795 protein-coding genes, 10 tRNA genes, 1 other RNA gene, 7 pseudogenes and 3 riboswitches (2 of these 816 only partly in view) are annotated in these 903,793 nt (G+C 68.6%); of the genes and pseudogenes, 424 read left to right on the top strand and 389 right to left on the bottom strand.

The window, feature by feature from the left end; translation table 11 throughout:
* Positions 1 to 740, top strand: the 3' portion of a protein-coding gene (locus RAH40_RS08110; RefSeq protein ID WP_306601588.1) for a replication-associated recombination protein A. 673 nt of this gene lie to the left of the window's left edge; only the last 740 of its 1,413 coding nucleotides appear in the window; the start codon falls outside the window, past its left edge; it ends in the stop codon at positions 738 to 740.
* Between the two features lie 112 nt (positions 741 to 852).
* On the opposite strand, the gene RAH40_RS08105 is transcribed toward RAH40_RS08110, so the two are convergent.
* Complete coding sequence (locus tag RAH40_RS08105; RefSeq protein WP_306601587.1) at positions 853 to 990, bottom strand: hypothetical protein; 138 nt, start codon at positions 988 to 990, stop codon at positions 853 to 855.
* A 259-nt stretch (positions 991 to 1,249) separates the two neighbouring features.
* Here RAH40_RS08105 and RAH40_RS08100 point away from each other — a divergent pair, with 259 nt between their 5' ends.
* The gene (locus RAH40_RS08100; RefSeq protein WP_306601586.1) at positions 1,250 to 7,384 is read left to right on the top strand and encodes a putative Ig domain-containing protein; all 6,135 of its coding nucleotides are present in this window, start codon (positions 1,250 to 1,252) and stop codon (positions 7,382 to 7,384) included.
* Between the two features lie 3 nt (positions 7,385 to 7,387).
* Here RAH40_RS08100 and RAH40_RS08095 read toward each other — a convergent pair whose 3' ends face one another.
* Positions 7,388 to 8,086 carry a pirin family protein gene (locus RAH40_RS08095; RefSeq protein WP_306601585.1) on the bottom strand — a complete coding sequence of 233 codons (699 nt, stop codon included), beginning with the start codon at positions 8,084 to 8,086 and terminating at the stop codon, positions 7,388 to 7,390.
* A 120-nt stretch (positions 8,087 to 8,206) separates the two neighbouring features.
* On the opposite strand from RAH40_RS08095, the gene RAH40_RS08090 reads away from it, so the two are divergent.
* From RAH40_RS08090 to RAH40_RS08075, 4 genes are read left to right on the top strand one after another with little or no spacing between them, the layout of a single operon-like run.
* Positions 8,207 to 8,635 (top strand): universal stress protein, encoded by a 429-nt coding sequence (locus tag RAH40_RS08090; RefSeq protein ID WP_306601584.1) that lies wholly within the window; start codon positions 8,207 to 8,209, stop codon positions 8,633 to 8,635.
* On the top strand, positions 8,635 to 9,294 hold the full coding sequence (locus RAH40_RS08085) for an SDR family NAD(P)-dependent oxidoreductase (protein WP_306601583.1): 660 nt from the start codon (positions 8,635 to 8,637) through the stop codon (positions 9,292 to 9,294). Before RAH40_RS08090 ends, RAH40_RS08085 begins: the two co-directional genes overlap by 1 nt.
* Positions 9,295 to 9,326: 32 nt before the next feature.
* Positions 9,327 to 10,727, top strand: a complete 1,401-nt coding sequence (locus RAH40_RS08080; RefSeq protein WP_306601582.1) for a heparan-alpha-glucosaminide N-acetyltransferase domain-containing protein — start codon at positions 9,327 to 9,329, stop codon at positions 10,725 to 10,727.
* Entirely contained in the window at positions 10,720 to 11,976 is a 1,257-nt protein-coding gene (locus RAH40_RS08075; RefSeq protein ID WP_306601581.1) for a hemolysin family protein, read from the top strand. The genes RAH40_RS08080 and RAH40_RS08075 overlap by 8 nt, the downstream gene beginning before the upstream one ends.
* Here RAH40_RS08075 and RAH40_RS08070 read toward each other — a convergent pair.
* Positions 11,964 to 12,326, bottom strand: coding sequence for a response regulator (locus RAH40_RS08070; protein ID WP_306601580.1), 363 nt, complete (start codon positions 12,324 to 12,326; stop codon positions 11,964 to 11,966). The genes RAH40_RS08075 and RAH40_RS08070 overlap by 13 nt on opposite strands.
* A 79-nt stretch (positions 12,327 to 12,405) precedes the next feature.
* Between RAH40_RS08070 and RAH40_RS08065 the strand changes: the two genes are divergently transcribed.
* From RAH40_RS08065 to serC, 6 genes are all read left to right on the top strand, one after another.
* Positions 12,406 to 13,674 (top strand): hypothetical protein, encoded by a 1,269-nt coding sequence (locus tag RAH40_RS08065; RefSeq protein ID WP_306601579.1) that lies wholly within the window; start codon positions 12,406 to 12,408, stop codon positions 13,672 to 13,674.
* 11 nt (positions 13,675 to 13,685) lie between these two features.
* Positions 13,686 to 14,429: a response regulator gene (locus RAH40_RS08060; protein ID WP_306601578.1), complete on the top strand. Its 744-nt coding sequence runs from the start codon at positions 13,686 to 13,688 to the stop codon at positions 14,427 to 14,429.
* Positions 14,430 to 14,431: 2 nt separating this feature from the next.
* Positions 14,432 to 15,070, top strand: coding sequence for a histidine phosphatase family protein (locus RAH40_RS08055; RefSeq protein WP_306601577.1), 639 nt, complete (start codon positions 14,432 to 14,434; stop codon positions 15,068 to 15,070).
* Positions 15,071 to 15,188: 118 nt separating this feature from the next.
* A complete protein-coding gene (locus tag RAH40_RS08050) occupies positions 15,189 to 16,427 on the top strand; it encodes a DUF1015 domain-containing protein (RefSeq protein ID WP_306601576.1) in 1,239 nt (412 codons plus the stop codon).
* A 64-nt stretch (positions 16,428 to 16,491) separates the two neighbouring features.
* On the top strand, positions 16,492 to 17,364 hold the full coding sequence (locus tag RAH40_RS08045; RefSeq protein ID WP_306601575.1) for a D-isomer specific 2-hydroxyacid dehydrogenase family protein: 873 nt from the start codon (positions 16,492 to 16,494) through the stop codon (positions 17,362 to 17,364).
* Between the two features lie 9 nt (positions 17,365 to 17,373).
* Positions 17,374 to 18,477 carry a 3-phosphoserine/phosphohydroxythreonine transaminase gene (serC, locus tag RAH40_RS08040; RefSeq protein WP_306601574.1) on the top strand — a complete coding sequence of 368 codons (1,104 nt, stop codon included), beginning with the start codon at positions 17,374 to 17,376 and terminating at the stop codon, positions 18,475 to 18,477.
* A 325-nt stretch (positions 18,478 to 18,802) separates the two neighbouring features.
* Here serC and RAH40_RS08035 read toward each other — a convergent pair whose 3' ends face one another.
* Positions 18,803 to 19,231: a hypothetical protein gene (locus RAH40_RS08035; protein ID WP_306601573.1), complete on the bottom strand. Its 429-nt coding sequence runs from the start codon at positions 19,229 to 19,231 to the stop codon at positions 18,803 to 18,805.
* A 228-nt stretch (positions 19,232 to 19,459) separates the two neighbouring features.
* On the opposite strand from RAH40_RS08035, the gene RAH40_RS08030 reads away from it, so the two are divergent.
* Positions 19,460 to 20,491 (top strand): tetratricopeptide repeat protein, encoded by a 1,032-nt coding sequence (locus RAH40_RS08030; protein ID WP_306601571.1) that lies wholly within the window; start codon positions 19,460 to 19,462, stop codon positions 20,489 to 20,491.
* 30 nt (positions 20,492 to 20,521) lie between these two features.
* On the opposite strand, the gene RAH40_RS08025 is transcribed toward RAH40_RS08030, so the two are convergent.
* Positions 20,522 to 21,775 carry an HD-GYP domain-containing protein gene (locus RAH40_RS08025; RefSeq protein ID WP_306601570.1) on the bottom strand — a complete coding sequence of 418 codons (1,254 nt, stop codon included), beginning with the start codon at positions 21,773 to 21,775 and terminating at the stop codon, positions 20,522 to 20,524.
* A gap of 258 nt (positions 21,776 to 22,033) precedes the next feature.
* Here RAH40_RS08025 and RAH40_RS08020 point away from each other — a divergent pair, with 258 nt between their 5' ends.
* On the top strand, positions 22,034 to 22,309 hold the full coding sequence (locus RAH40_RS08020; protein WP_306601569.1) for a helix-hairpin-helix domain-containing protein: 276 nt from the start codon (positions 22,034 to 22,036) through the stop codon (positions 22,307 to 22,309).
* Positions 22,306 to 22,806 (top strand): prepilin-type N-terminal cleavage/methylation domain-containing protein, encoded by a 501-nt coding sequence (locus tag RAH40_RS08015; RefSeq protein WP_306601568.1) that lies wholly within the window; start codon positions 22,306 to 22,308, stop codon positions 22,804 to 22,806. The genes RAH40_RS08020 and RAH40_RS08015 overlap by 4 nt, the downstream gene beginning before the upstream one ends.
* 111 nt (positions 22,807 to 22,917) lie before the next feature.
* Here RAH40_RS08015 and RAH40_RS08010 read toward each other — a convergent pair whose 3' ends face one another.
* The 3 genes from RAH40_RS08010 to secD are packed head-to-tail and all read right to left on the bottom strand — an operon-like array spanning position 22,918 to position 28,073.
* Entirely contained in the window at positions 22,918 to 23,493 is a 576-nt protein-coding gene (locus tag RAH40_RS08010) for a hypothetical protein (RefSeq protein ID WP_306601567.1), read from the bottom strand.
* Positions 23,490 to 25,250: a cation:proton antiporter gene (locus RAH40_RS08005; RefSeq protein ID WP_306601565.1), complete on the bottom strand. Its 1,761-nt coding sequence runs from the start codon at positions 25,248 to 25,250 to the stop codon at positions 23,490 to 23,492. Before RAH40_RS08005 ends, RAH40_RS08010 begins: the two co-directional genes overlap by 4 nt.
* 60 nt (positions 25,251 to 25,310) lie before the next feature.
* Positions 25,311 to 28,073 (bottom strand): protein translocase subunit SecD, encoded by a 2,763-nt coding sequence (secD, locus tag RAH40_RS08000; RefSeq protein WP_306602291.1) that lies wholly within the window; start codon positions 28,071 to 28,073, stop codon positions 25,311 to 25,313.
* A gap of 709 nt (positions 28,074 to 28,782) precedes the next feature.
* Here secD and RAH40_RS07995 point away from each other — a divergent pair.
* Positions 28,783 to 29,457 (top strand): RadC family protein, encoded by a 675-nt coding sequence (locus RAH40_RS07995; RefSeq protein ID WP_306601564.1) that lies wholly within the window; start codon positions 28,783 to 28,785, stop codon positions 29,455 to 29,457.
* A gap of 18 nt (positions 29,458 to 29,475) precedes the next feature.
* On the opposite strand, the gene gndA is transcribed toward RAH40_RS07995, so the two are convergent.
* The 4 genes from gndA to RAH40_RS07975 are packed head-to-tail and all read right to left on the bottom strand — an operon-like array spanning position 29,476 to position 34,773.
* The gene (gene gndA / locus RAH40_RS07990) at positions 29,476 to 30,864 is read right to left on the bottom strand and encodes an NADP-dependent phosphogluconate dehydrogenase (RefSeq protein ID WP_306601563.1); all 1,389 of its coding nucleotides are present in this window, start codon (positions 30,862 to 30,864) and stop codon (positions 29,476 to 29,478) included.
* Complete coding sequence (locus RAH40_RS07985; protein WP_306601562.1) at positions 30,857 to 31,513, bottom strand: 6-phosphogluconolactonase; 657 nt, start codon at positions 31,511 to 31,513, stop codon at positions 30,857 to 30,859. The genes gndA and RAH40_RS07985 overlap by 8 nt, the downstream gene beginning before the upstream one ends.
* Positions 31,506 to 32,945 carry a glucose-6-phosphate dehydrogenase gene (gene zwf / locus RAH40_RS07980; RefSeq protein ID WP_306601561.1) on the bottom strand — a complete coding sequence of 480 codons (1,440 nt, stop codon included), beginning with the start codon at positions 32,943 to 32,945 and terminating at the stop codon, positions 31,506 to 31,508. Before zwf ends, RAH40_RS07985 begins: the two co-directional genes overlap by 8 nt.
* Before the next feature lie 10 nt (positions 32,946 to 32,955).
* Positions 32,956 to 34,773, bottom strand: a complete 1,818-nt coding sequence (locus RAH40_RS07975) for an ABC transporter ATP-binding protein (RefSeq protein ID WP_306601560.1) — start codon at positions 34,771 to 34,773, stop codon at positions 32,956 to 32,958.
* A gap of 108 nt (positions 34,774 to 34,881) precedes the next feature.
* On the opposite strand from RAH40_RS07975, the gene RAH40_RS07970 reads away from it, so the two are divergent.
* Positions 34,882 to 35,409: an adenine phosphoribosyltransferase gene (locus RAH40_RS07970; RefSeq protein WP_306601559.1), complete on the top strand. Its 528-nt coding sequence runs from the start codon at positions 34,882 to 34,884 to the stop codon at positions 35,407 to 35,409.
* Between the two features lie 20 nt (positions 35,410 to 35,429).
* On the opposite strand, the gene RAH40_RS07965 is transcribed toward RAH40_RS07970, so the two are convergent.
* On the bottom strand, positions 35,430 to 36,602 hold the full coding sequence (locus RAH40_RS07965; protein WP_306601558.1) for an ISL3 family transposase: 1,173 nt from the start codon (positions 36,600 to 36,602) through the stop codon (positions 35,430 to 35,432).
* A 1,075-nt stretch (positions 36,603 to 37,677) separates the two neighbouring features.
* Here RAH40_RS07965 and ltrA (RAH40_RS07960) point away from each other — a divergent pair.
* Positions 37,678 to 38,997, top strand: a complete 1,320-nt coding sequence (gene ltrA, locus RAH40_RS07960; protein WP_306597942.1) for a group II intron reverse transcriptase/maturase — start codon at positions 37,678 to 37,680, stop codon at positions 38,995 to 38,997.
* Positions 38,998 to 39,093: 96 nt separating this feature from the next.
* Here the strand turns inward: ltrA (RAH40_RS07960) and RAH40_RS07955 are convergent, their stop codons facing one another.
* Positions 39,094 to 41,628 (bottom strand): RNA helicase, encoded by a 2,535-nt coding sequence (locus RAH40_RS07955; RefSeq protein WP_306601557.1) that lies wholly within the window; start codon positions 41,626 to 41,628, stop codon positions 39,094 to 39,096.
* A 155-nt stretch (positions 41,629 to 41,783) separates the two neighbouring features.
* Positions 41,784 to 41,889, top strand: a riboswitch (SAM riboswitch).
* A gap of 77 nt (positions 41,890 to 41,966) precedes the next feature.
* Between RAH40_RS07955 and RAH40_RS07950 the strand changes: the two genes are divergently transcribed.
* The 6 genes from RAH40_RS07950 to RAH40_RS07925 all read left to right on the top strand — a co-directional run bounded on the left by RAH40_RS07950 (position 41,967) and on the right by RAH40_RS07925 (position 48,841).
* Complete coding sequence (locus tag RAH40_RS07950; protein WP_306601556.1) at positions 41,967 to 43,232, top strand: PLP-dependent aspartate aminotransferase family protein; 1,266 nt, start codon at positions 41,967 to 41,969, stop codon at positions 43,230 to 43,232.
* A 204-nt stretch (positions 43,233 to 43,436) separates the two neighbouring features.
* Complete coding sequence (locus tag RAH40_RS07945) at positions 43,437 to 44,594, top strand: efflux RND transporter periplasmic adaptor subunit (protein WP_306601555.1); 1,158 nt, start codon at positions 43,437 to 43,439, stop codon at positions 44,592 to 44,594.
* Between the two features lies 1 nt (position 44,595).
* A complete protein-coding gene (locus RAH40_RS07940; protein WP_306601554.1) occupies positions 44,596 to 45,810 on the top strand; it encodes an FtsX-like permease family protein in 1,215 nt (404 codons plus the stop codon).
* Entirely contained in the window at positions 45,803 to 46,483 is a 681-nt protein-coding gene (locus RAH40_RS07935) for an ABC transporter ATP-binding protein (RefSeq protein WP_306601553.1), read from the top strand. Before RAH40_RS07940 ends, RAH40_RS07935 begins: the two co-directional genes overlap by 8 nt.
* Positions 46,484 to 46,517: 34 nt before the next feature.
* The gene (locus RAH40_RS07930; protein WP_306601552.1) at positions 46,518 to 46,943 is read left to right on the top strand and encodes a PilZ domain-containing protein; all 426 of its coding nucleotides are present in this window, start codon (positions 46,518 to 46,520) and stop codon (positions 46,941 to 46,943) included.
* 11 nt (positions 46,944 to 46,954) lie between these two features.
* Positions 46,955 to 48,841, top strand: a complete 1,887-nt coding sequence (locus RAH40_RS07925) for a hypothetical protein (protein WP_306601551.1) — start codon at positions 46,955 to 46,957, stop codon at positions 48,839 to 48,841.
* On the opposite strand, the gene RAH40_RS07920 is transcribed toward RAH40_RS07925, so the two are convergent.
* On the bottom strand, positions 48,807 to 50,306 hold the full coding sequence (locus RAH40_RS07920) for a sigma 54-interacting transcriptional regulator (protein ID WP_306601550.1): 1,500 nt from the start codon (positions 50,304 to 50,306) through the stop codon (positions 48,807 to 48,809). The two genes, RAH40_RS07925 and RAH40_RS07920, sit on opposite strands and share 35 nt — an antisense overlap.
* A 659-nt stretch (positions 50,307 to 50,965) precedes the next feature.
* Between RAH40_RS07920 and RAH40_RS07915 the strand changes: the two genes are divergently transcribed.
* Both RAH40_RS07915 and RAH40_RS07910 read left to right on the top strand, forming a co-directional pair.
* Positions 50,966 to 52,924, top strand: a complete 1,959-nt coding sequence (locus RAH40_RS07915) for a hypothetical protein (RefSeq protein ID WP_306601549.1) — start codon at positions 50,966 to 50,968, stop codon at positions 52,922 to 52,924.
* On the top strand, positions 52,921 to 54,885 hold the full coding sequence (locus RAH40_RS07910; protein ID WP_306601548.1) for a hypothetical protein: 1,965 nt from the start codon (positions 52,921 to 52,923) through the stop codon (positions 54,883 to 54,885). The genes RAH40_RS07915 and RAH40_RS07910 overlap by 4 nt, the downstream gene beginning before the upstream one ends.
* Positions 54,886 to 54,894: 9 nt before the next feature.
* Here the strand turns inward: RAH40_RS07910 and RAH40_RS07905 are convergent.
* From RAH40_RS07905 to RAH40_RS07895, 3 genes are all read right to left on the bottom strand, one after another.
* A tRNA-Ser gene (locus RAH40_RS07905) sits at positions 54,895 to 54,985 on the bottom strand.
* Between the two features lie 51 nt (positions 54,986 to 55,036).
* Positions 55,037 to 56,812, bottom strand: coding sequence for a long-chain fatty acid--CoA ligase (locus RAH40_RS07900; RefSeq protein ID WP_306601547.1), 1,776 nt, complete (start codon positions 56,810 to 56,812; stop codon positions 55,037 to 55,039).
* Positions 56,813 to 56,971: 159 nt separating this feature from the next.
* Positions 56,972 to 58,576 carry a M4 family metallopeptidase gene (locus RAH40_RS07895; protein WP_306601546.1) on the bottom strand — a complete coding sequence of 535 codons (1,605 nt, stop codon included), beginning with the start codon at positions 58,574 to 58,576 and terminating at the stop codon, positions 56,972 to 56,974.
* A gap of 310 nt (positions 58,577 to 58,886) precedes the next feature.
* Between RAH40_RS07895 and RAH40_RS07890 the strand changes: the two genes are divergently transcribed.
* Positions 58,887 to 58,979: transfer RNA gene (locus tag RAH40_RS07890), tRNA-Ser, on the top strand.
* Between the two features lie 143 nt (positions 58,980 to 59,122).
* Here RAH40_RS07890 and RAH40_RS07885 read toward each other — a convergent pair.
* The gene (locus tag RAH40_RS07885) at positions 59,123 to 59,347 is read right to left on the bottom strand and encodes a hypothetical protein (protein ID WP_306601545.1); all 225 of its coding nucleotides are present in this window, start codon (positions 59,345 to 59,347) and stop codon (positions 59,123 to 59,125) included.
* A gap of 132 nt (positions 59,348 to 59,479) precedes the next feature.
* On the bottom strand, positions 59,480 to 62,650 hold the full coding sequence (locus RAH40_RS07880) for a lantibiotic dehydratase (RefSeq protein ID WP_306601544.1): 3,171 nt from the start codon (positions 62,648 to 62,650) through the stop codon (positions 59,480 to 59,482).
* 453 nt (positions 62,651 to 63,103) lie between these two features.
* Here RAH40_RS07880 and RAH40_RS07875 point away from each other — a divergent pair, with 453 nt between their 5' ends.
* The 3 genes from RAH40_RS07875 to RAH40_RS07865 all read left to right on the top strand — a co-directional run bounded on the left by RAH40_RS07875 (position 63,104) and on the right by RAH40_RS07865 (position 66,476).
* A complete protein-coding gene (locus tag RAH40_RS07875) occupies positions 63,104 to 64,108 on the top strand; it encodes a sensor histidine kinase (RefSeq protein ID WP_306601543.1) in 1,005 nt (334 codons plus the stop codon).
* Positions 64,109 to 64,120: 12 nt separating this feature from the next.
* Positions 64,121 to 64,861 (top strand): LytTR family DNA-binding domain-containing protein, encoded by a 741-nt coding sequence (locus RAH40_RS07870; protein ID WP_306601542.1) that lies wholly within the window; start codon positions 64,121 to 64,123, stop codon positions 64,859 to 64,861.
* A gap of 82 nt (positions 64,862 to 64,943) precedes the next feature.
* Complete coding sequence (locus tag RAH40_RS07865; protein WP_306601541.1) at positions 64,944 to 66,476, top strand: methyl-accepting chemotaxis protein; 1,533 nt, start codon at positions 64,944 to 64,946, stop codon at positions 66,474 to 66,476.
* On the opposite strand, the gene RAH40_RS07860 is transcribed toward RAH40_RS07865, so the two are convergent.
* Positions 66,471 to 67,595 (bottom strand): molybdopterin molybdotransferase MoeA, encoded by a 1,125-nt coding sequence (locus RAH40_RS07860; RefSeq protein ID WP_306601540.1) that lies wholly within the window; start codon positions 67,593 to 67,595, stop codon positions 66,471 to 66,473. The two genes, RAH40_RS07865 and RAH40_RS07860, sit on opposite strands and share 6 nt — an antisense overlap.
* Before the next feature lie 37 nt (positions 67,596 to 67,632).
* On the opposite strand from RAH40_RS07860, the gene RAH40_RS07855 reads away from it, so the two are divergent.
* From RAH40_RS07855 to RAH40_RS07835, 5 genes are all read left to right on the top strand, one after another.
* The gene (locus tag RAH40_RS07855) at positions 67,633 to 69,834 is read left to right on the top strand and encodes a bifunctional (p)ppGpp synthetase/guanosine-3',5'-bis(diphosphate) 3'-pyrophosphohydrolase (RefSeq protein WP_306601539.1); all 2,202 of its coding nucleotides are present in this window, start codon (positions 67,633 to 67,635) and stop codon (positions 69,832 to 69,834) included.
* Positions 69,818 to 70,441, top strand: coding sequence for a CoA pyrophosphatase (locus RAH40_RS07850; protein ID WP_306601538.1), 624 nt, complete (start codon positions 69,818 to 69,820; stop codon positions 70,439 to 70,441). Before RAH40_RS07855 ends, RAH40_RS07850 begins: the two co-directional genes overlap by 17 nt.
* A gap of 69 nt (positions 70,442 to 70,510) precedes the next feature.
* Complete coding sequence (locus RAH40_RS07845; protein ID WP_306601537.1) at positions 70,511 to 70,711, top strand: hypothetical protein; 201 nt, start codon at positions 70,511 to 70,513, stop codon at positions 70,709 to 70,711.
* A 3-nt stretch (positions 70,712 to 70,714) separates the two neighbouring features.
* Entirely contained in the window at positions 70,715 to 71,620 is a 906-nt protein-coding gene (locus RAH40_RS07840) for a YihY/virulence factor BrkB family protein (RefSeq protein WP_306601536.1), read from the top strand.
* Positions 71,621 to 71,904: 284 nt separating this feature from the next.
* Positions 71,905 to 72,783 carry an aldo/keto reductase family oxidoreductase gene (locus RAH40_RS07835; protein ID WP_306601535.1) on the top strand — a complete coding sequence of 293 codons (879 nt, stop codon included), beginning with the start codon at positions 71,905 to 71,907 and terminating at the stop codon, positions 72,781 to 72,783.
* A gap of 12 nt (positions 72,784 to 72,795) precedes the next feature.
* Here the strand turns inward: RAH40_RS07835 and RAH40_RS07830 are convergent, their stop codons facing one another.
* From RAH40_RS07830 to RAH40_RS07810, 5 genes are all read right to left on the bottom strand, one after another.
* Positions 72,796 to 73,968: a hypothetical protein gene (locus tag RAH40_RS07830; RefSeq protein WP_306601534.1), complete on the bottom strand. Its 1,173-nt coding sequence runs from the start codon at positions 73,966 to 73,968 to the stop codon at positions 72,796 to 72,798.
* Positions 73,965 to 74,720 carry a bifunctional hydroxymethylpyrimidine kinase/phosphomethylpyrimidine kinase gene (locus tag RAH40_RS07825; protein ID WP_306601533.1) on the bottom strand — a complete coding sequence of 252 codons (756 nt, stop codon included), beginning with the start codon at positions 74,718 to 74,720 and terminating at the stop codon, positions 73,965 to 73,967. The genes RAH40_RS07830 and RAH40_RS07825 overlap by 4 nt, the downstream gene beginning before the upstream one ends.
* Positions 74,721 to 74,784: 64 nt before the next feature.
* Positions 74,785 to 75,090, bottom strand: coding sequence for a FliM/FliN family flagellar motor switch protein (locus tag RAH40_RS07820; RefSeq protein WP_306601532.1), 306 nt, complete (start codon positions 75,088 to 75,090; stop codon positions 74,785 to 74,787).
* 77 nt (positions 75,091 to 75,167) lie between these two features.
* Positions 75,168 to 75,779 carry a flagellar basal body-associated FliL family protein gene (locus tag RAH40_RS07815; RefSeq protein ID WP_306601531.1) on the bottom strand — a complete coding sequence of 204 codons (612 nt, stop codon included), beginning with the start codon at positions 75,777 to 75,779 and terminating at the stop codon, positions 75,168 to 75,170.
* Positions 75,780 to 76,073: 294 nt separating this feature from the next.
* On the bottom strand, positions 76,074 to 76,370 hold the full coding sequence (locus tag RAH40_RS07810) for an HU family DNA-binding protein (RefSeq protein WP_243333269.1): 297 nt from the start codon (positions 76,368 to 76,370) through the stop codon (positions 76,074 to 76,076).
* A 372-nt stretch (positions 76,371 to 76,742) separates the two neighbouring features.
* On the opposite strand from RAH40_RS07810, the gene RAH40_RS07805 reads away from it, so the two are divergent.
* Together RAH40_RS07805 and nadE are read left to right on the top strand one after the other, a co-directional pair.
* Entirely contained in the window at positions 76,743 to 77,543 is an 801-nt protein-coding gene (locus RAH40_RS07805) for a tRNA pseudouridine(38-40) synthase TruA (RefSeq protein WP_306601530.1), read from the top strand.
* 18 nt (positions 77,544 to 77,561) lie between these two features.
* Positions 77,562 to 79,274, top strand: a complete 1,713-nt coding sequence (nadE, locus tag RAH40_RS07800) for an NAD(+) synthase (RefSeq protein WP_306601529.1) — start codon at positions 77,562 to 77,564, stop codon at positions 79,272 to 79,274.
* Between the two features lie 185 nt (positions 79,275 to 79,459).
* Here the strand turns inward: nadE and RAH40_RS07795 are convergent, their stop codons facing one another.
* Together RAH40_RS07795 and pgi are read right to left on the bottom strand one after the other, a co-directional pair.
* Positions 79,460 to 79,903 carry a CBS domain-containing protein gene (locus RAH40_RS07795; protein ID WP_306601528.1) on the bottom strand — a complete coding sequence of 148 codons (444 nt, stop codon included), beginning with the start codon at positions 79,901 to 79,903 and terminating at the stop codon, positions 79,460 to 79,462.
* A 98-nt stretch (positions 79,904 to 80,001) separates the two neighbouring features.
* The gene (pgi, locus tag RAH40_RS07790) at positions 80,002 to 81,627 is read right to left on the bottom strand and encodes a glucose-6-phosphate isomerase (protein ID WP_306601527.1); all 1,626 of its coding nucleotides are present in this window, start codon (positions 81,625 to 81,627) and stop codon (positions 80,002 to 80,004) included.
* A gap of 75 nt (positions 81,628 to 81,702) precedes the next feature.
* Between pgi and RAH40_RS07785 the strand changes: the two genes are divergently transcribed.
* The 6 genes from RAH40_RS07785 (at position 81,703) to RAH40_RS07760 (ending at position 89,008) form a co-directional block, all read left to right on the top strand.
* Positions 81,703 to 82,377 carry a DUF2461 domain-containing protein gene (locus RAH40_RS07785; RefSeq protein WP_306601526.1) on the top strand — a complete coding sequence of 225 codons (675 nt, stop codon included), beginning with the start codon at positions 81,703 to 81,705 and terminating at the stop codon, positions 82,375 to 82,377.
* Between the two features lie 95 nt (positions 82,378 to 82,472).
* The gene (locus tag RAH40_RS07780) at positions 82,473 to 84,827 is read left to right on the top strand and encodes an ATP-binding protein (protein ID WP_306601525.1); all 2,355 of its coding nucleotides are present in this window, start codon (positions 82,473 to 82,475) and stop codon (positions 84,825 to 84,827) included.
* Positions 84,828 to 85,001: 174 nt separating this feature from the next.
* The gene (locus tag RAH40_RS07775; protein WP_306601524.1) at positions 85,002 to 86,207 is read left to right on the top strand and encodes a vanadium-dependent haloperoxidase; all 1,206 of its coding nucleotides are present in this window, start codon (positions 85,002 to 85,004) and stop codon (positions 86,205 to 86,207) included.
* A gap of 172 nt (positions 86,208 to 86,379) precedes the next feature.
* The gene (locus RAH40_RS07770; RefSeq protein ID WP_306601523.1) at positions 86,380 to 87,183 is read left to right on the top strand and encodes an ABC transporter permease; all 804 of its coding nucleotides are present in this window, start codon (positions 86,380 to 86,382) and stop codon (positions 87,181 to 87,183) included.
* The gene (locus RAH40_RS07765) at positions 87,180 to 87,923 is read left to right on the top strand and encodes an ABC transporter ATP-binding protein (protein ID WP_306601522.1); all 744 of its coding nucleotides are present in this window, start codon (positions 87,180 to 87,182) and stop codon (positions 87,921 to 87,923) included. Before RAH40_RS07770 ends, RAH40_RS07765 begins: the two co-directional genes overlap by 4 nt.
* Positions 87,924 to 87,943: 20 nt before the next feature.
* On the top strand, positions 87,944 to 89,008 hold the full coding sequence (locus tag RAH40_RS07760; protein ID WP_306601521.1) for an MlaD family protein: 1,065 nt from the start codon (positions 87,944 to 87,946) through the stop codon (positions 89,006 to 89,008).
* A 129-nt stretch (positions 89,009 to 89,137) separates the two neighbouring features.
* Here the strand turns inward: RAH40_RS07760 and RAH40_RS07755 are convergent, their stop codons facing one another.
* The 3 genes from RAH40_RS07755 to RAH40_RS07745 all read right to left on the bottom strand — a co-directional run bounded on the left by RAH40_RS07755 (position 89,138) and on the right by RAH40_RS07745 (position 90,875).
* Positions 89,138 to 89,479, bottom strand: a complete 342-nt coding sequence (locus RAH40_RS07755) for a hypothetical protein (protein WP_306601520.1) — start codon at positions 89,477 to 89,479, stop codon at positions 89,138 to 89,140.
* Positions 89,476 to 89,958: a hypothetical protein gene (locus tag RAH40_RS07750; RefSeq protein ID WP_306601519.1), complete on the bottom strand. Its 483-nt coding sequence runs from the start codon at positions 89,956 to 89,958 to the stop codon at positions 89,476 to 89,478. The genes RAH40_RS07755 and RAH40_RS07750 overlap by 4 nt, the downstream gene beginning before the upstream one ends.
* 182 nt (positions 89,959 to 90,140) lie before the next feature.
* Complete coding sequence (locus tag RAH40_RS07745; protein WP_306601517.1) at positions 90,141 to 90,875, bottom strand: hemolysin III family protein; 735 nt, start codon at positions 90,873 to 90,875, stop codon at positions 90,141 to 90,143.
* A 56-nt stretch (positions 90,876 to 90,931) separates the two neighbouring features.
* On the opposite strand from RAH40_RS07745, the gene RAH40_RS07740 reads away from it, so the two are divergent.
* Positions 90,932 to 92,761, top strand: coding sequence for a U32 family peptidase (locus RAH40_RS07740; protein WP_306601516.1), 1,830 nt, complete (start codon positions 90,932 to 90,934; stop codon positions 92,759 to 92,761).
* On the top strand, positions 92,758 to 93,993 hold the full coding sequence (locus RAH40_RS07735) for an NAD(P)/FAD-dependent oxidoreductase (protein ID WP_306601515.1): 1,236 nt from the start codon (positions 92,758 to 92,760) through the stop codon (positions 93,991 to 93,993). The genes RAH40_RS07740 and RAH40_RS07735 overlap by 4 nt, the downstream gene beginning before the upstream one ends.
* Here the strand turns inward: RAH40_RS07735 and RAH40_RS07730 are convergent, their stop codons facing one another.
* From RAH40_RS07730 to RAH40_RS07720, 3 genes are all read right to left on the bottom strand, one after another.
* Positions 93,994 to 94,476, bottom strand: coding sequence for an SgcJ/EcaC family oxidoreductase (locus RAH40_RS07730; protein WP_306601514.1), 483 nt, complete (start codon positions 94,474 to 94,476; stop codon positions 93,994 to 93,996).
* Between the two features lie 117 nt (positions 94,477 to 94,593).
* The gene (locus RAH40_RS07725; RefSeq protein WP_306601513.1) at positions 94,594 to 95,019 is read right to left on the bottom strand and encodes a hypothetical protein; all 426 of its coding nucleotides are present in this window, start codon (positions 95,017 to 95,019) and stop codon (positions 94,594 to 94,596) included.
* A 133-nt stretch (positions 95,020 to 95,152) separates the two neighbouring features.
* Positions 95,153 to 97,942 carry a binary toxin-like calcium binding domain-containing protein gene (locus tag RAH40_RS07720; protein ID WP_306601512.1) on the bottom strand — a complete coding sequence of 930 codons (2,790 nt, stop codon included), beginning with the start codon at positions 97,940 to 97,942 and terminating at the stop codon, positions 95,153 to 95,155.
* A 109-nt stretch (positions 97,943 to 98,051) separates the two neighbouring features.
* Here RAH40_RS07720 and RAH40_RS07715 point away from each other — a divergent pair, with 109 nt between their 5' ends.
* The 3 genes from RAH40_RS07715 (at position 98,052) to RAH40_RS07705 (ending at position 101,868) form a co-directional block, all read left to right on the top strand.
* Positions 98,052 to 98,711: a response regulator transcription factor gene (locus RAH40_RS07715; protein WP_306601511.1), complete on the top strand. Its 660-nt coding sequence runs from the start codon at positions 98,052 to 98,054 to the stop codon at positions 98,709 to 98,711.
* A 3-nt stretch (positions 98,712 to 98,714) separates the two neighbouring features.
* The gene (locus tag RAH40_RS07710) at positions 98,715 to 100,802 is read left to right on the top strand and encodes an ATP-binding protein (RefSeq protein WP_306601510.1); all 2,088 of its coding nucleotides are present in this window, start codon (positions 98,715 to 98,717) and stop codon (positions 100,800 to 100,802) included.
* Positions 100,803 to 100,920: 118 nt separating this feature from the next.
* Positions 100,921 to 101,868: an SRPBCC family protein gene (locus RAH40_RS07705; RefSeq protein WP_306601509.1), complete on the top strand. Its 948-nt coding sequence runs from the start codon at positions 100,921 to 100,923 to the stop codon at positions 101,866 to 101,868.
* A 46-nt stretch (positions 101,869 to 101,914) separates the two neighbouring features.
* Here the strand turns inward: RAH40_RS07705 and RAH40_RS07700 are convergent, their stop codons facing one another.
* Positions 101,915 to 102,652, bottom strand: coding sequence for a BON domain-containing protein (locus RAH40_RS07700; RefSeq protein WP_306601508.1), 738 nt, complete (start codon positions 102,650 to 102,652; stop codon positions 101,915 to 101,917).
* A 177-nt stretch (positions 102,653 to 102,829) separates the two neighbouring features.
* Between RAH40_RS07700 and RAH40_RS07695 the strand changes: the two genes are divergently transcribed.
* The 4 genes from RAH40_RS07695 to RAH40_RS07680 all read left to right on the top strand — a co-directional run bounded on the left by RAH40_RS07695 (position 102,830) and on the right by RAH40_RS07680 (position 104,723).
* Positions 102,830 to 103,159: a hypothetical protein gene (locus tag RAH40_RS07695; RefSeq protein ID WP_306601507.1), complete on the top strand. Its 330-nt coding sequence runs from the start codon at positions 102,830 to 102,832 to the stop codon at positions 103,157 to 103,159.
* Between the two features lie 12 nt (positions 103,160 to 103,171).
* Positions 103,172 to 103,684: a hypothetical protein gene (locus tag RAH40_RS07690; protein ID WP_306601506.1), complete on the top strand. Its 513-nt coding sequence runs from the start codon at positions 103,172 to 103,174 to the stop codon at positions 103,682 to 103,684.
* Positions 103,685 to 103,694: 10 nt separating this feature from the next.
* Positions 103,695 to 104,393, top strand: coding sequence for a carboxypeptidase-like regulatory domain-containing protein (locus RAH40_RS07685; RefSeq protein ID WP_306601505.1), 699 nt, complete (start codon positions 103,695 to 103,697; stop codon positions 104,391 to 104,393).
* A 123-nt stretch (positions 104,394 to 104,516) separates the two neighbouring features.
* Positions 104,517 to 104,723, top strand: a complete 207-nt coding sequence (locus tag RAH40_RS07680) for a DUF2795 domain-containing protein (RefSeq protein ID WP_306601504.1) — start codon at positions 104,517 to 104,519, stop codon at positions 104,721 to 104,723.
* Between the two features lie 100 nt (positions 104,724 to 104,823).
* Here RAH40_RS07680 and RAH40_RS07675 read toward each other — a convergent pair whose 3' ends face one another.
* Complete coding sequence (locus RAH40_RS07675; RefSeq protein WP_306601503.1) at positions 104,824 to 108,369, bottom strand: kelch repeat-containing protein; 3,546 nt, start codon at positions 108,367 to 108,369, stop codon at positions 104,824 to 104,826.
* 322 nt (positions 108,370 to 108,691) lie between these two features.
* Positions 108,692 to 108,777 (bottom strand) — tRNA-Leu (locus RAH40_RS07670).
* A 120-nt stretch (positions 108,778 to 108,897) separates the two neighbouring features.
* On the opposite strand from RAH40_RS07670, the gene RAH40_RS07665 reads away from it, so the two are divergent.
* The 3 genes from RAH40_RS07665 to RAH40_RS07655 all read left to right on the top strand — a co-directional run bounded on the left by RAH40_RS07665 (position 108,898) and on the right by RAH40_RS07655 (position 114,150).
* Positions 108,898 to 111,381 carry a bifunctional YncE family protein/alkaline phosphatase family protein gene (locus tag RAH40_RS07665; RefSeq protein WP_306601502.1) on the top strand — a complete coding sequence of 828 codons (2,484 nt, stop codon included), beginning with the start codon at positions 108,898 to 108,900 and terminating at the stop codon, positions 111,379 to 111,381.
* Positions 111,382 to 111,655: 274 nt separating this feature from the next.
* A complete protein-coding gene (locus RAH40_RS07660; RefSeq protein WP_306601501.1) occupies positions 111,656 to 112,876 on the top strand; it encodes an efflux RND transporter periplasmic adaptor subunit in 1,221 nt (406 codons plus the stop codon).
* On the top strand, positions 112,873 to 114,150 hold the full coding sequence (locus RAH40_RS07655) for an ABC transporter permease (protein WP_306601500.1): 1,278 nt from the start codon (positions 112,873 to 112,875) through the stop codon (positions 114,148 to 114,150). Before RAH40_RS07660 ends, RAH40_RS07655 begins: the two co-directional genes overlap by 4 nt.
* Positions 114,151 to 114,152: 2 nt before the next feature.
* Here RAH40_RS07655 and RAH40_RS07650 read toward each other — a convergent pair whose 3' ends face one another.
* The 5 genes from RAH40_RS07650 to RAH40_RS07630 form a co-directional block, all read right to left on the bottom strand.
* On the bottom strand, positions 114,153 to 115,220 hold the full coding sequence (locus RAH40_RS07650; protein WP_306601499.1) for a TonB family protein: 1,068 nt from the start codon (positions 115,218 to 115,220) through the stop codon (positions 114,153 to 114,155).
* Between the two features lie 47 nt (positions 115,221 to 115,267).
* Entirely contained in the window at positions 115,268 to 115,762 is a 495-nt protein-coding gene (gene ruvC, locus RAH40_RS07645) for a crossover junction endodeoxyribonuclease RuvC (RefSeq protein WP_306601498.1), read from the bottom strand.
* 3 nt (positions 115,763 to 115,765) lie between these two features.
* On the bottom strand, positions 115,766 to 118,069 hold the full coding sequence (locus RAH40_RS07640) for a ribonuclease R family protein (RefSeq protein ID WP_306601497.1): 2,304 nt from the start codon (positions 118,067 to 118,069) through the stop codon (positions 115,766 to 115,768).
* Between the two features lie 67 nt (positions 118,070 to 118,136).
* The gene (locus RAH40_RS07635; protein ID WP_306601496.1) at positions 118,137 to 119,036 is read right to left on the bottom strand and encodes a hypothetical protein; all 900 of its coding nucleotides are present in this window, start codon (positions 119,034 to 119,036) and stop codon (positions 118,137 to 118,139) included.
* A gap of 71 nt (positions 119,037 to 119,107) precedes the next feature.
* The gene (locus tag RAH40_RS07630; protein ID WP_306601495.1) at positions 119,108 to 120,022 is read right to left on the bottom strand and encodes a sensor domain-containing protein; all 915 of its coding nucleotides are present in this window, start codon (positions 120,020 to 120,022) and stop codon (positions 119,108 to 119,110) included.
* A gap of 127 nt (positions 120,023 to 120,149) precedes the next feature.
* Here RAH40_RS07630 and RAH40_RS07625 point away from each other — a divergent pair, with 127 nt between their 5' ends.
* Positions 120,150 to 121,163, top strand: a complete 1,014-nt coding sequence (locus RAH40_RS07625; RefSeq protein ID WP_306601494.1) for a glycosyltransferase family 9 protein — start codon at positions 120,150 to 120,152, stop codon at positions 121,161 to 121,163.
* A gap of 33 nt (positions 121,164 to 121,196) precedes the next feature.
* On the opposite strand, the gene cysS is transcribed toward RAH40_RS07625, so the two are convergent.
* Genes cysS through RAH40_RS07610 form a run of 3 tightly spaced genes read right to left on the bottom strand, consistent with a single transcriptional unit; the run spans position 121,197 to position 123,402 of the window.
* Positions 121,197 to 122,648 carry a cysteine--tRNA ligase gene (cysS, locus tag RAH40_RS07620; protein WP_306601493.1) on the bottom strand — a complete coding sequence of 484 codons (1,452 nt, stop codon included), beginning with the start codon at positions 122,646 to 122,648 and terminating at the stop codon, positions 121,197 to 121,199.
* 9 nt (positions 122,649 to 122,657) lie between these two features.
* Positions 122,658 to 123,059 carry a thioesterase family protein gene (locus RAH40_RS07615; RefSeq protein WP_306601492.1) on the bottom strand — a complete coding sequence of 134 codons (402 nt, stop codon included), beginning with the start codon at positions 123,057 to 123,059 and terminating at the stop codon, positions 122,658 to 122,660.
* A 4-nt stretch (positions 123,060 to 123,063) separates the two neighbouring features.
* Positions 123,064 to 123,402 (bottom strand): hypothetical protein, encoded by a 339-nt coding sequence (locus RAH40_RS07610; protein ID WP_306601491.1) that lies wholly within the window; start codon positions 123,400 to 123,402, stop codon positions 123,064 to 123,066.
* A gap of 116 nt (positions 123,403 to 123,518) precedes the next feature.
* On the opposite strand from RAH40_RS07610, the gene RAH40_RS07605 reads away from it, so the two are divergent.
* From RAH40_RS07605 to RAH40_RS07595, 3 genes are all read left to right on the top strand, one after another.
* Positions 123,519 to 123,932, top strand: a complete 414-nt coding sequence (locus RAH40_RS07605; protein ID WP_306601490.1) for a thioredoxin family protein — start codon at positions 123,519 to 123,521, stop codon at positions 123,930 to 123,932.
* 84 nt (positions 123,933 to 124,016) lie between these two features.
* Complete coding sequence (locus RAH40_RS07600; RefSeq protein WP_306601489.1) at positions 124,017 to 124,775, top strand: hypothetical protein; 759 nt, start codon at positions 124,017 to 124,019, stop codon at positions 124,773 to 124,775.
* A gap of 16 nt (positions 124,776 to 124,791) precedes the next feature.
* Positions 124,792 to 125,565 carry a hypothetical protein gene (locus RAH40_RS07595; RefSeq protein WP_306601488.1) on the top strand — a complete coding sequence of 258 codons (774 nt, stop codon included), beginning with the start codon at positions 124,792 to 124,794 and terminating at the stop codon, positions 125,563 to 125,565.
* Between the two features lie 77 nt (positions 125,566 to 125,642).
* Here the strand turns inward: RAH40_RS07595 and RAH40_RS07590 are convergent, their stop codons facing one another.
* From RAH40_RS07590 to RAH40_RS07565, 6 genes are all read right to left on the bottom strand, one after another.
* Positions 125,643 to 126,239, bottom strand: coding sequence for an outer membrane beta-barrel protein (locus RAH40_RS07590; RefSeq protein WP_306601487.1), 597 nt, complete (start codon positions 126,237 to 126,239; stop codon positions 125,643 to 125,645).
* Between the two features lie 422 nt (positions 126,240 to 126,661).
* Positions 126,662 to 128,158 (bottom strand): hypothetical protein, encoded by a 1,497-nt coding sequence (locus RAH40_RS07585; protein ID WP_306601486.1) that lies wholly within the window; start codon positions 128,156 to 128,158, stop codon positions 126,662 to 126,664.
* A complete protein-coding gene (locus RAH40_RS07580) occupies positions 128,155 to 129,117 on the bottom strand; it encodes a VWA domain-containing protein (protein ID WP_306601485.1) in 963 nt (320 codons plus the stop codon). The genes RAH40_RS07585 and RAH40_RS07580 overlap by 4 nt, the downstream gene beginning before the upstream one ends.
* Positions 129,114 to 129,821 carry a hypothetical protein gene (locus tag RAH40_RS07575; protein ID WP_306601484.1) on the bottom strand — a complete coding sequence of 236 codons (708 nt, stop codon included), beginning with the start codon at positions 129,819 to 129,821 and terminating at the stop codon, positions 129,114 to 129,116. Before RAH40_RS07575 ends, RAH40_RS07580 begins: the two co-directional genes overlap by 4 nt.
* Positions 129,821 to 130,591, bottom strand: coding sequence for a DUF58 domain-containing protein (locus tag RAH40_RS07570; protein WP_306601483.1), 771 nt, complete (start codon positions 130,589 to 130,591; stop codon positions 129,821 to 129,823). The genes RAH40_RS07575 and RAH40_RS07570 overlap by 1 nt, the downstream gene beginning before the upstream one ends.
* A gap of 26 nt (positions 130,592 to 130,617) precedes the next feature.
* Positions 130,618 to 131,445, bottom strand: coding sequence for a MipA/OmpV family protein (locus tag RAH40_RS07565; protein ID WP_306601482.1), 828 nt, complete (start codon positions 131,443 to 131,445; stop codon positions 130,618 to 130,620).
* A 282-nt stretch (positions 131,446 to 131,727) separates the two neighbouring features.
* On the opposite strand from RAH40_RS07565, the gene RAH40_RS07560 reads away from it, so the two are divergent.
* Together RAH40_RS07560 and RAH40_RS07555 are read left to right on the top strand one after the other, a co-directional pair.
* The gene (locus tag RAH40_RS07560) at positions 131,728 to 131,997 is read left to right on the top strand and encodes an AbrB/MazE/SpoVT family DNA-binding domain-containing protein (RefSeq protein ID WP_306601481.1); all 270 of its coding nucleotides are present in this window, start codon (positions 131,728 to 131,730) and stop codon (positions 131,995 to 131,997) included.
* 2 nt (positions 131,998 to 131,999) lie between these two features.
* Positions 132,000 to 132,383, top strand: coding sequence for a PIN domain-containing protein (locus tag RAH40_RS07555; protein ID WP_306601480.1), 384 nt, complete (start codon positions 132,000 to 132,002; stop codon positions 132,381 to 132,383).
* A gap of 78 nt (positions 132,384 to 132,461) precedes the next feature.
* Here RAH40_RS07555 and nuoE read toward each other — a convergent pair whose 3' ends face one another.
* From nuoE to rpsU, 8 genes are all read right to left on the bottom strand, one after another.
* Entirely contained in the window at positions 132,462 to 133,007 is a 546-nt protein-coding gene (nuoE, locus tag RAH40_RS07550) for an NADH-quinone oxidoreductase subunit NuoE (protein ID WP_306601479.1), read from the bottom strand.
* Positions 133,004 to 134,770 (bottom strand): NADH-dependent [FeFe] hydrogenase, group A6, encoded by a 1,767-nt coding sequence (locus tag RAH40_RS07545; RefSeq protein WP_306601478.1) that lies wholly within the window; start codon positions 134,768 to 134,770, stop codon positions 133,004 to 133,006. The genes nuoE and RAH40_RS07545 overlap by 4 nt, the downstream gene beginning before the upstream one ends.
* A 30-nt stretch (positions 134,771 to 134,800) precedes the next feature.
* Positions 134,801 to 136,993, bottom strand: a complete 2,193-nt coding sequence (locus RAH40_RS07540; protein ID WP_306601477.1) for an NADH-ubiquinone oxidoreductase-F iron-sulfur binding region domain-containing protein — start codon at positions 136,991 to 136,993, stop codon at positions 134,801 to 134,803.
* A 285-nt stretch (positions 136,994 to 137,278) separates the two neighbouring features.
* On the bottom strand, positions 137,279 to 138,709 hold the full coding sequence (locus RAH40_RS07535; RefSeq protein ID WP_306601476.1) for a DUF4139 domain-containing protein: 1,431 nt from the start codon (positions 138,707 to 138,709) through the stop codon (positions 137,279 to 137,281).
* A gap of 69 nt (positions 138,710 to 138,778) precedes the next feature.
* Positions 138,779 to 139,288, bottom strand: a complete 510-nt coding sequence (locus RAH40_RS07530; RefSeq protein WP_306601475.1) for a chemotaxis protein CheW — start codon at positions 139,286 to 139,288, stop codon at positions 138,779 to 138,781.
* A 15-nt stretch (positions 139,289 to 139,303) separates the two neighbouring features.
* Positions 139,304 to 140,917, bottom strand: a complete 1,614-nt coding sequence (locus tag RAH40_RS07525; RefSeq protein ID WP_306601474.1) for a methyl-accepting chemotaxis protein — start codon at positions 140,915 to 140,917, stop codon at positions 139,304 to 139,306.
* Between the two features lie 658 nt (positions 140,918 to 141,575).
* The gene (locus RAH40_RS07520; protein WP_306601473.1) at positions 141,576 to 144,008 is read right to left on the bottom strand and encodes a Smr/MutS family protein; all 2,433 of its coding nucleotides are present in this window, start codon (positions 144,006 to 144,008) and stop codon (positions 141,576 to 141,578) included.
* A 59-nt stretch (positions 144,009 to 144,067) separates the two neighbouring features.
* On the bottom strand, positions 144,068 to 144,274 hold the full coding sequence (gene rpsU / locus RAH40_RS07515) for a 30S ribosomal protein S21 (RefSeq protein WP_243335345.1): 207 nt from the start codon (positions 144,272 to 144,274) through the stop codon (positions 144,068 to 144,070).
* 169 nt (positions 144,275 to 144,443) lie between these two features.
* Here rpsU and RAH40_RS07510 point away from each other — a divergent pair, with 169 nt between their 5' ends.
* From RAH40_RS07510 to RAH40_RS07495, 4 genes are all read left to right on the top strand, one after another.
* Positions 144,444 to 146,237: a protein kinase gene (locus RAH40_RS07510; RefSeq protein WP_306601472.1), complete on the top strand. Its 1,794-nt coding sequence runs from the start codon at positions 144,444 to 144,446 to the stop codon at positions 146,235 to 146,237.
* A gap of 87 nt (positions 146,238 to 146,324) precedes the next feature.
* A complete protein-coding gene (locus tag RAH40_RS07505; protein ID WP_306601471.1) occupies positions 146,325 to 146,621 on the top strand; it encodes a hypothetical protein in 297 nt (98 codons plus the stop codon).
* Between the two features lie 74 nt (positions 146,622 to 146,695).
* Positions 146,696 to 147,949 carry an MFS transporter gene (locus RAH40_RS07500; protein WP_306601470.1) on the top strand — a complete coding sequence of 418 codons (1,254 nt, stop codon included), beginning with the start codon at positions 146,696 to 146,698 and terminating at the stop codon, positions 147,947 to 147,949.
* Complete coding sequence (locus tag RAH40_RS07495; RefSeq protein ID WP_306601469.1) at positions 147,940 to 150,558, top strand: AMP-binding protein; 2,619 nt, start codon at positions 147,940 to 147,942, stop codon at positions 150,556 to 150,558. The genes RAH40_RS07500 and RAH40_RS07495 overlap by 10 nt, the downstream gene beginning before the upstream one ends.
* Here the strand turns inward: RAH40_RS07495 and RAH40_RS07490 are convergent.
* Positions 150,542 to 151,069, bottom strand: coding sequence for a vancomycin high temperature exclusion protein (locus tag RAH40_RS07490; protein ID WP_306601468.1), 528 nt, complete (start codon positions 151,067 to 151,069; stop codon positions 150,542 to 150,544). The genes RAH40_RS07495 and RAH40_RS07490 overlap by 17 nt on opposite strands.
* A 237-nt stretch (positions 151,070 to 151,306) precedes the next feature.
* Between RAH40_RS07490 and RAH40_RS07485 the strand changes: the two genes are divergently transcribed.
* The 7 genes from RAH40_RS07485 to RAH40_RS07455 all read left to right on the top strand — a co-directional run bounded on the left by RAH40_RS07485 (position 151,307) and on the right by RAH40_RS07455 (position 165,811).
* Positions 151,307 to 154,501: a hypothetical protein gene (locus RAH40_RS07485; protein ID WP_306601467.1), complete on the top strand. Its 3,195-nt coding sequence runs from the start codon at positions 151,307 to 151,309 to the stop codon at positions 154,499 to 154,501.
* 9 nt (positions 154,502 to 154,510) lie between these two features.
* On the top strand, positions 154,511 to 155,881 hold the full coding sequence (gene dnaB / locus RAH40_RS07480; RefSeq protein ID WP_306601466.1) for a replicative DNA helicase: 1,371 nt from the start codon (positions 154,511 to 154,513) through the stop codon (positions 155,879 to 155,881).
* Complete coding sequence (gene recG / locus RAH40_RS07475; protein WP_306601465.1) at positions 155,881 to 157,971, top strand: ATP-dependent DNA helicase RecG; 2,091 nt, start codon at positions 155,881 to 155,883, stop codon at positions 157,969 to 157,971. The genes dnaB and recG overlap by 1 nt, the downstream gene beginning before the upstream one ends.
* Positions 157,968 to 158,414, top strand: a complete 447-nt coding sequence (locus RAH40_RS07470) for an NUDIX hydrolase (protein WP_306601464.1) — start codon at positions 157,968 to 157,970, stop codon at positions 158,412 to 158,414. Before recG ends, RAH40_RS07470 begins: the two co-directional genes overlap by 4 nt.
* A 272-nt stretch (positions 158,415 to 158,686) precedes the next feature.
* Positions 158,687 to 162,478 (top strand): CheR family methyltransferase, encoded by a 3,792-nt coding sequence (locus RAH40_RS07465; RefSeq protein WP_306601463.1) that lies wholly within the window; start codon positions 158,687 to 158,689, stop codon positions 162,476 to 162,478.
* 1,147 nt (positions 162,479 to 163,625) lie between these two features.
* A complete protein-coding gene (locus RAH40_RS07460; protein WP_306601462.1) occupies positions 163,626 to 165,272 on the top strand; it encodes a hypothetical protein in 1,647 nt (548 codons plus the stop codon).
* Between the two features lie 14 nt (positions 165,273 to 165,286).
* On the top strand, positions 165,287 to 165,811 hold the full coding sequence (locus RAH40_RS07455) for a hypothetical protein (RefSeq protein ID WP_306601461.1): 525 nt from the start codon (positions 165,287 to 165,289) through the stop codon (positions 165,809 to 165,811).
* A gap of 9 nt (positions 165,812 to 165,820) precedes the next feature.
* Here RAH40_RS07455 and coaD read toward each other — a convergent pair whose 3' ends face one another.
* Positions 165,821 to 166,306: a pantetheine-phosphate adenylyltransferase gene (gene coaD / locus RAH40_RS07450; RefSeq protein ID WP_306601460.1), complete on the bottom strand. Its 486-nt coding sequence runs from the start codon at positions 166,304 to 166,306 to the stop codon at positions 165,821 to 165,823.
* A 44-nt stretch (positions 166,307 to 166,350) separates the two neighbouring features.
* Between coaD and RAH40_RS07445 the strand changes: the two genes are divergently transcribed.
* Genes RAH40_RS07445 through RAH40_RS07420 form a run of 6 tightly spaced genes read left to right on the top strand, consistent with a single transcriptional unit; the run spans position 166,351 to position 172,936 of the window.
* The gene (locus RAH40_RS07445) at positions 166,351 to 167,445 is read left to right on the top strand and encodes a D-alanine--D-alanine ligase family protein (RefSeq protein WP_306601459.1); all 1,095 of its coding nucleotides are present in this window, start codon (positions 166,351 to 166,353) and stop codon (positions 167,443 to 167,445) included.
* 43 nt (positions 167,446 to 167,488) lie between these two features.
* On the top strand, positions 167,489 to 167,806 hold the full coding sequence (locus RAH40_RS07440) for a flagellar basal body protein (RefSeq protein ID WP_306601458.1): 318 nt from the start codon (positions 167,489 to 167,491) through the stop codon (positions 167,804 to 167,806).
* 39 nt (positions 167,807 to 167,845) lie between these two features.
* A complete protein-coding gene (locus tag RAH40_RS07435; protein ID WP_306602290.1) occupies positions 167,846 to 169,054 on the top strand; it encodes an MFS transporter in 1,209 nt (402 codons plus the stop codon).
* A 33-nt stretch (positions 169,055 to 169,087) separates the two neighbouring features.
* Positions 169,088 to 170,566 (top strand): polyphosphate:AMP phosphotransferase, encoded by a 1,479-nt coding sequence (pap, locus tag RAH40_RS07430; protein ID WP_306601457.1) that lies wholly within the window; start codon positions 169,088 to 169,090, stop codon positions 170,564 to 170,566.
* Positions 170,563 to 171,705, top strand: coding sequence for an ATP-binding protein (locus RAH40_RS07425; protein WP_306601456.1), 1,143 nt, complete (start codon positions 170,563 to 170,565; stop codon positions 171,703 to 171,705). The genes pap and RAH40_RS07425 overlap by 4 nt, the downstream gene beginning before the upstream one ends.
* A 19-nt stretch (positions 171,706 to 171,724) precedes the next feature.
* Positions 171,725 to 172,936, top strand: coding sequence for a hypothetical protein (locus RAH40_RS07420; RefSeq protein ID WP_306601455.1), 1,212 nt, complete (start codon positions 171,725 to 171,727; stop codon positions 172,934 to 172,936).
* Positions 172,937 to 173,194: 258 nt separating this feature from the next.
* On the opposite strand, the gene RAH40_RS07415 is transcribed toward RAH40_RS07420, so the two are convergent.
* The 5 genes from RAH40_RS07415 to RAH40_RS07395 form a co-directional block, all read right to left on the bottom strand.
* On the bottom strand, positions 173,195 to 174,301 hold the full coding sequence (locus RAH40_RS07415; RefSeq protein ID WP_373432559.1) for an IS110 family transposase: 1,107 nt from the start codon (positions 174,299 to 174,301) through the stop codon (positions 173,195 to 173,197).
* 380 nt (positions 174,302 to 174,681) lie between these two features.
* Positions 174,682 to 175,278: a recombination mediator RecR gene (gene recR, locus RAH40_RS07410; RefSeq protein ID WP_306601454.1), complete on the bottom strand. Its 597-nt coding sequence runs from the start codon at positions 175,276 to 175,278 to the stop codon at positions 174,682 to 174,684.
* Positions 175,278 to 175,580, bottom strand: coding sequence for a YbaB/EbfC family nucleoid-associated protein (locus RAH40_RS07405; protein WP_306601453.1), 303 nt, complete (start codon positions 175,578 to 175,580; stop codon positions 175,278 to 175,280). Before RAH40_RS07405 ends, recR begins: the two co-directional genes overlap by 1 nt.
* A 9-nt stretch (positions 175,581 to 175,589) precedes the next feature.
* Complete coding sequence (locus RAH40_RS07400; RefSeq protein ID WP_306601452.1) at positions 175,590 to 176,138, bottom strand: DUF2062 domain-containing protein; 549 nt, start codon at positions 176,136 to 176,138, stop codon at positions 175,590 to 175,592.
* Entirely contained in the window at positions 176,135 to 177,052 is a 918-nt protein-coding gene (locus RAH40_RS07395) for a thiamine-monophosphate kinase (RefSeq protein WP_306601451.1), read from the bottom strand. The genes RAH40_RS07400 and RAH40_RS07395 overlap by 4 nt, the downstream gene beginning before the upstream one ends.
* A gap of 151 nt (positions 177,053 to 177,203) precedes the next feature.
* Between RAH40_RS07395 and RAH40_RS07390 the strand changes: the two genes are divergently transcribed.
* Positions 177,204 to 177,458 (top strand): ferredoxin, encoded by a 255-nt coding sequence (locus RAH40_RS07390; RefSeq protein ID WP_306601450.1) that lies wholly within the window; start codon positions 177,204 to 177,206, stop codon positions 177,456 to 177,458.
* A gap of 62 nt (positions 177,459 to 177,520) precedes the next feature.
* Here RAH40_RS07390 and RAH40_RS07385 read toward each other — a convergent pair whose 3' ends face one another.
* Complete coding sequence (locus RAH40_RS07385; protein WP_306601449.1) at positions 177,521 to 177,985, bottom strand: chemotaxis protein CheX; 465 nt, start codon at positions 177,983 to 177,985, stop codon at positions 177,521 to 177,523.
* Positions 177,986 to 178,120: 135 nt separating this feature from the next.
* Between RAH40_RS07385 and RAH40_RS07380 the strand changes: the two genes are divergently transcribed.
* From RAH40_RS07380 to RAH40_RS07315, 14 genes are all read left to right on the top strand, one after another.
* Positions 178,121 to 178,570 (top strand): GatB/YqeY domain-containing protein, encoded by a 450-nt coding sequence (locus RAH40_RS07380; RefSeq protein WP_306601448.1) that lies wholly within the window; start codon positions 178,121 to 178,123, stop codon positions 178,568 to 178,570.
* A gap of 31 nt (positions 178,571 to 178,601) precedes the next feature.
* Positions 178,602 to 180,428 carry a proline--tRNA ligase gene (locus tag RAH40_RS07375; RefSeq protein ID WP_306601447.1) on the top strand — a complete coding sequence of 609 codons (1,827 nt, stop codon included), beginning with the start codon at positions 178,602 to 178,604 and terminating at the stop codon, positions 180,426 to 180,428.
* A 2-nt stretch (positions 180,429 to 180,430) separates the two neighbouring features.
* Positions 180,431 to 180,904, top strand: coding sequence for a hypothetical protein (locus tag RAH40_RS07370; RefSeq protein ID WP_306601446.1), 474 nt, complete (start codon positions 180,431 to 180,433; stop codon positions 180,902 to 180,904).
* Between the two features lie 101 nt (positions 180,905 to 181,005).
* Positions 181,006 to 181,563 (top strand): HAD family hydrolase, encoded by a 558-nt coding sequence (locus RAH40_RS07365; RefSeq protein ID WP_306601445.1) that lies wholly within the window; start codon positions 181,006 to 181,008, stop codon positions 181,561 to 181,563.
* A complete protein-coding gene (locus tag RAH40_RS07360; RefSeq protein ID WP_306601444.1) occupies positions 181,563 to 182,723 on the top strand; it encodes an MFS transporter in 1,161 nt (386 codons plus the stop codon). Before RAH40_RS07365 ends, RAH40_RS07360 begins: the two co-directional genes overlap by 1 nt.
* Positions 182,724 to 182,767: 44 nt before the next feature.
* A complete protein-coding gene (gene sfsA / locus RAH40_RS07355) occupies positions 182,768 to 183,505 on the top strand; it encodes a DNA/RNA nuclease SfsA (RefSeq protein WP_306601443.1) in 738 nt (245 codons plus the stop codon).
* A 67-nt stretch (positions 183,506 to 183,572) separates the two neighbouring features.
* A complete protein-coding gene (gene gcvT / locus RAH40_RS07350; RefSeq protein WP_306601442.1) occupies positions 183,573 to 184,676 on the top strand; it encodes a glycine cleavage system aminomethyltransferase GcvT in 1,104 nt (367 codons plus the stop codon).
* A gap of 60 nt (positions 184,677 to 184,736) precedes the next feature.
* Positions 184,737 to 185,123, top strand: coding sequence for a glycine cleavage system protein GcvH (gcvH, locus tag RAH40_RS07345; protein WP_306601441.1), 387 nt, complete (start codon positions 184,737 to 184,739; stop codon positions 185,121 to 185,123).
* The gene (locus tag RAH40_RS07340; RefSeq protein WP_306601440.1) at positions 185,124 to 186,848 is read left to right on the top strand and encodes a lytic transglycosylase domain-containing protein; all 1,725 of its coding nucleotides are present in this window, start codon (positions 185,124 to 185,126) and stop codon (positions 186,846 to 186,848) included.
* A gap of 50 nt (positions 186,849 to 186,898) precedes the next feature.
* Positions 186,899 to 186,974, top strand: a tRNA-Ala gene (locus tag RAH40_RS07335).
* A gap of 47 nt (positions 186,975 to 187,021) precedes the next feature.
* Positions 187,022 to 188,983 (top strand): ribosomal protection-like ABC-F family protein, encoded by a 1,962-nt coding sequence (gene abc-f, locus RAH40_RS07330; RefSeq protein ID WP_306601439.1) that lies wholly within the window; start codon positions 187,022 to 187,024, stop codon positions 188,981 to 188,983.
* Between the two features lie 38 nt (positions 188,984 to 189,021).
* Positions 189,022 to 189,621, top strand: a complete 600-nt coding sequence (locus RAH40_RS07325) for a thymidine kinase (RefSeq protein WP_306601438.1) — start codon at positions 189,022 to 189,024, stop codon at positions 189,619 to 189,621.
* A 50-nt stretch (positions 189,622 to 189,671) separates the two neighbouring features.
* Positions 189,672 to 190,472: a type III pantothenate kinase gene (locus RAH40_RS07320; RefSeq protein ID WP_306601437.1), complete on the top strand. Its 801-nt coding sequence runs from the start codon at positions 189,672 to 189,674 to the stop codon at positions 190,470 to 190,472.
* Positions 190,457 to 191,131: a biotin--[acetyl-CoA-carboxylase] ligase gene (locus tag RAH40_RS07315; RefSeq protein ID WP_306601436.1), complete on the top strand. Its 675-nt coding sequence runs from the start codon at positions 190,457 to 190,459 to the stop codon at positions 191,129 to 191,131. Before RAH40_RS07320 ends, RAH40_RS07315 begins: the two co-directional genes overlap by 16 nt.
* A gap of 325 nt (positions 191,132 to 191,456) precedes the next feature.
* Here the strand turns inward: RAH40_RS07315 and RAH40_RS07310 are convergent, their stop codons facing one another.
* The 10 genes from RAH40_RS07310 to RAH40_RS07265 all read right to left on the bottom strand — a co-directional run bounded on the left by RAH40_RS07310 (position 191,457) and on the right by RAH40_RS07265 (position 200,571).
* Positions 191,457 to 191,855 (bottom strand): DoxX family membrane protein, encoded by a 399-nt coding sequence (locus RAH40_RS07310; RefSeq protein ID WP_306601435.1) that lies wholly within the window; start codon positions 191,853 to 191,855, stop codon positions 191,457 to 191,459.
* A 26-nt stretch (positions 191,856 to 191,881) separates the two neighbouring features.
* The gene (locus tag RAH40_RS07305; protein ID WP_306601434.1) at positions 191,882 to 192,646 is read right to left on the bottom strand and encodes a LytTR family DNA-binding domain-containing protein; all 765 of its coding nucleotides are present in this window, start codon (positions 192,644 to 192,646) and stop codon (positions 191,882 to 191,884) included.
* Positions 192,643 to 193,701 carry a sensor histidine kinase gene (locus RAH40_RS07300; RefSeq protein ID WP_306601433.1) on the bottom strand — a complete coding sequence of 353 codons (1,059 nt, stop codon included), beginning with the start codon at positions 193,699 to 193,701 and terminating at the stop codon, positions 192,643 to 192,645. Before RAH40_RS07300 ends, RAH40_RS07305 begins: the two co-directional genes overlap by 4 nt.
* Before the next feature lies 1 nt (position 193,702).
* A complete protein-coding gene (locus tag RAH40_RS07295) occupies positions 193,703 to 194,425 on the bottom strand; it encodes a LiaI-LiaF-like domain-containing protein (RefSeq protein WP_306601432.1) in 723 nt (240 codons plus the stop codon).
* A 29-nt stretch (positions 194,426 to 194,454) separates the two neighbouring features.
* Positions 194,455 to 194,580 carry a hypothetical protein gene (locus tag RAH40_RS07290; RefSeq protein WP_306601431.1) on the bottom strand — a complete coding sequence of 42 codons (126 nt, stop codon included), beginning with the start codon at positions 194,578 to 194,580 and terminating at the stop codon, positions 194,455 to 194,457.
* A 361-nt stretch (positions 194,581 to 194,941) separates the two neighbouring features.
* Positions 194,942 to 195,556, bottom strand: coding sequence for a YigZ family protein (locus tag RAH40_RS07285; protein ID WP_306601430.1), 615 nt, complete (start codon positions 195,554 to 195,556; stop codon positions 194,942 to 194,944).
* A gap of 48 nt (positions 195,557 to 195,604) precedes the next feature.
* Positions 195,605 to 197,050, bottom strand: a complete 1,446-nt coding sequence (locus RAH40_RS07280; RefSeq protein ID WP_306601429.1) for a NapC/NirT family cytochrome c — start codon at positions 197,048 to 197,050, stop codon at positions 195,605 to 195,607.
* 57 nt (positions 197,051 to 197,107) lie between these two features.
* Positions 197,108 to 197,764, bottom strand: a complete 657-nt coding sequence (locus tag RAH40_RS07275) for a hypothetical protein (RefSeq protein ID WP_306601428.1) — start codon at positions 197,762 to 197,764, stop codon at positions 197,108 to 197,110.
* A gap of 13 nt (positions 197,765 to 197,777) precedes the next feature.
* On the bottom strand, positions 197,778 to 198,467 hold the full coding sequence (gene aat, locus RAH40_RS07270) for a leucyl/phenylalanyl-tRNA--protein transferase (protein ID WP_306601427.1): 690 nt from the start codon (positions 198,465 to 198,467) through the stop codon (positions 197,778 to 197,780).
* A gap of 13 nt (positions 198,468 to 198,480) precedes the next feature.
* Positions 198,481 to 200,571, bottom strand: coding sequence for a SpoIID/LytB domain-containing protein (locus RAH40_RS07265; protein WP_306601425.1), 2,091 nt, complete (start codon positions 200,569 to 200,571; stop codon positions 198,481 to 198,483).
* A gap of 226 nt (positions 200,572 to 200,797) precedes the next feature.
* Between RAH40_RS07265 and RAH40_RS07260 the strand changes: the two genes are divergently transcribed.
* A complete protein-coding gene (locus RAH40_RS07260; RefSeq protein WP_306601424.1) occupies positions 200,798 to 201,040 on the top strand; it encodes a hypothetical protein in 243 nt (80 codons plus the stop codon).
* 268 nt (positions 201,041 to 201,308) lie between these two features.
* On the opposite strand, the gene RAH40_RS07255 is transcribed toward RAH40_RS07260, so the two are convergent.
* On the bottom strand, positions 201,309 to 202,919 hold the full coding sequence (locus tag RAH40_RS07255) for an aldehyde dehydrogenase family protein (protein ID WP_306601423.1): 1,611 nt from the start codon (positions 202,917 to 202,919) through the stop codon (positions 201,309 to 201,311).
* Positions 202,920 to 203,050: 131 nt separating this feature from the next.
* Between RAH40_RS07255 and RAH40_RS07250 the strand changes: the two genes are divergently transcribed.
* The 4 genes from RAH40_RS07250 to RAH40_RS07235 are packed head-to-tail and all read left to right on the top strand — an operon-like array spanning position 203,051 to position 207,192.
* Positions 203,051 to 204,289, top strand: a complete 1,239-nt coding sequence (locus RAH40_RS07250; protein ID WP_306601422.1) for an FAD-binding oxidoreductase — start codon at positions 203,051 to 203,053, stop codon at positions 204,287 to 204,289.
* A 27-nt stretch (positions 204,290 to 204,316) separates the two neighbouring features.
* Complete coding sequence (locus RAH40_RS07245; protein ID WP_306601421.1) at positions 204,317 to 205,078, top strand: site-2 protease family protein; 762 nt, start codon at positions 204,317 to 204,319, stop codon at positions 205,076 to 205,078.
* Positions 205,079 to 205,096: 18 nt separating this feature from the next.
* Positions 205,097 to 206,212 (top strand): tryptophan--tRNA ligase, encoded by a 1,116-nt coding sequence (gene trpS, locus RAH40_RS07240; RefSeq protein WP_306601420.1) that lies wholly within the window; start codon positions 205,097 to 205,099, stop codon positions 206,210 to 206,212.
* A gap of 59 nt (positions 206,213 to 206,271) precedes the next feature.
* Positions 206,272 to 207,192, top strand: a complete 921-nt coding sequence (locus RAH40_RS07235) for a DUF1186 domain-containing protein (protein WP_306601419.1) — start codon at positions 206,272 to 206,274, stop codon at positions 207,190 to 207,192.
* Here RAH40_RS07235 and RAH40_RS07230 read toward each other — a convergent pair.
* The gene (locus RAH40_RS07230) at positions 207,189 to 207,914 is read right to left on the bottom strand and encodes a metallophosphoesterase (RefSeq protein WP_306601418.1); all 726 of its coding nucleotides are present in this window, start codon (positions 207,912 to 207,914) and stop codon (positions 207,189 to 207,191) included. The genes RAH40_RS07235 and RAH40_RS07230 overlap by 4 nt on opposite strands.
* A gap of 130 nt (positions 207,915 to 208,044) precedes the next feature.
* Here RAH40_RS07230 and RAH40_RS07225 point away from each other — a divergent pair.
* A tRNA-Lys gene (locus tag RAH40_RS07225) sits at positions 208,045 to 208,121 on the top strand.
* A 37-nt stretch (positions 208,122 to 208,158) separates the two neighbouring features.
* Here RAH40_RS07225 and RAH40_RS07220 read toward each other — a convergent pair.
* On the bottom strand, positions 208,159 to 209,049 hold the full coding sequence (locus RAH40_RS07220; RefSeq protein ID WP_306601417.1) for a hypothetical protein: 891 nt from the start codon (positions 209,047 to 209,049) through the stop codon (positions 208,159 to 208,161).
* Between the two features lie 351 nt (positions 209,050 to 209,400).
* Entirely contained in the window at positions 209,401 to 212,904 is a 3,504-nt protein-coding gene (locus tag RAH40_RS07215) for a hybrid sensor histidine kinase/response regulator (RefSeq protein WP_306602289.1), read from the bottom strand.
* 311 nt (positions 212,905 to 213,215) lie between these two features.
* Between RAH40_RS07215 and RAH40_RS07210 the strand changes: the two genes are divergently transcribed.
* The 10 genes from RAH40_RS07210 to RAH40_RS07165 all read left to right on the top strand — a co-directional run bounded on the left by RAH40_RS07210 (position 213,216) and on the right by RAH40_RS07165 (position 227,807).
* Positions 213,216 to 213,989, top strand: a complete 774-nt coding sequence (locus RAH40_RS07210) for a hypothetical protein (RefSeq protein WP_306601416.1) — start codon at positions 213,216 to 213,218, stop codon at positions 213,987 to 213,989.
* A 36-nt stretch (positions 213,990 to 214,025) separates the two neighbouring features.
* Positions 214,026 to 215,771 carry a CHASE2 domain-containing protein gene (locus RAH40_RS07205; RefSeq protein ID WP_306602288.1) on the top strand — a complete coding sequence of 582 codons (1,746 nt, stop codon included), beginning with the start codon at positions 214,026 to 214,028 and terminating at the stop codon, positions 215,769 to 215,771.
* Entirely contained in the window at positions 215,768 to 217,141 is a 1,374-nt protein-coding gene (locus RAH40_RS07200; RefSeq protein WP_306601415.1) for a sigma-54 dependent transcriptional regulator, read from the top strand. The genes RAH40_RS07205 and RAH40_RS07200 overlap by 4 nt, the downstream gene beginning before the upstream one ends.
* Positions 217,138 to 217,836 (top strand): hypothetical protein, encoded by a 699-nt coding sequence (locus RAH40_RS07195; protein ID WP_306601414.1) that lies wholly within the window; start codon positions 217,138 to 217,140, stop codon positions 217,834 to 217,836. The genes RAH40_RS07200 and RAH40_RS07195 overlap by 4 nt, the downstream gene beginning before the upstream one ends.
* A gap of 277 nt (positions 217,837 to 218,113) precedes the next feature.
* Positions 218,114 to 218,809 carry a Tfp pilus assembly protein FimT/FimU gene (locus RAH40_RS07190; protein ID WP_306601413.1) on the top strand — a complete coding sequence of 232 codons (696 nt, stop codon included), beginning with the start codon at positions 218,114 to 218,116 and terminating at the stop codon, positions 218,807 to 218,809.
* The gene (locus RAH40_RS07185; protein ID WP_306601412.1) at positions 218,791 to 219,333 is read left to right on the top strand and encodes a prepilin-type N-terminal cleavage/methylation domain-containing protein; all 543 of its coding nucleotides are present in this window, start codon (positions 218,791 to 218,793) and stop codon (positions 219,331 to 219,333) included. Before RAH40_RS07190 ends, RAH40_RS07185 begins: the two co-directional genes overlap by 19 nt.
* Entirely contained in the window at positions 219,320 to 220,498 is a 1,179-nt protein-coding gene (locus tag RAH40_RS07180) for a PilW family protein (protein ID WP_306601411.1), read from the top strand. The genes RAH40_RS07185 and RAH40_RS07180 overlap by 14 nt, the downstream gene beginning before the upstream one ends.
* 13 nt (positions 220,499 to 220,511) lie before the next feature.
* Positions 220,512 to 221,096 carry a pilus assembly PilX N-terminal domain-containing protein gene (locus tag RAH40_RS07175; RefSeq protein WP_306601410.1) on the top strand — a complete coding sequence of 195 codons (585 nt, stop codon included), beginning with the start codon at positions 220,512 to 220,514 and terminating at the stop codon, positions 221,094 to 221,096.
* A gap of 18 nt (positions 221,097 to 221,114) precedes the next feature.
* Positions 221,115 to 225,605, top strand: a complete 4,491-nt coding sequence (locus RAH40_RS07170; protein WP_306601409.1) for a hypothetical protein — start codon at positions 221,115 to 221,117, stop codon at positions 225,603 to 225,605.
* A gap of 129 nt (positions 225,606 to 225,734) precedes the next feature.
* A complete protein-coding gene (locus tag RAH40_RS07165) occupies positions 225,735 to 227,807 on the top strand; it encodes a M13 family metallopeptidase (RefSeq protein ID WP_306601408.1) in 2,073 nt (690 codons plus the stop codon).
* Here RAH40_RS07165 and RAH40_RS07160 read toward each other — a convergent pair whose 3' ends face one another.
* The gene (locus RAH40_RS07160; protein ID WP_306601407.1) at positions 227,808 to 229,181 is read right to left on the bottom strand and encodes a kelch repeat-containing protein; all 1,374 of its coding nucleotides are present in this window, start codon (positions 229,179 to 229,181) and stop codon (positions 227,808 to 227,810) included. It abuts the gene before it with no gap.
* A 271-nt stretch (positions 229,182 to 229,452) separates the two neighbouring features.
* Here RAH40_RS07160 and RAH40_RS07155 point away from each other — a divergent pair, with 271 nt between their 5' ends.
* Both RAH40_RS07155 and RAH40_RS07150 read left to right on the top strand, forming a co-directional pair.
* Complete coding sequence (locus tag RAH40_RS07155) at positions 229,453 to 230,190, top strand: energy transducer TonB (protein ID WP_306601406.1); 738 nt, start codon at positions 229,453 to 229,455, stop codon at positions 230,188 to 230,190.
* Positions 230,191 to 230,331: 141 nt separating this feature from the next.
* Positions 230,332 to 230,694 carry a TonB-dependent receptor plug domain-containing protein gene (locus RAH40_RS07150; protein ID WP_306601405.1) on the top strand — a complete coding sequence of 121 codons (363 nt, stop codon included), beginning with the start codon at positions 230,332 to 230,334 and terminating at the stop codon, positions 230,692 to 230,694.
* Here the strand turns inward: RAH40_RS07150 and RAH40_RS07145 are convergent, their stop codons facing one another.
* Together RAH40_RS07145 and RAH40_RS07140 are read right to left on the bottom strand one after the other, a co-directional pair.
* Entirely contained in the window at positions 230,695 to 232,773 is a 2,079-nt protein-coding gene (locus RAH40_RS07145) for an adenylate/guanylate cyclase domain-containing protein (protein WP_306601404.1), read from the bottom strand.
* Positions 232,774 to 232,780: 7 nt separating this feature from the next.
* On the bottom strand, positions 232,781 to 233,245 hold the full coding sequence (locus tag RAH40_RS07140) for a hypothetical protein (RefSeq protein WP_306601403.1): 465 nt from the start codon (positions 233,243 to 233,245) through the stop codon (positions 232,781 to 232,783).
* 81 nt (positions 233,246 to 233,326) lie between these two features.
* On the opposite strand from RAH40_RS07140, the gene RAH40_RS07135 reads away from it, so the two are divergent.
* The 3 genes from RAH40_RS07135 to RAH40_RS07125 are packed head-to-tail and all read left to right on the top strand — an operon-like array spanning position 233,327 to position 234,791.
* On the top strand, positions 233,327 to 233,863 hold the full coding sequence (locus RAH40_RS07135; RefSeq protein ID WP_306601402.1) for a DinB family protein: 537 nt from the start codon (positions 233,327 to 233,329) through the stop codon (positions 233,861 to 233,863).
* Positions 233,864 to 233,888: 25 nt separating this feature from the next.
* Positions 233,889 to 234,116 carry a hypothetical protein gene (locus tag RAH40_RS07130; protein WP_306601401.1) on the top strand — a complete coding sequence of 76 codons (228 nt, stop codon included), beginning with the start codon at positions 233,889 to 233,891 and terminating at the stop codon, positions 234,114 to 234,116.
* Between the two features lie 21 nt (positions 234,117 to 234,137).
* Positions 234,138 to 234,791: a dihydrofolate reductase family protein gene (locus tag RAH40_RS07125; RefSeq protein WP_306601400.1), complete on the top strand. Its 654-nt coding sequence runs from the start codon at positions 234,138 to 234,140 to the stop codon at positions 234,789 to 234,791.
* Positions 234,792 to 235,090: 299 nt separating this feature from the next.
* Here RAH40_RS07125 and RAH40_RS07120 read toward each other — a convergent pair whose 3' ends face one another.
* Positions 235,091 to 235,564, bottom strand: a complete 474-nt coding sequence (locus tag RAH40_RS07120) for a YbaK/EbsC family protein (RefSeq protein ID WP_306601399.1) — start codon at positions 235,562 to 235,564, stop codon at positions 235,091 to 235,093.
* A gap of 54 nt (positions 235,565 to 235,618) precedes the next feature.
* Here RAH40_RS07120 and RAH40_RS07115 point away from each other — a divergent pair, with 54 nt between their 5' ends.
* Both RAH40_RS07115 and RAH40_RS07110 read left to right on the top strand, forming a co-directional pair.
* Complete coding sequence (locus tag RAH40_RS07115; protein ID WP_306601398.1) at positions 235,619 to 236,167, top strand: N-acetyltransferase; 549 nt, start codon at positions 235,619 to 235,621, stop codon at positions 236,165 to 236,167.
* 89 nt (positions 236,168 to 236,256) lie between these two features.
* Positions 236,257 to 237,561, top strand: a complete 1,305-nt coding sequence (locus RAH40_RS07110) for a TrpB-like pyridoxal phosphate-dependent enzyme (protein ID WP_306601397.1) — start codon at positions 236,257 to 236,259, stop codon at positions 237,559 to 237,561.
* A 19-nt stretch (positions 237,562 to 237,580) separates the two neighbouring features.
* Here RAH40_RS07110 and RAH40_RS07105 read toward each other — a convergent pair whose 3' ends face one another.
* Positions 237,581 to 238,183 (bottom strand): DUF4337 domain-containing protein, encoded by a 603-nt coding sequence (locus RAH40_RS07105; protein WP_306601396.1) that lies wholly within the window; start codon positions 238,181 to 238,183, stop codon positions 237,581 to 237,583.
* An 83-nt stretch (positions 238,184 to 238,266) separates the two neighbouring features.
* Between RAH40_RS07105 and RAH40_RS07100 the strand changes: the two genes are divergently transcribed.
* Entirely contained in the window at positions 238,267 to 239,802 is a 1,536-nt protein-coding gene (locus tag RAH40_RS07100; RefSeq protein ID WP_306601395.1) for a DUF4384 domain-containing protein, read from the top strand.
* Here the strand turns inward: RAH40_RS07100 and RAH40_RS07095 are convergent.
* A complete protein-coding gene (locus RAH40_RS07095; protein ID WP_306601394.1) occupies positions 239,774 to 240,187 on the bottom strand; it encodes a bacteriohemerythrin in 414 nt (137 codons plus the stop codon). The two genes, RAH40_RS07100 and RAH40_RS07095, sit on opposite strands and share 29 nt — an antisense overlap.
* Positions 240,188 to 240,331: 144 nt before the next feature.
* Between RAH40_RS07095 and RAH40_RS07090 the strand changes: the two genes are divergently transcribed.
* Complete coding sequence (locus RAH40_RS07090; protein WP_306601393.1) at positions 240,332 to 240,967, top strand: YceH family protein; 636 nt, start codon at positions 240,332 to 240,334, stop codon at positions 240,965 to 240,967.
* A gap of 389 nt (positions 240,968 to 241,356) precedes the next feature.
* On the opposite strand, the gene RAH40_RS07085 is transcribed toward RAH40_RS07090, so the two are convergent.
* Entirely contained in the window at positions 241,357 to 241,998 is a 642-nt protein-coding gene (locus RAH40_RS07085; RefSeq protein ID WP_306601392.1) for a DUF5808 domain-containing protein, read from the bottom strand.
* 114 nt (positions 241,999 to 242,112) lie between these two features.
* Here RAH40_RS07085 and RAH40_RS07080 point away from each other — a divergent pair, with 114 nt between their 5' ends.
* Complete coding sequence (locus RAH40_RS07080) at positions 242,113 to 242,583, top strand: OsmC family protein (protein ID WP_306601391.1); 471 nt, start codon at positions 242,113 to 242,115, stop codon at positions 242,581 to 242,583.
* Here RAH40_RS07080 and RAH40_RS07075 read toward each other — a convergent pair.
* The gene (locus RAH40_RS07075) at positions 242,570 to 243,073 is read right to left on the bottom strand and encodes a hypothetical protein (protein ID WP_306601390.1); all 504 of its coding nucleotides are present in this window, start codon (positions 243,071 to 243,073) and stop codon (positions 242,570 to 242,572) included. The genes RAH40_RS07080 and RAH40_RS07075 overlap by 14 nt on opposite strands.
* A gap of 94 nt (positions 243,074 to 243,167) precedes the next feature.
* Between RAH40_RS07075 and RAH40_RS07070 the strand changes: the two genes are divergently transcribed.
* From RAH40_RS07070 to aqpZ, 9 genes are all read left to right on the top strand, one after another.
* Positions 243,168 to 244,127, top strand: coding sequence for an aldo/keto reductase (locus tag RAH40_RS07070; RefSeq protein ID WP_306601389.1), 960 nt, complete (start codon positions 243,168 to 243,170; stop codon positions 244,125 to 244,127).
* A gap of 30 nt (positions 244,128 to 244,157) precedes the next feature.
* Positions 244,158 to 245,075, top strand: coding sequence for a class I fructose-bisphosphate aldolase (locus tag RAH40_RS07065; RefSeq protein WP_306601388.1), 918 nt, complete (start codon positions 244,158 to 244,160; stop codon positions 245,073 to 245,075).
* A 241-nt stretch (positions 245,076 to 245,316) separates the two neighbouring features.
* Positions 245,317 to 246,597, top strand: coding sequence for a hydroxylamine reductase (hcp, locus tag RAH40_RS07060; RefSeq protein ID WP_306601387.1), 1,281 nt, complete (start codon positions 245,317 to 245,319; stop codon positions 246,595 to 246,597).
* Entirely contained in the window at positions 246,569 to 247,123 is a 555-nt protein-coding gene (nrfH, locus tag RAH40_RS07055; protein ID WP_373432549.1) for a cytochrome c nitrite reductase small subunit, read from the top strand. Before hcp ends, nrfH begins: the two co-directional genes overlap by 29 nt.
* Before the next feature lie 45 nt (positions 247,124 to 247,168).
* A complete protein-coding gene (locus RAH40_RS07050; protein ID WP_306601385.1) occupies positions 247,169 to 248,662 on the top strand; it encodes an ammonia-forming cytochrome c nitrite reductase subunit c552 in 1,494 nt (497 codons plus the stop codon).
* Between the two features lie 16 nt (positions 248,663 to 248,678).
* On the top strand, positions 248,679 to 251,006 hold the full coding sequence (locus tag RAH40_RS07045) for a molybdopterin-dependent oxidoreductase (RefSeq protein ID WP_306601384.1): 2,328 nt from the start codon (positions 248,679 to 248,681) through the stop codon (positions 251,004 to 251,006).
* Complete coding sequence (locus tag RAH40_RS07040) at positions 251,003 to 251,437, top strand: hypothetical protein (protein ID WP_306601383.1); 435 nt, start codon at positions 251,003 to 251,005, stop codon at positions 251,435 to 251,437. Before RAH40_RS07045 ends, RAH40_RS07040 begins: the two co-directional genes overlap by 4 nt.
* A 47-nt stretch (positions 251,438 to 251,484) precedes the next feature.
* Positions 251,485 to 251,928 (top strand): Rrf2 family transcriptional regulator, encoded by a 444-nt coding sequence (locus tag RAH40_RS07035; protein ID WP_306601382.1) that lies wholly within the window; start codon positions 251,485 to 251,487, stop codon positions 251,926 to 251,928.
* Positions 251,929 to 252,024: 96 nt separating this feature from the next.
* Complete coding sequence (aqpZ, locus tag RAH40_RS07030) at positions 252,025 to 252,720, top strand: aquaporin Z (protein WP_306601381.1); 696 nt, start codon at positions 252,025 to 252,027, stop codon at positions 252,718 to 252,720.
* A gap of 193 nt (positions 252,721 to 252,913) precedes the next feature.
* Here the strand turns inward: aqpZ and fbaA are convergent, their stop codons facing one another.
* Positions 252,914 to 253,939 (bottom strand): class II fructose-bisphosphate aldolase, encoded by a 1,026-nt coding sequence (fbaA, locus tag RAH40_RS07025; RefSeq protein ID WP_306601380.1) that lies wholly within the window; start codon positions 253,937 to 253,939, stop codon positions 252,914 to 252,916.
* A 103-nt stretch (positions 253,940 to 254,042) separates the two neighbouring features.
* Between fbaA and RAH40_RS07020 the strand changes: the two genes are divergently transcribed.
* Complete coding sequence (locus tag RAH40_RS07020) at positions 254,043 to 255,272, top strand: MFS transporter (protein ID WP_306601379.1); 1,230 nt, start codon at positions 254,043 to 254,045, stop codon at positions 255,270 to 255,272.
* A 6-nt stretch (positions 255,273 to 255,278) separates the two neighbouring features.
* On the opposite strand, the gene RAH40_RS07015 is transcribed toward RAH40_RS07020, so the two are convergent.
* The 4 genes from RAH40_RS07015 to RAH40_RS07000 all read right to left on the bottom strand — a co-directional run bounded on the left by RAH40_RS07015 (position 255,279) and on the right by RAH40_RS07000 (position 258,011).
* Positions 255,279 to 256,007, bottom strand: coding sequence for an SDR family NAD(P)-dependent oxidoreductase (locus RAH40_RS07015; protein ID WP_306601378.1), 729 nt, complete (start codon positions 256,005 to 256,007; stop codon positions 255,279 to 255,281).
* Positions 256,004 to 256,621 carry a DUF502 domain-containing protein gene (locus RAH40_RS07010; RefSeq protein WP_306601377.1) on the bottom strand — a complete coding sequence of 206 codons (618 nt, stop codon included), beginning with the start codon at positions 256,619 to 256,621 and terminating at the stop codon, positions 256,004 to 256,006. The genes RAH40_RS07015 and RAH40_RS07010 overlap by 4 nt, the downstream gene beginning before the upstream one ends.
* A 7-nt stretch (positions 256,622 to 256,628) precedes the next feature.
* Positions 256,629 to 257,285 carry a CDP-diacylglycerol--glycerol-3-phosphate 3-phosphatidyltransferase gene (gene pgsA, locus RAH40_RS07005; RefSeq protein WP_306601376.1) on the bottom strand — a complete coding sequence of 219 codons (657 nt, stop codon included), beginning with the start codon at positions 257,283 to 257,285 and terminating at the stop codon, positions 256,629 to 256,631.
* Between the two features lie 120 nt (positions 257,286 to 257,405).
* Positions 257,406 to 258,011 (bottom strand): hypothetical protein, encoded by a 606-nt coding sequence (locus RAH40_RS07000; RefSeq protein WP_306601375.1) that lies wholly within the window; start codon positions 258,009 to 258,011, stop codon positions 257,406 to 257,408.
* 18 nt (positions 258,012 to 258,029) lie between these two features.
* Here RAH40_RS07000 and RAH40_RS06995 point away from each other — a divergent pair, with 18 nt between their 5' ends.
* A complete protein-coding gene (locus tag RAH40_RS06995) occupies positions 258,030 to 258,959 on the top strand; it encodes an epoxyqueuosine reductase (RefSeq protein ID WP_306601374.1) in 930 nt (309 codons plus the stop codon).
* 76 nt (positions 258,960 to 259,035) lie between these two features.
* A complete protein-coding gene (gene speA, locus RAH40_RS06990; protein ID WP_306601373.1) occupies positions 259,036 to 260,934 on the top strand; it encodes a biosynthetic arginine decarboxylase in 1,899 nt (632 codons plus the stop codon).
* Between the two features lie 35 nt (positions 260,935 to 260,969).
* On the opposite strand, the gene RAH40_RS06985 is transcribed toward speA, so the two are convergent.
* From RAH40_RS06985 to RAH40_RS06975, 3 genes are read right to left on the bottom strand one after another with little or no spacing between them, the layout of a single operon-like run.
* Positions 260,970 to 262,025, bottom strand: coding sequence for an HDOD domain-containing protein (locus RAH40_RS06985; RefSeq protein ID WP_306601372.1), 1,056 nt, complete (start codon positions 262,023 to 262,025; stop codon positions 260,970 to 260,972).
* A gap of 31 nt (positions 262,026 to 262,056) precedes the next feature.
* Entirely contained in the window at positions 262,057 to 262,482 is a 426-nt protein-coding gene (gene arfB, locus RAH40_RS06980) for an alternative ribosome rescue aminoacyl-tRNA hydrolase ArfB (protein WP_306601371.1), read from the bottom strand.
* An 11-nt stretch (positions 262,483 to 262,493) separates the two neighbouring features.
* Positions 262,494 to 262,802 carry an STAS domain-containing protein gene (locus tag RAH40_RS06975; protein ID WP_306601370.1) on the bottom strand — a complete coding sequence of 103 codons (309 nt, stop codon included), beginning with the start codon at positions 262,800 to 262,802 and terminating at the stop codon, positions 262,494 to 262,496.
* 90 nt (positions 262,803 to 262,892) lie between these two features.
* Between RAH40_RS06975 and RAH40_RS06970 the strand changes: the two genes are divergently transcribed.
* A complete protein-coding gene (locus tag RAH40_RS06970) occupies positions 262,893 to 263,216 on the top strand; it encodes a hypothetical protein (protein ID WP_306601369.1) in 324 nt (107 codons plus the stop codon).
* A 42-nt stretch (positions 263,217 to 263,258) separates the two neighbouring features.
* Here RAH40_RS06970 and RAH40_RS06965 read toward each other — a convergent pair whose 3' ends face one another.
* Positions 263,259 to 263,660, bottom strand: a complete 402-nt coding sequence (locus RAH40_RS06965) for a hypothetical protein (protein WP_306601368.1) — start codon at positions 263,658 to 263,660, stop codon at positions 263,259 to 263,261.
* A gap of 204 nt (positions 263,661 to 263,864) precedes the next feature.
* On the opposite strand from RAH40_RS06965, the gene RAH40_RS06960 reads away from it, so the two are divergent.
* From RAH40_RS06960 to RAH40_RS06950, 3 genes are read left to right on the top strand one after another with little or no spacing between them, the layout of a single operon-like run.
* Complete coding sequence (locus RAH40_RS06960) at positions 263,865 to 264,443, top strand: phosphoribosylglycinamide formyltransferase (RefSeq protein ID WP_306601367.1); 579 nt, start codon at positions 263,865 to 263,867, stop codon at positions 264,441 to 264,443.
* A 34-nt stretch (positions 264,444 to 264,477) separates the two neighbouring features.
* A complete protein-coding gene (locus RAH40_RS06955; protein WP_306601366.1) occupies positions 264,478 to 265,443 on the top strand; it encodes a Gfo/Idh/MocA family protein in 966 nt (321 codons plus the stop codon).
* Positions 265,443 to 266,381 carry a serine hydrolase domain-containing protein gene (locus RAH40_RS06950; RefSeq protein WP_306601365.1) on the top strand — a complete coding sequence of 313 codons (939 nt, stop codon included), beginning with the start codon at positions 265,443 to 265,445 and terminating at the stop codon, positions 266,379 to 266,381. Before RAH40_RS06955 ends, RAH40_RS06950 begins: the two co-directional genes overlap by 1 nt.
* On the opposite strand, the gene RAH40_RS06945 is transcribed toward RAH40_RS06950, so the two are convergent.
* The 3 genes from RAH40_RS06945 to RAH40_RS06935 form a co-directional block, all read right to left on the bottom strand.
* The gene (locus RAH40_RS06945) at positions 266,378 to 267,964 is read right to left on the bottom strand and encodes a capsule assembly Wzi family protein (protein ID WP_306601364.1); all 1,587 of its coding nucleotides are present in this window, start codon (positions 267,962 to 267,964) and stop codon (positions 266,378 to 266,380) included. The two genes, RAH40_RS06950 and RAH40_RS06945, sit on opposite strands and share 4 nt — an antisense overlap.
* A gap of 69 nt (positions 267,965 to 268,033) precedes the next feature.
* Complete coding sequence (locus tag RAH40_RS06940) at positions 268,034 to 269,170, bottom strand: glycosyltransferase family 9 protein (protein ID WP_306601363.1); 1,137 nt, start codon at positions 269,168 to 269,170, stop codon at positions 268,034 to 268,036.
* Entirely contained in the window at positions 269,167 to 270,549 is a 1,383-nt protein-coding gene (locus RAH40_RS06935; protein WP_306601362.1) for an IgA Peptidase M64, read from the bottom strand. Before RAH40_RS06935 ends, RAH40_RS06940 begins: the two co-directional genes overlap by 4 nt.
* 75 nt (positions 270,550 to 270,624) lie before the next feature.
* On the opposite strand from RAH40_RS06935, the gene RAH40_RS06930 reads away from it, so the two are divergent.
* Both RAH40_RS06930 and RAH40_RS06925 read left to right on the top strand, forming a co-directional pair.
* Positions 270,625 to 270,921, top strand: a complete 297-nt coding sequence (locus RAH40_RS06930; protein ID WP_306601361.1) for a YhbY family RNA-binding protein — start codon at positions 270,625 to 270,627, stop codon at positions 270,919 to 270,921.
* A 12-nt stretch (positions 270,922 to 270,933) separates the two neighbouring features.
* Positions 270,934 to 273,036, top strand: coding sequence for a GAF domain-containing protein (locus tag RAH40_RS06925; RefSeq protein WP_306601360.1), 2,103 nt, complete (start codon positions 270,934 to 270,936; stop codon positions 273,034 to 273,036).
* On the opposite strand, the gene RAH40_RS06920 is transcribed toward RAH40_RS06925, so the two are convergent.
* From RAH40_RS06920 to RAH40_RS06885, 8 genes are all read right to left on the bottom strand, one after another.
* Entirely contained in the window at positions 273,033 to 273,587 is a 555-nt protein-coding gene (locus RAH40_RS06920) for a 5-formyltetrahydrofolate cyclo-ligase (protein ID WP_306601359.1), read from the bottom strand. The genes RAH40_RS06925 and RAH40_RS06920 overlap by 4 nt on opposite strands.
* A complete protein-coding gene (gene mqnE / locus RAH40_RS06915; protein ID WP_306601358.1) occupies positions 273,580 to 274,698 on the bottom strand; it encodes an aminofutalosine synthase MqnE in 1,119 nt (372 codons plus the stop codon). Before mqnE ends, RAH40_RS06920 begins: the two co-directional genes overlap by 8 nt.
* A gap of 504 nt (positions 274,699 to 275,202) precedes the next feature.
* Positions 275,203 to 276,330, bottom strand: a complete 1,128-nt coding sequence (locus RAH40_RS06910; protein ID WP_306601357.1) for an ABC transporter permease — start codon at positions 276,328 to 276,330, stop codon at positions 275,203 to 275,205.
* Between the two features lie 3 nt (positions 276,331 to 276,333).
* A complete protein-coding gene (locus RAH40_RS06905) occupies positions 276,334 to 277,272 on the bottom strand; it encodes an ABC transporter ATP-binding protein (protein WP_306601356.1) in 939 nt (312 codons plus the stop codon).
* The gene (locus RAH40_RS06900; RefSeq protein WP_306601355.1) at positions 277,265 to 278,161 is read right to left on the bottom strand and encodes an ABC transporter ATP-binding protein; all 897 of its coding nucleotides are present in this window, start codon (positions 278,159 to 278,161) and stop codon (positions 277,265 to 277,267) included. Before RAH40_RS06900 ends, RAH40_RS06905 begins: the two co-directional genes overlap by 8 nt.
* Positions 278,162 to 278,163: 2 nt before the next feature.
* The gene (locus RAH40_RS06895; RefSeq protein WP_306601354.1) at positions 278,164 to 279,117 is read right to left on the bottom strand and encodes an HlyD family secretion protein; all 954 of its coding nucleotides are present in this window, start codon (positions 279,115 to 279,117) and stop codon (positions 278,164 to 278,166) included.
* Positions 279,114 to 279,782, bottom strand: a complete 669-nt coding sequence (locus RAH40_RS06890) for a TetR/AcrR family transcriptional regulator (RefSeq protein ID WP_306601353.1) — start codon at positions 279,780 to 279,782, stop codon at positions 279,114 to 279,116. The genes RAH40_RS06895 and RAH40_RS06890 overlap by 4 nt, the downstream gene beginning before the upstream one ends.
* A 142-nt stretch (positions 279,783 to 279,924) precedes the next feature.
* A complete protein-coding gene (locus RAH40_RS06885; protein WP_306601352.1) occupies positions 279,925 to 280,212 on the bottom strand; it encodes a DNA-directed RNA polymerase subunit omega in 288 nt (95 codons plus the stop codon).
* 78 nt (positions 280,213 to 280,290) lie between these two features.
* Between RAH40_RS06885 and coaBC the strand changes: the two genes are divergently transcribed.
* On the top strand, positions 280,291 to 281,487 hold the full coding sequence (gene coaBC, locus RAH40_RS06880) for a bifunctional phosphopantothenoylcysteine decarboxylase/phosphopantothenate--cysteine ligase CoaBC (protein WP_306601351.1): 1,197 nt from the start codon (positions 280,291 to 280,293) through the stop codon (positions 281,485 to 281,487).
* Between the two features lie 3 nt (positions 281,488 to 281,490).
* Here the strand turns inward: coaBC and RAH40_RS06875 are convergent, their stop codons facing one another.
* On the bottom strand, positions 281,491 to 281,880 hold the full coding sequence (locus RAH40_RS06875; RefSeq protein WP_306601349.1) for a hypothetical protein: 390 nt from the start codon (positions 281,878 to 281,880) through the stop codon (positions 281,491 to 281,493).
* 117 nt (positions 281,881 to 281,997) lie between these two features.
* On the opposite strand from RAH40_RS06875, the gene RAH40_RS06870 reads away from it, so the two are divergent.
* Genes RAH40_RS06870 through RAH40_RS06860 form a run of 3 tightly spaced genes read left to right on the top strand, consistent with a single transcriptional unit; the run spans position 281,998 to position 286,187 of the window.
* Entirely contained in the window at positions 281,998 to 283,497 is a 1,500-nt protein-coding gene (locus RAH40_RS06870; protein ID WP_306601348.1) for an acetyl/propionyl/methylcrotonyl-CoA carboxylase subunit alpha, read from the top strand.
* Positions 283,498 to 283,507: 10 nt separating this feature from the next.
* Positions 283,508 to 284,065, top strand: coding sequence for a biotin/lipoyl-containing protein (locus RAH40_RS06865; RefSeq protein WP_306601347.1), 558 nt, complete (start codon positions 283,508 to 283,510; stop codon positions 284,063 to 284,065).
* 55 nt (positions 284,066 to 284,120) lie between these two features.
* Entirely contained in the window at positions 284,121 to 286,187 is a 2,067-nt protein-coding gene (locus RAH40_RS06860; protein WP_306601346.1) for an ATP-binding protein, read from the top strand.
* Here the strand turns inward: RAH40_RS06860 and RAH40_RS06855 are convergent.
* Positions 286,177 to 287,316: a hypothetical protein gene (locus RAH40_RS06855; RefSeq protein ID WP_306601345.1), complete on the bottom strand. Its 1,140-nt coding sequence runs from the start codon at positions 287,314 to 287,316 to the stop codon at positions 286,177 to 286,179. The two genes, RAH40_RS06860 and RAH40_RS06855, sit on opposite strands and share 11 nt — an antisense overlap.
* 337 nt (positions 287,317 to 287,653) lie before the next feature.
* On the opposite strand from RAH40_RS06855, the gene RAH40_RS06850 reads away from it, so the two are divergent.
* Entirely contained in the window at positions 287,654 to 289,510 is a 1,857-nt protein-coding gene (locus tag RAH40_RS06850; protein WP_306601344.1) for a PAS domain-containing sensor histidine kinase, read from the top strand.
* Here RAH40_RS06850 and RAH40_RS06845 read toward each other — a convergent pair.
* Positions 289,507 to 289,971 carry an aminoacyl-tRNA deacylase gene (locus RAH40_RS06845; protein ID WP_306601342.1) on the bottom strand — a complete coding sequence of 155 codons (465 nt, stop codon included), beginning with the start codon at positions 289,969 to 289,971 and terminating at the stop codon, positions 289,507 to 289,509. The genes RAH40_RS06850 and RAH40_RS06845 overlap by 4 nt on opposite strands.
* Positions 289,972 to 290,048: 77 nt before the next feature.
* Complete coding sequence (locus RAH40_RS06840; protein ID WP_306601341.1) at positions 290,049 to 291,215, bottom strand: ATP-binding protein; 1,167 nt, start codon at positions 291,213 to 291,215, stop codon at positions 290,049 to 290,051.
* Positions 291,216 to 291,584: 369 nt separating this feature from the next.
* On the opposite strand from RAH40_RS06840, the gene RAH40_RS06835 reads away from it, so the two are divergent.
* On the top strand, positions 291,585 to 291,725 hold the full coding sequence (locus RAH40_RS06835; protein WP_306601340.1) for a hypothetical protein: 141 nt from the start codon (positions 291,585 to 291,587) through the stop codon (positions 291,723 to 291,725).
* A gap of 125 nt (positions 291,726 to 291,850) precedes the next feature.
* Complete coding sequence (locus RAH40_RS06830; protein ID WP_306601339.1) at positions 291,851 to 292,582, top strand: hypothetical protein; 732 nt, start codon at positions 291,851 to 291,853, stop codon at positions 292,580 to 292,582.
* Positions 292,583 to 292,968: 386 nt separating this feature from the next.
* Here the strand turns inward: RAH40_RS06830 and RAH40_RS06825 are convergent, their stop codons facing one another.
* The 3 genes from RAH40_RS06825 to RAH40_RS06815 all read right to left on the bottom strand — a co-directional run bounded on the left by RAH40_RS06825 (position 292,969) and on the right by RAH40_RS06815 (position 296,879).
* Positions 292,969 to 294,879, bottom strand: a complete 1,911-nt coding sequence (locus tag RAH40_RS06825) for a DUF4139 domain-containing protein (protein WP_306601338.1) — start codon at positions 294,877 to 294,879, stop codon at positions 292,969 to 292,971.
* Positions 294,879 to 296,450 (bottom strand): DUF4139 domain-containing protein, encoded by a 1,572-nt coding sequence (locus tag RAH40_RS06820; RefSeq protein ID WP_306601337.1) that lies wholly within the window; start codon positions 296,448 to 296,450, stop codon positions 294,879 to 294,881. The genes RAH40_RS06825 and RAH40_RS06820 overlap by 1 nt, the downstream gene beginning before the upstream one ends.
* Positions 296,451 to 296,804: 354 nt before the next feature.
* Positions 296,805 to 296,879: transfer RNA gene (locus RAH40_RS06815), tRNA-Gly, on the bottom strand.
* A 92-nt stretch (positions 296,880 to 296,971) separates the two neighbouring features.
* Here RAH40_RS06815 and RAH40_RS06810 point away from each other — a divergent pair.
* Complete coding sequence (locus RAH40_RS06810; RefSeq protein WP_306601336.1) at positions 296,972 to 297,700, top strand: SHOCT domain-containing protein; 729 nt, start codon at positions 296,972 to 296,974, stop codon at positions 297,698 to 297,700.
* Here the strand turns inward: RAH40_RS06810 and lpxK are convergent.
* A complete protein-coding gene (lpxK, locus tag RAH40_RS06805; protein WP_306601335.1) occupies positions 297,648 to 298,709 on the bottom strand; it encodes a tetraacyldisaccharide 4'-kinase in 1,062 nt (353 codons plus the stop codon). The genes RAH40_RS06810 and lpxK overlap by 53 nt on opposite strands.
* Before the next feature lie 90 nt (positions 298,710 to 298,799).
* Here lpxK and RAH40_RS06800 point away from each other — a divergent pair, with 90 nt between their 5' ends.
* From RAH40_RS06800 to RAH40_RS06790, 3 genes are all read left to right on the top strand, one after another.
* Positions 298,800 to 299,525 carry a cyclic nucleotide-binding domain-containing protein gene (locus RAH40_RS06800; RefSeq protein WP_306601334.1) on the top strand — a complete coding sequence of 242 codons (726 nt, stop codon included), beginning with the start codon at positions 298,800 to 298,802 and terminating at the stop codon, positions 299,523 to 299,525.
* The gene (locus RAH40_RS06795) at positions 299,522 to 299,743 is read left to right on the top strand and encodes a hypothetical protein (protein ID WP_306601333.1); all 222 of its coding nucleotides are present in this window, start codon (positions 299,522 to 299,524) and stop codon (positions 299,741 to 299,743) included. The genes RAH40_RS06800 and RAH40_RS06795 overlap by 4 nt, the downstream gene beginning before the upstream one ends.
* 80 nt (positions 299,744 to 299,823) lie before the next feature.
* On the top strand, positions 299,824 to 301,716 hold the full coding sequence (locus RAH40_RS06790; protein WP_306601332.1) for a pentapeptide repeat-containing protein: 1,893 nt from the start codon (positions 299,824 to 299,826) through the stop codon (positions 301,714 to 301,716).
* On the opposite strand, the gene RAH40_RS06785 is transcribed toward RAH40_RS06790, so the two are convergent.
* Entirely contained in the window at positions 301,717 to 302,679 is a 963-nt protein-coding gene (locus tag RAH40_RS06785; protein WP_306601331.1) for an electron transfer flavoprotein subunit alpha/FixB family protein, read from the bottom strand.
* 21 nt (positions 302,680 to 302,700) lie between these two features.
* Positions 302,701 to 303,450 (bottom strand): electron transfer flavoprotein subunit beta/FixA family protein, encoded by a 750-nt coding sequence (locus RAH40_RS06780; RefSeq protein ID WP_306601330.1) that lies wholly within the window; start codon positions 303,448 to 303,450, stop codon positions 302,701 to 302,703.
* An 89-nt stretch (positions 303,451 to 303,539) separates the two neighbouring features.
* On the opposite strand from RAH40_RS06780, the gene RAH40_RS06775 reads away from it, so the two are divergent.
* From RAH40_RS06775 to RAH40_RS06760, 4 genes are read left to right on the top strand one after another with little or no spacing between them, the layout of a single operon-like run.
* The gene (locus RAH40_RS06775) at positions 303,540 to 304,628 is read left to right on the top strand and encodes a glycosyltransferase (RefSeq protein ID WP_306602287.1); all 1,089 of its coding nucleotides are present in this window, start codon (positions 303,540 to 303,542) and stop codon (positions 304,626 to 304,628) included.
* A gap of 3 nt (positions 304,629 to 304,631) precedes the next feature.
* The gene (locus RAH40_RS06770; RefSeq protein ID WP_306601329.1) at positions 304,632 to 305,930 is read left to right on the top strand and encodes a S41 family peptidase; all 1,299 of its coding nucleotides are present in this window, start codon (positions 304,632 to 304,634) and stop codon (positions 305,928 to 305,930) included.
* Positions 305,931 to 305,934: 4 nt separating this feature from the next.
* Complete coding sequence (locus RAH40_RS06765; RefSeq protein ID WP_306601328.1) at positions 305,935 to 306,846, top strand: divergent polysaccharide deacetylase family protein; 912 nt, start codon at positions 305,935 to 305,937, stop codon at positions 306,844 to 306,846.
* Positions 306,847 to 306,906: 60 nt separating this feature from the next.
* Positions 306,907 to 307,353: a hypothetical protein gene (locus RAH40_RS06760; protein ID WP_306601327.1), complete on the top strand. Its 447-nt coding sequence runs from the start codon at positions 306,907 to 306,909 to the stop codon at positions 307,351 to 307,353.
* Between the two features lie 9 nt (positions 307,354 to 307,362).
* Here RAH40_RS06760 and glpX read toward each other — a convergent pair whose 3' ends face one another.
* Both glpX and cutA read right to left on the bottom strand, forming a co-directional pair.
* On the bottom strand, positions 307,363 to 308,331 hold the full coding sequence (glpX, locus tag RAH40_RS06755) for a class II fructose-bisphosphatase (protein ID WP_306601326.1): 969 nt from the start codon (positions 308,329 to 308,331) through the stop codon (positions 307,363 to 307,365).
* A gap of 24 nt (positions 308,332 to 308,355) precedes the next feature.
* A complete protein-coding gene (cutA, locus tag RAH40_RS06750) occupies positions 308,356 to 308,682 on the bottom strand; it encodes a divalent-cation tolerance protein CutA (protein ID WP_306602286.1) in 327 nt (108 codons plus the stop codon).
* A gap of 272 nt (positions 308,683 to 308,954) precedes the next feature.
* Between cutA and RAH40_RS06745 the strand changes: the two genes are divergently transcribed.
* From RAH40_RS06745 to RAH40_RS06735, 3 genes are all read left to right on the top strand, one after another.
* Positions 308,955 to 310,202 (top strand): VCBS repeat-containing protein, encoded by a 1,248-nt coding sequence (locus tag RAH40_RS06745; protein ID WP_306601325.1) that lies wholly within the window; start codon positions 308,955 to 308,957, stop codon positions 310,200 to 310,202.
* Positions 310,203 to 310,272: 70 nt separating this feature from the next.
* Complete coding sequence (locus RAH40_RS06740; protein WP_306601324.1) at positions 310,273 to 311,412, top strand: Ldh family oxidoreductase; 1,140 nt, start codon at positions 310,273 to 310,275, stop codon at positions 311,410 to 311,412.
* 25 nt (positions 311,413 to 311,437) lie between these two features.
* Positions 311,438 to 311,959 carry a GNAT family N-acetyltransferase gene (locus tag RAH40_RS06735; RefSeq protein ID WP_306601323.1) on the top strand — a complete coding sequence of 174 codons (522 nt, stop codon included), beginning with the start codon at positions 311,438 to 311,440 and terminating at the stop codon, positions 311,957 to 311,959.
* On the opposite strand, the gene RAH40_RS06730 is transcribed toward RAH40_RS06735, so the two are convergent.
* Complete coding sequence (locus tag RAH40_RS06730; RefSeq protein ID WP_306601322.1) at positions 311,949 to 312,458, bottom strand: hypothetical protein; 510 nt, start codon at positions 312,456 to 312,458, stop codon at positions 311,949 to 311,951. The genes RAH40_RS06735 and RAH40_RS06730 overlap by 11 nt on opposite strands.
* 261 nt (positions 312,459 to 312,719) lie before the next feature.
* Positions 312,720 to 316,118: an adenosylcobalamin-dependent ribonucleoside-diphosphate reductase gene (locus tag RAH40_RS06725; protein WP_306601321.1), complete on the bottom strand. Its 3,399-nt coding sequence runs from the start codon at positions 316,116 to 316,118 to the stop codon at positions 312,720 to 312,722.
* 266 nt (positions 316,119 to 316,384) lie between these two features.
* Between RAH40_RS06725 and ffs the strand changes: the two genes are divergently transcribed.
* The 9 genes and pseudogenes from ffs (at position 316,385) to RAH40_RS06680 (ending at position 325,487) form a co-directional block, all read left to right on the top strand.
* Positions 316,385 to 316,480, top strand: an RNA gene (ffs, locus tag RAH40_RS06720) — signal recognition particle sRNA small type.
* 126 nt (positions 316,481 to 316,606) lie between these two features.
* Positions 316,607 to 317,794, top strand: a complete 1,188-nt coding sequence (locus tag RAH40_RS06715; RefSeq protein WP_306601320.1) for a branched-chain amino acid ABC transporter substrate-binding protein — start codon at positions 316,607 to 316,609, stop codon at positions 317,792 to 317,794.
* Between the two features lie 171 nt (positions 317,795 to 317,965).
* The gene (locus RAH40_RS06710) at positions 317,966 to 318,955 is read left to right on the top strand and encodes a branched-chain amino acid ABC transporter permease (protein ID WP_373432570.1); all 990 of its coding nucleotides are present in this window, start codon (positions 317,966 to 317,968) and stop codon (positions 318,953 to 318,955) included.
* Positions 318,956 to 318,964: 9 nt separating this feature from the next.
* Positions 318,965 to 320,101: pseudogene (locus RAH40_RS23045) on the top strand (branched-chain amino acid ABC transporter permease); the annotation flags it as partial.
* A 46-nt stretch (positions 320,102 to 320,147) separates the two neighbouring features.
* Positions 320,148 to 321,674, top strand: a complete 1,527-nt coding sequence (locus tag RAH40_RS06700) for an amino acid permease (protein ID WP_306601317.1) — start codon at positions 320,148 to 320,150, stop codon at positions 321,672 to 321,674.
* Between the two features lie 243 nt (positions 321,675 to 321,917).
* Positions 321,918 to 323,447, top strand: coding sequence for an amino acid permease (locus RAH40_RS06695; protein ID WP_306601316.1), 1,530 nt, complete (start codon positions 321,918 to 321,920; stop codon positions 323,445 to 323,447).
* On the top strand, positions 323,431 to 324,114 hold the full coding sequence (locus RAH40_RS06690; RefSeq protein WP_306601315.1) for a ComF family protein: 684 nt from the start codon (positions 323,431 to 323,433) through the stop codon (positions 324,112 to 324,114). The genes RAH40_RS06695 and RAH40_RS06690 overlap by 17 nt, the downstream gene beginning before the upstream one ends.
* Before the next feature lie 68 nt (positions 324,115 to 324,182).
* Positions 324,183 to 325,175, top strand: coding sequence for a deoxyhypusine synthase family protein (locus tag RAH40_RS06685; RefSeq protein WP_306601314.1), 993 nt, complete (start codon positions 324,183 to 324,185; stop codon positions 325,173 to 325,175).
* A 120-nt stretch (positions 325,176 to 325,295) separates the two neighbouring features.
* The gene (locus RAH40_RS06680) at positions 325,296 to 325,487 is read left to right on the top strand and encodes a hypothetical protein (protein WP_306601313.1); all 192 of its coding nucleotides are present in this window, start codon (positions 325,296 to 325,298) and stop codon (positions 325,485 to 325,487) included.
* Between the two features lie 66 nt (positions 325,488 to 325,553).
* Here the strand turns inward: RAH40_RS06680 and RAH40_RS06675 are convergent, their stop codons facing one another.
* Positions 325,554 to 326,840 carry a dihydrolipoamide acetyltransferase family protein gene (locus RAH40_RS06675; RefSeq protein ID WP_306601312.1) on the bottom strand — a complete coding sequence of 429 codons (1,287 nt, stop codon included), beginning with the start codon at positions 326,838 to 326,840 and terminating at the stop codon, positions 325,554 to 325,556.
* Between the two features lie 10 nt (positions 326,841 to 326,850).
* The gene (gene gatA / locus RAH40_RS06670; RefSeq protein WP_306601311.1) at positions 326,851 to 328,305 is read right to left on the bottom strand and encodes an Asp-tRNA(Asn)/Glu-tRNA(Gln) amidotransferase subunit GatA; all 1,455 of its coding nucleotides are present in this window, start codon (positions 328,303 to 328,305) and stop codon (positions 326,851 to 326,853) included.
* A 227-nt stretch (positions 328,306 to 328,532) separates the two neighbouring features.
* Here gatA and RAH40_RS06665 point away from each other — a divergent pair, with 227 nt between their 5' ends.
* From RAH40_RS06665 to pilQ, 7 genes are all read left to right on the top strand, one after another.
* The gene (locus tag RAH40_RS06665; protein ID WP_306601310.1) at positions 328,533 to 329,282 is read left to right on the top strand and encodes a J domain-containing protein; all 750 of its coding nucleotides are present in this window, start codon (positions 328,533 to 328,535) and stop codon (positions 329,280 to 329,282) included.
* A gap of 2 nt (positions 329,283 to 329,284) precedes the next feature.
* Entirely contained in the window at positions 329,285 to 330,055 is a 771-nt protein-coding gene (locus tag RAH40_RS06660; protein WP_306601309.1) for a Stp1/IreP family PP2C-type Ser/Thr phosphatase, read from the top strand.
* Positions 330,056 to 330,128: 73 nt separating this feature from the next.
* Complete coding sequence (gene pilM / locus RAH40_RS06655) at positions 330,129 to 331,211, top strand: type IV pilus assembly protein PilM (RefSeq protein WP_306601308.1); 1,083 nt, start codon at positions 330,129 to 330,131, stop codon at positions 331,209 to 331,211.
* Entirely contained in the window at positions 331,208 to 331,798 is a 591-nt protein-coding gene (locus RAH40_RS06650) for a PilN domain-containing protein (RefSeq protein ID WP_306601307.1), read from the top strand. Before pilM ends, RAH40_RS06650 begins: the two co-directional genes overlap by 4 nt.
* A gap of 7 nt (positions 331,799 to 331,805) precedes the next feature.
* Positions 331,806 to 332,417 (top strand): type 4a pilus biogenesis protein PilO, encoded by a 612-nt coding sequence (locus RAH40_RS06645; RefSeq protein ID WP_306601306.1) that lies wholly within the window; start codon positions 331,806 to 331,808, stop codon positions 332,415 to 332,417.
* A 4-nt stretch (positions 332,418 to 332,421) separates the two neighbouring features.
* A complete protein-coding gene (locus RAH40_RS06640; protein WP_306601305.1) occupies positions 332,422 to 332,904 on the top strand; it encodes a hypothetical protein in 483 nt (160 codons plus the stop codon).
* Between the two features lie 128 nt (positions 332,905 to 333,032).
* Complete coding sequence (gene pilQ, locus RAH40_RS06635) at positions 333,033 to 335,057, top strand: type IV pilus secretin PilQ (protein WP_306601304.1); 2,025 nt, start codon at positions 333,033 to 333,035, stop codon at positions 335,055 to 335,057.
* Positions 335,058 to 335,119: 62 nt separating this feature from the next.
* Here the strand turns inward: pilQ and RAH40_RS06630 are convergent, their stop codons facing one another.
* Both RAH40_RS06630 and RAH40_RS06625 read right to left on the bottom strand, forming a co-directional pair.
* Positions 335,120 to 335,332 carry a hypothetical protein gene (locus RAH40_RS06630; RefSeq protein WP_306601303.1) on the bottom strand — a complete coding sequence of 71 codons (213 nt, stop codon included), beginning with the start codon at positions 335,330 to 335,332 and terminating at the stop codon, positions 335,120 to 335,122.
* Between the two features lie 40 nt (positions 335,333 to 335,372).
* A complete protein-coding gene (locus tag RAH40_RS06625; RefSeq protein WP_306601302.1) occupies positions 335,373 to 335,567 on the bottom strand; it encodes a hypothetical protein in 195 nt (64 codons plus the stop codon).
* Between the two features lie 141 nt (positions 335,568 to 335,708).
* On the opposite strand from RAH40_RS06625, the gene RAH40_RS06620 reads away from it, so the two are divergent.
* Genes RAH40_RS06620 through RAH40_RS06600 form a run of 5 tightly spaced genes read left to right on the top strand, consistent with a single transcriptional unit; the run spans position 335,709 to position 339,666 of the window.
* The gene (locus RAH40_RS06620; protein WP_306601301.1) at positions 335,709 to 336,656 is read left to right on the top strand and encodes a PP2C family serine/threonine-protein phosphatase; all 948 of its coding nucleotides are present in this window, start codon (positions 335,709 to 335,711) and stop codon (positions 336,654 to 336,656) included.
* Entirely contained in the window at positions 336,653 to 337,264 is a 612-nt protein-coding gene (rdgC, locus tag RAH40_RS06615) for a recombination-associated protein RdgC (protein ID WP_306601300.1), read from the top strand. Before RAH40_RS06620 ends, rdgC begins: the two co-directional genes overlap by 4 nt.
* Positions 337,261 to 337,803, top strand: a complete 543-nt coding sequence (locus tag RAH40_RS06610; protein ID WP_306601299.1) for a hypothetical protein — start codon at positions 337,261 to 337,263, stop codon at positions 337,801 to 337,803. The genes rdgC and RAH40_RS06610 overlap by 4 nt, the downstream gene beginning before the upstream one ends.
* Positions 337,791 to 339,449: an N-acetylmuramoyl-L-alanine amidase gene (locus tag RAH40_RS06605; protein WP_306601298.1), complete on the top strand. Its 1,659-nt coding sequence runs from the start codon at positions 337,791 to 337,793 to the stop codon at positions 339,447 to 339,449. The genes RAH40_RS06610 and RAH40_RS06605 overlap by 13 nt, the downstream gene beginning before the upstream one ends.
* Position 339,450: 1 nt before the next feature.
* Positions 339,451 to 339,666: a hypothetical protein gene (locus RAH40_RS06600; RefSeq protein WP_306601297.1), complete on the top strand. Its 216-nt coding sequence runs from the start codon at positions 339,451 to 339,453 to the stop codon at positions 339,664 to 339,666.
* Positions 339,667 to 339,678: 12 nt separating this feature from the next.
* On the opposite strand, the gene RAH40_RS06595 is transcribed toward RAH40_RS06600, so the two are convergent.
* From RAH40_RS06595 to RAH40_RS06560, 8 genes are all read right to left on the bottom strand, one after another.
* Positions 339,679 to 341,439 carry a tetratricopeptide repeat protein gene (locus RAH40_RS06595; protein ID WP_306601296.1) on the bottom strand — a complete coding sequence of 587 codons (1,761 nt, stop codon included), beginning with the start codon at positions 341,437 to 341,439 and terminating at the stop codon, positions 339,679 to 339,681.
* Positions 341,436 to 342,068 carry a response regulator gene (locus tag RAH40_RS06590; RefSeq protein WP_306601295.1) on the bottom strand — a complete coding sequence of 211 codons (633 nt, stop codon included), beginning with the start codon at positions 342,066 to 342,068 and terminating at the stop codon, positions 341,436 to 341,438. The genes RAH40_RS06595 and RAH40_RS06590 overlap by 4 nt, the downstream gene beginning before the upstream one ends.
* A gap of 83 nt (positions 342,069 to 342,151) precedes the next feature.
* Complete coding sequence (gene flhB, locus RAH40_RS06585) at positions 342,152 to 343,207, bottom strand: flagellar biosynthesis protein FlhB (protein WP_306601294.1); 1,056 nt, start codon at positions 343,205 to 343,207, stop codon at positions 342,152 to 342,154.
* Entirely contained in the window at positions 343,200 to 343,991 is a 792-nt protein-coding gene (locus RAH40_RS06580; RefSeq protein ID WP_306601293.1) for a flagellar biosynthetic protein FliR, read from the bottom strand. The genes flhB and RAH40_RS06580 overlap by 8 nt, the downstream gene beginning before the upstream one ends.
* Complete coding sequence (gene fliQ, locus RAH40_RS06575) at positions 343,991 to 344,269, bottom strand: flagellar biosynthesis protein FliQ (protein ID WP_306601292.1); 279 nt, start codon at positions 344,267 to 344,269, stop codon at positions 343,991 to 343,993. Before fliQ ends, RAH40_RS06580 begins: the two co-directional genes overlap by 1 nt.
* Before the next feature lie 13 nt (positions 344,270 to 344,282).
* Positions 344,283 to 345,035, bottom strand: coding sequence for a flagellar type III secretion system pore protein FliP (gene fliP / locus RAH40_RS06570; RefSeq protein WP_306601291.1), 753 nt, complete (start codon positions 345,033 to 345,035; stop codon positions 344,283 to 344,285).
* Positions 345,032 to 345,547 (bottom strand): flagellar biosynthetic protein FliO, encoded by a 516-nt coding sequence (locus RAH40_RS06565; protein WP_306601290.1) that lies wholly within the window; start codon positions 345,545 to 345,547, stop codon positions 345,032 to 345,034. Before RAH40_RS06565 ends, fliP begins: the two co-directional genes overlap by 4 nt.
* A gap of 97 nt (positions 345,548 to 345,644) precedes the next feature.
* A complete protein-coding gene (locus RAH40_RS06560; RefSeq protein ID WP_306601289.1) occupies positions 345,645 to 346,493 on the bottom strand; it encodes a hypothetical protein in 849 nt (282 codons plus the stop codon).
* Between the two features lie 83 nt (positions 346,494 to 346,576).
* On the opposite strand from RAH40_RS06560, the gene RAH40_RS06555 reads away from it, so the two are divergent.
* The 3 genes from RAH40_RS06555 (at position 346,577) to RAH40_RS06545 (ending at position 348,123) form a co-directional block, all read left to right on the top strand.
* Positions 346,577 to 347,113, top strand: a complete 537-nt coding sequence (locus RAH40_RS06555) for a nucleotidyltransferase family protein (RefSeq protein WP_306601288.1) — start codon at positions 346,577 to 346,579, stop codon at positions 347,111 to 347,113.
* Between the two features lie 75 nt (positions 347,114 to 347,188).
* Positions 347,189 to 347,377 carry a hypothetical protein gene (locus tag RAH40_RS06550; RefSeq protein WP_306601287.1) on the top strand — a complete coding sequence of 63 codons (189 nt, stop codon included), beginning with the start codon at positions 347,189 to 347,191 and terminating at the stop codon, positions 347,375 to 347,377.
* Between the two features lie 17 nt (positions 347,378 to 347,394).
* Positions 347,395 to 348,123 (top strand): NAD(P)H-dependent oxidoreductase, encoded by a 729-nt coding sequence (locus RAH40_RS06545; protein WP_306601286.1) that lies wholly within the window; start codon positions 347,395 to 347,397, stop codon positions 348,121 to 348,123.
* Here RAH40_RS06545 and RAH40_RS06540 read toward each other — a convergent pair.
* From RAH40_RS06540 to purE, 5 genes are all read right to left on the bottom strand, one after another.
* On the bottom strand, positions 348,107 to 348,466 hold the full coding sequence (locus RAH40_RS06540; protein WP_306601285.1) for a nuclear transport factor 2 family protein: 360 nt from the start codon (positions 348,464 to 348,466) through the stop codon (positions 348,107 to 348,109). The genes RAH40_RS06545 and RAH40_RS06540 overlap by 17 nt on opposite strands.
* A gap of 19 nt (positions 348,467 to 348,485) precedes the next feature.
* Complete coding sequence (locus tag RAH40_RS06535) at positions 348,486 to 349,334, bottom strand: CPBP family intramembrane glutamic endopeptidase (protein ID WP_306601284.1); 849 nt, start codon at positions 349,332 to 349,334, stop codon at positions 348,486 to 348,488.
* Between the two features lie 72 nt (positions 349,335 to 349,406).
* A complete protein-coding gene (locus tag RAH40_RS06530; protein ID WP_306601283.1) occupies positions 349,407 to 350,918 on the bottom strand; it encodes a TolC family protein in 1,512 nt (503 codons plus the stop codon).
* 184 nt (positions 350,919 to 351,102) lie between these two features.
* The gene (gene lipB, locus RAH40_RS06525) at positions 351,103 to 352,239 is read right to left on the bottom strand and encodes a lipoyl(octanoyl) transferase LipB (RefSeq protein WP_306601282.1); all 1,137 of its coding nucleotides are present in this window, start codon (positions 352,237 to 352,239) and stop codon (positions 351,103 to 351,105) included.
* Between the two features lie 15 nt (positions 352,240 to 352,254).
* The gene (gene purE / locus RAH40_RS06520) at positions 352,255 to 352,752 is read right to left on the bottom strand and encodes a 5-(carboxyamino)imidazole ribonucleotide mutase (protein ID WP_306601281.1); all 498 of its coding nucleotides are present in this window, start codon (positions 352,750 to 352,752) and stop codon (positions 352,255 to 352,257) included.
* 48 nt (positions 352,753 to 352,800) lie between these two features.
* On the opposite strand from purE, the gene RAH40_RS06515 reads away from it, so the two are divergent.
* Both RAH40_RS06515 and RAH40_RS06510 read left to right on the top strand, forming a co-directional pair.
* On the top strand, positions 352,801 to 354,090 hold the full coding sequence (locus tag RAH40_RS06515) for a response regulator (protein ID WP_306601280.1): 1,290 nt from the start codon (positions 352,801 to 352,803) through the stop codon (positions 354,088 to 354,090).
* Positions 354,087 to 355,310: an aminoacetone oxidase family FAD-binding enzyme gene (locus RAH40_RS06510; RefSeq protein WP_306601279.1), complete on the top strand. Its 1,224-nt coding sequence runs from the start codon at positions 354,087 to 354,089 to the stop codon at positions 355,308 to 355,310. Before RAH40_RS06515 ends, RAH40_RS06510 begins: the two co-directional genes overlap by 4 nt.
* A 188-nt stretch (positions 355,311 to 355,498) precedes the next feature.
* Here RAH40_RS06510 and bla read toward each other — a convergent pair whose 3' ends face one another.
* The 10 genes from bla to bshC all read right to left on the bottom strand — a co-directional run bounded on the left by bla (position 355,499) and on the right by bshC (position 366,568).
* Positions 355,499 to 356,335: a class A beta-lactamase gene (gene bla, locus RAH40_RS06505; protein WP_306601278.1), complete on the bottom strand. Its 837-nt coding sequence runs from the start codon at positions 356,333 to 356,335 to the stop codon at positions 355,499 to 355,501.
* Positions 356,335 to 357,303: a methyl-accepting chemotaxis protein gene (locus RAH40_RS06500; RefSeq protein WP_306601277.1), complete on the bottom strand. Its 969-nt coding sequence runs from the start codon at positions 357,301 to 357,303 to the stop codon at positions 356,335 to 356,337. The genes bla and RAH40_RS06500 overlap by 1 nt, the downstream gene beginning before the upstream one ends.
* Before the next feature lie 25 nt (positions 357,304 to 357,328).
* Complete coding sequence (locus RAH40_RS06495; protein WP_306601276.1) at positions 357,329 to 358,144, bottom strand: DUF4388 domain-containing protein; 816 nt, start codon at positions 358,142 to 358,144, stop codon at positions 357,329 to 357,331.
* A gap of 40 nt (positions 358,145 to 358,184) precedes the next feature.
* On the bottom strand, positions 358,185 to 358,913 hold the full coding sequence (locus RAH40_RS06490; protein WP_306601275.1) for a pyridoxine 5'-phosphate synthase: 729 nt from the start codon (positions 358,911 to 358,913) through the stop codon (positions 358,185 to 358,187).
* A gap of 55 nt (positions 358,914 to 358,968) precedes the next feature.
* The gene (gene glmM / locus RAH40_RS06485) at positions 358,969 to 360,282 is read right to left on the bottom strand and encodes a hypothetical protein (RefSeq protein WP_306601274.1); all 1,314 of its coding nucleotides are present in this window, start codon (positions 360,280 to 360,282) and stop codon (positions 358,969 to 358,971) included.
* Between the two features lie 36 nt (positions 360,283 to 360,318).
* The gene (gene folP, locus RAH40_RS06480) at positions 360,319 to 361,665 is read right to left on the bottom strand and encodes a dihydropteroate synthase (protein WP_306601273.1); all 1,347 of its coding nucleotides are present in this window, start codon (positions 361,663 to 361,665) and stop codon (positions 360,319 to 360,321) included.
* The gene (gene ftsH / locus RAH40_RS06475; RefSeq protein ID WP_373432548.1) at positions 361,662 to 363,590 is read right to left on the bottom strand and encodes an ATP-dependent zinc metalloprotease FtsH; all 1,929 of its coding nucleotides are present in this window, start codon (positions 363,588 to 363,590) and stop codon (positions 361,662 to 361,664) included. Before ftsH ends, folP begins: the two co-directional genes overlap by 4 nt.
* A 97-nt stretch (positions 363,591 to 363,687) precedes the next feature.
* Positions 363,688 to 364,683 (bottom strand): tRNA lysidine(34) synthetase TilS, encoded by a 996-nt coding sequence (gene tilS / locus RAH40_RS06470; RefSeq protein ID WP_306601272.1) that lies wholly within the window; start codon positions 364,681 to 364,683, stop codon positions 363,688 to 363,690.
* Complete coding sequence (gene bshB1 / locus RAH40_RS06465) at positions 364,680 to 365,387, bottom strand: bacillithiol biosynthesis deacetylase BshB1 (protein WP_306601271.1); 708 nt, start codon at positions 365,385 to 365,387, stop codon at positions 364,680 to 364,682. Before bshB1 ends, tilS begins: the two co-directional genes overlap by 4 nt.
* Positions 365,384 to 366,568 (bottom strand): bacillithiol biosynthesis BshC, encoded by a 1,185-nt coding sequence (gene bshC / locus RAH40_RS06460; RefSeq protein WP_306601270.1) that lies wholly within the window; start codon positions 366,566 to 366,568, stop codon positions 365,384 to 365,386. The genes bshB1 and bshC overlap by 4 nt, the downstream gene beginning before the upstream one ends.
* A 26-nt stretch (positions 366,569 to 366,594) precedes the next feature.
* Here bshC and RAH40_RS06455 point away from each other — a divergent pair, with 26 nt between their 5' ends.
* Positions 366,595 to 367,056, top strand: a complete 462-nt coding sequence (locus tag RAH40_RS06455) for a hypothetical protein (RefSeq protein WP_306601269.1) — start codon at positions 366,595 to 366,597, stop codon at positions 367,054 to 367,056.
* Here RAH40_RS06455 and RAH40_RS06450 read toward each other — a convergent pair.
* The 3 genes from RAH40_RS06450 to RAH40_RS06440 form a co-directional block, all read right to left on the bottom strand.
* On the bottom strand, positions 367,025 to 368,014 hold the full coding sequence (locus RAH40_RS06450; protein WP_306601268.1) for a hypothetical protein: 990 nt from the start codon (positions 368,012 to 368,014) through the stop codon (positions 367,025 to 367,027). The genes RAH40_RS06455 and RAH40_RS06450 overlap by 32 nt on opposite strands.
* An 11-nt stretch (positions 368,015 to 368,025) precedes the next feature.
* On the bottom strand, positions 368,026 to 368,349 hold the full coding sequence (locus RAH40_RS06445; RefSeq protein WP_306601267.1) for a PadR family transcriptional regulator: 324 nt from the start codon (positions 368,347 to 368,349) through the stop codon (positions 368,026 to 368,028).
* A gap of 78 nt (positions 368,350 to 368,427) precedes the next feature.
* Positions 368,428 to 369,702 carry an amidohydrolase gene (locus RAH40_RS06440; protein WP_306601266.1) on the bottom strand — a complete coding sequence of 425 codons (1,275 nt, stop codon included), beginning with the start codon at positions 369,700 to 369,702 and terminating at the stop codon, positions 368,428 to 368,430.
* A 267-nt stretch (positions 369,703 to 369,969) separates the two neighbouring features.
* Here RAH40_RS06440 and RAH40_RS06435 point away from each other — a divergent pair, with 267 nt between their 5' ends.
* Positions 369,970 to 370,200, top strand: coding sequence for a hypothetical protein (locus RAH40_RS06435; RefSeq protein ID WP_306601265.1), 231 nt, complete (start codon positions 369,970 to 369,972; stop codon positions 370,198 to 370,200).
* 71 nt (positions 370,201 to 370,271) lie between these two features.
* The gene (locus RAH40_RS06430) at positions 370,272 to 371,753 is read left to right on the top strand and encodes a serine hydrolase (RefSeq protein ID WP_306601264.1); all 1,482 of its coding nucleotides are present in this window, start codon (positions 370,272 to 370,274) and stop codon (positions 371,751 to 371,753) included.
* Here the strand turns inward: RAH40_RS06430 and RAH40_RS06425 are convergent.
* The 4 genes from RAH40_RS06425 to RAH40_RS06410 form a co-directional block, all read right to left on the bottom strand.
* Positions 371,750 to 372,745: a type I glyceraldehyde-3-phosphate dehydrogenase gene (locus RAH40_RS06425; RefSeq protein ID WP_306601263.1), complete on the bottom strand. Its 996-nt coding sequence runs from the start codon at positions 372,743 to 372,745 to the stop codon at positions 371,750 to 371,752. The genes RAH40_RS06430 and RAH40_RS06425 overlap by 4 nt on opposite strands.
* Complete coding sequence (locus RAH40_RS06420) at positions 372,742 to 373,716, bottom strand: type I glyceraldehyde-3-phosphate dehydrogenase (protein WP_306601262.1); 975 nt, start codon at positions 373,714 to 373,716, stop codon at positions 372,742 to 372,744. The genes RAH40_RS06425 and RAH40_RS06420 overlap by 4 nt, the downstream gene beginning before the upstream one ends.
* Positions 373,717 to 373,784: 68 nt before the next feature.
* Positions 373,785 to 374,783, bottom strand: a complete 999-nt coding sequence (gene gap, locus RAH40_RS06415) for a type I glyceraldehyde-3-phosphate dehydrogenase (protein WP_306601261.1) — start codon at positions 374,781 to 374,783, stop codon at positions 373,785 to 373,787.
* Positions 374,784 to 374,843: 60 nt separating this feature from the next.
* On the bottom strand, positions 374,844 to 375,068 hold the full coding sequence (locus RAH40_RS06410) for a helix-turn-helix domain-containing protein (RefSeq protein ID WP_306601260.1): 225 nt from the start codon (positions 375,066 to 375,068) through the stop codon (positions 374,844 to 374,846).
* Between the two features lie 132 nt (positions 375,069 to 375,200).
* Between RAH40_RS06410 and pyk the strand changes: the two genes are divergently transcribed.
* The gene (gene pyk / locus RAH40_RS06405; RefSeq protein ID WP_306601259.1) at positions 375,201 to 376,631 is read left to right on the top strand and encodes a pyruvate kinase; all 1,431 of its coding nucleotides are present in this window, start codon (positions 375,201 to 375,203) and stop codon (positions 376,629 to 376,631) included.
* Positions 376,628 to 376,789, top strand: a complete 162-nt coding sequence (locus RAH40_RS06400; protein ID WP_306601258.1) for a hypothetical protein — start codon at positions 376,628 to 376,630, stop codon at positions 376,787 to 376,789. The genes pyk and RAH40_RS06400 overlap by 4 nt, the downstream gene beginning before the upstream one ends.
* Here RAH40_RS06400 and RAH40_RS06395 read toward each other — a convergent pair whose 3' ends face one another.
* Both RAH40_RS06395 and RAH40_RS06390 read right to left on the bottom strand, forming a co-directional pair.
* Positions 376,790 to 378,523 (bottom strand): transglutaminase-like domain-containing protein, encoded by a 1,734-nt coding sequence (locus RAH40_RS06395; protein ID WP_306601257.1) that lies wholly within the window; start codon positions 378,521 to 378,523, stop codon positions 376,790 to 376,792.
* A gap of 24 nt (positions 378,524 to 378,547) precedes the next feature.
* Positions 378,548 to 379,003 carry a Spy/CpxP family protein refolding chaperone gene (locus RAH40_RS06390; RefSeq protein ID WP_306601256.1) on the bottom strand — a complete coding sequence of 152 codons (456 nt, stop codon included), beginning with the start codon at positions 379,001 to 379,003 and terminating at the stop codon, positions 378,548 to 378,550.
* Positions 379,004 to 379,073: 70 nt separating this feature from the next.
* On the opposite strand from RAH40_RS06390, the gene recO reads away from it, so the two are divergent.
* The 6 genes from recO to RAH40_RS06360 all read left to right on the top strand — a co-directional run bounded on the left by recO (position 379,074) and on the right by RAH40_RS06360 (position 385,740).
* Positions 379,074 to 379,817 (top strand): DNA repair protein RecO, encoded by a 744-nt coding sequence (gene recO, locus RAH40_RS06385; protein ID WP_306601255.1) that lies wholly within the window; start codon positions 379,074 to 379,076, stop codon positions 379,815 to 379,817.
* A 200-nt stretch (positions 379,818 to 380,017) separates the two neighbouring features.
* Complete coding sequence (locus RAH40_RS06380) at positions 380,018 to 381,565, top strand: methyl-accepting chemotaxis protein (RefSeq protein ID WP_306601254.1); 1,548 nt, start codon at positions 380,018 to 380,020, stop codon at positions 381,563 to 381,565.
* A 38-nt stretch (positions 381,566 to 381,603) separates the two neighbouring features.
* On the top strand, positions 381,604 to 382,065 hold the full coding sequence (locus tag RAH40_RS06375) for a cache domain-containing protein (RefSeq protein ID WP_306601253.1): 462 nt from the start codon (positions 381,604 to 381,606) through the stop codon (positions 382,063 to 382,065).
* Between the two features lie 220 nt (positions 382,066 to 382,285).
* Entirely contained in the window at positions 382,286 to 383,044 is a 759-nt protein-coding gene (locus RAH40_RS06370; protein ID WP_306601252.1) for an energy transducer TonB, read from the top strand.
* 27 nt (positions 383,045 to 383,071) lie between these two features.
* A complete protein-coding gene (locus RAH40_RS06365) occupies positions 383,072 to 384,703 on the top strand; it encodes an ABC-F family ATP-binding cassette domain-containing protein (RefSeq protein WP_306601251.1) in 1,632 nt (543 codons plus the stop codon).
* Positions 384,703 to 385,740: an alpha/beta fold hydrolase gene (locus tag RAH40_RS06360; protein ID WP_306601250.1), complete on the top strand. Its 1,038-nt coding sequence runs from the start codon at positions 384,703 to 384,705 to the stop codon at positions 385,738 to 385,740. The genes RAH40_RS06365 and RAH40_RS06360 overlap by 1 nt, the downstream gene beginning before the upstream one ends.
* Positions 385,741 to 385,764: 24 nt before the next feature.
* Here the strand turns inward: RAH40_RS06360 and RAH40_RS06355 are convergent, their stop codons facing one another.
* Both RAH40_RS06355 and RAH40_RS06350 read right to left on the bottom strand, forming a co-directional pair.
* Positions 385,765 to 386,937 carry an ISL3 family transposase gene (locus RAH40_RS06355; RefSeq protein ID WP_306601249.1) on the bottom strand — a complete coding sequence of 391 codons (1,173 nt, stop codon included), beginning with the start codon at positions 386,935 to 386,937 and terminating at the stop codon, positions 385,765 to 385,767.
* A 399-nt stretch (positions 386,938 to 387,336) separates the two neighbouring features.
* Positions 387,337 to 389,076: a peptidylprolyl isomerase gene (locus RAH40_RS06350; RefSeq protein ID WP_306601248.1), complete on the bottom strand. Its 1,740-nt coding sequence runs from the start codon at positions 389,074 to 389,076 to the stop codon at positions 387,337 to 387,339.
* A gap of 56 nt (positions 389,077 to 389,132) precedes the next feature.
* Between RAH40_RS06350 and RAH40_RS06345 the strand changes: the two genes are divergently transcribed.
* The 3 genes from RAH40_RS06345 to glgA are packed head-to-tail and all read left to right on the top strand — an operon-like array spanning position 389,133 to position 392,903.
* Complete coding sequence (locus tag RAH40_RS06345) at positions 389,133 to 390,137, top strand: glycosyltransferase family 9 protein (protein ID WP_306601247.1); 1,005 nt, start codon at positions 389,133 to 389,135, stop codon at positions 390,135 to 390,137.
* A 55-nt stretch (positions 390,138 to 390,192) separates the two neighbouring features.
* On the top strand, positions 390,193 to 391,458 hold the full coding sequence (gene glgC, locus RAH40_RS06340) for a glucose-1-phosphate adenylyltransferase (protein ID WP_306601246.1): 1,266 nt from the start codon (positions 390,193 to 390,195) through the stop codon (positions 391,456 to 391,458).
* Positions 391,455 to 392,903 carry a glycogen synthase GlgA gene (glgA, locus tag RAH40_RS06335; protein WP_306601245.1) on the top strand — a complete coding sequence of 483 codons (1,449 nt, stop codon included), beginning with the start codon at positions 391,455 to 391,457 and terminating at the stop codon, positions 392,901 to 392,903. Before glgC ends, glgA begins: the two co-directional genes overlap by 4 nt.
* 73 nt (positions 392,904 to 392,976) lie before the next feature.
* Here the strand turns inward: glgA and RAH40_RS23040 are convergent, their stop codons facing one another.
* The 7 genes from RAH40_RS23040 to RAH40_RS06305 form a co-directional block, all read right to left on the bottom strand.
* Complete coding sequence (locus RAH40_RS23040; protein ID WP_373432547.1) at positions 392,977 to 393,144, bottom strand: HigA family addiction module antitoxin; 168 nt, start codon at positions 393,142 to 393,144, stop codon at positions 392,977 to 392,979.
* A gap of 258 nt (positions 393,145 to 393,402) precedes the next feature.
* Positions 393,403 to 394,275, bottom strand: coding sequence for a phosphodiester glycosidase family protein (locus RAH40_RS06330; protein WP_306601244.1), 873 nt, complete (start codon positions 394,273 to 394,275; stop codon positions 393,403 to 393,405).
* A gap of 14 nt (positions 394,276 to 394,289) precedes the next feature.
* Positions 394,290 to 394,964, bottom strand: a complete 675-nt coding sequence (locus tag RAH40_RS06325; protein WP_306601243.1) for an outer membrane beta-barrel protein — start codon at positions 394,962 to 394,964, stop codon at positions 394,290 to 394,292.
* Positions 394,965 to 395,083: 119 nt separating this feature from the next.
* Positions 395,084 to 397,207 (bottom strand): alpha-glucan family phosphorylase, encoded by a 2,124-nt coding sequence (glgP, locus tag RAH40_RS06320; protein ID WP_306601242.1) that lies wholly within the window; start codon positions 397,205 to 397,207, stop codon positions 395,084 to 395,086.
* Between the two features lie 45 nt (positions 397,208 to 397,252).
* Positions 397,253 to 399,439, bottom strand: coding sequence for a 1,4-alpha-glucan branching protein GlgB (glgB, locus tag RAH40_RS06315; protein WP_306601241.1), 2,187 nt, complete (start codon positions 399,437 to 399,439; stop codon positions 397,253 to 397,255).
* Positions 399,432 to 403,676 (bottom strand): amylo-alpha-1,6-glucosidase, encoded by a 4,245-nt coding sequence (locus RAH40_RS06310; protein ID WP_306601240.1) that lies wholly within the window; start codon positions 403,674 to 403,676, stop codon positions 399,432 to 399,434. Before RAH40_RS06310 ends, glgB begins: the two co-directional genes overlap by 8 nt.
* 19 nt (positions 403,677 to 403,695) lie before the next feature.
* Positions 403,696 to 405,030, bottom strand: a complete 1,335-nt coding sequence (locus tag RAH40_RS06305; RefSeq protein ID WP_306601239.1) for a cell wall metabolism sensor histidine kinase WalK — start codon at positions 405,028 to 405,030, stop codon at positions 403,696 to 403,698.
* A 132-nt stretch (positions 405,031 to 405,162) separates the two neighbouring features.
* Here RAH40_RS06305 and RAH40_RS06300 point away from each other — a divergent pair, with 132 nt between their 5' ends.
* Both RAH40_RS06300 and RAH40_RS06295 read left to right on the top strand, forming a co-directional pair.
* Positions 405,163 to 405,960, top strand: coding sequence for a hypothetical protein (locus RAH40_RS06300; protein WP_306601238.1), 798 nt, complete (start codon positions 405,163 to 405,165; stop codon positions 405,958 to 405,960).
* An 8-nt stretch (positions 405,961 to 405,968) separates the two neighbouring features.
* Positions 405,969 to 407,882, top strand: a complete 1,914-nt coding sequence (locus tag RAH40_RS06295; protein ID WP_306601237.1) for a prolipoprotein diacylglyceryl transferase family protein — start codon at positions 405,969 to 405,971, stop codon at positions 407,880 to 407,882.
* Between the two features lie 6 nt (positions 407,883 to 407,888).
* On the opposite strand, the gene RAH40_RS06290 is transcribed toward RAH40_RS06295, so the two are convergent.
* Together RAH40_RS06290 and RAH40_RS06285 are read right to left on the bottom strand one after the other, a co-directional pair.
* Positions 407,889 to 409,280 carry a flavocytochrome c gene (locus RAH40_RS06290; RefSeq protein ID WP_306601236.1) on the bottom strand — a complete coding sequence of 464 codons (1,392 nt, stop codon included), beginning with the start codon at positions 409,278 to 409,280 and terminating at the stop codon, positions 407,889 to 407,891.
* Between the two features lie 35 nt (positions 409,281 to 409,315).
* Positions 409,316 to 410,530: a PAS domain S-box protein gene (locus tag RAH40_RS06285; RefSeq protein WP_306601235.1), complete on the bottom strand. Its 1,215-nt coding sequence runs from the start codon at positions 410,528 to 410,530 to the stop codon at positions 409,316 to 409,318.
* A 358-nt stretch (positions 410,531 to 410,888) separates the two neighbouring features.
* On the opposite strand from RAH40_RS06285, the gene RAH40_RS06280 reads away from it, so the two are divergent.
* From RAH40_RS06280 to RAH40_RS06235, 10 genes are all read left to right on the top strand, one after another.
* Positions 410,889 to 412,475: a flavocytochrome c gene (locus tag RAH40_RS06280; protein WP_306601234.1), complete on the top strand. Its 1,587-nt coding sequence runs from the start codon at positions 410,889 to 410,891 to the stop codon at positions 412,473 to 412,475.
* Between the two features lie 62 nt (positions 412,476 to 412,537).
* A complete protein-coding gene (locus RAH40_RS06275) occupies positions 412,538 to 413,227 on the top strand; it encodes a cytochrome c3 family protein (RefSeq protein WP_306601233.1) in 690 nt (229 codons plus the stop codon).
* 34 nt (positions 413,228 to 413,261) lie between these two features.
* The gene (locus RAH40_RS06270; protein ID WP_306601232.1) at positions 413,262 to 413,420 is read left to right on the top strand and encodes a twin-arginine translocase TatA/TatE family subunit; all 159 of its coding nucleotides are present in this window, start codon (positions 413,262 to 413,264) and stop codon (positions 413,418 to 413,420) included.
* Positions 413,421 to 413,729: 309 nt separating this feature from the next.
* Positions 413,730 to 414,881 (top strand): DUF4382 domain-containing protein, encoded by a 1,152-nt coding sequence (locus tag RAH40_RS06265; protein WP_306601231.1) that lies wholly within the window; start codon positions 413,730 to 413,732, stop codon positions 414,879 to 414,881.
* A 93-nt stretch (positions 414,882 to 414,974) separates the two neighbouring features.
* Positions 414,975 to 415,358, top strand: coding sequence for a helix-turn-helix transcriptional regulator (locus tag RAH40_RS06260; RefSeq protein ID WP_306601230.1), 384 nt, complete (start codon positions 414,975 to 414,977; stop codon positions 415,356 to 415,358).
* Positions 415,351 to 416,415: a permease gene (locus RAH40_RS06255; RefSeq protein ID WP_306601229.1), complete on the top strand. Its 1,065-nt coding sequence runs from the start codon at positions 415,351 to 415,353 to the stop codon at positions 416,413 to 416,415. Before RAH40_RS06260 ends, RAH40_RS06255 begins: the two co-directional genes overlap by 8 nt.
* Positions 416,416 to 416,425: 10 nt before the next feature.
* Positions 416,426 to 416,659 (top strand): thioredoxin family protein, encoded by a 234-nt coding sequence (locus tag RAH40_RS06250; RefSeq protein ID WP_306601228.1) that lies wholly within the window; start codon positions 416,426 to 416,428, stop codon positions 416,657 to 416,659.
* Between the two features lie 32 nt (positions 416,660 to 416,691).
* Complete coding sequence (locus RAH40_RS06245; RefSeq protein WP_306601227.1) at positions 416,692 to 417,072, top strand: thioredoxin family protein; 381 nt, start codon at positions 416,692 to 416,694, stop codon at positions 417,070 to 417,072.
* Positions 417,069 to 417,779, top strand: coding sequence for a cytochrome c biogenesis CcdA family protein (locus tag RAH40_RS06240; protein ID WP_306601226.1), 711 nt, complete (start codon positions 417,069 to 417,071; stop codon positions 417,777 to 417,779). Before RAH40_RS06245 ends, RAH40_RS06240 begins: the two co-directional genes overlap by 4 nt.
* Entirely contained in the window at positions 417,779 to 417,925 is a 147-nt protein-coding gene (locus tag RAH40_RS06235) for a hypothetical protein (protein WP_306601225.1), read from the top strand. The genes RAH40_RS06240 and RAH40_RS06235 overlap by 1 nt, the downstream gene beginning before the upstream one ends.
* Here the strand turns inward: RAH40_RS06235 and RAH40_RS06230 are convergent.
* The 3 genes from RAH40_RS06230 to modA are packed head-to-tail and all read right to left on the bottom strand — an operon-like array spanning position 417,915 to position 420,497.
* Positions 417,915 to 419,027: an ABC transporter ATP-binding protein gene (locus RAH40_RS06230; protein ID WP_306601224.1), complete on the bottom strand. Its 1,113-nt coding sequence runs from the start codon at positions 419,025 to 419,027 to the stop codon at positions 417,915 to 417,917. The genes RAH40_RS06235 and RAH40_RS06230 overlap by 11 nt on opposite strands.
* On the bottom strand, positions 419,020 to 419,685 hold the full coding sequence (gene modB / locus RAH40_RS06225) for a molybdate ABC transporter permease subunit (RefSeq protein WP_306601223.1): 666 nt from the start codon (positions 419,683 to 419,685) through the stop codon (positions 419,020 to 419,022). Before modB ends, RAH40_RS06230 begins: the two co-directional genes overlap by 8 nt.
* A gap of 2 nt (positions 419,686 to 419,687) precedes the next feature.
* Complete coding sequence (gene modA / locus RAH40_RS06220; RefSeq protein WP_306601222.1) at positions 419,688 to 420,497, bottom strand: molybdate ABC transporter substrate-binding protein; 810 nt, start codon at positions 420,495 to 420,497, stop codon at positions 419,688 to 419,690.
* Positions 420,498 to 420,549: 52 nt separating this feature from the next.
* On the opposite strand from modA, the gene RAH40_RS06215 reads away from it, so the two are divergent.
* Together RAH40_RS06215 and RAH40_RS06210 are read left to right on the top strand one after the other, a co-directional pair.
* Positions 420,550 to 420,969, top strand: a complete 420-nt coding sequence (locus tag RAH40_RS06215; RefSeq protein ID WP_306601220.1) for a rhodanese-like domain-containing protein — start codon at positions 420,550 to 420,552, stop codon at positions 420,967 to 420,969.
* Between the two features lie 435 nt (positions 420,970 to 421,404).
* A complete protein-coding gene (locus RAH40_RS06210; protein WP_306601219.1) occupies positions 421,405 to 423,057 on the top strand; it encodes an ATP-binding protein in 1,653 nt (550 codons plus the stop codon).
* A gap of 764 nt (positions 423,058 to 423,821) precedes the next feature.
* Here RAH40_RS06210 and RAH40_RS06205 read toward each other — a convergent pair.
* Positions 423,822 to 424,208 (bottom strand): helix-turn-helix transcriptional regulator, encoded by a 387-nt coding sequence (locus tag RAH40_RS06205; protein WP_306601218.1) that lies wholly within the window; start codon positions 424,206 to 424,208, stop codon positions 423,822 to 423,824.
* 89 nt (positions 424,209 to 424,297) lie between these two features.
* Here RAH40_RS06205 and RAH40_RS06200 point away from each other — a divergent pair, with 89 nt between their 5' ends.
* From RAH40_RS06200 to RAH40_RS06140, 13 genes are all read left to right on the top strand, one after another.
* Positions 424,298 to 425,599 carry a hypothetical protein gene (locus RAH40_RS06200; RefSeq protein ID WP_306601217.1) on the top strand — a complete coding sequence of 434 codons (1,302 nt, stop codon included), beginning with the start codon at positions 424,298 to 424,300 and terminating at the stop codon, positions 425,597 to 425,599.
* On the top strand, positions 425,574 to 426,569 hold the full coding sequence (gshAB, locus tag RAH40_RS06195; RefSeq protein WP_306601216.1) for a bifunctional glutamate--cysteine ligase GshA/glutathione synthetase GshB: 996 nt from the start codon (positions 425,574 to 425,576) through the stop codon (positions 426,567 to 426,569). Before RAH40_RS06200 ends, gshAB begins: the two co-directional genes overlap by 26 nt.
* Positions 426,570 to 426,571: 2 nt before the next feature.
* Positions 426,572 to 427,486: an ABC transporter ATP-binding protein gene (locus RAH40_RS06190; RefSeq protein ID WP_306601215.1), complete on the top strand. Its 915-nt coding sequence runs from the start codon at positions 426,572 to 426,574 to the stop codon at positions 427,484 to 427,486.
* A complete protein-coding gene (locus tag RAH40_RS06185) occupies positions 427,479 to 428,243 on the top strand; it encodes an ABC transporter permease (RefSeq protein ID WP_306601214.1) in 765 nt (254 codons plus the stop codon). The genes RAH40_RS06190 and RAH40_RS06185 overlap by 8 nt, the downstream gene beginning before the upstream one ends.
* Positions 428,244 to 428,253: 10 nt before the next feature.
* Positions 428,254 to 428,829 (top strand): serine O-acetyltransferase EpsC, encoded by a 576-nt coding sequence (gene epsC / locus RAH40_RS06180; RefSeq protein ID WP_306601213.1) that lies wholly within the window; start codon positions 428,254 to 428,256, stop codon positions 428,827 to 428,829.
* A 753-nt stretch (positions 428,830 to 429,582) separates the two neighbouring features.
* Positions 429,583 to 430,047 (top strand): division/cell wall cluster transcriptional repressor MraZ, encoded by a 465-nt coding sequence (locus RAH40_RS06175; RefSeq protein ID WP_306601212.1) that lies wholly within the window; start codon positions 429,583 to 429,585, stop codon positions 430,045 to 430,047.
* A gap of 2 nt (positions 430,048 to 430,049) precedes the next feature.
* Positions 430,050 to 431,033: a 16S rRNA (cytosine(1402)-N(4))-methyltransferase RsmH gene (gene rsmH / locus RAH40_RS06170; RefSeq protein WP_306601211.1), complete on the top strand. Its 984-nt coding sequence runs from the start codon at positions 430,050 to 430,052 to the stop codon at positions 431,031 to 431,033.
* The gene (locus RAH40_RS06165; protein WP_306601210.1) at positions 431,030 to 431,407 is read left to right on the top strand and encodes a hypothetical protein; all 378 of its coding nucleotides are present in this window, start codon (positions 431,030 to 431,032) and stop codon (positions 431,405 to 431,407) included. The genes rsmH and RAH40_RS06165 overlap by 4 nt, the downstream gene beginning before the upstream one ends.
* 43 nt (positions 431,408 to 431,450) lie before the next feature.
* On the top strand, positions 431,451 to 433,598 hold the full coding sequence (locus tag RAH40_RS06160) for a penicillin-binding transpeptidase domain-containing protein (RefSeq protein ID WP_306601209.1): 2,148 nt from the start codon (positions 431,451 to 431,453) through the stop codon (positions 433,596 to 433,598).
* Entirely contained in the window at positions 433,595 to 435,073 is a 1,479-nt protein-coding gene (locus RAH40_RS06155; protein WP_306601208.1) for a UDP-N-acetylmuramoyl-L-alanyl-D-glutamate--2,6-diaminopimelate ligase, read from the top strand. Before RAH40_RS06160 ends, RAH40_RS06155 begins: the two co-directional genes overlap by 4 nt.
* Complete coding sequence (murF, locus tag RAH40_RS06150; protein WP_306601207.1) at positions 435,070 to 436,437, top strand: UDP-N-acetylmuramoyl-tripeptide--D-alanyl-D-alanine ligase; 1,368 nt, start codon at positions 435,070 to 435,072, stop codon at positions 436,435 to 436,437. The genes RAH40_RS06155 and murF overlap by 4 nt, the downstream gene beginning before the upstream one ends.
* Positions 436,434 to 437,522, top strand: coding sequence for a phospho-N-acetylmuramoyl-pentapeptide-transferase (gene mraY, locus RAH40_RS06145; RefSeq protein WP_306601206.1), 1,089 nt, complete (start codon positions 436,434 to 436,436; stop codon positions 437,520 to 437,522). Before murF ends, mraY begins: the two co-directional genes overlap by 4 nt.
* 207 nt (positions 437,523 to 437,729) lie before the next feature.
* Positions 437,730 to 438,293, top strand: a complete 564-nt coding sequence (locus RAH40_RS06140; protein ID WP_306601205.1) for a hypothetical protein — start codon at positions 437,730 to 437,732, stop codon at positions 438,291 to 438,293.
* Positions 438,294 to 438,486: 193 nt separating this feature from the next.
* On the opposite strand, the gene RAH40_RS06135 is transcribed toward RAH40_RS06140, so the two are convergent.
* The gene (locus tag RAH40_RS06135) at positions 438,487 to 439,218 is read right to left on the bottom strand and encodes an EAL domain-containing protein (RefSeq protein WP_306601204.1); all 732 of its coding nucleotides are present in this window, start codon (positions 439,216 to 439,218) and stop codon (positions 438,487 to 438,489) included.
* Positions 439,219 to 439,290: 72 nt separating this feature from the next.
* On the opposite strand from RAH40_RS06135, the gene murD reads away from it, so the two are divergent.
* From murD to RAH40_RS06120, 3 genes are all read left to right on the top strand, one after another.
* On the top strand, positions 439,291 to 440,643 hold the full coding sequence (gene murD / locus RAH40_RS06130) for a UDP-N-acetylmuramoyl-L-alanine--D-glutamate ligase (RefSeq protein WP_306601203.1): 1,353 nt from the start codon (positions 439,291 to 439,293) through the stop codon (positions 440,641 to 440,643).
* A 1-nt stretch (position 440,644) separates the two neighbouring features.
* Positions 440,645 to 442,513, top strand: a complete 1,869-nt coding sequence (locus tag RAH40_RS06125; RefSeq protein WP_306601202.1) for a L,D-transpeptidase family protein — start codon at positions 440,645 to 440,647, stop codon at positions 442,511 to 442,513.
* A 64-nt stretch (positions 442,514 to 442,577) separates the two neighbouring features.
* Positions 442,578 to 443,879, top strand: a complete 1,302-nt coding sequence (locus RAH40_RS06120; protein ID WP_306598195.1) for an IS701 family transposase — start codon at positions 442,578 to 442,580, stop codon at positions 443,877 to 443,879.
* Positions 443,880 to 444,002: 123 nt separating this feature from the next.
* Here RAH40_RS06120 and RAH40_RS06115 read toward each other — a convergent pair whose 3' ends face one another.
* From RAH40_RS06115 to kdsB, 3 genes are all read right to left on the bottom strand, one after another.
* Complete coding sequence (locus RAH40_RS06115; protein WP_306601201.1) at positions 444,003 to 446,621, bottom strand: PAS domain-containing sensor histidine kinase; 2,619 nt, start codon at positions 446,619 to 446,621, stop codon at positions 444,003 to 444,005.
* Positions 446,622 to 446,987: 366 nt separating this feature from the next.
* Positions 446,988 to 447,863: a DMT family transporter gene (locus tag RAH40_RS06110; RefSeq protein WP_306601200.1), complete on the bottom strand. Its 876-nt coding sequence runs from the start codon at positions 447,861 to 447,863 to the stop codon at positions 446,988 to 446,990.
* Positions 447,860 to 448,639: a 3-deoxy-manno-octulosonate cytidylyltransferase gene (gene kdsB, locus RAH40_RS06105; RefSeq protein WP_306601199.1), complete on the bottom strand. Its 780-nt coding sequence runs from the start codon at positions 448,637 to 448,639 to the stop codon at positions 447,860 to 447,862. Before kdsB ends, RAH40_RS06110 begins: the two co-directional genes overlap by 4 nt.
* Positions 448,640 to 448,798: 159 nt before the next feature.
* Here kdsB and RAH40_RS06100 point away from each other — a divergent pair, with 159 nt between their 5' ends.
* Genes RAH40_RS06100 through RAH40_RS06085 form a run of 4 tightly spaced genes read left to right on the top strand, consistent with a single transcriptional unit; the run spans position 448,799 to position 453,823 of the window.
* Positions 448,799 to 449,800 (top strand): beta-ketoacyl-ACP synthase III, encoded by a 1,002-nt coding sequence (locus RAH40_RS06100; protein WP_306601198.1) that lies wholly within the window; start codon positions 448,799 to 448,801, stop codon positions 449,798 to 449,800.
* Positions 449,797 to 450,327, top strand: a complete 531-nt coding sequence (locus RAH40_RS06095) for an RsmD family RNA methyltransferase (RefSeq protein ID WP_306601197.1) — start codon at positions 449,797 to 449,799, stop codon at positions 450,325 to 450,327. Before RAH40_RS06100 ends, RAH40_RS06095 begins: the two co-directional genes overlap by 4 nt.
* 20 nt (positions 450,328 to 450,347) lie before the next feature.
* Positions 450,348 to 452,018, top strand: coding sequence for an ATP-binding protein (locus RAH40_RS06090; RefSeq protein WP_306601196.1), 1,671 nt, complete (start codon positions 450,348 to 450,350; stop codon positions 452,016 to 452,018).
* Entirely contained in the window at positions 452,015 to 453,823 is a 1,809-nt protein-coding gene (locus RAH40_RS06085; RefSeq protein WP_306601195.1) for a hybrid sensor histidine kinase/response regulator, read from the top strand. The genes RAH40_RS06090 and RAH40_RS06085 overlap by 4 nt, the downstream gene beginning before the upstream one ends.
* 49 nt (positions 453,824 to 453,872) lie before the next feature.
* On the opposite strand, the gene RAH40_RS06080 is transcribed toward RAH40_RS06085, so the two are convergent.
* The gene (locus tag RAH40_RS06080; RefSeq protein WP_306601194.1) at positions 453,873 to 454,892 is read right to left on the bottom strand and encodes a carboxypeptidase-like regulatory domain-containing protein; all 1,020 of its coding nucleotides are present in this window, start codon (positions 454,890 to 454,892) and stop codon (positions 453,873 to 453,875) included.
* A gap of 185 nt (positions 454,893 to 455,077) precedes the next feature.
* Here RAH40_RS06080 and RAH40_RS06075 point away from each other — a divergent pair, with 185 nt between their 5' ends.
* The 3 genes from RAH40_RS06075 (at position 455,078) to RAH40_RS06065 (ending at position 458,554) form a co-directional block, all read left to right on the top strand.
* Positions 455,078 to 456,922, top strand: a complete 1,845-nt coding sequence (locus tag RAH40_RS06075; protein WP_306601193.1) for a tetratricopeptide repeat protein — start codon at positions 455,078 to 455,080, stop codon at positions 456,920 to 456,922.
* A 4-nt stretch (positions 456,923 to 456,926) separates the two neighbouring features.
* Complete coding sequence (locus RAH40_RS06070) at positions 456,927 to 458,087, top strand: DUF4388 domain-containing protein (RefSeq protein WP_306601192.1); 1,161 nt, start codon at positions 456,927 to 456,929, stop codon at positions 458,085 to 458,087.
* Positions 458,088 to 458,164: 77 nt separating this feature from the next.
* Positions 458,165 to 458,554, top strand: coding sequence for a hypothetical protein (locus RAH40_RS06065; RefSeq protein WP_306601191.1), 390 nt, complete (start codon positions 458,165 to 458,167; stop codon positions 458,552 to 458,554).
* A 223-nt stretch (positions 458,555 to 458,777) separates the two neighbouring features.
* Here the strand turns inward: RAH40_RS06065 and tatC are convergent, their stop codons facing one another.
* The 3 genes from tatC to RAH40_RS06050 all read right to left on the bottom strand — a co-directional run bounded on the left by tatC (position 458,778) and on the right by RAH40_RS06050 (position 461,270).
* The gene (tatC, locus tag RAH40_RS06060; protein ID WP_306601190.1) at positions 458,778 to 459,605 is read right to left on the bottom strand and encodes a twin-arginine translocase subunit TatC; all 828 of its coding nucleotides are present in this window, start codon (positions 459,603 to 459,605) and stop codon (positions 458,778 to 458,780) included.
* A 24-nt stretch (positions 459,606 to 459,629) separates the two neighbouring features.
* A complete protein-coding gene (tatA, locus tag RAH40_RS06055) occupies positions 459,630 to 459,818 on the bottom strand; it encodes a twin-arginine translocase TatA/TatE family subunit (RefSeq protein ID WP_306601189.1) in 189 nt (62 codons plus the stop codon).
* Positions 459,819 to 459,914: 96 nt separating this feature from the next.
* Positions 459,915 to 461,270 (bottom strand): UDP-glucose/GDP-mannose dehydrogenase family protein, encoded by a 1,356-nt coding sequence (locus tag RAH40_RS06050; RefSeq protein ID WP_306601188.1) that lies wholly within the window; start codon positions 461,268 to 461,270, stop codon positions 459,915 to 459,917.
* 109 nt (positions 461,271 to 461,379) lie between these two features.
* Between RAH40_RS06050 and RAH40_RS06045 the strand changes: the two genes are divergently transcribed.
* The 9 genes from RAH40_RS06045 to RAH40_RS06005 all read left to right on the top strand — a co-directional run bounded on the left by RAH40_RS06045 (position 461,380) and on the right by RAH40_RS06005 (position 477,308).
* Positions 461,380 to 462,081 carry a MotA/TolQ/ExbB proton channel family protein gene (locus RAH40_RS06045; protein WP_306601187.1) on the top strand — a complete coding sequence of 234 codons (702 nt, stop codon included), beginning with the start codon at positions 461,380 to 461,382 and terminating at the stop codon, positions 462,079 to 462,081.
* On the top strand, positions 462,081 to 462,857 hold the full coding sequence (locus RAH40_RS06040; RefSeq protein WP_306601186.1) for a DUF309 domain-containing protein: 777 nt from the start codon (positions 462,081 to 462,083) through the stop codon (positions 462,855 to 462,857). Before RAH40_RS06045 ends, RAH40_RS06040 begins: the two co-directional genes overlap by 1 nt.
* On the top strand, positions 462,854 to 464,422 hold the full coding sequence (nadB, locus tag RAH40_RS06035) for an L-aspartate oxidase (RefSeq protein WP_306601185.1): 1,569 nt from the start codon (positions 462,854 to 462,856) through the stop codon (positions 464,420 to 464,422). Before RAH40_RS06040 ends, nadB begins: the two co-directional genes overlap by 4 nt.
* Positions 464,423 to 464,497: 75 nt before the next feature.
* The gene (ileS, locus tag RAH40_RS06030) at positions 464,498 to 467,284 is read left to right on the top strand and encodes an isoleucine--tRNA ligase (RefSeq protein WP_306601184.1); all 2,787 of its coding nucleotides are present in this window, start codon (positions 464,498 to 464,500) and stop codon (positions 467,282 to 467,284) included.
* Complete coding sequence (lspA, locus tag RAH40_RS06025) at positions 467,281 to 467,781, top strand: signal peptidase II (RefSeq protein ID WP_306601183.1); 501 nt, start codon at positions 467,281 to 467,283, stop codon at positions 467,779 to 467,781. Before ileS ends, lspA begins: the two co-directional genes overlap by 4 nt.
* Before the next feature lie 740 nt (positions 467,782 to 468,521).
* Complete coding sequence (ltrA, locus tag RAH40_RS06020; RefSeq protein WP_306597942.1) at positions 468,522 to 469,841, top strand: group II intron reverse transcriptase/maturase; 1,320 nt, start codon at positions 468,522 to 468,524, stop codon at positions 469,839 to 469,841.
* Between the two features lie 160 nt (positions 469,842 to 470,001).
* A complete protein-coding gene (locus RAH40_RS06015) occupies positions 470,002 to 472,080 on the top strand; it encodes a S46 family peptidase (RefSeq protein ID WP_306601182.1) in 2,079 nt (692 codons plus the stop codon).
* 70 nt (positions 472,081 to 472,150) lie between these two features.
* Complete coding sequence (locus tag RAH40_RS06010) at positions 472,151 to 474,895, top strand: pitrilysin family protein (RefSeq protein WP_306601181.1); 2,745 nt, start codon at positions 472,151 to 472,153, stop codon at positions 474,893 to 474,895.
* Between the two features lie 10 nt (positions 474,896 to 474,905).
* Positions 474,906 to 477,308: a prolyl oligopeptidase family serine peptidase gene (locus RAH40_RS06005; RefSeq protein WP_306601180.1), complete on the top strand. Its 2,403-nt coding sequence runs from the start codon at positions 474,906 to 474,908 to the stop codon at positions 477,306 to 477,308.
* A 1-nt stretch (position 477,309) separates the two neighbouring features.
* Here RAH40_RS06005 and RAH40_RS06000 read toward each other — a convergent pair whose 3' ends face one another.
* The 5 genes from RAH40_RS06000 to aroF form a co-directional block, all read right to left on the bottom strand.
* Positions 477,310 to 477,804 carry a DUF1003 domain-containing protein gene (locus RAH40_RS06000; RefSeq protein ID WP_306601179.1) on the bottom strand — a complete coding sequence of 165 codons (495 nt, stop codon included), beginning with the start codon at positions 477,802 to 477,804 and terminating at the stop codon, positions 477,310 to 477,312.
* An 86-nt stretch (positions 477,805 to 477,890) separates the two neighbouring features.
* A complete protein-coding gene (locus RAH40_RS05995; RefSeq protein WP_306601178.1) occupies positions 477,891 to 478,388 on the bottom strand; it encodes a hypothetical protein in 498 nt (165 codons plus the stop codon).
* 343 nt (positions 478,389 to 478,731) lie between these two features.
* Complete coding sequence (locus RAH40_RS05990; protein WP_306601177.1) at positions 478,732 to 479,250, bottom strand: hypothetical protein; 519 nt, start codon at positions 479,248 to 479,250, stop codon at positions 478,732 to 478,734.
* 406 nt (positions 479,251 to 479,656) lie between these two features.
* Positions 479,657 to 480,613 carry a hypothetical protein gene (locus RAH40_RS05985; RefSeq protein WP_306601176.1) on the bottom strand — a complete coding sequence of 319 codons (957 nt, stop codon included), beginning with the start codon at positions 480,611 to 480,613 and terminating at the stop codon, positions 479,657 to 479,659.
* 79 nt (positions 480,614 to 480,692) lie between these two features.
* Positions 480,693 to 481,727, bottom strand: coding sequence for a 3-deoxy-7-phosphoheptulonate synthase (gene aroF, locus RAH40_RS05980; protein WP_306601175.1), 1,035 nt, complete (start codon positions 481,725 to 481,727; stop codon positions 480,693 to 480,695).
* A gap of 91 nt (positions 481,728 to 481,818) precedes the next feature.
* Here aroF and RAH40_RS05975 point away from each other — a divergent pair, with 91 nt between their 5' ends.
* Positions 481,819 to 482,538 (top strand): zf-TFIIB domain-containing protein, encoded by a 720-nt coding sequence (locus RAH40_RS05975; protein ID WP_306601174.1) that lies wholly within the window; start codon positions 481,819 to 481,821, stop codon positions 482,536 to 482,538.
* Here the strand turns inward: RAH40_RS05975 and tpiA are convergent.
* From tpiA to RAH40_RS05960, 3 genes are read right to left on the bottom strand one after another with little or no spacing between them, the layout of a single operon-like run.
* Positions 482,533 to 483,270: a triose-phosphate isomerase gene (gene tpiA / locus RAH40_RS05970; protein WP_306601173.1), complete on the bottom strand. Its 738-nt coding sequence runs from the start codon at positions 483,268 to 483,270 to the stop codon at positions 482,533 to 482,535. The genes RAH40_RS05975 and tpiA overlap by 6 nt on opposite strands.
* Before the next feature lie 13 nt (positions 483,271 to 483,283).
* Positions 483,284 to 484,477 carry a phosphoglycerate kinase gene (gene pgk / locus RAH40_RS05965; RefSeq protein WP_306601172.1) on the bottom strand — a complete coding sequence of 398 codons (1,194 nt, stop codon included), beginning with the start codon at positions 484,475 to 484,477 and terminating at the stop codon, positions 483,284 to 483,286.
* Between the two features lie 21 nt (positions 484,478 to 484,498).
* A complete protein-coding gene (locus RAH40_RS05960) occupies positions 484,499 to 485,242 on the bottom strand; it encodes a class I SAM-dependent methyltransferase (RefSeq protein ID WP_306601171.1) in 744 nt (247 codons plus the stop codon).
* Positions 485,243 to 485,307: 65 nt separating this feature from the next.
* On the opposite strand from RAH40_RS05960, the gene rbfA reads away from it, so the two are divergent.
* Both rbfA and truB read left to right on the top strand, forming a co-directional pair.
* Positions 485,308 to 485,712, top strand: a complete 405-nt coding sequence (rbfA, locus tag RAH40_RS05955; protein ID WP_306601170.1) for a 30S ribosome-binding factor RbfA — start codon at positions 485,308 to 485,310, stop codon at positions 485,710 to 485,712.
* Complete coding sequence (truB, locus tag RAH40_RS05950) at positions 485,709 to 486,596, top strand: tRNA pseudouridine(55) synthase TruB (RefSeq protein ID WP_306601169.1); 888 nt, start codon at positions 485,709 to 485,711, stop codon at positions 486,594 to 486,596. Before rbfA ends, truB begins: the two co-directional genes overlap by 4 nt.
* Before the next feature lie 528 nt (positions 486,597 to 487,124).
* Here truB and RAH40_RS05945 read toward each other — a convergent pair.
* Complete coding sequence (locus tag RAH40_RS05945) at positions 487,125 to 488,231, bottom strand: IS110 family transposase (protein ID WP_373432569.1); 1,107 nt, start codon at positions 488,229 to 488,231, stop codon at positions 487,125 to 487,127.
* A gap of 380 nt (positions 488,232 to 488,611) precedes the next feature.
* Complete coding sequence (locus RAH40_RS05940; protein ID WP_306601167.1) at positions 488,612 to 489,493, bottom strand: NAD(+)/NADH kinase; 882 nt, start codon at positions 489,491 to 489,493, stop codon at positions 488,612 to 488,614.
* Positions 489,494 to 489,602: 109 nt separating this feature from the next.
* Here RAH40_RS05940 and RAH40_RS05935 point away from each other — a divergent pair, with 109 nt between their 5' ends.
* The 5 genes from RAH40_RS05935 to RAH40_RS05915 all read left to right on the top strand — a co-directional run bounded on the left by RAH40_RS05935 (position 489,603) and on the right by RAH40_RS05915 (position 496,042).
* Positions 489,603 to 491,945 (top strand): penicillin-binding protein 1A, encoded by a 2,343-nt coding sequence (locus RAH40_RS05935; protein WP_306601166.1) that lies wholly within the window; start codon positions 489,603 to 489,605, stop codon positions 491,943 to 491,945.
* Positions 491,946 to 492,002: 57 nt separating this feature from the next.
* Entirely contained in the window at positions 492,003 to 493,208 is a 1,206-nt protein-coding gene (locus RAH40_RS05930; protein WP_306601165.1) for a Fic family protein, read from the top strand.
* Positions 493,209 to 493,305: 97 nt separating this feature from the next.
* Positions 493,306 to 493,692, top strand: a complete 387-nt coding sequence (locus RAH40_RS05925) for a BlaI/MecI/CopY family transcriptional regulator (protein ID WP_306601164.1) — start codon at positions 493,306 to 493,308, stop codon at positions 493,690 to 493,692.
* On the top strand, positions 493,689 to 494,939 hold the full coding sequence (locus RAH40_RS05920) for a M56 family metallopeptidase (protein ID WP_306601163.1): 1,251 nt from the start codon (positions 493,689 to 493,691) through the stop codon (positions 494,937 to 494,939). Before RAH40_RS05925 ends, RAH40_RS05920 begins: the two co-directional genes overlap by 4 nt.
* Positions 494,940 to 494,944: 5 nt before the next feature.
* Positions 494,945 to 496,042 (top strand): hypothetical protein, encoded by a 1,098-nt coding sequence (locus tag RAH40_RS05915; protein WP_306601162.1) that lies wholly within the window; start codon positions 494,945 to 494,947, stop codon positions 496,040 to 496,042.
* Here the strand turns inward: RAH40_RS05915 and RAH40_RS05910 are convergent.
* Together RAH40_RS05910 and RAH40_RS05905 are read right to left on the bottom strand one after the other, a co-directional pair.
* Positions 495,957 to 496,595: an HAD family phosphatase gene (locus RAH40_RS05910; RefSeq protein WP_306601161.1), complete on the bottom strand. Its 639-nt coding sequence runs from the start codon at positions 496,593 to 496,595 to the stop codon at positions 495,957 to 495,959. The two genes, RAH40_RS05915 and RAH40_RS05910, sit on opposite strands and share 86 nt — an antisense overlap.
* 25 nt (positions 496,596 to 496,620) lie before the next feature.
* Complete coding sequence (locus RAH40_RS05905) at positions 496,621 to 498,084, bottom strand: DEAD/DEAH box helicase (RefSeq protein WP_306601160.1); 1,464 nt, start codon at positions 498,082 to 498,084, stop codon at positions 496,621 to 496,623.
* A gap of 137 nt (positions 498,085 to 498,221) precedes the next feature.
* On the opposite strand from RAH40_RS05905, the gene RAH40_RS05900 reads away from it, so the two are divergent.
* The 4 genes from RAH40_RS05900 to RAH40_RS05885 all read left to right on the top strand — a co-directional run bounded on the left by RAH40_RS05900 (position 498,222) and on the right by RAH40_RS05885 (position 501,466).
* Positions 498,222 to 498,707 (top strand): histidine phosphatase family protein, encoded by a 486-nt coding sequence (locus RAH40_RS05900; protein ID WP_306601159.1) that lies wholly within the window; start codon positions 498,222 to 498,224, stop codon positions 498,705 to 498,707.
* Entirely contained in the window at positions 498,704 to 499,519 is an 816-nt protein-coding gene (locus tag RAH40_RS05895; protein ID WP_306601158.1) for an alpha/beta fold hydrolase, read from the top strand. Before RAH40_RS05900 ends, RAH40_RS05895 begins: the two co-directional genes overlap by 4 nt.
* A gap of 127 nt (positions 499,520 to 499,646) precedes the next feature.
* On the top strand, positions 499,647 to 500,918 hold the full coding sequence (gene rho, locus RAH40_RS05890) for a transcription termination factor Rho (protein ID WP_306602284.1): 1,272 nt from the start codon (positions 499,647 to 499,649) through the stop codon (positions 500,916 to 500,918).
* An 83-nt stretch (positions 500,919 to 501,001) separates the two neighbouring features.
* Positions 501,002 to 501,466, top strand: a complete 465-nt coding sequence (locus RAH40_RS05885; protein WP_306601157.1) for a methylglyoxal synthase — start codon at positions 501,002 to 501,004, stop codon at positions 501,464 to 501,466.
* A gap of 15 nt (positions 501,467 to 501,481) precedes the next feature.
* Here the strand turns inward: RAH40_RS05885 and RAH40_RS05880 are convergent, their stop codons facing one another.
* From RAH40_RS05880 to RAH40_RS05800, 17 genes are all read right to left on the bottom strand, one after another.
* A complete protein-coding gene (locus RAH40_RS05880; RefSeq protein WP_306601156.1) occupies positions 501,482 to 503,041 on the bottom strand; it encodes a M28 family peptidase in 1,560 nt (519 codons plus the stop codon).
* 2 nt (positions 503,042 to 503,043) lie between these two features.
* A complete protein-coding gene (locus RAH40_RS05875) occupies positions 503,044 to 503,646 on the bottom strand; it encodes an L-threonylcarbamoyladenylate synthase (protein WP_306601155.1) in 603 nt (200 codons plus the stop codon).
* Positions 503,643 to 504,320, bottom strand: coding sequence for an NUDIX hydrolase (locus tag RAH40_RS05870; RefSeq protein ID WP_306601154.1), 678 nt, complete (start codon positions 504,318 to 504,320; stop codon positions 503,643 to 503,645). Before RAH40_RS05870 ends, RAH40_RS05875 begins: the two co-directional genes overlap by 4 nt.
* Positions 504,321 to 504,389: 69 nt before the next feature.
* Positions 504,390 to 504,659: a 30S ribosomal protein S15 gene (gene rpsO / locus RAH40_RS05865; RefSeq protein ID WP_306601153.1), complete on the bottom strand. Its 270-nt coding sequence runs from the start codon at positions 504,657 to 504,659 to the stop codon at positions 504,390 to 504,392.
* Positions 504,660 to 504,753: 94 nt separating this feature from the next.
* Positions 504,754 to 504,840: transfer RNA gene (locus RAH40_RS05860), tRNA-Leu, on the bottom strand.
* A gap of 85 nt (positions 504,841 to 504,925) precedes the next feature.
* Positions 504,926 to 505,384 (bottom strand): type II secretion system protein, encoded by a 459-nt coding sequence (locus tag RAH40_RS05855; protein ID WP_306601152.1) that lies wholly within the window; start codon positions 505,382 to 505,384, stop codon positions 504,926 to 504,928.
* Entirely contained in the window at positions 505,381 to 507,720 is a 2,340-nt protein-coding gene (locus RAH40_RS05850) for a secretin N-terminal domain-containing protein (RefSeq protein WP_306601151.1), read from the bottom strand. The genes RAH40_RS05855 and RAH40_RS05850 overlap by 4 nt, the downstream gene beginning before the upstream one ends.
* A 19-nt stretch (positions 507,721 to 507,739) precedes the next feature.
* Positions 507,740 to 508,405 (bottom strand): hypothetical protein, encoded by a 666-nt coding sequence (locus RAH40_RS05845; RefSeq protein WP_306601150.1) that lies wholly within the window; start codon positions 508,403 to 508,405, stop codon positions 507,740 to 507,742.
* The gene (locus RAH40_RS05840) at positions 508,402 to 508,986 is read right to left on the bottom strand and encodes a hypothetical protein (protein ID WP_306601149.1); all 585 of its coding nucleotides are present in this window, start codon (positions 508,984 to 508,986) and stop codon (positions 508,402 to 508,404) included. The genes RAH40_RS05845 and RAH40_RS05840 overlap by 4 nt, the downstream gene beginning before the upstream one ends.
* Positions 508,983 to 509,813, bottom strand: coding sequence for a PilN domain-containing protein (locus RAH40_RS05835; protein WP_306601148.1), 831 nt, complete (start codon positions 509,811 to 509,813; stop codon positions 508,983 to 508,985). The genes RAH40_RS05840 and RAH40_RS05835 overlap by 4 nt, the downstream gene beginning before the upstream one ends.
* Entirely contained in the window at positions 509,813 to 510,544 is a 732-nt protein-coding gene (locus RAH40_RS05830; protein ID WP_306601147.1) for a hypothetical protein, read from the bottom strand. The genes RAH40_RS05835 and RAH40_RS05830 overlap by 1 nt, the downstream gene beginning before the upstream one ends.
* 150 nt (positions 510,545 to 510,694) lie before the next feature.
* Positions 510,695 to 511,147: a type II secretion system protein gene (locus RAH40_RS05825; RefSeq protein WP_306601146.1), complete on the bottom strand. Its 453-nt coding sequence runs from the start codon at positions 511,145 to 511,147 to the stop codon at positions 510,695 to 510,697.
* Positions 511,144 to 512,982: a secretin N-terminal domain-containing protein gene (locus tag RAH40_RS05820; RefSeq protein ID WP_306601145.1), complete on the bottom strand. Its 1,839-nt coding sequence runs from the start codon at positions 512,980 to 512,982 to the stop codon at positions 511,144 to 511,146. Before RAH40_RS05820 ends, RAH40_RS05825 begins: the two co-directional genes overlap by 4 nt.
* 18 nt (positions 512,983 to 513,000) lie before the next feature.
* Complete coding sequence (locus tag RAH40_RS05815; protein ID WP_306601144.1) at positions 513,001 to 513,642, bottom strand: hypothetical protein; 642 nt, start codon at positions 513,640 to 513,642, stop codon at positions 513,001 to 513,003.
* The gene (locus RAH40_RS05810; RefSeq protein WP_306601143.1) at positions 513,639 to 514,214 is read right to left on the bottom strand and encodes a hypothetical protein; all 576 of its coding nucleotides are present in this window, start codon (positions 514,212 to 514,214) and stop codon (positions 513,639 to 513,641) included. The genes RAH40_RS05815 and RAH40_RS05810 overlap by 4 nt, the downstream gene beginning before the upstream one ends.
* Positions 514,215 to 514,216: 2 nt before the next feature.
* The gene (locus RAH40_RS05805) at positions 514,217 to 514,813 is read right to left on the bottom strand and encodes a PilN domain-containing protein (RefSeq protein WP_306601142.1); all 597 of its coding nucleotides are present in this window, start codon (positions 514,811 to 514,813) and stop codon (positions 514,217 to 514,219) included.
* Entirely contained in the window at positions 514,813 to 515,508 is a 696-nt protein-coding gene (locus tag RAH40_RS05800) for a hypothetical protein (protein ID WP_306601141.1), read from the bottom strand. The genes RAH40_RS05805 and RAH40_RS05800 overlap by 1 nt, the downstream gene beginning before the upstream one ends.
* A 183-nt stretch (positions 515,509 to 515,691) precedes the next feature.
* On the opposite strand from RAH40_RS05800, the gene smc reads away from it, so the two are divergent.
* From smc to ltrA (RAH40_RS05780), 4 genes are all read left to right on the top strand, one after another.
* Complete coding sequence (gene smc, locus RAH40_RS05795) at positions 515,692 to 519,198, top strand: chromosome segregation protein SMC (protein ID WP_306601140.1); 3,507 nt, start codon at positions 515,692 to 515,694, stop codon at positions 519,196 to 519,198.
* Between the two features lie 413 nt (positions 519,199 to 519,611).
* Complete coding sequence (gene radA, locus RAH40_RS05790) at positions 519,612 to 520,988, top strand: DNA repair protein RadA (RefSeq protein WP_306601139.1); 1,377 nt, start codon at positions 519,612 to 519,614, stop codon at positions 520,986 to 520,988.
* 93 nt (positions 520,989 to 521,081) lie between these two features.
* Entirely contained in the window at positions 521,082 to 521,957 is an 876-nt protein-coding gene (locus tag RAH40_RS05785) for a YicC family protein (RefSeq protein WP_306601138.1), read from the top strand.
* A 706-nt stretch (positions 521,958 to 522,663) separates the two neighbouring features.
* Positions 522,664 to 523,983 carry a group II intron reverse transcriptase/maturase gene (ltrA, locus tag RAH40_RS05780; protein WP_306597942.1) on the top strand — a complete coding sequence of 440 codons (1,320 nt, stop codon included), beginning with the start codon at positions 522,664 to 522,666 and terminating at the stop codon, positions 523,981 to 523,983.
* Between the two features lie 116 nt (positions 523,984 to 524,099).
* Here ltrA (RAH40_RS05780) and RAH40_RS05775 read toward each other — a convergent pair whose 3' ends face one another.
* Genes RAH40_RS05775 through plsY form a run of 5 tightly spaced genes read right to left on the bottom strand, consistent with a single transcriptional unit; the run spans position 524,100 to position 529,689 of the window.
* Complete coding sequence (locus tag RAH40_RS05775; protein ID WP_306601137.1) at positions 524,100 to 525,257, bottom strand: HD domain-containing phosphohydrolase; 1,158 nt, start codon at positions 525,255 to 525,257, stop codon at positions 524,100 to 524,102.
* A gap of 14 nt (positions 525,258 to 525,271) precedes the next feature.
* On the bottom strand, positions 525,272 to 526,444 hold the full coding sequence (locus tag RAH40_RS05770) for a response regulator (protein ID WP_306601136.1): 1,173 nt from the start codon (positions 526,442 to 526,444) through the stop codon (positions 525,272 to 525,274).
* Positions 526,444 to 528,012 carry a hybrid sensor histidine kinase/response regulator gene (locus RAH40_RS05765; protein ID WP_306601135.1) on the bottom strand — a complete coding sequence of 523 codons (1,569 nt, stop codon included), beginning with the start codon at positions 528,010 to 528,012 and terminating at the stop codon, positions 526,444 to 526,446. The genes RAH40_RS05770 and RAH40_RS05765 overlap by 1 nt, the downstream gene beginning before the upstream one ends.
* Positions 528,013 to 528,044: 32 nt before the next feature.
* Positions 528,045 to 529,052 carry an NAD(P)H-dependent glycerol-3-phosphate dehydrogenase gene (locus RAH40_RS05760; protein WP_306601134.1) on the bottom strand — a complete coding sequence of 336 codons (1,008 nt, stop codon included), beginning with the start codon at positions 529,050 to 529,052 and terminating at the stop codon, positions 528,045 to 528,047.
* Positions 529,045 to 529,689, bottom strand: coding sequence for a glycerol-3-phosphate 1-O-acyltransferase PlsY (gene plsY, locus RAH40_RS05755; protein WP_306601133.1), 645 nt, complete (start codon positions 529,687 to 529,689; stop codon positions 529,045 to 529,047). The genes RAH40_RS05760 and plsY overlap by 8 nt, the downstream gene beginning before the upstream one ends.
* Before the next feature lie 67 nt (positions 529,690 to 529,756).
* On the opposite strand from plsY, the gene RAH40_RS05750 reads away from it, so the two are divergent.
* A complete protein-coding gene (locus RAH40_RS05750; protein WP_306601132.1) occupies positions 529,757 to 531,223 on the top strand; it encodes a hypothetical protein in 1,467 nt (488 codons plus the stop codon).
* 1 nt (position 531,224) lies between these two features.
* Here RAH40_RS05750 and RAH40_RS05745 read toward each other — a convergent pair whose 3' ends face one another.
* The 3 genes from RAH40_RS05745 to RAH40_RS05735 form a co-directional block, all read right to left on the bottom strand.
* Complete coding sequence (locus RAH40_RS05745; protein WP_306601131.1) at positions 531,225 to 533,780, bottom strand: CHASE domain-containing protein; 2,556 nt, start codon at positions 533,778 to 533,780, stop codon at positions 531,225 to 531,227.
* A 37-nt stretch (positions 533,781 to 533,817) separates the two neighbouring features.
* Positions 533,818 to 535,062: a CinA family nicotinamide mononucleotide deamidase-related protein gene (locus RAH40_RS05740; RefSeq protein ID WP_306601130.1), complete on the bottom strand. Its 1,245-nt coding sequence runs from the start codon at positions 535,060 to 535,062 to the stop codon at positions 533,818 to 533,820.
* Positions 535,063 to 535,127: 65 nt separating this feature from the next.
* Entirely contained in the window at positions 535,128 to 537,206 is a 2,079-nt protein-coding gene (locus RAH40_RS05735; RefSeq protein WP_306601129.1) for an elongation factor G, read from the bottom strand.
* A gap of 194 nt (positions 537,207 to 537,400) precedes the next feature.
* Between RAH40_RS05735 and RAH40_RS05730 the strand changes: the two genes are divergently transcribed.
* A complete protein-coding gene (locus tag RAH40_RS05730; RefSeq protein ID WP_306601128.1) occupies positions 537,401 to 540,142 on the top strand; it encodes a M66 family metalloprotease in 2,742 nt (913 codons plus the stop codon).
* A 7-nt stretch (positions 540,143 to 540,149) separates the two neighbouring features.
* On the opposite strand, the gene RAH40_RS05725 is transcribed toward RAH40_RS05730, so the two are convergent.
* From RAH40_RS05725 to RAH40_RS05695, 7 genes are read right to left on the bottom strand one after another with little or no spacing between them, the layout of a single operon-like run.
* Positions 540,150 to 540,836 carry an HAD family hydrolase gene (locus RAH40_RS05725; RefSeq protein ID WP_306601127.1) on the bottom strand — a complete coding sequence of 229 codons (687 nt, stop codon included), beginning with the start codon at positions 540,834 to 540,836 and terminating at the stop codon, positions 540,150 to 540,152.
* A 48-nt stretch (positions 540,837 to 540,884) separates the two neighbouring features.
* A complete protein-coding gene (locus RAH40_RS05720; protein WP_306601126.1) occupies positions 540,885 to 541,400 on the bottom strand; it encodes an inorganic diphosphatase in 516 nt (171 codons plus the stop codon).
* A gap of 30 nt (positions 541,401 to 541,430) precedes the next feature.
* Positions 541,431 to 542,498, bottom strand: coding sequence for a PAS domain-containing sensor histidine kinase (locus RAH40_RS05715; RefSeq protein WP_306601125.1), 1,068 nt, complete (start codon positions 542,496 to 542,498; stop codon positions 541,431 to 541,433).
* Positions 542,495 to 545,092, bottom strand: coding sequence for a HEAT repeat domain-containing protein (locus RAH40_RS05710; protein WP_306601124.1), 2,598 nt, complete (start codon positions 545,090 to 545,092; stop codon positions 542,495 to 542,497). The genes RAH40_RS05715 and RAH40_RS05710 overlap by 4 nt, the downstream gene beginning before the upstream one ends.
* Positions 545,089 to 545,748, bottom strand: coding sequence for an HD domain-containing protein (locus RAH40_RS05705; RefSeq protein ID WP_306601123.1), 660 nt, complete (start codon positions 545,746 to 545,748; stop codon positions 545,089 to 545,091). Before RAH40_RS05705 ends, RAH40_RS05710 begins: the two co-directional genes overlap by 4 nt.
* A 5-nt stretch (positions 545,749 to 545,753) precedes the next feature.
* Positions 545,754 to 547,238: a histidine ammonia-lyase gene (hutH, locus tag RAH40_RS05700; RefSeq protein ID WP_306601122.1), complete on the bottom strand. Its 1,485-nt coding sequence runs from the start codon at positions 547,236 to 547,238 to the stop codon at positions 545,754 to 545,756.
* Between the two features lie 19 nt (positions 547,239 to 547,257).
* Positions 547,258 to 548,538: an MFS transporter gene (locus tag RAH40_RS05695; protein WP_306601121.1), complete on the bottom strand. Its 1,281-nt coding sequence runs from the start codon at positions 548,536 to 548,538 to the stop codon at positions 547,258 to 547,260.
* A 152-nt stretch (positions 548,539 to 548,690) separates the two neighbouring features.
* Here RAH40_RS05695 and RAH40_RS05690 point away from each other — a divergent pair, with 152 nt between their 5' ends.
* A complete protein-coding gene (locus RAH40_RS05690; RefSeq protein ID WP_306601120.1) occupies positions 548,691 to 549,113 on the top strand; it encodes a hypothetical protein in 423 nt (140 codons plus the stop codon).
* An 11-nt stretch (positions 549,114 to 549,124) separates the two neighbouring features.
* On the opposite strand, the gene RAH40_RS05685 is transcribed toward RAH40_RS05690, so the two are convergent.
* The gene (locus RAH40_RS05685; protein WP_306601119.1) at positions 549,125 to 550,285 is read right to left on the bottom strand and encodes a pyridoxal phosphate-dependent aminotransferase; all 1,161 of its coding nucleotides are present in this window, start codon (positions 550,283 to 550,285) and stop codon (positions 549,125 to 549,127) included.
* Between the two features lie 24 nt (positions 550,286 to 550,309).
* Between RAH40_RS05685 and elbB the strand changes: the two genes are divergently transcribed.
* Entirely contained in the window at positions 550,310 to 550,990 is a 681-nt protein-coding gene (gene elbB / locus RAH40_RS05680; RefSeq protein WP_306601118.1) for an isoprenoid biosynthesis glyoxalase ElbB, read from the top strand.
* Between the two features lie 138 nt (positions 550,991 to 551,128).
* Here the strand turns inward: elbB and RAH40_RS05675 are convergent, their stop codons facing one another.
* Complete coding sequence (locus RAH40_RS05675; RefSeq protein WP_306601117.1) at positions 551,129 to 551,827, bottom strand: hypothetical protein; 699 nt, start codon at positions 551,825 to 551,827, stop codon at positions 551,129 to 551,131.
* Positions 551,828 to 551,872: 45 nt separating this feature from the next.
* Between RAH40_RS05675 and RAH40_RS05670 the strand changes: the two genes are divergently transcribed.
* The 7 genes from RAH40_RS05670 to RAH40_RS05640 all read left to right on the top strand — a co-directional run bounded on the left by RAH40_RS05670 (position 551,873) and on the right by RAH40_RS05640 (position 558,380).
* The gene (locus RAH40_RS05670; protein ID WP_306601116.1) at positions 551,873 to 552,508 is read left to right on the top strand and encodes a DUF2520 domain-containing protein; all 636 of its coding nucleotides are present in this window, start codon (positions 551,873 to 551,875) and stop codon (positions 552,506 to 552,508) included.
* An 11-nt stretch (positions 552,509 to 552,519) separates the two neighbouring features.
* The gene (locus RAH40_RS05665; protein WP_306601115.1) at positions 552,520 to 554,316 is read left to right on the top strand and encodes a M61 family metallopeptidase; all 1,797 of its coding nucleotides are present in this window, start codon (positions 552,520 to 552,522) and stop codon (positions 554,314 to 554,316) included.
* A complete protein-coding gene (locus RAH40_RS05660) occupies positions 554,313 to 555,116 on the top strand; it encodes a ribonuclease HII (RefSeq protein WP_306601114.1) in 804 nt (267 codons plus the stop codon). The genes RAH40_RS05665 and RAH40_RS05660 overlap by 4 nt, the downstream gene beginning before the upstream one ends.
* A complete protein-coding gene (locus tag RAH40_RS05655; RefSeq protein ID WP_306601113.1) occupies positions 555,113 to 555,505 on the top strand; it encodes an NUDIX domain-containing protein in 393 nt (130 codons plus the stop codon). The genes RAH40_RS05660 and RAH40_RS05655 overlap by 4 nt, the downstream gene beginning before the upstream one ends.
* Positions 555,506 to 555,605: 100 nt before the next feature.
* Entirely contained in the window at positions 555,606 to 556,916 is a 1,311-nt protein-coding gene (locus RAH40_RS05650) for a hypothetical protein (protein ID WP_306601112.1), read from the top strand.
* 65 nt (positions 556,917 to 556,981) lie between these two features.
* Positions 556,982 to 557,575, top strand: a complete 594-nt coding sequence (locus RAH40_RS05645; protein ID WP_306601110.1) for an OmpA family protein — start codon at positions 556,982 to 556,984, stop codon at positions 557,573 to 557,575.
* A gap of 73 nt (positions 557,576 to 557,648) precedes the next feature.
* Positions 557,649 to 558,380, top strand: coding sequence for a tol-pal system YbgF family protein (locus RAH40_RS05640; RefSeq protein ID WP_306601109.1), 732 nt, complete (start codon positions 557,649 to 557,651; stop codon positions 558,378 to 558,380).
* Here the strand turns inward: RAH40_RS05640 and RAH40_RS05635 are convergent, their stop codons facing one another.
* Positions 558,381 to 560,954 carry a cation-translocating P-type ATPase gene (locus RAH40_RS05635; protein ID WP_306601108.1) on the bottom strand — a complete coding sequence of 858 codons (2,574 nt, stop codon included), beginning with the start codon at positions 560,952 to 560,954 and terminating at the stop codon, positions 558,381 to 558,383.
* A gap of 150 nt (positions 560,955 to 561,104) precedes the next feature.
* Here RAH40_RS05635 and RAH40_RS05630 point away from each other — a divergent pair, with 150 nt between their 5' ends.
* Positions 561,105 to 561,692, top strand: coding sequence for a TetR/AcrR family transcriptional regulator (locus tag RAH40_RS05630; protein ID WP_306601107.1), 588 nt, complete (start codon positions 561,105 to 561,107; stop codon positions 561,690 to 561,692).
* On the opposite strand, the gene RAH40_RS05625 is transcribed toward RAH40_RS05630, so the two are convergent.
* Together RAH40_RS05625 and RAH40_RS05620 are read right to left on the bottom strand one after the other, a co-directional pair.
* Positions 561,673 to 562,368 (bottom strand): response regulator transcription factor, encoded by a 696-nt coding sequence (locus RAH40_RS05625; RefSeq protein WP_306601106.1) that lies wholly within the window; start codon positions 562,366 to 562,368, stop codon positions 561,673 to 561,675. The two genes, RAH40_RS05630 and RAH40_RS05625, sit on opposite strands and share 20 nt — an antisense overlap.
* 25 nt (positions 562,369 to 562,393) lie before the next feature.
* Positions 562,394 to 563,968: a HAMP domain-containing sensor histidine kinase gene (locus tag RAH40_RS05620; protein WP_306601105.1), complete on the bottom strand. Its 1,575-nt coding sequence runs from the start codon at positions 563,966 to 563,968 to the stop codon at positions 562,394 to 562,396.
* A gap of 185 nt (positions 563,969 to 564,153) precedes the next feature.
* On the opposite strand from RAH40_RS05620, the gene RAH40_RS05615 reads away from it, so the two are divergent.
* Positions 564,154 to 565,830: an aspartate:alanine exchanger family transporter gene (locus tag RAH40_RS05615; RefSeq protein ID WP_306601104.1), complete on the top strand. Its 1,677-nt coding sequence runs from the start codon at positions 564,154 to 564,156 to the stop codon at positions 565,828 to 565,830.
* Between the two features lie 21 nt (positions 565,831 to 565,851).
* Here RAH40_RS05615 and RAH40_RS05610 read toward each other — a convergent pair whose 3' ends face one another.
* Positions 565,852 to 566,619 (bottom strand): ISL3 family transposase, encoded by a 768-nt coding sequence (locus RAH40_RS05610; protein WP_306602283.1) that lies wholly within the window; start codon positions 566,617 to 566,619, stop codon positions 565,852 to 565,854.
* 98 nt (positions 566,620 to 566,717) lie between these two features.
* Between RAH40_RS05610 and RAH40_RS05605 the strand changes: the two genes are divergently transcribed.
* From RAH40_RS05605 to RAH40_RS05600, 3 genes and pseudogenes are all read left to right on the top strand, one after another.
* Positions 566,718 to 567,560 (top strand): tyrosine-type recombinase/integrase, encoded by an 843-nt coding sequence (locus RAH40_RS05605; protein ID WP_306601103.1) that lies wholly within the window; start codon positions 566,718 to 566,720, stop codon positions 567,558 to 567,560.
* 3 nt (positions 567,561 to 567,563) lie between these two features.
* Positions 567,564 to 568,133 (top strand): annotated as a pseudogene (locus RAH40_RS23035) (transposase zinc-binding domain-containing protein); the annotation flags it as partial.
* Positions 568,134 to 568,179: 46 nt separating this feature from the next.
* Complete coding sequence (locus RAH40_RS05600; protein WP_306601102.1) at positions 568,180 to 568,686, top strand: transposase; 507 nt, start codon at positions 568,180 to 568,182, stop codon at positions 568,684 to 568,686.
* A 296-nt stretch (positions 568,687 to 568,982) separates the two neighbouring features.
* Here the strand turns inward: RAH40_RS05600 and RAH40_RS05595 are convergent, their stop codons facing one another.
* From RAH40_RS05595 to ruvA, 7 genes are all read right to left on the bottom strand, one after another.
* Positions 568,983 to 569,441 (bottom strand): helix-turn-helix domain-containing protein, encoded by a 459-nt coding sequence (locus RAH40_RS05595; protein ID WP_306601101.1) that lies wholly within the window; start codon positions 569,439 to 569,441, stop codon positions 568,983 to 568,985.
* Positions 569,442 to 569,872: 431 nt separating this feature from the next.
* Positions 569,873 to 570,970 (bottom strand): A/G-specific adenine glycosylase, encoded by a 1,098-nt coding sequence (locus tag RAH40_RS05590; protein WP_306601100.1) that lies wholly within the window; start codon positions 570,968 to 570,970, stop codon positions 569,873 to 569,875.
* A gap of 46 nt (positions 570,971 to 571,016) precedes the next feature.
* A tRNA-Leu gene (locus RAH40_RS05585) sits at positions 571,017 to 571,102 on the bottom strand.
* Positions 571,103 to 571,143: 41 nt separating this feature from the next.
* Positions 571,144 to 571,482, bottom strand: a complete 339-nt coding sequence (secG, locus tag RAH40_RS05580; RefSeq protein WP_306601099.1) for a preprotein translocase subunit SecG — start codon at positions 571,480 to 571,482, stop codon at positions 571,144 to 571,146.
* Between the two features lie 24 nt (positions 571,483 to 571,506).
* Positions 571,507 to 573,039 carry a tetratricopeptide repeat protein gene (locus tag RAH40_RS05575; protein WP_306601098.1) on the bottom strand — a complete coding sequence of 511 codons (1,533 nt, stop codon included), beginning with the start codon at positions 573,037 to 573,039 and terminating at the stop codon, positions 571,507 to 571,509.
* A gap of 18 nt (positions 573,040 to 573,057) precedes the next feature.
* Positions 573,058 to 573,996, bottom strand: a complete 939-nt coding sequence (locus RAH40_RS05570) for an NAD(P)-dependent oxidoreductase (protein WP_306601097.1) — start codon at positions 573,994 to 573,996, stop codon at positions 573,058 to 573,060.
* The gene (gene ruvA, locus RAH40_RS05565) at positions 573,993 to 574,583 is read right to left on the bottom strand and encodes a Holliday junction branch migration protein RuvA (protein ID WP_306601096.1); all 591 of its coding nucleotides are present in this window, start codon (positions 574,581 to 574,583) and stop codon (positions 573,993 to 573,995) included. The genes RAH40_RS05570 and ruvA overlap by 4 nt, the downstream gene beginning before the upstream one ends.
* A 48-nt stretch (positions 574,584 to 574,631) precedes the next feature.
* Here ruvA and purD point away from each other — a divergent pair, with 48 nt between their 5' ends.
* The 5 genes from purD (at position 574,632) to RAH40_RS05540 (ending at position 578,780) form a co-directional block, all read left to right on the top strand.
* On the top strand, positions 574,632 to 575,942 hold the full coding sequence (gene purD, locus RAH40_RS05560; protein ID WP_306601094.1) for a phosphoribosylamine--glycine ligase: 1,311 nt from the start codon (positions 574,632 to 574,634) through the stop codon (positions 575,940 to 575,942).
* Positions 575,943 to 575,951: 9 nt separating this feature from the next.
* Positions 575,952 to 576,446 carry an SRPBCC domain-containing protein gene (locus RAH40_RS05555; protein WP_306601093.1) on the top strand — a complete coding sequence of 165 codons (495 nt, stop codon included), beginning with the start codon at positions 575,952 to 575,954 and terminating at the stop codon, positions 576,444 to 576,446.
* 11 nt (positions 576,447 to 576,457) lie between these two features.
* On the top strand, positions 576,458 to 577,417 hold the full coding sequence (locus RAH40_RS05550; protein WP_306601092.1) for an isoaspartyl peptidase/L-asparaginase family protein: 960 nt from the start codon (positions 576,458 to 576,460) through the stop codon (positions 577,415 to 577,417).
* A 77-nt stretch (positions 577,418 to 577,494) separates the two neighbouring features.
* Positions 577,495 to 578,082 carry a GNAT family N-acetyltransferase gene (locus RAH40_RS05545; protein ID WP_306601091.1) on the top strand — a complete coding sequence of 196 codons (588 nt, stop codon included), beginning with the start codon at positions 577,495 to 577,497 and terminating at the stop codon, positions 578,080 to 578,082.
* A gap of 26 nt (positions 578,083 to 578,108) precedes the next feature.
* Entirely contained in the window at positions 578,109 to 578,780 is a 672-nt protein-coding gene (locus tag RAH40_RS05540; RefSeq protein WP_306601090.1) for a DJ-1/PfpI family protein, read from the top strand.
* Here RAH40_RS05540 and RAH40_RS05535 read toward each other — a convergent pair.
* Positions 578,777 to 580,120, bottom strand: coding sequence for an alpha/beta fold hydrolase (locus RAH40_RS05535; RefSeq protein WP_306601088.1), 1,344 nt, complete (start codon positions 580,118 to 580,120; stop codon positions 578,777 to 578,779). The two genes, RAH40_RS05540 and RAH40_RS05535, sit on opposite strands and share 4 nt — an antisense overlap.
* Before the next feature lie 239 nt (positions 580,121 to 580,359).
* On the opposite strand from RAH40_RS05535, the gene RAH40_RS05530 reads away from it, so the two are divergent.
* Positions 580,360 to 581,322 carry a LuxR C-terminal-related transcriptional regulator gene (locus RAH40_RS05530; RefSeq protein ID WP_306601087.1) on the top strand — a complete coding sequence of 321 codons (963 nt, stop codon included), beginning with the start codon at positions 580,360 to 580,362 and terminating at the stop codon, positions 581,320 to 581,322.
* On the opposite strand, the gene RAH40_RS05525 is transcribed toward RAH40_RS05530, so the two are convergent.
* The 8 genes from RAH40_RS05525 to dnaG form a co-directional block, all read right to left on the bottom strand.
* Positions 581,306 to 582,709 (bottom strand): efflux transporter outer membrane subunit, encoded by a 1,404-nt coding sequence (locus tag RAH40_RS05525; protein ID WP_306601086.1) that lies wholly within the window; start codon positions 582,707 to 582,709, stop codon positions 581,306 to 581,308. The genes RAH40_RS05530 and RAH40_RS05525 overlap by 17 nt on opposite strands.
* Entirely contained in the window at positions 582,706 to 585,858 is a 3,153-nt protein-coding gene (locus RAH40_RS05520; protein ID WP_306601085.1) for an efflux RND transporter permease subunit, read from the bottom strand. The genes RAH40_RS05525 and RAH40_RS05520 overlap by 4 nt, the downstream gene beginning before the upstream one ends.
* Before the next feature lie 3 nt (positions 585,859 to 585,861).
* Positions 585,862 to 586,941, bottom strand: a complete 1,080-nt coding sequence (locus tag RAH40_RS05515) for an efflux RND transporter periplasmic adaptor subunit (RefSeq protein ID WP_306601084.1) — start codon at positions 586,939 to 586,941, stop codon at positions 585,862 to 585,864.
* An 87-nt stretch (positions 586,942 to 587,028) separates the two neighbouring features.
* Entirely contained in the window at positions 587,029 to 587,256 is a 228-nt protein-coding gene (locus tag RAH40_RS05510; RefSeq protein ID WP_306601083.1) for a MoaD/ThiS family protein, read from the bottom strand.
* On the bottom strand, positions 587,253 to 591,329 hold the full coding sequence (locus RAH40_RS05505; RefSeq protein ID WP_306601082.1) for a translocation/assembly module TamB domain-containing protein: 4,077 nt from the start codon (positions 591,327 to 591,329) through the stop codon (positions 587,253 to 587,255). The genes RAH40_RS05510 and RAH40_RS05505 overlap by 4 nt, the downstream gene beginning before the upstream one ends.
* Complete coding sequence (locus RAH40_RS05500) at positions 591,326 to 592,279, bottom strand: serine/threonine-protein kinase (RefSeq protein ID WP_306602282.1); 954 nt, start codon at positions 592,277 to 592,279, stop codon at positions 591,326 to 591,328. Before RAH40_RS05500 ends, RAH40_RS05505 begins: the two co-directional genes overlap by 4 nt.
* A gap of 383 nt (positions 592,280 to 592,662) precedes the next feature.
* Positions 592,663 to 594,375, bottom strand: coding sequence for an RNA polymerase sigma factor RpoD (rpoD, locus tag RAH40_RS05495; protein ID WP_306601081.1), 1,713 nt, complete (start codon positions 594,373 to 594,375; stop codon positions 592,663 to 592,665).
* 184 nt (positions 594,376 to 594,559) lie between these two features.
* Entirely contained in the window at positions 594,560 to 596,284 is a 1,725-nt protein-coding gene (gene dnaG, locus RAH40_RS05490; protein ID WP_306601080.1) for a DNA primase, read from the bottom strand.
* Between the two features lie 197 nt (positions 596,285 to 596,481).
* Here dnaG and RAH40_RS05485 point away from each other — a divergent pair, with 197 nt between their 5' ends.
* The gene (locus tag RAH40_RS05485; RefSeq protein ID WP_306601079.1) at positions 596,482 to 597,951 is read left to right on the top strand and encodes a leucyl aminopeptidase; all 1,470 of its coding nucleotides are present in this window, start codon (positions 596,482 to 596,484) and stop codon (positions 597,949 to 597,951) included.
* 147 nt (positions 597,952 to 598,098) lie between these two features.
* Positions 598,099 to 598,395 carry an HU family DNA-binding protein gene (locus RAH40_RS05480; protein ID WP_306601078.1) on the top strand — a complete coding sequence of 99 codons (297 nt, stop codon included), beginning with the start codon at positions 598,099 to 598,101 and terminating at the stop codon, positions 598,393 to 598,395.
* Here the strand turns inward: RAH40_RS05480 and RAH40_RS05475 are convergent.
* Positions 598,382 to 599,350, bottom strand: coding sequence for an alpha/beta hydrolase (locus RAH40_RS05475; RefSeq protein WP_306601077.1), 969 nt, complete (start codon positions 599,348 to 599,350; stop codon positions 598,382 to 598,384). The two genes, RAH40_RS05480 and RAH40_RS05475, sit on opposite strands and share 14 nt — an antisense overlap.
* Positions 599,350 to 599,742 carry a hypothetical protein gene (locus RAH40_RS05470; protein ID WP_306601076.1) on the bottom strand — a complete coding sequence of 131 codons (393 nt, stop codon included), beginning with the start codon at positions 599,740 to 599,742 and terminating at the stop codon, positions 599,350 to 599,352. Before RAH40_RS05470 ends, RAH40_RS05475 begins: the two co-directional genes overlap by 1 nt.
* Positions 599,743 to 599,862: 120 nt before the next feature.
* Here RAH40_RS05470 and RAH40_RS05465 point away from each other — a divergent pair, with 120 nt between their 5' ends.
* From RAH40_RS05465 to RAH40_RS05450, 4 genes are read left to right on the top strand one after another with little or no spacing between them, the layout of a single operon-like run.
* A complete protein-coding gene (locus RAH40_RS05465) occupies positions 599,863 to 600,330 on the top strand; it encodes a peptidylprolyl isomerase (protein WP_306601075.1) in 468 nt (155 codons plus the stop codon).
* Positions 600,331 to 600,335: 5 nt separating this feature from the next.
* Positions 600,336 to 602,309 (top strand): methionine--tRNA ligase, encoded by a 1,974-nt coding sequence (gene metG, locus RAH40_RS05460; protein ID WP_306601074.1) that lies wholly within the window; start codon positions 600,336 to 600,338, stop codon positions 602,307 to 602,309.
* 2 nt (positions 602,310 to 602,311) lie between these two features.
* Positions 602,312 to 602,644, top strand: a complete 333-nt coding sequence (locus tag RAH40_RS05455; protein WP_306601073.1) for a hypothetical protein — start codon at positions 602,312 to 602,314, stop codon at positions 602,642 to 602,644.
* The gene (locus RAH40_RS05450; RefSeq protein ID WP_306601072.1) at positions 602,641 to 603,417 is read left to right on the top strand and encodes an exodeoxyribonuclease III; all 777 of its coding nucleotides are present in this window, start codon (positions 602,641 to 602,643) and stop codon (positions 603,415 to 603,417) included. Before RAH40_RS05455 ends, RAH40_RS05450 begins: the two co-directional genes overlap by 4 nt.
* Here the strand turns inward: RAH40_RS05450 and RAH40_RS05445 are convergent.
* Both RAH40_RS05445 and RAH40_RS05440 read right to left on the bottom strand, forming a co-directional pair.
* Positions 603,414 to 605,564, bottom strand: a complete 2,151-nt coding sequence (locus RAH40_RS05445; protein WP_306601071.1) for an ATP-binding protein — start codon at positions 605,562 to 605,564, stop codon at positions 603,414 to 603,416. The two genes, RAH40_RS05450 and RAH40_RS05445, sit on opposite strands and share 4 nt — an antisense overlap.
* Positions 605,565 to 605,740: 176 nt before the next feature.
* A complete protein-coding gene (locus RAH40_RS05440; protein WP_306601070.1) occupies positions 605,741 to 606,235 on the bottom strand; it encodes a hypothetical protein in 495 nt (164 codons plus the stop codon).
* Between the two features lie 15 nt (positions 606,236 to 606,250).
* On the opposite strand from RAH40_RS05440, the gene RAH40_RS05435 reads away from it, so the two are divergent.
* From RAH40_RS05435 to RAH40_RS05425, 3 genes are all read left to right on the top strand, one after another.
* Complete coding sequence (locus RAH40_RS05435; protein ID WP_306601069.1) at positions 606,251 to 606,430, top strand: hypothetical protein; 180 nt, start codon at positions 606,251 to 606,253, stop codon at positions 606,428 to 606,430.
* 622 nt (positions 606,431 to 607,052) lie between these two features.
* On the top strand, positions 607,053 to 607,811 hold the full coding sequence (locus tag RAH40_RS05430; protein WP_306601068.1) for a hypothetical protein: 759 nt from the start codon (positions 607,053 to 607,055) through the stop codon (positions 607,809 to 607,811).
* Positions 607,812 to 608,062: 251 nt separating this feature from the next.
* A complete protein-coding gene (locus RAH40_RS05425) occupies positions 608,063 to 608,470 on the top strand; it encodes a hypothetical protein (RefSeq protein ID WP_306601067.1) in 408 nt (135 codons plus the stop codon).
* A gap of 538 nt (positions 608,471 to 609,008) precedes the next feature.
* Here the strand turns inward: RAH40_RS05425 and RAH40_RS05420 are convergent.
* Positions 609,009 to 610,163 (bottom strand): epoxide hydrolase family protein, encoded by a 1,155-nt coding sequence (locus tag RAH40_RS05420; RefSeq protein WP_306601066.1) that lies wholly within the window; start codon positions 610,161 to 610,163, stop codon positions 609,009 to 609,011.
* Between the two features lie 543 nt (positions 610,164 to 610,706).
* Between RAH40_RS05420 and RAH40_RS05415 the strand changes: the two genes are divergently transcribed.
* The 3 genes from RAH40_RS05415 (at position 610,707) to RAH40_RS05405 (ending at position 615,142) form a co-directional block, all read left to right on the top strand.
* Positions 610,707 to 611,915 carry a secretin N-terminal domain-containing protein gene (locus RAH40_RS05415; protein ID WP_306601065.1) on the top strand — a complete coding sequence of 403 codons (1,209 nt, stop codon included), beginning with the start codon at positions 610,707 to 610,709 and terminating at the stop codon, positions 611,913 to 611,915.
* Between the two features lie 12 nt (positions 611,916 to 611,927).
* The gene (locus RAH40_RS05410) at positions 611,928 to 612,965 is read left to right on the top strand and encodes a hypothetical protein (RefSeq protein ID WP_306601064.1); all 1,038 of its coding nucleotides are present in this window, start codon (positions 611,928 to 611,930) and stop codon (positions 612,963 to 612,965) included.
* A gap of 368 nt (positions 612,966 to 613,333) precedes the next feature.
* Positions 613,334 to 615,142 (top strand): nitrogen regulation protein NR(II), encoded by a 1,809-nt coding sequence (locus RAH40_RS05405; protein ID WP_306601063.1) that lies wholly within the window; start codon positions 613,334 to 613,336, stop codon positions 615,140 to 615,142.
* 18 nt (positions 615,143 to 615,160) lie between these two features.
* Here the strand turns inward: RAH40_RS05405 and RAH40_RS05400 are convergent, their stop codons facing one another.
* Together RAH40_RS05400 and RAH40_RS23030 are read right to left on the bottom strand one after the other, a co-directional pair.
* A complete protein-coding gene (locus RAH40_RS05400; RefSeq protein WP_306601062.1) occupies positions 615,161 to 616,849 on the bottom strand; it encodes a methyl-accepting chemotaxis protein in 1,689 nt (562 codons plus the stop codon).
* A 57-nt stretch (positions 616,850 to 616,906) separates the two neighbouring features.
* Positions 616,907 to 617,185 carry a helix-turn-helix transcriptional regulator gene (locus RAH40_RS23030; RefSeq protein WP_373432568.1) on the bottom strand — a complete coding sequence of 93 codons (279 nt, stop codon included), beginning with the start codon at positions 617,183 to 617,185 and terminating at the stop codon, positions 616,907 to 616,909.
* Positions 617,186 to 617,322: 137 nt separating this feature from the next.
* On the opposite strand from RAH40_RS23030, the gene RAH40_RS05395 reads away from it, so the two are divergent.
* A complete protein-coding gene (locus tag RAH40_RS05395) occupies positions 617,323 to 617,694 on the top strand; it encodes a DUF1330 domain-containing protein (RefSeq protein ID WP_306601061.1) in 372 nt (123 codons plus the stop codon).
* Positions 617,695 to 617,901: 207 nt separating this feature from the next.
* On the opposite strand, the gene RAH40_RS05390 is transcribed toward RAH40_RS05395, so the two are convergent.
* Complete coding sequence (locus RAH40_RS05390; protein WP_306601060.1) at positions 617,902 to 618,258, bottom strand: helix-turn-helix domain-containing protein; 357 nt, start codon at positions 618,256 to 618,258, stop codon at positions 617,902 to 617,904.
* Positions 618,259 to 618,382: 124 nt separating this feature from the next.
* On the opposite strand from RAH40_RS05390, the gene RAH40_RS05385 reads away from it, so the two are divergent.
* From RAH40_RS05385 to RAH40_RS05370, 4 genes are all read left to right on the top strand, one after another.
* Positions 618,383 to 618,709, top strand: a complete 327-nt coding sequence (locus tag RAH40_RS05385; RefSeq protein ID WP_306601059.1) for a nuclear transport factor 2 family protein — start codon at positions 618,383 to 618,385, stop codon at positions 618,707 to 618,709.
* Positions 618,706 to 619,488 (top strand): SDR family oxidoreductase, encoded by a 783-nt coding sequence (locus tag RAH40_RS05380; protein WP_306601058.1) that lies wholly within the window; start codon positions 618,706 to 618,708, stop codon positions 619,486 to 619,488. The genes RAH40_RS05385 and RAH40_RS05380 overlap by 4 nt, the downstream gene beginning before the upstream one ends.
* 413 nt (positions 619,489 to 619,901) lie before the next feature.
* Complete coding sequence (locus tag RAH40_RS05375) at positions 619,902 to 621,410, top strand: caspase family protein (RefSeq protein ID WP_306601057.1); 1,509 nt, start codon at positions 619,902 to 619,904, stop codon at positions 621,408 to 621,410.
* 121 nt (positions 621,411 to 621,531) lie between these two features.
* Positions 621,532 to 621,921 (top strand): nuclear transport factor 2 family protein, encoded by a 390-nt coding sequence (locus RAH40_RS05370; protein WP_306601056.1) that lies wholly within the window; start codon positions 621,532 to 621,534, stop codon positions 621,919 to 621,921.
* Between the two features lie 93 nt (positions 621,922 to 622,014).
* Here the strand turns inward: RAH40_RS05370 and RAH40_RS05365 are convergent, their stop codons facing one another.
* A complete protein-coding gene (locus RAH40_RS05365; RefSeq protein WP_306601055.1) occupies positions 622,015 to 622,875 on the bottom strand; it encodes a hypothetical protein in 861 nt (286 codons plus the stop codon).
* A gap of 510 nt (positions 622,876 to 623,385) precedes the next feature.
* Between RAH40_RS05365 and RAH40_RS05360 the strand changes: the two genes are divergently transcribed.
* Positions 623,386 to 623,817: a hypothetical protein gene (locus RAH40_RS05360; protein WP_306601054.1), complete on the top strand. Its 432-nt coding sequence runs from the start codon at positions 623,386 to 623,388 to the stop codon at positions 623,815 to 623,817.
* 200 nt (positions 623,818 to 624,017) lie between these two features.
* Here RAH40_RS05360 and RAH40_RS05355 read toward each other — a convergent pair whose 3' ends face one another.
* Positions 624,018 to 624,299, bottom strand: coding sequence for a hypothetical protein (locus RAH40_RS05355; RefSeq protein WP_306601053.1), 282 nt, complete (start codon positions 624,297 to 624,299; stop codon positions 624,018 to 624,020).
* A gap of 108 nt (positions 624,300 to 624,407) precedes the next feature.
* On the opposite strand from RAH40_RS05355, the gene RAH40_RS05350 reads away from it, so the two are divergent.
* Both RAH40_RS05350 and RAH40_RS05345 read left to right on the top strand, forming a co-directional pair.
* Complete coding sequence (locus tag RAH40_RS05350; RefSeq protein WP_306601052.1) at positions 624,408 to 626,234, top strand: aspartyl protease family protein; 1,827 nt, start codon at positions 624,408 to 624,410, stop codon at positions 626,232 to 626,234.
* A 68-nt stretch (positions 626,235 to 626,302) separates the two neighbouring features.
* Entirely contained in the window at positions 626,303 to 628,453 is a 2,151-nt protein-coding gene (locus RAH40_RS05345) for a PocR ligand-binding domain-containing protein (RefSeq protein WP_306601051.1), read from the top strand.
* Positions 628,454 to 628,731: 278 nt separating this feature from the next.
* On the opposite strand, the gene RAH40_RS05340 is transcribed toward RAH40_RS05345, so the two are convergent.
* A complete protein-coding gene (locus RAH40_RS05340; protein WP_306601050.1) occupies positions 628,732 to 631,773 on the bottom strand; it encodes a caspase family protein in 3,042 nt (1,013 codons plus the stop codon).
* Positions 631,774 to 632,617: 844 nt separating this feature from the next.
* Between RAH40_RS05340 and RAH40_RS05335 the strand changes: the two genes are divergently transcribed.
* The 3 genes from RAH40_RS05335 to RAH40_RS05325 all read left to right on the top strand — a co-directional run bounded on the left by RAH40_RS05335 (position 632,618) and on the right by RAH40_RS05325 (position 634,126).
* A complete protein-coding gene (locus RAH40_RS05335; RefSeq protein WP_306601049.1) occupies positions 632,618 to 633,055 on the top strand; it encodes a helix-turn-helix transcriptional regulator in 438 nt (145 codons plus the stop codon).
* A 341-nt stretch (positions 633,056 to 633,396) separates the two neighbouring features.
* Positions 633,397 to 633,816 carry a hypothetical protein gene (locus tag RAH40_RS05330; RefSeq protein ID WP_306601048.1) on the top strand — a complete coding sequence of 140 codons (420 nt, stop codon included), beginning with the start codon at positions 633,397 to 633,399 and terminating at the stop codon, positions 633,814 to 633,816.
* Complete coding sequence (locus RAH40_RS05325; RefSeq protein WP_306601047.1) at positions 633,809 to 634,126, top strand: transcriptional regulator; 318 nt, start codon at positions 633,809 to 633,811, stop codon at positions 634,124 to 634,126. Before RAH40_RS05330 ends, RAH40_RS05325 begins: the two co-directional genes overlap by 8 nt.
* 34 nt (positions 634,127 to 634,160) lie before the next feature.
* On the opposite strand, the gene RAH40_RS05320 is transcribed toward RAH40_RS05325, so the two are convergent.
* Positions 634,161 to 634,877, bottom strand: a complete 717-nt coding sequence (locus RAH40_RS05320) for a cytochrome b/b6 domain-containing protein (RefSeq protein WP_306601046.1) — start codon at positions 634,875 to 634,877, stop codon at positions 634,161 to 634,163.
* Between the two features lie 158 nt (positions 634,878 to 635,035).
* Here RAH40_RS05320 and RAH40_RS05315 point away from each other — a divergent pair, with 158 nt between their 5' ends.
* The 7 genes from RAH40_RS05315 (at position 635,036) to ribB (ending at position 642,649) form a co-directional block, all read left to right on the top strand.
* Positions 635,036 to 635,596, top strand: a complete 561-nt coding sequence (locus RAH40_RS05315; protein ID WP_306601045.1) for a hypothetical protein — start codon at positions 635,036 to 635,038, stop codon at positions 635,594 to 635,596.
* Positions 635,597 to 635,769: 173 nt separating this feature from the next.
* Positions 635,770 to 637,506 (top strand): sigma-54-dependent Fis family transcriptional regulator, encoded by a 1,737-nt coding sequence (locus RAH40_RS05310; RefSeq protein WP_306601044.1) that lies wholly within the window; start codon positions 635,770 to 635,772, stop codon positions 637,504 to 637,506.
* A 315-nt stretch (positions 637,507 to 637,821) separates the two neighbouring features.
* Positions 637,822 to 638,922, top strand: coding sequence for a sigma-54-dependent Fis family transcriptional regulator (locus tag RAH40_RS05305; RefSeq protein ID WP_306601043.1), 1,101 nt, complete (start codon positions 637,822 to 637,824; stop codon positions 638,920 to 638,922).
* 116 nt (positions 638,923 to 639,038) lie between these two features.
* On the top strand, positions 639,039 to 639,380 hold the full coding sequence (locus tag RAH40_RS05300; RefSeq protein WP_306601042.1) for a hypothetical protein: 342 nt from the start codon (positions 639,039 to 639,041) through the stop codon (positions 639,378 to 639,380).
* Positions 639,381 to 639,424: 44 nt separating this feature from the next.
* Entirely contained in the window at positions 639,425 to 640,822 is a 1,398-nt protein-coding gene (locus RAH40_RS05295) for a M1 family aminopeptidase (RefSeq protein WP_306601041.1), read from the top strand.
* Between the two features lie 231 nt (positions 640,823 to 641,053).
* Positions 641,054 to 641,785, top strand: a complete 732-nt coding sequence (locus RAH40_RS05290; protein ID WP_306601040.1) for a cyclopropane-fatty-acyl-phospholipid synthase family protein — start codon at positions 641,054 to 641,056, stop codon at positions 641,783 to 641,785.
* A gap of 86 nt (positions 641,786 to 641,871) precedes the next feature.
* Positions 641,872 to 642,022: riboswitch (FMN riboswitch) on the top strand.
* A gap of 3 nt (positions 642,023 to 642,025) precedes the next feature.
* The gene (gene ribB, locus RAH40_RS05285) at positions 642,026 to 642,649 is read left to right on the top strand and encodes a 3,4-dihydroxy-2-butanone-4-phosphate synthase (RefSeq protein ID WP_306601039.1); all 624 of its coding nucleotides are present in this window, start codon (positions 642,026 to 642,028) and stop codon (positions 642,647 to 642,649) included.
* Positions 642,650 to 642,651: 2 nt separating this feature from the next.
* On the opposite strand, the gene RAH40_RS05280 is transcribed toward ribB, so the two are convergent.
* The 3 genes from RAH40_RS05280 to RAH40_RS05270 form a co-directional block, all read right to left on the bottom strand.
* Complete coding sequence (locus RAH40_RS05280) at positions 642,652 to 643,416, bottom strand: hypothetical protein (RefSeq protein WP_306601038.1); 765 nt, start codon at positions 643,414 to 643,416, stop codon at positions 642,652 to 642,654.
* Positions 643,417 to 643,419: 3 nt separating this feature from the next.
* Positions 643,420 to 644,994: a methyl-accepting chemotaxis protein gene (locus tag RAH40_RS05275; RefSeq protein ID WP_306601037.1), complete on the bottom strand. Its 1,575-nt coding sequence runs from the start codon at positions 644,992 to 644,994 to the stop codon at positions 643,420 to 643,422.
* Positions 644,995 to 645,069: 75 nt separating this feature from the next.
* Complete coding sequence (locus tag RAH40_RS05270) at positions 645,070 to 645,282, bottom strand: hypothetical protein (RefSeq protein ID WP_306601036.1); 213 nt, start codon at positions 645,280 to 645,282, stop codon at positions 645,070 to 645,072.
* 518 nt (positions 645,283 to 645,800) lie between these two features.
* On the opposite strand from RAH40_RS05270, the gene RAH40_RS05265 reads away from it, so the two are divergent.
* Both RAH40_RS05265 and RAH40_RS05260 read left to right on the top strand, forming a co-directional pair.
* The gene (locus tag RAH40_RS05265) at positions 645,801 to 646,460 is read left to right on the top strand and encodes a hypothetical protein (RefSeq protein ID WP_306601035.1); all 660 of its coding nucleotides are present in this window, start codon (positions 645,801 to 645,803) and stop codon (positions 646,458 to 646,460) included.
* 4 nt (positions 646,461 to 646,464) lie between these two features.
* On the top strand, positions 646,465 to 649,245 hold the full coding sequence (locus RAH40_RS05260; RefSeq protein ID WP_306601034.1) for a two-component regulator propeller domain-containing protein: 2,781 nt from the start codon (positions 646,465 to 646,467) through the stop codon (positions 649,243 to 649,245).
* A gap of 40 nt (positions 649,246 to 649,285) precedes the next feature.
* Here RAH40_RS05260 and RAH40_RS23025 read toward each other — a convergent pair.
* The 3 genes and pseudogenes from RAH40_RS23025 to RAH40_RS05250 form a co-directional block, all read right to left on the bottom strand.
* Positions 649,286 to 649,489, bottom strand: a pseudogene (locus tag RAH40_RS23025) (sensor histidine kinase); the annotation flags it as partial.
* Positions 649,490 to 649,515: 26 nt separating this feature from the next.
* Positions 649,516 to 650,868 (bottom strand): PAS domain S-box protein, encoded by a 1,353-nt coding sequence (locus RAH40_RS05255; protein ID WP_306601033.1) that lies wholly within the window; start codon positions 650,866 to 650,868, stop codon positions 649,516 to 649,518.
* 166 nt (positions 650,869 to 651,034) lie between these two features.
* Positions 651,035 to 652,957, bottom strand: coding sequence for a sensor histidine kinase (locus RAH40_RS05250; RefSeq protein ID WP_306601032.1), 1,923 nt, complete (start codon positions 652,955 to 652,957; stop codon positions 651,035 to 651,037).
* Positions 652,958 to 653,138: 181 nt separating this feature from the next.
* Here RAH40_RS05250 and RAH40_RS05245 point away from each other — a divergent pair, with 181 nt between their 5' ends.
* Positions 653,139 to 653,414, top strand: coding sequence for a hypothetical protein (locus tag RAH40_RS05245; protein ID WP_306601031.1), 276 nt, complete (start codon positions 653,139 to 653,141; stop codon positions 653,412 to 653,414).
* On the opposite strand, the gene RAH40_RS05240 is transcribed toward RAH40_RS05245, so the two are convergent.
* From RAH40_RS05240 to RAH40_RS05230, 3 genes are all read right to left on the bottom strand, one after another.
* The gene (locus RAH40_RS05240; RefSeq protein WP_306601030.1) at positions 653,407 to 656,568 is read right to left on the bottom strand and encodes a serine/threonine-protein kinase; all 3,162 of its coding nucleotides are present in this window, start codon (positions 656,566 to 656,568) and stop codon (positions 653,407 to 653,409) included. The two genes, RAH40_RS05245 and RAH40_RS05240, sit on opposite strands and share 8 nt — an antisense overlap.
* Before the next feature lie 53 nt (positions 656,569 to 656,621).
* Positions 656,622 to 658,502 carry a sensor histidine kinase gene (locus RAH40_RS05235; RefSeq protein ID WP_306601029.1) on the bottom strand — a complete coding sequence of 627 codons (1,881 nt, stop codon included), beginning with the start codon at positions 658,500 to 658,502 and terminating at the stop codon, positions 656,622 to 656,624.
* Between the two features lie 230 nt (positions 658,503 to 658,732).
* Positions 658,733 to 659,074, bottom strand: a complete 342-nt coding sequence (locus RAH40_RS05230; RefSeq protein ID WP_306601028.1) for a hypothetical protein — start codon at positions 659,072 to 659,074, stop codon at positions 658,733 to 658,735.
* A 218-nt stretch (positions 659,075 to 659,292) separates the two neighbouring features.
* Here RAH40_RS05230 and RAH40_RS05225 point away from each other — a divergent pair, with 218 nt between their 5' ends.
* The 6 genes from RAH40_RS05225 to RAH40_RS05200 all read left to right on the top strand — a co-directional run bounded on the left by RAH40_RS05225 (position 659,293) and on the right by RAH40_RS05200 (position 663,988).
* Positions 659,293 to 659,934 (top strand): hypothetical protein, encoded by a 642-nt coding sequence (locus RAH40_RS05225; RefSeq protein ID WP_306601027.1) that lies wholly within the window; start codon positions 659,293 to 659,295, stop codon positions 659,932 to 659,934.
* A gap of 26 nt (positions 659,935 to 659,960) precedes the next feature.
* On the top strand, positions 659,961 to 660,467 hold the full coding sequence (locus RAH40_RS05220; protein WP_306601026.1) for a hypothetical protein: 507 nt from the start codon (positions 659,961 to 659,963) through the stop codon (positions 660,465 to 660,467).
* An 18-nt stretch (positions 660,468 to 660,485) separates the two neighbouring features.
* Entirely contained in the window at positions 660,486 to 661,478 is a 993-nt protein-coding gene (locus RAH40_RS05215; RefSeq protein ID WP_306601025.1) for a sensor histidine kinase, read from the top strand.
* Positions 661,469 to 662,224 (top strand): LytTR family DNA-binding domain-containing protein, encoded by a 756-nt coding sequence (locus tag RAH40_RS05210; RefSeq protein WP_306601024.1) that lies wholly within the window; start codon positions 661,469 to 661,471, stop codon positions 662,222 to 662,224. The genes RAH40_RS05215 and RAH40_RS05210 overlap by 10 nt, the downstream gene beginning before the upstream one ends.
* Before the next feature lie 114 nt (positions 662,225 to 662,338).
* Positions 662,339 to 662,512, top strand: coding sequence for a hypothetical protein (locus RAH40_RS05205; protein WP_306601023.1), 174 nt, complete (start codon positions 662,339 to 662,341; stop codon positions 662,510 to 662,512).
* A 93-nt stretch (positions 662,513 to 662,605) separates the two neighbouring features.
* Positions 662,606 to 663,988, top strand: coding sequence for a lipopolysaccharide biosynthesis protein (locus RAH40_RS05200; RefSeq protein ID WP_306601022.1), 1,383 nt, complete (start codon positions 662,606 to 662,608; stop codon positions 663,986 to 663,988).
* Here RAH40_RS05200 and RAH40_RS05195 read toward each other — a convergent pair.
* Positions 663,974 to 666,178 (bottom strand): rhamnan synthesis F family protein, encoded by a 2,205-nt coding sequence (locus tag RAH40_RS05195; protein WP_306601021.1) that lies wholly within the window; start codon positions 666,176 to 666,178, stop codon positions 663,974 to 663,976. The two genes, RAH40_RS05200 and RAH40_RS05195, sit on opposite strands and share 15 nt — an antisense overlap.
* Positions 666,175 to 666,909 carry a 2OG-Fe(II) oxygenase gene (locus tag RAH40_RS05190; protein WP_306601020.1) on the bottom strand — a complete coding sequence of 245 codons (735 nt, stop codon included), beginning with the start codon at positions 666,907 to 666,909 and terminating at the stop codon, positions 666,175 to 666,177. The genes RAH40_RS05195 and RAH40_RS05190 overlap by 4 nt, the downstream gene beginning before the upstream one ends.
* Before the next feature lie 190 nt (positions 666,910 to 667,099).
* Here RAH40_RS05190 and RAH40_RS05185 point away from each other — a divergent pair, with 190 nt between their 5' ends.
* A complete protein-coding gene (locus tag RAH40_RS05185; protein WP_306601019.1) occupies positions 667,100 to 667,933 on the top strand; it encodes an alpha/beta fold hydrolase in 834 nt (277 codons plus the stop codon).
* Here RAH40_RS05185 and RAH40_RS05180 read toward each other — a convergent pair.
* The 4 genes from RAH40_RS05180 to RAH40_RS05165 all read right to left on the bottom strand — a co-directional run bounded on the left by RAH40_RS05180 (position 667,903) and on the right by RAH40_RS05165 (position 670,845).
* Positions 667,903 to 668,592, bottom strand: a complete 690-nt coding sequence (locus tag RAH40_RS05180) for a hypothetical protein (RefSeq protein WP_306601018.1) — start codon at positions 668,590 to 668,592, stop codon at positions 667,903 to 667,905. The two genes, RAH40_RS05185 and RAH40_RS05180, sit on opposite strands and share 31 nt — an antisense overlap.
* 53 nt (positions 668,593 to 668,645) lie before the next feature.
* The gene (locus RAH40_RS05175; protein ID WP_306601017.1) at positions 668,646 to 669,107 is read right to left on the bottom strand and encodes a VOC family protein; all 462 of its coding nucleotides are present in this window, start codon (positions 669,105 to 669,107) and stop codon (positions 668,646 to 668,648) included.
* A gap of 149 nt (positions 669,108 to 669,256) precedes the next feature.
* Complete coding sequence (locus tag RAH40_RS05170; RefSeq protein WP_306601016.1) at positions 669,257 to 669,970, bottom strand: class I SAM-dependent methyltransferase; 714 nt, start codon at positions 669,968 to 669,970, stop codon at positions 669,257 to 669,259.
* Between the two features lie 2 nt (positions 669,971 to 669,972).
* Complete coding sequence (locus RAH40_RS05165; protein ID WP_306601015.1) at positions 669,973 to 670,845, bottom strand: lipopolysaccharide assembly protein LapB; 873 nt, start codon at positions 670,843 to 670,845, stop codon at positions 669,973 to 669,975.
* Positions 670,846 to 671,085: 240 nt separating this feature from the next.
* Here RAH40_RS05165 and RAH40_RS05160 point away from each other — a divergent pair, with 240 nt between their 5' ends.
* A complete protein-coding gene (locus tag RAH40_RS05160; RefSeq protein ID WP_306601014.1) occupies positions 671,086 to 671,856 on the top strand; it encodes a hypothetical protein in 771 nt (256 codons plus the stop codon).
* A gap of 125 nt (positions 671,857 to 671,981) precedes the next feature.
* Positions 671,982 to 672,635, top strand: a complete 654-nt coding sequence (locus tag RAH40_RS05155) for a YkgJ family cysteine cluster protein (protein ID WP_306601013.1) — start codon at positions 671,982 to 671,984, stop codon at positions 672,633 to 672,635.
* 48 nt (positions 672,636 to 672,683) lie between these two features.
* Here the strand turns inward: RAH40_RS05155 and RAH40_RS05150 are convergent, their stop codons facing one another.
* The gene (locus RAH40_RS05150) at positions 672,684 to 674,576 is read right to left on the bottom strand and encodes a hypothetical protein (protein ID WP_306601012.1); all 1,893 of its coding nucleotides are present in this window, start codon (positions 674,574 to 674,576) and stop codon (positions 672,684 to 672,686) included.
* Between the two features lie 151 nt (positions 674,577 to 674,727).
* Between RAH40_RS05150 and RAH40_RS05145 the strand changes: the two genes are divergently transcribed.
* Both RAH40_RS05145 and RAH40_RS05140 read left to right on the top strand, forming a co-directional pair.
* The gene (locus tag RAH40_RS05145) at positions 674,728 to 675,657 is read left to right on the top strand and encodes an ion channel (protein WP_306601011.1); all 930 of its coding nucleotides are present in this window, start codon (positions 674,728 to 674,730) and stop codon (positions 675,655 to 675,657) included.
* 149 nt (positions 675,658 to 675,806) lie between these two features.
* Positions 675,807 to 676,010, top strand: a complete 204-nt coding sequence (locus RAH40_RS05140; protein ID WP_306601010.1) for a hypothetical protein — start codon at positions 675,807 to 675,809, stop codon at positions 676,008 to 676,010.
* On the opposite strand, the gene RAH40_RS05135 is transcribed toward RAH40_RS05140, so the two are convergent.
* On the bottom strand, positions 676,003 to 676,428 hold the full coding sequence (locus tag RAH40_RS05135) for a hypothetical protein (protein ID WP_306601009.1): 426 nt from the start codon (positions 676,426 to 676,428) through the stop codon (positions 676,003 to 676,005). The genes RAH40_RS05140 and RAH40_RS05135 overlap by 8 nt on opposite strands.
* Positions 676,429 to 676,480: 52 nt before the next feature.
* Positions 676,481 to 677,779: an EAL domain-containing protein gene (locus RAH40_RS05130; RefSeq protein ID WP_306601008.1), complete on the bottom strand. Its 1,299-nt coding sequence runs from the start codon at positions 677,777 to 677,779 to the stop codon at positions 676,481 to 676,483.
* Between the two features lie 223 nt (positions 677,780 to 678,002).
* Between RAH40_RS05130 and RAH40_RS05125 the strand changes: the two genes are divergently transcribed.
* The 6 genes and pseudogenes from RAH40_RS05125 to RAH40_RS05105 all read left to right on the top strand — a co-directional run bounded on the left by RAH40_RS05125 (position 678,003) and on the right by RAH40_RS05105 (position 682,593).
* Positions 678,003 to 678,191 carry a hypothetical protein gene (locus RAH40_RS05125; protein ID WP_306601007.1) on the top strand — a complete coding sequence of 63 codons (189 nt, stop codon included), beginning with the start codon at positions 678,003 to 678,005 and terminating at the stop codon, positions 678,189 to 678,191.
* Positions 678,192 to 678,241: 50 nt separating this feature from the next.
* On the top strand, positions 678,242 to 678,847 hold the full coding sequence (locus RAH40_RS05120; RefSeq protein ID WP_306601006.1) for a carbonic anhydrase: 606 nt from the start codon (positions 678,242 to 678,244) through the stop codon (positions 678,845 to 678,847).
* A gap of 70 nt (positions 678,848 to 678,917) precedes the next feature.
* Positions 678,918 to 680,732 carry a diguanylate cyclase gene (locus RAH40_RS05115; protein WP_306601005.1) on the top strand — a complete coding sequence of 605 codons (1,815 nt, stop codon included), beginning with the start codon at positions 678,918 to 678,920 and terminating at the stop codon, positions 680,730 to 680,732.
* Between the two features lie 30 nt (positions 680,733 to 680,762).
* On the top strand, positions 680,763 to 681,899 hold the full coding sequence (locus RAH40_RS05110; RefSeq protein ID WP_306601004.1) for an alkaline phosphatase family protein: 1,137 nt from the start codon (positions 680,763 to 680,765) through the stop codon (positions 681,897 to 681,899).
* A gap of 152 nt (positions 681,900 to 682,051) precedes the next feature.
* Positions 682,052 to 682,231: pseudogene (locus RAH40_RS23020) on the top strand (IS630 family transposase); the annotation flags it as partial.
* Positions 682,228 to 682,593 carry a GxxExxY protein gene (locus RAH40_RS05105; protein ID WP_306601003.1) on the top strand — a complete coding sequence of 122 codons (366 nt, stop codon included), beginning with the start codon at positions 682,228 to 682,230 and terminating at the stop codon, positions 682,591 to 682,593. The pseudogene RAH40_RS23020 and the gene RAH40_RS05105, both read left to right, overlap by 4 nt.
* A 58-nt stretch (positions 682,594 to 682,651) precedes the next feature.
* Here RAH40_RS05105 and RAH40_RS05100 read toward each other — a convergent pair whose 3' ends face one another.
* The gene (locus tag RAH40_RS05100; RefSeq protein ID WP_306601002.1) at positions 682,652 to 683,149 is read right to left on the bottom strand and encodes a hypothetical protein; all 498 of its coding nucleotides are present in this window, start codon (positions 683,147 to 683,149) and stop codon (positions 682,652 to 682,654) included.
* Positions 683,150 to 683,426: 277 nt separating this feature from the next.
* Here RAH40_RS05100 and RAH40_RS05095 point away from each other — a divergent pair, with 277 nt between their 5' ends.
* Positions 683,427 to 685,985 carry a PAS domain-containing hybrid sensor histidine kinase/response regulator gene (locus RAH40_RS05095; protein WP_306601001.1) on the top strand — a complete coding sequence of 853 codons (2,559 nt, stop codon included), beginning with the start codon at positions 683,427 to 683,429 and terminating at the stop codon, positions 685,983 to 685,985.
* A gap of 12 nt (positions 685,986 to 685,997) precedes the next feature.
* Positions 685,998 to 686,597: an FMN-binding negative transcriptional regulator gene (locus tag RAH40_RS05090; RefSeq protein WP_306601000.1), complete on the top strand. Its 600-nt coding sequence runs from the start codon at positions 685,998 to 686,000 to the stop codon at positions 686,595 to 686,597.
* 208 nt (positions 686,598 to 686,805) lie between these two features.
* On the opposite strand, the gene RAH40_RS05085 is transcribed toward RAH40_RS05090, so the two are convergent.
* Positions 686,806 to 687,912, bottom strand: a complete 1,107-nt coding sequence (locus RAH40_RS05085) for a M20/M25/M40 family metallo-hydrolase (RefSeq protein WP_306600999.1) — start codon at positions 687,910 to 687,912, stop codon at positions 686,806 to 686,808.
* Positions 687,913 to 688,025: 113 nt separating this feature from the next.
* On the opposite strand from RAH40_RS05085, the gene RAH40_RS05080 reads away from it, so the two are divergent.
* The 3 genes from RAH40_RS05080 (at position 688,026) to RAH40_RS05070 (ending at position 690,537) form a co-directional block, all read left to right on the top strand.
* Positions 688,026 to 688,739 carry a carbonic anhydrase gene (locus RAH40_RS05080; RefSeq protein WP_306600998.1) on the top strand — a complete coding sequence of 238 codons (714 nt, stop codon included), beginning with the start codon at positions 688,026 to 688,028 and terminating at the stop codon, positions 688,737 to 688,739.
* A 123-nt stretch (positions 688,740 to 688,862) separates the two neighbouring features.
* Entirely contained in the window at positions 688,863 to 689,897 is a 1,035-nt protein-coding gene (locus tag RAH40_RS05075) for an IS630 family transposase (protein ID WP_306602281.1), read from the top strand.
* A gap of 220 nt (positions 689,898 to 690,117) precedes the next feature.
* Positions 690,118 to 690,537 carry a GxxExxY protein gene (locus RAH40_RS05070; RefSeq protein ID WP_306600997.1) on the top strand — a complete coding sequence of 140 codons (420 nt, stop codon included), beginning with the start codon at positions 690,118 to 690,120 and terminating at the stop codon, positions 690,535 to 690,537.
* Positions 690,538 to 690,671: 134 nt separating this feature from the next.
* Here the strand turns inward: RAH40_RS05070 and RAH40_RS05065 are convergent, their stop codons facing one another.
* Both RAH40_RS05065 and RAH40_RS05060 read right to left on the bottom strand, forming a co-directional pair.
* Positions 690,672 to 690,977 (bottom strand): hypothetical protein, encoded by a 306-nt coding sequence (locus RAH40_RS05065; protein WP_306600996.1) that lies wholly within the window; start codon positions 690,975 to 690,977, stop codon positions 690,672 to 690,674.
* A complete protein-coding gene (locus RAH40_RS05060) occupies positions 690,974 to 691,555 on the bottom strand; it encodes a DNA-3-methyladenine glycosylase I (RefSeq protein ID WP_306600995.1) in 582 nt (193 codons plus the stop codon). Before RAH40_RS05060 ends, RAH40_RS05065 begins: the two co-directional genes overlap by 4 nt.
* Before the next feature lie 129 nt (positions 691,556 to 691,684).
* Between RAH40_RS05060 and RAH40_RS05055 the strand changes: the two genes are divergently transcribed.
* Entirely contained in the window at positions 691,685 to 692,188 is a 504-nt protein-coding gene (locus tag RAH40_RS05055; RefSeq protein ID WP_306600994.1) for an outer membrane beta-barrel protein, read from the top strand.
* Here RAH40_RS05055 and RAH40_RS05050 read toward each other — a convergent pair.
* The 6 genes from RAH40_RS05050 to RAH40_RS05025 all read right to left on the bottom strand — a co-directional run bounded on the left by RAH40_RS05050 (position 692,185) and on the right by RAH40_RS05025 (position 699,670).
* Entirely contained in the window at positions 692,185 to 693,324 is a 1,140-nt protein-coding gene (locus RAH40_RS05050; RefSeq protein ID WP_306600992.1) for a glycoside hydrolase family 64 protein, read from the bottom strand. The two genes, RAH40_RS05055 and RAH40_RS05050, sit on opposite strands and share 4 nt — an antisense overlap.
* 91 nt (positions 693,325 to 693,415) lie before the next feature.
* Positions 693,416 to 695,242, bottom strand: a complete 1,827-nt coding sequence (locus RAH40_RS05045; RefSeq protein WP_306600991.1) for a mechanosensitive ion channel domain-containing protein — start codon at positions 695,240 to 695,242, stop codon at positions 693,416 to 693,418.
* Between the two features lie 54 nt (positions 695,243 to 695,296).
* The gene (locus tag RAH40_RS05040) at positions 695,297 to 695,932 is read right to left on the bottom strand and encodes an HAD family hydrolase (RefSeq protein ID WP_306600990.1); all 636 of its coding nucleotides are present in this window, start codon (positions 695,930 to 695,932) and stop codon (positions 695,297 to 695,299) included.
* An 8-nt stretch (positions 695,933 to 695,940) separates the two neighbouring features.
* Positions 695,941 to 697,764 (bottom strand): TRAP transporter large permease subunit, encoded by a 1,824-nt coding sequence (locus tag RAH40_RS05035; protein ID WP_306600988.1) that lies wholly within the window; start codon positions 697,762 to 697,764, stop codon positions 695,941 to 695,943.
* Complete coding sequence (gene dctP / locus RAH40_RS05030; protein ID WP_306600987.1) at positions 697,761 to 698,753, bottom strand: TRAP transporter substrate-binding protein DctP; 993 nt, start codon at positions 698,751 to 698,753, stop codon at positions 697,761 to 697,763. The genes RAH40_RS05035 and dctP overlap by 4 nt, the downstream gene beginning before the upstream one ends.
* Positions 698,750 to 699,670, bottom strand: coding sequence for a TRAP transporter TatT component family protein (locus tag RAH40_RS05025; protein WP_306600986.1), 921 nt, complete (start codon positions 699,668 to 699,670; stop codon positions 698,750 to 698,752). Before RAH40_RS05025 ends, dctP begins: the two co-directional genes overlap by 4 nt.
* 155 nt (positions 699,671 to 699,825) lie before the next feature.
* Here RAH40_RS05025 and RAH40_RS05020 point away from each other — a divergent pair, with 155 nt between their 5' ends.
* The 3 genes from RAH40_RS05020 to RAH40_RS05010 are packed head-to-tail and all read left to right on the top strand — an operon-like array spanning position 699,826 to position 702,925.
* Complete coding sequence (locus RAH40_RS05020) at positions 699,826 to 700,224, top strand: GntR family transcriptional regulator (RefSeq protein WP_306600985.1); 399 nt, start codon at positions 699,826 to 699,828, stop codon at positions 700,222 to 700,224.
* A gap of 29 nt (positions 700,225 to 700,253) precedes the next feature.
* On the top strand, positions 700,254 to 701,096 hold the full coding sequence (locus tag RAH40_RS05015; protein WP_306600984.1) for an ABC transporter ATP-binding protein: 843 nt from the start codon (positions 700,254 to 700,256) through the stop codon (positions 701,094 to 701,096).
* On the top strand, positions 701,093 to 702,925 hold the full coding sequence (locus tag RAH40_RS05010; protein WP_306600983.1) for a hypothetical protein: 1,833 nt from the start codon (positions 701,093 to 701,095) through the stop codon (positions 702,923 to 702,925). The genes RAH40_RS05015 and RAH40_RS05010 overlap by 4 nt, the downstream gene beginning before the upstream one ends.
* On the opposite strand, the gene RAH40_RS05005 is transcribed toward RAH40_RS05010, so the two are convergent.
* Entirely contained in the window at positions 702,922 to 703,647 is a 726-nt protein-coding gene (locus RAH40_RS05005) for an OB-fold nucleic acid binding domain-containing protein (protein WP_306600982.1), read from the bottom strand. The genes RAH40_RS05010 and RAH40_RS05005 overlap by 4 nt on opposite strands.
* Before the next feature lie 131 nt (positions 703,648 to 703,778).
* Here RAH40_RS05005 and RAH40_RS05000 point away from each other — a divergent pair, with 131 nt between their 5' ends.
* Complete coding sequence (locus RAH40_RS05000; protein WP_306600981.1) at positions 703,779 to 704,129, top strand: response regulator; 351 nt, start codon at positions 703,779 to 703,781, stop codon at positions 704,127 to 704,129.
* Position 704,130: 1 nt separating this feature from the next.
* Here RAH40_RS05000 and RAH40_RS04995 read toward each other — a convergent pair whose 3' ends face one another.
* Positions 704,131 to 704,907, bottom strand: a complete 777-nt coding sequence (locus tag RAH40_RS04995; protein ID WP_306600980.1) for a GNAT family N-acetyltransferase — start codon at positions 704,905 to 704,907, stop codon at positions 704,131 to 704,133.
* Between the two features lie 144 nt (positions 704,908 to 705,051).
* Between RAH40_RS04995 and RAH40_RS04990 the strand changes: the two genes are divergently transcribed.
* Positions 705,052 to 705,453 carry a hypothetical protein gene (locus tag RAH40_RS04990; RefSeq protein ID WP_306600979.1) on the top strand — a complete coding sequence of 134 codons (402 nt, stop codon included), beginning with the start codon at positions 705,052 to 705,054 and terminating at the stop codon, positions 705,451 to 705,453.
* Here RAH40_RS04990 and RAH40_RS04985 read toward each other — a convergent pair whose 3' ends face one another.
* Both RAH40_RS04985 and RAH40_RS04980 read right to left on the bottom strand, forming a co-directional pair.
* Positions 705,454 to 706,581, bottom strand: coding sequence for a glycosyltransferase family 2 protein (locus tag RAH40_RS04985; RefSeq protein WP_306600978.1), 1,128 nt, complete (start codon positions 706,579 to 706,581; stop codon positions 705,454 to 705,456).
* 52 nt (positions 706,582 to 706,633) lie between these two features.
* A complete protein-coding gene (locus tag RAH40_RS04980; RefSeq protein ID WP_306600977.1) occupies positions 706,634 to 706,975 on the bottom strand; it encodes a hypothetical protein in 342 nt (113 codons plus the stop codon).
* Positions 706,976 to 707,096: 121 nt separating this feature from the next.
* Here RAH40_RS04980 and RAH40_RS04975 point away from each other — a divergent pair, with 121 nt between their 5' ends.
* The 5 genes from RAH40_RS04975 (at position 707,097) to RAH40_RS04955 (ending at position 711,349) form a co-directional block, all read left to right on the top strand.
* Positions 707,097 to 707,498 (top strand): thiol-disulfide oxidoreductase DCC family protein, encoded by a 402-nt coding sequence (locus RAH40_RS04975; protein ID WP_306600976.1) that lies wholly within the window; start codon positions 707,097 to 707,099, stop codon positions 707,496 to 707,498.
* A gap of 51 nt (positions 707,499 to 707,549) precedes the next feature.
* Positions 707,550 to 708,251, top strand: coding sequence for a hypothetical protein (locus RAH40_RS04970; RefSeq protein ID WP_306600975.1), 702 nt, complete (start codon positions 707,550 to 707,552; stop codon positions 708,249 to 708,251).
* Positions 708,252 to 708,353: 102 nt separating this feature from the next.
* Positions 708,354 to 709,322, top strand: coding sequence for an SRPBCC family protein (locus tag RAH40_RS04965; protein WP_306600974.1), 969 nt, complete (start codon positions 708,354 to 708,356; stop codon positions 709,320 to 709,322).
* Between the two features lie 346 nt (positions 709,323 to 709,668).
* Positions 709,669 to 710,709 carry an IS630 family transposase gene (locus RAH40_RS04960; protein WP_306597910.1) on the top strand — a complete coding sequence of 347 codons (1,041 nt, stop codon included), beginning with the start codon at positions 709,669 to 709,671 and terminating at the stop codon, positions 710,707 to 710,709.
* A gap of 220 nt (positions 710,710 to 710,929) precedes the next feature.
* Positions 710,930 to 711,349: a GxxExxY protein gene (locus tag RAH40_RS04955; RefSeq protein ID WP_306600973.1), complete on the top strand. Its 420-nt coding sequence runs from the start codon at positions 710,930 to 710,932 to the stop codon at positions 711,347 to 711,349.
* Between the two features lie 401 nt (positions 711,350 to 711,750).
* Here the strand turns inward: RAH40_RS04955 and RAH40_RS04950 are convergent.
* The 4 genes and pseudogenes from RAH40_RS04950 to RAH40_RS04935 all read right to left on the bottom strand — a co-directional run.
* A pseudogene (locus RAH40_RS04950) lies at positions 711,751 to 712,830 on the bottom strand (IS110 family transposase); the annotation flags it as partial.
* A gap of 341 nt (positions 712,831 to 713,171) precedes the next feature.
* Positions 713,172 to 713,477, bottom strand: a complete 306-nt coding sequence (locus RAH40_RS04945; RefSeq protein ID WP_306600972.1) for a carboxymuconolactone decarboxylase family protein — start codon at positions 713,475 to 713,477, stop codon at positions 713,172 to 713,174.
* A 37-nt stretch (positions 713,478 to 713,514) separates the two neighbouring features.
* Complete coding sequence (locus tag RAH40_RS04940) at positions 713,515 to 714,552, bottom strand: YafY family protein (protein ID WP_306600971.1); 1,038 nt, start codon at positions 714,550 to 714,552, stop codon at positions 713,515 to 713,517.
* Positions 714,553 to 714,618: 66 nt separating this feature from the next.
* The gene (locus RAH40_RS04935) at positions 714,619 to 716,202 is read right to left on the bottom strand and encodes a PAS domain-containing methyl-accepting chemotaxis protein (RefSeq protein ID WP_306600970.1); all 1,584 of its coding nucleotides are present in this window, start codon (positions 716,200 to 716,202) and stop codon (positions 714,619 to 714,621) included.
* A 177-nt stretch (positions 716,203 to 716,379) separates the two neighbouring features.
* Here RAH40_RS04935 and tnpA point away from each other — a divergent pair.
* The 3 genes and pseudogenes from tnpA to RAH40_RS04920 all read left to right on the top strand — a co-directional run bounded on the left by tnpA (position 716,380) and on the right by RAH40_RS04920 (position 719,118).
* Positions 716,380 to 716,811: pseudogene (gene tnpA, locus RAH40_RS04930) on the top strand (IS200/IS605 family transposase).
* Positions 716,812 to 717,086: 275 nt separating this feature from the next.
* Positions 717,087 to 718,394 (top strand): dicarboxylate/amino acid:cation symporter, encoded by a 1,308-nt coding sequence (locus RAH40_RS04925; protein ID WP_306600969.1) that lies wholly within the window; start codon positions 717,087 to 717,089, stop codon positions 718,392 to 718,394.
* A 109-nt stretch (positions 718,395 to 718,503) separates the two neighbouring features.
* Complete coding sequence (locus RAH40_RS04920; protein WP_306600968.1) at positions 718,504 to 719,118, top strand: PAS domain-containing protein; 615 nt, start codon at positions 718,504 to 718,506, stop codon at positions 719,116 to 719,118.
* Here RAH40_RS04920 and RAH40_RS04915 read toward each other — a convergent pair.
* The 4 genes from RAH40_RS04915 to RAH40_RS04900 all read right to left on the bottom strand — a co-directional run bounded on the left by RAH40_RS04915 (position 719,104) and on the right by RAH40_RS04900 (position 723,127).
* Entirely contained in the window at positions 719,104 to 719,853 is a 750-nt protein-coding gene (locus tag RAH40_RS04915; protein WP_306600967.1) for a phosphatase PAP2 family protein, read from the bottom strand. The two genes, RAH40_RS04920 and RAH40_RS04915, sit on opposite strands and share 15 nt — an antisense overlap.
* Positions 719,854 to 719,877: 24 nt before the next feature.
* Entirely contained in the window at positions 719,878 to 720,771 is an 894-nt protein-coding gene (locus tag RAH40_RS04910; protein ID WP_306600966.1) for a hypothetical protein, read from the bottom strand.
* A 59-nt stretch (positions 720,772 to 720,830) separates the two neighbouring features.
* Positions 720,831 to 722,492 carry an AMP-binding protein gene (locus RAH40_RS04905; RefSeq protein ID WP_373432567.1) on the bottom strand — a complete coding sequence of 554 codons (1,662 nt, stop codon included), beginning with the start codon at positions 722,490 to 722,492 and terminating at the stop codon, positions 720,831 to 720,833.
* Between the two features lie 80 nt (positions 722,493 to 722,572).
* Complete coding sequence (locus RAH40_RS04900) at positions 722,573 to 723,127, bottom strand: XRE family transcriptional regulator (RefSeq protein ID WP_306600964.1); 555 nt, start codon at positions 723,125 to 723,127, stop codon at positions 722,573 to 722,575.
* A 192-nt stretch (positions 723,128 to 723,319) separates the two neighbouring features.
* On the opposite strand from RAH40_RS04900, the gene RAH40_RS04895 reads away from it, so the two are divergent.
* From RAH40_RS04895 to RAH40_RS04830, 14 genes are all read left to right on the top strand, one after another.
* Positions 723,320 to 723,868, top strand: coding sequence for a hypothetical protein (locus RAH40_RS04895; RefSeq protein ID WP_306600963.1), 549 nt, complete (start codon positions 723,320 to 723,322; stop codon positions 723,866 to 723,868).
* 10 nt (positions 723,869 to 723,878) lie between these two features.
* Entirely contained in the window at positions 723,879 to 724,418 is a 540-nt protein-coding gene (locus RAH40_RS04890) for a hypothetical protein (RefSeq protein ID WP_306600962.1), read from the top strand.
* Between the two features lie 43 nt (positions 724,419 to 724,461).
* On the top strand, positions 724,462 to 726,810 hold the full coding sequence (locus tag RAH40_RS04885; protein WP_306600961.1) for a collagen-like protein: 2,349 nt from the start codon (positions 724,462 to 724,464) through the stop codon (positions 726,808 to 726,810).
* A gap of 223 nt (positions 726,811 to 727,033) precedes the next feature.
* Positions 727,034 to 727,864, top strand: a complete 831-nt coding sequence (locus RAH40_RS04880; RefSeq protein WP_306600960.1) for a serine hydrolase — start codon at positions 727,034 to 727,036, stop codon at positions 727,862 to 727,864.
* 103 nt (positions 727,865 to 727,967) lie between these two features.
* Complete coding sequence (rpiB, locus tag RAH40_RS04875; protein WP_306600959.1) at positions 727,968 to 728,468, top strand: ribose 5-phosphate isomerase B; 501 nt, start codon at positions 727,968 to 727,970, stop codon at positions 728,466 to 728,468.
* Positions 728,469 to 728,595: 127 nt separating this feature from the next.
* Positions 728,596 to 729,243, top strand: a complete 648-nt coding sequence (gene deoC / locus RAH40_RS04870) for a deoxyribose-phosphate aldolase (RefSeq protein WP_373432566.1) — start codon at positions 728,596 to 728,598, stop codon at positions 729,241 to 729,243.
* A gap of 1 nt (position 729,244) precedes the next feature.
* A complete protein-coding gene (locus tag RAH40_RS04865; RefSeq protein WP_306600957.1) occupies positions 729,245 to 729,886 on the top strand; it encodes a BMC domain-containing protein in 642 nt (213 codons plus the stop codon).
* A gap of 30 nt (positions 729,887 to 729,916) precedes the next feature.
* The gene (eutM, locus tag RAH40_RS04860) at positions 729,917 to 730,207 is read left to right on the top strand and encodes an ethanolamine utilization microcompartment protein EutM (protein ID WP_306600956.1); all 291 of its coding nucleotides are present in this window, start codon (positions 729,917 to 729,919) and stop codon (positions 730,205 to 730,207) included.
* 18 nt (positions 730,208 to 730,225) lie between these two features.
* Complete coding sequence (locus tag RAH40_RS04855; RefSeq protein ID WP_306600954.1) at positions 730,226 to 730,516, top strand: EutN/CcmL family microcompartment protein; 291 nt, start codon at positions 730,226 to 730,228, stop codon at positions 730,514 to 730,516.
* Positions 730,517 to 730,533: 17 nt separating this feature from the next.
* Positions 730,534 to 731,919, top strand: coding sequence for an aldehyde dehydrogenase family protein (locus tag RAH40_RS04850; protein ID WP_306600953.1), 1,386 nt, complete (start codon positions 730,534 to 730,536; stop codon positions 731,917 to 731,919).
* A 19-nt stretch (positions 731,920 to 731,938) separates the two neighbouring features.
* The gene (locus RAH40_RS04845; protein ID WP_306600952.1) at positions 731,939 to 732,535 is read left to right on the top strand and encodes a BMC domain-containing protein; all 597 of its coding nucleotides are present in this window, start codon (positions 731,939 to 731,941) and stop codon (positions 732,533 to 732,535) included.
* Positions 732,526 to 732,786, top strand: a complete 261-nt coding sequence (locus RAH40_RS04840; RefSeq protein WP_306600951.1) for a EutN/CcmL family microcompartment protein — start codon at positions 732,526 to 732,528, stop codon at positions 732,784 to 732,786. The genes RAH40_RS04845 and RAH40_RS04840 overlap by 10 nt, the downstream gene beginning before the upstream one ends.
* Positions 732,787 to 732,796: 10 nt before the next feature.
* Positions 732,797 to 733,066, top strand: coding sequence for a EutN/CcmL family microcompartment protein (locus tag RAH40_RS04835; RefSeq protein WP_306600950.1), 270 nt, complete (start codon positions 732,797 to 732,799; stop codon positions 733,064 to 733,066).
* 81 nt (positions 733,067 to 733,147) lie between these two features.
* Entirely contained in the window at positions 733,148 to 733,765 is a 618-nt protein-coding gene (locus RAH40_RS04830) for a tyrosine-protein phosphatase (protein WP_306600949.1), read from the top strand.
* On the opposite strand, the gene dmeF is transcribed toward RAH40_RS04830, so the two are convergent.
* Together dmeF and RAH40_RS04820 are read right to left on the bottom strand one after the other, a co-directional pair.
* Positions 733,746 to 734,657 carry a CDF family Co(II)/Ni(II) efflux transporter DmeF gene (dmeF, locus tag RAH40_RS04825; RefSeq protein ID WP_306600948.1) on the bottom strand — a complete coding sequence of 304 codons (912 nt, stop codon included), beginning with the start codon at positions 734,655 to 734,657 and terminating at the stop codon, positions 733,746 to 733,748. The two genes, RAH40_RS04830 and dmeF, sit on opposite strands and share 20 nt — an antisense overlap.
* Positions 734,658 to 734,660: 3 nt before the next feature.
* Positions 734,661 to 735,155: a ferritin gene (locus tag RAH40_RS04820; protein ID WP_306600947.1), complete on the bottom strand. Its 495-nt coding sequence runs from the start codon at positions 735,153 to 735,155 to the stop codon at positions 734,661 to 734,663.
* A 217-nt stretch (positions 735,156 to 735,372) separates the two neighbouring features.
* Here RAH40_RS04820 and RAH40_RS04815 point away from each other — a divergent pair, with 217 nt between their 5' ends.
* From RAH40_RS04815 to RAH40_RS04805, 3 genes are all read left to right on the top strand, one after another.
* Complete coding sequence (locus tag RAH40_RS04815) at positions 735,373 to 735,816, top strand: hypothetical protein (RefSeq protein WP_306600946.1); 444 nt, start codon at positions 735,373 to 735,375, stop codon at positions 735,814 to 735,816.
* Between the two features lie 86 nt (positions 735,817 to 735,902).
* Positions 735,903 to 736,124: a VF530 family protein gene (locus tag RAH40_RS04810; RefSeq protein ID WP_306600945.1), complete on the top strand. Its 222-nt coding sequence runs from the start codon at positions 735,903 to 735,905 to the stop codon at positions 736,122 to 736,124.
* Positions 736,125 to 736,141: 17 nt separating this feature from the next.
* A complete protein-coding gene (locus tag RAH40_RS04805) occupies positions 736,142 to 736,456 on the top strand; it encodes a DUF134 domain-containing protein (RefSeq protein ID WP_306600944.1) in 315 nt (104 codons plus the stop codon).
* A 266-nt stretch (positions 736,457 to 736,722) separates the two neighbouring features.
* Here RAH40_RS04805 and thiE read toward each other — a convergent pair whose 3' ends face one another.
* The 5 genes from thiE to RAH40_RS04780 form a co-directional block, all read right to left on the bottom strand.
* Entirely contained in the window at positions 736,723 to 737,334 is a 612-nt protein-coding gene (gene thiE / locus RAH40_RS04800; protein ID WP_306600943.1) for a thiamine phosphate synthase, read from the bottom strand.
* Complete coding sequence (gene thiM / locus RAH40_RS04795; RefSeq protein ID WP_306600942.1) at positions 737,331 to 738,137, bottom strand: hydroxyethylthiazole kinase; 807 nt, start codon at positions 738,135 to 738,137, stop codon at positions 737,331 to 737,333. Before thiM ends, thiE begins: the two co-directional genes overlap by 4 nt.
* Before the next feature lie 14 nt (positions 738,138 to 738,151).
* Positions 738,152 to 739,123 (bottom strand): thiopeptide-type bacteriocin biosynthesis protein, encoded by a 972-nt coding sequence (locus tag RAH40_RS04790; RefSeq protein WP_306600941.1) that lies wholly within the window; start codon positions 739,121 to 739,123, stop codon positions 738,152 to 738,154.
* Positions 739,124 to 739,283: 160 nt separating this feature from the next.
* A complete protein-coding gene (locus tag RAH40_RS04785; protein ID WP_306600940.1) occupies positions 739,284 to 739,880 on the bottom strand; it encodes a class I SAM-dependent methyltransferase in 597 nt (198 codons plus the stop codon).
* A 22-nt stretch (positions 739,881 to 739,902) separates the two neighbouring features.
* Positions 739,903 to 740,373, bottom strand: coding sequence for a PaaI family thioesterase (locus tag RAH40_RS04780; RefSeq protein ID WP_306600939.1), 471 nt, complete (start codon positions 740,371 to 740,373; stop codon positions 739,903 to 739,905).
* Positions 740,374 to 740,779: 406 nt separating this feature from the next.
* Between RAH40_RS04780 and RAH40_RS04775 the strand changes: the two are divergent.
* Positions 740,780 to 741,882: pseudogene (locus RAH40_RS04775) on the top strand (IS110 family transposase).
* 606 nt (positions 741,883 to 742,488) lie between these two features.
* Here RAH40_RS04775 and RAH40_RS04770 read toward each other — a convergent pair.
* Positions 742,489 to 742,863: a NifB/NifX family molybdenum-iron cluster-binding protein gene (locus tag RAH40_RS04770; protein ID WP_306600938.1), complete on the bottom strand. Its 375-nt coding sequence runs from the start codon at positions 742,861 to 742,863 to the stop codon at positions 742,489 to 742,491.
* Between the two features lie 165 nt (positions 742,864 to 743,028).
* Here RAH40_RS04770 and RAH40_RS04765 point away from each other — a divergent pair, with 165 nt between their 5' ends.
* The 3 genes from RAH40_RS04765 (at position 743,029) to RAH40_RS04755 (ending at position 749,079) form a co-directional block, all read left to right on the top strand.
* Positions 743,029 to 744,519: a glutamine synthetase family protein gene (locus tag RAH40_RS04765; protein ID WP_306600937.1), complete on the top strand. Its 1,491-nt coding sequence runs from the start codon at positions 743,029 to 743,031 to the stop codon at positions 744,517 to 744,519.
* 66 nt (positions 744,520 to 744,585) lie between these two features.
* Positions 744,586 to 745,635: a TlpA disulfide reductase family protein gene (locus RAH40_RS04760; RefSeq protein ID WP_306600936.1), complete on the top strand. Its 1,050-nt coding sequence runs from the start codon at positions 744,586 to 744,588 to the stop codon at positions 745,633 to 745,635.
* Positions 745,636 to 746,028: 393 nt separating this feature from the next.
* Entirely contained in the window at positions 746,029 to 749,079 is a 3,051-nt protein-coding gene (locus RAH40_RS04755) for a TonB-dependent receptor (RefSeq protein WP_306600935.1), read from the top strand.
* 34 nt (positions 749,080 to 749,113) lie between these two features.
* Here RAH40_RS04755 and RAH40_RS04750 read toward each other — a convergent pair whose 3' ends face one another.
* The 3 genes from RAH40_RS04750 to RAH40_RS04740 form a co-directional block, all read right to left on the bottom strand.
* Positions 749,114 to 750,181: a hypothetical protein gene (locus RAH40_RS04750; protein WP_306600934.1), complete on the bottom strand. Its 1,068-nt coding sequence runs from the start codon at positions 750,179 to 750,181 to the stop codon at positions 749,114 to 749,116.
* 13 nt (positions 750,182 to 750,194) lie between these two features.
* A complete protein-coding gene (locus tag RAH40_RS04745; RefSeq protein WP_306600933.1) occupies positions 750,195 to 752,186 on the bottom strand; it encodes a TonB-dependent siderophore receptor in 1,992 nt (663 codons plus the stop codon).
* A 402-nt stretch (positions 752,187 to 752,588) separates the two neighbouring features.
* On the bottom strand, positions 752,589 to 752,840 hold the full coding sequence (locus RAH40_RS04740; RefSeq protein ID WP_306600932.1) for a hypothetical protein: 252 nt from the start codon (positions 752,838 to 752,840) through the stop codon (positions 752,589 to 752,591).
* Between RAH40_RS04740 and RAH40_RS04735 the strand changes: the two genes are divergently transcribed.
* On the top strand, positions 752,827 to 753,687 hold the full coding sequence (locus RAH40_RS04735; RefSeq protein WP_306600931.1) for a DUF3034 family protein: 861 nt from the start codon (positions 752,827 to 752,829) through the stop codon (positions 753,685 to 753,687). The two genes, RAH40_RS04740 and RAH40_RS04735, sit on opposite strands and share 14 nt — an antisense overlap.
* Positions 753,688 to 753,689: 2 nt before the next feature.
* On the opposite strand, the gene RAH40_RS04730 is transcribed toward RAH40_RS04735, so the two are convergent.
* Positions 753,690 to 755,558 (bottom strand): sigma-54-dependent Fis family transcriptional regulator, encoded by a 1,869-nt coding sequence (locus RAH40_RS04730; protein ID WP_306600930.1) that lies wholly within the window; start codon positions 755,556 to 755,558, stop codon positions 753,690 to 753,692.
* A gap of 432 nt (positions 755,559 to 755,990) precedes the next feature.
* Here RAH40_RS04730 and RAH40_RS04725 point away from each other — a divergent pair, with 432 nt between their 5' ends.
* The 12 genes from RAH40_RS04725 to RAH40_RS04670 are packed head-to-tail and all read left to right on the top strand — an operon-like array spanning position 755,991 to position 766,388.
* Positions 755,991 to 756,467, top strand: coding sequence for a 4Fe-4S dicluster domain-containing protein (locus RAH40_RS04725; protein WP_306600929.1), 477 nt, complete (start codon positions 755,991 to 755,993; stop codon positions 756,465 to 756,467).
* 2 nt (positions 756,468 to 756,469) lie between these two features.
* Positions 756,470 to 758,275, top strand: a complete 1,806-nt coding sequence (locus RAH40_RS04720; RefSeq protein WP_306600928.1) for an aldehyde ferredoxin oxidoreductase family protein — start codon at positions 756,470 to 756,472, stop codon at positions 758,273 to 758,275.
* Positions 758,275 to 758,547, top strand: coding sequence for a MoaD/ThiS family protein (locus RAH40_RS04715; protein ID WP_306600927.1), 273 nt, complete (start codon positions 758,275 to 758,277; stop codon positions 758,545 to 758,547). Before RAH40_RS04720 ends, RAH40_RS04715 begins: the two co-directional genes overlap by 1 nt.
* Positions 758,548 to 758,572: 25 nt before the next feature.
* Entirely contained in the window at positions 758,573 to 761,503 is a 2,931-nt protein-coding gene (locus RAH40_RS04710) for a proton-conducting transporter membrane subunit (RefSeq protein WP_306600926.1), read from the top strand.
* On the top strand, positions 761,491 to 761,949 hold the full coding sequence (locus RAH40_RS04705) for an NADH-quinone oxidoreductase subunit B family protein (protein ID WP_306600925.1): 459 nt from the start codon (positions 761,491 to 761,493) through the stop codon (positions 761,947 to 761,949). Before RAH40_RS04710 ends, RAH40_RS04705 begins: the two co-directional genes overlap by 13 nt.
* Entirely contained in the window at positions 761,946 to 762,833 is an 888-nt protein-coding gene (locus RAH40_RS04700) for a respiratory chain complex I subunit 1 family protein (protein ID WP_306600924.1), read from the top strand. Before RAH40_RS04705 ends, RAH40_RS04700 begins: the two co-directional genes overlap by 4 nt.
* The gene (locus RAH40_RS04695; protein WP_306600923.1) at positions 762,833 to 763,345 is read left to right on the top strand and encodes a 4Fe-4S dicluster domain-containing protein; all 513 of its coding nucleotides are present in this window, start codon (positions 762,833 to 762,835) and stop codon (positions 763,343 to 763,345) included. The genes RAH40_RS04700 and RAH40_RS04695 overlap by 1 nt, the downstream gene beginning before the upstream one ends.
* The gene (locus RAH40_RS04690; protein WP_306600922.1) at positions 763,342 to 763,740 is read left to right on the top strand and encodes an NADH-quinone oxidoreductase subunit C; all 399 of its coding nucleotides are present in this window, start codon (positions 763,342 to 763,344) and stop codon (positions 763,738 to 763,740) included. Before RAH40_RS04695 ends, RAH40_RS04690 begins: the two co-directional genes overlap by 4 nt.
* Positions 763,737 to 764,813, top strand: a complete 1,077-nt coding sequence (locus RAH40_RS04685; RefSeq protein ID WP_306600921.1) for a nickel-dependent hydrogenase large subunit — start codon at positions 763,737 to 763,739, stop codon at positions 764,811 to 764,813. The genes RAH40_RS04690 and RAH40_RS04685 overlap by 4 nt, the downstream gene beginning before the upstream one ends.
* A 1-nt stretch (position 764,814) precedes the next feature.
* Positions 764,815 to 765,156 (top strand): hydrogenase maturation nickel metallochaperone HypA, encoded by a 342-nt coding sequence (gene hypA, locus RAH40_RS04680; protein WP_306600920.1) that lies wholly within the window; start codon positions 764,815 to 764,817, stop codon positions 765,154 to 765,156.
* A 21-nt stretch (positions 765,157 to 765,177) separates the two neighbouring features.
* On the top strand, positions 765,178 to 765,396 hold the full coding sequence (locus RAH40_RS04675; RefSeq protein ID WP_306600919.1) for a hypothetical protein: 219 nt from the start codon (positions 765,178 to 765,180) through the stop codon (positions 765,394 to 765,396).
* Positions 765,397 to 765,404: 8 nt separating this feature from the next.
* The gene (locus RAH40_RS04670) at positions 765,405 to 766,388 is read left to right on the top strand and encodes a hypothetical protein (RefSeq protein WP_306600918.1); all 984 of its coding nucleotides are present in this window, start codon (positions 765,405 to 765,407) and stop codon (positions 766,386 to 766,388) included.
* Positions 766,389 to 766,769: 381 nt separating this feature from the next.
* Here the strand turns inward: RAH40_RS04670 and RAH40_RS04665 are convergent, their stop codons facing one another.
* The 3 genes from RAH40_RS04665 to RAH40_RS04655 all read right to left on the bottom strand — a co-directional run bounded on the left by RAH40_RS04665 (position 766,770) and on the right by RAH40_RS04655 (position 769,050).
* Complete coding sequence (locus RAH40_RS04665) at positions 766,770 to 767,189, bottom strand: GxxExxY protein (protein ID WP_306598196.1); 420 nt, start codon at positions 767,187 to 767,189, stop codon at positions 766,770 to 766,772.
* A 220-nt stretch (positions 767,190 to 767,409) separates the two neighbouring features.
* Positions 767,410 to 768,450: an IS630 family transposase gene (locus RAH40_RS04660; RefSeq protein WP_306600917.1), complete on the bottom strand. Its 1,041-nt coding sequence runs from the start codon at positions 768,448 to 768,450 to the stop codon at positions 767,410 to 767,412.
* 123 nt (positions 768,451 to 768,573) lie between these two features.
* Positions 768,574 to 769,050, bottom strand: coding sequence for a hypothetical protein (locus RAH40_RS04655; RefSeq protein ID WP_306600916.1), 477 nt, complete (start codon positions 769,048 to 769,050; stop codon positions 768,574 to 768,576).
* A gap of 375 nt (positions 769,051 to 769,425) precedes the next feature.
* On the opposite strand from RAH40_RS04655, the gene RAH40_RS04650 reads away from it, so the two are divergent.
* The gene (locus tag RAH40_RS04650) at positions 769,426 to 771,576 is read left to right on the top strand and encodes an immunoglobulin domain-containing protein (protein WP_306600915.1); all 2,151 of its coding nucleotides are present in this window, start codon (positions 769,426 to 769,428) and stop codon (positions 771,574 to 771,576) included.
* 46 nt (positions 771,577 to 771,622) lie between these two features.
* Here RAH40_RS04650 and pepT read toward each other — a convergent pair whose 3' ends face one another.
* Positions 771,623 to 772,906, bottom strand: a complete 1,284-nt coding sequence (gene pepT, locus RAH40_RS04645; RefSeq protein ID WP_306600914.1) for a peptidase T — start codon at positions 772,904 to 772,906, stop codon at positions 771,623 to 771,625.
* 200 nt (positions 772,907 to 773,106) lie between these two features.
* On the opposite strand from pepT, the gene RAH40_RS04640 reads away from it, so the two are divergent.
* Complete coding sequence (locus RAH40_RS04640) at positions 773,107 to 774,423, top strand: M48 family metallopeptidase (RefSeq protein ID WP_306600913.1); 1,317 nt, start codon at positions 773,107 to 773,109, stop codon at positions 774,421 to 774,423.
* A 7-nt stretch (positions 774,424 to 774,430) separates the two neighbouring features.
* Here the strand turns inward: RAH40_RS04640 and RAH40_RS04635 are convergent, their stop codons facing one another.
* The 7 genes from RAH40_RS04635 to RAH40_RS04605 form a co-directional block, all read right to left on the bottom strand.
* The gene (locus RAH40_RS04635; RefSeq protein WP_306600912.1) at positions 774,431 to 775,603 is read right to left on the bottom strand and encodes an MFS transporter; all 1,173 of its coding nucleotides are present in this window, start codon (positions 775,601 to 775,603) and stop codon (positions 774,431 to 774,433) included.
* Positions 775,604 to 775,647: 44 nt separating this feature from the next.
* Positions 775,648 to 776,043: a DUF1801 domain-containing protein gene (locus RAH40_RS04630; RefSeq protein ID WP_306600911.1), complete on the bottom strand. Its 396-nt coding sequence runs from the start codon at positions 776,041 to 776,043 to the stop codon at positions 775,648 to 775,650.
* Between the two features lie 26 nt (positions 776,044 to 776,069).
* Entirely contained in the window at positions 776,070 to 776,507 is a 438-nt protein-coding gene (locus RAH40_RS04625; RefSeq protein ID WP_306600910.1) for an SRPBCC family protein, read from the bottom strand.
* Positions 776,508 to 777,022: 515 nt separating this feature from the next.
* On the bottom strand, positions 777,023 to 777,490 hold the full coding sequence (locus tag RAH40_RS04620) for a CoA-binding protein (RefSeq protein ID WP_306600909.1): 468 nt from the start codon (positions 777,488 to 777,490) through the stop codon (positions 777,023 to 777,025).
* A 40-nt stretch (positions 777,491 to 777,530) separates the two neighbouring features.
* Positions 777,531 to 779,255 carry a sensor histidine kinase gene (locus RAH40_RS04615; RefSeq protein WP_306600908.1) on the bottom strand — a complete coding sequence of 575 codons (1,725 nt, stop codon included), beginning with the start codon at positions 779,253 to 779,255 and terminating at the stop codon, positions 777,531 to 777,533.
* 100 nt (positions 779,256 to 779,355) lie between these two features.
* Positions 779,356 to 781,401, bottom strand: a complete 2,046-nt coding sequence (locus RAH40_RS04610) for a diguanylate cyclase domain-containing protein (RefSeq protein WP_306600907.1) — start codon at positions 781,399 to 781,401, stop codon at positions 779,356 to 779,358.
* A 99-nt stretch (positions 781,402 to 781,500) separates the two neighbouring features.
* Positions 781,501 to 782,721, bottom strand: a complete 1,221-nt coding sequence (locus RAH40_RS04605; protein WP_306600906.1) for a chloride channel protein — start codon at positions 782,719 to 782,721, stop codon at positions 781,501 to 781,503.
* A 16-nt stretch (positions 782,722 to 782,737) separates the two neighbouring features.
* Positions 782,738 to 782,801, bottom strand: a riboswitch (Fluoride riboswitch).
* A gap of 101 nt (positions 782,802 to 782,902) precedes the next feature.
* Here RAH40_RS04605 and RAH40_RS04600 point away from each other — a divergent pair.
* Genes RAH40_RS04600 through RAH40_RS04590 form a run of 3 tightly spaced genes read left to right on the top strand, consistent with a single transcriptional unit; the run spans position 782,903 to position 785,012 of the window.
* On the top strand, positions 782,903 to 783,640 hold the full coding sequence (locus tag RAH40_RS04600; RefSeq protein ID WP_306600905.1) for a hypothetical protein: 738 nt from the start codon (positions 782,903 to 782,905) through the stop codon (positions 783,638 to 783,640).
* A complete protein-coding gene (gene chrA / locus RAH40_RS04595; RefSeq protein ID WP_306600904.1) occupies positions 783,637 to 784,734 on the top strand; it encodes a chromate efflux transporter in 1,098 nt (365 codons plus the stop codon). The genes RAH40_RS04600 and chrA overlap by 4 nt, the downstream gene beginning before the upstream one ends.
* 53 nt (positions 784,735 to 784,787) lie before the next feature.
* Entirely contained in the window at positions 784,788 to 785,012 is a 225-nt protein-coding gene (locus RAH40_RS04590; protein WP_306600903.1) for a hypothetical protein, read from the top strand.
* Here RAH40_RS04590 and RAH40_RS04585 read toward each other — a convergent pair.
* A complete protein-coding gene (locus RAH40_RS04585; protein WP_306600902.1) occupies positions 785,009 to 785,779 on the bottom strand; it encodes a sensor histidine kinase in 771 nt (256 codons plus the stop codon). The two genes, RAH40_RS04590 and RAH40_RS04585, sit on opposite strands and share 4 nt — an antisense overlap.
* Positions 785,780 to 786,398: 619 nt before the next feature.
* Between RAH40_RS04585 and RAH40_RS04580 the strand changes: the two genes are divergently transcribed.
* On the top strand, positions 786,399 to 790,268 hold the full coding sequence (locus RAH40_RS04580; protein WP_306600901.1) for a PAS domain S-box protein: 3,870 nt from the start codon (positions 786,399 to 786,401) through the stop codon (positions 790,266 to 790,268).
* 8 nt (positions 790,269 to 790,276) lie between these two features.
* On the opposite strand, the gene RAH40_RS04575 is transcribed toward RAH40_RS04580, so the two are convergent.
* The 10 genes from RAH40_RS04575 to RAH40_RS04530 form a co-directional block, all read right to left on the bottom strand.
* Positions 790,277 to 791,179 (bottom strand): DUF2231 domain-containing protein, encoded by a 903-nt coding sequence (locus RAH40_RS04575; RefSeq protein ID WP_306600900.1) that lies wholly within the window; start codon positions 791,177 to 791,179, stop codon positions 790,277 to 790,279.
* A 3-nt stretch (positions 791,180 to 791,182) separates the two neighbouring features.
* Positions 791,183 to 791,965 carry a DUF5777 family beta-barrel protein gene (locus RAH40_RS04570; RefSeq protein ID WP_306600899.1) on the bottom strand — a complete coding sequence of 261 codons (783 nt, stop codon included), beginning with the start codon at positions 791,963 to 791,965 and terminating at the stop codon, positions 791,183 to 791,185.
* An 8-nt stretch (positions 791,966 to 791,973) separates the two neighbouring features.
* On the bottom strand, positions 791,974 to 792,327 hold the full coding sequence (locus RAH40_RS04565; RefSeq protein WP_306600898.1) for a cytochrome c: 354 nt from the start codon (positions 792,325 to 792,327) through the stop codon (positions 791,974 to 791,976).
* A gap of 20 nt (positions 792,328 to 792,347) precedes the next feature.
* Positions 792,348 to 796,310: a hypothetical protein gene (locus RAH40_RS04560; RefSeq protein ID WP_306600897.1), complete on the bottom strand. Its 3,963-nt coding sequence runs from the start codon at positions 796,308 to 796,310 to the stop codon at positions 792,348 to 792,350.
* A gap of 138 nt (positions 796,311 to 796,448) precedes the next feature.
* Positions 796,449 to 797,138, bottom strand: a complete 690-nt coding sequence (locus RAH40_RS04555; protein ID WP_306600896.1) for an ABC transporter ATP-binding protein — start codon at positions 797,136 to 797,138, stop codon at positions 796,449 to 796,451.
* On the bottom strand, positions 797,135 to 798,319 hold the full coding sequence (locus RAH40_RS04550) for an ABC transporter permease (RefSeq protein ID WP_306600895.1): 1,185 nt from the start codon (positions 798,317 to 798,319) through the stop codon (positions 797,135 to 797,137). The genes RAH40_RS04555 and RAH40_RS04550 overlap by 4 nt, the downstream gene beginning before the upstream one ends.
* Positions 798,316 to 798,930, bottom strand: a complete 615-nt coding sequence (locus RAH40_RS04545) for a hypothetical protein (RefSeq protein ID WP_306600894.1) — start codon at positions 798,928 to 798,930, stop codon at positions 798,316 to 798,318. Before RAH40_RS04545 ends, RAH40_RS04550 begins: the two co-directional genes overlap by 4 nt.
* A gap of 10 nt (positions 798,931 to 798,940) precedes the next feature.
* Positions 798,941 to 799,342, bottom strand: a complete 402-nt coding sequence (locus RAH40_RS04540; protein ID WP_306600893.1) for a FixH family protein — start codon at positions 799,340 to 799,342, stop codon at positions 798,941 to 798,943.
* Between the two features lie 21 nt (positions 799,343 to 799,363).
* Positions 799,364 to 800,980, bottom strand: a complete 1,617-nt coding sequence (locus tag RAH40_RS04535; protein ID WP_306600892.1) for an ABC transporter substrate-binding protein — start codon at positions 800,978 to 800,980, stop codon at positions 799,364 to 799,366.
* A 104-nt stretch (positions 800,981 to 801,084) separates the two neighbouring features.
* Positions 801,085 to 801,792, bottom strand: a complete 708-nt coding sequence (locus tag RAH40_RS04530) for a response regulator transcription factor (protein WP_306600891.1) — start codon at positions 801,790 to 801,792, stop codon at positions 801,085 to 801,087.
* 331 nt (positions 801,793 to 802,123) lie between these two features.
* Here RAH40_RS04530 and RAH40_RS04525 point away from each other — a divergent pair, with 331 nt between their 5' ends.
* The 4 genes from RAH40_RS04525 to RAH40_RS04510 all read left to right on the top strand — a co-directional run bounded on the left by RAH40_RS04525 (position 802,124) and on the right by RAH40_RS04510 (position 810,236).
* Positions 802,124 to 805,639 (top strand): multicopper oxidase domain-containing protein, encoded by a 3,516-nt coding sequence (locus tag RAH40_RS04525; RefSeq protein ID WP_306600890.1) that lies wholly within the window; start codon positions 802,124 to 802,126, stop codon positions 805,637 to 805,639.
* Positions 805,640 to 805,718: 79 nt separating this feature from the next.
* Positions 805,719 to 806,402 (top strand): FKBP-type peptidyl-prolyl cis-trans isomerase, encoded by a 684-nt coding sequence (locus RAH40_RS04520; protein ID WP_306600889.1) that lies wholly within the window; start codon positions 805,719 to 805,721, stop codon positions 806,400 to 806,402.
* 109 nt (positions 806,403 to 806,511) lie between these two features.
* Positions 806,512 to 809,412, top strand: a complete 2,901-nt coding sequence (locus RAH40_RS04515; protein ID WP_306600888.1) for a PocR ligand-binding domain-containing protein — start codon at positions 806,512 to 806,514, stop codon at positions 809,410 to 809,412.
* Positions 809,413 to 809,573: 161 nt separating this feature from the next.
* Positions 809,574 to 810,236 carry a response regulator transcription factor gene (locus RAH40_RS04510; RefSeq protein WP_306600887.1) on the top strand — a complete coding sequence of 221 codons (663 nt, stop codon included), beginning with the start codon at positions 809,574 to 809,576 and terminating at the stop codon, positions 810,234 to 810,236.
* On the opposite strand, the gene RAH40_RS04505 is transcribed toward RAH40_RS04510, so the two are convergent.
* The 12 genes from RAH40_RS04505 to RAH40_RS04450 all read right to left on the bottom strand — a co-directional run bounded on the left by RAH40_RS04505 (position 810,233) and on the right by RAH40_RS04450 (position 826,080).
* Positions 810,233 to 812,035: an ATP-binding protein gene (locus tag RAH40_RS04505; protein WP_306600886.1), complete on the bottom strand. Its 1,803-nt coding sequence runs from the start codon at positions 812,033 to 812,035 to the stop codon at positions 810,233 to 810,235. The genes RAH40_RS04510 and RAH40_RS04505 overlap by 4 nt on opposite strands.
* Positions 812,032 to 814,317, bottom strand: coding sequence for a serine/threonine-protein kinase (locus RAH40_RS04500; RefSeq protein ID WP_306600885.1), 2,286 nt, complete (start codon positions 814,315 to 814,317; stop codon positions 812,032 to 812,034). The genes RAH40_RS04505 and RAH40_RS04500 overlap by 4 nt, the downstream gene beginning before the upstream one ends.
* 344 nt (positions 814,318 to 814,661) lie before the next feature.
* Positions 814,662 to 815,552: a UbiA family prenyltransferase gene (locus tag RAH40_RS04495; RefSeq protein WP_306600884.1), complete on the bottom strand. Its 891-nt coding sequence runs from the start codon at positions 815,550 to 815,552 to the stop codon at positions 814,662 to 814,664.
* The gene (locus RAH40_RS04490; RefSeq protein WP_306600883.1) at positions 815,552 to 816,328 is read right to left on the bottom strand and encodes a DUF116 domain-containing protein; all 777 of its coding nucleotides are present in this window, start codon (positions 816,326 to 816,328) and stop codon (positions 815,552 to 815,554) included. The genes RAH40_RS04495 and RAH40_RS04490 overlap by 1 nt, the downstream gene beginning before the upstream one ends.
* A 7-nt stretch (positions 816,329 to 816,335) precedes the next feature.
* A complete protein-coding gene (locus tag RAH40_RS04485; RefSeq protein ID WP_306600882.1) occupies positions 816,336 to 817,808 on the bottom strand; it encodes an MlaD family protein in 1,473 nt (490 codons plus the stop codon).
* Positions 817,805 to 818,602, bottom strand: a complete 798-nt coding sequence (locus RAH40_RS04480; protein WP_306600881.1) for an ABC transporter ATP-binding protein — start codon at positions 818,600 to 818,602, stop codon at positions 817,805 to 817,807. Before RAH40_RS04480 ends, RAH40_RS04485 begins: the two co-directional genes overlap by 4 nt.
* Positions 818,603 to 818,609: 7 nt before the next feature.
* Positions 818,610 to 819,386, bottom strand: a complete 777-nt coding sequence (locus RAH40_RS04475) for an ABC transporter permease (protein WP_306600880.1) — start codon at positions 819,384 to 819,386, stop codon at positions 818,610 to 818,612.
* Between the two features lie 61 nt (positions 819,387 to 819,447).
* The gene (gene glmU / locus RAH40_RS04470) at positions 819,448 to 820,848 is read right to left on the bottom strand and encodes a bifunctional UDP-N-acetylglucosamine diphosphorylase/glucosamine-1-phosphate N-acetyltransferase GlmU (RefSeq protein ID WP_306600879.1); all 1,401 of its coding nucleotides are present in this window, start codon (positions 820,846 to 820,848) and stop codon (positions 819,448 to 819,450) included.
* A gap of 9 nt (positions 820,849 to 820,857) precedes the next feature.
* Positions 820,858 to 822,690 carry a PAS domain-containing protein gene (locus RAH40_RS04465; RefSeq protein WP_306600878.1) on the bottom strand — a complete coding sequence of 611 codons (1,833 nt, stop codon included), beginning with the start codon at positions 822,688 to 822,690 and terminating at the stop codon, positions 820,858 to 820,860.
* A complete protein-coding gene (locus tag RAH40_RS04460) occupies positions 822,687 to 823,775 on the bottom strand; it encodes a PdxA family protein (RefSeq protein WP_306600877.1) in 1,089 nt (362 codons plus the stop codon). Before RAH40_RS04460 ends, RAH40_RS04465 begins: the two co-directional genes overlap by 4 nt.
* A 2-nt stretch (positions 823,776 to 823,777) precedes the next feature.
* The gene (locus RAH40_RS04455) at positions 823,778 to 824,263 is read right to left on the bottom strand and encodes an LSm family protein (RefSeq protein ID WP_306600876.1); all 486 of its coding nucleotides are present in this window, start codon (positions 824,261 to 824,263) and stop codon (positions 823,778 to 823,780) included.
* 146 nt (positions 824,264 to 824,409) lie between these two features.
* Positions 824,410 to 826,080 carry a nitrogen regulation protein NR(II) gene (locus RAH40_RS04450; protein WP_306600875.1) on the bottom strand — a complete coding sequence of 557 codons (1,671 nt, stop codon included), beginning with the start codon at positions 826,078 to 826,080 and terminating at the stop codon, positions 824,410 to 824,412.
* A 77-nt stretch (positions 826,081 to 826,157) separates the two neighbouring features.
* Here RAH40_RS04450 and RAH40_RS04445 point away from each other — a divergent pair, with 77 nt between their 5' ends.
* Both RAH40_RS04445 and RAH40_RS04440 read left to right on the top strand, forming a co-directional pair.
* A complete protein-coding gene (locus RAH40_RS04445) occupies positions 826,158 to 826,598 on the top strand; it encodes a Fur family transcriptional regulator (RefSeq protein ID WP_306600874.1) in 441 nt (146 codons plus the stop codon).
* 36 nt (positions 826,599 to 826,634) lie between these two features.
* Positions 826,635 to 826,709 (top strand) — tRNA-Gly (locus RAH40_RS04440).
* 105 nt (positions 826,710 to 826,814) lie between these two features.
* On the opposite strand, the gene RAH40_RS04435 is transcribed toward RAH40_RS04440, so the two are convergent.
* Positions 826,815 to 826,961: a hypothetical protein gene (locus tag RAH40_RS04435; protein ID WP_306600873.1), complete on the bottom strand. Its 147-nt coding sequence runs from the start codon at positions 826,959 to 826,961 to the stop codon at positions 826,815 to 826,817.
* Positions 826,962 to 827,484: 523 nt separating this feature from the next.
* Complete coding sequence (locus tag RAH40_RS04430) at positions 827,485 to 827,733, bottom strand: hypothetical protein (RefSeq protein ID WP_306600872.1); 249 nt, start codon at positions 827,731 to 827,733, stop codon at positions 827,485 to 827,487.
* Positions 827,734 to 827,922: 189 nt separating this feature from the next.
* On the opposite strand from RAH40_RS04430, the gene RAH40_RS04425 reads away from it, so the two are divergent.
* Both RAH40_RS04425 and RAH40_RS04420 read left to right on the top strand, forming a co-directional pair.
* A complete protein-coding gene (locus tag RAH40_RS04425; RefSeq protein ID WP_306600871.1) occupies positions 827,923 to 829,947 on the top strand; it encodes a PocR ligand-binding domain-containing protein in 2,025 nt (674 codons plus the stop codon).
* A gap of 52 nt (positions 829,948 to 829,999) precedes the next feature.
* Positions 830,000 to 830,074, top strand: a tRNA-Cys gene (locus RAH40_RS04420).
* Between the two features lie 248 nt (positions 830,075 to 830,322).
* On the opposite strand, the gene RAH40_RS04415 is transcribed toward RAH40_RS04420, so the two are convergent.
* Positions 830,323 to 831,513, bottom strand: coding sequence for a site-specific integrase (locus tag RAH40_RS04415; protein WP_306600870.1), 1,191 nt, complete (start codon positions 831,511 to 831,513; stop codon positions 830,323 to 830,325).
* 219 nt (positions 831,514 to 831,732) lie between these two features.
* Between RAH40_RS04415 and RAH40_RS04410 the strand changes: the two genes are divergently transcribed.
* Both RAH40_RS04410 and RAH40_RS04405 read left to right on the top strand, forming a co-directional pair.
* A complete protein-coding gene (locus RAH40_RS04410) occupies positions 831,733 to 832,446 on the top strand; it encodes a hypothetical protein (protein ID WP_306600869.1) in 714 nt (237 codons plus the stop codon).
* A gap of 105 nt (positions 832,447 to 832,551) precedes the next feature.
* Positions 832,552 to 833,199 carry a hypothetical protein gene (locus RAH40_RS04405; RefSeq protein ID WP_306600868.1) on the top strand — a complete coding sequence of 216 codons (648 nt, stop codon included), beginning with the start codon at positions 832,552 to 832,554 and terminating at the stop codon, positions 833,197 to 833,199.
* A gap of 30 nt (positions 833,200 to 833,229) precedes the next feature.
* Here RAH40_RS04405 and RAH40_RS04400 read toward each other — a convergent pair whose 3' ends face one another.
* Positions 833,230 to 833,832, bottom strand: a complete 603-nt coding sequence (locus tag RAH40_RS04400) for a hypothetical protein (protein ID WP_306600867.1) — start codon at positions 833,830 to 833,832, stop codon at positions 833,230 to 833,232.
* Positions 833,833 to 833,955: 123 nt separating this feature from the next.
* Here RAH40_RS04400 and RAH40_RS04395 point away from each other — a divergent pair, with 123 nt between their 5' ends.
* The 4 genes from RAH40_RS04395 to RAH40_RS04380 all read left to right on the top strand — a co-directional run bounded on the left by RAH40_RS04395 (position 833,956) and on the right by RAH40_RS04380 (position 836,769).
* Entirely contained in the window at positions 833,956 to 834,465 is a 510-nt protein-coding gene (locus RAH40_RS04395) for a hypothetical protein (protein ID WP_306600865.1), read from the top strand.
* Between the two features lie 25 nt (positions 834,466 to 834,490).
* A complete protein-coding gene (locus RAH40_RS04390; RefSeq protein WP_306600864.1) occupies positions 834,491 to 835,111 on the top strand; it encodes a hypothetical protein in 621 nt (206 codons plus the stop codon).
* Between the two features lie 141 nt (positions 835,112 to 835,252).
* Complete coding sequence (locus RAH40_RS04385; protein ID WP_306600863.1) at positions 835,253 to 835,846, top strand: hypothetical protein; 594 nt, start codon at positions 835,253 to 835,255, stop codon at positions 835,844 to 835,846.
* 20 nt (positions 835,847 to 835,866) lie between these two features.
* A complete protein-coding gene (locus RAH40_RS04380; protein WP_306600862.1) occupies positions 835,867 to 836,769 on the top strand; it encodes a hypothetical protein in 903 nt (300 codons plus the stop codon).
* On the opposite strand, the gene RAH40_RS04375 is transcribed toward RAH40_RS04380, so the two are convergent.
* Positions 836,770 to 837,303, bottom strand: coding sequence for an HNH endonuclease (locus RAH40_RS04375; RefSeq protein ID WP_306600861.1), 534 nt, complete (start codon positions 837,301 to 837,303; stop codon positions 836,770 to 836,772).
* Positions 837,304 to 837,668: 365 nt separating this feature from the next.
* Between RAH40_RS04375 and RAH40_RS04370 the strand changes: the two genes are divergently transcribed.
* On the top strand, positions 837,669 to 838,424 hold the full coding sequence (locus RAH40_RS04370) for a hypothetical protein (protein ID WP_306600860.1): 756 nt from the start codon (positions 837,669 to 837,671) through the stop codon (positions 838,422 to 838,424).
* Positions 838,425 to 839,151: 727 nt separating this feature from the next.
* On the opposite strand, the gene RAH40_RS04365 is transcribed toward RAH40_RS04370, so the two are convergent.
* From RAH40_RS04365 to RAH40_RS04355, 3 genes are read right to left on the bottom strand one after another with little or no spacing between them, the layout of a single operon-like run.
* On the bottom strand, positions 839,152 to 839,982 hold the full coding sequence (locus tag RAH40_RS04365; RefSeq protein WP_306600859.1) for a hypothetical protein: 831 nt from the start codon (positions 839,980 to 839,982) through the stop codon (positions 839,152 to 839,154).
* 32 nt (positions 839,983 to 840,014) lie between these two features.
* Positions 840,015 to 840,932 carry a hypothetical protein gene (locus RAH40_RS04360; RefSeq protein ID WP_306600858.1) on the bottom strand — a complete coding sequence of 306 codons (918 nt, stop codon included), beginning with the start codon at positions 840,930 to 840,932 and terminating at the stop codon, positions 840,015 to 840,017.
* Between the two features lie 15 nt (positions 840,933 to 840,947).
* Positions 840,948 to 841,844: a hypothetical protein gene (locus tag RAH40_RS04355; protein WP_306600857.1), complete on the bottom strand. Its 897-nt coding sequence runs from the start codon at positions 841,842 to 841,844 to the stop codon at positions 840,948 to 840,950.
* On the opposite strand from RAH40_RS04355, the gene RAH40_RS04350 reads away from it, so the two are divergent.
* The 6 genes from RAH40_RS04350 to RAH40_RS04325 all read left to right on the top strand — a co-directional run bounded on the left by RAH40_RS04350 (position 841,817) and on the right by RAH40_RS04325 (position 845,721).
* Positions 841,817 to 842,383 carry a hypothetical protein gene (locus tag RAH40_RS04350; RefSeq protein ID WP_306600856.1) on the top strand — a complete coding sequence of 189 codons (567 nt, stop codon included), beginning with the start codon at positions 841,817 to 841,819 and terminating at the stop codon, positions 842,381 to 842,383. The genes RAH40_RS04355 and RAH40_RS04350 overlap by 28 nt on opposite strands.
* Positions 842,384 to 842,492: 109 nt before the next feature.
* Positions 842,493 to 843,119: a hypothetical protein gene (locus tag RAH40_RS04345; protein ID WP_306600855.1), complete on the top strand. Its 627-nt coding sequence runs from the start codon at positions 842,493 to 842,495 to the stop codon at positions 843,117 to 843,119.
* Between the two features lie 7 nt (positions 843,120 to 843,126).
* Positions 843,127 to 843,792 (top strand): hypothetical protein, encoded by a 666-nt coding sequence (locus RAH40_RS04340; protein ID WP_306600854.1) that lies wholly within the window; start codon positions 843,127 to 843,129, stop codon positions 843,790 to 843,792.
* Between the two features lie 221 nt (positions 843,793 to 844,013).
* Positions 844,014 to 844,556 carry an AlpA family transcriptional regulator gene (locus RAH40_RS04335; RefSeq protein ID WP_306600853.1) on the top strand — a complete coding sequence of 181 codons (543 nt, stop codon included), beginning with the start codon at positions 844,014 to 844,016 and terminating at the stop codon, positions 844,554 to 844,556.
* Positions 844,557 to 845,219, top strand: coding sequence for a phage terminase large subunit family protein (locus RAH40_RS04330; RefSeq protein WP_306600852.1), 663 nt, complete (start codon positions 844,557 to 844,559; stop codon positions 845,217 to 845,219).
* Position 845,220: 1 nt separating this feature from the next.
* On the top strand, positions 845,221 to 845,721 hold the full coding sequence (locus RAH40_RS04325) for a D-Ala-D-Ala carboxypeptidase family metallohydrolase (RefSeq protein WP_306600851.1): 501 nt from the start codon (positions 845,221 to 845,223) through the stop codon (positions 845,719 to 845,721).
* Positions 845,722 to 845,793: 72 nt separating this feature from the next.
* On the opposite strand, the gene RAH40_RS04320 is transcribed toward RAH40_RS04325, so the two are convergent.
* Genes RAH40_RS04320 through RAH40_RS04310 form a run of 3 tightly spaced genes read right to left on the bottom strand, consistent with a single transcriptional unit; the run spans position 845,794 to position 846,682 of the window.
* A complete protein-coding gene (locus RAH40_RS04320; RefSeq protein WP_306600850.1) occupies positions 845,794 to 846,060 on the bottom strand; it encodes a hypothetical protein in 267 nt (88 codons plus the stop codon).
* Positions 846,061 to 846,062: 2 nt separating this feature from the next.
* Entirely contained in the window at positions 846,063 to 846,500 is a 438-nt protein-coding gene (locus RAH40_RS04315; RefSeq protein WP_306600849.1) for a hypothetical protein, read from the bottom strand.
* 2 nt (positions 846,501 to 846,502) lie between these two features.
* The gene (locus RAH40_RS04310; RefSeq protein ID WP_306600848.1) at positions 846,503 to 846,682 is read right to left on the bottom strand and encodes a hypothetical protein; all 180 of its coding nucleotides are present in this window, start codon (positions 846,680 to 846,682) and stop codon (positions 846,503 to 846,505) included.
* Between the two features lie 1,075 nt (positions 846,683 to 847,757).
* Between RAH40_RS04310 and RAH40_RS04305 the strand changes: the two genes are divergently transcribed.
* Together RAH40_RS04305 and RAH40_RS04300 are read left to right on the top strand one after the other, a co-directional pair.
* Entirely contained in the window at positions 847,758 to 848,189 is a 432-nt protein-coding gene (locus tag RAH40_RS04305) for a DUF1801 domain-containing protein (protein ID WP_306600847.1), read from the top strand.
* Positions 848,190 to 848,365: 176 nt separating this feature from the next.
* Positions 848,366 to 850,849, top strand: coding sequence for a CHASE domain-containing protein (locus RAH40_RS04300; protein ID WP_306600846.1), 2,484 nt, complete (start codon positions 848,366 to 848,368; stop codon positions 850,847 to 850,849).
* A gap of 46 nt (positions 850,850 to 850,895) precedes the next feature.
* Here RAH40_RS04300 and RAH40_RS04295 read toward each other — a convergent pair whose 3' ends face one another.
* From RAH40_RS04295 to RAH40_RS04270, 6 genes are all read right to left on the bottom strand, one after another.
* Entirely contained in the window at positions 850,896 to 851,906 is a 1,011-nt protein-coding gene (locus RAH40_RS04295) for a S9 family peptidase (protein WP_306600845.1), read from the bottom strand.
* A gap of 33 nt (positions 851,907 to 851,939) precedes the next feature.
* The gene (locus RAH40_RS04290; protein WP_306600844.1) at positions 851,940 to 852,803 is read right to left on the bottom strand and encodes an efflux RND transporter periplasmic adaptor subunit; all 864 of its coding nucleotides are present in this window, start codon (positions 852,801 to 852,803) and stop codon (positions 851,940 to 851,942) included.
* A 14-nt stretch (positions 852,804 to 852,817) separates the two neighbouring features.
* Positions 852,818 to 853,480 (bottom strand): ABC transporter ATP-binding protein, encoded by a 663-nt coding sequence (locus RAH40_RS04285; RefSeq protein WP_306600843.1) that lies wholly within the window; start codon positions 853,478 to 853,480, stop codon positions 852,818 to 852,820.
* A 3-nt stretch (positions 853,481 to 853,483) separates the two neighbouring features.
* Entirely contained in the window at positions 853,484 to 854,611 is a 1,128-nt protein-coding gene (locus RAH40_RS04280) for an ABC transporter permease (protein WP_306600842.1), read from the bottom strand.
* 83 nt (positions 854,612 to 854,694) lie between these two features.
* Positions 854,695 to 855,315, bottom strand: coding sequence for a TetR/AcrR family transcriptional regulator (locus RAH40_RS04275; RefSeq protein WP_306600841.1), 621 nt, complete (start codon positions 855,313 to 855,315; stop codon positions 854,695 to 854,697).
* Positions 855,316 to 855,404: 89 nt separating this feature from the next.
* Entirely contained in the window at positions 855,405 to 856,121 is a 717-nt protein-coding gene (locus tag RAH40_RS04270) for a DUF6515 family protein (RefSeq protein WP_306600840.1), read from the bottom strand.
* Between the two features lie 153 nt (positions 856,122 to 856,274).
* On the opposite strand from RAH40_RS04270, the gene dinB reads away from it, so the two are divergent.
* The 4 genes from dinB (at position 856,275) to RAH40_RS04250 (ending at position 860,961) form a co-directional block, all read left to right on the top strand.
* Positions 856,275 to 857,408, top strand: a complete 1,134-nt coding sequence (gene dinB / locus RAH40_RS04265) for a DNA polymerase IV (protein ID WP_306600839.1) — start codon at positions 856,275 to 856,277, stop codon at positions 857,406 to 857,408.
* A gap of 72 nt (positions 857,409 to 857,480) precedes the next feature.
* A complete protein-coding gene (ric, locus tag RAH40_RS04260) occupies positions 857,481 to 858,203 on the top strand; it encodes an iron-sulfur cluster repair di-iron protein (protein WP_306600838.1) in 723 nt (240 codons plus the stop codon).
* A gap of 32 nt (positions 858,204 to 858,235) precedes the next feature.
* A complete protein-coding gene (locus RAH40_RS04255) occupies positions 858,236 to 860,494 on the top strand; it encodes an exo-beta-N-acetylmuramidase NamZ domain-containing protein (RefSeq protein ID WP_306600837.1) in 2,259 nt (752 codons plus the stop codon).
* Positions 860,494 to 860,961: an N-acetyltransferase gene (locus tag RAH40_RS04250; RefSeq protein WP_306600836.1), complete on the top strand. Its 468-nt coding sequence runs from the start codon at positions 860,494 to 860,496 to the stop codon at positions 860,959 to 860,961. The genes RAH40_RS04255 and RAH40_RS04250 overlap by 1 nt, the downstream gene beginning before the upstream one ends.
* On the opposite strand, the gene RAH40_RS04245 is transcribed toward RAH40_RS04250, so the two are convergent.
* The 3 genes from RAH40_RS04245 to RAH40_RS04235 are packed head-to-tail and all read right to left on the bottom strand — an operon-like array spanning position 860,890 to position 864,458.
* Positions 860,890 to 861,678 carry an N-acetylmuramoyl-L-alanine amidase gene (locus tag RAH40_RS04245; RefSeq protein ID WP_306600835.1) on the bottom strand — a complete coding sequence of 263 codons (789 nt, stop codon included), beginning with the start codon at positions 861,676 to 861,678 and terminating at the stop codon, positions 860,890 to 860,892. The genes RAH40_RS04250 and RAH40_RS04245 overlap by 72 nt on opposite strands.
* Positions 861,675 to 863,024 (bottom strand): diaminopimelate decarboxylase, encoded by a 1,350-nt coding sequence (lysA, locus tag RAH40_RS04240; protein ID WP_306602280.1) that lies wholly within the window; start codon positions 863,022 to 863,024, stop codon positions 861,675 to 861,677. The genes RAH40_RS04245 and lysA overlap by 4 nt, the downstream gene beginning before the upstream one ends.
* A 21-nt stretch (positions 863,025 to 863,045) precedes the next feature.
* Positions 863,046 to 864,458, bottom strand: coding sequence for a M15 family metallopeptidase (locus RAH40_RS04235; protein WP_306600834.1), 1,413 nt, complete (start codon positions 864,456 to 864,458; stop codon positions 863,046 to 863,048).
* A gap of 35 nt (positions 864,459 to 864,493) precedes the next feature.
* Between RAH40_RS04235 and RAH40_RS04230 the strand changes: the two genes are divergently transcribed.
* Genes RAH40_RS04230 through RAH40_RS04215 form a run of 4 tightly spaced genes read left to right on the top strand, consistent with a single transcriptional unit; the run spans position 864,494 to position 868,551 of the window.
* Positions 864,494 to 865,402: a serine hydrolase gene (locus tag RAH40_RS04230; RefSeq protein ID WP_306600833.1), complete on the top strand. Its 909-nt coding sequence runs from the start codon at positions 864,494 to 864,496 to the stop codon at positions 865,400 to 865,402.
* Positions 865,403 to 865,457: 55 nt separating this feature from the next.
* Complete coding sequence (locus tag RAH40_RS04225) at positions 865,458 to 866,330, top strand: C40 family peptidase (protein WP_306600832.1); 873 nt, start codon at positions 865,458 to 865,460, stop codon at positions 866,328 to 866,330.
* Positions 866,327 to 867,457, top strand: coding sequence for a dipeptide epimerase (locus RAH40_RS04220; protein ID WP_306600831.1), 1,131 nt, complete (start codon positions 866,327 to 866,329; stop codon positions 867,455 to 867,457). Before RAH40_RS04225 ends, RAH40_RS04220 begins: the two co-directional genes overlap by 4 nt.
* Positions 867,454 to 868,551, top strand: coding sequence for a gamma-glutamyl-gamma-aminobutyrate hydrolase family protein (locus RAH40_RS04215; protein WP_306600830.1), 1,098 nt, complete (start codon positions 867,454 to 867,456; stop codon positions 868,549 to 868,551). The genes RAH40_RS04220 and RAH40_RS04215 overlap by 4 nt, the downstream gene beginning before the upstream one ends.
* Here RAH40_RS04215 and RAH40_RS04210 read toward each other — a convergent pair.
* Genes RAH40_RS04210 through murQ form a run of 6 tightly spaced genes read right to left on the bottom strand, consistent with a single transcriptional unit; the run spans position 868,538 to position 874,950 of the window.
* Positions 868,538 to 869,311: an N-acetylmuramoyl-L-alanine amidase gene (locus RAH40_RS04210; RefSeq protein ID WP_306600829.1), complete on the bottom strand. Its 774-nt coding sequence runs from the start codon at positions 869,309 to 869,311 to the stop codon at positions 868,538 to 868,540. The two genes, RAH40_RS04215 and RAH40_RS04210, sit on opposite strands and share 14 nt — an antisense overlap.
* Positions 869,308 to 870,252 (bottom strand): N-acetylglucosamine kinase, encoded by a 945-nt coding sequence (locus RAH40_RS04205; protein ID WP_306600828.1) that lies wholly within the window; start codon positions 870,250 to 870,252, stop codon positions 869,308 to 869,310. The genes RAH40_RS04210 and RAH40_RS04205 overlap by 4 nt, the downstream gene beginning before the upstream one ends.
* Positions 870,239 to 871,702: a glycoside hydrolase family 10 protein gene (locus tag RAH40_RS04200; protein WP_306600827.1), complete on the bottom strand. Its 1,464-nt coding sequence runs from the start codon at positions 871,700 to 871,702 to the stop codon at positions 870,239 to 870,241. The genes RAH40_RS04205 and RAH40_RS04200 overlap by 14 nt, the downstream gene beginning before the upstream one ends.
* The gene (locus RAH40_RS04195; protein WP_306600826.1) at positions 871,684 to 872,799 is read right to left on the bottom strand and encodes an acyltransferase family protein; all 1,116 of its coding nucleotides are present in this window, start codon (positions 872,797 to 872,799) and stop codon (positions 871,684 to 871,686) included. Before RAH40_RS04195 ends, RAH40_RS04200 begins: the two co-directional genes overlap by 19 nt.
* Positions 872,796 to 874,061 (bottom strand): hypothetical protein, encoded by a 1,266-nt coding sequence (locus tag RAH40_RS04190; protein ID WP_306600825.1) that lies wholly within the window; start codon positions 874,059 to 874,061, stop codon positions 872,796 to 872,798. Before RAH40_RS04190 ends, RAH40_RS04195 begins: the two co-directional genes overlap by 4 nt.
* A 1-nt stretch (position 874,062) precedes the next feature.
* The gene (gene murQ / locus RAH40_RS04185) at positions 874,063 to 874,950 is read right to left on the bottom strand and encodes an N-acetylmuramic acid 6-phosphate etherase (protein ID WP_306600824.1); all 888 of its coding nucleotides are present in this window, start codon (positions 874,948 to 874,950) and stop codon (positions 874,063 to 874,065) included.
* Positions 874,951 to 875,036: 86 nt separating this feature from the next.
* Between murQ and RAH40_RS04180 the strand changes: the two genes are divergently transcribed.
* Together RAH40_RS04180 and RAH40_RS04175 are read left to right on the top strand one after the other, a co-directional pair.
* Positions 875,037 to 876,050 carry a glycoside hydrolase family 3 N-terminal domain-containing protein gene (locus tag RAH40_RS04180; RefSeq protein WP_306600823.1) on the top strand — a complete coding sequence of 338 codons (1,014 nt, stop codon included), beginning with the start codon at positions 875,037 to 875,039 and terminating at the stop codon, positions 876,048 to 876,050.
* Positions 876,051 to 876,065: 15 nt separating this feature from the next.
* On the top strand, positions 876,066 to 877,565 hold the full coding sequence (locus RAH40_RS04175; RefSeq protein ID WP_306600822.1) for a sodium:solute symporter: 1,500 nt from the start codon (positions 876,066 to 876,068) through the stop codon (positions 877,563 to 877,565).
* Positions 877,566 to 877,578: 13 nt separating this feature from the next.
* Here the strand turns inward: RAH40_RS04175 and RAH40_RS04170 are convergent, their stop codons facing one another.
* The 12 genes from RAH40_RS04170 to RAH40_RS04115 form a co-directional block, all read right to left on the bottom strand.
* Positions 877,579 to 877,731 carry a hypothetical protein gene (locus tag RAH40_RS04170; protein WP_306600821.1) on the bottom strand — a complete coding sequence of 51 codons (153 nt, stop codon included), beginning with the start codon at positions 877,729 to 877,731 and terminating at the stop codon, positions 877,579 to 877,581.
* Between the two features lie 604 nt (positions 877,732 to 878,335).
* A complete protein-coding gene (locus tag RAH40_RS04165; protein ID WP_306600820.1) occupies positions 878,336 to 878,653 on the bottom strand; it encodes a GxxExxY protein in 318 nt (105 codons plus the stop codon).
* A gap of 601 nt (positions 878,654 to 879,254) precedes the next feature.
* Entirely contained in the window at positions 879,255 to 882,182 is a 2,928-nt protein-coding gene (locus RAH40_RS04160; RefSeq protein WP_306600819.1) for a TonB-dependent receptor, read from the bottom strand.
* A 254-nt stretch (positions 882,183 to 882,436) separates the two neighbouring features.
* Positions 882,437 to 883,837, bottom strand: a complete 1,401-nt coding sequence (locus RAH40_RS04155; RefSeq protein ID WP_306600818.1) for a M14 family zinc carboxypeptidase — start codon at positions 883,835 to 883,837, stop codon at positions 882,437 to 882,439.
* Positions 883,837 to 884,883, bottom strand: coding sequence for an LD-carboxypeptidase (locus RAH40_RS04150; protein WP_306600817.1), 1,047 nt, complete (start codon positions 884,881 to 884,883; stop codon positions 883,837 to 883,839). Before RAH40_RS04150 ends, RAH40_RS04155 begins: the two co-directional genes overlap by 1 nt.
* A gap of 175 nt (positions 884,884 to 885,058) precedes the next feature.
* The gene (locus RAH40_RS04145) at positions 885,059 to 887,290 is read right to left on the bottom strand and encodes an NADP-dependent isocitrate dehydrogenase (RefSeq protein ID WP_306600816.1); all 2,232 of its coding nucleotides are present in this window, start codon (positions 887,288 to 887,290) and stop codon (positions 885,059 to 885,061) included.
* Positions 887,291 to 887,376: 86 nt separating this feature from the next.
* Positions 887,377 to 888,651: a chloride channel protein gene (locus RAH40_RS04140; protein ID WP_306600815.1), complete on the bottom strand. Its 1,275-nt coding sequence runs from the start codon at positions 888,649 to 888,651 to the stop codon at positions 887,377 to 887,379.
* 20 nt (positions 888,652 to 888,671) lie between these two features.
* Complete coding sequence (locus tag RAH40_RS04135; RefSeq protein ID WP_306600814.1) at positions 888,672 to 889,229, bottom strand: hypothetical protein; 558 nt, start codon at positions 889,227 to 889,229, stop codon at positions 888,672 to 888,674.
* A gap of 77 nt (positions 889,230 to 889,306) precedes the next feature.
* Positions 889,307 to 891,616 carry a hypothetical protein gene (locus RAH40_RS04130; RefSeq protein WP_306600813.1) on the bottom strand — a complete coding sequence of 770 codons (2,310 nt, stop codon included), beginning with the start codon at positions 891,614 to 891,616 and terminating at the stop codon, positions 889,307 to 889,309.
* 3 nt (positions 891,617 to 891,619) lie between these two features.
* On the bottom strand, positions 891,620 to 891,955 hold the full coding sequence (locus RAH40_RS04125) for an STAS domain-containing protein (RefSeq protein WP_306600812.1): 336 nt from the start codon (positions 891,953 to 891,955) through the stop codon (positions 891,620 to 891,622).
* A 78-nt stretch (positions 891,956 to 892,033) separates the two neighbouring features.
* Positions 892,034 to 893,032, bottom strand: coding sequence for a tRNA-dihydrouridine synthase family protein (locus tag RAH40_RS04120; protein WP_306600811.1), 999 nt, complete (start codon positions 893,030 to 893,032; stop codon positions 892,034 to 892,036).
* Between the two features lie 2 nt (positions 893,033 to 893,034).
* Positions 893,035 to 894,456, bottom strand: coding sequence for an MFS transporter (locus RAH40_RS04115; protein WP_306600810.1), 1,422 nt, complete (start codon positions 894,454 to 894,456; stop codon positions 893,035 to 893,037).
* Between the two features lie 186 nt (positions 894,457 to 894,642).
* Here RAH40_RS04115 and RAH40_RS04110 point away from each other — a divergent pair, with 186 nt between their 5' ends.
* Genes RAH40_RS04110 through RAH40_RS04100 form a run of 3 tightly spaced genes read left to right on the top strand, consistent with a single transcriptional unit; the run spans position 894,643 to position 898,021 of the window.
* A complete protein-coding gene (locus RAH40_RS04110; protein ID WP_306600809.1) occupies positions 894,643 to 895,473 on the top strand; it encodes an SAM-dependent methyltransferase in 831 nt (276 codons plus the stop codon).
* Between the two features lie 47 nt (positions 895,474 to 895,520).
* Positions 895,521 to 896,387: a tetratricopeptide repeat protein gene (locus RAH40_RS04105; protein WP_306600808.1), complete on the top strand. Its 867-nt coding sequence runs from the start codon at positions 895,521 to 895,523 to the stop codon at positions 896,385 to 896,387.
* Positions 896,384 to 898,021 (top strand): hypothetical protein, encoded by a 1,638-nt coding sequence (locus RAH40_RS04100; protein ID WP_306600807.1) that lies wholly within the window; start codon positions 896,384 to 896,386, stop codon positions 898,019 to 898,021. The genes RAH40_RS04105 and RAH40_RS04100 overlap by 4 nt, the downstream gene beginning before the upstream one ends.
* Before the next feature lie 101 nt (positions 898,022 to 898,122).
* On the opposite strand, the gene RAH40_RS04095 is transcribed toward RAH40_RS04100, so the two are convergent.
* The 5 genes in view from RAH40_RS04095 to RAH40_RS04075 are tightly spaced (at most 51 nt apart) and all read right to left on the bottom strand, a layout consistent with a single transcriptional unit that may run on beyond the window.
* Positions 898,123 to 899,166, bottom strand: coding sequence for an ABC transporter ATP-binding protein (locus RAH40_RS04095; protein ID WP_306600806.1), 1,044 nt, complete (start codon positions 899,164 to 899,166; stop codon positions 898,123 to 898,125).
* Entirely contained in the window at positions 899,167 to 900,852 is a 1,686-nt protein-coding gene (locus tag RAH40_RS04090) for an iron ABC transporter permease (RefSeq protein WP_306600805.1), read from the bottom strand.
* A 1-nt stretch (position 900,853) separates the two neighbouring features.
* Positions 900,854 to 901,855 (bottom strand): ABC transporter ATP-binding protein, encoded by a 1,002-nt coding sequence (locus tag RAH40_RS04085; protein WP_306600804.1) that lies wholly within the window; start codon positions 901,853 to 901,855, stop codon positions 900,854 to 900,856.
* Position 901,856: 1 nt separating this feature from the next.
* Positions 901,857 to 902,843, bottom strand: coding sequence for an ABC transporter substrate-binding protein (locus RAH40_RS04080; protein ID WP_306600803.1), 987 nt, complete (start codon positions 902,841 to 902,843; stop codon positions 901,857 to 901,859).
* 51 nt (positions 902,844 to 902,894) lie between these two features.
* Positions 902,895 to 903,793: the 3' end of an APC family permease gene (locus RAH40_RS04075; protein WP_306600802.1), read on the bottom strand. It continues 1,045 nt past the right edge of the window; only the last 899 of its 1,944 coding nucleotides appear in the window; its start codon lies beyond the right edge, outside the window; the stop codon is at positions 902,895 to 902,897.

Below are 903,793 nucleotides of genomic sequence, written 5' to 3'. Positions count from 1 at the left end.
TCATGTATGACCGCGCCGACGGCCACTACGACCTGGCCAGCGCCTTCCAGAAGAGCCTGCGGGGCTCCGACCCCGACGCCGCGCTCTACTACCTCTCGCGCATGATCCGCGGGGGGGAGGACCCCCGCTTCATCTGCCGGCGCCTCCTGGTGTGCGCGGCCGAGGACGTGGGCAACGCCGACCCCATGGCCTTCGTCATCGCCGAGGCCGCGAGCCGCGCCGCCGAGCAGATCGGCTGGCCCGAGGCCCGCATCCCCGTGGCCCAGGCCGTCCTCTACGTGGCCAACGCCCCCAAGAGCAACGCCACCGTCCTGGCCATCGACGCCGCCATGGCCGCCCCCGACCTGCCGGTCCCCGACGCCATCGGCGACGCCCACACCGCCACCAGCCGCTCCGCCGGCAAGGGAGAGGGCTACTTCTACTCCCACGCCGACTACGACCGCCCCCAGGCCTTCCTGCCCGCGGCCCTGCGCGGCACGCCCTTCTACCAGCCCAACCGCCCCCAGGAGCGCAACTGGCGGGACCGGACCGAGCCGGACGCCGGCGCCCTGGGCGAGCTCTGGACCGCCTGGCTCGAGAACCGCCCCGAGGGGGGCGAGGTGCCCCTGGACGCCTGGGCGACGGAGCTGCGCTGCAGCCGGGAGGCCCTGGCGCGGGCCCTGGGGAGGCTCGGCGCCGGGAGCTGGAAGCTGGAACGGGTGCTCCGGGTGCGGCCGGAAGGGGCGGAACCCGGGACCTGAGCCCGCCTCCGCCACGGGCCCCGGAGGCCGCGGCAGGATGGATCATCCCATCAAGCTCCGCCGGGCCGGATCCCTTCCCGCGCTCCAGGTCCCGCGCCGGCAAGGTTCCAGGTCAGGGGGCGAGGTCCTGGAGGTAGGAACAGCCTTCGCCGTAGGCTCTCGGACAGAACAGGTTCCGGTCGCAGGCATTGCAGACGCTGGCGATGTATTCCTGCCGGGGGGTGAGGGGCGTGGAGGGGCTTTCGGTCATGGTCTCTTCTTCGGGCGGGGTCGATTGGGATTCTCAAGGGAATGCTCGATTTCACCATGAACCCGGGGCCTGGCGCACCTTATCTCCCTATGCTTGAAGGAATTGCCTGGAGTTCCGTTGAGGAGTGGAGGCGCGGTTGGGAAAAGGTGCGCCCATCCCTCCGCTCCGGTCCGGGCGGGAACAAGGGCGTTCCCGGCGGCACGTATGAAGGACCTATCTGCGATGATTAATTCATCGATTTGATTCCTTCAGGATCCCCATGCTCCCGTTCGCCCTCGTTCGTCCCTCCACCTTCAGGTTCCTGCCGATCGCCCTCGGGCTCGCCCTGGCCCCCGCCTGCAGCCAGGACGGCGGGTACCGGCATGCCGCGAAGCAGGTCAGCATCACGGTCGAACCGCGCACGGCGGAAATGACCGCCGGGACGGAGCTGGCCCTGGGGTTCACCGTGCGGGGGACCACCGACCGCCACGTCCGGTGGAGGGTCATGGAACCCGGGGGCGGGGAGGTCTCCCCCGGGGGCGTGTACAAGGCGCCCCTCCAGGAAGGGTTGTTCCATGTCATGGTCCAGTCCCAGGTGGCCCCCGAAGCCATGGACGTGGCCGAGGCCAGGGTGCACCCCCTGCCGGTGGCCCGGAGCCTGAAGGCGGACCCGGCCCGCATCCGGGCAGGGGCCTCCGTCGTCCTCACCCCCGAATTCACCGGGGGGACCGGACGGATCCTGCCGGGGTCCGTGGCGGTGACCAGCGGTTCCCCCGTCACCGTCACACCCGGGGCGGACACCACCTACACCCTGGTGGTGACGAACGCCCTGGGCGCCACCGCCAGCGCGAAGACCACGGTGGAGGTGGTCCCGGCCACCCACACCCTGCCTGACATAAGCGCACCCGCGGTGGCCCGGGTGGGCAACCTCCACGTGGCCTGGTTCAACCGGGCCAACACCGACGTGGAATGGAGCTCCGGGGAGGTGGAGTTCCTGGGCGCCCGGACCCGGCCCACCGCCCACGTGGTGCTCTTCCGGGCGAAACCCGGGGTCTCCACCTACCGGCTGGAGGTGAAGGCCCGCGGCGTCGCCGGGGAGGCCGCCGCCGAGGCGCGTGTGTTCACCTTCCAGGGGAAGGTCGTGCGGGGCAGCGGCCTGGAGCCGGTCCTCCAGGCCGACCAGGCCTTCCTGACCCGGGGGAAGGCCTGCAAGGTGCGGGTCAACCCCGCGCGCCCGGGGGCGACGTACCGCTGGACGGTGAAGAACGGCACCCTTTCCGGGAGCGGCCCGGAGGTGACGGTCACCGCGGGCGACGCGAACCATCTGCTGGTCACCTGCGAGGACGGTTTGATGAGCACCACCGCCGGCCTGATGATCCTGGATCCTCCCGACCCCCCGCAGCTGAAGGCCGGGGAGACCACCGTGGCCGGCGCCCCCCAGGGCGCCTTCGTCCTCGAGCCGCAGGCCGGGGTGACCTACGACTGGGAGATGGACCCGGCCCAGGGCTCCTTCGCCCAGGACCGGGCCACGGCCGCGGGCCCCCTGGTCACCTTCACCGTGCGCAGGCCCGGCCCCTTCACGCTGCGGTGCCGCGCCGCGAACCTTGCCGGGGACGTGTCCGCGCCCACCGCCCTGACCCTGACCGCCGTTCCCTATTCCCTCGAGCCGCCCAGGCTGGCGGTCCCCGCCCGGGTGCGGGCGGGAGCGGGACCCCACGCCGCCGAGGTGGTGGACCCCGTCCCCGGCCAGACCTACGCCTGGACCGCCCTGGGCGCCGCCCTGGCCTCGGCGGACGGGCCGCAGGTGGCGTTCACGCCCCAGGCCGACCACGTCCTCCTCGCCTGCACCGCCCGGAACCCCGTCACCGGGGCCACCAGCACGGCGGCGGAAACCTGTGCCGTCGTGGCCGCCCCCTCCGTTCCCACCATCCTGGCCCCGGCGACCGTGGCGCCCTCGACCGCGCAGGTGGCGGGACTGCTGCACGGCGGCCGCCCGGGGGAGACCTACGCCTGGACCCTGGCGCCGCAGGGAACCCTCTCCGGAGGCGCCGGGGCCGCCGTGGCCTTCATCTCCGGACCTGCGCCGGGCGCTTTCGTGCTGACCTGCGTGGCCACCAACCTCCTTGGCGACCACGCGTCCGCCACCTTCACCGGAAACGTCGCCGTTCCGCCGGACCCGGATCCGGTTCCGTCCGGAGGCGGGGCTCCCCCGCCGGCCGGCGGCACGCCCGCGCCGGGGCCCGGGAGCACGCCGGCCGCCGGCGGCGGAACGGCGGTGCCTGCCCTGCGCATCGCCTACGCCTCCGGGACGTTGAAGCGAGGCGTTCCGGTCGCCGCCATCGGCCCCATCGTGACCCACGCGGTCCTGCCCCTCGCGCGGTTCGAACTCCGTGGCGCCCTGCCCAGCGGACTCGCCTGGGACTCCGCCACCGGCGTGATCTCGGGGACGCCCGACCGGGTGGAGATCGCCTCCATCTCCGTCGAGGTCGTCGACGGGGGCGGCAACAAGGCGGAGACCGACCCCGTGAGCCTGGTCGTTTCCGACAGTTCCGCGCTCGGCCTGTCCTATCCGGGCACGGGGGTGATCGTCTGCCGCACCCGGGAGCGGCTCACCGAACAGGTCCCCTCCGTCGCCAACGCGGCCCCTCTGTTCGGCCTGGTCTTCACCCGGACCGGCGACCTGCCCCCCGGACTCCACTTCGACACGACCACCGGCGGCATCAGCGGCGTGCCCCGGGTCCCGGGCACCTACCCCTTCCGGATCACCGCGCGCAACTGGGACCGCACCGGCACGGCGGACCTGGTCTATCAGGTGGACCCGGGCCCCGCGATGACCCTTCGCTACGACGACTTCCACTTCGACGACAACCTGCCCATCGGCCGGGACCCGGCCATCGCCAACGACGATCCCGAGGCCGTCTCCCACCGGTACGTCCTGCTGACCCCCTTCACCCCGGGGATGGGCCCGGATCCCGCCACCGGCAGGATCCCCGGACTCCCGCCGGGACTGGACCTGGATCCCGGCACCGGCAGGATCTCGGGGGTCGCCACCCATCCGGGCAGCTACGCCTTCAGCGTCTCCGTGACCGCCATCCTTTCCGACGGCACATCCAACGATTCGGCGCTTTCCCCTTCCACGGCCTACACCGTGGTGCCCTTCGTGCCCCTGGGAGGCCTGACCCTGGCCGCCTCGGTGAACCCCCTGGCCCATGACCAGGACTCCACGCACCTCTCCTGGACGTTCGCGGGCCTGCCCTCGGGCCTGTCGCTCAGGCGCAACCTCCTGGCCAGGCTCGCCGGGGGCGCCCGCGCCTCCTCCCCGGACCTGGATCCCGAGGTGCCCCTCGCGCCGGGCGCCAGCGGGGCGGACGTGACCGTCACCCGCCGGCAGGCCTACACCCTCACCGCGCAGGACCGGCCGGGGTCCCCGGACCAGGTGGCGACGATATCCCTGGCCAGGCGGTCCCTGGAGGTGGTGGCGGGGGACCCCGGGAAGGCCCATCCCGCCCCGGAATACGGGGATTCCCGGACGGGCGGCGCCCCCAGGGAAGGGCGGTGGCGCAACGTGAAGGGCCTGGCCGCCCATGGGGGGGACGTGATCATCTCCGAAGGCCCGGACGCCACCCTGCGCCGCATCGCCGCCGTGGGCGGCGTGGTGGAGCGCCTCGCCGGATCGTACCGGCTGCCGGACCACGGGGCCAGCCCCGACCGCTTCGCCAATCCCGGCCCCATGGCTGTGGCGAATGGGGTGCTGCTCATCTGCGACAACGGCACCCACACCATCAAGGCCATGCCTCCGGACGGGAGCGCCGCGCCCGTCACCCTCGCGGGCACCCCGGGCCCCGCCGCTCCGGCACCCGCCCCCCAGCTCCCCCCGACCGCGCTCCATCCGGGGCTCCCGGCCGAACCCGTCACGACCTTCGGAGGCGCCCGCTTCGGCACGCTCACGGGCATCGCGGAGGCCGGCGGCTTCGCCTTCGTGGCCGACCTGGAGCACGGCGTCCGGGTCCTGGACTTCGTCCACGGGCAGACCCGGCTCCTGGCCCCGGAGAGCGCCCCGTACACCCACCCGCTCTACGGGTCCGTGCTCACGCCCAGGCTGAGGCGCCCGGTCGCGATCGCGGCTGCGCGGCTTCTGCTCCCGCCGCCCATCGGCGCCCACCGCTGGTTCGTCTTCGTCGCCACGGAGAAGGGGCCCCAGTGGGACCTCACGGCCGCGGGGGATTCCAGGGACCAGAACGGGGTGATCCAGGTGCTCGCCTCGGACCGGGACGACCCCGTCAACGCTTTGTGGACGCTGAAGCCCTTCGCCGGCCGGATCAAGTCCGGCTACGAGGACGGCCCCGGCTCCAGCCTCGAGTCCGGAGCCAGGTTCCGGAACCCCGCCGGCCTCCTGGTGGCCAACGGCGAGCTCCTCGTCGCCGACCGCGACAACCACTGCCTGCGCACCGTCGCCATCGTCCCCGACGGGGCCGGGAGCGTCGCCGCCGGCCAGGTCGGGACCGTGGCCGGCGCCCTCGCCAGGGGGCGCGTCAACGCGGGCTTCCAGGATGACCCGGAACCCCTGAAGGCGCGGTTCAACCGGCCCTCGCAGCTCGCAGCGGGCGCCGCCCCGGGAACCTTCTGGGTGGCGGACCAGGACGAGCACATGATCCGCCGGGTCCACCTGGGCCTTCCCGGCGGCGTCACCTCCCTGGGCGCGCCCTGGACCCCGACGCCGGAAAAGCCCTGGGCCGACCACCTCAAGGGGCACGAGGCCCGGTTCCTGGGTCCCAGGGGCATCGCGGTGGAACAGTCCACCGGCGACGCCTACGTGGTGGACGCCGGGAACAACTGCATCCGCCGGGTGGCCCTCCGCGGGCTGGGGTCCGTCCCGTCCGGGGCGGTGGGCACCTTCGCCGGCAGCCCCAAGGTGAAGGAAGCCCAGCTGGGACCGGAACCCCTCGCCGGCGCCCGGTTCAAGAACCCCACCGAAATCGCGATGGACGGTTCGGCCCGGATGTTCGTCCTGGAGGATGGCGGCTCCCGCATCAAGATGATCGACAACGGCCGCGTCCTGAACGTCCTGGACCCCGTCCGCGGGGGCGCGGGGGTCCACATCGCCGCCCGGGGCAGGGGCCCCCTGGCGCGCACGAACCCCCTGGATCCTCCGGACGCGCAGGCCATGGTGGCGTTCTGCAGCAGCCCCGCGGCGCCGGCCCCGACCCCCAGGCCGGGTGCCGCGCCGGCGCCCCTGGCCGAAGGGGCCTACGCGGCCTACCTGGCGGCCAACCCCGGCGGCGGCCCCTGGCGGGTCACCCTGTGCAGGATCACCGGCACCGGACCCGCCCCGGCCTTCGCCATGGAGACGGTGGCCGACGGCCTGCCCCACGGGCCCCAGTCCCTGGCCATCGGCCGGGACAACCGGGTCCACGTCGTCCTGCCCGACCGCGACCAGGACCTCTGCATGATCCACACCTACCGGGAAGGTGCGCCCGGGGGCCCCGCCTGGATTCCGGACGGTCCGCCCTTCGCCTTCGGGCCCGGGGTGGCCGCGAACGTCCCCGGCCTGGCCGGACGGACCGCGGGCGGGTTCCCCGAGATCGAGGCCGCAGCCGTCGATTCCAGGGGGAATCTCTTCCTGGCCGACGCCGCCAACGGGGCCGTCTGGGTCCTGAGGGAGGGCACCCGGACCTTCGAGTGCGCCGCCGGCCTTCCCGGCGTCAACCACCTCACCGGGGCGGAGCCGGGCCAGGCCCTCGCCTCGCCCCTCCTGGCCCCGCGGGGCCTGGCCGTGACCCCCGAGGACGACCTGGCCCTTTCCTGCGGGGACGCCATCGTCCAGGTCACGGCGCCGCTGCTCCCCTACCGGGAGGCGCTCCCGAACCCCGCGTGGACGACCCAGGCCGCCCACAACCCCAGGGCCGGGGGCGGCGCCGGCGCCTCCAGGGGCCCTTCCGGGACCGGATCGATCTCCCAGGCGGAAGCCATCGCCAACACCCACTTCACCAAGGGCCTGGCCCTGGTCGCGTCCCATCCGGCCGGCGCCCTCGAAAGGCTCGAGAAGTACCTGGGCATGGCGGAGAAGCACCCCGAGTGGAAGCACTTCGCAGACGCGATCAAGGCGGCCCTGCCCCTCTGGGCCGGCCTCGGCGACCAGGCGCAGACGGCGGGCAACGCGGACCTGGCCCTGGAGCACTACCGGAAGTACGTCAAGTTTGGCAACGTGAGCAGGATCCCGGTCGATGGGCCGGTCATGGGCCGGATCCGGCCGCTGGCGGCCGACGGCCTGGTGCGCAGAGGCGATCTGGCGCGGTTGGCCGGCGACGTGCCCACGGCCCGGGAGTGCTACGAGGACTTCCTCCGGATTCCGGGCATGGCTTCCGATCCCCGCAGGGTCACCGTGAAATCCAACCTCGACGCGCTTCCCAAGTAGGCTTCAAGCCAGGTCGAACACCAGCACCTCGGCCCGCTCCTTCCCCGTGAGGCGCAGGCCGGGTGCCTCGGTGACCCCGGCCCCGTCCCCGGCGGCCATGGCCACGCCGTCCAGGTCGAGGCTTCCGCCCGCCACCTGCACCCAGGCGGCCCTGCCGGGCCGCAGGGCGAGTTCCAGGCTCGCGCCCGGCTCCAGCACGGCCGTCCACAGGTCGACATCCTGGTTCCAGTGCAGGGACCCCTCCCGGCCGCCCCGGCTCGCCAGGAGCGCGAAGCGGTTGAGCCGCGTCTCCGCGGGGAAGGCCTTCTCCTCGTAGCCGGGGGCCAGGCCGGCCCTTTCCGGCAGCACCCAGATCTGGAGGAAGTGCACCGGCTCGGTGTCCGACCCGTTGAATTCGCTGTGGCGGATGCCTCGGCCGGCGGTCATGCGCTGGGCGGTGCCGGGCGGCAGCGCGTGGCGTCCGCCGGTGCTGTCCTCGTGGGCCAGGGAGCCCGAGAGCACCCAAGTGAGGATCTCCATGTCCCGGTGCCCGTGGGCGCCGAAGCCCTGGCCGGGCTCCACCCGGTCCTCGTTCAGGACCCGCAGGGCCCGGAACTGCTCGTGGGCGGGGTCCTGGTAGTTGCCGAAGGAGAAGCTGTGGTGCGTGTCGAGCCAGCCGAAATTGAAATGTCCGCGTTCGTTCGCGGGTCTCAGGATGATCATGGGACCACCTCCGGGAACTAGTATACATGTTTAAACATCTAATTCAAGGGCCGGCCCCCGACTTCCCTGGCCCGGGCTTGACAGCGGGACTATGTTGGAGGTGTTCCCAGGAGATGCCCCATGATCAATCGGGTGATCGTCGGAGTGGATTTCTCGGATGCCTCCCGGGCCGCCCTGGGCAAGGCCTCCGCGTGGGCCCGGACCTTCGGGGCGCCCCTGGTGGCGGTGCACGTGCTGCAACCGCCCGCGCCCATGCTGCCCGAGGCCCAGATCGCCCTGCCGGACCCGGCCTGGCTGCAGTCCATGGAGGCCCATGCCAAGGACCACCTCGGGCAGTGGGTGGCCGATCTCCCGGGCACGGCCCTGGAGGTGAAGTGGGGCAGCCCCGCCGAGGAGCTGGTGGCCCTGGCCGACGCGGACTCGCTGCTGGTGGTGGCCCAGGTGGGGCATTCGGGCATCGAGCGGCTCCTGTTCGGTTCGACCGCGGCGAGGGTCGTCAAGCACGCGCCCTGCGACGTGCTGGTGGTGAGGCAGGGGAAGGTGCGCTGATGCGGGCCCTGGTCACGGGGGCCAACCGCGGCATCGGCCTCGCCACGGCCCGGGGCCTGGCGGCCCTCGGCCTGGAGGTCGTGCTGGGCTGCCGGGACGCGGCCGAGGGCGAGGCCGCCGCCGCAGGAATCCCCGGCTCCACCTTCCTGCCCCTGGACCTGGCCGACGGGGCCTCGGTGGCCTGGGCCCTGGCGGCCCTGGGTCCGGTGGACGTGCTGGTGAACAACGCCGGCGTGTGCCCGGAGGGTACGGCGCTGCAGGTGGCGCCGGAGGTGGTGCGGCAGGCCTTCGAGGTGCACGTCTTCGGGCCGCTGGCGCTCATCCGGGGGCTGCTGCCGGGGATGGTGGCCCGGGGCTACGGGCGCATCGTGAACCTGAGCTCGGGCTGGGGTTCGTTCGGAGAGGGCCTGACGGGCCCCTTCGCCTACGCCGTCTCCAAGGCCGCGCTGGACGCCCTCACCTTCTCGATCAGCCATGACCTCACCGGCGACGTGAAGATCAACGCCTGCTGCCCGGGCTGGGTGGCCACGCGCATGGGCGGCCCCGGTGCGACGCTCACGCCGGAGAAGGGGGCCGGCACGCCGATCTGGCTCGCCACCCTGCCTCCCGACGGCCCGAACGGGGGCTTTTTCAGGAACCGCAAGCCCATCCCCTGGTAGCACCGGGGGGCCAAGTAAGGCACCCTTTAGGCATGTCCCTACAGGCCCTCTCCGATCCGACCCCATCCAGGCGCTGCGACTGGCTCGACCTCATCCGGGGGTGGGCCGTGATCGTCATGATCGAGGTCCACTGCGTGAACGTCTGGCTCCACAAGGGGCTGATCCCCGACGGCCTCAACTACCTCAACGGGCTGGTGGCGCCCAGCTTCATCCTGGCCGCGGGCTACAGCCTGGCCCTGTCCACCTTCCGTCCCGACGGGACGATCCGGCCCTTCGGTCCCACCGCCAGGCGCCTGGGCTTCATCCTGCTGTGCGCCTACCTCCTCCACGCCCCCGGCCTGACCCTGGCGGAGTGGACGGTCCTGGCCACGCCGCAGAAATACCGTGAGCTCTTCAAGATCGACGTGCTGCAATGCATCGTGTACTCCCTCCTGATCCTCCAGGGGCTGGCGCGGCTCATCCGCAGGCCCATGGTCTACGCGGGGGTGGCCCTGGCGCTGGCGCTGGGGGTCACGCTGGCCTCGCCCCACCTCTGGCGCGTCGGGGTGGCCGACGGGCTCTGGATGCCCATCCGGGGGTTCGTCAACGGCAACACGGACCGGGGGGTCACGGCGCTGTTCCCGCTGTTCCCGTGGTTCGCCTTCGCGGCCTTCGGGTCGGTGCTGGGGGCGCTGTACCGGCACTTCCGGGTGCTGCCCGTGGAAGGCCGGGCGCGCTGGACCGAGGGGCGCTGGCTGACGGTGCTGGCGGCGGCGGGCGTGGTCCTCCTGGCCTGGGGCACCTGGCAGGCGAAGACCTGGCTGTGGAACGGGCCCTGGTCCGACTGGGAGATCGGGCGGCTCCACAACACGACCCTGCCCAGCGTCGCCCAGCGCATGGGGGTGATCTGCCTGGCGGGGGGCTTCCTGGGGTGGTTCGAGGCCGTGCGGGGCCGGTGGCCCGGCGCCAACGTGGTCATGGCGGCCTCCCGCGAGTCCCTGCTGCTCTATCTGCTACATCTGAACATCATCTTTGGGCTCCTTCTGGCCGATCCCATCCGCCTGCGCACGGGATGGGGCTGGTACCAGCTGGGCTGGACCGGGACCCTCGCCCTGACGGCCGCCATCATCGGCCTGAACCTGGCGGCGGGCGTGGCCTGGCAGAACGTGCGCAAGGACCCCGCGCGCACCTGGCGGCTCCAGCGGGCGGGCCTCGTGGCCCTGGGCATCTGGTTCGTGGCGGGGGGCTGGATCTCCTACCACCACTTCCGCCGGAGCCCCGAGCTGGCCACGGAGCCCTACGCCTTCCTCAACGCCGCGCGGGCGCGCAAGGGCCTGCCCCCCACGCCCGACGGGCTCAGCCGCGACCCCATGGAGGCCATCCGCGAGAAGGCCCGGCTCCGCGGGAAGCTCACGCCGGAGGAGAAACGCCTGCTAGAATTGCGTCGTGACTGAACCCCCGAGTATCGCCCCAGGCCCCTGGCTCGTCGCCTTCATCGCCCTCGTTCTCCTGTACCGGGCCGTCATGGCCGGGCTCCTGGAGGCCTTCCACGCGCTGCCTTCCATCCAGCGCCGCCGCATGCTGGAGGGCGAGACCCTCCGCAACCGGCTCCTGGCGCGGCTCCTGGTGGACCCCCACGTGCTGGGCCTGGGCATCTCCCTGCTCAACCAGGCCCTCCTGGTGGTCCTCCTGAGCCTGATCTGGCCCCTGCGCCAGCTGCTGCCGGGGGGGGCCTACACGCTGGCCGCGCTGATCCTCGTCTACCTCTGGGCCATGGACCTGGCGCTGCCCACCCTGGTGGTGGCCAGCGACCCCGGGATCTGGATGGAGCGGCTCTTCCCCTGGTACGCCCCCGCCCACCGGATCCTGGCGCCCCTGGTGGCGCCCCTGGCCCGGGTGGTGCAGCGCCAGCGCGCCGACCACGACCGCTCCCGCATCGACGAGGACGAGGACGTGCCCGAGGAGGCCGTCAACGCCCTGCTGGAGGAGGGCGAGGCCGAGGGCATCCTGGAGGAGGAGGACCGGGAGCTCATCCGCAACGTGGTGGAATTCCGCGACACCGTGGTGCGCGAGGTGATGACGCCCCGCACCCTCATCCAGGGCATCCCGCTCACGGCCACCTTCAAGGAGGCCTGGGCGGCCTTCCGCGGCAGCCGCCACTCCCGCATGCCGCTCTACGACGGCACCATCGACACCATCGTGGGCGTGCTGATCCTCAAGGACCTCATGCAGGTGGGCCGGGACACCACGGTGGACCTGCCGGGCCTGGCCAAGCCCCCCTGCTTCGTCCCCGAGAGCAAGAACATCCTGCAGCTCCTGCGGGAGATGCAGCGCAACCGCCAGCAGCTGGCGGTGGTGGTGGACGAGTTCGGGAGCGTCTCGGGCATCGTGAGCCTGGAGGACCTCCTGGAGGAGGTCTTCGGGGAGATCCACGACGAGCACGAGTTCCAGGCCGAGATCGTCGAGGTGGCCCCGGGCGAGTTCCTGGTGTCGGGCCAGGTGCACGTGGACGACCTGGAGGAGCGCACCGGGCTCGTCTACGAGCGGGACGGCTTCGACACCCTGGGCGGCCTCATCATGGCGCGCCTGGGCCGCATCCCCGTGTCCCAGGAGGTCGTCGAGGTGGAGGGCGCCCGGCTCACGGTGCAGAAGATGGAGGGCCGCAGGATCCTCCAGGTGCTGGTGCAGCGTCAGGACAGGTAGGCCTGGATCTTCCCCAGCAGGCGCGTGAACTCCACGGGCTTGCTCTCGAAATCGGTGCAGCCCGCGGCCATGGCCTTTTCCCGGTCGCTGGTCATGGCGTGGGCGGTGAGGGCGATGATGGGAATGTCCCGCGTGGCTTCGAAGGTGCGCAGGAGCCGCGTGGCCTCGTAGCCGTCCAGCCTGGGCAGGCTGATGTCCATGAGGACCAGGTCGGGCTGGGCGGCCCGGGTCACGGCCACGGCCTCCTCGCCGTCCTCGGCGAAGATGATCTCGTAGCCCCGGCGCGCCAGGAGCCGGGAAAGGGAGTCCCGGTTCATCTCGTTGTCTTCCACGAGCAGGATCTTCGGCATGGGGCGGCCTCAGGCGATGGCCCAGTTTAACCGGGAAATTCTCCCGTCCGCGACTTAAGCTGAATGGGTTGGAGTTTGCATGTTCAAGAAGATCCTGGCCGCCCTGGCCCTCGCCGCGATCCCGGCGACCGTCGCCGTCATCCGGTACAAGTCCGCCCACCGCCTGGTGCCCCAGCCCCGGGGCATGGTGCTGGGGATGTACGCGGGCCTGCCCGACTACGACTACCGGGAGGAGCTGGAGCGCATCGCGGGCACCGGCGCCACCTGCGTGAGCCTCCAGGCCATCTACCGCATGGAGACCGGGACCTCCGACGAGATCGTGCGCCACCCCACCAGCAGCCCCACGGAGCGCGCGCTCCGCCGCACCTTCCGCCAGGCCCGGGACCTGCAGCTGCGGGTGATGTTCTTCCCCACCATCAACCTGCGGGACGAGGCGGAGAACGCCAAGTGGTGGCGGGGCAACATCCGCCCCGCCCACTGGGACCGGTGGTGGGCGGACTACACCGCCTTCAACGTGCACCTGGCCGCGCTGGCCCAGGAGGAGGGCGTGGAGTGGTACAGCGTGGGCACCGAGATGGCCAGCACCCACCCCTTCCCGGACCGCTGGCGGGCCCTCGTCGCCGAGGTGCGCAAGGTCTACAAGGGCAAGATCACCTACAGCGTCAATTTCGACAGCCACGACAGCTTCACCTTCGGGGACTGCCTGGACGTCATCGGGATGAACACCTACGACCCCATCGACAAGTTCGAGGAGTACCCCAGGCCCGAGGCCATCCGGGACGCCTGGTGGTGGATCGTGAACAAGGCCCGCACCCTCCACGCGCGGTTCGGGAAGCCCGTGATGGTCACCGAGGTGGGCTACCCCAGCGTCGCCCACGCCCACGTGGGGCCCTGGGACTTCCGCACCGACAAGCCCCGGGACCTGGAGCTCCAGGACCTGCTGGTGGGCGGGGCCCTGAAGGTGCTGCGCAACTGGAGCGACGGGGAGGCGGTCTTCTACTACCTCTACGGCGAGAACATCAACGTCAAGCCCGTGGGCGGCCCCGAGGACCGGACCTACGCCGTCTGGGGCAAGCCCGTGGAGAAGACCCTGAGGGACTACTTCGCCCTGCCCATCTTCGAGGGCCACATCCCCCCCAAGCCCGGCGACCGCCACGACGCCATGGTCCAGACCCTGGTGAGCGACCTGCGCAAGGAGCGGGACTACGAGGACGGGGCCGTGCCGGCCTGGGCCGAGGCCTGGATGGCCTCCCACCCCGCCGACGCCGCCGAGGCCCGGGCCGTCATCGCCGGCGAGCCCCGTCCCAAACATAAAATCCCCAAGGGCCGGGAGACCGAAACCCACTAAACTGGCAACCGATGATCTCCCCGCCCAGCCCATCCCGCCCCGCCAAGACCGCCCTTCTGGTGGAGGACGAGCAGTCCACCCTCCGGTTCTACCTGGCCGGGCTCAAGGGCCTGCAGGAGTTCACCCTCCTCTCGGCCACCAACGGCCGGGAGGCCCTGGAACTGCTCCAGGAGAAGGCCGTGGACGTGGTGGTCACCGACCTCAACATGCCCGTGCTGGACGGCTACGGCCTCATCGCCGTGCTGGCCCAGCGGTACCCGAGCCTGCCCATCATCGTCATCACCTCCGTGGCCGACCCCTCCCTGCAGAACCAGGCCCTGGACCTGGGGGCCCTGCAGGTCATCCCCAAGCCCCCCAAGCTCTCCGTGCTCATGGAGGCCATCCGCACCGCGGCGAGCCTCACCGCCCCCGGCCTGGTGCGGGGCGTGGGCATCGGCAGCCTCCTGCAGCTCATGAACTGGGAGCGCCGCACCGCCACCTTCACCGTGCGCGGCCCCGACGCCACGGGCTACCTCTACGTGCGGGAGGGCGAGCTGATCCACGCCGCCCTGGGCAAGGACGAGGGCCTGGTGGCCGCGTACCAGCTCCTGAGCTGGGAGGGCGCCCAGGTGGAGTTCGTCTACACCTGCCGGGTGGAGCAGACCATCGACCTGCCCCTGACGGAGGTGCTCATCAACCTGGCCCTCTTCCGGGACATGAAGACCAAGAAGGAACTGCCCCGCAACCCGTTCTACGACGACTCCTGGAACGCCTGACCATGCGCATCATCCTCGCCCGCCATGGCGAAACCCAGTGGAACGTCGAGGGCCGCCACCAGGGCCAGACCTTCGACATCCCCCTGTCCGAGCGGGGAAGGGAGCAGGCCCTGGCCCTGGGCCGGCGCCTGGGGGGCCTGGACATCGCCCGCGCCGTGGCCTCGCCCCTGCTGCGGGCGCGGCAGACGGCGGAGCTGGCCCTGGGCGACCGTCCGCTGACCCTGGACGCCCGTCTGGTCGAATTGTCCCACGGGGCGTGGGAGGGCCGCCTGACCTCCGAGATCCAGGAGGCCCACCCCGACCTGCGCCGGGCCTGGCGGGAGACCCCCCACCTGGTGAGTCCTCCCGGCGGGGAGGGCTTCCGGGACGTGGAGGCCCGGGCCTGGCCCGCCCTGTGCGAGGCCTGCCGGGGCCTGGGTCCGGAGGAGCTGGCGGTGCTGGTCACCCACGACGGCGTGAACCGCGCGCTGCTGGCCCGCATCCTGGGACTGGATCTCAGCCGGGTCTGGTCCTTCCGCCAGGCGCCGACCTGTCTTAACCTGCTTGAAGGAAACGATGTGGATCATCTCCAGGTGGTGCGGCTCAACGACGCGGCCCACCTCCATGACCTGTTCGGCGAAGTGGTCCACCGGAAGCTCTAGGACGGATAGCAAAAAATTTTCACTCACCAGGAAATTTCTTTCTTATCCCCCTCTCTTTTGCCAAAATACCTCATCATCTTTTTAAGCCCTAGATAACCCATCAACCAGGAAGGATCGTATGTCCCAGCTGAAGCCCTTCAAGGCCTACCGTCCCAAGCCCGAACTCGCCGGCCAGGTGGCCGCCGTTCCGTACGACGTCGTGAACACCGACGAGGCGCGGGCCCTGGCCGCCGGCAATCCCCACTCCTTCCTCCACGTGGGGCGCCCGGAGATCGACCTCCCCGCGTCCACCGACATCCACGCCGATGAGGTGTACGCGCAGGGCGTCAAGGCCCTCAAGCACCTCATCAGCGAGGGCGTGCTCCTGCACGAGGACCGGCCCTGCCTGTACGTCTACCAGCAGCGCATGGGCGACCACGTCCAGGCCGGGCTCGTGGGCCTGTGCTCGGTGAAGGAGTACGAGGACGGCCAGATCAAGCGCCACGAGTACACCCGCAAGGACAAGGAGGACGACCGCACCCGCCACGTCACCGAGCAGGAGGCCAACTCCGAGCCCGTGTTCCTGGCCTACCGCGCCGTGCCCTACATCGACTCCCTCGTCGACAAGATCCGCGCCACCGCGCCCCTCTACGACATCACGACCCCCGACGGCATCGGGCACACGGTGTGGCTCATCGACCACGAGACCCACATCTACACCCTCAACCACCTCTTCGACGCCATCCCCGCCCTCTACATCGCCGACGGCCACCACCGCACCGCCGCCGCCATCCGCTACGGCCAGGCCCGCCGCGCCGCCGCCCAGGACCCCTCCGGCGACGAGAACTTCGAGAGCTTCATGGCCGTCGTCTTCCCCCACGACCAGCTCAAGATCATGGACTACAACCGCGTGGTCAAGGACCTCAACGGCCTGACCCCCGAGGCCTTCCTGGCCAAGGTCGGCGAGAAGTTCGCCGTGGCGCCCGCGGCGGACCGCAGCCCCAAGGCCCCCACCTCCTTCGGGATGTACCTGGGCGGGAAGTGGTATTCCCTGACCGCCAGGCCCGGCTCCTTCCCCGCGGACGATCCCGTCCGGAGCCTGGACGTGAGCATCCTGCAGGAGAACCTCCTGGCCCCCGTGCTGGGCATCCAGGATCCCCGCACCGACACGCGCATCGACTTCGTCGGCGGCATCCGCGGCATGGACGAGCTCGAGCGCCGCGTGGCCAACGGCTACGCCGTGGCCTTCTCCATGTTCCCCACGTCCCTGGAGCAGCTGATGGACGTGGCCGACGCCGGCCAGATCATGCCGCCCAAGTCCACCTGGTTCGAGCCCAAGCTTCGGTCCGGGCTGCTGGTGCGCCTCTACGAAGACTAGCGAAATGACGGGGGCCGCCACGGGCGGCCCCCTTTTTATGCCCATTCCCCCATGGAGGTACAGCATGAAGATCCTCATCGCGGACGCGTTCGACGCGACGCTGCCCAAGCGCCTTGAAGCCCTCGGCGAAGTTTCCAGCGACATGGCGGACCTGGGCGGCGCCCATGTCCTCCTCATCCGTTCCAAGACCACCGTCAACCCCGAGCTCATCGGGAAGGCCCCCAACCTCAAGCTCGTCATCCGGGGCGGCGTGGGCCTGGACAACGTGGACAAGGAGGCCTGCAAGGCCAAGGGAATCAAGGTCATGAACACCGCGGCCGCCTCCAGCGTGTCCGTGGCGGAAATGGCCATGGCCTTCATGGTCGCCATCCCGGCCCGCCTCATCGAGGCCCACATGGCCATGAAGGAAGGCAAGTTCCCCAAGAACGAACTGAAGCGCACCGAACTCTTCAAGAAGACCCTGGGCCTCATCGGCGCCGGCGCCATCGCCACCGAAGTCGCCAAGCGCGCGGCGGGCTTCGGCATGAAGGTCATCGCCTACGATCCCTTCCTCTCCACCCACGCCTTCGCCGAGCTGAAGACCCTGGACGAGGTGCTCGCCCAGTCCGACTTCCTCAGCTTCCACACGCCGCTCACCGACCAGACCCGGGGCATGTTCAACGCCGAGACCATCGCCAAGATGAAGGACGGCGTGATCATCATCAACACCGGCCGGGGCAAGGTCGTGGTGGAGAAGGACCTGGCCGCGGCCCTCGAGTCCGGCAAGGTGCGCGCCTACGGCACCGACGTGTGGCCCAGCGATCCCCCGCCCGCGGACTGCCCCCTGCTCACGGCCAAGAACGTGTTCATGGCCCCGCACATCGGCGGCAGCAGCAAGGAGAACCTCGGCCGCATCGGGGACATCGTCGTCGAGACCCTTTCCACGTTCAAGATCTAGGAGATTCCCATGACCAACCGCACCATCAACTTCTACGCCGGTCCCGCCGGCCTGCCCCTGCCCGCCCTGGAAAGGGCCAAGGAGGAGCTCCTGGACTTCGCCGGCACCGGCATGTCCGTCATGGAGGTCAGCCACCGCTCCAAGGAGTACGACGCCGTCCACGAGGAGGCCCTGGCGCTGACCCGCGAGCTCATGGGCATCCCCGCCAACTACAAGGTCATCCTGCTCCAGGGCGGCGCCCACCTCTCCTTCGGCATGATCCCCCTCAACTACCTGCGCGGGAACCACAAGGCCGACTACATCAACACCGGCAACTGGGCCGAGAAGGCCTACAAGGAGGCCAAGCTCGTCGGCGGCGAAGAGCGCGTGCGCCTCGCCGGCTCCACCAAGGCCGAGAACTACGCCCGCCTCCCGAAGAAGTCCGAGCTCACCATCCACCCCGACTCCCTCTTCGTGCACTTCACTTCGAACAACACCGTCGAAGGCACCCAGTGGCAGGAATTCCCCGAGACCGGCGGGATCCCCTACGTCTGCGACATGTCCTCCGACATCATGTGGCGCCCGTTCGACGTGTCGAAGTTCGGCATGATCTACGCCGGCGCGCAGAAGAACCTCGGACCCTCCGGCGTCACCCTCCACATCGTCTCCGACGAGTTCCTGGCCAAGGCCGAGGCCCAGGACCTGCCCAGCTACCTGCGCTACAAGCTCCACGCCGAGAAGAACAGCCTCTACAACACCCCGCCCACCTTCGGCATCTACATCCTGCGCAACGTGCTGGCCTACAACAAGTCCATCGGCGGCCTCAAGGCCATCGAGGCCAACAACCGCAAGAAGGGCGAGCTCCTCTACGGCTGCATCGACAGGCACGCCGGCTTCTTCAAGCCCTTCGTGACCGAGAAGGCCGACCGGTCCCTGATGAACGTCGACTTCTTCCTCCCCACCGAGGAGCTCACCGACGCCTTCGTCAAGGAAGCCAAGAAGAACAACATGGTCGGCCTCAAGGGCTACCGCGACGTGGGCGGCATCCGCGCCTCCACCTACAACGCCGTGACCGTCGAGAACGTCCAGACCCTCGTCCAGTTCATGGACGAGTTCGTCAAGAAGAACGGCTGATCGGGCTTCACCTGAAAGAAGGACGCCCCCGCGGGGGCGTCCTTCTTTTTCGGTTCTTCACGGAATTGATTGAAGGCTCCGACCCGCACGCGCTTTGGCCTGCCCTTGAGAAGGGCCCTGGGAAGGGTGGTCGTAGACCATCCTGATCCCATCACTAAGTTTATTCCTCGGCGATCCTCGGCCTTCCTCGGCTCCCTCGGCGATAGGCCCTTCGATGGAGTTCGCCGGATTCATCGGATAGCAAGTCGGCAGCAGTGGACTTCAGGCCCCTTGGAGTTGTCGAGAAACCCGGATGGAAGGAGGCCGCTGCTGCCTATCTTTGCGGTCAGAGCCGGGGCTGGCCGATGACGAGGTTGTCGCCGGCGGAGAGGATGATCTTGGCGCCGGCGGGCAGGGCGACCTTCATGGCTTCCCCTGTCCTTCCGGCGGTGGCCTTCACTTCGATCTGCTTGTAGCCTTCATCCCTGATACGGAAGGCTTGCTTGAGTTTCCCATCGGCGGCGCGGCCGACAAAGATGTTGGCGACCTTCTGGGGCGGCAGCGCCATCTCGTCCCAGGCCTTCAACTCGGTCGACTTTCCGTCGATGAACACGGTGATCTTCCCCGTGCTGCCGTCGTTGTCATTGAGCAGGAGGTAGTACTTGGCCGTGGAGTGGTTGGTCACCCGGATCAGGTCCTCGGCCGCGGGTAGGGTCCCGGTCACGGCGAAGGCGGCGCCCAGGAGGAGCAGGTGGAGGGGGCGAAGGGATGGCATGGGGGTCTCCGTGAAGGACGTTGATGAGGCCCGGAGGTGGAAACGTCGGGCGATGAGATGTGAATGAATAGATAATGTTTTTCTGTCAGCCCGCAAGATCCCGGCATCTAAGACGATAAATTATTTAAATGGGGTCCGAGCCCTTACCCCGTCCGCAACCCGCAGGCCAGGTTCACGGGTTCCATGGCTTATCATCGAGGGGAACCCTCCTCGGACCCTGGACGCGGCATGCATCACGAGAACCCCAACCCCCTGGGACGCTGGCTCATCGGCCTCGCGATGGCGGCCGTGTGCGTCCCGGCGCTGCTGGCCCTGGCGGGGCGCGGGCCCGGGCCCCAGGCGGTCCTCGTCCTGCTGGGCCTCGCCCTGGCGTCGGCCGGGGCGGGGGCGGTCCTCTGGAACCGCCCCGGCGCGGCGGAGGAGGACCCCGCGAACCGGCTGGAGCTCGCCATCCGGCGGGTGCTGGCGAGGTTCCGCGGATCCCGGGACGAGGTGTGGTACCGCTGGGGTCTCGCGGCCTCCCACCGCGGAACCGCGGTGGCCTTCCTGGAAGAGGCGGCCCGCCTGGGCCACCCGGAGGCGCATTTCGAGCTGGGTCTCTTCTACGAGGAGGGCGGCATGGGCCAGGCCGGGCGGGAGGTGGCGGCGAGGCACTACCGTTCCGCGGCGGAGGCGGGGCACGCGGAGGCCTCCTTCCGCCTGGCCGAACTGTTGCGCTGGGGCATCGGCCCGTCCCGCGACCCCGGGGCCGCGCAGCGGTGGTACCTCCGCAGCGCCAACGACGGGTTCCGGCCCGCCATGGACTGGCTCTCCCGGGCCTACGAATTCGGCGAGGACCTGCCGGAGGATCTGGAAATGGCTGTGTACTGGACCATGAAGGCCCGCGCCGCCGAGCCCGTCGGGCTGCGGATCAGCCACTTCGCGAGGACCCGCCGGTTCGGTCCCCGCGCCAGCGGGGAGATCACCCGGGGATGGGACGCCACCATCGAGGCCATCGCCACCGCCGATCCGGACCGGGGCCAGGCCTGCTTCAGGATGGGCATGAGCTTTCTCGGCGGCACCGGCGGCAAGCCGCGGGACCCGGAGGCCGCGAAGAGGTGGCTCCAGAGGGCCGCGGAGGCCGGCCACGTGGAGGCCATGGCCGAGCTGGGCGAGCTGCTGGCTCCCTCCGGGGACGCCAGGGCCTGGTTCCAGCGGGCCGGCGCGGCGGGGCACCAGGGAGCCCAGATCCGCCTCGGGCAACTCGAGGTGCCGGACTAGTCTCAACCTTTGGGCCTAATCCTCGAACCGTTAGACCTTGGGGATGTCCAGGTAATCGTAGGGGTTGACCTTCCAGTCCTCCGGATCCTCGTTGCCGACGATGGCGTCCATGCCGTTCTCCGGCGCGGCCATGTCCAGATCGAAGGGGTCGATCTTGGAGCGCTTCACGCAGTCGTACATCACCCGGAGCTTCGGGCTGAGCAGGCCCTCCGTGCTCTGTTCCAGGACCACCGCCAGGCGCTGGCTCTCCAGCTGCACCAGGGAGCCCACGGGGTAGATGCCGAGTGCGTGGATGAAGTGCTGGACCAGCTCCTCGTCCATGTGCGGCTCCGTGGTGGCGCCGGGGTCGCTCCACTCGTAGATCTTCTTGAGGGCCAGGGGAGGTTCCATGCCCTTGTGGTAGACCCGGTTGGAGGTGATGGCGTCGTACACGTCCACGATGGCGGCCATGCGCCCGAGGAGCGAGATGTCGAGGCCCTTCTTGCGCAGGGGGTAGCCTGTGCCGCAGAACTTCTCGTGGTGCTCGCCGGCGATCTGGAACACCGTCTCGGAGATGCCCGGGGTCTTGTGCAGCACCTCCAGGCCCAGGTTCACATGGTTCTTCATGATGGTGAACTCGGCGTCGGTGAGCTTGCCGGGCTTGTTCAGGATGTGGTCGGGGACCCGCATCTTGCCGATGTCGTGGAGCATTCCGCCCACGCCGGCCTCGTGGATGATCTCCGGCGGCAGTTCCATGGCCCGGCAGAAGGAGATGAGCAGGGTGGCCACGCTCACCGAGTGCTGGAACGTGTAGGTGTCGCCCTCGCGGATGCGGCAGAGGCTCACCAGCGTGCCGGGATTGCGCAGGATGGAATCGGTGATCTGGTTGATCACCGGCTCCACCCGCTCCACCTGGATGCGCTTGCCCATGCGCACGTCCTCCAGGATGGAGTGGATGACCTTGTTGGCCTCCTTGGTGATCTGCTTGGCGAAGACCAGCTCCTCCTGGTGGGTGGTCCTGACCTCGGCGCCCGGGGCGGTGGCCACGGGGGAGTGGAGGATCTTCTCCTCGATGATCTGCTCCACCGCTTCCTGGCTGGGCGCCTCCACATCCTCCAGGACGTCGATGCCCTTCTGGGTGTCGATGTAGACCTCGGTGATGCCGCTCTTGGCGATCTTCTCCAGATCGGCCTCCTTGCGGAGCATGAAGCTGTTCCTCAGGAAGGAGTGCTCCATCCAGCCGCAGTTGAGGTCGTGGATGAACATTCCCAGTCTGAGGTCCTGCTTCTTCACCTTCTTGATCATCGGTCCGCCTGGAATGGCTTGTGCAAACTAGAGGCTATCGGCGTGCCCAAAGAGTGTCATGTGAAAGTTGCGATGTCATTGTCCAAAGACAATGCCTTATCTCAAAAGGGCAGGGCACCTGTAGGAGGGACTGCGGGGATCCCCTGTCATCGGGTGATGACAACCTGGACGGGGGCGAAGCAGGAAGGCCCGCCGGCCCTTCGGATACGGTCCGGCACGCCGATTGAAACACCCACGGCACGTCCTCAAGGAGCGCCCATGAAAGCCGTCCTCCTCTCCTGCCTCCTCTCCCTTCTGCCGCTCTTCGGCGGCAAGCCCAAGGCGCCCCCGGAACCCGTCGACCTGAACTCCGCCACGGCCACCGAGCTCATGCAGCTCCCCCGGGTGGGGGCCCGGACCGCGGCCCGGATCCTGGACTACCGGAAGACCCACGGCCCCTTCCAGAAGCCCGAGGAGATCATGAACATCAAGGGCATCGGCGAGAAGGCCTTCCTCCGCCTCCGGCCCCACATCCGCACGGCGGACGTGCCGTGAGGGAGCGGGGCCACACCCTCCTGGAGGCCCTGCTTGTCCTAGGCCTCCTGTCGATCCTGGCGGCCGGGGGAAGCCTCGCGCTGGACCACCGGGGGCCGTCCCTGGCCCTTCTGGCGGCGGAGCTGCGGGGCGCGCTGGACCAGGCCTTCCTCCTGGCCCGGGCCCGCGGAAGCGACGTGCGGCTGGCCCTGGGGGGCCCGGGCGGCGACGTGGCGCCGGTGCTCCTGCCCCACGGCGTGAGGTGGGGCCTTCCCCGCACCGGCGTGCCGTTCCCTCCGGGCATGGACCCGCCCCGCAAGGCCCACCTCACCGGCGCCGCGCATCCGTTCGTCACCATCACCCCGCAGGGCACCGCCACCGCCGGAGCCTGGTTCCTCACGGACGGCCGGGACGCCCTGTGCATGCGGCTCTCCGGCCGGGGCGACGTGCACCTGCAGCGCTGGCGACGGGACCTGCGGACCTGGAGCGGGGCGTTCCCCTCACCGGGTGCCCCGTGAGGTTCGCCCCGAGGACCCCAAGGGGTGTGGGAAACCCAAAACGGGCGGGAACCTGCAGGGCACCGCCCCCGGACGGAGCCTCTGACGCGGGTGGCGCCTGCCGACGGCGGATCAGGGCCTGACCGATTCGGCGGCCGCCTGGAAGCCCTGGAGGAGTTCCGTCCGGATGGCAGCATGGAAGCGCTGCCTGGCGAGGGGACCCGCTTCCTCCCCGAGGTCCGCCACGAACAGGTCGGCGCAGGTACGGGCCACGGCCTGGAAGGCCCGGGCCAGGAGATCCTCGGCCATGGCGTCCGGAAAGGCGGTGCGGACCCCAAGCACGGAAGCCTTGAAGGCAGTTTCCATGGCCCGCCAAGGGCGAAGGACCGGGCGGGGCCCAGGGCCCGGCACCAGGGCCCTGAAGGCGCAAAGCCCCGCCTGGGCTTGAATCAGCTGGCTCCATGCCCCGGCTTCCGCTTCCACCACCGTCAGACCCTCCGTGGAAAAGGGCGCCGGGTGCGGCGTCAATCCGAGATGCCCGGCCAGGCTCCCCGCCGCGTCCAGAGCCTGCAGGGCGGCCGCGCGCTGGCGAGGGTCTTCAAGGCGGACGTAGAGTTCGCCCAGGAAGGCGCTCGCCGCCGCTCCCTCTGAAAGCCAGGGAAGCACCTGCCCGCGGAGGTGTCCCCTCGCCTCGGCCCCGGCCGTCATGAGACCTCCGGGGGGACCGGAGGGGGTTCATCCCGCGGGAGCTCCCTGCGCTCCAGGAGCCGGCCCGTGCGGCGGAAGAAGACCCCCGCGAGCAGGATCAGCCCCATCGGCACTGCGGTAAGCACCAGGGCGACCGGCAGGAAGGGCTGGAGGACGGCAAGGAGGGGCAGCCCCACCAGGCAGCCGATGGCAAGTTCAAGGATGAACCGGATCGCGTCGCCAACACCCTTCCCGCTTGGTCTCCCGGTCCGCTCCAGGCCCTCGGCCAGGGCCCTGGCCAGCGTGCGGGTCTGCTGGACCATCCCCGCCAGGAGGGCTGCCCCGATCCCGGCCGCCCCGGCCCAGGCCAGGGCCTTGGCGAAGCCACCGCCGGCCCCGGAGGTGGACAGTGCCGGGCTGCGCCCCAGGAAGGTCCCCAGGACCACCAGCGCCGCCGTCAGGAGGGCGAACAGGAGGAGGAGCCCAAAGGGCCGCCGGAGGCGGCTTCCGGCGGATCGGCTGAAGGGCGCTTCCCGCAGATGGCCCATGGCGGTCCGGTGATGTAGGAGGAAATGCCTCAAGTGGCTGGGCAGGGCCCGCTCGATGCGGTCGGCCAGGGTCTCCGAATGTCCGATCAGCAGGGGGGTGGTGAGCGTCGTCCAGGCGCAGGTGGCCACCAGGACCGGGAACAGGGCCGGTCCAACGACCCCCAGGCTCTGGCCCAGGGCGGCGATGATGAAGCTGAATTCGCCGATCTGCGCGAGGCTGGCGCCGGTGCGCAGGGAGGTCCGCAGGCTGTTCCCGCCCAGCAGGGCCCCGGCCGACGCCGAAGCGAACTTGCCCACGAGGACCAGGAGGCCGAACAGGACCAGAGCCTTCCAATTGGGCATCAACTGGCCGGGATCGAGCGACATGCCGATGGACACGAAGAACACGGCCACGAACAGGTCCCGCAGGGGCGCCAGCAGGGCCTCGACCTTGTGCGACAGCCCGGATTCCGCCACCACCATTCCGCCCAGGAAGGCCCCCAGCGCAACGGAGTAGCCGGCCTTGGCGGCCAGGAGCGAAAAGCTGAAGCACAGGCCGGCCACGGCGATGAGAAGGGTTTCATCATGGCCCAGCGCGGCCACCCGGCGCACCCATCGTGGAAGCAGCCAGAGGCCAAGAGCCAGGACGACCGCAAGGAAGGCCGCCAGCCTCGCCGCGGTCAGCCCCAGGGCGGCGACGTTGAACCCCGCCCCCGAAGCCACCGCGCCCAGGAGGGCCAGAAGCAGGATGGCAAGCAGGTCCTCCACGATCAGCGCAGAAATCACCAGCTCGGACAACGGCCCCTTGATCCCCAGTTCCTCGAAGGCCCGGGCGATGATCATGGTGGAGCTGATGGCCAGGGCGGCTCCCGCGAACAGGCTCTCCACGGCGCTGAAGCCCACCATCCGGCCCGCAAGGTAGCCCATCCAGATCATGAAACCCGCCTGGGTGACGGCCACCAGGGCCGCGGCGGGTCCGGCCCGGGCCACCTTGGCCAGGCTGAACTCGAGCCCGAGGGTGAACATCAGGAGAATGACCCCAAGCTCGGACAGGGTGTGCACGTTGCCCGGGTCGGCCACCATGGGGATGGGGACATGGGGCCCGATGATGAGTCCGGCGATCAGGTAGCCGAGGACCGTTGGCAGCCGGAAGGTGCGGCAGGCGATGGTGGTCAGCGCCGACACGCCGAGGACCTTGGCAAGGTCGGCCAGGATGGCGGGTGAACTGGTCGGGGCGAGGGCGATGAGCACGGGATCCTCCGGAGGGAAGTTCCGGGCGGCGCCGGGCGAAGGCCGGCGCCGCCCGGCGGTTCAGGACGCCGCGAGCCTGTCCTGGCTCGGGACGAAGCGCTGCCACCAGGCCACCACGGGACTGGCGATGTAGATGGAACTGTAGGTTCCTGTCAGCACCCCCACGACCAGCGGGAAGGCCAGGTCGCGCAGGGCCGGACCGCCCCAGAGCCAGAGGCAGACGCTGACGAACAGGACCGAAAGGGAGGTCAGCACGGTCCGGCTCAGGGTCTGGTTGATGGAATCGTTGATGATCCGGGTGAACGGCGCGTGCCGGTATTCGGGCTTGTGGGTGTTCTCCCGGATCCGGTCGAACACGACGATCGTGTCGGCCATGGAATAGCCCATCAGGGTCAGGAAGCTGGCCACCACCGGGACATTGAACTCGTACCCCAGCACCGCGAACAGGGCCAGCGCCATGAGCATGTCGTGCACCAGCGCGATGATGCCGCCCACCGCGAAGGCCGTGGTGAAGCGGAACACCACGTACAGCAGGATTGCGGCCATGGCCCAGGCCACGGCAGCCAGGGTCTTGCGGGTCCACTCGCCGGAGATGGAGGCGGAAAAACTCTCGTCCTTGAGGATCCCGATCTTCCCGGGCCGGTATTCCCGTTCGACCAGGTCCCTGACGGCCGAGGGGAGCTCCGCCGGAAGCTCCGCGAAGCCGCGGTACAGCCCCGCCGGCAGCTTTTCCCGCCGGCCCGTGACCTGCCCCGCGAAACCCTCGTAGGCGGTCCTGACGGCCTGTTCGTCCCCCTTCAGGCCCAGGGGATTGGCGACGGCAAGACGGTCGGCGAGGGCATTGGAACCCTCCAGGTTCAGGGCCGGGAGCGCCGCCTCGTCCCCGTCCATGGCCTTCAGGACGGCCTTGACCCGGTCGGACTGATGGGCGGCGTCACCCTGCTTCTGGGGCTTCACTTTGATCGAAAACTCCCGGATGCCCGGTTCGCCGTGCTCATAGGCGACCACCGTGGCCCCCGGGAACCCCCCCTTTTCCAGGGCCGTGCGCACGTCCTCGGCCTCCACGGGGGCCAGGAACCGCACGGTCATTTCCGTACCCCCCACGAACTGCATGCCCAGCTGGATATGCTCATTGCCCGCCGTGCGCCAGGGCTTCACCACCAGGGTGCAGGCGAGGATGATGCCCCAGGACAGGGCCAAGGCCACCTTCCTGTATTTCATGAAGTCGATGGCGACGCCCTTGAACAGGTCATGCACGCCGATGCTGAGGGTGGCTGCCCTGGGGTTCCTCTCCAGCAGCCAGTCGTAGATGAAGCGGCTGATGTAGATGCTGGTGAACAGGGAGGCCGCCACGCCTACGGTCAGGGAGACCGCGAAGCCCTTCACCGGCCCCGTCCCGAAGATGAACAGCAGCAGCGCCGCGAACAGCTGGGTCACGTGGCTGTCCACGATGGTCCAGAACACCCGGTCGAAGCCGGCGCGGATGGCCTCCGGCACGGCCCTGCCCAGGGCCATCTCCTCCTTGATGCGCTCGAAGATCAGGATGTTGGCGTCCACCGCCATGCCCACCGTCAACGCGAAACCCGCGATCCCGGGCAGGGTCAGGGTGGCCCTGAAGCTGCCCAGCAGCCCGAGCATGACGATGACGTTCACCGCCAGGGCGATCACGGCGTTCACGCCCGACCAGCGGTACCAGAAGACCATGAAGGCCACGATCACGCCGAATCCCAGGGCCGACGACCCCAGGCCCAGCCGGATGGAGTCCTTGCCAAGGCTCGGGCCCACGACCCGCTCCTCGAGGATCTTCATGCTGGCGCGCAGGGCCCCGGACCGCAGCTTCAGGGCCAGGTCCTCCGCCTCCTCCGCCGAGAACTGGCCGGAGATCCGCACCGAGCCGCCCAGGATCTTCTCCCGTGCCGACAGTACGCTGACGACCTTGCGATCCAGGACAAAGGCGAACAGCCTGCCTTCCTCCGCCGCCAGGCCCGTGACGCGGGCATTGGCCTCCGCCCCGGCCTGGTTGAGGCTGAACTGCACTTCATGGAGGCCCATCTCGCTGGTGGCCTGGCGGGCGTCCGTTATGGCCGCCCCGTCGAACTGGGTCCGCTGTTCCAGCAGGATCCACCTTCGGACGGCCCCGGGGCCGGGATCCCTGGCGCTCTGGGAACCCTTCGCGGGACGTTCCGGCTCCGGCTCAGGACACAGGTCCAGGCCGGGGGGCAGTTCGCCGCCGAAGTGGGCCAAGGCTTCCTCCTTCGTGGGGAAGTACGGGCGGTCCGCCTTGGCCAGCATCCGCAACTCCAGGCGGCCCGGGGTGGACAGGAGCCGCTTGATGCGGTCCCGGTCCCCCTCCTCGACCCCGGGAAGCTCCACGATGATCCGGTTGCCTTCGGCCCCGCCCCGGGTGATCTCGGGTTCCACCACGCCGAACTGGTTCACCCGGGTCTCGATGATCTGCAGGGCCCGGTCGTTGGCGGCCTTCTTGAGGGCGCGCTGATGGTCGGGCTTCTGGACCAGGACGATATGCCCAGCCTTGTCCTGGGAGGCATAGCCTGGGGCCTTGGCCAGGACCCGGGAGGCCGCCGGCTGGGAGACGCCCCGGACGTGAAGGGCGCCTTCCTCCAGGGACACGACCGCACCGGGGTGTCCCTTCTCGACGAACTGGTCCTGCAGGAGGGCGCGCGTCTCCTCGAGGTCCATGGCCAGGGCCTCCTGCCCCTGGACTTCGAGCTCATAGTGGACACCTCCCTTCAAGTCCAGACCAAGCCGGACCTTGGAAAAGGGAATGAAAAAATATGCACAGACCAGACAGATGCCAAGCACCCCGGCCGCGCGCAAAAGCGAGCGTCTTCTCACGGCAAACTCCGCCAAATGGGGATGGAACAGGCGCCGGGCTCCGCCCGGCGCATGGAGCTTCAGGCGTTCGCCATTCCGCTCGGCGGACCGTTTTGGCCGCCCTGTTCAGGCTCGAGTCCCTGGTGGACCGTCCATTGGGGACGAGGCTGGTCCATGGGGCCCGGATCCCCGCTGGAGCACGGTTCAATCGGGAAGATCGAGGGCAGGAACGCCGAGCCCTGCCGCCCCTTCGGAGGAGCGCCGTCCCCGTCCGTGGCCCGCTTCTTCTGCAGGGCGAGGTTGCTTCGGCCGGACGAGGCTCCGAAGGGGGCCTTGGCCGAGGCTCGCTCGCCGGGGGGTTCCACCAGGATCGAATGCGGATGGGATGCCCAGCCGTGGATGGCGGTTGGGGCGCCGGAGGGCCAGCTTCCGGCCGTCGGTGTTGAACCGACGCCGAGCATGCTGGCAACCAAGGCCAGCAGCAGCCACAAACTGCCCCAGTGCGCCATCACCCTTCGGATACCCCCTTTTGCATTCTAGCGGGCGGATGGGTGGAACCCAAATCAGGCATCCCTTCGGCCGGCCCCGTCGGCCACGCCGCCATCGGTTGGGGCCCCCGATGCCGGCATCTAACGGGAATGCCCCGGTGGCCAAGGGGTCTTCCCGTGGCCGGGCACGATGCAGCGTGGTGGTTTTCATGAAATTACATGACCTTTCGCAGGACCAGCGGCCCCGCGAACGGCTTTTCGCCGGGTTTGGCGAGCATTTGAGTGATGCCGAGGTGCTGGCCCTGATCTGGGGATCCGGCCTGAAGGGCCGGAGCGCCGTTGAACTGGGCCAGGCCATGCTCACCACGTGCGGGGGGCTGCACGGCTTCCTCGGTCTCGGGCTTGCGGATTGGGACCGGTTCCCCGGGATCGGGCCCGCCAGGGCCGGTCAGTTATGGGCAAGCCTGGAGCTGGCGCGGCGGGCCCGCCGGAGGCAGGACCCGCCTCGCCTCAATTCGCCCAGGGCAGCGGGGGATTATCTGCTGCCGCGCAGCCAGGGCTGGACGGAGGAACGGTTCGGCCTGCTGGCTCTCAACGGCAGGGGCGCGCTGATCGCGGACCGGATCCTCAGCCACGGCCTGAGCAATGCCACCCTGATTTCCCCGCGCGAGTTCTACCGGGAAGCCCTTCGCTTCGGAGCCGTGTCCGCCATCGGGTACCACAACCACCCGAGCAACGACGTGAACCCGAGCAGCGAGGACCGGATGCTCACCCGCCGCCTGCGGGAAGCCGGCAGAACGCTGGGCGTCCCCCTTTCCGACCATCTGATCCTGGGGATCGACACCTTCTTCAGCTTCCGGACGGCGGAAGGGTGGGGCGCCTAGCCCGGGCGGGATTCCCCGTCACGTCCACTGCGTGTGCACGGCCACCCCCGGCCGGTCGAAGCGCTCGTAGGTGTGCGCCCCGAAGAAGTCCCTCTGCGCCTGGATCATCGACGCGGTGCCGCGCCCCTCCCGCAGGGTGTCGAACCAGGCCAGGGAGGCCGACAGGCCCGGAATGGGCAGGCCCGCGAGCACCCCCGCCGACACCACCCGGCGCCACGCGGGTTCCCGCCGGCGCAGCTCCCCGGCGAAGAAGGGGGCGAAGGCCAGCAGGTCCGGGACGGGGGGCTTCAGGAACGCCTCGCGCACGTCCTCCAGGAACCGGGCGCGGATGATGCAGCCGGCGGTCCAGATGCGGGCCATTTCGGAAAGCTCGGTGCCGTAGCCGCGGCTCGCGCTGGCGGCGCGCAGGAGGTCGAAGCCCTGGGCGTAGCTGGCGATCTTGGAGGCGTAGAGGGCGTCCCGCAGGTCGTCCAGGGAGATCCCGGGCAGGGCTGCGGCCTCGGCGGGGAAGAGGCCGGCCGCGGCCAGGCGGCGCGGGCGGGCGGAGCTGAGGCTCCGGGCCTCCACGGCGGCGGCGATGGTGGGGATGGGGACGCCCGCTTCGGCGGCGGCCAGCACCGTCCAGGCGCCGGTGCCCTTCTGGCCGGCCTGGTCGAGGATGGCGTCCACCAGGAAGCCGGAGCTCTGGGGGTCGGGGGTGCGCAGGATGCGGGCGGTGATCTCCACCAGGTAGCTGTCCAGCTCCCCGCGGTTCCAGTCCTCGAAGACCTGCGCGGCGCCGGGCGCGGTCAGGCCCAGGCCCCGGCGCAGGAGGAAGGCGGTCTCGGCGATGAGCTGCATGTCGCCGTACTCGATGCCGTTGTGGACCATCTTGACGAAGTGGCCCGCGGAGCCCGCGCCGCAGTACGCCACGCAGGGGCCGGAGGCGGAGCGGGCGGCCATGGCCTCCAGGTAGGGGCGAAGGGTCTCGAAGGCCGCATGGTCCCCGCCGGGCATGATGGCCGGGCCCTTCAGGGCGCCCTCCTCGCCGCCGGAGACGCCCATGCCCATGAAGGACCAGGCCCGTTCCGCTCCGATGCGCCGGTCGGTGTCGGTGAAGTGGCTGTTGCCGGCGTCCGCAAGCACGTCGCCGGCCTCCAGCAGGGGGTCCAGCTGGGCGATGACGGCGTCCACGGCGGGGCCGGCGTTCACCATGAGGAGGATCCTCCTGGGGCGCTCCAGGGAGGCCACGAAGGCCTCCGGCGTCTCCGCCACCGCGATGCCGGCCTCGGGGTGGTCCGCGGCCAGCTTCCGGCCCGCTTCGGGGTTGCGGTCGTAGCCGGCCACCGCGTAGCCGCGGCCGGCGAGGTTCCGGGCGAGGTTGGCGCCCATGACGCCCAGTCCGATGACGCCGATTTCGCTATTCATGGGTAACTCCTTGCAGATCGGTGACCACCGTCAGGCCCCGGAAGCCGCTGGCGGGCAGGGCGGGGTCCCCCTGGAGCAGCCTGCGCAGGGCCGGCGCCTTGGCGGCGCCCGACGCCATCAGGATGGCGACGGGGACGGCGGCCAGCAGGTCCCGGCCCAGGGTCATGCGGCCGGGGGGCGGCTTGGGGCTCGCGTCCACGGCGTGGACCCGGTCCGGGGGCCAGGGGCGGCCGGGAAAGAGGGACGCCGAATGGCCGTCCTCCCCCAGGCCCAGGAGCAGCACGTCCAGGCCCCCCCCGAAGTCCGCGTCCAGGGCCGCCTCCACCCGGCGGCAGGCCCCGGGCGCGGTCTCCCCGTCCAGGAACAGGGGCAGTTCCGCGGCCGGCGGATCGGCGGGGTCCAGGAAGCCCAGCCGGTAGGCCTCGCCCCGGTTGGAGTCCGGGTCGGAAAAGGGCACCCGCCGCTCGTCCACCCAGGTCAGGCGCACCTGGCGCCACCGGGGCCCCAGGGCCGCGCGGGCCAGCCCCAGCACCGCCGCGGCGCTGCCGCCCGAGACCCCCAGGCGCGGCCGGGGCAGGGCCTCCAGGGCCTCGCGCAGGAGGGCGGCGGCCTCCGGCAGGGGCGTTCCGGTGCGGACCACGTCAACCATGGGACCAGCCCCCTTCGCAGCCGTGGAAGAGCCGGTCCGCCTCGGCCGGCCCCCAGGTGCCCGCGGGATACTCCAGCAACGGCTGGGCCCGGATGGTGTCCACGGCGCTCCAGGCGGCCTCCACCTCGTCGTTGCGCAGGAAGAGGGAGGGATCGCCGTTGATGGCGTCCAGGAGCAGGCGCTCGTAGGCCGGGGCGGTCTGCCCCCCGAACCGGTCGTGGTAATCGAAGGCCAGTTCCGCCGGCGTCATGACCATGCCGGGGCCGGGCACCTTCACGCCGAAGCCCAGGGCCATGGCCTCCCGGGGCTGCACGCTGAGCGTGAGGTGGTTGGGACGCAGCTGGCAGGCCATGCCCTCCACCGCGGGGGCCCCGGCGAAGGCGTCGAAGAGCTGGATGGGGGGCACCCTGAACTGCACCTTCACCTCAGTGAAGCGCTTGGGCATGCGCTTGCCGTGGCGCAGGAGGAACGGCACGCCTCCCCAGCGCCAGTTCGCCACTTCCGCGCGCAGGGCCACGAAGGTCTCGGCCTGCGAATCCGGCCCGACCCCCTCCTCCTGGAGGTAGCCCGGGACGGGGCGGCCGTCCGACTCGCCCGCGGTGTAGCGCGCCCTCACGGCTGGGTCGCCGTCGGGGAAGCGCAGGGCCTTGAGGGCGGCCACCTTCTGGTCCCGCAGGGTCTCGGGGTCCAGGGACGAGGGGGGCTCCATGGCGATCAGGGCGAGGATCTGGAGCATGTGGTTCTGCACCATGTCGCGCAGGGCGCCCACCGAGTCGTAGTAGCCGGCCCGGCCCTTCTCCACCCCCAGCTCCTCGGCCACCGTGATCTGCACCAGCTCGATGTGGCGGCGGTTCCACAGGGGCTCGAAGATCGCGTTGTTGAAGCGGAAGGCGAAGAGGTTCTGGACGGTTTCCTTGCCCAGGTAATGATCGATCCGGTAGATCTGCCCCTCCCGGGCCACCCGGTGGAGGGTCCCGTTCAGGGCCCGGGCCGAGGCGAGGTCGTGGCCGAAGGGCTTCTCGACGATCACCCGCCGCCAGGGATCGCCCTCGAGGAGGCCGGTCCGGCCCAGGTTCTCCAGCACCGGCACGAAGAGGTCCGGCTTCAGGGAGAGGTAGAAGATCCGGCCCGCCGGGGCGCCCCCGGCGAGTTCGGCCAGGCGCCTTTCGAGGGGCTGGAGGTCGGCCTCCGCGTCCCCCTGCACGTAGTGGACCCTTTCCGCGAAGGCGTCGAGGGCCGTCTGCTCACCGGGCGCGAGCCGCTCCCGGAGGGTGGCCCGGAACTCGCCGTCGGTGTAGGGCCTGCGGGCCGTGCCCACAAGCTGCAGGTTCGCGGCGCCCTTGGCCGCCAGGGCCAGGAGCGCCGGCACCAGTTTCCGCACCGCCAGGTCTCCGCTGGCCCCGAAGATGACGATCTGGACGAGCTGCTTCATGGCTTCGCTCCTAGGCCGGCACGGTGCCCTGCACCGTGAAGTCCTCACCCGGGTTGATGAACTTGTCCAGCTCGCTGCTCTGCTGGCGGTCGTGGAGCTGGCGGTAGCGCCCGCCCAGGGCCAGGAGCTCGTCGTGGCGGCCGCGCTCCACGATCTCGCCCCCCTCCACCACGAGGATCTGGTCGGCGGTCTCGATGGTGCTCAGGCGGTGGGCGATGACGAAGGTGGTGCGGCCCGTGCGCAGCCGGCGCAGGCCGTCGCGGATCATGGCCTCGCTCTCGCTGTCCAGGCTCGAGGTGGCCTCGTCCAGGATGAGGATCCGCGGGTCGGCCAGGATGGCCCGGGCGATGGCGACCCGCTGGCGCTGGCCGCCGGAGAGCTTGACGCCGCGCTCGCCGACGATGGTGTCGTAGCCTGCCTCGAAGCGCTCCACAAACTCGTCCACGTGGGCGATGGCGCCCACCGCCTCGATCTCCGCGCGCGATGCCCCCGGCTTGGCGAAGCCGATGTTGTCGGCCACGGTGCCGTCGAAGAGGAAGTTGTCCTGCATCACGACGCCCAGCTTCGAGCGGTAGTCCCGCAGGCGCACCGACATGACGTCCCGGCCGTCCACCAGGACCCGGCCCCGCTGGGGGTGGTTGAAGGCCATGAGGAGCCCGATGATGGTGCTCTTGCCCGAGCCGCTGGAACCCACCAGGGCCACGGTGGAGCCCGCGGGCACCTGGAAGGAGATGCCGCGCAGCACGGGGGTGTCCTTCTCGTACTCGAACCAGACGTCGTCCAGCTCCACCCGGCCCTCCATGGCGGGCAGGGGCGCCCGGGCCAGGTCCTCCTGGTCCTCGGTGGGCATGTCGAGGGTCTCCCGGATGCGGTCCAGGCCCGCGAAGGCCTCGCTCACCTGGGTGCCGATGTTGGCGATCTGCACGACGGGCGCGGCCAGCAGCCCCACGAAGAAGGTGTACATGATCAGGTCGCCCAGGGTCATGCGCCCCGCGAAGATCGCGTTGCCGCCCACCACCATGATGAGCACGCCCACCACCCCGATGATGGCCGTGGAGAAGGCCGAGATCGCGCTCATGCCGGTGATGGTGCCCGCCACGTTCCGGAAGAGCTTCTCGGCGCCCTCCGCGAAGATCCGCGACTCCCGGTCCTCGGCCACGTAGATCTTGAGGATCCGCACGCCGCCCACGGACTCGCCCAGCCGCCCCGTGATGTCGGCGGTGAGCTCGCTGCGCTTGCGGAATAGCGGCCTGAGGTGGTTGAAGGCCAGGGCCATGGCGCCCCCGAAGACCGCCAGGAACACCAGGGTGGCCAGGGTGAGCTTCCAGTTCAGCCAGAACAGGACCCCCAGGGCCAGCACGGCCGTGAGCAGGCCCCCCGCCAGCTGGATGAGGCCCGTGCCCACCAGGTTGCGGATGCCCTCGGCGTCGTTCATGACCCGGGCGATGACGATGCCGCTCTTGGTGGTGTCGAAGTAGCGGATGGGAAGGCGCAGGATGTGGTCCTGAACCCGCTGGCGCATGTCCATGATGGCGCGCTGGGCGGCCACGGACACCACCTGGGAGTTGGCGTAGCCCGCCACCGCCTGCACCAGGGTGGCCGCGCCCGCCGCCAGGGCCAGGGGCAGGAGGAGGTGGCTGTTGTGCTTGCCGATCACTTCGTCGATCAGGTACTTGGTGCTCGCCGGAAGGACCAGGCCCGCGAGCCGGCTGACGACCATCAGGGCCAGGCCGATGGCCAGGGACTTCCGGTGGTGGTAGAGCAGCTCCCGCGCTTCCCTCCAGGCCCTGCGGGTGTTGATCTTGGTGGGGGTCTTCGGGTTCGCCATTCGGTTCTTTCAAGGAAGGTCACATTCCATGTAACCACGAACCAGAAGAGGGGGGAGGCGGAAGGAATTATGGATACCATGGTCGTTTCGCCTTCCCCGGGATCCCCCATGACCCTCAAGTCCCTCATCCGCACCATTCCCGACTACCCCAAGCCGGGGATCCAGTTCCGGGACGTCACGACCCTGATGAAGAACCCCGAGGGGTTCGGCCGCGCCATCGACCTCCTTGCGGAGCGGTACCGGGAGCAGGCCGTCCACCTCGTGGCGGGCATCGAGTCCCGGGGCTTCATCGTCGGCGCCGCCCTGGCCCACCACCTGGGCGCGGGCTTCGTGCCCATCCGCAAGAAGGGCAAGCTCCCCGGGCCCGTGATCCACGAGGACTACGCCCTGGAATACGGCACCGACCGCATCGAGATCCACGAGGACGCCATCGTCCCCGGGGAGCGGGTCCTGCTGGTGGACGACCTCATCGCCACGGGCGGCACCGCCGAGGCCGCCCTGAAGCTGATCGAAAGGCTGGGCGGGGTCGTCGTGGAGACCGCGTTCCTGGTGGATCTGCCCGACCTCGGAGGCCGCCGGCGCCTGGAGGCCATGGGCCACAAGGTCTTCACGCTTACGGAGTTCGAAGGGGACTGAAACAGGGATTTTTGGGTTCTTCACGGATTTCCGGGGAAGGCCGCACGGATCTTGAGGAAGAAGTAGGCCTCATCCCGGTACCCATAGGCGATCCGCTTCAGGACCTTGATCTTGTTGTTGATCTCCTCCAGGATGCTGGTGTTCAGGTGCCACCGGCAGTGCGAGAGGATGTCCTCGATCCGCTTGGCCAGGTTTTTCGCAAAACGTACCAAAGGCGGCAGGCCGCTTGAGGTGGCCATGGCCAGCCAGTTCTCCCAGGCCTTCCGGGCCCAGCCCTCTCGCTTAAAGCCCCACAGGGCCTTAAGGGCGTCCTTCATGACGTAGGCCGTCATGAGGGCTTGGTTCGCCTCCAGGAGCGCGTTGAGCCTGGTCTTGCTCTCCCGGTTGGGCAGGTTCTCCCAGTTGCCCAGCAGGAGCCACTTGGCCCCCTTGATGAGTTCCCGGGCGGCCTTGTCGTCCCGGCACCGATTGGCCTCGTTGACCCGGATTCGGTCGAGCACCTGCTTTCCGAAATTGGCCAGGACATGGAACTGGTCCAGGACGATCTCGGCATTGGGGCAGTGTTGGCGGACTTCCGCTTCGAAAGTGGGGGACATGTCCATGGCCACCGCCGCGATCTTGCGGCACCGCCGCTTGCCGAGCCATTCGAAGAAGGGCCTGATATCCGCCTTGCCCCGGCCTTTGCCCACCCAAAGCACTTGGCGGGTTTCGGTATCGGCGAACACCGTGGCGTAGCTCTGCCCCTTATGGAGGGCGAACTCGTCCATCATGAGCAGCCGGACCTTGCCTGGTCTGGCTGGCTCCAGCGTGCGCTCCAGATAGGCCTTGTCGATGTCCTTCACTGTGCCCCAGTGGAGGCCATAATGCTCGGCAGCCCGCTTGATGGGCATGACCTTGCACATGCGGGCCACACTCTCGGCCATGCGGTTGGTGACCCGTGCATAGGGTTCCAGCCAGTCCAGGGCCTCCAGCTTGGGTCCGCAGGCAGGGCAGGCCACCCGGGCACGCCAGACCACCAACACGGTATCCGCGTCGAACACGGGCAGGTCCCGGATCTCTCGCTGGGACCAGTCGTGCACCGCTGAAACCTTGCGCTGGCAGCCGCTGCAGGTCCGAGGGTGGACACCGAAGCCGAGCAACTCGATCCAGACCTGGGCGCGGGTACCCTTCTCCCCCGGTTCGAACCTTTCCACGGTTCCGACGCGATGCCCTTTCCATCCGCCCAAACGGGCAATAAGCTCCTTGGTAGGCAGCAGCGGCCTCCTCTCATCCTGGTTTCTCGACAACTCCAAGATGCCTGAAGTCCACTGCTGCCGACCTGTTACCCGATGAATCCGGCAATCTCGATCGAAGGGCCTATCGCCGAGGCGCCGAGGAGCCGAGGATCGCCGAGGAATAAAAAGAAGATCTTTTCTCGGCGAACCTCGGCCCCTCGGCGCCTCGGCGATAAGCTTTTCGTTTCAACTTACCTGGATGACGGGCTCAGAACGGCCCCTATCGACCGGACCCGGCCTCCTCGTCAGCACCAAGCTAAAGTGAGTGTGGGTCGGCGCCACCCCTCAAATCCGTGAAGAACCGATTTTTTCCTTCATCGCTTTTCCATCCCCGTCCCTCCCCGTTCATTCCCGGCGAATTAAACGCTTAAATTGCCGGGGATGGACGGGGAGTGCGCCAGGCCAAGCCTGGGCGAGGAGGATGGATGACCTAAGACAGACTGAAACCTCGCAATGGAGCCCAGCGGGGAGGCAGCAAGCCCCGCCCGGCAAAGCTGGCCAGCAGCCGGAACCGAGTCTTGCGTGGGGAAGGGCGACCGACCTCGTGAAGCGTAGACAGGGAGTGCATGGGCCGTGTGATGGAGCCCCGAAAGCATCCAACCGTGGGAGTCGACGCCGTTCTCCGATCGGAAGACAGCACCCGAAGGTCGCAAGGGCCTGACCGTAGGGTCCCACCGGGGTCATAGAGCAGGGCACGTGCACAGGGGTTCCCCAGGAACCTGGGAGATCCAGCCATCTCCGCCAACAACCCAGTGGTGAGGGAAGCCACGTAAAACGAACCCAGGCTCGCCGGGGGGTGCCGCCCCCGGCGGGAGCGAACAGCCGGCACAGGGCGGTACCGCAAACTGAAGGAAACGAAGGAGCGCGGGAGGGGTGGCCGGAAGTCGGAGCAGCTCATAGTAGCGATGATCGCGGGGAACCGGGCCGCCGGGACCCGCTGGAGCCAAGGAGCTGCCGGATCACGGAACCGTTGAAGGGAAAGATAATGGGTGCAATGACATCCAACAGCGTCTCCACGAAACAACAACGGATCGCAGAACTGGCCAGGATCCACCCGGAGGTGGCTTTCACCTCCTTGGCCTACCACATGGACCTGGACTGGATGAAGGAAGCCTTCGGGCGCACCCGCAAGGATGGGGCGACCGGGGTGGACGGCGTGACGGGCAAGGAATACGGGGAAAACCTGGAGTCCAACCTCCAGAGCCTCCTGAACCGGGCTAAGAACGGCGACACCTACAAGGCCCCTCCAGTCCGGAGAACCTACATCCCGAAAGGGGATGGCAGCCAACGCCCCCTGGGCATTCCCGCCTTCGAAGACAAGGTCCTGCAAAGGGCCGTGGTGATGGTGATGGAACCGCTCTATGAGCAGGACTTCCTGGACTGCTCCTACGGGTTCAGGCCCGGGCGCTCCGCGCACATGGCGCTGGAGGCGATTTGGCAGGGGTTGATGGACATGGGGGGAGGCTGGGTGCTTGACGTGGATATCCGTAAGTATTTCGATACTTTGGACCACGGGAAGCTGCGGGAAATCCTTGACCTGCGGATGAAGGACGGCGTTCTGAGGCGCCTGATCGGCAAATGGCTCAACGCGGGCGTGCTGGAGAAAGGATGCATCACGCACCCGGAAACCGGCTCGCCCCAGGGCGGGGTGGTCAGTCCGATGCTCGCCAACATCTACCTCCACGAGGTGCTGGACGTGTGGTTTGAAAGGGAGGTCAAGCCCCGACTCCGGGGTCGGGCCTTCCTGGTGCGCTACGCGGACGACTTCGTGATGGGCTTTGCCCAGGAGGAGGATGCCAAGCGGGTTATGGAAGTCCTGCCCAAGCGGTTCGAGCGGTATGGCCTGACGATCCACCCGGATAAGACCCGGCTGGTGGAGTTCTGGAAGCCGAGGGAGCCCAGGGACCCCAATGGGGGACCAGGCCACTTCGACTTCCTGGGATTCACCCACTACTGGGCCACGGCCAAGAACGGCCGGTGGGTGGTGAAGCGGAAGACCGCGAAGAGCCGGATGAGTCGGGCGCTCACGAAGATCGGGGAGTGGATGGCCAAACACCGCCACCTCCCGGTGCGCGAGCAATGGCGGACGATCAACCAGAAACTGGTCGGTCACTTCAGGTATTACGGGATCACGGGGAACTCCAGGGCCCTGGCGCACTTCCGCTATGAAGTTGGGCGAAGGTGGCGTGGATGGCTCAACCGGAGGTCCCAGCGGGCCCGCATGACCTGGGATCGCATGAACAAGCTTCTGGCTCGGTTCCCACTGGCCCCAGCCATCAGTTACGCATCGAAACTACGTCCTCAGCGACCGTGACGAGGAGCCGGATGCGGTAGTCCCGCACGTCCGGATCTGAGGGGGGCCGGGGGCGCAAGCTCCCCGGCCTACCCGACTGAAAAGCGATAAAAGAAACTATCTGTAGCTCCCTAGCCGCGCCAGGTTCATCACCGGCGCCCCGGCCTTGCGGGAGGCGTCCAGGTCCACCTGGAACTCGGCGACCCAGTCGTTGTCCCCGGCCTCGTCCACCAGCATCTGCTGGACCCGCCAGTCGGGGAGGACGTAGGTGTGGCGCAGGTTGCGGCCCTCGGAATCCAGGCGGGGGCCCTTGTGGTCCATGCGGTACGCTTCCGCCAGGGCCTTGAGGCGGTCGGGGGTCCACGCCTGGCCTTCGGCGTCGGCGGGCTCGCCGTACTCGGCCAGCAGGTTTGCCGCCTCCTCCCAGTCGCCCACCACCAGGCTCCTCATCCACGTGAAGATCCGGTTGCGCACGGCGGCGGTGAAGGCCTTGCGGTCCCTCGTGACGTCCAGGTCGGCCTCCTCGGCGCCGGGGGGGCGCAGCTCCGCGGCTTCCCCGGGGCGGTAGCTCCCGTCGCGCATCTTCTCCCACTCGTCCAGGAGGCTGGAGTCCACCTGGCGGAGCATGGCGCCCAGGTAGAGCTCCATCTCCCTCACTTCCTCGCTCTTGGCGGAATCGGGCACGGTCTGGGCCAGCACCTTGAACACGCTGTTCAGGTGGCGCAGGAGGAGGCCTTCCGAGCGCTGGATGTCGTACTCGCGCACGTAGTCGGAGAAGGAGCGGTAGTCCTCGAACATCTCCCGGGCGATGGACTTGGGGCGGATGTTCTCCTCGCCCACCCATGGGTGCTTGACGGCGAAGGCGTTGAAGGTGCCGTAGATGAAATCGCGCTGGGGCTTGGGGTACTCGAGCTTCTCCAGCTCGGCCATGCGCTCCTCGTACTCGATGCCGGCCATCTTCATCTCGGCCACGCGCCGGCCCTTGAGGCGGTCCAGCTGCTTGCGCAGGATGACCTCGGGGTTCTCCAGGATGGACTCCACCAGGGTGATGAGGTCCAGGGCGTACTCGGGGCTGTCCGGATCCAGGAGCGGGATCGTGTCGAGCAGGTAGAGGCTGAGGGTCTGGTTCATGGAGAAGTCGTCCTGCAGGTCCACGTTCACCCGCAGGTTGTGGCCCTCGCCCGTGAACTCCACGATCTTCCGGTCCAGCAGGGCGCGGAACAGCTGCCAGCCGCGCCTGAAATGGGCCGCCTTCGCGCGCTCGTTGTCGTGGCAGCCTCGGATGAGCCCGCGCATGGCGCCGCAGCCGTCCCCGCGGCGGCTCAGGACGTTGAGCAGCATGCCGTGGGTCACCTGGAACCGCGACACCAGGCGCTCCGGCTGGGCCGCCACGAGCCTCTCGAAGGTCTGCTTGTCCCAGTTCGTGAAGTTCCGCTCCGGTGGCAGGCGCCTGGTGTACTTCCGGCCGCCGGCGGCGGCCTTGGCGGCCAGCTTCATGTTCTCGATCCAGTGCTCGGGGGCCTGGGCCACCACCCAGCCCACGTCGTCGAAGCCCTTGCGCCCCGCCCGGCCCGAGATCTGGTGGAAGTCCCGCGCGCTCAGGATGCCCGTCTTCTGCCCGTCGTACTTGCACAGCTTGGTGAAGAGCACCGTGCGGATCGGCACGTTGATGCCGACCCCCAGGGTGTCCGTGCCGCAGATGACCTTCAGGAGGCCCTTCTGGGCCAGCTGCTCCACCAGGATGCGGTACTTGGGCAGGAGCCCCGCATGGTGCAGCCCGATGCCGTGGCGCAGCCAACGCTTGAGGTCCGGGCCGTAGGGGCTGTTGAACTTGAAGCCCTCCATCTCCTTCTGGATGGCGGCCTTCTCCTCCTTCGTGCAGAGGTTGATGCTGGTGAAGTCCTGGGCGCTGGTGGCCGCCTCCAGCTGGGTGAAGTGCACCAGGTAGATGGGCGCCTTGCCCTCCTCCACCAGGCGCTCCAGGGTGAGCGAGAGCGGGGATTCGGCGTAGGTGAAGCCCAGGGGCACCGGGCGGTCCGTGGATTTCACCGAGACCGTGGGGGTTCCCGTGAGCCGGGTCAGCTCCTCCTCGAAGAAGGCCGTGTCGCCCAGGGTGGCGGACATGAGCAGGAACCGGCACTGGGGCAGCGTGAGCAGCGGCACCTGCCACGCCACGCCCCGCTCCCGGTCGGCGTAGTAGTGGAACTCGTCCATGATCACGTCCCGCACGTCGGCGTCCGCGCCCTCGCGCAGGGCGATGTTGGCCAGGATCTCGGCGGTGCAGCAGAGGATCGGCGCGTCCCGGTTCACCGAGGCGTCGCCCGTGCTGAGCCCCACGTTCCCGGGCCCGAAGTCCCGGCACAGGGCCAGCCACTTCTCGTTGACCAGGGCCTTGATGGGGCAGGTGTAGATGGAGCGCCGCCCCTGGGCCAGGGCCTTGAAGTGCAGCGCCGCCGCCACCAGGGACTTGCCCGACCCCGTGGGCGTGTTGAGGATGACGTTCTTCCCCTCGAACAGTTCGAGGATGGCGGCCTCCTGGGCGGGGTAGAGGGTGAGGCGCCGGCCTTCCACGTACTCCAGGAACCGGCCGAGCAGTTCGTCGCTGCCGGCGCCGGCTGCCTGGGGGAGGAGGTCGTAGAGGGTCGTGTGCATGGGGATTCCGGGTGGGGGCGGTGGAGGGGGCCTTGTCCACCCTAGCCCATTTCCGGCTGGGCGGGTTCCGGTTCCGATCGGTTTTTTTTCGCCTTTGCGCGGAACCCGGCCCTGCGGCACTCTTGTTCTTTGCGGATCCTTGCCAGTTCCATAGCGCGATATCCAGAAAGGTGGAGGGACGGGCCCTGTGAAACCTTGGCAACCTGCTTCCGGGCAAGGTGCCAATTCCTGCCTGCGGCGCAAGCCGGGGGAAGATGGCGAGCTGCAGCGAGCTGACGAATCAGGGATTCCCCACGATCGGGCCGGAACGGCGGCGATCCTCCCACCCGGAGGACCCCATGAGCGACAACCACCTCGACAGCAACGTGCCCGGCAACCCGGCCTACCATTTCACGGTCGTGCCCCCGGGCACGGAGCCCGTGGCGGGCTGGGCCCGGAGGGCGGACCTCCTGGCCGGGGCCGGACCCGGCACCCAGTGCATCCACGCCGGCTCCCAGCCGGACCCCGCCTACGGGGCCGTGACGCCTCCCCTCTACCTCACCAGCACCTTCGCCTTCTCGGACATCGGCAGCAACGGCGGCTTCGACTACACCCGCAGCGGCAACCCCACCCGGGAGCGCCTGGAGACGGCCATCGCCACCCTGGAGGGGGGCTCGGGAGCCACCTGCACCAGCTCGGGCATGAGCGCGGTCCTCGTGGCCCTGAACCTCCTGGAGCACGGCAGCCACGTGCTCTGCACCGTGGACTGCTACGGCGGCACCTTCCGCACCCTGGAGCACGCCCGCAAGGTCTACGGCCTGGAGGTCACCTACCTGGACCTGGCCGACGCCGCGGCGGTGCGGGCGGCGCTGCGCCCCAACACCCGGATGATCTGGGTCGAGACCCCCTCCAACCCCCTCCTGCGCCTCTCGGACCTGGGCGCCCTGGCCGGAATCGCCGCGGGTGCGGGCGCGCTGCTGGTGGTGGACAACACCTTCCTCTCCCCCGTCCTCCAGCGGCCCTTCGACTTCGGGGCGGACCTGGTGGTGCACAGCACCACCAAGTACCTCAACGGCCACAGCGACGTGGTGGGCGGCGCCGTGGTGGCGGGCCCCGGCCGCGAGGCCCTGGCCCAGCGCATCGCCGCCATGAACAACCTCCTGGGCACCAGCCAGAGCCCCCACGACTGCTACCTGGTGCTGCGCGGCCTCAAGACCCTCCGGGTGCGCATGCTGGCCCACGAGGCGGGGGCCCTGGCCGTGGCCCAGGCGCTGGCCGCCCACCCCGCCGTGGCCTCCGTGAACTACCCCGGCCTGCCCACCCACCCCCAGCACGCCCTGGCCCGGGCCCAGCAGAAGGGCTTCGGCGCCATGCTCAGCTTCGAGCTGAAGGACGCCACCCCGGCCGCGGTGAACCGGGTCCTCCTGGCCCTGCACTGGTTCACCCTGGCCGAGAGCCTGGGCGGCGTGGAGAGCCTCGTGGCCCACCCCGCCAGCATGACCCACGCGTCCATGACCCCGGAGGCCCGCAGGAACGCCGGCATCGGCGACGGCCTCATCCGCCTCTCGGTGGGCATCGAGGATCCCGGGGACCTGGTGGAGGATCTCCGGCAGGCGCTTGGATAGACAAAGATAATTATAATAACTTTTAACCTCTTCTTCCGGTGGCAGGGCGCCTGCGCCGGGGAGGGGTGGCTAAAGTATTAAATAAATATTTTTTGGTGTGGCCAGAGTTGATTCAACATCCGTTGGATTGCGTTCCAAACGCTGGGGAATGTGTTGATTTAATGAACTCGCCATGGAAGGATCCTTCTACCCGAGGAGTGCCGGATGTCCAGGTCCACCGTTCTACGAGGAGCGGCCCTTTGCGGCCTTGCGCTGGTGCTGGCCGCCTTCCTGCCGCGCCTCCTCCTGGGACCGGCCCTCGAGGCGGTGCGGGTGGCGCGCCGCGACCTCGTGCGGACGCTGGTGCTCAACGGCCGGGTCCTGGCGCCCCGGCGCGTCTCCCTGGGGGCGCTGCAGGCCAGCGTCGTCTCCCGCAGGCTGGTGGAGGAGGGGGACCGGGTGGAGGCGGGGCAGGTGCTGGCGGAACTGGAGGACTCGGAGCAGCGGGCGGCGCTGGCCCAGGCCCAGGCGAGGCTGGACCAGCTCAAGGAGAGCGCGGCGCCCTCGGCCCGGGCGGCCCTGGACCAGGCCGACAGCGCCCTGGTGCAGGCGCGCCTGGCCTGGGAGCGGGGCCAGCGTCTGGCCCGGGACGGCATCCTCAGCGCCAGCCAGACCGATGAGCTCCGCAAGGCGTTCGAGACGGCCCTGGCGGGCCGGGAGGGGGCCCTGGCCCAGGCCCGCAGCGCCCAGGGCGGTGCCGACCTGCGCGCCGCGGTGGCCGCGGTGGACCTGGCCGGCGCCAAGCTGAGGCAGATGCGGGTCGCCGCCCCGGCCCGGGGCGTGGTGCTCACCCGCGCCGTGGAGGCGGGGGACCTGGTGCAGCCCGGCAAGGTGCTCTACACCCTGAGCCTCGACGAACCGCTCCAGCTCCTGGTGCAGCCCGACGAGAAGCACCTGGGCGCGCTCGCCCTGGGGCAGCAGGCCACGGCCAGCACCGACGCGCGGCCCCTGGAACGGTTCGGCGGGGAGGTCGCCTACATCGCCCCCGCCGTGGACGCCCAGCGCGGCACGGTCGATCTCAAGCTGAAGGTCCCCGCCCCGCCGGCCTTCCTCCGGCCGGACATGACCGTGTCCGTGGAGATCCGCCTGGGGCACCGCTCGGGAGCGGTGGTGCTGCCCCTGGCAGCGGTGCGCGACCTGCAGGTCGCGCCCTACGTTCTGGTGCGCCGCGGGGGGCGGGCCGAGAAGGTCCCGGTGGGGGTCGGCATGCGGGGGGAGACGGACGTGGAGATCCTGCAGGGGCTGAAGGAGGGGGAGGACGTCTTCCTCTCGCCCGCGGCCCGGCCCGGGGGGCGGTACCGCGCGGCCCTGCAGGCCCGCTGAGATGCCCTTCACCTGGACCGTCGCCGTGCGCTTCCTGCGGGAGGGGCGCGCCCAGACCCTGCTCATCCTCGCGGGGCTGGCCACGGGCGTGGGGGTCATCGTCTTCCTGTCGGCGCTGATCACGGGGCTGCAAGAGAGCCTCGTGGACCGGACCCTGGGCACCCAGGCCCACATCGTCCTGCGCCAGCCCGACGACGTGGCCCGGCCCCAGCTGGACCGCGGGGCCGGCCTGGTGCTGGACCGGATCCAGCGCCCGGAGCAGCGCCTGCGCTCCATCCTGGCCTGGCCCCAGAGCCTGGCCCTCCTGCGGGCCACGCCCGGGGTCACCGCGGCCTCGCCCACGGTCGCCGGGGCCGCCTTCGCCCTCAAGGGCGCCGCGAACCGCAGCGTGGCCCTGCGGGGCGTCGACCCGTCCTACCGGGCCATCCTCGACCTGGCGCCCCGCATCACCGAGGGCGCGTTCGACGTGGCCGGGACCAACGCGGTGGTGGGCACGGAGCTGGCCCACGAGCTGGGCCTGACCACCGGAGACAAGGTGCGCCTCCAGACCCCCGCGGGCCAGAACGAGGTGTTCACGGTGACGGGCATCTTCGACGTGGGCAACAAGGACCTGAACCTGAGGTGGGTCTTCCTGAGCCTGCGCAACGCGCAGACCCTCCTGGACCTGGCCGGCGGGGTGAGCACCCTGGAGGTGAAGGTGGACCGCCTCTTCGAGGCCGAGGCCATGGCCCAGCGGCTCGCGGCCCGCACGGGGCTCCAGGCCGACAGCTGGATGAAGCTCAACGCCCAGCTCCTGGTGGGGCTGCGCAGCCAGAACAGCAGCTCCTACATGATCCAGGTCTTCATCATCATCGCCGTGGTGCTCGGCATCGCCTCGGTGCTGGTGGTCTCCGTGGTCCAGAAGTCCCGGGAGATCGGCATTCTCAGGGCCTTCGGCACGTCCAGGGAGCAGGTCATGCGCATCTTCCTCCTGCAGGGCGGGCTGCTGGGCGGGGTGGGGGCGGTGCTGGGCATGGCGCTGGGCATCGTGCTGGGGCTCTTCTTCCAGACCCTCGCCACCAATCCCGACGGGAGCCCCACCTTCCCCGTGAACCTCACGCCGTGGCTGTTCCTGCGCACCGGGCTCATCGCCCTGGGCACGGGGCTCCTGGGGGCCTGGCTCCCGGCGCGGCGCGCTGCGCGCCTTGACCCCGCCGTGGCCATCCGCCATGACTAGCGTCATGCGCCTGCGGGGCGTCCGGAAATCCTACGGCGAAGCGGTCGTCACCGAGGTCCTGCACGGCATCGACCTGGCGCTGGAGCCCGGCGAGTTCACGGCGCTGGTGGGACCCTCGGGCAGCGGCAAGAGCACCCTGCTGAACCTCCTGGGACTCCTGGACCGGCCCACCTCCGGCTCCATCGAGGTGCTGGGGCGGGATGCCGGCGGCCTGGACGACGCGGCCCTGACCCGGCTCAGGGGCCGCTCCCTGGGGTTCGTCTTCCAGTTCCACCACCTCCTGCCGGCCTTCACGGCGCGGGAGAACATCCTCCTGCCCCTCCACGCGCAGCACGGCAGGGTGGATGCGGCCATGGAGGCCCGGGCCGGCGCGCTCCTGGAGCGCATGGGGATCGCGGACAAGGCCGGCCAGCTCACGTCGAGGCTCTCCGGCGGCCAGCAGCAGCGCGTGGCCATCGCCAGGGCCCTCATGCACGCGCCGAGCCTGGTGCTTGCCGACGAGCCCACCGGGAACCTCGACACCCGCGCCGGGGAGGAGGTCTTCGCCCTGATGCGGGAGCTGAACCGGGAGCAGGGCACCGCCTTCCTGATGGTGACCCACGACCCCGCCCTGGCGGACCGGTGTGACCGGATCATCGAACTGGTGGACGGCAGCATCACCCGGGAGCGATGAGCCGTAAATTCAATTATATGAGCCATATGTATATGTGCTCCATCGCGCCCCTGGCGCCAGGAAACTGATACCCTTTCACCTTCGGGGGCGGGGCTTGGGAGGCGACGGGCAGGAGCGGAGGCGATTCACGCGCATGAGCACGTCCGGGGGCCCCTACCAGGTGGTCTTCCACCTGCACGACCGCATGGTGGCCGGCGCGCGGCTCGCCAACATCAGCGCCGGCGGCTGCGGCCTGGAGATCCAGATGGTGGATGCCTGGGACCTGGACACGGGCTCCGTGCTGGAAAACCTCTGCATCCTCCACCCGGACCTTCCCTGCGTGCCCCTGCAGGGCACGGTGGTGCGCCTCCTGGGAAAGGTGCCCGGCAAGACCAGCGGCTACCTCCTGGCGGGGGTCGAGTTCACCATGATCACCCCCTTCGTCCAGGCCCTCATCGACGGCCACGTGGAACCTAATTAGGAAAGGAAGGCATGGCCTCGAAGGCACTGGATCACTTCAGAGCGGTTCTCGATCACCTGGACGGGGAGGACCGGCGGGATCAGCTGGAGTTCTTCAGCTGCGTGCTCGCGGCGGGGCCCGAGGTGGTGCTGGAGCTGGACGGGCGCCTGCCCGGGTCCCGGGCGCCCAGGGCCCTGCGGCAGCTGGCCATGGAGGCAGCCTTCTACTTCCCCTGGCCGGACTGGCTGGAGATCCTCGCCCGCATCCTGCGCTATGAATCGGAACTGGCGATCTTCGAAACCGGCGCCCGGGCCCTGGGCCGCATCGGCACGCCCGGCGCCCTGGACGTCCTGAGGGAGCTCAACACCATGCGCCAGGGGGCGGATTTCAAGGAGATCCTGGCGGACGTGCTGACCCAGACGGATCCCCAGGAAGCCTTCGACCATTATCTGGGCCGGCTCCTGGAGGGGTCGGCCAATCCAGGCGCCGCCAACGAGGCCGCCCAGCGGCTGGCGGCGCTGGTGGCCGGCCCCAACCTCGAGGCCCTGCGCATGGTGGCCCAGCACCCGGATCTCCTGGTGTTCCGCCATGGCCTCCTCCTGCTGGCCATGATTCCCACCGCCGAGGCCGCGGAGGTCCTCGCCGACATCTTCGAGGACAGCCACCACGAGGTCCTGTCGGACCGGTTGCTCAAGGAGCGGGTGGCCCAGTTCCGGTCCCTGCAGGCGCCGGACGCCCGGGAGGCGGCCCTGGAGGCCCTCCGGGCCATGGAGGCCGGGGAGGCCCTGGACGCCCCGCCCCTGATCAAGGGCTTTCTCAAGGACATCCTCGCCGCCACGGAGGAAGGCGGCAAGCCGGGCGCCCTCGCGACGGTCTTCACCCAGGCGATGGAGGCCATGCACCAGCGGGCCCGCCGCCTGAGCTTCGCCGTGGATTGCTCGGCCGAGGGCCTGGCGTCGTACGTGAAGAAGGAACTCCTCGACGCGGACCGGATCCTGGACCTCCTGGTGATGGGCTACCAGGAACAGACGGGCAGGGAGGGGCTCGCCCGGGCCCTGGCCAAGCTCGTGCCCGCGGACGCGGGGAAGGTCCATCAGCTCATCCTGGGCGGCCCCGACGGCGCCCAGCGTGCCGCCGCCGTGGAAGTGCTGGGCGGCCGGGAGGAGGCCGCCCTCCTGCCGGTGCTGCTGCAGGCCTGCCGGGACCCGCTCACGGACATCGCGGACCGGGCCCTGTTCCACCTGGGGCGCCTGCCGGGGGCCCTCGAGCTGGCCCGTACCCTCCTGCACAGCCCCACGCCCCAGGACCTGTCCCTGGGCCTCCGGCTGACGGCCCAACGGAGGTTCCCCGAGCTGGTTCCGGACCTCCTGGAGCTGGTGCGGACCAGCACCCGGGAGGAGACCACCCTGCAGGTCATCGAGACCCTGGGCGCCGTGGGGGGAGGCCAGGTCGCCGCCCAGCTCCTGGAGATGCTCCATTCGGGCCAGAGCCTCCGGATCCAGACCATCGTGGGCGAGGCCCTGATGGGCATGCGGGACCCCGAGGTGGCCCTGGCCCTCTGTGCCAAGGCCGACGCCATCAAGCTGCCGTTCCTGCACTGCATCGCCGTGGAGGCCCTGGGCGCGGCCCACGGCGCATCCGGGCCCGCGATGCCGGCGCAGAACGGCGCGATGCTCCTGCACCAGGTGCGCCGTTCCTGGATGGACCGCAACCCCTGGGCCCTCCGGCTGCGGGTGGTGAACGCCCTGGTGGAGGTCCGGATGGCGCATCCGGAGACCTGGTCGGCCCTGGCGGACCTCATCCGGGATACCCTCGCGGAGAAGCGTCCACCCGGGGCCTGGAGCCCCGATGCCCTGCACGCGGTGCAGGGGGCGGCCAAGGAGTTCATGCGGAGGGCCTCCGGGCGGGAGGAGGGCTGAACCTGGGCCTTACCTTGCCGTACGACCGCAGCTTGCGGTACAGGGTGGCGGAGCCGATGCCCAGCTGCAGGGCGGTGAGCCCCTGGTTGCCCCCGTTGGCCTCCAGGACCGCAAGGATGTAGTCGCGCTCGATGTCGGCCAGGGGCCTGGCGGGGCTGGCCACGAGGGGCGCCGCCACGGGCGGCCGAAGGTCCCCGGGCAGGGCGTCCAGCACGGTGCGGTCCGCCAGGGCCGCGGCGCGTTCCATGGTGTTCTCCAGTTCCCTCACGTTGCCGGGCCAGGGGTAGCGCAGGAGCTGCTCCTCCAGGGCGGGGGCCAGGGTCATCGCCGGAATGCGCAGGCGGGCCGAGGCTTCGGCCAGGAGCTGCCGGGCCAGGGGCAGGATGTCCTCCCGGCGCTCCCGCAGGGGCGGAACGTGCAGCTCCACCACGTTCAGGCGGTAGAAGAGGTCCTTGCGGAAGCGCCCCAGCCGGATGTCGGCGGCCAGGTCGGAATTGGTGGCAGCGATGACCCGCACGTCGATGGGGCGGGAGCGGTTCTCCCCCACCCTCCGCACCTCCCGTTCCTGGAGCACGCGCAGGAGCTTGACCTGCATGGCCGGCGAGATCTCGCCCACCTCGTCCAGGAGGATCGTGCCCCCGCCGGCGGACTCGAAGAGCCCGGCCCGGTCCGACACCGCGCCGGTGTAGGCGCCGCGGGCGTGGCCGAACAGCTCGCTCTCCAGGAGGGTCTCGGTGATGGCCCCGCAGTTCACGGGGATGAAGGGCCCCGCCGCGCGCCGGGAGGCACGGTGCACCAGGCGCGCGATGAGCTCCTTGCCGGTGCCGCTCTCGCCCGTGATGAGCACCGTCGATTCCACCGTGGCGATCCGCTGGGCCAGGTCCAGAAGCCGGCGCATGGGGGCGCTCTGGGCGACCATGGCCTCCGGCCCGGACGGGGCCTGGGGCTCCGGCCCCCAGTCCTCCCGGGAGCGCCCCTGGAACCGGCACCGGGGGGCGCCCTGGGCCGCGCACCGCTCCTCGCGCACCTCCACCTCCCGTCCCAGGCGCCGGCTCAGGTAGCCGCTGGCCACCCCGCAGATCACCCAGCACGCCGGAATCCGGCTCGGCCCCAGGTGGGCCAGGTGCTGCTCGGCCTCGAAGGAATCCAGCTCCAGGAACCGCGCCCCCGCCTGGGTGCCCTGGAGGAAGGCCGGAACCCCGGGTTCCATGCGGAACAGCCCCAGCAGGCCCGGCGTGAAGGGGTCTTCCACCGGCCCGGACCCCAGGCGCCACCCCTGGGCGTATCCCACGCGCGTGAGCAGGGCCCGGGCCTCCTCCAGCCCCGTCTGCTCCACCAGTTCCTTCCTCAGCACCCCCAGCGTGCTGGCATCCAGGACGACCGCAGGTCTGCCCGCCAAGCGAACCAGACCCACCTCGGTGTCCACTTCCAACTGGTCATTAATATCAAGATGTTCCAAGCTCATCTGACCTCCTTCCCTCCCAAGGCCATTTCCTGCCTTGGGGGGTGGAAAATAAATAAATAAAATAAGTAATTAAAATGTGTTGAGATGTTGATCAGGTCGATATGAATCGCCGGATTCCCATCATAGGTGAATGAAAGGGACAAAGCAAATTCGTTTGGCAGGAAAAGAACAATGCTTGTAAAAAAATTGCATTCAAGCCGCGCGTGGCTGGGGTCAGCCCAGGACCATAAATGGGCGGTCGAGCATTAGCTCGGTTTTTCCTGCTCCTGGTTCCAGGGTCCTAGAATCTTATAAAATAGGATCATGATTTCGATCTATCCTCTCCCGTGGTCATGCAGTTAAATGAACGAGTACTGCATCGTGCAAATACCTTGGAATAAGATCCAGGACCGGATGTGCTTTCTTCTGCCGTGCCCAGCGCCCCACCGTTTCACCTTTTCAAGGGAATCCCGCAAGCTGGTCCGCTGCCCATTCGAACGGATGCTTCAAAAGACCGGATAAGACGCCGGGGCGCTGGGGTTTTGAAGAGGCGCTGAAAACCGGCACCCCCTCACCCTTTTTCCGATTCGGGCAGGGGGATGCGATTGCAGACTCCTTTTTTCCCCTGTTCTGGCCGAATTGTGGCTGTATTATTCATCAAACAACCATGGATGAATGATATGTCAATTTCCGCACCGATGGCCGTATGCCTTTGCGTCTCCTTGCATGCGGGAAGCTGGGCGCCGATCCCCCAGAACGTCTGGGACATGAAGGAGGATCCGGCCCAAGGAGTCAAGGGCGCCGTGGTGCTGGAGCGGCGCATGACGTTCACCGGCATGGCGGTCCAGCATCGGGTGAGGGTGCGGGTGCTCTCGGAAGCGGGGCGCGCTGCCGTCGCCTACCTGGGCCTCACGCCGGAATCCTGCGAACTGGAAGGACGCACCGTGCAGCGGGACGGTTCGGTGGTTCTGTACGACAAGGTAGGTGATTTCACAGGCAAGACCCTCAGTGAGGGGGGCGACGCGTACGTGCAGAAGGGACTGGTTCCGCCCGGGGTCACCCCGGATTGCGTGGTCGAAGTGCGCTGGGCGGAACTCGTCGGAGGGGGCGTGGGGCGCCAGCTGCCGACGAGCCTTGGCTATTCGGCGGAATGGAGGCTGGGCGGCCGGTACAAGGTCCTCGAGGACGTGGTGGAATTCGGCAGCGGCTACAAATGGAGCGCCACGGTGCTGCCGGGCCGGGGTGGTCCACAGCCTGAAGTCCGGAACTCGGGCCGGACCCGCACCTTCGTTTTCCGCGACCTGCCCGCCCGGGAGGAGGTGCCCTTCTCCCTGGCCCCCCTTGCCGATCGGCCGGTCGTGATGGCCTGGTACCAGCCGGAGCTGCTGGTGGGGCAGGCCCACGGCAACCTCGAGAACTACTGGCAGATGGCCGCCCGTAACTACTGGGAACAGCACTTCAAGGGCTGGATCAAGACCGGGAGGGCCTTCCGGGCCCTGGCCGAGGAATTGACCGCCGGCCTTCCCGCGGACCCGGCCGAAGCCGCCTCCCTCCTTCTGCGGCGCCTGGACCGGCGGATCCGCAATGTCAGCTTCCCGACCCTTGCCGAGAAATCCAGCCTGGACGTCGTGGCCATACAGGCCGACGACTACGATGCCCGGCACGACCTGGAGCAGATCGTCCGGCGCGGCGCCGCCACGGCCGAAGAAATGGGCTTCCTCTTCATCACCCTGCTGGAAAAGGCGGGCATCCACCCCCGGCTGGCGCTGGTGCAGGACAGGACCCGCAGCCTGCTCCGGCTGGCGGTGCCCAACGTCTTCCAGATGGACGACGTGCTGGTGGGGGTTCCGATGGCCGGGCGCGGCATCCTGTGGCTGGATCCCGGGCTGCGCTTCGCCGCGCCCGGACTGGTCCATCCCGATTACCAGGGCTGGGACGCCCTGCTGCTCGATACAGCCCGATGGCAGCCCGAAAAGGGCATGGTGCCCATCCAGCCGGCTGCCGTCAACGTCTCCAGGTACGCCTTCACCCATGCCTTCCCCGAGGATGCGTGGACGTTCCAGGTGAAGGCGGACTTCACCGGGTATCCGGAATACCGGCAGCGGCGGCGGTTCATGTCCCGGTCGCCGGAGGAACAGGCCAGGACCCTGAAGGAGGCCCTGGAGAAGATCCTCCCGGAGGCCACTGTGACCGCGGCCGTCCAGCACGCCTCCGACCCCGACGCCAATGTCACCTGGAGCGCGGAAGGCGCGCTGGACCGCCCAGGTCCGGGCAGTTTCCACTTCAACCCGTTCCCGGGCATGCCCAGCCCCCTGGCCCAGCCGGCATCCTGGCCGGAGCGGCGCACCGAGCCGGTCGTCCTTGAACACCTCGGGATCCAGGTGGCGACCAGCGAATTCGACCTGCCCGCCGGGTATCGCCTGGCCGCTTCCGAGCCGTTCGTGCAGGAAAACAGCTTCGGCAAGGTCGGGTTCTGGGTTTCATCGGCCCCCCAGGGAGAAGGGACGCGGGTCAAGGCGGTATTCAAGGTGGAAGTCCTGCGCCCTTCGGCCCCGCCGGAGGCCTACCGGGAATTCAGGACCTTCATGGACTGGATCGACCAGGCCTGCCGGCGCCGGATCCTGCTGGAGCGGCCATGAGGCCCTGGCTGCTCCTGGGCTGCCTCCTCTTCCTGCCCCTTTCAGGGCAGGATCTTTCGGGGCTGCCGGAATGGGCCCGGGGCCCGGCTGCCGCCGCCCAGGCCGAGGTCCCGCCTGCCGGGGCCGGCGCCTGGGTGCTGTTGAAACGGTATGAGGTCGCCTACGCCGGCGAAGGTGAAATGCGGATCCGCAGCCTTCGCCTGGTGCGGATCCTGGGTGAACGGGGCCTGCCCGAAGGCACGTTCTCCCTGCAAAGCCTGGGCGGCAAGGCGCAGGAGGTGCGCCACCTCCGGGGCTGGAACCTCCGCCCGGACGGCGAAATGGTCCGCCTGTCCCGGGATGGCATCGCCGTGCAGGACAGCGATCCCGGTGATGGATTCAGCAGCGATCACGTCACCGTCGCCGAGATCGCGCGGGTGGCCCCGGGCAGCCTGGTGGCCTTCGAATCGGAAGAAGTGGCCCGGATGCCCATGGGCCCGTGCATGGGTTTCTACCTTCCGGAAGCGGAACCGGTGCGGCGCTTCGAGGTGGCCGTCGCCCGCCGCGGCGGCTTTTTCTCGGACCTCCGGGAGGTGGAGGTGCGTCTGCGGACGCGGCATTGGCAGGGCTGGGGCCTGGCCCAGGAAGCCCTTCCGGACGGTGGGGTGGCGGCCAGCGGCATCTCTGCCTTCCCAAGGGATGAGAGGGTCGCGCCCTACCGGAACAATGTCTGGCCTTCGGTGGAATTGACCTTCCTGGACGCCAACTTCGCCGGGGCCCCCTCCTGCCGGACCTGGGACACCTTGGCGAGCTGGATCCATGCCCGCTACCTGCCGGCCATCACTCCGTCCGGGAGGCTGCCCCTGAAGGGGCTGCCGCCCGGCGACGCCCTGGCCGCGGCCTACCGCTGGATGGCGAAGGAACTGGTGTACAAGGTGGTCTATCTGGCCCCGGAGCGGGGCTGGTTGCCGGAGCCGGGCCCAGAGGTGGTTCGCAAGCGGTATGGGGACTGCAAGGACCATGCGGCCTGCTTCCTGGGGGAGGCCGCCGGGCTCGGGTTCGAGCCCTTCCCTGTGCTGTGCCGCATAGGCCAGGGGGAGATCGAGGCCGGCCAGGAGCCCTTTCCCTACGTCTTCAACCATGCGATCGCGGCGCTGCGCCTGAAGACCTCCCTGGGCCTGGCCGCCGAGGTGACCACCGAGGCTGGTCGCTTCCTGCTGGTGGACGCCACCGACCGCACCTGCCCGTTCGGACTGCTCCCCGCGGATCACCGGGGCCGCCGGCTGCTCATCTGCACGCCCCAGGGAGCCGTATGGGTCACGGTCCCCGCCAGCGCCACGGTCCCGGAGCGGCTTGAGGTGGAACTCACGGGAACCGTCTCCGAGGGCGGGGCGGTGCGGGCGAAGGTGCGCCTCCGGGAGACCGGCAATGCCACAGGCCTGCGGGCCCACCGGCTGATGGCGGGCCTAGGGGCCCTGGAGCCGCTGCTGCTCTCCCAGGGCTTCCACCTGCCTCCCGCGGGGCGCCTGAGCGAACTGGCCTCCAGCGACCCGCTGGACCTGGACCACCCCTTCGAGGTGACCTTCGTCCTCGACCATCCCAACGGCGCCACCCCGCGGGGATCCAGCCTGGTCCTGGTGGGCTGGGGCCTGCCGCCGGCGCCGGGGATCATCCAGAAGCCGGGGATCCCGCGCCGGTTGCCGGTGGCCGTGCGCGAGGCCATGGTCCGGAGCCTGCGGGCCACCTGGACCTTCCCCCATCCCGTCCGCCCTGCGCTGCCGGAGCGGCGCTCCGATTCGCCGTTCCGCACCGTAGCCTGGCGGGTCCTGGCCGAGGACCGCAGCGTCCGGGTGGAACTTGACGACGAACAGAAGGAGGCGCGCTTCGACGGGGATGCCCGGGCCGGGGCCGTCGCGGCCTGGAAGAAGGACCGGTCCCTGTTCCAGGCCCTGGCGGATCAGGGCCTGACCTTCATCCGGTGACGGCGGGAATGGCGGAAGGCGAGGGATTCGAACCCCCGGTGGGCTCATCACCCACGCTCGTTTTCAAGACGAGAGCCATAAACCACTCGGCCAGCCTTCCATCCCAGAATCATGCCACGGCTCACCCGGGGCGTCCATTTGGGGCTCGGGCCTACGCGTTGGCCCGGTAGAGCCCCTCGATCACGTCCTTGAACGCCTCGTTCACCACCCGCCGCTTGAGCTTGAGCGACGGGGTCAGAAGGCCGCTTTCGGGGGTCAGCTCCTTCTCCAGGAGGGCGATCTTGCGCACGCGCTCGTAGGCGGGGAGCTGGGAGTTGGTGTGGTTCACGCGGGTCATGATCTTGGCGTAGACCTTGGGGTTGGCCAGCATCTCCGCGTCGTCCTTGAAGGGCAGCTGCTTGCGCTGGCACCAGTCCCTCAGGGCGGGGAAGTGGGGGACGATGAGGGCGGCCAGGTGGTTGCGGTGGTCGCCCACGACCACGGCCTGCTCGATGTAGGGATCGTCCCTCAGGGCGTTCTCGATGGGCTGGGGGGCCACGTTCTTGCCGCCGTTGGTGACGATGATCTCCTTCTTGCGGTCGGTGATCTTCACGCGGCCCTGGGGGTCGATCTCGCCCACGTCGCCCGTGCAGAAGTAGCCTTCCGCGTCGAAGACCTCCCGGGTGGCCGCCTCGTCCTTCCAGTAGCCCTGCATGACGTTGGGGCCCTGGCAGAGGATCTCGCCGTCGGGGGCGAGCTTTAGGAAGGGCCGTCCATTCCAGGACTTGAGGATGGGGTGGCCCACGTAGCCGGGCCGCACCCGGCCGATCTTGTTGAGGGTGAGGATGGGGCTGGTCTCCGTCAGGCCGTAGCCCTCGTAGATGGGCACGCCCATGGCCCAGAAGAATTCCATGATCGTGGGGTTGATGCCGGCGCCGCCGGTGACGCAGAAGCGAAGGCGCCCGCCGGTCTTGGCCCGGACCTTGGACAAAAGGATGCGGTCGGCGAGCCTCCAGGCCAGGTTGGTGAGGCCTCCGGGCTGCTTGTCGAAGTAGAGGTAGCGCACCACCCGGTGGCAGGTGGAGCGGGCCCAGCTGAACACCATGCGCTGGGCGAGGCCGCCCGAGGTCAGGGCGTCCCGCACCTTGGCGTAGATCTTCTCGAAGATCCGGGGCACGGCCATGAGGACGGCGGGCTGGACCTCCAGGAGGTTCTGGGGCAGGGAGATGAGGCTCTCGGCATAGTAGATGCCGATGCCCAGATGGAACATGGTGTAGTGGCCCGCGGTGCGCTCGAAGATGTGGGACAGGGGGAGCACGGACAGGCACCGGTCCCCGCGCTCGGGGCGCAGGGCCACGATGGCCACCTCCACCACGGCCTCGATGTTCGAGGCCAGGTTGCCCTGGGTCAGCATCGCCCCCTTGGGGTCGCCGGTGGTGCCGGAGGTGTAGATGAGGGTGAGGAGATCGCCGGGAACCCGCTGGGCGGCCCAGGCCCGCACTTCGGGACGGCGCGCGTCGAGGGCCTCGCCCTCGGCCATGAGGGTGTCCCAGGGCAGGCAGTTCATGCCATGCGGCTCGGGCGGGACGCCGTCCAGGACCACCACGGTCTCCAGTTCGGGAAGCCTGTCCGCGGAGGCCTTGATCTTGTTGAACTGCGCGCCGTTGGACGTGAGGATCCAGCGGGAGCCGCTGTGCTGGAGAATGTAGGACGTCTGTTCCGCGGTGAGGGTGTGGTAGATGGGCACGCTCACCAGCCCCAGCAGCGAGCATGCGAAGTCCATGATGGCCCAGGCTGGGCGGTTGTCGCAGAGGATGCCGACCCGGTCCCCCTTGCGGAGACCCCGAGCCTCCATCGCCAGGCAGAGACGCTCGACTTTCGCCTGCAGTTCCTTGTGGGAGATGGGCTTGTAGGCTCCATCGACCTTGGAGGCCAGGGCATCGGGCAAGTCAAACTTCAGACTTTCATAAAACAGCTCTGCAATGGTCTGAACCAAAGGCGGGACTCCAGGGAAATGGCAATGCGCATGTTAGCAGATGCATTTCCGGGTTGCACTGAAGCGCCCCAAAGGCCCTGACACCCTTCCTAGCGTGGTGAAAAAACGGAGTCACCGGGGCCATGCGGGGCCGAGGCTGATGCCGTGGAAGGCGTCCCACACGGCCTTCTCCTCGGGTCCGCCCGCGCCGTACAGATCCCTGGCGGACGTGATGCAGGCCTCCCTGGCCTCCTTGTAGCCGCTGGTGGAGGTGAGGTAGTGGACCATGGCCCGGTTCCAGATCCGCCCCGCGCGGTCGTTGCCGAGGCCTTCCATCCCCTTGGGAAGGGCGCAGGTGTAGAAGTCGGATTTCGGGTTGGAACTGGCCCCCTGGCTCAGGAAGAAGAAGCACCGGTTCATCGGGCCCGAACTCTCGTGCACGTCCATGAACTGGAGCTCCGGTGACCAGGCGTCGGGGCTGGCGCCGTCCTTGCTGGGTTTGTACATGAAGCGCAGCGGCTGGGGATGGCTGGACCGGACCACCGACTCCCCGATGGTCCAGTTCCCGCCCCAGTTCCCGATGAGGTCGCCCGAGCCCCCGCGGGCGTAGAACTCGATGAGGGCCGCGTTGATGTCCGAGTTGGCTTCGTTGAGGCCGCCGCTCTCGCCGAAGTACTCGAGGTGCGCGGTGCTGGAGCAGAAGCCGTGGCTGAGCTCGTGCGCGACCACGTCCAGGGAGGCCAGGTTCTTGAAATAGCGGCCGTCGCCCAGGGTCACGCACATGCAGGTGTCGCCCCAGAACGCGTTGTCGTAGTCGCTGTCGTAGTGCACCCGCATGGTCACGGCCGTGCCCTTGTCGTCGAGGCCCTTGCGGCCCAGGATCCTGGCGAAGTAGTCCCAGGTGACCTGCAGGCCGTAGGCGGCGTCCACCGCCGTGGTCTCCCCGCTGGCGCCCGCCGTGGCGCCCCCCTCGTAGTTCCGGCCGTCCCCCCAGGTGTTGGTGGTGCTCGTGAAGATCGTCCCGTCGTCGTCCCCGGTCCTGTGGTCGAGGTTGATCGTCGTGTTCCCCGTCCTGCCCCGGGTCCAGTCCCGCAGTTCGAAGCCGCCGCCCTTGGCCCGCACCGTGGTGTTGAGGGCCACGGTGCCGTTGTACTGGGAGATCCCGGTGCCGGTCGCGGCCCTGCCGGTGTGCAGGGAGGACCACCGCTTGAGGATGCCCGAGGTGCGGGCGTCCACCAGGAAATCCACGTGGGCCGTCTCCCTCGCCCCGTTCTCCACTTCCAGGTGGACGCGGTAGGCCAGGACATCCCCGGCGGCGAGCCTCGCCACCACCAGCTCGGTGGTGGGCGGGACCCGGCAGCGCCCCCTGGGGGCAAGCGCCGCCATGGCCACGGCCAGGGCCTCCGCCGGGGGCACGCCCGGGTTGGTGTCCAGGTCCAGGTCCTTCACGAAGGCGTCCGTGACCGACCGGGTCCGGGGGCCCGAGAGATGGAGGATGCCCTCGCCGCCGAAGACCTTGACGCCTTTGTAGTACTGGAGGATGCGGGCGTCGCGCCCCTGGGTGAGGGGGTCCGGCACGATGCTGCGGACCCGCACCGCGTCCTCCCGGCCCAGGCCCAGGCCGGGCTTGAGCTCCTGGATCAGCAGCTGCTCCGGGGAGCCGATGAAGGACGCCTCCTGGGCCGGAAGGGTGGAGCAGAGGGCGAGGGCGGCAAGGGTGAGGGGCGGTCGGGGCATGGATCCTCCAGGGCCCGGCGTGGGCCTGATGCGGGTTCCCGTGGATACGGACCCCGGACGGCCGGAGTAGGCTACGGGTTCGTTCCCGCCGGGGTGTGATTGAACGGAACGATAGTCTTCCGGTCTTGCATGTCAATAGAAGTCACGGTATTAGCTGGAAAAAAAATACTTATTCAAATTTAATGTCGAAATAGTATTAATTCCAGCGATGTTTCATTGCCTGCAACCCGGCCGTGGGCGGTGGCTTCGCGGCGACCCCGGATGGTACCTTGCCCGGGGCGTCCCCAACGGTTACGATGGAAAGCCACCTGGAGAGATGCCGGAGTGGCCGATCGGGCTCGCCTGCTAAGCGAGTGTATTGGGTAAACCAGTACCGGGGGTTCGAATCCCCCTCTCTCCGCCAGATAGACTGCTAAGCCCCTGCAAAATCAGGGGCTTAGCTTTTTCTGGCCGTGGGAGGCCGTGCGTCCGGAGGAGGGGCCAGCGGTGCATCCCCCCGGCCCCATCCGGCGTGCGTCCACCCCTGGCGGGGGTTCCGGGGGCTTCCTACCACTTCCTTTCGTACCCGATGCCGACGAAAAGGTCGATGAAGGTGCCCAGGCCCCTGCCCGCCGAAGCCAGGACCTGCATCTGCTGGATGTTGAAGGCTCCCGCGCTGGCGTTGGTGTAGAGGCGGACCCGGCCGTCCTTGAACTTGACGGTGAGCTGCCCTTCGCCAAGCTCGTAGGCCTGAATGGCGGATTCTCCGGAACCGTCCGCGTACGGTGTCATCTTTCCTCCCGATGGGTCCCCTTATGCGAGGTGACTCGATCCTGCCCTTCCTGGGGCCGAAACCTCGCGGATTCCCCCGAACCGTCCATTTCCGGGGCCGAACGGGGGGTGGGCGCGGGCTTCGAGGCCGGGTCAGTCCGGGTCCGGGGATCCAGGAAGCCGGAGGGCGGCGCCCAGGCCTTTCCTTTCCCCGCGGTGCCGTTCTTTCGCCTGGGCGGAATCGTACAACCGGGCGAGGAATTCCATGAGCACCCATTCCTGCGCACGCTGGTGGCTTCGGAGAAGGCGATTGAGGTGCATGTGGGAGAGGCTCGAAGCCAGGTCCTGGATCGTCCCCTGCAGCTGGCCCCGGGCCCCGGCCTCCCTCAGGGCCAGGAGCGCGGGGCTCACGGGATCCGCGGCGGGGCCTTCCGGCGCGGGGACCCGCGTCTCCAGGGCCTCCCTGAACCTTCGGAAGGTCTTCCCCGTCCCGGCCGCTCCCGGGTCGCCGAATTCCTTCCGGAAGGCGATTCGTGAATTCACGGCCAGGGCCTTCCTGGCCTGGAGGTCCAGCCCGAGGCCGGTCCAGATCCGGTCGACCTCGGCCAGCCCCCTCTGCCACCGCGTCGCGTGGTCATCCCCCGCAAGGATGGAATCCAGTACCGCCTGGCTGTCCTCATGGAACCAGGCCTCCGCCAGGCGAAGGCCTTCGGGTCCTCCGTAGCGGGCCTGTTCCGGCTCGTAGGTGTCGACCTGGACCTTCCAGAGCAGCCCCTGGCCCCGGAGCCGCTCGAGGTGCTCCGAAAGGCGCGGCAGCCATACGCCGAGCAGCAGGCCCGGAGCCCCATGGAACCGCAACCTGAGGTGATCGCCCGGGTCCCCGTATCGCAGGAAGAACCACTGGTCCCACCACCCCTCCTCCTTCGCCGCGCGAAACGCCGGGGCGAGCTCGGCCAGGATCCGGTCGGCCGCGGCATGCCCGCAGTAGACCTTCAGGAAGAGCCATTCGGACCCCGGCAGGAAGGAGCGGACCTGGGGCGCCTCGAGCGACTGCAGGAGGCGGGCGGGGCTGGGCGGCGGCGGCGGCTCGGATTCGAACGGGACCACCAGCTCGTGGGCGAAGGTTCCCTCGGGGGCCGACGCCAGGCCCTGACCGAAGGGGGGAAAGCACTCCGTGAGGGTGAAGGCCTCCCGCCCCGCCACAAGGTGGCAGAGCGTCTCCACCCAGAGCTCCTGATCGAGGTCGAAGGGGAGGGCGTTGTCCGCGTCGGCGAGCACCACGTGCCGGGGAAGGCCGCGCTGCCTGCGCAGGCGCCCGAAGGCTTCGCAGGCGCTCCGGGAGGCTCCGGCCAAAGCGGCCCGCAGTTCAGGGCCCGACAGCCGCCACCGCGCCTTGCTCAGCACGTGGCGCCCGCAGGTCACCCTGGGCAGGAACGGCAGGTCCGCCAGGGTGCCCCATGACCACCCTCCCGGCGGACATTCCTGGTCCTGGAGGTGCGCCAGGAACCGGTAGGCGGGGGGGCCGAGCCTGAAATTGTGGGCGGTGGAGAGGCGGGGAATCACTTCCTTGCCCAGTCTCGCCGACGCCAGCACCGCGCGGTCGGAAACGACCCGCACCCGCAGGTCCGAAAGCAGGATGGCATGGGACCAGGGGACGCCTGGGGTCGCGAGGACCGGAATCTCGAACGGCCTCAACCGGGGGCGGACCAGGACATTGCCCAGGCGGCCGCCGGGGTTGTGGACCACTTCGGCGAAGACCGCGTCCGGCCTGAGCGCCTCCTCCCGGCGAAGGTCCTCCACCAGCGCGGCCTCGAGTCCGGGTTCGCCGGGGGCGAAACGCCCCAGCAACCGCGCCGAGCTGGGCCCCGAATAGCCTTCCATGAAGAACTGGAAATCCCCCCCGTCCAGCGCGTCCATGGAGGAGGCGGCCAGGACGGCCATGGCGGCGAAGGAGGCCGGCAGGGCCGGAAGGTCCCCCGGCGCCAAGGCGTCCAGGTCCTCCGGGCCCAGGTCCAGGACCCGGGCCCCGTCCAGCCGCTGCAGCCGGCCCGCGAGGAACCGGTCCCTTTCGGGATAGGGGGGAGGCGACGGGCCCTCCCCGGTGGGGATCCCGAGCCCCTCGAGCAGGGGGGAGGCCACCGGGACCTCCCCGTCGAAGCCGATGCCCGACTCCTCGTCCAGGACCTCCAGGAGTGGAACCCACCGATCCCCATAGCGCTCCCGGAAGGCGCTCCGGAACCGCGCCATGGGGCCTCCGGTCCTTGCGGGCGTCACCCGGCGGAGGGTTTCGATGCCCGCCTCCAGCGCGGCGCGGACCGCCCCCGAGAGCATGAGGCCCGGCGCGGGGCGGAACACGTCGACCTGCAGGGGATCCTGCAGGTCCGGCAGTCCGAGCTCCTCCAGCGGCGCCACCACCTGCCGGTACCCTTCCGGGTGGCTCCCGACGGGTGTCCGGCCCAGCTCTCCGATCCCGTTCCGGACCGCCTCCAGGGCTGCCTTCCAGGGGCCGGGCCGGGGACCCTCCCCGGACCGCTCCAACAGCCGGTCGATGGGATCGCCCTGGGTGAGGGGGGGCTGCAGATCCCCGGCCAGGACCTGGGATTCGGCCAGGAGATCCAGGTACGCCCTGGCTTCGTCTTCCCGGGTTCCCATGAAACGGGCCAGCTCCCCGGCCAGCTCCCCGAGCCGGGCGCCCGTGCCGGAACGGTCGATCACCCACCGCAGCGGGCGGGTCTGTTCGACCGCCTCGAGGTGGTAGGCGGCCCCCCTGCCGCCCTCGTGCGAGACCTTCAGATACCGGTACCAGCCCCCGAAGGGGTGCAGGGTCGTGTTGGGCCGGTAGCTTGCGGACGCGACGGCCTGCGGCATGTCCTCCAGAAGGGCCTGCAGCCGCCCCACCACCCCCCAATCCAGCCGCGCATGGCGCCTTGCCTCCTCCCATGGCCCCAGGGCCAGGGAATTGCCATCGCCCCACCCGCCGAGGGAGACGGACGCGAAAAGACCGAAGGGCGTGCATCGGGAGGCCATGCGGGCCAGGTACTTCACCAGGCCATGGTCGAGGTTCCGGGCCTCCTTGCCCCGCAGGCCGCCGTCGGCCCAGGCCTGGATCCGGGATGAAAGGTCCGGCGACGCGACCGCCAAGGCTTCCAGGACGGCGTTCTTCTCCAGGCTCGACCGCATCCTCCGGCGGAGGGCCTCACGCGCCTCCTCCCCGTCCCCGGAGGACGGGCCGTCCTGCGCCCAGGCCTGAAGCACCTCGAGGGGCAGGGCGGGGCTCCGGAGCAGGAACCGGGTTGAAGCATGGCAAAGGGCGGGTGGGCGCATGGTCGGTCTTCCCAGGATCGGAATGGGATTCCAGGTGGCCACGGCCTGGCCGTGAAGCCATGGAATTCGCGTGAACGGTGTTTTTTTTGCGCCCAACCGTTCGGCCGTGGTTTACATTCCGTTCATGGGAATTTCTATAAAGCCGGGTGGGTGGGAGGTTACACCAAGGTTGCGTCCGGTGACGCGACCTTGGAGTTCCCATGACCAGCCCATTCCCCTTTCGGAAGGAATCCCTCCAGCCCGCCAGTGCCGCAAGTGGAAGCCTGGCAGGCAAGTCCCCTTTGAAGCAGGACACCCGGGGGGGGCGCTCGGCGATTAACCATGGAGAGGCCAGCATCACCATCACCACGACCCTCACCCACACCGATTGGCTGGACTGAGCCCATCGGGCCCGCGGACCTGGTCCCCTATGGATTCGGGGCCGCGGGGGCCGGCCGGATCGCCTACTTCCCGATGTGGAAGAGCAGGGTTTCGATCCTGGCCTGCTACCTCCTGTGGGTCCTCGCCGTTCTCGTCGGACACGGCCTGAACGGAAGGCTCGGCAATCCCTGGTTGTGGGGGAACGCGGTCATCTCCCCCTTCACGCACGTCGTGACGTTCGTTTTCCTCGCTCCCCTGCCGTGGCTCCTGACGCAGCGGTTCCGGACTCCCTGGGCCTTCATCCTGGGGCTTCTGCTCTCCCTTGCCGGTTGCGAACTGGTGGCCGCGGCGCTCCCGTTCCCTGATGCCTGGATGCTTGCCAATGGCCGATTCGATTTCAATTTCCGCAAGGTCGTCCTCCTCTACACGTCCCTGGTGGGGCCGGCCCTGATGGTCGTGGGAGGTCTCATCGCCGCCCGGGCCCGTTCCGAAGAACTTCGAGAAGCCTCGATGACCGAAGCCCAGATCGCCAAGACGCGGCTCCTCCAGAGCCAGATCCATCCCCATGTGCTTTTCAACGCACTGAACGGGTTGGCGGAGCTGGTCCACAAGGACCCCGTGTCGGCGGAGCGGGCCATCCATCACCTTTCGGACCTCCTGCGGCGGATCCTGCGGGCCTCGGAACAGGCGACCTTCCCCCTTGGCGAGGAGCGCAGCCTCGTGACGGACTATCTGGCCATCGAATCCATGCGCCTGGGAAGCCGGCTCCGGGTGGCCTGGGAGTGGGACGACCGCCTGGATACCCTGGAAATCCCGCCCCTCCTTCTGCAACCGCTCGTGGAGAACGCCATCAAGCACGGGATTTCCCCGAGTCTCGAGGGCGGCGACCTGATCGTCCGGGCGCAGGGGGCGGACGGCCTGGTCACCTTCCAGATCTGGAATTCCGGTGAGCCCTTCCTCCTGAAACGGCAAAGCCAGGGCGTCGGCGTGAAGAACCTCAGGGCCCGCCTGGCGCTTGCCTACGGGGACGAGGCGCAGTTCTCGCTGGGAGCCTCCGAAGGCGGCACCCTCGCCCGGATCGAACTTAAAATCCTCTAGGGGTCTCTACCCATGCGACGTCTGAATGCCTTGGTCGTGGATGATGAACCTTTGGCCCGGGAACGAATGACGCGGCTCCTCGAGGAGGCCGGCTGCGAAGTGGTCGGCAACCTCGGGAATGGCCTGGCCCTCCTGGAGTGGCTCCAGGGGCCCGCCGAGGCTGACGTGATCTTCCTCGACATCCAGATGCCGGGACCCAATTGCATGGAGGTCCTGGCCGACGCGCGGAATCCCCCCCCGGTCGTATTCGTGACGGCCTTTTCGGAATACGCGGTCCGGGCCTTCGAACTCTCGGCGGTGGACTACCTCCTGAAGCCCGTTTTCGAGGAACGCCTGTTCAAGTGCCTCCAGCGGGTCCGGGAGCGCCTGGTCCGGCGCCTCAGCCCCTCCGAGTTGCGCAGCCTTCTCCCCACGCTCCCGCGGTTTCCGATCCTTGCGGGGGAAGGGGAGATCTTCATGGAATTGAGCCACGTGACCCATTTCGAGCTCAGCCAGGACCGGGTCTGGGCGTTCCGGGGCCTGAACAGGTACCTGACCCGCTGGACCACGCTTTCCGATGTGGAGGACGCGTTCCCCGAGGAAGGCATGCTGCGCATCCAGCGCCACATCCTCCTGCGCCCCGAAATGGTCAGGGGGTTCCGGCCCCTGGCCACGGGAAGGATCAAGGTGCTGGTCGCGCCCCGGGTGGAACTGACCGTCAGCCGGGCCATGACGCCGACGACCCGGAAACGGATCGACCCGGCCACGAAGTGACCTTCGGTCCGGGCCTTGAAAAAATTAAGGGCCGCTTGTGGATTGCCGATAATCAGCACAAATCCCTTCTCCGGAGCCTTCCATGGCCAAGCGTGGTCTGGCGTTGAAGTTCTTCCTTCCCGTCGGCGGCGCCCTGGCCCTGGTGGTGGGGGTGGTGGTGCTCTTCATCGGGTCCCTCCAGACCCGGAGGGCGGAGCAGGCCTTCCGGGAGCACCTCACCTCCCTGGCCACCACCTCCCGGTCCATGATGCATTCGGAGGCGGAGGACTACTGCCGCTCCCGGGGCATGAAGTTCCACCGGGTCATCGTGGGGGACAAGGCCGAGGCCGGGGAGGAGGGCGCCTACGAGCAGAGCGTCCTGCGGTCCTTCGGGGGCGACGCGAAGCTGGAGTCGATGGCCCGGGAGTTCACGGACGGCGAAGGCAGACCCAACCTCGTGGCCTTCGCCCCGGCCCGGATCGCCGAATCCTGCGTGACCTGCCACCAGGCCTTCGGCATCGACCGGTTCAAGGGAAGCAAGGTGGGGGACCTGGTGGCGGCCTTCGGGGTCTCCGTCTCCATGGAGCCCCTGCGCCGGGAGGTGCGCAACCTCAGGATCCTGTGCCTGGGGGCTGGGCTCCTGGTGCTCGCGGCGATCAGCGCCCTGATCACCTACTTCGTCCGGCGGGTCATCCTGGCCCCCCTGGCTGAACTGTCAGGGTCGATCCTGAGGATCGCCCAGGGGGATCTCACCGTCCGCACCGAGGTGCGCAGCGACGACGAGATCGGCCAGCTGGGGTCGGCCTTCAACGGGATGGTCCACGACCTCAACGGGGCGCTGCTCAGGGTGGAGAAGGCCTCGGAACAGGTGGCCTCGGGCAGCACCGAACTCGCGGCCAGCGCCGACGAGATGGTGCGGACGGTGGACGACGCGGCCCGGGGGGGCGAGGCCCTGCGGGAGGCCGGACAGCAGGTGATGACGGCCCTGCAGCGCCTCATGGGCAACGTCCAGGCCATGGACGAGCACACCCGGCGCACGGTGGCGGAGACCGGCGTCGCGGTGCGGGACACGGACCAGGGCGCCCTGGCCGGCCAGGGCGCGGCACAAGGGATGCAGCAGATCGAACAGGCCACCTCCCGCATCAACCAGGCCATCCGGGTCATCCAGGACATCGCCCGGCAGACCAACCTGCTTTCGCTCAACGCCGCCATCGAGGCCGCCAAGGCCGGGGCCCAGGGCAAGGGCTTCGCCGTGGTGGCCGAGGAGGTCCGCAAGCTGGCCGAACGCAGCGCCCTGGCCGCCCGGGAGATCGAGGAGATCATCGGCCAGACCCAGGACGCCGTGAAGGGCGGGGTGCAGAGCGTCGCCACCACCCTGGAGCGCCTGGACGACATCCGGAGCCGCATCTCCGAGGTGTCCGGCAGCATCCGCGGCATCGAGGGCCTCGCACGGGAACAGGGGCAGACCGGGGTGGAGGTGAAGGGCCTGATGGAGCACACCTCCACCCGCCTGGAGCAGAACGCCGCGGCCACCGCGGAGCTGTCGGCCACCGTCCACGAGATCACCCGGACCGCAGAGGAACTCTCCGGCGTTGCGGAGGAGATGAAGGACCTGGTGCAGAAGTTCAGGCTATAGGACGTCCAGGTACCGGGTCGGGCCGGCCTCCATTCCGCCCTCGGGCACCCACGCGAAGGCGTCGGCCTGGGCCAGGCGCACCAGGTCCGCGGAGCCCTTGCTTTCCAGGGGATGGAGTTCCTTCCCGTCGCGCCGGCAGGGCTGGAGCAGGGGCCGGTCCCCGGGGTTGCGCACCGCGGCGGCCAGGCGCCCCTCCTTCCACGGGTCGGGGGCGCGCCGGCCCTGGATCCCCGCCATGGCCACGGGCAGGAAGAGCAGGGCGTTCATGTAGGAGGACACCGGGTTGCCGGGGAGGCCCAGGATCACCCGCCCGTCCAGGAGGGCCGTGAGCATGGGCTTGCCGGGCTTGAGGCGGATCTTGTGGAAGAGGATGCGGGCGCCCAGGTCCTCCAGGACCCGGGGGAGGTGGTCCTTGTCCCCGGCCGACACGCCGCCGGAGGTGACCAGTATCTGCAGGGAGCCCAGGCCCCGGAGGAAGTCGCGCACGGCCTCGGGGCGGTCCGGGAGGGGGGGGAGCCGGACCACGTCGGCGCCCAGGGCGTGGGCCAGGGCCTCCAGCATGGGCCCGTTGCTGTCCCGGATCTGGTGGGGCGCGGGACGGTCGGTGAGCTCGTCGCCGGTGGGGACGATCCCCACGCGGACCCGTGCGAGGGGGGGCGCCGGCATCCCCACCTGGGCCAGGAGACCCGCCCGGCCCGCTCCCGCCGCGGCGCCGGCGGCCAGAAGCAGGTCCCCCTTCCGGGCCTGGGAGCCCCGGGGGCGCACATTGGATCCGGGCGGGGGGGGCGCCGCCGGGGTCAGGCCCTCGGGCCCCTGGACGAGGTCCTCCACGGGCACCACGGCGTCGGCCCCGGGGGGCAGGGCGGCCCCGGTCATGATGCGCACGCAGGTGCCGGGTTCCACCCGGAAGGCGGCGGGGTCGTCCCCGGCGAAGAGGGTGCCCAGGACCCGGCGGGGCGCGGCGAGGTCCCGGCTGCTGAGGGCGGCTCCGTCCATGGAGCTCAGGTCCAGGGCCGGATCGTCCCGGTCGGCGCGGATTTCCGGGGTTTCCGGGGGAGGAAAGGCGGCGGCCAGGATCCGGAGGGCATCTTCAAGGGGGAGGAGGGGGGCGGCGCACATGGTATATATCGTAGTCGAGGGGGATTGGGATAGGAGCATGACAACGACGGTCGTGAATGACGCCTCCCCTGGCGGGGGCTCGTGCCTTACTCTCGAAGGGGCCTACGACCAGGTCCGCTCCAAGTTCCTCTTCCACCACCCCGACGGCGACACCGCGCTGCTCGACCGGGCCTTCAAGGTCGGCAAGAAGATGCACGCCACCCAGAAGCGCAAGAGCGGCGAGCCCTACTTCTTCCACCCCCTGGCCGTGGCGGACTCCCTGGCGGAGTGGCGCCTGGACGCGGTGAGCGTGGCCTGCGCCATCCTCCACGACACGGTGGAGGACACCCTCATGACCATCGAGGAGGTCCGCAAGCAGTTCGGGGAGGAGGTGGCCGACATCGTCGACGGCCTCACCAAGATGAGCAAGCTCAGCTTCACGGACCGCACGCTGCTCAACGCCGAGAACGTGCGCAAGCTCCTGGTGGCCATGGGCAAGGACGTGCGCGTGCTGCTGGTCAAGCTCGCCGACCGGCTCCACAACATGCGCACCCTGGCCTCCATGCGGGAGGAGAAGCGCCGCCGAATCGCCCGGGAGACCCTGGAGCTCTACGCGCCGCTGGCCAACCGCCTGGGCATGGGCACCGTGCGCGCCGAGCTGGAGGACCTGGCATTTGCCAACCTCGAGCCCGAGCGGTTCGCGGAGATGCGCAAGGTCATCGACCAGAAGCGCAGCAAGAGCGCGCCCATGGTGGAGGAGATCAAGAAGACGCTCCAGTCCGCCCTGCGGGCGCAGGGCATCCACGCCGAGATCCTCTACCGGGAGAAGCACCTCTACGGCATCTGGAAGAAGATGGGACTCCAGGAGAAGAGCCTGGACGACATCCACGACTGGCTCGCCTACCGCATCCTCTGCCCCGACCGGGCCTCCTGCTACACGGCCATGGGCCTGGTGCACGCCCTCTACAAGCCCATCCCGGGCCGGTTCAAGGACTACATCAGCCTGCCCAAGGACAACGGCTACCAGAGCATCCACACCAGCGTGCTCATGCCCGGCGGGGACTCCTTCGAGGTGCAGTTCCGCACCCAGGACATGGACGACCACGCCGAGGCCGGCATCGCCGCCCATTGGACCTACAAGGAAGGCAAGATCGCCAACAAGCAGGAGATCAACCAGGCCTCCTTCCTGCGGCGAATGGTGGAGCTGCACCAGGAGTCCCGGGACAGCCGGGACCTGGTGGCCAACCTCAAGGGCGAGCTCAGCTTCCAGCGCATCCAGGTGTTCACGCCCAAGGGCGACCTGCGCAGCCTGCCGGAGAACTCCACCCCCATCGACTTCGCCTACTCCATCCACACCGAGGTGGGCCACCACTGCGTGGGCGCCAAGGTCAACGGGCGCATGGTGCCGCTGCGCCACCCCCTCCAGAACGGCGACCGCGTGGAGATCTTCACGAGGGCCGACCACAAGCCCAGCCGCGACTGGCTGAGCGTGGTGGTGTCGGCCGGGGCCAAGGCCAAGATCCAGACCTACATCCGCGAGGAGGAGCGGGCCCACGCGATCCTGATCGGCAAGGAGCGCCTGGACCGGGAGGCCCGCACCCTGGGCATCCGCCTGGACGCGCCCGAGTCCCACGTGGCCCTGGAGGCCCGGCTCAAGGAGCTCAAGATCCCCTCCTGGGACGCCTTCTACGCCCAGGTGGGCTTCAACCGCATCACCTGCCGCAAGCTCCTGGAGCCCCTGGTGCCCGAGGCGTCCAAGGCCGCCAAGGAGGAGAAGCCGCCCGAGGTCTTCCACGACACGGTGCTGGTGGACGACAACGTGGGGATCCTCTACTCCCTGGCGGTGTGCTGCAAGCCCATCTGGGGCGACGAGATCGTCGGCTACACCACGAGGGGCCGCGGCATCTCCATCCACCGGGCCAACTGCCCCCACCTCAGCTCGTCGGCCCCCAATCCGGAGCGCCTGGTGAGCGTGGCCTGGGGCAAGGCCTCCAAGGGGCTCTTCAACACAGAGCTGGTGGTGACCACCGAGGACCGCCCCGGCATGGTGGCCTCCATCTCCAACGCCATCCAGAAGGCCGGCCACAACATGCAGCGGTTCAGCGGGTCCAGCTCCGAGGAGGGCGGCGGGGTCTTCTACATCGCCCTGAGGGTGAAGGACCGCAACCACATCGTCGAGCTCATGGGCACGATCCGGAAGCTCAAGGGCGTCTTCACCGTCGATCGCGTCAGGGGGTCCTATTTTGGAACCATCAAATAGATGGGTCCCGCCCCCCGGGGGCGAGCCCGTGGCCTGGGCCCGGGTGGAGGAGAGCCTGCGCATCGCCCAGCGCTGGCCGAACCCCTTCAAGCTGTCCCCGAGGACGCCCGAGAACCCCCGGCGCGCCGCGGTGGCGGTGCTGCTCTGGGGGGACGCCCGGGGCGCCCGGGAGGTGGTGCTGGTGCAGCGGGGCTCCACCGCGCCCCAGCACGCCGGGGAGCTGGCCTTCCCCGGGGGCATGGCCGAGCCCGGGGACCGGGACCTCACCGCCACGGCCCGCCGCGAACTGGAGGAGGAGCTGGGGGTGAAGGACGGCCTGTGGGAGATGGGATGCTTCCCCGACGGGGTGGCCAAGGCCCACACCCGGTTCACGCCGCTCTTCCTGCGCTGGGAGGACCCGGAGCCCCGGTTCACGCTCAGCTCGGAGATCCAGGCCGTCCTGCGCCTGCCCCTGGAGCCCCTGATGAGCGCTCCTTGGGGGATGCAGCGCCTTGAGCTGAGGGGCACGGCCCTGGACATCCCCCGGCTGGAACTGCCCACGGCGCCCCTCTGGGGGGCCACCGCCTTCGTCCTCAAGGCCTGGCTGGACGTGCTGCGCAACACCTGACGGGCTGATACCCTGTTGTCCTGGCCCAGAGCCTGCGCCCTCCCACCTCCCGAACCCACAGGTCCCCCCGTGAAATTCCTCAGCAGCCACGTGATCCAGTTCCTCATCATGGGCGTCGGGGTCTCCGTGATCCTGGGCCTGCTCACGCCCACGTCCCGGCCCGAGCGCACCCGCCAGAGCATCCTGAAGTACGCCGGGGGCCTCCTGGGCATCGGCCTCATCCTCGCGTGGGTGATGTACGTCCTGCCCCAGCATCCCATCAGGTTCTAGGGCATGGAACAGTCGCTCCTGGGATTTCGCACGAGCCTGGCGAACCACGCCAGCGGCCTGTACGGCCGGGCCGCGCGGGCCTTCCCCCCCCTGGGGGAGGCGGGATCCTTCATCCGCGAAGTCCTGCGGAAGTACCACCATGACGACTGCCTCTCCTATGCGGCCAGCCTCAGCTTCTTCCTCACCATCTCGCTGATCCCGCTGACGACGCTGTTCTTCAAGCTGCTCGTGCTGATGCTGGGCAGCGGGGCCTACAGCGCCTCCCTGCAGCGGGCCATCGGGACCATGTATCCCTACCTGCCCCAGGGCTTCATCAGCGACAGCATCGCCCACAGCCGGAAGATCGGCGGCATCGGCCTGAGCTGGGTGGTGCTCCTCGTCGGCGCGCACTGGGGCGTGAACCAGCTGGACCGCTCCCTGTCCCACATCTTCGGCCTGCGCATCAAGGTGCACCGCCAGACCCGCAAGCACAACCTGCTGCGGCGCCTGGGCGTGGTGCTCATGGGCCTGGCCTTCCTGGTGATCCTCCTGACGGCGGGCTTCGAGTGGAGCCTGCGCCGCCAGGCCCCGTTCTCCCCCATCCTGATGTACACCTTCCTGCCCCCATGCCTGGGCCTCCTGCTCATCACCCTCATCCTCCAGCACATCCCCCGGCGCCACGTGAAGTTCCGCCACGCCTTCCTGGGCGCGGCGGTCACCACCCTCCTCTGGTGGGTGGCCAAGGTGGGCTTCGGCTACTACCTGATCCACACCCCCACCTGGGGCATCCTGTACGGCTCCCTGGGCAGCCTCATGGCGGCGCTGGTCTTCCTCTACTACAGCTGCGCGATCTTCATGCTGGGGGCGGAGGTGACCGCCGCGTTCTACCGGCACGAGACCGGGACGCACGACATATTCCGGGGACACTAGGCCTGTCGGCAGACCTGGAGTAATTCCAAACAAAGATAAGTGGCAACTCCCAGGAGAACCCATCCCCTTTTATCCCAAATATCTGCGTTAATCCCTGTTTCGGCAGGGCCAACGCTGGGATGGGTCGCAGCAGGTGTTATCGGACATCCTCCACCTCGAGTATCAAGCCCCCCGTTCCATCCCCAGGCATCATTCCCGGCCAGCGAATCTCGATCTTCGCTTTGCCGGCACGGCCTACCATATCGGGACACCCCAGCGGGTCACCCGAGATCGGAGACACACCCATGACCAGACGGACCCAGCTTTCCGGCACCTTCAAATTCCCCGGCACGACGATCGCGGTCCACCGCATCGGCTACGGCGCCATGCAGCTCGCCGGCCCCCACGTCTTCGGGCCGCCCCGCGACCGCCCCGAAGCCGTCGCCGTCCTGCGCGAGGCGATCGCCTCCGGCGTCGATCACATCGACACCAGCGATTTCTACGGCCCTCACATCACCAACCGGATCATCAGGGAAGCGCTTCATCCCTATCCCGAAGGCCTCACCATCGTCACCAAGGTCGGTGCCCGCCGGGGGGATGACGGCTCGTGGATTCTCGATCGTTCCCGTGAAAACCTGATCGGGAGCGTCCACGACAACCTGCGCAACCTCGGCCTCGAAACCCTCGATATCGTCAACCTGCGCATGGGCGGCATGTTCGCGCCGGAGCCCGGATCCCTTGCGGAACCTCTCAACGTGCTCATCGAACTCAAGCGGCAGGGCCTCGTTCGCCACATCGGCCTCAGCACCGTCACGCCGGACCAGTTCGTCGAGGCCCAATCCCTGACAGACGTCGTCTGCGTTCAGAACTTCTACAATCTGGCCAACCGCGGCGATGATGCGTTCATTGACCGCCTCGCCCTGCAGGGCATCGCCTATGTCCCGTACTTCCCCCTCGGCGGTTTCAGCCCGCTGCAGTCCTCCGTCCTGGATTCGGTCGCAGCCTCACTCGGCGTCACACCCATGCAGGTCGCCCAGGCGTGGCTCCTGCATCGCTCCCCCAACATCCTGCTCATCGCTGGAACCTCCAGCCGCATCCACCTGCGTGAAAACCTCGGCGTGGCCAGCCTGAAGCTCGCACCCGAGGTCATCGAGCAGCTTGATTCCGCCGGCCCCGCAAGGTGACGAAGGGAGGGACTAGAGGTCGTCGAACAGGGAAGGCTGGAGGACCTGGGTGGTGTCGGCCAGGGGCGGGTAGTCCTTGAGGGCCGCCCAGGGACGCTCCGGCGTGAACGGGCCGGGGGGCTCCACGTCGGGGGGGAACCAGCGGATGGAGGGGGGGGTCTGAAGCGCGCCCAGGAAGGCCTGGACGGCGCCCTCCAGGGGCACCGCGGGCACCCGCAGGCGCGCCTCGGGCGGCAGGAGCACTTCGGCCAGGGCGCGGGGGAAGGCGCAGCGGGACTCCAGGGAGACCGGGTCCCGCGGGTCGGCGCCCAGGCCGGGGGTGAAGGTGGGGGGCGCGGGGGGCAGGGGCAGGGCGGCGCGCCAGGGCAGGCCCTCGTTCATGGCCTGGCGGCCCAGGTCGGCGGCGGCGCGGTGGCTGGCGCTCACGCCGGCGTGGATGGGGCAGCGCAGGGTCTTCTCCAGGTGGGCGGTGAGGGCCTGCACGGCCTGGGCGGCCCGGTCCCAGTCGGCTCCCGACAGCTGCCACTCCCGGCCGCCCAGGAAGGACACGCGCCAGCCGGTGCGCCGGCGCTGGAAGGGCAGGGCCATGGGCCAGGCGCCGGCCTCCATGCGCAGGCTGATGGCCTTCTCCGAGCGCGCCTGGGCGTCCTCCAGCAACCGTGCCAGCTCCGCCGGGTCCTGGTGCTCCACGGCTCCCAGGGGCAGGATGAGCTCGCCCCAGAGCCAGCCGGGGTTGTCCGTCTCGGCGGCGCCGCCCTTGCCGGGCAGGGACCAGGCTCCGGAATCCTGCGGTACCCAGGCGATCCGGCCCTGGCGCCAGGCCAGACCCAGCTCGCCCCCGGGCATCCGGGGAGCGTGGAAGGCGATCCGGGCCGGTTCCCGGAACAGGTCGGCGAAGCCCTCGTCCTTCACGTGCAGGGTGAGGCCGGGGGTGTGGGTGAGCAGCTTCCACCAGCCCAGGCGCACCTCGGGGGCGAGCTCCCGGATCCAGTCCACGGGTCCGTCCCACAGGAGCGAGAAGCCCCGGGGCAGGCGCCCCGCCAGGTCCGTCAGCACCCCGAGGCCCTCCCAGGGCGCCGTGGCGACGGACATGGCCGCGTCCAGGGCGCGCACGCCGCCCCAGCCGGCGTAGGGGACGTCGTCGCCGGTGTGGAGCAGCCAGCCCCGTCCTTCCTGGCGCCTCACGCCCGCACCGCGGGTGCGAAGCAGGGCCGGCCCTGGCCTCCGGGGCGCGCCCCGGGCTCCCAGGCGTCCCGCAGGAAGCCGGCGGCGGCCGAGGCCGCCTCCGGGCCCTCCAGGCCCCTCAGGCGGAATCCCAGCCAGGCCGCGGCCAGGGTGCACCCGGTGCCGCGGCGGTCCCCGGGAAGCCGGGCCTTGCGGCCGAGGCTGAGGGCGCCCGATGCCGTGATCCAGAAATCCTCCACCGTGTCCCCGGCGCCGTGGCCGCCCTTGAGCCACACGGCCTCTGCGCCCATCTCCAGCAGGGGCCGGCCCAGGCTCGCAGGATCCGCGTCCCGGGGCAGGCCCGCCAGGGCCGCGGCCTCGAGAAGGTTGGGGGAGACCACCCAGGGGCCGGAGCGGAGCAGGAGCCCGGCCATGGCCCGCAGGCCGCCGGCATCGTGGAGGCCCACCCCCGAGGTGGGGGCGAGGATGGGGTCCCAGATGCGCGCCGCGGGCCCCTGGGTCTCGAGGCGGGTGGCCAGGTCCCGCAGGGTGCCCGGCTCCAGGGCGCAGAGCCCCAGCTTCACCCCCCAGGCGCCCCCCAGGTGCGGGACCAGGGCGTCGAAGACGGGCAGCGGGTTCCGGGGGGGCCGGATGGCCAGGCAGACCAGGCCGTTCTGCACCGTGTCGGCCGTGCTCACGGCCATGGGATGGACACCCAGGGCCGCCAAGGTCATGACATCCCGCAGGATCCCGGCACCCGCGGACGGATCCATGCCACCGAGGCAAAGGGCCACGGGGACGGCGGGAGAGGAGGCGTCGGTCACGTTATAGAGGATATTAGACCTTCCGGTGCGGGTCGATGATCTCCACGATCCGCAGGCCCAGCGAGTCCTCCAGCACCGTGACCTCGCCGCGCATGACGGGGCGGCCCTTGCACAGGACCTCCATGGGTTCGCCGGCGCTCTTCTTGAGCTCCACCAGGGAGCCCACGTCCAGGTCCAGGAGTTCCCGGATGGTCATGGTGGCCGTGCCCAGCTGGATCTCCAGCCGGAACCGGGTGTCGATGAACGGCATCAGCTCCCCGATCACCGTCTCGAAGGTGAGGACGCGGTCGGTGTCGAGCCTGTCGCTGCGCTTGGCCATGGGGATCCGGGAAGGGGCGCCCGTCAAGAAACGGACGCATGACTAGGTATCGGCAACCGCTGTGCCAGACTTGCCCCCTATTGCTGGAGGGCCCAGTCCACGATCAGGACGTCCTTGATGGGGGGCTTGACCTTCTTGCCGGACTTCTTGGCCTTGTCCAGCTCCTCCTTGGAGTGCTTGTTCGCGAACTTGGCGTTGAGCTTCTCCTTGATCTCCTGGCGGATGGACTCCCGGGTCTCCATGTCGGAGGCGGCTTCCACCGTCTTGCCGGAGATGGCTTCCAGGACCATGGACCGGATGATGCTGTTTTCCGGGGAGGGCTTGTCGCTGGCGGCCAGCTTGCCCAGTTCGTGGTTCCGGAAGAGGATGTGGATGTCGCACTTGAGGAAGGCGTTCTTGCGTCCCTCGAGGTTCACGATGAGGCGGTTGAGGGTCATGACCGGGGGGCCCGAGGCGCCTTCGCCCTCGCCGCCCTTGGCCGGAGCCTCCTCCTCGTCGTCCTCCTCCTCCTTGGCGGCGCCCTTGGCCTCGCCCTCCTTGGGCGCGGCCCCCTCGTGCTGGGCGGCGTCCCCGGGCAGGGCCGCGGCGACCTTCTTGGCGCTCATGCTCTTCCAGACGAAGAACCCGCCCCCGCCCAGGAGCAGGAGGACCACCAGTCCGATGCCGCCGAATATGATCATCTTCTTCATGAGTGCTCCCGATCCATGGTCCCGAACCTTTTCAAATGGACAAGCCATCTTATCGGAAGGGGGAGCCCTCGCCCTGAATCTTGGCACCGAACCAGCAATTCCAGGGGCGGAGGCCACCCCTGCCAACGGGTCCGGCATTTCCAGGACCCGATTCCCATGAAAGGACGCGGAGCGGGGCGTTTGACCCGTTCGGGGCAATGGGGACGATAGCGGTCCCATTTTGCACGCGATCCGGAATCTCGGCCAAAAAACAAGCGGCCCGGTAACCGGGCCGCTTGGGGGGATCGGTAAAGCCTACTTCTTCTTCTTGCCGCCCTTGCCGTTGACGTCGTCAGCGAGCTTCTTGCCGGGCTTGAACTTGGCGACCTTCTTGGCGGCGATCTTGATCTTCGCGCCGTCACGGGGGTTGCGGCCCGTGCGGGGTCCGCGGGTGGCGACGGAGAAGGTGCCGAAGCCAACGAGGGTGACCTTGTCGCCGGCGCGCAGGGCGGCGGAGACGCTGGCGATGATGGTATCCAGGGCGGCGGCGGCCTTGGACTTGTTGATGTCAGCCTTCTCAGCGACGGCGCTGATCAGTTCGGCCTTGTTCATGAGGAAACCTCCAAAATGGGGACTTGTATCCCCGGTGGAAAGGAAACGGCGGGGGGGGGATTTGGGAAGACCCGCCGGTGCTCAGTTCTAAAGGGAGTAATGCCCTGAAACCCTTATGGATTCTAGTCTTCAACTAAACTACCAGCAGGTTAGGCCTGCGATGTAAAGGTGTCAAGGCTTTCCGGGATTTTTTTTTTGAAGAATGGCGGCAATGGGACGTCTAGGTACCGGGCCACCCCTTCGACTGGCCCATACCAAGGGTCATAACCCAAGCAGGAATTACATATGCTGATTCCACGCGGCTCCTGGGGGGGGCGGTGCCCCGAAGACCGCCCGTATGGGGAATCCGCGCCGTGGGGATAGAATGGACCCATGGCCTACCCTTATTTCCTCCGCTGTGCCTACGTGGGCACGGGCTTTTCCGGGTTCCAGATCCAGTCGACCCTGCGCAGCGTCCAGGGGGATCTGTGGAAGGCCCTGCGCACCTTCGAGCCCGGCGCCCCCATGCCCCAGGGCACGGGGCGCACCGACGCCGGGGTCCACGCCCGGGCCCAGGGCGTGCTGGTGCAGCTCTCGAAACCCTGGGACCCCTACCGGCTCCTGGCCGCATTCAACGCCCACCTGGCCCCGGACGTGCGGATCATGGCGGTCCTCCCCGCCCCCGAAGGGTTCTTCCCCCGGGCCCACGCCGTGGCCAAGCGCTACGTGTACCGCCTGCAGGAGGGTCCCGCCGCGGACCCGTTCCTGCACCAGCGGCGCTGGCACGTGCACGGCGCCCAGCCCCTGGACCGCGGCGCCATGGCCGAGGCCTGCGCGCACCTGGAGGGGGTCCACGACTTCTCCAGCTTCAGGCACCAGGAGTGCGCCGCCCTGTCCCCCGTCAAGGAGATCTACGCCATCCGCATGGAAGGGCGGGGGCCGGCCCTGGACCTCGTCTTCGAGGGGAACCGGTTCCTCATGCACATGGTGCGCATCCTGGCGGGGACCCTCATGGAGGTGGGCAAGGGCCGCTACCGGGCGCAGGACGTGCCCGCCATGCTGGAGGCCCGGGACCGCTCCAGGGCCGGCATCACCGCCCCCCCCCACGGCCTCTACCTTGAAGAAGTCTGGTACCAGAGGAGATGGGGCATCCTCGAGCCCTCCCCCTGGCCGGAGGAGCCGCCCCGGGACTGAACGCGTTATTCTCTAGGGATGCGCATCGCCCTCCTCCAGCTCAACTCCCGCCTGGGCGACCCGGAAGCCAACGGCCGCGCCCTGGAGGACGCCTACCGGGAGGCCCTGTCCCTGGGGGCCGACCTCGTCCTCTCGGCCGAGATGGCCGTGGGCGGCTACCTGGCCGAGGACCGCCTGTGGGAGGCCGGGCTGCGCCGGGCCGTGACCCGGGAATCGGAGCGCCTGGCCGGGCTCTCCGGGGCCGTGCCCCTGGTGTTCGGCACCTGCAGCCCGTCGCCCACGGGCCGGCTCTGGAACGAGCTGTGGTGGTGCGAGGAGGGCCGGGTGCGCACCGTGGCCCGCAAGCGCATCCTGCCCGCCTACGACGTGTTCGACGAGAGCCGGTACTTCGAGGCCGACCACGGGCGCCAGGCGCTGGTGGCGTACCGGGGCGAGCAGGTGGGCCTGTCGGTCTGCGAGGACCTGTGGGCCAACGCCGAGCTCGCCCCGGGTCCCATCCGCTACGCCTTCGACCCCATCGCGGATCTGGCGGAGCAGGGGGCCACCCTCATCCTCAACGCCTCCGCCAGCCCCGGCCACCTGGGCAGCTTCCTGCCCCCGGGCCGCACCGCCCCGTGGGCCGCGCCCTCCAAGCTGGCCCTGCGCAAGAGGCTCCTCCAGGGCCACGCCTCCCGGCACGGGCTCCCCATCGCCTACGCGAGCCGCGTGGGTTCGGAGAGCTGGCTCACCTTCGACGGCGGCTCGGGGCTCGTGCTGCCCGACGGCACCTGGCAGCGGGACGAGTTCTTCAAGGAGGGGGTGGTCATGACCGACACCTCCGTGCCCGGTTCGCCCTGGCCGGCCGAACCCAGCGAGGAGGCCTGGCTGCGCCGGGCCCTGGGCACCGGCCTGCGGGAGAACATGGACAAGCAGGGCCTGGAGGCGGCCGTGGTGGGCCTGTCGGGCGGCATCGACAGCTCCGTGGTGGCCGCGATGGCCGCCGGGAGCCTGGGCCCGGAGCGGGTGCTGGGCATCGCGCTGCCCACGTCCTACACCAGCCAGGAGAGCCTCTCCCTGGCCCGGGAGCAGGCCCGGGTGCTGGGCATCCCCTTCCTGGAGCTGGATGCCGGCCTGCCCTTCACGGGGGCCGCCAAGGCCCTGGAGGCCGCCTTCCCGGACCGCCAGTTCGGCCTCACCGACGAGAACTTCCAGAGCCGCTGCCGGGGCATGCTCCTCATGGGCGCCACCTCGGAACCCGCCGTGCACCGCCTCCTGGGCACCACCCGCGTCGCCGTGCTGAACACCGGCAACAAGAGCGAGGCCGCCACCGGCTACTTCACCCTCTACGGCGACGGCATCGGCGCCTTCGGCATCCTGGGGGACTGCCTCAAGGCGCGGGTCTTCGCGCTGGCCAGGGACCTGGGCGACGCCATCCCCGCGGGCATCCTGAACCGCAGGCCCACCGCCGAGCTCAGGCCGGACCAGACCGACGAGGCCAGCCTGATGCCCTACGCCCAACTGGACGCGATCCTGGGGATCCTGCTGGAGGCGAGGCGGGAGGAGGAGCTTGTCTTCGAGGACCTGGCCTGCGTGCTGGACGGACCGGCCCTGGACCAGGCCCGGGCGGCGCTTCCCCGGGTCTTCGCCCTGCTGCGGAATTCGGAATTCAAGCGGCGCCAGCTGCCCTTCAGCCTGAAGGTGAGCCCCTGGGCCTTCGGGAGGGGACGGCGAATCCCGCTGACGGCCAAATAGCCTGGGGTGTGACGGCAATCCCAAAGCTATGGAAGGCCCCCATCGACCATGAAGCCTTCCTCCACCAGGCGCGCCAGGCAGTGGAGAATCTGTTCGCCAAAAGGAAGCACACCCGAAATCATGAGGCCATGGTCACGATCGCGTGTCCCGTCATCAGGCCCAGGCTTTGACCAGCCAGTCTTTGCCTAGGTCCGGAAATCCGTCCCGACGATGTAGTTCTCCAGCCCCTTGATGGTGATCTCCCGGTCCGCCACGACCTCGGCCACCACGTCGCGGATCGAGACCACGCCCACCACCATCTTGCCGTCCATCACCGGCACGTGGCGGATGCCCTTCTCGCTCATGAGGCCCATGACCTCGTCCACGGACGTCCGGATGCCGACGTGGTAGACGGAGGTGGTCATCACCTCCTCCACCTTCAGGTCCAGGGCGCCGGGGCCCTTGCGGGCCATGAGCTTGACCACGTCGCGCTCGGAGAAGACGCCTTCCATGCGCTCGCCGTCCATCACCAGCAGGAAGCCCACCTTCTTCTGCTCCAGGAGGCGCACGGCGTCGGCGACCTTGGCCTCGGCCGATATGAAGAAGAAGGTGTAGCCCTTCGCGTCCAGGATGCGCTTCATGTCCGTCATGCCTTGTTCTCCTCAGGATTGGCTCAAGGGTAGACCATTGCGCCGATTCGTCAACGGGCGTGCAGGTGTTTTGGGATCTGTATTTGAGGAGCCGGGCGTCAGGATTGGGCTGCGTCCCTCAGCCTGCGGATCAGCGCGTTGGTGGAGCTGTCGTGGGCCAGGAGGGGCTCCTCCCGGGCCTCCAGCTCGGGGAGGATCCTGCGGGAGAGCTCCTTGCCCAGCTCCACCCCCCACTGGTCGAAGGAGTTCAGGTCCCAGATGGCGCCCTGGGTGAAGACCACGTGCTCGTACAGCGCCACGAGGCTGCCCAGGACCGCCGGTGTGAGGCGCGGGGCCAGGAGGACGTTGGAGGGGCGGTTGCCTTCGAAGGTCCGGTGGGGCACGAGCCAGGCGGGGGTGCCTTCCCCGGCCACGGCTTCGGCGGTCTTGCCGAAGGCCAGGGCCTCGGTCTGGGCGAGGACGTTGCTGAGCAGCATCGCGTGGTGGCCGCCCAGCGGGTTGAGGGAGGTCGCGAAGGCGATGAAGTCGCAGGGAATCAGGTGGGTGCCCTGGTGGATGAGCTGGTAGAAGGAGTGCTGGCCGTTGGTGCCGGGTTCGCCCCAGTACACGGGGCTGGTGGCGTGGTCCACCTTCGCGCCGCCCAGGGTGACGGACTTGCCGTTGCTCTCCATGACCAGCTGCTGGAGGTAGGCCGGGAAGCGCCGCAGGTAGTGGTCGTAGGGGAGCACGGCGACGGTCCCGGCCCCGAAGAAGTCGGCGTACCAGACCCCCAGCAGGCCCATGATGACCGGCAGGTTCCGCTCGAAGGGGGCGGTGCGGAAGTGCTCGTCCATGGCGTGGAAGCCGTCCAGGAACTCCCGGAACCGCCCGGGGCCGATGGCGATCATGGTGGAGAGCCCGATGGCGGAGTCCATGGAGTAGCGGCCCCCGACCCAGTCCCAGAACCCGAACATGTTGGCGGTGTCGATGCCGAAGGCCGAGACCCTGGCGGCGTCCGTGGAGACGGCGACGAAGTGGCTGGCGATGGCCGCCTCGTCCTTCAGGGTCTCCAGGCACCAGGCCCGGGCGCTGGCGGCGTTGGCCATGGTCTCCTGGGTCGTGAAGGTCTTGCTGGAGATCACGAAGAGGGTGGTGCGGGGGTCCAGGTCCCTCACCGCCTCGGTGAAGTCGGTGGCGTCCACGTTGGAGACGAACCGGAACTGCAGGTCGCGCGCGGAGTATGCGCGCAGGGCCTCGTAGGCCATGGCCGGGCCCAGGTCGGAGCCGCCGATGCCGATGTTGACCACCGTGCGGATGGCCTCGCCCGTGAAGCCCTTCCGGGAGCCCGAGCGGATGCCGTCGGCGAAGGCGGCACAACGGTCCAGGACCGCGTGGACCTCCGGGACGACGTTGCGGCCGTCCACCTCGATCACGGCTCCCCTGGGGGCCCGCAGGGCCACGTGGAGGACGGCGCGGTTCTCGGTGATGTTGATGCGGTCCCCCCGGAACATGGCCGCGATGCGTTCGGCCAGCCCCCGCTCCCTGGCCAGGGCCGTGAGCAGGCCCAGGGTCGCGGCCGTGGCCCGGTTCTTGGAGTAGTCCAGGTACAGCCCCGCGGCCTCGCAGGCCATGGCCTCGCCGCGGCCCGGATCCTGGGCGAAGAGGCTGCGCAGGTGGAGGCCCCGGATCTCCTGGTGGTGACTTTGGAGCGCCTTCCAGGCTGGGGATTGGGTGAGCGGAGTCATGGGCGCCTCGAATTCTTCCTCCAGATTAGCGGAACCGCGCCCCGTCTGGGATAATGGGCGCCTGGAGGTCCAGGAATGGCGAATCCGTGGTTCACGCCGGCCTTCTTCCGGTTCCTGACGGAGCTGCGGGAGAACAACACGCGGGAATGGTTCCAGGACAACCGGTCCCGGTACGAGGAGGACGTGCGCGACCCCCTCCTCGCCTTCATCCTGGCCTTCGGCGAGCCCCTCTCGGGCGTCAGCCGCCACTTCCTCGCCGACCCCAGGCCCAGCGGCGGCTCCATGTTCCGCATCTTCCGGGACACGCGCTTCTCCCGGGACAAGTCCCCCTACAAGACCAACGTCGGCGCCCAGTTCCGCCACGGCGCCTGCTCCAGGGACGTGCACTCGCCCGGGTTCTACCTGCACCTGGAGCCCGGCGGCTGCTTCGCCAGCGCGGGCCTGTGGCGTCCCGACGCGGCGGCCCTGAAGGCCGTGCGGGACCGCATCGTCGGCCACCCCCGGGAATGGAAGGCCATCCGCGGGGCCGGCGTGGAGGTCCTGGGGGAGTCCCTGGTGCGCGTGCCCCAGGGCTTCGACGCGGCCCACCCCCTGGCGGAGGACCTGAAGCTCAAGGACTTCTACACCCACCAGCCCCTGACGCAGAAGGAGATATGCGCCGGGGACTTCCTGGAGGCCTACACGGAGATCTGCCGCCGGAACGCCCCGCTGCAGAAGTTCCTGGCCAAGGCGCTGGGGCTGCCCTGGTAGGCGGGCATGCCTACCCGTTGGCCCCGTCCTTCTGCAATAATTGAATTTTCATCTTCTGGTTGTGGTGCCTGTCCAGCGGCCCGCGGGAGGAAATCTTGGGAAGCTCCCCGACGGAGACGCGAAGGCCATTGGATCCCGGGGCCCTGGGATGGACGCCGCTTCTCGACGCGCTGCCCCAGGGGGTGATCCTGGTGGACGACGCCGGCATCTGCATCGAGGCGAACCCGGCGGCGTCGCGGATCCTGGGCGTGGACCGGCGCCTCCTGCTGTCCCGGCCCCTGCCCGGAGTCCTCGACGGGACGGGCGCCCTGGAGTGGCCGGGACCTGACGGCGCCTCCCGCTGGCTGGGGGTGTCCGCGGAATCCGGCGCCGGTTGCGGGACGCTGGTGGTCCTCCAGGACATCACGGAGGCCCGCGCGCAGAAGGCGAGCCTCGAGCGGATGACCCGGCTGTACGCCGCCCTCAGCCAGGTGAACCAGGCCATCGTGTGGTCCCCCACCCGGGAGGGCCTGCTGGCCAGGATCTGCGAAGTGATGGTGGACTTCGGGGCGTTCACCATGGCCTGGATCGGCTGGGACGACCCGCTCACCCGCGAAGTGGCGGTCGTGGCCAGCCATGGGGACACGACGGGCTACCTGGAGGGGCTGGTGGTCCGAAGCGACGACACGCCCCTTGGATACGGGGGAACGGGGACGGCGGTACGCACCGGGCGCACCTGCGTGATCAACGATTTCCTCGGCTCGGCCCTCTCGGGCCCGTGGCATGGGGCCGCCCTCCGCGCCGGTTTCAAGGCCTATGCCGCCTTCCCCATCCGCTTGGGGGGGGTGGTCCGCGGGGCCCTCACCGTCTACGCGCCCGAGCGGGACCTTTTCGGCGTCCACGAGGTGGCCCTGATGGAGGAGGCCGCGGGGGACATCTCCTTCGCCCTCGACCATCTGGCGTTGGAGGAGCGCCGCCTGGAAGCCGAGGCCTCCCTCCGGGACAGCCGCGCGCGGATGCAGCGGGCCGAGAGCGTCGCCGCCTTCGGGAACTGGGAGCTGAACCTGGCCGACGGCTTCATGCGCGCATCCAGGGGCGCCCACCTGATCTACGGCCTCGAGGGGGACGACCTGGCCCTGGCCGAGGTGCAGGCCCGGGTGCTGCCCGGGTTCCGGCCCGTGCTCGACGCCGCCCTGGGGGACCTGGTCGAGCGGGGCGTCCCCTACAACGTCGAGTTCGTCATCCAACGGGCCTGCGACGGCGAGGAGCGCGAGGTCCATTCCCTGGCCGAATACGATCCGGCCAGGCGCGTCGTCTTCGGGGTGCTCCACGACATCACCGACCGCAAGCGCGCCGAGCGGGAGAACGCCCACCTCCACGCCCAGCTCCTCCAGTCCCAGAAGATGGAGAGCCTGGGCCTCCTCGCGGGCGGCGTGGCCCACGACATGAACAACGTGCTGGGGGCGGTGCTGGGGCTGGCCTCGGCCCACCTGACCCTGGAGCCCGAGGGCAGTCCGGCCCGCAAGGCCTTCGGGACCATCCAGGAGGCCGCCACCCGCGGCGGGAACCTGGTCAAGAGCCTTCTGAACTTCGCGCGCAAGAGCCCCGCCGAACGGCGGGCCCTGGACCTGAACGCCCTCCTGCTGGAGGAGGCCCGCCTCCTGGAGCGCACCACCCTGGCCAAGGTCCGCCTGGACCTGGACCTCGCGCCGGACCTGCGCACCGTCAACGGCGACGGCGGCGCCCTGGCCCACGCCATCATGAATCTCTGCGTGAACGCGGTGGACGCCATGCCCGAGGGCGGGACCCTCGCCCTCCGGACCCGCAACGTGGGCGAGGACCTGGCGGAAGTGCAGGTGGAGGACTCGGGCTGCGGGATGGCCCCCGAGGTCCTGGCGCGGGCCCTGGATCCCTTCTTCACGACCAAGGACGTCGGCAAGGGCACGGGCCTGGGCCTGTCCATGGTCTACTCCACCGTCAGGGCCCACCACGGGAAGCTGGACATCGACAGCGCGCCCGGGCGGGGAACGCGGATCAGCCTCCTCCTGCCCGGCGTCCGCCGGGAACTCCCCGTGCAGGCCCCGCCCGCCCCGGGCCCGGAGCCGGCTGGAAGGGTCCTGGCCGCGCTGGTGGTGGATGACGACGAACTGGTCCTCACCTCCACGCGCCTGCTGCTGGAGGTGCAGGGCCACGCCGTGGCGACCGCCGCCTGCGGGGAGGACGCCCTGATCCTGCTGGAGCGGGGCCTCCAGGTCGATGTGGTGATCCTGGACATGAACATGCCCGGCCTGGGGGGGCGGGGCACCCTGCCGCGCCTCCGGGCCCTGCGCCCGGAGGTCCCCGTCCTCCTCGCCACCGGCCGAGCCGACCAGGAGGCCCTGGACGTGGCGGCGGGCCACGCCGGGGTATCCCTCCTGCCCAAACCGTTCGGCCTCGTGGATCTCCGGGAGCGGCTACGGGCGATCGGCTAGTCCCTTCTCCGCTTCGGGAAAGGGGAGGGCCGATCTCCGTACGCTCCCTTGACTGGTGCCCGAACCGGTTGCATATTGGCCGGGCCTTTTCCGTTGAGACGCCGTCTCGATTTCCTGCCCGGCAGGCCTTGGATCTGCAACCTGGCCGGGGCCGTGTTCCCATGTGGAGGAATCATGAGAACTGCCCTGCTCACCCTCCTGGTCCTCGGGTCCCCTGCCATGCGCGCGGACGAGGTGACCGAGGCCAATGCGCGGACCTGCGCCATCCTCGCGGCCCGGACGCCGCCGGGCCCCTCCCGCAGAGTGCTGGCCATCACGCAGGTCGCCGTCCATGAAGCCGTGAACGCGGCGACCGGAACCTACAAGGACACCCGGCTGCGGCTGGCGCCCTCACCGGGGGCCTCTCCGGCCGCGGCGGTGGCCGCGGCGACCCGGGGCACGCTCCTCGCGCTCGTGCCGCTCGAGAAGCCGGCCATCGAAGCCTGGTACGCGGAGGCGCTCGCCCGGGTCCCCGGGGGGACCGCCAGGACCGAAGGGATTGCCCTGGGCGAGCGGGCCGCGGCCGGCGTCCTGGCCCTGAAGGCCGACGACGGCGCGTCCGTGCCGGAGACCTACCGGCCCCGCACGGCCCCGGGCGTCTACGTGCCCACCGTGACCCCCGCGTTTTCCCAGTGGCCGGGCCGCAAGCCCTGGCACCTGGAGGCGGCCGCCCAGTTCCGGCCCGGCCCTCCCCCGGCCCTCGCCAGCGCCACCTGGGCCCGTGACCTGAACGAATCCAGGACCCTGGGCGGCAGGGCCAGCCGGGAGCGGACCCCGGAGCAGACCGCCATCGGAAAATTCTGGGAGGACAACACCCCGGGAATCTATTTCGGCGTCCTGCGCTCCGTGGCCGAGGCCCCGGGGCGGGAGCTGGCCGCCAATGCGCGGTGGTTCGCCTTCGCGGCGACCGCGCTGGACGACGCCACCATCGCCGTGTTCGACGCGAAGTACGCCTACCTCTTCTGGCGCCCCCTCACCGCCATCCGCAACGCGGACCAGGACGGGAACGAGGCGACGGAGCGGGATCCCGGCTGGGCGCCCCTCATCGATACGCCCATGCACCCGGAATACCCTTGCGCCCACTGCATCAACGCCGCAGCCTTCGCCGAGGTGCTGGAGGCGGGCCTGTCCGGGAGCGGAGTGGTGAAGCTCTCCGCCACCAGCCTCACCGCGCCCGGGGTAGTCCGCTCGTGGAGCAGCACGTCCGCGATGGTCGAAGAGGTGGCCAACGCCAGGGTCTGGTCCGGCGTCCACTTCCGGAATTCCACCCAGGTGGGGGAGGCCATGGGCCACAAGGTCGGCCGGCTGGTGGCCGCGGCCATGGTGGCTGGGGCCAGGTAGCCAGTCCAGACAGCACCTGCATGGTACCGGGCGGCGGTTCCCGGAAACGCGATCATCTTGATCGACCCGGCGCCTGCCCGGAAGGGAGCTGACAATCTAATTGCAATGATTTGTCTGGTTACCTTCTGGCATCCTACCTGCTTCCTCAGGCCATGCCCATTCCGGGGCAGGCATGCCCCGGCAGAACCCCAGGCCGGCCCCGATGGCAGCAGAACCGCAAGGCACCTCCCGGATCCTCTCCTTCCTGGAGTGGTTCGGCGACCTGGGCGCCTTCACGGGGCGGCTGGCCAGGGCGGCGTGCTCGCGGCCCTTCCACGGGCGCGAGCTGCTCGACCAGATGCACGAGGTGGGCTCCCGCTCCCTGCCCCTGGTGGTCCTGGCGAGCGTGTCCACCGGGATCGTCCTCAGCCTGCAGACCCGCGAGAGCCTCGTGCGGTTCGGGGCGAAGTCCCTCCTGCCGGTGGTCATCGCCCTGACGATCCTAAAGGAGAGCGGGCCGATCATCACGGCCCTGGTGGTGTGCGGCCGGGTGGGCGCGGGCATCGGCGCCCAGCTGGGCTCCATGAAGGTGACCGAGCAGATCGACGCCATCGAGGCTTCCGGGGTCAACGCCTTCCGGCTGCTGGTGGTGACCCGGGTGCTGGCCTGCCTCCTGATGCTCCCCCTGCTGACCGTCGTGGCGGACGCCTCCGGAATCCTGTCCGGGTGGGCGGCCAACACCCTCATCGAGCACGTCCCCCTGGGCCGCTTCCTGGCCGATGGCCTGAAGGGCATCACCTTCCGGGAACTCGTTCCCGCGACCCTTCGGACGGCGGTGTTCGGGTTCATCATTGGCCTGATCGGCTGCTTCCAGGGCTTCCGGACCTCCGGAGGCACGGAAGGCGTGGCGCGCTCGGCCACCAGCGCCGTCGTGCTTTCCACCCTGTTCGTGATCCTCGCGGACGTGGGCCTCGTGCGCCTCATCCAGATCCTATGAGCGCCCCCGTCATCCAGGTCACGGACCTCCGCACCGCCTTCGGTGACCAGAAGGTCCTGGACGGCGTGAGCCTGGCGGTCGCCCCGGGCGAGACCCTGGTCGTGCTGGGCCGGAGCGGCACCGGCAAGAGCGTCCTGCTCCGGCACCTGATCGGGCTGCGGTGGCCGGATTCCGGCACCCTCCGGGTGCTGGGCCGGGACCTCCGGGAGCTGGCCGAAGGGCCGCTGAACGCGATCCGCAGGCGGGTCGGCTTCGTCTTCCAGAACGCGGCGCTGTACGACTCCCTGACGGTGGTGGAGAACGTCGCGTTCCCGCTGAAGTACCACACCACCCTGACGCCCGCCCAGCGCCGCGAGAAGGCCATGGCGCTCCTGGCCCGGGTGGAGCTGCAGGCCGCGGCCGGCAAGCTGCCCACGGACATCTCCGGAGGCATGAAGAAGCGCGCGGGGCTGGCCCGGGCCCTGGCCCTGGACCCCGAGCTCATGCTCTACGACGAACCCACGGCGGGCCTGGACCCCATCACCTCGGGGGAGATCAGCGACCTGATCCTGGCGCTCCAGGCCGAACGCGCCATGTCCTCGGTCGTCGTCACCCACGACATGCTCAGCGCCCGGGCGATCTCGAACCGGGTCGCCCTGCTGGACCGCGGCCGGATCGTCTTCGACGGCGCTTTCGAAGGCCTGGCGGCGTGCCCGGATCCCGTGGCCGCCCACTTCCTGGAACCGAGGCAAACCCGATGAACCAAAGGGCACTGCTTGGCTTGTTCATTTCCGGTGCGCTGGCGATCCTCCTGACGGGGGTGTTCGTCATCGGAAGCAAGAACCGGATGTTCACCCGCACCTACCGCCTCCAGGCGCAGTTCCCCACGGTCTCGGGCCTCCTGGCCGGGGCCGAGGTTCGCCTGGGCGGGCTCCGCAAGGGGACCGTGGAGGAGATCCGCCTGCCGGCCGACTCCCGGTCGCAGGTGCGGGTGACCCTTTCCCTGGACGCCGCCGCCGCCCGGCTGGTGAAGACCGACTCCGTGGCCGCCATCGAGACCGAGGGCCTGCTGGGGAACAAGTTCATCGCCCTGACCTTCGGCAGCCCCGGGGCCCCCGAGGTGCGCGACGGGGCCACCCTGGCCAGCGCCCCCCTGCTCGACGTGTCCGACATCATCAGGAAGACCAACGCGATCATGGATTCCACCCAGAGCACCCTGAAGCACCTGGAGGCCTCCTCGGCCGAACTGGCGACCATGACCGCCCGCATCAACCGCGGGGAAGGGAGCGTGGGCGCGCTCCTGCACGAACGGACCCTTTACGACAGCCTGTCCGCGACCGCCTCCGAGGCCCACGAGGCCATGGTCCACGCCCGGTCCGGCGCCGCCGCGTTCGACGACGACATGAAGGCCCTCAAGGCGAACATCCTGTTCCGGGGGTATTTCAAGGACCGGGGCTACGCGGATGCCTCCGAGCTGACGAAGTGGGAGGTTTCCGCGCTGCCCGCCGGCCCCCCGGTCAGGACCTTCACCTTCACCGCCCAGGCCCTGTTCGCCCGGCCCGACGCCGCCCAGCTCAAGGGCCGCAAGGCCCTCAACGAGGTGGGCGCCTACCTGGAGAAGACCCCCTTCAGCCTCGTGGTCGTGCGGGCCTTCTCCGGCGGCAAGGGCGACAGGGACGCCAACCTGATCCTCACCCAGGGCCAGGCCATGGTCGTCCGGTCCTACCTGGCGGAACGCTTCGACCTGGATGACGCCAGGATCCGGACGAAGGCCATGGGCGAAGTGACGACAGGTGAGCCGGGGAGGGAGCGGTGGGTGGAAATACTGGTGTTCCAAGGGCCGTAGGCAGACCCAGGAAAAGGCCCCGCCAGCCCCTATCCTGCCTTTTCCCCTCAATCCGATTCATGGGATGGATGGGGATCTTCCTGCCTTGAACCGCCCCCTGCATCCTGGGTCCGGGGAGCCCAGGGTCTGCTAGAGGATCACGCACCGGTCGCAGGGCTTCCACCTGCCCGTGTCCGCGGGCGCCGCGTCGACGGCCTCGGCGGTCGTGCCGGGCGTGAACACGCCCGTGGCCGGGTCGATCCGGTCCCCCCGGGTGACGTGGCGCAGACCGTTGATGTCGCCCTGGCCCAGGATGGCGGGGTAGGTGCACGCGGCGAACGTGAAGAGCACCTCGTCGCAGAATTTCCCCCAGCCCTCGGGACCGAGGGCCGCGATCGTGGCTTCGGCCCCGTCGCCGATCCCCTTCCTCACGAAGTCCTGGAACGCCGGATCGGCCGTGCCGGAGAACATCCCGCCGCAGGGACGCATCACCTGCCCGCCGCCCTCGTAGGTGCCTTCGAAATGAAACAGGCCGAGAACATGCAATAGCTCGTGGAGAAGGACGTGCGGCAGAAGGGCGCGCCCGTGGGGGGCGTCCAGCAGGCCCCGGTCGATGGCGACGGAACCGCCGTAGGTGGCTTCGTAGATCCACCGTGCGAACCCCGGGCGTCCGGCAGGGCGTGGCCGCCCACGCCCGGTCTCAGCGTGGCGGGCTCGAAGGTGATCACCCCCGCCCGGCCCTTCAGCGGGGCGGAGGCGGCGAGGGTGGCCGGTGCGAGCACGATCCGGTCCCGGCCGATGTGCGCGTTGACCTTCGCCAGCGTCGCGGGAAGCAGCTCCCGAAGGAGGCTGACGCGGGGTTCATCCGCGGCGGATCCCGCCACGAGGAGGACGGTGAAGGGGATGGAGCCCAGGCGGTCGGCCACGAGGTTGAAGCCGTCCCGGCCCGGCACGAGGTCGGTTGGTGCCACCTTCGCCTCCTTGGTCTCCTCATCCGCGGCCCACGCCGAGGGCGCCAGCCCGAGGGAGCCCAAAAGGCCTACCGCAGCCAGGCCCCTGCCCATCCAACCCAACCCATGACCTGACAAGCGCATCCGATCCCTTTCGCCTCCCTGGACGTAAAGATACGGATAATGAACCATTAGTTCCTGGGCTAGCGGGACCGGCCGCCGGACCCTTCCGCGGCCGCAGGGTGGACGTCCGCAGGAATCCGCTCAACCTCGACCCGCTGCCCGGCGATTCCGGCCGGCATCACGTACCCGACCACCGCAATCACATGGCAGAGACTCCCGCCGAGCACGAACAGGTGCCAGACCGCATGGTGGAACCGGAGCCCCCGCCACGCGAAGAAACCCACCCCGAGCGTGTAGAAGGCCCCGCCCGCCCCGAGCCAGGCCAGGCCGCCGGCGGGCAGGCAGCGGTACAGCGGGAGCGCCGCCACGACGATCATCCAGCTCATGCCCAGGTAGACCACGGTGGACAGCACCTCGTACCGGTCCCCGAAGACCGCCTTGAAGGTCACCCCGAGGACCGCCAGACCCCAGACCACCCCGAAGAGGCTCCAGCCCCAGGCGCCCCGCAGGGCGACCAGGCAGAAGGGCGTGTAGGTCCCGGCGATCAGCACGTAGATGGCGCTGTGGTCCAGGATCTGGAACACCCGCTTGGCGCGGAGGTTCGTCAGGGCGTGATAGAGGGTCGACATGCAGTAGAGGAGCACCAGGGACGTCCCGAAGACCGCCCCGGTCACGACCCGCACGCCGCTGCCCCGCAGCGCCCCGGGCACCACCAGCAGCACGAGGGCGACCACGCTCAGGAGGGCGCCCAGGCCGTGGGTGATGCTGTTGGCGACTTCCGCCGAGGTTCCCGCGGCGTGCGCGTGCGCATCCATGGCCACTCCAGGGGACCATTGTCGCACGGGGCCGGGGTGCTGGTACCCTGGGGGGCATGAGTCTCGAACTGCTCGCCCCCGCCCGGAACGCGGACCAGGGAATCCTCGCCCTCAAATGCGGGGCGGACGCGGTGTACATGGGCGCCTCCCGGTTCGGCGCTCGCCAGGCCGCTGGCTGCGACCTGGCGGACTTCGAGCGCCTGGCCCGGGAGGCCCGCCTCTGGGGCGCCAAGGTCTACGCAACCCTCAACACGATCCTGTATGACGCGGAACTGGAGGACGCCCGGCGCCTGGCCTGGGACCTGTCCGGGGCCGGGGTCGACGCGCTGATCATCCAGGACATGGCCTACCTGGAGCTGGACCTCCCCCCGCTGCCCCTGCACGCCAGCACCCAGGCCGCCTGCGACAGCCCGGAGAAGGTGGCCTTCCTGGCCGGCCAGGGCCTCACCCGGGCCATCCTCGCCCGGGAGCTGAGCCTCGCCGAGATCCGGGCCATCCACGCGGCCTCGGACATCGAGCTGGAGGGCTTCGTGTACGGCGCCCTCTGCGTGGGGGAAAGCGGCCAGTGCTACCTGAGCGGGGCCATCTGCGACCGCAGCGGCAACCGCGGCGAGTGCGCCCAGCCCTGCCGCGCCCCCTGGAACCTGGTGGAACCCGGGGGCCGGGTGCTGATGCGGGACGCGCACCTCCTGAGCATCAAGGACCTGGACCTGTCGGACCACCTGGAGGAACTGGCGGAGGCCGGCCTCACCAGCTTCAAGATCGAAGGCCGCCTCAAGGACGCCGACTACGTGAAGAACGTGGTGAGCCACCTCCGCCGCCGGCTCGACGCCGTGCTGGACCGGCGGCCGGAGTGGGCCCGGGCCTCCCTGGGCCGCTCCACCCACGCCTTCGCCCCGGATCCCGCCAAGACCTTCCAGCGCGGCCACTCCACCTACCGCCTGCAGGGCGAACGCCAGCCCATGGGCAACCCCGGGACCGGCAAGCACCTGGGCGAATTCGTCGGCACCGTGCGCTCCATCCAGGCCGACCGCCTCGTGCTGGACCGCAAGGCCGAGCTGCACCCCGGGGACGGCCTCGCCTTCGTGGACGGAGCGGAAGCCGCCGGCACCGTGGTCAACGCCGTGGAAGGCAGCCAGGTCTTCGTGCAGGACCCCTCCCGCATACGTCCCGGCTCGAGGCTCCACCGCAACATGGACCTCCACTGGCTCAGGGCCCTGCGGGGCGCCAAGGTGGAGCGCCGGATCCCCGTGACGGCGAGCCTGGCCTTCACGGAAGGGGCCGTGACGCTGCGCCTGGAGGACGAGGCGGGTTTCGGTGCCGAGGCCCGCGCCGAGGGCGAGTTCGGCCCCGCCCGGGATCCCGGGGCCGCCGCCAGGGCCATCCGCGAGGCCCTGGAACGCATGGGGGACTCGCCCTTCGCCCTGGCCGGGCTGGAGGCCGAGACGCGCTTCGTGCCCGTGAGCCGCCTCAACGCCCTGCGCCGCGAGGCCACGGCGGCGCTGGAGGAACTGCGCCGCGCGCCCCGTCCCCGGCAGGCGCCCCGGCCCGCGTCCGCCCCGGCGCCGCTGCCCGCCACCGACCTCGACCTCACCTGGAACGTCGCCAACCGGGCCGCCCGGGCCTTCTACGAGCGCGCCGGGGGCAGGGTCCTGGAACCCGCCGCCGAGCTGCAGCCCGACCTCCGGGGCCGGGTGGTGATGACCACCCGCCACTGCCTGCGCTACGAACTGGGCTGGTGCGCCATCCATCCCAACGCCGAGCCCTGGAAGGAGATGGCCGAACCGGAAGGCCCGCTCTTCCTGGAGAACGGCCCCACCCGCCTGGAGTGCCGCTTCGACTGCGCAAGGTGCCGGATGGAACTGATCCTTCGCGACCCGGCATGAAGCGCGTCTGCGACGTGGTGGTGGTCGGGGCCGGCCCCGCGGGCCTGCTCGCCGCGGGCCGGGCCGCCATGCTGGGCGCGAAGGTGCTGCTCCTGGAGAAGATGGAGAAGCCCGCCCGCAAGCTCCGCATCACCGGCAAGGGCCGCTGCAACATCACCAACATGCGGCCCCTGGAAGAGCAGCTCCAGGAGATCCACCCCGAGCCGCGCTTCCTGCGCCAGGCTTTCGGCGCCTTCTTCAACCGCGACCTCATCGCCCTGCTGGAGGCCAACGGCGTGCCCACCAAGACCGAGCGCGGCGACCGGGTGTTTCCGGCCAGCGACCGCGCCTGGGACGTGGCCGAGGCCCTGGTGGCCTGGGCGAAGGGGCAGGGGGTGGAGATCGTCAGCCGCGCCCGGGTGGAGAGCCTGGTGATCGAGGACGGCGCCTTCTCCGGCCTGATATTCACCCACGCCGACGCCACGCACCGCGTCGAGGCGCGCTGCGGCGTCATCGCCACCGGCGGGCTCAGCTACCCCGCCACCGGCTCCACCGGCGACGGCCACCGCTTCGCCGAGGCCGCCGGCCATTCCATCGCGCCCCTGCGCCCCTCCCTGGTGGCCATCCGCACGGAGCCCGCATGCGAGGCCACGGGCCTGCGCCTGCGCAACGTCCGCCTGACCCTGTGGGTCGACGGGAAGAAGAAGGCCAGCGAGTTCGGCGAGGCCGAGTTCACGGACCGGGGCCTCGACGGCCCCATCGTCCTGAGGCTGAGCCGCCGGATCGTGGACTTCCTCGCCGCCGGGCGCAAGGTGGAGGCGGCCCTGGACCTGAAGCCCGCGCTGGACGTCCCCACCCTGGAGGCCCGGCTGGACCGGGCCTTCGCGCCGGCCGCGCCCCTCCGGGACGTGCTGCGCTCCCTGCTGCCCGCCCAGCTCGTGGAGGCGTTCGCGGCCCGCCTGGGCCCGGCGCCCCGCCGGAAGGAGCTCATCGCGCTGCTCAAGGACCTGCGCTTCCAGGTGACCGGCCACGGCCCCTGGGAGGAGGCCATCGTCACCGCAGGCGGCGTCGCCCTCAAGGGGGTGGATCCGCGCACCCTGGCCTCCCGGGTGGTGGAGAACCTCTTCTTCGCGGGCGAGGTCCTGGACCTGGACGCCAACACCGGCGGCTACAACCTCCAGATCGCCTTCTCCACCGGCTGGCTGGCGGGGGAGTCGGCGGCCAAGCGGCTTGCGCCCGCAACGCCCATCTGATCACTTCGGGGCGGGGGCGGGCGGGGTGTCCGAGTTCCAGGTGTCCCGGATGTAGGTCCACGTGCCGTTCTTCTTCCGGGACACCGACAGGAACTTCCCGGTGTCCACCACGGCGCCGTTGACCGTGACCTTGAAGGTTCCCGATTCCCAGCCCGTGCTGCCCGAGACGCCCACGTCGGTGGCGGGATCCAGGACGAGCACCACGCCCCCGGCCCTGGCGTCGGCGATGTCCTTGGTGAAGTAGGCGAGGATCCCGGCCTTGCCCTTCACCCCCTTGCCTCCGGGAGGAAGCAGCAGCGCGTCCTCGGCGTACTCGGCGGCGACCGCCTGCGCGTCCCCTCCGTTGTAGGCCTTTTCCCATCGGGCGGTCTGGGCCCTGATGGCGGCTTCATCCGATCGCGAGACGGGTGGCGCGCCGAGCGCGTAGGCGGCCGCCAGGAGGAGGCCCACCGCTGCCAAGGAAAACGCGGAGATCCGATTCATGTTCACCCCCCATCAAGGGTTGCTGGAAAGTCAGCGAATGGGGAGAATAAGACACAATCGCAAAATAATCCAGATTTTTCCAACATCCGGACGCCGGCCGGATGACCTGGCCGAATCCTACCGGAGCGTGAACGAGAGCTTGCCGTCATCCTGGAAGATGATGGCCTTGATGCCGTTGGCTGGGCTGGTCAGGCGCCACCGTTCCCAGTTCTTCCAATCGCCGGAATAGATGTTCGTGACGCGTTCCCAGAGGACCAGGGCGCCCCGCGGGTCCAGCTCCAGCCAGGTGTCCTCGCTCGCGTATTCCGGTGGAATGGGGGCCGTCCGGCCCACCCTCCAGTCCACCGCGCCCATGGGATCGCTGATCCAGGCCTTGCCGTCCCGCACCGTGAGGACCCATGGCCTGGTCGCGTTGTTGTTGTAGGAACCCTTGCCCAGGGTTCGGGACAGGGATTCGACGATCAGGGGGCGCTGCCCATGGAGGGCCCCGCCCCCGGCGAGCACCAGGGTCGACAGGAGCAGGGACTTCGCGGAAAGGGACATCGGTTCCTCGTGGTGATGGAGGGGGCCTCCTCGGCCGCGATCCGGGACTCCGTCTCCGGCGGGGCCGCCACCGAATGGGCTGGCGATAATTTAATTATTTATATCCCGCCGTCAAGGGCCCGGCTTCCCGGTCCTACGGGTCACTTGCCTTCCTGAAGATCGAGTACTTGAGCTTGACCCTGCGGCCGGTGTTGTAGGCGCCGGAGGGATCGTATTCCTCGTACTCCATCACCTTCACCTTGGCCAGGCGCTGTTCGCCGGTCTTGATGAGGTAGACGTCCCCGATGTTCGTGGAATCGACCTGGTAGCTGGCGACCGTGTTCAGGTTGGCGGCATAGAGCAGGGCCTCCTGGCTGGTGAGGCTGTCGTAGTCCACGCCGGACGGGAGCTTGCAGCTGGTCACGCCCGTGCGGGGCCGCAGCTCGGCCTTGCCCCGGTAGGCGTTGTAGACCAGCCAGAGTTCCATGGTCGTGTCCTGGCACATGGGGTAGCTGTCGCCGGACACGGAGCCTTCCTCCCAGCCCCAGCCGTAGGTGCTGCTGTCGTCCAGATCCACCGCCCAGCTGGACCAGTCGTCGGTCCAGTACCAGCCGTAGTAGGCGTAGAGGTGCACCTGGCCCACGTGGTAGGGCGAGACCTCCTGGAACCGGGCGCCTCCCAGCGTGGAGTAGAGTCCGTCGCTGGTGAAGGCCACCAGCTCCGAGGACGTGAGGAGGTTGACGGCCTGCGTGGGCAGCTGGACCCGCCAGCGGTTGGGCCGGCGGTAGGCGTCGGGCACGTGGTCCAGGGAGGCCATGGCGTAGGATCCCGAGAAGGGGTAGTAGAGCTCCACCCGCGACAGGACGGTGCGCGGATCGGGCACCACCTCGGCTTCCAGGAAGGAGGTGGAGGCGCCCTCGGCGTCGGTCACCATCTCCACGGTGGCCCACTTGATGTCGGGCGCGGTGGGCACCGGGACCACGTAGACGCCCGAGAGGGTCTGCTCGGCGACGATGCCCTTGACGTTGGTGACGCGGATCTTCTCCTTCCCGGTGAAGCGGTAGCCGTCCGGGTAGCTGGAAAGGTCGGCGAGGGGATAGTACACGTAGAAGTCGGAACCCGGGAGGTCCTGGGCCATGGTCCGGCTGGCGCCCGCGCCGTCGATGAACTCCACCTTCGCCACGCCGTTGTAGTCGCTCACCACCCCGCTCACGCTGCCCAGGGAGCTGTCGTAGAAGGCGTAGTAGATGTCGGGCAGGAGGGGGTACTGGGGATCCGGGTTCACCCGGGGCGCCCGGGCGAAGATCACCGAGTTGGGGTTGAGGCGCAGGTCGAAGATGTTGGTGCCCGCGGGCAGGGCCGCGCCCTTCACCAGGCCGTTGGCGGAATAGGTGCCCCCGTCCATGCACACGGTCCAGTTGGCCAGGTCCATCTGCTGCGAGAGTCCGGCCAGGTCGCGGTAGTTCACGCCGATGCCCTGGCTGGTGAAGCCCCCGATCGCCCACAGGAAGGCGTCGCCCAGGGTCACCCGGGGCGAGGTGGGGGAGTTCCCCGCATAGACCAGGCTGTGGGTGAAGTTCCCGTCGCCGGTGTCGAAGTAGAGGTCGGCGCACACGGCCCGGCAGCGGGCGGCATACTCGTTCCAGTCGCCCATGGACACGTAGGCGCCCGTGGCGGCGTCCTTGCGCATGACGTCGGCGCTCATCTGGGTGAGGGTGAGGGTCACGGGCGCGCCGCTTTCCAGGGCCCGCAATTCGTCGATGGTCAGGGTGATCTTGCCGCCGCTCTGGTTGGTGTCCACCACCCAGTAGACGCCGGGGGTGGAGGGATAGGTTCCGCCGGGCTCCAGGAGGTTGACCTGGGTCTCCCCGGGCTGGAAGGTGGCCACGTTGTGGCCGCCGATGCGCAGGGTCATGGTGGGCACGACGTTGCTCGCGCAGGCGGTGCCGGTGTTGTACACCTTAAGGAAGAGCTTGATGGCGGCGGCTTCCGAGGGCCGGGTGGTCCGGGCCTTGCTCCACTCCTCGGCGTTGGCCACCGAGCCGCCCTTGGAATTGGACGTGCTGGTCTCGTGGGTGTTGGAGATGCTGCCCGAATAGTTGGCGTGGAACGTGACGCTGGCCTCCCAGCCGGGGAAGGAGTACCCGGCCGTGGCCTCGTAGCCGACCTCCCAGCCGTGCTCGGTGGTGCGGGAATCCCGGGCCTCCGTCTGGCATTCCCAGGTGGTCTCCCTGGTCACGGACTTGGTCTCGGTGAAGGTGATCTCGTCCAGGGTGGTCACCCGGTAGCCGTCCATGCGCACCACGATCTCCGGAAGGGCCGGGACCATGGGCAGGTTCCCGGGGCTGCGCACGGAGACGTCCATGTTGAGGCCCGAGATCTCGGTGCTGTCGTCGAAGGGGTCCTGGTCCGTGGACCGCTGGTTGGGGTCGGTCTTGTAGTAGGGCACCGAGTGGTCCACGCCGTCCCAGAGCTTGGGCTTGCCGGTGAGGGCCTCGTACGTGTAGCCGTAGAACTCCAGGTAGTCCGGGATGCCGTCGCCGTCGCTGTCCACCAGGTCGCCGTCGTTGGCGCCGTCCCCGTCGTCGTCCTTGTCCAGGGCCGAGATGACGCCGTTCTGGTTCTTGTCCACGAGCAGGTCCGCGGCCTTCCAGGCCTTGTTCCCGAAGACCTCGACGTTGTCGGGGATTCCGTCCCCGTCGGTGTCCACCTTGGTGGGGTCGGTGTGGAGGAGGCCCGTCTCGATGTCGTCGGGGATGGTGTCCCCGTCCGTGTCCACGTGGCCCGCCTTCAGGGAGGCGAGGGTCTTCTCGTACACCTCGGCGATGGTGAGCGCCCCCGAGATGGCCACGGTCTGGGTGGAACCCGACTTGCCGCCGCTGCAGCCCAGCGCGGCCAGAAGAAGGACCAGAAGGGACAGGCTTGCGGGACCAGGGTGTCTCATGGGGACTCCGTGTCGAAACCGTCAGGCTGGAAGGGGTTTGCACCAAATCATGACGGATGCCTGTCAACAGCTTGCAAACGAGCGGATAATGGGATGCAACCGCCCAGCCATGAACAACCCGGCCCCCATCCTGCTCATCGAGGACGATCCCGCCCAGCGTCTGCTGCTGGCGGCCTACCTGCGGCAGACCGGCTTCGCCGTGGAGGAGGCCGGGACCCTCGCCCAGGGCCGCGCCCGGGCGGCCCAGGGGCACCCCTGCCTGGCCCTCCTGGACCTGAACCTGCCCGACGGCGATGGCCTGGACCTGGCGCGGGACCTGATCCGGCGAAGCATCCCCGTGCTCGTGGTGACCAGCCGGCCTTCCGATCGGCTCCGGGCCCTGGAGCTGGGCGCGGACGACTTCATGGACAAGCCCTTCGACCCCCGGGAACTGCTGGCCCGCATCCAGAACCTCCTGAGGCGCTGCGGCGGGTCCGGCGCCCTTGCCGCCGGCCGCTGCCACCTGGATATCCCGGCCCGGCGCCTGCTGGGCTGCGACGGCGCGGAGATCCCCCTCACCCGGGGCGAGTTCGAGCTGCTCGCGGCCCTGGTGGAGGCCCGGGGCCGCGTCCTGTCCCGGGTGGACCTCTCGGAGGTCATCAGCCCGGACGGGGAGACGGTGTGCAGCCGCAGCGTGGACGTGCTGGTGTCGCGCCTGCGCCGCAAGCTGGCCGGCGAGCCCGGCCTGGTGCAGACCGTGCCGGGCGTCGGCTACCGGATCCAGGGCTGACGGGTGGACACGGGACACTTCGCCCTTTCGAGGTGGCTGGCCGTCTTCACGGATCCCGCCACCGAGGCGGATTTCCGGGAGGACCAGAAGCCCCGCCTGGCCGCCCAGCTTCGCCTCCTGGCCTTCCTGCCGGGCCTCTACGTGGCCGCCCTCGTCCTGGACTACCGGACCTTCGGCGCCAGCGGCCCCTTCTGGACCCTGGCCCTCCTGCGCCTGACGGTCTGGGGCCTGGTGGGCGCGGCCGGAGGCCTGGCGGCGCGGCGCCTGGGAACGGCCCAGGCCCTCCTCTGCGCGGGGGTGTCGCTGCTTTTCGTCACCGAGGTGGTGGAGCACCACCTGCTCGTCCTGGCCCGCGGACCCGCCACGGCCCAGGAACTCCCATTCCTGGCCCTCTTCGTGCTGGGCGTGTACCTGATGCTGCCGCTGGCCCTGGGGCTGAGCCTGGGCTCGGCGCTGGGCGGATCGGCCCTCTTCCTGGGCTACCTGGCCGCCACCCGGGCACAGGAAGCCCCCGGACCTGGGCTCACCACCCTCTACCTGCTGTTCGCCAACGGGATCGGCTTCGCCTTCCGGGTGACCTGGAACCGCACCCAGCGCCGGGACTTCGCCCTGAGGACCCGCCTCGGACAGGAGGTGGCCGAGCGCAGGGCGGCCGAGGCGGAAGCCCGGCGCGCCAACGAGGCCAAGAGCCGCTTCCTGGCGGTGATGAGCCACGAGATCCGGACGCCGCTCAACGGGGTGCTGGGGGGCGTGCAGCTCCTTCAGGCGCTGCCCCTCCAGCCGGACCAGCGCCGGCCCCTGGACCTCCTGGCCCGCAACGGGGACCTTCTGGCGCGGCTCCTGGACGACCTGCTGGATCAGGCCCGCCTGGAAACCGGACACCTGCGGGTGGAGCCGTCCCCCTTCAGCCCCGCGGAGCTGCTCGCCGCCGTGAGCGCGGACATCGAGCCCCTGGCCGGCGCCAAGGGCCTGGCCTTCCGGGTGGAGCAGAGCGGCCCCCTGCCCGCCACCCTGGAGGGGGACGCCCTGCGCCTTCGCCAGGTGCTGGTCAACCTGCTGGGCAACGCGGTGAAGTTCACGGACGAAGGGGACGTGGTCCTGTCCCTGGAGACCGCTCCCGTGGATGGCCGGCGGGTGCGCTGCGCCTTCTGCGCCCGGGACACCGGGCCGGGCCTGGACGCCGAGGCCCAGGTGCGGGTCTTCGCGCCTTTCGAACAGGGGGACGGGTCCATCCAGCGCCGCCACGGCGGGGTGGGCCTCGGCCTGGCCATCAGCCGGCAGCTGGTGGCGGCCATGGGCGGGACCCTGACCCTGACGAGCGCGCCGGGCATGGGGTGCCGGTTCGCCTTCGCCCTCGTCCTGCCCGCCGCGGAGGCCGTTCCTGAGGATCCGGGCACAGGTTTCCTGACCGTCCTGGTGGTGGACGACCTGGAGGCCAACCGCATCGTGGCCGCCGGCCTCCTGGAAACCCTCGGCCACCGGGCCGTGTGCGCCGGCAGCGGGACCGAAGCGCTGGAGATCCTGGGCCGCCGGCCCGTGGATGCCGTCCTGCTGGACGTGCACATGCATGACCTGGAGGGCCGGGAGGTCCTGGAGCGCCTCCGGGCCTGGCCCGATGCCCGGGTGGCGGGCGTGCCGGTCCTCCTTTCCTCGGCGGATACCGAGGGTTCCAGCGCCCTGGCGGCGCTGGACCCGGGGGTGCGCGGGGTGCTGCCCAAGCCCATCCGCAGGGAACGCCTGGCGGCCCTGCTCTCGGGGCTTTCCGCAGGGACCCCGCCGGATAGCCGGGTGGACGGGATCCGGGTGGCCCGGATCCTCGGGGACCTGGGTCCCGATGTCTGGGCGGAGGGCCTCCGGGCCTGCCGGGCTTCGGTCCAGGCCTGCCTGGAGGAACTGGCCCACCCGGACCGCGCCCCCCAGGCCCTCCACCGCCTGGCCGGCCTGGCCTCCACCTACGGCATGGCCGGCCTGCACCGCCTGGTGCGCAGCGCCGAGGCCCAGGTGAGCGCCGGAGGCCCCTGTCCCGTGGAGCAGCTGCGGGCCTGCTGCGGGGCCTCCCTCGCCGGGCTGGCACAAGCCGGTCCGCACTGACGGAACCTTCCCGTCCCCGTTCGCATCTCCTCGCCAGGACCGCCGGAAAACGGCTCCACCAGGATGTCTGCGCTGGGGCCGGCCGGCGGCCGCAAACCCGCTTCCATGGGAGGGGAACATGGGCACACCGATCACCGCAACCCGGCTGCTCCACGAGGACCATCAACGCATCCGCGAGCTCTACCAGAAGCTCTGCCAGGAATCCCGGCCCGCCGGCCAGGAGGACCCCGCCAGGGAACTCCTTGAGGCCTTGGAGATCCATTCCTGGCTGGAGGAACGCCTGGTCTACCCGCTCCTCACGACGGCGTGCCAGGACGACAGCCTGACGCAGCGCCTGGGCGGGGCCCATGGCGACATGAAGCGGCTCATCAGCGAATTCAGGCTCAAGGGCGGTTACGGCGGTCCGGAGGGCCGGAAGGTGCTGGGCCGGCTCATGATCTTCCTCCAGGAGCATGTCCTCGAAGAGGAGGAGCAGGCGTTCCCGGTGCTGGCGGCGGGCGCCGCCCCCAACGAGGAACTCGGCGCGGACCTGGCCCGGCTCCGGGGCCGGATGGAGATGTTCCCTCCCTTCGCCCATTCCATCGACCTGGCGGTGCCCCTGCAGGTGGCCTACAACCAGTGGACCCAGTTCGAGGACTTCCCGCGCTTCCTGGCCAACGTGAAGGAGGTGCGCCAGGCCGGCCCCACCCGCGTGGAGTGGCGCGCCGAGGTGGCCGGGAAGGACCTGCGCTGGACCTCAGAGATCTACGAGCAGACCCCCGACGCCCGCATCGCCTGGCGGAGCTTGGAAGGGTCCATGAACGCGGGTTCGGTGAGCTTCCTGGCCCTGGACGAAGGCTCCTCGCGGATCCTGGTGGAGCTGAACTACGAGCCCCAGGGGCTCCTCGAAAACCTCGGGGCCATGGTGGGCGTCCTGCCTCGGTACGTGGCCTCGAACCTCCAGAACTACAAGGAGCACCTGGAGCGCACGCGCGCGGAGAGCGGAGCCTGGCGCGGCAGGGTCGCCGGGAATCCCATGGATGCCAGGAAGAGTGGCGGGGGTGAGGTGCGCCCGGGTCCCTCCTGAACGGCGCCCGCGGGCCGGCGCGCGCCGGCCCGCGGGCGGACGTCCGTCAGGGGGCGACGGTCATCCGGTTCCGGACGCGCCGGACCCCCTTGACGTCCGAGGTGAGGCGCTCGACCAGGATCTTCTCCGCGGAATTCCTGGCTTCGCCCCCGAGGGTGACGACGCCCCGGTCCGTTTTGACGTGGGTGGCGAGCATGCGCGTGCCCCGGTGGGCCAGGAGCACGGCCTTCACCTGGGCGGTGACCGAGGCGTCGTCGATCTTCTCGGCCAGGGTCTTCGCTCCGGGGGGCACGACGCGCAGGGTGTTCCTCACCTCCTTCACCCCGTCCACGTTCCCGGCGATGTCCTGGGCGAGGCCCTTCTGGGCGGCGCTGCCGATGCGGCCCGAGAGCGTCACGACGCCGTCCCGGGCCGCGACGCCCACGGTGGCCTCGTCGACGTTCCGGTGGTAGCGCAGGGCGGTCCGGACCTTCGTGGCCAGCCAGACGTCGGGGGCCGTGGCCGAGGCTTCGGCCTTGAGGACCAGGAGGTTGGTCACGGAGGTCACGCCCGGGAGGTCCTTGACGGTCTCCTCCGCGAGGGTCCGGTGGAACTCGTTGGCCACCGTCCCGCTGAGGGTGACCGCGCCCGAGCGGGAGGCGACCTCGAGGGTGTCGCCCTTGAGGTGGACGCGGAAATTGTAGGAATTCCGGGCCGCCGCGGCGATCCGGGCATCCGTGTCCGGTTGCGAGGCCGCGAGGAGCGCGGGGACGAGCATCAGGGTGGGCAAGGGGACCTTCGGCATGGCTTCTCCTGGATCCGGACGCGCCGGCACTGTCTCTGTGCCGGCGCCGCGGCATTGGTTCAGACCCGGAGTCACGGTGCGCGGCGGTCACGCGCGGCCGTCCCATCGAATTCCGCCATGAACCCTTTTACGGTTCGGAACACCGGATAGGCACTGGACGCCTCTGGAGGTGATTTGATGATTCCACGATCCTTGTTGCAACCGGGCCTGATCGGCCTGCTGCTCCGCTCCGACAACGAGGCGAAGGCAAGCGGGGAGCCCCACACCATCGGCGAAGCCTGGTTCCACGCCGCCAGGCAGAATTTCGCCCTCAACGGCAGCACCGGCCTCGATCCGGGCGTCTACGCCTGGGTCGTCACCCGGGGGACGGGGCCCACGAAGGAGACCCTCGACTACTTCGAGGAGTCCTTCCACGCCCCCCTGCCCAGTCCGGGACGCCTGGACCCCTCGTACCAACTCGCCCTGAAATGCCGCTACCTCACCTTCGGCAAACCCGTCTTCCGATAGCTGGAGTCCGCCATGCACGCTGTTCCCTGGATCGCCCCCCTCCTCTGTTCCGCGACGGTCTTCGCGACCGAAACCTGCCCGGCTCTGCCGGTCCCCGCCGCACCGGTGAAGGACCACCCGTGCGCGGCCCCCTCCCTGGATGAGCGGCTGCGGGCGGCCGCCGACGCGGCGGTCCTGGCCCTGAAGGTCCCCCCGGACCAGATGCGGTTCCAGGCCAGCTCGGACCTGATGGACCAGTTCCGGGGGGGCCCGGCCCGCCTCGTGAACCGCACCTTCCTCTACCGGAGGCTGCTGGAGGGCGTCCCGGCGTACGGCCCCGGCACGTCCCTCCGCGCGGTGGTGGGTGCCGGGGGCGAACGGCTCTCCATCGAGGCGGACTGGCCCGCGGTGCTGCCCATCGCCGTGAGCACCGGCGCTTTCGGCCATCTGGACCCGGCCGCCCTGCTGGCGCTCGCCAGGCGCGCGGACGCCCCCTCCGGCCATCCCGGGGAACCGGTCTTCCTGCCCCTAACCTCCGCTCGCTAAGGGTTCTGCCATGGCCATCCGTCCCCTCGTCCCCATCGCTCTGGCCTGCCTTCTCGGATGCTCCGACGGGGGGCATCCCCCCACCGCAGGCGGCGTGGGCATTCCCCCCACGACCCCGGGCCTGGTGGCGGGAAAGGTCACCGACGCCGAAGGCCGGCCCCTGGCCGGGATCCAGGTCGCGCTCTCCCCGGTCCACGGAAAGGAGGGCGCACTCCGGGCCGTCACGGACGCCCAGGGTGGGTTCCGCATGGAGCTGTCCGTGAGGGGCGGCTCCAGCTACCAGCTGGCGTTCCAGGGGGAAGGGGACCTGGTCCGGCATGGGGCCGAGATCACCCCGGCGCCTGGCGCTCCGGCCCACGTCCCGGCCCGTCAGGAGCTGGTGTTCGTGCTCGATCCGGCGCTCCAGGGCCGCATCAGGGCCGCGGTGGCTCCCTCCCTGCCGTCCGGCCCGGAGGAGGGCTGGGTCCTGGCGGACACCCTTGAGATCTACCAGCGCATTCCCTTCCACGGCCCGGCCGAAGCCCTGAAGGTGGCCGCGCTCGCCCCGCCGTACCAGGGGACCCTGGCCCCCGGCACCTACGACTTCCGGGTGACCCGCAGCCGGAGCCGGGGTGCCGAGACCGAAGTCGTGGGCCACGCCCGGCAGGAGGTGACCGTCGGTTTCGGGCCGGACCCCGAGGTGACCCTCCAGCTGCTGCCGCGGATCTGAGGGGGCCCCGGGGCGGATTCGCCATGGGGAACCACCCCCCCCGTTGCCGGCACGGGATGGGAACCGCAGGGCATGGCGGTCATGCCCGGCGGAGCGGACCCCCCTTTTCTCACGGAGGATGTCATGACTCGAGGCGTGGGTGGAGAATCGCCGTCCAATCTGGCGCTGCATTTGAAAGGACTGGAATTCCCGTGCAAGAGGAAGGACCTTGCGGACCACGTCCGGAAGAACAACCCGGACGAGAAGGTGGTGAACGCCCTGGAAGGGCTGCCCGACCGGCTCTACACGACCATGGCTGAGGTCATGGAGGCCTTCGGGGAGACGCACTAGGCATCCGGTATCGGCCTTTCACGATGGTTATGTGCAAGGCCGGTACCTGATGTCGAGGGCCGTTCCTGGATTCGAGCCCTTTTGGCCTCGGGAGGTAAGGTCAGGGTTTCCAGAAGAAGGGGATGTACTCCGGAAACCCGCCCACGATCAGGATCCTGCCGTCCGGCAGAGGCACCGCAAGGCCGCTCAGGTAACAGTTGGTGCCGGACGGCACCGCCTGCCAGGTCTGGCCCACGGGGTCGAAGATCTGCGCGAACAGGACCTTGTCCGGATCATTGCTGCCGCCCAGGACGAAAACCCTTCCGTCGGCCTGCAGCGCCGCCAGGGGAGCCCACCGCCGGCCCTCCACAGGGCCGGAGCGCGACCAGGACCGGGTGAGCGGGTCATAGGTTTCGGCATACCCGGGATTGTACAGGGTGAAATCGCCCCCGGCGCCCACCATGAACACCTTGCCATCCTGCAGGAGGATCGCCGTGGTCCACAGTTTCGGGTACGTCATGCTCCCGGTCGGGGACCAGGTGTTCGTGGCAGGGTCGTAGAGTTCGGCACTGTTGAACACCGGGGGGGCCCCGCCGGACCCCAGGGAGCCTTCCCCGCCGGCCACCAGGACGGTTCCATCCCGCAGCAGGGTCGCGGTGTGGTGGACGCGGGCCACCTGCAGGGTGCCGGCGCTGGTCCACCGGCCCGTGGCAGGATCGTAGATCTCGGCCGAAGCCAGGGCGAGGTTGCCGGCCAACCGGCTGGAGCCGCCGGCCACCAGCACCCTCCCATCCAGGAGCCGGGTGGCGGTGGGGTAGACCCGTCCCGTGGCCAGCGGGGCAGCCTCGGTCCAGCGGTTGGCCGCGGCCTCGTACCGTTCCACGCTGGCCAGCACGTTGCCTTCGTAGTCCGCCCCCCCGGCAACCAGGACCTCCCCTTCACCCGCCAGGGCCGCCGCGAGGCCCATGCGCCCCTTGGCCAAGGCGCCGGCGGAGCTCCAGGAACGGGTGGCGGGATCATACAGTTCCGTGGCGGGGGGACAGGAGGAGAGGGTCATCCCCCCCGCGACAAGGACCCGGCCATCCGCCAGGGCTACGGCCGTGGCCTCCCCCCGGACCCGTTCCATGCCTCCCCTGGCCGACCAGCTCCGGGTGGCTGGCGAAAAGAACTCCGCCCCCGCGAGGTAGGCGCCTGGGGCGTTGGCGCCGGACCCCATGAGGTTGCCGCCCGCCATCAGCACGGTCCCATCCTCCAGGACCGCCAGGTTCGGGTGGTCGCGGGGACTGAGGGGCAGGCCGGCGTCGGACCAGGTGTTCGAGACGGGATCGAACAGCTCGGCCGGAGCCTGGATGGGTGGGTACGTGCTGCTCGAGGTCCCACCCACCACCAGGATGCGGCCATCCTTGAGGGTCGTGGCGCCGGAGGTCGCCCGGCCGTACTGCATGCTTTGGGTCGCGGTCCAGCGATCCGTCCTGGGGTCGTACAGCTCCGCCTCCGGCCTCCGGCCCAGGTTTCCAACGGTATCGAAGCCTCCAGCCAGGAGGAGCCTGCCGGTGGGGAGGGGGATGCATTGCCGCCAGATGTGGGCACTCAGCGGGCTTGCGGCGCTGGACCAGGTATCGGTCAGAGGGTCGTACCGCTCGGCCGTGTTGTCGAAGTGGACATTGAGGCCGTTCGTGCCGCCGGTCACCAGGACCTTGCCATCCGCCAGGAGGCCCGCGACATGCTCCACCCGCTGCGCCCGGGGCGCAGCCGCCCGTGACCAGGCGCGGGTGCCCGGATCGTAAAGCTCGGCGCTCCGGTCACTCACGGAGCCACCCACGACCAGCACCTTCCCGTTCCTCAGGAGGGTGGCGGTGTAGTAGCTGCGCGCCAGGGCCATGGCGCCGGCCACCGACCAGGTATCGGTGGCCGGATCGTAGATTTCCGCCTTCACGCTGGGGACGAGCCGTTCCCCCGTGGGGTCCAGGGCCTGGCCGCCGGCCACCAGGATGGTCCCGTCCGGAAGGCGCGTCGCGGAATGATGGGCCCTGGCGGTGGGGATCGGGGCGACCTCGGCCCACGTGCTGGTGGCCGGGTCGAAGAGCTCGACAATGGCGGTCGGCCCGCTGGTCCACCACAGGGTATTGATGTATTGGAAGTTATCGTCCGGCACATAGCCGCCCACCATGAGCACCCTGCCGTCCCCGCAAACCGTCAGGCTGGCGCCGTCCCGCTGCCTTGGCGTACGGACATCCTTCAGGAATTGGCCTTTCACGACTTCCAGATCCCGGATCCTGGATGAGCGGTCGCCGGCAAGGTTCTCCACCTCCACCTGGAGGCGATAGAAGCCGGGGGACGGTCCCACCTCATAGGCCAGCACCGGTCCGTCGGCGCTCCCCGTGATCGTCCCGTCCGCGGTCCCTGGGAGCAGCGTCCACCGGTATTTCATGCCCGCCTGGGGGGGGACCGAGGCCAGGATGCCCTTCTCCCCGTAGAACACCTTTGCCTGGGCGAAGAGATGGGCGGCAGGGGGGGCCACGGCCGTGGCCGTGCCCCGTCCCCAGGCCCCATCCACCGCGACCCGGGCCTCCAGGGGCCCCGCCGTTCCGGCCTGATAGGTGATGGCCGCTGTGCCTTGGCCGCTGAGGATCGTCCCGTTCACCAGGGACCATGCATAGAGCGTCCCTCCCGGGCGCACGGATGCCCGGTACCCGCCCTTGCCGGCGGTGACGAGGGCGTCCAGGGTCACGGGGAGGCTTTCGGCCGCCTGCACCACCGTGAGGGCCAGCGCACAGGTGGAAGTGCCGCCGCTGTTCGTGGCGGACACCTGGTACACCCTGGGAGCGGTTGCCGCAACCGGAACCCCGCCGATGGCGCCCGAGGACGGATCCAGCGACAGGCCAGGCGGAAGGGGCGGGTCGACCGCATAGCCCGCAATGATCCCCTCGCAGGAGGGCAGGTCCGGCAAGGCGGTCCTGCCCGCTTCGAACACCACCGGGTTCACCGCGTAGCGCAGCGGCCCGGGGGCGCCTGCGGGCCGGACCGCGAATACCACGGTGGCGGTGGCGCTTCCGCCGGAATTCGACGCCGTGATGACGAAACCCGCCGCCGGCGCCGGATCCCGGGGGCAGCCCTCGAGCAGCCCCGTCGCAGGGTCGAGGGCCAGCCCCGGAGGCAAGGCCGGAGCCACCGAGAACCGCGTGGGCCGGCCCCCGTCATAGGAGGGCTGGATGCTCACAAGCGAGTCCCCGGCGGTAAGCACGGAGTCCGCCATGGCGTAGGCGAGATGGCCCGGAGGCGGGTCGAGCACCGTGATGGTGAGATCGCAGTGGGCCGTCCGGGCCCCAAAGGTGGCCGTGACCCGGTACAGGGCCGCGGGCGCGGCCGTGACGGGCGTCCCGGACAACCCTCCGCCCACGGGATCCAGGGCCAGACCGGCCGGAAGGCCCGGGGTCACCGCGAACTGGGAAGGGGCTCCACCCTGGACGACCGGCCTGTTGGGGAGGATCGCCGTGCCGGCTTCGTAGGTGCAGGGATTCTGGGGATAGCTGATGCCGACCGCCGGCGGATTGGGACCTGACCCGCTGCCTCCCCCCCCACAGGCCACCTGCACCCCCAGGGCGACCAGGATGAGCGCAAGCCAGGCCCGGCCAGCGGCCGTTACCCTCTTCTCGAATTCAAGCACGGGAAACCCTCGGTCTGGCCTGGAAGGCAATAGGGCGATCAGGGCAGTCGGGAGCAGAAGGGCAAGTGTGATCGAACCGTTCATGTGCTTGGTCCTTGGCCGGGGCATGCCGGAATTGGCGGCTTTAAATGCTGGGAATAGTCCAGGGTACCTCTTCGCACGGTGTTGCAGACCAGAATTCTCAGAGGCTCCCGGATGGAAGCTGGGCTGAACCACCTGACCGGGGCGATCGTGAATGCCCTCGGGTGCGCGACAGATCGCATGAAACCCGGTGGTGTCCCACAAAACCAAAGGCCCCGTCCGCTGACGGGGCCTGAAAGGTTGGTGCCGGCGGTCGGGGTCGAACCGACACTTCATTGCTGAAAACAGATTTTGAGTCTGTCGCGTCTGCCATTTCGCCACGCCGGCGGGCGTTTCAACCAGGATAGCGGGAAAGGGCGCCGCGGCCCAGGGGCGGCTGAGGTGTTGCGCGGGGAGGGGGGTTGGGGGACGCTGGAAGATATCAACGCTCCAGTTCGAGGTGTCCCCATGCCCAAGCGGCTCGCGCTTTCCCTGGCCCTTTCCCTGGCGGCGCTGTGGGCGGGGGAACCCCCCGTGGGGGCCCGAGGCGCCCGGGGGGTGCGGGTGGCCACGGGGCAGTGGGTGGAGCCGGCGGGGGACGTGCTGACGTTCCCGGGGCGGGCCATCGACATGGCGTTGTCGGAGGACGGGGCGACCCTGTTCGTGAAGACGGACCGGGGGCTCCTGGTGGTGGACACGGGGGGCTGGCGGGTGCGCCAGAGCCTGGCCTGGGGCAGGGGGGACAGCGCCTCCATGCACGGGCTGGCGGTGGACGGGGGGCGGGTGTGGGTCACGACGGGGAAGGCGGGGCTCCTGGAGGCGGCCCCGGGCGCGGCGGGGGTCTGGGCCTGGGGGCGGCGGATCGCGCTTGCCGCCAGGGACGGGAAGTCGGCGTATCCCTGCGGCGTGGCGCTGGCGGGGACGCGGGCCGTGGTGGCCCTGGGGCGGGAGAATGCGGTGGCTGTTTTGGATCTGGCCGCGGGCAGCGAACTGGCGCGGATCCCGGTGGGCGTGGCGCCCTGCGGAGTGGCCCTGTCGGCGGACGGATCCACCGCCTTCGTGGCGAACTGGGGCGGCCGCAGGCCCGCGCCGGGGCAGCGGACCATGGCCTCCGCGGGGTCCCCGGTGGCGGTGGACGAGGGGGACCGGCCCCTGGCGGGGACCGTGTCCAGGGTGGACCTGGCGCGCGGCGCGGTCACGGGCGAGGCGGAGGTGGGTCTTCATCCCTGCCAGGTGCTGCTGGAGGGCGGCACTCTTTCGGTGGCCAACGCGAATTCCGATTCCGTCACGGTCCTGGCGGCAGCGGACCTGCGCGTGATCCGCACCGTGCCCGTGACGCCGGATCCGGGACTGCCCTTCGGCAGCATCGTCAACGCCCTGGCCCTCGACCCCCGGGACGGGACGCTCTTCGCCGCCAGCGGGGGCACCAACGCGGTGGGCGTGATCCGGGGCGGGGCCTGCGCGGGGTTCGTCCCTGCGGGATGGTTCCCCTCCTGCGTGGCGGCGGGGAACGGCCGGCTCTACATCGGCAGCGCCAGGGGACTGGGCTCCCGGGAGGGCCGGCCCGGCGCCAAGGGCTGGAGCGTGCGCAGCGAGCAGGGGACGCTCCAGCGCGTCGCGATCCCCGCGGATGGGGCGCTGCGAACCCTCACGCGGCGCGCGACGGACCTGGCCCAGGTGCCCCGCTCCCTGGAGGCCATGCTGCCGGCCCGCAAGGGTTCGCGCGGGCCCGTGCCCGTGCCCCGGCGCGCCGGGGAGCCCTCGGTCTTCCGGCACGTGGTGTACGTGATCAAGGAGAACCGCACCTACGACCAGGTTTTCGGCGACCTGCCCCAGGGCGACGGGGATCCGTCGCTCTGCATCTACCCGCGGGAGGTCACGCCCAACCACCACGCCCTGGCCGAGCAGTTCGTGCTGCTGGACAACTACTATTGCAACGGCGTCGTCTCGGCCGACGGGCACCAGTGGGCCACGCAGGGGATCACCACGGCCTACACCGAGAAGACCGCGGGGGACTGGACGCGCAGCTACGACCTGGGCACGGATCCGCTGGCCTTCGCGCCCACGCCGTTCCTCTGGGACAGCGCCCTGCTGCGGGGGCGGTCCTTCCGAAATTTCGGCGAGTTCGACTTCACCACGCTGGAGCCGCCCCTGGCCACCTGGCAGGACGTGTACGCGGACCACCTCGGGGGCACGCGCAAGGTGGGCTTCCGCCCCTCGATGCCCACGGAATCCCTGCGCCGCCACACGGCCCCGGACTACCCCGGCTGGAACACGCGCATTCCCGACGTGGTGCGCGTGGAGCGCTTCCTGGCCGAATTCCGGGAATGCGAACGCAAGGGCGCCTGGCAGGACCTGGTGGTGGTGTACCTGCCCCAGGACCACACCCGCGGCCTCACGCCGGGCGCGCCCACGCCCAGGGCCCACCTGGCCGACAACGACCTGGCCCTGGGGCGGCTGGTGGAAGCCATCTCCCACAGCCGCTTCTGGAAGGACACCTGCATCTTCGTGAACGAGGACGATCCCCAGGACGGTTTCGACCACGTGGACGGGCACCGCTCCCTGTGCCTGGTGGTGAGCCCCTACACGCTGCGGGGCCGCGTGGTGAGCCGGTTCTACAACCAGGGCTCCGTGCTGCACACCATGGAGCGCATGCTGGGGCTGCCCCCCATGACGCGCCTGGACGGCGCGGCGCCGACGATGGAGGGCTGCTTCACCCGCAGGCCCGACTTCACGCCCTACACCGCGCTGCCCAGCCGGGTGCCCCTGGATGAAGTGAACCCGCGGCGGACGGGCGCGCTCCTGGATTTCTCGCGCCCCGATACCGTGCCCGACGACGAGCTGAACCGGCTCCTGTGGTTCGCCGCCCGGGGCGACGCGCCCTACCCGGCGTGGTTCGCGGGCGCCCACGGGAAGGGGCTCGCGCGGAAGGGGCTGGGCCTGGGGAAGTGAGACGGCCGCCCGTTCGTATACGAAACCTTGACGGCACCTTCAGGGGACAAGGGTTATTCTTTCGCCAGGAGCACCCGCCATGGAGATCATCGCCATCCTCAGTCTCATCGTCAGCATTATTTACACATTTTCGTACCTCTATTTCCAGTTCACGAAGCACTGACGCGCCGCGCCCCGCTTGATTTTCCGAACCGTTGCCCGGTTCAGCAGGGCCCCCTATCGTGGTAGGATCAGGCCATCCACCTGATCGCATTTTTCCACACGAAGGGAAGCCATGCCGCGCCTACGCACCTGGTTGTTCATCGGTATCGGTTCGCTGGGGGTGCTCGCCTCCATCGGATGGGTGGGTCTGCGCGGAGGTCCGGGCACGCCTGAATTCACCACGGAGCCGGTCAAGCGCCAGCCCCTGCGGGACAGCGTGGCGGCCAACGGCGAGGTGCAGGCCAAGACCCGGGTCAACGTCGGCGTGCAGGTGACCGCGGCCATCAAGGAGATCCACGTCTCCGACGGCCAGTGGGTGAAGGCCGGCGACCTGCTGGTGACGCTGGACCAGGAGCGCTACAAGCAGGCCCTGAACCAGTCGGAGATGGGCCTGCGCATGGCGCGCAAGGACCTGGAGATCGCCCAGGCCACCTTCTCCAAGCAGGACCAGACCTTCGTGCGCCAGGAGCGCCTGAACAAGGCCGGGCTGACGTCCCTGGAGGAGTTCCAGCAGGTGAAGCTGGCCCGGGACACCGCGGCCACCACGCTGGAGCGGGCCCGGGTGGCGGTGCAGCAGTCCGAGGCCCAGACCGCCATCGCCCAGGACGACCTCAGCAAGACCGTCATCCGCGCCACCATGTCCGGGCAGGTGACGGGCCTCAAGGCCGAGAAGGGCGAGACCGCCATCGCCGGCACCACCAACCTGGCCGGGGCCGTGATGATGGTCATCTCGGACCTGTCGGAGATGATGGCCGAGATCCGCGTCGGGGAACTGGACGTGGTGAAGGTCGCCGTGGGCCAGCCCGCGGAGGTCACCGTGGACGCCCTGCCCGGCAAGGTCTTCCAGGGCAAGGTGCTCACCGTGGCCAGCAGCACGGACCGGCCCGCGGGGTCGAGCACCTCCAATTCCCAGGAGGCCCAGAGCTACAAGGTTCGCATCCTCCTGGACGGTTCCGCCCAGGAGCGCGCCTCGCTGCGTCCCGGCATGAGCGCCCGGGTCGCCGTGCTCACCGCCGAGCACAAGGACGTGCTTTCGGTGTCCCTGGCGGCCATCCAGGACCGCGAGGCCAAGGCGGGGGGCCTTGGGCTTCTCACCGGCAACCGCAGCGTCGTCTTCGTCGTCAAGGACGGCAAGGCCGCCGAACGCAGCATCACCACCGGCCTCACCACCCGGCGCGCCGCCGAAGTGCTCACCGGCCTCCAGGAGGGGGACGTGGTGATCTCCGGCCCCACCAAGCAGCTCGCCACCCTCGCCGACGGCGTGGCCGTGAAGATCCGGAAGGACAAGCCGTGAACGGCTGGACCCGCTTCCAGGAGACCTTCCGCACCGCCGTCGCCAGCATCTGGGCGCACCGCATGCGCAGCATGCTCACCACCCTGGGCATCATCATCGGGGTGGGGTCCGTCATCACCGTCGTGAACCTGACCAAGGGCCTGGAAGGCCGCATCATGTCCGACGTGAAGCAGGAGGGGACCCACACCTTCTTCATCGGCTCCTGGGTGCCCTACTCCCGCTTCAAGACCGCCAAGATCCGGCGCATGCCCATGGACCACCAGACCATCCGGGAGCTGCGCGAGCTCATGCCCCAGATCCTGGTGGCCAGCCCCCAGTCCACCATCTTCAGTCCCCAGATGGTGGTCAAGGCCGGCAGCGTCACGCGGCGCGTGACCTACCTCACCGCCGTGGACGAGAACGGCCTGGACCTCTCCAACCGCGAGCTGGCCTGCGGCCGCAACTTCACCGCCACGGACCGCACGACCCGGGCCCCCCTGGCCATCCTGGGCGCCACCATCGCCGAGGACCTGGGCCTGGGCGAGCATTCCGTGGGCAAGCACTTCACCGTCGCGGGCCAGACCGTGGAGCTGGTGGGCATCCTGAAGAAGCACGGGGAGATCCCCTTCATGCCCAGCGGGGGCGAGGACGAGGATTCCGCCATGTGGGGCCCCGACGGCATGTTCTTCGTGCCCTTCGGGAGCCTGCGGGAGCTGGCCCGCCCCGGCGCCTTCGACAGCCCCTTCTGGCGCCTCCAGGTGGATGCGAAGGTTCCCGTGAAGGAGGCCGAGAACACCCTGCGCCAGGGCCTGCGCCGCATCCGCGGCCTGCGGGGGGACGACGCGGACAACTTCATGCTCGAGAGCAACGAGAAGGCCGTGGCCCAGGTGGAGAAGATCGGCAAGACCCTCATGACCGCCAGCGGCGCCATGGTGGGCATCAGCCTCCTGGTGGGCGGCATCGGCGTGATGAACATCATGCTGGTGAGCGTGACGGAGCGCACCCGGGAGATCGGCGTGCGCAAGGCCCTGGGCGCGCGCAGGCGGAACATCCTCTTCCAGTTCCTCATCGAGGCCACCCTGCTGTGCGTGGCCGGCGGCATCATCGGCACGGTGCTGGGCATGGTCTTCGGGGCGGTGCTGAGCCAGGTGCTGATGAAGCACATGGGCGGCGTGCCCGCGTGGGCCTTCCTGTCGGCGCTGCTGGTGCCGGCGGCCGTGGGCATGGGATTCGGGCTCTACCCGGCCAACAAGGCCGCGAAGCTGGATCCCATCGAGGCGCTGCGGTACGAGTGAGTCTAGAGCTTCCCCAGGCGGAACGGCAGGGTCAGCTTGAAGCGCGCCGCCTGCGGGACCCCGTCGAGCAGGGCCGGATCGAACCGCCACTGGAGGGCGTAGCGGACCGCCGTCATGATGAGTTCGGGGGGGCCGGTCAGGGCCTCCGCCCGGGTCGGCCTTCCGGCAGGATCCACCATGATGTGGACGACGACCACCCCTTCCACCCGGCGCTCCCGCGCCAGGGCGGGATAGGGCGGCGCGGGCGGCTGGTAGCGGATCTTCATCTGCTTGAATTCGACGGTCCTCGTGCTCGATTCGGGCAGGGGGGCGGGAGCCTCGGGTCCACCGAGGAGCGTGTCGAGGCTCTCCCTGAAGGCCCGGGCGATCTCGTCCTGGAAGTCCACCTTCTCCACCCTTCCGGAGACGTGGCTGTCGAACCAGATCCGCTGGGCCTCCCCGGGTGTGTTCCGCGCGAGGTCCCGGTCCGCGAGCAGGGAGCACCGGGCCTGGAGGTTGAGGAGCTGGATCGCGTCCGGAGTCCGCGCGGCCTGGAGGTTCAGCTGGAGGTGGAGGCCCTCGCCGGGATCGGCGGCGGCCGGATCCGCCACCTGCAGCCCGGCCCGGGTGAGGCGGCCGAGCACTTCCCATTCCAGGGCCGGAAGGTCCACGGGCACGTTGAGCGGCGAGGGGATCAGGCCGAGCTGGACCACGATCCGCCCGCCTCCGGTCTCCCGCGCGGGCTGCGGCGCGTCCTTCAGGGTGTAGGGCATCGCGAAGGTGGTGCGGACCCGCGCGGGCCTTCCCTCGATCTGGACAGGGGCGAAGGTCCACTGCAGGGCGTCGGCCACCGACGCGGCCCGGAGCAGCGCGGGGCCGGAGACGGGTTGAGCCGCCTCGGGAAGGCCTGTGGGGCCGATCGTCACGGAGAGCACGACCCGGCCCTGGACCTGCGCGATCCTGGCGATCGGCGGATAGGGCGGGGACGGCGGCCGGCGCAGGACCGTGAGCTTGTCGAATTCGACCAGGGGCGGGGCCTGCGCGAGGACGGGACCCGCCAGGAGAAGGGCGGACAGGAGGAACCGGAGCATGGATGGACCTCGTTCATTCGGGGATCCGTCCATGATAGCAACCCGGCCTATTTCCCCGGCACCCGCGTCGCCATGAGATGGCCGATGGCCACGGCCGCGGCGTCGGCGGCATCGGCCTGGAGGGGCTCCTTCAGGCTGAGCAGCACCATGACCATCTTGCCCACCTGGGTCTTGTCGGCCCAGCCGTAGCCGCTGACGGCCTTCTTCACCTGCATGGGGTTGTAGTCCCCCACGGGCAGGCCGTGGAGGCCGGCGGTGAGGAGGATGCCGCCGCGGATCTGGCCCAGCTTGATCGCGGTGGCGGCGTTCTTCTCCACGAAGGGGGACTCCACGGCCATGAAGTGGGGCCGGGTGCGTTCGATGACCTCGGCGAGCTTGAGGTGGATGCCCAGGATCCGCTTGTCGAAGTCGGCGCCCCGCTGGGAGCGGATGACGCCGGCCTCCACCAGCTCCAGGCGGGAACCGCACCGGCTCACCACGGCGAAGCCGCAGGCCAGGGAGCCGGGATCCACGCCGAGGCAGATGGTGGTGGGCACCGCCACGGCCTAGACCTTCTTGCGGCGGGCGGGGCCGCGCACGCTGCCCTTGGGGGCCTTGGGACGGGCCTGGGCGCCGCCGGGGCGGCCCGGGCGCACGTAGGGCTTGGCGCCCTCGGGGCGGGCCTTGCGGTCTGGTACCGCGGCCTGGCGCACCGACTTGGGCGGCCGGCCCCGGGGGGGCGCGGGCTCCCGGACGAAGTCGGCCTCACGCAGGTGGGCGGGGGCGGCGAGGCTGGGCACGAAGGTGACGGCCTTGCCCTTGCCGTCCTTGGCCTTGGCTTCAACAACCCAGGCCGATACCCGGCGCAGGTCCTCGTCCACGCCGGTGATCTCCACCTTCACGGCGTCGCCGATGGTCAGCACGACGCCCGATCCCGCGGTGGAGGCCTTGGTGCGGTTCTCGTCCACGGTGAACGCGCCGCCCAGGGCGCCCAGGGGGACGCCCACCTCCACGAAGGGGCTGTCGAGGCGCACGAAGGCGGCCTTCAGGGAGAAGCCCTGGATCCGGCCCTCGAAGCGCTGCCCGATGCGGGTGCGCATGAGCAGGCAGGTCTTCCACTTGTCGTTCTCGCGCTCGGCCTCGGTGGCGCCCTGCTCGGTGTCGCTGCACTGCTTGGCGACCACGGCCAGGATGCTGTGGAGGCCGTCGGGCAGGGGCTTCTTCTGGAGCACCTTGCGCAGCTCGCGGTGGACGGCGAGGTCGGGGTAGCGGCGGATGGGGCTGGTGAAGTGCAGGTAGTCCTGGAGGGCCAGGCCCGAGTGGCCGATGTTGTCGGCGCTGTACTCGGCCTTCTTGAGGCTGCGCACCAGGAGGGTGTTGAGCATGGCCTCCAGGGGCCCGCCGCGGATCCTGTCCAGCATCGCGTTGAGCACCTCGGGGGTGGCCGGATCGTAGGGGCGCAGCAGCCCGAAGGCCGCGGCCACTTCCTTGAAGGCCTCCAGCTTGAGGGGGTCGGGCACGTCGTGCACGCGGTAGATGGTGGCGATCTTGCGGCGGGTGAAGAACGTCGCAACGGCCTCGTTGGCCAGCAGCATGAACTCCTCGATCATGCGGTGGGCGTCGTGGTGGGCGTAGCGGCGGGCGTCCACGGGGCGGCCGTCCTCCCCGAAGACGAACTCGGTCTCGTCCGTGTCCAGGTTCAGGGCGCCGCGGCCCAGGCGCTTTGCCGTAAGGGAGCGCGACACCCGGAGGGCCTCGTCGAGCATCTCCGCCACGTCCCGGCCCATGTCACGGCGCCGGGCCTGGGCGTTGTCGATGCAGCCCTCCTTGACCTCGTCGTAGGTGAGGCGCTTGCGGGACCGGATGACGGATTCCGTCAGGCGCGTCTCCCGCACCTGGAGGTCCTCGTCCAGGGTGATCCAGGCGGTCATGGTGAGGCGGTCCACGCCTTCCCGCAGGCTGCACAGTTCGCCCGAGAGGCGCTCGGGGAGCATGGGGATGCACTGGTCGGGGAAGTAGACCGAGGTGCCCCGCAGGAGGGCCTCCTTGTCCAGGGGGCCGCCCTCGGCCACGTAGTGGCTCACGTCGGCGATGTGCACGCCCAGGAGCCAGCCCCCGTCCTCGCTGGCCGGCAGGACCTCCAGGCTGATGGCGTCGTCGAAGTCCTTGGCGGTGGGGGGATCCACCGTGACGGTGAGGAGTTCGCGCAGGTCCTCGCGGCCCTGGATCCACGCCTCGGGGATGGAGGTGGGGAAGGGGGCCAGCTCCTCCATCACCTCGTCGGGGAACTCGGTGCGCAGGTTGTAGAGGGCGGCGGTGAGCTTGTTCTCGATGCGCAGGTCGGTGGGGCGGCCCAGGCGGGCCTTCACCACGCCCTTGATCTGCTGGGCGCCGGGATCCGGATCCAGCAGCACGCTGACCAGGTCGCCGTCGCCGGCCAGGTCCGTGGGGGGGACGCTGACGATCTGGGAGAGGCGGGGCTCGAGGGGGATGGCGCGCCAGCCCCACTCCTGCTTCTGCAGGTGGGCCGGGATGGGATCGGGGTTGCGGGAGATGACGCGCACGACCTTGGCCTTGGGGCGGCCGTCGTAGGTGGTGCCGGTGATCTCGGCCTGGACCTTGTCGCCGTGGATGGCGCCGTGGCCCTCGCGCCAGTCCACGAGCAGGTCGAGGCGCTGGCCGCGGGTGGCGCCGAGGGGGCGCAGGAACCCGCTGGTGCCCTCGGGGTGGCCGAGGTAGGTGGCCTCGAAGGTCTCCGAGAGCCGGGCCGAGGACCCGGGGGCGGGCGGCGTCGGGCGGTCGGGGCGGTTGGGCCGGGGGGGGCGGGGGGAGAAGGAGCGGGGCGGGCCTTGATTTTTGCGATGTGCCATTCCCCAAGACTAACACTTGGGGCCACCCCGGCTGTCACGCCGGGGTGGCCCCAGGGGTCTGGAAGGGCTACTTCTTCTTCTTGGCGGGGGCGGGCTTGTCGGGCAGGGCCCGGCCCAGGGACACGTCGAGGGCGTTCTGGACCTTGCGGTTGTCGGGGGCCAGGACCTTCAGGCGGTGCAGGAAGGCGACCTTGTCGGCCTTCTCGGCGAAGGAGTCCAGGTAGGCCTTGCTGGAGGCCACGGCCTCGGCCCACTTCTCCTTGTCGCCGGGGTGGCCCTTGTAGGTGTCGATGTCGGCCTGCTGGTCCTTGATCTTCTTGGCCTGGAGGTCGACGAACTTCTGGAAGTCGTCCACGTTGCGGGTGGCCAGGTCGAGGTCGTACTGGAAGAACTGGCTCCACTTCTCGCCGTCGGCCTTCTCCTTGTCCCAGGACTTCACGGTGGCCATGGTGCCTTCCTCGTAGTCCTCGAGCTTGGTCTTGGCCTTGAGCAGACGGATGGCGTCCGCGTTCTTGTTCATGAGCTCCTGGTAGGCGTCGGCCTTCTTCTTCCAGTAGTCGCGCTGTTCGGTGAGGCCCTCCTTGCCGGAGGCCACGTTCTCCTTGGCCGTTTCCAGGGCCTTGTTCAGGTAGTCCAGGCCCTTCTCCCACTGGCCGTTGTTGTCGGCCGCCTGGAAGGCCAGGAAGTAGACCTGGCAGAGGTCCGCGTAGGTGCGGGTGCTCGTGTGGAGGTTGTTGACGCTGGACTTGTCGAAGGCGGGCTTGGCGGCGGGGATGAGGGCCTCGGCCCGGGCCTGGGCCTGGCCGTACTCAAAGGCGTCGTTAAGCTTCTTGATTTCAGGCCTTTCCGCTGCGAGGCGCTGGCCGAGGCTCGCCGGGGCGGCGGGCGCCTGGGCGACAAGGACGGGGGTGCTGAGCAGCGTAAGTACCAAGCCGGTGTGGATGCGCATGTGGATGGGCCCTCTCATGGTTCCTTCAATTGTCAGGCCGAGGGGGCCTTTTTGCAAAGGTGGAAAGCTATGACCAAATGCGCAACCCCTCAGCGCCGCACCAGGAGCGCGCGGGCCATGGCTCCGTGGAGCCGGCCCAGGCCCAGGGCCAGGTGCAGCGTGCCGGCCAGCCCCAGGATCCCGCCCAGGGGCAGGAGGGCGAGGGCCCACCCGGGGAGGTCGTATTCCATGGAGCCGCACACCACGATGGGCGACTGCTGGAGGAAGTGGCCCACCGGGGCCGCCACCATGGCCAGGGAGAAGGCGAGCCCCAGCAGGACGAACGTGAAGCTCAGGATGCCCAGGGGCAGGTGCAGGATGAGATAGATGAGGCACTTCCAGGTGTATGAGTCAACGAACAGGCCCTTGAGGCGTTCCCCCCAGGTCTTCCCTTCGGGAAGGAGGGGGGGCCTGCGGGGCATCCTCACGTCCAGCATGGCCTCCACCAGGCGCCCCTCGCCCAGGCCCAGGGCCCGCACCGAGCCCAGGAACAGCACCAGGAGCGGCAGGCCGATGATGAGGATGATGAACCCCAGGGAGATGGAGAGGCCCGTGACGGCCCAGACGAAGTAGAAGATGCCGGTGAACATGGCCATCAGGAGGTAGACCAGGGAGGTGTAGGCCCGGGGGTCCAGGAAGACGCCGAAAAAGGAGGGCCAGGGTCTCGGGGGGGCGGGCTCCTCCCCGGGTTCGGCGGGGGGGGCGTACGGGGCCGGCGCCAGGACCTCGGCCACCACCCGCTCCCGCTGGCGGTAGGTCTCGGCCCGCTCCTCGGGGGATCCCAGGGACGCCAGGATCCGGGCCACGGCCTCGGGCCCCGACAGCATCGGCTCGGCCCAGGCCAGGCGCTCCCGCTCCTTCCGGAACCTCGCCTCGGTCTCCGCCAGGGCGTCCTGCACCAGGGCGGGGTCGCTCCCGGCCAGCGCCAGATGGAGGGACTGGAGGTAGGCTTTGATCTCGGACACGGCGGCTCCCGGAGGGTGTGGATCCAGAGTAAGCCCGGGCTCCTCCGCCGCGTCCAGGGAATCGGCCGGCGGGGAGGTCCCGTCGGCGAGCATCCGCCTGGAGTCGGCAGGTAGTAGAATCGCCACCATGCGCATCGTATTGCTCCGCCTTTCAGCCCTGGGGGACGTGCTCAGGGTCCTGCCCGCCTGGGCGAACCTGGGGAAGGCCTTTCCCGGCGCCTGTTTCCAGGCCGTGATTGAGGACCGCCACGCCTTCCTGCTGACGCCCATGCCCTGGCTGGAGCCGGTGGTGGTGCGCCGGGGGAGGCTGGGCAGCCCCCTGACGGCCCTGGGGGAGCTCAAGCGGGTCGCCGGCGAATTGCGCGGGGCCGACGTGGCCCTGGACTTCCACGGGATCCTGAAGTCGGCCCTGCCGCCCTGGCTGGCGGAGATTCCCGAGCGCTGGGGGGACGGGCTCGCCCGGGAGGGGGCGGGGTTCCTGCAGACGCGGCCCCTGCCGTACCTGCGCCAGACCCGCTACGCCCAGGCGCTGGGCCTCGCCGGGGCCTACGGCGACAGCCGGGGCGTCCCGGGCCTCGGGACCTTCCGCCCGGCCCTGGCCGACGCCGTCCTGCCGGACCCGGGCCCGGTGTGGGCCGCCGACGGCCGGCCCCGGGCCGTGCTGGTGCCCGGAGCCTCCCGCCGCGGCGCCATCAAGCGCTGGCCCTTGCGGCACTGGATCGCCCTGGCGGATCGGCTCAAGGGCCGGTACCAGCTGCGCTGGTCGCTGGGCCCGGAGGAGGAGGATCTGCGGGCCTGGCTTCCGGCGGCCACGGGCGTGGAAGCGCTGCCATCCCTGACGCTGTGGCAGCTGGCCGCCGCTCTGCGCCAGGCGGACCGGGTCGTGGCGCCCGACACGGGGCTGCTGCACCTCGCCGTGGTGCTCGGCGTGCGGTCCGTGGGCGTCTACGGCGGATCGGACCCCGTGGTGGCGGGGCTGCCCGCAGGGGCCGGCACCGTCCTGCGCACGGGGATCGAGTGTTCGCCCTGCCGGGAGCGCCAGTGCCGGCGGCGGCAGTGCCTGGAGGACCTGGAGCCGGACCTGGTGGCGGCGGAACTGGAACGCGCCTGCCGGAATGATGGGCCCCTTCGATCCGTTTGAGTGGGGCGGGCGGCCCGTTCAAGAAGGGCGGCTTCAGGCCCGCCGCCAGCCCACCGTGCCGTCCTTGCGGTCCTCCAGGAGGATCCCCAGGGCCTTCAGCTCGTCCCGGACCCGGTCGGACTCGGCCCAGTTCTTCGCGGCCTTGGCCTCCCGGCGGCGCTCGATGAGGGCCTCCACCTCGGCGTCCAGGGACGCCTCCTCCTCGTGGGGCCAGCAGGCGAAGACGGCGTTGGTCTCGTCCAGGAAGGCCAGCACGGCGTCCCGCTCCTCCCGCGTCAGGGCGATCCGGTCGTCCTGGGCGTTGATGTCGGTGATGAGGGTGAAGAGCGCCGCCAGGGCCTCGGGGGCGTTGAGGTCGTCGGCCATGCCGGCCCAGAAGCCCTCCCGGGCGGCCTCCACGCGCGCGGCGGGGTCGATGGCCTCCTTCATGGCGCCCTGGCCGGCCAGGGTCCCGTCGCCCTCCATGCGCTTGCGGAACTGGCGGATCCGCCGCAGGGCGTTCTCGGCGCCCTTGAGCCCCTCGAAGGAGAAGTTCAGGACCTTGCGGTAGTGGTTGGACTGGATGGTGAACCGGAAGGTGGCGGGATCGTAGCCCTTGGCCACCAGGTCCCGCAGCGTGAAGAAGTTGCCCAGGCTCTTGGACATCTTCTCGTTCTCCACCAGGAGGAACTCGCCGTGCACCCAGGTGTTGACCCAGCGGTGGCCCAGGCTGCCCTCGCTCTGGGCGATCTCGTTCTCGTGGTGGGGGAACACCAGGTCCACGCCGCCCGAATGGATGTCCACCCGGGGGCCCAGGAGCTCGATGCCCATGGCCGAGCACTCGATGTGCCAGCCCGGCCTGCCGGGGCCCCAGGGGCTCGGCCACCAGGGCTCGCCTTCCTTGGCGGCCTTCCAGAGCACGAAGTCCTGCACGGAGTCCCGCTCGTACTCGTCGGCATCCACGGAGGTCCCGGCCTGCATGCCCTCCCGGTCCAGGTGGGCCAGGCACCCGTAGTGGGCCAGGCCCGCGATGCGGTAGTAGACCGAGCCGTCCCGCACGTAGGCGAGGCCGCGCTCCTCCAGGCTCCGGATCAGGCCGACCATCTGGGGGATGTAGTCGGTGGCGCGGGGCGTGTAGGTGGGCTCGATGACCCGCAGCGCCGCGAGGTCCTCCAGGAAGGCCTTCGTGTAGTGGGCGGTGAGCCGGGCCATGGCCGCGTGGCGGGCCTCGTTGTCCGCGCCGGGGGCCAGGTCCTTCTGGGAGTCGCGGATGATCTTGTCCTCGACGTCCGTGATGTTCATGCAGTGGCGCACCTGGTAGCCCGCGGCCAGGAAGGTGCGCTTCATGAGGTCCTGGAAGAGGAAGGTCCTCAGGTTGCCGATGTGGGCGAAGTTGTAGACCGTGGGGCCGCAGGTGTACAGCGTGACGACCCCCGGCTCCAGGGGCGCCACCGGTTCCACCTTCCGGGTCAGGGTGTTGTGGAGGGAGATCGGCTTGAGGCTCATGTGCCCAGTTTATAGGGCGGAAGCCACCAGGGCCAGCATCGCGTCGGGGAGGGTGCGGTTCCTGCCGTCGGGGCCCGTGACCAGGTGGGTGGTCTCGCCCTCGGCGAGGCGCACCCCGTCGCGGGTGACCTCGTAGCCGAACACCAGCTTCCTGCGCCCGGCCTCCCTGACCCGCGTGGTGACGGTGACCAGCTCGTCGTACCGGGCCGGGGCCCGGTACGTGAGGCTGATCCCGCTCACCGAGAGGAGCACGCCCTGGGCCTCCCACTGGGCGTAGCCGTCGCCCAGCTGCCGGAGCAGGTCGGAGCGGCCCAGCTCCATCCACACCGGATAGACGGCGTGGTGGACGATGCCCATGGCATCGGTTTCGGCGTAGCGGACGCGGATGAGGGTCTGGGCGGCTATGGGCATCCGGCTATTGTAGGGTGATCTTGACCAGATCGCCCTTGTCGGTGGTGAGCTCCAGGAGGATGTCGCCGGACCTGGCGTTCTCCAGGAGGGCCATCAGCTGGTCGATCTTGATGTCCTTCTTCATCTTGCCGTTGATCTTGACTTCGCTGGAATTGGCCATTTCCAGGACGCCCTTCGCCAGGGAGATGGGCATGCGGGCGTGGACCTCCTTGGGGCCGTCCTCGCGGTGGTGGTTGAGGCTGGACTTGCTGACGACGTCCACGACGATGAACTTGGGGGCCTGGGCGATGGCGGAGCCGGCCAGGAGGGTGGAGAGGGCGAGCGTTGCGAACACACTGTTCATGGGGCCTCCGGGAAGGGGACGGGTGGGTTGTGGCCGGTCGAAGGGGGTTACGGGCGGGTTCCCCTTCCGGTTAGGCGGATGTTGACGTAAGGTGGGACACACCGTAGGAGGTCGCCATGAAGCTGGTCCTGATCCCATTCCTCATCGCAGGCACGCTCATGGCCAAGGGCGTCAAGTGGGAGACCAACCTCGCCGCGGCCCAGGCCCGGGCCCGGAAGGAGCACAAGGTCATCTTCATGGACGTGTGGACGGAGTGGTGCGGCTGGTGCATCAAGCTCCAGCGCGACACCTTCCCCGCCAAGGTGGCCGAGGACGCCCTGGCCAGGGTGGTCCCCCTCAGCGTCAAGACCCAGCTCAAGGACGGCTCCCCCACCGCCGATAAGGGCATCGAGGCCACCTACAAGGTCGAGGGCTTCCCCGCCCTGTTCATCCTGGACGAGAACGGCAAGGTCCTTTCCCAGCAGCCCGGGTACCTTCCCGCCGCGCCTTTCGCGGACTGGATCAACAAGTCGGTCGACGCGAAAAAATAGCCAACGGTTGCAGGACGGCATGAATTGCATATCATTTCCGCCATTGACGGAAACGAGTGCTGTTTCCTTTTTTCTGGAGTGGCCATGAAGATTCGGTTGCTGCTGGTTCCGGTGGGGATCGCCGTCCTGCTCGGGTGCGCCACGGAATCCAGGATCGACACGAACAACACGGATACCGAGTCCATCAAGGGCTCGCCCGCGGGCGTCTCGGTCTTCGGATTCATGGATGTCATGACGACCCTCCCCGGGGTCCTGGGCGGCACCTACCCGTCCTGCGTCACGCCCACGGTGAGCGGCACCACCGCCACCCTCGCCCTGGCCGGGTGCAAGTCCGGAAGCGGGGGGACCCTCGCCGGGACCCTGACCCTGGTCGATACCCTGTCGGGCACCACCCACACCTACGTCGAGACCTTCGGCTCCCTCGTCAACACCCGCAGCCAGGCGGTGCAGTGGGTGTACACGGGCAGCCTCGGCGCGGTGGTGAACGGCGCCGCGGCCACCCTGACCTCGAACCCCGGCTTCCACATCACGGTGACGGACACCGCGGTCCCCGCCAACAGCAAGGTCTGGACGTTCACCTGCAGCCTGGCGAGCACCACGACGGCCGCCGGATTCACCCTCTCGGGCACCTTCGCCGTGGCTTCCGCGGCCGGGGACAACGTCAACATCCAGATCGACCCGGCCTCCCCGCTCACCTGGGTGAAGGGCGGCGCCTACCCGGTGACCGGCACGCTGGTCATCCAGGACAACCGGACGACCGGAGCCGCGACCCGGGAATCGGTGACGGCCACCTTCGACCACGGCACGGTGAACATCAACGGCGGCGTCATCACGCTCGGGTAGCTCCCAGGGAGGTCACATGCGGACTCTGGTCCTTACGGCAGCCATCCTGGCGTCGCTGCCCGCCTTTTCCCAGTCCCGGGGGTCCTGGTACCTGGACGTGCATCGCGTGGCCCCCACCCTGGAAGGCAGCTACACCGGCCAGCAGGACGGCAAGCCGGTCAACTTCGACATCATCAAGGACCTGGCCCTGGTCAAGGACACCACCAAGGTGGGCGTGGGCCTGGAATACCAGGGGCCCCGCTTCGGCCTCGAGCTGTCCGCGGAATCCCAGGACTACCTGGGTTCCAACCTCATCTCCCGGGACGTCACCATCTCCGGCGAGACCTGGCACGCCCAGGCCAACGTCGCCACCACGGTGAAGATGACCAACTACACGGGCAACTGGACGATCCGGTTCATGAGGACGCCCGGGTTCTGGATCGGGGTGGACCTGGGGGTGCGGGGCACCGCCCTGGATCTCACCGCCACCGGGAAGAGCTACCTCACGGGCGTCACCTCCACCGCCTCCTTCAAGTCCGGCCTCCCCATGCCGCAGCTGGGGCCTTCGCTGGGCTACTACGGCCTGGATGGCCGCCTGGTCCTGCGGGGCTACTACCACTACCTGGGCTACAAGGGCGCCACCTACCACAACGTCGGGGCGGACGTGCGGTACTTCCCCCTGAGCTGGCTGGGCGTCCGGGCCTTCACGTCGGCGGAGTCCTGGAAGGTGCCCACCGACAGCATCTCCAAGGATCTGGCCATCGCGCTGGACCGCTCCGGGAGCGGGTTCGGCCTCGTCCTGAAGTTCTAGAGGCAATCCTGTCGGTACAGCCTGGCCATTCGAGGGCCCTTCTCGCGCTTGGTTGTACGGTACCTACAGGTTTGCCCCTAGAAACGGTACTCCAGCCCGCCCTCGAAGGCCGCAAGGGTCACGCCGCTCACGCTGATGGTGGTGTACCGCAGCGCGAAGGCCAGGGCGTCCGTGAAACGGTAGCCTCCCCCCGCGGCGAAGCCCATCTTCACCGAGGTCTTCTGCTTGTCCCAGCCGATCCCGGACCCGGACGGCACCGGGCCCACCGTCCCGAACTCCACCCGGCTCAGGGTGACCCCGCCCAGCAGGAAGGGCCGCGCGAACCCGGGCACGCCATGGCGCAGCTCCACGCCCACGGAGAACTGGTTGGCGCTGACCTTGACGGCGCGGGGCGCCACCAGGTCGTTCAGGAGGCCGCGGGCCCGGGCCGCGTTCTCCTTGAAGGCTAGGACGTCCAGGCGGGTGCGCACGGTCCAGCCCTGGCCCTGGTCCGTCTCGAAGAAGAGCCCGCCGCCCGTTCCGGTCTGGCCGGTGATCGCCTTCAGATCCTGGAGGGGCCTGGCGGCCGTGACCTGCAGGCCGAAGCGCAGGGGGGAATCCAGGTCGGTGGCGCGGAGGGCGGGGGCGGCGAGCAGGGCGAAGCCCGCCAGGACAAGGGCGGAGGATCTGGACATGGGGTGCTCCAAAACTATTAATTAATAATATGCTCCTGGGTTGGCTTGGCAATGGAAAGGCGGCCAGAAGCCAGCCAAACGCTCAGGGCCTCCCGTCAGGCAATATTAAAAGCCTATGGATCATCCGGAAGGATTCACTCGGGTGGAGGCCGCCAAGGCCATCGCGGCGGCGCCATCCCGGCGGGAGCCATCGTCCCCTGGGCCTGAACGTCTTGGCGGTCGTACGCCGGCTCCGGGCGCGGAACGTCCTCAACGTCATCGCCGCGGCCCCGGCCAGCCGGCCCTTTCCCGGACGCGACGCCCTGGGGGCAGGCCTGATCGGCCCGGACCTTCGTGGACCGGTTCACGGCGCCCAGTCCGGGAACCGATCGCACCCCGGCCCGGGGCAAGGCAGGGTCCGGCCTGGGCGGGCCGACTGCCCATCAGATATCCTTCACCCCTCCAGGCGGCTTTTTCGGAAGCCGCTGCTTGAGCCCTTCCAGCTCGTCCTGTCTGGCGGCCTGGCTCGGCGGGGGCGGGGGCGGTTTCTTGGGGTTGGGCGGGGGCGGGCCGGGGTCCTTGAGGAGGGTCTGGAGGTTGTGGACGGCCTCCTCGCGACCGGGCTGTTCCGTGAGGACGCGCTCCAGGAGGGTGCGGGCGTCCTCGGGGCGGCCCAGGTCCAGGCTGGCCTTGGCCGCCAGGAGCAGGGCGGGGACGCGCCAGGGGGGCAGGGGGCGGGGGGCGCCCTGGCCGGTGAGGGGTGCCAGGGTCTCCAGGGCGTCCTTGGGGGCCTTGGACTTCAGTTCGATGCGGGCGCGCAGCAGGCGGTGGGTGGGGGCGTCGCCCCGGGGCTTCCACCGCTGGGCGGAGGCGAGGTCCTCGTGGTCCAGGGCGCTCTGGGCCATCCAGGCGCGGATGGACTGGGGCACCGGCACCTCGGCCCGGGCGGGGACCGCTTGGGCGGACCCCGCAAGGACGGCCAGGATCAGGAGGAAGGGGCGCCAGGCCCGCATGGGCTTGCCCGCGGCGGCGAGCCAGATGCAGATGCCGGCCAGGGCCAGCCAGGCCCCGGCCTCGGGGTGGGCGGGCAGGAGGGAGCGGGACATGGGCAGGGGCTCGCGGCCCTGGGCCAGGTCCTGGAACAGCCGCGCCAGGTCGTCGCCCGGGGCCAGGGCGCGGCCGCCGGCGGCCTTGGCCAGGGCGGCCATATAGTCCGGGCGGGCCTGGCTGAACAGGGCCTCGTCCTTGCCGCCGGCGTCCACCGGCTGCTTGGCGGTCTGGCCCACGCAGAGGGTGTAGAGGGGCAGCTTCGCCTTGGCCAGGAGGGCGGAACTGCGCTGCAGGGCCTCCTCCGGCGCCTCCCAGGTCTCCTCGCCGTCGCCGACCAGGAGGATCACTTCGGGGGTGCGGGGGCCGGCCTGGGCCGCCACCTGGGGCAGGCCCCTGCCGATGGAGGTGCCGGGGGAGCCCAGTTCGCCGGGCGTCACGGCGCGGGGGGCGTCCCGGAGGAGCCTGAGGTCGTCCCCGGGCGGCAGGAGCGGGATGGCGTCGCCGGTGAGGAGATCCAGGCTGAACAGGATCCCGGGGTTGGGCTGCGACCAGAGCTTGTCCAGCACGGCCAGGGCCGCCTCCCATCGCGTACGCGGGACCCCGCCCGGGCCCGGCGCGTCCCGGACGCCCATGGAGCGGCTGGCGTCCAGCACCACCCGCACCGTGAGCCGCGGGGCCTCCGGCGCCCCCCACCGGGGCTCGGCCAGGCCGATGCCCGCGCCCAGCAGGATGAAGGCGAGCCCCAGGCCCTGCGCCAGGGGCAGCTGGGCCACGACGCGGACCCCCAGCCCGGGCCGGCTCTGGGCCCAGAGGCCCAGCACCAGCGCCAGCGCGGCCAGCCCCAGGCCGGGCCAGAGGAGGGCGGGGTGGGAGAAGGTGCCGGGGATCATGGGTCCACCATCCAGGCCGGGGCGGGCCGGCCGCGCTTGCGGCCCAGGTCCAGCACCAGGGGCAGCGCCAGGATGCCCGCGGCCAGGAGGAACCAGCGCGCCAGGGGCCTGCCCTCGGTGGGCGCGTCCACGGGGAGGGCGGTCTTCTCCAGGGCGTCGATGGCGGTCATGCTCCGGGCCAGGCCCGCGGGGTCGCCGGCGCTGAAGGCCTCGCCGCCCGTGGCCTGGGCGATGCGCTTGAGGGTTTCGGGGTCCGTCTCCACCTTGAGGCTGGCGAAGCCGCCGCCCTCCAGGGGGTAGAGGGCGTCCCCGTCGCCGCCGATGGCCACGGTGTGGATGCGGATGCCGTTTCGCCGGGCCTCCTCCGCGGCCTCCAGGGGCTCGACGTGGCCCCGGTTCTGGGCCCCGTCGGTGAGGAGCAGGATGACCCGGGAGCGGGCGGGGCTGTCCGAGAGCCGGCGCACGGCGGTCATCAGGGCGCTGCCGATGGCGGTGCCATCGTCCCGGCTCTCGATCTCGAGGCGCTCCAGCATGGTCCAGAGCCGCACGTGATCGGCGGTGAGGGGCGTGAGCGTCACCGGGTGGGCGCTGAACAGGACCACCGCGAAGCGGTCGTGGTCCCGCCCGGCGATGAAGAGCTTGAGCAGCCGGCGCGCCGCGTTCCACCGGTCCTCCTTGGCGCCGCCGTCCATGGCCTTCATGGAGCTGGAACCGTCGAGGACCACGGCGAAGTCCACCACCGGGGCGCGCCCCGCCACATCGGTGCGCCTTTCGGGCACCGCGGCCGCCACCACCAGCAGCGCCACGATGAGGGCGGGGATTAGGTGCGACAGCCAGCGCGCCACGCGGCCCGAGGGCCGGGAGCTGGGGATGCCCCACCGGTAGCTGGTGCGCACCGCGATCCAGATGCCCGGCAGGAGGAGCAGCAGGAGCCACGGGTAGCGGAGGGCCAGGGTCATTTCCCCTCCAGCGCGTGCAGGAGGTCGGCCACCGGCGGGAAGGGGGGCTCGGTGCGGGCGAAGCGGGCCGCGTCCAGGCTCAGCACCCAGGTGGCCCAGGCGTCCAGGCCCCGGGCCCGCATCGCCTCGGCGCCCCAGCCCAGGGCGTCGTCGCCGAAGTGGGCCGCCAGGAGGTCCCGGCCTGTGGCGTGGGCCGCGTCCAGCCCCAGGCGTCCGGGTTCGCGGGGCGGGTAGTGGTGCGCGAAGGCCCTGCGGGCGGCGCGGCGCCGGCGCTTGGCGGAGCCCTTGAGGTGGTGGCGGCGCAGCGCCCAGACCGCCCCGGCCAGGGGGATCAGCAGGAGCGTGGCCCATTCCCAGGGAAAGGGGACGAAGGGCAGGAGGTCCTCCCTGCCCCCGCCCACGGCCACCCAGGGCGCCCCGAAGGGCACGGTGCGGGGCACGGTGATCCGCAGCTCCGCCGTCCTGCGGCCGTCGCCGAGGTCGATGGGCCGGACCACCGCGAGCCCGGGGCCCAGGGGCTGGACGGTGATGCGCCAGCCGCGGCCGTCCTTGAGGGGGTCCACGCCCCGCACCGCCAGGGGGCCCAGGCGCTCCTCCCCCGGCCGGGGCAGGGGCGGGGCCGCGGGGTCGTCGTCCCGCAGTTCCAGGGTGCCCAGCCTGCCCATGGGCAGTTCGGCGGGGGCCTTCCACACGGGCGCGCCCATCAGCCGCCTCCGCCCTTGAGCCAGATCCCCAGGCGGGTGACGGGGTCCTCCATGATGTTCCAGTCCTGGCGCTCCACGTTGGGCGGGAAGCCCGGGTCGGGCCAGTTGGGCATGTGGCGGTAGTGGGGCTGCTCGGGCCTGAACCACACCACGCGGTGCCGCGCCGCCAGGGGCTTGAGGAGCGGCGCCAGGCCCTGGAGCCCCGCCCCGTTGCTCAGGATCCACAGCCGGTGGCCGCGTCCGTGGTCGCCCCAGTGGCCCAGCGCCTCCTGCCAGTCGGCGGGGCCCGGGATGGCCGGGCCGCGTCCGGAGAGGGCCTCGAGGAGGTGCAGGCCCTGGACCCGGCCACGCCGGGGGGCGATGCGCAGGGGCGGCGTGCTGGCGTCCCCCGGAACCAGGAGGCCCAGCCGGTCCTTGCCCGCGGCCGTGGTGGCCTGGGCGGCCCCGCAGATCTCCAGGGCCCACCGGATGGGGCTCACGGGGTCGCCCAGGAACATGGAGGGCGAGGGGTCCACCACCAGCCACACGATGAGCTCGCGGCTGGCCTGGAAGATCTTGATGATGGGCTCGCCCGTGCGGGCCGTGAGGGGCCAGTTGATGGCCCGGGGATCGTCCCCGGGCACGTAGGGCCGGTTCTCCACGAAGGTCAGCCCCGCGCCCTTGATCTTGCTGAGGTGCAGCCCCTCCGTGCCCCCGCGCAGGACCTTGCGCAGCCTCAGCGGGAGCCGCCGGAGCCGGGACAGGAATCGCTTCCAGCCTTTGGGAGTCATGGCTTCATCGTAGCCGCTTCCGGGGCCTATTGCGGGCCGCCGAAGCGGTAGCTGAACCCGGCCCCTCCGTTCAGGCTGGACTCCCTGCGGACCAGGGGGCTCCGGCGGGCATCCCCGGGGAAGGTGGTCCCGAACAGGCTGAGGTGATAGGAGACCTTGCGCCCCGGATGGTAGCCCAGCGACAGGAGGCCGCCCAGGTCCCGCAGGCCCGCGCGCGGGGCGAAGGGGCCGGTGTCTCCCGCCCCCAGGCGGGTGTCCCCCGCAGCCACCAGCGCGGCCCGCCGCTGGGCCTGGCCCGCGTCGATGCCGAAATCGTAGGCCATGCCTTCGGTGTCGGCCCAGGTGGCGTGGAGCCCAGCGGTGAGGCTCCAGCGGGGCGCCAGCCGGATGGACTGGCCGAGGGAAAGGGTCGCCCGGTTGCCGGCGCCGTCGGCCAGGCCGTGGGCCACCGCGGCCATGGCGTTCCAGCCCTTGCTGCGCCAAAGAAGGCCCGTTCCGGCCCAGGCGCCCAGGTTCCGGTCGCCCATGCCCGCCAGTTCGGGAGCCCGGTTTTCCGGCCGTCTGTCGCCGACCCCCAGCCCCACCTCCCAGGTCCATTCGGGGGTGCGCCAGAGCTGCACGCCCCCGCCGAATCCGAGGGCGACCCGGGTGGAACCCAGGAAGAACCGGCCATACTGGGCGCTCATGGTCGGGAGGAGGAGGGTGCGGTTCTTCGAGGCCCCCGGCGCCGCGGGTACGGTGAGGACCATGGCTCCCACGGTGCCCGTCCAGTGATCCGGAGACGGGGTGCCACCGGCCGGTTGCTGGGCCGCGAGGGGCAGGCAGGCGATGAGTACGAGGGGGACCAGGGACATGGAGGCTCCAGGGGCTTTTCGCCGGGTATTGAAAGAATAGCCACTTGACCCTGCAAGGCGCGCACAGGTTGAGCCCTTTCCCCATGGCCCTTTAGCGGGAGGGGATGCCGGGCCATCCTGGTCCTTTTCGGAAGAACCCAGATTGGAAGGCTCATTTCAGAATCCACGTTCCCAACCCACTCCAGGAATCAGGCGGCCTCCTTCGGTCCCATGGCAATCCGTGGCGATGAAGCCCTTGCGCCAGGGAAACATTGCATTACCCTTGGTAATGCAGGAGTGTCCATGCTCATCGCCGTCTCCAAGGTCACCCGGCAAGGCCAGATCTCGGTGCCTGCCGAAGTCCGGCGGGACCTGGGCATCCGGCCCGGGACGCAGCTGATCTGGGACCGCGGGGAGAACGGCGAGTACCGGGTCCGGCCCAAGCGGGCCACCTGGACCGACCTCCACGCGCTGATCGGCCCGCTCGAGGTCCGGCTCACGGACGAGGAGCTGAAGGACGCGAGGCGGGAATTCCTGGCCTCCCGCGCGAAACGCGACGAAGGGGGGCGGTGAGGATGGCCGCCATCGACACCAACGTCCTGGTCCGCCTCGTCACGCGGGATGATCCCGGCCAGTTCGAGAAGGCCCAGGCCTTCGTCAAGCGCAACCATCCGGTCCTCGTGACGCACCTGTCCCTGCTGGAACTGGTCTGGGTGCTCATGAGCCGCTACGGCCTGACCAAGGAGAAGGTCTGCCAGGTGGCCCAGGCCCTCCTGGAGATGGCGGAACTGGAGGTGCAGGAACCGGCCCTCCTGGAGGCCGCGCTGCGGACCTGGGAGGGTTGCCGGGCCGACTTCGCGGACTGCTTCATCCTCGAGACCGTGAAAGCTTCGGGAGGGGTGCCCCTGGGGACCTTCGACGCCACCCTGTCCAGGCTGGAAGGGTGCCGGCGCCTCTGAATAAACCTGGCCGGAGATCCAGGACGGCGTTCCCACGCGCCGCCCCGGATGCTCCGGCCATTCCCGGGATCTTGCGGATCAGGCCTTCGGTGCGGCCTTGTCCTTCTTCAGGTAGCGCTCCAGGATCAGGCTCACCTCGCCGGGGGTCACCGGGCCGTGGACCTGGTCGTCGATCATCACCACGGGCGCCAGGCCGCAGGTGCCCAGGCAGCGGGTGGACTCCAGGCTGAACATGCCGTCCTTGGTGGTCTCCCCGAACTGGATGCCCAGGTTGTCCATGAGGCGCTGGCTGATCTTGTCGGCGCCCTTGACGTAGCAGGCGGTGCCCAGGCACACGTTGATCATGTGCTTGCCGCGGGGCTGGAGGCGGAAGTAGTGGTAGAAGGTGGCGACCCCGGTGACCTTGGCCAGGGGGATCTGGGCCAGCTGGGCCACGGCTCCCATCTGCTCGGTGGAGAGCCAGCCGGTCTCGGCCTGCACCAGGTGCAGGATGGCGATGAGGTGGCTCTCGGAGTGGACGGTGCCGGAGAGCGACGCGATGAACTCCACCACGTTCGCGGGGAGGGCGGCTTCGGCCGCGGCCTTGATCTCGAGCCAGTTGTCGGTGTTCGCGATGGTGCTCACTTGATCCCCCTGGGCATCCGGGCGTGGTAGTGGGTGTGGAGCAGGTGGTGGGCCTTCTCCCCGTTGGGCTCGCCTAGGTACTCGGCATAGAGGTGTTCGATGGCGGGATTCTCATGGCTGCGGCGCAGCTGCTTGTCGTTGTCGATCTTGTAGAGCGCCTTGGCGCGCAGGCGCCCCAGCTCGGGATCCAGCACGTCCATGGAGAAGGGCGGGTAGGGCTGGCCGCCGCCGGCGACGCAGCCTCCGGGGCAGGCCATGATCTCCACCAGGTGGTACTGCTTGGGGCCGTTCTTGATGGCCTCCAGGATCGTCTTGGCGTTGGTGAGGCCGTTGGAGACGGCGATGTTGATCTCCTTGCCCGCGATGGTGATGCTGGCCTCCTTCAGGCCGGTCACGCCGCGGACGTCCTCGAAGACCAGGGGGCCCAGCTCGTCGCCCGTGAGCTTCACGGCCGCGGTGCGCAGGGCCGCCTCCATCACGCCGCCCGTGGCGCCGAAGATGTCGGCGGCGCCCGAGGAGATCCCCAGGGGCCGGTCGAACTCGCCGTCGGGAAGGTTCACGAAGTCGATGCCGTAGGACTTGATCATCCAGGCCAGCTCGCGGGTGGTGAGCACGGCGTCGGTGTAGGGGGTGCCGTCCTCCATGGCGTGCTCGGGGCGGGAGGCCTCGAACTTCTTGGCCACGCAGGGCATGATGGCCACCATGTAGACCTGGTCGGCGGTGAGGCCCTTCTTGTCCGCGTAGTGGGTCTTGGAGAGCGTGCTGAGCATCGACATGGGGGACTTGCAGGTGGAGGTGTGGGGGATCATCTCCGGGTAGAACTTCTCCATGAAGCTGACCCAGCCCGGGGAGCAGGAGGTGAGCAGCGGCAGGGGGCCGTCGCCGCCCATGCGGCGGAGGAACTCGTGGGCCTCCTCGATGATGGTCAGGTCGGCGCCGAAGTTGGTGTCGAAGACCGCGTCGAAGCCCAGGCGGCGCAGGGCCGTGATGAGCTTGCCCGTCACCGGGGTGCCGATGGGCAGGCCGAAGCACTCGCCGATGGCGGCGCGGATGGAGGGGGCGGGCTGCACGACGATGTGCTTCTTGTCGCGGGGCATGGCCAGGGCCTCCCACACGCGCTCGGTGTGGTCCTTCTCCAGGAAGGCGGCGGTGGGGCAGACGTTGATGCACTGGCCGCACTGGATGCAGGCGCTCTCGTCCATGGGGCCGAGGTTGGCCGGGCCCACCACGGTCTCGAAGCCGCGGCCGTGCTGGCTGAGGTTGTGCACGCCCTGGACCTCCTCGCAGACGCGGATGCACCGGCCGCAGAGGATGCACTTCTCGGGGGTGCGCACCACGGACTCGCTGGCGTCGTCGATGGGGAAGCGCTTGCGCTTGCCCTCGAAGTGGCGCTCCCGGACGCCCAGGCGGTAGGCCTGCTTCTGGAGCTCGCACTGGCCGTCGCGGTCGCAGGTCTGGCAATCCATTGGGTGGTTGTCGAGCAGCAGCTCCACGATGTCGCGCCGGGCGAGGCGGATCTCGGGGGAGTTGGTCTGCACGTTCATCCCCTCCCACACCTCGTGGCTGCAGGCGGTGAGGAAGCTGCTGAAGCCCTCCACCTGCACCACGCAGATGCGGCAGGCGCCTTCGAGGCTCAGCTTGGGGTGGTAGCAGAGCCTGGGGATGTGGATCCCCAGCTTCTCGGCGGCCTTGAGGACGGTGGTCCCCTTGGGCACCTGGATGTGCTCGCTGTCGATGGTGAGGTTGATCATGGTCTCGGTCATCGTGGGTTCCTGTGTCAGGGGTGCGATGGATTAGACGCGTTCGACCGCGTCGAACCGGCAGACTTCGAAGCACTGCCCGCACTTCACGCAGCGTTCCTGGTCGATCAGGTGGGCGGTCTTGCGCTGGCCGGAGATGCACTCCACCGGGCAGTTCCTGGCGCAGACGGTGCAGCCGATGCACGTCTCGGGATCGATCTGGTAGCGGATGAGGGCGACGCACTTCTTCGCCTTGCACTTCTTGTCCACGATGTGCTCGCGGTACTCCTCCTTGAAGTTCTTGAGGGAGCTGAGCACGGGGTTGGGCGCGGCGCGCCCCAGGCCGCACAGGGCGGTCTGCTGGCAGAGCCTGGCGAGGCGCTCGAGCTTGTCCAGGTCGGAGAGGACGGCCCGGCCCGAGGTGATCTTCTCGAGGATCTCGAGCATGCGGGTCGTGCCTTCGCGGCACGGTGTGCACTTCCCGCAGGACTCCTCCTGGGTGAAGCTCAGGTAGAACTTGGAGAGGTCCACCATGCAGTCGTCCTCGCTGAGGACGATCATGCCGCCGGAGCCCATGATGGAGCCGGCCCGGGAGAGGGGGCCGAAATCCACCTCCATGTCGGCCTGCGAGGCGGGGATGAAGCCGCCCGCGGGACCGCCGGTCTGGATGGCCTTCAGGGCCTTGTCGTCCTTGACGCCGCCGCCGATGTTGAACACCACCTTGGACAGCGGCGTGCCCAGGGGAACTTCCACGAGGCCCGTGTGCTTGACGTTGCCGGCCAGCGCGAAGACCTTGGTGCCCCCGCTTTCCGCGGTGCCCTGGTTGGCGAACCACTCGCCGCCGTAGTTGATGATGGCGCTGACGTTGGCGAAGGTCTCGACGTTGTTGATGCAGGTGGGCTTGCCCCAGAGGCCGCGCACGGTGGGGTAGGGGGGGCGGACCTTGGGCTGGCCGCGCTCGCCTTCGATGGAGCGGATGAGGGCGGTCTCCTCGCCGCACACGAAGGCGCCGGCGCCCAGGCGCACTTCCATGTCGAAGTCCCAGCCCGAGCCCATGATGTTCTTGCCCAGGAGGCCGGCCTTGCGGCACCTGGCCAGGGCGTTCTGGATGCGCTTGATGGCCAGCGGATACTCGGCGCGGATGTAGTAGAACCCGTGGCCGGCGCCGATGGCGAAGGCCGCGATGATCATGCCCTCGACGATGTTGAAGGGGTCGGACTCCAGCATGCCGCGGTCCATGAACGCGCCCGGATCGCCCTCGTCGCCGTTGCAGATGAGGTAGCGGGTCGTCTCGGCCTGGTCATGGGCGATCTTCCACTTCTGGCCGGTGGGGAAGCCGCCGCCGCCCCGGCCCCGCAGGCGGGCCTTGAGCACCTCGTTGATCACCCAGAGGGGGTCGTTCTTGCCGAGGACCGTGGCCAGGGCCTTGAACCCGCCGAACCGGACGTACTCCTCCAGGTTCTCGGGGTCCACGATGCCGCTGTTGCGCATGGCGATGCGGTTCTGGTGGTTGAAGAAGTGGATGTCGCCGTAGAGGGAGTAGAAGTCCTGGGTGATGGGCTTCTCGGGGCAGCGCAGGTGGTCCACCGGCTCGCCGCCGATGGCGTGCTTCTCGAGGATCTCGTCCAGGTCCTTCTCGGTGGAGATGCGGTAGAGGACCTGGTCGGGGTTCACGAGGACGTGCGTGCACTTGCCCTCGGTCTCGTCGCTGCAGGCGCCGAAGCACCGCACGTGGCTGGTCTTGACCCGGCTCGCGGGAACCGCCTGCTCCTTGAGCTTGCGGTCGAAGGCGTGCTTGAGGGTCTGGCCCGTGGTGCAGCGGCGGCCTTCGCAGAAGATGAAGGAGAGCTCGGCCCGGTTGTCCAGGGAGCCGTCCAGGGCGTGCTCCACGAGGGGCTCGCCCTTCTGGATGTGGCTGGAGAAGATCTTGTGCACCAGGGCCCGGTCCACGCGCTCGTACTTGACGGGCATCTTGCCGGGAGCTGTGATGCCCACGATGGGCTCCTTGCTGCAGCGGCCCGTGCAGCCGGTCTTGTGGATGACGATGTCGTCGCGCCCGGAAGCCTGGATGTGCTTCTGGAATTCGTCGAGGGCCTCGAGGGAACCCGCCGCGTGCTCGCAGGTGGCCGAGCCGATCTGGATCTGGATCTTCGCGGAATCGCCGCTTTCAGCCAGGACCGCGTCCGCGTTCTTCCTCAACGAGTCGAAGAAGTCCGCAACCGGGTTTGCCGCGACCGGATTTGCCATGGGGAGCTCCGTGGGAACTGGGCCGGGGAACTGCGGCCAATGTTGAAAAAAGTATCGATACAAAAATATCGAATTGGGCTACACTGTTTGCCATGGTGCCTGGCGTTGCGTTGCAAAACGATGCAAGGTGGGTATCGCACAACCAGGGAGCGTCGAGGACTCGACTCTCGGATCTTGTCGTTCCTTACGGGGCCCAGGAATCCATGGAGAGGGCTCGCGGCAGGTCGACCACAGATCCAAAATAGCCGCACCCGGGGGCCGGCGCGTTGATATTTATCACATCGGTCACCAGCGCATGCGCGCGCGGTAGGTGAGGGTGGCGCTTCCCTCCGCCGGGACCGCCACCTCGAACCGGGCCAGGCCGCTGGTCTCCTTGGTGAAATCGTGGCTCTTCTGGACGATCTCCCAGTCCCCGTAGATCGGCTCCAGCACGGAGACGGTGACGGGTTCCTTCTTGGCGTTGCGCACCTCCACCTGGAAGGCGGCCTCGGTCACGTGCCGGTAGGCGCCCTGGGTGCCCAGGACCTTGAAGTCGGTCTGCTTGCGGGCGGCGGTGACGTCGAAGGCGTCGCCGAGTTTGAGTCTCACCGTCTCGTTCCGGGGAGTGTGGTCCACGGCGTCCTCGCCCACGAACTGCGGCCGGCCCTGCCCGTCGCGCTTGTAGACCCGCACCACGCCCTTGGGCATGGGCATGCCCATGCGGGATTCCTCCCGGTTCCGGAACTCGACGAAGACGCCCACCTTGGGCTTCTCGCCCAGGTCCTCGTAGCGGGCCTGGAAGTACCAGGCGTCCCCGCGCAGGAGGTACTCCTTGCGCACCGGCACGCCCTGGGCGGTGAGCAGGGCCACCTGCTTGGTCTGGTTCTCCTTGAGGGTGGTGGGCCGGTCCAGGGTGTAGAGGTGGTACTCGAAGAGGCTCTCCTCCTTCATCTCGGCCCGGGCGGAGGCCTTGGCCATGGCCATCATCGGGGCGGGGGCCGGGGCCCGGTTCACGGGGGCCCGGTGGACGTCCCCGGCCACCAGCTGGAGGGTGGCGTTGGGGTACGCGGAGCCGCTCTGGTTGGTGAGGGTGACCCAGCCGCTGAGGTCCAGGGTCTTCTCGTCCGGGGCTAGGTTGGCCACGTAGTCCGCGCGCCAGGAGAGGCCGCCGGTGAGGTAGCTGAGCTCGAGCTTCTGGGCGCGGTCCTTCGGGGAGTGGAGGCTGAGCACCAGGGTGGGGCGGGCCCTCAGGTTGGCGGGGACCCCGGGGTAGATGATCCGGCCCGGGATGGACGTCTCGATGCGGTCGGCGAACTTGAGCACGGTTCCGCCGTTGGTGGCCAGCACCTCGGCCTCCTCCCGCGCCTCCCGGGAGCCCGGGCCGTCCGGGTTGGGTTTCTGGGAGACCACGGTGACCTTCCGTCCCACGTACTTCTCCAGGAGCTTCTGGGGGGTGAGCAGGTCGAAGTCGAAGTTCTGCTCGTTGATCCAGAAATCCTTGGATTCGGTCAGGTTGCGTATCAGGGCGGTCTCGGGGCGGATCTGGGCCGAGACCTCCTGGAAGGCCAGGTCCAGGTCCCCCTTGGGCAGCCGCACCTCGCGAAGGTCCTTCACCAGGGCGAGGTTGTCGTTGTAGATGGTCACGGCCAGGCCCTGCTGGTCCTTCAGGGTCGTGGTCTGCTCCGGGCTCTGGGCGGCGAGGATGGCCGGAAGGGAGGCGAGGACGAGGATGCGCATGGGGTCTCCTGGGTGTCCCGTGGATTCGGGTCCCAGTTTAGACAGGTTCGGGAGGCGGAAGGTTCCCGGTCAGGCGGAAATCGCCGACAGTTCGTCCAGGGAGAGGACGTGGTCCACGTCCAGGAGGATGACGAACTCGCCGTCCACCTTCCCGATGCCGGCGAGGAACTCGCTGCGCAGGGCGCTGCCGAAGGCCGGCGGAGGCTCGATGTCGGATGCGCCGATGTCCAGGACCGCGCGCACCTGGTCGACGATGAAGCCCAGCACCAGGTCCTCGTCATGGTGCTCCACCTCGAGCACCACCACGCAGGTGCGCCGCGAGACCTCGCTGGGGGGCCGGCCGAACCGCACGGCCAGGTCGATCACGGGCACGACGGAGCCGCGGAGGTTGATCACGCCCCGGATGAAGTCAGGCATCATCGGGACCTGGGTGAGGGCGCCGTACTGGATCACCTCCTTGATGGAGCGGATCTCCATGGCGAAGGTCTCCCCGCCCAGGACGAAGGCCAGGAACTGGCGGGGCTTCTCCGCGGCGGCGGGAGCCGGGTTGCGGCGTTGGATGGTCATGAGTTCGGACATGGGGGCCATCTCCTTTCAGAACCGCGCGAAGCCGGGTTCGTTGAAGCGGGCCCCCGCGCGGGCCTCGCGGACGGGGCGGGCGGCGGGAGCCGGACGCCTGGGCGCGGCGGCGCCGCCCTTGAGGCTGAAGAAGGCCATGGCGGTCTGGAGCTCGAGGGCATGGCCCGTGACCTCCTCGGCCGTGCTGGCCAGCTCCTCAGAAGCCGCGGCGTTCTGGGCCACGGCCTGGCTGATCTGGGCGATGGCGCCGTTGATCTGGCCCACGCCCGAGTTCTGCTCGGCGCTGGCGGCGGCGATCTCGGTCACCAGGTCCGAGGTCTTCTGGATGGAGGGGACGATGGTGTCCAGCAGCCTGCCGGCGCGTTCGGCCAGGTCCACGCTTCCCGAGGCCAGCCGGCTGATCTCCTCCGCCGCCACCTGGCTCCGCTCGGCCAGCTTGCGCACTTCGGCGGCGACCACCGCGAAGCCCCGGCCGTGCTCCCCGGCCCGCCCCGCCTCGATGGCCGCGTTCAGGGCCAGGAGGTTGGTCTGGTAGGCGATGTCGTCGATGATCCCGATCTTCTGGGCGATCTCCTTCATGGCGCCGACGGTCTGTTTCACGGCCTCGCCGCCTTCCACCGTGTCCTTCGCGGTGCCGGTGGCCAGGTCCCCGGTCATCTTCGCATTTTCATTGTTCTGGGCGATGGAGGCGCTCATCTCCTCCATGGAGGCGCTGGTCTCCTCCACGCTTGCAGCCTGCTCGCTGGCGCCCTGGCTCAGGGACTGGGCCGTGGAGCTGAGCTGCTCTGCGGCGCCGGAAAGGGAGCCCGAGGAGTCCTGCACCTTGCCCACCACGTCCGCCAGCCGCTCGACCATGTCCTTGATGGAGGCCATCATGCTGGTGGTGTCGCCCTGGGCGGTGCGCACGTCCACCGACAGGTCGCCGGAGGCCACGCGCCGCGCCACTTCGGAGGCCTCCGCGAGCTCCCCGCCCACCTGGCTCCGGAGGATCCGGGAGACCCCGAGGCCCAGGGCGATGGCCACCGCGAAGGCCGCGGCGATGAACCCGATGGTCTGGTTCTGGAGGGAGGCGACGGCCTCGAGGCTCTTCTTCTGGGTGGTGGCCGCGTCCTGGAGGTTGACCTCCTCGATGGCCTTGAAGGTCTTGTCCAGCTCCAGGGTCTTCGGGCGCACCTCGGTGAAGAGGAACGTGCTGGCCTGGGCGTGCTTGTTGGCGTCCACCAGCCCGGTGAACTGCTTGCAGGCCTCCTCGTAGGGCCCCCACGCCTTGTCGAAGGCGGCCCAGAGGGCCACTTCCTCGGGCGCCATGCGCGTGGAGCGCTCCTTGGCGATGTGATCGAACAGGTTCGACCGGGTGGCGGCAAGCGATTGGCCCACTTCGCGCCGGTGTTCGGCGTCCGGCGCCACGAAGTAGTTGTTCGTGAGCCGGGCATACATGATCCCCGCGCTCCGGGCCTTGCCCACCAGGGCGACCGAGGTCAGGTTGTTCTCGTACAGATCGGTCATCATCCCGCTCACGGTGCGGGTGTTGGACATGCCCCGGAGTCCGACCAGGACGGCCACCAGGGCCACGAGGAAGAATGAGAGGATGAGCTGGGATGCCAGCCTGAGGTTGCGGAACCACGTCATGGGAGTCTCCTGGGCAGGGCGATGCCGGCCCTCCCGTGTGGGGGGTTCGGGAACCTGCCTCTTCCATGCAAGTGTGATTGATTCTCAGGAACAGGCCATACGGGAGATTACCTAGGCCTCTATGGCGCAGGCGACAGGAGTGAGCCAAAGCACGGTGGAGCGAAGTTGGCGCAGGAAGGGCCTCAAGCCACACCGCCCGGTTGGGTTCAAAGTGAGCCATGATCCTGTATTCGGAGAGGAGGGGGGCACGTCGTGGCAAAGGTCGCACGGGCACGAAAACCGCTGGAAGCCACCCGGATGGCCGCCGTCCTGAAGTGACACCGGAACCTGCATTTGCTTTTTCGGCGATCCTCGGCTGCCTCGGCGCCTCGGCGCCTCGGCGATATGCTCTTTCTGGAGTCTCGCGCCGCCAACCGTCAATGCGTTGAAGCAACCATGAAACTGCTTATCGCCGAGGGCGCCGAGGTGCCGAGGATCGCCGAAAAAGAAAAAATGATGGGGTTTCTCCTCGGATTGGACGCATCTCCTTTTTCACCGGAGGACGGAATGGCCCGATACTGGGGGGAGGACTGGGGCTCGTCAATACCAGAGCCTGATCTGGATTCGGCCCCAGGCCTGGGTCGAGATGTCGCTTCCACTTCTGGCGGCCTACACTCGATCACCTGAGCGTGATCACCGTGGCTCCCGCGCCACCCTGGTTCTGCGGCGCGTCCTCCACCTTCGCGATGCCGGGGTGGCCCTTGAGGGCCTCGCGGACCGCGGCCTTGAGCCGGCCGGTGCCGTGGCCGTGGACGACGCGGATGAACTTCTGGCCGGCGGCGATGGAGGTCTCCACGAAGCGGTGGATCTCGGTGTCCACGTCGTCCGAGGCGCGGCCGATGAGGTTGATCTCCGACTGGATGTCCTCGGCGTCGCCGCGGAACCGCACGGAACCCCTCCGGGGGCTCTCGGAGCCCAGGGCGCCCCGGTGGATGGGCTCGAGCTCGCCGGCCCGGGTCTCCAGGCGCCGGCCCTGGGGGGTCTCCAGCACCACCCGGTCCCCCTTGAGGCTGGCGATGCGGCCCTCCACCCCCAGGCCCCGGTGCCGGGCGAAGCCGCCCTCGCGAAGCTGCGGGAGGTCCTGGGCCCGGGGCGGGGCGGCGCCGGCGCGAAGCTCGGTGCGGGCGATCTGCTCGATGGTCTTGACCCGCTCCCGGGCGTCGGTGCCCACGCGGTCGGCGTTGAAGGGCTCGGTGGCCTTGTGCTTCTCCTTGAGCTCTCTCACGAGGCGCTTGGATTCGTGGTCGATGAAGTCGAGCACCCGCTGGACCTTCTCGGCGGATTCCCGCTGGAACTTCTCCTGGCCCAGGCGGAGGGCCTCCTCCCGGTGGGCGAGGATCTTCCGGTCCTTCTCCACGGCGGCCGCGGCCTCCTTGAGGGCCTGGGTCTCGTCGGCCAGGCGCAGGCGGTCGGCCTCCAGCTGCCGGAGGAATTCGCGCCAGTCCTGCTCGCGCCGTCCCAGCACCTTCTCGGCGTGGTCGAGGATGGACCGGGGCAGGCCCAGCTTGGCGGCGATGGTCAGTGCCCGGCTCTGGCCGGGCATGCCCACCATGAGGCGGTAGGTGGGGGCCAGCCGCTCCTCGTCGAACTGCACCGAGGCGTTCTGGAAGCGGGGGTGGCGCAGGGCCCACTGGCTGATCTCCCCCAGGTGGGTGGAGCAGAGCACCCAGCACTGGCGCCGGGAGAGGGCCTGCAGGAGGGCGATGCCCAGCGCCGCCCCCTCCTTGGGATCGGTGCCGGTGCCCAGCTCGTCCAGCAGGACCAGCCCGCCGGTGCGGGCCTGGCCCACGATGCGCTTGAGGTGGAGGATGTGGCTGGAGAACGTGGACAGGCTGCCGATGAGGGTCTGGTGGTCCCCGATGTCGGCGTGGAGGGTGGCCAGCTCCGGCACCTCGGTGCCGGGCCGGGCGGGGATGGCGCAGCCGGACCGGGCCAGGGCCGTGAGCAGGCCCACGGTCTTGAGCACCACGGTCTTGCCGCCGGTGTTGGAGCCGGAGATGATGACCCCCGGCCGCTCCCGGTCCAGCTCCAGGGTCAGGGGCACGGCGTCGTGGTCCAGGGGGTCCAGGTCCAGCGCGGCCCGCACGTTGGGCAGGAGCAGGGGGTGGCGGGCCTCCAGCAGATGGAGCCGGTCCCGGCCCAGGTCGGGCAGGGCGCCGTCGCACAGGACGCTCCAGCGCAGCAGGGCGAGGCCCTCGTCCGCGTCGGCCTGGAAGCGGTGCCACCGCTCGAAATCGAAGCGCCGGGCCCGGAGCCCCTCCAGCAGGTCCCGCAGGAAGGCCTGCACGGCCTGGAGGTACTCGCGGTCCGCCTCCACGTGGTCGTTGTTCAGGGAGACGGCCTCGAAGGGCTCCACGAAGACCGTCGCGCCGCTGCTGGAGCGGTCCAGGACGAGCCCGGGAACCATGCCCCGGCGCTCGGTTCGCACCGGCAGGCAGAACCGCCCGTTGCGCTCGACGACGTTGAACTCCTGGAAGGCGTCGGGGAAGTCCCTCAGGATCCTCTGCAGGCGGTTGCTGACGGCCTGGAAGCACCGGGACCGGACCCGGTGCAGGTCGGCCAGGCCCGGCACCCGCATGGGGTCCAGCTGCCCGTCCTCGGTGAAGCTGCGCGCGAGCTGGTCGGCCACGGGGCCGGGGTCGGGCAGGAGGTCGGCGGTGACCTGGAGCCGGTCGATGCCCAGCTCCGTGCCTTCGGGACCGGGCTGGTCAGCCGGCCATTCCAGGCCCCTGGCCGTGCGCAGCAGGGTGGCCAGGGAGCGCAGCCCTTCCCGGAGCTGGCGCCAATGCTCGGGCTGGGGCCAGCCGGCGGGGTTCAGCACCTCGTCCAGGGCCTCGTCGAAGGGCACGATGGGCAGGGCGCCCGGATCCAGGGACCAGGTGGGCCCCAGCTCCATCTGCTTCAGGCGCCGCAATCCGCAGAGGCCGTCCCAGGGATGGAGCTCCCGGAGGGCCGCCCGGCCCAGGCGCGTGCGGGCCCCCCCCGCCACCAGGGCGGCCAGGGTGGGGAACTCGACGGCTTGGAGTTCGGAGGCGAGGGGTGGTCTTGTCATCTGGGCACGAAAAAGGCCCGCCGTGGGCGGGCCTCTCTATCCTATCGGAAACGAGGGCATCAGCCCATCAGCCTCCGCTCCTGGGCGAGGCGCTTCAGCGTCTTCTTGCGTGCGGCGAGCATCTTCCGCTTGCGCTTGGCGCTGGGCTTCTCGTAGTGCTGACGCTTCTTCAGCTCGCTGAGAATTCCAGACTTCTCGCACTTCCGCTTGAAGCGGCGAAGCGCGTTCTCGAAAGTTTCATCTTCCTTGATTTTGACCAGTGGCATGTGGGGACACCTCCTTCCGCCTTGAATTCGCCCGAAAACCAGAACTCCGGTTCAAGGGCCGTCCATCAGGTTACCAGCCGTATGCAGGTATTGCCAGCATTCGTTGTTGAAGATGACCAGTTGGCCGCGCCCGCTCCTGCGGTCTATAATTGCATTTTCTCGAGAATTTATGGCCCTGGCTCACCTGCTCATCGTGGACGGCGAATCCTTCCGGACCCCCGACCTGTCGGCGGTCATGCGGAACGAAGGCTGGGACGTCGTCTGGGTGCAGGGGGCCGCCAGCGGCTTCCAGGGCGCGGCCTCCACCCCCCCGGACGTGGTCCTGTTCGATCCCCAGGCCATCGGCGGGGAGGGCCTGACCCTGCTCCGGGACCTCCAGCTCCGCAAGCCCGGCATCGCCCTCGTGGCCCTCGGGGGCACGGAGGCCGACGTGGCGTGGGCCCTGAAGGCGGGCCTGGACGTCACCGCCCTGCATCGCATGGGACGGGAGACCTCCCTCCAGGTCTGGCCCGCGACCCTGCGCTCCTGCCTCGGGGGCTTCGGCCCCGGGGCCCAGAAGTTCACCACCGAGGACCTCTTCGCCGACATCCTGACCGACCTCGACGAGGTGCCCCCGGAACAGCCCAGGGCCGTCACCCCCCCGCTGCCCAAGGATTTCACGCTCGGCGGCGTCCCGAGCATCTCCAGCTTCTTCGAGGGCTCCGAGGTCGACATCAAGGCCACCGGCCCGCTGCCCCAGGTCCCCGAGAACTGGCCGCCGCCGGCCCCGCCCGAACCGCCGGCCCCCCTGGACGAGAGCATGGAGGAGTTCGGGAACTACTACCTCCTGGAGAAGGTGGCCGTGGGCGGCATGGCCGAGCTCTTCAAGGCCCGGCAGCGCGGCGTGCACGACTTCGAGAAGATCGTGGCCATCAAGCGCATCCTCCCCCACCTCTCGGACAACGACGAGTTCGTGCGGATGTTCATCGACGAGGCCAAGCTCGCCGCCCAGCTCACGCACCCCAACATCTGCCAGATCTTCGACCTGGGCAAGGCCATGGGGTTCTACTACATCGCCATGGAGTTCGTGGACGGCCGGGACCTGCGCAGCCTGCTGCGCAAGGTGCGGGAGTACCGCCTGCCGGTGCCCGAGCCCATCGCCGCCGCCGTCACCATGAAGGTGGCCAGCGCCCTGGACTACGCGCACCGCAAGCGCGGCATCAACGACAAGGAGCTCAAGCTCGTCCACCGGGACATCAGCCCCCAGAACATCCTCATCTCCTACGAGGGCGCGGTGAAGCTGGTGGACTTCGGCATCGCCAAGGCCGCCACCAAGAGCACCCAGACCATGGCGGGAGCCCTCAAGGGCAAGCTGCTCTACATGAGCCCCGAACAGGCCCTGGGCGGGGCCCTGGACGGCCGGTCCGACATCTACTCCCTCGGCCTGGTGCTCTTCGAGCTCCTGACCGGGGAGCGCTGCTTCCAGGCCGACAGCGAGCTGGGGGTCCTCGAGAAGGTCCGCATGGGCAAGGTCCAGGAGGTGCGTTCCGTCAACCCGGCCGTGACCCCGGAGATGGCCGCCATCGTGAACAAGGCCCTGAACCGCGACGTCGACCACCGCTACGTTTCGGCCCGGTTCCTGGAACGGGACCTCAAGAACCTCCTGGTGAAGACCAGCAGCGAGCCCACGGAGCACGACGTCGCCGAGTACGTGAACATGGTCCTGAAGGGGTCCCGGTCCGAGCTGGAGGAACTCCTGCAGCACCGCTACCCGGTCCTTCAGCCGGCTTCCCCCGTGCCGCCGCCCCCGCGCCCGCCGCAGCCGCTGCCGGTCCAGCCGCAGCCCCAGCGGGTGCGCCCCCCCGAGCCCATGCCCATGCCGCCGGCTCCCATGGCCCACGCCCAGCAGCCGCTGTGGCTCATCCCCGTCCTCATCGCGGTGATCGCCGGTGTGGCCTGGGTGGCGTACCGGATATTCAACTAATTGCCCTTTCCCCCCTCCCGGCGGTTCCAGGTATCCTTGATCCATCCGAATCATTGGCGTTTCCCTTCCCTTGTGTATGGAGTATTCATGGACCTCAGCAAAGACCAGCAGCAGTTCTACGAGCAGGCCCGTGAGCGTTGCCGCCAGGACGTCGACCAGATGAACAACACCATCCGGGTGGAGTGGCAGCACCTGAACGACGAGATCAAGCGCGTGCAGGAGCTCATCCAGACCCTCGAGACGCGCAAGCAGACGGTGGGCCAGATCTACGCGTCCTCCAGCGAAATGCTGGGCATCGCCAACGATCTGGACGTGTCCCCGGCCATCAAGGACAGTTCCGAAGACACCGCCGACGAGCTGGGCGTCGGGGAGATTGATCTCTGATCCATGGCAATACGAGCGTTGCTGAGCCGGACCCTGGGGCTTCCCCGGGGTCCGCTTCGTTCCGGGGAGGGCCTTTGAGCGATGAGACCGAGCAGGTCAACCGTGCCCGGGGGAAGTTCGCAGCCATGGCCGCGGCCTTCTTCCTGGGCGTCTTCAACGACAACTACTACAAGCAGGCGGTGCTCATCCTCGCGGTGGCGGCGGGGCGGATCAGCCTGCAGGGGGTGGCCATCTTCGTGTTCACCTTCCCCTACCTGCTCTTTGCGGCCCCGGCGGGCTGGGCCTCGGATCGCTTCGCCAAGCGCACCGTCGTCATCACGGCCAAGGCCGTGGAACTGGCCGCCATGCTGGTGGGGGCCGCGGGCATCGCCACGGGCAACTGGTGGCTCATCATGGTCATGCTCGGCACCATGGGCACCCAGGCGGCGTTCATGAGCCCGGCCATCAACGGCTCCATCCCCGAGCTCTACCCCGGGGACTACGTGACCCGGGCCAACGGCCTGCTCCGCATGGTGGTCACGGTGGGGATCCTCGTGGGCATCGCGGCGGCGGGCTTCACGCTGGACGTGACCGGGGCAGGCTTCCACGGCATCGACCGCGGGCGGCTCCTGGTGGGCGCCGGCGTGATCCTGGTGGCTCTCGGCGGGCTCGCGGTCAGCTTCAAGGTCGCCTCCTATCCCGCGGCCGACCCGCGCGCCCCCTTCCCGTGGCTGGGCCCCCTGGCCACCCTGCGCGACCTCGCGGGCATCCGGAAGGACCGCCTCCTGGCGTTCACCGTGGGGGCCTCGGTGTTCATCTGGTTCTCGGGCTCCCTGCAGGTGCTCCTCATCAACCCGCTGGGCATCCAGGAACTGGGCCTCAGCAAGTCCCTGACCAGCGCCCTCATCGTCAGCCAGCTGGCCGGCATCGCCGCCGGCGGCATCCTCAGCCCCCGGTGGGCCAAGGGCGAGGACTGGCACCGGGTGCTGGCGCCCGCGGGGGCCGGGATGGGCCTTTCGATGATGGCGCTGCCCGCCCTGCGCCTGCTGCCCGCGCCCTTCGTGGTCCCTGCGGTCTTCGTGGCGGTGGCCCTGGTGGGGCTGTTCGGCGGCATCTTCCTGATCCCCGTGGAGAGCTTCATCCAGCGGCGGCCCGAAGCCTCCCGCCGGGGCGCGGTCCTGGCCTCGGCCAATTTCGCCGTGTTCGGCGGAATCATGCTGAGCGGCCCGCTTTCGAACCTCCTCAACGCCCATTGGGCCCCCACCACGGGCATGTGCGTCGTGGGGTGCCTCGCCCTGGTGCTAAGCGCGGGCATGCGGGTCCTGCTCCGGAGTGCGCAATGGGCGTGACGGCCTCCCTCTTCATCGCACTGGGCCGCGGCCTCCTCTCGCTGCGCTACCGCATCCGGGTCAAGGGGCTGGAGGAGGTGGCCTCCCGGGGCGCCGGCGGCATCCTCTTCCTGCCCAACCACCCGGCCCTCATCGATCCGGTCATCGTGGCCGGGACCCTCTACCCCCGGTTCCGCCCCGCCTCGCTGGCGGACCGGGACCGCATCGCCAGCCCCGGCATCAACTGGATCACGAAGCAGTTCGGGGCCAAGCCGCTGCCGGACCTGGCCAAGTACGGCGAGAGCTGCCGGCCCGAAGTGGAGCGGGTGATCCGGGAATGCGCGGAGGACCTGGCCCAGGGCCGGAACATCCTGCTCTACCCCGGCGGCCACCTCATGCGCAGCCGCCTGGAGGACCTGGGGGGCAACAGCGCGGTGGAGACCATCCTGGCGGCGGCGCCCGGAGCCCGGGTGGTGCTGGTGCGCACCCGAGGGCTCTGGGGCAGCCGCTTCAGCCGCGCCGCGGGGCACTCCCCCGATTTCATGCGGGTCCTGGCCCGCCAGGCCCTGGACATCCTCGCCAGCTTCGTCTTCTTCTGCCCCCGCCGGGAGGTGACGGTGGAACTGGCCGAGCCCGCCGACTTCCCGCGGTCCGAGGGCCGGGAGGCCATGAACCGGAGGATGGAGGCGTTCTTCAACGAGGACGCGCCGCCCGCCCTCCACGTGCCCGCCACGCCGTGGGAGCCCGGCGGCCGCCGCGTCCTTCCCGACCCGCCCCAGGTGCGTCTCCAGGGGGACCCGGGGGAGGTCACCCCGGCGGTGCGGGAGCAGGTGCAGGCCCGGCTGAGGGACATGTCCGGGAAGGCCGGGCTCCAGGACGCCGACCAGCTCGCCCGGGACCTGGGCATGGACAGCCTGATGCGCCTGGAGCTCCAGCTCTGGATCGAGCAGGAATTCGGCCACCACCTGGGCGACCCGGATTCCCTGGTCACCGTGGGGGACGCGCTGCTCGCGGCCTCGGGCCACGCCATCGACACGGCGGGGGCCCCCCTCAAGCCCGTGCCCTCCTCCTGGTTCCGGCCGATGGGGCTGCCCGCGCTCGTGCCCGAGGGCGCCACCATCCCCGAGGTCTTCCTGCGCCAGGCGGCGCGGGATCCCGGCAGGGCGGTCATCGCCGACCAGGCTTCGGGCGTGAGGACCTACCGGGACCTCATCACCTCCATCCTGGCGCTCAAGCCCGTCCTGGAAGCCATCGAGGGCCCGTACGTGGGCATCATGCTGCCCTCCAGCGTGGGCGCGGCGGTGCTGTACCTGGCCGTGCTCTTCGCGGGCAAGACGCCCGTCATGGTGAACTGGACCACCGGCGTGCGGAACATGACGCACGGCCTGGACCTGCTGGACGTCAGGCGCGTGCTCACCGTGGGCAGGGTGGTCGAGCGCATCCAGTCCCAGGGCATGGACCTGGAGGCCCTGCGCGACCGCCTCCTGCTCATGGAGGACGTGGGCGCCTCCCTGACCCGGGGCGCCAAGCTCAAGGCCCTCCTGGGCGCCTGGCTCTCCTGGAAGCCCCTGCGCAGGGCCCGCATCGCCGAAACCGCCGTGGTGCTCTTCACCAGCGGCAGCGAGAACCTGCCCAAGGCCGTCCCCCTGACCCACGGCAACCTGCTGGCCAACGTGCGCGACATCGCCGCCGAGTACCGGTTCCTGGACGGGGCCCGCTTCGTGGGATTCCTGCCGCCCTTCCACTCCTTCGGGCTCACGGGCACCGTCGTGCTGCCCCTGTGCTGCGGGTTCCAGGCCGTGTACTACCCGGTCCCCACCGACGGCACGGCCCTGGCCCGCCACATCGAGGCCTACCGCGTCACCGCCCTGGTGGGCACCCCCACCTTCCTCAACGGCATCGTGCGGGTGGCCCGCACCGCCCAGTTGGAGTCCTTGGGCTTCGTGATCACCGGGGCCGAGAAGTGCCCCGAGGCCCTTTTCGAGACCATCGGCCAGCGCTGGCCGGGCATGGTGATCCTGGAGGGCTACGGCATCACGGAGTGCTCCCCCGTGGTGGCGGCGAACCGCGAGGAGGGACGCAGGCACGGCACCATCGGCTGGTGCATGCCCTCCGTGGACCATGCGCTGGTCGACCCCGACACCGGGGAGCGGTCCCTTCCGGGGGCCATGGGCATGCTCCTGGTCAGGGGGCCCAGCATCTTCGGCGGGTACCTGGGGTTCGACGGACCCTCGCCCTTCGTGGACTTCGAAGGCCACGCCTGGTACCGCACCGGGGACCTGGTCCGCGAGGAGGACGGCAGGCTGGCGTTCGCCGGCCGGCTCAAGCGTTTCGTGAAGATGGGCGGCGAGATGGTCAGCCTTCCCTCCGTGGAGGAGGCCCTCCTGGCCCGCTTCTCGGGCCCCGGGGACGACGAGGCGGTCCTGGCCGTCGAGGCGAAGGAGACCGGCAACGCCGTGGAACTCACCCTCTTCACCATCCGGGGCGTCACCCGGGAGGAGGCCAACCAGGCCATCCGGGAGGCCGGTTTCAGCCCCATCCACAACATCCGCACGGTCGTGGACCTGGAGAAGATCCCGGTGCTGGGCACGGGCAAGACGGACTACAGGACGCTCAAGGCCCTGCTGTAGCGTCGTCCGGAGTGGTCTCCCGGTTCCCCAGCATCGTGTGGGGCGGAAACCACCGGTCCAGCACCGCCACGTGCCGGGCCGCGAATTCCCGGGCCAGGAACCCGGCCCTGGCCTTCAGGGGCACCCCGGAGGTGTCCGCGGCCACGCCCGTTGCGTCCAGGCCCATGCTGGAGGCCAGGTAGAGGGCCCTGGGCAGGTGGAAATCCGAAGTGACCACCACGGCGCGCTTCACCCCGAAGACCGCCTGGGCCCGCCGGAGGCTGTCATAGGTGCGCCTGCCGCCGTAGTCGCTCACCACCCGCTCGACGGGGACCCCCCGGCGGATGAGCCATTTCCGCATCGCCTGGGGCTCGTTGTAGTTTTGCGCCCGGTTGTCGCCGGAAACCAGGATCCAGCCCACCTGGCCGCCCCTGAACAGCGCCAGGGCGGCCTCGAGCCGCCCCTCGAGGATCGGGGAGGGCTCGCCGTCGGCGTACACGCCGGCCCCCAGGACCAGGGCCGGCCCCTGCACTGCCGGAAGGGCATTCCGCAGAAAAATGCGGGAAGCGAACTCCTTCGGGAACCATAGGAGAATCCAAAGCAAATCAATGGTAAAGAATACAAAAAGGGTTGCCCACAGCCACCGCCGTGAACCCGAACGGAGAGTAACCCAGGCAGATAGTCCCATCGTGAGTTAGCATAGACCCTTACCCCCATTGGGGCCCAACGCGAGTGAGAATTAATGAATCATACAAGCCCCGTGCGGCCATTGACACCTTCCCTTCCCCGCGTGGGCCTCGCCTTCGCCGTGCCGGCCCTGCTCGCGCTGGGCGGCACGGGCTGCTACCGGGCCACGGGGTTCCAGCGGACCACCGTGGTCGCGGAGGCCATTCCTGAATCGGGTGGCGACCGGGTGTCGGGCCTCAAGTCCACCGCAGGCCCCGGCGACTACTACCTGGGCAACGACTTCGTCCAGGTGGCCATCGACGGCACCCGCTGGGGGGATGCCTCCCAGGTCCCCATCGCAGGAGCCCCATCGGGCGGCAGCATCGTGGACGCCGGCTACGTCGCCCTCGACACCAGCTACCAGCGGGTCAACATGCCCGGGGATTCCCTCGAACGGCTCACGCCCGTGGTCAACCAGGATCCGGACATCCAGGTGGTCTTCGACACCTTCGAGCCCGAGACCCTCACGGAGCCGAGCACCCTCACCATGCGGGGCCGCATCCTCGACAAGGCCCACAAGCTCACGGGCGCGGACTGGGAGACCTCGGGCATCGTGCGGGGCGTCTCCGTGGTCCATGTGCTCTCCCTCGGCAAGCTCTCCCGCTACGTCCTCGCCTCGACCACCGTCGTGAACGAGAGCGGCTCCCCCGTGGGCGTGCGCAGCATCGGGGACTTCCTCCACCAGACTTCGAGCGGCTACCGCTTCTGCGTTCCCGCGGGCGTGTCCGTGTTCGGCGAACCCCTGGCCAAGCCGTGGGGCGTCCAGATCCCCGGCAGCGATTTCGGAAACCCCATCGCCACTTCCGTCCAGTCGGCCATGGTGGTGCTGATGGCCGTCGAGCCCAGCGCCGCATCCATCGATTCGCACGCGTCCATCGGCATCATGAGCCAGGATTCCCCCGCGGTCGCCGTCGCATCCGACCCCCAGGACGCCCTGGAGGCCATGCGGCCGTCGTTCCCGGAACGCCTGGTGGTGGGCTGCCTTCCCCTCCCCCCCGCGGGCCTCGCGGCGGGCGCCTCCCTCTCCTACAACCGCCGCCTCTACATCGTGGGCGGGATGAGCAGCTCCACCGCCATGCCGAACCACGGCGAGGCGCTGTTCGACGAGATGGCCCTGACGAAGTACAACGCCACCGACGGGCTCTGGCCCCTGGGCTTCGGCCAGATGAAGTTCTCCCTGACCGGGTCGGCCATGAGGCAGGGCCCGTTCCCCACCGAGGTCCGCGTCGAGCGCAACGCCGGCCAGACCGGCAAGGATATCTGGATCCCCGAGCGCGTCGTCTGGCTGGAGCCCGGCGAGAACATCACCGGGACAAGCACCTTCTCGGCCGACTCGACGTCCATGTACCTTCCCGCGGGCACCTACCGCATCGTGGTGACCAACAAGGTCGGCCAGCAGATCAAGTACGAGACGGTGAACTCCTACAACACCCTCAGGCCCCTGCTCAGCGGCCCCATCGTCATCTACCCGAGCCAGGGTTTCTACGTCGGGTCCAAGGACTACCTGTGCCCCGAAGCCGACCAGATCGTCAGCGAGACCGGCACCGCGATCCGCGGCCTCTACGCGGCCCACCTCTTCGATACGCGGGAGGCCGACGCCCCCGAAGGCAACATGCAGCCGATGCGCTTCACCTTCAAGGGCACCGGCACCACGCCCGATCCCGCCTTGCGCAGGACCCGGACCCTCTCGACCTACTACGACGCCATCTCCAAGAAGGTGGCCGTCGCCGTGGCCCCAGGCCAGGACCAGTTCCGCGCCGGCAACGAGATGTTCGGCACCGGTTTCTTCAGCAACGTGCAGACCCGCTACTTCTGGCTCGCCAACGGCATCCCCACCGGCGAGATCTCCGATGCCGGCAACCCCGTGATCAGCGGCGGCACCTTCCGCGCCTACGCGACCCGGGGACCCCTCTCGGACCTCCAGACCAAGGACATCACCGCCTACGAGGGCCAGACCAGCAACAGCCACTCCTTCATCGTCTGGCCCAGGTCCCTGCCCGCGGGCTGGACCACCTTCGACGTGCCCGGGCCCTCCCAGGCCAGCGGCGGCGGCTACCTCCCGGTCGAGAAGCTGGTCTCGGCCCTTGCCGAGGCCGTCCAGGTCGTGGCCACGACCGAGAAGGACATGGCCGCCGACGGCCACCGGCTCTACAACGACTTCCGCATGGAATTCGACGGCGTCGGCTGGAGCGCAGCGCAGCTCGCCGCCGTCAAGAGCGATCCCTTCGTGATGAACGCCCGCACCTCCGAGCTGCCCGGCTACGGCACCGCCACCGCGCTGGGCACGCCCGCCGCCACCGCCTACCGTTTCGGCGGGGCCCTGCAGCCCGACAACTGGACCCTGTCCGACTTCATCACCCAGGCCCGGGGCTCCTTCACCATCGTGCACCGGCCCCGGGGCGCCAACGGCCTCTTCACCCTGACCGGGTTCGACCGCACCGTTCCCGTGGGCACCGGCGTCAACGCCTGGTGGACCGGCAAGGGCTTCTACGCCGACGGCACCACCAACGGCGGCTTCGACGCCATCGAGCTCCTGCGCGGCGAGGGCTTCGTCAAGACCGCCCCCGATCCCTGGTTCCAGGAATTCCTCCAGGTCCGGGCCGACTGGTTCGCGCTCCTCAACCAGCAGACCCCCGCGGCCTTCACCAAGGCCCTGGGCCTGTCCTCGGCGAGGTTCAGCCTCGACACCCCCGTGGGCCTGGCCCGCACCTACCTCAAGGCCACGCCCGTCCTCGCCAACCCGCCCATCGCCGGCACCACGCCCACCTCGGACCTGGTGCAGGACCTCTCCACCGTGCTCGCCGCCCTGAAGTCCGGCGCCGCGGTGGCCTCCACCGGTCCCTTCCTGGACGTGACGGTGGGAGGCGCCGGTCCCGGCGGCCTGGTGAAGGGCCCCCTGGCCACGGCCAATGTCGTCGTGAACCTCTACAGGCAGGACTGGATGCCCCTGGACCAGGTGCGCATCGTCATGAACGGCAAGGTGGTCAGCACCATCGATCCGGCCGCCCTCACCCGGTCCGCCACGGACGACCGCCTCTTCAGCGGCACCTTCCCCGTCGCCCTGCCCACCACGGGCACCGGCGCCTGGATCGTGGTGGAAGCCGGCGTCGCCCTCGACCAGACCGGGCCCTACAAGGCGGGAACGCCCTGGTACGAGATCATGCGGGGCATCTACCCCATCGCCGTCACGAACCCCATCTTCATCGATGTGACGGGCACCGGCTACACCCACCCCTGACGTGACCCCATGAGCGAGTGGCTCCCCCAACGCCTGCCAGAGGACATCGAGGCCGAACGCGCGCTGTTGGCCACCTGCTGCGCGCCGGGGGCCGAGACGGCCGCCACCGAGGTCTCCTTCGTCCTGACGGAGGAGGACTTCGTCCACCCCGCCCACCGCGCGGTGTTCAAGGCCCTCAAGTCCCTGATCGAGGCCCAGCTGGAGGTGAACTCCCTCACCCTCAAGGACGCCCTCGACCAGGCCGGGGACCTCGCCCGGGTGGGCGGGTTCACCGGGCTGGTGGACCTCCTCAGCGCCGAGGAGGTGGGACGGCCCAAGGTGCTGGCCGACCTGCTCATCCGCAAGCGCAAGCTCAGGCAGCTCATCCGGCTGGGGGCCCAACTGGTGCGCCAGGCCGCGGAGGAGGAGGCGCCCCCCGACACCCTCGTGGAGCAGGCGGCGGTCGACCTCTTCCGCCTGGCCCAGGGCCAGGACAAGCGGGGCCTCGAGCACATCGCCGACGTGGCCAGGGACGCCATGGAGAACCTCCTGGACCGCCTGGAGGGCCGCGGCTCCACCGGCCTCAGGGTGGGCTTCTCCAGGCTGGACGCCATCACCCAGGGCTTCCAGCCCGGCAACCTCATCATCCTCGCGGCCCGCCCCGGCATCGGCAAGACGGCCCTGGCCCTCAACTGGCTGCTGCGTTCGGCCATGTACCATCAGGCCCACGCGGCCTTCTTCTCGCTGGAAATGTCCAAGGAGGAGGTCTTCAACCGCCTGCTGTCGGCCCACTGCGCGGTGAACCTCCGCAGCGTGGCCGCCGGCAACTTCGACGAGGCCATCCAGGCCCGGCTGCTGAAGAGCCGGGACGCCCTGCTGGAGCTCCCCATCTACATCAACGACCAGGCCGCCATCACCACGCGCGAGATCACGGCCATGGTGGACCGCCACCTCTCCCACGCCAACCACAAGCTGGACCTGCTCATCGTGGACTACCTGCAGCTCCTGAGCAGCCCCGACTCGTCGCGCGCCGCCAAGCAGAGCGAGGCCACCCGCATCGGCGAGATCAGCCGCGGCTTCAAGCTCCTGGCCAAGGACCACGGCATCCCCATCGTCGTCCTCTCGCAGCTGAACCGCGAAGTGGAGCACCGCCAGGGCGGGCGCCCCCAGCTCTCCGACCTGCGCGACTCCGGCGCCATCGAGCAGGACGCCGACATGGTCATGTTCATCCACCGCCGCATGCAGCCCCCCGCCGACGGCCAGGTGGAGGACGACCGCAGCGCGGAGCTGATCATCGCCAAGCACCGCAACGGCCCCGTGGGCTCCGTGGGGCTCTACTTCGAGGGCGAGTACGCCCGCTACCGCGAGATGGAGCGCGCCACCGATCCCGGGCAGGGCTGATGGCCACGGCGCTGCCGCTCTACCCCCTCTCCTCCAAGGTCACGGCCCTGCGGGGGGTGGGACCGGCCTTCGCCGAGGCCTTCGAGGCCGCCGGCATCACCACCCTCAAGGAACTCCTCTGGTCCCTGCCGTACCGCTACATCGACCGGGGCAGCCTCCAGAAGATCGGCGAGCTCGACACCCGCTGGAGCCCCGACCGGGAGCCCGTGACCGTGCTGGGCACCGTCAAGGACCTCCGGAGCACCACCACCCGCTTGCAGCGCATGGCCCTCACCGAGGTGCTCCTGCAGGACGGCACCGGCACCATCCGCCTCATCTGGTTCAACCAGGGCTACCTGGCCAAGGCCCTGCGGCCCGGCGACCGGATACTGGCCTTCGGGCCCGTGGCCATGGGCCGCGGGGGCCTGGAGATGCGGGGACCGGCCTTCGAGAACATGGGCAAGGCGGCCGACGAGGAGAACCTCTGGATCCGCCGCTTCCTCCCCCTGTACCGCAAGCTGGGCCCCATCACCGGCCGGTACCGCCAGAAGCTGGTCCAGGAGGCCCTGGCCCGCGCCGCGGACCCGGGCGAGTGGCTGCCCCCGGACCTGGCCCGCGGCTATCCCGACACCCTGGGCGCCCTCCGGCTGCTGCACCAGCCCCCCGACGACGGGGACGCCGACCTGCTGGACGCCCACGCCACCCCCGCCCACCAGCGCCTGGCCTGCGAGGAGCTCTTCGCGTTCTCCCTGGGCGTCTCCCTGCGCCGCGCGGGCCGCATGGCGCGACGCGGCCAGCTGGTGGCCACCTCCCCCGAGCTGCGCGAACGGCTGCGGAGCTTCCTCCCCTTCCGGCTCACCGGGGCCCAGCGCACGGCCTTCAAGGAGATCGTGGAGGACCTCACCTCGGGCCGGGTCATGCACCGCCTGCTCCAGGGCGACGTGGGCAGCGGCAAGACCCTGGTGGCCTTCCTGGCCATGGCCATGGTGGCCGAGACCGGGGGCCAGGCCGCGCTCCTGGTGCCCACCGAGGTCCTGGCGCGCCAGCACGCAGCCACCTTCCAGCGGATCCTGGGCGACCAGGCCGGGCGCATGGAGCTGCTCCTGGGCCCCATGAAGGCCGCCGCGAAACGCGCCGCCCTGGCCCGCATCGCCTCCGGCGAAGCCTCCTACGTGGTGGGCACCCACGCCCTCTTCCAGGAGTCCGTGGCCTTCAGCCGGCTCCAGCTGGTGGTGGTGGATGAGCAGCACCGCTTCGGCGTGCGCCAGCGCGAGGCCCTCAAGGAGAAGGGGCTGGACCCCCACTGGCTGGTCATGAGCGCCACCCCCATCCCCCGGTCCCTGGCCCTGGCCCTCTTCGGCGACCTGGAGCAGTCCGTGCTGGACGAACTGCCCCCGGGCCGCCAGCCCATCACCTCGAGGCTCCTGGAGCCCGACCACGCCGGGCGCGCCTGGGAGCTGGTGGAGCGCGAGCTCCAGGCCGGGCACCAGGCCTTCGTCATCAGCCCGGCCATCGACCCCCAGGACGAGACCAAGGTGCCCCTGCGCGACATCCAGGCCATGGAGGGCCTCCTGCACGCCCAGTTCCCGGACGTGCCCATCGCCGTCGTCCACGGCCGCCTCAAGGCCGACGAGCTGGCCCTTCGCATGGACGCCTTCGTCAAGGGCGAGGCCCGCATCCTCCTGGCCACCACCGTGGTGGAGGTGGGCGTGGACGTGCCCAACGCCACGGTCATGGTGGTGGACCACGCCGAGCGCTTCGGCCTGTCCCAGCTCCACCAGCTGCGGGGCAGGGTGGGCCGCGGCTCGGCGCGCAGCCAGTTCATCATGCTCTCGGCCAGCGAGACCGAGCGCCTCCGCGTCCTCACCGAGACCCAGGACGGCTTCCGCATCGCCCAGAAGGACCTGGAGCTGCGCGGGCCCGGCGAATTCTTCGGCACCAGGCAGGCCGGCCTCCCCAGGTTCCAGGCCGCGGACCTGGTGCGGGACCGCAGGCTCCTGCTCGCCTGCAAGGAGGCCGCGGAGAAGGCCCTGGCCAGGGGCCTCACCGGGCCGCAGAGGGACTGGCTGAAACAGGAACAGGCACGGCTCAAGCTGGCGGAGATCTCATGACAGGCTGGAGGCCCACGGTGGCCGCGATCATCGAACGCGAAGGACGCTTCCTGGTGGTGGAGGAGACCGACGGGGTCCATCCCGAGCGCGTCTTCAACCAGCCCGCGGGCCACGTGGATCCGGGCGAGACGATGCTCGAGGCCGTGGTGCGCGAGACGATGGAGGAGACGGGCCTTCCCTTCACCCCCCAGGCCTTCCTGGGGGTCTATCACCTCAAGGCGAGAAACGGCCGCGACTACCTGCGCTCCGCCTTCATCGGCACGGTGCCCGAAGGGCAGGAGCCCGCTCCCCGGGACAGCGTCATCCTGGCCTGCCACTGGCTCACGCGGGAGGAGATCGCCGCGCGGCCCCGGTCGTCGGTGGTGGTGGCGTGCATCGACGACTACCTGGCGGGGACGCGCTACCCGCTGTCGGTCGTGGAGCGGTCGTTCTCCGACAGGTGATCCCGTACGGCCCGCGCCGCCGCGCGATTCGGCGATAACAGAAAGTTTTTTACAGGAACCATTCAAGCTTCTCAGCACGCATGTATTGGTATGCGGTGCGGGTAAACCAGCCAAGCTGTCGGCATTCCGAAAAACCATTTATAAATCCCTGCCCGTTTCCTCGTAAGCACGGATTCGGCGGGACTTCCCCGGGAAAAGGGCCTGATAGGATGGCGTCAATCCCTTTCGCCCGCAGGCTCTTTCTCCCGCAATCCAACCGGAACCCCTTCCTGATGGACATGCCGCACGACAACCTCCACGAACCCGGGGACCCGTCCGAGGTCCTGCAGCGCATCTGCGAGGTCCTGGCCCGGAAGACCGACAACGACTTCAGCCGCTACAAGCCGGGGACGCTCCAGCGCAGGATCCAGAACCGCGCGCGGGCCACGGGCTCGCGATCGCTCCAGGACTACCTCGCCCACCTCCGGGACTCCCAGGAGGAGGCCGAGGCCCTGCTGGCCGACCTGCTCATCGGCGTCACCGAATTCTTCCGCGACCCCATGGCCTTCGTGAGCCTGGCCAACAACCTGATGGCGGAACTCGCGTCGGGGAAGGCCGATCCGGATCCCCTCCGCATCTGGGTCCCGGGGTGCTGCACCGGCGAGGAGGCCTACTCCATCGCCATGCTGGTCAGGGAGCAGCTGGACGCGCTGGGCGCCACCCGTCCGGTGCGGATCTTCGCCACCGACATCGACACGAGCGCACTCATGCACGCCAAGGCGGGCCGCTACGCCCCCGAAGCCCTGCGGGGCGTCTCGCCGGACCGCATGGCACGGTTCTTCGTGCCGGAGGGCGCCCTCTTCCGGGTGGTGAAGGAGCTCCGGGACATGTGCGTCTTCTCCGTGCAGAACCTGGTTCGGGACCCTCCCTTCTCCTCCCTGCACCTCATCGCGTGCCGGAACGTGTTCATCTACCTCCAGCCGGACCTTCAGCGCAGGCTGGTCCCCCTGTTCCATTTCGCCCTCAAGGCCCGGGGCCTCCTTTTCCTGGGGCCCGCGGAGGGGCTGGCCTCCAACCCGGACCTGTTCGAGGCCGTGGACAAGGTCCACCGCATCTTCCTCCGTCGCGAGGTGCGGTACCGGCTCCCGCTGGACTTCCCCCTCGGGGACCGGCGGCTCATGTACCGCGACCGGCCCAGGGCGGAACGGGCCCCCGGCGGGCCCGCCGCCACCACCGACGGGCTTTTCGAGCGGATGCTCCTGGAGGAGTACGCCCCGGCCAGCGCCATCGTGAATGAGCTCGGGGACGTCCTGTTCTGCGCCGGGCGCATCGGGCGGTTCCTCCATCCGCCCATGGGTCCGCCCACCAGCAACCTGCTCCAGAGCACCGCCGGCCCCCTCCGGAGGGAACTGCGCAGCCTCCTGGCCCAGGCGGCGGACCCTGACGGCGCGGGCCCGGCCACAGCCGTCGTCAAGGCCGATTCGGGGCAGGGCGAGGAGACCCTCCGCGTGACGGTGCGCCCCATGCCGGGCCTGGAGCGGGAATCCGGGGTGTTCGCGGTGATCCTGCAGACGCTGGAGCCGGTCGGGCTCCAGGCGCCCCCCTCCGGCGGGGACAACCCGCTCCTGGACCAGATGGAGATGGAGCTCCGGGCCACCCAGGCCGAGCTGCAGGCCACGATGGACGAGCTGGGCTCGACCAACGAGGCGTTCAGCGCGTCCAACGAGGAGCTGCAGGCCTCCAACGAGGAGCTGCAGGCCTCCCAGGAGGAGCTCCGGTCGGTGAACGAGGAGCTCACCACCCTCAACCACGAGCTCCAGCAGAAGGTCGGCGAGCTCCGCCTCGCCAACAGCGACCTCCAGAACCTCCTCGGGGCCACCGAGATCGCGACCATCTTCCTGGACGCGGACCTGCGCATCACCCGCTTCACGCCGGCCTCCGCGGACGTGTACCGGCTCATCGACGGCGACCTGGGCCGCCCCATCGGCGACATCCTGCCCCTCTTCCGGGGCGCCGACGTCCTCGAGCTGGCCCGCCACGTCCTCGCCACCCACGGGATCCGGGAGGAGCACGTCCAGGGCGCCGACGGGAAGCGTTGGTTCATCGTGCGGGCCCTGCCGTACCGCACCCTCGCCCAGGCCGTGGCGGGCGTCGTGCTGACCTTCACCGATATCACCGAGATCATGCTGGCCCAGCGCGCCCTCGCCGAGAACCAGGAACGCATCCAGGTCAGCGAGGAGCGCCTTTCCTATTCGCTGCAGCGCAGCCACACCGGCGCCTGGGAGTTCGACAACACCGACGGCTCCGCGTACCGGACCCTGGAGCAGGCGCGGATCTTCGGCTACGACTCGACCGAGGGCGAGTGGACCCGGGACCTCTTCCTGGAGCACGTGGTGCCCGAGGACCGGGCCGAAGTCCGCCGGATCATCCGGGAGGGCGCGGCCTCGGGTTCGGACTGGACGTTCCAGTGCCGCATCCGCCGCACCGACGGGGAGATCCGCTGGGTGCTGGTGGCCGGTGGCGCCAGGGGCGGGAGGGACCACAAGCCCGGGCTCATGGCGGGGATCATCCAGGACATCACCGCACGCAAGCAGGCCGAGGAGGAGGTCCGCCGCTCCGAGGAGCGCTTCGCCCTCACCTTCCACGCGAGCCCGGACGCCATCGCCATCACGCGGATCGAGGACGGCACCTACCTGCTGGTGAACGAAAGCTTCACCCGGTTCCTGGGCTTCGCCCCAGGCGAGGTGCTCGGGAAGACGTCCATCGAGCTGAAGGTCTGGGCCGATCCCCGGGACCGGGACCGGTGGACCGGGGAACTGCGCCGGGAGGGCCAGGTCACCTGCCTCGAGATGTCCTTCCGCAAGGCCGACGGCAGCATCGCCGTCGGGCAGGTGTCCTCCAGGATGATCACCCTGGCCGGCGAGGCCGTGCAGCTGTCCATCATCCGGGACATCACCCGCCAGCGCAGCGAGGAGGAGCACCGCCGTCTCCTCGAAGCCGAGGTGGAACACATGCAGCGGATGGAGAGCCTCGGACGCCTGGCGGGGGGCATCGCCCACGACATGAACAACGTCCTGGCGGCCATCTTCGCGCTCACCCAGGCCCTCCGGGTGCGCCACGCGGACGACGCGGAACTGGACGGGGCCCTGGCCACCATGGAACGGGCCGCGGGCCGCGGACGGGACCTGGTCAAGGGCCTGGTCGGGTTCTCCCGCAAGGGCCTGAGGGAACCGGCGCCCGTCGACCTCAACGGCCTCGTCCGGGAGGAAGTGGCCCTCCTCGACCGGACCCTCATGCAGAAATACAGGCTGGTGATGGACCTGGACGAGACGCTCCCCTCGATCATGGGGGAGGCCGGCATCCTGGCCAGCGCGCTCATGAACCTGTGTATGAACGCCGCCGACGCCATGGCGCCGGGGGGCACCCTCACCCTCCGCACCCGCCGCCCCGCCGAAGGGCTCGTGGAGGTCTGGGTCGAGGACACCGGGGAAGGCATGCCGCAGGAGGTCGTGAAGAAGGCCATGGAGCCGTTCTTCACGACGAAGCCTTCCGGCAAGGGCACCGGCCTCGGCCTGTCGATGGTCCTCAACGCGGCCCTGGCCCACGGCGGGACCCTCGCCCTTCAGAGCGAACCCGGAAAGGGCACCCGCGCCATCCTGCAGTTCCCGGAGGCCGCGGCCTGCCAGGGCCCCGCCGCCCCCGAGACGGCGCCGCCGGTCCCGCCCCTGGCCATCCTGATGGTCGACGACGACGAGCTCCTGCGGGCTTCGGTCCCCACCATGCTCAGGATGCTGGGCCACCACGTGGAGACGGTGGACGGCGGCGCGGCGGCCCTGGCGTGGCTCGACGCCGGCGGCAGGGCGGATCTGGTGCTCCTGGACATGAACATGCCCGGGATGGGGGGCCTGGAGGCCCTGCGGGGCATCCGCGCCCGGAACGCCGCCCTCCCCGTGCTGCTGGCCACCGGCTACCTCGACCCGGACCTGGAGGAGGGCCTGGCGGAGGATCCGCTGGTGCGCGTCCTGGGCAAGCCCTTCACCCTCGTCGGGATCCAGAGGAAGTTCCTGGAGCTGTTCGGAGGCTGACGGAACGTATCTCGCCGCGTGCCTGATGCCTTGAACGATGTCCCTGGAATTTCTTTTGGCCTCCTTTACCTGGCCAGGGCCAACAGGAGCGGGAAGCAGCTCCTCCTGCGCCCGCTTGCGGCTTTCGCGGCCTGGCATATCCATTCCGGGACGCAAAGAGCGGTCCGGTCTTCGGCCGCCCTGGATGCGTTCGTCCTGAATGGTGCCTTGACGGGCAGGAGGGGCTCCCGTGGGTGGCGGATCTTCTCGACCGTTGCGGAGAAAGAGTCTTGGTCCCTGGCTGGTTGCGCCATGGATCCTCCTTCCGGTGCTCCTTTTCATGGCGGGACCCGCACATGGGAGCGGCCTCCTGCGGGGAGCCCTGGACGTGGATCCAGGCCATGGCGCCGTGGCCCTGAGGATCGAACTGGGCCCCGGCCTGGGTTGCCCGGCATTCAGGTATGCGCCTGCCATCGTTGGACGGTTTGCGCCGGTCCTCGAGGCGAGGGGGGGCTCGGGGTTCGCGCTCTGGCCGGGCGTTCTGGAATTGGCATTGCCCGGTGGGGGGGCACCCGAAGGGGAACCGCTCGCGAGATGGACGTGTCCGGACGGTTCAGGCGGGAGCGCGATGGCTGTTCCAGCCGCGGGCGTCGCGTGCCATGACCTCTGGAGGAAGTTCGGATACGGCATCCAGGATCCGGGCCGGGTGCCTTCGCCCCTTGTGCCAGGCCTCCGAACCCCGGGTCATGGGGTCTGGGCAGGGCCAGGCGGGGACCTTCTCCTGCCCCTTCCGGAGGGAGACGGGGACGATGCGGGGCGGGGCGCGGATGGCCTTCCTTGCGCCCTGCTGGCGGTTCGGGGGGAGACCGCCTTCGAATACCGGAAGGCGCCCCGCCCGGAGGCGACCACGCCTCTGCGCTTCCGCCTCTCGGCCATCCGGTCCAGTTCCGGCGAAACGCTTTCCTTCACCTACGGCGAAAACGGGGATTTCTTTGAAGCAACCCTGGGGCCCGAGCACCTTCGAGTCGCCCTTGCAGGCCTGGCCGCAACGGCCCCGGTTCCGGCCCTGGATTCTTGGGCCCCTGAAGGGCTCCATCGGAATACGGAAGCGCGGCTGAGGGTCACTTACGAAGGCTCGTCAGGAAACCCGGAATTCTCCGTCACGGCCATGGTGGACCCGGCAGGCGCGGACGCCTGTCCCGAGCGGTTCTGGAACAACCTCCAGGTCACGCGCATCACGGATGAATCCACAGGGGAATCGGTGGCGTTCGCCTACGGAAAGCCTGCGCAACCCCTCGACCCGGGCCCTGCCTTGATCGAGGACCGGATGCCTGCCGTAGTCCGGGAGATCACCCTGCCCGGGGGGAGGACCCTCGTCCTCGAATGGGAGGGTTGCAGGAACGAGGCTCCCGGGGGAACCCGGTTCGGAGTCGCCGCTCTAAAGGAAGGCCGGATCCTCGGCCACGAATTCAAGGAAACGGCCGCCGCCTATCGCCGGATCCCAACCGGCGCGCGGGAATCCATGCCGCCGGGCCCTCCGGTCTGGGTCCATCAGGCACGTCACTTCATTCTGGGACTGGAACGGCAGGCTCCGACCCCGTGCAGGACCCATATTCGGGACCATTGGAACCTTATTAATAGCGAACCGGACATTGGTTCAATCCCGACGTTTGAAGAGGACGGGCCTTCGTCCACCCTGCGGCCCGTCGCAGGGCGGCTGACCCGGCAAGTCACCTGGACGGAGGGAACCCCTCCAGAGGACGTGCATGAATCGGGCCGGCCCGGTCTCAAGGGGGGTTCGGGGTTCGGCCCGGATGTGCGGATGGGACCCATCCGGTACGACCCCGCGAAACGGGAAGCCACGATGGAATCCATTTCCGGCCTTCCACCCCTTGGTGCGGCCGGCCGGGTCATGACGCCGGAGGAAGCGGGGAGCCAGGGGGCCACCATCCTCGCAAACGAAATCGCAAAGAACATGCAGTCCATTCGAGAAACCAGCCAAAGGGCCAGCGGCATCCAGGCGAGCCTGGCGGCCGCATTGGCCTCGACGAAGGCCCTCGAGACCCAGCAGACCGCCCAGAGGGAACGGCTGGATGAACAGATCCGAAGCCAGGGGAAGCAGCAGGCCGCCCAGTTTGAACTCTGGAAGCTACAGTCAGGCCTTCAGGCGGAAGCCGAGCGCAGGGCCCCGATTCAGCCTGCCCAGGCCCAGCCGGCCCAAGTCCAGCCGTGGTGGGCCATCATTCCAGCGTCGCTCATGAACGATGGGATTCCTCCGCTGACGGAAGAGGAGCGGGTTGGGTCCAGGCCACGGTACAACCGGTCGGGGGATCCGCTGGGGGTGGATCGGCCCCCGCTCAAACCCAGAGAGGACCAGGAGGTCGTCCTGCTCCTCAGCAGACCGGTGACGGGTGCATTGGGATTCCTTGCGAGCCACACCGCCACGATCATCCAGACGAAAGGGCTGGACCTCGTCATTCAGTCCGGGCCGGATGTCCAGGGTTCAGGGCTCAATATCGCAAGTGTCGATATCACCCCCGCTGGACAGGGTCGGGCCCGGTTCGCAAAGGAGGCTGCGGTCACCCAGGTCCAGGCCAAGTGGTTTGTCCCATCCGGCCTGCTGACCGAGAACAGGGCCAGGTCCTTGGCGGATGAGTGGAATGGACACCATGTCAAATATTTCGACCACGAAAGGCATCTTCCCGTGACCACTTGCAACACCTTTTCCAGGTGGTTCGCCAGAAGACTCAATCTGAAATTGCCAACCGACATGCCAACACCGATCCTGTACGGTTGGACCAAGGAATTCGACTAGGGGGAGGAAATGTCATGAGCGTTCGGAACCGTTTCCTTGCTGGATTGGCCCTAACCGCCTCCTTGTCCGGGCAGCAGGCCCTGGTGCTGAGCCAGGGGCAGATCGTTGCCTTCCACGGGAATTCAATCGGCATGATCACGAAGCAGCTGGCCAAGGATGAGGCCACCTTCCGTTTCAACGGGCGCGATTACCCGAATGGCGGAAAGCTTTTCGAACAAATGGTAAGGGACACTGAAAAATCCAGCGTGCTGGATTCCCTGAAGATCGTGAACGGCGACATGGCATTCGAAGGCAGGCCCATCGAGGCTGGAACCCGCATCTTCCAGGTGGACGTCGCCATCCGGTGGGGGGACCTGATCGCGTGCCTGGCCCTGGTGCCCCATAAGGCCATGAATCGGCTTGAACCCGGACGCGCAATGGCGCTCGTCATCTTCTCGCCAAGGACGGGCCAGGGAGCCTTCAGGACGCTTCACGTCGAGGGAAAGGGCTCCAGCGACCTCTGGCTGCTGGATCCGATCGAGCATGCGAAGAAACGCTAGAGGGCTGATTCATCCCGGCAGCTTGAGCCGTGCAGCGATCCTCTCCACCAGCACCTCCGGCACCAGCCCCGAGATGTCCCCGCCCATGCCCCCGACCTCCCGGACCATGCGGCTGCTCACGACGCTGTATTCCTCCTTGGGCATGAGGAAGACGGTCTCCAGGTTCGCCGAGAGCTTGCGGTTCATCAGGGCCATCTGGAACTCGTACTCGAAGTCCGAGAAGGCCCGCACCCCGCGCACGATGAACTGGGCGTCCCGCTTGCGGGCGTAGTCCACCAGCAGGCCGTGGAAGCTGGTGACCTCGACGTTGGGCATCTTCCCGATGAGCTCCTTGAGGAACTCGACCCGCTCGGCCACGGTGAAGGCGGTGTTCTTGGCCGGATTGTGGAGGACGGCGACGATGAGGTGGTCCACCAGCTTGTCGGCGCGAAGGATCAGATCCCAGTGCCCGAACGTGACGGGGTCGAAGGAACCAGGGTAGATGGCAGTGCGCAAGGGAACTCCTGCGGAAGGCGAAGGTCCTAGTTTAGACTTGTGGGATGAACAACGCGCGCCTTTCCATCGGTCTCCTTTTCGGCGGGGAAAGCCCGGAACACGAGGTGAGCATCGTGTCGGCCCGGAGCATCGCCGCCCACCTGGACCCGGACCGCTTCGAGGTGCGACCCATGGGCATCGCCCGCAACGGCGTGTGGGTGCTCAACGGGGACCCCTTCGCGAGGCTCTCGGCCGGGGAGCTGCCGGAACGCGGGCCCTATCCGTTCCTGCCCCTGGAAAGGGGCGCCGAGATGGCGGAGCTGCCCGACGTGTTCTTCAACGCCATCCACGGGGCGGGGGGGGAGGACGGGCAGATCCAGGGCTTCCTGGAGCCGCTGCACCGGCCCTACACCGGCGCCGGGCTCCTGGCCATGGCGGCGGGGCTGGACAAGTGGATCACCAAGCGCATCTGGGAATCCGGAGGGCTGCCCGTGGTGCCCTACCTGGGGCTCACGGAGGAGGAGTGGAGGCGGGGCCCCGGGGAGGTCCTGCGGTCCGTGGCGGCCCTGGGCATGCCCGTCTTCGTCAAGCCGGCCAACCTCGGGTCCAGCATCGGCATCGAGAAGATCAAGGCCGCCGCGGACCTGCCCGCGGCCCTGGACCGGGCCTTCACCTTCGACCGGCGCGTCCTGGTGGAACAGGGCCTCACGGTGCGGGAACTGGAAGTGGCGGTGCTGGGCGGCGACGACCCCGTCGTCAGCGTCGTGGGGGAGATCCTTCCGGCCGGGGAGTTCTACGATTTCAAGGACAAGTACCTGGACGGCAAGAGCACGACCCGAATACCGGCCGAGCTGCCGGAAGGCGTCGCCAACCTGGTGCACCAGTACGCCGTGGACGCCTTCCGGGCCCTGGACGCCTACGGCATGGCCCGGGTGGATTTCTTCCTGGACCGCTCTACCGGTCGCCTGTTTCTCAACGAGATCAACTTCATCCCCGGTTTCACCAGCATCTCCATGTATCCCAAGATGATGGAGGCCAGCGGGGTGCCCTACGCGGAACTCCTGTCCCGCCTGGTCGACCTGGCCATCCGGCGCTTCGAGGAGAAGGCAAAAAAGACCCGGCTGTTCCAGAGCGGCAGCACCTGGTACGAACAGCCTTGAGAAGTTGAAGGTTGGGCCTATCCTGGAACTACCGAGGGGCTTCATGGACGGCATTTCCGCAGGCATTTCCGGCATCGGCGTTTCCGCGCAGGGCGTCGCCCTGTCGGCCAACAACGTCGCCAACCTCAACACCGACGGCTACAAGGCCAAGACCCTGGGGCAGCAGGATCTCCAGCAGGGGGGCGTCAGGGCCTCCGGCATCGGCGAGAGCCAGGAGCCCACGAACCCCGGCGGATCCAACGTCGACCTGGCCACGGAGGCCGTGAACCTGGACACCCGGGGCCTCAGCTACAAGGCTGACCTCAAGTTCCTCCAGGTTCAGCAGAACCTTCTGGGCGTCGCGCTGGACATGAAGGCCTGATCCAACCATCCTCGGAGGATGAGGAAACGGTCCTTGGCGATGGTCACGGTGGCCCTGATGGGGTTCGCCTCGGGTCTGCCCCTGTATCTGACCGGCTTCACCCTCAAGGCCTGGCTGACGGAGTCGGGACTCGATCTCAGGGCCATCGGCCTGTTCGGCCTGGTGACCCAGCCCTACGCCCTCAAGTTCATGTGGGCCCCGGTCCTGGACCGCTTCCTGCCCCCCTTCCTGGGGCGGCGCCGGGGCTGGATGGTGCTCTTCCAGGGCGCCCTGGTCCTGCTCATGGTCCTCATGGCCCTGGCGGACCCCAAGGTGAGCGTCACCCGCATCGCCCTGCTGGGCTTCATGGTGGCCTTCGCGAGCGCCAGCCAGGACATCGTGGTGGACGCGTGGCGCCGGGAGGCCTTCGCCGAGCGGGATCTGGGGCTGGCCAACGCGGTGCACATCGGGGCCTACCGGGTGGCCATGCTCGCCAGCGGGGCGGGGGCCCTCATCCTGGCGCAGGCCGCGGGGTGGCGGGCCACGTACCTGGCCATGGCCGGCCTGATGGCGGTGGGCGCCCTCGGCACCTTCCTGGCCTGGTCCACGGACGGCCAGGTCCGGCCCCCGAAGACCCTCCGGGAGGCCGTGGTGGCGCCGCTGGCCCAGCTCCTGAAGCGCCCCGCCATCGTCGAGATCCTCGCCTTCTGCCTGCTGTACAAGATCGGCGACCAGCTCGCCGACGCCATGAGCGCGCCCTTCCTGCTCCGGGGCATGGGGTTCACCAAGCTCCAGATCGGCGCCACCACCAAGACCGTGGGCATGGTCTCCATCATCCTGGGGGGCCTCCTGGGCGGGCTCCTCATGAAGAAGCTCAGCCTCAGGCGGGCCCTGTTCCTCTTCGGCCTGTGCCAGGCGGCCTCCATCCTGGCCTTCTGGGCCCTGTCCCACCTGGGGCCGCGCCTGGCGGTGCTGACGTTCGCGCTGGCCCTGGAGAACCTCAGCTTCGGCATGGGGGGCACCGCCTTCGCCACCTTCATCATGCTGCTCTGCGACCGCCGCTTCACGGCCACCCAGTACGCCCTGCTGAGCAGCCTCCTGGCCATCACGCGGGGCTACCTCACGGCCCCGGCGGGGTGGTTCGCCCTGCGCTTCGGGTGGTCGGGATACTTCCTCACCTGCGCCCTGGTGGCCATTCCGGGGCTCCTGCTCCTGGCGCGGTACGACCATTGGGGAATCGTGGAGGACAATCCCGGCGCAGAGGGCTAGAATTCGGGCCGACCCTCACCTACCGGAGCCACCATGTTCGAATCCGCCGAACTGGGCCATTCCATCGAGAAAGCCGTCTACGACCAGGAGGTGCCCGCCCTGCGCGAAGCCCTCCTGGACGCGCAGTACGACCTGGCTTCCGCGAAGAGGTTCCCCGTGATCATCCTCATCGCCGGGGTGGACGGCGCCGGCAAGAGCGCCACCGTCAACACCCTGAACGAGTGGATGGACCCGCGCCACATCCTCACCCACGGCTTTTCCGAACCCTCCGACGAGGAGCTGGAGCGCCCGCACATGTGGCGTTTCTGGCGGCAGCTGCCCCCGAAGGGCAAGATGGGGATCTTCGACGGGAGCTGGTACACCTGGCCCATCCTGGAGCGGGCCTACGGCCACATCAAGGATGCTCGCCTCGCGCAGTCCCTGGACAAGATCCGCCGGTTCGAGGAGATGCTGATCAACGAGGGCGCCCTGGTCGTGAAGTTCTGGATGCACCTCTCGAAGCAGGCCCAGAAGAAGCGCCTGAAGAAGCTCGAAGGCGACGCCCTAACCCGCTGGAGGGTCACGGACCGGGACTGGAAGCACTTCGAGATGTACGACACGTTCCGCGAGGTGGCCGAGCGCACCCTGCGCAGCACCAGCACCGCCGAGGCGCCCTGGATCGTGGTGGAGGCCGCGGATTCCCGGTACCAGAAGCTGACCGTGGGGAAGATCCTCCTGGAGCGCCTCCGGGCCCGCCTGGACAGCCCCGCGCCCCCGCCCGCCATCGTCCACGCGCCCCCCGCCGCCTCCAGCATCGACGGGCTGAACATCCTCAAGACCCTGGACCTCACCCGGAAGGTGGAGAAGGCGGAGTACGAGACGGAGCTGGAGAAGTACCAGGGCCGCCTCAACCTCCTCACCCGCCACAAGGCCTTCAAGGACCACAACGTGGTGATGGTCTTCGAGGGGGCCGACGCGGCGGGGAAGGGGGGCAGCATCCGGCGCATCACCCAGGCCATCGACGCCCGCCTGTGCGAGATCACCCCCATCGCCGCCCCCACCGAGGAGGAGCGGGCCCAGCCCTACCTCTGGCGGTTCTGGCGCCGCCTGCCCCGGCAGGGGCGCTTCGCCATCTTCGACCGGAGCTGGTACGGCCGCGTCCTGGTGGAGCGGGTGGAGGGCTTCTGCACCGAGGCGGACTGGATGCGCGCCTACGGGGAGATCAACGACTTCGAGGACCAGATGGCGCGAAGCGGGACCATCGTGGCGAAATTCTGGCTCCAGATCAGCCGGGAGGAGCAGCTCAGGCGCTTCAACGAGCGCCAGGAAAGCAAGTTCAAGCGCTTCAAGATCACCGATGAGGACTGGCGGAACCGGGAGAAGTGGGACGCCTACGAGTCGGCCATCTGCGACATGCTGGACCGCACCAGCACCGAGATCGCCCCGTGGACGCTGGTGGAGAGCGAGGACAAGTACTATGGGCGCCTGAAGATCCTCCGGACGCTCTGCGCGCGCATCGAGGAGGCTCTTTGACCCGGACCCACCCCGCCGCCCTGTGGATGGTCCTGGGGCCGCCCGCGGGGCTCCTGCTCCTGGGCCTGTGCATGGCGGCCTACCGCTGGCTGAGGCTCCGGCGGCGCCCGGTGGTCGACTCCGAGGAGGTGCTGCTGGGCGCCGTGAGCCAGAGCCTCCAGGAGCGGGGCCGGCTCGCGGCGAGCCTGGGCGAGCTGCGCACGGTGCACGAGCGGCTCCTGGACGCGCTGCCCTTCGGCATCCTGTGGGTGGACCAGCGCCAGAACCTGGCGGCCATCAACGCGGCGGCCCAGGCGCTGCTGGGCGTCAAGGCCGGCGTCGTGGGGCTGGAGGCCGGCTTCGTCCTGGAGGCCTACCCCTGGCTCCTGGAGGGCCTGGCTCGGGCCCCGGGGCCTCCGTGGCGCTGCGAGGGCGGGGGGCGGCGGTGGCAGCTCCGGCGCATCGAGGCCCCCCACATCGTGGGCGCCCTCCTCCAGTTCGAGGACGTCACGGACCTGGAGGCCGAGGAGCGGCGCCTCCAGCTGCGGGACCGCTTCGCCGAGCTGGGCGAGATGACCGCCGGCGTGGCCCACCAGCTCAAGAACGGCCTGGCCGTCCTGAAGGGCCACGGCCAGCTCCTGGATCGCGCCGGGCACCGGGACGCCGCCCAGGCCGTGCTGGCCGAGACCGACGCCCTTGAGCGGCTGGTGCAGCGCTTCCTGCAGTGGGCCAAGCCCCTGGAGCCCCAGTGCGTCGACCTGCGTCTGGAGGAGGTGGCCTCCCAGGCCGCCCAGGAGGTGCACCGGCGCCCGGCCTTCTACGACCGGGTGGTGACCGTCGAGGGGGCCGGAAGGGCCCAGGCCGACCCCATGCTGCTGCACCAGGCCCTGCTGAACCTCCTGGAGAACGCCTGCCACGCCACCCCTCCGGGCCGGCGGGTTCAGGTGCTGGTGCGGGACGGCGTGGTGGACATCCTGGACGAGGGGCCCGGGCTCAGCCCCGAGACCCTTTCCCGCATGCTCCGCCCCTTCGAGAGCGGCCGCCCCGACGGCACGGGCCTGGGCCTTCCCCTGGCCCTGAAGTGGCTCAACGCCCAGGGGGCGGACCTGGCCTTCTTCCCGCGGCCCGAGGGCGGGACCCGGGTGGAGGTGAAGCTTTGAGACGATGCCGGAGTGGACGATGACGATCCTCGACCTGAGCCCGCAACCCGGTGGAGAAGGCCTGGAGCGGGCGCTCCGCGACCGCCCGACGATCCTCGCCTACCTGGAGGACCTCCAGCGGACCGGGGCGGAGGCGGGGCTGCTGCTCGAGGGCCATGCGAGCCTGCCCGCGCGCGTGGAGGAGGTCCGGGAGGATCCCCCCTGCTTCCGGGTCCGCCTGGGGCGGGCCCTGCCCGAAGGCTGGCGCGCCGGGGCCACGCTCCTCTTCACCCTGGACGGCATCCGCCTCCTCGCCCCGGTGGACCTCCTGGAGCGCGGGCCGGAGGAGGCCTGGTTCGGCCTTCCCGCCTCGGTGGGCTTCGCCGACCGGCGCACCCGCATGCGGGCCCATTTCGGACCCCGGGAAAAGGCCACGGTCACCGTCCTGGAGGGCTTCCTGGGTGCCCGGGGCGCCACCGGGCCCCTCCTGAACCTCTCGCTGGAAGGCATCCGCATGCGCGTGGAGCGGGCCATCACGGTGCACGGGAAGGCTCCGATCGCCGTGGGCGCGGCCACCTTCCCCCCGGGGGCGAGGTTTCCCATCCTGCGCATCGACCAGCTGCCCTATTCCCCGGCGCTGGTGTGCGCCGGGGTCCTGGCGCACGTCTCCCATGCCGCCGACGGCATCCAGATGGGCATCCGCTTCGAGGACCTGGGGGAGATGGAGGCCCAGACCATCCGGCAGATCCTGGGCCGGAGGCTGCCCCGGTTCGGCGCCGGGTTCCCGGTGCGCGGGCACCGGGAGCCGCCCGGGAGGGCCACGGTGGCCGTCCAGCACGGCGAGGCCGTCGCCGAGCCGCCCGGGGACCCCCGCAAGGCGGGCCGGCGCATCCTCCTGGCCCTTTCCGACGGCCTGGACCGCGCCATCCTGGCCTCCGCCCTGCGCGCCGAGGGCTACCGCAAGGTCCACGAGGCCCGGAACACGGCCGAGGCCCTGGACCACCTGAAGGTCTTCCCCATGGACCTCGTGATCCTCGGGGAAGTGGTGGGAACCCTCTCCGCGGCGGACTTCCTCGCGAGGGTCCGGCGCCAGACCGGGGACCGCACGCCGGCCCTGCTCCTCGCCGCCCAGGTGGACGTGCGCACCTTGGCCCTGGCCCGCACCGCGCAGATCGAGCACGTGCTGCCGCTGGGGCAGGACCTCGGAGACGAATTCCGGGAGGTGCTGGCGGGGCTGCTGGCCACCCTCTGATATGTATTGGCCTGTCAAGGCTGGCAGCCAACTATTTCTCTTTTCCGGCAGTGTGTAGGGAGCAGAACGGACGGCATGCCGACGGTTGATCAGTCTGATATGCGCGGGTTGGGTACCGCATGACAACGGGTTCGTCGAGGAGCTGCCTCGATCTAGTGGCGAGGGTCATTCCAGAAGCGAATGCCTCTTAGAGGGTTCGAGGATTCTCCCACCGTTGTCCGTTCTGCTGCCGACACACTGCGGCTGCACTTCAGCCAGCTAAGGCTTGGGGGTAGGCGGTGGCAGGGCCTGGCCAATGGCCCAGAGGAAGCCGGTCAGCTCGCGGGCGATGGCCGTGCAGGTCTGGACCTTCTTCTTGCCCCTGGCCTCGAACTGCCGGTAGCGTGCGCAAAGGCGCTTCTGTGCAGCCCAGGCGATGGTCTGCACTGCTTCTGGAGCACGTTCGGCCCGTCTTTGCAGGCTCGGGGTTTTCCTCGCGGGATGCCGGTAGGTCCATGCTGCCTCCACCAGGACCCTGCGCACATGGCCATTGCCGGTCTTGGTGATCCCCCCGCGGGACCGGGTCTCGCCACTGGAATGCTCGCTGGGAACCACCCCCAGATACTTCATCAACTGGGGTGCATTGGCGAATCGCCTCAAATCGCCGATCTCAGCCACGATCGTGGTCGCAGTGAGGCGGTTGATCCCGCGCAGGGCCATGTAGCCTTCGATCAGCCTGGAGAAGGCCGAACTCGATCCGGCGGTTTCGATCTGCTCGTCGAAGGCCGCAACCCGTCTGGTCATGGCCTGGACCGTATCGACATATTCCTGAAAGACGATTTGTTGGACCGGCTGGTCGAACTTCATGGTTTCCAGCCAGCGGAGATGGGCCTGGGTCCACCGGGTTTTTCCGGAATAGGTCCGCCCGTGCCGCAGCAGGAAGGCCAACAGTCGCTGCTTGGCGACGTGCTGCAAATGCTTCAGGTCCTCCCGAGCCCGGGTCAGATCCCGCAGGGCCTCCTGGGCTTCGTCGGGCACCCATATTGCCGTTAGTTCCCCGGCCCGGTGGAGCCTGGCCAAGGTCAGACTATCGCGGCGGTCGGTTTTGACCCGGTCCCCAGGTTTCCTGGGAATGAGGGACGGCGCCACAACCTGGCACTCCAGCCGTAAAGCGAGTAGTTGCCGATAAAGGATGTAACCGCAGGGGCCCGCTTCGTAGCAGAACGAAAGCGTCGCGCCATCCTTCCGGAGTTGCCTCACAAGTTTCACCACGGCCTCCGGTGTATTGGCGATCTCACCCACGTACCGAACTTCCCCTTCGTGGGCTTCAGCCACCGAGACCGCAATCGTCTCCTTGTGGACATCCAGCCCGACGTACTTGCTCACCTTGCTAGAATCGTTCACGGCCTGTCCTCCTCAATTACGGCTCTGAGCCGGTTGTGTAATGCGCACTGAGCTTAACCCGCGTCATTTAAGGACGGACAGGCCCCTTTGAGGAGCCTGGGGCCTTGCCTCGGTGGGCCTTGCGCACCACCCTTTAGACAGCCGGGCGGAGGTTAGGGCTACCGCAGGGATGAGACCCGAGCGCCGACCCGGGCCCGGAAACAGGGTGGGCCGGAGTCATCCGGCCCCGTCCTTGGCAACCGCCTTTCCAACCGGCCCAGTTTCTGGGCTTCAGGCGATAAATCCCGGGGGTCTGGGGGCAGAGCCCCCGGGGATCTCGTTCTAACGGCCCGCCTGATTCGTGTCAGGCCAATACATGATGTCTAGACCGGCCTCCGCCCCTCCAGCGCCCGGTCCAGGGTGAGGTCGTCGGCGTACTCCAGGTCGCTGCCGATGGGCAGGCCCAGGCCGATGCGGGTGGTCTTCAGGCCCAGGGGCTCAAGGATTCGGGCCAGCCACGCGGCGGTGGCCTCCCCGTCCAGGGTGGGGTTGGTGGCCAGGACGATCTCCTGGATCCGCTCGTCCTCGAGGCGGTGCAGGAGCTCGCGCACCTTGAGCTGGTCCGGGCCCACGCCCTTGAGGGGCGAGATGAGCCCGCCGAGGACGTGGTAGCGCCCGTGGAAATGTCCGCTGCGCTCGAAGGTGAGCACGTTGCTGGCCTCGGCCACAACCACCAGGGTGCGGGTGTCCCGCTGGGGATCGGCGCAGATGGAGCACACGGGGCGGTCCGTGAAGGCCCCGCAGGTGGTGCAGAAGCCCACCGACGTGGCGGCGTGGCGCAGCAGGTCGCCCAGGTGCTCCATGGCCCCGGGGCCTTCCTTGAGGAGGTGGAGCGCCATGCGCTGGGCGGACTTGGAGCCCACCCCCGGAAGCTTCTGCAGGGCCTCCACCACGGCTTCCAGGGGGGCCGGGAGCTTCATTACAGGCCGAGGCCGGGGATGTTGAGCCCGCCGGTGAGGCCGCCGGTGATCTTGCCCATGGACTCGTCCACCTTGGCGGAGGCGTCCTTGAAGGCGGCGGAGATGAGGTCCTCCAGCATGCTGGGATCCTCGGGGTCCATGGCCTCCTTGGCCACGGAGATGCCCACCAGCTCCTTGGAGCCGTTGAGGGTGACCTTGACCATCGCGCCGCCGGCGGTGCCTTCGGCCCTCAGGTTCTTCTGGGCCTCCTGGAGCTTGGTCTGCATGGCCTGGGCCTGCTTCATGAGGAAACGCATGTCCATGGTGTTCTCCTACGTTGACGGGGGTTTGGGATGATGGAGGTGGGGCATGTGGAGGTGGAGCTTCCGGAGCCGGCGGGCCAGGCGGAGCATCACGAAGTAGCCCACGGGCATGGCCAGGGCGCTCAGCACGAAGCCGCCCAGGAGGTAGGGCAGCAGGATGGGCTTGAGCATCGCGAACAGGCCGTCCAGCCCCTCCCGGGAGATGAAGCTCCGCCACGTGATCGCGTGCCAGTGGATGGCGCTGAGGTTGAGATTCATCCCGCGGCCCAGGAGGAGGTTGCCCGCGAGGGCGCTGGCGGTGGCCATGGGGACCATGGTCCAGGGGTTGTTGATGAAGCAGGCCAGGAACATGATGGGCCGGTGGAGGCGCCGCGACAGGAAGCACGCCAGGAGGACGATGGCCGTGTGCAGCCCCAGGAGCGGATTCCACGCCAGGGAGAAGCCCACGCCGAAGCTGAGGGCGATCTGCTCGGAGGTCATCTCCGGATGCAGGATGTGACTCTTGAGTGAGGCCCACAACCCTGGCCTGGGTGCGTCCTGCGAGGGCTGGTCGGTCATCGGGTCCTTGGGGCGAAGTGGTCGAAGCTGAGGTCCGGCAGGGGCCGGAGCGTATCTCCATCATAGTGGAGAAGGGGCCCTTCGCCTCCATCCAGCGCGGTGCCCACCGGAATCAGGGGGATCCCCAGGATCCGCTCCAGGGCCGCCCGGGGCAGGGAGGATGAGAAGCACCGCGCGTAGTCCTCGCCTCCGGTGACGGCGTCGGGCGACAGGGCGCGGTCCAGGACGATGGACCGGCCCGAGGCCAGGGCCAGGGTGCGGAGATCCCGGCTCAGGCCGTCGGAGATGTCCATGCAGGCATGGACCTCGGGAATCGCGGCGAGCCGGGGGCCCAGGCCGATGCGGGGCCGCGGGTCCAGGTGGGCCGAGACGTCGGGATCGGGCAGGAGCGGGTCCTGGCCGGCCTGGAGCTTGTGGAGCCCCCGGAGGCTCGCCCCCAGCTCCTGGTCCGCGAAGAGGCCGTCGCCGGCCTCGAGGGTGTCGCGGCGAAGCCAGCGCCGGGCGGAGCCGAAGGCGGTGATGCCCAGGCCCAGGCCCCGGTCCCGGCCGACGGTGTCGCCCCCCAGGACGGGGACCCCGGCATCCCGGGCGGCCCCGGCCAGGCCCTGGAGGAATTCGTCCACCCAGTCCGCCTCCAGGTCCCGGCCCAGGGCCAGGGTGAGGGTGAAGCCGGTGGGCGCGGCGCCGCTGGCGTCCAGGTCGGAGAGGTTCACCATGAGGAGCTTGCGCCCGAGGAGGCGGGGAGGGTGCCACGCGCGGCTGAAGTGCTGGCCGTCCTCCATGAGGTCGGTGGTGACCAGGAGGGTCTCGCCGGGGAGCGGCGGGGGGACCTTCCCGCAGTCGTCCGTGAGGTCTCCGCCGCCCGGAAAAAGATCCCGGATCCTGGCGAGGATGGCATTTTCCGATAGGCGCACAACCCCTCCTGGTTCCGTACGATAGCCCAGAAAACCAGCCTCGGCCACCCGTGGCATTCCGTCACAATCCGGCTTGGAGGGAAGGGTTCGAGATGATAGGTTTGAAGGAGTGCAAACAGGTGGGGCCGAAGCCCCTGATAAGGAGAAACTCATGGCCATCACCAAGGTTTGGATCGAAGAAGGTTGCATCGTGTGCAACGCCTGCGACGCGGAATGCCCCGACGTCTTCCTGGTGACCGACACCACCTGCGTCATCAAGGCCGACGTCCGCGAGGACGGCCTCGAGACCGAGAACCGCGACGAAATGTCCGCCCTGAAGGGCGAGTTCCAGGATTCCCTGGAAGCCGGCATCGAAGCCGCCGCCGCGGGCTGCCCCGTGGAAGTCATCAAGTTCGAGAAGGCCTAGGCCTTTCCCGACCCCATGAAAAAGGCGCCGCGAGGCGCCTTTTTCATGGGAGCGACAGGCTTCTAGCTCTCGCGCAGCCCGACGTTCACCTCGAAGTCGCCGAACTCCGTCGTGAACGGGATGGCGATGCAGGGCACGTCGCCGCTGCGGCTGATCTTGTGGCCCACGCCGATGACGACCGTGGGGATGGAGATGTTCAGCTGGTGGCCGTCCTGGATCAGGCTGCGGCGGGCGTCCCCCACCACGATGTTGCCGATCTCGCCGATGGCGTCCTCGACGTTCTTGTTCAGGGACTGGATGTCCTCCATGAGCATGTTGGAGGCGATCTTGCAGGCCAGGCTCTCGGGCATGCTGATGATGATGGAGCCGGAGGTCTCGCCCGTGAGGCCGATGATGGCCGACACGTCGTAGGTGGTGATGAGGTCCTCCTTCAGCTCCAGGCCCGATTTCTCGGCCTGGATGCCGGCCATCATGTCCAGGCTGCGGAGGGTCGACTCGATGAATGGGTTAATGAAGGCAACGTTCATGGGGGGGTAGCCTCTCGGATTGTTTTCATTATTTCACTGGTTACGGTCCCCTGGCGCGGATTATTTCCACAACCGATTGAAGGCGGCACGCTTCAAGGGCAGGATAAAGATGTAGGTTGACTGGAGTTTTCCCCGATGCTGGACCGATTGCAAGCCGAATTGAAGACCTCGATGATGGCCCGGGACGCCGCCCGGACCGCGGTGCTGCGCATGGCCCTGGCCGCGTACAAGAACGAGGCGGTGGCCAAGGGCCTGGGGCCCCAGGGCGTCCTGGCCGACGCGGACGGCCTCACGGTCATGAAGCGGCTGGTGAAAAGCCGGGAGGACAGCGTCGAGCAGTTCACCAAGGCCGGCTATGCCGACCGGGCGGCAACCGAGCTGGCGGAAATCCAGGTCCTCAAGGAATTCCTCCCCTCCATGCTGGGGGGAGCCCAGCTCGAAGAGGCCGTGCGCGCCGCCATCGCCCAGACCGGGGCCCAGAGCCGCAAGGACATGGGCGCCGTCATGAAGGCCCTCCAGGCCGCCCACGGGGGCGCCTACGACGGCAAGGCCGCCAGCCAGATCGTCAATTCCCTGCTCGCCTGACCCTGACACCCACCGACCTGAAAGAGAACCGATGAAGCAGACCAAGATGTTGATCCAGACCCTCCGGGAGGTTCCCCGGGACGCCGACGTCGTGAGCCAGCAGCTCATGATGCGGGCAGGCATGATCCAGAAGCTGGCCGCGGGCATCTACGACTACCTGCCCCTGGCCCTGCGGAGCATCCGCAAGTTCGAGCAGATCGTCCGCGAGGAGCTCGCCAAGGACGGCTGCCAGGAACTGCTGATGCCCACCGTGCAGCCCGCGGAGCTCTGGCAGGAATCCAAGCGCTGGTCCTTCTACGGCAAGGAACTCCTGCGCTTCAAGGACCGCAAGGACGCCGACTTCTGCCTCGGCCCCACCCACGAGGAAGTGATCACCGACATCGTCCGCAAGAACGTCCGCAGCTACAAGCAGCTGCCCATGAACCTCTTCCAGATCCAGACCAAGTTCCGGGACGAGATCCGGCCCCGGTTCGGCCTCATGCGCGGCCGGGAGTTCATCATGAAGGACGCCTACTCCTTCCACGTGGACGACGCCGACGCCGACAAGGGCTACTGGGAGATGTTCAACGCCTACAAGCGCATCTTCTCCCGCCTGGGCGTCAAGTTCCGCCCCGTGGAGGCCGACAGCGGCGCCATCGGCGGCAGCTTCACCCACGAGTTCCACGTGCTGGCGGGCTCGGGCGAGGACGGCATCCTCTCCTGCGACTCCTGCGAGTACACCTCCAACGTCGAGAAGACCGAGGCGCCCCGCGTCCCCGCGGTGGACCACGGCCCGGCCCTCCCCCTCAGCCGCTCCCACTTCCGCACCCCCGGGATCACGGCCATGGAGGAGCAGGCCCGGGCCTTCAAGGACGACGTCCACGACGGCCTGCCCCTGCACCAGACCTCCAAGGTGTACTGGCTGACCGCTGAGTTCCCCGTGGAGGGCGACACCGTCCGCCAGGTGGCCGTCGCGTGCGTCCTCCGGGGCGACCACGAGCTCAACCCCGTCAAGGTGAAGAACTTCCTGGGCGCCGTGGACCTGCAGCCCATGGCCGACGGCGAGGATTTCTGCGGCGCGGCCCCCGGCTTCCTGGGCCCCCTCCCCCAGGAGGGCACCCGCCACTGGGCCCTCCACCAGGCCCCCAAGGATGCCCTGGTGTACCTCGTGGACCGTTCCCTGGAAGGCGCCGTCAACCTCACCTGCGGAGCCAACGTCACTGAATGCCATCACTTCGGCTTTGACCCCAAGCGCGACCTGCCGGGCGCGACGTTCCTCGACCTGCGCCTGGCCCAGGAGGGCGACCTCTGCCCCCGCTGCGGCGCGGGGCACTTCCAGGCCTTCCGGGGCATCGAGGTGGGCCAGGTCTTCAAGCTGGGCACCAAGTATTCCAAGTCGATGAACTGCGTCTACGTGGACGAGCACGGCAAGGAGAACCCCATGGTCATGGGGTGCTACGGCATCGGGGTCACCCGCACCGTGGCCGCGGCCATCGAGCAGAACTACGACGCCGACGGCATCGTCTGGCCCTGGCCCATCGCCCCCTACCAGGTGCACCTCCTGGACCTGGATCCGGGCAACGACCAGGTGCGCGCCGTCGCCGACGGCCTTGAGCGCGACCTGGAGGCCGCGGGGTTCGAGGTGCTCCACGACGACCGCGAAGGCCTGAGCCCGGGCGCCAAGTTCAAGGACGCCGACCTGCTGGGCTTCCCCCTGCGCGTCATGGTGGGCTCCAAGGGCCTCAAGGACGGCGTGGTGGAACTCAAGGACCGCCGCACCAAGGAGCTGCGCAAATTCAAGCCTGAAGCCCTGGTGGCCGAAGTGACGGAAGCCAGGGACCGCATCCTGCGGGATCTGGAGATCCAGGGCGGGAGGTGAGCATGTCGGAAGGCCCGGTCTACCTGACCACCTTCATCGAAGGCGTGCTCGTGCACGGATCGGCCATGCCCTTCGTGCTCCTGGTGCCCTCCGTGCACCCCCCCCACCGGGGGCTCCTCATGCCGCCCCAGGTGCCGTGGTCCCCGGGCTACCTGCCCCCGGCCCTCCTCCAGGCCCAGATCGACGCCACCTGGAAGATCCCCTTCCGCTTCCACGACCCTTCCCGGCTGCCGGTGGTCTTCGACGAGCGCACCTCCCGGCTCCCGACCCCCTGGCTCCTGCGCCTGGAGGGCCTCGAGGGCCAGCAGCGGCTCTACCTGACCCACCTCCTGCGCACCAAGGCGCCCGAGGAGCAGGTCCCGCCGCCCCCCGAGGGCGGGCAGTGGGTGGGCGAGAAGGCCCTGGCCTCCCTGGACCTGGTGCCCGGCGTCCGGCGCCTTTGCCAGGCGGCGCTTTCGCTGGTGAAGGAACTGTAGGCGGATTCGGCGCACGTCCAGGGTGCCCGGCCCGTGGCTGCGGAGCAGCGGGACTGTGGCATCATGCCATTCGGGAGTGATGCATGGTTCAAGGGGCATTCATGACGGCGCGGCCGGCGGTCTTCATCGACAGGGACGGCACCCTCAACGTGGAGGTGGGGTACCTCCACCGCGCCGAGGACGTGGTGCTGGTGCCCGGGGCCGCCCAGGCCCTGGCCCGGCTCAACGCCCTGGGCATCCCCGTGGTGGTGGTCACCAACCAGAGCGGCATCGGCAAGGGCCGCTACGGCTGGGACGAGTTCAACGCGGTGATGGAGCGCATCGCCGAGCTCCTGGCCGAGCATGGCGCCCGCATGGACGGGATCTACGCCGCTCCGCATCACGAGCGGGGCCAGGGGGACTACGCCCATCCCGACCATCCCGACCGCAAGCCCAACCCCGGCATGCTGGTGCGGGCCGCCGAGGAGCACCGGCTGGACCTTTCCCGCAGCTGGATGATCGGCGACAAGGAACTGGATCTGGACGCCGGCCGCAACGCGGGCTGCAGGTCGGCCCTGGTGCGCACCGGCTACGGGTCCCAGGTGGACGGCGCCCGGGCCGACCTGGTCGCCGCGGACCTGGCCGAGGCCGTCGACCGCATCCTGGCCCAAGGCTTCTGATGGCGAAACTGGCCCCCAAGTACGCCGCGCTGGTGGTGGTGGGCCTGGCCTTCTTCGCCGACACGGTCGTCTACGCCATGCTGCCGCCGCTCCTGCCGGAGTACGCGCGGCTCCACGGACTGAGCCAGACCCAGCTGGGCTTCCTCTTCGGAAGCTACGCCGGGGCCCTGCTGCTGGCAGCGCTCCCCCTGGGCACCTGGGCGGACCGCCGCGGGCGCCGCGGACCCTTCCTGGGGGGCCTGGTGGGCTTCGGGGCAGCCACCATCCTCTTCGCCTTCGCGGGGAGCTTTCCCCTGCTCCTGGTGGCCCGGGTCCTCCAGGGCATCGCCGCGGCCGCCACCTGGGTGGCGGGCCTGTCCATGGTCGCGGACCACTTCCCCTCCAACCAGCGGGGCAAGGCCATGAGCACGGTCTTCGCCTGCGCCAACATCGGCCTGTTCCTGGGCCCGGCCTTCGCGGGGTGGATGACCCGCGTCTGGGACATCCGCGCCGCCTTCCTCTTCGCCGCGGGCCTGGCGGTGCTGGACGCCGTGGTGCGCCTCACCCTCCTGCCCGCGGACCCCCCGGCCCAGCCCTCGGGGACGGGCTACCTGGGCCTCCTGAAGGACGGCACGGTGCGGGTGTTCGCGGGAGCCATGGTCATGGGCTCGCTCCTGGGGGCGGTGCTGGAGGCGGTGCTGCCCCTCCACCTGTCCCTGCACCTGGGCATGGACGCCATGGCCATCGGCCTGGCCTTCACCACCACGGCCCTGGCCAGCATCGTCACCTCGCCCCTCGTGGGCCACTGGACCGACCGCCGCGGGCCCCGGGGGCCGCTGAGCCTGGGCATGGTGCTGGCCGCGGTCCTGCTGGCCACGGCGGCCGTCCTCCCTGGCCGCGCGGCCGTGTACGCCTTCATGCTGGCCATGGGGAGCACCTGCAGCCTGCTCATGTCCCCCTGCGGGCCCGCCCTGGCCGGGCACGTGGAGGGGAAGGGGAGCACCGACTTCGGGTCGGTGTTCTCCCTGCTCAACATCGCGTTCTCCCTGGGCCTGATGGTGGGCCCCATGGCGGGGTCGGCCCTGGCGGACCTGGTGGGACTCAAGGTGGCCATGGCGGTGCTGGCCGCGGCCTTCCTGGCCTACCTCCCGGTCCTGCGGACCGCCAGCCGGCATAAATAATTTAATCATGTTGCCAAGGCGGGCTCCCCGGCAGACTGGTACCTATGCTGATCCGGAAAAAGGGCCTCGTGCCCGGAGTCATCCTCAAGCGGTACAAGCGTTTCCTCGCCGACGTGGAGCTGGAGGACGGGTCCGTCGCCACGGCCCACTGCACCAACACCGGCACCATGGCCACGTCCTGGGAACCGGGCGACGCCGTGCTGCTGGAACCCAGCGCCAACCCCGCCCGCAAGCTGGCCTACACCTGGCTGGCCTGCAACCGCGGGGGGGCCTGGGTGGGGGTGGAGACCGGCATGCCCAACCGGGTGGTGGCCGAGGCCGCCCGCCAGGACCGCCTGCCGGGCCTGCCCGGACTCCATTCGGTGCTCACCGAGCAGAAGTACGGCGACGAGCGGAGCCGCATCGACGTGCTGGCCCGGGACGCCGAGGACCGCTGCGTCTACATCGAGGTCAAGAACGCCACCATGCGCGTGGGGGACCTGGCGTGCTTCCCTGACGCCGTGAGCCTGCGCGGCGCCAAGCACCTGCGCGAGCTCCGGGCCATGGTGCGCCTCGGGCACCGCGCGGCCATCGTGTTCTTCGTGCACCGGGGCGACGTGACGGGCTTCGACGCGGCGCGGGAGATCGACCCGGACTACGCCGCCGAGCTGGACCGGGCCCTGGAAGGGGGCGTGGAGATCCTGCCCCAGGCCGTGGCCCTGGAGGCCCGGCGGGAGCCCGGAGGGCTCTGGAGCCTGGCGTGGGACCTGCCGGGTGTGCTTCCCTGGCTCCGGAGGATGTGAAAACCCCGGGGTATGACCTACAATCAAAGATCCGATACGTTCAACTTGCCCAACTGATGGAGAAGCCATGTCCGAACTCTTGAAGACCCCCCTCAACGCCGTCCACCGGGCCCTCGGGGCCAAGATGGTGGACTTCGGCGGCTGGGACATGCCCGTCCAGTACCCCGCCGGCATCATCGCCGAGCACGTCGCCGTGCGCACCAAGGTCGGCCTTTTCGACGTGAGCCACATGGGCGAGATCCGCGTCAAGGGCCCCCAGGCCATGGCCTTCCTGGACTGGCTCACCCCCAACGCCGTGGTGAAGCTGGCCCACGGGCAGATCCACTACACCGCCTTCCTGTACGAGAACGGCACCTTCGTGGACGACCTGCTCCTCCACAAGATCGCCGACGACCACTTCCTGCTCGTGGTGAACGCCTCCAACGTGGACAAGGACTTCGCCTGGGTGAAGGAGCACGCCGCCAAGTGGGACGTGGAGGTCACCAACGAAAGCGACCAGACGGGCCAGGTGGCCCTCCAGGGACCCCTCTCCATCGACGTGCTCCAGCCCCTGGTGGACATCGACCTCTCCCAGATCAAGTACTACTGGTTCGCCTTCGGGAAGTTCAAGGGCATGCCCGTCATGTTCGCCCGCACCGGCTACACCGGCGAGGACGGCTTCGAGATCTACTGCCCGGCCGAGAAGACCGAGTGGGTCTGGAACGAGCTCATGCAGAGCGGCAAGCCGCTGGGCCTCGTGCCCACCGGCCTGGGCTGCCGCAACACCCTGCGCCTGGAAGCCAAGATGGCCCTCTACGGCCACGAGATCGACGACACCACCAACGCCCTGGAAGCGGACCTGGGCTGGATCATCAAGCTCAACAAGGGCGAGTTCCTGGGCCGGGAGGCCCTGGCCACCCTCAAGGAGCAGGGCTTCAGCCGCCGGCTGGTGGGCTTCCGCATGCTGGAGAAGCGCGAGATCGCCCGCGACCACATGGACGTCCTCGTGGACGGCAGGAAGGCCGGCTACGTCACCAGCGGCTCCCCCAGCACCACCTGCGGCTTCAACCTGGGCCTGGCCTACGTGCCCGTCAGCCACGCCCCCCTGGGCTCCCGCATCCACATCGACATCCGCGGCAAGGCCTGCGAAGCCGAGGTGGTTCCCACTCCCTTCTACAAGCGCGCCAAGTAGTTGCACCTGGCCACCCCTGACCGGCCCACCGCGGCTAGAATCATCCCTCTGGAGGAATCCATGTACCCCGCCGACGTGAAGTACACCAAGAACCACGAATACCTCAAGCCCCTGGGCGACGGCACCGCGCTGGTGGGGATCACCCACTACGCCCAGGAGGCCCTGGGCGACGTGGTGTTCGTGGACATGCCCGAAGTGGGCGCCCGCTTCAAGGCCGGCGACGAGTTCGGCACCGTGGAGTCCGTGAAGACCGTGTCCGAGATCTTCATCCCCTCCGCCTGCGAAGTGCTCGAGATCAACGGCGAGCTCGAGGCCCACCCCGAGTACGTCAACGAGGACGCCTACGGCAAGGGCTGGATGCTCAAGATCAAGCTGGACGGCGCCCTGAACCCCGAACTGCTGGACGCCGCGGCCTACGAGGCCCTGGTCAGCGCCGAGAGCCACTGAATGACCTGGCCGGCCCCGGATAGCCCCCGGCGATTCCGGGGCCGGCTTCTCGCCCTGCTCGTGGCCTGCGCGGGCCTGGGTGCCCTGGCCTCCGCGCCGCCCCAGCCGCCCAAGACCGCCTCCGCCAAGGCCCGGCCCGAAGTGGCCCGGCTCAGGACCCTGGTGGAGGACGGCGAGCGCAACGCCCGGGAGAAGGACTGGGACGCCGCCTCCACCCGCGCCGAGGAGGCCGAGGTGCTCGTGGCCGACTGGCCCGCGGAGGCCCTGGAGACTCCCGAGGTCAAGGCCCTCCTGGACCGGCTCCTGGAGCTGGAGCAGCACCTGCCCGACAGCGAGGGCGTGCCCGCCACCCCGGATCCCGGCCTCAAGGAGGCCACCGAGGTCGTGCCCCTTTCCGGCGAGGCCCTGAAGGCCGAACTGGAGCAGGTCAAGGGCGGCACCGAGGGCGCGCTGTACGACTTCCCCATTGACCTCAACGACAAGGTCCTGGCCTGGGTCCACGAGTTCACCACCAGCAAGCGGGGCTTCATGGAGCGCACCCTGTCGCGGGCGACCATGTGGCTGCCCATGGCCCGGCAGATTTTCGCCGAGGAGCGCATCCCCCAGGACCTGGCCTACCTGGCCGTCATCGAATCGGGCTTCATCAACAGCGCCCGGAGCTACGCCCAGGCCGTGGGCATGTGGCAGTTCATACGCTCCACCGGGCGCATCTACGGCCTCAACGGCAACGCCTGGGTCGAGGAGCGGCGGGACCCCGTCAAGGCCACGCGCGCATCGGCCCGCTACCTGCGCCGCCTGTACGAGACCTCCGGCGACTGGTACCTGGCCCTGGTGGGCTACAACGCCGGCCCCCTCACCACCGACCGCGCCGCCCAGAACCTGGGCAGCCGAAACTTCTGGGACATGGCCCGCAGCCGCTGGCTCCGGAACCAGACCAAGAACTACGTGCCCGAGCTGTGCGCGGCCATCCTCATCGGCCACGACCCCCAGCGGTACGGCTTCAAGGTGGAGCAGCTCCAGCCCTACGCCTACGAGACGGTGGAGGTGGACAGGATGACGAGCCTCGCCGTCCTGGCCCGCTACGCCGGCACCGACGTGGAGTCCCTCAAGGAGCTGAACCCCGAGCTCCTGCGTTCCAGCACGCCCCCGGGACGCTACAGCCTGCGGGTGCCGCCGGGCCTCAGCGGCGCCACGGCCCGTGCCCTGGCCAGGATCCCCGCCGGCCAGAGGCTGGACTTCCAGAGCTACAGGATCCGCAAGGGCGACACCCTGGCCAAGGTGGCCGCCAAGTTCAAGCTCAGCCCCGAGGACCTGCTGGAGGCCAACGACCTCAAGAAGGCCCAGTTCAGGGCCGGGAAGGTCATCAAGGTGCCGCCCCCGCCCCCCGCCCCCATCGACACCCGCGACCTCCTCACGCCCGTGGAGCGGAGCCAGGTCATCGAGGACCACCCCCTGGAGGCGCTGCCCGCCATCCCCTCCCCGGCCCCGGAGGCCCCTGCGCAGGCCGCGCCGGCCGCGGACCTGCCGCCGGTGCCCCAGGCCGTCAAGACGCCCGCGCCCAGGCCGGCCCTGGAGGCCCGCCCCAAGACGCACCTGGTCAAGAAGGGCGAGACGCTCTACGCCATCGCCACCCGGTACGGCGTGGATGTGGAGCATCTCCGGAAGTGGAACAAGATCAAAGGGAACCGTATCCAGAATGGGCAGAGGCTCCGCCTTGGCCCGTGAATTTCCGCTTGCGGTTTTCTCCATCCGGTGGCATGATTATTACTTCCCCCGGGGCTATAGCTCAGCTGGGAGAGCGCTTGCATGGCATGCAAGAGGTCAGCGGTTCGATCCCGCTTAGCTCCACCAAAACAGAGGCCACCAACCCGGTGGCCTCTTTTCTTAAAAAAACAGATATGCTCGCCAGCCTCAACCACGCCTTCCTCAGCTTCGGCCCCCACGAGGTGCTGAAGGACGTCACCTGGGCCATCCAGGAGGACGAGTGCTGGGGCGTCATCGGCCGCAACGGCGCCGGCAAGAGCACGGTCTTCAAGGTGCTGCTGGGCGAACTGGAGCTGGACAACGGCACCGTGGTGCGGCCCACCGCCGAGCGGGGCATCCGCGTGGGCCACTACGCGCAGGACCTGGTGCCGGCCACCGGCGGCACCATCCTCGAGGAGGCCATGGCCGCCTTCGGGGACGTGGAATCCCTGCAGCACGAGATGCGCGACCTCGAACACCGCATGGCCGAGCCGGGCGTGGACCTGGACGCCGTGATGGAGCGCTACCAGAAGGTGCAGGAGGCCTTCGAGCGCCTCGACGGGTTCACCATCCGCAGCCGGGCCGAGAGCATCCTGTTCGCGCTGGGCTTCGCGCCCGAGCTGATGGAGAAGAACGTGCTGGAGCTCAGCGGCGGGCAGAAGAGCCGGGTGATGCTCGCCAAGGCCATCCTCCAGGGCCAGGACCTCCTGCTGCTGGACGAGCCCACCAACCACCTGGACCTGCCCAGCCTGCGCTGGCTGGAGAGCTTCATCAACGGCACGAACGCCACCGTGGCCGTCATCAGCCACGACCGCTACTTCCTCGACCGCATCGCCACCAGCATCCTCGAGATCGAGCTGGGCCGCAGCCGCGCCTACGAGGGGAACTACACCGAGTTCATCGAGAAGAAGGAAGCGGAGATCGAGATCGCCGAGCGCCATTTCGAGCGCCAGCAGGAGTACATCAAGCGGCAGGAGGACTACATCCGCCGCAACATCGCCGGCCAGGACACCAAGATCGCCCGGGGCCGCCGCACGCAGCTCTCCAAGATGCAGCGCCTGGAGAAGCCCCTCAAGGACCGCCGCCGCATCAAGTTCAGCTTCCCCGAGACCCAGCGCAGCGGCGACACCGCCCTGGTGCTGGACAAGGCCTCGGTGGGCTGGGACGGGGTCCCGCTGTTCGAGCCCCTGGACCACTTCCAGGTCAAGCGCGGGCAGAAGCTCGCCATCGTCGGCCTCAACGGCACCGGGAAGTCCACGCTCCTGAAGGCCATCGCCGGGGAGATCGAGTTCATCACGGGCGGCTCGCGCCTGGGCAGCCAGGTGAAGCTGGGCTACTTCGACCAGCACCACAAGAACCTGGATCCCCGCAACACGGTCTTCCAGCAGATCCAGGCCGTGATCCCCATGGCGCCCAAGCAGGACGTGCTGGGCTTCCTGGCCAAGTTCTCCTTCCGCGGCGACGAGGTGGACAAGCCCGTCACCGTGCTCTCCGGCGGCGAGCGCGCGCGGCTCTCCGTGGCCACACTGATCCGCGAGGGCGTCAACCTCCTGCTGCTGGACGAGCCCACCAACCACATGGACATCCACTCCATGGAGGCCATGGAGGACACCATCCTCAGCTTCACGGGCGCGGTGGTGGTGGTGACCCACGACCGCTACCTCCTGGGGCGTGTGGCCGACAGCATCCTGCGCGTGCACGAGAACCGGACCGAGTTCCGCGAGGGCGGCTACGAGGACAACCAGGCCTGGGTCGACCTGGACATCGGCCAGGAGCCCGCGGAGGCCGAGGTGGAGGAGGAGAAGCCCCGGCGCAAGCCCGAGCCCCCCAAACCCCAGCCCCAGAAGTCCCAGCCCCAGAAGCCGCAGCCCATCGACCGCGAGCGCCAGAAGACCGTCAAGCGCTGGGAGCGCAAGGTGCAGGAGGCCGAGGCCGCGGTGGCGGACCTGGAAGGCCGTCTCGCCGGGCTCGCCAGGGAACTGGCCGCGGCGGACCCCGCGGACTGGGAGGTCTTCGGCGCCAGGCTGGGCGCCCAGAAGGCCCTCGAGACCGAGCTCGCCTACGCCATGAGCGCCTGGGAGGAGGCCCAGACCGCGCTGGAGGAAGCCCAGAAGTAGCCGCTATACTGGCGTATCCATTCGATGGGGGTACCAGGGTGACTGTCTTCTTCCGATACGGCGCGATGAACGCCGGCAAGAGCATCCAGGTGCTCACCGTCCGCTACAACTACCACGAGCGCCACCAGAGCGTGCACCTCTACAAGCCCAGCGTGGACACCCGCGAGGGGGCCAACCTCATCCGCGCCCGCATCGGCCTCGAGGCCCCCGTGGACGCCATGATCAAGCCCGACACCGACATCTTCGAGCTCCACGCCGCCACGGTGGCCGGGAAGGGCGCGCCCAACTGCATCCTCATCGACGAGGCCCAGTTCCTCACCCGCGAGCAGGTGGTCCAGTTCTGCGACCTCTCCGACCGCACCGGCATCCCCGTCATGGCCTTCGGCCTGCGCTCGGACTTCCGCGGGGAGCTCTTCCCGGGCTCGGCCGCGCTGCTGGCCCTGGCGGACCGCATCGAGGAGCTGAAGACCATCTGCTGGTGCGGCAAGAAGGCCACCATGAACGCCCGGATCGTGGACGGGAAGGTGGCCCTGGAGGGCCCCCAGGTGCTCATCGGCGGCAACGAGAGCTACACCGCGCTGTGCCGCAAGCACTGGAAGGAAGGCATCAGCGCGCCGCCCTCCCCATTACAGGCCTAATGGATTGATCGGCATCGCGACGTAGGCCATTCTTGGAGGTTGGAGCACCTATGAGCCTTCTGCTGGCCGTGGACGTCGGCAACACCAACATCGTCCTGGGCATCTTCGACCTCGCCGCGGGGGACGCGGGCCCCATCCTGCATTCCTGGCGCCTGGCCACGAGCCGGGAGCGCACCGTGGACGAGTACGGCCTGTCCAGCCTCGCCCTGCTCAAGCACGCTGGGATCGATCCCGCGGCGATCCGGCACGTGGTCATCTCCAGCGTCGTGCCGCCCCTGCATCCGGTCCTGGACGCCTGGCTCCGGGTCTACTTCAAGGCCGAGCCCCTCTGGATCGAGCCCGGCATCAGGACGGGCCTCAAGGTCCTGCTGGACAACCCCGCCGAACTGGGCGCGGACCGCATCGTCAACGCCGTGGCGGGCCTGGAGGCCTACGGCGCCCCGCTGATCGCCGTGGACTTCGGCACCGCCACGACCTTCGACGTGGTCAACGACAAGCGCGAGTACCTGGGCGGCATCATCTGCCCCGGCCTGAAGATCAGCGCCGAGGCCTTGTTCCAGCGCGCCTCCCGGCTGCCCCGGGTGGAGATCGCCGAGCCCGAGCGCCTCGTGGGGCGCTCCACCATCCAGGCCATGCAGTCCGGCCTCTTCTACGGCTACGTGGGCCAGGTGGACGGCATCCTGGAACGCCTGCTGGCCGAGTTCCCGGGCTCCAAGGTGGTGGCCACCGGCGGCCTGGCCAAGGTCATCGCCCCCGCCAGCCGCTTCATCCAGGAGGTGGCCCCCGACCTCACCCTGGACGGCCTGCGCATCCTCTGGCTTAAGAACCGCAAGCCATGCCCCTCCCGCTGATCCGCCTGGGGGTGGTGGATTCCACCCAGGCCTTCCTGGAGCGCCACCCGGAGCTGGGCTGCTGCGGCGTCCTCGCCGGCGAACAGCGCCTGGGCCGGGGCCAGGCCGGCAACACCTGGGTGAGCCGCCCCGGCGCCGGGCTCTGGCTATCCGCATGCCTGCCCGCGCCCCGGGTGCCCCCCGGCCTCCTCCTCCAGCGGGCCATGGCGGCCGTCGTGGAGGTCCTGGAGCCCTCCGGGGCCCCTCTGGGCCTCAAGTGGCCCAACGACCTCGTGGCGCGCAAGGAGGGCCGCCTGGTGAAGGTGGGCGGCATCATCGGCCAGGCCAAGGGGGACCGGGTCCTCCTGGGCCTGGGCATCAACCTGGAGCAGGCCCCCGACATCCCCGGCCGGAGGATCCCCCCCGCCTGCCTCCGGGACCTGGCCACCGGCCCCGTCCCGGCGGCGCCCGCCCTGGCCCGGGACATCCTGGACGCCTGGGAGGACCTGGAGATCCTCCGGGTGCCGCCCTTCCTCTGGCCTGGCGCCGGGGACGCCGTCCGATGGGAGGAGGGGCAGGGTGTCTGCGTGGGTTGGCTGGGCGACGGCCGGCTGAGAGTGGAACTCGCCGGCGGGGGTTTTGCCGATCTCACGGCAGGGGATGTGTCCGGCCTGGCCTAAGCTACATAGGCGTCACAACATGTAATGGCGATGCACCTATGCCGCCAGAAATACATGTACCTAATACCGTGTTCCAGGCACCTGCCAATGGGTGACGGAATGGCACATGCCGGGCGGGTTGATCCACAACTGGCCGCTCAAGGATGGCGGGATCAGGAGGGTGGTCAACCCCAGAGCCTGATCCCTTCGGCGATCCTCGGCTCCTCGGCGCCTCGGCGACAAGCATTTCCCCACAGCCTTCGAACGGATGGGATTCTGCAAACCCGAAGATCCTCTTGCGCCTTTCGCCGCGTTGGAACGGATTGCCACATTTATTTCTGGCGGCCTACCCGAACAGCGTCCGGAAGGCCGCGCGACGGGTCCAGGCCATGTAGAGCTCCAGGACCAACGCCACCATCCCGGGCCCGATGCCGGAGGGCAGCAGGAAGACGTGGAAGCAGATGATGTTCACGATCACCGGCGCCAGCAGCGTAAGGGCCAGGGGCACGAACCGGCCGAGGAGAAGCAGGACCCCGGCCACCACCTGGGTTCCCGCGACGAGCTGGAGCAGATAGCCGGTCTTCATCATCGCCCCCGCGAAGGCGGCGGCCCCTTCCGGCATGGGCGCCGTGGGCCTGGGGAGGAAGTCGAGGAAGCCGTTCAGGCCGGTGACCGTAAAGAGCAGGCCAAGTACCAAACGAGCTGCAATGGGTGCGGCCTGGGAGAGGAATCGAGGAAGAGTCATTTGGGCCTCCCTTCCTTGGATGCCGGTCAGACGCTTCCTTTCTCCAGCATCGTCTTCAGCCGAGCGTACCCGCTCTTGCTCACCGGCAGGCGGGTCCCGTCGTGCAGCACGGCCACCCAGCTCTCCGACGGCGTCTGCTCCAGGCGGGCCAGGCGGTCCAGCTGGATGATGAAGCTCCGGTGGATGCGCAGGAAGCGGTTGGGGTCCAGGCGGGTCTCCAGGCTGGAGATGGTCTGCTGCTTGAGGTGGCTCTTCTCGGGGGTCTTCAGGAGCACGTAGTCGTCCTGGGCCTGCACGTAGTCCAGCTTGGCCAGCGGGATGAGGGTCACCTTGGTGCCGTCCTTGACCACGAGGCGGTCCAGGGGCCAGTCGCTGCGGGCGGCGTCGGAGAGCTCCGCGGGCTGGGGTCCGGCGGGGGCGCCCTGGTCGCATCTCGCCTTGGCGCGCACCAGGGCCTCCTCGAACCGCTCGGCGTCGAAGGGCTTGAGGAGGTAGTCCACGGCGTGGACCTCGAAGGCCTTCAGGGCGTGCTGGTCGTAGGCGGTGATGAACACGACCGTGGGCTGGGGGTCCAGCAGCTCCAGGACCTCGAAGCCGTTGAGCTTGGGCATCTGGATGTCCAGGAACAGGAGGTCGGGCTTGTGCTCCGTGGCGGCCTTGACCGCCTCGAAGCCGTTGGCGCAGCTGGCGACGACCTTGATCTCGGGATGGACGCCCAGGTGCTCGGCGACGATGGCCCGGGCCAGGTCCTCGTCGTCCACGACGATGGCGGTGTAGGTTCTCTCGTTCATGGCTTGACCTCGCTTGGAAAGACCATCCGGACCCGGTGGACCCCGTCCGACGTGCCCGCCTCGAACCGCATGCGGTCCCCGAACCGCATCTGGAGCCGGCTCCGCACCTGCCTGAGCCCGAGGCCCAGGCCGGGCACGACCGGGGTGTCCGCATCCACGGGGTTCTCCACCAGGAGCTCGAGCACGTTGCCCTCCCGGCGGGAGGCCACGCGCACCACGCCGCCCTCGGTGAGGCCGGCGATGCCGTGTTTGATGGCGTTCTCCACCAGGGGCTGCAGGAGGAGGGCGGGGATCGGCTCGCCCAGGGTGGACGGGTCGATCTCCCACTGGACCTGGAGCCGGCTGCCGAACCGGATCTGCTCGATGGAGAGGTAGGCCTTGAGCAGGTCCACCTCCTCCGACAGGGAGACCAGGCGCTTCTCCCCCAGGCGCAGGCTGCCGCGCAGGAAGTCCGAGAGGAGGATGCACATGGCGCGCGCCCTGGGAGGGTCGATGGTGGTGAGGGCGCTGATGGAGTTGAGGCTGTTGAACAGGAAGTGGGGGTTGAGCTGGGCCCTGAGGGCGCGGAGCTCGGCGTCCTGGGCCAGGATGCGGAACTCCGCCTCCCGGGCCTCGGAGAGCTTGCCCAGGTCCACGGCGTCCAGGAGGTAGTGGAGGGTGAGCGTGGCCAGGTAGAGCACCACGCCGATGCCCAGCAGGGTGGGCAGGGCCGCCTGGGCCCGGTGGTAGAGCCCGGCCAGGGGCGTCAGCTTGTCCAGGCACCAGGCCAGGGCCACGCCCGCCCAGGCCCAGAGGGCGGCCATGATCACGGCCGCCAGGATCCACGCGGTCCAGTGGCTTCCCAGGCGCGTGGACCGCAGCGGCAGGGCGCGGCACAGGTACCAGGAGGACAGGAACAGGAACGCCCCCCCCGCGCACATGGGCACCCCGAGCACCAGGGCCTCCGCGAGGCGCCAGCCCTGGCTCATGGCCACGAAGGTCAGGAGCGCCACGATGGGGACCCACCCCAGGAGGTAGGTCCCCAAGCGGGCGCGGCTGCTGGTGATGGGGTTCACGTCAGTTCATTACGGTGAGGCCGCCGAACAGGACCAGGCCCGTGACGACCAGGTGGACCCGGGGGGCGTCCCCTTCGGCCGAGGGCATGTGGAGGGTCTTGTCCTCGAAGCCGCCCAGCATCGCCGTGCCCTTCATGGACACCGCCCAGTGCTGCGGGATCTTGATCTCGCCGCCGCCGAAGAGCACGAAGACGTCCACCCGCACCTGGTTGCCCTCGACGGTGGCCTGGCGCAGGTCCAGCTCGAACCCGCCGAAGATCGCCGTGAGCTCCCCGCCCTTGAAGTCCTGGTGCGTGACCCGGCGCTTGTTCCCGCCGAAGATGGCCGTGGAGGAGATGAAGCTGTCGTGCGCCGCCAGGTCGGGGGGGACGCCGCGGTTCTTGCGCAGGGCCTTGGTGACCAGGAAGACGCCCACGGCGACGATGAACAGGGGCCCCATGGCGTTGGCGAGGCTGTCGCTGCCGAAGTTGTGGATCAGGATGAAGCCGCCGGCGAGGATGAAGAGGTAGCCCGAGATCCCCTTTTCCGCGGAGCCGCGGCTCAGCTTGCCGATGCCCACGATGATCAGGATCACCGGCCAGAGGTTCAGGAAGAAGTGCTCGTGGTCGCGGACGAACGGCAGGTTGTCCAGGGCCGCGAGGATGCCGAAGACGATGATGGCGATGCCGATCCACAGGCGGGTGGAGTGGGGCTGCGGTGCGGGGGTCTCGTTCATCGTTTGCATGGATCTCTCCAGTAAAGCCTAGCAGATCGTCAGGAGCGGCCACTTTTCTGTGCGCTGTTCATGGGGATGAGGGCGACCAGGGTCGGGGTGAGCAGCGCGGAGAACCACCAGAGGGCCACGGGGCAGCAGTCGATCACGCCCTGTATGAATTCCATGGTTCCAACCTCCCTGCATCCAGGCTACGGAACGCAGGGGCCCGGGGGAGGGGCCATTCGGCGAACGCCGGAGCAGGATCGGCGAACGGCCCTTAGAGGGTGTCTGCTAAAAGGAAGGCCCCGCGATGATGGCACCGGCCATGGCAGGACAAGGACCGCGAGGAGAGCGATTCGGGTAATCGGTCGACGAGTGGAACGCTGGACTGCCGTGGCCGCTGCCATCACCCGAAGGGCGGCGCCCAGAGGCCCGCTTCTCGTGTGCAAGACCCTTGAAAGTATGACTTATACTTCCTGCGGGCCTTGCGCTCGATAATCGGGCCTCTGGACGCCGTCGCGGGGCCTTCCTTTTAGCAGACACCCTCTAATCCCAGTCCACGCGGCCGCCGCGGCTGCGTTCCAGCCAGAGCGCGGCCAGGGCCGCCTCCCGGGCCCCGTCGGCCGTCAGGGGCAGGCGGAACCGCAGGACGGCCTCCTCCCCGCGGAAGTCCTGGCCCAGGATCTCCGCCTCCGGGAAGGCCCCCAGCACGGAGAAGGGCAGGTGGGCCTGGCCGGGTCCCGCGGTGATCGAGCCCTGGCGCCAGGCCCTCACGGTCTCCAGGAGGCCCTGTTCCCGGGCCAGGGCGACGGCGCCCTGGACGCCCTCCGTGTAGGCCCTCACCAGGCCTCCCGTGCCCAGCTTCGTGCCTCCGAACCACCGGATGCACACGGCCAGGACGTCCACCAGGCCCTCGCCCTCCAGGACCCGGAGCATGGGCGGCCCGGCGGTGCCCGAGGGCTCCCCGTCGTCGTCCGAGCCCTGGGCCCCGCCCAGCTCCCGCCAGGCCGCGCAGTGGTGGTTGGCGTCGAAGTCCCGCTTGCGCAGGCGCGCCAGGATGGCCTCCCGGGCCGCGGCGTCGCCGGCGGGGTGGAGCTCGGTCAGGAAGACCGAGGCCTTCTCCCTGAACTTGTGGACGGCGGGTGCGACGGGGCGCTGCATGTCTTCCAGGATGCCAAAAAAAGCTCCCGTTTCCGGGAGCTCTTTTGCCTACTTCGTGCCGAGGTCCTGGAGGATCTTCGGGTTGGGGTCGTCCTGGGCCAGGATGGTGTGGCAGGTGTCGCAGTCGCCGGCGATGGTCCTGCCGTCCTTGCTGACGTGGCTGCCGTCGTGGCAGCGGAAGCACCCGCCGTCCTGGTGGCCGATGTGGTTGGGGTGGGTGCCCCAGGTCAGCTTCATCTCGGGCGAGACGTTGCGCAGGTAGGCGTCCTTGACGGCCACGGCCGCGGCCTCGATCAGCGCCTTCTTCTCCTTGTACACCTCGGGGTAGTTGGACTGGTAGAAGTCGACCAGGGCCTTGGGGATCCGGGCGGTGGCGTCGTTCTGGTCCCTGTACTCGACCTTGAGGACCTCCACGCCCTTCTTGTGGATGAAGGGGATGTCGCGGCTGACCAGGCCCTCCTGGATGCGGCGGTCCATGGCCCACTCGGGGCTCTCGAAGGCGTGGGTGGGCCGGTTGTGGCAGTCCACGCAGTCCATGCCCCGCTGGGGGAGCTTGGCGAGCTGCTCGGGGGTGAGCTTGGTGTCCGTGGAGACGTACTCGACCGACTGGCCCTTGTCGTCGCGGTAGATGACCCGGGGGATCACCTGGCGCCGCTCGTCGCCCGCGGAGTAGGTGATGCGCTCGGAGGTGTCGATGTGCCGCCCGTGGATGCCGGTGTTGGCCTCGCCGCTGCGGCCGCCGATCTTGAGCATGAGGACGGTGATGGCCGGCGTGTTGGCGATGTCGTCGCCGTAGTGGGTCTTCACCAGGATCTTGTTGCCGTGGAACTTCTGCGGCCAGTGGCAGGATTCGCAGGTCTCCTTGGCGGGGCGCAGGCTCTCGACGGGGCTGGGGATGGGCCGGTGGTAGTTGTTGAAGACGACCCCGAACAGCTGGCGCACGCCGGCGAGCTTGGCCCTCATGAAGGAGTCCGCGCCGGGGCCGATGTGGCACTGGGCGCAGCCCACCCGGGAGTGCGGCGAGTCCACGAAGGCCCGGTATTCCATGATCATGGGCGTGTGGCAGGTGAGGCCGCAGAACTTGCTGGAATCCATGTACTCCACGCCCCGCACCGTCGCCACGCCCAGGAGGGCGATGTTGAGGACGGTGGCCACGGCCACCACGGTCAGGACGTGGCGGATGTGCCGGGTGGTGAGGTCGACCTTGGGCATGACCTCCGGCGCCTCGCCCGCCTTGGCCATCTTCTTGTATTTGAGCCACATGCCGAAGGGGATGAGGACCAGGCCCACCAGGAACAGCAGGGGCAGCAGCACGAAGAGCAGGATGCCCACGTAGGGCAGCGCCGAGTGCGGGCTGGCCAGCTCCCGGAACCAGGACCACAGCAGCGTGAAGCCCGTGGCCGTGGTGAGGATGCCCGCGCAGATGCTCACCCAGTTGTCGCCGTAGAAGAAGGCGTGCCTGAACCACACCGTGAGCCGATCTCTCCAATCCATGGTCAAACTCCTATTCGGACAAGAATATCCGATATTGAACCTGTTGGGAACGAGGCATTAGATCACAAATTCGGGGGGAGCGCCGAGCTTGCGCAGACTTCGGGACAGGCGTTCGCGGTAGCGTCCGGCCAGGTCGGCGCCGGGCAGCCACCGGGCCTTGTCCCAGTCCAGGGCCAGGACCTGGCCGTCCGGCAGCACCTGGAAATTGGTGGCGTTGAGGTCCGGGGCATAGAGGCCCCAGGCGCACAGGGCCCCGAGGAGGGCCCGCACCTGGGGCAGGGCGGCCTCGTCCCAGGTCCGGGGCCACGGCGCGCCCCCGGCGAAGCGGGTGAGGAAGGCCCCCTCGCAGCCCCAGAGCCGGGGCCGGAAGGCCCACCCCAGCGGCTCGACGGTGGGGAAGCCGGCTTCCCACAGGGCCCGGTGGATCCGGTACTCCCGCTCGAAGCGCTCCGGCCCGGGGTAGATCGACGCGTTCATGTGGCGGACGAGGCCGCCCCGGCGGTAGGGGCGGATCACGGCGTCCCCGCACCGGTAGACGCCGCCACGCCCGAAGGACCCGCCCAGGGGCTCCGGGGCGCCTGCCAACTCCAGGCCGGGCGCCGCCGCCAGGGTCCACAGGCCCTCCCGGCCCGGCAGGGCCGCGGGCCGGGCCTCGGGGACCGGACCCGGTTCCCTGGGCGCGAAAGGCCAGGCGGATGGAAGGGGCGGATGCATGCCCCCCATTAGATCATCCTTCGGAGGTCCACGGCCCCCGCCGCGTGGGAACCCGCAGGGCCTGGGCCAGGAGCGCCAGGAAGGCGTCCCGGTCCACCACCCGCGCGCCCAGGTCCTCCAGGTTGGCGTTGGGCACCTGGCCGTCGATGAGGTGGAAGCCCCAGCCCCAGGCCAGGCGGCACAGGGCGGCGAAGGCCGCCCGGGAGGCGTAGCTCTCCAGGCTGAACATGCTCTCCCCGAAGAAGGCCGCCCCCAGGGACACGCCGTAGAGGCCGCCGCACAGCTCCCCGCCGCGCCAGGCCTCGATGCTGTGGGCGTAGCCCTCGCGGTGCAGGGCGAGGTAGCCCGCCCGGATCTCCCGGGTGATCCAGGTGCCGCCCTGGCCGGGGCGCTCCACCCGGGCGCAGTGCTCCACGACTTCCGCGAACCGGGTGTCGAAGCGCACCTCGAAGGGGTTCCGGGCCAGGGCGCGGCGGGTGCTGCGGGAGAGGTGCTCGTCGCCGGGGAGGAGGATGGCGCGCCTGGGGGGGGACCACCAGAGGATGGGGGAGCCCTCGCTGTACCAGGGGAACACGCCCAGGCGGTAGGCGCCCAGGAGCCGGGGCACCGAGAGGTCCCCGCCCACCGCCAGCAGGCCCTCGGCATCCGGGAACCGGGGGTCGGGGAAGGCCGGGGAGGGGCCGAGGCTGTAGACGGGGCTCATGGGAGGGCCGTCCTCATTCACCGATGGGCGTGATCTGGATCCCCTGGTAGTAGTGCTTCAGGATGCCGTCGAAGGTGGCCCCCTCCAGCGCCATGCCGTAGGCCCCGGTCTGGTCCATGCCGACCCCGTGGCCCCAGCCGCGGCCGTAGATCACCCAGCGGCGGGTGGGCGCTTCGCCCACGGTCGTCATGCGGAAGACGTTGTCCTTGAGGCCCAGGAGGTTCCGGATGTGCATGCCCCGGAAGCGGTGGGGGCGGTTCTGGCCGTCGCGCACGACCATGTCCGTGACCCGGCCCTGGGGGTTGTGGGTGAGCTCGAAGCCGCGAACCGCCTTGATGCCGGCGCGGGTGCGCAGCCGGTCCAGGAGGTCGGCCTCCTTGATCTCCACCTTCCAGTGGGCGGTGGGATTGTAGCGGTCCAGGGCCGTGCCGTCGGGGTCCAGGCGGCGCACCAGGAGGGGCGAACCGCCCGGGACGGGGGTCCACCGCACGCGGTCGCCCACCTGCACCGCGCTCTCGGCCACGAGGCGCAGGCTCCCGCCGGGGGCCTCCTCCGCCACCAGGATGGCGGGGGCCAGGGGCAGGGGGCCGGGGCCGCCGTTCTTCACGCGCACCTGCCCGTCGCGCAGCAGGGTGCCCTCCAGGAATTCCGCGGGCTCCAGCTCCTGCCAGAGGCGCCCCAGCACCTGGAGGGCCTGGCCCAGGGTGGGGGCGGTGCGCCAGAGCGCCGGCGGCGCGATGCCGCGGCGCGCCAGGAAGGAGGCCAGGGGCTGGTCCGCGGCGCCGGGGACCGCATCGCCCAGGAAGTAGCGGGCGTCCTCGGGGCGTTCCTGGCCGTCCACCACGTCCGCGAAGCCCAGGGATCGCGCCAGCCACAGCAGGATGTTCCGCTCCGGGGCCACGGGGGCCCGGCCCAGCCTCGACGCCAGGGCGGCCACGGTGGCCCGCAGGTCGTCCACCCGCGCGGGCTGGGTCATCCGGGCGGTGTCCAGGAAGGCCGAAGGCACCAGCCCCGCGGCGCAGAGGCGCAGCAGTTCCGTGGTGAGCCACGGCGTGTCGCCGGCCACCTCCAGGGCGCCCTTGAAGGTGATCGTCTGGGGCGCGGCCGCGTAGTTGGAGACGCCCTTGAGGTAGGGGCTGCCGTCCCCGAAGACGAAGGTGTTGTCGATGGTGGCCCCGCCCGAGTCGGCCATGAAGAGGGCCTGGATGGGCCTTCCGCCGTAGGTGGCGATGAGGCCGGCGGTCTCGGCCACGGCCCGGTCCGTGAGGGCCTGCTCGCCGTCGCGGCCCCCGTAGACCTGGTCCGCCACGGTGTCCAGGAGGTCGAAACCGTCCTTGGCGCGCTTGCCCAGGTTCACGAACGCGTAGGTGCGCGCCGCCACCGCCTGGGCCTTGAGGGCCTCCAGGGCCGGGTACTCCCAGGCCCCCATCTCCCGGGGCACCACGCCCCGCAGGTAGGTCTCCAGGTCGAGGGTGTTGACCACGGAGAGCCGCCCCTGGGCGTTGGGGAAGATCCGCATGGCGCCGCGGTAGCGGCCCTTGCCCACGATCGTGGTGAGCTCCCTGGCGGGCGCCAGCAGGACGCCCGCGTTGGGCAGGGCCAGGCGCTCGTAGCGCTCGGTGACCGCGTAGAGGGCCCGCGCCTTCCTGGGCGCGCCCTTGCGCTTCTCCGTGGACACCCACAGCTCGTCGTAGCCCTGGGCGGCCAGCTTCTCGAGGATGGGTTCGGCCTCCCTGGCGCTCTCGAAGCGGCCCGTGAGCACGCGCCAGGTGCCGCCGTCGGGCACCTCCACCCGGTCGGGACGCTCGCCCAGGGTGGCCAGCTTCTTCATGACGGCCGTGGCGTCGGCCAGGTTCATGGCGGTGCCCACCTGCACCCGGTACTCGTCGGTGGGATCGGCCTCGCCGCGGCTGTCCCACCAGATCCTCAGCTTCTCGCCCTCGGCCACCTTGAGGATGCGCCGGCCCTCCAGGCTGCGCACCTCGCCGCCGCCTTCCAGGCTGACGATCCACTCCAGGGCCTGGGTGTCCAGCCCCACGCGGATCTGGGGAGCCGCCGCAAGAACGGGCACGGCGAGACAGAGCAGGGCGGGGAGGGATCGCATGGCTCCAGCTTAACGCATGGAACATGAATGATGGGTTCATTGAATGGAGATGCGGCCTGTCCGGTTCATCGGGTGTCCTGGCGACTTCAGCTTGAAAAAATTTCAATAATGGGGAGTTGACATGAATTAGTAGTTAATTAAATTCATAACCGAGACCCGCTCCAGGACCCTTCCCCCGCCCGCACCGCCTCATCCCACCCCGCCGCTTCCTTCCAGGAGGTCCGCCATGCCCATGCCCCGCGCCCTGAAACGTCTCGAGTCCGCCCGGCTCCCGTGGTTCCAGTTCAGGGACCCTGGCCGCTGGCGCCTGGGCCGCGACCGGCACCGGCGGCGCCTCCTCTGGGCCGTGGACTTCCAGAAGGCCTGTCCGGCGCTCTGGCGCCACGGCACGGCGGCGGAGGAGGCCCGCGCCCAGGCCCGCACCGCGGCCAAGGCGGCGGCGAGAAGGCCCCGGCGCTTCCAGAACTAGGAGCCTGTCTACGTAATAGGAGGCCCCGCGATGATGGCACCGGGGCTAGCAAATCAAGGAAGGCGAGGAAAGCCTCAGCGGGACTGCGGTTGACGAGCCTGACGCAGAGTTGCTGGCCCCGCTGCCATCACCCGAAGGGCGGCGCCCGGAAGCGCGCTTATCGTGTGCAAGTCCCTTGAAGGATTGACCTAATCCTCCTGCGGGCCTTGCGCTCGATAATCACGCTTCTGGGCGCCGTCGCGGGGCCTCCTATTACGTAGACAGGCTCCTAGAGCTTCTCCCAGTGACTCGCCTCGTAGGTGTGCTTGATGGCGTAGTCGGTGTGGATCTGGGCCAGCTGCAGGTCCCCTGACGCGTCCTCGTTCACGGCGTGCCACCGGCAGTAGGCGTCCAGGGCCGAGGGGCCCGCCTCGCGGGTGCCGTTGCCGCTCCATCCCATGCCGCCGTAGGGCACGTGGACCTCGGTGCCGGTGGTGGAGTTGTTGATCGACGTCAGGCCCGCGCGGATCTCCCGCGCGAACCGCTGCGCCAGGGCGTGGTCGGCGGTGTAGATGGCGCTGCTCAGGCCGTAGGGCGTGGCGTTGGCCCACTCCAGGGCCTGGTCGAAGCTCTCCACCTGGCAGAGGTTCACGGTGGGGCCGAGGATCTCGGTCTGGAACAGCTTCATCTTCGGGGTGACGCCCTCCCACACGCAGGGCTGCATGAAGTGGCCCTTGGCGAGGGGGCCGTGCACCTTGGCCGTGCGGTTCTCCTCGGTCCACTTCGCGCCGCCGCAGAGCAGGGTCCCGCCCTCCTCGAGGCCGCCGTGCCAGTGGTCCTCGAAGGCCTTGGCGAAGCGGGCGTTGATCATGGGCCCGAAGAAGACGTCGGGGTTGCTGATGGGGTTGCCCAGCTCCAGGTCCGCCACCGCGGCCAGGAAGTCCTCCTTGAACCTGGCGTAGATGTCCTTGTGGATGATGATGTTGCCCACCGAGGTGCGGCGCTGGCCGGCGGTGCCGAAGGCGCCCCACAGGGCCCCGCGCACGGCGTTGGCCAGGTCGCAGTCGGGCATGACCACCATGGGGTTCTTGCCGCTGAGCTCCAGGCTGGGCACCGTCAGGTTGCGGCCCGCGGCCTCGGCGATGAGCCGGCCCACGGTGGTGCCGCCGGAGAAGCAGAACTTCTGGTAGAAGCCCTTGTCCAGGCCCGCCACCACGTGCTTGCCGCACCCCGTGCGCCCCTTGCCGTTCAGGATGTTCACCACCCCGGGGGGGAGGCCCGAGTCCATCATGCACCGCGCGAAGAGGTAGGCGATGGTGGGGGCGTCCTCGGAGGCCTTCCAGACGACCGTGTTCCCGCACAGGATGGCCGGGATGATCCGGGCCGCGGGGGTGGACAGGGGGAAGATCCCGCCGGCCATGACGGCCACCACGCCCAGGGGGCGCCGGTGGACGGTGATGGCGCGCTCGGGCAGCTCCGAGGGGATGACCTGGCCCAGCTGGCGCCGGCCCTCGCCCTGGAGGTAGTGACAGAGGTCGATGGTCTCCTGCACTTCGCCCCGGGCCTCGCGGATGGGCTTGCCCACCTCGCGGGTGATCACCGCGGCCAGCTTCTCCTTGTGGCGGGCCAGGGCCTCGCCGATGCGCCCGACCAGGGCGCCCCGCAGCGGCGCCGGCATGCGGCTCCAGGCCGGGAAGGCGGCGGCGGCGGCCTTGGCGGCCTTCTCCACGTCCCGTTCCCCGCACTCGGGGAAGATGCCGACCGTGTCCCGGGTGTCGATGGGGGACCTGGAGTCGAAGGAGGGCAGGTCGCCCTCCACCTCGCGGCCGCCGATCCAGTTGAACCCGATGACCGTCCTTCCATGGCTCGACACTGAGGGGGGATTGTCCTTCAGGTACATTTCGGGCTCCGGGGTACGTTGAACGTCCCAGGATAGCCGGGAGGGGGGCCCTTTCACACGGGTTACTTGTGACCTGCGACCTTGGACGAAGGGGTGCCACTCCGGCCATACTCTCCTGTCCGGAGGGTAAGTTGCGTAGATTCGATGTGGTGGTCGTGGGCGCCGGGATCGGCGGGGGCTCGTTCGTGTACAACCTCCTGAAGCAGGGCTTCACGGGGTCGATCCTGGTGGTGGACCGGGGGGATGCCGTTTCCACGGGCGCTTCCGCGTATTCGGCGGGGGGTTTCCGCAACCTGTGGACCACCCCCATCAACCAGCAGCTCTGCACCCGCAGCATCGGGATCCTCAAGTCCTTCCAGGACGAGATGGGCGTGGGCATCGGGTTCCGCCAGAGCGGCTACCTCTTCACCTACTACCAGGACGCCTGGAGCCGCATCCCGGCCGCCGCCGAAATCTGGAAGGCCAACGGCGTGGACTTCGAGCTCTTCACCCCCGCCCAGGTGGAGGCCATGATCCCCGGCCTGCGCTGCTCGGTGGACGCCGTGGACCCCGACGTGCGCGAGTACCTCGAGATGGAGCCCATCGCCGGGGCCGTGTTCGGCAGGGACTGCGGGAGCTTCGACCCCAGCCAGGCCGCGGTGGGCTACTTCGAGCGGGCCCTCAAGGACCACCCGGGCAAGGCCCAGCTGGAGCTGCGCACCGAGGTGGAGGCCCTCACCTTCGACGCCGCGGGCAGGGCCACGGGCCTGCGCATCACGGGCCCCGGGGGCCAGGAGACGCTGGAGGCGGGCCTGGTGGCCCTGTGCTCGGGTCCCTGGACCAACGGCCTCCTGAAGCGGTCCGGGTGCCCCGATGAGGATCTCATGCCCATCGTGGCCCAGAAGCGCATGATGTTCCTCACCGACTTCCCCGACCAGGACCCGCGCTGGCAGGACATCCCCCTCACCATCATCGACCAGGGGATCTACTTCAAGTACGAGAGCGGGAACCTCCTCATCGGCAAGGCCAAGGCCGACACCCCCGACAGCCTGGACACCACCTTCGAGCCCGACTACTACGTGGAGGAGATCAACCTGGTCATGCAGGAGCGCATGCCCCCCACCGCCACCTGCAAGCTCAAGAGCGGCTGGGCCAGCCTCTACGACACCACCGGCCCCGACCACAACGCCATCCTGGGCTGGCACGCCAACCACCCCGGCCTGCTCCTGCAGGTGGGCTACAGCGGCCACGGCGCCATGGAGAGCCCCGCCGTGGGCATCGGCCTGGCCGAGCTGGTCATGACCGGGGGCTACCGCAGCATCGATCTCGCGCCCCTGCGGTGGAGCCGGTTCCGGGAAGGGGATCTGGTGAAGGAGACGATCGTCATCTGACGGTATGATGGGGGTCCTGGGGGACCCTTGTTCGACAACATCCACATCGCCACGATCCTCGTCTCGTACGTGGCCATCCTGTTCGCCCTGAGCGTCCACGAGGCCGCCCACGCCGCGGCGGCCTACTACCTCGAGGACGACACGGCCGCCCGGCTGGGCCGCATGACCCTGAACCCGCTGGCCCACATCGACCCGCTGGGGACCCTCATCCTGCCGCTGCTGGGCATGATCTCGGGCATCCGGGTGCTGGGCTGGGCCAAGCCGGTGCCGGTGAACCCGGGCCGGCTCACCCGGAAGTACCCCATGCGGGTGGGGTACGCCATGGTCGCCGCCGCCGGGCCCGCCTCCAACATGGTCCAGTCCCTGGTGTTCCTGGTGATCCTGGCGGTCCTGATCCGCGTGGTGGGGCCCGAGAACCCCTCCATCCGCCTGAACTGGTTCTTCGCCTCCATGCAGATTCCCGTGGAGCGGTTCATGCAGGTGCCCGGCATGGGCACCGGCACGGCGCTGGCCATCACGCTCCTGGGGCGCCTGGTCTGGATCAACATCGGCCTGGCCATCTTCAACCTGCTGCCCTTCGGGCCCCTGGACGGCGCGGGCATCCTGCGCGGCTTCCTCCCCCACCACACGCTGCCCACCTTCGACCGCATCCAGCCCACCATCACCATCGTCCTCCTGGTGTGCTTCCTGGTGCTGCCGGTGGTGATCACGACGATCCTCAGTCCCTTCTTCTACGTCGCGGACGTCCTGTACATCACCCCCCTGGCCCGGCTCCTGCTCGGAGCCTGAGCCCCCACCGGAGCCCGAATGGAAGAGAAATTCATCACCAACGCCGAAGACGTGGAGGGCGAGTCCGCCACCTTCCTGGAGGCCTCGAGGCGCAGCCAGGCCATCTGGGAGGACCTCCCGAAGCACCCCTCCAAGTACCGGGTCCTCACCGGCGAGCGCCCCACGGGGCCGCTCCACATCGGGCACCTCTTCGGCACCCTGGCCAACCGGGTGCGCATCCAGGAGCTGGGCGCCACCACCTTCATCGTCATCGCCGACTACCAGGTGCTCACGGACCGGGACAGCGCCGAGAACGTGGGCGCCAACGTCCGCGAAGTGATCCTGGACTACCTGGCCTCGGGCCTGGACCCCGAGAACGGCCGCACCTTCTTCTTCAGCCACAGCCACATCCCCGAGCTGAACCAGCTGCTGCTGCCCTTCATGAACCTGGTCACCACCGCCGAGCTGGACCGCAACCCCACCGTCAAGGAGGAGATCAAGGCCGCGGGCCTCAAGCAGGTGAACGCCCTCATGTACACCTACCCCATCCACCAGGCCGCCGACATCCTCTTCTGCAAGGGCAACGTCGTGCCCGTGGGCCGGGACCAGCTGCCCCACCTGGAGCTCACCCGCAAGATCGCGCGGCGCTTCAACGACCGCTTCGCCGCGGACGCGCCGGTCTTCCCCATTCCCGACGCCCTCCTCTCCGACATCCCCCTGGTGCTGGGCACCGACGGCCAGAAGATGAGCAAGAGCCGCGGCAACACCATCATGCTCAAGATGACCGCGGAAGAGACCGCCAAGGTGATCAAGGGCGCCAAGACCGACGCCGACCGCAACATCGCCTACGACCCCCAGAACCGCCCGGAGGTGGCCAACCTCCTGCGCCTGATCTCCATCTGCACCGGCGAGGCCCCCGAGTCCATCGCGGCGGGCATCGGCGACGGCGGGGGCGGGAAGCTCAAGGGCGCCCTCACCGAGGCCCTCAACGCCCACCTGGCGCCCATGCGCGAGCGGCGCGCCCGCTACGCCAAGGACCCCTCCTACGTGCAGGACGTGCTGCGCCGCGGCATCGCCCGGGCCCGGGAGGAGGGCATCGCCACCCTGAAGCAGGTGCGCAAGGGCATGAACATGGACCACGGGCTGGACGGCTAGGCCGGCCAAGGGATGCGCGCCGGATTCCCGCTACCATGGCAGGGACTGGAGCGCCTGCCATGACACCGTCGGACATCCTCGCCGAGCTTGAACTCCCCTACGACGGCCTCCCCGAGGCCGCGCTCCTGGAGGCCATGGACCAGCCCGCGGCCGTCATCCCCGGCCTCCTGACGATCCTGGAGGAGGCCGCCGCCGACCCCATGGACTACATGGACGCCGCGGGTTCCAACGCCCACCTCTACGCCCTCTACCTCCTCGCCCAGTTCCGGGAGCCCCGGGCCCTGGCCCCGCTCATGGCCATGCTCCGCCTGCCTGCCGAACAGCAGGACGCCCTCCTGGGCGACCTGCTCACGGAAGGCGTGCCCTCCCTCCTCGCGTCGCTGTGCCTGGGAGCCCCCGAGGTGCTGGAGGCCGCCGCCGGCGACGTGGACCTGGACCCCTACGTGCGCGGCGCAGCCATGGACGCCCTCCTGGTGCAGTCCTTCCAGGGGCACCTGCCCGAGGAACGGCTCATGCGGAGCTTCGACGCCCTTCTCAGCGCCTTCGAGGCCCGGGGCCCCGCCGAGGATCCCACCGCCTGGGCCTTCCTCGTCATCGCCCTGGAGACCGCGGGCTTCGCCCCCTTCCTCCCGCGCCTCCAGGACGCCTGCGCCCGGGGGCGGGTGGACCGGGAACTGGTGGACGAAGGCGAGCTGGAGGAGGCGCTCACGAAGCACAACGCCCACCAGCGCCGCCGCTTCCTGCTGACCCACCACCTGGTCGAGGACGCCCTGCTCTCCCTGGAGGAACTCCACTGGCCCGGCGACGGCAACGCATTCGAGGACGAGCCCGTGGAGGACCTGCCCACCTTCGCGCCCGAGGCCCTGCAGTCGATCATCGCCCGCCAGGGCTACCCGCGCGACGCCGCGACCCCCGCGCTCAACGCCCCGTGCCCCTGCGGCAGCGGGAAGAAATACAAGCGCTGCTGCGGGAAGCCCTAATACCCCGTCAGCAGGGCCCTCTCCCAGTCCGGGCGCCCCCGGAGCGCCGCCAGCCTCGCCATGGGCGCCGCGTCGTATTCCACCTTCAGCAGCCGCGCCTCCCAGACGTCCCCGGCCGGCTCCAGCAGCGCGTACCGCGCCTCCGGGCTCCCGTTGACCACCGAGTGGCGGTAGGGTTCGTCCACGTGGAAGGCCTGCAGCCCCACGCTGCCGGGGTTCACGATGAGCTGCCCCCGCGCCGTTCGCGCCACCCGCGGCGTGTGGGAATGCCCGCAGGCGATGACCGGGGCCGCGACGGAGCCCAGCCTCCCTTCCACCTCCTCCGCCGTCGCCGGCCGGATCCCGCCGCCGTCCACGGTCTCCAGGAAGTACACCAGGTCCGACGCCGGGGTCCCGTGGCAGAGGAACACCGCCTCCCCCAGCCGCCCGGTGCCCGGCAGGCTCCGCAGCCAGGCGAACTCGGCCTCGCCCAGCCTGCCGTGGGCATAGGCGTCGGACGCGCCCATCGCCCCCCCTTCGAGCACCTGCCGCTCGTGGTTCCCCGCCAGGTGCAGCCACCCCGTCCCCATGAGGAACCGCGCCGTCTCCAGCGGCAACAGCGGCCCCGAAACGGAGTCCCCCAGGTTCACCACCCGGTCCACCCCGCGTCCTTCCAGGTCCCGGACCACCGCCTCGAGGGCCGGCAGGTTCCCATGGATGTCAGAAACCAGAGCGACGCGCATGGAAAAAGCTTAGCGGGTCCCGCCCCCGGTTGCCTCCGGATCCTCGCCCGCCCGCACTGCCAGGGCGCTTTTCCCGTTTGAATTTTCCTTGCGTTCCGCACCATGGCGGGTAAACTAGAACTTCCGAGTCGGTTCCTTAGCTCAGCTGGTTAGAGCATCTGACTCTTAATCAGAGGGTCCAGGGTTCGAGTCCCTGAGGGACCACCAGTCGGAACAGCACTTAGGCCCACCCACAAGGTGGGCCTTACTGTTGTTGCCCTGCTCCTGTCCCGATCGGGAACACCGCCGCCTTCTTCAGTTCGTCAAGGAAGCTCGCTTCCACCCAGTAGATGGCCATCCTTCCGTTCTCGCCCGGACGGCGGTCCAGGTCCTGCAGGCGCCGGAGGGTGATCTTCTCGCCCCGGGCGAACGACTCCTTCCCGCCCCGGGCCGAGGCGAAGAAGAGGTACGTGCCATCCTGGCTGAGGCTGGCGCTTTCCTCGCCGTTCCCGGGGTGATTGATCATCGGGCCCAGATTCCGGGGCAGGCTCCACTGGTCCTTGGCGTTGCGGAAGAGCACATAGTAGTCCAGACCCCCCACGGAATCCTGGAGGCCCATCGCAGCCACGATCATCAGACTCTCGTCCGGCGCGATGAAAGGATTGAAGCGGGCCTTGCCGACCTGGACACGGTCCGGCAACCTTTCTGCGGCCTCGAGGCCACCGCCCCTCCGGCGAGCCCGCCAGATGCTTCCCCTGCCGTCCGCTCCATCCCGGCAGAAGTACAAGGTGCCCTCGCGGGTGGCGGTGGGGAAGAAGCTGCCATCGGGACCGTTGATGTCGGACCCGAGGCGCCGGGGCGCTCCCCACCCTGCGGGTCCGCGCTCCATCACCCAGATCCCCATGGGGGCGGGCGCCTGGGCCTCCGGATCCTCCGGGCGGTCCGACACGAACCAGAATCGCTTGCCGTCCGGACTGATGTGCGGCTCCAGGGTCTTCCACCGTGGATCGGCTGCGAACTCAGGCACTTCGGGTGCGGTCCATCCGGAGGCCGTCCGCCGGACCTCCACGATGGCGCTGTGGACGAAACCCTCGGACGAGACCCGGAAATAGGCTTCATTTCCGTCGGGAGAGAAGGTGATGTCCCGGGTCGTCATCCCTGTGTTCACGAGGCCGGGCGCGAACAGTTTTGGCGTCCTTCCCGGAGCGGGCTGGTTCAGGTAGGGAGCATGGCCGGGCTGGCCCGCATCGGAAACGTGGGAGAACGCTAAGGCCAAGACGTTCAGAAGGACGCAAGCCCATGCCCGCAGCCCTCGATCGAAACGGAAATTGAAGGACATCATCCCTCCTGACAGGCCGTTCCCGGTTGTTCAGACCCGACTATAGCGGCTCTTCGCGCAAGCGTGCGGCTGTCCTGCCGACCTTCGTCCAGGGGGTGCCTTCTTGGACGACCCGGTTGACGGCCATTCTCCGCGACCCATCTCCCCGGGGAGGCCGGCCCGGCGCCTTCACGCCTTTCCGCACGACCCCAGGTTGTATCGCAATTCCTCTATCCCGAAAGGCTTAGCCATAAGCGTGACCTGGTCGTAGGCGGCGACGAGATCCAGCGCGTCCTGGTCGGTCCGCCCCGTGGCGAGCAGCACCGGAATCCCCGGGCAGAGGGCGCGCAGGCGGGGCAGGGTTCCGGCCCCGCCCAGGCCGGGCATGTTCATGTCGAGGATCACCACGTCGGGCCGGTAGCCCTCGCCGAGCCGGGCCAGGGCCTCCTCCCCGCAGGCGGCCGCGGTGAACGTGTGGCCCAGGTACTCCAGGACATTCTGGAGGGTGCTCATCATGAATTCGTCGTCTTCCACCAGGAGCACGTCCAGGACCGGACCGGCGGCCGCCGCGCGGGGTTCCGCCCCGTCCACCGGGGCCGAGGCCGCCGGGGCGCAGGCCGGGAAGGTCATCCTCACCCGGGTGCCCCTGCCGGGTTCGCTCTGGAGTTCCAGTTGGCCGTGGTGGGCCTTGACCGTGCTGTAGACCATGGACAGGCCCAGGCCGGTGCCCTTGCCCACGCCCTTCGTGGTGAAGAAGGGATCCAGGGCGCGGTCCAGCACCTCGCGGGTCATCCCGCTCCCGTTGTCCTCCACCACGGCCTCGATCCTCTGCTCAGGCAGGTTCCGGGTCCGAAGCACCAGGGTGCCGTTCTCCGGCATGGCGTCCATGGCGTTGATACACAGGTTCATGAACACCTGGGCGAAGGAGCCGGCGTCGCCCTTCATGGGCCGCAGCGCCGGATCCAGGTCCAGCTCGAAGCGCACCTTCACCAGGGTCGTGCGCTCCAGCAGCTTGATCTCCTCGCGCACCACGTCGTTCAGGTTCAGCAGGCGGTTCTCCACCACGCCCGCCCGGGCGAAGCTCAGCAGCCCCTTGACCACGTTGGTGCCCCGCTCCGCCGCCTTGACGATGGTCTCGAAGGCCCGGTGCGTGGCGCTGTCCGCTTCATGGACTTCCAGGTTCACCGAGGCCAGGGTCAGGATGGCGCCCAGCACGTTGTTCATGTCGTGGGCGACGCCCCCGGCCAGGAAGCCGAGACTTTCCATCTTCTGGGACTGCACAAGCTGGCTGTGGGAGGCCTGCAGTTCCGCGGTGCGCTCCTTCACCCGCTCTTCCAGGGTGGCCTTGGCTTCCGTCAGCTCCCGGGTGCGCTCCTCCACGCGCTCCTCGAGGTGGGCGTTCCGCCGGGCCAGCGCCCAGGTCCTCCACCGGGCATAGGCGATGGCGCCCGCCACCACGCCGAGGCCCGCCAGCACCCGGAACGTCCAGGACCCCCACCAGGGGGGGAGCACCCGGAAGCGGATGGGCGTTGAATACACCCACGGCCCGCCGCCGGCCTGGCTGCGGACCTGGAAGGCATAGAGGCCGGGGGCCAAACCCGTGTACCTCGCCTCCCGGCCTTTGGCCGCATGCCATTCCGGCTCCAGCCCCTCGAGCCGGGCCCCCAGATGGAGGTCGTCCTGGTGGTGGATGCTGAGGGCGGCGAAACGGGCCTCGAACGTGTTGCTCCGGAAGGGCACGTCGAGGGGCTTGTCCGGGACCTCATGGAAGGACGCCTGGCCCAGGGTGAAGGCATAGGTCCGCAGCACGGGCGGGGGCGGAAGGCCATCGTAGGCCCGCGCCACGAAACGTGCGATGCCGTCGACGGTCCCGATCCACACGTCGCCGTTGGGGTCCGGGAGGAAGGCCATGTTGTTGGTGCCGTCGCTGACGAGTCCGTCGCGGTAGGTGAACACCTCCACGCCTCCACCGGCATGCACGAGGTGCACGCCCGCGCCGGAGCCGACCCACAGGTTGCCGTGGACATCCTCACCCAGGAGGAAGATCGTCAGGGCCGGATCGATCTCCGCGTCGAAATGCTTCAGGATGCGGAACCGCCCCTTGTCGTAGCGGGCCCGCGCCACCCCGAGGTTGCTGGAGTAGGCCAGGAGCAGGTCGCCGTTGCGAAGGGACCGCGTGAAGTCCAGGGCGTCCTCGCGCAGGCCGTCCTGGCGGGTGAAGCGGCGCCATCGGCCGCCTTCGCGGAGGGCCAGGCCATGTTCGCCCGCGGCCCAGAGCCGGCCTTCGGCATCCTCGTGGAGGTCCCCGATGGATTCCCTGGGTGTGCCGCCAGGCAGCGGTTCAGGGGTGAAGCCCCACAGGCTCCCATGGCCGGTTCCCCGCAAAAGGCCGCCTGAATCCGTCGCCACCCACAGCGTGCCCGAGCGGTCGAACACCAGGCGGAAGATGCGGCCATCGGCTCGAACCCCCTGCTGCGGCCCGAATTTAACGGTCTGTCCCGTGGCCGGGTCCCACCGCCGCACCCAGGCCGAGCCCGCCAGATAGAAGGCGCCATCAGGCCCCTGGACCACGGACCGGACCTGGGTGTCCTCCGTTCCGGGGATCATCTGCCATCCGCCGGGCCCCAGCCGGGCCAGTCCCCGCTGGGTCCCCGCGAACATCGTCCCGAACCTGTCCCGGATCAGGCTCCAGACGCACGGATCCGCCAGGCCGCTCTCGGCGCCATGGCTGCGCCAGAACCGGCGGCCCTTGACCCTCCCGAGCCCCCGTCCACCCGCCCAGAGGGCGCCCCCCCGATCCATCAGGACGGCCGCTCCGAGCCCTCCGGGCCACCCCTCCTTCACGCCCATCCTCAGGACGTCCCCCTTGTCCAGCCACACAAGCTCGCTGTTGCCCGGCATCCAGAGCCGTCCCCGTCCGTCCACGTGGAGGCTCACGCCCCCATTGGTTCGTTTCACCGGGAACGGCGCGGGTTCGAACCTCCCCTGCCTGAGGCACCAGAGGGCCTCCGTCGAACGGGCCCAGAGCGTTCCCGTTCCATCCACCGCGAGCGCACGCAGGGGCCGTTTCCCGAAACCCGCGGGGCCCGCAAGCTCCTGCCAGGCCCCGCCCTCCGCCCTGAACACCCGGGCCCGGTGACCATCCCAGGAGGAGGCGACCAGCCCCCCTCCTTCGGGCAGGGATGCAAGGGCGGCAACGGCGCCCCCGGGCCAGGAGGGCATGGTTTCGAAATGATCCCCGGTGGTTTGCCGGTAGGGGCCGGTGGCGGTTCCCACATGGAGGCGCCCCCCGGGTCCGACGGCCAGGGCCGTGATGGACGGGGCCGGATCGGGCAGGCCGGCGCCCACGGCAACGAACCGGTCCCCCTCGCTGCGGGCCAGGCCCCGGAAGGTGCCGATCCAGAGCTTCCCGTCGGGATGGACCAGGACCGCCTGGACCACGCTGCTGGGCAGCCCATTCGGACGCCTAAAGCTCTGGAAGGATTTCCCGTCGAAGCGGTGCAGGCCCGTCTCGGTGCCGACCCAGACGAACCCGTCCCTGTCCTGGCTGAGTGTTGAAATGTTTAGGTCCTGAAGGCCGTCCTCGAGTCCGAATTCCAGCCACTTCAAGCGGCCGGGGGGCTCCGGCGGGCGAGCCCGCAGCGATCCCAGGCCCACCAGCAGGGCCAGGGTCAGCCGCAAGAGGTCGTTCATGGTTGCCAAGGCAGGCCCCCTAGGCTTGCTCCGGACCATGGAAGGGCGATCGTAGCAAGCTTGCTTCTGCTAATTGTTTCAGCTTTTGTAATTTAGCTGGAATGCAAATATTATACAACCAAAGTCCTGGAACCGTGAAGGATCATGGAAGCCGAGGTCCCGGGCGCCCCTCCCGCGGCCCCGTTCCGGCAGGAAGTCCCCCGGATCCATGCCTTCTGCCGACCCCATCCCTTTTTCAAGGGTTGGTGCCCACCCCGGTTCTGGTCATGATGGGAGTCTCGATTCAGATCACCCTGTTCAAGGAGCATTGCGTGGGAAACGGCGTCGGATCCCTTCCTTCCGCCGGGGCATGGGCGCGGATGGGCCTGTTGGCCTGGGTGGCGGCATTCTCGTCCGCGGGTCTCCCTGCCCAGGCGCCCTCGGGCTACCTCGAGGCCGGGATCGGGCGCCGGCAGGGGGACTACGGCCTCGCCACCACCAACCGCCTGGACCTGGCCTACGGCGCGGCAGGCCTGGCCACCTCCAGCTACGACGTGAACGTGGCGGTCCCCTACCTGCGGGTTGAAAGCCAGGAGGGGGGCAAGACCATAAGGACGACCGGGTTGGGGGACGTCCTCGTCCGGGGCCTCCGCCGCATCCTGCCCGAGACCCTCGGCGGCCAGGCCCTGGACGGGGGCCTGGCCGTGAAGCTGCCCACTGCCAAGAAAGACAAGGGACTTGGGACCGGGCTGACCGATGTGGGCGGCTTCCTGGCGGCCCACCAGCGGTTTGGCCGGATCCAGTTCTCGGCGTCCGGCGGCTGGATCCAGAGCTCCTCCAGCAAGGACGCGGCCGGGACTCCCATCCGCGCAGGCATCTACACGGCCGGCGCCGGGCTTTCCTACGAAGGCAGACGTTCCAAGGTCTCCCTCACGTGGCTGGGCCAGGGTTCCCAGTATCCGGGAATGCCCGCCCCGCGGGAGGTCGCGTTGGAGCTGTACCAGAGCCTCGGGTATCCCTTCGCCCTCGGCGCCTCCTTCGGCGCGGGGCTGAACGATGGAGCCCCCAGGACCCGCTTCGGGCTCTCCCTCTCCTACCGCCCCTGAGGATCCGATGCCCGCCCTTGGAGAGGAGGCCCTGCCCTGAAACCGCTCTGGCCCGCGCTGGTCTTTGCCGTCACCCTCGGTCTGCGCCTGGCGGGGATCGTGGATCCGGCCGAGCTGCTCCTCCGCGATGCCCTGCTGCGCCGTCTCCCCTCCAAGCCGGCCGCCAAGGTCGCGGTCGTGCTCATCGACGAGGAGGCCCTCCGCGCGGGCGGCAGCTGGCCCTGGGACCGGGCGCGGCTGGCCGCCCTGGTCCAGGGGGTGTTCGACGCGGGGGCCAAGGGCGTCGTGATCGATCTGCTGCTGCCGGAGGAGAGGGCGGGAGACGCCCTGCTGGCGCGCGCCCTGGAGCGGGGGCCGTCCCTGCTCGCCGCCGGCATGGACGATTCGGGCGAGTGGGTGCTTCCGAACCGGGCCCTGCGGGGGGCCGCGGTGGGACATGTGAGCTACGACCTGGACCGGGACGGGGTGGTGCGCCGGTTCTCCTCCACCAAGGAGCGGGGTGGACGGGTCCTCCCCGCGCTCTCTGTCGCGGCCGCGCGCCTCGGCGATCCGCGCCGGCCGGTGCCCGTGGCCGTGACCCTCCGGCCCGGCTACCGCACCTGGCCGGTCCCCGCGGTGGACGCCGCCACGGTGCTCGCGGGTCGTCCGGCGGAGGCCCTCCGGCAGCGGATCGTCTTCATCGGCATAAGCGCCGCGGGCGTCGGGGACCGGTTCGTCTCGCCCCTTTCCAGGGACGGCTCCCCGGATCCCGGGGTGCTGGTGGAGGCGGTGGCGGCCGAGGCCATCCTGTCCGGGGACCTGATGCGGGAGGCTCCGCCCCTCGTGGACGCGCTGCTGGCCTTCGGCCTCGCCCTCCTGGGGGCCTTCCTGACGGAGGCTCCGGGCCGGGTCCGCCGCGCCCTCGCCCCCGCCGTCCTTCTGGCCCCGCCCTTGTTCGCCCTGGCGGCCCAGGCCTTCCTCAAGGTCGAACTGGCTCCCCTGGCGATGCTGCTGCCCCTGGTCATCCTGGCGGGATTGGCGCGGGTGCGGCGGGCGGGGCGGGCCGAGGGCGACGCACGGTCCCGGATCGAGGAACTGGAGCGCCTCCAGGCCGCCCAGGCGGCGCTGCGGACCCAGGATGCCGAGGCCCGCCGGAGGGTGGCCCACGAGCTCAAGACCCCCCTGACATCCATGAAGGGGCTGGCCCAGCTCCTGGCCCAGTTCAACCTTTCGGTGGAGGAACGGAACCGCGTCGCCGGGATGGTGGTGTCCGAAACCTCACGGCTCGCCCGGATGGTGGATGACCTCCTTGACCTGGAACGCCTGGGCCTGCGGGATTTCCACCGGGACGCCCGGCCCCTGGACCTCTCCGCCCTGTGGGGAAAGCGGGTGGACTTCCTCCGCGCCGGCACCTCGCGGGCGATCACCGCGGACCTGGCCGCCGGCCTGGGGGTGCTGGGAGACCCGGCCCTCCTGGACCGGGTCCTGGAGAACCTCGTCGCCAACGCGGTCAAGTTCTCCCCGGAGGGGGCCCCGGTGGCCGTCGCCCTCCGGGAGGCGGAGGGCTGGGCCGTCCTGGAGGTCGCCGACCGCGGGCCCGGCATCCCCCCCGGGGAGCGGGAGCGAATCTTCGGGCGGTTCGCCCGGGGCAGCGCCCAGGGGATGGCGCAGGGCCTGGGCCTGGGTCTCGCCCTGGTGGCGGAGGTGGTCGCCTGGCACCGCGGCGAGGTCGGGGTCCTGGAGGGCCCGGGGGACGGCAGTGTGTTCCGTGTTAGACTCCCGCTGGTCCGGAGGGCGGAATGACGTGGGTTCTCGTGGTGGACGACGACCTGGCGATCCGTGAGATGGCGGCCCTCGCCCTGGAGAAGACCGGCTACCGGGTGGCCCGGGCCGAGAATCTGGCGGCGGCCCGGCGCGCCATCCGGGACCGGCGGCCGGATGCGGTGCTCGCCGACATCTACCTGCCGGACGGGAGCGGGATGGACCTGCTGAGGGAGGTCCGGGAACTGCCGGATCCCCCGCCCGTCATCATCATCACGGCCAGGGGCTCCATCGAGACCGCCGCCCAGGCCCTGAAGGAGGGGGTCGCGGACTACCTGGCCAAGCCGTTCGATCTCCAGGACATGATCGGATGCGTGCGGGCCGCGCTCCGGCAGCGGGCGCCCGAGGTTCCGGCCGTCGAAAGCGGTCCTGCGAGCGTCATCATCGGCTCGCATCCTTCCATCGTGGAGGTCTACAAGGCCGCCGGCCGGGTCGCGCCCATGCACGTCCCGGTCATGATCTTCGGGGAGACCGGCACGGGGAAGGAGCTGGTGGCCCGGGCCCTCCACAGCTTCGGCAGGCACCCCGAGGGGCCCTTCGTGCCCGTCCACTGCGGCGCCCTCCCCGACACGCTCATTGAAAGCGAGCTTTTCGGCCACCGGAGGGGGGCCTTCACGGACGCCCACCGGGACCGCCAGGGCGCCCTGGCCCTGGCGAACGGCGGGACCGTCTTCCTGGACGAGATCGGCGAGATCTCCCCCGTCTTCCAGGTCAAGCTGCTGCGGTTCCTCGAGGACGGCGTCATCCAGCCCCTCGGGGCGGAACGCCCGGAACCCGTGGAGGTGCGGGTGGTGACCGCCACCTACCGGGACCTGAAGGCCATGGTGGCCAGCGGCGCCTTCCGGGAGGACCTCTACTACCGCCTCGCGGGTTACGAGATCCGGGTCCCGCCCCTCCGGGACCGGCTTTCGGACCTGCCCGCGCTGATCGCGCACTTCCAGTCGCGGTTCCTGGGCGAGCTGGGGCTGCCGGGGATCGGGGCGCTTTCCCGGGACGTGCTGGCGCTCCTGGCGGCGCACCCCTGGCCGGGCAACGTGCGCGAACTGGGCCACGTGGTCCGCCGCGCGCTCATCGAGTGCGGCTCCCTGGACGACCCCGACACCGTGCGGCGCATCCTCGGAGGCCTGGAGGGGCAGGGGGCCGGGACGGCCCTGTCGCCCGCCGCGTTCCAGGCGCCCTTCGTGTCCCTGGAGGAGATGGAGCGGATGTACCTCCTCGCCGTGCTCGCCCATGAGCGGGGGAACAAGACCGAGGCCGCCCGGATCCTCGGCATCGAACGGAAGACCCTCGCCCGCAAGCTCAAGCCGGTCGATGCGTACGGCGTGGACCTGCCGGATGGAGATGAATCATGAATTGGCTGATGGCCCCGCTGCTGTTGAATCTTCTCCAGGCGCCCGTGCCGCAGCCGGACGTTCTCCTGTACCAGTTCGAGGAGGTCAAGCCCTCCGTCCAGCGCTGGCCCGGAGGGGACAGGACCAAGGAACGCAAGGCGGCCCAGGGAGACACCGCCCCCCCGGGGGATGCGGTGCGCACCGGCTGGTGGGGCCGCACGGTCCTGGCCGTTCCCTCCCGCGGCGCCCGGTTCGAAATCCTCGCCAGCACGCACGTCAAGCTCGCGGGGGGGGAGCCGGGGGTGCTGCTGACCCTGGATCAGGGACGCATCATGTGCTTTTTCAAGGCCCTTACCGGAGGCCCGCAGGAGCGGAAGATCGCCGTACCCGGCGCCCTGCTGGCGGTCCGGGGGACGACATACGGGGTGGAGGTGGACTGGGCGGGCCGGACCACCCTGACCGTCTTCGAGGGCGTGGTCGAGGTCCTGGCCAAGGGGCACCAGGGCATGCCGTTCCAGGTGAAGGCGGGCGAAATGTCCACGTTCAGCCCGGCTGAAACGCCGAAGGTGGAGGTCGTCCACGGCCAGGGCTACCTGCACAAGGCCTGGAGCCAGGGCGGGCGCCCGGACACCGTCCTGGCCCCCGGGGCCCGCGTGCCGGCGGTGGTGGGGCAGGGCAAGCCGCACCCGACGCCCGGCGGTCCCAAGACCAAATAAGGCGAGTCGATCGGACCCGCGGCGGGGTCGAGAACGGGTCGAAATGACGCGAAGGCGGCCGGGGAACGGCCGGGAATCCTTCCGGGAGGCCGTGGCACGCTTATTGATTGAAAAAGTGCAAACCGAAGGTCCAGGTCTTGGAATGCCAAGCCCCCCCGCCTGAAATCAGGGTCCATGGAGAACATCAAGGTGGTCTCGGGCAGGTGATCGGCATTTCATTGAGCGCCATCTGTTTCCAAGCCCCGACACCTTCCCCGAGTACGAGAGGACACCCCGAATGCGGACCCAGCCATCCAGAGAATCGGGGTTTTCCCTGACGGAACTGCTCGTGGTCCTGGCCATCGTCGCCATCCTCGCCATCGCCACGGCCTCCAGCTTCGCCCCGAGGACGCCCCGGGCGGTCCAGCATGGCCTGCAGGACGTGCGAGGCATGGTGCTCCAGGCCCGGAGCCTCGCGCTATCCACCGGGCAGACGGTGGTCATGAGGCCCGATTTCACGACGGGCACCGTCCAGTACGTCGCCATCCAGAGCCTTGACCCCGCCAGCCCCGGCTACCTCCAGCTGGAGACCACCCCTCGCCTCACCACCGCCCTGGACGCCTCCTGGCGCCGGTACGCCAAGGTGGGGCTGAGCCTCCCCCTGGCGGCGAATGAAGTGGCGCCCCCGGGCGACGTCGCGGCCATGACGACCTTCATGGGCGGCACCGCCTTCTGGAACGCCCCGCTGGGTTCCTCCTCCCGGCTGTTCGGGTTCAACGCCACCGGCAACCTCCAGTCGGTGGCCGCCTCCGGCGGATCCGCCGCCACCCTGGTGGGGGGCGGCTGGATCGGCGTGACCGGCGCCAGCGCCAACCGTCAGGGCGTGCCCTACGGCGTGGTCCTGGTGAACGAACAGGGAATGACCCTCGCCTTCTACAAGGCGGACAGCCAACTCGACACCCCCCCGGAGCTGAAATGGAAACGCCTGGACTGATGCCGCCTCCCCGCCACGAGGCCGGATTCAGCATGGTGGAGATGCTGATGGTGGCCTTCATCATGGCCATCGGCCTCCTGGGACTGCTGACCCTCCAGGGGGCCTCCCTCGCCTCGGCCACCGCGGGGCGGGAGCGCGGAACCGCCATCCTCCTGGCGCACAACTTCATGGACGCGGTCACCGCGGAGGGCATCTTGAGCTCAGGCGAGCGCATGCAGAGCCCCACGGGCGCCGTGACCACCGGGGGCTACCGCTACATCGATCCCGTCCTCTACACCGCCCACGCCTCCTCCGCGGCCGAGAACCTCTTCTTCGACATCACCGGGACGGCCGTCGCCGCCAACAGCCCGAACCGGATCTTCACCCTCTCCTGGCAGCGGGACGCGGGGGTCCTGGCCGGCCAGAAGAACGCCGTGGCCAACTTCGTCGTCAACGTCCAGTGGCAGGAACTCGTCCGTACCAGCGGGGGCGCCACGGCCAGCGCCTCCAAATACTTCTCGGTGGGGCGCAATGTCCGGATCTGATCTCCCCCTCGCCTCCAGGCGCGGCTTCTCCCTCGTCGAGATGGCCGTGGCCATGGTCTTCATGGGCATCCTCATGGCCGGCATGGTCAGACTCTTCGCCGGGTCCACCTCGGTGATGGTCAGCGGCATGGAGACCATGAACGTCCAGCGCAAGTCGCGCCAGGGCCTGGTGCAGCTCCAGGAGGAGGTCCTGGCCGCGGGGCACCTCTACTACAAGCGCGTCGTCGCCGAGATCGATCCCACCAGCGCCGCGTCCCAGCCCCCCATGCTCATGCAGTCCACGGGCTACGTGCCCCCCGGCGGAACCGCCGCCGTGGACGAGCTCCAGATCGTCCTCGATCTTCCGCTGAACGCCCGGGGCACCCTGGCCGCGGGCTGCGCCCTGGGCGACGCCTCCCTGCAGGTCAACATGTCCTACGGTGGAAACATCATCCAGGCCGGCGACATCCTGTTCGTCCAGGACTCCAACTGGGAAGTGTTCCAGGTGGGCGCCGCACCCAACCCCGGAGGCGCCGTGGGCTTCACGGTCAACATCGTGGGCGCCCAGGAGAATCTGGTCGACGCCTACGGCAATGACACCAACCCCCTGGTGCATGCCCTGGTGCAGAAGCCCCACCTGCCCGGGGCCCAGATCAGCGTCTTCCGTCCCCTCCAGGTGGTGCGCTACACCGTGGTGCCCCGGAACCTGAATCCCGCCGACCCCGCGGCCGTGGTGCCCTGCCTCGTGCGCCAGTCGCAGCCCCTCGCGGGCAACGCCGGCGCCATCTTCGCGCCGGGCACCGCCGCCGTCGTGGCGCCCGCCCAGGAGCAGATCCTCCTGGAGAACGTCGTGGGCTTCACGGTGGACTGGAGCCTGGACGCAGGCAGGACCTGGCTGCGCGCAGGCGGGGCCGGGGACGCCTGGACCTCCATCCGCACGGCCCTGAACCAGGCCCTCGCCGCCAGCGCCAGCCCCCTGACCAAGCTGGCCGCGGGCGGAACCAGCCTGGCCGATCCCTTCTGGATGAACTACGCGCCCGTGCTCATCCAGCTCAACGTCACCACCCGCTCGGAGGTCCAGCGCACCGACTACGCGCGGGCCGGGGCGGCGAGCCCCGTCGCCTACCGCACGCGGCGGGAAACCATCATGCTGTCCCCCCGGAATTTCGGGCTCGGCGCCCCTTGAGGAGATGCTGACCATGCGCTACAACCCCAGGGAAGCTGGAGGCATTTCCATCGTCGTGGCCCTGATCCTGCTGAGCGTGGTCACCGTGGCCGCCATGGGCCTGAGCCGCACGTCGCTGCGGGAGATGCTCATCGTGGGCAACGAGTCCACGGGGCGCAAGGCCTTCGAGACCGCCGACTCGGCCATGGACTGGACCCTCACCTGGGGCAGCCCCTACTCCAACACCGCAGCCGACCCCGCCGCCGCGAGCCTCCAGAGCAGCATGACCGCGCTGCTGGCCGCGATCTACTCGGACACCAACAGGAGCGCCTACACCGACGCTTCGGGCACCATGCGCACCGCTCTGACCGGATCCGTCATCGGCGGCAACATGACGCCGCCGACGTCCTCCTACCTCCAGTCCACCGCCGTCCAGCCCTCCTTCGACGCCGAGCTCCGCTACCTGGGGGCCTACCAGCTGAGCAACACGACCCAGAGCAGCCTCATCAAGAGCAGCCAGAGCCTCTGGCTGCTGCAGACCACGGGCCGGGCCAACATCGCCGGCACCAACCAGTCCTTCGTTTCGCGCCGCGAATCCGTCGTCCAGTACATCAACTAGGCTCCCGGGAGATCCGCCATGCTTGCCAGGAACCGTTTCCTCACAGCCGCCCTGACCCTGCTCTGCCTCGCCCTGCCCGCAAGCGCCCAGGTGGAGCCCCAGCTCCTCACGCGCACGGACCTGCTGGACGTGTACAAGACCGACGCGGGCCGGAGCCAGCTCATCACGATCCTGGACTTCATGACCAGCAGCCGCGCCATCTACGAGGTGGGCACGTACTCCACCTATTCCGGGCGCGACAAGTGGGTCGACGCCGTGCCGCTCTCGGGGCTCACGGTGAAGAGGACCGGGAAGGACTACGGCTTCATCTTCCTCCTGAAGACCCCCGCCGTCCCGACGGTGGGCACCCCGGTGAACGTCTACCTCTACCAGTGGGCTCAGACGCAGACCTTCTATTCGGAAGGCGGCGCCCCGGTCGCCGGCACGCCCTACAACTTCAACGGGAGCTTCACGGGCACCGTGGTCACCTGGCAGGGCACGGCCTCGGCCACCATCGCCCAGATCACCCATGTGCGCTTCGCGCTCAGGACCGGCAGCACGACCCGCTCCATCGACCTTCCCTGCCCCTCGCAGGTGTGGAACAGCCCCTACGCCGCCTCCGCGACGGTGCCCACCGCCCCCGGCAACACCCTCGTCACCAACTACCAGAAGCGCGTCGCCGGGGGCACCACCATCCAGTACGACCCCTGGTCGGAGGCCAACAACACGGCCGTGAACCCCGCCACGGGAGGGATCCTGGCGAACATCCCCGCCGGCTATGCGGGCATGGGCAACTTCTACTATCCCCTGGACTACCTGTGCTGGATCTACGGCAGCAAGCTGATCCGCGGCACCAACGGGGTGGACTGGCGCAGCGCCCCCACCAGCGGGAACTACGCCTCCCCCGGAGGCTACGCCGTCCCCGCCACCACCGAGAACACGACGGTCCCCGATTTCGCGGCCTCCACCCCCGCGGAGGGCTGGGCCAACGGCCTGCCCGTGCTCACCCGGTACCAGGCGCAGAAGATCGCCTGCATCGACGTGCTCCTTCGCAAGGACGGCAAGTTCAACTGGATCTACCGCTACGTCGACGGCCGGGTCGACAACCCGGGCAACTCGGAGGAGGGCGGCGCCCCCACCACCTCCATCACGGCCAATCCCAGCCAGAGCGCCCTCTGGGCCGACACCACCGTCGCCAACCGGCGCTTCCTGCGAAAGCTCATTTCCGGCCTGGACGGCACGGGAGGGGGGCTGACCACCAACGGGACCAGCCTGCAGCTGATGGGGCCCTCGGGCTGGGTCCAGGCCTACGCCTCCGCCCCTGCCAGCTATGACGCCATGGACGCCGTGTCGGCCACCGGCAACAGCGCCCCCATCGGGCCCATGGATCCCCGCACCCCGCAGCCCTGGGCCTACGCCCTGGCCAACACCTACTACCGCGCCAGCATCGAAGTGAACTCCACCGTGTTCGAGGCGTCCAACGCCTCCTGCCCGGGCAAGACCTACGTCGTGATCTTCCCCACCCTGGGCCTCACGGACTCCACGGACACGGGCTCGCCCACGCGCATCTCGCAGGACGCCGCCGTGGCGTACCAGAACTACACCACCAACGGCAACTCCGGCCTGAACAAGGGCGGCACGGGGGCCTACCTCAAGGCCCCGTCCATCACGGCCCTCACGCCCACCACGGACAACTTCCACCCGGGCGTCCTGTCGGACATCGCGGCCTTCGGCGACAGCTCCAACAACTCCGGCAGCTGGGGCGCGGCCTGGGAGGTCGCTCCCGGCCGGGCGCGGTCCGCCGCCAACCCGGGCATCCAGACCATGGTGGTGAGCGTGGGCCTGCCCGGCAACCTGAACTACGATTCCGCCCACAACCAGCGCTCCTACGAGGGCGAGTTCTTCAAGATCGCCCAGTGGGCCGATCCGTCCCGCACGGACCTGGGCTACGGAGGCTGGCGCCCCAGCAAGGGGAACAACCCGGATCAGTCCAAGCTGGACGGGGGCCAGGTCTTCTACTACCCCTCCGGAAGCCCTTCGGCCCTGGAGGCCAACCTCAACGACGTGGCCAACTACATGGTCTCCGGCGCGGCCGCCCTCAGCGCCCCCGCCACGCCTACCACGGGCACCAAGACCACCACCCAGGCCTACTTCGGCATCTTCAAGACCAGCCGCAAGCCCGCCTGGACCGGCAACCTCTTCTCCGTGGGCATCAAGCGCACCCTCGACACCGTCACCAACACCGAGGTCTTCTCCTTCTACGGCAACCAGGGCGAGAGCACCATCGGGTGCGTGATGATCCTGGACACCAACGGCGACCCGGTACTGGACGCCTCGGGCAAGCCCACCTACCAGTGCGGCCTGAACAACTTCGACGACCACCACCTGTGGAGCGCCTTCGACATCTTCGGCACCTACGTCGCCGCCGACCTGCCCCTGGGCGCGACCGTCCATCCCGAGAACACGCTGTCCGGGACCCCCACCCTGTGGAGCGACCGCACCATCTGGACCCTGACGCCGGGCACGACCGCCAAGGTGCGCTTCCGGTCGAGCAACAGCGCGCTGGTGAGCACCCTGGTGACCCAGTTCGCCGCCGCGGGCCTGTTCCCCTCCACCCTCTCCACCGCCGCCGCGCGGACGGCTTCCGTGCAGGCCTTCCTCGACTACTATTGCGGCAAGGCCGCCACCGACGCCACCCGGAACCGCGTGGGCATCTTCGGTGACATCATCAACTCCGCGCCCCTGGCCATCGAACTGGGCCCCGGCAACCTGCCGACGGGCCTCACCTGGCCCGGCGGGACGGATCCCCACGCCCGCCTCCTGCTGGTGGGCACCAACCAGGGCTTCCTGCACTGCTTCATCGAGGCCGCCAACAGCAACGCCGGCGTGGTGACCGCCAGGGCCGCCGAGCTCTGGGCCTTCGTGCCGCCCGACATGCTGGGCACCATGTACGACGTCTACCTCAACCAGGACGTGGAGGACACCGTGCCCCACCGGTACCTGGTGGACGGCGATCCCGCCCTGTTCTGGGAGGACAAGCCGGTTTCCGGGCAGCTCATCGGCGACAGCCGCGTCTCCCTGGGCGCCGAGAACGCCATCGTCGTCTTCGGCATGCGCAAGGGCGCCCGCAGCTACTACGCCCTGGGCCTGTCGTCCGCCACGGACGGTTCGGTGACCCCCGAGAACTTCAAGATCCAGTGGGTCGTGGATCCCCAGCTGGCCTCCTCCAGCGACGTGGTCAAGAAGATGGCCATGAGCACCTCCGTGCCGGTGTTCACCTACGTGACCACCGACGGGACCATCAGCACCCAGAAGGCCGTGGTCTTCCTCACCGGGGGCTACGCCAACGCCCAGGTGGACAGCGCCTACCGCACCAAGGGCACCATCACGAACGCCGAGGGCATGGGCCGGTCCATCCTGGCCCTGGACGTGTTCACCGGCGCCCCCCTCAGGACCTGGGACTTCTCCGCCAGCACCGCCGTGGGATCCATCCCCGCCGGCGTGACTCCCGTGAGCATCTTCAACACCTTCCCCATAATCCAGCGGGTCTACTTCACCGACATGAAGGGCAACGTGATGGCCCTGAACTCCAACCTGAAGGCCACCGAGGCCACCTTCCGGCTGGATTCCAGCAACGTCAGCACCTGGATCACCGCCCCCCGGTTCATCTACAGCAACGCCGGCATGCGGTTCACCCAGAGGCCCGACGCGTTCCGGCTGGACGGCAACTACCCCGTGGCGGTGCCCGACAGCTCCGGAAGCAGCACCGGGACCCTCAAGCCCCTGACCGTCATGGTGAGCGCCGGGTCCGGCGACAACAACAACCCCACCGACGCGCCCGAGACGTACCCCACCAACGCGTCCGTCACCCCGCCCACCCTCAACCGGATGCTGGTCCTGGCCGACCGCCAGGACAGCCAGAACCTGGGCTACGACACCACGGGCATCCCCGACACCAGCCTCCAGCCCATCACCTACGGGTCCTGGACGACCACGTACGCCGACCCCCGGGTCACCCCCGGCGACCCCAACTACCTGTTCAAGAACAAGACGGGGTACTACTTCACTCTCAAGGACGGAGCCCTGCCCTCCGCGGTGGGCGGCGTGACCCACGACAAGGTACTGGTGAGCCCGCTGACCAAGCTGGGCACGCTCTTCTTCTCGATCTTCAACATCAACGGCAATTCCGGCTTCGGCTGCTCCTCCAACGCCTTCACCCGCACCTTCCGGGAATGCGACATCATGCGGCCCCTGGCGGTGGACACCCAGGTGCAGGCCAATTCCACCGTGGGCGACATCACGACCCTCAACAAGGGCGCCGACAACTGCTCCGGCCTGGCCTTCTACTTCAATTCCCTGAGCAGCCAGCTCGCCGACGCCGGGGACCGGGTGGTGCAGGGCGGGGCCGTGAGCGCCAAGACCGGCTCCTTCACCCAGCAGGTGGGCGCCAATACCCCCGACATCAAGTCCGTGAAGGACCAGGAGAGCAGCCGCGGGTTCCGCATGCGCACCTGGCGCGTCATCCACTGAGGTCCACAAGGCGAACATAAGGGGGCTTGATCCGGAGCGCGAGGCGTCCAGGTTATTCTGGCGCGGCCCCTAAACCTCCCGCCCTCCGCCCGGGTCGATCCTGCATCCCCTCAAGTCCCTGGAGATCCCATGCAAAGAAATGGCCTCATGGCCCAGCTCGTGGCCGGTTCCCTGATCCTGGCCAGTCCCCTGGCCGCCGCCGGTCCCGGCAGCCACCCCGCCGCCGCCACGGCCAGCCGTCCCGTCTACGGCACCTTCGGCTTCGACACCGCCGGCATGGACCGCACCGTCGCCCCCGGGGACGATTTCGGCCGGTTCGCCAGCGGCACCTACATCAGGAACCTCGCCATCCCCGCCGACCGCGCCGATTCGGGCATGTTCGCCCTCCTGCGGGACCTCAGCCAGAAGCAGACCCGGGACATCGTGGAGGCCCAGGCCCGGCTGAAGGGCGCGAAGGCGGGGTCCGAGGCCCGGAAGGTGGGGGACTTCTACGCCACCTTCATGGACGAGGCGGCCATCGAGGCCAAGGGCCTCGCGCCCCTGAAGCCAACGCTGGACGCCATCCAGGCCATCGACGACCGCGCCCGGCTGGCGACCTACTTCGGCGAGGCCACGCGCCAGGGCATGCGCATGCCCCTGGGCCTGCGCATCGGCCAGGACATGAAGGACCCCGGCATCATGTCCGTGAGCGTGGGGCAGGGCGGCCTGGGCCTGCCGGACCGGGACTACTACCTGGACACGAAGAACCCCAAGTTCGAAGGGATCCGCGTCAAGTACGTGGCCCACATCGCCACGATGTTGCGCCTGGCGGGCTTCGGCGACGCCGAGGCGCGGGCCCGGGGGATCTTCGGCCTGGAGGCGAAGATCGCCGCCACCCACTGGACCCGGGTCCAGCAGCGCCAGCGGGAGAAGCTCTACAATCCCACCCCCGCGGCGGAGCTGGAGACGGCCTACCCCGGCGTGGGCTGGGCCTCCCTCCTGGCGGCCGCGGGCGTCCAGGACCAGAAGGTCATCATCGTCTCCAACCCCAGCGCCGTGGCCGGCGAAGGCCGGCTCATGGCCACGGAGCCCCTGGAGACCTGGAAGGACTACCTGGCCTTCCATGCCCTGGAGGGCGCCGCCCAGTGCCTGCCCAAGGCCTTCGTGGAGGAGGCCTTCGCCTTCCACGGCAAGGTCCTGGCGGGCCAGCCCGAGGACCAGCCCCGGTGGAAGCGCGGCGTGGACATGACCAGCCGGGTGCTCGGCGAGGCCGTGGGCAAGCTTTACGTGGCCAAGTATTTCCCCCCCGAGGCCAAGCGCCAGATGGACGTGCTGGTCAGGAACGTCATCCAGGCCATGGACCAGCGCCTGGCCGACCTCGCCTGGATGGACCCCGCGACCAAGGCCGAGGCCCGGGCCAAGCTGGCCCGCTTCACGCCCAAGATCGGCTACCCCGACACGTGGCGTGACTACTCCACGCTGGAGATCCGCCGCGGGGACGCCCTGGGCAACCTGCGCCGGGCCGCCGAGTTCCAGTACCAGCGCCAGCTGGACAAGATCGGCAAGCCCATCGACCGCTCCGAATGGAACATGACGCCCATGACGGTGAACGCCTACGCCAACCCCGCCTGGAACGAGATCGTCTTCCCCGCGGCCATCCTGCAGGCGCCCTTCTTCGACCCCAAGGCCGACCCCGCGGTGAACTACGGCGGCATCGGCGTCGTCATCGGCCACGAGATCAGCCACCACTTCGACGACCAGGGCCGCAAGTACGACAAGGACGGCAAGCTCTCCGACTGGTGGACGCCCGAGGACGTCAAGCGCTTCACCGCCCTCACGGACAAGGTGGTCCGGCAGTACGCCGCCTACGAGCCCCTGCCGGGCACCCACGTGAACGGCGAGCTGACCCTGGGCGAGAACATGGCCGATCTGGCGGGCATCAACGTGGCCTTCGACGCCTACCACGCGTCCCTGCAGGGCAAGCCCGCCAAGGTGCTCGGCGGCTTCACCGGCGACCAGCGCTTCTTCCTGGGGTTCGCCCAGGTGTGGCGGAGCAAGTACCGCGACGAGGCCCTCCTCAACCGCGTGACCACCGACCCCCACACCCCCGGCTTCCTGCGGCCCAACGTGGCGCGCAACCTGGACGCGTGGTACCAGGCCTTCGGGGTCAAGGAAGGCCAGAAGCTCTACCTGGCCCCCCCGGACCGCCTCAAGGTCTGGTAGCTAGTCGAACACCTCCACGATGCGGATCGCCCCGCCCCCCTCCGACCCCCCCAGCAGCACCACGTGGCCGGAGGCGAGGCGGGCGGCCGCATGGCGGTACCGGGTGGTGACCGCGGACATCGCCAACCGGCTCTGCCCGGTGCCGGGATCGAAGGCCTCCACCGTGGCCGTGGCCATGGAATTCTCGCCGGAGGAGGCGTAGGTCAGCCCACCCGCCAGCAGCACCTTCCCGTCCCCCAGGAGGGTGGCCGTATGGCTGGCGCGGGGGCGAAGCATCGTGCCGAGGGTCTGGAACCGGTTGGCGGCGGGGTCGTACACCTCCACGAGGGAGGAGACGTCGGTGCCCTCGAGGTCGGGGGTCGTGCCGCCCGCGATGAGGACCCGGCCGTCGGGCAGCAGGGTGGCGGTGTGGTTGAAGCGGGCCTGGGCAGGCGCGCCCGCGGGGGAGAAGGTGCCGGTGGCGGGGTCGTAGAGCTCGGCGTTGCGCCAGGTCCTCTGGCCGCAGGTGTAGGCGCAGGTGCTGTCCCGCCCTCCCACGACCAGGACCCGGCCGTCCTGGAGGGTCGTGGCCGTGTGGCCCGCGCGGGGCAGGGCCATGGCTCCCGTGGCCGCGAACCGCTTCTGGACCGGGTCGAACACCTCGGCGGCCGGGAGGGCGGAGACATCGGAGCCGGGGAGCGGCAGGCCGCCCGTGACCAGGATGCGCCCGTCGGCCAGGGGGGCCGCGCCGTGGTCAAAGCGCGGGGTCAGCATCCCGGCGTCGAGGGTGGAGAAGGCGCCGTCCTGGTAGACCATCGCTGAAGCCAGGGCCACCATCCGGCTCTGGGCGGCTTCGACCCCCAGGCCGCCCAGGAAGAGCCAGCCCCCTCCGGGCAGGGGCGAGGCCGTGTGGCTCCAGCGCTTGCCGCCCGTTTCGCCCGCGGACAGGAAGGTCTGGCTGGCCGGGATGAACCGCTCCGCCAGGCTGGACTCCACCCCGCCCACCACCAGGACGCTGCCGTCGGCCAGAAGGGAGGCCGTGTGGTTGACCCGGCTGACCAGCAGGTCCGTCCGGCGCTGCAGGTCGACCCAGAAGCCTTCCACGGTCAGGGCCGCCTGGGCGACGGACCCGCCCGCGGCCCGGGCCCGGACGTGGTAGACGCCCGGGGCGTCCGGGGCGACGTAGCGTCCGGCCGCGTCCACGGTGCCGCCCCCGGGTTCCACGACCTCGTAGACCGCCGGAATGGGGTGGCCCTGGACGTCGGTTGCGGTGACCCGGGTCTCGCCCTTGACCTTGAGGGTCGACGCGTCGATCCGCAGCTGGGCGGCCGGGGCCGGCGCCGGGCTCGATCCGGAGCCCCCCCCGCAGGCCGCGAGGGCGAGCATGGCGGCCATGGGGGCGGCCATCCTGGCCAAGGCCGGGAGGTTGGTGAAACACTTCAAATTTTCAATTTGTAACGCTTCTTTCAAAGCTGCCTCCCGGGTGTTCTGGAATCCAGCCCTGTTCTACGACCTTCCCGCGGAAGCCGTTGAGTCCCTTTTTTTGCAAAATACAGGCCTGGCCGGGAACATCCACAAGAAGTGCAATCATTTCAAGCGTAGCTCAGGATAATTCCGCCATAAAAAAGTACTATGAGACTCAATCTCATTATTATATTCTTAACCCATGGGTCGCCAATGTTCCAACTTCCTCCTGCCTCCGCCTGATCTGGGCGGCCTGCCCAAGGGGCGGCCCCTGAGTGCCCTCCTCCTGTCGCTGCCGTTCTACGCCCTGGTGGCGGGCGCCCTGGCGGTCCTCTCCGTGCGGCCGGGGGAAGCGGCCGTGAGGCCGACCATCGCCATCTCCCTGGAGGAGGCCCTGCCCATGGCCGCCCCGCCGCCACCCCCGCCCGCAGGGGGCGGCGCCCCCACGGCGGTCCGGGCCACCCCCCCTCAACCCGCCGAGGAGGAGGTGCCGGTCGTGGCGCCTACCCATCTGCCCACGGCGCCTGCCCCAGCGGTCTCTGGTCCGGTTGGTTCCGGGGGACCTTCCGGAGTGCCCGGCGGCACGCCAGCCGGCGCGCCGGCTGGCGTGCCGGGAGGACAGGTGGGCGGAACTCCGGGCGGACAGCTTGACGGCGTCCTGCCCCCGGTCTTCGATGCGGCCTACCTGCAGAACCCAGCCCCGGACTATCCGCCGCTCTCCCGCCGCCTGCGGGAGGAGGGGCGCCTGGTGCTCCGGGTCCGGGTGGGGGTGGACGGCCGGGCCGAGGACATCGAGGTCCGCACCAGCACCGGCCATCCCCGCCTTGACCAGACGGGTATCCAGACCGTCCGCCGCTGGCGCTTCGTGCCCGCACGGCGCGGCGCCGACAAGGTGCCTGCCTGGGTGCTCATTCCCATCACCTTCAACCTGGACGCCTAGGCGTCCCCAACCCCCCCTTTGCCGGGGCGCCCCGGGCGCCCCCAGGAGTCCCATGTCCGCTCGAACCTTGTCCCTCGCCCTCCTGGCGCTGCCCCTGCTGTCCCAGGCCCCCCGCAGGAGGCCTCCCTCCCCGAAGTGAAGGTGCGCGGCCGCGCCGCCAAGGAGGACCCCAAGGCCCCCGTGGCGGGGTACGTGGCCACCCGCACCGCCGCCACGAAGCTGGACCTGCCCCTGGCCGAGACGCCCCAGGCCATCACCGTCATCACGGCCGACCAGATCCGGGAGCAGGGCGCCCGCACCATGCAGGAGATCCTCCGCTACGCGCCGGGCGTGAACGCCGACGTGTACGGCCTGGACAACCGCGGCGACTGGTTCCTCCTGCGGGGAGGCAGCCAGGGCTCGACGCTGCTGGACGGGCTTCGGCGGCCCCTCAGCGGGTGGTACGGCATCGTGCGGGACGAGCCCTTCGCCTTCGAGCGGGTGCGGCTGGCGTCGCCCACCTGACTACTTCTCGTGGTGCTCGAAGACCCCGTTCCATCCGGGCCCGGGCGGATCGGAGAGGTAGTGCCGGCACCGCTCCGCCAGGAGGCGGCCGGGGCCGTCGCCTTCGTCCAGCAGGGCCAGGGCCTCCCCCCAGCGCCCGGCCTGGTAGCGGGCGAAGGCCTCCCCGAAGCGCGAGGCGGCGGCCACCTGCTCCGGGGTGGCCTCGGCCCTGAGGGCGATGAGCTCGTGGAGCCCGATGGGAACCTGCTTGCCCTTCACGGTGACCCGGTCCACGGGCCGCGTGAGGATGGCGCTTCCGGCCGCGGCCACCGTGGCCTCGCTCACAAGGATGCGGGTGCCGTAGACCTTGTTCAGGCCCTCCAGGCGGCTGGCGAGGTTCACGTTGTCGCCGATGGTGGTGTAGTTCATGCGGGCGTCGTACCCGATGTTGCCCACCACGGCCGTGCCGGTGTGGATGCCGATGCGGGTGTGGAAGGCGATGCCGGCCCAGGCCGCGTTCAGCTCCCGGATGCGGTCCTGGGCCCTCAGGGCGCTGGCGCAGGCCCGCAGGGCGTGGTCGGCCACGGGGTTGGGGGCGTTCCAGAAGCCCATGACGGAGTCCCCGATGAACTTGTCCACGGTGCCGCCGTGCTCGATGAGGATCCGGGTGACGGCCTCGAAGTAGGCGCCCAGCTTGGCCACCAGCTCCTCCGGGTCCACCTGCTCGGAGATGCTGGTGAAGTCCTTGATGTCGGAGAAGAAGAAGGTGAGCTCGCGCTTCTCGACGCCGATCACGGCCTCCCTGCCCAGGCGCATGAGGCCGAGCACCACGTCGGAGGGCACGTACTTCTTGAAGCTGCGCAGGCCGTTGCGCATGTTCCGGATGGACTGGCCGATCTGCACCACCTCGAGGATGGAGGTGGGGATCTCCGGCGCGTCCCCCAGGTCCAGGAGGCGGATGCGGTCCACTTCGCCCACGAGTTCGCCCAGGGGCCGCGCGATGGCCCGGGAGATGGCGAAGGCCAGCACGAGGCTGAGCCCGACGAAAAGCAGGGTGATCCCCGCCGTGAGGCGCAGGCTGTGCTTGATGCTGCCCAGGATCTCCTCCTCGGGCACCACCACGCCGATGGTGAAGTGGTAGACCGGCTCGGGCCGGAAGGAGGCCAGCATCCGGCGCCCGGAAGGGTCCCTGAAGGCCAGGAAGTCCCAGCCCTTCATGGCGGGCGCCGTCCGGCGGGCCAGCACCGCCTCCCGCACGGCGGGATCGGCCAGCTCGCCGATCTCCCGCAGGCCGTATTCCATCCGGCCATCCCTGGGGGTGGCCTTGATGATCAGGCCCAGGTCATGCCCGGCGCCCATGGGCATGGCCACCACGTGGTCGGCCGCGTCGATGATGAAGGCCTTGCCCGTCCGGCCCACCCGCAGGCCTTCCAGGAAGCTCGAGATGCCCGCGATGTTGAGGTCGATGGCGGTGACGCAGAGCAGGCCGCCCTTTTCGTCGTACACCGGATTGACGTTGGAGTAGTTCAGGCCCGCGCGGGTGCCGTAGACGTCCGTCCACGTGAGCTTGCCGGCCTCGAGGCCGGCCTTGTACCAGGGCCGGAGGCGGGGGTCGTACCCCGTGTCCAGGCCCGTGCGGGTGTCGGGGTAGTCCTTGGCGTAGGCCGGGTTGGCGTGGTGCCAGACGCTGACGACCTCGCGGGCGGACCGGTGCACGAGGCGGCGGGAGATGGTCCCGTCGGGCATGGTGCGGGCCTGGTACTTGTGCCCCGAGGGCAACCCCACGTCGATGACGGTGAGGGAGGGGTTCACGGCCAGGGCGTCCACGAGGAAGCCCGTGAAGGAGGCCTCCCGGGCGGGGTCCAGGTTCCCGGTGCGGATCAGGGAGGCCAGGAGGAGGTTCAGGCGCTCCGCCCCCGCCAGCCGGGACTCGAGCTTGTCGCTGACGGAACGGGAGAGGCGCCCCATGGCCTGGCGGGTGGTTAGGTAGAGCGCCTGGCGGGTGCCGAACCAGAGGGCCGTGGCCACCGAGGCCGCGGCGAGCAGGATCAGCCCGGAGACCAGGGTGGAGATCGCGACCTTGAGCGAGTAGCGCTTCATGGGACGTTCAGGCGAACGGCTTGCGGGGCGGGGCCTGGTCCGCCCCCACCCGGCCGGTGGCGATCTCGGCGGCGTAGTAGCTCTCCCCGGCAAGCGGGCACCCCGCCATGCGCCGGAGCATCGCCAGCTGGCCCACGTGGGTCAGGGCGTCCGCCAGGGGGCCGTGCACCAGGCGCTCCCAGTCGGTGACCGCCGGACCTGAGGCCAGCCGTTCGTCCAGCCTCTCCAGGGCCGCGTGGAAGCGGGCCGATTCGATGTCCCAGGCTTCCGGCACGGCCACCTGCCACCGCCTCTCGCCGATGACCATGGAGTGGGTCCAGTCCAGGAGGTCGCTGATGTGGGAGAGGATGGCCAGGGGGGTCTTGCCGCCGCCCTCGAACCCGGCGAAGGCGGGAGGGGCGCCGCGGAGGCATTTGCCACCCCGGTAGGCAAGGGTGGCGAGCAGGTGACGGAGGAATTCGCGCGGGTCCACGGGAGTCTCCATGAGGCGACAAGGTTACCACCCGGAAGCGGGGGAGCGGGATATCATGGCGGCTTCAGGGAGGAGGTACCCATGGTCGCCATTCCCAGACCCGCCCCCGGGGAGATCCCCGCCAGCTACGCCGGGTATGCCGCCCAGGTTCCCGAGGGGGACCTGGATGTCCTTCTGGAGCGCCAGGAAAGGCAGCTGGCCGAACTGCTGGCCGCGATCCCCGAAGAGCGCGGCGCCTTCCGCTATGCGCCGGGGAAGTGGAGCATCAAGGACCTGGTGGGGCACCTCGCCGACACCGAGCGGATCATGAGCTACCGCCTGCTCTGCGTCGCCCGGGAGGAGAGGACGCCCCTGCCCGGGTTCGAGGAGGACGACTACGCCCGGGCGGCGCGGGCCGACGCCCGCCCGCTGGCGGAGCTCGCCGCGGACTTCGTGGCGGTGCGCCGGGCCACCCTCACCCTGGTGCGGGGCTTGGCGCCCGAGGCCTGGACCCGCCAGGGCACCGTCAACGGCAAGACGGTCGCCGCCAGCCACCTGGGCCTCGTCATCGCCGGCCACGCCGCCCATCACCTGGAGGTGCTCCAGGAGCGCTACCTGGGAGGGGGCGGCCTCTCCTAGTGTAGATTGGACGTCAGGAGCACGCATGGCCACCCGACGCCCCCCCACCCCCGAGCCGGCGAAATCGCCCTTCGCCTACCCCTGGGTCAACCTCGGGCTCTGCGCCGTGTGCGTCTACGCCGGCATCCTCGCCGCCATGGTGTGCATGACGGCCAAGGACAAGACCGCCTACTTCTTCGCGGCGGCCTTCTCCTTCATCGGGGCCTTCCGGCTTTTCCAGAACTACCTTAAGATCCGGAAGCCCAGAGGCTAGAAGGCCCTGGCGGAGGTGTCCATGCCGAAGCTGCGGGTGCAGTGCTTCTCGATGTCCATCGACGGTTTCGGCGCCGGGCCGGACCAGAGCCTGGACCAGCCGATGGGGGTGGGCGGCATGGCCCTGCACGGGTGGTTCATGGACACCCCGACCTTCCGGCGCATGACTGGGCAGCCGGGGGGAACGCCGGGCCCGGACGAGGACTTCGCGGCCCGGGGATTCCGGGGCATCGGGGCGTGGATCCTGGGCCGGAACATGTTCGGGCCCGTGCGGGGACCCTGGCCCGACGGTTCCTGGAAGGGCTGGTGGGGGGACGAGCCGCCCTACCACACCGACGTGTTCGTCCTGACCCACCATCCCCGGGAGGCCCTGCCCATGGCCGGGGGGACGGTCTTCCACTTCGTGACCGGCGGCATCCACGAGGCGCTGGAGCGGGCCTTCGCGGCCGCCGGGGGGCAGGATGTGCGGCTGGGGGGCGGGGCCGCGACGATCCGGCAGTACCTGGCCGCGGGGCTGGTGGATGAGCTTCACCTGGCCATCTCGCCGGTGCTGCTGGGGTCCGGGGAGCCGCTGCTGGCCGGCCTGGATCTGCCGGTGCTGGGGTACCGCTGCGTCGAGCAGGTGGCCACGCCGAAGGCCATGCACGTGGTGCTCGCCCGGGATGGGGACCGGTAGGCCCTTGGCATGAATTTGAATTCGATGTGGTAACAACACCAAGGCTCGTCGCCGGAGATTGGCGGGTTTCATCACCTTCATCCCAGACATCGATGTTTGTCCCTGTTTCGCAGGGCAAGGGCTTGGATGGGTCGGCGCAGGCGGGTCATGCGCGCACCGGCCCAGACCATCGCTGGCCCTGCGTAACCGGGATGAACGCCGATATTTGGGATGAAAAGGGATGGGGCCGCAGACTCCCATTTCGTGCGCATCACCATCTCTTATTGAAATCCAAGATTTGCAGGGCCCAGGCCGCGGGATCAGAGCGGCGCGCCGGCGGCGTCCACGAAGTCCACGACGCGCCCCCCGGTGATGCGGGCCAGGGCCTCGAGGGTCGTGCGCACGGAGGTGGCGTCGGTGCCCGCGGCGGGGAAGATGGTTTCATACCGGCCCAGCTCGCGGTCCAGGAGGATCTCGACCCCCTCCAGGGCGAAAGGGCACACGCCGCCGGGACGGTAGCCGGTGACCCGCTCGGTCTCCCCGGCGTCGGCCATGGAGACCTTGGAGCCCAGGACGCGCTTGAGGGTGCCCGAGGGGATCCGCTTGTCGCCGGGGCACACCACCAGGGTGTAGGCCTCGGCCTTGTTCCGGAAGAGGAGCGACTTGGCGATGCGCGCGGGCTCGACGCCGTGGCGGGCCGCGGCCAGCTCCACGGTGTGGGTGCTGCCCGGCTCGAACTCGATGGCCTCCAGGCCGTGATCGCGGAACACCTTCTGGACCTTTTCCGGAACCATGCGGCGACCCCCCGGGGACATTGTCCCAGAACGGCCCCGCGATACCATGGGGACATGTCCGTCCTCCGCCCAGCCGAACCCCGCGACGCCGCGCCCCTGGCGGCCCTGGCCGAGCGCGCCTTCCGGGACGCCTTCGCCGCCGAGAATACGCCCGGTGACATGGATCTCCACTGCCGGGCCTCGTACGGCGAGGCGATCCAGGCCCGGGAATTCCGGGATCCGGGGCTCGCCACCCTGGTGTGGGAGCACGAGGGGGGCCTGGGCGGCTTCGTCCAGCTGCGGGGGGGACCCGCCCCGGCCTGCGTTCCCGGTTCGAGCCCCTGGGAGATCCTGCGCCTCTACGTGGACCGGGCATGGCACGGCAGGGGCGTGGCCCAGAGCCTCATGGGCACGGCCATCGCCCTGGCGGAGGCGGGCGGCGCGGACCAGGTGTGGCTGGGCGTGTGGGAGCGCAACCCTCGAGCCATCGCGTTCTACCGGAAATGGGGGTTCGAGGCGGTGGGGGAGCACGTCTTCGTCGTGGGGACGGATCCCCAGCGGGACCTCGTCATGACCCGGTCCGCGCTGCCCCCGGCGGACCGTCCCGACCCCGCGGGCCCATGACACCGTCTGGGTTGAAACATTAATTCCTGGGTTTATGATGATCCAAGTCATCAAACCCGGCCCCAGGATGTCCCGAAGGAGTGCGTGCCTTGCTGCAGACCCGTTTCGACCTCACCCAGAAGGACATCCCCGGGCAGTGGTACAACATCGCCGCGGACTTCCCCGAGCCCATGGCCCCCCCGCTCCACCCGGGGACGAGGGAACCCGTGGGGCCCGAGGCGCTCCTGGCCATCTTCCCCGAGGCCCTGGTGCACCAGGAGGCCAGCACCGAGCGCCACATCGCCATCCCCGACGAAGTGCGGGAGATCCTTGCCCTCTGGCGCCCCACGCCCCTGTTCCGGGCGGTGCGGCTGGAGAAGCTCCTGGATACGCCGGCCCACATCTACTACAAGTACGAGGGCGTGAGCCCCGCCGGCAGCCACAAGCCCAACACCGCCGTGCCCCAGGTCTGGTACAACAAGCAGGAGGGGGTCAAGCACATCGCCACCGAGACCGGGGCGGGGCAGTGGGGGTCCAGCGTGGCTTTCGCCTGCAAGCTCATGGGCCTGGACTGCAAGGTGTGGATGGTGAAGGTGAGCTACCACCAGAAGCCCTACCGGCGGATGCTCATGGAGACCTACGACGCCAAGGTCTACTCCAGCCCCAGCGACCAGACCGCCTTCGGACGCAGCATCCTGGAGAAGGACCCCCACTGCGCCGGCAGCCTGGGCATCGCCATCAGCGAGGCCATCGAGGCCACCGTCACCACCCCCGGGACCAAGTACTCCCTGGGCAGCGTGCTGAACCACGTATGCCTCCACCAGACCGTCATCGGGCAGGAGGCCATCGCCCAGATGGAACTGGCCGGGGAGTACCCCGACATCGTCATCGGCTGCGCCGGCGGCGGCAGCAACTTCGCGGGCATCGCCTTCCCCTTCCTCCAGCAGAAGATCCGGGACAAGCGCCCCACCCGCATCGTCGCCGTGGAGCCCTCGGCCTGCCCGACCCTGACCCGGGGCGAGCTGCGCTACGACTTCGGGGACATGGCGAAAATGACGCCCCTGATGATGATGTACACCCTGGGCTCGGACTTCATGCCCCCCAGCATCCACGCCGGCGGCCTCCGGTACCACGGCATGGCCCCCACCGTCAGCCACGCCCTGAAGCTGGGCCTCATCGAGGCCACCGCCGTCAAGCAGCGCGAAGTCTTCAGCGCCTCGGCCACCTTTGCCAGGACGGAAGGCCTGCTCCCCGCCCCCGAGTCCGGCCACGCCATCGCCGCCGCGATCCGGGAGGCCCTGGCCGCCAGGGAGGAAGGAAGGAAGAAGGTCATCGTGTTCAACATGTCGGGGCACGGCATGCTGGACCTGGCGGCCTACGAGGCCTACTTCGACGGGGATCTGCAGGACGTCTAGGCGCCTGTCCCGGCAACCTCTAGCCGAGCACCTTGGCCATGAAGTCCGAGTGCAGGTTCCAGTGCAGGAACCCGGCCAGCCCGAACAGGAAGCCCAGGCCCGCGAAGACCATGGCCACCCTGAAGAGCCACCGCTTCCGGGTGAGGGCCGTGACGCCCGCCAGCGCGATGCCGACGCTCAGGCACGCCTCCGCCAGGTCGAACTGGTCGTCGTGGACGTTCATGGCATCGTAGTCCCTGGCGGCCTGTTCCGCTTCGGCCCTGATCTGGGTCTTCTCCGCATCGGCCTTCTTCGCGGCGGCCTCCTGGGCGGCGATGCGGGCCTCCACGCGCGCCTTGGCCTCGGGCCGCATGGCGGGGGCGGACTCCAGGACGGCGCGGAGGAGGTCGGCGGAATTCTCGGCGATGTGCTGCTTGGTGCTCTTGCTCTGGTAGTAGGCCCACTGGTCCACGGCGCGGGCCTGGGACTGCTGCATGGCCTGGACGACGTTGCCGTCCTTGACGTTGCACAGGGCCATGAAGGTGGCCACCACGGCCACGAAGAGGGCGATGAACCCGTTGAACCGGCTGTCTCCGGCATGGTCCTGCACTTCGTTCTGGATGGGTTCGAGGGCATCGGGCATGGGGGGCTCCTGTCGCGAACAAAGTATAGTGGTAGGATCGATCCTCCGTTCCGGAATCCGCACCGTTCCTCCCGGGAGTTCCCATGCTCCGATCCGCGGCAGTCCTGTTCCTCTCCCTGGGCCTCGCGGCGGCCCCCCCTGCCTGGGTGCAGAAGGGCGGCGTCGATCCCGAGGCCTACCCCGCGGCCCGGTACCTCACCGGCTATGGCCTCTCCAGCCCGGGCGGGTCCGAGGCCCAGCAGCGCTCCCAGGCCCTGGCCATGGCGCGCGAGGCCCTGGCGGCCTCCATCCGCACCCGGGTCACCTCCGACTTCACCAGCAGGGTCACCCAGCAGGACCAGCACATGACCCGGTTCGCCCAGAACCTCGTGCGCACCCGCGCCGACGTCGAGCTGGACGGGCTGGACACCCTCCTGGCGTGGGCCGATCCCGCGTCCAGGGTCACCCACGCCCTGGCCGTGCTGGACAAGCCCCGGGCCCTCCAGCTCCTGGGGGACAAGGTGGACCGCCAGGCCCGGGAGTGCGCCGGCGCCTTCGAGCGATCCCGGGCCGGCGGCGACGTCCCGGGGCTCCTGCGGGCGCGCCAGCTGCGCGAGGGCCTGGAGGAGTCCCTGCTGGTGCGGGCCGTGCTGGGCGGGGCGGCCACGCCGGTGTCCTGCCCCCCCGGGGCGGACATCGACCGGGAGCTGCGCAAGGCGCTGGCGGCCCGCAAGGGCCTGGACGGCCTCGTGGCCACGGCCGCCCTGGACCTGGGGGGCGGGCTGCCCCGGGGGATCCGGGTGCTCATGGATCGCATCACCTACGCCGACACCCCCTTCTGCGGGAGCCTTTCGGCCTACCTGGAACAGGCGCTGGGGGCCGAACTGGTGGCCTGCGGCCAGGTGAAGATCGTGGACAAGACCGCGGCCGCCGAGGCCATCCGCCAGGGGAACCTGGGCGCCGACTACGCCGAGACACTGCGCTCCCAGGCGGTGGTGCGCGGCACCTGCTTCGACCTGGGCGAGGAGGTGAGGCTCAGCCTGCGGGTGACGGCCGCCTCCGGCGAGGAGTTGGCGGCGGCCTCCTTCGGGATCCCCGCGGCCCTCCTGGCCAAGGCCGGACTGAAGCCGGCCCCGGACAACCTCGAGGACGCCCGGAAGACCCTGGCCATCTGCGACGCCAGGGTCCAGGCCTCCAGCCTGAAGGTGAAGCTGGCCCTGGACCGGGGCGACGGCGGCATCTACCGCAAGGGGGACCGACTCCACCTGTTCCTCAAGGCGAACATGGACTGCTACGTGAAGGTGCTCTACCACCAGGTGGACGGCACCAACGTGGTGGTCTTCCCCAACGCCTACCACCCCGACGCCCGCATCCAGCGCGACCGCCTCTACCAGATCCCCCCGGACGACGACAGCTTCAACCTGGAGGTGCAGGAGCCCTTCGGCGTGGAGATGGTGAAGGTCATGGCGTCCACCGCCCCGCTGGACCCGCCCGCGGCCGCGCCCCAGGGGCTCCAGGCCGTGCGCGCGGACCTGGCCTCCATCGTCGGCCACGCCCGGGGCATCACCTTGCGCAAGGCCGAGGCCCAGTACGCCGAGGACACCGCGGTGGTCAACACCCTGCCTGGCGGGAAGCCCTGACCCAGTCCGCGAAGGCGAGGTCGTCGTTGAGAAGGTGGTCCAGGAGCCAGGGGCGCAGGATCTCCAGGAGCCTGCGCGGGGCTTCCAGGGCCGGGTCGCCGAACTGCAGCGTCAGGAGGCCCACCTCGGTCAGCAGCTGGACATGCTTTTCCTGGTGCGGCCTGAAGCCGGGGAAGGCCACGGCCAGCATCTGGATCTCCTCGGCCTTGAAGTGCGCCTCGGCGTGGGTCGTGAGTTTGAAGAGGATGGCGTAAAGCTGGGCCGGGGAGGCCCCCGAGCGGATCCCCGCGTGGAGTTCGGCGTAGATGGCGAAGAGGCCCTTGTGTTCCTGGTCGATCTGGTCGATCCCCGTGTTCAGGTCTTCCGACCAGACTAGCTCGTCCATCCCATCTCCATTGGGGCCCATCCGTTGATACTAACCCACCCGGGTCCGCGCCCGCGGGAAATGGCGGGCCGGGGGCGGGTGGAGGTATGCGACAAAGCCTGTCCATGGCCCCTCCATGAGAAGATGGCGGGAAGGAGACCGCCGATGGCCGAGCATCGCCTTACCGCAACGGAGCAGCGCGTCCTGGGCTGCCTGATGGAGAAGCACCTCTCCACGCCCGACTACTACCCCCTGACCCTCAATGCCCTGGTGAACGCCTGCAACCAGAGCACCAACCGCGATCCGGTGATGGCCCTGGACGAGGCCGCCGTCCTGGAGGCGCTCCAGGAGCTGCGGGACGGCCAGGCCGTGTGGTTCGTGGGCGCGGCCGGGAGCCGGGTGCAGAAGTACAGCCACCGCCTGGCGGAGTCCCGGGGCCTGTCCGTGCAGGAGTGCGCCATCCTCGCCGAGCTCCTGCTGCGCGGTCCCCAGACCCCCGGTGAACTGCGCAACCGCAGCACCCGGATGTATCCCTTCCCGGACCTTGCCGAGGTGGAGGCGGTGCTGGAGCTGATGCTGGAGGCGGAGGAACCGCTGGTGGCCAGACTCCCGCGGCTGCCCGGGACGAAGGAGACCCGCTACGCCCACCTCCTGGGCGACCCTCCCGAGGCCGCCGCCTCCGCGCCGGCACCCGCCGCGCCGTCCCGTTCCGCGGCCCTGGAGGCGGAGGTGGCCGCGCTGAAGGGGGAGTTGGCGCAACTTAGGGCGGAGTTCGAGGCGTTCCGGGGGCAGTTCGAATAGGGCGTGCCGGAAAACCCAAAGCTGTGAATCGCTGGGCCCCCCTCACCCAGCAGATCACCGGCTTCCGCCACCGAATTGCGAACACCCTGGGCCACGGGTTCGTCGAGAAGGGGTGCGAGGACGCTCTGGACTTCCTACCTGCCTTCTCATCAATTCCGGCAAAGGGAGGATCGAGGTTCGCAGGCTGGGAATGAAGCCTCGCGAAGGAACCGGGGCCCTGGAACTCGAGGTCAAGGACGTCCAATGACACCTGCTGCGACCCACCCCAGCGTTGGCCCTGCGGAAACAGGGACTAACGCAGATATATGGGATAAAAGGGGATAGGTCATCGTGGGAGTTGCCACTTCATCCTTGTTCGGAAGGTCCCCGGGTTTGCGGGCAGGACCTGGCTAGCGCGTCCTCGTCACGAGGATGATCACGGCCACCGGCAGCAGCAGCAGGGCCAGGACGGCCCAGGACGCCGGTTTGGCGAAGTTCAGGGTCCACCCCACGCCGATGGGCTTGGGCACCCAGATCCGGGCGTCGTCGGGGTTCACGTAGAAGAGCCCCCACCTGTAGAACGCCAGGCTCGCGTCCACCGGCCTGAGCCGGACGAAGTCCCGGGCCATGAGGGCGATCCCCGCCACCATCAGGGCCAGGAAGGCCCCGACGCCGGCCAGGATGACGCCGGGGCCGTGCGCGGGGGCCAGCAGGACGAAACCCATCACCACCGCCAGGCCCAGGCCCAGCAGGCCCCGCATGGGCGCCATGGCCATGGCCCGTGCCTTCAGCGGGTCCTTCTGCGAGAGGGCCAGCAGGATGCCCAGGGCGGTGGTGAAGGCCCAGATCAGCACGGGGATCCCGAAGACGACCCAGGGCAGGGCGGCCTTGGGGGTCCAGCCGTTGGCGACCCCGCGGGCGTCGAAGTGCATGGGCACGGGGTCCGGGAGGGACGGGAGGATCCAGGCGTAGAAGAGGGCAAGGCCCCCGAACCCGGCCACGGCCAGGAGGTCCCAGGGGGACAGGAGGGAGGGGCGCTGTGGGGGTGCCATGGTGAAAGTATGCGGTGGGAGGAAGTTTGATGTCCTTCCCTCTTCCGCGAACGCGAAATCTGTTTATATTGCCAATAACGTTCTTGTATAAAAGAATTCACGAAGGAGGATCCCATGGGCAAGCATCAGGTGCGCATCGCCTGGAACCGCGGTGAGGCGGCCTTCGTGGATTCGCGGTACAGCCGGGCCCACGAGTGGGTCTTCGACGGCGGTGCCCGGGTGCCGGCCTCCTCCTCCCCCCTCGTGGTGCCGCCGCCCATGTCGGACCCCGCCCACGTGGACCCCGAAGAGGCCCTGGTGGCGGCCGCGAGCAGCTGCCACATGCTCTGGTTCCTCTCCATCGCCGCCGGCAAGGGCTTCGTGGTGGACGCCTACGTGGACGAGGCGGTGGGGATCATGGGCCGCAACCCCCTGGGGAAGGTGGCCATGACGCGCATCGCGCTGCGTCCCGAGATCACCTTCTCGGGACAGGCGCCCACGGCCCGGCAGCTGAGGGAACTCCATGAGGCCTCCCACGAGTGCTGCATGATCGCCAATTCCCTCATCACCGAGATCGTGGTGGAGGAACCCGTCAGGCTACCTTGAACTTCCGGCCGATCCAGGTGCGGGCCAGGGGCGTCTCCAGCCTCCCGGAGCGCAGGTCGCCCAGGCTGTACAGGGAGAGGTCCAGCACGGTGGTGTCCGGGCCCAGGGTCCCGTCCTGGAGGCGGGCCTCCAGGTCCCCCTTCGGGACGGCGCGCAGGCCTCCCGCGTCCACCAGCACGGAGGCCGCGGGGTCCACCTCCGCCAATCCAAGGTCGCCCACCAGCCGGCGCACCTTGCGCAGCATGCCGTCGATGGCGCAGCCCGAGGGGGCCGAGGCCAGTTCCGGCTCGGCCACCGCCAGGATCCGGTCCTTCACCATCGCGAATGCGCCCTGGTAGGCGTGCCCCTTGTGGCGCCACTGGGCCAGGATGGCCTCCATGCCCTCCTGCAGGCGGGCCCGGGTCTCCGGGGACGGCGCCGGGTCCAGGGCCACCAGCCAGAGGCGGGCGGAATCGGGCAGGGGCTGGAAGGGTTCGGGCAGATGGGACATGATGTCGCCTCGGTCCCCATTCTACCTGAGAACGAGTCTCGTGGGCAGTTCTGGCCCCGCGGGTCATAATGGATGCGAAACCGGAGGACGGGCCATGGAAAAGCGGCGGCTGGGCAGGAGCGACCTGATGATCACCTCCCTGGGCGTGGGCGCCTGGGCCATGGGGGGCAACAACTGGGCCTTCGGCTGGGGCCCCCAGGACGACGCGGACTCCATCGCGGCCATCCACGCCGCGCTTGAGGCCGGCTGGAACTGGATCGACACGGCCCCCGTGTACGGCCTGGGGCACTCGGAGGAGGTGGTGGCCCGGGCTCTCCAGGGGCTGGCGGACCGCCCCATGGTCTTCACCAAGTGCGGCCTGGTGTGGGACGAGGACCGGAAGGTCTCGGGGCGCCTCAAGCGCGAGTCGGTGGTGCGCGAGTGCGAGGAGAGCCTCCGGCGCCTGGGGGTCGACACCCTCGACCTCTACCAGATCCACTGGCCCGACCCGTCCCCCGACATCGAGGAGGCCTGGGAGGCCATCCGGGGCCTCAAGGCCCAGGGCAAGATCCGGTGGGCCGGCGTGTGCAACTTCAACCCGCAGCAGCTGGCGCGCCTGGGCTGGCCGGAGGAGGTCGCCTCCCTGCAGCCGCCCTACTCCGTCATCTCCCCCGAGGTGGAGACGGAACTCCTGCCGCTGTGCGCCCGGGAGGGCGTGGGGGTGATCGTCTACAGCCCCATGAAGAGCGGCCTGCTCACCGGCAAGATGACCCGGGAGCGGGTGGCCGCCATGCCCGATGACGACTTCCGCAAGGGCAAGGCCCAGTTCCAGGAGCCCAGGCTCACAAGGAACCTGGCCCTTGCCGACCTGCTCGGGGCCATCGGGGCCCGCCACGGACGCTCCGCGGGGGAGGCCGCGATCGCCTGGTGCCTCCGCCGCCCCCAGGTCACCGGGGCCATCGTGGGGGTGCGCAGCGCCGCCCAGGTGGCGGGGGTGGCCGGAGCCGCAAATTTCCGCCTCTCCCAGCACGAGGAGTCGGAAATCGCCGACTTCATGGCCGCGCATCCGGCGTAGCATAGGGCATCCCACAATCCGGAGGACGAGATGACCGCTCGCGTCAAAGAAATCCTATCGTGGTACGGCTCGGACAGCCCGGGCGTGAAGGCCAACCTTGCCCGCCTCATGAACACCGGGAAGCTGGCCGGCACCGGCAAGTTCGTGATCCTGCCCGTGGACCAGGGCTTCGAGCACGGCCCCGCCCGCAGCTTCGCCCCCAACCCCGCCGGCTACGACCCGCGCTACCACGTGGAGCTGGCCATCGAGGCCGGGTGCAACGCCTACGCGGCGCCCCTGGGCTTCCTGGAGGCCGTGGCCGGCGACTACGCCGGGGACATCCCCCTGATCCTCAAGCTCAACAACAGCGACAGCCTGGCCAAGGTGGGCGAGCCCTGCTCGGCGGTGACCGGCTCGGTGGAGGACGCGCTGCGCCTGGGCTGCACCGCCATCGGCTACACCATCTACCCCGGCAGCGGGGAGCGCAACGCCCAGTACGAGGCCCTGCGCGAGCTGGTCCTGGAGGCCAAGGCCGTGGGGCTGCCCACCGTGGTGTGGGCCTATCCCCGGGGCGCGGGCGTCTCCAAGGAGGGCGAGACCGCGCTCGACGTGGTGGCCTACGCCGCGCAGATGGCGGCGCAGATGGGCGCGCACATCATCAAGGTGAAACCCCCGAAGGATTTCCTGGAACAGGCCGAGGCCAAGAAGGTCTACGAGAAGTACGCCATCCCGTCGGCGACCCTGCGGGACCGCATCCGCCACGTGGTGCAGTCCGCCTTCAACGGCCGGCGCATCGTGATCTTCTCCGGCGGCGAGGCCAAGGGCACCGAGGAGGTGCTCGCCGAGGTGCGCGAGATCGCCGCCGGCGGAGGCTTCGGGAGCATCATGGGTCGCAACGCCTTCCAGCGGCCGAAGAAGGACGCGCTTGAGCTGCTGGCCGCCGTCATGGCCATCCACGCCGGGGCCTGAAGAAAAGTTTAAAGAGTTCACATTCCGATTTTGAAGGGTCCTAGGCTGGGTCTGTCCGGGTTCCGCCGCGGGGTTGGCGGCGCCTGACGAGGAGGAACGTCTGCCCATCCGGGCGGCCGGGGAAAAGTGTTGCACCATCAATCGTGAAAAATTTCTCAATTCGCCCGGATCCTTGATTCCCGTCAAGGTGTCCGGTTCCGGCCCCTGGGACCCTGATCCCATCCAACCGTGGAGGAGCACCATGTTCTGCAACCAGTGTGAGCAGGCCGCCAAAGGCACCGGCTGCGAGGATTTCGGCATCTGCGGCAAGGACGAGGACGTCCAGTCGCTGCAGGAGACCCTCCTCTACGGCCTCAAGGGCATGGCCGCCTACGCCCACCACGCCCGGCGCCTGGGCAAGGTGGACGATTCCGTCTCGGCCTTCATGGAGGAGGCCCTCTTCGCCACCATGACCAACGTCAACTTCGACGTGCCCAGCCTCCTGGAGCTGGTGCTGGAGTGCGGCAAGCAGAACCTCCGGGTCATGCAGCTCCTCGACGAGGGCCACGTGGAGCGCTACGGACAGCCCGCCGTGGGCGCCGTGGCCACGGGCACCCGCCCGCAGCCCGGCATCCTCGTCACCGGCCACGACATGGTGGACCTGGAGAACCTCCTGGCCCAGGTGGCGGGCACGGATGTCCTGGTGTACACCCACGGCGAGATGCTGCCGGCCCACATGTATCCGGTCCTGAAGAACCACCCCAACCTGGCCGGTCATTACGGCGGGGCCTGGCAGCTGCAGAAGTCCGAGTTCGAGGCCTTCGGCGGCGCCATCCTGGCCACCACCAACTGCATCCTGGAGCCCCGCGAATCCTACCGGGACCGCGTCTTCACCACGCGCGTCACGGCCGTTCCCGGCGGCACCCGGCTGCGCGGCGACGACTTCGCCTCCGTCATCGCCCGGGCCAAGGCCCTGGGACCGCTGCCGGAGCGCACCGGGCCTTCGCTGACCGTGGGCTTCCACCAGAGCGTGATCCTGGGCGCGGCGCCCGCCATCCTCGAGGCGGTGGCCAAGGGCGAGGTGACCCGGTTCTTCGTCATCGGCGGCTGCGACGGGGCGGAACCCGGGCGCAACTACTTCAGCGACTACGCGAAGAACGCGCCGGCCACCTCGTTCATCCTGACCCTCGGCTGCGGCAAGTTCCGCATCCTGGACCACGACTACGGCACGCTCCTGGGCCTGCCCCGGCTCCTGGACATGGGGCAGTGCAACAACGCGTACGGCGCCATCCAGGTCGCCGCCGGCCTGGCCGGCGCCCTCAACTGCGGCGTCAACGACCTGCCCCTGACGATTGTCCTCTCATGGTTCGAGCAGAAGGCCGTGGCCGTGCTCCTCACCCTCCTCCACCTGGGCGTGAGGAACATCGCCGTGGGCCCGGCCGCCCCCGCCTTCCTCAGCCCGAACGTCTTCAAGGTGCTCCAGGACGCCTACGGGCTGAAGCTCACAGGAACGGATGCCCTGGCGGACCTGGCCCTGGTATGATCGCATCGCGACCCCCCCACCCGAGGATTTCCACGTGAAAGCCAAGAGCTCCGTCATCGTTCTGGGTCTGGCCATCCCGATTCTCCTCGGGGTGTTCTTCGGGTCCGGCGTCTACACCTTCGTCGCGGCCAACGGGACGTCGTACCTCTCCGACAAGCCGGCGGTGTGCACCAACTGCCACGTCATGCAGGAGAACTACGACGGGTGGCTTCACGGGTCCCACCACGCGGTGGCCACGTGCAACGACTGCCACCTGCCCCACGACAACGTCGTGCACAAGTTCTACGTGAAGGCCGCCAACGGCTGGCACCACTCCCAGGCCTTCACCGTGGGCGGCTATCCCGACCCCATCCGGATCAAGCCCGGCAACGCCGCGGTGCTGGAGGCCAACTGCGTGCGCTGCCACGCGGGCCTCACGGGCGACATCACGGCCCACGGCACCCTCGGGGTGCCCACGGACCCCGCGCGCAGGGCCGACCTTTTCGGCTGCGTCCGCTGCCATCCCGGCGTGGGCCATGGCAACTGAAACCCGAACCTCCCTTCCTTCCATCCTGATTCCGCGAGGCTGACCATGACCGAGACCAAGCCGCCCCTGTTCAACCGACCCGCCTTCAGGCTGGGCCTCATCGCCGCCGCGGCCGCGGCTGGCACGATCCTCGTGCTCCTGCTCAACGCCAACATCTCCAAGCACAAGGCAGAGGCCTCCAAGACCAGCGTGCGCGTGGTGGACATGGACGAGAAGTCCGTGGATCCCGCGATCTGGGGCAAGAACTTCCCCCGCCAGTATGACGGCTACCTGCGCACCATCGAACGCTCCGGAACCAAGTACGGCGGCGGCGGCAGCGAGACCCTGGCCATCAGCAAGCTCACCGAGGACCCGCGCCTGCCCGTCATCTTCGACGGCTACGCCTTCGCCCTGGACTACCGCCAGCGCCGGGGCCACGCCTACATGCTGGACGACCAGCGCGCCACCAAGCGCGTCACGGACCGCCCCCAGCCCGGCGCCTGCCTCCACTGCCACGCGTCGACCACCGTGCCCTACCGCGAGGCCGGCATCAAGGCCGGGGCGCCCGGCAGCCTCGACGAGGCCCTGGACAGCCCCAACGCCCAGGCCCAGCTCCAGGCCGGGTTCCAGGCCGTCGGCAAGCTCCCCTACGCCGAGGCCACCAAGCTCGTGAAGCACCCCGTGGCCTGCATCGACTGCCACGATCCCAAGACCATGGCCCTGCGCGTGACCAAGCCCGGCTTCATCAACGGCATCGACGCCCTGGCCCGGAGCGGCGAGCCGGTGCCCCACCTGCCCTCCATCGAGACCTGGCGCAAGGGCGACCGTTCCCGGAACTACGACGCCAACATGGACGCCTCCCGGCAGGAGATGCGCTCCATGGTCTGCGGCCAGTGCCACGTGGAATACTACTGCGGCCCCAAGACCACCCTCTTCTTCCCCTGGAACAAGGGCCTGAAGGTCGAGCAGATCGAGGCCACCTACTCCGACTACAAGTTCTCCGACGGGCACCGGTTCTTCGACTGGAAGCACAAGCGCACCGGCGCCGAGGTCCTCAAGGCCCAGCACCCCGAGTTCGAGATGTGGAGCCAGGGCGTCCACGCCCGGTCCGGCGTGTCCTGCGCCGACTGCCACATGCCCTACGTGCGTGAAGGCGCCCTGAAGATCAGCGACCACCAGGTGCGCAGCCCCCTGCTCAACATCTCCCGCGCCTGCCAGACCTGCCACCGCTTCCCCGAGGCCGAGCTCAAGGCCCGCGTCGAGGCCATCCAGGACAAGACCCACACCCTTATGCTCCGCGCCGAGGACGCCGTGGTGGCGCTCATCAACGACCTGGAGAAGGCCAAGAACGACGGCATCCCCGAGACCGCCCTGGGCGACATCTTCGAGCTGCAGCGCAAGGCCCAGTGGCGCACGGACTTCGTCAACGCCGAGAACTCCATGGGCTTCCACGCGCCCCAGGAAGTGGCCCGCATCCTCGGCGAGGCCATCGACTTCGCCCGCCAGGGCCAGCTCGCCCTGCGCGACCTGCGGGACAAGACCAAGACCGCCAAGAAGTAAGGCCCCGGAGGCACCCATGTCCAAGCCCCTGACCCGACGCGATTTCCTTCGCGAGGGTGGCCTCTGCGCCACCGCCGCGACCCTGGCTTCCTCTCCCCTGGCCGCCGCCGCGGTGGCCAAGGGGGCCCCCAAGGGGCCCGGCATCGCCTGGGCCAAGGCCCCCTGCCGCTTCTGCGGCGTGGGCTGCGGCGTAATGGTGGGAAGCCGGCAGGGCAGGGTGGTCGCCGTGAAGGGCGACGACCAGCACCCGGGAAGCAAGGGCCTCCTGTGCGCCAAGGGCTACAGCCTCCCGGGCATCCTCACCGGCGGCGACCGGCTCACCTCGCCCCTGATCCGGAAGAACGGAAGGCTGGTGAAGGCCACCTGGGACGAGGCCCTGGACCTGGTGGCCCGCAGATTCAAGGAGACCCTCGCCGCCAAGGGCCCCGAGGCCGTGGCCATCTACGGCAGCGGCCAGTGGATGATCACCGACGGCTACGCGGCCACCAAGTGGTTCCGGGCCGGCATGGGCAGCAACAACGTGGAGGCCAACGCCCGGCTGTGCATGGCCAGCGCCGTCACGGGGTTCATGAGCACCTTCGGCAGCGACGAGCCCATGGGCTGCTTCGAGGACCTGGCCCTGTGCGACGTGCTGATCATGTGGGGCAACAACATGGCCGAGGCCCACCCGGTGCTCTTCGGCCAGGTGCTGGAGAGCAAGGGCGCCAACCCCGCCAAGCGCATCGTGGACCTCGCCACGCGGCGCACCCCCACCTCCGACTTCGCCGACAGCCACCTGCTCATGGCCCCCCAGAGCGACCTGGCCATCGCCAACGGCATCGCGCACCTGCTCCTGAAGAAGGGCGCCGTGGACAAGGCCTTCGTGGAAAAGCACGTGGTCTTCAAGCGGGGCAAGGAACAGATCGGCTACGGCCTGGCGGACAAGTCCAGGTTCGCCGACGAGGCGAAGAAGGTCACCTTCGAGGAGTACGCGGCCTTCCTGGAGACCTACACGCCCGAGCACGTGGCCAGGCTCAGCGGCCTTTCCGTGGCCGCCCTGGAGCAGCTGGCGGGGTATTTCGCCGACCCGAAGCTCAAGGTGATGTCGGTGTGGTGCATGGGCGTGAACCAGCACAGCCGGGGCACCTGGATGAACAACCTCATCTACAACCTCCACCTCCTCACCGGCAAGATCTGCAAGCCCGGCTCCACGGCCTACTCCGTCACGGGCCAGCCCAGCGCCTGCGGAACCGTGCGGGAAGTGGGCGACCTCGCCCACCGGCTCCCGGCCGACATGGTGGTCATGAACCCCGAGCACCGGGCCATCGCGGCGAAGATCTGGAAGGTGCCGGTGGAGCGCATCAACCCCAAGCCCGGCTACCACACGGTGGAGATGTTCCGGGCCCTGGACCGGGGCGACGTCACCTGCATGTGGATCCAGGTCACCAACCCCTTCGTGAGCCTGCCCAACGTGGACCGCTTCCGCAAGGGGGCCCGCAAGGACGGGCGGTTCATCGTGGTGTCGGACGTCTATCCCACGGAGACCACCGGGTTCGCCGACGTGGTGCTCCCCAGCGCCATGTGGGTCGAGCGGGAGGGCTTCTTCGGCAACAGCGACCGGCGCACCCAGCACTGGGACCAGCTGGCCGAGCCCCCCAAGGGCTGCCTCCCCGACGACTGGCAGATCGTCGAAGTGGCCCGCCGCATGGGCATGGGCGACCTCTTCCCCAGGGACCGGGCCACCTACGTGAAGGACCTCTACGAGGAATACCGGCAGTTCACGGTGGGCACCGGCAAGGACATCGGCACCTACGAGGAGCTCAAGGCGAACCGGGGCCTGCGCTGGCCCGTGGTGAAGGGGAAGGAGACCGCCCGCCGCTACGTGGAGGGGGAGGATCCCTACGTGAAGGCCGGGGAAGGCATCTCGTTCTACAAGAACAAGGCCGACGGCGGCAGGGCCGTGGTGTGGCTGCGCCCCTGGGAAGGCCCCGCGGAGGTCCCGGACGCCGAGTACCCGCTGTGGTTCACCACCGGCCGCATGCTGGAGCACTGGCACACCGGCACCATGACCCGGCGCGTCCCCCAGCTGAACAGGGCCCAGCCCAAGGGCTTCCTGGAGATCCACCCCGAGGACGCCAAGGCCGTCGGCGTAGCCGACGGCGGCCTCGTGAAGGTCACCTCCCGACGGGGCAGCGTCACGCTGCCGTGCCGCTTCGAGGCCCGGGGCCAGGTGCCCAGGGGCACCGTCTACACGTCGTTCTTCGACGAGTCCCAGCTCATCAACGCCGTCACCCAGGACAGCATCTGCCCCATCAGCGCCGAGCCGGACTACAAGAAGTGCGCCTGCAAGGTGGAGAAGGCATGAGAACCCTGGCGCTGTCCCTGCTTCTGGCCGGGCTGGCCCCGGTCCTCCCCGCCAGGGCCCCGGAGCGCCTCCACGCCTACGCTCCGCCGGTCATCCCCCACGACCTCCACAAGGACGCATCCTGCACCGGCTGCCACGCCAGGGAGATCAGCGGCGGCGTGCCCGCCGTGCCCCACAAGGCCGGCGGCTGGTGCCAGTCCTGCCACGTGCCCTCCGGCGCCGCGGCCCCCTTCCGCGCCAACGCGTTCAAGGGCGAGCCGGCCTCCCGAGCGAGGGGCGCCAGGGCCTACCCGGGCGCCCCGCCCGCGCTGCCCCACGCCGTGGCGATGCGGGAGAACTGCCTGGCCTGCCATGGCCGGGAGGTCCATCCCGGAATGAGGCGCAATCCCCACCCGGGACGGGCCAACTGCCTGTCCTGCCACCTGGGCTAGATTTCAGGTAACCTCAGGGGATCGAGGGACAGGCGATGTTGTATTCCATGGCGACCGGCTATGCCCTGCGCGCGCTTTCCGCGCTGCCCGAGGACGGGTCCTACCTCCTGGCCAAGGAGCTCGCGGGCCGCGTGGAACTCCCCGGGCCCTACCTGGCCAAGGTCCTCCAGACCCTGGCCCACGGCGGCATCCTGGAGTCCATGCGGGGGCCCCACGGCGGCTTCCGGCTGGCCCGCCCCGCGGCCTCCATCACGGTGGGCGAGGTGGTGGCCATCCTGAACACCATGGACACCACCACCGTCTGCGTCATGGGCTTCACCGACTGCCTGAGCAAGGGGAAGCCCTGCCCGCTGCACGTCGCCTGGTGCGACGCCAAGGCCACCCTCGACCACACCATGGCCGAGGTGACCATCAGCGATCTCTACCGCCTGGACCTCTCGACCCTGAAGGTGGTGCCCCGCGTGAAGTGCATGGCGGAGGGAGCGGTCTGAAGGGCGGGGCCCCGCGAAGCCGGAAGGGGCACTTTTACCTGGAACTCAGGGGCACGGCTTGTAGAATGCAGGGGAATTTTCCATGAGGAGGTGCCCGTGCCACTGACCCATCGTTTGTCCGCGGAAGTCTTCGGAACCTTCTGGCTGGTGCTGGGCGGCTGCGGCAGCGCCGTGCTGGCCGCGGCCTTCCCCGGCGTGGGCATCGGCCTGCACGGCGTGAGCCTGGCCTTCGGGCTCACCGTCCTCACCATGGCCTACGCCGTGGGCCCCATCTCAGGCTGCCACCTGAACCCGGCCGTGACCCTGGGGCTGGCCGTGGGCGGGCGCTTCGCGTGGAAGGACGTCGCCCCCTACTGGGCCGCGCAGGTTGCGGGCGCGGTCCTCGCGGGCGGGGTGCTCTTCCTCATCGCCTCCGGCAAGCCCCTGTTCCAGGCCGGCGGGTTCGCCAGCAACGGGTACGGCCTCCACAGCCCCGGGCAGTATTCGCTGGGCTCGGCCTTCCTCACGGAGGTCGTGATGACCTTCTTCTTCCTGTTCGTGATCCTCGGCGCCACGTCCCGCAAGGCGCCCGCCGGGTTCGCCCCCATCGCCATCGGCCTGTGCCTGACCCTCATCCACCTGGTGAGCATCCCCGTGACCAACACCAGCGTGAACCCCGCCCGGAGCACCGGGGTGGCCTTCTTCGCGGACGGGGGCTGGGCCCTGGGGCAACTGTGGCTGTTCTGGGTGGCTCCGCTGGCCGGGGCCGCCCTGGCGGGCCTCGTGTTCCCCAGGCTGGACAAGGATTCATAGCCTGCAAGGATGGCTTTCTTTTATCCATTTTATTTTCCCCGTCCATCCCCGTTCATCGCCGGCAAATCATGCGAATGAATTTGCCGGCGATGAACGGGGATGAACAAGGAAAAAAAATTGAAATCCGGAATCCAAGCATTCGGCGGGCGGTGAGGATTGGAACCTGAATGCTTTGCGATTCGGGAATCAACCTCTAGATCTGGCCCAGGGTCTTCCCGGCGCTGCGCAGGTCCTCGCAGGCGCGGACGACGCGGTCGGCCATGCTCTGCTCGGCCTTCTTCATGTAGGGGCGGGGATCGTAGGCCTTCTTGTCGCCCACTTCGCCGTCGATCTTCAGGACGCCGTCGTAGTTCTTGAACATGTGGCCGGCGATGGCGCGGGTGAAGGCGTACTGGGTGTCGGTGTCCACGTTCATCTTCACCACGCCGTAGTCCAGGGTGGCGTGGATCTCGGCCAGGCTCGAGCCGGAGCCGCCGTGGAAGACGAGGCGGCTGCGCTGGCCGGGGAAGGCCTTGTCGATGGCGGCCTGGCCGTCCCGGAGGATCTCGGGGCGCAGGACGACGTTGCCGGGCTTGTAGACGCCGTGCACGTTGCCGAAGGTGGCGGCCAGAAGGTACCTGCCCAGGGGGGACAGGGCCCTGTGCACTTCCACCATGTCCTCGGGGGTGGTGTAGAGCTTGTCCTTGGGGACGCCGCTGGTGTCGTGGCCGTCCTCCTCGCCGCCCACGACGCCGGTCTCCACCTCCAGGATGATCTCGCTGGCGGCGCACCGCTTCAGGAGTTCCGCGGAGCGCCGGATGTTCTCGTCCAGGGGCAGCTCGGAGCCGTCGAACATGTGGGCGTTGAAGAGGTTGCCCTGGCCCGCGGCACGGCGGCGCTCGGTCTCGGCGATGAGGGGGAGCACGAAGGTCTCGAGGTACTTGGGGTGGCAGTGGTCCGTGTGCAGGGCCACGTTCACTTCGTAGTGCTGGGCCATGTAGTGGACGTACTGGGCCAGGGCGATGGCTCCGTAGGCCATGCTCTTGACGCCCAGGCCGCTCATGAACTCGGCGCCGCCGGTCGAGATCTGGACGATGCCGTCGGCCTTGGCGGTCTTGAGGCCGAGGAGGACCGCGTTGGCGGTCTCGGTGGAGGTGACGTTGAAGGCCGCGTAGGCGTACTTCCCTTGCTGCGCCTTGTCGAGCATCGTGAGGTATTGGGCGGGGGTGACAACCGGCATCGGATTCCTCTTTTCTGGTCAGGTCGATTCAGTTTGACACCTGCCCGGGGCCTGGGGCAATGTGAGTCCTTCGGCGCCCGGTTTCCATCGAGGAGCAAAGCCCATGTCGCACCGGAAGGGATTCCTGGCGGTCCTCAACCTCACCGTCCTGGTGGCGGCCCTGGGGTATTTCGTGGACATCTTCGACCTGCTGCTGTTCCCCATCGTCCGGCAGCAGAGCCTCCTGGCCATCGGCGTGCCGCCCTCGGGGCTGCTGGACACCGGGGCCTTCCTCCTGAACGTCCAGATGACCGGCATGCTCCTGGGGGGCATCCTCTGGGGGGTCATGGGCGACAAGAAGGGCAGGCTCTCGGTCCTGTTCGGGTCCATCGCCCTCTACTCCGCCGCCAATTTCGCCAACGCCTTCGCCGCCTCGGTGCCCCTCTACGCCGTGTGCCGCTTCGTGGCGGGCTTCGGCCTGGCCGGGGAGCTGGGGGCGGCCATCACCCTGGTGAGCGAGGTCCTCTCCAGGGAGACCCGGGCCTACGGCACCACCCTGGTGGCGGCGGTGGGGGTGTCCGGGGCCGTGGTGGCGGGGCTCGTGGGCAACTACATGACCTGGAAGGTGGCCTACCTGGTGGGCGGGAGCCTGGGCTTCGCGCTCCTGCTCCTGCGCATCGGGGTGGCCGAAAGCGGGATGTTCGCCCAGATGAAGACCGGGGGGGTGGCGAGGGGCAGCCTCTGGATGCTCGTGAACGACCGGGACCGGCTCTTCCGCTACATGGCGTGCATCGCCATCGGCATGCCCACCTGGTACGTGGTGGGCATCCTGGTGACCTTCTCCCCGGAATTCGCACGGACCCTGGGCGTCATCGGCACCGTGAAGGCCGGCACCGCCGTGGCGTTCTGCTACGCGGGGCTGGTGCTCGGGGACGTGTCCTCGGGCGTGCTGAGCCAGGTGCTCCGCAGCCGCCGGGGGGCGGTGGCCGCGTTCCTGGTGCTCGACGCCCTGGTGGTGCTGGCCTACCTCTTCGGGCTCCATGGGCGGAGCCCGGCCTTCCTGTACGGCCTCTGCGCGGCCCTGGGCTACACCATCGGCTACTGGGCGGTCTTCATGACGATCGCCGCCGAGCAGTTCGGCACGAACCTGCGGGCCACGGTCACGATCACGGTGCCCAACTTCGTGCGGGGCGGCCTGGTGCCCATGGCCCTGCTCTTCGCCGCCCTGAAGGCCCCCATGGGCCTGGTGGGCTCGGCCCTGGCCGTGGGCGCGCTGGCCATCGGGATCGCCCTGCTCACCCTCTGGGGACTGGCGGAGACCCATGGGCGGGACCTGGACTTCCTGGAGCGCTGAAGGGCTTCAGAACACGGCGGCGGCGCCGCCGTCGATGGGGATGACCGTCCCCGTCGTCCAGCGGCTCTCGTCCCCGAGGAGGTGGATGGCCAGAGCGGCCACCTCCTCCTCGCGGCCGAGGCGGCGCAGGGGATTGACCCGGGAGAGCGCGTGCAGGGCCGCGGCCGGATCCGGGGCGGCCTTGAGGCGCGCGTCCACCATGGCGGTGTGGACGGGTCCCGGGGCGACGGCGTTGCAGCGGATGGCGCGCGGGGCCCACTCCAGGGCCAGCACCTGGGCCAGCATGTGCACGCCCGCCTTGGCCACGCTGTAGGCGGCGGTGTCGGGGATGGCCCGGATGCCCACGTTCGAGCCCACCAGCACGACGCTGGCGCCGTCCTTGAGGAGGCCGCCCAGGTGATGGCAGAGGAGCCAGGGGCCCTTCAGGTTGGATGCGATCATGCATTCGAATGCGAGGGTCGATGTCCCCTCCACGCTGCCGGTGAGCAGGGAGCCCGCGGCCAGCACCATGCCGTCCAGGGGGGGGCAGTCCTTCGCGAACGCCAGCACGGCCTCGTCCCGGGTGTGGTCCAGGACGGCCCGGACGGCGTGGGGCAGGGTCTCCTTCAGGGCCTCCCCGCGGCGGCCGGCCAGGATCAGTTCCGCGCCCAGCGCGTCCAGGCGCCGGGCGCAGGCCCGGCCGATGCCCGAGCCGGCCCCCGTCACCAGGATCCGCCTGCCCAGGAAGGGCTTCACGGGAGCTTGACGCCGGAGGGCGTCACCACGCCGCCGGAGACGGCCCAGGTGAGGGCCTGCTCGGGGCTGATGGGCATGGGGGTGACCTTGGAGGCCTCCACCATGATCACGTAGCCGGAGGTTGGGTTGGGCGCCGTAGGGACGTAGACGGCCACCATCTCCTCGCCCTGCCCGAAGCCGGCCCAGGTGCAGTCCCGGTGGGCCACGAAGCCCAGGGTGTAGGCGCCGGGCCGGGGCCATTCCACCCGCACCACTTCCTTGAACGAGCCGCCCTGGCCGCTCTGGATGGCGCTCATGAGCTGCTTGGTGGCGCCGTAGATGCCCTTGACGACCGGGATGTACATCACCAGCTCGTCCAGCCACCCGAGGATCTGGCGGCCCACGAAGTTGCCCACCAGGGCCCCGGCCAGCAGCAGGAGGGAGATGGTGGCCGCCGCGGAGATGAGGGCCAGGCCCCAGGCGGGCGGCACCGGCAGGTGGAGCATGGCGGCGACCATGGAGGCCGGCCCCCGGAAGATGTCCACCAGGGAGTTGAAGATGGCACGGAGGATCCAGAACGTCACCACCGAGGGCAGCAGCGTGAAGAATCCCGCCAGCAGATATTTCCTGAACATGTTTGCCTCACACCTTCCGGTCGGGGGACTCGTGGGCCGACAGGCGCCCGTGGCCTGCGAGGAGGCTGGGGCCCAGCTTGCTCCAGAACTTCCGGAAGTAGGTCACCGCGCTCCAGATGGAAAGGATCATGGCCACCCAGAGCAGCAGCACGCCCATGCCCCAGAAGAAGCTGTAGGGCCTGGGGAAATGGATGAAGACCCGGAAGATCGGCAGGCCGGTCCAGTCCAGGAGCCAGCCGTCGAGCACCGGCCCCAGGAGCAGGCAGGAGATGGCGGCGATCTGGAAGCCCAGCTTCCATTTGCCCAGGCGCTCGGCGGCGATGGTGACGCCCTCCTCGCTCGCGATGCCCCGGAGGCCCGTGATGGCCATTTCCCGCCCCAGGATGATGAAGGTCATCCAGGCCGGGGCCATGCCCAGCTCCACCAGGCTGATGAGGGCGCCCATGATGAGGAGCTTGTCCGCCAGGGGGTCCAGGAGCTTGCCCAGGGTGGTCACCTGGCCCCATTTGCGCGCCAGGTAGCCGTCCAGGAGGTCGGTAAGGCTCGCCGCCCAGAAGACCAGGACGCCGATGATTTCATGATTGGTAACCCGCGTCAGGAGCACCACCACGAGGATGGGCACCATGAGGATCCGGGCGAGGGTCAGGTAGTTGGGTACGGTCATGGGATAAGGGGCACTTTCAGGGCTCTCGGCGATGGAGGGTCGAATCGTCTTCCAGGTTGAAGCTCCAGTCTAACGGCTCCGGAGGCTGTTCAACCCATCGAAGGAGTTGGCTTTAATCGTTTATATTATCGTCAAATCCCCTTTTCCGGCCAGCCTCTGCCACTGGGAGTCCTCGATGACCTCGAAGGCGCCCTCGGGGCCGTCGGGAAAGAGGAGGCTCTCCCGGGAGACGCGCACCCGGGTCCCGCGGGCCTGCAGGGCCGTCAGGAGCGCCAGGGCCTCCGGGTCCTCCAGGAGGCCGGTGGCCTCCAGGGCCAGGCCCACCCAGGGCACCTGGGGGTCCAGCTCGCGCAGCACGCCCAGGAGGAGGCGCCTTCCCACGCCGCCGTTGCCGGCGCCGAGCGATGCCCGGGTGAGCAGGAGGGGCCGGGGCCGGGCCTGGAGCGGGGCGGGGACGACGCGGGTCACGGGCTCGACGGCGCGAACCGGGGCGGGCGCCGGCGCGTCCGCGCCGGCCGTCTCGACGCGCCAGCCCGAGCCCTCCCGGTAGGGCGTGGCGGTGCGCCCGGAGCGCTCCAGGAACCGCTGGACGTTGTGCAGGAGCATCTCGTCGCCGCCGATGATCACGCGCAGGGGGAGGCCGGGATGGTCCTCCAGCACCCGGCTCACCTCCCGGAGGGCCTCGGAGACTGTGACATCGAAGAGTTCCAGGGTCAGGATATCCATGACTGGAGTTTAAATCTTTTGTCCACACCGAAAGCCGAAGAGTTCAAGGAATGGCTGCGGACCGCCGCGATGGAACGGGGATTCGCCCGCGTGGGCTTCGCCTCCTGCGCGCCCTTCGACCGGGAACGGCTCTCCCGGTGGTTCCAGGAGGGCCGGGGCGCGCTCCTGCCCTACCTGCGGGAGGAGGCCCTGGCCGACCCCGCCTCGGTGATGGAGGGGGCCCGCACGGCCCTGGTGGGGTTCTTCCCCTACGCCCGGCCCGCGGCCGTGCCCGGCGCCGCCGAGGGCTCCCTGAAGGTGAGCCGCTACGTCTGGGGCCCGGACTACCACCGGATCCTCAAGCCCCGGCTCAAGGCCCTCCTCGCAGAGGCCCAGGAGCTCTGGCCCGGCCTCCAGGGCCGGGTGTGCGTGGACACGGCCCCGATCCTGGAGCGCCAGCTGGCCGCCAGGGCCGGCCTGGGCTGGCAGGGCAAGCACACGCTCCTCATCGCCGGCAAGGGCGGCTCCTGGGGCTTCCTGGGGGTGGTGCTGCTGGATGCCGAGCTGCCCCCGGATCCGCCCTTTCCCGGGGAGCGGTGCGGCTCCTGCACGCGGTGCCTGGATGTCTGCCCCACCGGAGCCCTGGAGCCCTTCAGGCTGGACCCCGGCCTCTGCCTGACCACCTACACCGTGGAGACCGAGGCGCCGCCGCCGCCCGCGGTGGAGGCGGCCCTGGCCGCCACCCGGTGGGCCGCGGGCTGCGACCTCTGCCAGGAGGTCTGTCCCTGGAACCGCGCGCCGCTCTGGGGCGACGGCGGGCTGTGGGGGGGGGCAAGCCCGCTCCACACCCAGCCCGCGGAGGCGGGCCGGATGGGCGTCGGAAGGTGGCAGTCGCTGACCCGCGGGACGGCGCTGCGGAGGGTCCGGCACCGGCACTGGCTTGCCACCCTGGGCAGGATATTGGGCTAGGGCGGGTTTCCTTGTTTATTCCCAAGCCGTTTTTCTATAACGTGGCACGAGGGGAAACCCACCGGAGAAGACCTAGATGGCGATAAAGAATTTCACGGTCCAGGACGCGATGTCGATGTACGGCGTCAAGGAATGGGGCTATGGTTTCTTCGGCGTGAACAGCAAGGGGCACCTCGTCGTCCACCCCACGCGGGACGAAAACCTGTCCTGCGACGTGTTCGACATCGTCCAGCACCTGCGGAAGAAGGGTGTGGCCACGCCCCTGATCCTGCGCTTCCCCCAGATACTCGCGGCCCGGGTCACGGAGCTGAACGAGGCCTTCCACAAGGCCATGCGCGAGTACGACTACGCCGGCAGCTACCAGGGCGTATACCCCGTGAAGACCAACCAGATCAAGGAGGTCGTCGACCAGGTGGTGAAGGCGGGCTACAAGTACCGCTACGGCCTGGAGGCGGGCTCCAAGCCCGAACTGATGATCGCGCTGTCCATGAACCTCCACCCGGACGCCCTGGTCACCTGCAACGGATACAAGGACGAGACCTTCATGCGCATGGCCCTCCTGGCCCGCAAGGCCGGACGCAATGTGCTCATCACCGTCGAGAAGATGACCGAACTTCCCATGATCCTGAAGGTGGCCAAGGAGCTCAAGGTCGAGCCGCTCCTGGGGCTGCGCTTCAAGCTCAACGCCATGGGGAGCGGGAAGTGGGAGAGCTCGGCGGGCGACCACTCCAAGTTCGGGCTCAACACCCAGGAGCTGCTGGAGGCGGTGGAGACCCTGGAGAAGAAGGGCCTCCTGGACTCCGTGGTGGAGCTGCACTTCCACATCGGCAGCCAGATCACCGACATCCGCCGGGTGAAGACCGCCATGAAGGAGGCGACCCGCATGTACGCCAAGCTCTACAAGCGCGGCGTTCCCCTGAAGTACCTCAACGTGGGCGGCGGCCTGGGCGTGGACTACGACGGCAGCCGCACCACCTTCAGCTCCTCCATGAACTACACGATCGACGAGTACGCCTCCGACGTGGTCTACACCACCCAGGACGTGTGCACCCAGGAGCAGGTGCCGGTGCCCAACCTCCTGAGCGAGTCGGGCCGGGCCATCGCGGCCTTCCACGAAGTCGTCGTGGTGGACATCATCGGCCTCATCGACACCACGCACACCAAGTACCGCGTCGAGCTCACGGGCAACGAGGCCCAGGTGCTCAAGGAGCTGGCCTACACCCGGGACAACCTCTCGGTGAAGAACTTCGCGGAGATGTACCACGACGCCATCACCCAGAAGGACGAGCTCATCACGCTCTTCAACCTGGGCTACCTGTCCCTGGACGACCGCGCCAAGGGCGAGATCCTTTTCTGGGAGGTGTGCCGCAAGCTCTCGAAGATCTTCAGCTACAAGAGCCTGAAGTACATCCCCGAGGAGTTCCAGGACCTCTCCAAGAGCCTGGCCGACAAGCTCATCGCCAACTTCAGCCTCTTCCAGTCCATGCCCGACCACTGGGCCATCGACCAGCTCTTCCCCGTGATGCCCATCCACCGCCTGAAGGAGAAGCCCACCATCTCCGCCACGCTCTGCGACATCACCTGCGACAGCGACGGCAAGATGGAGAAGTTCATCGACCTCAAGGACGTGCGGGACGAGATCAGCCTCCACGAGCCCAAGGGCGGCGAGCCCTACTACCTGGCCTTCTTCCTCACCGGCGCCTACCAGGACATCCTGGGCATGCGCCACAACCTCTTCGGCGCCCCCACGGAGGCCCACGTGGTGGTCAACGAGGACGAGGACTTCAAGATCCAGCAGATCATCCCCGGAGACACCATGGACCACGTCCTGCGCAGCGTCCACTACGACCCCGACGAGCTGGTGGAGGGCCCCACCCGCCGCCGCCAGAACAAGAGCGACGCCGGCGAGGCGCTGAAGGCGCTGCTGACGCAGCAGCGCAGCCTGCCGACGTACCTGGAGATGAACGAGCACTGATTCTACTGCCGGGGCCTGGAGATGCCCCCCCGCAGCTAGGGGAACAGCACCTTCACCTTCTCCACATGCAGCTGCATCTCCCGGTGCAGCAGGCTCACGCCCCTGCGCACCAGCCGCATGGCCTGGATGCTCTGGCGCGTCTCGTCCAGGCGGCGCGGGTCGGCGGGGTCCTTCACCAGGCGGTGGACGCCCGAGGCCATGCGCAGGATGTGGATCTCCATGTCGTCCGCGCCGTCAGGGACCGCGGCGTCGTGGTGGCGGCGGCAGATGTCCTGGAGGTGGGCGGGGAGGCCCCAGATCTCGTGCACGGCGCAGCCGATGTCCACGTGGACCCGCTCCAGAATCTCGTCCACCACGGGATCCGGAAGGGGGGCCTCCACCTCCCCCGCGATGACGAGGGCCGCCAGGGAGCGCAGGGCGAGGGATTTGCCCATGTCGTGGAACATGCCCGCCAGGAAGGCGCGGTCGGCCCGGCCCACGTGCTGCTCGAATGCGAACTGGCTGGCTCCGAAAGCCACGGCCATGGTGTCCAGGAAGAGGTCCGACCACCTCTGCCCGAAGATCTCGTATTCCACGCGCAGCCCCACGTCGAACAGGCTGCGCCCCGCCACGCCGGCGGCGATCTCGCCCACGCCCCGCAGGCCGATGCGCATGACGGCCATGCGCATCTCGTTGACGTCGGTGCCCCGGTTGTACAGGGCCGAATTGGCCACGCGCAGCACGTTCATGGAGATCGCGGGATCGGGGCTGATGGCCTTGAGGAGCCTGGCCATGTCCACGTCCGGCTCGTTGAGCAGGTCGATGATCCGCACCGCCAGGGCCGGGAAGGACGTGGGGTCCGGATGGTTCCGGCCGAAGTGCTCCATGACCCTGGGGACCAGCCGCTCCACCTGCTCCAGTTCCCCGGGCGACAGGGGCCGGGGAGGGGGCTCGGCCGCGCCGGAAAGGAGGGCCCAGGGCCCGTCGAAGGGGTCCGGCGCCGTCGCCGCGGCGGGAGCCTCCGCCGGGGCGGGGGCCTCCGCCGGGGCGACGGCCCGGGCCTCGGGAAGGCGGGCCTGGCCGCGGAAAAGGTTCCTGAAGGGATTGATCACTCCCCCATGGTAATGAAGGAAGCCGATCCTGTCAGTCCCAGTCCTTGCGGGTGCGGTCCTTCTTCACGGCCCCGGCGCGCTTCTTGAGGATGAGGCGCACCGTCCTGCTGGAACGGGTGGGGCGGGTGGGCCTGCGCGGGATCGGGGCCTTGAGGGCCTCCAGCACGGCTCCGGCCACCTTGGAACGGGCGTCCTCGAGGTTCTGCAGCTGGTCCCGGGTGCGCGAGCTCGTGACGATCCAGCGCCCGTCGGCGTCCAGCTGGTTGCGGACCCTGCCCCGGAGGCGGTCCAGGGACGCGGGGTCCAGGCCCTCGATGAGGGCGAGGTCCACCCGCACCTCAACCTTGGAGGCCACCTTGTTCACGTTCTGGCCCCCGGGGCCTCCGGCCCTCACCGCCTTCACCTGGAAGGCGGCGGCGGGAATGACGACCGTGCCGGTGACTTCGAGGGCGTCCATCCGGCGCCCTCTCAGTCCGTGATCTGGAAGAGTCTCTCGAACCTCACCACTTCCAGGAGGTTCATGACCGGCGGGGAGGGGCGGTGGAGCACGACGGCCACCTGGCGGGCCTCGGCGGACTCGCGAAGGAGGAGGATCATGCCCAGGGAGCTGGCGTCGAGGTAGGTCACCTTCTCCATGTCCAGGACGATGCGCTCCAGGGGCCCGGACTCCAGGGCTTCCCGCGTGCAGGCCTTGAAGCCCGGATGGGCCTCGAATGTGAACCGGCCCTCGAGTCCGATCGTCGCCGTAAGGCCCTCAATCCGGCTCGTGAAATTCATGCGTCCCTCCCAGGCGTCCCAGCCAGAATACCCAGGGGCGGCCCGGTTTGCTATTCTGGCGGCCCGGACCCTCCGGATCGGAACCGTCCAATGCCCCTCTCCCTGCCTTTCTCAACTGGCCAGCTGGTGGTCGTGGTGCTCCGCGAGCCCCGGGAACGCATGTGGGGAAGGCTGCTGGGCCTGGAGGCCGCCGGCCTCGCCCTCCGGGGCCTGGACCTGCGGGTGTGGGAGGAGGTGCTGGCCATGGTCCGGCGCGGCGAGGAGGACCAGATCGCCCTGGGGACGCGCTTCTTCCCCATGCAGCGGGTGGAGTCGCTCTACCTGGACGAGCCCAGTTCGGGCGTGCCGAGCCTGGCGGCCGACTTCCTCCAGCGCACCGGCCGGGATCCCCAGGAGTTCCTCAAGGACTTGTGAAAAGGGCCGGGAGGCTTCCCTCCCGGCCCGTTCAACCGCTTGCTACTTGGCCTTCTCCAGCTGGTTCACGCCCTTGTTCACCTGGCGGCGGCCCACGGCCTTCTCCTTGCGGCCCTGCTTGATTTCGGCCTTGCCCTTGGCTTCGGTGCGCTCGGCCTTGGCATCCAGCTTCGCGGCGGCGTCGGTCTTCCCTTCGGCGGCGAGCTTGCCGGCCCGGGCCTCCTCGCGGCCGGCGCGGCGCTCCGCGGCCTTGCCCTTGGCCACTTCGGCCTGGCCGCGGACCTCCTTGCGGGCGCCGCGCTTGATGTTCTTCTCGCCGCGGTGCTCCAGTTGCTGGCCGGTGGGGGCGGCGGGAGCGGGGGGCGGGGCAGGGGTCTGGGCCACGAGGGCCGCGCTGATGAGGCCGGCTGCGATCAGGATGCCGAAGGTGCGGGTGTTGGCCATGGTGGTCTCCTTTGTGCGGGCTGGGCCGCTGTGGGGTTCATCCCCGCAAGGCAAGGTGCATGAAGGATGCCAAATTATAAGGGGTGACAATTCAGCATAAAGGAAAGGTTTAAGAGGGTTTCAAGGGACTTCTTTCCGGGGGGCGTTGCAGGCGGCAACATGGGGTTGCATTCCTCCCCGCCCGCACCATGAGAGGATGTGGGGATGAAACGACTGGCCCTCTTCATCTCCGGCACCGGGGGCAACGCCCTGAACCTCATGGAGGCCTGCGCGGCGGGGCGGGTCCCCGCGGTGCCCGTGCTGGGGCTCTCCTCCAGCGCCAAGGCCGCGGGCGTCGAGCGGCTCGCCGCCCGCGGCCTTCCGGTGGCGGTGGTGGCGCGGCCGGACTTCACCGACGACCGGGCCTTCTCCCAGGCCTGCCTCGCCCGCGCCGAGGAGGCCGGGGCGGACGTGATCGCACTCTGCGGCTGGCTCAAGAAGCTGGACCTGCCGGCGGCGTGGGAGGGGCGGATCCTCAACATCCACCCGGGCCTCCTGCCCGCCTTCGGCGGCCCGGGGATGTTCGGCATGCACGTCCACCGGGCCGTGCTGGAAGCCGGGGCCGCGGAATCCGGCTGCACCGTGCACCTGGTGGACAACGTTTACGACCACGGGCGCATCCTGGCCCAGGCCCGGGTGCCGGTGCTGCCCGGGGACACGCCCGAGGCCCTCCAGCAGCGGGTGTACCTGCAGGAGATGGCCCTCTACCCGGCGGCGCTCCGGGATTTCCTCGCCTCCCTCTGATAGGCTGGACCCAGCGGATTGTTGAGGAGACACCATGTCCAAATTGCGTGTGGCCGTCGTCGGAGTGGGCAGCCTGGGCCAGCACCATGCCCGGATCGCGGCGGGATCGGAGGCCACCGAGCTGGTGGCGGTCGTTGATCCGGGCGAGGCCCGCGGCCGGGAGATCGCCGAGAAGTTCGGCACGAAGTGGGTCCCCGGCATGGCCGGGATCCTGGACAAGGTGGATGCCGTCCAGATCGCCGCGCCCACGGGCTTCCACCACGCCCTGGGGCTCGAGGTGCTCAAGGCCGGCCGGCACGTGATCATGGAGAAGCCCCTGGCGGCCACCCTCGACGAGGGCAAGGCCCTGCTGGCTGCCCTGGCCGCGGCGCGCCAGGCCCGGCCCGGGCTCGTGGCCGCGGTGGGCCACCTGGAGCGCTTCAACCCCGCGGTGACCGCGCTTCGCGCCCTGGGCATCAAGCCCCACTTCGCCGAGGCCATCCGGGTCTCGCCGTTCCCCATGCGCTCCATGGAAGTGGACGTGATCATGGACGTGATGATCCACGACCTGGACCTCCTCCTGGCGCTGATCGGGCGCCCCGTCGTCTCCGTGGAGGCCGTGGGCGTGCCGGTGCTCACCAAGTACGCCGACCTGGTCAACGCGCGCCTGCGCTTCGAGGGAGGCGCCTTCGCCACCGTCACCGCCAGCCGCGTGGCCCGCAAGAAGGAGCGGGTGCTCCGCGCCTTCGGGGCCCGGGCCTACGCCAGCCTGGACTTCGCCGCGCAGAAGCTCGAGGTGCTCCGCCTGGGCATGGGCCCCGACGGTCCGACGGTGCTGCCCGACGTCATCGACATCGTGGAAGGAGAGCCCCTGAAGCTCGAGCTGGAGGCCTTCTACGCCGCGTGCCTGGGCCAGGGCGAGGACCTCTGCCCCTGGCAGGACGCCTTCGAGGCCATGAAGGTGGCCGACATGGTCCAGAAATCCGTGGCCGAGTCCCTGGCGAACCTGAAGATCGACTAGTGTTCTACGATCTGGCGTCCCTCGCCAAGCCCCTGGTGACCGCGCCCCTGGCGCACCGGCACCTGGATCTCGACGAGGACCGCCGGGCGCAGCTGGGCTTCCTGGACCGCGCGGAGCCCCTCACCGTGCGCCAGCTCCTCTCCCATTCCGCGGGCCTGCCGCCCTGGCTCCCCTTCACGGGCGAGCCCCTGGCGGCCCAGCTGGGGCGGGGTTTCCCGTCCGGGGCCCACCCCAAGCTGACCCTCGGCATCCCGGGCACCAGCCTCTATTCCGACCTGGGGTACCGCCTGCTGGCCGAGCTCCTGGAGCGGCAGACCGGAGTGCCCTTTCCGGAGCTGGGGGCCCGCTCCTCGGGCCTGGAGCCCGCGCCCTGGGCCCTGGCGCCGGTCTTCGCGCCCCAGGGGCCCGACCTGGAGATGTGGCGCCTCGCTGCGCCCGCGCTGCCCTTTCCTGCGCGGGATCCCCACCTGCCCAACGATGCCAATGCCCGGGCCGGAATGCGCGGCCACGCGGGGTTCGGTGCGGATGCCGAGGGCCTGCGAACCTGCCTGGATCGATGGGTGGCCTCCGGCGCGCCCCTGGCCATGTCCCGGGATGCGGCCCAGGGCGCCGACGGTTCGCGCTGGGGCCTGGGCCTCCAACGGGCCTTCACGGGCCAGGGACGCTTCGGCGCCCTCCTGGAGGGCGTCCGCCGGAACGGCGTCCACGTGGTGGAATGGGACCGGGACCGCCTCTCCCCGCCCGTGCCGGAAGCTCCGGCGGGGCCCCCTTCGGCCTTCTGGTACCACCTGGGCTTCACCGGGCCCGCGCTCTTCTTCCGGCCGGAGGACGGCCTCTGCGTGGCCGTGCTGGCCCACCGCGTGGGGCCCGCGGGCGAGCTGCTGGATGCCGCGCAGCTGCAGGCGAGGCGGCTCGAGGCCCTGCGGGCCTGGGTCTAGCGGGTCCAGCGGAACTCGAGTTCGGCGAAGTACCGGAACCCGTTCCGGGCCGCGCCCGGAACCCAGCCCACGGCGTCGTGCCGCTGCCAGGCGGCTCCGGCGCGCACGGTCGTCGCCTTGTCCACCTTCCAGGCGATGTCCTGCTGGATCTGCTTGAATGCGTCGGCCTCCGGGGACAGGCCGGGGTGCAGGGCGGTCCAGAGGTCCCGGTCGTCCCGGAAGGGGCGCACGCCGGCGATGAGCCAGGTGGTGGTGGAGAGCCGCGGGCCCAGGTCCAGTTCCAGCTTCGCGAAGTTCGAGTTGGCCTCGCCGCCCATGGCCTCGCCCAGGGGGTCGCCATGGGTGTAGAAGCCCGAAGGGTAGGTGCTGTTCACGAAGGAACGGTACGAGATGTCGGGGGAATTGGCGGTGTTGTGGTGCTCGATGCCCAGGCGCACGCCGGGCCACTCCAGGAGGATGCCGACGGTGTCGTTGCCCGCGATGAGGTTGGGGATGTAGTAGCTGTCCTTCTTGTCCCAGATGCGGAACCAGCGGAGGGAGGCGGCATCCTTCCGGACACCGGTGAGCTCCTTGCCGGTGTAGTAGAAGGGCCGGCGGGCCAGCACCTTCCACTGGAGCAGGACGCCCTTGCTGCCGCGGCCCACGTAGAACCAGGCCTTTTCGCTGGCGGTCACCCGCGCCAGCCAGTCGGACCGGAACCGCAGGCCCGCGTCGAAGTTCGTGGAGCTCTTGGCGCGGTTCACGGGCACGGGTTCCGGGCGGTTCGGGTCGTTGAAGTCCACGCCGCTCTCGGCCAGCACGTCCTTGGTGCCCGTGACGGCCGTGAGGTATTCGCCCAGGTTGTAGCCCTCGGTCATGGACACCCCGTTGCGGGTGCCGCCCCAGAGGACCGTCCAGTTGAGGTAGAACTCCACCTTCCCGTCCCGGGACCTGCCCTGGGTCCGCCACCCGGAGAAGAAGGGGCTCTGCGGATCCCCGTTCAGCTGCAGGTTCCGGGCGATGGACAGGGGCATCTGCGAGTTCTCGGGGATGGAGCGGCCGTTCTCGAGGCGCCCCGTGAACCCCTGGAAGCCCCATTCGCCCAGGGACCATTTCCCCAGGGACAGGTGCCAGTAGGGCGTCTCGACCCGGAGCTTGGGGACGGGGCGGGCGGCCTCGCCCAGCAGGTACCCGCCGGTGAGGCCGTAGCCCCAGACCAGGGGCTCCTGCTCGAACCCCGCGGTCCAGCCCCCATGGCGGTAGAGCGCGTGGCTGCGCATGACCGTGAAGTGGGACCTGCCCTGGGCGTCGGTGTTGGCCAGGCCCTGGATGGCGAAACTCCAGCGCCCGAGGCTGGCGCCGGCTTCGGCCGAGACGCCCGAGCCGATGTATCCGTTGCCCATGCCCAGGGAGTCGACCAGGGGGGCCGGAGCGCCGTGCCGGTCCGCGGTCCAGAGCCCCGCTCCGAACCAGGTCGCGCCGGCGGCCAGTCCGGAACCCAGCACCTCCCGGCGGTTCCAGCCTTCGGGAGCCTGGGCCGCCAGGGCCAGGCCCGGCAGGGTGATCAGGAGGCAGTGGAGGGCGCCGTTTCTGGACAGGATCATTCAATTCCCCAAGGAGTGGCCGTGGACCTTTGGCGTCAGGATGCTATTAATTAATTATTGGTTCCAGAACTACGCTTGCATCATTTTGCCCATGTTGGAGCTGGGTCCGACCTGCTCTTTTTCCGCCTCCCGGGCAAGGGCGTGCAGGATGTTGGCCGCGCGCAGCGGCGTGATGCGGTGGGCGCCGCCTCCGCGGGGGTTTCCGGGGCGCTCCCCTTCGGCCAGCCCCATGGCGGGACCCCGCACGGCCACGGAATAGGGACCCTGGGGCTGGATGAGGTGCTCCAGCGACATGTTCATGAGGGTGACCGTGGGCCGCCCCGCCCCCGCGCTGCAGTGGGACAGGCCCGTGTCGACGCCCACGCAGCCGTAGGCGTGGTACTGGACCGCGCAGGCCTCGGGGATCGTGGTGCGGCCGGTGAGGTCGATGGTCCCGGGGGCCAGGGCCGCCAGCTCCGCGGCCAGGGGCATCTCGTCGGGGCTGCCCAGGAGGACGGTGGCGAAGCCCTGGTCCATGAGGATCCGGGACAGTTCCGGCCAGTTCTCCTGCTCGGGGAACCAGCGCTTCTCCTCGCCCCGGGTGCCGAAGGCCAGCACCACGTAGGGCCTGCCGTCCCAGCCCGCGGCGCGCAGCAGGGGCAGGGCGCCCTTTCCCCCCAGGAGCCCGGGGGTGATGGGCAGCCACCGCAGGTCGGCCAGGCCCGTGAGCTTCTCGAGCAGGGGCTGGTAGCGCTGGACGATGTGGATGGGCAGGTCCCGGTACTTGAACGGGTGGGTGTAGAGCAGGCTCAGGTTGTTGTCGGCGATGCCGCCCCGGATGGGCACCCGGGCCATCCACGCGGCCAGGATGAGGCGCACGGACTGGCTGAGGTTGATGACCGCCACGGGGCGGTCCTTGCGCCAGCGCCGCAGCAGCATCCAGGGGTCGGGCTTGCCCACCCCCCCGGTCTCGATGACGCTCTCGGCGATGACGGAAGGCGCCGCCTCGCTGAACACGGCCGCGCCGATGGCGTGGCCCACCGCCACCCACTTGAGCGTGACGCCCAGTTCCGCGGCCGCGGCGTTCCATTCCCGCTGGAGGCTTCCCAGGAAGGGCAGGGCGAAGATGACGTCCCCCAGCTGCCTGGGGAAGCGGATCCACACCTCGGGCAGGGCGTCCCCGCGCCGCAGGCTCTCCTTGAGGGCTTCCGTCCCGTTCGCCCTCATTTGGCGTACAGGGCGATGACCCGCTCGATGGCGCCCGCGCAGGCCGCGCAGAACGGCACGTCGTCGCGGGTGAACATGACGCAGTCCTCCTGGGCACGGAAATACCCCGTGCCCTCGTAGTTGCAGCCCTCGAAGGCACCCACCTTCCCGGAGTGGGCGTCCGTGCCCAGGAGCCGGGTCTCGAAGGCCTTCTCCTCGGCGAAGAGGGCGTCCATCTCGGATTCGGGGCGGTTGGCCGCGCGCAGTTCCCGGCGCCGGGCCTGGGTCTCGTGGCTGGCCTTCTCGAAGGCCGCCTTCTGCCACGGCGTGGGCAGCGGCGTGCCGGCCCTGACGAGCGCCTTCCACTTGGGGGCCTTGGGGTCGGCGGTGGCGTTGAGCTCCCAGGGCTCGGGGCGATCCTTCGAGCTCTCGTAGGCGACGTCGGAGGTGTAGTACTCGTCGGCCAGGCCCGCGAAGTGGTGCCCGAACTCGTGCACGAAGACGTAGGGCGCGTAGAGGTTCCCGGCCGCCACGGTGCTGAACTGCCCGAAGATCCCGGCGCCGCCGTAGGTCTCGCCGTTGACGAGGATCTCCAGGAAGTCGTAGGGCGCGAAGGAGGCGGCGTCACGCAGGGCCCGGTTCTCGAAGGTCAGGATGTAGCGCTCGCTCCCGAAGGCGTCGTAGGCGGTGCCCAGGGGGCTGCGGCGGTGGACGCCGGTGGAGGGCCGGGACACGCCCGGGGCGTCGGCGGGGGGGCACAGGGCCCAGACGTTGAAGTCCTTCCGGTGCTCCCGGAAGGGGGACCTGGCGAAGAGGGCCTCGGTGAGCCTGCGGGCCTGCTGCTCGAACCGGGGCAGCTCCTCACGGGTGTAGCCGTCGCCCAGGATCAGGAGATCCACCTTTTCCGCCGGGGCGCCGGACCGCTGGATGGCGATGAGGGCGCCGGGGGAGGGCGGCGGGGCGGAATCGACCGACATGTCCGCGGGGTCCAGGGAGAACGACCAGATCTCGCGGAAGGCGTTCCGGGCATCCCGCTTCTTGACGTTGATCTGGACGGGGCCTCCGGGACGGGGGAAGCGCAGGGACTCGGAGAAGGTCCGCGGGGTGGAGCGGGCCTCGCCCGTGGTCTCCCACTCCCCGTAGATGGAATTGAAGCCCCGGGAGAAGAGGACCCGGTTGGTCGCGCGGTCCACCACCTCGAAGAAATACTTGCCCAGGTTGGAGGTGTCCAGGGCCTTGGCGGGGTCGCCGGGCCAGGGAAGGGGCTCCAGGACCGTGCGGTCCTGGGTGAAGGTCTCGGAGGCGGCGGTTCCGGTGTGGTAGTAGTCCACCCGAAGGGTCCGGGGGGCCTGGGCCATCAGTGCGGAAGCGAGGAACAGGGCGGAAAGGGTACGTAGCATCACAAGCCTCATGGATACTCCTATACTAGAACATTCCAGGAATCCCGCCGAACCCAGGCCCCCTTCGAGGTCCCCATGCTCACCCCCAGACAACGCCAGCACCTCAAGGCCAAGGCCCACCCCCTCAAAGCCAACGTCCACATCGGCAAGGCCGGGCTCACCGACGCCCTGGCCCAGGAACTCGACGTCATGCTCGAAAGCCTCGAACTCATGAAGCTCCGCCTCAACCAGAACACCCCCGAGGACGAGGCGAGCGCCGTGGAGGCCCTTACCGCCAAGGTTCCCGGCCTCGAAGTGGTGCGCGTCCTGGGCCACACGGTCCTGGTGTTCCGGGCGAGCCGGAACAAGCCCACCGCCTATCCCCTGCCCTGAAGGGAGTCCGGCGTGCCCTACCTGTCCTGGAGCGAGGGAGGCGTCGTGAGGCGCCACGAGGTTGCCGATCCGGTGCAGCTGGGCCGGGATCCCGTGCTGTGCCCCGTGGCCCTGCCCGGGGACGTCAGCGTCTCGCGGGCCCACGCCATGCTGGCGAAGGTGGGCGGCCGCTGGTGGATCCGGGACCTGGAGTCCCGCAACGGCACCCTGCTCAACGGGCTCTCGGTCTCCACGCCCATCGGGAGCGCCCTGGAGGACGGGGACGAGATCGGCCTGGGGGACTGGTGCCTGAAGTTCACGGAAGGGTTCCCCGGCCTGGACGGGATCAACTTCATCGAGGGCGTGGGCGACCTGTTCGCCGAGATCAAGCCCGAGCCCGGCCAGGCCATGGTGCTCCTGCGCGCCCTGGAGCTGCTGCACCGGTCCTCCGAGAGCCTGCTGCGGGAGGGCAGCTCGTACATCATGTTCCGCAGCATCCTGGCCGAGGCCCTGAAGCTCATGGGGGCGGAACGGGGCTTCGTGGTGATGGTGAACCCGGACGGGACCTGGCAGAGCCTGCACCGCGTGGGCGACGTGGAGGACCGCCAGGGCCTGTCCCATTCCGTGGTGGCCTACGTCCTCGCCCACCGCACCGGGGTGCTCAGCAACTCCCCCCTGATCGACCCCCGCTTCGGGGGCGAGAGCCTGCTCGAGCTCACCGTCGGGGCCGTCATGTGCGCCCCCATGGAGGTGGCCGGCGAGATCCAGGGCGTGCTCTACCTGGACCGCGCCCAGCAGGGCCGGCCCTTTTCCAGGTTCGATCTGGCCCTGCTGCAGGCCTTCGTGCGACAAGGCGCCGTGGCCCTGCGCCACACGGAGCTCGTGCAGAAGGCCATGCGCCAGGCCGAGATCCAGGGCGAGTATTTGCGCCTTCGGACCCTGCACGAGCGCATCGTCAAGCGCATGGGGGAGCTGCTGGGGGCCATGGGGTCGAGCCTGCGCTGGATCCAGAGCTATTCCGAGAGCGGCTACGGCGACCTGGCCGCGGTGCTTCGCCACCAGACCAGCCGCATCCAGCACCTCGTGGAATCCGGCCTCCAGGAGACCCTCCTGGAAGTGCCCCGGGAGACCCCCGTCTCCACCAGCCTCCAGGCCCTTCAGGAGGTGCTGGAGCCGGTGTGGCGGGACCTCCTCACCATCCGGAACATCCCACTGACCCTCGAGTCCGTCCCCGCCGGCACGGTGTGGGTGGCGGGGGACCTGGCCACCCAGGCCCTCATGGGTCTGGTGGAGCCCCTCCTCATGCGGGCCCCCGAAGGCGGAACCGTGCAGGGCCGCTGGCTGGATCAGACTTCGGACTGGACGCTGCGCCTGGCCTTCTCCTCCGGGATGGCCATCCCCACGCCGGACCCCTGGACCCTCCGGACCCTCCAGGAGTCGGGCATCCGCTGGCACTGGAACGACCAGGCCCTGACCCTGGAGTTCCCCAAGGACGTCAACCACACCCAGGACAGCCGGGCCCTGCCCCTCCTGGGCCTGGTCACGGAGGAGATGGAACTGGTGGGCCTCTTCGAAAGCGTGGCCCAGGCCGAGGAACTGGGCCTCCACCTCCTGGAGGCCGAGCCGCCCCGCTCTCCGGTCCACCCGTTCAAGTACCTCGTCATCGACGCCAAGGGGACCCAGGACCCCGTGGCCGTCGTGGACGCCTACCGGCGCAACGCCAGCTTCACCACGGTGCCCATCCTCGTGGTGCGGGCCCGCGACGACCAGTTCCCCCAGTTCCTGGCCGCGGGCACCACGGACTGCCTTCCCGAGGGCTTCCGGTGGGAGACCCTCCACCACCGGCTCCAGGTGCTGCGCGGCCACGACGAGCTCCAGCGCAAGGCCCGGGCCGCGGAACGACTGGACTCCCTGCGCCAGATGGCCGGAACCCTCAAGCACGAGATCAACAACCCCCTGGCCGTGATCTCCATGCAGATCGAGCTCCTGGCCCGCAAGTACCCCGACGAGCCCAAGCTCCAGAAGGTGATGGAGATGGTGGAAAGGATCCGGGTGCTGGTGCAGGTCCTGCAGCGGATGCGGGAGGCCTCGACCGAGGACTACCCGGGCGGGGAGAGCATCTTCAAGCTGGGCTAGAAGAGCCTTACCCCATCCTCATCCACCAGTCCCTTGACGGGGAAGTCCCCGGGTCCCGTGGGCAGGCTTTCGCACTTCTGGATCCCGAAGCCCGCGCCCAGGGTCAGGACCTCCGGCGCCAGGCCGGGCAGGACGGCGTCGTAGAAGCCCCGCCCGTAGCCCAGCCGGTGCCCGTCCGCGGCGAAGGCGAGGCCCGGGACCAGGACCAGTTGCACCGGTGGGGAGGCGAAGGGGGACGCCAGCGGCTCCTGGAGGCCCCAGGCGCCGGGTCCCAGCGGAGGCGGGCCCCAGGCCAGGGTTGGCGGCGCCTTTTCCACGATTCTCGGGAAGAGGAAGGTCCAGAAGGGGTGGGCGTCCAGGAGGGGGCGCAGGTCGATCTCGGACCCGAAGGGCCAGAAGGCCGCGACGGAATGGATGCCCCGGGCTTCGCAGAAGGCGGCCAGGTGCCGGCAGGCCTCCGCGGACCAGAGGGCCCGCTCCAGGGGATCGACGGCGTCCCTCAGGGCCAGGTGGTGCCGCCTCAGCGCGGCCTTGTCGCGGAGTTCAGGCATAGACTTTGTAGAGGTTGTCGCGTTCCAGGGGCTCGAAGCCGGCTTCGGTGATCAGGCGCTCCAGCTCGGCCTTGGTGAGGGCCTGGGGGGTCTTGGCGCCGGCGAGGTGGGCGATGGACTCCTCGATGATGGTGCCGTCCAGGTCGTCCGCGCCGTAGTTGAGGCCGACCTGGGCCAGGCCCTCGGTGATCATGACCCAGTAGGCCTTGATGTGCGGGACGTTGTCCAGGAGGAGGCGGGCCACGGCCACTTCCCGCAGGTCCTGGTGGCCGGTGGTCTCGTGGATCTCGTAGGTCCGGCCCAGCTCGTTGTCCTCGATCTGGTAGGCCAGGGGGATGTAGGCCAGGAACCCCCGCGTGCGGTCCTGCAGCTCGCGCAGGCGCAGGAGGTGGTCCACCCGGTGCCGGGCCTGTTCGATGTGCCCGTAGAGCATGGTGCAGTTGGTGGGCAGGCCCATGCGGTGGCTCAGCTCGGCCACGCGCAGCCAGGTGCCGGCGTCCTTCTTGCCGATGCAGATCTTCTCGCGGATCTCCTCGTCGAAGATCTCCGCGCCGCCGCCCGGGCAGCTCTCCAGCCCCGCGGCCATGCAGCGGGCGATGAACGCCTCGATGGGGATCCCGGACGCCCGGGCGTAGTAGTCCATCTCCACCATGGTGAAGACCTTCAGGTGCAGGTCCGGGAAGCGGGCCTTGAGGCGCCGGAACAGGTCCTCGAAGTACTCGATCTTGAGCTTGGGGTAGTGCCCGGCCACCATGTGCAGTTCCCGCACGCCCAGGTTCTCGGGCTTCTCCATCTCGGAGACGATGTCGTCCGCCGAAAGCACGTAGGCCCGCGGATCGCCCGGCCGGGCCTGGAACGCGCAGAACTGGCAGTGGGTGACGCAGATGTTCGTGTAGGACATGCGCCGGCTCACCACGTAGTAGGTCTTCTTCCCGTGGAGCTTCAGCCGGACGAAGTGGGCCATGGCGCCGATGCCCGTGAGATCGGGGCTCTCGTAGAGCAGGAGGCCGTCGTCGAAGGTGAGCCGGATGCCCTGTTCCACCTTCTCCGCGATGGGGATGAGGCGGGGATCGGTGAGGTAGCTTTGCAATCCGAGGCTGAGGCTGTGCATGAACGTCTCCATCCTCCAGTCTAGCGGGGCGCGGAAGGAGGAAGCCTATCCTGGAATGGTTCATGGCGGCGGGACGGCAGGCGCTTCGTTCGGAAGGCATGGGCGCCGCATGAATGATGCCGGGAAAGACCTATATTGGTGCCGGGGAAAGGGAGAAATGAAATTTGATGTTCATTGAAATGGGATGGAGGCAGGTTGATGAAATACATATTTAGCCCAGCGATCCGCTTGGCCCTCTTCGCGCTTGGGCTCCGGTCGTTCCTCCTGCTGTGGGGATAGTGCAGCATCCCCTGGGCGACTCCATGAAAAGGTCAGCCACAGCCTGGAGTCCTTTTCTCGGCGAACCTCGGCCTCCTCGGCGCCTCGGCGATGGGCTTTCGATGGGTGGGCCGGCGCGGGTGAGCCTTGCGCCGACAGCTCATGGAAAAGCCCATCGCCGAGGCGCCGAGGAGGCCGAGGTTCGCCGAGGAAAAGAAAAATGGAAACGATCGGCCCGGCCATTTTCTAGGCCGAGGCCCGCTTCATGCCCCGCAGGGCGACGGTCCACACGATCAGGCCGAACACCGTCAGCTTGATGAGCTGCGGCCAGAACGCCTCGACGCCCGCCCCGCGGAGCACGATGGCGCGCACGATTATCAGATAGTGGGTGAGCGGGATGACCTGGGCCAGACCCTGGAAGAAGAGCGGCATGCCCTCGATGGGGAAGATGTAGCCGGACAGGAACACCATGGGCAGGAAGGTGAGGATGGCCATCTGCGTCGACTGGGCCTGGGTGTCGGCGGCGGTCGACAGCTTGATGCCCACGCCCAGCATGGGGATGATGAAGAAGAGCGAGGTGACGTAGAGCAGGGGCACGGAGCCTGCGACGGGCACGCCGAAAAGCACCCGGGCCGCGCCGAAGAGCACGGTCAGCTGCAGGTAGGCGATGCCCACCACGGGGATGATCTTCCCGAGGAACAGTTCGAACGGGCGCACCGGGGTGACCATCACCTGGTCCAGGGTGCCCCGCTCCTTCTCCTTCACGATGCTGCCCGAGGCGTAGATGACGCAGGTCATGGCCAGGATCACGCCCACGAGCCCCGGGACGATGAAGTTGGGGCTGCGCAGGTTCGGGTTGTACCAGGGCCGCACGCGCAGGTCGATGGGCGGGATGGGCTGGGTGGCCTGGCCGTAGCCCATGCGCTGGAAGAGCAGGGTGGTGCTGCGCATCTGGGAGACGCCCACGGCGGTGGCGATGGCGTTGGAGGCGGTGGTGGGATTGGAGGCGTCCACCACCACCATGGCCTCGGCCGTGCCGCCCGACCTGAGCTTTCGCGCGTAGTCGGGGGGGAACCACACGCCCACCTGGGCCCGGCCCATGTCGATCTCCCGGGTGAAGGCGGCCTCGCTGTCCGCGCGGCTCTTGAGGTCGAAGTACTGGGTGGCCACCAGGCCGTCGACGAAGTCGCGGCTCTCCTGGCTGCGGGACTCGTCGTAGACCACGCAGGGGAGGTGCTTGACGTCGGTGTTCACGGCGAAGCCGAAGATCAGTATCTGGGCCAGCGGCATGATGAGGACGAACCCGATGGTCAGGCGGTCCCTGCGCAGCTGCAGGAATTCCTTCCAGACCAGGGCCTTGATGCGGTTCCACATGGTTCACCTCAAGGGGGCGCCGCGGCCCTGGTCCACCAGGTCCACGAAGAAGTCTTCAAGGGAGGGGAGCTCGGGCTCCGCGGGGGCGAAGGGCAGGCCCAGGGACGCCACGGCCTGCAGGATGGCCCCGGGGTCGCCGCCTTCGGCGTAGGTGAGGCGGACGCTGCGCCCCTGCAGGACCGCGGACAGGACGCCCGGGATGGCCCGGGCCGCCTCCTGGAGGCGGCGGTACTCGGGGGTGCGCAGCGACAGCACCCGGCGGTGCAGGCTGGTCTTGAGGTAGGAGGGACTGCCGCTGGCCACCAGCCTGCCGCCCAGGATGAAGGCGAGGCGGTCGCACTGGTCGGCCTCGCCCAGGTTGTGGGTGGTCACCAGGATGGTCATGCCGTCGGCGATGAGGTCGGCCATCGCCTCCCAGAACAGGCGGCGGCGCAGCGGGTCCACCCCCGAGGTGGGCTCGTCCAGGAAGAGCACCTCGGGCTCGTGGAGGGTCGCGGCGGCCAGGGACACCCGCTGGCGCTCGCCGGTGGAGAGGCCCGACACCAGGTGGTCCCGCAGGGCCCACACCTGCATCTCCTTGAGCCGGTGGGTGGTCTCCGCCTTCAGGCGCTCCCCCGAAAGGCCGTAGAGGCTCCCGAAGAAGGCCAGGTTCTCGCCTACGGTGAGGTCCGTGAGGAGGCTCGACTTCTGGCTCATGTAGCCCATGCGGGCGCGCACCAGCTGGCCCTCGGTGAACAGGTCCCGGCCCAGGGCCCGGGCGTGGCCGGACGTGGGCGCGAGGACGCCGCAGAGCATCCGGATGGTCGTGCTCTTCCCGGCGCCGTTGGGGCCCAGGAACCCGAAGATCTCCCCCTTGCGGATCTCGAAGGAGACCCCGTCCACCGCCGTGAAATCGCCGAAGCGCCGGGTCAGGTTCTCCACCTGCAGGACGGGCTCACTCATGGAGGGCCCCCTCCTGGGCGTTGAGGACATGGAGGAAATAGTCTTCCAGGGTGCTCTCGGATTCCCGCGCCGCGGCCACCCCGGGCAGGGCCCCCAGCTTCGCCAGGAGCGGCTCCATGGGCTGGTCCGGGAACCGGGCCCGGAGCACGTCGCCTTCGGCGAAGAGGTCCAGGGGCGACAGCAGGGCCACCTGGGCCCTGGCGAGCCTGCGGTCCGCCATGGTCAGGGCCGCCACGACCCCTCCCAGCTCCTCCCGGAACCCGTCCAGGGTGCCCTCGGCCAGGATCCGGCCGCCGTCCATGAGCAGCAGGCTCAGCGCGTACTCCGCCTCGTCCATGTAGGGCGTGGAGAAGAGGATGGCCACGCCGTCGTCGTGGATGGCGTGGAGCATGGTCCAGAACTCCCGCCGGCTCACGGGGTCCACGCCGGTGGTGGGCTCGTCCAGGAGGAGCAGGCGCGGCGCCGGCAGGAGGGCCGAGCACAGCGAGAGCTTCTGCTTCATCCCTCCGGAGAGGGCCCCGGACATGCGCTCCCGGAAGCGGGCGAGGTCCACGGACTCCAGCAGGGACGCGATGCGGGGGCCGGGGTCCCGGAGACCGTAGAGCCGGGCCTGGAGCTGGAGGTTCTCCTCCACCGTGAGGTCGGGGGCCAGGCTGAAGACCTGGGGCACGTAGCTCAGGGTGTGGCGGTCGGCATGGAGGCGGAGGTGCCCGCCGGTGGGGTTCTGGAGGCCCATGAGCATGCGGAAGGTGGTGGTCTTCCCGGCGCCGTCGGGGCCGATGAGGCCCACCAGGTCGCCTTCGTCCAGGGCCAGGTCGAGGCCCTCCACGGCGCGGGTGCCGTTGGGATACCGGCAGGCGAGGCCGGAGGTCTCCAGGAGGCGGGCCATGGTCACTTGCCCCTGGGCTTGAGCTTGACGTCCACGGCCACGCCGGGGATGAGGCCCTTGTCCCAGCCGCGGGCCAGGTGCACCTGGGCGGGGTAGACGAGGTTGATGCGCTCCTCGGCGGTCTCCACCATCTTGGGGGTGTATTCGGGCACGCTGTTCACCTCGTCCAGGGCGGCGTCGAAGGTCCGGCCGTCGAGGGTCGCCACCTGCAGCGGCATGCCCTGCGCCACCCGGGGCTGGAGGGGCTGGGGGATGTAGAGGCGCACCCAGAGCTCGTCCAGACGCGCGACGGTGAGCACGGCCTGGGAGGCCCCCACGACGCTGCCCACCTCGCGCAGGCGGTGGATCACCACGCAGTCGAAGGGCGCCCGGATCTCCAGGAAGGACGCCTGCACCCGGCTCTGGTCCAGGACCGCCCGGGCCTTGCGGGCATCGGCCTCGGCGCCGGCGCGGTCCTCGGCGCGAAAGCCCGCGCGGAGCTCATCCAGGGCCTTCTTCTGCAGGTGGAGGGCCGCCTCGGCCCGGTCCCGGTCGGCCACGGCCTTGTCCAGGTCGGCCCTGGAGGCGATCCTGTCTCCGTGGAGGCTGGCGACGCGCTTGTGCGTGTCGGTCGCGAGGGCCAGCGCGGCCTGGGCGTCCCGCACCCGGGCCTCGCCCTGGGCGATGTCCTCGGGGCGGTTGCCGGCCCGGTACATGCGGTTCCTGGCCTCGGCCGAGGCCAGGCCCGCGGCGTCCCGGTCCACCGCGGACCCCAGTTCGGCCGCGGAGAGCCGCACCAGGAGATCGCCGGCCTTCACCCGCTGGCCCTCCTTCACGTCGATGGAGAGGATGGTGCCCGGCACCCGGGGGCCCAGGTCCGAGAGGTAGGCCTCGACCCGGCCGTTCAGGGTGACGACGCCGTCGCGGTTGCACCCGAGGGTGAGCAGGGCGAGCAGGACCAGGGCGGTCTTCTTCATACGGTCTCCAGGAAGGGCAGGGGTTCCAGGGGATGGGCGGCCACGCCCCGCCAGAACACTTCGAACCAGGTGCGCTCGGCCAGGGCGATGCCCGTGGGGGCCGGGAGCCCCGCGAGGCGCTCCGCGAAGATCGGGACCAGGTCGAGGATCTCCGCCTCCATGCGGATGAGGAACAGGCCCAGCAGGAAGGGATTGAGGCCCGGCCGGAGCTCGCCCCGGCGCTGGCCCCGGCGGAGGATGCCGAGCACGGCCATCTGCGCCGGACGCAGGCGGATCGCCAGCTGCTCGGGGATGGTCTCGGCGCCCCGCACGATCTGCCCCCGCACCATCGCCCGGAACCCGGCGCTGTCGTGCACGTGGAGGTGGAAGGCCTGCATGGCCAGCCAGAGCTTTTCGGCCGTGCTCCGCGGGTCCAGGGGATTGGCCAGCCGGCGCAGGTCCTTCACCAGGGGCGTGATGCGCTCCTCCAGGAGGGCCGTGAACATGGCCTCCTTGTTCTCGAAGTGGTAGTAGATGAGCGAGGGGTCGCAGCCGGCTTCCCGGGCGATGGCCCGCAGGCTGGCCCCCTCCAGGCCCTCCCGGCCGAAGACCTTCAGGGCGGCGTCCAGGAGGGTCCTGGGGTCCATCTTCACGGATTTGGGGCCACGGGGGCGGGGAGTTGCCAAGGGGAATCCTTTTTCAACGCTTGTTGAATTATGGGTTCCCCGGAAGGAAAGGCAACCCGAATTTCATCAGGTGTTGAAATAAGTTCCCGCGGGACGCGACGAGGCCCCCTCGCGGGGGCCTCGTCACGGTCCTGGCCGGTGCCTACTCCACCGAGATGGGGATCTCCGTGGTGTAGTCCAGGGTGATCACCTCGGGCTCCTCGAAGGCGATGCGGCCTTCCTCCACTTCCTTGATGGCCACCTGGGCCCAGAAGGAGGCGAGGCGGGGAGCCTCCTGGGGCTGGCCCAGCTTGTTCATGGGGACGGTCACTTCCACCTTGGGATAGGCGCCGCGCTGAAGCTGCTCGCAACGTTTACCCGTGACCACGACGAACCGGTACTTGTTGGCGATCTCTTCCGGAATATGGACTACGGTGCGCTGTACGGTCATGGACTTCCCTCGAAGAGGCCAAGTCTATCAAGGAAACTGGGAGAAATCCAGCGTTAGTATGGTATTGGAGGCTTGAAGATGAACATCCTGCTGGGCATCACGGGGGGGATCGCGGCATACCGGGCGGCGGAACTGGCGCGCACTCTCACCAAACGCGGGCATGTGGTCAGATGCTGCCTGACGGACGCGGGGTCCCGGTTCATCACCCCCCTCACCCTGGCCTCCCTCACGGGCCAGCCCTGCTTCGGCGCCAACCCGGACTACCACGAGTGGCGGCCCAACCCGGTCATCGAGCACATCGACCTGGCCCGCTGGGCGGACGTGGCGGCCGTGGTGCCCGCCACCGCGGACATCATCGGGAAGACCGCCAACGGCCTGGCCACGGACCTGCTGTCCACCCTGCTCCTGGCCACCACCGCCAGGGTGCTCTGGGCGCCGGCCATGAACAAGGCCATGTGGGCCCACCCGGCGGTGCAGGCCAACGTGGCCACCCTCAAGGGTTTCGGCCACACCATCGTGGAGCCGGTGGAAGGCCTCCTGGCCTGCGGGGAGGAGGGCGCGGGCAAGCTCGCCGACATCCTGGACATCGCCGACGCCGTGGAGGCCCTGGCCGGGCCCTCCCACCGCAGCTTCCTGGGCAAGCGCATCCTCGTCACCGCCGGGCCCACCCGGGAGGACCTGGACCCGGTGCGCACGCTCACCAACCGCTCCTCGGGGGAGATGGGGGTGGAGCTGGCCCGGGCCTTCCGCAACCTCGGCGCCCGGGTGGACCTGGTGCTGGGCGGCGAGCTTCCCGCGCCCTGGGGCATCGAGACCCACCGGGTGCGCAGCGCCCAGCAGATGCTGGAGGCCTGTCGGAAGGTGTGGCCGGACGCGGACGGCCTCGTGGCCGCCGCCGCCGTGGCCGACCAGCGTCCCGAAGCCTGCGCCCCCGAGAAGGTGAAGAAGCAGGAGGGTCCCGAGACCCTCACCCTGGTGCGCACCCCCGACGTGCTGGCCACCCTCGCGGGGGAGAAGCGCAGCGGCCAGTGGCTCCTGGGCTTCGCCGCCGAAAGCGAGGAGCACGTCCCCAACGCCACCGTGAAGCTCAGGAAGAAGCACCTGGACGGGGTCCTGGTGAACGACATCGGCTCCGGCAGGGCCTTCGGCCACCAGGCCAACACCCTCCTGCCCGTCACCGCCGCCGGCCAGGCCGAGCCCCTCGGGCCGCTGCCCAAGGACCAGTTGGCCCGGGCCGTTGCGAACTGGTGGGGGGACTGGCTGGCGTCTCGCTGACGTTCAGATCGCCGGATCCAGCCAGGCGACCGGCTCGCTGGGAACGCCCACCACGTTGCCGACGCGCACGGCGGCGGCGACGACCCAACCGGACGGCCTGCCGATCTGGCGCATGTCCAGCTGCAGGATCCCGCCGGGGCCCGGAAGATCCGGGCGGCTCCGCTCCAGCACCACCTCGCCCCGGGCGAGGACCTCCTGGGCCGTGGGGCGGCCCGGGCCCAGGGGGAGAAGGAAGACGCGGACCTTCTCCACGCCCACCAGGCCGCCGCCCCGGGCGTCCAGGACCGGCAGGCGCACCTCCAGCACGCGGTGGGCGGTCCAGCGGATGACGCAGGGGCCGGGCGCCGCGCGGGTGCGGGGAATGGGATCCCCCTTGCGCCCACAGGCGCCCAAGGAGAGGACCAGGAGGGTACAGATTATGGACCTTAGGGTCATGTTTGGTAGTCTGGGGGTTCGCACTATTCTATGATGCCCCAGTTTCAGCCCGGGGCCATCCGTGAGGAAGAGGCCATGCCCGTCACCAGATTGCTCATCGCGAACCGAGGCGAAATCGCCTGCCGGATCATGCGCACGTGCCGGGAGATCGACATCCCCACGGTCGCCGTGTATTCGGATTCGGACCGGGGGGCCATGCACGTGCGCCTCGCCATCCTGTCCGTGCCCATCGGTCCCACGCCCGCGCGGGAAAGCTACATGCGCGCCGACAAGCTCATCGAGGCCTGCCGGAAGACGGGGGCGGATTCCATCCACCCGGGCTACGGCTTCCTGGCCGAGGACCCCGAGGCGGTGCGCCTGATCCAGGACGCCGGCATCACCTGGCTGGGCCCCAGCGCGGAGGTGCTGGAGAAGATGGACAACAAGATCACCGCCCGGGAGATCGCCCAGTCCGTGGGCTGCCCCGTGCTGCCCGGAATCCAGGAGACCATGGGCGACGAGGAGCTGCTGGACGAGGCCCGCAAGATGGGCTATCCCCTGATGGTCAAGCCCGTGCTGGGCCGGGACGGCAAGGGGATGCGCCTGGTCAAGACCGCCGGGGACCTGCGCCGGGCGCTGCCCCGGGTCAAGGGCGAGAGCATCTTCTCCTTCTGGGACGAGCGGGTCTACCTGGAGAAGGCCCTCATCCACCCCCGCCACATCGAGGTGCAGATCGCCGGCGACGCCCACGGGAACTACGTCTACCTCTGGGAGCGGGAGGGCTCGGTGCAGCGCCGCTTCCAGCAGATCTGCGAGGAGGCGCCGTCCCCGGGCGTCTCCCCCGAGCTGCGCCGGACCCTGGGCGAGCAGGCCGTGGCCATCGCCAGGGCGGTGGGCTATGTGGGCATCGGCACGGTGGAGTTCCTCCTGGACCAGGAGGGCAACCACTACTTCCTGGAGATGACCTGCCGCATCCAGGGCGGCCACGCCGTCACGGAGTGGATCACGGGCCAGGACCTGGTGAAGTGGCAGATCGACATCGCCCAGGGCAAGAAGCTCCCCCTCACCCAGGACAAGATCCCCTTCTGGGGCCACGCCATCCAGTGCCGCATCAACGCCGAGGACCCGGACCGGGACTTCGCGCCCTCCTCGGGCCGGATCCAGTACCTGCGCTCGCCCCAGGGGCACAACCTGCGCAACGACAGCGGCGTCTACTTCGGCTGGGAGATGAGTCCCTTCTACGCGCCGCTGCTGGCCAAGATCTCCACCTGGGGCCAGACGCGCCAGGAGGCCCTGCAGCGCATGCACTCGGCCCTCATGGAGATGCGCCTGGGCGGCGTGCGCAACAACGTGGCCTTCTTCAAGACGCTGCTGGAGAACAAGCAGTTCCTCAAGGGCGACCTCCACACCGGGATCCTGGCGCATCCGTGGTGGAAGCAGAAGGCCGTGGGCCCCAGCCTCAAGTTCGCCGTGGCCGCCGCGCTCTTCGACGAGCTGGAGATGGAGGAGCGCCGGGCCCAGCAGCCCACCCCCAGGAACGACTGCGTCCCCACCAGCCAGGCCTGGAAGTCCCTGAACAAGTTCAATAGGCTCTGAGGTACAGAACATGAAACGAACCCTCGTCGTCGCCGACCAGACCGTTGAACTCGAGATCTACCGCCGCCGCGGCACCACCGTCATGACCTGGGACGGGGAGGAGGTGCCCCTGGACATCGTGAAGGTGGAGCGCTCCAGCTATTCCATCATCATGGAAGGCCGCAGCGTGGGCGTGAACATCGACCGCATCCGCAATCCCGACCCGGACCTCCACGGCTTCCGGGCCGCCACGTACGACGGGGCCTACGAGTTCACGCTCCAGGACCCCCGCAAGACCCTCCTGGCCGAAGCCATGGCCCGGAGCAAGCGCAGCGAGGCCAAGACGATCATCGCCCTGATGCCGGGCAAGGTGCTCAAGCTCCTCGTGCAGCCCGGGGACGTGGTGGAGGAGGGGCAGCCCCTGCTGATCCTCGAGGCCATGAAGATGCAGAACGAGTACACGGCCCCCACCGCGAGCCGGGTGGCCGCGATCCACGTGGAGGAGGGCGTCAACCTGGAGATCCACGCGCCCATGATCTCGCTGCAGAACCTGGAGAACCTCGATACCGGGGAAGCCCCCAAGGGGTGATACGATCGAGTAGGAAATCCCCGGGCGACCGGGGATTCCAATACAAGAGGAACCCATGGGTGGCAAGGAACCATTGCTGGATCTTCTGGGCCGCGTCCTGGCCCAGTCGGGCAATGGGGGCGTCGAGGCCGTCGGCCACTGGGAGGCCAAGGGCCGGGAAGTGCTGGCCAACGAGGCCAAGTACCGCGCCCTGGTGGAGGCCTCCGCCCAGATCGTCTGGACCTGCGACGGCCGGGGCTTCGTCACCGAGGACTCCCCCTCCTGGCGGGCCTACACGGGCCAGACCTTCGACCAGTGGTGCGGCTACGGCTACGAGGCCTGCATCCATCCCGAGGACCGGCCCCGGGTGATGGAGGTCTGGTTCAAGGGGCTCGAATCGTGCGTGCGCGTGCAGCAGGAGTACCGCCTGCGCCACCACACGGGCCAGTGGCGGTGGAACCACGTGCGGGCCGTGCCGCTGATGGGCCCCGACGGGACGGTGGAGTCCTGGGTGGGCATGAACATGGATATCCACGACCGTCTCTCCGCCCAGAAGATGCAGACGGCGCTCTTCGAGATCTCGGAGGCCGCACGGAGCCTGGGGGACCTGTACGCGCGGATCCACGGGATCATCAAGGCCTTCATGCCCGCGGAGAACTTCTACGTGGCCCTCCTGGATCCCGACGGGGAGACGGTGCGCTTCCCCTACTTCGTGGACGAGAACGACCCGCCCCCTCCGCCCCTGAAGATGGCCCATGGCCTCACGGACCTGGTGCTGCGCAGCGGGAAGCCCTGGCGCCTGGATCCCCGGCGGATCGAGGAGCTGGTTCTGGAGGGCCGCATCGCCCTGCGTGGGGAGCCGCCCCTGGACTGGCTCGGCGTGCCGCTGTCCTCGGCCGGGCGCGTACTGGGGATGCTGGCGGTGCAGAGCTACAAGGGCGGCGTGCACTATTCGCAGGGGGACCTGGAGCTGCTGCAGTTCGTCTCGGGCCAGATCGCCGCGAGCCTGGAGCGCCAGACCGCGGAGGAGGAGCGCAAGCGGCTCGAGGCCGAGCTCCAGCACGCCCAGAAGCTGGAGAGCCTGGGCAGCCTCGCCGGCGGCGTGGCCCACGACATGAACAACGTGCTCGGCGCCATCCACGCCGTCACCCAGACCCTCAAGGTCGTGCACGCGGGGGAGGACCGGCTGATGGCCTCCATCACCACCATCGAGCGCGCCGCGCTGCGGGGGCGGGACCTGGTCAAGGGCCTGTCGGACTTCGCCCGCAAGGACCTGCGGGAGGCCTGCCCCGTGGACCTCAACGAGGTGGTGGGCCAGGAATGCGAGCTGCTCCGCCGCACCCTGCTGCAGCGGGTCCGCCTGGACGTGGCCCTGGAGGCGGGTCTGCCCATGGTCATGGGCGAGCCCAGCGCGCTTGGCAGCGCCTTCATGAACCTGTGCGTGAACGCCGTGGACGCCATGGCCGACGGCGGCGTCCTGGTCATCCGCACCCGGGCCCTGCCCGATGCCCAGGTGGAACTTGCGGTGGACGACACCGGCCAGGGCATGGAGCCCTGGGTGCTCCAGCGGGCCATGGAGCCCTTCTACACGACCAAGCCCTACGGGAAGGGCACGGGGCTGGGCCTCTCCATGGTCTACAGCACCGTCAAGGCCCACGGCGGTACCATCGCCATCGACAGCAGGCCCGGCGAGGGCACGCGCATCCGGCTGCGCCTTCCCGCCCTGGCCGGGGCCGCGCGGCCCGCCGCGCCCGTGCCGGTCCCCGCCGATCCCGGCAGGCCCCTGCGGATCCTTCTGGTGGACGACGACGAACTGATCCGCGACGCCGCCCCCGAACTCCTGGAGCTCCTGGGCCACCAGGTGACGACCGCTTCCGGAGGATCGGAGGGCCTGGCCCTGCTGGACCTGGACCTGGAGGTGGACGTCGTGCTCCTGGATCTCAACATGCCCGGATTGAGCGGCACGGAGACCCTGGCCCTCCTGCGCGAGCGCCGCCCCGGCCTGCCCGTCATCCTGGCCACGGGCTTCCTGGGCGACGCCGTCACGCGGCTTCTGGCCACGGACCCCCACCTGCTGGCTCTATCGAAGCCCTATACGCTGGAGGAGGCCCGGGTGAAGCTGATCGAAGCCGTCAGTCGGTGACCGCGAAGGCCACCTTCTCGTTGCGGAACCGTTCCTTGGCCAGGAGCCTGACCGTGGCCTGGGTGTGGTCCGGGTTGAACGCAAGCGTGTAGTGCTTGTCCTTCACGAGGGAGCCGGGGACCACGTTGACCTTGTTGATCTTCTCCACGCCCGCCTCGGCGGCGCTGATGGTGATGGTGTCCTGGGAACGAAGATCGGCCGCCTTCGTGAAGGCCTGGTCGTTCCAGTTGGAGCCCGCGCGGTCCTTGGCGAACACGGGCACCACGATGATGCCTTCGTCCTCGAGCGCCTTGCGCCTGCCCACCAGGTAGTGGACGGAGTTGAGGAGGGCCTGCTGGGCCTGGCTCGCGGCGGTGAGCACGGTCAGGTCCTTGGTCATCTTCTCCTTCTCCGCGCGCAGGCCCTCCACGTCGGCGGTGAGCTTCTGCTGCTGGGCGGTGAGGTCCACGATGCTCGCCTGCAGCTCCTTGCTGCGCTCCAGGGCCTGGTCCCGCTCACCCTCGATCTTGGCCTTCCTCTCGGCCTGCAGCTGCGTGGGGCTCATGTCCGCCTTGCCCTGGGCCACCCAGGAGCCGTAGACGCCGTTGCTGTAGAAGTGGTAGACGTGGAAGCCCGGCGCAAGCTGGTCCACGGTCAGCACCTTGGCCACCAGCGCCTTGGCCTTCTCCTCGGGCACGCCCCGCTTCCTCAGGTAGCGCACGGACATGTCGAAGTGGGTGTCGTCGGCCTTGGCGATCTCAGGCCGGGGCAGGACGGCCCGCAGCTGGCCGATCTTCTGGTTGAGGCCCTTGATCTCCTTGTCCTTGTCCAGCACCTCCTGGAGCAGGGCCTGGTAGGAGCTGTTCTTCTCCACCTTGATGCGGGCCTCCAGGGCGGTCTTCTGGTCCGGGGTCAGCTCCAGGGTGTCGGGGTTGGGCGCCACGTTGTTGACGCCCGCCTGGGCGAGCTTTCGCTTCTCCTCGGCGCTGGCGGCGCCCGCCTTCTGGTTGAGGGTCTCCAGTTCTGCGGCCTTCTGGGAAAGATCCTTGACCTCCTTCTCGCCTTCGGTGCGGCCGCAGGCCGGGGCGACCATCAGCGCGGCCACCGCCGCCGAGGCGAGCAGGAACTTCGATAGGGTTGTCCGTGTCATGGCGTTCTCCAGGTGCGTGGAACCGGGAAATGGCGCTCCCCCCGGCTCCGGGGTTGGATGAAGGGACCTCCGTGAATAGGTCGGCACAATGCCTACCCGCCTTGGGGTTCGCCAAGGGGGCCTGGGACGAACCTCCCCCACCATGGGGCAGGTCTACGGTTTGGCTATTGGATGACCGCGGCGTCCCCTTGTTCCAATTCCGGGGGTGGTTTTCCGGAATCCGTGCATCTAAGCGGTATTACGTATGGGCATAGATGGTTAAACGCCTATTGTTCAATCAAGGCGGCCGATGTCCGGCGCCCGCGGGGGAGGAACCATGGCGAGTGGAGGACCGGGCTTGGACAAGTCCGGCTTGGCAGGCATGCAGACCGTTCTGGACGCCATTCCGACGAACATCGCGGTGCTGGACCCTGCCGGCAGGATCCTCCTTGTGAACCGGGCCTGGAGGGCCTTCGGCCTGGCCAACGGAGGGACCGGGAGCGAGGTGGGGGCCGACTACCTGGCTTCGGTGCCGGTGGAGGCCGTGGAGCTCCGGGAGGGGCTTCTGGACGTCCTGGCCGGCGGCAGGACGCCGTTCACCTTCGACTACACCTGCGACTCCACGGACCGCCGGCGCTGGTTCAAGATGATCGCAACGCCCCTGGACAGCCAGGCCGGCTGTCTGGTCAACCACATCGAGATCACGCACACGAAGGAAGCAGAGGAGCAAGCGAAGGCCAGCGCCGGGCTGTTCCAGGAACTCTTCGACCAGACGCCCGACCCTGTGACCCTCTCGGAATTCCCCAGCGGCCGGGTCGTCCTGGCCAACCAGGCCTGGACCACCCTGACGGGGGTCCCCCGGGAGGAGGCGGTGGGACGGAACCCGGCGGAACTCGGGGTGTGGCTGGATCCCGGGGCCAGGGGGGCCCTCTTCGCGGAACTCCAGGCCACGGGCGTCTGCACCGGGAGCAGGGTCGACCTCAGGTCCCGCGCGGGAGAGGTCCGCCGGCTGCTCCTGAGCTGCACCCTGGTGAACCTGCAGGGGAGTCTGAAGGTGCTGATGACCGGCAAGGACATCACGGCCCAGCTGGCCGCGGTGGACGCGCTGCGGGAAAGCGAGGACCGCTTCCGGGTCATGGCCGAGCAGAGTCCCGTGGCGCTCTTCCTGCACAGGGAGGGGCGGTTCGTGTACCTCAATCCCGCGGCGGTCGCGCTTTTCCGCGCCGGGGGTCCTGCGGATCTCGTGGGGGAGCCCGTGCTGGACCGGGTGTGCTCCGGGGACCGGTGCGGGGCGGAGGACCGGATCCTGAAGGCTTTAGAAACGGGCGACCTGGCGCCGGCCACAGAGGAGCGGCTCACCCGGCTTGACGGCACATCCGTGGACGTGGCCATCAACGCCCGGGCCGTGGACTTCGAGGGGCTCCGGACCATGCTCGTCTTCGCCCAGGACATCACGCCGCTGCGCCGGGCCCAGGAGGCCGAGGCCCTGGCCCGGAAGGCCGACAGCCTCGTCCTGATGGCCGGCAGCATCGCCCACGACTTCAATAACCTGTTCGCGGCGCTCTCGGCGGGCCTGGACATCATCGACCTCCAGGCCTCGGACCGCCCCGAAGTCCTCCTGGCCACCGCCACCACCAGGGGGGTGCTCAAGCGCGCCATCGCCCTGTCCTGGAAGATGAACGATTTTTCCGGACGGGGCATTTCGAGGATGGTCCGCCTGGAGCTTCCGGAACTGCTCCGGCGCTGGGCCCCGGCTTCGGGCGCCCGGCACGGAGGCCGCGTGCCGCACCTGGAACTGGAAGGGGTGCCACCCATCAACGGGGATCCCGCCCGCCTGGAAGGGGCCCTGGACGCCATCGTGGCCAACGCCTGGGAGGCCATGGACGAGGCCGGCCTGGCCGGGGGCCAGGTGCGGGCGAGGCTCTTCATGGATCACCAGGAGGGCGCGCCGGGTCCCGGCGCACCGGGCGTCTGGGCCTCGGAACGTCCCAAGGGCCCCTGGACCGTGTGCCTGGAAATCGCCAATGACGGCACCTGGCCGAACCCCGAGGTCCTCAGCCGGATGTTCGACCCCTTCTTCACCACGCGCTTCGTGGGGCGGGGGCTGGGCCTGGCCTCGGTGCTGGGGGTGCTCCAGTCCCATGGCGCCGGCATCCACATCCTGCCCGGGCCGCAGGACGGCCTGGCGTTCCGGATCCACTTTCCGGTGGCCTAGGGTGCCGAGAGGGCCAGGGTCCTGGGGTGCACCAGGCGGTCGAAGTCCAGGTACCGCATCCGAACCACTTCCGTATGGGAGCCCGCGTTGAAGGCGATCTGCTCGTTGGAGGCCAGCCGCGGGTCCACGAAGACATCCATCCGGTAGAGGTTCCCGAAGGGCGGCATGGCCCCCAGCTCGCACTCGGGGAAGTCGCCCCGGAATTCCGGCTCCTTGGCCAGGTCCAGGTTCACCGCTCCGGTCCCCCGGCGCAGCAGGTCCAGGTCCACCTTGCGGGTGGCGGGCAGCACCGCCATGGCCAGATGGTCGTCCACCTTCACCACGACGGTCTTGGCCACCTCCTTGCCCTTGACGTGGGCGGACTCCGCCACGTCCATGGCGGTGTAGGCCTTGGAGTGGGTGATGGAGAGGTACTTGACCTCGTGGTCATCCAGGAAGCGCTTCAGTTTGGCGACAGGCATGGGTTCCTCCTTGGCCGTCGGCAGCTTGGAACCGAAGCATCGGGCATCGGGCGGTTTTCGCAAGGTGCAATATCCCGCTAACCCGCGGCCCGGAGCTCCTTCGCCAGTTCGAGGATCCCGATGGCTTCCGTGCGGTCGGCGAGGGGGTAGCGGTCCGGGCCAGGGTAGGCGCAGAAGCGCTTATGCGGATTCAGATCGGCACATGCGGAATGGAAGCCGCGTTCCAGTTTAGGCGCCATGCTTCGCGTGACTTCGACAGCCCAGAACGCTCCGCCGGGAAGGGTAAGCAGCAGGTCCAGTCCGGTTCCGTTGGAGGTCCGGTAGTAGTGGGCTTCGGTTCCCTCCGGGGCCGCGGTGATCAGCGTCTCGATCACAAAACTTTCCCAGGTCTGGCCCGCAACGGGGTGACCCAGCAGCGCCTCCTTGTCCCGGATTCCGAGCAGTGCGTGGGCGATTCCGCTGTCGCGCACATAGACCTTGGGCGACCTGACCAGGCGTTTCCCGGCATTGCGATTCCAGGCCGGCAGGCGTCTGACAAGCAACAGGTCTACCAACAGATCGAGGTATCTTGCGACGGTCTTCCCATCCACTCCCAGAGCGCTGGCGAGATTGGCCGCATTCAGGGCCTGGGCCTGATTGTGCGCCAGCATCGTCCAGAATCGCCGGAGGGTTTCGGCCGGGATCCGGGGGCCGAATTGCGGGATGTCGCGCTCCAGGTAGGTGCGGATGAAATTCCGCCGCCAGGTCAGGCTGACTTCGTCGGATTCGGCCAGGAAGCTTCGCGGGAACCCGCCCCTCACCCAAAGCGTCTCCAGCTGATCAGGGCCGATTTCCAGGGCGTCGAACGGGCCGAGCTCCGAATAGGAGATCCGCCCTGCGAGGCTTTCGCCGGATTGTTTGAGCAGGTCCATGGCGGCGGACCCGAGCAGGAGGAAGCGGCCATTGGCCTTGCCCTGCCTCCGCCCCCGGTCGATGATGCCGCGCAGCTGTTGAAAGAGCTCCGGCATGCGGTGAACCTCATCGAGGATGACCAGCTCGCGATCATGGCCTGCAAGATACCTGCTGGGATCTGAGAGCCTGGCACGGTCATTCTCGTCCTCAAGGTCCAGGTAGATCGAAGGGGACCGCTCGCCGATCTCCAGGGCGAGCGTCGTCTTGCCGGCCTGGCGGGGTCCCAGCAGGACGACCGCGGGAGAATGGTCCAGCAGGTCATGGATCCGGGGCGTGAGGCGGCGGGGCAACATGTATGTAATTATGGAAATAAATGCCATAATTGCAATGTAGATTTTAAGTCGTGAACAGTCACGTGCCTTGCTGGGCCAGAATGCGTCTGAACCAGGGCCAAGAGGCGGAGGCGGTGGCAACGCATAGGGTCAACCGCACCGGGCATCGGATTCACCTGGCAAGGTGCAATCCGCGGGTCTTCCGATTGTAGGAAAGATCAAGATATGACCGTTCGTCCCCCGGTTTTCGACCGTTCAGGGGAACCCGGCCAGGTATGGCCGCCCAAGGGGTAAGGTCCTCCATGGTGCCTCCCTCCCGACAAGCCCTTTCCCTGGTCGCGCCCAATGATACAGACTGCCAAACCTCGAATCCCCGTCGTCCTGAGCGAAATGGAAATCCATTGGCTCATCACGTGGCATGACCTGAACATGCGCGGACCCGCCGCGACCTCCGCCAACTGCGGCCGGGACTGGAGCGCGCTCCGGAGGGAGGAACTGCTCACGGCCTGGGACCGGACCTCCGAGCGATAAGAAACATGTCCTAGGACCTGGAATCCGGGACCGGCGCCATCCTGTATGCGCCCCTGTCGCCCTACCTGGCCGAGAACGCCCGGCGCATTTACCACGCCCACGGTTTCACCCGCGAGGGGCAGGAGGTGGACTTCCTGAGCTTCCGGGAATTCCTGGAGACCCTCCAGGTTCCCGATGGCCGGGAGGCCACCTACAAGGATTTCCGGGTCTGGTTCCGTCGACACAGCCGATCCGCGCCCGAATTCGACGTCCACCGTCTCCACGAGGACTTCAAGGGCGTGCTGACCGGCTACCCCGTGGATCGTCCCTGGCTGGACCGGGAGGCCTACCTGGGCCTGGGCGTGCGCCAATCCATCCTCCCCGAGGCCCAGCGGGCGAAAGTCTTCGACCTCTTCGAGAAATACCTGGCCTTCCAGGGGGAGGCACGCCTGTTCGAGCCCAACATCGTGGCGCACGGCCACCTTCCGGTCTGCCAGGCCCGCTGCGACCTGGCGGCCCTGTTGTTGAAGACCCTGCACAAGGCGGGGCGATTCATCCGGTGCAGGGACTCCAACCAGATCGTCCACCCGAACTTCTTCTCCTGGGCCCACATCAAGAGCTTCTTCTTCGAGCACGGGGATCTCGCCTCCAGGGACATCACCCGGATCCTGCAGGCCAAGTACCGCAACACGCCCCAGGTGACGAACCTGGCCAACCGGCTCCTTCATCGAACAGCCGGACCCGTTCCGCACGCCCTGGGAGCGGAAGATGGAAGCCGAGAAGACCAGGCGGGATGCGGAGTTGGCCGCGAGAGCTGCCGCGGAACCTGCCCCGCCCCTCTTCCCGGAAGAAGAAAGGTAGCTTCGGTGCCGCCCTAACGACCCCGCCCACCAGCGTGTTTTGGCCATCATGGCCGAACCGGAACCGGAACCGGAAGTGGACCTCCTGAAGAAGGACCCCCGCAAATGGTACCGGTGGATGGATGCCATCGCGGACCGGGTGAAGGCCGCTGGGGCCCAGGTTGAGTCCCAGGAATAAATGCTGACTGCAGCCATGCGTACACGTGGTGGCAAGTTCCTCCTCTGGCCCCAGACCGGGTTCCTTCGAGAAGATTCTAGGTGCGCGCTTTGTGAGCCTCTGTTCTCTGCGCCCCAGCGAATCCTCAGCGCCTCTGCGTTTGGTCAGTCGCTGCCACCTTCCGACATCCAGGTTCAATGCGAAGTGGTCGGCGCAAACAATCGGAAGGACGGCCAACCCCGTCCATCTAATCGCTTGTTGGGAGTCCAAGGGCGACAACTTCAGGGACAGATCCGGTGGTCGGTCCCAGAATGCGCCAAGCCTCCTCGATCCTTGCCTGGCCGTGGGATGGCACCTTGACGTGCCAAACAAGATCGCCCTCGATTTCCTGGGCTGGAGTCGCTTCAGGAAGTACCTCGACCCGCACCCGGTCTGACGCTGAGCGAATCGAGGGCTCCTGCACCTGGATGTCGACTTCATGGTCCAGGTCGTTGAACAGGATCACCTTCTCCCGGAGGGTCCATTGCCGGGACTTCCCGTTCCTGGCCAGGGCAACCGTGGCTTCCGTCCGCTGACGTTGGACCCGGATCCCGGGAACTGGGCCAAAACTGAACAAGGTCCGTTCGCCGGGCTGAAGGCGCGGCAGGGCTACCTGCCCGAGTTGCTCTCCATTGCGGAATACCGTGGTCGGGGTTCCAGGGAACCAGGGGTAGCCGGGCTGTGAGCGCAGGGGTGCGACCAGGAACACTTCCGAACTGCTCCTCGGAAGCGCCCGGAGTTGCAAATTCGCTTCCGCGATGCTCTGGGCCAAAAGAATGCGCCTGGCCTGGGAGTCGGAGGGGATATCCCGCTTGCCGGCCAAGCTCCACGCAAGACTCAACTCTCCTGATTCCTCATAATGGGCAGGCGTTTCTTCCAGCGCATAGTTGTTTGAGACTGCCGAACCTCCGAGGACAATGGCTGTATTGGTCACTGAGTGGTCCACCGCCGGTGTGCTCGCAACGACCTCGACGGTGGCCCCTCCTGCGGATGGCATAAGTTGAATGCCAATGCTCACGGGTTGCGCCGAGAGGACGCGAGCGAATGACATCGAGGAGGGGTAGCCAGCCCTTGTCGCCTGCAATCGATAGTCCCCCAGCGGCAAAAGTTGAAGCCGGAACACCCCATTCCGGTCGGTCGTTGCGGACCTTGTCCTTGGCTTGATGGCGTCGGAGCTGGCGATCACTGCAACCCCGGCCAGAGGGTGGCCGCTCCTGTCCGTGACCCTCCCCTCGATGCTGCCCATAGCGGCCACTTCTGGGGCGTTGTAGAGCAGCTTAACGGGCGGGGGCGGGATCGGGGCATGGATCGCCCTTTCCGGTTCCGCGTTCGAAATCTCCAGCCCGACGTTCTTCCAGTCCTCTCCCGTCGCCTGGCCGATGCTTGCATAGCACAGGAGTTCGAGCCCCTTCTCGCCCAGGCGGACCTCATAGGTGGGTCTCCAGCGGGCAGCTCCGGTGCGGCTCAGAACCTGGATCCGGGCCTCTCCTGCCGCCGGGGAATCCAGCTCTACCGAAATGACGCTTTTGTTTCTTTTTGCCAAACTCTCCTTCTTGAAGAGAGAGGCGGAAAGGGCGCCCAATCGGGCTTGGACAACGGCCTGTTCCTTCCTCAAGTCTTCTGCCTGCGCAAGAATTGCTTCCGAACGTGCCTGGATCGCCCGTGCAAGATCAACGGCCGCCTTGGGATCCGGAACCTGGCCTGTCGGGGTCGCGCCTGAATCGGGCTTCAGATTGGTGATGGCAGCCATGGCTTCATCCAGGGCGCCAAGCTTTTGCACCAGCTCTTCCTGGCCGCGGGTCAGCGTCTGGATCTCGGTCTGAAGGGCCTTGGTGCCAGCATCAGGTTCAGTCCGGGCTTCTTCCTGGGTGATGCCGATGTTGCCCAGGCGGAGACCGGGGATGCCTTCGGCCTGGACGCGAATATCCTCCAAGGAAAGGCCTGGGGGAAGGTCCGTGAGCCGAATCCGCTGGGATCCAGGGCTGCGAAAGTTCCAGGTTGCCTCACGGGTTATCCAGGCTTGATGAGGATGGATCCTTACGCGGCTAAGGGAAAGGTTCAGGGCGGGTTCCTGGGCGGAAAGACAGAGGGAGAGAACGGGCAGGATCAGGCGGCGCATCAGTTCCCCTCCAATGAAAGATCGCCCACGTTGACAAGGTGTCCCACCAAGGGACCCTGGATCCGGGTCTTCTGAAGGACCGTGGCCTTGCCGCCGGGAGGCAATTGGAGGATCCAGCGTCGTATTCCTGTATGGATGGTTTCCCAGCCTGGAGTCGTACCCGACACCTGGTCCACTTTCACGGAATCCGTACCTGAGGTCACTGTCCGGTCCTGGACCTCGACTTCCACAGGGGTCGAAAACGTGCTCTCCACTTCAAAGCTCTCCTTGAAGACCCACTGACGCTCCTTGGTCTTGTCCCCGATTTCCGAATGGTTGCGCTCGAGGACTTCCCTGCGTGCAGTCAACCCAGGCACCGGGCCGTAGCTCAACCGGAGTGGGTCTCCAGGCCCCGGGGCTTCCATCTGGAGGGTGCCGACCCTTTCGGTGCCTTGGAGCATATCCACAGGGCTGCCTCCAACAAGGGGAAAACCGGGAGCAGGGAGGACCATGGCCATCAAATAGACATCGCTTCCCTGGCGGGGGATCGCCAGGTAGCGGAATGAAGGAACCAGATCGAGGCTGCCGATTCGGAAGCGCTGTTCCTCTCCCGTTCGCACCTGAACCTGGCCTGGCACCTTCAAGGTAGTCAGGGCGGCGGGCGAAACTGGATTCTCAGGAACAGGAATGCCGGGTTTTCGAGCGCCGGACTCCTGGTAACTCAGCCCAGGGAGGCGAATCCCTGCCGGAAGGTCCAGGCGACCTGAAGGGGCCTGGCTCAGAAGTTCCAGGCTGATTCCGTTCCAATTCTCATTGGTCGCTTGTTTCACGGCTGCGAACAGGACCAGTTCCAGGTGACGCTTGTCTGGGCTTAAGCGCGCCTCGTAGGCTGGTGCCCAGGATGCCTCCTGGACCCGGAAGGACAATTCCAGGCCCACGGAGCAGGCCCGGGGGACCTCCAATTCCACGGAGATGACCGTGGGATTGGCCTCGCCTTCCCGTTTCAGTCCTTCCATGGCTTCATCGTTCCGGTCAGCCCTCGACTTCAAGGAGCTTCGCTCCTCGCTCAAGGCCGCATCCTGGCGCGCAAGTTCGAGGCTCCGACTCTCGACCGCGAAACTGAAATCCAGGATGGATTGGGGCTTCAGGGCGCCGGTGGTCAGGGATTGCTGAAACCCCTTGGTTTGGGCGGCTTTAAGGTCCAGGAATAGCTGCCTGGCCTTTGCCTGGTTCTTCTGGCGAAGATCGAGGAGGGCCAGCCTTCCCCGGAGGTCAGCGGCCTCCTTCTCCAGGCGTTTCCATTCCGTTCGCTCACGGTAGGTCTGGGGGGCCTCCCTGACCGTCAAGTCACCGATTCGAGTTCCAGCAGGCCCCTGGGCTCTGAGGCGCAAGTCATCAAACCGGAGCCCTGCTGGAAGCCCAGGGATGATTACGCGGCTGGACCCTCCCTCCAGCAACTGGACGGTTCCCTTGCGGGTTACCCAACCTTCGCCTGGATGAAGACGGACAGCCGCAATCGTCGTTTCCACCGGGATCGGGTCTTTGGCTCCAAGGGTGCAGGCGACAGCCAAGAGAAGCCCTAAACGGCGCATGTTGACTCCGGGGGATGCGTTGAGCCTATCGACCCGCCCGGCCTTTTACAAAGGCAACTTTGTTGGGAAAATAAGTTGATGGCCGCTGCGCCCCGCCCTGGTCCTGCGGGGGCCTATCGGCGCGCATCGGACGATTCGATCCCGATCCCCAGCTCCAAAGCAAAAGCCCCTTGCGGGGCCTTTGCTTTGGAGCGGGCGATCGGGATCCCCTCCGGGCCGCGTCCGCTGCTGCGCCCGGCCCTGATCCTCCGGACAGCCCCCCGGGCTGTCCGGAGGGGGCCTACCGGCGCGCATCGGACGATTCGATCCCGATTGCCCGCTCCAAAACAAAAGCCCCTTGCGGGGCCTTTGCTTTGGAGCGGGCGATCGGGATCGAACCGACGACGTTCAGCTTGGGAAGCTGACATTCTGCCACTGAATTACGCCCGCGCTAACGTGCACGGTCAACGTATCACGGGGAGGGGAGGGGGTCAACCTGGGTGCTATCCTGGCGGATGCAGCATCCAAGCTCTGGAGGTTCCATGAAGGTGTTTTCAGGTGTGCCGGCGGTCCTGTGCGCGTTCGCGGCCTTTGCCGCCGCTCCCCATCGCACGAACTGGGAGCTGAAGGAGTTCACCTGGGTGAAGCTGGTGCCCGCCGAGGCGGGCGCGGCGCCGGCGCAGCACCCGGCGCAGCTGGACGCGGAGGCCCTGAGGCGCAGCCTGCGGGCGATCCGCTTCGAGGAGGGGCCCCTGTTCGAGGCCAAGGAGGTGGACCAGCTGGTCAAGCCGCTGCTGGAGGCCTTCGCCGTGGCCGACCCGGGCGAGGACCTCGTGCTGCTGAGCACGGGGCGCAGGGGCGGGGGGTTCATGAACCCGTCCTTCGGCGTAACGGCGCGGCTCTTCGTGGAGGGGGGCAAGGTGCAGGTGATCGTGCGGGACGCGCGCCTGGATTTCGTGGACCGCTTCCGCGTGCGCGGCGACAAGCCCGAGTTCACCTACGGGTCCCGCGTCCAGGCCGGCAAGGTGGTGCTCAGGGGCGAGGGCCTGGCCTCCAGGCGCGGCGACTGGGTGGAGTTCCCTGCGGTGCCCTACGCGGCGCCGACGCCGGTGCTGCCGGGGTTCCAGGGCGCCCCTCCACCCGAGCCCAAGGCCGCCCCCGCCGAAGGCCCCGAGGCCCGTCTGCGGGCCCTGAAGCGGCTCCGGGACGAGAACCTCATCACCGAGGACGAGTACCAGAAGAAGCGGCAGGAGATCCTGAAGAGCCTCTGAGCCGCTCCAGGACCCAGGCCTCCAGGGGCCCGGCGCCCGTCACCCGCTGCTCGGCGACCCAGATGGGCATTCCGGCGGCGCGGGCGGGGTCCAGCTTCACGGCGTCCTTCTCCGTGCACACCAGGCCCTCGGCGCCGGTGGCCCGGGCCTCGGCCTCCAGGGCCGCCAGGCGCGGGCCCAGGGGCTGATGGTCCGGGAAGGCGTGGTTGCCGGTCCAGGGGGCGCCGGCCACCAGCAGGTCCGCGAAGAACGCCTCCGGGTGCCCCAGGGCGCAGAACGCGAAGAGCGGCCCCGGACCGCCCAGGGGCAGGGGGATGCGGGCGCCGGTGTCCAGGCGCCGCAGGGAGGTGATGGCGAAGTCCACCCAGAACACCGGGCCCCCGGAACCGAAACGGCCCCACCAGGCCAGGATGGCGTCCCGGTCGGCGCGGCCGCCGCGGGTGACCACCAGTGCCGAGGCCCGGGCCGCCGAGGCCGCGGGCTCGCGCAGGTCGCCCAGGGGCAGCATGCGCCCGTTGCCCCAGCGGCGCACCCCGTCCAGCAGGAGCAGGTCCAGGTCCCGGTGGAGGCCCCGGTGCTGGAACCCGTCGTCCATGATGAGGAGGTCCGGCCGGGGCGCCAGGGACAGGGCCCGCAGGGCCGCGTGGTGGCGGCGCCTGCCCACCACCACCCGTCCGGGACCCAGGCGCCGGGCCATCATCAGGGGCTCGTCCCCGGTCTGGGCCGGGTCGGAGGCGGGGTCCACCTCCATGGGATCCAGGTCGCGCCGCCCACCGTAGCCACGGGAGACCACCGCGGGCAGAAATCCTTCTGCTTCCAAGGCTTCGGCCAGATGGAGGGTCACGGGGGTCTTGCCGGTGCCGCCGGTGGTCAGGTTGCCGATGGACACCACGGGCACCTCCACCCGGGCGGCCCGTTCCGGGTGCCGGTCGAACGCGCGGTTCCGCAGGGCCACGACCCCCCCGTACAGGGGGGCCAGGGGCGCGAGGATCCAGCGGAGCGGTTGCATTCCACCAGCATAAAGGGAAAAATCGCCTCCCAGTGAAGTTCCCAACGGAGTCGAAGGCAGGTTATCTTTAGATCCATCCCTCGGTTACCCATGTCCGAATCGAACTTCATAGGCCAGAGCAAGCTCACCTTCAAGGAAGGGGAGATTGTGTACCGCAAGGGCGACCTGGCCCAGACGATGTACGTGATCCTTTCCGGCAAGATCCGCATGTACGTCGGCACCGAACCCCAGGGCGACTGGTCCGAGGAACTGGCCAAGGGCGACTTCTTCGGCGAGGGCAGCCTCCTGGAGCCCATCCCGCGCCACCACACGGTCGTGGCCCTGGAGGACACCGAGGTGGTGACCATCTCCCGGGGCACCTTCCTGCGCATGATCCGCCAGAACCCGGAAGTGTCCGTGAAGATGATGCAGCGCCTGGCCCAGCGCAACCGCGAACTGGCCGGCCGCACGGACGTGGACGTCTCCAAGGGCATGAAGGCCAGGGCGCAGCCCGCCGCGGTGAGCCTCGTGTCCGTCATCTCCGGGCGGAAGTTCAACATCCTCTCCCACGGCGCGCTCGTGGGCCGCTTCGACCCCAACACGGGCATCCACCCCGACATCGACCTCACCGAGGAGGACCCGCAGCTCAGCGTCTCCCGGCGCCACGCCCGGATCCTCTGCGAGCACAACCGGTACTTCCTGGTGGAGGAGCACGGCGTCGCCAACGGCACCTACATCAAGGGCGAGCGCCTCCCCCCCGGCGACGCCCGGGAGCTGAAGCCCGGGGACCGCGTGGGCTTCGGCATGGTGGTGCTGTTCTTCGAGAAGCCCTCGTGATCAGCGTCGAGGTGTGGCGCGACGAGCACGGGGTCACGTGGGAGCTCGTGCAGCTGGGCCTGGACGAGACCGGCGGCGGCTGCATCATCCGCCAGGGTTTCAGCAGCCTGGACCGGGCCGACGGCGACATGCGGGAGGGCGTGGAGATCATCGCGCGCTTCGGGGATGTGGAGGACGCGAGGTCCTTCCTGGAGGAAGAGGGCTTCGAGCGGGCCTGAGGGGGAACCGGATCCTCGGAGCGGACACTTGAAGGTCAAATGCCCCGGAACCCGGGCATTGGCTTGTTCAAGGAATCCCCATGCACGCGACCCTTCCCGTGGCCCTTGGCCTGCTCCTGGGCTCCCTCGCCCTGGGCGCCCAGGAGCGCATCTATTCGCTTCCGTCCGGCCTCCCGCCCGGCAGCGTGGGGGCCCTGGGGACGGGGATCACCACCCGCTCGAAACGGGTCAACGGACGCCTGGCAGGGCCTGGGGCCCGCCTGGAGAACGCCGATCTGAGGGGGGCCGATTTCGCCGGCCGCGACCTCACCGGGGCCCGCCTGGACGGAGCGGACTGCACGGGCGCCACCTTCCGCAATGCGACCCTGACCGGCGCCAGCCTGAAGGGAACCCGCCTGTTCCAGGCCGACATCTCCGGCGCGACCGGGCTGGACCTCGCCGGGGCCCAGCTGCATCCCTTCTTCGAACCCGCCGGCGGGCCGGAGAAGACCGGAGCCCTGCGCTTCTTCCACACCGGCGGAGAGGAGGCGCCCCGGTTTCTCGTGGCCTCGCCCTGGGGCGAGGTGTTCTGGCTGGAAGGCTCGGCCTTGCGGCACCTGTCGCCCACGGGCGTCCAGTACGGGCTCCGGATCCTGGGGGAGGACCAGGCGGTGAAAGGGCTCGCCAAGGACTCCCTGGACCGCCTCTGGGTGTTCGGGGACCGGCGGAACGCGTGGCTCCTCCTCGCCGACCTGAGTCCCGGGCCCAGGTCCGCCCGGGGCTTCTGCCACACCCTTGCCGCGGAGCCGGGGATGGAACCCGTCGCCATCACCGCCGGACCCGGCGGGGACGTGCTGGTTTCCATATCCGGCGGGGCGCTCCACTTCCACGCCTACGACGGCAAATTCAGGGTGGACTCCCTCGGAACGCTTCCCGGCATCGGCCCCGCGGCGGTGGCCACGATGAACGCCGCCGGAACCGGGGTCTTCCTCGCGGGGCCGGAGCGCACGGATATCCGGGTCGTGAAGGTGGGCGGCAGGGGCGGCATCGCCATCGACCTGCCCGCGGGCTGCCGCGCCGACCGCCTCGTGCGGGGAGCGGGAAACACGGTGTGGTTCACCCTGACGGGTTCCCAGGAGGGGATCGGCTGCTTCGACGAGGACACCCGGGCCGTGACCTTCACCAAGCTTCCCCCCGGGGGAGGCCCCCGCATGCCCTGGGACCTGGCCCTGGACGCGGAGGGGGCCGTGTGGTTCACGCAGCGGGGAAGGTCCAGCCTGGGCCGCCTCAAGCCCGGAGGCGAGCCGGTCGAATTTCCGCTTCCCGAGGGCTTCCGCGCCTCGGAACTGGTGCGGGGCCCGGGTGGCCGGATGTTCTTCACGGTGGAAGGCGAGCGCCTCATCGGGTCCGTCCTGGCGGTGCCGCCCCTCGGGGAGGAGAAGAAGGCTTCTCCAGGCGGCGGATGGGACGTCGCGGTCTACGCGCCGCCCCGGGTGGAGCGGCGCAAGCCCCTCACGGACGCCGGGCGCCGCGAGCGCCACGGCGCCCGGGTGCTGGCGGCGGAAGAGCGCTACCGGGCATGGACCGAGCCGGCCCCCGCGCCCCAGGAGGAGGTGAAGTCAGCCCCCATCCCGGCGGGGCCCCAGGACCGGCTCGCGGCCCTGGACGTGAACCTCTCCTGGGGGGCCCTGCGGAGCATCCTGGCCAAGCACGGATACGGGTCGTGCCCGGACAAGAGCCAGTTCGCGCCGGAATACGGCACGCCCGCGGCCCTGGCCGCGCTGATCGCCGAGGGCATGGAGAACGCCGGCGCCATCGGCCGGGTGCGGGTCACCGACGCGGAAGGCCACTTCCTCACGTTCTGCGAAAAAGCGGACGTGGGCACCCGCTTCGGAAGCGAGGTGCCCACGGGGCGCTTCGTGGTGAGGACGCTGCGGCACTTCAACGGGGAGCACTTCGAGCACGACGTGATCGGAGCCTACCCCACGCGGTAGCTATTTCGCCAGGGCCCTGGCGGCCTTGGTCAGTTCGGGCACCACCTCGAACAGGTCGCCCACGATGCCGTAGGTGGCCAGCTTGAAGATGGGGGCCTCGGGGTCCTTGTTGATGGCCACGATGACCTTGGAGCCCGACATGCCCGCCACGTGCTGGATGGCGCCGCTGATGCCGCAGGCGATGTAGAGGGTCGGGCTCACGACCTTGCCGGTCTGGCCGATCTGCATGCTGTGGGGCAGGCCCCAGCCCGCGTCCACCGCGGCCCGGCTCGCGCCGACCACGCCGCCCAGGGCCTCGGCCAGCTCCTCGAGGAGCTTGAAGTTGGCGCCGTCCTTCATGCCGCGGCCGCCGGCCACGATCACGTCGGCCTCCGCGATGTCCACGTGGCCCGCGCCCTTGGTGAGGATCTCCTTCACCACGGCCAGGAAGCCGCCGCCTGGGGCGGGGAGGGTCTCCACGGTGCCCGCCTTGGCGCAGGGCGCCAGGGAGAAGACGTTGGGGCGGGTGGTGGCCACCTGCACGGGGGTCTCGAAGCGGGTGGTGGCCAAGGCCTTGCCGGCGTAGACGGGGCGGGTCACCAGGAGGCGGCCCTCCTCCATGGCCAGGCCGGTGATGTCCGAGGCGTAGCCCGCCCCGAGGCGCGCGGCGGCCCGGGGGGCCACGTCGCGGCCGCAGGAGGTCGCGGCGGCCAGGAGCGCGGTGGCGCCCTTGGCCTTCACGGCGTCGGCGATGGCCTGGGCGTACCCGTCGCTGGAATAGGCGGCGAGGCTCGGGTCCTCGATCTTCACGATCACGTCCGCGCCGTACTGGGCGGCCTCCTCGGCTCCGGCGCTCGTGGCGCCCACGAACAGGGCGCCCAGGCCCTTGCCCGCGGCATCGGCCAGCTTCCGGGCCTCGCTGAGGGCCTCGAGGGAAGGCTTGCGGATCTTCCCATCCTTCGTCTCACAGAAAACTAGAATCATCTCGACCTCGGAATGGGTGGTTTACAGGACCTTGGCTTCGTCGCGCAGGAGACCCAGGAGCGCCGCGGCCTGGGCGGCGGCGTCCCCTTCCAGCTTCCGGCCTTCGGGGCGGGAGGGGGGCAGGGCGAGGGTGACGGTGGTGACCGCGGGGGCCACGGGGGCGGCGTCGACTTCCTCGATGGTCTTCTTCTTGGCGGCCATGATGCCCTTGAGGTTGGCGTAGCGGGGCTCGTTGAGGCCGCGCTGGGCGGTGACCACGGCCGGCAGGGAGCCTTCCAGCACCTCGCTGTCCGCGTCCCCTTCGCGCTCGGCCTTGAAGCGGCCCTCGGCCAGTTCCAGCTTCGTCACGACGTTGGCCTGGGCCACGCCCAGGAGCTCGGCCAGCATGGGGCCCACGGAGGCGTTGTCGCCGCCGAAGCCCTTGTTGCCCAGCAGGATCAGGTCGAAGCCCTTGCCTTCGGCGAAGGCGGCCAGGGTCCGGGCCACGGCCAGGGGGTCCCCGGTCTCGGCGGACTTGACCAGCACGGCCTGGTCGGCGCCCAGGGCCAGCGCGTTGCGCAGGATGTCCTTGGCCTTGTCCCCGCCCACGGAGACGGCGGTCACTTCGGCGGCGGCGGTTTCCTTGAGGCGCAGGGCCTCCTCCAGGGCGTACTCGTCGTAGGGGCTGGTGATCCACTTGACGTCGCCGCCGTCGAGGGATCTTCCGTCCGCAGCCACCTTGATCTTGGTCTCGGTGTCGGGCACCTGCTTCAGGGCCACAAGAATCTTCATTCGATCTCCCGAAAAAAAGGGAGCCGCCCTTTCGGTACGGCCTAGTCCTAAATACTACCAGGGAATCGCCAAATGGTATCCTCGTGCCCATGACCGGACGCATGTATGCCGACAGCCTCGTGTTCACAGGGGGCGGGACGGGGGGGCACTTCTTCCCCGCCGTGGCCCTGGCCGAGGGGGCCCGGGCCCGCTGGGACCGGCCCATCGCCTTCGTGGGGGCCACCCGGGGCATCGAGGCGCGGCTCCTGCCCCCGGGCCCCTGGCCCTTCGAGCTGCTGGACGTGGAGGGCTTCGTGGGGCGCTCGCCCCTGAGGACCCTGCGCGCGGCCTGGAAGCTCTTCCGGGCCTGGCGGATCCTGGTCAACACCTGGAAGGTGCATCGCCCCTGGGCGGTGGTGGGGACCGGCGGCTACGGGGCCGGCCCGGCCCTCCTGGCCGCGCGGAGCCTGGGCATCCCCTACTTCCTCCACGAGTCCAACGCGAGCCCCGGGCTGCTGGTGAAGACCCTGGCAAAGGGGGCCGACGGCGTCTGGTGCGGCATGGAGGAGGCCCGCGGCGGCCTCTCCGGGGCCCGGTGCGTCCTGGCTGGGACGCCGGTGCGGGAGGCCTTCCTGCGGGAGTTCCAGCCCCTGTCGGCCCAGCGTCCGCCCTACCGGCTCCTGGTGCTGGGGGGCAGCGGCGGGGCCCGGGCCCTCAACGAGGCGGTGTTCCTGGCGGCTCCCGGGCTCCTGGAGCGGTTTCCCCAGTGGGACCTCCTCCACCAGACCGGCCCGGGGCCCTTCGCGGACCTGGCCGCCCTGGACCGGCATCCCCGGCACAAGCTGGCGCCCTTCCTGGAGTTCATGGACCGCCAGCTGGAGGCCGCCAGCCTCGTGGTGACCCGGGCCGGGGCCAGCACCTGCGCCGAGCTCAAGGCCGCGGGTCGCCCGGCCGTCATCGTGCCCATGCCGGGCAGCGCCGGCGACCACCAGGTGGGCAACGCCCGGGCCATGGAGGCCGAGGGCCGCGCCCGGGTCGTGCTCCAGGGGCCCGGGATGCACCTGCACCTGGCGGAGGAGGCGGCCCGGCTCATGGGGGATCCCGCCGTGCTGGCCGGACTGTCCCGCGCCGAACCCAACCGGGCGGTGGACATCTGCCTGGATGATCTCGCGTCCAGGATGCAAAGGAGCCTACACTAGGGGATGCACCAGCGCACCTGGCTCTCCCTCCTGACTCTCCCCATGGTGGCGATGTTCACCTACCCGGTGGTCTTCCACCCGGTGCAGGAAGCGCCGCGCAAGGAGGTCAAGCCCGCCAGCACCGATCCCCTGGCCGGCCTCTCCGACATCCAGGACGTGCTGTCCCTCATCAAGGACAACTACGTCGATCCCCCGGACATGGAGAAGGTCATCACCGGCGGCATCCAGGCCGCCCTGGAACGGGCCCATCCCCTGAACTCCTACCTCACCCCCGAGGACCTGCGCCTTCCCGATCCCGGGGCCGGCTCCATCGGGATCCAGGTGCTCAAGCGCCAGATCTACGCCCAGGTCATGGGCGTGACCGCCGGCAGTCCCGCCGCCAAGGCCGGCTTCCAGCCCGGGGACGTGATCCGCAAGGTGGACGGCGATTCCATCGGTCCCATGAGCAGTTGGACCCTGGAGCGCAGGCTGCGCGGGACGCCGGGTTCCGAGGTCGCCCTCCTGCGCTATGCGGCCGCCAACGGCGAGCTGAAGAAGATCTCCGTCAAGCGCGAGCTGGTCGCCCGTCCCCCCGCATTCGTGCGCAAGGAGGCCAAGGCCACCCTCATCGGCATGGAGGACCTGACCCCCGGCCGGGCGGTCGAACTCCAGGCCCTGCTGAAGGAACTGGACCACAAGCTGCCCCTCATCCTGGACCTGCGCCGCTGCAACGGCGGCAGCCTCAACGAGGCCGCCCTGGTGGCGGGCCTCCTGGCGGGCGCCGGACCGCTGGCCACCGTGCAGGAGACGGGCAAGGCCCCCGTCGCCGTGGCCGTCATTCCCGCCGGCCTGCCGACCTTCGCCAAGGTGGCCGTGCTCCAGGGCCCCTGGACCTGCGGCGCCGCCGAGGCCCTGTCCTCGGCCCTCAAGAAGCAGTCCGTGCCCGTCTTCGGCGAGCGCACCATGGGGCTGGGCGTGGAACGCACCCGCTTCCCCCTGCGCCAGGGCGGCGCCGCGGAAGTCGTGAACAAGCGCTGGCTGGGCGCCGGCGGCGAGTTCCTGGGCGTGGGCGGCGAGAAGCCCGCCGCCATGAAGGCCCGGACCGACCCCGCGCACCCCGGGGACGCCGTCCAGGCCGGCGTCATCCCCGATCACGTCTTCAAGAACCTGAAGCCGGAGGAGGACCCCATCCCGCGGATCCTTGAGATCCTGGAGGAGAAGGCCAAGGCCGCCCAGCTGAACATCCCGCGGCAGAACCGGCGCGACCCGGTGCTGGTGTCCGGGCTGCTGCGAAGGGTCCCGGCGGACCGGGAACCGGCCTAGGCCCGTGGCGACCCGACGCGGGGGCCGAGCCTCCACGCCCCGCCTGGCCGCGTTGGCCGTGCTCATGTTCGCGCTGGGCCTGGGAATCGGCGCCCTGTTCACCTCCCAGTCCTGCTCGAAGAAGGGCCGCCTTCCCGGGGACGAGGAGAAGGCTCCGCCCAAGCCCGCCCCCAAGCCCAAGCCCCGCAAGCCCGAACCGGTCCCGCCCGCGCCAACGCCCGCTCCCGCGCCCGAGCCGAAGTCGGCCCTGCCGAAGCTGGCGGTGGTCATCGACGACCTGGGCTACGCTCCCACCGAGCTGGTCACGCGCCTGTGCGCCCAGCCCGTGCCCCTCTCCGTGGCGGTCCTGCCCTACCAGGAGCACACCCGCGCCAGCGCCGACATCGCCCACGAACGCGGCAAGGAGGTGATGCTCCACCTCCCCATGGAGCCCGTGGGCTACCCGGCCCCCGGCAAGGACCCCGGCCCCGAGGCCGTGATGTTCGACCTCAAGGAGCCCGACCTGCGGGCCCGGGTGCGCAAGGCCCTGGCCGACGTCCCCTGGCGCAAGGGCGTGAACAACCACATGGGCTCGCGCATCACCCCCGACCGCACCCGCATGCGGTGGATCCTGGAGGAGATCCGGGCGAAGAAGTGCTTCTTCGTGGACAGCCGCACCGAGAAGGAATCCGTGGCCTATGACGTGGCCCGGGAGCTGTCCGTGCCCACCGTCCAGCGCAAGGTCTTCCTGGACGACGACAAGAGCTTCGCGGAGATGAAGAAGCAGTGGGAGCGGGCCCTGGGCATCGCGGCCAAGGAGGGTCACGCCGTGATCATCGGGCACATCTACCCGGAGACGGTGGAGGCCCTAGAAAAGCTCATCCCGGCTGCGAAGGGGAGGGTGCAGTTCGTGCGGGCCGGAGATTTGGCGCGGTAGCACCCTTGACGGCGGGTGGAGTCTGTATAAATTATTTAATTAATTTATCAGGAGCCACCCATGCGGGTCAGCCCAATCCGATGCGCATTTTCAGCCCTGCTTCTCCTCGCCAGTGCGACCGCGCAGGCCGCCAACCTCGGGAATGTCCTGAAATCACCTGGAATCATGAGCAGCGGGCAGGTGATGTATTCTCGGAACAAAATATTCGAGCTCACCATCAGGCCCTTCGGTGTTCTATGCATCGAGCGCATCGTTGGAACCGAAAAGCATGTCGTGTGGGCCGCCGGCGGCGGCGGAACCTCCCTCGAGCCGGTCTACAACCTTGAAATGCAAAAGGATGGAAACCTCTGCCTGTATGAGATGAAGCCCAGCAAGAGGCTCATCTGGCAATCCGATTCCCCACGCATTATCGATAATCCATTCATGATCCTGCAGGACGATGGCAACCTTTGCGTCTACGGTTCCTGGCGTGGACGGCAGGGTACGCTCTGGTGCAGGTTCAGGTAGGGGGCACGGCTAGAACCGGACCGTGATGTCCTCGCCCTCGTTCACGTGGACCGTGTCGATGAAGCGCACCCGCCGGGGGTGGCGGTTCAGGATCAGGCTCGCGGTGCGCACGCCGTCGCCGAAGGTGTGGACGCCGTCCAGGAGGTTGCCGCGGGTGACGCCGCAGGCCGCGAAGACGATGTGCTCGCCGGGGGCCAGGTCGTCGGTGAAGTAGATGCGGTTGAAGTCGACGCCCATGGCCTCGGCCTTCTCCCTGCTGGCGGTGTTCGTGTCCACCACGAGGCGGCCCTGGATCTCGCCGCCGAGGCACTTGAGGGCAGCCGCGGAGATGACGCCCTCGGGGGCGCCGCCGATGCCCATGACGGCGTGGATGCCCGTGCCGGAGACCGCGGCGGAGATGGCGGCGGAGAGGTCGCCGTCGCCGATGAGCTGGATGCGCGCGCCGGCGGTGCGGATGGCCTCGATGAGGTCGTCGTGCCGGGGCCGGTCCAGCACCACCACGGTGAGCTCGCTCACCTTGCGGTGGAGGGCCAGGGCGATGGCCTTGAGGTTCTCGGCGGGGGTGGCGTCCAGGTGGACCTTGCCCTTGGACGCGGGGCCCACGCAGAGCTTCTGCATGTAGAGGTCGGGGGCGTGGAGCAGCCCGCCCTTCTCGGAGGCGGCCAGCACGGTGATGGCATTGGGGGCGCCGGTGGCGCAGAGGTTGGTGCCTTCCAGGGGGTCCACGGCGATGTCGACGGCGGGGTGGCCCATGCCCAGGCCGAGCTTCTCGCCCACGTAGAGCATCGGCGCTTCATCCCGTTCGCCTTCGCCGATGACGATGGTGCCGTCGATGGGCAGGTGCTCCATGCTCTTGCGCATGGACTCCACGGCCAGCCAGTCGCTGTGCTTGCGGTTGCCGTTGCCGATGCTCACGGCGCAGGCTATCGCGGCCTGTTCCACGACGCTGAGAAACTCTCCGCTGAGGGACATTTCCATGATGGGCTCCAGGTTGTGAGGTGATCAGCCTTCGCGGGAGACCGATTCCTCGATCCACTCGAGGAAACTGTCCGAGCATGCTTCGACCGGGACCATGAGGATCTCCGGAATCTCGTAGGTGTGGAGTTCGGTGATGACCTGGGCCACCGCGTCGTACCGGTCGCGGCTGGTCTTGATCATCAGCATCACCTCCTCGTCGAGGTGGGTGCCGCCCTTGTAGTAGTAATAGCTTTTTATTGAAGGAAGGATATTGACGCAGGCGGCATACCCCTGGTCCACGACCGCGGCGGCAATGGTGAGGGCTGTCTCTTCGCTGCCACAGGTGGTGAAGATCGTCACGGCATTGATCATGGCCAATCAGGACTCCGGGCCGGTTCGTGGCCTGAGAGTCGAGTTTGCCACGGCTTGGGACGCCATCCCAAGGGAAGTCTCATGGAAATGATTATTTCCTATCGGTTGGGGTTGGACCGTTCCGGCCTGGAGGGGATGAAGCATCGTGAAACGATGTAGGTCGAAAAAAAGGGCTCCACCCGCGTCAACGGTTCCAGGATGGGAATCGTCTAACCTGCATCAGCGGGAGATCATTCCGTCGTTTTCCCGACACCCGTTCCGGAGGATCCATCATGGGCAGCCATCCGATGAACCGACTCCTGTGGAGCGCGCCTCTCCTGGCGGGGCTCGCGGCCATCCAGCTCTCCTGCTCGGGGGACGACCACTACTACCGGGTGGGCACCCCGACCTATCCCGCAACCTGGGTCGCCGTGGCCGACCTGGACGGGGACGGCCGGGTGGACATCGTGGACGCCGTCCACTACGAGGGCGGGGGCGTCAACGCCTCCGGGTGGGTCTCGGCCCGCCTCCAGGACCCCGCAAGCCCCGGCACCTACAGGGATCCCGTCCAGACCTCCGCCGGCGACAACCCGGCCTTCCTCGTGGCGGCCCGGCTCTCGCCTTCGGGCAACCCCGGCGTGGTGGTGGTGAACCGCCAGCTGGCCCTGAGCACCCGCGCGGCCAACACCGTCTCGGTCCTGTTCCCGGATCCGGCGGCACCCGGCGGCTTCAAGGCCCCCGTGGCCCTGCCGGTGGGCGCGCGCAACCCGCAGGCGGCGGCCGTGGGCGACCTGGACGGGGACACCTTCCCCGACGTGGTGGTGGCCGCCGACGGCGCCAGCACCCTGCTCCTGTTCACCCAGCAGGCCCCGGGCGGGACCTTCGCCGCCCCCGTGGCCCTGGCGGTGGGCGGGGAGCCCACGGCTGCCGCCGTCGCCGACGTCAACGGCGACGGGCTCCCGGACATCGTGGCCACCACGTCCGGCAACCTCGTCTCCGTGCTCCTGCAGGACCCCGCCCACCCCGGCACCTTCCTTCCGCACGTGGACTACGGCGTGGGCACCCGACCCGTGGCGGTGGCGGTCGCCGACCTGGACGGCGACGGCCGTCCCGACCTCGTGGTGGCCAACAACGGCACCGGTCTCGCCCCCACCACCCAGGGCGTCAGCGTCCTCCTCCAGGGCGCCCAGGCGGGCACCTTCCAGGCGGCGGTGACCTACGACACCGGCGATTCGTACGCCTCCTCCGTGGCCGTGGGCGACCTGGACGGCGACGGGCGCCCCGACCTCGTGGTGGCGAACGCGGGCCTGCCCGGCTACCCCGGCAGCGTCGCCGTGCTGATCCAGGACCCCGCCGCGGGCGGCACCTTCAAGCCGGCCGTGCGCTACGGCGGCGTCCAGGGGCCCGGCTCCGTCGCCATCGCCGACATCGACGGGGACGGCCTGAAGGACCTGGTGATCGGGGACGGCGCCCTCTTCGTGCGGTTCCAGATCACCGGCCGGCCCGGGGTCTTCGGGCCTCCCGCCCAGTACCGCCAATAGATCCTTTGGGGCTTGTGCCACCGGGCCGAACCGTCCAACATGGCACCATCCCCTCTTGAAAGGATCCTCCATGAAGTGGGTCGAAGCGTATCCGAACCAGTACCAGGACTGCGTCTGGCTTGATTTCACCTACCTCGAGGGGTTCATGCGGGACGCCCTCGCCGCCGCCGGCGTCCCCGGTCCGGACGCGGCCGTCATCGCCGACGTCCTCATCGAATCCGACCGGCGCGGCATCGATTCCCACGGCATCGGGCGGCTCAAGCCCATCTACATCGACCGCATCCGGGACGGCATCCTGGACCCCGTCACGCGCGTGAAGGTGGTGCGGGACCGCAAGACCGTCACGGTCCTGGACGGGCAGAACGGCATGGGCCACGTGGTGGCCAGGCAGGCCATGGAGACCACCATCGCCAAGGCCAGGGCCCACGGCATGGGCATGACCGCCGTGCGGAACTCCACCCACTACGGCATCGCCGGCTACTACGCCTCCATGGCCGCGCAGGCGGGGATGATCGGCATCACCGGCACCAACGCCCGCCCCTCCATCGCCCCCACCTTCGGCGTGGAGAACATGCTGGGCACCAATCCGCTGACCATCGGCTTCCCCACGGACGAGGACTTCCCCTTCATCCTCGACTGCGCCACGTCCGTCACCCAGCGGGGCAAGATCGAGAGCTACGCCCGCATGGGCAAGGACCTGGTGCCCGGCTGGGTCATCGACGAGGAGGGCCGCACGCGCACCGACACGGCCCAGGTGCTGGTGGACCTGACCCTGGGCAAGGCCGCCCTGACCCCCCTGGGCGGCATCGGCGAGGAGATGGCGGGCTTCAAGGGGTACGGCTACGCCACCGTCGTGGAAGTGCTCAGCGCGGCCCTGCAGGACGGCGCCTACCTCAAGCTGCTCAACGGCCTGGACGAGAACGGGAAGAAGGTCCCCATTCCCATCGGGCACTTCTTCATGGCCGTCGACATCGAGGAGTTCATCGAGCTGGCGCGGTTCAAGGAGATCGCAGGCAACATCATGCGGGAGCTGCGGGCGAGCCGGAAGGCCCCGGGCGAGGAGCACATCTTCACCGCGGGCGAGAAGGAGCACCTCGCCTGGCAGATCCGGAAGGAGAAGGGCTGCCCGGTGGGCGCCGCCCTGAGAAAGGACATGGAGACCTTGAGGAAGTGGTATGATCTGCCCTACCATTTCCCCTGGGACGCCTGAGTCTCAAAATCGAAGGAGGGCGGCCATGACCTTCACCGTCAGGAAAGCGGAACTCCATGAAGGCCACGCCCTGGGACAGTTCGCGGAAGCCTGCTTCCGGGAGTCCTTCGGCTACCTCTTCCCCGAGGAGGCCCTGGACCTCCTGTGCTCCAAGGCCTTCACCACGCCCGTGATGGAGGGCCTCATCCGCAACGGCACCTGGATCGCGGTGGGCGAGGAGGGCTGGCGGGGCTACCTGGCCCTCTCCGCGGATCCGTGCCCCGTGGAGGGCCTGGCCAAGCCCCACCTGGAGCTTTCGAGGCTGTACGTGCCCGCCCCGTGGATGGGGCAGGGGGTCTCCGACGCCCTGATGACCGCGTTCCTGGACGACGCGAGGGCCAAGGGGACCCGGGGCGTGTGGCTGGAGGCCTTCGAGGGCAACCCCAGGGCGCTGCGGTTCTACAAGCGTTGGGGCTTCAAGGACCTGGCGGGCAGCGTGAAGATCCGGGAGGGCCTGCACCTGCCGCACCGGATCCTGGCCAGCGACCTGAGCGTGGTCATCCAGTAGGTTCCCGCCCAAGGACCCGCGCGACTCCCAACTCCACCGCATACAGAAGGCAGGCGACGCACCCCCCCGAAACGGAGGCGCCCAGGGACGGCAGGAGCCGTTGGGTCCTCACGAGGAAGAGGATGAAGAGGATGGCCATCCCTCGGGCCGTGGCCAGTTCCAGGGCCGTGAACTCCCGCCGGACCAGGTTCTTCTGGAGGAGGAGCAGCAGGAGGCCCAGGATGGCCCCGATGGCCACGTTCTCCGCCGCGTGGCGCCAGTAGAAGGAGCCCGCGGCTGCGCCCGCCAGTCCGCGCTGGATGGCAACGGGCCCCAGGAGGCCCAGAATTCCCCCGCGGATGGCCACGAGGACGGCATTCCAGGGCCAGCCGGGCTCCTCCGGAGGGTCGATGCCGGCCGCCTTCATCCGGGCGTGATCGACCCAGAGCCAGATGGCCGCCACCAGGGGCAGCCACAGGAGGACCAGGAGCAGAAGCCCGCAACCCAATGATTTTGGCATGCGCCTATTTGATCATGATGCGGGGCCGGCGGGGAGGGGCCTGCACCTGCCGCACCGGATCCTGGCCAGCGACCTGAGGGTGGTCATCCCGTATTTTTTGGGCTTTTCTCGGCGAACCTCGGCCCCTCGGCCACCTCGGCGATGCAGTCTGTTTCCTGGATCCCGCGGCGCATTTTGTCTATGCGCCGCAAGGCTTGAGAACGGAATTGCATCGCCGAGGCGGCCGAGGGGCCGAGGTTCGCCGAGGAAAGCGGAAGGGATTTAACTGCAGCCTGTTGTGGCGCCGCAGGTCTGGCACTTCAGGCAGGCGCCGTTGCGCACCAGGGTCAGGTGGCCGCACTCGGGACAGGGGTCGCCGGTGTAGCCCTTCTGCCGCGCCGACATGAAGGCGGAAGGCGTGGTGGCGGGCTTGGCGGCGCCGGGGGCCGGGTGGCCGTGGGCGGCCATGGCGGGGGCGGGCTGGGGCGCGGGGGCGGTCTCGGACTCCGGGAACAGGGGGGTCATGCCGCCGATGGCGGCCGAGGCCAGGGCCTGGCTCTCGGGCTTGTGGTTGCCGTTCCCGCCGGTCATCTGCATGAGCTGCTCGGGCTCCACCTGGGCCAGCTCGTAGCGGCCCAGGTAGCTGATGGCCAGCTCCCGGAACACGAAATCGATCAGGCTGGTGGAGAACTTCACCGTGTCGCTGCCCTGGACCATGCCGTTGGGCTCGAAGCGGGTGAAGAGGAAGGCCTCGCAGAACTCCTCCAGGGGCACGCCGTGCTGCAGGCCCATGCTCACCGCGATGGCGAAGCAGTTGAGCACGGCCCGGAACCCGGCGCCCTCGCGGTGGATGTCGAGGAAGATCTCTCCGAGGGTCCCGTCCTCGTATTCGCCGGTGCGGAGGTAGAGCTTGGTGCCGCCGATGGTGGCGGCCTGGGTGTAGCCGCCGCGCCGGTTGGGAAGCTTCTTGCGGTAGGTGCGCACCACCTGGCTGGCCAGGGCCTGGCTCAGGGCATGGACCTTCTCGGCCTTGGGGGCCTCGTCGTCCACGAGGGTGTCGATGCCCTCCAGGAGGTCGAGGTTGGTGGCGATGGCCTGGCTCATCTTGGAGCCGTCCCGGTAGAGGGCGACCGCCTTGAGCATGTACTGCCAGGAGGCCTTGTAGATCGCGCCCACCTCCTCCACCGTGGCTTCGGCGGGGAGGTTGATGGTCTTGCTGATGGCGCCGCTGAGGAAGGGCTGGGCGGCGCCCATCATGCGGATGTGGCCCATGGGGGCGATGAAGCGCTGGCCCTTGCGGCCGCAGCGGTTCGCGCAGTCGAAGATGGGCAGGTGCTCGTCCTTGAGGTGGGGGGCGCCCTCCACCGTCATGGTGCCGGCCAGGGCGTCCAGGAAGGTCTGGGCGTCCTCCTCCCCGAAGTCCTTCTTCAGGCGGTCCACGGGGATCACGTAGGCGGGGTCGAAGGCGGTGGGGAGCTTGTCCTCGATGGCCTTGAGCTCCTCGACGGTCCAGCCCTTGGCCAGCAGCCGGCTCCGGGTGATGCCCGGGGTCTCGTCGGTGATCTCCAGCCAGCCCACCACGTGCCGCTCGATGTCGCGGATCTGGGAGGGGTTGTAGCCCAGGCGCATCATGGCCTCGGGGATGGCGCGGTTCACGAGCTTGAAGTAGCCGCCGCCGGCCAGCTTCTTGAACTTGACCAGGGCGAAGTCCGGCTCGACGCCGGTGGTGTCGCAGTCCATGAGCAGGCCGATGGTCCCGGTGGGAGCCAGCACCGTCACCTGGGCGTTGCGGAAGCCGTGGGCCTCGCCCAGCGCCAGCGCGCGGTCCCAGCTGTCCCGGGAGGCGTCCAGGATGGACTTGGGCAGCAGGTTCCCCTTGAGGCCCTGGGGCGTGATGGAGAGCTGCTCGTATTCCGACGCGGGGGCGTCGTAGGCGGCCCGGCGGTGGTTGCGGATCACGCGGAGCATGGCCTCGCGGTTGAGCTGGTAGCCCGCGAAGGGCCCCAGCTGCCCGGCCATCTCGGCGCTGGCGGCATAGGCGTCGCCGGTGAGGATGGCTGTGAGCGCGGCGCACCACTGGATGCCGGCCTCGCTGTCGTAGGGGATGCCCAGGCGCATCAGCATGGCGCCCAGGTTGGCGTAGCCCAGGCCCAGGGTGCGGAAGTCATAGGAGAGCTGGGCGATGCGCTCGGAGGGGAACTGGGCCATCAGGACCGAGATCTCCAGCACGATGGTCCAGAGGCGGATGGCGTGGCGGTACCCGGCCAGGTCGAACCCGCCGTCGGGGGTGAGGAAGCTGCAGAGGTTCAGGGACGCCAGGTTGCAGGCGGTGTCGTCCAGGAACATGTATTCCGAGCAGGGGTTGCTGGCGTTGATGGGGCCGTCGGAAGGGCAGGTGTGCCAGTCGTTGATGGTGGTGTCGAACTGGATGCCGGGGTCCGCGCAGGCCCAGGCGGCGTAGTTCACCTTGGCCCAGAGGTCGCGGGCCTTGAGGGTCTTGTGGACCTTGCCGTCGGTGCGGCGCTCCAGGTACCAGTCGCCGTCCTTCTCCAGGGCGCGCATGAACTGGTCGGGGACCCGCACGGAGTTGTTGGAGTTCATGCCGCCGACCGTGGCGTAGGCCTCGCCGTCCCAGCCCGTGTCGTAGGTCTTGAGGTCCCGGGCGAAGTCGCCCTGGGCGAGGCGGCTCATGGACTGGGAGAGGAAGGCCGAGGCCACGCCCTCCCCCTTGGCCCGGGCCAGGGCCTTGCGCAGCTTCTCGTTGGTGCGGGGATCGGCGTCGCGGGTGGTGGAGCCCTCCACGGCCTCGCACAGCGCGTTCCAGGTGCGGCCCAGGACGATGCTGCCGGCGGCCATCATGGCGACCTTGCGCTCCTCGGTGACCTTCCAGTCGATGAAGGCCTCCACGTCGGGGTGGTCCAGGTCCAGGCAGACCATCTTGGCGGCGCGGCGGGTGGTGCCGCCGGACTTGATGGCGCCCGCGGCGCGGTCGCCCACCGCCAGGAAGGACATGAGGCCCGAGGAGCAGCCGCCCCCCGAGAGGTTCTCGGTGGCGCCGCGGACCTTGGAGAAGTTGGTGCCGGTGCCGCTGCCGTACTTGAAGATCCGGGCCTCGCGGGTCCACAGGTCCATGATCCCGCCGGGATTCACCAGGTCGTCCTCGACGCTCTGGATGAAGCACGCATGGGGCTGCGGGCGCTCGTAGGCGGAGGTGGACTGGCACATGGCCCCGGTGAGCGGATCCACGTAGCTGTGGCCCTGGGCGGGGCCGGCGATGCCGTAGGCGTAGTGGAGGCCCGTGTTGAACCACTGGGGGCTGTTGGGGGCGCACATCTGGTTGGCGAGCATGTAGACCAGCTCGTCATAGAACGCCTGGGCGTCCGCAGGGGTGTCGAAGTAGCCGTGTTCCTCGCCCCAGTGGCGCCAGCAGCCCGCCAGCCTGTGGAACACCTGCCGGGCGTCCTTCTCCCCGCCGTTGGCCGCGTCGATGCCCTTGCGGCGGAAATACTTCTGGGCCAGGATGTCCACCGCCACCTGGGACCAGCTCTCGGGGACCATCACGTCCTTGGCCTCGAACACGACCGTTCCGTCCAGCTTGGTGATCCGGCTGGTACGGCCTACGAAGGGGATTCCCGCGAGCGGATCCTGGCCGGATTTGGTGAAGGAGCGGGAAATTTGCATAAGATCCTCAGGGTTGGGCTCGAGCTTCGTTGAAATGGCCCATTTCACGCGGCCTATCCAGCTTGCTACCAGGTTCGACATCAAGGGGTTGTGCTGGGTAGAAAGAATCACCCCAAGATCTTGGGGCGTCAAGGGGGAGCCGCCCCCTTTTTTTCGCCTTTGGAAAAGAGCCATAAAAATCAAAGTGATTATCCAACGGGCCTCCCCGGCCCCTCCGGTCCAGCCCGGGCTATGCCCCGGGGCCGCGTCAGGCTACGATGGAATCAAGCCGGGCCCCATGCATCGGGGTGCGATGAACCGGGTCAGATCGGAAGAAGCAGCCCTAAGTCGTTCCCCCGAGTGCCGTGGCAAGCCCGGCCCTTGCATGTACTTTTGAGAAAACCCTTCCCCTGGTCGGGGAGTCCCAGTAATCCTGTAGGGAATTATCAGATCCACCCTGGCCGGCATCGGACCGGCCCCGGATGCCGGAGTTCCCTGGAGGAGGTACCATGCGCAGACCTTGGTTCCCGCTCACGCCCTTCGCCGCGCTCGGTCTGCTGCTGGCCATCGGCTGCGATAAAGAAAGCAAAACCATCAAGATCGCCACCCAGAGTCCCCTGTCGGGCGCCATTTCCGTCATCGGCAGCGACATCAAGGGCGGGGCCCAGCTGGCGGTGGAGCAGCTGAACGGCCCCCTGACGAAGCTGGGCTACAAGGTGGAGCTGGCCTCCTTCGACGACCAGGCCAATCCGGACACGGGCGTGGCCAATGCCAAGGCGATCGTCTCGGACCCGGCGGTGCTGGGAGTGGTGGGCCACTACAATTCCGGGGTCCAGCTGCCCTCCTCCGAGGAGTACCACGCCGCCGGCCTCTGCAACGTGTCGCCCGCCAACACCAACCCCAAGGTGACCGACCGCGGCTACCCCGAGATCAACCGCGTCTGCGGCCGGGACGACGTGCAGGGCGCGGTGGGCGCCCGGTTCGCCCAGGCCAAGGGCATCAAGGTCATCTACGTCCTCCATGACAAGACCGCCTACGGCCAGGGCATCGCCGAATACTTCCGGAAGGAGGCCGAGAGCCTGGGCATGAAGGTGGTCGGGTTCAACGGCACGGAGGAGAAGGCCAACTTCGACGCCATCCTCTCCCCCATCATCGCGGCCCGCCCGGAGTGCCTCTACTTCGGCGGCATGTTCGACCAGGGCGCCGTGCTCTTCAAGCAGGCCCGGCAGAAGGGCTACAAGGGCATGTGCCTTTCCGACGACGGCTTCGATTCCTCCGACGCCGCCAAGATCGCCGGCGAGGCCCTGCTCCAGGGCGCCGGGACGTATTTCTCCACCGTGTCGGGGCCGGCCGGGGCCTATCCCGGCACGGCCCGGTTCATCGCCGACTTCAAGGCCCGGTTCGGCAACCTGCCCCAGCCCAACGCCGCCCAGTCCTACGACTGCGCCGCCCTCCTCCTCAAGGGCATCGAGAACGCCGTCAACGCCAACGGCGGCAAGCTGCCCTCCCGGTCCGAAGTCTCCTCCGCCGTGCGGGCCCTGAAGGGCTTCAAGGGCATCACCGGCGACCTGACCTTCAACGGCAAGGGCGACCTGGTGGCGGGCAAGTACTTCGTCATCCAGGTCACGTCCGCCGAGCCCGCCAGGTGGCCCTCGAACCGGATCGACCAGACCCTGTCCATCGCCCCCCCCCAGTAGCGAGGGCGCATGGGCCCGACGAAGCTGCGCCAGATCCTCCTTCCGCTGGGCCAGATGGCGGTGTTCGTGGCCGGGGCGGGCGCGCTGTGCTCGGCGGTCATGGTGCTCCTGGCCCTGCTGTGCCGGGGCACCGGGGCCGATCTGGCCCTGCGGGCCACCCAGGGGGTGGGCATCCTGGGCTACACCCTGTCCAGCCTGCCCCAGGTGCTCATCGACGGGGTGACCATCGGCTTCGTGTACGCCGCCATCGCCCTGGGCTACACCATGGTCTACGGGGTGCTCCAGTTCATCAACTTCGCCCACAGCGAGATCTTCGCCATCGGCGCCTTCTGCGGGGTCGAGTCCCTCATCGCCCTGAACGGCACCGGGCTCCTGGCCCGGGCGGGGGCCCTCGGCGGGTTCCTCTACCTGGGCCTGGCCCTGCTGATCGGCATGGCGGCCTCGGGGGGCATGGCGGTGCTGGTGGAACGGGTGGCCTACCGCCCCCTGCGCCATTCCCCCACCCTGGTGGCCCTGATCTCCGCCATCGGCCTCTCCTTCGCCCTGCAGGACCTGATCCGCCTTACCGAGAGCCTCACCACGGGCCAGTTCTTCCGGGTGATGCCCACCTTCGGCGTGTTCGACGCGCGCCTGACGCTGTTCCGCCTCGGCCCGCGGGTGATCGACATCCAGGTCAAGTCGGTGGTGGTCATCGTGGCGGCCATGGTCATGCTGGTGGCCCTGAACTACCTGGTGGGCGCCACCAAGGTGGGCAAGGCGATCCGGGCCGTGGCCCAGGACAAGGACACCGCCGCGCTCATGGGCATCGATGTCAACTTGATGATTTCACTCACCTTCCTGGTTGGCGGGGCCCTGGGCGGCGCCGCGGGCGTGCTCTATGCCCTCAAGTTCACCCGCATCGACCCCTTCGTGGGCTTCATGCCGGGCATCAAGGCTTTCGCCGCGGCGGTGCTGGGGGGCATCGGCAACCTGACCGGGGCCCTCCTGGGCGGCATGTTCCTGGGCATGATCGAAAGCTTCGCCGGGGCCTACCTGGGCACCTACACGATGGGGACCTTCGGGGCGGAGTACAAGGACATGCTGGCCTTCGTCATCCTGATCCTCGTGATCGTATTCCGTCCCAACGGCCTGCTCGGCGAGCAGGTCGCCCAGAAGGCGTAGGAGGCCACCATGCACGCGCTCCTCGCGACCTTCAGGGCCTTCCTCGACCGGGGGCGGACGCCCTACGCGGCGTGCTGCGGCCTGATCGCCCTGGGGTTCGCCCTGGTGTACGGCAGCCCGCGCTCGATCCCGGGCTTCCTGGTGTTCGTCTTCGCCGGCAGCTCCATCTACTGGCTGCGCATGAACCGGGCCGTGCGGCTCGCCCTGGCGGTGCTGTTCGCGGTGGTGCTGGTGCCCATCCTGGGCGCCCGGAACGTCTTCTACCTGGAGGTGATCTTCCAGATCGCCGTGTTCTCGGCCCTGGCGCTGGGCCTGAACATCGTGGTGGGGTTTTCGGGCCTGCTCAATTTCGGCTACATGGCCTTCTACGCGGTGGGCGCCTACCTGTGGGCCTTCTTCGGCAGCCAGCAGCCCTACCTGCTCCACGCCACGGTCACCACCCAGGTGCTGGGGACGCCCTTCTTCCTGGCCCCCGACTACTTCTACCTCTTCGTCTTCCTGGGCGTGATCGTGGCCGCCATCCTGGGCCTCCTCCTGGGCCTGCCGGTGCTGCGGGTGCGGGGCGACTACCTCGCGGTGATCACCCTGGCCTTCGGGGAGATCGTGCGCCAGCTGGCCAACAACCTGGACAAGCCCTGGAACCTCACCAACGGGCCCCAGGGCATCACCCCCATCCAGAGGCCGACCCTGCCCCCGGGCCTGCTGCGGGCGCTGGACGGCGCCCTGCGCCCGGTGGTGGGCCACCACGTCACCCCCAACCAGGCCTACAACATCCTGTTCTACCTCATCGCGCTGCTGGTGGTGGTGGTGGTCATCGTGATCACGTACCGCCTGGACGACTCCAACGTGGGCCGGGCCTGGACGGCCATCCGCGAGGACGAGCTCTCCGCGGGCGCCATGGGCATCAACGTCAACCGGCTCAAGCTCGGCGCCTTCGCCGTGGGCGCGTCCTTCGCCGGGGCCATGGGGGTGCTCTTCGCCGCCAGCCGCACCTTCGTGAGCCCGGAGTCCTTCACCTTCCTGCAGTCGGTGGGGGTGCTCACGATGGTCATCCTGGGGGGCATCGGCAGCATCACCGGGGACGGCACCATCCACGCCCTGCTGGGCATTTCGCTCACCGTCGAACCCGGGGAGATCGTGGCCCTGATCGGCGCCAACGGCGCGGGCAAGACCACCACCGGAGACCAGAATCATGGCGGATCGACCCAAGTCCCAGTACTTCGCGCGCAAACCCTTGGCGCTTCTGCTGGAGGAGATGAAAGGGGAGAACCGCCTGCGGCGCGTCCTCGGGCCCGTCCAGCTCTCCGCGCTGGGGATCGGGGCGATCATCGGCGCGGGGATCTTCGTGGTCACGGGGGAGGCCGCCCACAACGTGGCCGGTCCGGCCCTGATGCTCTCCTACGTCATCGCGGGGATCACCTGCATCTTCGCGGCCCTCTGCTACGCGGAGTTCGCGGCCATGGTGCCGGTGGCAGGCTCGGCCTACACCTACGCCTACGCGACCATGGGCGAGCTGTTCGCCTGGATCATCGGCTGGGACCTCATCCTGGAGTACTGCGTGTCCTCGGCCACGGTGGCCACGGGGTGGTCGGGCTACTTCCAGGACTCCATCTCCAAGCTGGGCATCCACATCCCCCACCTGCTCACGGAGTCCCCCTGGAAGTACGACGTGACCACGGGCCTGATGGTGCGCACCGGCTCCCTCCTCAACCTCCCGGCGGTCCTCATCATCCTCGTGATCACGGCGGTGCTGGTCAAGGGGATCCAGGAGAGCGCCTCGTTCAACGCCACCATGGTGGCCATCAAGATCACCGCCGTCCTCTTCGTCATCGGCGTCGGCTCCTTCTTCGTGCTCAAGAGCAACTGGCACCCCTTCGCCCCCTTCGGGTGGACCGGCATCAGCTTTTTCGGCCACGCCGTGGCCGGGCACGCCGACCCCAGCGGCAAGCCCCTGGGCATGCTCGCCGGCGCCGCCATCATCTTCTTCGCCTACATCGGCTTCGATTCCGTATCCACCCACACCGAGGAGGCCAAGAACCCCCAGCGGGACGTGCCCATCGGCATCATGGCCTCCCTGGTGGTCTGCACCTTCCTCTACATCGGCGTGGTGGCGGTGCTCACGGGCATGGTCCGGTTCGACCAGCTCGACGTGAACGCCCCGGTTTCCATGGCCTTCAAGCAGCGGGGCCTGGGCTGGGCCGAAGGGATCATCGCCACCGCCGGCGTGGCGGGCATCACCTCCGTGCTGCTGGTGATGATGCTCAGCGGCCCGCGGGTCTTCCTGTCCATGGCCCGGGACGGCCTCCTGCCCAAGGGCGTGTTCGGGGACGTGCACCCGAAATACCGGACGCCCTGGAAGTCGACCATTCTCATCGGGGCTTTCGTGGCCATCATGGCCGGCCTGCTGCCCATCGGGGTCCTGCTCCAGCTGACCAACATCGGCACCCTGTTCGCCTTCGTGATCGTGTGCGGGGCCGTGCTGATCATGCGCAGGAAGTACCCCGAGACGGAGCGGCCCTTCCGGTGCCCCTGGGTGCCCGTGGTCCCCATCCTGGGCATCGCCTCCTGCCTCATGCTGATGTTCTCCCTGCCCGTGGCCAACTGGTGGCGGATGTTCACCTGGCTGGCCTTCGGGATGGTGATCTACTTCGCCTACGGCCGGAAGCACAGCGTCATGAAGCACTACCTGGCGGGCGACGGGGACACGACCCACGTCTGACGTCCGCCAATGAATGCGGCATGCCGCCATTGAGAATTTAAGGAAGAATTTTCACCGACGACTGGCATCAAAAACGCCAGGCGACGCTCTCCCTTCGGATTGAACCACCGCCTGGCCCTCCGAGCGTGGAGCCCCGAACGCCGCTGCTTGAATACTCCATCGCATCATGAATCTGGAGTATCCAGTCCGCAGGGCAGGGGATCGCTCTGCCTCCAGGGTGCGTTTCCCCTTTGGAGGTGGTGCATGGATCCTACTGTTCCGGCGGTTCCCCGCCGTTCCCGGCTGTTCTCCCGCAAACCCCTTGCGGCCCTCCTGGAGGAGGCCAAGGGGGAGGACCGGCTCAGGCGGGTCCTGGGCCCGGTCCACCTCACGGCCCTGGGCATCGGGGCCGTCATCGGGGCGGGCATCTTCGTGGCCACCGGGGCCGCGGCGCGCAACGTCGCGGGCCCGGCGCTGATGCTCTCCTACGCCGTGGCGGCGTTGACCTGCGTGTTCGCGGCGCTCTGCTACGCGGAATTCGCCGCGATGGTGCCGGTGGCGGGCTCGGCCTACACCTACGCCTACGCCACCCTGGGCGAGCTCTTCGCATGGATCATCGGCTGGGACCTGATCCTCGAATACGGGGTGTCCAGCGCCGCGGTGGCCACCGGCTGGTCCGCCTACGCCCAGGGTCTCCTCGCCAAGGCCGGGCTGGGCCTGCCGCCGGCCCTGGTGGAATCGCCGTGGCGCTACGACGCGGCCTCGGGGGCCCTGGTGGGCACGGGGGCCCTCCTGAACCTGCCCGCGGTCCTCGTGGTGGCCGCGGTCACCCTCATCCTGGTGAAGGGCATCCAGGAGACGTCAAGGCTGAACACCGCCATGGTGGCCGTGAAGGTGGCCGCGGTGGTCTTCGTCATCGCCGTGGGGCTCTTCTTCGTGAGCTCCGCCAACTGGCGGCCCTTCGCCCCCTACGGCTGGACGGGCCTGTGCTTTTTCGGCCACACCGTGGCCGGGCAGGTGGACCCGGGCGGCAAGCCCGTGGGGATGCTGGCCGGCGCGGCCATCATCTTCTTCGCCTACATCGGGTTCGATGCGGTGTCCACCCACACGGAGGAGGCCAGGAATCCCCGGCGGGACATCCCGGTGGGCATCGTGGCCTCGCTGGCCGTTTGCACCCTCCTGTACATCGCCCTGGTGGCGGTGCTCACCGGCATGGTGCGGTTCGACCAGCTGGACATCAGCGCGCCCGTGTCCCTGGCCTTCAAGGCGAGGGGCCTGGGCTGGGCCGAGGGGCTCATCGCCGTGGCGGGGGTGGCCGGCATCACGTCGGTGCTCCTGGTGATGATGCTCAGCGGCCCCCGGGTCTTCCTGGCCATGGCCCGGGACGGGCTCCTGCCCCGAAAGGTGTTCGGGGTCGTGCATCCGCGCTACCGCACCCCCTGGAAGTCCACCGTCCTCACCGGCGCCTGCGTGGCCACCCTGGCCGGGCTGCTGCCCATCGACGTGCTGCTCCACCTCACCAACATCGGGACGCTCCTGGCCTTCGTGATCGTCTGCGCCGCGGTCCTCATCATGCGCAGGTCCCACCCCGGGGCCGAGCGCCCCTTCCGGTGCCCGTGGGTGCCGGTGGTGCCCGTCCTGGGCATCCTCTCCTGCCTCCTCCTGATGTTCTCCCTGCCGGCGGCCAACTGGTGGCGGCTCGGGGGCTGGCTGGCCCTGGGGATCCTGGTCTATTTCCTGTACGGCCGCCACCACAGCGTGCTGGGGAGGGGATCCGATGCACGCCCTTCATGAGGTCATCCGCTGCCGGGGCTGCCTGGGGGCCATGGACGACCGCGCCCAGGCGGGCCTGTGCGGCCGGTGCTGGAGCCTGCTCACCCGCCTTCCGGAGGAACGCTGCCCCCTTTGCGCCCTGGGGCACGGCTGGGGCGAGGGCTGCCCGGATCCCGTGGCCTGGACCTGGGGGGAGGCCCTCTGGGACTATCACGGCGGGCTGGGGGCCCTCCTGGTGCCCGCCATCAAGCGGGGGGAACTGGGGTGGATGGACGCGCTTCTCGGGCGGGCGGGGCGGGTGCCCCTGCCGGGCTGGACCGCGGGGTTCAGCCTGGTGTGCAATGCGCCCACCGCCCGGTTGCGGCGCTGGTACCGGGGCTTCGACCTGGCCGAGCGCGCCGCGTGGATGTTCGCCGGACGCCTGGGCACCCCCTGCCGCCAGGTGCTCCGCAAGCCGCTCTACACCCGCGCCCAGGCCGGCCTGCCCCAGGGCCGGCGGCGGCGCATGGGTCCCCACGTGACCCTGGAGCCCGGAGCGTCGGTGGAGGGGGAGGCCGTGCTCCTGGTGGACGACGTCTGGACCACCGGAACGACCCTGCTCAGGTGCGCCCAGGCCCTGGGGGCCGCAGGGGCCCGGGACGTGGCGGTCCTGGCGCTCTTCCGGGCCGGGAAGCGGGGAGGCCGCTAGGCCGTGGTATGCTTCGCATCGGCCCCCAGGGAACCCTGGGATCTGTATGCCTTTGAATGGAGTCGACCATGCCGAGCACCGCCACGTTCACCCCCGGTCCCGTGGGTTCGTTCATCAAGCACCATTTCCGCCACTTCAACGCGGCGGCCATGGTCGACGCGGCCGAAGGGTACCGCACCCACCTCCTGGAAGGCGGAAAGATGATGGTGAGCCTGGCGGGGGCCATGAGCACGGCCGAGCTGGGTCTGAGCCTCGCCGAGATGATCCGCCAGGACAAGGTGCACCTCATCACCTGCACCGGCGCCAACCTGGAGGAGGACGTCTTCAACCTGGTGGCCCACGACTACTACGAGCGCGTGCCCCACTACCGGGACCTCACCCCCGCGGACGAGAAGGCCCTCCTGGACCGCCACATGAACCGGGTCACGGACACCTGCATCCCCGAGATGGAGGCCATGCGCCGCATCGAGAAGGCCATCCTCAAGGAGTGGACGGGGGCCGACGCGGCCGGGGAACGCCATTTCCCGCACGAGTTCCTCTACCGCCTCCTGCGCAGCGGCGCCCTCGAGGAGCACTACCAGATCGACGTGAAGAACAGCTGGATGATCGCCGCCTGCGAGAAGAACCTCCCGATCGTCGTTCCCGGCTGGGAGGACAGCACCCTGGGCAACATGTACGCCGCCGCCGTGATCCGCGGGGACGTGAAGAACGTCCACACGGTCCGCACCGGCATCGAGTACATGACCTGGCTGGCCCGCTTCTACCAGGACGTCACGAAGGACTGCACCCTGGGCATGTTCCAGATCGGCGGCGGCATCGCGGGGGACTTCCCCATCTGCGTGGTGCCCATGCTCCACCAGGACCTGGAGCTGGAGGCGCCGCTCTGGGGCTACTTCTGCCAGATCAGCGACTCCACCACCAGCTACGGCTCCTACTCGGGCGCCGTGCCCAACGAGAAGATCACCTGGGGCAAGCTGGGGGCGGACACCCCCAAGTTCATCGTGGAGAGCGACGCGACCATCGTGGCGCCCTTGATGTTCGCCTATCTGTTGGGGTGGTAGATCTTCCGGACGACCGGCACCCGGAACGTATAGGTCGTTAATATTTGCGACCTGGAGGTCTTGTTCTCTTGATCGGCCCGGGTTCCCTCGTTAAACTTGGCCTACCTTTTGGAGGTTCCAATGAAGCGTTCCATCCTCGCCATCGCCGTCGCCCTCTGCGCCGCGTCGTTCTCGTTCGCCAGCGTGACCATCCAGAAGGAAGCCAAGGCCAAGGATCCCAAGGTCACCTGCAAGACCTGCCACACCGCCATGCCCTGCACCAAGACCAACCTGACCGACGAAGGCAAGAAGTGGGTTCCCGCCAAGAAGTAGTGCGAAACCCCTGAACATCGGAAGCGCCCACCTCGCGGTGGGCGCTTTCCTTGTGGGCAGAAGCTTCTAGGCCAGGCCGAAGTCCGAGGTCTCCAGTTCCTTCTTGACCGCGGCCATGAACAGGTCGGCGGTGGAGCCGTCGATGATGCGGTGGTCGAAGCTGAGGGCGCTGAACATCACTTCGCGGATGGCCAGGACGTCCTGGCCCAGGTCGTCGGTCACGACCACGGGGCGCTTCTTCACGGCGCCCATGCCCATGATGGCCACCTGGGGCTGGTTGATCACGGGCAGGCCGAAGGTGTCGCCGAAGACGCCGGGGTTGGTGATGGTGAAGGTCCCACCGGAGATCTCGTCGGGCTTGAGCTGCTTGGAGCGGGCGCGGCCGGCCAGGTCGTTGAGGGCCAGGGCCAGGCCGCCCAGGTTCAGCTGGTCGGCGTTCTTCACAACGGGGACGATGAGGCCCCAGTCCAGGGCCACGGCGATGCCCAGGTGCACGTCCTGCTTGTAGACGATGGAATCCCCGTCGACGCTGGCGTTGACCACCGGATAGGCCCGGAGGGCCTTGGCGGCGGCCATCATGGCGAAGGGCATGTAGCTCAGCTTCGTGCCGTAGGCGGCCTCGAAGGCCTGCTTGTGCCTGGCGCGCAGTCTGGACACGTTGGACATGTCGATCTCGAACACGGTGTACACGTGGGCGCTGGTGTGCTTCGAGAGGACCATGTTGTCGCTTATGATCTTGCGCATGCGGGTCATGGGCTCGACCCGGACCCGCTCGCCGGGGGCGAAGGCGGGGACGGAGGGCGCGGCCGGGGCGGGGGCGGCCTTGGGTGCGGCGGCCACGGGGGCGGCGGGCTTGGCGGTCAGGAAGGCCTCCATGTCCTGCTTGGTGACCCGGCCCATCATGCCCGACCCCGGCACGGCGGTCAGGTCCACGCCGTGGTCCTGCGCCATGCGGCGCACCAGTGGGCTGGACCGGGTCCGCAGGCGGCCCTCGAGGGTGTCTTCGGCCGGGGCCGCGGGGGCGGCGGGGGCCGGGGCGGCTTGCGCAGCGGCGGCCTGGGGCGCCGCTGCCGGAGCGGCCTTGGGCTCGGACCCGCCGGCGGCGGGCTTCTCCCCGGCGGCCCCGATGCGCGCCACCACGGTGCCCACGGGGACGGTGACGTTCACGTCCACGAGGATCTCCAGCAGGGTGCCGGCGATGGGGGCGGGGATCTCGGCGTCCACCTTGTCCGTCGAGATCTCGTAGAGGGTCTCGTCCTTGCCGATGGCCTCACCCGGCTGCCGGTGCCACTTCAGGATCGTTGCCTCGGCGATGGATTCCCCCATCTGGGGCATGACGACGTCGAAAGCCATGTTCGTGCTCCTAGCTGTCGAGGCGGGGCGCCTCGGTGTGGTGCTTCGTGATCCGCTGGTAGGCGTGGGCCAGCTCCAGCAGGGGGACATCCGATAGGGAGGGGCCGATGAGCTGCAGTCCCACGGGCAGGCCCGAGGCGAAACCCGCGGGCATGGAAAGAGCGGGCAGGGCCGCCAGCGCGGGGGTGACGGTGAAGACGTCCGACAGGTACATCGCCAGGGGATCGCCGGTCCTTTCCCCCAGGGGGAAGGCGGTGGTCGGGCTCACGGGGGTGGCCAGGACGTCCACCTTCCCGAAGGCGGCCGCGAAGTCCCGCGTGATGAGGGTCCGGGCCTTCTGGGCCTTCAGGTAGAAGGCCTCGTAGTAGCCCTTGGACAGGCAGAACGCCCCCAGCAGGATCCGGCGCTTGGCCTCCATGCCGAAGCCCGCGTCCCGGGTGCCGGCGATCATGCCGTCCAGGGTGTCCGAAGCCGCCCTGGCGCCGTACCGCACGCCGTCGAAGCGGGAGAGGTTGCTGGAGACCTCGGAGGTGTTGATGAGGTAGTAGGTGTCGATGGCGAAGGGGGTGTGGGGCAGGGAGACCTCCACCAGCTCGGCGCCCTGGGCCTCCAGGTCGCGCAGCGCCGTCTCCAGGACGTCCCTGACGCCGGCGTCGATGCCTTCGCCGAAGTACTCGCGGGGCAGGCCCACCCGCAGGCCCTTGAGCGCGCGGGGCCGGAGGTCGCCCAGGCGCTCCCGTCCGGGCAGGTCCACGCTGGTGGCGTCCAGGGGATCGGGACCGGCCATGACGGAGAGGACCGCCGCCAGGTCCCGGGCGGAGCCGGCCACGGGTCCGACGATGTCCAGGGAGGAGGCCATGGCCGTGACGCCGTAACGGCTCAGCACGCCGTAGGTGGGCCGCAGGGCGGTCACGTTGCAGAAGCTCCCCGGCAGCCTCACGGACCCGCCCGTGTCGGTGCCCAGGGCGAAGGGGGCATAGCCCGCGGCCACGGAGACCACGGAGCCCGAGGAACTGCCCCCGGGGACCCGGGTGGTGTCCCAGGGGTTGCGGGCGGGGCCCGAGGCGCTGTGCTCGCCGCTGGAGCCCATGGCGAACTCGTCCATGTTGGCCTTGGCCACCGGCACCGCCCCGGCCTCCAGGAGCCGGCGCACGACGGTTGCGTCGTAGGGGGCCCGATAGCCGCGCTGGATGCGCGAGCCGTTGCCCACGGGGGCCCCCTTCCAGTGGAGGTTGTCCTTGAGGACCATGGGGATGCCCAGGACCGGCGTCCGCTCGCCCCGGGTCAGGCGGGCGTCGGCGGCACGGGCTGCGGCGAGGGTCAGGCCGGAATCCTGGAAGACGGTGGCGTTGAGCCGGGGCTCAAGGCCGGCCATGCGGTCCAGGCAGCCGAGGGCCAGGAAGGTGGCGGACAGGTCCCCCGCTTCCAGGCCATCCCTCAGATCTGCCAACGAACTCGGACCCATGCCCAACTCCCGCCTCGGGTTCGAGTGTGCCACCAAATGGGGTATTGAGATAGATTCTCCAATCCCGTGACCGGGGCCAAAGGTCTTTCCGTACCGGGGGATCCTTGGCGGGTCCCCCTCCGGGGACGATTGTCCCCTTTCTTTTTCCCAAGAGTCCTGGGTTAATATCACAGACACACCGGACACGCCCTACACCCCGAAATGCTCCCGTTCGCCATGGAACTGAGATGAACCCATACGAAGTGCTGGAAATTTCGCCAGGAGCCACGATCGAGGAGATCAAGGCCGCATACCACCGGATGGCCAAGCAGTGGCATCCGGACCGGTTCACGGGCGAGGCGAAAGCCGATGCGGAGCGCCGCTTCCGCATGCTGGCCGAGGCCTTCAGCATGCTCAAGGACACGCCCAGCCGGGGCTCCGCCGCCCCCGCCCCGCCGTCCGAACCGGCCAGGGCCCAGGCCCCGGCACAGGCGGCCGCGCCCTCGATCCAGCTCGACGAAGGCCCGGACCGCACGGCGATCCCCAAGACCGCCGACGAGTGGTTCAAGGATGCCCAGGGCGCCTTCGAGGGCCGCGCCTACGGGCGCTCCCTGGCGCTGATCCTCTACGCCCTGCGCCTGGACAACGAACGCCCGGAATTCCACGCCCTGCACGGCAAGGTCCTGGAGGCCACCGGCGGGGACGCGCGCGGCAAGGTGAAGGCGCTTGAAACAGCCATCAAGCTCAACCCCAAGGATGTCGATTCCATGATCCTGCTGGCCCAGACCTTCCAGGGGCTGGGAATGCAGGCCCGGGCCACCCGGCTCTGGGAGACGGTGCACAATCTGGCCCCCGATCACGCGATCTTCAGGCAGCCCGGAAAGCCAGCCAACCCGAAGGGCAAGGCCAAGGAACAGATGGCGAGCCTGGGCGACCAGTGGAACGAACTCGTTGCGGAGACGCGCATCAAGCTGGAAAAGCTATTCAAAAGGGGTTGAGCATGCGGGTGGTGGCAGCGGGACGGACGGAAGTTGGGTGCGTTCGCAAGCACAATGAAGACAACTTCCTCATGGAACCTGACCTCGGCCTGTTTGTGGTTGCCGATGGGCTCGGCGGGCATGCCGCCGGGGAGGTCGCCAGCCAGATCGTGGTGGAGAAGGTGGGGCAGTTCATCACCCATACGGTGGAGCGGGACCGGACCTGGCCGGTGGAATACGACACCGCGCTGCCCTACGACGGCAACCGGCTCAAGGCCGCCCTCCTCCTGGCCGACCAGAGCATCCTGAACGACATCCGCACCAACCCCGAACGGGAGTCCATGGGCTCCACCGTGGTGGCCTGCCTGGTCAATGCGGACACCATCACCCTTGTCCACGTGGGGGACAGCAGGGCCTACCTGTTGAACCCGGACGGGATCCAGCAAGTCACCCGGGATCATTCATGGGTGGCGGAGCAGGTCGCCAACGGGATCCTGACCCCCGACGAGGCCCGCCGCCATCCCTTCCGCAACGTCATCACCCAGGCCCTGGGCAACGGAGGGGAGCTGGACATCTCCGTAAGGGAGATCCAGGTTAAGGAATTGGACCGGATTTTGCTTTGCTCCGATGGACTGTCAGGAATGGTTCAAGATCAGGAAATCTGGGAAATAGTCCAGAATGCCCCGGACATGGAAGAGGCTGCGGGACGCTTGATCGCCAAAGCCATGGGCAATGGGGGGGAAGACAACATCACCGTCGTCATCGTCGCGTTCGATCCGGATAAAAATGTTTGATAACAACATTCGGTTGACCGGAAAGATATAAAGGTTAAACTGAACCGCCTAATCAACTAAAGCGAGGCTCCAAGTGGGTCTTTTCGGTGGCAAAAAAAACCAGCTCGTGGGCCTGGACATTGGTTCCAGTTCCGTAAAGGTCTGTGAACTGCAGGTGCTAGGCAAAGGCGGGAGCCAGCGGTACCGGCTCCAGAAACTTGGCATAGCCCCGCTCCCCTTCGACGCGATCGTCGACGGGGACATCATGGACAGCAACGCGGTGGCCGCGGCCATTCGCCAGGTGCTCACGGAGCAGAAGATCAAGGCCCGGGACGTGGCCATCTCCGTGGCGGGGCAGCAGGTGATGGTCAAAAAAGTGACCTTCCCGCTCATGAGCCCCACGGAGCTGGCAGAATCGGTGCGGTGGGAGGCCGAGAGCTTCTTCCCCGCCGGCCAGGGCCTGGACGCCTACGCCCTGGACTTCGCCGTCCTGGAGGAGCGTCCCGCGGAAGGCAACATGGACGTGGTCCTGGTGGCCTGCCGCAAGGACAAGATCGAGTCCTACATCGGCTGCGTCGCCATGGCGGGCGCCCGTTCCGTCCTGGTGGACGTGGACGTCTTCGCCATCCAGAACGCCTACGAGATCAACTCGCCCCCGGGCGGGCGCGATGAAGTGGTGGCCCTGGTCAACATCGGCGCCCAGTTCACGAACCTGACCATGCTGGTCGGCCGCAAGTCGCTTTTCTGGCGCGATATCGCCTGGGGCGGCCACCGGTTCACGGACAAGCTCATGGAGGACTGGGGCGTGAGCCGCGAGGCCGCCGAGATGCTCAAGGAAGGCCACGCCGCGGAGGGCCGGACGCCCGAAGAGGTCGAGCCCTCCCTCTCCTCCGTCTCCGACAGCTTCGCCGACGAACTCGGCCGCACCATCGATTTCTTCCGCTCCAGCTTCAAGGTGGACCGCCTGGACCGGGTCCTCCTCTGCGGCGGCAGCGCCAAGGTGGACAAGCTTCCCGAGATTCTCGGGGATCGTCTGAGGGTTTCCGTGGATCGGCTGAATCCCTTCCAGCTCCTCGAAATGGATGAGCGGAGCCTGGACCCGGCCGTGGTCAATGGAGTCGGCTGCACGGCCGCTGTTGCGGTCGGATTGGCCTTGCGCCAAGTGGGGGACCGATGATCAAGATCAACCTTCTGGGAGACACGCTCGCCCAGGTGGGTGGGAAGAAGGCCGAAAAGGCCGAGGCCGTCCCCGTCTACGCCGATTCCGCGGCTACCGGGCGTCCGAGCCTTCCCATCGCAGGGGTGCTTTTCGGCCTGGTCATCGCATCGGCGGGCGGCATCTACTACGTCATGCTGAACTCCCAGATCGAGCGCGAACAGCGCACCAAGGTCGAACTGGAAGCCAAGAAGAAGGAGCTCGAAAAATACATGGATCTTGAGCGGAAGTTCAGGTCCCAAAAGGAGATGCTCCAAAAGAAGAAGGAAGTGATGATGGGACTCAAGTCCTTCCAGCACCTTCCCGTCCACTTCCTGGAGGAACTCGCCAACGCGCTTCCCGACGACGTGTGGTTCCGCGAGATCAACCAGAAGGGGCTGACCATAAGCATCAAGGGCGAGAGCTCCAGTTTCGAGGCCGTCAACCAGTTCCGGAACCGCCTGGTGGAACAGACCAAGTGGTTCCAGAACGTCAACTACCCGGCCGCCAACAAGAACGGACGCACCGTCGAATTCACCATCTCCTGTGATTTGAAGAATTCGGCCTGAGGTAGCTATGAACTCGCAACTTCAGAAACAACTGTTGATCGGTGGCCTGGCGGGCTTGATGCTGGCCATCCTCATCGTCTTCTTCCTGGGCGGCAAGCGGGACGAGCTTGCGGGCCTCAAGCTGGTCAACCAGGGGCTCCAGGCCGACGTGGCCAAGGGCTACGCCCTCAAGGCCAACTACGAGAAGCTCAAGGCCGAGGTCGTCGAGCAGGAGAAGGTAATTGATGAGCTGATCAAGATCATGCCCACCGATGCCGACCGGGGCGAGCTCCCCTACCGTGTCAAGAAACTGGCGGACACCGCCGGCATCGAGCAGGTCTCCTTCACGCTCATGGCTCCCGTGGCCAAGGACTACTACACGGAATACCCGGTCCAGTTCACGTTCCGCGCGGGCTACCACACCCTCGGGCAGTTCTCCTCCCTGATCTCCGGCTACGAGAAGATCATCAATCTCAGCGAGATGGCCTTGAAGCGGGAGAGCAACCGCAGCCTGTATCCCGTCTCCGTCACCTGCAAGGTCAGCGCCTTCGTATACAACCCGGCCCCACCGCCTCCTCCGGCGGGCACGCCGCAGCCGAAACCGGCAGCGGCACCGGCCAAGAAAGAAACGGGAGACTGAGACCATGGCACGGATCGCATACATCCTCCCCGCCTTGGCGCTCGGCCTTCAGCTTTGCGCACAGGGAACGCCTCCCAAGGAAGGTGCCAAGGGCCGCGCGGAATCCGTCGCGACTCCGGCCCTTTCCGCCAACCAGGGGATCAATCCCGACGAGCTGATCGCCGTCCGCGCGACCCCCTACAGGCCCACCCTGCAGCGGGACCCCTTCTCCGCCCCCACCGATGCGGAGCAGACCAACAAGGGGGACATGGTGGACGATATCGGCGTCAAAGGAATGGTGGTTTCCAACGGCAAGGTCTTGGCCGTGGTCACCGATGCCCGCGGGAACGTCCGTTCCCTGCCCATCGGGTATCGGTTCCGGGACGGTGAACTGGTCGGCGTCAACGACAAGTCCGTCACGTTCCATCAGTGGGATGCCAGCAGCACTAACACCAAAATCTTCCGAACCGTCGTCAAGACGTTCAAACGCGAGGAGGGTAAACGATGAATGCTCGCCTGAGTTCCTTGCTGGTCGCAGGGGGCGTGGTACTGGCGGGGATCCAATCCGGATCTCTCAACGGAGCCCTCCCTGATGCTGGCACCAACGCCGCCATCGCAACGCTTGCCGGGGCGAGCATGCAGCCGGGTGCCATCCAGGTGCTGAAGCTCAGCATCCCCGGATTCACCGGCGTTCCGCGCCTCCAGGTGCTGCCCAACCCGTCCCGGGTCGTCGTGGACCTCCCGGGGGTCAACCGCGGGGACAAGGTCACACGGAAGGACATGCAGGGACTCGCGTGCCCCCAGATCCTCCGCTCCCGGCTGGCGCAGTTCGCCACGGCGCCGCAGCCCGTCACCCGCATCGTCCTCGAAGTGGTGCCCGGAACCCAGGCCACCGTGACCAGCGACGGCACGGGCGTGAGCATCACCCTCGATTCCGGACAGGGCGCGGTCCGCGCCCAGCTGGGAACCCAGGTGACGGTCGCCCCCGCGGCGCCCGTGCCCATGGAGACCGAGGCCGTTGCCGCCAGCCTGGCCGCCCTTCCCCAGACGCCCGCCCTGCCCGAGCGCGCGGCCCCCCAGGCCGTTGCCCAGCCCGCCGCGCTTCTGGCCGCTGCGGCTCCCGTCGAGCGCGCCGCCTACGTCGTGACGGAAGAGGCGCCCGCCCCCGTTCCGCCGCCGGCCCCGATCGTCCTCAAGGAGGAGGCCCCCAAGGTCGCCGCCAAGCCCGCTCCCCTCGTCCCCGTCCCGGTGGTCGGCGCGCCCTTCCAGGCCCTGCCGTCCCTGGCCGTGCAGTCCGTCCTGCCGACCGCCCTGGCCCAGGAGAAGGCCGCCCCGCGCCGCGAGGAATCCCGCAGCGGCCGCACCCTCGGCGATGTCTCGGGCCGCTACACCGGCGCCCGCATGACCATCGACGTGGTGGGCACCGACCTCACCAGCTTCCTGCGCATCATCGCCGACACGGCCCACCTGAACCTCATCGTGGACCAGGACGTGCAGGGCATCTACACGTTCAAGTTCACCGACACCCCCTGGGACCAGGTCCTGGACGTGATCCTCAAGCACGCCGGGCTGGGCAAGGAAGTGAGCAACGGCATCATCCGCGTGGCCAAGATCGAGAAGCTCCAGAAGGAGGAGGAGGACCGCAAGCGCCTCGACGACGCCAAGTCCCTCGCCGGCGACGTCCAGAGCATCACGCGGCCCCTGTCGTTCGCCAAGGCCTCCGAGTCCAAGACCATCCTCGACAAGATGCTCACCAAGCGCGGCGGCATCATCGTGGACGACCGCACCAACACCCTGATCATCACCGACCTGCCCAGGAACCTCCCCATCCTCGACGATCTCATCGCCCAGCTGGACGTTCAGATCCAGCAGGTGCAGATCGAGGCCCGGGTGGTGGAAGCCTCCAAGAACTGGGAGAAGGACTTCGGCGTCAAGTGGCCCACGTCCAACACCGGCAGCGCCGCCATCACCACCGGCGGGACCACCGCCGCCCCCTGGGGCAGCACCAACGGCCCCTCCTGGAACAGCATCAACAACCTGGCCACCACGGGCAATGCCGCCACCGTGGCCTTCTCGCCAGGCGCCACGAACGTCACCGACATCGCCAGCCCCGCGGGCGAGTTCTGGGTCTCCTTCCTCAGCAACCGCATGAGCGTTAACGTCATCCTCCAGGCCCTGGAAAAGCAGGGCGTGGTCAAGATCGTCTCCTCGCCCAAGGTGGTCACCCAGAACAACAAGAAGGCCAAGATCCTCTCCGGCGCGAAGATCCCCTATCCCGCCCAGCAGACCGGCGTGAGCGGCGGCGCCATCGCGGTGCAGTTCGCCGACGCCAACCTGGAACTCGAGGTCACCCCCCAGATCACCAACGACGGCACCATCCTCATGGACATCAAGGTGGAGAAGGCCGACGCGGACTTCGGGCAGCTGGTGGGCACCACGCCGACCATCACTCGCAAGGCCGTGGAGACCCAGGTGCTCGTGAAGGACGGCGGCACGGCCATCATGGGCGGCGTCTACAAGAACAACTCGACCCAGCAGTCGACCGGCGTGCCCTTCCTCAAGGACCTGCCCCTCATCGGCTTCCTGTTCCGCAACAAGATCAACAAGGACAGCAACGACGAGCTGCTGATCTTCATCACCCCCCGCATCCTCAAGAACTAGTTCCCGGGGAGGCACAAGGAAAGGGGCCCGCGAGGGCCCCTTTCCTTTGCCCCGGCGCCGGCCTACTTGCCGATGGGGAGGGTGCGCACGAGCCGCTTGCAGGTGTTGCAGAGGATCGTGTACGTGTCGGGCTGTTCGAAGTGGTATTTGAAGCCGGGCCCTTCCATGGGGGCCTGGTCGACCTTTTCCAGGCGGCCGAAGTGGTATTCGGCGATGCGAACGCTCTGGGGGACGGTGAGATCAGCGCCGCAATTGGGGCAGGAGATGGCAGCCATGCTTGCTCCTCGAGGGATGTTGAAGGGAAGGACGAAATTTCTACCTGATCAAAAGGTACCAGATGACGTAGCCCGCGAGGCCGAGAAAAAGCAGGCCCGCCACGACCCGGAGGATCACTTTCCCGATTTTATAGGCAACCCAGAGCAGCAGGAGCAGCAGAATGACCGCGATGACGGTCTGGGTCGTGGTCATGGGAGGAAGGTGCTGGGGGGCGGGCGGGGGGTGGGGAATCACGGTTCGGCTCCTTGATATCTGATTCACTCATGATGGCCGGGCAGGGGATATGATGGGGGTTCCTGGTACCATGGAATCTTCCCCGCACCGGTTCTGTGCCCCGGATGTGACCCTTTCGCCGTCTGCAGGAACATCCCCTTCATGCTCATCGATTATGCTGCCATCACCCACGTCGGCCGGGTGCGGAAAAACAACGAAGATGCCTATCTGGTGAGCGCCCTGGATGGGGATGAGCCCCTGGTGAACGGTTTGGGGCCCATGCCCAACACCTGCCACGCGGGGATTCTCGCCGCGGTGGCCGACGGCATGGGCGGCGCGGCCTCCGGCGAGATCGCCAGCCGCGAGGGGCTTGCGTCGGTGGCGGTGAACCTCTTCGGTCACTGGGGGCGGTTCCCGGCCCACCTGGCCAACGAGATGGGCCTCCTCAAGGCCCTCAAGCAGGCCGTGGAGGGCGCCTCCAGCGCCGTCCTGCGCTACGCGGACGCCGAGCGCTCCAGCCGGGGCATGGGCTCCACCCTCACCGCCGCCGTCATCTGGAAGGGCCATGCCTACGTGGCCCAGGTGGGCGACAGCCGGGCCTACGTCTACCGCAAGCCCAACCTGGTGCAGATCACCGAGGACCAGACCCTGGTGCGCGAGATGATCAGCAACGGCAGCATCACCGCCGAGGAGGCCAAGACCCACCCCCAGCGCAGCATGATCACCCAGGCCCTCGGCGCCCCCGTGCCCATCCGGGCCGTGCTGAGCCGCGTGGCGCTGCGGCGCGGGGACCGCCTCCTGCTGTGCTCGGACGGCCTCCACGGCGAGATTCCCGACGAGCACCTGGCCCTCCTGCTGTCCCGGGGCGATCCGGCGAACCTGACCCTGGAGGCCATGGCGCAGGAAGCCCTGGCCCGGGGCGGGCGGGACAACCTCACGGGCCTGCTCCTCACCCTGGACGACCCCGGCCTCGCCATGCCCAACCTCTACGAGCCCGTGCGCATCGTGGAGCCGCAGCTCTCCTCGGACCCGCTCCTGGCCAACGAGGACACCCATCCCAACCAGCCCATCATCAACCGTCTAGGCCGTTTCTTACGAGGGAACACATGAGCCTTATCCAAGGAACCCTATCCCTCAGGCGCTTCCTGGTCCTGGGGCCCGTCCCCTCCGAGCAGGAGCTCCACGAGGGCCTCAGCCAGCACTGCTTCCGGCCCTTCGAGGACGGCCTCGAGGAGGAGCGCATGGGCTGGTGCGACTGGCGCAACCTCCTCATCCTGCCCCCCGACCGGGACTGGGTGATCCAGGAGCGCTTCGCGGTCTTCGGCCTGCGCATCGACTCCCGCAAGGTGCCCGGCGCCCTCCTGAAGGCCCAGGTGGACCTGCGGCTGCAGACCCTGCAGAAGGAGAAGGACCTGGCCTTCGTGGGCCGCGAGGCCCGCACGTCCCTGGCCGAGGAGGTGAAGGTGGACCTGCTGCTCAAGGTGCTGCCCACCCCCAAGGTGGCCGAAGTGGCCTGGGACCTCAAGGGAGGCATGCTCTGGACCACCGCCTCCTCCTCCAAGACCCAGTCCGCCCTCTTCGAGCTCTTCATCAAGTCCTTCGGCCTGGAGCTGCAGCCCCTGGCGCCCCTGCTTCTCGCCGGGCGCATGCTGCCCCACATCTCGGTGGACTCCCTCATGGCCCTCGATCCCCTCGACCTCACGCTGGAGAATGCATGAAACCCATGGAACTCATTGAACAGGGCCGGTTCCTCGGCGAGGAGTTCCTGCTCTGGCTCTGGATGCGCGGCCTCAAGGAAGGCGGCGTCAGCGGGCTGGACGGGGACCAATCCGCCTGCTTCGTGGACGACGCCATGCAGCTGGTCACCGAAAGCGGCGACGTCAAGGAGCTGAGCCTGCGCAAGGGCAACCCCGCCGAGAGCCGCGAGGCCTTCGAGGCGCTGTCCCGGGGCATGCGCCCGGCCAAGGCCAAGGTGCGCCTCCTGTCCGGCGACATGGAGTGGACCTTCACCCTGGGCGCCGCGGGGCTGGAGATCAGCACCATGAAGCTCCCCCCGACCCAGGCCAAGGACCCCCAGGGCCGCATCGCGGACCGGCTCTTCCTGCTCGAGGAGGGCACGTCCCACCTGGAGCGGCGCTTCCAGGCGTTCCTGGAGGCCCGGGCGCAGGATCCCGAGGGCATGGCGGAGACCATGCGGGAGTGGATCCGCGGATCCCTGGCCGGCATCTCCGGCGAAGAAGTGCCATGGGAGGGCTGAAGGCGCTTGCCTTCGCCGCCGTCGCAGGCATCGTGGCCCAGGCGGCCCCGGCCACGGCGGAGGTGAAGGCCAGGCTCCCCAAGGGCGGCTCCGCCCGGATCCGCCTCGCCTTCCGGCAGGGGGTCCAGGTCGAGGCCACGCGCCTTCCCCGGAAGTTCCTGACGGTCCGCAGCGGCCCCTGGGCCTCCTACTTCGACCTCACGCCCGAAGGCAGGCTCTGGGCCCTCCACGCCCTGTTCCCCGAGGACCGCTGGACCACGACCGAAGTGCGCCACAAGGTGCGCTGGCCCGAGCTGGAGTCCGTGTGGCTCATGTCCGCGCTCTTCGTGGGCCACGGCCAGCACTACGACAAGCTCCAGGCCGCCAACCCGGCCCGTCCCGAGAAGCTGCGGCTGGGCGACGTGTGGGTGATCCCCCGCACCCTCCTGGCCCGGGAGCTGGGCGGCAGGGGCCAGGCCAAGGTGGACCGCAGCCAGCCCGAGGACGGCCTGGACGACGAGGCGCGGGTGGCCGCCTACCGCGCGCTGCTCACCTTCGGGGAGGACCGCCAGGGCAAGTTCGCCGCCTACCACCTGCGCAAGGGCGAGGCCCTCTACACGGCCGTGGTGATGCGCTACACGGACCAGGTGGACCCCAAGGGCGTGAACGACCTGGCGCTGGCCATCGCCAGGCGCAGCGGCATCGAGGAGGTGCGGGCCATCCAGCCCGGCCAGGTCATCAAGATCCCCCAGGAGCTCCTGGCCGACCCCTTCCAGGCCGAAGGTTCGGTGGCCCTGGCCGAGGAGCGCGAGGTGCGCGCCGAGGTGCGGCGCACCACCGTGGCGGAGGCCGGCCCCCGGCTCAAGGGCATCCGCATCGTCCTGGACGCCGGCCACGGGGGCGTGGACAAGGGCGCCGCCGCCAACGGGGCCTGGGAGTCCGATTTCGTCTACGACATCGCCATGCGCGTGCGCAGGCTCCTGGAGCAGGACACGGAGGCCGTGGTGTCCAGCACCATCCGCTACCCCAGCATCGGCTTCAAGGTGCGCGAGAGCATCACCCGCCCGACTTCCGACGCCGAGATCCTCACCACGCCGCCCTTCGCCAACGACGGAGAGAGCCCCAACGCCGTGAGCGTGCACCTGCGCTGGGTGCTGGCCAACGACCTCTTCGCGGGCTTCTGCCGCACCGGGGACGCACGGAAGACGCTCTTCATCAGCTTCCACGCCGACAGCCTCCACCCCTCGGCCCGGGGCACCATGGTCTACGTGCCCGGGGCGTCGGGCGTGCCCTCCAGCTTCGCCCTGGGCGACCGCCGCGCCGCCCGGGTGAAGGAGATGAAGGTCGGCTCCCGCGTGGCCTTCTCCGCCCGGGAGCGGCTGCAGTCCGAGGCCCGCAGCCGCCTCTTCGCCGAGGCCCTCCTGAAGGCCCTGGGCCTCGACGACCTCCCCGTCCACGGCAACCGCCCCATCCGCAACGTCATCCAGCGCTCCGGCAAGAGCTTCGTCCCCGCCGTCATCCGCTACAACGCCGCGGCCACCAAGGTGCTCGTGGAGGTGGCCAACCTCACCAACGAGGACGACGTGGAGAACCTCAAGGACCCCGCCTTCCGGGAACGCTACGCCGAGGCCGTGGTGAACGCGGTGAAGGCCTTCTACCGGAGCTGACGTGAAAGTCTTCGCGCGGATCAACACCATCGGGTGGGCGCACCTCTGGACGTCCCGGGAAGCCTACGAGGACGGCGAGGCGTCGGTGCACTTCTTCAATTCCCGGATCGATCCGCGGTGGAAGGAGCTGGCGCTCACGGAGGACCAGCGGGCCCGGCTGGAGGCGGGTGAGCTGGTGGAGATCGAGGATCCCGGGTACCTGGAGGGGGAGGGGTAGAAGGGATCTTCCTCAGAGCCCCAGGCGCTTCTCCAGCGAGGTCCGCTCGTTCTTGAACCCGGCCACCTCCCGGGCCTCCTTCAAGGTCGCCAGGGCGGTTTCCTGCTGGCCCAGCCTAGCCTGGCAGGTGGCCCGCATGAGGGCCACCCAGCCGCGGTTGGCCTCGGTGGGATTGACGGGGTACAGCGCCAGGGCGGCCCGCCACTCGCCGGCGCGGGCCTTGTGGTCCGCGGCCAGGAGGACCAGGGGCTCCCTGTCCGGGCCCTTCTCGGGGGCCCGGGCCTGCCAGGACTCGATGTCCTTGGCGCGGGCCTCCGCCTTCTCCCCCTCCTCCAGGGGGCGGCAGAGGTAGAGCATGAGGGCCTGGATGCGCTCGGGGCCGGGGCGGGCCTTGAGGAGGGCGGGGCGGGCCTCCTTCCACTGGCGCAGGGAGACGGTGGCCTGGGCGCGCAGAAGGCTTTCATGGGGGCCTTCGGCCTTGGCGGGGAGCAGCGCCAGGGTGGCCTCGGGATCCGTGCCGGCGCCCAGGCCCTCCAGGGCGGCCTTGGCCAGGGCGGGCTGCTCCTTGGCGGGGACGGCGCGGGCCATGGCGCGGGATGCCTCGGGCAGGCCCTTGCGGGCCAGGGCGCGCGAGAGTTCGACGCGCTGGGCGGGGGTGAGGGAGAGGATGCTCTCGGCGTCCAGGACGGGCAGGAGGCGCTGGGGCTCCTTCTTCTCCAGGCACTCCCGGACGAGGCCCCGCACGGCCTCGGCCCGCAGGTCGGCCACGGGCTTGGCTTCGCCCGGAAGGGGCTTGGCGGCCCGGAACTGGCCCACCGTGTCCAGGGCGGCCTGCCAGTGGCCCTCCTTGACCGCGATGCGCAGATTGATCATGAGGGCCCTGCGGGTGGCGTCCTCCTTGCCCCCGGCCTTCTTCACCCGGGCCAGGAGGGCCTGGGCGTCGGGGTAGCCCTCGGCGTCCTTGGGCGGCAGGGAGCCGTCCGACAGCAGGGTGGCGAGGGCCATGCGGGCCTCGTCGGCCTCGGGGGAGGCGGGCTTGTCCTCGATGAGCTTCTGGAAGGTCTTGGCGGCGTTGCGGGAATCGCCCGTGGTGCCCAGGAGCTTGCCCCAGGCCAGGTTCAGGCGGGTAAGGTAGGCGCCCCGGGGATAGAGCTTGCGGTAGTCGGCCAGGACGCCTTCGGCCTCGGAGCGCTTCTCCCCGGCGCACAGGGCCTCCATGATGCCCACCAGGCCCTTCTCGGTGGGCTTGGCGGTTCCCAGCGGCTTGAGGGAACGCACGGTGTCGAGGCCCTCGGCGGCCCGGCCCTGGTCGGCCAGGCACCACAGGTACATCTCCTGGCACCGGCGCAGCGTCTCGGTCGGGAGGTCGGCGCCCAGGGCCTTGTTGAGGCGGGACTCGGCCTCCTTGGGCCGGCCGTGGTCCAGGGCGGCCTGGGCCATGGCGGGCTGGGCCTCGGGCAGGAAGGAGGAGTTGGGCCAGGTGGCCTCGAGCTTGTGGAAGGAGACGGCAGCGCGGGCGGTATCGCCCAGGCGGTCCTGGAGGAAGCCCTGGGCGAAGAGGACCGTCTCCCGCTCCTTGGCGTAGGTGCTCTTGAAATGGAAGCCGTCCAGCTGGTCCAGGACCTTGCGCTGGAACTTCTCGTCGCTGGAGGCCATGGCCTGGCGCGCCAGGGTCTCGGCCTGTTCATCCGTCATGCGCCCTTTGGGCGCCTTGGGTTCCGCCGCGCCCGCGGCAAGGGCCACCACCAGGAGGGCGGCGGTGAGGCCTCTCACGGCTTCCACCCCGCCAGGAGGGCCTTGCGGGCGGCATCGAACCGCTCCTGGTCCAGGACGCCCTTGGCCCGGAGGTCCTTGAGCAGCTGGAGGCTGCCCGATTCGGGGGTGCGGGGGTCCATGCGCTGGGCCAGCATCTCCATGCGGCCCTGGATGGCTTCCAGCCGGCCGATGCGCTCCTCCAGCTCCCGCACCCGGACCTTGAGGTCGTCCCGCTCCCGGATGAGGTGGGCCCGCTCCACGATGCGCCGGAGGGTCTGCCGGAAAGCCTCGATCTGGAGGGGCTTGTTCACGAGGCCGTAGGCGCCCTTGTCCATGGCCTCCGTGGCCTCCCGCACCGTGCCGTAACCACTGAGCACCAGGACGGTGCAGCTGGGGTTCCGGGCCAGGGCGGCCCTGAGCACGTCCATGCCGGTCTTGCCGGGCATGACCAGGTCTGTAAGTACAAGATCGTAGGGCGGATGCGCCTTGCCAAGGAGGTCGTCGGCCTCTTCGCCGGAGGAGGCGGGGGTCACCAAGAAGCCTTCGGCCGTCAGGAGTTCCTGCAGGGTCTCCAGGAGGATGAGGTCGTCATCCACCAGGAGGAGGCGCTGGGGGGGGAGATGGGATGGGATGATGGGGGGTGGCACGTGGGTTCACCGAAGCTATATCTATTGTTTCGGATGGGGACGGCGCGGACCCAAGTTTTTTTTTCCTAATATTGATTAGGCCCTCATGCGGCGCCTTTGAGGCGGTACACATAGGCCAGCACCTGGGCCACGGCCTGGTAGAGTTCGCCCGGAATGGGCTTGTCCAGGTCCACGTTGTGGTAGATGGCCCGGGCCAGCGGCGGGTTCTCCACGATGGGCACCCCGGACTCCTTGGCCCGCTCCCGGATCTTGAGGGCGAGGTGGTCCACGCCCTTGGCCACGAGGATGGGGGCGGCGGTGGTGGGGTCGTAGCGCAGGGCCACGGCGAAGTGGGTGGGGTTGGTGATGACCACCGAGGCCTTGGGGACCTTGGACATGATCCGGCGCATGGCCGCGGCAAATATCAGGGACTTCTGCTTGCCCTTGATCTCCGGGTTGCCTTCGGAGTCCTTGGCCTCGTCCTTCACCTCCTGCTTGGTCATCTTCATGCCCTCCTCGTGCTGGTGGCGCTGGTACAGGAAGTCCCCCGCGGCCAGGGCGATCATCACGAGCATGATGTCGCGGTAGAGCAGGAAGATGGTCTGCCGGAAGTACTCCAGCGCCTGGGCCATGGGGTAGGTCATGGTGGCCAGGATGGCGGGGAGGCGCGGCACGACCACCAGGTAGGCCACCCAGGCCACGATGAGGAACTTCAGGATGCTCTTGAGGAGGTTGGCCACGGACTGGGGGGAGAACAGCTTCTTGAAGCCCGAGGCGGGGTTGAGCTTGTTGAATTTCGGGACCAGGAGCTTCATGTGGAAGCTGAAGCCGTGCTGCATGAACTGGTTGGCGAGGGCCAGGAGGAAATTGGCCACCAGGAAGGGGCCCAGGATCCTGCCGACCATCTGGAGCAGGCTGAGCGCCAGGGCATGGAGGTTGTTCTCCACGAGGAAGCCGGCCTGCCCGGACTTCCTGAGGATGAAGGTCATGGAGGCGGCGAGCCCGCCGACGGTGGCCGCGCCCAGGGACAGGAAGAGGAAGAAATTGGCCCAGAGCATGATCGTGGCGTCCAGGTCCGCCACGCGGAGGATCGAGCCTTCCTCCTTGGCCTTCTGCCTGCGTTTGGGTGTCGCCTTCTCGGTCCTTGAGGGATCAGCCATGGCTCACCAGCAGCCGCAGGGCCTCCCGGGGCGCGGCCTCCAGGAGGGGCCCGACCCAGGGGGAGAACTCCCGCAGGATGATGCCCAGGAGGATGAGGCCAATGGCGATCTTCAGCGGGAACGTGAGGGTGATCAGGTGGAGCTGGGGCATGAACTTGCCCGCGATGCCCGCGATGAAGTCGACGATGAAGAGCGTGAAGAGCACCGGAAAGGCCAGCTGGAAGCCCTTCACGAGGATCTGGCCCATCAGGACCACCACCAGCTGCGGATTGACGGCGAGGGTCCCGCCCATGGGGAGGATGCGGTAGCTCTCCACCAGGGCCCGGATCATCTGGTGGTGGAGGCCCGAGACGAGGATGAGGAGCATCGTGACCTGGTTGAGCAGCGATCCCGAGACGGCCACGGGGTGCGCGCTCACGGGATCCAGGAACTGCACGAAGGAGAACCCCATCTGGGTGTCCATGAGCTGGCCGGCGAAGGAGACCATGTCCACGATCCAGCTCACGGCCAGGCCCATGAGGAGCCCCGCGGCAAGCTCGGTGACCATGACCCCGGTGAGGTCCCACATGGTCTCCACCGGCGCCCGGGGGGCGCCCGCCAGGGGGGTGATGATCGCGGCGAGGAGCACCACCAGGGCCACCCGGGCCTGGAGGACCACCCGCGCCTGCCCGAAGCCCGGCATCGTGGCCAGGAGCCCGGTGAGCCGCACGATGGTGAGCATGAACACGAGGACCCTGGCCTGGGTGAAGACCCAGAGCGCGGGGTTCCCGAGGAGGGAGGGCATCAGTTGAGCGCCTTGATGACGCCGTTCCACTCCGTGAACATGCGCGTGGTGAAGTGGAGCAGGAGCCGCATCATCCAGGGGAAGCACAGCACCACGGTGGCCATGACGGCCACGACCTTGGGCACGAAGGCCACGGTCTGGTCCTGCAGGCTGGTGACCACCTGGAAGACGGAGATGGACAGGCCCACGATCATGGAGACGATGAGGGCGGGCCCGGCGACGTAGAGGGCCGTCCTCAGGGCGTCCCGGGCGATGTCGACGATGACGAGTTCGTTCATGCTCTCTTCTCCATCAGCCCGTGAACCCGCGCACCAGCGAGCCCACGATGAGGTACCACCCGTCCACCATCACGAAGAGCAGGATCTTGAACGGCAGGGAGATGACCACCGGCGGCAGCATCATCATGCCCATGCTCAGCAGGATGGAGGCCACCACCATGTCCACGATGAGGAACGGGAGGAAGATCATGAAGCCGATCTCGAAGGCCGTCTTGAGCTCCGAGATGAGGAAGGCCGGCATGAGTACCTCCATGGGGACGTCGGCCTTGGTCTGGGGCGTGGGCGCCTTGGCGATGCCCAGGAACAGGCCGATGTCCTTCTTCCGGGTGTGCCTGAGCATGAAGACCTTCAGGGGGGCGGCGGCCTTGTCCAGGGCCTGGTCCACCGTGAGTTCGTTGCGGTTCAGGGGCTGCAGGACGGTGGTGTTTATCTCGCGCCCCACGGGCGCCATGATGAAGAAGGAGAGCACCAGGGCCAGGCTGATCAGCACCTGGTTGCTGGGGGTGGAGGCCGTGCCCATGCCCTGGCGCATGAAGCCCAGCACGATGATGATGCGGATGAAGCAGGTCGTGGTCATGAGGATGGTGGGCGCCAGGGTGAGCACCGTCAGGAGCAGCACCGCCTGGAGGGTGGCGCTCAGGGCCGGTCCCTGGGGGGCCTTGCCGAAGTCGACGGTCACGCTGGGCAGGCTCGCGGGGGCCTGCTGGGCGTGGAGGGCCGCGCCGGCCAGGAGAAGGAGAAGCAGTACGGGCCAGAACCTTCTCACGGCTTCTCCCCCCGCATCATGGCTTCCACGTCCCGCACGGCCATGGGCGTGGCGATGTCGGACTCGCGGGCCAGGGCCTGGGCGAAGTCCGCGGGGCCCCCGGCCTCCACGCTGTCCAGGCGGGCCAGGAGGGTGACGCCCTGGGGGCCGAGGGCGATGAGGAACTTCTCGTCGTCGGCCCGGAGGATGGAAACGAAACGGCGGTCGCCCAGGGCCAGGGTTTCCTCGACGTTCAGGCGGGCGCCCCCGCTGCCGGGAAGCCGCTTGGCCCCCCACCTGCGGAAGGCCCACAGCCCGCCGCCGGCCAGGCCCAGCACGATGAACATGGATCCCAGTGCCCGCCAGCCTGACGGTGCGCTGGTCTGGTCCCGGCCCTGCGTCGGTTTACCGTCATCCGGCACATATTTCTCCTGCAGGGCCCGCTCGGAGGGGCCCGGCGCCGGCGCCTGGGCCAGGGCCCACGGCCCCGACACCAGGAGGATTCCAGACAGGATGAGGCCTTTGATCGACACGACGGACTCCCGACACAGCGGGAGGAGGGTGCGACGGCCGTGCCAATACGGAAAAGAGGCCGGCAAGCCGGCCTCTTTCCAACGCGTTTGGTTCAGGCTACTTGGCGGGGACTTCCACTTCCACGGCCAGTTTCCAGCCGCCGGCGGCCTTCTTCCAGATGTGGACGTAGTTGGAGGTCTGGGGGCCGGAGGGGTCCTTGCGGGTCAGGGTGCCGCGGGAGTAGCCCAGGTCGCCGCCGCCGGAGATGACGGCCTCGGTGGGCTGGAAGGTCACGGCATAGGGGTCCAGGTAGCGCTGCAGGCTGCCGGCGCCCTCGAGGGGAAAGCGGCCCTTGCGGTAGAGGCGGACGTTGGCGTCGACGCGGGCCTTGTAGGCGTTCTGGATGTTCTTGGCGGCCTCCTCCCCGAAGGCGGTGTCCAGGGCGGTGAGCTCGCTTGAAGCGGTGGGGCTGACGGAGGGAGCGGCAGGCAGGGCGGCGGTGCTGCGGGGCAGGGCGGCCGGGGCGGGCAGTTCGCTGGGATCGGGGGTGGAGACGCCGATGTCCAGGCGGACCTTCCAGGGGGAGCCGGCGTCCCGCTGCCAGATGCTCACGAACCAGCCGTAGGAGGCGTCCGGGGCGTCCTTGGAGCTCCTGAAGGTGTAGGGGCCCGTGGAATAGCCCAGGTCGCCGGCGGCGGAGGTCTCGACGCGGATGGGGAACCACAGGAGGGAGGCGCCCATCTCCAGCTGGGTGCCGTAGTAGGCCAGGCCGTTGACGGCCCGGGGGATGAAGACCAGCCCGTCCTTGTGGAAGGCGCCCATGAAGGCGGCCCGGATGCCGTCCTTGGCGGACTGGTCCGTGAAGGCGTATTCCGCCGCCACGAGGCTTTGCGCTGCGGGCGTGAGGGCCGGCCCGGTCTGGGCCACGGCTGAGGCTAGGACGAAGGTGAGGGGCAGAAGCAGCATCAAATACTCCACAAAAGTTCGGTAAGTGGATGATACCGCCAAGGCCCTATCCTGTTGGTTACAACTTTCCCCGGGGCCCGCCCATGCTACCCGCCGTCATCCTTGCCGCAGGCGCCTCCCGGAGGCTGGGCCGGCCCAAGCAGCTGGAGCGCTACCAGGGGGAGTCCCTGCTCCGCCGGGCCGTGGCCGCCGCGGGCGCCTGCGGCCCGGTGGTGGTGGTGACCGGCTGCCGCGCAGAGGAGATCGAAGGGGAGCTGCGGGGCCTTGCCGTGCGGGTGGTCCACAACCCGGGCTGGGAGGAGGGCATGGCCAGCTCCATCCGCGAGGGGGTGCGGGCCCTGGGCGAGGGGGCCGAGGGGGCCCTCTTCCTGGTGTGCGACCAGCCGGCGGTGGACGCCGTCCTGGTGGGGAGGCTCCTGGCCCGGTGGCGCGGAGCGCCCGTGGCCTGCGCCTACGGGGGCGTCCGGGGCATCCCCGCGATCCTTCCGGCCCGGGCCTTTCCCCAGCTCCTGGCCCTCGCCGGCGACACGGGCGCCCGGGGCCTGCTCCAGGGGGACGACGTGGTTGAGGTCCCTTTTCCCGAGGGGGCGTGGGACGTGGACGAACCCGGGGACCTCTGACGATGCCATGAGGCCCCTCGTTGCCGGTTGCTCGTGCGGATGGCCGGACCGATCCTGAGGGTCCGGAGGTCCCCCATGCGTCCAGCGCCCCTCGGCCTGCAGGGGGGCCTCCTGGTGCGGCTGACGCGGCGGCTGCAGTTCCGGGCCGGGGTGGAGGCCGCCTCCACGATCCTGGATTCCGCCACCACCCGGTGGCAGGCGGGAATCACCTATGCCTTCCAGGTTCCCCTGGGCCATACTTCACCCACGAACCCAATGAGGTGAAGGCCCCAGGAGGCGCGATGCACGCACTCGTCGTCCATGCCCATGAAGAGCCGCATTCCTTCAACGGGTCCATGACCCGTGTGACCCAGGACGCCCTCCAGGCGCTGGGCCACACCGTGACCGTGTCCGACCTCTACCGCATGGGGTTCAAGGCCGTGGCCGACGGCGAGGATTTCCTGGAGCGCCGGGACAAGCACTACCTCAAGCGGCAGCTCGAGGAGAAGGCGGCCCTGGAACTGGGCACCCTCGCCCCCGACATCGTCGCCGAGCAGCAGAAGCTGCTGGCCGCGGATCTGGTGATCCTCCAGTTTCCCCTGTGGTGGTTCTCCATGCCCGCCATCCTCAAGGGCTGGGTGGACCGGGTGATGGCCATGGGCTTCGCCTACGGCGGGGGCATGCGGTACGACGAGGGCGGCCTGAAGGGGCGCAGGGCGATGCTCTCCATCACCACCGGCGGCCCCGAAGGCGCCTATTCAGAGTTCGGCCTCAACGGGGCCATGGACCGGATCCTCTTCCCCATCCAGCACGGAATCCTCTACTTCTGCGGCCTGGAGGTGCTTCCGCCCTTCGTGGTGTGGGGCCCGGCCCGTCTCACCGACACCGGGCGCCTGGCCGAACTGGAGCGCTGGCGCCGGCACCTGGCGGCGCTGGACACGCTGGAGCCCATCCCGTTCCATCCCCTGGCGCACTACGACGAAGGCATGCAGCTGAAGGCGGAATACCGGCAGGTCAGCTCCGGGGAATAGGCATCCCGTGCATGCGCAGGAACGACAGCTTGTCCCAGTACCCCCGCTGGAACACGATCCTGTCCTCCACCACGCGGAAGAACCCGCACCCCCTCAGCCCGAGCGGATCGCGCCACTCCAGGATGGCCCACTCGCCGTCCTCGAAGATGTTCTCCACGATGCAGATCATCTCGGCGGCCCGGAAGCCCTCGGCGAACATCCTGCGGATGGCCTCCCGGCCCTCCACGGGGGCCTCGGCGACCTGGTGGTTCACGGCGTCCTCGGCGTAGAACGCGGCCAGGCCGTCGGGGTCGGCGCGGTTGAAGGCCTTCGCCCAGGCCATGACGAGTTCCTTGGGACGCATGGGATGTCTCCTCACGGGATTATACAGCCGGTTCCCGGCGCCAGGCCCAGAGCAGGGCGATGGCCGCGGCCAGCACCAGCACGCCGGAGACGCTGGCCTCCAGGCCGAATGCGCCGCCGGTCACCCATTCGGGGCGCGCCTGGAGCACGGGGTGGAGCCATCCCCTGGACGCGCCGGTGCCGCTGACGCTGAAGCCGAAGACGCTGCCCTGGGCCCAGTTCCAGCCCAGGTGGATCCCCACGGGCAGGGCGAGGCTGCGGGTGCGCAGGTAGGCCAGGCCCAGGAGGACGGCGGCCATGGCGATGTTGAGGGTGCCCCAGACGCGCGCGCTCCCGTGCATGCCCTGGTTGCCCCAGTGGGCCAGCGCGAAGAGGGCGGCCAGCACCAGCTGGGCGCCCCAGGGCCCCAGGCCGTCCACCATCCGCTGGAAGCAGAAGCCCCGGAAGAGGCTCTCCTCGAAAAGGGCGACCAGGAGGAAGGAATAGAAGCCGTAGCCCAGGACCCGGAAGGCGCGGTGGGGATCCAGCTCGAAGCGCACGCCGCCGGCGGCCCAGGTGAGCCCCGCGGCCGCGGCGATGAGGACCGCGCCCAGCGCGGTGCCCCAGGCCAGTTCCGCCAGCCACCGCCGGTCCAGGCGCCAGCCCAGGTCGGCCAGGCGCTCCCGGCGGCGCCGGGTGACGGCCCAGGCCGCGGCGAGGGTGATCAGGAAGGGGACGGGCTCGAACCAGGCCCGGCCGACCCCGAGGCGCTTAAGGAACCGGGCCCCGGTCCCGAGGACCACCGACGCCACGATCAGGAGTGCGAGGTAGATGAGGATCCACCATCCGTTGCGCAGGCTGCCGCGCTCGTCGAAAAAGATCCGCCTCAAGGCCGGCTCCTCTGGAAAAAGGGCGGGAGCGCGGTTCCCCGCGTTCCCGCCCCGGACCTGCGTCGTGACGGACTACTTGATGGTGAGGTTCCGGGCCTGCATGAGGTTGCCCACGGCCTGCTCCAGGGCCGTGACGACCTTGGCGTAGTTGATCTGGGCCTGCAGCTCGGCGCTCTTGGCGTTGTCGAGGTTGGTCATGACCTGCAGGACGACGAAGTTGGTGCTCATGCCGTTCTCGAACTTCTTCTGCTCGGCCTCGAGGTTCTTCTGCTGGTAGTAGCGGGTCTTTTCCGCGGCCTTCACGCCCTTCTCGGCGGCCTCGACGTTGCGCACGGCGGTGCGGACCTGGAGGGTGATGCTCAGCTCCTGGTCCCGCAGGCTCAGCTCGCTGCTGCGAAGGCTGGCGCGGGCGGCGGACAGGTTGCCCTTGGCGGCGCGGTTCTGGATGGGCATGGAGAACTGGAGGCCGACGGTGTAGCCGGGATACTTGGCGCCGGTCAGGTCCTTGTTGACGGGACTCAGCGAATCGTAGTTGTTGGAGTTGCCGGTGTAGGTGCCGAAGGCGGAGAGCGTGGGCAGGGTCTTGTTCTCGGCGACCCTGGCGTTGAGCTGGGCCACTTCCTTGCCGATGCGGGCGGCCTTCAGCTCCACGCGGCGCTCGAGGGCCATCTTCACCGCGGCGGCCTCGTCGAGCTGCGTGTGGGCGAGGGTGGGGGAATCGGTGCTGTCCAGGGAGGTGGGACGCTCGGCGTTGGGATAGAGCGAGCGGATGAGGGCGTCCTTGGCGTTGGCGAGCGAGGCCTCGGCGGCGATGATGTCCTGCTCGGCCTGGGCCACCTGGGCCTCGGCGCTGGTCACGTCGATGGGCGCCATGGTGCCCACCTGCATGCGGATCGTGTTCTCCTTGAGCTGCTTCTGGGCCAGCTCGAGGGACACCTTCTTGTTGGCCAGGTAGCGCTCGGCGTAGACGAGATCCCAGTACTGGCCCTCGGTGCTGGCGACGAGGTTGATGATGGCCAGCTGGAACGTGTAGTCCGCGGCCTGGGCGTTCTTCTGGGCCACGACCATGGGGGCGGTGGTGACTTCCCGGCCGAAGCCCGCCAGGAGGTTCTGGCTGTAGGTCGCGGAAAGGGCGCCGGTGTAGGGGTAGGAATTGCTGGAGGGGACGTCGGGCGTGCCCAGGGTCAGCCCGCGGTAGTAGCTGTAGACCGGGGCGTACTCGAACTTGACGCTGCCGCCCCACACGAAGGCCTTGCCCACGTCCACGGTCAGGCTGCGGCCGTAGGAGGTGTACTGGGAGGCCACCGCCGTGGAGGAGCCCTTGAACAGGGGCGAATTGGAGGCGGTGTCGATGCGGGAGGACTGGGCCTGTCCCGAGAGGTTCCAGTCGAAGACGCCCTGGCTGGTCAGGTAGCCGGACTGGGTCTGCTCGCGGGCCTGCCGGGCGATGTCCACCTGCAGGTTGTTCTGCAGGGAGATCTGGATGGCCTCCTGGAGGCTGAGGTGCTTCCCTTCGGGAGCCGGGGTCTGGGCCACCAGGCTGTAGCACATTGCGAAGACGGGGACCATGGAGGCACGAACCATCACCACTCCTTAGGTGTCAAATGGATGAAACTCGATCAATCGGCATACGAACAAGAATAGAGCGGGTTTAGCCGCAACCCTATCTGAGCATGAACGGCCGGGAGGCCAAGGGCAAGGGGTATTTCACCGGGTGTTGAAATAGGCCGGGTCCCCGTAGGAATGGAGGGGGCCGACGGGAAAAGGTTTAGGGAACCGGCGCCCCGAGTTGCTTGCGGAGGCGGCGGAGGGCGGCCTTGGAGCCCTCCCACATCATGAGGTCGTGGGCCTCCTGGAACCCGCACCAGCGGTATTCGCTGTGCTCGTCCAGGGCCAGCCGCACCTGCGCGCCGGGCTCCACTTCCATGTGGAAGCAGATCTCCCGGTTGAACCGGGGGGGGCCGGAGGGGAGGCCCAGGATGGAGGGGTCCATCCAGAAGCTGTGGGTGAAGGCCATGTCGGTGAGGGTGCCCGTGAGGCCCGTCTCCTCCAGCAGCTCGCGGTGGGCGGTGGCCTCGGGGGCCTCCCCCGGCTCGATCATGCCGGTGACGCTGGACCACCAGAGGCCCTGGTCGGGGTTGCGCAGCATGACCAGGATCTCCACCCCGGCGGGGCTCCGGCGCCAGGTGAGGGCGGAGACGCTGCGGCTGGGGGCCGGCGCGGGCTGCACGTCCAGGCCCAGGGTCGCGGCCATGTGGGCCTGGAGGCTGTCGGCGGCCTGGTCCCAGGTGGGGGCGGCGTCCCCCAGAAGCGAGGCCAGGGAGCACACGCCCTTGTCGGTGATGCCGCAGGGCGTGATCCAGCGGAAATGGGCCAGGTCAGGGGCGACGTTGAACGCGATGCCGTGGGTGGCGATCCAGCGGTTGAGGTGGATGCCCAGGGCCCCCAGCTTCTCCAGGCCCCTGGGGGTCTCGACCCACACGCCGGGGAAGCCCTGGAGCCGGTCGGCCTTGACGCCGAAATCGGCGGCGCAGCGGATCATGGCCTCCTCCAGGCCCCGCACGAGCCGCCCCACGTCCTCGCGGCCCCCCTTGAGGTTGCAGATGGGGTAGACCACGACCTGGCCCGGGCCGTGGTACGTCACCTGGCCGCCGCGGTCGGTCTCGAAGACCTCCACGCCGCGTTCCTCCAGGAAGGCGTCGGTCACGTGGATGTCCTGGCGGGTGGCGTTGCGGCCCAGGGTGAAGACGGGGTTGTGCTCGAGCACGAGGATCTGGTCGGGCCGGGTGCCGTCCTTGACGTACTCGGCCATGGCCTTCTGCATGCGGAGCCCCGCGGCGTAGAGCACGTGGCCCAGACGTCGGAACTGCGCGGGTCTGGATTGGGTGAAACCGATTCCTGTCATCTCTTCAGACTAACATCAGAGGGAGAGATCGTCGTCGGCCAGGGCCTTCTCGGTCTGGGCCCTCCGGTAGGCCAGGAGGCGCTCCCGGAGGCCCGGGTCCCCCAGGGCCAGGATGGCCGCCGCCAGCAGCGCGGCGTTGGTGGCCCCGGCCTTGCCGATGGCCAGCGTGCCCACCGGGATGCCCGCGGGCATCTGGACGGTCGACAGGAGGGAATCCATGCCGTCCAGGGCCCACCCCTTCATGGGGACGCCCAGCACCGGCAGGTGGGTCTTGCCAGCGCAGACGCCGGCGAGGTGGGCGGCGCCGCCGGCGGCGGCCACCAGGACCCGGATCCCCCGGCCCTCGGCGTCCAGGACGTAGTCGATGACCTTGTCGGGGGTCCGGTGGGCGGAGGCGACGTGGGCCTCGAAGGCCACGCCCAGCGCGGCCAGGGTGCGCGCGGTCTCCTTCATCGTCTCCCAGTCGGACCTGGATCCCATGAGAATGCCCACGAGGGGGTTGGCTGATTGCATTGGCGCTCCTTGACCAGGGAAAACCATTATCATGGGGGTATGGATCCAATGAACATCTCTTTGGGGGACATCCCCCTCCGCACCATCCTCATCGTGGATGATGATGCGATCGTGCGCAGGTATCTGGAAGCCCAGCTTTCGAGGCTCGGGTGCCGGCTGGCCTTCGCCGAGGATGGGGTGGAGGCCATGGTCCGCATCGAGGAGGACCGGCCCGACCTGGTGCTGCTGGACATCGTCATGCCGGGCCTGGACGGGTTCGAGGTGTGCCGCCGCATCAAGGGCAGCCTCGCCACGCAGCACATCCCCGTCATCCACTTCACCTCGCTGGGCCAGGAGGCCAAGGAGCGGAGCTTCGAAGCGGGCGCCGATGATTTCCTCAACAAGCCGCTGAACATCGTGGAGCTGCGGAGCCGGGTGCGCAGCCACCTCCTGATCCAGAGCCTCCAGGAGGAGCTCAAGGCCAACCAGGGCATGCACCGCGCCTGGCGCTGGGAGGAGCAGCCCAAGGCCCGGATCCTGGCGGTGATCGCCGACATCGACCTGCGGGAATGGGTGGTGGACAAGCTCCGCACCCAGGGCCACGACGTGCTGTGGGCCGACTCGCTCCGCGCGTGCCTGGACAGCATGGGGCAGGGGCTGCCCGATCTCATGGTCATCGACCACCAACTGCCCGACGGCGCCGCCGGCGACTTCGTGGGCCACCTGCGGAATTTCGCCAAGAGCCGCGACCTGCCGGTCCTCATGCTCTGCTCCCGCGAGGCCATGGAGCGCAAGCAGGTGGGGGGCGACGCGGGCCCCATGGACTACCTCGTCGTGCCCACCAACGGCACGGAGATGCGCGTTCGCGTGGACGTGCTGCTGCGTGAGGGCCGCCTCCTGGCGGGCCGCAGCGCCGACCGCATCGGGCTGGAGCGGGATCTGCTCGTGGACCCGCCCACCGGCGCCTATTCGGAGGCCTTCCTGGAGGCCCACCTCACCCTCGTGCAGGGCTGGCTGGCCAAGGCCCACCAGCCCCTTTCCCTGCTGGGCGCGGGCTGCTACCAGCAGGTCGCGGGGTGGCTCGAGGCCAAGGAGCACATGGTCCGAAGCGCCCGGTTCCTGAGCGCCGGCCTGAGGCAGGGCGAGGCCCTCTGCAGGGTGGCGGACCGCACCTTCGTCCTGCTCCTGCCCGGCACCGACGCCAAGGGGCTGGAGGAGCGCATCCAGGCCCTGTACAAGAGCGGCTTCACCGGGACCCTGGCCGGGCTCCCGGTGCCCCCCGGCGCCTCCGCCGGCACCGTCCTGCGCGGTCTCGCCCAGGTCCTGCAGAAGGGCCAGGGCTCCACGGCGATCCTTTGAAGGTCCTGGTGGCCGGAGGCGGGGCCGCGGGCATGATCGCGGCCTGGCGCGCCGCCGCCGTGGGCTGCGAGACCACGCTCCTGGAGGCCAACGACCGCCTGGGCATGAAGATCCGCATCAGCGGCGGCGGAAAGTGCAACATCACCCACGACGGTCCCGTGGCCGCGGTGCTGGCGGCCTTCCCCAAGGCGCAGGCCCGCTTCCTGCGCCCGGCCCTGCACGCCTTCACCAACCAGGACGTGCTGGACCTCCTGGCCCGGGAGGGCGTGCACGCCCAGGCCCGGGACAACGGCCGCGTGTTCCCCGTGGACGGCCCGGGATCGGCCGCCAAGGTCACCGCCGCGTTCGAGGCCGTGGTGCGCCGCGCCGGCGTCCAGGTGCGGCTGGGGGCCCGGGTGCGGGCCCTGGAGGGGGAGGCGCCGGCCCTGACGGCCCTGGTGATGGAGGACGGCACCTGGCTCCGGGCGGACCGCTTCATCCTCGCCACAGGCGGCGCCAGCTATCCCAGGACCGGCACCCGGGGCGAGCTCCTGGCGGCCCTGGGGGCCCTGGGCGTGCCCGTGAGCCCCTGGTTCCCCGCGCTGGCGCCCATCCCCCTGCGGACCCCGCGGCCCGAATGGGAGGGCGTCGCCCTGCGGGAAGGCGCGCTCGTGCTCAAGGCGGGGCCGGGGGGCAAGGTCCTGGACCGGTTCAGGGGCGACATCCTCTTCACCCGGACCGGCATCTCCGGCCCCGCCGCCCTGGAGCTGAGCCGCCCGGCCGAAGCCGCCCGCAGGGCCGGGGCCGCGTGGCTGGGCTACGACCTGGGCGCCGGGGACGTGGACGGGGACCTGGTGGGGCTCCAGCAGGCCAATCCTCATCTCGCCGTGCGGACCTGGCTGGGCCGCTGGCTCCCGGAGCGCGTGTGCGCGCCGGCGCTGGCGGAACGGGGCATCGGCCTGGATCAGCGGATGAAGGATCTGCCGCGGGCGGCGCGGAAGGATCTGGCGGCGCTGTTGGAGGGCTTTCCGCTGGGGGAGCCGGGGCGGGTGGACCTGGAGAAGGGCGAGGTCTCGGCGGGAGGCGTCCTGCTTTCCGCGGTGGATCCGAGGACGATGGCGGTCAAGGGGTGGGACAACCTGCGGGTCTGCGGGGAGCTGCTGGACGTGGACGGGCCGGTGGGGGGCTACAACCTCCAGGCGGCGTTCAGCACGGGCTTTCTGGCCGGGAGCCCCGGTTGAACGCAGGCCAAGGCCTGCTTTTGTTTCCTTCCTCGGCGAACCTCGGCGATGCCTTCTGTTTCAAGCCTCTTCAACGCAATAATCCATTGCGCCGGCAGGCTTGGGGAAGAAATGCAGCGCCGAGGCAGCCGAGGGGCCGAGGCTCGCCGAGAAAAAAGTTGCCGGTCATCCTTTGCGTGACGTTTTCATTACCGGGGTAATTTTGACACCAGGCGACCCACTTCGGCCAGGATGGCGTCCCGGGACTGGGCGTTCACCTTGGCGCCGGTCAGGTAGGCGGTGACGTACATCGGCCGGCCACCCTTTGGGACGACGAGCGCGATGTCGTTGGCGGTGCCTGATTTCTCGAATCCGGAACCCGTCTTGTCCGCCACGTCCCAGGCGGGCGGAAAGCCGGCGCGCAGGCGGTGGGTGCCGGTGGTGGAGGTGGCCATCCAACCCTGCAGCCGGGCCTTGGAGGCGGCCGAGAGGGTGGAACCGGCCAGCAGCTCGCGCAGGGTGCGCGCCATGGCCTCCGGGGTGGTGGTGTCGCGCGGGTCGCCCGGGGGGACGTCGTTGAGTTCGGGTTCCTTGCGGTCCAGGCGGGTCGTGGGGTCGCCCAGCTTCCGGGCGAAGAGGGTGACGGCGCCGGGACCGCCGAGGGCCTCCAGGAGCAGGTTGGCGGCGGTGTTGTCGCTGACCTGGACGCTGGCGGCGCAGAGGTCCTCCAGGGACAGGGCGCCTTCGGCGGCCCGGGCCCGGGTGACGGGGGCGTAGTCCAGGAGGTCCTTTTCGCCGTAGGGCAGCAACCGGTCCAGGGCGGCCTGGCCCGCGTCCGCCTTGGCCAGCACGGCGGCGGCCAGGAGGACCTTGAAGGTGCTGCACATGGGGAAGCGTTCCCTGGAACGGTATTCCAGGATCTTCGCGCCGCCGGCGTCGAGGACGCACACGCCGAGGCGGCCCCGGCTCCTGCGCTCCAGGGAGCGGAGCTGGGGGGACTGGGCCGCCAGGACCGTCCCCAGCAGCGCCAGGGCCCAGATGCGCACTAGCCCTTGGCCTTCTTGAACTGGGCGATGATGTCGTCCACGGATTCCTTCTTGTCGTCGGCTTCCAGGGTGGCGTCGAAGATGTGCTCCTGGGTGGCGATGACCCGGTTGTCGAAGATCGCCTCCTCCCTGGGGGCGCCGCCCACCAGGGCGCCTTCGATGTTGAAGATGGCCAGGAGGCGGTTGAGGCCGTCCTTGAACTGCTTGAGGAGCAGCACCACCTTCTCCACCTTCTGCCGCGTGATGTCCTGGAACTGGAGGGTGTTCAGGATCTCGAAGGCCTCGTCGGCGACCGTGGTGAGGGGGGCCAGGCAGGCCTCCATGTCCGCGGGCGGGGGCGGGGGATTCATCTGGTGCTCGAAGAGGAACTCCAGGATCTCCTGGGCCAGCTGCGCGGGATCGGCGCCCTGGCTGGCCTTCTCCAGGTAGGTGTCCATCTGGGCGTGGAACTTCGCCTGGGCCTCCTGGGTGGCCAGCAGGGCCTTCACGGCGGCCTTGACCGAGGACTGGGCCTGGTCGCTGGCCGCCATGAGCACGTCGAGGCGGTTCATGACGTTCTGGGTGGCCTTCTCGGTGTCGGCGGTGATGGCGTCCAGCTGGGCCGCGAGTTCGGGCACCTGGGTGCTCTGCTGCTTCACGGAGCTGTCCAGCTGCTGGAGGTTCATCAGGGTGGAGTTGATGCTGGCCACCAGGGCCCCCAGCTCGCCCTTGGCCTGGATGTCGATCTGCTGGAAGATCTTGCCGTTGGTCATGTCCTCGGCGGCGCGGGCCAGGCGCTGGAGCTCGGTCTGGCTCTCCTGGTGGATCTCGGTGCGGATGGCCTGCACCAGGTCCAGGAGGGCGTCGAGGCGGTGGTCCAGGGCCTCGCCCCGCTCGCGGAACTCCTTCAGGAGGCCTTCCGGGTGGATCTCCTCCAGGCCGTTCTGCTCGCTGGGCTCGGTGGGGGTGAGGGCTTCCTGGTTTTCCATGGGATATCCCTGTGAGAGGTCCGGGTCAAGGGGCGGGACGGACGGTTATGGACGTTCCTTCGGTTAGTCCCCACGATTGCATAAGTTCCTTCGGAATACCAACGGTGTGGTCGTCCATGGCCTTGTTGAAGCGCACGGGTTCCACGGAGACGCCGTCGGGCCAGACGAGGCGCACGCTCGTCACCTGGCCGTAGGGCCCCATGCCCTGCCAGCGGGCTTCGGCGGCCCTGGACAGCTCCACGTGCTCGGCCTTCCGGAAGAGGGTGCCCTTCAGGGCCGAGGCCTTGAGGACGGCGTCGGGCTCGAGGATCGTGAGGCGGTGGGCCTCCTTGAGCTGCGCGCAGGCCTGGAGCACGCTCACCTCGCTCAGGCCGGTGGCCGCGATGACCTCCAGGAAGGTGCGGTACCCGTCCAGGAAGGGCAGGCACCTCCGGTCCTCCTGGAAGATGCGCAGGCCCTGGGTGAGGGCCGGTTCCTGGAGGCGGGGCCAGGGCACCACCTGGAGGCTGGGGAAGATGCCGCGCAGGTGCTTGCGGGAATCCGCGGTGCGGGCGGCCTCCATGAGCAGGTCCGGCACGGAGCGCCGGATGGTGGTGGGCGCCTTGAACTTGGTGGAGACGAACTCGAATTCGCCCCGGTCCCACTCCAGGATCTCGAAGGCGCCGGATTCCCCGAGGGTGCCGCCGATCTCCGCGTGGACCACGTCGCCGTTGAGGACGTAGAGGACCCCGGAGAGCTTGGCCTGGTTGACGAGGAGCTTGCCGGTCTTGCGGTTCACGTTCAGGAGCTGGACCACGTCCATCAGGGAGATGCTCTGCAGGTTGCCGCGGAGGGTGGACATCAGTCGCCCTCCCGCCGCCTGGAGATGCCCCGGTTCCTTTTCATTGACCGCCTTCGTTGATGGTCGAGATCATCTCGCGGACCGCCTTGTCCAGGCCCACGAGGAGGGCCCGGCCGATGATGGAGTGCCCGATGTTGAGCTCCTCGAGCTCCGGGATCGCGGCCACGGGGCCGACGTTGAAGAGGCTGAGCCCGTGCCCCGCCAGGACCTTCAGGCCGAGCTTGGAGGCCAGGCGCGAGGCCTCGCGCAACCTGTTCAGCTCGGGGACCGGATCGGCGCCGGGGGTGACGTCGGCGTAGACGCCGGTGTTGAACTCCACCGCCTCGGCCTCCAGCTTGGCGGCCATCTTCACCTGCTCCTGCTGGGGGTCGATGAACAGGCTCACGCGGATCTCGGAGGCGTGCAGCTCGCGGATGATCTGGCGGAGGTGGGCGTGGAGGAAGAGCGCGTCCAGGCCGCCCTGCGTGGTGAGCTCCTCGCGGGTCTCGGGCACGAGGGTGACCCACGCGGGCTTGATGGGAACCACCGCCTCCATGGCCTCGGAGGTGGCGGCGCACTCGACGTTGAGGGGCACGGCCAGCACCTCCTTCAGGACCTTGACGTCCCGTTCCTGGATGTGCCTGCGGTCGGCGCGGAGGTGGACGGTGATGCCGTGGGCGCCTGCGCTCTGGGCCATGAGGGCCGCCGCGACGGGTTCGGGCTCGTGACCGCCCCGGGCCTGGCGGATGGTCGCCACGTGATCGATGTTGACACCAAGGCGTACGGGCAATTCGGACTCCAGGCGGAAGTTGTCAGGGCAAGGTCAGGCTTCCAGCCTAGCAGAATCAGGCCAGGGCGAGGTCCGCCCGGGCCGCGATTTCCAGGGTCCGGAGGGCCTCCTCCATCAGGGCGGAGCTCCGCGCCTCCACCATGAGGCGGAGCTTGGGCTCGGTGCCCGACCAGCGCACGACGACGCGGAGGTCCTCGCCGTGGTCCGCCTGGAGCGCGGCCATGGCCGAGGTCAGGCGCGGGCACGCCTCCACGGGCCGGCGGTCCCGGGCCAGGATGTTCACGAGGCGCAGGGGCCAGGCCTGGAAACGCCAGGACCAGCGGTCCCCTTCCGGCCGCCGGAGGAGGGCCCGCAGGGCCGCAAGCGCCGTGGCCAGGCCGTCGCCGCTGGGCCCGACGTGCTTCTGGATGACGTGGCCGGAGGCCTCGGCGGCCAGGTCCCACTGGAGCCTGCCCAGTTCCCGGAGCATGAACTTGTCGCCCACCTGGGTGCGCACGAAGGGGATGGCGAGCCCCGCGAGGGCCTCCTCCAGGCCGGCGTTGCTCATGAGGGTGCCCACGACGCCCGGGATGGTCTCGCCTCGCGCCGAAAGGTCCTGGGCCAGGAGCCAAAGGAGCTGGTCCCCGTCCACCAGTTCGCCCTGGGGATCGACCATCAGGCACCGGTCGCCGTCGCCGTCGAAGGCGATGCCGAGGGCGGCGCCGCGCTCCCGGACCTGGGCGGCGAGGCCGTCCAGGTGGGTGGAGCCCACGCCGACGTTGATGCGCGCGCCGTCGGCGGGCACGCCCATCCAGTGGACCGTCCCGCCCCGGAAGACGTGGGGGGCCCAGGGCGCGGTGGAGCCGTGGGCGCAGTCCACCACCATGGAGAATCCGCCGGGCAGGTCCAGGGGCTCCAATTGGCGGATGTACTGCAGCGGAAGGGCCGTCTCCAGCGGCAGGGCCGCGGGCCCGGCCTTCATGGGGCCGAGGGCCTCGAAGGCGGCCTCGACGGCGGCCTCGTCCTCCTCGGCGAGCTTCTCGCCCAGGCCGTCGAACCCCTTGATGCCGTTGTCCTCGGGGGGATTGTGGCTGGCCGAGATCATGAGGCCCCAGGCGCCGGGGCGGAGCAGGGCGGCGTAGGCCACCGCGGGCGTGGGCACGAGGCCCAGGACGCACAGGCGCAGGCGCCCCCCGAGGCCGGAGACGAAGGCCTCGGCCAGGGGCTCCGAGCTGAGCCGGGGGTCCCAGCCGATCACCATCTCCCCGATGCCGCGGGCCAGGGCCACCTGGGCCCATGCGGCCCCCCAGCGGGCCGTCTCGTCCAGGGTCAAGGGGGACTCGAAGGCCTTGCCGCGAACCCCGTCCGTGCCGAAATAATTCAGAGCCATGGTCGTCCTTTAGGAATTTCAAACTGTCCAGGAATTCTACAACCCGGAGCCTTCCGGTGCCAGGGCTAGCCTGTATTGCACCTGGCGGAGCGCGATTCCGTCCTGCCACTCGGTGCGCCGGGCCGGGGTGAGCTCCCAGCCGTTCCGGTCGTAGAACCTGCGTCCCCTGGCGTTGCGTTCCATGACCCAGAGCACGGCCTCCCGGAAGCCCTCCTCCCGGAGGCCCTCGAGGGCCCGGGCCATGAGCGCGGCGCCGAGGCCCTGGCTCCAGGCCTCCCGCACCAGGTAGATGGCGTGGATCTCCCCCGCCGTGTCCGATTCCCGGTCCCGGCAGGGCCCCGCCACGGCGAAGCCCGCCAGGGCGCCGCGGGTTTCCAGGGCCCACATGGCCCAGCGCGGCTTGGGGGCGGCCAGGGATTCGGCGAAGGCGGCGGCGCTGGACTCGACCGACAGGCCCGCCAGGAGGGATTCGGGCAGGATGCCGGGGTAGGTGGCCCGCCAGGCGTCCACCTGGACCCGGGCCAGGGCCGCCGCGTCCTCCGGCAGCGCCCTCCGGATCACCGGCAGGGTCACCGCGTGGGTGCGGAAGACCCGGTACCCCAGGAGCCCGGCCTCGTGGTGGGCGCGGGCGCCCAGGGCGTCCCGCTCCAGGGGCGGGAGCCCGGGGCTTCCCGAGCGCCAGGCCAGGAACCGCTTCCGGGAGATCCCGATGCAGAACCTCGCCGCGGGCCAGTCCAGGGCCGAGGGCAGGGCCGGCAGGGCCTCCCACAGGGCCCGGTCCTCCACGAAGGTGGTGCCGAAGCCGAAGCCGGGGTCCAGGAGGATGCGCCCGGGATCGATGGCGGCCTGGAGAAGGCGCTCCTTCACGGCGCCCAGCTCGAACACGGCGTCGGTGGCGGATTCGTTGCCGGGGCCGCCGTAGGGCGGCATCGCCAGCGCGCCGTCCTCGAGGCGGCTGCGCATGGCGACGAGGCCGCAGTCGCTGTTGCGGGCGACGTGCAGGAGGCCGGGGTCCTGGAAGCCCGTCACGTCGTTGATGACGGCCACGCCCAGGCGCAGGCCCCGCGCCGCGACCTCGCCGTGGCGGGTGTCGAGGCTCAGGGGCACCTCGGGCAGGGCGGAACGCAGCAGCGCGAGGACGGGCTCCAGCCTAGCCCACTCCTCGTCGGCGGAAACGGCGGCGGCGCCGGGACGGGTGCTCTCCGCGCCCAGATCCAGCGCCCGCGCGCCCTGCGCCACGAGGTTCCTGGCCTGGCCGAGGGCCTTCGCGGGATCCAGGAACCGGCCCCCGTCGCTGAAGGAATCCGGAGTGATATTGAGGATGCCCAGCCAGAGGGGCTCCTCAAGGTCCAGGGCGCCGCCGGCGGTCCGCCAGGAGGTCACGCCGGGCTGAGGGCGGGCTTGAGCCCCGGATCGGGCGGGTTGTCCATGGGCTTGCTGGAACTGGACTCGGAGGCGGACGGGGGCGGCTTGGGAGGCAGGACCTCGCCGTTCATGAGGCGGGTGACGTCGACCGCGTCCAGGGTCTCGCGCACCAGGAGGGCCTCGGCCAGGCCCACCAGGATCTCGCGCTTCTCGCGGATGATGGTCTTGGCCCGTTCGAAGTTGCGCATGACGATGGCGTGCACCTCGGAATCGATGAGGCGCGCGGTGTCCTCGGAGAAGTCCCTGCGCTGGCTGAAGTCCCGGCCCAGGAAGATCTCGTGCTCGCCCTGGCCGAAGCTCAGCGGCCCGAGCTTCTCGCTCATGCCGTAGTCGCACACCATGCGGCGGGCGATCTGGGTGGCGCGCTCGATGTCGTTGGCGGCGCCGGTGGAGAGCCGGTCGAAGAAGGCCTCCTCGGCCACGCGGCCGCCCATGAGGATGGCGATCTCGCCTTCCATGCGCTCCCGGGTTGAGGAGTAGCGGTCCCGTTCGGGCAGCTGCCAGGTGACGCCCAGGGCGCGGCCCCGGGGGATGATGGTGACCTTGTGCACGGGATCGGCGTTGGGGATGGTCGCGGCGACGACGGCGTGGCCCGCCTCATGGTAGGCGGTGTCGCGCTTGTCCTCGTCGCTCATGACCATGGACTTCCGTTCGGAGCCCATGAAGACCTTGTCCTTGGCCTGCTCGAAGTCGATCATCTCGACCCACTTCTTGCTGGTGCGGGCCGCATAGAGCGCGGCCTCGTTGCAGAGGTTGGCCAGGTCGGCGCCGGCGAAGCCGGGGGTCCCGCGGGCGATGACCTCCAGGTCCACGTCGGGGCTGAGGGGGATCTTGTCGGCGGTGTGCACCTTGAGGATCTCGAAGCGGCCCTTGAGGTCGGGGCGGTCCACCACCACGCGGCGGTCGAAGCGGCCGGGGCGGAGCAGGGCGGGGTCGAGCACGTCGGGGCGGTTGGTGGCGGCGATGAGGATGACGCCCTCGTTGCCCTCGAAGCCGTCCATCTCCACCAGGAGCTGGTTCAGGGTCTGCTCGCGCTCGTCGTGGCCGCCGCCCAGGCCCGCGCCCCGGTGGCGTCCCACGGCGTCGATCTCGTCGATGAAGATGATGCAGGGGGCGTTCTTCTTGCCCTGCTCGAAGAGGTCGCGGACGCGCGAGGCGCCCACGCCCACGAACATCTCCACGAAGTCGGAACCGGAGATGGAGAAGAACTGCACCTTGGCCTCGCCGGAGATGGCGCGGGCCAGGAGGGTCTTGCCGGTGCCCGGAGGGCCCATCAGCAGGACGCCCTTGGGGATCTTGCCGCCCAGCTTCACGAACTTGGCGGGGTCCTTCAGGAACTCGACGATCTCCTGCAGCTCCTCCTTGGCCTCGTCGCATCCGGCCACGTCGGCGAAGGTGACGCGGCGCGCCGCGGTGTTGAGCCCGCGCGCCCGGGCCTTGCCGAAGCTCAGCGCCTTGTTGCCGCCCATCTGGGCCTGGCGCATGAAGACGAACCAGAGCACCACGAAGACCAGCAGCGGACCCCAGAAAACCAGCATGTACATGAAGTTGTTCTCGCTGGGCTTGGCGGCCTTGAACTCCTCGAGCTGGCCTTCCTGCTTCCAGCCGAGGATGGCCTTGCCCAGGTCCTGCATCGGGGGAGCGATGGTCTTGAACTTGTCAATGCTCTCGCCCTTGGCGGACTTGACCGGGTTCTTGTAGGTCCCCTCGATGTCCACGCCTGTGAGCGTGACGCTGCGGTATTTGCCCTCGACCCCCTCGGTGTAGAACGTCGAGAAGGGGATCTCATTGACGCGGGTGTTGGTGGGGATCTGCTTTAACGCCAGGAGGACCAGGGCGATGATCCCGATCCACACCAGCGCGCTCTTCATCATGGAATTCAAGGTGCCTCCAGGGGGGAACTCCCCGCCGATATCCAGTCTAACCTGCATCGGCTCGACCGGTTCCTGACTTTGGATGCCTCAGGGGGCCTCCAGGTTCTCAACAATGCTCCAAAGTCCATGGAAATAAGCTTTCCTGGGCCGTATTTGCCGGGCTCGCGCCCGTTCCGGAAAGGCGCCAGCCGCCCCAGGTCTTGGCGGCGCCGGGGCGCCTGGCCAGGTGGGGCAGCATCCAGGCGGCCAGATCCCGCAGGAGGGCGGCCTCCCTCGGCCAGCCCAGCTCCAGGAAGGCCGCGTCCAGGACCCAGCGCAGTTCCGGCCCTCCCCAGGCACGGGCCAGCAGGAGCCCGCCGGGGCCCGCGTCCCAGCGCGCGCCGCGCCAGCCCGCCACCTGCGCGTCCTTGAAAGCCGCGAGCTCCTCCACCTGCAGGTGGGTCTCCCAGAGGTGCGCATCCAGGCTGGGCGCTTCCTGGCGCATGGGCCCCAGGAGCGCGCGCCAGCGGTTCCTGGGCGTGAAGGGATCGGCGTTGCTCGCGTCCTCCTTCCAGGTCACGCCCTTGGCCTTGAGGTAGGCCCGCAGGTCGGACCGGCGCGCCTGGACCAGCGGCGACCAGCGCGCGCCCTGGCGCGCCGGCAGCGGCGTGAGGCAGCCCGCGCCTCCGCCCCGGGCCAGGCGCACCAGGACCGTCTCGGTGTGGTCGTCCAGGGTGTGGCCGGTGGCCACGGCGATGGCCGAGCAGCTCGCGGCCTGGGCGCGCAGCCAGCTCCAGCGGAGCTCCCGGGCCGCGGTCTCCAAGCCCTGGCCCGAGGCCTTGGCATGGGCCCGCACGTCGAGCGAGGCCTCCACCAGGTCCAGGTCGGCGGAGCGGCATAGGCCCCGCACCAGGTCCGCCTCTTCGCGCGCCTCGGGGCGCAGCCCGTGGTCGGCGTTGGCCACCACCAGCTCCAGCCCCAGGGACTTGCGTGCGGCCCACAGGAAGGCCAGGAGGGCCAGGGAATCGCCGCCCCCGGAGCAGGCCACGAGCACCCTGCCGTCCCGTACGCCGTCGCCCCGGGCCAGCACCTCGCCGAGCCACTTTGTCTCCTGCCTGTTCACGAGAGCCTGGCGAGGAGCTGGGTGAGCTCCCGGGGCACGGGGCTGTCGGCCCACAGCGCCTCGGCCCAGGCCACCCGGATGAGGGAGCCCCAGTGCATGGCCCGCCCTTCCACGCCGCGCCGGAAGGCGGGGTCGGAGATACGCGTCGGGGGCTGGGAAGGGTCGGCCGTGAACTGGCTGCCGAAGGCGTCGAAGGCCGCCATGCGCTGCTCCCACACCGCCGACACGTCCACCACCAGGTCGGGGCGGCCCGGGTTCTCGCCGCCCACCCAGGCCAGTGCGGCCGGGCGCCAGGGCTCGCCGGGGCAGGGATAGTTGCGCAGGCCCGAGTAGTAGGCGGCCTCCTTCACCAGGCGGAAGGCGCGGCGGTGGTCGGGGTGGCGGTCGTCGGGGTCGGGCAGGATCAGCACCGTCGGGCGCAGGGAGCGGAGCATCTTCATGACCTGGATGCGGTGGGGCTCCGTCTCCTCGAACCGCGCGTCGGGGAGGTCCATGATGATGCGCCGCACGCCCAGGATGCGCGCGGCCTCCATGGCTTCCGCGTGGCGGGTGGCCGCATCGCCGCGCGTGCCCAGCTCCCCCGCGGTGAGGTCGAGGATGGCCGCCGACAGCCCCCTGCGGGCCGCAAGGGCCAGGATGCCGCCCACGTGCACTTCCCCGTCGTCGGGGTGGGCGCCCACTACGAGCAGATCGAGCGCGTTCATGGCTCCTCCAGCAGGACCACCGGGCCGGCTTCGCCGAGGGCGGCCAGCATGCGGTCCAGAAGATCATCCTGACGCAGCCACAGGAGCCCGGGAAGGACCCGCTCCTGGGGCCTGCCCAGCGGAAAGAGGCGCTGGCGCAGGCGCTCGGGATCCATGCCCAGGGCCGCGCCGGCCTGGTTGCGCCGGAGGCGCCTGTCCAGGCGCCCCAGCCGGTGGCGGGCGCGGGCCACCTCCTGGGCGAACCGGCCGGAGGTGGCCGCATCCCAGCCCGGGTCGGGGTTCGCGATGAGGGCCGCGCTGGGCGGGGCGGCCCCGTCCGCGGCGCCGGGGAAGTCCTCCCAGCGCCCCTTCCGGAGGGGCTCGAGCAGTTCCGCGTTCAGGGCGGCGCCCCGCGGCACCAGGAACACCGAGGGCCGGCTGATGATGCGGGGCTTCACGAGGCCCACCCGCTCCCAGCAGGGCTCCGTGAGGCGCCAGTAGGCCCTCTCCCCGGGGCCCAGGACCACGGCCGCCAGGCCCGGCAGGAGGAGCGATTGCATGAGGGGGCGCAGCGCCGCCCCCGGACTCAGCCACCGCCCCCGCGGGCAGGGCTCGCCGGGCTCCAGGCGCATGCGCCTGCCGGTGCGGGGATCCAGGGAGAACCAGGCCGACTGCTGGCGGGGATCCAGGCCGTAGCGCACGCCCTCGGCGTCCAGCAGCCCCGCCTGGCGCACCAGGTCCTGTTCCAGGTCCAGGCTCCGCCAGCGTTCCAGTTCCTCCTGGATGGGCTGGCGCAGGGCCGGGTCCGTGGGGGAGAAGGGCCGCAGGCCGCGCTTCCAGAGAGGCGCGCCCAGGGCCAGGGCGTGGCCCCTCAGCGTCGGCTCCCCGGGCAGGGGCACCTCGCCCCAGAGCCTTTCGGCCTCCAGCTGGTGCTCCCCCGTCCAGGGCAGCCAGCCTGCGGCGGTGTTGTCGGGCGCCGCGAACCGGAAGCGGTGGGGGAGGATGCGGTCCTCCTGGAAGCCGACCGTGGTGGCCACTTCCAGGCGGTCATGGTCCTCGTCGGCCAGCCAGTAGACGGCCTCACCGCCGAGCCTGCGGGCTTCGGCCAGCGCGGCAAGGGCCTTCACTACCGAAAGGGCGGGGGTCCAACCAGCACCGATCTGCTGGCCGGTGGCGACGCGGGGACAGGGGGACGGTTCCATGACTCAAGCCTATCTATAATAGGCCCATGGACGGAATTTTCCTTGAACCCTGGCTGCCTCCCCCCGGGCCCGACCTGGCCCGCCTGGCCATGGAGGCGGCCGACGAGGCCGGCCTCGCGCGGCTGGATTCCTGGCCGGAATTCCGCAAAGGGGGCATCGCCTTCGGGGACCTGCCCCCCTTTCTCGCCTGGCACGGCGTCCAGGGCGGGCACCACCTGATCCTGGTGCAGCCCCGGGAGGTGGGGGCCCTGGTTCCGGGCGCCCGGCCCCCGGGGCTGCCGGAAAGGTGGCTGGAGGATCTGGACCTGGAGGCCCTGGCCGGACCCCTGGCCCGGCACCCCGCCTTTGACGGCGGGGCCTCCGTCCACGTGGCGAGGGTCCTGGGCCCCGGCCGGGTGCGGGTGCGCACGCGGGGGGAGGCCCCCGGGGAGCTGGTGGCCCAGGTCCTGGAGCGGATCAGCTCCGTCCGGGGGTGGACCCTGCGGTGAGCGCCAGCCGGCCGACCCGGGTGAGGCAGGAGATCGTGGAGGCCACCGCGATGATGATCAGGATCGTGGCCACGATGCCGTCCGCGGCCCCGGCCAGGTCCCGGGTGTGCCCCAGGTCCCGCAGGGCGCCCAGGGCCCGGGCGATCTCAGGCCGGCGCTCCTGGATGGCCATCAGGCAGAGGCCCGCGGAGAAGGCGTCGGCCAGGATGCCGTAGATGAGCCGTATCTTCACCAGGTGGGGCTTGGCCAGGCACAGGGCCCCCACCGCGACGCCCGAGAGCGTGAGCGCCAGCACCGGCCAGAACAGCTGGGCGTGGAGCCCGGTCCAGAGGGGGCCGGCCGCATGCACCGCGCCCATGCGCGAGGACCAGGCGATGGGCAGGCGCCGGAAGCCCTCCACCCACCACGCCGCGAAGAGCAGCCCGAAGACGACCTCGGCGAAGGACCCGGACCTGGGGACGGGCTTCGGGCCCTGCTTGAGCAGGGGCGGGAGCTTCAGGGGGTCCCATGCCCGCGCGGAATCCTTGCCGCCCACCAGGATGAATACGAGCGTTATGCAGCCCAGGGCGAACAGGGCCGAGAACGCGAAGGAACCCAGGGCCTCCGCCATGGAAGCCAGGGGGTGGGCCGACAGGAAGGCCGAGGGCACCGCGATGACGGCGTGGAGCGGCAGGAGGATCCATACGAGGACGACCTTTACCACGAACCGGTAGAGCATGGAGAGGGCGGGGTCCAGCAGGGGCTTCTCCTGCAGGTACTGGCCGGCCACCTGGAGGGGGTTGCCCACCTTCGCCAGCAGCGCGGCCGTCTCGGCCTCGTCCAGGGGACGCCCCAGCGCCGCTTCGCGGTCCTCCTTCCGGCAGCGGAGGTCCTCGGCCAGTTCGGCGGCAATGTCCTGCTGGCTGGCCCGGGGCAGCCAGAACCGCACGGCCTGCACGTAGCGTTCGATCAAGTCCATGTCCATGCTCCTCAGAGGATCTGCTCAAGGGATAGGCCGATGCCGCGCCATTCCTCGATGAGCAGGGCCAGCGTGGCCGCGCCCTCGGGGGAGAGGCGGTAGAAGCGCTTGTTGCGTTTTTCCTCCTCCCGCCACTCGCTGAGGAGGAGACCCTGGGTCTCCAGGCGGCGCAGGAGGGGGTAGAGGGTGCTTTCGTCCAGTTCCAGGCCGTGGTCGGCCAGGGACTTGCGGAGCGTGTAGCCGTAGCGCTCCGAGCGGAGTTCCGCCAGGACCGCCAGCACGAGGCTGCCCCGGCGCAATTCGAGCCGCAGGTTTTCGAAGACGTCTGGGTTCATGGCCTCACACTGTGCGGCATATGCCGTTCGACACATAGTGTGTGTCACACAGTATGGTCTGTCAACCCCCTTGCGGCTTCAGGGTTTCCCGAGGGCCTCCAGGGCGGAGAACGTCAGCGCCAGGACGCCCGTGCGCAGGGTTCCCGGCATGGCGGGGGCGAACCCGGCCGAGTGCAGGGAAGGCAGGGGCGTGCCCGCCTCCTTCGCGGCCTTGAAGCGGGCCGGGTCCACCGCGCCGAAGCGGAGCAGGGCCGAGGGGATCCCGGCGGCCTTCCCGAATTCCCCGAAGTCCTCGGAGACCATGTCGGGCCGGCCCGGTGCGACGGCGTCCGGGCCCAGTTCCGCCGCGAGCCGGGCCGCGAGCCTGCGGGTGAAGTCGGGGTCGTTCCAGGTGGCGGGCATGGTCTCGCCCAGGTCCAGCAGGGGTTCGCGGGGGGCGCCGGCGGCCAGGGCCTCGCCCTTGGCCACCCGCGCGATGCCCGCCAGGAGCCGGGCCTGCACCTTCGGGTCGTAGCTCCGCACCGTCATGAGCAGGGTGACCTCGTCGGGGATGACGTTGGTCTTGGTGCCGCCGTTGATGGCGCCCACGGTGAGCACCGCGGGCTCCAGGGGATCCTTCTCCCGCGAGACCAGGGTCTGCAGGGCCAGGACGGTGCGGGCCGCCAGGACGACGGGGTCGACCGCGGCCTCGGGCCTGGCGCCGTGGCCGCCCCGGCCGTAGAGGGTCAGGGATCCGGAATTCACCGCGGCCATGGTGTAGCCGGCCACATAGCCCACACTGCCCGTGGGCAGGTCCGGCGAGTCGTGCAGGGCGATGGCGAAGGACGGCCTGGGGAACCGGGCCAGGAGGCCGTCCCTGAGCATCGCCTTGGCGCCCTCGCCGAGCTCCTCCGAAGGCTGGCCCACCATCAGGACCGTGCCCCGCCACTGGTCCCGGTGCCGGGCCAGGAGCGACGCCGTGCCCGCCCACACCGCCATGTGCGCGTCGTGGCCGCAGGCGTGCATGACGCCCTTGGCCTCGCTGGCGTAGGGGAGGCCCGTATTCTCCACCACCGGCAGCGCGTCCAGCTCCGTGCGCAGCAGCACCACGGGGCCCGTGCCGTTGCGCAGGACGCCCACGACCCCGCCGCCCACCGCCGCGACCTCGTAGCCCTCCTGCCGGAGGAGTTCGCCCATGCGCGCCGCGGTGCGGGTCTCGTGGCCGGACAGCTCGGGATGGCGGTGCAGATCCTGGTAGAGGGTCTCCAGCCGGGGCAGCATCCCCTCGAGGTCCGCCCGGACCGGCGGGACCGTCTGGGCGGAGGCGAGAACGGTCCAGGCGAGGGCCGGAAGAAGCCGGGGGTGGATGAGCATGGGAACTCCAGGGGGTCCGCGGTTTTTGGAAGGGCCTGGGACCAGCATACCTCCCCCCGGCCGGTCGTCGGGCGAGGGTTGACATGCGCGAACCCGAGGCCTAGATTGACTCCGCGTCGGCAAGAACCTTAGAACATTCCTAATTAGACCTTTATCCAAAAGCGATTGGCTGTCGCGTCCCATGGGGCGAATGGCGGATCTCCGTTCCTGAAAGGGCGGGTCATGCTCTTGCACTTCGAGGGCCTCGAGCCCTCAACCGGGAATTGTATGAACAGTCTCCAGCGTTCTTCCGCCCGGACGGGATTCCCGCCGGTCCTGGCGGCGAAGGTCCTCCGGATGCTGGATGACATCCGGACCCTCGAATCGGTCGAGGAAGCCGGAACGCACGCATTCCGCAAGGCTTCGCGTGAACTCCTGGGCCGATACCCCGAGGTGGTGTCGGCCCTTCACGCGCGGGGCCTGGGGGACCGTCTCCGGGCGGGGGGCGCGCCCGTCTGAAGCATCAGGTTTCAACCTTCCTGATCCGGGAGGGTCAGTAGACATTCCTTCCACCTTTGAAAGGACTGTCCATGCCGGCTCGCGGTCACCTCGGAACGAAGGCCCTCGACATTCTCCGGCGCCTCGGCATGGCGGCGATCCTTGCCGCCTCGCCCCTGGGCGCCGCCCCCCGTCAGGACGAAGCCGACCAGGTGGACCGGTACCTCGGCTCGCAGATGGAACGGCTCAGGATTCCGGGCATGGCGGTCGCCGTGGTCCGGGGAGGGCGCATCGTCCTGCTCCGGCACTATGGGAAGGCCAGCGTGGAGTTCAACGTTCCCGTCACGGATGAGACCGTCTTCTCGATCAATTCGGTGACCAAGGCCTTCACCGGCGTCGCGGCCCTTCGGCTGGTGGAACGGGGCCGCCTCGACCTCTCCGCCCCCGCCGGGCAGTACCTGTCCGGTCTGCCGGAAACGTGGCGCAAGGTCACGATCCGCCAACTCCTCAGCCATATGTCCGGCCTGCCCGACATCATGCGCGCCCCAACCGTAGAGACCGACGCACAGGCGGCTTGGGCCTGGGTCCAGACGCGCCCGGTCCTTTTCACGCCCGGCGACCGCTTCCACTATTGCCAGACCAACTACACCCTTATCCAGCGCATCCTGAACCAGCTCGAGGGGCGGGCGCCGGACGCGCCGCTGGCCGAAGAACAGTTCCGGATCGCGGGGATGGAGCATACGGCCTACGGCGATGCCTATTCCGTCATCGCGAACCGGGCGCCGACGTACCGGTGGAACCCGAACGGTCCGATGATCGCGGGCTACCGCGCCCCCTCCGCCCCGGCACCCGCCACCCTGGCCGCCACCTCCGAGCGGTTCCTTCCCTTCCGAAGGGCCTCGTCCGGCCTGAACGCCACCGCCCAGGACCTGGCGCGCTGGGTGATCGCGCTCCAGGATCACCGGTTGCTGAAGGAGGAAAGCCTGGAAACGCTCTGGACACCCGTGGCCTTCAGGGATGGGCGGCCTGGCAAGTGGGGCCTGGGCATGGAGGTGCTCGGACGCGGGACGCACCGGGCCGCGGGCATGACCGGCGGAGGCCGCGCCGCCTTCTCCATCTATCCGGAGGACGGCGTGGCCGTGGTCATCCTGACCAACCTCGCGGGCGCCTATCCCGAGGACATGGTCGACAAGGTCGCCTCCATTTTTGCGCCAGGCCTGCGGCTTTCGGGCGTGCCCGCCCTTCGGATCCTTCTGGAGGAGCAGGGTTATGACCAGATCAACGCCATCGCGGCCGGGATCGAGCGTGCGGACCCGGCCCTCGTCTGGTCCGAACCGGAATTGAACGACTGGGGCTACCGCCTCCTCAGCATGGGCCGGGCCCCCCAGGCGCTGGCGGTGTTCAAGCTGACCGCCGACCGTTTTCCGGGAAGCGCCAATGCCCACGACAGCCTGGCCCAGGCCTTCCGGGTCAACGGCGACCATGCCTCGGCGGCGATTCACTACCGCCGCGTCCTGGCGCTGGATCCGGGCAACGCCGAAGCCGTCCGCGTCCTGAAGGAAATCGCGCCCTAGAGCCGGATCACGAGCTCGCAGAGCCTCGCCGCGTAGGCCACCTCGTTGTCGTGCCAGCCGCAGACCTTCACCATGCGCCCGCCCACCACGCGGGTGAGGTCCGGGTCCATGACCACGCTCTCCTCCCGGCCGGTGAAGTCCCGGCTCACCAGGCCGCCCTCGCTCACGGCGAGGATGCCCCGGAGGCGCACGCGGGAAGCCTCGTCGAAGGCGTCGTTCAGTTCTTCGGAAGTGACGTCCCGGGACAGGATGGCGGTGAGGTCGACGAGGTTGACGTTGAGGCAGGGCACGCGCAGGGCCCAGCCGTCGAAGCCCGCCGGCAGGTGGGGCAGGGCGGCCCGCAGGGCGCCGAAGGCGCTGCTGGTGGTGGGGATGATGCTCATGAAGGCGGCCCGGGCGCGGCGCAGGTCCTTGTGGGGGAGGTCCAGGAGGCGCTGGTCGTTGGTGGCCACGTGGACCGTGCTCATGCTGGCGCTCTCCAGGCCGAAGGCCTTCTCCAGGACGTCCAGGATGGGGGCCGTGGCGTGGGCGGTGCAGCTGGCGTTGGAGATGACCCGGTGGCGCTCCGGATCCAGGAGGTGGCCGTTGAAGGGGTGGATCACGGTGAAATCGGCGTCGGGGCTCGGGGCCGAGATGACCACGTGGCGCACGGGGCCCTGCAGGTGCCGGGCGGCGCCCTCCCGCGTGGCGAAGCGGCCCGAGGCCTCCACGACCACGCGCGCGCGGTGGGCGCCGAAGGGGATCCGGGCGGGGTCGGTCTCGTGGAAGAGGGGATACTCCTTGCCCTCCATGACGAGGAAGTCCTGGTCGCCCTTGCGAAGGCCGAGCACCACGGGATGGTCGTCCCCGTGGATGGAGTCGAAGCGCAGGAGATGCACCACGGTCTCCAGGTCGGCGGGGTCGTTCAGGGCGCAGAGGCGGTGGGGGCGCTGCAGGGCCAGGCGGCGCGCGGCCAGCCTTCCGATGCGTCCGAGTCCGTTGATGGCGATCATCGGGCCAGCTCCAGGCAGAGGTCCCGCAGGCGCGCGGCGTAGGCGGTCTCGTTGTCGTACCAGGCGAAGACCTTCACGAAGCGGGGGGCGTGGACGCGGGTGAGGTACGGGTCCAGGATGCAGCTCGCCTCGCGGCCGCGCAGGTCCACGCTCACCAGGGGGGCCTCCAGGATCTCCACCAGGCCGGGGCGGGCGGCGGCGGCGCCACGGATGGCGGCGTGGACGGACTCCAGGTCCGCATCCCTGCCCAGGCGCACGCCCAGGTCGACGATGCTCACGTCCGGGGTGGGGACCCGCACGGCCAGGGCGTCGAACCGGCCCAGGGTCCACGGCAGCACCTCGCCCAGGCACCGGGCGGCCTCCGAGGGCGCGGGGATCATGCTCATGCTCGCGGCCCGCGCCATGCGCAGATCGGGGTGGGGCAGGTCCAGGATGCGCTGGTCGTTTCCGTAGCTCTCCACGGCCGTGGCAAGGCCGGCCTCCACGCCGAAGGCGCCGTCCAGGGCCCGCACCAGGTGGGCCAGGGCGTGGGTGGCGGGGCATGCCGCGCTGAGCACCGCCTCCCGGGACCTGTTCACGCCCACGACGACCGTGGCGTCGGCATCCGGGGACGGGGCGCTGATGACCACGTGGCGGACGGAGCCGCGCAGGTGCCCCGCGGCCTGCGCGCGGCGGGTGAAGCGCCCCGAGCACTCCAGCACCACCTCGGCGCCCAGGTCGCCGAAGGGGGTCAGGGAGGGGTCCACGGCCGCGGACAGGGGCACCCGCAGGCCGTCCAGGAGGAGGTGCCCGTCCCCGGCGGCGACGGGGAAGGGCGCCTTCCCGTGCACGGAGTCGTAGGTCACCAGGTGGGCCAGGGTGGCGGCGTCGGCGGGGTCGTTCACCCCCACGAGCTCAAGGCCCGGTTCCAGGTGGATCCGGCGCAGCACCTGGCGTCCGATGCGGCCCAGACCGTTGATGGCGATGCGCATTCGATTCCCCAGAATGGGGAGAGCCGGCAGGGGGTTCCCGCCGGCTCTCATCCGGTCCCGTCAGCGGCCTACTTCTTCGCGACGACCTTGGCCATCTCCAGCACCTTGCAGGAATAGCCCCACTCGTTGTCGTACCAGGCGACCACCTTCACGAAGGTGGGATCCAGCACGATGCTCGCGTCGGCGTCGAAGGTGGAGGTGCAGCTCTCGCCCCGGAAGTCCGTGGAGACGACCTTGTCGGTGGTGTAGGCCAGGACGCCCTTGAGGGGGCCGTCGGCGGCGGCCTTCATGGCCTTGCAGATGTCCTCCATGCTCGCGGGCTTTTCCAGTTCGCAGGTGAGGTCCACCACCGAGACGTCGGAGGTGGGCACGCGGAAGGCCATGCCCGTGAGCTTCTTGTTGAGGGAGGGGATGACCTTGCCCACGGCCTTGGCGGCGCCGGTGGAGCTGGGGATGATGTTCTCCAGGATGCCGCGGCCCCCGCGCCAGTCCTTCTTGGAGGGGCCGTCGACGGTCTTCTGGGTGGCGGTGGCGGCGTGCACGGTGGTCATGAGGCCGCGCTTGATGCCGAAGGAATCGTGCAGCACCTTGGCCACGGGGGCCAGGCAGTTGGTGGTGCAGCTGGCGTTGGAGATGATTGCCTGGCCGTCGTAGGAATCGTGGTTGACGCCGTAGACGAACATGGGGGTGTCGTCCTTCGAGGGGGCGCTGAGGATGACCTTGCTGGCGCCGGCCTTCAGGTGCGCGCTGGCGGTCTCCTTGTCCAGGAACAGGCCCGTGGACTCGATGACGATCTCCGCCCCCACCTCGTTCCACTTGAGGTTCGCGGGATCCTTCTCCTGGGTGAGGCGGATCTTCCTGCCGTTGACCACGAGGGTGTTCCCGTCGACCTTGATTTCGCCCTGGAAGCGGCCATGCACGGAGTCGTACTGGAGCATGTAGGCGAGGTACTCGGGCTCGAGGAGATCGTTGATCCCCACGATCTCCAGGTCCGGAAAATGTTTCACGGCCGCGCGAAACACCATCCGGCCGATTCGCCCGAACCCGTTGATCCCGATCTTAGTCATGCTGGCCTCCTGACCGCGTTTGGCCGAAGGGGACCCAGCCTGCAAGCCGTGGGATCCCGCTCAGCAGTTGACAGCAGGATACCGCAATGCGCCCAGATGTTGTTCAAGCTTCTTGGAGAGCGTGTTCCGGTGCATGCCCAGCTTGCGCGCGGCGGCGCTCTGGTTGCCGTTGTGGGCCTCCAGGACCCTCTCAAGGTAGATGCGCTCCATTTCCCGCTTCGCGATCTCGAGGGGGATGTCCATCCGAACGAGCTCGGCGATCAGTTCCTCCATCATGTGGCGCATCGGGGCGGCTCCAAGGGGTAGCCCAAAAAAATATCACCTCGGATTGCGCGTGGACAGGCGAATTTACTTCGATCATGGCGCCTGCGCTGCGGAAAAACCTGTGGAATACTTGTGGAAACACCGGAGGTCTTCGTGCGCAAAACCAAGATTGTGGTCACGATGGGACCGGCCCTGGCGGAGAGTGGACGACTGCGCGGGGCGCTCGAAGTCGCCGACGCGGTCCGTCTCAACGCGAGCCACGGCGACCTGGCGGGGCGCCTGGAGGCGCTGGCCGAAATCCGGCGGATCTCGGGCGAGATCGGGCGGCGCGTGCCGGTCCTGCTGGATCTCCAGGGGCCCAAGTGGCGCGTGGGCGCCATGGCGGCCCCCGTGGAGCTGGCGGTGGGCACCATCGGCGCCTTCCACCCCGAAGGGGAGGGGCCGGGCACCGGCCCCGGAGGCGCGGCCTGGGCGGTTCCGCTGCCCCATCCCGAGCTGTTCCTGGGCGCCAAGGCCGGCCAGCGCTGGATCCTGGACGACGGCAACCTCGAAGTGGAGGTGACCGAGGTGCGGCCCCGGCTCGTGGTGGCCCGGGTCAAGGTGGGCGGGCTTCTCAAGCCCCGGAAGGGCGTCCATCCCATCGGGCTGGACGTGGCCTTCGATCCCCTGACTCCCAAGGATCTGGTGGACATCCGCTGGGGCGTGGACAACGGCGTCGACCTGTTCGCCCAGAGCTTCGTCCGGCGCGCCGGGGACGTGCGGGCCCTGGAGGCCGTCATCAAGGGCATGGGCGGCGCCCAGCCCATCATCGCCAAGATCGAGCACCCCGCGGCCCTGGACAACCTGCACGAGATCCTCGACGTGTCCTGGGGCGTGATGGTGGCCCGGGGCGACCTGGGCGTGGAGCTGGGGGTGGAGCGCGTCCCCAACCTGCAGAAGCACATCATCGCCTCGGCGCGCCACGCCCTCAAGCCCGTGATCACCGCCACCCAGATGCTGGAGAGCATGATCGAGAATCCCCAGCCCACGAGGGCCGAGGCCTCGGACGTGGCCAACGCCATCTGGGACGGCACGGACGCCGTGATGCTGAGCGCCGAGAGCGCCGTCGGGAAGTTCCCCGTGGACGCCATCCAGTGGCTGGCGCGCATCGCCGAGGACGCCGACGCCCACTTCCGGCCCCGCCTGGGCCGGACGGAGGACGCCCTCGCGCAGCGCCTTTCCTCGCGCACCGACGTGGCCGTGGCGTTCGCCGCGTGCCGCACCGCCCAGGAGATCGCCGCCAGCTTCATCGTGGTCTTCACCGAGGGCGGCGGCAGCGCCCGCATGGTGAGCCGGCTCGCGGGGGACGTCCCCGTGGTGGGCGTCACCATGGACCTGGGCAACGCCCGGCGCATGGGCGTCATGCGCGGCGTGCAGTCCCTCCTGCTGCCCAAGGCCCAGTCCGCCGACGACGCCATGGCCACCGTGGAGAAGGAGCTGCTGAAGTCCTTCGGCGCCGCCCGCGGGGAGAAGGTGGTCTTCACGCTCGGGCTGCCCCTCTACCAGGAGGGCTCCACCAATTCGCTCAAGGTCATCGAGCTGTGAAGGGCCTCCTGGGGTTCTTCGGCATGAGCCTCGGGGGCGCCCTGGGGTGGTGGCTGGGCGGACTCCACGGCATCACCCTGGCCGTCCTGGTCAGCTCCGTGGGCAGCGGCCTGGGCCTCTACTACACGCGCAAGCTCGCCGAACGGTACCTCGAGTGATCAGCGCCGGACTTCCAGTCCGTCCAGGAGCCTGAAGGCCTCCGCCTCGGTGACCCGCTCCACCAGGAGCCATTCGCCAGCGCCGGCGTCCGCCCACAGGCTGCCGGAGCCGAACCAGCCCCGCCTGCCGCCCCTGCCCTGGAGCAGGCGCACCGGGATCGCGGGGCCCGGCCGGGGCGCCGCCGTCACCCGGTGGCGGCCGTCCAGTGCCAGGCGCCCGCCCCGCCAGGTCCAGGAGGCCCCCTCCGCCCGCAGGGCGAGGCCCTGGCCGAAGGCGGTGTCGCCCTGCACCCGCACCGCGTCCGCCCAGGGGGCCTCGGGAACCCAGGTGCCGTCCTGGAAGGTCGAGGCCGCGTTCTCCCATCCCACCGCGCCCAGGTCGGCCAGGTCGGTGGTGCCGAGCTTGAGGCGGAAGGCCGAGGCCGGGACCATGTCGAAGGTGGGGTCCACCGGGAACCACCGCGCACCGATGCGGGCCTCCACCCAGAAATGCAGCCCCATGCCGTCGCCCATGGCCACCCACCCCACCACGCCCCGGGCCGGCACGCCCAGGCGGCGCAGGAGCGCCACTTCCAGGACGCCATGCTCGGTGCAGTCGCCGCGGGGATTGCGGGCCACCTCCTGGGCGGATGCGAAGCCCACGGTGTAGTCCTTGTCCCGGATCCAGTCGTAGACGAAGGCGGTCACCCGCTTGACCAGCTCGGCGCGGGTGGCGCCGGGGGGCGGATCCAGGCGCTTCAGGAGGCCGTCGAAGACGGGATCCCCGAACTGCGCCAGCGGGGTCGCGGCGAGGAAGGGCCGGTCCTCTTCCGCAGGGGCGCCCTTCACGGGCGGTTCGGCCAGTTCCGCCCCCGTCAGGGGCGCGGCGCGGGACAGGAGGAAGCGGTTGCCCCCCTGGGGCCGCTGCTGGGCGTCCGCGGGGAGGTCCAGGGTCCCCTTGCCCTCCCAGCGCACCGCCACCTCCCGCACCCACGGGAGGAACGGGTGGGGGGGAAGCGCCTTGAGGGTGGGCTCGAAGAAGGCCTTGTCCCCCTTGGTGGCGGGCTGGGCGGGCAGATCCTCCCGCTGGGAGACCATGACGATGCCGGCGAAGGATCCCACCGACTTGAGGTCGCCCTCCTGGGGGGAGATCCACATTTCCATGTCCTGGGCCATCGGCCCCTCGGAGGCCTTGCCCCGGAACCTCACGGCCCCGGGGTACCCCGGCAGGGGATCGGGTCCCACCGGCTCCAGGTCCAGGGCGGAGGGCTGCTGGGTGGAGACGTTGAAGCTCTTCACGTGGATGGGGCGCCGGTCCGCGGCCGCGGCCTTCAGGAGGTCGTCCACGTCCCCGGGCCAGAGGACGGTGCCCGGCGGCAGGTCCACGGTGCGGGAGGGGAGGTTCCGGTAGGCCAGCTGGAGCTTCCCGGGCGCCGCGGGGGACCAGGAGGCCTGGCCCTCCAGGGGCTCCTGGGAGAGGGAGACCCGGAAGGTGAACGTGATGGAACCGTCGGGACGCTTCAGGGCGGTCTCGGAGAGGTCCTGGACGATGGGCACGCCCATGCGCTCCAGCCGCGTCCACTCCCGGGACTCGATGCGGACCCCCTCGGGGCCGCGGGTGAGCTTGCGCACCGAGCCGCCGGCCTCCTGGCCCGCGATCCACTCCCGGAACGTGTGCGTCTCGGTGGAAGGCGGGGCCGCCAGGAGGGCGGCTGCCAGGGTCAGGGCGAGGATCGGTCGGAAGGGGACGGCCATGGGGTGCTCCGTCCCCACGATAACCTACCTCGGGGCGCCGCCGGGGTGGCGCATCCGCATGCCTTCCATCCTCCCCAGGAGCCTGGCGGCCTTCTCGCGCTGCTCGGGGGTGAGGAGCGCGCGGATCTCCATGCGCTGGGCCCGGTGCTCCAGCAGCAGGTCTAGGTTGGCGTCGGCCTGGGCGCGGTGGAGGGGCCTGAGGTCCTCGGGCTTGGCCTCGGGGTTCTTCATGGCTTCGGAGAAGGCCTTGTGGGCGGTCTCGGCCTTGGCGCGCAGGGCCTCGAGGGCGGGCCGGTGCTTTGCCCTGATCTCCTTGACGGAGGCCTTCTGGGCTTCGGTGAGGCGCAGGGCGCGGTCGAAGCGCTCCTCCAGCCTGGGCAGGCGGTCCCCCATGCGGGGACGGGGGGCGGGCGCGTCCTGGGCCAGGGCCGGCGCCAGGCAGATTCCCAGGGCGAACGCAGCGGTTGCGAGTGTTCTCATGGCCTGCTCCTGATGGGTGTGGGATTTCCTTCCACAGCATATGGGACTCCCGGGGCGCCGGGAGGGTTTAATGGAGAGGATGATCCGCACCCATTCCGCCATCGTCCTGCGTCCCACCCCCTTCGAGGAGGGGGGGCTGGTGGTGTCGTTCCTCACCGAGCACGGGGAACGGCTGGTGGGCCTGGCCCGGGGGGCGAAAAAGCCCACCACCAAGTGGGTCTCGAGCTTCGAGCCCCTGGGGCTGGTGAAGGTGAGCTTCTTCGGCAAGGAACACGCCGAGCTCAAGCGGGTCACGCGGTGCGAGCTGGTGCATTCGCCCATGACCCTGGGGCATCTGGAGTCCAGCCTGGTGGTGGCCTGCCTGGCGGACGTCTTCGACCGGGTGGCCCGGGAGGGCGTGGAGGACGACCGCCTCTTCCGGCTCCTGTCGGCCTGCGCGAGGTCCCTGAAGGACGTTCCGTCCCGGTCCATGGCCGTCCTCGCCTACGCGGAGCACTGGATGCTCCACCTCATGGGCCTGCTGCCCCACCCCCGGCTCTGCGGCCGCTGCGGAAACGGGGAGGCCCCCCTGGTGCTCTTCACCCAGGACCACGGCTGGTGCTGCGCGGCCTGCACGCCCGTGGACCGGCGGGAGGCCCTGCCTCCGGGCGCCCGGGAGCACCTGAAGCTCCTGCGCACCCTGCCCGCCGCCGAGGCCCCCGACCCCGAAGGCACCGAAGCCGCCCGGGCCGTAACCTGGATCCTCCGGGACCGCCTGCGGCGGGAGCTGGGCGGCCTGAAGAGCTACGAGGTGCTGGAGAAGCTCATCGTGTAGCATTCCCTGGGTCCACAGGGAAAGGCAGTTGACATTTTCCCCTTACTGGATAAATTACCCCTGTTCGGTTTCCGTTTGCAGAAGGCGGAGAAGTCTTAACGTGCAGGTTCGGACCTGCGAGTTGAAGGCGCAGCTAGGCCACTCCAGGTAATGGTATGGCGGGCTGCGCTTTTCCCATTTCCCTTCTTTCAAGGTGCCCCATGCTCCGGTGGAATACGTTAAGCATCCGAAAGAAACTCACCATCAGCAATTTCTTCCAGACGGCGGTCGTCACGGTGGTCCTGGTGGCGGTGGCCGCCATTCTCTTGAACGACCTGGGACGGAAGGACCTGCACCTCAAGGGCGCAACCCTGGCGGCCCTCTCGGCGGAGGCCTCCAAGGCCGCTGTGCAGTTCTCCGATGTCAGCCTTCTGGAAACGCAGTTCGACCAGCTGCTGGCCTCCGACAAGGACCTGAGCCTGGCGGCGATCCTGGTGAAGGACCCTTCCACGGGGGCGATCACCGTGATGGCGCAGAAGAAGGACGCCTCCTCGGCCGATGTGGACGTCCTGGCCTTCACTCGGGAACTGGCCAGCCGTCCCCCCGAAGGGAAGGGGGAACAGCGGCTCTTCTCCGCCCTCGGACGCGAAGGGCTGGCCGTGCCGGTGGAGGACGCCAACAAGAAGGCGTTCATGGTGATCGGCCTTCACCAGGCGAGGGTTCGCGCCCAGATCTTATCGGGCATCGGCCTGATGTCCCTGGTGGCAGCTTTGATCCTGGGCCTGGGCTTCCTGGGGGCGCGGTCCGTGGCAAGCGCGCTGATCCATCCCCTGGAGGTCTTCCAGGACCGGATGAAGGACATCTCCAGCGGGGGCGGCGACCTTACCGCCCGCCTCGAGGTGACAGGGGATGACGAACTTGCCCATCTGGCCACCCACTTCAACCAGTTCGTGGGCCACATCCAGGCCCTGGTCCTGGAGGCCATGAGCGTTTCCGCCAGCATCGCCTCGGGGACCATGGAGATCGCAGCTGGAATGAGCCAGATGGCCGACGCCGCCGACGCCATCGCCCGCAGCGCCGAGGAACAGAAGGGCAGCGTCGCCCAGACCAACGGGAGCGTCAGCGCCATCAACAATTCGTTGCGCCTGAGCACCCAGCAGGTGGATGGCGCTCTGCAAGGCTTTGACAACGCCCAATCGGCCGCCGCCAAGGGGGAATCCTGCCTGGAGGCCTCCGTGCGGGGCATGCGCGCCATCAACGAGAATGCGGTACAGATCGGCAACATTCTTACGGTCATCACGGAGATTGCCAACCAGACGAACCTCCTTTCCCTGAACGCGGCCATCGAGGCCGCCAAGGCTGGCGAGCACGGCCGCGGATTCGCCGTGGTGGCCGAAGAAGTCCGGAAGCTGGCCGAACGCAGCGCCCAGGCCGCCAAGGAAATCGCCACCCTGATCACTACCAGCGAGAAGGCCATCGAGGAAGGTACCACCACGGTGAATGCGGCGAACCTGGCTCTTCGGGACATCCGGGCGGCCATTCAGGAGAGCGACGGCCACATGCGGGCCGTAGGCACGGAGAGCCGCACCCAGAGCCAGGACACCGCCCGGATTGTGGAGGCCGTTGGGGCTCTCGCCGGCATTGCCGAGGGCAACGCCGGCGCCACCGAGCAGATGGCCGCCACCATTCGTGAAACGACGAGGACAGTCAATGACCTTGCCCATCTCGCCGAAAAACTGAATACCCTCGTCTCCCGGTTCCGGGGCTGAACCGGGACGTTTCCACCCCTTTGCCAAGGAGGCAAACCATGCGCTCGTTCCTCATCCCTATCGCCCTGGTGGCCCTGTCGCTGCCGGGCTTCGCCCAGACCGCCACCCGGGAGGACGCCAAGGCCCTCGTCAAGGAGGCCGTCGCCTACCTGACCAAGAACGGGCGCGAGAAGTTCATCAACGAAGTGCAGTCGCCCAAGGGCGCCTTCCACTTCCAGGCGGGCCAGAAGAAGGACCTGTACATCTTCGTGTACGACGAGAAGGGCGTGGTGGTGGCCCACGGCGTGCGCCTGGACCTCGTGGGCAAGAACCGCTGGGATTCCAAGGATCCCGACGGCAAGCCCTGGATCCAGGACTGGACCAAGCTCGTGCAGGCCAAGGGCAGCGGCTGGATCGAGTACAAGGAGCTGAACCCCTCGGCCGGCAACAAGGTCATGCACAAGGCCTCCTTCGTCGAGCTGAAGGACAAGATGATCATCGGCTGCGGAATCTACCAGTAGGCCGCACACTTCCGTGACATCCGGCCCATCGGTGACACGATCGTGGCCGAACGAGGCCCCCGGCATCACGGTCCTGTAACATTCCCGGACGCGCCTTGACGAACGAACGGCCGTAACCGATACCTTGGCAACACGATCTTTGGATATGACGAAGCGGCGCGGAACCCCAGGGTCCGCGCCGCTTTCCCGTACCCGGAGACCCCCAGCCCAAGGAGGTACCATGTCCGCCCGCGACCGTTGCCCTCGGCCTGCCGAGATCCTGCCTCCCACCCTGCTGTTCAACGCCGTGCACCAGGCGGCGCCCCCCACGGACCGCCTGGCGAGCCTGATGCTCGCCTGCGGCGTCTACGCGGCCCTGGGCGCGGCGGTGCTGGGCGGGGCCCGGCACCTGGCCACCCGCGGCCCCATCTCCACCCTTCCGCCCGTGGTCATCTTCGACCCCGAACCCCCCACGGTCCTGCCCTCGGTCAAGGTGGACCCGCCCCCCTCCGGCGGCCCGGTGCCCGCGGGATTCAGGGCCGTCCAGCCGCCCCTGGACACCAACACCCTCCCCGACTATACGCCGGCGTCCCTCCCCACCACCAACCGGTCCGGGGAGATCGCGGGCGACCCCAACGCACCCGTGGGCCCCCGGGTCGTGGGCCTCCCCCCGGGCCCCGCCCCCACCCCCCAGGCCGCGCCCCGCGCCGCCCAGGTGGTGGAGCTGGAAACCCAGGCCATCCGGGTCCTGCACCAGGTCCCCCCCGTGTATCCGGCCCTGGCCCGCCTGGTGAGGGTGCAGGGGCCCGTGGAGCTGCGCATGACCATCGACACCTCCGGCGCCCCCACGGACATCCAGGTCATCTCCGGCCCCCACCCCCTGCTGGTGAACGAGGCGGTGCGGGTGGCCCGGCTCTGGCGCTTCCAGCCCGCCCTGCTGGACGGGACCCCCGTGGCGGCCACGTTCCGCCTGACCGTGGCATTCCGGCTGGAAAGATGAGGTAGGCTGTTCCTTTGGAGCAAGCCCTTGATCGCCCTTTCCGACGTCAGCAAGCAGTATGGCAAGCAGATCCTGTTCATCGATGCGTCCTTCCAGCTGAACCCCGGCGAGAAGGCCGGGCTGGTGGGGCCCAACGGCGCCGGCAAGTCCACCCTCTTCCGCATGATCCTGGGGGAGGAGAACCCCGACGACGGCGTGGTGAGCGTTCCCAAGAAGCTCTCCATCGGCTACTTCCGGCAGGAGGTGGACGAGATGTCCGGGCGTTCCGTCCTCGACGAGGCCATCGCCGGGAGCGGGCGCCTGGGGGATCTGCACCACGAGCTCACGGACCTGGAACACGCCATGGGCGACCCGGACCGCGCGGACGAGCTTGAGGCGATCATCGACCGCTTCGGCCACGTGCAGGAGGAATACCAGCACCTGGGCGGCTACGAGCTGGAGACCCGGGCCCGCACCACCCTGGAGGGCCTGGGCTTCGAGCCCGCGCAGATCGACGGGGACGTGGGGGCGCTGTCGGGCGGCTGGAAGATGCGCGTGTCCATGGCCAAGGTGCTCCTGGGGCGCTTCGACGTGCTCCTGCTGGACGAGCCCACCAACCACCTGGACATCGAATCCATCCTCTGGCTGGAGGGCTACCTCAAGTCGGTGTCGGCCACCCTGCTCATGACCTCCCACGACAAGGACTTCATGAACCGCATCGTCACCAAGGTCATCGAGATCGACGGCGGCGACATCGTCACCTATTCCGGGGACTACGACTTCTACGTCAAGGAGCGGGAGACCCGGGAGACCAACCAGGAGGCGGCCTACGCCCGCCAGCAGGCCAAGCTGGCCAAGGAGCAGCGCTTCATCGAGCGCTTCTCCACCCACGCCGCCAAGGCCGCCCAGGTGCAGAGCCGGGTCAAGGCCCTGGACAAGATCGAGCGCATCGAGCTGCCCAAGCGCCGCAAGGTGGTGAAGTGGGACTTCCGCCTGCCCATGCGCAGCGGCGAGGACGTGGCCATGCTCGAAGGCGTCTGCAAGGGGTACGGAGCCAAGAAGATCTACAACGACTTCGACTTCCACGTGCGCCGGGGCGAGAGGTGGTGCGTCATGGGCAAGAACGGCGCCGGCAAGTCCACCCTCCTCAAGATGGTGGCCGGCGCCCTGGAGCCGGACGCCGGTTCGGTGCGCCTGGGCGCCAGCCTGCGCCTGGGCTACTTCGCCCAGCAGTCCCTGGACCTGCTGGACCCGGAGCTGACGGTCATCGAACAGCTCATGCAGGACTTCCCCATGGAGGGCCTCGGCGTCCTGCGCAACATCCTGGGCGCCTTCCAGTTCAGCGGCGACGACGTGGACAAGCGCATCCGGAACCTGTCCGGCGGGGAGAAGTCCCGGCTGGTCATGGCCCGCATGCTCTTCAACCCGCCCAATTTCCTGGTGCTGGACGAGCCCACCAACCACCTGGACCTGGCCACCAAGGAGATGCTCATCGAGGCCCTGAAGGACTTCGAGGGCACCATGCTCTTCGTGTCCCACGACCGCACCTTCCTGCGCGGCCTGGCGAACCGGGTGCTGGAACTCGGCGGCGAGGAGCACGCGGGACCCCTGAAGTACCCCGGCACCTACCAGGAGTACGTCGCAAGCACCGGCCGCGAGGCCCCCGGCGTGCACAGCTGATGACGGCCCGCGCGCTGACCCTGCCCGCCCCCTTCGTCACGGAGGGCGGGGCGGTGCTGGCGGGAGCGGAGGTGGCCTACGAGGATTACGGCAATCCCCTGGGCCCGGTGATCCTGCTGGGCCACGGCGGCCTCTCGTCCCAGCGGGCCACGGACTGGTGGGGCGGCCTCATCGGGCCCGGGAGGCCCTTCGACACGGACCGGTACCGCATCCTCAGCCCCAACGCCCTGGGCGGCATGTACGGCAGCTGCAGTCCCCTGTCCATCGACCCCGCCACCGGCCGGAACTACGGCCCCACCTTCCCGGCCATCACCCTGGTGGACCAGGTGCGCTTCCAGGCGGCCTTCCTGGACGCCCTGGGCGTCGGCCGGCTGGCCTGCGTCGCGGGCCCGTCCATGGGTTCCCTTCACGCCCTGACCTTCGCCGCAACCTACCCCCACCGGGTGGACCGGGCCGTGGCCGTGGCCACCGCCGCCCGCATGACCGCGTCGGGCATGGCCATGCACCACTTCATGATGAACACCTTCCGCGCCGATCCCGGCTTCAAGGAGGGCTGGTATCCCCCCGGCACCCCCCTGGCCGCCGCCCGCATCATCTGGCAGGTCATGAAGCTCTACTACACCAGCGAGCAGCTGTTCCGGGAAACCTGCACCCAGCCCCACGCCCCCGGCGCCCAGTCCCGCCGCTCCGCCCGGGCCCAGGCCTTCCTCACCGCCCGCCAGGAGGCCGGCAGCGCCCCCTACGACGCCAACTGCTTCATCGCGTCCCTGAACGCGATCAACAGCTACGATCTGGGGGAGGGATTCGCGTCCCTGGAGGAGGGCGTGAGGCGCATCCAGTGCCCGGTCCTGCTGGTGAGCGTGGACACCGACAACGAATTCCCCCCGCGTGAAGCCGGGGAACTGGCCGCGATCCTGAACGCCGCGCGGCCGGGGCAGGCCACGACAGCCCTCATCACGTCCATGTGGGGCCACCTGGGCTGCGTCCAGGAACCCGAACAGCTGGGATCCATCCTGGAAGCCTGGCTGCAGGAATAGCTTTTTGACCCTTTTTTTGGTTCTTCACGGATTTCCGGGGAAGGCCGCACGGATCTTGAGGAAGAAGTAGGCCTCATCCCGGTACCCATAGGCGATCCGCTTCAGGACCTTGATCTTGTTGTTGATCCCCTCCAGGATGCTGGTGTTCAGGTGCCACCGGCAGTGCGAGAGGATGTCCTCGATCCGCTTGGCCAGGTTTTTCGCAAAACGTACCAAAGGCGGCAGGCCGCTTGAGGTGGCCATGGCCAGCCAGTTCTCCCAGGCCTTCCGGGCCCAGCCCTCTCGCTTAAAGCCCCACAGGGCCTTAAGGGCGTCCTTCATGACGTAGGCCGTCATGAGGGCTTGGTTCGCCTCCAGGAGCGCGTTGAGCCTGGTCTTGCTCTCCCGGTTGGGCAGGTTCTCCCAGTTGCCCAGCAGGAGCCACTTGGCCCCCTTGATGAGTTCCCGGGCGGCCTTGTCGTCCCGGCACCGATTGGCCTCGTTGACCCGGATTCGGTCGAGCACCTGCTTTCCGAAATTGGCCAGGACATGGAACTGGTCCAGGACGATCTCGGCATTGGGGCAGTGTTGGCGGACTTCCGCTTCGAAAGTGGGGGACATGTCCATGGCCACCGCCGCGATCTTGCGGCACCGCCGCTTGCCGAGCCATTCGAAGAAGGGCCTGATATCCGCCTTGCCCCGGCCTTTGCCCACCCAAAGCACTTGGCGGGTTTCGGTATCGGCGAACACCGTGGCGTAGCTCTGCCCCTTATGGAGGGCGAACTCGTCCATCATGAGCAGCCGGACCTTGCCTGGTCTGGCTGGCTCCAGCGTGCGCTCCAGATAGGCCTTGTCGATGTCCTTCACTGTGCCCCAGTGGAGGCCATAACGCTCGGCAGCCCGCTTGATGGGCATGACCTTGCACATGCGGGCCACACTCTCGGCCATGCGGTTGGTGACCCGTGCATAGGGTTCCAGCCAGTCCAGGGCCTCCAGCTTGGGTCCGCAGGCAGGGCAGGCCACCCGGGCACGCCAGACCACCAACACGGTATCCGCGTCGAACACGGGCAGGTCCCGGATCTCTCGCTGGGACCAGTCGTGCACCGCTGAAACCTTGCGCTGGCAGCCGCTGCAGGTCCGAGGGTGGACACCGAAGCCGAGCAACTCGATCCAGACCTGGGCGCGGGTACCCTTCTCCCCCGGTTCGAACCTTTCCACGGTTCCGACGCGATGCCCTTTCCATCCGCCCAAACGGGCAATAAGCTCCTTGGTAGGCAGCAGCGGCCTCCTCTCATCCTGGTTTCTCGACAACTCCAAGATGCCTGAAGTCCACTGCTGCCGACCTGTTACCCGATGAATCCGGCAATCTCGATCGAAGGGCCTATCGCCGAGGCGCCGAGGAGCCGAGGATCGCCGAGGAATAAAAAGAAGATCTTTTCTCGGCGAACCTCGGCCCCTCGGCGCCTCGGCGATAAGCTTTTCGTTTCAACTTACCTGGATGACGGGCTCAGAACGGCCCCTATCGACCGGACCCGGCCTCCTCGTCAGCACCAAGCTAAAGTGAGTGTGGGTCGGCGCCACCCCTCAAATCCGTGAAGAACCCTTTTTTTGCCTCTGCTAAAGGATCTCCACGGACAGGATCTTCGTTCCCAGTTCCAGGCCGTCAAGGATCGGCAGGGCGGTGGCGGGATCCTCCACCTCGCCCACCCGGGTGTACCTCCCCGTCAGGTGCGGCGCGGCGTTGGTGGTGATGAAGAACTGGCTGCCGCCGGTGTCCTTGCCGCTCAGGGCCATGCCCACGCTGCCGGGGCCGTACCAGGCCAGGCTGTCCTCGCAGCGGACGGTGTAGCCGGGGCCGCCGTCCATGGTGTCCACGGGGCTGCCCATCTGCACCACGAAGTCCGGGACGACGCGCGGGACGAGGCGGTCGTTGAAGAAGCCCCGCCGGGCCAGGAGCACGAGGTTGGCCACGTTGATGGGGGCGTTGACGGGGTCGAGGGCCAGGACGACGCGGCGGCCGCGCTCGAAGGTGATGCGCATGCGCACGGGCTTGCCGGAGCGGGCCAGGCGCAGGGCCTCGTCGCGGATGAGGTCCTCCAGGAAGGGGGTCTTCGGGGCGGCGGGCCAGGGGGTGGAGGGGTCCACCTTGGCCAGGAGGGTGTAGGCGTCGAGGCGGGCCGTCCAGCAGGGGTGTTCCAGGAACCGCGCCAGCAGGGCACGGCGCTGGGGTTCGGGCAGTTTCCAGCGTTCCAGGGCGGGCAGCAGGGCCTGGACGGCATCGTACATGGGCACGGTCCAGAGGCGCTGGACCAGGGCCTCCAGGTTGCCGGGGGCCCGGGGCAGGTCCTCCAGGGCGGCGGCCAGGGCCAACGGATCGGTGGAGCTGAGCAGGACGGAATCGTAGCGGTCCGCATCCTGGGGCGCGTGCTTGCGCAGGGCCTGCAGGTACCAGCTGGACAGGGGGCCGCCGTAGTTGCGGAATGCGTTCCGTTTCAGTTCGGTCAGGGCGTCGGGCTCGAGGGCGGGCAGCTTCCCGAAGTATTCCAGGGCGGCCATGCGCACCTGGATGCGGTCGGAGCCGAGGGCCTTCACGGCCAGGGCGCTGGCGGCGGGGTCGGGCGTGGCGGGGAGGCCCTCCAGGAGCCGCTGGGCGGGGCCGGGGCCGGACGTGGAGGCCAGGGCCCCGGTGAGGAGGTTGAGGTGCTCCTGGGCCCGTTTGTCCCAGGGCCCGCGATTCCATGCGTCCAGGTAGGCGAGGTGGAAGGGGTCGTTCATGCGCGCCTCGCCCTTCTCCTTCCCGGCGAGCACCAGGCGGAGGTGGGCCGCGCCGCCCCGGACGGGGTCGGTCTTGCCGGCCTTGAACAGCGCCTCCATGAAGGCGATCACCGGGGGATGGACCACGGCGCCGTTGAGGATCGCCGTGGCCAGGGGCCCTTCCAGGTGGAGGTGGGCGGGCCAGGTGGCGGCGTCCGCGGCCGTGAGGCTCTCCAGGGCGCTGAGGGCCTTGGGGGACTTCAGGCGGTTGAGGAAGTGCAGGGCCGTGAAGCGGTCCTGGGGCGTGACGGCCTCCAGGGCCCTGGCTTCCCAGACGGGCGCGGTGGGGTTGGCGAGCCACGGGGGCAGCAGGGCGGGGGCGCCCGGGGCGCCGATGCGCTTCAGGGTCAGCTCCAGGCGGGCGCGGTCGGCGGGGGGCAGCGCAGCCATCACCTCGGGGGCGAGCACCGGGGGCTTCCGGTCCCACTCGGCCTTCACCGCGTCCACGGGCGTGAAGGCGGCCTGGATCGCCGGGGGCGCGGCCTGGCTGGAGAGGGTGGCCACCAGGGCGAGGAAGGAGCTGCGGGCGTGCGGGAAAGGCATGAATTGATCCTTGGAGTAGGACTTATCTTACGCGAGGATGAAGGCCGGAGGCTGACTTGAACGACGTTGCGCCCATGGGGGCCCACTGGGTGCGTTTCCCGCGCTTCTTCGGGGACGCGATGATGATCCACGGCGCCATCGCCCGGCTGCGGGCGGCGGGCCTGCCGCTGGTGGCCTGGGGCCCCGGCTGGATCGTCGATCTCTTCGCCGGGAGTCCCGACTACGTCGCGGCCGTGCCGGATCCCGAGCGCAAGTACAGTCCCCTCAAGGCCGCGCAGCTCCTGCGTGCCCACCGCCCGGCTTCGCTCATCAACTTCCCCAAGAGCAGCCGCCCCGCGGTGGCGGGCCTGCTGGCCCGCGTCCCCCTGCGCCTGGGCTGCGGGGACCGGGGCGCCTCCCTCTTCTACACGCACAGCATCGCCTTCTACAAGCAGGACACGCCCTTCGTGGAACGCTACCAGGCCGTGGTGGCCCAGGCCTTCCCCCAGCTCCCCGAACCGGCGTCCTTCCTGCCCTTCCGGCCCCGGGCCGAAGCCCTGGCCGAGGCGGCCGAGCGCAAGGCGTCCCTGGGGCTGGAGGCTTACGTGGTGCTGGCCCCGGGCGCCAACTGCGCCTGCAAGCGCCTGTCGGTGGATTCCTTCGCGGCCCTGGGAACCCGGCTGGTGGCCGCGGGGATCACGCCCGTGATCCTGGGCGCGGGCCCGGTGGACCTGGCGCTGGCCGGGCAGATCGTCGAGCGGGTCCCCGGGTCCGTGGACCTCACGAACCAGGGCGGGCTCGCCCTCTCCGCCGCGTGGATCGCGGGGGCCAAGGCCCTGGTGGGCATGGACTCGGGCCTCGCCCACATCGCCGCGGGCTGCGGGACCCCGACGCTCGCCATCTTCGGACCCACGCGCCCCCGCCACTCCGCGCCCTGGGGCCCCCGGGTGCGCACCGCGCGCAAGGAGGGCCTCCCCTGCCTGGAATGCATGGGCGTCATCTGCACGGTGGAAGGGAATCCCTGCATGACGGCCCTGGCCGACGACTACCTCTGGGACGAGCTGCAGGCCGTTTTGCCTTGAATCCTCGCGGGTTTTGGAGCATCCTTCCGGGGAAAAGCATGCTCGAGGGGTGCCGATGTCGCAGCGCGAGGTGTTCCTGGCAGCCCAGCGAACCATCGCGTTGGTGCTTGCGGGAGGCCGCGGCAAGCGGCTCCTGGACCTGACCCGCAGCCTCTCCAAGCCGGCCCTGGCCTTCGGCGGGAAGTACCGCATCATCGACTTCACCATGAGCAACTGCGTGAACTCCAACATCCGCAAGATCCTGGTGGTCACCCAGTACAACTCCCACAGCCTCCTGGAGCACCTGCAGTTCGGCTGGACCTTCCTGAACGGCAAGTTCAACGAGTTCATCCACGTGCTGCCCGCGCAGCAGAGCCTGGAGAGCGACGCCTGGTACAGCGGCACCGCCGACGCGGTGCACCAGAACGTCGAGACCCTTGCCGCCCGCCGGCCCGAGAACGTCCTGGTGCTGGCGGGCGACCACATCTACAAGATGGACTACCGCCGGTTCCTGGAGGACCACCTGGAGAAGGACGCGGACCTGACCATCGCCTGCCTGGAGGTGCCGCTGGCGGACGCCCGGGAGTTCGGGGTCGCCCAGACGGACGCCACCGGCCGCATCGTGTCCTGGGTGGAGAAGCCCCTGGAGCCCACGCCCGTGCCGGGCCGGGCGGACCTCGCCTTCGCCAGCATGGGGATCTACCTGTTCAAGGCCGACTTCCTATACGAGCAACTGGCCCGGGATGCGGCAGATCCGGCCTCCTCCCACGACTTCGGCAAGGACGTCATCCCCTACCTGGTGCCCCGGGCGCGGGTGTTCGCCCACCGCTTCGAACGCAGCCACATCCGCAACATGGACAAGCCGCCCTACTGGCGGGACGTGGGCACGGTGGACGCCTACTGGGAGGCCAACATGGACCTCACCAACGTGGATCCCGAGCTGAACCTCTACGACTACGACTGGCCCATCTTCACCCACCAGGAACAGCTTCCGGCGGCCAAGTTCGTGCACAGCGGCCCCCACCGCAACGGCGTGGCCATCAGCAGCCTCGTGTCGGCGGGGTGCATCATCTCCGGAGCCACGGTGCACCGTTCCCTGCTCTCCAGCAAGGTGCGGGTCCATTCCCACGCCTACCTCCACGAGGCGGTGGTGCTCCCCGGGGCCGACATCGGCGAGCACGCCCGGCTGCACCGGGTCGTGGTGGACCGGGACTGCCGGGTTCCCGAGGGGCTGGTGGCGGGGGAGGACGCGGCGGCGGACGCTGCTCGCTTCCATCGCACGCCGGGAGGTGTAACCCTGATATCCCAGCGGATGTTGGACAACCTGCAGGACGGCCGATGAAGATTCTCCACGCAGCCACGGAACTGTTCCCCTACGTGAAGGTGGGAGGCCTCGGCGACGTCATGGCCGCCCTCCCGGGCGCCCAGCGGGCCCTGGGTGCCGACGCCCGCCTGCTGCTTCCGGGGTTCGGGGCCTTCCTGAACCAGATCCGGGACCTGGAACCCGCGGGCGGCTTCCCGGACCTCATGGGGCAGGGGGAGGCGCGCCTGCTGCGGGGCACCACCGCCGACGGCGTGCCCGTTTACCTGCTGGACCATCCGGGCCTCTACGACCGCGCGGGCGGACCCTACGCGGAGTACGGCGACAGCCACCTGCGCTTCGCCGCCTTCGCCTGGGCGGCCTCCCAGCTGGGCCGGAACGGCGACTGGGCCGGCTGGCGCCCCGACATCCTCCAGGCCCACGACTGGCAGACCGCCCTCATCCCCGCCTACTACGCCCAGGACCCGGGCCGCGTCCCCCTCACCGTCATGACCATCCACAACCTGTCCTACCAGGGGATCTATCCCGCCGCCCTCCTGCCCGAGCTGTGGCTGGGGCCCAGCATCTTCCACCCCGAAGGGGCCGAATTCTACGGCAAGCTCAACTTCCTGAAGGCGGGCCTGGCCTTCGCGGACCGCATCACCACCGTCAGCCCCACCTACGCCAAGGAGATCCAGCAGCCCGAGGCGGGCAGCGGCCTGGACGGCCTCCTCGCCAACCGCAGGCGGGACCTCGCCGGCATCCTCAACGGCGTGGACAACGCCATCTGGAACCCCGCCACCAGCCCCCACCTGGAGCACCACTTCGACGCCCGCCACCTCTCCGGCAAGAAGCTCAACAAGAACCTCCTGCAGCAGGAGACAGGCCTGGACGAGTCCCCCGGCGACCCGCTCTTCGGCGTGGTGAGCCGCCTGGCCGAGCAGAAGGGCCTGGACCTGGTGCTGGAGAACGTGGCCTACCTGCTCCAGCTCAACGCCCAGCTGGTCATCCTGGGCACCGGCGACCCCGTCCTGGAGCAGGGTTTCGCGGCCGCCGCCAAGGCCCACCCCGGCCGCGTGGCGTGCGTGCTCAGCTACGACGAGGGCATGGCCCACCGCATCCTGGCCGGAAGCGACGTGATGCTCGTGCCCAGCCGCCAGGAACCCTGCGGCCTCACCCAGCTCTACGCCTTGCGCTACGGCACGCTCCCCCTGGTGCGCCGCGCCGGGGGCCTGGCGGACACCGTGGTGGACACCAACGCCCAGTCCCTGGTGGATTCCACCGCCACGGGGTTCGTGTTCAAGGAGGCAAGCAGCTGGATCCTAGGGGAGACGATCGGCAGGGCCTGCAGGCTGTACCGGGAGGATCCCCGCACGTGGGCCAGGATCCAGAAGCACGCCATGGCGCAGAATTTCAGCTGGAAGGCGTGCGCTAAGGATTATCTGGAGCTGTATGAAGGGATGAGGCGGAAGGCGAGGGGGGAATAGGATTTCCTCATCCCGTGTGGAACCGCCTCGGGCCCCCAATGCCCTTTATTTCGGCGGTCAGCTGCTCGTCCTCCTAGCTCACTTTTCCCAGCGGGCGAACCACCCGCTGGGGGCGGGTTTGTGCCAAATCATAGGCCGCCTGAAGATTCAGCCAAAATTCAGGGGTAGTGCTCAATGCCTTGCTGAGAAGCCATGCCGTATCCGGCGTAACCCCGCGCTTTCCACGAACGAGTTCATTCACCCGCTGGGTGGGTACACCAATTGGGCTGCAAGATGAACCTGGGTAATATCCAGTCAAGCCGCATCCCTGCTTGTTCTGGTAAACGGTGAGGTTTGCCCTTTCCCCAGGACCCGGAACCGGCGGTGGTCGGAGACGCGTTGTCCTTCGTGGGCCAGGTCGCTCACCTCGAATCGTTCCGAAGCGGTGTCGTAGCTGGGCGCCACGCAGCAGAGGCGGTCGTGCCGGGACCAGCCGTGTTGTGGTAGTTCGGGGAGAACCTCAGGAAGCCGGCTGCAGCGGCCGCGCGAAGACCCCGAAGTTGTTCCCGTTGGACCGCTGCTGGGGCTCCCCGCCGGCGTTGCTGCTGGAGCCCATGGCCACGCCGCTGGGGTGGTTCACCAGCCTGGGATGGCCGTCCACGTCCCGCACCAGCGCGGTGGAGCCGCCGCCGTCCAGGTTCAGGCCGTCGGTGGCGCCGAAGCGGACCAGCCAGTCCACCACCTCCTCCATGGTGGCGCCGACGCTGTAGCCTTCCTGGCGGCCGTCGATGACCAGGAGGATCAGGTGGCGGCCGTCGCGGGTGAGGCCCACGGCGGTGCGGGGGTGGGTGGCCTTGTTGAACTTGGTTTCGGAGATCGTGCGGACGCCGTTCGCCAGCACCACCTCGGACCCCGCCACGGCGGTCCAGAGGCCGCCGGGGGTGAAGCCGGGGCCGGTCTTCAGGATGGCGGCGAAGTTGTCCCGGGTGGCCACGAGGGCGGAGGCGCCGATGCCCTTGGGCACGGCGGGGGAGACCACCTCCCCGCGGGCCATGGCCAGGCCCAGGAGGTCCTTGTCGCCGGGGGTGCAGCAGGGGTCGTAGAAGTTGGCGTTGATGGCCACCTGGAGGCGGTGGTGGGCCAGGAATTCGCTCGTGGTCTCGCTTATGGTCTCGATGGGTCCGGCGTGGGGGGTCGTGAAGAGCTCGATGCCGGGTGCCCGCAGGTCCACCCGCACGGCGAAGACCTTCTGGCGGCGGGGTTCGGGGGCGTCGCCGGTGGCGATCTCCACGCCCTGGTAGGCGGGGACCCAGGGGCCCGCCTTGAGCTGGGCCCGCAGGGGGGCGATGGCGACGAGACAGGCAACGGCCCAGAGGGCCCCGCGGATTCTCATGGGGGGTCTCCCGGTCAGAACGTGAGGCTCAATCCTACGGTCAGGGTCGAGACGGTCAGCTTGTCGAAGGCCACCTGGGCGGGGGTGGTGTAGCCCAGGGCCTTCAGGTCCAGCTTGCGGGTCTGGGCCTTCATGGTGGTCGACTGGTAGCGGGCCTCCAGGGCCACGGAACGGGTGATCTGGAAGCCGAGGCCGGCGCAGTAGTAGGGGACGAAGTTGTTGGCGTCGTAGTTGCTCTTGACCGGGCCGGCGGCGGCGCTGGTCAGGTCGAAGGTGCCGGTGCGGTTGGCCGAAACGTAGGCGACGCCCAGGCCGGCCAGCACGTAGAGCCGCGCGGGAAGGCTGCGGACGTATTCGGCCCCGTAGGTGAAGGCGTAGGTCTCGTTGGTGGTGTTGGCGGGGTAGGTGGCCTGGGCCCAGCCGGGCACCGTGAGCGTCTCGGGGGTGGTGCTGCTGCCCTTGAAGGTGAAGTACCCGAAGCGCATGCGCACCGAGTCCTGGCCGCCCAGGCTGTAGGTGTCGGTGACGTCCAGGGCGGCGCCGACGCTGGAGCCCACCCACTGCTTGGCGCCCCCGGAGGGCTGGGCCATGCCGATCTGCGCGCCCCAGGTGCCGCTTTCGGCGTGGAGGGCGCCGCAGGCCAGGAGGGCCGCGGCGGTGCTGACGATGGCGCGCAGGGAGGTGCCCATGAACGGATTCCTTTTGGCTGTATGGCGAAGGCCCATGGATGCAGTGTAAGGCATCCCGCCCCGGGAAGCCACGCCGCCGCCCGCCCCAGGGGGGGCGGGGACGGATGGTGAATTCAAGTTCAGGGGGTGGGCATCTGGCAGGAGGAGGCCACGGCGGCGGGCAGGTAGCAGTTCCGCACGTAGTCCATGACCATGCGGTCGGCGTTGAAGCGCCAGGCCAGGGTGCGCATGGAGCGCTGGATGGCGTGGATCCATTGGCGGGGCACGCCGTTGGCGTCCTGCCGGTAGTACATGGGCACCACCTTCTCCTCCAGGAGCCGGAAGAGGGCGTCGGCGTCGCGCCGGTCCTGCACCTCGGTGGACTCGTGGATCTCGCCGTTGCCGATGGCGAAGCCGTTCTCGCCGTCGTAGGCCTCGGCCCACCACCCGTCCAGCACGGAGATGTGGAGGCCGCCGTTCATGACCACCTTCATGCCGCTGGTGCCGCAGGCCTCCAGGGGCCTGCGGGGGTTGTTGAGCCAGGCGTCCACGCCCTGGTAGAGGTTGCGTCCGATGTGGATGTTGTAGTTCTCCACGAACAGGATGCGGTTGCGGAAGCGCGGGTCGGCGGTGAGCTGGCCCACCTTCTGGATCAGCGCCTTGCCGGGGCCGTCGGCGGGGTGGGCCCGGCCGGCGAAGATGAGGTTCACGGGGCGCTGGGGGTTGTTCACCAGGGCGTCGAGGCGGTCCAGGTCCGTGAAGAGCAGGTCGGGGCGCTTGTAGGGCACGAAGCGCCGCGCGAAGCCGATGGTGAGGGCGTCGGGCTCCAGCGGGGTGGGCTCGAGGGGCGGCAGGCCCTGGCGGGCGCGCATCGCGGTCTGGCGCTCGCGCACGAGCTTGAGCATGCGGCCCTTGAGGACCTTCTTGATCTCCCAAATCTCGGCGGGGTCGATGGCGGCGATCTTCGTCCACAGGTCGGGGCGCACGATGCCTTCCATCCAGTTGACGCCCAGGTGGGTGGTCATGAGGGTGTTGAGCTCGGAGGAGAGCCAGCTGGGCACGTGCACGCCGTTGGTGATGTGCCCGATGGGCACGTCGTGCTCGCTGCGGGTGGGCCAGAGGTGCTGCCACATGGAACGGGCCACCTTGCCGTGCAGGGCCGAGACGCCGTTGGCGCGCCGGCAGTGCTTCAGGGCGAGGACGGTGGGGAGGAAGGCGGACCCCAGGTCGCCGGGGTTGGTGCGGCCCAGGCCCAGCACGTCGTGCAGGGGGAGCCGGAGGCCCTCGGCCAGGGCGCGCAGGTGCTCCTCGGCGAGGTCGGCGGGGAACTTGTCGTGGCCGGCCTCGACCGGCGTGTGGGTGGTGAACACCGTGCCCGACGCCGCCTCGGCGATGGCGGCCCAGGGCTCCATGTCGTCCTGCTGGACCCGGTGGCGGGCCCATTCCAGGATGGCGAAGGCCGAGTGGCCCTCGTTGAGGTGGATGACGCTGGGGGTGATTCCGAGAGCCCGCAGGGCCCGCGACCCGCCCACGCCCAGGAGGAGCTCCTGCTGGATGCGCATGCGGTTGTCGCCGCCGTAGAGGTTGGCGGCCAGGGCCTTGTCCTCCTCGCTGTTGGCGTCGTCCCGGGTGTCGAGCAGGATGAGGCGGATGCGCCCCACGTGGCACTCCAGGACCTTGGCCCACACCAGGCGCCCGGGGAGTTCCACGCTCACGCGCGCGGGCTTGCCGTCGGCGCCGATGGCCGGGTACACGGGCAGGTCCTCGAGCTCGAAGGGTTCGCTCACGTCCTGCTGCCAGAAGGTGCCGTCCAGCATCTGGGTGGTGTAGCCGCGGTGGTACATGAGGCCCACGCCCACCAGGGGCACGCCCAGGTTGCTGGCGCCCTTGAGGTGGTCGCCGGCGAGGATGCCCAGGCCGCCCGAGTAGATGGGCAGGGACTCGTGGATGCCGAACTCGGCGCAGAAGTAGGCCACGGGGCGGGACTGGAGGCTGCCGGCGTGGATCATGCCCCAGGTGGTCAGGGGGTTCAGGTACTCGTTGAGCTGGCGAAGGGCGCGGTCCGTGCGGGTGGCGATGTCCACCTGGTCGGCGCGCTTCTCCAGCAGCTCGGGGGTGATCTCCTTGATCACCCGCACGGGGTTGCGGTGGGCCTTGTGGTAGATGTCCAGGTCCAGGTCCCGGAAGATGGCGCGCACTTCCGGGCGCCAGGTCCACCAGAGGTTGCGGGTCAGCTTCTGGAGCTTCTGTTGGAGCGTATCCATGTATTCAAGCCTTTCTGGGGGGGGCGGGTTGAGGAAATGACCATCTTAGCCGAGTCTGAGCACGACCACCCCCAGGGGGGGCAGGGTGAGCTCCACGGACTGCGGGAACCCATGCGCTGCCAGCGGTTTCGTTTCGACGGCGCCGCCGTTGCCGAAGTTCTGGCCCCCGTATAAAGAGGCATCGGAGTTGAGGACCTCCAGGTACCTGCCGGGGGCGGGGACCCCCACGCGGTAGCCGGTGTGGGGCATGGCCGTGAAGTTCAGGACGGCCACGGCGAAGGAGCCGTCGTTGGCCTTGCGGATGAGGGCGAGGGTGCTGTTCCTGCGGTCCTCGCAGTCGATCCACTGGAAGCCGTCGGGTGCGCAGTCCCGGTCGAAGAGGGCCGGCAGGCCCCGGTACAGGGTGTTGAGGTCGCGCACCAGGCGCCGGACGCCCTGGTGCTCCTGGAATTCCAGCAGGCCCCAGTCCAGCGCCTTGTTGTGGTCCCACTCGTGGTCCTGCCCGAACTCGCAGCCCATGAAGAGGAGCTTCTTTCCGGGGTGCAGGAACTGGTAGGCGAAGAGCAGGCGCAGGTTGGCGAACTGCTCCCACCGGGTGCCGGGCATGCGCCAGAGCAGGGACTTCTTGCCGTGCACCACCTCGTCGTGGGACAGCGGCAGCATGAAGTTCTCGGTGTCGTTGTAGAGCATGCTGAAGGTGATCTCGCCGTGGTGGTGCTTGCGGTGCAGCATGTTCCGGCCGAAGTAGGCCAGGGTGTCGTGCATCCAGCCCATGTTCCACTTGAACCCGAAGCCCAGGCCCCCCACGCTGGTGGGCCGCGAGACCATGGGCCAGGCGGTGGATTCCTCGGCCACGGTGCAGGTGTCGGGGAAGTGGGAGTAGACCACCTCGTTCAGCCTGCGCAGGAAGGCGACGGCCTCCAGGTTCTCCCGGCCGCCGTACCGGTTGGGCAGCCACTGGCCCTGGGCCCGGCTGTAGTCCAGGTAGAGCATGGACGCCACCGCGTCCACCCGCAGTCCGTCGATGTGGAAGCGGTCCAGCCAGAACAGCGCGTTGGCGATGAGGAAGTTCTGCACCTCGGTGCGCCCGTAGTTGTAGATGAGGGTGCCCCAGTCCATGTGCCGGCCCTTGCGGGGGTCGGCGTGCTCGTAGAGGTGGGTGCCGTCGAATTCGCCCAGCCCGTGGGCGTCCCCGGGGAAGTGCGCCGGGACCCAGTCCAGCAGCACGCCCAGGCCCTCCTGGTGGCAGCGGTCCACGAACGCCTGGAAGTCCTGGGGCGAGCCGTAGCGGCAGGTGGGGGCGAACATGCCCAGGGGCTGGTAGCCCCAGGACGCGTAGAAGGGGTGCTCGCTGACGGGGAGCATCTGGATGTGGGTGAAGCCCATCTCCTTGGCGTAGGGGATGAGGGTGTCGGCCAGCTCCCGGTAGCCCATGAAGCCGCCGTCGTCCCGGCGGCGCCAGGAGCCCAGGTGCACCTCGTAGATGCTCATGGGGGCGTCGAAGCGGTTGCGCTTCCAGCGCTCGGCCATGAACGCGCCGTCCTGCCACGTGTGGCCGCGGGGATCGTGCACCACCGAGGCGGTGCCGGGGGCGTGCTCGCACTGGAAGGCGAAGGGGTCGGCCTTGAGGGGCAGGACCTTGCCGGCCGCGCTCTTGATCTCGAACTTGTAGAGGTCGCCGGGGGCCATGCCGGGGATGAAGAGCTCCCAGACACCGGAGCTCGCGAAGGGGCGCATGATGTGCCGGCGCCCGTCCCAGTTGTTGAAGGTGCCCACCACGCTCACGCGCCGGGCGTTGGGGGCCCACACGGCGAAGTCCACGCCGGGCACGCCGTCGCGCTCCGAGGGGTGGGCGCCCAGCTTCTCGTAGAGGCGCAGGTGGGTGCCTTCGGCCATGAGGTAGACGTCCAGGTCGCCCAGGGCGGCGCTGAACCGGTAGGGGTCGTCCATCTCCAGGGGCTCCGGCCCCCAGCCGTGGACCCGGAAGTGGTAGGGGAACCACTTGCGCAGCCGCGGCAGCACGGTCTCGAAGATCCCCTCGGGGTGCGTCATGCGCAGCTCGGCCACCACCTCCCCGGCGGGTTCCTTCACCAGCTCGACCCTGGTGGCCCGGGGTGCGAAGACCCGCGCCTCCAGGCCCGAGCCGGGCAGGGGGTGGAGCCCGAAGACGTAGGCGGGGTTGGAGCAGTCCCCGTTCAGGAAGGCTTGCGGGTCAAAACCTTGATCAGCCATTCGGTTTCCTCGGGGGGTGTCCGTCCAGTGTAAGCCAAACCCGCAACGCTTCGGTGACGCTCCAGGCCTGGGCGTCGCAACCCCGCTGGGCATGGGGGGCGTCGCCGTCCAGGATCTCCGGGAGCTGGCCCAGGCAGCCCGAGGCCAGCAGCCCGTCCAGGGAGCCCAGGCAGGCCCGGGCGGCCTCCACGGCCTGGGGCTGGAAGCCGTAGGCCGCGGCCAGGGCCTCGCAGAAGGTGGGCAGGAGCCACGCCCAGGCGGTGCCGTTGTGGTAGGCGGGCTTGCGCCGCGTGTCCTCGTCCCCCTCGTAGCGGCCCCAGTAGGGGTGCATGGGGTCGTTCAGGAGGCCCGAGGGGCCCAGGATGGGCAGGGGGGAGAGCACCGGCAGGGGCGCCAGGGTGCGCATGCCGCCGGGCACGAGGAGGTGCCTCGCGCAGGCCGCCACGGCCCGCTGGGCCCTTGCGCCCTCCACGAGGCCCAGGCTCACCAGGAAGAGCTGGTTGGGCCGCAGGTGGCCGTCGCCCCGGGCGAGGGCGGCGGGAACGCCGTCCCGGGCCTCCAGGTGGTCGTGGAACCAGCCCAGCTCCTCGTCCCAGAAGAGGTCCAGCGAGGCCCGGGCCCTCGCCTCCAGCCCGGCCCAGTCGGGGCCCAGCCGGCGCAGGAGCCGGATCCACAGGGCCTGGATCTCCACCGGGTAGCCCTGGCGGGGGGTGCCGGCGGGGTAGTTGGTGTCCATCCAGGTGAAGTGGGAGGGGCTCCACACCAGGCCCGAGTCCGGGTCCACCTTGATGCCGTTGGGCGTGCCGTCGCGGTAGCCCCGGGCGATGGCCTCCAGCACGGGCAGGAGGTCCTCGGCTCCGGCCTCCTCGGCGGCCAGGGCGAACCACAGCGGCGCGTCCGAGGTGTCGCGGTCGGAGGTGGAGTCCGCCGAGAGGGCGTTGGGCAGGGTGCCCCGGTCCTCGAAGGCGGCGAAGGTGCGCAGGATCCCGCGCACCTCGTCGGCCATTCCGCCGGCGAGGAGGCCCCGGGCGGCGATGAAGGTGTCCCGGCCCCAGTCCAGGAACCAGGGATAGCCGGCGATGACGGTGAGGCCTTCGCCCCGGCGGGCCAGGAAGGCCCGGGAGGCCAGCCACAGCTGGAGGCCGAAGCTGTCCTTGGGCAGGGCGGAGCGGCCCAGGGCCTCGGCGCGCAGCTGGGTGAACCGGTGCAGCTCGGCCGGGGCCGGTTCGGTCGGGTCCGCGCAGAGGGCGAGGGTCACCGCCCCGGGGCGGTCCAGGGGCAGCTCGAACCAGCCCGGGCTCCAGGCGTCGCCCTGGGCGGTCATGCCCCGGGAGGCCTCCACGGGGTGGGGGATCCCCAGGCACCACTCGGGATCCGCGTGCCAGCGGCCGCGGTCGGCCCAGGCCGCGAGGCGCCGGTCCGGGCCGGGCTCGAAGAGGAACCCCATGCCCCCCTCCCGGTCCCTGGTGCTCGTGCGGAAGTGGTGGTCGGCGCCTTCGTTGGCGGTGGTCTCGGAGTGGAAGCCGCGGTCCTCCAGGTCCAGGCGCACGGTGAGCACCACGGAGGGGCCCTCGGGCAGGTCGGTCCCGATGGGCGGGGGCCCGTCGGGGCGGCGGAACCTCGCCACCACGGTGTTGCGGTCCGGCAGCAGGTCGATGGTCAGCTCCACCTGCACCACGCGGCCGTCGCCCGCGGGCGCCGCGAAGACCCAGCGCGCCGGGGGCCCGGCCGTGAAGTGCACCAGGTTCCCGCTGTCCAGGGGCGTCAGGAAGCCGTCGGCGTTCACCCAGGCCCGCAGGCGCTTGGCCAGGACGTGGCGGTCGCAGGGGACGGAGGGGTGGAGGTTGGCGCCCAGGAGGCAGTCGTACTTGGAGGCCACCGTGCCCAGGTCGGCCCGCAGGCGGGCCATGCCGCCCCGGCCGTTGGTGAGCAGGCAGGAGCCCTCCTTGGCGTGGCGCGGGAAGGCGGGGTCCGGGGACAGGAGCCGCACCTTGCCGGCGGGCGGGGTGCGGGCCTCCTTGAACCGCTCCAACTGGATCTCGGCCTCAAGGGGACGCGGGGCCCGGGCCAGGAGGGACGGGGGGACCGCCGCCACGTGCCCGGCGTCCGAGGGGATGCTGCGCAGGTGGATGGGTCCCAGGCCGGGGACCCGCAGCGACACGGCGAAGGGGGCGGCGTCCTCCACCAGCAGCCAGTGCTCCGGGGGCAGGGGCGTCACCCGGCCCAGATCCTGCAGGCCCCAGCGGATGACCCGCGGGTAGCCGTTCCGGGCGGCGCGGATGGCGGCGGGGAGATCGGCCCGGACCGCCGCGGGGTCGAGGTAGGACAGGGAGGCCAGGAAGGCGGCGGGGTCGGAGCCGGCCAGGGCGGCCACCTCCTGCCAGGCGGCGGGTCCCAGGGTCTCGGCGGGCAGGACCGTGGCCAGGGCCTGGTAGGCCCAGGCGGCCTGGGCGCGACGCGCCCGGTACTCGGGGCCCGCCAGGCCCCGGGGGGTGGCGGAGGCAGCCAGGCAGTGGGCGGCCCAGGGCCGCAGGACGAAGGTCACCGAGCCGCCGGGGTTCTGGCGGAGGCGGGGGAAGGCCTGGCCCAGGAGGTCCAGGGAGGGGCGCCCCAGCTCCTCCCAGGCGGGGGCGGTGAGCAGCCACTCCTGGGGCTCCATGGTGAGGTTCACGAGCACCAGGACCTGGTCGCGGCCGTCCCAGGACGCGCGGCGCAGGGCCAGCACCGGGGATTCCCCGGAGCTCAGGCGCTCCAGGCGCGCCCCGTCGAAAAAGCAGGGGTGGGAGCCCAGCAGGTGGTTGAGGGCCGCCAGCTCCTCCACGAGGTTCTCGGCCGCGCCCCAGGCCATGCCCCGGGACTGGTGCACCTCGATCTTCTCGGTGGCCAGCCACTCCACGCCGCCGGTGAAGCCGAAGGCGCCGCACAGGCTGGTGAGGGCGCACAGGCGGTTCCGGTGCAGGGACCAGTCGGCGCCGCGCTTGGCGAGGCGGTCGTTGTCGTGGGTCTCGCTGTAGTGCACCAGGGGGCCGATGCGGCCGCCCTGGTGCGCGGCGTGGTCCAGGTAGGCCGCCACGTCGCGGGGGGAGTAGTTCTGGAAGAGCTCCGAGTAGGCCCACTGCATGCCGCCCTCGGTGAGCAGGGTCTCCGTGAGCTCCCACGCGCCGCCCAGGCCCTCCAGGAGAAAGACCGCGTCGGGGAACTCCTGGCGCACCCGGGCCACGATGTACTGCCAGGCCGGGAGCGGCACCATGTACCCGGCGTCGCAGCGGAAGCCGTCCACGCCGCGCCGGCACCAGGTGAGCAGGGATTCCGCCACCACTTCCCAGAGGTGGGGCTCGCGGTTGTCCAGCTCCACCAGGTCGCCCCAGGTGGTGCCCCAGGCGCCGGGGCTGTGGAAAGTGCCGTCGGGGTTCCGGTGGAACCACTGGGGCCGGCCCTCCATGAGCCGGGAGCCCCAGCCGGTGTGGTTGACCACGATGTCCAGGAAGACCAGGCCCGAGCGCAGGTGCACCGCGTGGGCCAGCTCCTGGAACTGCTCGACGCCCGTGGTGCGCTCGTCGAACTCCACCAGGGCGGGGTCGATGGCGGTGAGGTCCTGCTGGGCGTAGGGGCTGCCGAAGCGCCCGAAGCGCGCGAAGGTCGTGGGGGTGGGGCCCAGGGGCAGCAGGTGCAGGATGCGGCAGCCCAGGGTCCCGAGAATGTGGGGCACGCAGGCGGTGAGCTCGCGCAGCTTGCCCGAGGGGGGGATCACGGTGAAGCCGCGCTGGTCCAGGCTGTTGAGCTGCTCGTCCAGCACGGGCTCCCGGGTGCTGCGGCCGGTGCGGGAAGGGCCGAACATTCGGGGGAAGGCGCAGTAGATGGTGTTGCCGGTGCGCAGGTGGTCGGGGTGGACGGAGATGCCCACGTCGGCGCCCTCGGGCCAGTGCTGGGTGCCGGCCTCGTCCAGGCGGTAGGCCTTGGCCCGGAAGTGGCCCACCTCGGTGAGCGGCAGGTCCAGCTCCCAGAGGCCGTCCCGCTGCGTCAGGGGGATGTCCCGCCAGGAGGCGCCGGCGAAGGTGCGGGTGCCGCTGGTGACGGCCCCGGATAGGGCGATGACCTCCTGCCGGGCCTGGGCGCCCCGGGTGAGGTTGGTGCGCAGGAAGGCCGGGCCCTGCCCCTCGAGCGTGAAGCGCACGCGGTCGCCCACATACCGCACGATGCGGCTGCCGGGTGCGGGGGTCATGACGGGCTGGGACAAGGGCACCTCGGGGAAGGGGCTACGGTTTCATTTCGGCCGCCGGGAGGCGGAAGGTGAATATGGCGCCCCGGCCCGGTTCGCTTTGCACGTCCACCTCGCCGCCCATGAGCACGGCCAGGTGCTTGACGATGGAGAGGCCCAGGCCGGTGCCCGGCACGCCCCGGGTGGCCGGGGCCCGGAAGAAGCGCTCGAAGATCCGGGGCAGGTCCTGCGAGCCGATGCCCGGGCCCTGGTCGGCCACGGAAAAGGCCAGGGCGTCGCCTTCCAGGCGCGCCGCGACCCGCACCTCGGATTCCGGGGGCCCGAACTTCACGGCGTTGGACACCAGGTTCTCCAGGAGCTGGCCCAGGCGCATGGGGTCGGCCCGGAAGGCGTGGCCCGTGGCGCCGGGTTCCACGTCGGACAGGATGCGCACGTTCCGGACCCGGGCCAGGGGCTGGACGCTCTCCAGGAATTCGGTCATGAAGGGCCCCACCGTCAGGGGCCTGGCATCCAGGCGCAGGGCGCCGGTCTCGATGCGGCTCAGCTCCGAGATGTCGTCCAGGAGCATGACCATGCGGTCCAGGCTGCGCAGGATGATCTTCAGGCTGGTGTCGCCCTCGGGGAGGACGAGGGCCCCGTCCTGGAGGTTCTCCACCGCCACCCGGATGCCCGTCACCGGCGTCTTCAGCTCGTGGCTGGCGTTGGAGATGAACTTCTGGCGGGTGGTCTCCAGGGCCTCGAAGTGGGTGATGTCGTCCAGGGTGACCAGCACCCAGGTCCCCTCCCCCGCGGGGGCGGGGAAGGGCACGGCCCGCAGGCGGATGGTCCTGGGGTTGCGCTTGAGGGTCCACTCCCGGAAGGCGCCCCCGTAGGCGTCCTGGAGGTTGCGCAGGCTCTCGGGCTCCCGGAAGGCCGACACCAGCGACTCGCCCTCCCCCAGGTGGCTGGAGGCGCCCAGGATGGTCCGGGCCTTGGGGTTGAAGAGCCGGATCTGGCGGTCCAGGCCCAGGAGCACGATCCCCGTGCGCAGGTTGGCGAGAATCTGGCGGCGCACCTGGTCCTCGGCCTCGACCTCGTTGGCCAGCCGGTGGTTCTCCGCCTCCAGGGCCGACCAGGCCCGGGGCAGGGCGCGGAACAGCTCCTCGCCCTTCTCCGGCAGGGGGATGGCCGCGAGGAGCCGGGCCATGGTCTCCCGGTGCCGCTTCATGGACAGGTGGAGGGAAGCCCCGCCCCCCGCCGCCGCCAGGAACCCGGCGACCCTCAGCACCGGCTCGATGTCGCTGGCCATGAGCGCGCCGCCCGCCAGGGCCAGGGCCCAGGGCAGGAGGGGCGTGGTCATCCGCTGCGACAGGTCCGGATGAGCGTTGGGCATGGTCTGGGGCTCCTTGGGTCCATTGTCCCGGCTATTCCCTGGGACTGATAGGGTTCTCCGGAAATTCCCGGCTATATGTTGAATTGATTGTTTTTTGGAACCTCCAGGACCTCCGCGCCATCCAGGAGTAGGATGGGCGAAAGCCCCCAGAGACCCATGGACGCCTTCCGCCTTCGCAAGTGGTACCTCGACTGCGTCACCCCCCACGGGGAGGTCTTCATCGGCTATTGGGCCCGGCTGAGCCTGGGGGGGCTGGACCTGAGCTACTGCAGCCGCCTGGGGGCCGAAGGGGAGGCGGCGTCCTCCTTCCGCCCTTCGGACGAGCCCAGGGTCCTGGACGGCCACCTCGGCTGGTCCTGCCGTCCCCTGGACCTGGAGGGCCGGTGGGAGGCGCGCTGCCCGCCATGCACGCTGCGGCTGCACGAGCGCCAGGGCCGGGACCTCACCTGGGCCTGCCTGCAGCCGGCCTCGGCGGTGGAGCTCGTCCTGGGCGGGCGGCGCCTCCGGGGCGACGGCTACGCCGAGCGCCTGGACCTCGGGTACGGACCCTGGCACCTCCCCTTCGAGGAGCTGCGCTGGGGGCGCTTCGCGGGCGGGGGGGCCTCCCTGGTGTGGATCGGATGGCGCGGGGCCGCGCCGCGGACCTGGACCGTCCTGGACGGCCGGGAGGTGGCCGGGGGGCGGGTGGAGGAGGACCGGGTGAGCCTTCCCGGCGCCACCTTGGAGCTCGAGGTCCCGGACCGCCTCGTCATCCGGGACGCGCCGGTCCTGCCGCCGGGCCTCCTCCGGTTCCCGGCCGTCGCCGGCCTCGTCCCGGCCTCCTTCGGCGCCCTGCGGGAGCGCAAATGGAGGAGTTCCGGCGTCCTGCACAGGGAAGGCGCTCCGGACGTCCGTGGCTGGGTCATCCATGAAACCGTCGGCACCCCATGAGGCCCCCCATGTCCCCCCGCCTCGGCAAGCTCCTCTACGCCCTCCTCTTCGTGGTCCTCCTGCCGCTCCTGCTCTGGGCCTGGGCGCGGGGCGCGGCCGGGCAGGTCCGGCTCCCGCCGCCGGGCCCCGCCTGGGCCGGCCGGATCCTGGCGGCGGCGGGGGGCCTGGCGATGCTCCTGGCCATGGCGACCCTCACGCGCCACGGGGAGGGCCTGCCCATGAACGCCTACCCGCCCCGGCGCCTCGTGGTCCGCGGCCTCTACGCCCTCACCCCGCATCCCATCTACGCGGGATTCTGCGTCCTGTGCCTGGGCGCGGCCATGGCCACGGGCTCGGGCAGCGGGTTCTGGCTGGTGGGCCCGGCGGTGGTCCTGGGCTGCGCGGCCCTCGTGCTGGGCTACGAGGGCCCGGCCCTGGACGCGCGGTTCGGCCGGGAAAGGCGCGGGCCCCTGCTGCGCCTTCCCGCGGCCCAGGACGGTCCGCCCACCCCGGCGGACCGGGCCTCCGCCTACGTCCTGGTGCTCCTGCCCTGGCTTCTGCTCTACGGGCTCGCGGCGGCCCTGGGCACGCCCCGGGACGCCCTCGACCTCGGCCTTCCCTTCGAGCGGGGCTGGCCGGTGGTGGAGGAGGCCGAGCTCCCCTACGCCAGCCTCTACCTGTGGGTCCTCGCCGTGCCCTGGCTGGCGCGGTCCGGCCGGGACCTGCGCCGGTTCTGCACCGCGGGGCTCGTGGCCACCCTTGCGGGCACCCTCTGCTTCGCGGTCCTGCCCGTGATGGCGCCCCCCCGGCCCTTCGAGGCGGCCGGGCCCCTGGGGCGCCTCCTGCAGTGGGAGCGCCTCCACGACACCCCCATGTGCGCCTTCCCGTCCTTCCACGCCGCCTGGGCGATCCTGGCGGCCGGGGCGGCCTCCCCCCGGTGGAAGCCTGCCGCCCGGCTCTGGGCGGCACTGGTGGTGTGGGCCTGCGCGGCCACGGGCATGCACACGCTGGCCGACGTGGCCGCCGGGGCCCTCCTGGGCTGGGGCGCCCTGCGCGCGGACGCCCTATGGGAGTTCCTGCGCCGCGGGGCCGAGAGGGTGGCCAATTCCTGGCGTGAGTGGCGCCTGGGGCCCCTGCGCATCATCAACCACGGGTTCTGGGCGGGCCTGGGGGTGGGCCTGGGGGTCCTCCTCATGTGCGCCTTCACGGGCGGAACCCTCACGCCGGAGATCCTGCTGGTGGTGCTCTGCGGCCTGGCCGGGGCGGGCCTGTGGGCCCAGCTCGTCGAGGGGGGCCCGGAGCTGCTCCGGCCCTACGGCTATTACGGCGGCGTGCTGGGCACCTTCGCCGGCGTCCTGGCCGGGCACCTCCTCTCTGGCCAGGGCTGGCTGCTGCTGGGCGCCGCAGCGGTGGCGGGGCCCGTGATCCAGGGCCTGGGCCGGGTGCGGTGCCTCGTCCAGGGCTGCTGCCACGGCCGGGTGGCGCCGGCGTCCGTGGGCATCCGCTACGTCCATCCCCGGTCCCGGGTGTCCCGGCTCTCCGGGCTCCGGGGCCTCCCCCTCCATCCCTCCCCCCTCTATTCGATCCTCTGGAACGGCGTGACCTGGCTGGTCCTCCTTCGCCTCTGGCGAGTGGGCGCGGGCCTCCCCTTCATCGCCGGCGTCTACCTGGTGCTCAACAGCCTGGGCCGGTTCGCGGAGGAAGGCACCCGGGGCGAGCCCCAGACCCCCGTCCTCGGGGGGCTGCGGCTCTACCAGTGGGTCGCGGTCCCCGTCGCGGCCCTGGGGGCCTTCCTCACGTGCCTGGGCGGCGCGGGTCCGGCCCCCGGGGCGCGCCTGGACGGGACGGCCTTCGCCGCGGCCCTGGGCGCGGGGCTCTGCGTGTGGCTGGCCCTGGGGGCGGACTTCCCGGAGTCGAACCGGAGGTTCTCACGGCTGGCGTGAGCGCCTTCAGGCCCGGGAGGCGTTCCTCCCCGCGATCCGGCCGAACACGATGCACTCGGGGATGGCCATGCCGCCCAGCCTGCAGGCCCCGTGCACGCCGCCGGTGACCTCGCCGGCGGCCAGGAGGCCCGGGATCGGCTGGTGGCGCCCGAGGTCCAGGACCCGGGCGTCGGCGTCGATCTGGATGCCGCCGTTGCAGTAGTGGAGCTTGGGGCGGAGCCGCACGAGGTGGTAGGGCGGTTCGACGCGGTACCGCTCCTGGGTTCCCAGGGGCCTGCCGAATTCCAGGTCGACGCCTTCGTCCAGCGACCGGTTGAAGTGCTCCAGGGTCTCCGACAGCGCGGCCGGATCGATGGCCTGGTCCTGGGCGAGCTCCTCGAGCGTCCCGTAGCGCTTCACGGCTCCGCGCTTCAGGCACTGCGCCAGGTTCGGGTACTGCCGCGCCGCCCTTCCGCCCACGATCAGCATGGGGTCCCGCCCGGCGGCGACCATTTCGCGGGCGCGGGAGAGCCGGTCCGCGAGCTCGTTCACGAAGCGCCTTCCGGTGGACGCGTCGACCATGACCCCGTGGCGCAGGCCCACCAGCACCGAGAACATGGTGCTGACCCCCCAGCCCTCCTCGTCCCGGGAGGTCCAGGGCCCCAGCTGGATCCAGGAGAGGTGGAGGGGCGTAGCGCCGATCCGGAGGGCGCTCACCAGGCCCTCGGCCGTGGCCCCGGGGTGGTTGGTGGTCTCCAGCGCGCCGTCCAGGCCGGGGTCCTGCACCCTCCGGAATTCCACGTCCTGGCACCAGCCGCCGCTGGCCAGGACGAGGCCCTGGGCGGCCCCGATCCTGCGGGGGGCGCCGCTGTCCTCCTGGGGGAAGATGTAGTCCGCGCGGACGGCGGCCCCGGTGACCCGGCCGTCCCCGTCGAGGATGAACCCCTCCAGCGCGGTCTGCAGCCGGATGGGGATCCCCAGCTCCCGGCACTTCACCAGGAGGGCCTGCAGGATCACGGAGCCGGAACAGTTGGCGGGACTGTAGGTGCGCGGAACGGAGTGGCCGCCCCCATGGTGCAGGCTGTCGGCGAAGGCCACGCCGAGGTAGTCCCGGCACCAGAGGAAGGCCTCCAGGGAACCGGCGGCCACGGTGCGCACGAGCTCGGGGTGGTTCAGCCCGTGGCCGGCCTTGAACATGTCCCCGGCCAGCAGGGCCGGCGAGTCCTCGATCCCCTCAGCGGCCTGGAGGGGGGCGTTGGCCACCGCGAACAGGCCGCCGCTGAGCGCGGAATTGCCTCCGGGCAGCTTCATCTTCTCGATGACCAGCACGGACCGGCCCGCGAGCCTGGCCTCGATCGCCGCCGAGAGCCCGGCGTAGCCGGAACCGACGACCAGGACGTCAAAGGTCTCGTCGAACATCGGAACTCCCTGGAGTCTTGCGGTGCGGGCTGCGGTCATGCGGGCACCGCCGCCTTCTTGCTGTTGAGGTACCCGTGCAGGCTGATCCCGGCGGATCCCGAAAGGCCGAGCTTTCTCCGGATGTTCTTCCGGTGGGTCTGGACGGTGTCGAAGGCCAGGTTCATCGTGGCGCAGATCTCCTTGGTGCTGAACCCCGCCAGGATGAAATTGCAGATCTTCATCTCCGTCTTGCTGAGCCGGTGGAGCGCGAAATCCATCTGCGGCCCCGTGTTCCGGGTCAGCGAGGCCAGGAGCTCGCCCAGGAAGTCGATGTAGCCGTTGCGCACCTCGTCGGAGGGCGCGGACCGGATCTTGTGCAGGATCGGCATCAGGTCGCTGGTGATCCTGCGGGAGAGCTTGGCCGAGAGCTCCTCCTGCTCGAGCTGGATGCTCTTCAGGACGCTGCGCAGGGCGATGTTGGCCTCCTCCGTGAGGACCCTGCCGGTCTTGAGCTCCTGTTCCATCGCCTTCTGCCTGGAGATGTCCTCGGTGATGATGATCCAGAGCCTGCTCCCCTCGACGGTGATCAGGCTCACGGTGAAGACGGCCGGGAAGCGGCGCTTGTCGAAGTAGAGGGCGCCCACCTCGACGCTCAGCACCTGGTTCTCGATGATGGTGTCCAGCATCCTCAGGACGGCGGCCTGCCCCGGCTCGTCGCAGAGCGAGCGGATGTGGGCGCCCTGGATGTTCTCGGGGTGGATGCCGAAGGTCTCGCAGGCCTTCTGGTTCGAACCGATGACCTCCAGGTCCTCGTCGACGAGGATGATGCCCTTGCCCACCCCCTGGAAGACGGTCTGCAGCATCTTCTGGGACCGGGCCAGGGCCTGGGCCCGTTCCTGGACCTGGCGTTCGAGCTCCGCCCGCTGGAGGAAGGGGCCGGTCATCTCGCTGAGCAGGACCAGGAAGCCCGGGGCGCTGCCGTCCCCCAGCGCGACGAGCCGGACGGCGAAGGCGGCCTGGAGGGCGGTGCTGGCGTACTTCGGCACCTGGGCGGAGCAGACCTCCAGGGCCCCCTGCAGGGTGTCGCAGGGCAGGCCCAGCCTGACCCAGAAGGGCAGCCCCAGGGTGGGCGCGTCGGCGAGGACCCGCCCGGCCTTGCGGTTGGTCCGGAGGATGACGCCCTGGGGATCGGTCACCAGGATCAGGTCCGACGTCGCCTCGAACAGCTCCTGACCTATGGAGGCGTCGAAGGACGCCCATCGCTGCTCCATGGCAACCCCCATCCGCGGCGCTTCGAATGGCTTGGCCGGAAGGGCCGGCCGTTCTCGTTTCGGGATGATCCGATCATTGTCCTGTGCCAAGGTCTTGTCAACGGCGAGTCGGGTATACCCGCTCCAGGACGGTTCCGGGGCGAAGGTAAAGCCAATGCGGATTTGGTTTTCCGTTGCCAATCGGGTAGGCGGCCCTACCCGAAATTGCCCCGCTTTCTCACCTTTGAGGGTTTCGTGCGGGGGGCCTACTGTGGAATTAATCCATAGGGTATTCATCTACCACTGAGGTTGCCGCGGGGCCTGGCCGCATGGGCCTCGCCCTGCACGGCAAACACCATAACCAGGAAAGGGGAACGACATGAAGAACCCAGACAACCTCGAGGCCAGGGGGAACCAGGACGACGGCCTGGGCGAAGCCCAGGGCTCCGATCGCAGAGGCTTCCTCAGGACTTCGCTCGCGGTGGGCCTGGCGGCCACGGCGGGGACCTTCGCGCTCAACCTCGGCGCCGCGCCCGCGCCCGACGCGCCCCCCGCCAAGAAGAAGCTGCCCACCAAGTGGGACGAGAGCTACGACGTGGTCGTCATCGGCTCCGGATTCGCGGGCCTCGCCGCCGCGGCCGAAGCCGCCGGCAAGGGCAGCACCGTCATCATCCTGGAGAAGATGCCCGTCTACGGGGGCAACTCCATCATCAACGGCGGCGAATACAACGCCTGGACCGACAAGCTGAAGATGCGGGAGAACTTCAAGCTCGGCGTCGACAGCCAGGAGATCCACAAGGCCGACACCCTCAAGGGCGGCGACTTCTTCGGCAGCCCCGAGCTGGTCGAGATCCTCGCGGCCGAGGCCCCCAAGGCCCTGGACTGGATGATCGACGAGGGCGGCCTGCAGCTCCGCCAGATCCTCAACCGCACCGGTGGCCATAGCCAGTACCGCACCCACACCTGCATCGAAGGCGTCGGCAAGGGCTTCACCGAGGCGCTGCGCAAGATCGCCGAGAAGCGCGGCGCCAAGATGCGCCTGAAGGCGAAGGTGAGCTGGCTCTGGCGCAAGGACGTCGACAGCCCCGTGCTGGGCGTCGAGCTCGAGACCGGCCGCGGCCCCGTCAACATCCGCGCGCGCAAGGCCGTGGTGCTCGCCTCGGGCGGCTTCGGCCACGACGTCCCGATGCGCACGATCTACAACCCGACCCTGACCGCAGGGTACAACTGCACCAACCACAAGGGCGCCACCGGCGAGATGATCCGCTACGCCCAGGCCGTCGGGGCCGACACCCTCCACATGGCCTTCATCCAGCTCTATCCCTTCGCCGATCCCGAAACGGGCATCCTGGACGCCCCCGCCGTGTACCCCTTCCGCGGGCCCGGCTACGGCATCGTCTACGTGAACGAGAAGGGCGTGCGCTTCGTCAACGAGCAGGAGCGCCGCGACGTGGTCGCCCGGGCGGAGATGGCCACCGGCGGCAAGAAGACCTTCTCCATCTTCAACGAGGCGATGATCCCCAAGATGGGCACGATGGAGGAGGCCAACAAGGCCGTCGCCGCGGGCCGCTTCGTCCGGGCCGCCACCATCGCCGAGCTGGCAACCAAGATCGGGCTCGACCCGGCCGTGCTCACCGAGACCATGCGCAAGCACGACTCCTACCTCAAGGACAAGAAGGACCCCGAGTTCGGCAAGAACATCACCAGCGTGATGGTCTCCCAGGAGCAGGGCCCGTACTACGCGATCGCGCAGTGGCCCGCCGTCCACCACACCATGGGCGGCCTGCGCGTCAACAAGGAGACCCAGGTGCTCGATATCTGGGGCAAGCCGATCCCGCATCTCTATGCGGCCGGCGAGATCACCGGCGGCCTGCACGGCGCCAACCGGCTGGGCGGCAATGCGACGCCCGACGCGACGGTGTTCGGACGCATCGCGGGCCTCAAGGCCGCGGCCGAGAAGATCTGACGGATACGCCACCGCCGCGGTCCCCGTTCAACCGGGGGCCGCGGCCCCGGAGGAACCACCCGATGAGACGATTTTTCGAATACGGGGTGATGGCCCTGCTCCTGGCGTTCGCCGGGGGGCTGGGCGCGGCCCCGGCGAAGGCTCCTGCGGGTTGCACCGCCTGCCACCCCGATTTCAAGAGCCTGCTGGGGGAGGCGCACCCGGCCGTCAAGGGCAAGGCGATCGCCGAGTGCCTCCCCTGTCACGGCAAGCCCGCCCCGGCCGCGGGAAAGAACGCGTTCGGCGTCAGGATCCACCGCGGACACGCGGCCCCGGAAAGCGGCGTGCCGTGTTCCGCCTGCCACGACTTCAAGCCGGGCCGGTCCTTCACCGTCAAGGGCGGCAAGCGGAACCTGGGCAAGCCGAACGCGGGCGATTTCGCACGGACCCGGGAGCTCATGCCGGTCCCGGGCGCCGCGGCGTTCCTTTCGGGCCAGCATGCCGCCAAGCTGGTCTCCTGCTCGGGGTGCCACGGTCCTGCCTTCCCCCTCAAGGGGGACGAAGTTGCGAACGACCGGTGCCTGGCCTGCCACGGCTCCTACGAGGCCCTTGCGGAGAAGACCAAGCCCAGGGAAGCCCACGGCCTGAATCCCCACAAATCCCACTACGGGGAGATCTCCTGCACCGCGTGCCATTTCGGGCACCAGAAATCGGTGGTCCTCTGCAAGGACTGCCACCCCAAGACCACCCTCGTCATCCCTTTCGACAAGTGAGTGGCACGACCATCCGAACAGACTGGAGTGAACCATGGGCAATCTCGGAATGACTGAAATCCTCCTGATCGGCGCCTGTCTGCTGATCTTCTTCGGGCCCAGCAAGCTGCCCGAACTGGGCAAGTCCCTGGGCAAGGGGATCCAGGAGTTCAAGAAGGCCAGCAAGGAACTGACGGCTGGGCTGAAGGACTGACCTTTCGAACCTACCTATTCATCGCCACGGCCACCGCAAGGTGGCCGTGGCTTTGCCCGATCGGGTCGACCTCCCGGTGTGGATGCCGGGTTCCCGGCCCCCTCCCGGCTTGTTCGGCCCTGGGCCCATTCAGGCCCGCGGCGCTCGTCCGGCCGGGTCGAAATGACGCGAATGCCTTCGTAAAGTCCCGAAGGACGCATTGGTACGGATCTTGAGGGCCGAACGGGTCCCGGAGGATCGGCTCCGGGGACCCCGTCCGCCGCCCCTGGCGTTTCCTTTCCAATCCACGCGCTTTTCAGGAGATCCACGATGCGATCCATCCATGTTCTCCCCGTCGTCCTGGGCCTCGCAGGCCTGCTCGGTTGCGGGGGGTCCGGTTCGGGCACCCCGGCCCCCCGGTCCTCCGCCATGAACGTCACCCTGGTCGACGGCCCAACAACGGCCTACACCTCCATCCTCCTCAGCATCCAGTCCGTCGAGATCAGCCGGGACGGCGGGTCCTGGATGACCCTGGGCACGGTGGGAGGCACCCCGGTCGACCTCCTCACCCTCACGGGCGGGGTGAGCCGGAGCCTGCTGAGGGGCGTGGCCCTGGACCCCGGCTCCTACGGCCAGATGCGGCTCATCCTGGGTTCCACCGGGAACTCGGTAGTGCTCAAGGACGGCACGACCCACGCCCTCACCGTCCCCTCCGGTGCCCAGACGGGCATCAAACTGATCGGGCCGTTCGTCGTCCAGGCCGGAACCACCGCCGACATCTGGATCGATTTCGACGCCGCCCACTCCGTCCAGGTCGTGGGCGCGGGGGCGTCCGGCAAGTACCTGCTGCGCCCCACCTGCTTCGCCTACGAGAAGGCCGTCACGGGTTCCATCACCGGAATCCTCACGGACCAGGCGGACGGGTCGGCCCTGGCCGGCGTGCCCGTTTTCGCCGAGGTCCTGGATGGAGCCGGGAAGCCGTCCATCGTCCGGAGCGCCACGACCGGCGCCACCGGCGCCTACACCCTCGATCTCCTGCCGGTGGGCGGCACCTACTACGTGGTCAGCCTGCCCGCCCCCGGGACGTTCTACGGGCCCAAGGCCAGCGACGGCTTCAGCCTCACCAGCGCCACGCCCACCTTCACCTTCAGCGCCGCCTTCACGGCCACGGCCGGCGTGGGCACCCTGAACGGCACCGTGACGCCCCTGGCCACCGCGAGCCAGTCGGACGGCATCGACCTGCTGGCCACCTTAGCCTCGACCCCCGGCGGCGCCACCCACACGTTCATCCTGGACCGGGACATGGCCGTCGTGGGTGCGACCGAGACTTTCACCTTCGGGTCCCTGCCGGCGGGCACCTACAGCCTGGTGGGTAACCGGACGACCACGGCCGGGGACGGTTCCACGACGGTTGCCGTCGCCGTGCCCGTCGCCGCCACCGTGACGGCAGGCGCCACGACGGCGGCCACGGTCGCCTTCTAGGCAAATATATATTTCGATAATTTCCGATGTGTGTATATTAACCCCATCCCCTTCGGACGGACGGGAGGGGCGGCATCGGAAAGGAAGCAAGGCATGGCAGAGGATCTCCGTTCGCTGGTGGACAGGCTGAAGGCCGTTTCCCACCCTTTGCGCCTGCGGGTTCTGGCCCTGGTGGGCGCGGGGGAGTTGTGCGTGTGCCAGGTGGCGGAGACGCTTTCGGTGCCCGCGTCCTCGGTTTCCGAGGCCTTGCGGGAGCTGCGCAGGGCCGGGTTCGTGACGGAGCGGAAGGAAGGGCGGTGGGTTTTCGTCTCGTGCCCGGAACCGGCCCCACCTCTTCTTGAAATCCTCCTTCGTGAAGCGTCGTCGTTGCCCGAGGCGAACCTGGACCGCGCCCGCGTCGCGGCCGTGAAGGGGATCCCGGTCCAGGACGTCTGCCGCAAGCAGCTGGCCGGGATGGACGAGGCGACCCATGTCTGAATGCTGTGGGGGCGCCAGGCCGGAACCGGCGCCGTCGTTCCTGCGCAGGGGAGGCTGGATCCTGCTGGCCCTTCCGGCCTGGATCCTGCTCTACGCGGTCATCCACCGGCTTTCGGAGGTGATCGCCTTCTCCCTGCTTGGCCTGGCGCCCAGGTCCCACCTGGGCGAGGCGGTGGCGTTCTTCTTCTACGACACGCCGAAGGTCCTGCTGCTGCTCACCCTGATCGTCTTCATCGTCACCTTCCTGCAGACGTTCATCAGCCCGGGGAGGGTGCGCGACGCGCTGTCCCGGCGGAATCCGGGCCTCGGCAACGCCATGGCCTCCCTGTTCGGCATCGTCACCCCGTTCTGCTCCTGCTCTGCGGTGCCCCTGTTCATCGGCTTCCTCAAGGCGGGCGTCCCGCTGGGCGTGACGTTCAGCTTCCTGGTGGCCGCGCCCATGGTCAACGAGGTGGCCCTGGGGATGCTCTTCGCGATGTTCGGCTGGAAGATCGCCCTGCTCTACGCCGGCACGGGGGTGGCCATCGCCTTCTTCGCGGGCCTCGTGCTGGGGCGCATGAACATGGAGCGCCACCTGGAAGGGTGGGTGCAGGAAGCCCTCAAGGCGCCGGCCCTGGCGGATGCCGGGGAGGAGCGGCCCTCCCTTGCCGCGCGCATCGGCCAGGCCGTGCAGGGCGTCAAGGACATCGTCGGCAAGGTCTGGCTGTACATCCTGGTGGGCATCCTGGTGGGGGCCTTCATCCACGGCTTCGTGCCCGAGGCCTTCATGGCGAGCCTCCTGGGGCGGAAGTCGTGGTACAGCGTGCCCCTGGCCGTGGCCATCGGGGTGCCGCTCTATTCCAACGCGGCGGGCGTGATGCCCATCGTGGAGGCCCTGCTGGGCAAGGGCGCGGCCCTGGGGTCCACCCTGGCCTTCATGATGGCCGTCATCGGCCTTTCCCTGCCCGAAACGGTCATCCTGCGCCGGGTCATGCGGCCCCGCCTCATCGGTGCGTTCGTGGGGGTGGTCGCGGCGGGCATCCTCCTGGTCGGTTATCTGTTCAACGCCATTCTCTGAAGGAGATCCCATGCTCATCGAAGTCTTCGGGCCCGGCTGCGCCAAGTGCGAGACCCTGCTCAAGAACACCAAGGCCGCCGTGGAGCGGTCCGGCGGGGACCACGCCGTGGTGAAGGTCTCCGACTACGCGGTCATGGCCGCCCGGGGCATCCTCAGCACGCCTGCCCTGGCCATCGACGGGCAGCTCAAGTTCCAGGGCAAGGTGGCCAGCTCAAATGAAATCCTTGACCTGATCAAGGTCTGACCGCCCCTGACGATCCGACAACTGGAGGTACCATGTCCCTTTCGCGCCTCGGCGCCTTCGTTTTCGCTGCCTCCGCAGCCCTTTCGGCCCAGGTTCCCGCCCTGGACCCGGCCGGCCTCACCCAGGTCCTCAAATCCGGCACCTGGACCGTCGTCGAGTTCGGCGGGCCCACCTGCATCCCCTGCAAGAAGATGCAGCCCATCCTCGCCGAGCTCCAGCAGCACTATGGAAACCGCGCCCAGATCCGGAACTTCTACGTGACCGAGCACATCAAGGAAGCCCGGGCCTTCCAGATCATGGCCATGCCCACCCAGGTCATCTTCGATGCCTCGGGCCGGGAGGTGGCCAGGCACGTCGGCTTCTGGGAGAAGGGCGAATTCCAGGCTGCGCTCGCCAAGGCCGGCCTGAAATGACCGAGTGGCTCCAGAACCTCGCCGGGATGATGGCCCAGGCCTCTGCGGCCAAGCAGCTCGGGATCGTCTTCCTCGGCGGGTTGCTCACCTCCATGAATCCCTGCGTGCTCGTGGCGGCCCCCCTCGTGGTGGGCTTCACGGGAGGAACGAAGGAGGGGCGGCACCATCCCATGATCCTCTCAGGGGCCTTCGTGCTCGGCCTGGCGGCGGCCTTCACCGCCCTGGGCCTGGTCGCGGCCCTGACCGGCTCGCTCCTGGGCGACATCGGATGGGGATGGAAAGCCTTACTCGGCCTGATCCTCCTGGTCGTGGGCCTTCACCTGCTGGGCGCCTTCAGCCTGCCCACCCCCTCCCATGGCTTCCTGGTCCGCTTCCAGGGGGCCGGGCTTGTCGGAGCCTTCATCATGGGCGCCCTGACCGGGACCCTTTCCGCCCCCTGCGCCACGCCCGCCCTCGCCGCGGTGCTCACCATCGTCGCCCTCCAGAAGAGGATCCTGTGGGGGGGCGTCCTGCTCTTCGTGTACGCGGTGGGCCACGTGCTCCTGCTCTTCCTGGCCGGGGCATCCTCCGGCTGGGCCAGCACGTATGCCGAGAGCCATTTCTCCAAGGTAATGGGGCGATGGCTCCCGAGGGTCATGGGGCTCCTGCTGGTGGGCTGCGCCGTCTGGGTCCTGGTCCTGGCCTGGCAGGCGAAGGCCGCCGGCTGATGCTGGACGGCTGGCCCGCCGCCTGCGGACGAAAGCCGTTCAAGCGGTTCGACCTTCCCTGCACGCCCCTGGAGCTGACCCGGTTCGGGGTCGAAAAGGGCAGCACCCTCATCGACGAGGCCGTTGCGGCCAAGGTCAAGGCATAGGACCGGGGTCCTCGGGAAATACCCGGATTCGCCCGGCGGGGAGCGCAATCCGGGCCTCGGCTCCGGGCGCGAGGCCGCCCCGTTCGGCCAGATGGCGGGAGGTGGAGAACTCCAGGTGGCCGGCGGCGGGGGCCTGGACCTCCAGGACGGCCCGGACCAGGTCGCCATGGCGCAGCAGCGAGGCGATGCGGCCATTGACATAGGTATGGGCGGGGCGGTCCTCCGGGTAGCCGGGACGGCGGAACACCACGTCCCCGGGGGTGATGACCCACGTGACGGGCTGCCCCACGACAAACCCGGGTCCGGCCGCGGCCATCAGGTCGAGTCCGTTCCAGTCCAGGACCAGGCTGCCCTTTTCAAGGTTGACCGCCTTCACGACCGCCGGCAGGATGTTCCGGTTGCCCAGCAGGCGGGCCACCTCCACGGAGCGGGGCGCTCCCATGATCTGCTCCGGGGCGCCTGCCTGCAGGGTCCGCCCCTTGGAAAGCACCACCATGCGGGAGGCCAGCATCGCCGCCTCATCCAGGTCGTGGGTCACCAGGACCATGGGAATGGCGAGGCCCCGCAGGAGGGTGGCCAGTTCCAGGTAGAGCTTCTCGCGGGTGACGCGGTCCACCGCCGAGAAGGGCTCATCCATGAGGAGAACTTCCGGTTGCCGGGCCAGGGCCCGGGCCATGGCGACCCGCTGCTGCTGGCCCCCGGACATGCGGCTGGGCCTGCGGGCTTCCAGCCCCTGGAGATGGACCCGGTCCAGCCAGTGCCGCGCCTGGGCCTCGCGGTCGGCCCCGCCCGTGGCCTCCAGGACGTTCTCCAGGGCCGTGAGGTGGGGAAAGAGCGCGTAGTCCTGGAACACGAACCCCACGCGCCGGCGGCGGGTGGGCACCCAGATACCTTCGGCGCTGTCGAACCAGGTCTCCGCGCCCACCGAGACGCGGCCGCGGGCCGGCCGGACCAGGCCCGCCACGGCACGCAGCAGGGTCGACTTGCCCGCCCCGGACGGCCCGACCAGGGCGAGGATCTCACCCGGGGCGCAATGGAACTCCGCCGCCAGCGGGATGGGGCCGGCCTGCTCGGCCCGGACGTGCAGCCCCGGATCAGACATGGGTGTCCCGGCCGCGGGTGGTGGCGTACGAGAGGGCGATGGCGCCCATGGAGATCAGCAGGAGCGCCAGCGCCATCGCCCCCGCGCCGGCCGGGTCGAAGGCCTGCGTACGGTCGTAGATGGCGATCGCGACGGTCCGGGTCTCCCCGGGGATGTTGCCGCCGACCATGAGCACGACCCCGAATTCGCCCAGGGTGTGGGCGAAGGTCACCACCAGGGCGCTCAGGATCCCCGGCCAGGCCAGCGGCAGTTCGATGCGCCGGAACCTGCGCCAGGGCGAGAGGCCGCAGCAGTCGGCGGCCTCCAACACCGACCTTGGAATGGCCGCGAAGGCCCGCTGCATGGGCTGGATCGCGAAAGGCAGGTTGAAGAGCACCGAAGCCAGCAGGAGGCCCTCGAAGGAGAACGCCAGGGTCCTGCCGGCCAGCGAGGCGTAGAGCGAGCCCAGGGGGCTCCTGGCGCCGAAGGACACCAGCAGGTAGTAGCCCAGCACCGTCGGTGGCAGCACCAGGGGCAGGGCCACGGCCGCCTCCACGAGGCTCCTGCCGCGGAAGCGGGCCCGGGCGAGGAACCGCCCCAGGAGCACGCCCACGGGCAGCAGGAGGGCCACGGTCCAGGCCGCCAGTCGCAGAGAGAGCCCCAGGGCGGTCCAGTCCATGGTCAACCCCGCTCGCCGGGCAGCAGGAAGCCGTAGCGCCGCAGGATGGCGCGGGCCCCCGGTTGCTGGAGGTACGCATGGAAGGCGCGCGCGGTGGCCCCCGCCCCCCGGAGGAGCACCATGCGCTGTCGCAGGGGCTGGTGGAAGGATTCAGGGATGAGGTCGAACCGGCCCTTGCCGGCGAAGGCCGGGGAGCTGGCCAGGGAGTACGCGATGATGCTGCCCTGGGCGTTGCCGGACACGGCGAACTGGGCCGCCTGGACGACATTCTCGCCCAGGACGAGCCTGGGCCGGATGGCGGTCCAGAGCCCGGCCTTCTCCAGCGCCTCCTGGGCCCGTTTCCCGTAGGGGGCGTGCTGGGGATTGGCGATGGCGAAGGATTGAACCCGGGCCCCCTCCAGCGCGGCCCGCAGGTCCTGGAGGGTCCCGTCCGCCTTGAGGGGCGAGCCCGCCGGCACGAAGATCCCGATCCGCCCGGTCGCATAGAGCGTGCCCTCGTCGAGCGTCCGGCCGGACTGGGCCAGAAGCCGGACGAAGGCCTCGTCCGCGGAGAGGAAAAGCTGGAACGGGGCTCCCTGTTCGATCTGCCGGGCGGCATTGCCTGAGCTCCCGAAGGACAAGCGGACGGTCCGCCCGGTGTCGCGCCGGAACCGGTCCGCGATCTCCTCCAGGGCGAACTGGAGGTCCGCCGCCGCGGCGATGGTGGGGGGCTCCTCGGGCCTGGAGCGGTGACACCCGGCGAACAGCAGGGTCAACAGCAGCAGGGCGCCGTTGAAAGCCCGCCGGCACGTCCAGGATGGAACTTCGCGCATGGACCCAGGATAGGGTAGGGTGGCCGGAATCGGGTAACGGTAGAATCGAGGTATGGAAACCCCGGATCCGAAGGAAGCCGCCCAGGCGGGAAGGGTCATCCAGGGCCTTCGGTTCCTGGCGCCCGGGGAAGCCCTGGAGGCACTCCGGCGGGGGGCCCTCCTGGTGGACCTGCGCATGGATGAGCTGGTGGCCATGAAGGCCTTCGACGTCCCCGAGCAGATTCACATCTGCCATTCCGACCTGGCCGGCCACCTCGCCGGGATCCCCCGGGACCGCCTGCTGATCCTGGCGGATTCCTCGGGCGTCTACACCAAGGCCGCGGCGGCCACCCTGCGGGCGGCCGGGATCGAGCGCATCGCCTGCCTCAACGGGGGCATGCTCGCCTGGGATGATGCGGGGCTGCCCCTGGCCACCGATCCCGCGGCCCTCCTCTACGGGGCCTGCCCCTGTGTCTTGAAGCCGCGGAACTAGAACGCGTTTGTCATGTTTATGCGGTCGGGGCCTTTCCAATCCGTGCCGTCAGGACAAGGCTGTTCGGTTCAATTATGGGACTGGCCGCGAGCGGCCCCGAGGCACCGGGCAAGCCCAACGTTCTGTTCCTTCCTTCCGAGGGGTCGCCCGACCCACCCTGGACAGGCCGATCAGACCTTCAACCAGACCAAGATGCAGGCCATGGCAACCTGGCCGCCAAGCTGCGTGCCGTTTTCTCAAAGCGGGTTGTAAAACCAGTTGGCTGCTTGAGGCGGTGTGAGAGCCTCGGTCGACCTATTCCGCCGCGCTCAGGCGGAAGTTATTCCGTGCGCACATTATAAACGGACAGTTTTTACCACAATTCTGAAGGGGTGAATCTCTCCGGGGGCCCAGAACCATTTGGGTGCAAATGGCTACAATGGACTGAGGCATTCCGTGACCCTGATTCCCTCCAGTGAAACCCTGACCGTCGAGTTCAAGTCCGACCGGAAGGGTTTGCCCGACCACGAGCTGGTGGAGGCCCTGGTCGGCATGGCCAATGCCGAGGGTGGCGAGGTGTTCCTGGGGGTCGAGGACGACGGGTCGCCCACCGGCCTCCACGCCAATCACCTCGGGCTTGGTGGACTTCCAGGCATGGTGGCCAGCCTGACCCGGCCGCCACTGGCGGTCCAGACCGAGCTTATCGAGCAGGGGCCGGTGAAGGTCGCCAGGATCACCGTCTCGAAGGCCATGCGCATCGTCGCCACCGCTGGCGGGCTCGTCGTTCGCCGGCAACTCCGGTCGGACGGCAAGCCAGAGAATGCGCCTATGTACCCCGGCGACTACCTCACCCGCCAGGGCGACCTGGGGATCCTGGACTTCTCCGCCCTGCCGGTGGAGACCGCCTCCGCGGACGACCTTGATCCCCTCGAACGGGTGCGCCTGCGCAACATGATCGAGCTGTTCCGGGGGGACGCAGCCTTGCTCAACCTGGACGACCAGGCCCTGGACGAGGCCTTGAACCTGACGGTGGCCCAAGGAGGAAGGCAGGTCCCTACGGTGGCCGGCCTCCTGATCCTGGGCCGGGAGAGGGCCCTCAAGGCCCACCTGTCCACCCATGAGGCGGCCTTCCAGGTCCTCGATGGAACCGACGTTCGGGTGAACGCATTCATGCGCTGGCCCCTACTTAAGACCTTCCAATACCTGGACGAACAATTCGCCCTGCGCTATGAGGAGCAGGAATTGAATTCCGGCCTGTTCCGGGTGCCCGTGCCCAACTTCGACCGGCGCGGCTTCCGGGAAGCCCTGGTGAATGCCTTGATCCATCGTGATTTCACCCGCCTCGGTACCGTCCATTTCGTCTGGGAAAACGACGGCATCACCATCAGCAACCCGGGCGGGTTTCCTGCGGGTGTGAACCCGGACAACATCCTCACCGTCCGCCCCACCCCGCGCAACCCCTGCTTAGCTGATGCCATCAAGCGGATCGGTATTGCTGAGCGGACAGGCCGGGGGGTGGACCTGATCTTCGAGGGGCTGCTCCGCTTCGGGCGGCCGGCGCCGGACTACTCAGCCACTGGGGCCACAGCCGTCGTCGTGAAACTGTTCGGCGGAAAGGCGGATCTGGCTTTCCTGGAGAACGTCTTGACGGAGGAGAAGCGCCTGGGCGCGCTCCTGCCCCTGGAGGCGCTGATCGTCCTGGCCACCCTGAAACGGGACCGGAGGCGTGGAACGGCGGATTTGGCCAGGGCCATGCAGCGGGCAGAAGCGAGCGCCAGACCGGTTTTGGAGCGCCTGGTGGAGAACGGCCTGGTCGAGGCCCATGGCACCACCCACCGGATCTACACACTGAGCTCGCGGCTCTACAGGAATTCCGGGCAGAGCGCCGCCTACGTCCGTCAGTCGGGGATCGAGCCAATCCGGCATGAGGAGATGGTACTAAAGCTGGTGGAGACCCAGGGCATCCTTCGCCGTGCCGATGTGATGGAGCTATGTGGTCTCAGCCCGAACCAAGCCCGAAAGCTTTTGGCGCGCCTGGTTGAATCGGGCCGCCTGCAGAGGGATGGGAAAACCCGGGGCGCCACTTATCAGCTTGCCGGCCCTAGGTGATGGCGTAGGTACAAGGCGGATGCTCCCCAAGGGGTTCCGATTGATCCCGATTGATCCCAATTGATCCCAATTGATCCCGATTGATCCCAATTGATCCCGATTGATCCCCGTGGGCACTTGGCCGGCTCTGTTGGAATCCCTTATGTCCGAATGCTACTGGGCTCTCTGGAGGCTTGGGTAATTGATCCCCCTCTTTGATCCCGGGGCCATCTTGGATGAGTTTGATAAGTTGTTTGAAAGGTTCCACTTGCCTGACGGTCCACCCCAAGGGAGAGGAATCCCAATACTACCAGTCGGACCCGAGCGCAAACCTTGCATTAGGTGGACTGGGTTGGCTGCCCTTCTGCTTATCTGCGCCTTGCGTTTAGTATTTTCACAAATAACGACAACAAACACCCATTGCATGGTGGGTTGTGGGCAAGGGTTCAAGCCGCCCGCCAACCTAGCCCATTTAAGTTCCCTGGAAACCGCCGCATCGAACGGTTTTGGCGCACTATCCTGGAACAACGCCTTTGGATCCTACCGTTCCCGACCATTCGTCGTGACGGAAGTATTTCAGAATATTTCGGTACGTATCCTGATGATGGGAGTTTCTCCAACATGGTGTCGGTCAGGAAACGTCTCGGTATGGTTGCTCCAGGATGCAAACTCTGGTTTTCGACCTTGCCAATATTTGTACAACCCAATTACTCATTCAGGTTAGGCCATTACTAATGCGCTCGGGGTCTTCCCGGCTTAATTGGGCAGTGTCGACAGGTTCCTGATCAGGTTTCCAGAGCCGGACGGCAACCCGCGGCCGGACATCCTTCTTCCCCGCCCGGACCGGCCTTGGCCCGGTCCGCGCCCCACCGGGTGAACAGGTTCCGGGTGAAGGCCGCGAGCGCGTCCTCGTTGATGGCGTAATAGACCCACTTGCCCTTGCGCTGCTCCCGGACAAGGCCGGCGGCCCGGAGCTGGCCGAGATGGTACGCCAGCTTGGAATGCGCCAGCCCGCCCAGTTCGGCCGCGAGGTCGCAGGCGCACACCCACACGGGGGCGTCCGGGTGCTCGGGTGAGCAGCAGGGCCTGGAGCGGCCCGCGGCCAGCAGGTCCAGGACCTTGAGCCGGAGGGGGTCCCCCAGGGCAGCCGCGATGGTGACGAGTTCGTCCATGCCTAGAATCATAGGTCGGAACGGGGTCATTTCAACTTTTCTTGACATGTCAAAAAAAGTTGACATATTTGTCCGTGGAGACCTTCGCCATGACCCGACACGAGGAAATGCCCTTCCTGGACTTCCGCTGGGGTGTGGAACGGGAGACCCACCGCATGCTTCCCGATGGCCAGCTCAGCCCGGAGCCCCACCCCGCGGCCCTCCGGCCGGGCCCGTTCACCCGGGACTTCGCCGAAACCATGCTGGAGATCGTCACGGACCCGCTCCCGTCCATCGGCCGGGTGATGGGGGAGCTGGAAGGCCTGACCCGGGAGGCCCGGGCGGCGGTCCATCCAGAGCGCCTCTGGCCCTTCAGCATGCCACCGCGGCTCCCGGAGGACGCCGGCATCCCCGTGGCCGCCCTGGGCCGGCGGGCCGTCCTGTATCGCCAAGGGCTGGCCCTGCGCCACGGCAAGGCGCGGCAGATGATCAGCGGGGTGCATCTCAACACGTCCTTCGGTCCGGCCATGGAAGGCTGGCTCGCCGGGCACACCCCGCTGGGCGCAGGCGAGGACAGCTTCCAGCTCCGGCTGGCCCGGAACCTGTACGGGGACCTGGCCTGGTTCTCCATCCTCTTCGGGGCCTCCCCGGTGACGGCCGAGGGCGGACCCCTGGCCGTCTCCCACCGCAACGGACCGCGCGGCTACGCCCGGGCCGGGTTCCTGCCGTTCCTGGACCTCACGTCCACCAAGGCCTACCTCGACGGGATCCGCCGGGGCCTGGGGACCGTCTCCCCGGAATTCACGGCCCTGGGCCTGGTGCGGGACGGGCGGGTCCTGCAGCTCAACGGCAACGTCTTCCAGACGGAGAAGGAATTCTACGCGCCCATCCGCCTGCGCCAGGCGGCCCGGGCCGGGGAGTCGGGGCTCCAGGCCCTGTCCCGCCGGGGGGCCGGCTACCTGGAGCTGCGGTTCCTGGACGTGGATCCCTTCACGCCCACGGGCGTTTCGGAGGACGGCCTCCGGCTGATGCACCTCTTCATCCTGGACGGCCTGGCGCGGCCCACGGAGCCCCGGCCCACGGCCGTGCTGGGGGAGGACCTGGACCGGGCCGCCCGGGCTGCGCGCATGGATCCCCGCGCCCTGGACCCGGCCCTCGCGGGGGGCCTGGGAACCCGCCTGGATGAACTCGAACGCTGGGCCCTGGCGCTGGACGGCCTGGAGCCCGGGGGCCGCCACCTCCGGGCCCTGGACGGCTACCGGGCCCGGGTGGCCAGGCCCTCCCTTCTGCCCTCGGCCCGGCTCGCGGCGCTGTTCGAGGCCTCGGGGATGGACTGGACGGCCTTCGGCCTGCACATCGCGAATCAATTTCCGAAAGGAGTGAGCCATGCACTGGACTACGCCGGGGTATGAGGAACTGGAACTCTCCACCCAGCTCGTGATCAGGGAGGCCCAGGCGCGGGGCCACGCGGTGGAGGTGCTGGACGCGCCGTCCAATTTCATCCGCATCCGGGGCGCGGGGCGGGTGGAGTACCTCCGCCAGGCCACCCGCACCTCGGCGGACACCTACGTGAGTCCGCTGATCATGGAGAACAAGAAGGTCACCAAGCTCCTTCTCGCCGAGGCGGGGATCCGGGTTCCGGAAGGCGGGGACTACGCCAGCCTGGAGGCCGCCGGGGCCGACTTCCCGCGGTGGCGGTCCCGGGGCACGGTGGTGAAGCCCAACACCACCAACTTCGGGATCGGCGTCTCCATGCTGCCGGCGCCCGTGTCCGAAGCCGAATACCTGAAGGCGGTGGAGACGGCCCTGGCGGCCGACGGCACGATCCTCGTGGAGGAGCTGATCCCGGGGCGGGAATTCCGCTTCCTGGTGATCGGGGACGCGGTGCGGGCCATCCTGCACCGCGTGCCGGCGCGGGTCCTGGGCGACGGCCGGCATTCCGTCGCGGAACTGATCGCGGAAAAGAACGAGGACCCCCTGCGCGGCAAGGGCTACCGGAGTCCCCTGGAGAAGCTCCGCACGGGCCCCGAGGAGGCGGCGCACCTGCGCCTCGCCGGGCTCACGTTCGCGTCCGTGCCGGAAGCGGGACGCGAAGTCGAGCTCCGGCCCAATTCCAACATCAGCACCGGCGGCGACAGCCTGGACTTCACGGACCGGATCCATCCCGGCTACTCAGAACTGGCCGTGGCCGCGGCCGCGGCCGTGGGGGCCCGCATCTGCGGGGTGGACATGCTGATCGAGGACGTGGAGCGCGAACCTTCCGCCGCCACCTACGGCGTCATCGAGCTGAACTTCAACCCGGCCCTGCACATCCACGACTTCCCGTTCGAGGGCGAGAACCGCCGCGTGGAGCGGCACGTCCTGGACCTCCTGGAGCTGTGACCATGCTGACCCTCGAAGGCCTCACCAAGACCTACCGCGGCGCCCCCAGGCCTGCCCTGGACGCCGTGGACCTGGGCGTGGAGCCCGGCGCCTTCCTGGCCCTCCTGGGGCCCAACGGCGCGGGCAAATCGACGCTCATCAACATCCTCTCCGGGCGCTGCGAGCAGGACCGCGGCACCGTCCGGGTCGCGGGCAGGCTCCTGGCCGCCTCCGACCCCGCGCTGCGCACCCTCATCGGCATCGTGCCCCAGGAGATCCGCTTCGACTACGTCTTCACGGTCGAGGAGATCCTGCGCATGGAAATGGGCTTCTACGGCCTGCGGGCCGACCCGGCCCGGCTGGATTTCCTGCTGGAGCGCCTTTCCCTGGCATCCAAACGCAAGGAAAAGGTGCGGAGCCTCTCGGGGGGCATGCAGCGGCGCCTCATGATCGCCCGGGCCCTGGTGCACCGTCCGCGCCTCCTCCTCCTGGACGAGCCCACCGCCGGGGTGGACCTGAACCTCCGGCACGACCTGTACGGCTTCCTGCGCGAACTGAACGCGGAAGGCCTGACCATCCTGCTCACCACCCACTACCTGGAGGAGGCCGAGGAGCTCTGCGGCCGGATCGTGGTGCTGGACGAGGGCCGGATCGTGGCCGACGAGGCCCGGGAGGCCTTCCTGGGCATGGCCGGTGACTTCCTCACCCTCGACATGCGCACGGAGGCGGAGTCCCAGGTCCGGAGCCTGTTCGAAGGCCGGGGCATGGCGGCCGAGGCCGGCGCCGGCCTGCGGGTGGTGTTCCCCAGGTCCGCCCGGGAGCCGGTGCTGGCGGCCCTCGCGGAGGCCTCGCCGCTGGTGGACTCCTTCCAGATCCTGCGGCCCCGGCTGGAGGACGTCTTCATGAAGCTCACCCGGAAGGAGGCCGCCCTTGTTTAGCCCCTGGATCGCGTTCCGGACCCTCTTCCTGCGGGAGGTGATGCGCTACCTGAAGCTGGCCGTGCAGACCCTTTTCGCCCCGTTCCTTTCCAACCTGCTGTTCCTCAGCATCTTCGGCGGACTCATGGCCTCGCGGAGCAGCGGCCCCGGGGGCGGGCCCTACCTCCGGTTCCTGGTGCCGGGGCTCGTGCTCATGGGGACCTTCCTGTCGGCCTTCCAGAATCCCCTGTTCTCCCTGGTGGCCATGAAGTACCAGAACACCCTCCAGGACCTGAGCCAGTACCCGCTTTCCACCGCTTCGAAGTTCGCCTCCTTCGCCCTGGCCGGAGCCCTGCGGGGCTTCCTGGTGGGCGTCATGACCTTCGCCGCGGCGGGCCTGTTCGCGGGCTACCACCTGCAGCACGCGGCCCTCTTCTGGGCCTTCCTGGCCTCCACCGCCTTCGTGGCCGCCTCCGGCGGCATCGTGGCAGGCCTTTTCCTGGATTCCTTCGAGAAGACCAACTTCCTCGTTGCCCTCGTCCTGACGCCGGCCATGTTCCTGGCGGGCGTGTTCCAGGCCGCCGGCACCTCCCCCTGGCTGGACCTTATCGCCCGGTACAACCCGCTGGCCGCCCTGGTGGGGCAGGGCAGGGGGCTCTTCCTGGGGACCGGCGGGCCGGAGCCCGTCACCTTGCTGCTGGGCGCGGCCTTCTCCACGGCGTCCGTCGCTCTGGCCATCTGGGCCGTGGGGGCCCGCAAGGGAATGAAAATCGAATAAGGAGCTTGCCATGACCCACGCCGCCGCATGCTGTGAACTCCCGTCCCGGGCCGAAGCAACGGCCCTGCGCAGGCTGCCGTACTTCTTCTCCGACGCCGCGGCCATCTGGCGCCGGGACCCCGCGCTGCGGGGCGGCGCCCTGAAGGCCCTGGAGATCGTCCTCTACGCCTCCTTCTGGGCCATGCTGCTCCACCGCGTCGCCCACCCCCTGCACCGGCTGGGACTGCCCTTCGTGCCCCGGCTCCTGAGCCAGGCGGCGCGCTTCCTGACGGGCATCGAGATCCACCCCGGCGCCGTGATCGGGCGCGGGCTGTTCATCGACCACGGCATGGGCGTCGTCATCGGCGAGACGGCCATCGTCGGAGAGGATGTCCTGCTGTACCACGGCGTGACCCTGGGAGGTGTGGATGCCAGGCCCGGCCGCCGCCATCCCCGGCTGGGGAATGGGGTCATGGTGGGGGCGGGGGCGAAGGTGCTCGGCCCCGTGACCCTCGGTGACGGGGCCCGGATCGGGGCCCAGGCCGTGGTCCTCACCTCCGTGCCCCCGGGCAGGACGGCGGTGGGGGCGCCCGCGCGCATCGTTTGAACCGGCCCCCTGCGCGGTGACCCTCCGTCCATGCGAAGGGGAGGAAGGCCAGGCCCTTGTGGAAAACCCCCGGCCTCGACCTCCCCTCCTTGTCCGTTCCCGGCGCCTCTGCGAGACCTCAGCGCCCCAGCGTTTCAGCTTTTTCAAGGGAATCCGGCAATGGGGTCCACTGCCCATCCGTCCGGAATCCTCTCGGGAATGGATCAGACGCCGGGCCGCAGGGATCCCGCAGAGGCGCTGGGTCACAGCATCCCCGCACCTCGACCCGGCAGACTCGTCGAAGGCGTCACCCCTCTCAAGGAGCGATCCAGGCGGAGGGGCCGCGCCCCGGCAACCCAATGGGTCGGGCCGTGGCAGGGTGGGCCGCGCCTGAGGGCTTCCTCCTTCAGGCGCCTCCCTCCCGGTCTGCCGGAGGACCCGGAGGTCCATGGTCGCTTGGCAGAGCGACCGTCTGTTTTTCGAGCCGCATTTCGCATTCCCGAAGGAAATTATTCAGGGCCAGGCTAGGTCTGCTCGCCGAATTTTCGCCGGGGCCTGGGGCCCTTTGCCCAAAAAGCGTAATAAACAGGGGGTTTCTTTCGGATTCCACGAGAGTCGCCCCGGTATTTTCGTTTTACTTCCGGCTTGTTCCATAACAAACCATTTCTAAACTTGGGAGTGGAATTAAACGGAACAAATTGGGTTGAAGTGGCAATTTGTGGCATTCCATCCCTCTCCCCTGCAATCTTTGAATGTTGTTGAAAGGCGACACCGGTGCTGCGACTTCGCGGAAATGCACCGGCCACCGTGGACGAAAAGGGCCGTCTCAAGCTGCCCACCACCTTCAAGGCCGACCTGGACGTCTTCGCCAAGAGCGAAGGCGAGCCCGGCCTGCGCGCGTACCTCACCTCCCTGGACGGCAAGGGGGCCCGGCTCTACCCCCTGCCCGTGTGGGAGGCCATCGAAGCCAGGCTGGCGTCGGTGCCCGGCACCAACCCCGCCAAGCGGCGGTTCCTGGAAGTGACGGCGTACTACGGCTCCGAAGTGGAGCCCGACGCCCAGGGGCGCTTCGTCATCCCGCCCACCCTCCGCGAGGCCGCGAGCCTCGTGGGCGAAGTGGCCATCCTCGGCCAGATGGACCACCTGGCCATCTGGAACAAGGAGGCCTTTGCCGGCCGGCTCGTGGCCGACCCCCTCACCACCGAGGACCTCGCGGCCCTCGCGGACCTGGGGATCTGACCATGGAACCCGTCGTCCACGTCCCCGTCCTGCTTGCCGAAGTGCTGGAGAACCTCCCGGTCCCGGCCGGCGGCCGCGTGCTCGACCTCACCCTGGGCCTGGGCGGCCACGCCGAGGCCATCCTGGCCAGGTGCGACGCCGACACCCGCTACCTGGGCGTGGACCGCGACCCCGAGGCCCGGGAGCGGGCCAGGGCCCGCCTGGGTTCCGACGCCCGGCTCACCATCCTCGCCGACACCCACGAGGACGTGTGGGACCACCCGTCCTTCCAGGCCTGGCAGCACCTCCAGGCCCCCGGCGGCCTCGACGCCGTCCTCCTGGACCTGGGCGTGTCCACCCTCCAGCTGCGGGACCCCCGGCGGGGCTTCAGCTTCATGGAGGAAGGCCCCCTGGACATGCGCATGGACCCGGAATCCGGGGAGACCGCCCTCCAGTGGCTCGCCGAGCAGACGGACGAGTCCCTGGCCGACGCGCTCTACACCTACGGCGAGGAGCGGGCCTCGCGGCCCATCGCCCGGAACATCCTCCGGGCCTTCCACGACGGCCGGCTCCACTCGACCTTCGACCTGGCCCAGGCCATCTACAAGGTCCTGCCCCGGGACGTGGCCCGCAAGAAGAAGCAGATCGACCCCGCCACCCGCACCTTCCAGGCCATCCGCATCGCCGTCAACGGCGAGCTGGGGCGCCTGGCGGCGACGCTCGAGAAGGCCGTGTCCTTCCTGAAGCCCGGGGGCCGCATCGGCGTCATCTCCTTCCACAGCCTCGAGGACCGCATCGCCAAGCAGACCCTGCGGCGCCTCGCGGGCGTCTACGACGGCCCGGGGCGCACCTCCCCCGTCGTCCTCCCCAGGCTCATCAAGCTGGTGCACGCCGGCGGCCTCAAGCCCACCGAGGCCGAATGCGCCGCCAACCCACCTTCCCGCTCCGCGCGCCTGCGGATCGGGGAACGGCTCTCCGATTCCGAATCCACGAGGAACCCGCGATGAACGGAAAACGGTTCGACCCGCGCCAGACCCTTTCCCATGCCCCCCGCCAGGTGGAGGGCGAGGGCGTGCTCCGCATGCTCCTCCTGGTGTTCGCCCTGGCCATGCCCCTGGCGTCCATGGCCTACCTCAAGATCCAGCACACCCGCATGAGCTACGAGATGAGCGAGATCCGGGAGAAGATCCACAGGGAGGAGGAGGCCCGGCGGACCCTGCTCCTGGAGCGGAGCCGCTTCCAGCGGGACGAGGAGGTCCAGGCCTTCGCCGCCAAGACCGGCCTCGTGCCCCACAAACAGAGCCACCTGATCCCCACGGTCTTCACCAAGGAGGACCAGAGGCTGGCCAAGCTGCTGCCACCGGGGCAGGTTGGACTCTAGTAAGATTGGAATTCGCCCATCCGGGGCGTGAAAGTGGTTCTCATTGGCGATCGGCGGCATCCTCAGCGGCTCTCCCTCGCCCCGGCGCCTCCTGGGGAGGCCCGAGGCCTCGGATCTCGTGGCCGCCAGGCTGCCCTGGATCCTGGGGGGGTCCCTCCTGTGGATCGTGATGATCACCCTGCGCCTCATCTGGCTGCAGGCCGTCCAGCACACCTACTACCGGCTCCGGGCCGAGCGCCAGCACACCACGGTGGTGCCCATCGCGCCCATCCGGGGCGAACTGCGGGACCGCCGGGGCGGGTCCCTGGCCATCTCCCTGAAGGTGGAGAGCCTTTTCGCCAACCCGCCATCGTTCTACCCCGACTTCCGGGCCGGGAAGGGGGACACCGAGCGGAACTGGGGGGAACCTGACCGGCAGAGCGCCCAGAAGGCCGCCGCCCAGCTGGCGCCCATCCTGGAGATGTCCCGCGCCGCCGTCCTGGAGCGGCTCCTGCGCAAGAAGCCCTTCGTGTGGATCGAGCGCCAGCTTCCCGCGGGCAAGGTCGCGGCCATCAAGGCCCTGAAGATCGACGGCGTGGATTTCCTCCCCGAGAGCAAGCGCCACTACCCCCGGGGGAGCCTGGCGTGCCAGATCGTCGGGTTCATCAACATCGACGGCGTGGGCCAGCTGGGCATCGAGCGCACCTTCGACGAGCAGCTCGCGGGCAAGCCCGGCGAGCTCATCGCGCCCAGGGACGCCAAGGGCCGGCTCCTCATCATGCAGGAGAACTACGCCAAGATCCCCGTGAACGGGTCCACCCTCCAGCTCACCATCGACTCCACCATCCAGCACATCGTGGAGGAGGCCCTGGAGGAGGGCGTCAGGCGCAGCCACCCCGCCACCGCCTACGCCGTGGTGGTGGACCCCCAGACCGGCGAGATCCTGGCCATGGCCGGCACGCCCACCTTCGATCCCAACCACATCATGCCCAAGAGGTTCCTGAACCGCTCCGAATCGGAGTGGAGCGCGGCGGAGAAGGAGGAGTACCGGCGCGAGATGGACCGCCAGAAGGCCGCGCGCAAGGTGCACCCGGTGGAGGACAGCTACGAGCCCGGCTCCACCATGAAGATCTTCACCGCGGCCATGGCCCTGGAGGAGCACAAGGTGCACCTGGGCGAGATGATCGCCTGCGAGGCGGGGAAGTGGAAGTACGCCGACAAGGTCGTCACCGACACCCACAGCCACGGCACCATCCCCTTCGAGGCGGTGCTCTGGCAGAGCTCCAACATCGGCGCGGCCAAGATCGGCCTGCGCCTGGACCCCACCGTCCACTTCCAGTACCTCCGCAAGTTCGGCTTCGGCGAGACCACCGGCCTCAACTTCCCGGGGGAGACCGCCGGGCGCCTCCAGGCCCCTGACCGCTGGAGCCGCACCACCCAGCTCACCATGAGCTACGGCTACGGCCTGTCGGCCTCGCCCCTCCAGGTGCTCATGGCGGGGTGCGTGCTGGCCAACGGCGGCAAGCTCATGCAGCCGTTCCTCATCCAGAAGATCTTCAACGACCAGGGCAACCTCCTCCAGGAGTTCAAGCCCAAGGTCAAGGAGCAGGTGCTCAGCGAGGAGACCTCGGCGATGATGCGCGAGGCCCTCAAGGGCGTCATCACCAGCGGCACCGGCAAGCTGGCCCGGCTCGACGGGAACGTCGAGGCCTTCGGCAAGACCGGCACCTCCCGCAAGCTCGTCAACGGGCAGTACGACATGCGCCGCCACTACGCGTCCTTCCTGGGGTTCTTCCCGGCCGACAAGCCCCAGTACGGCATGCTCTTCATGCTGGACGACCCCGCCGGGGACACCACCGGCGGCGACGTGGCCGCGCCGCTCTTCAAGAAGATCGGCGACGCCGTGATGCGCTACCGCCTCTCCCTGCCCGACTCGGGGCAGGAGGCCGACCTCAAGCTGGGCCTGCGGGACTGGCCCGTGAGCGAGAACGACGAGGCGGTGGTCCACGTGGAGATCGGCAAGGTGCCCGACCTCAAGGGCCTCACCCTCAAGTCCGCCATCCACCGGGTGGTCATGGCCGGGGGCGTTCCGAAACTGGAAGGCCTGGGCGACAGCGGCGGCAGGGCCTTCCGCGTGGAGGGCCAGGATCCCGCCCCGGGGACGGCCCTGGAACCCGGCGGCGCAGTGAAGATCAAGCCGAGGAGCCCATGAAGTTCAGCGATTGGATGCGGGACCAGGACGTATTCGCAAGCGGTGCGCTCGACGCCGAGGTGGCCCACGTCACCTGCGACAGCCGCGAGGCCGCCCCGGGGTGGGCCTTCGTCGCCCTGAAGGGCGGCGTGCGGGACGGCGCGGACTTCGTGCCCGCGGCCCTCGCCCAGGGCGCCTGCGCCATCCTCGCGGACCGTGACCTGGACGTTCCCGTGCCCTTCGCGCGCCTCGGGCAGGGCCGGCGCACCATGGCCCACCTGGCCCGGCGCCTCTACGGCCGGCCCGACCTGGCCCTGGCCCTCATCGGCGTCACCGGCACCAACGGCAAGACCACCACCACCACCCTCATCCGCCAGCTGCTCCTGGGCTCGGGCCTGGGCTGCGGCCTGGTGGGAACGGTGCTCAACGCCGCCGGCGCCCTGGAGGAGGAGGCCACCCGCACCACGCCCGAGAGCCCCGCCTTCTACCGGTGGCTGCGGCGCTCCGTGGAGGCCGGGGACGCCGCGTCGGCGGTGGAGGTCTCCAGCCACAGCCTCATGCTGGACCGGGTGGAGGGCGCGCGGTTCAAGGTGGGCCTGTTCACCAACCTCACCCAGGACCACCTGGACTTCCACGGGGACATGGAGACCTACTTCGAGGCCAAGGCCCGGCTCTTCGCGCAGTGCGGCGCCGGCCTGGCCAACGCCGACGACCCCTACGGAAGGCGGCTCCTGGAGCGGCCCGGGGTCCTGGGCTACGCCATCGAGGGTCCCGGCAGCTACCGCGCCGAGGACCTCGTCCTCACCCCAACGGGCACCTCGTTCCGGCTCGCCACCCCCCGGGGCGCCTTCGACGTGCGCAGCCCGCTCCTGGGGCGGTTCAACGCCTACAACCTGCTGGCGGCCCTGGCGGCGCTGGCGGAGGCGGGCTTCGCCCCCGGGGCCCTGCTGCCCGCGGTGGCCGGCCTCACCGGCGCCCCCGGGCGCCTGGACCGGGTGGACTGCGGCCAGCCCTTCGGGGTCATGGTGGACTACGCCCACACGCCCGACGCGCTGGAAAAGCTCCTCACGGAAGGCCGCCGGCTCCTGCCCGAAGGCGGCCGCCTCCACGTGCTCTTCGGCTGCGGCGGGGACCGGGACCGCACCAAGCGCCCCCTTATGGCCGCGGCCGTGGCGGGGGTCGCCGACGTCCTGTGGCACACCTCCGACAACACCCGCGGGGAGGACCCCGAGCGGATCCTGGACGACGCGGCCCTGGGCATCCCCGAGGCGCTTCGCGCCAACCCCGAACGCTACCACCGCGTGGCGGACCGGGCCCTGGCGGTCACCCAGGCCCTCGCGGCCTGCCGCCCCGGGGACCTGCTGCTCCTGGCCGGCAAGGGCCACGAGCCCTACCAGGACATCCGCGGCACCAAGCACCCCTACAGCGACCGCGGCGCCGTCGAGACCGTCCTCCGCGGCGGGACGGTGCCCCGCCCCTGGGCGGTGACGGCATGAGCGGCCTCTGGAACCTCTCCGAAGTGAGCGCCCGCGTGGGCGGCACCCTCCTGGGCGACGGGGAGGCCACGCCCGTGGCCCTCTCCATGGACACCCGCACCCTCGCGCCCGGCAGCTGCTTCGTGGCCATCCGGGGCCAGCGGGACGGCCACGATTTCGCCCAGCAGGCCGTGGAAGCGGGGGCGGGCTCGGTCATGGCCGACCACGAGCTGGCTGTCGACGTGCCCCAGCTCCTGGTAACCGACACCCTGGCCGCCCTGCAGCGGTGGGGCCAGGCGCGCCTCGAGGCCTTCCGCCCCCCGCACGTGTTCGGCATCACCGGCTCCGTGGGCAAGACCGGCACCAAGGAGCTCCTGGCCGCGGCCACCGGCGCCTGGAAGACCCCCGGCAACCGCAACAACACCCTGGGCCTGCCCGAGGCCCTGGCCACCCTGCCCGAGGACACCTCCGCCGTGGTCCTGGAGATGGGCATGAGCACGCCCGGCGAGATCCGCCGCCTCACCGAGATCGCGCCCCCCGACCTGGGGCTGGTCACCAACATCGGCCAGGTGCACATGGAGAACTTCGTGGACGGCCAGGAGGGCATCGCCCGCGCCAAGGGCGAGCTGGTGGCGGGGCTCAGGCCCGGCGGCCAGTGGGTGCACCTGGCCGGCGACAGCTGGTGCCGCTGGGTGGCCATGCAGCCCTGGGCCCGCGCCAAGGCCGTGCCCGTGGGCCGCGGCAGCGCCTTCGGGTGGCAGGACGAGGCGTCGCTGGGCCTCCAGGGGGAACGGTTCGTGCTGCGCTTCCCCGGGGGGACCGTGCCGGTGCGCCTGCGCCTGCGGGGCTCCCATCACGTGCGCAACGCAGCTCTGGCCGGGTCCCTGGCCATCCTGGCAGGGTACGCTCCCGAGGCCGTGGCCTCGGCCATGGGCGAGGTGGACGCGGGTCCCGGCCGGGGCCGGCTCCACGCCCTGAAGGGCGGCGGCTGGCTTCTCGACGAGAGCTACAACGCCATCCAGGAATCCGTCCTTGCCTGCGGCGAGGCCCTACTGACCCTGGACGGGGGGGACGCCGTCGCGGTGCTGGGCTGCATGCGCGAGCTGGGGCAGGGGGCCGCGGCCGTGCACCGGGACACCGGCGAGGGCCTGCGGGCCCTGGGCTTCAGCCGGGTGCTCGTCTACGGCGACCACGCCGCGGCCCTGGCCGCGGGCTTCGGGCCCGGCGCGCGGGCCTTCCCCGACTTCGAAACCCTGCGCGACGACGCCGGAGGCCTCGCCTCCATCCCGGCAGGCGCGCGCATCCTCGTCAAAGGCAGCCGGTTCTGGCGTTCGGAACGGGCCGTCGACTGGCTTCTCGAAACCTTCTCTCCCGGAAAACCATGATCCACTGGCTCCTCTTCCCCTTCCGCGACGCCGTCCCCGGCTTCTCCGTCTTCCGCTACATCACGTTCCGGGCCGCCATGGCCGCGGGCACGGCCATGCTCCTCTCCATCCTCGTCGGCCCCTGGGTGATCCGCACCCTGACCCGCCTGAAGATGGGCCAGCACATTCTCGAGGACAGCCCGGACACGCACCAGGCCAAGGCCGGCACGCCCACCATGGGCGGCCTGCTCATCGTGGGCGCCATCCTGGTGTCGACGCTCCTGTGGTGCGAATTGCGCAGCGGGGTCATCTGGGTGGCCCTGGTGTCCCTGGTCGGCTTCTGCGCGGTGGGCGCCATCGACGACACGAAGAAGCTCCTGCGCAAGCAGAACCTGGGCCTGCGCAGCTGGCAGAAGATGCTGCTGCTGGTGGCCATCACCCTCGTGGTGTCCTGGCTCATCCTTCACTTCAACCTCCGGGGCACCAACACCAGCCAGCTCTCCGTGCCGTTCTTCAAGAAGTTCCGGCCCGACGTGGGCATGTTCCTGGTGCCCTGGATCTGCCTGGTGGTGGTGGGCACGAGCAATGCGGTGAACCTCACGGACGGCCTGGACGGGCTGGCCATCGGCGGCACCCTCATCGTCGCCGCGACCTTCGCGATCCTCGCCTACGTGGCCGGAAACGCGAAGATGGCCCAGTACCTCATCGTCCCCTTCGTCCCCGGCGGCGGCGAGCTGGCGGTGTTCCTGGGGGCCATGAGCGGCGCCTCCCTGGGCTTCCTGTGGTTCAACGCGCACCCGGCCGAGGTCTTCATGGGCGACACCGGCTCCCTGGCCCTGGGCGGGGCGCTGGGCACCGTGGCGATCATGATCAAGCAGGAGCTGCTCCTGGTCATCGCCGGCGGCCTGTTCGTGCTGGAGGCCTTCAGCGTGATCCTCCAGGTGGGCAGCTTCAAGTTGCGCGGCGGCAAGCGCATCTTCCGCATGGCCCCCTTCCACCACCACATGGAGCTGGGCGGGCTGAAGGAGACCAAGGTGGTGATCCGGCTCTGGATCACGGCCATCGTCTGCTGCATGCTGGCGCTGAGCTCGCTGAAGCTGCGGTAGCCCGGGGAAAAGCGGCACGATAGGGGATCGTTTTCGTTTGTCAATGTTGACAATCGAAACTGAATGCGTAACTTTTCGACCGTCACCCTTCCGTCTGCCCTGCGGGGTTTTCCTCGGATGCAGGTGGGTCTCCAAGCCACCCGTCTCTTGGGTCGTCCGTTTTGGACGGCGGGGGGTTCCCGTGCCTCAGCTTCCCCGGAGAATCCCATGCACAAAGGAATCGCAACCACGATCGCGCTGCTCCTCGCCGCCGCCCTGCACGGGGAGGATTACGCCGGCCTCATGGAGGCGACGAGGTCGGCCTGGCCCGACAGGAACCACCTGGGCGTGATCTGCGACTACCGCTTCAGCGCCGGGGAGGTGGCGGTGCTGGCCGCCTCCGCGGGGGCCGACCGGACGATCACGGTGGTGGACGTCCGTAATCCGGGCGAGGCGCTGGCCACCGCGAGGAACGTGCGGGACCTGAAGGTGGACTGCCTGGTGCTGCTCCTGCACGACCCCCTGGTGCGCGACGGCGGCGTGACGGGCACGCAGGTGGTGCGCAGGGTCGCGTTCGAGGGCGTTCCCAGCCTGGGCACCACCCGCGCGGCCCTGGTGCAGGGCGCCGCCTTCGCCATGGGCGAAGGCACCGGCGGGCAGCTGCTGGTCACGGATACCCTCATCGGGACCGTGGGCGTCAGCCTGCCGAACGGAGTCGTCTGGGGGCGCAGGACCAGCGGCCTGCGGTTCCCCGGGACGGCCGAGGTGCGGGTGCTGGCGGCCAGGCGGTGATCCCGACAGGGAGAGTGGAAAGCCTCTCCTTGATCTCTTCCCGGCGAACCTCGGCCCCTCGGCGATGCCTTTCTGTTCTTGAACCTTTCGGCGCATGGATTCAACGCGCCGCAGCGTCTTGAAACAGAATGGCATCGCCGAGGCGGCCGAGGGGCCGAGGTTCGCCGAGAAAAGATTGCATTTTGATTGGAATCTAGAAGACCAGGGGTTCCGGCTCCCCGAAGATGAATCCTTGTCCCCACGGCACATCGGCATCGATGACGGCCTGGAGCTCCTCGGTGGTCTCGATGCCCTCGACGATGTAGCCCACGCGCATGCGTTCGGCGAACACGGACAGGGCGTTGAGCAGGGCGGCCTGGTAGGGGCGCCGCTGGACGCCGCGGACGAGGCTCTTGTCCACCTTGAAGAAGTCCGGGGAGAGCCGGCCCATGTGGGCCAGGGAGGCGATGCCCGAGCCCAGGTCGTCCACGGCGATGCGCACCCCCAGGGCCCGGAGCCGCTTGGAGAAGAACTCGAGCTGGTCGAGGCTGTGGCGGGAATAGCTTTCGGTGATCTCGAAGACGATGCGGTGGGGCGGGATGGAGAGGTTCCAGAGCCAGGGCTCGATCTGGTACCAGAACTCGGGGTGCTCCAGCGTCAGGGGGTCCAGGTTCACGAACAGGAGGTGCTCGGTGATGGGGTGCATCTCCAGGGTGGTGAAGATGGCCCCGAGGCAGAGGAGATCCAGGCGCACCCGGGATTCGGCGGAGAGGGACACGTCCACCAGGAGATCGCCCACCGTGCGCATCAGGCCGGGCTGGGTCTCGAAACGGGTGAGCACTTCCCGCGCCACCGTCGTCCCGTCCTTGAGGTTGACGATGGAATGCGTATAGGTGACCGCGGGGCGACGGAAATCCAGAATGCTCTCGAGTAGGGATTGGTTCATCCAGCTCCGCCTTGCCAACCTCCATTTTCACTTCTTTTGCCGCTGGTGCCAAACTGGAAGAAAGGAGCGGGCATGGGAAGGGTCGTGGTGGTGGGCGCGGGACGTTCGGGGATGGGGGCGGCTGAGCACCTGGCGAAGGCGGGCAGGGACGTCGTGGTGACCGAAGGGAGGCCCGGGCCCGACGCGGCCGCGGCCGCGAGGCTGTCGGCCCAGGGGATTCCCGCCGTCTGGGGCTCCCATCCCCTGACGCTGCTGGACGACTGCGAGGAGGTGGTGCTGAGCCCGGGGGTCAGCCCGGCCATCCCCTTCGCCGCCGAGGCCGCCCGGCGCGGGATCCCGGTCATCGGCGAGCTGGAACTGGCCCACCGGGCCCTGCGGGCCCGCGGCGACGGTTCCATGATCCTGGCCGTCACCGGCACCAACGGCAAGAGCACCACCACCGACCTCACGGCCCACCTCCTGCGGCAGGCCGGCCTCCCCTCCCGGGCCTGCGGCAACCTGGGCACGCCCCTGGTGGAGGCGCTGGAGGGCGCCGAGGAGGGCACCCGCTTCGCCCTGGAGTGCTCCAGCTACCAGCTGGAGACCGTCCGGGACTTCCACGCCGAGGCCGCCGCCGCCCTCAACCTGACCCCGGACCACCTGGCGCGCCACGGCACCATGGAGGCCTACCGCGCGGCCAAGGTGCGGATCTTCTCCCACCAGACCCCCCTGGACCTGCGCCTGACGCCCCTGGCCGACCCGGCCTTCGAGGCGCTGGCCCCGGGCCGGGGGCAGGCCGCGCGGTTCGGCTGGGAGGCCCCGGAAGGCCCCGGCGCCTGGTGCGACGAGCACGGCACCCTCTGGCTCATCGACGACCACGGCGAGCACCCCCTGGTGCACCGGACGCGCCTGCTGATCCCCGGCGACCACAACGTGGAGAACGCCCTGGCCGCGTCGGTGCTGGCGGGCCACGGCGGCGCGGACCTGGACGCCATCCGGGAGGGGCTGCGCACCTACCCCGGCCTCGCCCACCGCATCGCCCTCTGCGGGGAGCACTGCGGCATCAAGGCCTACAACGACTCCAAGGGCACCAACGTGGACGCCACCCTCATCGCCGTGCGGGCGCTGCCGGGGCCCCTCGTGCTCCTCCTGGGGGGCCAGGACAAGGGGACCAGCTACGCCCCCCTGCGCGAGGCGCTCGCGGGCAAGCTGAGCAGCCTCGTCTTCCTGGGCGAGGCCATCCCCCAGCTGGAGCGGGACCTGGGGGACCTCCCCCACATCGCCGTCCAGCCCTTCGACGACGCCGTGGCCGCGGCCCTGGGCCTGGCCCGGGAGGGCGACCAGGTGCTCCTGAGCCCCGCCTGCGCGAGCTTCGACCAGTTCCGGAACTTCGAGGAGCGGGGCGAGCACTTCGAGGCCCTCATCCGGGACTGGGCCCGGGGCTAGCATGGACCCCCTCGCCGCGATCCGGTACCTCTCCCTGGCGGGCCCCGGCCCGCACCCCGGGCGGATCCTCGTGGTCGACGCCGGCCGCCAGCGCCTCGCGCTCCTGGAGGACGGGCGGGTGCTCGCCGAGTACCCCGTCTCCACCGCCTCGGCGGGGATCGGCGGCGAGGAGGGCTCCTTCCGCACCCCTCCGGGCTGGCACCGCATCCACGCCCGCATCGGGGCGGGGGCCCCGGCGGGGACCGTCTTCAAGGGGCGCGTCCCCACGGGCGAGCTCTGGGAGGGCGAACCCCGCGAGGAGGACCTCATCCTCGGCCGCATCCTCACCCTGGACGGCCTGGAGCCGGGGGTGAACGCCGGGCCCGGCGTGGATTCCCTGGACCGGTACATCTACATCCACGGCACCAACCAGCCCGGCCTCCTGGGGACGCCGGCCTCCCACGGCTGCGTGCGCATGGCCTGCCGGGACGTCCTGGACCTCTTCGACCGGGTGCGGGAGGGGGACCGCGTGATGATCGCGCAGGGGCCCATGGGCCGGCTCCACTTCACCGGGGCCGGCGGCAGCGGCATGAGCGCCCTCGCCCAGTTCGCCGTGCGCGAAGGGGCCGTGAGCGGCAGCGACCGCGGCTTCGACCAGGGGCGCAATCCCGGAGGCCGGGCCCTGCTGGAGAAGGCCGGGGTGCGCGTGGTCCCCCAGGACGGCTCCGGGGTCCCGGGCGCCGCGGCCGTGGTCTACTCCACCGCCGTGGAGGACGACGTGCCCGACATCCGGGAGGCGCGCCGCCTGGGGATCCCCCTCCTGCACCGGTCCGAGCTGCTGGCCCACTACGTCGGGGAAGGCCGGACCCTGGCCTTCACCGGCACCAGCGGCAAGTCCACGTCCGTGGCCATGGCCTTCGAGATCCTGCGCGGGGCGGGCCGGGATCCCTCGGTCATCACCGGCGGCGACCTGCGCGCCCTGCAGGCCGAGGGCCTCTGGGGCAACGCCTGGGCCGGGGGGTCGGACCTCCTGGTGATCGAGGCCGACGAGAGTGACGGTTCCCTGGTGCGCTACAGCCCCGCCGTGGGCGTCGTGCTGAACCTCCAGAAGGACCACAAGGCCATGGAGGAGGTGGCGGAGATGTTCCGCACCTTCCGCGACCGGACCCGCGAGGCCTTCTGCGTGGGGGACGCCCCGAACCTGGCGGAGTTCGCCCCCGGGGCCCTGGTCTTCGGCGCGGGCCCCCTGGCGGAGCTGCGGTGCGAGGACGTGGAGGAGGGCCCCGACGGCTGCGCCTTCACGGTGCGGGGCCTGCGGTTCCGCCTGCCCGTGCCCGGGGTCCACAACGTCGAGAACGCCATGGCCGCCATCGCCGGGTGCCTCTCCCTGGGCGTGCCGCTGGAGGCGATGGCGGAGCCCCTGGCGGGCTTCCTGGGCGTCGCCCGGCGCTTCCAGAGCCTGGGCTCGGCCCGGGGCGTGGAGGTGGTGGACGACTTCGGGCACAACCCCGCCAAGATCGGCGCCTCCCTGCGCACCGCCCGGAACCGCGCCGGGCGGGTGCTGGCCGTGTTCCAGCCCCACGGCTTCGGCCCCCTTCGCTTCCTTCGCCGGGAGTTCGTCCAGGCCTTCGCCGCCGGCCTCCGGCCCGGAGACTGCCTCTGGATGCTGGACGTCTTCTACGCCGGCGGCACCGTGAACCGGGACATCTCCTCCGCGGAAGTGGTGGCCGAGATCAGCGCGCAGGGTGCCCGGGCCTTCCACGCGCCTTCGAGGGAGTGGCTGGTGGAGACCCTCGCCGCCACGGCCCGGCCTGGCGACCTGGTGCTCGTCATGGGCGCAAGGGACCCCTCGCTCACGGACCTGGCCAAGGCCATCCTTGCGCGGCTCTAGCACTACTGTGTCATAAGTATTGACAGCCTCCCCGCCCTGCCTATCCTATAGGCTAGGGCTACCTATGGTTGAGACTGCCGAAAGCCGTGCGCGTTTCGATGCCTACGCCGGATTACTGGCGAAGGCGGCCGGCCATGCCGATCGCCGTGAGCCAATGGCGCTCTATTGCCAGGGTTTGATCCTGCCCGGGGATCGAAAAAGCGTTGAGCCGATGGCAGCGCGGTTGGACCCGGTGCACGTCCAGGCCCGGCACCAATCCTTGCACCACCTGGTGGCTCAAGCGGGTTGGAGTGATGACGCGGTTCTCCGGGTGGCCCGGGACTATGCTCGCGAAGCCATGGAGATCCAGGGGCCGATTGAAGCCTGGATTGTCGATGACACAGGTTTCCCCAAAAAGGGGACGCACTCGGTTGGCGTGGCCCATCAGTATTGCGGGCCATTCGGAAAGACCTCCAATTGCCAATGCGCCGTGAGCTTGTCCATGGCCTCCCGCTGGAGCAGTGTGCCCGTGGCGTTCCGGTTGTATCTTCCGGAGGCCTGGGCCAAGGACATGGAACGCCGTGCCGAGGCCGGTGTTCCCGAGGCGGTTGTCTTTCAGCCCAAATGGCAAATTGCGCTCGCCCTCATTGATGGTCAGCGCACGGACAAGGAACCTGACCTGCCCGTGCTGGCTGATGCGGGCTACGGCGACATTTTCGGTTTCAGGGAAGGGTTGACGGAACGGCACCTCGTCTACGCAGTGGGGGTCAGCAAAACCACGACCGTCTGGGCGAACGGCAATGGGCCGCTGCCCCCCAGAAAACCCGGCGGAAAGGGACATCCGGCCAAGAGACTGAGGAGGGATGATGAGCATCAGCCCGAGACGGTCAAAGCCCTGGCGGAGGCCCTGCCCAAGGCCGCCTGGGCGAAGGTGCCGTGGGGAGAGGGAACCCGGGGCATCATGGAATCCCGGTTCGCGGCGCTGCGCGTTCGTCCCGCTCATCGAGACAACACTCGAGCGGAAATGCACCCGGAGGAGTGGTTGTTGATTGAGTGGCCCGAATCCGAGCAGGAGCCCACCAAGTATTGGTTTTCGACCCTGCCAGAGGCCACGCCACTCCGGCAATTGGTCCGGGTCACGAAACTGCGCTGGCGGATCGAGCGGGACTACCAGGAGATGAAAGACGAACTCGGCCTGGACCACTATGAGGGCCGTGGATGGCGGGGATTCCACCATCACTTGAGTCTATGCGCCGCCACGTATGCCTTCATTGTGGCGGAACGAAGCCGCCTTTCCCCCCCTACGATCCAATCCATCTTTGGCTTCATTCACGCACCACCCCAGCCCGCCCCCCTTCCCAGAGGACACCGCGCCCTTCCGCCCTGAGCGGCATTCGCCCTATTCCATAACGACGCTACGTCGAAGGCTGGAGCGGATTCTCGTGGGTTCTCTCGCCTACTGTCCGACATGTGGGAAAAACCAAGGCGCCAATGTTATGACACAGTAGTGCTAGTGCCCCAGCACCTCCGCCAGGAGTTTCTTCAGCTCCTTCAGCCGGTACGGCTTCTGAACGAACGCCGCGGGCTTGACCCCCTCCAGCGCCTGCCGGTCGTAGCCCGAACTCAGGATCACCGGCACCTCCGGCCTCGAGGCCTGCATCCTCGCGAAGGCGGTGGCGCCGTCCATGCGGGGCATGGTCAGGTCCATGAGCACCAGGCCGGGCTTCTCCGCTTCGAAGCGCTCCAGGGCCTCGACGCCGTCCCGGGCCTGGATCACCTCGAAGCCAAGGGTTTCCAGGGCAAGGCCGATGGAATCCAGGATGATGACCTCGTCGTCCACCAGCAGGAGCTTCCCGGAGAACTCGCCCACGTGCTCGGCGGGGGCGGCGGGCCGGGGCGCGGCTGTCCTGGGGGAGGCGGGGAAAAAGATCTGGAACAGGGACCCGGCACCCTCGCGGCTCCGGATGCGGATGCCGGCCTTGTGGCCCCTCAGGATCCCCAGCATGGCCGAGAGGCCCAGGCCCCGGCCCTTGACCTTGGTGGTGAAGAAGGGGTCGAAGATCCGCGCCAGCACGCCGGGGCTCATTCCGCAGCCGGTGTCCTCCACCTCCAGCACCACGAAGGGGCCGGGTTCCAGGGCCTGGGCGGGGAAGTCCGCGCGGATCCGCGCCTGGTCCAGGTCCTCGGACCGGGTGCCCACGCGGATGACGCCCTCCCGGTCGCCCAGGGCGTCCGAGGCGTTGGTCACCAGGTTCATGATCACCTGCTGGATCTGGGCCGCGTCCCCTTCGATGGCGGGGAGGTTCCCGGCCAGGTGGATGTTGAGGGAGGCCCTCTTGGTGACCGTCACCTTGAGGAGGTGGACCATCTCGTTCACCACGGAATCCAGGTCCTGGGGTTTGACCGAGAACCGCCCCTTGCCCGAATACGCCAGCATCTGCCGGGTCAGCTCCGAGGCCTTGAGGACGGTGTTCTCCACGGCCTCCAGGTGCCCGAGGGCGGGGGAGACCTCCGGCAGCTTGAGCTGGGCCAGGTTGAGGTTGCCCATGATGGCGGTGAGGAGGTTGTTGAAGTCGTGGGCGATGCCTCCCGCCAGGACGCCCAGGCTCTCCAGCTTCTGGGACTGCCGCAGGGCCTCCTCCATGTGGCGCTCCTGGGTGATGTCCCTGGAGCTGCCCACGATGCGGTGGATGCGGCCCGTGTCGTCCCCGATGGGCACGAGGGTCGTGGAGAGGAAGCGGGCGCCGGCGGAGCCCGGGACCTCCTCCTCGAAGGTCACCGGCCTGCGGGCGGCGATGCACTCCCGGTTGTGGGAGATGAAGAATTCCGCGATCCGGGGTGGGCAGAAGGCCTCCAGGGGCAGGCCCGCGACCTCCTGGGACTGCCGCCCCAGGAGGGCTTCCGCGGCCGGGTTCATGCCCTCCAGGAGCAGTTCGCCCGCATCGCCGGCCTTGAACCAGAAGAGCGCGTCGGGGGTGTGGCTCTGCAGGGCCTGGAAGCGATCCTCGCTTTCGCGCAGGCGCTCCTCCTGGAGCCGGCGCCCGGTCTCGTCCATGGCGATGAGGACGGCGCCGACCACCTGGCCCTTCTCGGTCATCGGCCCCATGATGCTGCGGTACCAGCGGAGCTCCTGGTTCGGCCCCCAACCCTGGCCCTCGAAGACCTCGTGCCCGGATCCTTCCAGGATGCGCGCCAGGGCCCGGGCGCCCAGGGTCTTGGCGTCCCCGGCCATGCCGTCCAGGAAATCCATGCCGATGACGTCGGCCATGCTGAAGCCGGGGGCGAGCTTGTTGAGGTACCGGATGCGCCCGTCCCGGTCCAGGAGGGTGATGAAGGCGGGAACGTTGGCGGTGATGGCCGCGATGAGGTCCGTGAGGTTGCCCAGGGCCTTCTGGGCGTCCTCCTGGAGGGTCACGTCCCGGGTGATGGTCAGGAGGCAGGGGAGGCCGTCCAGGGAGACCAGCCGGCCCGACATGAGCCCCTTGATGAAGGTTCCGTTCTTGCGGCGGAAGGTGAACAGGCTGGCGTCGAACTCGCCCTTCTCCTTGAGCAGGGCCACCATCTTCTGGCGATCGGCGGGGTCGCCCCAGATGTCGAGCTCCACCGCGGTCCGGCCCAGCACTTCGTCCCGCTTCCACCCCGTGAGGCGCTCGAAGCCCGTGCTCACTTCGATGTAGGTGCCGTCGTCGAGGCGCGTGATGTTGATCGCGTCGGGGCTGGCGTTGAAGGCCAGGGCGAAGCGGGCCTCGCTCTTGCGCAGGGCGGCCTCGGCGGCCTTGCGGGACGTGATGTCGCGGATGTAGAGGAACAGGACCTCGGCCCCCTGGTGGGAGACCCGGGCCCGCGTCATCTCCACGTGGATCCGGGCGCCGTCCCGGCCCGAAAGCACCGTTTCCACGGCCGTCGTCTTGTCGAGGTCCAGGGTCGTGTCCGCCGTCAGGGCCCGAAGGTCCAGGGCGAGGATCTCCTCCGCGCCGTACCCCAGCATCGCGCAGGCCGAGGCGTTGGCGTAGCGGATCCGGCCGTCGGGGGCCGCGACCAGCACGGCGTCCGGGGCAAGGTCGAGGCCCGCTCCGAGAAGGGAGGGGGGGAAGGGTTCCCGGGTCAGGGGAGGGTTGGGCGGAGGCATGCCGGGATTCTTTCAGCACGTGGCGCGGGGAGGGGTTGGTCGGTAGATCTTAATTGATAATTGGTGGAACCTGACACAACGAATTAACTCTATGCACCTTGATTCATTTTGCCAGTCTTGCCACATTAAATAATTTATTTATCGTTTCTGCCATGATCCTGACCCTCTGCCTCCCCGCCCTCCTTCTCCTGTCCCCCTGCCCTCCCGGTTCCCCCCGCAGCCTCGTCGATTTCCGCGTGGAACGGGCCCCCGAACCCCAGGTGGCGCCCGGCTGGACCATTCCTGATCCGCCGGATCCGCCTCTGGTGAAGGGCCGGGGCCGGGACGGCTCGGGGGACGCCTGGGACTGCGCGCCTGCCGCGGCCTTCAGCTCCTGTCCCCAAGGGAAAGCACCAGCACGGCGGCGATGACCAGCGCGCCGCCGGCGAGCTGGAGCGCCTGGAGGCGCTCGCCCAGGAGCAGCGCGCCCATCAGGGCCGTGGCCACGGGTTCGACGGTGCAGGCGATGGAGGCCTGGGTCGCGGTGATGCGCGACAGGCCCTCCATGACCAGCACCGTGGGCAGGACCGTGCCCAGGATCGCCAGGCCGGCCACGCTGGCCCAGGCGCCCGGGGGCATCCACGGATGGATCCCGCCCAGGAAGGGCGCCAGCGCCAGGAAGATCAGGGCGGCGAAGGTGCTGATCCAGAGCGTGGCCACCAGGGCGGGCACCCCCCGCTGCATGCGGGCGCCCAGGAACATGTACGCCGCGTAGCCCAGGGAGCTGGCCAGGCCCAGGACGACGCCCAGGAGATCCAGGCGCTGGGCGGGAAAGCCGATGGCCAGGGTGATCCCGGCGAGGGCGAGCGCCAGGGCCAGGAGGCCGCCCCGGCCCGGGCGCTCCCCCCGGAAGGCCCAGCTCAGGATCATCACGTGCGCCGGGTAGAGGTAGAGGAGCAGCGCGGTCAGCGCCACGGGGATCCGGCGGCTGGACACGAAGAACAGCCCCGCCTCCAGCACGAACAGGGCCCCCATGAGCGCCAGGCCCCCGAGCCGGGCCCGCGGAAGACGGACGCTGTTGCGCCTGGGCACCAGGGCCCACAGGAGCAGGGCCGCCAGGGCGAAGCGCAGCGCCAGGGCGGTGGGGACGCCGACGCCCCGGGCCGCGGCCAGGCGATTGAAGATGCCGATGGATGCGAAACTGCACCCCGCCAGGACGACCAGGAGGATGCCGCCCGTGCGTTTGCCGGCGGTGTCCGTCACCGGGATCGCATGAGCAGGAGGCCTTCCACGGCGGGGATGTCCGCGGGCACGTCCACGCCCAGGCTCAGGTGCGGCGTGCGGGCCACTCCGATGGCCATGCCTGCGGCCAGGGCCCGCAGCTGCTCGAGCATCTCGAGCTTCTCCAGGGGGTGGGGGGGCAGGGCGGTGAAGGCGCGCAGGGCCTCGGGCCGGTAGCCGTAGATGCCCAGGTGGCGAAGGTACACCTCCAGGTGCTGGGGGCTCAGCCAGGGGCGGAAGTCCGCCAGGAACAGGGTGCTGTTGCGGAGGTAGGGGATGGGGCTGCGGCTGAAGTACAGCGCGCGGCAGGAATCGTCCAGCACGACCTTGACGTTGTTGGGGTTGAAGAGCTCCTCCGCATTGGTGAAGGGGCAGGCGGCCGTGGCCATGGGCAGGCGCGGGTTGTGCTCCAGGAGGCTCACGACTCCAGCGATGGTGTCGGGATGCATTGCCGGTTCATCTCCCTGGATGTTGAGCACCACGTCGAAGGATTCCCCCAGCGCGGCATAGGCCGCGGCCACCCGGTCCGTGCCCGAGGGCAGGCCGGGGTCCGTCATGACCACCCGGCCCCCGAAGCCTTCCACGGCCGCGGCGATGCGCGCGTCGTCGGTGGCCACCACCACCTCGTCCACGCCCGGGGCGTCCCGGGCCGCCTCCCACACCCACTGGATCATGGGCCGCCCGGAAATGGGGGCCAGGGGCTTGCCGGGGAACCGGGAGGCCTGGAATCTGGACGGGAGTACGGCGAGGGTGCGCATGGGAGAGCCTTTCATTGACGGTTTGATCATAGCAAGGCCGAGGCCCCATGGGCCTCCCGGGGGCAGGGGCCGGAACCCATGAACTCCTGCGTGGAAATATGAAGGCCGATCACGCACAATCAAGGGTTTGGCTTTCAGGATTCAACACCGGAGGTTCCATTGACACGAAGGTTCGCCATCCCCGTAGGCATCACGGCGACGGGTCAGCACTACCCGGATCGCATCGTCACCAACGATGAGCTCTCCCAGATGGTCGACACCAGCAACGAGTGGATCATGTCCCGCACGGGCATCCGGCACCGCCGCTGGGTGGAGCCCGGCACCGGCTCGTCCGACCTCGGCGTGGGCGCGCTGCGCATGGCCCTGGAGCGCCGCGGCATGCGTGCCGACGAGCTGGACGCGATCATCTGCTGCACGGTGACGCCCGACATGTTCTTCCCGTGCACCGCCGCCCTAATCCAGGACAAGATCGGGGCCTCCAACTGCTTCGGGTTCGACATGAACGCGGCCTGCTCGAGCTTCCTGTTCGGCATGACCACCGGCGCCAGCCTCATCGCGGGCGGCACGGTGAAGAAGGTCGCCGTGGTGGGCTGCGACGTGATGACCTCGATCATGGACCCCACGGACCGCAACACCGCCGTGCTCTTCGGGGACGGCGCCGGGGCGGTCATCCTGGAGCAGGTCGAGGAGGGCTACGGCCTCCTGGACTACGAGCACAAGATCGCCGGCTTCGGCGCCCCCTTCCTCTGCATGAAGGCCGGCGGGTCCCTGCGCCCGGCCACCGCCGAGACCGTGGCCAACCGCGAGCACTTCATCTACCAGAACGGCAAGGAGGTCTACAAGAACGCCGTGCGCGAGATGGCCGAGGTGAGCCGCCTCATGCTGGACCGCAACCAGATCAGCCCCGCGGACCTGGCCCTGTTCGTGCCCCACCAGGCCAACCTGCGCATCATGGACGCCGCCGCCAAGCGCCTGGAGCTCCCCTACGAGCGCATGGCCAACAACATCGCCGAGTACGCCAACACGACCTCGGCCACCCTGCCCACCGCGCTGCACCAGTCCCTGGAAGCCGGAAAGGTCAAGAAGGGCGACCTGATCGTGTTCGCCGCCTTCGGCGCCGGGTTCACCTGGGGCGGTTCACTCATGCGCTGGGCCGTGTGAGGATCATCGCCGGCACCCTCAAGGGCCGCCGCCTCGCGGCCCCGGAGGGGTCCCTGGCGGTTCGTCCGACTGCCGACCGGGCCCGGGAGGCCCTCTTCTCCATCCTCCAGAAGTGGCCCGCGGGCCCCTTCCTGGACCTCTACGCCGGCACCGGCGCGGTGGGCCTGGAGGCCCTCTCCCGGGGCTACGCCCCCGTGACCCTGGTGGAGAAGGCCCCCGAGGCCCTCGCCTGCCTGCGCACCAACGCACGGGGGGCCGAGGTGCGGGTCCTGGCCCAGGATGTCAGGCGCCTGGCCCCGGACGCCTTCCGGGATCTTGCGGTGGCCTTCGCCGATCCGCCCTACGAGGCCTCCCTGGAGGCCTGGGCCGGCCTGGGACCCCGGGTGGCGGGGTGGCTGGGGCAGGGCGGCATCCTGGTCTTCGAGGCCGCCGCGGGCACGGCGCTCCCGCCGGTGGCGGGCCTGGAGGAGGTGGAGACCCGACGGTACGGGGCCGCGGAGTTCCATATCTTCCGCTCGGCAGTCTGAGGTCTGGTTAAACTTCTCGGATGCCACGGTTTTCCATCAAGACCAAGCTGAGCGCCGTCATCAGCATCCTGGTGCTGGCCTTCGGGCTGTTCAACCTGGTGTTCTTCCCCCTGACCGTAAAGCGCCAGTTCCAGGCCCAGGCGGAAGCCAGCATGCACCAGGTGGCCGAGACCGCCAGTTACGCCCTGGCGTCGGCCATGGAGGACCGGGACCGCCGGGAGGTCGCCCGGATCCTGGAGGGCGTCAAGAACATCCCCTCCTTCAGCTTCTCGGTGGTCTTCGACGAGAACGGGAAGGCGGTGGACGAGTCCCCCGCCGCTCCCGGCTGGGTGGGCGCCTATGGGCGCACCGACGGCAGGACCAGCACGTTCCTGCGCCCCTCGGACGAGATCCTGGTGGCCACGGCGCCCATCTTCTTCCGCAACGCGTCCGGGGACCACGTGGGGACCCTGGTGCTGGGCTTCACCACCGACGAGATCCGGCAGGTGGTGCGCGTGAACATCCGGCAGGCCCTCTGGGTGGGCGGCACCGCCGTGGCCGTCGCCCTGCTCCTGGGCATCTACCTGGCCAGGCTCTACATCCGGCCCCTGGTGACGCTGACCGAGGCCGTGCAGCAGGTGGCCAGCGGCAACCTCCAGGGCATGGCGGTGGGCGCGACCTCGCACGACGAGCTCGGGGTGCTTGGCCGGAGCTTCGAGGTGATGACCAACAAGCTGAGGATTTCCCGGGACGAGATCGAGCTCCAGAACAAGCTCCTGGAGTCCCGGGTCCACGAGCGCACCGGGCAGCTGCTTGAGACCATCTGGGAGCTGGAGGAGATCCGGGCCAACCTGGAAAAGCTCGTGCAGGAGCGCACCCGGGGCCTGGAGCAGTCCCGGGCCGAGCTCAAGGCCTGGGCCGGCACCCTGGAGGAGAAGGTCCAGGAGAAGACGCAGGAGCTCACGGAGGTCAACGACAGCCTGCTGATGAGCCTCCAGAGGCTGCAGGAGCTGGACCGCATCAAGAGCGAGTTCCTCGCCAACATGAGCCACGAACTGCGCACGCCGCTTAACGCCGTCATCGGATTTTCGGGCCTGCTCATGCAGGAGCGGGAGGGGCGGGTCCCCTCCGACGTGAAGATGGACCTGTCCATCATCCACCAGAACGGCCGGAACCTCCTGGGCATGATCGACTCCATCCTGGACCTCTCCAAGATCGAGGCGGGCCGGTTCGAGCTGGACCTGGTCCCCATGGACCCCGGGCCCGCCCTGGAGGAGGTGGCCGCCCTGGCCACGGGCCTCATCGCGAACCGCCCCATCCGCTTCACCGTCGAGGTCCTGGGCGGGCCGTGCCGGATCCTGGGGGACACCGTGCGCTTCAGGCAGGTGCTCACCAACCTGGTGGGCAACGCCATCAAGTTCACCGAGCAGGGCAGCGTCTCCGTGCGCATGGAGCGCGCCGGGGATCGCCTGCGCATCGCCATCAGGGACACCGGCATCGGCATGAGCGGGAACGAGATGCAGAGGCTCTTCAGGCCCTTCCAGCAGGTCGACGGCAGCATCACGCGCCGCTTCGGCGGCACCGGGCTGGGCCTGGCCCTCTCCCAGCGCCTGGTGATGGCCATGGACGGGAAGATCACCGTTGAAAGCGAGAAGGGCAGGGGGAGCACCTTCACGGTGGACCTCCCGCTCCTGCCGGAGGCCGAATCATGACTGCGCCGAAGATCCTCTGCATCGAGGACAATTTCGTGAACTGGAGGCTCGTGCAGCGCCTGCTTTCCCAGGCCGGCTACGACATGCACTGGGCCGAGGAGGGCCTCAAGGGCTACGAGATGGCCCTCCAGCTCAAGCCCGCCCTCGTGCTCCTGGACATCAACCTTCCGGGCCTGTCGGGCTTCGAGGTGGCCACCAAGTTCAAGCACGACCCCGAACTCAAGGCCACGCCCCTGGTGGCCCTGACCGCCAAGACCCAGAAGGCCGAGCGCGAGACGGCGCTGGTGGCGGGCTGCGACGGCTTCATTCCCAAGCCCCTGGACCCCTTCACCTTCGTGGACCAGGTGGGGGCCTTCCTCCTGGGCCGCCGGGAGGAGCTGGAAAAGGCCCTGGAAGCCCCGGCCCTGCGCCAGTTCAACGTCCAGATGCTCGAGCACCTGGAGATCCAGCTCAAGGAGGCGCAGGAGGCCAACCGCAAGCTCATGGAGGCCCAGGCCGCCCTGGAGCAGCGCAGCGGCAGCCTGGCGCGCCTCCTGGCCCTGAGCCGGGAGATCCTCACCGAGCACGATCCCAGGACGCTGCTCCTGCGCATCCTCTCCGAGGTGCGGGTGGAGGTGGGGGCCACGGGCCTCACCGCCTACCGCCTGCACGGCAGCGGCAGCTACTACGACGGCGTGCGCTGGAACGGGGCCACCTTCGACGGCATGCCGGTCCTGCCCCTGGGCCACAGCTTCGTGGCCCGGGCCTGGTCCATGGGTGCCTCCGGGGTCCTCCACGGCGAGGCCCTCCGGAGCAGCCGCCTCTGGGAGGAGGGGCTGGACCTGGGCCTCTGGCCGCCCATGGGCAACGTGGCCGTGGTGGTGCTCCGCACCCACCAGGAGGGTGAGGAGATCGCCGGCTTCTGGATCCTCAGCCGCCCCGCGGAGCGGCCCTTCCTGGCCCAGGAGCTGGAGATGGCCACCCTCCACGCCAGCATCGCCCTGGTCAGCCTGGAGAACGCCGAGCTCATCGAGGACCTCAACAACAGCACCCGCGCGCTTGCCTCGAGCTACGAGCGCATCGAGGGCGCCTACCAGGACCTCCAGAACGCGCGGGCCGACCTGAACCGCCGGGACCGGCAGGCCCTCCTGGGCGACCTGTTCACCAAGATCGCCCAGCGCCTGGAAGCCCCCGTGCAGAGCCTGCACCAGCAGAGCCAGGTGCTGGACCACATGCCCGCCCCGGACGGCAACGGCCTGCCCGAGGCGCACCCCCGGGCCCTGGCCGAGATCCGCGAGGCCGTCTCGAAGATCGACGGCCTCCTGAAGGCCCTGCTGCGGCGGGTGGGCCGGGAGGCTCCCAGTAAGCCGGAGTGGCTGGACCTCCACGACCTCATCCAGCAGGAACTGGAACTGCTCCAGGCCGAGGGCGTCATTCCCGCCGAGGTGGCGGTCACCCAGGAGCTGAAGGCCCGGGTGCCCCTGATCTACGGCGTCTACGGGGACTTCGCCACCACCCTGCTCAACGTGGTGCACCACGCCCTGGGCGGGCCGACGCCGTCGCCCTCGCTGGCCATCCGTTCCACCCGCACGGAGGACGCCTTCCTCCTCCAGGTCACCGACGAGGGCGGGGCCATCCCCCCCATGGAGCTGGACACGGCCTTCGAGCCCTTCTCGGGCCTGCACCAGCAGGTCGTGATGGGCGTGAGGAGCCCCGGCGAGGGCCTGGCCGTGTGCAGGCAGCTCCTGGCCGCCTACGAAGGCGAAGTGGACCTGGTCAACCTGGGCGACGGCACGTCCCTCACCCTGAAGGTCCCGCTCAGATAGGGGACGGCCCCGGCTCCCCCCGGGGGGGAGGCCGGGGCCGGCGCCGGTACTACTTGAGTTCCTTGAGGAATTCCTTGACCTCGCCGGCCTTCTTCCCGGTGGGGGCGATCTCCATGTACTTCTTGAAGGCCTCCTTGGCGCCCTTGACGTTCTCGAGGCTGAACTCGACCACGCCCAGCAGCCAGTAGCTGTCGGCGAACTTGGGGTCCAGGGAGATGGCCTTGGTGACGAAGGTCTTGGCTTCCTTGAACTTGCCGGCGTTGAAGGCGGCGACGCCGTCGTTGTAGGCCAGCTCGGGCCGGGGGCCCATGACGGCGTCGATGGCGGCCTGGTAGGTCTTGATGCCCTCGGCGTCGTTCTTGACCTTGGCGATCTCGAGGAGGGCCACGAGCACGCGCTGATCCTTGGGGTTGCGCTTGTAGGCGTTGGCGAGGTAGGGCTCGGCCTTGAGCATCTGGTCCTTCTGGGCGGGGTCGGCCTTGCCGGCCTCGTAGAGGGAGATGCCCAGCACGCGCTCGACGGTGGGGAGGTTCTTCTCGATCCCGGCTCGGGCTTCCTCGTCCTTCAGGGCCGTCATGGCCTCCTTGAAGTCGGCCAGGGCGGACGTGACCAGGGGCACGGCCTCGGCGAACTTCTGGGCGTTGTAGAGCTCGACGGCCGCGTTGAAGGAGGCGGATGCGGACATGGACTTGCCTTCGCCGGCGGGCAGGTTCGCGAGGTTGGCCTTGAGGGCCTCCTCCGAGGCCTGCTGGGGGGTGAGCAGGACGACGTTGACGGTGGTGATGTCGGCGAGCTTGACCTTGAGGGTCTGCTTCTGGGTCTGGTACCCGGGGGCGGAAACGGAGAAGGTGAAGTCCTTGGGCTCGAGGCCCACCTGCAGGTAGCTGCCCTTTTCGTCGGCCTTGAGTTCCTTGGTCCAGTTGATGTCGGAACGGCTGAGCGTGATGACGGCCCCGGCCACGGGCTTGCCTTCCTTGTTGGTGATCTTGCCGCCGATCCGACCGGTGCTTTCGGCCGCCAGCGTCAGGCAGACCGCAGGGATCATGATGGCCGTAATGAGGTTTCGCATATTGCCTCCGAATAACCCCATGGTCCCATTTATGCAAGGGTTTGAGAAGTGGCCTGGAGGTGAACTGTGATACGCTGCCTTCAACCCACGGAGTGACCATGATTGCAACGGTTACACGGTCGTCCATCCCTGAGTTGGAATCCGTGACCGCCAGATTCGTCAACGCAGTGATAAACGCTTCAAAAATGAGGTTTAGTCTGCTGCTTGGGGCGCTCCTCCTCGTGCTTGCCGGCAGTCTGGGCGCGGCTCCGCCCGATCCTTCGTCCCGCGCCCATCAGGACCTGATGCCGGCCGTGGCCATGAGCCACTGCGCCGAGCGGCTCAAGCCGGCCTTCCGCTCCGGCGATCCCGGGGCCATCCAGGCCGCGGTCCAGGATGTGGAACTGCTCCGCAGGACCTACGGCACCCTGGACGTGCTGCCCCTGGTGGAGTCCATGGCCATCTACGCCAGGGACCTGGGCGCCCAGGGCGAACCGGCCCTGGGGCTGAAGGTCATCGACACCGTGGAACGCTGGGCCCCCCGGAACCCGACGCTCATGGGCGCCCGGGTGATCCTCATGCGCCAGCAGGGCCCCCAGGGGTACCTCTGGAGCATCGGGGAGGTCCTGGAACTCACCCGCCTGCGGCTGGCCAACCCCTACCACCGGTGGCTGTGGACCGTCCAGCACATGGCGTGGCTCCGCCTCCTGGCCACGCTGCTCCTCTGGGGATTCGCGCTCACCCTCGGCATCCGCTACCGCCGCGTGTTCCGCAACATCTGGGAGGAGCCGCTGCGCCGCGGCGCCATGAATCCCCATGTGATGGCCCTCCTGGGGGCGTTCCTGATCACCCTGCCGGTGATCTTCGGCCTGGATCCCGGCATCGTGGCCATGGTCTGGCTCTGGCTCCTGGCCCCCTTCCTCCTGCCCCTGGAGATCCGGGCGACCCTCTTCATCCTCCTCCTGCAGCTGGTCCATCCGGCGCTCTCCCTCCTGGAGCCCATGGCCGCCGTGAGGCCCAGCCCCAGCATCGTGACCCTCCAGCTGCGCCCCCAGCCCCTGGCGGGGATGGAGCGTTCCCTGGCCATGCTGCCCCAGGGTGACCGCACCTTCCTGGAGGGCTGGCGGCAGCTCGAATTCCAGGAATGGTCCAAGGCCCTGGCCACCTTCGAGTCCCTGCGCAGGAACCACCCCGACCGCGCGGAGGTCCTCAACAACCTGGGCGTGGCCCGGTACCAGCTGGGCGATCTCGCCGGGGCCCAGGCCTGCTTCGACGAGGCGGCCCTCCTCGGCCCCGACCGGGGCGAGATCCTCCTCAACCAGAGCGTGGTGGCCTTCCGCCAGATGGACGGCCCCCTGGGCTTCTCCAAGCAGGAGGACGCCAGGCGGGTCGCGCCGGACACCTTCAACCGGATCCTGGCCGCCAACCAGGCCCGGAACGACCAGCGAACCTTCGCGCTCCCCCTGCCGGACAGTCCGGAACGGGTGGCGGCGCTGGCCAGGTTCCAGGAGACGCCCGCGGAGCACGGTCCCGGCCGCACCAAGAACCTGCTGCTGATTTTCAACTTCCTCCTCCCGCTCGCGGCGGCGGTGGCCTTCTACTTCCGGCTCAAGAAGAGCATCAGCGAGGCGCACCCGTCCCAGTGCACGCGCTGCGGGGATCCCTTCCACACCACCGACAGCCCGGATTCGTTCGTGTGCTCCAAGTGCCACCACCTCTTCGTGCTCAAGGACGGCCTCCACGGGGAGAGCCGGAAGAAGAAGGTGGAGGAGGTGGGGGCCTTCCAGTCCGCCCAGCGCTGGCTCCACCGCTGCCTCATCGTGCTGCTGCCGGGAGCCGACCTGGTGCTCATCGGGGAGACGCGGGAAGGTCTGCTGGAGTATTCCTTCTTCTGCTTCGCCCTGGGGATCGTGCTCGCCACGGGCCGCTCCGTGCGCTACCCCGGGGAAGTGCTTCCGGATCCGGCTTCCATCTGGATGCCCCTCGGGCTTATGCTGCTGGCGGTGCTCTTTCTTCGTTCCTGGTTGAAGCTCCTGCCGAGAAGGGGATAGGCGAATGGCTCTGGAAGGCTCCCTCCGAGATTTCGATCTCTTCTCCCTGTTCAACATGATCAAGACCCAGGGGAAGAGCGGGACCCTCGTGCTCTCCCGCGCCCAGGAGTTCGTGAAGATCTTCTTCGACCAGGGGGAGATCGTCGGCTGCGACTCCAACCAGGTGCGCATGGAGGACCGCGTCGGCGCCATGCTGGTGCGCCTGGGCAGGCTCTCGGGCGAAGAGCTCATGGGCATGATCCACCGCCAGCGCCAGACCCTCAAGCGCATGGGCACCCTGCTCCTGGAATCGGGCCGGGTCTCGCCCCAGGACCTCCAGGACGCCCTGTTCAACCAGGCCATGTCGATCATCTACCGTACCTTCCGGTGGGTGGAGGGGGACTACCGCTTCGACTCCATCCTGCCCCAGGAGCTGGACCGCGAGAACTTCCCGGCCATCCCCGTGGACACCGTCCTCATGGAGGCGGCGCGGATCATGGACGAGTGGCCCGAGGTGCAGCGGCGCCTCCCGGACAACGGCCTCCCCCTGCGCAAGACCCCCTACGGCGCGGCGCTGAACCTGGACATCGACAAGGACCTGTCGACGGTCCTGGACGGCGGCTCCATGAACGTGGAGGGCTCCGGCCTCACCCACGAGCAGGAGACGGTCCTCACCTACTTCTCCAGCTCCACCAGCATCCAGAACGTGCTCCAGATCAGCCGCTATGACGAACTGGACACCTGCAAGATCATCGCCCAGCTCCTGGAGGCCGGCGTCCTGGAGGTCTCCACCGAGGCCGAGGAGCGCAAGCCCTCCGTGTGGGTCCTCCCCCCCGCCATGATGGGCAGGGAGGCCGCCCCTCCGCAGGGCCCGTCCTGGCTCTTCTGGCCCGCCGTCGCCGTCTTCCTGGCGTTCCCGCTGGCCTTCTACGTGCCCCATTCCAGGGCCTCCGCCAACCAGGGTCTCGCGAGCCTCCAGCGCGCCGACGTGCAGGTCTCCACGGACCCCGCCACCATGGCGCGGCAGGTCTGGGCCTTCCGCATGGCCTCCCCCGCCGACGGCGGCAGGAAGCTGGCGGAATCCCTGGGCATCACCCTGGATCCCCACATGGTCGTCCCGGACTTCTCACGGCAGCCCAATCCGTTGCCCCCGACGCCGCTGGAACGCGGCCAGGAACCGCAGTAGGCAGGCACCCATAGCCTTGACAAGAAATATAAATTATACATGTTTATGTCCGGACCCCGCGCAGGGAGGAATCGGCCATGAACGTGTTGAGACCCGTGATTTGTTCTTTCATCCTGTCCATGGGCGCGGTCTCGGCGGTGGCGCTTCCGCCGGTTCACTACCTTGGCCGCATCAAATCCGTGACCGGCCTACCGAAGCTGGGAATCGAGTTCAAATTCAATGAGTGTGATTTGAGTGGCGTGGAGAATCCGCACAGGAGCCACACCGTTCAAGTCCTCGCAACCGAACTTCCCAAGTGGGAAGTCCGGGTGCGCAAGCCGGGAGGGGGATGGGGCGCCGTGGACTTTCGGGAGATTGAACATGATTTGTTGGATAGGTATATCAAGTTGACCGTCATAAAGAACCATGACTCGATGCCAACCTATATTTTCCGTTCGGACAAGAGCATGCATGAACTCAGGCGATGATGCCCAGGGATTCAGATAATGGCCTGGTGCGATCGCGAGTCTTGCCATCCGGCTCAGGCTTTGACCAGCCATTCCTTATCCTGCTTTTTCCCCAAAATCCAATTCATAAACGCAGATATATGGGATAAAAGGGGATAGGTTCACCTGGGAGTTCCCGTTTCATCCTTGTCCGGAAGGGCTCCGGGGTTGCGCCGAGTGGCTGGGAACTGCCGACGGGGAATGGCTACGACTCGGTTTCCCCGGGCTCGATGTCGATCAACCTCGGTTTCCGGGGGCGCGCGGCCCAGGCGACCAGGACGGAGATGAAGTAGAGCCCCTCCAGGACGACCCCGAAGAAGATGGTCGTGACGATGACGTCGCCGGGGGTCAGGAAGGCGCTGATGGTGAAGATGGCGACCGTGGCGTGGCGCCAGAACTTGAGCAGCCAGGTGGCGGTGACCAGGCGGAAGCGGGTCAGGAAGAAGACCAGCACGGGCAGTTCGAACATGAGGCCGGTGCCCACCACCGTGTAGATGAACAGGTCCAGGTAGTCCTCCAGGTGGAGGTTGGTGCGCAGCCCGGCCTGCATGGCCTCCTTGAAGAGGATGTCGCCCAGGAAGGCGAAGGCGTTCCAGTAGGCGAAGGCGGCGCCGCCCAGGAAGCAGCCCGTGGTCACCAGCACGAAGGGGATGGCGAAGCGCCGCTCGCGGCTGTAGAGCCCGGGCTTGATGAAGCCCCAGAGCTGGCCGAAGAGGAAGGGCGCCGCCACGAAGATGGCCGCCCAGATGGAAAGCCTCATGAGGGAGAAGAAGGGCTCGGTGAGGCTGGTGTAGGCGAAGGGGTCGAAGACCGTGGGGATCGGCTGGTGGGCGGCCTGGGCCTGGGCGATGGCGTGGCTCTTGAACGTCTCCATGAAGGGCTTCTGGGCCCAGGTCATCAGCCGGAAACGGAAGAAGTAGGTGAGGGCGAAGGCCCCCGCGACGATCAGAATGCTGCGGATGAGCCGCACCCGCAGTTCATGCAGGTGCTCCCAGAAGGACATCTGATTGGGAGGCGTGTCGGGTGTCGTCATGGAGGCGAGGTCGGGCGCCCCGCCCTATTTCTTCTCGGACGTGTTGCTGTTCACGTCGTCCTTGACCGAGTCGGTGATCTCGCGGCTGGCCTTCTTGAATTCCTGGATGCCCTTGCCCAGTGCCTTGCCGAGTTCGGGGAGCTTGGAGGGGCCGAAAAATATCAGCAGCAGGATGCCGATCAGCAGCATTTCAGTCAAACCGAGATTGCCCATGCTTCCTTCTCCTTGGTCTGGTAAGTGGCTTCGAGGCCCCACCGGGAACCTGACGCCGATGTCAGGTTGGCATGAAATGGAACCGTGGGGGTAAGTTTATACAGGGTAGACAGTTACCCGGCCGATGGAGTGGTACGTCCAGCCGGCGGCCTTCATGGCTTCCGGGCGGAAGAGGTTGCGTCCGTCGAACATCACCTTTCCCTTGAGGAGGCCCGCGACCTTCGGGAGGTCGGCCGCCGCGTACTGGGGCCACTCGGTGGCGATGAGGAGGGCGTCGGCCCCGGCGCAGGCTTCCATGAAGTCCGCGGCGTACTCCACCCGGTCCCCCAGTTTCGCCCTCACGTTGTCCATGGCCTCGAAGTCGTGCACCACGACCCGGGCGCCCAGGGCCGTGAGGCTGTCGATGAGCTCCATGGACATGGCCTCCCGGATGTCGTCGGTGTGGGCCTTGAAGGCCAGGCCCCACAGGGCGAATTTCCGGCCCGCCAGCGGCGCGGGGCTGCCCGAGGCGCACCCGAAGTGGGCGCGCACCTTCAGGGCCAGCACCTGCTTCTGGTGGCGGTTGGCTTCCACCGTGGCCTCCAGGGCACGCAGGGGGTGGGCGTTCTCCCGGCCCACCTTGAGCAGGGCCTGGAGGTCCTTGGGGAAGCAGCTGCCGCCGAAACCGGGCCCGGGATTCAGGAAGTACTTGCCGATGCGGTGGTCGCTGCCGATGCCCTGCTTGACGAAATCGACGTCGGCGCCCACCTTCTCGCACAGGCCGGCGATCTCGTTGATGAAGCTGATGCGCAGGGCGAGCATGGCGTTGGCGGCGTACTTGGTGAGCTCGGCGCTGGGCGGATCCATGCGGAGCCACTGGCCGGAGCTCGCCTCGAGGAACTTCGCGTAGAGCCCCTTCATGATCCCGGCGGCGTGGTCCGTCCTGCAGCCCACCACGACGCGGTCGGGCCGGATGAAGTCGTCGATGGCGCAGCCCTCGCGAAGGAATTCGGGGTTGGAGACCACCTCGAAGGCGCGGTCCGTGCGGGCCGCGATGGCCGCGTGGACCCGGGCGGCGGTGCCCACGGGCACGGTGCTCTTGTCCACCACGACCAGGGGCGGGGCGTCCGCGGGCCGCAGGCCCATGGCGGAGCCGATGGCGCCGGCCACGGAGAGGACGTATTGCAGGTCGGCGCTGCCGTCCTCGCTCTGGGGCGTGCCCACGCAGATGAAGGCGGCGTCGGCGGCGGCGATGCCGTCCCTGAGGTCGAGGCTGAACGACAGGGCCCCGGAGGCCTGGTGCTTCGCCAGCAGCTCGTCCAGCCCGGGCTCGTAGATGGGCGAGACGCCCTGGCGGATCTTCGCGATCTTCCCCGCGTCGGTGTCGATGCCCAGCACGCGGTGCCCGGCTTCGGCGAAGCCAGCCGCGGCCACAAGGCCCACATATCCAGTGCCGATGACCAGAACTTGCATATCCTACCTCTCGCTGATGACAGTCTTGCGCACGGGAGCGCTCCTGCAAGTGTATCCGTTGCCCTACCGGACCGCGAGCCTTGGTAGAATCACTTCCCTAGGAGGAATCATGGCTTACTTGGGCCTGATCGCGGGGCAGGGCGTCAACCTTTGGGAAGTGGTGCTCCACGCGGGCACCGTGGCCCGGGTGGTGCTGCTGATCCTGGGAGCCTTCTCCATCACCAGCTGGGTCATCATCGTGCAGAAGGCGATCCTGCTCAGCCGCAGCAAGGGCGTCACCGAGCGGTTCCGCGCCGTCTTCCGCAAGACCACCAACTGGGGCGAGCTCAAGGGCCGGGCCGCGGACTACACCATGAGCCCCCTCGTGGGCCTGTTCACCGCCGGCTTCTCCGAAGTCAACTACCAGCTCCGTCCCGCCCCGGGCCCCGCGGGGCAGAAGGCCCAGATCAAGAGCATGGAGGCCGTGGAACGCTGCCTCCAGCGCGCCTCGGTCGTGGAGATGGGGCGCATGGAGAACTACCTGGGCATCCTGGCCACCATCGCGGCCGTGAGCCCCTTCGTGGGCCTGTTCGGGACGGTGTGGGGCATCATCGACGCCTTCCACGGCATCGGCACGGCGGGCAACGCCAGCCTCGCCACGGTGGCCCCCGGCATCTCCGAGGCCCTGGTTGCCACGGCCCTGGGCCTGGTGGCCGCCATCCCCGCCCTGATGGCCTACAACTTCTTCCAGGGCCAGCTCAAGCACTGGCAGACCGAGCTGGACGACTTCTCCCTCGAGTTCATCGGCGTCTCCGAACGAAACTTCACCTGATGGCCTGCGGTCCGCGCACCCCCGTCTTCTGGCAGCGTCAGCCCGGGCTGCCGAGGCCGGTATTGGGCTTCCTGCGCTCCCGCCTGGAGGCGGCCCTGGCCGACCCCGCGGACCGGGCGCTCCTCGTGTGGCCCACCGTCCTGGGCGCCCCCCGGGTGCGGGCGGAGTTCCCCGGGGGCCTGCCCGAGGCCGAGCTGCTTGCGCGGGCCGGCGCCATGCTCCCCCAGGAGGACCCCGGGCGGGCCTGGCGGGACGCCCTGGCGAGGTTCCCCGACACCGCCGACCGGGGCCCCGGGGGATGGGTCCCCCAGCGCATCTGGGACCCGCTCTCCTCCCTGGTGAGCCTGCGCAGCGGCGTGACCCTCCTGGCCCTGCTGGGCCTGCCGGAGGGGGAGGCGTATCCCCTGGCGGCGGGCGTGTCCCTGTTCAACGCCGCGCTGTTCCACGAATGCCACGACGCCCTGGAGCCCCTCTGGCTGGAGGCCGAAGGTCCCCTCAAGGCCGGGCTCCAGGGCCTCATCCTCATGGCGGGCGGCTTCCACCACCACCAGCTCCAGAACGCGCCCGGCATGGCCGGGCTCTTCGAGGACGCCGTGGAGGCCCTGGGCGGGAGCGGCGAGCTTGCCACCCCCTGGGGGACCGTGGCCTACGGCGCCGCCCTCGACCTGGTGCGGGAACGCCTTTCGGCCCTGGAGGACGAATTCGGCCTGCGGGCCGAGGAACCCCCCTGGGAACGCCTCTGGAGCCTCGACCGGCCCGAATGGGAGCTGATGTGATCACTTGCGACGTACTCGTGCTCGGCGGCGGCATCGCGGGCTGTTCGGCGGCGCTCCGGGCCGCGGAACTGGGCGCCGACGTGGTGGTGGTGGCCAAGGACACCCTGGGGGAATCCAACACCGCGTACGCCCAGGGGGGCATCATCGGCCTGCCGCCCCCGGACGCCCACGACTCCGCCGAACTCCTGGCCTCGGACGTCGAGGCCGCCGGGGCCGGGCTCTGCAAGCCCGAGGCCGTGGCCCTCCTGGCCGAACAGGGGCCCATCCTCTGCAAGGAGTTCCTCTGGAAGCAGGTGGGGGTCGACTTCGACCACACCGGCGCCCTGGAGCCCGAGCCCACCGCCGAGGCCGCCCACAGCGCCCGCCGCATCTGGCACGTGAAGGACGCCACGGGCCGGGCCATCCAGACCGCGCTCACCGCCAAGGTGCGTTCCCACCCGCGGATCCGGATCTTCGAGAACCACTCCCTGGTGGACCTCCTCACGGTCCCCCACCACAGCCGGGACCCGAGGGCCGTCTACGATCCCATCCAGGTGTGGGGCGCCTACGGCCTGAGCCCGGACGGCGTGGTGCGCATGTGCCTGGCCAAGCGCACCATCCTGGCCACCGGCGGCCTGGGCTACCTCTACCTCCACACGAGCAACCCGGCCTCGGCCACCGGGGACGGCCTGGCCGCGGCCTACCGGGCCTCGGCCCGCATCGTGAACTGCGAGTACGTCCAGTTCCATCCCACCACCCTCTATGTCCCCGGCAGGCCGCGGACGCTGCTCACCGAGGCCCTGCGCGGCGAGGGCGCGCACCTGGTGAACGGCAGGGGGGAGCGCTTCATGCGGAGGTACGCCCCCGAAGGCCTGGAACTGGCCCCCCGGGACGTGGTGAGCCGGGCCATCTTCCAGGAGATGGCGGCCACGGGGGAGCCCTGCATGTACCTCGACCTGGAGCCCCTCAAGGCCCGGCTGGACCTGGAGGCGAGGTTCCCCACGGTCCTGGCCACGTGCCGCAAGGCCGGCCTGGAGCCCCTCTCCCAGCCCATCCCCGTCGTGCCCGCGGCCCACTACTTCTGCGGCGGCGTGGCCGTGGACCTGGACGGCAGGGCCAGCCTCCCGGGGCTCTTCGCCGTGGGCGAGGTGAGCTGCACCGGGGTCCACGGGGCCAACCGCCTGGCCTCGTCCTCCCTCCTGGAGGGCCTGGTGTGGGGCTACCGCGCCGGCGAGAGCTGCGCGGCCGAGAGCCGGACCACGGCGCTGCCGGACCCGGACTCCCTGGAACCCTGGAGGCCCGTGCCCCCCGGCCCGGAACCCGACCCGCTGCTCATCGAGCAGGACTGGACGAGCATCCGCACCACCCTGTGGAACTACGCGGGCATCGTGCGCACCCGGGACCGGCTCACGCGGGGCCGGGGCGACATGGGCTACCTCTACCACCGCATCGAGGCCTTCTACCGCGCGGCGCCCCTGTCGCGCAGCCTGCTGGAACTGCGCAACGGCATCATCTGCGCCCGGCTCATCTTCAAGGCCGCGCTGCAGAACCCGGTGTCCCGGGGCTGCCACTACCGGCTGGACTGAACCGGGATTCCTTGGTTAACTGGAGGATCAACCCCCGGGATCCTTGTGCGGATCCCCTCAGCGCACGAGGGCGCCATGGCCGACTCGACCCGGAAACGCTATACCGTTTTCCTGCCCCGCACCGATTTCCCCATGAAGGCGGACCTGCCCCAGAGGGAACCCAAGCGGCTCGAGCGATGGAAGGCCGAAGGCCTCTACGCCAGGGTCGAGGCCCGCAAGAAGGCCGACAACGCCGCGGGCCTGGGCAGCGGGCGCAGGATCCTCCATGACGGCCCCCCGTACGCCAACGGGGCCATCCACATCGGCCACGCCCTGAACAAGATCCTCAAGGACATGGTGGTCAAGTCCCTGTGGCTGGACGGGCACGAGTCCCCGTACATCCCCGGCTGGGACTGCCACGGCCTCCCCATCGAGCACGCCGTGGAGCGCGACCTGGGCCCCAAGCGCCGGGAGATGAGCCGCAGCGAGTTCCTGGCCAAGTGCCGGGTGTACGCCCAGAAGTGGATCGATTCGCAGCGCTCCGGGTTCCAGCGCCTGGGCGTGCTGGGCGCCTGGGAGGACCCCTACATCACCATGCAGCCCCGCTACGAGGCCGACGTCGTGCGGCTCCTGGCCAGGCTCTTCGAGTGCGGGGCCGTCACCCGCAAGCTCAAGGTCGTGCACTGGAGCTACGGCGCCCGCACCGCCCTGGCCGAGGCCGAGGTGGAGTACGCAGACAAGACCAGCCCCGCGATCACGGTGGCCTTCCCGGTGCCCGACGAGGAGGCCCGGCGCATGCACCTGCCCACGCCCCTCTACCTCCCCATCTGGACCACCACGCCCTGGACCCTGCCCAGCAACCTCGCCATCGCCATGCACCCCGACATGGAGTACGCCGTGGTGCAGGCCGTGGACCGCCACTACCTGGTGGCCGTGCCCCTCCAGGAGGACTTCCAGCGCCGCCTCGGCGTCCCCTTCCACGTGAAGGAGATCCGCAAGGGCAAGGCGTTCCAGAGCCTCACGGCCCGCCACGCCTGGCTGGACCGGGAGAGCCCCGTGCTGCTGGCCGACTACGTCACCGCCGACACCGGCACGGGCCTGGTCCACACGGCCCCCGACCACGGCGTGGACGACTTCAACCTCGCCCACCACCTGGGCCTCCTGCAGCTGGTGGGCCCCGACGGGCGCTTCACGGCCGACGTGAACGACCCCGAGCTGGAAGGAAAGAACATCTTCGACACCAACGTCCTGGTGGTGGAGCGCCTGCGGGCGTCCGGCGCGCTGCTCCACGACGAGATGCTGACGCACAGCTACCCGCACTGCTGGCGCACCAAGACGCCCATCTTCTTCCGGGCGACGGAGCAGTGGTTCATCACCATGGACGACGAGCTCACCGGCAAGGGCAAGACCCTGCGCGAGCTGGGCCTGGAGGGGGTCGAGAGCACCCGCTGGGTCCCGGCCCAGGGACGCAACCGCATCCATGCCATGATCGCGGGCCGCCCGGACTGGTGCATCTCCCGGCAGCGCGCCTGGGGCACGCCCCTGACCGTGCTTCGCTGCATGGAGTGCGGCGAGCCCCTGGCCACCGCCGACATCTTCGCCAAGGCCGCCGCCGCCATCGAGGAGGGCGGGGTGGAGGCCTGGGCCGAGCTCCCCCTGGAGCAGCTCAAGCCCGAAGGATCCGTGTGCGCCAAGTGCGGCGCCGACGCCTTCGCCAAGGAGACCGACATCCTGGACGTGTGGATCGACTCCGGCGTGAGCGCCGCCGTCGTGTGCGACACCCATCCGGAACTGAGCCGCGCGGACTACGGCAAGTTCATCTACCTGGAGGGCTCGGACCAGCACCGGGGGTGGTTCCACTCCTCGCTGCTCTTCAACCTCGCGGCCACGGGCGACAAGCCCTACGACACCGTCGTCACCCACGGTTTCGTGCTGGACGGCAAGGGCCAGAAGATGAGCAAGAGCCTGGGCAACGTGGTCACCCCCGAGGAGATCATGAAGACCCTGGGCGCCGACATCCTCCGCTGGTGGACGGCCTCCGTGGACTACAACGAGGACGTCCGCATCTCCAAGGAGATCCTGGAGCGCTCCGCGGACGCCTACCGGAAGATCCGCAACACCCTGCGCTTCCTCCTGGGCGCGGTGGCCGACTTCGATCCCGCTTCGGACGTGGTGCCCGAGGGCGAGTTCTCGCCCCTGGACGCCTGGGTGTGGGGCGCCTTCGGCGACATGGCCAACCAGGTCACCGCCGCCTACCGCAACTACCAGTTCATGGAAGCCGCCCAGGCCCTGCACTCCTTCTGCCAGCTGGAGCTCTCCGGCCAGTACTTCGAGATCATCAAGGACCGCCTCTACTGCGACGAACCCGCATCCGCCCGCCGCAGGAGCTGCCGCACCCTGTGCTGGAAGCTCGCCCAGGGCCTGTCGGCCCTCCTGGCGCCCATCCTCACGTTCACCGCCGACGAGGTGTGGGAGAACATCCCGGGCACCACGGACTCCATCTTCGAGCAGCGCTTCCCCGCGGGCACGCCCCACGCGGCGTCCGCCGAGTGGAACCGCTTCTGGGAGATCCGCCAGGCCGTGCAGGCCGCCATGGAGCCCCACCGGGCCGCCAAGACCATCGGCACCAGCCTGGACGCCCAGGTCACCCTGCTGGTCCCCGACGCCGACCTGGCCATGCTGGGGCGCCTGGGCGAGGATCCCCAGGACCTCCTGGTGATCAGCGGCCTGGAGCTGCAGGCCGCCCCCGACCTGGACGTGGTGGTCACGGCCCACGGAGGCGTCAAGTGCCCCCGCTGCTGGAACCACAAGGGCGGCGCGGGCCAGGGCGAGGACGCGGACCTGTGCCCCCGGTGCTGGGACGTGGTGCGGGCCCAGGCATGATCCGCCGCCTTCCCTGGCTCCTCCTCCCCGCCGCGGCCCTGGCCGCCGACTACGCCTCCAAGGCCTGGATCGTGGGCCTGCTCGCGCACCGGGGCACCCAGGTGGTCGTCCCCGGCTTCTTCAGCCTCACCCTGGGCTACAACCCCGGCGCCATCTTCGGCACCCTGGGCGGGGCCCCGGCCGGGGTGCGCAGCGCGGTCTTCCTCCTCGCCGGCATCGCCGCCGTGGCCTACTTCGGCTGGGAGTTCATGAGGGAGGCCACTCCCACGATCCAGCGCGTGGCCCTGGGCCTGATCCTGGGCGGCGCCCTGGGCAACGGCCTGGACCGCCTCCGCCACGGCGCCGTGGTGGACTTCCTGGACTTCGAGTTCTGGGGCTGGCACTACTGGACGTTCAACCTCGCCGACAGCTTCATCGTCTGCGGGGGGATCCTGCTGGGATGGACCCTGATCGTTGCCGCGCTGAAGAGCCGGGAACAGGCCAAGGGAATTAATTAAGTCTTTTTTTATCATTTTTTATCCCGGCGCATCCCCGTTCATCCCAGGCGATTTTCTCGCATGGATTGGCGGCGCATGGCTGCCCACTCCAGGCGCCCGGGCGATGTAAGCGTTGAATTAGCCGGGGATGAACGGGGAGTGCGCCAGGCCAAGCCTGGGCGAGGAGGATGGATGACCTAAGACAGACTGAAACCTCGCAATGGAGCCCAGCGGGGAGGCAGCAAGCCCCGCCCGGCAAAGCTGGCCAGCAGCCGGAACCGAGTCTTGCGTGGGGAAGGGCGACCGACCTCGTGAAGCGTAGACAGGGAGTGCATGGGCCGTGTGATGGAGCCCCGAAAGCATCCAACCGTGGGAGTCGACGCCGTTCTCCGATCGGAAGACAGCACCCGAAGGTCGCAAGGGCCTGACCGTAGGGTCCCACCGGGGTCATAGAGCAGGGCACGTGCACAGGGGTTCCCCAGGAACCTGGGAGATCCAGCCATCTCCGCCAACAACCCAGTGGTGAGGGAAGCCACGTAAAACGAACCCAGGCTCGCCGGGGGGTGCCGCCCCCGGCGGGAGCGAACAGCCGGCACAGGGCGGTACCGCAAACTGAAGGAAACGAAGGAGCGCGGGAGGGGTGGCCGGAAGTCGGAGCAGCTCATAGTAGCGATGATCGCGGGGAACCGGGCCGCCGGGACCCGCTGGAGCCAAGGAGCTGCCGGATCACGGAACCGTTGAAGGGAAAGATAATGGGTGCAATGACATCCAACAGCGTCTCCACGAAACAACAACGGATCGCAGAACTGGCCAGGATCCACCCGGAGGTGGCTTTCACCTCCTTGGCCTACCACATGGACCTGGACTGGATGAAGGAAGCCTTCGGGCGCACCCGCAAGGATGGGGCGACCGGGGTGGACGGCGTGACGGGCAAGGAATACGGGGAAAACCTGGAGTCCAACCTCCAGAGCCTCCTGAACCGGGCTAAGAACGGCGACACCTACAAGGCCCCTCCAGTCCGGAGAACCTACATCCCGAAAGGGGATGGCAGCCAACGCCCCCTGGGCATTCCCGCCTTCGAAGACAAGGTCCTGCAAAGGGCCGTGGTGATGGTGATGGAACCGCTCTATGAGCAGGACTTCCTGGACTGCTCCTACGGGTTCAGGCCCGGGCGCTCCGCGCACATGGCGCTGGAGGCGATTTGGCAGGGGTTGATGGACATGGGGGGAGGCTGGGTGCTTGACGTGGATATCCGTAAGTATTTCGATACTTTGGACCACGGGAAGCTGCGGGAAATCCTTGACCTGCGGATGAAGGACGGCGTTCTGAGGCGCCTGATCGGCAAATGGCTCAACGCGGGCGTGCTGGAGAAAGGATGCATCACGCACCCGGAAACCGGCTCGCCCCAGGGCGGGGTGGTCAGTCCGATGCTCGCCAACATCTACCTCCACGAGGTGCTGGACGTGTGGTTTGAAAGGGAGGTCAAGCCCCGACTCCGGGGTCGGGCCTTCCTGGTGCGCTACGCGGACGACTTCGTGATGGGCTTTGCCCAGGAGGAGGATGCCAAGCGGGTTATGGAAGTCCTGCCCAAGCGGTTCGAGCGGTATGGCCTGACGATCCACCCGGATAAGACCCGGCTGGTGGAGTTCTGGAAGCCGAGGGAGCCCAGGGACCCCAATGGGGGACCAGGCCACTTCGACTTCCTGGGATTCACCCACTACTGGGCCACGGCCAAGAACGGCCGGTGGGTGGTGAAGCGGAAGACCGCGAAGAGCCGGATGAGTCGGGCGCTCACGAAGATCGGGGAGTGGATGGCCAAACACCGCCACCTCCCGGTGCGCGAGCAATGGCGGACGATCAACCAGAAACTGGTCGGTCACTTCAGGTATTACGGGATCACGGGGAACTCCAGGGCCCTGGCGCACTTCCGCTATGAAGTTGGGCGAAGGTGGCGTGGATGGCTCAACCGGAGGTCCCAGCGGGCCCGCATGACCTGGGATCGCATGAACAAGCTTCTGGCTCGGTTCCCACTGGCCCCAGCCATCAGTTACGCATCGAAACTACGTCCTCAGCGACCGTGACGAGGAGCCGGATGCGGTAGTCCCGCACGTCCGGATCTGAGGGGGGCCGGGGGCGCAAGCTCCCCGGCCTACCCGACTGCACGGGGATGAAGAAGGATGAATTCCTTTCTTGATTTCGTGTAGCATATTGCGAGGTATATCCCTGTCATCTGGAGTCCCCATGCGTCTGCGATCTTCCGTCCTGACCGCGCTGGCCGTGCTGCTGGCCGCCCCGGCCCTGCGTTCCGACGAGGGGATGTGGACCTTCGACAACGTGCCCGCGGCGCGCATGAAGGCCGCCTACGGGTTCGCTCCGGACGCCGCGTGGCTCCGGCACCTCCAGCTGGCCACGGTGCGCTTTCCCGGCGGCACCGGCGCCTTCGTGAGCGCGGAGGGCCTCGTCATCACCAACCACCACGTGGGCCGCGGTTCCATCCAGCAGGTGGCCACGGCGGACAAGGACTTCATCCGGGGCGGCTTCACCGCCGCCGACCGCGCCCATGAGCTCAAGGTCCCCGGCCTGGAGCTCATGATGCTGGTCTCCACCCAGGACATCACCGCCAGGGTGCAGGAGGCCGCCAAGGGCCTGCCGGAGGCCGAGGCCCTCAAGGCCCGGCGCAACGCCATCTCCGCCCTCGTCAAGGCCGAGGAGGCGAAGACGGGCCTCACCTGGCAGGCCGTGAACCTCTACCACGGCGGCGAGCACTGGCTCTACGGCTACCGCAAGTTCACCGACGTGCGCCTGGTGGCGGCCCCCGAGCTGCAGCTGGCCTCCTTCGGCGGGGACCCGGACAACTACACCTTCCCCCGGCACAACCTGGACTTCGCCCTCTTCCGGGTGTACGAGAACGGCGCGCCCTACCGCCCCGAGGCCTTCCTGCCCTGGGCCACGTCCCCCCTGCGCAACGGCGACCTCACGCTGGTCTCCGGCCACCCGGGCACCACGTACCGGCAGGAGACCTTCGCCCAGATGAGCTATGCCCGGGACGTCTCCATCCCGGCCCGCATCGCCGCCCAGCTGCGCCGGCGCGCCGCCCTGGCGGCCTTCGCCGCCACCGGGGACGAACCCCGGCGCATCACCGCCGACGCCATCTACGGCATCGACAACGGCGTCAAGCGCATGGAGGGCATGCTCCTGGGCCTGCGCAAGCCGGGCAACCTCGAGAAGGTGGAGAAGGCCGAACTGGACCTCAAGGCCCAGGTGGAGCGGGATCCCGCCCTCAAGGCCGCCGTGGCCCCCAGCTGGGACCGCATCGCCCAGGCCGTCAAGCGCCAGAAGGAGCTCCTCGGGGAAACCTCGCTGCTGGCGGTGCGGGACGTGCTGGGTTCCGATTTCCTCCTCAAGGCCCTCACCCTCGTGCGCATGCCGGCCGAGGCCGCGCTGCCCACCGACAAGCGCCTGCCCGAGTACACCGACGGCGCCCTGAAGGCCACCCGGGACAAGCTCCTCAACCCGGCCCCCGTGCGCCTGGACCTGGAGCAGGTGCGCATCGCCGCGGGCCTGCGCGAGGCCCTCCTCCAGCTGGGCGAGGGGCATCCCTCCGTGAAGGCGCTCCTGGCCGGGCGCACCCCCGAGGCCGCGGCGCAGGCCGCGCTGGCCGGCACCGCCCTGGCGGACCCCGCCGCCCGCAAGGCCCTGCTGGAAGGCGGCGCGCCGGCCCTGGCCGCGTGCAAGGACCCCCTCATCGCCTTCGCGCGGGTCCTGGACCCCATCGTCCGCGCCGCCCAGGCGCGGCAGCAGGAGGAGGTGCAGAGCGTCCTGGACGAGCACAGCGGCCGCATCGCCCTGGCGCGCTTCAAGGTGTACGGCAAGGCCATCTACCCCGACGCCACCTTCACCCTGCGCCTCACCTACGGCCCCGTGGCCACCTATCCCGCCAACGGCACCCTCATCCAGCCCTTCACGACCTTCTACGGGCTCTTCGACCGGGCCATCGGCTGGGGCCCCGAGGCCGAGCACGGCGTGTGGTCCCTGCCCAGGCGCTGGTGGGACCTCAAGGACAGGCTGGACCTGGCGACCCCCTTCAACTTCGCCTACGCCTGCGACACCGTGGGCGGCAACTCGGGCTCCCCGGTCCTGAACGCCAAGGGCGAGCTGGTGGGCCTCAACTTCGACAGCAACATCGAGGCCCAGGCCGGCTACTACGTGTACGACGGCACCAGCAAGCGCTCCATCGCCGTGGATGCCCGGGCCATCCGGGAGGCCCTGGTGAAGATCATGGACGCCGGGTGGGTGGCCAAGGAACTGACCGGCAAGTGATTCCAGGAAGCAATCCGGAGCCAACCGGACTAGGATCGTTATTATCCCATCCAATTCTCATGGAGAAGCTATGACGTACGCCCTGCGCGCCCTAGGACGTTCCACCCTGCTGCTCGCCGCCGGCGCCCTGGTGGCGCAGGTTCCCCAGCTCCCCCGGATCCCCTTCGAGACCTTCACGCTGGCCAACGGCCTCCGGGTGGTGGTCCACGAAGACCACAAGGCCCCCATCGTCGCCGTGAACATCTGGTACCACGTGGGTTCCAAGAACGAGAAGCCCGGCAAGACCGGCTTCGCCCACCTGTTCGAGCACCTGATGTTCAACGGCAGCGAGAACCAGAACACCGACTACTTCAAGGTGCTGGAGAAGCTCGGCGCCACCGACATGAACGGCACCACCAACTCGGACCGCACCAACTACTTCCAGAACGTCCCCACCAGCGCGCTGGACACGGTGCTGTGGATGGAGTCGGACCGCATGGGCCACCTCCTGGGCGCCATCGACAAGGCCCGCCTGGACGAGCAGCGGGGCGTCGTGCAGAACGAGAAGCGGCAGGGCGAGAACCAGCCCTACGGCAAGACCTATGAGGCCCTCACCAAGGGCACCTACCCGGTGGGCCACCCCTACAGCTGGACGGTGATCGGCTCCATGGACGACCTCAATGCCGCCAGCCTGGACGACGTGAAGGCTTGGTTCCAGGCCTACTACGGCCCCAACAATGCCGTGCTGGTCCTGGCGGGGGACATCGACCTGAAGACGGCCAAGGAAAAGGCCGAGCTGTACTTCGGCTCCTTCAAGGCCAATCCGCCCATCGACCGCCCGAAGGTCTGGGTCCCCCGCATGACCGGCGAGCGGCGCCAGGTGATGCAGGACCGCGTGCCCCAGGCCATGCTGGCCATGGTCTGGAACACCCCCGAGCTGGGGAACGTGGAAGGCGAGCAGCTGAGCCTCCTCACCGGCGTGCTGGGCGGCGGGCGCACCTCCCGCCTGTACCGCCGGCTGGTGGAGAAGGAGCAGCTGGCCACCAACGTCTTCGCCTATGCCAACGCCCAGGAGATCAGCGGCCAGGTAAGCCTGCGCATCATCGCCCGGCCCGGCGCGGACCTGGGGAAGATCGAGCGCATCGCCAAGGAGGAGTTGGCGCGCCTGGTGGCCGAGGGCCCCGCCCCCGACGAGCTGGCCCGCCTGCGGGCGCGGCAGCAGTCCAGCTACATCCAGAGCCTGGAGCGCATCGGCGGGTTCGGCGGCAAGTCCGACATGCTCGCCTCCGGCCTCGCCCTGGCCGACGACCCCGAGCTGCGGTACAAGTCCGCCACCCGCATGCTGGGCTACACCGCCGCCGACATCCAGGCCGCGGGCCGGAAGTGGCTCGGCGACGGCGTCTTCATCCTGGAAGTGCACCCCTATGTGGAACCGAAGGCCGCCGCCAAGGACGCGGACCGCTCCAAGGTGCCCGCGCCCGGCGCCGTGCCGGCCCTGAAGCTCCCCGCCTTCCAGCGGGCCACCCTCTCCAACGGCCTCAAGGTCGTGCTCGCCGAGCGCCACGAGGCGCCCGTGGTGCAGCTCGAGCTGATGCTGGAAGGCGGCTCCGCCGCCGACGCCCAGCTCCCCAGCGGGCCCGGCACCGTCTCCACCACCCTGGCGATGCTGGACGAGGGCACGAAGACCCGCACCGTAAAGGAGATCCGCGAACAGTTCGAGCTCCTGGGCGCCACCTACGGCGCGGGCGCGGGCACCAACCAGGCCTTCGTCTTCCTGGGCGCCCTCAAGGCCAACCTCGACGCGTCCCTGGCGGTGTGGTCCGACGTGGTGATGAACCCCGTCTTCCCGGCCACCACGCTTGAGCGGGTCAAGAAGGAGCGCCTCGCGGCCATCGCGCAGCAGAAGAACAGCCCCGAGGGCCTTCGTTCCCGCCTCCTGGGCCCGGTGCTGTACGGCTCCAGGCACCCCTACGGGAGCCCCTCCTCGGGCACCGAGGCGCGCGTGGCGGCCCTCAAGCAGGACGACCTGAAGGCGTATCACCAGGCCTGGTTCAAGCCCGGCGGCGCCACCCTCCTGGTGGGCGGCGACATCACCATGGCCGAGCTCCTGCCGCGGCTCGAGAAGAACCTGGGCGTCTGGCCCAAGGGCGCCGCGCCCAAGGTCGTCGTGCCCCCGGCCCCCAACCCCGCGGCCACGACGCTCTACCTGGTGCACAAGCCCGGCGCCATCCAGTCCGCCATCAACCTGGTGGCCACCGCCGCGCCCCGGAGCGAGGCGGACGAGCCCGCCGTGGGCGCCATGCAGGCGGTGCTGGGCGGGATGTTCACCTCCCGCGTGAACATGAACCTGCGCGAGGACAAGCACTGGACCTACGGCGCCTTCGCCGGCGTCATGGACACCCGCACCGTGCGCACCTTCTACGCCGGCGCCTCGGTGCAGACCGACAGGACCGCCGAATCCGTGGCGGAGCTGGAGAAGGAGATGAAGGGGATCCTGGGCGCCGTCCCGGTCACCGAGGCCGAACTGGCCATGGCCAAGGACAACCTCACCCTGAGCCTCCCCGGCCAGTACGAGACCGTGCGCGCGCTGGTGGGCGGCATGCAGGAGATCGTCGCCTGGAACCTGAAGGACGACTACTTCCAGTCCTACGTGGGCCGGGTCAACCAGCTCAAGGCCGAGGACCTGATGAAGGCCGCCCGCAAGATCATCCCCGCCCAGGGCCGCACCTACATCATCGTGGGCGACCGGACCAAGGTCGAGCAGCCCCTGCGCGACCTGAAGCTCGGCGAGGTGAAGGTGCTGGACGCCGACGGCAACCCCGAAGTGGTGAAGTAGCGGAGCACCCATGCGACTGGCAGCCCTCCTCCTGGCCCTTCCGCTCCTGGCGGAGGGCTACCACGCCGCGCCCCCGGCGATCCGCAAGGTCCTCGACGCGCCCCTGCCGCCGTCGGCCCTGGTGAGTCCGGCCAGGGACAAGGTCCTCCTGGTGAACCGGGAGGCCTATCCGTCCATCGCCGTCATCTCCGAACCCTTGGTCAAGCTCGCCGGCGTGCGCGTGAACCCGCGCTCCAACGCCGAGCGCAGCTACACGTTCTACTACGTGGCCTACACCCTCAAGGACCTGGGGACCGGAACCGAAGTGAAGGTCGACCTGCCCCCCGGGGCCCGGGCCGGCATGCCCAGCTGGAATCCCTCCGGCACCCGCTTCGCGTTCACGCGGGAGACGGCCACCGCCGTGGAACTGTGGCTGGGCGAGGCCGCCACCGGCGCGGTGCGCCGCGTGGACGGGCTCCGGCTCAACCCCGCCCTGGGCGGCGCCTTCACCTGGATGCCCGGCGGGGAGGCCCTCCTGGTGAAGGCCGTGCCGGAAAACCGCGGTCCCGCGCCCGACCCCGGAGCCAAGGCCCCCGAGCCCCGCATCCAGAGCACCACGGGGCTCGTGGTGGCATCCAGCACCTACGAGACCCGCGACGTGCTGAAGACGCCCGTGGACATGGACCTCTTCGACCACTACACCACCAGCCAGCTCCAGGTGGTCCCCGCCGCGGGCGGCCCGGCCCGTCCCGTGGGGCGCCCCGGCGTCATCGAACTCGCCGGGCCTTCCCCGGACGGCGCGCGGCTCCTGGTGAGCCGCCTCCACCGGCCCTACTCCGTCATCCGCGACTGCTCCCGGTTCCCCCGGGACGTGGAGGTGTGGGACCTGCAGGGCAGGGTGCTGGAGACCGTCGCCAGCCTGCCCCTGGCCGAGCAGGTGCCCATCCACGGCGTCCCCGTGGGCCGGCGCCACTTCGCCTGGATTCCCACTGAACCCGCCACCCTGACCTGGGTGGAGGCCCTGGACGGGGGCAATCCCGCCGCCAAGGCCGAATTCCGGGACCGGGTCCTGGCGGAGGCCCCCGGCGCCGCGCCCGTGGAGCTGGCCCGCACCCGGGCCCGGTTCGCCGGCCTGGCCTGGTTGGTGGACGGGCGCCGCGCCCTCCTCTCCGACTACGACGAGGACCTCCACTGGACCCGCACCTGGATCCTGGAGCGCCGGGGCGGCACGAAGCTGCTGTGGGACCTGAGCTCCGACGAGCGCTACCGCGCCCCCGGCTCCCCCGTGTACCGGGCCCTGCCCAGCGGCCATCCCGTCATCCAGGTGGTGGACGGCGCCATCCATCTCCAGGGCGCGGGCGCCTCCCCGGACGGGGACCGGCCCTTCCTGGACCGGCTGGACCTGGCCACCCTGCGCACGGAGCGGCTCTTCCGCTGCGACCGGGTTTCCTTCGAGCGGTTCCTGACCTGGCTGGACGTCAAGGCCGGGCGGTTCCTCACCCAGCGGGAGTCCCCCACGGACTACCCCAACCTCCAGGTGCGCACCCTGGGCAGGCGCGTGAAGGCCGCCGAGGGCGAGGCGGCCTTCGCCTCCGCGAGCGCGCCCTGCACCCGCTTCGCGAACCCGGTGCCCGAGCTCGCGGCGATCCGGAAGCGTCTCGTGAAGTACAAGCGCGCCGACGGGGTCGATCTCTCCTTCACCCTCTACCTCCCGCCCGGCGCGAAGCCCGGCACCCCTCTGCCCACCATCCTCTGGGCCTACCCCCTGGACTACGCGGCCGCCGGCGCCGCCGGCCAGGTCTCGGGCAGCGACCAGCGCTTCACCTGGATCTCGGGCGCCTCCGCCGTCTTCCTGGCCCTGCAGGGCTACGCCGTCCTCATGGACGCCGCCATGCCCGTGGTGGGCGACCCGAAGACCGCCTACGACACCTTCCTGGAGCAGGACGAGGCCAGCGCCAAGGCCGCCATCGACAAGGCCGTGGAGCTGGGCTGGACGGACCGGAACCGCGTGGGCGTCGCCGGCCACAGCCACGGCGCGCTCATGACCGCCAACTTCATGGCGCACTCGGAGCTGTTCCGGGCCGGCGTGGCGCGCAGCGGCGCCTACAACCACACCATCCGCCCCTTCGGGTTCCAGAACGAGCGCCGCACCCTGTGGCAGGCCAGGGACACCTACCTGAAGATCAGCCCCCTGTGGAACGCCGACAAGGTCAAGAAGCCCCTCCTCCTCATCCACGGCGAGATGGACCAGAACCCCGGCACGGTGCCCTACCAGACCGAGCGGCTCTTCGAGGCGCTGCGGGGCCTGGGCGCCACCGCGCGGGTCGTCATGCTCCCCTTCGAGAGCCACGGCTACCAGGCCCGGGAGTCCGTGGAGCACACGCTCTGGGAGACCGTGGACTGGTTCGACCGCCACGTGAAGAACGCGAAGTAGCTCACTTCGAAAGCAGCGCCTTCTGCAGCTCCTCGATGCGGTTCGTGGCTTCGAGGATGAGGTTGTCCTGGTGCACCAGGTGCTTGAGGATCACCTCGATCTCCTCCTCCGCCTTCTTGTTGATCTCGTAGTCGTTCTGCGCCGCCAGGCGGTCCTTCTCGTTCTGGCGGTTCTGGCTCATCATCACCACCGGCCCCGTGTACGCGGCCTGGAAGCTGAGCACCAGGTTCAGGAGGATGAAGGGGTAGGGGTCCCAGGCCTTCAGGAAGCCCGGGTGGGTGCGCATCATGTACGCCAGGTAGATGTTGACCGCCATCCAGACGCAGAGCAGGAGGCTCTGCACGATGATGAACGGCCAGCTCCCCACCGCCGTCGCGACCCTGTCGGCGACCCGCTGGCCCAGGGTCATGGACTGGGCGGCCACCTCGTTGATGTTGCGCACCGGGGGGTGATCGTGGCGGTACTGGGCCGCCGGGCCCTTTTTCCTGTCATTCATGGGCAGCCTCGGGATCGTTTCCTTCCCGAGTATAGAGGCCCATGCCCTCCGCCGTCCCCCCGGGCGGCGTCAGGCATGGGGGGCGGTCAGCCCAGAACGGACATCAGGTTCGAGTCCGAGGCACTGGAAGTGCCGCCGATGTAGTCCAGGAGCGAATCCTGCCGGGCGCCCATGAGGGCGCTGATGACCGAGGAGGTGTCGGTCCCGCCCGCCTTGGCCTTGGCCAGGGCCGCCATGAGGGCCGAATCGGACGTGAGTCCGGAGGATCCGTAGGTGCTGGTGCCGCCCTGGAGGGCGCCCAGGAGGGTGGTGAGGCTGCCGGGGTTGTCCTTGAAGTAGCCCTTGAGGGTCGCCATGTCGCCGGCGACGTCCTTCTGGGTGCTGAAAAGGTCGTTCATGGCCTGGGTCACCGCCGCCGGCGCCTTGGCCAGGCTCTGGGAGGCGGAGGACAGGTTCAGCAGGTCGTAGAGGCCGCCGGAGGACGTGTTGGAGTTGTGGCTGCTGGAGCTGCCCGCCACGAGGGACTGGAGGATGATGCTGCCCAGGCTCTGGGAGTCGCTGGAACCGACGGAGGTGATGGTCATGGGAACTCCTGGGCAAACCCTGCCTTCAGGTATGCGGCAGCAAGATTCCTGCCATGCACACCCGGCTCAGCCAGGACTTGGGCGGGCACCTCCCAAGCGCCCGGATGGGATCCCGATTGGGAATGGGATGGCGGCCTGCCTGGCAGGGCTTTCCCCGGGCAGGAACGGCTTCGAGGCGATCCGAACGCGGGGGGTGGAGGACCTTGGACTGCTTCCGGCGCCTACGGTGCCGGCATCGACCTGCCCAAGGCGCAGCGGGACACCCCGGAGCCACGCCTTGGGTGCCAATGGCCAAGCCCAACGGCGCACCCGTTCATTTCAGGTTCAGGGATCGAGGTGGGGCTTAATATCTGTCTCCAATACTTGGAATACTCTGCTCGTCAAATCTCCGCCTGTCCATCCACACACGTATGCCATTACCATCTTTAATTGAGAGATTGCCATTGTCTTCCAGGACCAAACTGCAGTCTCTCCCTTGGCTGCCCGAGTTCCAGACAAACCCATTATTTTTGGCATAAATACATAAATTGCCATCAGTTTGCATTACCATAAAACATTCTTCATTCATCCTGACCCTCCTGACGCCGAATTTCCTGACATTACTATGTTCCAACCTGAAAATGACGGCTAAGGTATAAAATTTGCGGCTTCTGATATTTGCACTCCTTGCAATCAGGTCTATTCCTTCATCTACATGAACTTTTGAATTATGAAAATGAACATCATTTTTGCCGTTATGCACATCGAAACCCCATGTCTTTTGGCCAGGCCTAAGCACAACGACATCTCCACAAAATGCAACGAATGGTGCGCTCAATAACCCTATGTCCAGGAATAGGTGACTTAATGGTCTGAATTTCATGGTTCCTCCAAAACGTGATGACCCAGGGCACGGCAATAAATAATTAGTGAAAATGGCCTGCCCAGGCATTCTGTCAAGGGCTCCGGGGAACCTGGGAATCGATGGCTCGCATTCCTGCCCAAGCCCTGCCATGCCGCCCTGGTCCCCAAGGCCGAACCGGGCAGGACCATCGACTCCGCACCGGCAGATTTCACCCGCGAGGTTGCCTCATATGAAGGGCAGGTCCTGGATCGTCATCCCGCAGCCGGGACGCCGACCGCAAAAGTCCCGCCGGCCAGCCCGCGGGTGCTGGAAATCGGACGGAATGCCAGGTCGTTGGCCTTCCTCAAATCCCAGGGCCCAGTTGGCCATGACCACGTCCATCGTGCCATCGCCCACCCGGGCGGTGGGGGCCGCGCCCCTTCGTCTAGCGCCGGATCCAGGCTGGTCCCAGGTCCGCGCCCGCCCTGGCCAGCCGCCTCAGGCCGGTGCCCTCCGGGTTGACCAGGTGGATGTCGTATTCCCCGTCCACCAGCCCGCTGAAGGCGATCCATTTCCCGTCGGGCGACCAGGAAGGCGAATAGGCCCTGCCCTCGAAGTCCCAGAAGCCCGGGCTCCCGCCGCTGACCGGCACGATCCCGATGCGGGAGCGGGTGGGGTCGCTGCGCTGGAAGGCGATCAGGGTCCCGTCCGGCGACCAGGTGGGGAAGTAGTCGCTGTGGCTGGTGTCGGTGGGCGTGAGCTGCCGCGCCTGGGTGCCGTCGGCGTTCATCACCCAGAGGGCGGGGCTGCCCGCCCGGTAGGACGTGAAGGCGATGCGGGTGCCGTCCGGGGACCAGGCCGGGGTGACGTCCCCGTCCACCAGGGCGTTCCCGGGCTGATGGGGCGTGAGGTTGCGCGGGTCCTCCAGGGTCCGGCCGACGACTCGGGCGGTGAAGATGTCGCCGGCGTCGTCATCGAACCGGGAGTGGAAGGCGATGCGCGAGCCGTCCGGAGACCATACGGCCTCCCGTTCGACCACCGATCCGTTGGTCGAGAGCCGTACCGCGGGTTTGGCCAAATCCTCGACGAGCATGATCTGGGACGGCATTTCCGCGGTTCCGAAGCTGGTGTAGACCAGGCTCTTCCCGTCCGCCCGCGCATGGGGGCGGTTGCCCTCGTACCCCGCGCCGAGCACCTGCGGCGCGCCGCCGTCCAGGCCCACCCGGTAGAGCAGGCGGGAGCCGTCGGGATTCTGGCCGTCGAACAGGAGGTCGTAGACCGGCGGCCCAGGCTGGGCCTGGGCGCCGCCCGCGCCCCCTCCGCCGCACCCGGCCAGCAGGACCAGTCCCCATGCCGTCGCGAGCCTGAGGCTGAAGTATTTTCTGATATTCAGGTCATGCATTCATTGCCTCCTTCGCAGACAGGTCGCCAAGTCGCTTGTCTACGGAAGGGGGCTTTGAGTGGTTTATGCGGTTTTTTCCCTAGAAGCAGAAGGTGGCTCCGGCCGTATCCTTCACCAGCAGCTCCCGGATGGCCGTGACCTGCACGGCCATCTGCATGAAATCCAGCGGCAGCAGCGCCTGGGGGCCGTCGCTGAGGGCCTGGGAGGGCTGGCAGTGGGTCTCCACGATGATCCCGTCGGCGCCGGCGGCCACGGCGGCCCGGGCGCAGGGGATCACCAGGTCCCGGCGGCCCGTGGCGTGGCTGGGGTCGGCGATGACGGGGAGGTGGGTGAGGGCCTTGGCGGCGGGGATGACCGAGACGTCCAGGGTGTTGCGGGCGTGGGCGCTCCAGGTGCGGATGCCGCGCTCGCAGAGGATGACGTTGCGGTTGCCTTCGCTCAGGACGTACTCGGCTGCGAAGAGCCACTCCTCCAGGGTCGCGGCCGGGCCGCGCTTGAGGAGGACCGGCTTTCCGGAACGGCCGGCGCGCTTGAGGAGGGCGAAGTTCTGCATGTTTCGGGCGCCGATCTGCACCAGGTCGGCCACGCGTTCCACGGCGTCGAAGGTCTCCACTTCCGTGGCCTCGGTGACGATGCCCAGGTCGAACTCCCGCCGGGCCTCGATCAGCAGCTCCAGGCCCTCCTGGCCCAGGCCCTGGAAGGCGTAGGGGCTGGTGCGCGGCTTGTGGGCCCCGGCGCGCAGGAGCCGCGTGCCGCTCTCGGCGACGTAGCGCGCCACGGTGAACAGTTGCTCGCGGCTCTCCACGCCGCAGGGGCCGGCCATGAGGGCCAGTCCGCGGCCGCCCACCTTGACGCCCCGCACGTCCACGATGGTGCGGCCCGGGGCGGCGTCGGCCGAGGCCAGCTTGAAGGGGGAGGTGATGGGCACCACCCGGCTCACCCCCTCCAGGGGCTCGATGCGGTCGGTCTTGAGGACCCGGGAGGCGTTGGGGGCCAGGATGCTGGTGGCCGCGGGCGAGTCCTGGACGTAGGCCCGCACCCCGGCCCCTTCCAGGACGGCCATGACGATCCGCACCTGTTCCGCCGTCGCGCCCTGCTCCATGAGGATGAGCATCGTTGCCTCCAATCCCATCTTAACGGGTCGGATATAACCTGTCTTGATGCGCATGGCGGCACGGGGCATCCTGGAACCACGAGGACTGATCATGGAAGCAGCGACCCTGAACTGCCGATCCTGCGGGGCCGCCGTGGGGGAGAACGACGTCCAGTGCCCCTACTGCCGGAGCCAGCTGGCCACCGTCGCCTGCCCCCGGTGCCTGGGCATGGTCTCGGTGCACGCCGCGCACTGCTCCCGGTGCGGCGCCCAGGTCACTCGCCACGAGGCCGCCCTCACCGACCTGGCCTGCCCGGCCTGCAAGGCCAAGCTTGTCCATACTTCCGTAGGGGACGCGCACCTGGACTCCTGCAACGCCTGCGGCGGGGTCTGGGTGGCCCAGAAGGAGTTCGAGCGCATCGCCGGAGGCCGGGAGGAGCGGGGCGGCGTGCTGGGCGCCCTGCCCGGGGAGGGGCCCCGGGGGCCCATCCAGGCCGAGGAGATCCGCTACCGCCCCTGCGCCCTGTGCGGGAAGTTCATGAACCGGGTCAACTACGCCCGCAACTCCGGGGTGATCCTGGACGCGTGCAAGGACCACGGCCTCTGGTTCGACCGGGACGAGCTGCGCCGGGTGCTGGCGTTCATCGAGGCCGGCGGCCTGGACAAGAACCGGGAGCGCGAGATCCGGGACCTGGAGGAGAAGCGCCGGAACAGCGCCCCCGAGGCCCCCAGGAGCATCCTCATGGCCGACGCCGGCGAGGCCCACGGCTTCAGCAGCCCGGGGCTGGAGGCGGTCGTCCGGGGCCTGTTCGGCCTCTCCCGCTGGTTATAGGGCCGCGATCTCCAGCAGCTTGAGGAACTTGGCAGGGTCAAGGCTGGCGCCGCCCACCAGGCCGCCGGCCACGTGGGGGACCTTGAGGATCTCCGGGAAGTTGTCGGGGGTGACGCTGCCGCCGTAGAGGATGGGCACGTCCCCGCCGGCCCCGCCCATGAGGGTGACCAGCTCCTTGCGGATGAAGGCGTGCACCTCGGCGATCTGCTCCACCGTGGCCACGCGGCCGGTGCCGATGGCCCACACGGGCTCGTAGGCCACGGCGAGGGGGCCTTCGGGGGCCTGGGCCAGGATGGACAGCTGGCCGCGCAGGACGTCGAGGGTCTGGTCCGCGTCCCGCTGGGCGAGGGTCTCGCCCACGCAGAGCATGGGCAGGAGGCCCTGGGCCGCGGCGGCCTTGAGCTTGGGCAGGAGGGTGGCCTCGGTCTCGCCGTTGTACTGGCGGCGCTCGCTGTGGCCCAGGAGCACGCCGGTGCAGCCGGCGTCCATGACCATGGCCATGGAGACCTCGCCGGTGTAGGCGCCCTTGGCCTCGGCGTGGGCGTTCTGGGCGTAGACCCGCACCGCGCTCCCGGCCACGAGCCGGCTCACCACGGGGAGGAGGGGGAAGGGCGGGGCGATGGCGGCGACGACGCCGTCCACGGGCTTGTAGGAGGCCAGGAGCGCGGCGCAGAAGGCCTCGGCGTCCCTGCGCAGGTGGTTCATCTTCCAGTTTGCGACGACCATTCTCATCATGTGATCCGATCTATTGGAGGGCGACGACGCCCGGGAGTTCCATGCCGCTGAGGAATTCGAGGCTCGCGCCCCCGCCGGTGGAGACGTGGCTCAGGCGCTTCGTGACGCCGGCCTTGTTGGCCGCGGAGACGCTGTCGCCGCCGCCCACCACCACGAAGGCGCCCCGGTCGGCGGCGTCGGCCATCTCCTCGGCGATGGTCAGCGTGCCGCTGGCGAAGGCGTCGATCTCGAACACGCCCATGGGGCCGTTCCACAGGAGGGTGCGGGCCTTGCGGATCTCGCCGGCATAGGTGGCGACGGTCTCGGGGCCGATGTCCAGGCCCAGCTTCCCGTCGGGCACCGCGGCGTCCTGGGTGATGTCGCACTCGGCATCGGCGGAGATGGCGTCGGCGACCACGTGGTCGGAGGGGATCAGGAGCCGGGTGCCGGCGGCCGCGGCCTCGGCCAGGAGGGCCTTGGCCAGATCCAGCTTGTCGTCCTCGCAGAGGCTCTTCCCGATGGGGATGCCCTGGGCCTTGAGGAAGGTGAAGCTCATGGCGCCGCCGATGAGGATGGCGTCGGCCTTGCCGAAGAAGTGGCGGATGATGTCGATCTTGTCGGAGACCTTGCTGCCGCCCATGACGGCCAGCAGGGGCTTGTCCGGGTCGGTCATGACCTTGCCCAGGGCCTTGAGCTCCTTCTCCATGAGGAAGCCCGCAACGGCGCGGCCCGCGGGCATGAAGGGCACCATGCCGCTCACGGAGGCGTGGGCGCGGTGGGAGGCCCCGAAGGCGTCGTCCACGTAGGTGTCGGCCAGCCTGGCGAGAGCCTGGGCGAACTCGGGCTTGTTCTTGGTCTCGCCCTTGTCGAAGCGCAGGTTCTCCAGGAGCAGCACCTGGCCGGGCTTCAGCGCGGCGGCCTCGGCCTCCACGGCCTCCCCCGCGACGCCGCTGGCCAGGCGCACGTCCAGGCCCAGGCCCTTGAGGTGCGCGGCCACGGGCGCCATGCTGAACTCCGCCTCGAACCCGGTGCCCGCGGGGCGGCCCAGGTGGGAGCAGAGCACCACGGAGGCGCCGCCGTCCAGGAGGTGGCGGAGGGTGGCCAGGGTCTCGGTGATGCGGGTGGCGTCCTTGATCACGCCCTCCTTGATGGGGACGTTCAGGTCCGCGCGGAGGAAGACCCGGTGGCCTTTGACATCAATGTCCCTGAGGGTTCTGAACGACATGGCGGTCTCCCGGAATTGGCGTTATTGACCCCAGTCTACCCCATTCCGGCCGAGGAAGCCGATCCAGCGGGGCGACGAGGCGGCCTCGAACGCGCCGCCGTGGTAGTCCCCTGCTTCGGAAACCAGCTCCAGGCCGCATTCCCGGGCCATGGCCACCAGCTCGCCCGGATCGTAGAGGCGCACGGATTCCGTGACCCGGCGCGTGGCGCCGGTGTCGATGCGGGTGAGGTCCATGCGCTTGATGATGCGCCCGCCCTCCAGGGACCGCCGGCTCACCACCCGCAGGCCGTGGTGCATGGCCTCGTCCTCCTTCACCAGGTTGGCCCGCACCTGGAACGCGTTGAGGTAGTCCAGCAGGAGCACGCCTCCGGGGCGGAGGAGGCGGCGGAGGTCCTGGAGCAGCGCCCGGTTCTGCTCGTCGGAGAAGTAGCCGAAGGGCGTGAACCACATGCAGATCCCCGCCAGGCTTCCCCCGCGCACCGGCAGGCGCCGCATGTCGCCCCGCAGGAGCCAGGGGCGGAGCTCTGCGGGCGCCATCGCCAGGAGGTCCCTGGAGAGGTCCAGGCCGAAGGCCAGGTCATTGGTGCGGCGCAGGGCCGCCAGGTGCCGGCCCGAGCCGCAGGCCAGATCCAGGACGGGCCCGGAGGCGAGGCCTGGGGCCCGCGCCAGGGCCATGGCCACCGCCGTCTCGGCCTCCTCGGGGCCGCGCCCGGCGTAGATGGCCGCATAATCCTGGTCGAACCAGTCCTTGAACCATTCCGGCACGCGCGACCCTCCCGTGACCATCCTCTCACGGCTGCGCGGTTACACTATCCCTTCGAGGAACCGTCATGCTCCGCCCCCAACAGATCGAAGACCAACTCCAGTTCATGCTCTCCACCCTCATCCAGCGGGAACTCCGGGATCCCGACCTGGGGTTCCTGACCCTCACGGCCGTGCGCATCACCGGGGACCGCAGCATCGCCCGGGTCTACTACACCGTCCTGGGCGACGACGCCCAGCTGGACCGCTCGCGCAAGGCCCTGGGCCGCGCCGCGGGCTTCCTGCGCACCCACCTGGCCAAGCACCTCAAGATGCGCCGCGTGCCCGAGCTGCAGTTCTTCCCGGACGCCACCCTGGAGGAGGGCAACAAGATCGAGGCCATCTTCCAGAAGATCAAGGAGGAGGAGGCGGCGCGTCCTCCCGTGCCCGAGGATGAGTCCGTGCCTTCTCCCGCGGCCGGGGAAGAGGCTTGATCCCCGGCGTCCACCTCGTCCACAAGGAGGTCGGCCAGAGCAGCTTCGACGTGGTCCGGACCTTCAAGCACGAGGCCTGGGAGGCCGGGCTCAAGAAGTTCGCCCTGGGCCACGGCGGCACCCTGGACCCCTTCGCGGAGGGGCTCCTGCTGGTGCTGGCGGGCCAGGCCACGCGCCTCATGGAGCTGCTCCACCCCCTGCCCAAGACCTACCTGGCCCGGGTCGCCTGGGGCTCGGAGACCGATTCCGGCGACCACATGGGCCTGGTGACCGCCGAAGGCCCCGCGCCCTCCCTGGAGGCCCTCCAGGGCGTCCTGGCGGGCTTCCTGGGCTGGACCGACCAGATCCCCCCCGCCACCAGCGCCAAGAAGATCGACGGCGAGGCCGCCTACAAGAAGGCCCACCGCGGCGAGGTCTTCGAGATGAGGCCCTCCCGGGTCTACCTGCACGAGGCCGAGTGGATCTCCCACGACCTGCCCGGGGAGTCCCTCCTGCGCATCACCTGCAAAGGCGGCTACTACGTGCGGAGCCTGGCCCGGGACATCGGGCGCCTCCTGGGGCGCCCCGCGCACCTGAAGGGCCTCGTGCGCACCGCCATCGGCCCCTGGGAGGATCCCGGCAGCGGGAACCGGGTGGTCCTGGAGGGGCGGGACGTGCTGCCCTGGTGCTCCGTCCGGGTCCTGGACGACCTGGAGGCCGACCACCTCCTGCACGGGCGCCCGGTGCCCCTGGGCGGCCTGGAAGCGCCCGCGTGGGCGCTGCCTTCGGGCTTCCCCGATCCCGGCGCGCCGGTGGCGGGCGTGCACCAGGGGAGGACCGTGGCGCTCCTGCGGGAAAAGGAAGGCGCCTATTGGACCTGCGCGAATCTGCGGGGCGGAATCTAGAGGGTGTTTTAGAAATAGAAGGCCCCGCGACGGTGTCCAGAAGCGTGATTATCGTGCGCAATGCCCGCAGGATGGATTGGGAATCCATTCAAGGGCATTGCGCACGATAAGCGCGCTTCTGGGCACCGCCCTCCGGGTGATGGCAGCGTGCCCGCCAACTCTGCGTCAGGCTCGTCGACCGATGTCCCGCATCGGTTTTCCTCGCCTTCCTTGATTTGCCGGGCACGGTGCCATCATCGCGGGGCCTTCTATTTCTAAAACACCCTCTGATATGTATTGGCCTGTCAAGGCTGGCAGCCAACTATTTCTCTTTTCCGGCAGTGTGTAGGGAGCAGAACGGACGGCATGCCGACGGTTGATCAGTCTGATATGCGCGGGTTGGGTACCGCATGACAACGGGTTCGTCGAGGAGCTGCCTCGATCTAGTGGCGAGGGTCATTCCAGAAGCGAATGCCTCTTAGAGGGTTCGAGGATTCTCCCACCGTTGTCCGTTCTGCTGCCGACACACTGCGGCTGCACTTCAGCCAGCTAAGGCTTGGTGGTAGGCGGTGGCAGGGCCTGGCCAATGGCCCAGAGGAAGCCGGTCAGCTCGCGGGCGATGGCCGTGCAGGTCTGGACCTTCTTCTTGCCCCTGGCCTCGAACTGCCGGTAGCGTGCGCAAAGGCGCTTCTGTGCAGCCCAGGCGATGGTCTGCACTGCTTCTGGAGCACGTTCGGCCCGTCTTTGCAGGCTCGGGGTTTTCCTCGCGGGATGCCGGTAGGTCCATGCTGCCTCCACCAGGACCCTGCGCACATGGCCATTGCCGGTCTTGGTGATCCCCCCGCGGGACCGGGTCTCGCCACTGGAATGCTCGCTGGGAACCACCCCCAGATACTTCATCAACTGGGGTGCATTGGCGAATCGCCTCAAATCGCCGATCTCAGCCACGATCGTGGTCGCAGTGAGGCGGTTGATCCCGCGCAGGGCCATGTAGCCTTCGATCAGCCTGGAGAAGGCCGAACTCGATCCGGCGGTTTCGATCTGCTCGTCGAAGGCCGCAACCCGTCTGGTCATGGCCTGGACCGTATCGACATATTCCTGAAAGACGATTTGTTGGACCGGCTGGTCGAACTTCATGGTTTCCAGCCAGCGGAGATGGGCCTGGGTCCACCGGGTTTTTCCGGAATAGGTCCGCCCGTGCCGCAGCAGGAAGGCCAACAGTCGCTGCTTGGCGACGTGCTGCAAATGCTTCAGGTCCTCCCGAGCCCGGGTCAGATCCCGCAGGGCCTCCTGGGCTTCGTCGGGCACCCATATTGCCGTTAGTTCCCCGGCCCGGTGGAGCCTGGCCAAGGTCAGACTATCGCGGCGGTCGGTTTTGACCCGGTCCCCAGGTTTCCTGGGAATGAGGGACGGCGCCACAACCTGGCACTCCAGCCGTAAAGCGAGTAGTTGCCGATAAAGGATGTAACCGCAGGGGCCCGCTTCGTAGCAGAACGAAAGCGTCGCGCCATCCTTCCGGAGTTGCCTCACAAGTTTCACCACGGCCTCCGGTGTATTGGCGATCTCACCCACGTACCGAACTTCCCCTTCGTGGGCTTCAGCCACCGAGACCGCAATCGTCTCCTTGTGGACATCCAGCCCGACGTACTTGCTCACCTTGCTAGAATCGTTCACGGCCTGTCCTCCTCAATTACGGCTCTGAGCCGGTTGTGTAATGCGCACTGAGCTTAACCCGCGTCATTTAAGGACGGACAGGCCCCTTTGAGGAGCCTGGGGCCTTGCCTCGGTGGGCCTTGCGCACCACCCTTTAGACAGCCGGGCGGAGGTTAGGGCTACCGCAGGGATGAGACCCGAGCGCCGACCCGGGCCCGGAAACAGGGTGGGCCGGAGTCATCCGGCCCCGTCCTTGGCAACCGCCTTTCCAACCGGCCCAGTTTCTGGGCTTCAGGCGATAAATCCCGGGGGTCTGGGGGCAGAGCCCCCGGGGATCTCGTTCTAACGGCCCGCCTGATTCGTGTCAGGCCAATACATGATATCTAGCGGTCCGACCAGTGCAGCTTTTCCCCGAGCAGGTGGAAGAAGCTCGACTCCGGATCCTGGATCAGCGTGATCGCCCGTTCCGATTTCCTCAGTTCCAGCCGGTCCCCGGCATGGATTTCCATCTCAAGCTGCCCGTCCAGGGTCAGGTGGGCGTCCTCGGCCCGGTCCATGGTGATGGAGACGGGCAGGTGGGCCGGGACCACGATGGGACGCAAGGTAAGGGAATGCGGGCAGATGCCGGAGATGACCCAGGCGTCCAGGGCGGGATACAGGATCGGGCCGCCGGCGGAAAGGGAGTAGGCGGTGGAGCCGGTGGGGGTGGCCACGATGAGGCCGTCGGCCTTGATGCTGGCGGCGTCGTGGCCGTCCACCTGGATGCGGAATTCCATGATGCGGGCCACCACGCCCTTGTTCACCACGGCGTCGTTGAGGGCGGGGCGGCCGCCCAGGACGTCGTCGCCGCGGACCACCTGGGCGTGCAGCATGGTCCGGGTCTCCTTGCGGAAGGCCCCCAGGAAGTAGCCCTCGACCACCTCACGGGCCTCCTCGGAGGGATGGCAGGTGAGGAAGCCCAGGGAGCCCAGGTTGATGCCCAGGAGGGGGGTGCCCCTCATCCCCACGTGGCGGGCCGCGGTCAGGAGGGTGCCGTCCCCGCCCAGGGCCAGGCACAGGTCGGGCACCGGGAGGCTCTCGCCGTAGCGGGGGTCCCCGCGGAAGGCCTCCGGGGGCAGGCCCGCCGCGTTCCAGGCGCCCTGGATCTTGGGATGGGCCCAGACGTCCCAGCCCCTGGCCAGGAACGTGGGGACCACATCCGCGAGGCCCTTGGCGAGCCAGGGGGACCTGCTCTTCGCGACGATAACGAGGGTGGGTCGGACCATGACCTTAGGTTACCCTGGGAGCATGGCGACGAAAGCGGAGAACTCTCGGAAACCTCGAAAGGCGGGGCGGCGGATCCCGTGGAAATGGATCGGGTGGGTCACGGCCGCCTTGACCGGAACCGCGGCCATCGTCCTGGCCGTGGCGTGGTCCGTCATGAGCCGGGACGTGGACAGCTTCCTCACGTTCTTCGCCCTTAGGGTGCCCAAGACCATCACCAAGGTCCTGGACCGCAACGGGGACGTCATCGGCGTCTTCGCGGAGGAGAACCGGGTGGTGATCCCCTTCGGGGACATCCCCAGGGCCTTCGTGGGCGCGGTCATCGCCACCGAGGACTCCGACTTCATGAGCCACGGCGGCGTCTCGGCCCGGGGCTTCCTGCGGGCCGGCTTCAATTTCTTCACCAGCTTCGGCCGGCGAAGGGAAGGGGCCTCCACCCTCACCATGCAGCTGATCCGCACCGTCACCGCCAAGCGCCAGAAGCGCCTGGACCGCAAGCTCAAGGAGGTCATCCTCGCCCTGAAGCTGGAGAAGGCCTACACCAAGAAGCAGATCTTCGAGCAGTACGCCAACGAGGTGTACTTCGGCGGCGGGCGCTACGGCATCGAGGCCGCCTCCCAGTTCTACTTCGGCAAGAGCGCGCCGCAGCTGGGCGTGGAGGAGTGCGCCCTCCTGGCGGGCCTGGTGCAGAACCCGAACTGGTACAACCCCTACAATCCCGATCCCAAGGCCAGGGCCGCGGCCCGGGCCCGGCGCAACCACGTGCTCCGGCGCATGGCCGCCGAAGGCTACATCAAGGACGCCGACGCCCAGACGCTCTCGGAGCGCCCGGTGCGGCTGGCCCGGGAGAACGCCCGGGAGGAGCAGGTGGCTCCCTATCCCGTGGAGGAGGTGCGCCAGTACCTCTACCGGAAGTACGGCAAGGACAAGGTCCTGGAGGGCGGCCTCGAAGTCACCACCACCATCGACTCGGTCTGGCAGTCCGCGGCCAACGACGCCGTGCGCGCCGGGCTGCGGGCCGTGGACCGGCGCCGGGGCTACCGCAAGGACGGCGTGCAGTTCGTGGGCGACCCGGAGAAGGTCAACCTGCCGGGGTGGAACCGCTACTTCGAGGCGGGGGATTCGGTGCGGGGCGTGATCCTTGCCTGGAAGGCCGGGGGCGCCGAGGTGCGCATCGGCAAGCGCACCGTCGAGGTGCCCGATTCCGCCTTCGCCTGGGCGGGCTCCAAGACCATCCGGTCGATCCTCCTGCGAGGCGCGGCCCCGCTGTTCATCGTCAAGCAGGCCAACGAGGACGGCGCGCCGGTCAAGCTCGAGCTGGACCAGGAGCCCGACGTGGAAGGGGCCCTGCTGGCCGTGGACCCCGGCACCGGGGAGATCCGGGCCATGGTGGGCGGCTACGACTTCAAGCGGTCCATGTTCAACCGGTCCTGGCAGGCGGAACGCCAGGTGGGGTCCTCCATGAAGGCCTTCGTGTACGGCGCGGCGTTCGCCAAGGGCCTCAACCCCGCAACCATGGTCGAGGACGTTCCCACCCGCTTCACCTACGACGCGACGGTCTACGAGCCCAAGAACTACGAGCGGGACTACTGGGGGCCCATCCCCATCTGGGAGGCGATCCGCGACTCGCGGAACATGGCCGCCGTGCGCACCCTTGAGCTCACCGGCATCGACAGCGTCATCGCCTTCGCCCGCGCCGCGGGCATCAGCGGCCACCTGAACCCCTACCCCAGCCTCGCGCTGGGCGCCTCGGACCTCACCCTCAAGGAGATGGTGCGGGGCTACAGCACCTTCGCGCTGGGCGGGAAGCAGGCCCCGGTGCCCTTCCTCATCAAGAAGATCGTCGACCGTTCCGGGCGCGTGCTGGAGAACTACGAGCAGTCCCCCGGCGACCAGGTGGTGGACCCCATGAGCAACTTCCAGCTCATCCAGTGCCTGCAGGGCGTCGCCCAGCGCGGCACCGGCGCCAGGGCCAACGAGCTGAACTGGCCCGTGGCCGGGAAGACCGGCACCACCAACGACCACACCGACGCCTGGTTCCTGGGCTTCTCCACCCGCATCACGTGCGGCGTGTGGGTGGGCCTGGACGCCAAGAAGACCATCTTCAGGGGCGCCGACGGCGCCAAGGCGGCCCTGCCCATCTGGGTGGACTTCATGAAGGCCGCCCTGCCGTCCACCCCCAGGGAGGACTTCCCGGTGCCCGAGGGCATGGAGTGGGCCGACATCGACCGCTACACCGGCCTGACCGCCACCAGCGCCACCCAGGCCACGGACCTGGTGCGCCTGGCCTTCAAGCCCGGCACCGCCCCCAAGTCCGCCAGCACCGGCGAGGCCATCCAGAAGGTGCGCGAGGCCCGGCAGAAGGCCAACACCCAGCCCGTGGAGAACCGCGCCTGGGGCGCCAACCTCGCGGTGCCCGGCCCGCCGGTGCAGGTGCCCATCGAGCTGCCGTGAGCTTGCGCATGATGTGAATAGATCGTATATTCGCATCTCCACAGGATGCGATTAGCCGTGAGCCGCCCCAAACCAGCCCTTTCCTCCGCCAAGCCCCTCCGCCTGGCCAGGGGTCTGGTCCCTCCCGTCGACCGGATCCAGGACCGATGGATCTGGCAGCACCCGGATTGGCCCGCGTTCACCTGGAAGTGGGACCGGCTGGTGGAACCCCTGGGAAAGGCGCGCCAAGCGCTGGGCCGGCTCCAGATGGCAGGGAAGGTGCTGGCCCCGCAGTCCTCGCGTGAGGTTCTTTCGGAGATCCTGGCACTTGAAGGTGTCAGCAGCAGCGCCATCGAGGGCGAACGGATCAATCCGGCCTCCATGGCCACCTCCGTGGCCCGCCATCTGGAGTTGCCGGTGGACCCGGGCGCCCCCATCGACCGGAACGCGGAGGGCATCGCGGCCGTGCTCTGGGACGCCCTTCAGAACCATGCGGCGCCGTTGTCCCTGGAGCGCCTGTGCCGTTGGCACCGGGCCCTGTTCCCGGAAAGCAGGCCTGACATCGCCGTCGGGATCCTGCGCCCCGGACGGATCAGCGTCGAGACCCCGGTTTCCGAGGAGGAGACGATCGTCCACCTGATGGCGGTGCCCAGGGAGGTGCTGGAACCTGAACTGGAGCGTTTCCTGGACTGGTTCAACGAAGGATCGGTGAAGGCCGGATTGGACGGTCTGGTCCGGGCAGGGCTGACACATCTCTGGTTCGTGACGATCCACCCCTTCGATGACGGCAATGGACGCATAGGAAGGGCCCTGACCGATCTGGCGCTCGCCCAGGACCGCGCAGGCGTTCCCCTGGCCCGCATGTCGAACCGGATCCTCCAGGTCCGCCCGGAGTACTACGCGGCGCTGGAGCGTGCCCAGGCCTTCGGGAGCGGAATGGAGATCACGCCCTGGCTGGAGTGGTTCCTCGACCAGGTGGCCGAAGCCTGCCTTCAGTGCGAACAGATCGTGCGGCGCACGCTGGCCAAAGGGGCGTTCTGGGCAAGGCACCGGGAGGACGACATCAACGAACGGCAGCGCAAGGCTCTCAACCGCATGCTGGAAGCCGGACCCGGCGGATTCCAGGGCGGGATGACGACGCGGAAGTACGCGTCGCTCAACCGCTGCAGCCTCATAACGGCATCGAGGGACCTTTCGGATCTCGCCGCCATGGGATGCCTGGCCGCGTCGGGGGGAGGGCGGAGCACCTCCTATCAGGTCGAATGGACGGATTTCCTGGCCTGACCGGGGCATTTGTCATGGCGACGTAAAAGTACGAATGGGTTCGTTGACAAATACGAACCGGTTCGTATTCTAGGGTCATCCCCCCCCTGGAGCCCCCATGACCCGATCTCCGATCCGCCCATCCGATGGCGAGCTCGCCATCCTGCGGGTGCTCTGGGACCGCGGCTCCGCGACGGTTCGCGACGTGCACTCCGAACTTTCGAGGAGCCGGGACATGGGCTACACCACCGTGCTCAAGCTCATGCAGATCATGGTGGAAAAGGGCCTGGTGACGCGGGACGAGACGACGCGCACCCACGTGTACCAGGCCGCCCAGGGCGAGGAGCCCACCCAGGCCTGCCTCCTGGACGACCTTCTGCAGAAGGCCTTCCAGGGCAGCGCCGCCTCCCTCGTGGTGCGGGCCCTGGGCAGCCGCAGGGCCACCGACGGGGAGCTGGACGAGATCCAGGCTCTCCTGGCCCGGCTCAAGGAGGACCGGAGATGATCCCGTTCCTGACCCGCCTGGGGCTCGTGCTGTTCCACGCGCTTTGGGAGGTTTCGCTCCTGGGCCTCGCGGCCTGGGGCGGGCTCCTCCTGCTGCGCCGCAGGTCCGCCCGGACGCGGTACGGCTTCGCCTGCGCGATGCTGGGCGCCATGGTCGCGGTGCCGGCGGCCACCTTCCTCATCTCCGCTCCCGGGGAGCCTTCCCGGGCGCTGGAGGGGGCGGTGCGGGTGCTGGCGCAGGAAGGCCAGGGGGTCCCGGCGGCGACGCCGTGGCTCGCCCTGGCCTGGATCCTGGGCGCGTCGCTCATGACGCTGCGCCTGGGGGGCGGCCTGTGGTGGCTGGACCGGGCCTACGTCCGGCCCTCCGTCCCGGCCCCCGAGGCCTGGCGGGCCGCGGCCGCGAGGCTCGCTTCCCGCATGGGGGTCCGGCGTCCGCTGGACCTGCGCGTCACGGAGAAGGCGGACTCCCCCCTGGTCATCGGGTGGCGCCGCCCCGTCCTCCTCGTTCCGGCCGCGGCCTTCCTGAACCTCGACCCCGCGGCCCTGGAGGCCGTCCTGGCCCACGAGCTCGCCCACGTGGGCCGGGGGGACTACCTCGCCAACCTCCTGCAGTCCGCCGCGGAGGCGCTCCTGTTCTTCCATCCCGCCGCATGGTGGCTGTCCGGCCACGTGCGGGAGCTCCGCGAGCACTGCTGCGACGACGCCGCGGCCGCCGTCTGCGGGGATCCCTTCCTGCTGGCCCAGGGGCTTTCGGCCCTGGAGCGCCTGCGGCGGACCCTTCCCTTCGAATCCGAACCGCCGTTCGCCCTCGGCGCGGCCAAAGGAGACCTCATGCCACGCATCACCCGCCTCTTCACGCCCCGGGACGCCAGCGTCCCCTCCTTCCGCGGCCTCGCGCTCCTCCTGGGCGCCGCCGTCCTCGCGGGGGCCGCCGTCCTCGCGTGCCAGGCGCCCCGCACCCGGCCCGTGGCCGAGCTGGACTTCAGCCAGGTGAAGGTCGCGCACCAGCCCGACGCCCCCGCCTACCCGCCCCTGGCCAAGATCGCCCGCATCCAGGGCACGGTGGAGGTCCGCGTGACCGTCGACGAGCAGGGCGTCCCCGTGGCCGTGGAGGCCGTCTCCGGCCCCCAGGAGCTGCGCGCCACCGCCATCGACTACGCCGGCTCCTGGACGTTCGCCCCCGTGGTGCGGGGCGGCAAGGCCGTCAAGGCGCGCTTCACGATCACCATGCCGTTCCGGCTGCGGTAGGCCGCGTGCGCGCGATCGCGGCCTGCCTCCTCCTGCTGTGCGCCTGCGCCCGGCCCAAGGCCTGGCCCGAGCAGGTCCGCGCCGCCCTGCCTCCGGTCTCCGGAGGCCGGGACTTCGAGGCGGGCTTTCGCAACGGCGCCGACATGGTGCACGAGGCCCTGAAGTCGGGAATCCGGCCCTTCCGCCCCGTGCTGGACCGGCCCGCGCCCCCGCCGCGCCTGCTGGGGCCGGCCCCCGAGGGCCTGGAGACCCCCCGGCCCCTGGCCGACCTGGACCCGGACACGGGCCTCCTGGTGGTTTCGGTGGCCGGCGGCGGGGACTTCGCCCGCGGGCAGGTGCAGGGCTTCGACTGGGCCCTGGGCGCAGTCGGGCAGGGCCTCGTGCGCCCCATGGCGAAACCGGCTCCGCCCGCGGACTGGAGCCCCTGGGAGGAGCGGCTGACGCTCGCCTCGGGGTCCCGGTCGGTGGACCTCCGCTGGGCGCCGGGCCTGCTGGCCTGGAGCCTGGCCGAGGCTGGGTTCCCCCCGCGGCGGGGCTGGCGCCCCTGGAGCGATCCGGCCCCGCCCGCGTGGGCCGCCTTCGCCGGGGACGTGCTCTGGGCCCAGACCCGGGGCGGCCAGGCCCTGTCCATCGACCTGGCCTCCGGGGGCATCATCGAGGTGCGGCCAGGTTCCGCCCACGCGGCGCCCGGCAGCCTAGAGGCCTTCCGCGCGTCCGTGGAGCGGGAATTCCGGTCCGCGGCCTTCCAGGAGGAACTGGCCGGCCTGCGAAGCAGGGCCGCGGCCGGCGGCATCCCGGAGATCCTCGCGGTGGGCCGGCGCCTCAGCGGCATGGGCGAGGCGGCCGAAGCCGAGGCCTACGGCTGGTTCAGGAAGGCCGCGGACCTGGGCGATCCCACGGCGATGCTGAACATCGGCGTGCGCCTCCACCACGGCCTGGGCGTGGCCGCGGACCGGGCCGCCTCCGGCCTCTGGCTGGACCGGGCCGCGGCGGCGGGCCTGCCCGAGGCCGCGGCGATCAGGACCATGCTGGAACAGGCTCCATCCGCCTCGGCAGGTAGCCCCGCGCCACCAGCTCCCGCCGCAGCGCCTCCGCCCCGGTGAACCGGATGGCGTCGAAGCCCAGCGCCTTGGCGGCGTTCACGTTGGCCGTGGAGTCGTCGATGAAGACCGTGCCCGCGATGGGGATGCCGCAGCGCTCCGCGGCCACCTTGAAGATGGCGGGGTCGGGCTTGACCAGCCCCTCCCGCCCGGACACGACGATCTCCTGGAACCAGTCCAGGAACGGGTAGTGCTTCCGGGCCATGGGGAAGGTCTCCGCGGACCAGTTGGTGAGTGCGTAGAGGGGCTGGCCGAGGTCCTTCAGCTCCGTGAGGAGCTCAACGGCGCCGGGGACGGTGCCGTTGAGCATCTCCTCCCAGCGGCTCCACCACCACCCGATGGCCTCCCGGTACTCGGGCCAGGAAGCCTGCTTTTCCCGGATGGCCTCGGCGAAGGGCCTGCCCCCGTCCAGGGCGAGGTTCCACTGGGGGGTGCAGACGTTCTTGAGGAAGAACTCGGTTTCCGCGTTCCCGTAGACCTGCCGGTAGAGGTGCCTCGGATCCCAGTCGATGAGGACCCCGCCGAGGTCGAAGAGAAGGGCTGGTCGATCGGGCACGCGGTTCCTCCGTGCCTCCAGCTTACTAGTCGCGGCGCTTCTTGGGGAAGTCGCCGGGCTTGCTGGTCTTCCACGCGGGCTTCACGTAGGGCTTCTTGGCGGCGTAGGCGGGCTTCTGGCCGGGAGTCCAGCCGGGCTTCTCGCCGGGCCGGGGCTTGAAGGGGCGCTTCTCGGACGAGTAGTCCTTCTGGGGCGCGTCGGGGATGTCGAAGCCGTCGTGCTCGGGGCCTTCCACCATGGAGAGGAGCGCGGCCACCAGGGAGGCCGGGTCGCGGCCCTCGAGCATGCGCCGGGCCACGTCCAGCAGGGCGGGGGACTCCTTCTCCTTGAGCTTGTCCACGAGCCGGCGCGTGCGCAGCTCCTTGATCTCGGCCTGGGTGGGCACCCCGCGCCAGTCCAGCTTGAGGCCGCCGCGGCGGGCCCAGGCGAGCAGGATGCGGGATTCCTTGAAGCTCACCAGGGCCAGCGACGCGCCCTTGGAGCCGGCCCGGCCCGTGCGTCCCGAGCGGTGGATGTAGCTCTCCATCTGGGTGGGAATGCCCATGTGGACCACCAGGGGCATTCCTTCCACGTCGATGCCGCGGGCGGCCACGTCGGTGGCCACCAGGTAGCGCAGCTTGCCTTCCTTGAAGTTCGACATGATGCGGTTGCGGGCCTGCTGGCCCAGGTCCCCGTGGAGGCAGTCGGCGATGAGGCCGGCGTCCCGGAGGGACTGGGCCACTTCCTCGGTCTGCACCTTCATCTTGGTGAAGATCAGCGCCGCGGTGGGTTCGTCGGCCAGGAGGAAGTTCACCAGGGCCTTGGTCTGCAGGTGCTCGGCCATGATGCAGGGGGTGTGGTCGATGTCGGCGTGCTGGCTGTTGCCTTCGGCCTGGGCGTGGTTGATGCGGAAGGGATTCTTGAGGAACCGCTTGGCCAGGCTCGCGATGGGGGCGGGCAGGGTGGCCGAGAAGAGGAAGGTCTGGGGGTCCGCGGGCACGCCGGAGAGGATCTTCTCCACGTCCTCCAGGAAGCCCATGTTCAGCATCTCGTCGCACTCGTCCAGCACCACCATGGAGATGCCGGAGAGATCGAGGGTCTGGCGCGTGAGGTGGTCCTGCACGCGGCCGGGGGTGCCCACCACGACCTGGGCGCCGTACTTCAGGGCCTTGAGCTGGGGCACGTAGCTGAGGCCGCCGACCAGGAGGGCGACGTCCAGGCGCGGCATGACGCTCTGGAGCTCCTCGGCCACCTGCTGGGCCAGTTCGCGGGTGGGGCAGAGGACGATGGCCTGGGGCCTGCGCTCGTCCTTGAGGCGGTGGAGCAGGGGCAGGCCGAAGGCCAGCGTCTTGCCCGATCCCGTGCGGCTCTGCACCAGCAGGTCGCGTCCCTCGAGTCCGGGCTGGAAGGTCTCCTGCTGGACGAGGGTTGGGGTGGTGAAGCCCCTGCGGCTCAACGCCGACAGAAAAGGCTCGGAGCAGCCCAGGGCTGCGAAGGTCTCGGTGGTCAAGTTGTCTCCCGGGGCGTCGCCGGATACATCGGAGCTGAACTGCGCCTGCCGGACCTGGCCCAAACAGCTAGTCTCCCACGAAAACCCCTTGAACGCCAGGAGTATTGTCGGGAGGCGTACCATGGGATAATGCCGCCATGATCACAATCCTGCTCATTCGTCATGGGATCGCCGAAGATCCCAGACACGGCCTCAGGGACTCCGACCGGGGCCTCACGACGGAGGGCTGGGAGAAGACGCGGTCCGCCATGAAGGGCCTCGTGCGCCGCGGCTACGCGCCGGCGCGGGGCATCTCGAGCCCCTTCCGCCGCGCCGCCGAGACCATGGTCTGCCTCAAGGAGGCCACCCCCGAGGGCTTCCCCGTGGGCTGCTGGGACGGGCTGGAGCCGTCGGGTTCGGCGGGCGCCGTAAGGGAGTGGCTGGACCTGATCGTGGGCCAGGCGCGCCCCTTCGAGATCATCGCCCTGGTGAGCCACCAGCCCCTGTGCTCGGACCTGGTGCTGCACCTCACCCGCAAGAGCATCGACTTCAAGAAGGCCAGCTGCGCCGTCCTGCACTGGGACGGCGTCCGCTTCTCCCTGGCGGCGCACTTCACCCCTGCGGAACTGCGGGGAGACGCTTGAGGACGGCCGGACAGTTCGCCGCCCTCCCCGGCGGCGTGACCCTCCACTACCGCGTCCAGGGCCGGCCCGGGGCGCCCTGGATCGTGCTCGTCAACGGCCTGCTGTCGGACACCACGATGTGGGCCGGGGTGCTGCCCGGGCTCACCCCGCGGTTCCGGGTGCTCACCTTCGACTGCCGGGGGCAGGGGCGCTCGGATGCTCCCCTCGAGGGGCCCTACACCGCGGCGCAGATGGCCCAGGATGCCTGGGAGCTCCTGGAACACCTGGATATCCGGAGGCCGTGGCTGGCCGGGCTCTCCAACGGAAGTTCGGTCGCCCTGGAGCTCCTGGCCGCCCATCCGGGAGCCTTCCCCGGGGCCGTGCTCACCAGCGCCATGGCCCGCACGGACTTCACCATGCGCCTGCGGCTCGAGCACTGGCTGCACTGCCTCGACCTGGGCGGGCCCGGGCTGCAGTTCGACGCCGTGGCCCCCTACCTGTGGGGGGACCGGTTCCTGGAGGCCAGGTACCAGGTCCTGAAGGCCTACCATGAATCAAAAAAGGAAGACGGCAAACCTTTCCACGGTTCACGACACCAGATAACAGGTGCTCTCCAATGGGACATTCGGTCGCGGCTGATGGCCATCCAGGAACCGGTCCTGTGTCTGGCCGGCGCCGAGGATCTGCTAACCCCCCCCTGGAAGTGCCTGGAAGTCGCCCAGGCCCTTCCGTTCAGCCGCTTCGAACTGGTGCCAGGCATCGGGCACGCTTTCCCCGTGGAGGACCCCCATCGTTATTGTGAAAAAATGACGACCTTCATATCTTCTTATTAACAATTCCGGCAAGATTTTTTTGTCATTCTCTTCCGATGGGTTATGATTCTCAATCCCAACCTCGTTACCGTTACCCGCATCCCCAAGGGGGGAATCCATGCCCATTGAAACCCAAGCCCCGGCAGTCCTGAGTCTTCAGGATCTGAAGGAGCAGTCCATCGGCCGCCTGGCCGAGATGGGCAAAGCCTACGAGATCGAGAACCCGCTGGGCATGCGCAAGCAGGAGCTGATCTTCCGGCTCCTGGAAGCGCAGGCCCAGCGCGAGGGCCTGTTCTTCGCGGAAGGCGTCCTGGAGGTCCTCCCCGAGGGCTTCGGCTTCCTGCGCGCCCCCGAGCACAACTACCTGGCCGGCTCCGACGACATCTACGTCTCCCCCAGCCAGATCCGCAAGTTCGGCCTGCGCTCGGGCGACACCCTCTCGGGCATGATCCGGCCTCCGCGCGGCGACGAGAAGTTCTTCGCGATCATGCGCATCGACGCCATCAACTTCGATCCGCCCGGATCGGCGAAGGAGCGCGTCCATTTCGACAACCTGATCCCCCTGTACCCCACCCAGATGCTCAAGATGGAGCGGGACCCGCAGGAGCTGAGCACGCGCGTCATGGACCTCATGACGCCCCTGGGCAAGGGCCAGCGCGCCCTCATCGTCGCGCCGCCCCGCACCGGCAAGACGGTGCTCATGCAGAACATCGCCAACAGCATCACCCTGAACCACCCGGAGGTGTTCCTCATCGTGCTCCTCATCGACGAGCGCCCCGAGGAAGTGACGGACATGGAGCGCAACGTGAAGGGCGAGGTGGTCTCCAGCACCTTCGACGAGCCTGCCACGCGCCACGTCCAGGTGGCCGAGATGGTCATCGAGAAGGCCAAGCGCCTCGTGGAGCACAAGAAGGACGTGGTGATCCTGCTGGACTCCATCACGCGCCTGGCGCGTGCCTACAACACGGTGGTGCCGCTGAGCGGCAAGGTCCTCTCCGGCGGCGTGGACTCCAACGCCCTGCAGCGGCCCAAGCGCTTTTTCGGCGCGGCCCGCAACATCGAGGGGGGCGGCTCGCTCACGATCATCGCCACGGCGCTGATCGAGACCGGCTCCCGCATGGACGACGTGATCTTCGAGGAGTTCAAGGGCACCGGCAACTCCGAGATCTGCCTGGACCGCAAGCTCAGCGACAAGCGGATCTTCCCCGCCATGGACATCCAGAAGTCGGGCACCCGCAAGGAGGACCTCCTCATCGAGGCCGCCAGGCTTGCCAAGATCTGGGTGCTGCGCAAGATCCTCAGCTCCAGCGGACCCGTGGAGAGCATGGAGCTGCTGCTGGACCGGCTCGGCAAATCCAAAAACAACGACGATTTCCTGGCCAACCTGCAGGACGCGCCGGCTCCCGGGGGCCGGCGATAGGAATTCACAGGGCGTTTCCCGCGTCGGATTGGACGGATGCTCCCCACCATGGGAGTCTGGACCTGCACCTCCCGGAGGACCGCATGGCCCAGATCGAGATCCCGCTTTCCAGCCGCAAGAAGATCGCCCTGGTCGCCCACGACCACAAGAAGCCCGAGCTCCTCGAGTGGGTGCAGTTCAACAAGGCCCTGCTGCTCGAGCACGAGATCTTCGCCACGGGCACCACCGGGACGCTCCTGGAGCAGATTCTGGGCCCTGACATCACCAAGCTCTTCAGCGGCCCCCTGGGCGGCGACCTCCAGATCGGCGCCAAGATCGCCGAGGGGGAGATCGACCTGCTGATCTTCTTCTGGGATCCCCTGGAGCCCGCGCCCCACGACCCCGACGTCAAGGCCCTGCTGCGCATCGCGGCGGTGTGGAACATCCCCGTGGCCTGCAACCGGTGCTCGGCGGACTTCATCATCTCCTCGCCCCTGATGACCGAGGAATACATGCGGCTGGTGCCCGACTACCGGGCGCACCGGGACCGGCTCAAGACCGACAACTAGGAGGCTGGCGGCGCGTCACCTGTTCCTCTTCCATGCCGGCCGCGCGTCGGCGTCCGCCACCGCCCGCCCCAGCTCCAGGATGAACTGCGCCTGCTGCACCATGCCCCGCAGGTCCCAGGCGGGGTCGTACCGGTCCGAGGGGCGGTGGTAGATGCCCTGGTAGGAGGCGCCCTTGGCCCGGGAGGCCTCCGGGTTCTCCAGGTAGTCCCGCTGGCCCAGCAGGCTGAAGCCGGGGCTCAGGGCGGGGATGCCGGCCTTGGCGAAGGGGTAGTGGTCGCTGCGGAAGTAGAGGCCCTGGGTGTCGGGCTCGGGCTTGCGAAGGGTCATGCCCAGGGAGGCCGCGACGGTGCGGCCCAGGTCGAGGAGGGTGCTGCGCTCGCCGCCCAGGAACTCGATGTCGCGGCTGGGGCCCACCCAGTTGAGGCTCTCCAGGTTCAGGTCCGCCACGGTCTTCGCCAGGGGCCACAGGGGCTGGCGCACGTAGCCCTCGGCGCCCAGGAGGCCCTGCTCCTCGCCGCAGGTGAACAGGAAGAGCTGGGTGCGCCTCGCGGGGTGGCCCGCGGAAGCCTGGGCCAGGGCCAGCAGGGATGCCACGGCGGAGGCGTTGTCCACGGCGCCGTTGTAGATGCGGCCGTCCTGGATGCCCAGGTGGTCCCAGTGGGCGGAGAAGACCACGGCCTCGTCCTTGAGGTCCGTGCCGGGGAGGAGGGCGGCGACGTTGTACTGGGGGAAGGTGCGCACGGCGCTTTCCAGGCGGGCCTTGGCGGTGAGCTCCAGGGGCACGGGGCGGAAGTCGCGGGTGGCGGCGAGACGGCGCAGGGCGTCCAGGTCGCGGCCCCCGGCCTTGGCCAGGCGGCGGGCGAAGGCCTCGGTGATCCAGCCCTCCAGGGGCGCCAGGCGGGGGCCGGAGGCCACCATGAACTTCTCGCCCTGGAAGCCGGCGGTGACCACGGACCAGCCGTAGGTGGCCGAGGCGTCGGTGTGCACCAGGAGGACGCCGGCGGCGCCCTTGCGCGCGGCCTCCTCGAACTTCGTCGTCCAGCGGCCGTGGCGGCTGAGGCTTCCGCCCTCGAAGAGGCCCGGTTCGGCGGCGGTGGGCGGCGGCTCGTTCACGAGCATGAGCAGGAGCTTTCCGCGGCAGTCCGCGCCCTTGTAGTCGTCCCACCGCTCCTCGGGGGCGTCGATGCCGAAGCCCACGAAGAGCACGGGGGCCTCGAAGGCGGTCTCGGGGACGCCCTGCCCGCTGGTGGCCACCACGTCCTCGAGGAATGCCGGGGAGAGGGCGCCTCCGGGGCCGCGGAAGGTGATGGAGCTCTTCGCCAGGAGCGTGCGCGCGCCCAGCACGTCGATGCGCTGGCGGTAGCCGGCGCCGTTGGCGGGGGCCAGGCCCAGCGCGCGCACCTGCGCCTCCAGGTAGGCCACGGCCAGGTCGCCGCCGCGCTGCCCCGTGCCGCGGCCCTCCAGGAGGTCGTCGGCGAGGAAGGCCAGATGGGCGCGGATGGGGGCCTCCTGCACCTTCGGGGTGCCCCCCTGGAGCATGGCGAACGCCAGAAGGGCGGGCAGGGGGTTTCGCATGGTCACAGGGGCCAGGGGCCCGCTCCTTGGCGCAGGAGGACGGGCTCGTCCCCGGTGAGGTCGACGACCGTGGAGGCCAGGCCCGCGGGCTCCCCGCAGTCCACCACCAGGTCCAGCAGGTAGCCCAGGGCCTCCTGGATCTCCCAGGAGGTCGTCAGCGGCTCCTCGCCGGAGACGTTGCAGCTCGTCGTGATGATGGGTTCGCCCACCAGGCGCGTGATGGCGCGGCAGAAGGTGTGGTCGGGGATGCGCAGGCCCACGGTGCGCTTGCTCTGGAGGTAGCGCGGCACCTCGCGGCTGCAGGGCAGCACCGCGGTGTAGGGGCCCGGGAACATCTGCTTGAGGATGCGGAAGGTGGGCGTGTCCAGGTGGCGGGTGTACCGGCAGAGCATCTCCATGTCCGCGCAGAGGATGGACATGGGCTTCTTGGGGTCGCGGCCCTTCATGGCCTGGATGCGGTCCACGGCCTTCTTGCGCGAGACGAGGCAGCCCAGGCCGTACAGCGTGTCCGTGGGATAGGCGATCACGCCGTCGCGGGAGAGGATTTCGGCCACCTGGTCGAGGTGGCGCTGCTGGGGGTTCAGGGGGTGGAGGGAGAGGATCATGACGGTTCCAGGTTATCCCAACGGGCCCGTCCCGCGCTGGGGTGGCGATCGGGGCGCTGGAAGAAGCGCTCGGCCAGGGCCGGGTCCAGCACCCCCGCGGAGCCGGCGCGGCGGGCCTTCAGGGCGAGCAGGGCCACCACGGTGAGGCTGTCGGTGATCTCGCCGGCGAGGACGCGCTCGACGCACTGGTCGAAGGGCTCCCGGTGGCAGGTGAGCTCCTCGGTGTCCTCAGGCCCGTGCGCGCCGTCGGAAGGTGTCAGGTCCCGGGCCAGGAAGAGGAAGGTCTCCTCGTCCGTGCTGGAGTTGCTGGTGTGGAAGAAGGCCAGGGGCTCCCAGGTGGCGGCCTCCAGGCCGGCCTCCTCCGCGAACTCGCGCCGGATGGACTCGAAGGGGCTCTCGTGGGCCTCGCCGCCGCCTTCGGGGATCTCCCAGGTGTAGGCCTCCAGGGGGTAGCGCCACTGGCCCACCAGCACGACCCGGTCCTGGCCGTCCAGGGCCAGCACGCCGCAGGCGGTGCGCCGGAAGCCGCACACGGCGTAGCGGCAGCGGCCCCCGGCGCGGTGCTCGGCGTGGTCCTCCCGCAGCCGGATCCAGGGGGAGTCGTAGAGGACCTTCCGGTCCGTCACGCGGTAGGGGTTGGGATCGGCTGGGACGGGCAGGGGCGGGAGGCTCACGTGGTTCCCTGAAAAAAACAAGCGCCCGCTGCGGGAGCGGGCGCTGGTACTTCGTCGGTTGGGTCCGGACTAGCGGCGCAGGCCCAGGCGCTCGATGAGCGTGGTGTAGCGGGCCTTGTCCTTGCGGCGGAGGTAGTCCAGCAGGCGGCGGCGCTGGCCGACCATGATCATGAGGCCGCGGCGGCTGTGGTAGTCCTTTGCGTGCACCTTGAAGTGCTCGGTGAGGTCGTTGATGCGCTTGGTGAGGATCGCGACCTGGACCTCGGGCGAACCGGTGTCGGTGTCGTGCTGCTTGTAGTCCTCGATGATGATCTTCTTCTGTTCGACGTTCAGGGCCATGGTCGGCTCCTTTTGGGGTGAGTTCCCGTCACCTTTGGACCAGCCCCGAGCCGGCTCCAAGGTCAAGTCCGGAGGCTCCGGACGGTGTCAAGAATGGTGCGGATAAAGGGACTCGAACCCCCACGACCTTGCAGTCACTAGCACCTGAAGCTAGCGCGTCTACCAATTCCGCCATATCCGCATTTTTGCGCTGTCCCCCCTCGAGAGTCCATTTGTGCGCGAAACATAATCGTAGCCTGGGTCAGTGCCGGGATCAAGCGCCAATTTCACCACTGGCGGTACGGAATCCCGTTCGAGCCGGTCCCGGGGGCCAGGCTGTACACGTCGAACACGTTGCCGCCCCCCCAGCTGGAGCTGGTGGCGTCGTCGGCCATGGAGCGCATGCCCCACTCGGGCTTGTTGGTGAATGGATCCACCGGGATGCGGCGCAGGAAGCGGGTCTTGCCGATCTTGCCGGTGACGGGGACCCCTTCCACCAGGCTCTCCAGGGTCTCGGGATAGCCGTTGTTCTCGGGGGGCGGGGACTTGATCTTGTTGCCGTCGGCGGCGGCCTTGTAGGCGTCGATGGCCATGCGCATCTCGCGCAGGTCCCGGCGCAGCTCCAGCTCCCGCTGCCGGCGCACGCCGTTGCGGGCCATGGGGATCACCGCCGAGGCGAGGATCACCAGGACCGTGGCGGTCACCAGCATCTCCAGGAGCGTGAAGCCGCGCTGGCGCAGGGTCATTGGATGGTCACCAGGGAGTTCACGTAGCGCGCCGGGATGGGGTTGGCGCCCACCAGGTACTTGCCGTCCTGGATCATCACCGTGGCCTTGCCGGGTTCCACGGCCTCCAGCTCGATCACGGCGAAGGTGCCGCTGTCCGAGGCGCCCGTGGACCGGTTGAAGGTGAGCAGGACGAGGCCGTCCTTGGCCGGGGCCTGGGAGAGGGCGCCGCCCTCGGAGGTGAGGAAGTCGCCGGCGTTCACCGAGAGCACCTTGAGGCGGGGATCCACCTGCAGGGTCATGGTGCCGGAGGTGAGCCCCTGGGCCCCGCTGGCGAAGAGGTTCAGCGAGAGGCGCTGGCCCTTGGCGGCCTCGGTGGACAGGGGCGACATGAAGAACACCAGGGAGGAGGAGGCGTCGGCCATGGGGGCCGGGGCCGGGGCCGCCTCCTTGGGGGGCTCGGCGGCGGCGGGCTTGGCGGGGACGGGCGCGGGCACGGGAGCCGGAGCCGCTGCGGGGGCTTCGGGCGCCCTGGGGGCGGCCTTGGGCGGAACCGCGGACGTCTCGTCCTGCAGCCCCGAAGGCAGGGGCTTGCGCTCGGGCTTGGGCGCGAAGGGCTTGGAGGCGCCGGGGGCCTGGTCCGGGTCGAAGGGGCCGAAGTCCTCCTCCCCCAGGTCCGGCTTGCGCACGATGACGGCGCGCAGGGTGAGCAGGACGTCGGTGCGGCTCTTGTTCTTCTGGTTGCTGCCCAGGAGCTTGCCCAGGATGGGGATGTCGGTGATGCCCCAGATGCCCTGGAGGCTCTTGGTCTCGTCCTCCTTCAGGAGTCCGCCGAACACCGCGGTCTCGCCGTCCCTGAGCCGGGCCGAGGTCTCGATGATGCGCTGGCCCAGGTCGGGCCGGCCCTGGGTGGAGCCGGCCTTGAGGGTCTTGACCTCCGATTTCAGGTCGATGGTGATGTCGCCGTTGAAGTGGACCCGGGGCTTGACGGTGATCTTCACGCCCACGTCCTCGTAGCTGTACTGGGTCTGGGTGGCCAGGGTGCCGCCCAGGCTCGCCAGGGCCGAGGCCGCGGTGGTGCCGGTGGTGCCCGCGGTGGAGGTTCCGCCCAGGCTGGACTGGGTGGTGCTGATCTTCTCACCGATGTTGACCATGCCCGTCTCGCCGGAGATCACCCGCACGTTGGGGCTCGCAAGCAGCTTGCCCTCTCCGCTGCTCTTGAGGGCGTCCAGCGCCAGGGGCGCGAAGAGGAAGTTGAGGCTGGATTTCGAGATGCGGATGCCGCCGGTGTTGGAGTTGAAGCCGGAGGTGGTGTTGCTGGTGATGGCGCCGATGCGGTAGATGCCCGAGGTGGCGCTGGTGTCGGTGAGGTTGGCGGTGGGCAGCAGGCCCACCTGCTCCTTGGCGGTCTCGCTCACTTCCACCAGTTCGAGGTACACCACCACTTCGGCCTTGGCCTTGTCCAGCTGGGCGACGATGTGCTGGGCGATGGACAGGTCCGTGGCCTTGGCCTGCACGGTGATGGCGTTGAGCCGCTTGTCGATGAACACGCGCATGGTGGGCAGGATGGCGTTGAAGATCTGGCGCACCGCGTCCACCTCGGCGTTGGAGAGGTAGAAGGTCTGGATGAGCTTGTTCTCGTAGTCCGTGAGGTTCTGGGGGCTCTTCTTGAAGACCATGATGGTGTTGGGGTCGAGCACCTTGTAGAACAGGTCGCTCTGGAGCATCAGGGTGTCGAGCACGCGCTGGAAGGAGAGCCCACGCAGGTCCACGGAGACGGTCGGGTCCTGGGCGCTGGCGGAGCTGTGGAGGATGATGTTCACGCCGGAGGTCTTGCTGAGCTGCATGAAGATCTCGCGCAGGCTCGTCTTGCGGGTGAAGTTGAGGTCCATGCCCTCCAGGGAGCGGGGATTGATGGGCAGGGCGGGCCGGGCTTCGGCGCGCTGGCGGGCCTCCTCGACGCTGTTCTCCTTCTCCTCCGCGGCGCGCTGGCGGGCCGCGGCCTCCTCCAGCCGCGTCATCCAGTCCACCGCCACCTGGTTGGAGGGGTCCAGCACCACGGCCGAGGCCACCTCGCGGCGCACCTCGTCCTCCCGGCCCCGCTTCTTGGCGTCCCTGGCCTTGATCAGGTGGGCCTCGGCGGCCAGCGGCGCGGTCTTGCGGAAGCCGATCTTGGCCTGGATGTTGCCCGGATCCTTGTTCAGGATCTGGCGGTACTGCGCGAGCGCCTCCTCGTACTTGCCCTCGTCGAAGGACGCCTGGGCCTTGTGGAGGGCGCAGCCCAGGGCGAAGACCAGGGACAGCGTGACCGCGAGGGTCTTGGCCAGGTGATCGATGGTGGGTCGCAGGGTTCGCATCTTATCCTTCCGGTGGGTTTCAGAATTCATTGGCCGGTCCCGACCCGGAGTGGCCGCGGGGTTCCACGGCGTCGATCCGGAACTTGATGTCGGCGAACTTCACGTTCTGGAATTCGGCGGAGGCCTCCGTGACCTTGACGAGGCGCCACTGGGGGTTGAAGAGATCGCCCTGCTTGTAGGTGACCGGCTCGTCGCCCTTCATGAACGCGCCCAGGCGCCCGGACTTCTTCGTGCCCAGGTAGCCCAGGAAGCGGAGCCCCTGGGGCTTGCTCGCGGCCTGCTGGGCCCGGTCCGCGGCCAGGGCCTGGGCCGCGAGCTGTTCGGCGGTGGGCGGGGGCGGAGGGGGCGGCGGAGGCGGGGGCGGCGGCGGCGGGGGCGGGGGGCCTTCGAAGAGGAAGAGGTCCCGCAGCATCCGGTCCTCCGTGGGCAGTTCCCCGGCCTTGTCCAGCCTGGCCAGATCCGGCAGCTTCTGGAGCTCCCGGGCCTGGCGGTCGCCCAGGGCCACGGCGGCCGCGCGGCGGGCCTCGGCGCCCTTGGGGACGGCGGCCGGAGTGGACGAGGGCCACAGGTACCAGACCATCACCGCGAGGGCCGCCAGGGCGACCTGCACCCGGCGGTTGGACTTCAGGTCCTGGAGCATGGCCTTGGCGTCGGTGCCCTTGATGCCTTTAAGGGGTGCGCTCATGCTCCCTCCCCGGGTTCGAGGGCGGCGCCGGGGGCCTGGCGGAAGGCCCTCAGGACCACCGTCAGATGGGCCCCTTCGGGGCTCTCGTCCAGCTTGGCGCTGACCACCGCGAAGGGCAGCCTGCTGCCCTCCAGGGCGAGCATGTAGGTCTTCAGGCTCTTGAACACGCCCGTGAGGGTGAACTCCACGTCCACGGCCTCCAGGAGGCTGCCCTTGGCGCCCTCCTTGCTGGGCGCGCCGTACTTCACGGAGACGAGGCGGACCCCGTGCTTCTGCGCGAGCTCGAAGAGCTTCTGGCTGAGCTTCCAGTGCAGCTTTCCGATGCTCTCGGCGGGCATGTTGCGAAGGAGTTCGTCCAGGGCCTTGCGGTCGGTCCGGATGCGCTCGGCCTCGGCCTGGTACGCCTTGAGGTCGGCATTCTTGCGCTCCAGGTCCCGGGAGGCGTCCTGGGCGGCCTTGAGGCTGCGGCCGCGGCGCTGGGACGCGTCGGGCAGCACGAACAGGAGGATGGCGAGGCCCAGGACGGCCATGACGCCGCCGCCGACGAGCCGGAGGGTGCTGGAGCGAAGCGGCGCGATCATTCCTCACCTCCGCCGGAAGGCCGGGGCCGGGACCTCGGGGGCCTCGGGGTCCTGGCGGGGAAGGGGTTCTGCGGGACGGCCGGGTTCATGAGGGTGGGGACGTAGGGATCCCGCGCCGGGGGCTCGACGGCGGCGGGGCGCGGCGCGACGGGGCGGGGCGCGGCGGGGGCGGGCGCGGCGGGCCTTGGCGCCTCGGCCTTGGGGGCCGCCTTGGACGCCTTGGCCTGCGGGCCGTACTTGGGCAGGGGCTTGTAGGGCGGCGGGACGGAGAAGACGGCCAGGGTGTACTCGAAGTCGACCCCTCCGCCCTGGCGGTCCGATTCCCGCTCCAGGATCACCTGCTCGAAGAAGGGGTTCTTCTGGATGGACTCCACGAGGGCGGCCTCGGCCTCCCGGGTGCGGGCCTCGCCCCGGACCTTCACCTGCACCTTCTGGTCGGATCCGCGGGTGCGCTGCAGGGACTTGAGGCGCACGTCGGGCACCATGCTCCGCTCCAGTTCCGCGGTGAGGCGGGACCAGGGCAGGCTGCGCTCGGTGAAGATGCGCTCGGCCAGGCGCCACCGGGGCAGCTCCTTGGCCACATCCACGGAGCGGAGCTCGTCCATGACCTTGCGCTGGGAGTCCTCGATGAGCCGGGTGCGGGCGTTGGTGGCCACGGTTAGCTTGCCTGCCCGGGAGGCCTGCTGGTAGGCCCTCAAGGTGAAGCCCAGGGCGCCGGCCAGGACCAGGCCGCCCGCGGCCAGGGCCGCCCACCCGATGAGGGCGTGGTTGAGGCGCCAGAGGGTGCTGGGGGGGGCGAGGTCGAGCTTGAGTGCGGGAACGGCCATCAGAGGGCCTCCTGGGCCGGGATTTCGGGCTGGAGGATCCGGGTGGCGATCGAGCAGTCGGGCCACGTGGCGGCCCCCCACACCAGGACCTCCTGCGGCGAGCGGGAATCCCGCTGGAGGTAGGCGGAGGAGGGGAGCACCCGCTCCTGGATCCAGGCCTCCGCGGTGGCGGGCTCCGTCCACTGCCTCAGGAGGGCCAGGTTGCGCCCCCAGGAGGCCAGGGTGCCGGTGAAGGTGTCGGGACCGGCCGGACAAAGGGACAGCAGCATGCCGGGAACCTCACGGCTGGCGGCCAGTCGATTGTAGAGCCAGAGCCAGCGGGGGATGAGGCTGCGGATGGGCCGGCCCAGGGTGAGGGAGGCCTGCAGCCAGGCTTCCCGGGTCGTCTCGGCGATGCCGGCCAGGAGCCACGCGTTCTCTCCCAGGTCCAGGGCCTGCACGGACTGCGGGGCCTCCAGGGCCAGGCTCTGGTTGAACCGCCACTTGAAGAAGGCCTCCCGTGCCTCGGAACCCGCGGGGACCTCCACGATGTCCCGGATCAGCAGCGACGGGATCCAGGCGTCGTCCACCACCCAATGGGTGGGGCCGGGGGGAAGGCCCTCAAGCGCCATGACCAGCACATCCTGGGTGATGGGGCCCGACAGGTTCCGGGACTGGCCGCCGGCGTGGATGCGGTGGGGCTCCAGCCAGACCACGGATGCTGTTTTGGTCCCCAGGGTCATGGCGGTCATCTGCTAGGTCCCCCATGGGCAGGGTTTGCAATAGGGGGAATGGTTCCACGGTTCATCGGCAAGGGAACTCCGGCTCAGGCGAATCGACCCCCCATAGTATCGCCGGGGTTGGTGATTCCCAAGGGCGTGGACGGATTCCTGCCTTTTTTTCTACCAGTGGCGGTAGGCGATCCCGTTGGCGCCCTCCCCCGGGGCCAGGCTGTGGACGTCGAAGACGTCCCCGCCGCCCCAGGTGGCGCTGTCCGGATCGTCGGCCATGGAGCGAAGGCCCCACTCGGCCTTGCCGGTGAAGGGATCCGTGGGGATGCGGCGGAGGAGCCGGACCTTCTTCTCCTTGCCCGGCACCGTCACCCCCTCCACCAGGGCCTCCAGGGAGGCCGGGTAGCCGTCGTTGGCCGGCGGAGGGCCCTTGGCCGCGTTCTGGAGAGCGGCCGCCCTGTAGCCGTCGATGGCCGCGCGCAGCTCCAGGAGCGCCCGGCGGAGCTGCAGCTCCCGGTCCCGGCGCACCTTGTTCATGGCCAGGGGCAGGATGCCCGATGCGAACACGGCGAGCACCGTGGCCGCCAGGGCCATCTCCAGGAGGGTGAAGCCGCGGCGGGTCACGGAGCCGCCTCCGGCGCGGGGGGCTCGGGCCGTGCGGGGACGGGCTCGTCCCGCAGGCCGGACGGAAGGGGCCCGGGTTCGGGCCTTGGCGCGAAGGGCTTGATGGCGGTGGCGGTCTGGTCGGGGTCGAAGGGGGCGAAGTCCGATTCGCCCAGGTCGGGCTTGCGCACGATCACGGCGCGCAGGGTGAGGATCACGTCGGTGCGGCTCTTGTCCTTGCGGTTGTTCCCGAAGAGCCTGCCCAGGATGGGCAGGTCGGTGATGCCCCAGACGCCCTGCAGGCTCCGGGTCTCGTCCTCCTTCAGGAGTCCGCCGAAGATCGCCGTCTCGCCGTCCCGGAGCCGGGCCGAGGTCTTGATGATGCGCTGGCCCAGGTCGGGCCTGCCCTGGGCCGAACCGGCCTTGAGGGTCTTCACCGTGGACTCCAGGTCGATGGTGATGTCGCCGTTGAAATGGACGCGGGGCTTGACCTTGATCTGCACGCCCACGTCCTCGTAGCTGTACTGGGTCTGCGTGGTGAGGTTGCCCCCGAGGCTGGCCAGGGCGTTGGACGCCTGGGAACCCGCGGCGGCCGGGGCGCTGCCCAGGCCGCCCAGCTGGGACTGGGTGGTGCTCACCTTCTCCCCGATGTTCACCTCGCCGGTCTCACCCGAGACCACCCGCACGTTGGGGCTGGCCAGGAGCTTGCCCTGGCCGCTGGCCTTGAGGGCGTCCAGGGCCAGGGGCGCGAAGAGGAAGTTGAGGCTGGACTTCGTGATGCGCAGGCCGCCGGCGTTGGTGTTGAGGCCGCCGTTCATGGAGGAGGTGGTGGCGGCCAGGCGGTAGATGCCCGCGCCCGCGCCGGTATCCGCAAGGCTCAGGGTGGGCAGGAGGCCCACCTGCTCCTTGGCGGTCTCGCTCACCTCCACCAGCTCGAGATAGACGACGACCTCGGCCTTGGCCTTGTCCAGCTGGCTGACGATGCGCTGGGCGATGGGCAGGTCCGAGGCGCGGGCCTGCACGGTGAGGGCGTTGAGCCGCTTGTCCATGAACACGCGCATCTGGGGCATGATCGCGTTGAAGATCTGCCGGACGCTGTCCACCTCGGCGTTGGAGAGGAAAAAGGTCTGGATGAGCCTGTTCTCGAAATCGTTGAGGTTCTGGGGCGTCTTCCTGAACACCATGATGGTGTTGGGGTCGAGCACCTTGTAGAAGAGGTCGCTCTGGAGCATCAGGGTGTCCAGGACCTTCTGGAAGGGCATTCCCCGCAGGTCCAGGGAGACGCTCGGGTCCTGGGCGCTGGCGGAGCTGTGGAGGATGATGTTCACCCCCGAGGCCTTGCTCAGCTGCTGGAAGATCTCCTTCAGGCTGGTCTTGCGCGAGAAGTTCAGGTCCAGGCCCTCCAGGGACCGCGGATTGATGGGCAGGGCCGGCCGGGCCCCGGCGCGCTGACGGGCCTCCTCGATGCCGCCCTCCCTCTCCGCCTTCTCCCGCTTCCGCGCCTCGGCCTCCTCCAGGCGGTTCATCCAGTCCACGGCCACCGCGTTGGCGGGATCCAGCACCACGGCCGCGGCCACTTCCCGGCGCACCTCCTCCTCCCGGCCCTGCTTGCGGGCCTCCCGGGCCTTGACCAGGTGCGCCTCCGCGGCGAGGGGGGCCGTCCTGCGGAAGCCGATCCGGGCCCGGATGTTCCCGGGGTCCTTGGCGAGGATCGCCCGGAACTGCTCCAGGGCCTCCTCGTACCTGCCCTCGTCGAAGGTGGCCTGGGCCTTGTGGATGGCGCAGCCCAGGGCCAGCGTGAGCGCCAGGGCGGCCGCGAGGGCCAGGGGGAGGCGGTGGGGAGGGGTCGTCGGCATCATTTCCTTCCGGGAGGCTCAGAATTCGTTGGAGGGGACGCGGGCCGCCGGGCCCCGGGCCTCGATGGCGTCGATGCGGTGCCTGAGGTCGGCGAACCTCACGTTCTGGAATTCGGCTGTCGCGTCCGTGACCTTCACCAGGCGCCATCGGGGATCAAGGAGGCTGCCCTGGGCGAGGACCAGGGGCTCTTCGCCTTTCATGAAGGCCCCCAGGCGCCCGGATCCCGCCGTTCCCAGGTAGCCCAGGAAGCGGAGCTGGGGCTTGCCCGCGGCCTCCCGGGCCCGGTCCGCCGCGAGCTGCCGGGCCGCGAGCTCCTCCGGGGTGGGCGGAGGCGGAGGCTTTTCGGGCCTGGGCGGCGGCGGCGGAGGCGGGGGCGCCTCGAAGAGGAAGAGGTCCCGCGCCATCCGCGCGTCCGGGGGCAGCTCCCCGGCCTGGGCAAGGGCCGACAGGTCGGGCAGCTTCTGGAGCTCCCGGGCCTGGCGGTCGCCCAGGGGCGCCGCAGGGCGCCGCCCGGGACCGGCCGGCTTCGGGGCCTGGGCGGAGGGCCACAGGAGCCAGACCATGACGAACAGGGCCGCCAGGGCCGCCTGGACGCGCCGGTTGGTCTTGAGGTCCTGGAGCATGGAACCGGGGTCGGCGCCCTTGAGGTACGGTTTCATGGTTCCTCCTCCCCCGCGCCCGGGGCTCGCCGGAAGGCCCGAAGCGTCACCGTGAGGTGCGCGCCTTCCGGGGCCTCGTCCAGCTTGGCGCTCACCACCGCGAAGGGCAGCCTGCCGCCCTCCAGGTCCAGCATGAAGGCCTTGAGCTCGCTGAAGACTCCGAACACCGTGAACTCCACGTCCACCGCCTCCAGGAGGGCATCCCTGGCGCCCTCCCTGGCGGGGGCGCCGTACTTCACGAAGACGAGGTGGGCGCCGTGCCTGCCGGCCAGTTCGAAGAGGCGCCGGCTGAGCTTCCACTGGAGGTTGCCGACGGTCTCGGCGGGCATGGCGCCCAGGAGCTCGTCCATGACCTTCCGGTCGACCCTTATGCGCTCGGACTCGGCCTGGTACCCCTTGAGCTCATCCTCCTGGCGCTTCAGGGCCGCGGAGGCCTCCTTCGCGGCCTTCTCGCTGCTTTCGCGGCGCCTTGCGGCGCTGGGCAGCGCGAAGATGAAGATCCCCGCCCCCAGGAGCGCCATGGCTCCGCCGGCGACGGCCCTGAAGGTGCTCGAACGCAGCGTCGTGAGCACGGTCACCTCCGGGGCAGGGGGACGAAGGGGGGCGGCACGGAGTGGGCGGCGAGGGTGCACTCGAAGTCGACCCCGCCCCCCTGGCGCTCGCTTTCGCGTTCCAGGATCACCTGTTCGAAGAAGGCGTTTCCCCGGAGCGCCTCGACGAAGCCCACCTCGGCCTCCCGGGTCCTGGCCTCGCCCCTGACCTTCACCTGGACCTTCCGGTCCGCTCCCCGGGTGCGCTGCAGGGACCGCACCCGCACCCCCTCCACGAGGCTGCGCTCCAGCTCCGCGGTGAGCCGGGACCAGGGCAGGCTGCGCTCCAGGAGGATGCGTTCCGCCAGGCGCCACCGGGGCATCTCCCGGGCCACGTCCACGCCGCGCAGCTCGTCCAGGACCCGGCGCTTGGCCTCCTCGGATTGGCGGGTGCGGGTGCGGGTCTGCACCGCCTGCTGACCGGCCCGGGAGGCCTGCCGGTGGGCCCTCAGGGTGGCCCCGGCCGCTGCCGCCAGCACCAGGGCCCCCGCGGCCAGGAGGGCCCAGCCAATGGCGGCGTGGTTGAGCCGCCAGGGGGAACTGGGCGGGGCCAGGTCGAGCCGGAGGGCGGGGACGGCCATCAGAGGGCCTCCCGGTCCGGGAGGTCCGGGGGAAGGATGCGGCGGGGGATTCCCAAGCCGGGCCAGTCCGGGGCGCCCCACACCAGGAGCTCGTGGGGGCTCCGGGACTCCCGGTGGAGGTAGGCCGCCGAGGGCAGCACCCGCTCCTGGATCCACGCCCCGGGGGTGGCCGGGTCGGTCCACTGGCGCAGGAGGGCCAGGTGGCGGCCCCAGGCCGCGAGGGTGCCGGTGAAGGCGCCTTCCCGGGCCGGGCACAGGGACAGGAGCATCCCCGGCACCTCCCGGGATGGCGCGAGGCGGTTGTAGAGCCAGAGCCACCGGGGCAGGAGGCTCCGGATGGGCCGGCCGAGGGTCAGGGAGGCCTGGATCCAGGTTTCGCGGGTGGCCTCGGGGAGGCCCGCCAGGAGCCAGGCGTTGTCCCCCAGGGAGAGGGCCTGCACCGCCTGGGGGGCCTCCAGGGCCAGGCTCTGGCCGAAGCGCCACCGGAAGAACGCCTCCCGGGCCTCGATCCCGGCGGGGAGCTCCACGATGTCGCGCAGCAGGACCGAGGGGATCCAGGCGTCGTCCACCACCCACCGGGCCGGGCCCGGGGGGAGGTCCCCCAGGGCCATGACCAGGGTGTCCGCCGTCAAGGGACCCGAAATGGCCCGCTCCCGCCCTCCGGCGTGGACGCGATGCGGTTCCAGCCATACCATGGAAGCTTGTCCACCTCCCCGCCTCATGACACCCCTCTTTCCGAACAAATATAAGCCTTAAATAATTTGAGCCAGGGGAAACGTGAGCCGGTCAACATCGCTGGAATGGCCCTTGAAGATCGTTGGTATCGGAGAAGTGAATGGAGCGAACCGGCAGGTGGTTCCCGGGTTGAGAGGGTTCGATTGCGTTTAATTGCATTAGAAGTTAATGGATTCAAGTCCTTCGCCGACCCCCAGAAGCTCAGCTTCCCGGTGGGCATGACGGCGGTGGTGGGACCCAACGGATGTGGAAAATCCAACATCTCGGACGCCCTGGCCTGGGTCCTGGGCGAACAGCGGGCCACCCTGCTGCGCGGGGCCGAGATGGCGGACGTGATCTTCGCCGGCACCGGGCAGCGCAAGCCCATGGGCATGGCCGAGGTCAAGCTCACCCTGGAGATGCCCGACCCCGGCCACCCCGGTTCCGTGCGGGAGGTCGTCATCAGCCGCCGGCTCTACCGGGACACGGGCAGCGAATACCGCATCAACGGCCGGGAGTGCCGGCTCAAGGACGTGTCGGACCTGCTCATGGACACGGGCATGGGCACCCGGGCCTACTCCTTCATCCAGCAGGGCCAGATCGACCTCATCCTCTCCTCCAAGCCCAAGGACCGGCGTTCCCTCCTGGAGGAGGCCGCGGGCATCACCCGCTACAAGCTGCGCCGCACCGACGCCGAGCGCCGCCTGGAGGAGACCCGCGCCAACCTGCTCCGCCTGGACGACATCCTCTTCGAGCTCAACAAGCAGCAGGAGTCCCTCAAGCGCCAGGCCGCCAAGGCCCGGCGCGCCCAGGAGCTGGACGTCGCCATCAAGGCCACCCAGCGCATCCTGCTGGCCGGCAAGGCCTCGGAACTGGAGGAGGCCAAGGAGCGCATCCTGGAGAACCTGGACGCCCTGGAGCGGCGCATCGCCGCGCTGACGGCCCAGGCTTCGGAGAAGTCCTCGGAGGTGGAGGGCCTGCGCCTGGCCCTGGACGAGATGAACCACAGGCAGGACAAGCGCGCCCGGGCCGTCATGGGCCTGGACCAGCGCCTGGGCCTGCTGGACCAGGACCGCGGCTTCCAGGGGGAGCGCATCCAGGACTCGGAGCAGACCGCCGCCCTCCTCCAGGCGCGCCTGGACGAGCTCTCCGCGCGCTCGGGCGACACCGAGGCCGAGACGGCCCGGCTCCAGGAGGCCCTCAAGGCCGCCGAGACCGCGCTGGAGGCGCGGGACACGCTGGTGGCCGACGCCGAGGAGGCCGTGGCCCTGGCCGGGGGCGCCCTGCGCCACATCGAGGGCGAGCTCAAGGAGCTGCGGGCCCGGCGCGTGGAGGCCGAGCGGGAGGCCCTGGCCGCGCAGCGCCGGCGCCAGGCCGTGCACCAGGAGATCGCCCAGCGCTCGGGGCGCCTGGATTCGCTCAACCACGAGGAGGCCATCCGCGCCCCGCGCCTGGAGACCCTGGAGGCCGAGTCCCTGCGCCTGGGCCGCGAGGAGGAGGGCGCCGCCGGGCGCCTGGAGCAGATGGAGGAGGCCGTCCAGGTGCAGAGCCGCATCCGGCAGGAGACGGCCGAGGCCCACCGCGCCGCCGCCGCCGCCCTGCGCGAGGCCGAGGGCGCCCTGGAGGCCCAGGAGCTGCGCATGCGCCAGCTGGGCGACCTCCTGCGCGACGCCGCCGGCTCGGACGAGCAGCGCAAGGCGCTGGAGTGGCTGCGCGGCAGGGGGGTGCTGCCCACGGCCTTCGTGGACGCGGTCTCCGTGGACGACGAGCACCTGCCCGACCTGGAGCGCCTGCTGGGCGCCTGGATCCAGACCGTCGACCTGGGCGAGGCCCGCGGGGCCTGGGAGGCCCCGGGACAGCTCATCTTCAGCGCCGGCGGCCCCGCGGACCCCGTCCCGGCCCCGGAGGGCGCCTGGGCCCTGCGGGACGCCGTGAAGTGGCGCCCGGGCCGTCCCCGGCCCCTGGAGGGGCTCCTGAACCGCGCGTTCGCGTGCGAAGACGCCGCGCTGACGGAGCTGGCGAAGGCCCATCCGGACCTGGCCTTCGTGTCGCCCGCCCTGGTGAAACTGCCCTTCGGCCCGGTGCAGGGCGGCGTGGCCGCGCCCGCGGCCTCCCCCCTCAAGCTCCGCCACGAGTTCGAGGCCGCCAAGGCCGCCCGCGAGGAGGGGCTGGACCGGGTGGAGGCGCTGGAGTCCGCGGTGAAGACCGCCGACTACCGCATGCGGGAGGCCGCCGACCGCTTCAAGGAGATGGACGAGGACCACATGTCGGCCCGGCGCGTGCTGGAGGATCTCAAGGGCCGGCGGGCCTCGGCCTCCGCCCAGCTGCGGGAGATCAAGGAGGCCCAGGAGCGCGCCGACGCCCAGTGGGAGCAGCTGGAGGCGGAGATCGCCACCCTGCAGGCCCAGCTGCGCGACCTGGAGGCCCCGGCGGAAAACCCCGAGGAGGCCGAGCTCGTGGAGGCGGTGCACGCCGCCGAGGCCCGGCGCGCCGAGGCGCAGAAGGCCCTGGACGACCGGCGCGAGACGCTGGTGGAGGCCTCGCGCATGCGCGGATCCGCCTGGTCCGAGCGGGACGCCGTGCAGCGCCACCTGCAGCAGCTCCAGCGGGGCGTCTACGACCTGGAGGCCGAGAAGGGCCGCGTGCAGGCCGATATCGCCGCGAGCTCCGAGAAGGCGGCCCAGGCCGCCGCGCGCCTGGAGGAGCTGGAGCTGGAGACGAACCGCCTCCTGGTCGAGCGCCAGGAGCTGGTGGAGGAGCAGAACGCCGCCCTGCCCGGCATCGAGAGCGCCCAGGAGTTCGTGCGGGTGCAGGAACGCAACGCGCGCGAGCTGGGCCAGGCCCTGGAGAACGCCCGCCAGCTGCACCAGGAGTCCCTGCTGCAGGGCGCGCAGGTGCAGGGGAGCATGGAGGCCATGTCCCGGGAGATCGAGCTGGCGCTGGGCTTCACGGTGCCCGACTTCCTGGCGTCCATCTCGGACGAGGAGAAGGAGGCCTGGGCCATGGGCGAGCTGGTGCACCAGACGCGCATGCAGGAGCTGCAGAGCAAGCGCCTGGACCTGGGCGGGGTGAACCCGCTGGCCATCCAGGAGCTGCAGGAGGCCGAGGACCGCCTGGCCTTCATGAACGAGCAGCGGCGCGACGTGACGGAGGCCATCGGCAACCTGGAGGCCACCATCCGCGAGATCAACGCCACCAGCGAGGAGCGCTTCCGCGAGGCGTTCGAGTTCATCAACACCCGGTTCCACGAGGTGTTCCGCGAGGCCTTCGGCGGCGGCGCGGCCACGCTCATCCTGCAGGATCCCAAGGACCTGCTGGAGTGCGGCATCGAGATCACCGCGCAGCCCCCCGGCAAGAGCGCCAAGGCCCTCACGCTGCTCAGCGGCGGGGAGAAGGCGCTGACCGCCATCTCGCTCCTGTTCGCCATCTTCCACTACAAGCCCAGCCCCTTCTGCGTGCTGGACGAAGTGGACGCGCCGCTGGACGAGGCCAACGTGGGGCGCTTCGCGGCGATGGTGCAGCGCATGAAGGAAGGCACCCAGTTCATCGTCATCACGCACCAGAAGCCGACCATGATCGCGGCGGACACGTTGTACGGCGTGACCATGGAGGAGATGGGCGTATCGAGGCTCGTGAGCGTGCAGCTGCGGGAGGCGGCGCAGCTGGTTTGAAACGGTCATGGGAATGTCATGAACTGTTTGGAGAGGGTTCGGGTTGTCAACGCGAAAGAAACCTGAAAGTGTGGAAAACTAATTGATGTTTGATTTATTCAAACCTGCGAATCCTTAATATCTATTCGTTGATAACACTTGACATAACCATGGAACCCCCAAGGTTGGACTTACCCGGTTCCCGATGACCTGGACTGGATTCCTTGGGCTCCAGGCCGGAAATCCACAAGGTTTTCCACAAGGCGCCTGGGCACCCCCCGTGTGACCGTTTCGTAAACGCGCGGAAACACGATTGTTGCGGGGTCCATGGAGTCCTTTTTGTGCCCTTTTTTCCAGGGTGCTGCAATTCCCTGCATTTTTCGCCTTGACGGGTCCCCGGGCGCGGGAAGGGCCGCCCCGGTTACAGTCAATACATGGCCAAGGTTTCCTCCCACTACGAATGCACCGCCTGCGGCGCCCGGTTCCCCCAGCCCATGGGCAAGTGCGGGGCCTGCGGGAGTTTTGGAACCATCGAGGAGGTCCGGGGCAGCCTGAGGAAGGATCTCTCCCGGGCCCGCAGCGCCTTTTCCCAGAGCAGCTACCAGGACCCCGTGTCCCTGCTGTCCGTGGAGATCAGCGAGACCTCCCGCGCCGCCACGGGCCTTCCGGAACTGGACCGCGTGCTGGGCGGCGGCGTGGTGCCCGGGATGGTGGTGCTCCTGGGGGGCGAGCCCGGCATCGGCAAGTCCACGCTCGTCCTCCAGTGGGCCGCCACCTGCGGCGGGGACGTGCTCTACGCCAGCGGCGAGGAGAGCGAGCGCCAGATCAAGCTGCGCGCCCAGCGCCTGGGCGCCGAGAGCCCCGGCATCCACCTCTTCGCGGAGACCGACGTGCGCAGGATCCTGGAAGCCGCGGACCGCATGAAGCCCGCGCTGCTCCTGGTGGACTCCATCCAGACGCTCTTCGATCCGGAGTTCGAGTCCTCCGCGGGCTCGGTGAGCCAGGTGCGGGGCTGCGCCACGCTCCTGGCCCGCTGGGCCAAGACCACCGGCACGCCGCTCGTGCTGGTGGGCCACGTCACCAAGGACGGGACCCTCGCCGGTCCCAAGGTGCTCGAGCACCTCGTGGACACGGTGCTGGCCTTCGAGGGGGACCGCCACCACCACCACCGCCTCCTGCGCGCCCTCAAGAACCGCTTCGGCGCGGCCTTCGAGCTCGGCGTCTTCGCCATGACCGAGCGCGGCCTGGTGCCCGCCGAGGGCAACCCCTTCTGGCTCGACGCCGAGCCCAGGCCGGGCTGCGCGGCCACCGTGGTGCTCTCGGGCACGCGCCCGGTGATCGTGGAGATCCAGGCCCTGGTGGCTTCCGCGGGCCTGGGCATCCCGAGGCGCACCGCGCTGGGCATCGACGGCCAGCGCCTCTCCATGCTCTGCGCCGTGGCCGAGCGCCGCGGCGGCGTGCAGCTCCACGACCGGGACGTCTACCTGAACGTGGCCGGGGGCCTGGAAGTGGAGGACCCCGCCGCGGACCTGGCCGTCATCGCCGCGCTCACCAGCAGCGCGACGGGAAGGGTGCTCACGCCCAGGTGCCTGTTCCTGGGCGAGGTGGGGCTCACCGGCGAAGTGCGGCCGGTGTCCCAGCTGCCCCTGCGCCTGCAGGAGGGCGCCCGCCTGGGCTTCCAGAGCGCCGCGGTGCCGCGCATGGGACTGGACCTCGCCCTTTCCTCCCCCTTGGAACTCTTTCCGGAGCTGGGGATGGAGCGCCTGAAGGGCAAGGCCTGGCTGCTGGGCAGGACCGAAGGGCAGGACTAGGGTGCGCAAGATCACGTACCTCGCCTGAGGGGCCCCGCTTCCCGGGGCGGCCTCGGCCACAGCGGTTAGAATCCAGGGCAGTGAGGGATTCCCATGCGCTCAATGACCGCCTACGCCGAGACCGTCCTTCCCCTGGAACGGGGGGCGCTGCGCCTCACCGTGCGCTCGGTGAACCACAAGGCCCTGGACATCTCCCTGCGCATCCACCCCTCCTTCTTTCCCCTGGAGGCCGGCATCCGGGCCCGCGTGCGGGAGGCGGCCCTGAGGGGCAAGGTGGACCTGGCGGTGGAGGTGCAGGACGAGCCCTCCCTGGAGCCCCAGATCAACCGCTCGCTGCTGCGGTCCATGGCCAAGACCTGGCAGGAGGACGCCGAGTGGCTCAACCTGCCGCCCTTGTCCGCCGAGGCGTTCTTCCGGCTGCCGGGCGCCTGGCTGCCCCCCTCCGCCGACCTGGCGGAGCGGCTGGAGGGTTCCATCCTGGAAGCCCTGGACACGCTGCTGAAGCTCTGGAATGAAGGGCGGGAGAAGGAAGGCGAGCGCCTCCTGCCCGCCTTCCAGGACGGCGCGGCCCGCCTGGAGGCCCTCTGCGCCGCCTTGCAGGCCGAGAGCGAGGCCCAGGCCCGGGAACTGCCGGAACTCTACCGCAAGCGCCTGGAGCAAGTGCTGGAGGACGCCCGTCTGTCGGGTCAGCTACCGGCCGAGCGGATCATCGCCGAGGCGGGCGCCCTGGCGGTCCGGGAGGATGTGCGGGAGGAGCTCGTTCGCCTGGCCTCCCACCTGGAGGATTTCCGGGAGCGGCTGCGCAAGGGCAACCTGGGCGGCAAGGCCCTGGACGTTTGGAGCCAGGAGGTGCTCAGGGAACTCAACACCTGCGGCTCCAAGTGCAAGCGCCTGGCCATGACCCGGGCGGTCATGGAGGCCAAGGGCGTCCTGGATCAGATCCGGGAGCAGGGGGCGAACCTGGAGTAGGGGGCTAAAGATTTTTTTCATCCTCACCCATCCCCGTCCATCCCCGTTCATGCCCGGCTAATTAAACGCTGAATTTGCCGGCGATGAACGGGGATGGACGGGGAGTGCGCCAGGCCAAGCCTGGGCGAGGAGGATGGATGACCTAAGACAGACTGAAACCTCGCAATGGAGCCCAGCGGGGAGGCAGCAAGCCCCGCCCGGCAAAGCTGGCCAGCAGCCGGAACCGAGTCTTGCGTGGGGAAGGGCGACCGACCTCGTGAAGCGTAGACAGGGAGTGCATGGGCCGTGTGATGGAGCCCCGAAAGCATCCAACCGTGGGAGTCGACGCCGTTCTCCGATCGGAAGACAGCACCCGAAGGTCGCAAGGGCCTGACCGTAGGGTCCCACCGGGGTCATAGAGCAGGGCACGTGCACAGGGGTTCCCCAGGAACCTGGGAGATCCAGCCATCTCCGCCAACAACCCAGTGGTGAGGGAAGCCACGTAAAACGAACCCAGGCTCGCCGGGGGGTGCCGCCCCCGGCGGGAGCGAACAGCCGGCACAGGGCGGTACCGCAAACTGAAGGAAACGAAGGAGCGCGGGAGGGGTGGCCGGAAGTCGGAGCAGCTCATAGTAGCGATGATCGCGGGGAACCGGGCCGCCGGGACCCGCTGGAGCCAAGGAGCTGCCGGATCACGGAACCGTTGAAGGGAAAGATAATGGGTGCAATGACATCCAACAGCGTCTCCACGAAACAACAACGGATCGCAGAACTGGCCAGGATCCACCCGGAGGTGGCTTTCACCTCCTTGGCCTACCACATGGACCTGGACTGGATGAAGGAAGCCTTCGGGCGCACCCGCAAGGATGGGGCGACCGGGGTGGACGGCGTGACGGGCAAGGAATACGGGGAAAACCTGGAGTCCAACCTCCAGAGCCTCCTGAACCGGGCTAAGAACGGCGACACCTACAAGGCCCCTCCAGTCCGGAGAACCTACATCCCGAAAGGGGATGGCAGCCAACGCCCCCTGGGCATTCCCGCCTTCGAAGACAAGGTCCTGCAAAGGGCCGTGGTGATGGTGATGGAACCGCTCTATGAGCAGGACTTCCTGGACTGCTCCTACGGGTTCAGGCCCGGGCGCTCCGCGCACATGGCGCTGGAGGCGATTTGGCAGGGGTTGATGGACATGGGGGGAGGCTGGGTGCTTGACGTGGATATCCGTAAGTATTTCGATACTTTGGACCACGGGAAGCTGCGGGAAATCCTTGACCTGCGGATGAAGGACGGCGTTCTGAGGCGCCTGATCGGCAAATGGCTCAACGCGGGCGTGCTGGAGAAAGGATGCATCACGCACCCGGAAACCGGCTCGCCCCAGGGCGGGGTGGTCAGTCCGATGCTCGCCAACATCTACCTCCACGAGGTGCTGGACGTGTGGTTTGAAAGGGAGGTCAAGCCCCGACTCCGGGGTCGGGCCTTCCTGGTGCGCTACGCGGACGACTTCGTGATGGGCTTTGCCCAGGAGGAGGATGCCAAGCGGGTTATGGAAGTCCTGCCCAAGCGGTTCGAGCGGTATGGCCTGACGATCCACCCGGATAAGACCCGGCTGGTGGAGTTCTGGAAGCCGAGGGAGCCCAGGGACCCCAATGGGGGACCAGGCCACTTCGACTTCCTGGGATTCACCCACTACTGGGCCACGGCCAAGAACGGCCGGTGGGTGGTGAAGCGGAAGACCGCGAAGAGCCGGATGAGTCGGGCGCTCACGAAGATCGGGGAGTGGATGGCCAAACACCGCCACCTCCCGGTGCGCGAGCAATGGCGGACGATCAACCAGAAACTGGTCGGTCACTTCAGGTATTACGGGATCACGGGGAACTCCAGGGCCCTGGCGCACTTCCGCTATGAAGTTGGGCGAAGGTGGCGTGGATGGCTCAACCGGAGGTCCCAGCGGGCCCGCATGACCTGGGATCGCATGAACAAGCTTCTGGCTCGGTTCCCACTGGCCCCAGCCATCAGTTACGCATCGAAACTACGTCCTCAGCGACCGTGACGAGGAGCCGGATGCGGTAGTCCCGCACGTCCGGATCTGAGGGGGGCCGGGGGCGCAAGCTCCCCGGCCTACCCGACTATAAAGGGGATAAAGGAAAATGAGAATTTCAGCCCTGTTCACAGGTTTTCCGGAACGTCCACCAGAATGGGCTCCTCGATGCGGCCCAGGCGGCTCAAGTGGCGCAGGCGCTCCAGTTGGATCATGGAGAGGCGGGTCCCGGCGGGGATGAGGATCATGCCGTCGGGGTTGAGCACGTCGGCCATGAGGAGCATGCCGGGGGCCAGGCTCTCGATGTCCAGCAGGCGGTGGGTGGCCTCGGGCTCGGCGGCGGGGTCCGCGCCCAGCACCTGGCCCAGGGCGGCCAGCACGGCCGGGTCGTAGGCGCCCTTCCGCAGGCGCAGCTGCTCGAAGACGACGCTGCGGGAGTGCCGCTGGCGCAGGCCCTCCACGAAGTCGGTGGCCACGCGCAGGATCCGGGACTCCAGGGGGAGGGCGTCCTCCCGGGTGCCGTCCATGGGGTAGCCCTCGCCATCGAAGTCCTTGGCCGAATAGAGGATGATCCGGGAGACGGACTTGAGCCTGGGGATGTTGGCCACCATGCGCGCGCCCACCTCGGGCACGGTGCGGAAGGCCTCCTGCTCCTGGATGGTGAGGCGCTCCCCCCGCGCCACCTTGGCCTGGATGTCCACGGGGATGGCCAGCCGGCCGATGGGGGCCAGCAGGGCCGCCAGGCCCAGGTCCCAGGGGTTCCGGATGCCCATGCGGCCGGCCATCTTCATGGCGTATTCGCGCAGGAGCTGGCTGCGGCCGAAGATCTTGGCGTCGAAGACGGAGAGCAGGTCCACCAGGGTCTGGACGCTGCCCGTGAGGGTCTGTTCCAGGAGGATCCGTTCGCCCGTGACCAGGTCGTACTGGCGGATGCCGGCCTCCAGCACCTCCGCCAGGTTCTCCTCGTCGCAGGGCTTGTTCAGGAACCGGAACACATGGCCCTTGTTCACGGCCTCCATGGCGGTCTCCAGGTCGGCCTGGCCGGTGAGCATGATGCGGGAGGTGTCGGGGGAGATGCGCTTGACCTCGGCGAGGAACTCCACGCCGTCCATGCCCGGCATGCGCATGTCGGCCACCACCGCCGCGAAGGGCAGGGAGGTGCGGATGAGCTCCAGGCCCTCGTCCCCGGAGGCGGCGGCGTGGAAGTCGAACCGCTTGCGGTAGGCCCGGCCGAAGGCGGCGGTGAGGAGGGGATCGTCGTCCACGAAGAGGATTCTGGCGAGCATGGGGACTCCGGAGGTCATTCGGGGAGCGGGGTGGTCAGGAAGGTCTTCCACCGCCCGGGGCGGTGGGGGTCGCCGTAGGCCAGGATCCGTTCATCGGAGCGTCCGTCCTGGAAGAGGTCCGCCGCGCCCTCCAGGAAGCCGTCGGCGGCGTAGAGCGCCAGTCCGGAAGGGAAGCTGCCGGAGGGAAGCGAGGGGGCGTGGTGCTCCCGGATGCGCTGGCAGAACTCCTGGGGCAGGCCCCACAGGCTCAGCACCTGGGCGCCCACGTGGGGGTGGTCGGTGCCGTAAAGCTGGCGCTCGGCGGCCACCAGGCCCTGGGCGGGGGCCTCGGCGACCCGGCGGTAGTCCGCGTCCGGGTCCAGGGCCAGGATCACCCGGCCGATGTCGTGGAGGAGGCCCAGGGAATAGGCGTCCTCCATGACGGCGGGGCGCTGCCCCTCCCCGGCGGCGATGGCCCGCGCGCCATTGGCCACGCCCTGGGAGTGGCGCCACAGGGCGCTCATGTCCAGTCCGGCGGGTTCGAGCGCCTGGAGGGCCTCCATGGCGCCCCGCACCAGGACCACGGTCTTCACCGTCTCCAGGCCCAGCATGCTGATGGCCTGCCCCAGGTCCGTGACCTTGCGCTCCAGGGAGAAGTAGGCCGAGTTCACCAGCTTGAGCAGCTTGGAGGCGATCCCCAGGTCCGACTGCACCAGGGCCACCAGGGCCGGCATGGAGGGATCCTCGCCCGACAGCAGGGTGCGGATCCGGCCGTAGATGACGGGCAGGCTGGGGATGGCCTTGAGGCCCGAGACGAATTTCCGGGCCTTCTCGTCCAGGCCGCCGGTCTCGCCCAGCACCAGCTCCTCCAGGACGCCCACCAGGATCTCCGGGTCCAGGGGCTTGGCCAGGAAGCGGTGGAAGTGGCCCTCGGCGGCCTCCATGAGGTCCACCCGGGGCTGGCCGGAAAGGACGACCCGCAGGGTGGAGGGGCTGGAGCCGTGCACGTCGCGCAGGAGGGCCGCGCCGTCCATGCCGGGCATGAGGAGCTCGGTCACCACGATGTCGAAGTTTTCCCGCCCCAGGAGGGCCAGGGCCTCCTCCCCGGAGCCGGCCAGGGCCACGTGCCACGCGGGCCGCTCCATGCGCATGGAGCGCCGGAAGGCCTCCAGGAGCATGGGCTCGTCGTCCACCAGCAGGATCCGCATCAGGCCTCCCTAGGCAATTGGATGACGAAGGTGGTCCCCACGCCGGGCTCCGTCTCGAAAAAGATCTTCCCCCCGTGGAGGTTGACGATGTTCTGGTAGCAGATGGTCAGGCCCTGGCCCGTGCCCTTGCCGACCCCCTTGGTCGTGAAGAAGGGTTCGAAGACCTTGGCCTGGACCTCCGGGGGGATGCCGGTGCCCGTGTCCCGCACCCGGATCTCCACGAGGCCCTCCCGGCTCCGGGTGGAGACGGTGATGGTCCCCATCCCCCCCCGGGCGCCGATGGCGTGGGCGGCGTTCACGATGAGGTTGAGGAACACCTGGCTGAGCTCGGCGGCGTGCCCGCGCACGGCGGGAAGCCCCTCCTCCAGATCCAGGTCCAGGGTCGCCACGTACTTCCATTCGTTGGCCGCGATGGTGGCGGCACTTCCGGCCAGGCGGTTCACGTCCAGGAGGGTGGGGTCCTTGGCCCCCGGATGGGTGAATTCCTTCATGGCCCGGACGATGCGGGCCACGCGCTGAACCCCGTCCAGGGAGTCCTGGAGCACCTTGGGGAGCTCCGCGCACAGGTAGGCGAGGTCGGCGTCCTCCTCCGCCGCCTTCAGCCGCGGGCTGGGACCCAGCTCCTCCCGGTAGAGGTCCAGGAGGCCGGTGAGCTGGATGAAGGCCTTCTTCAGGAGGGTCAGGTTGAGGTTCACGAACTGGATGGGGGTGTTGATCTCGTGGGCGATGCCCGAGGCCAGCTGGCCCACGGACTCCAGCTTCTGGGCGTGCCGGAGGCTGACCTCCAGGGCGGCGCGCTCCTGTTCGGCGAGCCTGCGCTCGGTCACGTCCCGGGCCACCACCAGGCCCTGGTGGCCGTCCGCGTCCCCGAACCGCGCCGCCCGGGCCTCCAGCACCCGGTAGGAGCCGTCCCGGTGGCGCAGGCGGAACTCCAGGACCGGGAGGGTCCCCCGGGCGATCAGGTCCTTCAGGGCGCCGGCCACGCCCGGGAGGTCCTCGGGGTGGACCGCCTCCTCCAGGAAGGGGTAGCGCTCACCGGGGCCGTAGCCCAGGACCCGCGCATAGGAAGGGCTGGTGAACGTCCTTCGCCCCTGGTCGTCCACGATGGCCAGGATATCCATCATGTTCTCGGAGATCGCCTGGAAGAGCTCCTCGCTCCGGCGCAGCCGGCGCTCGGTGGCCATGCGCTCCCGGGAGTAGCGCGCCACCCGCAGGAGGGTGGGGGCGTCCCAGGCGCCCTTCACGAAGTGGTCCTGGGCCCCGTTGCGCAGGCACTCCATGGCCAGGTCCTCGTCGGTGTCGGCCGTCATCACCACCACGGAGGCCGACGGATTGGCCCGGCGCACCCGCCGGAGGGTCTCCAGGCCCCGGGAATCGGGGAGGTTCAGGTCCAGGAGCACCAGGTCCAGGCCCGGGGCGGCCAGCATCGGGAGCGCCGAGGCCAGGTCCGCGGCCGTCAGGCACTCGCTGCCGGGCTCCCGGGTGCGGAAGAGGTGGGCCACCAGGGCCAGCCATGCGCGGTCGTCCTCGATGACGAGGATCCTGGAGGCTGGGGGTTCCGGCTGCATGGAGACTCCATCGGCCGGAAAGGGCCGGGGGATTAACTTGCCTCCGGCTTCAGCGACCTTTGCATCAACCGGTTGACGGATTCCCTGGGATCGGCGCCCTCGAGCAGGCGCACCACCTCCTGGGTGATGGGCAGCTCCACGCCCAGGCTCCGGGCGAGGCCGAGGGCGGCCTCGGCGGTGAAGGCGCCCTCCACCACCTGGTTGCCCAGGGAGGCCGCCGCGGCCTCGGGGGTCATGCCCTTGCCCACCAGGGCCCCGAAGGTGCGGTTGCGGCTCTGGGGGCCGGTGGCGGTGAGCACCAGGTCGCCCAGGCCCGCCAGGCCCATGAGGGTGTCCCGGGTGCCCCCCAGGGCCTCCACCAGGCGGCTCATCTCGGCCAGGCCCCGGGTGATCAGGGCGGCGCGGGCGTTGTTGCCCAGGCCCAGGGACTCCACCAGGCCCGCGGCGATGGCCAGGACGTTCTTGAAGGCGCCGCACAGCTCCACGCCGGCCACGTCCCGGCTAAGGTAGACGCGCAGGGCCGGCGTGGCCAGGAGGGCCTGCAGCTCCGCGGCGCGGTCGTCGGGGATGGCCGCCGGCAGCGCCAGGACGATGGCGGAGGGCTGGGCCCGGCTCACCTCGTCGGCGAAGGTCGGCCCGCTGAAGACCCCCACCGGAACGCCCAGGATGCCCTCCAGGGTCTCGGAGACGCGCTTGAAGCTGCCCTGCAGGATGCCCTTGCTCACCGACACCAGGAGCTCGGGGCGGGAGGCCGTGCGGGAGGCCAGGTCCGTCCACACCTTGGGGTTCACCTGGGTGGGCAGGGCGGTCACCCAGAGTCCCGCCCGGAAGCCGTCCTCGGGGTCGAGGATGGGGCGGACGCCCTGGGGGATCTCCACGTCGGCCAGGGACGGGTGGCGCCGGGTGGTGGCGAGGGCGGTGACCAGGGAGGGGGGGTGGCCCCACAGGTCCACCCGGGCCCCCTGGCGGGCCCAGGCGATGGCCAGGGCGGTGCCCCAGGCGCCGGAACCGAAAATCGTGATATCGGGTTTCTTAGACATTCCTGCCGGCTCCCCAGAACTTCGACTCCGTGCCCTGCACAAGCCGGTTGATGTTGGCGGCGTGCTTGCGGATGACCAGGCCCACCAGGAGCGCCCAGGCCAGGATCGGCCACTGGGCCATGCCCTCCTGCACCGGGAGCCGCGCCCAGGCCCCCATGAAGCCCATGGCGGTGAGCAGGAGCACCAGGGCGGCCACGACGCTGCCCAGGCTCACGTAGCGGAAGACGAGCAGGCACAGCACGAAGGCGCCCAGGGCCGGCACGACCATGGGCGCGTGGTAGGCCAGCACGCACCCCAGGGCGGTGGCGACGCCCTTGCCGCCCTGGAACTTCAGCCAGGGCGTGAACACGTGGCCGAGCACGGCCGCAAGGGCCACGAAGGCCATGAATTCCGGGGCGAAGCCGAATTTCTTCGCGAGGAGGACCGGCAGGAACCCCTTGGCCGCGTCCAGCAGCAGGGTGGCGATGCCCAGGGCCTTGCCCCCGGCCCGCATGACGTTGGTGGCGCCGATGTTGCCCGAGCCCTGGGCGCGCACGTCGCCCTTGCCCGCGAGCTTGACCAGCAGGAGGCCGAAGGGGATGCTCCCGGCCAGGAAGGCTCCGAGGCACCAGATCAGGTAGAGTTTGATGGCAGGCATGGTCATCCCAGCAGGGTACCCGATCCGGGCCGGATTCGGGATAGCATGGCCCCGTGGGGAGGTCGCCATGCGCGCAGTCCATGCCCTGATCTGTCTTCCCGTCCTCCTTGCGCCGGGCTGCGGCGGCGGGTCCTCCCCTGCCGCTCCGGCGGCGCTCGCGGTCCAGCCGGCCGCCGTGACCGTGCTGACCGGCAGCACCGTGGCGTTCTCCGCCTCGCTGGGCGGGGTCTCCGGAGTGGCCGTCACCTGGAGCGTGGTCGAGGCCGCCTCAGGGACCATCTCCGCCGCCGGCGTCTACACGGCCCCCCTGGCGCCCGTGACCTGCCACGTGCAGGCGGCCCTCGCCTCCGACCCGTCCCGCACGGCCCGGGCGGCGGTCACCGTGGTGCCGGCGGCGCCGCCGGGAACGCCCGACCTGGGGCTTGGCGCGTCCCTCAACGGCTGGCTGCCGTTCCCCGCGGACAGCCCCTGGAACCAGGACGTCTCGGGCCTGCCCGCGGACCCGGCCTCCGCCGCCATCATCGCCTTCGTGGGCGCGGGCGCCGGACTCCACGCGGACTTCGGCTCGGGCACGTACGACGGCGCGCCCATCGGCATCCCCTACGCCGTGGTGGCCGCCACCCAGCCCCGGGTGGCCGTGGCCTACCAGGCCTACGGCGACGAGAGCGACCCCGGCCCCATGCCCATCCCCGTGCCGCCCCCCTTCGAGGGCGCCGATCCCACGGGCACCTCCGGCGACCGCCACGTCATCGTGCTGGACCGGGACAACAACTTCATCTACGAGCTCTACGGCTCCCAGCTGCAGACCGGCGGCTCCTGGAAGGCCGACAGCGGCGCCATCTGGGACGCCACCTCCAACGCCCTGCGCCCCTGGGGCTGGACCAGCGCCGACGCCGCCGGGCTCCCGCTCTTCCCGGGCCTGGCCAAGTACGGCGAGGTGGCCTCGGACAACCTCCGCCACGCGCTGCGCCTTACCGTGCCCACGACCCGCAGGGCCTTCGTGGCCCCCGCCACCCACTGGGCCTCCTCCAACACCAGCGCCAGCGCCCCGCCGATGGGCGCCCGCATCCGCCTCAAGGCCGGCAAGGACATCTCCGGCTTCCCGCCCCAGTCCCGGGTGATCCTGCAGGCCCTGAAGACCTACGGCATGATCCTGGCCGACAACGGCTCCGCGTGGTTCATCTCCGGCAGCCCCGACCCCCGCTGGGACAACGCCGACCTCCACGCCCTGGGAGGCATCACCGGCGCGGACCTGGAGGTGGTGCAGATGGACACGGTCCACACCACCGTGCCCACCGGCGCGGCCCCCGTGATCCAGGCCTTCGCCGCCTCCCCGTCGACCGTGGCGGCCGGGGCCAGCGTCACCCTGTCCTGGACCGCCACCGGCGCGACCCGGTTCTTCCTGACCCCCGAACCGGGCCCCGCGAGGGGCACCAGCGCCGTCGTGAAGCCCGCCGCCACCACGACCTACACCCTCCTGGCGGAGGGTCCCTACGGCAGCGCCACGCGGACGGCGACGGTGACCGTCAACTGATTCAGGCCCTCCGGACCTTGCGCACCGCCTCCTCCAGATCCACCGTCCGGAACGGCTTCTGCACGAACAGCGCCGGTGCCGTCCCCGGCGGGGGCGTGGCCACGTCCCTGGCCGAGAAGCCGCTGAGGAGGATCACGGGCACCTGGGGGTCCAGGGCGCGGATGGCCCGGAAGGCCTCGTTGCCGTCCATGCGGGGCATGGTGATGTCCAGGAGGACCACGTCGACGCGGCCCCGGTGCAGGGTGAACAGCTCCAGGGCCTCCTGGCCGTCGGCGGCGGCCAGGACCTCCATGCCGCGGTGCTCCAGGAAGTCCGCCACGATGCTGCGGACCATGGGCTCGTCGTCGGCCACCAGGGCGAGGCCCGTGAGGGGGGTCGCGCCCGCGGCCGCGGAGGCGCCGGAGAGGTCCCGGCCGGGGGCGGGGCCGGCGGAGGGGAACAGGATCTCGAAGCGGGAGCCCTGCCCGGGCGCGCTGGTGATGTAGATGCCGGCCTTGTGGCCCCGGAGGATCCCCAGCAGCGCCGAAAGGCCCAGGCCGCGCCCGGTGGCCTTGGTGGTGTAGAAGGGGTCGAAGATGCGCTTGCGGGTCTCCGCGTCCATGCCGCAGCCGGTGTCGGAGACCAGGAGCATGGCGTAGGTGCCGGGCTCGAGGCCCTGGCCCGGGAAGCGCGCCTCCAGGAAGGCCCGGTCGGCAACCAGCAGGCGGGTCTCGATGGCGATGGAGCCGGTGCGGTCGGCGATGGCGTCGGAGGCGTTGGTGACCAGGTTCATGACCACCTGCTGGACCTGCACCGCGTCGGCCATGATCATGGGGAGGCCGGGCTCCAGGTGGAACTCGAGGTCGGCCTTCTTGGCGATGGAGACGGAGAGGAGCTCGGTCATCTCCATCACCATGAGGTTGAGGTCCAGGAGGTCCACCTTCAGGCTGCCCCGGCCCGAATAGGCCAGCATCTGGTGGGCCAGCTCCGCGGCCCGCAGCACCGAGGCCTCGGCGCGCCTGAGCATGGGCGCGGCCACGGAGTCCGGCTCGATCAGGTCCTGCGCCATGTTCACGTGGCCCAGGATGGCCGTGAGGAAGTTGTTGAAGTCATGGGCGATGCCCCCGGCCAGGACCCCCAGGCTCTCCAGCTTCTGCTTGGTGCGAGCGATCTCCTCGGCGCGGGTGCGCTCGGTGATGTCCCGGATGGAGAGGACCACGCAGGCCTTCCCGTCCAGGGGCTGGCCCATGCGCAGGATGCGGCCCTCGAAATCGCACCGGCCCTCGGGGGTGGACAGCTCGAAGACGGCGGTCTGCAGGCGGTGCGTGTCCAGGGCCTTGCGCACGGCGCCCAGGAGGCTGTCGGCGGCGTCCCGGGGCAGGACCTGGGGGATGGTGGCGCCCAGGAGCGCCGCGGGGGCCGCGCCCAGGACCCTGGGATGCTGGCCGTAGATGCGCAGGAAGCGCCCGTCCTCGTCCAGCACGGCCATGGGGTCGGGCACGGCCAGCGCCATGGCCTCGGTGCGGGATTCCTCCTCCCGCAGCTGCCCGGTCATGTGCAGGGCCATGAGGCGGGCCCGCTGGCCGGTCTGGACCAGGGACGTCATGAGGCCCCAGAGGAGGAGGGTGATCAGGCAGCCGCAGGCGCCGATGCCCACCGGCAGGGACCACTCGGCGGTGCCGGCGAATTCGGGGCGCGCCCGGAATTCGAAGTTCCAGATGCGGCCGAAGACCTCCACGGTGCGCTCCAGCTTGCGTCCCTCCGCCAGGGGCGCGCCGTAGAGCTGCCGGGCCGGACCCGGGTCCCCCCAGGGGCCGGCGTCCGTGATCGCCACGTCCAGCTTCCGGAGGGTCTCCTTGCCCAGGGCCTCGGCGATGAGGTCCTGCACCCGGAAGGCCCCGTTGATGCAGCCCAGGAATGTGCTCCTGCGCTCCTCCAGGGTGGCCGGGGCGCCGTGGTACAGCGGCAGCCGCATGAGGAGGCCCGGATCCGGACCGTCATACTGGAGCACCTTCATGGGACCGGTGAGCACGAGGGCTCCGGTGTCCCGGGCGCGGTCGATGTCGAGGCCCTGGCCGGGGATGGTGCGGGTGTCCCGCCCGATGGAGGTCCGGTTGGACTCCCGCGGTTCCGCGAAGAGGAGCACGAAGTACCTGGGGCGCACGCCCGGCGGGTGGATGGCGAAGGCGGGGTCGCCCATCTCCCTGCGCAGGTCCCGCTCGGCACGGTCCCGGTCGGCTCCCGGGATATCCACGCCGTAGCTCACGGACAGGAGCCCCGGATGGTGGGTCCTGAGGTCGAGGGAGGCGAAGTACTGGTGGAAACGGTCCCGGTTGAGGCCCAGCGCCGCGGTGGAGTGGCCCCGGAAGCCCATGAGGATGTCGCGGTAGGCCTGGATGGTGTAGTGGAGGTTCTCCTGGGCGATGACGGCTTCCTGCTCGACGCGCGCGCGGGTCGCCTTCACCTGGAACCGCCGCGCCGCCAGGGCCCCCACCAGGGACGCGGCGAGGCCCAGGACGAGGACGAGGGTGACGATGCGGGGATTGCGCAGGATGACGCGCTGGTTGAGGGGATTCACGGGCACCCCTCCAGGGTGGAGTTGGACTACCAGGATACTAGTCCCTTTTTTCCAGGATCGTCCTGCGAAGGTAGTCCAGCGCCCAGGAGGCTCCCCGCGCCTGCATCTCCATGCGGGTCCCGAACATCGTGAAGGCCTTGTAGAAGGTCCCGTCCGGGCCCGCGGCGGCGACCAGGCAGGTGCCTACGGGCGCCGGACCGTCCTTGTCCTCGGTGGGACCCGCGTTGCCGGTGACGGCCAGGCCCCAGGTGGTCCCCAGGCGCGCGCGGATGCCCTCCGCAAGGGCCCGGGTGACGGGTTCGCTGACGGTGCCCGCGGCGCGGATGAAGGCCGGGTCCAGGCCCGCCAGGGCGGCCTTGGCGGCCACGGAATAGACCACGCCGCCGCCCTGGAACACGCGGCTGGAGCCGGGCACGGAGGTGATGCGGGCCGCCATGTTGCCGCCGGTCATGCTCTCGGCCAGCGCCAGGGTCTCGCCGCGGGCCTCCAGGAGGGCCAGCAGGGCGTCCTCGATGCCTCCCTCGGCGCCGACGAAGGCCAGGTCCAGTGGATGGTCCCGCCGGAAGTCGGCCTCCGCCGCCGCCAGGGCCGCGGGATCGCCGCCGCGGGCCAGCAGCTCCACATGGTGGAGGCCGGCGAGGATGGTCCAGTCGAGTCCGGCGTGCTTGACCCTCAGGGGCCGCACGCGCTCCTCCAGGGTGCTCTCCGGCACCGACCCGAAGACCATGCGCAGCGTGGAGGTGGAAGGGCCCCTGAAGGCCTCCAGGCCCGCCGCGACGTGGTTGTGCCACATGAGCTTCATCTCGCGGGGCACCCCGGGGAAGAGGATGATGGTCCGGCCCGGGTAGCCGGGCGGGTTCTCCCAGCGCACCCCGGGCGCCGTGCCCGCGGGGTTGTGCAGGGCCTCGGCGCCCAGGGGGATGAGGGCCTGCTTGAAGTTGGAGGCGGCGGGGGTGCGGTTGCGGCTCGCGTAGAAGTCCAGGATGGCCTGCCGGGAGGCGAGGTCCTCCACCAGGGGCGCGTCCAGCGCCTCGGCCCACACCTCCTTGGTGAAGTCGTCGAAGGTGGGTCCCAGTCCGCCGGTGCAGAGGATCAGGTCCGACCGGTCCAGGGCCTCCCGGAAGAGCTGCAGGAGGTCGTGGCGGGAATCGCCCACGGCCGTCTTGCGGTGGAAGGCCAGGCCCAGTTCCCCTAGGCGCTCGGCCAGCCAGACGGAATTGGTGTCCAGCCGGGAGGTGGTGAGGAGTTCCGAGCCGATGGCGATGCATTCGATGCGCAGCATGCCTCCAGCCTAAGCCAAAACGGGAGGGACCGCGAGGTCCCTCCCGTTCCGGAAACGCATTGAGCCTAGGCTTCGGCCAGCGCCTTCTTCCGGGCCTCGACCACCTTGTCGGCGTCGCGGCCTTCCAGCTCCTGCAGGTGGTGGAAGGCCCAGGTGAAGGAGCCCACGCCCTGGGTCTGGCTGCGCAGCTCGACGATGATGCCCTGGAGCTCGCTCTGGGGCAGGTAGCCGTCCACGATGTCCCAGCCTTCCCAGCCCGGCTTGGCGTCGAAGCCCAGGATCTGGCCGGCGCGGTGGCTGGTGATGATCTTCTGGGCCTTGGAGGTGTGCTCGGAGGGCACCGAGATGTGGATCTCCAGGATGGGCTCGAGCAGCACGGGGTTGCACTGGGGCAGGCCCTCGTTCATGGCCACGCGGGTGGCGGCCTTGAAGGCCATTTCGCTGGAGTCCACGGTGTGGAAGGACCCGAAGAAGAGCACGGCCTCCACGTCCACCATGGGGAAGCCCAGGGGGCCCTGCTTGGCGAACTCGTGGAACCCGTTCTCCACGGCGGGGATGTAGTTCTTGGGGATGACGCCGCCGACGATGGTGTCGGAGAACTTCAGGCCCTCGCCGCGCTGCCGGGGCTTGAACTCGATGTGCACGTCGCCGAAGGCGCCGTGGCCGCCGGACTGGTGCTTGTAGCGCCCGTGCTGCTTGACCGGCTTGCGGATGGTCTCGCGGTAGGGGATGGTGGGCTGGGCGAAGGTCACCTCGACGCCCCAGCGCCTGATGCGGTCCAGGGCCACCTTCAGGTGGATCTCGCCCTGGCCCCAGATCACGCGCTCCTGGGTCTCGGCGTTCTGCTCGATGGTGAAGGAGGGATCCTCGTCCACGAGCTTCTGGATGGCGGTGGAGAGCTTGACCTCGTCGCCGCTCTTGGCGCAGCGCACGGCCAGGGCGGTCATGGGCTGGATGGGGTCGGGCCAGGGCAGCTCGACCGGGGCGTTGAGGGTGAGGCAGTCGCCGGTCCTGACGGTCTCCATGCGGCCCAGGGCCACGATCTCGCCGGGTCCGACCTTGACCACCTTCTCCTGCTTGGCGCCGAAGGGCCGGGTGAGGGAACTGGGGCGGCCGGCGGCGAAGGCCATGCCTTCCGTGACCTCCCCGTGCCACACGCGGGCCAGGGACAGCTTGCCAACGTGCTGGGCGTTGAGGGTCTTCCACACCTGGACGAGGACGTCCTTGCCGGCGGGGATGCCCAGGCGCGCGGCGGTGTCGGCGGGCTCGGGGCCCTCGTGGCGCAGGAGCTTGAGAAGCCGGCGCACGCCCAGGTCCTTGTCGGCCGAACCCAGGAGCACGGGCACGATCTGGTCCCCCCGGAAGCCGCGGGTGAGGGTGGCGAACACCTCCTCGCGGGTGGGCACCTGCTCGTCCAGGAGCTTTTCCATGAGGGCGTCGTCCAGGGTGCTGATGGCTTCCAGCATCTCCTGGCGGGCCAGCATGGCCTCCTCCTTGATGGAGTCGGGGATGGGGATCTCGTCGGAGGGATGTCCGGGGTTGGCCTTGAAGGCCCGCTCCATGCTCAGTTCCTCGTACCCCGTGATGAAGCTGCCCGCGTGGATGGGATACTCGCGCAGGACGAGGGGGTGGGGGCTCATGGGCTGCAGGGCGCGCAGGGTCTCGGCGATCTTGCCCGGGTCCGTGAGGCTGTCCACCTTGTTGAGGAAGATGGTGTGGGGGATGTTGTGGTCGTCGAGCAGCTTGAGGATGGGGGCGGCCATGGGCGCGCGGGTGGGGTCGGCCTCGCACACCACCACGGCGGCGTCGGCCACCATCAGGGCGTTGATGCTCTCCTGGCTGAACTCGACCGATCCCGGGCAGTCGATGAAGGTCCAGGTCTCGCCCAGGTAGGTGGCGGTGGCGACCGAGGCCTCGACGCTCATCTGGCGCGCCTTGGCCTCGACCGATGCATCGCCGACGGTGTTGCCCTCCTTGACGGTCCCCTTTCTGGGGATGGCGTTGGCCGCGAAGAGGAGGCTTTCGAGAAGGGTGGTCTTCCCGGACATGTACGGCCCGACGATGGCCGCAACACGAGGGGCTGATTGGGGCTTTGGCACGGGTATCTCCTTGGTTTGGCTTTTGAAGGAAATGGTTGATGCCATCTTTTCGTCACGGCGGCCCAAAGGCAACCAAAAAGCTGGGGCCCGGAAAAACCGGGCGCAAGGTGGGCTTGAAATCCGGAGCGAGCGGGTCTCAACTATTGAGCCCCCGCCCATGTCCATTCGGCGGAGGGAACCGGGTTTCCCATGAATTCCCTGTATAACGATGGATTCTGAATGTTTTATTGGGGGTGCCCATGCCCTGCATGATCCGTTTCAGCTATCCCGCAACACGCTTCCGGGCCGCGGTTTCCGGCGTTATTCTGTTGGCCGTGCTCGCGTGCGGCGGCGGCGGTTCGCCCCGCGCGGCCACCGAAGCCGTGGTGCCCCTCTCAATGGCCAGTCCCTCCCTTTCCATGGAGGTCGGCCAGGACGGAACGGAGACCGTCACCCTCACCCGCGCGTCCGGTTTCACGGACGCGGTGGCGTGCTCGGTGGTGGCCAGCACGCTGCCCGCCGGCGTGAAGGCGGCCTTCGCCCCGGGCTCCACCACCGGCACGACGGCTGAACTGACGGTGCAGGCCGGCTACCCCGATCCCGCGGACGTCACCGGCAAGACCCGGGTCCTGCCCACGGCGGGCACCTACGCGATCACCCTCCAGGGCGTCAGCGGTTCCGCCACCGCCAGCGCCACCCTGCACCTCACCCTCACGAGCCCCACGAGGGCCTTCGCCTTGAGCTGGGTGGACAGCTCCGACACGCTCGACGACAGGGAGGTCATCTCGCTGGCCAGGGGCTCCAGCGTCACCCTCAACTTCGCCCCGTACAACACCAACACCCTGGTCTCCTACGCCGGAGGAACCAAGGCGGCCCTCGCCGCCACGGGGCTTCCCGCGGGCCTGGCCGTAGCCTTCGCGGACAACCCGGCGGAGCTGGACTATGTCACGACGGTCACCCTCACCGCGGCATCCACCCTGGCGGACGGGACCTACGCCTTCTACCTCACCGGCACCGTGGGCACCTCCGTGACGTACCTGCCGGTGGAGGTGTACGTATCGTCCACGACCTTCTGGATCCAGGCTCCGGCCGCGGTGAGCGTGGTGAAGGGCGGGACGCTGAAGGTGCCGGTTTCGCTGGGGCACAACGGCACCTACTTCCAGGACGCCGGCGGCGGCGATCCGGTCTACCTGGGCACCACCGCCCTTTCCGCGGGGCCCGTCGCCGGCCTGCCGGCGTCCTTCGACACGCCCTCCTCCACCGCCCTGGCCAGCGCCAACCTGACCATCGACGCCACCGCCGCCGCCCTGGGCACCTACGCGCTGCCGCTCGTGGCCACCCGCACCCAGGGCACCGCGGTCACCAGCACGGCCACCCTCCAGGTCACCGTCACCGACCCGGTGGGTCCCGCCTCCTACTGGCTCGAGGATCTGGAATGGGGCCAGACCGTGCTCAGGTCCGGCCTGCCCCTGGTTCCCGGCAAGCCGGCGCTGCTGGCGGCCCGCATCCTGGCGGACCGCGCCGGCATAGGCGCCCCCGCCTTCACCGCCACCCTGAAGAACGCGGCCGGCTCCACTCTCGACACGCTCACCCTCGCGGGTCCGGCGGCCCTCCCCACGGCCGTGGCCGAGGGCGACCTCGCCAGCGCCTACACCGCCGAGGTCCCGGCCGCGGACCTGGTGGCCGGGATGACGGTGGTGATCTCCGGCGGCGCGCTCTCCCAGACGCTCACGCCCGTGGTGGACGGCACCGGCTACCAGCTGGACCTGGTGCTGGTGCCCGTCGTCCACCAGGGCGCCGCGCCGGTGCTGCCGGCGGCCGCAGGGATCGCCTCGGCCATCAAGGCGGTGTGGCCCGTGAAGGCCGTGGCCACGTCCTTGCGCGCCGCCTACACCACCTCCACCGTCATCGCCACGCCCCCCGCCAAGGGCTCCACCGCCACCGACAACAGCTACTACGGCTGGGCCGGTATCCTGGACGAGCTCGTGGCGCTCAGGGCCGTGGACGGGAGCGCCGCCAGCTACTTCGGCTTCATCGACCTGGGGCTTCCGTCCAGCTGGACCGGGTCCAGCATCGTCGGCCTCCACCTGCAGGGCCAGGGCGTGGGGCTCGGCATCGACACGACCACCGGGGCGCGGTTCGGCGCGGGTCAGGCCGTGGCCTCCATGGTCCACGAGATCGGCCACGGCTTCAACCTCTCCCACACCCCCGGCGGCGGCGCCGGCACGCCGCAGCTGAACTACCCCTACGCCGGCGGGGGCATCGGCACCTGGGGCTACGATCCCGCCACGTCCAGGTCCTACGCGCCCGCCACGTACGCCGATCTCATGAGCTACCTCGACACGGTCTGGGTGTCGGACTGGAACTACCTGGCCGCCATGACCTTCATCGATTCCATCGGCGCCAGGGGCGGCGCCGTGGTGTCCGCCGCCGCCACCGCGGCCACCCGCACCCTGGTGTCGGGCTGGATCAGCCCCGGCGGGGAGATCCACCTGTCCCCCACGGAACTCGTCTCCGGTCCCGCCATCGTCCCCAGGGCCGGCACCCACGAACTCACGGTCACGCGCGCCTCCGGCTCCAGCACCGTCCGGTTCGGAGCAAGCCGCATCCAGGACCTCCCGGAGGGCTTCCGCCACTTCGCGTTCACGCTGGACGGCACCGACGAGATCAGGAACCTGGAACTTCGCCCCCCCTCCGGCGCCGCCCTGCGCAGGGTCCCCCGGGAAGCCGCCGCGGCGCGCCGCACGGCCCTGGCCTCCGAAGTCGCCTCCGGCGCCCTGGTGGCCGAGGAATCCGGAGGCCGCCTGAAGCTCACGTGGGACGCCGCAGCCAACCCTTATGCCACGGTGCTCCACATGGGCGGCGCGACCACCGCGTTGGCGATCAGGCTAACGGGCGGAAGCGCGTCGCTGTCCCTCACGGATGTGCCTTCGGGCGGCACCTTCCTCGTTCGATTATCGGATGGTCTGAACCCGATCGAGGTCCGGGTGGCCAGGCCGTGAAACGGCCCTATTCCGACTTCGAGAACGCGTCGTGGATCTCGGACCCCGGCAGCGAGGTCTTGAACCATTCGTCCAGCGCGGCCGGCGTGCCGAAGAGCTTGTCCGCACCCGCGTCCTGGAGCTCCGAAGCGGTGCCGAAGCCGTAGGTGACCCCCAGGGGAATGAGCCCGTTGGCCTTTCCGGAGGCCATGTCGTCTGCCCGGTCGCCGACCATGTAGCCGCCGGGCTTCACCACGCCCTGGAGCCGGAGCTGGGTCAGCACCTCGCTCTTGGATTTGTAGCGGTCCTTGGGGGCGGTGCCGAAGACCTCGTCGAAGCTCAGCAGGAGGTCGAACTCGTGGAGCACGCGGCGGGCGTAGCGGGTGGGCTTCACGGTGACCAGGTGGAGGCTGTGGCCCTGGCGGCGGAGCCGGGTGAGCATGAGGGGGATCCCCTCGTAGACCCGGTGCTTGGCGATGCCCGATTCCCCGAAGTGGAACCAGTACCGGGCGATGGCCTCGTCCAGGCGCGCCGGGTCCGCCAGGCCGGGCAGGGATGCGAAGAGCTCCCCGGGCCCGAAGCCGATGAAGCGGCGCACCAGGTCCCGGGCGGGGGCGGGGATGCCCAGTTCGCGGCAGGTGAGTTCGATGCAGTGGACCATCGCCCGGAGCGGGTCCACCAGGGTGCCGTCGAGATCGAAGCAGATCAGACCCATGCACGAACCTCCTCTTGGAAGGGGGCCGCGGGGCGCCAGCCCTTTGGCCTAATGTCGATACGCCTGGATGCATTCCTCGATGAAGGCCAGGGCCTCGGCCTTGCCGGCCCAGCCGCCGCTGATGACGTCCTTGGATTCGAGGTTCTTGTACGTGAGGAAGAAGTGCTCCACTTCCCGGAGGAGGTGGGGCGGGAGGTCGGCGAGGGTGTCCACGTGCATGTAGTTGGGGTCCGAGGCCGCCACGCTGAGGATCTTGTCGTCCTGGCCCATGTCGTCGGACATGCGGAGGATGCCGATGGGCTTGGCCTCGATGATGACGCCGGGGTAGGTGGCGCCCACGATGAGCACGAGGATGTCGCAGGGATCGCCGTCGGGGGCCAGGGTATGGGGGATGAAGCCGTACTCGGCGGGGTAGTGGATGGGGGAGTAGAGCACCCGGTCGACCTTCACGAGGCTGGTGACGTGGTCGATCTCGTACTTGATCCGCGAACCGTAGGGGATTTCGACGACCGCGTTGACGATCTCAGGCGAATTTTTCCCAGGTCCGATCATGTGAAGCGACATGTTGCCTCCGAACTCTCCATGGTGCCATAGTCAGGCCCCCGCGGGGAGCCGGAGATGGACCTTGGTTCCCTGGCCCAGGCTGCTCTCGATGTTCATCAGGCCCGAATGGGCCATCAGGATCCGGTGGCTCACCGCCAGGCCCAGGCCCGTGCCGCCCCCGAAGGTGGTGTAGAAGGGGTCGAAGATCCGCGCCAGGGCGTCGGCCGCGATGCCGCACCCGTTGTCCTCCAGGGTCAGCCGCCAGTGGGGCCTGCCCCCCACGTTCTCCCGCACCGCGGTGAGGCCGAGCCTGGGCGAGGGGCGTCCGTCCAGGGCGCGCAGGCCGTTCTGGAGGAGGTTCACCGCCACCTGGCGCAGGAGGTCGGGGTCCGCGTGCCAGGTGGCCGCCTGGGGGACCCGGTTCTCCCACTGGACGTCCTCGGGGAGGCTGGTGGACTTGCGGACGTTCTCCCAGAATTCGGCCAGGGCGAAGGGCCTGGGCTTGGGGCTGATGTCCCGGCTGAAGGTGAGGGTATTGGCCACCAGGGTGTTCAGGCGCTGCACGCTGTCCTGGATGTGGTGGGCCAGCTCGGCCTGGGCCGGCATGTGCTGGAGGTCCTCCACCAGCATCCCCGAGAAGAGCGAGAGGCTGCCCAGGGGATTCCGGATCTCGTGGGCCAGTTCCGCGGCCATGAGGCCCATGGCCTGGAGCCGCTCCTCCCGGCTGGCCTGCTCGGCCCTCAGGTGGGCCTCGGTGACGTCCCGGAGGCTGATGATCTGGCCGGTGTCGGTGGGGCGGCTCTCCTGCTCCATGAAGCGGTCCTGCCCGTCGTCGCCCTTGAACCGCCGGAGGCCCAGGGGCGCTCCGGGCTCCCAGGGGTCGGGCCCGTCCAGGAAGGAGCCGCCCAGGCCCCGGTTGCGGTTGGTGAAGCGCAGCTCGCCGCCGGGCCCCACCACCCAGATGGCGTAGGGGACCGTCTCCAGGACGGTCTGGAGCTCGTTGCCCAGCTGTCCGAGCTGGTCCTGGAGGGATTCGTAGCGCTGCTGGAGCTGTTCCGAGGCCTGCGTGAAGGCCGCGAAGGCCTCCATGAGCTGCTGGGGCTCGGGCAGGACGGTCACCGGAGGCTCTGCTCGAGGACCTGCTGGAGGAGGGGCCGGTCGGTGTTCCGGGGCTCCTTGGCCACCAGGGCGCGCAGGGAGCCCAGGGCCACCGGGGTGCCCAGGGCGGCCAGGGCCTTGCAGGCCGCGACGCGGATCCCGGTGGGCTCGGCGGTGGTGAAGATCCGGCCCCTGCGGCGCACGAGCTCCTCCAGGAAGGGCAGGGCGGAGGGGTCCCCGATGGCGCCCATCACCTCGGCGGCCCGGGTCCGCAGCTTCTCGGGCATGCGGTGGTCGGTGGCGAAGGCGCCCAGGGTGGGGATGGCCGCGGCCGACCGGATCTGGCCGAAGGCGAACATGATCTCCAGCATCGTGTCCGGGTCCGCGTGCGCGAAGGCCGCGATAAGGGCGGGCATGGCCACGGGGCCCCCCACCTTCCAGACGGTGCGCACCGCCGCGCAGCGCACCCGCACGTCCCGGTGGGCCAGGCAGGCCTCGGCGGGCTTGAGGGCCGCCAGGTCCCCCATGTCGGCCATGAGGTTGAGGGTGTTGCGCACCAGGAACCACTTGGGGGATTCCAGGGACTCCACCACCGCGGGCAGGGCCAGGTCGCCCAGGCCGCGGATGACCTCCATGAGCCGGGAGCGCCGCTTGCGGTCCTGCTCCTCGCCCAGCACCTCCACCAGGGCCTGGGCGGCGGGCATGCCCACCTTCTCCAGGTAGGGGATCAGCTCGTTGAGGAGGGTCTCGGGGTTGGAGGTGTGCACCAGCTCCATCACGCGGGCCAGGGAGGGGGGCTGGGCCAGCCTGTCCCAGAGCCAGGCCAGGGCGTCGGTGCGCCAGGGCTCCTTCGATTCCAGGAACATGACCAGGGCGTCCAGTTCCAGGAGGAGGGCATGGGCGTGGCCGGGCTCGCCGCGCTGGACCATCTCGTCCAGGGCCGTGCCCAGGGCCTCGGTGGTGACGTGGTGCACCCGGGGCATGCGCTCGGAGCCGAAGTGCCCGGTGAGGCCGCCCAGGAGGGGCAGCTCGCATTCCGGGGGGATGCCGGGCACGGACAGCCAGTGGGCCACGCCCGCCAGGGTGCGGGCCGCCATCTCCCGGCGGTGGGCGTCGTCGCTGGTGAGGCTTCTGATCACCTCGTCGAGGATGGTGCCGAAGGTGTCCAGGCGGCCTTCGTCCAGCAGCTTGCGGAGGAACCGGAGGCGCTGGTCGTGGCTGAGCTTCCAGAGGTGGTCGTGCTCGGCGACGAGCCGGAGCTGCTCGTCCACGCCCATGGTCTCCCAGTCCATGCGGGAGACCAGGTCGTGGAGGTTTTCCAGGCCGAGCCCGCGGTTGCGCAGCTCGGTCTCCAGGGCCGCCAGGAGCCCCTGGAAGGAGGGGGAACCCTGGAGGATCCCGTGGAGGTGGTCCTTCAGCCCGTCCCAGGTGTCGCCCTGGCCCGCGCCCTGGGCCAGGAGCGTGGCGGCGGCGTGGGCGAAGAGCTCCGGGGCGAGGGCCTGGAAGCCCATGCGCAGGCCCGCGGGGGAATGGGGCAGGGTGTCCAGGCCGGCCACCACGGACAGGAGGGCCCCGGGGGGCAGCTCCTTCAGGGCCGTGCGCAGGCCCTCCATCTGCTGGGCGGTGGGGAAGCCGTCCCCGAACCCCATGCTGGACAGCGAGCCCGCCAGGAACGAGAGATCCGTCGGGCCGGTCTTCTCCAGGAAGGCCAGGTCGGCGGCGACGGCGGGGGCGGGGCCCCCGGGGCCGCCGGCGGCGGGTCCCCCGGAACCCGAGCCGCCTTCGCCGCCAAGGGTGCCGAAGCCGATGCCGGGGCCGCCGTCGCCGGCGGATTCGGGGCCGTCCGTGCCGGGGCCGCCGGGGCCGATGCCGCCGGGGCCGGGGCCGCCCGAGCCGAACTCCTGGGTGCCGGGGCCCCCGAAGCCGGGGGCGCCCAGGCCGGGGCCGCCGAAGCCCGGGGCGCCGGGTCCGGCTCCGGGAGCGCCGGTGCCCTGGCCGTACATGCTGGCCATCTTCTTCTCGTGCAGCTTGCGGAACTCGTGGCGCCACTGCTCGACCATGGCCTGGAGGGCGTCCAGGGTGGGCGCGGGGGGGGCCTTGGGGGCGGGCTCGGCCTGGGGCTGGGCGCCGGCGGGGATGGTCACGGGCCGCATGGCGGGGCCGGCGTCGGACTGCGTGCCGCCCTCCCCTTCGCGCACCTCGCGGTACTGCACCTGGCCCATCTGGACGTGGGGCAGGTTCTTGTCGGCGATGATCCGGCCGGCGCCGCCCATCTCCTCGATGCGGGCGGGTTTCAGGATGAGCAGGTCCAGGAGCTCCTCCACCTCCCAGGCCTCGATTCCCCGGCTGAAGATGATTCCCGAGATCTGCCGCTCCGCGAGGAGCTTCCCGGTGCTCGTGAGGTGGACGCCCTGGCCCTCGAAGGGCTGGCCGTCCACGAACATCCGGCCTCCGGAGGTGGCGATGTGGAGGGTGGGACTGTCCTCGAGCCAGTCCTCGATCTGCATCGTCAGGGCCTCCATGGACCCCTTGGCCCGCGGATGCGCGGCGGTGTACATCAACCTCGTCTTGAGGGCCATTTGAAGAGTCTGCAGGAGTTCCGGGAAGTCGCTCATGGCGTGGCGGGCTCCATGGGATCGCTCCACTCGCGGCGGAGCTGTTCGTAGTAGGTCTCGAGGAAGGCCAGGCGGCGCAGGGCCTCGGCGCGCCCGGCCTCGGTGTTCATGCTGCCGGCGATGCCCCTGGCCAGGCCCAGCCAGTGCTGGCCCCGGGCGAGGATGCCGGAGGTCTCGACGGGGTCGAAGGCCCCGGCGATGCAGTTGTAGTGCACGAGGCTGGCGGCTCCCAGCTTGCTGAGCTTGTCGGCGTCCCAGAGGCAGGCCGTCTCGACGGGCTCGAGCCTGCGGGTCAGCTTGAGGCCGACGTGATGCTCGATGGCGTGGCGGACCGCGGGGATCTTCCCGGGCGGGAAGTCCGTGCCCCGGAGGATGTCCTCCACGGCGTCGCTGGCCTCCTGGGCATGGTGGTCCTTGGCCCGAGGGTCGTTGAGCACCTTGCGGCAGTCATGGAGCCAGGCCGCGCACTCCACCGTCTCCAGGTCGGCCCCCACCAGGGGGGCCAGCCATTTCGCGATCTTCACCGCGGCCAGGGTGTGCTCGAACCGGTAGTCGAAGATGGGCCTGGAGCCGTGCGAGGCTCCCCAGAAGCGGATGGCGTCCGCCCGGGTCTGGGCCCCCAGGGCCTCCTCGCATCGCTCTCTCCAGGGGATCATGACGGTCATTCTCCCACATGCACCCGCAAAGCGTCAGCGGCGTGTGCGATCTCCTCGTACATTGGGCGGTCGTTCCAGGGGGGGCAGGCCGCGGCGAGCCGCTCCATGAGGGGGGCGAGGCCCCTGGCGGGGGCCATGCCGAGGATCCGGACCCCTTCCAGGGCCATGCGGGCCTCCAGGGCGAGCACCTGCTCCAGGGCGTCCACGGCCCGCATGAGCTTGCGGGCGGCGATGGGGCCCATGCTCACGTGGTCCTCCTTGCCGGCGCTGGTGGGGATCGTGTCGACGCAGGCGGGGTTGGCCAGGCCCTTCATCTCCGAGACCAGGGCCGCGGAGGTGACGTGGGCCATCATGAAGCCCGATTCCAGGCCCCCCTCCCGGGTGAGGAAGGCCGGCAGGTCGGAGTAGGCCGGGTTCACGAGCCGCTCCTGGCGCCTTTCGGAGATGCTGGCCAGGTCGCAGGCGGCGATGGCCAGCAGGTCGCAGGCGAAGGCGGGGTACTGGCCGTGGAAGTTGCCGCCGCTGCGGCTCTCCTGGGTCTCCGTGAAGATCATCGGGTTGTCGGTGGCGCTGTTGAGCTCGCGCTTGAGGATGTCCCCGGCGAACTGGAGGGCGTCCCGGGTCACCCCGTGCACCTGGGGGATGCACCGCAGGGAGTAGGCGTCCTGGACCCGGGTGCAGTCCTTGTGGCTCTCGGCGATCTCGCTGGTCTCGCCCAGGATCTCCAGCATGTGGGCGGCCACCTGGATCTGGCCGGGATGGGGGCGGGCCTGGTGGATGCGGGGGTCGTAGGGGGCCCGGGTGCCCCGCAGGGCCTCCAGGCTCAGGGCGGCGATCTCGTCGGCCAGGGGCACCAGGTCCATGAGCCGGGCCACGGCCAGGTTTCCGAGGGCGGTGATGAGCTGGGTGCCGTTGATGAGGGCCAGGCCCTCCTTGGGCTCCAGGGTGATGGGCTTGAGGCCGGCCTTGGCCAGGGCCTTGCCGCCGGGGATGTGGGCCGTGCCGTCCCAGGCCAGGCCTTCGCCCACCAGGAGGAGGGCCATGTGCGCCAGGGGGGCCAGGTCGCCGGAGGCCCCGACGCTGCCCTGGCAGGGCACCACGGGCAGGACGTCGCGGTTGAGGCAGGCCGCCAGGAGGCGGATGGGCTCGGGGCGGATGCCCGAGTGCCCCTTGAGCAGGCAGTTGATCCGCGCGGCCATGAGCGCCCGGGTCTGGTCCTTGGGCAGGGGCTCGCCCACGCCCGCGGCGTGGCTGCGCACGAGGTTGAGCTGGAGCTGCGCGAGCTGGTCGGGGGGGATCACCACGGTGGCGAACTGGCCGAAGCCGGTGTTGATGCCGTAGACCGTCCTCCCCTCGTCCAGGATCCGCTGGATCACCTTCCGGTTCTCCGCCACGCGGGCCAGGGCCTTCTCGTCCAGGGTGACGGCGGCCCCCCGGGCGATGCCCCTCAGGACGCGTGCGTCAAGGTCGTTTCCGTTCAGGCTGGTCATGCATTCTCCGTTGGAAGTGTCAGATGGGGTCTTCCTCGGGCTGCGGCGCCGGCGTCCGGAGGAGCCCGATGGCCACCACGAGGCCCAGCGCCAGGCATCCCGCCGCCACCCAGTAGGGCGCGGCGAAGCCGAACTTGGCGAAGGTGTAGGTGCCCAGGAGCGGACCCACGATCCTTCCGATGGTGGACATGGATGTGATAACGCCGAATAGGCCGCCCTGCTCGTCCCGGGGGGTGATCTGGCTGGCCAGGGCCGAGGTGGCGGTCTGGTTCATGCCCGAGCCCCACACCAGGGGGACCATGACCAGGAGGAAGGGCGCCTCCCAGGGGGCGTAGGGGATCAGGGGCAGGCTGCAGGCCATCATGGCCAGGCCCGCCAGCTGCGCGACCCGCTCGGGGATGCGCTTGGCCACGACCCGCACCAGCCCGCCCTGGTAGATGACGATGAGGATGCCCACGAAGGCGAACAGGTAGCCCACGCCCCTCTGGCTGAAGTTGAACCGCCTGGCGCAGAGGAGGGCGTAGGTGCCCTCCATCATGGCGAAGCCGGTCATGGCCAGGAAGGCGATGAGGAGTATCTGGGGCATCCCGGGGCGCTTCAGGGCGTGCACGAGGGCGTGGCCCCGGCTCTGGACCTTCCTTGCGTGGAGCCTCGCCTCGGGCGTGAGGGTCTCCGGGAGCAGGACCAGGACGAGCATGGACGCGATGAAGCTCATGCCGGCGGCGACGAAGAAGGGCAGGTGCCAGCCGTGGGCCGCGAGCATCGCCTTGCCCGTGGCGGAGCCGGAGAGGATCCCGGCCAGGGCCGGGCCCAGGACGAACCCCAGGCCGAAGGCCGCCCCGATGATCCCCAGGGCCTTGGAGCGCTCCTGGGGCGAGGAGGAATCCGCCATGGCCGCCTGTGCCACGGAGATGTTGCCCCCCGTGACGCCGTCCAGGACCCGGGCCGCCAGGACCCATTCGAACCTCCCGGTCATGGCCATGAGGAGGTAGGCCGCGCAGGTGCCCATGAGGGACATCCAGAGCACGGGCCTGCGTCCCACCAGGTCCGACACCCGCCCGAGGATGGGCGCGGAGATGAACTGGGCGATGGGGTGGATCACCAGGACCACCCCGGCCCAGAACACGAAGGGGGAATCCTTGAGGTTGAGCGCGTGGTTCACCCAGTCCATCCAGGGCGAGGGGTGCAGCGCCAGGTTTTTCGCATAGAGCGGAAGGATGGGAATGACGATGCCGAAGCCGAGGAGATCCACGACGACGGTGCAGAAAATGGCCAACTGGGCCCGTTTTGATGGCTGCATGACTTCTCCAACCTTCTAACATACAGAGTCGGAGCCTCCCTTTCACCTGCGGCGATTTCCCCCTTACCCCGCGGGGCGGATTCATGGTTATCTGGAAGTGCCATGAATTGAACGGACTGTATGAGCTATTATTAGCTGGGGGAACGGCAGCGATGGTCGGTTGGCATGCGGAGCATACCCTGGACACCTCGGCGGAACCCGGGGCGGTCTGGGCCAAGCTGGAGGAGGTATCCGCCTGGCCCCAGTGGGACACGGGCATCACCTACGCCGAGCTTTCGGGCCCCTTCTCCTCGGGGACCCTGGGGCGCATGAAGCTCCGGGGCGAGGGCTCCCGCACCTTCCGCCTGGCCCGGGTGGAGGAGCAGGCCTCGTTCACGGCCCTGGTGAAGCTGCCCCTGGCCGAGATCCACCACACCCACGCGCAGGAGGCCTGCGACCTGGGCACGCGCATGACCCATTCCATCGAGATAACCGGCCTGCTTTCATGGTTCTATGCCCTCACCCGGGGCCGGACGCTGCGGGAGGGCCTGGCCCCCGGCATGCGCACCCTGGCCCGCATGGCCTCAGGTAAATAATTAAAAAATAATCATTCCGGGCGGACGCCGTCGAGAATTTCCCCCACCCTCGCGATGCCCTCTGGGAATTCCGCGGGCAGGAGGCTGCACACCAGGTGCCCGTCCCCCGGCAGGTCGAAGAAGTGCCCGGGGTGGAGGAGCACCCCCGCGTCCCGGAGGATGCGCAGGGCCAGGTCGTCTCCCGGTTCCAGGGCGGGTACGCGGAGGATGGCCGACCAACCCCCCTCCACCCGGGCCCTGCCGAGGGAGGGGCGCCGGGCGAGTTCCGCGTCCAGGGCGGCCAGGTTCGACCTCAGGCGCGCCAGGAGCCCGGCCTGGATGCCCTTCGCAAGGCCCAGGAGGGCGCCGGCGGCGGCCAGGGCCGGGGCGGACACGGACAGGTACTGGTCGGCGATGAAGGCCAGGGGCTCCAGGCAGGCCCGGGCGGGTCCGCCCCGGGCGGCGATCCAGCCCAGCTTCACCTGGGGCAGGGCCGCGATCTTGCTGAGGCCCGAAAGCACGAAGAGGGGGCAGGGCGGGTCCGCCTCCGCAAGGGCGCTGGGGAGGTGGTCCGGGGCAGGCTCCAGGGCGTAGTCCGCGAACACCTCGTCCACCAGGAGCGCGAGGCCCCGCGCGGCGCAGAAGGCCAGGAGCTCCCGCCACTCCCCCCGGGACAGGAACTGGCCCGTGGGGTTGTTGGGGTTCACCACCACCACGGCCCGGGTGCGGGGGGTCACGGCCCCGGCCAGGGCCTGGAAGTCCAGGTCCCACCGGTCCGAGCGCAGGGCCGGCACCTGCCGGGCCTCCACGCCCTCCAGGGCCGCCAGCCAGTGGAAGAGGGGGTAGCTGGGCGAGGGCACCAGGACATCGTCCCCGGGGTCGCACAGCAGCTTGAAGAGCCAGGAGTAGGCCTCGGAGGTGGAGGCCGTGAGCACCAGGTCCCCGGGGTCCAGGCCGTGCCAGGCCGCCACCGCCTCCCGGGCCCGGGCCGGACCCCGGGGGTCCGGGTCGTACGAAAGGACCGCGGGCGAGGACAGCGCCGCCAGGATCTCCGCCTCCGGGTAGGGGACCCCGCAGCGGGTGGGGTTGGAGGAGGTGAGGTCCAGGAAGGGGCGCCCCTCCCGGCGGAACGCGGCGATCTCCCGGGAAAGGGGATTGGACTCGAACGAGCCGGGGAGGCGTCTGGATATCATGGATAGAGGATACAGGAGGCGGTCATGGCCAAGGTTCCCAACGTCGCAGTGCTTCTCTCCGGATGCGGCCACGTGGACGGCGCGGAGATCCGGGAGGCGGTCTTCACCCTGCTGGCCCTGGACCAGCACGGGGCCCGGGTCACGTGCTTCGCCCCGGACGCTCCCCAGGCGGAGGTGGTGGACCACCGCACCGGAACCCGCAAGGACGCCGTGCGCAACGTCCTGGAGGAGGCCTCCCGCATCGCCCGCGTGGGCAAGTGCATGGACCTGGCCAAGGCGGACCCTGCGCAGTTCGACGCGCTTCTCCTGCCCGGGGGCGCCGGCGTCGCCAAGAACTTCTGCACCTTCGCGAGGGAGGGCGCGGCCGGAACGGTGCGCCCCGACGTCCTGAAGTTCGCCTCGGCGTTCTTCGAGGCCTGCAAGCCCGTGGGCGCCATCTGCATCGCGCCGGCCCTGGTGGCCATGGTGCTGTCGGCCCTGGGCCGCAAGGGGACGCTGACCCTGGGCTCGGGGGAGGGCGTCGCCGGCGCCGTCGGGAAGCTGGGCGTCACCCACAAGGCGGTGCCCTCCGCGCGCGAGATCGTCATCGACGAGGGCCTGAAGCTGGTGACGACCCCCGCCTACATGTACGACGACGCCCGCATCTCGGACGTCTGGACGGGGATCGAGCGGTGCTGCTCCGAGGTGCTCGCGCGGGTGCAGTAGCAATCCACGGCCCCATCCTCGTTCATCGCAATCAGTCGGGTAGGCCGGGGAGCTTGCGCCCCCGGCCTACCCGACTGGTTGGGATGAAGGAGATAAAGCCCACCAATCCCCGGCGACAAACAATGGTTTTGTTACCACTTAGTCCTGCTCCTCCAGCCGCGGCGAAGCCCAGGCGCGCACCATGCGGCGAAGGGCCGGATTGACCATGCGCGCGGCGACCAGCAGCCGCTCCTCCTCCGGCAAGGCCTTGATCCAGGGCGACGCCATGCCGAGGACCAGCCCCGAGTCCGGGTTCTCCAGCCCCCGGTCCAGGGCCACCAGCACCTGATGGGCCACCGGCACCATCTCCAGCCACCGTGAGGCCTGCAGCGCCTCGGCCTGGGGGGCGGTGAGGGGAGGCTGGATCAGGGCCTCCAGGTTCTCCGCGCCCAGCCGCGGGTGCTGCAGGAAGGCCTCCAGCACGCGGCGGTCGCGGTTACGCCAGATCTGCGGCCACAGTTGCCGGGGCGCGGCCATGGCCAGGCTGCGGCGCTCGCCCATGGTGAGGCCGGGCCACAGGGCGTTGAGGCGCTCCGTGGCATGCTGGCGGGCCTGGGGGTGGGCCGAGGCGTCCTGGGCGATGCTGGCCAGCGCCCGCCAGGGGAGGGTGGGCAGCAGGCGCGCCCGCAGGTGGGCGCCGATGCGGGGGTGCTGGGCGATCCACCGCAGCAGGAGGGGCCGCCGGCGCACCTCGTCCAGCTCCGCGGCCGCCTCGAGCCACCCGGGGGGAGGGGCGGGGTGCCGAAGGCGCCGGAGGAACTGGGGCCAGGGCATGTCGGGGGGAAGGGGCCAGGTCACCGGACCATTCTCTGCCATTGGCGGCCATTGGGATACTCTAGGGGCATGGAAGCCTGGACATCCTTCACCATCCTCGGCCGGGGGCGCGCGGGTCGGGCCCTGGCGGAGGCCTGGGGGGACCGGGTGGCGCTGCTGCCGGGCACCGCGAGGCCCGAGGGCCCGGTGCTGCTGGCGGTCCCCGACGGGGCCGTGGAAGCCCTGGCCCGGCAGTTCCCCGGCCGCTGCGTCCATCTTTCGGGGAGCCTGCACCTGGACGGCGTCCCCAGCGCGCACCCCCTCACCAGCTTCGGCGGCGCCGCCGCCGACTGGCGGGGCACCCCCCTGGCCCTCACCGGCGACGTCCCGGTAGGCCTCGTGGCGGCCTTCACGGACCTGGGCTTCTCGCCCTTCGTCCTGCCCGCGGACCTCAAGCCCCTGTACCACGCGTGCGCGGTCCTGGCCTCGGGTCACGCCGCCACCCTGTGGCTCGGCGCCCGGGAACTGCTGGCGCGCCAGGGCGTGGCGCTGCCGGGACGGGGCCTGGCCCCCCTGGCCGAGGCCACGCTGCGCAACGTGGAGGCCCACGGCGCCGCGGGCCGCACCGGCCCCTTCGTCCGGGGCGACGCCGCGACCATCGAGCGGGACGCCGCGGCCCTGCCCCAGGGCTGGAAGGATGTCTTCCTGGAACTTGGCGATCTTTGACTGGAGCGAGCATGGCCGTGAAACAGATCCTCCCGGAGCCGGTGCTGGCCACCATCCGTCCCATCAGCCTCTCCATGCACGAGATCGAAGTGGAGCTCAACTTTCCCGCGGAGGCGGTGGAGGGCGGCGCCGTCCTGGCCCTCCCGGCCTGGACGCCGGGTTCCTACCTGGTGCGCGACTACGCGCGGTTCCTGGACCGGCTCGAGGTGGTGGACGGCGCGGGCCAGCCCAGCCCCTTCCGCAAGCTGGACAAGCAGCGCTGGAGCGTGGAGGGCTCCCCGCGCGGCCTGAAGGTGACCTACCGCCTGTTCTGCAACGACCTGACCGTGCGCACCAACCACGTGGACGCGCTCCATGCCCACCTGGTGGGCGCGGCCACCTTCCTCTATCTCGAGGGGCAGCCTTCGCGGCCCTGCGAGGTGCGCTTCGAAGGCTGGCCCAAGGGATGGCGCGTGGCCACCATCCTGCCCCGGCGGGAGGGGAGCTACCTCGCCGAGGACCACGACACCCTGGTGGACTCGCCCTTCGAGCTGGGCACCTTCCGCATGCACACCTTCCGCTCCCGGGGCTGCGAGTTCCAGGTGGCCATCACCGGCCAGCACCCCGGGGACGAGGCCCGCATCGTGGAGGGCACCGAGGCCATCGTGGGCGCCGCGGCGCGCATCTTCGGGGGGTTCCCCTTCCGGCGCTACCTCTTCCTCCTCACGTTCTGCCCCAGGATCCGGGGCGGGCTGGAGCACCGGGACTGCACCTCCCTCCTGGCCGACCCCCAGCAGCTGGAGAGGGCCGACGGGTACTACGACCTCTACACCCTCATCGCCCACGAGTTCTTCCACGTATGGAACGTCAAGCGGATGCGGGACGCGGCGCTGGGCCCCTTCGACTACCTGGCGGAGAACCCCACGCGCCTCCTGTGGTTCCACGAGGGGTTCACCAGCTTCATCCAGTACGACCTGGTGCTGAAGGCTGGCGTGGCGCCCTGGTCCTGGGTCTCCCGGAAGCTCGCCGCATCCTGGACCGACAACACCACCCGGCCCGGGCGCCTGGAGCAGAGCCTCGAGGAGGCCAGCTTCGACGCCTGGATCCGCCACTACAAGCCCACGGAGTTCTCCCCCAACAGCACCGTGAGCTACTACGACATGGGCGCGATGGTCGGCTGGATGATGGACGCCGAGCTTCGCCTGGCCACCGGGGGCGCCAAGGGGCTGGACGGGCTGTTCGCGCTCCTCTGGGAGCGCCACGGCGACGGCCACGTCACCGACCCCGACGTGCGCAGGGCCTTCCAGGACCTCACGGGGAAGGATCCCCAGGCCTTCTGGAGCGCCCATATCCAGGGCCGGGCGCCGCTCGACGCGGCCGGCATCGAGAAGGCGTACGGCATCAGGCTGAACGCCCGCGCTCCCTGGGAGGCCCTGCCGGGCGCCGAGGCCGAGGATCCCGACGCCCTGCGCCGGGCCCGCGTCTGGGCCGGACTCACGTTCCAGCCCGGCGCCCCCGTCGTGCAGAACGTCGTCCCCGGCTCCCCCGCGGCCAAGGGGGGCCTGGGCTACGGCATGGAGATCCTCGCGGTGGACGGCTGGCGCACGGCTTCGGCCCAGGAGGTTCAGGGCCGCCTGGGCGACGCCGGCCCCGGCGACCAGGTGCGGATCCTGGCCGCGGAGCGCGGCCGCGTGGAGACCTACCTCCTGACCCTGGCCGAGAATCCCCAGCGCGTCGTCCACATCACGGCCGACCTGAAGGCGACCCCGGCCCAGAAGGCCGCCTTCCAGGCCTGGACCGGCCAGCCCTTCCCGGTGCGGCGCGCATGAACCCGCTGGACTGGGACCTGGGCAACCTCCCCGGGGGCATCCCCTGGGGCGGCGTGGACGAGGCCGGCCGGGGCGCCTGGGCCGGGCCCGTGGTGGCGGCCTGCGCCGTCCTGGACCGGGAGGCCGCGGCCCGCTGGGGCCACGTGCTGCGCGAAGCCAGGGACAGCAAGCTGGTCCCGCCCGAGAAGCGGGCCGCCATGGCTTCCGAGCTGAAGATGATCCTGCCCTGCTGGGCGGTGGCCGAGGTGGACAACATGGCCATCGACCGCGAGAACATCCTGGAGGCCTCCCTCCTGGCCATGCGCCAGGCGGTCTCCCAGTGCGAACTCAAGCCGCGCATCCTCCTGGTGGACGGCAACCGCGCCCCCCGCACGGGCCTGGCGGAGCGCCTCGTGGTGGACGGCGACGCCCTGAGCTGCGCCATCGCCTGCGCCTCCATCCTCGCCAAGACCCACCGGGACGCGCTCATGGCCGGAATGGACGCGTCCCTGCCGGGCTACGGATTCGGCCGGCACAAGGGCTACGGGACCCCCGTCCACCGCAAGGCCCTGGCCGAGCTGGGCCCCTCCCGCATCCACCGCATCAGCTACGCGCCGGTGGCCGCGCTGCAGCGCCCGGAGGAGGGCCTGCGCGCCCCCCTGGCCGAGGCGATGGAGGCCTGCGCATCCGTCGCCGAGCTCCAGGCCTGGGTGGAGTCCGCGCTGCGCCCGGCCTACGCGCGCCTGAAGCTGGAGTGGATCGAGGCCCTGCGTTCGCGCTACGCCGAGCGGCTGGCCTTCCTCGCGGGGCCCGGGGCGTGATCCCCGTGCGCGTGGCCGTCGGGGCGATCCGCCGCGGCGGCAGGTTCTTCCTGCAGCGAAGGGACCTGGAATCGGCGCGCTTTCCCGGGCTCTGGGAATTCCCCGGAGGCAAGGCGGAGCCTGCCGAGACCCTGGAGGCCGCGCTGCTGCGGGAACTGCGGGAGGAGCTGGAATGGACGCCGGAGCGCGCCGAACCCCTGGGGGCCGTGGAGCACGACTACGGCGGCTTCAGGGTGGAGCTCCACCTGTTCCTCTGCGAAGGCCCGATGCCCCTGGATGCGCAGTTGGCCTGGGGCTGGTTCGCCCCTGGGGAAATGGCGCGCCTGCCCATGCCCGCTGCCAATCTCCGGCTGGTGTCGCTGCTGGGTTCTGGCGCGCCACAACTATAGTTATGAGTTCAAATAGGGGAGCAATGTGCAAATTTGCGCCGTAACTCGCGGAATGTGGGGGTATAGTGGGGGCATGACCTGTTCTGGCTCGATTGGAAACGTGGTTTCGCGGGTGATTCTCGGCCTGGGGCTGGTGTTCTCCCCGGTCGCATGGGGCCAGGCCCAGCAGGGCCAGGAAGTGGTGCTGGAGGCTTCCGCCGGCTCCAAGCTCGGCATCGCCGTCCCCCGGCCCCAGGTCACCGGCCTCGCCGAAGCCAAGGCCACCGGGGACTTCCACGAGGTCCTGATCAAGGATCTGGACGAGGCGGGACCCTTCGCCGTCATCAAGGGCGCCCATCCCGCCGGAACCGACGCCTCCAGCTACAAGGGCTGGGCGGACGCGGGCACCGAGTGGCTCCTCACCACCACGCTGACGCGGGCCGCGGACGGCTCCGTGGAGGTGGTGGCCCAGGTGGTGGACGTCAAGGCCGCCCAGGACAAGAAGGCCCGCACCGCCGTCTTCAGCAAGCGGTACACGGGCAGGGAGGCCGCGCTCAGGCGCATGGCCCACAAGCTCTCCGACGACCTCATGTCCAGGCTGACGGGGCAGGCCGGGGTGGCCTCCACCTCCGTCGTCTTCGTGCGGCAGCTGAGCCCCGGCATCAAGGAGATCTACCAGATGGACCGGGATGGGGCGAACCTCATGCCCATCACCAGCTACAAGAGCCTCACCATCTCGCCCACCGTGGCCCCGGACGGCCGGGTCGCCTACGTCACCTACAAGGGCGGCGCCCCCGAGATCTGGGGCCAGAAGGTCGCGGGCGGGCCCCATGTGCGGCTCTATCCCGTGGCCGGCAAGGTCGAGGGGCACTGCTTCTGCCCCGTGTGGTCCCCGGACGGCAAGCGCCTGGCCCTGGTGCAGGGCGACCGGCGCGGCAACACGGACATCGTCGTGCTGGAAGTCGCCACCGGGAAGGTCCGGCGCGTCACGGACAGCAACTGCATCAACACGGACCCCTCCTGGAACCCCGCGGGGACCCAGATGGCCTTCACCTCGGACCGCGAGGGAGGCCCCCAGGTCTACCTGATGGAGGAGGACGGCTCCAACGTCCGCCGCCTGACCCGGGAGGGCACCTACAACGGCAGCCCCGCCTGGAGCCCCTCGGGCTCCATGGTCGCCTACGTCTCCCGTTTCGAAGGAAAATTCGATCTTTTCGTCTACAAGCTGGGAGATGGGAAGTCTTATCAAATCACCACCGGAGTGGCCAGTTCGGAATCCCCGTCCTGGTCCCCGGATGAACGGCGGATCGTGTTCACCAGCGGAAGCCGGGGGGGTATGCAGCTGTACACCACCGACCTTTCCGGCAACACGCTAAGAAAGCTCACTGCATTTGATGGTTGTCAAAGCCCTAAATGGACGCGGTCCAGATAAGGAAATATTTCGTGCCCGGATGTTCCGGGTCGCGTTAAACTTAATGCGTGTTGGAGGAACCTATCATGCGCTTCGTTCGAAACCTCATTCCTCTTTCTGTGGTCCTGACCCTGGGGATCGGCGTGGCCTGCAAGAAGCCCGCCCCTGCTCCGGTCGAGCAGCCCAAGGCCCCGGTCGCCACCGGCCCGACCCAGGAAGAGATCGACGCCCAGAAGCGCGCTGCTGAAGAAGCCGCCCGCCGCAAGGCCGAAGCGGAGGCCGAGGCCGCCCGCAAGGCCGCCGCCGCCGCCGAGGCCGAGAAGGCCGCCGCCTACCAGCGCGCCGCCGCCGCAGCCCTCAAGAACATCAACTTCGCCTTCGACAAGTCCGACATCCGCGAAGCCGACAAGGCCAAGCTGCAGGCCATCGCCGACTTCATGAAGGCCTATCCCCAGGCCAAGGTCCAGATCGCGGGCCACTGCGACGAGCGCGGCACCGTGGAGTACAACCTCGCCCTGGGCGAGCGCCGCTCCCATGCGGCCCAGGCCTACCTGGTGGGCCTCGGCGTCGCTTCCGACCGCCTCACGACCATCAGCTTCGGCAAGGAGAAGCCCCTGGTCGTCGGCAAGGACGAGGCGAGCTGGCTCGAGAATCGCCGCGACGAGTTCAAGCTCCAGTAGCGGGAAGCCGACCATGTGACATCCAAGAGCGGAGGGACACGTTCCTCCGCTCTTTGTCTTTCAGGAGGTGCCGATGACGAATCGGGCCATGCTCTCCACCCTGACGCTCACGGGCCTGCTGCTCTGCGTCGGATGTTCCTCAGAGGACCGCCTCAAGAAGGTCGAGGACCAGGTCACCGACCTCAAGGTGGAAATCTTCAAGCTGCGCAGCCAGATGGAGGACGCCAACAAGAAGGCCGCCGACGACCGCCAGGCCTCCGAGGTGTCCCGCACCCAGGACCGGCGCTTCCAGGCCGATCTCCAGGAGACCATGCGCCAGCTCCAGGACAGCACCCGGGTGCTCAACAACCGCCTGGGCGACGCCGCAGCAGCGCCCCGGCGCCCCGCAAGCCGTCCCCAGCCCGCCGACGAACCCCCCGCCGCCGCCTCGGACGACGAGAAGGCCTTCAACTCCGCCGTCCTGGACTACAACCGGGGCAACTACGCCCTGGCCGCCGACGGCCTCGCCCTCTTCATCAAGGCCCATCCCCAGAGCCCCCGCACGCCCGACGCGCTCTTCTATCTGGGCCTCTCGTCCTACAACCAGAAGGCCTACGACAAGGCCCAGCCCTCCTTCGAGCGGATCCTGAAGGAGTTCCCCAGCTCCAACCAGTTCCTTCCCGCCAAGCTCAAGCGCGCCCAGTGCCTCCTGAAGCAGGGCCTCAAGCCCGCGGCCATCAAGGCCTTCAAGGAGATCACGGACAGTTTCCGGGGCACCCCGGAGGCCAGGACCGCCAAGCAGGAACTGGACGACCTGGGGTTCTAGCTAGACAGCGGCTCTCCGGCGCACGACCTTGAGGACCTCGAACCAGAGGATGCTGGCGAAGCCGGCGGCGCATGCCATGCCCAGGTCCAGGCCGTGGATGGGCGCGAAGTGGAAGAGGCGCCGGCTCGCGGGCAGGATGAGCGCCAGGGCCAGGAAGGTGATCGTGCCGCCCAGCACCCACCAGAGGGCCTTGTTGGGGTTCCCGAGGCTGGCGAGGATGCTCTGCGTCCAGGACCTGTTGGTCAGGATGATGGCCAGGAAGGAAACCACCAGGGTGACGAAGGTCAGGGCCCGTGCTGCATCGTCTCCGTGACCGGGGCGGGCCAGGAGGTAGACGGCCACGCAGGCGCCCAGGGCGGTGGCCCCCTGCAGCAGGGCGAGTCCGACGGACTTCAGGCTGAACAGCCGTTCCTGGGGATCCCTCGGGGGGCGGGACATGATGCCGGGCTCGGCCTCTTCCGCTTCGAAGACCAGCGAGCAGGAAGGGTCGATCACCAGTTCCAGGAAGACGATGTGCACCGGCAACAGCAGGAGCGGCCATCCCGGGAAGAAGATCGGCAGGATGGAAAGGCCGGCGATGGGGATGTGCACCGCGAAGATGAAGGCCACCGCCTTGCGGATGTTGTCGAAGATCCGCCGTCCGAGCCTGACGGCGGCGACGATGGAGGTGAAATCGTCGTCCAGCAGCACCAGGGACGCCGCTTCCCGCGCGACGTCCGTTCCGCGGCCTCCCATGGCCACGCCGATGTGGGCCGCCTTGAGGGCAGGGGCATCATTGACGCCGTCCCCCGTCATGGCGACGACCTCCCGGTTGGCCTTGAGGGCGATGACGAGGCGAAGCTTCTGTTCCGGAACGACGCGGGCGAAAACGTTGACCTCCCGGATCCGCTCGGCGAGAACCTCGTCGCTCATCCGGTTCAGCTCCGGACCGGTGATGACCTTCCCGGGATCGGAAATGCCGGCCTGCCGGGCGATGCTTTCGGCGGTAGCGGGGTAGTCCCCGGTGATCATGATCACCCGGATGCCCGCCGTGCGGCACTCGGCCACCGCCACAGGGACCGTGGGCCGGACCGGATCCTCCAGTCCGAGGAGGCCCAGGAATTCCAAGGTGAGGTCGTGGTGCTCCTCCGGAAGGGCGGCCGAGCTGAAACGGCCCCGGGCCACCCCGAGGACGCGCAGACCCTTGGAGGCCAGGTCCGCCACGCGGGCCTCGATCCCGGCCTTCTGGTCCGCGGGCAGGTGACAGAGGTCCACCACGGCTTCGGGCGCGCCCTTGGTCGCCACCATGAACTGGCCCCCGCCGCAGTCCCAGGCATGGGTTACGGCCAGCAGGTCCGGGGCCAGCGGGTATTCCTTCGCCAGGGACCAGTCCGGATGAAGGTGCTCCGTTTCCATCAGCCACCTCTTCCCGGCGGCGTGGAGGGCGCGCTCCATGGGGTCGAAAGGGTCCCGCTTGCTGGCGAGGATGGCGTATTCCATCAGCTCGTGGGCCGGCTCCGGTAGAACGTCCCCGGTCAGGTCCGGGGAGCAACCCTGCACATCCAGCCGCTTGAGGGTCATCTGATTGAGGGTCAGGGTGCCCGTCTTGTCGACGCAGAGGACGGTGGCCGCTCCGAGGCTCTCGATGGCCGGCATGCGCCGGGTGAGGACCCGGCTCCGGGAGATGCGCCAGGCCCCGAGGGCCATGAAAACCGTAAGGACGACCGGGAATTCCTCGGGAAGGATGGCCATCGCCAGCGCGATGCCGGCCAGCAGGCCCTCCCTCCATGCTTGCCCTCCTCCGCCCCGGGTGAGGGCGAAGAGGACCACGACCACGACGCAGGCGCTCAGGCCGGCCAGGGCGAACGTGCGCACCAGGCGGCCTGTTTCCTTCTGAAGGAAGGTGGGTTCGACGTCCACCTGCTGCAGGGCCCTGCCCAGCTTCCCGAGTTCCGTATGGAGGCCCGTTCCCACCACTTCCGCCACGCCCTGACCCGCGGTGACCAGGGTTCCCGAAAAAAGGGAGGGCAGATCGTCCCCGCCGGGGACGTCGAGCGCCTTGCCCTCCGTCGAGGCCCTCTTGCGTACGGGAACGGATTCTCCCGTCAGCAGGGACTCGTCCACCGACAGGTTGATCCCGGCGCGAAGGAGGGCGTCCGCCGGGATCCGGTCCCCTTCGGCCACCACCAGGACATCTCCGGGAACCACTTCGCGGCCGGGGATGCGCCGCTGCGCGCCATCCCGGATGACCAGCGCCCGCGGGCTGGAGAGGTCCCGGAGGGCCTCCAGGGCGTGTTCGGTGCGCCTCTCCTGGACGATGGTGATGCCCATGACCACGAAGACGAAGCCGAGGAGCATAAGGGCATCCCCCGGCTCCCCCATCAGCAGGTACAGGGACCCTGCGGCCACAAGCATGATGAACATCGGTTCGCGGACCACCTCCCAGGCGATGGCCGGGAGCCCCCGCCTTTCCGGTGAAGGCAGCTCATTGGGCCCGTGGCGTTCCATGCGGAGCGTCGACTCCTGCTCCGAGAGGCCAGGGAAGCCGCCGAGGTCCAGGCTGGAAGGGCGGTGGGGGCGGGGAGGGGAAGTCATAGCGTCACCATTGCAGTCCTGCTTGCCATTCACCAATCCTGAGTCAACATTCAGGTTATGAATACTCGCGTTGCAGCTTCCCGAACCGCGAAGTCAAAGTCCCGCCTGGAACCAAGGAGGTCGCCCGTCCAGCGACGGTCGAAGGCCACCGTGGACGCTGTCCTGACGGCCGCTGCTCAGGTTTTCGAGGAGCGGGGCTACGCGGAGGGAACCACCAACCGCATTGCGGAGGCCGCGGGCGTCTCGATCGGGACCCTCTACCAGTACTTCCCCAGCAAGGAGGCCCTGGCCGTGGCGTTGCTGGAACGCCACATCGAGGAGACCCGGCGCCGCATGCGGGAGTGGGTGGGCCACATGCTGGCCGAGAACCATACCCTGCACGCATCGCTGGAGGACTATGTCTCCGGAATGCTGGACGTCCATGTCCGGCGCCCCCGCCTCCAGCACATCCTCCTGGAGGAGACGCCCCTTCCGGAGCATGTCCACCGGCTCCTCCTGGAATCCGAGCATCAGTATGCGCGCACGCTGGCGGGGCTGCTTCGCACCTATCCCGATGTGCGGCACCCCGCACTGGAGCATGCCGCCTATGTGGTCATCCATACGGTGGAGGCGCTGACGCATCGGTTCGCCGCCCATCCGGAGGATCCCGCGATCGACCAGAGTTCCCTGTCGGCCGAACTGGTGGCGATGCTGGAGGCCTACCTGTCGGCCCGGAGCCTCAGGCAGGCTCCTGGCTGATCCGGTCCGTCCAGCGGTAGCCCTCGCCGCCCACGGTGGCGATGTGGCGGTTCTTGTCGTCGTCGCCCAGCTTCTTGCGCAGGTTGGCCACGTGCACGTCCACCGTCCGGGGCGAAGGCCGGGCGTCGGCTTCCCACGCCAGGCGCAGCAGGTCCGAGCGGCTGTGGGTGCGGCCGGGGTAGGTCACGAGGATTTCCAGGATCCGCATCTCCCGGCTGGTGAGTTCCAGGTTCCTGCCGTCCCGGGTGGCCGTCATGGCGGTGAAATCGAAGTGGTAGGGGCCGCTGGTGAGGACCTTGGGCGGCTCGGCGGCGCGGGTCCGGCGCAGGATGGCCCGGATTCGGGCCACCAGCTCCAGGACGGAAAAGGGTTTCACCAGGTAGTCGTCCGCGCCCAGGCTGAGCCCCTTGACGCGGTCGGCCTCGGCGCCCCGCGCGGTGAGCATGAGGACGGGCACGTCGTCGTTGGCCCTGCGCAGCGCCTCGATGACCTTGAAACCGTCCAGGTGGGGCAGCATGAGGTCCAGGAGGATGAGGTCCGCGCGGCGCCTGGCATGGGCCGCCAGGGCGGGGATCCCGTCACCCGCCACCTCGACGGAAAAGCCTTCGAATTCAAGATTCGTGACGAGCAGTTGCTGAAGCTCGACTTCGTCCTCGACTACAAGGAGGTGTGCCAATTCATGACTCCGGAACTATGAAATATTAACATGCGAGCTGGATCTCCAAGGTCGCGCAAAGGCCCCGTCCCGGTTCGGACGCGAAGGTCAGCCCCCAGCCCTCCCGCTCCACGACCTTGATGAGGAGGCTGAGGCCGAGGCCCTGGCCGTCCTTCCGGAAACCCTCCTTGCCCTTCTCCCGAATGCGCATGAATGGACGGCCCAGCGTCCGCATGTCCATGGAGTCCAGGCCGGGCCCCTGATCGCAGACCTTGATCAGGAAGCGCTTGCGCACGCGCGAGGTTTCCACCGTCACCGTGCCCGCGCCATGGAACAGCGCGTTCTCCACCAGGGTGAAGAGGGCGGCCCGGAGGGAGGGCAGGGCCGCCCGGCCCGCCTGGTCCGAACAGGTCAGCACCAGGCGCCGGTTCTCCGCCTCGAACGCGGGGGCCAGGTCCTCGGCGACGCCCTGGATCCACTGGGGGCTCACCACCTGCTGCGGGCCCGACTCCGAGGGGCCCTGGATGGCCATCAGGGCATGCTCGATGATCGTGGACAGGCGGTCGGCCTCCTCGCCGATCTGGATCAACTGGGAATCCAGCTGGTCGGGGGGGAGGCGCCCCAGGCGCAGGGTGTCGCACCGGAACTTCAGGATGGCCAGCGGGGTCTTGAGGCTGTGGGTCATGGAGGCCATGCGGTCCGCGTCCAGGGTGGCCTTGCGCCGGGCCCGGGCCCGGAGGTAGAGGGCCAGCACCAGGGACAGGCCCACGATCACGGCCAGGGCCGCGGCCAGGGCGAACTGCACGCGCAGGTTGAGCTGGATGGCCCGGCCCTCGGCCCGGAAGGGGATGACGGTGAAGGTCCAGCCCGGGAATTCGTTGCTGATGAGCTGCACCGAGAAGGCGGAATGGACCCCCCAGTAGGGGTCGCCCTGCAGGTGGGGCTCCGCGCCCCAGGCCTGGGGCGACAGGTCCTTGCGGGACTCGTCGCCGTCCTTCAGCAGCACTACCCGGAAGCTCCGGGTGGGCCCGAAATGGTTGCGCAGGAACTGCTCGACTTCGGGGCTGCCTTCGCGCCAGGCCTTGGCCACGGCCCACCGGTCCCCCTGCAGGACGACCTTGGGGCCGCTGCGTTGTTCCCCTGGCAACACATCCGTGGGGAAGGAGATGAATACCTGGTCCTTCTCGGCCTTGGCGAACCAGGCGTTCAGGGTGGCCGCCTCGGCGGCCCCTTCCGCCCGCACGAGCGCGTCCCCCCTGCGGATCCATAGGCTCCGGGGGGCCGACCGGGCCCGAACGGCCAGGACCAGGGGTTCGGCGTTGAGGAACTCCTTCACCACCGGCTCGTCCCCGCGGGTGAAATCCGGCAGGCGGGGCAGGGTCATCCAGTCCGTCTCCACGCGGGAGATCTCGCTCATCCTGGGCTGGGACCACGCGTCAACCACCTTGTCGGCCTTCCACTTGCGCCAGACGAAGGGGGCGAGTACCAGCAGGATGGCCATGGACACGGCCAGAAGGTCCAGGATCCGGAGCACGCCCTTGCGCAGGAAGGTCCAGGCGTCGGAATGCCGGTTGTCCTGTTCGCGGAAAGGGCGGAAGCGGGCCACACGCCGGACCGTCATGGGAATCCTCGGGATGAACCATCAAGCATAGCTGACTGCCATCCCGCTCGTCAGGTGTGACGAACGACCAATGGAGCGGCGATAGGATGGATGGATAAGAAATTGCGGAATGGCCCACGGGTGTTCCTCCCCCAGCCAGCCGCCCTCCCTTCCACGGCGTCCACCCGGACCCCGCAGGAGTAGCCATGGCCTTCCTGACCCATCTGCTCGCCCACAACCCCCTGCTGATGCTCTTCGCGGTGGTGGCCCTGGGCTATCCCATCTCCAAGCTGCGGGTGGCCGGGGCCTCCTTCGGCATCGCCAGCATCCTCTTCGCGGGCATCGCCCTGGGCGCCGTGGTGGTCACCCCCGGCCTCGACCCCCTCGTGAAGAAGGACCTTTCCCGGGAGATGAAGCTGATCTACGAGCTGGGCCTGGCCATCTTCGTCTACGCCATGGGCCTGGCCATCGCCCACAGCTTCTGGGCTTCCTTCAGCAAGGAGGGCCTCAAGAGGAACGCCGTGGTGGCCGTGGTCATGGTCTTCAGCACCGCGGTGGTGGTGGTCCTGGCGAAGGTCCTCCGCTTCGACAGCCGCTACGCCGCGGGCCTCCTGGCGGGCTCCTTCACCAACATGCCCGCCCTCGCGGGCGTCATCGAGGCCCTCAAGCGCACCACCTCCGACGCCCTGGTCATCGCGCAGCCCACCGTGGCCAGCGCCATCGCCTACCCCATCGGCGTCCTGGTGCCCATGCTCAGCATTCCGCTGAGCAGGCGGATCTTCAAGGTGGACCTGGAGCGGGAGGCCGCGGCTCTCCACGGCTCCAGCTCCGGCTCCAGCCACCTGAAGGCCCGCACCATCGAGGTGGAGGCCCGGGCCGCCGGCCGGACCCACGTGGACCTGCGCGAGCAGGCCAACTGCAAGGTGGTGTTCAACCGCCTCAAGCGGGGCGGGGACTTCATCATGGCCCCCCTGGACGTGGCCCTGGAGGCGGGCGATCTGCTCGTCGTGGTGGGCACGCCCGAGGATGTGGAGCGGGCGCAGGCCTTCCTGGGCCGCAAGTCGGACATCGCGCTCCAGCACGACATCAGCGAGTACGACTCCACCCGCGTCTTCGTGAGCAATCACGACCTCATCGGCCGGCCCCTGAGAGACCTGCAGCTGCCCGAGAAGCACAACTGCATGGTCAGCCGCCTCCGCCGCGGCGACGTGTGGTTCGTGCCCGACGCCGACACGGTGCTGGAACTGGGCGACCGCATCCGCGTGGCCACGGCCCGGGACAACATCGCCGCCGTGGAGGAGCTCTTCGGCGACAGCTACCGCGAACTCTCCGAAGCCAGCTTCCTCACCTTCGCCATGGGCCTCGCCCTGGGCCTGGCCGTGGGCCAGATTCCCTTCCCCCTGGGCCACGGCATCATCTTCAAGCTGGGCTTCGCCGGCGGCCCCCTGGTGGTGGGCCTCGTCCTGGGCCGCTTCCACAAGCTGGGCCAGTTCGTGTGGAACATCCCCTACAGCGCCAACCACACCATCCGCCAGTTCGGCCTGGTGCTGTTCGCCGCCGGCATCGGCGTGATCTCCGGGGAGGGCTTCCGGCAGATCCTCTCCAGGAACATCAGCTGGCTGCCCATCTTCCTGCTCGCGGCCCTGGTGGTGGCCACCCTCGCCGACACCCTGGCCTACTGGCTCGGCCACAAGGTGTTCCGCATCCCCCTGAGCCTCCTCTTCGGCATCGTGGCCGGAACCCACACGCAGCCCGTGGTGCTGGGCTACGCCACCCAGCAGTCGAAGAACGACCTGCCCAACGTCGGCTTCGCGGCGGTGTACCCGCTGGCGACGATCCTGAAGATCGTGCTGGCGCAGGCGCTGCTGGCGATGACGCTCTGAAGGCAACCTTTTTTCGGTTCTTCACGGATTTCCGGGGAAGGCCGCACGGATCTTGAGGAAGAAGTAGGCCTCATCCCGGTACCCATAGGCGATCCGCTTCAGGACCTTGATCTTGTTGTTGATCCCCTCCAGGATGCTGGTGTTCAGGTGCCACCGGCAGTGCGAGAGGATGTCCTCGATCCGCTTGGCCAGGTTTTTCGCAAAACGTACCAAAGGCGGCAGGCCGCTTGAGGTGGCCATGGCCAGCCAGTTCTCCCAGGCCTTCCGGGCCCAGCCCTCTCGCTTAAAGCCCCACAGGGCCTTAAGGGCGTCCTTCATGACGTAGGCCGTCATGAGGGCTTGGTTCGCCTCCAGGAGCGCGTTGAGCCTGGTCTTGCTCTCCCGGTTGGGCAGGTTCTCCCAGTTGCCCAGCAGGAGCCACTTGGCCCCCTTGATGAGTTCCCGGGCGGCCTTGTCGTCCCGGCACCGATTGGCCTCGTTGACCCGGATTCGGTCGAGCACCTGCTTTCCGAAATTGGCCAGGACATGGAACTGGTCCAGGACGATCTCGGCATTGGGGCAGTGTTGGCGGACTTCCGCTTCGAAAGTGGGGGACATGTCCATGGCCACCGCCGCGATCTTGCGGCACCGCCGCTTGCCGAGCCATTCGAAGAAGGGCCTGATATCCGCCTTGCCCCGGCCTTTGCCCACCCAAAGCACTTGGCGGGTTTCGGTATCGGCGAACACCGTGGCGTAGCTCTGCCCCTTGAACGAAGCCGCTTCCCGGCAGGGTGAAAAACGCCCGTCCAGTCCGGTCGCTCACCGGGGGACTTGCGGAAGTATATAAAAGCAGGCTCCTTGGTTATGGCGGTGTGTCAGCACCGTCCCCATAACCAAGGAGGAACTGCATGCGTGCAGATAGTGTATCTCTGTCCAGATTTTCCGGCGATCTCCGAATGGCGGGCCGGGCGGAAAGAACCATCGAGTTGTATGTCGCTTCGGCCCGGCGTTTCGAGGAGTTCCTCGGCCAGGACCTGCCGGATGCGAGCCAGGAGGCGGTTCGGCGCTGGGTTGACCATCTCCGCGGCCAGGCGGTCGGGGCGTCCCGGCTTGGGCAGCATTACTCGGCCCTGAAATTTCTCTATTCAAGGACACTGGGCCAGCCGGAGAAGGTGGCCTGGATCACCATCCCCAAGGCCAAGGCGCACCTGCCCTCGATCCTCGGCCGGCCTGAGATCCAGCGGCTCCTGGACGGGTTCACGACCGCCAAGTACCGCATGTTCTTCACCCTGATCTATGCCACCGGCTTGCGTATCAATGAGGCCAGCCTGCTGGAAACCCGTGATATTGATGCCATGCAGAAGGTCATCCATGTCCGCCATGGCAAGGGTGGCAAGGAGCGGATGGTGCCCATGGACGGCAAGCTCTACGGGTTGCTGCGGACCTACTACAAGCACGAGCAGCCGCCGAAGCCCTGGTTGTTCGCCTCCAAGTTGGGCAACCCCATCTGCCCTGAGACGGCGCGCCGGGCCCTGTTGTGCGCGGCAGCCGCCTCCGGCATCGGCAAGATCGTGGGTCCGCACATGCTCCGCCACGCCTTCGCCACCCATCTGCTGGAGAACGGGGAGGACCTGCGCCGGATCCAGGTTGTCCTGGGCCACGGCAGCATCCGGTCCACTCAGATCTACACCCAGGTCGCACCAAGCCAGGTTGCTGCCATCCGCAGTCCGTTGGAAGACCTGCCGGATTGAGGCGTGGGGCCCCGGCCCCGGTTCGACATCGGCGAGATCGTCCGCAGGCACCGCCCCGCCCTGGAGGCCAGGCATCGCCTTGCCCCGGGACAGAAGAAGGTGCTGACCGCGATCAGTCGTTGCCGCACCGCCGCCCTCGGCGGCCACAAGCTGGTCTGCGAGCACGGCGACTATGAGCGGATCGCCTACAACTCCTGCCGGGACCGGCACTGCCCGAAGTGCCAGGCCCTGGCCCAGGAGAAGTGGATCGCCGCGCGCAGTCGACGGATCCTGGCCATTGGCCACTTCCACGTGGTGTTCACCCTGCCGGCTGAACTGCGGGCTCTGGCCCGGCTCCACCCGGCCGAGGTCTACCAAGCCATGCTGCGCGCCGTGGCCGATACGCTTCTGGAGCTGGGCAGGACCCGCAAGGGCCTGACCTTTGGCCTGACTCTGATCCTGCATACCTGGACCCGGGAACTGGCCTTCCACCCCCATGTCCACGCGCTGGTCAGCACCGGCGGCCTGAGCCTGGATGGCGGCCGTTTCATCCGGCTCAAGCACCGCTACCTGTTTCCCCTGAAGATGCTGGGCGACGTGTTCCGCGGCAAGGTCCTGGCCGCCCTGGGGGCCGCCCGGGATGGGGGCAAGTTCCCGGAACGTCGTGGCCGCCTACGCCCAGTTGATCGCACAGGTGAAAGAGAAGCGCTGGATCGCCTACGTCAAGAAGCCGTTCCGCAAGTCCGGCCACGTGCTCCATTACCTCGGGCGCTATACCCACCGGGTGGGCATCGCCAATTCCCGGTTGGTGGATGTCACGGACGACCAGGTGACCTTTCGCACCAAGCACGGCCTCACCGCGACCCTGGAGCCGCCGGAATTCCTCCACCGCCTGGTCCAGCACGTCCTCCCCCCGGGCTTCCGAAAAATCCGCCACGCCGGCCTCTACGCCGCCGCCCAGCCCGGAGGTCTGTTGGACCAGGCCCGGCAGGCCCTGGGCGAGACCAAGGTCAAGGCAACTCCATCCCCGGTGACATGGCTGGAGCAAGAGATGCGCGCCTGCCCTGTCTGCGGCGGCATGCTCCACCGGGTCCGCCTGGATCCCACCGCCCCCCGGGCACCTCCCGAAGTTGACGCCCCATGCTGACCGTCCCCACAACGACCAGGCTTTCTCGCGCCGCAACCTGCCACCACGGTGGGCTGGAGAGGGTCTGCTCATGGACAGGAGCGGAACCATCGCGGCCAGAACAGAGCGTGAAATCGAAGGTCAGGGAGACGATGGCCAAGGCGTTTCCACCATCCTCAGGCGGCCTGCCAAGCTCGATTTGCCCATAGCAGCCCAGTCGCGCCGGCCCCTGCCGCTCCGGGCTTGTTCAAGACCGTAAATCGGGTTGCGCGTCATCGCACCGACCCAGCCGAAGGCCTGGGTTCCGCGAACCCGATTTACTGACTATTATGGAGGGCGAACTCGTCCATCATGAGCAGCCGGACCTTGCCTGGTCTGGCTGGCTCCAGCGTGCGCTCCAGATAGGCCTTGTCGATGTCCTTCACTGTGCCCCAGTGGAGGCCATAATGCTCGGCAGCCCGCTTGATGGGCATGACCTTGCACATGCGGGCCACACTCTCGGCCATGCAGTTGGTGACCCGTGCATAGGGTTCCAGCCAGTCCAGGGCCTCCAGCTTGGGTCCGCAGGCAGGGCAGGCCACCCGGGCACGCCCGACCACCAACACGGTATCCGCGTCGAACACGGGCAGGTCCCGGATCTCTCGCTGGGACCAGTCGTGCACCGCTGAAACCTTGCGCTGGCAGCCGCTGCAGGTCCGAGGGTGGACACCGAAGCCGAGCAACTCGATCCAGACCTGGGCGCGGGTACCCTTCTCCCCCGGTTCGAACCTTTCCACGGTTCCGACGCGATGCCCTTTCCATCCGCCCAAACGGGCAATAAGCTCCTTGGTAGGCAGCAGCGGCCTCCTCTCATCCTGGTTTCTCGACAACTCCAAGATGCCTGAAGTCCACTGCTGCCGACCTGTTACCCGATGAATCCGGCAATCTCGATCGAAGGGCCTATCGCCGAGGCGCCGAGGAGCCGAGGATCGCCGAGGAATAAAAAGAAGATCTTTTCTCGGCGAACCTCGGCCCCTCGGCGCCTCGGCGATAAGCTTTTCGTTTCAACTTACCTGGATGACGGGCTCAGAACGGCCCCTATCGACCGGACCCGGCCTCCTCGTCAGCACCAAGCTAAAGTGAGTGTGGGTCGGCGCCACCCCTCAAATCCGTGAAGAACCCTTTTTTCGCCAAGGCAGCCGAGGAGCCGAGGCTCGCCGAGAAAGGATCAGCTTCCTGCGAGGATCTCCCGCAGGGCGTTCAGGCCGGCTGCGGTGAGGGGGGCTCCCGGCGCGTCGACGGCATCGCGCAGCCTCTGGTCACGCCGGCCCATCGGCAGATCGGACAGGCGATCCGCCCGGACCCACTCCATGCCCGGCGGCGCGGCTTCGGAGGCCACGCGCGCCACGATGGGGCGCACGGTCTCGCGCCGGTGCGAGTACACCTGGATCCACCCGGCCGGTTCCCTCCCCTCGATCCCGTAGGCTGCGGCCGGTTCCGCCGCGCCCTGGAACGCCGGGACGGCCCCGGCCGACGGCCAGCTCCAGAGCCCCGCCAGGAGCCCCTTGGCGCCCGGGGGACGAAGGAGCCAGCCCGGGCCCGACGCGATGGCGGCGAGATGGATCTCGACCTCCGTGACCTTCGTGCGGGGCTGCGCGGGGGGGATGCGGTCCTGGATGCCCAGGACGCGGGCCGCGCAGGCCCCCTGGAGGGGGCAGGACGCGCAGCGCGGGGCCGGGGTGCACACGGTCGCCCCCAGCTCCATCACGGCCTGGGTGAGCCGCGAGGGGCCGTGGGCGGCCAGGGCCGGGGCCAGCCAGTCCCGCAGGGCTCCTGCGTGGCGGCGGGGGTCGTCCTCCAGGGCCAGCACCCGCGCCGCCACCCGGAAGGCGTTGCCGTCCAGGGCGGGGGTGGGCAGCTGGAAGGCCTGGGCCGCCACGGCGGCCGCGGTGTAGGGGCCCAGGCCCGGAAGATCCAGGAGGCCTTCCAGGGTGCGGGGGAATCCGCCTTCGGCGATGGCCCGGGCCGCGCCCTGGAGGCTGCGGGCCCGGCGGTAGTACCCCAGGCCCGCCCACAGCCCGTGGATCTCGTCCTCGGTCCCCGCCGCCAGGGATGCGGCATCCGGGAACCTCCCCATCCACCGCAGGAAGTACGGGATCACCGTGGCCACCTGGGTCTGCTGCAGCATGATCTCCGAGACCAGCACGGCGTAGGGGTCGGGATGGGGTGCGTCCAGGTCCCCGGCCCGCCAGGGCATGGGCCGGCGCACCGCGTCGAACCAGGGTGCGAGGGGAGCCAGGAGCGTGGCGGCGTCGGCGAAGGGCATCCCCCAGCATAAAAAAAAAGCGCTCCGGGGGGAGCGCTTAATTTACTGGTGCCCGCGAGCGGACTCGAACCGCTACGGCTTGTGGCCACCACCCCCTCAAGATGGCGTGTCTACCAATTTCACCACGCGGGCAGAACACTAAGGATGCCACGGGTTGCGGCACCCGTCAATCCTCACTTTTTGGCGGGCGCCGCCGGAAGCGCGGGCACGGGAATCGCGGGCGCGGGCTTGACGGGCGCGGTCTTCACGGCCGCGGCGCGGTCCAGGACGGACCGGTTCGCCTTGACGATGAGGACTTCGATCACCAGGGAGGTGACCATGAAACCCGCCGCGAGGTAGTACGTGAACTTGGCAAGGAAGGGCGCCGCGCCCCGGGCTCCGAAGGCGGAATTCGCGCCGCCGCCGCCGAAGGTGGCACCCAGCCCGCCGCCCTTGGATCCGGGCTGGAGCAGGATGACTCCGATGAGCAGAAGGCTCACGATCACGTGCAAGGTCAACAGCAATCCGTTCATGGGTACTCCGAACCCCCAAGCTTATCAGGAACCGAGGGCCGGGTCACGCTCAAGCCATCGCCGGATGGTGTCTTCCGCGACCCCCAGCTTGACCAGGTGTTCCGTTGCCATCTTCAAGCTCTGGCCCTCGTCCCTGCAGATGAGGAGCCGGCGCTTCCAGGCCTCCATGGCGCGGCTGTGCAGGTCGGTCTCGCCGGCCTGCATGCGCTTCTCCAGCAGGAAGCCCAGGTTGTTGGCGGCCTTGCGGTGCATGGGGTCGAGGCCCAGGGCGTGCTCGTAGGCCTCCGTGGCGTCCTTGGCCCTGCCTGCCACTTCCAGGGCGACGCCGCGGGCGTTCCACACGTCGGGGTCCTCGGGGGCCAGTTCCATGGCCAGGCGCACCATGGAGAGCTGGTCCTCGGGGCGCTGGAGGTTCCGGTAGCATTCCGACAGGCCCAGGTAGGCGCTGTATTCGCCGGGGTCCGCCTCCAGGGCGGACAGGAAGAGCCCCTCGGCCTCCTGGGGCAGGCCCAGGTGCAGGTGCGCGTAGCCGGTCTGGACCAGCAGGTCGGCGGCGCCGGGGCGCCGGGCCAGGGCCTCCTGGTAGCAGCGCAGGGCCTCCTCCCAGTGGCATTCCGACCGGGCCATGTCGCCCAGGGCCGCCCAGGGGTCGGCGGCCTCGGGGTCCGTCTCGGTGGCCAGGGAGAAGTAGCAGGTGGCCCCCTCCGTGTCCCCCAGGTCCCGCCGGATCTCGCCCAGCATGGCGTAGGCCTCGGAGAGCACCTCGGTGGGGGCGGTCATGGACGTGAGCTGGTGCAGTTCGCCCTGGGCCAGCTCCATGTGGCCCTGCTCGGAGAAGAGCTCGGCGAGGATGAAGTAGCTGGCGGGTTCCCTGGGCTGGATGCAGCGGGCCCGGTGGATGCACCGCAGGCCCTCCTCCAGCTCGCCCCGCTTTAGGAGCAGCTCGCCCAGGCTGTGCCAGCCCCAGAAGTAGTCGGGATCGTGCTCCAGGGCGGCCATGAACTGGACCTCGGCGGACTTGGAATCCCCCAGGTCCATGCAGGTGATGCCCAGGAGGCGAAGGGAGCGGGGGTCCCGGGGCTGGAGGCTGAGGGCCTTCAGGAGCCAGGTCTTGGCCTCCTGGGGGTTCTCCCGCTGGATGCACAGCAGGCCCATGAGCTCCAGGGCCTTGGGGTCGGCGCCGTTGGCCGAGAGGGCTTGGCGCAGGAGCTTCTCGGCCTCGTCGGAGCGCTGCTGCAGGATCCGCACGAAGCCCATGTTGCGCAGCACGGCCGCGTCCTGGGGATGCTCGGCGCGGATGCTGGCCAGCTGGGAGTGGAGCTCCTCCAGGTCCTCGAGCGTGCCGTGGTCGCCCTGGGCCATGATGCGCTCGAACCACAGGTCACCGTCGCCCCGGTCCAGGGCCAGCGCCTTGTCGAGGACCGCCTGGGCCTCCTCGTGGAGGCTGCGCCCGTTGAGGGCGCGGCCATAGGTCAGGCTTCCGGCAAGGGACTTGCCGTCGGCCTGTCGCAGTTCGTGGATTTCAGGGTCCAGCAGCCGGAGCCATTGACGGGGCATAGAGAACCTCCAGCAGAATCACCCAAGCTTACCCTCCAGGGTCTCGGCGATGCCATCGCAAAGAACCCGGGACATGGCCTCCCGTGTGTCCAGGGTGGCACTTCCCAGATGTGGTAGGAGGACCGCGCGGGGAGCCTTCAGCCATGCGGGATTAATATTCGGTTCATCCTCGTACACATCCATGCCGACCCCGCCCAGGAACCCCTGGTGGAGCATCTGGATGGCGGCGTCCTCGTCCAGGATGCCGCCCCGGGCCGTGTTGATGATGAAGGCCCCCTTGGGCAGGAGCTGCAGGATGGGGCGGGTGAGCAGCCCCCGGGTGTCGGCCGTGAGGGGGCAGTGGATGCTCAGGACCGAGGCCCGGGGCAGGAGGTCCGAGAGCGGAAGGCGCCGGGCGATGCCCGCGCCGAAGTCCACAGGGGTCCCCTTGCTCTCGCGGTCCCAGAACACGGGCTTCATGCCCAGGGCGAAGACCCTGCGGGCGAAGGCCTTGCCCACGGGCCCGGTGCCCAGGATGGCGCAGACCTTCCCGGCCACCCCCGTTCCCAGGACCTGGTCCATGGCCCAGCCCTTCCAGGTGCCGGAACGGACCAGGGCCTCGCCGTCCTTGAGCCGCCGGGTCAGGGCCAGGAGCAGGGCCAGGGCCAGGTCGGCGGTGGGGTCCGCGAGGACGCCCGCGGTATTCACGATGGCGATGCCCCGGCGGGCGCAGGCCTCGACGGGCAGGTGGCTCACGCCCGCCGAGCAGGTGCCGATGACCTTCAGCTTGGGGGCGTAGTCCAGGTCGGCCTCCGACAGGGCCTCGGTGAGCAGCACCACCAGGGCCTCGGCGTTGGCCAGGCTCATCTTCCAGGCGATGGAGCGGAAGGGGGCGATGGACAGCTCCGGAAACCTCGCGCCCAGGCCCTGGAGGGACGGACCCGCCAGCGCCGAGGTGGAGAGGATCCGGACGCTCATCGCTGGAGTCCCTTGAGGGCGAGGCGCAGGGCTTCGGGCAGGGGGGGGCGGTCCGCGGCGAGGCCCTTGACGATGGGGAGGACGGCGTCCTCCCGGAACCCGAGGTTCGTGAGGGCCGAAGCCAGGTCGGCCTCCCAGGCGTCCCGGGGGGCTCCGCCCCCGGCCAGCCCGTCCAGCCCTCCCATGCCGCCCAGCTTCTCCGACAGCTCGAAGCAGAGCTTCTCGGCGGTCTTCTTGCCGACGCCCGGGATGCGGGTGAGGGCCCTGACGTCCCGGGCCCGGATGGCCTGCACCAGGTCCGCCAGGGGCAGGGCCCCCAGGGCCGCCAGGGCGAGCTTGGGGCCCACGCCGTCCACCTTGACCAGCAGGCGGTACAGCTGCTTCTCCTCCCTGGTGGCGAAGCCCAGGAGGCTCAGGTCGTTCTCCCGGAGCAGGGTCTCCACGTGGAGGATGGCCTCCTGGCCCTCCTCCGGCAGCAGGCCGAAGGTGCCCAGGGAAATGGAGCAGAGGTAGCCGACGCCCCCGCATTCCACCATGGCGGAGTTGAGGCTCTTATGGATAAGCAGGCCGCGCAGTCGTCCGATCATGCACCTAGGATAGCCCAGTCGAAGTAGGATTCTTGAAAGGGGTGAAGTATGAAGATCCTGCTCATCGGCTCCGGCGGCCGGGAACATGCCATGGCCATGAAGCTGAAGTCCGGTCCTGATCCCGTGGAGCTCTACGCCGCGCCGGGCAGCGATGCCCTGGCCGGGCTCGGCACCTGCCTCCCCTTCGCGGTGGAGGACGTCTCCGGCATCGCCGCCTGGTGCGCCCTCAACCGCCCCGGGCTGGTGGTGGTGGGACCGGAAGTCCCGCTGGTGGCGGGGCTGGCCGATGCGGTGCGCGGGGAGGGCGTGCCCGTCTTCGGCCATGACGCGGCCACCGCGCGCCTGGAGGGGAGCAAGGCCTTCGCCAAGGACTTCATGGTCCGCCACGGCATCCCCTGCGCGGCGAGCATGACGTTCACGGCCCTGGAACCCGCCGAGGCGGCCATCCGCGCGTGGAGCCTGGGCCTGCCCATCGTCCTGAAGGCCGACGGCCTCGCCGCGGGCAAGGGCGTGGTGCTGGCCGGGAGCCGCGAGGAGGCCCTGGCCACCGTGCGCGCCTTCATGGCCGGCCAGTTCGGCGAGGCCTCGCGCAAGGTCGTGCTGGAGGCGCCGCTGGTGGGCATGGAACTCTCCCTCCACGTGCTGGTGGACGTGGACGCCGATCACGCCGCCTACGCCGTCCTCCCCCCCTGCCAGGACCACAAGCGCATCTTCGACGGGGACCAGGGCCCCAACACCGGCGGCATGGGCGCCTTCGGACCCATCCCCTTCCTCTCCCCCGCCGACCTGGAGCGGCTGCGCCGGGACCTGGTGGAACCCACCGTGGCCGGCCTGCGCAAGGACGGCCTGCGGGCCCGGGGCGTGCTCTTCCTGGGCGTCATGTGGACGGCCCGGGGACCCGAGCTCCTGGAATACAACGTCCGCTTCGGCGACCCCGAGACCCAGGTGCTCATGGAACTCCTCGACGAGGACCTCGCGTCCCTCCTGCTGGAGGTGGCCGAGGGCCGCCTGCGCCGCGATTCCGTGAAGCTCCGCCCCGGCTGCGCCATCGCCGTGGTCCTGGCCGCCGGCGGCTACCCCGAGGGCGCCGAGAAGGACGTCCCCATCGCCCTGGGCGCCCCCGAGGGCGTCAAGGTGGTCCACGCCGGCACCCGGAAGACCCAGGAAGGCTGGGTGACCAGCGGCGGGCGCGTGCTGAACCTGGTGACGACCGCCGCCGACCTGGAGGCCGCACGGGCCAAGGTGGAGGGGGCCGTGGCCGACGTGCACTGGCCCGGCATGCAGAGGCGGCGCGACATCGGGCTGCGGGCGCTGAACCACGCGGCGGCGGGGCGGACGGTGGCGGATCCATTCCTGTAGACTGGCACCATGCTGCGCGCCCTCCTCCCCGCCTTCACCCTCATCCTCCACCTTGCCGCCGCCGACGTCTCCCCCCTGGTCGTCGAGGGGATCATCGAAGCACCGGTGTCCGAGGTGTGGAAGGTCTTCTCCACCCCCGAAGGCTACAAGCTCCTGGGCCCGGCCCAGTGCGACATGGACTTCCGCGTGGGCGGCCTCATCCGCTCCTGCTACAGCGCCACCGCCACCCTGGGCGACCCGTCCACGATCCAGAACCGCATCCTCTCCTTCGAGCCGGGGCGCATGGTCTCGTTCCGCATCGACCGGCCCCCGCAGGGCTTCCCGTTCCCGAACGCCTGGCAGGGGGTGTGGACCGTGGCGACCCTCACCGACCTGGGCGGGCGCACCGGGCTGCGGCTGGCCATGATGGGCTACGCCGCCGACGAGGAGTCCCAGCGCATGCGGGAGTTCTTCAAGTCCGGCAACGCCTGGACGCTCAAGAAGCTCCAGCAGCATTTCAAGTAGGCGGAGGTCCCATGGTGCGATCAACCTTCCTTTTCCTGGCCGCGGTCTGCGCGCTGGCCCAGGCCCCGTTCGGACTCGCCATCCACGGCGGCGCGGGCAACGTCACCACGGCGCGCATCGGGCCCGAGGCGGAGAAGGCGTACCGCGCCGGGCTCGAAAAGGCCCTGGCGGCGGGCTACGCCGTCCTGGACAAGGGCGGCCCGGCCCTGGACGCGGTGGAGGCCGCGGTGCGGTCCATGGAGGAGAACCCCCTCTTCAACGCCGGCGTGGGGGCCACCATCACCCGGGACGGGACCCACGAGCTGGACGCGGCGATCATGGACGGGCGGACCCTCCGGGCCGGCTCCGTGGCCGGCATCCGGCACGTGAAGAGCCCCGTGGGCCTGGCCCGCCTCGTCATGGAGAAGACCCCCCACGTGATGATGATCGGCGAAGGCGCCGAGGCCTTCGCCAGGGCCCAGGGCCTGGAGCTGGTGCCCAACGCCTATTTCCGGACCGCCCACCAGTGGGAGTCCTTCCGCAGCCTGAAGGAGCGCGAGAAGGCCAGGCCCACCACCAAGGACACCGTGGGCGCCGTGGCGCTGGACCGGCACGGCAACCTGGCCTCGGCCACCTCCACGGGAGGCATGCTGGACAAGCTCCCCGGCCGCGTGGGCGACGCCCCCCTCATCGGGGTGGGCACCTACGCCGACAACCGCACCTGCGCCGTGTCCTGCACCGGCTGGGGCGAGTTCTTCATCCGCACGGTGGTCGCCTACGACATCTCCGCGCGCATGGCCTACCAGGGCGCGCCCCTGGAGAAGGCCGCCGCCGCGGCCCTGGACGCAGCCCTCAAGCTGGGCGGCGGGGGCGGCCTCATCGCCATGGACGCGGCGGGCCGCGTCACGCAGCCCTTCAACACCCCGGGCATGTTCCGGGCCGTCAGGATGAGCGACGGCAGGACCTCGGTGGCCCTTTTCGGAAATCAATAATTGTAAAAACCAGATATTATCCACAAATAAAATCGGAATCACCCAGGTCATAATGGAGGCCTCCGCGAGGAAGTCCCATGCCCGGCCCGTCCCGTTCCCGATCCCGTCCCAGTCCCGCCAGCGCGGTCATCCGGGAGATGTCCCTGGCGGACCTCCCCGCCGTCTTCGCCCTGGGGGAGCGCCTGTTCCCCGCCGACAAGTGGCCGGCGCTCTACCGCACCTGGGACGAGTACGAGCTGGCCGTGCACTTCGCCTCCGACGGCGAGACCTGCCTGGTGGCGGAACTGGAGGGCGCCGTGGTGGGCTTCGCCCTGGGCACGGTCCTGGAGAAGCGCGGGAGCGCCTGGAGCTACGGCTACCTGCTGTGGCTGGGCGTGGACGAGGACATCGCCCGCAAGGGCATCGCGGCGCGGCTCCTCGAACGCATCACGGAAGTCTTCATCAAGCTGGGCGCCCGCATGATCATGGTGGACACCGACGCCGAGAACGAGGCCGCCCTGGGCTTCTTCCGGAAGCAGGGCTTCGGCCAGGAGACGCCCCACGTCTTCCTGTCCCGCAACCTCACCTACGACCCGGACTACATCCGCCACCGCGACGGCCCTCCCCCGAAGCGCCGCAAGCCGGCCCCGGCGAGCAGGCCGAACTACGCGCCAGGCAAAGGGTAGATACTGGATCCCGGAAGGGGTTCGCCATGGACCGCAGGCTTGTCGGCATCCTGATCTTCAACGACGTCGAGGTCCTGGACTTCTGCGGTCCCTTCGAGGTCCTGTCCGTGACGCGCCTGGACGAGGCCCGCCGGCGCGAGGAACCCTCGCCCTTCGAGGTGGTGCTGGTGGCCGGGACGCCGGAGGCCGTCACCACGTCCGGGGGCATGCGGGTGATCCCCGCGGCCACCTTCGCGGACTGCCCGCCCCTGGACATCCTTCTGGTTCCGGGCGGCATGGGGACCCGCAGGGAGATGCTGAACGAGCCGCTCCTGGCCTTCGTCCGCGCCCAGGCGGAGCGGTGCGCCCTGGTGGCCTCGGTGTGCACCGGGGCCCTGGTGCTGGGCAAGGCGGGGCTGCTGGCGGGGCTGCGGGCCACGACCCACTGGCGCTCCCTCGGGCTGATGCGGGAGCTCTTTGCGGACGTCGCGGTGGACGAGGCCTCGAATGTGGTCGACGAGGGCCGGGTGATGACCTCGGCGGGGATCGCCGCGGGCATCGACCTTGCGCTGCGCATCGTGCAGCGCTTCCACGGCGAGGCCGTGGCTCGCGCCACGGCCCGCCACATGGAATATCCGTTCCCCGACGGGAACGGGCGCCGGAACTGGACATCATGTATTGGCCCCTCATCGGATGCGGGGCCAATCCATGATGTCTAGAATCCCGTGAACGTGGCCGTCTCCCAGGTGGTCTCCGTCGTGGGATAGAGCGTGAGGGTCGCGCCGCCCAGCGCCGCGGAGGCGGTGGCCGGGGTGAGGTTGCCCTTGATGAAGGTGTCGAGGAGGCGCACCACCTCCAGGGGGTGGGCGACGGGGAACCCGTGGTCGTAGCCCTGGTTGGCGTCGATCATGACCGCGCTGCAGGTGGCGCCGGCATGCTTGAGGTCGTACTTCGTGGTCGCGGTGTAGTTGTCGTAGATCACCTGGTCGCCCCGCCAGTTCGCGAAATCCGTGACGGCCTTGACCAGCAGCGTCTTCTTCCCGGTGAGGAGGGTGCCCAGGCGCCCGTCGCCGGGGATCGTGACGGTGGTGCCGTCGGCGTTGGCCGCGGTGTTGACGACGTTCAGGGGCGAGACGTTGAACTTGTGGCTGAAGTACAGCGACTCGGGCATGTACTGGATGGTGAGGCCGTCCAGCAGGGCGTTGGTGTAGTTCAGGTCGGTGGTGAACGTGGTGTCGGTCACGGCCCCGGGCGTGAAGGCCTTGGTGATGTCGTACTTGAGGATGTCCTCGAAGACCACCAGGTTCCAGGTGGCCTGGATGTTGGCGAAGGTGCGCTGGTCGCCCTGCCAGGAGCGCTGCTGGAAGCCGGCCCCGACCATGCCGGCGGTGTCGTTGGTGACGGTGACCCAGTCGCCGGCCGCCCAGACCTTGCCGGTGGAATCCGTTCCGGCCTGGCCCGCGTTGAAGCTGACCCGCACGCCGCGCGTGCCGATGCCCGTGAGGCTGACGACGTTGGCGTAGCGGGCCGGGTTGGCGATCACCATCTCCAGGGCGACGCCGAAGCCCATGGAATAGCCCACCAGCGTCACGCCGGAGGCGGGGAAGCCCGTGAGCTGGCCCATGGCCTTCTCGAAGTCCAGGGCGAAATCCCGGAGGCCGGTGATCTTCCTGTTGTAGCTGGAGTGGCCGCTGCCGCGGTAGTCGAACGTGTACACCGTGTAGGCGTCGTTCAGGTCCATGTTCGACCTGAAGTGGTCCAGCATGCCCTCGAAGATGGCGCCCGAGGTGTTGTTGCCGGGCACCAGCACGATGGTCTGGGGGCCGTGCCCGACCTTGCGCACGTAGATGCTCTCCTGGGGATCCGCAGGCAGGACGCCGGCCACGACCACCGCGCCCTCGCCGATGGTCCCGATGTTGGTGCCGTTGGTCCCGTTGGTTCCGTTGGTGCCGTTGGTGCCGCTGGCGCCGGTCGGTCCCATGGGCCCGTCCGACCCCTTGCACCCTGGCAGGAGCAGGGCCAGGGTCAGGGCCAAACAACCGAAAAATCTTATATTCATGGTGTCCTCCTGGATGCGTGGCCGGCAGGCCCCGGGCCTGCCACGGATGGCCTGGAATGAGAGGGGATCTGGAGCCTTGGACGAAGTATGGAGCCCGGTGGAAAGCGACGTAATAATGCAAATGTACTATTTGCTGCTAATTTGGCCCCCTGCTAGATTCATTCAGGATTTCACGGGGAAATGAATGTGCGTTGCCGGCCTCGCCCCCGCGGGCCGGGCTGCTTTGTTCCGGGTAGGCCATGGATGCCTTCGTCGCCGATTTGACACGCCTGTACCGCCTGGCCTCGTCGGCGCCCGCCGACGAGTTCCCGCGGCGGGCGCTGGACCTTCTCCGCGACTGGATCGAGTTCGACGGCGCCGTGTTCGGCTTCGGCGAGCCCGCCTCGGGCGAGATCCGCATGGACGGCGTCTGCGTCTACAACCGCGACCAGGCCCTTCTCCCGAGGTACGCCGAGCTGTCCCGCTTCGATCCCGTGACGCGGCATTTCGTGAACAGGCCGGGGGTCATCCAGAACGTGGACACCCAGGACCGGTACCGGGGCAAGGAGAACCAGCCGCTGGCTGCGTATTCGAAGGCGTACGACCTCCGCCACCTCCTCCTCGTGGGCGATGACCAGCCCGACCACCGCCGGCTGCGATGGGTGGTACTCTACCGGGGCATCCGCAAGGCCTTCGACGCGTGCGAGGAGCAGCGCATGGCCGCGGCCTGGCGGCACCTCGCCTGCGCCCTGGACCTGAACCGGGCCCGGGTGCTGGATCTGCATGCGCCGCCGGATGGGCGCCGCAGCCTGGCGCTGGTCTCGCGCGGAGGCGTACTCGAGATCGCCGACCGGGCCTTCATGGGCCTGGCGCGCCGGGAATGGCGCGACCTCTCCGATACCCGCCTGCCCCCCGCGGCCCTGAAGTCCCTGCGGGAGGGCGGGCCCTACCTGGGCCGGCAGGTGGAGCTCCACTTCTCCGGCCGGGGCGAGCAGGTCGTATGCGAGGCCCGGGAGCGCGGCGCCGTGGCCAGCCTGAGCGCGCGCGAAGCCGAGGTGGCCCGGCTCTACGCCACCGGCCGGAGCTACCGGGAGATCGCGGGGCAGCTGGGCAGCTCCCCCAACACCGTGCGGGTGCAGCTCGCGCGGGTGTACCAGAAGCTCGACATCAACGACAAGGCCATGCTCGCCGCGGCCCTGGGCGGCGTCAGGGACCCGGCTTGACGGCCCCGGGATCCGCGAGGTTCCACCCGCCTCCCAGCGCCTTGTAGAGCTGCACCATCGTCAGGAGCCGCGCGAGCCGCGCCTGGGAGAGGGCGTTCTCCGCGGGGAAGAGCTGCTGCTGGGCGTCCAGGACCTCCAGGTAGTTGGAAAGGCCGGCGGTGTAGCGGAGGTTGGCCAGGGCCACGGCGGACTTCAGGGCCTCCACGGCGCCTGCCAGCTCCTTCTCGGCCTCGGCGTGCTTGGCGTAGGCCACCAGGGCCGTGGACACCTCGCCGAAGGCTCCGGCCACGGCGGCCTGCCAGCGCACCCGGGCCTGCTCCCACTGGGCCACCGCCGCGTCCTTCTGGCGCTGGAGGCGGAAACCCTGGAGGACGGGGCCGGTCAGGGACGCGCCCACCGCCCACTCCTTGCCGGGGCCGGAGAGCTGGCCCAGTTCCGGGGCCACGCCCCCCAGGAGGCCCGTGAGGCTGAAGACCGGGAACTGGCTGGCCTTGGCCACGCCCACGGCCGCGTTGGCGGCCACCAGGCGCTGTTCGGCCTCCCGGAGATCGGGGCGGCGCTCCAGGAGCGTCGAGGGCAGGCCCGCGGGGATGGCGGGGGGCAGGGGCTGCAGGGCCAGGTCCGCGCCGCGGGGGATGGGCCCCGGGTTGCGGCCCAGCAGGAGGCAGAGGAGGTTCTCCTGCGCCTGGATCTGGCGTTCCAGGCCGGGGATGGAGGCCGCGGCCGAGGCCTGGGCGGCCCGGGCCCGGGCGGTCTCCAGGGCCGACGCGGCGCCGCCCGCGAGGCGGCGGCTGAAGAGGTCGTAGGTCTCCCCGAAGGCCGCGGTGGTGGACCGGGCGATCTCCAGGCGGTGGTCCAGCTCGCGCAGCTCGAAATAGGCCGAGGCGGTCGTCGCGAGGGTGGCGAGGTACACGCCCCGGCGGGCGTCCTGGGCCCCCAGGTACCCGGCCAGGCCGGCTTCGTTCAGGCGGCGCACCCGGCCCCAGAGATCCAGCTCCCACGAGGCGCCCGCGTGCACGTCGTAGCCCTGGCCCATGTCGTGGCCGCTTACCGAGTAGGTGGACTGCCGGCCCCGGTTGAAGGAGGCCCCGGGCACGATGGCGGGGAGCCATCCGGCCCGCTCGATGCCCAGGCGCGCGCGGTACTCCTCCACGCGCCAGGTGGCGGTGCGGGCGTCGAAATTGCTTTTCAGGGCCTCGGCGACCAGATCCTTGAGGGTGGGGTCGCCGAAGACGTCCCACCAGGGCTGGTCGGCCAGGGACGCGGCCTCGGCCTGGGCCTGGCCCCGGAAGGCGGCGGGGGGCTGGGCCTCGGGGCGGCGGTAGTTGGGACCCATGGCGCAGCCGGCCAGGAACAGCGCGGCGAGGGGCAGCAGGCGGCGGCTCATGGGGCCTCCTCGTCCTCGTCATGGTTGACGCGGGGGTTGAGGCCCTTCTTGCGGGTGGCCAGGCGTTCCACCACGACGAAGAGCACCGGGATGATGAAGACCGCGATGAGGGTGGCCGCCAGCATGCCGACGATCACCACCGTCCCCAGGATGCGCCGGGACACCGCGCCCGAGCCGGAGGCGGTCCACAGCGGGACGCAGCCCAGGATGAAGGCGAACGACGTCATCAGGATGGGCCGCAGGCGGAGGCGTGCGCCCTCCAGGGCGGCGTCCACGAGGTCGCGGCCCTTCTCCAGCTCGTCCTTGGCGAACTCCACGATGAGGATGGCGTTCTTGGCGGAGAGGCCGATGAGCATCACCAGTCCGATCTGGGCGAACACGCCGAAGTCGTACTTGCGGGCCCAGAGCCCGAAGAAGGCCCCGAAGATGGCGATGGGCACCGACAGCAGCACCGAGAAGGGCAGGGACCAGCTCTCGTAGAGGGCCGCCAGGATCAGGAACACGAACACCAGGGACAGGGCGAACACCAGGCCCGTGGTGCCCTCGGCCTTCTTCTCCTGGTAGGAGAGGTCGGCCCAGTCGTAGCTCATGTCCCGGGGCAGGGTCTCCTTCGCCACCTGCTCCAGGGCCGTCATGGCCTGGCCGGAGCTGTAGCCCGGCGCCGCCGAGCCCAGCACCTGGGCGCTGCGCATGAGGTTGAAGCGGTTCGTGTACTCGGGGCCCTGGATCTTCCGGGTGGTGACCAGGGCGCTCAGGGGCACCATGGTGCCGTCCCCGGCCCGCACGTGGAAGCGCGCGATGTCCTCGACCCCCCGGCGCTCCTGGCCCTCGGCCTGGAGGTAGACCCGCCACTGGCGGCCGAAGCGGTTGAACTGGTTCACGTAGAGCCCGCCCAGGTAGGCCTGGAGGGTCTGGTACACGTCGGCCACGGCCACGCCCTGCTTGAGGGCCTTGTCCCGGTCCACCTCGGCAAATATCTGCGGAGCGGCGGTGGAATACTGGGAATTGACCCCGGTGAGCTCGGGCCGCTTGCGGGCCGCCGCCAGGAAGGTCTTGAGGTTGCGGTCCAGGTAGTCGGGGTCGCCGCCGCTGCGGTCCTGCAGCCAGAGCGAGAAGCCGTTGGAGACGCCCAGGCCCGGGATGGCCGAGGGGAGGAAGCCGAAGACGTTGGCCTCGGGCACCTCCTTGGCCAGCCTGCCGTTGAGGCGCTTGAGGATCTCCCCGGCCTCCATGTGCTGGCCCTTGCGGTCGTCCCAGGGCTGGAGGGTGACGAAGGCGAAGCCGTTGTAGGGCGCCGACACCCGGGCCAGGAGGCTGAAGCCGATGATGTTGCTGATGTAGCGCACCCCTTCGGTCTCCAGGACGATCTTCTCCACCTTGCGGCCCACGGCGTCGGTGCGCTGGAGGCTGGCGCCGGCGGGCAGCTGGTAGTTCACGAAGAAGTAGCCGCTGTCCTCGGTGGGAACGAAGCCCGACGGCAGGCCCTTGCCCAGCCCGAAGTCCATGGCCGCGAACACGGCCAGCACCACCAGGGGGATGGCCCCCTTGCGGATGAGGCGGTGGGAGAAGTTCACGTAGCCGTTGGTGGCCGAGTGGAACTGGTCGTTGAAGGCCTCGAAGAACTTCGCGAAGCGCCCCTTCATCTGCTCCCGGGGCCGAAGGATCAGGGCGCAGAGGGCCGGCGACAGGGATAGCGCGTTGAAGGCCGAGATGAGCACGGAGATGGCGATGGTCACCGCGAACTGCTTGTTGAGCCGGCCCTGGATGCCGCCCAGGAAGGCCACGGGGATGAACACGCTCGAGAGCACCAGGGCGATGCCCACCACGGGGCCCGCCACTTCCTTCATGGCCTGGACCGTGGCCTCGCGGGGCTTCATGCCCTGCTCGATATGGTGCTCCACCGCCTCCACCACCACGATGGCGTCGTCCACCACCAGGCCGATGGCCAGCACCAGGCCGAACAGCGACAGGGTGTTGATGGAAAATCCCAGCATCGGGAACACCGCGAAGGTGCCGATGAGGCTCACGGGCACGGCGATCATGGGGATGAGGGTGGCGCGCCAGTTCTGCAGGAAGAGGTAGACCACCAGCATGACCAGGATCATGGCCTCGCCCAGGGTCCAGACGATCTCCTTGATGCCCTCCTTCACCGGCAGGGTGGTGTCCACCGACGTGGTGAACTGCAGGTCCGCGGGGAAGCGGGCCTGGAGGTTGCGCATCTCCTTCTTGACGGCGTTGCCCACCTCCAGGGCGTTGGAGCCCGGGGTCTGGTAGACGGCCACGATGCAGCTGGGCTGGCCGTTGAAGCGCCCGACCTGCTTGTACGACATGGCGCCCAGTTCCACCCGGGCCACGTCGCCCACCCGCACCACCGACCCGTCGGGGTTGGCCCGCACGACGACCTGCGTGAACTCCTCGGGCGCCAGGAGGCGGCCCTGGGCGCGCACGGTGTAGGTCATCTCCTGGCCCGCGGGCATGGGCTCGCCTCCGAGCTGGCCGGAGGGGTTGACGGTGTTCTGCTGGGCCAGGGCCCGGTTGACCTCGGCGACCGTGATGCCCAGCTTGGCCATGAGGTCGGGCTTGACCCACACCCGCATGGCGTAGTCGCCCGCGCCGAAGATGTTGATCTGGCCCACGCCGGGCACCCGGTACAGGGGGTCCACCAGGTTGATGGTGGCGTAGTTGCTGAGGAAGAGCGCGCTGTAGGTGCCCTTGGGGGAGTACAGGGCCATGAGCAGCAGGGCGGTTCCCGTGGACTTGCGGATGGTCATGCCGCTCTGGTTCACCTCCGCGGGGAGGAAGGGCTGGGCCTGGGCCACGCGGTTCTGGGTGTTGACCTGGTCCTGGTTGACGTCCGTGCCCACGTCGAAGGTCACCAGCTCGCTCATGGTGCCGTCGTTCGCGTTGGTGGACTGCATGTACAGCATGTTGTCCACGCCGTTCATCTGCTGTTCCAGGGGCGCGGCCACGGCCTGCTCGATGGTGACGGCGTCGGCGCCGGTGTAGTTGGTGGACACCTGGATCTGGGGCGGGACGATCTCGGGGAACTGGGACACGGGCAGCCCGCGCATGCAGACCAGCCCCGCGATGAGGGTGATCACCGCGATGACCATGGCGACGATGGGGCGCTTGATGAAGAATTCGGGCACGGGCTACTTTCCGGGCAGGGGCGTCACCAGCTGGCCGCTCGCGACCTTCTGGGTTCCCTCCACCACCACCCGTTCACCGGGGTTGAGGCCCTTCTCGATGACGACCAGCGGGCCCGCCTTGGCCCCGGTCTGCACCACGCGGATTTCGACCTTGTTGTCCCTGCCCACCACGGCGACCTGCGACGTGCCCTGCAGGTCCCAGATGGCCCGCTGGGGCACCAGGAGCGCGTTGCGGGCCAGGCCTACCGCCGCCCGCACCTTGCCGTACTGTCCGGGCCGCAGGAGCCCGTCGGGGTTGGGGAAGGTGCCGGCCACCAGGATGGTGCCGGTGCGGGGGTCGATGCCCCGGTCGGCCAGCAGCGGGTCGCCGCGCCTGGGGTAGACGGTGCCGTCGGACAGCACCAGCTCGAGGCTGCCCTTGCCGCCGCCCCTGGCCCAGTCCCGGGCCCAGTCGCGGTAGTCCTGTTCCGTGGCGCTGAAGAACACCTTGATCGGGTTGAGGGTGGACACGGTGGTCATCACCCGCGTCCCGTTCACGAGGTCGCCCATCTGCACCTTGGCGATGCCGGCGACGCCGTCGATGGGCGAGCTCACGCGCGTCCATTCGACGTTGAGCGAAGCCTTGTCCAGGGCCGCCTGGGAGGCGTCCACCGCGGCCTGGGCCTGCCGCAGGGACGACAGCGCGTTGTCGAGCTCCTGCTGGGAGATGGCCTTCTGAGCGGCCAGGGGCGTGAAGCGGTCCACGTCAAGGCGGGCCTTGTCCCGGGCCGCCTTGTCCCGGGCCAGCGCCGCCCGCGCCTGGTCCGACGCGGCCTTGAAGGCCCTCGGGTCGATCTCGAAGAGCGTCTGGCCGCGGTGCACGGCGGCACCCTCGCGGTAGACCTGGCGCAGGACGTAGCCTTCCACCTGGGGCCGGATCTCGGCGTTCACGAAGCCGTCCAGGCTGGCGATCCATTCGCGCACCAGCGGCACGTCCTGCTGGGTCACGGTGGCCACTCCCACCTGGGCGGGGGCCGTGGGCTTGCCGGAATGCGTGCAGCCCGCGACGAGGAGGGCCAGGATCAGGGGGGGAAGCATCTTCATCGGGTATCCCGTCGTCCGCTAAGGAGTTGAACCTCCATAGTATTGCGAGGGCTCACGAATTGAAGCAAAAACAGCGGGGGGTGGCCTTCAGCCTCCGCTCACCGGCGGGAAGAGCGCCACCTCGTCGCCGTCCGCCAGGACCGCGGATCGTTCCGCGAAGGTCCGGTTCACCGCGAAGAGTCCGTCCGCGGGCAGGTCCGCCAGGGCCGGATCGGCCAGGAGGGCCTCCAGCGTGGGGGGGGAGGGCAGGGGAAAGTCCCTGGACTGGAATCCGAGGCGCTCACGGTACCGTGCGAATGCTTGTACGTGGATCATTTGGGTGTCCATGTGTAGCGGATTTCCCCCGAGGGCTGCACGCCCTGGACGGTGGTGTCCCCGGGGGTCTGGGAGGAACCGGTGATCTGGCGCGCGCCCAGGGTGAGGACCAGGTTCCCGAAGCGCCACTCCACGTTGCCGCTGACGGTGCTCTGGGTGCCTTCCTGTTTGTAGCTGTAGATCAGGGGCGTGCGGTGGCCGAAGATGTCGAAGCTCTTCTCCAGGGTCAGGCTCAGGTTGGGACCGCCCAGGAGGGAGAAGTTCACCCGGTCCAGGGTGAGGGTCTTTCGCAGGCGCTCGAGGGTGTTGGCCAGCATGAGGGAGGAGAGCAGGCCCGCGCCCTGGCTCAGGATGCCGGTGTTCATGGAGGACTGGGTGGAGGAGGCCCCCAGCGATCCCCCCACCTTGCTCACGGCGGCCGGGTCCACCAGGATGGTCAGGATCTCGTCGGGCCGCAGGGCGGGGGTGGAACTGGGGTGCACGCTGATGGCGTCCAGCGTGCCGTTGATGTCGAGGGTCACCAGGTAGGGGTCCACCTCGATGCGGCCGTGGAGGTCCACCACGGGATTGATCACCGCGGGATCGGTGAACTCCACCGAGCCCCGCTCCAGGACCAGGTCGCCGGCGGCCACGAGGTTGGTGAGGCGGCCCCCGGGCAGGAGGTCCATGCGGCCCTTGAGGCCGGGGTGGGCCAGGGTGCCCATGATCTTGAAGCTCCCCGCGGGGCGGCCCTGGAGCTTGAGGTAGTTGGTGTCGAACTCCCAGGGGCGCGCCATGAACAGGTCCAGGTCCAGGTCGATGCGGGCCAGGGGGTCGGAGGGGTCCAGGGAGGTGAGGAGGCCTGAGCCGCCCGTGGTGGTGGCCAGGAGGATGTCCGTGATGTTGAAGTCGGTCTGGTAGAGCATGTTCTTGGCGCGGATGGTGCCCTTCAGGAGGCCGCCGTCCCTGTCGTTGCCCCGGAGGGTTCCGTTGAAGCCGCCCTGGATCTCGAAGCCCTCCGGCATGTCCCGGAGCTGGAAGTTGTCCAGGGTCGCTCCGAAGTCGTAGTCGGTGAGGCCGCGGAAGCCCCAGGTGAGCCGGCCCCAGGCGGTCAGGGCGCCCTGGGCCATGATCCCCTTCAGGGGCGCGTCCTGGGGAATGGTGATGTCCCGGCCGTGGAAGAAGGCCGCGAAGTCCACGTTCTCGATGCTCTGGGGGTAGGAGCGCGCGGAGAGCCTGCCGCCGTGCAGGTCGAGGCGGCCCTCCAGGGCCGGTTCCGCGGGCTTGCCCAGCAGGTCGAGCTTGAACGTGGCGCTGCCCTCGGGCTTCAGGTCGGCCATGAGGCTGTACGGGCCGGGGTTCAGGGTGTGGTCGAGGATCGCCTTCAGGTTGGAGAGCTCCGCGGCCCCCTCCAGCCGGAGGTCCAGCTTGCCTTCGGGGCTGAAGGGAAGCCAGCCCCCGAGGCTCATGGTGGTGGTGGCCAGCTGGGGCTTGCCTTGGACGGCGGCGGTGCGGCCCTGGACCTGCAACGACATGTCCATGCCGGTGAGGTCGCCCTTGAAGGTGCCCGGGCGGCTCTGGACCAGTTCGAAGCCCTGGAAGCTGCCCAGGAAGTTCCGGAGCTCGCCCTGCCACCGGATCCCCGAGGCGGTCCAGTCGCCGCGGCCGTGGTAGTCGAGGCTGACGTCCCTGAGGAAGCCCTCCGTAAGCCGGGAAGCGACCGGGCCCGTCTCGGCGGAATCGGGCCCCAGGTGCACGCGGATGTCCCCCGACAACGTTCCCTTTCCCACCTGCTCCCCTTCGAAGGTCACCAGGGGAACGGTCCTGCCCGCCATGAGGAGATGGGCGCCCAGGTGCCCGTCCCGGAAGGCCAGCCCCGCCTGGAAGCCCTCCAGGGAACGTCCCTCCATGGACAGCCGGCCCTGGCTGAGGGTGAAGGATCCTTCGGGCGCCTGGGAGGGCCCCAGGGGCGCCGTGAGGGGGCCGGAGAGGCCGCCTTCGATCCGGCCCTGGACCAGGGGACCCTTCAGGCCCAGGACGCCGGTGTCCACGTCGCCCTTCACGTCCACGGTCCAGCGCTCCCGGTGGGCGTCCATGTCCATGGAGCCCCTCAGGTTCAGGGGGCCCGGGGCGCCTTCGAGGTGGTCGAGGCTGTCGGCGACCCGCACGTCGGTGGTGCGCAGGCGGAGGGCGTTGATGTCCATGTCGAAGGAGGCGGAGGCCGCGGGCACCTTCATCCCGTAGACCACGCCCTGTTCCGCGACGGCCTGGCCTTCCATGACGATGCGGTTCAGCGGCCCGTGAAGGCGAGCCCAGCCGCTGCCGATGCCGGTGATGGGCAGGTCGCCCTGGTCCCCTGCGCGCAGGCCCTCCTCCACCGGGAGCCGGAAGGCGCGGAAGCACATGTCGATGCCCTCGGCGTCGGGGGCGCCCTTGGCCCAGCTGATCCAGATGTCGCCGTAGCCGTGGCCCTCGCCCTTCTCCAGCTCGATGCCGGTAATGCGGATCTCGGTATCCGACAGCGTCACGTCGGCGGCGATGCGGTCGGCGTGGGCGCCGTGCCAGCGGGGGGCGTCCACCTCCACCCGGCCGTCGAGGTGGATCCCGCCGCGGGGGTCCCACTGGAAGGTGGCGCGGGCGTTGGCGGGGCCGGACATGTCGAGCTCGGTGACCTTCCAGGCGGTGAGGGCCTGGGCAACGTCGGCGGCGTCGGTGCGCACCTCGCCTTCGGCCTCGATCCGCGCCAGGCCCCGGCGGTGGAGGACGGCCGTGGCACTGCCCCGGAACCCGGCCCCGGGCAGCTGGAGGTCCAGCGAGGTGGCCCGGAACGCGCCGTGGGCGAGGGCGAGCTCCATCGTCCCCACCTGCTGGCCGTCCTTGGTGAACTGCCCGCTGCCCGTGAAGGCCAGCTTCTCCAGGTCGGGCGCCACCCAGGGCGGCGTGGCCATGGAGGCCGTGCCCCGGAAGCGCGCGGAAAGGCCTTTGAGGAGATCGGACCGGGCATAGGCGGCCGCGGGAGCCAGGGAGACGCCTTCGGCGGCCAGTTCCAGGGTGGTGCCGCCCTGGCGGGTCCAGGAGCCCTCGCCCGAGAGCTTCCCGTCGGCCGAGTCCCAGGCGATGCGCTCCACGCGGATGCGCCCCGGATTGCCGGAGGCGTTGACGTGGAGCGTGCCGGGGTGGAGGGGCGTGCTCCTGGCCTGGAGCTGGCGCCCGTCCACCGACAGGGTCCAGACGGGGGTGGTGGCCGGACCCTGGACCTTGGCCTTGAAGTCCAGGAAACCGGCGGCGTGGGCGGGTTTTCCGGGCAGGAAGCGCAGGGCCTCGCCCAGGTTGAGCCCGCCCGAGGCCTCGGCCTTCACGGCCTGGGTCTTGAACTCGTACGAGCCCAGCACCGCCAGGGAGCTGTCCCCCAGGTGCGCGCGCACGTTGACGGTGTCGATCCCCTTGTCGGTGAGCCGGAACTTGAGGGAGGCGTCGCCCAGGGCGCGGTCCGGGTCCTCCCCGAACTCGGCCCGCGGGATGCGCACGTCGAGCCACTCCTGCCGGGGCAGGCGGCCCCGCCCGTCCACCTTGAAGGTGAAGACGCCGCCGCGGATGCCCCAGGCGGGCTCGTCCACCTGGGCCAGGCCGTCCAGGATCTCCACGCGGTCGATGCGCCACGTGGGGCTTTCGGCCTTGGGGTCGGTTTCGCGCAGGCGGATGGCCGAAAGGCGCGCGGCATCCACCACGAGCCTCGGGCTCTGGAGGAGGATCCGCTTGAAGTGGTGGGTGCGCAGGAACGTGTAGAGGTCGATCTCCACCTCCAGGAGCGGGGCCTGGAACAGGTCGCCCCCGAAGGAGAAGTTGTGGAGCACGATCCGGCCCTGGAAGGGGTGGATCTCCAGCCGCTCCGCGGCGAACCCCAGCCCGGTCTCCTTGCGCAGGTAGGCGTCGGCCTTTCCCACGATCCAGGCGTCCACGTAGGCCTGCTGCACGGCCCAGCCCATGAGCCCCGCCAGGGCCGCGCCCGAGGCCAGCACGTAGGTCAGCCGGCGCACCCACCTGCGGGACCAGGTCCGTTTCAGCAGGGATGGGGGGGCTTCCTCGTTGGTCAATTCTTCTCGCCGCAGGCAGGGCAGGTCACTGCAGTCCTTGACAGGGGTTTATAGCAGAACCTGCAGAGCCGCGCATGGGTCACCACCGGGCTGCGCGGGGCATGGCCGGGCGTGTTGAGGTGCGCGGCCAGCACCGCGGTGCCCAGCGGACGGGTCTCCCGGGCCACCCCCTCGCGCAGCGGCCGGAGGGCCTCGAGGAATTTCTGGGCCGACAGGTAGCGCTCGCCCAGGTTGATGGCCAGGGCCTTCATCACGGCCTCGCTGAGGGCCTTGGGCACCGCCGGGTTGCGCAGGTGGGGCGGGACGATGGGCGTGCTCTGGAAGGCCTGCGCGATCTTCACCGGGTCCGCGTCATAGAAGGGCACCGTGCCCGTGAGCATCTCGTAGATGGTGATGCCCAGGCTCCAGAGGTCGCTCTGGAACACCGCGCGCCCCCGGAAGTGCTCCGGAGACATGTAGGGCGGCGACCCGATGCGGGTGCGGGCGAACTCCTCCTTCTGCAGCTCCAGGATCCGGCTGGTGCCGAAGTCCGTGACCTTGGCGACCCCGTCCCGGGTGATCAGGATATTGGCCGGCCGAAGGTCCCGGTGGATCACCTGGTGCGCGTGGGCAAAGCCGATGGCCGAGCAGACGTCGGTGGCGATCTCCAGGGCCCGGGAGGGCAGGATGGTTCGTTCCCGGCGGATGACCTTGTCCAGGCTTTCGCCGTCGATGTACTCCATGACCATGAAGAACAGCCCGTCCTTCTTCTCCGCCGTGATCAGGTCGACGATGTTGGGATGCTTGAGCTGCACCATGATCTGCGATTCCAGAAGCATGTTCTGGTCGTCGGTCTGATGATGGGGCACCTTCAGGGCGACCTTGCGATTCAGGAGCCTATCCTGAGCAAGGTAAACAGTTCCAAATCCGCCTGCGCCCAGGCGGTCGAGAATCTGGTATTTCCCCAGCATCTGGTCTTTGGACAGCACGTTTTTGCCTCTGGAATGAGCGTCATGTAGGTCGACCGGGAAGTCAACTGGTCACTTTGGCCGGGACCGGAGGACGGGGCCGGAGGGTCCGCCGGGCCGCTGGCCCTCCTTCACGGGAACGTCGTCCCGACGAAGGCGCCGGTTCCTCAAGCGCTTGTTTCGCCGGGGATGAAGGGGATGGACGGGAATGATTCCACCGGGGCTTGGGCGCCCTGGCGGAACCGGGTCGGAGCCCGCTCCTCCGGCGATCCCATCCCCGTCCATCCCCGGCAGCCAAGACCATTCGAGCCGCGGCGCCCCTGAAAACGGAAGCGGGGAACACATGCCTGCGCATGCATTCCCCGCGTTTATCCGAGTTCCGGCCCCTAACCCAGGAATGCCTTCAGGGTCTTGGAATACCGGGGATGCCTGATCTTTCTCAGGGCCTTGGACTCGATCTGCCGGATGCGCTCGCGGGTGACGGCGAATTCGCTGCCGACCTCCTCCAGCGTGTGCTCCGAAGCCTCGTCCCCCACCCCGAACCGCATGCGGAGAACCTTCTCCTCCCGTTCGGTGAGGGTCTGGAGCACCTGGTTGACGGTCTCCTTCAGGCGCTGGCTGACGACCTGCTCCACGGGGGAGACGACGCCCTTGTCCTCGATGAAGTCCCCGAGGTGGGAATCCTCCTCCTCGCCGATGGGGGTCTCCAGGCTGATGGGCTCCTGGGCGATCTTCATCACCTTGCGGACCTTGCCCACGGGCATGTCCATGGCGTGGGCGATCTCCTCGCTGGAGGGCTCCCGGCCCAGCTTCTGCACCAGCTCGCGCTGGGTGCGGATCAGCTTGTTGATGGTCTCGATCATGTGCACCGGGATGCGGATGGTGCGGGCCTGGTCCGCGATGGCGCGGGTGATGGCCTGCCGGATCCACCAGGTGGCGTAGGTGGAGAACTTGAAGCCGCGGCTGTACTCGAACTTGTCCACGGCCTTCATGAGGCCGATGTTCCCCTCCTGGATCAGGTCCAGGAACTGGAGCCCGCGGTTGGTGTACCGCTTGGCGATGGACACCACGAGCCGCAGGTTGGCCTCGATCAGCTCGGCCTTGGCGGCCCTGCTGATGCTCTCGGCCTGCTTGAGGGTGTTGTAGTCCGCGTGGAACTGCTCGCTGATCGTCTCGAACTTGGCGAAAAACCGCGCCATCTCCGCCTCGATGTGGGCGATGTCGTTGGTGTAGCGCTCCTTCATCTTGGCGAAGGCGGGGTTCCTGAGCCGGTCCTTCAGCTCCCGGAGCTTGCGCTCCCCGTTCATCACCTGGATGTGGTGGTGGGTGATCTTGTCGATGAGGCGGGTGACGGCCAGGCTGTTGAGGCCCAGGCGGCGGATCTGCCGGCTCACGCGGCCCCGGGCCATGAGGATCTCGCGGTCCAGGTGGCGCTTCTTGGGCAGGACCTTGCCGCTGGCCTTGAGCTCCAGGAGCTCCTGCAGGGCCTGCTCGTAGACCAGGAGCTTCTCGAACTGGTGGTGCACGTGCTGGGTGGCCGAGGTGTTCTCGGCGTCCTCGTCCTCGTCCACCTCGTCGGAGAGGCCGACCACTTCGCGGATCTTGCCGGGATTCTCCTTGAGCATCCGGCCGATGTCGATGAGGAGGCTGGAGGCCAGGCGGGACCGGGACAGGGCCCTCATGACGCTGCGCACGCCCACTTCGATGCGCTTGGCGATCTCCACCTCGTCCTCGCGCTTGAGGAGGGGGACCGTGCCCATTTCCTTGAGGTACATGCGAACCGGGTCGTTGAACTTGTCCCCGTCGGGCCCGTCGATGTCGATCTCCAGGTCCTTGTCCAGCTTGGGCGGGGCGTCCACGAAGACGTTCTCCGCCTCGGACTGCTCCCGGGCCATGAGCGCCTCGGCCTCGGTCGCGCCGACGCCGATGGCCAGCTTGGCGAACATACCCATCAGGTTTTCGAGGTCCACGGGGGAGGATGCGGAGCCCGGGAGGAACGAGTTGAGCTCGTCCACCAGGACGTATCCGCGGGTCCTACCCAGGGAGATCAGTGCTTTCGTGAGCTGGTAGTAGCTTTCACGGGCCGGGTTTGGGACCATTAATACCTCAAAGAACCACGGGATCACAGGATCCAAGGTGTCTGTCGCGTATTGATTCCTCGGGACCGAGTCGAGGGCAGAGTTAACCCATCGTGACAAGGCACCTAGAATTACTCAGTATAGGAAATCAATCCCCCCAGGCAAGGGGGAATTACAAATTAGATGCGGGAATCACCGGAAATGTTTACCTCGAGAAGGATTTCCTTCTCAGTCCGGTCAGTTCCTTGCCCAGCCTCGCCCCGCGCTGGAGCAGATCGTTCACCGTGAGGGTCAGCCGCCGGGAAAGCTCGGCGTCCACCATCACCGCGGGATCCAGGAGCTGGCGGCTCAGGGCCTGCTTCTCCCGTTCCACGAAGGCCATCTCCAGCTTCAGGAACACCTGGTCCGGCATCAGCTCGGCGTCGTCCTTCACGCTCCACCGCGCCTCGAGGTGCCTGAGCTGGGCCAGGGCCTCGGGGGGGATGTGGGACTCGTCCCCGGAGGCGTCCAGCAGGCACTGGAGGAGGGGGGCCCCGGTGAGGGACTCCCACCAGGCCGGGGGGGTCGAGGCGAGGCGGGCCAGGAACGCGGGGTCCTTGGCCAGCAGGAGCAGCGGCCTCAGCAGGTCGTCCACCTCCGCCACCGGGGGGGCGGCCACCACCTCCTCGGCATGGGGGGCCTGGGCCCGGGCCTTGATGGCCTTGTCCAGCTCCTCGAGGGGGATCTTCAGCTCGTGGGCCAGGCTGGCGAAAAGCTCCCGCTGCTCGGGGGTGTGGGGCAGGTAGGCCAGGAAGCCCGCCAGCTCCCGCAGGGCCTCCATGCGCTCCGCGGTCCGGCGCAGGTCCTTGCCCTCCAGGGCCCGGTTGATGATGAAGTTCGTCCAGTCCGGGGCCTTGCCCATGAGCTCGCGGAAGGCTTCGGCCCCCAGGGTCATGCACCAGGTGTCGGGGTCCTCCCCCTGGGGCAGGAGCAGGAGCCGCACGTCGAAGCCCATGGGCAGGGCCAGCTTGAGGCTCTTCTCCATGGCCCGCAGGCCCGCGGCGTCCCCGTCGAAGCAGAGGATGAGGCGCTTGGTGAACCGCCCCACCAGCTGCAGGTGACCCTCCGTGAGCGCGGTGCCCAGGGGGGCCACGGCCTGGTGGATGCCCTGCTGGTGGAGCTGGAGCACGTCGAAGTAGCCCTCCACCACCAGGGCGCCGTCCCGCAGCTGCCCCTTGGCCCGGTGGAACCCGTAGAGGACCGAGCCCTTCTGGAAGAGGGAGGTCTCACGGGTATTGAGATACTTGGGCTTGGAATCGCCGAAGGCCCGGCCCCCGAAGGCGATGACCTTGCCCCGGGCGTCGAAGATGGGAATCACCAGCCGGTCCCGCAGGAAGTCCAGGAAGCTGCCCCGCTCGCTGCGGGACACCAGCCCGGTCTGCTCCAGGAGCTCCAGGGAGAAGCCCTGGGCCTTCAGGTGGGTGACCAGGGCCTCCCAGGCGTCCGGGGCGTAGCCCAGGCCCGCCTCCTGCATGAAGGCGGGGGTCATGCCCCGGCCCTTGAGGTAGTCCATGGCCTTGGGGGACTCGGCCAGCTTGCGCTCGTAGAAGGCCTGGGCGGTCTCCAGGGCCAGGCGCAGGCGGGCCTCCAGATCCAGCTCGGCGGCCGGCCGCTCCCGCTGCCGGGGCAGGTCGATGCCCGCCGACCGGGCCAGCTGCTCCATGGCCTCCGGGAAGGGGAGGCCCTCCCGCTCCATTAGCCAAGTGAAGGCATCACCGTGCTTACCGCATCCGAAGCAGTGGTAGAACCCCCGGTCGGCCACCACCTGGAAGCTGGGGCTGCGCTCGCTGTGGAAGGGGCAGAGGCCCACCCAGGCGGAACCCTGGCGCCTCAATTTGACGGCCTGTCCCACCAGCGCCACCAAGTCCGTCGCGTCCTTGATGCGTTGCACAAGTTCCCTGTCCCGCATTCCCCGAGTCCCCTTCCTCCAGACTGCTTGAGAAGCCCGCCGGAGGCAAGGGCGGTGATGTCGAATTCAAAAAAGGCACGCTAGAGATTCATGGATCAAACTCCAATAAAGGGTCAAAAAAAGAAATTCCCGGGAAACGATCCGTATTACCATGGGTTCCGTAATCTTCAAGGAGCGCTATGCCTACCATCGAAATCAGTTCCCAGACCGGCAAGGACTTCTCGGGCGACGTGCTGATCGTTCCGGTGTTCTCAGGCCGCGAACGTCACAGGCTGCCTCTCGCCATCAGCAAGGTCGCAAGACAGGTCATGGACGAAAGCGATTTCAAGGCGGACTATCTTGAAGTTGTGCCGCTCCATCACCCCAATGGAGTGAAAGATTGCCGCTGGATGCTTCTCGTCGGCCTGGGCGAAGAAGAGGCCGTTACCCACAACAAAATCCGCAAGGCGGTGGGAACTGCCGCCCGCAACGCCCTCAAGAAGGGCTGGAAGCGGGTGGGCATCGTGAGCCCGTCCACCTCCTCCCTGGACCACGACGAGGTCCAGGTGGCCGTGCTGGAAGGCGCCCTCCTGGCCGACTACGACTTCGCGGCCTTCAAGGGCAAGCCCGAGCCCAAGCGGTTCGAGAGCCTGGACGTCTTCACCAACGGCGACGACACCCGCAAGGCCCGGCGCCGCCTCCCCCAGATCGAGGCCGGCGTGGGCGCCTGCCACCGCGTGCGGGACCTGGCCAACACCCCCGCCTCCGACCTGCACCCCGAGTCCTTCGCCGCCGAGGCCCAGAAGCTGGCCAAGGCCCACAAGCTGGGCATCGAGGTCCTGGGCCCCGACGAGCTGGCCAAGGGCAACTTCAACGCCGTGCTGGCGGTGGCCAAGGGCTCCGCCCGCCCCGCGCGCGTCGTCAAGCTCGAGTACAAGCCCAAGGAGAAGGCCAAGCGCCACATCATCCTGGTGGGCAAGGGCGTCACATTCGATTCCGGCGGCCTCTCCCTCAAGGACGCCGGCGGCATGGAGACCATGAAGGACGATATGACCGGCGCGGCCATCGTGCTGGCCACCCTCGTGGCCTGCGCGCAGCTGGAGGCCCCCATCCAGGTCACCGGGCTCATGGGCCTTGTGGAGAACATGCCCTCGGGCACCAGCTACAAGCCCGGCGACGTCATCCGCGCCCGCAGCGGCAAGACCATCGAGGTCCTGAACACGGACGCCGAGGGCCGCCTGGTGCTGGCCGACCTCCTGGACTGGGCGTCCGGCATGGGCGCCGACCACATCGTGGACCTGGCGACCCTCACCGGCGCCTGCGTCGTGGCCCTGGGCGACGGCGTCTCGGGGGTCATGGGCACGGACCAGAAGCTGGTGGAACGCCTCCTGGACGCGGGCTCGCGCTCGGGCGAATACCTCTGGCAGCTGCCCCTGGTGGAGGAGTACAAGGAGGCCCTGCGCAGCAAGGTCGCCGACGTGAAGAACATCACCGGCACCAAGTGGGGCGGGTCCATCACCGCCGGCCTCTTCCTCTCCGAGTTCGTCTCCGCGGGATCCTGGGCCCACGTGGACCTCTCGGGCAACTGGTCCACGTCCGAGCGCGATTTCCGTCCCCACGGCGCCACCGGGGAAGGCCCGCGCTGGCTGCTGGACTGGATCCTCGGCTAATCAGCGATTTATCACTCATATAAAAAAACCGGGAAGGCTTGGCCCTCCCGGTTTTTTTATGCCTCGGCATTTGTGCTATTGACGTATTCCGGGATCAGAGGATCTTATTGGTGACACGTACCCCCATCCGCGTGCCCGGAGACATTCATGGAAACGATGGAAACCCTCACCAAAGCGGACCTCTCCAAGCATCTCATCGAGAATCTCGAGATGGCCAAGAAGGACGCCGACCTCATGGTCAATTCCTTCCTCGACAGCATCGTGGAATCCCTCCACCGCGGCGAAGGCGTTGAACTGCGCGGCTTCGGCTCCTTCCGCCTGCGCGACCGCAAGGCGCGCCAGGGCCGGAATCCCCGCAGCGGCCAGTCCATCCACGTTCCCCCCAAGCGGGTGGTCTACTTCAAGCTCGGCAAGGAGCTGCGCAGCCGGCTCATCGACGACTAGGTATCCACGATTCGGTGGCCGCCCGCACTTCGTCCCCGTAGCGGCTGCCCAGGATCTCGGAACAGTGGAGGTGCCAGGTCGGCACCTCCACGGACCGGTTCACCTTGAAGCGCGAGGCCACCCAGCGCTGCACCGGGGGCGGGGCCAGGCGGTCCTGGGAGGCGATGAAACAGAGGCTGGGAGTCCGCAGGCGCATGTCGTCGACCTGCAGCTTCAGGTCGGTCGCGTCGCGGTCGTAGCCGCCCTTCGCCGCCGCCCAGGCGCTGCCCAGGCTCCCGATGGCCGGGGCCAGGAACGGATGCCAGAAGCGGTCCTCGGGGCCGCGCACGAGGCGTTCGGCGAAGTCCCTGCTGCTGGCGGGAGCGCCTTCCCAGATGATCCCGCCCAGGGGGCCCCGGTCCTCCTTCTCCAGCTGGGCCAGGGCCAGCAGGGCCACGCTGGCGCCCAGGCTGCGGCCCAGCAGGAGGATGTGCCGGCGGGGGTAGCCCTTCGCCTCCAGGGCGTGCACCACGCCGGCCACCTCGCGGGACTCCTTGGCGCCGAAGGTCACCGGCGGCGCGGGGCGGCCTTCGCGCATGGCGTCGTCGCGGCCCAGGTACGTGAAGATCGCCGCGTCCAGATGCGGGAACTGCCGCAGGGCGGGGCTGGTGCCCCAGCGGTCGTCGCCGAAGCCGTGGAGCATGAGCACCACGCCGGGCGCGGGTTCGGCGCGGCGCAGGAACCAGACCCTGCGGGGCCCCGCGTCGAAGGTCTCCCACGCGCCGCCCGGGTCGCCGAAGCCGCCCTTGGCCAGGTCGCGGTAGGTGGCCTCCACCCGCTCCAGGGGCTGGACATGGTAGAAGGGCGGGTCCGTGAGCTCCCGGGCCACGGACCGGGCCCTGGAGACCACGAACACGCCCAGGACCGCCAGGGCCAGGAGAGCCGGCCCCAGGACCAGCCGGTACTTCGGCGCCATCAAGGTTCGAGCCGCGCCACCACTCCGGGAATGCCTTCGGCCGTGGGGGTGGGTTCGGGCTTCCCGTAGAGGACCGCCTTGAACTGCTGGGAGTAAAGCACATGGAAGACGCCCTGGCCGGGCGTGATCTCGATGTCGAGCTGGTCGGGCCCGAAGGCGTCCAGGGCGCTGAGGAGCACCACGTGGTGCTTGCCGGCGGGAAGCCCGGTGAGGGTCAGGCGCTTGCACTTCTTGCCGGACTGCTGGACGGGGATGCGTATGCCGTCGATGGTCAGGTCCACGGGGCCGTCGACCTTCTTGGTGAACTGGAGCATGACCGTCCCCGCGGGAACGGGCTTGCTCGGCTTGATGGCCTTGGGCTTGCCGCAAGCCAGGCCGGCCGCGAGGATCATGCAGCCTGCGAAGGCGGCTCTACTCAGGGATCCCATCATGGAAACCTCCAGCCTTGAGACTACCTATTTTGAACCCTCGCCGCCACAAGCTATGCTGGTTGTTTGACCCGAGGAGCGACCATGACCCGCGTGAAACTGACAACCAGCAAGGGCGACATCAATGTGGAACTGTTTCCGAAGGAAGCGCCGGGCACCGTGGCCAACTTCGTGAAGCTCTCCAAGGACGGCTTCTACGACGGCTTGGCCTTCCACCGCGTGATCCCCTCCTTCGTCATCCAGGGGGGCTGCCCCAACACCCGTGAAGGCGCCGGCGGCGCCCCGGGCACCGGCGGCCCGGGCTGGAGGATCAAGTGCGAGACCGCCGGCAACCCCCACAAGCACGAGCTGGGCGCCCTGTCCATGGCCCACGCCGGCAAGGACACCGGCGGCAGCCAGTTCTTCATCGTCAACGGCGACGCCTCCAACGTCCGCCACCTGGACGGGGTCCACACCGTCTTCGGCAAGTGCGTGAGCGCCGAGGACATCGCGGTCGTCCAGGCCATCAGGGCCAATGACCGCATCATCAAGGCCGAAGTCACCGAGGAGTAGGAATCGTGTCGGAACGCTGCTACATCACCACCCCCATCTACTACGTGAACGACCGGCCCCACATCGGCCACACGTACACCACCGTCCTGGCGGATGTGATGGCCCGGCACCGGCGGATGATGGGGGAGGAGCTGTACTTCCTCACCGGCACCGACGAGCACGGCCAGAAGATCGAGAAGGCCGCGGCCGCCCGTGGCATCACCCCCAAGGCCCTGGCCGACGAGGTCGTGCCCAACTTCGAGAACCTGTGGACCCGCATGGGCCTCACGCACGACCACTTCGTGCGCACCACCCACGCGCAGCACAAGGCCACCGTGCAGGCCAAGTTCCAGCAGCTCCTGGCCTCGGGCGACATCTTCAAGGACACCTATGTCGGCCTCTATTCGGTCAGCGACGAGGCCTACGTCACCGAGACCCAGGCCAAGGAGCTGCAGGCCCAGGGCCTCGCCCACCAGCTGGTGGAGCTCAAGGAGGAGAGCTACTTCTTCCGCCTCTCCGCCTACGAGAACTGGCTCATCCAGCTGTACGAGAAGCACCCCGAGTTCGTGCGGCCCGAGTTCCGCCTGAACGAGGTCAAGCAGTTCGTGGCCCCGGGCGGCGCCAGGGGCCACCTGGAGGACCTGAGCATCAGCCGCACCAGCATCACCTGGGGCATCCCGGTGCCCGGGGACGAGAAGCACGTCGTCTACGTGTGGTTCGACGCGCTGCTCAACTACCTCTCCGCGTGCCGAGAGGGCTTCTGGCCCCCCACCTTCCAGCTGGTGGGCAAGGACATCCTGCGCTTCCACGCCATCTACTGGCCCGCCTTCCTCATGGCGATGTTCCGCGAGGAGGGCGACGACCTCCAGGGGGAACTGCCCGCGCGCATCCGCGAGCTGCTCCCCCGCACCATCCTGGCCCACGGGTGGTGGCTCATGGGCGAGGACAAGATGTCCAAGTCCAAGGGCAACGTCGTCCGCCCCGACGAGCTCCTCACCTTCGGCGTGGACGCGGTGCGCTTCTTCTTCATGCGCGAGATGACCGTGGGCCTCGACCGCAGCTTCTCCTTCGAGGGCTTCATGGACCGTCTCAACGCCGACCTCGCCAACGGTCTGGGCAACCTGGCCTCGCGCACCCTGAGCATGCTCCAGCGGTACCGCGCCGGCGTCGTGCCCACCCCCTCCGTGCTGGACGCCCAGGACCGGGAGGCCCTGGAAGCCGGGCGCCTGGCTGCCGCCGCCTACCTGGAGCGGGCCGAGGCCAACGACTTCCACGGCGCCCTGGAAGGCCTCTGGACCTACCTGCGCCAGCTGGACGGCTACATCGTCAAGGCCGAGCCCTGGAAGCTGGCCAAGGACGACGCCAACAAGGACAAGCTGGACACCGTGCTCTGCACGCTGTACCGGGCCCTGCGGGCCACCGCGATCCTGGTGGCCCCCGTCATGCCCGGCCTGGCCCAGACGCTCTGGGCCTGCCTGGGCCAGTCCGGCCCGGTGGCCTCCCAGCGGTTCGCGGACTTCGCGTACGACGCGCCGGCCCCCGGTCCCGTCCTCGCCCCCGAGCCTCTTTTCCAACGCATCGACAAGGAGACAGTGATGAACGAGCTCGCGGGGTCCGACCCCGCTCCCGCCGCCCCCGTGGTGGAGGCGCCCCTGGAGGTGCCCCCCCTGAAGGACGTGGTGGAGTACGACACCTTCGCCCTGACCGACCTGCGGGTGGGCCTGGTGCTCACCGCCGAGGCCGTCCCCAAGAGCAAGAAGCTCATCAAGATGACCGTCGACCTGGGCTTCGAGAAGCGCACCATCCTTGGCGGCATCGCCGCCGCCTACACCCCCGAGGAACTGGTGGGCCGCAAGGTCGTGGTGGTGGCCAACCTGGCGCCCCGGGCCCTCATGGGCATCGAGAGCCACGGCATGCTCCTGGCCGCCAGCGACAACAACTCCAAGCCCTACCTCGTCGCGCCCCCCGACGACGCCCGCCCGGGTTTCGTCGTCCGATAGCAATGAAGACACCCGTATTCCGATTCCAGGAGGAGGTCCTGACGGACGCTCCCCTCGACCTTGTGCGCGAACGGCTCCAGGCGGGTCTTCCCTGCCTGCGGGCCTGTCCCGGGCTCCACCCTCCCGAACTCGCCGGCGAAGGCGTCGTCCTCCGCTGGCAGCACCACGCCCTCGGCACCGTGGAGGAGGGAACCCTGCGCGCCGAACCCCATGAGCAGGGCGCGCATCTGAGCCTGGACGGGAGGCTCCGGGGCTGGGGAGCCTTCCTTCTCCTGGGCTGGATGCGCTGGCGCACGGACCGTCTCCTGGACCGCATCGTGAAGGAGTTGACTTGAAATTCTTCAGCTGGAACGTCAACGGCTTCCGCGCCGTGCTCAAGAGCGGCTTCATGGACTGGCTGGAGAAGGCCGATCCCGACGTGCTCTCCCTCCAGGAGATCCGCGCCGACTGGGACCAGGTGGACCTGGGCGTGCGCCGGGACCTGGAATGCGCCTTCGACGTGGCCTGGTTCCCCTCCACCAGCAAGAAGGGCTACGCCGGCACCGCCACCCTCACGAAGAAGGAACTCGGCTTCAAGCACACCCATGGCATGGGGCTCGAGCTCTTCGACCAGGAAGGCCGGATGGTCATCAGCACCCGCGGCGACCTGACCTTCATGGCGGGCTACTTTCCCAACGCCTCCGCGGGGCTGGTGCGCCTGCCCTTCAAGCGCCAGTTCGCGCGCGACCTGGCCGCCGACATCAGGGCCCGCCACGCCCGTGGCGAGAAGATCGTCCTCACCGGCGACATGAACGTCGCCCCCGAGGACATCGACCTGGCCCGCCCCAAGGACAACCGCATGAACCCCGGCTTCACGGACGAGGAGCGGGAGGACTTCCGGCTCTACCTGAAGGAGGGCATGGTGGACATCCTGCGGGAGCGCAATCCCGGCGTCCCCGGCCTCTACACCTGGTGGACCGCGAGGGGCGGCGCGAGGGAGAAGAACGTCGGGTGGCGCATCGACAACTTCCTGGTGAGCAGGGACCTCGCTCCCCGCGTGAAGGACGCCAGGATCCACCCGGACGTGATGGGATCGGACCACTGCCCGATCAGCATCGATCTGGACTAGCTGTCCAGCGCGTTGCGGACCATGCAGAGCAGCTTGGCGCGGTCGAAGGGCTTGGAGATCAGGATGCTCTCCGTCCACACCTCGTCGGGCGCGGCCAGGGCGTCGGGGTAGCCCGACATGAAGACCACCTTCGTCCCCGGACGCAGGCTCCGCACGGCGTGGGCCAGCTCCCGGCCGCCCATGCCGGGCATCACCACGTCGGTCAGGAGGAGGTGGACGGGTTCCCGGAAGGAATGGAGGACTTCCAGGGCCAGGGCGGCGTCCGGAGCCTCCAGCACCCGGTAGCCCGCGGCCCGCAGATGGTGCGCGGTGAGCTGGCGGACCCCTTCGTCGTCCTCCACCAGGAGGACCGTCTCGGTGCCCGTCCCGGGCTCCGGTTCCGGAATGATGCCGGCCTTGGCCTCCAGGTCCGTGGCGAAGGGCAGGCTGACCGTGAAGGTGGTGCCCAGGCCCGGGGTGGAGTGCACCTCCAAGGTCCCGCCGCTCTGCTCGACGATGCCCAGGGCGGTGCTGAGGCCCAGGCCCGTGCCCTTGCCGACGCCCTTGGTGGTGAAGAACGGCTCGAAGATCCGGCCCACCACCTCGGGGGGCATGCCTTCGCCGGTGTCGGTCACCGAGAACGTGGCGAAGCCGTCCTTCCGGCGGGTCTCCAGGGTCAGGGTGCCGCCCCTGGGCATGGCGTCCCGGGCGTTGACCACGAGGTTCATGATCACCTGCTCCAACTGGCCATGGTCCGCCTCCACCGGACCCAGGCCGGGCTCCAGGTCGAACGCCAGCCGGATGTCCTCCTTCACCACCCGCTGGAAGAACTTCTCCATTTCGCGGAAGAGGGCGTTGAGGTCGAGGATCTCCGGGGCGAGCACCTGCTTGCGGCTGAAGGCCAGCAACTGCCGGGTGAGGGCCGCTCCCTTCTGGCCGGCCCTCTGGATCGTCTCCAGGTGCCCCCGCAGGGGATGGTCCGCGTTCAGGCGCTCCAGGGACATTTCCGAATAACCGTTGATGACCTGGAGCAGGTTGTTGAAGTCGTGGGCGACGCCCCCGGCCAGGGTGCCGATGGCCTCCATCTTCTGGGCGTGGCGCAGCTTCTCCTCGCTCTCCCGCAGGGCCTCCAGGGCCCGGTCGCGGTCCAGGATCCGCGCCGTGAGCGCCTCGTTGGCCCGCACGAGATCCGCGGTGCGCTCCTGCACCCGCTGTTCGAGCTCATCGTTGAGGCGCTTGAGGTCCTCGGTGCTTTCCCGCAGGGCCTCCTGGGCCCTGCGCTCGGATTCCCGCAGGCGCAGGGTGAGGATTCCGTGGGCGAGGTCATCCGCCAGTTCGCCCAGGACCCGCACCTGGGCCTCGGTGAACGCCTCCGCCTCCGCGGAATAGACCGTGAGCGCGCCGAAGACCTCCTGGCCGTTCATCAGGGGCAGGCCCAGGGACGACGCATAGCCGCGTGCGCGGGCCTCCTGCCGCCAGGGCGCGAAGTTCGGATCGGTGTCCATGTTCCGGCAGAGGCTGGGCTGGCCTGAGCGGATGGCCGTCCCGGTGGGCCCCCGGCCCCTTTCCTTGTCCGCCCAGGTGAGCCCGAGGGTCGACAGGTAGCCGTCCTCGAACCCGGCCCAGGCCATGGGGCGGATGGACAGCTCCGAATCGTGGATCTTGTAGCCGATCCACGCCAGGAAGCAGCCGCAGTCCTCCACCACGATGCGGCAGACCTCGTCCAGGTAGCCCGCCTCGTCCTGGGCCCGGGCCATGGCCTGGCTGCTCCGGCTCAGGGCCTGGACCACGCGGTTCAACTGCTGGAGGCCCCGCTCCCGGATCCTGCGGTCCGAGACGTCCCGGGCCAGGTGGACCGTGCCCCGCAGCCGCCCCTGGCCATCGAAGATGGGCGACGTGCGCACCTGGTAGTCCCCGCCCAGGCCCTCCACCCGAACCTCGGCATCGTGGGCAAGGCCGTCCCTCTGGGTCTCATGGAGCGGACAGTTTTCCGGCGGTTGGCCAGCCTGGTGGAAGACCTCGTAGCAGGGCCTGCCCAGGACCTCCTTCCCGGCGGGACCCAGCCGGCTCAGGAGGGCCTTGTTCACCTGGAGGAGGTTCCGGTTCTCGTCAAGCACGGCCAGCAGGTCGGGCACCGCATCGAAGGTGCTCCGCCAGACGAAATCCATTCCCGAGAGCACATCCCCCGGCCCGGGGTCGGCCTTCGGCTCCCCCTCGAGGGGCAAACCCTTGGCTGGATGCCGATCCATGACCATGAAAATACCGTCTCAGGGCGATTGCCTTCATCAAGGCTCGATCACCGGAAAGGACGTGTCCAGCCTTTTTAATGAAAAACTTACACCCTTCAACGGAACAGATCAGTCCTGCGGATCCCCTTGGGAACCTTTTCTCCTGGCGGGCGCTTCTCCCCAGGCCGGAAGGGGATCAGGAAACTGAAACGCTTGAGTCGTGGGCTTACGATTTCCTCATCGAAGTAGACCACGAGCTGGGGGGACAGCACACAGGAAGACTGTGAGGACAGGATCATCCACGCCTCCGGGTCGGACGGATTGTCAGGATTCACGCTCATGAAGAGTGCCCTGACCCCCCGGCCGGTTCCCGAAAAATTTGTAGTATCAAATAATGCCTGTTTTTCCCTGGTCCGAGCGATGCGGGAATGGATAATTCCTTTGTCGCCCTTCCGCGCATCAGACTCCCCATGGCCGCCACCTACCGTCAGCTTGCCCGCCAGGGCCTCAACAGGGCCCTCGATGCGGCCATGGCAGGTTTCCAGACCCGGATCCAGATCCTTGCCCCGGAAACCCAGGCCCTGGCCAGGCAGTGCGCAGAAGGCATCCAAGCCTGCCTCCGCGACTTGGCCGAAACCCACGGTACCGCCCAGTCCGTCCAGGAAGCGCTGACCCGCCTGATCCACAGCCATGCGGACCCCAACCTGGTGGGCGCCCTGCGGGAATTCGCCGAGGTCCTCATCCTTCACCTGTCGGAGGCCAGGGACCGCCTTCGGCCGACGCCCATGGGACGCCGGGATTCCTAGCCAACGATGAAAGCTGGAAGCCTCAGGAAGCCTGGTCCACCTTCCACCGAACCAGGGGCCGATCGCTAAGGTCCCAGACCTGGAGTCCCCAAGGCAGCCTGCGCACGCCCAGGCGCCGCCGAATTTCCGTCCGGGCCGCATCTTCGCTTGCCGCGGCGATGGGACCGTATTCCATGAAATACCCAGGAAGCTTGTAACCGAAGGACTTGGACATTGGAAACCCCCGAAATGGTCGAGTGCTTGAACCTTCCACAGGACCAATTTCGCTTTTTGTCCGTATTGCGTCAAGGGGTAAAAGCGAAATTAACAAAAAAGTAGAACGGAATTTCGGGAGAATGTGGAGAAATGCGGGGAATGCTCGGGTTTGGCCAAGGGAGGGGGTGGCATCAAATCTGGCACGGGATCCGGCAACTGGCATCGGGGTGGGGGGCGGGGAGAGATTTGGGAGACGAAAAACGACGGTGGGGAGGAACCCTGTTGGATTGGAAGGGGTGGGCAGGGGTGGGGGAAGGGGGGATGAGGTGCTTGGAATCCCATGCCCCTTGTTATCCTCATGGTCAATCCCAGGCGTATCGTTACGAAATCATTCCCTCCTCTGTTCTGCAGGAAACGCACGGAGCCCTTGAGCAACACCTTTCGTTCCATCCTGCTGGGCACCGCTGTTTCGGTGCTTTGTGGGCAATCGGGACCAGACGGTTTTCGATCGAACCGGCTCCAACCCATTCCTGTCCTGATGCCCCCGCCGGCGAGGGAGCCTTCCGAACTGCTTGCCCACCTCCGATACATCGCCCTTCGCAAGTCCTTGGACCACATTCAGGCGGTGACGCCGGCGGAGCTCACGGGCTTCTACGGAAATGCCTGGTGGTTCCACAACCATGCAGGTCAAATCGATCTGGTGCTCACGCAGGATGAGATCAAGGCCTTCGGCGTTGAGGATGTGGAGCGTCGCGGCTATCTGGCCTCAGGTGTCAGCAAAGCGCGACTGAATGCTGCGCTGAAGGGGGATCCTCTCCTGTTTCCGGAGGAATTGAAAGGACCCGACCCTACGAAGCTGGACAACCTTCCGGGGAACAAGGATCCGGGCCAACGTGAGGACTACCTGGCTGCCTCGGGCCCTCTGCTCCGGGGCCTGTTTGATTCCGGGTTCTATCGGCTACTCAAAGGCATTCCCAGGGACCTCTGGGACGAGGTGGAGGTCATTGAAATCAGGAAGATGTCGGGAAACGACTTGGATCGGCTGGTCATCCTCGGCTTCCGCGGGAATCCTATCCTGGAAATGACGGCCCGGAGGAAGGCTGATCTTACCTATGTGCTCATCTACTTCCATTACCTGGTCTACCCAAAGCGTTTGTATTCCCTGTCCTCGACGCCAACTCCGTGACAGTAGGAGCCTGTTGATGGGGGAGGTTCACTGACGCTGGGTGGAACCTGGTTGGATTGAACGGGGTGGGGGAACAGAGGGGAAGGGGAGCCTGGATTCCGCCGAGGGAGTGAGCACTGTCCATGGTCACAATCAGAGGGTTCAGGCCTGCCTAGTAACCCCGGGGTCGAAGATGATTGGCTGGGAGTTCGTGGGGCGATAAGCTGGCGTCATCAAATCTCAACCACCCTCCGCTTCAAAGGGCTTTTGTCATGAATCTAGACAGCCTCCTGGGGCAACCCCATGCCACCTTCCATGATGCTGTTATCGAACGGATTGAGGTGGATTACCTGAGGAAGGTGGCGGTGATCCATCTCCAGATTGATGAGTGGAATCCAGATGCATCCTCATTGGAGGATCGCGAGAGGAAGATCCCGGGCACCCTGACTGTCTCGGGGCTTCTGTACTTTGTGATGGAACCGCCGGACGAGAACTATCCCTTCCAGGCCAACGATGGACTTTGGATCTCGGAAGATGAGATCACTCCCCGTACTCCGGGGGTCAGCGCCAGATTGCCCTGGAACCTGCCAGAGGAAGCCTTCGTGCATCGGCTATTCGTGAACGAATGGAACAGCTTCATTTACCTGGCGGGTACCCATGCCGAATTCGTCTGGAAGTGAACTCCGGATTGGAAGTGAGAGGATGATGAACCTGGATCCTCCCAAGCCTCCAAGCATCCTTCGGCGACTGGTAATTGGGTTTGCTTCTCTGATGATCCTGCTGGGGCTTCTATTTTGCTACGCCTACCTGCACGAGGAGACCTTCAACAAACCTGCGCCAGGGTCTGATTTTGGTCCCAAGCGATACTGAATTCCATCATGGTGAAGCATCAACGGAGGAGCAATCGCGCCTGCTCCGTCTGCTCAATTGTGATGAAATGCAGGGCTTCCTGTTCAGCAGGCCAGTCCCGGGGGCCAGGTTCGAGGAACGGTTCCTGAAACCTCCCACAATCGTAGGTGATGGAGTTCATTAGCCCAGGACCTATCCCATCGTCAGGAGATTGCTCGTGTCGATCAACGACCAGCACCCTCAAGGGAACCACATTTCCCATGGGTTCCGTGCGAGGTTCCTGCCTGGGTTTCCCCCTTCCCCTGCCGCCGGTTTCCCACATCCGCCAGGCGCGGGATTTAGGCGGGGAGGCGTGCGTTGCCGTGGCCTTCACCCGGATCCGGGAAGTGCCGAGAAGAAGGCTCCGATTTCGCGCGCCAGGCGGCCAGGATCCTCCGCCGGGCCAAAATGGCCCCCGTGGGGCATGGCGGTCCAACGGTGCACGTCATAAAGCCGCTCCGCCCATTCCCGTGGTGGGGCCCCTTCGGAAACAAAGTTGTTGTCGAAGTTGGCAAATGCCGTGGGCACCCCTATCCGGACCCCAGGCTGGATTGCCGCTCCGTTCCACCGGTTGTCGAAATAGTCGCGCATCGACGGCGTGATGGACTCCGTCGCCCAGTAGAGGGTGAGCATCGTGAGGAGGAAATCCTCGGTGAAGTGCTCCTCGAGGTCACCGCCCGAGTCGCTCCACGCCCGCCACTTTTCGAGGATCCAGGCCGCGAGTCCGGCAGGCGAATCGTTCAGAGCATAGCCCAGGGTCTGGGGCCTTGTGGACTGGATGGCGGAATAGCCCCGCTCGACTTCGTCCCATTGGCGGATCCGGTCGACATAGGCTCGTTCGGCCCCCGTCAACGGGGGAGTCCCGACACCCAGCGGCGGCCAGAGTTCCATCGTGGTCAGATGGAGGCCGATCATGGGCGCCGGATTCTCGAGCGCCATGTAGCTGACCACCCCTGCGCCGAAATCTCCGCCCCCGGCCCCATACCGCCCGTAGCCGAGTCCCTGCATGAGCTCATGCCACATCCGCGCGACGGTCAGGTAGTCGGCCTGTGCTGGCCGCTCCGAGAAGCCGTATCCCGGAAGGGACGGGATGACGAGGTCGAAGGCCGGGCCGTCGATACCGTTGGCTTCCGGGCGGGTCAGGAGGGGCACCAGCGGCAGGAATTCCAGGAACGAGCTTGGCCAGCCATGGGTCAGGACCAGGGGGATCCCTTTTCCCTCCCGCGCACGTTCGTGAACGAAGTGGATCGCGACGCCACCGATTTCAGCGCGAAAGTGCTTGAAGGTATTCAAATGACGTTCCTGGGCCCGCCAGTCGAAACGATTGGCCCAGTGGTCGAGGAGGCGCTTCAGGTAGGCCAGGTCGGTTCCCTGCGCCCAGGGGGCTCCCGGGGCCTGTCCAGGCCAGCGGGTGTTGAGGATGCGGTTCCGGAGGCCGGACAGGACCTCATCGGGAATACGGATCGTGAAGGGCGTGATCTGCATGAGGCACTCTCTATTCGCTGCCCTGAAGATCATAGGCCTGGCACCTGCCGCCTGTCGCGAAAAACGGACAGGCCCAGCCTCGAACCGCTCCCGGGGCCCCCCGCCATCAGGGGTTGGCCGGGAAGTCCGCGATCCTGGCGCGGCTCATGGCGCCGACCCCTGCACCCTGGGATGGCCCATTGGATTCTCCCCGGAATTCAAACCGGCTGGTGCAACGGGAGAAATGCGCTGACAACCAGCTGAACCCAGTCCTGGCGCCCGGCTTCGGTCATTGCGGGAAGCCGGAAGAGCGCACGCCGGCCATGGAGGCCCTGGGCCATGCCCGGGAACCGTTCGGCGGACCAGGAGGAGGGCATTTTCGTTCCGCCCTTGCCTTACGCCTGCCTATTAATCAACCAATTAACCATTCAAGCCCTGATTTCGACCGTTCGAAGGAATTCTCTATGCCGTGGCGCAAGCCGGTACAGAGTGGTAGGGTTCGTTTATCCGATCACCCGACAGCCTATGGGAGTTCCACGGATCTCCCGCATCCAAGGAGGGACCATGCAGCTGTTCGCCCGCCCATCGCTGACCCCTTTTCTGGCTCGGTTCGGCCTGGTGGCGAGCCTCGGTCTCGGGTTGCTCCAGGCACAACCCGCCGGCCAAGGGCGGGAGGGCGATGCCCCTTCTGCGCCTCCGGAGCTGAACGAACCCCGGTCCCTGGCCGGCATGAACCTGGATTTCACACGAGGGGCGAAGCTGGGCGAGGTCTTCCAGAGCCTGGGCAAGCAGTCGGGTGTCAGCATCAACCTCCACGCCTCGGTCTCGGCCCAGGATCTCTCCACCACGGCGGATCTCCGGGGCATGGGCTTCCTGCGGGCGCTGGACACCCTCATGCTCCAGAACGATCTCTTCTACAAGGTGACGGACCCCGCGTCCCTCATGGTCTTCAAGAAGACGCCCCAGAACCTTCAGGAATTCGAGACCAAGGCCCTCCGCACCTTCTACCTCGCCAACGCCGGGGTGGACACCATCCGCCAGACGCTCAATGCCCTCATGCCCCACCTGCGGGTGTTCACCGACAAGCGGCTCAACGCCGTCACCGCCCTGGGCAATGCCGGCGACCTGGCCAAGGTCCGGCAGATCGTCACCAGCCTGGACCGCCGCCAGGGCGAGGTGAGGCTTGTGATGGAGCTGGTCGAAGTCTCCCGCAAGGCTGCGGTGTCCGCCGGACTCCTGCGGACGGTGGAGACGCCCGCCAGCCCGGGCGCGAACGCCGTGCCCGCCGAACAGGCCCTTGCGCGCGTGATGCAGGACGGGCGCAGCAGGCTTCTGGCAAGCCCGGACCTGCGGGTGCTCTCCGGAGAATTCGGCGAGGTGCGGACCAGCTGGAAACCCGCCCTGAATCCGGAGGCAGGCCTGGCGAAGGCCCCCAAGGCCGCTCCCTCCGGCAAACCCGGACCCGGACCCTCCGCCCAGGCGGACATCCTGGGCGCGCGGATCAAGGTGAAACCCAGGCTGTTTCCCGATCATGAGGTCACCTTGGAGGTGGAGTGCGAAATCACGGACCCCTCCAAGGGCGGCGAACCGTCCGGACCCGGCGCCAGCACGCAGAGCCTGAAGACCTCCGTGCGCATCAAGGACGGCGAGACCGTGGTCTTCGGCGGGCTGCTGGAGGAAGAGAACCACGCCAGGCTGGCGGCGGGCGCCCGCGGCGGCAAGGACCGCCTGCTGGTCGTGAAGGCCGTGGTCGTGCGCGCCGGCGAACAATAGGCCGGGGCGCTCATGCCTTTCCCCCCGGCGGTCACGAACCTTGTGCGACCGGTCCTGATCCTTCTCCCGTTGACCGTGGGCACCGTCCCGGCGGCCGCGGACCACGTCGTGACCCTCAAGGACGGCCGAACCCTGACGGTCCGCACCCGCCTGGGGGCGCCGGTCCACTGCAACAACGAATTCATTAAAATCATCGAGATCGCACCCAGCTTCGGCCGGGCTCCGAACTGGAGGACCTTTTCGCTCTCGTGGGCCTTCGAATATGACTACACGAGCGACTTCGACGGCATCTTCTCGATTTCGATGCCGGGTACCAAGGTGTCCGTGAACTCCTTCATCACCAGGGACCGCCCCACCGTCCAGACCAACCGGAATGAGGTCTTCTTCCGAAAAGTACAGATCCTGGAGCAGAGTGAAAACCCGGACGCCTGGTCCTGGATCGACGAGCCCGGGGACAGCTGGATTCCCTTCCGGATCACCGCATCGGATGTCAGGAAGGGCAAAACGCTCACCTACGACGACTGCGCCCGGGTCACCGAAACGGCCAAGCATGCGCTTCGGCGAAACCAGGAACGCATCAGGGCCTTCGAGGCCGACTTCCAGACCCGCGAATGGGCCCTCCCGGATGGGACCCGGCTCGCCTTTCGAACCCGGGATGGATCGCCCCTGCGGCATGCCTCCCGCACGCTCCAGATCGACGGACTTGCGCCCACGGCCTCCCTGGATCCGTCCACGGGAATGCCGGGGCCGCCGTACTGGTTCATGGTCGGCCGCTACCGTGGCGGGGAGCCCATCACGCTGAGCCTCACGGCGCCCTGGATCGACCCATCGTTCAAGCACGTGGTGAAAGTCCAGGGCGAGGGTGTCTTCACGGTGCGGTTCGCCCCCCGGAGCACCCATCCCGGATTCTGGTCCTGGGTCGAATCACCGGAGGATTCCTGGCTGCCCATCAAGGTCTCCGTGAAGACGGAGAATGCAGGGGTCCTCGCGGAATTCGTGGAGGTCGCCCAATGCACTGAGGCGGTTCGCGACGCGTTCCGGAAACGCTGATTTCCGGGATCAGTGCGGCCGTTCGGATCCCCCTTCCGAACCCTCGGAGGAATGGAATCGGGGTTTCAAAACCGTAAGACCAGCCTCCACAGGCTGGGCGACAGGAAGGTCCCGACCGGGCCCATCGACGGAAAGCCCGGAGCCCTGCGGTCCAGGAGGCCTGGCATGCGGCCTCGCCGTCCCTGGCCCGCCCGGGAGGGGTGCCCATAAGGGCGGCCCAGGCAAGAGCGAGGAGGTGGGCCCTGCCGCTCCGAAGCGGTCCAAGGCGGAAGGGGGCCGTTTCGTGGGAGGATCTTTCAAGGAACTCGAGCTGGGGATCAAGGCTTGTGCGGTGACCCCCCGGCTTGGAGAGCAATCAGAGGATATTCATGAAACTGGATCTTCCAACCCTGGTACTGATTCTGAGTCTGGTCGGGATCACCCAAGTTATTGCGATTTTTATCCAATATAAAGTCAATAATACCTACCAGGGTCTCGGCTGGTGGCTCCTGGGTTCCCTGGCCATGGCGCTGGGGTTCATGACACTCTCCCTCGCGGTCGTTGACGCGGTTGCGGCCGTGTCTGTGGTGAGCATCCCTCTGCTCATCCTCGGACGCATCTGCCTGTTTGTCGGGACCAGCAGGTTTCTTGGGGAGAGGCTGCATCGGGGGCTTTTGTTTCTTGCATTTTTCGTCTTTTCGGGGGTATATTACTATTTCCTGTTCTTTAATGATAACATTTCAGTCCGTACGATCAGCGCTTCTGCCGGTATAGCCGTGTTCTCGCTTCTGAATGCCCGGATCCTGTTCCGAAGCCGCCGAAGGCGTTTTTCCGCAGCTTCCCTGTTCACTGGGACCGTCTTCTTGTTTTCTGGATTGCAGTTGGTATTTGTTATTATATTTACGATAATTTCTGGGCCGATGCAATCCTATCGCGACTATGCGCTGCCCCAGATCATGACATTCATTGTCCCTACTATCACCAGCATTTTATGGACTTTTGGCTTCATTTTGATGGTCAATCAGCGCCTGGTTTCCGACAACCAGGACGAGAAGGAGAACCTGCGGCGCATGTTCAACGCGGGCCCGGATGCGGCCTTGCTTATCCGCATGGAGGACGGGGTCCTGGTGGACGCCAATGAAGGCTATTTGCGGATGACGGGTCAAACCCGGGGCGAAATCCTCGGCAGGTCGTTCCAGGAGGTGTGCAGGTGGCTCTGCCCCTCAGAGCACCGCGCCTTCATGGTCACCATGAAAGAGCATGAAATATGCGAGAACCTGGAATTCGTATTTCAGGGCAAGGATGGCACGGAATTCATCGGGATGATTTCCGCCAGGACGCTCCTCATGCAGGGCGTCCCGCATATCATCAGCGTCACCCGCGACTTCACGGAACGCCGCAAGGTCGAGCGGGACAAGGCCGAACTGGAGGCCAAGTACCAGAAACTGCAGAAGGCGGAAAGCCTGGGGCGGATGGCCGGGGCGATCGCCCATCATTTCAACAACCAGATGCATTCGGTCATGGCCAATCTCGAGATCCTGGGTCATCCCGCCCGCGGAACGGACCCCGACCGGGTCCTGGCCAGGGCACGGCAGGCAACTGAACGCGCTTCGGAGATGAGTCGCCTGATGCTGGTCTATCTGGGGCAGACCTCGCTGGAAAAGGATCCTCTCGACCTTTCGGAACAGGGCCGGAAGGCCCTGGCTGCGTACGCGGAACAGGTTCCCGGAACCGTGGCGGTGACGGAGGCTTTCCCTTGCCCGGGCCCAAGGGTTCTGGCCAACGGCGACCAGATCAGGCAGGTTCTGTTCAACTTGATGAACAATGCGATCGAGGCTTTGGGACAGGCGCCCGGAACCGTCCAGGTCCGGATCCGGACCCTCCCGGCTCCGGAGATTCCGGTCGAGCACCGCCTCCCCATCAACTGGCAGCCCCAGGCCCAGGACTACGCGTGGCTGGAGGTGGAGGACAGCGGAAGCGGAATCCCGGAAGCGGAGCTCGAAAAGCTGTTCGATCCCTTCTACACAACCAAATTCACGGGCCGGGGCCTCGGCCTCCCGGTGGTCCTGGGCCTGGTTCAGGCCCATGGGGGGGCCGTCACTCTGACCAGCCAGGAGGGCGGGGGCAGTGTCTTCCGGGTTCACCTTCCTTTGATGTCCCCCGATCACGAGGCGGGTGCGGGTCCTGGCCCGGCCTGAAATCCCTTCGATTCCTTGCTAGACCCGGTAGTTGGCGACGGCATCACGAAGCTGCTCCGCCGCCTTGGCCAATTCATCGGCCGTGCGGGTGACCTCCTGGATGGAGGCGGACATCTGCATGGTGGCAGCGCTGTTGTGAGCCACCTGGCCGCTCACTTTCTCCAACTGCCGGGAAACCTCCTGGCTGGTGGTGGCCTGCTCGGTTATGGCGGTCTCGATCTCCTTGGTCATGCCGGCGATGACCTGGGTGGATTCCCGGATGCTGTCGAGCACCCGCACGGAGTCCTGGACCCGGTTCACCCCATCCTGCACCGCTCCGTTGGTGCGGGTGATGAGGTCGGCGATCTCGCGTGCGGCCTGGCCCGACCGTTCCGCAAGCTTCCTGACCTCCTCGGCGACGACCGAGAAGCCCTTGCCCAGGCTCCCGGCCTTGGCGGCTTCGATGGCCGCATTCAGGCTGAGCAGGTTGGTCTGGCGGGCGATGTCCTGGATCACCGTCACGGCCTGGACCATCAGCTCATTGGTTTCCCGGATGGAATTCATGGCCTGGCTGCTGGCGCTCCCGACGTTCGTTCCCTCGATCACCGCCAGTTCGGCCCGTTCCACCTGGCCCCTCGACTGGCGCACATGCTGGCTCACCTGTTCGATCGAGGCCGCGAATTGAAGCATCGCCGAGGCCACCTTCTCCAGGGCGTGCCGCTGCTCCTCGGAGGAATGGCTGATTTCGCTGCTCGCCGAAGCCATCTGCCCACTGGCGGAACTGAGTTCAGTGGAGCCGCTGGCCACCTGCAGCGCGTTGTTCCTCAACCGCGTGAAGGCCGTGCGGAGGGAGGCCATGGCCGTGTTGAGGGCCGAGCCCATCTGGCCGAACTCGTCCCGGGTCGCCACGCCGACCTTGCCCGTGAAGTCGCCTTCCCCAAGAAAGGCCACCGTCTTCTGGAATTCCTTCAAGGGCAACGCGATGCTCCTGATGCACCAGAACATGGCCATGATGCCCAGGACCAGGGCGGTGATCAGGATGGTTCCTTGGATGATCCAGGCGTTGCGAACGCTGGCTTCGGTGTCGGCCCCGGCACGGATGGCCTGTGCCTGGACATGCTCGTCAAAGGCTTTCAAGGCATCGAAGAAGGCCTTCCTCAAGGGTTTGATGGTGGCCAGAACCTGGTGTGCATCCGCCTTCCGGCCCTCCTGCACAGCCTTGATCAGGACATCGCGCATTTCTGCATAGGGGGTCCTCTTGTCGATGATCAGATTATAGAGGGCCCGGTCCTCCTCGGTCCGAAGCGATGCCTTCAATTTCTCCATGTTCTCGAGCGTGCTTTTTCGGCTCAACCCCGTCATCGCCAACTCGGCCCGGGCGGCGACGAGGTCCGTTTCGAGAAGCGCGTCATCGATGTAGACGGCGCTGGCATAGACGTTCATGGTGATTTCCTTGGAGCTCTGCAACTGGGGCAACCTCAGCAAGAGAAGGTTGTTGATGTTGGAACGGAGGGAGGAAATGGCCAGAAGTGCGGCGATGGAGACGCCGAGCGCGGAAACCAGGACGATTCCGAAGCCGACGAACAGTTTGGTGCTTATTCTCATGGCTGCTCCAATCCACAGGCAATAAATGAGCCTTAAATGTCTGTAGGCAACGACCTCAAGATCCAGTTGGGAACCGCCACACGAAGGGTCGGAAACCCTGGGCTCCCCGGTGGGGGAGGACATGGTACAGCAGATTCCTCAGGGCCTACCGAATAGACTTCAGCCACCCTTGCCGGTCCTTCAGGCTTTTAACCGCTTGGGGGAACATCCGACCATGCGAGTGAAGGCTGTACTGAAACCGCTCGAAGAGTGAAACCCCACGGACAAGGCGATCTCCCCAACGGTCTTGATTCCGTGGGAGCGTTCGTCTTTCGCCAAGGCGATTCTCCAACGAGTCAGATAGGCGATAGGAGCAACCCCCACCACCGTCTGGAACCGGGTAGCGAGGGTTGATCGAGAGACACCACAGTGTCTTGCAAGACTTGCCACCGTCCATATCCGGGCGACCTCGCGATGCATTGCGGTGAGCGATTTCGCCATGACCGGGTCGGCGAGGCCGGATGAATCCGGTCCCCCAGGGAGAACCTGCCTGGCACAGTGCAAGGCTGTGCTCGAACACCGCACTCGCTTCGAGTGCCACACCAAAGGAGAGAGACATGGTTGCCTTTTCACCTGCCGCATTCGAGACCTTCCTGGCGGGAGACGATGACTCACCCGTCGTGATGCTGAATCTTCCGCGGTTCGCGCCCGATGGCGGCCGCGAGAACCATCGGGAATACATGCGAATGGCGAAGCCGATCCTGGCTGGATTCGGCGCAGAAATCCTGTTCGGCGGCGACGGCCTGCCGGTGCTCACCACCGGGGAAACGAAGGGGTGGGATGCCGTCGTGCTCGTCCGGTATCCGCGACGGTCCACGTTCAAAGCGATGGTCGAGGATCCCGAATACCAGGCTGCTTTCAAGGTCGGGCAGGCCGCGGTTGCCGATATCGTACTGCAACCTGTGAAGCCCAGCGAGATCATGGTCTGAGCGCGGGCACGTGATGCCGGGTCGAGCGCGACAGGTCGTCACCCTCATGCGTAGCGACTCAGGGTCAGCCTGATCTGGCTTTCCCCGTTTCACAGCGTCATCGGATTTCGCCTCTATTGCTTCCTGCCTGGATCGCGCGGTTTCCCACGCATCGCACATCTGTTGCACCCTCGAGAATGCGGGGGTTCCCACATTGCGGCAGGTATCTCACGGAATGGTAGCGGGTGTCGCTCCTGTGCGATCCTCGCGCAGATCGGCCCACTTCAGCAGGGCATCAAGGGTTGGGCAGAGCGCCTGACCCCAAACGGTCAAGCCATACTCGACTTTCGGTGGCACCTGGTGATGGACGATCCGCCTGACGATTCCATCTTTTTCCATCTGACGCAGCTGCTGGATCAGCATCTTCTGGGTGATGGCCGGGATCGCCTTTTCGAGCTCGGAGAAGCGCAGGATCCTGCCGCCGAACAGATGGAACAGGATCTCCAGCTTCCATCTTCCTTCGAGAATCCGGAGGGCCTGCCCAACAGCGGCGGCTGCGGAGGTGGGTGTCCATTCTTCAGACATACTTTTTCGTAAGCCCCTTACTTTTTAGTGGGTTCTTGTTCGTTCAGGAGTCTAACCCTATCCTTCCCCCTGATCAACTCGGGTCGCACGGCGCGATCCGACGAGCCTCCAGGGAGCTGCCCCCATGTTTCTCGACCTGCCCGCATCCGTCGACGCCTATTTCGCCATGGACAAGGGCGACCTTGACGACCTTGCCCGCTGTTTCCAGGACGACGCAGTGGTGAAGGACGAAGGCCACGCCTACATCGGCCTGGCTGCCATCAAGCAGTGGAAAAAGGAATCCTCGGAGAGGTACACCTACACGAGTGAACCTTTCGCTTCTGAATTCAAGGACGGAAGAACCATCGTCGCCAGCAGGGTAACCGGCAACTTCCCCGGAAGCCCCGTGGACCTTCGATACTTCTTCAACCTCGAAAGCACCAAGATCGCATCTCTGGAAATCATCCCATGAGCTTCAGCCTTGAACTCAATGGCCGAAGAGCGCTTGTAACGGGCGGAACGAAGGGCGTGGGTGCAGCCGTCGTCGAGTCCTTGCGCAAGGAAGGCGTGATGGTCCTCGCGACAGCGCGTTCGGTTCCCCATGGGGCGCCCGAGGGCGTCATATATATCGCCGCTGATCTGGCCACGGCGAATGGGTGCCGGACGGTCACGGATGCGGTTCGGGATCGTCTCGGCGGCATCGATATCGTCATCAACGTTCTCGGCGGATCGAGCGCGCCTGCCGGCGGCTTCGCGAGCCTGAGCGATGCCGAGTGGGAGGTCGCGATCAGTCAGAATCTGATGCCTGCTGTGCGCATCGACAGGGCCTTGCTCCCCTTGATGATTGCGCAGGGATCGGGTGTCGTCATCCACGTCACGTCCATACAGCGTGAACTGCCACTGCCGGAATCGACGACCGCCTATGCCGCAGCGAAAGCCGCGCTGTCGACCTACAGCAAGAGCTTGTCGAAGGAGGTCACGCCGAAGGGCATCCGTGTGGTGCGCGTCTCTCCGGGGTGGATTGAGACCGAGGCATCCGTTCGGCTCGCCGAGCGGCTTGCGAACCAGGCTGGAACCGACTACGAGGGTGGGAAGAAGATCATCATGGATTCCCTTGGGGGCATCCCGCTCGGCCGCCCAGCTCGGCCTCACGAGGTAGCCGACCTGATCACGTTCCTGGTCTCGCCTCGCGCCGCCTCGATCACGGGCACCGAGTATGTCATCGACGGAGGGACCGTGCCGACGGTGTAATCGGGATGGAGCCGCGTTCCCTGACTGTTCGATCCGAGGTGTCGGAATAGCATGCGCAGCCATCACCCTTCTTCACTGAGGTCAGGAGGCGGCTCGTTCGTCGATCGGGCGACGGCACAGGTTTGGCTGCCTTCGGGCTGCCGGTTCCTGCCACACCAGCGGCTGCCGGGAAGGGCAGCCGAACGGAAGCGGACCGGGTGTCAGCCTTTCCGTGAGGAAACGGGTCCGTAAGCGGCTGAAGGGCGGCCCCAGGAAGGAGCTGCAGGTCCCCAGCCGGGCCGGCGAGCCGTTGGCCCAGGTGCAGCAGATCGTGAAGGCTTTGATTGTGCGCTGGGGCGAGGGTTAGGCCCACAGGTCCTTCGGGCGTTAGCTTGGTGTTATTGTGGAAGGTACACCCCCGAGTGAGGCTGCCCATGATCCGCGCGAGCCTGGCCCTCCTGCTGCTCTTCCTCTCTGCTGCGGCCCAGGAGGCGGACCGTGGTGTGCGGGTGGCCGAGGCCCAGCCTGAGCGGCGCATCGCCCTGGTGATCGGCAACGGCGCCTACGCTGCAGCGCCCCTGAAGAACCCGGTCAACGACGCCCGCGCCATGGCCGGCGCCCTGGAGCGTTGCGGGTTCACCGTGGCCGAACTGGAGAACGCGACCCGGGACCAGATGGTCAAGGCCCTTCGCCAATTCGGCAGCGACCTCCAGGGTGGCGGGGTTGGCCTGTTCTATTTTGCCGGCCACGGCATGCAGGTGAAGGGCCGCAATTACCTGATGCCCGTGGGCGGGGACTTCTCCGGCGAGGAGGAGGTGGCGTACGGGGCCCTTGACGCCGATGCCGTGCTTGCCAAGCTGGAGGCTGCCGGCAACCGGCTCAACCTCATGATTCTGGACGCCTGCCGCAACAACCCCTTCGCCACCGGCTCCCGCGGCGCGTCGGCGGGGCTGGCCCAGATGGACGCGCCTGCGGGCAGCTACATCGCCTTCGCCACGGCCCCAGGCCGCACCGCCGCCGACGGGACGGGGAGCAACGGGCTCTACACCCGGCACCTGCTGGCCAATCTGGAGGCACCGGGCTTGAAGGTGGAGGACATCTTCAAGCGGGTGCGGAACGGGGTCATGGCTGACACCCAGAACGTCCAGGTGCCGTGGGAGAGCAGCAGCCTGCGCAGCGACTTCTACTTCGTATCCGGAGCGGGCTCGCCCGCTCCGGCCATGGCGCCGCCATCCCCCCTGCCGGGGCCCTATCTTGCGGGCGCTGCGGCGGAACGAGCCCTGTCCCAAGGCGTTTTCGAGACGCCGGCAGAAGCCGCCGCCCGGTTGGCCGAACTGCCACCCCTCCGGGTGGGCACGGCCCGGCTTTACCCGGCCAGCTATGACATGGATACGAGGCGCCTGCCGGTGGACCTGAAGATCGAACCCTGGGCCGCCTCCCACGTGCGCCAGACCAAGGGAATCCTCGAACTGGATCGGGCCCGGGCCCGGGCCTTCTGCGCCGAGGGCGTGGAGTTGCCCTTGGTGGCGCGCTTCGGGGTGGTGTCCGGGAAGCTGGGCCCGACGGTGGTGTCCGTGCTGGCCGCCGCCGGCAGCGAGCCGGTCCGGGGACCGTTGAAAGGCCGGTTGTGCTTCTTCCGTCCCAAACACCTGATCATGGGCGCGGCAGCGACCTACGAGGTGGAAATCGGGGGGCGGCTGGTCGGGGTTCTCCGCCCCGGAGAATCGTTCACACTGCGTATGCCTCCGGGCCAGGTGAAGGTGCAGGCCTTCTCGGTCCAGTCCCGGTCGCGCGGGCTCCCGTACCTGCTGGACGTGGAGGTGGTGGCCGACCGGACCGTACACGTGATCGCGGATCTGGGGGAGGTTGCGATCGTGCCGCCGCCCAAGGGCGAGGCCGCGACCCAGGCCCTGAAAAACCTGGGGGAGAAAGACCTGGATTGAAGGAGCCGGTGCAGGATCCGGGCCTACCCAGGCCAAGGCCATCGAAACCGCCGGCAGGCGGCGAAGGGGATGGCGGTGGGGCGCGTGGATAGGCGATACCCTTGGCAAGGGAGCCAAGTCCATGCACGAACTCGAAGCAATCATTCACGCCGCCGATGATGCCATCAACCGGGAGGACCTGGACGCCGTGATGGCTTTCTATGCCGAGGATGCGACCCTCGTGGTCCGTCCCGGCTTGAACGCCACCGGCAAGGACCAGATCCGGAAGGCCTTCACGGCCATCGCGGAGCATTTCAACCACAGCCTGCATGTCACTCAGGACAAGCTGGTGGTCATCGAGGGCGGGGCCACGGCGCTGGTTCTAGGCAAGGCCGAGCTCCGCGCCAAGGACCCCTCGGGGGCCCAGGTCCTCATCGCACGGGAGGCCACCTACGTGTTCACGCGGGATGGGAGCGGTGCCTGGCGATGCGCGGTGGACAACTCATACGGTACCGGCCTGCTCATGGCCTGAGCGGGGAGTGGGGCGATCTTCCGTGACGCCCGGATTCCGGCCGTGATCCCGGCGTGGCGGCTTCGAACCCAAGGGCAGACACCCTCTGAGGTCCTACTTGAAGGTCACCTGTTCGGGGGAAGAGAGGGAGAACGTAACCGTCTGGTGCGCGGGAATGCGGATCACCGTCTCGGCGGTTCCGGCGGCCAGGGCGGTTCCGGCCACGGCACCCGCCGCCGCGCCGCCCAGGGCGTGGTCCCCCTGGTGGTTCTTGTCCGTAAGCAGCCCCACCAGGGCGCCCAGAGCCGCCGTGCCGCCGATGAACTTGGCGTCCCGCTTGCCTCGGCTGTCGCCCACGACCATGTAGGTGCCCGCATCCACCACGTCGTTGCCCACCGTGGTCAGCCGGATGCCCAGACCGCCGGTTCCGCTCGATAGACGGCCGGCGGGCAGGCTCTGGGCCACCACCCCGCTGACGGCCGTGCCCGAAGGCCAAACCACGGTGTTCCCAACCTGGACGGCCTCCGCCAGGGTGCCCGACCAGGGATCGCCCGGCTGGTTTCGGTCCGTGGTCAGTTCGGCGCCCACCGTGACGGTGAGGCGCGCGCCGGCCGGAACCTCGATCATGGCGTGGCGGGGGCGCTCCTGGGCCGGGATGGAGGCCGCGGTGTCCGCGTCCCTGCGGCGGTCCGCTGCGTGCCGCCGGGCCTCCGCCAGTTGACGGTCCAGGGCCCGCAGGTGCGCCGCGGAAATCTGGTTGACGGCTTCCTGGTTCCCCGTGGTGACGTTCTTGCCATCCTTCATGTCGCTGACCTGCTTCTCCAGGGCGGCGACCCGGTCCTCCGCCGCCTTGGTCTGAAGCTGCGCCGCCACCTGGGCCTGGACGGCGGCATCGCTGGCCTTGGGTTGGCAGGAGATTCCGGCCACCAGAAGCAGGGCCAAGGAGGTGGGAAGTGGAACGTGGGAAAGGGTCATGACTTCTCCTGGGGCAGGGGGTGGCTGAAGGGTCCGGGTGGCCCGGAAAGGGGGAACGACGCACCAACTGGGCCAAACTGTAACTATTTATAAAATTGGTTTTATGGTTGAACTTTCCGGTCCTGTCCGGCCTGTTGCCATCACTTTGAAGGCATTCCCCCCCGTAAAGGAGGAACGCAAGGGCCATTGCACGCGCGGTCCTTCCATAGGCATCTCCGTGGCCACGGGTTCCCTGCCGGAGAGGGTGCGCGGCGGCCTTGTCCTCCGTGATGGAGGTCCCGGAGGCGGTCCGCCGCACGCCTCCCGGGTCGTACTCTGGTCATCGCCCCGGACAGGCGATGGTGATGGAAAGTGCGCTTCCATTTTGATGAGGAAGCCGCCCGGCAGGAGAAATTGTGAATTTAAATATCTTAAATAATTGGTCTTAAGCAATGGCTCAGGAATTGCTGAACGGTGGGGTCCCCCCGCCAGACGTCCTGGAACCCAGGGGTGGCACCCCAGGAGACCCCTATGAGAATCACCCGAACGGCATTGACGACCCTTGTCCTGACCCTTTCCCCCGCTGCGGTCTTCGCTGCGACCGGACTTTTCACCCACGCCACCGCCATGAATGTTTCCCCGGACATTCCGGCGGCACAAGGCAAGGTCAAGTTCAGCAAGACGAATGATGGAAACATCGCCATCCATCTCTCGGTCAAGTACCTGGCGGATCCCCAGAAACTGAACCCGCCCGCGGCCATCTATGTGGTCTGGGTGGGCCAGGGAAAGGATGCCGTGCCGCAGAACGTCGGAGCCCTCAAGGTCGAAAAGGACCGTGAAGGCACCCTCAAGTCGGTAACCCCGCTCCACGCGTTCCAGCTGTTCGTCACGGCGGAGGCCAATGGCCAGGTCCAAGAGCCGGTCGGAACCAAGCTGCTCTGGATCGACTATAACTCCGAATAGATGGACGGTTTGTTTCCGGCAAGCATGCGTGAACGCGCCGCTCCGGGCTGCGCATGCGTCTCCGGGATGGGGCCAAGCCCAGCCTGCTGGTCGTGAACCAACGATCCAGGATGAGGGTGCCGCTTCGCGTGGCTGGAAGGATTCCCGAGGAACCGGGTCCCGCCAGGTTGGTTGCGGCGCCCTGCGATGGACGGACACGTTCAGGGAACGGGCAGAGCTCCCGATTCCAGGTGCTCCCGCCTGACCTGATCCGGCAGGCTGCAGGCGTCCTTCTTCTCCAGGAACATGGTGATGCAGTTCAGGTGTTCAGGAGTGGAAAAGGCGAACCCGTCGAGGAGGGGCCTGCGCCGCAGGCGGTAGCGGTACCATGGCGCCAGGGAGAGGAGAGACCGGAGCTTTTGGAAGTCGTAGTTTTGGGTATAGGGGAAGGAGATCCGGAGGTGGAGTTCCTTGGCCAGGGCGAAGGCCTGCTTGGCGGGCATGTAGTCGGTGCAGTGCCGGAGGAAATCGGCGTATTCCTCCGTGTAGAGTTAGGCTTGAGTCATCCGCTCCACGGCCATGATCACCCCCCCTCATGCAAGGTGTCACCCATGATCCTGCGTCCCCTCCTCCTCCTTGGATCCGCGCTTCCGGCCCTCGCAATTCCGGCCGCTCTGCCTTCGGCCCAGGAGGTGCTTGCGAAGGCCAAGGAGGCCATGGGGGGAACGGCCTGGGATCGGGTGACCCATCTGTCCTCGCGGGGCGCGCTGGTGACCGGGGGAATGAACGGCACTCTGGAAGAACTCGAATGCGTTACGGATGGCCGGAACCTCAGCCGCTACGACCTGGGGGTCCTGAAGGGCGCCAACGGCTTCGACGGCACCACGGGCTGGACGGAGGACGGCACGGGAGATGTGCGCCTGGAGCCGGTGGAACACCCCGGCGAGCAGAACTACCTGATGATGCGCGCCTTCTGGTTTCCCTCCCGATGCAAGGCCACGATCCAGCATCTGGGTCTGCGAGAGAACCGCTTCCATGTGCTTTCCATCACGCCGGAAGGGGCCAGGCATGCCTTCGAGCTCTGGGTGGACAGCCGGACCTGGCTCCTGGACCGGGTCGTGAAGACGGAGGAAGGCGAAAGCGAGACCACTTTCTTCCAGGACTACCGGGTCGTTTCAGGATTGAAGCTGCCCTTCAGGGTGTTCACCCCCAAGCCTGATGCATCCAAGAACACGCAGGTCGAGTACGCGGCCATCGCCGTGAACGGGCCGCTGACCGCGAAGGCCTTCGCCCGTCCCATGCTGGCGCTTTCCGATTTCGGCCTGGAGCGCGGGCTGGAGAGCGCGTCCGTGCCCCTGGAATTCATCGGAGACCATCTCTTTGTGATGGCCTTCATCAATGGCAAAGGTCCGTTCCGTTTCTTCCTGGATACGGGGGGCGTGAACATCCTCACTCCCACCGCGGCAAAGGCGCTGGGCTTGGCAAGCAAGGGCAGCATCGAGGGGCACGGAACCGGCGAGGCCGCCGAATCCTTCGGAATCACCCAGGTGGACCGCGTGCAGGTCGGCGAGGCCTGGATGAAGGACCAGCGGTTCCTGGTCATTCCGAGCCTTGAAGGCATCGGCAGGATGATGAACCTGGAGGTGTCCGGTGTCGTGGGCTATGAACTGCTGCGCCGGTTCATCGCCCGGGTGGAGTACGGCCCGAAGCGCCTCACCCTGTACCGGCCCGAAGGATGGCGCTATGCGGGCAAGGGCTTCAGTCTTCCCTTCACCTTCAACGGCCATCACCCCAGGGTGAAGGGTGAACTGGACGGCATCGCCGGACTCTTCGACATCGACACGGGGTCGGGGTCCACCCTGGACGTCTACGGCCCCTTCGCGGAGAAAAACCGCCTGAAGGAACTTGCGCCGAAGGCCATCACCACCGTCACCGGACATGGGGCGGGAGGGGAGGTGCGGGGCCATGTGATCCGTGCCCGTGAACTGAAGCTGGGCGGCGCCACGATGAGGGCCCCCATCGTGGCACTCTCCACCACCCGGTCCGGAGCCTTCGCGGACGATTCCGCAGCCGGCAACGTGGGGCAGGGGTTCCTGTCCCGGTTCGACCTCACCTTCGACTACCGAGGCCAGGTGATCCATCTCGAGCCGAACGCCAACCACGGGACGCCCGATCACTGGAGCATGACAGGCATGAGATGCGGCGCCGTGGACCTCGGCACGGTGGAGCAGGTCTTTCCGGACTCTCCGGCCTCCGAAGCCGGGCTCCAGGCGGGGGACAATCTGCTGGAGATCAACGGAGAAGGCATGAGCCATTGGAATGCCATCCGCCTTCGCGACCTGTTCCAGTGGTCCGAACCGGGGACCAGGGCGGACCTCCGGGTCCGGCGCGGCGAAAAAGTCTGGAACGTCACCCTGGTCCTGCGCGAGCTGCTCTAGACGGGGCGGCCCAAAGTTATAAACTTCAACAACCTGGGAACGCATGCGTCCCGGAAAGGGGCGCCGGCATGAACGTGGAGGACCTCAAGGCGTTGATCCAGGGCGGCGGGGATGGGGTGGAGGCCTGGAACAGGGAACTGGATCCCGGCGAGTGGGACCTTGAAGTCCTGCTGAACGCCCCGGTACTGCAGTCGCTGATGGAGGACTATGCCAGGATCACCTTCACGGTCACGGCGATCCTCGACTTGAAGGGGAAGGTCCTGGTGGCGGTGGGTTGGCAGGACATCTGCACCCGGTTCCACCGGGCCCACCCGGAATGCTCCAGGTTCTGTGTGGAATCCGATCTCTTCCTGGCCGGGAATGTGAAGCGGGGCGAATATGTCGCCTACAAGTGCAAAAGCGGCCTCTGGGATGTCGTGACACCCCTGTTCGTGTCCGGCACGCACATGGGAAACATATACACGGGCCAGTTCTTCTACGATGACGAGGTCATCGACCGCGCGTTCTTCGAGGATCAGGCGGAGGCCTACGGGTTCGACAAGGAGGCCTATCTCGCGGCCCTGGATCGCGTGCCCCGCTTCAGCCATGGCCAGGTCGAACGGCTGATGGATTTCCTGGTGAAATTCACGGACCTGGTATCGAGATTCACCCTCGGCAATCTCCGTGCTGCCGCATTCATCCGGGAACAGTCCCGGTCGGCCCTGGCCCTGCGCAGGTCGGAAGCCGCACTGCGCGGAAGCCAGGCCATGCTTGCCTTGATCCTGGATACGATTCCCCAGTCGGTTTTCTGGAAGGACCCGGATGGGCGGTACCTGGGGTGCAACAAGTCCTTCGCCACTTCCGCGGGCTTTTCGGACCCTGATAAGGTCATCGGCAAGACGGACTTCGATCTTCCCTGGACCCGCGAGGAGACGGAAGCCTACCGGGCGGATGACAGGGAAGTGCTGGCCAGCCGTCGCCCCAAGCTGCGGCTTTCGGAAACGCTGAGCCTGCCGGATGGTCGTCGCCTGCAGCTGGAAACCTCCAAAGTCCCGCTCCTGGACTCCGACGGGAACCCCTTTGCGGTGGTCGGGATCTTCGAAGACGTGACGGAGATGAAGAGTGCCGAGGAGCAGCGGCGCAAGCTCGAGGTCGAGCTGGATCATTTCCAGAAGCTGGAGAGCCTGGGGCGCCTGGCCGGAGGCGTCGCCCACGACATGAACAACATTCTCGCCGCGATCATGTCGGTGACCGAGATCCTGCGGGTCAGGCACGCGGATGTCGCCGGCCTCGGGGAGTCCCTGGATCTCGTGGACAAGGCCTCGGCGCGCGGACGCGATCTGGTCAAGACGCTCGTCGCATTCACCCGCAAGGAGATCTCCCAGGCCGTGGCCATCGACGTCAATGAACTGGTCCGGGTGGAGATGGGGCTCCTGGACCGGACCCTCATGAAAAAGTATCAGCTCGTCATGGAGCTTGGACCGGACCTTCCGGCCGTGAGTGGGGACCCCAGCTCCTTGGCCAGCGCCCTCATGAACCTCTGCGTGAACGCCGTGGACGCCTTGAGCGAGGGCGGCCATCTGAAGATCCTCACCCGGAGGCAGGGGGCCGCCTTCGTGGAAATGCGTGTGGAAGATACGGGGGCGGGCATGACCGCCGAGGTATTGAATCGGGCCGTCGAGCCCTTCTTCACGACCAAGCCCAAAGGGAAGGGCACGGGCCTGGGGCTTTCACAGGTCTTCAACACCGCCCGGGCGCACGGCGGTTATCTGACGATCGAGAGCGAACCGGGCAAGGGCACCCGGGCTACCCTCGGACTGCCCTGCCAACCTGGCATTTCAGCCTCCCCACCCGCTGATGGGACCCTCCGGGCGGAGGCGGCCCTGACCATTCTCCTGGTGGATGACGAGGACCTCATCCGGTCCACCATGCCGATGATGCTGGGCTTCCTGGGGCACCGCGTGACTCCGGTGGCGGGCGGGAAGGAGGCCCTGGCCTACCTGGAGAACCATGAGGTTCCCGACCTGATCATCCTGGATATGAACATGCCGGGGATGACGGGCCTCGAAACCTGGATGGAGATCCGCAGGACGTTCAGGGACATCCGCATCCTGGTCGCCACGGGCTTCCTGGAAGACCGGGTGGCCAGTGCCCTGGCCGCGGACCCGCGGGCGGGTGCGATTGCCAAGCCTTATTCACTTCATGATTTCCAGTCCGCCCTGGCGCGGTTTCGTTCCTAGATTGACTGTGGCGCCCGGAAGCCGGGTGGGCCGCGTCCCTCCATTTCGCCCCGTTCGTTTTTTGCCGGCAGAGCCGGCGAAGACGGAGTGCACGCTTCCCGGGGGCCTGGGCCAGGTTTACACGCGCGGGCTTCGTCGGAGGCATGGGATGAATTCCCTGCCAGGGCTCCCCACCTTGGCCTATGGCACGGTGGGCTCGCTTCGAGTGGGGGCGGATGAATCCCGACACCGACCGCCATCCGGGGCGCCACAGTAGAACGTGTGCCTGCCTTGGGTTCCTATTTGACGGTCCCCACCGGGAACCCGTGGCCGCTGATGGAGGCCGTGGGGAACTGGGCGCGCCTGAAGATGCGCTCGGCCAGTTCGGGCACCTCCACCTCCACGTAGGCGGCCAGCTCCATGGTCTGGACGACCCCGGTCCTGCCCTTGTCGGCCTTGCCCAGCATGCCCTGGGTGAGGACCCAGGTGAACAGTCCGTGCCCCTGATAGCCCTCCAGCGCCTCCTGCACGGAGGTGGAGGCGGAGAGGATGGTGGAGCCCACGGCCCGGGAGAGCACCTTCATGGCGGTCTCCTCGCTCATGCCGCGGGTGAGGAGCGAGGTCTGCATGGCCTGGCCCAGCTGGCCCGCGTTGCAGGTATCGACGACGATCAGCTTCTTCGTGGCTGGGATGTTGGCCACCAGCTCCCTGAGCAGGCCCTGGGGCAGGGCGTCGTCCTTCAGGCGCTGGGTGCTCAGGGCGCCCACGTTGGAAGTGATGAGGTAGTACTCCCCTTCGTCCACGGTGCCGTGGCTGGCCAGGTACAGGATGAACACGTCGTCCGGGTTGATGGCCTGGAAGGTCCTCAGGGCCTTAACGATGCCCCCGCGCGTGGTGGCCTCCCGGGTGGTGAGGGTGGTGATCCGCACCTGGCCGAACAAACCGGAGGCGCCATTGCGAAGGGTCTGGGCGAAGAGGTCGGCGTCGGCCACGGCGTACTTCAGCCTGAGCTTGGGATTGCGGAACTCCTGGATGCCGATCACCAGCGCGTGGAGGGTGCGCGGGCCCGAGGCCGTGAAGGTGGCGGCCACCTGATGGGTGGCACCGTTGCCCTGCATGGAGTTGTCGGCGTTGAAGGCCGCGGCCCGCAGGGTGTTGACGCCGGCGGCGAGCTTGACCTGGTAGGTGCGGTAGGTCACCCCGGGCTCCTCCCGGTGCGTGATCTTCACCGCACGCGCGCCGCCCTGGTTTCCGTCCCTGCCGGTGTCCAGCAGCACCGCCGAGCCGTTCAGGAACAAGCGCACGTCGCCGAGGCCGCCGCCGCGCTCCTCCAGCTTCACCGTCACCTTGAAGTCCTGGGCGGTGGCCACGGAGGGGGTCTGGACGATGCTGATCCGGGGCGCCGGCTTGACCTCGGCCAAGGTGAGGTAGCCCTCCAGGGTCCCGCCGGCCAGGACGGTCTTCACCAGGTCGGGGCGGAAGAAGGTCTCCCGGTAGTTGTCGATGCCGAATACGCCGGTTCCGCTCCGGACGTTCAGGTGCTGGTCCCCGTTGGCGGAGGCGTTGTAGTAGCCCTGGGGCGTGATGATGATCCATTCCCCGTCGCTGAATCGCATGAACCTCGCCAATTCCCTGCCCGAGGCCACGTCCCAGAGACGGGTGGTGAGATCCGACGACTCCGAGGCCAGCCGGGTGCCATCGGGGGAGAAAGTCAGGTGGGTGATGGGGCCCAGGTGCCCCCGCAGGGTGCGCAGGACGGTCCGGTCCCGGTACGAGAACAGATTGATGGTCTTGTCTTCGCTGCCGGTGGCGATGAGGCCGTGGGCGTAGGTCACCGCGAAGGTCGTGATGTTCTGGGCGTGGGCCTTGAACCTGTGCACAGTCTTCCACCGGGAGCGGTTCGCGGAATTCCTGGCCGTGAAGTCATTGGCGTCCGTGGCCTCGACCCTCTGGATGGTCACGTAGGTCGTGCCCTCGAAGGCGGAGGGCGGGTCGGCGCTCACGACGTAGAAGCAGCGGCTGGCCTCGTCGTACGGAGAATAGTAGTCGGAGGCGCTGGTGAAGCGCTGGTGCTCCCGGAACATTTCCAGGTGCCTTTTCTGAGCTTCGGGTTCGCGCGCATCGAAGAGCCCGGCCGGAGGCCTGGGGAATTCGGTGAAGTTGTAGAACTTGACCAGGGCCGCCTGGCCGAGGTCCCACCGCTGCACCCAGGTGTCGGCGCTCCCCGGCCTCCCGGCCACGAGGTCCACATGCACGTTCAGGGACAGGTGCCTCCCGTCAGGGGAGAAGGAGGAGCCGTGGGTCTGGGCGATGGGTGCTCCGAAGTCCTTGACCACCTTGCCCGTCGCGAGGTCGTAGAGGTCGAGGTGGTCGCCCAGGGCGCTCACGGCCACCTGGCTCCGCACCGGCGAGTACGCCGTCTGGACGACGTTGTCGCGCAGGACGATGGCGCTGCGTTCCTTGCCCGCCGCGTCGAAGACATGGAGGGTCTGGTCGCCCAGGGTCCTGCCCACCGACAGGTCGCCGTTGGCCGAAAGGTGCTCCATGTACATGAACAAGGGGAACTTCTGGGCGACAACCGCGAGCCGGGCGAGGTCCAGGTGGATCAGGGCGCTCGCGCCTCCGAGGGTGAGCTTGCCGTCGGGTTCGGTGCCGAGGAAGTCCTGCATGGAATAGACCCCCGTATCCGCGCCCCGGAGGGTGGCCACGATCCTTCTCTCCTGGACGCCCACCACGAAGAGCTCGCCGCTGAGGTTGGCCATCAGCACCTTGGCGCTGTCGGGAGAGCAGGCCACACTGCGCAGCGGACGCACGTGGCCGCTGGCGCCGTCGGGGTCCGCGGGTGCCGGCACCACGGCGGCAAGCCCTCCGGTTTCGAGGTTCCACAGGCGCAGGGCCTTGTTCTCGATGGAGGCCAGCAGCGCCCCGTCGGGGCTGGCGGCCAGGGCGCGCACCTCCTCCTGGTGGCCCCAGAAGGTCCGCACCAGGCGCCCGGTCTCCAGGTCCCAAAGCTTGACGGTCCTGTCTTCGCCTCCGGACACCAGCCTGCGGCTGTCCGGCAGGAAGGCCAGGCTCTTCACCGCTCCCGCATGGCCGGTCAGCGTCGCCAGTTCCCGCCCGGTCTCGGTCGCCCAGACGCGGATGTTGCTGTCGCCGGTCACCGAAGCCAGAAGGCTGCCATCGGGAGAAAAGACCAGCTTCCGGCCGCCGTTGAAATCACTGTCGGTCTTGTAGCCGAGCTGCACGAAGATTTCCGGTTCCTGGGCGCGAGCCGGGGCCCAGGCCCCGAGGAGAAGCAGGGCCGCGGTCAAGGTGCGAACAAGAGCGGAGGGAGGGACCATGGCAGGGCTCCTGGGGTGCAGGCGGCTCTATGCGGGCTGGCTGGATTGACTCCAGGATGGCACTTCCGTTCGAGGATTCAATCCCTTCCCGTGCCGGAGGGTGGCAGGCGCTTTGGTTATGGATCAATCGCAATTCGTGTCCTCCACGCCCCGGATGAATTGCTTTGGCATGCGTCTGCTCCGGGATTGAGGGGCCGGGAACCTCAGCCGTGTTCCTGATCTGTCCACAGCGAGGCACACTCCGGACAGATCGTGTGGGTGAAGGAAGTCGCTGTGCCCATGGTCAGGTGCGGCCCCAGGGCCACCCAGGTGGAATCGTCCTTCCGAAGCCGCCTGCACCAGGCGCACACCGGGATCAACCGCTCCGGAAGGTGGACGTGAAGGCAAGCCCCATGGAGCTTCCTGGCGGGTTCAATACGCGGCTGGTTGATGGCCGAAACCGTCGCTTCCAGCGTCCGCGCGCGGCGCTTCCGCATGGGTGTGCGCAGATCGAGGCAATACCGGTTCTCATGGCACACGCTGCCTCCATGGCCAGGTGAAGCCTGGCCGGGTGAACGGGGACCGCCTCGATGAACCGCCAGAAAGGCATCCCAGAAGGTCGAGGCGGCCCCGGAATTTCCATCGTCCCAGGTTCCATTGTTGCCAAGCATTGGCTGTGAGAAGCGCATGGGCGGTGAACGGTCGATCGCCGCCTCCCAACGGCCGTCTCAGGCGGCTCGATGTCGGAGAGTGGACATCCTTGGGAGGGGGTTCCCTCCCTGGAAGGTGCTTATCACGGCCGAGCGCAAAGGGCATGTATGATTAGTTCCAGATCTATTTGATTCCGACGAGGAAGGGACTCCCCATGCCAAACATTGCTTCTGCCCTGAAAGAAGAAATCGCCAGGGTCGCCAGGAAGGAAATCCGCAAGGAAACCGAGGGTCTCAAGAAGGCCTCCGCCCAGTTTCGAGCTGAAATCTCCAGCTTGAAACGAAGGATTGTTGATCTTGAGAAAGCGGCAGCTCGGCTCAGCAGGACCGCCGGCATTGAAAAAAGGACCAAGGCGGATCCGGACCAGGCGCCTCGCGTGCGGTTCAGCGCCAAGGGACTGGCCTCCCTCCGGCAGCGTTTCGGCCTTACCGCCGCCGACATGGGAGCGCTCCTGGGAGTCTCCGCGCAGACCATCTACAACTGGGAAGCGGAGAAGTCCACCCCTCGCCAAAAGCAGCTGGAAGCCTATGCCGCCGTGCGGGGCCTGGGCAAGAAGCAGGTCGCGGCCCGGCTCGCGGCCATGGCAGGGTAGGGGCCGTCTCCAACGGGCTGACCGGCCGGATTGGACGAGGTCGGCTCGAGTGGGTACCCGGCCTGGGCTCCGCCCGGGTGATGAATCAATTCGGATTTTCAGTGGTAATGCAATCAAGTTTGTAATACAAACTAGATTGTGCTGCTCGGAGAAACCCCATGGCCAAGCCCAGTCCCACCCCTTCTTCCGTGCTTCGTGCCGCCTACCGGGACGGTTCCCTGGACCTGGCTTGTGCTGCGGGCTTCGCCGCCCTGGTTGCCATGTGGCAATTTCCCTTTCCGGGGCACCTTGTACTTCTGAGACTGCCCCTCGGCCTGCTCGCAGGGGGAGCTGTGGGCAGGATGGTGTTCGCTCTCCTCAGGGCCCGGGTCTTCGAACCCAGGGCGGGCTTCGCCAGGGCCGCCCTGTGGCGGAACCGCTACCCGATGCTGGTCCTGGCCGCCCTGGTGGCGGTCTTCACCCTTGCGGGGACCCTGCGCGTTTACCGGGTACTCCTGGCAGGGGCCGACGAAGGCCAAATGGCGAAGCTGATCACCCGCATCTTCTACGTGATGTTCCTGCCCCTGCCCCTGTTCCTGACCGGCCTCTTCCTGAAACTGCGCCGGTTCTTCGGCTACGCCGCGTTCTGCCTCCTCATGATCCTGCTCCACCTTGGGGGTTTCCGGTTCGGGAGCTCCTGGTTCGTCTTCCTGCCGGTCCTGATGGTCCTCACCGGCGGCGGCCTCCTGGCCCTTTTCCTCCGGGAGACCGCCCATGCCTGAGATGCCGCCTTCCCTGGTCGGCCTGGACAAGGCCCTGCACGAGCCCGCGAGGCTTTCCATCGTGGGTTGCCTGTGGATGCTGGAGGAGGCGGACTGCACCTTTCTTGCCCAGCAGGTGGGCCTCACCGTGGGCAACCTCTCCTTCCACCTGGCCAGGCTGGAGGATGCGGGTCTCGTGCGCATCGAGAAGCGGTTCCAGGGCAAGGTCCCCCGCACGACCGCGGCCCTCACCTCCGAAGGCCGCAGCCTGTTCCGCACCTACCGCAGATCGCTGCAGGCCTTCCTCGCCGCGCTTCCGGACGAATCGTGAGCGCCTGGGATCCGGGACGATCCTCCCGGGGCCGTCAGTCGTCATCTCCCTGATGTTCCAGGCCCTGCCGGCCCTTCTCGTTCTCCCCCACCGAAATGGGCGTCGACATGCCTGGGAGGAGAAGGGTCCGTCTGCGGGTGTCCAGCCCATTCCAGATAAGGGTCCCCCCGCCGGCGAGGACAAGGAGGAAGGCGACGCCCATGAAGGGACGGGAGGAAGGGATGGCCTCGCCCTGGGGCAAACGGCGCCGGCCATGGACCATGCTCAAGGCGATGGCTTCACGATGGCGGCGGGTGTACCAGGCCAGGCCAAGGACGTGGAGGGCGACCACCGAAAGCATGGCGTAGGCCAGGACGGCATGGACCTCCTCGGCCCATTTCCCGCCGAGGCCCATGGCGATGCCGGTGGCTGCGAGGGCCAGGGGCAGCAGCAGCATGGCAAGGGCCGCATACCCGGCGGCGGGGTTGTGGCCATCCGTCGGCCGGTCCTGGCCCGCCAGGGCTTCCTTCAGATAGCGCGCGAGGCTGGAGGGCCGGAGCGGGAACGAAGCGAACCGGGACGGCCTGGAACCCACGAACCCCCACACGAGCCGCAACAGGATGGCGAGCCCGAGGAGCAGCCCCACGGCGGCGTGGACCGGGAAGACCCTGCCATGTTCCGAACTCGCCACGGCGATGGAGAATGCGCCCAGGAAAAGGCCGGCCATGGCCCAGTGGAGGACCCGGGTCGGCCAGTCCCAGAGCAGGCTCAACCCCTCCTCCTGTCCTGCCTGGGTATCCGGAAGATTGGGGTCGGGTTGGTGCGGCATTCGGGCCTCCATGAGACCCCCAGACTCGGTCACGAGGGGCCGACCCGCCATCCGACGGATGTCGCATCGTCGCCTATACTGTTGAGAATCAAAGGAAAGAAATGTCGAGTCAGACAGAAGGCCGATGGCCCCCCCGGGCCGGTTTCAGCGCCATCCTGGTGGTGATCGCCGGGTTGCTGGTGGCCGATCTGGTCACGGACCGGGCCCAGCATGCCACCGGACCGACCCACCTGCTGGTGGAAGCGATCGCCGCCCTGGCGGCCCTGGGCGCCGCCGGATGGGTGCTGCTGGCCCTGAGGACCCGGCGGGAGGAGGTCCGGCGGCTCACCGCGGACCTGGCTGCCACCCGCCGGGAGTCCCGGCATTGGCAGGAGGAGGCCGGAACCCTGGTGCGCGGGCTTTCCCTGGCCATCGACCAGCAGTTCGACCGGTGGGGGTTGAGCCCGGCGGAACGGGAGATCGCCCTGCTTCTGTTGAAGGGGCTTTCCACCCGGGAGATCGGGGAACTGAGGAACACGCGCGAGGCCACGGCGCGCCAGCAGGCCCAGGGGGTCTACCGGAAGGCGGGGCTGGTGGGGCGGGCGGAACTGGCGGCGTTCTTCCTGGAGGATCTGTTGGCGCCGAATGGGGGACTGCCCGCATCCGGACCCCGGGAAACCTGAACCCGGCCGGGTTTAATCAGACGGACCGAGAGGCAAGCGCAGCCTTGGGGGTGGTCTTTCCCCATGGGGGGTGAGATTCTGTCTGGCATTATTTCGCCCCGTGAAGTCTCGATGTCGTGATTTTTCACTGCCCCGGAATCCAGGAACCTCATCGAACGCCATGGAGGGAACCGATGAAGAAGCTCCAGGCCCTTCTGAACGACCTCCGGGAGGAACTCGAACGGGAGACGGACGATGCGTCCGAAGCCCACCTGGCTGGGGGTACCCTCATCTCCTCCCGGCGCCTGGTGGTCGCGAAGGATCGGTTGAAACCCATCGTGGACGGCCTCCTGGAGCACCAGCGCGTCCTGGAATCCGTGGAGCAGGTCCGCGCGGAGGAACTGGAGCGGACCCGGAGGATCTCCCAGTTCCAGGCCGCCGAACTCCACGCGATCATCGAGTCCCTGCCCGATGCGGTCCTGGTCGCGACGAAGGACGCCGTGGTCCTTTGCAATTCCTCGGCCCTGAGGATGCTGGGCGTCGAATCCCTGGAGGACCTCCCGGAGGAAGCCCGCCGGGGCTTCCCCTTCCCGTACCGCCGGGCCGCCACCGGGTTGCCCATCCTGCCGGAGGACGCTCCCCTCGCGCGAGCCCTGAAGGGCGAAACGGTCGCCGAGGAGCTGATCCATACCGACCCGCGGACGGGGGCGGAGCGGATCCATCGCAGCTCCGCGGCCCCGGTCGTCCTGGAGGGGGACGTCCTCGGCGCGGTCGCGGTGGACACCGACATCACGGCCATGGTGACGGCCCGGATGGACGTGGAGGCGCTGAACGCGAAGCTCGATCAGCGGGTGCGGGACCGCACCCGGGAACTGACCGTGGCCAAGGAGGCGCTGGAGCGGGCCCTGGCGGAGGTGGAAGCCCTGAAGGAGCGGCTGGAGGCTGAAAACAGCTACCTTCATTTCGAGGATGACCGGCGGTACAACTTCGGCGAAATGGTCGGCAAGAGCGGTTCGCTGAAGGAGGTCTTCCACAGCATCGACGCGGTCGCCCCCCAGGATACGACCGTGCTCCTGCTGGGTGAGACGGGGACGGGCAAGAGCACCCTCGCACGCGCCATCCACGCCCGGAGCGCGCGCAGGGACCACCCCATGGTCGTGGTGAACTGCACGTCGCTGCCGGGCTCCCTCATCGAGAGCGAGCTGTTCGGCCGCGAGAAAGGGGCCTTCACGGGGGCCCATGCCCAGCAGATCGGGCGCTTCGAATTGGCCGACAAGGGAACGATCTTCCTCGACGAGATCGGGGACCTGCCCTGGGAGCTGCAGGCCAAGCTCCTTCAGGTACTGCAGGAAAAGGAATTCTGCCGCCTTGGCAGCCCGCAGGTGATCAAGGTGGATGTCCGGATCATCGCCGCCACCAACCGCGATCTCCGGGAGGACCTGGCCAGCGGGCGCTTCCGGGAGGACCTCTACTACCGGCTGAGCACCTTCCCCGTGGTCATCCCCCCCCTGCGCCAGCGCAGGGAGGACATCCCGCTCCTGGTTGAGTCGGCCATCCGGAAGTTCAGCCGGGAAACGGGGAAGAAGATCGAGAACATCTCGGCCGCAACCATGAGCAAGCTGGTCAATCATTCCTGGCCCGGGAACATCCGGGAGCTGGAGAACGTCATCGAACGCGCGGTCATCATTTCGCAGGGCTCGACGCTGCAGGTCATGGACACGTTCGAGGCGCTGGCGCAGGAACCCGTCGCGGGCGAGATCCCTCTCAAACCTCTGGTCGAGATGGAGCGGGCCCACATCATCGCGGCCCTCCGCCAGACGCATGGAAGGATCGACGGCAAGGACGGCGCGGCGCTGATCCTGGGCCTGAATCCGAGCACGCTGCGGGGGCGGATGCGCAAGGAGGGCATCCAGCGCTTCGAATGGATGTGACAAAGGAACGGATGTCCCTCGGATTCGGTTGAATTTGGCGGAACCCGTCGAATGCGGCGAGGCCGCGGCCCCTCGTCCCGGGCCGGTTTCCGGCCGCAATCCATGCCATTCCAACGAAAAGGCCTTGTTGCGGCTGTTGGCACAGGTCTTGAACAGGAATGCCCCGCTGGCCCGGATCCAGGGGGGCACGCCGACCGGGCGATCCCATGACGACCCTCCAGCATCTTGAGGAGAATTTTCATGTTCGCTCAATATCGAAACTCCGGAACACCCTGCAGCCATGCGCCACGCCCATGCGGCTTCGCGGCCACGACCGTGCTTCGCCGGCGATCGGAGAAGGCCGGCCTGGACCTGCCGCGCCCGGATGATCTCGACCATGCCATGGCCCGCCTGGTGCCCGATCCGGTCCAGCTGGCCCTTGGTCTCTTCGCCATGAGCCCCGCGATGGCCGGCATCCTGGACGTCGCCCGGCGCGTGGCCAGAGTGGATTCCACCCTCCTGATCACGGGGGAGACCGGCTCCGGAAAGGAGCAGGTGGCACGATTCATCCACGAGAAGTCGCCGCGGGCGGCGGGACCCTTCGTGGCGTTCAATTGCGGCGCCATCAGCGAAGGCCTGTTCGAGAGCGAGCTGTTCGGCCATGCGCGGGGCGCCTTCTCCGGGGCCATCCAGGACCGGCCGGGGCTTTTCGAGGCGGCCGACCATGGAACGATCCTCCTGGACGAGATCGGCGAGATCTCCCTGGCCATGCAGGTCAAGCTCCTGCGGGCGATCCAGGAGCGGGAGATCCGCAGGATGGGCGAAACCCGGACGCGCCCCATCGACGTCAGGATCATGGCGGCCACCAACCGCAATCTGGCGGGCGAGGTCGAGAAGGGCGGCTTCCGGCAGGACCTGTTCTATCGCCTGAAGGTGGTGGAGCTGGCCGTCCCGGCCCTCCGGGAGCGCCGGGAGGACCTCCTTCCCCTGGCCCTGTTCCTCCTCGCGGGCAGGGCGCTGGCCATGGGCCGGAAGATCAAGGGGATCGAACCCCTGGCGGCCCGTGGACTCGTGCGGTACCCCTGGCCGGGCAATGTCAGGGAACTGGCCAACGCGATGGAACGCTCCATCGCCCTGGGCGTCACGGACCGGGTGGAATACGAGGATCTCCCCGAAGAGATCCGCTCGGCGGCCGATGCCGGCCGTTCCCAGGAAGGCCCGCCGCCCGAGGCCGTGAGGCCCCTTTCCGAATCCATGAAGGACTGCATCCTCGCGGCCCTGGCCTACCATGGAGGCAATCAGGTGCGCACGGCCGAACAGCTCCAGATCGGAACCGCGACCCTGTACCGGAAGCTCAAGAGCTACGGAAGCATCGTCAATGAGCGCGCGGCCAGGACGCCTCCCCTGGCCGCCTCCGACCTCCCTTCCGCCTCCTGAGGTCCGGGGGGAAGGCCGTTCCCGCCGGGTGCCGCGCCTGGGCCAGCGCGATCGCGTCCAGGGGGCTTCCGGCGCGTTGCCATGTCTTTTTCCTGCGCCGCCACGATCCTTTCGATTTGGCCACCTACACGGATCTGTGCGTTATCCGGAAAGCGGGCGGGGCCTGGACCCCCATCCAGTCGGTCGCCACCACGGGATTCACGGGCTACAGCCCGTTGAGCTACTTCGCCAAGTCCCTGAAGAGCGACCGGATCGCCGTCCGCTTCCAGAGTTCCGCCGGACAGCAGCTTCTGACCTTGGACCAGGACATCTGGTCGACCATCATCCTGGGGCCGGCCGAATCCAACCGCCCCTACCTCGGTTTCGACCGGAACGATAGGTTCTATCTCTTGCAGAGGCTCGGCTATTCCTGGAGCACGGAGCCTTCCACCTGCGGGCTGTATTCGGAAGCGCCCTAGCCCCGCCAACCGCGGGCTTTCCGCTTCAGGATCTCGAGCTCCACGTGCTTCCACGGCCGCGCAAAACGTGGGTGGCCCCGGAGGGGGTGGTCGTCTCCAGCCAGCCCCTGGGCTGGTCCTATCGCCAACCGAAAACGGAACCCGTGATCCTGACGGACGTGGGGATCGACCTTCTCACCCACGACAACGAGAACGTGGTGCTCCAGGTCCAGGAGACCTACCGGATCCAGCGCCCGGGAACCCGGATCCTGGCGCTCGATCTCCTGAGCTTCTTCCAGAAGCCGAACCTGAACGCTCCTGACCTCCGGCCCCTGAAGCTCACGTCCGTTAAGGACGATGCCGGCAAGGCCCTCCCCTTCTCCCACCTCAACCACCGGCTGCTGGTGGAGCTCCCGGCGGCCTTGCCGGCCGGTTCGATGGTGAAGCTGGCCTTCGCCATCGAGGGTGATTTCCTCATCCATCCCAGAGGCGACAATTCCTGGAAGCTGGGAACCTCCGCCTGGTTCCCCCAGTCCGGCCTGGGAGGGGACCTCTACACCGTGCGCTGCCGCATGAAAGTGAAGAAGCCCTTCCTGCCCATCGCGTCGGGCGAGAACTGCGTCCGTCGCGTCGAGGGGGACTACAACCTCCTGGAGACGTCCTTCGATCGGTCGATCTGCTTCTTCGTGGCCCTGGCGGGCAGCTATGCCCTGACGGAGGAAACCCGGGACGGCATCACGCTGCGGGTAGCCAGCTACGACACGGCGGGTTCCAGCGTCCCCCGGATCCTGGGCCTGGCCAGGACCGCCATCCAGTTCTACCAGTCCTTCCTCGGGCCCTTCCCGTTCAAGGAATACACCATCGTCCAGGTCAACTCCTACGGGTACGGGCAGGCGCCGCCCCACCTCATGTTCCTCACCAACGAGGCCTTCGACATCGAGCACAGCCTGCTCCGGGACTGGTCCTCGCAGGACCTGAACCGCCGGTTCCTCCACGAGATCGCCCACGCATACTGGGGCAACGCCGTGCATTTCCCTTCCGAGACCGAACAGTGGCTGAGCGAGGGCTTCGCGGAGATCTGCGCGGGGCTCTTCATGAATGCCTCGCGTGGGGAAGGGGCCTACGCGACCATGGTGGCCCGCTGGAAGTCGGATGGAGAGGAATCCAGCCGACTCTCGAGCATCCCGATGGCCAACCGGCTCTACGACAAGGATTTCCTGGTCTCGTGGCGGACGCGCCAGAATCTCCTCTACGACAAGAGCGCCGCACTGCTGAGCACCATCCGGGAGCAGATCGGGGACCCGCAGTTCCGGCTGTTCCTGAGGGCCTACCAGAGGAACTTCGCCTGGAAGCAAGGCAGCACCCATCATGTGGTCGGAATGCTCAGGTTCCTCACCAAGCGGGACTTCGCTCCGCTTTTTGACGCCTGTTTCTGGGGGGAGGCCCTGCCGGGCAAGAACTGAGCGACCGATCGGTCCGCGGCCCCGTCGCTTCGTCCCGGCATTTCTGTTATCGTGATCCCCGGAGATTGGATGCGTTCCCAGAACACCTTGAACCAGGAGCCGGTGCCGGCCGCTTCGTAGGCGAAGCGGATGGCAGGCGCTTACTTCACGGGGCCTTGATGGTCCCGCGTTCAAGATGCAACTTGGGAGAATCCCATGCTTCAACACCCTCCTTTTCCTTCCATGCCCTTCATGGAATCCTTCGCTCCGCTCCTGCGCCTGTTCAAAGGAATGACGCGCAAAGGACCGGGCAGCGAGGCTTCGACGCTGCGGGCCCTGGCCCTTTGTCCCCTTCCGGAAAGCCCGGTGGTCGCCGACCTGGGCTGCGGATCGGGCGCTTCCGCCCTGGTGCTCGCCCGGGTCCTCCAGGCACCCGTCCTGGCCCTGGACGCGGACGGCACCGCCCTGGACGATCTCTGGGGCCTGGCCCAGGCGAAGGGCCTGTTGCCGCTCATCCAGCCACGCACGGGGGACCTGGCGAACCCCGGAATCGCCCCGGAGAGCCTCGACCTGCTGTGGTCCGAAGGGGCCATCACCCACCTGGGCTGGGCCGTTGGCCTCCGCATCTGGCGGGAGCTGCTTCGCGCGGGCGGCGTCATGGCGATCACCGACGCGACCTGGTTCGAGGACGACCCGCCAGAGGAGGCCCGGCGCGCCTGGTCCGCGTGGTACCCCGCCATGGACACGGAGGCCGGCAGCCTCCGGACCGCCCGGGACCTGGGCCTGAAGGTGCTCGGCCACTTCCGGCTTCCCGCCCGGGACTGGTGGGCCTACTTCGACCAGGTGGAAGCCCAGTGCCGAAGGTGGGAAGGCGACGAAGGCCTCGCCGAGGTCATCGCGGCCAGGCGCAGTGAAAGGGATCTCTACCGCAGGACCGGGCACAGCTACGGCTACGTCTTCTCCGTTCTGCAAAAAAACGGATAGCGGACCCCGGTCCCGGACGCCGTGGGCATTTGCCTGCAAGGGCAGAGAGGGGTCATACTGCTGGCGTTGCAAGTTCGGCAACGTACCATTTTCTTCAGGGCGGGGTGAAAGTCCCCACCGGCGGTAGGGTCGGGTCCGAGGACCTGCCGAGCCCGCGAGCGCCCGTCAACCACGGGGTCAGCAGATCCGGTCCGAGTCCGGAGCCGACGGTCAAAGTCCGGATGAGAGAAGGAGTGACTCATGCCTTATGGCGACGTTGAAGGTGCCGTCCGTGCGTTCAGGGCGGGCAGGGGGGTCGTCCTCGTGGATGACCCCGGACGCGAGAACGAGGGGGACCTGATCATCCCCGCCGAGATGATCAGCGAACGGATCATGGCCATGATGATCCGCGAGTGCAGCGGGATCGTCTGCCTCTGCATCGAGGAGGACGTGGCGCGCAGGCTCGATCTTCCCCAGATGGTCGAGGTCAACGAAAGCAGGAACGGGACCGCCTTCACGGTCTCCATCGAGGCCAGGGAAGGCGTCACCACGGGCGTCTCGGCCCGCGACCGGGTGGCGACCATCCGCACGGCCATCAGGCCGGAAGCCGTCCCCGGGGACCTGGCAAGGCCCGGCCACGTGTTTCCCCTGCAGGGGCACCCCTCCGGCCTGAAAGGGCGGCAGGGCCACACGGAGGGCTCCATCGCACTGGCCCGCCTGGCGGGCTTCCGGCCCATGGCCGTGCTCTGCGAACTGATGAACCCGGACGGCACCATGATGCGAGGGCCGGAACTGGAACGGTTCGGGCAGGAACACGGCTTCCCCCTCCTGACGGTGGAGGCTCTGGTGGAGGCGACGGATTCCGTGCCGGTTCCGGCGGGGTGAGCTCAATCCCGCGGTCCGGCCGCCGGGAGGGCATAGGCCTGCCGGATCAGGTCGAGGCCGACGTCCAGATCGGCCTCGCCGACGTCCAGCGGGATCCCTAGGATGTCGGAGAGGCGTTCACGGTGGATCCCCAGGCGGGCCGGGCTCGGTTCCTCCGTGAAGAACCTGCCGGCTTCCGAAGGCAGGAAGGTCCGCTTGAGGGGGTTGAGGAATCCGGCCCGATCAACGTCGACGAGAATGGCCCCGGCGATGCATTCCCGGAGGTCGCCGGCGGGAATCAGCGTGAAGGGAGCCATGCGCACGCCGGGCGCCAGGGGCGCGAGGCCGTACAGGTCGGTCCAGATGCGGGCATCCGCCTTGTCGTCGATGCGGAGGAACGCATCGGTCAGGGGCAGGCGGGTTCCGTTCCTCGTGAAGGAGAACGGGGCCGAGGGCGGGATCCGGAGCGCATGGTAGCCCAGGGCCAAGCCCCCCGGCCGGAAGGTGACGGGGGCGGGGCTGCCCTCGGCGAGGTACCCGTAGATGCCCATGGCGAGCATCACCGCCCACGGAGGCGCCTGCCTGAAGGCCACGCCCCCGAAGATGATCGGCATGAACCAGGGGTTCGTCGCCCGGGTTCCAGGGTGGTCCGCGAAGTGCCGCTCCAGGGCGGACCCGCATTTCCTGCGGTCCTCAAGGGAGAAATCGAAGGTGGCGCCGCTTTCCAGGAAAAGCCGCCTGACCGTTCCCGGAAAGGGCTGTTCGATGAAAAAGGACTGCCCGGCCATTCGTCACACCTTGAAACCATGCGCCAGGTCGCGCAGCTTGCTTGAAAGCGAGGCCAGATCGTCGATGGTGCGCTTGGTCTCGCCGATGCTGGCGGCCAGCTGGGTGGCGGCCGAAGCGTTGCGTTCGGTCAGGTTGGCCGTCATGCTCACGGCCTTGTTCACGTCCTCGCTCGCCTTGGCCTGCTCCTCGATGGCCAGCGTGATGGCGACCACCCCGGAGGCCCGCTCCCTGGCATTGTCCCGGATGGCTTCCAGGCCCTGGACCACCTTCTCCACGGAAGCGGATCCTTCCCGCACCCACTGGCCGCTCTCCTCGATGAGCGTGCGGATTTCCTTGGCCGCTCCGGCGCTGCGCTCGGCCAGCTTGCGGATCTCCTCGGCCACGACGGCGAAGCCCTTCCCCTGCTGGCCGGCCTTGGCCGCCTCGATGGCCGCGTTCAGCGAAAGCAGGTTGGTCTGCCGGGCGATGTCCGCGATGACCGTGGTGATGCGGCTCACGCTCTCGGAACTCTGGCGGATCCCGTCCATGGTCTTCGTCGTATCGGCGGCGAGGACGATGGCGCCTTCGGTCACCTTCTGGGACTCGGCCGCCAGGGACGTGGCGATGGCCAGGCGGTCCGAGACCGCCCGGATGGAGGCGGTCACCTCCTCCAGGGCCGAGGCCGAGGACATCATGGCCTCACGCTGCTTGTCCGAACTCCGGCTCAGGTCCAGGGTGGTGTCGTTCAGTTCCCCCGCGGCGGCGGACAGCTCCGTGGTGCCCGAGGCGGCCTGGGCGGAGACGTCCATGATGCCCTGGATCACGGCCCGGAGATCCTTCTCCATGTGGGCCATGGCCCCCAGCAGGCTGTCCGGGTTCCCCGAGTGCCTGATGTTGATCCTGAAATCCCCGGAGGCCATCTGGCGCACGGTGTCCGTGGCGTAGGCGGGGTCGCCTCCCAGCTGCCTGAGGATGCTCCTGGAGAGCCGCGTGGCCACGAGGGTCATCCCCGCCAGGAGGATCCCCCCGATCAGCAGCTGGCGCCAGGCCTGGGACCAGAAGGCCGCCTGGATGTCGTCGGTGAAGAACCCGATGCCGATGGCCCATTTCCAGGGCTTGAACTCGATGAGCCCATTCAGCTTGGGGAACAGTTCCTGCCCGCCCGGCTTGGCGTTCCTGATTTCCATGAAGGCGATCCGCTGGTTCGCGAGCAGCTCCCGGCCCACGACCCCCGAGGGCCGGCCGTCGGGCATCTTGAATCCGGGGTCCACCTTCCCGACCCGCGCCGGATTGACGTGGACCCGCATGATGTCCTTGTCGTCCCGCACGAAGTAGTAGGTGTCCTCGTGACGCAGGGAGAGAAGGACCTCCGTGGCCCTGGCCTTGGCCTGTTCCTCCGTGAGCTCGCCCTTCTGCGCCAGCTCGTGGAAATGGGCGCAGACGTTCTCGGCGGTGTAGAGCAGGGTCGAGATCTGGGAGCGGCGCTCCTGGTTCAGGCTGGAATTGAGGGACGTCAGGCCCAGCAGGGCCAGGACCGCCAGGCTGGCCGATGCGCAACCTACGATCAGCCAAAGGCGTGCAGGGAGGGACAGGTTCATATTCGATCCTTGGATTCTGGGCGGCGGCTAGATATAGCACGCCTCATTGACAAGTAAATTCTTCTTTTGATTTTTTCAGGATTCCAGCGGCCTGGTCCTCGGCACCGCTGACCGGGACTTGTCCCAGGCGGAGAGCAGGGCGCCTCGCCGTTCCTCATTCCAAGCCTTGGCCGCTCCCTGCAGGGCGGAGGAGGCGTCGCCGATGATCCGGTCGTGTTGGGTGATGAGCCAGTGGAGCTCCATTTCGCTGAGCAGGACCGGAACATAAGGCCGGATGGTTCGTTTCATCGATTCTCCAAGCGGGGGGGGACAAGAGGTCCGCATGGCCCATGGGCGAAGGGGCCGCTGAGGGTATGAAGGAAATTCGTGAGGCCTTGAAGCAGACATCCAGATGGCCATTGCCCATCGGGGGGATGGGCATCCGCGTCGGGTCCCTCAAGCGTCCTGCTGGCCATGGCACGGGGCGGTGCACCTGGCCGGGCGGATCCCGGGGAAGCATCTGAATCCGATCTCTCCGCCACGCTTGCTCGCAGGACCAGAAGTGGAAATTATTGCCGACTTGAGCCTGGATTGCAAGCCCTGCATCGATTCTTGAGGAATTTTAAGCGTGGCCGGAATTCCTCCCGGGTATTTTCTCCCGCTGCCTGGGTTATCACCATGAGGTGCTTGGCCGGCAGGGGTGGAGGCCGGGCCGGGTACCGCCGCCCCGGCGGTATTCCTCTGCCTAATTGTTCCATTCGTCACACTTCTGCAACATGTTTCTGGGAGACTGGAAGGGTATCGAATTGAGGTTCTAAATGATGTCCATGCGTATTTTGGGATTGGCCTTCGGGGTCCTGGCCATCGGCCATTGTGCGGGCGAAGTCGTGGTGCTGTTCGGTAGTTCGGTGCTTCGGAATGGAACCCTGCAGTCGACGGCGGTGGGGAGCATCCAGCAGCGGGCCCCGCGGGAGGGCGCGCCGATGGCCGGACGGGCGATGCTGAAGGACGCCGCGGGCAAGGACTTCGAGGTGGCCTGCGAGGTGGAGATGTATGCCCTCGGCGGCGACCGGGGCGATACGGCCGCCTGGCGGGTGGAAGTGCCGGTGGGCACCACCCTCCGGAGCCTGAAGGTGGTCCGGGGAAACCAGGTCCTGGCCCGGCTGGAGACCCCCCTCGACCTCGCGCCGCCGGTCATGGAGTTCGTCGATTCGGCCAACGGGGCCGGTGCGTCCGTCGATTGGGTGCTGCTCCGTCCGGGGAAGTTCGCCGCGTCCTCCATCTGGTTCCGGTGGTCCTGGGATGAGGGCGGGTCCTGGGTGAACTCCCCCCGGATCCTCTCCGACGATTCCGGCACGGGGCAGCTGAAGCTGGAGCCGGTCGCGGGCGGCCTTCCCGGTGGCACCCTCCTGGAGTTCTGGGTCCCCCAGGGCCTCAGCCTGACCCGGATCCGTCACCGGATCGCCGGCCGTTTCCGGCCCCTGTAGTCCGATGGGGTTCCGGCCGTTCATCCGCTCCGCGGCATTCCTGCTGGTGGCTTCCCTCGGGCCCCTCCCGGCCCTGGGAGGGGCCCCGGGGGTTCCCCCGGAACAGACGCCCTTCCAGAGCTACGGGAACGGCCAGGGCCTGGAGAACCTCTCCATCTGGTGCCTGGAACAGGATTCCGACGGGTTCCTCTGGGCGGGCACCGAGGACGGCCTGTTTCGTTATGATGTCCAGAAGTTCCAGGCCTTCCGCGGCGAATCGGGCCTCCAGGACGTCTGGGTGCGGGCCCTGTGCGCCGCCGAGGGCCGCCGGCTCTGGATCGGCACGGCCCGGGGGCTGGCCCTGAGGGACCAGGGGAGGATCCAGGCCCTCGGCCCCGGGCAGGGGATCCCCCAGGCGGAGGTCTTCGCCCTGGCCCTGGATTCCCGCTCCCTTCTGTGGGTGGCGACGGAACGCGGACTGTTCCGGCAGCGCCCCGGGCGGATGACCTTCGAACCCGCGCCGGGCTGGCGGGGGGAGGAACCGGCCCGCTGCCTGGGCCGTGCGGGGAACGCCATGTACGTGGGGTCCCAGGAGCGCCTGTTGCGGTACGGCCCGGAAAGCGAGGGGCCCCCGGCGGAGGTGGCGGGACCGTGGCGCGAAAGGCTGGACGCCGTTCTCCAGGACGGCGGGGGACGGTTGTGGGTGCGTTCGCGGAGCGGGCTCTGGATGCGCCCGGGCGAGGCCGGTCCGTTCCAGGACCTGTCGCGGCGCGTGGGGCCGGCCGCCTACGACGGCTGTCTCAAACTGACCCCCGCGGGGACCCTCCTGATTCCGACCGTGGATGACCTGGTGCGCGTCCGGGACGGGCGCTGGGAGCATCTGGGCCAGGCCCGGGGCCTGCCCACGCCCTTCGTCAACCGCGCGCTGGAGGACCGGGAAGGCTGCCTCTGGATCGGCGGCCTGGGCCTCCACCGGACCCTGAGCCGGGAGGCCTGGGGGCAGTACACCTATCAGAACGGCATCGCCGGGGGCGTGGTGTGGTCCATCACCCATGACCGGCAGGGGCGGCTCTGGGCCGGAACGAGCAACGGCCTCTGCGAGACCCGGGACGGGCGATGGGCCCTGGTGCCCGGCACGGCCAACCAGGCCTTCCTCGCCCTGGCGGTGGCGCCGGACGGCGCGCTCTGGATGGGAGGCGCGCCGGCCCGGCTGCGGCGCTGGGTTCCCGGCACCTCCCGGTGGCAGGAATGGCCCCGGCCCTCGTCGACCATCATCAGCCTGGCGTTCGACGACCGGGGCGTCCTATGGGTGGCGACCCGGCGCCAGGGGCTTTTCAGGGTGGTGGAACGGGGCGCGTCCTTCGCCGTCGAGCCCGTCCCGCTCCCGGGGGCCGTGCCCGGGGAGAAGACGACGGCCCTTTCCATCGGCGCGTCGGGCCGCATCTGGCTGGCCAGTTCGAACGGGCTCCTGGTGCTGGAGGACGGCCGCTGGCGGCGCCTGGGCAAGGCGCAAGGCCTGGTGGACCCGGATGTGCGCGCGGTCTATGAGCGCTCCGGCGGGGACCTCTGGGTCAGCTACCACGATACGCAGGGGCTGAGCCAGTACCGGTACGAACCGGGCCGGCTCGTCCTGGTGAAGCATGTCGACGCGGCGGGCGGCTTCACGGCGCGGAAGGCCTACTTCATGCGCCAGGACACCCTGGGCCGGCTCTGGGTGGGGACGTCCCAGGGGGTCGTCCGGTACGACGGCGTCCGCTTCCAGGAATTCGGGACCATGGATGGCCTCCCCGGGGACGAATGCAACGGCAGCGCCTTTCTCGCCGAGCCGGGCGGGGATGCGTGGGTGGGAACCCTGGGGGGCCTTGCGAGGTTCCACCAGGACAGGTTCGCGGGTTCGGCCCCGCCGCCCGCCGCCTTCGTCCTGTCGGCGACCTACGGAAGGACGCACCTCGCCTTCCCCTTCGAGGGAATCGCGGAGGTCCCCAACCGGGACGCGACCCTCGAATTCCACGTCACGGGACTCACCTACCTCAACGAGGGCAGGGTCCTGAACCAGGTCCGCCTCGTGGGGCTGGAGGACGCCTGGAGGACCACGAAGGTCCGGGAGGTCCGGTACGCCAACCTCCCTCCCGGGGCGTACCGGTTCGAGGTGCGATCGGGCCTGGCCGAGGGATCCTGGGGCCCCGTCGCCTCGTTCACCTTCCGGGTGCTGCCGGCCTGGTACCAGGCCTGGTGGTCCCGCCTCCTGGGGGCGGCGGGCCTTCTGGTCCTGGGCTTTTTCGCGCTCCGTCTGAGGCTGAAGGCCATGCGGGAGCGGAACCGGGACCTGGAGCGGGTCGTGGAGCTGCGCACCGTCGCGCTGGCCGAGGCCAACGAAGCCCTTCAGCAGCTCACGGTAACCGACCCCCTCACCGGCCTCAAGAACCGCCGGTTCCTGGACCTGACCCTGGAGGAGGACCTGGCCCTGGTGCGCCGGGACCACCGTTCCACGCCCGACGGCGGGCGCCTGGGGGGCAACGTGGACATGGTCTTCCTGATGGTGGACATCGACCATTTCAAGGGTGTGAACGACGGCCATGGCCATGCCGCGGGCGATCACGTGCTCCGGCAGGTCCGGGACCGGCTGCAGGAGGTCGCCCGGACTTCCGATACGGTGGTCCGTTGGGGCGGCGAGGAGTTCCTGGTGGTGGCCCGGCGCCTGGACCGTTCCCTGGGCGCCACGCTGGCGGCCCGGATCCTTGAATCCATGCGTTCGGGCCGGCGGCGGGGGCAGGGTGGGGGTCCCCCGCGGGGAACCGCAGGCTGACCAGGGTCCCCGACCCCGGTTGGCTGCGGATGTCCAGTTCCCCCTGGTGGGCCTTGACGGTGCCGTAGACCATGGAGAGGCCGAGCCCGGTCCCCTTGCCCTGGGGCTTGGTGGTGTAGAAGGGCTCCAGGGCCCTGGACAGGACTTCGGGCGTCATCCCGGTGCCATTGTCCTCGATCTGGATCTCGACCCACCGGCCGTCGACGTTGCGGGTCCGGAGGGTCAGGGTGCCGGCGTCGGGCATCGCGTCCCGGGCATTGACGCAGAGGTTCAGGAACGCGTTGGCGATCGCCCCGGCGTCGCCCCGGACGGGGTGGAGGAGTTCACGTACTCGATCCTCCACGCGGCGTCCATGATCACGATGCTCAGCGGGCTCTGTTCCACCGCGGTGGAGATCCGCAGGAGGGAGGCCTCGGCCTGCTTGCGCTTGGCGTCGAGGTCCAGATGCTCGAGCGCGAAGGAGACGTCGCTGGCGGCCTCCGCCAGGAGGGCCACCTCGTTGCGGCCGAACCAGCCGCATTCGTTCGCGTAGACCATGAGGACGGCGCAGACCTCGCCGGCCTTCCGGACGGGGAACGCGGCCGCGGCCTTGAACCCGGTCCCGTCCGGGGCGAAATCGTTCTCGATCACGGGACGGCCTTCCCGGAGGGCCAGGGCCGCCGGGCCCGATTCCCCGCCCCCGGGGCCGTCGAGGCAGCCCTGCGCGTCGCCGCAGCGGCTGGCGATCCGGATCTCCCCGTTCGCGGCCCAGCCGATCCAGGCGAAGGCGAAACGGCCCTCCCTGACCAGGGCATCGCTGATCCGGTCCATCAGGGCTTCCGGGGTGCGGGCCCAGACGATGGCCTGGTTGACGTGGCTCAGGGCGGCGTAGAGCTGGGTCATGCGCTCGAGCTGGCGCGCCTGGGAACGGAGGTCCGTGATGTCCCGGGTCATCGTCAAGGCGCAGGGAACCCCCTCCACCTCGATCGTGCTGGCGGAAACCAGGCCCGTGAGCACGCCGCCGTCCTTGCGCCGGAACTGGGCCTCGAAACCCAGGACCTTCCCGTCCCGGTGCAGGAGCTCCCGGAAGCGCGCCCGGTCCCGGCTGTCCACCCAGATGCCGACCCCGCCGGGCTGGGAGGACCGGCCCAGGATTTCCTCCGTGCCATAGCCCGTGGTCTGCATGAACCCTTCGTTCACCGTCAGGTAGACCCCGTCCGAAAGCCGGGTGATGGTCACGCTGTCCGGGTTCCCGTGGAAGCTCCGGCTGAACTTCTCCTCCGAGGCCCTGAGGGTCTCGGTGGCGAGCTTGCGCCGGGTGATGTCGATGAAATTGACCAGGACCCCGCCGCCGTCGAGGGGTTCCGCCGTGACCTCCAGCCATTGCCTGCGGCCGTCCTTCCCGGCCCAGACGAGTTCCCGGCCCCGCACGGGCCGTCCCGTCCTGAGGGCGACCCGGCCGGGAGCCTCATCCAGGGCCAGGATCGCCCCGCCGTGTTCGAAGAGGCCCGTCTGGCTTCCTTCAAGGCCCTCGGCCAGGAGGGTTTCCCGGTCCAGCCCCAGGATCCGGGAAGCGGCCCGGTTGGCTTCCAGATACCGGCCCTCGGGATCCAGGAGCAGCACGCCCTGGCTCAGGGCGTCCATGAGGGGCGTCCAGCCCGCATGTGCAGAGCGGGCCTGTCCCTCCTGGGGATCAGATAAGCGTGGAGTGAGCACTTCACGTCCTCGGGAAAAGGGGTGGTGATAAGCCGCGAAGTTCCCAGGTCGATTACAAAAGGCCTGGAGGCCCCGGGCTGCTGGCACCAGGGTCTCACTTTGTGTATGGGGATGCCAGACCTTCTTCTGCTTTGGCGGCGGCCCGCGTCTCCCCGCGCTTGCGGAGGGAACAGGGGAATTCGATCCGGAACGCGGTGCCCTCGCCAGGTACGGAATCCACCCGGATGCTCCCGCCGTGGGCGGCCACGATGTTGGCGACCATGGCCAGTCCGAGCCCGGTGCCCTTCCCGCGCGCCTTGGTGGAGAAGAACGGTTCGAAGACCCGCTCCATCACCTCCCGGGTCATGCCGCAGCCGGTGTCCCGGACTTCCAGGCAGACGTTGCCCTCCGAGCGGAAGGTGCGGAACGTGAGCAGGCCGCCTTCCGGCATGGCGTCCCGGGCGTTCATTCCCAGGTTCACCAGGACCTGCTGGATCTTCTGGGGCTCGCCGAACATGACGGGCGACTCGGGGTCCAGGTCCTTCCGGACCTGGATGGACGGTCCGGCGACGGGGCCGAGCAGGGCCACCACGTGCTCCACCGAGACGTTCAGGCTCATCGGCTCGCGTTCGCCGGGGTCGGGGCGGCTGTAGTCCAGCAGCCCGCGCAGGACCTCGCTGCACTTGGCGGCGGCCTCCTCGGCCTGCCGGAGGCGGGGCTGGAGCGCGGGATGATCCTCGTACAAGGTCTGGCAGAGGGCGATCTGGCCCAGGACCACCGCCAGCTGGTTGTTCACGTCATGCATGATGCCCGGAGCCATCATCCCGACCGAATCCACCCGCTGGCTGTGCTCCACCTGGTTGAGCAGGCGGTTGCGCTCCTGGACCGCCCGGCCGGCGACGCGCAGCTGCTGCCCGACCTGTTTGATCTCCCAGACATCGGATTGATAGTCCTCGCTGGACCCGTCGTCGGTGGAGGGCGAACTGGCCTCGAGCGCCAGGTCCCGCATGGGGCGCACGAACCGGCGGTGGACGTCCAGGAGGCTCCAGGCCACGCCCAGCACGATCGCCAGGGCCAGGACGAAGACGGCGATCCGCCGCGGCCGCAGCCCGGGGAAGAGGTCCTCCTCGGGAATCGCGACATGCAGGTTCATCCGCGGCTTTCCGGGGACGGCGTACGCGCCGCCGGCCGCGATGAAGGCGCCCACCGGAGCCCGGACCGCGTTGGGGCCGGCCGGCTCCGCTTCCGGGAAGGATGGCGGCACCGGCATCAGCTGGTGGTCGACGCGCGCCCCCGGATCGAGCATTTCGGGAATCCTGGGCGGGACCAGGAGCCGTCCCCCCGCGTCCGACACGACCATGCGGGTGCCCGGGGTCGGCTGGTGGTCCCAGATGAACTGGGTCAGCTCCTCCAGGGAGACGTCCACGCCCACGACGCCTTCCAGCCGGCCGCGCGCGTCCCGGACCGGAACGACGTAGGAGAAGCCGCCGGCCCGGGTCGTGAAGAACCGGTAGGCCTCGGGCGTCCAGGCGGGTGCGCCCAGGGCCGCGCCGAACCGGTACCAGTGGCGTTCCTGGGGCCGGTAGGTCTCCCGGTCATTTCCCTGTCCGGCCACCCATTGCCCTTCCCGCAACAGCAGCCGCCTGGAAACCAGGCCCGCCCGGAAGAGGATCAGGTTCCATTCCCCATCCTTTTTCACGATGCAGGCGGAATCGCCATCCTCCCGGCCCAGGATGAGGTTGGTGACCATGCCTCCCTTCTCGAGGAAGGCGATGACGCTCTGCAGTTTCGCGGGGTCCTCCAGGCTGGCGTGTTCCTGGGCCCACCAGGCGCCCAGGGCGAGGCCGGTGGTTTCCGCACGGGACAGCTCGCGGGCGATGGTCCGTTCCATCTCGGCCAGGGAGGCCCTGGCGCGGGCCTGCACCTGGGTCCTGGGGGAATGGACGAGCCCCCACCACCAGAGTCCCCAGACGGCGGTGGAACACAAGGCGGTAAGGAGGATGGCCTTCCACAGCACCATGCTATTGGGTCGCTGCATCGATCGGTTGCTCCGTTCGGGCCGAAACCCAGGCGAAAGGGGTGGTTATTGCGAGTGAAATGGCGGCAATCTCCCCCATAATACGTGGTTGTTCCCTCCGTTTCGTTTAATTCAAACATGACGCCCGTGGTCCCACTGGCTGGGGACCCGAATTCCTCAACCCCCTTTCCATGGAGAATCCATGCCCACCCGCCCCAAGCTTCTGAAGATCACCCTCACCTACGAGCAGGAAGGCCGGCCCGTGACCGTGGAGGTGGACCCCGCCAAGGCTTCCGCCCTTTTCTGGACGGACCACACGGTCGAGAACCTGCTGGGCAGCTACTACCGCTCCGGCTTGCCCAATCCGACCGGCCAGACTCCTTCCGGCGTGCTGGAGGCCTGGAATACCGCCAAGGCGGACGGCACGCTGCCTGTCGTCATGATCAAGTACCCCGAGTGCGGAACCGGTCCTATCTGAGCCGCTCCAGGCGGGCCCGGGCGGCGGCGGCGACCAGGGGACCGAGTCCGGTGCCGCGCCGGTAGGCCTGCCGGGCGCGCTCCAGGGCCCGGGCCCGCCGGTCCTCCGCGGCCTCCGCCGCGGCCGAGAGAACCTCCAGATCGCCCAGGCGGAGATACCCTTCGCCGTAGGACGGATCGAGCTCCACGGCCTTCCGGGCCGCCCGGAGGCCGGATTCCCGTACGCCGGCCCGCGGGACGGCCGAGGCCCAGGTCGCGTACAGCTCCGCCAGGGCGGCCCAGGTCACCTTGTCGCTGGAGATCCGGAGGTACCGAAGGATGTCGGCCTCGGCCCGCTGGAACAGGGGCATCATCCGGGCCGGCGGCTGGTGCGCGAGCAGCCACCGGATTTCCACCAGGTCGCACAGGGCGCGGAAGAACCGGGGGAAGGGGGCGCGGGGGTTCCGGCGAACGGCCTCGGCGAGGTCGAGCCGCGCGGCGGCCAGTTCGTCCAGGGGGGACCGGCCCTGGGCGAGTTCCGCCTTGGCCAGGGCCAGGTGGCAGCCCGACAGGTCCACGAGGGCGGCCACGAAGTCGCCCTTCACCGCCACGGCCCGCTCGAGGGACACCCTGGCCTGGGCCAGGGCCTTCCGGGGATCCTGCCCGGCGGCCAGCTGATACTCGCCCAGGAGCTTGGCTGCAAGGCCCAGGTAGTAGTGGCCGTCCACCAGGTTGGGGTCCAGCCGGATGGCCTGTTCCAGGGCCGTGATGGCCGTCTCGGCGCTCCGGGAGGGATCCCGGCCGTGGGCCAGTTCCTGCTCGGCCCACTCCTCGTGGGCGGCCCCCAGGCCGACGTGGAAGGTCGCCAGGTCCGGGTACGCCTTGACCGCCCGTTCCATGAGGGTGCGGGCGGCCGTCCAGGACGCGGTGGCGTCCTGGCCCCGCTGGGCCCTGTAGACCATGAGCCGGAGGTGGATGCGGCTCAGGGCGGGCAGGAGCAGGGGATCGTTCGGCGCTGACGCCACCGCCTTTTCCCCCGCCTCGATGGCCTGTTCCCAGGGACCGACGGGGTCGCCCCCGGTGCGCCAGCGCACCAGGGCGGTTTCGCCGAGGGCCGCCATGCGGGTTTCCTGGGCGCCAGGGTAGGCGGGGTCCTGGCGCAGGACCTCGGCGGAGGCGGACAGGGCCCGGTCCAGCTCCTCCGTGGGGTCCTGCCCCTTGTTGTTGAGGGCGCGGGCCCGGCCGAAATGGAACCACGCCTCGAGGGCCTGGGTGCCGAGGCGGGACGGATCCAGGACCTTGGCCCGGTCCAGGGCCGCGAGCCCCCGGGCGAAGGGCACTGCGGCGTCCTCGCCGTGAAGCCAGTGCTTGTCCATGGCCAGCCGCCAGGCGCGCGCTTCGGCGAGGAACAGGTCGGGGTCGCTGGGGGCCATGGCCTGGGCGGACTGGAAGCAGGCGACCGCGGCTTCCAGGAGGCCCCGGAATGCCTCCGGGCGGGCCGTCCCGGCCTGGTCCAGGAGGATGTCCCCTTCGAGGCCCTTGGCCTCGTAGAACCAGGGGGTCTGGCTGAAGGAGGCCCGGGCCCGGGCCAGGGCCTCGTCCAGGCGGCGGCCGTAGAAGGCGAGCAGCGCCAGGGTGTAGTCGGGGGATTCCAGGGCCGCGCTCCGTCCCTGCTCCAGGTTCCTTATGGCCGCGCTCCGCAGGCCCTGGTCGGCGGCCCGGAGCCGGGCCTCGCGGACCGCGGGGTCGGCGACCTTCCGGATCTGGTCCAGCTCGGCCAGGTACTGGTAGCCCAGGATCCGCCCGTGCATGTAGAACGCCTCCGGGGACCGGAAGCCCTTGGCCAGGGCCCTGTCCATGTAGGCCGAAGCCCGGGCGAGGTCGCCCATGGCGAGGTGGCCCCGCGCCAGGGCGTAGCAGGCCGGGCCCGCCATCACGTTGGAGGGGCCGGCGACGTTGGGCTCGAGCTGCGCCATGCGCCAGCGGACCTGGGCCATCTCCTGCTGGATGTCGTGGGCCGGGAGGAGGTGGGCATAGCGCATGAGGGATTCGTAACGTTCCGCCTCCTGGCCGAAGCGCTGGGCCCACCAGGCCTGGGCGGAGGCGGTGCGCCGGGCCTGGACGTTGACGGCCACCAGGGCCAGCACCGCGGCCAGGGCGGCCGCGGTCACGGCCACGAGCGCCTTGTGCTTGCGGGCGAGCTTGCCCGCCTGATAGACGAGGGTGGGCGGATGGGCCAGGATGGGCTCGCCCTCCTTGAACCGCCGCAGGTCCTCGGCCAGGGCCAGGGCGGAGGCGTAGCGCCGCCTGGGCTCCTTCTCCATGCACTTCTCGACGATGGTCGCCAGGTCCCGGGGAAGGGACGGGACGGCTTCGCGCAGGGGAACGGGCGCCTCCTCCAGGGTGGCCTTGAGCCAGGAAAGGCCGGTTCGTCCCGCGAAGGGCGCCTGGCCGGCCAGGAGGGCGTAGAGGGTGGCGCCCATGGCGTAGATGTCGGTCGGGACGCCCACCTGGTCTTCCAGCCCCGCGGCCTGCTCGGGGGCCATGAAGCCGGCGGTGCCGATCACCAGGCCCTGCTGGGTGAGGCCCGTGCTCTCCAGGGACCGGGCCAGGCCGAAATCCAGGATGTAGGGCTTCAGGCCCCGCTCGTCCTCCTCGACCATGATGTTGGCGGGCTTGAGGTCCCGGTGCACGAGGCCCTGGCGGTGGGCGGCGTGGATGGCGGCGGCCACGGTCTCCATCACCGAGGCCAGGTCCGGCAGGCTGAGGTCCTTCCGGGCGGCGGCCAGGGTCCGGCCCTTGATCAGCTGCATGGCGATGAAGGCCTGGCCGTTCAGCTCGCCCACTTCATAGACCTTGCAGACGTTGGGATGGTCGACCTTGGCCTGGTTCTGGGCTTCCTGGATGAACCGGCGCATGCGCCGCGGGTCGTCCCGGGCGAGGAACTTCAGGGCGACCTCCCGCTTGAGGACGAGGTCGAAGGCCCGGTAGATCCGTCCCATCCCGCCCTCGCCCAGGAGCTGGAGGTCCGCGTAATGGGTCCAGGACGCGGGCTGGATGGTGGCGGCGCCCGGGTTCTCGCCGAAGAGGGTGGGCTGCGAGCCGAAGTCCGGGGCCGTTTCCGGACCCCCGACAGGCACTCCGCCTTCCCCGATGTCCCCCCCCTGTGCGTCCACGTTCCGTTCCAGTGTTGAACCCAGTCTACCCTCCGGCCGGAGCAAACATCCATTCAGACCGTTGCCGGCCGGCCCTCCCGCGAGGTCCGCTCCGCGCCCTTGCGCAGCGAGGGCGGCAGCTCGATGCGGAAGGTGGTCCCGGCGCCGGGCTCCGAATCCACCTGGATCCGCCCCCCGTGGCCGGTCACGATGTTGGCGACCATGGCCAGGCCGAGACCGGTGCCCTTCCCGGGCTCCTTGGTGGAGAAGTAGGGCTCGAAGATGCGCCGCTTCACGTCGTCGTCCATGCCGCAGCCGGTGTCCCGCACTTCCAGGCAGGCGTTCCCCTCGGAGGAGAACGTCCGGAAGCTCAGCAGGCCGCCAAGGGGCATGGCGTCCCGCGCGTTGATGCCCAGATTCACGATGATCTGCTGGATCTTGACGGGGTCCCCGAACAGCATCGGCAGCTCCGGATCCAGGTCCAGCTCCACCCGGATGCCCTTGCCCAGCACGCCCCGCAGCAGCCCGATGCCGGTCTCCAGGGACGTGTTCAGGTTCATCAGCACGCGCTGGCCCGGATCCGGGCGGCTGTAGTCCAGGAGCCCGCGCAGCACCTCGGCGCATTTGATGGTCGCTCCCTCCGCCGCCCGAAGACGGGGCTGGAGGGCGGGGTGGCCCTCGGACTGGCTCCGGCAGAGCGTGAGCTGGCCCAGCACCACGGCCAGATGGTTGTTCACGTCGTGCACGATGCCCGGCGCCATCATGCCCACCGAATCCATCCGCTGGTTGTGCTCGGCCCGGCTCAGGAGGAGCTCCTTCTCCTGGACGGCCCGGCCCGCGTCGCGCAGCTGCCGGCCCACCTGCTCGAGTTCCCAGATGTCGGAGTGGTAGTCCTTCCCCGGGGCGCTTCCGGACCCGGGCAGGCCCGCCTCGGCCGCAAGCTCGCGCATGGGGCGCACGAGGTGGCGGTGCAGGTCCAGGAGGCTCCAGGCCACCCCCAGGACCAGGGCGAGGGCCAGGAGGAAGGTGGCGATCCGCCGGCGGTGAAGGCCGGGGAAGAGGTCCTCCTCGGGAATGGCGACCTGCAGGCGCATCTGCGGCGTTCCCGCGGTGGAATACGCGCCGTCCGCCCTGACGACGGCCGCGCTGGAGCCCGGGCGGCTGTCGCCCGGGGGCGTGGAGGGCGTCAGCTGGTGCCTGAACCGGGTCCCCTGGTCGAGCATCTCCGGGGTCCTGGGCGGGACCAGGAGCCGGCCGGACAGGTCCGTCACCATCAAGCGGGCGCCGGGGGTCGGCTGGTGCTCCCAGATCAAGGCCGTCAGCTCCTCCAGGGAGACGTCCACGCCGATGACGCCCTCGAGACGGCCCTGGGAATTGCGGACCGGCACCGTGTAGGTGAACCCTCCGACCATGGAGGTGTAGTAGCGGTAGGCCTCCGGCGTCCAGGCCGGGCGGGCGTGGGCCGCCCCGAACCGGTACCAGTAGCGCTGCCGGGCATCGTAGACCTCGCGGTCATCCGCGGGACCGGGCACCCATTTCCCCGAACGCATCATGAACCGTCTGGGATGCCGGCCCGCCCGGTATAGGACCAGGTTCCATTCGCCGTCCCTCCTCACGACGCAGGCCGAATCGCCGTCCTCCCGGCTGAGGATGAGGTTGGTGATGATCGCTCCCCGTTCCAGGAAGGCGATGACGCCCTGCAGTCGCGCGGGGTCGTCCAGCCGGCCTTCCTCCCGGGACCACCAGGCGCCGAAGGCGAGGCCGGTGGTTTCGGCCCGGTTGAGCTCGCGGCCGATGGTCCGGTCCATCTGCACCAGGGATTGCCGGGCCCGGTCGCGGACCTGGGTCCTCGGAGAATGGACGAGGCCCCACCACCAGAGGCTCCAGATCCCCGCGGCGCACAGGGTCGTGAGGACGATGGCTTTCCACAGCACCATGCTATGAAGGCGGGGCATTGGCTGGCGTCTCCGTTCCGATCGAGTCTTCGGCGCGGAAGGGCCTGGATGTTCAGGAAACCGTCGGCGGAGACTTCCCCAAGGGTAGCAAGTCGGGCAAATGGAACCAGTACTTTATATGGGCCCGGACGCGGCCAGGAGACCTTCAGCTTCGGTCCGGTCCTCGCCTTCGGGGACGCCAGGTACGTGGGGCCCTCAAGGCAGGCCCCGGTCCTTCGGCCATCCAGGGCTCAGGACGGCTTGACCGGCCAGGTGAACCACGCCTCGGCGTCGGCGTCGCAGCAGCGTTCCCAGGACTTGCCTTCGGTGAAGAACTCCTCCCGGTCCCGGTCGCAGGCCTTGAACGCCACCAGGCGGTCCTGGGGCTTGGGCGGCGCGGGCATGTGCATCCAGTGGGTGGGGAAGCAGGGGACGGTGAACCCGTTCCCGTCCTGGTCCCGCAGCCACTTCCCGTCCTGGCAGCGCATGGCGACGGCGAGCATGCCGTCCTCGTCGCCCGGTCCGAAGGACCCGCGTCCGATAAGAATGCTCCCGTCCTTCGGGGCGGTTGCGATGTGCCGCCATTCACTCATGGTCACCTCAAACTACCTGTTCGTCCTATTATGGCCGGAGCTCCGGGTGCATCGGTCACAACGGCCCCATCCCCGTAGGTTTTTTGCCTCCATTCGTCGCGCGATAGGTGGGGTTGGTCCGATCGTTTCCCTCCCGGGGTCATTCTTCGTTCATGGTGATTTGGGCGGGCACCGCCCGGCCTTCCTGGTCCGAAGTCCTCTTCCCGAAAGGAGACCCCATGTTGCGCAGTCCCTTGACCCTCCTTCCCCTTCTCCTGCTGGGGCTCGGCCCCGCCCTGGGGGCCCAGCTGCCCGTCCAGTTCGGGGGGGCCGTCTCGGTGGACGCGCCCCTTTCGGACCTGAGGACGGATCTCAACGACAAAGTGGGGCTCGGCACCAGCTTCCAGGTCACCGTCAGGACCGGGGAGCGCCTGTCGGTGCGCCCCCGCCTGGACCTGGATCTCTTCCGGGTCTCCCGGTACCATCGGCCCTTTTCCAACTACGTGCAGGAGCGCACCTTCTTCTCGGCCGGGGCCGGGGCGGACCTGCTCTACGCCTTCGACGGCACGGCCGGGAATGGCCTCTATTGCCTGGCAGGGGCCGGGGTGCTTCAATGGTTCCAACATTTCACCATCACGGACCATTGGAATCACGACCCGGACGGCGACTACCGCTCGGACACCCGGAAGAACCGCGTGAGCCCCTGGGCCGCCCTGGGCCTGGGCTACCAGGTCAACCGGCACCTGGGCTTCGAAACCCGGGCCGTGCTCTCCCAGTACGATCGTCCCGCGGCCGGCGGCCTCCAGGTCCCCACCGGCGAGGTCCCGACCGAACTCCGCAAGGCCCTCAACGTCCAGTTCGCAGTGACGGGGAGATGGTAATGGTCTTTCAACCCAGGAGAGGCGACATGCTCCTTTCTCGAAGCGTCCTGTTTGCGGTCCTCCTCATGGGGATCCCCCTGCCGGCCCAGGAACCCGCCGGTGGCCGTCCGCCCGAAACGGTGTTCCTCCGGCTCAACCTGGGCGGCGGACAGGCCACCCAGGACGGGGCCCGCCACGGGAACCTGGAGCTGGGCGGCGACCTCCTGCTGTCCGCGAACGCCTCCCAGCGGTACGGGCTGAGGGTCTCCTCCCTGGATCTCGACGTCGGAGGCAGGCACGAGCGCTACCTCTGCACGGGCGTCGTGCTGGAGATGGTGGTGCACCGGTGGCTGCGCATGGAGATCGGCACGGTGGGCTTCATCGGGAGGGGGGACCGGAGCGGGACCAATCCCTTCGGCCTGGTCTCCTTCGTGGGGTACGAGAAGCGGGCCGGCGCCCTCACCTGGTCCATCGGCTACGACTCGAAGTACGTCTTCGGCCGGCCCGCGATCACCGTCAACAATCTCGGCATCGGGGTCGGTGTCCATTTCTAGGAAGACAGGATCGAACCCATGGACTGGAATCCCGACATCCGCCCCTTCCAGGGAGCCTTCCTCCGCTGGGTGCCGAGGGCCGTCCTGCTCGGGGGCATCCCCAGCGCCCTCGCCCAGGCCCTCCTTTCCGGACCGGTGCCCCATTACCTGCTTCTCAGCTTCTGCGTGGGCTCGGTGTGCACCGTGGTCCTGTGGGGGAGCTACGAGGCGCTGAGCCCCTGGATCCTCGCCCATCCACCCCGGCTCGACCCCGGCTGGGCCGCCATCCTCTCGCTGGGCAAGTGGATGCTGGTGTACCTGGTCCTCGTCGGGGTCCTGCTCTTCACGGCCGACCACGTCCTCCACCTCCAGCTTTCGGCCTTCTTCGTCGTGACGATGGGTCTCCTGCTCTCGAGCCTGGTGGTCAGCGTGCGGAGCACCTCGTCCCAGGTGGCCATGGCCCGCGCCCTGGAGCAGTCCAGCGCCCGTGCGAACCTGCTGGCGCTCAAGTCCCAGCTCAGCCCGCACACCCTGTTCAACGCCCTGAACGCGGCCGCCTCCCTGGTCTCCAAGGCGCCGAAGGATGCGGAGCGCGCCATCGAACACCTCTCCCTCCTGCTGCGGAAGATCCTGGAGGCCCTGGAGCGGGAGAACTGGACGCTCGGCGAGGAGTTCGACCTGCTCCGCCACCTGCTGGAACTGGAGAAGCTCCGGTTCGGCGCGCGGCTGAATTTCGTCCTCGACCTGCCGGAGGCCAGCCGGGGGCGGTCCATCCCGCCCCTGCTCCTGCTGCCCCTCGTGGAGAACAGCCTCAAGCACGGCTTCCGTCCGAAAGTGGGATCCTGCAGCCTCCACCTGACGGTGGAGGGACCCCTGATCCGCCTGGTGGACGACGGGGTCGGGCGCCAGGCGGGCGCGCCCGAGGGCATCGGCCTGCGCACGGTCCGCCACCGCCTGGAAGCGATGGGCGGTCGGTTACAATGGCCGGACGTGGATTCCGGTTGTGTCGTGGAGCTGAGGCTGTGTCCCTGAACTATGCCCTGATCGAAGATGAACCCCTGGCGCGCTCCCGCGTGCAGGACATGGTGGAGGAGCTCAGGCCGGGCAGCTGCTGCCTGGGCGAGGCCGAGGACGGCATTTCGGGGCTGGCGCTCCTGCGCCGGATCCAGCCGGAGGTGCTCTTCCTGGACATCGAGTTCCCGCCCGCGGGCGCCTTCGGGCTGCTGAGGGCCGCCCGGGCCGAGAACCTGAAGCTTCCGCCCATCGTCTTCGTCACGGCCTACGGCGACCACGCCATCGAGGCCTTCCGCTGGGAGGCCTGGGACTACCTCATGAAGCCGCTGGTCACGGAACGGCTGGAGGAGACCCTGAGGCGGGTGGAAGGCCGCCTCCTGGCCCAGCCCGACGTCGCGGTGCTCCTCCAGGCCATGGAGGCCGTGCGGAAGAAGGAGGCGCCCGAGCGGTTCATCGTCACCCGGAAGGGCCGCCTGCGCGTGCTCGCCTGGAGCGACGTGAGCCACCTGTCCACCGAGAACCGCCTGCTCTTCGCCCACACCGCCGAAGGCCGCTTCCCCCTCGACCGCACCCTGGACGAGCTGGAGGCCATGCTCTCCCCGGCCTTCTTCCGCTGCCACCGGGGGGCCATGGTGGCCGTGGCGGCCATCAGGGAACTGGCCGTCGAGACCGGGGGGGGCGGCGAATTGACCACGTCCGGCGGCGAGCGCATCCCGGTGAGCCGCGAACGCATGCCCGCCCTGCGCCGGTGCCTGAACGGCTGAAGGCTGGCCATCGGCACCTGGGAACCTCGGCCATCCCTCGCATTCCCTCGCCTCAACACATGGTGCTCCGGGGTTTTTCGGCCTAACTTGGGGAGTCTGGCCACAGGAGGTCCCATGTCTTCCACTACGACGCCCCTGCTGCATATTTCCTTCGACTTTGCGGAAACGCTCCTGCTCCGGCTGGATGCTGCGGCCAAGGCGACCGGCGATCCTTCCTACCTCGAGGCCGCGAAGATCCTCCAGGCCGAGATCGACGCGCAGATCCGGATCGTCCAGCCGGAGCACTGATCTCTGCGCCAGCGGAGGCGGAGGGCATCGCCAGGCCTGGTCCTGGTGCGCGCGTCCCGCTTGACATGGCCGCCTCGATGCCGACGATGAGGCATGCGCTCACCGTCCGCCCCTCCGAGCCTACCTCGCGGCGAGGGGCCTGAGGGTTGGCGGGCGGCCCTGGCCAAGGGCGCAGGCGGGTGGCTGGCCCAGGGCAGGGCAGCGTTCATGGGCCATGGGGAGCTCTTCGGGTCCGTGGCCGCGCTCTCCGGGGGCAGCATCTCCACCTCGCTTCTGGGGGCGCTGGGCGGCCTGCTGGTGGCGCGCTTCCTCGGACCCGAGGAGACCGGCCTGTTCCGGGTCTTCACCCTTCCGATCATGTATCTCACCTTCCTTCAGCTGGGCACGTTCGACGGTATCGGGCGCCAGATCCCCTTTTACGCCGGAACGGACAGGCAGGACAAGGCCGAGGCTGCGGCCTCGGTCGCCGGCGCGTGGAACGCCGGTGTTTCGGGCCTGGCTTCCTTCGTTTTCCTGGTGTTCGCCTTCATGGCCCTTTTCCGGAATGACTTCATCGCCCTGGCGGGCTGGACGTCCCAGGCCGTTCTCTGCTGGAACGTCTATTACGGGGGCTACCTTAACGCGACCTACCGTGCGACCCACCAGTTCGTGGCCATGGCTCGGATCCAGTTCCTTCAGGCGGCCATGGGGTTCGGACTGGTCTTCATCCTGCCGTTCACGGGCATCTACGGCCTCTGCATCCGGGCTGCGCTCCCCGCCATGGCCGGAATCTGGCTCTACCACCGGTTCCGCCCCCTGAAGGTGCCGCTCCGGCTCGGCCGGGCCGCCCTGGAGGAAGTGGTGGGAATGGGCCTTCCCTACAGTTTCTGGAACGCACTCTACACCACCGTCTGGATGGCGACCGAGAGCGTCCTGATCTTCTGGCTGGGCGGGGCGGGCGGGCTCGGCCTGTTCGCCGTGGCCTCGGTTCTGCGGGAAGGCATGCTCATCGTTCCCCAGGCGGTCAACCAGGCCATGACCCCCCGCGTCGTTGCGGCCTATGCGCGTGACGGCAGTGTCAGGCTCGCCTATGCCGGGTCCCTGCCGTTCGCGATCGGACTGGCGGTCGTCATGGTGCCCCTGGTCCTCCTGGGCTCGTCCCTGCTGCCCCACCTGGTGCCCCTGGCGATCCCCCGCTACGTGGACGGGATCCCGATCATGAAGGTCTGCCTCTGGTTCTCCGTGATCAAGGCCGGCTCGTTGCCCTTGAACACGCTGTTCGCCACGGGGCGGTCGTGGCCCTATGGCCGGGGCGTCCTGGCCGGGCTGGTGGTGTTCCCGGTCAGCGCCTGCCTGCTCGGGCCGTACCTGGGCGGTACCCTGGCGGTGGTCACGGGATCCCTCCTGGGGCGTCTCGCGCGGACCCTGGCGGCCTATGCGGAAATCGCCCGGATGATGCGCCAGGAGGCGCGGGATGCGGCGTCAACCGGGAAGTAGCAGGAACTGCATCTCCTCCCGCCGGGTCAACCTCACCAGCTCCCGGTTCTCCCCGCTCTGCAGCGGATGGGCGATCTTCAACCAGGAATAGCCCGAGCCTTCACAGATCCGGAAGAACAGGTGTTCGATCAGGTGGGCGAGGGTTTCACCGGTCTGGCCCAGTTCCGGTGCGAAGTCCGTCAGGGTGAGGCCCGCGTCCAGAAGCTTGCGCAGGGACAGGGACCGGCCCCAGAACATGGATCCGGCCGGAAATTCGATCCGGCGCCGGAAGTCCAGTTCCAGGCCGATCCGGCGGTGAAACTGCACCGCCAAGTCGTAATCCGAGGTCAGGGTAGGCTGGGGTCGGATCCATTTCGGGTTCTGGGGTCCGATCATCCCGACGTTCGGCAATTCATGGAATATCTCGAATACGCTGGAAACGATCCCCGCGGATCCCACGAGCGTGTCCAGGAGGTATTTCCGCCAATGCGTGTAGGGCTTGCCGTAGGGTGACCGCTTGCCGTGGATGTGAAGGAAGAATTCATAACGGTCGAAGACGTCCGCACACGTGATGAGCATCGGGGCGATATCGCGCCCGCGGTTCTCGGCGAGCCTTACCTCGACCCGGCCCTGGTTCCAGTCCAGGAAGGCCTTTTCGATACTCCGGCGCTTCACCTCGGTGTCGGTCGTGATGAACAGATCGAAGCCGAAAGGGATGTGCAGCAGGTAGGTCCGGATCTCATCGGCCAGGGTGTCGTAGTACAGGTGGCAGACCACGGCGATCGACGGAGCGGGACGGTCCGTTCCGCCCAGCCACGGCAAGGGGGTGACCAGGGCGCTTTCATGGATCACCGAGTGGTTTGCATCCCGGCGTTGCCGGTACCGGGCCAGGAGCTGGAAGGAGACGGTCCACCAGGCGAGTTTGATGGCGCGGATCACGGCGAGGTGGATCCGGGGATGCCGGATGGCCAGGGCGGGGAAGCGCAACCGGGTAATCCGCGCGTCCAGGCGCCATTGCCGCCGGGTATGGGACCGCTGATAATCCTTGTCCACCTGCCTGACGTAGGGGGCGGGAGGAGGTTTCCCGTCCCGGACCGAGGAAAGCGCTTCGAGGATGAAACCCTTAATGGCCGAATAATCATCCGAGGGGCCGGGGGCGTCCGGGACCGGGGAACCGCAGATGCGCTCGGCGATGGCGGGCAGCTGCCCCTCGAAGGCATGGAAATCCGGGAAGCAGAGGCCCGTTCCGCAACATTCATAAAAGCCCCTGATCTTGTCCAGGGATCCTCCCGCGTAGGAGAAATGCGGCACCCCGTAGGTGTGGGCCAGGATGGCCCCATGCAGGCTGGATCCGAGAAATCCCCGGGACCCGGCGATGGCCGCGACCCTCTGCAACACAGATCCGAGGCCGGTCCCCTGGCGGGCGTACCTGAAATGGAAACGCTTTTCCAATCGGGTCAGGACCATGCCCTCGCCGCCGGTCCTGCCCATCTCCATCAGCACCACCGGGAGGCCCGTCCTCTGCTCCAGCTGCAGGAGCGCCTGCCCGATCGTCCCTACATCCGCACCCGGCGCCGCGTTGGTCTGGAAGCACAGGTACCCCGACTCCGCCAGGTTCGGGGGGACAAGCGAATCCTTCCGGCCGAGAAGCTCCGTCCGGGAATGGATGTGGGCCAAGCCACGCACCAGGTCGGGAAGCACCCGGAGGTTTGCCGGAACCAGGGCGGAGAGCCGCCTGGCCGACACGCGGTCCCGCACCGCGGCAAGGCGGAGCCGGGAGAAGCTGTTGGCAAGGTAGGCCCTGAAATCGGCCTCCAGGGCGAAGGGAACGCCCGCCATCAGGAGCACGAGCCGGGGATCCGGGCGTCGTGTCGGCGACATCAAGTGCGAGAACCCCAGGTTGGAGCCGTTCGGTCCGTAGATGGCAGCCAGGGAGCTGTCGTCATCCCGCACGATGTCACCGCCCCCGATGAAGATCAGATCGAAGGGGTTTTCCGAATCCAGCCGGTCCAGGTCGCCGAGGGGCAGGGTGCCGATCTGGTCGCGGTACAGGGTACCCTCCGGGAGTCCCTGGGGACTGAAGAAGGAGCACTCGATGGGCATTCCCCATTCGCTGCCCACTTCCGCGAGGATCCGGCTGAATACCACGGGAAACAGCAGGTCGCCCAGGTTATCCACATCGAATGTGCCGACCTGGGCGATGCGGATCATGGCAAACCCTCCACGCGCCGCTTCACCGCCCGCACAAGCTCGGCCACGAAGGCCAGAGGGGCCATCTCGCCGGTGGAGCGCCGGACCTCCGGCGGCGTCCACATCGAACTGGCGGAACCCGGCGAATGGAAGATCACGTTCACGGCGCGGCGGTGGTCGCAGGACACCCGGGGCACCGAATGCCAGGATGCATCGGAACGCACCAGCACCGCGGAATTGCCCACGACCGGGACGATTTCCTGGAACACGTCGGTTTCCAGGGGCGAGCGCAGGATGCGAAGGCCTCCCCCATCCTCGGGGGTCCAGGCCCGGTTGAAGTAGAGCACATGGGTCACCAGCTTCGCGGGCAGGTCAAGGTGCGGCCCCAGCCAGGCCCCAGGCCCATAGTCCGTGATATTGGCCTCCATCACCGCGGTCCTGAGATCCAGCCCAGTCAGGTGCATCATCGCCTGGCGGTATGCGGGTGAGAGAATATCCCCGGCCAGGCCGCGCCAAGCCGGGCTCAGGCTGGCCGCATGGGAAGGACCTTCCCGGCCCATGTGAACCAGGGAGCGGGCGCGGTACCGATAGCCCTTCTCGCCGTCGTAGCCCGCGATGTCCTTGAAATGATCCGTGGGGAAGGAGGCGAGGAGCGCATCGGCATCTCCGGGTTCGAACAGCGGTCCGATCGCGGCCCACGAAAAGGGGACCTCCTCCAGGGGATGTCCAGAAATTTTCGGGATGTTCAACATGGCAAGGGTCCTGGATGGTTGGCTCGGTGGACCTGCAAGGGAACCCTTCTGGTGCAAATTTAGCTTTGCAAAGATACGTTTCTTGTTGAATTCGTCAATACAGAACAGCCTTCGGGCGCACGGGCGGTTCTCGGACGGAATGTTGCTGGCCCGTTTGCCGGATACCCTGGTGACCAAAGCGGAGTTCCCCATGCGCCTTCGGTCCCTTCTCCCCCTGGTCCTGGCAACGGGCCTTCTCGCCTCGGTGCCTTCGTTCGTGCGGGAAGGCAAGGGGCCTGGCGTCCTGCTGGTGCACGGGCTGGGCGGGAACCGGGAGGTGTGGGCCGAGGTGGCCTGGGCCCTGGCCAAGGATCACACCGTGGTGCGGGTGGACCTGCCGGGCAGCTCAGGATCCGACGGGCCGGCCGTCGTGGACGGGGCGGCGGCCTTCGAGCCGATCGCCGGGGAACTGGCCGCCCTGGTGCGCCGGGAGCAGCTGGAGCCCTGCCTCATCGTGGGCCACTCCATGGGCGGGCCCCTGTCGGCGCTGGCGGTGCTGCGGGACCCCGGGGCCTTCCGGGGCCTGGTGCTCGTGGACAGTTTCCTGGGGGTGGTGCCGGCGGGCTTTTTCGATGGGGCGGTCAAGGCCCTGGAGGCGGACCCCCGGGGCGCCCTCCAGTCGTTCTTCAAGCCCATGACGTCAGGGGAGGCCCAGGGCGCGCGGGTGCTGGCGGAGGCCCTCCTGGTGCCGGTTCCGGCGATCCAGGCCTACCTGCGGGGCATGACCGTGGATTCCCTGAAGGGACGCCAGGGGAGCCTGAAGCTGCCGGTGGCGCACTTCAAGGCCGGGACCGAGGACCCGGACCCCGCCCGGCGCAAGGCGGCGCTGGCCTTCTTCGGTTTCCAGGACCTGCCCGACTTCCGGACCGTGGCCTTCCCCAAGGCCAGGCACTGGGTCATGTGGGACGAGCCGGCGATGTTCCTGGACGCGCTGCGGGCCTTCGATGCCGGCCTTCACCTGCGCTTGCCGAAGACCTCCAGGTAGTCCCGCACCGCCTCCGGGTCCCCCTCCCGGCGGATGGGACCGAGGAAGTCCTCGTAGCTGTGCTCCGCGAATTCGCCGCCGTGGGACATGTTGGCCAGGATGTAGCCCATGAACTCCTCCTGGCGGTGCTGGATGTACTTCTTGAAGGGGCGGGTGAGGGTTCCCAGGAGGGCGCTGTCCAGGGCCGTCCAGGTCTGCAGGCGGCTCTGGAAGCCCTTGGGGCCGCGCCAGTAGGAGTAGATCACCACCATCTTCGCGCCCACGGCGAAGGGGTTGCCCATGCGCCAGCGCTCCACCCGCCCGTCGATGAGGTAGACCCGCTTGCCGGGCTCCCGGTAGGCGAGGGTCAGGGTTCCCTTGAGCCCCCGGGTGTCGTCCACGATCAGGCCGCTGGAGGGCAGGGGGAAGGCGAAGAGCCGGGGCGCGAACTGGCACTCCCGCCACATGGCCGCCGCCAGCCGCGGGTGGTCGAACAGCTTCTCCATGGTCGACACCCGCACGTCCACCGGGGGGGTGGTCGTCTGGAAGGAGAACTGGGGCTTCCGGAGGATCTCCTCGGCCAGGATCCGGTTCGGCAGCTCCATCCTGTCCAGCGGGACCTGCCCGCAGAGGGAGGCGGTGACCAGGAGCAGGGCGAGGGAGCGGCCAGCGATATCCATCCTTTTACCCTAGCCCGATGGCCGCGCCGTCGCCATGCCGCATTCCGCACCGGTCAGTGGGCGGCCATCATCCGGTGCTGGATCTCCTCCGGCGTCAGGTCCTCCTTGTGGGTGGCGATGTGCCAGACATGGCCGAAGGGGTCCGTCAGGGAGCCGGTCCGGTCGCCGTAGAACATGTCCTCCACCTTGCGGGTCTGGGTGGCCCCGGCCTTGAGGGCCGTCTTGAACACCGCATCCACGTCCTCCACGTAGACCATGAGGGTCACCGGCGTGGCGCCGATGGTCTTGGCGGATAGGGCGTTCATCGACGGGACCTCGTCGGCGAGCATGACCCGGGAATCGCCGATCTGGATCTCGGCATGGGCGATGGTGTTGCCCGGCCCGTCCATGCGGAATTTCTCCGTCGCTCCGAAGGCCTTCTTGTAGAAGGCGATGGCCTGGGATGCGTCATGCACCACCAGGTAGGGGGTCACGGTGTGGTAGCCCTTGGGGATGGGTCGAACCTGGCCTTTCATGGGTCCTCCTTGGAGTGGGGCCGGGCCCTTGCCCAGTTCCCCGTCCTTGGATGCCGGAGGGACCGCTTGCGGGTGGGGTAGGAATCGTGATTTTTCCGGTCATGGTTCACTGTCCGTCCGCACGGTATGGAGGTCACATGACTTCGGCGTCAGGCAGGCGGGGCCCCTTCCGCGGGTTTGCGCTTCCACCAGAGGCCCGTCCACTCCGGCAGCACCACCCCGTCCCGGTCCTCGAAGTCGAAGTCCTTGCGGAAGAACCCCCGGGTCAGGGTCCGGGCCTCCTCCAGGGAGCTGAAGCGGAAGTCGGTGCGTAGGACCCGGCGCTGGAACCCCATGGCCTCCCAGTGGGCGTAGAGGGCGGCCAGGCCTTCGCCGGGCGCCCCGGGGGATGGGGTGCCGGTGCCGAGGGTCTCCAGGAGGACGGCGGCGCCGCCGGGGCGCAGGACCCGGAACAGCTCGTCCACCCACTGCCCGGTGCGCTCCGGCCAGTCTGCGGGGTGCCAGGCCACGGCGTGGCCGAAGGCCCAGCCCTCCAGGGCGAGGTCGGCCCAGCCGTCCTCGACCGGGAGGCGGCCGTGCCCGGCCACGGCCAGCGCCACGGCGGGGAAGGGGGCCAGGCCCGGCCGCGCCACCTCCAGCATGGCGGGGCTGGCGTCGAAGGCGCGGAGGGCGGCGGCATGGGGGGCCAGGATGCGGGTGAGGCGGCCGGTGCCGGCGCCGCATTCCACGATGCGCGCGCCCCGGCAGGGGGCGACGGCCTCCAGGGCGGGCAGGAGCGAACCGGCCTCGTCCTCGCAGGCGACGAGGCGGTCATAGGCGGCCGCGCGCAGGGCGTAGGTCTCCTCGTAATGGTCCCGGAACATGGCTAGGAGGCTGCCGTCTGTTCGGCGACCGTTTCCGCCTGGAGGGCGAGGGTCCGGGGATCCCCGGGATGGCGCTCCAGGATCTGGCGGTAGATCTGGTGGGCGACGTCGTACTCGCCGCCCAGGCGCTGGACCTTGGCCAGGCCCATGAGGGTGGCCTTGTCGAACCCGGAGACCAGGCTACGCTCGAACATCTCCTGGGCCCGGTCCAGGAGTCCCAGGCGCAGGAAGCAGTCCCCGGCCCGGGTCAGCACCTGCTGGCTGGGGTCCCGGCGCAGGAGCTCCTCCCAGAACGGCCGGGCCTCCTCGAAGCGGCCCAGGCCGCGCAGGCTGTCGGCCAGGCCGAAGATGGCGAAGGTGTTGCCCGGATCATGGGCCAGCGCGAGGCGGTAGCAGGCGGCGGCGCGGTCGAAGGCCTGCGCCTTGCGGTGGATGTTGCCCACCAGGGTCTGGACGTTCACCTGGGCGGGATTCAGCTCCAGCAGGGGCTCCCAGCAGGCCAGCGCCTCGGCGGGCTCGTCCGCCTTGTGGTGGAGGTCCCCCAGGCCCATGAGGGCGAAGCGGTTCCGGGGTTCCAGGGCCAGGGCCCGCCGGTAGTGGGCCACGGCCAGCTCGCGGTGGCGGGACTTCTTGTGGGCGTCGGCCAGGCGGCAGTGGGCTTCCGCGTCCACGGGGCTGGTCACCAGGTAGTGCTCCAGGATCTCGATGACCTTCCCCGTCTCGCCCAGGCCGCGGTAGGCGTCCGCCAGGGAGAGATGGGCGCGCCGGTTGGCCGGGGCGAGCTCCAGCGCCCGCGCGTAGTAGGGCACGGCCGCCTGGTAATCCCGGGCTTTCCGGCGTTCGTCACCGCACTGGAGGAGGTCTTTGGGGTTCATGGGGGACCGGGGAAGGGGCGGAATGCCGCATCCATTGGGGTTGGTTATTGGATTGCCACTAGCATAGTTGATTCCGCGGGCCGGCACTTGACTTGATGCGGGGATGATCGTCTAATTCTGTCCGCTTCGTCGCACCGGTCCCGAAGGGCGCATCCATCCGCACCTTCAACCAGAAATAACATGCGGAGGCGTGCAGGCCCACCGGGGATTTCCCAACCCTTCTTTTCCAAGGAGTTCCCCATGAAATTCCGTACCTTCGCCGTGGCCGTCCTCGCGGCCGGATCCTGCTTCGCCGCCAGTCCCTTCGACGGCACCTGGGTTCTGAACCCTGCCCGCAGCGTCTTCACGGGCGACACCTTCACCTACCAGGCCACCCCGGGGGGTGGCATCCACTTCTCCAACGGCAGCACCGCCGAGTTCGACTTCACCCTGGACGGGAAGCCCTGCGCCACGCCCTGGGGCAATCAGGTGACGTGGACCCGGGCCGGGGAGAACGCCTGGAACCGGGAGTGGACCTTCGGCGGCAAGGTGATCCAGAAGGGCCTCACCTCGGTTTCCGGCGACGGCAGGCTCCTGTCCAGCTCCTACACGGAATTCCGCCCCGACGGCTCCAAGGTGGAGTCCTCCGAAGTGTACGAGCGGGTGTCGGGAGGGCCCGGCCTCCCGGGCAAGTGGAAGAACGTCAAGAGCGTGCCCAGCACCGCGACCCTCATCGTGGCGGTTCCGGCCCCGGGCAGGATCCGGTTCGAGATGCCCGAGTACCAGATGACCGAGGAGGGTCCCACGGACGGGACGGCCATCCCGGTGATGGGGCCGACCGTCGCCAAGGGCACGACGGACGCCTGGAGGGTGGTGGACGCCGGCACGTTCAGCTTCGAGTCCCGGATGGGGGGCAAGGTGATGACCCTGGGGACCCTCGGACTGGCGGCGGACGGGAAGTCGCTGACCTTCACGTTCTGGGTGCCCGGCAAGGAGGACGAGAAGGCGACGGCCGTCTACGAGCGGAAGTAGGGGTGTGACGCGCGGTACGCCCCGGATCCGGATGCGCCCGCAGCGGGGAATCCGCCGGGGATTCCGGATACCCTGGCCAGGGAGGCGCGATGGAGGACCCCCGCAGATGGGTCGAGGACCATGTCATGAGAGACGGCGACATGCTGTTCTACGGGAACCTCTACGACGAACTTGAGGAGGCCGGGGCGGACGTCTTCTGGGAGGAACTCAAGCGCGCCGCGGCGCCCTACGCCGCCGGCGGCGGGGACCGCGCCCGCGCGGCCCAGGCGCGGGTGGACGAGACCATCCGGACCCTGCTCGCGCGGGACGCGCGGTTCGGCTATCCGGCCCCGTTCTGCCACAAGGGCTGCGCCAACTGCTGCCGCCAGCTGGTGTACTGCACCGGCGAGGAGGCCCGGGAGATCGATGCCCACTGCAGGGAGCACGGCATCCCCATCGACTACGCCAGGATCGAGCGGCAGCTGCGCTACGTGGACTTCGACGCCGCCGGGGACCACACCGGCGCCACCACCTGGGACGACCAGCCCGATGCGGACCGGTCCTGCGTGTTCCTCGGCCCGGACCGGGCCTGCGCGATCTGGCCGGTGCGGCCCCTGGTGTGCCGCGCCCAGCTGGCGGAGGGCACGGACGCGCACTGCAGGCCGCACAACGGCGTCCCGGATCCGGAGGCCGCGGGGATCACCTACGTGGAGGTGAACTACCAGATCAGCGCCATCTTCACCATCCACCGGGACTCGGTGAAGAAGACCATGGGCAGGCTCCTGCTGGATCTGCGCTAGGAGGGTGGCCCGCAAGTCCGGGACACGGACGAATACCTGGCCGGGCTCCTAACGCTTCCTGTCCTCCTCCAGCAGCGCGAAGAGCTTGTCGGTCTTGGTGCGGGGCAGGCGGAGGTTCTGGATGGCGTTGGTCACGCCCACGCCCGCGCGGGAGGCGCCTTCGCGCAGCACCTGGAGGCAGTAGGCGTTCAGGAGGTCCCGGTGGCGGGCCACGGCCTCCCGCGTGAGCAGGCGCAGGGCGGGCTTCCGGCCGGGCTCCGCGGGCTCCAGGGGCACCTCGGGCAGGGCCTGGGAGAGGGCGTCGGTGATCCTGGGGAGCCAGCTCCGCAGGTCCGGCACCACGGGCCCGCCCAGGACCAGCAGGGTGTCCATCGTGTCGAAGAACCCCAGCACCTCCTGCATGGCGGTGTCCAGGAGGCCGTCGCCCTGCTTCTGGAGGATGTTCCAGGCGATGGGGACGTTGCGGAACAGGGTGTCGCCCACGTGCAGGTGGATGGACATGGCCACGTGGAGCATGTAGAGGATGCGGAAGTTCTTCACCTCCTCGATGGGGGCCTTCAGGGCCGCGGCGCCCCGCTGGGGGCTGTTGAAGAGCAGGCCGGGGTTGATGCCCAGGACGTCCAGGAAGAAGTGGCGGTTGGCCAGGAGGTGCAGCTGGGCGTCGTTGCCCGCGGTGGACGGGTGGGTGGCGGCGATGAAGGCCAGGAGGTCGTCGAAGTAGGCGTTGTCCCGGAAGGTGGCGTGGGCGATGAGAAACAGGATGTTGCGGATCTTGAGGTCCAGGTCCCCGAAGACCACGGCGCGCTTGTTCTCGGAATACTGCGCCTTCCACCCCAGGAAGATGTCGGCCTTGAGCATCTCCAGGAACCGGAGCACCTCGCGCTCCTGGAGCAGGTTCACGGCGTTGCCCACCTCGACGGCGTTGTAGGTCCTGGGCAGGACGCTGCCGGGGTCGTCCTTCTTCAGGTAGGCCAGGGCCTCGGCGTTGGAGATGCGCCGGGGGAACACGGGCTCGATCTTGCCCAGGCCGAAGGGATAGTTCTGGATGCCCTCCAGGGCATAGGCCCCGTAGATGCTGGAGCCGGCGGTGAGGTCCTGGGCGAAGACGGCCTGCAGGCGCGCGCGGGTCTCCGGGGTGTCCTGCACCCCGAAGAGGTCCAGGTAGTTCGAGGCGAAGCCCAGGCCGAAGGCGGCGGCGGCGTCCAGCAGCTCAAGCCGGGTGGCCTGGGGGATGTCGCGGAAGGGCGGGGCCAGGTCCGGGTCGCGCAGGCACTCCAGGGTGCCGTAGGGGTCGGCCTGGAGGAGGGACCGGAGCACCTGGGCGTAGGCGCCCGGGTCCTGGCGCACGGCTTCGGGGACGAGCCGCAGGTGGTGGTGCTTCACGTGGACCTGGAAGCGGGAGCGGGCCTGTTCGAAGCGCCGCTGGAGGTCCTGGGCGCCCTCGTCTCCCCCGGAATGGTAGAGGATCTCGATCTTCTTCTGCTCCTCGAAGTCCAGGGCCGGCTGGCCGGCCAGGGCCGCCAGGACGACCGCGAGGGTATCCTCCAGCGATCCGAGGGCCGCGTGGTCCAGCAACTCCAGGGTCTTGCCCGGCTCCTCCCCCGCGCAGGCCAGGGCCGCCAGGAAGCGCCGCTCCGGGGCCAGGTCGAAGTGGGGCAGGAACTCCATGACCACCTTCGCGAGGCCGTCGCCGGGGCCCAGGAGGGCCAGGAGCCACCGGCCCTCCTCGCCCGCCGAGGCGAGGGTCCGGGTCACGGCCTTGGGGTTGTGGTTGCGGCCTTGCATGCCGTTGAGGCGCAGCTTGGGGACCTGCTCGCCGAAGGCGGCGGACCGGGCGGGATCGGCCTCCAGGTCCCGGCGCGCCTGGCGGCGGACCTCCTCCAGACGTCGGAGGGCCTCATCCTGGGTCCTGGATTGATCGAGTTCTTCCGGGGTGTTCATCCAATGCGCCTTCCTGCAACGGTGACGGGAGATGCGAACACCCAGGGTAGCAGTGCGGAGGCCTCCGGTCCCTTTTCTGCGGCGCAGGGCTATGTGATCAAAACAGGACCATTTGGCCACGCAGCGGCGGGAAGTGGTAGCCTGGGGCCCCATGACCGCCCCCTCCGCTTTCGACAAGCTCCCGCCTGGCGACGACCTGGGCCTGGGCCTGCGGTCCGGCGCCCGGCGGTGGATGAACAAGGACGGCAGCATCAACGTGCGCCGGGTGGGCCTGCCCTGGTTCCGCCCCTACGAGCTGTACCATCGGCTCATCACCATGGGGGGCGCCCGGTTCCTGGCCCTGCTCTTCCTGGGCTACCTGCTCACCAACCTGGTGTTCGCCGGCGTCTACCTGGCGGTGGGCATGGAGCACTTCATACGGCCCGGGGGGAGCGGATTCGTGGACAGGCTGCTGGACGCCTTCTTCTTCAGCGCCCAGACCCTGACCACCGTGGGTTACGGGCACATCAGCCCGCAGAGCCACCTGGCCAGCGCCGTGGCGGCCCTGGAGTCCCTGCTGGGGCTCCTGAGCTTCGCCCTGGCCACCGGGCTGCTCTACGGCCGCTTCTCCCGCCCCCACGCCCAGATCCGCTTCAGCCGGCATGCCCTGGTGGCCCCCTACCGCGGCGGCAGCGGCTTCATGTTCCGGTTCGTGAACAAGCGCAGCAACCAGCTCATCGAGGTGGAGGCGACCGTGGTCCTCTCGCGGCTGGACCCGGAGACCGGCACGCGGCGCTTCCACACCCTCGCGCTCGAGCGGAGCCGCATCAACCTGTTCCCCGCCAACTGGACGGTGGTGCACCCCATCGATGACGCCAGTCCCCTCGCCGGCATGGACGATGCCGCCCTGCGAAAAATTAATGCGGAATTCATTGTCCTGGTTAAGGCCTTCGATGACACGTTCTCCCAGACCATCTACCAGCGCACGTCCTACACCGCCGAAGAGGTGCTGTGGGGGCCGCCGTTCACGCCCATGACGCGTCCCGCGGCGGATGGCGCCCTGGAGCTGGACATCGACCTGGTGGACGGGGTGGCGGGCTGATCCTGCCGGGTTGACACGGCACCTCAGGGGCCGATACTACCCGTGCTCCATCCGACGCGGGCCCCCGCCCGCTGAGTCAGCCCCCGGCCACGGGGGTTTCTGTTTTTCGGGACCGTTTGTAGGATTCCGATCCGCCAGGTGAGACTGCCATGAACGAGAAGCGAACATCCTCCGAGACCGTGCGCTGCAACTGGTGCTTCCTCATCAACCCCGGCAGCGGCTGGATCGCCGAGCGCCGGAGGAAGGCGGCCGGACGGTACGCCAACGTGATCTGCAGGAAGTGCGTGAACTTCTTCTTCGGCGGGGTGGTCCCTTCCACCGACATGCGGGGCGTCCGGATCCGGGTCAATTGAGGGATTTCCTGAAGGTGTAGGACCGGATGACCCCGTCCGGGCCCGTCCGGACGTTCAGGTAGCGCGTCCGGGACTGCGGCGCCTGCCGCAGGGCCACAGGCGCCGGCGTGCCGGGGGCGACCCGGGGTCCCTCGAACGCATGGATGAAGCCGTTGCCCGGGCCCATCTGGATGGGGGCGGGCCGGTTCTCGATGTTCTGCGGCGCGGCGGGAGCCGCGGGCGGGACGGGGGCCGAGGCCACGTCCACGATCTCGAAGACATAGGTCGCGCCATCGGCTTCCTGCCGGACCAGGCTGGGCCGGAGGGCGCTGTGCGACAGGAAGGCCTGGATCCCCTTGCCCACGTAAGGATCGATCTCGGGATGGGGACGGGCGCAGGCCAGTCCCAGCAGGGCTAGGGCAGTCAACCATCGGACCATGGGGCGCTCCATTCCCGGGCGCTCGTGCGTCCGTATCCTCAGTGTGCCACGGTCAGGCGCGGGGGACGGCGCGCCGGTCATGGCCGGGCTGGAAGGTATCCAGGTGGGGGCGCTCCTGGCGGCTCCACTCGGGCAGCTGGCCCGCCGGCATGGGCCGCGCCAGGAAGTAGCCCTGGCCGCAGTTGCAGCCCAGGCTCTTGAGGACGTTCCAGCCCTCCTGGGTCTCGATGCCCTCGGCGACGGTGTGCAGCCGCAGGTCGCGGGCCAGCCGGAGGAGGCTCTTGGCCAGGATGGCGTGCTTCTTGGACTTCCCCAGCTCCCGGGTCACGGACATGTCGATCTTGAGTTCGGTGAAGGGGATGCGCTCGAGCTGCTCATAGGTGGCGTAGCCGGTGCCGAAGTCGTCGATGCTCAGGCGGAAGCCGCGCATGCGCAGGCGGGCCAGGTTCGAGAGGGAGTGGCCCAGGTTGGCGGTGCTGGCCGATTCCGTCACCTCCAGCACCATCTTCTCCGGTTCGAGGGAGTGGGCCGAGACCGCGTCGAAGATCCGGTCCGCGAACCCCTCGGTGCTCAGGGAGGACGCCGACAGGTTCACGGAGAAGTCCGGATCGATGCCGTCCTTCTGCCATTGGGCCCGCTTGGCGGCGATGTTCTGGAGGATCTGGAGGGTCAGCTCGGACATGGCCTCCGGGGACTCTTCCAGCTGGGGAAGAAAGCGGCCGGGGCGCAGCAGGCCCAGCTCGGGATGCTGCCAGCGGATCAGCGCCTCCACGCCCTTCATCCGGTTGTCCTGCATGGACACCTGCGGCTGGAAGTAGCACTCGAATTCCTGGTTGCGCATGCCGGTCCGGATGTCCTGCAGGGGCAGGGTCTCGTGGCCGGGGGCCCGGGGGCCCGAGGCGGCCAGGCCCTCCGTGAAGTCCTGGGACGCCAGGAGGTTCACCAGGTCCTGCAGGGTGGCTGGCTTGGACAGGACCCCGACGCAGGGGAAACCGTAGCTCCGGGACATGTGGCGAACGGTCTCGATGATGCCGGTCTCAAGCCCGCTGGTGATCACGAGCTGAGGGGTCAGCCCCAGGCCGGCGATCCGCCCGATCAGGGCCACGCCGTCCATGCGGGGCATCTGCAGGTCGCAGAGGATCAGGTGGAAGTCCGGTTCCTCCGCCAGGATGCCCAGGGCCTCGATGCCGTCGGCGGCCTCGGTCACCTGGGCCGGGCCCAGCTTGCGCACCATGGCGGTGAGCTGCAGCCGCGCCATGCGGCTGTCGTCGATCACCAGCACCTTGCGGTCCTGGATGCACGGGCAGTGCAGGTCGGTGCCGTTGCCCAGGAAGTCCTCAGGTTGCGTCATGGTCGATATCCATTTGGTGAGCGAGGGCCACCGGTTCGTCATCGGACAGATCGTCGGGCCCTGCACCCAGCATAACGATTGTCTGTGCGGCTGTCAGGCTTGGAATTTCAGCAAGTGTACAACCGGAAAGGTCATGAACGCCGGCGCGCCGTGAATAATCCGTGGCCCGGCCCGGGTACCTTCCGTTAAGCTTCTTTCCATCCGTTCGCCTACTGGAGTTCCAATGAGCCGTCGCCACAGGCATACCCCCCGCATCGGCGGCAGCGCCCCCGAACGCCGCAAGACCCTGTTCGACCGCCGCCAGCGCAGCCCCATGTACCGCTTCGTTTATGGACTTACGCTGCTTCCGCTGGGGCGCCTCCTGAACGTGATCTCGGGCGGCCGGGTTCCTGTACGGGCGGGCGACAACTGAAGCTTGCCCCGGGACCTCCACCTGGCCTACCGTGAGGTCGAGGACCGTCCATGCGCTTCCTTCCAGCCCTGTTCGAGAACAACCGCAGGTGGGCCCGCGAGCAGGTGGCGCGGGACCCGGCCTTCTTCTCCCGGCTCTGCGCGCTCCACGCGCCCGAGCACCTGTGGATCGGGTGCGCGGACAGCCGGGTGCCCGCCAACGAGATCGTCGGCCTGGCGCCCGGAGAGCTGTTCGTGCACCGGAACATCGCCAACCTGGTGCTGCCGGAGGACCCCAACTGCCAGGCGGTGCTTCAGTTCGCTGTGGAGGAGCTGGGCGTCTCCCACGTCATGGTCACCGGCCACTACGGCTGCGGCGGCGTCCAGGCCGCCTTCGGCCCCCCCGCCCGGGAGCCCCTGGAAGGCTGGATCCAGCACCTGCGCCGCCTGAGGCGGGCCCACGCCTCCGACCTGGCCGCCCTGCCGGATGACGCCGCGCGCCTGCGGCGGCTCTGCGAGCTCAATGTCATCGCCCAGGTGGCCACCCTCCGCCGCCTGCCGGTCCTGCTCGGCGCCTGGGAGCGGGGCCACCAGGTGACCCTTCACGGCTGGATCTATGACCTGGGGGACGGGTTGATCCGGGATCTCCAGGTGAGTTGCGACGGGCCGGCGGCCTGAATTCTCAATATCGGGCCCGTCCGCACCGATAAATTGGCAACCGAGTACGCTTCATCACTTGGAGCCGATTTTGCTGTTTTCCCGACGGACCCGTTCCCTTCGCACCTACCTGTTCCTGGGCCTGGGTTCCCTGGGCTTGGCCTTCCTCTTGGTTTCCCTGGAGTTGCGGAACTTCGTCCACCCCCAGCTGGTGGAGGAGGTGAATGCCCAGGGGCGGTCGCTGGTGCGGTACCGGGCCCAGCAGGAGCTCCTGGTGGTGCTCCTGGAGCAGGAGGCCGATCTGCGGAGCTTCCTGGGGAGCGGCGACCAGGCCTACCTGGAGGCCTACGCCACGCGGGGACGGAATACGGAAGAGCCCCTCCGGGCCCTGCGCGGGAACCTGCCCGAGAACGCGGGCCCCGCGGACCGGGGGCAGATGGACCGCCTGGCGTTCCTCATCACCCAGTGGCAGGACAAGGCGGCCGTCCCCCTCATCCGGCAGCGCCTCCAGGGCCCCCTGAAGGACCTCCAGGGCGCCCTGACCCAGGAGAACCGCGCCTTCGGCGCCGTGAAGGCGGCCAGCGCCCAGCTCACCCGGCTCCTGGACGCCAGGGACGAGGAGCGGTTCCAGGGCATCGAGGGCACCCTGGCCTACGCCCGCTGGCTGGGCTACTCCACGGAGACCGGGCTCTTCATCACCGCGCTGCTCTTTGCCCGCTGGCTCCTGCTGCGGGTGTCGGTGCCCCTGGCCGACCTGGCCGAGCAGGCGAGAGCCGGCGACGGCTATTCGGAGCCCGGCGAAAATCAGCCGGTCAAGGAGGTAGAGATCCTGGGCAGGGCCCTCTTCGAGCTCGATGTGCGGAACCGGGAGCGGGAGAGCCTTCTGCGCCGGGAGCATGACGAGGCCCTGGCCACCCGGGCCTTCGAGGAACTCGTGCAGCGCCTGACCCGGGAGGACGACCTGCTGGCGGCCCTCGACCAGGCCCTGGCGCGCCAGGTGCAGTCCAGCGCCCAGCGCATCCTCCTGCATCCGGACGAAGGCCAGGGCCTGGTCCCGGCCCTCCCGGCCATGACCGCGGAGGAGGCGGCCCGCCACCCGGTGCTCGCCGAGGCGGACCACTGCCGCGCCTTCCGGCAGTCCACCCCCGTGAGCCTGGCGAGCGATGCCGCCACGGCCTGCGTCTGCCCCCTGGGCGTCCCCCAGGGGGGGGCCTACGCCTGCCTGCCCATGGTGGCCTCGGGGCGGATCCTGGGCCTGGTGAACCTGCAGGCGAGGAACCCGGGGCACTGGACCCCGGAGCGCCTCCGCATCGCCACGGCCCTGGTGGGGGCCGCCACGTCGGCCTTCCAGGGCATCCGTGCCCTGGATCTGGCCCGGGAGCGGGCCCTGCGGGACGGCCTCACCGGCGTGTTCAATCGCCGGTTCCTGGACGAGTTCCTGCCCAAGACCTTCGACCAGTGCCAGCGGAACGGACTGCCGTTCTCGCTGCTCATGATGGACATCGACCATTTCAAGGCCTTCAACGACGAGTTCGGCCACGAAGGCGGGGACCAGGTGCTGCGCCTGTTCGCCCAGTGCCTCCAGGCCCATGTGCGCAGCGGCGACGTGGTGGCCCGATACGGGGGCGAGGAGTTCGCCATCCTCCTCCCGCACGCCGGGGCGGCGTTCGCGCTGGCCCTGGCGGAGCGCCTGCGGATCATCGTCCAGGCGCTCGAACTGCCGGAAGGGGCCTTTCCCCCGGGGCGGCACATCACCATGAGCGTCGGCCTGGCGAGTTACCCCGAGCACACGCGCAGCCAGGAGGCGCTCATCACCCTGGCGGACCAGGCCCTCTACCAGGCCAAGGGACAGGGACGGAACCGCACGGTGAGCGCGGGCGCCCTGGGTACCGAGCTGCCTGCCTGACGGACGTGAGGACGAGGTATATTAGTAATCATGAAAATACTCATCTTCCTCCTCCTCGCGGCCTGCCTGGGCCTTTCCGCGGCCGGCCCCGTGCTGGTCATGAGCTTCGACGGGCTGGGGGCCACCCAGTTCACGGCCGAAACCATGCCCCGCTTCTGGGCGCTCAGCCAGAAAGGCCAGCGGGGTGAAGGGCGCCCGCCCTTCCCGGCCACCACCTTCAACGGCCACGCCACCCTGGCCACGGGCTGCTGGCCGGAGCACCACGGCATCGTGGCCAACGGATTCATCGATCCCGAACTGGGGCTGGTCGGCCATTCCGCCCGCGCCACGTACCTCCAGCGGGAGCCGCTGTGGGTGGCCGCCACCCGCAGCGGCGTTCGCACGGCCGTCTATGGCTGGCCCTGCGGCGACGCCCCCTGGCAGGGCGTCGCCCCCTGGCGACTCGAGGCCTACAGGGACGGCGTGCCCGACAGCGCGGCCCTGGACTTCACGGAGAAGGCGCTCCAGGACGGGGCCCTCCTGGTCATGACCTACCTGTCCGGCACCGATGCCGAGGGCCACTACAACGGGCCCGCGAGCCCGGAGGTGCGGCGCAAGCTCGGGACGATCGACGCGGAGATCGCGCCGCGGGTGGAGCGGATGCTGGCCGACCACCCGGGCCTGCGCATCCTCCTCCTGGCCGACCACGGCATGGCGGCCATGGGGCGGCGGATGGACATCCGGCCCCTGCTGGGCCAGCCCGCCACGGTGATCGCCCACGGAGGCAGCGCCTACGCCTACCTGAAGGCCCCGGTGTCGGACGAGGCGATGCGGGCCCTGGCCGCGGCAGGCCTGAAGGCCTGGCGCCGCGCGGACCTGCCGGCGGAGTTCCACCTGGCCGCCAACCCGCGCATCGGCGATCTCATCGTGGAGGGCCCGGCGGGAACCTGGATCGCGTCCGCCACGTCACCGCTGGCGGGCGAGAAGGAGAAGATCGGCCGGGTCGGCGCCCATGGGTTCGATGCCGGGACCCCGCTCATGAACACCTGGCTGGTGGCCCTGGGCACCAGCCGGACGACCGCACTGCCTGCCGTTCCCCTCTGGGACATCGCCCCGACCGTGGCCTCATGGCTGGACATCCATTGGGCAAAGCAACCGGACGGACAGGTCGTGGAAGGCCTGCGCTAGTGTAGGCCGCCAGAAATACCTGTAACGCCAATACAGCTCGTCGCATCCAAGCGGCAGGTGAGAACTTTGGCGCGAGTGGGGCGAGTTGATCTAACTGTGGAGCAATTCAGACGCCTTGAGGAAATGGCGCGGAGCCGGACCTTGCCTGCGCGCAGCGTCCTGCGGGCAGATCCGTCCCGGAACTCGAAGCAGCGATCCACACCTATATCGCGAGACACAATGCCGCTCCGAAACCATTTGTTTGGACCGCGTCCGCGAACGATATCCTCGCCAAGGTGACACGAGCACGGCAGGCCCTCGCGGCCATTCGGACGGCCTCTGCCAAGGGTTGACGGCGAACCTGCCTTTTTCTTTTCCTCGGTATCCTCGGCCTCCTCGGCGCCTCGGCGATGGCTTTCTCAAGCATCAGTCGGCGCAAAGATTACATGCGCCGAAGCACCCGTCGAAAAGCCCATCGCCGAGGCGCCGCACCTACAAGGAATTGTGCGTCGAGAATGCCTACATCATGGATATCGAGGTGGACCACAAGGTGGTCGTCGAGGCGAAGGCCATTGCGAAGTTTTCGGAGGCCGACTTCGCCCAACTGAATAGCTGCCTCCACTTTGCAAATTTCGAGGTGGGCCTGCTGATCAATTTTCATAACTGGCCCCTCAAGGACGGGGGCATCAAGCGACTCGTCAACACCAAGCCCTGAACTGGACCCGAGGCGAAGGGGGGGGACAAGGTGTTACCTGTTCTTCTGGCGGCCTACACTAAATCGTGCCGAGATACTTCCGGACGGCTTCATCCGTGCGGGTGATACGCATGCCCGCCTGCCTGCATGTCTGCAGGGCCTCGGGTGCCGTCATGCCGCGGTCCAGCACCAGCCAGGGGCAGATGGCCGCGGCGGCCCGGTTGCCGGTGGCGCAGTGGACGAGGACGCGGGAACCGGCGGGCAGTCCCTGGAGGATGGCGCGGATGGAGACGAAGTCCGGGGCCGGCGGCGCCTCGGCAAGGGCATAGCGCATGTAGACCGAGCCCAGTTCCTGGATGCGCTCGTTCTCCAGGATCCCCTCGGGGCCCAGCTCGGCGTCGTTGCGGAAGTCGATGACGTGCGTGATGTGGCGCTGCTTGACCAGCTTGTAGAGGTCGGACGTGGGGGGGCCGTTGAGGATGAAAAGGCCCGGGCGAAGCTCCACCAGGACGGTGCGGGGGGGCTCGGGAGCCGCCAGGGCCGGTTGGAGGAGGAGGGCGAGTGCGAGGGGGAGCATGTGCACCTATGGGGAGCCGAGGGGCTTCGGTTGTCCAGTCCATGCCGGTCCCGGGAGCTGACCTCGGACTGACTGCGCAGGAAAGGTCAGGCGGTTCGCCTGATCTCACCTTACTTATCGGCGATTCAAGGAGTGAGTTGACGATAATTTTCCCATGAATCCTGGAAACCGAATCGAAATTGAAGTAAATCCGCCTTGCTGCCGAATCAAAAATTGAGACAGCAGGGATTTTGGGAGACGCTCAACCATGATTGCCCGTTGGGGATCGAGGGCCTGGATGCACCGGTGGTTCGTTTGTATCCTCGTCGGGTTTGCGTGCGTCTGCTCGTTTGCTTCTCCGGCTCCGCCCCAGGATGTCCTGATCCTGTATTCCTTCAGCCAGAACCTTCCGGCCCAGGGGAAGATCAACGCGGGCATGGGGAAGGTCATCGCCTCGAGGAGGCTGGAGTACGGCACCTTCCATCCCGAGTACCTCGACATCAACCCGCCCCGGGCCCCCGGCCAGCGCGCGCACCTGCGGGACCTCCTGCTGGAGAAATACGCCGGGATGAAGTTCGGCCTCATCATCACGGTCTTCGACCCGGCCCGGGACTTCCTCGGGCGCGAGGGCCGGGACCTGTCGCCGGGGACCCCGGCGGTGACGCTCTTCGGCCAGGAGGGCGCGGGCGTGGAGGGCCGGGAGACGTTCCAGCTGCCCCTGCGCTTCGAGGTGAAGGGCACCCTGGAGCGCGCCCTGGCGCTGTTCCCGCGCACCCGCCACGTGCTCTTCGTCTCGGGGAACGCCGAGTCGAACCTGCGCGTCGAGGCGCAGGCCCGCAAGGCGTTCGCGGCGTGGGAGGGGCGGATCGACTTCGACTACACCAGCGGCCGGAGCGTGAAGGACGTCCTCGCGCAGGCCGGGCACCTGGCGCCGGACACCCTGATCCTCTTCTCGATCGTGACGTCGGACGTCACGGGGGAATTGTTCGTGCCCACGGATGTGGTGCGGGCCCTGACCAAGGGGGCCAATGCCCCGGTCTTCAGCATCCTCTCCAGCTTCCTGGGCGAAGGCGTGGTGGGCGGGGAGATGGTGGACCCGGAGACCGCCGGAGCCCTCCTGGGGCAGGCCGTGGTGGAGATCCAGCAGGGGCGGCCCCTGCCGCCCCTGTCCCCCGGCGCCTTCGTGCGGCCCATGTTCGACTGGAACCAGCTCAGGCGCTGGGGGTGCGACCTGTCGAGCCTGCCGCCGGATTCCATCCTCGTGAACCGGCCACCGACCCTGTGGGGCCTTTTCCGGCCCTACGTCATCGTCGCCGGGATCCTCTTCGCCATCCTCACGGCCCTGATCGCGGCCCTGCTCGTGGTCAACCGGAACCGGGCCCGGGCCGAACGCGCCCTCGCCGAAAGCGAGCGGCTCATGCGGGAGGCCCAGGAGGCGGCCCTGGTGGGCACCTACGACTACGACCTCGCCACCGGGGTGATCCGGGTCAGCCCCACCCTTTCGCGCATCCTGGGCCAGGATGAGGGGCAGAAGGATTTCCGCACGTGGCTGGAGCTGGTGGAGCCCAGCCACCGGAGCGCGGTGGCCGCGGGGGTCAGCCATGCCGTGGCCACCTTCGAGCCCCTGGAGATGGACTATCCCATCCGCCGGCCGGACGGCGAGGTCCGCTGGCTGCACAGCCGCGCCAGGGCGGAAAAGGGCGCGGGCGGACGCGCATCGCGCCTGCTCGGCACGCTCCTGGACATCACCGCGCACCGCCAGATGCAGGAGGAGCTGGAGCACACCCAGCGCCTGGAGAGCCTGGGGAGCCTCGCCAGCGGCATCGCCCACGACATGAACAATGTCCTGGCCTCCATCCAGGCCGTGGCCCAGACCCTCCTGTTCGTGCACCGCGAGAACGCGGACCTGGCGGGCCCCCTGGGCACCATCGACCGCGCGAGCGACCGCGGCCGGAGCCTGGTCCAGGCGCTCACGAACTTCGCCCGCAAAGGGCTCCGCGAAGCCCGGATCCTGGACCTGAACGATCTGGTGAGGGAGCAGGCCGCGATGCTCCGCCGGACGCTGTTCCAGAAGGTGCAGGTCATGGAGGACCTGGACGCCACGCTCCCGCCCGTGCGGGGGGAATCCGGCACCCTGGGCAGCGCCATCCTGAACCTCTGCGTGAACGCCGGGGACGCCATGCCCGGAGGCGGGACGCTCCTCCTGCGCACCCGCCGCGCCGCCGACGGCGGAGCCCAGCTGGAGGTGGCCGATTCCGGCGAAGGCATGCCGCCGGAGGTGCTGCGCCGGGCCATGGAGCCCTTCTTCACCACCAAGCCCTTCGGGAAGGGGACGGGGCTGGGCCTGTCCATGGTCTTCAACACCGTCAAGGCCCACGGCGGCACCGTGCAAATCCAGAGCCGCGTGGGGCAGGGGACCACCATCCTGATCCACCTCCCGGCGGCCCCGCTGGAGGCCCCCGGGGAGGCGCCCCCGTGCGGTCCCGAGGCCCCTTGCAGGCCTCTGCGGGTCCTCCTGGTGGACGACGACGCGCTGATCCGCGACTCGGTCCCCGCCATGCTCGTCCAGCTCGGGCACCATGTGGAGGTCGCCGGCGGCGGCGCCCAGGCCCTGGCGCGGCTGGCGGGGGGACTCGAGGTGGACCTCGTGCTGCTGGACCTCAACATGCCGGTGATGGGGGGCGTGGAGACGCTCGTCAACATCCGCGCGTTCCGGCCGGCGCTTCCCGCCATCCTGGCCACCGGCTATCTGGACGACGCCACCGCGGCGCTGCTGGCGGGGATGCCGGACGTGGCGGTCCTGCCCAAGCCCTACACCATGCCCCAGTTCCAGGCCAAGGCGCGGGACCTGGCCTGATACGCTGGAGCCATGTACCTGCCTCCCCACTTCGAGGAATCCCGGCCCGAGGCCCTCGAGGGCCTCATGCGCCGGCACCCGCTGGCCGCCCTCGTGACCCTGGGTCCCGAAGGCCTCACCGCCGACCACATCCCGCTGCTGACGGGTCCCGCGGGCACCCTGCGCGGCCACGTGGCACGCGCGAACCCCCTTTGGCGGGCCGCCGACGGCGCCGAGGTCCTGGCCATCTTCCAGGGGCCCGGGCACTACGTCAGTCCGGGCTGGTATCCCACCAAGCGCGAGACCGGCAAGGCCGTGCCCACCTGGAACTACCTGGTGGTCCACGCCCACGGGCGGCTCCGGGTCCACGACGATCCGGCCTGGGTCCGCGGCCTCCTGGACGACCTGACCGCGGAGCACGAGGCGGCGTTCCCCGCGCCCTGGAGGCCGGCGGACGCGCCTGCCGACTTCCTGGAAGGCCGGATCGCCGCGGTGGTGGGCATCGAGATCGAGGTGACCCGGCTGGTGGGGAAGTGGAAGCTGAGCCAGAACCAGCCGGAGCGGAACCGGGAGGGGGTGGTGGAGGGACTCCGGCAGGCCGGGGCGGAGGACCTGGCGGGCCGGATGGGCTAGGTTCGCGGCCATGGTGGCCTTGGCCTGCATTCTGACGAGGCTTCGGATCTAGCCAAACAGGCTGTCGTCCCTTTCCCCGTCCATCGAGCCACTCGCCTGGACCCACTCCGGCAGGAATCAGCCGGGGATGCACGGGGATGAGATCGGTCAGGCAGACCCCTGGGGCAACGCGGGAAGTGAAAAAAGCGGGAACCCGCCAGGGAACCTTCTAGGCGCTCAGGCGGAGGATCTCCACCATCATGGCCACGGCCCGCTCCATGTCCTCCACGAGGATGTGCTCGTCCGTGGAGTGCTCCTGGCGCGCGCCGATGCCCACCACGGCCATCTCGATGCCGTGGTTGTTGTAGATGGAGGCGTCGGTGAACCCGCACATGAGGGCGGGCTGGGCCTGGATGTCCAGCGTGGCCAGGGCGCGGGTGGCCACGTCCACGGTCCAGGACGTGGCGGGGTCGATGCGGGAGGCCCGGCAGAGGTTGTTCACGGTGATCTCCACCGTCGCGCCGAAGGCCTCCACTTCCCTGCGGATGGCGGCCACGAGCTCGTCGGCGAGGGCCTGGCCCTTGGGGTGGTCGAGGCTGCGGCATTCCGCCATGAAGGTGCAGTGGTCGGGCACGCCGTTGCGGATGAGGCCGCCCTGGATGATGCCCACGTTGGAGGTGGTCTCGGCGTCCAGGCGCCCCAGGCGCAGCGCGGCGATGGCGCGGGAGGCGGCCACGATGGCGTTGACGCCCTTTTCGGGTTCCATGCCGGCGTGGGCGGACTTGCCGGTGACCTTCACGTCGATAGCGAAGTACGAGGGGCCGCCGGTGATGATCGTGTCCAGGGTGTCGTTGTCGAGCAGGAAGCCCCTGGTGGCCGTCAGGCGGCTGTAGTCCAGGTTCTTGACGCCCAGGAGGCCCACTTCCTCCTGGCGGCTGATGGCGATCTCCAGGGGCGGGTGCACCGGCGCCACGCGCAGGGTCTCCAGCAGCTCGGCGATGCCGGCCTTGTCGTCGGCGCCCAGGATGGTGTCCCCCCCGGACCGCACCACGCCGTCGGCCAGCACGGGGCGGATGCCCTTGCCGGGCTTCACGGTGTCGCCGTGGCAGGAGAGGAGGATCGGGGCGCCGGAACTGCCCTTGCCGGGAACCTTGGCGATGAGATTCCCATAGGCGTCCAGGTCCGCGGAGGCGCCCAGGTCCCGCAGGACCGGCAGGAGCCAGGCCATGAACGCGGCCTCCTCTCCCGATTCGCTGTCGATCCGCACCATCTCCATGAACTGGGAGACCATGCGGTCGGTGTCCATCGCTGCGCCGAAGCGGGTGTTGAGGGCCATGGGCCGCCTCCAGATATCGGGGTATGGAGGTGATGGTAGCAAGGAAGCCTGCGGAAAAGGGTGCTCCCAGGGCCGCGATGGGCTAGATTGTTGAAATCCTCAAGGAGATGCCCATGATCCCCTCCCTTCTGGTCGCCGGCCTCTATTTCGCCCTGCCCGCCCAGCACGCCCCGGCGACCGAGGCCCTCTCGCCCGAGACGGCCCTGGCCGAGCTCAAGGCCGGGAACCAGCGCTTCGTGGAGGGCCGCCGCTCCCGGAGCCTGCGCAGCGCCGAGGACCCGCGGGTGCGCGAGCTCCTGGCCGGGGGCCAGCATCCCCTGGCGGTGATCGTCACCTGCAGCGACAGCCGCCTCGCGGACAACTACATCTTCGACCAGGAACTCGGCCGGCTCTTCACCATCCGCGAGGCCGGCAACAGCCCCGACACGCAGGGCCTCGCCTCCGCGGAGTACGCGGTGGAGCACCTGGGCTGTCCGGTGGTGGTGGTCATGGGCCACACCGCCTGCGGCGCCGTGGCGGCCGTGGCCGAGGCCAACGGCAAGCCGCTGCCCGGCAACCTGTGGATCTTCCAGGCCTCCATGGCCGGGCTCCTGGAGACCACCCCCAGGGGGTCGGACGACGTGAAGAGCCACCTGAAGCGCCTGTCCGCGGTGAACGCCCAGCGCCAGGCCAAGGCCATGGTGGCGCGCAGCGAGATCCTGCGGGAGAAGGTGGCCGAAGGCCACCTGAGGGTCGTGGCGGCGCTCTACGACCTGTCCTCGGGCACCGTGACCTGGCTGCCCGAAGTCCAGGAGGCGCACGCCGCCAAGGGGCGCAAGACGCACTAGTGTAGGCCGCCAGAAATACCTGTAACGCCAATACAGCTCGTCGCATCCAAGCGGCAGGTGAGAACTTTGGCGCAAGTGGGGCGAGTTGATCTAACTGTGGAGCAATTCAGACGCCTTGAGGAAATGGCGCGGAGCCGGACCTTGCCTGCGCGCAGCGTCTTGCGGGCCAAGATCGTTCTTCATCGAGCTTCTGGCGAGTCCTTTCGTGGCATCGGCCAGGCTTTGGGCTGTGATCATCGGACTGCTTGGCAATGCCTCAAGCGATGGGAGGAAGCGGGCTTCGATGGCCTCGAGAGGGAACGCCCAGGTCGAGGCCGGAAGTCTTGGGTGATTGCTTTGAAGGGGCAAGAGGTGCTCCATAAGACGACGCAGCCCGTCAATGCCACGCACTGGAGCCGGGCCTCCATGGCGCAGGCCACCGGGGTGAGCGAGAGCACGGTGGGACGCATTTGGCGTCAGAATGGCCTCAAGCCGCACCGCACCGTTGGTTTCAAGTTAAGCAACGATCCTCATTTCGAAGAGAAGTTGGTGGACATCGTGGCCCTGTATCTGGACCCTCCGGAGCATGCCATCGTGCTGAGCGTAGATGAGAAGAGCCAGATTCAGGCCCTGGACCGGACTCAGCCTGGCCTACCGATGAAGAAGGGTCGCTGCGGCACCATGACGCACGACTACAAGCGCAATGGAACGACCACCCTCTTTGCGGCCATGAACACGCTGGATGGTACGGTGATCTCGGCCACGATGCCACGTCATCGCCATGAGGAGTGGCTGAAGTTCCTCAAGCGGCTTGAGCGGGGTACGTCGAAGCGACTCGCTCTGCACATCATTTGCGACAACTACGCCACCCACAAACATCCGGCGGTCAAAAGCTGGTTGAAAGGCCATTCGAGGGTCCACGTTCACTTCACCCCCAGCAGTTCATCGTGGTTGAACATGGTGGAGCGATTTTTCCGGGACATCACGGAGAACCGCATCCGAAGGGGTATTTTCAGATCCGTCCCGGAACTCGAAGCAGCGATCCACACCTATATCGCGAGACACAATGCCGCTCCGAAACCATTTGTTTGGACCGCGTCCGCGAACGATATCCTCGCCAAGATGACACGAGCACGGCAGGCCCTCGCGGCCATTCGGACGGCCTCTGCCAAGGGTTGACGGCGAACCTGCCTTGTTCTTTTCCTCGGTATCCTCGGCCTCCTCGGCGCCTCGGCGATGGCTTTCTCAAGTATCAGTCGGAGCAAAGATTACATGCGCCGAAGCACCCGTCGAAAAGCCCATCGCCGAGGCGCCGAGGAGGCCGAGGATACCGAGGAAAGAATTCTGGCCTGAACGTCCCGGCGTGATTGAGCGCACTCCTGACCCGAAGGAGGAAGTCATGGGTCGGCATTGGGGCGAAGATTGGGGCGACAACTATCCCCATCGAGATATCACCGAAGCCATCATCCTCGCTGCCATCAGGGTGCAGATAGTTCTGGGGCCTGGACTCCTGGAAAATGCCTACAAGGCTTGCCTCGCCCATGAACTCAGGTTGGCCGGACACGAGGCCCTACGCGAGGTTCACCTCGACATCACCTACAAGGAATTGTGCGTCGCGAATGCCTACATCATGGATATCGTGGTGGACCACAAGGTGGTCGTCGAGGCGAAGGCCATTGCGAAGTTTTCGGATGCCGACTTCGCCCAACTGAATAGCTGCCTCCACTTTGCAAATTTCGAAGTGGGCCTGCTGATCAATTTTCATAACTGGCCCCTCAAGGACGGGGGCATCAAGCGACTCGTCAACACCAAGCCCTGAACTGGACCCGAGGCGAAGGGGGGGGGACAAGGTGTTACCTGTTCTTCTGGCGGCCTACACTAGCTCTTGGAACAGAATGCATCGCCGAGGTGACCGAGGTTCGCCGAGGAAGGAAAAGGGGAAAGACTACTCATTCACGGGGCGAGCTGGCGCGTCTGGGCGAGCTCGATGAGCTCCTTGATGCGCAGGGCGTCCTTCTTGCGGTGGCCCGCGCTGGTGAGGGGGTCGGTGCCTCCGGTGGACTCGATGAGGATCTCGGACCAGAACACCCCGGTGTTGATGCGCACGCTGGCCACCCGCAGCAGGTGGATGGTCATCTCGTTGCGCGTGAACCACGAGCGCTTCCACCGGGTCACCGCCGTGTCGGTGACTTCGATGCAGGTGGGGAAGAGGCGGTTCCCCCTGGTCCAGCGGCTGGCCTTGAAAGTCTCGGTTGTCATGGCGCCAGTATACGCCGCCAGCAGGTGTCGACGTGATCATCCACCATGCCCACGGCCTGCATGAACGCGTAGATGATGGTCGGCCCCACGAACTTGAACCCCCGGCGCTTCAGGTCCCGGGAGAGGGCCTCGGCCTCCGGGCTCACGGCGGGGACCTCGGCGAGGGTCCGGCGCCGCTCCACGCGGGGCCTGTCCCCGACGAAGGCCCAGAGGTAGGCGGCGAAGGAGCCGAACTCGGCCTGCACGGCCAGGAAGGCCCGGGCGTTGGCCACGGCGGCGGCCACCTTCAGCCGGTTCCGGACGATGCCGGGATCCCGCAGCTGGGCCTCCAGGCGCTCGGGGCCGTAGGCCGCCACCGCGGCGGGGTCGAAGCCGTCGTAGGCGAGCCGGTACGCCTCCCGCTTGCGCAGGATCGTGGACCAGCTCAGGCCGGCCTGGGCGCCCTCGAGGATGAGCATCTCGAAGAGATGGCGGTCGTCCCGGGACGGCACGCCCCACTCCTCGTCATGGTAGGCCACGTAGGCCGGGTCGGTGCCGCACCAGCCGCAGCGTGGGAGGGGATCGGGAGGAGGTTTCATCTTTTTTGAGATCCTCAAGGAATGACGGGGTTTGATCGCGCGTGCCGAACTTCGGCAACCGCATCGGCGCTCTTGGAATATACAATGCTTCCAGAGCCGTTCCTGTCGGCCAATTCCAGGAGACTTCCCTTGAAAACTTCCGGCTTCTTCCTTGCTACGGTCCTGATTGCGGGCTGCGGTTCCCTGGCTTCGGCGGCGGAACCCGTGTTCGGGGTGCAGGGCGCCCTGGCCTTCCCCGTGAACGACCTCACCAACGTGGCCAACCTGGGGCTCCAGGCGGGCGGTCACGGGCGGTGGGACTTCGGGGGCGGCCACGGCCTCATGGCCCGGGCCGACATCACGGTCTTCGGCTCGAAGGACGGCGCCTCCACCACCAGCTTCGGGGTGGGCGCCGACTACACCTGGCACCCGGACCGGAACCGCCGCGGCGTCTACCTCCTGGGCGGCGTTTCCCTGGTCAGCTACGGCACCTCGCTCCACGGCCATTCCGATTCGAGGAACGGCCTGGGCCTCGACCTGGGCGTGGGCTACGACCTGGACCGGCACGTGGGGATCCAGGCCCGCTACACGACGCACAACATCGACAGCGCCACCCTGGCCACCTTGAATCTGGGCGTGACTTACAGCTTCTAGTCGATCCTGAACCCGACGTCCAGCTCCTCCGGTTCAGCCACGTGGATGAGCGTGGCCTGGTCGTTCACGTCGTCGTAGGCGAAGCCGTAGGCCTTTCCCCCCAGCCCGCGCTGGTGCCAGAAGCGCGCGTAGGCGTTGGCCGGGCCCGCGGCGTAGTAGCTTGACGCGTCCCGCCATCTCGAGGGCGTCTCCAGGATGTGGCGGTTGAGCATCGCGGCGAGCTGGGCCCCCAGGACCTTCTCCAGGGCGCTGCCCTGGGCCAGGGGGCCGTCGCAGCGGAAGGCCTCGAGGGTGGTGGGCATGGCCCGGATCAGGTGCCTCTCGGGGTCCCCGGGGCGCGTGAAGACGAGGACGCCGCCGGGTTCCACACGGCCCGTGAAGGTGCCCTGGTCCGGGGTGAGGACGAGGGGTTCGCGGCGGTAGCGTTCCCACATCTCCCGGATGTAGCCGTCCAGGTGCCGGCGCAGGGGCCCCTCCGGGGCGTGGCCGGGGGCGCGGATGCGCAGGTCCTGGACGAGGCGGCGGAAGGCCGCGGGGACGGTGGCCTTGAAGTCCCGCATCAGGTCCGAGCGGCTCGCGGCGAGCCCCACGGGGCCCGCGGCGGTCCCGTCCCGGTCCCGGGCCCGCAGGGTGAGCGGCAGGCCGAACTGGTCCACGCAGGTGGTGTTGGCATGGAGCCCCGAGCGGTCCAGGGCGAACTCCGCCCAGTCGAAGAGGGTGTGGCGGTTGGGGTCCTCCCCGTTGCCCGGATCCGGCTGCACCAGGCCCCCGGTGGCGGCATCCACCCGCAGCCACAGGGGGGCGCCGATGCTCAGATAGATGCGCCCGCCGCGCAGGTTGAGGCCCGTGTCCAGGTCCACGGCCCCGGGAAGGGGGAAGGAGTAGGCGCACCAACGCCGGCCGGCCAGGGGAACCGTATTGTCGGCGGGGAGGCACGGATGGAAGGCGCCCGCGCCATCCATGCGCAGGAACCGCCCCGCATCGTCCTGGGCGGTGACGGTGACGTAGACGGGGCGCTCCGCCAGGGGGCCCCGCGTGCGGTTGGAGAAGGTCAGGCGCAGGGGCGTCTGGCCGAAGGCGGGGACCAGGAGGAGGAGCAGGGCCAGGATGGAGGCCCTGCGGGCCGCAGGGTGCATGGGGGCTCATTAAAATGGGCTGAAAAGGGGGCCACGAACAAATCCCCCGAAGGATGGGCCTGCGGCGGTCCGGAGGCAAGTCCTCTTTTTTCTATACGACCGGTGGCTGGGCCGGTTCCTCCCGCTTGCCGTGCAGCATCTCCACCACGGCCTCGTTCAGCTCCTTGCGCAGGACGTTGCGGTCCTGGGCCCGGGTGATGTAGCGGACCCGGATCTCCACGCCGCTGCCGGCGGGGACGATGCTGATGCTGGGCTCGGCCTTGAGGCCCTGGATGCGGTAGCCGCGGTCGGCCCGTTCCCATTCCTTGAAGGCCTGCGCGGCGTTCTCCCCCGTGCGCGCCTCCACCAGGGCCCGGACGCCGTCCACCATGGGGTAGGGGTCCTTGCCGGCGGGCACGTTCACGTTGAGTTCGTCCCACATCCACTGGCCCGCGGAGGAGAAGTTGAAGTAGTGCCCCTCCATGGCGAAGCTGTTCACGAAGGAGACGACCCGGCCCGTGGGGTGCCCGGCGTCGCTCCAGTTCCCCGTCTCGAGGATCAGGGTGCGCAGGAGGCCGATCTCGATGACCTCGCCGCTGACGCCCCGGATCTCCACCCAGTCGCCCACGTGGATGCCCTTGGGGCCCACCAGGATGAACCACCCGAAGAACGAGATGATGAAGTCCTTCAGGGCCACGGTGAGGCCTGCGCCGGCGAGCCCGAAGAGCGTGGTGAGCTGGCTCGGCGTGCCCAGGATGATGAGGAGGATGGCCAGGACGCCCACCACCTGGGCGGCGAACTTCACCACCTTCAGGTTGCGGCTCACGCGCTTGCGGCCGGCGGTGATCCGGCCGAAGATCGCCTCGAAGATGCGCTCGGCGAACCAGATGAGCACCAGGACCAGGACGATCCAGGCGGCGTGCTGGAGGACGGCGTGGGCCGCGGCGCGCTGGTCCAGGCGCACCAGGCTGCCCCAGTCCTGGTAGACCCGCGCCAGTTCCTTCTCGTCCTGGTAGCGCTTGCCCAGGTCCGCCAGGGTGCGCTGCGTCTCGGTGAAGTACTTGAGCGTCATGAGCGTGGCCCGGGCCGTCTCCCGGGAGGTGCCGGCGGCCCCGGCGGCGCCCCGCTCGTTGAGGGCGAAGCCCTTGGCCTGCTTGCGGGCGGATTCCCGGTCCTCCTTTTCCTGGGCGACGTCCTTTTCCAGGGCCTGCTGGCGCGCGCTGAGCTCCTCGGTCTTGGCCAGGGCGTTCCCGCGGGCCTGGGCCAGGAGTCCGGCCTTCCTGCGCAGCCGGTTCCAGGTGTCCAGGCGCTGCAGGAGGCTGCCGGGCTGGAAGCGCGCCGGGGCCCCGGCGGCCTCGTCTTCGGCGGCTTCCTCCTTGGCTGTGAACGAGGCCTTGAGGCGGCGGATCCGGGCGACGGGATCGGCGCCGAGCTTCTCGAGCATGGCCCCGGTGGCGTCCAGTTCGTCCTTGTCCAGCTCGAGCTGGGCCTTGGCCACCTCCAGCTGGTCCTCCAGGTCGTCCTTGTCCTGTTCCCGGGCCGCGGCCACGGCCTTGGTGAGCCGGGCGACGTTCCGCCCGCCCTCGTCCACGGCCCGTTCCTGCTTGTCCTTGGTCGCCTGGAGCTCGCGCACGGCGGGGGTGGGCGGAGGCGCGGCGTAGGCGGCCTGGCGCAGGGCGTCGTTGAAGGCCAGATCCACTTCATGGTCGGCCAGGCGTTCCGCGTCGCGGGCGAACTGCTTCTCCTCCGGGGAGAAGGCGAAGGCGGCCAGGCGCCGGGCGGTGAGGTTGGGCTCCTGGTCCACCTGGGCCTCGGCCCCCTTGGGCAGGGGCTTGGGGGGCGGCGCGGCGTCCGGGCCCCGGGTCTGGTAGAGTCCCGCGCCCACCGCTCCGGCCAGGATCAGGAAGACGACGACCGGGACGAGTCTGCGCAGGTTCATGGGTGGCCTTGGAGAGAGGTTCCCCTCCATCTTAGTCGCGTTCGGGCCCGCGCATCAGGACGCCAGGTGCGACGCCAGCTCCTGGAGGTTCTCCACGGCCAGGTCCCAGGCCTCGCCGCCGGGGGTGCCGAAGCCGTACCGGCACAGGCACCGCTTGACCCCTGCGCGCCTCCCGGCCTCCAGGTCGGTGTGGTGGTCCCCCGCGATCCAGGAGCCCTCCGCCCCGCTCCCGCAGCGCTCCAGGGCCAGGAGCAGGGGCCTCGGGTCGGGCTTGAGGTCCGGGCAGTCGCCCCCCGCAACCACCGTGCCGAACAGGCCGAGGACCCCCAGGCCCTCCAGGATGGGCAGCGTGAACTCCCGGGGCTTGTTGGTGACCACGGCCAGGCGGAACCCCCCGGCACGAACGGCCTCGAGGGCGGCCTGGACCCCGGGGTAGAGCCGGGTGGCGTCCAGGAGGTGCCGTCCGTAGTGGCCCCGGTTCAGCTCCAGGGCCTCCTCCAGGCGCCCGGGGCATTCGGGGAGGGACCGGGTCAGCAGCTTCCGGACCCCGTCCCCCACGAAACCGGCCACCTGGGCCGGTTCCAGGGGCGGCAGGCCCAGGTCCACGCGGGTGAGGTTGACCCCGGTGGCCAGATCGGCCCTGGAGTCCACCAGGGTCCCGTCGAGATCGAAGAGTACGGCGCGCGGCATTCCCCACTCTACCCTTTGCCGGCCCATCGCGGGAGGGTCAGGGAGAGTTCCGGCGCGTAGGTGACGAGCAGGAGGCCGATGCCGAGGATGAGGAGGAAGGGCAGGACGGTGCGGTAGAGGCGGGGCAGGGGGATCCCGAAGCGGCTGGAGGACAGGAAGAGGTTGAGGCCCACCGGGGGCAGGAGGAAGCCCACCTCGAGGTTGGCGAGGAAGAGGATGCCCAGGTGCACGGGGTGGATGCCGTACAGCGCTCCCATGGGCGCGATGATGGGGGCCAGCACGATGATGGCGGAGTAGATCTCCAGCACGCTTCCCAGCACCAGGAGAAGGACGTTCAGCGCCAGGAGGAAGACGAAGCGGGAATGCACGTGGGCGCGGGTCCAGGCCAGGAGCGCGTCCGGCACCTGGGCGTCCACCAGGTAGCTGGTGAGCCCCATGGCCACGCTCAGGAGGATCAGCACGGCGCCCATGAGGGCCGAGGCCTTGAGCAGCACCCGGGGCAGGTCCCGGGCGGGGTGGAGGTCCCTCGTGATGAAGCACTCCGCGACGATGGTGTACGCCAGGGCCCCCGCGGCGGTCTCCAGCATCGTGGCGCGGCCGCTGGCGAAGAGGCCGATGATCACCAGGGGCAGGAGCAGCTCCCACTTGGCCTTCCAGGTGGCGGCCAGGGCCTCGCTCCAGGTGAAGGCGGAGCGCGGGCCCTCGACCTTCCTCCCCACCCAGATGCCATAGCCCGCGGTGAGCGCGATGAGCAGGAGCCCGGGCACCAGCCCGGCCAGGTACAGCCGGTCCGCGGGCACCACCGTGTCCCGGCTGCTGGCGACGACGCTGTAGAGGATCACCGGGAGGCTCGGGGGCAGCAGCAGGCCGAGCGCGCCCGAGGCCGTCACGAGGCCCAGCGAGAAGCCTTCGGAGTAGCCGTCCTTCCGGAGCATCGGGTACACCAGTCCGCCGAGCGCGATGATGGTCACGCCGGAGCCGCCGGTGAAGGTGGTGAACAGGGCGCACACCATGGCCACCATCACCGCCATGCCCCCCGGCAGGAAGCCCAGCCAGGCCCGGAAGAACCGCACCAGCCGTTCCGAGGCGCCGCTCTCGGCCAGCACGTAGCCCGCCCCGGCCAGCAGCGGGATCGCCGGGAGGGTGGGGGAGGCCACGAGCCGGTAGATCTCGGCCGAGACCGCCGCCACGGGCGTGCCCTGCGCGAAGAAGAGGCAGATGGCCACGCCGCCCAGGGCCACGAAGACCGGCGTCCCCACCAGGAGCGAGGCCAGGATGGCCGCCGCCGCGATCCAGGCCTTCGAGGCCGCCTGGGGGGGCAGGAGGCCCGCGGCGAAGGCGAGGGGAACGGCCGCCAGGGCCGCGGCGCGGCCCCGCCAGGTGCCGTGGGCCCGGTAGGCGAAGGTCAGCGCCATGGCCGCAAGGGCCAGGGGCATGATGGCCTCCGGGGCCCACTCGGGGATGCCGATGGAGAGCATCCGCGGGTCGAGACGGTTGGCCAGCACCACCTGGGCCGACGCGTAGGCCAGCAGGGCGGCCACGGCCGCGGAGACGGCCCCGGCGGCCCAGTGCGCCGCCCGGCCCAGGCGGCCCTGCCCCAGCCACTGGGAGGTGGAGAGGGTGAGGTGCTCGCCCTGGCCGGTGGCGGCCAGGGCCCCCACGAAGGTGAGCCAGAGGGTCAGGACCTGCACCAGGTCCGCGGCCCCCGGCACGTGGAAGCCGCCCAGGCTCCGCCCCGCGGTGTCCACCAGGGGCAGGAGGCACAGCGCCAGGAAGCTGGCCACCAGGACGATGCCTTCGCCGGCGAGGAGCAGCTTCTTGAGGATCCTCATCGGTGGGCGCGCCGATAGGCGTCCCGGTCCTTCAGGGCCTCGTCGTAGGCCTGGGCCGGCACGAACTCGCCGCGAACCTTCCCGGCGGCGCCCGCCACCATCTTCCGCCACAGCTCCCGGCCGTGGGCGTCCACCGGAACGATCTTCACCCCTGCGCCCCGCAGGGCCTGCAGGTCCCGTTCCTCGGTGGCGCGCATGTCGGCCCTCAGGCGGTTCCCGGCGTCCTGGGCGGCCTTGAGCAGGGCGGGGCGGACGTCCGCGGGGACGCGGTCCCACGCCGCCTTCGTGACCACGGTCCCCGCCATGATGATGGCCCACTTCAGGTCGGTCATGTGGGGCGCCTGCTCGTAGTACCGTGTGACCAGGACCACCTGGGGCGAGGTCAGGAAGGCATCCAGGAGCCCGGTCTGCAGGCCCGTCGCCAGTTCCGTGGCCGGGGCGGGGATGGCGTTGAACCCGCCGGTCTTCCAGATCTCCAGGGTCTTCGTGTCGCCGGCCCACTGGAACAGCTTCTGGTGGCGCAGGTCGTCGGGCGTGGCCACGGGCTTGCGCGAGAAGATGCGGACCCAGCCGCCGTCGGCCCAGTTCAGGGGGACGAAGCCCCGGGCCGCGATGCCGGCCTCCAGGCCGGGGCGCATGGCCTCCAGGGTGGCGTACACCTCCTCGGACGTTTCGAAGGCCAGGGGGATGCTCAGGGCGAACACGGACCGGTCGATCTCCGCCAGGCCCTGGGAGGTGAGCACGGCTCCCTGGAGCGAGCCCAGGCGCATCTTGCGCACCACGTCGGGCTCGTCGCCCTGGCGGCCCCCGGGGTAGAACACGACCTTGACCCGGCCGCCCGAGACCTTGGCCCAGGTGTCGCCCATGTCCTTGACGATGCGGAACCAGGAGGAGTTCTCCGGAAGGAGGGTGGCCATCTTGAGGGTCACCTGGGCGCCCAGGGGCAGCAGGGACGCGAGCAGGAGGGACGCGATGCGGAAGGGTTTCATGGCTGCTTTTCCTCTGGATCGTTGAAGAGTTCGCCGGACCTGCCCAGCAGCCACCGGGCCCGTCGCTGGGCGACCAGGATGGCGGTTCGGCGGGCGGGATCCCGGTCGGGGTCCACGCGGAGGGCGTCGCCCAGGAGGGCGGTGAATCCGGGGCGGTCCTGGGCTTCCAGGGCGACGGCCTCCGCGAAGGTGACGTAGACCGAGGCCCGCAGGCCCCGGGAGAGGCGCACCGCCTCCTGGAAGTGGGCGCGGGCCTTGGCCGCGGAACCCCCGGCCTGGGCGTGGCCGGCCTCCCAGGCCACGAGGAATTCGTGGACGGCGCCGCCCTCCCAGGCGGGGTCCAGGGCCAGGGCGCGGCGGGCCAGCTTCTCCATGAGGGTCTGGTCCACGGAGAGGCTGGAGTCGGAGACGTCCAGGGCGAAGGCCGCGGCCCAGGCCGCCGCCGTGTAGTAGAGCAGGGGCACCTGCTTGCGGCCGGCCCGGGCCAGGGCGGCGTCCGGGGCCGTCCGCAGCTGGTCCCCGAACCCGGGCAGGGCGGCCTCCAGGCCCCGCAGGCCGTAGCCCCGGGCGCGCAGGTAGAGCTTTTTCGCCCGGGCCCGCAATTCGGCGGCCCGCTCCGGATCCTTGGCCTCGGCATAGTCCGCCTCGTCCTGGAGGAAGGCGTGGGCGTACTGGGTGAAGCCTGAGCAGGCCGAGAGCAGGAGGCCCTGGTGGGCCGGGCTCTCCTGGAGAAGTCCCTCGACGGTCTTGAGGGCGAAGGGGGTGGCGTCCCGGACCAGCTCCGGATCGTCGTCCGAGGCATAGACTCCCGAGCTCCCGGCAACGGCGTTCCCGATGCGGTCCACGGCCACGCGCCTGATGGAACACCCCATGAGGAGGGCCAGGCAGAGGGGAAAAAACGCTTCAATGAGCCTCATGGGGATCACCTGCCCGACAGCATGACTGCTCCTGGCGCCGGTGCCAAGGGCAGGTCCAGGGGGGCCTGCACCCTCCTGGAAAATAGGAGGTTGACAGCCGATGCCGGGGGATTACTGTATTACTACAGTAACACACTTGGATCGAGAGGCCGACCATGAGAGGAATCCTGCAGGTGGACCCCGCCTCGGCGGTGCCCATCTGGAAACAGATCGAGGAGGGCGTCCACAGGCTCGTGGCCGCGGGCGCGCTGGGGCCGGGGGCGCCGGTGCCGTCGGTGCGGGAACTGGCCCGGGACCTCCAGGTGAACCCCGCCACGGTGGCCAAGGCCTACCAGCGGCTGGTGGAGGCGGGCCTCCTGGCCATGCGCAGGGGCGAAGGCACCTTCGTCCAGGGCGATCCCGCCTCGATGGGGCAGGAGCGCAGGCTCCTGCTGTCCGAAGGGGCCTCGAAGTACGCCGGCCTCGCGCGGAGCCTCGGCTTCCCGCACCCGGAGGCCGCGGCCGCCCTGGACGGGGCCTGGACGGAACTGGAACGCAAGGGGGAGGTCCGATGACCGCGGTTGTGCGATGTGAAGCCTTGACCATGGCCTACGGCCGCACCGTTGCCCTGGCGGGCCTGGACCTGGCCGTGGAGCCGGGCACCGTGTATGCGCTCCTCGGCCGCAACGGCGCCGGGAAGTCCACCTTCGTGAAGGCCCTCCTGGGCCTCGACCGGCCCCGCTCCGGGCGGGCCGAGCTTTTCGGCGCCGATGCCTGGCTCGGCCGGGCCCGCGCCATGGAGCGCACCGGCGTCGTTCCCGAGACGCCCCAGGTGCCGCCGCGCATGACCGCGGCCCAGGCCTCGGCCTTCTGCGGGAGCCTCGCCCCATCCTGGGACGCTGCCGGCGTGGCGGCGAGGCTCGAGCGGTTCGGGGTGGATCCCGGCCAGCCCTTCGGGCGCCTCTCCCGGGGCCAGCAGACCCAGGTCGCCCTTGCCCTGGCTCTGGGCGGCAGGCCGGACCTGCTGGTCCTGGACGACCCGACCCTGGGCCTGGATCCCGTGGCCCGCCGGGACCTCTACCGGGAGGTCCTGGATGACCTTGGGGAGCGGGGCGCCACCGTGTTCGTCACCACCCACGACCTGGCCGGCATCGAGGGCATCGCGGACCGGGTGGGCATCCTCCACCGGGGACGCCTGCTCCTGGACGAACCCATGGAGGACCTCAAGGCCCGCCACCGCCGCATCCGGTGCGGGCCGCAGGACGCCCCGGACCTGGGGCCCCTGGTGCCGGCGGACCTCGCCCAGGGCGCCTTCGGCCTGGAGGCCACCGTCTCGCGGTTCAGCGAAGCCGCCCTGGCGGCCGCGGGCCTTCCGCCCGACGCCGCCGCGGGCGCCTCCCTCGAAGAGATCTTCCTCGCAACCGTCGCTGGAGAGGTGAACGCATGAAGGCGCTCGTCATCGCGAAAAGGGAACTGGCCGAACAGAAGCTGGTGTGGGCCGCGGCGGGCTACGTGGCCCTGGCGGGGATCGTGGTGCCCTGGCTCAAGCCCATGGGCGACATCCGGGGGATCCTGGGGGTGGGGCTCAACCTGGGGTTCGTCGCAGCCATGTCGGCGGTGCTGGGCGCCTCCATGATTCCCGGAGACCTGCAGGGCGGGAGGATGGGCTTCTACTTCGCCCGCCCCGTATCGGCCGGCACGTTGCTCCTGGGACGGTTCCTGGGCGCGTGGCTCCTGGTGGTGGGCGGCGGGCTCCTGGTGGCGCTGCCCCAGGCCGCGCTGGTCCCCCGCAACGCCGCAGGCCTGGGCGCGGTTGCGGCCTTTTCCTCCGTGGGCTCGGTCTACATCCTGCTCGCCGCCCACGTGCTGGGCACGGTGTTCAGGTCCCGGAGCGCATGGCTCCTGCTGGACGTCGCCGTGCTGGGGTCCTTCGGCGCGTCCATGACCTGGATGACCGGGCGCATCGCCGAGGGCGGCGCCTTCCGGGCGCTGCCCTGGTTCCTGGGCGCGGCCACACTGCTGGTGCTGCCGGTCCTGGCCGTGTCGGTCCACCTGCAGCTGTCCCGGGGAGGCGCCGACCTGCGCCGCGGCCACAAGGTCCTCTCGGTGTCCCTGGCCCTGGGCCTCGGGGCGATCGCTCTTGCCGGGGCGGGCTTTTGCGCCTGGGTCCGATCCGGGGGTCCCACCACCCTTTCCACGTTCTGCGTCGTGGACATCGCCCCCACCGGCGGCTGGATCACGGTCCTGGGCGAGGGCCGTTTCCACAGGCAGGCGTTCCTCCTCGACACCGCCACCGCCGCCACCGTCGGCGGGGAGCCGGGAGGCCTCTTCTCACCCGACGGCCGCCGCTACGTGGCCTGCGACCTGAGCAGGTCCCAGGTGGTGGACATCGACCTGGGCCGGACTCCACCCAGGGTCCAGCCCCCCTGGGACCTCTCCATTCCGGGGCCCCAGGGATGGAGCCATGTCCGTGCCCTTTCGTCCGAGGGGCGCCTGGCGGTGATCATCACCCCGGATTGCCTCACGGTGGCCGATGTCCAGGCCCGCAAGGTGCTCCACCAGTCCAGGGGGAAGCGCGAGTTCCTGGGATCCCGCTTCGCCTTCCTTTCCGGGACGCTGCTCAGGGAATTCGGCCGCGCCAAGGACGGCTCCGCGCCCATCCGGGAGCTGGACCTGACCACCGGCGTCTGGACGGAAACCGGCCGGATGCACGGGACCGGCCAGCCCATCCCCGACGCGACGGCCAGCCGGGTCATGGTCTCGGCCGCCGACGGCATCCTCGTCTGTGACGGCCGCACGGGAGAGGAGCTCTGGCGGATCCCGAGCGGGAAGGGCCGGCAGATCCGGCCGCGCTTTTGCGGGGACGGCTCCGTCGCCGTCCTGGAGGAAGGTCCGGATGGGCTGGCGCTGCGGGTGCTGGACGGTTCCGGCCGGGAACGCTGGAACCGGCCCCTGGACGGTTCGAAGGGGATGACCGCAGCGCTGCTGCCGGAACCCGGGACGGGCCGGGTGCTCGTGGCGCTCGCGGAACCCGGCGCCTCCCCCGGGGGCATGGCTGGCCGCAAGGGCCGCGTGGTCGCCGCCGACCTGGACAAGGGCGCCCTGGAAACGGTCTCCGGGGACGGCTCCCTGGCGCTGGGCCTGTTCACCCGGAATGCGGAAAGCCCGCTGGCCAGCCGCCTGCGCGTGGGCGCCGGCGGCGGGCTCCACCTCGCCGGGCCCGGGGGATCCTCCCGTACCTTGATCCCCGGGGCCCGGTGGGGGTGGAGCAACTAGCGGACGATCTTCGCGTCCTCGATGATCACGGGGTAGGTGTAGCCCGAGCCGAAGTCCTTGCCGATGCGCACGACGCCCTTGACGGTCACGACCTCGCCCACCCGGGACCCGTCCTGGGTGGTCACGGCGATGTCGTTGTCCTTGGCGGCGTCGGAGCCGCTGCCGTCCCGCAGGTGGAGCCAGTTGCGGCCCATGATGGCCTCGTTGTACTTCACGACCTTCCCCTTGACGGTCACGGTCTTCTCCTTGAGCCCGGCCTTCTGGGCCCACACTTCGGCGACGGTGCGGGCGTCGGCGCCGGCGGCCTTGGCCACCTTCTCGTCGGGGCCGGCGGGGGCGGCGGGGGCCTTGGGCGGCATCCCCATGCCCATGCCCACGGGGGCGGCGCTTTCGGCGCCGGCCAGGGTGCCCATGAAGACCCGCTCGAAGGTGCGGTGGAGGGAGGGGGACTCGAACTTGTCCATGGTGATGGAGATGTTCACGGTGACCGGCGCGCCCACCTTGACGTCGGCGGCGGGCACGGCGGCCCACACCTCGCCCTGGGCGGCCTTCAGGCGGAGGTAGGTGTATGGCGGGGCGGGGACGGTCTCGAGCACGGTGCCCTGGAGGACGCCCTTGGCCGCGGGAACGGAGGCGGTGGGCGCCCCGGGCTTCGATTTCGAGCAGCCGAGGCCGGCCAGCACGAGGGCGCCGGACGTGAGCAGGGTGGGAATGATTCGCATTTTCGGGACTCCTGGGGGTTTCGGCCGCTTCGCCAGGCTCCAGGATACCGCATGCCCCGCAAAGGCGGTTTCCGGGCGCCGTAACGGGGGTATCCTGGGGCTGATCCCTTTCCCGCTGCCAGAGGTGTTGCGTGAACATTCTTCTCGTGGACGACGATGACCTCATCCTTGCCTCGGTGCCCAGCCTGCTGGGGATCCTCGGCCACCACGTGGAGTCGGTGGACCGCGGCGCCAAGGCCCTGGCCCTGCTGGAAGCCTCGCCCGAACCCGATCTGGTGATCATGGACGTGACCATGCCCGACATGGGCGGAGTGGAGACGCTGAAGCGCCTGCGCGTGCTCAAGCCCAACCTCCCGGTGCTCCTGGCCACCGGCAACGTGGATGCCGCCGTGGAGGAGGCCCTGCGGGGCGACCCCCACACCCGGGTCATCCCCAAGCCGTTCACCCTCGGGCAGATCCGGACGGTCCTGGCGGAAACCTAGCCTACTCGCACGGGGACGGGCTCCGTGCCATCTCCAGCTTCGGGTAGCCCGCGCGAAAGCCGCAGGCCTCGTAGGAGCCCTGGCTCGGCGTGCCGGGAAGGGTGGACGCGCAGGCCAGGTCGCAGCCGGCCTTGCGGGCCCGGTCCAGGCGCGCGGCGATCAGCGCCTTCTGGATCCCGCGCCCCCGGAACCGCGGGAGGACGGCATCCCCGCTGAGCATGGCCACGCCCCCGGCGAGGCCGAGCATCCCGCCTCCGGCGGGCTCCCCCTCCACGAAGGCCAGGAAGCCCCAGGCGTCCTCCACGTCGAGCGTCGTCCGGAAGGGAGGCTCCAGGTCCCGCCAGTCGTCGGTGTCGGAAAATCCCGCACCGACCAGGCGGCTGTAGAGGTCCGCCTCCCCGGGCTCCGCGACCCGGATGCCCTCCGGGGAGACCGGGGCGTCCGCGAGGGACCGCACCCAGAGCTGCTGGAACTGGGCCACCCGGTAGCCCCGGGACGCCAGGAGGATCCAGAGGGCGGGGTCCGCGGCGGGACTCAGCTCGAGGACGACCGGGTGGCCGCCCTGTCCGAGGAACGCCTCCGCGGCCACCAGGTCCGCTTCCGAAACCGGATCCACCAGCCCCAGGGCCTGATTGAGGGGATGCCCCTCGCCCCGCCAGTGGGCGAAACCGCCTCCCAGGGGACGGCTGGCGCCCCCGGCGGCCCGGGTGAAGCGGTCGTTCTGCAGGGCCTGGGCGCGCTCCAGGCGGCGGGCGGGGGCAGGGGATCGGCTGTTCATGGGGTCTCCAGGCCGGGGTCTCGCGCAAGCTTACCAGGGCGCCGGGCGGCTGCCCGCGGCCATCCGGCCGGGACCGGGGCCCGTTGGGCGGAGAGGCGCAACCTCGGAGCCGCCCGGGCCATCTTCTGCCGCAGGAGGCACTCCGTGAAACAAACCCTCATCCTTCTCGCCGGCCTGCTGCTGGGCCTGGCGCTCTTCGCCCAGGAGCCCGGGGGGCCGCCCCCTTCCGGCGAAGGGCGTCCGCCCGCGATGCCGTACGATGCCGCCCGGGAAGTCACGCTCCAGGGCACCGTCACCGCGGTGCAGCTGGAGACGCGCGGACCCAGCGCGTTCGTGACCCTCACGTTCCAGTCGGGCACCACCACCTGGGAGGTCCTGGCCGGTCCCGAATGCGCGCTGAAGCGGGCTGGCCTGGTCCTGGCGCGGGGCGACGCCCTCACCCTCGTGGGCGTGGGCCAGGGCTCGCAGTTCCTGGCCCGGACCCTCGCCCGAGGCGAGGTCGCGGTGACGCTCCTGGACGCGCAGGGGCGCCCCTCCAGGCCCTGATCAAAGGCGGACCTCCCGCCCCCGCCAGTGGTTGACCCCCCTGACGCGGTCGCCCAGGGCCCACAGGATGCCGCAGGCCATGAGGAAGCCGTTCACGGGCCAGAAGGCCCAGGCCCAGTCCGGTCCGCGTCCGGTGAGGCGCCTGTGCACCACGGCCATGGCCGCGGGCACGCCCGCCCAGAGTGCGGCCCCCGCTCCGGGATGCCCGGCCAGGGCGAGGAGGACGGGCGCGAGGGAGGCGCCCAGGACCCCGGCCAGGCCCAGGGGCACCAGGGGCACCAGGACCGGGAAGGCCAGGGCGTTCTTCCGCATGGCCCGCACCAGGTCGCCCAGCCCGTGGTACATGCGCAGGTGGAGCCCCGGGCCGCCGAGGGCCACCCGGTTCGTGAAGCCCGCGAGCTTGACGCGCCTGGCCAGCATCATGTCGTCGATGGCCTCCATGGGCGCTCCCGCGTGGCCGTCCACGGCGTCGTAGGCGACCCGGCGCACCAGGGTGAACGCGCCGATCCCGCAGTGGGCCCAGGCGCCCGGCACCGGGACCCTCCGGAAGGGGATCGCCACCAGGAAGCCCAGGAAGGCCCAGGGCAGGAACACGCGCTCGGCGAAGCTCTCCGTGTCCACCGCGGGCACCAGGGCCAAGAGGTCGGCGGGGTGCTCATCCAGGAACGCGAAGGCCCGGCGCAGGAGGTCCGGGGGGGCCTGCACGTCGGCATCGGCGAACAGCAGCCACTCGGCCTCCAGGGCCTCGGGCTGCTGGGAGGCGAGGTGCAGGGCGTGGTTCTTCCCCAGCCACCCCGCGGGCAGGTGGTCGTTGCGCAGCGCCCGCAGCCGGCCCGCGTGGCGCGCGCCACGGTCCGCGAGGATCCCGGGCGTGCCGTCCGTGGAGCCGTCGTCCACCACGAGGATCCGGAGCCCCGGGAGGTCCTGGGCCAGCCAGGAATCCAGGGCCTTGCCCAGGTCCTTCCCTTCGTTCCGGGCCGGAATGCACAGGGCGACCCGCGGCGCCGCGCCGCGCGCCGGGACCCCTTCAAGAGCGGGCAGGTCCCGCATGCGCGCCAGGGCCGTCAGGAGTCCGAGGCCCCAGGGGCCTGCGAGAAGGGCGAGGAGGGGCCAGCCTGCGAAATCCATGATGGCAGTTTGTCCGCGCCGCTCGTTCCGGCGAATGGAAAAGCGGCGGAAATCAGTGCCCGCAGCCGCAGCCTTCGTCCCCGCCGCAGCAGGAGCCCGCGGCCTCCTCCTCGCCTGCGCATCCGCATTCGCCGCCGCAGCAGCCGCCTTCGGGCTCGGCGCCGCCGGTGAGGTAGCCCTCGGCCATCTCCACCAGGTTGCGGTGGGGGGCCATCTTCACCTGGAGGGCGATGTTCACGGCCTGGATGCGGTCCTCCCTGGGAATGCCCAGCTTGTGGAGGCGGAAGTTGTGGCGCTGAAACGCTTCCTCGTTGTTGGCGGCCATGGCGGCGCCCAGGGCGATGAGCTCGGCGACGGCTTCCGTGACGAGGGTGGCTTCGGTTTCGGGTCTCAAGGGGCCTCCTGGGCTGTCCGGCCGGGGGGCGGCCTCCCCTTGATCTTGAAGGAAGGAACGGCCCCTGGCTACCACCCGCGGGGAAAATGCGGAGGCGGTCACACCGGGTTACACTGCTCCCATGGCCACGCCGCGGGAAGCCCCGGACCTCCTGTTCTACGACGGCGGCTGCGGACTGTGCCACGGTCTGGTGCGCTTCCTGGCGCGGCGGAGCGGCACCTGCCGCTTCGCGCCCCTGGGGGGCGCCACCTTCCGGGAGCGCTTTCCGGAGGCGGACCCGCCCGCGAGCGTGGTGGTGGTCCATGGGGACCGGGTGCTGCTGCGGTCCGAGGCCGTGCTGCACCTGCTGCTCGGCCTGGGTGGAGGCTGGACCCTCCTGGCCCGGCTGGGCGGACGTGTGCCCAGGGGGCTTCGGGACGGGGCCTACGATGTCGTGGCCCGGGCGCGCAACAGGCTCTTCAGCCGGCCGGAATCCGCCTGTCCCCGGGTCCCTCCTTCCATCCAGGCACGATTCCTGCCTTGAACCGGCGGCCCAGCGGGTTTTCTGGCACTATGGAAGGCGATACGAGATTCCATGCTTTTCCCCATGCTCCTTGCCATGCTCCTGTCCCGGCCGCCCCAGGCGGCTGACGGCCCCACCCTGGACACGGCCGCCGTGCTCCAGCAGTTCCCCCTGAACAAGGGCGCCTCCTGGACCTACGCGGGGGAGGCCGAGTGGACGATCCCGAACACCCACAAGGTGCGCGCCGGCCGGGTGCGCAACGTGATGGAGGTGCTGCAGTTCATCCCCGGCGAAGGGGGTTTCGCCGCGGTGGTGCGGGGCTTTCCCATGGACCTGGCCTGGTACGAACCCGGGAAGGGCAATTCCATCTCCGTCATCATCTGCAGGAAGGGGCGGCTCTACCAGGAGTCCTCCCGCAGCCTGAAGGGCGCCACGGTCAAGGCCCGCCAGCTCCTGGCCGACCGCGCCTACCCGCCGCCGGGCGCGGAACCCTTCCTGGATCTGCCCCTGCGGGCCGGCAAGACCTGGGCCAAGGCCCCGGGCAGGGACGACAACATGTACGCCTGGGTGGTGGAGGGCAGCGAACCCAGGCCGTTCTCGGCTCCCGGGGTGGCCCGGGGAGTTGCCTTCCCCGCTTTCACGGCCTCCTTCAGCACGAATCCGGACCAGCGGACCCTGGAATTCGCGCCGGGAATCGGCATCACCGGCTTCGCGTACGAACACCACGGGGCGGTCGCCCGTACCCGGGTTCGCTTGGTTGCGCACAGGCCCTGAGCTCCGTTGACTTGCCCGTCCGGGTGGTCTAACCTCGGTCTGCCCCGGCCCTCGATCGAGCCTGAGTCGCAACCGCAACGTCGCGGATTGAAAGGAGCCCCCATGGCCGAACGTCCCCGTCCCCTCGTGGAAACCCTGGACCGGGAGATGGCCGTCTCCCGCCTGATCGAAGCGCCCCGGGACCTGGTGTACGCGGCCTGGACCGATCCCGCCCAGGCGGGCCTGTGGTGGGGGCCCAACGGCTTCACGACCACCATCCGCGAGATGAACGTGCGCCCGGGGGGCCTCTGGATCTTCACGATGCACGGCCCCGACGGCAGGGACTACCCCAACCGCATCTGCTACCGGGAGCTGGACCCGCCCCGGCGCATCGCCTACGACCACGGCTCCGGCGTGGCCGGCGAACCCGGCCAGTTCCAGGCCGTGGCCGCGTTCGAGGAGGTGGGCGCGGGCACGCGGGTCACCCTTCGCGCTGTGTTTCCCACCGCGGAGGAGCGGGACCTGGCGGTGCGGGAGTTCAACGCCGTCGAGGGGGGGAACCAGACCCTGGCGCGGCTGGAGGCCCACGTGGCGCTGCGCATGGAGCCCGACCCCTTCGTCATCACCCGCGTGTTCGACGCCCCCCGGGACCTGATCTTCAAGGCCTGGTCCGAGGAGGAGCGCCTCGCCCATTGGTGGGGCCCCCGGGGTTTCGCCCTGGAGGTGGCCTACCTGGACTTCCGCGACGGCGGCGGCTTCCACTACGGGATGAAGGCGCCCGAAGGCTTCAGCATGTGGGGCCGGATCCAGTACCGGGAGATCGTCCCCCCGTCCCGCATCGTCACGGTGCTTCACTTCTCCGACGAGCAGGGCGGAATCACCCGCCACCCCATGAGCGCCACCTGGCCGCTGCGGACCCTGAACGTCCTCACCCTGGCCGAGCAGGGCGGAAAGACCCTCCTCACCCTGGAATCGGTCCCCTTCCAGGCGACGGAGAAGGAGCGCGCGACCTTCCGCGAAGGCCACGCCTCCATGGTCAACGGCTACACCGGCACGTTCGACATGCTGGACCAGTACCTTTCGAGAATCTAGGAGCCTGTCTACGTAATAGGAGGCCCCGCGACGGCGCCCAGAAGCGTGATTATCGAGCGCAAGGCCCGCAGGAGGATTAGGTCAATCCTTCAAGGGACTTGCACACGATAAGCGCGCTTCTGGGCGCCGCCCTTCGGGTGATGGCAGCGGGGCCAGCAACTCTGCGTCACGCTCGTCAACCGCAGTCCCGCTGCGGCTTTCCTCGCCTTCCTTGATTTGCTAGTGTAGGCCGCCAGAAATACCTGTAACGCCAATACAGCTCGTCGCATCCAAGCGGCAGGTGAGAACTTTGGCGCAAGTGGGGCGAGTTGATCTAACTGTGGAGCAATTCAGACGCCTTGAGGAAATGGCGCGGAGCCGGACCTTGCCTGCGCGCAGCGTCCTGCGGGCCAAGATTGTTCTTCATCGAGCTTCTGGCGAGTCCTTTCGTGACATCGGCCAGGCTTTGGGCTGTGATCATCGGACTGCTTGGCAATGCCTCAAGCGATGGGAGGAAGCGGGCTTCGATGGCCTCGAGAGGGAACGCCCAGGTCGAGGCCGGAAGTCTTGGGTGATTGCTTTGAAGGGGCAAGAGGTGCTCCATAAGACGACGCAGGAACAGCCCGTCAATGCCACGCACTGGAGCCGGGCCTCCATGGCGCAGGCCACCGGGGTGAGCGAGAGCACGGTGGGACGCATTTGGCGTCAGAATGGCCTCAAGCCGCACCGCACCGTTGGTTTCAAGTTAAGCAACGATCCTCATTTCGAAGAGAAGTTGGTGGACATCGTGGCCCTGTATCTGGACCCTCCGGAGCATGCCATCGTGCTGAGCGTAGATGAGAAGAGCCAGATTCAGGCCCTGGACCGGACTCAGCCTGGCCTACCGATGAAGAAGGGTCGCTGCGGCACCATGACGCACGACTACAAGCGCAATGGAACGACCACCCTCTTTGCGGCCATGAACACGCTGGATGGTACGGTGATCTCGGCCACGATGCCACGTCATCGCCATGAGGAGTGGCTGAAGTTCCTCAAGCGGCTTGAGCGGGGTACGTCGAAGCGACTCGCTCTGCACATCATTTGCGACAACTACGCCACCCACAAACATCCGGCGGTCAAAAGCTGGTTGAAAGGGCATTCGAGGGTCCACGTTCACTTCACCCCCACCAGTTCATCGTGGTTGAACATGGTGGAGCGATTTTTCCGGGACATCACGGAGAACCGCATCCGAAGGGGTATTTTCAGATCCGTCCCGGAACTCGAAGCAGCGATCCACACCTATATCGCGAGACACAATGCCGCTCCGAAACCATTTGTTTGGACCGCGTCCGCGAACGATATCCTCGCCAAGGTGACACGAGCACGGCAGGCCCTCGCGGCCATTCGGACGGCCTCTGCCAAGGGTTGACGGCGAACCTGCCTTTTTCTTTTCCTCGGTATCCTCGGCCTCCTCGGCGCCTCGGCGATGGCTTTCTCAAGTATCAGTCGGCGCAAAGATTACATGCGCCGAAGCACCCGTCGAAAAGCCCATCGCCGAGGCGCCGAGGAGGCCGAGGATACCGAGGAAAGAATTCTGGCCTGAACGTCCCGGCGTGATTGAGCGCACTCCTGACCCGAAGGAGGAAGTCATGGGTCGGCATTGGGGCGAAGATTGGGGCGACAACTATCCCCATCGAGATATCACCGAAGCCATCATCCTCGCTGCCATCAGGGTGCAGATAGTTCTGGGGCCTGGACTCCTGGAAAATGCCTACAAGGCTTGCCTCGCCCATGAACTCAGGTTGGCCGGACACGAGGCCCTACGCGAGGTTCACCTCGACATCACCTACAAGGAATTGTGCGTCGAGAATGCCTACATCATGGATATCGTGGTGGACCACAAGGTGGTCGTCGAGGCGAAGGCCATTGCGAAGTTTTCGGATGCCGACTTCGCCCAACTGAATAGTTGCCTCCACTTTGCAAATTTCGAAGTGGGCCTGCTGATCAATTTTAATAACTGGCCCCTCAAGGACGGGGGCATCAAGCGACTCGTCAACACCAAGCCCTGAACTGGACCCGAGGCGAAGGGGGGGGACAAGGTGTTACCTGTTCTTCTGGCGGCCTACACTAGCCCCGGTGCCATCATCGCGGGGCCTCCTATTACGTAGACAGGCTCCTGATATGTATTGGCCTGTCAAGGGTGCCAGACCTCTTTAGTTTGACAGTGCATGGGGAGCAGAACGGACGGCATTCCGCCGGTTGATCAGTCTGATATTCGCGGGTTGGTTACCGGCATGACAACCGATTCGTCGGGGAGCTTCCTTGCTCTAGAGTTGAGGGTCATTCCATCGCTGGACGCCTACATAGGAGCACCGAGGGTTCTCCCACCGTTGCCCGTTCTGCTGCCGATGCACTGCGACTCTGTATTCGCCCCCGGTGACGCGGGATCGGGACCGGGGAAGGCCTGACCGATGGCCCAGATGAAGCCCGCCAGTTCCCTGGCAATGGCTGTGCAGACTTTGACCTTGAGCTTGCCCTTGCTCTCCAGGAGGCGATAGCGGCCGCAGAGCCGCACCTGGGCCTTCCAGGCGATTTCCTGGATTCTTTCCGGGGCCCGCTTCGCCTTCTGCTGGAGGTGTGCTGTCTTCCGGGCGGGATGGTGATAGGTCCAGGCCGCCTCCACCAGGACTCGGCGGACGTGCCCATTCCCGGTCTTGGTGATGCCGCCGCGGGAGTGCTTGGCTCCACTTGAGTGTTCACTTGGGACCAGGCCCAGAAACGCCATCAACTGAGGGGCGGTCCTGAACCGATGCAGGTCGCCAATCTCCGCCATGGTGGTTGTCGCCGCGATCCGGCTGATCCCGCGCAGGGCCATCAGCCCTTCGATCACCGCCGCGAATCCAGAAGCAGTGCCGGCGGCTTCAAGTTGCTCCTCTAATGCCTCCACCCTCCGGCTCAGCATCTGGAGCGTATCCAGATAGTCCTGGAACACGACCTGCTGGACCGGCTGGTCGAATTTCACGTCTTCCAGCCACCGGAAGTGCATTCGGCTCCACTTCTTCTCATGCTCGTAGATTCTGCCGTGGCGCAGGAGAAAGGCCTGCAGGCGCTGTTTGGCCTGGCGTTCCAGGTGCTTCAGGTCCTCCCGGCCTCGGGTCAGATCCCTCAGGGCCTCCTGGGTTTCATCTGGGACCCAGACCGCCGTCAGCTCGCCGGCCCTGAGCAGCCGGGCCAGGGTCTGACTATCCCGTCGATCCGTCTTGACCCGATCTCCAGGTTTTTTGGGAATCAGGGACGGCGCCACCACCTGGTTGGCTACCCCCACTCCCAGGAGTTGGCGATGAAGGACATAGCCACAGGGCCCTGCCTCGTAACAGCACAACAGCGACGCTTCTCCCTTGCGAAGCTGCCGAATCAGCTTCGTGACTGCTTCGGGGTTGTTCCGGAACTCCCCCACGTAGCGGACCTCGCCTCCAGAGGCTTCCGCCACGGAGACGGCGATCGTCTCCTTATGGACATCCATCCCGACGAATTTGCTATAGACTGCCATGGCCTGCCCTCCTCAATAACGGCTCTGAGCCGGTGGGTTGTTTGGCGCACCGAGCTTAATCCGCGTTGCTTGAGATAGGGCAGGCCCTTTTCGGGAAAACCGGAGGCCTTGCCGAAGCTCCATCCGGGTACCACCCTTGGGGCAGCCGGGCGGAGGATAAGGCTCCGCAGGGATGCGACCTGAGCGCCGTCCCGGGCCCGGAAAATGGGCGGGCCGGAGAACTTCCGGCCCTTTGCCTATTTTTTGGGCGGCATGCGAAAAATCCCGGGGGCACGGGGGCAGAGCCCCCGGATGCCTATGTCACCGAGCCCCTCATCGGATGGGAGGCCAATACATGATGTCTAGCGCGATTCCCGGAACCGCTCCATGGCCTCCATCATGCGGGGAAAGCCCGCGGTGGGGGCGATGAGGAGGATGGCGTGCTCGATCTCCTCCTCCGTGCAGCCCGCGGCCTGGGCCTTGGCCATGTGGGTGAGCTGGGCCTTGGCGAGGCCCTGGGAGGCGGAGACGGCGAGCTTGATGAGCCAGCGCGTCTTCTCGTCCAGGGGTCCCCCCCGCTCGTGCACGGCCTTGCCGTACCGCTCGTAGGCTTCGTAGATCTCCGGGTGCTTGGCGATCATGGCGTCCAGGTTCTCGCGGATCTTCATGGCGGCCTCCAGCGACAAGGTACGACCGTTCGGGTCCTCAGTCGACCCGTTCGTACGTGGCCACGGCCTTCCTGAACTGGGCGTGGATCTCCTGGCGCAGGAACTCCGGCGCCAGCACCTCCGCCGCCGCGCCGAACTGCATCAGCCAGCGGGAGGCGCCGTTGGGGTGGGTGGCCTTGAAGGTCACGCGCGCCGACGCGCCGTCCTTCGACGGAAAGGTCTGGAACTCTGGCAGGGCCGGGGGGGCCTCCTTGAAGGCCTGGATCCAGTGGGGCCCCCGGATGAGGGCCTCCACCAGGAAGGGGTCCTCGGCGCTGGTCCAGCCGCCGATCTGGTACCTGGCGACCCGGGCCATGAGCTCCTCCGGGAAGCTGCCGGTGCGGGACGTGACCTTGACGCTCACGATGCGGTTCTGGCGCAGGTGCTTGGGCAGGCTCCCGGCGGGGTCCCACACCAGGAGGAAGGTGCCGCCGGAAAAGAGGTCATGGGTCAGGGCGTAGGGCACCACGTGGTGCACGCTGGCCGCGGCGGCCCCCGCGGCCTGGTAGACCACGTCCGTCTCCTTCTGGCCCTCCAGGGCCTTGAGGATGGGCTCGAGGATGTCGGGCGACTCGATGGGGTCGTCCACGCCGCCCTGCACGCGGATGGCCTTCTTGAGGTTCTCGAAGAGCCGGCGGTCCCGGGTGGACATGCGCTCGCTGGCGAGCTCCTCCAGGGCGTCCAGCTGGTCCTGCCAGAGCAGGGTGCCGCACTGGGCCAGGGAGAGCCCCGCCACCCGCAGGGCCATGCGGGCCTCGCTGGAAACGTGCTCGTCCCAGGTGGGGCCCTTCTTCAATACGAAGTGGATCACCGCCGGGCTGCCCCGGCGCACCCGGTCGAACCGGGCCCCCTGGTCCTCCAGCACGAGGATGGCGCGATCCACGGTGCGCAGGCTGCGGCCGCCCATCTCCACCCGGAGCTTCTCCCGGCTGATGCCCTCCGCGCCAGCCTCCCGCAGGAGGGCCAGGGCCTCCCGGAGCCGGTCGGAGCCCACGAGGCCCTGGGTCTGGATCATGGAGGACTTGGGCGGGGTCATGGCGTCTCCAGGGGGATCGGCACCGAGCATTTCACACAACGGCGCCGTTTGCCAGTCCCTGTCGTTCTAGGTCTTGAACCTCGCCACCAGGTCCGCGAGCCCCTCCGCCGTGGCGGCGAGCTGGTCGGAGTTGGCGCTGGTCTGCACCACCGTGGCGCTGAGCTGGGTGCTGGCGCTGGCGTTGGAGACGGCCTTGTCCGCGGTGGCCTCCACCAGCTGGGCCACCTCGGAGCTGGCCTTGGCCTGTTCGGCGGTTGAGGTGGTTATCTGGAGGGCCATGGAGGTGACGTGGCCGATGTGCTCCCGGATCTCCCCCAGGGCGGCGACGGCGTCCTGCACCGTGGTGCGGCCCTGGACCACGGCGTGGTTGCTGGTCTCGATGAGGGCGGCGATCTCCCGGGCGGCGTGGGCGCTGCGCTCGGCGAGCTTGCGCACCTCCTCGGCCACGACGGCGAAGCCCTTGCCGAGCTGCCCGGCCTTGGCGGCCTCGATGGCGGCGTTGAGGGACAGGAGGTTGGTCTGGCGCGCGATCTCCTGGATCACCTTGACGGCGTCCACCACGCGGGTCGTGGCCTGCTCCACCTGGGCCATGGCCTGGATGGCGGCCTTGCCGGAGACGTCGCCGGCCTCGGCGGCGGTCACGGCGGCCTCCGTCTGGGTCTGGCTGGCGCGCACGTGGCCGGCCACCTCGTGGATGGAGGCGGAGAGCTCGGTCATGGCCGAGGCCATGCGCTCCACGGAGACCCGCTGGTCCTCGGCGTTCTGGGCCAGCTCCTGGCTGGTGGTGGCGATCTCGTGGGTGGCGGAGACGAAGCCCGAGGCGTTCATCTGCACCCGCAGGCCGTCGAAGCGGATGCGGTTGACCATGCCCTTGAGGTGGGACTGCATGCTGCGGAGCGTGGCCATGAGGCTGGCCTCGTCCCCGGCGTGGGTCTCGATCTCCACGCGCATGTCGCCTTCGGCCATGCGCTTGACCACCTCGATGGCCTGCTCCGGGTTGGCCCCGAGGCGGATGCGCATGCCCCGCATGGCCAGCCAGGCCATGAGCAGGCTGGCCGCGAGTCCGAACACCGTGGCCGCGGCCCGGGGCGCGACGTTCGCCGCGGAGGAGGTGGCGATGGTGGCCCCCTGGATGAGCAGGAACAGGCCCATCATGGAGAAGAAGGCCACGCGCAGCTGGGTCGTGGCCGGCATCCTCGGGAAGGGCTCCCAGCGCCGGACGACGGTGTCCTCCCACCGCTTGCCCTGGTTGAGGAGCCTGTAGACCCGCTCGGCCTCCCGGATCTGCGACCGGCTCGCCTTGCTGCGGATGGAGACGAAGCCCTTGAGGACGCCCCGCTCGAAGATGGGCGTGACGTTGGCGTCCACCCAGTAGAAGTCGCCGTTCTTGCAGCGGTTCTTCACCAGGGCGTACCAGGGCTTGCCCGACTTGGCCGTGCGCCACAGGTCCTCGAAGGCCGCCGACGGCATTTCCGGGTGGCGGACCATGTTGTGGGGCTGCCCGATGAGCTCGGCCTCGGTGAAGCCGCTGATGCGGATGAACTCGTCGTTGACGTAGGTGAGCCGCCCCTGGGGGTCCGTCATCGAGACGATGAAGGCCCCTTCCTTGAGATGGATCTCGTTGGCGGTGATGGGTAGGTTCGTTCGCATGGGTCCGATCCGAAAAACCGCGCCTGAAGGCCCCCCGCGCAGGTGGGCGGGGGATACCCTAGCAAAACCAGGAGACCCCCCGGCTCTGCCGGGGTGGCAGTAGAAGTTTGACATTTCAGGGAGTCCATCCTGGAATCTCCGATTGTGAGCCGCCAAGCACACGAAAGGAGGTCCAAGATGGACTCGTCGGAAAGTCTAAGCCACTCCCGGTGGGAGTGTAAGTACCACGTGGTGTTTATCCCAAAATGTCGAAGAAAGACGCTCTACGAGAAGTTACGACCACATCTGGGTGAGGTGTTCCGGCAACTGGCCGCGCAGAAGGAATGCCGGATCGAGGAGGGGCACCTCATGGCCGATCACGTCCATATTCTGATTTAGATTCCGCCAAAGTATGCCGTGGCGCAGGTGATCGGGTTCATCAAGGGTAAGAGCGCGATTCACCTCGCCCGCGTGTATGGGGAGAGGAAGCGCAACTTTGTAGGCCAGAACTTCTGGGCGCGCGGCTACTTCGTATCGACAGTGGGCCGAGATGAGACGGTCGTGCGCGAATACATCCGAAAACAGGAAAAGGAGGACGAGCGATTTGAGCAACTGTCCCTGTTTCGCTGACCAGGCACCTCCAAGGTGCCCATCCTATGATTCGGGGCCGCGTTAGCGACCCCGACCAGCCGCTTTGAGCGGCTCACGTTTTAAACCCCCCGGCTCTGCCGGGGGATGTCTTAGTCTCTTCGGCCGGGCCCCGCTTTGCGATGATTTTCGGCTAGGTAAATTTACGTACCTGGAACCGTCCCCTCGAAGGGAAAAATCCCCGGGAAGCGTGCCCGGCGCGGCGGCGGCCCCCATGTCATGCTTGGGCATCGTCCCATCGTTCCCCCGGAGCCCCCGTGATTCGCAAGCCCTGGTATCGCTCAAGCACCTTCTGGATTTTTTTCGGTCTGCTCATGGGCGTCGTCCTGGGCGGCTTCCTGCCCGCTGACCGTCACCCGGTCGCGTATGAATCTTTTCGGTTCCTGAGCAAGGCGTTCATCAGCCTCATCAAGAGCATCATCGTCCCCATCCTGGTGGCCACGGTCATCACCGGCATCGCCCAGACCGGGGACATCAAGGCCGTGGGGCGCATGGGCGGGAAGGCCCTGCTCTATTTCGAGGTCATCACCACCCTGGCGCTCTTCATCGGGCTGTTCGTGGCCAACTGGCTCCACCCCGGCTCGGGCCTGCCGCTGAAGGCCACCGAGCACGTGGTGCTGGCGGCCCAGAAATCCGGGTGGGAGGTGGCCCTCCACGCCTTTCCCACCAACTTCTTCAAGCACGCCGCCGAGGCCGACGTGCTTCCGGTGGTGGTGTTCTCGGCCCTCATCGGCATCGCCCTCACGCGCGTGCCCGACAAGGGGCGGCCCGTGCTGGCCTTCTTCGAAGGGCTGGCCCAGGTCATGTTCAAGTACACCGACATGATCATGACCCTCACCCCGCTGGGCGTCTTCGGCGCCATGGCCTACAACGTCAGCCACATGGCCGCGGGCCAGGCCGTCAACGGCGTGTTCGTGCAGGGCTGGGCGGCCGTGGCCCACCTGCTGGGGCAGTACGCCAAGCTGGTGGGCAGCCTGTATTTCGCCCTGATCCTCCTGGTGGTGCTGGTGTTCATCCCGGTCATGCTGATGTTCCGCATCCCGGTGGCGGGCTTTTTCCGGGCCATCAAGGACCCGGCCCTCACCGCCTACTCCACCGCCTCCAGCGAGGCCGCCCTGCCCAAGCTCCTGGAGGAGATGGTGCGCTTCGGCGTCCCGCGGCGGGTGGCCAGCTTCGTTATCCCCACGGGCTACAGCTTCAACCTGGACGGGTCGACGCTCTACCTGGTGCTGGCCAGCCTCGCCATCGCGCAGGCCGCGGGCATCCACATGACGCTGGGCCAGCAGATCTCCATGATGGTGATGTTCATGCTCACGTCCAAGGGGGTGGCCGGCGTGCCCCGGGCGACCCTGGTGATCATCGCCGCCACCTGCGCCAGCTTCGGGCTCCCCGGCGAGGCTGGCGTGGCGATGATCCTGGCGGTGGACGAGATCATGGACATGGCGCGCACCACGGTCAACGTCACCGGCAACGGCCTGGCGAGCGCGGTCATCGCCAGGTGGGAGGGCGTGTTCCGCGAGGAGGAGGCGGAGGCGGAGGGCGGGGAGCTCCAGCCCTCCACTTGAACGGATCATGACCGCTGGATCCCCGGGGAAAGGAGCGAGGCTCTTTCTTTCCCCGCGGCGCGCGGGAATCGATACCATGACTGCCACCCCACCGCCTCAGGGAGGCACCATGCCCTTCGTCGAACCCGTGCTCGAGCCGAGCGAATACGCCGTCCTCGTCGAGCAGGCCCCCATCCTCATCTGGAGGGCAGGGACCGACGGCCTCTGCAACTACTTCAACGCCCGCTGGCTGGCCTTCACCGGGCGCACCATGGCCCAGGAATCCGGCAACGGCTGGGCCGAGGGCGTGCACCCGGAGGACCTCCAGCGCTGCCTGGACATCTACCTGGACCACCTCGGCCGCCACGCCGTGTTCGAGATGGAGTACCGCCTCCGCCGCCACGACGGCGCCTGGCGCTGGATCTCGGACCGGGGCGCGCCCATGTTCGGGCCTGACGGGGCCTTCGGGGGCTTCATCGGCAGCTGCACGGACATCACCGATCGGGTGGAGGCCCAGGAGGCCCTCGCCGCGGCCCAGGCCACCCGGATCCACACCCTCCACGGCCTGCTGCCCATCTGCATGTATTGCAAAAAGATCAAGAACGACGACGGCTACTGGGAGGTGCTGGAGAAGTACGTCCGCGACAATTCCGAGGCCGACTTCTCCCACGGGCTCTGCCCCGACTGCTTCCCCACCTACGTGGCCCGGCTCCAGGAGGAGGCGGACCGGCTACTGGGGCAGTGACCTCGCGGTCCTGATCTCCTCGGCGCACGCCGCCAGGGCCTCGCGGAAGGCGGGGTTGGCCTTCATCCCCTTGACCGCGATCGCCGCCAGGTGCATCCCGCCCACGTCGTCGGAGGGGAAGTGCATGCCCGCGAACATGCGGCTCCAGGCGGCCTTGTGGGCCCATTCCTGCATGGCCTCGCGCCGGTCGGGGACCAGGTCCGACACGAGCTCCGCCAGGATGAAGATGGAGGTGGAATGGCCGCTGGGGTAGGAGTAGAAGCCTGCGGGGGGCTCGCCCACGGGGAAGGGCAGGATCTTCACGCAGGGCTTCACCCGGGCGTCGAAGTAGGGGGGGCGGAGCCTCCGGAACTTCAGCTTGGCGACCTTGTTGAGGCTTTCCCCGTCCCCCAGGGCCTCCTCCAGAAGCTGGGCGCAGCGGGGCAGGGCGGACCGGGTGAACCAGGGCCCGACGGCGGCGCCGGCGCCGAAGATGTCCAGGTGGTCCAGGGCCCGGGCCCAGGCCACCTCGGCCTCCGTGCGCCACGCCTGGAGCTGGAGGATCGTCTCCAGGTCAGCGTCGGCGGCCAGGGTTCCCGGAAGGGGCGGCGCGGGCAGGGCGGACAGGTCCAGGGCGGCGGGGTCCACGAAGTTGCGGGTTGCCTCCGGGTACCTGCCGCGGGCGGCCTGGGCGAAGGCCGGGGGCCACGCCGCGAGGAGCAGCAGGGGGAGCGCCAGGATTCCGAGTGCCTTCATGGTCCGTGTCCTTCCGTGGGGGGCTCAGCGGCCCGTTTGGATGGCGGCGGGGCCGGTCATGCCCCGGTCCACCTTCGAATAGTCCAGCTCGCTGCCCCGGGCGCTGTGGGGGATGAGGTACACCCCCAGCATCGCCGCCGAGGCCAGGGCCACCGCGACCCGCGCGGGGCCGCGGCGCGCCGCCCACAGGACGGCGCAGGCCAGGGCCCAGGCGCCCCACATGAGCACGGTCTTGTTGTCGGTGAGGTCCCCTCCGAAGGGGAATCCGGTCCAGTAGGCGCCGAAGGCGTGCTTCTGCACGAAGGGCCCCAGCACCAGCCCGCCAGCGGTGAGGCAGGCAAGCGTGGCCCAGGCCTGGGAGGCCATGTCCGAGGCCCCCGCCACCGCGGCGAGGCCGGCCCGCACCCCCACCATGACCCCGAGGAACATCATGGCCACGTGGGCGACGAGCAGGGGCGCCGGCACGTGGTCCTTGAAGCGGATCACGATGGCCCCGCCCTCCGGGGGCACCGTCACCGGGCCTCCGGGGCCCTCCAGGCGGAGGACGTATTCCAGCTTCCCGGCGGCGGGCTGGCGCGGCAGCAGTGCCGCCAGCTCCTTCCGGCCCCGGTGGTCCTCGGCGCGCAAAGGCACGGAGGTGAAGGGGTCCGCCGTGCGGAACCGCCGGTAGCGGAGGACGCCCGTGACGCCATGGCCCGGGTCCGGAAGGGCGATGCGTTCGTCCTGGCCGCTGTCCCCGCTGCGGGACACCTTGTAGGCGTGGGTGGCCCCCGCCATGGCGAAGGCGCCGCGCCGGGGGTGGGTGGGCCCGGTGAGCCGCTGGTAGACCATCGACCCCACCATCACTGCGGCCGCCGCCGCCCATAGCAGGGCCTTGACCAGCAGGCTCGTGGGGCGTCGATAGGGACGTGGGGGCATGGGGCCTCCGGAAGGCGGACCTGGGGAAAGTGATCCCCAATACTACCCGTATTTCCCGCCTAGGCCTCCGGCCACCGCCGCGCGGCCTCCTCCCGCAGCCGGTACTTCTGGATCTTCCCGCTGGCCGTCATGGGGTAGGCCTCCACGAAGGCCACGTACCGGGGGATCTTGTACCACGCGATCCTGCCCCGGCAGAAGTCCTGGACGTCGGCCTCCGACAGGTCCGCGCCGGGGCGGAGGATGATGAAGGCCGCGCACTGCTCGCCGTACTTGGCGCTGGGCACGCCCACCACCTGGACGTCGGAGACGCCCTCCAGGTGGTGGATGTACTCCTCGAGCTCCTTGGGGTAGATGTTCTCGCCGCCCCGGATGATCATGTCCTTGAGGCGGCCGGTGACGCGGTAGTAGCCCTGGGCGTCCATGGTGCCGATGTCGCCGGAGTGGAGCCAGCCGTTGGCGTCGACGCACTGGGCGGTCTCGGCCGGCATGCGGTAGTAGCCGGACATGGTGGTGTAGCCGCGGCTGCACAGCTCCCCCGGCTCGCCCACGGGAGCGAGCTCCCCGTTCTCCGTGATCACCGCCATCTCGATGCCGGGCATGGCCCGGCCCACGGTGGCGCACTTCACCTCGAGGCTGGGTTCGTCGTAGCGGGTCTGGGTCACCACGGGGCTGGATTCCGTCAGGCCGTAGCAGATGGTCAGTTCGTCCATGTGCATGCGCTCCACGCAGGCGCGCATGGTCTTCACGGGGCAGGGCGAGCCGGCCATGATGCCGGTGCGCAGGCTCGTGAAGTCGAACTTGGGGAAGAGGGGGTGCTCCAGGACGTTGATGAACATCGTGGGCACGCCGTAGAGCGCCGTGCAGGCCTCGCGCTCCACGCTCATCATCACCGTCACCGGGTCGTACTTCTCCAGGAGGACCATCGTGGAGGCGTGGCTGACGCAGGCCATGACGCCCAGCACGCACCCGAAGCAGTGGAAGAGCGGAACGGGGATGCACACCCGGTCCTGGTGGGTCAGGTGCTGGTTGAAGCCGATCCAGAAGCCGTTGTTGAGGATGTTGTGATGGGTGAGCTGCACGCCCTTGGGAAAGCCCGTGGTGCCGGACGTGTACTGCATGTTGATGACGTCGCGGCAGTCCAGCTCCGCCTGGCGGGCCTGGAAGTCCTCCTCCGTCACGGTGCAGGCCAGGGCCAGGACCTCGGGAACGGCGTACATGCCCCGGTGCTTCTGGGCCCCCAGGAAGACGACCCGCTTGAGGTGCGGGTAGCGGGGCGACCGAAGCTGGCCCCGCGGCTGGTCCTTGAGCTCGGGCACCAGCTCGAACAGGGTCGCCACGTAGTCCGTGTCGCGCACCCCCTCGATGATGAAGAGGTTCTCGGTCTCCGACTGCCGCAGGAGGTAGTCGATCTCGGTGGACTTGTAGTTGGTGTTCACGGTCAGGAGGACCGCGCCGATGCGGGCGGTGGCGAACTGCAGGGTCACCCAGTGGGGGACGTTGGTGGCCCACACCGCCACCTTCTCGCCCTTCTTCACCCCGAGGGCCATGAGGCCCTTGGCCATGAGGTCCACCTGGTCCGAGAACTGCCGCCAGGTCAGGCGGTAGTCGCGGTCGGCGTACACCACGGCGTCCTGCCCCGGATGGGCGGCCACGGCCGCGTCCAGGGCCTGGCCGATGGTCAGCTCCCGGGTGACGGGGACCCCCTCGGGGGTGGGGCCCATGGATGCGGACGCCGGGAAGGGCCCCTCCACGGGGGCGGTGCCTCGCGGGGAGGCCAGGGAGAAGCTCACGGGACCTCCGGTCAGAAGGGCTGGAAGATGACGGCGTAGATGGAGGCCGGCCGGCCCCCGCCCGCGAACACGACGTGGGGGACGATGGAGTTGTAGTACATGGTGTCCCCGGGCCGGAGGGTGTGGGTGGCGTTGCCGTAGCGGACCACCACCTCCCCGTCGGCGACGAGGAGGAACTCCTCCCCCTCGTGGCTGGAGGGGGTCCCGGGCTCCTCCGGTCCGATCTCGATGAAGAGCGGCTCCATGTGCCGGTCGGTCTTGCCGCGGCCCAGGGAGAAGTAGCGGTAGGGACCCGTGACGGCGTCCGGGACCTCTCCTTGGCGGTCCTTCGCCCGGACGATGAGGGGGTCCTCCCGGTAGTGGTCGTCCATGAACGTGCCCAGGCGCTGTCCCAGGGCCCGGGCGACCTTGAGAAGGAGACCCAGGGGCGGATAGGCGCGACCCTCTTCCACCGCCTCCACGAGCCCGGCGCTGACGCCCGCGTTGGCGGCCAGCTCCTCCCGGCTCAGGCCCAGGCGCTCCCGGAAGGTCGCGACCCGCCTTCCGAGTTCCATGGCTTCAGGCATGCTCGCCTCCCTTGGGTTGAATGTGGAGCCTTCCACGGCGGACGGCGACCGGCATGGAGGACTTGGAAATAATAAACAATAGAGATTTGGGATCAATCGATATAACTTTTATCAATTCACACCAAAGCCAGGCGAATCGGGACCGGAGGCATCATGCGGCATTCGATAGGGTTGGCCGTCCTCGGAGCACTGATGGCGGGTTCGGCCTTTCTTGGGGCGGCGGAGTCCCCCTGGATCGGCATCCAGGCCGGCGCCGCCGTGCCCGTGGAGAACAAGCTCCGCACCACCGCGGGCGCCGGTTTCCAGGGGGGCGTCCACCTCGACTGGAACCTCGACCCGACCCACGCGGTGCGCCCACGGCTGGACTTCATGGGCTTCGGCGCCCGGCACCAGGCCGTCACCACCCCCTTCATCCAGCGCATCGACACCAGGGTCCAGGCCATGAGCCTGGGCGTCGAACTGCTCTTCCGCAACGACGGCCCCCGGGGGAAATGGGCCATGGGCCCGGGCGTCTACGCCATCCGCTGGAGCGTGAAGAGCACCAACGAGCTGGAAGTCCCCGGGGCCGGCGTCGCGCGGCTCTCCGGCACCAGCCACTGGACCCGGGCCGGCCTGGGCTTCGCAGTCACCCGCCGGTTCCGCCCGGGCCTGGAGCTCGAGGCGCGCTGGATCGCCAGCCATTACGGCTACGAGGATCTCCAGGCCCGCGTGGGCACCGTCGGCATCATCTGGACCTTCTAGGGGAACGACCATGATCCTGCTTCCCGAATCCCCCGGCATTCGCCGCCGCCTGCTGGCGGGGGCCCTCGCGGCCTCCGGCATGGTGGGCTGCATCATGGGGGGCGACAAGGCCCCCGGCGACCAAGCCGGGCAGTTGAACGGCCGGTTCAACATCACCCCCCCTTCCGCCCAGGTGCTTCTGGGGCAGACCTTCCATTTCTCAGCCAGTTCACCCTGGGGCGGAGGCACCACCTGGACGGTCCTGCCCGCCACCGCCGGCACCATCGACGCCGCGGGGACCTTCACGGCCGCCGCCACCGCCGGAACCTGCCAGATCGTGGCGATGTACAACAACGACCCCCGCTACACCGCCACCGCCTCCGTCCACGTCCTGGCCGCGATCCCGGCCCACGTGAACCCCTCCCTGGTGCAGGCCTCCGGCAGGCTCCAGGTCCAGGGGACGCTGCGCAACGGCATGGTGGCGGGCGAAGCCTTCCCCGCCCGGAAGTCCGCGACGGCCGACGGGGTCCAGCAGGTGCGCCACGGCTTCGAACCCCCCACCCACAACTGAATCCGGTTCCCATCCTCCCCGGTCCCATCCTCAGGCGGCTCCCATGCGATTCCCTCTCCTCTCCTCCTCCATGGCGATGATCATCGGCCTCGGCCCGGCGGCCCTGCCCGTTCTCGCACAGCAGGCCGCGGACGCCGCGCCCCTGCCGCAGGTGGCCTACCAGGGCCGGCTCCTGGACGGCACCACGCCGGTCACCGGCACGCGCGTCTTCACCTTCTCGATCCTGGATTCCGGCGGCATCGAGCTGTGGAATTCCGGGAACCAGTCCCTGGAGGTGGAAGGGGGCCTCTACGGCATCGTGCTGGGCACCTCGGGCATGCCCGCCATCCCGCCGGCCGTGCTGAGCCGCTCCGGCCTGAAGCTCCACCTGACCATCTCGGGCGTCGCGCTCTCGCCCGACGTGGACCTCCTGCCGGCCTTCCAGGCCCGGAGCGCCTGGGACCTCGTGGGCGCCTTCAGCGGCGACCTCACCGGCACCCAGAGCCTGACGAAGGTGGGCAAGCTGCAGGGCTTCCCCATCGACCTCACCACCGCCGCGCCCACCGCCGGGCAGGCCCTGGTGTACAACGGGACCTCCTGGACCGCCTCGTCCGTGGCCGGCACCGCCGGGCCCGCGGGCCCGATCGGTCCCACGGGCGCGACCGGGCCCATGGGCCCCCAGGGCCTGCCGGGCGCCACGGGCCTGACCGGCGCAACCGGACCCGCAGGCCCCGCCGGGGCCAGCCCGATGACCCTCGCCGGCTCCAACGTGGTGTTCACCACCGGCTCCCTGGGCCTGGGGGTCAATCCCCCCAACGCCAGCGCCCTCCTGGACCTCTCCAGCACCACCAAGGGCTTCCTGATGCCCCGCCAGACCCAGGCCCAGCGCCTCGCCATCGCCACGCCCGCAGCGGGCCTGATGGTCTACCAGACCGACGGCACCTCCGGCATCTATCAGTACAATGGCGCGGCCTGGGCCCAGGTGGGCGCGGCCGGCGGCGGAGGCACCGTGACCAGCGTCGCCGCGGGCACCGGCCTCACCGGCGGCCCCATCACCGTCAGCGGCTCCCTGGCCCTGGCCAACACCGCCGTGACCCCGGGCTCCTACACCCGCGCCAACGTCACCGTCGACCAGCAGGGCCGCCTCACCGCCGCCAGCAACGGCGCCGCCGTGAACCTGGCCACCGACGTCGCCGGGACCCTCCCGGTTGCCAACGGCGGCACCGGCGCCGCCACCGCGCAGCTGGCCCTCAACGCCCTCGCCGGGTCCACCGCCTCCGGTCAGTACCTCCGGGGCAACGGCACCAACGTCACCCTGTCGGCCATCCAGGCGGCAGACGTGCCCCTCCTGAACCAGAGCACGACCGGCAACGCCGCCACCGCCACCCTCGCGACCACCGCCACCACGGCCACCAGCGTCTCGGGCACCGTGGGCATCGCCAACGGCGGCACCGGCGCCACCACCGCCGCGGCCGCCCTGGCCGCCCTGGCCGGCGGCCACACGTCCGGCCAGTTCCTTCGGGGCGACGGCACTGGTGTCGTCCTGGCGGCGATCCAGGCCGGTGACCTCCCAACCGTGATGACGGGCACGGCCGCCAACGTCACCGGCATCGTGGCCCTGGCCAACGGGGGCACCGGCGCCGCCACCCAACAGGCCGCCCTCAATGCCCTGGCCGGCGGGGCCACGGCCAGATCGTTCCTCCGCGGGGACGGCACCAATGTCACCATGGCGCCCATCCAGGTCCTGGATGTTCCCACGCTCAATCAAAGCACCACCGGTAACGCGGCCACCGCCACGACCGCCGGGAACGTCTCCGGCATCGTTGACGTGGCGCATGGCGGCACCGGACTCACCAGCCTGCCCCCGAATGCCGTCCTGGTCAGCAACGGCGCCGGAGCGATAACGACCTCGTCAGTGTCGGGGCCGGAGCAGGACGGTGACATCCTTGCGGTCGTCGGCGGCGTCTGGACGCGGGTTACCCCTATGACGCCCCTCTTCTCCAGCGTGACCGCCCTGGCGGACTACGGCTTCTTCTTCGTCTCCGGCGCGACCCCCGCCTTCAGCGTGGTGGGCACCACCCTCCGAGGCCTCTCGGTCTCGGGCGGCCAGGTGGTCCTGGGCGCCAACAAGACCTACGAGATCAGCGTCACCCTCTCGGCGTCGGGCTTTTCGCCGGCGAACGGACTCACCTACGGCCTTTTCGACATGACCACCGGTCCCACCCTGATCAGCAACCAGGTCTTTTTCGGCACCACCGCCGCCAGTCCCGTGCCGGTACCGGCCGGCACGACCCAGACGATCCTGGCCATGATCACGACCACCGTCCCCACGAACATCCTCCTTTCCATGACCCAGACCGGCGCGGACACGCCGGCGCTCACGGGAAGGATGATCGTCCGGGAAATCCAATAGACTCCGCATTCCCAGTTGTGATCATGGCCTCGGCCCTTTCGGCCGATAGGTTGGGAAATTGCCGGCCGGGTTGCCCTGACCGAATGGTATCTTAATTGCTACCAGGTAATTCCCTGTTCAAGGGTCCGACCCTTCCCTCCTGTCCCCCCCAACCGCCCCTTCGAGAGCCGATATGACCTTGTTCAGATCAGGGAACCTCGCTTGTCTGGCCGCTTTAGCCGTGGTGACCTGCACCTCCCTCGGCGCCAAGGCCGACCAGCGCCTCGCCCTCCACAGCGCCTCGGTGCTGGTGCAGGACCAGAAGACGGGGGAGCCCATCCTCCAGAAGCACTGCGACGACGTCCTGCCCGTGGCCTCCCTCACCAAGCTCATGACGGCCATGGTCATCCTGGACAGCAAGGTGGGCATGGACGAGCGCCTGACCATCCTGGAGGAGGACAAGGACATGCTCCGCCACAGCCACTCCCGGCTGCCGGTGGGCACCGTGCTCACGCGCTCCGAGGCGCTCCAGCTGGCTCTGATGGCCTCCGAGAACCGGGCCGCCCACGCCCTGGGCCGCACCTTCCCGGGCGGCGTGCAGGCCTTCGTGGCCGAGATGAACGCCAAGGCCCGGGCCATGGGCCTGGCCACCGCCCGCTTCGAGGACCCCACGGGGCTCTCCTCGGGCAACCGGGCTTCGGCCTGGGACATGGCCCGCATCGTGGACGAGGCCTACCGGCACCCCCAGGTGCGGGCCTTCTCCACCCGCACGAGCGCCACCGTGGCCTACAAGAACCGCTCCATCGAGTTCCACAACAGCAACATGCTCCTGGCGAGCTCCCGCTGGCGCATCGGGCTTTCCAAGACCGGCTTCATCGAGGAATCGGGGCAGTGCCTGGTCATGCAGGCGCAGCTTGCGCAGCGCCCCGTGCTCATCGTGCTCCTGGACGCCACGGGAAGGCACTCCCGCTTCGACGACGCCAACCGGATCCGCCAGTGGATGGAGGGACCCGAGCCCGAACGCCCGCGCCGCCACCGCCGCGCCCGTTTACGGGTTGTCTCCTCCAGGAGGTAGTGCTAGGCTTGTTTTTCCCCCGACAGGTAAAATTTTTTCCCTGCACCGGGCCTCCCGCGGACCGAAGCTGTCCGCCGCTCTGAACCTTTCCGTACGGACTTCCATGGATCCCCAGCGGGTCGAACAACTTGTCTCTGAAGTGGTGCGGGAGGTCCTCTCCCGGCGCGGAACCCAGCGGCGGGTGGCCGTGGGCTCCGACCATGGCGGCTTCGACCTGAAGAAGCGCCTTGCGGGCGTGCTGGAGGCGCGGGGCTTCGCGGTGGTGGACGTGGGCTGCCCGGACAAGACGGCCTGCGACTACCCGGACTTCGCCAAGGCGGTGGCCCAGGCGGTGCTGGGGGGCGCCTGCGAGATGGGGATCATGATCGACGGGGCGGGCATCGGCTCCTCCATGGCCTGCAACCGCTTCCCGGGGATCCGGGCCGCGCTCTGCTACGACATGAAGACCATCCTGAACTCCCGCCAGCACAACAACGCCAATGTCCTCACCCTGGGCGCGGGGGCCAACCCGCCCGAGGCGGTCGAGCAGATGGTCCTCACCTGGCTCGCGACCCCCTTCGAGGGCGGACGCCACCAGAAGCGCGTGGACAAGATCGAACGATGAACGTGGAGTCGAGATGGATGAAAAGAAGCTGGTAGACCTGATCACCAAGGAAGTCCTGAAGGCGCTGGACGGCAAGGCTCCGGAGGCGTCGAAGGCCCCGGGCGCCATCGACACGGCCCTGGCCGCGATGATCGACCACACCCTGCTCAAGCCCGAGGCCACCGCCGCGGAAGTGGAGACCCTCTGCGCCGAGGCGCGGCAGTACGGCTTCTGGTCCGTGTGCGTGAACACCTCCTGGGTGTCCCGCTGCCGGGACCTGCTCCGCGGCTCCAAGGTCAAGGTCTGCTGCGTGGTGGGCTTCCCCCTGGGCGCCATGGACAGCCGGACCAAGGCGTACGAGACCCGCGAGGCCATCGCCAACGGCGCCGACGAGATCGACATGGTCCTCAACATCGGTGCGCTCAAGTCCGGCGACCTGGCCCTGGTGGAGAAGGACGTGCGCGCCGTGGTCCAGGCCGCGCGCGGCAAGACCACCAAGGTGATCCTCGAGACCGGGCTCCTCACCGACGAGGAGAAGGTCGCGGCCTGCACCATCTGCAAGAACGCCGGCGCGACCTTCGTGAAGACCTCCACGGGCTTCGCCAAGGGCAGCGTCGCCACCGAGGCCGACATCGCGCTGATGCGCCGCACCGTCGGGCCCCGCATGGGCGTGAAGGCCTCGGGCGGCGTGCGCAGCCTGGCCGACGCGAAGAAGATGATCGCCGCGGGCGCCACGCGCATCGGGGCCAGCTCGGGCGTGGCCATCGTCACCGGCGGCGAAGGGAAGGGGTACTGACATGAGCGACGGCACCCTCACCCTCCGGGCCTACTGCTTCATCGACTCGCTCCAGCCGCAGCTGGCCGCCTTCGTGGGGCTGGGCTCCCGGGGCTTCCCTCCCCTCAAGGAGCAGGCCTCGGTCTACATCGAAGTGGCCCCCGGCATCGCCATCAACAAGATGACCGACGTGGCCCTCAAGGCCGCCAACGTTCAGCCCGCAGCGCAGGTGGTGGAACGCACCTTCGGCATGCTCGAGGTGCACGCCTACGACAAGGGCGAGGTGCGGGTGGCGGGCGAGGCCGCCATCGGGAGCTTCGGCCTGGTGGAAGCCGACCGCCTCACCCCCTACGTGGCCACCTGCGAGGTCATCCGGTCCGTGGAGCCCATGCACGCCCAGATCATCAACCGCAACCGGTACGGGCACATGATCCTGCCCGGCCAGTCCCTGTTCCTGTTCGAGTGCGACCCGGCCGCCTACGCGGTGCTGGCCGCCAACGAGGCCGAGAAGGCCGCCGACGTCTCCCTCATCGACCTCAAGCCCTACGGGGCTGTGGGGCGCCTGATGATGGCCGGAAGCGAGTCCGAGATCGACAGCGCAATGAAGGCAGCCATCGACGCCATCAATTCCATCCACGGCCGTCCGTACCGGACCAAGGCCTGATCCAACCACCCCAACTCCAGGGAGAGACCCATGAGTGAAGCGCTCGGCATGATCGAAACCAAGGGTTTCGTCGCCATGGTTGAAGCCAGCGACGCGATGCTGAAGGCGGCCCGCGTGCAGCTGGTCGGCTACGAGAAGATCGGCGGCGGCTTCGTCACCGCCATCATCCGCGGCGACGTCGCGGCGGTGAAGGCCGCCGTGGAGGCCGGATCGCTGGCCGCCCAGAAGGTCGGCGAGATCGTGTCCGTCCACGTCATCCCGCGTCCCCACGAGAACGTGGACTCCGTCCTCCCCCTGGGCCGCACCGAAGCGAACGCCTAGGTTCATCGGAGGCGGGCCATGTTGATCGCCAAAGTGGTGGGCGACGTCGTCGCCAGCCAGAAGGTCGGCGCCCTCGCCGGCCACAAGCTGCTCCTGATCCAGCCGGTGGACCCCAAGGGCGCGCCCAAGGGCAACCCCATCGTCGCCTCGGACAGCGTCGGCGCCGGCTCCGGCGAATGGGTGCTCGTGTGCCAGGGCTCCTCGGCCCGCATGACGCCCGTGAGCGAGGGCAAGCCCGTGGATGCCGTCGTCATCGGCATCGTGGACGCCATCCAGTTCGAGGGCTCCGAGGTCTACACGAAATCCTGACCCCCAGAGGCTGAGCTATGGAAATCGATCGCGCCCTGGTCTCGAGAATCGCCGAACGCGTCCTCCGCGAACTGGAGGGCGCCCCGGCGGCGGGGCCGCAGATGGGCTGCTTCCCCGACATCCCGTCGGCGATCCGCGCCGCCGAGGCCGCCTTCCAGGCGTTCCGGGCCATCGGGCTGGAGCGGCGCACGGAGATCATCCAGGAGCTGCGCGTGGGCCTCCGGCGCCATGCCCGGGAGATCTCCGAGCTCGCCGTGAGCGAGACCGGCATGGGCCGCGTCGACGACAAGGTCAAGAAGAACCTCCTCGTCATCAACAAGACCCCCGGTCCCGAAGTGCTCCGGGCCGAGGCCGTCTCGGGCCAGCACGGCCTGACCCTGGAGGAGCTGGCCCCCTGGGGCGTCATCGGCTCCATCACGCCCTCCACGAACCCCTCCGAGACCGTCATCAACAACGGCATCGGCATGCTCTCGGCCGGCAACGCGGTGGTCTTCAACGCCCACCCCGGGGCCAGGCGCACCAACGCCTTCACCATCGACCTGATCAACCGACTCCTGGTGGCCGAGGGCGCCCCGGCCAACCTCCTCACCTGCGTCACCGAGCCCACCCTGGAGACCGCCGCCGAACTCATGAAGGCTCCCGGCATCCGCCTCCTGGTGGTCACCGGCGGCCCCGCCGTGGTCAAGGCCGCCTTCGCCTCGGGCAAGAAGGTCATCGCCGGCGGCCCGGGCAACCCCCCCGTGGTGGTGGACGAGACCGCGGACCTGGAGCAGGCCGGGCGCGGCATCGTCGCCGGGGCCTCCTTCGACAACAACGTGGTGTGCATCTGCGAGAAGGAGGTCATCGCCGTCGAGGCCATCGCGGACCGCCTCAAGGCCTGCATGGTGGCCGCGGGCGCCTACGAGCTCCGCGGCGCCGAGATCGCCGCCGTCGAGCGGACCGTGGTGGACGGGCGCCACCCCCACAAGAACTTCGTGGGCAAGGACGCCACCCACATCCTGAAGGCCGCCGGCATCGCCTTCACGGGCGAGCCCAGGCTGATCTTCGCCGACGTGCCCTTCGACCATCCCTTCATCCAGGCCGAGCTCCTCATGCCCGTCATCGGTTTCACCCGGGCCAGGGACGTGCATGAAGCCATCGACATGGCCCTGAAGGCCGAGCATGGCTTCCGCCACACCGCCAGCATGTACTCCAAGAACATCGACCACCTGGACAAGATGGCCCGCGCCGTGGACTGCTCGATCTTCGTGAAGAACGGGCCGAACTACAACGGCCTGGGCTTCGAGGGGCCAGGCTCCACCTCGTTCACCATCGCCTCCCCCACCGGGGAGGGGCTCACCAACGCCGCGCACTTCGCCCGGCGCCGCCGCTGCACCCTCAAGGACCACTTCCGCATCGTCTGATTCTGCGACTGGACCCCCCATGGCCACTCCGAACCTGAACCTGGTCCCCACCCTCGGCATCCTCGAGCTCTCCAGCATCGCCAAAGGCCTGCAGGTGGCCGATCTGATGCTCAAGAAGGCGGAGGTGCGCCTGCTCAAGGCGGGCCCCGTCGGCTCCGGGAAGTTCATGATCCACCTCACGGGGGACGAGGCCGACCTCCTGGAGGCCGTGGAGGAGGGGCACCTGCACTCCGACCCCTTCCTGGTGTCCTGGACCTACATCCCCAACCTGCACCCCCAGGTGCTCGCCGCGCTCCAGAAGGAGAAGGGCACGGAACTGACCACCGACGCCGTCGGCATCGTGGAGGGCCAGGCCCTGGCCGCCCTGGTGCAGGCCGCGGACCGCGCCGTGAAGACAACCGCCGTGCGGCTCCTGGAGCTCACCTACAACCTGGACCTGGGCGGCAAGGGCTACTTCACCTTCACCGGCGACCTGTCCGAGGTGGAGGCCGCCCTGGCCTCGGCCGAGGAACTGCTCCGGGAGGAGGCGGCCTTCGTGCACAGCGAGATCCTGGCCCGCCCCCACGACATCATCCAGGGCCTGGTCCTGGAAGGGCTGGAGAGCTCATGCTTCTAGCGCGCGTTAAGGGCCTGGTGGTGGCCACCCGGAAGCTGGACTCCCTGGCGGGCTTCACCTTCCGCATGATCCAGGGCGTGGACGCCGAGGGCCGGCCCGTGGGCGAGCCCCTGGCCGCGGTGGACCTGGTGGCCTCGCGGGACGGGGACCTGGTCATGTACATCGACGCCCGGGAGGCCCCCAAGGCCCTCCCAGGCGGCTACGGGGCCATCGACGCCTGCATCGTGGGCCTCGTGGACTCGGCCACCTGAGGAGGGCGCCATGTTCATCGCCGAAGTGCTCGCGCCCGTCGTCGCCACCGAGAAGCTGGCCTTCTTCGCGGGGCGCAAGCTCCTGCTGGTCCGGGAGGTGCTGGAGGACGGCACGCCCGGGGACCGCACGATGGTCGCCCTCGACGGCGTCCAGGCCGGGCCCGGGGACCGCGTCCTGGTGGCGCGCAACGGCGGGGCCGTGGACGACGTGGTGGGGCTGAAGGACTGCCCCGCCAACGTGGTGATCATCGCGCACGTGGACCGGGTGGAGCGGCAATGACGGGGCGGGACGCGCGATTTGCGGTTCCGGCGGGCTCCGGCTTTCGGCACAATGGTTAGGTAAATCAAAGGAAGCCGGAACATGCCAATGCCTGGGTCCAGGTCTGGACCGTCCTCGCTCTTCAGGAAGCTCGCCCTGGCGGCCCTGGCCCTCGCACTGGGCCTGGGCTCCTGGTCCCTCTACTTCATCCATGTGCGCCACCGCCTGGGCACCGTGACCCTGGGACAGGTGTACCAGTCGGGAGCCATGCCCCCGGCCGAACTCCAGCGCCTGGCCAGGACCCTGGGGCTGAAGTCCGTCATCGATCTGCGAACCTTCAACCCCGGCGAGGACAGCACCAACACCACCGACCTGGCCACCATCGGCCAGGAGGCCCAGGCCCTGGCCGACGTCGGCGTGCGCCACATCCACCTGCCCACGCCCCAGGTGCCCACGGACGCCACCGTGGACCGCTTCCTCCTGGCCATCCGCGATCCCGCCAACCGCCCCGCGCTCATCCACTGCTACCACGGCATCGGCCGCACCGAGCTGTTCGTGGCGATCTACCGCATGGAATTCGAGCAGTGGTCCAACGAGCGCGCCCGGGCCGCCACGCGGCTCCTGCTCGCGGGCAGCAGCTTCTCGGATACGGCGGAGAAGGGACGGTTCCTCATCCGCTACAAGCCCCGCCTGGCCAGCCTCATCCCAGTTCCACGGTGATGTGCACGAGTTCGGCGTGGATGCCAACGGCGGCGCGCACCGCCGCCGGCGTCAGGTCCTGGGGGCCGCCCTCCAGCGCGAGGATGCAGGCGTAGCTGGCCTTCCCCACCCGCCACACGTGGAGGTCCGTGATGCGGCCCCATTCGGGGTGGGCGCCGGCCACCTCGCGGATCTCCTCCACCACCGGGTGGTCCATCTCCGCGTCCAGCAGGACCCGCGTGGTGTCGCGCAGGAGCCCCACGGCCCAGACGGCCACCAGCACCGCGCCCGCGAAGCCCATGACGGGGTCCAGCCAGGCCCAGCCCATGGCCAGGCCCCCGGCCAGGGCCAGGATGGCCAGCACCGAGGTGGCCGCGTCGGCGATGACGTGGACGTAGGCCGAGCGGAGGTTCAGGTCGTGGGCGGGGCGGCCCCCGCCATGGTCGTGGCCGTGGTCGTGGGCCCGGCCCAGGATGAGGGCGCAGACGACGTTCACCACGAGGCCCGCCCCGGCCACGGCGATGGCCTCGCGGTAGTGGATGGGGGCGGGCTCGAGCAGCCGCTGCGCGGAGCCCAGGACCATCCAGGCCGCCACGCCGAGCAGGAACAGGGCGCTGGCGAAGCCGCCCAGGATCTCGATCTTCCAGGTCCCGAAGGCGAAACGGCGGTCGCCGGCGTGGCGCCGGGCCAGGGCGTAGGCCAGGGCGCTCACCCCGATGGCCACGGCGTGGGAGCTCATGTGCCAGCCGTCGGCCAGGAGGGCCATGGAATTGAAGCGCCACCCGGCCACGATCTCCACGGCCATCATGAGGGCCGTGATGGCCATCACGAGGCGGGTTCCTCGTTCCCCAGCCTGGTTGCCCTGATCGAAGAGATGAGTGTGGAGAGCCAGGCTATCGGATTCTCCGCTCATACCCTACTTGGCCACCCGCTTGCCCATGCGGGAGTCCAGGTACCAGATGCCGCCCCCCTGGTCGCCCACGGCGCGCAGGTGGTCCACGATCTGGCCGACATTCGCTTCCTCCTCCACCTGCTCGGTGACGTACCACTGGAGGGTGATCTCGCTGGCGTAGTCCTTCTCCGACCGGGCCAGTTCGAACAGGGCATTGATCTTCCCGGTGATCCCCTTCTCGTGCTCGAGGGTCTTCTCGAAGACCTGGATCACGCCGCCGAAGTCGGTCGGGGGCGCCGCGATGGGGTGGAGCTCCAGCCTGCCGTTGCGGTCCAGCACGAACTGGATGAGCTTCATGGCGTGCGCCGTTTCCTCGCCTGCCTGAATCCGCAGCCAGTGGGCGAAGCCCTTGAAGCTGAGTGCGTCGCAGTGCGCGCTCATGGCCAGATACAGCTGGGCGGAGAACTGCTCCAGGTTGATCTGGGTGTTGAGGGCGGCCTGCATCTTCGGGCTGATCATGGCGGTTCTCCTTGGAGGTGGACTCATTGTAGCCAGAGGCGGCGGCAATGTTGCATTTCCCCGTTGGGGTCCTTGCGGAGGGGGAGTAATGCAACATCATGGAGGCGCGACCGGCATCCGCGCAGAAAAAGCCATTGAAAATAAAAGACTTTCCAAATTGGAACGAAATATGCCAAACCTATTCCAGCGGGCGACCCGCCCCCTTAGGAGAATCCCAGTGAGATCCTACGCGCTCCCCCTAACCCTCCTCCTCGGCCTCAGCCCCTTTGCCGCCCAGGCCCAGGTGCATATCGGCATCCAGATCGGCCTTCCCGTGGCGCCCCGCCTGGAGGTCATCTCCCCCGGCGTCTCGGTGGTGGCAGGTTTCCCGGAGGAAGTCTTCTTCAACGACGGGTGGTACTGGTGCCGCCGCGAGGATGGCTGGTACCGCGCCCGCAGCCCCCGGGCACGCTTCGACTGGGTCGAGGCGCGCCGCGTGCCCCGCTACATCGTGGAGGTGCCCCGGGGCCACTACCGCAACTGGCACCGCGAGGATTCCCGCGGCGTATGGATGCCCCCCGGCCAGCGCAGGAAGATGGAGCGCAGGGAGGACCGCCGCGAGGACCGTCGCGAGGAGCGCCGCGAGGAGCGCCACGACGAGCACCGGGAGCACCATCACTAGGTGACAATCCCCCCCCGGCCGTGAATGATGGAGGAGGGCCGGACGCGACCACCGCGTCCGGCCCTCTCTCGCGCCCGGAGCCGCCCATGACCCAAGCCCATCCCAAGGACCCCCTCCACGGCCTGACCCTGGAGGCGATCCTGACGGTCCTGGTGGACCGCGTGGGCTGGGAGGGCATGGGCCGGGCCGTGGAGATCCGCTGCTTCAACGTCGACCCCAGCCTCAAGTCCAGCCTCGCCTTCCTGCGCAGGACCCCCTGGGCCCGGCGCAAGGTGGAGGAGCTCTATCTGGCCCTCAAGCAGGGCTGACCCCCCGGAGGCCCCACGTGCCGCGCCGCCCCTGCTGCAAACGAGTCGAGGAACTGCCCGGAGTGCGCTACTTCAAGCCCCGGGGGGTGCCCCTCATGGACCTGGAGGAGGTGAGCCTGGCCTTCGAGGAGCTGGAGGCCCTGCGCCTGGCCCATCAGGAGGGCCTCTACCAGCAGGAGGCCGCCGAGCGCATGGGGGTCTCCAGGGCGACCTTCGGCCGCGTCCTGGACGCGGCCCACAGGAAAGTCACCCGGGCCCTGGTAGGGGGCCTCGCCCTCCGCATCGAAGGCGGCGCCTACACCTTGGATGAAGAAGTGGTACCAAAACCCTAGCGATCGGGCCTACCGGTGGGTGTGCCAAGGAGCATGGTCGGCTGGTCCGCCGTCCTTCTTCCATCCCCGGCTGAAGCTTCTTCAGGTGAGCCGGCAGATTGGGAATGGGGAGTTCCATGGCCATCCAGGGTGGTTCAGCTGCGACGGCGTGAATGTTGGCCAGTCCGAGGGGGGCTCCTGCCGGAGAAGTGGAACTGGAGGTCAAGGACGTCCCAGTAAACAGCATCCGGCACGTGGCAAGGAATGCTCGCCGAGAAAGCTATGGATCAGTTGGTGAATCTCCTGAGAAGCTCCCGGCAGGCCTGTTCCGGTTCCTCCGCCGAGCAGATTGCCGACACCACCGCCGCCCCGTGGGCGCCGGCCTTCGCCACGGCGGCGATGGTCTCCAGGTTCACGCCCCCGATGGCCACCAGGGGATGGCGGGAGAAGGCCCGGATGCGCGCCAGTCCCTCCAGGCCCCAGGCGCCGAGGGTATCGGTCTTTGTGGGCGTCGCGAAGACCGGGCTCACGCCGAGGTAGTCCACGGGTTCGTCCTGGGCGCGCTCCACGTCCTCCCAGGTCTCCACGGAGAGGCCGATGAGGGCCCCGGGCATGAGGCGGCGCACCAGGGCGCAGGGCATGTCCTGCTGGCCCACGTGGACCCCGTCGGCCCCGGCGGCCAGGGCCACGTCCACGCGGTCGTTGATGATGAGCGGAACCTTCCAGGGCGCGAGCAGGGCCTTGAGGCGGACCGCCTCCTCCACGAAGGGGCGGGTGGCCAGATCCTTCTCCCGCAGCTGGACGCTGGCGGCGCCGCCCCGCACCGCGGCCAGGACGATGGCCTCCAGGGACCGGCCGCGGCAGAGGCCGCGGTCGGTGACGAGGTGGACGCCGTTCACGCGACGTCCGAACGCAGGCGCCCCTTGAGGTCGGCCTCGGTGAGGCGGTGCAGGGCGTCCAGGAAATGCAGCTGGAGGGTGCCGGGGCCGTCGGCCTTGGCGGCGGCGATCTCCCCGCAGACGCCCATGACCGCCATGGCCTGGGCGGCGGCCAGGACCGGGTCGGGAGTCACGGCGGCGAAGGCGCCGCACAGGGCCGAAGCCGTGCAGCCCAGGCCCGTGACGCGGGTCATGAGGGGATGGCCGCTGTGGATGCGCACGGTCCGGGCCCCGACGATGAAGTCCGTGGCGCCGCTCACGCACACCGCCGAGCCGTGCGCCTCGAAGAGGGCCCGGGCCGCGGCGACCGCGTCCTGGGACGCGTCCAGGCTGTCCACGCCCTTGGTGCCCGCGCCGGCGCCGCAGATGGCCATGATCTCGGAGGCGTTGCCCCGGATGATGGCGGGCCGGAAGGCCGCCAGGAGCTCGCGGACGGTCGTGGTGCGGTACCGCGTGGCGCCTGCGCCCACGGGGTCCAGCACGATGGGGATGCCGCGCCTCGTGGCGCATTCCGCGGCCAGGAACATCGCCTTGACCCAGTCGCGGCTGAGGGTCCCGATGTTGAGCACCAGGGCGGAGGAGATGCCCACCATGTCCTCCATCTCCTCCTCGGCGTGGGCCATCACCGGCGAGGCGCCCAGCGCCAGCAGGGCGTTGGCCGTGGTGTTCATGACGACGTAGTTGGTGATGTTGTGCACGACGGGGGCCTGGGCGCGGACGGCCGTGAGGGCCTCCCAGGTCTTCAGGGCTTCGGATTCGGGCATGTGGGGTTCCTTTCCTAGCCCACCATCTTATCCCGCGAGAGGCCGACCCGGGCGAGCTGGGAACGGTAGACCCGCCCCAGGAAGTCCGACAGGACCCGTTCGTGGGCGCCGTGGGACGCGCGGATGTAGCGGTTCACCAGCAGGTGCGCCAGGCTGGAGGCCAGCTCCTCCAGGGGCTGCGAGAGCCTGCCCTCCACGGACGCCCCGGCCAGGCGGTTCAGGCAGGTGCGCTGGCGGTGGAGGCGGGGGTCCGGCAGGATGGCCGGGGAGCGCTGGCCCGGGCCCGGAATCCAGGCCTCCAGGTCCCTGCGCAGGGCCTGGTACCGCTCTCCCAGATGGAGGCGCGGCCCGCCGTCGACGTCGGGGCAGAGGCCGTCCCTCATGGCGTCCACCACCCTCAGCTTGCCCGCGAGGCTCAGGCCCAGGTGCGAAAGGAGCGTGTCGAGGCCGCGGAAGGCCTGCTGCCACCGCAGGCCCGCGCCCGCCTCCCTCCCGCACGCCCGCAGCAGGTCCAGGACCCGCTCGCTGTCCTGCTCGAACCAGGCCTCGGCGAGGAGCATGCCCTCGAGGCCGCCGAACCGCTCGATCTCCCTTTCGTACGTGTCCACCTGGAGCTTCCAGCAGGTGCCGGACCTCAGGTGGGGGGCCAGGATGCGGCGGATCAGGGGCAGCAGGTTCCCGCCCAGCTGGGAGGGCACGCCGTGGAAGCGCAGGCGGAGGTGGGGCCCGGAGTCCGTTCCCCGCACGAAGAACCACCGGTCCCAGGCCTGGACCGTGATGCCCCGGAGGGTCGCAAGCAGTTCGGAAAGGATGGAGTCCGCGTCCTCGGGGCCGACGTGGATCCTGACGTCGAGCCACTCGGAGCCCGGCGGACAGGACCTGGCCTCCTCCAGGCCCCACTGCGGGCCGGGGCGGAACGGCCCGGGAGGCGCCTGGCAGACGAGGTCCGGGTCGAAGGGGGACGTGGGGGCGGTCGGGTGGGCCATGGTAGGAAATTCCATCGGGAAATCCGCCGGCGGCGGGCAAATGATGCCCCAAGCCTAGGACTGGTCGCGTTTCCGCCCTTGGAATTTTCCCGAACGGTCGTATTCGGGGGCTGAACGGTCGCCCTTTGCCCTTCCGGAGGGGGACGCGCCCGGGGGCGCTTCAGCCCTTCGTTCCCAGGGCCAGGAAGACGGAGTAGTCCCGCCCCTCCTTGGTGGTGGTGCACGCGGTCTCCACCCGCACGTCCCGGAATCCCGCCTCGCCAAGCCAGGCCTCCACCCGTTCCCGCGCGAACCCCAGGTGGAACACCCCGCCGGCCCCGCCGTGGAAGCTCCCGTCCTCCGTGTCCAGGTCCGCCAGGGCCACGCGACCCCCTTCCCGCAGGTGCCGCGCGAACCTCCGGAAGAGCTCCGGGACGTCGGGGATGTGGTGCAGGGTCATGCTGCTGACGATGAGGCTGTAGGGCCCGCCCAGGTCGGTGTCCCCTTCGGGATCCAGCAGGATCTGGGCCACCGGGGCCTTCTCCGCCAGCGCCCCGAGCATGCCCGGGGAGGTGTCGGCCCCCGTGATCGACCCCGCCAGCGGCGCCAGCTCCAGCGTCACGAGCCCCGTGCCGCACCCGAAGTCGAGCACCGAATCCGCGGCCGAAAGGGGGACCCGCGCCCGGATCGCCGCCGCCACGGCCCGGGCCATGACCACGCGCCGGTCCTCGAGATCCCAGTCCTTGGCCGCCTGATCGAAATGTCCGGTGCCCGTCATGTCGCCTCCCATCCCATCCTGGTCAGAACTGTCCGAACCCCTCCCGCATCTGCGCCGCCACCACCTCGCCCCGCGCCGTGACCTTCCCCAGCGCCGACACCGTGGCCTCCACCACCACCTTGCGTCCCTCGATGCGCTTGACCTTCCCCCGGATCTCCAGTTCCACCCCCAGGGGCGTGGGCGCGAGGTAGTCCACGTGGAGGGAGGCGGTGACGAAGCGGTAGGCGGGCAGCGTGTCCATGGGGCGGCCCTCCTGCCGGTACATGGCGGCAGCCGCCGTGCCCGTGGCGTGGCAGTCCACGAGGGAGGCCAGGAGGCCCCCGTACACGAACCCCGGAACCGCCGTGTGCTCGGGCCTGGGCGTGAACCGGGTGACGGACTCCTCGCCCTCCCAGCGGGTGCGGATGCGCAGGCCCAGGGCGTTGAGGCTGCCGCAGCCGTAGCAGTGGGAGACGTTCTCGGGGTAGTAGTCCTGGAAGGCGGGTTCGGGCATGGAGCCTCCTGCTGCCTCCAGTCTAGACATCATGTATTGGCCTGACACGAATCAGGCGGGCCGTTAGAACGAGATCCCCGGGGGCTCTGCCCCCAGACCCCCGGGATTTATCGCCTGAAGCCCAGAAACTGGGCCGGTTGGAAAGGCGGTTGCCAAGGACGGGGCCGGATGACTCCGGCCCACCCTGTTTCCGGGCCCGGGTCGGCGCTCGGGTCGCATCCCTGCGGTAGCCCTAACCTCCGCCCGGCTGTCTAAAGGGTGGTGCGCAAGGCCCACCGAGGCAAGGCCCCAGGCTCCTCAAAGGGGCCTGTCCGTCCTTAAATGACGCGGGTTAAGCTCAGTGCGCATTACACAACCGGCTCAGAGCCGTAATTGAGGAGGACAGGCCGTGAACGATTCTAGCAAGGTGAGCAAGTACGTCGGGCTGGATGTCCACAAGGAGACGATTGCGGTCTCGGTGGCTGAAGCCCACGAAGGGGAAGTTCGGTACGTGGGTGAGATCGCCAATACACCGGAGGCCGTGGTGAAACTTGTGAGGCAACTCCGGAAGGATGGCGCGACGCTTTCGTTCTGCTACGAAGCGGGCCCCTGCGGTTACATCCTTTATCGGCAACTACTCGCTTTACGGCTGGAGTGCCAGGTTGTGGCGCCGTCCCTCATTCCCAGGAAACCTGGGGACCGGGTCAAAACCGACCGCCGCGATAGTCTGACCTTGGCCAGGCTCCACCGGGCCGGGGAACTAACGGCAATATGGGTGCCCGACGAAGCCCAGGAGGCCCTGCGGGATCTGACCCGGGCTCGGGAGGACCTGAAGCATTTGCAGCACGTCGCCAAGCAGCGACTGTTGGCCTTCCTGCTGCGGCACGGGCGGACCTATTCCGGAAAAACCCGGTGGACCCAGGCCCATCTCCGCTGGCTGGAAACCATGAAGTTCGACCAGCCGGTCCAACAAATCGTCTTTCAGGAATATGTCGATACGAGGCCATGACCAGACGGGTTGCGGCCTTCGACGAGCAGATCGAAACCGCCGGATCGAGTTCGGCCTTCTCCAGGCTGATCGAAGGCTACATGGCCCTGCGCGGGATCAACCGCCTCACTGCGACCACGATCGTGGCTGAGATCGGCGATTTGAGGCGATTCGCCAATGCACCCCAGTTGATGAAGTATCTGGGGGTGGTTCCCAGCGAGCATTCCAGTGGCGAGACCCGGTCCCGCGGGGGGATCACCAAGACCGGCAATGGCCATGTGCGCAGGGTCCTGGTGGAGGCAGCATGGACCTACCGGCATCCCGCGAGGAAAACCCCGAGCCTGCAAAGACGGGCCGAACGTGCTCCAGAAGCAGTGCAGACCATCGCCTGGGCTGCACAGAAGCGCCTTTGCGCACGCTACCGGCAGTTCGAGGCCAGGGGCAAGAAGAAGGTCCAGACCTGCACGGCCATCGCCCGCGAGCTGACCGGCTTCCTCTGGGCCATTGGCCAGGCCCTGCCACCGCCTACCACCAAGCCTTAGCTGGCTGAAGTGCAGCCGCAGTGTGTCGGCAGCAGAACGGACAACGGTGGGAGAATCCTCGAACCCTCTAAGAGGCATTCGCTTCTGGAATGACCCTCGCCACTAGATCGAGGCAGCTCCTCGACGAACCCGTTGTCATGCGGTACCCAACCCGCGCATATCAGACTGATCAACCGTCGGCATGCCGTCCGTTCTGCTCCCTACACACTGCCGGAAAAGAGAAATAGTTGGCTGCCAGCCTTGACAGGCCAATACATATCAGAGGGTGTTTTAGAAATAGAAGGCCCCGCGACGGTGTCCAGAAGCGTGATTATCGTGCGCAATGCCCGCAGGATGGATTGGGTATCCATTCAAGGGCATTGCGCACGATAAGCGCGCTTCTGGGCACCGCCCTCCGGGTGATGGCAGCGTGCCCGCCAACTCTGCGTCAGGCTCGTCGACCGATGTCCCGCATCGGTTTTCCTCGCCTTCCTTGATTTGCCGGGCACGGTGCCATCATCGCGGGGCCTTCTATTTCTAAAACACCCTCTAAGGTCTGTTTCCTTCTTTCCTCACCGAGGTGGCCGAGGGGCCGAGGTTCGCCGGGGAAAGCAAGGCGGGTGCGTTCTAGTGGTGGTGGCCGCCGCCGCAGGTGAATTCGCCGGAGAAGACCTCCAGGCCGCCCTCGAGAAGGGCCTGGACCGCCGCGCCGACCGTGGGCGCCCCGGTGCCCCGGTACACCTCGATGCCCGCCTGGTTGAAGCCCATGAGGGGCCGCTTGCCCAGGCCGCCGGCGATGAGGGAGGTCACGCCCTGCTCCGCGAGGTGGGCCACGGCCGCGAGGCAGCCGCCCTGTTCGTGGGGCACGGGGGGCACCGTGGCCACCCGGGTGACGGCGGCGCCCTCCACGTCCACCAGCGTGTAGAGGTCGCAATGCCCGAAGTGGCCGTGCACGCCGGCCTCGAGGCCGCCGGGGAAGCTGGAGGGGATGGCGATGCGCATGGTGGGGCTCCTTGGTTATTATTGTGGGCATATGCTCTAAATAGTGCAAGGCCGATCCGGCGCTGTGATGGGTGTCACAGGAACTGCCGCGCGGCCAATCGTTTACTGGCCTATCCTGGCATTTCCGGCCCGGCAATCCCGCCAACTTCCTCAAGGCTCACGGACATGAACGACCAGCTCGCCCTGAACCCCAACAAGATCGTCAAGGCGCTCCAGAAGCCCGCCGAGGATTTCACCAAGCAGGACATCGTCCGCTTCATCGAGCAGAACGACATCCGCATGCTGAACTTCCGCTACGTGGCGGGGGATGGGCGCCTGAAGAAGCTGAACTTCGTCATCAACAGCAAGGCCCACCTGGAGAAGGTGCTCTGCATGGGCGAGCGGGTGGACGGCTCCAGCCTCTTCCCCTTCGTGTCCGCGGATTCCAGCGACCTCTACGTGGTGCCCCGCTTCCGCACCGCCTACGTGAACCCCTTCACCGAAGTGCCCACCATCGACGTGCTCTGCAGCTTCTTCGACAACCACGGGGACCCCCTGGAGAGCGCCCCCGAGTACATCCTCCAGAAGGCCCAGCGCACGCTGAAGGAGCGCACCGGCCTGACCATGGAGGCGCTGGGCGAGCTGGAGTACTACCTGTTCTCCGAGATCGATTCCATCTACCCCATCGTGGAGCAGAAGGGCTACCACGAGTCGCACCCCTTCTCCAAGTGGGGCCTGGTGCGCCGGGAGGCCATGCAGGTCATCAGCGAGATGGGCGGCAACATCAAGTACGGCCACGCCGAGGTGGGCAACATCATCTCCAACGGCACCGAGATGGTGCAGCACGAGATCGAGTTCCTCCCCGTGCCCATCGAGCAGGCCGCTGACCAGATCGTCATGGCCAAGTGGGCCATCCGGGAAGTGGCCTACAAGCACAACCTGGAGGTGAGCTTCGCACCCAAGATCATCGCGGGCCAGGCCGGCAGCGGCCTGCACATCCACACCCGCTTCATGAAGGACGGCCAGAACATGATGGCCGACGACGCGGGCCTCACCGAGACCGCCCGCAAGGTCATCGCCGGCTACCTCATGAGCGCCGAGTCGCTCACCGCCTTCGGCAACACCGTGCCCACCTCCTTCCTGCGCCTGGTGCCCCACCAGGAGGCCCCCACCAGCATCTGCTGGGGCGACCGCAACCGCTCGGTGCTCGTGCGCGTGCCCCTGGGCTGGCAGGGCGTGGGCGACCGCATGCTCCTCAAGGCCAATCCCCAGGAGCCCGCCAACGGCGTGCGCGCCTTCGAGAACAACCAGACCGTCGAACTGCGCAGCCCCGACGGCAGCGCCAATGCCCACCACCTCCTGGCCGGCATGGCCGTGGCCGGCCGCTTCGGCCTGGAGCATCCCGACGCCCTGAAGGTGGCCCAGGAACTCTACGTGCGCGCCGACGCCACCAAGGTGGAGGGCCTCAAGCAGCTGCCCGCCTCCTGCTTCGAGTCCGCGGACTGCCTGGCCCGCGACCGCGCCCGCTACGAGGACGGCGGCGTCTTCCCCGCCGGCCTCATCGACTCCCAGATCCGCAACCTCAAGGCCTTCGACGACCTCAACATGAGCGAGAAGATCTTCGGGCACGCGGATTCGCTCAAGGATCTGGTCAACCTGCACCTGCACTGTGGTTAATAATTTATAGTTTAGTTTATCCATGGATAAGCTATACAATGACCCGGTGATCCCCCTGGAGCCCCCATGACCTTCTCCGCCCGCACCTTCCTCATGCTTGGCCTCTGCGTGCCGGTCCTGGCCGCGACGGCACCCGGCGAAAGCGCCGAAGCGGCCGCGGTCCTCCAGGCGGCGGCGGCCAAGGGCCAGGCCGTGGCGAAGGCCCGGGCCGCCCACATCGAGGCCGGGCGGAACTCCATCGATTTCAAGGCCGACGTGACCCGGGAACTGGCCGGAATCTCCGCCCGGCTGGCCACCGAAACCCAGGCCCCCGCGCGCCAGGCCCTCCTGGTGGCCCAGCTGTACTATCTGCGCCTGGCCCGCCAGACGCCCTCCGCCGAACAGGTCGCCTTGACCCTCAAGGAGGTTCCCCCCACCGCTCCCGCGTGGGCGCTGGACAAGGGCCTCCTGCCCGCCCTGGGGACCTGGGCCCCCAAGGCCTCCGCCGCCTACCTCGCCGAAGCCCGGGCCCACCAGCCCGACGGCCCCACCCGCCGGAGCCTCCTCTTCGAGCACTTCACCGAGATGGTGGACACGGGTACCGAGGCCGACTGGAAGCCGTCCTTCGAGGCCCTGCAGAAGGACTTCCCCGGCTCCGCCGAGGCCCTCAAGGCCCAGGACCGGCTCACCGCCGAGCTCAAGACCGCCGTGGGCGTCCAGGCTCCGGCCTTCAGCGCGACCTCCCTGGAAGGCCTGCCCATCACCCTGGACACCTTCAAGGGCAAGTTCGTGCTCATCGACTTCTGGGCCACCTGGTGCCCCGACTGCCGCGCCGGCATGCCCTTCATGATGAAGGCCTACGGCCGCTTCAAGGACAAGGGCCTGAACATCCTGAGCCTCTCCTTCGACCGGAAGGTGGAGCACATCGCCCCCTACCGGGCCAACCCCGCCACCTCCATGCCCTGGAGCCACGCCTTCCTGCCCCAGGGGTTCAAGAACCCCATCAGCGAGGCCTACGGCGTGCGCAGCATCCCCAAGCCCGTGCTCGTCGGGCCGGACGGGCGGGTCATCGCCACCGGCGGCGACCTGCACGGCGAGAAGCTGGAGCGGACCCTGGAGCGGATCCTGGGGAAGTGAACCCGATCGCCCAGGCGAGGCCGGTAGCACGATGAAGGATTCATAAGCAAGGCTCCCTAAACGCTGCCTTCAGCGGGAGCCGCATCCCGTTCTGACTTCAGACACGTCATTCCTTCGCAATGCGTTCCCGGCCCCCCAGCGTTCATGCCTTTTCCTTGGGAATCCGGCAGGATGGTCCATTGCCCATTCGCCCGGATTCTCCTGAAGGAAAGCCGGACGCCGGGGCGCAGAGCTTTCGCCGGGGCGCAGATAACCGGAATCTCCACACCCGGGGAAACCCGGCGGACCCCGAATGAGACCCTTGACGGGCGAGATGAAGTATTGTTATTGTTCAATTCTTACATTTCTTACTATTCCGCCCTTTCTTATCAACAAGCACGACAGGAGGCCCCGATGCCGCTTCCCCTCTCCTCCCGCAGCCGGGTCGCCCTGCTGATCCTCTCCGCCGGTGCCATCCTGCCGGCCGCGCTGGCTGGCGAGGGAACCCTCGCCATCCGGGTCCTGAATTCCAAGGGCGCGCCGGTGGCGGGCGCAACGGTCGTGGCCTCCAGCCCCACCCAGATCGGCGGCGCCCGCCGCCTCACGACCGACGCCCGGGGGCAGGTGCGCTTCATCCGGCTCAGCCCCGGCGGGTTCAGCGTCCAGGTGGAAGCGGCCGGGCTTCAGGCGGGCGGCCTCAAAGGCGTGCTGGTGAAAGTCGACCAGACGACCAGCGCCGATGTGGTCCTGCCCGAGACGGCGGGCGCAACGGTCGTCGTCTCGGACACCATCCACCGGCTGGACGTCACCACCGTCACCACGGGCACCCAGTTCACCCAGGCCGACCTCACCGAGCTGCCGGTGGGCCGGGATCAGCTCTCCACCATCGCCCTGGCCCCGGGCGTCCTGGGCCTGCCCACCAATTCCACCGGGAGTTCGGCCAACCCCGGCCTGATCTTCGGGCTCAACCGGACTAGCGGAGGCAGCGCCTCCGGGGGCGCCAACGGGGCCCGCAACAACACCTATCTCATCGACGGGGTGGACGTCACGAACCCCGAGACGGGCACCGGCCGGACCCAGCTGCCCCCCGAGCTGATCCAGGTGCAGGACATCAAGACGGGCGGGATCACCGCGGAGTACACCGCCCGGGCCGGCCTGTTCTCGAACGTGGTCACCCGCAGCGGCGGCAACGAATTCTCGGGCGGGCTCAGCGTGCAGTACCGCTCCCCCTCCCTGCAGAACAAGCCCGCGCCCGGGCGCTTCGACGTGAGCAAGCGGACCACCAAGGACCTGAACGCCTGGGTCCTGGGTCCCCTCGTCAAGGACCGTCTCTGGTTCGTCGTGGACGCCCAGAAGATCACCGACACGGTGGAGGTCCATCCCCCGGCCAGCAACGCCCTTTTCGCGGGCGAAAGCCGCACCGGGACCCTGGCCGACGCCTCGAAATTCTTCGCCAAGGTCACCTGGCAGATCGCCGATCATGACCAGGCCAGCGCAAGTTTCAACCGGGATCCCCTGAAGTTCGACAACCTGTCCAACCCCAACACCCGGACGAACCGGGGAGACCAGTCCCAGCAGGGCGGCACCCGCTACCTGATCACCTACTCCCACCAGTTCGAGAACGTGGTCCTGGACCTGCGGGCCTCCCGCAACAAGGAGGAGAACAGCACCGTGGCCCTGTACTCCGACCTGGGCCCCCTGAACACCCTCCTCTCCGCCACCCCCATCACGGGAACCCAGAAAAACCTGGGCAACAGCGCCTCCCAGGACATCCGGGAGGACGAGCGCACGGAATTCAGGGCCGACCTGACCTGGCTCTTCAAGGCCGCGGGCAGCCACACCTTCAAGGCGGGCTACCAGGTGGGAGAGGAATCCCTCAACCGCTCCACGGGCATCGCCCAGGGCGTTTCCTACGAAAGCTACATCAATCCCGTGACCTGGGGCGGCACCGCCGCCTACGGTGGCAACGTCAACAGCTTCAAGAGCAAGATCGTCTCCGCCATCAACGCCAACCCGGCCCTGGTGGCCTCCCTGAAGGCCGCGGGGTTCGCCCCCACCGGCGCGGGCGGCGCCTTCCTCAGCACGGACCTCAACGCCTACGTCTTCAACAGCGCCAACCCCAGCGGCGGGTACGCCAGCTACCGCAACGTCGTGGAGTCCCTGAACCCCAGCAAGCCGAAGATGGACAAGAAGGGCTTCTACATCCAGGACCAGTGGCAGATCGGCGACTTCACCTTCAGCCCCGGCGTGCGCTTCGACGACTACACCTATGTGGCCGATGACGGGACCAGGCTTTTCCACACGGGCTACAACGTGGCCCCCCGCATCGGCCTCACCTGGGACGTGCGGGGCGACGGGCGCACGAAGGCCTACGGCTATGCCGGCCGCTACGTGGACCCCATCAAGCTGGATATGGTGCGGTTCACGGGGAGCCTCACCAGTTCGGTGACCCTGGAGCAGGCCTTCATCCAGAACCAGTGGCTGACCTTCAACGCCCGGGGCGGCAAGAAGACCCTGGACGCCGTGTTTGCGGACAACTTCAAGTTGCCCAAGACCGACGAGCTGCGCGTGGGCTTCAGCCAGGAGCTGGGCGAGGCCTGGAGCGCGGACGTGGCGGCCACCTGGCGCCGGGACTACGACATCATCGAGGACTTCGACATCACGCTGTTCACGGACAAGGCGGCCCTGGAATCGGAGGCCCGGAGCGTGTTCGGCATCGGCGCCAGCCCCAGCGCCGCCCAGCAGCACGCCATCGACCTCTACCGCAACCTCGCCCTCGATCCCTCCACCTTTGCCGGGGGCGGCTACTCCGGCGCCCAGAACGTCGCCCGGGCCAAGGCCGGCGCCCTGAACTACATGCTGGCCAACCTCCCCGGCGCGGAGCGCAAGTACCGCAGCCTCGAGCTCACCCTGAACCGCAAGGCGGTGGACCACTGGTCCGGTTTCGCGACCCTCAGCTTCGTCAACGCCACGGGCAACAGCTACAGCTCGGGCGATGCCGGACGGCAGGGCGACAACGCGCAGTGGGACGAGCGCCTGCCCTACATGAACGGGCGGCTTGCCGGTTCAATCTCCTGGGCCTTCAAGGCCTACGGAGCCTACCACTGGGACAGCGGCCTGGTCGTGGGGGCGAACTTCCTCTCCTACTCGGGTTTCGCCTATGCCCGGGGCATCTCGGGCGGCGGGCTCGAGGCCGCGCCCGCCGTGGACCAGGTGGACAGCTCTCGCCAGATCCACTGGACGCCCCGGTTCTACCAGCTGGACGTGCGGGTCAGCTACAGCCGCAAGCTGTTCGGCCAGGTCAAGGGCGAGGTCTACGCGGACATCTTCAACATCCTGGACCGTCAGGGAGCCACGGGCCTTTCGGAGTCGAACAACCTCTGGAGCGCCGCGCCGGTGGCGGATTCGCCCTACCAGTACCAGGCCCCGAGGAACGTGGTGGTGGGGGCGAGGATCACGTTCTGAGGCCTTCAGGCGCAGCCGATCCAAGGCCCTGTCTTCACCGGAAGGCGGTGATGATCCGGATCTCCTTCACGATGCGCACGTCCCGGTCGATGTAGAAGTCCCCCCGGGGCACCACGTGGTAGCGCCCCGATCCGGCCCCCAGGGCCTCGCCGTTGATCCGGTCGGCCAGGAGGGCACCGCGCCCGTCGAAGACCTCGGTGCCGGAGTAGACGGAGCGGTAGCCGTCCGCGGCGGTGACCAGGACGCAGGTGGAGCGGGGATCCGTGCCGGCCGGAAGCAGCGGCTTCAGGAGGGAGCCCAGGTCGGCCCCGGTCGAGACGCGCAGGCCGTGGTAGCCCATGCCCTCCCCGAAGGCCGCGTCCCGGTACCGGGCGCTGGCGGCCGCCTGGAAGCGCTCCCGGTCCAGGCGCACCCGGGCGCCGTCCGGGCCCACCAGCTCGGGCGCGTCCACCAGCGCCTTCTTTCCGCCGGCCTTGTCGGCCACGACGGGAATGCCCACCTGGCGGATCTCCACCTCGGCCACGTCCTCCACGAACCGGCCGCCGAAGCCGTCCTGGGGGAACACCAGGCAGAGCCCCTTGGGCATGGACAGGCCCAGGAGCCTGCCCTGGCCGTGGCAGGAGGCGCAGCTTTCCAGCTTGAGGGCGTCCCGGGCCGCGGGGGGCTGGAGGGCGATGGGATCCACCGCGCTCCGGGCCAGGGGGTCGTGGTGGTGGGGCAGGATGAACCGGGCCTTCTCGGCGAGGAGGGGGCCGCCGTCGCCCGCCAGGAAGAGCTCGCTCCAGGCGAAGAGGGCCTTCCGTCCGTCCCGGCCCGTGACCACGATGAAGGTGTCCAGGGGGCGGTCGAAGCCGTCGTCGGTGCTCTTGGCGGGCTTGAAGGACGCCAGGACGTCCCGCAGGGACCAGCCGTCGATCTCCAGGGAGCAGCGGTAGGAGCCGTCCGCGTGGGCGAGCTTCACCAGGCGCCGGTACCGGGGCAGGTTCCGGGTCGCGGCGGCGCGGAGGAGGCCCTCCCTGGGCACGCAGCCCCGGACCTGGACGGGGTGGGGGGCGGCGGCGCCGAGGGCGGCGCAGAGCAGGGGGATGAGGGGCTTGAACATGGAACCTCCCGGTTCAGAAGTGGTAGCGGACATTGGCGAACCACATGCGCCCGGGCAGCGGGTAGCCGGTGGAGAGCTGGTAGTTGCGGTCGAGGACATTGGTGAAGCCCGCGTCCAGTTGCACGGCGGCCACGGGCTTCCAGCCCAGGCTCAGGTTGGCGGTGGTGAAGCCGCCCAGCCGGGCGGTCACGGACTGCTTGGCGAGGTTGGCGTAGCTGTCCCACAGGGCGTCCTGGCTCTGCACGGAGGCCAGGACGTGGAGGGACGGCAGGACCTGCGCCTTCACGAAGCCCGACAGGCGGTTCCTGGGGGTGCCCGTGAGCTTGACGGCGGGGTAGGTGACGTTCCTCCGGTCCAGGTAGGTGTACCCGAGGCCCGCCTGGAAGGCCTCCGAGGGCTTGAAGGCCGCCGAGACCTCGCCGCCCGTGTGACGCACTTCCCCGATGTTCTGCATCTGCATCATCCCTCCGGGCACCGGCATGCCCTGGATGAGATCCCGGATCGTGCTGGAGAAGAGGGCCGCCTCCAGCTGGAACCGGGTTCCCAGGGCCAGCTTGGCGCCGGTCTCCAGGTTGAGGGAGCGCTCCGGGGCCAGGCCCGGGTTGTCGATGTAGGTGCCCAGGCGCAGCGAGTAGCGGTCCTTGAGGGTGGGGAAGTGCTCCTTCTGGGCCACGGTGGCGTAGACCTGCAGGGAGGGCGCGGCCCTCCAGAACAGTCCGGCCTGGCCGTGCCAGTAGGCCCGGGGCTGCGGCCGGGTCCAGTTGCCCGAGGCCACGGGACGAAGCTGGTCCCACCCCGCGCCCAGGGACAGGTCCCAGGCCGGGGCCAGGGAGACGCTGTCCTCGAGCCCGGCGGACAGGTAGTGGTCCTCGAAGTGCGTCCACCCCGCCGTGGACGCGATGGCTCCGGTGCCGTCCCGGTGGACGTCGGTCTTCGTCTGCAGCACCGCCCGGAGGCTGTGGGAAGGGACGAGGGTGGTCTGGAATTCCGCCAGGGCGCCGTGGGTGAAGTCGCGGTAGAAGCTCCTGCCCGTGGGCTTCAGGTTGCCGGTGGTGTTGATGGTCGTGTAGGTGGCGTCGGTGTAGCCGACGATGGTGTTCTCGTAGGTGTCGTAGTAGGCCCGCAGCTTGAGGTCGCTCTGCGCGCCCAGGGCCGTGCGGGTCGACAGCGAGGCGCTCTCCTTGTTCCAGGTGGGCCACTGCCAGTAGTTCGCCGTGATCTGCGGGTTGGTGCCCACCGGATTCCCCTTGCGGCCCTGCTGATTCTGGTAGGCCACCACGTACTCGTCCGTGGCGTTGGGGGTCCAGCCCGCCTTCAGGGAGGCCTTCTTGTCGCGGGTGAAGGAATTGTCCCGCCACCCGCCGTCCTCGCGCACCGTGGGCGCGAAGCCGGAGGGAAGGCGCCAGTGGTCGCTGCTGAGGTAGGAGGCGCCGGCCTGCAGGTAGTACGACGCCTGGCGCGTGCCCGCATTGAAGGCCGCGCGCTGCCCGCCGCCCTCCGCGACCCCCGCCGCCACGTCGCCTTCGAGGGCCCGGGTGGGCCGCCGGGTCACCATGTTGATGGCGCCGCCCAGGGTGTTGGGCCCGTACAGGATCGAGCTGTAGCCCTTGGCCACCTGGATCTCGGCGAGATCGAAGGTGGTGAACCGGCCGTAGTCCATCTCGCCGTCGTAGGGCACGTACACGGGGATCCCGTCCACGAACACGGGCACCTGGCGCGAATCGTTGCCGCGCACGTAGAGCATCTGCTCGTTGCGCGAATTGACGGTGAGGTTCACCCCGGGCAGGGCCGTGAGGGCCGCGCCCACGGTGTCGAGGTTGAGCGCGCGGATCTGCTCGGCGTCCAGGCGGGTGTTGACCGTCTCCAGGGCCTCCTGCTTGTCGGTGACGACCACCGTGACCTCCCCGAGCTTGAACGCGCCGTCCTTGGGGGCAGGTTTGGGGGCCTCCTTGGCCGGGGTCTCGGCGGGCAGGATGGATCCGCCCATGCAGACCAGTGCGATCATCAGGCGTGTTGGAAGACAACGGGGCATTTTGACTCCTTAGGGCTTCGTCGAAAGGGATCGACCGGATGGATTTTGGATGGGTACGTTATATCCCCAAGGATATATCGAAGCCAAGCCTTTTTTCGTTCCGGGAATCGAAAGAGAACCAGATCCCGTGGGCCTCTGGAGCGTGTCGCACAAGTGTCGCGGCGGTGTCGCCGCAACTGTTGCCGATTGCGACGATTCGCGGGAACTGGGGCACCTCGTCCGGCCTGGCCGAAGGAAGGTGGGCCCGGAGCGGGTGCCCCGCGACCGCATTGAAGCGAATTAAGTCTATGTTTTGAAAGTTTTAGATGTGCCTGAAGCGGGGCTGTGGCCCGTCCGCGCCCCCGCAGTGGCACAGTTGCTGCAAGATTAGAGAGATCACCTGTAAATTGAGCGTTTTTGCAACACCCAACCCAAACTATTGATTTCGGCGGACAGAACTGAAATCCGGCGGGCATCGCCCTGTTCCAATGTCCGGGCCGAAGGGTCAAGTCGAAGTCTAAATCTATAAATAAAAGCATTTAAAGTCAAAATCAAGCTTCGCCACTTTTCCTGGCCAAGGCGCAGGAACCCGCTCCACTCCCCCACTATTACCCATCCTCCAAAGGAGAGCTCCATGAACTTCGCCATCCCCACCTCCCTCCCCAGGCGCCCGCGGTGGCTCGCGGCCGCGGCCTTCCTCGCGTGCGGCGCGGCCCAGGCCGGCGCGCCCCTGGTGGGCCTCGACGGGGTCGGCGGCATCGCCTTCAATCCCCTGGCCTACGTCACCGGCACTCCCGTCGCGGATTCCTTCGTGGGCAAGCCCGTCGTGGGCATGTGGTACATCAGTCTGGGAAAGGCCGCCATCGACTGGACCACCTTCGGGGTGGCCACCTCCCTGGGCAAGCGCGTGGAAGTGTCCTACGGCTTCGAGGCCGCCGCCGTGGAGAAGCTCGAGGGGATCCACAAGAACACCTTCGCCGCCAAGGTCCTCGTCCTGAACGAGAACGCCGGCGGGACCGCCTGGGTCCCCGCCGTCTCCATCGGCGCCAAGCACAAGAACACCACCTTCCATGTGAGCGGCGCCACCAAGTCCGACGGCATGGACTACTACCTGGTGGCCACCAAGCTCATCACCCAGCTGCCCAAGCCGGTGCTGGTATCGGCGGGCGTGCAGTCCACCCAGGAACAGGTGACCGGCCTCATCGGCTTCAACAAGGAACGGGCGACCATCGTCTACGGCAACGTGGATATCATCCCCGCCAGCTGGCTCTGCCTCGGCGTGGAGTACCGCACGGGCCCGGACTACGGGAAGGCCGGCGGCAACTACAAGGACGCCAGCTACTACAACCTCCACGCCGCCTACTTCGCCACCAAGCAGCTCACCTTCGCCGGCGCCTACACCAATGCCGGGAAGAACACCTGGAACGGCGGGGAGTCGGGCGACAAGCTCGGTTTCGGCGGCGGGTTCGTCGTGAGCATGCACTACACGTTCTGAGATCAGGGCCTGGGTCGTCCCAGCATCCGGTAGAGCGTGCTGCGGTGAAGGCCCAGGGCCTTCGCCGCAGCCGTCATGTTGCCCCTGTTCGCGGCGATCGCCTGCTCTACGGCCTGGCGGGTGAGCGCGTCCAGATGCAGGGGAGCCTCGGCCGGTGCGGCCGGGGCGGGGGCCTTGGGAACCGTCCGCCCGCGGCGGTACTCGGGCGGCAAGCCCTCCAGGGAGATGACCTCTCCATCGTCCGCCAGGGCGACCAGGGTCCGCAGGAGGTTCGCCAGTTCGCGCAGGTTCCCCGGCCAGGAATGCGCCTGGAGCGCCGCCCGGGCCTCGGCCGTGAGCGCGATGCCGCGCTCGCTGGCGCCGCTGCCCTGGAGCAGGGTGTCGAGCAGGGCGGGGAAGTCCGCGCGTTCCCTCAGGGGCGTCAACCGCACGCAGAAGTGATGGAGGCGGTAGAACAGGTCCGGGCGCATGCGGCCGGCGGCCACTTCCGCCTCCAGATCCCGGTGCGTGGCGCAGACGGGCACGAAATCCACCAGGGTGGACCGGCTCCCGCCCAGGGGCGCCACCTCCTTGTCCTGCAGCACCCGCAGGAGGCGCGCCTGCATGGCCAGCGGCATGTCGCCGATCTCGTCCAGGAAGAGGATGCCGCCATCGGCCTCCTTGATCTTGCCGGGGTTGCCCTTGTGCCGGGCGCCGGTGAAGGCGCCGTCCTCGTACCCGAACAGCTCGGATTCGATGAGGCCCTCGGGGATGGCGGCGCAGTTGAGCATCACCAGGTTCTTGTGGCCCCGGCGGCTGGCGGCGTGCAGGGCCCGGGTGAACATCTCCTTGCCCGTCCCCGTCTCGCCCAGGATCATGACGGGCACGCCCGAGTTCACGGCCCGCACGGCCAGGTTGAGCTGCTCGCGGCTGGAGGCGTCCCAGTAGACGCCCGCGGGGCCGCGCTGGCGCGCGGGTTCCGGGGGGGCGCTGCGCGCGGGCTTCTGGCCGAAGGTGCGGGCGAAGATCCGGCGTCCGTCGCGCATGACCAGCGGCACCGCGAGGTCGTCGGGCATCGCCCCGGAGAAGAGATGCTGGAACCGCACCTGCCGCAGGGAGGCCCAGTCCAGTCCCAGCAGGGTGATGGCGACCCGGTTGGCGGCCACCAGGACGTCCCCTTCGAAGAGGAGGATGGCTTCCTGCCAGGTGCCCAGCAGGGCGGGGTTGGAATGCAGGGTGAGCATCCGGCGCCCGCGCAGGTCCAGGGAGAACCACCGGTGCTCGATCTGGGCGACGGCCATCTGGATGAGTCCGCGCGCATACCCGGGGGCCAGGCGCGCGTCGCCGGAGATGTCCAGCACGCCGGCCATCTCGCCGGTGGGGGTCAGGACCGGCACCGCGCTGCAGGTGAGGATCTCGTTGGACTGGCAGAAATGCTGGCAGCCGCGCACCAGCACGGAGCGGTGCTCCGTGAGGGCCGTGCCGATGGCGTTGGTGCCGCGGGCCTGTTCGCTCCAGTTCACGCCGGGCTGCAGGGCCACCTGCTCAGCCTTGTGGAGGAAGTCCAGGTTGCCGCGGCGCTCCAGCACCATGCCGTCGGCATCGGTGAGAAGCACCAGGCCCGGCGTGTCCTCCATGCACTCGCCCAGGGCGTCCAGCTCCGTGGCCGCCAGCCCCAGCAGCGTCTCGCTGCGCTCCCGGGCCAGGCGCAGCTCCCGCTGCATCACGGGCTCCGAGACCTCGGGCCGCTCCAGGGGAACCCCCAGCACCGCGCAGCGTTTCCACGAGCTCACCAGGGGCCCGGGAAGCCAGGGCGGAACCTCCCCGCGCTCCAGGAAGAGGAAGCGAGCCTTGCGGATGGCGGCGCGGTCGTTGGATTCTTGGTTGAGCATGCCGTGGTTGCAGCCTTGTGGAAGTGAGGCACCCGAAGCTGATCTGAACCTGTCTGGCTGGGACAATCTTATAAGGTAAACGTGCGGGCCGTATATGCCAGTATTTTCGCGGTGTCGCAGGCGCTGTCGCGGGAAGTGTCGCCGAATGCGACAGTTGGTTCAGACGGGGATAACCCGCGTGCGACGTTATATTTGGATGGATACAGAGGATGGCCGCTAAGTGGCGGATTGAAACTGCATGTAAACACGATGGTTGGGTCGTCTATTGGCCGGGAGATCGCCCAGGGGCCCTTCCTTGGCATGGATAGTGCTTCGTCAGGGGAAACGGAATGGGCTCTCCACGGAGTTCAAGAAAAACCTAACCTGCAACGCGCCAAAGCGAACCCGGCCAGGGGCCGGGAGGGCCGGAGGCGCAGATCACGGGAGCGACTCATGACAAAACTGCTCATGATCCATCCGGACAAATGTACCGGGTGCAAGAACTGTTCTCTTGCCTGTACGTTCGGTCACGAGGGCCAGTTCCGCCCCGCCGGCACGCGGGTCCACGTGTACACCTGGGAGCGGGAAGGCTTCTCGGTGCCCATGATGTGCCAGCAGTGCGACGACGCCTCGTGCATCAAGGTCTGCCCCACCGGCGCGCTGCACCGCCCCCAGGGCGGGGACGTGGTGGTCTACGAGAAGGCCAAGTGCATCGGCTGCCGCATGTGCACCATGGCCTGCCCCTTCGGCAACGCCGTCTACGACGGCGCCACGGGCTCGATCCTGAAGTGCGACACCTGCGGCGGGAAGCCCGAGTGCGTGCGCATGTGCCCCAGCGGGGCCCTGGAGTACATCGACGACAACATCTCCACGCGATCCCGCAAGAAGTCATTCGCCGCCAAGTTCAAAGCGGCCATCCAGGAGGGTTGAACATGTACGGATGGGTCGGCAAGGTGCTTCGCGTGAACCTCACGACGGGAGCCATCAGCAAGGAAGCCACCAACCCCAAGGACGCGGCCCTCTTCCTGGGCGCGCGGGGCCTGGGCACCAAGATCCTGACCGACGAGGTGGATCCCAAGGTGGATCCCCTGTCCCCGGAGAACAAGCTCATCTTCGCGCCGGGGCCGTTCTCGGGGACCTTCGCGCCCTCGGGGGGCCGCTACAACGTCGTCACCAAGGGGCCCCTCACGGGCACCATCGCCGCCTCCAATTCCGGCGGCTCCTTCGGACCCGAGCTGAAGTACGCGGGCTACGACCTGGTGATCCTGGAAGGCCGGGCGCCCAGCCCCGTCTACCTGTGGATCAAGGACGACGTGGTCGAGCTCCGGGACGCGACCCACCTCTGGGGCAGGCAGGTGCCCGAGACCACGGAGATGCTGCGCGCCGAAACGGACGAGGAGGCCAAGGTCGCCTGCATCGGGCCCGCCGGCGAGAAGCTGGTGCTCTTCGCTTCGATCATGAACGAGATGCACCGTGCGGCAGGGAGGACCGGCGTAGGCGCGGTCATGGGCTCCAAGAACCTCAAGGCCGTGGTCGTGGTGGGCATGGGCGCCGTGAAGGTGGCCGACCCCAAGGGCTTCATGGCGGCCGTGGACAAGGCCCGGGAGGCCGTGCGCCTGCACCCCGTGGGCGGCGCGGGCCTCAAGGCCTACGGCACCGACGTGCTGGTCAACATCCTCAACGAGACCGGCGCGCTGCCCACCCGCAACTTCCGGGACGGGCACTTCCCCACCGCCAACAAGGTGGGCGGCGAGACCCTCACCGACACGCTGCTGGTGCGGGCCAAGGGCTGCTATTCCTGCGTCATCAGCTGCGGGCGCGTCACGAAGATCTCCAACCCGAAGTACCGGGGCGAAGGCGAGGGCCCCGAGTACGAGGCCGCCTGGGGCTTCGGTCCGGACTGCGGCATCGACGACCTGGAGGCCGTCACCAAGGCCAACTTCCTCTGCAACGAGTACGGCATGGACTCCATCACCGTGGGGGCCACCATCGCCTGCGCCATGGACCTCTTCAAGGAAGGCCACCTGACCCTCGAGGACACCGGCGGCATCGACCTCAGCTTCGGCAACGCCGCCACCATGGTGGAACTCACCCGCATGATGGGCGAGCGGGAAGGCTTCGGGGACAAGCTGGCCCTGGGCTCGTACCGACTCGCCGAGCTCTACGGCCACCCGGAGTTCTCCATGACGGTCAAGAAGCAGGAGATGCCCGCCTACGACCCCCGGGGCATCCAGGGCATCGGCCTGAACTACGCCACCACCAACCGGGGCGGCTGCCACGTGCGCGGCTACACCATCGCGGTGGAGGTGCTGGGCAACGGCGCCAAGCTGGATCCCCATGTGACGGACGAGAAGCCCTTCTGGGTGAAGCTCTTCCAGGACCTCACCGCGGCCGTGGATTCCTCGGGCGCGTGCCTGTTCGGAACCTTCGGCATGAGCGGGGAGGACTTCGCGTCCATGCTCTCCACCATCACGGGCGTGACGTACACCCTGGAGGACTACCTCCGGGCGGGCGAGCGGGTCTGGAACCTGGAGCGGCAGTTCAACCTCAAGGCAGGTTTCACCATGAAGGACGACAACCTGCCCGAGCGCCTGCTCAAATCCCCCATCAAGACGGGCCCCTCCAAGGGGGAGGTGAACCGCCTGGGCGAAATGCTGCCGGAGTACTACAAGCTGCGGGGCTGGGACGACCAGGGTGTGCCCACGGCCGAAAAGCTCCGGGAACTTTCCCTCGTCTGATGCACGTCAAATACTTCGCTGACGTCCGTCGCCTCTCGGGCTGTTTTGAGGAGGACTGGACCCAGCCGGCCGCCACGCTCGGCGAGCTCGTCCAAGGGCTCGCCGGGCGTCACGGTCCGGCCTTCGGGGAGCGGGTCCAGCCCTGCGGAAGCCTGAGCAGCACGATCATCGTCCTGGTCAACGGCCAGAACATCGTTCACCTGGAAGGCCTGGCCACGCGCCTGGACCCCGGGGACACCGTGGCCTTCTTCCCCATGGTCGCCGGGGGTTGACCGCACCTCGCCTGGAGAACCCGCCTTGAACGACAAGCTCCTGATCCTCCTTCCCCTGGCCGCCCTCCTGGGCGGCATGCTTCTGCAATGGCTGTTGGCCGGCCTGCTCACCCCGAGGGGGAAGGGCCGGCTGGCCTTCGCGGCCGTGCTGGCCTCCCTGGCGGGGGTCCTGGCCGCCTGGCCGCGAATCCTCGCGGGGGGGACCCTCGACGCCGCCTTCGGCCCCTGGGACGGTCCGATCCGCCTGACCTACCACGTGGACGGCCTGTCGCTCCTGTTCGCGCTCATGGGGGCGGGCATCGGCGCGGCGGTGCTCCTGTACGCCGTGTCCTACATGGAGGACGAGCGGGCCACGACGCGGTTCTACTCCCTGGTGCTGCTGTTCATCGGAGGGCTGGTGCACCTGGTGTACACGGCCGACCTGTTCCTGCTGTACCTGAGCTGGGAGGTGGTGGGCCTGTGCTCCTTCCTCCTGGTGGGCTTCTGGTACCGCAAGGAGGAGGCCGCCTACGGCGCCCGGAAGGTGCTGACCATGACCCACCTGGCGGGGTACGGCCTCCTGGGGGCCGTGATCCTGCTGTACGGCCGCACGGGGTCCACCCTCTGGACGGATCCCAAGGTCCAGGGCGCCTTCACGACGGGCCTGTTCCTCCTCGTGCTGGTGGCCTCCCTGGCCAAGTCGGTGCAGTTCCCCCTGCACACCTGGATCCCGGACGCCATGGCGGCCCCGACCCCGGTGAGCGCCCTCCTGCATGCCGCCTGCTACGTCAAGGCGGGCGTCTACCTCATCGCGCGGCTCCATTCCTTCGGCACCTGGCCCGCGGGCTGGGGAACGCTGCTGGCCTGGCTGGGCGCCACGACCATCGTCGTGGGCGCCCTCCTGGCCCTCGCCCAGAAGGACCTCAAGCGCCTCCTGGCCTATTCGACCGTGAGCCAGATCGGCTACATGATGCTGGGACTGGGCCTGGGAACGCCCCTGGCCGTGGCGGCCGGGCTCCTGCACTGCCTGAACCACGGCCTCTTCAAGGGCGGGCTCTTCCTCTGCGCGGGCGCGGTGCAGCATGCCACCGGCACCCGGGACATGGACCGCCTGGGCGGGCTGGGCCGGCAGATGCCCCGGACCATGGCCCTCTGGCTGGTGGTGGCCGGGAGCATCGCGGGGGTGCCGCTTCTCAACGGCTTCGTGAGCAAGTGGCTCCTGTACGACGCCGCCCTGGAGGCCGGGCGGCCCATGCTGGCCCTGGTCCCGTGGATCGGCAGCATCCTCACCGTGTTCATGTTCCTCAAGGCCACCACGGGGGTCTTCCTGGGCTCGGGCACCCGGGAGACCGAGCACGCGCACGAGGCCTCCGGCGGCATGCTCGCAGGCATCGGCGCCCTGGCGGCCGGCTGCGTGATCCTGGGGGTGGCTCCCCAGCTGGCCATCCGCTTCCTCATCAATCCCCTGATGCCGGCCCTGGGCTACGCGCCCCTGGCGGGCGTGGGCTGGTTCGGCCTGACGGCGGGGCAGGGGAGCTGGTACGCCTCGGCGGGCCTGGGGCTCGGCCTCGTGGCGATGGCCTTCGGACTGCTGGTGTACGGGCTGGCCCGCCCCGCCCGGGGCGTGGTGGCCGTGGGGGCCGCCGCGGTCTTCTCCGGCGGGGAGCCCCTGGGTTCCACGGGCCGCCTGGGGGCCGGAGACTTCTCCCGCATCGTCGCGGACGCCCTGGCGCCCTTCTTCCGCCTGGCGGACGTGGACCGGTACTACCTGGGCGCCTGGCACGGCCTGAACCGCCTCGGGGCACGGCTCGACGCCCTCTCCCGCCTCGCCGAGGGCAACGCGCCCGTGCTGCTGGCGGCCTTCTGCGCGGCCCTGGGGGCCTTCGCCGGGTTCCTGCCCACCGGTCCGGCCGCGGTTCCGGAACTCCCCGTCCCGGGGCTCCTGGCGGCCTCCGTGGGCCTGGCCTGGGTGGGGTTGACCGTGGCCACGGGCCTCAAGCGTTTGCCGCACTTCCTGGCCTCAGGCGCCCTGGCCCTGGCCGGCCTGCTTCTGGCCCACGGGCTTTTGCGGGGCGTCCTCCTGGAGGCGGCGGCCGTGGCGGCCCTCCTCGCCCTGACGCGCAAGGAGGGGTCCCGGGCCTACCTGGCCGCGATCGTCCTTTCCGCGCTGGGCACCCTGGGCGGCGCCCTGGCCGCCGAACACGGCCATCCCCGCCTGGCCATGGCGCTCCTCCTGCCCGGCCTGGGCATCAAGGTGGGCCTGGTGCCCCTGTCCCTCTGGCTCACCCGGGTGGCCGAGAGGGCTCCGGCGCTGGTGACGGGCCTCGTCATCGCCGTGGTGGACGTGGCGGCCCTCGCCGAGCTCCTGGCCCAGCCGGGGCTCTTCACGGGCGCGCCCTGGATCGCCTTCGGCCTCCTGTCGGCGGTGGCCGGGGCCTTCCTGGCCCTGGGCACGGACAACCTGAAGCGGTTCCTCGCCTATTCGACCATCGTGGACATGGGCCTGATCACCCTGGCCGTGGCCCTGGGCGGGCCGCTGGGCCTGCGGGGCGCGGTCCTGGGGGGGGCGGTGCACGCCCTGGCCAAGGCGCTCCTGTTCGTCGCCATCTCCGTGCCCGAGGCGGCGGGCGTCTCCCTGGAGGGGCCCCGCGGCCTGGCCGCGCGGCACCCGCTGCCCGCCGCGGGCTTCCTGGTGGGGGCGCTGGCCGTGGTGGGCGTGCCGCCGACCCTGGGCTTCGCCGCCCACTGGCGGCTCTTCAGCGCCTCGGCGGGGCATCCGGCCCTGCTGGCCTCGCTGCTGGCGGTGACCATGCTGTCCGTGGCGGTGTACGCCCGGGCCATCGCCCGGTTCTGGTGGGGCGGGGAATCCACGGAGCCCGCTCCGGGGTGCCCGGCGGCGCCCCGGTTCGTGATCATCGTGCTGGCGGGCCTCCTGCTCGTCCTCGGCTTCAGCGGGAGGATGCCATGGGCGTTCTAGAACCCCTCGTGCTCCGCCTGGTGGACCGGGCCCGGCGCAAATCGGCCTGGCTCTTCCACTTCAACGCCGGCGCCTGCAACGGCTGCGACATCGAGCTGGTGGCCTGCCTCACGCCGCGCTACGACGTGGAGCAGCTGGGCATCCGCCTGGAAGGCAGCCCCCGCCACGCCGACATCCTCTGCGTCACGGGCCCGGTCACCCGCACCACCCGGGAGGCCCTGGCCACCATCCACGCCCAGATTCCCGACCCCAAGGTGGTGGTGGCCATCGGGTCCTGTCCGGCCTCGGGCAACGTCTTCGCCGGGAGCCCCATGATCGACGGCCCCCTGGACCGCATCGTCCCCGTGGACCTCTACATTCCGGGCTGCCCGCCCCGGCCCGGCGCCGTGGTGCAGGGCATCGCGGAGGCCATCGAACTCCTGGTGGCCCGGAAGGAGGCCGTATGACGCCGACCCGTCTCCTCCTGGCCCTGCTGGTGTTCCCCGGGGTCCTGTACGCCGTCCCCATGGGCTGGCTCATGCAGGCCAGCGAGCGCAAGGTCGTGGCGCGGCTGCAGGGCCGCATCGGCCCGCCGCTCACCCAGGGCTTCTACGATTTCGTCAAGCTCCTGGCCAAGGCCCCCGTGCCCCGGGCCGAGCCCTTCCTGCTCACCCTGCTGCCCCTCCTGGCCGTGGGCGCGACCCTGGGCGCCCTGGCCCTGCTGCCGGTGTGGACGGGGGGCTTCACCGGGGACCTGATCCTCTTCGTGGGGCTGCTGGAATTGGCGCCCCTGTGCGCCGTCCTGGCGGGCTTCGCCTCCCGGTCGGTGTACGGGGAGGTGGGCGCCGTGCGCGAGGCCGTCCTGGGCATCAGCGTGAACGTGCCGTTCCTGGCCGCCCTCCTGGCCCTGGCCACCGCCTCCGGCAGCCTGCAGCTGGCCCAGGTGGCCGGCGGGGCGCCCTGGCTCGTGCGGGGCCCCGCGCTGGCGGCCCTCCTGTGCTGCCTGCCCGTGAAGCTGCGGCTGAACCCCTTCTCGGTGGCCAACGCCGAACAGGAGATCCTCGCCGGGCCCCTCACCGAGTTCGACGGTCCCCGCCTGGCCCTGTGGGAACTGGCCCACGGGCTGGAGTGGGTGGTCCTCGCCGGATTGGTAGCCTCGCTGGCCGTTCCCGGGCGGGGCGTCGCCTTCGTGCTGGTGTCCCTCGCCGTGGTCCCCCTCCTGGGAACCCTGGCGGCCGCCACCGCCCGCCTCAAGATCAACCAGGCCGCCCGGTTCCTGTGGACCTGGGCCGCCCTGGCCGCGGCCGCGTCCGTGTTCGCGGCCCTGGCCATCCGCCACGGGAGGCTCTGATGTACCACATCCTGCGCCGCATGGCCGGAAACCTCGCGAAGGGGCCCGCCTCCCTGCGCTTTCCCGCCGATGTGCCGCCCCCGCCCGGGCTGCGGGGCCGGGTGCGCATCGATTCCGGCCGCTGCCTCGCCTGCGGCATCTGCTCGTACGTGTGCGTCGGCGGGGCCATCACCGGGGCGGAACGGCAGGGCGCCTACGAATGGTCCTACGACCCCGGCCGCTGCAGCTTCTGCGGGCGCTGCGAGGACCATTGCCCGGGTTCGGCCCTCTCCATGGAGCCCGCGGCGGTTCCCTGCTACACGGCGCCCGGGGCCCTGGCGGTTTCGGCCACCGTGGCCTTCCCGGCGTGCCCGGAATGCGGGGAGCCCAACCGGCACATCACCGAGGAATGGATCGGCAAGGCCTTCCAGGCGCCCGCCGGGGAGACCCGGGAGCTCCTGGGCCTGTGCGTGCGGTGCCGCCGCAAGCGCCTCGCCCTGGCCATGAAGCAGTCCAACGGAGGCGAACGATGAAGACGCAGGGCATTCGAGAACGCTGCGGCGGGGACTGGGTCCACCGGTCCGACGGCTGGTGGCGGACCCTGACCCTGGATCAGGTGGTGGCCGCGGCCGGGGTCCTGAAGGCCGGGGGGGCCCGCTTCGCCTCCCTCCTGGTGCGCCCGGTGGATGGCGGGCTCCGCCTCTCGTGGCACTGGGACGTCCAGGGGACGCTCCTTTCCCTCCAGGCCACCGCGGCGCCGGGCGAGCCCATCCCCAGCCTGGGGGGCCTGTGGCCCTGCACGGACTGGGCCGAGCGGGAGGCACGGGACTACTACGCGGTGACCTTCTCCGGACGGGAGAGCACGCCGCCTTTGATGCTTCGCGACGGGGACGCCCCCGGCGTGCTGCTCGCCGGGAGGACCTCATGACGTACCGCATCCCCGTCGGGCCCTACCACCTGGCCCTGGAAGAGCCCTACAAGATCGAAGTGGAGTGCGAGGGCGAGAACGTCGCCGGCGCCCGGCTCACCGTGGGCTACAACTTCCGCGGCATCGAGTGGCTGGCCGAGCACAAGAACATCACCCAGAGCATCGCGCTCATGGAGCGGGTGTGCGGCATCTGCTCCAACGTGCACTCCATGACCTTCTGCCTGGCGCTGGAACGCATCGGCGGCGTGGAGGTGCCTGCCCGCGCCCAGCACATCCGGGTGGTCATGGCCGAGCTGGAGCGGATCCACTCCCACATCCTGTGGGCCGGCGTCGCCGCGGAGCTCACCGGCTTCCACACGCTATTCATGACCTGCTTCCAGCTCCGCGAGCGCGTCATGGACCTGCTGGAGCTCATCTCGGGCAACCGGGTGAACTATTCCATGAACCGCATCGGCGGGGTGAACCGCGACCTCGACTGCGAATCCGCGATCCTGGCCGGCATCCGCGAGATCCGGGCCGGCCTCCTGGAGACCCTCGTGCCCGTCTTCACCACGGACCGCACCGTGGCCGCGAGGTGCGCGGGGGTGGGCCGCCTGACCCTGGAGGATGCCCGGAATCACGGCGCCGTGGGTCCCGTGGCCCGGGCCTCCGGGGTGGACCAGGATCTGCGCCGGGACGCGCCGTACCTGGTCTACGGCCAGCTGGACTTCGAAGTGCCCGTGGGCCGGGGCGGGGACGTCCTGGACCGGGTCGTGGTGCGCGCCCGGGAGCTCCTGGCCAGCTGCTCCATCGTGGAGCAGGCCCTGGAGCGCATGCCCGCGGGCCCCATCCACCAGGGCGACCTCTACGCCGTGGCCCCCGGCGAAGCCGTCATGCGCATCGAGGCCCCCCGGGGCGAGGTGTTCTACTACGTCGCCTCGGACGGCACCGACCTTCCGGTGCGGGTGAAGGTGCGCACCCCGACCTTCCTCAACATCCCCACCGTGGTGCCCATGCTCAAGGGCGCGGCCCTGGCCGACGTCCCCCTGATCCAGGGCTCCATCGATCCCTGCTACTCCTGCACGGACCGGTAGGATGCACGAACTCGCCCTCATGGCCGGGATGCTGGAGATCATCCGCGGCGAAGCCCGCGCCCAGGGCTTCACCCGGGTCTCCAGGGTCGTGCTGGAAATCGGCCGGCTGGCCGGGGTGGAGCCGGAGGCCCTGCGCTTCGCCTTCGACGTGAGCGCCTGCGGCACCGTGGCGGAGGGGGCGGAACTGGAGATCGAGGAACCCGAGGGCAGGGCGGAATGTTCGGACTGCCTGCGCATCGTGCCGGTGGGTTCGATTCGCGGCGGGTGTCCCTCCTGCGGCGGGAATTCCCTGAAGGTCATCTCAGGCAAGGAAATGCGCGTGAAGTTCCTGGACGTCGACTAGCCCTTCTCCCAAGGAGCCCCCTTGATCCCCGCAAAATCCAGCCCCTGCTGGCGCCAACTGGTGACCGGCCAACGCCCCCTCCAGACCGAGATGCTCGGCCTCCAGATGCTGCTCAAGCGCATGCAGAGGCGAACCCTGGGCCCCCACACCGAGGCCGACGTGGCCTCCGCGGCGGAGGAGGTCCACGCCTTCTTCGTCAAGTACCAGGGCTCCCTCGCCAACGAACTCCGCTCCCTCTAGGAACCCCCATGACAAGCGCCATGTATTCCCGCACCGAAGCCGAAGCCCTGATCAAGACCGGCCGCTTCCTCGCCCTTGCCGCCGACGAGGCCGTGCTCCGGCAGCTTCCCCCCGGCAACTGGATCGGCGGAACCACTCCCTACTTCGTCGGGGAGGAAGGCGGGCTGATGTCCCGGGAACTCGTGCACGTGACCGAACTGGCCGAAGCCGGTTCCGCCGCCACCCTGGTGGAATACGACCGGGCGGGTCTTCAGCGCATCGCCGGGGAAGGTCCGGAGAACGGGTTCACCCTCGTGATCATCCCCGCCCTCAGCGACCTGCACCGGGAGTACGCCTCCGGTGCCGACGAATACCCCGGCATGTTCATGACCCCCATCGTCGGCTGGATCGCCGGCGTGCACCTGGACGACCTGGGCAAGGTCACGCCCAAGGTGGTCAACGGCCGGACGGGGAAGGTGTCCGACGCCATGGCGGTCGCCCTGCACGTGCCTTTGCCGGCGCGCCAGCTGGCCATGATCCGCATCCTCAACCTCTTCCACCCGGGCGACGGGGACGTGCTGACCTTCCCGAAGGACGGCTTCACCGCCGCGGATTGCCTGGTCAACGGTCAGCCCGCCAACTTCGCCGAGTACGTCGCCGAGCAGAAGCTCGACCTCGCCCGCCCCCTGGTGGCGGACTACAACGGCGCCCGGGTCAACACCTCCTTCCAGTCGGTGGAGCCCGGCGTGGTGCATTTCTACGCCCCGGTCTTCACCGGAGTGGACTACCGGCACGCGGCCCCCGTCGGCGACTACGTCCAGGAGCTCAACGCCCTGGTCGCGGGCCTCCAGGCCGCCCCCCGCTTCTCGTGCAACTGCATCCTCAACTACCTGTTCGGCAAGCTGGAAGGCCGCAGAACGGGCGAGCTCACGGGACCCGTCACCTTCGGGGAGATCGGATACCAGCTGCTGAATCAGACGCTGGTGTACCTGGAAGTCGTGAACAAGTGGTAGCAGGATCTGCCGCTGTGTCCGCCTCGACCCTCCCGGGGCCAGGCCGGGCGCCGCGTCGGGTCCAGGGCCTGTTTGCAGTCCAAGTCCAGAGGGAGCCACTCCAGTCGTGACGCCACCTTGCAGGGATGGCGCGCAGCTTTCTCACGGAGGAGATGTGGGAGCGCATGGTGGCCTTGGCCTGCATTCAGACGAGGCTTCGGATCCAGCCAAAGAGGCTTTCATCCCTTTCCATTCCCGTCCATGGACGGGGATAATAGGGGATGAGATCGGTCAGGCAGATCCCTGCCTTTGCTGCGAATCCTCGGCTGGAAACACACCCTAGTGTTGGCCGCCAGAAGAACAGGTAACACCTTGTCCCCCCCCCTTCGCCTCGGGTCCAGTTCAGGGCTTGGTGTTGACGAGTCGCTTGATGCCCCCGTCCTTGAGGGGCCAGTTATGAAAATTGATCAGCAGGCCCACTTCGAAATTTGCAAAGTGGAGGCAACTATTCAGTTGGGCGAAGTCGGCATCCGAAAACTTCGCAATGGCCTTCGCCTCGACGACCACCTTGTGGTCCACCACGATATCCATGATGTAGGCATTCTCGACGCACAATTCCTTGTAGGTGATGTCGAGGTGAACCTCGCGTAGGGCCTCGTGTCCGGCCAACCTGAGTTCATGGGCGAGGCAAGCCTTGTAGGCATTTTCCAGGAGTCCAGGCCCCAGAACTATCTGCACCCTGATGGCAGCGAGGATGATGGCTTCGGTGATATCTCGATGGGGATAGTTGTCGCCCCAATCTTCGCCCCAATGCCGACCCATGACTTCCTCCTTCGGGTCAGGAGTGCGCTCAATCACGCCGGGACGTTCAGGCCAGAATTCTTTCCTCGGTATCCTCGGCCTCCTCGGCGCCTCGGCGATGGGTTTTTCGACGGGTGCTTCGGCGCATGTAATCTTTGCGCCGACTGATACTTGAGAAAGCCATCGCCGAGGCGCCGAGGAGGCCGAGGATACCGAGGAAAAGAAAAAGGCAGGTTCGCCGTCAACCCTTGGCAGAGGCCGTCCGAATGGCCGCGAGGGCCTGCCGTGCTCGTGTCACCTTGGCGAGGATATCGTTCGCGGACGCGGTCCAAACAAATGGTTTCGGAGCGGCATTGTGTCTCGCGATATAGGTGTGGATCGCTGCTTCGAGTTCCGGGACGGATCTGAAAATACCCCTTCGGATGCGGTTCTCCGTGATGTCCCGGAAAAATCGCTCCACCATGTTCAACCACGATGAACTGGTGGGGGTGAAGTGAACGTGGACCCTCGAATGGCCTTTCAACCAGCTTTTGACCGCCGGATGTTTGTGGGTGGCGTAGTTGTCGCAAATGATGTGCAGAGCGAGTCGCTTCGACGTACCCCGCTCAAGCCGCTTGAGGAACTTCAGCCACTCCTCATGGCGATGACGTGGCATCGTGGCCGAGATCACCGTACCATCCAGCGTGTTCATGGCCGCAAAGAGGGTGGTCGTTCCATTGCGCTTGTAGTCGTGCGTCATGGTGCCGCAGCGACCCTTCTTCATCGGTAGGCCAGGCTGAGTCCGGTCCAGGGCCTGAATCTGGCTCTTCTCATCTACGCTCAGCACGATGGCATGCTCCGGAGGGTCCAGATACAGGGCCACGATGTCCACCAACTTCTCTTCGAAATGAGGATCGTTGCTTAACTTGAAACCAACGGTGCGGTGCGGCTTGAGGCCATTCTGACGCCAAATGCGTCCCACCGTGCTCTCGCTCACCCCGGTGGCCTGCGCCATGGAGGCCCGGCTCCAGTGCGTGGCATTGACGGGCTGTTCCTGCGTCGTCTTATGGAGCACCTCTTGCCCCTTCAAAGCAATCACCCAAGACTTCCGGCCTCGACCTGGGCGTTCCCTCTCGAGGCCATCGAAGCCCGCTTCCTCCCATCGCTTGAGGCATTGCCAAGCAGTCCGATGATCACAGCCCAAAGCCTGGCCGATGTCACGAAAGGACTCGCCAGAAGCTCGATGAAGAACAATCTTGGCCCGAAGGACGCTGCGCGCAGGCAAGGTCCGGCTCGGCGCCATTTCCTCAAGGCGTCTGAATTGCTCCACAGTTAGATCAACTCGCCCCACTTGCGCCAAAGTTCTCACCTGCCGCCTGGATGCGACGAGCTGTATTGGCGTTACAGGTATTTCTGGCGCCCTACACTAGTTCCAATGCGCCTCGGGATCCCACCTGAAGCCCACCGTCACCATCGGTATCCGGGCTGCCGGATGGATTCCATAGAAGTCCCGGATGATCGCCGTTCCCAGCTCCGCGATGCCCTGGCCGGTGATCCGGAGCTGGCGCACCTGGTTCTGCTCGCACTCTTCGACGTGATAGCCAAGTGCCGTCGCCATTTCGGCAATCCTGGACTTGTCGGACAGGTTCCTGTGGCCAACGAGAACCCAATCCAGGCCGACAACGCCGTGGTCGATGGAAAACTGGAGCTGGACTCCTTCCCCGCCGGATGGGAGCGTAAGAACGCTGGCGTTCCCCTCCCGAGCGGAAACCTGAAGCTGGGCCAGGATTTCGGGGATCTCTGACGAAGCTACGTGATGCGTCGCCGGCGAGCGGCGGCGGAGGGCACGGATCAAAAGTCCAATGGAAACAATAATAATACTAAGCAGTAGAAGGAGCTTCACGGGATTCCTTTCGCCCGGTTGATCGTCCCGGACGCCAGCAGGGGACGTGATCGTCATTTAAGTAGCTGGATAAAATTAAGGTTACCACTTCCAGCCAGGGGGGGGGTGCGCATCCTCGTCTCCCCATAGGCACGGGAAGCGGATCCCCCCCAGGAAATGACCAATCCATGGGCGACTGGGACGCTAAATCAATGGTGTATTCCTGATTGGATCTATAGACATTAAATCCAAAACTTTTTTACCTTAGTATTTTCAGAATGTTGGATCTTTTTTCTCATGTGCAACCCTTGCACTCCTTTACCTCCAACCGATATTGGGCGACTCCTGAGACCGCCCCCCGGTCCCTCGACACCTTCCCCTTCCCATGAGGTGCCTGTGCGAAGACGACTCCTACCGCTCCTCCTGGCCGCAGCCAGCATTCTCCCCGGCCAGTCCACCCAGAAGCTGCCCAATAACACCGGCTCCAGTAAATACGTTGTATTTGCCTGGAACGACCTGGGCATGCACTGCCTCAATCCCACCTACGACAAGGCGGTGATCCTGCCCCCGTACAACACGATCCAGGCCCAGGTGGTCCAGCGGGGCAATCCGCCTGTCGTGGTGACCACGGGCGTCAACCTCAGCTACAGCATCCTCGGCAACACCACCTCCGCCAACAAAGGCAACTTCGGCCAGTTCTGGACCAACGCCTTCAAGCTGTTCGGCGCCAGCCCCGCCCTGGACCATGGCCTGAACCTGGATGATCCCTCGATCTCGAACGGCCTGTCCGGCGCCATGATCGCCAAGGGCAACCGTTTCGTGGTGAACGGCATCCCCCTTACGCCCATCAATGATGCGGGGGTCTGGAACCCTTACCAGACCGGCCTCATCACCGTGAAGGATGCCAGCGGGGCCACGGTGGCCAGGACCCAGATCGTGGTTCCGACCTCCGATGAGATCAACTGCGCGAAATGCCACGGCAGTGCCGACCCTCTGGGCGACATCCTGCACAAGCACGATGCGAAGCACCTGACCAACCTGGTCAGCAGCGCCCCCGTTCTGTGCGCAAGCTGCCACGGAAGTCCGGTGCTCAACCAAACCGGCCGCGGCTCCGCCGGCACATACCTGTCCGAGGCCATCCATGGGTCCCACGCGACCCGTGGCGCCGCGTGCTACGACTGCCACCCCGGCGCCTCCACCCGGTGCAATCGCTCGCTGGCCCATACGGACGCGACCGGCGCCTGCACGAACTGCCATGGTTCCATGGCCAACGTCGCCGCGACCAGCTTGACCAAGGCCCGGACGCCCTGGGTGAATGAACCGAGCTGCAGCCAGTGCCACACCAACGTTCCCGGGGTGGACACCGCCGGCGTGCTGTTCCGCAATGCCTCCGGTCACGGCAACATGGCCTGCACCGCCTGCCACAACTCGCCCCACGCCATGCTCCCCAGCAGCCAGGCCATGGACACCTTCACCGCCGCCCAGTACCAGGGCACCGCCGCCGCCCCGAAGGCCATCGGCAGCTGCGGCGCCTGCCACGCCTCGAACCACGGCGAAGGGTTCAGTGACTGGCGCTCCGAGCACGGCAGCACCGGAACCTCCACGGAATCCGCCTGCAACGTCTGCCACACGGGCTTCCAGAACCCGGTGCAGGTGAACTTCCCCCACGGGTTCCAATGGAACGCCCGCACCGCAACCGTGGGCTCCGGCCCGGTCAAGAACGTCCCCGTGACCGAAACGCCACTGCCCGGCGCGCCGGTGATCGCCACCCAGCCCAGGAGCCTGACCGTCACCCTGGGGCAGACTGCGACCTTCAGTGTCCAGGTCTCGGGCACCACCCCCGTGACCTATCAGTGGTTCAGGAACAGCGTGGCCGTCGCGGGCGCAACCGGGGCCGCCTACACCACGCCGGCGGCCGTGGTTGCCGACAATGGGGCGGTCTTCACGGTGGTCGTGAAAGCTGCCGGGGGCAGCGTGACGAGCCAGCCCGCAACCCTCACGCTGGTCGTCGGCACGGTTAGCGCCCCAGCGATAACCGCTCAACCCGCCAATCTGACCGTGAGGGCGGGGGCCACCGCCACCTTCTCCGTGACGGCCACCGGTTCCGTGCCACTGACCTACCAATGGCGGAGGAACGGCGTCGCCATCCCCGCCGCGACCGGGTCCAGATACACCACGCCCTCCACCGTCCCGGGCGACTCCGGAACGAAGTTCACGGTGGTGGTGACCAATTCCGCCGGTTCGGCCATCAGCGACCCCGCGACCCTGACGGTGACGACCACGGGCACCGCCCCCCGGATAACCACCCAACCCACGAACCAGCAGGTGCGCGTGGGCCAAACCGCCCGGTTCACCGTGGTGGCCACGGGTTCGGCACCCTTGCGTTACCAGTGGTACAAGAACGGAACGGCTGTGGCCAACGCCACAGCGGCGACCTACTCCTTCGCGGTGGCCCCGTCCGACCGTTACGCCCGGATCCATGTGATGGTCGCCAACCCTTATGGCTCCGCCAAATCCAATACGGTTTGGGTTTCGACCGGCGATTGACTGCTTCCTCCGTGAATCGTGGGGCCGGTCCACCGGCCCCACGATCCTAGGCTTCCTTCCCCGACTTCTCCACCCACACCCCCAGCAGCTGCACGCACACCTCCACCGCCGCCGCCATCCACTCCAGGGACACCCACTCCTGCACGGAGTGGAAGCTCTGTCCGCCCGCGAAGATGTTCGGCGTGGGCAGGCCCATGTAGGACAGGCGGGCCCCGTCCGTTCCGCCGCGGATGGCCCGGCGGATGGGGGTGATGCCCTGGCGGGTCACCGCCTCCAGGGCGTAGTCCAGCACCTTGGGATCCTCGGCGATCCTGTAGATCATGTTCCGGTAGGATTCCTTGATCTCCAGCTGGATCGACACCCCGGGGAAGGAGCCTTCCGCATCGCGCTGAAGCTTCCGGAGTATCTCCTCGCGGCCTTCCAGCTCCTCCTCGGTGAAGGCCCGCACCAGGAGCTTGAGCTCGGCCCGGGTCACGTCCCCGGTGAGGGAGAAGGGGTGGAGGTAGGGCTGCCGGTCCTCGGTGGTCTCCGGCAGGCTGTCGGGAGGCAGCAGCTCCACCAGCTTCGCCGCCACCCGCACGGCGTTGACCATGACGCCCTTGGCGTAGCCAGGGTGCACGTCGTGCCCGGTGATGGTGAAGATGGCCGTGTCCGCGCAGAAGGTCTCGTCCTCCACCTCGCCCAGCACGGAGCCGTCCAGGGTGTAGGCGTACTGCGCACCGAAGGCCGCCACGTCGAAGTGCTCGGTGCCCCGGCCCACCTCCTCGTCGGGGGTGAAGCCGATGCGCAGCTCCCCGTGCAGGAAGTCCGGATTCCGCCGCAGCCAGGCCAGGAGGGTCAGGATCTCGGCGATGCCGGCCTTGTCGTCGGCGCCCAGGAGGGTCGTGCCGTCCGTGGTCACCAGGGTGTGTCCCAGGCACTGGGCCAGGGTGGGGTTGTGGTCCGCCACCAGGGTCTCGCCGGCGCCCAGCACCAGGTCGCCCCCCTCGTAGCCCCGGATGATCCGGGGCTTCACGTTGGCCCCCGGAGTGGCGTGGTAGGTGTCCAGGTGGGCCAGGAAGCCCACCACCGGCACCTTGCCGAAGGCCGGATGGCCCGCGGGCAGATTGGCGGGAACCCGGGCCGTGACGTAGCCCCACTCGTCCATGGCCGCGCCCGCGCAGCCCAGGGCCTCCAGTTCCGCCACCAGGATCCGGGCCAGGTCCTTCTGCTTTTCCGTGGAGGGGAAGCATTCGGCGTTGTCGTCGCTGCGCGTGTCCACCGCCACGTACCGGAGGAAGCGGTCCAGGAGGTCCTGCTGTTCGGAGGCGTCAAGTTTCCAGATGGTCATCGCGGGACTCCCGCGCCGGACCGGGCCGGCGGATGGCGTGCGCCCGGGGATGCCCGGGGCGAAGGTTGGGTTCACGCTAGTCTAACCCGGCAGGCGGCGGCCCGGCTTGCCCCGGCGCGCGGCCGGGTCCAGAATGGGCCATACCTCCAAATGCAAGTTCATCGATGGGCGCGCGCGACGCCGCCCTCCCGGGAGACGCCATGAAAAAGAAATCCGTCTGGGCGATCCTTGCCGCCTGCCTGGCGCTTGGCCTCGGTCTGGGCTTCACCGCCAAGGTCCGCGCGGGCGCGGCGTCCCGCGAGGCGGCCATGATCCGGCCCGTGGACGACGCCTGGCGCGCGGCGCTGCCCCGGGATCCGGAACAGGCCACGGCGGCCTACCTGGCCCGGATCTCCCCCGAGGCCCGCGGGCGTTCGGACGCCTACTTCACGGGAGGCTACTGGCTTCAACTGGGGAGCTTCCTGGTCACCCTCGGCTCCTTCGGGCTTCTGCTGGCCACCGGCGCCTCCGCGGCCATGCGGGAGTTCGCCGAGCGCGCCACCCGCCGCCGGCCCCTTCAGACCATGCTCTACGCGGTGCTGTTCATGGCCGCCACCTGGGTCATCCAGCTGCCCCTTGGCGTGGCCGGCGACTTCATCCGGGAGCACCGGTACGGCATGGCCACCCAGTCCTTTCCCCATTGGATGAAGGACCAGGTGGTGGGCCTGCTGGTCTCCACGGTCATCCTGGCCCTCGCCCTGGCCGCCCTCTATGGTGCCCTCCGGCGGTTCCCCCGCACCTGGTGGATCTGGGGCACCGGCGGGGGCGTGCTGGTCCTGGCCTTCGTGATGTTCATCGCCCCGGCCTTCATCGACCCGCTCTTCAACGCGTACAAGCCGCTTCCGGAGGGCCCCGCCCGCCAGGCCATCCTCTCTCTGGCCCGGGCCAACGGCGTGCCGGCCAAGGATGTCCTCTGGTTCGACGCCTCCCGGCAGACCAACCGGGTCAGCGCCAATGTGAGCGGCATCCTCGGCACCACCGCCGTGCGCCTCAACGACAACCTCCTCAACCGGTCCACCCTGCCCGAGATCAAGGGCGTCATGGCCCATGAGCTCGGCCACTACGTGCTCAACCACCTGTACAAGGCCCTGATGTTCTTCGCGCTGGTCCTCTTGGCCGGGTTCGCCTTCGTGGCCTGGGCCTTCGAGGCGCTGCGCAGCCGTGCCGGGTCCTGGGGCATCCGGGACATCGGCGATCCGGCGGGGCTGCCGCTCCTGGCGGGCCTGTTCACCCTCTTCATGTTCGTCCTGACGCCGGCGCTGAACACCGATACCCGCGTCCAGGAGACCGAGGCGGACCTGTTCGGGGTGAACGCGTCCCTGGAGCCCGACGGCTTCGCCGAGGCGCAGCTGAAGCTGGTGGAGTACCGGAAGGCGGATCCGGGCCCGGTGGAGGAGTTCCTCTTCTTCGACCATCCCAGCCCCCGCAAGCGCATCCTCACCGCCATGCGCTACAAGGCCGAGCATTTCCCCAGGTGAAGCCCGGTCAACCCGCCCGGTCCCCGACCAGGTGCGGCGCCAGCGCCACGGCCAGGGGCAGGGTGGCCAGGGCCGTGAGGGCGGTGGCCGCGGCGGCCCAGGTCACCCCCACCGCGTCCCCCAGCAGGCCGTAGAGGACCGGCGACAGGGCGCCGCTGCCGATGGTGCCGGTGTAGAACAGTGCGAAGGCGCGTTCCGTCCGGTCGGTGGCGGCCAGCTCCGGGACGGTGCCGTAGAGGACCGAGGAGGTGCCGTTCAGCATGATCCCCAGCAGGGGCAGCACCGCCAGCGCCGGCGTCAGGGGCAGGGCAAGAAGGAGGAGGATGGCCGCGGCCGTGCCTCCCTCCGTGAGCGCGACGGTCCACAGCACTCCGATCCTGCCTCCCAGCCAGCCGCAGCTGAACTTCCCCCCGGCGCCGCCCAGGAACACCAGGGCGAGGCCCAGGCCGACCGTGGGCAGGCCCGCGCCCTTGGCCTTGAGCAGGAACGGCAGGAACGTCAGCAGCCCCATGCGCACCGCACTGTCGATGACCCCGATGGCGAAGAGCAGCGGAAACCCGCCCCGTCCTCCGCCCCGGCGCGGGGTCTCCGGCCCCAGGGCGCTGCCGGCCTGCGGGGCGTCCGGAAGGAGCAGGCCGATGGCGAGGGCGGCGCAGAGGCCGAACGCCGCCATCAGCCCCAGCATCCCCCGCCAGGGCATCCGCATGAGCAGCAGCGCGGCCGCGGCGGGGAAGGCGGCCTTGCCCAGGTCGCCCGTGAAATTGTAGATGCCCAAGGGACCCCGCGCCTTGTCGCCGTAGGCCCGCGCCACGGCCGCCGAGCCCACGGGGTGCTGGGTGCTGGACCCCGCGCCGGCCGCGGCCAGCGCCAGGCAGAGCCCCGCCAGACTCCCCGTGAAACCCGCGAGCAGGTAGCCCAGGGCCGTGAGCGCCGTGCCCAGCGCCAACACCACCCGCCCGCCCAGGCGATCCGCAAGGAATCCGGCGGGCACCTGCAGCCCCGCCATCGCCCCCGAATAGAGGCCGCGCATCATGGCGATCATCCCGTAGCCCAGCCTGAATTCCGCCTGCCACAGCGGCAGCAGCACGAAGATCGTGTCCGTGTAGCCGTCATGCATCGCATGGGCCATGCCGGCGACGAAGAGGGTGCGCCGTCCACTGGAGCGATCCGCTGGGGTCATGGGGCCACTATATCAGGGGCCGCGGGCGTGTCAGGCGCTCCGCGCTAACCGGGGTTCTTGAGGAGGTTGAGGGCGGCCGCTTGGCGAACGAGCGCCTTGAAGGCGGACGCGTCGACCTCTTCGCCTTCGCGGATGTCGATGGCCCGGCGCGTCTTCCCCTCCAGGCTGGAGTTGAAGAGCCGTTCCGGGTCCTCCAGGGACGCGCCCCTGGCGAAGGTGAGCTTCACGACGCTCTTGTAGGATTCGCCCGTGCAGATGATGCCCGCGTGCGACCACACCGGGTTGGCCCACTTCCATTCCTCGACGACGTCCGGGTCCGCCTCCCGGATGAGGGCGCGCATCCGGCCCAGGGCCTCCCCGCGCCAGTCCCGGAGCCCGGCGATCCGGTCGGAGATGAGTTCCGATGCCGATGGATCCTGGGCGGTTTCCGCCTTCTTCATGCGCTCCTCCCTTGCCCCCGCAGGGGTCAGACGCCCACCGGCCCGCCAGCGCCGACCTCGCGCGCCAACCGGTCCAGGTTCTGTTCGTTGGCCTTCTCGAGGAACCCCCGCATGTTCTCGGCGAATTCGGCGTTTTCGAAGACGCCGGTCCAGGTAACGAGGGTCCCGGCCGCGCAGGGCTCCAGGGCGATGGAAAGCTCGAAGTGCGGCAGGTTGACGTGCCGGATCCGGACCAGGGACCCGGGGACGATCTCCAGGAACTCCGACTCGTTCGGATAGCCAGTCCCGTCCGGGCCGTGCATCGTGAACAGCCAAGGTCCGCCCGGGCGGAATTCGAAGGTGCTGAACGTGTTCGTGAACCCGTCCGGACCCCACCAGCGGGCAAGCCGCGCCGGATCCTGGATGGCGGCGAAGACGGATGCGGGGGAGGCCGGGATCTCTCGGGAATGGCGGAAGACCGACATGGGGGCTCCGGGATTTCGAATGGCCAGGATTCTAGCGCATCGGGCTGGCGGCTTCCACATTCCCTGATGCGGGCGGCTGGTTATTGGGAGCCTCGGGGCTGAAAGGGATGTAATGGTGCTTTAGAAGGTTCTTCACGGAATGGAGTGAAGGCTTCGACCCACACTCGCTTTGGCCTGCGCTTGAGAAGGGCCCTGGGACGGGTGGTCGTAGATCGTCCTGATCCCGTCATTAAGGTAGTTCGAAACGAAAAGCCTATCGCCGAGGCGCCGAGGAGCCGAGGATCGCCGGGAAATGATCTTTTTTTCCTCGGCGATTCTCGGCTCCTCGGCGCCTCGGCGATAGGCCCTTCGACGGAGTTCGCCGGATTCATGGGATAACAAGTCGGCAGCAGCGAACTTCATCCTAGTGCTGAGTAGCGGATGAGGCTGGCCGCGACTGCCATGGGGATGCCATTGGCATCGGTGATCCATGGAGGACCGTGCCGGGACGCCACCGCTTTTCCCGTCCGCCGGCCCTAGGTCGGAACCCGGTGGCTGCGTCCCAGCCACCACCGGAAGATCCGGTGCCCCAGGTCGACCGGCTGGCAGTACATGAGCGGACAACCGCCCTCGATGGGTTCCACCCCGTGATCGCGGCAGGCCTGGAGGGCTTCGACGGAGACGCTGCCATCCCCGAAGGACCGGTGGAACCAGATGTGCCGGATGCCCCTGGCCAGGGCGGCGCTGGCCACCCCGGCCGAGACCGACGGGTGCGTCGCGACGATCACGCCGTCCACCGTGCCGGGCACGGACGGGATGTCAGGGTAGCAATCCTGGCCTTCGACCTTGGACGCGTTCGGATTGACCGGAACGACCTCGTAGCCGGACCTTTTGAGCTTCCTGAAGATCGCGTTCGCCGGCGAGGAACCGGCCCGCGAAACGCCGGCGACGATGATTCGCCTGCCCGAAAGGAATGCGGCAACGGCGTCGGGAACCTGGGTCATCGGGATGCTCCTTGTCCTGGATCCGTCGTGGGGTTCCCGGTCAGGGCAGGGCCGGGAACGCCAGGCGGAAGGTGGTCCCCTTTCCGGGGAAGCTCACCACGTCCACCGTCCCGTTCTGGGCCTCCATGAGCGCCCGCACGGAGGCCAGGCCCAGGCCGGTGCCCTTGCCCTCGGGCTTGGTGGTGAAGAAGGGGTCGAAGATGGACTCCTGATCCTCCGGCCGGATGCCGTGGCCGGTGTCGCTCACCTCCAGGATGGCGGCGGAGCCGCCCTCGGCCATGGTGCCGGGGAACAGGCGAATGGCCACCGCGCCGCCCTGGGGCATGGCGTCCTTGGCGTTGCTCACCAGGTTCACGAGCACCTGCTCGAGGGTGGAGGTCTCCACCAGGGCGGCGCAGGTGGCGGGGTCGATGCCCATCGAGAGGGTGATGCTGTCGGGGAGGAGCATCCGCATGATCTCGCGGCTGGCGGCCAGGGCCTCGGCTATGTCCTGGGCGGTGTTGCCGGGGGCGGCCTCCCCGCGCCGGCCGAAGTTCATCAGGCGCTGGGTGGCCCGGCTGGCCTTTTCGGAGATGTCGATGATCCGCTTCACGTCGCGCCGGGTGGGCTCCTGGCCCTCCTCGAGATGGGCGTTCATGAGCTCGGCGGTGCCGCGCAGGGCGCCCAGGAGGTTGTTCAGGTCGTGGGTGAGGCCGGCGCCGAGGGTGGCCAGGGTGTTCATGCGCTCGGTGCGCAGGAGGGTCTCCTGGGCCTTCTCCAGGGCCTGGGTGCGCTGGACGACCCGCTGCTCCAGGTGGCTGTTGGAGGCCTGGAGGTCGCGGATGGCCTGGAGCATGCGGAGCACCAGGAATACCACCATCACCAGGAAGATGCCGAAGGTCTCCCGGGTCACGTCCTCGGGGCGCCAGGCCAGGATCCAGCTCAGCGCGGCGATGCTCGCGGCCATGGGCAGGTAGGGCAGGGACCGGAAGAACCGCCAGGGACCCTCGACCCTGGGATCCCCGCCCTCCGCGGAATGGGGCGACCATGCGGCCAGGCCCTGGCACAGGGGGATCAGGCCGGCCACCACGATCCACCCCTGGCGGTGCACCTGGGGCGGCAGTCCGGACAGCGTCCAGAAGGCCAGCGACGCCAGCCAGGCCACGGCGGACATGGCCAGCCAGCCGAAGGCCCCCCGGGCCCGGCCCAGGTGGCCGGAGGTGATGTACACGACGCCTCCGCCCAGGAGCGCGGCGTTCAGGTAGGCCAGGAAGACCCGGAACCCCATGCCCGTGCCCGCCGAGCGGAGGGAGCTCTGCACGCCCATCACCCACAGCAGGAGCAGGAGGGAGGTGGCGAAGATGAGGCTGTCCAGGAACTGGCGCTTGCCCCGGCTCCGGCGCTCCAGGGGCCTCGGGAAGCTGAGGACCCCCACCACCACCAGCACGCCGGTGGCCAGGTTCAGCAGGGAGGAGACCGCCTCGTAGGGCATCCGAACGCCCAGGGCGACCAGGGCGGTCAGGGCCAGGTTGGTGGTGTCGGTGAGGGTCGACGCGGCCAGGAAGCCCCAGGCGGTGCGCTCGGGGCCGGAGGTCTTCCAGGCGCGCAGGAGGAGGCTGACGCAGGCCAGGGCCTCCAGGAGGCCGTAGGCCGCGGGCCAGGTCCGCTCCCGCAGCTCCGGCGGCGCGGCCAGGTGCGCCAGGGCGACCACCAGCCAGAAGCCGGCCAGGGCCACCTTGGGGGCCAGGGTGCCTTCGGACCGGCTGTCGATGGGGGATTCGGGCAAGGGGAAACCTCGGACGGGCGCCGGGTGCGCCCGGGGCCAAGAAGATATGAATCATTATGGACTATTTCAACAGGCCCTGCCTGGAGGGTCCCCCGGGGGTTCACATATAGGGGAAGTACTTCCGGTCCTCCCGGAACATATGCTGGGAGACCACCTCGTCGGCCACGAACCCGAAGAGCTCGCCCACCTGCAGGGCATCCCGTTCGTAGTCCGCGACCAGGGCCCGGGCCCGTGCGAGGAGGCCGGCATGGCAGGCGGCATGGGCTTCGGCCTGGGGATAGCCCGCGGCGCGGAGGAGGCCCTCCTCGTGCCGGAAATGGCCGGCGAGGTCCCCCAGGAGCCGCTCCATCAGGGGGAGGCATACCTCCCGGGGCAGTCCCGCCACCACGGCCGAGAGCAGGCTGTTGGCGTCGTCGAACAGGGCCCGGTGCTGGGCGTCGATGGTGGCGTTCCCGCTTTCCGCCGCATCCCGCCACACCAGCCGGACCAGATCGGGGTGGCCCTCGTCCGGCCCGGAGTCGCCCAGGGCGGTTTCGATGCGGTTCCGTCCGCCCTGCTTGGCGCGGTAGAGGGCCTCGTCGGCCAGCATGAGAAGCTTGTCGGGCGAGTGGAGTGCGGAGCCCGCGCGGGTGGCGGTCCCCAGGCTGACGGTGACATGGGCGGATGCGGAATTGCCCTCGTGGGGGATGGCCAGGTCCTCCACGGCCCGGCGGATGCGCTCCGCCAGGGCCTGCGTTCCCTTCGGCCCCGTGTCGGGGAGGACCACCGCGAACTCCTCGCCGCCATACCGGGCCGGGAGGTCCGAGGGCCGCCCGACGGCGGCCTTGAGGGCCCGCGCCAGGCGCCGCAGGCACTCGTCCCCCGCCGGATGCCCGTACCGGTCGTTGTAGAGCTTGAAGTGATCCACGTCCAGGAGGATCAGGGACAGGGGCGACCCGGAGCGCTTGAGCCGCTGGAACTCGGCGTGCAGCACCTCGTCGAACTGCCCCCGGTTGGCCAGGCGGGTCAGGGCGTCGGTCCTGGCGCTGGCCTGGGCGTAGTCCCGCTCGAGGCCCAGCTGGGTGGCCAGTTCCTGGATCCGCATCGCGTCCAGCTTGCTCCCGGTGATGTCGGTGGACATCCCGCAGAGGCCGCGAACGGCCTTCCCGGCGGTCCAGAGGGGAAACTTGGTGGAGAGGAAGTAGCGCTGGCCGTTTCCCGTGGCGAGGCTCTCTTCCGCTTCCACCAGCTTGCCGCCCCGCATGACCTCCTCGTCCACGCGCCGGAACCGCTCCCCCGCGCCGCCGGGGAAGATCTCCTCGTCCGTGCGGCCCAGGGCGTCCCGGCGGGAGCGGCCCGTGACCTCCTCCCACTTGCTGTTGACCAGCTCGTAGCGGCCTTCCAGGTCCTTGACGTAGATGAGGGCGCCGTTGTTCTCGATGACCTCGGAGAGGAACCGGTTGACCTCCTGGAGGTGTTCCCCCGCCTCGCGGCTCTCGGCGTTCAGCCGCTGGTTCACCAGGATGATGAACCCGAAGCTCCAGAGGATGCTCCCCGCGATGGCCGCCAGGTAGGTCGTGATCGGCAGCAGGGTGGTCATGAACAGCCCGTTCGCGGGGAGCCCCAGGAAGGGCGTGGCGGCCCGGAAGACGAAGAAGGCGCCGTGCACCCCGAAGACCACGGAGAGGAAATCGACGGAAGGGGCGATGGACGGGGCCCGGTTCTCGCGGAGGGCGCGCAGGGTCAGCAGGGACAGGATCCCGATGCCCGCCGACAGGAGGACCCGGCGCCCGGAGGGATCGGCCCCGGTGAAGGTGAGCACCGCCGCCGTCGCCAGCGCGCCGCCCATGAAGACCCCGAGCCCGGCGCCCGGGGGCTTGCGGTCGAAGAACTTGAGGACGCCGACGTAGTTGAGCGCCGCCCCGACCATGAAGAGGACGTTGTTGGCGACGATGCCGTAGGGGCTGAGGGCGGGCACGGCCCGCAGCGCGTTGGCGACGAAGGCGAGCACCAGGGCGAGGCTCCCCAGGGCCCAGGAGCCCAGGCCGGCCCGGGAGGCGTTGGACCGGTACTGGCCATAGAGGGCCAGCACCTGCAGCACGGAGCCGAGTCCGAGCACGAAGGCCAGGGTGTGGAGGTCCAGGGGGGGCAGGGGGGGAAGGTTCAACTTGGCCTTTCCTCACACGTCTGGGGCATCGGCTGGCTCGGAGCGTTCAGGTTCGGTATCGCCGATCATATACATGCGCCACCGCGCCCACAAGGGGCCTCAGCCGTCCTTCTGCGTGTGGACCCGGGTCCCGCCGTAGATGCCCCGGTGCCCCACGAGGATGTAGGCCAGGAAGGAGGTGATCGCCAGCGGCCCCGCGAACCCGCCCCCGAACAGCTCGATCCCCATGAGGGTGGACGCGATGGGCGTGTTGCTGGCCGCGGCGAACACGGCGATGAACCCCACCGCCGCGATGAAGGGCACGGGCACCCCCAGGACCGGCGCCAGGGCCGCCCCCAGCAGCGCCCCGATGACGAACAGCGGCGTGACCTCGCCCCCCTTGAACCCGAAGCCCAGCGTCACGACCGTGAAGAGGACCTTGGCCGCGAAGGCCCACGGGGGCACCGGCCCGGCCCCCTCGAAGACCCGGGGGAGCCAGACCGTGCCCAGGTTGAGGTAGTCCGTGGTGCGGAAGGCCAGCGCCAGGGCGGCGACCGCGCAGCCCCCCAGGCCGGCCCGCAGGTAGGGGTTGGCCCGGCGGGTCCAGGCGGCCAACCGGTGGGTGAGCTCCGAGAACCCGCCGGCCACCAGGGCCACCGGCAGCGCGAAGAGCGCCAGCTTCAGCCCCAGCGCGGGCGTCAGGCCCAGGGCCGCGGGGTGGAAATGCACGTGGGGGGCCCCCAGGCCCCGGCAGATGGCGTCCCCGGCGAAGCTGGCCATGGTGCAGACGAGGAGGCCCTCATAGTGGATCTTTCCGATGGCGATGACCTCCATGCCGAACAGGGCCCCGGCCACCGGGGTCCCGAACAGCGAACCGAAGCCCGCGGACACGCCCGCCATGAGGAGGAGGCGCTGACGGCTCCGCGTGAGGCGCAGCCAGGCCCAGGGGAGCTTGCCGATGGTCCGGGCGAGGCTCGCGCCCATTTGCACGGCCGTGCCCTCCCGGCCCGCGGAGCCGCCGCCCAGGTGGGTCAGGAGGGTGCCCGCCAGCACCAGGGGGGCCATGCGGGATGGGACCCGACCCTGGAATTCCAGCACTTCGTCCAGGATGAGGGCGCTGCCCCGCTCGGATTCCCCACCCCAGCGGGTATACAGCCAAGCGCTCGCGATCCCGAAGACCGGCAGGAGCCCCACCAGCCAGAGGTGCCCCGCCCGCAGGCGCAGGGTCCCCTCCAGGAGCCACAGGAACAGGAAGCTCGCAGTCCCCGCCAGCAGGCCCACCGCCGTGCCCATCCCCAGATCCCAGGCGGTGCGCGCCGCCCTCCACCGCAGTCCGACCATGCATCCCCCGGGGCCATGCAACGTAGGCGCCATCAGCCGGAAGGGGCGGTTACAGGGTGGACACCATCACCTGAGGGGGATTTTATACCATGGAATCGGCCCGGGGGCACGCCGCCAGGGTCCGGGACCCCTGGACGCCGGCCGCGCATCCCGCCTATGATCGGACGCCAGGGAGGCGGTCATGGCGATGCGCAGGCTCCTGCTGACCGGTCTCGCCCTGGCCAGGCTTTCCGCCGGCCCGCCCTTCCGCACCGATGACCCGCAGCCCGTGGACCTGGGCCACCTGGAACTCTATGTCTTCGCCGCGGGCCAGCACGCCTCCGGCATCGGGCCCGCCCTGGAGTTCAACTACGGCATCCTGCCCGACACCCAGTTCCACCTGGTGGCGCCGTTCGCCTACGTCCGGGATCCGGGCCTGCGGACGGGGCCGGGCGATGTGGAGGTGGGCCTCAAGTGGCGGTTCCTCCACGAGACGGGCACCGTTCCCCAGATCGGTGTTTTCCCCTTGGTGGAGCTGCCCGCGGGCGATGCCGCCCGGGGGCTGGGCGCCGGCCACACCCAGGTGTACCTGCCCGTCTGGCTGCAGAAGAGCCTGGGGCCCTGGACCACCTATGGCGGCGCCGGCTGGTGGCGGAACCCCGGGGCCCGGAACTGGACCTACGCCGGCTGGCTCCTGCAGCGGGACCTGGGGGAGAGGCTGACGCTGGGGGCCGAGGCCTTCCGCACCACCGCCCAGACGGAGGATGGCCACCCAGCCGCCGGCTTCACCGCCGGCGGCCAGATCAACGTCTCGGAGCGGCACCACCTGCTGTTCAGCGCCGGTCGCACTGACGGGCAGACCTTCTTCTACGTGGGCTACCAGCTCACGGCCGGTCCCTTCGGCAACCTGGCCGACGGGTTCCGCCGGGCCCGCCCATGACGGGTCCCCTGCTTGAAGTGGCCGGCTTCTTCCTCCGCCTGGGCTTCACCGCCTTCGGAGGCCCCGCCGCCCACATCGCCCTCATGGAGCAGGAGGCCGTGGGCCGCCGGGAATGGCTGACGCGGGCGGACTTCCTGGACCTGCTGGGGGCGGCCAACCTCATCCCGGGGCCCAGTTCCACGCAGCTGGCCATGAGCCTGGGCTACCGCCGGGCGGGCTGGGCCGGGCTCGCGCTGGGCGGGGTCTGCTTCATCCTTCCGGCGTCCCTCCTGACCTTGGCGCTGGCATGGGGTTACGTGCGCTTCGGCCGCCTGCCCCAGGCGCAGGGCCTCCTCTACGGCATCAAGCCGGTTGTGCTCGCCATCGTGTTCCAGGCCCTGTGGAACCTGGGCCGGACGGCCTTCCGGACCCGCCTCCTGGCGGTGCTGGGCGGCCTGGCGCTGGCCGCCGCCTTCCTGGGGCTCCATCCGCTGGTGGTGCTCCTGGGGGCCGGACTGGCCGCCGCCGTCCGGGTGATGAAGCCGGGGACCGCCATCGCCTGGCTGCCCATGGCCGCCGGGGGCGCCCTGCCCGCCGTGGGCCTGGGGAGCCTGTTCCTCTTCTTCCTCAAGCTGGGGTCCGTGCTCTTCGGCAGCGGCTACGTCCTCCTGGCCTTCCTCAAGGCGGACCTGGTGGACCGGTACCGCTGGCTCACCCAGGCCCAGCTCCTGGACGCCGTGGCGGTGGGGCAGGTGACGCCGGGTCCGGTGTTCACCACCGCGACCTTCATCGGCTACGTCCTGCGGGGCTGGCCGGGGGCCCTTGCCGCCACGGTGGGGATCTTCCTGCCCTCGTTCTTCTTCGTGGCCGCCCTGGGGCTCCTGGTTCCCAGGCTGCGCAAGTCAGCCGGCATGGCCGCCTTCCTGGACGGCATCAATGTGGGGGCCCTGGCCCTCATGGCCTCGGTGACCTGGGCCTTGAGCCGGGCCGCCGTGGTGGATCCCTGGACCGCCGCCCTGGGGGCGGCCAGCGGCTTCCTGCTCATCCGGTTCAAAGTGAACCCCACCTGGCTGGTCCTGGGGGGCGGGGGGGTGGGCCTGCTTTTGTTGAGATAGGCTCTCAACCTTTCCTCCCGCCCGCTCCTCTCATGGACAACCGGGAGGACCCCATGCCCATGACCCGAGCCCTCACCCGCCTCGCCATGCTCCTGGGCGCCTGCATGACCGTTGCCTCGGCCCAGGCTCCCCGGTGGCCCTGCACGGACGCGCCCGGCCACATCCGGCGCTCGGCCCGGGACGAGGGGTGGACCCGGCGCCTGCGGTTCACCCAGGCCCGGCGGAACGCGCTCCGGGACGCCAGGATCCGCGCCGGCACCGCAGGCCCGGCCTGCTAGGCGGGGGGCAGGAACACCTTCATCCGCGTACCCTTCCCAGGCTCCGTCTCCACCCGGAGGCCCCCGCCGTGTTTCCTTAGGATCCCCATCACCGCCGGCAGGCCCAGTCCGCGGTCCATGAACTTGGTGGTGAAGAAGGGATCGAAGGCTCTTGCCAGGACCTCCGGCGTCATCCCGGTCCCCTCGTCGGCCACCTCCAGGAAGGCGCAGGGTCCGGGGGCCATGGGGACGATCCATTCCGCCGCTTCCCCGCCCTCCGCCAGGCCCGGCCCGGTGGACACCGTGATGCGGCCTTTCCTGCCATCGGGAAACGCCTCCTGGGCGTTCAGGAGGAGCTGGGCGATGACCTGGGCCAGCAGGGCGGAGTCGCCGATCACCCGGGGGGTATCGCGGGCCGGTTCGCAGACCAGGTCCACCTGCGGGGGAAGGGGCGGGGCCTGGCGCACGGCGTCCCGGACCAGCTGATCGAGGTCCACCTGGGTGAACCGGAACACGCCTTTGCCCGTGAAGGCCTGGAGCTGGCCGATCCGGGCTGCGGTCCTCTGGGCGGCCTGGTCGATGCCCCGGAGGTAGCCGGCCATTCGGTCATCGGGCTCGACGGCCATGCGGGCCAGGGTTGCGTTCCCGATGATGGCGGTGAGGAGGTTGTTGAGGTCGTGGACGATCCCGCTGGCGAGCGCGTTGAGGGCCTCGGCCTTCCGGGACCGGAGCGCAGCCTCGAAGGCAGGGGTTCTGCCGGGGTCGGACGAAGCCGGGTCATTCAGCACCTGCTCTCCTGTCGAAACCAAACGCCCGTCGTGATTCCGGCACCCTGTCCGGCAGGGGCGCATGGTTGCGCCCTCCCCCGGAAACCGGCTTCGTTGGATGGTCCTTTGCGGCCATTCCGTTTCCTGCCCGAAGTGCTGGCAGTGAAAGTATAAGATGGACCAATTCGAGATGTGCAAAATCAGGTCTTTGAATTTTTCTTATCGTGGCAGCGTGAATTTATAAATAATTTCACATATAAGACTCCATGGGCAATTTATCTAGCGGGTTGGAGTGGATGAGAAAATGGAACACTAGAGCGAACGCGTGAAAAACGCGATATTTATGTCGCATTATTATGATCAGTCAATTTGTTTGAGCCTGTTTGCGAGAATCGAACCTGGATTCGATTTCCAATTGAAGGAAGAAGAGTTCATATCGCCAAAGATTAATCAATTTGATAATCAAGCCTGAAATGCAGACTCAATCCTGATGCCTGGCAGTCGCCCGCTCGCCTGATTCATCCCAAACGCATCATGTGTTGCCAATCACATTGGAATTCATGTTGCATTTCTGGAAATCCGAACATTATAGATAGCCATCGATCCGCCTTGTGCACACCGGTACTTTTCAGGAGGTTTCTTGACCACGGATGCGGGTCCATTCCCAGGGCCGGCCCCACGGAAGGGCCCGGGCATTCCGGGCTCCGGTCCGGGGCGGCTCGCGACCCTGGCATGGCTGCCCATTCCCCTCATCCTCGCCGCGGAACTGGTCCTGCTGCGGGCGGAACTCCGCACGCCCTACGGTTCGGCTTTCCTCTTTCTGCATCTCAACTTCCTGTTCCTGATCCTCACGTCGGCGCTGGTGATCCATCGCCTGGGCCGCCTGTACCTGCGCTCGGGGGAACCGGGGCTTCTCCTCCTGATGGGCGGGGCCCTGATGCAAGGCGCCTGGGCGATCCTCGCGTCCCGTCCAGACTTCGGGGAAGGCCCGGGCGTGGAACGCCTCCAGGCGGTGTGCCTCTGGGCCGCCTCCCATTGCCACCTGGCGGCGGTGCTCCTCCTGGCCCGGCCCGGCGCGTCCCCGCGGTCGCCCCGGGTCTGGCTGGCGGTGGCGGGGGTGGCGACCCTGGCCCTGGGGGGGTGGCTGGGCCTCCGGGTTCCGGCCTGGGGCCCCGCCGGGCTGGGTTCCGGAATGGCCGTCTCCACCCTTGCCGCACTGCTGGCCGCTGCCGGGATCCAGGCCGTCCGGGACCGCCGGGCCCCGTCCGTCTTCGGCCGTTTCTACGCCGCGGCCCTTGCCCTGTTCGCGCTGGGCGCCTTGGGCCTGACCCTCGACCCGGTTCCCGGCGGCCTCCTGGGCTGGACCGGGCACTGGGCCCAGTTCCTGGGCGGAGCCTACCTCGTCCTGGCCGCCCTGGGCCGGGGCGGGCCCGCTCCGCAGGCCGGGCGCGCCTTCCTCCTCCTGCGCCGCATGGAACGGTTCTGGCCCCTGGTGGTGCTTCTCATCGTGGCGGCGGCCTGGGGGTTCCGGGCCCTCTTCCTGTCGGGGCTGGAGGCCAGCCACCCGTTCATCACCTTCTATCCGGCCGTCCTGCTCGCGGCCTTGGCGGGGGGCCTGCGGGGCGGCCTCCTGGCCACCCTGCTCTCCGGCTTCGTGGTGGACTGGTACCTGATCACCCCCGGCAGCCTCGTGGACAACGACCCCGCCCAGCGCGCCGAGCTCCTGGTGTTCCTGGTGGGCAGCTGCCTGATCACGTCCGTGGTGGGGTCGATGCTCAAGGCCCGGGCCCGGGCCTCCCAGGCCGAGACCCGGGCCCAGGTCGCGGCCGAACGCGCGGCCGCCGCGGAGGCGCTCCGGGACCGGGAGACCCGCTTCCGCCTCCTGGCCGAGGCCACCTCCGAGGGCATCGCCATCCTGGACGGGCGGCGGATCGTGGATGCCAACGACCGCTTCTGCAGGATGCTGGGCCGGGACAAGGAGGCGATCCTGGAAGCGGAGCTCGATGCGATCCTGCCGGGGCCGGACCGGGCCGGGGCCCTGGACGCCGTCCTGGAGGGGGATGGCCGGATGGGCGAGCTCAGTGCCCTCCGGGGGGACGGCACCGTCCTCGACCTGGAGGCGACCTCCAGGCCGTTCATGTTCGAGGGCCAGGCCCGGCGCATGGTGGCCCTGCGGGACGTCACCGCCCGCCGGAAGGCCCAGGCGGTGGCCGAGCGCTACCACCTCATCGCCAGGCACGCCCGGGATCCCCTCATCCTGGTGGATGTGGAGGGCCGGGTGGAGGAGGCCAACCAGGCCGCCGTGGATTTCTACGGCTATGCCCACGACGAGCTTGTGGCGCTCTCCATCCAGGATCTGCGGGTGGACGAACCCGGGATCGTCCGCCGGCAGATCCTCGAGGCCCGGAACCACGGCACCCTGTTCGAGACCGTCCACCGGCGCAAGGACGGCACGCAGGTCCAGGTGGAGGTGAATGCCCGGAGCATCACCCTCGAAGGCCAGGAGCGGATCCTGAGCGTCATCCGGGACATCTCCGAGCGCAAGCGCATGGAGGGGGAACTCCTCCAGACGGCGGCGAGAATGCAGGCCTTCATGGCGGCGACGACGGAATCCATATGGCTCTTCAGCCCCGAGGGGCGGGTCGTCCTGGCCAATCCCACCGCGGCCCTGAGGGTGGGGCGCTCCCAGGAGGAACTGGTGGGCAGGTTGATGGACGAGTTCGTCCCCCCGGACGTCGCCGCCGCGCGGAGGGCCGTCCTGGCGCGGGTCGTCGCCACCCGCGAGCCCATGGGATTCGAGGATGAAAGGGACGGCATCTCCTTCCATCACTCGTTCTACCCGGTGCTCGACAAGCTCGGCCAGGTGTCGGGCGTCGGCAGCTTCACCCGGGACATCACCCAGGCCAAGCGCTCGGAGGAGACCCTGCGCCGGAACCACCACCGTCTGGAGACCCTCGCCGCCGCCATGGCCGCCCTTCTCCACCAGGAGGATCCCGAAGCCCTCATGGAGTCCCTGGCCCGGCAATGCATGGTGGCGCTGGACTGCCAGGTCTTCCTGAACCTTCTCGCCGGACCGGCAGGTGACCTGCGCCTCTACTCCAGCAGCGGCCTGCGCCCGGAGGATTCGGCGAGCTTCGAGGCCGCCTGCTCCAGGGCGCCGGACTGCGCGTGCGACGCCCGGGAGGACGCGCCCGTCCCGTGCGGCCCGGGTTTCTGCCCGCCCGCCCAGCTCGCCTCCGAATACGGGATCAAGGCCTTCGCCTGCCGCTCCCTTCTGGGCAGCGACGGACGGATCTTCGGCACCCTCGCCTTCGGCGCCGAAAGGGAGGCCTTCAACGAGGGGGACCTGGCCCTCATCAACGCCCTCTCCACCCACCTGGCCATCGCACTCGAGAAGAAGAAGAACAAGGAGGTCCTCCGCCTTTCCAACGAGGACCTGGAACGCCGCGTGGCCGAACGAACGGCCGAGGTCCAGGGGCTGGTCAGCCGCCTGCGCGCGCTGGCCCTGGAGCTCACCCAGGCCGAGCAGCGCGAGCGCCAGCGCCTGGCCCTGGTCCTCCACGACCACCTCCAGCAGCTTCTGGTGGCCGCCAGGATGAAGGTGGAGCTGATCCAGCTCTCGGGAGGTGAGGACATTCCCGCCCGCTTCGGGGAGGTGGACGCCATCCTGCGGGAGGCCATCGAGGCGTCCCGCTCCCTGGCGGTGGAGCTGTGCCCGCCCATCCTCCAGCAGGGCGGCCTCCTGGCCGCGCTCACCTGGCTCGCCCAGCGCCTGGCCGCGCAGTCGGGCTTCCGGGTGGACATCCAGGCGGATCCCGGCACCGAGCCGGCGGAGGAATCCCTGAAGCTCCTCCTGTTCAATTCGGTGCGGGAACTCGTGCTGAACTCCGCGAAGCACTCCGGGGTGAAGGAGGCCAGGGTCACGCTCACCCGGGAAGGCGGCGGATGGCTGAAGCTGGTGGTGGCCGACCAGGGCCGCGGCATCGACCCGGCCCCGCTGGCCCTGGGCCGGGGGGGCTTCGGCCTGTTCAACATCCAGCAGCGGCTCGCCCACGTGGGCGGCCGCATGGAGATCGTGGGCGGCCCCGGCGAGGGCACCCGCACGACGATCTACGCCCGGAACGAGGCGAAGGTGCCGCTGGCCGAGGGCGCCGGGGGCCAGGGTGCGCGGATCGCCATCCTCCTGGTGGGGGGCCATCCCGCGCAGCGCGGGGTGCTGGAGGACCTCCTGGCTGAGGAGGACGACCTGGACGTGGTGGGGGTGGCGAAGGACGGGGAGGAGGCGCGGGACCTGGTGCGAAGGCTCAAGCCGGATGTGGTGGTGGTGGATGCCGGCGCGGCGGGGCCGGTCGGGGCGGATCTGGCGCGCACCCTCTGGCGGGAAAGCCAAGGGATCCGCATCATCGGGTTCTCGTCCCATGCGGAGGCGTCCGGGGGTGCCCTGCGGGGACCGACTTCAGACCTGTTGAGGGCCATACGGGAGACCCAGGGCTCCCCCGGCCCCGCCTGAAGGCCGGATCAGGGCCGCGCCTTCCCCGCGGCATGGCAGCCGGCGCAGGCTTCCAGGGCCGGGTGGGGGCTCCGCCAGTAGACCGAATCCTCCCCCCCGAAAGCCGCGCGCTCGCCCTCGGGCACGCGGGGCCAGTAGAGGGCGAAGGCCTGGGTGCCGTCGGCCTTGGCCTCGCGCATGTGGAGGGGACCGGGAAGGCCCAGGGTCCACGTGGTCAGGACGGCGTAGGCCCCGACGGGAAGCGGCCTTCCGGCGGCCAGCGCGTCGCTGCCCGAGGCGGTGACCCAGGAGCGGGCCTCCCGGCCCCCGTGGGCCCTGCTGCGGAAGGGCGCCGCCTGCAGCGGCTCCAGGCTGGCATAGTCCAGGGCCCGGAGGGGGAGTTCCGCCTCGGCGTCGTTCTTCTTCGCGTTGATGGCCTCCGCGGCGGCCTTGTTGGTCTCGGCGTCGCCGAAGACCATCACGCCCCCCTGCTTGCCCACGTACCCCCACGTCCCGGCCCACAGGACCGTCCCCAGGAGGCAGGCTCCGGTCCAGCGGGCATCCCCGGGCTCCCGGCAGGCCCTGCGCAGGAGCAGCACGCACAGGATGCCGAGGACGGCTCCGGCCAGGGCGTTCACCTCGTGGGACCGCAGGGTCCGCTGGAGCGCCTGGCCCTGGGAGGAGACGACCGGCAGGAGCCTTCCGGCGGGGATCAGGTTGAGCAGCCGGCCCCAGTAGAGTCCGCTGGCCATGGTCAGGAGGCCTCCGCCGAGGGCCACCAGGGCCACCCGGAGGGCCATGCGCCGCCAGGTCTGGGGGTACCGGGACCGGTAGGCGGCCGCGATCATGAAAGGCAGGCACACCACCAGGCCCAGCGGTACGTGGACGAAGGCGGGATGCTCCCTGGAGAACAGCTCGATGGGGCCCGTCATGGCTCAGAAGGTCCTTTCCACGTTGAACCCCAGGGCCCACTGGCCGGTGGAGCGCGCGCCCCCGCCGTAGTCCCCGGACAGGACCTGGTTGGCCGTGGTGCCCGAGGTGGTGGTGCCCACCAGGGTGAACCGGTGCTTGAAGGTCTTGTAGGTGAAGCCCGCGGCGTAGCCCGGCTTGAAGGCCTTGTCGATCTTCGAGGGGCGCGGGTAGTACTCGGCCACGAAGCCCAGCTTGTCGGTGAAATCGATGCGCAGTCCCGCTCCCGCCGTGAAGACGGCCTTCTTCCGGGTGGTGGTGCGGCTCAGCCAGGTGGGAACCACCGTCAGGGTCCCGAAGTCCCCGAGGAAGACTTCCGTGGGCAGCTGGCAGGCGGCGCCGGTGAGGCCCACGGTGCCGAGGGGCGTCTCGTCGCGCCTGACCACCTCGTCGAACCGCTCGGCCCGGAGGGCCATGCGCACGAAGTCGGCGTTGAGGAGCCGCTGCTGGAGGGCGAACGTGAAGGTCTTGTTGTCCGCCGTGCGGTAGAGGATCACGTTGAGGCCCTTGACGGGCTTGAATCCGAAGTCCACGCCGAAGCCCGGGTAGGCGTAGCCGTCCAGGCCGTAGGCGTCCCTGCCGTGGCCGGAGGCGGGCGTGGAGAAGCGGTGGGTGAAGGCGATCCCCAGGTCCCAGAACTGCATCATGTCGCCCGTGGGCAGGTTGACCCCCAGGGGGTACTCGGAGGACTCGCCGAAGAGGAGGCCCGAGGCCAGGCACAGGGCGGCGGTTCGCAGGCGCGGGGTCATGGGTGCTCCTAGCGCCTGGCGCCGAAGGGACGGATGATGTCGGTGATCATCTTCTGGGCCTGCTCGGGGGTCATCTTGCCCTTGAAGGCCGGCATCTTCTCCTTGCCTTCCAGGGTGATGCGGACCCAGTCGGAATCCTTCTTGCGGCCCGCCTTGCGGCTGTCGGTGAAATCGAAGCCGTTGTCGGGCAGCTGCTGGCCGGCGTTGTCGCGGCCGTTGCCGTTCACGCCGTGGCAGCGGGCGCACACGTCCAGCCAGTACTTGGGGTAGTCGCCCCCGAAGGGGGGGGCCTCCTTCTTCGGCTGGGCGGAAAGGGTCTGGAAGGTTGCGAAGGCGATGAGGGCGATGCGGGCGATGAGCATGATGCCTCCTGGAATACGGCCTACCAGCCGCGGTTGGTGTGGTTCTCGCCGTGGCAGGTGAGGGTGCAGGTCCTGCTGGTGGCGTTGTAGACGGTCCGGCTGCCGAGGTACTGGATGGTGTCGCTGGCCGGGCCCTCCATCTGAGGCGTGTCGAGCCTCGTGAAGTGGGCAAGGGCTCCGGGGGTCCCGTTGGCCATTCCATGGCAGTCGGTGCACTTGGCGCTGACCTCGGAGCCCAGGTGCGTGCCGTGGTGGCCTGAGTAGTAGCTGTTGTTCTCCGGAACGCCAAGGGACGTGCCGCGGGCGTGACAGGCGCGGCAGCCCGCGTCGCCGGTGGCCCCGGTGGAATCCAGCGTCCCGGTCTGCCAGCTGGGGGCCGCCAGGGCGCCGTGGCAGCTCACGCTGGTGCAGGTGTAGGCGGTGGGGCTGAAGGACGCGGCGCCGGCCTTGGCGTTGTAGGTCGCGGAGAAGCCGGTGGGCGCGGGCGGCACCCTGAGCGCGTCGGCGCCGGGGCGGGCGTTGGCGTGGGTGTAGTGGTTCAGGGTGCCGGCGTCGTAGTTGGTGTGGCAGGAGCCGCACTGGCCGGTGACGGAAGGCAGGGCGTTGTGCTTGGCATGCCTGCCGGGGAGATCCGGGAAGGCCGCGCCCGCCGGCGGCCGGGCGTGGCAGGAGGCGCAGTTGGCCACCGCGAGGGGCGACCCCGCCTGGTGGCACACGGTGCACAGGGGTGCGGTGGACAGGGGGGAGGCGCCCGTGACCCCGTGGCAGGAGGCGCAGCCGGAGGCGAAGGCGGCCTGGGAATTGGCGCCGGTGTGGCCCGTGCCCAGGTAGGGCACCGGGTGGGAGGGGCCGCCGTTCCAGCTCGAGGCGGCGTGCGCGTGGCCGTGGCAGGTGACGGTGCAGGTGCGGTTGGCGGCGTCGTAGGCGTTGGCGGAGCTTCCCGGCAGCAGGATGGTGTCGCCGGCGGGGCCTTCCATCTGCGGCGTGTCAAGGTGCGCGAAGTGGTTGGCGGCGCCCGCGGTGCCGCCGGTCATGCTGTGGCAGTCGGTGCACAGGGCGCCGACGACGGACGCGAGGTGGAAGCCGTGGAGACCGGACCAGGCGGCGTTGTTCTCCGGGGTGGCCTGGGCGGAGCCCACCTGGTGGCACTGGCGGCAGCCGCCGTCCGTGGTGGCAGCGATGGTGCCCGTGCCCCAGGCCGGGGTGGTCACGCCCCCGTGGCAGCTGACGTTCGAGCAGGTGAGGTTGCTCGCGTTCATGGCCGCCGCGCCCGCCTTGGCGTTGAAGGTGGCCAGCAGCCGCACCGGAGCGGGGGGCACCCGCAGGGTGTTCAGTCCGGGCCGGGCGTTGCCGCGGTCATAGTGCGCCTGGGAGCCCGCGTCGAAGGTGTCGTGGCAGGTGGAGCAGAGCCCCGTCACGCGCGCCAGGGCGTCGTGCTTGGCGTGGGACCCCGCCAGGTCCGGGAAGGCGCCGCCCGCCGGGGGCTTGCCGTGGCAGGAGGCGCAGGCGGCCAGAGCCAGGGGCGAGCCGGCCTGGTGGCAGAGGACGCAGGCGGGGGCCGAGGCCAGGGGCGGCGTTCCCGTCACGACGTGGCAGGTGCCGCAGTCGGAGGCGAAGCTGGCCGGGGTGGCGCCGGTGTGGAGCGCGCCCAGGAAGGGGACGGCGTGGTTGGGCTGGCCGGGGCCGGCGGCGTGGCAGGCCACGGCGCCTGCGGCGCTGGCGAAGCAGCTCGGGGCCGCTGGAAGGGGGGCGGTCCGGCCCTTGGCGTAGTCATGGCACACGGGGCAGGCGTTGTCCCGGTTCTGGGCGTCCCGGTGGGAGGGCACGTAGCCGGGGAAGGTCTCCACCGGCGCGGGGGCCCAGGTGGTGGAGTGGGAGGAGGCGGCGGCGTGGCAGGCCGCGCAGGACGTGGGCGCGGAGCCTCCGGCGAACCCGGGGGTTCCCGGGATGCCGTGGCAGGCCTGGCAGGCCAGGAGGTCCTTCTTGGCCGCGAGGCCGTGGAAGGCGGTGCTGGTGGCGTCCCGCCACCCGGCGCCCAGGGGGTGGGGGGCGTCCTCGGGACCGTGGCACATCGTGTTGTTGAAGCAGGTGGGCACGGTTCCCGCCGGGGCGGGCTGGGCCGGGTGGCCCGGGGGGTTGCTGGAAGAGCCCGCCAGGTGGCACTGTGCGCACACGGCGGCGTTGGAGGGATCGGTGGTGCTGTGGGTGAGCCCGGCGGCGTCGTTCCAGGGCCTGGGCGCATGGGGGGCGGGAACGCCGTGGCAACTCTGGCAGGACACGGTGGAGGCGCCGCCGGCGAAGGTCGGCCCATGGCAGGCCTGGCAGGACCGGAGCCCGCCGCCCCCCGGGCCCTGGAGGGCCTTGGCCCGCGGGCCGTGCGTGGCCGCCAGGTTGTACCCGGTGATGGTGCCATGGTGGCAGGCCGCCGTCATGCAGCTGGGGATGGCGCTGGGCGCCGCAGGCACGGTCATGGCGTGGCAGACGGTGCAGGTGGCCTGGGGGGCGAGGGCCTGGCCCGGGTGGACCGCCAGCCAGCCTGTGGCATGGTAGGTGCCCGCGGGGCTGGCCCAGGTGGACCCCGCGTGCTGGTACCCGTGGCAGGTGAGGGTGCAGGACCTGTTCGCGGCGTTGTAGACGGAGCGGTTCCCGGCGTATTGGATGGTGTCGCCGGCGGGACCCTCCATCTGCGGCGTGTCCAGGTGCGCGAAGTGGTTGAGGGCGCCGGGCGTGCCGTTGGCCATGGCATGGCAGTCGGTGCACAGGGCGCCCACCGGGGCCCCCAGGTGGAAGGCATGGAGGGGCGTCGCCGCCGCGTTGCTCTCGGCCCCGCCCGCGGCGTGGCACTGGCGGCAGCCCGCGTCCGAGGCGCTGTCGAGGGTGCCCGTGCCCCAGGCCGGGGTGATCGCGCCGCCGTGGCAGCTGACGTTGGAGCAGGTGAGGGCGGCTCGGTCGAAGGCGGCCGGGCCGGCCTTGGCGTTGAAGGCCGCCGGGACCTGCACGGCCCCGGGGGGCACCCGCAGGGAATCCAGGCCGGGCCTCGCGTTGCCGCGGTTGTAGTGGGCCAGGGAACCGGCGTCGTACGACGTGTGGCAGGGCGTGCAGGTCCCCGTCACCCCGCCCAGGGCGTCGTGCCTGGCGTGGGCCCCCTTCACATCCGGGAAGGCGCTGCCCGCGGGCGGTTTCCCATGGCACGACGCGCACCCGGTCCGGGTGAGGGGCGAGCCCGCCTGGTGGCAGGCGGAGCACTGCGGGGCGGAGGCCACGGGCGACGCGCCGTCGAGGGCGTGGCAGGTGGCACAGCCGGCGGTGAAGGCGGCCTGGGTCGCGCCGGCGTGCAGGGGCCCCAGGAAGGGCACCGGGTGGCTGGCGGTGTTGGCCCCATGGCAGAGCGTGTTGTTGTAGCAGGTGGGCACCGTGCCCGCCGGGGCGGGCTGGGCGGGGTGGCCGGCGGGGTTGGCCGGGGCCCCCGCGAAGTGGCACCGGGCGCACACCGCCGCGTTGGAGGGGTCCGTCGTGCTGTGGGTGGCCAGGCCGTTCCAGGGCCTGGGGGGATGGGGGGCGGCGACCCCATGGCAGCTCTTGCAGGAGACCGCCGAGCCGCCTCCGCCGAAGTCCGCACCGTGGCAGGCCTGGCAGGACACGAGCCCGCCGCCGGTGGCGTCCTGGGCGGCCTTGGCCCGCACGCCGTGGGCGGCCGGGAGGCCGAAACCGGGCAGGGTCCCATGGTGGCAGGCGGAGGTCATGCAGCCGGGAATGCCGCTGCCTGCCTTGAGGACGGTCGTTTCGTGGCAGGTCCTGCAGTGATCGAGGCCCGCCAGGGCCTGGGCCGGATGGGCCGTGAGCCATCCGGCGGGATGGTAGCCGCCCGCCGGGGGCTTCCCTCCGCCGCCGCAGCCCGCCAGGATGGCCAGGCACAGCAGGAGGGCCAGGGCCCGCAGGACGGGCCGGGGCCTGGATTCTCCACCTCTGGATCGGACTGGCATGGCCACGGGCCTCCGGTCGGGAAATGTGTCGACGCCCCAGTTTAAAAACCGGCAGGGGCCTGCCTATGGGGGGAATCCCCCATTCTCCCGGGGGGGGATGCTGTATTTCCCCTCCCGGAAGGAACGCCCCTCGCCGGGCTACGCGGCGTGCACCCGGCCATCCCGGATCTCCAGGCACCGGTCCGCGATCCTGGCCAGCTGGGCATCGTGGGTGACCATGATGATCGTCAGCCCCTCCACCCGGTTGAGGCACTTCAGGGTCTCCCCGATCTCCTCCATCCGCCGGGAATCGAGGCTCCCCGTGGGCTCGTCGGCCAGGAGGATCTTCGGCCGGTTCACCAGCGCCCTGGCGATGGCCACCCGCTGCATCTCCCCGCCCGAGATCTCCCTCGGGAGGTGGTTCCGCCGGCCTTCCAGCCCCAGGATCCCCAGCAGCCGGTCCACGTCTCCGGCGCCATCCGGCCGGGGGCAGAAGGCCAGGGGGACCGCCACGTTCTCCCGCACCGTCAGGGTGGGAATCAGGTGGAAGTTCTGGAAGATGTAGCCGAAGACCGCCCGCCGGACCCGCGTGAGTTCGGTTTCGGCCAGGGGCCGGCCTTCCCCGTGCATCCGCCTGCCGGCGAGCTCGAGTTCGCCGCTGGTGGGGTTGTCGAGGCAGCCGAGCAGGTTGATGAGGGTGGTCTTGCCGGACCCGGACGGGCCGGTGACGGCGACCACCTCCCCGGCCCGGATCGCCAGGGAGACGTCGTCCACGGCCCTGATGTCCTCGCTGCCCCTCCGGTACACGCGGGTCAGGCCCCTTGCCTCGAGAACGGTGGTGCTCGTCATGATTCACCTCGAATGGTGTCCAGGGGCTTGACGCGGCCGGCCTTCCAGGCCGGGTACAAACCGCTGAGCAGACCGACGGATACGATGATGGCCACCGTCAGCAGGACCTGGCGTGCGTCGATGTCCACCAGGCCGCCCCGGGGGGCATAGGGGAGCACCTGGCGCGCCAGGCCATCCGTGACGCGGGCGAGGCCCAGGGCCGCCGCGACGCCGGCCAGGGCCCCGCAGGTGCAGAGGATCAGGGTCTCCGTCCACACCAGCAGGAACACGTCCAGGGGCATGGCCCCCATGGTCTTGAGGATCCCGATCTCCTGCAGGCGCTCCAGCACGGACATGAGGATGGTGTTCACCACGCCGATCATGGCGATGAGGGTGGCGATGAGGGCGATGGACAGCACCATCACCCGCGCCGTGGCGATGAGCTTCAGGATCGTCTGCCGCACCTGGGTGAAGCTCACCACCTGCACGTCGGGGAGCCGGTAGAGCCTGGCCTCCAGGGCGGCCAGGTCCATGCCGGGGCGGGTGCGGATGCCGATGGTGGTGATGCTGGGGGTGCCGGCGATCTTCTGGAGGCGGCCCAGGGGCAGGAAGATGGTGCCGTCGTCCTGGGTGCCGGTGCGTTCCAGGATGCCCACGACCTTCAGGGGGACGTTCTTCTCGGGCACGAGGGTCAGGTCCCCGACGCTGCGCTGTTCCAGCTCCGCGGCCTCGTGGCCCATGACCACCTCCTCGGCGTCGTTGTCGCTGAACCAGGCGCCGCGCTCGAAGCGGAGGAAGGGCTTCATGGCGGGGAAGGTCGCGGGATCCACGCCGAAGTACCCGGCGATGCCGCCGTTCTCGCCCTTGTTGGGGTCGAAGTAGGCCTGCATGAGGATGGGGGTGATGCCTTCGACCTCGGGTTCCCGGCGCACGGTCTCCACCAGGGCGGGGTCCATGTAGCGCAGGCCGCCGCCGCCCTGGAGCATCAGGGTCGCGGCCTCGTACGGGCAGCCCTTGGCCATGACCATGAGCTGGTAGCCGAGGTTCCCGATGTCCCGGTTCAGGGCCTCCTCGTAGCCGTGGTTGAAGCCCAGCAGGCTCACCAGCACCCAGGAGGAGAGGGCGATGCCGCCCAGGGTGAGGAGGCTGCGGGCCTTCTTGCGGAAGAGGTTCTTGTAGGCGATCTGGAAGAGGCTGATCATGCCGGGTCCCCCGCGTGGGAATAGAAGCAGGCGTCCATGAGGACCAGGTTCTTGTAGAGGCCCCTGAGGACGCCGAAGAAGTCGGTGTCCATGCCCGGCACGGGGTTCCGGATCTTCGCCAGGCGTCCCGTGCCCTTGCCCAGGACCGGGTCGAAGGTCCTGAAATCGCGCAGGGACAGCGCCGTGAACTGCCCCGCGAAGGCCGGGTCGCGCAGCTTCGGGGCGAGGGGGCCGGTCATCTTCTGGATGTAGAAGGTGATGACCCTGCCCTGGAGGTCCAGGGCCAGGAACACCTGGATGACGCCGAACTGGCCCTTCTGGTTGATGCCGTGGATGTAGCCGGCCCGGGCGTCGCCCTTGAAGATCTCGTAGAGGGTGTAGGGGACCTCCAGGGGCTCGTAGAGGGGGCGGTTGGGCTCCCCGAGCCGGCGGAGGACCTTCTGCAGGTCCGGGCCGGTCACGGAGAAATAGGTCGTCTTGAAGCGGGTGGCCCCCGGGAACAGCCGGGGGACGTCGGTGGCGGGACTGTTCAGGTCGCAGGTGATGGCCGCGGCCGCGGGCAGGGTCAGCAGCACCGGGGCGATCGCCAGGCGGGGCCAGGTCCGGGTCATGGGCGCTCCCTCAGATGTCGAAGAGGTAGGCGCCGCGCAGGAGGGTCTTCCCGCCCCGCTCGAAGGTCAGGCGGACCTCCCAGTCCCCGGGCATCACCAGGTTCACGGGAAGCAGGTAGACGCCCTTGGAGGACACGGAGAACGCCTTGCTGCCCGTGCTGTGCGCGCCCCGCATGGAGGGCATGTCGGCGTCGCCCCGCACGGTGAAGGAGGTGTCCCTGGTGCCGTCGCGGCGGAGGATCTCCACCCGCAGGGTGGCGGTCCCCAGCTTGGGCGCCTTGGTGAAGCCGTAGACGAAGGAGGTCTCGGCGTCCAGCGGGATCCGGTCGCCGGGCCTGGCGAGGCGGACGTAGTCCGACGGGGCGGGGACTCCGGCGAGCAGAGCGACGAGGGCCGGGGCGAGGAGGTTCATGGGGGCTCCAGGGAGGGGGGGCTAGTAGAGGCCCCAGGTTTCGTTGGGATCGAATCCGCGCGCGGGACCGGGCTGGAGGCGCACGACGTGGCAGCCCTCGGACAGGTGGCGCAGGCCCGGGGAGAAGTTCAGCAGGTCGTAGTCGGTCGCGTCGGCGGCGGGGGCGGCGTCCAGGGTGTCCAGGAGGTAGTCCCGGTAGTAGTTCCGCTCCATGCGGGCCAGCGCCTCCGACAGCACCTTCATGGCGTCCTCCATGCGGGAGGCGATGCGCCGGTCATTGGCCTGGAAGGGCTTGTCCACGACGGCCCCCACCCGCGCGCCCATGCGGGGCGGCAGGGTCTTCGGGCCGGGCTGGCGGTAGGGGTACACCACCCGGGTGAAGCCCCGGGCCGCTTCCGGCAGGTCCCAGAGCCGCTCGGCCAGGAGGGTGGAGGACATGAACACCTGGGGCGGGGAGGTCCTGGCCATCGCCTCCAGGGCCCGGTACGCGTCGGGGCCGGTCCACATCAGGAGGGCGGTGTCCTTGTCGGCCTTGACCGGGCGGGAGGGGTTCCAGGGGATGGACTGCACGGGGGTCCGGCCCGCCCAGGCCTCCTCGAAGCCCTTGGCCAGGAGGGCGGCCTCGGATCCCGGCCCCAGGATCTGGACGACCCGGGCGGGGGGCGCCTGCGCCAGGAACCGGGCCGCGGACGCGCCCTCCTGGTGGTAGCCCCTGGTGTAGTAGAAGGTGTAGGAACCCTCCAGGCCGGGCTGGTCGGTGATGGGCAGGACGCAGGGCAGCCGGAGGTCCTCGCAGAACCGGTGCACCGGCTCCCAGGTCCGGGTGGAGATGCCGCCCAGGAGCGCGAACACGGGTTCCTGGGCGTAGAAGGCCTCCAGCTGGGCTTGCCAGGTGGCGGGCTCGCCCTTCAGGACCCAGGTGGCCAGCCTCCATTCCCGGAAGCCGATGCCCATGAGCTGCATGTTGAGCATCTGGCCCATCTTCTGCCGGGGGTTGGGGCGCAGGTTGCTGTGGGAGCGCAGCGATCGCTCGATGGCGCCGGTCATGGCGGCGCGGTCCGCGGCGGGCACCTCCTCGGTCACGACCGTGGCGAAGGTGACGCTTTTGTCCGTGACGCCGGGCGCGAACGCGGAGGAGAGCCGGCCGAGATACTGGACCAGGGGCGCCAGATCCGCATCGGAGGCCCGGTAGCGGGGCATGGCGGGGCCCAGCTCGCGTCCGGAGGGGTCCACGCCCTTGACGAGGGCGTCCATCAGGGAGCGTTCCGTGTAGGCGGGCCTGAGGGGCGCGGTCTTGAACCGCGCGGGGACGAGGGCCTCCCGCTCCTCCTGCGTGAGGCCGGTGAAGTGGAGGTACAGGGGCTGGAACAGGGTCCGGCCGTTGATGGCGCGCACGCGCACGCCGTCCTCCTGCATGGGCGGGATGCCGCTGCGGCCGTGGCAGCCCGCGCAGGCGAACGCCGTCCCCGGGACCCGGGTGCCGGCCTTCATCACGGCCTGGAGAGGCTGGCCCGAAGGAAGGAGGCCGTCCCGGTACATTCGCTCTCCCAGGTCCAGGGGCCGCCGGGGCTCCGCGGCGGGGACGGGCCCCGCCAGGAGCGCCGCCAGCAGGAGTCCGTTCAGGATTCGGGTGTTCACGGGGGCCTCGCTTTCCGGGGAATCGGATACCCAGCAAGGTAGGTGATCCACCCCCCGGCGCCCATGGGGGTTTTCCCCCATACTGGCCCGGGGAAAATCCGTATCTAGTCGGGCCTTCCGGACCCTTCGGCGGGGCCGGGGAGAGGACGGGCCGCGGAGACGAGCCCCTTCTCGATGGCGAAGGCCGTCAGGGCGGACACGTTGTGGATCATGAGGCGCTTCATCAGGCTGCCCCGGTGCTTCTCCACGGTCTTGGGGCTGATGCACAGGTAGGCGGCGATGTCCCGGGTGCGGTAGCCCTCGGCCACGAGCTTGAGCACCTCCCGTTCGCGCTGGGTGAGGTCCTCGTAGGGCGTGCGCCGGGGGGCGGGCTGCTGCAGGCGCAGGAAGGCGGCGACCACCGTGGTGGCGATCCCGGGGCTGAGGAAGCGCTCCCCCCGGAGGAGGCTCGCCACCGCCTCCAGGAGTTCGGCGGCGCTGCCATCCTTCAGGAGGTAGCCGTTGGCTCCGGACTTGATGGCCTCGAAGACCCAGTCCTCGCCGGTGTGGGCGGTCAGGATGAGGACGCAGGTCTGCTCCCGGATCCGCTTGATCTCACGGAGGGCTTCGAGACCGTTGGTGCGGGGCATGGACAGGTCCAGGATCACCAGGTCGGGCTCCAGCTCGGCGACCAGGCGGATCGCTTCGCGGCCGTCCCCGGCTTCCCCGACGATCTCGTAGCCGGTCCGGGATTCCAGGATCGAGCGGAGGCCGTCCCGGAGAAGGGTGTGGTCTTCGGCGAGTACCAGGCGGTGCTTCCTAGGGTTGATCAAGGGAGGGCCTCCAGGGGGGTGTCGTGCAGGCAAGGTAGTCCCGGCCCCGCGCCATTTCCATACCGGGGCACCCAATTACATGCTTTCCCGTCCCCATATGGGGGGATCCCCCCATAGTGGCCGTCCGGGGCCCGGCCTACCTTTTGGCATGCGAAAACCTGCCCATGAGAAAGGGACCACCCGGATGTCCATCGCCGATCCGAATGCGGAACGAACCTGGGAGCGCGTCCGGGCGCGCATCCGCGGACCTGGAGGCCTATGAGATAACCCCACCCCCGGCTCCCCCCCTTGATCGTGCCAAGCCCACCTGCTTCCTTCACGGAGAACTCCCATGAACAAATACCAAGCCAAGGCCAAGCCTGCCCGCCTCACGCGAACGGTCACGATCTCGGCCCTCCTCTGCCTGGGGTCCACGCCGCTGCTCTACGCGCAGTACGTCGCCCCGCCCCCGCTCGCCACCGGCGTGGACTACACCAAGCCCAACTTCGCCTACAGCCCCATCCTCAGGAAGTTCGTCGACTCGCTGCCGGGCCTCACGGCGGCCGGCGCGAACAACCTCGGCCAGTACATCCCCGTGGCCGTGGCCGACCTGACCACCTTCGCCGGCACCGCCAGCTACGAGATCGCCCTGGTGGAGTACTCCGAGCAGATGCACTCCGACCTGGGCCCCACCAGGCTGCGCGGCTACGTGCAGGTGGAGACCCCGGGCACCCTCGCCGCCATGGCCGCCATGACCCCCGCCATGGTGAGCAAGCATGTCCCGCTGCCAGGCGGCAAGTTCGGCATCGACAACCCCAGCTACCTGGGCCCCACCATCGTGGCCACCAAGGGCGTGCCCACCCGCGTCACCTTCGACAACCTGCTCCCCACCGGCGCGACCGGCAACCTCTTCATCCCCACGGACGTCACGGTCATGGGCGCCGGCATGGGTCCCGACGGCACCAACTATCCCCAAACCCGCGCCACGCTCCACCTCCACGGCGGCGACAACCCCTGGATCAGCGACGGCACGGCCCACCAGTGGATCACCCCCGCCGGGGAGGCCGGTTCCCTCCTGAAGGGCGCCAGCCAGCAGAACGTCCCCGACATGCCGGTGCCCGCCAACGGTTCCGCCACCTTCTTCTGGCCCAATGGGCAGTCCGGCCGGCTCATGTTCTACCATGACCACGCCATGGGCATCACCCGCCTGAACGTATACGGCGGCGCGGCCGCGGGCTACCTCCTGGTGGATCCCACCGAGCGGGCCCTGAACGCCTTCGCGCCCGGCGGGGAAGTGCCCCTCATCATCCAGGACAAGACCTTCGTGAGCGACGGCACGGTTCCCGCCGGCTTCACCGGCACCGCCAGCCCCGCCACCACCGTGGTCGACCCGCTCTGGGCCTCCGGTCCCTGGGGCCAGACCAAGGGCAGCCTCTGGTTCCCCCACGTCTACATGCCGAACCAGAACCCCAACGACCTCTCCGGCGCCAACCCCCTGGGCCGCTGGGACTACGGCGCATGGTTCTGGCCCGTGTTCCCGTCCATGGTGCCCCCGGCCACGTCCATCGTGCCCGAGGCCTTCATGGACACGCCGGTCATCAACGGCACCGCCTATCCCTACATGAGCGCCAAGCCCACGGCCTACCGGTTCCGCATCCTCAACGGCTGCAACGACCGGTACCTCAACCTCCAGATGTACGTGGCCGATCCCTCCGTGACGGGACCCGGCGGACTCACCGAGGTCAAGATGATCCCGGCCGTCAAGGGCACCGGGGTCGCCGCCGGCGCCCTGGATCCGGGGACGACCTGGCCCGCCACCTGGACCGCCAACGACACCGTCGGCATGACCCCCAACATCCTGGACAACCGGTTCGGCGGCGTGCCCGATCCCAGCCCCAGCCTGATGGGCCCCTCCTTCATCCACATCGGTTCCGAGGGCGGCATCGCCCCCGCGCCCGTGGTGCTCCCCAACACGCCCATCGGCTACGAGAACAACAAGCGCAGCGTCACCGTGCTGAACACCCTGGAGCACACGCTCTTCCTCGGCCCCGCCGAGCGCGCCGACGTGATCGTGGACTTCTCCCAGTACGCCGGGAAGACCATCATCCTCTACAACGACGCCCCGGCTCCCGTGCCTGCGGGCGATCCCCGGTACGACTTCTACACCGGCGGGCCCGATATGACCAGCCAGGGCGGCGCCCCGCCGACCCTGCCGGGCTACGGCCCCAACACCCGGACCATCATGCAGATCCGGGTCGACGCCAACGGCGCCGCGACGGTCCTGGATCCCGCCACCCTGGCGGCGCCCATGGCCGCGGCCTACGCCACCGAGGACGCCCCCATCGTGCCGGCCAACACCTACGCCCGCATCTCCGACACCAGCATGAACATCAACGGGGTCGTGTATCCCCTGCAGCCCAAGGCCATCCAGGAGCTCTTCGATCCCTTCGGCCGCATGAACGCCACGCTGGGCGTGGAAGTGCCCTTCACCACCGCCACCATCCAGACCACGATCCCCTTCGGGTTCGCCGATCCCGTCACGGAGGTCTTCCCCGACAACACCGTCCAGCTCTGGAAGATCACCCACAACGGCGTGGACACCCACGCGATCCACTTCCACCTCTTCAACGTCCAGGTGGTCAACCGCGTCGGCTGGGACGGCGCCATCAAGCCGCCCTATCCGGAAGAGATCGGCTGGAAGGAAACGGTCAAGATGAACCCCCTGGAGGACATCGTCGTCGCCCTCCACGCCAAGTCCCCGGCCGTCAACTTCAAGATGCCCAACAACATCCGGCCCCTGGATCCCACGATTCCCATCGGCAGCTCCACCAGCTTCCTGGGCGTGGACCCCAACAACAACCCCGTCACCATCGCCAACAAGGTGGCGAACTTCGGCGCCGAGTACACCTGGCACTGCCACCTCCTGGGCCACGAGGAGAACGACATGATGCGGCCCATGTCCGTCGCCCTGACGCCGGACGCGCCCACCGCCCTCACCGCCGCCATCACGGGCTCGGGCCGCTCCAAGTCCGTCGTCCTGAAGTGGGTCAACAGCGCCTTGAACGCCACCGGGTTCACCATCCAGAAGTCCACCGATCCCCTCTTCCTCGCGGTGGGCACCACCACCATCAGCCTGGGCAACGTGACCACCTACACCGACGTCATCGGCAACACCTCCACGGTCTACTACTACCGCGTGATGGCCAACAACCTGGTGGGCAGCGGCGTGGTGGGCTTCCCCAATGCCATGGCCAGTTCCGCCTACACGGCGGCCGTGGCTTCGAACATGCCGCTGCCTCCCGCGGCGCCCACGAACCCGGCCGCGGCCATCCAGACGGCCCGGTCCATCCGCATCACCTGGACCGACAACTCCAACAATGAAACCGGCTTCACCATCCAGCGGTCGGTCAACGGCGGCGCCTTCACCCTGCTGGTCGTCACCGCGGCCAACGCGACCGCCTTCACGGATGTCAGCGTGTCCACCGGCAACACCTACGCCTACCGGATCGCCTCCACCAACGGGGCCGGCTCCTCGGCCTTCGCGGGTCCCGTGTCCGTCCTCCTGGCTGCGCCGGCCGCGCCCACCCGCGTCGCCGCCGCCGCGGTCCGGGTCACCAACAACAGCGACCGGGTCACCCTCACGTGGGTCGACAACTCCACCAACAACACCGCCTTCAACATCCAGCGCGCGACCAACGCCACCTTCACGACGGGCCTGAACAACTACAGCGTCGCAGGCAACATCACCAGCTTCGTGCAGAACGGCCTGCCCCGCGGGGCCCGGTACTACTACCGTGTCCAGGCGGTGAACGCTGCCGGAAACTCCGCCTGGGTGAACGCCGCCCCCGCGCCGGTCGTCACCCCCTGAACCTGACGTGCAGTGACCTGCGGGGAGGGCTCCGGCCCGCCCCGCAGGCGTTCCCTACGCCCCGCCCCGAGGAGGAGAAATGTCGTCACGATGGGTTGCGCTCCTGGTCTCCGGTCTCCTGCTGTCCTCCCTGGGCGCGCAGGAGCTGGCCTCGGACAAGGAGAAGCAGAGCTACGCGGCCGGCGTGGACATGGGCAAGGCCCTCCGGCGCCAGGGCGCCGAACTGGACATCCAGGCCCTCCTCCAGGGGCTGCAGGACGCCTACGCGTCCGGCGGACTCAAACTGACGGAGAAGGAACTCCAGGCGGCCCTCAACGCCCTCCAGACCGAAATCAAGCTGCAGCGGGCCCGGCCCCTCCAGATGGTGGCCAACCGGAACCGCAGCGAAGGGGAGGCCTTCCTCGCCAGGAACCAGGGCGAACCCGGCGTCGTCGCCCTGGCCAGCGGGGTGCAGTACAAGGTCCTCGCGGAAGGGAAGGGGCCCCTGCCTTCGGAGGGGGACGTCGTGTCCTGCAACTACCGGGGCCTGCTCCTCGACGGTACGGAATTCGACAACACCCTCCGCCGGGGGGAGCCCGCCAGCCTGGGGCTCAAACAGACCGTTCCCGGTCTCCGCGAAGCCCTGCAGCGCATGCCGGTCGGCTCCAAGTGGCAGATCTGGGTTCCTTACGCTCTAGCCTACGGCGAGAAGGGCGCGCTGCCCAGGATCCAGCCCTACGCGACCCTCTGCTTTGAGCTGGAGCTGCTGGGCATCCGCAATTGATGACTTGAGCGCAGGACGGCCCGGAGCGGACGGTCCCCTCTGGACGGGGCCCTCCACTCCGGGCATCCTGTTCGTCTCTCACCCCTCACCCCGCCCCCGGAGCGCGGCCATGAACCTGTCCTCGCCATGGAAGGCCGACCCGGTGATTCCGCCGATCCAGGCCATCCTGGACGTGCCGGCCCTGCGTGCCCTGCTGGAGCGCTTCCGCGCCCTCACCGGGGCGGTGGCCGCCGTCCTCGACCTCGAGGGCCGGGTCGTGGTCGAAACCGGCGGGCAGGACGTGTGCCTCCGGTTCCACAAGGTCCACCCCGGCACGGCAGCCCTCTGCGGCGACTGCAGGCTCCGCCTGGTCCAGGGGGCCGCGCGCGGAGAGCGGGTGGCCGAAAAATGCGGCAACGGCCTCTGGGACGTGGTGACGCCCCTGTACGCCGGGGAGGTCCAGATCGGGAGCCTGTACACCGGCCAGTTCCTGTATGACGACGAGGAGGCCGGCCTCCAGGACTTCCGCGCCCGCGCCGGGACATGGGGCTTCGACGCGGAGGACTACCTGGCCGCGGCCGGGCAGGTGCCGCGGTTCAGCAGGGACGCGGTCCGGCGCCACCTGGACTTCCTCCTGGAACTCGCCGGGCTCGTCACGACCTTGAACCTGGGGCAGATGCAGTCGGAGACGCGCCACCGGGCCCTGTTCGACACGGCCCAGATGGGGATCGTCTACCAGGACACCACGGGCTTCGTCCTATCGGCCAACGAGGCGGCCCAGCGAATCCTCGGTCGCTCCCTGGAGGACATGCAGGGCACGACCGGGATCAACCCCCTGTGGCGGTTCATCCGCGAGGACTTCAGCGAATTCCCCACGGGGGAGCGCCCGTCCTTCCTGGCCCGGCGCACGGGGCGGCCCGTCAACGACGTGACCATGGGCCTGCTCGATCCCGGTTCGGGGGCCATCGTCTGGCTCAATGTCAGCTCCGTCCCCCTTTTCCGTCCCGGGGAAGCCGTCGCCTTCCAGACCTATTCCACGTTCAAGGACATCACCCGCCGGAAGGAGGCCAATGCGGAGGTGGCCCGCCTCCATGCCCTGCTCCGGGAATCCCAGGCTCTGGCCCGGGTGGGCGGCTGGGAGATCGATCTGATCGCCAACACCCTTCATTGGACCGAGGAGACCTACCGGATCCACGAAACGAGCCCCGGGGAATTCACGCCCACGGTGGAGTCCGCGCTCTCCTTCTACGCCCCGGAGTCGCTGCCCAAGGTGCGGGAGGCGGTGCGCAGGTCCATCGAACTGTTCGAGTCCTTCAGCCTGGAGCTGGAACTGATCACCGCCAAGGGGCGCAAGATCTGGGTCCACGCCACCAGCCGCCCCGTCCAGGTGAACGGCAGGACCGTGAAGGTGTTCGGAGCCTTCCAGGACATCAGCGCCCGCAAGGAAGCCGAGGCCACCCTCCAGGTCGAGCGCGATCTGCTCCAGGCGGTCATGGACGGAGCGCCGAATTCCCTGCTGGCCTATCTCGACCGCGACTTCCGGTACCTTCGGGTCAACTCCGCCTACGCCGCCCGCTGCGGCTGCCGCCCGGAGGAACTGGTCGGCCTGAACCACTTCGACCTCCACCCCGACCCGGTGAACGCCTTGGCCTTCCAGGGGGCCCTGGAGGCCGGGGAAACGCGGGAAGCCCGGGACCAGCCCATCCGGTTCCGGGAGTCCGCGGCGCCCGGAACGACCTTCTGGGACTGGACCCTCGCGCCGGTGAAGGACCCGGGTGGGCAGGTGGCCGGACTTGTGTGGTCCCTGTTCGAGACCACGTCCCGCCTTCGCGCCGAGGAGGCGCTGCGCCACCTGAACGAGGAGCTGGAGCGGAGGGTCAGCGAACGCACCGGGGAGTCGGAGCAGCTGGCCTCCGAACTGAGGGCGCTGGTGGCCGAACTGGCCGGCACCGAACAGCGCGAGCGCAAGCACCTCGCGGACATCCTCCACGATCACCTTCAGCAGTTCCTCGTAGCCGCCCGGTTGCAGCTCACCCTGGTGCCGGGGGAGAAGAAGGCCGGTCTTCCGGCGCGGGTCCAGGTGGTGGATTCGATCCTCCAGGAGGCCCTGGCCGCCTCCCGATCCCTGGCGGTGGAACTCTGCCCGCCCGTGCTCTCCCAGGCGGGGCTGGTGCCCGCGCTGGTCTGGCTGGCCCAGCGAACGGAGGAATCCAGCCTTTTCCGGGTCCACGTCCGTGCCGGCAGCCCCATCGAACCCAGGTCGGAAACGGTCCGCTTCCTGCTCTTCCAGTCGGTGCGGGAACTGCTCCTGAACGCGGTCAAGCATTCCGGCGGCAAGGAGGCCTGGCTGACCCTCGACCGCCTGGAGGGGGGCTGGATCCGGATCACCGTGGAGGACCGGGGGCGCGGCTTCCCGCCCGGCATCACGGCATCCCGGACGGATGGCTCCTTCGGGCTCTTCAACATCCGTCAGCGCCTGGGCTGCCTGGGGGGCCGGGTGGAGATCGAGAGCCATCCCGATCAAGGGGTGCGGGTCACCCTCCTGGCCCCGGAGGATGACGGGGCCGGCGAGCGCCCCGCCGCTCCCGTGCCGGCATCCCCGCCGGCAGGGGCCGTCGCGGAGCCGGCCGGGGCCCAGGGCTCCCGGATCCGGATCCTGCTGGTGGACGACCACCGGATCATGCGGGAGGGCCTGCTCAGCCTGCTCCAGATCGATCCGGACCTGGAGGTGGTCGGGGAGGCCCAGGATGGCCAGCAGGGGCTGGACCTGGCCCGCCAGCTGAAACCCGACGTGGTGGTGACCGATCTCACCATGCCCGTGATGGACGGCCTCGTCCTGACGCGGATCCTCCACCGGGAGATGCCCGCCACGAAGATCCTCGGCCTGTCCATGAGCAACGAGCCCAGCGCGGCCAGCGCCATGCGCGAAGCGGGCGCCGCCGGGTACCTCACCAAGGGCGGACCCTCCGGCCACCTGATCCGTGCGATCCGGGCCTGCAAGCTCGAGCCTGAAGGCACATGGGTCACCTGAGTTGCCGGTTGGTCGGTCGCATGCTAACCCCCTGTGTTTCCATCTCCTTCCTTGAAAGTGCTTACCGGCAGGCCTACCATGGGGAAAACAATCTCCATGAATTTCGTTGCCGGCGCCTTCCCGGGTCCAGTCCACGGTCCGGGTCCACCTCGGGGGACGTGATGAATCCAAACCAGACGTGCCGGGTGATCCTCGCCGAGGACCACAACCTCCTGCGGGAGGGGCTCCGGGAACTCCTGGTCCGCATGCCCGGGGTCGAGGTGGTCGGCGAGGCCGTGGACGGCCGGGAGGCCATGCGGCTGGCTTCCGAGTTGCTGCCCGACCTGGTGCTGCTGGACCTCTCCATGCCCCGGACCAACGGCCTGGAGGCCCTCAAGGAGATCAAGCGGGTGAACCCGAGGATCAAGGTCCTGGTGCTCACCGTCAGCAAGGCCGAGGACCAGGTCTACGCGGTCCTCCAGGCCGGCGGGGATGGCTACGTGCTGAAGGACACCAGCAGCGCGGACCTCTTCGCGGCCATCCGGAGCGTGCTCGCCGGCGAGCGGTACCTGAGCCCCGCGGTGGCCACCGTGGTGGTGGGACTGTACCTGAACTCCAAGGATGGGCAGGCGGTGCGCCCGACCTACGACGTGCTTTCCGACCGCGAACGGGAGGTGCTCAAGCTGGTGGCCGAGGGCCACCGGTCCAAGGAGATCGCGGAGTTCCTCTGCATCAGCCCCAAGACCGTGGAGAAGCACCGGGCCAACCTGATGGTGAAGCTGAACGTGCACAACATCTCGGGGTTGACCGCCTACGCGATCGAGAAGGGGCTCGTCTCGGCCTAGATCGGCAGGCTGACCTTCACCGACGTCCCCCGAAGGGGCTCCGTGTCCACCTGGATGCTCCCGCCGGCGCCCTCCACCAGGCACCGCACCACCGTCAGCCCCAGGCCCCGGGCCCCGTCGCGGGTGGTGAAGTAGGGGTCGAACATCTGGTCCTTCACCCGGGGCGGGATGCCCGGGCCGTTGTCGCGCACCTCCAGCACCAGGCGCGGGGACTCCGTCCCGGCGGGTTCGGGCGCGGCCAGGAAGGTTCGCACGCGGATCTCGCCCTGGCCGTCCAGGGCCTCCCGGGCGTTGCGCAGGAGGTTCATGAGGACCGGTTCCAGACGCCCCGGGCTGATGGGGAGGAACGGCAGGCCCGGTTCCAGGTCCCACCCCAGCGTGATGCCGGGCCCGGCGATCCCCTCGGCCCAGGGGCGGACCCGCTCCACCACGGCGTTGAGCTCCAGCAGCAGGTCCGGCGCGGGCTCGCACAGGGCGGCCCGGCCGGCCTGGTCCAGGAGGCCGGCGAGGATCCCGGCGCAGGCCTGGGCCTCCTCCAGGTGCGGCCCCCCGGCGGAGATGGCGCCCAGGTGGATGCGCAGGTTCTCCAGGGGCGTGCGCAGGGCCCGGGCGAAGTTGGAGGCCAGGGTGGTCATCCACCGGGTGCGGGACCGGGCCTCCGCCTCCAGGCGGGCCAGGCGGCCCTCCGTGATGTCCCGGAAGGCGCCTCCCCGGCGGCCCCCGGGGTCCCGGCTCAGCACCCACCCGGTGCGGATCCAGGCGCCGGCGGCGGTGCGCAGGCGCACCTCGAGCTCCGAGCCGGGACCTTCCAGCGCCGCCCGCAGTGCCGGGGCGTCCTCGGGGTGGGCCAGGGCGGCCAGGGCGTCCAGGGTCCGGGGCAGGTCCCGGTCCTCCAGGCCCAGCAGCTTCCCGGCGGCTTCCGACAGCGCCAGGACCCCGCCGGCCTCGTGCCAGAGCACCAGCCCCGCGCCCGCCGCGGCCTCCAGGAGGGGGCGCTGGGCGTTGATCACAAGTTTCAGGCGCTCGGCGCTGCGCTCGCGGTCCGTCACGTCCCGGAAGCTGAAGACCCTCCCCACGGTCTCGCCGCCCTGGCGGTAGGGCCGGCCCGCGCCTTCGATCTGGCGGTCCTCGATGGACTTCAGCAGGCCCAGGGTCTCCCGGTCGGACTGGGCGCCCAGGTGGCGCACCTCGTCCATGAACGCGCCGGGGTCCTGGAAGTGGTCCATGAGGAACTGGAGCACCTTGTCCATTTCCATGGTGGCCAGGATGTACTCCGGGATGCCGCAGAGGCTCATGAACTTGCGGTTGTAGGTGGTGATCCGGCCCGCCAGGTCCCCCACGAGGATGCCTTCGGAGGTGGCGTCGAGAATGGCCCGCAGGAGCGAACCCAGGCGCGCGTTCGCGCTCTCGGCCTCCTTGCGCATGGCGGCGTCCCGCACCTCCGCCAGGGCGCGGCGCACCATGGAGGGCAGGCGGCGCAGGTGGTCGCGGGGCACGTAGTCCGTGGCGCCTGAGCGCAGGGCCGCCAGGGCCCGCTCCTCCCCGTCGTCCCCGCACAGGAGGATCACCGGGACCCCGGGATGCAGCCGCGCGGTTTCCCGGAGGCACGCCGCGTCCTCCGGGGTGTCGAAGTCCAGGATGACCAGGTCGAAGCGGATCCCGCCCCGGAGCGCGCTAAGGAAGGCCGCGGCCCCGGCGACCCAGGTGGATTCACAGGGGATGTAGTCCCCCGCCAGGAGGGCGGCGACCGCCTTCCCGACGTCCTCCCGGGGCGTCGAATGGAGGATCCTGGCCTTCACGGGCGCCCCCTGAGCCGCGCCTCCAGGGCCCGTCCGGGGAGGGAGCCGGGGTTGAGCTGCAGGGCGGCGTTGATGAAGGTCCGGGCCTTGCGCAGGCTGGCTGCGCCGTCCTGCCCGTGGGCCGCCTCCCACTCCGCGCGCACCAGCCAGGCCTCGCAGGCGCTCTGGGAGGCCGTCCAGGAGGGGTGGTCCGTGACGGGGATCCGGGCCAGGGCCTCGCCCAGGGTGGGCCCGGGGTCCACGCCGCGGGAGGCTTCCACCCGGGCCTTGAAGATCAGGGCCTCGCGGCGCAGGTCGCGGGACAGGAAGGGGCCGGGGTCGGCGACCTTCAGGCACTCCTGCAGGGCCGGCCCGGGGTCCTCCCCGCGCTGGAAGGCGGCCCGGGCCTGCAGCAGGAGCACCGCCATGCGGCCCGTGCGCAGGGCCCGGGTGAGCGGCTCCTTCAGGCGGGTGCCCTGGAAGATCATGGCCTCGTCCAGATCCTCCCGCGCATCGCGGCCCAGGTCCCGCAGCCTCATGACCTTGAGGATGCGCAGCCCGAGCCAGTCGTCCTGGAGCCCGGGGTCCCCGGGGTCCAGCCGGAGGGCCTGGCGGCACTGGGCCTCCAATCCGGCCAGGGCCTCCAGGGTGAGCTGGCCCTGGTCCAGCTGGAGCCCGGCCAGGCTCCTGGCCGATTCCAGGGCGGCGTGGTGGGCCAGCGCGTCGCTGGGGGCCAGGGCGATGCAGCCCTGGGCGGCCTCCAGGGCCTCGCGGTACTTCGCCTGGGCTCCGGGGAGATCCCCGCCGTCCCGGGCGGCATGGCCCAGGGCGCACAGGCTGGTGGACGCCAGAGCCACCGCCTCCACCCGCCAGGGGTTCGCCTTGGCTTCGGCCAGGCCTTCCGCGGCGGCCTTGGGGTCGTCCCGGCGCAGGCGGGCCGCGAGGGCCTGCCCGAAGGCTTCCCCCTGGCCGGTGAGGCCCCGGCCCTGGAGGAGGAGGGTTTCCAGGCGGCCGATATCGGGCGGGTCGCCCAGGCCCTCTCCCAGGGTGGCCTCGCTCCCCAGGGCATGGGCCAGGACCCGGGCGTAGGCGGGGCCCCGGCCGCCGGCGTCCCAGGCCCGCTCGGCCTCGGCCCGGGCCCGGCCGTAGTCCCTCAGCAGCAGGGCGGCCCGGGCCAGGGCCAGGTGGCCGGGACCGGCTGCGTCCCCGGCCTTCATTTCCGCCTGGAGGGTCTCCATGCGGGAGCGCGCCCGGATCAGGGCGGGCCGGAGGTCATGGAGGGGCTGGGCCCGTTCCAGCTGGAGGTCCCGCTCCATCTGCCCGATCTCCACCTCGAAACGGTGGGCCAGGAGCGCCTCCCGGGCCTGGGCGTGGCCGAGGTAGAGTCCGGTGGCCGTGCCGCCGCACAGGAGCCCGCCCGCGCCCAGGGCGTAGGGCAGGACCGCGGCCACTTTGGAGCGCGACCGGCGCCAGAGGCGGCCCAGGGGACCGGGGAGGGTGGCGTTGACCTTCTCCCCGTTCACGTGGGCCCAGAGGTCCTCCGCCAGGCTGGCCGCGGTGCCGTAGCGGAGCCCGGGGTCGGGCTGGAGGCACTTGATGAGGATGTTCTTGAGGTCCCGGTGCACCTCCCGGTTCGTGGGCAGCTCGATGGTGCGCTTCCTCCCGCCGGGCCCGCCGGCCGAGGCCAAGGAGCCGGCTGGAGGACGGCCATACACCAGGTAGTGGAGGGTCCCGCCCAGGCAGAACACGTCCGTGGCCGGTCCGATCTGGGCCCGGTCGCCCCGGAACTGCTCGGGAGCCATGTAGGCCGGGGTCCCGATGATGCCGTTGCTGGCCGTGAAGGCCGGCTCGTCCAGGGCCATGGCCAGGCCGAAGTCGCAGATGTAGGGCACCCAGCGGCCGTCCTCACCCCGCTCCAGGAGGATGTTGGAGGGCTTGAGGTCCCGGTGGATGAGCTTGAGCCGGTGGGCCGCATGCACCCCCTCGGCCACCTGCGCCATGAGGGTGACGGCCTCCTCCGTCGCCAGGTCCGGGCGCGCCTGGTCCAGGTTGAGTCCCCTCACCAGTTGCATGGCGATCATGACGGTGCCGTCGGACACCTCCACGTCGTAGACCCGGCAGATGTTGGGGTGGGCCACCCGGGCGTGCACCTGGGCCTCGTGCATGAACCGGATCACCGCCGTGGGGTCCATGTTCCGCAGGATCTTGAGGGCCACCACGCGGCAGAGCACCACGTCCCAGCCCTCCAGCACCTCGCCCATGCCGCCCTTGCCCAGAAGCGGGCCCAGGACGTACCGGCCCATGCGGGGGCATTGGGCATCCAGCCACATGGGTTGTAGGTTCAGGACATCGTGGGCCATGGACAATCTGATGAGCTTGTCATTGCCCTAGTATGCTGTGACGGAGACTCAGTGCCAATAGGGTTGTGGACATAGGCATCCATGCCGAATTCAAACGCTTGAATGCATCAGGCCCTTCCGGAAAAGATTACTCGCGCCGAGGCACCCGGCTAAAAGCCTAACGCCGGCGCCGAGGGGACCGAGGATCGCCGAAGGAAAAGCCCAAAAGCCTTTTGCAGATCAGCACTTTCGGATGGATGGGGGTGGCTGGGGGGATACAAAATTTCCAACGAATGGGGAAAAGTAAGTCACCGCGGCCAGAGCAGAAGCAGAATGCTTACATCGGTAATGGCCCAGGCGGTCAGGCACCGGTACATTCCCGCTTCATGCTGTGCGTTGGTGAACGTCCGCCATTTCGCCCACCAGGGGAGGAGCACGCCCAGCCAGGCACCCAGTGAAATAAGCATCGGCAGGGGGCTCCGGCCGGACTGCAGGGCGGCCCAGGCGAACCACAGGTGCGCGGCGGCGGCCAGGCCCGCGGCGAAGCCCAGGCTGGGACCCTCGCCCAGGACGATGGCCAGGGTGCGGTCGCCCCGGGCGCGGTCCTCGGCGATCTGGTAGAGCTGGGTGGCGGGGTACAGGGCCCCGAAGAGGAACGCGAAGCCGATGACCACGCTCCGCATGCCGGGGGTGACGGGCAGGCCCGTGAGGCCCCAGCCGGCCAGGGGGGCCAGGGCGCCGAAGCCGAGGCAGTTGATCACCAGGTCCCAGCCGGCCCGGGCCTTGAGGCGCGCGGGGGGGACCGAGTAGAGGACGGACATCGCCACGCAGGCGGCGTTGCTCCAGGCGAAGACCGGCGGCAGCAGGAAGCCCAGGAGGAGCGACAGGGCCAGCATCGCGGCCGACATGTGCAGCAGGTACCGGGGCGGCTTGGGCGGGGCCTTCAGGTAGCCGATGTCCCCCTCGTCCTTGTCGAAGGCGCTGTTGATGGCCAGGGTGCCGCCGTTGAGCAGCGCCACGAAGACCACCCAGCCCAGCAGGGCGGGCTTCAGGGGGGTGCGCCAGCCCGTGGCCAGCAGCGCCCCCAGGAGGAAGTGGGCCGACATGATGGGCCACTCCATGGGGCGCAGGTGGAGGAGGTACGCGGTGGCCTCGGGCCCCGCGATCCGCTCGAAGGCGCTGCGGACGGGATAGGCCACTAGGCGATGCCCTCCCGGCGGAAGGGGACGACCCGCTCGGCCTCCCTGGGCTCCACGAGGTTCTCCATGGCGGCCAGGAGGTGGGGGACGGAGAAGGTGGTGTCCACGCACATGCGGTGGGGCAGCTGCAGGGGGATGACGTAGCAGGGCACCTCGGGGAGCTTCACCAGCCCCTTGAAGAGCCGGTCCGTGCAGCTCACGGCGACGATGAGGTCGGGACGGTACTCCCGGGCCTCGCGGTAGGCCTTGTGGCTGCGGTTGGAGATGCGGGTCTCCCAGCCCAGGTTCAGCTTCATGGGCAGGAAGTCGCCCACGGGGCACAGGCCGCACTCGTAGCAGCTCGTCAGGTCCGTGAGCACGTCGGCCTTGCAGCGGGCCATCTGGATGCAGTGGGGCAGGAGCACCAGGGCCTTCCTGGCCTTGGCGTCGCGGAAGAGGCCGCGCACCTTGTGGTTGTTCCAGGCGCAGAAGGAGAGGATCCAGGCGTCCTCCATCCCCAGGCGGCGGAAGAGGGGGCGCAGGGCCCACACCCAGCCGGCATCCCAGCGCTGGATGGCGGTGCGGGCCCGGGCGTAGGCCCGGCCGGTCTTGAAGGTGGGCCACACCTCGCCCAGGCAGCCCATGGCCCCGAGGATGAGCCAACCACGCGGCCAACCGAGGCGGGCGGGCTCGATGACCGCCAGCGCCATGAGCACCGCGGCCAGGGCCAGGGGCACGCCCCGGCGCACGGCGATGAACAGCCGGGTGCTTTCCAGGGGCAGGGGGCGCTGCGTCATCCCGCCATTATTTACCAACGCTGGCCAGCCCCACAAGCTTTTTGAGGTCCTCGTCCTTCCAGCGGATGCCGCCGCCCACGAAGAAGGTGCGCAGGTCGGAATTGGCGATGTCCTGGAGGCCGGCCATGGCGTAGAACCCCTTGTAGAACTGGTAGCTCGTGCTCAGGCGGTAGCGGGGGTTGGGCTTGTCGGCGCGCTTGGTGAAGTCGTAGGCGACGCCGCCGAAGCGGAAGCGGTCGTTGAAGGCCCGGAACTCCGCGCCCACGCCGCCCTTGCCCTCGACGAGGCCGGCGGTGAAGACGTAGTTCTCGGCCAGGCGCTTGGCGAACTGGGCCGAGACGGTGAAGGCCTGGTCGACGTTGATGGTCCGCTCGGAGACCGGCACCTGGGTGGGCAGGCCCGTCTTCGGGTCGACGATGGTGGCGGTGTGGGTGGAATCGGAGATCTTGCCGTCGGGGGTGGAGGAGAGCTCGAGCGCGTACCAGTGGTCGCGGGCGGGAACGATGTCGATGCCGATGCCCACCTTGGAGTCGCCGCGCTTGGTCCAGCGGGCCGCGTTCAGGTCCAGGTTCAGGTCCATGGACTTCCAGCCGCCCAGCATGGAGTTGACGTTGTCCACGGCGAGGTTGATCTTCTGCACGGTGGTCTCGTCGTTGAGCAGCTTGCCGATGGTGCCTTCGCCCCGGTTCATCTTTCCGGTGATCTGGTTGACGTTGTCGACGGTCACGTGGAGGTCGGCGGAGAGCTTGTGGACGTCCTTCAGGATGCCGTTGAGCTCGGGCCGGCCGTCGTTGACCATGGCGTTGAGGTTCTTTCCGAGGTCCTCGAACTGCTGGGCCAGCCTGGGCAGGCGCTCCCTCAGCTCGGAACTCATCTGCTGGACGTTGGCCATGGTGGCGTTGATGGCGCCGTGGTTCTCCTGGCTCATGGCCCGGAATTCGGCGGTGAGCACGCGGATGTTGTCCACGATCTCGTCCAGCTTCATGCGGCCCTCCTCGCCGCCGATGCTCTTGTTCAGGGCGCCCGTGATGCTCTTGACGTCCTGGCTGATGGAGCCGATGGACTCCATGATCGTGTCCATGCCCATGCCGGCCTTGCTGGGGATGGTGCCGTCGGTGGGCAGGGCCCCGGCCTCGGGGTGCCCGGGGTCCAGTTCGATGTACTTCTCGCCCAGGATGCCGATGGAGCTCAGCGATGCCGAGGCGTCCTTGTAGAGCTTGAACTCGTGGGGCAGGGAGAGGACGACCCTGGCGGTCTTGCCCTGGAGCTCGATGGTGGTCACGGCGCCCACCGGCACGCCGGCGACCCGCACCTTGCTCTGCAGGCTCAGGCCGGCCACCTGGGCGAAGGACGTGGCGATGTGGTTCTGCCCGTTGCCGGCGAAGAGCTCGAGCTTCTCCATGCGTAGTATCAGGATGCCCAGGACGCCGATGCTCGCGACGAAGAACGCTCCGACTTTCGTTTCAAGTTTCATGCTCATGGGTGGGCCTCGGACGGGGAAGGCTTCTTGGAGGGCGGCGGCGGGTCCTGGAGGAAGGGACCGTCGGCGTCGCCCCGGAGGAACTGCTGGATGACCTCGTTGGGGTTCACCTTGAAGTCGTCGGGCTTCTGGACCGCAAGGCATTGGCCCCGGAAGAGCAGGGCGATGCGGTCGGCGATGGCGAACGCGCTCTTGAGGTCGTGGGTGATGGTGATGCTGGTGACGCCCAGTTCCCGCTTGAGGTCCATGATGATCCGGCCGATCACGTCGGTCATCACCGGGTCCAGGCCCGTGGTGGGCTCGTCGAAGAGGAGGATCTTGGGCTTGAGGGCGATGGCCCGGGCGAAGCCCACGCGGCGCTTCATGCCGCCCGAGAGCTCCGAGGGGCGCAGCTTGTTGGTGCCCTTGAGGCCCACGAGATTCAGGCACTCGTCCACGCGGTCCAGCACTTCGCCCCTGGTCATCCTCGTGTGGCGCTTCAGGGCGAAGCCGACGTTCTCCTCCACCGACATGGAATCGAAGAGCGCGGCCATCTGGAAGCACATCCCGATCTCCTTGCGCGCCTCGAAGAGCTGGTCCCGGGTCATGTCCTGGATGACCTTGTCCGAGATGGCCACGTGGCCGGAGTCGGGCTTCAGGAGGCCCATGATGCAGCGCAGGAGCACGGTCTTGCCGGTGCCGGAGCCGCCCAGGATGACCAAGCTCTCGCCCTCCTCCACCGCCAGGTTGACGTCGGCGAGGACCACGAGCTTGCCGAAGGCTTTCGAAAGATGGGAGACGTCGATGACAGGCACGGTTCGCTCAGACGAGGAGGAGCTTGGTGAGGAAGAAGTCGGTGACCAGGATCCAGAGGCTGGAGGTCACCACGCTGGAGGTGGGCGCGTTGCCCACGCCCTCGGCCCCGCCCCGGGTGCGGTAGCCCCGCCAGCACCCCACCATGGAGATGATCAGGCCGAACGACAGCCCCTTGATGAGGGCGATGATGAGATCCCTGCCCTTGATGAGCTTGAAGAAGTCCTGGCTGTAGACGAAGGCGCTCTGGCCCTGCACCCACACCAGCAGGACGTAGCCGCCCAGGTAGCCCACGTAGATGGCCAGGCCCGTGAGCAGCGGGAGCATCACGAGGCTCGCAAGCACCCGCGGCACGAAGAGGTAGTGCACGGGGTCCGTCGCAAGGCATTCCAGGGCGTCGATCTGCTCGGTGACCTGCATCGTGCCCAGCTCGGCGGCCATGGCCGAGCCCACGCGTCCGGCCATCATGAGCCCGGTGATCACCGGGGCCAGCTCCCGCACCACCGCGAGGCCCTCGACCTGCCCGGCCAGGCCCTCGGCCTGGAACTGCTTGAACCCGAAGGAGAGCTGGACGGCGAACACCATGCTCACGGCCACGGAGGTGAGCACCACCACCGGCACGGAGTTCACGCCCACGGCCTGGAGCTGGTAGAGGAAATTGGGTCCGTCGAAGGGCTTGCGGAAGAACCCCGCGAAGGTCCGGAGACCCAGGGTCACGAGGTCGCCCACGTCCCCGAGGATCTCGATGATCTTCGCGCCGATCTGTTCAAGGAGCCTGCTGATCATTCGGTACCTGGGAGGGGGTGGGGGGGGTGGGAGGAGCCTTGGTCACTTGTACAACTGTAGCCTAACGCTTCATTCCTTGCTTGATCGCCTTCAGCCGGGCCCTGAGGCGGCTGGCCCCCCCCTCGCGCACGGTCAGCGGGGCCCGCGTCAGGGCGATGGCGTCCGCGGGCACGTCCTGCGTAAGCGTGGAGCCCGCCCCGATGAGGCAGCCGTCCCCGAGGGTGATGGGGGCCACCAGCTGGCAGTCCGAGCCCACGAAGACGTCCTTGCCGATGACGGTGCGGTGCTTGTTGACGCCGTCGTAGTTGCAGGTGATGAGACCGGCGCCGATGTTGGTGCGCTCGCCCACCTCGCAGTCGCCGAGGTAGCTCAGGTGGTTGGCCTTGGAGCCCTCATGCATATGGGTCTTCTTGGTCTCGACGAAGTTGCCCATGTGCACGCCCCGGTCCAGCACCGTGCCTTCCCGCAGGTGCGCGAAGGGCCCCAGCATGGCGCCCGGGCCCACCTGCGACAGGTTGATGACGCAGTAGGGGCGCACCTCGACGCCTTCGGCGAGGGTGCTGTCGGTGATGACGCAGCCCTGGCCCACCTGGGAGCCGGCGCCCACCGCGACCGCGCCTTCAAGGCGCGCGCCGGGCGCCAGGAGGACGTCCTGGCCCAGCTCCACCCGGGGACCCACCAGGGTCGCGGCGGGATCCAGGAAGGTCACGCCCGCCTCCATCCAGGCGCGGTTCACCCGCTCCTGGGCGAAGCGCTGGAGCGCGGCCTGGTCGACGCGGGAGTTCATGCCCATCATCTCGGCGGGCTCGCAGAGGTCCACGGCCACCCGCACCCTGGAGGCCACGTCCACGACGGCGTCGGTGAGGTAGTACTCGCCCTGGGCGTTGGCGTTGGTGAGCCGGCCGAGGGCCTCCCGCAGGGGCGCCCAGGGCAGCGCGTAGGCGCCGCCGTTGACCCGGCGGATGGCCCGCACGGCCTCGGAGGCGTCCTTGTGCTCGACGATGGCCCGCAGGGCGCCGTCCGCCTCCACCACGCGGCCGTAGCCCGCGGGGTCGTCCAGGTCCATGGCCAGGACGGAGGCCTCGGCGCGGGTGAGGGCCGCGACGGTCTCCCGGCGGATGAGGGGCACGTCGCCGCAGAGGATCACCACCCGCTCGGCGCCGAGGCGGTCCAGTTCGGGAATGGCCCGGGCCACGGCGTGCCCGGTGCCCAGGGGTTCGCCCTGGTCCACGGTGGTCGCGGGGCAGGGCAGGAGGCCCGCGGCGGCCCAGGAGGCCAGGGCCGCCTCCACCTGCTCCCTGCCGTGGTGGACCACCACCACGGCGTGGCGCACCTCCTCCGGAAGGGCGCGCAGCACCCAGAGCAGGGACGGGTCGCCGAGGATGGGGTGGAGCACCTTGGGCAGGGCGGACTTCATGCGCTTGCCGAGGCCGGCGGCGAGAACGAGGGCGATGGTCGGCATGGGATGCTCCTACTGCAACAGGGCCAGGATACAAGGAATGAAATCAGGCCCGGGAAACGGCTTCTCCAGGAGCGCGAGGCGCCTGGGGGCGCGCCCGCCCTGGGGCAGGGGGCGGCCGTCGTCCAGGAGGAGGGCGGGGAGGTCCCGGCCGCCCAGGCCGCACAGGCGGCTCTGCCAGCGCTCCAGGGCGCGGGTGCGCTCCAGGACCAGGACGTCGGGGGGTGCGTGGCGATGCGACGCCTCCAGGAGGGCCCGCAGGTCCCCGAAGGGCGCCGGGGCGCCGCCGGCCTCGGCCACGGCGGCGGCGAGTTCCTTGCGCACGGCGGGGTCCTGGTGGACGATCCCGATCCGCCGGCCTTCGAGGAGCCCGGGGGCCGCCTCGGCCTCCGCGGGCAGGCACGGCAGGAGCACGCGGGGCGTCAGGAAGCCGCGGTCGTCCTGGTTCACCTCCAGGATGCCGGAGCACTCCTGAACGGTCTTGTGCAGCCAGCTGAGGCCCAGGAAGTCCCCCTCCCAGTCCGCGCCCGGGCCGGCCAGCTCGAGCTCGAGGCGCGCCCAGGGGCGCCCGGCGAGGGTCATGGCCGAAAGGGACAGGGTGACCACGCCTTCGCGCAGGCCCTGGCGGCCGTGGAGGAGCATCTGGGTGGCGGCGCGGCGCAGGGGCTCCTCCTCCAGCAGGAGGGTGACCGGTTCGATGCGCAGCGCGGCGGTGATCCCCTCGGGGAGCATCAGCCGGAGGCGGGGCAGCATGGCCTCCAGGGCCGGAACGGCGGGGAGGCGGTGGGGCGCGGCGTGGCGGGGCGGGGGGGCCGGGGGGTAGAGCGGAACGACGCCGTCGCCCCGCAGGGCGAGGGTGCCCGGGCCGGTGTCGGCGATCCACACCAGGGCCATGTTCCGGTCGAAGGCCACCGCCTCCAGCCGAACGGTCTGGAAGCCCGAGTCGCGCCGCACCAGGGTGGCCACGGCCCGGCCCCGGGAGTCCTGGAGGAGCTCGGCGCGCAGGCTGTCCCACGTGGGCGCCTCCTGGCCCTGGAAGAGGTCCTGGACCAGGAATCCCTTCATCTGGTAGCGCGGCAGCCCCACCAGGCGGCTGAAGGCCGTGTTGGTCTCCAGGAGCATGCCCTTCTCGTTGACCAGGAACATGGGCTGGCGGGCCTCGATGGCATAGGCGAGGGTGGGCCCCTCGGGGGGGCGGTCCCCCTCCAGGGCCGAGAGGGCCGTGCGGAAGCCGTCGCCCCGCCCTTCCACCCAGATGCCCTGGTCCCTGAGCCAGGCCAGCTGATGGAGCGCCACGAGCCCCAGCAGGACGCCCGCGAGCAGCGACGCGGCCCAGGAGAGCGGCGGGGTCCCCAGGGTGAACACGTGGTAGATGGCCGTGGCCGTCAGGAACGCGGCGCCGCCCGCCGCGGGCATGCGGATGGCAAGCCACCGGCCCTTCGTGAGGCGGTACCCCAGGTCCGAGAGCAGCAGCCAGAGGCTCCCTTCCAGCATGGCGGTGCCCCAGAAGGCCAGCACGCTGCGCATGTCCATGCCCAGGGTCGTGCCCAGGAGCCAGGCGAAGAAGGTCGCCCCGCCCACCCCCACCGCCAGGCGCCGCACGCCGTTGCGGCCGTCGCGGTTGGCCTGCAGGAAGAAGGTGAAGCCCAGCAGGGCTCCGCCCAGGTGGGCCGAAGGCAGGCCCCGCGTGCCCAGGGCGGGCCAGGGGATGGCGAGGATGGCCAGGATTCCGCCCAGGAAGTAGCCGTAGCTGAGCCCGACGCGCCCCTTCCACCGGAAGGTGAGGAAGCCCACCCAGGGCGGGACCGCCAGCAGGAGCGCCAGGAGCAGGTCCTGGCTCCTCACGCGTCCCCCCTGGCGCGGCGCGCCAGCCTTGCCGCAAGGGAGGCTGCCTGCAGGAAGTTCGCGGGGTCCGCCTGCCAGAGGCCGGCGATGCCGAAGGCGGTGCCGTGGTCGGGTGAGGTGCGCACGTAGGGCAGGCCCAGGGTGAGGTTCACCGCCGTCTCCGGCTCCAGGACCTTGATGGGGATCAGGCCCTGGTCGTGGTAGAGCGCGACCACCAGGTCGAACTCGCCGCGCCAGGCCCGCAGGAAGACGGTGTCGGCGGGGTGGGGTCCGGAGAACGACAGGGTGTCCCCCGTCCGGGCGGGGCGGCCCGGATAGAGCTCCCAGCCCGCGGGGGCCGGGCCCGGCGGGAAGGGGGAGGGCAGGCCGGACCAGGCGCCCGCCCCGCAGGCGGCTTCCGCGCGGGCCAGGGCGCGCACGAGGAGCTCCTCCTCGTTGCCGAAGGCGCCGCCTTCGCCGGCATGGGGGTTCAGGGCGCACAGGGCGATCCGCAGGTTGGGGCGGCCCGCGAGCTGCGCGAAGCGGTCCGCGGCGAACGACAGGGTCTCGGCCACCGCGGCTTCGTCGAGCTCCTCGATCACCGAGCGCAGGCTCTGGTGCACGGTGTGGAGGACGACGCACAGGCCCGGGCTCGCGAAGGCCATGCGCGTGATGGGCGAGCCCGCGAGCGCCTGGAGGAACTCCGTGTGCCCGGGGATGGCGAAGCCCGCCGCGTGGGCGGCGGCCTTGGAGAGCGGCAGGGTCACCAGGGCGTCGCCGAGGCCGGCCTGCACCCGCAGGGCGCCGGCCCGCACCCCCTCCACCGCCGCGAGGCCCGAGGCCGCACCGCCCCGGCCCAGGGCGAGGTCGCCCGGCGTGATCTGCGGCGTGGGGTCGATCCAGGGGATGCGGCAGCCGCCGGTGACCAGGTGGTCCCCATCCCAGGCGAAGGGCACGGGGCCGCCCGCGAGCAGGTCCACGCCGGCGCGGGCGCCGGCCACCACGACGGAGGCGCCCGAGGCCAGCTCCGGGAGGGTGCGGAGCAGGAGCTCAGGGCCGATCCCACAGGGATCTCCAAGCGTGACCACGATGCGGGGCAGGGGCATGATCAGTCGTAGAGGGGCAGTTCCACATCGGGGGAGGACGCGTCGTCCTTCTTGCCCCCCCGGCTGCGGCGGATGCGGGGCTCCTCGTCCGCCTTGTAGAGGTACTTGATGTTGTGCTTGGGGACGACCACGTTGGGTTCCTTGACGCGGTTGATCTTCAGGCAGTGCTTGTCGTACCACTCGATGACGCCGCGGAGCTTCTCGTCGTCCTGGAGCACGATCACCATGGGCGTCTTGGCCTGCATCTGCTTGAGGTAGTAGAAGCTCTCGGCGTTGGTCTGCTCGGGGGGCGCGATCTTGCGACGGGGACTGCTGGTGCCCTGGGGCAGGCTGGCCGCGTCGGGGTTGGGCCCGCCGCTTCCGGCGATGACGGCCTCCGCCGGGGGCTTGACCACCGTGGGCGCATCGGCCGGGGTCGCGGCCTTGGGGGTCCGCCCGATTTTTTCCTTGATGGCGGTCAGGTTGGGGCGTATGAGCTTGCGATTCATCGTGAATCCTGAAAACACTTAAAAGGCAAGGGTTGGTTGATCCTCTTGAGGAATTCCCCTACCCCGGGACCGACGTCAAAAAGTAATGGCAATGTCCCACCTTCCAGGGGAATTGGCAAGGTTTTCCGGCCCCTTCCGACAAATCATTACTGATATTTCGCGACCGGGGAAAAGGTTCCCGGAGCCAGCGGAATTTTCAAGGTCACCGTGGTGCCCGCGCCCACCTCGCTCTCCACCTGGATGGCCCACCCCATCTGCTGGACGAACTGGAATACCAGGCTCATGCCCAGCCCCGTCCCCTCCTCGAAACCGCTTGAGAAAGGCATGAAAATCGTCCGGCGGCGCTCCTCCGGCATGCCGCAGCCGTTGTCGGTCACGGTGGCGCTCACGAAGGTTCCCTGGATGCGGAACCCCACGCGGATGGCGGGCGCCGGCTCGTCCCGCACGGCCTTGCGGGCGTTGCTCAGGAGGTTGATGAAGACCTGGTGCACCCAGGCGGGATCGCCCAGCACCATGGCGGGGGGCGGCTCCTCCACCTCCAGGGCGAGGCCCGCGGTGCGGGGGTCGGTCTCCCAGCTGGCCTTGAGCTCGTCGGCCACGCCGCCCAGGGCGATGGGCTGGATGCGCACCGGCCGGGGCCGGGTGAAGTCCAGGAAGTCCGTCACGATGGTGCTCACGCGCTCGGACTCGCGCAGGAGGATGGTGAGCACCCGCTCGGTCATGGCCCGGGGCGGCTCGCCCTGCTTGAGGAGCTGGACGCAGCCGAGGATCGAGGCCAGGGGGTTGCGCAGCTCGTGGGCCATCTCGCTGGAGAGCTCGCCCACGGTGGCCATGCGCTCGGAGATGCGCGTGCGTTCCTCCAGGGCCTTGATGTCGGTGAGGTCCTGGAAGACCAGGAGGTGCCCGGTGGGCTCGCCCTCGAAGCCCAGCAGCGGGGCCAGGTTGCCGCCCACGATGCGCCGGTCGCCGTCGGCGGCCTGGAAGCTGATCTCGAAGCGCTGCTCCTTGACCTGGTGGCCGAGGTCCTGCAGGTCCCCGAACCCGAAGGGCCCGATGGGCGATCCCGGCACGAGGCTGGAATGGAGGATCTTCTCCGCGGCCGGATTGGCCGACGTGATCCGGCCCTGCAGGTCGGCGGTGATCAGTCCCGAGAACATGGAGTCGAAGACCCTCCGGTACAGCGCGCTCAGCTCGTCCACCGCCGCCTCGCTGCGGCTCAGGTCGGTGCGCAGCCCCTCCATGTGACTGCGGATCACCACCACCACCAGGGTCGCGCCGAAGATCTGCAGGGACGCGAACCCCAGGAGGTAGGCCAGCTGGTAGGGTTCCACCCCGATGGGCCCGGAGTGGCCGAAGGGCGGCAGCGTCCCGGAGGTGAACAGCATGACGCAGGCGATGTGGGCCGCGGAGCTGAGCAGGCCCACCGCCACGATCTCGGAGATGTGCAGGTAGAAGGCCGAGGCCAGCACCGGGAAGATGTAGATGGTGGCGAGCCGCTCCTGGTCCACCCCGTGGAAGGCGATGATGAGGGTGACCAGCGCCAGGTCGAGGATCAGGTTGATGCGGATCCACGCGGGCGCCGGCGTGGCGAAGGGGGCGCCGCTGCGGGTGTGGCTGCGCGCCGCCTCCCAGACGCTTTCCAGGAACAGGGCGCCCAGCAGGGCCAGGTAGAGGCCCTCCGCCGGGGCCGGGCCCTCCCAGGGCAGGGCCAGGTGGAGCACGGCCAGGCCGAAGGAGGCCGCCAGCCTGAAGGCCAAGGGCAGGAAGGGCGGCGCGGTATCCCTTGCCGCTTTCGGGACCGTCTCCTGGGGCGTCATGGGGTAAGGATGCCTCCCCCGGCGGGTTTTTCAGAGAAAAATGTCTCAGGGAACGCCTTTTTTGGCATTCTGGGACCATGTCCCACGCCGAGCATGCCCATCCCCAGACCCCCTCCCTGAGGGCCGCAGGCATGCGCCAGACTCCGCAGCGGGAGGCCATCCTCAAGGTCCTGCAGACCTCCGACCGCCCCCTGACGGTGGAGGAGATCTGGGAGCGCCTCGAGAAGGGCCGTTCGGGCGTGCCCACCGTGTACCGGAATTTGGAGCGCTTCGTGACCGAAGGCTGGGCGGAGAGCCTCCAGGGGCAGGACCAGGTGATGCGCTTCGTCCTGTGCCGCTCCTCCTCCCACCACCACCACCTTTCCTGCGAGTCCTGCGGCCGGACGGTGGAGGTGGACGCATGCGGCATCGAATCCAGTCTCGCCGGCATGGAAAAGATGAGCGGGTACCGCATAACCCGCCACCAACTCAGCCTCTTCGGCATCTGCCCCGCCTGCAGCGGAGCAAATCAGGGTTGACGTTCCGGCCGAATGTGGTAGTCTTGAATCTCCCCCGCGGGTGTAACTCAGTGGTAGAGTGCAACCTTGCCAAGGTTGAAGTCGAGGGTTCAAATCCCTTCACCCGCTCCAAAAAACAAGGCCTCTTCGGAGGCCTTGTTTTTTGCCATGACCACGACGGATCCGGGCGCCTTCACGATGCAGGGCTTTGATCCCCTTTGGAGGCCCTGTACCGTTTCAAGGCCGGTCGTAGCTCTTCGGGGGGGGTGTGGATTCCCGGGGCACGGGCCGATGGGCGCCGCCCAGGTCGATGCACTGGGGGCAGACGCTTACGCGGTACTTGACGTGGTATTCCCTGCGCTCCCGCATCCAGAACGGGTTCACGAAGATCCTTCGACAGCCTGTGCATTGGACAGTGTGCGGCGAGGTACGCGACATGACGTCTCCTCCTACCCAACCTGCGGTGTCCCCCCAATTTAGGCGAAATGGTCAGCGGCGCGAGGCCCGGGCGGGAAAAATCCTCAGGTCGAGGAAGCTGATCCGGACGGAACCGCGCGCGCGGCCGTCGGGCCTGATCCGCTCCCCGCAGGTCACGGCCCGGCGGTTGGCGGCCACGCCGGCGAGGGACCCGTCCCCGCGCGGGAGGCGCCCCCTGGGGGCCGGCCGGAGGCCAGGGTCGCCTGGACCGCTTTGCAGGCTTCCCTAAGATCATCGGGAGGGATGAAGGCCTGGACCCGCCTGCCGATGAGGCTGGCGGGCGTCCTCCGGATTCGCAACCACGAAGGGTCCCTCCCGGTGCATGAGGAAGCCCACCGGACGCTCCTCCGCCACGGTTCGGAAGGGCTGCCCGCTTTCGGCCGGCTCCCGCTGCCGGGGGGGCACGACCACGAACCATGGGTGGTTTCCATCACCGCTCCGAGGCCCGGAACTCACGTTCGGCGCGCACCCGCAAGGTGAGGCGGACTTCAGCTCCATCCAGCCTGTGGGCGGGCCCGCACAGCCACCCGGCATGCCCGGCGGCTGTCGCCTGCCGCCAGGATTCCACCACCCCGGCGCCACGGCAGGCCGGACAGCGGCCCGAGAGGTGCCGGTCCCCCTCGGGAAACCGGAGGAACCCCATTCCTCCGCAGAGGTTGCATGCATCCAGGACGGCCACGGGACCTCCTTGGAGGCGGGGGGATGTCCCAATATACGGTCCTTCCGGCGCCCCCGCCCACCCCTGGGGACGGGATTGCGATTAGGCATAAAGGCGCAATGTTCATGAGCCCGCTGCTGGAATGAGCCTATTATTTGCCTAGGTGGTCCCCTCTTTGCCAGCCACGCCGTCTTCGTCCGGGAGGCTCCCTTGCCTGAGGCCCCACGCCTCCAGGAAATCCTCGACCTGCCCAGGCTCCAGGTCCTTCTGGACGCCCTGTTCGAGTCGGCTGGGATTCCGTCCGCCATCATCGGCCTGGAAGGCCAGGTGCTGACGGCCTCGGGCTGGCAGGAGGTCTGCGCGAAGTTCCACCGCCTTCATCCGGACGCGGCCAGGGATTGTCTCGCCAGCGACCTGGGCCTGGCCGCCGGGCTCACCTCCGCCGGGAAGGCGCAGGCCACCTGCCCGCGCGGCCTGGTCGACGCCGCTGCCCCCCTGGTGGTCGAGGGGAGGCACCTGGCCAACGTCTTCACGGGGCAGGTCCTCCTGGAGCCCCCGGACCCGGAGGCGGTGAAGGCCCAGGCGGCGGCCTTCGGGTTTGACGGGGCGGCCTACGGGGAGGCCTTCGCCCGGGTGCCGGTCCTCACCCGCGAGCTGATCGACCGGCACCTCGGCTTCATCACCCGGCTCGCCGAATCCATGGCCAGCCAGGGCATGATGCAGCGGCGCACTCAGGAGGCCCGGGCGTCGCTGGAGCTGAGCGAGGAGCGCTCCCGCGCGATCCTCCGGACCGCGATGGACGGCTTCTGGACGGCGGACCACGGCGGCCGGATCCGCTCCGTGAACGACGCGTACTGCGCCATGAGCCTGTATGCCCGCGAGGAGCTCCTGGGCCAGCCCATCGCCCTCGTGGAGGCCCAGGAGGGCCCCGGGGAGATCCTCGACCACATCAAGGCCATCCGCACCGGGGAGAACAACCGCTTCGAGACCGTGCACCGGCGCAAGGACGGCAGCCTCATGCCGGTGGAGCTCTGCGTGCAGGCGCTGCCGGACGGCGACGAGCTGTTCGCGTTCATCCGGGATATCGGCCCGCGCAGGCGCGCGGAGGCCGAGACCCTCCGGCTCCAGAACCAGCTCCTCCAGTCCCAGAAGATGGACAGCCTTGGCAGCATGGCCGGCGGCATCGCCCACGACATGAACAACGTGCTGGGCGCCATCCTGGGGCTGGCCTCGGCCAACCTGGGGGCCCAGCCCCCGGGCAGCCCGGCCCGCCTTGCCTTCGAGACCATCATCAAGGCGGCCCAGCGCGGCGGGAAGATGGTCAGGGGCCTGCTGGACTTCGCCCGGGCGCGGCCCGCGGAGGAGCGGGAGCTGGACCTGAACGAGCTGCTCCACGAGGAGGTGGCCCTCCTGGAACGCAGCACCCTGTCCCGGGTCGACCTGCGCCTGGACCTGGATCCGGCGCTCCGGGGCATCCGGGGGGACCCCGGCGCCCTGGTGCACCTGCTCATGAACCTCTGCGTGAACGCCGTGGACGCCATGGGGGACGCCGGCACGCTCACGCTCCGCACGCGCAACGCCGACAACGACTGGGTGGAGGTCGTCGTGGAGGACACGGGGTGCGGCATGAGCCCCGAGGTCCTCGCCCGGGCCACGGACCCGTTCTTCACGACGAAGGACGTGGGCAAGGGCACCGGCCTGGGGCTCGCCATGGTCTTCCGCACCGTGAAGGCCCACCGGGGCCAGCTGGACATCCAGAGCGAGCCGGGCGCCGGAACCCAGGTGCGGATCCGTCTGCCCGCCTCCGCCGCGGCCCCGGGCCGCCCGGAGCCCGCCGCCCCCCGCCCCGCCGGGGACGCCGCCCCCATGAACGTGCTGGTGGTGGACGACGACGAGCTGATCCGCTGCACCATGCAGGTGCTCCTGGAACTCCTGGGCACCTGTCCCTCCACCGCCTCCACCGGCGAGGAGGCCCTGGAGGCCCTGACCCTGGGCCCGCTGCCCGACGTGGTCATCCTGGACATGAACATGCCCGGCCTCGGGGGCTCGGGCACCCTGCCGCGCCTCCGGGAGCGCTGGCCGGTGCCGGTGCTGCTCGCCACGGGCCACGTGGACCGGGCCGTGCTGGACCTCGTGGACCGGTTCCCGGCCGTGGTTCTGCTGCCCAAGCCCTACAGCCTCGACGATGTGAAGCGGGGCCTGGAAGCCGCCAGGGCGCTGGCGCCCGGGGTGTGATCCCGACTTTGGGGGAGCCGATCCGGGCAGGCTGTGGTAGCCTATGGGCTATGGCGCCGTAGCCAAGTGGTAAGGCCGCAGACTGCAAATCTGCCATTCATCGGTTCGATTCCGATCGGCGCCTCCAAAACACCAATAGATTCAACGATTTAGGCCCTGTGTTCCACGGGGCCTTTTCATTGTTCCACGCTGTGCTACGACTTTTGCACGACCTTTCAGCTAGGCCCAATCACGCCACTACTAATTTTTGGCCGCTTCTCTCCATCACTGATCCAGGCTCTCTTGTCCCAGATCAGATAGTCTCAAAATTGGGAAGAGGCCAAGATCATAGATCCTAGCCTCTGTCAATTGGTTTCTAATAATATTTTTGAGATGTTACTTTTTGCTTGCTTCTATATCTGCTTTCTGCTTCCGGGCCTCTCTATTTTTCCGTAGGTTCTCCATCATCTTTCCCTGTGCCTCTGCTACCACCCGATTGGCTATATCCACATATGCCTGTGAAGTGGCAATGCTCTTGTGACGTAGTGCCTTTTGGATGGTGAAGGCTCCAGTCTGAAGAAAGGCCAGCATACAGCCGTGAGTCCTGCGTAGCTCGTGAGGCCCAAAATTACGACCCATCTTCTTTGAAGCTCGTCTAATCGGGTTGCTCGTGTATCCCTCGTGGTGCCTAGATCCATCCGGCTGATGCAGTAGGTAGGCTCCATTCACTTTGAGCTTGGGCAACCACTCTGCTACTTCTTCTGGAACAGCTACGGTAGGAGATTCACCGCCTTTGGTGTCTTGATTCAAGGTGTAGGTCATATTCTTTGCATTGTAATTATTCCAGGTCATATCCAGCACTTCATCTTCTCTGAATCCCATGAAGAGCATTACCCTTACAGCAAAGCTGATTTGGACATTCAATGGGACCTTGGCTCCATTGCCAGCCTTGCTGTTCTTGAAATCAATGTGATCCAAGAAAGTAAATATTTCTTCTTCATCAAGATACGTGATTGGCTTCTTCTGCGCTTTGAGCTTGGATACGGCTGGAATGTCGATCTTGTAATTTTTGTTTCCATACTTGAGAATGCCAGACACGTATCTAAGTAGCGTATTGCATCCATGCTCAGTATGTGTCTTTTGGTATTCAATCTTAATCTGTTCAACCATCTTATCTGTAAATGAATCAAGCTTGATGTCTCCAGTCTCATGGTTGAAGTGTTCTTTGATGACAGGGTAGACATGATCCTTGAAGAGTCTGGAACAATTGGCTATGTGCTTCTCTGAATGGTTGTCCGCTCTTTGGGTCTTCTCCCATTCTGTGATTAGCTCGGAAAGTAGGGGATTGAAAGGTGTTCCTTTGGTCCGATGGTGGATCTTCTGTCTCTGCCTTTCTAGCTCTTTCTTAGCCTCTTTCAAGGTCTCCTGTTTGGTGGAGCCTGTGTATTCATGGCCTTCTACCTCAAATCGATAGTGGTAGTATCGGCCTCTCTTCTTCAATCCGCCCCTGGATACCCTGTCTTTAGCTACAGCCTCTTCCTTTGTTGCAAGCTTAATAATTGGTGCCTTTAGCTTTGGTGCTGGCATCTCATCTCTCCTGTAGATGGTCTAGCATCTCGGACATTCTGTTAGGCAAGAAAGCTAGGAAATGGTAGCACTATCAGAAGAGGCCTGGAGAAGAAAATCTTTGGTTCAGGGGTGGATGAGATGGCTTCTCAAGGCTGGATCTAGCATTGAATAACAATCGTAAAATAATATCTTGCAATCTATATCATAAGCATATACTGAACATTGGAGGTAGTGCATATGTCAATCTTCAAATTTCCGAATAGTGCTAGAGCCAAGCTGGAGAAGCAGAAACAGCTTGACGCTCAAAAGACAGAGGCTCAAGCTACACAAATCATCATCTCTGCTACTCCATCTCTTCCACCTTCACCGGCACCACAACCCACAGGAGACAAGATGCCCGTAATGAAAAAGGAAAACCTCTTCAGCTACATCAAAGGCACCGGCAAGAGCGACAAGGCCGAATATCGCTTTGGCAAGATCTCCATCCCTGCCGCTGTAATCACTAGGCTTGAATCTGAAATTGCTGGCAAGCCTGAAGCACGACAGAACCACATCATCTATGCGGCTCTGGAGAAGAAGTATTCAGCCTTCCTTGATGCTGTTGAGGCGGCTGAAATGGAATACTCTGAAGCTCTCTCGGCTATGGTTGCCATCAAGCCTAAGAAGAGCGTGGGAACAGGTCAGAGGGCTACGCAGGTTGAGAAGAATGCTGAAACCTTCGCTAAGGGTATTGCCAAGAGGTTCAAGGGCACTCCTGAAGAGATGGTGATGCAATTCCAGGTGGCCGTAGCTACTGAAACCTTCAAGGCTGAAGCGATCGACATTCTTACCTCGTATCAGAAGCAATTCGGCACTGGCCCGACCGGATACATCAAAACGTCGAGCCGGAAGGGGAATCTGGCCGCCATCAAGGCTCTTGCCAAGGCTCGCGCCTCTAAGAAGCTCAAGTAGCCAGCACTAGCTACCACTCAAGATCAGAGCCTCTTGATTGAGGCTCTTTTTTTATTTGGGGTTTTGGAGTAGGGTAGGGCACAAAACCGGAGGTCGGAAGATTGGGTGTCTTTTCTCCTCGGGAAGCTAAGGATTTCACATAGGAGGTTTCCAGTGCGTAGAAAGCCGTATTATATTTTTAATAGATTGAGGAATGTTAATGAAGGCAAACAGAAAAGGGTTAGCGAGATGCTAATGCCGGTGATGTCAGTAATGGTTGGAGGTATCCTTGCGATAGCTGGAAGCTACATGTCAAACAAAAATCAATTAAAAAATGAGATTACCCTCAAAAAGGCTGATCTTGCCAAAAGTGATTATATATCAATTTATAAAAGCATTAATAAAATAATAGGCTATAGACGTGAAATTTCAAATGAATTTAATGGAAAGATTGATCCAAATTATCGTGACCCTAGATTTGATGCTTCTTATAGCACAAATCCAAGCAAGGTCAATCAATTATCACAGGAAATAGGTCATGAATTGGAATCTATTGAATTAACATTATATGATTTACATCTTTTGTCTGGAGACCAAAATGTAATCGACGGAATCGATGGAATTGTCAAAGATGTTAAGTCTGATTTTGTTTATATCACCACTGGGCCATTAGCGGCAATATATTCAATTGATATGAAGAAATACGCTGAAAATACAAGTGCAATCCATCTTAAATTCCTGGAAATGATAAAGAAAACAAAGGTCTATAATTAATAGAATTACTATATGCGTCTCAAGTCTGCCTTAAATATCCTTCTTTTTCTTTTCTTTGGCTAAATCTTCTTTTGACGTTCTATGCTTGGCGTCCGTATACCCAAAGCTGAAGGAAGATTCAGATACCTTTGATCCAACCTGTTCAGCCCTAATGAAGCTGATGCTGTTCCTCCACTCAAGCTCTTCACCGTGAAATGATGCTCCCATCGCATTATGCTTCGTTACCTTTTCAGCCTTTGATGGATAACCGTATTTTTCAATGATGGCATCTCTGATTGAGCTATAGTCATAATCTTTAATTGAAAAATGTAATCGGTCTAGGATCTTGCCGTCTCCATAATCCTCAAAAGAACAAATGGGTTCACACTTCACGCCTGCAATTGTCTCTTTTATGGTGTAGCACTTAACGCCGTCGGACATAAAAGTAAGATAGATGTTTGGCTTCGCTGCCATGAATTCCTTCAAGGTCATGCCTGCAAAAATCTTCTTAATGCCATAGGGCGTAGGTGGTGGGGCAGGGACGACAGGAGTAGGGGCCACGGCGGGAGCTATAGCCTGCGCGGGTGGTGTGGTGGCTCTCTGATCACAGGCCAGAACCAGGCATAGGAGAAGGGCAGGGTAGGTGCATCTCATGGGTTCTCCTGTCTGATGGATGCCACGAGATTAGCAGAACCAGATTTGGTCAACCAAAGATTCTTGGATTTAAGAGAGGATGGGACTACCATCTCTCCAGATTCCAACCAAGCCGGAGAGGTCATGAGACCACTTGTATTATTTCTTTCGGTTCCCTGTCTGCTTACCAATATGGCCAATGCCCAGGCACTCTGGAAAGAGGCAAGGGCAGGAATGTCTACAAAGGAGCTATTGAAAACCATTAAAGGGCTGGTTCCTAATCCAGAAGATAGCCCATTGAGTGATGGTTCAACGTCTCCGTATATTCTGAAAGATGTGATGCTCGATGGTGAATCCTTTACGGCTATGTTTTATATTAAAAATGATAAATTGAAGCAGGTTCACTTGTCTGCTCCCTCTGAAATTGGTAGAGCTTCAGCCGTAAATACGTATAGTAATTTGTTCAAAAGCTTATCGGATAAATACGGAATGCCAAAGCGAACCGATGTGGCGTCATTTACTAGAAAAGAAATGATCTGGATTTTGGGAAAAATTGATATAACGTTATTACTTATTAGTAGTGAAGACGGTAAATTGAATTTCCTGAAAATAATATACGGAACAAGATTAACCAAAGAACGTGAAAATCTGTAGTGAATAATAATGGATGGGAGAAAACATGGAAAATTACAAGGAATTTCTAGCCGTAGTGGGTGTTATTTCGGCCGCACTAATCGCGGGTGGCTTCTCCTATATTAGCATGATTATTTCAAAGGAAAATGAGATATCCAAATTTAGGCAAGCTTGGATAGATGCGATAAGAATTGATGTTTCAGATTTCTTTGGTTTGGTGAACGCATTATATAGATTTACGGACCATGGCAACCATGTTATACATACTGTGAACCATGTGGAAATAAAACCAGAAACACACATGGACGCACTATCAAAGATGAATGCCCTGGCTAATCGCATAATACTCAGGCTAAATCCGACAGAGCATTCTGGACTTGTTTCCATGATAAAGGAAATACAGGCTGATACAAACGGTAAGGCTAGATTTGCTGACTCGGTATTGAGAATAGCGCAATTTGAGTCAGTGATAGATGCATTTGCGTATATGTTAAAAAAAGAATGGAATATTGTAAGAGATGGTGAAAATGTGTTTAAGAAAAGCAAGAAAATTGCTTATCTAATTCTTGTTACTGCCTTCAGCGTTTTTAATATTACTATTATAATTTATTTCGGATCATTTGTTTTTAAGCTCGTGATCCCATTGTTAAAATCGATTTTTGCTTAGTGACAAGCTTCAAATACTATTGTCGAATCACCGTTGGGATTGATTAATTAGATGTAAAATGCTGATTTTGGAATTAGTAAGACAACCGACTCAAAAGGCAAAAACGCCAAACAACCAAAATAAAAGATTGGAGATCGAACAATGGAAAATCTATGGATATACATTGTAAAGACGTATGGCCTAGTGCTATCTATTGCTCTTGTTATTGCATACGCTGCATACAAAGGATTTGAGAAATATCTGGTTTACGCTGGAGAAGTGAAAAAGATTAAATTGGGAAATGAGCTTGAATTGGCAAAGATAGACAGGTCTGCCGAATTAAAGGCAATGGAAGAAGCAAAAATTGAAGAAAGAAGAATGCAAAAGATTCATTATGATATTTCAAGACATTACCAGGAGGTATTGGACCAAATATATAATAACGTCAAAAGCTATTGGCAGATTGAAAAATCGCAAGATGATCCCAAATACGCCATTGGTAATATTCGTCAAAGGACACAAGAATTGATTACATTTTCAAGAATGCAAATGATTCATTTGGGGCCTGAATTTGTTGACATGATGGAAAAATATCTATTGGAAGTAGAATCGATTATAAATATACCTTGGAATGATGGTTATAGGACTGGCGTTGGTCAGTATTACCGTCCATCAATTGCTTTTACAGAGAAGGACCGTCAAAGGCCATTGGATATTTTGAAAATGCTTATGGAGAAAGCAAATTACCTGGGATGAAAATGTAGATTGGAGATTTGATGTTACCTGGAGAAGTAATACGAATTGTAGTAGAACAGGTCCCGCCAAAAGCATTATGGGAAAAAATTGCTCAATTCTCTGGACTGTTCACATTATTTACTGGTTGCGGTGCTATATTCGCAATTTACAATGGGATTAGAAGTAACAGAGAGCAAAAAATAGAAAGACAAAAACGTGAAGACGCTGACAAACCCATTCTAGTATTGAAGGACAATTTGACATATCAAGATGGTCTTTTTAACAATATTGCAATACGGTTTGAGCTTGAAAACATCAGAAATAAGCCATTAAATAATATCAGATATGTTATATTTGAAATAATGAAAGATGGGAAAAGAATATCGACTGATGCGACTGATTTAGAGACGATACCCATGTATGGCAAGATAGGAAGGAATGAAGGCTCTACCGATATATTGAGTAATAAAGTCCTTGGAGGCAACAAGTCATCAATTGCTATTATTGTTCGCTCTCCACGCATAAGGTATAAAGAATCTAACGTAGAAATTGTATTGATCGTTGAAGCTGAAGGAATAGACGGTCTTATTAGTAGGGGTGTGTATTTTATACATTATGCGCCGAATAGCAAAATGCTTACAAATTACATGTATGCCAAAATAAGAACAATTAGATACTCAGGCAAATCGGAATTTACGGATATGCCATCCATGCTGTATTGCAGTAATGGCGATATTAATCCAATCGTTAATGTTGGAATTGAAAAATATTTTGAAAAACATATCAATACTGAATTATTATCAATGCTTTCATTGGTTGGACTTATTAAGGTTGTTGGTTCTGGACGGCGAATGCGCCCAGCTTCAAGTAGAAAAATGGGGAAAACATCAAAAAGGCAGGTTGCTTCTGCCAAAATCAATGTGATTAGATTGGGTGATCTTTGATTAGCTTGCTTTGTTGAGCTTGATTCCAAGGTGCCTGATTAGACTTAGCAGGTCTTCTCTCTTCCTGTAATCTTGTCTGGAACCACTCTTTCCCTTATTGCAAAAGATGCAGAGAATCTGGAGATTTTTGATTTCAAGCTCCTTCTCTGGTGCCTCATTGCGGCTGATGATGTGATCGACTGATAGAGGCCCGCCAGAGGCTCCGCAGGCCATGCAGCGGTGCCCAAAGACCTTGTAGGCCTCTGCCTTCTTCTCTGCCCATTCTGGAGAGCGGTAGAAGGCCCATCTCTCTTCTCGCTTCTTCAGGTAGGCATCAAAGGTGCCCTTGCTGTAGGCCTGGTAGAAATCCTCAAGGAACCTCTCTTCATCCTCTCGCTTGACCTTCCCTCGTGGGAGCATTGGGAATTCAGACTGGAGATGGGGAATCATGTGCCAAGCGACAGACAATACCCTTGTTTGAAGCATGTCCAGCTTCTTGAGAAGTGCGTATACATCTTCTTCTAATTGCTCTTTACGGCTTATGGTTTCGCTCATCACTACTCCAGCCCGTATAGGATTTGGAGCATGATGTCTATCTTCTGCTGTTCTACTGTCTCAATATCTGTTAGGACACTCTCTGTTGCTGCATCAAGAGCTTCTAAATCATACTTGAGCTTTTGTAATAGTATCTTGCGTGTATCATTGTCCATTGTGTGAATCTCTGATATTTAATTCATAAATACGATTCGGGTCTATTGAATCGGGATGAAATTAATTTAGAGATTCACTGTAATGGTGTTTCTTGAATTGCCGTGTGGCCTTGGTTCCATCTTGGGACTTTTGGCCGGACTTGGAGTAGGCATCTCTTGCTTGATGGTTCTGGTCGTGCTACTACAGGTTGATTCGCTTCGGAGCCGAACATGATTGGACTGATATGGGGAGAGATCGGCTTACTTGGGCTTGGAGTCTATGGCTGGTGGAGCCTGAAAACCCTGGTCAAGGCTACGGACGAAAAGATCCGAGAGGCAGTAGAGAAGAATCTAAAAGATTACCAAAGCGGTATTGATGAAAAGATGAAGAGGCTGGAATCTGATTTGGGAAAGGAAGCATTTTCTCACAAGCTTGAACAGGAGAAGAGATTTCAATTTGTTGGGGCATTTTCTATCGCTACCCACGTCTTGTCAAAATCGTATAACGGCATGAGAGGTAGTATCGCATTTGAAAGACCTGATGAATTCAAAAAAGAATTAAAGAATTACACTAAAGCATTCTCAGAATGTAATGCTATTTTCTCAAATCATAAAGCCTATCTTGATAAAGTGATTGTAGATCGCATTGAAATGCTCTTGGGGTCTATCCCTTTCATGTTGACGCCCTTGCTTGGCACCGTATCCACTTTTGATGAAGGGATTGATGATGCAAAAAGGAAAGAATTGGATAGAATACGCAAATATATTAATTTTATTATTGATTTAATTGAAAATTATACACGAATTGCGACGAAAGACTTTGATCCTGCATTAGATCAATTGATTTTTGAAGAGGTTGCCTCTGATCTTGGTCTTGATCCGGTGAAGGCTATTGAGCTATTAAAAAATATGGAACCCAAGGGTGATTATTTAGAAGAATTGAAGAAATTTGTTATGAAGCCAAAAGGTTCATATTTAGAAGATTAGAATGGAATTGTTATAGAATAGTGTTATTGATTATTATGCAATGTATGACCATTACAAATGTTAATGATAATCTCTGGTCTGCCATTTCTGTAGAGAGTGGCTTTGATCACGTTGAAAAATATATTTTCAAAATCGCTTTTACGGACGGTTCAATCGTCCGAATTATATTATAGAGGCCAAGACCTGGAAAGTAGCCGAGGAATGATAGCGGCAGATGTTTTAGGAACCGTCTCAGGAAGCTATAATCTACTTCGACTTGTTATTATAGCCACTCGTAAGAGTGAATGCCCTAATTGCTACCGGATTTGGTTGTTAGGGAATTACCGTCATGTCCAGGCTGTGAAGTCTGGAGTAAGACTAAAGTGGGGAACAGCGTGACCCTCTCCAGAAGCAATCAATTTAGACTCAGGAATCAAATTGACCTTCACCTTTAGAAATCCGGTAGGTTGAATCTATACCACTTCACCAGTAGCCATTGAATCTCTTTTAGGTCTGATAGTCAGACCATTTTTTAGAGAATGGTTGCTGGGGAAAGTCATAGGTTATCTTCATTAAAAGATTATTCTTTTAGTGTTTCTCCGAGCCGAAGGCGAGGAAGAGTAAAACCCTAACGAGCGAAGCGAGTGGGTTTTACGATACAAAGAGATTGAATTGAATAGGTCAATAGATGTTAAATCATCTTGTTTAGGCCAATATTACAGGTAGAGATATTATGTGTATGATTGGCCTAATGCATCTTGTGTATCATGCTTTTTATTGCTACACGAATATGTTTTATTATGTTAAATCTGCCAAGTATCTTGCGAAATTTGAATTTGCGTAGAGCATTAATCAAGTCCTTGTCAAACAGCATCTTATCGATTTTATCATCGTGAATATCTGTTAGGCATATTACAAGTCTATCAATAATGGCTGGATGTAGATATGGAACAAAAGCTGTTTCGCCAAGTGCCAATTGTCCAGCCGAATTTGCCTGATATAATACAGGTCTTCTTTCTTTCATGCACATTTCCATTTCATCACCAGATTGAATTGCCATTCCTTTTATTATAAAATATAATGTGAAAATGTTTTCACCAGTATTGCCAAATACATCTGTTGTCTTAAGCATCATTATTATCAATGATTTTGGTTCTGGACATGGCAATATATTGTGTTGTAGATCAATTTGATGCCCATCTGTTCCTATCATGTAGTCAAAGTGGTATCTGCTTGTATCTTTTTTTACATTACTCGGATAGGTTATAAATATTGTCTGCTCTATACTCTGGATTTTGTTTCTTTTCGTGTTGTATAGCATGAATTTCAAGTCAACCATGTTGAAATCTTTTTCGACTGATGATGAATCTTCAACATTCATATAGCCAAATTGTAAATCTGGTTTGCTCCTATCCAATTCCTCTTTTCTGGCCTTGTTCGCCCAGTAGACACTTAGCCAGCTTGCACCAGCAGCCAAGAATGAAGCAGTAGCTGCAAGGGCACTTAGCCCATTTGTAGAGAGCCAGCTTTGGTGAGGCATCGCTTGAACAGCCACATGGTAGACAGGATCAAGGAACATGGTCTATCTCCACTGATGCGTAAGAGGATACATCATACTATTTGGTCTTCTTTCAGCTTCACTCTTTTTCGGAATTTCGACCATATAGACTTCTTCTCTTCTTCAGGTTCCTTATCAACAATTTCCCAAATGTCAGGCAGAAAATCTTTGTATTGAGGTTGCTTTCTAAATTCACGGAAATCAAGGTCCTGATTTAATATTTGAGATAGACATAATTGGTCGTATGTATCCATATTCACTATTACGTGGTCCCAGATGATTTCTCTAATTGAATCAAGAATCAAATAATTTGTATCAATAGGCTTTGATATTTCTGTTTCAAGTGCGTCAAAGCTATTTCCAGGTTTAACCTGCTGACCATATATTGAGAAGGCTTCTCTATTCGATGAATCCATAACAGATAGAAAAATGAATAAAAACATATTCTCTGGATTATAATTGCTATCATTCTCTAGGTCGATGTTAAGCGTATGCCTATAACAATGACTGTATTGAAGAGGCATGTTTTCATAACCAATAGATAGCACCTTTGAATCGTCTGTAACCGCATAAACATAGTCAACGTAATTAATATTTTCACCCTTGATGTTACTGATTTTGACGGTAATAAATCTTGGATATATTTTTGAGCCTAATATCTGGCCATTCTTTGTGTCACTATGAAATATGATGCTTTCAAAATCCATTACTGGTTTCTGCTGATTTAGCTGCTGTTTGTATTCCTTCTTCATCACATCTGCTGATTCCCGGCTGGCCCTTGCTGCAATCTTTGCTTGATAGGCCGCCACACCAGCGACAATGGCACCAGCAAGAGAGGCCAGGTTGCCCCAATTCAATGAAAGAAAACCCGGTGTTGGCATGGGAGGTGCCTGGACCTGTTGGATTTGCTGAATTGCCACATGAACCAGATGGCAATTAGAACAAGCCTGTTTAATTGGCTCAAGTAACATGCTCTGGCTCCTTGGCTATAAATCTGGATTTATTTTTCTACACTGTTCAAGGCTTTTTATGAATAAAGCGTCTTGTTCTAATAGTCTAATCATTTTATCTCTTTTGTTATACCTTAGATGTGCTTTGCTCATATTTATGATTTCTGCATATATTTCACCAATAGCGGCTGTCAATTCATGCTGGATTGGTTCAAGCTTTTTGCTAATGGTAATATTAAAATTATTGCAGCATGATTTATCAAATTTTTCGCCATATATTGCAAATTTGCTCTTTCCGTTAATGTCGTGAACATTTACAAACAAAAACAAATAAACATCTTTGTTGGGGTATTTTTTTGGATTTTGAATTATCTCGTCTATAATGTAATGATCCCTGCAAGAATAGGCTATTGAGTGAAAATTGAAGCCAATATCGATAATTTCGTTGTCGCTATAAAATGCATATATATATGAAATATCTTCAAGATATTCTTGACGCTTGTTCTTGACGGGTATTGTGAATCTGTGCAATACGCACCGTGTTGGGTCATGGTATTGAGAGTAATTATCTCTATCTTTATTCGTCAATTCAATCTTTCCGAATTCGAGCAAGGGCCTCTTTTGGTCCGATTCATCTTGATACTGTTTTTGCATGATATCGGCAGATATCCGGCTGGCTTCTGCCGCATCTTTGCTTGATTGAACGGCTTCACGGCTGACGACTAAAGCATCTTCGCTTGCCTTTGCTGATTCTCGGCTGATGCTGGCTGCAAACCCGGAAATTATTGCTGCCACACAGGCTCCTATGCCTCCGGTGATTGCCCCAATTGCACCTATCCAGGCCAAGGTATTGCTTGAAGTGGAGGCCTGCTGAATCGCACCATGAACCGGATGGCAATTAGAGCATGCCTGCTGAACCGTTTGAAGAAACATGCTCTGACTCCCGGAATGGGCAGAGCATATCAGATATTTTTGAAAATAAATTTGAGAAATCGTCTCATCTCTCGGATCAAGAGACAGAATTAATCTCTAGAGACCATCAATCAATGCTTGTATTCCAGCTATCTTCTTTCCCACCATCTATTAATCAGCTTTACATGACCAGAGGGCGATATCGAGTCCTGACACCAGAAGGAAGAATCTGGAAAGCCATAGCTCAGCATGAGATTCTGAAACAGATTGAAGCTCATGGCCTCTCTGGTGATGTTCAGGCTCTCAAAGGTCAAAGCCTGTGCCTGGTTCTACGGCTCCACTGTCCTACCTGGTTCACAAAAGCCGGTGGGATCAGGATCAAGGATGCTGCCAGCTATGAGAAGGCGGCTGTTGATGCCCTATTTGAAGCCTTGAGAGAGATTGAGGCTGGCTTGGACGATTCACAGGTCTTTGGTTTGTGCCTCCAGAAGATTTGTAGTGTAGAAGAAAAGATAGAAATAGAGATCATGGATATCCAGGTCGCTATTCAGACTCCATAATGTGGTTCCTGTTATTGATGATGGGTTATACGGTATGGGCCTTTATCGTAATACTTGATATCGCGTTATTAACATTATTGATTTGTTTGTATATTGAAAGAAATAAAAGATGATGCCATACGATGAACAGATGGTCACTGAAATAGAGAAGAGGACCATCCAAGAAATATTAAAGACCAGGACCATTGACTCATGCTCTCCAGCCTTCATCAAGCGAGCCTGTGCCTACTTCCCAGAGATTCAACCGTCCACAAAGCCAAGGAAGGGCAGGCCAGCCAAGACGCCATTCATCACAGAGGTTGGTCAATACCTCTGGCTCAAATGGAATCTGAATAAGACAGATGCCAATAGAGATGATTTCATTCTCTACTTGTGTCGCCTGATCTATGGAATGATGGCGCGTATGACCAAATGGGGTGATCTATATGAAGATTGTTTTAATAATCTTGTGGTATCTGGGATCAAGAATATTGGGAAGTATGATCCAAAGCGGGTGATTGGACAGGACAAAGACGGTATAGATGTCTATGCCACTGTCTACACATACTTCTATATGCGCTTCAAATTTGATCTTCAAGGGATGAATCAGAAGCTCACTGATCATGCTGTCCATACCGGAACAATGGATGAATGGCTACTTCAAAGTGATCCAGATGATTTAATCTATGAAGAGACATATGATCCTGACGGTAGAGAAGATCCATACTCTATGCCAGACGATCATTCTGGAGAATAGCCGGTGATTGAAGATGATGATTGTTAATGTTGATATGCAAGTCCAGCCAGTAATTGAATACTTCAAAAATATCCAGAGAGAAGACCAGATTCCAGAGGCTATTAAGCGAGGTCTCAATATGTTGGCTGATAGATTCCAACAGAGAATGAGAGAGCGTATCGAATCCTCATTCAAGATCAAAGACTCACGCAAGAAATTCATATTCAATTCAATCAAGATATCTAAGGTGAATAGGGCAACAAAGACAAAGTGGAATGTCACCATCTCTGTTGAGTATGCCCAATTGGCATCCTTTGAAGAAGGGCAGGCGCACACACCGGCTAATGGTCGATCTCTCTTGGCTGCTCAAGCTGGAAAGCTCACAAACAAGATCGTAAGAGGCTCCAATGCTCTGGCTATGCGGAACCTGACCTTTGGCTCTGGCACGATCCAGCCCCACCAGACAGGCGGCAATAGAACCTTCTCACTGAAGAGCGACACAGGCTCTCTCATGATCTTCCAGAGAACAGGGAAGAGGACCATCAAGCCAATCTATCGCATGACCAGCCGCATCACTCGACCTGTGAAGCCCCACTTCATAGACACGGCAAACCAGATTGTCTCAAGCGAATACCAAGAGGTCTTCACGCAGGCTATCGAACAGGTATTCAAGAGCATGAGGCCAAAGAAGTAGCAAGGTGAGTGATCAGAGATGTTGGGCACGAAAGGTCAATCACTCATGCGCCCTCATGATTTCGATGGGTCCTTCATAAATGGCCTGCAAATCGGAGGTTCGCAACGCCCGCTTTTCCACTACTCTTACTCGATTTGAACCGATTTGATATAGATATAATAGTAGATTAAGTATATTGGACCCTAAGATAGTAGCGCAATATGGTATAGCGAGAATATATAATGGCAATAATTAAAAACCTTAACACAGATAATATGACCCTTGATAATGTTCATGATATATTAGGTTTATCACCACAACATATATCAAATTTGGTTAAAGATAAGGGTCTTCCATTTCGTATTGATCCAGAAAAGGTGGGTAGAACAAAAAATTACTATGTTCTTGAAGATGTTCTTGCTTGGTATGTTAAGTATCGATCAGGTTTGAAAGATGAAGACTTGGGACCATTAGACCAAGCTCGATTGGTGAAGCTCAAGATTGAAGCTGATAGAGAGAAGCTGAAATACGAACGAGAGAAAGAGGCTCTTCTGCCTGCTCGTGATATTGAAGATGGCTGGTCAAGAACCATTTCAGCCGCTAATACCATGCGTGAAAGCTTTGGCGATCTAGCCTCAAAGCTCATCCACGATGGACAGACAGAAGACGAGAAAGCGTCAATTCTCCAGGCGCAGATTGATGCAATTTTCGAGAAAATGAATGAGGCAACATTTATCAAAAATGTGTTTATTGAAGATGAAGATATAGAAGAAAGTAGTATTTAAGTGGATATCAGAATTAAGGACACGCTTAGGCGTGTATTGACTATTATCAAGCCAAAGCCAGATATTAACCCTGCTGATTGGGCAAATATATTCCTGTATGTTGCGGGTGGTGAGTCGAGGTTTGCTGGCAGATACAATACAACACTAATGCCATATCAGTATGAAATGTTGGCCGTAGGAAATGATAAGAGATACCAAAGAATTACATTTATGCTGGCAAGTCAGACAGGCAAATCCCAGGTAATTACTGCCTATATTCTCTACTACACACACTACAAACCTCGTCCAAATGGTATCTATTTCCCAAAAGATACCCTTATGAAGAAATTCGCAGATGACAGACTCGCTCCGTCCATCTCCAATAGCCCAGAAATCAGACCGCTCTTTAAGAAGGCTATAGAAGATAGACAATCTACTCAGGAAGATAAGCAGGCTTCAAAGTGTGCAACCCATTCAAAGACAATGGTTGAACAGGCCAATACTGATGTTGAAATTGCACTTGAGGCTATTACAGCACGATTGGACATGCTAGAAAATCATTCAGAAGGTGCCAATACAAAGATGTCAGACCATGATGTAAGAATTGCAAAGCTTGAGATTCAGATTTCAATTGAGCTACGAAATATTAATGAAAAGCTTGATAGGTTAATGTCTGGTAGATAGTATGCAATTGTCGAAACACCTTTCAAAAGAAGAATTGGAACATTCTGATATTGCTGTTAAGAATGGAATTGATAATTCGCTTCCAGATGATTTGATTCCAAGAGCCAAGATCCTTGCCGAATTTCTCTTTGAACCAATCAGAGAGGCACTGAATACGCCAATACACATCAATTCCGGCTGGAGATGTGACGAGCTTAATAGGCTGGTAGGTGGAGTGTCTACAAGCCAACACGCAAGGGCTGAAGCTCTGGATATGGTTCTTGCTGATATGCCACTACTAAAGGCCCTACGGCTCATTCTCCAGGCAGGCATAATCTTTGATCAGCTTATCTTGGAGGGCATGTCAGATCAGAATCCTCACGGAACCTGGATTCACGCCTCATATGCCACGGCAAATAGAGCAAATAATCGCAACATGATTCTGCTCTGCAATGATAAAAAGAAATATACACAAGTCACAAGAGAGCAGGCATTAAATTTCATTCAAGGTCAGGGATTTTGATATTTTGATTCAGAAAATGGGCAAAAAAAATAGGCCATCCAATGATTTCTCAAAGGATGGCCTAAGCTCTATCTACTCAGCATCAGGAATCGAAAGCACTATCTTTCCAAGAGCTTCTGATACCAATTTTACTCTGGCTTCATAGTGTTTATCTGATTCATTATCTTCTTTTGGCATGTATACATTTTTGATTAGATCGTCGTCAATGCCTTCAATATCATTTCTGGCAATGTCTAACGCCACTTCACAAGCCTCTTTCCAGGCTTCATCTACTTCTTTCTGCTCTGGAATGTTGAGCTTGTCTACTGCCTCTTGGATATTGTTAAGGTTGTTAGTCATTTCTACTTCTCCTGTCCTTTGATTACCGCAAGTCGGTTGAATAATGCTTCTTTTGCCTCATCGTTGTTTTTGACGGTTTCTAGGGTGTATTTCAATGTGAGTGTTTCACCTTCATATGTCCAGGTGTAGGCTTTTTCCAGAGTGAAGAGGTCAAAGATGCGCCTGCATTCAAGACAAAAATCAAGCGGCCTCACATGCGTATCAAGCAACAAATTGTATAATTTTAGCTTGTTTTCTTTGATGTATTCAGCCGCGAATGCATTTCTCTTATCGTCATCATCAATGTAATCAAAAAATTTGATGATGTTCAAGAGTGTGCTTTCGTCCAGGAATTCATAAGCATTGGGGAAATTCAATCTCATTTGAGGTTCCCGCCTAACGCTGAATGTGGGGAATACATTGATTCCGCAAATGAATGTTTCGCAATTGATGGATGCCATTTCTATTTCTCCTTTTCTGTTTCTTGGTTGAGGTAGACTTCTACCAATTCCTTGATAATGTTGCTAATGGTTGTGTTATGCCCTTTTGCAAGCTCCTTCAGCTTGTCATGTGTGCTTTTAGTAAGGTAGGTATTGATTTTGCTTCTTGCTCTAATCTCTGGTGCTTTGAGTGGTGCGGCCATGGCGGCTCCTGTGCGAGTGGGAGCAACAGTGCTCCAATGGATAGGGCAGGAGAGCTATAACCGTTCCCAACCGCTCGCACTTCAAAAAAGCGAAGTAGAATAACGGTAAAAATATGAAAAATAAGTGCATCATTAAATGGTTCATGTCACGGATTTGTTAACAATTTGCCTTTTAGCCAAAATCTCCGAAAAAGTGCCCTAGCAGGTAGGGCCGTAATGTTGAATCCTCCGGCAAACGATTTCTAATCTTTTGGGTTTTGCCCCATGATCTCTAATCCAAAGACCTATCATCCCTAATACTAATCTTTATGCCAAAAAACGAGACATATTCTCACCGCCTGGGCCTCTGTCGTGTCCAGGCAGGGTAGGGTTGGCAGGCAAAGCCTTAGAATGCGCAACCATTTCAACACTTAGGGCTAGGGTAGAATCGGCATGACCCTAAGTGCAGGTAGTAGGCATCTTGGGTATTCGGGATGCTGGACAGGGTAGGGCGGGGCAATTGAGAAGGCGTCGCAATGGTATTTTAGCAATCACTGATGTTTGGCACTTGCTCCAGATTACTAATCTGCTTGACAGATCAAAGGTTTAGACAAATTCATATAAATCCAGAGAACCACTGAATAGAAATTACAATGAATACTTCAATATTAACAAGCCAAATACGTAAGTATTGATTATAATAGAAATGCAAGTGCATGGAACCAGAAGGAATGTCCGGATTTTGTCCGACCTTCAAATCCTTGATATGGCTAAGTATATTTAGATTCAATGCCTAAAAATTGTTAATTAAAATAGCTAAATGTTGAAAATAAAGGTTGTTATTGCAAGAAACCAAGACTGCAAATCTGCCATTCATCGGTTCGATTCCGATCGGCGCCTCCAGTAGATGAAGAAGCCCGCGAGACCAGATCTCCGGGCTTTTTTCCCAGGTCTCCAATCCTGCCGTCCTGTTCCCGCGCCCTCGGCCGGCGGTTGCGGCGGGGTTGACCGCACTCCCGGAGAACCGATACTTTCCCTGCACGGCCCGAGGCGGGCAATTTCCCGCAGATACAGCCCCCGATCCCGGGGGCTTTTCATGTATTTTCTTCCCATGGCTGAGAACAAGACCCGACCCACCCAGGCCAGCGTGGAGGCCTACCTCGCCGGAATCGCCGATGGATCCAGGCGCGACGACTGCCGGGAGCTGGTCCGTCTGATGACCCGCGTGACCGGCTATCCGGCAGTCATGTGGGGGTCCGGCATCGTGGGCTTCGGAAGCTATCACTACAGGTACGAGAGCGGCAGGGAAGGGGACTCCTGCCAGGTGGGTTTCGCCTCCCGGAAGGGCGATATCAGCATCTACCTGATGGCCGGTTTCCCCGGGCGGGACGAACTCCTCGCGAAGCTGGGAAGGCACAAGGTGGGCAAGGCCTGTTTGTACGTTCGACAGCTCGGCGACCTGGACCTGGCGGTGCTGGAGCGGCTCGTCGCCGGGTCCCTGGCCGAGGTGCGGCGCCGGTACCCCTGACGGGACCGCCGGGGTTCCCGAACGAACCTTCCGGGATGGGGCGTACCGGGAAATGGCCAAGGTTCGCGGGGGCGATTCGGCCTATAGTTGGATGATCGCACCCATGCCCAGCTGTCTGCCAGCTGGTTTCTTCCCAAGGACGCCTGATCATGGTTCCCGACGAACCGAAGCTCGCCGTGCGCGCTTTCCGAGGCTTCTGGCCCCTGGCGGGGCTGCTCTGCGGCGTCCTGCTCACGCTGGTGGCCTGGTCCATGAGCCGGCAGGTGGAGCGGACCCGGATCCGGGACCTCCAGAGGGACCAGGCGCGGTCGCTGGCGATGCAGCTGGAATTCCGGATGAAGAGCCTGGAGGAGGTGCTGCGCGGCAGCGCCGGGTACCTCGGGCGCGGGTCCCTCCCCAGCCGCGGGGAGTTCCGGGACTACGTGGAAGGGCTGGAACTCCCCACGCTGCACCCGGGGGCCCAGGGGCTGGGGTTCGCGGAGTGGATCGCGCCCGGTGACCTGGAGGCCCACACAAGGCGCATGCGCCGGGAGGGCTTCCCGGACTACCGCGTCGAACCCGGCGGCGCCCTGGCGCCCGGGCAGGACGGATGCAGCGCCATCATCTACCTCGAGCCCATGGACGCCCGCAACCGGCGGGCCTTCGGCAAGGACATGTCGGCCGACCAGGTGCAGCGCGCTGCCATGCTCCGGGCCCGCGACCAGGGGGTACCGCTCATGTCCGGGCCGGTGACCCTCTACCAGGAGACCGCCACCGACGTGCAGGTCGGCACCCTGTTCTATGCGCCCGTGTACGACCGGCGCCTGCCCCGGGACACCGTGGCCCAGCGCAGGGTGGCCTTCCGGGGCTGGACCTACCTCCCCTTCCGCATGGGGGACCTGGTCCGCGGAACGTTGGCCCAGGAACGGGTTTCGGCCGACGTGGCCCTGGTGGACGGGCCCGCGCAGGGCGGGGGGCCCCTGCTCTTCGAATCCGTCCCTGACTTCGCCCGTGGCGGGCCCGCGCTGGAGCGCTCGTTCCCCGTGGGCGGCCGGGTGTGGACGCTGCAGGTGCGCTCCAATGCCTCCTTCTTCGCCGGGGCGGGCAGCAGGGGCCACTGGGAGATCCTGGTGGCGGGCCTGGCCCTGAGCCTGGGATTCGCCACGGTCCTGTTCCTGGGCCAGGGAGCGGCGCACCGCGCACATCGCATGGCGCTGAGCATGGCCGAGGAGCTCCGCATGACCGGGGCCCGCTTCGGGACGCTGTTCGAGAAGGCGCCCGTGGGCATGGCCATCGTGAACAGTGTCACGGGAGGCTTCGTGGCGGTGAACCCGCGTCTGGGGCAGATCCTGGGCTATACCCCGGGCGAGCTCCTGGAGCGCACCTTCCAGGACCTGACCCACTCCGACCACGTGGCGGCGGATCTGGCCTCCCTTGGGGACGTGATCTCCGGGAAGGTCGAGGAGTTCGCCAAGGAGAAGCGCTACCTCCACAGCGACGGCCACGTGGTCTGGGGGCGCCTGAGGGTGGTCCGCCTGCCCTTGGATCTGGGAGGGGTGCCCCATCACCTGGCCCTCGTGGAGGACATCACCGGCCACATGCGGGCCCTGGAGAACCTGCGGGAGAGCGAGGCCCGCTTCCGGAACCTGGTGGAGAACGCGGTGGATCCCATCTTCCTCTTCGATCCGGAGGGCCGCATCCTCCTGGCCAACCTGGAAGCCTCGAGGCTCACCGGGTATTCCCGGGAGGAACTGGCGAACCTGCGGGTGCAGGACCTTTCCCCCGACATGCCCATGGACGCGTACGCCGGCATCTGGAACGCCCTGGCCTTCGGCGAGTCGAGGCGCTTCGAGGGGCGCACGCGGCGCAAGGACGGCACCTCCTTCCCCGTGGAGGTCCGCATCGGCCTTCTGGCTCCCGGCGAGCCCCGGCAGATCCTCTCCATGGTCCGGGACCTCAGCGCCGTGGACCAGGCCGCCCAGAGCGAGCTGCGGGCCCGCAAGGCCGAGAGCCTGGTGCTCATGGCCGGAGGCATCGCCCACGACTTCAACAACGTGTTCCAGGCCATCCAGTCCAACCTCGAGATCGCCGGGTTCATGACCAAGGGGAACGTCGACCTTGCCCTGATCCTGGACCAGGCCCGGGCCGCCCTGGGCAGGGCCGTGACCCTCTCCCGCAAGATGCTGGACTTCTCGGGCCGCGGCATCGTGCGCCTGGAGCCGATGGAGCTGGAGGATCTGCTCGATCGCGTTCCCCTGAAGCCGGGCCTGATGCTCGAACGGGACTTCCATGCCGTGCCCCCCATCCTGGGGGATCCCGGCAAGCTCGAGCAGGTCGTGACGGCCATGTTGGACAACGCCCTGGAAGCCGGGGCCTCGCGGGTCCGCCTGCGGCTCCGCACCCATGCCGGCGCCGGGGCCGGCACGCACCAGGGCGTGTGGCCCCTGCCCCAGTTCCACGCCCCCGGCACCGTGTGCCTGGAGGTGCAGGACGACGGTCCCGGCGTGGCCCCGGACAAGCTGCACCTGATCTGCGACCCCTTCTACACCACCCGCGAGCCCGGCCGGGGCCTGGGGCTGGCGGCCGCCGTGGGCATCCTGAAGGCCCACCGGGCGGGGTTCCATGTGCAGAACGGGGAAGGGGAGGGACTCGTCTTGCGGATGTATTTCAGGACGGCCTAGGCAGCCAGAAGGACAGGTAACACTTTTCTGGCGGCCTACCCGGCTGCTACCTGCCCAGATGCTTTGCCAGGAACTCGTACATCGCCTTGCGGGCCTTGCGCGCGTAGGACGTGTCGATGCGGTCCCACCCGTGCCCTCCCGGCGCGTCCTGCTCGATCTTCGAATCGAAGGCCTTGCCCGCGGCCTTGAGGTGGGTGATGAGCTGCTCCACCTCCACCACGTCCACGTCCCGGTCGTTGGTGGTGCTGGTGACCATGAGGGGGAGCTTGAGCTTGTGGACGTTCCAGATGGGGCTGCGCCGGCGCAGGAGGTCCACGTCCTCCGTGGGCGGCTTGCCGAACATGCTCTTGACCGTCGCGTCGTCGCGGTATTCCTCCCCGGCGTAGGCCACGCGGGCCAGCAGGTCGCTCACGGGCACGCCGGCGTAGATGCAGGCGAACTTGTCCGGGTGGTCGAAGCCGGCCATGAGGCTGATCATGCCCCCGTGGCTCCAGCCCACCAGGGCCACGCGCCTGGGGTCCACGGGCAGCTCCTCCACGGCCCAGTCCCGGCAGGCCACCACGTCGTCGTTCTCCAGGCCCCCATAGTCGATGGCGTCGTGCAGGCCCTTGCCGTAGCCCGTGGAGCCGCGGTATTCGGGCGCCACGACGATGTAGCCCCGGGCCACCATCTCCCGCACCAGGTGCGCGTGGTAGGTGCCGAAGTCGCCGTGGACGCCCCCGTGGCTGAGGAGGATGGCCGGATGCTTCCGGGCCCGGTCCAGGTTCTTCGGGACGAAGGTGTACGCGTAGATCCGCAGGGGGTGGCGCTCGTTCCGGATGCCGTAGGTCTCCTTGCCCTTGGGGTTGGGCGGGCCCGTCAGGATGACCTTGTCCACCTCGGCCACGTCGGAAAGGCGCAGCCAGAACAGGGCGTCGTCGGCGGACTTGCGCACCTGGTCCAGCTCCCACGCCAGGCTCTCCACGTGGGCTTCGAGGCGCTTGATGCGCGCTTCCGGCGTTTCCTGGGCGGGCAGGGCGAGGGCGAGGGCCAGGGCGAGCGGGATGGAGCGGAACATGGGGCCTCCAGGCCTCGTTTTGCGAGGGACGAACTACTTTAGCCCACTCCCGGAGGCGATGGCCAGTTCCACCCGCTGGCCCAGCTTCAGGCGGGCCTCCCGGGGCAGGGCCACCTTCACGAGGGCGACCCGGATGTCCGAGGGCCGGGCGGGGTCCAGGGGCTTGAGGCGGCGCAGGGACACGGCCGCAGGCACCTCCTCCACCCGTCCCGCCAGGGTGCCGGCGGTGCCCTCCACCTCGATGGCCACCTCCCGGCCCACCGCCAGGGAGGGCAGGTCGTACTCGTCCACTTCGGCTTCCACCCGCAGGCGGTCCAGGTCGGCGATGCGCACCAGGCGCCCCCCGGGGGCCAGGAGCTCGCCGGGCTGGGCCAGGCGCTCCACGATGACGCCGGAAAAGGGCGCCACCAGGGTGAGCTTGGCCAGGGCGGCCTCCAGCTGGGCCGCGGTGGCCAGCGCCGCCTCCCGGCGGGCCCGGGAGAGCCGGAGCTGGGAGTCCGCGTCGTCGAAGGCGCGCTGGCCCACGACCCCCGCGGCCAGGAGGCGCTGCTGGCGCCGCAGCTCCAGGTCCAGGAAGCGGCCCTCGGCCTCCAGCTCCCGCACCCGGGCGCGGGCCGAGGCGAGGCTCGCCTCCTGCTCCCGGGAATCGAGGCGGGCGAGTACCTGCCCCGCCCGGACGCGGTCCAGTTCACGCACGGGGAGCGAGGCCAGGCGCCCGCCGTACTCGGCGGAGACCACCAGGTCGGCCCCGGGGTAGGCGGCCACACGGCCTTCGCAGCGCAGGGCGGAAGGCGCCGCGGGGGCGGGCTGGGGCCGGGCCTGGGCGCGGGGATAGAGCGCGAAGGCGGTGAGGGCCAGGGTGGAGAGGCCGGCGAGGACTAGGGGCAGCTTGCGCATGGGGGGCTCCTTTCTTAGGCCTGGAACCGGCCGTCCCGGATGCGCAGCACCCGGTCGGCGATGTCCTGGACCTTGGGGTCGTGGGTGACGATCAGCACGGCGCGGCCGTGGTCCGTGGCGAGGTTCCGGAAGAGCCGCAGCACCTGGCTGCCGGAGGCGGTGTCGAGGTTGGCGGTGGGTTCGTCGGCCAGCAGCGCCTGGGGCCTCCCGGCCATGGCCCGGGCGATGGCCACGCGCTGCTTCTGGCCGCCGGAGAGGTCCCGGGGCAGGTACCCGGCGCGGTCCGCCAGGCCCATGGTCTCGATCCAGGTGCGGGCCTCCTCCCGGATGCCCTCCCGGGGGAAGCCCTTCACCTGCAGGGCGTACTGGACGTTCTCCACCGCGTTGAGGGAGGGGAAGAGGTTGTACTGCTGGAACACGAAGCCGATGTGGCTCCTGCGCAGGGCCGCAAGGCGCCCGGGCCGGGCGGCCTCGCCCGCGACCCGCACCTCCCCCCCGGTCGGGCTCAGGATGCAGCCGAGGATCTGCAGCAGGGTGGTCTTGCCGGACCCCGAGGGGCCCTCCAGGGCGACGACCTCCCCGGGCTCCAGGTCCAGGGAGAGGCCGTGGAGGATGCGTACGGGCTCGCGCCCCTCCTGGTAGTCCTTGATGATGCCGGTGGCGGAGAGGACGGGCATGGTTCAGCTCCTGAAGACGAGGCCGGGGTCGATGCCGGCCACCTTGCGGAAGCTGAGGCCGGCGGAAAGCACGCACATGAGGAGGGTTCCGCCGCCCACCAGCGCCCACACCCGCATTGGCAGGATGAGCTGGAGGCCGAGGGCGGCCACCGCGGGCCTGAGGCCCAGGACCATGAGGCCGCCCAGGGTGAAGCCCAGCACCGCGGCCACCGCGGCCTGGCGGCCCAGGAGCAGGTAGATGTCGGCGTTGGAGCCGCCGATGGCCTTGACGGTGCCGAACTCCTTGAGGTGGTCCATGGTGGAGGTGTAGAGGGTCTGGGCCACCACCACCACGCCCACCAGCACCCCCAGGAACACCGCGGTGAAGGCGTTCATGCCGATGCCGGTGTTGTTGATCCAGTAGGCGTCGGAGCGGTCAGCCCAGTCCCGGGCGGTGTAGACGTCGTTGTGGGGCAGGCGCCGCCCGATCTCCGCGCGGAGCGCCTTCAGGTCCGCGCCGGGCGCGGCCTTCACGAGGATGTAGGTGGTGCTGCCCGACAGGAGGTCCGGATTGAGCTGCTGGACCAGGCGGTAGTCCATGAAGGACACCGGCGTGGTGGTGAACGACACGGCGCCGCGGGAGCGCCCCGCATAGCGCATGCGCACGCCCTGCACCTGGCGGTAGTCGCCCGCGGCGAACGCGCCGATGCGCCGCGCGGCCGAGGCGTCGGTGACGATGTAGTTGCCCCGGCGGAGGTCCTCGACGCTCCCGCTCTCCATGTCCCAGGGCAGGTTCCAGGCGCGGAAGTCCTCCAGGGCATAGGTGACCGTGCCTTCCGTGGCGCCGGTGGGGAGGGTGGCGTTCACGAAGGTGACGATGAGGTTGTCGGCCCGCGCCACCCCCGGGATGGACCGCACGCGGTTCACATAGGTCTCCGGGAAGGTCTGGGCGAAGTCCACGTTGGGGGTGTTGCGGGACGTCACCCAGATGTCGGCGGGGATGTGGCGAACGATCACCGAGGAGTTCCGGACGAGGCCCAGGAACAGCCCCACCTGCGAGAGGATGAGCTGCACGGCGAAGGCCACGCCGGCGACGGTGATGAGGAACCGCATGCGGTCGTGCAGGAGCATGCGCAGGGCGAGGTCCACCATGGGGGGACTCCTTGCGGGAAGGGTTGGATGTGCAGCTCGCGCCGCGCGGCGGGCGCCGCGGGGCAGGGGGGAGATGGAAGGTCCTACCGGCGGATGCCCCGGATCAGGACGTCGGTCATGGCCTCGATGCGCGCCTGGACGGGGGTCCAGGCCACCCACGCGTCGTCCTTGTGGGTGATGGCCAGCGACATGAGGCCATGCATGCCCGACCAGACCACCTGGGCGGCCAGGTCGGGATCGGTCCAGTCGGGGCGGAGGAGGCCGGCGGCGATGGCCTCCTCGAGGGTGGAGCGCAGCAGGGCGTAGGCGTCCACTTCCGGATTCCCCTTGCCGTCGCCGCCGTGCTCGGGCTTGGCCTGGGGCGGGTTCATGAACATCAGCCGGTAGTGGTGGGGGTACGCCAGGGCGAAGGCGGCGTAGCTGAGGCCGATGGCGCGCACCCGGTCCAGGGGGTCGGGAATGGCGATGCCCCGCGCCAGCTCCTCGCCGAAGGCCCGGAAATCCTCCTGGCACAGCTCCCGGATGAGGTCTTCCTTGTCCTTGAAGTGGAGGTAGATGGTGCGGGGGCTGTACTCGATGGCCTCGGCGATGGTGCGCATGGTGACGGCGTCGTAGCCGCGCTCGGCGAAGAGCTCCCGGGAGACGTCCAGGATCTTCCTGCGCAAAAGCTGCTTTTCTCGTTCGCGTCGATCGGTGGGACCCACGGGGCGCCTCCAGGCTACCCCACCAATTTAGGAAACACTGTTTACCAAGTCAATGGCGATTACAGAAAAAACTTCGTTTCGGTCCCGGGTCAGTCCACCGAGTAGCCGCGGTCCTCCAGGTACGACCTCAGGGCCTTCTGGTAGGCCCTGCGGGCCCGGGGCGTCCCCGGGTCGGAGGGATCGCTGAACGCCGGGTCGTAGCCGCTGACCTTGCGGGCGTGGCGCTGGGCGTCGGCGCGGTCCGCCTTCATCTTCTCGGCGCTCTGGCCTTCCCTGGGACTGACCAGGAGAGCGTCGTGCTCCGGTGCGGCCGGCGCGGCGCGGCGGGCCTCCTCCCGCTCCGGGGGATCGGCCACCACGTAGCCGCCCGAAGGAGAGTCGGTGTAATAGACGTCCTCGTAGGTGTAGTAGCGCAGGCCGCCGTAGTAGGCCGTGGCGAACCCGAAGGGCAGGACGTCCAGGTAGAGGCCGATGGGGGGGTAGCAGCCCAGGTAGGCGCCCCGCCAGGGGCGGTACCAGAGTCCGCCGTGCATGTAGTAGGGGGACCCGCCCCAGCGGTAGGTGGCGTAGCCCCGCGGCAGGATGCCCACGGAACCGTAGACGCGCAGGCCGGGGCTGCCATGGAAGCCGCCGGGGTGGACCCGGAAGCCGCCGCCGGAGTGGAAACCGCCACCGGAGTGGAAGCCGCCGCCGCGCCCGGCCGATCCGCCGCCCCGGAACCAGGGCTGGCCGGCGAAGGCGGAGCAGGCGATGAGGGAAAGGGCCGCGAAACGGAGGATGGTGGGGAACCTGCTTGAAATGGCCATGGTCCGCTCCTTTCGTGATGTTGGACCCCCGCGGTCCGGTGGGGGTTGAGTCCACCGTCAAAGATGCGGCGAAAGACGCGCGGGTTCAATCCTTGGCTCGCGGCGAGGACGCCGGTTCGCTATAATTTCGTCATCCCGCCCGGGGCGACGCCTATGCAGCCGACAGACACAGTGGATTCCGGCCCTCCCCGGCGCATCGCGCACCTGGACATGGACGCGTACTTCGCCTCGGTGGAGCTCCTCAAATTCCCGGAGCTCAAGGGCCTGCCCGTGGTCATCGGCGGCCGCCGGCGCCCCGCGGAGGAAGGGTTCCAGCGCCTGAGGGACTACCGGGGGCGGGGCGTGGTCACCACCTGCACCTACCCGGCGCGGGCCTTCGGGGTGCGCTCGGGCATGGGCCTCATGAAGGCCGCCGCCCTGGCCCCCGACGCCATCCTGCTGCCGGGGGACTACGAGACCTATTCGCGGGTGTCCCGGGCCTTCAAGGCCGCCGTGGCGGAGATCGCGCCCAGCATCGAGGACCGGGGCATCGACGAGATCTACATCGACCTCACGGAGGTGGAGGGAACTTCCGCGGAGCTGGCCCGGCGCCTGAAGGAGGCCGTGAAGGCCGCCACCGGCCTCACCTGCTCCGTGGGAATCACGCCCAACAAGCTCCTCTCCAAGATCGCCTCGGAGCTCCAGAAGCCCGACGGGGTCACGATCCTCGGCCTGGAGGACATCCCGGCCCGCATCTGGCCCCTGCCGGCCTCGGCGGTCAACGGCATCGGGCCCAAGGCCTTCGGGAAGCTGGAGGCCATGGGGATCCGCACCATCGGCGACCTGGCGGCGGCCGATCCCGCGCTGCTCCTCCAGCGGTTCGGGCAGAGCTTCGGCGCCTGGCTCTCCGAGGCCGCCCACGGCCGGGACGGACGCCCCCTCACGATCGTGCGGGAGGCCAAGTCCATGAGCCGGGAGACCACCTTCGAGCGGGACCTGCACCCCCGGGAGGACCGGGAGCGGCTCACCGCCATCCTCCTGGACCTCTGCGGGCGGCTGGCCCAGGACCTGGAGCGCAAGGGCCTCGCCGCCAAGACCGTGGGCGTCAAGCTCCGCTTCGACGACTTCTCCATCCTCTCCCGGGACGTGACCCTGGCCTGGGCCGTGGCCTCCGCCGACGGCCTGCGGGACGCCGCCCGGGACTGCCTGCGCCGGGTGACCTTCGACCGCCGCCTGCGCCTCCTGGGGGTCCGGGCCGGGTCGCTGGTGAAGCCCGGCGCCGGGGGAGCGCCCCGGCCCCTCTTTTAATTCCGCCCTCTTGACCTCCGTCAAGGTTAGTTGACCGTTCCGGTCGGATATTGGTCTACGGAGGGACCCACAATGTCCAGCACCATCACCCCGGCAACCCGCATCGGCGACATCGTCCTCGAGCACCCCGCGACCATGCGCCTCTTCGAGCGCCACAACATCGACTACTGCTGCGGCGGCCACCGCACCCTCGCCGAGGCCTGCGCCCACGCCGGGCGCCAGGTGTCCGACGTCCTGCCCGCATTGGAGGGGCTGGATGCCCCGGCCGCCGAGCCCCTGGATCCCAAGGTCCTGGCCGCGGGCAGCATGACCGCCCTCATCGCCCACATCGAGTCCACCCACCACGTCTTCACCCGGGAGGAGCTGAACCGCGTGGCCCCCCTCATGGAGAAGGTGGCCCGGGTCCACGGCGCCAACCATCCGGAGCTGGCGCGGGTGGCCAGCCTCTTCACGGCGCTCTACGACGACCTCATGCCCCACCTGCAGAAGGAGGAGCAGATCCTCTTCCCCTTCATCCGGGGCCTGGAGTCGGGCGCCCCCGCCTGCGACAGCTGCTTCGGCAGCGTGCGCGGCCCCATCAGCGTCATGCAGAGCGAGCACGAGGCCGCCGGCGACGTCCTGCGGGAGATCCGCGAGCTCACGAAGGACTACACCCTGCCGGACGACGCCTGCGGCAGCTTCCGGTCCCTGTACATGGGCCTCCGGAACCTGGAGGAGGACCTCCACCTGCACATCTACCTGGAGAGCCACATCCTCTTCCCCAGGGCAGCCGAAATGGAGACTGCGAAGGCCTGAGAAAAAAGCGGGAAGTTGGAGTAGGCTGGGTCATGCGAATCATGGTCCTCCTGCTTTCCGCATTCGTGCTGAGCGCGCAGCCGTTCAACCCGAAAGGGCTCGACGAGCTCAGGGCCGCCCTCGCCGGCGCCATCGAGCGCAAGGTCACGCCCGGGGCCGTGGTGTGGGTGGGCCACGGCTCCGGGGACGCCCACTGGGCCCAGGGGAACCGCGCGCTGGTGCCCTCGGTGGAACCCATGACGGAAGCCACGGTCTTCGACGTGGCCTCCCTCACCAAGGTCGTCGCCACGCTCCCCTCCGTCCTGCTGCTGGTGGAGCGTGGCAAGGTCGACCTGTCGGCCCCGGTCCGCGCCTACCTGCCGGAGTTCGCCAGCGGCGAGGTGACGGTGCGCCACCTGCTCACCCACACGTCCGGGCTGATCGCGGACCTGGCGCTCACCGAACCCTGGAGCGGGTACGAGGAGGGCATCCGGCGGGCCTGCGCCTGCGTGCCGGACCCGCCTCCGGGCCGGGAGTTCCGATACAGCGACGTGAACTTCATCCTCCTGGGCGAAATCGTGCGCCGGGTGTCGGGGCAGCCCCTTGACCTCTTCGCGGCCCGCGAGGTGTTCGGGCCGCTGGGCATGACCTCTTCCACCTTCCATCCGGACCCGTCGCAGGTCGCCCCCACCGAGCGGGACGAGCACGGCGTCATGCTCCGGGGCGTCGTCCACGACCCGACCGCGCGCCGCATGGGCGGCGTGGCGGGGCATGCCGGGCTCTTCTCCACCGCAACCGACCTCGCAACGTACGCGCGCTTCCTGCTGCGCGGCGGCCCCCTCCTCAAGCCCTCGACCCTGGCGCTGATGCGCAGCGTCCAGACCCCGGCCTCGGTGTACGAGCGCCGGGGCCTCGGCTGGGACCTGGACTCCGCGTTCAGCCGGCCCCGGGGCGCCCTCTTCGGGCTGGGCTCCTTCGGCCACACGGGCTGGACGGGCACGGCCCTGTGGATGGACCCGGCCTCGGAGACCTTCTACGTGCTGCTCACCACCCGCCTCCACCCCGACGGCAAGGGCGTGACGCGCGAGTTGTACTACGAGGTGGCCACGCTCGCGGCCCGCGCGTCGGGGCTCACGGAGCGCCGGGACGGGACGCTGTTCCCCCGCGCCAAGGACGAGGTGCCCACCGCGCTCAACGGCATCGACGTGCTCGAGCGCACCGGCTTCGCCGCCCTGAAGGGCCTGCGCATCGGCCTGTGCACGAACCACACGGGCATCGACAACGAGCGCCACGCCACGGCCGATGTCCTCAAGGCCGCGCCCGGCGTGCGACTGGTGCGGCTCTTCAGCCCCGAGCACGGCATCCGCGGCCAGCTGGACCAGGAGGGCATCCCGGATTCCGTGGACGCCCGCACCGGCCTGCCGGTGGTCAGCCTCTACAAGGCCGGCCAGCGCGCGCCGTCGCCCGCGGATCTGGCCGGCCTCGACGCCCTGGTCTTCGACGTCCAGGACATCGGCTGCCGCTTCTACACCTACATCGCCACCCTGAAGGGCTGCCTCGAGGCCGCCGCCGCCGCCGGCATCCCCCTGATCGTCCTGGACCGGGTCAACCCCGTGCGGGGCGACCGGGTCGAAGGGCCCGTGGTCCCGTCCGAGTTCGGGTTCACGGCCTGCCATCCCGTCGCCATCCGCCACGGCATGACCGTGGGCGAGCTCGCCGGGATGTTCAACGGCGAACTCAAGCTGGGCGCCAGGCTCCAGGTGGTCCAGGTGCAGGGCTGGCAGCGCGGGCAGTGGCTCGACGCCACGGGCCTGCCGTGGACGGACCCCTCGCCCAACATGCGCAACCTCGACGCCGCGGCGCTGTATCCCGGCACCGGCCTGCTGGAATCGGCCATCAGCGTGGGCCGGGGCACGGATACGCCCTTCCAGGTGCTGGGCGCCCCGTACGTCAACGACCGTGCCCTGGCCTTCGAGCTCAACAAGCTGGGGCTGCCCGGCGTGCGCTTCGTCGCCGTGCGGTTCCGCCCCGCGGCCAGCGTCTTCAAGGACCAGGACTGCGGCGGCGTCCGCATCCTCCTCACGGACCGGGACGCCCTGCGGCCCGTGGAACTGGGCCTGGCGGTCGCCCACACCCTGCGCCGGCTGTACGGCAAGGCCTTCGACCTGGCCAAGCTCAACCGCCTGCTGCGGGACGACGCCTCCATCGCGCTGCTGGCCGCGGACAAGCCCTTCCAGGCCGTCGTGCGGGGCTGGGAGGAGGCCCGGGACGCCTTCCTGAAGCGGCGCGCGCCCTTCCTCCTCTACCCCTGATGGACGCGCTCTCGATCCGGCCGCTCCACACCGACCTCGAGCCGGAGCTGTGCGCGGACCTCCTGGCGTCCTCGGACCCCTGGCGGACCCTGGGCATAGGCCGGCCCTCCCTCCTGGCCCAGATCCGGGACCCGAGCCGGGAGCGCTACGTGGCGCGCGCGGGCGACCGCCTCGCCGGATTCCTGATGCTCAACCTGCAGGGCGCCTTCGTGGGCTACATCCAGGCGATCTGCGTGGCGCCCGGCTTCAGGAACCTGGGCCTGGGCGCCTCGCTCATCGGCTTCGCGGAGGAGCGGATCTTCCGGGACTACCCCAATGTCTTCCTCTGCGTCTCCGCCTTCAACCACGGCGCCCGCCGCTTCTACGAACGGCTGGGCTACCGGGTGGTGGGGGAGCTACCGGATTACCTGGTTGCCGGGCAGTCCGAGATCCTGATGCGGAAGACCCGCGGTCCCAAGCTGCCTTGACTGCAGGTTGAAGAGGATCCTCCGGTCCAGGCCGTCCAGCTCCCCGGCCTCGGTGGCGCGGTAGTGGAGGTGGAAGGCGCCCAGGGTGGCGGCGGGGTTCTTCAGGGAGTAGCCCAGGATCCGCAGGGCGGCCCAGGGGTTGAAGTCCGCCGGGGGTTCCGGCAGCTCGGCGTCGGGCCACAGGCCGAAGCCCTTCTCGGCCAGGAGCTTCCAGGGGAAGGCCGCGTTGGGGTCGTGCTTGCGCACCGGGTCCACGTCGGCGTGGGCGATGATCTGGGTGCGGGGGATGTCGTAGCGGCGCACCAGGTCGTCCAGCAGCACCAGCAGCTTGTCGATCTGGGGCTGGGCGAAGGGCTCGAACCCGTTGTTGTCCAGCTCGATGCCGATGGAGAGGGAATTGATGTCCCGGGAGGCCCCCCAGGTGCCGCCCCCCCCGGCGTGCCAGGCGCGGTGGTCGTCCGAGACCAGCTGGGCCAGGCGCCCGTCCCGGCCGATGAGGTAGTGGCTGCTCACGGGCCCGCCGGAATTCGCGGTCTGGAGGACCTTCAGCGCCTCGTCGAAGGTGTTGCAGGCTGTGTGGTGGATGATGACCATCTGGGGCCGGCGGGCGTTGAAGTTGGGCGACGGGGACCACTGGGCCAGCGGATTGCGGGGCGCATGGTGGCAGCCGGCGCAGAGGAGCAGGAGCGCGCCGAGCGCGATGCCCGGGGCCCTCACTTGCCGGTGTTCCGGAAGATGTCGGCGAAGCCCGCGCGGCGGCGGATGACGCGCACCTTGGCGCCGTCGACCAGGAGCTCGGCGGGCATCGGCCGGGAGTTGTACTCGCTGGCCATGGAGAAGCCGTAGGCGCCGGCGTCCAGGATGGCCAGGAGGTCGCCCGCCGATGCCCGGGGCAGGGTGCGGGCCTCCGCGAGGATGTCGCCGGTCTCGCACACGTCGCCGGCGATGTCCACGGTGACCGGGTCCGCGGTCTTCCCCAGGACGCGCACGCGGTGGTAGGCCTGGTAGAGGATGGGGCGCATGAGGGTGTTGAAGCCCGCGTCCACGTTCACGAAGGTCTTGACCGGGGTCTGCTTGACCGTGTTGACGCGCACCAGGACGAAGCCGGCGCCGCCCACGAAGAAGCGCCCCGGCTCGAGCCACAGGGTGGGCTCGTAGCCCGCCGCGGCCACGCCTTCCTTCCAGATGGGCTCCAGGACCTTGGCCAGCTCCCCGGGGGACATGACCTCCTGGCCGTCCTTGTAGGGGATGCCCAGCCCGCCGCCCAGGTCCACGAAGGCAAGGCGCAGGCCCAGCTTGTCCTTGAGCTCCTTGACGAAGCCCAGCATCTTCCTGGCGGTGAGGGCGTAGCCCTCGGTCTCGGTGATCTGGGAGCCGATGTGGCAGTGCACGCCCTCGATGCGGATCCCGGGCATGGCCTTGGCCTTCTCGTAGGCCCGGAAGGCGATGCCGTCCTGGAGGTGCAGGCCGAACTTGGACTCGGTGATGCCGGTGTTGATCTGGTGGATGGTGTGGGGGTCCACGCCGGGGTTGACCCGGAAGCTGATGCGGGCCTGCTTCTTCTGCCGGAGGGCCTCGGCCTGCGCCTGGCCCAGCTCGTCCATGGAGTCCACGTTGAGGACGGCGCCCAGGGCGATGGCGCGCCGCAGTTCGGCGGGGCTCTTGGAGGAGGAGGTGAACATGATCTCCGGGCCCTTGTAGCCCGCCCTCAGGGCCCACTCGATCTCGCCCTGGGACACCACCTCGGCCCCGAGGCCCTCGCTTTTCAGGAGGCCGATGATCGCGGGGTTGGTGTTGGCCTTGAGGGCGTAGAGGAGGCGCAGCTTGGGGAACCTGGGGGCGAAGGCGGCCTTGAGGGCGCCCACCTGGCCGAGGATGTGGGCCTGGTCGTAGACATAGACCGGCGTGCCGTGGGCCGAGGCCAGGGCCTGGAGGGTCCTCGCCACCCCCGGGTCGCCGGCCCTGTCCGCCCTGACGGCCACGAGGGCTTCGTGGACGGTGGGGTCCGCGGCCCGCACCAGGGCCGGGGCGAGCAGGAGAAGGGCGAGGCTGAGGGGGCGCATGGACACGGGGACTCCCGGTTCTTAGGGGTTGAGGGCGGCGGGCAGGTGCCAGGCGGCGCTCGCGGCATCCAGCAGCTCCCCGGGGAGCTGCACGAGCAGGGGATTGCGCGCGGGATCCAGCCACGTCAGGACGGTGAGGAGGTCCTCCGGGGCCAGGGCGGTGCAGCCCGCGGTGCCGCCGCCGGGGGGCGGGGCCACGTGCAGGAAGATGCAGCTGCCGGCGCCCTTGACGGGGCGCTGGTCGTTGTAGTGGATCACGGCCAGCCAGCGGTAGTGGTCGGTCTCCAGGCGCATGCGCTCCGCGGAGCGCCAGGTGGGGGCCGTGTCGGCGGTGCTGACGATGCGGCCGTAGTCGGCGTGGTCGGGGTCGTCCACGCAGCGGTCGCATTCGGTCGAGGAACGGTAGGGCAGCTTGACGCCCTCGGGCGCCCGGGGCGCGTAGCCCCACATGCCGCCGAAGGTCAGCACGCCCGCGGGGGATCGGCCGTCGCCTTCGCGCTTGGCGGGGCCCGGGGCGGGGGCCGCGGGCGCGCCGTCGTCGCTGCGCCAGGCCAGGCCGGATTTCCCGAGCCACACCGGGAGCGGGGCCCCGGCCTTCACGAGGGTGCCGCCGACCCGCTCGAAGCGCTGCATGCGGCCCTGGACGGCATTCCAGCCGGAGGTGGTGACCAGGAGCACCTGGCCCGCCGCGGCGAACTCCGCCGACCGGTCGCGGATGGCTTCGAAAGGCACGTTCAGGACGCCGTAGCCGGGGCTGGAGGCATGGTCGAAATGCCACCACTCCTCCTTGAGCACCCGGAAGCCCTCCTTCTCCATGGCGGCCCTCAGCAGGTCCCGGTTCCGCCGGGCCTGGGCGTCGCCGCCCGCGTAGGCGGCGTGCGACTTCGGGGACATCTCGTCGTAGGCGCTGGGCATGGGGAGGGGGGTCCCGTCCGGCCCGAGGAGGTCCACGTCCACCGCGCACCCGCGGTTGTGGACCGAGCCCTTGGCGGGGTCGGCCACGTAGTCCCGGTCGGCCTTCGGCGTGGCCTCCCAGAAGACCCGCGTGACCCACCAGGGCCGGTAGGCGTCGTGGACCCGCAGGCGCAGGCCCGTGGCCTGGAGGGCGCGGTCCGCCCGCAGGAGGGCCTCGGCCACGGGGCGCTGGAGGAAGGCCCGGGCCTGGGCGTACACCGGGGCCTTGAGGAAGTTGTCGCGGGTGGCGTAGCGGATGTCGAGGCGGATGGAGGGATCCAGCTCCACCAGGTCCGGCGCGGCCGTGCTCCTGGGAAACGCGGGCATCGCCGCCGCCCGGGATTCGGCGATCAGCTCGTCGAGCCTGGGGGTCTGCGCGCCCAGGGACAGGGCCAGCGCGGCCAGCACCGCGAAGGGAATCCGTCCGCGCCCTCCCCGGTACGGAGCGGCATGGGTTCCACGGATGCTGGGGTTGGACATAACGTGAGCATAATGGATTTGTCCCAGGAGTGGAAATGCTCAGATCCTTCCGCGCGTGCGCCCTCTGCCTCGTGGCCGCGGCCAGCCTCCGGGCCCAGGCGGACCCCTCCTGGGCCTGGGCCCGCATGACCCGGGACGTGACCCGGATCGCCGATGCCGCGGAAGGCCGCGTGGGCGTGTTCATCCAGAGCCTGGACACGCGCGAGACCTTCTCCCTCCGGGCCGACGAGGTCTTCCCCGCGGCCAGCACCATCAAGCTGGCCCTCCTGCTGGAGCTGTACCGCCAGTGCGAGAAGCCGGGCCCCCGTCTCACCGATCCCTACGCGGTGGACCCCCGGGACCTGGCCGAGGACAGCGCCATCCTGGGCAACCTCGCCCCGGGCACCCGCCTCACCCTGCACGACCTGGCCCTGTTCACGGTGGTGGTGAGCGACAACAGCGCCACCAACATCCTCATCGACCGGGTGGGCATGGACCGCGTGAACGCGGCCCTGGACGCCCTGGGCCTGACGCGAACCCGCCTGCGCCGGAAGATGATGGACGCGAAGGCCGCCGCCGAAGGCCGGGAGAACGTCGCCACCCCCCGGGAGCTGGCCCGGCTGGTCACCGAGATCCACAGCGGCCCCACCCTCTCCCCGGCGTCCCGGGCCGGGCTCATGAAGCTGCTTTCGATTCCCAAGGACAGCTACCTCTCCCGCCTCCTCCCGGACGGCCTGGTGGTGGCCGACAAGACCGGCTCCCTCCAGGGGGTGCGCAACGACGTGGGCATCGTGTTCGTGAAGGGCCGCCCCTTCGTCGTCGCCGTGATGGCCTCCCACCTCCGGGACGACCGCGAAGGGGAGGCCGTCATCGCCCGCATCGCCCGGAAGGCCGCGGCCTGGATGGAGCTGGCCGGGGCCTCCTCCCCGGAGGGCAGGGTGTCGGGGACGCTCCAGGTCCCCTAGGTCCTTGCCTTGTGACATGATGTATCAGCCAGCTCTCTCCAGTCCGAGGTACCCCATGCGTCCTGCCTTCATCCGCGGCCTCATCGCCTCCCTCCTGATGGTCCTGCCCGGATGGGCCGGGGATCCCCAGGCCCACGTGGTGACCCGGCCCGTCGTGAACTTCTTCTCGGGCCCCCGGGAGGACGCCGACGTGGTGTCCCAGGCGCTTCTGGGCGCGCGCGTGGTGGAACTGGAGCGCAAGGACGGCTGGGTGCGCATCAAGGGGGACGACGACTACCCCGGGTGGGCCGAGGCCTCGGCCCTGCGGGCCCTGAAGGCCGGCGAGGGCTACCCCGCGGGGACGATGGTGGAAGTGGACGTCCTGGGCGCGAACGTGTACCGCGAGCCGGACGTGACCAGGCACGCGCCCCTGCTCACCGCGCCCTTCGGCGCGCGCCTGGAGCGGGTCCCCGGACCCATGGACAGCGCGCGCTGGCTCGGCGTGAGGCTCCCCGACGGGCGCGGCGCCTGGATCCAGAGCGGCGACGTGCGCACGGACTTCAGGCCCATCGGCATCGAGGCCTCCCTGGAGCTGGCCCGGCGCTTCCTGGGCGTCAACTACACCTGGGGCGGGTGCTCCTCCTTCGGGTTCGACTGCTCGGGGTTCACCCAGGCCATCATCCGGCGCCGCGGGGCCATCATGCCCAGGGACGCCAACGTGCAGGCGGAATGGAAGGGCCTGGTCCCGGTGCCGGACCGCGCCGCGCTGGAACCCGGCGATCTGCTCTTCTTCGGCAGGGACAAGGACCACATCAGCCACACCGGGATGTACCTCGGCAAGGGCGCCTTCATCCACGACACACCCAGGAACCGCCCCATGGTGCAGATCTCGGAGCTCGCAAGCCCCGAATGGTCCGCGATCCTCGTGGCGATGCGGAGGCTCAAGTGAAACGACGCGAACTCTTCCAGGCAATCGCCGCGGCCACCGCGGGCTCCGCGCTCCTCGGGAGGGACCTGCTGGAGACCCCCGCCGCAAGGCCCGCGGCCCCGAAGGCCGCCGGCTTCACGACCCGGATCCGCCGGCTTGAACTGCGGCACACCTGGACCACCACCATGTCCTCCAGCGCCTACCGGGACACGCTGCACACCCAGTTCACCCGCGACGGGATCACGGGCTACGGCGAGGGGGCCGGCATCGTGCGCTACAAGCAGGACGCCCTGGGCGGACAGCACGCCCTGGAGGCCGTGAAGGCGCTCATCACCGGCGGCGACCCCTGGAGCTTCGACAAGCTCCTGGCGGAGCTGGACCGCCGCCTCCCCGGGCAGCGCGCGGCCCTGGCCGCGGTGGACCTGGCGCTCTTCGACTGGATGGGCAAGAAGCTGGGCGTGCCCGTGTGCCGGCACTTCGGGCTGGACCCGGCGGATGCCGCGGTAACCAACATGTCCATCGGCATCGACACCCCGGAGATCACCCGCCAGAAGGTCCGCGAGGCCGAGGACTTCCCCTTCCTGAAGGTCAAGGTGGGCCTCGCCACGGACGAGGCCACCATCGAGGCGGTGCGCAGCGTCACGAAGAAGCCGCTCCGGGTGGACGCCAACGAGGGCTGGACCTCGAAGGAGGAGGCCGCCCGCAAGATCAACTGGCTCGAGTCCCAGGGCGTGCAGCTCATCGAGCAGCCCCTGCCCGCGCACATGGTCGAGGAGACCCGCTGGATCCGGAACCACGTGCACATCCCGATCTTCGCGGACGAGGCCTGCCACGATGCCGCCGACATCCCCAAGCTGCGGGACGCCTTCGACGGCATCGTCGTGAAGCTGGACAAGGCGGGAGGGCTCCTGGAGTCCTACCGCCAGCTCACCGTGGCCCGGGCCCTGGGCATGAAGACCATGATCGGGTGCATGGTCTCCAGCTCCTGTTCCATCACGGCCGCCGCCCACCTCTCCCCCCTGGCGGACTACGCGGACCTGGACGGGTTCCTCCTCATCGGCAACGACCCCTACACGGGCGTCACGGCAAGCAAGGGCAAGCTCATCCTGCCCGACGCCCCGGGCCTCGGCGTCCGGCTCGTGCGATGAGGCTCCTGGCGCTGGCCCTGGCCTTCTGCCTGGGCCTCGGCGCCCAGGAGCGCTTCCTGGACGCCCCCCGGCCCCCGCAGGACGGGCCGCGGCTCGTGGTGTTCAACCCGACGGTTTACAACCTCCGGTGCCTGGCCGCGCTGCGGGAGAAGGGCATCCTGGACGTCCCCGGACTCACGGTGGTCGGCGTCTACCACGTGCAGCAGAAGGAGGACTTCGAGGCTTCCCGGAAGTTCGCCGGGGACCACGGCTTCGCCTGGGTGAAGTTCCACGCCGTCTCCGCGGCCCTGGCCGAGGCGGACCTGTTCAGGCCCAACGCCTGCACGCCGGAGTTCGAGGCCGTCGCCGCGAAGTCCGACGGCGCCGTCTTCTTCGGCGGCCCGGACATCCCGGCGGCCATCTTCCACCAGAAGACGAACTTCCTCTCGGAGGTTGACGACCCCCACCGGAACCGGCTGGAGCTCTCCGCCATCTTCCACCTGCTGGGAGGCACCCAGGACCCGAGCGCCAAGCCGCTCCTGGCAGCGCGGCCGGCCTTCCCCGTCCTGGGCATCTGCCTGGGCTTCCAGAGCCTGAACGTGGGCACGGGCGGGAGCCTGGTCCAGGACATCTGGACCGGCATCTACGGCGCCGCGAGCTACGAGGACGCCATCGCCCTGGGGCCCGAGCAGTGGCACAACAACCCCTACAGGCGCCTGCTGCCGCAGGAGAAACTGATGTCCTACAACTTCCACACCCTCCAGCTGAGGGAGGGCCGGTTCCTGAAGGAGAGCGGCTTCGGCCCGGCGGACCATCCGCGCATCCTCAGCTCCCACCACCAGGCGGTGGTGGAAGCCGCAGGGGGCTGGTCGGTCCTGGCCACCTCCCGGGACGGCAAGCTGGTGGAGGCCATGGAGCACAAGCGGTTCCCCAACGTCCTGGGCGTGCAGTTCCACCCGGAGCACTTCCAGCTCTGGGAGACGGAAGCCCGCTTCCGGCAGCGCCCGGAGGACGTTCCCGTGAGCTACAACGCGATCCTGGCGGGGACGCCCCGGAGCCTGGAGTTCAACAAGGCCGTTTGGGCCTGGCTGGGGAAGGCGCTCAGGGCGCGGTAAGCACGTCGAGGATGGCGGCGGTCTCGGCGTCGGGCCTGCCGTCGTAGACCGCCGGGCGGTACTTCATCTGGAAGTTGCCCAGGATCCGCGTCGTGGCCGCGTCGAACTGGCCGCTGGCGGTGATCTCGAAGCCGTGCTTCGCCAGCCGCGCCTGGAACCAGGCCGCGTCGGGCAGGGCGGCCTCGAAGGCCGGCCTTCGGGCGGCCACCTTCGCGGCGTCGGGCCAGGTGATCAGGCCTTCGTCGGCCAGGCGCTTCCAGGGGAAGGTCGGGCCCGGGTCCACCTTGCGCATGGGCGCGATGTCGCTGTGGCCGAGCACCCGGTCGGGGCGGATCCCGTGGCGCGCGACGATCTGCCTGACGAGCTCGACCACGGTGTCGATCTGCTCCTTGGGGTAGGCGTGGTAGACGATCTTCCCGTCCGGCCCGGCAACGTCGCCCAGGTTCTGGATCTCGATGCCGATGGAGGCCGCGTTGAGCTGGGTCTGCCCCTTCCACGAGCTCGCCCCCGCGTGCCAGGCGCGCCGGTTCTCGTCCACGAGGCGGTAGACCTTCACCGGGCTGTCCCCCACCAGGTAGTGGGCGCTCACGTTGTCCTCGGTGAGGATCTTCATGGAGCGTTCCCAGGGCTCGCCGGTGAAGTGCAGGATGAGGAACTGGGCCCGGCTGTCCTGGCTCCTGGCCGGGTGGGAGGTGTCGATGGCGGGCCGGGCGCAGCCCGCCGCGAGGAGAAGGAGGAGGCAGGGAAGGGCGAGTCTCATGACGGGTGGTCCTCGGGGGGGACGCCGGCGGCGGCCAGGGCGAGTCGGGCCGCGGCGTGCTCGCCGCGGCTGGAACGGACGGCGAAGTCGGTGCCCGGTGGCAGCGCCTCGCGCATGGTGTCGGGGATGAGGGGATGGAGGGTGGCGGCGCGGCCGCTGAGCGCCACGGGGCGGGGCCCGTAGCGGTTCAGGAGGGACACCGCGAGACGGGCCAGCTCGGCGCCCGCGGCGCGCAGGATGTGGCGGGCCGCGGGGTCGCGGTCCGCGGCCCGGGCCACGGCCAGGGCGAGGCGGCCCACGTCGCCGCGGCTGCCGGCGTACACGGTCCTGCGGGTGTTGGCCCAGTCGGGGCCGCCCACCAGCTCGAAGAGCTCCCGTGCCAGGGGGGACGCCTTCCAGGCTCCGGGATTCTCGTCCTCGGCGCGCCACACGTGGCGCAGCCCCTCACGGGCGATCCAGAAGCCGCCGCCCCCGTCGTCGATGAGGACGCCCCGGCCGCCGGCGCGGTGCATCTCCCCGCCCTCGTCGATGAAGACGGCCACGGAACCGGTGCCGGCGTACACCACGTAGCCCTGGCCCGGCGGGAAGAGGTCCAGGTAGGTGGTCTCGATGTCGCTGCTGAGGGTGACGGCGCTTTCGGGCAGGCCCAGCGGCGCGGCCACGAGGCGCGCCAGGACCTCGCCCGCGGAGCTGAACCCCGTCAGGCCCGCGTGCACCCGGGAGGGGCTTCCCGCGGCCAGCACGTCCCGGGCCAGCTCCTCGAGGACCGCGGCCACGCGGCCCTGCCCGGGCCCGAAGAGGTCCATGGCGCTGAACCCGGGAACGGAGCCTTCGGCCACGATGTCCCCGGGAGGCGTGGCCAGGGCCCAGCGGGTGGCGGTGCCCCCGGCGTCGATGCCCAGGGCCAGGAAACGGGGCGGTTCATGATCAAGGGGTTCCATGCTGTGCCTCCGGAAGGACGGCCGCGAGCGGACTCTCGGCCCCCGTGCGCCCCACGGAGGAGGCCCAGACGGACCCCAGGGGCGAGCCTTCCCACCGGGCGGGGAGGATCCCCGCGCCCCCGGGAAGGGCGAAGAAGCGCCAGGTGGACCCGTAGCGGGCCCAGAGGGCCAGGAGCCAGGGCGGATCGTCCACCTGGACCCGCAGGCCCGCGGCGGAGCGCGTGGTTCGAACCACGGGGGCCGGCGGCGGGACGGAGCCCAGCCAGGGCGAGGCGGGAACCAGCGCGGGGCCGTCGTAGGCCAGGGCCGCGCCGGCCTCCCCCTTCAGGGCCTTGATGCTGAAGTGGGCGTGGCCGCCGCTGTGGCGGTCCCGGGCCTCCCGGATCTGCTCCAGGATCTCCTCCGGGGGCCAGGGGTCGGGACCGAGGGTGCGGCTGGTGAAGAGCCCGGGCCACACGTGGCGGCCCAGGGTGTTCCGGCCCTGCCAGTAGTCCAGGAGGGGCCCGAAGGGCTGACCCGGGGAATCCCGCTTCCAGTAGAGCTGGGGCGCGAGGTAGTCCATCCAGCCGCGGGCGAGCCAGGTCTCGACGTCGGCGTAGAGCTCCTCGTACTGGCTGAAGCCGGGCCCGGGCCGGCCGACGCCGAAGGGGCTCACGCCCACGCGCACCTCGGGCTTCACCCGGTGGACCTCCCTGTAGAGGCGCTCCACGAGGGTGTCCACGTTGCGCCGGCGCCAGTCGGGCCGGGACAGCGCGCCACCGGCGGCCTGGTAGGCCCGCCAGGAGGGGTCGTCGGGGAACTCCACCGGCCGGCCCTCGGCGTCCTTGACGGGGTAGGGGTAGAAGTAGTCGTCGATGTGCACGCCGTCCACGTCGTAGCGGCGCACCACGTCCAGGATGACGGCCAGGGCCTGTTCCACGGCCCCGGACTCCCCGGGGTCCAGCCAGAGCTGGTCGCCGTAGGACCGCACCAGCTCCGGCCGGGCCTTCCCCACGTGGGAGGGCGCCAGGGGGGACTGCGCGGAGGAGGGCCGGGCGCGGTAGGGATTGAACCAGGCGTGGAGCTCCAGGCCCGCGGCGTGGGCCTCCCGGATCCAGAAGGCCAGGGGGTCGTAGTACGGCTTCGGGGGCCGGCCCTGCTCCCCGGTGAGGTACTCGGACCAGGGTTCCAGGGTGGAGGGGTAGAGCGCGTCGGCGCCGGGGCGCACCTGGAGGATGAGGGCGTTCAGGCCCCGGGCCCGGGCCAAGGCGACGAGGTCCCGGGCCTCCTGCCGCTGGGCCTCGGCGCCCAGGCCCGGGCGGCTGGGCCAGTCGATGTTGGCCACGGAGGCCACCCAGGCGCCCCGGAACTCCCGGGGGGCGGGGGGAGGCGTGCGGCGCAGCGGCACGCAGCCCAGGAAGGCCGCGAGGGCGGCGAGGGCCGCCAGGCGCTTCAGACCTTCACGAACCACTTCTTCCTCCACATGGCCCAGGCCACGGCGAACATGGCCAGGTTGAACAGGATCGCGAAGAGCAGGGAGGCGTTCACCGGGGAGACGGGGAGGGACGCCAGGGCCCCGAAGGCCCGCTCCTTGAGGGGGACGCCCCCGGCGCGGACCAGCTGGATGGCCCGCGCGGCGATGCCCGACAGGACGAAGAGGAAGAGCGCGTTCATGCCGTAGATGGTCAGCGGCAGGCAGACCTTGCGGGCCGCCTCCCGGAAGCCCGCGGGAGCCTCGTCCAGGGCCGCGTGGCAGGCGGCGAGCCCCGCCAGGGCCCAGCCGGCGGTGAACAGCACGAAGGACGGCGTCCAGAGGCTCTTGTTGATGGGGATGGCCCGGCCCAGGAGCCAGCCCAGGGCCAGGAGGACCGCTCCGCCCAGGAGCAGCCCGCGCCACTTGGCGTGGCGACCCGCGGGGGCGGCCAGGTGCCTCCCGGCCAGGGAGCCCAGGAGCAGGGTCGCCGTGGCCGTGAGGGTGCCCACGAGCCCTTCGGGGTCCCAGGTGCGGGCGTGGGCCCACAGGTGGCCCGGAAGGACGAGGCGGTCCAGCCAGGCGCCGAAGTCCTGCCCGGGCAGGAGGCGGCCCGCGGCCGCCACGCCGTCGGTCCCGGGCACGGGCACCGCCAGTTCCAGGACGAGCCAGAGCCCGCAGAGGCCCAGGATGGCGGCCACCGCGGCCCGCTCCCGGCCCCAGAGGACCACGGGCCCGCCCAGCGCCAGGCAGAGCGCGATCCGCTGCAGGACGCCCAGCACGCGCACGGTGGAGGGCTGGAAGGCCGGGATGAGGTTGAGCCCCAGCCCGATGAGGAAGATGACCGCGGCGCGCCGCAGCAGGATCCGGTAGAGGCCTGCGGCCCCTCCGCCCCTGCCGGCCAGGGAGATCGTCATGGCCAGGCCCGCGGCGAAGAGGAAGAAGGGGAAGATCAGGTCGGTGAACGTGCAGCCGTTCCACGCCGCGTGGTCCAGGGGGCCGTAGACGTGCTTCCAGCTGCCGGGGTTGTTCACCAGCACCATGGCCGCGATGGCGAAGCCGCGGAAGGCGTCCAGGGACGCCAGGCGCCGGTTCATGCCTGCTCCCTGCGTCCGAAGGCCGCGTCGATCTTCAGGAAGGCCGTGAGGACGATGGAGGGCAGGGTGGAGAGGCACACCCAGAGGAAGAAGCGCAGGTACCCGAGGTGCTCCTGGATCCAGCCGCTGGCCATGCCCGGCAGCATCATGCCCATGGCCATGAAGCCGGTGGCGATGGCGTAGTGGGCGGTGCGGTGCTTCCCGGCCGAGATCATCACCATGAACATGATGTAGGCGGTGAACCCGAAGCCGTAGCCGAACTGCTCGATGGCGACGGCGGTGGCCACGGTGCCCAGGCCCGCGGGCCGGAGCGCGGCCAGGTACACGAAGGCCAGGTTCGGAAGGTGCACGGCCAGGGTCATGGGCCAGATCCAGCGCCGGAGGCCGAAGCGGGAGATGGCCCAACCGCCGGCGATGCCGCCTGCGGTGAGGGCGACCATGCCCACGGTGCCGTAGGCCAGCCCCACCTGGGCGGTGGTGAGGCCCAGGCCCCCCCGGGCGGCGGGATCCAGGAGGAAGGGCGTCACCATCTTGATGGCCTGGGCCTCCCCCAGGCGGAAGGTGAGCAGGAACCCCAGGACCAGGACGATGTCCCTGCGCGCGAAGAAGGACGTGAAGGTGGCGAGGGACTCCCGGAGGAGCCCGGCCGTGCCCCGGGAGGGACCGTCGGCCGGAGGCCGCGGCAGGGACCAGCGGTGCCAGGAGAAGAAGCCCAGGAAGGCCGCGCCCAGCACCATGAAGACCGCCGCCCACGCGTGGCGGGGATCCCCGGTGCGCTCGGCGAGCTTGCCGGCGGCGAGCACCAGGCCGCCCTGGGCGGTGATCATGGCGGCGCGGTAGAAGGCGCTGCGAAGGCCCACGTAGGCGGCCTGGCGCTTTTCCGTGAGGCCGAGGAGGTAGAAGCCGTCGGCGGCGATGTCGTGGGTGGCCGAGGCGAAGGCCACGATCCAGAACATGGCCAGGGTGAGCCGGAAGAAGCCCGGGGCCGGCGCCAGGAAGGCCAGCAGGGCGAAGGCCGCGGCCAGGACGCCCTGGAGCGCCACGACCCAGCCGCGCTTGGTGCCCAGGAGGTCCACCAGGGGGGACCAGAGGGGCTTGACGACCCAGGGCAGGTAGAGCCAGCTGGTGTAGAGGGCGATGTCGGTGTTGCGCACGCCGAGGTTCTTGTAGAACACCACGGACAGGAACATCACGGTGACGTAGGGGAGCCCCTGGGCGAAGTACAGCGAGGGCACCCAGGCCCAGGGCGACCTCTCCTTCACGCTAGGCCCCCAGGGCGGCGCGGACGCTGCCACGGACCGCCGCGAGGCGTTCCCGCGCCTGGTCGGGGGCGAGGCCCAGCCGGAGGGCGACGATGGCCGTCTTGACCTGGCCCCCGCAGGCCTCGAAGGCCTCCCGGGCACGCTCCTCCGGGGCCCCGGAAGCCGCCTCGATGAGGCGGATGGCCCGGCGCACCAGCTTGGCGTTGGTGGCCCTGACGTCCACCATGAGGTTCCCGTAGACCTTGTTGAGCCGCACCATCACCGCCGAGGAGAAGGTGTTGAGGGCGATCTTCTGGGCGGTTCCGGCCTTGAGCCGGGTGCTGCCGGAGATGACCTCGGGGCCGGTGTCGAGGGTGATGCCCACCTCGGCGCCCGCCGCCAGGGGCGAGTCCGGGTTGTTGGCGATGCCGATGGTGAGGGCCCCTGCGGCGCGGGCGGCCTCCAGGGCGCCCAGGGCGAAAGGCGTGGCCCCCGAGGCGGCCAGCAGGAGCACCACGTCGGAGGGGCCGGGCCGCAGCGCGGCGAGGTCCAGCGCCCCCCGCTCCCGGTCGTCCTCGGCCCCTTCCACGGCCAGGTGCACCGCCGTGGGCCCCCCCGCCAGGAGCGCCAGGGCGCGTTCCGGGGGCCAGGAGAAGGTGGGATGCAGCTCGACGCTGTCCAGGAGCCCCAGGCGCCCGGAGGTGCCCGCGCCGACGTAGATGATCCGCCCGCCCTGCTCCAGGCGCCCGGCGGCGGCCTCCACGGCCCGGGCGAGCCCGGGCGCGGCGGCGCGCACCGCCAGGGCGGCAGCCGCCTGGTCGTCGATGAAGGCCTGGACCAGTTCGAGGGTGCCGTACTCGTCGAGGCGTGCGTGGCCGGGGGAGGTCTGTTCGGTGCGGGGCAGGGCCATGTTGATGAGAACTCCCGGCTTAGTGAATGTTTATAAAAATGTTACAGTATTCACAACCCCGACGTGTCCAATTTATGGGAGATCCTTTGATCCCTTCTGCCGCCGAAACGATCTGGATGGGCGTCCACGCCCGCGATGCCGCCGATGTGCCCGGCGAGACCGTCCCGGGGGGCGTGGTGATGTTCGCCCGCAACCTCGACCCGGACCCCGTCACGGGCCCGGCCCGCTGCCATGCCCTCCTCCGGGACCTCCAGCTCCGCTGGGGGCGCGAGGTGCCGCTGGCCATGGCCATCGACCAGGAGGGGGGCCCCGTCTCGCGGCTGCTGTGCTGGGTCGGGGAGACGCCGTCGTTCCGGCGCATCTGGACCGTCTCCGGCAGGGAGGGCGCCCGGGCCTGGGGCCGCCTCTGGGGCGAGGGGCTCGCGCTCCTCGGCTTCAACATCGACTTCGCGCCGCTGGTGGACCTCCACGACGGCATTCCCGGCACGGGGCTCGGGGACCGCCGCGCCTCCGCGGATCCCGTCGAGGCCGCCCAGGCCGCAGAGGCCTTCCTGGAGGGGCTGGAATCCACGGGCGTCAAGGGCTGCCTCAAGCACTTCCCGGGCCTGGGGGGCACGAAGGTGGACAGCCACCGCGCCCTGCCCGAGCTCTCGGACCCGGAGGCCATCCTGCGGGCCCTGGAGCCCTTCCGCGCCCTGGCGCGCCCCGATCGCCTGACCATGGTGGGCCACGTGCGCACGCCCTGGAGCGGGGACCTGCCCGCGAGCCTCCACCGGGGCCACGTGGCGGGCAATCCCTGGGGCATCCCCGGGGCCTGGGTGACGGACGACATGGAGATGGGCGGCGTCGGGGGCTTCCCCTGGCCCGAGCGCATCCGCCTGGCCATCGAGGCCGGCCACCTGGCCCTGCTGGTGTGCCAGACGCCGGAGGCCCTCGAGGCCTCGGTGGCGGCCCTGCGCACGCTCCCCCCGGAGGCGGTGGAGGCCGCGGTGCAGGCCGGCCGCGCCTACCGCCGGACCCTCGCGGAGCCCGCCGGGACTCCCTTCGATCAGCGCGCCTGGGAAGCCTGGGTGGCCCGAGTGCGGCAGGCCGCTGTCTAGAGAAAGGCGCGAACAATGGGTTTCAGGCTTCTCGACTACGTCATCGTGATCGTCTACCTCCTGGGGGTGACCCTCGCGGGCATCCTGATCTCGGGCCGCCAGCGGTCCTCCCGGGACTACTTCCTGGGCGGCAAGGAGATGTCCTGGTGGTCCGTGGGCTTTTCCATCGTCGCGAGCGAGACGAGCACCCTGACCTTCATCAGCATCCCCGGCCTGGCCTTCAAGGGGAACATGCACTTCCTCCAGCTGGTGGCGGGCTACTTCATCGGCCGGCTCATCGTGAGCGCGGTCTTCATCCCGGCCTACTACCGCGGCGACCTGGAGACGGCCTACGACTTCCTGGGCAGGCGCTTCGGCCTCCCCCTGCGCAAGTTCACCTCGAGCGTGTTCATCGTGACCCGCGTGCTGGCTTCCGGGGTGCGGCTGTTCGCCACGGCCATCCCGGTGCACCTGATCACCGGGCTGGACTATCCCGCCAGCATCCTGCTCATCGGGGGCTTCACCCTCCTCTACACGTACCTGGGCGGCCTGAAGGCGGTGGTGGCCATGGACGTGGTGCAGCTCTTCATCTACCTGGGCGGGGCGGTGGCGGCCATGGTGCTCATCCTCCACCGGCTGCCCCACGGCTGGGCGGATGTGGCCGCCTTCGCCACCGCCAACGGCCAGGACAAGTTCGCCTTCATCAACACCGCCACGGGGGGATCCCTGCGGGGCTTCCTGGCCGCGCCCTACACCCTCCTGGGCGGCGTCCTGGGCGGCACCTTCCTGACCATGGCCTCCCACGGCACCGACCAGCTCCTGGTGCAGCGGCTCCTGGGCTGCCGCACCCGACGGGACTCCCAGAAGGCCCTGATGCTGGACGCGAGCTTCATCCTGCTCCAGTTCGGCTTCTTCCTGGTGCTGGGCCTGTGCCTCTACGCCTTCTACGGCGGGGTCACCTTCCAGCAGCTGGGCCTGGCCACCTCGGACGAGGTCTTCCCGAAGTTCATCGTGGAGAACCTCCCCACGGGCGTGGCGGGCCTCGTGGTGGCGGGGGTCCTGGCCTCGGCCATGGGCACCCTGTCATCGTCCATCAGCTCCCTGGCCTCGGCCACGTACCTGGACCTCTTCCAGCTCACCCCGCTGGCCCGGGGCCTGGACGCCAAGGGCGAGGTGCGATGGTCGCGGATCTTCACCCTGGTGTGGGGCGTCCTCCTCATCGGCGGCGCCATGCTCTTCACCGACACGAAGAACCCCGTGGTGGAGCTGGGCCTGAAGATCGCCTCGGTCACCTACGGCGGGCTCCTGGGGACCTTCTTCCTGGGCCTGTTCTTCCGCAGGACGAACCAGGCCGACGCCCTCACCGGGTTCGTGTGCGGGCTGCTGGCGATGGTGGGGGTGCTGGCCTTCACGCGGATCGACTTCACGTGGCACACCCTGATCGGGAGCGCCGTGACGATCCTGGTGGGGAACGGCTGCAGGGTGGCGCGGGGGTGGCTCGCGCCTGCCGTGCATGTGGAAGCCGGCCAGGGCTGATTTGTGGGGCTTCTCACCTCGATTTCCGGCAGAAGATCGAGACGGCGACGTAGCCCGTGAGGAGTCCGGGCAGAATGGATCCCATCCCGGCCCCGGTTTTCAGGCAGAGGACGAGGATGGCCATCGAACCCAGAATCAACCCAATTGCCCCGCGGGTGCGCGTCATGGGTACGGTTCTCCATGGAACTGGCCAGGACTCGGAGGTTCACATGACGTTCGGCGCCCGATGAATGGGAGAAGCCAGGGAGGAAGCGAGGTTCGAGGAATAGGTGGGGCCACCTCCGGAGGCGTGGGTCAGGCAATATCCCATCCCCCCGGCAAGAGCCCCACCGAGTGCCCCAGGTCTGGCTCCCTGGGGGCCACCCAATTGATAGCCTCGGAGGCCACCGCCGAGAGCCCCTCCGATCATCCGGTTCTCCAGATCCCTGCCAGAGAAGCTGGAGGGACGGGCGGGGCTGATCAAGGGGCGGCCGGATCCCATGGTTGCTGCAAACATCCCGCCGCGAACCTCCTGCGATTCGAGATCGGAAAGAGACCTCAACGCCTTGCCAATTCGCATGCCATCCTCCTCTCCTTGGTCAGGGAAGGTGGTGACACCTTCCTCAGATCAAAATGCGAAGGCCGGATTTGAAGTTTCCGGGACCTGAATGGACAGGGAGCCTTATTCGGCAGATTCGCATTCGCCAGCACGGTCCAAAAGAGGGACTTGTTGCGGACCGGCCCAAACCGGGCCTTCCATGTAGTTTGACTGGGTGGGCCGACCCTACGGATTAGCCTTTCGACCCACCACGCAAGGAACCGGCGCTCTGGAGTCGTGGACAAAAAGCTGAACGGTGCGCCCGGAAAGCCGGTGCGGGGAGGAAGGATGACATAGACAACCTGAAACCTCGCAATGGGACCCGGCGGGTAACCACCCCATTGTAATAGACCTCGATTCCCTGCTGCTGGACCACCTTGACCTTGGCCTTCCGCAACTCGTGGGCCAGGGCGTTCTCATACGCCTTTTCCACGAACCCATTGCCAAGTTCATTTGCAACCCTGAAGCAACTGCCGATGATCAGGCCGGTGAGCGGATCCTGGATGGCCATGCCGTGCCCCGATTTCTACGTGCCGACACACCCGTGATAGGTTCTGCCGGGGATGCACGGGGACTTTTGCAACAGATAGAGCAGTGCTCTATCTGTTGCAAAAGTGGGATGGAAAGGGATGAAAGAAGGGCAAAGGAACATCCGATCACCGCTCATGAGGCTCACCCTACGGCAGGTCAGATTGCCTCGGTTTTGTTACCACTTCAGAGCTCCTTGATAGGCAGCAGCGGCCTCCTTCCATCCTGGATTTTCGACAACTCCAAGATGCCTGAAGTCCACTGCTGCCGACTTGTTATCCGATGAATCCGGCGAACTCCGTCGAAGGGCCTTTCGCCGAAGGCGCCGAGGAAACCGAGGATCGCCGAGGAATAAGAGAAGATCTTTTCTCGGCGAACCTCGGCTCCTCGGCGCCTCGGCGATAGGCTTTTCGTTTCGAACTACCTTGGTGACGGGATCAGGACGGTCTACGACCACCCGTCCCAGGGCCCTTCTCAAGAGGAGGCCAAAGCGAGTGTGGGTCGAAGCCTTCACTCAATTCCGTGAAGAACAAAAAAAGGGAGCGGCATGGCCGCTCCCTTTCCTCCAACGGTGGCGTCGGGGATCAGAACCAGAACTTCACGCCGAACTGGGTGCGGCGGGGCAGCATGTAGGTCTGGGCATATCCGAAGGCGCCGCCGTTGGCGCTCTGGTTGTAGGAGGTGACGGTCTGCCGGTTGAAGACGTTGAACAGGTCCACGGTGGCCGAGAGGCCCATCCGCTTCTGCTGCCAGAAGGTCTGGGTGTAGCTGAGGTCCATCTGGTAGTGGGAGGGATTCACCCGTGAACCCGCGGGCTCCGCGTAGCGGGCGGTATCGCTGGTGCTGGAGGAACCGGTGGCGGTGATGAGGGCCTGGTAGACCTTGTAGTCGGTCCTCTGCCAGTGCTGCCCGGTCTGGTAGACGCCGTAGATGCCGAGCTTGCCGTTCCAGGGGAAGCTGTAGCTGCCGAAGAGCTTGACCTTGTGGCGCTGGTCGCCGGCGAGGTTGCCGTACTTGTTGTCCCAGATCTGGGTGCCCGCGCTGTCGGCGATGTTGGAGGAGCCGACGAAGACGTTGGCGTCGTTGGCGGAGCCGTTGGTGGAGTTGTCCTGGTCGAAGTTGCCGTAGTAGTGGCTCCAGGTGTAGGAGAGGCTCGCGAAGAGAGGGCCACGGGTCCACTCGGTCTCGGAGGACACTTCGTAGAACTTGGTGAAGGCGCCGTCGAGTTGGGCGATGACCGCGGAGGTGTTGCCGTTCATGGCCCCGCCGTTGGCGCCCAGGTTGCTGAGCTTCGTGGCGAGGTCGGGGATGTAGAGGGTGTGGGGGACGTCGGAGGGGGCGTTGTAGACGACCCGGGAGTTGTTGGGGGTGTCTTCCCAGAAATTGACGCTCTTGCGGTAGCGGGCGTAGAGGCGGGACGTGAGGCCGTGGCCGAAGTCCCGGGTCGTCCCGACCATGAACTCGTCAGTGTGGCGGGGCTTGAGTCCGTCCTGGTAAAGCTTGCCCTGGGACACGGCGTCCGCGCCCTGGCCGATCATGTGGCCCGTGGAATCGAAGTAGACGTTGATGGTGCCCACGAGGTTCCGGGCCCAGGATGACGCGCGGGGCAGGGAGGAGGTGGAGGGCACGTACCGCGCGTAGTTCGCGTAGATGGTGTCCTCCTTGTGGTAGTTCCAGGTCACGCCCAGGCGGGGCTGGAGCGTGTCGGCCCACTTGATCTCATGCTCGAGATATTTGGCTCCGGGGGCCAGCGAATAGCCGCCCGCCGTGGTGGAATCCGAGCGGATGCCCATGCCGTAGAGCTTGTCGTTGCTCACCAGCACACCGACGTTGAAGGTGAACTTTTCCCACCGGATCTTGTCGTTCACCTCGAAATTCTGGGATACATACTCTGAATGGATCTGCGGGGCGTGGCCGAGACCCTGCTGGTAGGGTGAAGCCACGTAGGCGTAGACCAGGCCCACGCCGCTGATCGCAGTGGTGGGGATCTTCACGTTTGTGGGGTTGGTGGCGATGGAGCCCCAGCCGTTGGAAACGCGGTAGAGATCCTCCATCTCCTTCCAGTACTGGTAGCCGACATGCAGATCGTGGGTGACGGCGGAGCCGTACGTGCCGTCCCAGGCCAGCTGGTAGTTCTTGCGGAAGAAATTGTCTGTGTTGATGGAGGCCGCGGAGCCGACACTGCCGCCGCCGACGAAGCCCGCCGCGGTGGTTGGGGTCCCGGCGGGGGCGTTGGCCCCGGGGTACCCGTAGCGGTTGATGAGGGCGATAAGGGTCGCATTGGACCCCGCTTGGGCCACGGTGGGGATGGAGAGATTGCCCTGGGTGTCCAGGTTGTTGACGTCGAGCACGGAACTGCCGTCCAGGGCCGGCTTGGCGCCGGAGAAGGTGTTCGGGTGGTCCTGGGTGTAGAGGGCGAAGTTCGTGTATTTGAAGTTCAGGAAGTTGTTGGGCGTGACGGACCAGGAGGCTTCGAGGGTGGTGATGTAGGTATTCGAATCACCCCCGTTGGCCACGGACGGCGGCGAGAAGGAGCCGATGCTGGTGTTGTGCTCGGTGTGCTCGGAACGGCGGTGGCTGACATGGAGGAGGAGGTTGCTGAGGGGAGAATAGGTGAGCTTGCCGAAATACTCCTTATGGTCGGTGCTGAATTCGGGAACCGGGCCGTACAGGTTGGAACCGTTCTTTCGGGTGTCCTTCGGCTGATAGAAGGACGCGAAGAAGAACAGGCGTTCCTTGATGATGGGCCCGCCAACGCTGGCGATGGCATAGGTCGAGTTGGTCTCGAACGCCTGGGTGCTGCCCGCGGGACGGCGGGCAACCATGCTCGACGGCACTGCGATGTAGGAGAGTTCGCCGGCGAAGGTGTTGGTGCCGGACTTGCTGATTGTGTTCATCGTGAAGCCTGCGGACCGGTTGAAATCGGTGGCCGAGGCGCCGCCCTTGGTGATGGCGACCTGGTCGATGTCGTAGGAGGCGGTTCCCGCTCCCAGGCCGATCGACCCATACATGGGAAGGTTGATGTTGACGCCGTCCATGAGGTGGACGTTGTCCTGGCCGCTGCCGCCCGCGTTGGGATCGCGAGTGCCCTGGCTGGTCAAGGCGACCCCCGGGATGAGCTTGAGGATGTCGCGGTAGCCCTGCCCCACCGGCATGGCGGAAAGCACGTCGGAGCCGATGAAGGTCTTCAATTCGGCCGAGGACGGGTCGACCTGGCTGACCTGGCCCACCACTTCCACGACCGTGGACTGCACGGCGGCCTCGTTCATCACCACGTTGATGGTGGAGGTCTGCTGGAGGGCCACGGAGACCTTGCGCTTTTCCGTGGTGCGGGTCGGGTGGGTGAAGGTGAGGTTGTACTCGCCCGGAGGCAGGAAGGGCAGCCGGTACTCGCCGAGTTCGCTGGTGACCACCCTGCGGCCCTGGGGCAGGACGTTGCCGCTGACATCCACGTGAATGCCCGCCAGGGCCTTCCCGTTCTTCGCGGTCACCTTGCCGAAGATCGAACCCACCTGCTGCGCGGAGGCGGGTAGTGCGACGATTACGAGCGCAAAAGCTCCAAGTTGCCGAAGTTTCATAGAGTTCTCCACGGCTGGGAGGGCGGATCGCCCCCGGGTGATACATGACGTTTTTTAGGTGTTCTGACCTGGAGTATACCGCTCCCGGCCCCAATGGCTACTGCAATTACACGGCTTCGTCACATTTCTGTCACGATCCCGCGACAGGTGGGGAAAGGCGTATTTTGCCAACCGGGAATGAGTGTTCGCTAGTTGACCTGGGCGGCCACGGGGCCTTCAACCCTGCCGTGGACGACCGCGCCCGCAAGGTTCAGAATTCCGCCCGTGCCGGGCCGGTAGAGGAGAATGGCGCCGCGGTAGCCGGGCCTCGCCACGGCACTGTCCCCCAGGCCGCGGACGGCGGCCGCGAGCCTGGCCTCGGTGGCTTCGGCGAGGCCGCGCGCGTGCAGGTCGGCCCGCAGCGCGGGCCAGTCGGAGGGCCCCAGGGGCCAGGGCACGGCCAGCATGCCGCTGGCGTCCAGCTCGGTGAGGCCCAGGGCGTACGACAGGTCCCCCAGGTCCTGGAGGGCGGGTTCGCGCCGCGGGGCGTCCCCCCGGAAGGGGCCCTGCACCACGAAGGAGAGGTCCGCGGTGAACGGAGCCAGCCCGCGTCCCTCGGCCAGCCTGACGTTGCGCACGACGAGGGTGGCGATGGCGTCCCGGGTGTTCAGGGGGATCTTCGGGTAGTCGGCGAGGTCCAGGGCGTCCAGGGAGCCGTCGGCGAATGCGGAAAGCGAGCCCAGGAGGGCCACGAAATTGAGTCTTACGAGGCGCTCGGCCTCGTTGGGCCCGGACCAGCCCCCGGTCTCGATGAGGAGGGTGGCGGTGCCCCAGCGGGTCATGGAGTCGCCGAAGGCGCGGGGGGTGTAGTCCATGTCGTAGCGGCCCACGCGGCCGGGGGCGAAGGGGGTGACGAGCTGCTGGACCTTCACGGCGAGGCGCCGGGTCAGGCGCGTGCCGGGCGTGTCGGTGAAGGCCTCGTCCCCGGGCACCGAGAGGAGGGAGATGGCCACCTGGCGGCCCCCGGCGCCCGCCTTGACCAGGGGGTTCTGGTTGTGGAGGTTGTAGCCGAGCATGGGCCGGGTGCGGTCCCGCACCGCCTTGAGGAGGCGTCCTTCCGGCGAGGAGAGGCGCAGGGCGTCGCGGTTGATGTCGATCTCCTGGGCGTTCCGGCGCTGGGAGCGCTCGGCGCCGTCGGGGTTCAGCATCGGGATGATCCAGAGGCTGACCCTCGAGAGGAAGTGCTGGACCTCGGGTTCGTCGCGGTTCATGCCAAGCCAGTTCATGAGGTCCAGGAGGGAGGAGGTGGCGGTGGGCTCGTCGCCGTGCATCTGCGACCAGAGGAGCACGCCCCTGGGGCCGGTGCCCGCGCGAAGCACCTGGATCCTGCGGCCCTCGGCGCTCAGGCCCTCCTCCACGACCGTGAAGAGCCCCGGATGCCGGGTCTGGAGGGCCGCCAGGGCGACCTGGAGGCCCGCGTGCCTGAGGGCCCACGGATCCGCCGGGGACACGCGCGCCTGGGGCCACTGGTCCCACAGCGCCTGCGCGGACCAGGGGGCCGCGGCCGCCAGGGAGCAGGCCAGGGTCAGGAGGGCGAGGAGGGGCCTCATCACCGGACCGCGGGTTCGAGCATCGTGATCGTCCCGCGCGCGGCGTCGATCTCCGCCTGGACGCCCACGGGCACCATGAACTTGTTCTCGATGTGCCCGATCATCGCGCCTGCCCAGGCGGGGACCTTCAGCGGACGGATGTGGTCGTTCAGCACCTCCTCCATGGACAGGGAGCCGTGCCCGTCGCCCGGGTCGCACTTGGTGCAGTTGCCGAAGACGAAGCCCGAGATGCGGTCCAGGATTCCGGCCAGCCGGAGCTGGGTCAGCATGCGGTCGATGCGGTAGATGTGCTCGTTGGTGTCCTCCAGGAAGAGGATCGCGCCGGTGAAGTCGGGCACGTAGGAGGAGCCCAGCATGGCGGCCAGGACCGTCAGGTTCCCCCCCAGGAGGCGCCCGCGGGCGGTCCCCGGGGTGATGGTGTGGATCCGGTCCCGGGTCTGCACGAGGCTGTCCCCCGTGATTTTGGGGTTCTCCATGACGACGGCCTCGGCCTTGAAGAGCACGCGGCGCAGCCAGTCCACGGAGTAGGCGTTCCACACCGAGGCCCCCACGGGGCCGTGGAAGGTCACCAGGCCGGTCTTCGCGTGCACGGCGTTGAGCAGGGCCGTGATGTCGCTGTAGCCGAGGAGGATCTTGGGGTGGAGGGCGATGGACCGGTAGTCGATGAGGGGGAGGATGCGGTTGCAGCCCCAGCCGCCGCGCACGCAGAGGATGGCGTCCACCGTGTCGTCGGCGAACATGGCGTTGACGTCGGCGGCGCGGTCCTCGTCCCTGCCGGCGAGGTAGCCGTAGCGGTCCAGGACGTGCCTGCCGACCTTGGACTTGAGGCCCAGGGCGGCGAGGGCCTCCTGGATGAAGGTGATCTCGTCGGACTGCCACGTGGCGCCGGCGGGGCTGACGAGGCCAACGGTCTGGCCCAGGGCGAGGCGCCGGGCCCTGAAGGTCCCCGGCTTGGAGGTCTGGGCCGCCAGGAGACCGGGCGCGAAGGGGACCGCCGCAGCCGCGAGAAGGGACGACTGCAGGAAGGAACGGCGATTCTGGGTCATGGCTGCCTTTCTGGTCTCCGCGAGACGCCGCGAGTCCCCAGCGCCTCCGCGTTCATTCCAATTCTTGACTTGGTGGAAATGGTAATCCAACGCCCGGGCGTCCAGGCCGTTCCAAGAGAAGAAATAAACGCGGAGATGCAGAGGACTCGAGGCGGATCGCGAGGAAAAGATTTTTTTAAGCGATGGCGTCCACGATGGCGTTGAGGGTGGGGCTGGGGCGCATGGCCCGGGAGGTCTTCTCGAAGTCCGGGTGGTAGTAGCCGCCCATGTCCACGGGGCTGCCCTGGGCCGCGATCAGTTCCCCGTTGATCTTCGCCTCGTTGGCCTGCAGCTGCGCGGCGACCTTGGCGAAGCGGGCCTGGAGGTCGGCGTCCTTCGTCTGGGCGGCGAGGGCCTCGGCCCAGTAGAGGGCCAGGTAGAAGTGGCTGCCTCGGTTGTCGATCTGGCCGACCTTGCGGGCGGGGTTGCGGTTGTTGTCGAGGAACTTGGCGTTGGCCTGGTCCAGGGTCTCGGCCAGGAGGAGCGCCTTGGCGTTCTTGAACGTCGCGCCCAGGTGCTCCAGGGAGACGCCGATGGCCAGGAACTCGCCCAGGGAGTCCCAGCGCAGGTAGCCCTCCTGCTGGAACTGCTGGACGTGCTTGGGGGCCGAGCCGCCCGCGCCCGTCTCGAAGAGGCCGCCGCCGGCCAGCAGGGGCACGATGGAGAGCATCTTCGAGCTGGTGCCCAGCTCCAGGATGGGGAACAGGTCGGTGAGGTAGTCCCGCAGGGCGTTGCCGGTGACCGAGATGGTGTCCTTGCCGGCGCGGGTGCGGGGCAGGGTGAAGCGCATGGCTTCCACGGGGCTCAGGATGTGGATCTCCAGGCCGGCGGTGTCGTGGTCCTTCAGGTAGCGGTCCACCTTGGCGATGAGCTGGGCGTCGTGGGCGCGGTTCCGGTCCAGCCAGAAGACCGCGGGGGCCCCGGTGGCCCGGGCGCGGCTCACGGCCAGGCGCACCCAGTCCCGGATGGGCAGGTCCTTGGTCTGGCACCCGCGCCAGATGTCGCCCTTCTCGACGGCGTGCTGGAGCAGCACGGCGCCGGAGGCGTCCACCAGCCGGATGACGCCGTCGGCGGGGGCCTTGAAGGTCTTGTCGTGGGAGCCGTACTCCTCGGCCTTCTGGGCCATGAGGCCGACGTTGGAGACGCTGCCCATGGTGGCCGGGTCGAACTGCCCGTTGCGGCGGCAGTCCTCGATGGCCTCCTGGTAGAAGGTGGAGTAGCAGCGGTCGGGGATGACGCACTTCACGTCCTGGAGCCTGCCGTCGGGGCCCCACATCTTGCCGGAATCCCGGATCACCACCGGCATGGAGGCGTCGATGATGACGTCGTTGCTGGCGTGCAGGTTGGTGATGCCCTTGTCGGAATCCACCATGGCCAGGGCCGGGCGGGAGGCGTAGACGGCCTTGATGTCGGCCTCCACGGCGGCGCGCTGGGCTTCGGGCAGCTTGGCGAGCTTGGCGTGAAGGTCGCCCAGGCCCAGGTCGGGGTTGATGCCCAGCTCCGCGAAGAGGGCGGCGTGCTTCTGGAAGACGTCCGCGAAGAAGACGGAGACGAAGTGCCCGAAGATCACCGGATCGGAGATCTTCATCATGGTGGCCTTGAGGTGCACGGAGAACAGGACGCCCTCCTTCCTCGCGGCCTCGATCTGCTCGGCGATGAAGGCGCGCAGGGCCTTCACGCTCAGGAACGCGCCGTCGACGACCTCGCCCTCCTGGAGGAAGAGCCTCTCCTTGAGGATCTTCACGGCGCCGTCGGCGTCCACGAACTCGATGCGCGCGTTGCCGGCCTTGGCGACGGTGACGGACTTCTCGCTGCCGTAGAAGTCGCCGGCGTCCATGTGGGCCACGTGGGCCTTCGAGTCGGGGCTCCAGGCGCCCATGCGGTGGGGGTGCTTCTGGGCGTAGCGCTTGACGGAGAGGGCCACGCGGCGGTCGGAGTTGCCTTCCCGGAGCACGGGGTTGACGGCGCTGCCGAGGACCTTGGAATAGCGGGCCTGGATGGCCTTCTCGGCCTCGCTCGCGGGGGCCTCGGGGTAGTCGGGGATGGCGAAGCCCTGGCCCTGCAGCTCCTTGATGGCGGCCTTCAGCTGGGGGATCGAGGCGCTGATGTTGGGCAGCTTGATGATGTTGGCGTGGGGCAGCTGGGTGAGCTCGCCCAGGTAGCTGAGCTCGTCGCGCACCCGCTGGCCCTCGGCCAGGTTCTCCGGGAAGGCCGCCAGGATCCGGCCCGCCACCGAGATGTCCCGGGTCTCCACGACCACTCCCGCCGCCTTGGTGAAGGCGTTGACGATGGGAAGCAGGGAGTAGGTGGCCAGGGCGGGGGCCTCGTCGATGCCCGTCCAGATGATCTTTCCAGTTTCCGCGCTCATAGTACCTCGTCTCGGGACCCAGTCGTTTGGGTGAATCCAACATGATAGAACAGATTGTCCGGGCGTTCCTTTCTGTTCCCTTCCGGTCAGCTGCCTTCGCGCACCACGACGTAGGAGACGGTGGTGGCCACCAGGGCCGGCACCACGAGGGCCGCCTGGCCCGTGGTCTCGGCCAGGAAGACCACGGGCACCAGGAGGCTCTCGTTGGTGGCGCCCGCCATGGCGGCGCCTCCCACGAGGGTCAGGTAGCCCTGGGTGCCCAGGTGGAGGAACCCGTCGAAGGCCGTGCCCAGGGCGCAGCCCATGGTCAGGGAGGGCAGCCAGAGGCCGCCGATGCCGCCCCCCGCGAAGGTGAGGGCCGTGGCGGCCAGCTTGAGGACCAGGTAGGCCGTGGCGTGGCCGGGCAGGGTCCCTCCCTGGAGCAGGGCCTTGATCAGCTCGAGGCCCCCGCCCTGGGTGACGGGCAGGTCGTGGAACAGCAGATGCCCGGGCAGCGCCAGGAGGCAGAGCCCCGTGCCCGCGGCCAGCCCGCGCCACAGCAGGGGCGACCGCCCAAGCAGGGCGTCCAGGGCCTTGCGGACCCGCAGGTAGAGGGTCGCGGCCAGGCCGCACAGGAGGCCCAGGCCCAGGGCCCAGGCCAGCTCCCGGGCCCGGAGGGGCAGCATGCCCCGGGGCAGCGGAAGGAGGGGCTCGTAGCCCATGAGACCGGAGAAGACCACGTAGCCCGACGCCGCCGACACGAGGCAGGGGATGAGGGACTCGGCGGCGAGGTGGCCGTGGTGCTCGGCGGCCATGAGGGCGCCCGAGAGCGGGGCCCGGAAGACCGCCGCCAGGGCCGAGGCCGCCCCGGCCCGGGCCATGACCAGGGGGGGGCGGGCCAGGCGCCTCACGACGCCCAGGTAGTTGGCCGAGGTCCTCAGCACCCGGTGGTACTGGAGGCCCATGGCCGCCCCGAACCACTTTCCGGGCCCCTCGATGCCGGCGCTGCCGCCGAACCCGATGGTCAGGGCGCAGCCCACCACCTTGCCCAGGGACCGCAGGAAGGGGAAGGCCTGGTAGGGGTCCGTGCGGGCCAGGTCCAGGTCCCGCGCCAGGGAGACCTCACCGAGCCGGGTGAGGCGCAGCCAGGCCGTGGTCAGGAAGAGACCCGCGGCCGGGAGGAGGAGGGTGAGCCGGGTGCGGCCCCCCAGGTGCTGGATCCACGGCTCGAAGCGCTCCAGGCAGAACAGGGCCAGGGCCACCAGGAGCCCCACCGCCGCGCCCAGGGGCAGCATCACCCCGACGATGTGGCGGGTGTGGGCCAGGAACCTCAGCCGGGTGGTGCGGGTGGGAAGCAGGATGCGTGCTTTGGAAAGAACCATGAAGACGGGTCCCGGGCCCGTCAGTCCAGGATATCAAGAGTCGAGGCGGGGGGCTGGCCCGGCACCGGCTCCTTCTCCCCGTGGGGGCCGTAGCCCGTGAGGGGCGAGCTGCCGGCTCCGTGCTGGTCCTTTTCCCGGGTGGGTTCGGGATGGGTGGAGGAGGTCACGGCCGGGACGTCCAGCCTGCGGAAGGGGAAATGGAACTCCCAGAGCGCGTCCAGCTCGGAGGCGTTGACCCCGGCGGGGGTCCTCACGAAGCCGCCGCCCAGGAGCGTGGCCGTGGCGCCGGGGGGAAGGCCGCTGAGGAGGGTGGAGACGTCCGCTCCGGAGCGCATGGCGGTGAGGACGGTCTGCTGGGCCACGGCGGCCTGCTCCACCTGGGCGGCGATGTCCTCCGCGTTCAGGTCGAGGGTGTCCGCTGACGCGGGGGTGGCGGCGGCCGTGATGGCCGTGAGGGCGACGTCGAAGGCGGGGGTCGCCGCGGGGGAGGCGGCGGCCGGGTCCGTGGCGGTCACGGCCTGGCTGACCGTCGTCTGGGTCAGGGGGAGGGTGGTGGTTGTGATGGCCGTAATGTCCATGGTGCGGCCTTCCTGCCTTCTCATCGGCAAAAACATCCCATCCGTTAGGGTGGCCGCCCGGATTCTACCAATCTCTTTCAGAAGGTGAAACCGACTTCGTCCAGCAGCACGACCCCCCGGTCGGTCCGGTCGAACACGAACCGGATCTCCCTCAGGCCCCGGGGGTTCCAGGCGGGCTCGGCCTCCCTGAAGAGGGCAAGGGGCAGCTCGAAGGTCTGGAACACGGGCTCCCAGGCCTGTTTGAAGGCCGCCTTGTCGAGGGCTGCCCACTTGGTGAACCGCACCTTCACCACCGGCTGCAGGGGCCGGACGCGGCTCAGGGGGACCCGGGCCACGGTGCCGTCCGCGGCCACCAGCTCCACGGTGAGGTCGATGGGCTTCTTCGCCCCGGATGGCGGCTGGTCGGACGGGTCCTCGTCGGTATCAGCCAGGGAGAAGACCAGGCGTGCGGAGGCCGTCAGGTTCCAGTCCAGGGGCGGCAGGGCGATGGCGTAGGAGGGGACCTTCTCCCGGGTGCGGATCCAGCCAAGGGTCACGGCCTTGTCCTGGAAGGACCACTCGCCCCGGCCCTCCACGGTGCGCTCCCGCCACCGGGCCAGGTTCGAGCCTTTCTGCACGGCCCCGGGCAGGGTGGCGCGCGTGAGGTCCAGTCCCCCGTCGAAGGTGGAAACGGCCCGGAAGGTGGCGTCCTCGAACTGGTTGAGGAGCAGGACCCGGGGCAGCCAGGGCGCCGCCGTCGCGGGGTCCCGGAACATCGGCAGGTACTCCCGGTGCCCGTGGAGCGTGGCCTCCAGGAACCCGGAAAGGAAGACCTTGGCCACCCGCCGTTGGTCCTCTCCGGCCATGAGGGCTCCGGTGCCCAGGAACCAGGACAGGGGGGGATCCGCGTCATGCCGGCCCCAGGCGGTGTTGAACTGGCCGTGGTTGGCGCGGTAGACCCAGAGGGCCGCCTTGAAGCCGGGGCCTCCCGAAGGGAACCGGGCGCGCTTGTAGGGGCGGTAGCCCGCGAACATGGACACGTCGCTGTCGTGGCTGCCCTGCAGGACGAGGTAACTGACGTCCTCCAGGGGGATGGGCTGGCCGGAGGGTTCGTACTGGCCGTCGATGGGCGCGATGGCCGCCACCGCCTTGATGGAGAATCCGAAGGCGAAGGGCAGGGCCGCGTTCTCCGGGTCGCAGGGGAGCCGGTTGAAGGCCGCGGCCAGGGCCGCCGCCTCCCCGCCCCGGGAGTGGCCGACGAGGGCGACGTTGTCCAGGTCCACCTTGCCCTGGAAGGGGTTGCCCGCCTCGGCGTTCCAGCCGCGCCACGCCTCCAGGTGCTTGAGGAGGACCCAGGCCCGGGCCGCGTTCTCCTTGTCGATGCCGCCCTCCCAGGACCCGTTCAGGAAGTTCTCGTCCACGGAGACGAAAATGAAGCCCCGGGAGGCCAGGAGGTCCCCCAGGTACTGGTAGCCGCCATCGGAGAAGTTCTGGGCGGTGTGGTTGCCGTGCACGGCCAGCACGAGGGGGAAGGGGCCCTTGCCCTCGGGGTAGGTGACGCGCCCGTTCAGGGGGAAGGCCTCCTTGCCGAAGCCCCAGTACCTTTGCCGGATCCGCGCCTTGAGGCCCTTGAGGTCCGGCAGCAGCAGGGATGCGTCCACGGGCCGCGTCCTGAGGGCGGCCGCGGGCCCGAACTCCTTCCTGTGCCTGTCGGCGCCGCTGCCGTAGAAGAGCGTGGCGGTCTTCCAGAGGCCCGGGGCGCCGGGATCCGGCGCCTGGAGGGGCTCCGCCTCCCGGACCTGGGGCGGCGGCAGGAGGTAGGGGTCGGAACCCGGCCCTGCGAGCCGGAGCGCCAGCAGCGCGCCCAGCGCCAGGGTCGCCGCCGCCAGGGCCGCGGCCGCGCCCAGGTGTCCCCAGCCGGCCTGCCTCCCGCGCACGAGGACGGAGATCCCGCCGCCCAGGGCTCCGGCGGAAAGGATGGCCGTCGCGGCCAAGGCCAGCGCGAAGGGAAGGGGCACGTCCAGGACGGCCAGGATGGCCGTCATCGCCGCCAGGGAGCCCAGGGCTCCGAAACAGAACCGCCAGGGCCACGCCGCCGCCACGGCCCGCACGAGGACCACGATCCCGCCGGCCGCCAGCAGCGCGAAGGCGGCGGCCACGAGGCCCAGGACCCCATCGGGCACCCACCCCAGGCCCGTGCGGAGGGTCGTCCCCAGGAAGGCGCAGAAGGCGAGCATGGCCGCCATGGCCCCCAGGGCGAACCCCGGCCAGGCATGCCCCGCGAAGGCGGAGGCGCCGCCCCAGGCCGCCCGGATGGGCCGTTCGCACCACCTTTCCACCAGCAGCCTGAGCCGCCCCCCGGCAACGGGAGGCGGGTCGGGCGCCGGGACCGGCGGTTCCTCGATCAAGGCCTAGAACCCGGCCAGCGCCTCGGCCTCGGTGTCTTTCACCTCGAACACGGAATGCAGGCTGGTCATCTGCATGAGGTTGAAGATCCTGGAATTGAGCCCGCAGATGCGCAGCTCGCCCTTGCGGTTCTTGATGGAGGTGTAGCAGCCCACCAGCTCGCCCAGGCCCGAGGAATCCAGCACGGACACCTTGGTGAAATCGATGAGGATCTTCCGGTGCCCCTGCTCCAGGCACTGCCGCACGGCCTCGCCCAGCTCCTGGTCGCCGTCGCCAAGGGTGACCTTGCCCTGGGGGGCGATGATGTGCACGGCGTTGACATCACGTTCCTGGATCTTCATGCTGCCTCCTCCTTGAGATGAACGTTGCCTGACCATGAGGAATCCGGAGGGATCCGTCAAGGGGTTCGATGGAAAAATTCAGGTGAAGGACAGGCCCTTGCCCGGGTTCAGCCCCGGCCCCGACTCCAGGAACCGCAGGGCCGCCTCCCTTATCTCCGCGGGGGTCGCGGCCTTCTGGAGGCTGGAGTAGAACACGTGCCCGAACATGAAGTTCTTGGCGAAATAGTAGCTGAAGTCCATGAGCCGCCCGAAGGCGCGCTCCGGGGGCATATCCTCGAGGGTATAGCGGTAGAGGCGGTCCCACACCTCGGCGTGGTCGATCTCCCCCGTCGGCAGGCCCGCGAATTCGCGGAAGATCCAGGGCTTGACCACGGCGATGCGTCCCAGCATCAGGCCCGCGAGCGGTTCGAAGAAGGCCCGGTTCCGCTCGATGTCCAGGGGGGAGCAGATGTCCCCGTTGCCGATGACGGGCAGCCTTGTGCGGGCCGCGATCCAGGGGAACTCCTCCCACCGGGGGCGGCGCTTGAGCTTCTCGCCCGAAAAGCGCACGTGCACGGTCAGGGCGTTGACGCCCACGTCCTCGAAGAGCCGCACGCGCTCCAGGAAGCCTTCGCGCCAGTTCCCGGGGTCGTCCCCCAGACGGACCTTCACGGTCAGGGTGCCGGCATAGCTGCGGCGGATGCGCTCGAGCACGTCGCGGAGCCGGGGGAAGTCGGCGCAGAGGGCCACGCCCCAGCCGCTGGCCTTGACCTTGGGGGCGGGGCAGCCCAGGTTCAGGTCGATGGCCGCCGCGCCCAGCTCCGGGAGCTTGCGGATGACGGCCTCCAGGTCCTCGCGGCCCGATGCGCCGAACTGGTAGATGACGGGGCCCTCGCAGTCCCGGCGCTTCGTGAAGGAGGACTCCCGGGTCTTCTCCTGGAGGAAGGCCCCGGCCGACAGCATCTCGGTGAAGAGGGCGCCGTAGCCGCCGAAGTCCGACAGGAGGCGGCGGAAGGCGGAGTTGGTCACGCCCTCCATGGGCGCGAGGAAGAGGGCGGGGGCGAAGGTCCGGCCGTCGATGTCGATCCGCTCGAACACAGTCAGGCCTCCCCGCCGTGGCGCGTGAGGCTCGCCCAGGCGCCCAGCAGGGCCAGGGCGGCGCCTGCGTACATGGCCGCGCTGTATCCCCAGGCGAATGCGCCCGCGGCGGGGCCCGAGGCCTTGGCCAGCAGGAGGCGCCAGCCGCCGCTGCCCAGGCGGCTTGCGGCGATGCCGCCCAGGAAGGCCACCGAGAGCGCCTGGCCCGTGACGCGCATCGTGGCCAGGAAGGCGCTGGCCACCCCCAGCTGCGTGCGCGCCACGCTGCCCATGATCGCGCTGGTGTTGGGGGCGCTGAAGGCCGCCATGCCCAGGCCCACCACCGCCAGGGAGCCCACCACCTGGGCCAGGCCCGCGCTCCGCCCCAGGGAGCCCAGGAGGGTCATGCCCGCGGCCACCAGCACCATGCCCGAGGTGGCCAGGGTGCGCGAGCCCATTCGGTCGCTGAGCCGGCCCGCGAAGGGGCTCAGGAGGGTCATCATCACGGGCTGCCCCATGAGCACCCACCCGGCGACCCGGGCCGGGTGGCCCAGGACCAGCTGAAGCTGGACCGCGGTGAGCACGCTCACGGCGTAGAGGGCCATGTAGTTGAGCAGCGCGGCGAGGTTGGCCGCTGCGAAGAGCCGGTTCCTGCGCAGCAGGTCCAGGTCGATCAGCGGAGAGGCCACGCGCTTCTCCCAGGCCAGGAATCCCCAGAGGGCCAAGGGCGCGATGGCGAGGATCCCCCAGGTCTGCCGGGACCACAGCCCCCACGCCGACGAGAAGGTGAGTGGCACGATGAGGCTCACGAGCATCACGCCCATGAGGGCCGCGCCGCCCAGGTCCATCTTCGCGCCGCGCCCGTGCTGCGTCTCGACCCCGGGCAGCAGGTTCAGGCCCCAGACCAGCGTGAAGAGCCCGATGGGCAGGTTGATGAGGAAGATCCAGGGCCAGCCGAAGTGGTCCACCAGATACCCGCCCAGGGGCGGCCCCACGCTCAGGCCCGCGTACACGGCCATGACGTTGATGCCCAGGGCCCGCCCCCGCTCCCGGGCCGGGAAGGCGCTGGTGACGATGGCCGCGGAGGTGGCGCTGAGCAGGGCTCCGCCCACGCCCTGGAGGACGCGGCTGGCCACCAGGGTGGCGCCGTCGACGGAGGAGGCCGCGGCCGCAGAGCCCAGGGTGAAGATGACCAGGCCGGCCTGGTAGAACCGCACCTTGCCCCACTGGTCCGCCAGGCGCCCCAGGGGGATGAGGGTCACCGCCATGGCCAGGAGGTATGAGGCCTGCACCCACATGGACGCGGCGAAGCTGAGGTGCAGGGCCGGCCCCATGCGGGGCAGGGCCACGGACACGATGGACCCGTCCAGCGGCGCCATGAACGCCCCCACGGAGGTGAGGGCCAGAAGTGCCCAGCGGCGGGGGTTTTCCTGCTGTGTGTCCAAACGTCCTCCAGGGCCGGCCGCAAAAGCAGGCTGTGAAGCCATTATGGCCGGGCCCTGCCTCCGGGGAAGCCGCCGGATCCCGTCCGGGAGCGATATTCGAGGCTTCTCAAGGGATTCTCCGGACTGCGCCCGGGCGCGCCGAATCCCGGCTTGATTCCCGCACGCGCTCCAACTAGGCTAGCCCCCATGCAGCCTGGAGAGCCGAGCCGAACAGCCCTGGGAGCCGCGACCCACCGGGCCGTGCATCAGGTGCTGGAGAACGGGCGCATCTTCACGGATCCCCTGGCAGGGCGGATCCTGGGGCCGGAGGCGGCCTCAGCTGTCAGGCGGGCAGCGGGCGACGTCTCCCTGCGCCAGCTCAGGCTCTTCATCGCGGTGCGCACCCGGTTCGCGGAGGACGCCCTGCGCACCGCCTTCGCCCGCGGGGCCCGGCAGCTGGTGGTGCTGGGCGCGGGGCTGGACACCTACGCCTACCGCAACCCGCTGGGCGAGGAACTGGACATCTACGAGGTGGACCACCCCGCGACCCAGGACTGGAAGCGCCGGCTTCTGGCCGAGGCGGCCATCCCGGTGCCGGACAACCTCACCTACGTGCCGGTCGACTTCGAGCGGGAGACGCTGGAGGACGGCCTCACCCTGGAGGGCTTCGACCCCGGCAAGCGCACCTTCTTCACCTGGCTGGGCGTGGTGCCCTACCTGACCGAGGAGGCGGTGTTCTCCACCCTGGCCTTCATCGGGGCCCTGCCGGGGGGCGCCCAGGTGGTCTTCGACTACGGGAACCCGCCCGGGCAGGCTCCTGGCGCGGCGATGGAGTCCCTTGAGCGGCGCGTGGCCGCCGTGGGAGAGCATCTGCGGAGCCGCTTCGAGACCGACGAGCTGCACGCCAGGATGCGGGCCCTGGGCTTCCGCTCCATCGAGGACCTCGGCCCCGCCGGGATCCGGAACCGGTTCTTCGCGGGCCGAGGCGGCGCCCCTCTGGAGCGGGGCGGGCACATCCTGCTGGCGACCACGGGCTGAGGGGCGCCGGGGAATGGTATAGTTCTGCCAATCCATAGGGACAGCCCGTGATCCTAGCACCCAGCCTCCTGCTCCTGCTCTGCCTCCAGCCAGCGCCGCAGGCGTCCGCGGACCGGGCCGCCATCGCGGCCCGCCTCCAGACCCTGCGCGCGGCCAAGGACTGGGCCGCCATGGCCGATCTCATCGAGGCTCTCCCCGCCCCGGCGCGGGCCGAACTGAGCTACGCGTGGCTGGAGGCCCTCTCCAAGGCCTCCAGGTGGGACCGGCTCCTGGCGGTCACCGAGGAGCTGGCCCGCACGGGGACGGGGCCCTCAGGCCACTTCCTGGTGCGGTTCAAGGGGGCGGCCCTGTCCCACCTGGGCAGGCACAGGGAGGCCCTGGAGTGGTACCGGGAGGCGGGGAAGGGCGGGGACGTATCGGCCTGGATGGAGGCCGCCGACGAGGCCTCCGCCATCCCCGACTGGAAGGCCCTGCTGGAATGCGCCGAGGCCCTGGTCGACCGGTACCCCACCAACGGGGCCTACCTGGGCCTTCGCGGGGAGGCCCTGGCCAAGCTGGGCCGGTTCGCCGAGGCCGAGCCCGTCCTCGACGAGGCCGTCCACCTGGCGCCCAAGCGCGCCATGAGCTGGGCGGATCTTGCCTGCTGCATGAACGAACGGGCCGCTTACCCCGAAGCCCTGGAGGCCGCGGGCAGGGCGGTGGCCCTGGATCCCCGGCTCATCGAGGGGTGGTGCAACCGCGGGCGGGCCCAGATGGGGCTCAAGCGCTACAAGGAGGGCCGGGACGACTACGCCGCGGCCCTGGCCCTGGGCGCCAGGGATCCCGCCCTCGCGCGGAACCTGAAGATGAACATCGAAATGGCCGACAAGTACCTCGCCTACCGGGCCCCGAAGCCGGTGCAGGGCCGCCGGTGAGCCTTGCCGCGGCAGGCCTCCTGGCCCTGGCGGCGGCCGCCCTGCCGCCGGTGACGCCCACCTGGCACGAAGCCCGCAGCGCCCATTTCCGCTTCTTCACCAACGGCGGGGAGAAGGACGGTGCGGAGCGGGTGCGCGCCTTCGAGGCCCTTTACGGGATCCTCCGGAACACCACCCCGGATCTCCGGGTGCGCAGGCCCCAGGCAGGCCTCCAGCTGCCCTGTTTCGTCTACCTGTTCGGGTCGGTCGAGGGTTTCCGGTCCTTCAGCCGCACCCCCGACGAGGCCGGGTTCTTCGTCCAGCACCCCGACGGCGGCTACATCGCCCTGAATTCCGATTCCAGCCAGGGCACGGAGACGGCCTATCACGAGTACCTCCACCAGTACCTGGCGTTCAACCACCCCGGTGTCCCCTTGTGGCTGAACGAAGGACTGGCCTGCTTCTTCCAGACCCTGCGCCTGGAAGGGCAGGAGGTGGTCCTGGGCACCCCGCCGGCGGGCTATCTGCCGGCCCTCGCCGCCGGAGGCTGCTTTCCCGCCGCGCGCCTCCTGGCCCTGGATCCCGCTTCGCCCGAATACGCCCGGGGTCCGGAGCGTCAGCGGGTGTACGCCACGGTCTGGCTCCTGACGTCGTACCTCGTGACGACCGGGGAGGAGCGCCGGGCCAAGCTGGGCGCCTTCCTGGACCTGATCGGCGCGGGCCGGTCCGCCCAGGAGAGCTTCGAGCGGGCCTTCCAGTGCGCCCCGCAGGCCCTGGACCGGGAACTCGCCGACTACCTCGCCCTGTTGGCGCGCACGCGGCAGATCCATACCTGGACCCTCCAGTTCCGGCACCTCCAGGTGGACGCGGCCTTCACGTGGAACGAGCTCACCCCGTCCGAAACCCTGGCCAGGCTGGGCCTCCTGAGGCTCGCCCCCGGCCACGGCAGCCTGGAATCGGCGGCGGACCTTTTCCAGGCGGCCCTGGAGGCCGACCCCCGGTGCGCCACCGCCCGGTTCGGGCTGGGGCTGCTGGCCGCGCTGGACCCCGGCAGGGGCGACGCGGCCGGCAACTTCCGCCAGGCCTCCCTGGCCGAACCGGACAACGCCGTGTACCACTATTTCGCCGGCATGGCCCTGGGTGGCGGGGACGAGGCGCGGACCCACCTCCGGCGCTCCCTCCAGCTGGGCTGCCCCTTCCCGGACACCCTCCTGGCGCTGGCGCGGCTGGTGATGGCGGGAGGGGCCCCCCAGGAAGGGGAACTGGCCCTGCTGGAGGACGCCTGCCGGGCGCGGCCGGGCCAGTACGGGATGAAGTACAGCCTAGCCACGATCTACGCCCAGGCCTCCCACCCGGAACAGGCCAGGGCCCTCCTGCGGGAGGTGGCCGCCCAGACCCTGGAACCCCATCTGGCGCGGGCCGCGCAACTGGAGCTCGAGGTCCAGGTCCGGAAGGAGGTGGAACGCCTCGCCGCCCTGGGGATGGAGGCCTTCAGGGGAAAGCGCTATGGGGAGGCGGTGGCGCGGATGGAGGAGGCCCTCCGCGCGGCGCCGCCGGCCATGGTGAAGGACCTCCAGGAGAACCTGGACCGCATGCGGATCCTCATCGACCTGCGAAGCAGGCCGCGCCCACCCGTCCCCGGCCGGAAGGGCTGAGGGCCGCCGGCTGGCCCGTCGCCAATTATTACTAAAACAATAAGAAAATTTTACAATGGGAGGATCCCACCCAAATGGGCGCCGGATCTGCATGCCACATCCTATTCGTAGGCCAGGAACGTCCTGATCCGCAACCCCACCGGCGCGCCTTCCTCGAAGCGGGCGTGGCGCGCGCCCTTCTGAACCCGCACCTCGTGGGGGCCGACCTGGATGCGGTAGTCCACCGTCTCGCCCAGGTAGACGCGCCGTGCCACGACGCCCCGCACGCCGCCTGCGGGCACCAGGTCGATGGCCGTGGGGCGGCAGGCCAGGGTCCACGCGGAAGCCGCGACCGGCGCGGTGCCCTCCACGGCCCCGGCCTCCGGCGCGCCCTGTACGAAGATCCCCCCTTCCCGCGTCTCCACGGGCAGGAAGTTCGACAGCCCGATGAAGCTGAACACGAAGCGGCTCGCGGGGCGCTCGTAGATGTCGATCGGGGCTCCCACCTGCTGCAGGACGCCGTCGCGCATGACCAGCATGCGGTCGGAGATGGCCATGGCCTCGGCCTGGTCGTGGGTGACGAACACGATGGTGAAGCCCAGCTTGCGCTGCAGGTCCTTGATCTCGAAGCGCATCTCCTCCCGGAGCCTGGGGTCGAGGTTGGACAGGGGCTCGTCCAGGAGCATCACCTGGGGGTTGACGGCGATGGCCCTGGCAAGGGCGATGCGCTGCTTCTCGCCGCCGGAGAGTTCGCCCGGGAAGGCGTGCTCGACCTTCAGGAGGCCGGTGTAGTCCAGCGCCCGCCGGGTGCGGGCCTGGATGTCGGCCCTGTTCATGCCCTTGATCTTCAGCGGGAAGGCCACGTTGTCGAAGATGTCCAGGTGGGGCCACACGGCGAATGCCTGGAAGACCATGCCGAAGTCCCTTTTCTCGGGAGGAAGGTAGTAGCGCTTCGCGCTGCTCGAGAAGATCCGGCCCCCCACGCGGATCTCGCCCTCGTCCAGGTCCTCGAACCCCGCGAGCATGCGCAGGGTGGTGGTCTTGCCGCAGCCGGAGGGGCCCAGGAGGGAGAAGCACTCCCCGTCCCGGATCTCCAGGTCCAGGCCGTCCACGGCCGTGACGGCGCCGAAGCGCTTGGTGACGTTGGAGAGGGTCACGGTGGCCATCTAGACCCCCTCGATCTTCGCGCGGGTGACGCGCTTGATGACCAGCTGCCCGATGACGATGATGACCAGGGCGATGGCGGCCAGGGCGGCGGCGTACACCGTCTCCCCGTCCTCGTTGAGCGTGTAGATGGCGACGCCGATGGTGCGGGTGTGGGGGCCGTAGAGCAGGACCGACGTGGTCAGCTCCCGCAGCGCCGGCAGGAAGATGAGGAAGAACGCGGCCACCATGCCGGGCTTGATCAGCGGGAGCACGATGTCGCGCATGGCCTCCCACTTGGAGGCGCCGCAGGCCCGCGCCGCCTCCTCCAGGCTGTCGTGCACCTGCTCCAGGGCCGCCGAGGTGGACTTCAGGGAGAAGGCCATGTACCGGGCGATGTAGGCCACGAAGATGATCCAGGCGGTGTTGTAGAGGTTGACCCCGAACCTGCCGCTCCACATGAGGATGACGCCCAGGGCGATGACGGTGCCCGGCACCGAGAAGGGCAGCACCCCCAGGAACTCCAGCAGGAACTTGCCCCGGATGCGGGTCTTCACCAGCACGTAGCTGATGAGGGTGCCGATGAGCATGGTCACCAGGGCCGCCGACAGGGACAGGTAGAAGCTGTTCCAGATGGCGTCCCGGGTGAGGTCCCAGTGGAAGAGGATGTACGTGAAGTTGGTGAAGGTCATGTTCTCGAGCCTGAAGGCCAGGCCGTAGGTCTTCAGGGTGCCCACCAGGAAGATGGTGGCGGTGGGCAGAAGCACGGTGACGGCGATGTAGGCCACGCAGAGCACCAGCAGGGGCCACCTGAGGCCGCGCAGCTTGAGGACCATGGGGCGCATGCTCTTGCCCGAGATCACCTGGAAGCGCCCGGACTTGAGGATGAAGCCCTGGAGGTACAGGATGGCCGCGGCCGAAAGCACGAGGATGCTGGAAAGCATCGTTCCCACTCGGATGGCCTCGAAATTGCCGCCGCTGGCGTAGATCTTCTCGTAGATCTTGGTGGGTATGATGAAGATGTTGCGCTCGGTGCCCAGGATGGCGGGCACCCCGAAGTGGGCCAGGGAGTAGAGCGCCACCAGCAGGGACCCGGCCAGGATGCTGGGCATCATGAGGGGCAGGGTGATGCGCCGGGTGATGGTGAAGAGCCCGGCTCCCGAGATCCGGGCCGCCTCCTCCAGGGTGGGGTCCATGCGCTCAAGTGCGCCCGATACCTGGATGAAGACGAAGGGAAAGAGATACATGGTCTCCACGGCGATGATGCCGCCCAGGCTCATGATGTTGAAGACCGGGTCCTCCAGGTGGAAGAGGTCCATCAGGATCCGGTTGATGTGGCCGCCCCGGGGGGAGAGGAGGATCTTCCATGCCAGGGCGCCGATGAAGCTCGGCAGCATGAAGGGCACCAGGAACAGCACCTTCATGGCCGCCTTGCAGGGCAGGTCCGTGCGGGACACGAGCCATGCGAAGGACACCCCGATGATGGTGCTGAAGACCGTCGTTCCGCCGGCGATCACCAGGGAGTTCCGGAGGGCCTCCAGGGTGTCGGGCTGGGCCAGCAGCGCCAGGGCGCCGGGGATGTTGGGCTTGCCGTCGACCACGAAGGCGTTCCAGAAGATGAGCAGGATGGGCACCGCCACCACCACCACGAGGATGAGGATGGAGAGCACCAGCAGGAACTCGGCCGCTCCGAAACGCCGCCTGGGCATGTCAGGCCTCCCTTTCGAAGGGCCGCAGCCGGTGGAAGCGCACGGAGCAGGGGTCGCCCTCGCGGGGGAGGCCCGCGGCCGCGATCTCGGACGTCTCCATCTGGATGCGGCACTCCCGGCCGCCGATCTCCACCCGGAAGTCCACCACCGCGCCCAGGAGGGCCACCCGGCGCACCACACCGGCCACGCCGCCCTCCTTCACGAGCTCGGCCTCCATGGGGCGGAAGCCGCCCAGGGGCGCACCCTGGGGCGCGCCCGGAACCAGGGCCATGTCCACGAAGCTGGTGACCCCCATGAACCTGAAGACCTCCAGGTCCGCGGGCTGGTCGTAGATCTCGCGGGGGGTGCCCACCTGGCGCAGCCTGCCGTCCTGGTCGAGGATTCCGATGCGGTCGGAGAGGGCCAGGGCCACCTCCTGGTCATGGGTGACGTAGAGGATGGTCGCGCCGTGGCGGCGCTGCAGGTCCTTGATCTCGAAGCGCATCTCCTCGCGGAGGTTGGCATCGAGGTTGGAGAGGGGCTCGTCCAGGAGCATGACCTCGGGGCGGGCCACCAGGGCCCGGGCCAGCGCGACGCGCTGCTGCTGGCCGCCGGAGAGCTGGGAGGGATAGCGCTCGCCCAGGGCCCCCAGGCCCACCTGGTCCAGCATGGCCTGGACCCGGGACGCGGCGTCCGCGGCCGGGCGGAACTTCAGGGGGTAGCGCGTGTTGTCCCGCACCGTGAGGTGGGGCCACACGGCGTAGTCCTGGAAGACCACGCCCAGGTTCCGGTCCTCGGGGGGCACGTTGACCCCCTGGCCCGACACCAGGCGCCCGCCGATTCGGACCGTGCCGGCGTCCAGGGTCTCGAATCCCGCCACCAGCCTCATGAGCACGGTCTTGCCGCACCCCGAGGGCCCCAGGAGCGTGAAGCACTCCCCGTCCTCGATGGCCAGGCTCAGGTCCCGCAGCACCGGCTTCGGACCGAAGGCCTTGGAGACCCCTTCGATGGCGACCCGGCCCATGTCAGCGCATGGTCTTTTCGAACTGCTTGATGAAGCCTTCCTTCAGCTTGATGGCGGCGGGGTAGTCCAGGTGGATGGCGCGCTTGATGGCCGCCTCCGGGGCCACCAGGCCCTGGGCGGGATCGATGGGCACGTCGGACCGCGCGGGCAGCGTGCCCGAGGCGGTGACGATGGCCTGGCCCTCCCTGGACAGGAGGAAGTCCACGAACTTTTTCGCAGCGGCCTTGTTGGGGCTGCTCTTGAGGATGGCGACGGGGCTGGGGATGACGAGCATCTCGGGGGGGTAGACCAGCTTGAGGTGCGCGCCCTTCTGGATCTTGTCCAGGACGATGTAGTCCACGCCGATGCATAGGGTGAAGTCGCCCGAGGCGGTGTCGTCCACCACCTGGCCGGAGCCCTGGCCGATCTTGGCGCCGTTGGCCTTGAGCTTGGCGAAGTAGTCCCAGCCGAACTTCTCCACCAGCATGGCGCAGCTCATGAAGGAGGTGCCGGAGAGGGCGGGGTTGGCCAGGGTGACCTTGCCCTTGAAGGCGGGGTCCAGCAGGTCCGCCCAGGTCCTGGGCACCTTGCCCGCCTTGGCCGCCTTGTCCGTGTTGTAGGCGATGCCCAGCGTGCCCAGGCGCGCGATGGCGAAGGTCCTGTCGGGGTCGGTGACCGTGCTGCGGATGTGGACGGCCTCCGGGGAGGCGTAGGGCTCGAACATGCCCTCGGCCTTGAGCTGGAAGAAGTCGGGCACTTCGCTGTGCCAGAGGATGTCGGCGGCCACCTTCCCGGCCTGGCGCTCCGTGGCGAGCTTGGCCATGACCTTGCCGGCCCCTGCGGAGTAATAGTCGAAGGAGATGCCGGGCTGCTTCTTCTTGAATGCGTCCCGAAGCCTGCCCATGAGGCTCTCCTTCATGGACGTGTAGAGCATGACCTTCTCCTGGGCCTGGGCGGTGCCCCCCAGGAGGGCCAGGGCCAGGAACAGAGGTGCGAAGCGGCTGCGCATGGCTTCCCCCATATGGAACGGATTTGCCCCATTATGGGCCCGTTGGGGGAACTAGAGAAGGTGCGGATCCAAATGGTAGGGAATGGAGATCACCACGATCTTCGGCCGGGTGTAGAGGTAGGCCTTGAGGCGGAGGGCGGTCTGGTTGTGGAGCAGCTGGCCCCACCAGTTGTCGGTGACGAACTCGGGGACGATCACGGTGATGGTGATCTCCGGCTCGGCCCTGGACATGCGGTCCACCTCTGCGAGGATGGGCTCCACCGTCTTCCGGAATTCGCTCATGACCACCCGCAGGGGTATGCCCTCGCAGTAGCGGTGCCAGTCGGAGTTCAGGCGCTCCCACTCGGAACTGTGGTGGCCGTGCGCGTCGGGGAAGTCGACGGTGAGGGCCTCCACCTGTCCGCGATCGGCGATGGCCTTGGCGTACCGGATGGCCTCCAGGGTGCCCCGGTGGATGCGCGAGACCAGCACCACCACGCGGTTCTTGCGGGGGTAGACCTCCTCGGTTCGGCTGGCGGCGAGCAGGGACCTGATGCGGATGTAGTGGCGGTGGATGCGGAAGAAGATGATGACCAGGGTCGGGACGAGCACCACGATGATCCAGGCTCCGTGGACGAACTTCGTGACGGCGATGTCGAGCATGACGACGCCCGCCGCGGCCGCGCCGACGCCATTCAGGAAGGCCTTGAACATCCAGGCCGGTTCCGTCCTCTTGCGGTTGACCCAGTGCATGACCATGCCCGTCTGGCTCACGGTGAAGCCGATGAACACGCCCAGGGCGTAGAGGGGCAGCAGCAGGTCGGTGTTGGCGTGGCAGACCCACACCAGCAGGCAGCTCACGAAGGTGAGGATCAGGATGCCGTTGCTGAACACGAGCCGGTCGCCCTGGCTCGTGAGCTGCTTGGGCAGGAAGCCGTCGGTGGCGTGGAGGGCCGCGAGGCGGGGGAAAT

The sequence above is a fragment of the Geothrix sp. 21YS21S-2 genome (assembly GCF_030846775.1).
GTDB lineage: Bacteria > Acidobacteriota > Holophagae > Holophagales > Holophagaceae > Mesoterricola.
The sequence above is the reverse complement of the archived record's forward strand: the minus strand, read 5'-3'. Positions and strand labels throughout refer to the sequence as shown.

Bases quoted from the DNA above. Each gene is read 5' to 3' on its own strand.
- RAH40_RS05720 (WP_306601126.1), bottom strand. From the start codon at position 541,400: ATGTCGCTTCACATGATCGGACCTGGGAAAAATTCGCCTGAGATCGTC.
- RAH40_RS07765 (WP_306601522.1), top strand. From the start codon at position 87,180: ATGAGCGCCCCCGTCATCCAGGTCACGGACCTCCGCACCGCCTTCGGT.
- RAH40_RS05925 (WP_306601164.1), top strand. From the start codon at position 493,306: ATGACCCGATCTCCGATCCGCCCATCCGATGGCGAGCTCGCCATCCTG.
- recG (WP_306601465.1), top strand. From the start codon at position 155,881: ATGGCCACGGCGCTGCCGCTCTACCCCCTCTCCTCCAAGGTCACGGCC.
- RAH40_RS05775 (WP_306601137.1), bottom strand. From the start codon at position 525,257: ATGCTCGCCAGAATCCTCTTCGTGGACGACGATCCCCTCCTCACCGCC.
- RAH40_RS05535 (WP_306601088.1), bottom strand. From the start codon at position 580,120: ATGAATATAAGATTTTTCGGTTGTTTGGCCCTGACCCTGGCCCTGCTC.
- deoC (WP_373432566.1), top strand. From the start codon at position 728,596: ATGATCGACCACACCCTGCTCAAGCCCGAGGCCACCGCCGCGGAAGTG.
- RAH40_RS06245 (WP_306601227.1), top strand. From the start codon at position 416,692: ATGTCCCTTTCGCGCCTCGGCGCCTTCGTTTTCGCTGCCTCCGCAGCC.
- RAH40_RS07640 (WP_306601497.1), bottom strand. From the start codon at position 118,069: ATGGCACATCGCAAAAATCAAGGCCCGCCCCGCTCCTTCTCCCCCCGC.
- epsC (WP_306601213.1), top strand. From the start codon at position 428,254: ATGACCCACGCCGCCGCATGCTGTGAACTCCCGTCCCGGGCCGAAGCA.
- RAH40_RS05010 (WP_306600983.1), top strand. From the start codon at position 701,093: ATGAAGGCGCTCGTCATCGCGAAAAGGGAACTGGCCGAACAGAAGCTG.
- RAH40_RS06800 (WP_306601334.1), top strand. From the start codon at position 298,800: ATGTCCGAATCGAACTTCATAGGCCAGAGCAAGCTCACCTTCAAGGAA.
- RAH40_RS05415 (WP_306601065.1), top strand. From the start codon at position 610,707: ATGCAGCTGTTCGCCCGCCCATCGCTGACCCCTTTTCTGGCTCGGTTC.
- gshAB (WP_306601216.1), top strand. From the start codon at position 425,574: ATGCACTGGACTACGCCGGGGTATGAGGAACTGGAACTCTCCACCCAG.
- RAH40_RS05040 (WP_306600990.1), bottom strand. From the start codon at position 695,932: ATGCCGCGCGCCGTACTCTTCGATCTCGACGGGACCCTGGTGGACTCC.
- RAH40_RS06965 (WP_306601368.1), bottom strand. From the start codon at position 263,660: ATGGCCAACACCCGCACCTTCGGCATCCTGATCGCAGCCGGCCTCATC.
- RAH40_RS07700 (WP_306601508.1), bottom strand. From the start codon at position 102,652: ATGCCGAAGGTCCCCTTGCCCACCCTGATGCTCGTCCCCGCGCTCCTC.
- RAH40_RS04410 (WP_306600869.1), top strand. From the start codon at position 831,733: ATGTCAATCTTCAAATTTCCGAATAGTGCTAGAGCCAAGCTGGAGAAG.
- RAH40_RS06000 (WP_306601179.1), bottom strand. From the start codon at position 477,804: ATGAATGACAGGAAAAAGGGCCCGGCGGCCCAGTACCGCCACGATCAC.
- RAH40_RS04385 (WP_306600863.1), top strand. From the start codon at position 835,253: ATGGAAAATCTATGGATATACATTGTAAAGACGTATGGCCTAGTGCTA.
- RAH40_RS07075 (WP_306601390.1), bottom strand. From the start codon at position 243,073: ATGTCCCATCTGCCCGAACCCTTCCAGCCCCTGCCCGATTCCGCCCGC.
- RAH40_RS04600 (WP_306600905.1), top strand. From the start codon at position 782,903: ATGGCGATGCGCAGGCTCCTGCTGACCGGTCTCGCCCTGGCCAGGCTT.
- RAH40_RS04670 (WP_306600918.1), top strand. From the start codon at position 765,405: ATGACAAGCGCCATGTATTCCCGCACCGAAGCCGAAGCCCTGATCAAG.
- RAH40_RS07875 (WP_306601543.1), top strand. From the start codon at position 63,104: ATGTGGAAGAGCAGGGTTTCGATCCTGGCCTGCTACCTCCTGTGGGTC.
- RAH40_RS07580 (WP_306601485.1), bottom strand. From the start codon at position 129,117: ATGACCCTGGCCCTCCGCTACCCGTGGCTCCTGCTGCTCCTCCTGCCG.
- RAH40_RS04125 (WP_306600812.1), bottom strand. From the start codon at position 891,955: ATGAAGATCCAGGAACGTGATGTCAACGCCGTGCACATCATCGCCCCC.
- RAH40_RS06275 (WP_306601233.1), top strand. From the start codon at position 412,538: ATGAGACGATTTTTCGAATACGGGGTGATGGCCCTGCTCCTGGCGTTC.
- RAH40_RS04885 (WP_306600961.1), top strand. From the start codon at position 724,462: ATGCGATTCCCTCTCCTCTCCTCCTCCATGGCGATGATCATCGGCCTC.
- RAH40_RS07680 (WP_306601504.1), top strand. From the start codon at position 104,517: ATGACTCGAGGCGTGGGTGGAGAATCGCCGTCCAATCTGGCGCTGCAT.
- RAH40_RS05545 (WP_306601091.1), top strand. From the start codon at position 577,495: ATGCCCGGCCCGTCCCGTTCCCGATCCCGTCCCAGTCCCGCCAGCGCG.
- RAH40_RS08030 (WP_306601571.1), top strand. From the start codon at position 19,460: ATGCATCACGAGAACCCCAACCCCCTGGGACGCTGGCTCATCGGCCTC.
- RAH40_RS04155 (WP_306600818.1), bottom strand. From the start codon at position 883,837: ATGAGGCCCCTCCTCGCCCTCCTGACCCTGGCCTGCTCCCTGGCGGCC.
- RAH40_RS07785 (WP_306601526.1), top strand. From the start codon at position 81,703: ATGGCGAATCCGTGGTTCACGCCGGCCTTCTTCCGGTTCCTGACGGAG.
- RAH40_RS07955 (WP_306601557.1), bottom strand. From the start codon at position 41,628: ATGCACACGACCCTCTACGACCTCCTCCCCCAGGCAGCCGGCGCCGGC.
- RAH40_RS05575 (WP_306601098.1), bottom strand. From the start codon at position 573,039: ATGCCCCGTCAATGGCTCCGGCTGCTGGACCCTGAAATCCACGAACTG.
- RAH40_RS05470 (WP_306601076.1), bottom strand. From the start codon at position 599,742: ATGATCCTCGCGGCCGGCCTGGCTTGCGGCAAGCCCAAGGCCATCAAG.
- RAH40_RS06580 (WP_306601293.1), bottom strand. From the start codon at position 343,991: ATGCCCTCCCTCCTCGGGAACCCCGCGCTCTGGGTCTTCACCCAGGCC.
- RAH40_RS07540 (WP_306601477.1), bottom strand. From the start codon at position 136,993: ATGGCAAATCCGGTCGCGGCAAACCCGGTTGCGGACTTCTTCGACTCG.
- RAH40_RS04090 (WP_306600805.1), bottom strand. From the start codon at position 900,852: ATGCCCAGGCGGCGTTTCGGAGCGGCCGAGTTCCTGCTGGTGCTCTCC.
- RAH40_RS04415 (WP_306600870.1), bottom strand. From the start codon at position 831,513: ATGCCAGCACCAAAGCTAAAGGCACCAATTATTAAGCTTGCAACAAAG.
- RAH40_RS06645 (WP_306601306.1), top strand. From the start codon at position 331,806: ATGAACTCGCAACTTCAGAAACAACTGTTGATCGGTGGCCTGGCGGGC.
- mqnE (WP_306601358.1), bottom strand. From the start codon at position 274,698: ATGCACAGCCTCAGCCTCGGATTGCAAAGCTACCTCACCGATCCCCGC.
- murF (WP_306601207.1), top strand. From the start codon at position 435,070: ATGAGCGGCCTCTGGAACCTCTCCGAAGTGAGCGCCCGCGTGGGCGGC.
- RAH40_RS07775 (WP_306601524.1), top strand. From the start codon at position 85,002: ATGAGAACTGCCCTGCTCACCCTCCTGGTCCTCGGGTCCCCTGCCATG.
- RAH40_RS07695 (WP_306601507.1), top strand. From the start codon at position 102,830: ATGATTCCACGATCCTTGTTGCAACCGGGCCTGATCGGCCTGCTGCTC.
- RAH40_RS06050 (WP_306601188.1), bottom strand. From the start codon at position 461,270: ATGCAAGTTCTGGTCATCGGCACTGGATATGTGGGCCTTGTGGCCGCG.
- RAH40_RS05880 (WP_306601156.1), bottom strand. From the start codon at position 503,041: ATGCGAAACCCCCTGCCCGCCCTTCTGGCGTTCGCCATGCTCCAGGGG.
- RAH40_RS06375 (WP_306601253.1), top strand. From the start codon at position 381,604: ATGCGCTCGTTCCTCATCCCTATCGCCCTGGTGGCCCTGTCGCTGCCG.
- RAH40_RS04305 (WP_306600847.1), top strand. From the start codon at position 847,758: ATGTATTTTCTTCCCATGGCTGAGAACAAGACCCGACCCACCCAGGCC.
- RAH40_RS06650 (WP_306601307.1), top strand. From the start codon at position 331,208: ATGATCAAGATCAACCTTCTGGGAGACACGCTCGCCCAGGTGGGTGGG.
- RAH40_RS06515 (WP_306601280.1), top strand. From the start codon at position 352,801: ATGAACATCTCTTTGGGGGACATCCCCCTCCGCACCATCCTCATCGTG.
- RAH40_RS05600 (WP_306601102.1), top strand. From the start codon at position 568,180: ATGGGGGCAAGTTCCCGGAACGTCGTGGCCGCCTACGCCCAGTTGATC.
- RAH40_RS07320 (WP_306601437.1), top strand. From the start codon at position 189,672: ATGAGCCTTCTGCTGGCCGTGGACGTCGGCAACACCAACATCGTCCTG.
- RAH40_RS04605 (WP_306600906.1), bottom strand. From the start codon at position 782,721: ATGGTCGGACTGCGGTGGAGGGCGGCGCGCACCGCCTGGGATCTGGGG.
- RAH40_RS05765 (WP_306601135.1), bottom strand. From the start codon at position 528,012: ATGCAGCCGGAACCCCCAGCCTCCAGGATCCTCGTCATCGAGGACGAC.
- bshB1 (WP_306601271.1), bottom strand. From the start codon at position 365,387: ATGAACGCGCTCGATCTGCTCGTAGTGGGCGCCCACCCCGACGACGGG.
- RAH40_RS05025 (WP_306600986.1), bottom strand. From the start codon at position 699,670: ATGAGGCTCATTGAAGCGTTTTTTCCCCTCTGCCTGGCCCTCCTCATG.
- RAH40_RS05480 (WP_306601078.1), top strand. From the start codon at position 598,099: ATGGAAACGATGGAAACCCTCACCAAAGCGGACCTCTCCAAGCATCTC.
- RAH40_RS07365 (WP_306601445.1), top strand. From the start codon at position 181,006: ATGACGGCGCGGCCGGCGGTCTTCATCGACAGGGACGGCACCCTCAAC.
- RAH40_RS06080 (WP_306601194.1), bottom strand. From the start codon at position 454,892: ATGCGAAACCTCATTACGGCCATCATGATCCCTGCGGTCTGCCTGACG.
- RAH40_RS04810 (WP_306600945.1), top strand. From the start codon at position 735,903: ATGACCCAAGCCCATCCCAAGGACCCCCTCCACGGCCTGACCCTGGAG.
- RAH40_RS05835 (WP_306601148.1), bottom strand. From the start codon at position 509,813: ATGGCCGTTCCCGCACTCAAGCTCGACCTCGCCCCCCCCAGCACCCTC.
- RAH40_RS04085 (WP_306600804.1), bottom strand. From the start codon at position 901,855: ATGGGCCGGGTCGCCATCGAAGGGGTCTCCAAGGCCTTCGGTCCGAAG.
- RAH40_RS05250 (WP_306601032.1), bottom strand. From the start codon at position 652,957: ATGCAGCGACCCAATAGCATGGTGCTGTGGAAGGCCATCCTCCTTACC.
- RAH40_RS06725 (WP_306601321.1), bottom strand. From the start codon at position 316,118: ATGCAAATTTCCCGCTCCTTCACCAAATCCGGCCAGGATCCGCTCGCG.
- RAH40_RS07100 (WP_306601395.1), top strand. From the start codon at position 238,267: ATGCTCCGATCCGCGGCAGTCCTGTTCCTCTCCCTGGGCCTCGCGGCG.
- ltrA (WP_306597942.1), top strand. From the start codon at position 37,678: ATGACATCCAACAGCGTCTCCACGAAACAACAACGGATCGCAGAACTG.
- RAH40_RS05885 (WP_306601157.1), top strand. From the start codon at position 501,002: ATGGCCCAGATCGAGATCCCGCTTTCCAGCCGCAAGAAGATCGCCCTG.
- RAH40_RS07235 (WP_306601419.1), top strand. From the start codon at position 206,272: ATGACACCGTCGGACATCCTCGCCGAGCTTGAACTCCCCTACGACGGC.
- RAH40_RS04725 (WP_306600929.1), top strand. From the start codon at position 755,991: ATGACAAAACTGCTCATGATCCATCCGGACAAATGTACCGGGTGCAAG.
- RAH40_RS04745 (WP_306600933.1), bottom strand. From the start codon at position 752,186: ATGATCGCACTGGTCTGCATGGGCGGATCCATCCTGCCCGCCGAGACC.
- RAH40_RS04235 (WP_306600834.1), bottom strand. From the start codon at position 864,458: ATGTCCAACCCCAGCATCCGTGGAACCCATGCCGCTCCGTACCGGGGA.
- RAH40_RS07315 (WP_306601436.1), top strand. From the start codon at position 190,457: ATGCCCCTCCCGCTGATCCGCCTGGGGGTGGTGGATTCCACCCAGGCC.
- RAH40_RS07745 (WP_306601517.1), bottom strand. From the start codon at position 90,875: ATGGATGCGCACGCGCACGCCGCGGGAACCTCGGCGGAAGTCGCCAAC.
- RAH40_RS07405 (WP_306601453.1), bottom strand. From the start codon at position 175,580: ATGGACATGCGTTTCCTCATGAAGCAGGCCCAGGCCATGCAGACCAAG.
- RAH40_RS06495 (WP_306601276.1), bottom strand. From the start codon at position 358,144: ATGTCCACCCTCCGCGGCAACCTGCAGAGCATCTCCCTGATGGACGTG.
- RAH40_RS05465 (WP_306601075.1), top strand. From the start codon at position 599,863: ATGACCCGCGTGAAACTGACAACCAGCAAGGGCGACATCAATGTGGAA.
- RAH40_RS07925 (WP_306601551.1), top strand. From the start codon at position 46,955: ATGGCCTCGAAGGCACTGGATCACTTCAGAGCGGTTCTCGATCACCTG.
- RAH40_RS04165 (WP_306600820.1), bottom strand. From the start codon at position 878,653: ATGGCCATCCAGGATCCGCTCACCGGCCTGATCATCGGCAGTTGCTTC.
- RAH40_RS04140 (WP_306600815.1), bottom strand. From the start codon at position 888,651: ATGGTTCTTTCCAAAGCACGCATCCTGCTTCCCACCCGCACCACCCGG.
- RAH40_RS04715 (WP_306600927.1), top strand. From the start codon at position 758,275: ATGCACGTCAAATACTTCGCTGACGTCCGTCGCCTCTCGGGCTGTTTT.
- RAH40_RS07200 (WP_306601415.1), top strand. From the start codon at position 215,768: ATGACGTGGGTTCTCGTGGTGGACGACGACCTGGCGATCCGTGAGATG.
- RAH40_RS05420 (WP_306601066.1), bottom strand. From the start codon at position 610,163: ATGCAGATCACGCCCTTCACGATCCGTATTCCCGATGAGGTCCTGTCC.
- RAH40_RS05695 (WP_306601121.1), bottom strand. From the start codon at position 548,538: ATGCAGCCATCAAAACGGGCCCAGTTGGCCATTTTCTGCACCGTCGTC.
- RAH40_RS04915 (WP_306600967.1), bottom strand. From the start codon at position 719,853: ATGAAGGCACTCGGAATCCTGGCGCTCCCCCTGCTGCTCCTCGCGGCG.
- RAH40_RS05145 (WP_306601011.1), top strand. From the start codon at position 674,728: ATGACCGCCCCCTCCGCTTTCGACAAGCTCCCGCCTGGCGACGACCTG.
- RAH40_RS07445 (WP_306601459.1), top strand. From the start codon at position 166,351: ATGAACAACGCGCGCCTTTCCATCGGTCTCCTTTTCGGCGGGGAAAGC.
- RAH40_RS08035 (WP_306601573.1), bottom strand. From the start codon at position 19,231: ATGCCATCCCTTCGCCCCCTCCACCTGCTCCTCCTGGGCGCCGCCTTC.
- RAH40_RS04080 (WP_306600803.1), bottom strand. From the start codon at position 902,843: ATGCGCAGCCGCTTCGCACCTCTGTTCCTGGCCCTGGCCCTCCTGGGG.
- RAH40_RS05725 (WP_306601127.1), bottom strand. From the start codon at position 540,836: ATGGGTCTGATCTGCTTCGATCTCGACGGCACCCTGGTGGACCCGCTC.
- RAH40_RS07040 (WP_306601383.1), top strand. From the start codon at position 251,003: ATGAGAACCCTGGCGCTGTCCCTGCTTCTGGCCGGGCTGGCCCCGGTC.
- RAH40_RS04765 (WP_306600937.1), top strand. From the start codon at position 743,029: ATGAACGACCAGCTCGCCCTGAACCCCAACAAGATCGTCAAGGCGCTC.
- RAH40_RS04360 (WP_306600858.1), bottom strand. From the start codon at position 840,932: ATGTTACTTGAGCCAATTAAACAGGCTTGTTCTAATTGCCATCTGGTT.
- RAH40_RS07360 (WP_306601444.1), top strand. From the start codon at position 181,563: ATGGCGAAACTGGCCCCCAAGTACGCCGCGCTGGTGGTGGTGGGCCTG.
- RAH40_RS04965 (WP_306600974.1), top strand. From the start codon at position 708,354: ATGGCCGAACGTCCCCGTCCCCTCGTGGAAACCCTGGACCGGGAGATG.
- RAH40_RS07660 (WP_306601501.1), top strand. From the start codon at position 111,656: ATGCCGCGCCTACGCACCTGGTTGTTCATCGGTATCGGTTCGCTGGGG.
- kdsB (WP_306601199.1), bottom strand. From the start codon at position 448,639: ATGCGCACCCTCGCCGTACTCCCGTCCAGATTCCAGGCCTCCCGGTTC.
- aroF (WP_306601175.1), bottom strand. From the start codon at position 481,727: ATGCTCATCCTCATGGAGCAGGGCGCGACGGCGGAACAGGTGCGGATC.
- RAH40_RS06265 (WP_306601231.1), top strand. From the start codon at position 413,730: ATGCGATCCATCCATGTTCTCCCCGTCGTCCTGGGCCTCGCAGGCCTG.
- RAH40_RS06910 (WP_306601357.1), bottom strand. From the start codon at position 276,330: ATGTGGAACCGCATCAAGGCCCTGGTCTGGAAGGAATTCCTGCAGCTG.
- RAH40_RS05290 (WP_306601040.1), top strand. From the start codon at position 641,054: ATGGAATCCTTCGCTCCGCTCCTGCGCCTGTTCAAAGGAATGACGCGC.
- RAH40_RS05525 (WP_306601086.1), bottom strand. From the start codon at position 582,709: ATGAGCCGCCGCCTGCTGCCCCTCGCCGCGCTGTTCCTGGCCGGCTGC.
- murQ (WP_306600824.1), bottom strand. From the start codon at position 874,950: ATGGCCCTGCCCCGCACCGAACAGACCTCCCCCGGCCACGCACGCCTC.
- RAH40_RS06290 (WP_306601236.1), bottom strand. From the start codon at position 409,280: ATGTTCGACGAGACCTTTGACGTCCTGGTCGTCGGTTCCGGCTACGCC.
- RAH40_RS04515 (WP_306600888.1), top strand. From the start codon at position 806,512: ATGAACCTGTCCTCGCCATGGAAGGCCGACCCGGTGATTCCGCCGATC.
- tpiA (WP_306601173.1), bottom strand. From the start codon at position 483,270: ATGAGAATGGTCGTCGCAAACTGGAAGATGAACCACCTGCGCAGGGAC.
- RAH40_RS06865 (WP_306601347.1), top strand. From the start codon at position 283,508: ATGAAACGAACCCTCGTCGTCGCCGACCAGACCGTTGAACTCGAGATC.
- RAH40_RS07995 (WP_306601564.1), top strand. From the start codon at position 28,783: ATGAAATTACATGACCTTTCGCAGGACCAGCGGCCCCGCGAACGGCTT.
- RAH40_RS07265 (WP_306601425.1), bottom strand. From the start codon at position 200,571: ATGCGATCCCTCCCCGCCCTGCTCTGTCTCGCCGTGCCCGTTCTTGCG.
- RAH40_RS06380 (WP_306601254.1), top strand. From the start codon at position 380,018: ATGCTCCGGTGGAATACGTTAAGCATCCGAAAGAAACTCACCATCAGC.
- RAH40_RS04620 (WP_306600909.1), bottom strand. From the start codon at position 777,490: ATGACCCAGGTTCCCGACGCCGTTGCCGCATTCCTTTCGGGCAGGCGA.
- RAH40_RS05270 (WP_306601036.1), bottom strand. From the start codon at position 645,282: ATGAAACGAACCATCCGGCCTTATGTTCCGGTCCTGCTCAGCGAAATG.
- RAH40_RS04325 (WP_306600851.1), top strand. From the start codon at position 845,221: ATGCAATTGTCGAAACACCTTTCAAAAGAAGAATTGGAACATTCTGAT.
- RAH40_RS05645 (WP_306601110.1), top strand. From the start codon at position 556,982: ATGCGCTTCGTTCGAAACCTCATTCCTCTTTCTGTGGTCCTGACCCTG.
- RAH40_RS05710 (WP_306601124.1), bottom strand. From the start codon at position 545,092: ATGAGCGACTTCCCGGAACTCCTGCAGACTCTTCAAATGGCCCTCAAG.
- RAH40_RS07155 (WP_306601406.1), top strand. From the start codon at position 229,453: ATGGGTCGCCAATGTTCCAACTTCCTCCTGCCTCCGCCTGATCTGGGC.
- RAH40_RS04335 (WP_306600853.1), top strand. From the start codon at position 844,014: ATGGCAATAATTAAAAACCTTAACACAGATAATATGACCCTTGATAAT.
- RAH40_RS04935 (WP_306600970.1), bottom strand. From the start codon at position 716,202: ATGCGAACGAACCTACCCATCACCGCCAACGAGATCCATCTCAAGGAA.
- RAH40_RS06820 (WP_306601337.1), bottom strand. From the start codon at position 296,450: ATGCGCCGTTTAGGGCTTCTCTTGGCTGTCGCCTGCACCCTTGGAGCC.
- RAH40_RS04740 (WP_306600932.1), bottom strand. From the start codon at position 752,840: ATGGCGAAGTTCATGGAGCTCTCCTTTGGAGGATGGGTAATAGTGGGG.
- RAH40_RS05900 (WP_306601159.1), top strand. From the start codon at position 498,222: ATGATCACAATCCTGCTCATTCGTCATGGGATCGCCGAAGATCCCAGA.
- arfB (WP_306601371.1), bottom strand. From the start codon at position 262,482: ATGGACGCCCTCGAAGTCACCGGCACGGTCGTCATTCCCGCCGCCGCC.
- purD (WP_306601094.1), top strand. From the start codon at position 574,632: ATGAAGATCCTGCTCATCGGCTCCGGCGGCCGGGAACATGCCATGGCC.
- RAH40_RS06450 (WP_306601268.1), bottom strand. From the start codon at position 368,014: ATGGACTTGATCGAACGCTACGTGCAGGCCGTGCGGTTCTGGCTGCCC.
- RAH40_RS05485 (WP_306601079.1), top strand. From the start codon at position 596,482: ATGCCTACCATCGAAATCAGTTCCCAGACCGGCAAGGACTTCTCGGGC.
- ltrA (WP_306597942.1), top strand. From the start codon at position 468,522: ATGACATCCAACAGCGTCTCCACGAAACAACAACGGATCGCAGAACTG.
- RAH40_RS07940 (WP_306601554.1), top strand. From the start codon at position 44,596: ATGCCCTTCACCTGGACCGTCGCCGTGCGCTTCCTGCGGGAGGGGCGC.
- RAH40_RS05265 (WP_306601035.1), top strand. From the start codon at position 645,801: ATGCGTATTTTGGGATTGGCCTTCGGGGTCCTGGCCATCGGCCATTGT.
- RAH40_RS06155 (WP_306601208.1), top strand. From the start codon at position 433,595: ATGAAGTTCAGCGATTGGATGCGGGACCAGGACGTATTCGCAAGCGGT.
- RAH40_RS04975 (WP_306600976.1), top strand. From the start codon at position 707,097: ATGGCCACGCCGCGGGAAGCCCCGGACCTCCTGTTCTACGACGGCGGC.
- RAH40_RS07605 (WP_306601490.1), top strand. From the start codon at position 123,519: ATGAAGCTGGTCCTGATCCCATTCCTCATCGCAGGCACGCTCATGGCC.
- RAH40_RS06325 (WP_306601243.1), bottom strand. From the start codon at position 394,964: ATGGGCACCTCCCTGCGCGCCATCGTCAGCACCGCCGCGGCCCTCCTG.
- pap (WP_306601457.1), top strand. From the start codon at position 169,088: ATGTTCGAATCCGCCGAACTGGGCCATTCCATCGAGAAAGCCGTCTAC.
- RAH40_RS05220 (WP_306601026.1), top strand. From the start codon at position 659,961: ATGCTCCTTTCTCGAAGCGTCCTGTTTGCGGTCCTCCTCATGGGGATC.
- speA (WP_306601373.1), top strand. From the start codon at position 259,036: ATGGCGATAAAGAATTTCACGGTCCAGGACGCGATGTCGATGTACGGC.
- RAH40_RS07230 (WP_306601418.1), bottom strand. From the start codon at position 207,914: ATGCGCGTCGCTCTGGTTTCTGACATCCATGGGAACCTGCCGGCCCTC.
- RAH40_RS05235 (WP_306601029.1), bottom strand. From the start codon at position 658,502: ATGCCCCGCCTTCATAGCATGGTGCTGTGGAAAGCCATCGTCCTCACG.
- RAH40_RS07855 (WP_306601539.1), top strand. From the start codon at position 67,633: ATGACAACGACGGTCGTGAATGACGCCTCCCCTGGCGGGGGCTCGTGC.
- RAH40_RS07280 (WP_306601429.1), bottom strand. From the start codon at position 197,050: ATGGATTGGAGAGATCGGCTCACGGTGTGGTTCAGGCACGCCTTCTTC.
- RAH40_RS07815 (WP_306601531.1), bottom strand. From the start codon at position 75,779: ATGAAGAAGATGATCATATTCGGCGGCATCGGACTGGTGGTCCTCCTG.
- RAH40_RS05205 (WP_306601023.1), top strand. From the start codon at position 662,339: ATGTCTTCCACTACGACGCCCCTGCTGCATATTTCCTTCGACTTTGCG.
- chrA (WP_306600904.1), top strand. From the start codon at position 783,637: ATGACGGGTCCCCTGCTTGAAGTGGCCGGCTTCTTCCTCCGCCTGGGC.
- RAH40_RS06300 (WP_306601238.1), top strand. From the start codon at position 405,163: ATGGGCGAAAGCCCCCAGAGACCCATGGACGCCTTCCGCCTTCGCAAG.
- RAH40_RS04700 (WP_306600924.1), top strand. From the start codon at position 761,946: ATGACGCCGACCCGTCTCCTCCTGGCCCTGCTGGTGTTCCCCGGGGTC.
- RAH40_RS06395 (WP_306601257.1), bottom strand. From the start codon at position 378,523: ATGGCCGTCCCCTTCCGACCGATCCTCGCCCTGACCCTGGCAGCCGCC.
- pepT (WP_306600914.1), bottom strand. From the start codon at position 772,906: ATGACCATCTGGAAACTTGACGCCTCCGAACAGCAGGACCTCCTGGAC.
- RAH40_RS06250 (WP_306601228.1), top strand. From the start codon at position 416,426: ATGCTCATCGAAGTCTTCGGGCCCGGCTGCGCCAAGTGCGAGACCCTG.
- RAH40_RS06845 (WP_306601342.1), bottom strand. From the start codon at position 289,971: ATGCCTGTCGCCAAACTGAAGCGCTTCCTGGATGACCACGAGGTCAAG.
- RAH40_RS08010 (WP_306601567.1), bottom strand. From the start codon at position 23,493: ATGACGGCCGGGGCCGAGGCGAGGGGACACCTCCGCGGGCAGGTGCTT.
- RAH40_RS05335 (WP_306601049.1), top strand. From the start codon at position 632,618: ATGCCAAACATTGCTTCTGCCCTGAAAGAAGAAATCGCCAGGGTCGCC.
- RAH40_RS07590 (WP_306601487.1), bottom strand. From the start codon at position 126,239: ATGTCCAGATCCTCCGCCCTTGTCCTGGCGGGCTTCGCCCTGCTCGCC.
- RAH40_RS04820 (WP_306600947.1), bottom strand. From the start codon at position 735,155: ATGATCAGCCCGAAGATGCAGGCCGCCCTCAACACCCAGATCAACCTG.
- RAH40_RS04370 (WP_306600860.1), top strand. From the start codon at position 837,669: ATGATTGGACTGATATGGGGAGAGATCGGCTTACTTGGGCTTGGAGTC.
- RAH40_RS05640 (WP_306601109.1), top strand. From the start codon at position 557,649: ATGACGAATCGGGCCATGCTCTCCACCCTGACGCTCACGGGCCTGCTG.
- RAH40_RS04890 (WP_306600962.1), top strand. From the start codon at position 723,879: ATGATCCTGCTTCCCGAATCCCCCGGCATTCGCCGCCGCCTGCTGGCG.
- RAH40_RS06775 (WP_306602287.1), top strand. From the start codon at position 303,540: ATGACCGGACGCATGTATGCCGACAGCCTCGTGTTCACAGGGGGCGGG.
- RAH40_RS06235 (WP_306601225.1), top strand. From the start codon at position 417,779: ATGCTGGACGGCTGGCCCGCCGCCTGCGGACGAAAGCCGTTCAAGCGG.
- modB (WP_306601223.1), bottom strand. From the start codon at position 419,685: ATGGACTGGACCGCCCTGGGGCTCTCTCTGCGACTGGCGGCCTGGACC.
- rsmH (WP_306601211.1), top strand. From the start codon at position 430,050: ATGGAACCCGTCGTCCACGTCCCCGTCCTGCTTGCCGAAGTGCTGGAG.
- RAH40_RS05590 (WP_306601100.1), bottom strand. From the start codon at position 570,970: ATGCCCTTCGCCGACGCCGCCACGCTCCTGGCTCCCCTCGCACCCTGG.
- RAH40_RS05785 (WP_306601138.1), top strand. From the start codon at position 521,082: ATGCGCTCAATGACCGCCTACGCCGAGACCGTCCTTCCCCTGGAACGG.
- RAH40_RS04365 (WP_306600859.1), bottom strand. From the start codon at position 839,982: ATGTTCCTTGATCCTGTCTACCATGTGGCTGTTCAAGCGATGCCTCAC.
- RAH40_RS04830 (WP_306600949.1), top strand. From the start codon at position 733,148: ATGCCAATGCCTGGGTCCAGGTCTGGACCGTCCTCGCTCTTCAGGAAG.
- RAH40_RS05215 (WP_306601025.1), top strand. From the start codon at position 660,486: ATGGACTGGAATCCCGACATCCGCCCCTTCCAGGGAGCCTTCCTCCGC.
- RAH40_RS06770 (WP_306601329.1), top strand. From the start codon at position 304,632: ATGCACCAGCGCACCTGGCTCTCCCTCCTGACTCTCCCCATGGTGGCG.
- RAH40_RS05665 (WP_306601115.1), top strand. From the start codon at position 552,520: ATGGCCGTGAAACAGATCCTCCCGGAGCCGGTGCTGGCCACCATCCGT.
- RAH40_RS04380 (WP_306600862.1), top strand. From the start codon at position 835,867: ATGTTACCTGGAGAAGTAATACGAATTGTAGTAGAACAGGTCCCGCCA.
- RAH40_RS07600 (WP_306601489.1), top strand. From the start codon at position 124,017: ATGAAGATTCGGTTGCTGCTGGTTCCGGTGGGGATCGCCGTCCTGCTC.
- fliQ (WP_306601292.1), bottom strand. From the start codon at position 344,269: ATGAACGAACTCGTCATCGTCGACATCGCCCGGGACGCCCTGAGGACG.
- RAH40_RS07095 (WP_306601394.1), bottom strand. From the start codon at position 240,187: ATGGACGAGCTAGTCTGGTCGGAAGACCTGAACACGGGGATCGACCAG.
- RAH40_RS05175 (WP_306601017.1), bottom strand. From the start codon at position 669,107: ATGAAAGGCCAGGTTCGACCCATCCCCAAGGGCTACCACACCGTGACC.
- RAH40_RS05855 (WP_306601152.1), bottom strand. From the start codon at position 505,384: ATGACCCTGCGCCAGCGCGGCTTCACGCTCCTGGAGATGCTGGTGACC.
- RAH40_RS05070 (WP_306600997.1), top strand. From the start codon at position 690,118: ATGGGTCGGCATTGGGGCGAAGATTGGGGCGACAACTATCCCCATCGA.
- RAH40_RS05275 (WP_306601037.1), bottom strand. From the start codon at position 644,994: ATGAACCTGTCCCTCCCTGCACGCCTTTGGCTGATCGTAGGTTGCGCA.
- trpS (WP_306601420.1), top strand. From the start codon at position 205,097: ATGGAAGAGAAATTCATCACCAACGCCGAAGACGTGGAGGGCGAGTCC.
- RAH40_RS07565 (WP_306601482.1), bottom strand. From the start codon at position 131,445: ATGTCCCTGGTCCCCCTCGTACTCATCGCCTGCCTGCCCCTCGCGGCC.
- RAH40_RS05005 (WP_306600982.1), bottom strand. From the start codon at position 703,647: ATGCGAATCATTCCCACCCTGCTCACGTCCGGCGCCCTCGTGCTGGCC.
- dmeF (WP_306600948.1), bottom strand. From the start codon at position 734,657: ATGAGCGGAGAATCCGATAGCCTGGCTCTCCACACTCATCTCTTCGAT.
- RAH40_RS05820 (WP_306601145.1), bottom strand. From the start codon at position 512,982: ATGCCGACGACCCCTCCCCACCGCCTCCCCCTGGCCCTCGCGGCCGCC.
- RAH40_RS06190 (WP_306601215.1), top strand. From the start codon at position 426,572: ATGCTGACCCTCGAAGGCCTCACCAAGACCTACCGCGGCGCCCCCAGG.
- nadE (WP_306601529.1), top strand. From the start codon at position 77,562: ATGCGCATCGCCCTCCTCCAGCTCAACTCCCGCCTGGGCGACCCGGAA.
- RAH40_RS04945 (WP_306600972.1), bottom strand. From the start codon at position 713,477: ATGAAGATCCGCGAGAACCTGGACGCCATGATCGCCAAGCACCCGGAG.
- RAH40_RS06605 (WP_306601298.1), top strand. From the start codon at position 337,791: ATGGGAGGGCTGAAGGCGCTTGCCTTCGCCGCCGTCGCAGGCATCGTG.
- RAH40_RS07090 (WP_306601393.1), top strand. From the start codon at position 240,332: ATGGCCGAGCATCGCCTTACCGCAACGGAGCAGCGCGTCCTGGGCTGC.
- ltrA (WP_306597942.1), top strand. From the start codon at position 522,664: ATGACATCCAACAGCGTCTCCACGAAACAACAACGGATCGCAGAACTG.
- RAH40_RS05280 (WP_306601038.1), bottom strand. From the start codon at position 643,416: ATGGCCGGGCAGTCCTTTTTCATCGAACAGCCCTTTCCGGGAACGGTC.
- RAH40_RS07860 (WP_306601540.1), bottom strand. From the start codon at position 67,595: ATGTGCGCCGCCCCCCTCCTCCCCCTTGAAGATGCCCTCCGGATCCTG.
- RAH40_RS07255 (WP_306601423.1), bottom strand. From the start codon at position 202,919: ATGTACCTGAAGGACAATCCCCCCTCAGTGTCGAGCCATGGAAGGACG.
- RAH40_RS06410 (WP_306601260.1), bottom strand. From the start codon at position 375,068: ATGCGCCACATGATGGAGGAACTGATCGCCGAGCTCGTTCGGATGGAC.
- RAH40_RS04285 (WP_306600843.1), bottom strand. From the start codon at position 853,480: ATGCCCGTCCTCTCCGCCACCGGCATCATCAAGGACTACCAGGAGGGG.
- RAH40_RS07380 (WP_306601448.1), top strand. From the start codon at position 178,121: ATGCTGGACCGATTGCAAGCCGAATTGAAGACCTCGATGATGGCCCGG.
- lpxK (WP_306601335.1), bottom strand. From the start codon at position 298,709: ATGCAACCGCTCCGCTGGATCCTCGCGCCCCTGGCCCCCCTGTACGGG.
- ileS (WP_306601184.1), top strand. From the start codon at position 464,498: ATGGCCGACTCGACCCGGAAACGCTATACCGTTTTCCTGCCCCGCACC.
- dctP (WP_306600987.1), bottom strand. From the start codon at position 698,753: ATGAAACCCTTCCGCATCGCGTCCCTCCTGCTCGCGTCCCTGCTGCCC.
- RAH40_RS06255 (WP_306601229.1), top strand. From the start codon at position 415,351: ATGTCTGAATGCTGTGGGGGCGCCAGGCCGGAACCGGCGCCGTCGTTC.
- RAH40_RS06680 (WP_306601313.1), top strand. From the start codon at position 325,296: ATGAAGCGTTCCATCCTCGCCATCGCCGTCGCCCTCTGCGCCGCGTCG.
- RAH40_RS07195 (WP_306601414.1), top strand. From the start codon at position 217,138: ATGAATTGGCTGATGGCCCCGCTGCTGTTGAATCTTCTCCAGGCGCCC.
- hcp (WP_306601387.1), top strand. From the start codon at position 245,317: ATGTTCTGCAACCAGTGTGAGCAGGCCGCCAAAGGCACCGGCTGCGAG.
- RAH40_RS04205 (WP_306600828.1), bottom strand. From the start codon at position 870,252: ATGGAACCCCTTGATCATGAACCGCCCCGTTTCCTGGCCCTGGGCATC.
- RAH40_RS07950 (WP_306601556.1), top strand. From the start codon at position 41,967: ATGAGCGACAACCACCTCGACAGCAACGTGCCCGGCAACCCGGCCTAC.
- RAH40_RS05985 (WP_306601176.1), bottom strand. From the start codon at position 480,613: ATGCATGACCTGAATATCAGAAAATACTTCAGCCTCAGGCTCGCGACG.
- gap (WP_306601261.1), bottom strand. From the start codon at position 374,783: ATGACTAAGATCGGGATCAACGGGTTCGGGCGAATCGGCCGGATGGTG.
- RAH40_RS07705 (WP_306601509.1), top strand. From the start codon at position 100,921: ATGGGCACACCGATCACCGCAACCCGGCTGCTCCACGAGGACCATCAA.
- RAH40_RS06560 (WP_306601289.1), bottom strand. From the start codon at position 346,493: ATGCTGCTTCTGCCCCTCACCTTCGTCCTAGCCTCAGCCGTGGCCCAG.
- RAH40_RS05050 (WP_306600992.1), bottom strand. From the start codon at position 693,324: ATGCACCCTGCGGCCCGCAGGGCCTCCATCCTGGCCCTGCTCCTCCTC.
- RAH40_RS04550 (WP_306600895.1), bottom strand. From the start codon at position 798,319: ATGATCAGCCTCTTCCAGATCGCCTACAAGAACCTCTTCCGCAAGAAG.
- RAH40_RS05090 (WP_306601000.1), top strand. From the start codon at position 685,998: ATGTACCTGCCTCCCCACTTCGAGGAATCCCGGCCCGAGGCCCTCGAG.
- gatA (WP_306601311.1), bottom strand. From the start codon at position 328,305: ATGGGTCCGAGTTCGTTGGCAGATCTGAGGGATGGCCTGGAAGCGGGG.
- RAH40_RS05620 (WP_306601105.1), bottom strand. From the start codon at position 563,968: ATGACGGTCCGGCGTGTGGCCCGCTTCCGCCCTTTCCGCGAACAGGAC.
- RAH40_RS08070 (WP_306601580.1), bottom strand. From the start codon at position 12,326: ATGCCGAAGATCCTGCTCGTGGAAGACAACGAGATGAACCGGGACTCC.
- rpsO (WP_306601153.1), bottom strand. From the start codon at position 504,659: ATGGCCCTGAACGTCGAACAGAAGAAGATCATCATCGAGGACTACAAG.
- RAH40_RS06630 (WP_306601303.1), bottom strand. From the start codon at position 335,332: ATGGCTGCCATCTCCTGCCCCAATTGCGGCGCTGATCTCACCGTCCCC.
- hypA (WP_306600920.1), top strand. From the start codon at position 764,815: ATGCACGAACTCGCCCTCATGGCCGGGATGCTGGAGATCATCCGCGGC.
- RAH40_RS08045 (WP_306601575.1), top strand. From the start codon at position 16,492: ATGAAGATCCTCATCGCGGACGCGTTCGACGCGACGCTGCCCAAGCGC.
- lysA (WP_306602280.1), bottom strand. From the start codon at position 863,024: ATGCGCCCCCTCAGCCTCGCCCTTCTCCTGCTCGCCCCGGCCCTGGTG.
- RAH40_RS07085 (WP_306601392.1), bottom strand. From the start codon at position 241,998: ATGGCACCCCCACAGCGCCCCTCCCTCCTGTCCCCCTGGGACCTCCTG.
- RAH40_RS05245 (WP_306601031.1), top strand. From the start codon at position 653,139: ATGCCCACCCGCCCCAAGCTTCTGAAGATCACCCTCACCTACGAGCAG.
- RAH40_RS07615 (WP_306601492.1), bottom strand. From the start codon at position 123,059: ATGCCCATAGCCGCCCAGACCCTCATCCGCGTCCGCTACGCCGAAACC.
- RAH40_RS07470 (WP_306601464.1), top strand. From the start codon at position 157,968: ATGACAGGCTGGAGGCCCACGGTGGCCGCGATCATCGAACGCGAAGGA.
- RAH40_RS07295 (WP_306601432.1), bottom strand. From the start codon at position 194,425: ATGCAAACGATGAACGAGACCCCCGCACCGCAGCCCCACTCCACCCGC.
- RAH40_RS07560 (WP_306601481.1), top strand. From the start codon at position 131,728: ATGCTCATCGCCGTCTCCAAGGTCACCCGGCAAGGCCAGATCTCGGTG.
- RAH40_RS04770 (WP_306600938.1), bottom strand. From the start codon at position 742,863: ATGCGCATCGCCATCCCCTCCAGCTTCCCCGGCGGCCTCGAGGCCGGC.
- RAH40_RS05570 (WP_306601097.1), bottom strand. From the start codon at position 573,996: ATGAGCGTCCGGATCCTCTCCACCTCGGCGCTGGCGGGTCCGTCCCTC.
- pilQ (WP_306601304.1), top strand. From the start codon at position 333,033: ATGCAGCCGGGTGCCATCCAGGTGCTGAAGCTCAGCATCCCCGGATTC.
- RAH40_RS05355 (WP_306601053.1), bottom strand. From the start codon at position 624,299: ATGCCCGCCAAGCAGGCCTTCGCCCTGGCCAAGGAACTCCACCTCCGG.
- RAH40_RS04865 (WP_306600957.1), top strand. From the start codon at position 729,245: ATGAGCGACGGCACCCTCACCCTCCGGGCCTACTGCTTCATCGACTCG.
- RAH40_RS07440 (WP_306601458.1), top strand. From the start codon at position 167,489: ATGGACGGCATTTCCGCAGGCATTTCCGGCATCGGCGTTTCCGCGCAG.
- RAH40_RS06810 (WP_306601336.1), top strand. From the start codon at position 296,972: ATGAAGGTGTTTTCAGGTGTGCCGGCGGTCCTGTGCGCGTTCGCGGCC.
- RAH40_RS04485 (WP_306600882.1), bottom strand. From the start codon at position 817,808: ATGAGCATGAAACTTGAAACGAAAGTCGGAGCGTTCTTCGTCGCGAGC.
- RAH40_RS07115 (WP_306601398.1), top strand. From the start codon at position 235,619: ATGTCCGTCCTCCGCCCAGCCGAACCCCGCGACGCCGCGCCCCTGGCG.
- RAH40_RS08020 (WP_306601569.1), top strand. From the start codon at position 22,034: ATGAAAGCCGTCCTCCTCTCCTGCCTCCTCTCCCTTCTGCCGCTCTTC.
- RAH40_RS06440 (WP_306601266.1), bottom strand. From the start codon at position 369,702: ATGCTCATCCACCCCCGGCTTCTTCCGGCCCTCGCCTGGACCGTTCTC.
- RAH40_RS06760 (WP_306601327.1), top strand. From the start codon at position 306,907: ATGCGGGTCAGCCCAATCCGATGCGCATTTTCAGCCCTGCTTCTCCTC.
- RAH40_RS07465 (WP_306601463.1), top strand. From the start codon at position 158,687: ATGGACATGCCGCACGACAACCTCCACGAACCCGGGGACCCGTCCGAG.
- RAH40_RS06430 (WP_306601264.1), top strand. From the start codon at position 370,272: ATGCCGGCTCGCGGTCACCTCGGAACGAAGGCCCTCGACATTCTCCGG.
- RAH40_RS04685 (WP_306600921.1), top strand. From the start codon at position 763,737: ATGACGTACCGCATCCCCGTCGGGCCCTACCACCTGGCCCTGGAAGAG.
- RAH40_RS07820 (WP_306601532.1), bottom strand. From the start codon at position 75,090: ATGGCCAAGCGCAGCGACAGGCTCGACACCGACCGCGTCCTCACCTTC.
- RAH40_RS04175 (WP_306600822.1), top strand. From the start codon at position 876,066: ATGGGTTTCAGGCTTCTCGACTACGTCATCGTGATCGTCTACCTCCTG.
- RAH40_RS08085 (WP_306601583.1), top strand. From the start codon at position 8,635: ATGCGGGCCCTGGTCACGGGGGCCAACCGCGGCATCGGCCTCGCCACG.
- RAH40_RS05365 (WP_306601055.1), bottom strand. From the start codon at position 622,875: ATGACCCTTTCCCACGTTCCACTTCCCACCTCCTTGGCCCTGCTTCTG.
- RAH40_RS07125 (WP_306601400.1), top strand. From the start codon at position 234,138: ATGCCGAAGCTGCGGGTGCAGTGCTTCTCGATGTCCATCGACGGTTTC.
- RAH40_RS04895 (WP_306600963.1), top strand. From the start codon at position 723,320: ATGGCGGGTTCGGCCTTTCTTGGGGCGGCGGAGTCCCCCTGGATCGGC.
- RAH40_RS07595 (WP_306601488.1), top strand. From the start codon at position 124,792: ATGCGGACTCTGGTCCTTACGGCAGCCATCCTGGCGTCGCTGCCCGCC.
- RAH40_RS04210 (WP_306600829.1), bottom strand. From the start codon at position 869,311: ATGAGACTCGCCCTTCCCTGCCTCCTCCTTCTCCTCGCGGCGGGCTGC.
- RAH40_RS05830 (WP_306601147.1), bottom strand. From the start codon at position 510,544: ATGACCGCCATGACCCTGGGGACCAAAACAGCATCCGTGGTCTGGCTG.
- RAH40_RS06835 (WP_306601340.1), top strand. From the start codon at position 291,585: ATGGAAATCCATTGGCTCATCACGTGGCATGACCTGAACATGCGCGGA.
- rpoD (WP_306601081.1), bottom strand. From the start codon at position 594,375: ATGGTCCCAAACCCGGCCCGTGAAAGCTACTACCAGCTCACGAAAGCA.
- RAH40_RS05370 (WP_306601056.1), top strand. From the start codon at position 621,532: ATGCACGAACTCGAAGCAATCATTCACGCCGCCGATGATGCCATCAAC.
- RAH40_RS04845 (WP_306600952.1), top strand. From the start codon at position 731,939: ATGGCCACTCCGAACCTGAACCTGGTCCCCACCCTCGGCATCCTCGAG.
- RAH40_RS04850 (WP_306600953.1), top strand. From the start codon at position 730,534: ATGGAAATCGATCGCGCCCTGGTCTCGAGAATCGCCGAACGCGTCCTC.
- plsY (WP_306601133.1), bottom strand. From the start codon at position 529,689: ATGCCTGCCATCAAACTCTACCTGATCTGGTGCCTCGGAGCCTTCCTG.
- RAH40_RS07165 (WP_306601408.1), top strand. From the start codon at position 225,735: ATGCAAAGAAATGGCCTCATGGCCCAGCTCGTGGCCGGTTCCCTGATC.
- RAH40_RS04750 (WP_306600934.1), bottom strand. From the start codon at position 750,181: ATGTTCAAGCCCCTCATCCCCCTGCTCTGCGCCGCCCTCGGCGCCGCC.
- RAH40_RS05850 (WP_306601151.1), bottom strand. From the start codon at position 507,720: ATGCGAACCCTGCGACCCACCATCGATCACCTGGCCAAGACCCTCGCG.
- RAH40_RS06550 (WP_306601287.1), top strand. From the start codon at position 347,189: ATGCGTCCAGCGCCCCTCGGCCTGCAGGGGGGCCTCCTGGTGCGGCTG.
- RAH40_RS06120 (WP_306598195.1), top strand. From the start codon at position 442,578: ATGGTTGAGACTGCCGAAAGCCGTGCGCGTTTCGATGCCTACGCCGGA.
- RAH40_RS08100 (WP_306601586.1), top strand. From the start codon at position 1,250: ATGCTCCCGTTCGCCCTCGTTCGTCCCTCCACCTTCAGGTTCCTGCCG.
- RAH40_RS06975 (WP_306601370.1), bottom strand. From the start codon at position 262,802: ATGAATTTCACGAGCCGGATTGAGGGCCTTACGGCGACGATCGGACTC.
- RAH40_RS04955 (WP_306600973.1), top strand. From the start codon at position 710,930: ATGGGTCGGCATTGGGGCGAAGATTGGGGCGACAACTATCCCCATCGA.
- RAH40_RS06730 (WP_306601322.1), bottom strand. From the start codon at position 312,458: ATGCCAAAATCATTGGGTTGCGGGCTTCTGCTCCTGGTCCTCCTGTGG.
- RAH40_RS07690 (WP_306601506.1), top strand. From the start codon at position 103,172: ATGCACGCTGTTCCCTGGATCGCCCCCCTCCTCTGTTCCGCGACGGTC.
- gcvH (WP_306601441.1), top strand. From the start codon at position 184,737: ATGTACCCCGCCGACGTGAAGTACACCAAGAACCACGAATACCTCAAG.
- RAH40_RS08025 (WP_306601570.1), bottom strand. From the start codon at position 21,775: ATGATCAAGAAGGTGAAGAAGCAGGACCTCAGACTGGGAATGTTCATC.
- RAH40_RS04985 (WP_306600978.1), bottom strand. From the start codon at position 706,581: ATGGATTTCGCAGGCTGGCCCCTCCTCGCCCTTCTCGCAGGCCCCTGG.
- RAH40_RS07460 (WP_306601462.1), top strand. From the start codon at position 163,626: ATGGTGGACCCGGCAGGCGCGGACGCCTGTCCCGAGCGGTTCTGGAAC.
- RAH40_RS04500 (WP_306600885.1), bottom strand. From the start codon at position 814,317: ATGGGCCGGTACGTCCTGGGCCCGCTTCTGGGCAAGGGCGGCATGGGC.
- RAH40_RS05165 (WP_306601015.1), bottom strand. From the start codon at position 670,845: ATGAACCCCAAAGACCTCCTCCAGTGCGGTGACGAACGCCGGAAAGCC.
- rpiB (WP_306600959.1), top strand. From the start codon at position 727,968: ATGGATCCCCAGCGGGTCGAACAACTTGTCTCTGAAGTGGTGCGGGAG.
- RAH40_RS07290 (WP_306601431.1), bottom strand. From the start codon at position 194,580: ATGGAATTCATACAGGGCGTGATCGACTGCTGCCCCGTGGCCCTCTGG.
- RAH40_RS05455 (WP_306601073.1), top strand. From the start codon at position 602,312: ATGAAGACACCCGTATTCCGATTCCAGGAGGAGGTCCTGACGGACGCT.
- RAH40_RS04995 (WP_306600980.1), bottom strand. From the start codon at position 704,907: ATGAACAGCCGATCCCCTGCCCCCGCCCGCCGCCTGGAGCGCGCCCAG.
- RAH40_RS07285 (WP_306601430.1), bottom strand. From the start codon at position 195,556: ATGCAGCGCCCCGTCGCACCCGCCGTCCACAAGTTCAGGGAGAAGGCC.
- RAH40_RS04835 (WP_306600950.1), top strand. From the start codon at position 732,797: ATGTTCATCGCCGAAGTGCTCGCGCCCGTCGTCGCCACCGAGAAGCTG.
- RAH40_RS07070 (WP_306601389.1), top strand. From the start codon at position 243,168: ATGGAAAAGCGGCGGCTGGGCAGGAGCGACCTGATGATCACCTCCCTG.
- RAH40_RS06780 (WP_306601330.1), bottom strand. From the start codon at position 303,450: ATGAAGATTCTTGTGGCCCTGAAGCAGGTGCCCGACACCGAGACCAAG.
- RAH40_RS04290 (WP_306600844.1), bottom strand. From the start codon at position 852,803: ATGCGCAAGCTGCCCCTAGTCCTCGCCGGCCTCTCCACCCTGGCCCTC.
- RAH40_RS04970 (WP_306600975.1), top strand. From the start codon at position 707,550: ATGCTTTTCCCCATGCTCCTTGCCATGCTCCTGTCCCGGCCGCCCCAG.
- RAH40_RS04310 (WP_306600848.1), bottom strand. From the start codon at position 846,682: ATGGCCGCACCACTCAAAGCACCAGAGATTAGAGCAAGAAGCAAAATC.
- RAH40_RS04730 (WP_306600930.1), bottom strand. From the start codon at position 755,558: ATGCTCAACCAAGAATCCAACGACCGCGCCGCCATCCGCAAGGCTCGC.
- RAH40_RS06455 (WP_306601269.1), top strand. From the start codon at position 366,595: ATGGACGGAATTTTCCTTGAACCCTGGCTGCCTCCCCCCGGGCCCGAC.
- RAH40_RS06360 (WP_306601250.1), top strand. From the start codon at position 384,703: ATGACGGCCCGCGCGCTGACCCTGCCCGCCCCCTTCGTCACGGAGGGC.
- RAH40_RS05035 (WP_306600988.1), bottom strand. From the start codon at position 697,764: ATGAGGATCCTCAAGAAGCTGCTCCTCGCCGGCGAAGGCATCGTCCTG.
- RAH40_RS04735 (WP_306600931.1), top strand. From the start codon at position 752,827: ATGAACTTCGCCATCCCCACCTCCCTCCCCAGGCGCCCGCGGTGGCTC.
- RAH40_RS04575 (WP_306600900.1), bottom strand. From the start codon at position 791,179: ATGACGGGCCCCATCGAGCTGTTCTCCAGGGAGCATCCCGCCTTCGTC.
- RAH40_RS05685 (WP_306601119.1), bottom strand. From the start codon at position 550,285: ATGATATCCAGACGCCTCCCCGGCTCGTTCGAGTCCAATCCCCTTTCC.
- RAH40_RS05360 (WP_306601054.1), top strand. From the start codon at position 623,386: ATGAGAATCACCCGAACGGCATTGACGACCCTTGTCCTGACCCTTTCC.
- RAH40_RS06665 (WP_306601310.1), top strand. From the start codon at position 328,533: ATGAACCCATACGAAGTGCTGGAAATTTCGCCAGGAGCCACGATCGAG.
- RAH40_RS06545 (WP_306601286.1), top strand. From the start codon at position 347,395: ATGCACGCACTCGTCGTCCATGCCCATGAAGAGCCGCATTCCTTCAAC.
- RAH40_RS04940 (WP_306600971.1), bottom strand. From the start codon at position 714,552: ATGACCCCGCCCAAGTCCTCCATGATCCAGACCCAGGGCCTCGTGGGC.
- RAH40_RS04400 (WP_306600867.1), bottom strand. From the start codon at position 833,832: ATGAGATGCACCTACCCTGCCCTTCTCCTATGCCTGGTTCTGGCCTGT.
- RAH40_RS06930 (WP_306601361.1), top strand. From the start codon at position 270,625: ATGCTCACCCCCAGACAACGCCAGCACCTCAAGGCCAAGGCCCACCCC.
- RAH40_RS06840 (WP_306601341.1), bottom strand. From the start codon at position 291,215: ATGTTGCCCCGCCGCCTCACGCCCCGGATCCATGACCTGCTGGACCAT.
- RAH40_RS05095 (WP_306601001.1), top strand. From the start codon at position 683,427: ATGCACCGGTGGTTCGTTTGTATCCTCGTCGGGTTTGCGTGCGTCTGC.
- RAH40_RS07795 (WP_306601528.1), bottom strand. From the start codon at position 79,903: ATGACGGACATGAAGCGCATCCTGGACGCGAAGGGCTACACCTTCTTC.
- RAH40_RS06005 (WP_306601180.1), top strand. From the start codon at position 474,906: ATGCGACTGGCAGCCCTCCTCCTGGCCCTTCCGCTCCTGGCGGAGGGC.
- RAH40_RS05225 (WP_306601027.1), top strand. From the start codon at position 659,293: ATGTTGCGCAGTCCCTTGACCCTCCTTCCCCTTCTCCTGCTGGGGCTC.
- tatC (WP_306601190.1), bottom strand. From the start codon at position 459,605: ATGACGACACCCGACACGCCTCCCAATCAGATGTCCTTCTGGGAGCAC.
- RAH40_RS07810 (WP_243333269.1), bottom strand. From the start codon at position 76,370: ATGAACAAGGCCGAACTGATCAGCGCCGTCGCTGAGAAGGCTGACATC.
- RAH40_RS04760 (WP_306600936.1), top strand. From the start codon at position 744,586: ATGACCTTCTCCGCCCGCACCTTCCTCATGCTTGGCCTCTGCGTGCCG.
- RAH40_RS08105 (WP_306601587.1), bottom strand. From the start codon at position 990: ATGACCGAAAGCCCCTCCACGCCCCTCACCCCCCGGCAGGAATACATC.
- thiM (WP_306600942.1), bottom strand. From the start codon at position 738,137: ATGCCCGAATCCGAAGCCCTGAAGACCTGGGAGGCCCTCACGGCCGTC.
- RAH40_RS04315 (WP_306600849.1), bottom strand. From the start codon at position 846,500: ATGGCATCCATCAATTGCGAAACATTCATTTGCGGAATCAATGTATTC.
- RAH40_RS06970 (WP_306601369.1), top strand. From the start codon at position 262,893: ATGCCCCTCTCCCTGCCTTTCTCAACTGGCCAGCTGGTGGTCGTGGTG.
- RAH40_RS07835 (WP_306601535.1), top strand. From the start codon at position 71,905: ATGACCAGACGGACCCAGCTTTCCGGCACCTTCAAATTCCCCGGCACG.
- RAH40_RS07910 (WP_306601548.1), top strand. From the start codon at position 52,921: ATGAGGCCCTGGCTGCTCCTGGGCTGCCTCCTCTTCCTGCCCCTTTCA.
- RAH40_RS04375 (WP_306600861.1), bottom strand. From the start codon at position 837,303: ATGAGCGAAACCATAAGCCGTAAAGAGCAATTAGAAGAAGATGTATAC.
- RAH40_RS06555 (WP_306601288.1), top strand. From the start codon at position 346,577: ATGCTACCCGCCGTCATCCTTGCCGCAGGCGCCTCCCGGAGGCTGGGC.
- RAH40_RS05500 (WP_306602282.1), bottom strand. From the start codon at position 592,279: ATGCTGGGGAAATACCAGATTCTCGACCGCCTGGGCGCAGGCGGATTT.
- RAH40_RS06660 (WP_306601309.1), top strand. From the start codon at position 329,285: ATGCGGGTGGTGGCAGCGGGACGGACGGAAGTTGGGTGCGTTCGCAAG.
- RAH40_RS06295 (WP_306601237.1), top strand. From the start codon at position 405,969: ATGTCCCCCCGCCTCGGCAAGCTCCTCTACGCCCTCCTCTTCGTGGTC.
- flhB (WP_306601294.1), bottom strand. From the start codon at position 343,207: ATGGCTGATCCCTCAAGGACCGAGAAGGCGACACCCAAACGCAGGCAG.
- RAH40_RS04445 (WP_306600874.1), top strand. From the start codon at position 826,158: ATGTCCCACGCCGAGCATGCCCATCCCCAGACCCCCTCCCTGAGGGCC.
- RAH40_RS07880 (WP_306601544.1), bottom strand. From the start codon at position 62,650: ATGCGCCCACCCGCCCTTTGCCATGCTTCAACCCGGTTCCTGCTCCGG.
- RAH40_RS06735 (WP_306601323.1), top strand. From the start codon at position 311,438: ATGACCTTCACCGTCAGGAAAGCGGAACTCCATGAAGGCCACGCCCTG.
- RAH40_RS05315 (WP_306601045.1), top strand. From the start codon at position 635,036: ATGTCGAGTCAGACAGAAGGCCGATGGCCCCCCCGGGCCGGTTTCAGC.
- RAH40_RS07495 (WP_306601469.1), top strand. From the start codon at position 147,940: ATGGGCGTGACGGCCTCCCTCTTCATCGCACTGGGCCGCGGCCTCCTC.
- RAH40_RS04540 (WP_306600893.1), bottom strand. From the start codon at position 799,342: ATGAACCTCCTCGCCCCGGCCCTCGTCGCTCTGCTCGCCGGAGTCCCC.
- glgB (WP_306601241.1), bottom strand. From the start codon at position 399,439: ATGGCTGATCAAGGTTTTGACCCGCAAGCCTTCCTGAACGGGGACTGC.
- RAH40_RS06305 (WP_306601239.1), bottom strand. From the start codon at position 405,030: ATGCCCAACGCTCATCCGGACCTGTCGCAGCGGATGACCACGCCCCTC.
- RAH40_RS05075 (WP_306602281.1), top strand. From the start codon at position 688,863: ATGGCGCGGAGCCGGACCTTGCCTGCGCGCAGCGTCTTGCGGGCCAAG.
- RAH40_RS05255 (WP_306601033.1), bottom strand. From the start codon at position 650,868: ATGGACGCCCTGAGCCAGGGCGTGCTGCTCCTGGATCCCGAGGGCCGG.
- RAH40_RS07000 (WP_306601375.1), bottom strand. From the start codon at position 258,011: ATGGATATCCTGACCCTGGAACTCTTCGATGTCACAGTCTCCGAGGCC.
- RAH40_RS04455 (WP_306600876.1), bottom strand. From the start codon at position 824,263: ATGAATCGCAAGCTCATACGCCCCAACCTGACCGCCATCAAGGAAAAA.
- RAH40_RS05635 (WP_306601108.1), bottom strand. From the start codon at position 560,954: ATGACTTCCCCTCCCCGCCCCCACCGCCCTTCCAGCCTGGACCTCGGC.
- RAH40_RS07575 (WP_306601484.1), bottom strand. From the start codon at position 129,821: ATGGGCGCGCCCGTGTGGAAGGCCCCCGCCGAACTGCCCATGGGCAGG.
- glgP (WP_306601242.1), bottom strand. From the start codon at position 397,207: ATGGATACGCTCCAACAGAAGCTCCAGAAGCTGACCCGCAACCTCTGG.
- RAH40_RS07510 (WP_306601472.1), top strand. From the start codon at position 144,444: ATGGCCCTGGCTCACCTGCTCATCGTGGACGGCGAATCCTTCCGGACC.
- RAH40_RS05345 (WP_306601051.1), top strand. From the start codon at position 626,303: ATGAACGTGGAGGACCTCAAGGCGTTGATCCAGGGCGGCGGGGATGGG.
- RAH40_RS05550 (WP_306601092.1), top strand. From the start codon at position 576,458: ATGGTGCGATCAACCTTCCTTTTCCTGGCCGCGGTCTGCGCGCTGGCC.
- RAH40_RS04110 (WP_306600809.1), top strand. From the start codon at position 894,643: ATGCAGCCTGGAGAGCCGAGCCGAACAGCCCTGGGAGCCGCGACCCAC.
- RAH40_RS06015 (WP_306601182.1), top strand. From the start codon at position 470,002: ATGCGTCTGCGATCTTCCGTCCTGACCGCGCTGGCCGTGCTGCTGGCC.
- RAH40_RS07610 (WP_306601491.1), bottom strand. From the start codon at position 123,402: ATGAACAGTGTGTTCGCAACGCTCGCCCTCTCCACCCTCCTGGCCGGC.
- RAH40_RS05615 (WP_306601104.1), top strand. From the start codon at position 564,154: ATGGCCTTCCTGACCCATCTGCTCGCCCACAACCCCCTGCTGATGCTC.
- rbfA (WP_306601170.1), top strand. From the start codon at position 485,308: ATGCTCCGCCCCCAACAGATCGAAGACCAACTCCAGTTCATGCTCTCC.
- RAH40_RS05400 (WP_306601062.1), bottom strand. From the start codon at position 616,849: ATGTCCTCCCCCACCGGGGAGCCCAGGGTTTCCGACCCTTCGTGTGGC.
- RAH40_RS07885 (WP_306601545.1), bottom strand. From the start codon at position 59,347: ATGACACCGTACGCGGACGGTTCCGGAGAATCCGCCATTCAGGCCTAC.
- radA (WP_306601139.1), top strand. From the start codon at position 519,612: ATGGCCAAGGTTTCCTCCCACTACGAATGCACCGCCTGCGGCGCCCGG.
- RAH40_RS04255 (WP_306600837.1), top strand. From the start codon at position 858,236: ATGCGAATCATGGTCCTCCTGCTTTCCGCATTCGTGCTGAGCGCGCAG.
- RAH40_RS04320 (WP_306600850.1), bottom strand. From the start codon at position 846,060: ATGACTAACAACCTTAACAATATCCAAGAGGCAGTAGACAAGCTCAAC.
- RAH40_RS06940 (WP_306601363.1), bottom strand. From the start codon at position 269,170: ATGAGGGCGAACGGGACGGAAGCCCTCAAGGAGAGCCTGCGGCGCGGG.
- RAH40_RS05100 (WP_306601002.1), bottom strand. From the start codon at position 683,149: ATGCTCCCCCTCGCACTCGCCCTCCTCCTCCAACCGGCCCTGGCGGCT.
- RAH40_RS04355 (WP_306600857.1), bottom strand. From the start codon at position 841,844: ATGTTTCTTCAAACGGTTCAGCAGGCATGCTCTAATTGCCATCCGGTT.
- RAH40_RS06215 (WP_306601220.1), top strand. From the start codon at position 420,550: ATGGAAACCCCGGATCCGAAGGAAGCCGCCCAGGCGGGAAGGGTCATC.
- RAH40_RS06135 (WP_306601204.1), bottom strand. From the start codon at position 439,218: ATGAACCAATCCCTACTCGAGAGCATTCTGGATTTCCGTCGCCCCGCG.
- RAH40_RS07535 (WP_306601476.1), bottom strand. From the start codon at position 138,709: ATGCGCATCCTCGTCCTCGCCTCCCTTCCGGCCATCCTCGCCGCCCAG.
- RAH40_RS05230 (WP_306601028.1), bottom strand. From the start codon at position 659,074: ATGAGTGAATGGCGGCACATCGCAACCGCCCCGAAGGACGGGAGCATT.
- RAH40_RS05940 (WP_306601167.1), bottom strand. From the start codon at position 489,493: ATGGTCCGACCCACCCTCGTTATCGTCGCGAAGAGCAGGTCCCCCTGG.
- RAH40_RS05555 (WP_306601093.1), top strand. From the start codon at position 575,952: ATGCTGCGCGCCCTCCTCCCCGCCTTCACCCTCATCCTCCACCTTGCC.
- RAH40_RS05760 (WP_306601134.1), bottom strand. From the start codon at position 529,052: ATGTCTAAGAAACCCGATATCACGATTTTCGGTTCCGGCGCCTGGGGC.
- RAH40_RS06885 (WP_306601352.1), bottom strand. From the start codon at position 280,212: ATGACCGTACAGCGCACCGTAGTCCATATTCCGGAAGAGATCGCCAAC.
- RAH40_RS05770 (WP_306601136.1), bottom strand. From the start codon at position 526,444: ATGCGGATCCTGCTGGTGGACGACGAGCCCATGCTCCTGGAGGCCTTC.
- RAH40_RS05670 (WP_306601116.1), top strand. From the start codon at position 551,873: ATGGAAGCCTGGACATCCTTCACCATCCTCGGCCGGGGGCGCGCGGGT.
- RAH40_RS06700 (WP_306601317.1), top strand. From the start codon at position 320,148: ATGGCGGATCGACCCAAGTCCCAGTACTTCGCGCGCAAACCCTTGGCG.
- RAH40_RS07185 (WP_306601412.1), top strand. From the start codon at position 218,791: ATGGAAACGCCTGGACTGATGCCGCCTCCCCGCCACGAGGCCGGATTC.
- RAH40_RS05380 (WP_306601058.1), top strand. From the start codon at position 618,706: ATGAGCTTCAGCCTTGAACTCAATGGCCGAAGAGCGCTTGTAACGGGC.
- RAH40_RS07045 (WP_306601384.1), top strand. From the start codon at position 248,679: ATGTCCAAGCCCCTGACCCGACGCGATTTCCTTCGCGAGGGTGGCCTC.
- RAH40_RS04780 (WP_306600939.1), bottom strand. From the start codon at position 740,373: ATGCCCGAACCCGCCTTCCAGGACTACTACCCCGAGAACGTCTCCCAC.
- RAH40_RS04460 (WP_306600877.1), bottom strand. From the start codon at position 823,775: ATGCCCCTGCCCCGCATCGTGGTCACGCTTGGAGATCCCTGTGGGATC.
- RAH40_RS05920 (WP_306601163.1), top strand. From the start codon at position 493,689: ATGATCCCGTTCCTGACCCGCCTGGGGCTCGTGCTGTTCCACGCGCTT.
- RAH40_RS05445 (WP_306601071.1), bottom strand. From the start codon at position 605,564: ATGGATTTCGTCTGGCGGAGCACCTTCGATGCGGTGCCCGACCTGCTG.
- secG (WP_306601099.1), bottom strand. From the start codon at position 571,482: ATGAACGGATTGCTGTTGACCTTGCACGTGATCGTGAGCCTTCTGCTC.
- RAH40_RS07555 (WP_306601480.1), top strand. From the start codon at position 132,000: ATGGCCGCCATCGACACCAACGTCCTGGTCCGCCTCGTCACGCGGGAT.
- RAH40_RS06435 (WP_306601265.1), top strand. From the start codon at position 369,970: ATGAACAGTCTCCAGCGTTCTTCCGCCCGGACGGGATTCCCGCCGGTC.
- RAH40_RS05705 (WP_306601123.1), bottom strand. From the start codon at position 545,748: ATGATCCCCTGGAGAGAGCGATGCGAGGAGGCCCTGGGGGCCCAGACC.
- lspA (WP_306601183.1), top strand. From the start codon at position 467,281: ATGATCCGCCGCCTTCCCTGGCTCCTCCTCCCCGCCGCGGCCCTGGCC.
- RAH40_RS06390 (WP_306601256.1), bottom strand. From the start codon at position 379,003: ATGAGAACACTCGCAACCGCTGCGTTCGCCCTGGGAATCTGCCTGGCG.
- RAH40_RS05845 (WP_306601150.1), bottom strand. From the start codon at position 508,405: ATGAGCGCACCCCTTAAAGGCATCAAGGGCACCGACGCCAAGGCCATG.
- RAH40_RS06370 (WP_306601252.1), top strand. From the start codon at position 382,286: ATGTCCGCCCGCGACCGTTGCCCTCGGCCTGCCGAGATCCTGCCTCCC.
- RAH40_RS04345 (WP_306600855.1), top strand. From the start codon at position 842,493: ATGATGCCATACGATGAACAGATGGTCACTGAAATAGAGAAGAGGACC.
- RAH40_RS06085 (WP_306601195.1), top strand. From the start codon at position 452,015: ATGACTGCGCCGAAGATCCTCTGCATCGAGGACAATTTCGTGAACTGG.
- RAH40_RS04250 (WP_306600836.1), top strand. From the start codon at position 860,494: ATGGACGCGCTCTCGATCCGGCCGCTCCACACCGACCTCGAGCCGGAG.
- RAH40_RS06070 (WP_306601192.1), top strand. From the start codon at position 456,927: ATGGCTCTGGAAGGCTCCCTCCGAGATTTCGATCTCTTCTCCCTGTTC.
- RAH40_RS07190 (WP_306601413.1), top strand. From the start codon at position 218,114: ATGCGGACCCAGCCATCCAGAGAATCGGGGTTTTCCCTGACGGAACTG.
- nrfH (WP_373432549.1), top strand. From the start codon at position 246,569: ATGCCCTGGCGGACCTGGCCCTGGTATGATCGCATCGCGACCCCCCCA.
- RAH40_RS06200 (WP_306601217.1), top strand. From the start codon at position 424,298: ATGACCCGACACGAGGAAATGCCCTTCCTGGACTTCCGCTGGGGTGTG.
- RAH40_RS04630 (WP_306600911.1), bottom strand. From the start codon at position 776,043: ATGAAGAAGGCGGAAACCGCCCAGGATCCATCGGCATCGGAACTCATC.
- RAH40_RS07260 (WP_306601424.1), top strand. From the start codon at position 200,798: ATGCCCATGCCCCGCGCCCTGAAACGTCTCGAGTCCGCCCGGCTCCCG.
- RAH40_RS04520 (WP_306600889.1), top strand. From the start codon at position 805,719: ATGTCGTCACGATGGGTTGCGCTCCTGGTCTCCGGTCTCCTGCTGTCC.
- RAH40_RS05310 (WP_306601044.1), top strand. From the start codon at position 635,770: ATGAAGAAGCTCCAGGCCCTTCTGAACGACCTCCGGGAGGAACTCGAA.
- RAH40_RS05975 (WP_306601174.1), top strand. From the start codon at position 481,819: ATGGAAGCAGCGACCCTGAACTGCCGATCCTGCGGGGCCGCCGTGGGG.
- RAH40_RS07520 (WP_306601473.1), bottom strand. From the start codon at position 144,008: ATGACAAGACCACCCCTCGCCTCCGAACTCCAAGCCGTCGAGTTCCCC.
- RAH40_RS04225 (WP_306600832.1), top strand. From the start codon at position 865,458: ATGCGTCCTGCCTTCATCCGCGGCCTCATCGCCTCCCTCCTGATGGTC.
- ribB (WP_306601039.1), top strand. From the start codon at position 642,026: ATGCCTTATGGCGACGTTGAAGGTGCCGTCCGTGCGTTCAGGGCGGGC.
- RAH40_RS06240 (WP_306601226.1), top strand. From the start codon at position 417,069: ATGACCGAGTGGCTCCAGAACCTCGCCGGGATGATGGCCCAGGCCTCT.
- RAH40_RS05410 (WP_306601064.1), top strand. From the start codon at position 611,928: ATGCCTTTCCCCCCGGCGGTCACGAACCTTGTGCGACCGGTCCTGATC.
- RAH40_RS07050 (WP_306601385.1), top strand. From the start codon at position 247,169: ATGACCGAGACCAAGCCGCCCCTGTTCAACCGACCCGCCTTCAGGCTG.
- RAH40_RS05260 (WP_306601034.1), top strand. From the start codon at position 646,465: ATGGGGTTCCGGCCGTTCATCCGCTCCGCGGCATTCCTGCTGGTGGCT.
- RAH40_RS05015 (WP_306600984.1), top strand. From the start codon at position 700,254: ATGGCCTACGGCCGCACCGTTGCCCTGGCGGGCCTGGACCTGGCCGTG.
- RAH40_RS05425 (WP_306601067.1), top strand. From the start codon at position 608,063: ATGAATCTAGACAGCCTCCTGGGGCAACCCCATGCCACCTTCCATGAT.
- RAH40_RS23030 (WP_373432568.1), bottom strand. From the start codon at position 617,185: ATGCATCGCGAGGTCGCCCGGATATGGACGGTGGCAAGTCTTGCAAGA.
- pgk (WP_306601172.1), bottom strand. From the start codon at position 484,477: ATGTCGTTCAGAACCCTCAGGGACATTGATGTCAAAGGCCACCGGGTC.
- RAH40_RS07530 (WP_306601475.1), bottom strand. From the start codon at position 139,288: ATGTCCGAACTCATGACCATCCAACGCCGCAACCCGGCTCCCGCCGCC.
- RAH40_RS07725 (WP_306601513.1), bottom strand. From the start codon at position 95,019: ATGTCCCTTTCCGCGAAGTCCCTGCTCCTGTCGACCCTGGTGCTCGCC.
- RAH40_RS04565 (WP_306600898.1), bottom strand. From the start codon at position 792,327: ATGCTCATCGCCCGCATCGCCCTCATCGCCTTCGCAACCTTCCAGACC.
- RAH40_RS07400 (WP_306601452.1), bottom strand. From the start codon at position 176,138: ATGACCGACCAGCCCTCGCAGGACGCACCCAGGCCAGGGTTGTGGGCC.
- glgC (WP_306601246.1), top strand. From the start codon at position 390,193: ATGTCGCAGCGCGAGGTGTTCCTGGCAGCCCAGCGAACCATCGCGTTG.
- RAH40_RS07105 (WP_306601396.1), bottom strand. From the start codon at position 238,183: ATGCCCGATGCCCTCGAACCCATCCAGAACGAAGTGCAGGACCATGCC.
- RAH40_RS07160 (WP_306601407.1), bottom strand. From the start codon at position 229,181: ATGGCCGCCATGCTCGCCCTCGCGGCCTGCGGGGGGGGCTCCGGATCG.
- RAH40_RS06955 (WP_306601366.1), top strand. From the start codon at position 264,478: ATGTCCAAATTGCGTGTGGCCGTCGTCGGAGTGGGCAGCCTGGGCCAG.
- RAH40_RS07870 (WP_306601542.1), top strand. From the start codon at position 64,121: ATGCGACGTCTGAATGCCTTGGTCGTGGATGATGAACCTTTGGCCCGG.
- pgsA (WP_306601376.1), bottom strand. From the start codon at position 257,285: ATGACCGTACCCAACTACCTGACCCTCGCCCGGATCCTCATGGTGCCC.
- RAH40_RS07375 (WP_306601447.1), top strand. From the start codon at position 178,602: ATGAAGCAGACCAAGATGTTGATCCAGACCCTCCGGGAGGTTCCCCGG.
- RAH40_RS05840 (WP_306601149.1), bottom strand. From the start codon at position 508,986: ATGATCGCGCCGCTTCGCTCCAGCACCCTCCGGCTCGTCGGCGGCGGC.
- RAH40_RS06420 (WP_306601262.1), bottom strand. From the start codon at position 373,716: ATGCGCATCGCCATCAACGGTCTGGGCCGCATCGGACGCCAGGTGCTG.
- RAH40_RS07170 (WP_306601409.1), top strand. From the start codon at position 221,115: ATGCTTGCCAGGAACCGTTTCCTCACAGCCGCCCTGACCCTGCTCTGC.
- RAH40_RS05135 (WP_306601009.1), bottom strand. From the start codon at position 676,428: ATGGTCCGATGGTTGACTGCCCTAGCCCTGCTGGGACTGGCCTGCGCC.
- RAH40_RS05190 (WP_306601020.1), bottom strand. From the start codon at position 666,909: ATGTTGAACATCCCGAAAATTTCTGGACATCCCCTGGAGGAGGTCCCC.
- RAH40_RS05815 (WP_306601144.1), bottom strand. From the start codon at position 513,642: ATGAAACCGTACCTCAAGGGCGCCGACCCCGGTTCCATGCTCCAGGAC.
- RAH40_RS07770 (WP_306601523.1), top strand. From the start codon at position 86,380: ATGCCCCGGCAGAACCCCAGGCCGGCCCCGATGGCAGCAGAACCGCAA.
- RAH40_RS06740 (WP_306601324.1), top strand. From the start codon at position 310,273: ATGAAGTGGGTCGAAGCGTATCCGAACCAGTACCAGGACTGCGTCTGG.
- RAH40_RS07825 (WP_306601533.1), bottom strand. From the start codon at position 74,720: ATGGATCCGTCCGCGGGTGCCGGGATCCTGCGGGATGTCATGACCTTG.
- RAH40_RS04900 (WP_306600964.1), bottom strand. From the start codon at position 723,127: ATGCCTGAAGCCATGGAACTCGGAAGGCGGGTCGCGACCTTCCGGGAG.
- RAH40_RS06685 (WP_306601314.1), top strand. From the start codon at position 324,183: ATGCCGAGCACCGCCACGTTCACCCCCGGTCCCGTGGGTTCGTTCATC.
- elbB (WP_306601118.1), top strand. From the start codon at position 550,310: ATGGCCAAGGTTCCCAACGTCGCAGTGCTTCTCTCCGGATGCGGCCAC.
- glmU (WP_306600879.1), bottom strand. From the start codon at position 820,848: ATGCCGACCATCGCCCTCGTTCTCGCCGCCGGCCTCGGCAAGCGCATG.
- RAH40_RS06620 (WP_306601301.1), top strand. From the start codon at position 335,709: ATGCTCATCGATTATGCTGCCATCACCCACGTCGGCCGGGTGCGGAAA.
- RAH40_RS07650 (WP_306601499.1), bottom strand. From the start codon at position 115,220: ATGCTCCGGTTCCTCCTGTCCGCCCTTCTCCTGGCGGGTCCCGTCCTC.
- RAH40_RS06855 (WP_306601345.1), bottom strand. From the start codon at position 287,316: ATGACACGGACAACCCTATCGAAGTTCCTGCTCGCCTCGGCGGCGGTG.
- RAH40_RS06945 (WP_306601364.1), bottom strand. From the start codon at position 267,964: ATGATCCTGTCCAGAAACGGCGCCCTCCACTGCCTCCTGATCACCCTG.
- RAH40_RS05660 (WP_306601114.1), top strand. From the start codon at position 554,313: ATGAACCCGCTGGACTGGGACCTGGGCAACCTCCCCGGGGGCATCCCC.
- RAH40_RS06745 (WP_306601325.1), top strand. From the start codon at position 308,955: ATGGGCAGCCATCCGATGAACCGACTCCTGTGGAGCGCGCCTCTCCTG.
- RAH40_RS07065 (WP_306601388.1), top strand. From the start codon at position 244,158: ATGACCGCTCGCGTCAAAGAAATCCTATCGTGGTACGGCTCGGACAGC.
- RAH40_RS06330 (WP_306601244.1), bottom strand. From the start codon at position 394,275: ATGAGAATCCGCGGGGCCCTCTGGGCCGTTGCCTGTCTCGTCGCCATC.
- RAH40_RS05735 (WP_306601129.1), bottom strand. From the start codon at position 537,206: ATGGCATCAACCATTTCCTTCAAAAGCCAAACCAAGGAGATACCCGTG.
- RAH40_RS04665 (WP_306598196.1), bottom strand. From the start codon at position 767,189: ATGGGTCGGCATTGGGGCGAAGATTGGGGCGACAACTATCCCCATCGA.
- RAH40_RS06165 (WP_306601210.1), top strand. From the start codon at position 431,030: ATGAACGGAAAACGGTTCGACCCGCGCCAGACCCTTTCCCATGCCCCC.
- RAH40_RS08055 (WP_306601577.1), top strand. From the start codon at position 14,432: ATGCGCATCATCCTCGCCCGCCATGGCGAAACCCAGTGGAACGTCGAG.
- RAH40_RS04855 (WP_306600954.1), top strand. From the start codon at position 730,226: ATGTTGATCGCCAAAGTGGTGGGCGACGTCGTCGCCAGCCAGAAGGTC.
- RAH40_RS05405 (WP_306601063.1), top strand. From the start codon at position 613,334: ATGAAACTGGATCTTCCAACCCTGGTACTGATTCTGAGTCTGGTCGGG.
- RAH40_RS06825 (WP_306601338.1), bottom strand. From the start codon at position 294,879: ATGCGCCGCCTGATCCTGCCCGTTCTCTCCCTCTGTCTTTCCGCCCAG.
- RAH40_RS07035 (WP_306601382.1), top strand. From the start codon at position 251,485: ATGGCGACCGGCTATGCCCTGCGCGCGCTTTCCGCGCTGCCCGAGGAC.
- RAH40_RS06230 (WP_306601224.1), bottom strand. From the start codon at position 419,027: ATGTCTGATCCGGGGCTGCACGTCCGGGCCGAGCAGGCCGGCCCCATC.
- RAH40_RS07215 (WP_306602289.1), bottom strand. From the start codon at position 212,904: ATGAACGACCTCTTGCGGCTGACCCTGGCCCTGCTGGTGGGCCTGGGA.
- RAH40_RS07585 (WP_306601486.1), bottom strand. From the start codon at position 128,158: ATGATCCCCGGCACCTTCTCCCACCCCGCCCTCCTCTGGCCCGGCCTG.
- RAH40_RS07370 (WP_306601446.1), top strand. From the start codon at position 180,431: ATGTCGGAAGGCCCGGTCTACCTGACCACCTTCATCGAAGGCGTGCTC.
- RAH40_RS07455 (WP_306601461.1), top strand. From the start codon at position 165,287: ATGAGCGTTCGGAACCGTTTCCTTGCTGGATTGGCCCTAACCGCCTCC.
- RAH40_RS07385 (WP_306601449.1), bottom strand. From the start codon at position 177,985: ATGAACGTTGCCTTCATTAACCCATTCATCGAGTCGACCCTCCGCAGC.
- RAH40_RS07970 (WP_306601559.1), top strand. From the start codon at position 34,882: ATGACCCTCAAGTCCCTCATCCGCACCATTCCCGACTACCCCAAGCCG.
- RAH40_RS07805 (WP_306601530.1), top strand. From the start codon at position 76,743: ATGGCCTACCCTTATTTCCTCCGCTGTGCCTACGTGGGCACGGGCTTT.
- RAH40_RS05060 (WP_306600995.1), bottom strand. From the start codon at position 691,555: ATGAAACCTCCTCCCGATCCCCTCCCACGCTGCGGCTGGTGCGGCACC.
- RAH40_RS06920 (WP_306601359.1), bottom strand. From the start codon at position 273,587: ATGCCTGAACTCCGCGACAAGGCCGCGCTGAGGCGGCACCACCTGGCC.
- murD (WP_306601203.1), top strand. From the start codon at position 439,291: ATGGGAAGGGTCGTGGTGGTGGGCGCGGGACGTTCGGGGATGGGGGCG.
- RAH40_RS07505 (WP_306601471.1), top strand. From the start codon at position 146,325: ATGGACCTCAGCAAAGACCAGCAGCAGTTCTACGAGCAGGCCCGTGAG.
- RAH40_RS05160 (WP_306601014.1), top strand. From the start codon at position 671,086: ATGAAATTCCGTACCTTCGCCGTGGCCGTCCTCGCGGCCGGATCCTGC.
- RAH40_RS05155 (WP_306601013.1), top strand. From the start codon at position 671,982: ATGAGAGACGGCGACATGCTGTTCTACGGGAACCTCTACGACGAACTT.
- aat (WP_306601427.1), bottom strand. From the start codon at position 198,467: ATGAGCCCCGTCTACAGCCTCGGCCCCTCCCCGGCCTTCCCCGACCCC.
- RAH40_RS07730 (WP_306601514.1), bottom strand. From the start codon at position 94,476: ATGAATCGGATCTCCGCGTTTTCCTTGGCAGCGGTGGGCCTCCTCCTG.
- RAH40_RS04790 (WP_306600941.1), bottom strand. From the start codon at position 739,123: ATGGCCCACCCGACCGCCCCCACGTCCCCCTTCGACCCGGACCTCGTC.
- RAH40_RS07865 (WP_306601541.1), top strand. From the start codon at position 64,944: ATGGCCAAGCGTGGTCTGGCGTTGAAGTTCTTCCTTCCCGTCGGCGGC.
- RAH40_RS04720 (WP_306600928.1), top strand. From the start codon at position 756,470: ATGTACGGATGGGTCGGCAAGGTGCTTCGCGTGAACCTCACGACGGGA.
- RAH40_RS08090 (WP_306601584.1), top strand. From the start codon at position 8,207: ATGATCAATCGGGTGATCGTCGGAGTGGATTTCTCGGATGCCTCCCGG.
- RAH40_RS04135 (WP_306600814.1), bottom strand. From the start codon at position 889,229: ATGGACATTACGGCCATCACAACCACCACCCTCCCCCTGACCCAGACG.
- RAH40_RS05130 (WP_306601008.1), bottom strand. From the start codon at position 677,779: ATGACGCAACCTGAGGACTTCCTGGGCAACGGCACCGACCTGCACTGC.
- RAH40_RS07120 (WP_306601399.1), bottom strand. From the start codon at position 235,564: ATGGTTCCGGAAAAGGTCCAGAAGGTGTTCCGCGATCACGGCCTGGAG.
- RAH40_RS08080 (WP_306601582.1), top strand. From the start codon at position 9,327: ATGTCCCTACAGGCCCTCTCCGATCCGACCCCATCCAGGCGCTGCGAC.
- pgi (WP_306601527.1), bottom strand. From the start codon at position 81,627: ATGACTCCGCTCACCCAATCCCCAGCCTGGAAGGCGCTCCAAAGTCAC.
- RAH40_RS06140 (WP_306601205.1), top strand. From the start codon at position 437,730: ATGCACAAAGGAATCGCAACCACGATCGCGCTGCTCCTCGCCGCCGCC.
- RAH40_RS04545 (WP_306600894.1), bottom strand. From the start codon at position 798,930: ATGACCCGGACCTGGCCCCGCCTGGCGATCGCCCCGGTGCTGCTGACC.
- RAH40_RS06045 (WP_306601187.1), top strand. From the start codon at position 461,380: ATGGCTTACTTGGGCCTGATCGCGGGGCAGGGCGTCAACCTTTGGGAA.
- ric (WP_306600838.1), top strand. From the start codon at position 857,481: ATGTCCAGCACCATCACCCCGGCAACCCGCATCGGCGACATCGTCCTC.
- RAH40_RS04910 (WP_306600966.1), bottom strand. From the start codon at position 720,771: ATGCCCCCACGTCCCTATCGACGCCCCACGAGCCTGCTGGTCAAGGCC.
- RAH40_RS07220 (WP_306601417.1), bottom strand. From the start codon at position 209,049: ATGACGACCCGGGACATCACCTTCTCTCCCGACGGAAATGAAGCCTAT.
- zwf (WP_306601561.1), bottom strand. From the start codon at position 32,945: ATGAAGCAGCTCGTCCAGATCGTCATCTTCGGGGCCAGCGGAGACCTG.
- RAH40_RS05515 (WP_306601084.1), bottom strand. From the start codon at position 586,941: ATGAAGATGCTTCCCCCCCTGATCCTGGCCCTCCTCGTCGCGGGCTGC.
- RAH40_RS04280 (WP_306600842.1), bottom strand. From the start codon at position 854,611: ATGGTGGACCTCGCCCTGCGCATGCTCCTGCACGACCGCATGCGGTTC.
- RAH40_RS04920 (WP_306600968.1), top strand. From the start codon at position 718,504: ATGCCCTTCGTCGAACCCGTGCTCGAGCCGAGCGAATACGCCGTCCTC.
- RAH40_RS05195 (WP_306601021.1), bottom strand. From the start codon at position 666,178: ATGATCCGCATCGCCCAGGTCGGCACATTCGATGTGGATAACCTGGGC.
- mraY (WP_306601206.1), top strand. From the start codon at position 436,434: ATGATCCACTGGCTCCTCTTCCCCTTCCGCGACGCCGTCCCCGGCTTC.
- RAH40_RS07390 (WP_306601450.1), top strand. From the start codon at position 177,204: ATGGCCATCACCAAGGTTTGGATCGAAGAAGGTTGCATCGTGTGCAAC.
- RAH40_RS04755 (WP_306600935.1), top strand. From the start codon at position 746,029: ATGCCGCTTCCCCTCTCCTCCCGCAGCCGGGTCGCCCTGCTGATCCTC.
- RAH40_RS06090 (WP_306601196.1), top strand. From the start codon at position 450,348: ATGCCACGGTTTTCCATCAAGACCAAGCTGAGCGCCGTCATCAGCATC.
- RAH40_RS05125 (WP_306601007.1), top strand. From the start codon at position 678,003: ATGAGCCGTCGCCACAGGCATACCCCCCGCATCGGCGGCAGCGCCCCC.
- ruvA (WP_306601096.1), bottom strand. From the start codon at position 574,583: ATGATCGGACGACTGCGCGGCCTGCTTATCCATAAGAGCCTCAACTCC.
- RAH40_RS06900 (WP_306601355.1), bottom strand. From the start codon at position 278,161: ATGGCCCGCCTCCTGGAGACCTCCGGCCTCGCCTGCCGGTATCCCAAC.
- RAH40_RS04635 (WP_306600912.1), bottom strand. From the start codon at position 775,603: ATGACCCCAGCGGATCGCTCCAGTGGACGGCGCACCCTCTTCGTCGCC.
- RAH40_RS07545 (WP_306601478.1), bottom strand. From the start codon at position 134,770: ATGACCGAGACCATGATCAACCTCACCATCGACAGCGAGCACATCCAG.
- serC (WP_306601574.1), top strand. From the start codon at position 17,374: ATGACCAACCGCACCATCAACTTCTACGCCGGTCCCGCCGGCCTGCCC.
- abc-f (WP_306601439.1), top strand. From the start codon at position 187,022: ATGCTCGCCAGCCTCAACCACGCCTTCCTCAGCTTCGGCCCCCACGAG.
- glgA (WP_306601245.1), top strand. From the start codon at position 391,455: ATGAAGATTCTCCACGCAGCCACGGAACTGTTCCCCTACGTGAAGGTG.
- RAH40_RS08065 (WP_306601579.1), top strand. From the start codon at position 12,406: ATGTTCAAGAAGATCCTGGCCGCCCTGGCCCTCGCCGCGATCCCGGCG.
- RAH40_RS06610 (WP_306601299.1), top strand. From the start codon at position 337,261: ATGAAACCCATGGAACTCATTGAACAGGGCCGGTTCCTCGGCGAGGAG.
- RAH40_RS07985 (WP_306601562.1), bottom strand. From the start codon at position 31,513: ATGGTTGACGTGGTCCGCACCGGAACGCCCCTGCCGGAGGCCGCCGCC.
- coaBC (WP_306601351.1), top strand. From the start codon at position 280,291: ATGAACATCCTGCTGGGCATCACGGGGGGGATCGCGGCATACCGGGCG.
- RAH40_RS06790 (WP_306601332.1), top strand. From the start codon at position 299,824: ATGCACGCGACCCTTCCCGTGGCCCTTGGCCTGCTCCTGGGCTCCCTC.
- RAH40_RS06125 (WP_306601202.1), top strand. From the start codon at position 440,645: ATGGACCCCCTCGCCGCGATCCGGTACCTCTCCCTGGCGGGCCCCGGC.
- RAH40_RS07275 (WP_306601428.1), bottom strand. From the start codon at position 197,764: ATGCATCCGCCCCTTCCATCCGCCTGGCCTTTCGCGCCCAGGGAACCG.
- RAH40_RS05325 (WP_306601047.1), top strand. From the start codon at position 633,809: ATGCCTGAGATGCCGCCTTCCCTGGTCGGCCTGGACAAGGCCCTGCAC.
- RAH40_RS06640 (WP_306601305.1), top strand. From the start codon at position 332,422: ATGGCACGGATCGCATACATCCTCCCCGCCTTGGCGCTCGGCCTTCAG.
- RAH40_RS06010 (WP_306601181.1), top strand. From the start codon at position 472,151: ATGACGTACGCCCTGCGCGCCCTAGGACGTTCCACCCTGCTGCTCGCC.
- RAH40_RS06065 (WP_306601191.1), top strand. From the start codon at position 458,165: ATGAACGTGTTGAGACCCGTGATTTGTTCTTTCATCCTGTCCATGGGC.
- RAH40_RS07975 (WP_306601560.1), bottom strand. From the start codon at position 34,773: ATGGCGAACCCGAAGACCCCCACCAAGATCAACACCCGCAGGGCCTGG.
- RAH40_RS07010 (WP_306601377.1), bottom strand. From the start codon at position 256,621: ATGTTCAGGAAATATCTGCTGGCGGGATTCTTCACGCTGCTGCCCTCG.
- RAH40_RS07715 (WP_306601511.1), top strand. From the start codon at position 98,052: ATGAACAACCCGGCCCCCATCCTGCTCATCGAGGACGATCCCGCCCAG.
- RAH40_RS05110 (WP_306601004.1), top strand. From the start codon at position 680,763: ATGAAAATACTCATCTTCCTCCTCCTCGCGGCCTGCCTGGGCCTTTCC.
- eutM (WP_306600956.1), top strand. From the start codon at position 729,917: ATGAGTGAAGCGCTCGGCATGATCGAAACCAAGGGTTTCGTCGCCATG.
- glpX (WP_306601326.1), bottom strand. From the start codon at position 308,331: ATGGAAATGTCCCTCAGCGGAGAGTTTCTCAGCGTCGTGGAACAGGCC.
- modA (WP_306601222.1), bottom strand. From the start codon at position 420,497: ATGCGCGAAGTTCCATCCTGGACGTGCCGGCGGGCTTTCAACGGCGCC.
- RAH40_RS04660 (WP_306600917.1), bottom strand. From the start codon at position 768,450: ATGGCGCCGAGCCGGACCTTGCCTGCGCGCAGCGTCCTTCGGGCCAAG.
- RAH40_RS05395 (WP_306601061.1), top strand. From the start codon at position 617,323: ATGGTTGCCTTTTCACCTGCCGCATTCGAGACCTTCCTGGCGGGAGAC.
- RAH40_RS04560 (WP_306600897.1), bottom strand. From the start codon at position 796,310: ATGCCAGTCCGATCCAGAGGTGGAGAATCCAGGCCCCGGCCCGTCCTG.
- RAH40_RS05805 (WP_306601142.1), bottom strand. From the start codon at position 514,813: ATGGCCGTCCCCGCCCTCCGGCTCGACCTGGCCCCGCCCAGTTCCCCC.
- RAH40_RS06350 (WP_306601248.1), bottom strand. From the start codon at position 389,076: ATGCCTTTCCCGCACGCCCGCAGCTCCTTCCTCGCCCTGGTGGCCACC.
- RAH40_RS06860 (WP_306601346.1), top strand. From the start codon at position 284,121: ATGGGTGGCAAGGAACCATTGCTGGATCTTCTGGGCCGCGTCCTGGCC.
- cysS (WP_306601493.1), bottom strand. From the start codon at position 122,648: ATGAGCCTCAAGCCGATCTCCCTCCACAACACCCTGACCCGGAAGGTG.
- sfsA (WP_306601443.1), top strand. From the start codon at position 182,768: ATGCTGATCCGGAAAAAGGGCCTCGTGCCCGGAGTCATCCTCAAGCGG.
- RAH40_RS04395 (WP_306600865.1), top strand. From the start codon at position 833,956: ATGAGACCACTTGTATTATTTCTTTCGGTTCCCTGTCTGCTTACCAAT.
- RAH40_RS06260 (WP_306601230.1), top strand. From the start codon at position 414,975: ATGGCAGAGGATCTCCGTTCGCTGGTGGACAGGCTGAAGGCCGTTTCC.
- RAH40_RS04170 (WP_306600821.1), bottom strand. From the start codon at position 877,731: ATGACGCGCACCCGCGGGGCAATTGGGTTGATTCTGGGTTCGATGGCC.
- RAH40_RS07920 (WP_306601550.1), bottom strand. From the start codon at position 50,306: ATGAGCTTGGAACATCTTGATATTAATGACCAGTTGGAAGTGGACACC.
- RAH40_RS04490 (WP_306600883.1), bottom strand. From the start codon at position 816,328: ATGACGCAGCGCCCCCTGCCCCTGGAAAGCACCCGGCTGTTCATCGCC.
- purE (WP_306601281.1), bottom strand. From the start codon at position 352,752: ATGCAATCAGCCAACCCCCTCGTGGGCATTCTCATGGGATCCAGGTCC.
- RAH40_RS06500 (WP_306601277.1), bottom strand. From the start codon at position 357,303: ATGGAAAACCAGGAAGCCCTCACCCCCACCGAGCCCAGCGAGCAGAAC.
- RAH40_RS07665 (WP_306601502.1), top strand. From the start codon at position 108,898: ATGCCCAAGCGGCTCGCGCTTTCCCTGGCCCTTTCCCTGGCGGCGCTG.
- cutA (WP_306602286.1), bottom strand. From the start codon at position 308,682: ATGATCAATGCCGTGACGATCTTCACCACCTGTGGCAGCGAAGAGACA.
- RAH40_RS04270 (WP_306600840.1), bottom strand. From the start codon at position 856,121: ATGGCCATTTCAAGCAGGTTCCCCACCATCCTCCGTTTCGCGGCCCTT.
- RAH40_RS07720 (WP_306601512.1), bottom strand. From the start codon at position 97,942: ATGAGACACCCTGGTCCCGCAAGCCTGTCCCTTCTGGTCCTTCTTCTG.
- rdgC (WP_306601300.1), top strand. From the start codon at position 336,653: ATGAGCCTTATCCAAGGAACCCTATCCCTCAGGCGCTTCCTGGTCCTG.
- RAH40_RS05120 (WP_306601006.1), top strand. From the start codon at position 678,242: ATGCGCTTCCTTCCAGCCCTGTTCGAGAACAACCGCAGGTGGGCCCGC.
- RAH40_RS04555 (WP_306600896.1), bottom strand. From the start codon at position 797,138: ATGACGAGCACCACCGTTCTCGAGGCAAGGGGCCTGACCCGCGTGTAC.
- RAH40_RS04640 (WP_306600913.1), top strand. From the start codon at position 773,107: ATGAAAAAGAAATCCGTCTGGGCGATCCTTGCCGCCTGCCTGGCGCTT.
- RAH40_RS04390 (WP_306600864.1), top strand. From the start codon at position 834,491: ATGGAAAATTACAAGGAATTTCTAGCCGTAGTGGGTGTTATTTCGGCC.
- RAH40_RS07570 (WP_306601483.1), bottom strand. From the start codon at position 130,591: ATGACTCCCAAAGGCTGGAAGCGATTCCTGTCCCGGCTCCGGCGGCTC.
- RAH40_RS04785 (WP_306600940.1), bottom strand. From the start codon at position 739,880: ATGACGGGCACCGGACATTTCGATCAGGCGGCCAAGGACTGGGATCTC.
- RAH40_RS06115 (WP_306601201.1), bottom strand. From the start codon at position 446,621: ATGCCTCCGCCCAACCCTCCCCTGACCCGGGAACCCTTCCCCCCCTCC.
- RAH40_RS05540 (WP_306601090.1), top strand. From the start codon at position 578,109: ATGGACCGCAGGCTTGTCGGCATCCTGATCTTCAACGACGTCGAGGTC.
- RAH40_RS06285 (WP_306601235.1), bottom strand. From the start codon at position 410,530: ATGGAGCAGCGATGGGCGTCCTTCGACGCCTCCATAGGTCAGGAGCTG.
- RAH40_RS07305 (WP_306601434.1), bottom strand. From the start codon at position 192,646: ATGAACGAGAGAACCTACACCGCCATCGTCGTGGACGACGAGGACCTG.
- RAH40_RS04840 (WP_306600951.1), top strand. From the start codon at position 732,526: ATGCTTCTAGCGCGCGTTAAGGGCCTGGTGGTGGCCACCCGGAAGCTG.
- RAH40_RS06280 (WP_306601234.1), top strand. From the start codon at position 410,889: ATGAAGAACCCAGACAACCTCGAGGCCAGGGGGAACCAGGACGACGGC.
- RAH40_RS05080 (WP_306600998.1), top strand. From the start codon at position 688,026: ATGATCCCCTCCCTTCTGGTCGCCGGCCTCTATTTCGCCCTGCCCGCC.
- RAH40_RS04590 (WP_306600903.1), top strand. From the start codon at position 784,788: ATGCCCATGACCCGAGCCCTCACCCGCCTCGCCATGCTCCTGGGCGCC.
- RAH40_RS04510 (WP_306600887.1), top strand. From the start codon at position 809,574: ATGAATCCAAACCAGACGTGCCGGGTGATCCTCGCCGAGGACCACAAC.
- RAH40_RS07180 (WP_306601411.1), top strand. From the start codon at position 219,320: ATGTCCGGATCTGATCTCCCCCTCGCCTCCAGGCGCGGCTTCTCCCTC.
- RAH40_RS05740 (WP_306601130.1), bottom strand. From the start codon at position 535,062: ATGCTGCGCATCGAATGCATCGCCATCGGCTCGGAACTCCTCACCACC.
- RAH40_RS04450 (WP_306600875.1), bottom strand. From the start codon at position 826,080: ATGACGCCCCAGGAGACGGTCCCGAAAGCGGCAAGGGATACCGCGCCG.
- tatA (WP_306601189.1), bottom strand. From the start codon at position 459,818: ATGGGCAATCTCGGTTTGACTGAAATGCTGCTGATCGGCATCCTGCTG.
- RAH40_RS04230 (WP_306600833.1), top strand. From the start codon at position 864,494: ATGCTCAGATCCTTCCGCGCGTGCGCCCTCTGCCTCGTGGCCGCGGCC.
- RAH40_RS06935 (WP_306601362.1), bottom strand. From the start codon at position 270,549: ATGCTACGTACCCTTTCCGCCCTGTTCCTCGCTTCCGCACTGATGGCC.
- RAH40_RS08060 (WP_306601578.1), top strand. From the start codon at position 13,686: ATGATCTCCCCGCCCAGCCCATCCCGCCCCGCCAAGACCGCCCTTCTG.
- RAH40_RS04705 (WP_306600925.1), top strand. From the start codon at position 761,491: ATGGGCGTTCTAGAACCCCTCGTGCTCCGCCTGGTGGACCGGGCCCGG.
- RAH40_RS05730 (WP_306601128.1), top strand. From the start codon at position 537,401: ATGCCCTGCATGATCCGTTTCAGCTATCCCGCAACACGCTTCCGGGCC.
- RAH40_RS07840 (WP_306601536.1), top strand. From the start codon at position 70,715: ATGGAACAGTCGCTCCTGGGATTTCGCACGAGCCTGGCGAACCACGCC.
- RAH40_RS04960 (WP_306597910.1), top strand. From the start codon at position 709,669: ATGGCGCGGAGCCGGACCTTGCCTGCGCGCAGCGTCCTGCGGGCCAAG.
- RAH40_RS05140 (WP_306601010.1), top strand. From the start codon at position 675,807: ATGAACGAGAAGCGAACATCCTCCGAGACCGTGCGCTGCAACTGGTGC.
- RAH40_RS05170 (WP_306601016.1), bottom strand. From the start codon at position 669,970: ATGTTCCGGGACCATTACGAGGAGACCTACGCCCTGCGCGCGGCCGCC.
- RAH40_RS05185 (WP_306601019.1), top strand. From the start codon at position 667,100: ATGCGCCTTCGGTCCCTTCTCCCCCTGGTCCTGGCAACGGGCCTTCTC.
- RAH40_RS05605 (WP_306601103.1), top strand. From the start codon at position 566,718: ATGCGTGCAGATAGTGTATCTCTGTCCAGATTTTCCGGCGATCTCCGA.
- RAH40_RS06690 (WP_306601315.1), top strand. From the start codon at position 323,431: ATGCACGCCCTTCATGAGGTCATCCGCTGCCGGGGCTGCCTGGGGGCC.
- RAH40_RS05995 (WP_306601178.1), bottom strand. From the start codon at position 478,388: ATGACCATCACCTCCGTCGGTTCCAGCGACTCCCAGAGCCTGGGCAGC.
- RAH40_RS06425 (WP_306601263.1), bottom strand. From the start codon at position 372,745: ATGATCGCCATCAACGGACTCGGACGCATCGGAAGGCTGGCCGCGCGC.
- RAH40_RS08050 (WP_306601576.1), top strand. From the start codon at position 15,189: ATGTCCCAGCTGAAGCCCTTCAAGGCCTACCGTCCCAAGCCCGAACTC.
- RAH40_RS07420 (WP_306601455.1), top strand. From the start codon at position 171,725: ATGACGATCCTCGACCTGAGCCCGCAACCCGGTGGAGAAGGCCTGGAG.
- RAH40_RS04145 (WP_306600816.1), bottom strand. From the start codon at position 887,290: ATGAGCGCGGAAACTGGAAAGATCATCTGGACGGGCATCGACGAGGCC.
- dinB (WP_306600839.1), top strand. From the start codon at position 856,275: ATGCAGCCGACAGACACAGTGGATTCCGGCCCTCCCCGGCGCATCGCG.
- RAH40_RS04295 (WP_306600845.1), bottom strand. From the start codon at position 851,906: ATGTTCCGCTCCATCCCGCTCGCCCTGGCCCTCGCCCTCGCCCTGCCC.
- RAH40_RS05065 (WP_306600996.1), bottom strand. From the start codon at position 690,977: ATGACAACCGAGACTTTCAAGGCCAGCCGCTGGACCAGGGGGAACCGC.
- RAH40_RS06445 (WP_306601267.1), bottom strand. From the start codon at position 368,349: ATGAACCCAGACGTCTTCGAAAACCTGCGGCTCGAATTGCGCCGGGGC.
- RAH40_RS05150 (WP_306601012.1), bottom strand. From the start codon at position 674,576: ATGAACACCCCGGAAGAACTCGATCAATCCAGGACCCAGGATGAGGCC.
- RAH40_RS07735 (WP_306601515.1), top strand. From the start codon at position 92,758: ATGAAGCGCGTCTGCGACGTGGTGGTGGTCGGGGCCGGCCCCGCGGGC.
- RAH40_RS06715 (WP_306601320.1), top strand. From the start codon at position 316,607: ATGCGCAGACCTTGGTTCCCGCTCACGCCCTTCGCCGCGCTCGGTCTG.
- RAH40_RS04215 (WP_306600830.1), top strand. From the start codon at position 867,454: ATGAGGCTCCTGGCGCTGGCCCTGGCCTTCTGCCTGGGCCTCGGCGCC.
- RAH40_RS07175 (WP_306601410.1), top strand. From the start codon at position 220,512: ATGCGCTACAACCCCAGGGAAGCTGGAGGCATTTCCATCGTCGTGGCC.
- RAH40_RS05340 (WP_306601050.1), bottom strand. From the start codon at position 631,773: ATGGTCCCTCCCTCCGCTCTTGTTCGCACCTTGACCGCGGCCCTGCTT.
- RAH40_RS05750 (WP_306601132.1), top strand. From the start codon at position 529,757: ATGCGCGCAGTCCATGCCCTGATCTGTCTTCCCGTCCTCCTTGCGCCG.
- lipB (WP_306601282.1), bottom strand. From the start codon at position 352,239: ATGACAGGAATCGGTTTCACCCAATCCAGACCCGCGCAGTTCCGACGT.
- RAH40_RS05510 (WP_306601083.1), bottom strand. From the start codon at position 587,256: ATGATCCACGTACAAGCATTCGCACGGTACCGTGAGCGCCTCGGATTC.
- RAH40_RS05045 (WP_306600991.1), bottom strand. From the start codon at position 695,242: ATGAACCTGCGCAGACTCGTCCCGGTCGTCGTCTTCCTGATCCTGGCC.
- RAH40_RS05385 (WP_306601059.1), top strand. From the start codon at position 618,383: ATGTTTCTCGACCTGCCCGCATCCGTCGACGCCTATTTCGCCATGGAC.
- rpsU (WP_243335345.1), bottom strand. From the start codon at position 144,274: ATGCCACTGGTCAAAATCAAGGAAGATGAAACTTTCGAGAACGCGCTT.
- recO (WP_306601255.1), top strand. From the start codon at position 379,074: ATGGAGAGGATGATCCGCACCCATTCCGCCATCGTCCTGCGTCCCACC.
- RAH40_RS07080 (WP_306601391.1), top strand. From the start codon at position 242,113: ATGGGCAAGCATCAGGTGCGCATCGCCTGGAACCGCGGTGAGGCGGCC.
- RAH40_RS07145 (WP_306601404.1), bottom strand. From the start codon at position 232,773: ATGAAGCGCTACTCGCTCAAGGTCGCGATCTCCACCCTGGTCTCCGGG.
- RAH40_RS07685 (WP_306601505.1), top strand. From the start codon at position 103,695: ATGGCCATCCGTCCCCTCGTCCCCATCGCTCTGGCCTGCCTTCTCGGA.
- RAH40_RS04695 (WP_306600923.1), top strand. From the start codon at position 762,833: ATGTACCACATCCTGCGCCGCATGGCCGGAAACCTCGCGAAGGGGCCC.
- RAH40_RS05800 (WP_306601141.1), bottom strand. From the start codon at position 515,508: ATGGTATGGCTGGAACCGCATCGCGTCCACGCCGGAGGGCGGGAGCGG.
- RAH40_RS07945 (WP_306601555.1), top strand. From the start codon at position 43,437: ATGTCCAGGTCCACCGTTCTACGAGGAGCGGCCCTTTGCGGCCTTGCG.
- RAH40_RS07340 (WP_306601440.1), top strand. From the start codon at position 185,124: ATGACCTGGCCGGCCCCGGATAGCCCCCGGCGATTCCGGGGCCGGCTT.
- RAH40_RS05690 (WP_306601120.1), top strand. From the start codon at position 548,691: ATGGTCGGTTGGCATGCGGAGCATACCCTGGACACCTCGGCGGAACCC.
- RAH40_RS07740 (WP_306601516.1), top strand. From the start codon at position 90,932: ATGAGTCTCGAACTGCTCGCCCCCGCCCGGAACGCGGACCAGGGAATC.
- RAH40_RS07935 (WP_306601553.1), top strand. From the start codon at position 45,803: ATGACTAGCGTCATGCGCCTGCGGGGCGTCCGGAAATCCTACGGCGAA.
- RAH40_RS06530 (WP_306601283.1), bottom strand. From the start codon at position 350,918: ATGGTTCGTGCCTCCATGGTCCCCGTCTTCGCAATGTGCTACAGCCTG.
- RAH40_RS07310 (WP_306601435.1), bottom strand. From the start codon at position 191,855: ATGACTCTTCCTCGATTCCTCTCCCAGGCCGCACCCATTGCAGCTCGT.
- RAH40_RS05085 (WP_306600999.1), bottom strand. From the start codon at position 687,912: ATGGCCCTCAACACCCGCTTCGGCGCAGCGATGGACACCGACCGCATG.
- RAH40_RS05375 (WP_306601057.1), top strand. From the start codon at position 619,902: ATGATCCGCGCGAGCCTGGCCCTCCTGCTGCTCTTCCTCTCTGCTGCG.
- hutH (WP_306601122.1), bottom strand. From the start codon at position 547,238: ATGACCAGCCTGAACGGAAACGACCTTGACGCACGCGTCCTGAGGGGC.
- RAH40_RS06695 (WP_306601316.1), top strand. From the start codon at position 321,918: ATGGATCCTACTGTTCCGGCGGTTCCCCGCCGTTCCCGGCTGTTCTCC.
- dnaB (WP_306601466.1), top strand. From the start codon at position 154,511: ATGAGCGAGTGGCTCCCCCAACGCCTGCCAGAGGACATCGAGGCCGAA.
- RAH40_RS06075 (WP_306601193.1), top strand. From the start codon at position 455,078: ATGAGGTTTAGTCTGCTGCTTGGGGCGCTCCTCCTCGTGCTTGCCGGC.
- RAH40_RS06785 (WP_306601331.1), bottom strand. From the start codon at position 302,679: ATGATTCTAGTTTTCTGTGAGACGAAGGATGGGAAGATCCGCAAGCCT.
- RAH40_RS04690 (WP_306600922.1), top strand. From the start codon at position 763,342: ATGAAGACGCAGGGCATTCGAGAACGCTGCGGCGGGGACTGGGTCCAC.
- RAH40_RS05020 (WP_306600985.1), top strand. From the start codon at position 699,826: ATGAGAGGAATCCTGCAGGTGGACCCCGCCTCGGCGGTGCCCATCTGG.
- fbaA (WP_306601380.1), bottom strand. From the start codon at position 253,939: ATGCCGGTTGTCACCCCCGCCCAATACCTCACGATGCTCGACAAGGCG.
- RAH40_RS06675 (WP_306601312.1), bottom strand. From the start codon at position 326,840: ATGGCTTTCGACGTCGTCATGCCCCAGATGGGGGAATCCATCGCCGAG.
- RAH40_RS05330 (WP_306601048.1), top strand. From the start codon at position 633,397: ATGGTGTTCGCTCTCCTCAGGGCCCGGGTCTTCGAACCCAGGGCGGGC.
- RAH40_RS06205 (WP_306601218.1), bottom strand. From the start codon at position 424,208: ATGGACGAACTCGTCACCATCGCGGCTGCCCTGGGGGACCCCCTCCGG.
- bshC (WP_306601270.1), bottom strand. From the start codon at position 366,568: ATGGAACCGTCCCCCTGTCCCCGCGTCGCCACCGGCCAGCAGATCGGT.
- RAH40_RS04475 (WP_306600880.1), bottom strand. From the start codon at position 819,386: ATGATCAGCAGGCTCCTTGAACAGATCGGCGCGAAGATCATCGAGATC.
- RAH40_RS06960 (WP_306601367.1), top strand. From the start codon at position 263,865: ATGAAACGACTGGCCCTCTTCATCTCCGGCACCGGGGGCAACGCCCTG.
- RAH40_RS05475 (WP_306601077.1), bottom strand. From the start codon at position 599,350: ATGGCGCCGAAGTACCGGCTGGTCCTGGGGCCGGCTCTCCTGGCCCTG.
- RAH40_RS05390 (WP_306601060.1), bottom strand. From the start codon at position 618,258: ATGTCTGAAGAATGGACACCCACCTCCGCAGCCGCCGCTGTTGGGCAG.
- RAH40_RS05180 (WP_306601018.1), bottom strand. From the start codon at position 668,592: ATGGATATCGCTGGCCGCTCCCTCGCCCTGCTCCTGGTCACCGCCTCC.
- RAH40_RS04625 (WP_306600910.1), bottom strand. From the start codon at position 776,507: ATGTCGGTCTTCCGCCATTCCCGAGAGATCCCGGCCTCCCCCGCATCC.
- RAH40_RS05200 (WP_306601022.1), top strand. From the start codon at position 662,606: ATGCGCTCACCGTCCGCCCCTCCGAGCCTACCTCGCGGCGAGGGGCCT.
- RAH40_RS07020 (WP_306601379.1), top strand. From the start codon at position 254,043: ATGTCGCACCGGAAGGGATTCCTGGCGGTCCTCAACCTCACCGTCCTG.
- RAH40_RS04195 (WP_306600826.1), bottom strand. From the start codon at position 872,799: ATGAACCGGCGCCTGGCGTCCCTGGACGCCTTCCGCGGCTTCGCCATC.
- RAH40_RS06895 (WP_306601354.1), bottom strand. From the start codon at position 279,117: ATGAAGAAGACCGCCCTGGTCCTGCTCGCCCTGCTCACCCTCGGGTGC.
- glmM (WP_306601274.1), bottom strand. From the start codon at position 360,282: ATGGCTCTGAATTATTTCGGCACGGACGGGGTTCGCGGCAAGGCCTTC.
- RAH40_RS04525 (WP_306600890.1), top strand. From the start codon at position 802,124: ATGAACAAATACCAAGCCAAGGCCAAGCCTGCCCGCCTCACGCGAACG.
- RAH40_RS05875 (WP_306601155.1), bottom strand. From the start codon at position 503,646: ATGATCCTCTCCCTCCACCCCCTGAACCCCCAGCAGCGCCACCTCGAC.
- RAH40_RS07895 (WP_306601546.1), bottom strand. From the start codon at position 58,576: ATGCCCCGACCGCCCCTCACCCTTGCCGCCCTCGCCCTCTGCTCCACC.
- RAH40_RS05530 (WP_306601087.1), top strand. From the start codon at position 580,360: ATGGATGCCTTCGTCGCCGATTTGACACGCCTGTACCGCCTGGCCTCG.
- RAH40_RS07915 (WP_306601549.1), top strand. From the start codon at position 50,966: ATGTCAATTTCCGCACCGATGGCCGTATGCCTTTGCGTCTCCTTGCAT.
- RAH40_RS04350 (WP_306600856.1), top strand. From the start codon at position 841,817: ATGCCTGCTGAACCGTTTGAAGAAACATGCTCTGACTCCCGGAATGGG.
- RAH40_RS05990 (WP_306601177.1), bottom strand. From the start codon at position 479,250: ATGAAATTCAGACCATTAAGTCACCTATTCCTGGACATAGGGTTATTG.
- RAH40_RS07135 (WP_306601402.1), top strand. From the start codon at position 233,327: ATGGTCGCCATTCCCAGACCCGCCCCCGGGGAGATCCCCGCCAGCTAC.
- RAH40_RS07130 (WP_306601401.1), top strand. From the start codon at position 233,889: ATGGCCACCCGACGCCCCCCCACCCCCGAGCCGGCGAAATCGCCCTTC.
- RAH40_RS06905 (WP_306601356.1), bottom strand. From the start codon at position 277,272: ATGAGTGAGCCCGTCCTGCAGGTGGAGAACCTGACCCGGCGCTTCGGC.
- RAH40_RS08095 (WP_306601585.1), bottom strand. From the start codon at position 8,086: ATGATCATCCTGAGACCCGCGAACGAACGCGGACATTTCAATTTCGGC.
- RAH40_RS04905 (WP_373432567.1), bottom strand. From the start codon at position 722,492: ATGGGCCCCACCCCCGAGGGGGTCCCCGTCACCCGGGAGCTGACCATC.
- gcvT (WP_306601442.1), top strand. From the start codon at position 183,573: ATGTCCGAACTCTTGAAGACCCCCCTCAACGCCGTCCACCGGGCCCTC.
- RAH40_RS04150 (WP_306600817.1), bottom strand. From the start codon at position 884,883: ATGACCCAGAATCGCCGTTCCTTCCTGCAGTCGTCCCTTCTCGCGGCT.
- RAH40_RS07435 (WP_306602290.1), top strand. From the start codon at position 167,846: ATGGTCACGGTGGCCCTGATGGGGTTCGCCTCGGGTCTGCCCCTGTAT.
- gndA (WP_306601563.1), bottom strand. From the start codon at position 30,864: ATGAATAGCGAAATCGGCGTCATCGGACTGGGCGTCATGGGCGCCAAC.
- RAH40_RS06270 (WP_306601232.1), top strand. From the start codon at position 413,262: ATGGGCAATCTCGGAATGACTGAAATCCTCCTGATCGGCGCCTGTCTG.
- RAH40_RS06040 (WP_306601186.1), top strand. From the start codon at position 462,081: ATGGCCTGCGGTCCGCGCACCCCCGTCTTCTGGCAGCGTCAGCCCGGG.
- RAH40_RS04570 (WP_306600899.1), bottom strand. From the start codon at position 791,965: ATGACCCCGCGCCTGCGAACCGCCGCCCTGTGCCTGGCCTCGGGCCTC.
- RAH40_RS07635 (WP_306601496.1), bottom strand. From the start codon at position 119,036: ATGAGAGGGCCCATCCACATGCGCATCCACACCGGCTTGGTACTTACG.
- recR (WP_306601454.1), bottom strand. From the start codon at position 175,278: ATGAAGCTCCCGGCCCCCCTGGAAGCCGTGGTGGAGGCCCTGCAGAAG.
- RAH40_RS07525 (WP_306601474.1), bottom strand. From the start codon at position 140,917: ATGACGTGGTTCCGCAACCTCAGGCTGGCATCCCAGCTCATCCTCTCA.
- RAH40_RS04095 (WP_306600806.1), bottom strand. From the start codon at position 899,166: ATGGCCACCGTGACCCTCTCCAACGTCACCAAGCGCTTCGGCGCCGTC.
- RAH40_RS06870 (WP_306601348.1), top strand. From the start codon at position 281,998: ATGCCCGTCACCAGATTGCTCATCGCGAACCGAGGCGAAATCGCCTGC.
- RAH40_RS06540 (WP_306601285.1), bottom strand. From the start codon at position 348,466: ATGCGTCCCAAGGAACTCGTCATGGCCTGGGCGAAGGCCTTCAACCGC.
- RAH40_RS07625 (WP_306601494.1), top strand. From the start codon at position 120,150: ATGCGCATCGTATTGCTCCGCCTTTCAGCCCTGGGGGACGTGCTCAGG.
- RAH40_RS05350 (WP_306601052.1), top strand. From the start codon at position 624,408: ATGATCCTGCGTCCCCTCCTCCTCCTTGGATCCGCGCTTCCGGCCCTC.